Below are 922,746 nucleotides of genomic sequence, written 5' to 3'. Positions count from 1 at the left end.
ACGCGAAGGGCGGGGGCTTGCACCCTCAACCGAGAGCCTCCGGCTCCAGCCCGATTCCGACGAGCACGCCGAACTCCTCCGGCGCTTCGGCCACTGGCACGATCCGATCCCGGCCGTCCTGGCCGACGCCGCCCCCGACGCCGTCCTGCGCAACGACGTCTGGCACATCCCCGACCCCTCACCCGCCTACCACCGCGGGCGGGTCGCCCTCCTGGGGGACGCCGCCCACGCCATGACCCCGAACCTGGGCCAGGGCGCGTGCATGGCGGTCGAGGACGCCGTCACACTCGCCCACGCGGTCGGGGAGGGCTCGGCGGACACGGACCTGCCGGGGGCCCTGGAGGCGTACACGGCGGCGCGTCTGCCGCGCGCGAGCGGCATCGTGCGGCGCTCCGCCGCGGTCGGCCGGATGAGCGCGCTCCGCCACCCCGCGGCCCGAGCGCTGCGCGACACCGGGATCCGTCTGGTCGGCCGGGTGGCACCGTCGCTGTTCTACGGCCCGGCGGACGCGGCCTTCGGCTGGCGCCCGCCCACCGACTGACCCCCGACGCGGGGTCAGCGGTCGTCGGCGGCCCGGTCGCCTTCTCCGTACCAGGGCCACCACTCCACCGTCCGTCCGTGCGGGAACATCCGGTCCAGCCTGATGGTCACCCGCAGCGCGAACCCGCCGGCGATCATCCCCGCCACCAGGTCGGTGAACCAGTGGAAGTGCAGGTAGATCGAGACCGTCGCCTGTAGCAGCGCGATACCGACGATGCAGAAGGCCAGCCCGCGGATCACGTGCGGTCGGGCCGCGCCGAACCGGATGATCAGGAACAGCACCAGCCCGTAGATGAGGATGGCGTTGGCCCCGTGCCCGGACGGGAACGCGACGTTGCCCGGGCCGGCGAAGAAGTCCGGGTCGTAGTTCTTGGCGTGCCCCCGGCTGGAGGCGAGCTTGATCACGGAGACGAACGACATCATGCCGAACACCCCGACCGCGCTCAGGACGATCGGCCGCCAACTGCGGTGCCAGTACGCCAGTTGGACCGCGGTGACCCCCAGGACCGGCAGCGCGACCATACGGGAGGCCACGGTGTCCGGCCAGAAGATCAGCGGCTCGCGCAGGAGGTCGAAGAAGGGCCTGGGCAGCTCGTTGAGGAAGTTGTCGACGGGGTGGAGGGGCCCCGCCGCGAGCATGGTCATCACGATGAGCGCCACGGCCAGCATGATGGCGATCCGGTCCGAGGCCAGGCCCCATGCGATCTCGCTCACACTCGGCCACGTGACCGCGCGCACGACGGGTCGGCCCGGGTCGTGGTTCGTCACGCGGACGACCGGGATCGGACCGCTGTAGGGTCCCGCCGGCGGGACCTGTCTGTCATGTGGTTGTGTGGACTGCCTGGACCGCAGGTGCCGGGTCCGCGAAGAGTGCGTCATGTGCTCAGTGCTGTCTCACATGTCGTGGGCTTGCCTGTGGCACTTGGTGAGCGCGGGGGCACTGGCCAGCCGATGCTGTTGGAACTGATCCTGACGTCCTCAGGGCCGACTCGGGATGCGTGTGGTCGGCGGCGCTTGCCGCCTCACCCCGTTCGACGGTCGAACCTTCGGACCGGTTCACGTTTTCGTGCCCGGCCGCTGGCAGGCTCGACGTCCAAGGCGACCGGATGGCGGCGCATCGGGCGCCGTTTCTCGGTCTGTACTCGTTGGCGCAGGTCAGGGCGCTCTCATCGGATCCGCCATCCGTGAGCCGGATCACTCACCGCGGAAGGCGGACATTGCCGACAGATGAGCCTACCTGGACACTCCTTCCATCTGAGGCCGTGCTCGGCCAAGTGTGACCCTTCCACCACGGACTTTGCCCGCCGCACCCGGAGTGGACCGCGACGGTTCACCGCCGTGCGACCGTTTCGTGAGCGTTCCGTTAGCGCTTCGAGGCCTGCGGTCTGCTCGACCCGTGCGCGTGTGGCACTCTTCAAGGAGCTTGTACGACATGGAGAGGACCGGCCGGCGCGCGGAGCGCGTGAGAGTCGAGGAACGGAAGGGCCCTGGATGGTCGACCTGCCCCGGTTGCCGGATGATCCCTCGAAGCTGGCCCGTGAGCCGCTCCGGGAACAGATCCGGCAGGTCCTGGTCGAGGGTCTGCTGTCCGGCCGCTGGAAGCCCGGTGAGCGGATCGTCGAGCGCCGCATCGCCACCGAACTGAAGGTGAGCCAGGCTCCGGTCCGCGAGGCCCTGCGCGAGCTGGAGACCCTGCGCCTCATCGAGACCGTGCCCAACAAGGGCGCCCGCGTGCGCGCCTTCGGGGTGCAGGACATGGCGGAGATCTACCCCGTCCGCGCCGGGCTTGAGCTCGTGGCCGCCCAGTTGGCCGCGCCCCGGCTGGCCGAGGACGCGAGCCGGCTCGAACACGAGGTCGAGGCACTCAAGCGGGCGACCGCCCTGGGCGACGTCTCCGAGCAGATCCGGCACAGCGTGGAGTTCCACCGCGAGGTCGTGCGCGCCGCCGACAACAGCGTGCTGCTGCACACCTGGGAGTCGTTGGGCGTGGAGGTGTGGACCGCGCTGTCCGTGCGCTGGCTGGACATGCGGCTGCACGCCAAGGCCGCCGACCACGACCAGATCACTCGGGCCTTCCGCGAGGGCGATCCCCGGGTGGGCCAGATGCTCAGCGACCACGTCCTCAACTACGTGGAAGCGGCCCTGAAGTCGCATGGCGGCGCGGGCTGAGCGCACGGACCCCGTCCACGCCTCCCCCGTCACACTGCCCACGTCCACGGACTTCCCTCCGAGGTCTCCGCCCGATCCCGCCCGATCCCGCCCGATCCCGCCCCCGGTGAGCCGCTTGGGGCGTGACCACCCCCGTCGCGCCGAACTCCGGTCATCTGCCGTAAAGTCGTATTGATCGATCATCGATCAGACCGTAGAGTGTGCGCGACACACGTCACACGGACGCGCGTGCCCCTCGGGCGGCGGACTCGTTCATCCGGCCGGTGGACGAACCCTCGCACCCGACACTGCCACGCCGACAGGCACATGCATAGGGCAGGACAGACCGGGAAGCTATGCGGTCAGGGGTCCGGGCGACAACTGCACACGAGACCCCATCAGCGCTTCGCGTCCGGGGAGGACGAGCCACGGTCCCCGAGACGCGCCCCGCAACAGCCACAAGAGCGTCGCCACCGATTGAGCCCGGTGGCGACGCACGTCACGGCCGCGCCCGACAGCGCGACCACGACGGGCCCCGCGCCCCCGACCCACAGGACGGGGGCGGGAGGCCTCTCGCACGAAGAAAGGCACACCATGGCTGACACGGCCAAGCCGAAGGGCGGCACCGCCCGGGCCTCCACGTCCCGGCGGCGCGGCCGCAAGGACACCTCCCCCGGCCTCGGCGACGAGAAGCCGGAGGTCCTGCTCGACTACTACCGCCAGATGGTGTTCGTCCGGCAGTTCGAGCAGCGCACCGGCCAGGCCTACACCCAGGCCCGGATCGGTGGCTACTGCCACCTCAACCTCGGTGAGGAGGCCACGGTCATCGGTCTGATGACCGCCCTCCAGGAGCGCGACTACCTCTTCACGAACTACCGTGACCACGGTTACGCGATCGGCAAGGGCATGGACCCCAAGCGGGTCATGGCCGAGCTCTACGGGCGCTCCGACGGCGTGTCCAAGGGCTGGGGCGGCTCCATGCACATGTACGACACCGAGACCCGGATGCTCGGCGGTTACGGCATCGTCGGCGGTCAGCTCCCGCTGGCCACCGGTGCCGCGCTGGCCATCTCCTACCGGGGCGGCGACGAGGTCGTCATGTGCCAGATGGGCGACGGCACCACCAACATCGGCGCCTGGCACGAGTCGCTGAACATCGCCAAGCTGTGGAACCTGCCCATCGTCTTCGTGGTGATCAACAACTTCACCGGCATGGGCACCACCGTGGAGATGTCCTCCGCCGAGCCCGAGCTGTACAAGCGCGGCGCCGCCTTCCGCATCGAGGGCGAGCGCGTGGACGGCCGCGACGTGCTGGCCGTCCGCGACACCGCGAGCCGCCTCATCGAGCGCGCGCGCACCGAGCAGACGCCGTTCCTGCTGGAGGCCTGGAGCTACCGGCAGAAGGGCCACTCCGTCGTCGACCCGGCCAAGTACCGCACCGAGGAGCAGCGCGACGAGGCCAAGGCCGACGAGAACGACCCCATCCACCTGTTCGGCGAGAAGCTCGCCAAGGCGGGCCTGCTCACCGACGAGCTGCGCGACGAGATCGCCGCGTCGGTCAAGGCCGAGGTCGCCGAGGCCGCCGACTTCGCGGAGAACAGCCCGCACCCGGACGTGTCCACGCTCTTCGACTACACGTACGCCAGCCCGGTGCCCAACGAGTCGCGGCGTATGCCCGCCGACCCGGTGTTCGCAGAGTAGAGAAGGAACGAGCACATGTCTGTGATCACATACCGCCAGGCTCTGCGGGACACGCTCCGCGCCGAAATGGTGCGGGACGAGAACGTCCTCGTCATGGGCGAGGAGATCGGTGTCTTCGAGGGCTCCTACAAGATCACCGAGGGCCTCCTCAAGGAGTTCGGCCCCCGGCGGGTCAAGGACACCCCCATCGCCGAGGAGGGGTTCGTCGGCGCCGCCATCGGCGCGGCCATGCTGGGCCTGCGCCCGGTCGTCGAGCTGATGACGATCAACTTCTCGCTGATCGCCATCGACCAGATCATCAACCACGCCGCCAAGATCTACGGGATGTTCGGCGGCCAGACCAGCGTTCCCATGGTCATCCGCACCCCCGGTGGCGGCGGCCAGCAGCTCGGTGCCACGCACTCGCAGAACATCGAGCTGTTCTACTCCTTCATCCCCGGCCTCAAGGTGATGGCGCCCAGTACGCCCGCCGAGGCCTCGTCGATGCTGCGCGCGGCCATCCGCGACGACGACCCGGTCCTGTTCCTGGAGAACCTGGGCCTGTACAACTCCAAGGGCGAGGTCCCCGAGGGCTACGCCGAGCCCTCGAACGACACCGTGGCCACGATCGGCCGCGCCGGTGTCACCCGCGAGGGCAGCGACATCACGCTCATCGGCTACTCCCGGATGGCCATGGTCGCCACCCAGGTCGCCGAGAAGCTCGCCGAGGAGGACATCAGCGTCGAGGTCGTCGACCTGCGCAGCCTGCGCCCCCTCGACCGCCAGACGTTCGTGGACTCGGTCAAGAAGACCGGTGCCGCGGTGATCTGCGAGGACGACTGGCTGACCTACGGGATCGGCGCGGAGATCGCCGCCTCGATCCAGGAGGGGGCCTTCGACTACCTGGACGCCCCGGTCCGCCGTGTGGCCATGGCCGAGGTGCCGATGCCCTACGCCAAGCCGCTGGAGACGGCGGCCCTGCCGTCGGTCGAGTCGATCAGCACCGCCATCAAGGAGACCCTGAGCGCCGTCGGCAAACGGGTCGGGTAGAGGGAGTTTCAAGCATGAGCGAAATCCAGATGCCGCGCCTCTCCGACACCATGGAGGAAGGCGTCATCAGCACGTGGGTCAAGAAGGTGGGCGACAAGGTCGCCGCCGGCGACGTCCTGGTCGAGATCGAGACCGACAAGGCCGTCATGGAGTACGAGGCCTACGAGGACGGCTTCCTAGTCAAGCAGTCGGTCAACGAGGGTGACACGGTGCCGATCGGCGCGGTCATCGGTGTGATCGCCGACTCCCCTGACGCGGAGGTGGCCGAGTCGGCTCCGGCGGCCCCCGCCGAGCCCGCCGCCGAGGAGGAGAAGCAGGAGGCCGCGGCCGAGCAGCCCGCGCCCGCCGCGCCCGCTCCGGCGGCCGAGCAGTCCGGTGAGTCCGGCGGCGGCGAGGGGCCGCGTCCGCGCACCTCCCCGCTGGCCCGCCGTCTGGCCAAGGAGTACGGCCTGGACATCACCCGGATCCAGGGGTCGGGCCCCAAGGGCCGGGTCGTGCGCGCCGACATCGAGGCCGCGGCCAAGAACGGCACCGCCGCCCAGACCACGGCGCCCAGCACCCCCGCTGCGCCGGCCGAGGCCGCTCCCGCCGCGCAGGCTCCGGCCTTCGACGACGGGCGCGCGTCCGAGGAGCTCAAGGTCAGCAACGTGCGCAAGGTCATCGCGCGACGCCTGACCGAGAGCAAGCAGCAGGTACCGCACTTCTACCTGCGCCGCACGATCGACGCCGAGGCCCTCAATGCCTTCCGCTCCCAGATCAACGAGCAGCTGGCGAGCACGGGCGCCAAGATCAGCTTCAACGACCTGATCGTCAAGGCCTGCGCGACCACGCTGAAGCTGCACCCGGCCGTCAACACCTCCTGGGTGGACGACAAGCTGCTCCAGCACCACCGGGTCAACGTCGGGGTGGCCGTGGCCGTGGACGCGGGCCTGGTCGTGCCGGTCCTGCACGACACCGACAAGGCGACGCTGTCGGAGATCTCCACGCGCACCCGCGAGCTCGCGGGCAAGGCCCGTGACGGCAAGCTGAAGCCGCAGGAGATGAGCGGCGGCACGTTCAGCGTGTCCAACCTCGGCATGTTCGGCGTGGACAGCTTCTCCGCGGTGATCAACCCGCCGGAGGCGGCGATCCTCGCGGTCGGCGCGATGCGCCAGGAGGCCGTGGTCGTGGACGGCGAGGTCGCCGTGCGCAACCGCATCTCCCTGGAGCTGTCCGTGGACCACCGCGCGGTGGACGGCGCCGTCGGTGCCGCCTTCCTGAAGGATCTGGCCGAGATCCTCGAGGAGCCCATGCGCATCATCCTGTAGGTCCGCGCGCACGAACGCCCCGGCCGGGAAGCCTCCCGACCGGGGCGTTTCGCGTGTTCGCCCGGAAGTCTGCATTCCATGGTCCGACCCGCTCCGAGCGTGGTCGTGGTCACCACAGGCGACCCCCGCACGCGTGCCGCGTGCTCGTCCGTCGTCACGCTGTCCGGTTCCGCGGCCAGGGACGCGCCGTGAGGGACCGCGCGCCCCGACGCGTCACCGGGCGCGGGCTTCGTCCACAGGCTGTGGACAGAGCACGCGCCGCGGGTCAGGCGTTGCCCAGGCCGGCCTGGTCCTGCCGTCCGTCCTGGTAGCCCCCGGGGCTCTGCGGACGCTGCTCCGCCGGCGGCTGCGGCGCACCGGCGGCGGACCGCCCCGCCACGTTGCTGTGCTGGCCCACGCTGGACGGAACAGAGTGCCGGGCCCGGCCCTTGTCGATGCCGAGCAGCCGGTTGAGGTGCCCCTTGCGGCCGACCACCAGCCAGGCGACCGCCCCGAGCAGAGGGGTCCAGAGTTCGAAGATGATCCACAGGAGCTTGCCCCCCGCGGTGAGGTCGGAGTCGACGAGGGTGGAGATGATCGCCCAGATGACGAGGACCAGCAGGGCGATCGCGATGGCCAGGAAGATCACCCCCATGATCCCGCTCAGCCACACGACGCTGTCGTCGACCGTGTTCGCGAGTTCGTGCGCGACCCCCTGCGCGAGCGCGATATCCATGACTCCCCCAAACTCACTGTGACCAAGTTGGAGCACAGAGTAATATCCAGGGGGCAACACTCCCCACATTTCGACACTTTCGGGCGTTTCCCCGGCCCCGGAGTCCGGTTCCGAATCACTGGCAGTGACGCGGATTCAGGCAACTACTTTCGCGTAGCGCCCCCCACCAGGCTCTTTCGCTGCTTTACTGGTGACCATGGGCGATCGTCGGCGATCTGGCAGGTTCACTCCCTCGCTCCGTCCCGGAGCCGGCACCGTCAACGGTGGTGGTGCGGCCACCCGCGACCGCCGACTCGCAGGCCTGGCCGTGCCGGACCGCAGAGCACGCCCGTCGGTGGAGGGCCCCTCCCCCTGGGCCCGGTGACAGTGAGTCGGCAGCCCCGATACCTCTGGTTGGCCGAACAGCTCCGCGAGCCGATCCTGCGCGGCGAGATGCCCCCCGGAACCCGGTTGCCCTCCCGCACCAGGCTCGCCCGGCTCTACCACGTCAGCGAGCAGATCTCCCGGACGGCGCTGCGGCTGCTGGTCACCGAGGGGCTGGTCGAGGCCCGCCCCGGCTCCGGGTACTTCGTGCGGTCGGCACCCGAGCAGTTCCGGCTCTGCCGCACCGACTCCTCCTCCGGATCGGGCCTGGGCGAACTCAGCCGCGAGGTGATCGGCACCGAGCAGGAGCGCAGCCCCGCGCCGCTCAGCGTGCGGCTCCGGATCCGCGAGGGCGACCCGGTCTACCGCACGACCTCCCGAGGGCTGTCCGCGCAGTTGCCCATCACCCTGCACCTGTCGTGGGAACCCGCCGCCCTCACCGCGGGAACCCTGCGCACCCCGTTCGACGCCGCGCCCGGCCTCGGCCTCCTGGACCGCCTCGGCGCCGCCGGCCACCCCGTCGACCGGGTGGTCGAGGAGGTGGGCGTGCGCACGCTGCGCGACTCGGAGGCCGCCCTGCTCGGTGCCGCGCCCGGCCGGTCCGTCCTGGTGGTGGAGCGCACGCACTACAGCGGCGGCCGCCCCGTGGAGACCTCCGACCTCATCGGGATGACCGAGCAGTGCCGACTCCTGTACAAGCTCACCCTGGCCCGCACCCGGCATCCCACCGACCACCGCGGGCGCCCCTGACCGCACAGAGCCGGAACGCACGCGGGAACCGGGGTTCCGGCGTGCGTTCCGGCTCTGGTGGGTCGGGGCCCGTCAACCCAGGGCGTGCCGGGCGCATGCTGCCCCCGGCGAGCCGCCGAAGGCGCTAGCCCTGGGTGAACTCCTTGGCGACGACCTCGGCGATCTGCGCCGTGTTGAGGGCCGCACCCTTGCGCAGGTTGTCCCCGCACAGGAACAGGTCCAGCGACTTCGGGTCGTCCAGCGACTGCCGGATGCGGCCGACCCAGGTCGGGTCGGTGCCGACCACGTCGGCCGGGGTCGGGAACCGGGCCTCGGCCGGGTCGTCCAGGACCTGGACGCCGTCGGCCTCGCCCAGCAGCTTGCGGGCGTCGTCGGCGGCGACCTCGCTGTCGAAGGTCGCGTGCACGACCAGCGAGTGCGTGGTGATCACCGGCACGCGGACGCAGGTGGCGTTGACGCGCAGGTCCGGCAGGCCCAGGATCTTGCGGGACTCGTTGCGGACCTTCAGCTCCTCAGAGGACCAGCCGTCGTCCTTGAGCGAACCCGCCCACGGCACGACGTTGTAGGCCAGCGGCGCCGGGAACGGGCCGAGCTCGTCGACCGCCTCGCGCACGTCGCCCGCCTTCTCGGCCAGGCTCCGGTCGGCACCGACCTTGGCCATCTGGTCGCGCAGGACGTCGATGCCCTCCTGGCCGGCGCCGGAGGCGGCCTGGTAGGAGGAGACCACGAGTTCCTTGACGCCGTAGGTCCGGTGCAGGGCACCGATCGCCACGATCATCGACAGCGTGGTGCAGTTGGGGTTGCTGATGATGCCGCGCGGGCGGTTGCGGACCTCGTCCGCGTTGACCTCGGGCACCACGAGCGGCACGTCGGCGTCCATACGGAACGCACCGGAGTTGTCGACGGCGACCGCGCCGCGCGCGGCGGCGATCGGCGCCCACTCCTTGGAGATCTCGTCGGGCACGTCGAACATGGCCACGTCGACGCCGTCGAAGACCTCGGGGGTCAGGGCCTGGACCACGACGTCCTCGCCGCGTACCCGCAGGACCTTGCCCGCGCTGCGCGCGGAGGCCACCAGGCGGATCTCGCCCCAGACGTTCTCGCGCTCACTGAGGATGCCCAGCATCACGGTGCCGACGGCGCCGGTCGCGCCGACGACGGCCAGGGTGGGAAGTCGGTTGCTCATCGGCCGGTACCTCCGTAGACGACAGCCTCGACCTGGTCGGAGTCGAGCTGGAACTCGCTGTGGGCGGCCTGCACGGCCGCGTCGATCTGGTCTTCCTCGACGATGACCGAGATGCGGATCTCCGAGGTGGAGATCATCTCGATGTTGGTGCCGGAACCGGCGACCGAGTCGAAGAAGCGGGCGGTGACGCCGGGGTAGGAGCGCATGCCGGCGCCGATCAGCGAGACCTTGCCGATCTTGTCGTCGTAGCGCAGGGACTCGAACCCGACCTTCTCCTGCACCCGCTTGAGGGAGGAGATGGCCGTCTTGCCGGACTCCTTCGGCACGGTGAAGGAGATGTCGGTGCGGGAGGTGGAGACCGCCGACACGTTCTGCACGATCATGTCGATGTTGATCTCGGCGTCCGCGAGCGCCTTGAAGATCGTCGCGGCCTCACCGACCTTGTCGGGCACACCGACGACGGTGATCTTGGCTTCGCTCCGGTCGTGGGAGACTCCGGAGATGATCGGCTGTTCCATGCCTTCGCTTTCCTCGACTTCCGAAACGACCCAGGTACCGGGCTTCTGGCTGAACGACGAGCGGACGTGCAGCGGGATGTTGTAGCGGCGCGCGTACTCGACACAGCGCAGGTGCAGGATCTTGGTCCCGCAGGCGGCCATCTCCAGCATCTCCTCGTAGGAGACCTTGGGGATCCGGCGCGCGCTCGGCACGATGCGCGGGTCGGCGGTGAACACACCGTCGACGTCGCTGTAGATCTCGCAGGCGTCGGCCTTCAGTGCGGCGGCGAGCGCCACGGCCGTGGTGTCCGAGCCGCCGCGACCCAGCGAGGTGATGTCCTTGGTGTCCTGGGAGACACCCTGGAAACCGGCGACGATGCAGATCGCACCCTCGTCCACGGCCTCCTGGATGCGCCCCGGCGTCACGTCGATGATCTTGGCGTTGCCGTGCAACGACGTGGTGATCACACCGGCCTGGGAGCCGGTGAAGGAGCGTGCCTCGTAACCGAGGTTCTCGATGGCCATCGCGACGAGCGCCATGGACATGCGCTCACCGGCGGTGACGAGCATGTCGAGCTCACGGGCGGGCGGCATCGGGGAGACCTGTTCGGCCAGGTCCAACAGTTCGTCAGTGGTATCGCCCATGGCAGAGACCACGACGACGACGTCATATCCCGCCTTTTTCTGAGCGACGATCCTCTGGGCTACTCGCTTGATGGCTTCCGCGTCTGCCACGGAAGACCCACCGTACTTCTGCACGATTAGGGCCACGATCGATGCTCCTGAGGAGTTGGGATCAAGACAATTACTAGGGAGTGTAGTCAGCGGCCTGCTTCCGCACCCGGTCCGACCTGGGACGGAGCGCACGGCGACGTGACACACCAGCGCTCGGGCCTACCCGATCGAACGGAGGTTACTCACGTTTCGTCCAGATTACGGCGAAGTGTGAGCTAGAACTCGAGGCTGCGACGGCCTTCGAAGGCGCGACCCAGGGTGACCTCGTCGGCGTACTCGAGGTCCCCGCCCACGGGGAGTCCGCTCGCCAACCGGGTCACTTTCAGGCCCATCGGTTTGACCAGCCGCGCCAGGTAGGTCGCGGTGGCCTCCCCTTCCAGGTTGGGGTCGGTCGCCAGGATGAGCTCCGTCACGTGGCCGTCGGCCAGTCGCGTCATGAGCTCCTTGACCCGCAGGTCGTCGGGGCCGACACCCTCGATGGGGCTGATGGCGCCGCCGAGGACGTGGTAGCGCCCCCGGAACTCGCGGGTCCGCTCGATGGCGACGACGTCCTTGGACTCCTCGACCACGCAGATGACCGCGGTGTCGCGGCGCGCGTCACGGCAGATCCGGCACTGCTCGTCCTCGGCGACGTTGCCGCACACCGAGCAGAAGCGAACCTTCTCCTTGACCTCGACGAGCGCGTTCACCAGGCGCTTGACGTCCGCGTGCTCCGCGGACAGCAGGTGGAAGGCGATGCGTTGCGCGCTTTTCGGACCGACGCCGGGCAGTCGCCCCAGCTCGTCGATCAGATTCTGCACCGCGCCTTCGTACATCGCCTACCCGTCGGTCCGGACCCTTTGATCGGGAGGTCCGTCGTCCCTGCTCCCACCGTATCGGGAGCGACGACCTCTCGCGCACGCCGAGGCCGCCGTCCGCCGATGCGCCCGCCGGCGGCCCGGCCACTGGTGGCTGGACCGGGGCGCCGCGCGGGACCGTCTGTTCTCGGAGGGGCTAGAAGCCGGGGAGTCCCGGCATCCCGCCACCGCCGGGCATGCCGGGCATGCCGCCGCCGCCCAGTCCTTCGGCGAGCGGGCCCATCTTCTCCTGCTGGAGCCGCTCGACCTGGGCCTCTGCGTCGCGGATGGCCGCCAGGACCAGGTCCGCCACGGTCTGCGCCGTCTCCTCGGCGTCACTGGGGTCGACCGCCTTGGGGTCGACGGTGATGTCCTCGACCTGCCCGCGCCCGCTCAGCTTGACCTTGACCAGGCCGCCGCCCGAGGTGCCTTCGACCTCCGCCTCGTCCAGGGCCTCCTGGGCCTCCACGAGCTGCTGCTGCATCTGCTGGGCCTGCTGGAGCAGGGCCTGCATGTCCATTCCGCCAGGGTTCACGGCCGTCTCCTCGCCGCACTCTTGGTGCCGGCTCTCGCTTGTCGTGTCGCTCTGCTTGTGAGCGTAACCGCTCACCGGCGGTCCGGGTCGAGGAGCGGACCCGTGGAGTTCTGCGGCCGGAGGTCGTCCGTTGAGGGTGGTAGCCCTCACCTCGCGGTACGCGCCCCCAGGGCGGTGGTGGGCGACGGGCGGGAGTTCTGCGGCCGGAGGCCGTCCGTTGAGGGTGGTAGCCCTCACCTCGCGGTACGCGCCCCCAGGGCGGTGGTGGGCGACGGGCGGGCCCTGTCGATCACCTCGTCGAGGGCGGCCAGGCTGCGCTCCAGCTGGCCGATGGAGGCGGCGATGCGCGTGCGCTCCTCACACAGGTTGTCGAGGAGGTCCGGCGCGGGGTCACCGCGCTCCTGGGCGTAGATGCAGGGCAGGAGTTCGTAGATGGTGGCGCTGCTGAGCCCGGCGGCGAACAGGCACTGGATGCGGTCGACGCGCTCCAGCGCGAGCGGGCTGTACTCGCGGTGTCCGCCCGTCGTGCGGGTGGAGGCCAGCAGGCCCTGCTCCTCGTAGTAGCGCAGCGAACGAGGACTGACGCCCGTGCGCCGGGAGAGCTCGCCGATCCGCATGCCCGCTCCTGAAAGTGATGTGCGACACAATTCCTTGAAACTGACATCCATGTCAGATTCTAGCCTGGGCACATGACGACGACAAGCGCCGAGAGCGCCGCCCCGAACACCCCCGCCGACGCCTCCGGCCTCCTCCTCACCCCGTACGCACTGCCCTCCCTGACCCTGCCCAACCGGGTCGTGATGGCGCCCATGACGCGCATGCGCGCCGACCGGAACGCCGTCCCCACCCCGCTCATGGCGACCTACTACGCCCAGCGCGCCGGCGCCGGGCTCATCGTCTCCGAGGGCGTCTCCCCCAGCGTGACCGGACAGCAGTACCTCACCCAGCCCGGCCTGTACACGGACGAGCAGGTCGACGCCTGGCGGCAGGTCACCGACGCCGTCCACGAGGCGGGTGGGCGCATGTTCGCCCAGATCATGCACGCGGGACGCAACGCCCACCCGGCCAACCGCCACGACGGCGGGGTTCCGCTGGCGCCGTCGGCCGTGTCCCGGACCGATCTGGTGCACACCCTCGACGGCAAGGTCGCACCGGTCGCACCCCGCGCGATGACCCGTGCCGAGGTGCGCGCCGCCGTGGCCGAGCACGCCGACGCCGCCGCCGCGGCGGTCCGCGCCGGGTTCGACGGCGTCGAGATCCACGGCGCCAACAGCTACCTGCCGCACCAGTTCCTCGCCGACAACACCAACCTGCGCACCGACGAGTACGGCGGCGGGCCCACCGGCCGGATCCGGTTCGCGGTGGAGGTCGTCGAGGCGGTGGCCGACGCCGTCGGGGCCGAGCGCGTGGGCCTGCGGATCGCACCCGGCAACCCGGAGTTCGAGATGGTCGAGCGTGACCCCGCCCCCGTCTACCGGGCGCTGCTCGCCGCGATCGACCCCTTCGGCCTGGCCTACCTCCACGTCACCGACGACCCCGTCTACCCGGCCCTGGACGACCTGCGCCCGCGCTGGAGCGGGACGCTCGTCGGCAACACCGGTGAGCACGAGGAGACCACGCCGCGGAGCGCCGCCCGGCTGGTCGCGGACGGCCGAGCCGACCTGGTCTCGGTGGGCCGCCCCTTCATCGCCAACCCCGACGCGGTGGAGCGCGTCGCCGCCGGAATCGCCTGGGAACCGATCAGGGAGAAGGACTTCCACTACACCTCGGGCCCCCGGGGATACGTCGACTACCCTCGGAGTGACGGGACACCGACCCTCCCGGCAGGTGCTTCCACCAGCGAAAAGAACAAAGAGTAGGGCTAATATCACTGTCGGTTGAAAAGGTGTCCCACTGGGCACAACCGTCCCGGTGAGGGCCCGCGGGCCCCACTGCAGTCACCGACAGTCACGGGGGACCACGTGTTGACCGCCAGAGAACGCCACTCGGCACTGATCGAGGCGATGATCGCGGACGGCACGCTGACCGACGCCGCGCTCATCGACGCCTTCCGCTCGGTCCCCCGACACGCGTTCATCCCCGAGTCCGGCGCCCTGACCGCTCAGGGCGCCGCGCTGAACGCGACCGGCAACCCCGAGCGCTGGCTGGCGGCCGTGTACACCGACAACGCCGTCGCCACCCGTGTCGAGGACCCCGGGCCCGCACGGCGGGCGGATCCCGCCCCTCGCCAGGGCATGCCCGCGCCGAGGGCGCCCGAACGCGACCCCGACGCGGCCACGTCGTGCAGTTCCGCGCCCACCGTCCTGGCCCGCCTCCTGGACCTTGCCGACCTGGCCCCCGGGCAGGAGGTCCTGGAGGTCGGCGCCGGCACAGGATGGAACACCGCCCTGCTCGCGCACCTGCTGGGGGACGACGCCGTCACGTCCGTGGAGATCGACCCGCGGTTGGCGGAGGCCGCGCGCCGCGCGTTGCGGAACTGGCGGCACACGCCCGCCGTCCACGCGGCCGACGGCTACGAGGGGTACCCGCCCGGCGCCCCCTATGACCGGATCCTGTCCACCTGCGGCGTGCGCCGGGTGCCGCCCGCCTGGCTCGAACAGGTCCGGCCGAACGGGCTGGTGGTGTGCCCGTGGGGGCTTCTGGAGGGGGCGGGCGTCCTGACCAGGGTCGAGGTACCTCCGACCGGGACCGCGGTGGGCCGCTTCCACGCGGGTGTGGGATTCCTGCCGCTGCGGGTCCCCGGCCCGCCGTACCCGCCGGTCCGGGACTCGGGGCAGCAGCCCGACGAGTACCGCCTCACCCAGACCGATCCGGTGGCGCCGCTGATGTCCTTCCCGTCGGCGTTCGCGCTGTCGGTGATGGTGGGCGACTGGCGGGTCCGACGGCGCTGGATCGGCACGGGGTCCGGCATGTGGGTGTGCGACCACGCCGGGACGTCGTGGGTCCGTGTCTACCCCTACGGCACGTCGTGGATGATCGAGCAGGGCGGACCGAGGAGTATCTGGGACGAGTTCGAGGAGGCCCTGGAGGAGTGGTCCCGGCTGGGCGAGCCGGAGCCGGGCCGCTTCGGCCTGGTGGTGGAGCCCGACGGCTCGCACCGGGTGTGGCTGGACGAGCCCGAGCGCAGGTCCTGGCCGGTGTGAACGCCGTCGGCCCCCGCCCGTGCGGGCGGGGGCCGACGCGGAGGGGTCATTCCCGACCCTTTCCGTCCTCTCCCTGACCGGGTTCGGCGGAGCTGTTCTTCTCACGGAGCTTGCGCAGGAGTTCCTGCTTGCGCTCACGGGCCTCGTCGCTGGGGCCGCCCTTGGTTCCGCCGCTGGTACCGCGCAGGGCGGATCGGGAGACCGTGTTGCGCTGCCCGCCCATGCCCAGAAGGTTGTCGCTGTTCCTGGCCACGCGGACCTCCTCTCGCTGACAAGACGAATCGTCTCGCGTCAATGGGTACTGAGATGAGTCTATCCGTGCCAAGACGATACGTCTCGTCATTTTTCGGCCGCTACCGTGGAACGCATGGCAGAGAGCACCGCACCCGGCAGTACGCCGACCCGTCGAGCCCCCGACCCCCGGCGCCGGAGCGAGCGCGCGCGCACGGCGATCCTCGACGCCGCGTCCGCCCTGATGGGCGAGGTCGGATTCGCGAAGATGACGATGGAGGGCATCGCCGCCCGGGCCGGCGTCGGCAAGCAGACCATCTACCGGTGGTGGCCGTCCAAGGCCGCCGTGGTGCTCGACGTGTTCCAGCGGGAGGCGGGCGGCGAGCCGGAGCCCCTGCCCGACACCGGCGACCTGGCCGCCGACCTGCGCACCGTGCTGCGCGCCACCGTGGACGAGTACAACACTCCCGAGACGGACCGGATCAGCCGGGCGTTCACCGCCGAGGTCCAGCACGACGAGGACTTCGCCCGGATGGTCACGGAGGACCTGCTGCGCCCCCACATGAGGGCCTACCGGGATCGGCTGCGGAGCGCGCGCGAGGCCGGGGAGATCTCCCCGGAGGCCGACCTCGACGTCGCGGTGGAACTGCTCACGGGTCCGCTGCACCACCGGTGGCTGCTGCGCACCGCGCCGCTCACCCACGACTACGTCGACGTGCTCGTCGACATGGCGCTGCGCGCCCTGCGCCCCTGAGCGAGCGGACCACCGAGCGAGCGGGCGCCCGGCCCCGGAGGCCCCGGGGTTGCGCCCCTCCTCCGGGACGCGCTCCGCGTCAGACGTCGGGGGCCTCGTGCGTGATCTCCTCGATCACGCGCCCGCCCAGCTCCGACTCGATGAGCGAGGGCCCGCCCGACGCGGCGGCGGGGCGTGCAGGGGAACCCCCGGACGCGCTGGGACGCGCCGCGGCCGCCGACGGCTCGGAGCGCCGTCCGGGCTCGGGATCCGGCCGCCGCTCGGGGGCGGCGGGCCGGGACGGCGCGTCCTGGGTTTCGGGCGGAGAGAACTCCGGCGGCGGTGCGGCCGCGGCGTCCTCGTAGGGGTCGGGCGGCGGTTCCGTCAGTCCGGTCACGATGCGGTCCGCGGGCGGACCGGCCGCCGGCGGGGGAGCCTGGGCGGGGGCGGGCTCGCCCGCGGGCGCCGGGCGCGGAGCCGGTTCCGGAGCGGCGGCGCGCTCGGCCGCGGGCGCGGGAGGCGGTTCCGGGGCGGCCTGGGGCGCGGGCGCGGGAGGCGGTTCCGGGGCGGCCTGGGGCGCGGGCGCGGCGGGGGTGTCCCAGCCGGTGGGTTCGGCGGGCCGCGCGGCGGGCTCGGGCCGGCGCGCGGGGGCGCCGCCTCCGTTCCCGCCGTTGCCTCCGGAGGGGGCCACGCGGACCTCCACGCCGAGGACCTGCTGGATCGCGGCGGCGACGACCTGGTCGCTGCCGCTGTTGGTGAAGCCCTTGGCCTCGTTGGGCCGCGAGAAGCCCAGCAGGACCGCGTTGCCCTCGAGGCCGACCGGTCGTACGTCGCTGCCGGAGAGCACCATCCAGGTGAAGCGGCGCCGACCCTTGACGGCCTCCAGGATCTGGCTCCACGCCGACTGGATCCGGCCGAGGTCCAGGGCACCGTTCGAGGGGGCGGCCTGGGGCTGGGCGGCGGCACGCGACGACGGTTCCGCGGCGCGGGAGCGGGGCGGGTCCGACCATCCGGCGGGCTCACCGGACGCCTCGGGCCGGGGCCCCGGAGCCGGATCGGTCCGGGGCCGCGCGGGAGCCGGTTCCGGTCGCTCGGGGGCCGGTGCGGCGGGCACGGCGGACGCCGGAGCAGGGGTCTGCTCGCGCGGGTCCTCGGAGGGAGCGGGCCCGGAGTCGACCGCCGCGACGGCGGGAGCGGCGAGAGCGGCGGGAGCGGCGGGAGCGGGAGCCGCGGGAGCGGGAGCCGCGGGAGCGGGAGCCGCGGGCTGGGCCGCGGGCGCGATCGCGCCGGAGGCGATACGGCGCTCCATCTGCTCCAGGCGCGCCAGCAGCGCGACACCCTGGTCGCCGTCGGTACCCGGCAGCAGGATGCGCGAGCACATCAGTTCCAGCAGGAGCCGTGGCGCCGTCGCGCCGCGCATCTCGGTCAGCCCCTGGTTGAGGATGTCCGCCGCCCGTGTGAGCTCGGCGGGGCCCATCCGGGAGGCCTGCTGCTTCATCTGCTCCGCCGCCTCGGAGGCGACGTTGATCAGGCCCTTGTCCAGGGCGTCGGGCACGGCCGCGAGGATGACCAGGTCGCGGACGCGCTCCAGGAGGTCGGTGGTGAAGCGGCGGGGGTCGTGGCCGCCCTCGACCACGCGGTCGATGAGGCCGAACACGGCGGCGCCGTCCCGGGCGCCCAGGGCGTCGACCATCGCGCCGAGCAGGCTGGAGTCGGTGTAGCCGAGCAGCGAGACGGCGCCCTCGCGTGTGATGCCGTCCTCCCCCGAGCCGGCGATGAGCTGGTCCAGGACCGACAGCCCGTCACGCGCGGACCCGGCTCCGGCGCGCACCACGAGCGGCAGCGCGGCGGGGTCGTAGGCGATCCCCTCCTCCTTGAGGAGGTCCTCGAACAGGTCCTTGAGCGTGCTCGGCGGGATGAGCCGGAAGGGGTAGTGGTGGGTCCGCGAACGGATCGTGCCGATGACCTTCTCGGGCTCGGTGGTGGCGAACACGAACTTCAGGTGCGGCGGCGGCTCCTCGACGAGTTTGAGCAGCGCGTTGAAACCCTCGCGGGTCACCATGTGCGCCTCGTCGATGATGTAGATCTTGTACCGGGAGGCGACCGGCGAGAAGAACGCGCGTTCGCGCAGGTCGCGGGCGTCGTCCACACCACCGTGGGACGCGGCGTCGATCTCGATGACGTCGATGCTGCCGCCGCCGTCGGGGGCCAGGGCGACACAGGAGTCGCAGACGCCGCAGGGGTCCGGAGTGGGGCCCTCGGCGCAGTTCAGCGACCGGGCGAGGATGCGCGCGCTCGTCGTCTTGCCGCAGCCGCGCGGGCCGCTGAAGAGGTAGGCGTGGTTGATCCGGCCGCTGCGCAGCGCCTGGCGCAGCGGGTCGGTCACGTGTTCCTGACCGCGCACCTCACCGAATGTCGCGGGCCGGTACTTGCGGTACAGCGCGATGCTCACGGTGTGATCACTCCCCTGGTCCCTGCCACAGGTCCATTCAACCCTCAAGCAGCGACAGCTCGCGCCGGATCCTGCGAACGGGAGGGGTCGGAGAAACGAGAAGGACCCCCCGCGCACCCGCCAGAGCCTACTTATCCTTGCTGCCTTCCGGCCCTGGGGAGGTTCATAGGATGACGCCGCACGAGGGGTCTGCCCCGAGTGTATCCGAACCCCCGACTGCTCGGGCAACCCAGCGGCCCCCGCTTCCCACGACATCCCTTTCCATCGCGAACCTGGCGAATCCCGTCCATGATGGGCGCCATGTACGACTTCCACGACGCCACAGACCACTCCCCCGCGCGCCGGGCGTTCATCGTGGACACCCTGGAGTCCGCCTTCGCCGACCTGATGTCGAGCGACCCGTCCGCCTTCCGCGTGAAGTTCCGCAAGATGGCGGCCAACCCGTTCGCCTTCTACCGGGGCAGCGCCGCGCTGTTCTACGCCGACGTCGCCGGCATGCCCGACCCGTGGTCCGACGAGCGCACCTCGCGTGTGTGGATCCAGGGCGACCTGCACGCGGAGAACTTCGGCACGTACATGGACTCGACCGGCCGGCTGGTCTTCGACGTCAACGACTTCGACGAGGCCTACCTCGGCCACTTCACCTGGGACGTGCTGCGCCTGGCCGCCAGCATCGCCCTGCTCGGCTGGCAGAAGGCCCTGTCCGACGACGATATCGGCGGCCTCGTGGCGCGCTGCGTGCGCTCCTACGCCGACCAGGTCCGCCGGTTCGCGACCGAGGGCGGCGACTCCGAGTTCTCCCTCAAGCTGGACAACACCGACGGCACCGTGCACGACGTGCTCCAGAACGCGCGGCTCAACAGCCGCGCCGCGATGCTCACGTCCATGACGGAGCGCCACGGGTACGACCGCCGGTTCCGCGAGGGGCCGCGGGTGCGCCGCCTGTCCGACGAGGAGCGCGACAAGGTCCTGGCCGCCTACGAGGGCTACCTGAACACCATCCCCGACGACCTGCGGTTCGACGCCCGCAACTACTCCGTCAAGGACGTGGTCGGCAGCGGCGGCTTCGGTATCGGCTCCGCGGGCCTGCCCGCCTACAGCCTGCTCATTGAGGGCCTGTCCGAGGCCTGGGACAACGACGTCGTCCTGTCGGTCAAGCAGGGCAACGTGGCCGCGCCGTCCCGGGTGGTGACCGACCAGCACATCATGGCGTCCTTCGAGCACCACGGGCACCGCACCGCGGTCTCCCAGCGCGCGCTGCAGGCCCACGCGGACCCGCTGCTGGGCCACACGGAGATCGACGGCACCGGCTTCGTGGTCAGCGAGGTCTCGCCGTACACCAACGACCTCGACTGGAACCGGCTCACAGAGCCCTCCGAGATCGCCCCCGTCCTGGACTACCTGGGCCGCGCGACCGCCAAGGCGCACTGCGTGTCCGACTCGCACGCGGACTCCACCCTGGTGGACTGGGAGATCGAGGAGGCCGTCCTGGCGGTGCTCGACGGCCGCGAGGACGAGTTCGTCACCTGGTGCACGGACTTCGCGCACGCCTACGCCTCCCAGACCAGGGCGGACCACTCGCTGTTCGTGGACGCCTTCCGCAACAACGCCATCCGCGGCGTCCGGTCCAGCCGCGCCTGAGGCCCCCGCGCCCCTCCGCGAGGACCCGGAGGAACCTGTTCGGACCACCCCCTGACGGCATGTAGAGTTGTGCGCGGAGGATTCGCCTAGTGGCCTAGGGCGCACGCTTGGAAAGCGTGTTGGGAGCAATCCCTCAGGGGTTCGAATCCCCTATCCTCCGCCACGGCTAGCAGCCGAAACGTCGGCCCGGAGCGCACAGCGCCCCGGGCCTTCGTCGTTCCTAGTCTCAGTTTTAGTCTCAGTTGGCCTCTGCGGAGCCGTCTTCCGCCTCCTGGGGAGACTCCCAGATCAGTCCTCCGACGCGGTCTGCAACGTCCGTGCGGACCTCGCCCACCACGTGCTGGTAGCGCTTGGCCATCGAGGATGACGACCAGCCCATGATCCCCATGACGGCGCGCTCAGGCACTCCCAGGATGAGCAGCACCGTGGCGGCGGTGTGCCGAGCGTCGTGCAACCGTGCCTCCCGCAGTCCGGCCTCTCGAAGCAGGGCCTTCCACTCGTGGTGGTCGGTGTTGGGGCTCAGCGGCCGGCCGAACTCGTCGGCGAACACCCAACCTCCCTCCTCCCAGAGGTCTCCGGCGGCGTCCCGCTCCCGCTCCTGGGTGGCCCGGTGTTCCCGCAGAAGTGCGGCCAGCGGCCCCGGAAGACCGATAGGACGCCTTCCCGCGGTCGACTTGGTGTCCTTGGTCAGCGGGTTCGTGCGGACCTTCTCCGGGCAGAATCCCGGCTTGCGTCCGCACGTGTCCCCACACCCGTGCGCGTACTTCGGCCGAAGCAGGTTCCGACGCACCCGCAGGCCACCGGAAACCAGGTCGACGTCTGGCCAGCGCAGTCCCAACGCCTCTCCCTGCCGGAGTCCGAGAGCCAGCGCAACAGCCCAGCGCGCGCCGTTGCGCCGGTCGGTCGCCAGCTTCATGAGGCGCCGGACCTCACTCACGGCGTAGGGCTCCACTCCCTCCTCCGTGAGCTTCGGCGGCTTGGCCAGCAGCACCGGATTCTTCGCCAGGTGGCCGCGTCGCACTGCCTCGTTGAGAGCGGCCCGAATGGTGCGGTGGGCGTGGTGGGCGGTCGCGGGCTTGCTGCCGTTCGCCTGCATCTTGGCGTAGAAGCGTTCCAGGTGTTCGGGCTGGAGTTTGTCCAGCCAGTGACCGCCGAGTCCGGGGATGAGGTGAACGCGGACGTCCACGCGGTAGCCGGAATAGGTGTACTCGCTCACGGAGGCCGCGGCGATGTTCTCCAGCCAGTGTGTGAGCCAGTCGGCGACCCGCCACCGTTGTCCGGCCTTGGGCACGCTTCCCTTCTCCCGCTTGCGCTCCAGCTCCCGAACGGCCTTGGTGATGTCCTTCCGGGTCTTGCGCATCACGTGGCGCCGGTCCGGCTTGCCGTCGTCCTTGACTCCCACGGTCACGCGCCCGTGCCAGTAGCCGTCCTTTCCGAGGTAGATGGATGAGGCTCCGTTGGGTTGCCGACTGCGCTTGGAGTTGTCCGTCATGTGTTCCGCTCCTGAGAAGTCCGGAGCGGGGCCGCGCCGACGCGGCCCCGCGAGGGGGTCACGCCGCGCGGTCGTGGGCGCTCTCGGAGAGCAGCAGGTCCACGTACTCGTCAAGGGCGACGGCGGGCACCAGGCGGGAGGTGCCGATCTTGACGGAGCGCAGGCGCCCGAGCCGGATCTGCTCGAAGGCGCGGGTGCGGCCGATACCGAGCAGTGCGGCGGCTTCCTCGACTCGCAGGAGCTTCTTCTGAGTGGTCATGGGCAGTGCTTCCTTTCTTGGAGTGCGGTCCCGGCTGGTTGCGTGGCGGCTATGCGCCGGGGCCGCTGATCTGCGGGTGAACCTGGTAGGCGGGTGAGGGCGGACGTCCTCCCTTCGGGTTCCGTGGTGGTGGGGGTTCCATCGCGATCCAGCCGTAGCCCTCCAGCAGTTCCAGGGAAGGCAGGACGTCGGCGACCTTGGGGAAGGTCCCGCGCGGCAAGCCGGAGAACGCCTCGCGCACGGTGAACCGGGCGGGCTTCTTACGGGTGATCCAGTCCAGGACCAGGCGGGCGCGTTCCATCTCCGGATCGGCGCCCATGTGGTCGAAGGCCGCTTCGGCATGGACGGTGAAGTACTCACCGATCCGGATCGCCGCGGCCATGGTCTCCGCGCTGATGGGGAGCCGGTAGCCGTCCACCGGGTTGTCGGCCAGATGCAGCAGAGCGGCAATGCGCACGATCGCCCCGACCGACTTCCCTGCCCAGTCGGACATGTGCCCCAGATCCCCGGTGCGCGGGTGAAGCCGCGGCTCCAGCGCGCGGGCGTAGTCCAGACGCAGAGCATCGGCCTTGGGCGCGAGTTGGAGCACCTGGGGGTCGGTCCAGTCGAACAGGTGCACCACCATGCGGGTCAGCCGCTCGGTGTAAGTCGCAGCCACGTGCTCGGGGATCGGTTCGGGCTCCTGGTTGCGGGTCCCGATGTTGGACTCGGGCAGCGCGTACAGGAACCGTCCGAGCAGCCCTTTTCCGCGGAACCCGGGGCCGGTGGCGATCTCCCGGATGACGTCCGGCTGAACCGACAACCCCAGGGTGAGAATGGCGCTGTCGACGTGCTCTGCGCGCTCCTTGCGGTTCACCCGCAGCATGTCCCCAGCGTGCCCCTTCAGGAACAGGTCGAAGTTCGGGGTGCCGGAGTAGCGGCCCGCGAGGATCTGAAAGATGCCGCCTTCCGCGCTCAACACGGCCAACCTGCCGCCCTGTTCGGCCAGGATCGTGGCCGCGCTCTCGGGGGTGGCGTCGTCCACGAACAGTTGGGGCAGGGCCGGAACGGTGATGTCCTCGATCGCGGCAGCGGCGTCGGTGGCATCGGCCACCGCGTCCGGAGCGCCCCGAGAACTGATCGCCTTGGCCTTCGCCTTCTCCGCCACCCCAGCGGCCACCGAACGCGCTAGTTCGGCTTCCACAATCTGTGGACGGACGCGTTCGGCCAGTTCCTTCTCCACGGCCAGGATCGGCGCGGTGATCGCGCGGAACACGGCACTCTTACGGCTGGCCGGTGGCAAGGCAACCACGGTGAACAGGTTCACCGGTTCGGTGTAGGTGCCGCGCACCTGAACGATCGCGCGCCCGCCGGCAGCGGTGGACAGGGCGGCCAGGACGATGCATCCGGCAGCGTCCACCGGGGTCTGGGTTTCCTCGGCCAGTGCCAGGACGAACGCGCGGATCCACTCGGGCAGGCACTCGGCAGGGAAGGTCGGGAGCTTGCCGCGGGTCCCGAGCGGAGTGGGTGACTCCCACTCCGGCTCGGTCCCGTGGGCGTCGTGAACGGCGCTCACGCGGCGGCTCCCCGCGGGCGCCGAATCCCGGCTTGTAGGCCGCTGCGCACGGTCGCCTCGCACTCGGTGTGGTCCAACCCGATGCGCTCTCCGGCGGCCGTCAGGGCGTCTTCGGCCAGGTGCTTGGGGAGCATGCCCGCACCGACCAGGGTGCCCACGGCGAACGCGGCCTTGTTCAAGGTGTGGTTACGGCTGCCCTCACGAGCGGAGAGCACGCGGTCGACCTCACCCCGCAGGGCCCGGGTGACGTAGGTGGCCGCGCCGGGATGGGAGGCCAGCATGGAGTGCACCTGTCCCGAGGTCAGCGGGCGCCGGCGTGCGGGCTCCAGCAGCGTGGCCAGCCACTCGGGCAGCGACGCCACGGGCGCGGGGTTGGTCACGGTGTAGGGGCCGCGCCCGTCGACATCGGCCACGTACGATCCGGGGCCGACGACGTACCCGCCCGTGGCGCGGGTGTCGATCAGCCACCCCAACCGGCCCGAGGTGTTGCGGTAGGCCGCACCGTCCGGGGCCGCGTAGTACAGGTGGGTCCCGCCCCGGCGGGTGGTGACGGTGAACGTGTCCAGGAAGCCGGTGTCACCGTCTGCGTGCTTCTCAGCCAGCGCGGCGAGCACGTCAGCGCCGTTGGCGATGCCGGGCAGTGCCCACTCCGGCGGGGGCGTCTCGCCGTCCTTGGGGGTGTCCAGGTCGACCACCACCAAGCCCGAGGGTCCGCACGCGATAGCGAGGTTGTGGGCGGGGTGGGCTCCCCAGTGGGCAGTGATGGCGTTCTGGTCGGTGGTGGCGTGCCGCTCCCAGTCGGTGAAGGTGCGCACCGGCCGCTTGGCGCGGGTGCGCAGCGGAAAGACGTGCCACCCGCGGAGGGCGGCTGCGAGGGCGTAGGGCAGGACGTTGGTCGGGGTCATGCCGCGGCCTCCAGCTCCCACGATTCGGGCGTGCCACCCTCGTGGCAGGCCGGGCACTCACCGAGGGACGTGGGGATGACGTAGACGAACACGCGAGTGCAGGTCGGGCAGGTGCGGCGGGCGCGCATCGCCGCGGCCAGGGAACGGGCCTTGGCCGCGGTGACCGGCTGCTTCGGCAGGGCCTCACTAATCCGGTACAGAGCAGCGGTGCGGACGCCGTTCTTGGCGCGCCGGGAGCGCCACATCAGTTGAGCCACGGGCTCGCTGGTACCGGGTCGCAGGCCCATGGCGGCGAGCTGCTTACGGGTGGCCATGTCGTCGTCGGCCAGCCATGCCGTGCCCCATGGGTAGGTGGGCAGTCCGTGCAGGGAGCCGTCGGGGTCGAGGAAGCGGAGGTTGGTCACGACGTGACCTCCGCGCGGGCGTGCTGCATCATGGGAGTGCTCCTCGCAGTGATGTGTGGAGTGCTTCCTTGGGAGCGCGGTCCCGGTGGGTTGCTTGGCGGCTATGCACCGGGGCCGCTTTTTCGTGCGTTCGCAGGGTGCCGACGACGGGACTGAAACCCGACATCGTGACTGGTCACCTGGGGTTTTGAGTGATGTCGGCCCCGAAACCGGTTTCGGGGCCGGTGAAGCCGTCCGGGCGGGCTATGCGCCCTCCGTCAGGGCGCCGGAGCTGGCCAGCGCGGTATCCAGGTCGACGCGCTTGACGCCCTTGCGGGACCCTCCGTCGCCACGCTTGGTGACCTGACCGGTGTGCACTCCGAACGGCGCCAGCGCGTTCGACAGGGTGGTGGCCATCCGGGTCTCATGGGCGCGCTGTTCCTCGCGCGACATCTCGCCCACCGGAACCTCGGACTCGGTCCAAGGGCCGTAGGTGTCGGGCCGGTAGGACGCCAGGGCTTGGACCAAGCGCACCGAGTGCATCGTGTCCTCACCCGCCGGCCAGACTGCTGCGAGATGATCGAGCAGCGTCGTGGTGTCTTCTGCGGCGATGCTCTCCCCAGCAGCCTCACCCGACAGGGTTCCCGCGGCCGTGCGCAGCGCCAGCGCGCGCTTGCTGATGTCGATCGCTTCGGCCTGTTCGATGAACGCGGCCTTGACGATCTGGGTGTCGTGGCTGGACTTGACCAGCCAACCGGTGCCGGGTTCCTTCTTGGGGTCGAACATCGTGGCGCGCACGCCGTTCTTGTACATCGACGTGCCGAGCACCATGTCGTTGGCCTGCTGACCGACCACGGCCAGGCAGAACCGAGTCGACACGTTGTCGCTGATCACCTTGGGCAGAGACTTCGCGTCGGGCCGCTGGGTGGTGACGACCAGGATGATCCCGTACGCACGCGCCTTGCGGACCAGGCGTCCGGCGATCTCGGCGGCTTCCTTGCCGTACTCCTCGTGCTCGAAGAGGGTGTGTGCCTCATCGAAGATCGCCAGCAGCGGGTGCAGCCCCAGCTTCCTGTTCTTCGCCAGGTGGGGATAGACCTTGCGACCCTTGGGCACCTGGTCGGAGGGGAGGCCCGCGATGATCTTCTTGCGGCGCTTCAGCTCCTTCTCCAGCTTGCGCAGCGCGTCCAATCCCGAAGCGCAGTGTTCGTCGTCGTCCCCGGACACGTACCGGTGACAGACCGGCTGGAGGGGGTCAAGGTCGCCGGAGCCCTTCATCTCGTACACCCACATCTCGCAGGTCGGATCGAGCGCACCGGCCAGCGCGACCACCATGACGCCCGACGTCTTGCCCGAGCCGGGCACGCCGCCCATCAGCAGGTTGGTGTACATCAAGTTCAGCGGGATCACGCGCCCACGCGGGTCGAACCCGAAGGGGATGTCGGCGAACAGGTCGGTCTGGCCATCCGTCATCAGCGGCCACAGGCGGCGCTTGGCCTTGGCCGGGTCCTTCTTGGCCACCCACAGCACCAACCGGCCCGGGTGCGCCTCAGAGTCGGACTCGGGCCACACGGTGGTCAGCGGACGGCGCATCGCTCCGGCCAGTTTGGCGCGCTCCTCCAGCACCTTCTCCGTCAGATAGCCCGGGGGCAGGTCGACCTCCGCACGCCAGCCGGGGCCGTCAGTCTGGATGGGGTTGACGAAGTCCACGCGGCCCTTGACGCCGATCGCTTCCAGGGCGGCCACGACCTCGGTCGAGGTCAGCTCCCGCTGGAGGTGCGGGGAAGTCCACCGGTCGATGATGGGCTTGGAGTCCGCTTTGCGTCCGGCGGCCCCGAACAGGGCCAGCATCGCGACGATGCCGGACATCGACGCCCACGCCGGGGCGCTGGCCAGCGCGACCGCCCCGACCGTGGTCACACCGAGCGCGACCACCAGGGAGCTGAGCAGGCGGGCACGCACTCGGGCGGTGTGCTGTCGGGAGAGCATCATGTACTCGGCCGTGCTGCCGCGGCCAGTGGTCTCGCCCCGCCCGGCAGCGGCCTTGCGCAGTTCTCGGGCTTCGGTGTCGAACGCCCACTGTCCCCAGATCGCGACCGCGCGGCCGGCGCCGCGCGGGGAGCGCGACATGAGCTTGAGCAGGTAGATGGGTGAGCGGGTGGCGCGGTAGGCGCTCATGCGGGCGTAGTACTCCACGATGAAGCGGGCGTTCTCGGCGAACTCCTGCTTGTCGCGCAGGTAGGACGGCACCAGGGCGGGCGCGGTGTCGAGCAGCGCGCGGCGGTCGTCCATCCATCCACCGACGCGGGTGGTGGGCAGCGCGTCCACGGGTCGGGCCGCGGCCGTGTCCTCGATGTCGAGGACTTCGACGTCGGCGGGGTCGACGTGCTCGATGGTCGACGGCTTGGGTTCGGGTGCGGCTCCGATCGCGGGGCGAGTGGGGAAGGCCACGACGTTCTCGCTGTCGGTGCGGTCGCTACGGGGTTCGGGGTGGCTCATGCTGGAAGCTCCTCACTGCTGGTGGGGTGGGGCGGCAGCCGTGTTCTTGGCGGAGTGGGGCTGCCGCCCCGTGAGCGGTCGGGGTCACTGGTGGGTGACGGCGTGGTTCTCCCGCAGGTCCTCCACAAAGCCCTGGTCGTGGAGGTAGACGTCGGAGAAGTAGCCGCACGCGCACCGGGCCTGGTAGGCGTAGCTGCCGTCAGCCAGGGCGTAGGACTGAACGAAGGACTCGTAGGTCTTAGGGCCGAACAGGCGGAACATCAGGCGGCCGCCCCGAACTCGTTGCCCTGGTCCTCGGTGCCGTCGGTGTTCTGGTCGCGCTCGCAGATCAGTGCGGCGGTGTGAAGCTCCAGGGCGCTGATGGCGGCGGTAATCGCGGTGATGAGCATGGTTCCCAGAGCGGCAGCCGGGGTAGTGCCGTTGAGCAGCCACAAGCTCACGGCGATGCCCAAGGCCAGGACAGCCAGCCGCGGGATCAGGTCGCGGGCGGGCATGTGGCGGGCGCCGTGGGCGACGCGGCTGGCCAACACGGTCAGAGACAGCTCGGTGTTCGGGGGCGGGGTGCTCATGCGGCGTTCTCCTCACGGGCGGCGACCACGCTCAAGCGGTCGGAAGCGGTGACGGTCTCGGTGCTCTCCTCGCGCATCGACAGCACGCGCTTGGCGCGCTCGAAGCCGCATCCGAGAGCGGTCTGCACACGCCGCACGGAAGCGCCCTCGGGCAGCTCTCCGGCCGCGATGATCTGACCGAGCTTGGCCAACAGGTCGGTGTCGGACAGCGCCCGGGAGGACTGCTCGGCAGCGGTCGGGAGGGCGCTCTTGGGGAGCGGCTTGCCCTTGTCGGAGCGGGGTTTGGCGAGTGCTCTCGAAACCCGCTGTCCGGCCTGGTCAGGAGTCGAACGGCGACCAGTGCCGGAGGGTGTGTCGGGAGCGGCTTCGATCGCGGCGGGCACCTTCTCCTGCTGTGCGGGTCGGGAGCACCGGATCACGGGCAGCCGGACCGCTCCTGCGGGCACTTCCAGAGCGCGCTCGGGGAGCCGGGAGCGGTCGACCACCGTCACGGGCGGGGCGGATTCGGCAGCGCTGTCGGGAGCGCTCTTGTGGGTGCTGTCGTCGGTCAGTTCAGCGAGGGTCTTGACCCCCGGTCCCTCGGTGGGGCGCGCGTTGGTGATGCCCGTCTCGATGACACCGATCAGGTGCGCGGTCATCGCCGCTCCGATCGGCCCCAGTGAGTGCGCGAACAGCCCTCCCACGGCCGTGCCGGTCCACTCCGTGGGCCAGTGTCCGACGGTGTTGAGCAGGATACTCACGGCCAGACAGCCCCACATGATCCGGTCGGCTTCCTCGGGCAGGGAGCCACCCGAGGACTCCAGCCGGGAGCGGCACAGGATCACCCACCCGACGATGCCGATCAGGGCGGGCTCCAGCAGCCAGAGCATCCACCACATCGCGGTGAACGGTTCGGCGCCGGTCATGGCGGCGGCTCCAGCGTGCACACCGGCGGTCGACCATCCGGCGAAGGCCACGAGCACCGGCATCAGTGCGGCCAGGGTCAGGGTGCGGGTGCGCTGGACTCGCAGCGCGCGGGCTTCCGCGGACTGGGAGATGTCGGCGGCCAGCTTGGCGCGCTCCAGATCGGCAGCGGTACGGTCGCGGGTCAGGTCCTGGCGGATGGCGCGGGCGTCCATCGCACGCCGTGCCTTGTCGCGGAAGCGCTCAAGGCGGTCGTCTTTGCGAGCGGCAACCCGGTGGCGCTTGGCCGCGAGATCCTGCCGGATCTGCTCGGGAGTGCGCTCCTGCCCGGGGGCGGGCGTGGTGTCCTGCTGGGAAGTCACCGGGCGCCCCCTTCCGGGTGCGGGGAGCCGACGGGCATCGGGGGCAGAGGACGGGCGACCAGGGCAGCGGTGTGGTCCAGGGCCAGGGCCGCCCCGGCCAGCGGCAGAGCCGCCAACCGGAGCACGACCACGACCAGGGCCAGCAGCAGCACCGCGCACAGGGTGAGGACACCGGCGGCCTGGATCATGTGGGTGGTGGTCACCGGGACTCCTTCCGGGCCTTGTCGCGGCGGGCACGGCGGGCGCTGATCTCGGCGATGGCGTCCATGTCGGCACGGATACCGGCGAAGAACAGCCACCACAGGCCAGCGATCACGCCGAAGGTGATCAGCAAGGTGAGCAGAGAGGTCATGGTTCAGCCCTTCCTGAGCCAGTCGGGCGTCTGGCGGGGCGCCAGGGTGACGGTCACGCGGGAGTCGGCCTGTGCTGCCGTCACGACGGCGGTGGCCACAGCGGCGGTGTTGGTGGCGTCCAAGCCCACGAGCGCGTCTCGCAGGTCCACCGGGTGGCCGGTGCCCAGGGACGCGGCGATCGACAGGATCGCGACGTCGGAGGAAGCCGCGGGCAGACCGCCCTCGGTCAGGAAGCCGGTCACGGTCTCCCAATCGATGACGGCGATCGGCCGGTCGGGGGCGAACAGTTCTTCGGTCGGGAGCAGTTCCACACAGGTGGTGAGGAAGTCGGCTCGGGTGAGCCACGACTGGTGGGTGATGAGCAGTTCGACGGCGGCCCGGTCGGTGGCGAATCCGTCTGCCCAGTTGCGCAGACCTTCGGTCAGGTCGGTCTGGATCATCAGCGATTCCCCTTCCGGGAGGTACGGCGACGGGTGCGGGAGACGGTCTTGGGGCCCATGGCGGTGCGCAGTCGACGCGCTGCCGAGCGGCGGCGGGCGCGGATCTTCTTTCGGACCTTGGCCAGTTGGGTGGCGGTACCGGAGACAGCGAGCAGCACCAGGACGGTCAGCGCGAGGGCTGCGACGGTCGGATCTGCGATCATGGAAACGCTCCTTTCTGGGAGTAGCGGCCCCACCGGTTGGCTTGGCGGTTGAGCGGTGGGGCCGCGTCGTGCGGTGGTCCGTGGACCCTGCTGGCGGCTATGAAGCAGGGGCTACGAACAGGGCGTCAGGCGTAGACGCGGTCGCGTCCGTTGCTGGTGCTGGTGGTCGCGTCGACCCGGTGTCCGGCCTTGTGCACCGAGACGTGGCCGTTGGTCGTGCGGGCGTTGATGCGTCCGGGACATCCCGCGTGCACCAGCACGTTGCCGTTGGTGGATCGGACCTTGGTGAGCGGCCCGGAGCGTCCGATGGAGACGGAGCCGTTCGTGGTGCTCACGTCGATCTCGCCGTGAGCGCGACCGACGGAGACAGAGCCGTTGGTGCCGTCGAAGACCAGGTCACCGACCATGTCCACGCTCAGACCGGAGTTGCGGCCCTGGTGGTGCACTCCGGCCAGCGCCCCGCGGGTGTCCACTGAGCCGTTGTCGATGCGGGTTCCGAGCAGCGATCCCGCGGGGACTCGCAGCAGGCCGGTGACCGGTTCGGTCGCGCCCCTGACGGTGCCGTTGGTGACCGTCGCGCCATTGATGACGGTCGTGCCGCCGCTCATGACGACACTGCCGAAGACGTCACCGCTGATGACGGTCGGGGCCGGCGCGGGCACGTCGATCACCCAAGCGGTCTCAACGCTGGTGGCGGTGGCCTGCCGAACGGTCTCGTCAGGGCCGCTCAGCTCGAAGGTGGCTTCGGTCAGTCCGGGGACGGCTTCCACGGTCACCTGCATTCCGGGAGCGGTCAGAGCGACGGTGATCGGTGCCGTGGTGGGGGTGCGCATCATCAGCTTCGTCATGTCACGCGGCCTCTCGCAGGTAGTCACCCATGTCGGTCAGTTCGTCGGCGGTGTATCCGGCCCAGACTCCGGCAGCGGGGGACTCCCGCAGAGCCAGCACCAGGCACATCTCCCGTGCGGGGCAGCGTTCGCACAGGGTCTTGGCGGACCGTTCGCGCATCTCCTTGACCGCGGGCTTCTCGCCGAACAGGTCGCTGCTGTCGGGCTCGAAGAACAGATCCGGCTGGGACATGCAGGGGAGCGTGTGCTCTGTCAGAGCGGCACGCAGACGCTCCGTGCTCTGGTTCTGCAGGCGGTTCATCGGGCCTCCTCTCGTGGTGGTTGCTGTGAAGCCCGCTCCTGCCAGCGGCTATAAAGCAGGGCGCCGGGCTGCTGTGTCTCCGACGGTACGCACTTATGCCATAAGCGTCAAGACATATGCAATAAGTTGCTTCGAGGGGTGTCGCGGCCACGCAGGTGGCGGCGATGGAGGACCGACTACGGTGGGGAGACCACACTTATGTCAGAAGACGGAGGCCCGATGAGCAGCCTCGAAGCGCCGAAGGCCCGGTACAAGCAGGTGGCTGAGCTGCTGCGCGATGCCATCAAGCGCGGTGACTACGCGGCGGGGTCGACGCTCCCCAGCCAGCCGGAGCTAGCGCGCGAGTACGACCTGAATCAGAGTTCGATCAGCCGGGCCATGGCCATGCTCAGGGCCGAAGGGCTGATCCGCACCGAACACGGCAAGGGCTCCGTCGTGCTGGAGGTGCCCACGGTCAAGAGGGTTCGGCGCATCGATAGGGACTACAGGACTCGCCCCACCGGCAGCAGCTTCGCAGAGGAGCTGAACAAGGCCGGGCGCACCTCGCGCACAGAGCTGGTCGTGTGCGATGCCGTCGAGGCGCCAGCCGACATCGCCCAGGTGCTCCGACTGGATGAATCCGAGCAGGCACTGCTGCGCAAGCGCCACATGTACGCGGAAGACAAGCCGGTACAGATCGCGGCGTCCTACATCCCGATGAGTGTGGCCGGCAGCGTCGACATCGCCATGCCGGATACCGGCCCCAGCGGCATGTATGCCCGAATCGCGGAGCGAGGATTCGGCCCGGTGCGCTTCACCGAGGACATCGAAGTCCGTGGGGCGAAGCAGGAGGAGGCGGACTTCCTGAACATCACACCTGGACAACCGGTGTTCGCCATTCTCCGCACCGCCTTCAACAAGGATGACCGCCCAGTAGAGACCTGCCTGAACGTCTTGGCGGCCCTCCAATGGAAGCTGACCTACGCATGGGAACAGGACGTGAAGTCATGACGGAAGAGACACCCCGCCACAGCGTCAGCGTGACCGGTGTGGTGGTTAGGCCCGAGGACGGCAAGGTCTTGGTGATCAAGCGGGCCGACGACGGCCGATGGGTCCCGCCCGGAGGAGTCCTTGAGTTGGACGAGACGCCGGAGCAGTGCGTGGTACGGGAAGTCTGGGAAGAGACCGGGATCAAGGCCAAGCCGATCCGCCTGACCGGGGTCTACAAGAATATGAACCTCGGCGTGGTCTCCCTAGCCTTTCTGTGCGAACCCGTAGGCGGGGAGATACGCGCCAGCGACGAATCGACCGTGACAGCTTGGCTTACCTCGGAAGATGCTGTGAAGCGATGCCCTGAAGCCAGGGGGATTCGGATATCCGATGCCCTATCAGGAAGCGCACCATACGTTCGCGTTCACGACGGCACATCAATAACCCCCAAGCAGCAGCTATACCCGCACCATCATTAATTGGGAATCTTAGGATAGGTTCTCTCAACCAACGGATCCGACTCGACCTTCAAGCCAATTCCCGTAATTTTTCTTGTATCAAGATTTAGATTTATACTGAACCGGAAGGAAATAACAATCTCTTCCACGACCGACCCGTCTAGGCTCACGCTACGAAACCTAACTTGAGCAGGACCACCGTCCGGCTTGCCAACATATCCCACATCTTCATGTATTTCATGAATCGGAACCAATGTTGTCCATTTGATAAAGATTTCATTCTCGGGAATCAGCGGGTACCCACTAATCTTCCCTAGCCTGTTGCCCAACCATTCAAAGTTCCCATATCGACTCGAAACATGACCGGGTATAGTCACGTAAAGTCGAGTGGGAACCTTCCCGAACGAGACGACTCGAAAATATACAGCCACTTTGATCCAACTTCGACCATCGAGCTCGTCGACGTCAATATTAGATTCATTCGTATAGTCGTCAAAAGCAGGAAGATAGCCATTGCCCTGATGCGGCTTATATGAATCGAGCCTTGCCTCAGTCTTTCGAACCATAATCGAAGACGTTCGCTCGTCAGCCTGCGCCTTCAGGGTAGCAATGAAAGCCTCACTGGCTTGCTTTTTCGAAGTTTCACCTTGCCTAATCGCCTCTTCAAGAGATTTTCTCTCTACTTCTAGCAGCCCCGCCGATGCTTTCGCTTGCTCATGAGCCCTTTTGGAAAGATTGATAGTCAGGAAAACAATCAAAAGAGCGGACGCTCCTGAGAGCGTGGGGGCCAACACAGAAGCAGCAAGCGACTCCTTATACACCCCGATGGCCACAATCAGCACAACCGCAGCCAATGTAAATGCTACTTGCCACAACTGAAGTTGAGGAATCACATGGGTATCATCTTCTTTTACCATGCGGTGCATTCTACACAAAATTTCTAAGTGAGTCACTGGCTCCATGCACAGCCACGGCTCCAGTTGGACCGACCGCGCCACGGTTATAGCTTCTGCGCAGACTTGCTCCGGACATATACCCCATGATCGGATGACCGGAACGATCTAGAGCGATCAGGGCTTCACACAGCGTGTCAAGTGGACTCCTTGACTGCTGGCCTGCAATTATCAACACATGAACACAGCAGACCCTAATCGCTACTTGGACGATTTTTTGGTACAAGTCCAGGACGGACTCAAACATTATAGCCAAGTGGACTCTGCCCTTGAGGAATCCAACACTCCGGCAAATCTTCGCAAAGCAGTTGCGGAAGATTCTGCGTTCAGGCTAGGTGCCCTTTGGGAGGTCTTCCAAGGAAGATGGCACGTCGCTGCGATTTCCCGAGACCCCGAAAATTTCCTCAAACGAATGAACAAGGAACTCGAAGACAAAATAAAGGATTCACTTCGAAATACCATCCTAGCGTTTAACCCTGATGCTCTTACAATGCCAAGACGTCCGAAATTGGCACAGATAGAGTTCGCGCTCGACCCAACTGGATTCAACATAACCTTCAAGGACACCGAAGCTTGGATAAAAAGCTCCGTAAGATATCATTCCAGTACATATCAGAGCCTCGTGCGAAGAATTTCAGCCGACGCGGAGTCCGCTTCATTTCTCAATCTCCTGAAGAAAATGAGAAATCACCTTGCACACGGTTCATACGGCAGCAAGGCGTACTTGAACCGTGCCTGTAAGCAAAGGCCAGAAGGAGAGAAGGAGGGCTTGGTCGGAGCGAAGAATGAACCACTCAAGAGAGACCAAAGAGACGTGCGTGACGTAGGAGCCTACCTGCGCGCCCGTACCGGGCAGAGCGGCGAACGCCGCATAGAGATCATCCATCAGCGCACCATCGAGGTAGCACAACTGCTTCGCCATCAGTGATGGTCTTCATTGCAGCTGTTACTACACCCCGCAGAACCTGCACAACCTACAGAACTGGCATTGATGCAGGCCAGAGCGTTGCGCCACGGAACCGCAGAACGCCGCGAAACCTCCGCAGAACCGCAGAGAACCCTCCGCGCAGGGGGTTCTGCGGTTCTGCGGAGGTTCTGCGAGGTAGTGCAGTTCGGGCTCCCAGGACGTCGACCAGCCAGGACAGGGGTTCTGTGGGTTGTGCAGGTTCTGCGGCGGGGTGCGGAGGGCTCCCCATGGGGTGGCGCCACGCGATGCACGTGCATGGTCGGAAACCGGGCTCCTGAGACGGCGCCTGCGAGGCGAACGCGGCCACCCGAAGGTGATCCATCGTGGCCACTCAACCGCTGCTCACAGACGCTCTGAGGGCCGTCTCGTAGTCTCAGTTTTAGTCTCATTCACTGCCGTCCGGAGCCGTTCGGAGCGGTCCGCCTGGGCGCCGGGAGCGCTGGTCAGCACGCTGCCGACCGACCGCGAACGCCCCTACGCGGGATTGGAAAGCGTGTTGGGAGCAATCCCTCAGGGGTTCGAATCCCCTATCCTCCGCCACAGCCCACCAGGGCAGATGAAAGGCCCCGACCGGTCACCGGTCGGGGCCTTCGTCGTCGGTGGTCTCAGTTCTAGTCTCAGTTGGCCCGTGGCCGGGTGCGGGGGCCGCTGGACCCGCGACCGCCCGGGTCGGAGAACCAGATCGACCCGTCCGAGCGCACGACCGCGTCGTTCGGACTGTTGAACCGCCGACCCTCGTCGTAGAGGCGTTCCAGTCGCAGGTCGCCGTTCGCGCACCGGCCTGATCGGAACCGTTCGTCCAGGACCTCGTTCGGACTGGAGACCTCCTTCGAGCGTCCGGTCGACCCGAGGGGCTGACGGCCCCGCCCCGGTGCCGACCGGTTCCGCCCGTCCCCGCCTATAGTCAACTAAATGACTAATCACATGGGCGGATACTCCTCCGGAACCGCCGGGGCGGGACGAGGCCAGGGCTCGGACGGCGCACACCTGCGGTACGTGGCGCTGGGAGACAGCCAGACGGAGGGGGTCGGGGACGGTGACGAGGCCACCGGGCTCCGGGGCTGGGCGGACCGGCTGGCCGAGTACCTCGCGGCGAACGGCACGCGGGTGGAGTACGCCAACCTCGCCGTGCGCGGACGCCTGGCGGGGCAGGTCCGCGAAGAGCAACTGGCACCGGCCCTGGCCCTGGATCCCGACCTGGCCACCGTCGTGGCGGGGGTGAACGACCTCATCCGCCCCGGATACGACCCTGACCGGGTGGCCGGCGACCTGGAGGCGATGTTCGCCGCGCTGACCGGCGCCGGTGTGCGCGTGGCCACGATGACCTTCCCCGACGCCTCCAGGATCGCGCCGCTGGCCCGGCCGCTGGTCCCCCGCCTCCTCGACCTCAACGCGCGGATTCGCGCGGCGGCGGCCCGGCACGGAGTGGTGGTCGCCGAGACCCACGGGCACGCGGTGGCGACCGACCCGCGCCTGTGGTGCGCCGACCGCCTGCACTGCTCCCCGCTCGGGCACACGCGGATCGCGGGGGCGATGGCCTGCGCACTCGGGGTCCCCGGACACGAGGCCTGGGCCGAGCCCCTGCCCCCGATGCCAGGGCCGGGGCTCCTGCTCGCGGTGGCCGACGAGGTGCGCTGGCTGGGCTCCTTCCTCGGCCCGTGGGCGCTGCGGCGCCTGCGCGGGCGCTCGACCGGTGACGGGCGCGCGCCCAAGCGGCCGGAGTTCCTCCCCGTCCGCCCCCTGTGACGACCGCCCCGCACCCGCCGGGGTGCCCTCCCCTGTTTGTGCAACTTGTTGCATAATGGATCGCGGGCCGGCCCGACACCGGCCCGCGAGGCACCCGCGCGAGGAGACGAGATGAGCGAGTACCCCCACCTCCTGGAACCACTGGATCTGGGCTTCACCACCCTGCCCAACCGCGTCATCATGGGATCGATGCACGTGGGCCTGGAGGAGGTCCCCCAGGGCTTCGAGCGGATGGCGGCCTTCTACGCCGAACGCGCCCGCGGCGGCGTCGGTCTGATCGTCACCGGCGGCATCGCCCCCAACGCCGAGGGCGCCACCTTCAAGGGCGCCGCCAAGCTCACCACCGGGGCCGAGGCCGATGAGCACCGCCAGATCACCGAGGCCGTCCACCGGGAGGGCGGCCGGATCGCGATGCAGATCCTGCACACCGGCCGCTACGCCTTCGACGAGAACCTGGTCGCGCCCAGCGCCCTCCAGGCGCCGATCAACCCGTTCGTCCCCCGCGCCCTCACCGACGACGAGGTCGAGCGCACCATCGACGACTTCGCGCGCGCCGCGGAACTCGCCCAGAGCGCGGGGTACGACGGCGTCGAGGTCATGGGGTCCGAGGGCTACCTCATCAACCAGTTCATCGTGTCCGCGACCAACCGGCGCGACGACCGCTGGGGCGGTTCGTACGAGAACCGCATGCGCTTCCCCGTCGAGATCGTCCGACGCGTCCGCGAGCGCGTCGGCCCCGACTTCATCCTGATCTACCGGCTCTCCATGCTCGACCTCGTCCCCGGCGGCTCCACCGCCGAGGAGGTCCTCCAGCTGGCCAGGGCCGTCGAGGAGGCCGGGGCCACCATCATCAACACCGGCATCGGCTGGCACGAGGCGCGCATCCCCACCATCGCCACCTCCGTGCCGCGCGGCGCCTACAGCCGGGTGACCCGGCGCCTCATGGGCCAGGTGTCGGTCCCGCTCGTCGCGGTCAACCGCATCAACACCCCCGAGGTCGCCGAAGCCGTCCTCGCCGAGGGCCACGCCGACATGGTCTCCCTCGCCCGCCCCCTCCTGGCCGACCCCCACTTCGTGGCCAAGGCCGGGGCCGGAGCGCCCGAGGAGATCAACACCTGCATCGGCTGCAACCAGGCCTGCCTGGACCACACCTTCAGCCTCAAGGTCACGTCCTGCCTGGTGAACCCGCGGGCCTGCCACGAGACCGAACTCGTGCTGTCCCCCACGCGCGTCCGCAAGAACGTCGCCGTGGTCGGCGCCGGGCCCGCCGGACTCGCCTTCTCCGTCTCCGCCGCCGAGGTCGGCCACGCCGTCACGCTGTTCGACTCCGCCGAGGAGATCGGGGGCCAGCTCAACATGGCGCGCCGCGTTCCCGGCAAGGAGGAGTTCGACGAGACCCTGCGCTACTTCCGGGTCCAGCTGGACAAGCACGGCGTGGACCTGCGGCTGCGCACCACGGTCACCGCCGACGACCTCGACGGTTACGACGAGGTCGTCATCGCCACCGGCGTCGCTCCCCGCACGCCCGACATCCCCGGGATCGACCACCCCAAGGTGGTCGGCTACGTGGACGTCCTGCGGGGAGGGGCCGCCGTCGGGGACACGGTGGCGATCATCGGCGCCGGCGGGATCGGCTTCGACGTGGCCGAGTTCCTCACCGACGGCGGGGAGGGCGCCTCGCAGGACCCCGACGAGTTCTTCCGTCAGTGGGGCGTGGACACCGACCTGGCCACCCCGGGCGGGCTCCAGGGCCCCGAGCGCGCCGCCGCCCCCCGCTCCGTCCACCTGCTCCAGCGCAAGACCACCAAGGTCGGCGCCGGTCTGGGCAAGACCACGGGGTGGATCCACCGGCTCGAACTGCGGCACCGCGGCGTGGAGATGGTCGCGGGCGCCGACTACGACCGGATCGACGACGAGGGCCTGCACCTGACCGTCGACGGTGACAAGCGCGTCCTCGACGTCGACACCATCGTGGTCTGCGCCGGGCAGGACCCCCGCCGGGACCTCGCCGACGCGCTCACGGCCGCGGGCCGCACGGTGCACGTCATCGGCGGCGCCGACGTGGCCGCCGAGCTCGACGCCAAGCGCGCCATCGACCAGGGGACGCGCCTGGCCGCGTCGCTGTAGCCGCGGGCCGCGGACGGTACCGCCCGGCCCGTTTCGGGCGGTACCGCGCTGCCGCGCCACAAGCCCAGGTCAAAGGAACCACAAGTCCTCCGGGCACGCATGTCGCGGGCGGACCGGGGGTAGTCGTCCGAGCATGAGACTCGGTGAACGCGTACGCGAGATCGAACGCGACGAACGGCTCGACCCGCCGGCCTCCGTGCTCCAGCGGCTGGCCGACACGGTGCCCGAGGGCCGCCTGCGCGACCTGCTCCACGGCGTCCCGCTCGGGCACCCGCTCCATCCGCTCTCGGTGCAGCTGCCGCTGGGTGCCTGGTTCTCGGCGGCCCTCCTGGACGTGCTGCCGGGCGACCACCGCCGGAGCGCGCACGCGCTGGTCAACCTGGGGCTGCTGTTCGCGCTGCCGTCCTCGGTGAGCGGGATCGTCGACCTGGCGGACCAGCAGGAGCGGCAGAAGCGGGTCGGCGTGGCCCACGCGGCGGCGAACGGCCTCGGCTCCCTGCTGTTCGGCGCCTCATCGGCGGCGCGCGCGGCCGGCCGCCACGGCTGGGGGCGCGCCCTGACGCTGGCGGGCCTGGGCGCGGTCGCCGTGGGCGGCTCGCTCGGCGGGCACCTGGCCTACTACCGGGCCGCGGGGGCCAACAGCGCGGACTACCTGATCGACCTGCTGCCCCGGGACTGGAAGGACGTCGGCGCACTCGACGGGTTCCCCGACGGCGAGCCCGGGCGCGCCGACCTGGACGGGGTGGAGGTCGTGGTCGTGCGGTCGGGCACGACCGTGCGGGCCGCTCTCGGGACGTGCACGCACGCGGGCGCCCCGCTGGCGGAGGGGACCGTGGCCGACGGGTGCCTGCGCTGCCCCTGGCACGGCAGCGAGTTCAGCGTCGAGGACGGCTCGGTCGTCCGCGGACCCGCCACGGCCGGGCTGGAGCGTTTGGAGACCTCGGTGGCCGACGGCCGTGTGCTCGTCCGCCTACCAGCGGCCCGGACCTGAACCGGTCCCTAGAATGCGCACATGTCCCTGCCCCACGCGATCCTGACCGCCCTGTTGGAGAAGCCGTCCTCCGGACTGGAGCTGACGCGCCGATTCGACCGCTCGATCGGGTACTTCTGGTCCGCCACCCACCAGCAGATCTACCGGGAGCTGGGGAAACTGGAGAAGTCGGGGCTCATCAGGGCGCTGCCGCCCGCCGCCCCGACGCGCGGGCAGCGCAAGGAGTACGAGGTCCTGGCCGCGGGCCGGGAGGAGCTGGCGCGGTGGGTGTCGGTCCCCGAGGACCCGCGCGCCCTGCGCGACCCCCTGCCGCTGCGCCTGCGCGCCGCCGGGGTCGTCGGCCTGGGCGACCTGGTCGCGGAGCTGAGGCGGCACCGGCGGCTGCACGGCGAACAGTTGGCGGAGTACCGGGAGATCGAACGGCGCGACGCCGCCCGAGACCGGGGCACCGAGCGCGACCGGGTGCAGCGGGTGGTCCTGCGCGCCGGTATCGACATGGAGACCTTCTGGGTCACCTGGCTCGACGAGGCCATCGCGGAGCTGGCGCCGGACGCCACCTGACCGCGGCCCGCGCGCCCTTCCACGGGCCCGTTCCGAGGGCCGGCCATCGTCGCCCCGGCACATACGGAAGCCGTCTCCGCGGGCCGCCCGGGACGGGGCGCGGAGGCCTCACGCCCGCGCCGGGACCGCCTCGGACAGGTCGTCCGGCAGACGGGGCCCCGCGCGCAGCGGGACGAGTTGGGACTGCAGCACCATGGTGGCGGCGCCGATGGCGGGCGCCGTCTCCGCCGACGACGACATCCGCACCTCGACCCCGTGCGTCCCACGGGCGAAGAACGCCTGGTCGAGCTCGCGTCGGATGGCCGGCAGGTAGACCGGCCCCGCGGCCGACAGGCTCGCTCCCGTCAGCACCAGCAGGTCCAGGTCCATGACGTTGGCGAGCCCGCGCACGGCGACCGCGAGCCGCCGGGCGGACCGGTCCAGCAGGTCGCGCGCGGTGGGCTCGCCCCGACGCGCCGCGCGCACCACGGCCGCGAACTCGGCGGCCACGGACGGCAGGGGGCGGTCGGTCCCCCTGCCCAGACCCGCCGCGCGCGCCAGGTCGGCGTCGGCGCGGGCCCGCGCCACCACCGCGGCCGGACCGGCGACCGCCTCGACGCACCCGCGGGCCCCGCACCAGCAGGCGGGCCCGTCCACGTCGACGCACAGATGGCCGATCTCGCCCGCGTTGCCGCTGCTCCCGAAGTAGGGGATGCCGTTGACCAGCAGGCCCGCCCCCACACCGGTGCCCATGTACACGGCGGCGAAGATCGAGGACCCGCTGACCACGCCCGACCAGTACTCGCCGAGCGCCGCCGCCGTGGCGTCGTTGCCGAGCACGACGGGCAGGCCGACCACGTCGCGCAGCTCCGGGCCGAGGGGGTAGTCCGCCCAGTAGCGCATGGCCGGTTCCGACGTGTGCGACCCGTGGGTGGCCGAGACCAGGCCCACCCCGAGCACGCGGTCGCGTTCGATCCCCGCGCCCTCCACGAGCACGTCCACCTGGCGGGCGGTCCGCGCCACGACCTCGGCCGCGTCCTCGGTACCGACACCGGCGCTGGTCATCCGGGAGACGACGGCCCCGGTGAGGTCGGTGAGCACGCAGGTGGTGCCGACCGGGTCCAGGTGCACGCCCACCGCGTACCGGGCGTCCTGGTTGAGGCGGAGCAGCACCCGCGGTTTGCCGCCGGTCGACTCCGCGCGCCCGGTCTCCAGGACCAGCCCGTCGTCGATGAGCCGGCGCACGACCGTGGAGATCGTCGCCCCGGTGAAGCCGGTGGCCCGCACCAGCCCGACCCGGCTGATGGTGCCCGCGGCGCGGATGACGTCGAGGACCGCGGCCCTGCTCGTCGTGTGTGGAATGGCCCGTGCCGTTCCGCCCAAGAGAACCTCCGCCGGTTGCGTTCCGTGGCGCCCGCGCGGGCGGGGACCCGGTCCGAGCCTCGCGGGACCCGCCTCCTGACGGTGGCCCCCAGGGTACCGCCGGACCGGTCGGGGACGCCGGGTGCGCCGCTGGCGCACCCACGACCCAGTCGTTGCCGTTCGGCACCCGGAGCACGAGTCGTCGGGGGGCGGCTTCGCGCGGCGCGGGCCGTCGGGAGGGCCGTCGGGAGGGCCGTCGGGAGGGGCGGGGCGGGGGAGCGCACTCGTTGACTTACTTAGATCACTTAAGTAAGAATCCTCCGAGTGGTCGGTTCGCGCGAGCGGGACCGGCCACCCGGGGTGTACGCCCCGCGTACGCGCCCTCATCACCCCACCTCACGACCCTGGAGGACCGGATGCGGTTCCGTCAGACCCTGCACGACGGCTGGCGCATGTCCGCCATCGCCGGCCCCGTCCCGGAGGACGTCGCCGGACGCTCCGTTCCTGCGGCGGTGCCGGGCAGCACCCACCTCGACCTGCTGTCGGCCGGCCTGATCCCGGAGCCGTACCTGGACTCCGCCGAGACCGAACTCGCGTGGCTGCACCGCACCGACTGGCGCTACGAGCTGACGTTCGACGCCACCGCCCCGGCGGAGGGCGAACGCGTGGACCTGGCCTTCGACGGTCTGGACACGGTGGCCACCGTCGAGCTCAACGGCCACGAACTCGGCCGCACAGCCAACATGCACCGGTCCTACCGCTTCGACGTCCGCGCGGCCCTGCGCGAGGGCGCCAACGAACTCGTCGTCACCTTCCGTTCCGCGCTGGAGTACGCCGAGGAGCAGCGCGAGGCGCTGGGCGCGCGGCCGCACACCAACGCCCACCCGTACAACATGGTCCGAAAGATGGCCTGCTCCTTCGGGTGGGACTGGGGCCCCGACCTGCAGACCGCCGGTATCTGGAAGCCCGTCCGCCTGGAGCGCTGGACCACCGCGCGGCTGGCGCGGGTCCGCCCGCTGGTCACGGTCGCGCCCGACGGAAGCGGCCGCGTCGAGGTGCACGCCGACGTCGAGCGTGCGGACACCGGGGCCGGCACCGGCCTCGTGCTCACAGCGGAGGTGGCCGGCCACCGCGTCGAGGCGGCCGTGCCCGCCGGGACCGACACGGCGGTCGCCGTCGTCGAGGTCCCCGACGTCCGGCTCTGGTGGCCGACGGGCCACGGCGAACAGCCCCTGTACGACCTGTCCTTCGCCCTCGCCGAGCCCGGCGCCGCCGAACCGCTCGACACCGGCTCCCGCCGCGTCGGGTTCCGCACCGTCACCGTGGACACCGAACCCGACGAGCACGGCACCCCGTTCACCATCGCGGTCAACGGCAAGCCCGTCTTCGTCAAGGGCGCCAACTGGATCCCGGACGACCACTTCCTCACCCGCATCACCCGTGAGCGGGTGGAACGCCGCGTGGACCAGGCGGTCGGGGCGAACATGAACCTGCTCCGCGTGTGGGGCGGCGGCGTCTTCGAGAGCGAGGACTTCTACGACGTCTGCGACGAGCGCGGCGTCCTCGTGTGGCAGGACTTCCTCCTCGCCTGCGCCGCCTACCCGGAGGAGGAGCCGCTCTGGAACGAGTTCGAGGCCGAGGCCAGGGAGAACGTCGCCCGGCTGGCCTCGCACGCCTCGCTCGCGCTGTGGAACGGCGGGAACGAGAACCTGTGGGGCTTCATGGACTGGGGCTGGCAGGAGCCGCTGGCCGGACGCACCTGGGGCCACGGCTACTACACCGACCTGTTCCCCCGCATCGTGGCCGAACTCGACCCCACCCGCTTCTACGCCGACGGCAGCCCCTACAGCCCGGGGCACGAGCTCGACGCGGTCCACCCCAACGACGACGACCACGGCACCCACCACGAGTGGACCGTGTGGAACCAGACGGACTACCGGGCCTACCGCGACAACGTCCCCCGGCTCTGCTCGGAGTTCGGCTTCCAGGGACCGCCCACGTGGGCCACCCTGACCGACTGGGTGCACGACGAGCCGATGACCCCGGAGTCGCCCGCGTTCCTGCTGCACCAGAAGGCCGAGGACGGCAACGGCAAGCTCGACCGGGGGTTCTCCGCCCACCTGCCCACGCCCACGACGTTCGAGGACTGGCACTGGGCCACCCAGCTCAACCAGGCGCGCGCCGTCGTGTTCGGGATCGAGCACTACCGGTCCTGGTGGCCGCGCACCGCCGGTGCGATCGTCTGGCAGATCAACGACTGCTGGCCGGTCACCTCCTGGGCGGCGGTCGACGGCGACGAGCGCGCCAAGCCCCTGCTGTACGGGCTCCGGCACGCCTACGCCCCGCGCCTGCTCACGGTGCAGCCCCGCGACGGCCGCGACGTCCTGGTGGCGGTCAACGACACCGACGAGCCGTGGGAGGGACCGGTGTCGATCGAGCGCCAGACCTTCGCGGGCGCCGTGCTCGCCGAGGATAGGATCGAGCTCGCCGCGGGGCCGCGCGCCACCGCCGAACTCGACCTGGCCGGACCGCTGCTCGCGGCCCGGAACACCAAGGAGGAGGTGCTGGTGGCGACCTGTGGGGACGTCCGCGCCGTTCACCTGTTCCGCGAGGACACCGACCTCCACTACGCACCGGACGCCCTGACCGCCGAGGCGGTCGCGGTCCCCGGCGGCTACCGCGTGGACGTGCGCGCCGCGTCCTTCGCCCGGGACGTGGCGATCCTGGCCGACCGCGTGGCTCCGGACGCCGAGGTCGACGACATGCTCGTCACCCTGCTCGCGGGGGAGAGCCGCTCGTTCACGGTCCGCACGGCGGCCGACGTCGACCCGTCCGCACTGACCGCGCCCCTGGTGCTGCGGTCGGCCAACACCCCGCACGCCGGGAGGGGACGCGCCTGATGGACGAGCCGGGACACGGTCCCGCGGGATCCGGACGGGTCGGGCTGGTCGTCGCCCGACCCGTCCGGATGCTCGGTACCGAGCCGTACTTCATGGAGTTCGTGGCGGGCATCGAGGAGCGGCTCGCCGGCCGCGGCGTGTCGGTGATCCTCCACCTGGTGGCCACGCCCGAGGAGGAGGCCGCGACCTACCGGCGCTGGGCGGACCGCCGCCTCGTGGACGCCGTGATCGTGGTGAACCTGACCGCCGACGACGAACGTCCGGCGTTCCTGAGGGCACTGGGCCTGCCCGCCGTGCTGGCGGGCACCTGGGACGGGTCCCCGGATCTGCCCGCCGTGCGCACCGACGACGCGGCCCCGGTGCGCGAGGCCGTGGCCCGGCTCGTGGATCTGGGCCACCGGACCCTCGCCCGCGTGACGGGACCCGCCCGGCTGCGCCACACCGCCGCGCGCACCGCCGCCCTCACCGGGGCGTGCCGCGCGGCGGGGCTCCCGGAACCGGCGGTGGTGGAGGGCGACTACTCGCACGACTCGGGCGAGCGGCTCACCGTCGGACTGCTCAGGGGCGAACCGCGGCCGACGGCGATCCTGTACGACAACGACGCCATGGCGGTCGCGGGCCTGGCCGCCGCTCGGGAGCTGCGCGTACCGGTGCCGGAACGGCTGAGCCTGGTGGCCTGGGACGACTCGATCCTGTGCCGACTGGCCTCGCCCCCGCTGACCACGATGAGCGTGGACGTGTACCAGTACGGCGCCTCGGTGGCCGCCACCGTCCTGGAGGTCCTCGACGGCGTCCCGGCCGAACCGCGGTGGTCCCCGGCCGCCCGTTTCGTCCCCCGCGGCAGCACCGCCCCGGCCCCGACCTGAGCACGGGCCCCGCCGCCCCCGCGGACACCGGGGCGGCGGGCTTCCCCTCCCCGGTGGGCCCGGGGCGTGTTCCGCGGGTACCCGCCCTAGACTCGGCGCGTGACCGAGGGTGTGACCAGCGGCTCCGGGCCGATCACACCCGTGAACCGACCAGGACCGACCCGTGCCCTTCCTACTGGCCACCGAGCCCGGACACCCCGACCGCGACAACGAGGACTTCGCGGCCGTCACCGCCGACGGTGTCGTACTCCTGGACGGGGTCAGCGCCCCGCCCGGCGTCGACACCGGCTGCGGGCACGGCGTGGCCTGGTACACCCGCCGCCTGGGCGGACTCCTCCTGGCCGGACTCGCGGGTGACCGGCCCCTGGGGGACGTGCTCGCCGAGGCGATCACCGCCGTGTCCGCACTCCACGGCCCCGACTGCGACCTGGGCGGCCAGGAGACCCCGTCGGCCACCGTCGTCCTGGTGCGGTTCGTCGGCGACCGCCTGGACCACCTGGTGCTGTCGGACTCGGTGCTCCTGGCCGAGGACACCGACGGCGCGGTCACCGCGATCACCGACACGCGCCTGGACGACCTGCGACGCAAGCTCGCCTCCGCTCCCCCGGCCACCGCCGAGGGCGCCCCCGGACGCACGGCCGGGCTCGGCGAACGGGGGCGGACGATCCGGGCCCACCGCAACGTGCCGGGCGGGTTCTGGACCGCCGGCGCCGATCCCCGCGCGGCCGCCGAGGCTCTGACGGGCACACTGCCCCTGCACGAGCTGGCCGGGTTCGCCGCGATGACGGACGGCGCCACCCGCGGAGTGGAGGTGTTCGGCGCCCAGACCTGGCACGACTGCTACGTCCTCGCCGCGCGCAACGGCCCCGCCGCGCTCATCGGCCGCGTGCGCGCGCTCGAACGGGACGACGCCGGGCAGCGGCGGTACACGCCCGGCAAGCTCCACGACGACGCCACCGTCGTCACCTGGGCCCCGGCCTGAGCCGTCCCAGGTCGTCCTCGGTGGTGTCCGCCGGGCGGCCCGCGCCGGTCGCTCCCCTCGAGCGAACAGACCCCGGACACGCGAAAGGCCGGTCGCTCCGAACCAGGTGCGCGACATGCGCACCAGCCCGGACCAACCGGCCCTCGCTACCTCTACCGGCCGGACGCTCACCTGCGTGAACATCGGCCTCGTGCGGTGGAGGAGGGATTTGAACCCTCGAAGGGTTGCCCCTTACCCGCTTTCGAGGCGGGCGCCATCGGCCACTAGGCGACTCCACCGAGAGGAACTCTACCGGATCCTGCGCCGCTCGAAAAATCGAATCAGCAGATCCGTGCAGCGGCCGGCGACGTCCTCGCTGACCAGGTCGGGTGGAACGACTTCCGGACGATGGTTCAGACGGGGGTCGCGGACCACGTCCCACAGGGATCCGACGGCTCCGGCCTTGGCGTCGCGGGCGCCGAAGACCAGCCGGTCCACCCGGGACAGGACGATCGCGCCGGCGCACATCGTGCACGGCTCCAGCGTCACGGCCAGCGTGCAGCCGCTCAGACGCCACTCACCGCGCGCGCGGGCCGCCGCCCGCAGGGCGAGCACCTCGGCGTGCGCGGTGGGGTCACCCGTGGCCTCACGCTCGTTGCGGCCCGTCCCCAGGACGGTCCCGTCGGCATCGAGCACCACCGCGCCCACCGGAACGTCCCCGGTCTTCTCCGCGAGCTCCCCCTCCGCGATCGCCCTGCGGAGGGCGGCGTCCACGGCGTCCCGGTCCGGCACCGGCTCACAGCCTCATATCGTCGAGGAGCTCGGCGAAACCGGCGCGTTCGGCGACGACCGCCAGGACGTCGCCGGGCAGCACTCCGCCGCCGACCGACAGCGAGCGCAGCTCGTCCTCGGTGACCCCCAGGTCGGTGAGCAGCTGCGAGTCGCCGTCCGGCGCCGGGTTGGGGCGTGCTCCGGCGCTCTCGGCCGGCTGGGGGGCGCCGAGCCCGCCCGCCTCGGAGAGCACCGCCGCGAGCGGGTGGTCGTGCACCACCCGCGCGTCGGACAGGTAGACACGGGGTTCGCCGTCCTCCTCGGCCCGGACGAGGGCGAACCACTCGTCGTCGGCCTCGACGAGGAGCAGGGAGAGGTCACCGCCCCGCTCGACGGCGAAGTCGATCATCAGGTCCGTGATGTCGTCGATGACGTCCACGTCCCCGAGTTCGACCTCGGTTCCCCGCCACGTCTTCCCGTTGGGGGCGAAGACAGCTGCGAAGGTCGACACCGCGCGCGCTCCTGTTCTCCGAGGGGCTCGTCCCCGTACCCCTTACCCCATCCCGTCAAGGACACGCTGGAAGGACTGGGCGAATCCCAGGCGTTCGGACACGCTGGCCAGGACCTCGTCCGGGTACAGGTCCAGATCGCCCGCCAGGGCGCCCAGCTCCATCTCGTCCAGGCCGAGGTCGGCGACGATCGACAGGTCTCCGGCCGGCAGGACCTGGTCGAGGTCGTCGTCGTCCGGCTGGTCGATGTCCAGGTAGTCCAGGACGTCCCGGGCCACCTGCCAGTCCACCGAGGCGGTCACATCGGAGAGGAAGAGGGAGACCTCCTCGCCGTAGACCCTGGCGATGATGAAGAAGTCGTCGCCGACCGAGACCAGTCCGAGCGACCCGCTGATGCTGGGCTGCTGCCGCAGCGCGTGGACCAGTCCCTTGAGATCCCTGGTGAGCGACACGGGGAGGAGGTCGACGTCCCAGTACTCCTCTTCCCGGTACGCGATCGCCGCGAAGTCGCCCGAGTCGTCGTCACCATGATCGAGAACAGTCATCGTCACCCCAACCCGGCCGGTGCACTCTGTGCGGGCGAGGTCCCGCCGATCGCCCGTGCGTGTGTCATGGTAACGATCACTTCCGCCTCGCCGTCGCCCTTGTCTCCTGCGTCAGTCCGCCCACGTTCTCATGAGAACCGACGCGCCGCCTCCCTGCGGGCCGTTCCGGTACACCGGTACCCGCCGCGCGCCGTCCGGGCCGAGGCCCGCGGTCGGCATTCTCCTCCCCGGTGGGGCGTGAGTGAACCCTGTTGCGGGGGTCGCTCACGGTTAGACTCGGGCCGACCCCTCATCCCCACCACCGTCCTGTTGTCCCAGCTCACCCGGAGAACGTCTTGGAAACCCTGGTCGTCGACCACCCCTTGGTCGCGCACAAGCTGACCACCCTGCGCGACGTGGGGACCGATTCGCCCACCTTCCGGCGGCTCACCGACGAGTTGGTGACCCTCCTCGCCTACGAGGCGACACGGGACGTTCGAGTGACCGACGTCACCATCCGGACCCCGCTCGTGGAGACCACCGGCACGCAGCTCACGCGCCCGACGCCGCTCGTCGTTCCGATCCTGCGCGCGGGCCTGGGCATGCTCGACGGCATGACCCGCCTGCTGCCCACCGCCGAGGTCGGTTTCCTGGGCATGGCCCGCGACGAGGAGACCCTCAAGCCCGCCACCTACGCGGACCGCCTGCCGCAGGACCTGTCGGGCCGCCAGTGCTACGTGCTCGACCCGATGCTGGCCACCGGCGGAACACTGGCGGCGGCGCTCAAGCTCCTGGTGGACCGGGGCGCGGACCACATCACGGCCCTGTGCCTTCTGGCCGCCCCGGAAGGACTGAAAGCGGTGGAGCGGAAGCTGGCCGAAACCCTCAGGCCCGACCACGGCGCGACCCTGCGAGTGGTGACCGCCGCCGTGGACGAGCGCCTGAACGAGCACGGCTTCATCCTCCCCGGTCTGGGCGACGCCGGCGACCGCCTCTACGGCTGCGCCTGACGGCGCGCCCTGTCCGCCGACAGCGCCCGACCGGCCTCCGGTCGGGCGCTTTTTCGGTTCTTTTCGGATGTGGATGAATGAACGCCCGTAAATCGGGCATCCATCCCCTGCCGAGCGCGTCGACCCAGGTGGCAGCCGGAGGTCGGGCAACCTGCGACACGGCATTGCATTAGCCGAATTCATTTCGAGATTGGAACGTAACCGATTACAGTGATCATGGTTCCTGACCACCCGTAACCGGGTGGACCCACCAGGCCGAAACCACCCCACACCGGCACAGCCCGCTGACGGCGGAGTGCGGCGTCCGTTCCCGGACAGTTCTCCGCCAACCCTCCAGCGGCTACACAAAGCCCCCGAACGCCTACGCTGCGCCATCAGCCGCCCCCAGGCCCTCAAGGAGTGAGATGCCCGAGAACCGCCGCCCCGCGATGACCAAGACAGCCGACACACATTTCAGCCCGGTCGTCAGCCGTCTTTCCTCCGAGTTCTCCGGCGTCCACCACTCCTCGACCGTGACCCGCTGCGTCGACGCGGCACGGCACGGGGCGCAGGACGTCACCGGGCGGGCCACACCCGAACTCGTCGAGCGCATCGCGCGCCAGCACCTCCAGGTGCTGGCGATGGCGTTCGCCGAACAGCACTAGAGGCCCGGCCCCCGGCACGCTGACCTGGGGGAGCCAAGGCCGAATTCCGGACCACCCTTCACTGTGTTACCAACCCCACCGGAACCGGACACACCCCGCAAGCGTCGAACCGACGACATACCGCCACGCCGAGGGTGGGCCCCAGGCTTTACGGGCATCCTCGTCAATGCAAGAATCACTGCTGGGTTGGTGGGTCAGGTGGATTCCAAGGGGAGTCAGTCGTGGCGAAGTTGAAGAAATGGGGCGGTTACGCGCTCATCGGTTTCGTGGCGTTTTATCTGCTCACGCAACCGGAAAGCGCCGCCGGGGTGATCCAGAGTGCCCTGGGCGGGCTGATGGGCGGCGCGGAGTCGATGTCCCGCTTCGTTAACGCGCTGCTGCCGTAAGGGGTTGGTCCGCTGCCATGCGGCTCGTCGCGTCGAGCAACAGCGCTCCAGCGTCAGTCAATCGCTACCTCCTGCCCCATGAGCAGGACGTGGTGACCATCCGCCGGCATCCGGCCGTCCTGATCGGCCCGGTGGGAGCGGTGCTCGGGGCACTGATCTTCGCCGGGATCCTGAGCAACCTGCCGTTCGCGTCCGACAGCGCCGCGACGCTGGCCATCATCTGGTGGCTGTGGCTGCTGGTGCTGGTGTGGTTCGTGTGGCGCGTGGCCGAATGGTCCGTGGACTACTTCGTCATCACGTCGGCCCGCCTGCTGCTGACCACGGGGCTCATCACGCGGCAGGTCAACATGATGCCGCTGGGCAAGGTCACGGACATGCGGTTCGAGCGCACGCTGCTGGGCCGGTTCCTCGGCTACGGGACCTTCGTGATGGAGTCCGCCGGTCAGGACCAGGCGCTGAGCAGGATCGCCTTCATTCCGTACCCGGAGCAGCTCTACCTCGAGGTCGTGGGGCTCATCTTCAAGGAGTAGCCGCCCGGAGCAGGTTCGACGAAGGGCACCCGCCGTCCCGGCGGGTGCCCTTCGCTTGTCCGATCCGTCGGCGTCCGACCCGCGTTCCACCTTCGTTCACCTTCCGTTCACCTAGCTCTCAGGCCACACCTCCATGGCCGCGGCGCAATGTGACCGGTCCCTCCCGGGCCACCACGGAGACCCCGGTGGCCTGCGAAGACGTGATTCCCACCCCAGGGCGACCGCCTCGCTCCCGACCCTCCGACGGAACATCGAATTGACTTGAAGGTGAACATGGGGTTAACTCAGATCATCTGATACGGAAACGAGGAGGTTCCCATGGCACGCAGCAGCAATGCGCCACACCTCGCTCGCTCCACCAAGGCCGGTGGGCGCACCCGCCCCGAGGCCGAGACCCGGAGGCTCTCCGGACTCACGACCACCCCGGTCCACGTCCCGCAGCCCCGTGACGGTGCCGACACCACGCGTTCGGGCCACCCGATCATGCACTGGGTCATGGTCACCGACGACAACGGCCGCACGCACCCCGAGGCGCGCTGGCTGTAGCTGCGACGGACGCGGCGGAGGCGCGGCCTCCGCGCCCCGGGCCCACGGGCCCGTCGGCGCGGCACAGGAGCCGTCCCCGCCACCGGAGAGCCACCAGGCCCCGGCCATCGAGCGAGTGAAGGGCCGCCCCCGAGGGGCGGCCCTTCGTGTTGTCCGCACCCGCCCTTGCGCACACCGCCCCGCACCCGCCACCGGCGGACCGGAGCCACCCCCGCTCGCGACGCGACACCCCTCCGATGTCCGCCTGTCGACAAATCGGCTTGTCCTTAAAGCAGGATGTAGACGTCCACAACCGCGCCACTGACCGTGATGTGAGAGTGACTCGCATCTCACTCGCGCACGCTTGCCGAGCTGCGAGACGAGACGTATCGTCTTACTTATGAGGCTGTACTTCTTCCTGTAGACCCGCGCCGGACACCCGTGTTCCGAGCGAGCGAACCCGCTGACCTGCGGTGCCGCACCGCTCCACCGGTGTACCCCCTACGCGGTCGTGCCGGACGGCCTCCACGTTCCCTGTCGACAGACTCACCGCCCTCCGGGGGCGCTGTTCCTGTCCGAAACCACGTGCCACGGGCCGTCCCTCGCCGATCCGCGCTTCACGGACCGCACGACAGAGAGGACACCCGTCCATGACCACCGGACTCCGCTCCCGCTCCCAGCTCACCCTCACCGACGTCGTCAAACGCTACGGCGCCCACCTCGTCCTGGACCGCGTCACCCTCACCGTCGGCCCCGGCGAGCGGGTCGGTGTCATCGGGGACAACGGCTCCGGTAAGAGCACTCTGCTGCGCCTGCTCGCCGGGGAGGAACGCCCCGACAACGGTGAACTCGTCGTCCGGGCGCCAGGAGGTGTCGGCTACCTGCCCCAGACCCTGGACACCGTCCCCGGCGGCGTCCTCGCGGGCACCGTCCAGGACGCCGTCGACGCCGCCCTGGCCGACCTGCGCGCGCTGGAGCGGCGCCTGCGCCTGGCCGAGGCCGACCTGGGCTCCGCCACCCGCGGGGAACTGGACTCCTACGGCGACCTGCTCGCCGAGTTCGAGATCCGTGGCGGCTACGACGCCGACGCCCGCGTCGACGCCGGGCTGCACGGCCTGGGCCTGCCCGACCTGGACCGCGCCCGCCCACTGCACACCCTGTCCGGGGGCGAGCGTTCGCGTCTGGCGTTGGCCGGCGTCCTGGCCGCGGCACCAGAGCTCCTCCTGCTGGACGAGCCCACCAACGACCTGGACGACCAGGCGGTGGCCTGGCTGGAAGAACGGCTCCGGTCGCATCACGGCACGGTCGTCGCGGTCACGCACGACCGCGCCTTCCTGGCCGGTGTCACCGACACCGTGCTGGAGGTCGACCACGTCGCGCACAGGATCAACCGTTACGGCAACGGCTACGACGGGTTCCTCGCGGCCACGTCCGCGGCCCGGGCCCGCTGGATCCGCGAGTACGAGGAGTGGAAACTGGACACCGCCCGGCAGCGGCGCCTGGTCGAGAACAACGCCCGGCGCCTGGACGGCATGCCCCGCCGCATGGCCAAGGCCGCCTTCGGGCACGGCGGCTTCCGCCTGCGGGGCGCCGACCACGGCGCCCGGAGCCGGATCCGCGTCGCCAAGGAGCGGTTGCGGCGGCTGACCGACGACCCCGTGCCACCGCCACCGGTCCCCCTGCGGCTGACCGCCGAGTTCTCCTCGGAGCCCCCGCCCGCGGAACCGGGGACACCCGCCGTACGGCCGCCGGGAGCGTCGGACGCGACCCGCCTACCGGGTGCGCCGACCGCCGTCGTGCTCGACCACGTCCGCGTCGACCACCGGCTGGACGTCGAGGCCCTGACCGTGGCCCCCGGCGAGCGCGTCCTGGTCACCGGGCCCAACGGGGCCGGCAAGACGACCCTGCTCAGGGTGCTGGCCGGAGAACTGGTCCCGGACTCGGGCTCGGTCTCGGTCCCCGCCCGGATCGGCCACCTGCGCCAGGACGACACCGTGCCGCCCTCGGGACGCACCGTCCTGCGGACCTACGCCGAGGACCGCTCCGAGTCACCCGAGGAGCTCCGGGAGGAGCTGGGGTCGCTCGGCCTGTTCCGGCCCGCGGAACTGGACCGGCCCGTCGGCGAACTCTCGGTCGGACAGCGCCGACGGATCGAGCTGGCCCGGCTGACCTCCGGGATCCACGACCTCCTCCTGTTGGACGAGCCGACCAACCACCTCTCCCCCGGTCTCGTGGAGGAGTTGGAGGAGGCGCTGTCCCGCTACACGGGCACGCTGGTGGTCGTGACCCACGACCGGAGGACACGCGAGCGCTTCTCCGGCCGGCGTGTGGAGCTGCGCGAGGGAGCCGTCGTCCGCGACTCTGACGCGCAGTGATGTCGACGTAGCGCTTTGTCGACAAATCGGCTTGACCATAAACCGATTAAGAGACTGACCGATATGGGGGCGTGTGCCGCCGTCGGCACACCCCCTCACGCGCAGACGTATCCACACGAACTCCGACAGCATAAGCCGTCCGGCATGCTCAGCGGCACGGCGTTCACCTCCGTGGTCCGACTCGTCCACTGCCTCGGTCGCGGCGGTCAGTCGAGTCGGCGGCCGTCGCGCTTGAGGTCGACGCCGCTCTCCAACCTCGCCCGGCCGACGTGTTGACGCCCCGGGCGAGTGCCTCGACGTCCAGCGGCAGCGCGTACTCCGGGTCGATCCGGTCGCGGACGCGGCGCAACCGGGCGAGATCGCTCAGCTGCTGCGCTTGCGTACGGGCGCGGTCCCACGAGGGATGGCACACGGGGAACTCCTGTCGTCGGCGTCCACGGGCACCGGGACGCACGGGTGGGCGAGGGCGCGGCGCGCGGGCGCCGCCGTGGAGCGACGACCCGGTCACCGGTGCCGGCCGTGACGGCAGCGGTGACCGGACAGCTCAGCGCAGTTCCTGGATCCGGACCAGGTTGCCCGCGGGATCCCGGAAGGCGCAGTCGCGGACACCGTAGGGCTGGTCGGTCGGCTCCTGGACGACCTCGGTGTCGCCGGACTGCACCCGGTCGAAGGTGTCATCGAGGTTCCTGGTCGCCAGCAGGATCCAGCCGTAGGTGCCCTTGGCCATCATCTCGGAGATGGTGCGGCGCTCGTCCTCGGTGATCCCGGGATCGGCGGCCGGCGGCGCCAGGAGGATCGACGTGCCGGGCTGGTCGGCCGGGCCGACCGTGATCCAGCGCATCCGGCCCTGTCCGACGTCGCTGCGCACCTCGAAGCCAAGGACGTCCCGGTAGAAGGCGACGGAGGCCTCCGGGTCGTCGTGCGGCAGGAAGGTCGTGTGAATGGTGAGGTCCATGGCCCCGAGACTAGACCGCGCGCCCGGCCGGCGCTTCTCGATTCCTGACCGGTGCGCGCGCGTGTCCTGACACGCCCTCCTAGCCGGGGGCCATGTCGACGAAACGGCTGTAGTGGCCCTGGAAGGCCACGGTCACGTCCGCGGTGGGCCCGTTGCGGTGCTTGGCCACGATGATGTCGGCCTCGCCCGCGCGCGGGGACTCCTTGTCGTGCACGTCCTCGCGGTAGAGCAGGATCACCATGTCCGCGTCCTGTTCGATCGAGTTGTGCACGTTGACCCCGTCTGCAACGAAGTTGTGGGTATCCAGAACCGTGGCGTCGAAGACCTCCTGTTCGCCCAAGGGTTCGATAGAGGCGATCTCGTCCCAGAAGACGTCGTTGGTCGCGAGCATTTCCATGTCGGCGTCATCGAGCACCTCGGCGACGCGAGCAAGCCGAGTGCGGCTCGGAGCGGTCTTCCACTGGGCACTGCCGCAGTACGCCGTTCCCGTGGCCCCGGCGAACTCCCTCTGCGTGATCCTCTGGTCCGTGATCGTCGTGCGTAGCCGGTCCCAGATCTCCTTGGGCACGGTGTCCACGTTGGTGTTGGCCTTCTGAGCGGCCAGTTCGGACGCGCAAAGAGCAAGGCTCTCACCCCTGGCACCGTGGAACCCGACGAGGTTCGCGAAGGCCGTCTGGTTCTCGACCCCATTGACGTGAAGGTGATAGCAAACCCTGTGCTGTCCCTTGCGCACCTCTCTAATCCGGCCCATGATTCCGAAGCGGCCGAGGAGCAGGGACACACCCTCCACCAGGCGTCGACTCGTCGAGGAGTAGTAGATCCGGGCACAACCGTTCTCGGCGTCCCAGCACGCGCAGCCATCGGTCGCCCACAGATGGCGCAGGAACAAGGCGATCTGGTCATCGGCGAGGCTGAAGACCCCATCGGGAACGAACTTCTCATGACTGCGCAGGCCGAAGAGGCCCAGTTCGTCCAACCATGCTGCGATGGGGTTACGCTTGCCGTGCGTCAGCCGGAAGGGCGCCGGCAGCCGAAGTGTGGTCACACGAGCAGCCTCGTGTTCGTCTCTCACCGCCGTGATCCCGAAATCCCGGGCCGCCTCGGTCACCGCGGAGAGGTTCGCTTCGTCGACACTGGCGTAGCGGATCGGCTGACGCCGGACGAAGGACCCGTCGCCGATCATGTGCGCGAGCAGGACCACCTCGGCGTTGGGCCATCGGGTGACAGTGGTCGGAGCCGGAACGTGGCGAGGCACCGATATCCGGCCCCCGACAGCGAGCTCCTCCAGAGGCTGCCAGCCGTCGAGCGTGAGGAACGGATGGTTCCCGGAGGCGGTCACCTCACGGCCGGAGGTCAGCCTCAGCCGGAAGACGTGCTTCACCCCGCTGGAGAAGACATGGGTCATCGTCTTGGGAACGAGTCGTAGCCGCTCGTCCAGGGACCACACCTGGATGTCCCGTGCCCCCGAGTGGTAGAGCTCACCGATGGTCACTGCGGCACCCGTGTCGGCCCTCAGAACCCGCGTATCAGCAGGCAGGCAGCCCGACTCACGCAGGTCGGAGACCTGCGGGCGCTTGTCCGTGCGCTGCTCGGGACCACGGTTGAGCTGGGACAGCGCCACGACCGGTACCTCCAGCTCCTTGGCCAGGAGCTTGAGCGAACGCGACATCTCCGAGACCTCCTGCTGGCGGCTCTCCACCCGGCCGGGCGAGCTCATCAGCTGGAGGTAGTCGACGATGACCAGCTTGAGGTCGTGCTGCTGTTTGAGGCGGCGGCACTTGGCCCGGATCTCCATCATCGACATGTTCGGTGAGTCGTCGATGAACAGCGGCGCGCTGGCGACCTCGCCCATTCTTCTGGCCAGGCGGGCCCAGTCCTCGTCGGTCATCAGACCCGAGCGCATGGTGTGCAGCGGTACCCGCGCCTCGGCGGAGAGCAGGCGCATGACGATCTCGTTGCGCCCCATCTCCAGGCTGAAGAAGACCGAGGTCATCTCGTTCTTGATCGACGCCGCCCGAGCGAAGTCCAGGGCCAGGGTGGAGTTGTGTGTGGGCACCATGCCTTCGGTCGCCAGATAGAGATGATCCGGGTGGTCCACCTCGACACATCGGACAGGGACACTCGGGACTGGGCGCACTCCTGTGACGAACCGTGATCCCACTCGCTGATAGGCCCGCCCCTGGCTTCGCTCACGATGTGCCAGGCGCTTGCGCTCGAGGCCGAACACATCCGCCTGGGCCCCGAACGTGATCGTGTAACAGGTGGACGTGGACTCGTTGCGTCCCGCGACCCGCTTGACCGACCATTCGGTCCGGTAGCCGAGACTGTGTGCGAGTTCGCGGAAGTCCTCGGCAAGGCGTGCGTTGGTCACGGCGAACTGGACGGAACCGCTCGCGGTCACTGTGCCGTCGCTGTCCAACAGTCCTGCCAGGAGTGCTCGGCGCTGCGACTCGGAGGCGCGCAAGTAGATGTCCGGGATGTGCTTGTCGCCCAACACCCCGAGCGAGCGCAATCGTGCCTGGACGCTCCCACGGGCGGCAACGCACTCACGACAGCGCCCGTACGAGTAGCAAGGGCGCTCGCAGTCGACGCATGAGGCATGTGGCACCGGATCCGAAACGAACCGCGCCCTGCCTCCGCAGGACTGCCCGCAGGTGCGCACGTGCGGCAGCTTCGGGATGAAGCAGGCCCCGCAGACGACGCAGGTCTTCTCCCCTGCGTCGACCTCTTCTGTCGGAAGAAAGACACCGTGGCCCCCGGTATTCGCGCCAACCGGCTTGGTCACCAGTCCTTCGGCCTCGATGTGACTGAGGATCTCCTGGTCCTCGGTGGCGATCCGTGCCGCCTGAGAGTCACCGTCACCCAGCCAGATGCCCAGGAAGTACGGAGGCAGGGTCAGGTCCCGTTCCGGCAGCACCAGGGGTTCGGCGTTGTTCACCGAGTGGTTCAGCCTGCGGTCAGCGGTCTCCAGGCACAGGGTGCGTGCGATCTCCTCGGTGGTCCGCACCTGCGGCAGAGCCCTCGGGACCGCTCCCTCACCCTCGACCCGTGCTTCTCGCGCGGCCCGGCGCGACGCGCGCGTATCAGTCAGCCACTGGTGCTCGGCGTCCGCGACGACCGTGGTGCCGTCGTCGAAGGTGACCTCGTAACAGGGGCGGCCGGTCATCTCCTCGGTCGCGGCCACCACTCGCGTGGGCTTTCCGTCGGCGGCGATGAGTTCGTCCCCGACCTGGACGCGCCCCATGGTCGTCCATCCGTCCGGGGTGGGCAGGGGCGTGTCGAGTGCCAGCGCCTTTCCGACGGCGGGCCGGGCCGCGATGATCACCATCTGGCCGGGGTGGAGGCCGTTGGTGAGGGCGTCGAAGTCGGCGAAGCCGGTGGGGACACCGGTGAGCGTGCCGTCGTGGGCACCGATCGCCTCGATCTCGTCGAGGGCGCCCGGCATGATGTCGCCGAGGACGACGTAGTCCTCGCCGGTACGCTTCTCGGCGACCTTGTAGATCTCGGCCTGGGCGTGGTCGACGAGGTCGTCCACCTCGCCGTCGCCCGCGTAGCCGATCTGCGCGATGCGGGTGCCGACCTCGACCAGGCGGCGCAGGACGGCCCGGTCGGAGACGATCTTGGCGTAGTAGCCGGCGTTGGCCGCGGTGGGGATGGCCTCGGTGAGCGTGTGCAGGTAGGGCGCCCCGCCGACCCGGGCGGCCTCCCCGCGCTTGGTCAGCTCGGCGTTGACGGAGATGGCGTCGACGGGCTCACCGCGGGAGAAGAGGTCGACGACGCTGTCGTAGATGATCTGGTGCGCCGGGCGGTAGAAGTCCGCGGAGCGGATGATCTCGACGACCTGGGTGATGGCGTCCTTGGACAGCAGCATGCCGCCCAGGACACTCTGTTCGGCCTGGATGTCGTGGGGAGGGGTGCGCTCGTATCCGCCTTCTTCAGGTGGTTCCTCAGCGACACTCACGAACTCTCCCCACGCAGGCCCTGCCGCGGCCCGGGAACGGACCGCCCCCTCCAGGATGCCCCATGGCGGGCGCCGGCGAAGCCGCCGACAGGAGCTGTGGAGACCCCTTTACCACCGTGTCCGGTGCCTCGTAGGGCACCCGCGCGAACTGGTTGTGCACATCACCTGTGGATAACTTTCCGAGAGTCGCCAGAAATAGCCATTGACCTGGGAAAACACCCGCCGTGAGCGGTACGTGCAAGATGTCTCACAGAGGGAGTTTCCACAGGTTATCCACAGGCATCGGCGGGGGTGTGGACAACTCCACACCCCCGCCTCGAACGCCTGTCCGGTAATGTGGCCGGGTCATGCCCGGACTCATGCCCGCCGTGCCCTTCCGGCACCGCCACGACCGCGAGATCCTCGCCCTGGCGATCCCCACGTTCTTCGCGCTCGTCAGCGAACCCCTGTTCCTGCTGACCGACGCGGCCGTGGTCGGAACGCTGGGCACGCGCGCGCTGGCCGGTCTGGGCGTGGCCGGCCAGGTGCTGCTCACCTTCGTGGCCGTGTGCGTCTTCCTCGCCTACGGCACCACGGCCGCGGTCGCGCGCCGGTTCGGCGCGGGCGACGTCGCCGGCGGTGTCCGCGACGGCGTGGACGGACTCTGGCTGGCGGTCCTGCTCGGCCTGGCCGCCATCGCCGCCGGCTGGCCGGCGGGCCCCGCGCTCGTCGAGCTCCTGGGCGCGTCGCCCGAGGTGGCGCCGTACGCCGTGTCCTACCTGCGTGTCAGTCTGCTGAGCACGCCGTTCCTGCTCATCGTCATGGCGGGCACCGGTGTGCTGCGCGGGCTCCAGGACGCCCGTACGCCGCTCGTGGTCGCCGTCGCCACCTACGCCGGCAACGCCGCGCTGTGCGCCGTGTTCGTCCTGGTCCTGGACTGGGGCATCGCCGGTTCGGCCTGGGCGACCGTCATCGCCCAGGGCGCGGGCGCGTTCTGGTACGTGGCGACGATCGGCCGCACCGCCCGCCACGAGGGGGTCTCGCTCCTGCCCACCACGGCCGGCCTGCGCGCCTCCGCCTCGGCGGGCTTCGCGCTGTTCCTGCGCAGCGTCTCTATGCGCGTGGTGGCCCTGGTGACCACGGCCGTCGCCGCACGCCTGGGCGACGAGGCGATCGCCGCCCACCAGGTCTCCTACAACATCTGGGCTCTGCTGGTCTTCGCCATGGACGCCATCGCCATCGCGGGGCAGTCGATCATCGGGCGCTACCTGGGCGCGGGCGACGTGCGGGGGACGCGCGACGCCACCCGCCGCATGGTGGAGTGGGGAGTGCTGTCGGGACTGGTGTTCGCCGCCCTGGTGATCCTGGTGCTGCCCTGGGCACCGATCCCCTTCACCGACGATCCGCAGGTGCGGGTCCTCATCACGGCCACGCTGGTCGTGGTCGCCCTGCTCCAGCCCCTGAGCGGCGTCACCATGGTCCTGGACGGTGTTCTGATGGGCGCGGGAGACCAGCGCTACCTCGCGTGGGCGTCCCTGTGGACGATGCTGGCCTTCCTGCCGTGCGCGCTCCTGGTGCCCGTGTTCACCGGGAGTACCCTGTGGGGCCTGGTCGGGCTGTGGATCGCCTTCGCGGTCTGGATCCTGGCGCGCGCCCTCACCCTGGGCGCGCGTGCCCGGGGCACCGCCTGGCTGGTCACCGGCGCCCGCAGGCCCTGACCACCGCGGCGGCCCCCACGCCCGGGCACGGAGGCCGCCGGGCGGGCGGCGGCCCCGTGCCGTGTGTCTCCTACAGGGAGACGTCCAGTTCGCCGATGGCGGGACCGTGGAAGAACGTCTCCATCCGCTCCGACGACGGAACCGGCGGGTAGCTGGGCAGTTCCTCCAGCGTGAGTTCGGTGCCGGCGACCCGGCTCAGGTGGACCAGCTGCTCGCGCACGGAGCCCTTCACGTCCCGGCGCAGCTTCGGCAGCATGGAGTACAGCTTGTCGCCGGGGCAGCTGGTCGCGTTGTAGTCGCGGTGTCCCACGATCGCGTCCTCGGGGTCCAGGCGGTAGACGAGGCACAGCCAGGCGCACGTCTCCACGAGCGAGTCCATCAGCGCGGTGGGCGGGGCCGTGGAGGAGTAGGTGCCCTCGTTCTCGATCCCGATGGTGTGGGCGTTGTGGTTGGCCACGTGCGCGCCGATCACGTGCCCGCCGTCGCGGATCGCGCGGAGCGTCTGGTCTCGGCCCTCCATGATGTACCCGCCGCGGCTGATGGTGAGCTGCTGCCCGGTGTCGTTCCATCCGTTGTTGTCCATATGGTGCCGTTGGATGGCCCTGGACAGAGCACCGGCGTGCGACTTGGACGTGTCCGAGACGTTCCCCGTCGCGGTGTGGTGCACGACGATGTGCGTGGGCCCCTGGCGCAGGACCTCCACGCGTTGCCGTGGTGGGCGGGCCTTCCAGTCCGACCGTGTGTAGACCTTGGGTATCCCCGCGGCGGACGCCGGCCCCGTGGCGCCCAGCCCCACCAGTCCGCCGAGGATCACGCTCCCGGAGACGAGCGCGGATCCGCGCAGCACGGTCCTGCGGTCCAGGGGGCGGGCCTGTCGCGAGTGGTTCTCTGCGGCCATGGCGTTGTCTTCCTCCCGAGTCTGGGCACCACGACAAAGGTGCCACTCAGAGAAAACAATAGGTTACAAAGAGTAACCAAATCGTCGCATTCGCCCTCCTGGCGTGTCAGAATCCCACCGGACTCCGCCCGTGGAACGACCTGGAGCCGGAGGCTCTCCGTGGAGGGTGCAAGCCCCCACCCCCCGCGAAGCGGCCCATGGGGGCGTGGGCGGGAGGCGGGCGGAAAGCACGGAGCCCCGCCTCTGCACAGAGGCGGGGCTCCCGACGAGCCGGATCCCGGTCAGGAACCGACGACGTCCAGCTTGATCGTCGCGGAGACCTCGGGGTGCAGGCGGACCTGGACCTTGTAGTCACCGACGGACTTGATCGGGTTCTTGATCTCGATCCGGCGCTTGTCCAGCTCGGGACCGCCGACGGCCTTGACGGCCTCGACGACGTCCGCGGGCGTGACCGAACCGAACAGACGACCGCCCGCGCCCGCGCGCTGCTTGAGGCGCACGTTGAGCGCACCGACCTGGCCGGCGACCTGCTTGGCCTCGTCCAGGCTGCGGATGTCACGCGCGGAACGCGCGCGCTGGATCAGGTCGATCTGCTTCTGTCCGCCGCGCGTCCACCGAATGGCGAACCCGCGGGGCAGCAGGTAGTTGCGACCGTAACCGTTCTTCACCTCGACGACATCGCCGGGGGCTCCGAGACCGTTGACCTCGTGGGTCAAAATCAGCTTCACGACTAAAACCTCCCTCGGATATCGCCGTTAGCGAGTGGTGCTGGTGTAGGGCAGCAGGGCCACCTCACGCGCGTTCTTGATCGCCGTGGCGACGTCGCGCTGGTGCTGCGTGCAGTTTCCCGTCACGCGGCGGGCGCGGATCTTGCCGCGCTCGGAGATGAACTTGCGGAGAAGCGTGGTGTCCTTGTAGTCGATGTAGGACTGCTTCTCCTGGCAGAAGAGGCAAACCTTCTTCTTGGGCTTGCGCGCTGCCGGCTTCGCCATCGTGGTGCTCCTTCGCAAGAGCCCCGGGGTCCTCCCGGGGATGGTCGGTGACATGTGGACAGTGATTCGGCACTCACCGAGCGCCGAATCGGGTCAAACGCGGGGTGGGACCGCTAGAACGGGGGCTCGTCGGAGAATCCTCCGCCGCCGCCACCGAAGCCGCCGCCACCGCCGTTGGTCGCCCAGGGGTCGTCGGCCGGCGCGCCACCGCGGCTGCCGCCCTGACCACCCTGCTGGCCGCCGAATCCGCCGCCCTGGTTCCCGTAGCCGCCGCCCTGGGGCTGGCCGCCACCGAAACCGCCGCCGCCCCCGCCGAAGCCGCCTCCGCCGCCCGGGCGCTGCGTCTTGGTCACCTTGGCGGTGGCACTGCGCAGGGCCGGGCCGACCTCGTCGACGTCGATCTCGTACACGGTCCGCTTCTCGCCCTCACGCGTCTCGTACGAGCGCTGCTTGAGACGGCCCTGCACGATGACGCGCATGCCGCGCTGCAGGCTCTCGGCCACGTTCTCCGCGTACTGCCGCCAGACGGTGCAGGTGAGGAACATGGACTCGCCGTCCTTCCACTCCCCCGACGCCTTGTCGAAGTTGCGGGGCGTCGAGGCCACACGGAAGTTGGCGACCGCGGCTCCACTGGGCGTGAAGCGCAGTTCAGGGTCGTCGACGAGGTTGCCGACGAGCGTGATCTGGGTTTCGCCTGCCATGGATCGGCTCCGGTTCGAGATAGTCGGTTCAGGCGGTTTCGCCTGTTCCCCTGATCATCCGCCCTGGTGACGACAGTCCGTCGCCGCTCGGGATGCTCCGGGGCAGGGGGTGCGGCGCGGGCGCCGCCGGATGAGACGAGCTCTAGTGGACCTCGGGGCGGAGCACCTTGGTCCGGAGCACGGCCTCGGCGATACCGAGCTGGCGGTCCAGCTCCTTGACCGTGGCCGGCTCGGCCGACAGGTCGATGACCGCGTAGATACCCTCGGAGTTCTTGTCGATGTCGTAGGCGAGACGGCGCTTGCCCCAGATGTCGACCTTCTCCACCGAGCCGCCGTCGTTGCGGACGACACCCAGGAAGTTCTCCAGCGACGGGGCGACGGTGCGCTCGTCGAGGTTGGGGTCGAGGATGACCATGATTTCGTAACGACGCATAGGCGTACGTTCCTCCTCTGGACTGTCGCGGCCATGGAATCTCCATGGCAGGAGGGCAGGAGCCCGCGGTCTGTCGCCACCCACGGTGGTGGGACGCCGCACGGGCTCTGAGCCATACAAACGCCAAGGATATCAGCGGGCGGGGACCACCGAGGCTGCCTGTGGACAGCCCCCGCACACGCGGCGGGGGCCGGCGCGCGTGGTTCGCGCACCGGCCCCCGCCGTTCAGCGGAGCGGGTCAGTCCTCGTCGCGGCCGAGTGTCGTCCGCTGGCTGTTCTGTGCGGTGGTGCCGTTCTGCCCGTTCTGGCCGTCCCCATCGGGATCGGACTCGTCGTCGCAGGGGTCCAACCAGGTCGGCTCACAGGGCTCCTCGCCGCCGGGCGGATCGATGTCACCTCCGCCCCCGTCGTCCTGGCAGGTCGGGTCCCAGTCCTCGCACACCGGCTCCGACGGATCCGTGGAGGGATCGGCGCAGTCATCGTTGCCGGTGCCGTTGCCGTTCCCGTTGCCGTTGCCGTTCCCCGGCAGGCAGTCGTCGGTGGGCGTCTCGCTCGGCTGCTCAGAGGGCTCCTCGCTGGGTACCTCGGAAGGGGACTCGCTGGGACTCGGCGAGGGCGCGAAGTTCATCTCCTCACCGACGTAGACCGGAGGCGGGAAGTCCTGTACCTCCATGCCCTCCGTGGCGGTCTCCATGAACTCCTTCCACACCAGGGCCGAGGTCGCGCCACCGTAGACCGCGTTGTTGCCCAGGCCCTCGAACTCCAGCCCCTCGCGGGAGAAACGGCTCAGTCCGACGGCCGCGGACAGCTGTGGCGTGTACCCCACGAACCACGCGGAGACGGCGCCGCTGGACGTACCGGTCTTGCCCGCGACCGGACGGCCGTCCGCGAGGGCCGCGTTGCTGCCTCCACCGGCCTCGACCACCTGGCGCATGGCGTAGGTCGCGTCGGCCGCGACGTCGGCGGTGATCACCTGCTCACCACCCGACTCGATCGTGGCCGCGTCGTCCGGCGGCACCACCGTGCCGTCGGCCGTGCGGAGCTCGGTGATCATGTGCGCCGGGATGTGCCGTCCCTCGTTGGCGAAGGTGGCGTACCCGCTGGCCTGGTCGAGCGTGCTCACCTCGTGGGTGCCCAGCGCGATGAGCGGGCCCCGCTGCGAGGTGGTGACCTGCTCCGGGTCCACACCCATCTCGACGGCCGTGTCGTCGATGCTCTGCAGGCTGTCGACGCGCGTGGCCAGGTCCACGTAGCTCGTGTTGATGGAGTGGGCGGTGGACGCGATGAGGTCGGTGGGGACGTGGTCCTGTCCGTCCGCGTTGTTCACCGGGCTGGCCAGCCCGGGGAACTCCCTCGGTGTGCTGCCGTCGAGCTGGGTCTTCAGGCCGATGCCCTGAGACAGCGCGGTCGCCAGCACGTAGGGCTTGTAGGACGACCCGGCCTGGGCCCGGTGGAGCAGTGAGTTGTCCAGATCCGTCACCACGTCGTCCCCGCCGTGGAAGGCGACGATCCTCCCTGTGTCCGGCTCGATCGCGGTCAGGCCCTCCATGAGGTCGTCGCCGTTGGCGGGCGGGAGCACGTCGAAGGCGTCCGCGGCCGCGTCCATGAGGGCGGGGTCCAGCGAGGTCTGGACCTGGTAGCCCTTGGTGGCGATGTCCTGTTCGGTGATCCCCGCGTCCGCGTAGCGCTCCGCGATCTCCATCATCACCGCCTGGCGGACGTAGCCGAGCTTGGTGGTGTCCTCCCTTTCTTCCTCTTCGCCCTCGCTCTCCTCGGCCGGCTCCGTACCCGGCGGAACGTAGGGGACCCGTTCGGGTACCTCCAGGGCCTCGGCCTGGTCACGCGGGAGCCCGTGGTCCGGGTCCTCCTCGTGCATCTCGACCAGGTGGTTCTGGACGTAGTCCCAGCGCTCCCCGTACAGATACCTGGAGGCGTAGGAGTCATCGCCCTCCTGGACCGTCTCGAAGTTGCTGGGCTGCTGGATGATGATGCCCAGGAAGGCACCCTCCTCCGCGGTCAGCTCGCCCACGCTCTTGTCGAAGTAGGCCTGGGCGGCCATCTCGATGCCCGACGCTCCGCGACCGAAGTAGATCGTGTTCAGGTAGGTCTCGAGGATCTTCTCCGGCGGGAGCTGCTGGTTCAGCTTGATCGCGATGAAGATCTCCTTGATCTTCCGCGTGACCGTCTGGTCCGAGCTGAGGTCGCTGTAGTAGTTGCGCGCCATCTGCTGGGTGATGGTGGAGCCGCCGCCCCGGGTACCGCCGAAGACGACGCCGCGCAGGGTGCCCATGATGTTGATGCCCGGGTCGGTGTAGAAGGTGGGCTGCTCCGCGGCCAGCACCCCGTTGATCACCTCAGGCGGAATGTCCTCGTAGCTCACCTTGATCCGCTGGACCTCGCCGGTGGTGAGGGCGACCTCGCCCTCACCGCCCTCCTCCTCCGGCGCCCACCTGATCTGGGTGGCGGACATGTCCTTGTCCGCCGCCGCTGTCAGTTCGTCCTTGTTGGGGGCCATCGCGTAGAGGATGGCGAAGGCGGCCACGCCGCCGATGATCATCAGGCCGCACACCACGAGGGCGGGCTTCCACGCCTTGGACAGGAAGCGCTTGATCCAGGGCCGGTCGTCCGGCTCCTCCTGGCGCGAACGGCGGCGTCCGCCACCGCCGCCGCCACCGCCTGCGCCCCGGCCGCCGCGGGCGGGGCCGCGACGGCCCTCGGCGCGTGCGGCGTGCTCGCGGTCGCGGGGGTCACGCGGACCACGGGGACCGTCGGCGCGGCGGCGTCCGCCCGCGCGCGGGTCGCCGTCGGGGCGACGGCGCTGTCCGTCGGCCCGCCTGCCGGGCTCGCCCTCGGGGCGGCGGCGCGGACGCCCGCCCTCCATGGCGGATCCGGCCGCGGCTCCGGCGGCCGCGCCTCCCGCGGCGTCAGGACGTCGGCGCCGGGGACGGTCCGCGTCCTCCGGCTGGCGGCGGCGTTGGCCGCCCTCGGGCCGGCGGGGGCGTTCCCCCTCGGTCCGGCGGCGATTGCCGCGGCCCTCCGCCGAGGCCCCACCCGAGGGTGAGCGCCTGCGCTGAGGAGGCTCCGGAGAGTCGCCCCAGAAGCCGTCGTCGCCGTCGGGCCGTCGGCGCCCGCCCGAAGGCGGGCCGCCGGCCCGTCGCCTGCCGCCCTGGCCGCGCGGACCGTCGCCCGGGCCCTCGGCCCGGCGACGGCCGCCATCGGCACTCCGTCGTCGTTCGGTACTCACGTGGTCCTCGATTGCCTCTCACGGCCGGTCGGCCTGACGATTCCTGAGTGGAAACGGGGGACTGTCCCCCTGGGGGATCGGTGATCCGCGACCTGTCCGCGGGTGACCGGCGGGGTTGGAGCCTTGGGCCGCCACCACCGTGTGCCTGAAGGTTCAAGGCTTGGTAGATGGACGCCTTGGTGCCGGTGAAGGTTTTCACACAGGTCGCGGAGACGGTGGCCGCTACATCCTCCTGGTCGTTGGCCTGCGGGAGCGCTGCCCTGGTCGGTGCTCTCGACCGACGTCCACGACACCGCGGAGATGGTGTCGTCCGGGCTCTACCGGCTACGCGCGCAAATCAAAGGTCACGTTAGAGCGATGGAACGGTATAGCACAACCCACGCGCGAGGGTATCGCGTGCAATCGGACACTCGGACACCGCGCATCCAGAACCGCCCGTAATGCCAGTTCAGGGCGGGGGTGCGGGCCGGAGGCGCTGAAATGGGTCGAACCATCCGGTTCTCGACCCGGACCATCGCCGCTGACCAGGGCGCCGCACTGAGAGTTTGCGCTCAGCGCCGCGAGCCGGCCCACCCGTGACCGGCGCCGCGGGGAACGGAGGGGCCGCCGTCCACGCGTGGTCCATGCCGGGCCGCCGGCCAGCGAAGATAGAGTCAGATCTGAACAAACCAGCCAGACATGCACGTTCCCACCCGTAGCCGACGGCCGTACCGGGGGAACAGAACCGCCGCGTGCGCTGCTGACCACATACGGGAAACGAACGCGGGATGGCAGGCCCCCGACAGCCGTCGGCGCGGGCCCGTCGTCCCGTGTTGTGGAATCCATGTTCGCGGAGAAGAAGGAGCAAGGACCAATGGGTTCGGTACGTGTAGCCGTCGTGGGCGTCGGCAACTGTGCGGCGTCGCTCGTCCAAGGCGTGCATTACTACAAGGACGCCAACCCCGAGTCCCGGGTACCTGGCCTGATGCATGTGCAGTTCGGGCCGTACCACGTGCGCGACATCGAGTTCGTGGCCGCCTTCGACGTGGACGCCAAGAAGGTCGGACACGACCTGGCCGACGCCATCTCGGCGAGCGAGAACAACACGATCAAGATCACCGACGTGCCGCCGACCGGCGTCACCGTCAGGCGCGGGCCGACCTACGACGGGCTCGGGAAGTACTACCGGGAGATGATCGAGGAGTCCGCCGAGGACGCCGTCGACGTGGTGGCCGCCCTCAAGGCCACCAAGGCCGACGTCCTGGTCTCCTACCTCCCGGTGGGCTCGGAGGAGGCGGGCAAGTTCTACGCCCAGTGCGCGATCGACGCGGGCGTGGCCTACGTCAACGCCCTGCCGGTGTTCATCGCCTCCGACCCCGAGTGGGCGGAGAAGTTCACCAAGGCGGGCGTGCCGATCATCGGTGACGACATCAAGTCGCAGATCGGCGCCACCATCACCCACCGGGTGCTCTCGAAGCTCTTCGAGGACCGCGGCGTCATCGTCGACCGGACCTACCAGCTCAACTTCGGCGGCAACATGGACTTCAAGAACATGTTGGAGCGCGAGCGCCTGGAGTCGAAGAAGGTCTCCAAGACGCAGTCCGTCACCTCGCAGATCCCCCACGAGCTCAAGGCCGGCTCGGTGCACATCGGCCCGTCGGACCACGTGCCGTGGCTCGACGACCGCAAGTGGGCCTACATCCGTCTGGAGGGCCGGGCCTTCGGCGACGTTCCGCTGAACCTGGAGTACAAGCTGGAGGTGTGGGACTCCCCCAACTCCGCCGGCATCATCATCGACGCCGTGCGCGCCGCGAAGATCGCCAAGGACCGCGGCCTCGGCGGCCCGATCCTGGAGCCGTCCTCCTACTTCATGAAGTCCCCGCCCGTGCAGTACAGCGACTCCGAGGCGCACGACGCCGTCGAGAGCTTCATCGCGGGCGACGGGCAGAGCTGACGGTAGCCCTGCCCGGGGCCGGACGGCCCCGGGCAGGCCGCCGTGGGCGGGTGGCAGGCCGTACTCTGAGGGCGTGTCCTTCTACGGTGATCTGCGCGTCGTCCTCCGGGGATCCAGGTTTCGCCGGTTGTTCGGCACCCGCCTGGTCTCGCAGTTCTCCGATGGCGTCTACCAGGCCGGACTGGCCGGGTTCGTCTTCTTCAACCCCGAGCAGCACACGAGTGCCGGCGCCGTCGCGGCGGCCTTCGCGGTGCTGCTCCTGCCGTTCTCGGTGGTGGCGCCCTTCGCCGGGGTCCTGATCGACCGCTGGCCGCGCCGCCAGGTCCTGTTGCTGTCCTCCCTCGCCAAGGCCGCGCTGGCGGTGGTGAGCGCGCTCCTGGTGTCCGGGGGCGAGGGCCCGGCCTTCCTCGTCGCCGCGCTGCTGGTGCTCAGCGTCAACCGCTTCTTCCTGTCCGGGCTGTCGGCGGGGCTGCCGTACGTGGTGTCCCGCGACAAGCTGATGATGGCCAACGCCGTCACCCCGACGTGCGGGACCGTGGCCAGCTCGCTGGGTACCGGCGTGGGCCTGGCCGTCGGCATGGTCGGCGGTGCGACGGCCCCCGGCGCCGGGCTGGTCCTCTTCGCCGCCGCGATCGGTTTCGCCGGAGCGGCCCTGGTCTCCCTGACCCTCGGCTACCGGGAGCTGGGACCCCACCTGGAGCGCGAGCCGGAGGAGGTGCGCGCCGCCGTCCACAGCGCCGTGCTCGGCATGGTCGCCGGAGTCCGGCACATCTGGGCCAGGCCCGCGGCCAGGGACGCGCTGGCCACGATCGGCGCACACCGCGTGCTCTTCGGCGTCTCCACCCTGCTCACGCTGCTGCTGTACAACAACACGTTCACCGGCGGCGGTGCGGCGGGGCTCGCCGGCTTCTCCATCGCGGCGGGACTGCTGGCGCTCGGGTTCTTCCTCGGCGCGGTGGCCACACCGTGGGCGACCGCGCGCGTGACGCCGGGCAGGTGGATCGCCCTCCAGCTGGCGGCCGCCGCCGTCGCCCTGGTGGTCTTCGGGCTGCCGTTCTCCCCGGCGCTGTTCCCGGTGGCCGCGTTCGTCCTGGGCTTCGTCTCCCAGGGTGTGAAGGTCACGGTCGACACGTTGGTTCAGCGACATGTCGACGACGCGTTCCGGGGCCGGGTCTTCTCGGTCTACGACGTCCTGTTCAACGCCACGTTCGTCCTGGGCGCGGCGCTGGCGGCGGTGCTGGTGCCGCCCTCGGGTGTGAGCGCGGCCGTGGTCGGCGTCATGGCGCTCGCCTTCCTGGTCCTGGGCGCCGCCTGGATCGTGCGCGACCTCCGCCTGGAATCGGCCACGGCCCAGCGGAGCCCGGAGGGGGACGGACGGGACGGGCACCGCGCCCGCGACGGAGGGCCCGATCAGTCCGTGGTCTCCCGGTACACCCGCAGGCCGCGCGCCCGGTAGTTGGCGAGGGCGTGCTCGCCGTCGAGGGTGCAGGTGTGCACCCACGCGCGGCGGGTGGGTTCGCGGTCCGGCCACCGCTCGGCCAGGTCCCAGGCGCGGCGCAGCGTCAGCGTGAGCATGTGGCCGCCCAGTCCCCGGCCGAGGAAGCCGGGAAGCAGGCCGAAGTAGGCGATCTCGACGGCACCCTCGGGCTGTGCGTCGAGTTCCGCGAAGCCCGCAGGGGTGCCGCGCTCGTACAGGACCCAGGTCTCGCTCCCCGGGCGCTCCACCCAGGCGCGCCACTGCTCGTGCGACCAGGAGAGCCGGTCGGTCCACTGCCAGTCCCCTCCGACGCGCTCGTAGAGGAAGCGGCTGAAGTCGGGGCTGGGGATGCCGCACCGGGTGAAGCGCACGTCCCGCCCGGCCTCGGGCTCGCGGGCGGGGACCAGGTCCGACGGCGCGGTCGACTCCAGGTACCAGGTGGTGGTCGTCATCCGCTCAGTGTCCCGCACCCGCCGCGAACGCGTCCGTCGGGGGCCTGCCGTCGAGCGGGCTCGAGTAGACGACGTTCGTGGTGACCGACCCCAGGGCGGCGGTGCGGCCCACCACCTCCTCCAGGTGGCGCATGTCGCGGGCGAGCACCTTGAGCAGGAAGCAGTCCTCCCCGGTGACGTGGTGGGCCTCGGTGATCTCCGGCGTGGTCGCCAGGAGGTCGTGGAAGGGCTTGTAGTGGCCGGTGGGGTAGGCGAGCCGGACGAAGGCCAGCACGGTGAACCCGAGGCGTTCCGGGGCCACGGAGGCGGAGTAGCCGGTGATCACTCCCGTCTCCTCCAGGCGCCGCACCCGCTCGGTGACGGCGCTGGCCGACATGGAGACCTCGCGGGCCAGCTCGGCGTAGGTCGCGCGCCCGTCGTCCTGTAGGGCGCGCAGGAGGCGCAGGTCGGTCTCGTCCAGGGATTCATCGGTCATGGCACAGGTATACCGTGGTTCCGTGGGCGATCAACACCCGATGCCGTGGATACTCCCTGTTGGCAACGGGTACTCCACCGTAGCTTTGTGGACATGACGACACACACCTCTGACGGCCCCGACGTACGCATCCCCGCTCTGCCCCCCGCCGAAGCCGCCGCGCACTTCGCCGCTCGCCTGGCCCTGTACACCGACGTCTCCGACGTCCACGCGTCGATGGAGGGGGACGAGCCCGGCTTCGTCCTCGTCGACACCAGGAGCACCAGGGCCTGGGAGCAGGGCCACGTGCCGGGTGCGGTCCACCTCCCCCACAGGCGGATCACCGAGGAGGCGTCCGCCCTGATCGACCCGTCCCGAACGGTGGTGACCTACTGCTGGAGCCCCGCCTGCGACGGGGCCGCCAAGGGCGCGCTGGCCTTCGCCCGGCTGGGCTACCAGGTCAAGGAGATGGTGGGCGGCATGGAGTACTGGGTGCGGGAGGGGCTGCCGGTCGAGACCTCCTCCGGCGTGGAGCGCCGCGCGGCCGACCCGCTCGTGATCGAGGCCGACGGAATCTCCTGCGACTGCTGATCCGGTTCCGGGCCGACACGGAGACAGGTCGACATATCGGCCCGGAACGTGATCCTTGCGTGATCGAGTGATCACCTGCTGTAGTGTCCCCGGCAGGACTCGTCGTCTTGCAGGGAAGGTGCACCATGACCGTCGGTTTCGGACCGGGGAAGCCGTCCAGCGCGTTCGGCCCGCGCGGGGTGTCCAAGCGCGTCGGAGCCGTCGCCCAGCAGCTGCCGCCCTACGGCGACCGGCTCCTGGACGTCGGCTGCGGCGATGGCGTCCACACGATCGAGCTGGCTCCGGGCTACGTACGGGTGGACGCGATCGACGTGGAGCCCGAGCACCTCTCCGCGTTCGCCGACCGCGTCGCCGGAACCGACCTCGCCGACCGGGTCGGCCTCCACAAGATGAGCGCCGACGGCCTGGCCTTCGACGCCAACACCTTCGACCGGGTGACGGCCTTCGAGGTCCTGGAGCACCTCGACGACCTGGAGGGGAGCCTGCGCGAGATCCACCGCGTGCTCAAGCCCGGCGGCGCGTTCTCCCTCACCACGCCCAACCGCTGGTTCCCCTTCGAGACGCACGGCGTCCTGTGGGGCACCCGGCGCCGCTCGGCGCTGACCGCCCCCTTCCTGCCGTGGGTGCGCCCGCTGCACGACCGGATGTCGGACGCGCGCGCCTTCACCACCCAGGAGTTGGGCCGCGCGCTGCGGGGCACGGGGCTGAGCGTGCGCGCCATCGACTACCTGATGCCGCCGTTCGACCGCCGCGGGCGTGCCCTCCAGTCGGTCTCGGACTCCCTGGAGGGCACGCCGCTGCGCGTGTTCGGCATGGCGATGGCCGTCACGGCGGTCAAGTCGCGCTGAGCCCGTCCCCCACAGGCGGAGCGGGCTGCGTCGCACCCCTTGTGGCCCAGGATCGGCCGTCTGGGGCCGGTCTAGAGCTGCTCCGCGGCCCAGGTGCGAAGGGCCGCGGTCGCGTCCTCCTTGCTCATGGGCCCGTTCTCAAGGCGGAGCTCCAGAAGGTAGCGGTAGGCCCGGCCGATGACCGGACCCGGCTTGACGTCGAGGATCCGCTGGATCTCGTTGCCGTCCAGATCGGGGCGGATCCGGTCGAGCTCCTCCTGCTCGGCGAGCTTCTCGATACGCCGCTCGATGTCGTCGTAGGCGCGCGCCAGGGCGGCGGCCTTGCGCCGGTTGCGGGTGGTGCAGTCGGCGCGGGTGAGGATGTGCAGCCGCTCCAGCTGCGACCCCGCGTCGCGCGCGTACCGGCGCACCGCGGAATCGGTCCACTCGCCCTTGCCGTAGCCGTGGAAGCGCAGGTGCAGGGCGACCAGGGTGCTGACGTCGGTGATGACGTCCTTGGGGAAGCGCAGGGCACTGAGCCGCTTGCGGCTCATGGAGGCGCCCACCACCTCGTGGTGGTGGAAGGTCACCCGGCCCGGCCCTTCGAAGGCCCTGGTCTTGGGCTTGCCGACGTCGTGCAGCAGCGCCGCCAGGCGCAGGACCAGGTCGGGACCGTGCCCGCGGGCGCGCTCCAGCTCGATCGCCTGGTCCAGGACGATGAGCGAGTGCTCGTAGACGTCCTTGTGCCGGTGGTGCTCGTCGATCTCCAGGCGCAGCTTGGGGATCTCCGGCAGGACGTAGGGAGCGATCCCCAGCTCCACCATGAGCTCGATGCCGCGGCGGGGGTCCGGGCTGAGCACGAGCTTGACCAGCTCGTCGCGGATGCGCTCGGCGGAGACGATGGACAGACGGTCGGCCATGCCACGGGCGGCCTCGGCCACCTCGGGGGCCAGTTCGAAGCCGAGCTGGGCGGCGAAGCGGACGGCCCGCATGATGCGCAGCGGGTCGTCGCTGAAGGAGTCCTCCGGCCGGCCGGGCGTGCGCAGGACGCCCTCGGCCAGGTCCGCGAGCCCGCCGAACGGGTCGACGAACTCCTGGCTGGGCAGGCGCACGGCCATCGCGTTCACCGTGAAGTCGCGGCGCAGCAGGTCGTCGTGGATGTTGTCTCCGTAGTGGACGTCCGGCTTGCGCGACTTCGGGGAGTAGGCCTCGCTGCGGTAGGTGGTGACCTCCACCTGCAGGCCCTTCTTGCGCAGCCCGACCGTGCCGAACTCGATACCGACGGTCCACACGGAGTCGGCCCAGCCGTCGACCAGTTCGAGGATGCGCTGGGGGACGGCGTCCGTGGTGAGGTCCACATCATTGGAGGTTCTCCCCAGGAGCGCGTCACGCACCGGGCCGCCGACGACGGCGAGCTGCTGGTCGTGCGCGGCGAAGCGTTCGCCGAGCTCGTCGGAGACGGGGCGCACGGCGTCGAGCAGTGCGGTGACCGCCGCTCTCTGCTCGCCCGTCAGTGTCCCCGCGGGGCGGTTCGTCCCCGATTCCTCCTGCTTGACGGTGTCGGTCTCACTCGAAAACTCTGTGTTCGGCACACCACGCAGATTAGGTGATCACGCGCGAACACCCCGCCTCCTCCCTCCTGACTCGTCCGCCGGACCGCGTCGGCACTGGTGGGCACACGGTGTTCGGTGAGAGGGTGGGTCACCCCTGCGGCTGCGCGGGCGCCGGGCCGCGCCAGCGCCCGGGGGCCGGGAACGAGGTATCTTCGGGGGCAGTGGTAGGACGCCTCCGTCTCCTCGCGTCCACCCGGCCCGCGTCCGCCGAGCGCGCCGTGCGGGTGCTCCGACCGTCTCCGCCCCGTGTGCGTACGCCCGGCGGGGCGGCTACCTGGACCCGAGTCAGGAAACCGGTCAAGCGTTGCGTCGAATTGTCTCCGCCGCCGCGGTCACGGCCATGACCGCCGCGCTCTTCCCGATCCCGGCCGCGCACTCGTCCGTCGGGGCGGCGCCCCAGGCCGAGGACACCGCCGAGCCGCTCGTCGTCGAACGCATCACGCCCGACGCGGTCGACGACGACAGCACCCTGCGCGTGGTCGGCCGGGTGACCAACACCACCGACGCCGAGCTGGACGACGTCACCGTTCGCATGCGCTACTCGCGCCACCCCTTCAGCGGCCGCGACGAGCTGGACGAGTTCGCCTCCGGCTCGGGCTGGCAGCCGAACGCGGAGGGCCCGGAGGAGGACGGTCTCGGCACCCTGGAGCCGGAGTCGGACGGGGACTTCGCGCTCAGCACACCGATCGAGGAACTCGGGCTGTCGGGCTACGGCGTCTACCCGATGGTCATCGAGGCCGTCGACGGCGACGGCGGGGTCGTGGGCGCGCAGTACACCTTCCTCCCCTACACGGACGGCGACGACGTCCCCTCCGTCGACATCGCCTGGGTGTGGCCGCTCATCGCGGACCCCCAGCGCGCGGACGACGACACCTTCCTGAGCACGCGTATCCCCGACGAGGTCGCCGCGGACGGCCGCCTGAGCCGGCTGCTGGCCGCCGGCGCGCAGACCACCCTGTCCTTCGACGCCGGTGAGGACGACCTGATCGAACTCCTCGGTCTGGGGGAGGACCAGGAAGGGACGCCGCTTCCCGACGAGCCCACGGCCGAGGAGACCGCGGAGGGCCTGCCCACCGAGGAGGCGACCGGTGAGGAGGCCGCCGAGGACGGGGCCGAGGCCCCCGCGGAGGACGAGGAGGGCGAGGAGCAGGAGACCGACGGCGAGGACGCCGGGGACGAGGACGACGCCGAGCCGACCCGCGCCGAGGGCGTCCCCCTGACCTGGGCCGTCGATCCCGGCACGCTGGACGACATCGTGCGCCTGGCCTCCCGGGAGTACTCGGTCGTGGAGGACCTGGACGAGGTCCCCGCCGGTTCCGACCCGGCCGTCGAGCGGTTCGAGGCCGATCAGTCCGCCCAAGTCTGGCTGCGCGAGGCCCGCCGGGTGCTGCCCCAGGACACCGTCGTGGCCACGCCCTACGCCTCCGCCGACCTCGCCGCGCTGATCCACAACGACATGGGCTCCGACGCCGAGGCCGCCGTCCGTGTCGGCCGGGAGGCCGTCCAGCGCGCGCTGGCGACGGAGGCCGACGGCGCCTACGCCGCCCCGCCCGGCGGGGTGATGGACGAGGCCGTCTACGCGCTGCTGGCCGAGAGCGGCGCCGAGCGCTTCGTGCTCCGCGATCCGACACTTCCCCCGGCCGAGTGGCTCTCCACCACCCCGACCGCCCAGACCCCGCTGCCGTCCCTGGAGGGCGACGAGGAGGGCGTGGAGCGGGTCGGCCTGGTCGCCGACGACGGCCTCACCGACGTGCTGTCGGCGCCGACCGGGGGCCCCGGCCAGACCGCGCTCGCCCTCCAGCGCTTCGCCGCCGAGACCGCGATGATCGCCGGGGAGAACGCGGGCGGCGACCGGGTGGTCGTCGCCTCCCCCGAGCCGCGGTGGGACCCCGACCCCGCGTTCGCGTCGGGTGTGCTGGCGGCGACCGAGGAGCTTCCGTGGCTGTCCCCGGAGCGGCTGGACGACGTCGACTTGGCGGACGAGTCCGACCGCGAGGACACCCGCCGCGGCCTCACCTACCCCGACGCCGAGGACGAGCTCAGCTCGACGTACCTGAGCCAGATCGAGGACGTGAACCAGGACGTGCGGCTGTTCAACAGCGTCCTGGTCGGAGGCGCCGACCCCTTCCGCCCCGCGGTCCTGCGCCTGGAGTCGGCGTACTGGCGGGACCGCGAGGCCCCGGCCGGCCTGGCGCGGTCCCTCGTCGCGAACACCCTGCAGGACCACCGCGAAGACGTGCGCATCATCCCCGGAGAGCCGGTCACCCTGGCCTCCCGGACCGGCATCACCGGGATCCTGGTCGCCAACGACCTGGAGGAGGAGACGGTCTACGTCCACCTCTCGGTGTTCTCGGCCAACTCCGAGCGCCTGGCCATCGGCGAGTACACCCAGCGCTTCGAGATCGCACCGGGTGCCAAGACCACGGTCTACGTCCCGCTGTCGGCCCGGATCAACGGCCGCACGGAACTGTACGTGAGCCTGCAGAACGCCGAGGGCGAGCCGATCAGCTCCCAGGACACCCTGATCCCGGTGAACGCCACCGGCCTGGGCACGCAGGCCCTGCTGATCAGCGGTATCGGGCTGCTGATCCTCGTCGCGGCCCTGGCGCCCCGGGCCCTGCGCAAGTGGGCCCGCCGGCGGACCGCGCGGTCCGCCGAGGACACCGAGGACACCGAGGACACCGAGGACGCCGAGGGCGGGGACGGCGGCACGCCGACCGACGACGAGGCGGCCGGGACCGCCGACTCCGAGGGCGCGACCGCGGACCCGGTGGACGGGGCACCGTCGGGGACAGGGGACGATGGCACCGAGCGCTCCGCCCAGGCGGACGCCGCCGAGGAGGCGACGGACCCTGACCCGCGTGGGAACGAGCACCCCCCGCCCCGGAAGCCGGACGGCCCCGGACGCTGAGCCCCCACCGAGCGACGCGCGGACATGTCGCCTGACCGACAGGACGCCATGTCGACACGACCGCACGTCGACACGTCGGCGTGCGTCGCGGCGAGCCGCCCGCACCCGCCCCGGGCCCCGCACAGCGGAGTCCCGGCCGGACCCTCCCAGTCGGACGAAAGGAAGCCTGATCCACGGTGGTCACCGACTCCCCGAACGGCGGCGGACACCCCGCCGACCGTTCCCCCCAGTACCCGCACCGCGACGCCGAGGGACCGCTGCCCGGCGACGGCCCGATCCGGCCGACCGGCGGTCCCACGGCCTCCTTCGAGGAGGGCGAGCTGCCCGAGCCGGAGCCGTCCCGCTCCGACGGCGGTTCCGGTGACGGACCGGCCGACGGTTCGGGTGACGGATCGGGGTCGGGCTCCGGCGGGATGATGCGCTCCAGCGCCATCATGGCGGTCGGCACCATGGCCTCCCGGATCACCGGCTTCGCCCGCACCATCGTGATCGGCGCCGCCATCGGCACCCACCTGCTCGGTGACGCCTACAACACCGCGCACACGATCCCGTTCATCCTCAACGACCTGCTCATCGGCGGCCTGATGGCGAGCGTCATCGTGCCGTTCCTGGTCAAGCGCCGCAAGCGCGACGCCGACGGCGGCAAGGCCACCGAGGACCGGCTGGTCACCACCACGCTGCTGGCACTGCTGCTCCTGACGACGGTCGCGGTCCTGGCCGCCGAGTTCCTGATCCTGATGTACGGGTCCCGGTTCACCGACGCGCAGTTCGACGACTCGGTGTTCCTGGCGCGCTACCTCATGACCCAGATCTTCTTCGTGGGCATGAGCGGCCTGCTCAGCGCCATGCTCAACACCCGCGGCAAGTTCGGTGCGGCGGTCTGGGCCCCCGTGCTCAACAACCTGGTCATCATGGGCGTGGGCGGGATGTTCCTGTGGGCGGCCGGCCCCGGCCAGGAGCCCCCCGTCGACGACTCCTACCTGACCCTGCTGGGCGCGGGCACCGCCGCCGGCATGGCCCTGCAGGCCCTCGTCCTGTTCGTCGCCCTCAGCCGCACCGGCTACCGGTGGCGTCCCCGCCTGGACCTGCGCGGCAGCGGCCTGGGCGAGGCGCTGCGCACCGCCGGCTGGATGATGCTCTACACCCTGCTGACCCAGGCGGGCCTGTGGATCACCACCAACATCGCCAACGCCGCCAACGTGGCCGGGATCGAGCAGGGGCGCGAGGTCGGTGCGGGCATCACCGCCTACAACCTCGCCTACCAGCTCTTCCAGCTGCCGTACGCGATCATCGCGGTCTCGCTCATCACCGTGCTCCTGCCCCGGATGAGCGCACACGCCGAGGACAGGGACTGGGGCGCGGTCCGCTCGGACTTCTCCCGCACCCTGCGCATCTCGGCGTTCGTTCTGGTGCCGATGGCGTTCGCGATCGCGATGTACGCGGTCCCGATCTCCGTGCTGGCCTTCGCCCGCGGGTCGATCTCCGTGGCCGACGCGGCCAACATCGGCCAGATCCTCGCGGTCATGGCCCTGGGCCTGGTCCCGTTCACGGTCTTCCAGCTCATGCTGCGTGTGTTCTTCGCCATGGGCGACACCCGCACCCCATCGCTCATCGCCATCGCCAACCTGGCCGTTCACAGCGCGCTGGCCCTGACCGCCTACCTGCTCCTGCCGCCGGACCGGGTGGTCGTGGGCGTGGCCGCCGGCTTCATGTTCTCGTTCCTGAGCGGCCTCGTCATCGCCGGGAACGTGCTGAGCCGACGCCTCGGAGGGCTTGACGGCAAGCACGTCATTGGCACATTGTTGCGCCTGCACCTGGCCGTCGTTCCGAGCATCGCGGCCGGCCTCGGTGTGTCCTGGCTCTTCGACGCCTACGTCGGGCCCGGACTGGCCAGCTACATCGGTGCGCCCGCCGTCGGCTGCACGCTCGGCGCACTGCTCTTCCTCGGATGCGCGCGCCTGCTGCGCGTACCCGAGCTCACCGCCGCCGTGGAACTGATCCGCGGCCGGCTGCGTCGTTGAAGCAGTAGCGCGCCTTCCGGCTCCGCCCCCGCCGGGAGTTCCCCCGAAGACGACCGTTCCTAGAGAAGGACAGCCCGACGGTGTCGAGCGACCACCCCACAGAGTCGAGCCCGCCCGTGGACGACGGCACCCCCGAGTCGGAGTCCCACGTGCGGCGCCGGACGCGTCTGCTGATGCCGGAGGACGTGCTCGACGACTACGAGCGCCATGATCCGGAGATCGCGCCCGAGACCGGTCTGACCACGCTCCGGGACCCGAGCGAGATCGGCGACCTGGGCACCGCCGACCGCGCCGGGCTGGAGGACGGCGACGAGATCGGCGGCAGCTCCCACACCGCCCCCGGCAACATCGCCAAGTCGAGCGTGATCATGGCGGTCGGCACGATCGCCTCGCGTGTGACGGGCTTCGTCCGGACGATCGTCCTGGCCGCGGCGATCGGGACGCAGCTGCTCGGCGACGCGTACCAGACCGCGGGCATGGTCCCGTACATGATCTACGACCTGCTCATCGGCGGGTTGTTGGCCAGCGTGTTCGTGCCCTTCATCGTCAAGCGTCGCAAGCTGGACGCCGACGGCGGCGACAGGACCGAGCAGCGCCTGGTCACGCTGATGCTGCTGGCCCTGTTCGTCATCACCCTGGCGGCGGTCGGCCTCGCGGAGTGGTTCATCCGCATCTACGCGGGCGGGTTCTCGGGCAGCCAGTTCGAGGTCTCGGTCATCCTCGCCCGGTTCCTGGTGCTGCAGATCTTCTTCATCGGCGCCAGCGGCCTGGCGAGCGCGATGCTCAACGCGCGCAACAGGTTCGGGGCGCCCATGTGGGCGCCGGTACTGAACAACCTGGTCATCATCGGGATCTGCTTCTGGTTCCTGGCCCTGGCCGGGCCGGGGCGCACTCCCGACACGATCAGCGGCGGCGAGCTGATGCTCCTGGGCCTGGGCACGGCCCTGGGCCAGGTCGTGCAGGCGGCGGTGCTGGTGTGGGCGCTGGGGGCGGCGGGCTTCCGCTGGCGTCCGCGCATGGACCTGCGCGGTTCGGGCCTGGGCGAGGCGGCCGGGGCCGCTTCGTGGATGATGCTCTACATCGTCGTCGCGCAGGTGGGCGCGCTCGTCTCCACCAACGTGGCGACCCGCGCCGGGTCGATGGCGGCCGAACTCGGCTTCGAGACCGGCTCGGGGATCGCGGCGTACAAGTTCGCGTCGATGCTCTTCCAGCTGCCGTACGCGATCATCGCGGTCTCGGTGATCACGGCCCTGCTGCCGCGGATGAGCGAGCACGTGGCCGCGGGCCGCAAGGACCAGGTGCGCCGTGACTTCTCACACGGATTCCGGCTGTCCTCGGTGCTGATCATCCCCATCTCGGTGGCGATGATCGTCTTCGCGGTCCCGTTCTGCGTGATGATCTACGCGCAGGGCAGCACGAGCACGGAGGACGCGGCCGCGATCGGCCGCATCCTCATGGTCTTCTGCGTGATGCTCATCCCGTTCACGCTCTTCCAGCTGCAGATGCGCGTGTTCTACGCGCTGGGCGACACCCGCTCGCCCGCCCTGGTGTCGATCCCCTCGGAGATCGCGCACGCGGCCACCGCGATCGGCCTGCTGTTCTGGATGGAGCCGCAGCACGTCGTGGTGTGGCTGCCGGTGCCGTACGGCCTGTACTACATCGTGGGCTCGATCATCATGTGGCGCATGCTGGCCACGCGGCTCAACGGCCTGGAGGGGCGCCGGACTCTGGCCACCCTCGCCAAGATCCACGTCGCGACCGTTCCCGCGGCCCTGTTCGGTGTGGCGATGATCTACGTGTTCCGGGGCCTGCCCGGCGACCTGTGGCCCGCGCTCGCATCGATCGTGGCCGGTGGTGCCGTCGGTGGCGTACTGTTCGTGGTTACCGCAAAGTTCCTCAATGTGACAGAAGTCACATCATTCCTCGATTTGCTCAAGTCCCGGCTGCGACGGCGCTGATCACCAGTCACGGGTGACGTTGGGTAGCCGCGTACCGATATCGACCGGAGGGTGGAAAGGTATCCCATGTCCTCCAAACAGGCTGTTCACGCGTCCTAGCATGGACTCGCACCGCTTCACCGCCAGAGCATTGATCATCCGAGCTGCCCGAAGGGAGGCTGGGGACAGCAAGTAGGGCCGACGGCCCGCGCACCCCGCTACCGCTCCGCCGACCGGCGAAGCCCGCGGACGTCCGCGACGCCACGGCACCGGCGCCCGTCACTCCCATCATGAGCACCTTCCTGATCGAGCCCGGGGCTAAGCTGGCCAACCGCTACCGTCTCGACCACGTGGTGACCGAGACCGGCGGGGCGACCCGCTGGAAGGCCACCGACGAGACACTGGCCCGCCCCGTCGCGGTATGGACCTTCGCCGAGGGTTTCCCCCGCACGTCCGAGGTCGTCCGCGCCGCCCGCGCCACCAGCCGCATTCCCGACGCCCGCGTCACCCAGGTCTTCGACGCCGACGACACCGGCCCCGTCCCCTACGTGGTCGAGGAGTGGGTCATCGGCTCGTCCCTGGCCGACCTCCTCGCGCAGGGGCCGATGGAGCCCGAGCGCGCCGCCGGCCTCGTGGCCGAGGCCGCCGAGGCCATCGCGGCCGCCCACGCCGGCGGCCTCACCCACCTGTGCCTGGCTCCCGACAAGCTCATGTGGAGCAGCGGCGGAGCGGTCAAGGTCATCGGCATCGGTGTCGACGCCGCCCTCATGGGCACCGGCGCCGGCAACGCCCCCGCCATCGACGCCCAGGGACTGGGCGCACTGCTCTACGCCGGCCTGACCGGGACCTGGCCAGGAGGTCCGCAGTCCGGCCTGCCGCCGGCCCCCCAGGGCCCCGCCGGCACCTACCCCCCGGGCCAGGTCCGCCCGGGCCTGCCCGAGCCGCTGGCCGGCATCACGACCCGCGCTGCACTGCCGCAGCTGGCGGGGCAGATGGTGCCCGGCCCGCCGATCACCTCGCCCGCCGAGCTGTGCGCGGCACTGGCCGAGGTCCCCCGCCTCATCCCGCTCCCGGTGGCCCCGGCCGAGTCGGCGCCGTCCCCGGAGAACGGCACCTCGCGGCGCACCGGTGAGTTCGACGCCACCGGGTCCGGTGCCCGACGTTCCATGCGGGGTTCGCAGGCGGCGGCCCCGCGGTCCGAGCCCCAGGGCTCCTCGCGGATGGACCGCCGCGCCTCCCGTGCCCAGGCCTCGCCCAAGCGCTTCCTCGTCGGAGTGCTCGCGGTCGTGCTGTTCGTCGGCGTGGTCGCGGGCGCGTGGACCATCGGGGTGAGCCTGCGCCCCCAGGACGAGAACCCCACCGACCCCAGCGCGGGCTCCGTCGACGACACGGGGGACCCCGCCGAGCTCACGCCGATCGAGATCGCGTCCTCCGACGGGTTCGACCCGATGCCGAAGGGCGACGGTTCCGAGCACGGCGACAACGCGCGGTTCGCCCACGACCAGGACCCGTCCACCGACTGGAGCACCGAGGGCTACAAGGACCCGTTGGAGATGCAGAAGGCGGGTGTGGGACTCAAGCTGGACCTCGGTGACAGCCAGGAGGTCCACGCGGTCGAGCTGACCCTGCCCGAGGCCGACCACCAGGTGGAGGTCCGCATCGGCGACAGTGACGCCGTCAACGACGAGGCCTCGCTGAACGAGAACCTCCCCGTCGCGCAGGAGGCGACCGTCAACGGCACGCAGACCATCGAGATCGAGGGCGGCGCCACCGGGAAGTACGTGGTCATCTGGTTCACGCGGCTGCCGTCGGACGGCGGCGACTGGCGTGGGACGATCTACGAGGTCGAGGTGCTCGGCGCCTAGCCGGGCGGAGCGGCCCCGAGTGGAGTATGTGATCAGCACTGATGGACGCGGTCCACGAGCTTCCTGACCGGGAACTCCTGACAAGGCACTCTCAGGGCGACGACCAGGCCTTCGCGGTCCTGGTGCGTCGGCACCGAGAGCGCCTCTGGGCTGTCTCGATCCGGATGATGGGCGACCGCGAGGAGGCGTCCGACGCCCTGCAGGACGCCTTCCTGTCCGCCTTCCGCGCCGCCGACCGGTTCCGCGGCGAGGCCCAGGTGAGCACGTGGCTGCACCGCATCGTGGTCAACGCGTGCCATGACCGCCTGCGCCGCCGGAAGGTCCGTCCGGCGACCCCCACCGAGGACGACACCCTCGACGTCCTGTCCAACGAGCGGCTCGGCCGCGCGGGCGGCGGGCCCGACCACGCCGCGCAGACCGAGGCCCGCCTGGACGTCCAGGCCGCCCTGGACCTGCTCCCCCTCGAACAGAGGCTGGCGCTCACTCTGGTCGACATGCTCGGCTACCGGGTCGAGGAGGCCGCCCAGATCCTCGACGTGGCGTCGGGCACGGTCAAGAGCAGATGTGCGCGAGGTCGCGCGAAACTTCTTCCCTCCCTGGCCCATCTAAGGAACCCTCAGCCCCCGCGAGACGTCACATCTGAGAGAGGAGGTGCCACCCCATCGTGACGTCCCACCCTGACGTGGAGGCACTCGCGTTCTACGCCGAGGATCTGCTGGATCCCGACGAGAAGCGCACGGTCGCCGCCCATATAGACTCCTGCGCCACCTGTGCGGCGACCCTGGACGAGCTCGCCGGGGTGACCCGCGTCCTGTCCGAGGTTCCGGTTCCGGAGCTTCCGGGAGACGTGGCCGACCTCATCGACCAGCGTCTGGCCAAGGCCGCCCGCGGACCCGCGGCCGCTTCGGCCCAGGCCGGCACCCGCGCGGCCGGCACCAAGGCCGACGTCCGCGCCGCTTCCGGTGACGGCTCATCCGACGACGGGGTCTCCGACCTCGCCCCGGTCACGCCGATCCCGCGTCGGCGGCGCACCTTCGGCCTCCCCCATCTGCTGATCGCTGCGGCCGCCGCCGTGTTCGTGGTCGGCGGCGGCGCGGCGGTCATCACCGACGCGCTCCAGCCCTCCGTGGAGAGCGCGGGCGCGGGCAGCGCGTCCGACGCACCGCTGAAGGCCCCGGAGGAGGAGGCGCTCCAGGACATGGGGCAGTCCTACCGCCCCGTCGTGCTGGCCAGCGAGACGGTCTACTCCGAGTCCGGGCTGGCCGACCAGGCAGGCGAGGTGCTGGACCTGTCCGCCGAGGCCGACGGTGACGAGGACGGCGACCTGGCGGCACAGTCCGAGGAGGGCCCGGCCCTGCAGGGCGTGCAGGAGTGCGCGGCACGCCTGGGCGAGGCCCTCGGCACCCGGGTCACGCTGGTCGACGACGCCTTCTACGGGACCGGCTCCGAACGCGCCTGGGTGCTGTACGCCCCCACCGACGACGACCGGGTCGACGTGTACGTCCTCGACCCGCGCTGCGTCCAGGAGGACGAGATCACGCGCAGCGTCCTGGCCGAGACGACCGTGGACGCCCGCTGACGGTCGGCATGTCGACCTGTCCGGATGCCGACCTGTCGACATGCCGCGACCGGGGCGGGCCCGACCGGTCCGCCCCGGCTCAGTCCTGTGCGCCCGGACGGACCAGGCCGGTCTCATAGGCGATCACCACGAGGCCGACGCGGTCGCGTGCCGCGAGCTTGGCCAGCAGTCGGCCGACGTGGGTGCGCGCGGTCGCCGGGCTCAGGTGCAGGGCCGCACCGATCTCCTGGTTGGACATGCCGCGGCCGACCAGGGCCAGGACGTCGCGCTCGCGGTCGGTGAGCACGTCCAGCCGCGCGGCCGCCTCCGGGGCGACCGACGTGTCCGCGAGGCGTTCGATCACCCGCCGGGTGACGCCGGGCGACAGCAGGGCCTCACCGGCCGCCACCGTGCGGACCGCGTCGCGCAGCTCCCGCGGCGCCGCGTCCTTGAGGACGAATCCGGACGCGCCCAGGCGCAGCGCGGCGAACACGTTGTCGTCCTCCCCGAAAGTGGTCAGGACGACGATCCTGGTGTCGGCGTGTCGACCTGGCGACGTGTCGACCCGTCGCCGACGCTCCCTGAGGACCGCCAGCCCGTCCAGCACCGGCATCTGCAGGTCCAGCAGGACCACGTCCGGGCGCAGCCGGTCCATGTCGGCGAGCGCCGTGCGGCCCTCCGCGGACTCGCCCACCACCTCGATGTCGCCGTCGCGCTCCAGCAGCGATCGCACGCCCGCGCGGACCAGGGGCTGGTCGTCGACCAGTAGGACGCCGATCATCGGGCGCCTCCCGTCGGCAGGCGTGCCCGTACGCCGAAACCGCCCTCCGGCCGCGGCCCCGCCTCCACCGTTCCGCCCACCAGTCGCACCCGTTCCCTCATCCCCGCGAGCCCGCTTCCACTCGTTCCGGCCGTCGCCGCGGCGGCCCCGTCGTCGGTCACCGCCACCTCCAGTTCCCCGTCGTGCCGGTCGAACACCACCTCCGCCCGTGCCGCGCGCGCGTGCCGCAGCGTGTTCGTCAGCGCCTCCTGCACGATCCGGTAGGCCGTGGAGTCCACCATCCCGGACAGCTCCCCCGCCCCGGGCACCCCTACGACGCGTACGTCCACGCCGGCCGCGCGCACGGAGCCCACGAGCTCCTCCAGGTGCGCGAGCGAGGCGACGCGCTCCTCCCCCGGTTCGGTGTCCCTCAGGGCGCGTACGGTGGCCCGCAGCTCGCTCAGGCCCGCTCGTGAGGCCTGTGTGACGTGTGTGAGCTCCGTTCGTGCCGCCGACACGTCGGCGGGCGCGTCGTCGAGCGCCTCGGCCGCGACCGCCGCGTGCAGAGCCACGACCGACAGGTGGTGGCCGACCGCGTCGTGCAGGTCGCGGGCGATCCTGGTGCGTTCGAGCGCCATCAGCTCCGCGGCCTCGGCCTCGCGCGCCTGCCCGTCCAGGAGCGCGATGCGGACCCGCTGCCGCTCGGCCCGGGCGCGCTGCCACTGCACGTTGCCCAGGGCGATGGCGGCGCCCATGACCGCCACCGTGGAGGCCAGTTCGTAGCCCAGGAGGTAGCCGGGGTCCTGCCCCTCCCCCAGCCGCCCGGCGGTGGACACCAGTACCAGGGCCGCGGCCGTTCCCACCGCCCAGTACGGGCGGCCCCGCTCGGCGGCCGAGTACAGGGCGGCCGCCGCGGGGACGGCCAGGCCGATCGTCGGCAGGTCGACGACGTAGTTCGCGACGATGAGCACGGACGTGGCGATCAGGACGGTGACCGGCCACCGGCGGCGGACCAGCATGAGCGCGCCGAGAACCCCCGCGAGCGCGTACCCGAGGGGGAGGCCGCCCCTGTCACTGACGTCGGCGCCGACCGCGATGGCCACCACGGCGAAGACGGCGAACCCGAACAGGGCGTCGACCACGGCGTCCCGGCGTGCGGACTGGCTTGGCATGCGGCGATTCTAGGGCGTGCCCGGTGGGTGCTGCCCGGGTACGTCGAGAGGCGTACGGGCACGGGATCACGGACGGACGCCGTCGGCGGGGCGGCTCCCTAGCGTCGGTGGTGTCCGTTCCCTGTGCGCGCGCCGCACCCCGACCACCGCGAGGTCCGCCATGCACCCGTCACACCCCTCTCCGAACGGCGCCGACGCCTCGGGCCGGGGCCCGTTCGCGAACGTCCCGTGGTCCCTGGTCCTGGGCCTCGGAGCGCTCGCGCTCGTACGCCCGCTGCTCAGCATCACCGGTGTGACCGACACCCTCGACTGGTCCCCCTGGCTCCAACTGGGGGTGACCGCCGCCGTCAGCCTCGCCTGGGTCGTCTCGGTGGTCGTCGCCCGCGCGCCGCGCCCGCTGCTCACCCTGGTCTGTACGGGGCTGGCCTACGGGGTGTTCTCCATCGTGTTGAGCGCCGCCCTCTCACCCCTGCTGACGGGCGAACTGCAGGGGCCCCTCACCAACCCGCTCGGGTTGGCCGGCGTGGTCGGGACCAACACGGTCTGGGGCCTGGTGTGCGGTGTGATCGCGCTCGCGGTCCGGTCGGCACTGGACCGCGGCGGCTCCCGGGTCTGAGGCTCCCGCCCGGGCATACCCCGCCCCCGTACGCTGGGCGGATGTCGGAAGGGGAATGCGGTGCGCCTACCATCGGTTGTGCTAACCAGATTTCCCCCGAGGTCACACCGGGTGACCAGGACACCGACTGTGCGAAGGGCCTACGAGCGTGAGTGACGTCCGCAATGTCATCATCATCGGATCCGGGCCGGCCGGATACACCGCGGCCGTCTACGCCGCGCGTGCCGAGCTGCGCCCCCTGGTGTTCGAGGGCTCCATCACCGCCGGTGGTGCGCTCATGAACACGACCGATGTCGAGAACTTCCCCGGCTTCCCCGACGGCATCATGGGGCCGGACCTCATGGACAACCTGCGCAAGCAGGCCGAGCGCTTCGGCGCGGAGCTCGTCCCCGAGGACGTCACCGACGTCGACCTCACCAAGCCCGTCAAGGAGGTCACGGCCGGCGGTGAGACCTTCTTCGCTCACACGGTCATCCTGGCCACCGGATCGGGCTACCGCGAACTCGGCATCCCCGGCGAGAAGGAGCTGTCCGGCCGCGGAACCTCCTGGTGCGCCACGTGCGACGGCTTCTTCTTCCGCGACCAGGACATCGCGGTCGCGGGCGGCGGGGACACCGCCATGGAGGAGGCCCTCTTCCTCACCAGATTCGCCAAGTCCGTGACGGTCATCCACCGCCGTGACGAGCTCCGCGCGAGCCGCATCATGGCCGAGCGCGCCCTGGCCAACGACAAGATCTCGTTCCTGTGGAACACCGAGGTGAAGGAGGTGCTCGGCAAGGAGCGCGTCACCGGCCTCAAGGTGTTCGACAACAAGACCAACGAGACGAGCACTCTGGACGTCACCGGCCTGTTCGTGGCGATCGGCCACGACCCGCGGGTCGAGCTCTTCAACAAGCAGATCGATCTGGACGACGAGGGCTACGTCCGCGTGGACGCCCCCTCCACCCGCACCAACCGCGCGGGGGTGTTCGCCGCGGGCGACGTCGTCGACCACCAGTACCGCCAGGCGATCACGGCCGCGGGCACCGGTTGCGCCGCCGCGCTGGACGCCGAGCGCTACCTCGCCGACATGGGCAACTAGCCCGCGCCCACCCGCTCCCGCGCTTCCGTCCCGCCTCAGGCGGCGGTCGAGCGCCACGGGACACATCCCGAGCCTTCCCCGACGCAACGGTCTCGCCGAACCAAGGAGAACAATGTCCACCGTCAAGCACGTCACCGACGCCACCTTCAAGGATGACGTCCTGGCCAGCGACAAGCCGGTCCTCGTCGACTTCTGGGCCGACTGGTGCGGTCCCTGCAAGCAGATGGCCCCGGTCCTGGACAAGCTGGCGGAGGAGTACGGCGACAAGATCGAGATCGTCAAGCTGAACACGGACCAGAACCCGAACACCCCGCGCGACTACAACGTCATGTCGCTGCCGACGATGAACGTCTACAAGGGCGGCGAGGTCGTCAAGCAGATCATCGGCGCCAAGCCGAAGCGCGTCCTGGAGAAGGACCTGGCCGAGTTCCTGTAACGAGGACCGCCCAGAGCACGCGAAAGGCCCCCAGGATCACTTCTGGGGGCCTTTGGCGTACTCCGCCTCCACCGGACCGGGACACCCCCTCCCGGCCCGTCGACGGCTGCCACAGGGGCGGTGTTTCACGTGAAACACCGCCCCTGACGCCTACCCCACGCCATAGCGCCACCACGGGCGGCGCTGAGCCGGGCACCGGACCGCGGAGAGGGCCGGACCCCCGTTCCCGGTGTCGCCGTGCGGCCCCGGGTGGTCGGCGGGCTCGCGATCCCGTCCGCTTCCGGCCGAGGGTTCCGTGGGACCGGCAGCGTCCGTGAGCGCAGACGGCGGAGGGGCGGTGTTTCACGTGAAACACCGCCCCTCGCGCCTGCCGGCCGCCCGCCGCCCCTCGATCCGTCGACAGGTGGACGTGTCGACAAGGCGTTCAACCGATCTGGGCGATGATCCGTTCGAGGTCCTCGGGCGTCGCGAACTCCACGACGATCTTGCCCTTCTTCTTGCCCATGTCCACCTTCACGGTGGTGTCCAGGCGATCGGCGAAGCGGGTCGCCCACTCCTCGATCTGCGGCGGGTTGGGCTCCCTCGCCGCCTTGGGCGCCCGGGGCTGCCGCTCGGTCTCGGGCTCCTCCCTGAGGGAGATGACCTCCTCGAGGGACCGCACGGACAGGCCCTCCTGGACCACGCGCGCCGCCAGGCGGTCCTGGAGATCGGGGTCCTCGACCCGCAGGAGCGCCCGCGCGTGCCCCGCGCTCAGCACCTTCGCCGCCACGCGCGACTGCACCTTCGGAGGCAGGTTGAGCAGACGCAGGGTGTTGGTGATGTGGGGCCGCGAACGGCCGACCCGCTGCGCCAGGACGTCGTGGGTCGCCCCGAAGTCGTCCAGCAGCTGCTGGTACGCGGCCGCCTCCTCCAGGGGGTTGAGCTCCTGCCGGTGCAGGTTCTCCAGGAGGGCGTCCAGGAGGAGGGCGTCGTCGCTCGTACTGCGGACGATCGCCGGGATCCGCTCCAGGCCGGCGTCCTTGCTGGCGCGCCAGCGCCGCTCCCCCATGATGAGCTCGTACCGCGGCTCGTCGCCGTCGTCGACCTTGCGGACCACGACGGGCTGGAGCAGCCCGACCTCCCTGATGGAGTCGCGCAGCTCCTCCAGCGCCTGGTCGTCGAAGTGGTGGCGGGGCTGGCGGGGGTTGCGCGTGATCGCGCCGACCGCCACCTCCTCCAGATAGGTCCCGTCCGGCAGGCCCGCGGGCTCGGGGGCCGGCTCCTCGACCGCCTCCGGTTCGGGCGCCTTCTCACTCGGCCCCTGCGGGATGAGTGTCCCCAGCCCCCTGCCCAGCGCGCGCCGTTGCTGGCTCACCGGCAACTCCTTCCACACTCCTCGAAAGAACTCCGTCCGGGGTCACCGGACCTGCCTCAGCCGCTGACCGGCTCCGCGCGCAACGCCATCTCCCGCGCGGCCTCCAGGTAGGCGACCGCCCCCGTCGACGCGGGGTCATAGGTCATCACCGACTCGCCGAAGCTGGGAGCCTCGGACACGCGCACGCTCCGCGGAACGAGCGTCTGCAGGACCAGTTCCCCGAAGTGGGATCGGACCTCGTCGGCCACCTGCTGGGAGAGCCGGGTACGGCCGTCGTACATCGTCAGCAGGATGGTACTGACCGCCAGCCCGGGATTGAGGTGGGACTGGACCAGCTTGACGTTGTGCAGCAGCTGCCCCAGCCCCTCCAGCGCGTAGTACTCGCACTGGATCGGGACCATGACCTCGTCGCACGCCACCATCGCGTTGACCGTGAGCAGGCCGAGCGACGGAGGGCAGTCGATGAGGATGTAGTCGAGTTCCGAGGTGTCGTAGGCGGAGAAGGCGCGCTTGAGGCGCGACTCGCGGGCGACGAGGGAGACGAGTTCGATCTCCGCTCCGGCGAGGTCGATGGTGGCGGGCGCGCACCACAGGTTCGGGATGTTCGGCACCGGCTGGGCGAGGTTGCGAATGTCCTCGTCCTCCACCAGGCAGTGGTAGATGGAGCGGGTCTGGTTGCCGCGCTCCATGCCGAGGGCGGTGGAGGCGTTGCCCTGGGGGTCGAGGTCGACGACGAGGACGCGCTGGCCGTTCATCGCCAGAGCGGCCGCGATGTTGACGGTCGTCGTGGTCTTGCCGACGCCGCCCTTCTGGTTCGCCACACTGATCACCCGGCAGGACGCGGGGCGGGGCCAGGGTTCCTCGCTGCCGCGCACCGACATGGCCTCCTGGGCCGCGCGAGCGAGGGGTGTGTCGGGGACGCCGCCTGTTTCACGTGAAACATCGAGCAGGTCGCCATAGGAGGATGTTTCACGTGAAACATCGGCTGGGTTCTGGGACACGAATGAGTTCACCTCTTCCGTCCGCGCTTCTTCTTTCCGCCCCGCGGCGGCGGACCACCCTCGGATGTCACCGTGACGCGAACGACCGTGGTAGCGGGTTCGACCCTACCGTGGCCGACCCGGATGACATCGCAGACGCAAGGGCGCAGTTTCGACACGTCTTTCTCCGCGGCCGCGAGTTCGGCCTCGGCCTGCTCGCCCTTGAGCGCCAGGAGGCTGCCGCCCTTGCGAAGGAGCGGTAGCGCCCACCCCGCCAGACGGGGCAGCGGAGCGACCGCACGGGCGGTCACGAAGTCCGCGAGCAGGTCGCCGCGCACCTCCTCGGCCCTCCCTCGGCGCACCTCCACGTTCGGCAGCTCCAACAGCTCGACCGCTTCGTTGAGGAAGACCGTCCGCCGCAGGAGGGGCTCCAGGAGCACCATCCGGATGTCGGGGCGCAGGAGCCCGAGCACCAGCCCGGGCAGCCCGGCTCCGGAGCCGACGTCGACCACGTTCGCGCCCTCGGGGATCAGCTCCTCCACCACGGCGCAGTTGAGCAGGTGCCGCTCCCACAGCCGCGGAACCTCGCGCGGGCCGATGAGACCGCGCCGGACACCGTCGTCCGCGAGGAGCTCGGCGAAGCGCCGCGCCTTCGACAAGGAGTCCCCGAACACCGTCTCCGCCTGATCGGTCGGAGCGGTCGGAGCGGTCTCCTCAGACCCCGAGGACATCAGTCACCACCTGTCGGAACTCGTCCATCGTCACTTCTTCGATCGCCAGGGCACGTTACGCGCCTCCATGATCCTATGCGCGGGTGCCACCAATGTTTCACGTGAAACATCGGCGAACACTGCCGCCGTACCCAGGAGGCGCCACATCGGCGCCCCTACCCGCCGCCCGCGGCGGACATGTCGACTTCCCGTGCCGCCATGTCGACCCCGCGTGCCGCCATGTCGACTTCGCGACCGGCCGGGGGCGTGCCCGGGGCCGGGCACAGAGAGAGGGGGTGGCGATGTTTCACGTGAAACATCGCCACCCCCTCCGGGAGTGTGTTCCGGGGCCGTCTGCGCTCCGGCCCCGACCGCCTAGTCGGCGGGGTGCACGACCACGTAGCGGTTGGGCTCCTCGCCCTCGGACTCGCTCCGCAGGCCCGCGGCCGCGACCGCGTCGTGGACCACCTTGCGCTCGAACGGGGTCATGGGCTCCAGCGGCTCGATCTCGCCGGACTCCTTGACCCTGGCCGCGGCCTCGGAACCGATCTGGAAGAGCACCTTGCGGCGCCCCTCGCGGTAGCCGCCGATGTCGAGCATCAGCCGGCTGCGCTCACCGGTCGCCCGGTGCACGGCCAGCCGGGTCAGCTCCTGGAGCGCCTCCAGGACTTCGCCGTTCTCGCCGATGAGCTCGTCCAGGGTGGCTCCGACGACCGACACGAGCGCGCGGTCGCCCTCCACGTCCATGTCGATGTCGCCGTCGAAGTCCGCGATGTCGAGGAGTCCCTCGATGTAGTCCGCGGCGATGTCGCCCTCGTTCTCCAGGGCCTCGACGTCGAACTCGGCCTCAGGCGCGTCAGCCACCGCTACTCCACCGCTCTCTTCCCGTCCCACAGCGAATCTCCTCTGTCCACTCACGCCCTGGCCGTCGCACGCCTCAGGGGCCTTGTCGCCTGCGCACTCGGCAGCCCCGAGCAGGTACCGACCCTAGTGGGACCCGCCACCGCCGCGCTTGGAACGCGACTTCTTCTTGGGCTGCTTACGCTCGATCTTAGGCTGTTCCTTCGGCTCAGGCGTGGATTCGACGGCCTTCTTTCGGCCGAGCATGCCCTTGGCCGACCCGTTCGACGGGCTCTTGGCCCCGCCCTTGTCGGCGGCGGTGTCCGCGCCCGGCACCGGCTGGTTCCGGTAGAGGAAGTGCTGCTGGACCATGGTCCACACGTTGGAGGTGACCCAGTAGAGGAGCACACCGACGGGCATGGCCAGACCGAAGAGCCCGAAGGCCGGCGCCATGTACATCATGATCTTCTGGGTCTGCATCATGGGGTTGTCGGGCATCTGCGCCGTGCTGCGCTTGATGCTCTGCCGCATGGTGAGGAACGTGGTGAAGCCCATGATCACGCAGGCGATCGCGATGAGGACCTTCGCCATGATCGGGTCGGCGGACCCCAGGGCGATCAGTTCCTCGGAGGAGCTGTTGAACTGGGCCGCGATCGGCGCCTCGAAGATCAGGGCCTGACGGGCGCTCGCAGCCAGCTGCTCGTCGAAGCCGTACTGGGCGTTGCCCTCGGCCACGCTCCGCAGCACGCTGAACAGCGCGAAGAAGACCGGCATCTGCAGGAGGAGCGGAAGGCAACCCATGATGGGGTTGGTGCCGCTCTCCTGGTAGAGCTTCATGGACTCCTGCTGCAAGCGCTGCTTGTCGTGCTTGTAGCGCTCCCGAAGCTTCATGATCTTCGGCTGGATGTCCTGCATCTTGCGCTGCGTGTTCATCTGCTTGACGAACAGCGGGACCATGAGGAGCCGCATCAGGACGGTCAGCAGCACGATGGACAGGCCCCACGCCCACCCGCTGTCGGGGTTCAGGCCGACGAAGGTGAGACCCTCATGGATCCGCGCCAACGTCCAGCCGACGATGTTGTAAAGCCAGTCCAGCACCGGCCAACTCCTATGTGATTCGGTTCAGCTACTGGTCCCCGGGAGCGGTGCCGGTGTGGCCGGTACCGCCCGCCGACTCCTCGGACTCCCGGCCCTGGCGCCCCTTGGGCGGCGGTACCGGGTCTAGTCCCCCGGGATGGAAGGGGTGGCAGCGGGCGATGCGGCGGATTCCCAGCCACAGCCCGCGTGCGGCTCCGTGCACTCGCAGCGCCTCGACGGCGTACGCGCTGCACGAAGGGTAGAAACGGCAGACCGGGGGGAAGAGCGGACTGATGAAGCGTTGGTAGCCCCGAATGGGCAGAATCAGCACCCGCGCGAACGCCGTCGGTCTGTGCTCGGTCATCGGCTCGCCTACCGTTCCCCGTCCCCGTCGGGACGGCGGTCCACCACTGTCTCGCTTCTCGACGCACCGGCGCCCCGAGCGCGGTGGTCGTCGCGGCCACCGCGGCCCCGACGAGCGTCGCGGCCGCGCCGACCGTCACGACCGCGCCGGGGCCGGGTGGCCGCGGCGAGCGCGCTGTCGATCTGCGCGGCCAGCTCGGACTGCCGCGTGGTGGCGGCGGAGGGCTTAGCACGTACTACCAGCAGGCTACCGTCAGGCAGAGCGTCGACCTGAGACCGCATCACGTGCCGAAGACGGCGCTGCACTCTCTTGCGCACCACGGCCACGCCCACGGACTTGCCCACGACGAAACCGACGCGGGGCGGATCCGCGTCCACCGCGTCAGCGGGCGGCGCGAGGTAGACGAGGCCGATGGCGTCGCGGGAGGCACGGCGGCCCGAGCGCATGACGGCGGAGAACTCGGAGCCGCGGCGCATCCGGTTCCTCGACGACAGCATCCGTGCTCCCTCCGGCGTCGGCTCCCACGTGTCACACGAAAAAGGGACCGGCCGGCGAGAAGGCCGGACCGGTCCCTGAGGTCTTGGTGCTGGGCGTGGCCTAGTGGCTCACGGTCAGCGCCGCGCGCCCCTTGCGGCGCCGCGAGGCGATGATGGCGCGACCGGCGCGCGTACGCATGCGCAGCCGGAAGCCGTGGACCTTCGCGCGACGCCGGTTGTTCGGCTGGTACGTACGCTTGCTCACTACAGGCTCCAGGGGCGTGTCAGGAAAGTACTACGACAGACCCCCAGGATACGCGGGGCCTCAGAGTGCATGTGCCGTGGCCGCGCCGTCATGCGGACATGGGCGTGGGCAGATCATCGGCATAAGCATAAAGAAGATACGACGGGACACGGGCGAGGTCAAATCAGCCCACGTCACCCGCACCGCGGGCCGGTCGGCGGCACAGGACCGGCGCCGCTCGACACCGGTTTTCCACAGCGTGACGACCCCTGTGGCCTGTGGATAACCACAACCTGTGGATAACGCGCGGCCGAGGGCCGGGCCAGCGTCGTCGCCACTGCTCTACACAGGCTGTGAGCAGGGATTTGTGGATAACTCTGCGCCATCCGAGCAGGTCTGCCATCCTGTGGATAAACCTGTGCACAACTTGTGGACAACAGCCGAGACCTGTGGACACCGACCCGGTGGGGACAAGTTATCCACAGGCTCGTGGGACCCTGGAACCCCGCCTGTGCACAGCTTCACTGCCCCGGCACCCCCGTGGAGAGAGGACAATGGAGAGCTCACTCCCATGCGCGACGACACAGGTCCCCTCCGCCCGCTCCGAACAGACCCGCACCGAAGGGACGACAACCGTGGCAGGTCACCTTGGCTGACGCACAGGTCAACCTCGCAATGGTCTGGTCCAGTGTGCTGGACGGGATCGACAACGACGCCCTTCCCGCGCACCAGCGCGCCTGGCTCCCGCAGACCCGCCCACTGGGTCTGATCGAGGACACCGCGCTGATCGCGGCGCCCAACGAGTTCACCAAGAAGGTCCTGGAGACCCGCCTGTACCCGGTGATCAGCCGGGCCCTGTCCGCCCACCTGGGCCGGGACATCCGTGTGGCGGTGACGGTGGACCCCACCGCCGTGCAGACGCCTCCTCCCACCCCCGTACCGCCGACGGCTCCGTTCGCCTCCGCCGAGGACCACGGCAGGCCGCGGGGCTACGAGCCGTCCGCGCCCCAGGGACAGCACGCCCGCCCGGAGCCCGAGCCCTACCGCCCGGCTCCGCAGCAGCCCATGCCCCAGGAACAGGTCCGCCACGAGCAGAGGCCCCGGGAGCAGGCGCACGGGCAGCCGTCCCCAGAACAGGACGCGCACCACTTCCCGCCCGCGCGGCCGCAGGACCCGAACGGCTATCCGGACCAGGCTCACGCGCCGGCCGCGTCCCGTCCGGCCTCCCGCGCCGCGGCACCGGCCGGGCACGACGGCAGCGACCTGCTGGGGCCGGGCGACGCCCGTACCCGCGACGAGGCGTCCCGGCCCCCGGAGGCGCACCCGTCCGGGCACGAGGAACCGCGGGCCCCCGGCCCGTGGGCGGCGGCCGGCCCCACGGCCCCGCCCGCGCACGATCCCCACTCCTGGGACCAGCCGCACGCCGCCTGGCAGCAGGAGAGCTGGGGCGGAGCCGACTGGGACCGGCCCAACCGGTGGGAGACCCCGCACCACGACCCGGCGCCGGCCGCCGAGGAGCACCCGGCGGAGGAGCCCGCACCGGCCCCCGAGCCCGCACCGCTGGAGGACGGCCCCCGGAACGAGGGGCCGCCCAGGACCGAGGGCACAGAGCCGCCCCCCACTCCCCCGGGCCGCTCGCCCGAGATCCCGCCCGGGGAGCACGCGCGGCTCAACCCCAAGTACACGTTCGACACCTTCGTCATCGGCTCCAGCAACCGCTTCGCCCACGCGGCGTCGGTCGCGGCCGCCGAGGCGCCGGCCAAGGCCTACAACCCGCTGTTCATCCACGGCGGTTCCGGGCTGGGCAAGACACACCTCCTGCACGCCATCGGGCACTACACGCACCGCCTCTACGAGGGCTCGCGGGTGCGCTACGTCAGCTCCGAGGAGTTCACCAACGAGTTCATCAACTCGATCCGGGACGGCAAGGCGGACGGCTTCCGCCGCCGGTACCGGGACATCGACGTCCTCCTGGTGGACGACATCCAGTTCCTGGAGAACAAGGAGCAGACGCAGGAGGAGTTCTTCCACACGTTCAACACGCTCCACAACTCCGACAAGCAGATCGTCATCTCCAGCGACCGGCCGCCCAAGCAGCTGACGACGCTGGAGGACCGGATGCGCAGCCGGTTCGAGTGGGGCCTGCTGACCGACGTGCAGCCGCCCGAGCTGGAGACGCGGATCGCGATCCTGCGCAAGAAGGCCGCGCAGGAGGGCCTGGCGGCGCCGCCGGAGGTCCTGGAGTTCATCGCCAGCAAGATCTCCACCAACATCCGCGAGCTGGAGGGCGCGCTGATCCGCGTCACCGCGTTCGCGAGCCTCAACCGGCAGTCGGTGGACCTGGACCTGACCGGTCAGGTCCTGCGCGACCTCGTCCCCAGCACCGAGGTCCCGGAGATCACGGCCGGGTCGATCATGTCCCAGACGGCCGCCTACTTCGGCCTGAGCGTGGAGGACCTCTGCGGGACCTCGCGGTCGCGTGTGCTCGTGACCGCCCGGCAGATCGCCATGTACCTCTGCCGCGAGCTCACCGACCTCTCCCTGCCCAAGATCGGGCAGCAGTTCGGCGGCCGGGACCACACGACCGTGATGCACGCCGACCGCAAGGTCCGCGCCCTCATGGCCGAGCGCCGGTCCATCTACAACCAGGTGCACGAACTCACGAGTCGCATCAAGGACCAGCCCTAGCGGGTGCTCGCCCTGGGAGGCGCGGTGCGGTGGGAAGGGGCGGTTCACACGCTGTGGACCGCCCCGCGTCGTGTCCGGAGAGTTATCCACAGGTTCTGGGGACAACCGGCACGGACACGGCGGTTCCGGCACGTCCCGGGACGGCCCTTCCCGGACCCGTTCCCGACTCCGCCCACCGTGCCGCGACCTCCTCCCCCGCCGTCGAGCGGCCCGTGGCGGCCCCGCTGTTGCCCAGCCCACATCCGGTCGGTCACTCCTGGGTACCGCCCTCACCTGCGGCGTCGTACACATCTCGAACACGCGCCTGTGGACAGAGCTGTGCACAGCCCCTTTGCCCTGGTTCGCGTGCTCTGCGCGAGGCCGCCGAAAAAAGTTTCCAGGTTTCTTGGCCGAGTTATCCACAGGAAGGGCTCGGATTCTGTGGAAAAGCGTGTGGATAACCTGTGGACAACGGCGCGGAAGTTGTGGGTAACCCGGTCAGTTCTGTGGACGGATCGGTGGACGCCCCGAGCGCTCGAGCCGGTGCCCCTGTGGAGAACCTGGGGAGAACCTGTGGACGCGACTGTGGACGGAGTGTGGACAAGCTGTGGACCCTTCTGACCGTCCACAGGCACCCCGAGTTACACACAGGGTCGTCCACAGGCCCTGTGGACAAAAATTCTGGTGTTGACCTGGTAAAACGATGGTTATCCACACTATCCACAGGCCCTACTACTACGACGCACCTTCATTAACCCAGATGTGGCTTCTCAACCGCTCCGCGGAAAAACTGTGGACAAAGCGATGAGTCGGCAGCGACGGCCGCGCCCTCCCGAGATGTCAGCGGCAGCGGAGGAATCCGGGTAACGTGTGGTCTCGCCCCTGTCCTGCGCCGCCCGATCGGAGCGGTGACCCCAACGGGACCCGAGGGCCCTCCCCGGTGGCACCGAACGGAGTCCGCACACACCCTGTGGACAACGCCCACCCGCCGGCTCCGGAGACCTCGGACCACCCCTTCAGACACCACGAGCTGCAACGTTGAGGCTGCGACCGGTCCGCCGGTCGTGCGGAAAGTGAGTCGGAAAGTGAAGTTCCGGGTCGAACGCGACGTACTGGCCGACGCAGTCGCCTGGACCGCGCGCACACTCCCGACGCGCCCCTCGGTCCCGGTGCTCGTCGGCGTCCTGCTCGACGCAGGAGAGTTCGACGGCAGGCAGCAGGTCCGCCTGGCCGGTTTCGACTACGAGGTCTCCACCCAGGCCGCGGTCGATGTCGAGGTGGACGAGCCGGGCCAGGTCCTGGTCCCGGGCAAGCTGCTGGCCGAGATCACGCGCAACCTCCCCCCACAGGTCGTGGAGGTCGCCACCGACGGCCCGAAGGTCGTCGTCAGCTGCGGCAGCGCCAAGTTCACGCTCACGACCATGCCGGTCGAGGACTACCCGACGCTCCCGGAGATGCCCGGTGTGAGCGGGACGGTCGGCAGCGACGCCTTCGCCGCCGCCGTCAGCCAGGTGGCGGTCGCGGCCGGCCGCGACGACACCCTGCCGATGCTGACCGGCGTCCGGGTCGAGATCGAGGGCGAGACCATCACCCTCGCCTCCACCGACCGCTACCGCCTGGCCGTGCGCGAGCTGACCTGGAAGCCGGAGAACCCCGAGCTGTCCGCGGTCGCGCTGGTCCCGGCCAAGACCCTCCACGACACGGCCAAGTCCCTCACCTCGGGTGCAGAGGTCTCCGTCGCGCTCTCCAGCGGCGACGGCGGCGAGGGCATGATCGGCTTCGAGGGTGGCGGCCGCCGCACCACCACGCGCCTGCTGGACGGGGAGTTCCCCAAGTACCGCGCCCTGCTGCCGGACAGCTTCAACACCGTCGCCGAGGTGAGCCGCTCCGAGTTCGTCGAGGCCGTCAAGCGCGTCTCGCTGGTCGCCGAGCGCAACACGCCGCTGCGGCTGGCCTTCTCCCAGGGCCGCCTGGTCCTGGAGGCCGGCACCGGCGAGGACGCCCAGGCCGTCGAGGTCCTGGAGGCCGACCTGGACGGTGAGGACATCCAGATCGCGTTCAATTCCGGGTTCCTGCTGGACGGGCTCGGCGCCATCGGCACCGACCTCGCCCGCCTGCACTTCACCACCTCGACCAAGCCCGCGATCCTCACGGGCAAGCCGGCCGAGGAGGGCGCGTCCGCCCAGTACCGCTACCTCATCATGCCGGTGCGCCTGTCCGGCTGATCCGGAACGGGTTCGATTGACTGACGTCTGCCGCCGCCGGCCCGAGGACACCGCCCGGGCCGATCGGCGTCCACATGTCCACAGCTGGCGAAGGGGAGCGAAGACATGCAACTCGGAATGATCGGGCTCGGGAAGATGGGCGGCAACATGGCCGCCCGCCTCCGGGAGAAGGGCCACGACGTCGTCGGCTTCGACGTCATGTCGCCGGAACGCGACGTCGACACCCTCCCGGACCTGGTGTCGCGGCTGGCGGCGCCCCGGGTCGTGTGGGTCATGGTCCCCTCGGGCGACCCCACGGTCACCACCATCAACGAGCTGCGGGACCTGCTCCAGGAGGGCGACCTCGTCATCGAGGGCGGCAACTCCCACTACGTGGACGACCGCACCCGCGCCGACGACCTCGCCGCCAAGGGCATCGGCTACCTCGACGTCGGCGTCAGCGGCGGTGTCTGGGGCCGGCAGAACGGCTACGGCATCATGGTCGGCGGCGAGAAGGCGGACGTCGAGCGCGCCCGCCCGGTCTTCGACTCCCTGACCCCCGACGAGGGCGGCGGCTTCGTGCACGCCGGAGCGGTCGGTGCCGGGCACTTCGTGAAGATGGTCCACAACGGCATCGAGTACGGCATGATGCAGTCCTTCGCCGAGGGCTTCGAGCTCATGACCGCCTCCGGCATCGTGGACGACGTCCCGGGCACCTTCGAGAGCTGGCGCGAGGGCACGGTCGTGCGCTCCTGGCTGCTCGACCTGCTGAGCCGGGCCCTGGAGGAGGACCCCGACCTCTCCGAGCTGCGCGGCTACGCGCAGGACTCGGGCGAGGGCCGCTGGACCGTCCAGGCCGCCGTGGACCACGCCGTTCCGGCGCCCGCGATCACCGCCTCGCTGTTCGCCCGCTTCGCCTCGCGCCAGGACGACAGCCCCGCGATGAAGGTCGTCGCCGCCCTGCGCAACCAGTTCGGCGGCCACGCGGTCACCAAGTCCGACCCGGACCCGCGCATCCCTTCGCGGGACTGAGCCTTCCGCGGATACCCGCCCTGGACCGTGCCCGGCCCCGGCCGGGCCGCGCCGCCGGTGGTCCCGAGGGTCCGCCGTGCCCGCGTGGACCCGCCCCGGCGGCCGGCCGGTCGGCCGCCGGGCGAGCCGCGGGGCGGCACCGCCCGGGGACGTGACGCGTCCCCGAGCCTCCACTCCTTCCCTTCCGCACTTGTTTCCGAGCCACCGCTCCTGGAGGAAGGCCGGATGTACGTCTCCCACCTGCAACTGGCCGACTTCCGGTCCTACACCTCCGCACTGGTGGAGATGGGACCGGGCGTGAGCGTCTTCGTCGGCGCCAACGGCCAGGGCAAGACCAACCTCGTCGAGGCCGTCGGCTACGTCGCCGCGCTGAGCAGCCATCGTGTCTCCTCGGACACCCCGCTGGTACGCCAGGGCGCGCCGCGGGCGGTCGTCCGGGCCAAGGTGGTGCGCGACGATCGCTCGATGGTCGTGGACCTGGAGCTCAACCCCGGCCGGGCCAACCGCGCCCGCCTGAACCAGTCCCCCGTCGGCCGGCCCCGCGAGGTGCTGGGCGTGCTCCGCACCGTGCTGTTCGCCCCGGAGGACCTGGCCCTGGTCAAGGGCGACCCCGGCGAGCGGCGCCGGTTCCTGGACGACCTGCTCGTGGCGCGGGCTCCCCGGATGGCGGGGGTGCGCTCCGACTACGACCGAGTGCTCAAGCAGCGCAACGCGCTGCTGAAGTCGGCGTCCGCGCAGTTCTTCAGACGCAGTGGGACGGGGCCGGACCTGAGCACCCTGGAGGTGTGGGACGACCACCTGGCGGAGACGGGGGCCGAACTGCTCGCGGCGCGCCTGGACCTCGTCGCCGCGCTGCGCCCGCTCGTCGCCGACGCCTACGCGGGGCTGACCGACTCCGGCGGCCCGGCCGTCCCCACATACCGCTCCTCGGCGGTGGAGGAGGGCGTCGACCTCCCCGCCGACCGTCCACAGCTTGTGGACGCGCTGCGCACGGCCATGGCCGGGGCCCGGGAACGCGAACTCCAGCGCGGGGTGAGCCTGGTCGGCCCGCACCGCGACGAGCTGCTGCTGAGCCTGGGCGACCTGCCCGCGAAGGGGTACGCGAGTCAGGGCGAGTCGTGGTCCTACGCGCTGTCGCTGAAGCTGGCCGCCTTCGAGCTGCTGCGGGCCGACGGCGACGATCCCGTCCTCATCCTCGACGACGTCTTCGCCGAACTGGACAGCGAGCGGCGCCGCAGGCTGGCCGAGCGGGTCCGCGACGCCGAGCAGGTGCTGGTGACCGCGGCGGTGGCCGACGACATCCCCCAGGAACTCGACGGTGCGCGGTTCGGTGTACGCGAGGGGAGTGTCGAGAGTGAGTGAGGCCCGTCCACAGCCTGTGGATCCACGCTCGGGGCGGGGAGCCCTCGGCCCCGCCGCCGGCCCCGGCGTCGGCCGGGTCCGTCCACAGCCTGTGGACGGGCCGGTGCCCGGGTCGCCCCCCGACGCGGTGCGGTCCGGATCGGTCCCACCCGCCCCGCCCGCCCCTGCGTCCCCTCCTCCTGCGTCCGCCGACGCCGCGGCCGCCCCCGCGCCACCCGCCGCCTCCGGCGCCGACCTCGCCCGGCAGGCCCTGGCGCGCGCCAAGGCCGAGGCCCGCGAGCGCGGGGCGGTGCCCCGCGGAGCGCCGCGGTCCCGGCGCCGTGGCCGGTTCCGGTCACGCAACGAGCCCCAGTTGTTCGGTGACGCGGTCCGCACGTGGCTGATCGACCACGGCTGGCAGGAACAGGTCGCCATCGGCGGGGTGTTCGGCCGGTGGCCGGACATCGTGGGCGCATTCAACGCGGAACACCTCCAGCCGGAGAGTTTTTCGGACGGAGAACTGGTCGTCGTAGCCGATTCGCCGACGATGGCCGCCCACGCACGCGCGATGGTGCGTGATCTTCTGCGCCGCCTCAACGAGGAGTTGGGCGAGGGGACGGTCATCGCGATCAAGGTCAAGGGACCGGGTTCCCGGCGTCGATAACCGACCGAATATGCCCGTCCGTGTTCATCCGTCCGGCTTGTGGCGGTGGTTTTCGCAGGTGAACAGGGGTATGTGGGTGACGGGTCCGCCAGTCGCCCCCGACCGTTTCCCCCGTCGGGGCGGGCCGGAGCGACGGGTGATGGGGCTCAACGCCACTGAACCGCGCCGGGACTTGCTCGAAGGGCACCCCGCGTGTAGGGACTCGACTCCCGCCCTGAACGTTCGATCTGGAGCGGCACAGGGCCGCCAATGCCACTTTGTCGCACCGCGCGGGGTATCATGGGGACGGTTCTTCAGACGCCTGTAGCCGGTACCACGCCCCCAGGAGAGGGTGGGCGGACGGCCCACGCGGCGAGCGGTGATCCCCCAGGTGTGACGGCATGTCGACACCCTTGGTCACCGGTCCGCGGGGGTTGACCGTTGCCGCGGCCACGGTCGGCAGGCGTCCCCAGCAGGAGGGTGTACCCACTTGGCCTACGACGCTCGATCAATCACGGTCCTGGAGGGGCTTGAGGCAGTACGCAAGCGCCCCGGGATGTACATCGGTTCCACCGGAGAGCGGGGCCTGCACCACCTGGTCTACGAGGTGGTCGACAACTCGGTCGACGAGGCGCTGGCGGGTCACGCCGACGCCATCGAGGTGACCCTGTTGGCCGACGGCGGGGTGCGGGTGGCCGACAACGGCCGCGGTATCCCCATCGACCTGCACCCGGTGGAGCAGCGCCCGGCCGTCGAGGTCGTCCTCACCACGCTGCACGCGGGTGGCAAGTTCGACGGCAAGTCCTACGCGGTCTCCGGCGGTCTGCACGGTGTCGGCGTCTCCGTCGTCAACGCCCTGTCCACGGCCCTGGACGTGGAGATCCGCAAGGACGGCCACATCTGGCGCCAGCGGTACGAGATGACCGCCCCCACCGCCGAGCTCGTCAAGGGCGAGTCGACCGACGAGACCGGTACCCAGATCACCTTCTGGCCGGACGGCTCGATCTTCGAGACCACGGTCTTCACCTTCGAGACCCTCGCGCGCCGGATGCAGGAGATGGCCTTCCTCAACAAGGGGCTGTCCATCACCATCCGCGACGAGCGGCCGGAGCACACCGACGGCGGACCGACGGTCAACACCTTCCACTACGACGAGGGCCTGTCCGACTACGTCCGGCACATCAACGCCAAGAAGGAGCCGGCCCACGCCTCGATCATCTCGTTCGAGGAGGAGGGCGAGGGCATCTCGGTCGAGATCGCCATGCAGTGGAACCAGTCGTACACCTCGTCGGTCCACACCTTCGCCAACACGATCAACACGGCGGAGGGCGGCACGCACGAGGAGGGGTTCCGCTCCGCGCTCACCACGCTGGTCAACCGCTACGCCCGGGACCAGAGGCTGCTGCGCGAGAAGGAGGAGAACCTCACCGGTGACGACATCCGTGAGGGCCTGACCGCGATCATCTCGGTCAAGCTGGCCGACCCGCAGTTCGAGGGCCAGACCAAGACCAAGCTGGGCAACACCGAGGCCAAGTCCTTCGTCCAGAAGGTCACCAACGAGCACCTGCGCGACTGGTTCGAGCGCAACCCGGGCGAGGCCAAGGACATCGTGTCCAAGGCCAGCCAGGCCGCCCGCGCCCGCGTCGCCGCGCGCCAGGCCCGCGACCTCACCCGCCGCAAGACCCTCCTGGAGTCCACCTCCCTCCCCGGCAAGCTGTCCGACTGCCAGTCGACCAACCCGGAGGAGTGCGAGGTCTACATCGTCGAGGGTGACTCGGCGGGCGGTTCGGCCAAGGGCGGGCGCAACCCCCACAACCAGGCCATCCTGCCCATCCGGGGCAAGATCCTGAACGTGGAGAAGTCGCGCATCGACCGCATCCTCAAGAACAACGAGGTCCAGGCGATCATCACCGCCCTGGGCACCGGTATCCACGAGGAGTTCGACGCCGACAAGCTGCGGTACCACAAGGTCATCCTCATGGCCGACGCCGACGTCGACGGCCAGCACATCCGGACCCTGCTGCTCACGCTGCTGTTCCGCTTCATGAAGCCGCTGGTGGAGGCCGGGAACGTCTACCTGGCCGCCCCGCCGCTGTACAAGATCAAGTGGGACCAGAAGGGCAGCGACGCCGACTACGCCTTCTCCGACGGCGAGCGCGACCGGCTGATCGAGGCCGGGATCGCCGCCGGCAAGAGGGACCCGCGCCCGCGCGACATGGTGCAGCGGTTCAAGGGTCTGGGCGAGATGAACGCCAACGAGCTCTGGGACACCACGATGGACCCCGACCGGCGCGTGCTGCTCCAGGTGAGCCTGGAGGACGCGGCCCAGGCCGACGACATGTTCAGCGTGCTCATGGGAGAGGACGTCGAGTCGCGGCGCTCCTTCATCCAGCGCAACGCCAAGGACGTCCGTTTCCTGGACATCTAGTCCCGTACCGCAGGCAGGCCCGGTGGCCCCGGGCAGTGAACTACTGAGAAGGGATCGACATCCGTGACGGATGCGAACAACCCGGACGTCCCTGAGGGTACGGAGTCCGCAGCGGCGATGCCGGCCCGTGTGACCGACCGGATCGAGCCCGTCGACATCCAGGTCGAGATGCAGCGCAGCTACCTCGACTACGCGATGTCGGTCATCGTCGGCCGTGCCCTCCCCGACGTCCGCGACGGACTCAAGCCCGTCCACCAGCGCGTCCTGTACGCGATGTACGACGGCGGCTACCGCCCCGACCGCGGGTACTTCAAGTGCGCCCGCGTCGTCGGCGACGTGATGGGCAACTACCACCCGCACGGCGACAGCGCCATCTACGACACCCTGGTCCGACTGGCGCAGTCCTGGTCGATGCGGATGCCGCTGGTCGACCCGAACGGCAACTTCGGGTCGCCGGGCAACGACCCCGCCGCCGCCATGCGCTACACCGAGTGCAAACTGGCGCCGCTGGCGATGGAGATGCTCCGGGACATCGACAAGGAGACCGTCGACTTCCGGCCCAACTACGACGGCCGCTCCTCCGAGCCCGTCGTGCTTCCGGCCCGCTTCCCGAACCTGCTGGTCAACGGCTCGTCGGGGATCGCGGTCGGCATGGCCACGAACATCCCGCCGCACAACCTGCGCGAGGTCGCCGAGGGCGTCTACTGGTACCTGGACCACCCCGAGACCGAGGACGAGCAGCTCCTCGACGAGCTCATGGCCCGCATCAAGGGCCCGGACTTCCCGACCCGTGGCCTCATCGTGGGCAAGCGGGGGATCGAGGAGGCCTACCGGACCGGCCGGGGCTCCATCACCATGCGCGCCGTGGTCGAGGTGGAGGAGGACAGCCGGGGACGCCAGATCCTGGTCGTCACCGAGCTGCCCTACCAGGTCAACCCGGACAACCTCGCCGAGAAGATCGCCGACCTGGTCAAGGACGGCAAGATCACCGGTATCGCCGACGTCCGGGACGAGAGCAGCGGCCGCACCGGCCAGCGCCTGGTCATCGTGCTCAAGCGCGACGCCGTGGCCAAGGTCGTGCTGAACAACCTCTACAAGCACACGCAGCTCCAGGACACCTTCGGCGCGAACATGCTCGCGCTGGTGGACGGCGTGCCGCGGACCCTGCGCCTGGACCAGATGATCCGGCACTGGGTCAAGCACCAGGTCGAGGTCATCGTCCGGCGCACCCAGTACCTGCTGCGCAAGGCCGAGGAGCGGGCGCACATCCTGCGCGCGCTGCTCAGGGCCATGGACCGGATCGAGGAGGTCATCAGCCTGATCCGGGCCAGCGCTTCGGCCGACGAGGCGCGCACCGGCCTGATGGGCCTGCTGGACATCGACGACATCCAGGCGCGCGCCATCCTCGACATGCAGCTGCGCAAGCTGGCGGCCCTGGAGCGCAACGCCCTGACTGCCGAGTACGACGAGCTCATGGCGCAGATCGCCGACTACAACGACATCCTCGGCTCGGACGTGCGCCAGCGCTCCATCATCCGCGCGGAGCTCGGCGAGATCGTCGACAAGTACGGCGACGAGCGCCGCACGCACATCATCCCGTTCGAGGGTGACATGCGGATGGAGGACTTCATCGCCGAGGAGGACGTGGTCGTCACGATCTCCCGCGGCGGTTACGCCAAGCGCACCCGGATCGACAACTACCGGGCGCAGAAGCGCGGCGGCAAGGGCGTGCGCGGCGCGCAGCTCAAGCAGGACGACATCGTCCAGCACTTCTTCGTCACCACCACCCACCACTGGATCCTGTGCTTCACCAACCAGGGCCGGGTGTACCGGACGAAGGCCTACGAGCTGCCGGAGGCGGCCAGGGACGCGCGGGGCCAGCACGTGGCCAACCTGCTGCCGTTCCAGCCGGGCGAGGAGATCGCGCAGATCATGGCGCTGCGCGACTACGAGGCGGCGCCGTACATGGTCCTGGCCACCCGTGAGGGCCTGGTGAAGAAGTCGCGGCTGGAGGACTTCGACTCCGCGCGCGCGGCCGGCATCATCGCGATCAACCTCCGCGAGGACGACGAGCTCATCGCCGCGCGGCTGGTCTTCCCCGACGACGACCTGCTGCTGATCTCCAGCGACGCCCAGGCGATCCGCTTCTCCGCCTCGGACGAGTCGCTGCGGCCGATGGGCCGCGCGACCAGCGGCGTGATCGGTATGCGGTTCCTGGAGGGCGACTACCTCCTGAGCATGGACGTCATCCGACCCGGTGACGGGTCCACGGACGTCCTGGTCACCACGGAGAACGGGTACGCCAAGCGCACCCCGTCCGAGCAGTACCCGGTCCAGAACCGGGGCGGCAAGGGCGTTCTGACGGCCAAGGTGGTGGAGGCCAGGGGCAAGCTGGTCGGCGCGCTGATGGTCGACCCGGAGGTGGACGAGATCTTCGCGATCACGTCCGCCGGCGGAGTCATCCGCACCGGCGCCGAAGAGGTCAAGCAGTCGGGGCGCACCACGATGGGCGTGCGCCTGATGAACCTCGACAAGGGCAACAAGATCGTGGCCGTGGCGCGCAACGCCGAGGCCGCGGAAGAGGTGGAGGCCGAGGCGGCCGACACGGGTGACGAGGCAGCCGAGGCGCAGAACTCCGAGGCCTAGACTGCGCGATAAGCCTGGTACGTCCCGTGGGGCACATCACGGCCCCACGGGACACCTCTTGCCCCAATCACCGGTCCCAAAGAAAGTCCAGCGGTAACGTTTCTATGTCTGAGAAGCAGCGGAACACCACGACGAACGAATCCGACTCGGACGCCCCGGAGACGGCCGCGCCGGAGACGGGCGCCGTCGACACGGCGGAGCCCGACACCGACACGGCGGCGGACACGTCCGAGGAGACGGAAGCCGCCGAGGCCGGGAAGCCGGCGGAGGCCGCCACGGAGGACGAGGCGGCGGAGGAGTCCGGGGCCGAGACCTCCGGGGCCACCGGGGAGACCGACGCGGCCGGGCCCGGCAGGGACTCCGCGGAGGCCGAGGACGCTGAGGACGCCAAGGACTCCGCGGAGGCCGAGGACGTCCAGGCGACCGAGGGCACGGAGGACGATTCCGCGGCCGTGACCGCGGTGGCGCCCCCGGAGCCGAAGCGGGGTGGGGCCGAGCGGAACTCGGCGCATGATGAGTCGGTGGCGGATCGCACGGAGGCGGGAGAGGCACCAGTGACGGATCCGAAGGACGCGGCCCCCCAGGGGGCCAGCGCCGTGAAGGCGACCCTGTCCAGCCGAAAGGCGCACCTGACGGTCTCCAGAGTGGAGCCGTGGTCGGTGATGAAGTTCAGCTTCGTCGTCTCCCTGGTGGCCTTCATCGTCCTGTTCGTGGCGATCACCGTGATCTACGTGACGCTGTCGATGCTGGGCGTCTTCGACGAGCTGACCAACATGATCAACGCGCTCCTGGAGGGTGACGGGTCCGAGGACGAGCTGGGGCTCAACCCGGCCGCCTGGTTCTCCCCCGGACGCGTGCTCGGCTACACGGGTGTGGTCGGGGCGCTCAACATCGTGCTCATCACCGCACTGTCGACGGTGTCCGCGATGCTCTACAACCTGGTCGCCGACCTCGTCGGCGGCGTGGACGTGACCCTCTCCGAGGCGGAGTAGCGGTACGCCGCACGGACACAGTGGGAGCCGGCCCCGCCACGGGGCCGGCTCCTACTGTTCCCGGTCGGCGCCCGCCCGGGAGGAACTCCCGGGCCTTGGAGCGCCGCTGCCGGTACCCGAATGCCCGGGGTGGGGACCGTCCGGAGGCCGCCACGGACGCCCTCCGGACGGGCCGGCTCCCGACGCGTTCGGAGTACTCCCGGTGAACCGATACCATCGGAGGCGAAGCGGGTCGCCCCTGTGCGCTGCCCCTTCCCGCCCAGGTGAATCGGTTCGCTCCGGTTCTCAGGATGCGGTAGAGTTTCCCCCGGAACGAGGGCGTATAGCTCAGTCGGTTAGAGCGCATCCCTGATAAGGATGAGGCCCCAGGTTCAAGTCCTGGTACGCCCACTCGGTTTCACATGGTCAGAGCCTTGCTTCTCCGTTCGGAGAGCAGGGCTCTTTCTGTTGTGGCCCTCATCCGGCCGGGCCCCGCGGCGTTCCCCGCCGGAGGCTTCGTCCACGGGGCTCGCGCCGGCAGGTTGCGCGAGGCCCGGTGACGGCTTCGACGCTCGGGGCCGACACAGGGCAAGATCGGTCAAGCGGCACCGGCCGCGGCCTGAACATACTGGTCGCATGACCGTTCCCACCGGCGAACCGCCCTCCGGGCGCGACCGTCTGCGCGAGCTGCTCGACGCGGTCCTGGACGAGGACAGCACGCGGCTGTCGGACATGGCGGATCGCGCCCACTCCTCACCGTTCCACTTCAGCCGACGGCTCTCACGCGACACCGGGGAGTCACCGGTGGCGTTGCGCCGCCGGGTCCTGCTGGAGCGGGCCGCCTGGCAGATCGGCCAGGGCTCCAGCGTCACCGACGCGGCCTTCGCCGCCGGATACGAGTCGGTGGAGGGCTTCATCCGGGCGTTCACGCGTGCCTTCGGGCACCCGCCCGGTGCCACCACCGCCGGGAGCGGACGGTGGCTGCCCTCGCCGAACGGCGTCCACTTCCATCCGCCGCTCCACCTGTGGGTGGAGGGGAACCCGAGGAGTCGTCCCTCCATGGACCTGACCGCACTGCAGATCCACCACGACGTGGACGACACCGCGTGTCTGCTCCGCCTGGCCGCCGGGCTGTCGGAGCAGGACTACCGGAAGGTGCGGCACCCCGGCCGGACCGTCCTGTCCTGGGACGGCCCGGAGGAGTCCGTCGCCGCCACCCTGGAGCACCTGGTGTGGTCCAAGGAGGTCTGGCTGGCCTCCATCGAGGGCGCGGACTTTCCCGCACGGGGGGCCGACGACCCGGATTCGCTGATCGCGCGCCATGAGGCGGCGGGCGCGCGCTGGATCGCGGCGGTGGACGACATCGGCCGCAGGGACGCCTGGGGTGACCGGCTCATCGACGCCCTGTGCGATCCACCGGAGAGCTTCATGCTCGGCGGGGTCGTGGCGCACGTCCTGACGTACGCGGCGCACCGCAGACAGGCCGTCCGCCACATGCTGCGGTCCGCCGGTGTCGAGGTCGGCCACGGCGACCCGCTGGAGTGGCTGCAGAACCGCAACGGACGACGAGGAGACTTCCCAATGAAGTTGTCAAGCCGCCAAGGTCACCGGGGGTGAACCTTGGTAGGGCGATCCGTCACGGAGCATGGCCCACAGGACGTTGACCCGGCGGCGCGAGAGCGCCAACAGAGCTTGCTTGTGCCCCTTGCCCTCGGCTCGCTTGCGGTCGTAGTAGGCCTTCGAGGCCGGGCACGCCCTCAGGCTCACCAGGGAGGACAGGTAGAAGGCCCGCAAGAGCCCACGATGGTAGCGGCGGGGTCTTCGCAGGTTGCCGCTGACGCGACCCGAGTCGCGGGGTGCCGGGGCCAGACCCGCGAAGCCAGCCAGGCGGTCACCGGTGCCGAACACGGCCATGTCGCCGCCGGTGGCGGCGATGAACTCCGCTCCCAGGAGGGAGCCCATGCCGGGCAGGGTGGTGATCACCCCGGCGTGCGGATGCTCGCGAAACCGGGCCTCGATGAGGGCGTCGGTCTGGGAGATCTCGGTGTTGAGGGCCATCACCCCCTCGGCCAGGCGGGCCACCATCGCCGCAGCCGTCTTCTCCCCGGCAAGCGCGGTGCGTTGGGCCTGGGCGGCTTCGACCGCGGTCCGGGCCAGAGCGGTCGCGCCCTTGACCCCGCGTGCCCGCAGCCAGGTCTCCAACCGTTTGGCACCCAGGCGGCGGATGGCGGCCGGGGTCTGGTAGCCGGCCAGCAGCACAGCCGGGCCCTTGTTGGCCGGGTCCAGGGCTCGTTCCAGGGCGGGGAAGATCTCCAGCAGTTGGGCGCGCAACCGGTTGATCTGTCGTGTTCGGTCGGCCACCAGGTCGGTGCGGCGGCCGGTCAGGATGCGCAGGTCCACGGCGATCTCGTCGCCGGGCCGCAGCAGGCCCGTGTCGCGGCGGACGCGGGCCTGGTCGGCGATGACGAACGCGTCCTTGGCGTCGGTCTTGCCCTCGCCCCGGTAGGTGGCCGAGGCGCGGTGCACGGCCAGGCCGGTCAAGTAGGCCACGGGTTGGCCGTGGGCCAGGAGCAAGCTGATGAGCAGGGCCGCTCCGCCGTGGTTGAGGTCCACGGCCCACAGGGGGTCGGAGTCCAGGGCCAGGACGTCGCCGATCAGGTCGATCAGGTCGGCTTCGTCGTTGGCCACGCGGCGCGAGAGCAGCCGCTCGCCCTGGTCGTTGATGACCACGCAGTGGTGGTGTTGTTTGCCGATGTCCACTCCGGCCCAGATGTGGGGCACGGTCACCTCCGCCAGTTCGTCGCGGTGTCGGGTTCCCTGCAGACGACCGCGCCGGCGTTGTCCTACACAGCGATCTGGTCGCATCTCCCAATGGGCGGTCGGGTCGTCGCGGGGCTCTGGGCGGCCAAGTCTCCTGAGCCATCGAGCGGCTACGCCATGACAGCCATACCCAGAGCCCCTGGGCTAACCGATCTTACGAATGACCAGTTCAGACCCGAGAAAGAAGGTAGGACACACCATGAGCACCGTCTACAACACCGCCACCAGTCTCGACGGGTTCATCGCCGACCAGGACAACTCATTGGAGTGGCTGTTCTCGGTGGCGGGAGCGGAGCCGGCCTCCGAGGGCGGTGAGGCCATCGACGAGGTCGAGGACTTCATCGCCAAGGCGGGCGCGATCGTGATGGGCTCGACCACCTACGAGTGGATCGTGGAATACGAGGGCGGCAAGCCCTGGCCCTACCGGGCCCGTACGTGGGTCCTCACCCACCGCGAGCTCCCCCGGATCGACGGGGACCTGGTCTTCGCCAGTGCCGATACCGACCAGGAGCTGCGGGACCTGCACGCGGACATGGTCGCGGCCGCGGACGGGCGCGACGTGTGGGTGGTCGGCGGAGGCCGTCTGGCCGCGGACCTGGCCCGGCTGGGCCTGCTCGACGAGGTCGTCGTGTCCGTCGCCCCGGTCAGCCTGGGCGGGGGCGCTCCCCTGCTGGACGGGCGGGTGCGGTTGCGTGCTCTGGAGGCGGGCCTCAAGGGCGCCTTCGCCTGCCTGCGGTACGAGGTGGTCCGCGACTGACGCCGGGACACGGCGGCCGACCGCGGCCGCCAACCGATCGTCCCGGCGATCGTCGATCAGGGTTCGTGGGAACGTCGCGTGCGACACGGTCGCCCGCGGTGGCACCGTTCGGCGCGTCGGCCAACACCGCCCGGGGGAGCGGGCACACCGGCCGGAGGGATGCGTGGACCGCGTCCTTCCGGCCGTCGTGCGTTCCGCGTCCTCCTTGGGCCGGGGCTTGGCACGGCCTGCGGAGTTGGGTTTCGGGCATCCGGAAACAGCGATAGTCACAGCGAAGAAAAGGAAGTAGTTGAAAATCGTGCTATTTCCTCGGCAAGTGAATCCGGTGATACCCGATGGGGGCTGAGTCCATAATCCGTCCACATTTCTCCTCCGCGGGCCTTCTTTGTTCTCCGGCCGGCGGAAGGGTTCTGAGGTCGAGCTGCCGTGCGGTCGCCTTCCTGTGTTCGCATGCCGTACGAGCCTGCGTTCGCGCGGTGTGGCCTGGGAATTGGTCATGGTTTTTTCGCATGGTGACGCCCGGGCGGCCCGGCCTCTCGTCCCGCTGCGGGGGTGCGCGGTGGACGCGGCCTGCGGATACTACGCGAAGCATCATCCCTATGACTCTGCGCTGAGGATGATGCCTGTTCGGGGGCTTGGAGCGCTCCCGAAGTGTGATCAGAATCACATGGGATTGCATGTTTCTTCTTCTGTCGTGCCTGATCTCGGCGGGCGTTCGATGCTTCACCTGCACACTCCTCCGAGTGCTTTCCAGTGGGCCCTCGGCCGGAGAAACTCTGCGCATTCACATAAGCACGATGCGTCCTTTGACTTCTTTTTGCGGCCGGTGTCAGATTTGTTCCACTCCTGGGGTTCCTGAGTAAGGGGGTCGCCGGGGGTCATTAGCAACTCGTGTGCCACATGCCGGTTTTTCCGGGTGCTTTGTGGCCGCGTTCAGCGCGGTACACCCCCACAGTCCGCGCTGACCACCCACAAGCGAATCAGGTGAAGATGTACGACGTCATCGTCGTCGGCGCGCGCTGCGCCGGCTCCCCCACCGCGATGCTGCTCGCACGACAGGGATACCGCGTCCTGGTCCTCGACCGCGCCTCGTTCCCCAGCGACACCGTCTCCACCCACTACCTGCACCAGACCGCCCTGCTCAGGCTCAAGGACTGGGGCCTGCTCGACGCCATCGTCGACGCCGGAACCCCGGCGATCCGCGCTATGCACTTCTCCTTCCAGGGCATCGAGCTGAACGGTTTCGCCGAACCGGTCAACGGCGTCGACGCGGTGTACTGCCCGCGCCGGACCCTGCTCGACGACACCCTCGTCACCGGCGCGCGCAAGGCCGGTGCGGAGGTGGTGGAGAACTTCAGCGTCTCCGACCTGCTCTTCGACGACGGCCGGGTGGTCGGCGTCCGGGGGAGCGAGAACAAGGGCCCCGAGCGCGACCTGCGCGCGAAGGTCGTCGTCGGAGCGGACGGTTTCCACTCGACCGTCGCCCGCCGGGTGGGCGCCCAGAACTACAACGTGCGCCCCTCCGCCAACTTCATCTACTACTCCTACTACAGCGGCCTGGACTGGGGCCTGCACCACAAGACCGGCCACAACCGCCGGTGGATCGGAGCCTGGCCGACCAACGACAACCTGACCATGCTGGCCGTGATCTGCAACCGCTCCCACCTCAAGGAGTTCCGCCAGGATCCCGAGGAGCAGTTCCTGGCCACCTTCGACGACGTGGTCCCCGAGATGGGCAAGGAGCTGCGGGAGAAGGGCGAGCGGGTGGAGCCCTTCCGGCCGATGCGCAACCCCGACAACTACTACCGGACCGCGTACGGCCCCGGGTGGGCGCTGGTGGGGGACGCCGGCTACCACAAGGACCCCCTGACCGGTTGGGGCATGGCCGACGCCTTCCTGCACGCCGAGATGCTCGCCGACCGGCTGCACGAGGGGCTCTCCGGCGAGCGCCCCATGGAGGAGGCGCTCGCCGACTACGCGACCGCCCGCGACGAGGAGAGCGAGTCGGTGTACGACTTCACCTGCACCCTCGCCGAACTGGACCTGCCGCCCTTCTTCCGGGCGACCCTCGGCGCGATCGGCCAGAGCCAGAAGTGGACCGACACCATGCTCGGCATCATCGCGGGCACCGTCCACGGTGACGAGATCTTCTCCCCCGAGGGCCTTCAGAAGCTCTACGACGAGGTCGGCGTTCCCGAGGAGGAGCGCATCTACGACCCGACCGCCTGAGCGGTCCCCCTCCACCACACCGTCCGGACCCGCCGCGCCGGTCGGATCCCCTCGCGCGTCGACCCCCGTCCCCACCCCTGGGAGCCGTCATGTCCGAAGCATCCAGCATGTTCGACCTCATCAGTGAGCAGAACGAGGAACGCGAGTACTTCGACACCGGTGGTGTCGGCCAGTCGCACGAGTTCTACACCGGCGAGGAGCAGTTCCTCCGCGAGATGCGGAACATCTACGGCCGCCGCTGGCTACCGGTGGACCACGTCTCCCGGCTCCCCGAGCCCGGGTGCTTCACCACGTTGAACATCGGCAGCGGGTCCATCCTCCTGCTGCGCGGTGACGAGGGGATCCAGGCGTACCACAACTACTGCCGCCACCGCGGGTACAAGCTGGTGGAGGAGGCCGTGGGCAAGCGGCAGAGCCTCGTGTGCATCTACCACTGCTGGGTGTACAACCGCAATGGCGGGCTCAAGTCGCTGAACGGCACCTATCTCGACCACTTCTTCGACAAGGAGAAGAACGGCCTGCTCCGGGTGAGCACCGAGATCCGCCACGGCGTCGTCTTCGTCTGCTTCGCGGAGGATCCACCGGACCTGGACGAGGCCCTGGGCGAGTTCGACCGGTTCGCCAACGCCTACGAGCTGGCCGACCTGCGGTGCGTCCAGTACAAGGACTACCCGGTGGCCTCCAACTGGAAGCTCGTCGCGCACAACGTCAACGAGAGCCTCCACTTTCCCACCGCCCACAAGGATCTGCACAAGGTCACCGACTTCGACGACGCGGGCACCTACGACCTCAAGGGCGACGACATCGTCGGGGCCTGGCAGATGCTGCGCGAGGGGTACAACTCCATCTCCACGACCGGCCGGAGCGATCGCGCGCCCATGCCGCTCGTACCGCCGGAGGACCGCCGCAAGGTCAACTGGATCACCATCCTGCCGAACCTGCTCTTCGGAATGACCAGCGACTACGTGATGATGCAGTGGGTCTGGCCCGAGAGCCCCGGCTCCTGCGTCGTGCGCCACTTCTGGCTGTTCCACCCGGCCGAGACGGCCAAGGAGAGCTTCTCCCACGAGCCCGTCTTCGCGCTCTGGGACAAGGCCAACTACGAGGACTGGGAGCTGTGCGAGCGCACCCACCGCGGCCTGTCCAACCCCATGTGGAGTCCGGGACAGCTGTCCCTGGACGAGGAGGTCGTGGCGCAGATCGACGCCTGGGTCCTCAGCCACACGCGTGACACGGAGGCCGGAGTATGAGCGTGGACTGCTACCTGATCGGCGGCACGCGCGTCCTCGTCTCCTGCGCGGAGGCGCTGCTCTCCCACGGCGTCCGGATCCGGGGGATCCTCTCCGAGGACGCCGCCGTGGAACGGTGGGCCCGCGAGCGGGACATCGAACTCATGGACCCGCACGGCGACCTGGTCGAGACCCTGTCCGGACAGCCCTTCGACCTCCTGCTCAGCATCGTCAACTTCCGGGTCCTGTCCGCGGAGGTCCTGTCCCTGCCGCGGGTCGCGGCGCTGAACTTCCACGACGGCCCCCTGCCCGCGTTCGCGGGCAGCAACATCGCCTCCTGGGCGCTGTACGAGGGAGTACGCAGGCACGCGGCCTCCTGGCACCTGATGACGGAGCAGGTCGACGCGGGAGCGGTGGTGGCCGAGCGCTGGTTCCCGGTCCGCGACCTGTCCACCGCGCTCTCCCTGACCTACGAGACCGCACAGGTCGGCATCGACCTGTTCACGGAGATGGCCCCCGTGCTGGCGGAGGGACGCGTCCCCGAGCCGGTGGCCACCGACGGCGCCGCGACGCGGCGCCACTTCGCCCGCGCCGACCGCATGGCCGGCGGCGGCGTCGTGCACGCGGGGATGACGGCCGCCGAGGCGGGACGCCTGTCCAAGGCCATGGACTTCGGCTCCTTCCCCAACCCGGTCGGCGTTCCGGCGTTCGCGACCGGCCAGGACGCCGTCTTCGTCGGACAGATCCGCACGCTCGACCGGGACGAGGAGTACTCGCGCCCCACCGTGCTCAGCGTGACCGACTCGCAGATCCGCATCGCGGCGGCCGACGCCGACATGGTCCTGAGCGACTTCACCTCGACCGAGGGCGACACGCTCAGCGGACGGGGCGCGGCGCAGCGGCTGGGCCTGCGAGCGGGCGAACCGGTTCCCGCGCCGGCCGAGGGGTTCCTCGACGAGGTCGAGCGCGCACAGCCCGGATTGCGCGGCCGCGAGCACAGGTGGCGCGACCGCCTCGCGGACGTGCGCACCCTTCCGCTGGACTCCGACGACTTCTCCGCGCACGCGTCGCACTACAACCGCTTCGAACTGGCCTTCCTCCCGATGTGCGCGGAGGACCGCGCCCGTGTCCGCGAGGCCTTCCTGGGGGTTCTCGCCGAGCGCGCCGGAGCCGCCGCGTTCGACTTCGGCTGGTCCCCGCGGGAGGCGCAGGACCTGGCCGAGCGGACCCACGGGCTGGTCACCACCCGTGTGCCGATCCGCTTCGACGCGGACGAGCCCGGCCGTACCGAACGGGAGCTGGACAGGGCCCGGCGCTGGGGTCTGTACGCGACCGACCTGGAGGTGCGGCTGGGCCTGGCCACGCGTCCACCGGGCGCCGAAGGCCCCTCGTTCACCCGGGTGATGGTCCTGGAGCGCTTCCGGGAGGACCCGGCGGCGGTCGCCTCCGACACCGAGGTCGCCCTGGTGCTGCCCCCCGACGGAGTCCCGGCGGTGTTCGCGCGCGAGACCGCGATGTCCGACGACGCGGCGCTGGACTTCGTCGACCTGGTCGAGGAGCGCCTGTACGCGGAACCGGACCGAGGGGACGGGAGCGCCGGTACGCCGACCGCCGCCCAGGAGCCGACGCCGCGGTCCTCCGCAGACGAGGGCGCGCCCGCCGGCTCCCCCGGTACCGTCGTCGACCTGGTGGCCCGCGTGTGGGAGCGGAGCCCCGACTCGGTGGCCGTTCGCACCGCGGACTCCGTGCTCACCTACGCGGAACTGGAGTCCTGGTCCGCCGCCATCCGCGACGAGCTGGTCGAACGCGGGGTCGGTCCCGGGTCCGTCGTGGCCCTGCTCACCGGTCGAGGACCGGAACTCGTCCCGTCCATGCTGGGTGTCGCCCGCACGGGAGCGGCGTTCCTTCCGCTGGACCCGGGATACCCCCAGGAGCGGCTGCGGACCTACGCGCAGATCTCCGATGCCGCGCTGGTCCTGACCACGGCCGATCTGGAGGGGAACGCGCACTTCGTGGGCACCCCCGTGCTCGTGCCGGAGCCCGGTCGGAGACCGGGGGCGGTCGCTGGGGCGGCTGAGGCGGCTGAGGCGGGGTCCCTGGCCTACGTCCTGTTCACGAGCGGCTCCACCGGCACCCCGAAGGGGGTCGAGGTCGGTCACGCCGCGCTGGCCAACTTCCTGGAGGGGGTCGGAGGGGTCCTGGACCTCCACCCCGGGGCGCGGGTGCTCGCCCACACCACCGTCGCCTTCGACATCTCCCTCCTCGAACTCCTCCTCCCCCTGGTCCGGGGAGCCACGGTCGAACTGGCCGACGAGGACACCGTCGCCTCCCCGGAGGCACTGACGGACCTGGCGGACGCCATGGACCTGGTGCAGGCGACACCGAGCCTGTGGCGGCTGCTGCTCGACACCGGGTGGCGCCCGCGGCCCGGCCTGGTGGCGCTCTCCGGTGGCGAGGCCCTGCCGCGGACCGTCGCCGAGGCGCTGCACGGGGCGGGCACCGAGCTGTGGAACATGTACGGCCCGACCGAGGCCACCATCTGGGTCTCCGCCCACCGGGTACGTGAGCTGGAGCGCGGCTTCGTCCCCCTGGGCGCCCCGCTGCCCGGGCTGGAGCTGCACGTCCTGGACGAGGACCTGGCGCCCGCGGCCTCCGGCGGCACGGGTGCCCTGTACATCACCGGAGTCGGCCTCGCCGAGGGCTACCGTTCGCGCCCGGACCTGACCTCGGCGGTCTTCGTCACCCTCCCGGACGGCCGGCGCGCCTACCGGACCGGCGACGACGTCCGGCTGCACCCGGACGGGGCGGTCGAGTGGATCGGCCGCGCCGACGCCCAGATCAAGGTCCGCGGCAACCGGATCGAACCCGGTGAGATCGAGGCCCACCTGGAGAGGTTGGACGGGGTGTCGGCGGCCGTGGTGACCGCGGTCCCCTTCGAGGGAACGGGGGCGCCGAGGCTGACGGCCTACCTCGTCACGACCGCGCCGCTCGCCCGGGCGGACCTGGACGAGTGGCTGGCCGAACGGCTGCCCGCCTACATGGTCCCGGACGCCTACGTCCCCCTGGACGCCCTGCCCCTGACCGAGAACGGCAAGGTGGCCCGGGGGCGGCTGCCCGTTCCCACGCGGGACACCGTCATCCGCAGCGGCACTCCGGCCGCCTCCTCCGGGCAGGCGCCCCGCGAGGAGCCCGCCACCGTTCCCGCGGTCCCGGCCGCCGAACGCATCGCGGCGGTGTTCGCCCGGGTCCTCGGGCACACGGAGTTCGGCACGGAGGACAACTTCTTCGACCTCGGCGGGGATTCGGCCAACGTCGTCCGCGCCGCGGCCACCGTCAGCGAGGAACTCGGTGTCGACGCGGGGTCGCCCCTGATCTTCGCGACCGGCACCCCCGAACGGCTCGCCTCGGCGGTGGGCTTGGCGGACACCGCGCCGCCGCCCGTGGCGGCCGGGGAGACCGGGGCCGCCGCGGACACCCGTTCCGGGGCGCCGTCCGTCGCCGCTCCCCCCGACCCGTCCCCCGCCGTGGCTCCCCCCTCCGAAGCCGATCCGGAGGGCGCACTGGCCGTCATCGGCATGGCCTGTCGCTTCCCCGGAGCCGCGACACCGGACGACTTCTGGGCGGACCTGGCCGAGGGAGTCGACCGCGTGGGTCCCGCGCCGCACGGCAACCGCGGGTGGGGACACCTGTGGGAGCGGATGGAGCGGCACCGGGCGGGCTGGGTCGAGGGCGTCGAGGACTTCGCCCCGGAGCGCTTCGGGCTGGGGGACCGCGAGGCCCGGCGCCTGGACCCGCTCCAGCGGCTCATGCTCAGTGTGACGGACGAGGCGCTGGAGTCCAGCGGACACGACGGCTCCTCGCTCGGAGCCGGGACCGGGGTGTTCGTCGGCACCATCGCGAGCGACTTCCCCGAGATCCTCGCGGGGAGCGCCGGGCACGAGGATCCGCACGCGGCCACCGGGACGGCCATGTCCATGATCGCCAACCGACTCTCGTACACGTTCGGCTGGTCGGGGCCGAGCCTGGCCGTGGACACGGCCTGCTCGTCCTCCCTGGTCGCACTGGACCAGGCGCGCACGTACCTGCGGGCGGGCATCGTGGACGCCGCCGTGGTCGGCGGTGCCAACCTGATCCTGACCCCGGACAAGAGCCTGGCGTTCCGCCGCAACGGGATGCTCTCCCCCACGGGTGCCTGCCACACCTTCGACGACGGAGCCGACGGCTACGTGCGGGGCGAGGGCTGCGGTGTGGTCGTCCTCAAACGACTCGCCGACGCCCGCCGCGACGGGGACCCCGTCCTGGCGGTGGTGAACGGCACCGCCGTCAACCACACCGGCGACCACTCCGGTTTCCTCACCGCGCCGAGCACCACCGCGCAGCAGGACGTGATCCGCCGGGCCATGGCCGACTCGGGCGTGTCGCGCGTCGGCTACGTGGAGGCTCACGGGACGGGTACGAGTCTCGGCGACATCATCGAACTGGAGTCCCTGCGCTCCGCCCTCGCCGACCACCCGCGCGGTTCCGTCGCGATCGGGTCGGTCAAGAACGCGATCGGTCACCTGGAACCGGCCGCGGGCATCGCCGGACTGATCAAGACCGTGCTGGCCCTCCAGGCCCGGCGGATCCCCCCGCTGTCGCACCTGGAGGCGCCCAACCGGGGGTTCGCCTTCGAGGACTCGCCCCTGTACGTGTCCGCCCGTCTGGACGAGTGGCGCGGTCCGTCGGCGGCCGGCGTCAGCAGTTTCGGCTTCGGCGGGGTCAACGCGCACGCGGTTCTCACCGCGCCCACCGAGGAAGCGGACGGGACGGAGGACGACGGCCCGCACCTCATGGTCATGAGCGCGGACTCGGAGCGGTCCCTCCGCGTCCTGGCGGGACGCTACCTGCGACTGCTGAACTCCCCGCACCGGCCCCCGCTGGCGGCCATGTGCGCGACCGCTCGGCTCAGGCCGGGGCGGACGCACCGCCTGGCCTGCGTCGTCTCCAGCTCTGAGCAGCTGGAGGACAAGCTCCACCTCTTCCTGGCGGGGGTCGGGGACACGCGCTCACTCCACACCGGCCAGGTCCAGGGGCCTGTCGGTACGCGGGAACGGTCGGCCGAGTCCGGTTCCCGCGAGGAACTGGACCGGGCCGCGCGCTCGTTCGTGCGGGGGCACGATCTGCCGGATGCCCCCTCGCGCACCCGCCGGGTCCGGTTGCCGTCGACACCGCACGAGGAACGGCGGCTGTGGCTGGAACCCGCCACGGACGCGGTGTCCCCCTCCACAGCCGGGGTGACCTGGTCACACCTGCCGGAGGCCGCCGAGCACATCGTTCGGGGCAGGCCCGTGCTCCCGGCCGCCGGCTACCCGTTCCGCGCGGCGGAGCTCCTGGGAAGGAACGAGTTCCGGCTGACCGACGTGGTGTTCCGCGCCCCCGTCATCGACCCTGTCGCGCTGCGCGGGGCCCGCGAGGAGGGCAGGCTCCTGTTCCGCGACGACACGGGCGCCCTGGTCTGCGAGGCGCGCGTCGGCACGGACGAAGCCCCCTCGTTGGAGGAGGGGCCCTCCGCGGGCGCCCTTCCGGTCGACGTGGCGGCGATGTACGAGGGCCTCGCGCGAGCGGGGCTGGAGTACGGCCCCGGGTACCGGTGTGTGCGGTCGGCCTCCTCCCTGCCGGGTGAGGCGTTCGGCGTCCTGGAGGGCGGATCCTCACAGGGCCCGGTCGATCCGCACCTGCTGGACGGCGCCTTCCAGGTCGCCCTCCTCGCGTGCGGGGCGCGCGGTCTGTACGTCCCCTTCTCGGTGCGTTCACTCAGCGTCCTCGGCCCCCTCCGGGGAGCGGCGCGGGTGTACGCGCGCCGGGAGCGCGTCGCCGCGGGCGGGGAGACGGTGACCGCGAGCCTGGTGGTCTCGGACGAGTCCGGCCCGGTCGCCGAGGTGGTCGAGATGACCTGGAAGCGGCTCGCGGCCGCGCCGCCGGACGGGGGCGCCGGGGCGGACCCGTCCACCGGACGCGCCGCGCCCCGCCCGGTACCCGCGGTCGACCCAGCGGCCAACGGCCACGGACCGGTGCCCGGTACCGCGAACGGACAGCACGGGGCGCCCGGGGCATCCGGGGCGGCCGGCGCGCCCGGTGGGGGCGACCTGACCTCGGCCGTGATCGGCTGGGTGGCCGGGGCGCTGGAGATCGACGTCGAGGAGATCGATCAGGAGGCGCCCCTCCAGCAGCTCGGAATGGACTCCATGCTGTCGGTGTCGATGGCCCAGGACATCGGCGAACGGCTCGATGTCGCCCTACCGCCCACGCTCCTGTTGGAGACGGGGACGGTCACCGCCCTGGTGGCGGAGCTGCGCGACCGGTACGGGGTCACCTCCGCACCGGGGTCGGCGGCCCCGGCGCCCTCCGCGCCGGCGCGACCCGAACCGGCCGGCGCCCCGGCCGCGCCGCCGCGGGACGCGGTCCCGTCGGCACGGACCCCGTCCCCGGCCCCGTCGCCGCCCCCGGCCCCGTCCCCGGCCGTCGGCGCTCCCCCTGCCGGGGCGGCCGCCGAGGACCGGGGGGACGACGGGGACGACGGGGACGACCTCCATGACATCGCGGTCATCGGGATCGACGGTGTGTTCCCCGGCGCCTCGGACATGGACGAGCTGTGGCGGGTCCTGGCCGGAGGCGAGGACCACGTACGCGAGGTGCCGGCGGACCGGTGGGATCTGGAGGAGTACTACTCCACCGACCAGGAGCCCGGCAGCGTCTACCTGCGGGAGGCCGGGTTCGTACGCGAGTGGGACGAGTTCGATCCGGCGTTCTTCCGTATCTCGCCCTCCGACGCCCGGTGGATGGACCCCCAGCAGCGGCACCTGATCCAGTCGGTGTGGCGGACGCTGGAGGACGCCGGTCCCGCCGGGGCGCGCCGGGACCTGACGGTCGGTGTGTTCGTGGGCGCCAGCTACCAGCACTACCGCGACCAGGTGGTGGGCGACGTCGTGCCGACCGCGGCCGCCCTGGGCAACCACAACGCCATCCTCGCCAACCGGGTGAGCCACTTCCTGGACCTGCGTGGGCCGAGCATGACGATCGACACCCTGTGCTCGTCGTCGCTGGTGGCCCTGCACCAGGCGGTGCGCAGCATCCGCGGGGGCGAGTGCGACCAGGCCGTCGTCGCGGGAGTGCACATGGGCCTGTCGCCGCAGTACTTCCAACTGGGGTCGCGGCTGCGCTCGTTCTCCCCGTCGGGTCGGTCGAGGGCGTTCGACGCCGCCGCCGACGGGTTCGTGCCGGGTGAGGGTGTGGTCACCCTGCTGGTCAAGCCGCTCGGGCGGGCGCTGCGCGACGGTGACCGCGTGCACGCGGTGATCAGGGGCACGGCCGTCAACCACGGCGGCCGCTCCAGCGGGCTGACCGTGCCCAACGGCACCGCGCAGCGGGACGTCATCTCGGCGGCGTTGCGGGACGCGGGTGTGGACGCGGGCACGGTGACGATGGTGGAGGCGCACGGGACGGGGACGCCGTTGGGTGATCCGATCGAGGTGGAGGGCCTGACGGAGGCGTTCCGCGCCCACACGGACCGGCGCCAGTTCTGTGCGATCGGGTCGGTCAAGTCCAATATCGGTCATCTGGAGCCGGCGGCGGGGTTGGCGGGTCTGGCCAAGGTGGTGCTGGCGATGCGGCACCGCACGATCCCCGCCACCCTCCACCTGGACCACCCCAACCCGCACATCAGCTTCGAGTCCGGTCCGTTCTATCCGGTGGGCGAGTCGGTGGCGTGGGAGCCTCCGGCGGGTGTGCCGCGTCGTGCGGGGTTGAGCGCGTTCGGGATGGGCGGGGTCAACGCCCATGTCGTGGTGGAGGAGCCGCCGGTCCTGCCCGACCGGACCTCGGACCTGCCCCAGCAGGCCCACCTGCTCAAGGTCACGGCCTCCACCGAGGAGGCCCTCCGGCGGATCGCGGGCGACTACGACGACCACCTGGCCGACCTCCCGGACGGGGGGTTCGCCGACTTCGTCCGTACGGCCAACGTCGGACGGACGGACCACCGCCACCGGGCGGTGATCGCGGTGACCGACCGGGAGTCGGCGCGCAAGGGTCTGCGTGCTGTGGCTTCTGGTGAGGTGGCTGTGACTGCTGTGCGTAATCGGTCGGTTCCTACGGCGTTCGTGTTCACGGGGCAGGGGTCGCAGCACTGGGGGATGGGTCGGGCGTTGTATGCGGCCGAGCCGGTGTATCGGGAGGCGATCGATGAGTGTGAGGAGTTGTTGGGGGGCCATGTGTCGGTTCCCTTGCGGGAGGTGTTGTTCGGGGACGATCGGGCTTTGTTGGATCGGACCGGGTTCGCGCAGGTGGCGATCGTGTCGACGCAGGTGGCGTTGACGAGGTTGTTGCGGGGGTGGGGTGTGGTCCCGCAGGTGGCGATCGGGCACAGCTTGGGGGAGTTGTCCGCGGCGTGGGCGTGCGGGGTGTTCGGTCTGGGTGATCTGTTGCGGTTGACGGCGGTGCGTGCCCGGTTGATGCAGGCGCGGCCGTCGCAGGGGTCGATGGCGGCGGTGACGGGTCCGGTGGAGGAGACCGTGCGTCTTCTGGGGGAGTTTCCGGAGGTCGAGGTCGCTTCGTTCAACTCCGCTGATCATGTGACGGTGACGGGTCCGTCCGGGCAGGTCGCGCGGTTGGTGGAGGGTCTGGGTGCGCGTCGGGCGCGGTTGTTGAATGTCTCGCATGCGTTCCATTCGGCGCATATGGAGGGTGCGGTGGGGCCTTTCGCCGAGGTGTTGGCGCAGACGCCGATGCGGGTTCCGGGGGTGCCGTTGGTCAATGGTCTGACGGGGCGGTGGCATACGGAGGAGTCGGTGACGGATCCGGGGACGTGGGCGGCGCAGGTGCGGCGGCCGGTGCGGTTCCGTGAGGGTGTGGAGGCGGTGCGTGCGTTCGGGGTCGGGCATTTCTGGGAGGTGGGGCCGCAGCCGCATCTGACTCCGCATGTGCGGGCGACGGTGGGTCAGGCTGGTGCGGGTTGGTATACGACGTTGCGCAGGAACCACCCCGAACAGCGGAGCCTGTACCAGTCCGTCGCGGCCTACCTCAACGCCGGTGTCGGGCGCCTCGACTGGGACGCCCTGCACGCGGACAAGGGCGGTCGGACCGTCACCATCCCGGGCTACCCCTTCGTACGCCAGAACCTGTCCGCCGAACCGCTCCGCGGACGGCGTGTCCCCGAGCGGCCCGAAGCGGCCGCCCACCCCTTGGTCGACAGCATGGACGAAGAGAGGCGAGGGGCCCTGTGAGTATCCGCACGCGCACCTACGGGAAGACCTTCGACGACTCCGGCGCGCTCCTGGACCAGCACCGGTTCCGCGGTCGCGCCCTCCTCCCGGCCGCCGCGCAGGTCGAGATGATGATGTTCGCCGTTCTCCAGGGGGAGGACTTCGCCCCGAGCGAGCTGCGCGACCTCGCCTTCCCGCGTCCGCTGGCCCTCGGAAGGGGCGAACGGGAACGGGTCGGAATGGAGGCCCGGTACCACGACGACGGACGGGTCGACCTCGCCCTGCGCGCCGAGGGGCGGCGGGTGCTGTCCACGGCCTGGGGAAGGCGGTCGGACGCCCCGCCCCCCGCCCCTTGGGCGGAGCCGGAGACGACGCGGTTCGACCCCGACGAGCTGTACTCCGCCTGGGCCGCGTCGGGCCTGGAGTACGGACCCGACCTGCGGGTCGTGCGATCGCTGTCGGCCGCCGGCGGCCACGTGACCGCCGAACTCGACGGCACCGACACCGCGGGGCCCTGGCTGCTGCACCCCCACGTGGTGGACGGGGTCCTCCAGCTGGCGAGCGTGGCCGTGCAGGACCCCGGGACGGCCTCCGACACGCGGGTGACCGTGCCCGTGGGGGTGGACCGGCTGGCCGTGTACGCGCCCGTCCCACCGCGCGTAGGTGTCCGTGTCCGCCGGGTTCGCGCCTCCGACGACCGCCTCGTCGCCGACGCCCAGATCCTCGCCCCGGACGGGAGCGTCGTCGCGGTCGTGGAGGGGGTGCGCATGCACAGGGCGGCCTCCCCCGGTCGTCCGGTGCCCGGCGGCCGGATCCACTGGGCCCCGGCCGAGCCCGGAGCGTCCCAGCCGATCGACGGCACCTGGGTGGTCCTGCGCCCGCCGACGGACCGTCCGTCCCCCCTCGCGGAGGAGGCCGCGCGCGTGCTGAGAGAGCGGGGAGCACAGGTCGTCGAGGTGGTACCGCCCGCCGCAGGCGCCTCCGGCGGGCTCGCGGACCGGGACTTCGAGAAGCTCTGGGAAAGGGTCGGCGAGGTGTCCGGCGTGGTCCACCTCCGGTCGACCGGTGCCGCGCGCGACGACGAGGACGAGTTCGGTGCCGGGGTGTACACCTGCCTGCACGCGGTCCGGACCCTGGCCTCCCACCGCAGGGACGCACGGTTCGTCGTGGTCACCGAGAACGCCCAGCCCGTGGTCGAGGCGGACCGTCCGGTTCCGGCCCGCTCCGCGCTGTGGGGGCTGGTCCGCACGGCCGCGATCGAGTACCCCGGGCTGGCCGTGCGACTGGTGGACGCCGGGCCCGGGGGCCGGACGCGACGGGTCATGGCCGACGCCCTGGGCTCGGGCCCCCTGGAGTCGGCCCACCGCGACGGCGTGCGCTACGAGCCCTCCCTGGTGGCCGCCCTCTCCCCGGGCCGCGGCGCCGACATCCGCCCGGACGGCCGGTACCTGATCCTGGGAGGTCACGGAGGGATCGGAGTCGCGGTCGCCGAACGCCTCGCCAGGGATGGGGCGGGCGAGCTGGTCCTGGTCGGCCGCTCCGGCCCGAGCCCGGAGGTCGCCGAGCGGCTGTCCGGACTCGACTGCCGTGTGCGCTCGCTGCGCGCCGACGCGTCCGTCCCCGGTGAACTCGCCTCGGTGGTGTCGGAGCTGCTCACCGACGGGCGGGGACTGGCCGGGGTGGTACACGCCGCCGGGATCCTCAGGGACGGGCTCATCCGCGGAGCCGATGTCGAGGACCTGACGGCCGTCATGCGGCCCAAGGTGGCCGGAACCCGAGAACTGGCCGCGGCCGTGTCCGGGTTGGATCTGGACTTCGCGGTGTTGTTCGGCTCGGTCTCGGGAACCTTCGGCAACCTGGGGCAGGCTGGATACGCCGCGGCCAACGCCTACCTCGACGGCTTCGCGCACACCATGGGCCGTCCGTGGACGACTGTGTCCTGGGGTCTGTGGGGCGAGGTGGGCATGGGTGTCGAGGTGGCCGACCAGTTGCGTCGGCGCGGCGTGCGCCCCCTGGGCACGGAGGAGGCCCTGGACGCGCTCATGGCCGTCCTGGGCGGAGGCGACCGGAGGGTGGTGGTCGCCCACCCCGACGGCCGGGGCGTTCCCCACCCCGTCGCACCGCCCCCCGCCGCGCAGTCCCCCGCCACACCGCCCCCCGCCGCGCGGCCGACTCCCCCCGCCGGATCCGAGGGCGGCCCGGAGTCCGCTCCAGTCGGCCTCGCGGAGCGGGTCCAGCGTTTCCTCGCCGCGCGCCTGGGCTTGGACGCCCTCTCCCCGAACACTCCGCTGGCCGACTACGGCGTCGACTCCATCATGAGCGTGGAGATGTCGGAGGAACTCTCCCGGATCGTGGGCGCGGACCTGCCGGCGACCCTCTTCCTGGAGTACCCGGACGCCGCAGGAGTGACCAGGGCGCTGACCGAGCAGTACGGCGTGCCCGCCTCGGCGCCCGCCGAGGCGGCGGAATCCCCGTCGGAGGAGGCGGTGCACCGCCCCGGAGCCGCGGACGCCCCGACCGAGGAGCGGCTCCCGGATCCCGACGGACCGGACGCGGTCGACGCGTCCGACGGCGAACCTGGCGCGTCCGCCCGCCCCGGGGACATCGCGGTCGTCGCGGTCTCCGGCGACCTGCCCGGAGGACGCGGCCTGGAGGGATTCTGGGAACTGCTGGAATCGGGGGACACGGCCTTCACCGAGGTGCCCGCGGAGCGCTGGGACCTCGGCCTGCTGACCGAACCTGGGGCCCCGGACGGGGAGGAGGCGCCCGCGGAGCACTGCCGCAGCGGTGCCTTCCTCCGGCTCGGCGGCGACTTCGACCACCGCTTCTTCGGCACATCGAGGCGCGAAGCCGACGAGATGGACCCCCAGCAGAAACTCCTGCTGGAGCACGCGTGGCGGGCCGTGGACGAGGCTGGGCTGCACGGCCGGTCCGACATCGGGGTGTTCGTCGGGGCGACCTACGAGCACCACCGCGACGCCTCAGGCCTGGAGCGGGTCGGCCCGCACACGGCCCTGGGCTCGATGAACGCCGTGCTGGCGAACCGGATCTCCTACACGCTCGACCTGACCGGCCCCTCCCAGACCGTCGACACGCTGTGCTCGTCCTCGCTGGTCGCGCTGCACCAGGCGGTCCACGCCCTGCGCTCGGGCCAGTGCGGTGCCGCGATCGTGGCCACCTGCCACGTGGGCCTCACCCCCTGGTACTACCGGAGTCTCACCCGCATGGGGGCGCTCTCCCCCGGCCGGCCGCACCCCTTCGACGAGCGCGCTGACGGTTTCGTCCCCGGCGAGGGCGCGGTCGCGATGGTGCTCCGCCCCCTGGCCGACGCCGAACGCGACGGCGACCACGTCTGGGGCGTCGTCCGCGGTAGCGCGGTCAACCACGGCGGGCGCGGGGGAGCCCTGCCCGTCCCGCGCGCCTCGGCTCAGGAGGCCGTCATCCGCGCGGCCCTCGCGGACGCCGACACCCCTCCCGAGGAGGTGACGTTGATCGAGGCGCACGGGACGGCCACCCGGCTCGGTGATCCGATCGAGGTCGCGGCGCTGACCGAGGTCTTCGGAACCGGAACCGGACCGCGCCTGCTGGGGTCGGTGAAGGCCAACATCGGCCACCTGGAACCCGCGAGTGGAATGGCGGGCCTGGTCAAGGTACTGCTGTGCATGCGCTACGGCGTCGTTCCCCCGCTGGCCGGGTACGAGCGGCCCTCCACACGGCTCGACCTGGACGCGGCGGGGCTGTCGGTGAACACCGGGACGGTGCCGTGGCCCGGGGCGCGTCCCCGGGTCGCCGGGGTGAGCGCCTTCGGGATGGGCGGGACCAACGCCCACGTCGTCGTGGCCGAGCACGTCGCCCGGCCGGACCGGTCGCCCCGACCGGACGCCGAGCACGTCCTCGTCCTGTCCGGACACACCCCCGAGGCCCTGGCCGAACGCGTCTCCGACGCGGTCCGCTGGCTTCCCGAGTCCGACGCCGACCTGGCTGACGTGTGCTTCTCAGCCGCTGTGGGCCGGGATCACCGGGAGTTCCGGGCGGCCTTCCACGGCGGTGACCGGGAGCGGGTCCTGGCGGGGATGCGGCGGGTCCTGAGGGAGGGGCGGGTGGCTGGCCGCTCCGTCCGAGGCGACGGCTCGCCCGCCTCGGGGCCCGTCGCCGACCTGGCCGCCCGTTTCGTCGAGGGCGCGGACGCGGACTGGCGCCAGGTCTACCCGAGGGGCCGCCGGGTCGTCCTGCCCGCGTATCCGCTCGGCGGGTACACGGCGTCGTCCCCCGGGGCCGACCGGGAGACCGCCGGGGCGCCGTCCGCCAGGATCGCCGACGAGCGTCCGGCACGCGTGCCGCTGCCGGACGGGCGCGACACGGAACTGCTGGTCGAGCAGCACCGGGTGTTCGGCGAACCGACGGTACCGGCCGCGCTCCTGCTGCTGCGGGCCCTGGACCGGGTGGGCGACGCGTGCGACGTCGTCTTCGCCGCGCCGGGAACCGGCCCGGGGCCGCTGACGGACGAACTGTCCGCCGGGACCCTGACCCTGAGCTGGGGTGGCCGCCGTATCGCGCGGGCTCGTGCGGGTGCGGGACGTCCGGCCGAGCCGGCTCCGGACGTGCCCGACGAACTGGACCGCACCCTGGACCCGGTGGGGCTGTACGCGTGGTTCGCGGCGCACGGGGTGGAGTACGGAGCCGACCTCGCGGTCATCGAGGGGGTGCGCTACGACGTCACGACGGCCGAGTGCTCGGTCCGCCGCCCCTCCGGCCGCTCGGACGGGGCCGCGGCGGTCGCCGCCGTGGACGCGGCGTTGCAGGCCATGGCGGTCCTGACGATGGCGGATCGGTCCGCTGACGGGGGCACCCTGCTTCCGGCGTCCGTGTCGGGGCTCGACCTGTCCGGCGACCCCTCGCGCACCGCGAGCGTCCTCGTGCGGCTCGTCGCCAGGGAGGCGGACGGGACGCGTGTGGCGGACAGTGCACTCCTGGACGACGAGGGGCGGCCTCTGCTCGTCCTGACGGGCGTCCGGTACCGGCCCGTGTCCCGACCGGGCGGGGAGGAGCCGGAGTCCCCCGCGGAGTACGCTTCGCGACCGGCCGGCCTCGACCCGCTCCCCGCCCCCGCCCCCGCGCCCGACGCTTCTCCGGCCGCCGGGGTGACCGGGGTCGTTGGGGCCCTGCTGCGCGAACCCGACCTGACACCGGACACGCCCTTCACCCTGCTCTCCCTCGACTCGATGCTGGCGACCGAGATCGCCCAGCGCCTGGAGGCCGAGCTGGGCGTACGGGTCGGCTCCCTCGACGTCATGGAGGCCGCCGACTGTCGCGCGCTGGCCTCCGCGATCGGGGCCCCCGTCGCAGTGGCGGGGGACCCCGTGCGCGACCCCGGGGCCGCACTGCCCGAAACCGTGGCGGAGGCACCGGCGCCGGTGCCGTCCGAGCACGTCGCGGAACCGGCGCCGACACCGTTCGAGCGAGTCGCGCCACGGGTGGACGGGGCGCGGCCCGAGGACGTCGCGGTGGTCGGTCTGTCCGTGGCCGTCCCGGGAGCGCACACCCCCGACGCGTTCTGGCGGCTGCTGGCGGAGGGCGGGAACGCCGTGGCGCCCGCCCCCGACGACCGTTGGGAGGGCACCGCGCCCCGGCCCGAGGGCGGGTTCCTCAGCGGCATCGACTCCTTCGACGCCCGGCTGTTCGGCGTGTTCGCCAAGCAGGCCAAGGTGCTCGACCCCCAGTCCCGCTGGCTGATGCGGGGCGCGTGGGAGTGCCTGGAGTCGGCGGGCACGGCGCCCACCTCCGTGGCGGGCTCCCGGACCGGTGTGTTCGTGGGCGCCAGTTACCAGCACTACCGCGAGTACAACGTCGAGCCCGAACTGGACGCCCTGAGCGGTCTGGGCAACCACAACGCCTTCCTCGCCAACCGGGTGAGCCACTTCCTGGACCTGCGTGGGCCGAGCATGACGATCGACACACTGTGCTCGTCGTCGCTGGTGGCCCTGCACCAGGCGGTGCGCAGCATCCGCGGGGGCGAGTGCGACCAGGCCGTCGTCGCGGGGGTCCGCCTCGCGCTGTCACCGTTGCACTACCACGCCATGCGGAGCCTGAAGGCGCTGTCCCCGTCGGGTCGGTCGAGGGCGTTCGACGCCGCGGCCGACGGGTTCGTGCCGGGTGAGGGTGTGGTCACCCTGCTGGTCAAGCCGCTCGGGCGGGCGCTGCGCGACGGTGACCGCGTGCACGCGGTGATCAGGGGCACGGCCGTCAACCACGGCGGCCGCTCCAGCGGGCTGACCGTGCCCAACGCCGAGGGGCAGCGTGAGGTGGTCTCGGCGGCGTTGCGGGACGCGGGTGTGGACGCGGGCACGGTGACGATGGTGGAGGCGCACGGGACGGGGACGCCGTTGGGTGATCCGATCGAGGTGGAGGCGCTGACGGAGGCGTTCCGCGCCCACACGGACCGGCGTCAGTTCTGTGCGATCGGGTCGGTCAAGTCCAATATCGGTCATCTGGAGCCGGCGGCGGGGTTGGCGGGTCTGGCCAAGGTGGTGTTGGCGATGCGGCACCGCGTGATTCCGGCGACGTTGCATGTGGAGCGGCCGAATCCGCATATCGACTTCGCGTCTTCTCCGTTCTTCGCGGTGGGTGAGTCGGTGGCGTGGGAGCCTCCGGCGGGTGTGCCGCGTCGTGCGGGGTTGAGTGCGTTCGGGATGGGTGGTGTCAACGCCCATGTCGTGGTGGAGGAGCCGCCGGTCCTGCCCGACCGGACCTCGGACCTGCCCTCGGAGTACCCCCTGCGGGTCAGCGGAGCCACCGAGGAGGCCGTCCGGAGCCTCGCGGCGGGCTACGCGGAGCGGATCGCCGCGTGCCGTGACCCGCGGGAACTGGCCGACGTGTGCCACACCGTCAACACCGGACGCGCGGAACTCGGCTTCCAGGCGGCGGTACTCGGTTCCGACGCCGATTCCCTGGTCCGGGCACTGCGCGTGGTGGCCGACGGCGCCGCGCCGGTCTCGGAGGCCGTGGGCCCGTTCGACGGGGTCCCTCCGAGCGGTCCCGCCGCCGCCGTGGAACTGGTCCGGCGCGGACACACCGGCATCCCCTGGGCGGACCTGTCCGCCCCCGAGGCCCGGGTCGCGGACGGCCTGCCCCCCTACCCCTTCGCGGAGCGGAGCTTCTGGTCCACCCGCGGCGCCGGTCCGGCGGAGACACGGCCGTGGGAGCGGGACGGCGCGGACGACATCGCGCCGACGGCCCCGCCCCGGGCCACGCGACCGCGCTGGCGCGCCGCGACCCTTCCGGAACCGGCCCGTGGCGCGGGCGGCACCGCGGCCGTCGTGTGCGAGGGGAGTGAACACGTCGCCGGGGCACTGGGAACCGAGCTCTCCGCCGTCGGCTTCACCGTCGCCCCGTCACCCGGGGAACCCGGTCTGGACGCCCTGATCGTGGTGGACCCCGGCCCCGAGGGGTTCTGGCCCGCCCTGCGCGAGTGGACCTCCGCCCTCCCCCGGGGCGGCCGCCTGGTCTGGGTCGGCCGCCGGACCGCGGCCGTCACCGCCGAGGAGCGGCTCGGCCTGGCACCCGACGCCGCCGCGCGCGCCGCCGCGACGCTGGCCGCCGCGGCGGAGTACCACCTCTCCGCGACCGCCCTCGACCTGGCGCCCGGAACGGACGCGGGCGCCGAGGCGCGCGCGATCGTCGCGGAGCTGTCCGCGATGCCGGACCAGCGTACGGCGGTCGCCCTGCGCGGCGGCCTCCGGTACGTCCGGCGCTGGGAGGAGACGGACGGTGCCGAGCACTCCCCCGACCTCTCGGGCGCGGGCTTCGTCCTGGTCACCGGAGGCTCCGGGGCGGTGGGCCGCCTCCTGGTCGGCCGCCTGGCGGAACTGGGCGCGGCGCGCGTCGGCGTCCTCGGGCGCAGCCGACTGGACGCCGCGGCCGTGTCCGAACTGGCCGCCCTCGCCCCCTCCGCCGAACTGGACTACCTGCCGTGCGACGTGACCGACGGCTCCGCCGTCCGCGCGGCGGTGCGTGACCTGTCCCGGCGATGGGGGCCGCTGATCGGCGTCGTGCACGCCTCGGGGCGCGCCCTGCCCTTCGGCTCGCACCGCAACCGTGCGGAGGAGGACGCGGCCGGTGTCCTGGCGCCCAAGACCGCGGGTTCGGACCACGTCCTGGCCGTGGCGGACGAGCACGGAGCGAGGTTCGTCGTGTTCGTGTCCTCCGTGGCCGGTGAGGACCCCGCCGCCGGGCGGGGCCTGGTCGACTACGCCATGGCCAACGCCTACCAGCTGGCCCTGGCCGAGCGCGCCCACGCCCGGTCGTCCTCCCCGGCCGTGACCGCGCACGCCTGGCCCGACTGGTCCGGTGTCGGCCTGGAGGCCGACGCCTCCTTCTCCGCCACCGCGTCCCTGGGGACGGAGGAGGCTCTGGCCGGGTTCTCGGCGCACCTGCTCTCCGGCGGCAGGGTGTCCTTCCCCGGGGGCGTGCCCGAGGCACCCGCCGGCCCGGAGACGGAGTCCCACGCGGACACGGGACCGCACCCGCTCTCCCAGAGCGAGCCGCCGGTCCGCCCGGACGCGGGGGCGGCCGAGGAGACGGTCTCGCTGGTCCGTTCCTGCCTCACCGAACTCCTCGGAGAGGACCCGGGCACGCGCGTCGTCGCCGACCTCGGCCTCGACTCGTTGGCCATCGCCGACCTGGTGTCCCTTCTGGAGAGGCACCACGGGAGCACGGTCGACCCGTCCGCCGTCATGCGCGCGCGAACGGTGGCCGACATCGCCGTTCTCCTGGAGGCGGAGGCCGGGGCCGATCCCGCACCCGAAGGGGAACCCGCCGCCGAACGGGACGGCATGGAACCGGTCGGACTGAGCGCCCTGCTGCGGCCGCTCGCCGGCAAGTGACGCGCACACCCACCGACGACAGGGAAGGCACCATGACAGTGCGAGCAACGGCGCGCGTCCGGGAACCGGAGCGCGACACGGGTGACCGGATCGCGGTCATCGGCATGGCTGTCCGGCTCCCCGGGGCCGAGGACGTCGACGACCTGGGATGGCTGCTGTCCGAAGACCGCCACGAGGTGCGCCCCGTACCCGCCGGCCGGTGGGCGCGGGACCTGTACCCCGGGGTCCCCGGGCAGGGGGCCTTCCTCCCGGACGCGTACTGCTTCGACCACGAACGGTTCGGGCTCTCGGCGGAGCAGGCGGTCCGGCTCGATCCCCAGCACCGGCTCATGCTCGAGGTCGGGGCGGTCGCCCTGGAGGATTCCGGGCTGCTGGCCGACGGCGCGGGGCGGCGTACGGGAGTGTTCGTCGGTTCGCGTATGAACTCCTACGGATTCGAGCACGGACGGTCGGAGGGGCCGGGCCGGGGTCCGGAACGGGCCGCCGCGCTGTGGGGGCGCTCGCAGAACTTCGCCGCGGCCTGGCTGTCGGACCGCCTGGACCTGCACGGCCCGAGCCTGGTGGTCGACACCGCCTGCTCCTCGTCCCTCACCGCGCTGTGGCTCGCCTGCCAGAGCCTGGCCGCGGGCGGTTGCCGGACCGCCCTCGTGGGCGGTGTCGACCTGCTCGTCGACCCGCTGACCCTGGCGATGCTCACCAACGCCGAGGCCCTCTCCCCGCAGGGGCGGTGCCGGACCTTCGACGAACGCGCGGACGGCTACGTTCCCGGTGAGGGCGCCGTGGCCCTCGTCCTCAAACCGCTGCGCGCCGCCCTCGACGACGGCGACACCGTGCTGGCCTCGATCGTGGCGTCGGCCGTCAACAACGACGGCAGCACCATGGGCGTCACGACCCCGAGCCTGGACGCCCAGGTCGACCTGCTCTCCGAGGTCTACGCGCGGGTGGACGCCGCGACCGTGGGCTACGTGGAGGCCCACGGCACGGGGACGGCGATCGGCGACCCCATCGAGGTGCGGGCGCTGAGCGAGGTGTTCGGCCGGGCGGACGCCCGCCGGGGATCGGTGGCGCTGGGCTCCCTCAAGCGCCGCATCGGCCACCTGCACTCGGCCGCCGGTCTGGCGGGGGTCGCCAAGGCCGTCCACGTCGTCCGGTCGCGGACGGTTCCCCCCACCGCGGTCGCCCGCCCCAACCCGCGTCTCCGCCTGGCGGACAGCCCCTTCCACCTACCCGAACGCGAGGAGCGGTGGGGGGTTGACGGACCCAGGCGCGCGGCGGTGAGCGCCTTCGGCTTCGGCGGGACCAACGCGCACGCGGTCGTGGAGGAACCGCCGGAGCCCCCGGAACACGAACCGACGCCGGCGCTCCCCGGGCCGCTGGTGCTTCCGCTGTCCGCCGACACCCCCGAGGGGCTGCGTGAGCTGGCCGCGCAGTGGCTGGAACGACTGGAGGAGGCGCGGGACGCCGCCGACCTGTGTGCGACCGCGCAGGTGGGCCGACCGCACCGGCGCGTGCGGGCCGTCGTACGCGGGAACGACGCCCCGGAACTGGCCGCCGCGCTGCGGTCCCGGCTGCTGTCCCCCGACTTCCCCGGGACCCCGGAGGGCGGCGTCCGGGGGGTCGACTTCCGGGTACCGCGCGCGGACGCGCCACCCGAGTGGTTCGCCCGCCTGTGCTCGGCGCACCCGCCGGTGGAGGAGGTCGTCACCAGTTTCGAGGGGGCGGCCGGACTCGGCCGCGCCGACTTCACGGGCCGGCTGCTGGAGCTGAGCCTGGGGATCGCGCTGGCCACGGCACTCCGTGAGTCCGGCGTGGACGGGGAGTCCGTGGACCTGCCCGAGGAGTGGCGCCCGGTCGCCGCCCACGTGTGGGAGGGGGCGCCACTGGAGGAGACGGTCGCGCGGCTCCTCGGCCGCGAGCGTGACGCGTCCGACTCCCGACCCTGCACGGGGCCGGTGGGACGGCTGGCCGACCCCGGCGCGGACCCGGCGGACGTCCTCGACGCGGTGGTCGCGGAACTGTACGAGCGCGGTCACCGGATCGACTGGTCGCGTCGGCGCCGCGGCGGTTCCCGTATCCGGGCGCTCCTGCCCCGGGAGCAGGCGCACGGCCCGCACCTGGACCTGGCGGAGCCGCACCGGTCGGCCGAGCCGGGCGGCCCGGTGCGCTCGGAGTCCGTGGACGGTGCCGCCTACGCCTTCTCGCGTGTCTTCGGCCCCGGCGAGGAACCGATCGCGCAGCACAGCGTGCACGGGGACTTCATGCTTCCGGGAGTCGGATGGCTCGACTTCCTGGAGCAGGGCGTCCGGGCGCGGGGAGAGCACTTCGGGGGTCTGGAGGACCTCGTCTTCCACCGCCCCCTGGTCCCGGCGGACGGGGCGCGCCGGGTGCTGTGCTCGGTGGGGGCCGACGGCCGCTTCGAGGTACGGGGCGACGACGGCACGCTGTTCGTGACGGGGAGGTTCGTCGACCCCGACGAGGAGAACGGCGGGCGCACGGAACCGCTGACCGACCTGCTGGCGGAGTGCTCCGCCCCGCGCTCGGGGTCCGGGATCTACCGGTGGCTGCGCAGGATCGGCTACCGCCACGGCCGCTACTACCGGAACATCTCGTGGGTCGCCGCGCGCCCGGGCGGCACCCTGGCCCGGATCGAGGGTGGCCGCCAGCGGGTCCTCAACCCTGACCGGACGCGCCTGTACCCCGGCCTCCTGGACAGCGTGACCATCGCGGCCATCTCGCCCGACAACCCGGTCTTCGGGCAGAAGGACGCCCCCGCGTTCATCCCCCTGTCGATCGGGCGGCTCACCGTCCTCGGATCCCTCGCCGAGGCGGCCTTCGTCCGCACCGACGTCGCCTTCTGGAACGACGAGGCGTGCCGGTGCACCCAGGTGGTGACCGATGCCCGGGGCCGGGTCCTCCTGGTGCTGGCGGACATCACCGCCAAACGGGTCGCCCCGACCGCCTTCACCGAGGACCGGGCACCGGCGGAGGACACCGTCGGCGCCCCCAAGCCCCCACCGCCTCCGCGGCTCGCGCCGACCGCGGGGGCGGTGGGAACCCCCGACCCGGCCGCCCGGGCACTGGCCTGGTTCCTGGCCGTGACCGGGATCCGGGAGGAGGACGCGGACACGGAACTCCTGTCCGCGGGGTACGACTCGGCGGGACTGGTCGAGCTCAGCGACCGTCTGTCCCGCGAGTACGGACTGGACCTCTACCCCACCGAGTTCTTCGAGTTCCCCACACCGCGGGACTTCGCGCGGGACCTCGCGGAACGGGGTCCGGACGTCGTCGCCGGACTCACCGTGCCCACGGACCCGGCCCGGGGGGACGCGGCCCCCGAGGAGACCGCCTCGGCGGCGCCCCCGGAACAGGTTCCGCCCGTCCCCGAAGCGGTGGCCGGCGCTGCCCGTCCGGCCTCGGGCGCGGACGAGGCCGTCGAACCGCCGCCCGTCGCCGCGCCGCCGCCCGCGGGGGCCGCCGAGGCGGCCGGAGCGGGAGGCGCTCCGGCCGCGGTGATCGGCACCGCGTTCACGCTGCCGTGCGGGGACAGCGCGGAGGAGTTCTGGGACCTGCTGCGCGACGGGCGCGCCAGCGTCGGTCCGCTCCCCGGGTCCCGTGACGGCTCCGCCTTCGGCCCGGACCGGCCGCACGCCTCCTACCTGGAACGGGTCGACCTGTTCGATCCGGGGCCGTTCCGCCTGTCTCCCCGTGAGGCACCGCTGATCGACCCGCAGGCACGACTGCTGTACGAGACCGTGTGGCGGGCGTTGGAGGACTCCGGCCGCATGGGCGAACGGGCCCGGAAGGACCGCACCGGCCTGTGGGTCGCCTACAGCCACGACCACTACCACGAGGAGAGGCAGCGCGCCGGGATCCCGGACGGCAGGGGGCTGGGCCTGGAGGCGATGATCCCCAACCGGTTGTCCCATCTCATGGACTGGACCGGGCCGAGCGTCCTGGTCAACACGCTGTGCTCGTCGTCGCTGGTGGCCCTGCACCAGGCGGTCCGGCACCTGCGCACGGGGGAGGTCGACACCGCCGTGGTCGCCGGGGTCCACGCCGGTCTCAGCCCGGAGTACTTCCGCTCCATGCGGGACCTCGGCGCGCTGTCGCCCACGGGGCTGTGCCGGACCTTCGACACCGAAGCGGACGGGATGGTCCCGGGCGAGGGGGCGCTGGCGGTCGTTCTGCGGCGCCTGGACGCCGCCGTCGACGACCGCGACCGTGTGCACGCGGTGATCAGGGGCACGGCCGTCAACCACGGGGGCAGGACCACCCGCTACTCGGCCCCCAGCCCGCGGGGTCAACGGGACGTCGTCTCGGCGGCGTTGCGGGACGCGGGTGTGGACGCGGGCACGGTGACGATGGTGGAGGCGCATGGGACGGGGACGCCGTTGGGTGATCCGATCGAGGTGGAGGCGCTGACGGAGGCGTTCCGTGCTGATACGGACCGGCGTCAGTTCTGTGCGATCGGGTCGGTCAAGTCCAATATCGGTCATCTGGAGCCGGCGGCGGGGTTGGCGGGTCTGGCCAAGGTGGTGCTGGCGATGCGGCACCGCGTGATTCCGGCGACGTTGCATGTGGAGCGGCCGAATCCGCATATCGACTTCGCGTCTTCTCCGTTCTTCGCGGTGGGTGAGTCGGTGGCGTGGGAGCCTCCGGCGGGTGTGCCGCGTCGTGCGGGGTTGAGTGCGTTCGGGATGGGTGGTGTCAACGCCCATGTCGTGGTGGAGGAGCCGCCGGTCCTGCCCGACCGGACCTCGGACCTACCCCAGCAGGCCCACCTGCTCAGGGTCTCCGCCACCGACGAACCCACCGTTCGCCGGCTCGCCGCCGACTACGCGGACGCCGTCGGCGGGGCCGAACGCCCCGGCGACTTCGCGTTCACGGTGGACACCGCCAGGCCCTCGTACCGGCACGGGGCGGTCGTGGTCGCGGAGCCGGGCGACGTGGAGCGTGAACTGCGTGCTGTGGCTTCTGGTGAGGTGGCTGTGACTGCTGTGCGTAATCGGTCGGTTCCTACGGCGTTCGTGTTCACGGGGCAGGGGTCGCAGCACTGGGGGATGGGTCGGGCGTTGTATGCGGCCGAGCCGGTGTATCGGGAGGCGATCGATGAGTGTGAGGAGTTGTTGGGGGGCCATGTGTCGGTTCCCTTGCGGGAGGTGTTGTTCGGGGACGATCGGGCTTTGTTGGATCGGACCGGGTTCGCGCAGGTGGCGATCGTGTCGACGCAGGTGGCGTTGACGAGGTTGTTGCGGGGGTGGGGTGTGGTCCCGCAGGTGGCGATCGGGCACAGCTTGGGGGAGTTGTCCGCGGCGTGGGCGTGCGGGGTGTTCGGTCTGGGTGATCTGTTGCGGTTGACGGCGGTGCGTGCCCGGTTGATGCAGGCGCGGCCGTCGCAGGGGTCGATGGCGGCGGTGACGGGTCCGGTGGAGGAGACCGTGCGTCTTCTGGGGGAGTTTCCGGAGGTCGAGGTCGCTTCGTTCAACTCCGCTGATCATGTGACGGTGACGGGTCCGTCCGGGCAGGTCGCGCGGTTGGTGGAGGGTCTGGGTGCGCGTCGGGCGCGGTTGTTGAATGTCTCGCATGCGTTCCATTCGGCGCATATGGAGGGTGCGGTGGGGCCTTTCGCCGAGGTGTTGGCGCAGACGCCGATGCGGGTTCCGGGGGTGCCGTTGGTCAATGGTCTGACGGGGCGGTGGCATACGGAGGAGTCGGTGACGGATCCGGGGACGTGGGCGGCGCAGGTGCGGCGGCCGGTGCGGTTCCGTGAGGGTGTGGAGGCGGTGCGTGCGTTCGGGGTCGGGCATTTCTGGGAGGTGGGGCCGCAGCCGCATCTGACTCCGCATGTGCGGGCGACGGTGGGTCAGGCTGGTGCGGGTTGGTATACGACGTTGCGCAGGAACCACCCCGAACAGCGCGGACTCATGGAGCAGGCCGCGAAATACCACCGGGAGTCCGGAGCGGAATTGCGATGGTCCGCATTTCACGAGGGAAAGGGCGATAGCCTGACCGGCGTCCCGGGTCGCCCGATGCGTCGGAGAAGCTTTTGGATTCCTTCTCCGGAGAAAACGGACGCGCCCGTGTTCACCCAGAACACCGACGGTTCCAACGGCTCCCGGAGACCCTCCAACGGAAATCTCCGGAGTCACCCGCTGCTCGGGGACCTCGATATCCGAGAGGGAGCACAGTATGTCCAGTGAATACGGTCTGAAGAAACACTTCACCGGAGAGACCGCCACCATCCTGGGTGACAGCATCCGGACCGTCATGTCCGGTTTCGAGACGGCGGACTACGCGGCCGAGGTCGACCGCCGGATCCCGGACCTGGAGCTCAAGGACCGCGTCCTGGTCCTGTGCGAGGGGCTGCGCTCGCGCCTGCCCGACGAGTACCCGAAGGCACTGGAGGTCCTCCGCAGCACGCTGGTCGACGAGCTCCCCGAGGGGCAGGGGATGTTCACGGTGAGCTGGTTCCTCATGCCCGTGGCCCGGTACGTGGAGGAGTACGGCCTCGACCACCCGGAGGAGTCCCTGGACTTCCTGGAGGAGGTGACCCGCTGCCACACCGGTGAGTACGCCATCCGCCCCCTGATCACCGCCCACCGGGAGACGACGATGGCCCGCATCGCCCAGTGGGCGCTCAGCCCCAGCCACAACGTCCGGAGGCTGGCGAGCGAGGGCACCCGCCCCCGGCTTCCCTGGTCGGGCAAGCTGCCCTTCTTCATCGAGGACCCGGCCCCGGTCCTGGAGATCCTGGAGCCCCTGCGCAGCGACCCCTCCGACTACGTGCGCAAGTCGGTCGCCAACAACCTCAACGACATCTCCAAGGACCACCCCGGGACCGCCCTGGCGACCGCACGGCGCTGGACCGCCGAGAGCCCGACCCCCGAGACGCGGTGGATCGTCAAACACGCGCTGCGCACCCTCGTCAAGAAGGGCGACCAGGAGGCGCTGGCCCTGCTCGGTACCACCGGGGGCGAGCACATCAGGGTGCACGACCTGACGGTACGCCCGGGCGCGATCGGCCTCGGCGACACCGTCACCCTCAGGTTCTCCGTGGAGAACACCGACACCCGGAGGCACCGGGTCACCGTCGACTACACCGTCCACCACGTCCGCAGGAACGGGCGGCACATTCCGAAGGTCTTCAAGCTCTCCGACATCGAACTGGCCCCCGGAGAGGTCCGCCACCTGGAGAAGGCGCATCCGGTCCGGGAGGTCCAGACCCGCAAGTACTACCCCGGCGAACACCCCGTCGACATCCAGGTGAACGGTCTCACGTTGGCCACCGACAGATTCGAGCTCCTTCGATGAACGCCTTCCGCAACCTCGTGCGGCCGGACGAGCCGCTGGCCGCCGACCACGTGGTCGGCGGCCGGCCGGTCCTGCCCGCCGCCGCGCAGATGGACTCCCTGCTCACCGCGCTGGACGCTCTGGAGCCCGGCGGCTCCTGGCGGTTGGAGCGCGTCGGGCTGCTCGCTCCCCTCCACGTCCCCGAGGGCGGGGTCGAGGTGGAGACCGCCCTGGGAGAGGGCCGTGACTGCACGGTCCGCTCCCGCCCCCCGGGCACCGGACAGTGGACGGACCACGCCCGGGCGACCGCCGTGCGCCGCCCCCTGGGGCCGCCAGAGTACGAGGATCTGGCCTCCCTCACCGCGAGCTGCCCCGACGCGGTGGACCTCGACCGCTTCCGCGACTGGCAGCGGGCCAGCGGCATCACCTACGGGCCCACCTTCCAGGTCGTGCGCTCCCTGCGGTCGGGAACCGGGCGAGTGCTCGCCCTGCTGCGCACCGACGACCAGGCCGTGGGCTCCCACTTCCTCCCGCCTCCCCTGCTCGACGCCGCGTTCCAGTGCCTGGGCTGGATGGACGACGGGCGGAGCGGACTCTGCCTGCCCTGGTCGGTCCACGCGCTCTCCGTGCGCCGACGCGTCTCCGGAAGCGTGTGGGCGCTGGTCGAGAGCATCGGCGAGAGCCCCCAGATGGTGCGCGGCCGCGTCCGGTTCCACTCACAGCAGGGCGAGGTGCTGTTGGAGGCGGAGGGCGTCACCCTGCGTACGACCTCGGCGGACCCGTCCGCGTCCGCCCCCGGGCCCGCCGCACCGGTCCGCGCGGCCGAGCCCTCCCCGGCTGCGGGAACCGCGCCCGCGACCGCCGGGCGCTCCGCCGGCGGAGGGGCCGTCACGGCGACGGACGGGATCTCCCGTATCGCCTGGACTCCGGTCCGGCCCACACCGGAGCCTCCGCCGGAGGGGACGGCCCCGGTGGTCCTGGGCCCCGGGACCCAGGACGGGGACGTGCCCGCCGAGGCGCTGGAGACCGCGGACGAGCTGGTGTACGTCGCACCCTCCGGCGTAGCGGGTCCCGACGGTGCCCGCGACCTCGTACTGGACCTCCTCAGGACCGCGTCGGTGCTGGCGCGGCGCCGCCCCGCCCCGCCCCTGACGGTGGTCACCGACGGAGCCCACGGGAGCCCCGGGGCGGACCCCGATCCCGCGCAGGCCGCGCTGTGGGGGTTCGTGCGGAGTCTGCGCCGCGAGCAGCCCCGTGCGCGGCTGCGGCTGGTGGACACGGGCGGTTCCGGGATGTCCGCGCGGGAGGCGCGCTTCGCCGAACCGGAGCTGTGGCTGCGCGACGGCGTGTGGCACCGCCCCGAGGTGGAACCTCTCTCGGGCCCGGTCGGCGGACCGCGCGCGGTCCGGGGGCGCCGGTTCCTGGTGACGGGGGGCATGGGCGGTATCGGCCTGCATGTGGCCGAACACCTGGCGGAGCGGGGATGCGCCCACCTCACCCTCGTCGGGCGGACCGTTCCGGCGGAGGGCGAGCGGGCGGAGCGGCTGCGACGGCTGTCCGAACGCTGTGAGGTGGTCACCCTCGCCGGTGACGTGTCCGATCCGGCGCTGCTGGACGGCGCCGAGCGCTTCCACGGCGTCCTGCACTGCGCGGGCGTGCTGCGCGACGGCCTGGTCCGCTCGCTGGATCCGGGGGAGGCCGCCGAGGTCCTCCACCCCAAGGTCGGCGGCGTGCACGCGCTCATCGAGGGGCTCAGCGCGGGGCCACCGGAGTTCGTCGCCCTGTTCTCCTCCGTGGCGGCCGTCCACGGGAACCTCGGGCAGAGCGCCTACGCGGCCGCCAACGCCTACATGGAGGGTTTCGCCGCCGCCCGCAGGAGCGAGCACCTGCCCTGGTACGGCCTGTCCTGGGGCCTGTGGGAGGTGGGCATGGGCGAGGGCGTGGCCGACGGAGCCTCGCTGCGCGGGGTGCCCGTCCTCTCCGTGGACGCCGGACTGGCCCTACTCGACACCGTTCTGTCCCTGCCACCCGACAACTACGTCCTGACCCCGCCGGTCGCGACCCAGGAGGAAGAAATGCCCCCCACGCCGACCACCGACGACCTGTGGGCGCCGCTGCGCGACATCCTGTCCAGCGCCCTGCACCAGCCGGGGGTCACCCCGGACGACAACCTGCTGGAACTGGGCCTGGACTCCATCACGGCGGTGGAGGTCGGCGCGGCTCTCGGCGCCCGCGGGATCGACATCGACACGGCCGTCCTCTTCGAGCGGCCCGATATCCGCGACCTGCTCGCCTACCTGGCGGAGGCCGGGAGCGAGCTCACGACCGCTCCGCCGCGCCCGGCCGCCGCCCCCGCGGCGGTGAACACCGGGGCCCCCGCCGCACCGGCCGCGGCGCCGCCCGCGCAGGCGGGCTTCACCCCGCCCTGGGACCAGTACCGCCGTGAACCGGAACCGGGCCGGCCCGCCACCGGCGCGGCCCCCGCACCCCGCCCCCTGGCCGCCGACCGGGTTCCCGCGGCGCCCGCCGAGGCGCGGAGCGCCCCGGTCTCCCCGACGGCGCCGCCCCGGCCCCATGCGGCCCCACCAGTGCGGACGGCCCCGACCGCATCGACGGTCCCGCCGCGGACGCTCACGGCGCCGGCGCGGACCCCGGGGCGCACCCTGCCCGGACGCCTGGCCGACCGCCCGGAGGGGACCTTCCTCGACCGGCGGATCGACGCCCTGTCCGGCGAGGACCGCACGATCGTCGCCCGTGACGACTACTTCTACGAGCCCGTCATCGAGGCGGCCGAGGGACCGCGCATCCGCTTCGACGGGCGGTGGTTCATCAACCTGGCCTCGTACAGTTACCTGGGACTGCTCGGCCACGACTACATCGGCGCGCAGGCCCACCTCGCCGTGGACCGCTTCGGTACCGGCGCCCACGGCGTCCGGCTGCTGGCGGGCACCCTCGACCTCCACCGAGAGCTGGAGCTGACGATCGCGAGCTTCCTCGGCGCCGAGGACGCCATCGTCTACTCCAGCGGTTACATGGCCAACCAGGCGACCCTGGGCGCGCTGCTCGGCCCGGGCGACGTGGTCATCGGCGACGTGTACAACCACGCGAGCATCCTGGACGGCTACCGCATGTCCGGCGCGGACGTGGTGACCTACGCCCACAACGACCTGGGCGACCTCGAACGGGCCCTGCGCCGGACCGAGGGCGCGGGCCGTCTCGTGGTCACCGACGCCGTCTTCAGCATGGACGGTGACATCGCCGACCTGCCCGGCATCCTCGACCTGTGCGAGCGGCACGGCGTGCCGGTGATGGTGGACGAGGCGCACAGCATCGGGGTCCTCGGGGCCACCGGCCGGGGCATCGTCGAGCACTTCGGACTCGACCCCGCGCGCGTCGACATCAAGATGGGCACCCTCTCCAAGACCATCCCCAGCACCGGCGGCTACGTGGCCGGCTCCCGCGACCTGGTCTTCGCGCTCAAGAACAACGCGCGCGGCTGGATGTTCTCCGCCGCCGTCACTCCCGCGCAGGTCGCGGCCGCCAAGGCCGCCTTCGAGGTGATCGGCGCGGCCCCCGACATGGCCGAACGCCTGCGGCGTCTCACCGACGGGTACCGCGACCGCCTGCACTCCGTCGGCTTCGACACTCTCAAGAGCGCCTCGCCCGTCGTGCCGATCCTGTGCTCGTCCGCGGAGCAGGCCCAGGAGATGGCCCGGATGTGCCAGACCGACGGCCTGTTCGTGCAGCCGATCGTCTACCCGGCGGTTCCGCGCGCGCTGCCGCGGCTGCGCACGATCGTCAACCTCAGCCACGCGGCCGACGACCTGGAGGAGGCGGCCGCGATCCTGGAGAAGGCCGGACGTCGCCTCGGCCTCATCGGCTGACCCACGGCGCCGCCGGAGCCCGACGGCCCGGCGGACCCACCCCAGACCCGACACGTACGACCGTGTGATCCCCCATTGGAAAGGGACGGATATGAGTGAGGCCACCACCACCGCGGCGTTCTTCGGCGCGGTACTGAAGGCGATCGCGTGCACCCGCAACGACGGCCCCGACGGAGAGGCCTATGACAGGGGCGTCATCGAACCCGCCCGCCGCGTCCGGGACCTGGAGAAGGAGGCGGAGGGGCGCGTCCTGACACAGGAGGAGGTCGAACGCGTCCTCGGCTGGCTGGAGACGATCCTGGACACCAAGCGTGTCCCCGAGGGCGAGCGCGAACACCACCGCGCGCGGGTCGCCGAGGCGGGCGGACTCACCGTCGTCACGAGGGGAAGCAACTGAGATGTCCGCTTTCGCGTGGTACAGCCATGAGCTCTGCCACTGGCACGACCCCGGGCCGGGTTCGGGCTACGTCCCGGTCGGTCCGTGGGTCGAGCCGCTGCGGCAGCACGCCGTGGACCCCGATCTGCGCCGCGCGGAGGGACTGGTCAGAGCCGCGGGGGTCCTGGACGCCTTCGACTGCCTGACCCCCGGGCCCGCCTCTGACCGCGAGCTGGAGCTGGTGCACACGGCGCGGCACGTCTCCCGTGTCGAGGAGGCGTCCGCGGCCGGAGGGGGCGACGCCGGGGTGTACGCCCACGTGAACTACCACAGCGCGCGAGCGGCGCGACTCGCCGCCGGAGCGTGCGCGGAGGCGGTGCGCGACGTGGTCTCGGGCGGACACGAAAGGGCCTATTGCCTGGTCAGGCCGCCGGGTCATCACGCCGAGCCGGACCGCGCCATGGCCCTGTGCCTGTTCAACAACGTCGCCGTCGGGGCCCGGACCGCTCAGGAGCAGGGCCTGCGCAGGGTGATGGTGCTCGACTGGGACGTCCACCACGGCAACGGTGTCCAGAAGGCCTTCCACGAGGACCCGGACGTCCTGTACGTCTCGATCCACCAGGACGGGCTCTTCCCGCCGGGGTCCGGGACGATCACCGAGACAGGTGCCGGGGCCGGAGAGGGCAGCACCCTCAACGTCCCGCTGCCCCCGGGGTCGGGCCACGACGCCTACCTGGCCGCGTTCACGCGCGTGGTGGTACCCGCGGCGCGCGCGTTCCGTCCGGAGATCATCCTGGTGGCCGCGGGGGTGGACGCGAGCGGACACGACCCGATGGGCCGCATGCTGTGCACCAGCCTGACCTTCCACGCCCTGACCACGGGGGTGTGCGAACTCGCGGCGGAGCTGTGCGGCGGGCGCTGTGTGTTCGTGCACGAGGGCGGCTACTCCCCCTGGTACCAGCCCATGCTGGTGCTGGGCACGGCGAGCGCCATCGCGGGGATGCCGCCGCCCGAGGACCCCTTCCGCCACTCCCTCGACCACCTGCCCGGGCAGCGCCTCCAACCCCACCAGAAACGTGTGATCGACTTCCTGTGCGGGCACCACCCGCTGATGGTGTGAGGACCATGTCGAACTGGTTGATACCCATAGGCCGAGACGACCGACCGAGCCGGGGGCGTGTGGTGGCGTTGCCCCACGCGGGGGGATGGCCGGCCGCCTTCGCCACCTGGCGCCCCCTGATACCCGACGACGTGGAGCTGCTCGTCGCGCAGCTGCCCGGCCACGGCGCCCGGCTGTCCGAGGAGCCGCTCCGCCGGGTGGAACCGATGGTCGCGGGGCTCGTGGAGGAGCTGTCCGGGCACGGCGACCTCCCCACCGTGATCGTCGGCCACAGCTTCGGCAGCGTCCTGGGATACGCGCTGGCGCGGGCGCTGGAGGCGCTCGGACGTCCGCCGCGGCTGCTCGTGGTCTCGGCCAGGCAGCCACCCTGCTTCCCCGACACGGCACCGTTCGCGCACCGCCGCACGGACGCCGAACTCCTGGAGCACCTGGTGATGATCGGGGGCGTGTCCACGCGCCTGGCCGAGCGCGAGGAACTGGTCGGTCCGATCCTGGCGGCGGTGCGGGCCGACCTGGAGGCGATGGAGACGTACACGCGCCCCGAGACCGAGACCGCGGTGCCCGTCCTCGCCGTCGGGGCGGCCGACGATCCGGTCGTGGTGACCCGGCGCATTCCCCTGTGGAGCCTGGAGACGACCGGTGGCTTCCGCTGGGAGATGTACGAGGGGGGCCATTTCTCCTTCTACGAACCGGAGGTCACGGCCAGGGTGCTCGACCGTGTTCTGGAGGTCATCCCGCGTCCGGTGGGTGCGGGTCCGCCGACCGGCGGACCGGAGCGGACGCTTCCGGGAAGGCGCCACGCGTCCGTGTCCTGACGCGACCCGGGAACGGTCGCCGCCGTGTGTGGGCGGGCACCGTTCGGCCGGGCCGGTGCGGGCACGGGCCGACGGCGCAGCACGGGCGGCGGTATTCGATGAAAACCGCCGCCGATAACAAAGCGAACGTACCACACCGGAATCTTGCATATTTAATGCAAGTTATCTCTCCGGTTCCCGATCCAGGATGCTCCAAGCGGCCTGATTGTCCCCTGGCTTCGGGAATCGGAGATGAATCCATGGCGAAAAAAAGGAGATCTTCCCAGCTCAGGTGGGTGGGTCTTCGATCTGGTGTTGAAATCCCATCAAAAGGAGGTGTAGAAAATGTCGAACGCAACGGCGAGCATGGCGCGGAATCGGATGCGCCAACCCGGGTAGAAGCGATAGACAAGGAAACCGATGAGCGACACGACAGCGGCTCCAGCGCGAGCCGGATCGAGGCAGTGGATCGGCTTGGGCGTTCTAGCCCTTCCCACGCTGCTGGCCTCGATCGACATCAGCGTGCTGAACCTCGCCGCTCCCCACATCAGTTCGGACCTCGACGCCAGCGGCAACGAGCTGCTGTGGATCATCGACATCTACGCCTTCATGATCGCGGGCTTCCTCGTGACCATGGGGACGCTCGGCGACCGGATCGGTCGCCGCAGGCTGCTCCTGATCGGCAGCGCGCTCTTCGGTATCGCCTCCGTGCTGGCCGCCCTCGCCACCTCCCCGGAGGCGCTGATCGCGGCGCGCGCCTTCCTGGGACTGGCCGGCGCCACACTCATGCCCTCAACCCTCGCCCTGATCAGCGGGATGTTCGAGGACCCACGGGAGCGGGGGGTCGCGATCGCGGTCTGGGCCACGGTCTTCTCGGTCGGCATCGCCCTGGGGCCGATCGTCGGCGGTGCCCTGCTCCAGTCCTTCGGGTGGGCCTCGGTCTTCCTCATGGCCGTACCGGTGATGCTCGTCCTGCTGGTCCTGGCTCCGTTCCTGCTGCCGGAGTTCAAGGACCCCGGCGCGGGCAGGCTCGACCTGTTCAGCGTCGTGCTGTCCCTCGGCACCCTGCTGCCGATCGTCTACGGTCTCAAGGAGCTGGCGCGCGGCGGCGCCTCCAGCGGTGCCCTGGCCGCGCTCGTGGCCGGCCTGATCGTCGGAGTCGCCTTCGTGCTCCGCCAGCGCGTGCTCGACGATCCGCTGCTGGACCTGGGCCTGTTCCGCAACAGGTCGTTCAGCGTCCTCCTGGTCGCCATGCTCATGACCATGGTCGTGGCGGGCGGCACCTACCTGTTCGTCACCCAGTACCTGCAACTGGTCACCGGGCAGACTCCGCTGGCCGCCGGTCTGTGGCTGCTGCCCGGAGCGCTCCTGCTCATCGTGACCTCCATGTCCGCGCCCGGCCTCGCCGCGTCCGTGCGGCCCGCCTACGTCGTCGCCGGCGGGCTGGTGCTGTCGGCCGTCGGCCACGCCCTGCTCGCCTTCGTCGACGGGTCGACCAGCGTGACCCTCACCGTGGTCGCCTTCACCCTCATCCTCGGCGGCGGCGGCCCGCTCATCGCGCTGGGCACCGACCTGATCCTCGCCTCCGCTCCGGCGGAGCGGGCCGGATCCGCGTCGGCCCTGTCCGAGACGAGCACGGAACTGGGCACCGCCCTCGGCGTCGCGGTGCTGGGCAGCCTCGGCGCCTTCGTCTACCGGAACTCCGTGGCCGTGCCGGAGGGCCTGGACGCCTCGGCGACCGCGGCCACCGAGGACTCGCTGGCCGCGGCGTCCGTGGCCGCCGAGCAACTGCCCGAATCCGGTGCCGCCGCCGCCATGGAGGCCGCCCAGGCCGCCTTCACCAGCGCCGTCACGGTGGTCGGCGGCCTCAACGCCGCGCTGTCGGTGGTCCTCGCCCTGCTGATCGTGGCCTTCCTCCGCCACCTGGCCCCGATGGGCGACGACCAGGGCGCCGGTGAGGAGCCGGCCCCGGCACCGGAGAGCGTTCCGAGTCACACGAGCCCGCCCGGGACTGAGTGACCGGCGCACCGTCATCGACATGCCTTCCTTCACCGGGTCCCCCACAGGCCCGTCCCCCACACGAACCAGAGGGAGATGGTTGATGAGTCATCCCGGCCCCAAGCTCGAGCCGCTGGACCTGAGCGATGAAGAACGTGAGGTTCTCAGGGGGTGGATCAGAAAGCGCAAGCAGTCACAGGACCTCGTCCTCCGAGCCCGCATCATCCTGTTGTGTGATCGGACGGGGCTGGGCGGCGTCCCCGTGTCCCAGTGCCAGGTCGCCCGTGATCTGGGCGTGAACCTGGCCACGGTCCGCAAGTGGCGCAGACGCTTCACAGAGCGGCGGTTGAGGGGGCTGACCGACGCCCCACGGCCGGGACGACCGCGTGCCGTCACCAGGGATCAGGTCATCACGGTCATCACCGAGAGCATCGACTCCGATGGTGGACGTCCGTCGACCAGGGCCGTGGCCGCCAGGGCCGGAGTGTCCCAGTCGACGGCCTCCCGGGTGATCCGAGCCGTCATACCGGTGAGCGGAGAGAACGCGCCGTACTGAGTCGTGCCGGTGTCCGAGCCCTGGTGGACGGGTGAACCGTCCACCAGGGCTCCTTCGCGTCCACGGGCCGGGAAACCCTCGCCCAGTCGGCGGGCGGGTAGCCGTCGTCGTTCAGGCGGGTTCGGCGGTCATGGGGACGCCCTGGTCGGCCGCGGTGTCGAAGGCGTCGTCCACGACCACGACGCTTCGGCCGGCGCGGGCCAGCACCGAGGCCGCGGCGGTGGCACGGTAGCCGCTGGCGCAATGGACCCACACCGCTCCGTCGGGGACCTCACCGAGGCGGTGGGGCAACTCGGGCAACGGGATGTGCACGGCGCCGACGACGTGAGAGGCGTTCCACTCGTTGCCCATGCGCACGTCCAGCACCACCTCGGGCGCCGGCAGGCCGTCGGGGGCCGACCCCTCCAGGGCAGCGGACAGGGCGGCGAAGTCGGCGGTGTCCATGCTGCGGACCTGGTCGGGTGCGGCGGCGAGGTCCTCGGGGGCGCCGGTGGCCGCGGCGGCGACACGGTCGATGCCGATCCGCACCAGCTCGCGCTGGGCCGTCGCGACCTGTTCGGTGCTCTCGCCGAGGAGGGTGACCGGGGCTCCCCAGTCGATCATCCAGCCCAGCCAGGTGGCCATCGAGCCGTCCAGGGCCAGGCTGACGGTGCCGGCCAGGTGCGCCCGGACATAGGCCCTGCGGTGGCGCAGGTCCACGACCCACTCACCCGCGTCCAGGCGCCGACGCAGCTGGAGCGGATCCGCGGTGGTGGGCGCGCGCAGGTCCACCGGGTCGGGGCCGTCGAGGTTGATCACCCCCATGTGGGCGTAGTAGGCGGGGTAGGCGTCCAGGCCCGACAGGGTCTCGGTGACGAACTCCTCGGAGGCCAGGCGCAGCGCCGGGTTGAGCTCCTTCTCCCGCCCCACGGTCGAGGCGTCCCCTTCGGTCTGGGCGGCCGAGCAGAAGCTGCCGAAGCCGTGGGTGGGCCACACGTGCGCGCCTTCGGGGAGCAGGTCGGCGAGCTTGTGCGCGGAGGCGTGCTGGTGGCGGGCCAGCGTTTCGGCGTGCTCGTGGCCCAGCAGGTCGGTGCGCCCGGTGGTGCCGAACAGCAGCGAACCTCCGGTGAACACGCCTTCGACTCCCTGGGGCCCCTCCAACGCGTAGGAGAGGTGGTGGAAGGTGTGTCCGGGGGTGGCGATGACACGCACCCGCAGATTCGGGGAGACCTCCACCACGTCGCCGTCGGCGATCGGCATCCGTTGGAAGGAGACCCTGTCGTCGGCCGCCATCGCGTAGGTCGCGCCGGTCAGCCGCGACAGTTCCAGCCCACCGGAGACGTAGTCGTTGTGCAGGTGGGTCTCCAGCACGTGGGTGATGCGCACTCCCAGACGCCCGGCCAGCGCGATGACGCGGTCGACGTCGCGCTGGGGATCGACCGCCAGCGCCACTTCGCCGTCCGTGGCCAGGTAACTGCGGTCGCCCAGTGAGGACGTCTCGATCACCTGGACGTCGATGCCGGAAGCCATCGTGATCACTCTCCTTGCTTCGCCCCGCGGGTCCATGCGTCGAGTGAGCGCTCCCTACCTCCCGTATCACACCCGGGGGGGTATCACGCGGGTCAGGGCAGGCGCGGCGACCCCGTGCGCCGCGCGTTCCGTCAGGCCAGGGAAAGGAAGAGCCTCTCCAAGTCCCGTTCGGTCATGGGCGGGTCCTCTCCCCGTTCGCGCGCGGCCTGGCAGTGCCTCATCCCGCTGGCCACGATCTTGAAGCCCGCCCGGTCCAGCGCACGGGAGACCGCCGCGAGCTGGGTGAGTGCCGCCGCGCAGTCCTCACCCTCCTCGATCATCGAGATCACACCGGCCAGCTGACCCTGCGCACGGCGCAGCCGGGTGAGCGCATCGCCCACCGACTCCGGGGACACGTCCATGTTCCACCGCCTTCCACCGCGTTCAAGGTACCCCCGTATCCGTTCTCCGCGGCCGGGCCTCCGCCCGGCACCAGCGGACTCCCGGAGTACGCGGCCGAGCCCCGGGGCCCGGGCGCCGCGTCCTCGAACGTCACGGGCGTTCAGGACGTCAGCGATTCCAGAGCGGCCCGGATGCGGGCGTCGGCCTCCTCGGCGATGGGGCGCAGTTCCTCGCGTTCGGGCACACGCACCATCACCTGCGGATCCAACGCCTGGACAAGGGTGCCGTGCTCCTGAGCGCGCACCACCACATTGCAGGGCAACAGCAGCCCGATCTCCCGATCGACCTCCAGGGCCCGGTGCGCGAGATGGGGATTGCAGGTGCCCAGGATCAGGTAGGGCTCCATCTCCAGGTCCAACTTCTCCTTCAACGTCGCCTGGACGTCGATCTCGGTCAACGTGCCGAACCCCTGGGCCTTGAAGGCCTCCTTCACCCTCGGCACGGCGTCCCGGTACGGCATGTCCACGGTGATCGTCCGGGCGTAGTCCATGGCCTGTCCCTCCCTCGAAAGCGCGAGCTCCTGGGGCGTCCTTGCCGTCCCACACGGATCGTGGTGGCCGGTACCCGACGTGCGAGGACGCAAACACCGGCCCCTGCCGGCGGAGCGGCCCGGCCCGACACGGCCGAACCGCGTCGCGGCCATGCCGGCCCCGTTCCGGCCGACGCCTCCCGCTCCGTCGACACAGGGCGGGATCGGTGCTGCGTTCGGGACCCGGAACCGGGAACACTGGGACGGCCGTCCGCGCTCGGGGACGGCCTCCCGAGTACCCCACGAGAGAGCCGGCCATGAAGCTCACGAAGAACACCCATTCCTGCGTTCGCCTGGACAGGGACGGCCGCGCCCTGGTCCTGGACCCCGGCCTGTTCGGCTCCGGGGACGAACTCGCGGGCGCCGAGGCCATCCTCATCACCCATGAGCACCCGGACCACTTCGACGAGGCCCGGGTGCGCGAGGCGCTCGAAGCCGACCCGGCCACCCGGGTGTGGACGACCCGTGCCGTCGCCGACCGGCTCTCGTCCGCCTTCCCCGGACGTGTGCACGTCGTGGGCCACGGGGACGCCTTCACCGCGGCCGGCTTCAGCGTGCGGGTCCACGGCGAGTACCACGCCGTCATCCACCCCGACGTGCCCCGGATCGCCAATGTGGGCTTCCTGGTCGAGGACTCCCTCTTCCATCCCGGAGACGCCCTGACCGTGCCCGACAGCCCGGTGGAGACGCTGCTGCTCCCGCTGGCGGCGCCGTGGAGCAAGACCCAGGAGGTCGTGGACTACGTGCGCGAGGTCGCCCCGACGCGCACGATCGACGTCCACGACGCTCTGCTGAGCCCGGTCGGCACCACCGTCTTCGACAGGATGGTGGGGTCGCTGACCCCGTCGGAGAACAGCCGGCTGGAGATCGGGGACTCGACCGACGTCTGACCCCCGGCGGCGGGTCGCCATGTCGACATGTGGACGGCGGCAGGACGGTGACACTCCGAGCCCTCGCCGGGTCGTTGACTCCCCTCCCGGTGCCTTCTACGGTTCAAGCCCAACTGTGTCGAAAATCTGCGGAAACTTTCGGTCGAGGAGACTCCTGTGCCCCAGCGGACCAGACCCCCGAGGAGCCGTTGGCTGACGGCCGTGCTGTCCGTCGGACTCGTCCTGAGCGCGGCGGCCCCGGCCCACGCGCGGCCCGCCGCCACACCGGAGATCGTCGACTCCACCCGGGAGGGCGGCAGGGCGGTGGCCCTGACCTTCGACGACGGTCCCCACCCGGTCCACACGCCCCGGCTGCTGGACGTGCTCCGCGACCGCCGGATCGAGGCCGTGTTCTGCGTGGTGGGCGAACAGGTGCGGCGGCATCCGCACATCGTCCGGCGGATCGTGGCCGAGGGCCACGTCCTGTGCAACCACACGATGGACCACGACGACATGGCCGGCTGGGGGCCGGACGAGGTCCGCCGGGACCTGGCGGCGACCAACGACGCCATCCACGAGGCCGTGCCCGGCGCCGACATCCCCTACTTCCGCGCGCCCTACGGTTCCTGGGGCGGCACGCCGCAGGTGGCCGCCGACCTGGACCTGCAGCCGCTGGGCTGGAGCCTGGACGTGGTCGACTGGGACCCGCCCGGTACCGACGTGCTGGTCGAACGGCTGCGGACGGGGATCGAGCCGGGGTCGGTGGTCCTGATGCACGACGGTATGGGCGACCGGAGCCAGACCGTCGAGGCCGTGGAGCTGGTCGTCCCCGAGTTCCAGGCCGACGGCTGGCGCTTCACCCTGCCCGCGGTGCCCGCGGTGCGCGCGTAGCGCGGAGCCGCGGCGCCGGGACGTGCGGGGTCCGGCTCCTCCGGACAGGAGGCGCCGGACCCCGCCGCCGATCCGGGCCGGGGCGCGTGCCCTAGCGGGCGTCGGCCAGGGTGTGGAGCAGCGCGTAGAAGGCGGGCTTGCGCTGGAAGCGGTCCGTCATGACCGTCGCGTGCCCTTCGTCCTCGAAGAAGTGCGGCACCCAGGAGTACTTGTCGGTGAACCCCCAGATGGTGAGGGAACGGCACCCCTCCACGTTCAGGCACGCCTCCAGCGCCTGCCGGTAGTAGTCGGCCTGCTGGACGAGCTGGGCCCTGCTCGGCCGGTTGCGCCCGTCCGGCGCCATGCGCACGTCGAGCTCGGTGATGGCCGTGTTCAGGCCGAGCTCGTCGAAGCGCCGCAGGTTGTCCTCCAGGTCGGAGGGGAACCCGTACTGCAGGCTCAGGTGCGCCTGCGTGGAGAAGCCGTGCAGCGGCACGCCCTGGTCCAGCAGGTCCTGGGCGAGGGCGTAGTAGGCGTCGCTCTTGGGATTGATTCCGTCGACGTTGTAGTCGTTCAGGAACAGCTCCGCGGACGGGTCGGCCTCGTGGGCCCACCGGAAGGCGTCGGCGACGATCCCCGGGCCGAGTTCGCGGATCCAGATGTTCTCCTCCGTCCGCAGCTCCCCGTCGTCCCGGAAGATCTCGTTGGCCACGTCCCACTGGTGGATCCGGCCGGAGTAGCGGCCGACGACGGTGGTGATGTGCTCGCGCAGGAGTGCGCGCAGCTCCCGCGGCGAGAAGTCGCCCTCCTCCAGCCAGTCGGGGTTCTGGCTGTGCCAGAGGAGGGTGTGCCCGCGGACGACCTGGTCGTTGGCCTCGGCGTACTCGACGATGGCGTCCGCCGCGGCGAAGTCGTAGGTGTCCTGGTCGGGGCGCAGGTACTCCCACTTCATCTGGTTCTCGGGTGACAGGGAGCTGAACTGCTCGGCCATGAGCCGCACGTAGCGCCGGTCGTGGGTGAAGGGGTCGGGGTAGTCCTGGCTGTCGTGGTGGCCGCCGCCGGCGACGGCCGTTCCGATCACCGTTCCTTCGGGCGCCGCGTCGCGCAGCCGGTGGTGCCACGCGGCGGCGGGTGCGGCCGTGCGCCCGTCGGCCTCCGCCGGGGGGACGGCGGCCGCGGTCACCAGGGGGAGCGCCAGAACGGTCGCTGTGAGGAGTGCGGGAAGGGTGCGGATCGGTCGCACGGGGGGTCTCCAATCCTCGCGGGGATAAGTTTCCGAAATGTTTCGGAAATTAACTACTCCCGACATTAGATCTTGCGCGAAGTGTGCGTCAATACCCGCAGGTCGGGAGAGCTCTTCTCTGCGAGGGTGGAAACCGTGGCTCTTCTGTCTGCGGAATCGCAGGTGGAGGCGGTGGTGGTGGCGTGGTGGGCGCGTGTCGGAGTAGGACGGAAAAGGAATGTCGGCTTCGATAGTTTCGGCTCACCGTCGTGTATCCACGGCGCCGGATCGCCGGGCCCGGTCCGCGCCGGGCCCGGCGATGGGAGGAGGCGCAGCCCGCCCCCGGCGGCAGTGCTCAGTCCCGCACGACCAGGACGATCTTGCCCGTGGTCCGCTCGGTCTCGCCCAGGGCGTGGGCCTTGGCGGCCTCGGCGAGCGGGAACGTCGCCTGGACGTGGGCCCGCAGCCGCCCTTCGTCCGCGAGGGCGGCGATCGCCGCCATGCCCGCGTGGTCGGCCTCGACCAGGAGCGTCTCCACCCGCACGCCGAGGCGGGCCGCCCGCTCCGCCTCGTCCGGGTCCTGGCCGGGCAGCAGTGACACCAGGACTCCGCCGGGCTTGAGGACGTCCAGCGAGCGTGTGCGGGTCTCGCCCGAGAGCGGGTCCAGGACGACGTCGACGTCCTCGACGGCCTCGGTGAAGTCCTCGTTGCGGTAGTCCACGACCTGGTCGGCCCCGAGCTCGCGCAGGAAGTCGTGCTTGCCGGCACTGGCCGTGCCGATGACGTGGGCCCCGCGGGCCTTGGCGATCTGCACGGCGAGGTGGCCCACACCGCCGGCCGCGGCGTGCACGAGGACCCGTGTCCCGTTCCCGACACCGGCCGTGTCGACCAGCGCCTGGTAGGCGGTGAGCGCGGCGAGCGGAAGCGCACCGGCCTGAACGTGGTCGATGCCGTCCGGCTTGTGGGTGAACGCGCGGGCGGGCCCGACGGCGTACTCGGCGTGCGCTCCCACTCCGTGGGGGTAGGGGAGCATGCCGAAGACCCGGTCGCCCGGCTTGAAGATGGTGACGCCGTAGCCGACGGCCTCGACGACGCCGGAGACGTCCCAGCCCAGGACCAGCGGAAGCCGATCGAGGAACAGGCCGGCGGCGCGGTGCTTCCAGTCCGTGGGGTTCAGGCCGCCGGCGTGGACGGCGACCAGGATCTGGCTGGGGCCGGGGGCCGGCCGGGGCACGGTGGTCTCGGTGAGGACCTCGGGGCCGCCGTGGACGTCCTGGCTGATGGCGCGCATGGTGGGGGCGTCGTTCGTGTTCTCGTTCATGGCTCAAGCCTGGCCGAGACTCCGCGCCACGGCCATGGCAAGATTGCCGTTTTTCGATAGGATCGTGCCATGTCGCGTCCCCATAGAGTCGTCGTCCTCGCCCTGGCCGGGGTGTACCCGTTCGAACTGGGCATCCCGAACCGCGTCTTCGGATGCGCCGAGGGGCGCTACGAGGTCCTCACCTGTTCCGTCGACGGCGGGCCGGTGGTCACCAACGCCGACTTCTCGCTCACCGTGGAGCACGGGTCCGAGCTACTGGGCACCGCGGACACCGTGGTGATCCCGCCCTATGACTCCGCCAGGATCGAGCGCGAGCTGTCCCCGGACCTCGCCTCCGCGCTGGCGCGGATCCGCCCCGGAACCCGCGTGGTGTCCATCTGCACGGGCGCCTTCGTGCTCGCCGCCGCGGGCCGCCTGGACGGCCGGCCCGCCACCACCCACTGGTGCCTGGCGGACGTCTTCCGCCGGTGGTATCCGAACGTGGACGTGGACCCGGACGTGCTGTTCGTCGACGACGGCGACGTGCTGACCTCGGCGGGTGCCGCGTCCGGTGTGGACGTGTGCCTGCACCTGATCCGCGCCGATCACGGCAGCGAGGTCGCCAACCACGTGGCGCGCGTGTGCGTGGTGCCGCCCTGGCGTGACGGAGGTCAGGCCCAGTACATCGAGCGGCCGGTCCCGGAAGCGCCCGACGACGGGACCTCCGCCACCCGCCAGTGGGCGCTGGAGCGCCTGCACGAACCGCTGTCCCTGGCCGACCTGGCCGCCCACGCCCGCATGAGCGCGCGCACCTTCTCCCGCCGCTTCCACGACGAGGTCGGGACGAGCCCCGGTCGCTGGCTGATCCGCCAGCGCGTCGAACGTGCGCGGCACCTGCTGGAGTCCTGCGACCTCCCGGTGGACGAGATCGCGACCCAGGTGGGCTTCGCCACGGGAACGTCCCTGCGCCAGCACCTCCACGCGGCGATCGGCGTCTCCCCGGTCGCCTACCGGCGCACCTTCCGCGGCGCGGCCTGACCGCCCGCCGGTCGACCTGTCGCCAGGTCGCCGTATCGCCGTGTCACCAGGTCGTCGTGTCGACACCTCGACCCGCTTCGGGGCCGAACGGTCCAGGACCGAGGGACGTCCGCTCCTTCCCGCCGACGGGGCCGTGGGGTCAGGCTCGTGGTGAGAGCGGCGGCCACGGAGGTGCGGCGATGACGAGCAGGGTCGGTGACCTGATGTCCCCACGGGTCGTCTCCGCGTCGGAGAACGCGAAGTTCAAGGAGATCGCGGTCGTCATGCGCACGAACGGGTTCAGCGCGCTGCCCGTCGTGGACGCGGACCACCGCGTGATCGGTGTCGTCTCGGACGCCGACCTGGTCCTCAAGGTGGAGGATCCCGAACCGGAGGAGGGGAGTGCCCTGGAGTCCTACCGGTCGAGGATCGATCGCCGCAAGCGCACGGGGTCGGTGGCACGCGAGCTCATGACCTCCCCCGCGGTGACCGTCCGGAGTGACACCGAGGCGCGCGAGGCGGCCGAGCTGATGCACCGCCACGGCGTCAAGCGGTTGCCCGTGGTCGACGGCGAGGGGCGGTTGGAGGGGATCGTCAGCCGCGTCGACCTGCTGGGCGTCTTCTTCGTCCGCGACGACCGGCTCCGCGACACGGTGCTCGACGAGGTCGCGCGCCTCCTGTCCGGCCCCACCGACGTGCGTGTCGATGTGGCGGGAGGGGTCGTCGCACTGGAGGGCGCGGCGTACCGCCGCTCCGACGTCTCCAGGATCGGGCACACCATCCGTGAACTCGAAGGGGTGGTCGCCGTCGACAACCTGATCTCCTACGAGTACGACGACCTGGCTCCGTCCCCCGGCACGAGCTGACACCGGACGGGGCCGTCCGCGGGCTGTGACCGCGGTCCGGCCCCAAGGACCGCCGTCCGGCCTCAGCCCCTGCGGACGTAGCGGAGCACGTCGTCGGAACGCCAGACCAGGCGGTCCTCCACCGAGACCACACCCTCGATCCGCCGCACCCGGTCGACCAGCGCCTCGGCGGTGGACCGCAGCCGCAGCCACCCGGTCAGCGTGACGACGCCGTCCTCGACCGACGCGGCCACGTCCTCGTCGACGGCGCCGAGTTCCGCGTCCACCGCACGCGCGATGTCGTCGTCCTCGCGCAGGTAGACGCTCAGCAGGTCGCGCCGGTCCACGATGCCCACCAGAACACCGGAGTGGTCGACGACGGGAAGCCGCTTCACGCCCCGGCGCTCCATCGACCGGGCGGCGTCGATGACCGTCATCGACGCGTCGGCGGTCATCGCGGGCCTGGTCATCAGGCTGCCCGCACGGACCGCCGGTGCCTTGCTCGCGGCGCTGTCCCCGCGGAGCCCGGTCGCGGTCAGGCGTGAACGCAGTTGGGCGCGCACGGGGGGCCAGTAGGAGTCGCCGGCGTCCTTGGCGGCGAACTCCTCCTTGTGCAGAAGGTCGTCCTCGGACACCACCCCGACCACACGGCCGGACCGGTCGGTCACCGGCAGGGCACTGACCCGGCGGGAGAGCAGGATCTTCACGATCTCCCGGTACCCGGTGTCCTCGGATACCGAGAACACCTCTCTCGTCATGACGTCGCCGACCGTGGTCGCGTTCATCTCACGCTCCTTCCACCCGCCGCCGCGAGACGACGGCGGGCGGTCGTCCTCACGTGCGCGGCGGATCCTCCTGGTCCCGGACCCTGGTCCGGGCGTCCGGATCGGTGCCGGACAGAGCCGACAACCGATCCTCGATCTGGGCGGAGAGCTCGGACACGCGCGCCTCCAGCCGGCGGATCCGCTCCTCCAGCGCGCCGATGTCCAGGTGCTGCTCGGCGCCCTCGTTGACGCGGCGCATCGTCATGGACCCTCCCAGCGGTCGCCCGTCGGTCCTGGGCGCCCGGTCCGCGCACCGGCTGTGCTCGGCGGTCCCGGCGGTCCCGCCCACCTCCAAGATCGCACCCGGTCCGGCCGGGGCACAGTGCCCACGGCCCCATTCGGGACGGACCTTCGTACCCCCGCGGTGCCGGTCGACGGCAGGGTCCGGTTCGGCGCGGGTGCGGAGAAAGGGCAGGTCGCGGGCGGAACACGCGTGCGAGGAGGTCTCCGTCAGGGGTGCCCGGAGCGCGATGCCCGGGCCCGAAGGGACGGTTACACTAACCGACCATTCGGTCACTACATCCCCACTCAACTGCGAAAAGGGGGATCCGGCTTGAAAAGTGCGGTGGGTCACATGGCATGGTGTCCTAGTGCGCGTCCCACTCGGGGCGCGTGCTTCAGAGGAAACCGGCCCCACCAGCGCCGGTCGAGAACGAACGGAGCGCCCATGGCCACGTCCGACCCCGCGATCCCCCCGACGGGAGCCGTCAACCAGTCCAGGGAGAGACGTCGTGTCCTCGCGGGCACCATGGTCGGCACCACCATCGAGTGGTACGACTTCTTCGTCTACGCGCAGGCCGCGGGGCTCGTCCTCGCCCCGCTGTACCTCGCTCCCGTGGCCGACTCCAGCCCCGCCGTCGCCCAGGTGCTGTCGTTCGCGACCATCGGGATCTCCTTCCTGTTCCGTCCGCTGGGCGCCGTCGTCGCGGGCTTCCTCGGCGACCGGTTCGGCCGCAAGCGCGTGCTCGTGGCCACCCTCGTTCTGATGGGCCTGGCCACCTTCCTCATCGGCGTGCTGCCCACCTACGCCCAGATCGGCGTGGCGGCGCCCGTCCTGCTGATCACCCTGCGGGTGCTCCAGGGCTTCTCCGCCGGCGGTGAGTGGGGCGGCGCGGCCCTGATGTCCGTCGAGCACGCCCCCGTCGGCCGACGCGGCTTCTTCGGCGCCTACCCGCAGATCGGTGTCCCCTGCGGCATGATCCTCGCGACGTTCGTCGTCTGGACGATCACCGCGATCATCGGGCCGGACGCCTTCGTCGAGTGGGGCTGGCGCATTCCGTTCCTGGTCTCGTTCCTGCTGATCATCGTCGGCCACCTGATCCGCAAGTCGGTGGAGGAGTCCCCCGTCTTCCAGCAGATGCAGGAACTGCGCGCCGAGGCGTCGGCGCCCCTGCGCACGCTGTTCAGGAACAACACCCGCGAGGTCGTGCTCTCCGCCCTGATCTTCCTGGCCAACAACGCGGCCGGGTACCTGCTCATCGCGTTCCTGGCCACCTACGCCTCCCGCCCCGTGGAGGAGTTCGGCCTCGGGATGGAGCGCGGCCCGGTCCTGCTGGCGACCACGCTCGCCTCGTTCGGCTGGCTGGCCTCCACCCTCTACGGCGGTTGGCTGTGCGACCGGATCGGCCGCGTGCGCACCTTCCAGATCGGCTACGCGATGCTGGCGGCCTGGTCGGTGCCGATGTGGTTCCTCATCGACACGGGGAACATCCTCATGTACTTCCTCGCGCTCTTCCTGTTCACGCTGGGCATGGGCCTGAGCTACGGCCCCCAGGCGGCGCTGTACGCGGAGATGTTCCCCGCCGGGGTCCGCTACTCGGGTGTCTCGATCGGCTACGCGCTCGGCGCGATCGTCGGTGGCGCGTTCGCGCCGATGATCGCCGAGCTCCTGCTGACCTCGTTCGACGCGTCGTGGACGATCGGTGCCTACATCGTGGTGGCGTGCGCGGTCTCCTTCGTGGCGGTCTCGCTGGTGAAGGACCCGAGCGGCGTCGACCTGCACGCGGACGACGCCCACGAGGACGAGCGGGTGTAGGCCGCGAGGGCGACGAGTCGACGTGTCGACCTGGCGCTACGCCGACTCGTCGCCCCGGACCCCCGCCCGGTCCGGGTCGGCGGCCGTTTCACGTGAAACACCCGCCGACCCCGCCGACCCGGTCGATCGCGCTGTCCGGTTCCGGACAGCGAAGCCACTGGCTCCCGGGCCTCCCCTGTGATCCGATGTCCGGCGACGGTCGAGTCCGAGAGGTGAGCGATGCCCCAGCGATTCCGCACCAGGGACGGCAGGAAGGTGACGGTCGGCGATCAGGTCTGGAGCCGCAACCACTGGCCCTGGACGATCAGCGGCGTCGAGCGCCGGTACGGAGTGGACTGGGTGCTCATGGAGCACACCGAGACCGGTGACGACACTCTCGACATGGCGGTCATGGACTTCACCACCCACATCTACAAGTCGCACCCTCCGCAGGGGTGCCCCGAGGCCGGGTGCCGACACCGTCCCTGGGGGGCCGTGCACTGACGGGGCCCTGACCGGGATGCCGCTCGGGCCGTAGTGGTTCGGGCCGGGCGCGGTCACCGCCTGCCGGACGTCCGGCTACGGGGCCGACGCGGGCGGGGCCGACGCCCTTCGTCGGGGCCCTGTCGGCCGAGCGCGTCCGAGCGGACCCGTCACGCGTCGCGGACCTGGTCCGGGCGCGTGACGACGGGCGGCAGGACGGACCACGGGAAGTTGATCCACCGGTCGGTGTGCTTCCACACGTACTCGCACTTGACCAGCGACTGCGGCTTCTCGTAGATGACCGCGCTGCGGACGTCGGCCACGTGCTCGGCACAGAAGTCGTGGACGAGCTTGAGGGTCTTGCCGGTGTCGGCGACGTCGTCGGCGACCAGGACCTTCTTGCTGCTCAGGTCCACCACGTTGGGCACGGGCGGCAGCATGACGGGCAGGTCGAGCGTGGTGCCGACGCCCGTGTAGAACTCGACGTTCATCACGTGCAGATTCTTGACGTCGAGCGCGTACCCCAGGCCGCCGGCCACGAACAGGCCGCCGCGGGCGATCGAGAGGATGATGTCCGGCTCGAACCCGTCGTCGGCGATCGCCGTGGCCAGATCCCGCATCGCGGTGCCGAACAGTTCGTAGCTCAGATTCTCGCGCTCGTCGCTCACGCGGTTCCCCTCCCCGTGGTGTGGTGTGCCCCCGCGGGTCCCGTCGCAGGTGGCGGCGCCCGGACACCGGTTCATGCTATGCCCGCGCCTCCCCGCGCCCGGGACAGGGCGGCGGACCCCGTCATGTGTCGAGGTCCACCCTGACCCCGGTGGACGCGCACAGGCCGCCCCAGCCCAGCAGCGCGTCGTCGGCGACCGGGACCAGGGGTCCGCAGTAGTCGCCCAGTCCCTCGGTCTGCTGCCGGTAGGTCCGCCCGGACTCCGGGTCCCACAGGCTGAACTCGCCGGGCGCGGTCGCCACCAGCGCCAGGCCGTCGACGGCGTCCATCCCTCCCGCCAGGAGGGGATGGGTGGCGGCCGAGACGGGGGGACGGAAGTCGGTGTACTCGCGCTCCTCCACCAGCTCCGCACGCCCCTCCCCGTCGAGTTCGAACAGGCTCGCGGTCTCGCCGCTCCGCGCCGCCAGGAACAGGTCGCCCGCCGTCGAGGCCGCCAGCCCGGCGGAGACGTTCCCGCCGTCGTACTCCGCGACGTGGGACAGGTCCCGGATCCCGGTGGCCGTGTCGCCCACCCGGAACACCACCGCCCCCAACTCGCCGGAGGAGACCCCGGCGGCCACCACGGTGCCGCCCCGGGCCGCCAGGTCGAGCACGGTGAAGTTCCCCGTCCCGTCGCCGATCGGAACGGTGTGCCAGTCGTCCTGGCCGGGCGTGTACACGAGGAACTCCTCCTGGCCCTGCTCTCCGCTGCCGCCGCCGAAGACGACGTGCCCGTCCGCGACCACGCCCCGGGCCAGTGTCCGGCCCTCCGGTGCCCGCGCGATCGGCTCCCACGTGTCGTCGTCGGGATCGTAGAAGGCGCCGTCGGCGGCCACGTGCGCGTCCGCGCCACCGGAGTGCGTCGGCGTGAAGCCGCCCCAGACGAGCATCCGGTCGCCGACCATGAGGGCGCTGTGGCGGGTCCTCGACTCCAGGCCGCTCGCGGCCAGTTCACGCCAGGAGTCGGACGCCGGGTCGTAGGCGGCTCCGTCGTCGAAGGAGTCGTGCTGTCCGCCCGCGCCGTGGCCGCCCCAGACCAGGACCTCCGAACCGGACCAGACCAGACTGTGCTCCTCGCGGAGGTCGAGCGGGGCGGGTGCGAGCGCGCCCACGTCGGTGGTCACGTCCCATGGCTCCTCCGACGGGTGGCCACAGGCCGCGACGGCCGCCATCAGGGTGAGCGCGGGGGCCGCTGCCCTGGTCACGCGCCGCATTCGATCACGCCTCTCCGTGCTGACTTGTTCGCCTGTCGTCCGCCGCGACGGCCCTACGGCGGCTCCGGGCGGAGTGTAGGGCCTCCCACCGATGCCCGCGCCTGCCGGTGACCTGGACCACTTGTCCACGCGGGCCAGTGTTCCGCGTCACAGCTCTGGACGCTTGGTCCGATTTTGGCGGCAGTGAAACGACATAATCTTGACTTATCTGGGTCACTAGCGAACATATGGCAACAAACAGCACCATGTTCCTGTACATCTCTCCGCCGTACAGGAGGTAGAAGCATGGCCGGTGACCAGGAGCTGCTCCCCTCGGAGCAGCCGGTCCAGCTGCTCGACGAAACCGGGACGCCGGTCGCCGACCCGCCGCTGCCGTTCCCCGACAACGACCGGCTGCTGGCCGCCTACGCCTCCCTGGTGACCGGTCGCCGGGTCAACGACCAGGCGGGCGCCCTCGTCCGCCAGGGCCGCCTGGCCGTCTACCCCTCCTCCCACGGACAGGAGGCCTGCCAGACCGGGGCCGCCCTCGCGCTCGCCGACGGCGACTGGCTCTTTCCCACCTACCGCGACACCGCCGCGGTCATCGCGCGCGGCGTCGACCCGGTCCAGGTGCTCACGCTCCTCAAGGGCGACTGGCATTCCGGTTACGACCCCTACGCCCACCGCGTCGCGCCCCAGGCCACGCCGCTGGCCACCCAGCTCCTGCACGCCGTCGGCGTCGCGCACGCCGCCCGCCTGCGCGGTGAGGACACGGTCGTCATGGCCCTGTGCGGCGACGGCGCCACCAGCGAGGGCGACTTCCACGAGGCGCTCAACTTCGCCGCCGTGTTCCAGGCACCCGTCGTGTTCTTCGTGCAGAACAACGAGTACGCGATCTCCGTCCCGCTCGCCAAGCAGAGCGCCGCCCCCTCCCTGGCCCACAAGGGCGTCGGCTACGGGGTGCCGGGCGAGCGCGTGGACGGCAACGACGCCGCCGCCGTGCTCGCCGTCCTCGACCGGGCCGTCGCCGCCGCCCGTGCCGGGAAGGGGCCGAGCCTGGTCGAGGCGCACACCTACCGCGTGCAGGCGCACACCAACGCCGACGACGCCACCCGCTACCGCACGGACGACGAGGTCGAGCCGTGGGTGGCCCGCGACCCGATCGTGCGCATGGAGGCCTACCTCAAGCGCCGGCGCGTGCTCACCAAGGCCCGCAGGGAGCGCATCGCGGAGGAGGCGGAGGCCGTGGCCACGGCCATGCGCGAAGGGCTGGCCCGCGACATCGAACCCGACCCCGCCGAGCTGTTCGCCCACGTGTTCGCCGAACCGACGCCGCAGCTGACCGAGCAGGCCGCCTTCCTGGCCGACGAGCTGAGCAGAGAGGGCCACTGAGATGGCGACGGACCCCACCAAGCTCTCCATGGCGCAGGCCCTCAACCGGGCACTGCGCGACGCCATGACCGAGGACGAGACCGTGTACGTCTTCGGCGAGGACGTCGGCCCCCTCGGCGGCGTCTTCCGGATCACCGACGGGCTGACCGCCGAGTTCGGCGAACAGCGCTGCTTCGACACCCCGCTCGCCGAGTCCGGCATCGTCGGCATGGCCGTGGGCATGGCGATGAACGGCATGCGACCCGTCGTGGAGATGCAGTTCGACGCGTTCGCCTACCCGGCCTTCGAGCAGATCGTCAGCCACGTCGCCAAGACCAGGAACCGCACCCGCGGCCGGGTCGGGCTGCCGATGGTCATCCGGGTCCCCTACGCGGGCGGCATCGGCGGGGTGGAGCACCACTGCGACTCCTCCGAGGCCTACTACGCGCACACCCCCGGCCTGACCGTGGTCGCCCCGTCCTCCGCCGCCGACGCCTACGCCCTGCTGCGCGACGCCATCGCCTCCCCGGACCCGGTCGTCTTCCTCGAACCGAAGAAGCTGTACTGGGCCAAGGAGGAGGTCGACCTCACCGAGCCCCGTCCCGGCATCGGGCGAGCGGTCGTCCGCCGTGAGGGCACCGACGCGACCCTCATCGCCTACGGCCCGTCCGTGCCCACCGCGCTGGAGGCGGCCGAGGCCGCCGCCCAGGAGGGCCGCAGCCTCCAGGTGGTCGACGTGCGCTCGCTCGTGCCCTTCGACGACGAGACCGTGTGCGCGGCGGTCCGCTCCACCGGACGCGCGGTCGTCGTCGCCGAGGCCAGCGGGTACGCCGGCGTCGCCTCGGAGATCGTCGCCAGGGTGACCGAGCGCTGCTTCCACTCCCTGGCCGCGCCGGTCCGCCGCGTCACCGGCTTCGACATCCCCTACCCCCCGCCCAAGCTGGAGCGCTTCCAGCTGCCCAGCGTGGACCGCGTCCTGGACGCCGTCGACGACCTGCAGTGGGAGGACCAGTGAGCACGCAGACCTTCGACCTCCCCGACCTGGGCGAGGGGCTGACCGAGGCCGAGGTGGTCCGGTGGCTCGTCGCGGTCGGGGACACCGTGGCCGTGGACCAGCCGGTCGTGGAGGTGGAGACCGCCAAGTCGATCGTGGAGGTGCCGTCGCCGTTCGCGGGCACCGTCAGTGAGCTGCACGGAGACGAGGGCGAGGTGATGGCGGTCGGCCGACCGCTGATCAGCGTCGCCGCCGACGCGTCCGCGGACACCGCACCGGCGGCGGCCCCGGCGGCCCCGGCGGTGTCGCCGGAGGGCGAGCGCTACCGCGAGGAGGAGCGCGCCGGAACGGGGTCGGGCAACGTCCTCATCGGCTACGGCACCCCCGACACCCAGACCACGGGACGCCGCCGCAGGCCCCGCGGCCGTCCGCCCGCGCGCGGTGCCCAGCCGTCGACGCCCGCCGCCCCGCCCGGCTCGGGCACACCCGTGTCCGCGAGCGCGCCGGTCCCCCCGGAGGGCCCGCCCGCCGGGGAGGCCCGGGCGCGGCGGGTACCGCTGGTGACCTCTCCCCTGGTGCGCCAGATGGCGCGCGAGGCGGGGCTGCGGATCGCCGACGTGCCCGGCAGCGGCCCCGGCGGGCTCATCACCCGCCGCGACGTCCGCGCCGCCGTCGAGTCCGCCCGCGCCACCGCGGCCGTGCCCGCTCCGGCGGCACCGGACGAGTCCGGCCCGGCGGCCACGGCGGCGACAGCGGCCACGCCCGCGACCGACGCCCGGACCGGGCTGGCGGAGGCGTCGCGGACCCCGATGGGCGGGTTCCGCAAGGCCGTCGCCGCCTCGCTGTCCCGCAGCCGCCGGGAGATCCCCGAGGCCACCGTCTGGGTCGACGTCGACGCCACCGACCTCGTCCGGCTGCGCAGGTCCGACCCCGAGGGCCCGGGCCTGCTCGCCTACGTGGCCCGGTTCGTCGTCGCGGGTCTGCGCGCCTTCCCCGAGCTCAACGGCCTGGTCGACACCGAGCGCGGTGAGCTGGTCCAGTACGACGGGATCAACCTCGGCCTCGCCGTCCAGACCGACCGCGGCCTGGTCGCGCCCGCCGTCATGGGCGCGCACGGGCTCACCACCCGTGAACTCGACGCGCGGATCCGGGAGCTGACCCGGGAGGCACGCGAGGGGACGGTCTCCCCCGCACGCATGAACGCGGGCACGTTCACCCTCAACAACTACGGCTCGCTCCGGGTGGACGGCAGCGCCGCCATCATCAACCATCCGCAGGTCGCCATCCTCGGCCTCGGCCGGATCCTGGACCGCCCGTGGATCGTGGACGGCGAGGTGGTCGCCCGCAAGATCACCCAGCTGTCGTTCGCGTTCGACCACCGGGTGTGCGACGGCGGAGCGGCGGCGGGGTTCATGCGCGTGGTCGCCGACGCCATGGAGAACCCGGCCGCGGCCATCGCCGACCTGTAGCCGCCGACCCGCCGCCGATCGGCGGCACCTGGCCGGGCGCCCCGGGGAGTCGGCACCCCGGGGCGCCCACTCCTTTTCCGGCGGCTACCGGCCCCCGGGCCGGTTCAAAGTCCGCGCGGATTTCTTGTGACACTCCACAGCGGTGGAATCGCCCGGTTGTCGATAGCTTGCCTGAGCGAGCGAAGAATCCACCAGGGGGCGCTTTGAACCTGCTCATCACCGGCATCACCACCCAGTCCTCCATCGCGTACGCGATCGCGGAGGAGGCCATGAACCAGGGCCACGAGGTGATCGTCACCAACCCGCCGGGGCGGCAGTTCTCGATCTGCGAGCGGATCGCCAAGCGTCTGCCGAAGGAGCCCGTCGCCGTCCTGCCCATGGACGTCACCGACCCGGAGCAGATCGCGGAGACCGCCGCGGCGGTCGGCGAGCACTGGGACCACGTGGACGGGGTGCTGCACGCCATCGCGTTCGCACCCGAGAAGGCGCTGGGCGGCAACTTCCTCGACACCGAGTGGGAGGACGTCGCCACCGCCGTGCACGTGTCCGGGTACTCGCTCAAGGCCCTGACCGTCGGCTTCCGCGGCCTGCTCGACGCGGCTCCGCACGGCGCCGGGGTGGTCTCGCTGACCTTCGACGCGAGTGTCGCCTGGCCGGTCTACGACTGGATGGGCTCGGCCAAGGCCGTGCTGGAGAACTCGACCAAGTACCTGGCCCGCGACCTGGGCGCCGAGGGCATCCGCGTCAACGCGATCGCGGCCGGTCCGATCAAGTCCCTGGCGGGCGGCTCGATCCCCGGGTTCTCGCAGATCTCCGACTCCTGGGGCGACCACGCCCCGCTCGGGTGGGACACCAAGGACGCCACGGTCGTCGCCGGACCGGCGCTGTTCCTGATGTCCCCGGCCGCGCGGGCGATCACCGGCACGGTCCTGCACGTGGACGGCGGCTACCACGCCATGGGCGCCCCCCTCGTCTGACCGGGAGGACAGGGCCCCGACCGGTACCCGGTCGGGGCCCTCGTGCCGTGTCGCCGTGTCGTCGTGTCATTGTGTCGCCGTGTCGACAAGGCGTCCGGCACCGGTTCACGAGGACGTGCCCGGGGCGGCGACCTCGGTCGGTGGCGGGGCGCCGTCGCGCACGGCGTCCAGGTAGGCGGAGATGGCGTCCCGGTTCTGGGTCAGGCAACGGATGCGGTCGTTCATCCGGTCGCGTTCGTGCTCCAGGACCGCGATCATCTCCGGGGTGGCGTCGGGGAAGTAGAGCGCCCGCGGTGTGTTCAGGCAGGGCAGGACCTGCTTGATGATCCGTGTCGGCAGCCCCGCGTCCAGCAGTCCACGGATCTGCGCGATCCGGTCCACGAAGGCCTCGCCGTACTCCCGGTAGCCGTTGGCCGAGCGCTCGGGAGTGATCAGCCCCTGTTCCTCGTAGTAGCGCAGGAGCCGCCGCGACGCGCCCGTACGCTCCGCCAGCTCGCCGATGCGCATGTGGCTCACCTCATGTTCCGTCCCGTTGACCTTCACATAGATGTGAGGGTTCGACGATACTCCGCATGAGATCTGATGCCACCACGCAGGCGCCGACCACCGGCCCCTCCCGCTCCCAGGGGAGCGGGCTGCCCCTGCCCGCCCTGCTCGCCCTGGCCACGGCGGTCTTCGTGACGAGCCTGACCGAGACCCTCCCCGCCGGTGTCCTCCCCGCCATGAGCGCCGATCTGGGAGTCGGTGAGTCCGCGATGGGCCAGTCCGTCACGGTGTACGCCATCGGTACCGCGCTCACCGCGATCCCCCTGGCCTCCGCCACCTTGGGCTGGCGGCGCAAACGGCTGCTGCTGGCGGCGATGGGGGCCTTCGCGGTCGCCAACACGGTCACGGCCGTGTCGCCGGACTACGTGCTCACCATGGCCGCGAGGTTCGCCGCCGGCGTGGCGGCGGGACTGGTGTGGGCGATGCTGGTCGGCTACGCGCGCGCCCTCGTACCGGCCCACCTGCGGGGCCGGGCCGTGGCCGTCGTCATGGCGGGCATCCCGATCGCCCTGTCCCTGGGGGTACCCGCGGGCACCTTCCTCGGCGGGCAGGTCGGCTGGCGGGTGGCCTTCACCGTGATGAGCGTGCTCACCGCGGCGCTGATCGGCTGGATCCTCGCCCTGGTCCCCGACCGTCCCGGCCGACGGCCCGGCGCGCGGACCCCGCTCCTGCGGACCCTCGCGCTGCCGGGCGTCGGGCCGGTCCTGTTCGTCACCCTGGTGTTCGTCCTGGCCCACACGGTGCTCTACACCTACATCGCCGCGTTCCTGCACCGGATCGGGATGGGCGCGTCCGTCGACCTCGTACTACTGGTCTTCGGCATCGCCTCCCTGGTGGGTATCGCCGTGGTGGGAGCGGGGGTCGACCGTCGGCTGCGCGCGCTCACCGTGGCCGCCACGCTTCTGGTCGGGGTGGCCGCCACGCTCTTGGCCCTGTCGTCGGGTGGACCGGCGGCGGTCTACGCCGCGGTGGCGTTGTGGGGCCTGGGATGGGGCGGCGTGCCCACCCTGCTCCAGACCGCCGTGGCCGACGCGGGCGGGGACGCCGCCGACACCGCCCAGTCGATGTTCGTCACCCTGTGGAACGCGGCCATGGCCGCGGGCGGCGTCGTGGGCGGGGTCCTGCTCACGCGGCTCGACCACACCTCGTTCGCCTGGAGCGTCCCGGTGCTCCTGGTGCCGGTGCTCATCGTGGTGGTCGCGGCCCGCACCCACGGGTTCCCCGCCACGCGAACGGACACCGGCGCCTGAGGGGACCGGTCCCGGAGGGCAGCGTGCCTACGCCGGGCCCGCGCCGTACCCCTTGGCCTCGACCCGTCCGACCGGGTCGGGGCCGTTGGTGAGTTCCGCACAGGCGTCCCGCCAGGCCGGGTCACCGGGGTAGAACTCGGTGCAGAGGTAGGCCGACGTGAGCCGCTGGACCGCGGAGACCCGCTCGGGGCTCTCGTCCGTGGTCTCGGCGACGTCGTATCCGGAGATGCCGCCGAGCCCGTGTTCGGCACCGAACAGGGTGAGCAGGGTCTTGCGACCCGGGGCCAGGCGGTAGGGGCCGGCGTGCCACTCCGGGCCCTCGACCGTCAGGTGCTCGGAGGCGTCCTGGTCCCCGGCGACCACGAGCGCGGGTGCCGTCATCGTGGAGAAGTCCGTGGTCGCGAGGAACGAGTAGTTCTCCTTCACGAACTCGGTGAGGGCGTCGCCGCCCCGGCCGGGTGCGGCCAGCAGGACGCCCGCGCTGATCCGGGGGTCGGCCAGGTCGACCTCGGCTCCGTCGAGCGGGTCGGTGAGCCGGGCGCCCAACAGCAGGCTCGCGGTGTGCCCGCCCATCGAGTGCCCGGCCACGGCGATCCTGCCGCGGTCCACGCGCCCGCTGAGCCCTGGGACGGCGGCCTCGATCTCGTCGAGCCGGTCGAGGATGAGCGTCATGTCCTCGGCCCGCGACCGCCAGTACATCGGCGCGTCCGGGGCGCCGGTGTCCAGGTCCAGCGTCCGCGAACTCAGGTGGGTCGGCTGGATCACGACGAAGCCGTGCGCCGCCCAGTACTGCGCGAGAGGGGCGTAGCCGTGCAGCGAGGACAAGTGGTTCGAGAAGCCCTGTCCGTGCGAGAGGAGGATGACCGGCAGGCCGTCCCCGCTCATGGGGGTGGAGACCCGCACCTGCAGGTCGACCGCGCGGTCGGGGGTCGGCAGGACCACCGGGCCGACCGAGAGGGCGGGGGCGGGCGTGCCGAGGTTCTCGGCCGTGCGTGTGGATGCGCTCATGATGCGTGTGTCCCTTCGATGGCCTCTGCTTCCGGCCGCACCGGTCGGTGGCGGCGGGGCGAGGCGGGCAGGAGTGACGGGCTCGGCTAGACTGAAAGCGGAGCGTCGTTCCGATTAATATACGGAGCGCTGTTCCGTTTTGTCAACGAGCATCGGAGGAGAGCGTGGTGGCCACCACAGGCGAGTCCGGGGAGTCGCCGTCCCGGGGCAAGAGGGCGGATGCGCGGCGCAACCAGCAGACGCTGCTGGCCGCCGCCGCAAAGGTGTTCGTCGCCTCCGGTGTGGACGCGCCCATCCGCGCGATCGCGGCCGAGGCGGGGGTCGGGATGGGGACGATCTACCGGCACTTCCCGACGCGGTCGGACCTGGTCATCGCCGTCTACCGGCACCAGGTCGAGGCCTGCGCCGAGGCCGGTCCGCGCCTGCTGGCCGAAGCGGACTCCCCGTTCTCGGCGCTCCGGCGGTGGGTCGACCTCTTCGTCGACTTCCTGGTCACCAAGCACGGACTCGCCCACGCCATGCAGTCGGGTGGCGGCGGCTTCGACGCGTTGCACGCCTACTTCCTCGACCGGCTGGTGCCCGTCTGCGGGCAGTTGCTCGACGCCGCCGTCGACGCCGGGGAGATCAGGCCCGACATTCGTGCGATCGAGCTGATGCGCGGCATCGGCAACCTCTGCGTCGGACGTGAGAGCGACCCCGACTACGACCCCCGCAGACTGATCGAGCTGCTCCTGCGCGGACTGCGGGTGACACAGTCGTCCTGAACCCCTTTCCAGCAGCGCTGGAACCCGGCTGCGCATGCAGTGCTCGATGGTCCGGCGTCACTGGAATATGGGTCGGCGGCTCAGATGCCTGCCGCGCGGTGGTCGTTCAGGACCCGGCGCGCGAACGGTGGAATGGGCAGGGAGTCCAGGAGCCGTGGGGCGAACCAGTCGAGCTTCTGCCCCTCGTGCAGGGGGAGCGCGCCCGCGTCGCCGTCCCATGTACCGGTGAAGAAGGTGACGAGCAGGCCCGAACCCAGGGTGTCGGGGGCCTCGCACAGTTCGGTGAGCTCGGGGAGGACGAGCTCGGCCTCCTCCTGGAGTTCGCGGACGACGGCCTGGCGCGGTGTCTCGCCGGGTTCGCAGCCGCCGCCGAGGAGGGACCAGTGTCCGGGCCAGACGACGCCGTCGATGTCGTCCCGCAGGTGCAGGAGGTACTCGCCGCGGCTGTTGGTGATGAGGGCCACGGCGCCGCGTGGCTGGGTGGTGTGCATGGGTCCACGCTAGGCCGCCCGTGCGTGCATGGACGCCTCAGCGCTGCACCCGGAACTGCGGCGGCCGCCGTGGAGACCAAGCGCCCGGACAGGGAGAAGCGCCCTGCCGTCAGGACGAGATGACGACAGGGCGCCTTGTCGACAGGCCGACGTACCGGCCTACCGGTTTGTCGCGATCGCTCCTCCCCGACCCCCCTACTCCTCGCCCTTGGCGACCAGGGTGAGCACGTCGTACGTGGCCACCGGCTCGCCGTCCTGGTCGGTCACGAGGGCATCCCAGCGCACTTCCCCGTAGTCGGCGTTCGTGCGCGGGGTGATCTGCTTGGCCGTCAGCGCCACCTTGATGGTCGCGCCCTCCTTCACCGGTGTGAGGAACCGCAGGTGGTCCACGCCGAAGTTGGCCAGCACCGGTCCGGGCGCCGGGTCCACGAACAGTCCCGCCGCGAGTGAGACCACCAGGTACCCGTGCGCCACGATCCCGCCGAACAGCGGGTTGGCGGCGGCCGCCTCCTCGTCGGTGTGCGCGTAGAACGTGTCCCCGGTGAACTCCGCGAAGTGGTCGATGTCGGCCCGGGTGACCGTGCGCTCGGCGGACGCGATCGTGTCACCGATCCGCAGCTCCGCCAGGTTCTTGCGGAACGGGTGCACGTCCCCGACCGCGCGCCGGGACCCCGTGGTCCACTGCCCGGTGACCGCCGTGAGCATGTCCGGAGTCCCCTGCACGGCCGTGCGCTGCATGTGGTGCTTGACGCCGCGCACGCCGCCCATCTCCTCGCCGCCGCCCGCGCGGCCGGGGCCTCCGTGCACCAGCACCGGCATCGGCGACCCGTGTCCGGTGGACTCCTTGGCGTCCTCGCGGTTGAGCACCAGGATCCGCCCGTGCCACGGCGCCAGACCGAGCACGACCTCCCGGGCCACGTCCTCGTCCCGGGTGACCAGCGACCCCACGAGGCTGCCACGGCCCCGGGCGGCCAGCTCCGCGGCCTCGGCCACGGACCCGTACGTGATGACCGTGGCGACCGGACCGAACGCCTCCACCTCGTGCGGCTCGGCGGCCCCGGCCTCCGCCCGCAGCAGGATCGGCGAGATGAACGCGCCGGACTCGGCGTCGGCGCCGGCCACCTCCACCTGGTCCAGGTCGCCGTAGACCAGCTCGCACGAGGTGCGCAGCGCCTTGACCGACCTGCGGACCTCGTCGCGCTGGGCGAGGGAGACCAGCGGCCCCATCCGGGTGTCCGCCTGGTCCGCCGCCCCCACGACGATCTTGGACAGCCGGTCGGTGAGCGCCTCGGTGACCGCTTCGGCCATCGACTCGGGCACCAGGATCCGGCGGATGGCGGTGCACTTCTGCCCGGCCTTGACGGTCATCTCCGTCACGACCTGCTTGACGTACAGGTCGAACTCCGGGTCCTCGACCGCGACGTCCGGCCCGAGGATCGAGCAGTTGAGCGAGTCGGCCTCGACGTTGAGCTGCACGCCGCCGCTGACGACGTTCGGGTGGTTGCGCAGGATCGCCCCGGTGGCCGCCGAACCGGTGAAGGACAGGATGTCCTGCGGCCCCAGGGCATCGGCCAGGCCCTCGTGGCCCGCGCTGAGCAGTTGGAGCGCACCCTCCGGCAGCAGCCCGGACTCGATGATCCGCCGTACGACCGCGACCGTGAGGTAGGCGGTCTGCGGAGCGGGCTTGACGATGCTCGGCAGGCCCGCGATGAAGGCGGGCGCGAGCTTCTCCAGCATCCCCCAGACGGGGAAGTTGAAGGCGTTGATCTGCACGGCCACGCCCGGACGGGAGGTGTACACGTGCTGGGCGGCGAACGTGCCGGCCCTGCCCAGCGGCTCCAGCGGCCCGTCCGGGATGACGGTGGAGTTGGGCAGCTCGCGCCGCCCCTTGCTGGAGAAGCTGAACAGCGTGCCGAAACCGCCGTCGACGTCGACCATCGTGTCGCGCGCGGTGGCGCCGGTCCGGTGGGAGAGCGCGTAGAACTCGTCCTTGTACCCCATGAGGTGCTTGGCGACCTCCTTGAGGAGGTTGGCCCTCTGGTGGAAGGTCAGCGCCCGCACGGCGGGGCCGCCGACGGTTCGCGCGTACTCCACCATCGCGCCGACGTCGGGGCCCTTGCGCGAGTACCGGGCGACGGTCTCGCCGGTGTTGGCGTCGGGCAGGGGCGTGCCCTCGTCCGACGGTGTGAACCATGATCCCTGCGCGTAGCTCTCCAGTACTGCGGACACCTGGCGGTCCTCTCCTCCGGCTGCGACTCTGCTGGCACAGTATTACAGACCGATCGTTCAGTAAATAGGGCGCGAGGGGACACACCCGCATCGACCTGCTGTTTCTCTCCACGACGAGATTCGCCGCCGGTCCGGGGCGCGAGGTCAGGGCCGACGTGCCTCCGCGCGGATCTCCCGTGCCGTCACGCCGAACTCCGCGCGCAGCATGCGCCCCAGGTGCCCCGTGTCCAGCACACCCCACCGCGCCGCGATCGCCGACGTCGACCGCTCGGCGAGCATCGGGTCCGCCAGGTCGCGCCGGATCCGGGCCAACCGCTCCGACCTGACCCACCGCGCCAGGGTGAATCCCCCCGCCCGGCACAGCTTGTACAGGTACCGCGTCGACATCCCGTGTGCCGCCGCCACCGACTCCACCGACAGGCCCGGCTCCCCCAGGTTGGCCAGGCAGTACGCCCGCACCCGGTCCAGCGGGTCCTCGTCGTCGCACGGGACCGTGTCCGAGAACGCCGCGCACACCAGCGACACCAGCGCCGACGCCATGTGGTGCTGCGCCGCCCCGCTCGCGTCCTCGCCCACCTCACCGGACGCCATCCCCTGGAACATCGCCGACACGAGCCCGCGCAGACCGATGTCCGCCCGGACCGGCATCGCCACCCGGCGCCGCAACACGTCCGCGTGCGCTCCGAAGCGCGCGCTGGGGACCCCGACCACCACGGTGTCGTAGGGCTCCCAGAACGGCAGCTCGTAGGGGTGCCCCGTCTCGTACACCACCAGGTCGCCGGGGCTCAGCAGGCACTGCCGTCCGCGCTGGTCCACCCCCGCCCGTCCCGCGCCGTGCCAGGCCACCTTGATCAGGTCGGGGTCGGAGGACCCCATCACCGTGGCGTCGCGCCGCACCACGACCGGGTCGGCGGTGATGTGCGTGAGCACCAACTGGTCCACCCGCGCCGAGGTGATCACACCCTGGAAGGGCAGGTTGTCGGTGGTCCGCATACGCAGGGGAGCGAAGGCCCGGGAGGCGGCGTCCTCGAAGGTGTCGAGCCGGTCGATGCTTCCCCGGCGGCTCCTGCGGTCAACGGAGTGCGTGGTGGTCACACCCACCTCCCTTCCCCCACACCTCGTGCCTGACGTGGGCGTACGAACGATGCCGGGTTCCTCGGATGTTAACCGCGTCACTACCGCCCGGCAAGGGCGGTCACGGCGCTGACCAGGCCCGTGCGCGAATCGGCGAACGGCCGTGCGCGCGATGGCGACAGTGACCGGCGTCACCGGCGTAGCTTCCGCAGCACAGTCGAAACGTCGCAGGAAGGGACCCGTCCATGTCCGCAGCCACCTCCTCCGAACACGACGTCGTCATCGTCGGCGCCGGCTCGTCGGGCAGCGTCCTCACCCGCCGGCTCCTGGACGCGGGCCTCACCGTGCACGTCGTCGAGGCCGGCCCCGCCGACGACGAACCGGCCATCCACGACCCGCGCGGGTGGCCCGGGCTCTGGCACTCCGACGTGGACTGGGCCGTCATGACGGTCCCGCAGAAGCACGCCGCCGGGCGCTCCCTGCACTGGCCGCGCGGACGCGTCCTCGGCGGCAGCAGCTCCCTCAACGGGATGATCTACGTGCGCGGACACCGCGCCGACTACGACGCCTGGGCCTACCAGGGCTGCACCGGCTGGGACTGGGACAGCGTCCTGCCCCTGTTCAGGCGCTCGGAGGACCACGCCGACGGAGCCGGGCACTGGCACGGCGCCGGCGGCCACCTCCCGGTCACCCGGATCGCCGACCCGCACCCCACCTCCCGCGCCTTCGTGGAGGCGGCGCTCTCCCTGGGCCACCCCCTCACCGAGGACTTCAACGGTGAGCACATGGTCGGCGTCGGCTACAACCACGTCACCATCGCCGACGACCGGCGGATGAGCGCCTGGCGCGGCTTCGTCGAACCGGTCCGGGACCACTCCGGGCTCACCGTCACCACCGGCGCCCTGGTCCACCGCGTGGTCGTGGAGTCGGGGCGCGCCGTAGGGGTGGAGTACGAGTCCGACGGACAGCTCCACCAGGCGCGCGCGGCCCGCGAGACCGTGCTCAGCGGCGGCGCGATCGGCTCACCGCAGATCCTGCTGCACAGCGGGATCGGGCCAGCCGACCACCTCACCGAACTCGGCATCGACGTCCGCGCCGACCTTCCCGGTGTCGGCGAGAACCTGCACGACCACCTGCTGATCAGCAACGTCTACGCCGCGAGCCGCCCCCTGCCGCCCGGTACCGGCAACCTGCTGGAGGCCCAGCTCTTCGCGAGCTCCGATCCGGCCAGGACCGTGCCCGACCTCCAGCCCCTGTTCATCCACATGGTGCTGCCCGCCGACGGCTATCCCGTGCCCGAGCACGGCTACACCATCGCGCCCGGGGTCGTGCGCCCGCTCTCCCGGGGCACCCTGCGGCTGGCCTCCGCCGACCCCGGCGACGCGCCCCTGGTCGACCCGAACCTCCTGGCCGAACCGCACGACCTCGAAGCCCTGGTGGACGCGGTCGAGATCTGCCGCGAGATCGGCGGTGCCGCCGCCTTCGACACCTGGCGCGAGACCGAGGTGGCCCCCGGTCCGGACGCCCGTACCCGGGACGACCTGCGCGAGTACGTCCGCCGCGCGGTCACCACCTACCACCACCAGGTCGGCACCTGCCGGATGGGCGTGGACTCCCTGTCCGTGGTCGACCCGGCCCTGCGGGTCCACGGCATGGACGGGTTGCGCGTCGCGGACGCCTCCGTCATGCCCTCGGTCCCCTCGGGCAACACCAACGCCCCGGCGATCATGGTCGGCGAGAAGGCCGCCGACCTCATCCTCGCCGACCACGCGTGACCTCCGCACCGCACCAGATCCGGCAACACCAGCAGCACCAGCAGCACGAACACCCACACGAACCACGAGGGAAAGGCCAGGTGGCCCCGATGCGGACCGAGATGCTGATCGACGGAGAGTGGAGCAAGGGGAACGGGACCACCTTCCCGACCCTCGATCCGGCCACGGGCGAGGTCCTGGCCGAGGTGCCCGAGGGGACCGAGGCCGACGTGAACGCTGCGGTGGCCGCCGCCGCGCGGGCCTTCGAGTCCGCCGAGTGGGCCGGCATGCTCCCCGCCGCCCGCGCCAAGCTCCTGCTCCGGCTCGCCGACCTGCTGGAGGCCGACGCCGACGCCTTCGCCCGCCTGGAGACCAGCGACCAGGGGCAGCCGCTCGGCGTCAGCGGCGGGTTCGCCGTCCCCAACGCCGTCGAGCACCTGCGCTACTACGCGGGCTGGGTCACCAAGATCACCGGTGTCACCGCGCCGCTGTCCATCCCGGACGTCGACTACCGCACCCGCCGCGAACCGCTCGGCGTGTGCGCGCTCATCACGCCGTGGAACTTCCCCCTCATGATCCTGATGTGGAAGCTCGCCCCGGCCCTGGCCACCGGCAACACGGTGGTCGTCAAGCCCGCCGAGCAGACCCCGCTCACCACCCTGCGGCTGGCCGAGCTGGTCAAGGAGGCGGGCATCCCCGACGGGGTCGTCAACGTCGTCACCGGCGGACCCGAGGTCGGCAAGGCCCTGGTCCGCCACCCCGGAGTCGCCAAGGTGTCCTTCACCGGCTCCACCGAGGTCGGCCGGGAGATCGGCGCCCAGGCGGGCCGCGAGCTCAAGCACGTCTCGCTCGAACTGGGCGGCAAGGCACCCTCCGTCATCGCCTCGGACGCCGACATCGACGCCGCCGTCGCGGGCAACCTCATGGGCGGGCTGCTCAACTCCGGCCAGGTCTGCGCCGCCTACACGCGCTTCTTCGTCGACGCCGCGCGCCACGACGAGTTCGCGGAGAAGCTCGCCGCCGGGGCCGCGGCCATGAAGCTCGGCCACGGGCTGGCCGAGGACACCCAGATGGGCCCGGTGGTCTCCGCCGAGCAGCGCGACCAGGCCGAGAGCTACGTGCGCATCGGCCAGGAGGACGGCGCCCACCTGCACGACCGCGCCCCGCTCGACGACGACCGCGGGTTCTTCGTGCGCCCCGCCGTGTTCTCCGGCGTCACCGACGACATGCGCATCGCCCGCGAGGAGATCTTCGGACCGGTCCTGTCGGTGCTGCCCTACGACGATCCCGACGAGCTCGTCGCCCGCGCCAACGACACCGAGTACGGGCTCGCGGCGGTGATCTGGTCCCGCGACATCGGGACCGCGAACCGGCTCGCCGCCCGGGTGCGCGCCGGCACGGTGTGGATCAACATGCCGCCGTTCCTGGACGCCGCGGCGGCCTGGGGCGGGATGAAGGCCTCCGGCCTCGGCCGGGAGATGGGCTGGTCCGGCATCGAGGCGTTCACCCAGGTCAAGAGCATCTGGACCAACCTGGCCTGACCGGCCGCCCCGGTGGCCGCGGGATGCGAGAGCCGCCCCGCGGCCACCGGCCACCCGCCCGGCCCGTCCGCGTCCACCACCGCGCGCCCGCACCGCACCCGACCCCGTCCCCGTCCCACCCACCCCGGAGGAACCGATGGCCACCACCGACACTTCGGCGGCGCATCCCCTCGACGCCCTCACCCCCGACGAGATCACCGCCGCCCGCACCCTGCTCACCACGACCGGGCACGCCACCGACGCCACCAGGTTCGGCTACCTCGGGCTGGAGGAGCCCGCCAAGGCCGACCTCCTGGCGCACGAACCCGGCGCGCCCGTCGACCGCCGCGTCCGCGTCCTGCTGCACGACACCGGCGGCGGACCCGCCCACGACCTCGTCGTGTCCCTCACCCACGGGCGCGTGGACTCCGACCGCACCCTGGACGCGGCCACCGACGGCCAACTGCCCGTCCTGGACGAGGAGTTCGCGCTGGTGGAGGAGATCCTCTCCACCGACGAGGACTGGCTGGCCGCCCTGCGCGCCCGCGACCTGGACCCCTCCACCGTCCGGGTGGCTCCGCTGTCGGCCGGGGTCTACGACGACGAGTACCCCGAGGAGCGCGGCCGCCGCGTCCTGCGCGGACTCGCCTTCGTCCAGGAGCACGAGAGCGACCACGCCTGGGCGCACCCGGTGGACGGCCTCGTCGCCTACGTCGACGTCGTCGACAAGTCCGTCGACCGGGTCCTCGACTTCGGTGCCGTGCCGATCCCCGCCGAGTCCGGCAACTACCCCGATACCGAGGTGAGCGGGCCGCCGCGCACCACCCAGAAGCCCATCGAGATCACCCAGCCCGAGGGGCCAGGCTTCACCCTCGACGGCAACATGCTGAGCTGGGAGAACTGGTCGCTGCGGATCGGCTTCGACGCACGCGAGGGCCTGGTCCTGCACCAGATCGCCTTCGCGGACCGCGACCGGGGACGGCGGAGGCCGATCATCCACCGCGCCTCGATCGCCGAGATGGTCGTCCCCTACGCCGATCCCTCGCCCGTGCGGTCCTGGCAGAACTACTTCGACACCGGCGAGTACATGGTCGGCCGCCACGCCAACGCCCTCAGACTGGGCTGCGACTGCCTCGGCGACATCACCTACATGGACGCCGTCGTCGCCGACGAGCGAGGCGAGCCCCAGACCCTCCCCAACGCCGTGTGCATGCACGAGGAGGACTTCGGGGTGCTGTGGAAGCACAGCGACCTGTGGGCGGGATCGTCCGAGACCAGGCGCCAGCGGCGCATGGTCGTCTCCTTCTTCACCACCGTCGGCAACTACGACTACGGCTTCTTCTGGTACCTCTACCTCGACGGCACGATCGAGTTCGAGGCCAAGGCCACCGGGATCGTGTTCACCTCCGCCCACCCGGGCGGCGACTACCCCTACGCCACGGAGATCGCCCCCGGCCTCGGCGCGCCCCTCCACCAGCACCTCTTCTGCGCCCGGCTCGACATGGCCCTGGACGGCACCGCCAACCGGGTGGTGGAGGTCGACGCCGCCCGCGTCCCCATCGGCCCCGACAACCCGCGGGGCAACGCCTTCACCCGGAAGCACACCGTGCTGGCCACGGAGGCGCAGGCACAGCGCGACGCCGACGCCTCCGTGGACCGGGTCTGGCACATCACCAACCCCGACTCCCCCAACCGGCTCGGGCAGCCCGTCGGCTACGCCCTCCAACCCGAGGGCAAGCCGGTGCTGCTCGCCGATCCGGCCTCCTCGATCGCCGCGCGCGCGGCCTTCGCCACCCGCCACCTGTGGGTGACCGCCTACGACCCCGCCGAGCGCTACCCGGCGGGCGACTTCGTCAACCAGCACCCGGGCGGCGCGGGCCTGCCCGCGTACGCCGCCGCCGACCGCGACCTCGACGGCCGGGACCTGGTCGTGTGGCACACCTTCGGCCTGACGCACGCGCCCCGCCCGGAGGACTGGCCGATCATGCCGGTCGACTACACCGGCTTCACACTGCGGCCGGTCGGCTTCTTCGACCGCAACCCCACGCTGGACGTGCCCGCCACCTCCGCGGGCTCCTGCCACGCGCCGGGACCGGACACCGCGCACACCGAGGGAAGGGACCACTGCCATGGCTGAGCGCGCGGCGGAATCGGCACCGGAAACCGGTGCCCGACCAGGGCTCCAGGGGTCGCTGGGGACCGCGGGCATCGTGTTCCTCGTGGTCGCCGCGGCCTCCCCGCTGGTGGCGATCGGCGGCGCGCTGCCGGTGATGATGGCGATCGGCAACGGCGCGGGCGCCCCGGTGTCCTACCTCGTGGTGACCGTCGTCCTGCTGCTGTTCAGCGTCGGATACGCCGGGATGAGCCGCCACGTGGAGGGCGCGGGCGCGTTCTTCGCCTACGTCACCGCGGGACTGGGCCGGACCACCGGCGCGGGCGCCGTGGGCCTGGCCCTGCTCTCCTACACCGCCATCCAGGCGGCGGTCTACGGACTGGCCGGGGCGGCCCTCGGCGGGGCGGTCGCCGCCTACGGCGGCCCGGACCTGCCCTGGTGGCTGTGGAGCGGCGTCCTGCTGGCCGTCGTCGCGGTGCTCGGCTTCCGGAGCGTCGACGTGGGCACCCGTGTGCTCAGCGTGCTGATCGTGTGCGAGGTCGGGGTCCTCGCGGTCCTGGTCGGCGCGGTGCTCCTGCGGGGCGGGGCCGAGGGGCCGAGCGCTGAGCCGTTCACGGCCGGCGCCTTCCTCTCCGGCTCGCCCGGGATCGGGCTGATGTTCGCGGTGGCCTGCTTCATCGGCTTCGAGGCGACGGCGATCTACAGCGAGGAGGCCCGTGAGCCGGGCCGGGCGGTGCCCCGCGCGACCTACGCGGCCGTGCTGCTCATCGGCGGCTTCTACACACTCGTGTCCTGGGCCGTCGTCGTGGGGGTCGGCGCGGGCCGCGCGCAGGCCGCCGCGCTGGACGACATCGAGGGCCTGGTGTTCTCCGTGGCCCACCTGTACGCGGGGCCGGGTGTGGCCGCGACCATGGAGATCCTGTTGCTCACCAGCCTGTTCACGGCACTGCTGGCGTTCCACAACACGATCGCCCGCTACCTCTACGCGATCGGGCACACCGGGGGCGCCCTGTCGCCGCTCGCGGGGACGCACGCCCGGCACGGGTCGCCGCACGTGGCCTCGCTGGTCCAGTCCGCGGCGGCGGCCCTGCTGATCGGGGCGTTCGCGCTGGTGCGGGCCGACCCGGTCCTGCAGGTGTTCACCTGGATGAGCGGCATGGCCACGCTGGGCGTGCTGGCGCTCATGGTGCTGGTGAGCGTGGCGGTCGTGGTGTTCTTCGCCCGGACCGGAGTGGACAGGCGGTGGTGGCACGCCCGGATCGCGCCGGTCCTGGGGGCCGTGGGGCTGGTGTGCGTGGCCGCGCTGGTGCTGTCCAACTTCACCACGCTCATCGACGGGTCCGTGGGACTGGCGGCGCTCTTCGTGGTCCTGCTCGCGGCCGCGTTCGCGGCGGGGGCGGTCCCGGCGGCCCTTCGTCGGGAGTGAGGTGTCGACCCGTCGCCATGTCGACACCGCTGGTCGACATGGTGACGGGTCCCTGTGGACATCCGCTCGTTCCACGGACTGTCCGGTCCCCGTACGGATAGGGTGTCGAACACCTGCAGACGCGCACCAAAGCGATATGTCGGCGACCGTAACCACTGATCACTTTGTCGACATATCGGCTCGGGGCCTACTCCTTCACGAGTGACAGCACCTCGGCCCCCGGGAGCTCACCGACCAGTGGGCCCGGCACGTACAGCTTCGACCGGCGCAGACCGCTGCCCACCACGACCGACGGGGTGTCCACCACCGCCTTGTCCACCAGCACCGGCCACTCCGAGGGCAGACCGAACGGCGTGATGCCGCCGTACTCCATACCGGTCATCCCGGTGGCCTCGTCCATCGGCGCGAACGAGATCTTGCGGGCGCCCAGGTGGCGCCGGACCATCCCGTTGACGTCCGCGCGCTGGGTGGCGAGCACCATGCACGCCGCGTAGGTCACCTCGCCGCCGCGCTTGGCCGCCAGCACCACGCAGTTGGCGCTGGTCTCCAGCGGCATCCCGTAGCGCTCGCAGAACGCGGCGGTGTCGGCCAGCTCGGGATCGATCTCCGCGACCCGCACCTGATCCCGCTCCCGCTCCCCCAGACCGGCGAGCGCGGCACGGGTCGGCTCGGCCAACCAGTCCGGGTGCTCCCCGGGTCGCGTCCACTCCAAAGCCTCGGTCATCAGCGCCTCCCTCGTCCAACCGCTCCTCGCCGCCAGCGTAGTGAGGCCCCACAGCGCCCGCCGCTCGGGCGTGTCCGCATCCGGTTCGGCCGGTACCGGCCAGGGCGCCCCGGCCGTCCCCGGGCCCCCTATGTTCGTGGTCAGCACCCCGGCAGACCCCCGCGACGCCTCGCTCCCCCCGGTGGTGGGAGCTCCGGCGGCGGAGGCGGTGGCGGACGCCGACGACCAACCCGGTGACCAGTGAGGAGTGAGAGTGGAATTCGATCCGTTCGCGAACCTGCCACGAGCGACGTGGACAGAGGAAGCAGAGGAGGACGTCGTCGACCACGACACGCTGATGGACCTCCTGCGTGATGCCGCCGGTGCCCTCACCGCCAGGATCCACCAGGAGCGCTCGTCGCCCGGCCCCGCCCCGAGGTCGTGGACCGGCTCACCGCCCAGCGGTCGAGATTCCTCGGGTGCCTTCGGGACCTGCGGATCGCCGACGCGCGGTCGGCCGACGAACTACGGAACGAGTGCCTGGAGGTCATCCGGGGGGGACGAGTAGTTCGGTGGCTTCCGGAACGGCCGATTCCAGAGTCGCCGGGAGTCGCCCAGCGGGCGTACGGCACTCGTGAAGCGCACAGGAAGAACCGCGGGAAACCACCCAGGGAGTTGTTCGGGATCCCTGGGTGATGATCGGGTCGCGGGTCAGGAGTGGCGGTCGGTGACGGCCAGGGCGAGCCGGGCCAGGTCCGCTGCCCGGTAACCGGGCCAGCCGTGGACCGCCGACAGGTACTCGTCGGGGATCGCGCTCGCGCCGTACCGCGCGCCGAGCAGCGCCCCGGCGATCGCCGCCACGGTGTCGGTGTCGTCCCCCGCCCGCACCGCGGCCCACAGTGAGTGCTGAAGCCGCAGGCTCTCCGTCGATCGCGAGCCGCCCTCCGCCGCCTCCTCCGCGTCCCCGAGGCTGACCGCCGACCACGCCGCCTGCAGGGTGCGGACCACGAAGCCGTTGCCCTCGAACGCGTGCGGCGGGCGCTCCTCGGCCTCGTCCAGCCAGGCCGCCCACGACGCCTGGCGCCCCACCGGCAGCAGCTCCACGCCCGCGCGGACCCCTGACAGGTCACCGCGCACGACCGCCCGGCGCACGCCCTCGCACCACAGCACGCACGCCTCGGACGCCAGGGGGTCCCCGTGCGTGAGGCGGCTGTAGCGGTCGGCCGCCACGGCCAGGCCCGCCGGGTCGTCCAGGTAGGCCAGGGCCAGCGGCCCGGTCCGCATCAGGGAGCCGTTCCCCGCGCTCGGCAGGCCCGACTCGAACAGCCGCTCGGAGACGGACGCCATCTCCTGGGCCACGTTCTCGGTCCCCCGCGCGTGCTCCACCTCGCCCAGCACCTTCTGCGTCTGGTGCCCGATGTCGCTGGCCCCGTCGCGCCGCCAGGCCAGGAAGGCCTCGGCGGTCTGCTGGAGCGCCCTGTGGGAGAGCGGGGCATCGTGGTCGCGCAGGGTCTCGGCGATACAGACCGCCATCTGGGTGTCGTCGGAGTACTCGCCCGGCGCGTACGGGCCGAGCCCTCCGCCGACCATCTCCGGCACCTCGTGGTCGGCGAGCCTGCGTGCGAACTCGTAGGGAACGCCCAGTGCGTCCCCGCAGGCGGCGCCGAGCAGCACTCCGGCCGCACGGTCGCCGACGGTCCCGGGAGGGGGCGGTGTCATGGGGGCCTCGCTTCGGTTTCGGGTACTCGGACCCTATCGAGGCGGCGGGCTCCGGAGCGGTCCGGGAATCCACCGGAACCGGTTCGCGGCACCGCGCTCACGGGAGCAGGAGATCACCGACGGTGACGACGGCGTGGTCGTGCGACCGCTCAGGGGTCCGCCGTCGCACCCCTGTGCGCGGGCACATGTCCGTATTCGGACGAATGGCGATGATCTGTCGTGCGGGTGACCGTAGAATCCGCATCATGGCGACCCCCAGTCCCGACACCCTCTTCGGCCTCACGCTGCACGGACGCTATGTCCTGGGACAGCGTGTCCGCAGCGGTCCCTCGGGTACCGTCCACACGGCGCACGACCTGACCGTCGACAACCTCGTCATGGTCACGGTGATGCACCCCGGGTCGGTCGCCGATCCGGGCGCCGTCCACGCCTTCGACAGCCGTGTCCAGACGCTGGAGACCGTCACGCACCCGGGGCTGGCACGCACTCTCGGTCACGGCCGCGACGGCGACCACGTGTACGCCGTCACCGAGTACGAGCGCGGTGAGGGCCTCGACCGCGTCCTCACCGACGGCGACGCGGCCCTGCGCTACTCCCCCGGTACGGCCCTGACCATCGTCGCCGACGTCCTCTCCGCTCTGGACGCCCTCCACCAGGCGGGCATCGTGCACGGCGGGGTCGAGGCCGGGCACGTCCTGCTCGACGACGAGGGCCGGGTGACCGTCACCGGGCTCCCCCTGCTCGCCGACGCGTCCGCGGGACGGGAACCGGACACCAGCGAGGACGTCCACGCGGCCGGGCGGCTGCTCCACACCCTGATCACCGGTGTCGGCACCGCGCCGCACGAGGGACCGCTGCGGCCCTCGTCCCACGTGGACGGGATTCCGCCCGACGTCGACATGCTGGTCGCCAACGCCACCGATCCCACACCGCGCTACCGCCCGCGCGACGCCGCCAAGTACCTCACCATGGTCGAACAGGTCATGCGGTCGCTGCCGCGGGGGGACGGGGACGGCGACCCCGCGGAGACCCGGCCCATCCCCGTGATCGGCGCGGAGGCCCAGGCCGGTGCCGCGTTCGCACCGGGGACCGGAGCCGACCGTGGCCGGAACCGCGGCCGCGAGGGGGCGCCGCCGTGGCGGCGCGTGCCCGTGCTGGTCTCCGCGGCCGCCCTGGCCGTCGTGCTGCTCGCCGTCGTCGGCTGGGCCGCCCTGGCCCCCGACGACACGATCGAGCTCCCGGACGTCACGGGCAGCGCGCCCGCGGAGGCCGAGGCCGTCCTGGCGGAACTCGGCGCCGACCTGGTCGTCCGACGGGCCGAGTCCTACGACGACGCCGTCGAGTCCGGCGCGGTGGCCGCCACCGAACCCGCCGCGGGGACCGAGGTCGAGACGGGCGACGAGGTCACGCTCGTGGTCTCCATCGGGGCGCGCTCCGTCGAGGTCCCCGACGTCACGGGCGGTACCGAGTCCGAGGCCCGCACCGCGCTGCGCGAGGCGGGCTTCACCGACATCGAGGTGGTGATGGAGCACTCCGGCGAAGAGGCCCCCGGCACCGTGCTCTCCACGAAGCCGGCCGCCGGAGAGCAGGGGGACCGGGAGGAGCCGGTCGTCGTCAGCGTCAGCGAGGGCGTCGTGGTCCCCTCACTGATCGGCACGGACCAGGCCGAGGCCGCCGCGCTCCTCGACGAGGCCGGCCTGACCGCGGTGATCGTCGAGGCCCCCCACGACGACGTGGTCGTCGGCGAGGTCTTCGGTCAGGACCCGGAGCCCGGCTCGATCCTGCCCGAGGACGCGAACGTGTCCATCACCGTCTCCACCGGTCCCGAGGAGCCGGAAGTGGAGGAGTCGGAGACGGAGGACGACGAGGAGGACCGCGAAGGGGAACGGGACGGGGACACCGACCAGGAGGAGGACCGCGACCGTGACGGCGATGACGGTCAGGGCGGCGGGCGCGGCGGCGACGACGGGTCCTGCTCCGGCGCGGCCTGGCACCCCAACACCCAGTACCAGACCGGCGACCGCGTGCACTACCAGGGGCGCGAGTACGAAGCGCGCTGGTGGGTCGAGGGCGCGCACAACCGTCCGGGGGACGGCGGCGACTGGGGGCCGTGGGCCGACCTCGGTCCCTGCTGACCCGTGGGGGCCACCGACACTGATCCGGGCCTGAATATGGCCGGCGCCTACATGTGAATCACGTCACTGCGGTTCTACCTTCGGGTTGGCACCCCTGATCCCCCAGTTCGGGCGGTCGTGTCGGACGAGCGGGTGCCGACCGGAGGAGACACATGCGCAAGACGCCCCCCTTGGCCGCCGCCTGCGCCGCGGCCCTCGCCCTGACCTCGTGCGGAAGCCCCGGTGAGGCGGCCGGAAGCGGCGAGGACGACCCGGTCAGGGTCGGCATCGTCTACTCGTCCACCGGGCCGCTCGCCTCCTACGGCGAGCAGTACCGGCAGGGGTTCGAGGCCGGACTCGACCACGCCACCAACGGCACCATGGAGGTCGGCGGACGCCCCATCGAGGTGTCCTACGCCGACGACGCGGGCGATCCCACCAAGGCGGTCTCGGCCACCCGCGACCTCATCGGTTCCGGGCACGACATCATCGCCGGGTCCACCGCCTCGGGTATCGCCACCCAGGTCGCGCCGCTCGCCGAGCAGAACGACATCCTGTTCGTCTCCGGCTCGGCCGCCACCGACGCGCTCACCGGCCTCAACGACCACACCTTCCGCTCCGGGCGGCAGACCTACCAGGACATCCTCACCGCGGGCACGTTCATGGACGACCCCGACGGCGCCGAGGTGGTGGTGTTCGCCCAGCAGAACGCCTTCGGACAGGACAACGTCGCCGCGGTCACGGAGGTCCTGGAGGCGGAGGGAGCCTCCGTCGACAGCGTCCTCGCCCCACCGGAGACCACCGACCTCACCCCCTTCGCGGAACAGCTCAGCCAGGCCGAGCCCGACCTCGTGTTCGTCGCCTGGGCGGGCGAGACCGCCGCCGCGATGTGGCAGGCCCTCGACCAGCAGGAGGTCCTCGACTCCAGCGAGGTCGTCACCGGATTGGACATCAAGCCCTCCTACCCCGTGTTCGGCGAGTCCGGCGGCCGGATCTCCTTCCTGTCCCACTACTTCGACGGAGCCGGCCAGACCGAGGTCGCCGAGATCATGCACGACACCGTCGTGACCGACGGCGGCGAGGTCGACCTCTTCACCCCCGACGGCTTCACCGCCGCCCAGATGATCGTCCACGCGGCCGGGGCCGGAACCGACGTCCGGGACCGCATCGCGGCCCTGGAGGGCTGGACCTTCGACGGGGTCAAGGGCGAGCTGCACATCCGAGCCGAGGACCACGCCCTCATCCAGCCCATGTACCAGGTCGAACTCGTCGGCGAGGGCGAGGACGCCCACCCGGAACTCATCGCGGAGATCCCCGCCGCGGACGTCGAGCCCCCGGTCGCGGAGTAGCCGTGCCCACCGACGCCACCCGCGCGGCCGACGCCGCCACGACCGAACGGACCCGGGCCGGCGCCGCGGCCGGCCCCGGGCCGCACCACGGCGCCGCCGTGCTCGCGCTGGAGCACCTGAGCTGGTCGGTCGGCGGAGCCGTCATCGTCGACGACATCACCATGGACATCGGCGAAGGCGAGTTCGTCGCCCTCATCGGACCCAACGGGGCGGGCAAGACCTCCCTGTTCAACCTGGTGACCGGGCTGACCAGGCCCACCTCCGGTTCCATCCGGCTGGCGGGCGCCGACGTCACCCGCCACGCGCCCCACCGCCGGGCCCGGCTCGGCATGGGCCGTACCTTCCAGACCTCCAGTGTCTTCGCCGACCTGGGCGTCGGCGCCAACGTCGGCCTCGCCGTCCAGGCCCGAACGGGGGAGTCGCGGCGCTTCTGGCGGCGCGCCGCCCCCGACGGAGGCCCCGAGGTCGCCGCGGTCCTGGACCTGGTCCGGCTCTCCCACCGGGCGGGCGCCCTGGCCGGGGACCTGTCCCACGGCGACAAGCGCAAGCTCGAACTCGCCCTCCTGCTGGCCCGGCGCCCCCGGCTGATCCTCCTGGACGAGCCCATGGCGGGGGTCAGCGCGGGCGAGATCGGCGACCTCACCACCGTCATCCGGGACGTGCACCGCGAACACGGCTGCACCGTCCTCATGGTCGAACACCACATGGAGGTGCTCCTCGACATGGCCGACCGACTGGCCGTGATGCACCACGGCGCACTGCTGGCCTTCACCGACCCCGACTCGGCCATGGCCGACCCCGAGGTCCAGGCCGCCTACCTCGGGGACGGGGCGTGACCGGCGAGCCGCTCCTGGACGCGGCCGACCTGCACGTGTGGATCGAGGGGTCGCACATCCTCCAGGGCGTGACCTTCTCGACCCCGGCGACCGGCGTGACCGCCCTCCTGGGCCGCAACGGCGTCGGCAAGACCACCACCGTCAAAGCCCTGCTCGGCCTGGTGCCGCGCACCGGCCGGGTGGAGTTCGCCGGAACCGACATCACCGCGCACCCCACCCACGCCATCGTCGCCCGGGGTATCGGCTACGTGCCGGAGGAGCGCGGGATCTTCTCCGCGCTCACGGTCGCGGAGAACCTGCGCCTGGCCGAACGGCGGCCCGGCGCGCCCCGCTACGACCTCGTCCACGAGCTCTTCCCCGAACTGCGCGAGCGTGCCGCACAGCCCGCCGGCACCCTGTCCGGCGGGCAGCAGCAGATGCTCGCGATCGGGCGGGCCCTGCTCAACGACAACCGCCTGCTCATCGTGGACGAACCCACCAAGGGCCTGGCCCCCCGGGTGGTGCGCGAAGTCGCCGACGCGGTCGCCGTCGCCGCCGAGCGCGTCCCCGTCCTGCTGGTGGAGCAGAACCTGGCCCTGGTCCGGCGCGTGGCCGACCAGGCGGTCGTGCTCGACACCGGACGGGTCGTCCACACCGGCCCGGCCCTGGACCTCCTGGACGATCCCGACCGCGTCCGCGCGCTCCTGGGCGTGTCCCGCACCGCGGCCGCGCCCGGAGCCGGGCCCGCGGCCGGACCCGCCGCCGACCCGACCCACGACAGGCAGGTGGACACCGCGTGAGTACCGTCGTGCTCCTCGTCATCACCGGACTCGGCCTGGGCGCCCTGTACTTCCTCATCGCCTCGGGGCTGTCACTGATCTTCGGCCTGATGGACGTGCTCAACTTCGCGCACGGCGCCTTCCTCGCGATCGGCGCCTACGGGACCTGGTGGGCGAGCGTGTACCTGCCCGGGGCCGGACCCGACGGGTTCGGCTTCCTCCTGGCGGTCGCGTTCGGCGTCGGCGCGGGCACCCTGGCCGCGACCCTCGTCGAGCTGTGCGTCATCCGGCCGCTCTACGGACGGCACCGCGAACAGATCCTCGCCACGGTCGGCCTCAGCCTCGCCGTGCCCGCCCTGCTCCAGGCCGTCTGGGGAGCCGACCCGCTCCCCTTCCCCCGCCCCGCGCTCGTCGCGGGCACCGTCGGTGTCCTCGGCGTCAACGTCCCCACCGACCGCTTCCTGCTGATCGCGGCCGCCGTCGTGGTCTTCACGGCCCTGTGGCTGTTCAACTCCCGGACCCGCTACGGGCTGATCGTCCGCGCCGGGGTCCAGGACCGCGCCATGGTCACCGCCCTGGGGATCGACGTGCGCACCGCCTTCACCCTGGTCTTCGCCATCGGCGGTGCCGCCGCCGCGCTCGCCGGGGCCCTGGGCGGCCTCTACTTCGGCGTGGTGACGCCCACCCAGGGGATGTCGCTGCTGATCTTCGCGTTCATCGTCGTCGTGATCGGCGGGACCACCTCCCTCACCGGGTGCGCCCTCGCCTCCGTCGGGGTCGGCCTCATCCAGCAGTTCGCCAACTACTACACCGTCGCCGGGCTCGGCGACATCGCCGTGGTCATCGTCCTGGCCGTCGTGCTGCTCACGCGACAGGGCGGACTGACCGCGAAGAAGTCCGCGGAGAGGGTGGCCTGATGACCGACACCGACGTGGCCCCGACGACGCCCGGCCGCGGTGCGCCGACCCCGGACACCGTGCCCGACGTGCGCCGACGCCCGCGGCCGACCGGCTGGATCGCCCCGGTCGCCGTCCTCCTCGTGGCGCTGTCCCTGCCCTTCTCCACGCTCACGCTGCCCGGTGTGTTCGAGGGGGCCCTCAACAGCCCGCCCACCCTGCACCTGCTCGCGCTGTGCCTGGTGTTCGGCGGCCTGGCGACCAGCTACGACCTGCTGTACGGCAGGGTCGGGCTGCTGTCCTTCGGGCACGCCCTGTACTTCGCCTGCGGCGCGTACACCGCCGCCCTGCTGATGCGGGTGCTGGAACTGCCGCTGCTGTGGTCGGCCGTGGTCGCCGTCGTCGGCGGCACCCTGCTGTCACTGGTGCTCGGCGCGGTGTCCCTGCGGGTCAACGGCATCGCCCTGGCCATGGTCACGCTCGCCTTCGCCCAGGCCGGCTCGATCCTCATCGCGCGCGACCCCGGACGGGCGACCGGCGGTGAGGAGGGCCTGCCGCTGCACACGGCGGCCGTGCCCGACGCGTTCGTGGGCGTGGTCAACACCGTCAACCTGTACTGGGCGGCCCTGGCCTACGCGGTGGTCGCCACGGGCGTGGTCTGGTGGCTGACCGCCTCGCCGGTGGGCCGGGTGTGGCAGGGCATCCGCGCCAACGAACAGCGTGTGGCCGTCCTGGGGGTCAACCCCTACCCCTACAAGCTGGCGGCGTTCACCGTCGGCGGCGGTCTGGCCTCCCTGGGCGGTGTCGCCTACCTGCTGGTGACCGGAGGCGTCACACCGGGCATCACGACCGCGGAGTTCACCCTGGCCCTGCTGGTCATGGTCGCGCTCGGTGGGGCGGGCACCCGGTGGGGGCCGCTGGTCGGTGCGGCCCTGTACACCTACGCCGACCACCGCCTCCTCCAGCTCGGCGGCTCGGACGCTTTCACTGCTCTCCCTGCCTGGATCGCCGCGCCCCTGTCGCAACCCCTGTTCGTGCTCGGAACCCTGTTCGTGCTCATGGTGTTCTTCTTCCCGGGAGGTCTGGTCGCCCTCCCCGCACGCGTCCGATCGGCCGTCCGGGACAGGAGGGCGGCCCAGCGGTAGGATCGGTGTCGGATGAGTACGCAGAAGGCCCCGGGGAGCCTTGAGTTCTAGAGGTCGTTGCAACACCCCATCTCTGAAGGGGTGCGGTGGACGACTTCGAGATCCGCGAGAGCCGGAAACCACAGGGGCGCAAGAAGCTCCTGATCGAGCGTGAGCGCTACCTTGCCCTGGTGGAACAGGGCTACAGCAACACGCAGGCGAGCCGGATGGTGGGCGTCAACCCACGCACCGGACGGGAGTGGCGCTACGGGCGCCCCGAGGGCCGTAGGAAGCGGTCGAGGCTGCCGGCGAAGGACGCACCGGCGACCTCGACCGGTCCCGGCTTCACACGCAAGATCGAGGTCCGATCCGGCCGCTACCTGGGCGAAGACGAACGCATCCACATCGCTGACCGGTGGCGTGAGAAGGCGTCCGTGCGCACCATCGCCGCCGAGCTGGGCCGGAATCCCTCCACGATCAGCCGGGAGATCCGCCGCAACCGCCACCCCGGCAACCACGACTACCGCCCCCACGCCGCACACGCCCGAGCGCGAGCCCGGCGGGCCCGCCCCAAGGGCGGCAAGATCGGAGCCAACCCGCTCCTGCGCGAGATCATCCAGCACCGCCTGGGCATGAAGTGGAGTCCGGAGCAGATCAGCCACCACCTGAGGCTGAGCTTCCCCGACCAAGCGGAGATGCACGTGTGCCACGAGACGATCTACCAGGCGCTCTACGTCCAGGGCCGCGGCGAGCTGCGCCGCGAGCTGGCCAAGGCGCTGCGCACCGGCCGCACCCTGCGTCGGCCTCGCCGCCGCCCAGACCAGCGCACGCCGCGCTTCCCGTACCCGATGGTCATGATCAGCGAGCGCCCGCCCGAGGTCGCTGACCGGGCGGTTCCCGGGCACTGGGAGGGCGATCTGATCGTGGGCAAGGAGAACGGTTCGGCGATCGGCACGCTGGTCGAGCGGTCCAGCCGCTACGTGATGCTCGTCCACCTGCCCGGAACGCGCGACACGATGAGCGTCCGTGACGCCCTGGTCGAGACCGTCTCGACCCTGCCCGAGCATCTGCGCAGGTCACTGACCTGGGACCAGGGTTCGGAGATGGGGCTGCACCACGAGTTCTCGATGGCCACCGGCATGCCGGTCTACTTCTGCGACCCTTCCAGCCCTTGGCAGCGGGGGTCGAACGAGAACACGAACGGGCTGCTGCGGCAGTACTTCCCCAAGGGCACTGACCTGGCCGCGCACGGCCGTGAGCGCCTGAAGGAGGTCGCTGCCGAACTGAACTCCCGCCCACGCAAGACGCTCGGCTGGGAGACCCCAGCCGAGCGTTTGGCTAAGCTCCTGGCCGTGGCCAGTTGATCAGCTGTGTTGCGACGACCCCTCGAATTCGCCGAGCTCCCCGGGGCCTTTCTGTTGGGCGGTCTACACGCGGTCGTGGCGCACGACGGACAGAAGCGCGGTCCACTCCGCCCCAGGGACGAGGAAGTGCCCGTCGTCGGGGTTCTGCGAGTCGCGCACGGCAGCGTCGCCACCGGGTACGTCGGCGACTTCGACGCAGTTCGATGGATTGCTGTACGAGGACTTGCGGAAGCTCAGTTCGTCGCTGGATGAGTGCATGGTGGTGATTACCTTTCCTGCTGAGCGGCGGCGACGGCGGCTCGCCACTCCCGCGAGGAGAACATCAGGTGCCCCGACGCCCTGTTCTGTGTGTCGCGGACAGCGGAGCCGGTGGGTAGGTCGGCCACCTCGACGCAGTTCTGGGGCTGCGAGTACGTGGACTTGCGGAAGATCAGTCTGTCGCTGGATGAGTGCATGTTGGTGACTTTCTAGGCGGTCAGTGACCGCAGGTAGCCAGGGACCGAGTCCGGGTCAAGCGCTTTGGCCAGCAGGCGGTCGAAGCAGTTGCGGTACCGGGCGATCTCCGGCGGCTTCTCCAGGTAAAGCCCGTCCGTGTTCGTCTCCAGGAAGACGAGCGACGGAGCGGCGTCGTAGTCGAGGATGGAGAACGGTCCTCCCATCCCAGCATGTAGCCCTGATGACATGGGGAGCACCTGGACCGTGACTGAGTTGGGTGACTCGGCGAGATCGAGAAGCCGCTCCACCTGAGGGGCGAACAGGTCCGGCGATGCCCTGAGCATCAACAGGGCACTCTCGTGGATGATTGCCCACACATCCGGCGGATTCTCCTGTGTCAGGATCTCCTGCCGTCGCACACGGGCCTCGACGGTCCGCTGGATGTCGGCTGAATCGCGAATGAGCGTGGCTTGGGCGATGGCCTTGGCGTACTCGGGTATCTGGAACAGGCCAGGGATGTACTGCGGCTCGAAGAGGCGAACGCTTCTGGCCCCGGCCTCCAGGGAGGCGTAGGCGCCTCCGAGCACATCGTCGTAGCGGTTCCACCACCCGCGTTCGCGCGACTGGCGGGTGAGGGCGAGGATCGCGTCGCGCTCCCGCTCGTCCTTCACCCGGTACAGGTCGAGCAGGACACGGATATCGGTGACAGCGGGCTTCTTCGACCGACCGGTTTCGATGTTCGAGATCTTCGTGCTCGACCATTCGAGCGCGTCGGCGGCCTGCTCGATGGTCATGCCCGCGTCAAGCCGTTTCGCCCGTATCTGTGCCGATAGCTGGCGTCGTGCTACGGACGGGCTGCTCACATCGACCTCCTCAGGGGACGCCGCCGATCGTATCGCCGTTGAACCAGAACCGGACATTTCGCAACTCCTTACTGTGATGATGCGATTTACCGTATCTCGACTGGAGACTTGCGAATCAAAAGTTTCGAGTGGAGTATGGGTCTCGTACTCATCCGCTCGCCGCCCTCATCCAGCGGCACCCTGATCGAGGAGTCGCCCTGTGCGATACCTGAACCCGTCGGCGCTCGTCGCCGTCCGCTATCTGGCCGAAGAGCGCATCCGCTGGCGCCGACCCCGCCGCGCCGCTCGCGCCCGCTCCTACGCCCCCTGGCCCATCCCGCGCCCGCGCGTGCCCATGGACGCCGCCCCCACAGCGGTCCTGCGCCTCGTCCTGGACGGCCTCCGGCACCTGGAAGCGGGTGCGCGATGACCGGCACTGGCACCGGAACAGAGGCTGACACCCGGGTCACCGTCGCCGACCTCGACGACCTGCTGAACGCGCTCGCGTCCGTGTACCACCTGCCCCCGGCCGCTCTCGGCTCCTGGGACGCGCGCCGGGACCTCCTGGCGGCCCGCGCCCAGCACGTCCGGGGCCTCCTCGGCTGCCGCCGCCGGACGGGCGACGACATCCGCGCGCTCACCGCCCGCATCCGTCGGCTGCACACCGAGCCCGACCTGGCCGTGCGCTACGAGGTCAGGGAGGCGGCCGAATGACCGCCGTCTGTGACCTGCGCGAGGTCGCCACCCTGGCCGAACTGCGGGCCTGGGCCCTCGCCCACGGCACCCGCGTCCGCTACCTCGGCCCGACCCTGGAGGACCGCCCCCTCTACGCGGCCACCCGAGGGCCCGCCACCCGGGTGGCCGTCGGCACGGGTCCCGACCCCCATCCGCGGCCGATCGTCTGGCACTCCCCGCTGGAGCACCTGGGCGAGGGGCCGGACTCCCGCCCGACCTCGCCGGACGGCCCTCGAAGGAAACCCCCGGGGCCGGCCTCCCCGGGCTGACCCCGGTCCGGTCGCGGGCGTGGACATCTCCCACCCCGGCGCGCACCCGCTGGTGTGGGCGTCGCCGTTGGAGAGCGTGCCCGCTTCGCGCACGGCGGAGGCGCCCGACCTCGCCGCATCTGCGGCGCCCTGATCCGGTGCGGCCCCTACCGGGAGGCGGGGCCGCACCCTCCCTCACCCCCGAGGAGAGCGATGGACGGTGCCACCAGGTGCAGCGGCACCACGAGCGGACAGCACGACTACATCGCAGACCCGGCCAACCCGAAGTACCCCAACATCCGAACCATGCAGTGTCGCCACTGCTGCCCGAGAACTTCCAGGACATCCTCGACACGGCCATGCGCCGCCACGGAACAGACCATCTACTCGACACACTCGATCGCGGCTCACTCCTGGTCGATGATGGGTACCTCGACGCGGACGAGCTGGCGCACGCGGCCACCGAGTTCAAGACCTCGGGCGAACGCACCTTCGACGTGTACCGACCACTGATCCTGGAGACCGGCCTGGCCTCCCTCCAGGCCCGACGATGAGGGGCGACATGCAGATCCGACCGGCCCGAGCGGATGACCATGATGGCGTTGAGGCGATGGTGGCGCGGCGTGTGGAGTGGATGAGCGACAACGGCCTGGCCTCCCGCCCGGAGATCGCCCAGGCCATGGCCGGGCAGGCAGCGGAGGCCGACACCCCGATGTGGGTGCTGGTCGACGGCGGCCAGGTGGTGGGGTGTACAAGCGCTTACAGCGAATCACCCGAGTGGGGGTTCACTGAGACCGAGCGCGAGATCCCGGCGTTGTTCCTGGCCTCGACGTGGACCTGGCCGACCGGCCAGCGCCTGGGGTGGGTTCTGGCCCGGTGGGCGCTGGACCACGCCGCACGCACCGGTCGGAAGCACGTGCGCCGGGGCACGTTCGCTCCGGCCCTGGTGCGTTACTACACCGAGGTCCAGGGATGGACTGTCGTGCGGGAAGTAGAACGGCGCGCGCGGATGTGCACGTTCCTGTCACGCCCGGCAGAGGTGATCTTGGAACCGGCGGGACACGTCCACACCGTTGAGGATCTCGAGGTCGACCTCGACGAGACCTGACCTGCCAGCATGGGACGATGCCTGATGATCGGTACCGGCCCGGCATTGCCCAGGTGCCGCCGCTCGTGCGGGCCTTCCCCAGGCACGCAGTCACCCGAGCGCTCCCGGCTCCGCGCGTTCATCGAGTTGCAGGTCAGGTCCCTTGACCTCACATGGCGAGAGCTCGAAGAGGTGAGCGGCGTCCCATACGAGACGATCCGGCGCGTCCGGGGCGGTGACCAGCCCATCACCAAGGACGTGCGCGAGCGCCTGGAGGACGGGCTCGGCTGGCGGCGCGGCAGCATCCGGGCCATCCTCGAAGGCGGCGAGCCCACCCCCCTCTTGATAGCCCTCCCCCGACCCGTCGAGGGGTCATCGAGGTCCCCTTCGGTCATGGACGTGGACATCTCCCACCCCGGCGGGGCCGATGCTGTGGGCCCGGGGGATACCCGCCCCGGGCGCGCGCTCCTAGCATCGGTCCTGTCCTCCGAACGAACGCGCACCCTCCCGGCACGCGTGTCCGATCGGCCCTCAGGAACCGGAAGGCGGTCCAGTGATGACCACGTCCACCACGCACTGGCGCGACGGGGACGAGTACACCGTCCCGGTCCCCGGGGGAGCCCTCGCCGTCACCCGCTGGGGAGACCCCGGTGACGCGCCCGCCCGGACACCCGTGCTCGCCGTGCACGGCATCACCGCCAACGGCCACTCCTTCGCCCGGCTCGCCGCCGAACTCGCCGCGCGCGGAGGCCCGCCGGTCCTCGCCCCCGACCTGCGCGGCCGGGGCGCCGGCGGCCACCTCCCCGGGCCCCACGGACTCGGCGCCCACGTCGACGACCTCCTCGCCGTCCTGGACGCCGCCGGAATCGAGCGCACCGTGCTGGTCGGCCACTCCATGGGCGCGTTCGTCGCCTGCCTGGCCGCCGTCCGCCACCCCGACCGCGTCGCCGGGCTCCTCCTGGTCGACGGCGGCCTCGGCCTCCCCGTCCCGCCCGGCACCGACATCGACACCGTCCTGGGCCCGGCCATGGCGCGCCTGCGGATGACCTTCGAAGGACCCGACGACTACCGCGCCTTCTGGCGTCGCCACCCCGCCTTCGCCGACCGCTGGAACACCTGGGTGGACCACTACGTCCTGCGCGACCTCGTCGGCACACCGCCCGAGACCCGCTCGGCCTGCGACGAGGAGGCCGTCCGCACCGACGGCGCCCAGGTCCTCACCGACCCCGAAGTCCTGGGCGCCGTGCACCGCCTGCCCTGCCCCGCGCGCCTGCTGTGGACGGCGCGCGGGCTCATGGACGAGTCACCCGGCCTCTACACCCCCGCACGGCTCGCCGGGCTCCCCGACGACCTCGTCACCGTGGAACTGCCCGACGACAACCACTACAGCCCGCTGTTCTCCTCAACCGCCGCCCTGCTCGCCGAGCAGGTCCACGCCCTGGCCGAGCAGACCGTGCAGGTGCAGGGCCAGCTGTAGCTCCAGCGCGCGGTCGGGGCGCTGCCAGTCCGCCCCGATGAGCTGCCCGATCCGCTCCAGGCGCTGCGCCACCGTGTTCACGTGGATGTGCAGGTCGTCCTTGGCGCGCGACAGGTTGCCCCCGGCCGCGAAGTAGGCCCCCAGTGTCTCCACGAGCAGCGTGCCCCGCTTGGCGTCGTACTCCAGCAGCGGCCCCAGCGTCGCCGACACGAAACCCGGCACGTCCCGGTCCTGGCTGAGCAGCAGCCCGGGGAACCCGAGGTCGTCGGTGGTGGCGACATCGCCGTCGCGGCCCAGGGCCCGCAGGGTCTGCAGACAGCGCGACGCCTCGGCGAACGCCGACAGGAACGATCCGGGCCCGTCCGTGGGCCCGGCCAGGCCCGCGGTCACCGGCCCGTTGGCCGCCGCCGACAGCTCACCGACCACCCGGCGGCCCGCCTCGGCGGGGTCCTCACCGGGCAGCGCCAGCACCAGGCGCCCCGACCGGTGCCCGGCCAGCCCGCCCGTGGTCTCGGCGACGTGCGTGGCGGCCGAGCGCAGACGCGCCGGGTCCGCGCCGGGCGCCTCCGCGACCACCAGCACGTACGGCGCGTCCAGGTCGGCGTGCAGCGGGGCGGCGCGCTGGCGCAGCGACTCCGGATCGCGCGCGGGCACCTCCAACAGCTCGTTGAGCAGATCGCCGCGCACCCGGTGCTCGGTCTCGCTCACCGACCGGCGGATGAGCAGCAGCAGCGCCGTCACCATCGCGGCCCGCTCCAGGACCCGCTGGTCGGTCTCGTCCAGCACCGCCCCGTGCAGGACCAGCGTGCCCAGCGACTCGCTGCCCGCCGTCGCCGACGCCACCCACGCCTGCCCCGCGCGGACCGCACGCCCGCTGGAGAGCGCGGTGCGCACCGCCTCGGCCAACTCCTCCTCCGGCAGCGGGCCGGCCCCGCCGTGGTGGCGGTCCTCGACGACCGCGCCCTCGGGCGTGGCGCTCACCGACACGTCGGAGGTCTGGTCGTGGATCAGCACCGAGCCGCCCAGCACCTCAGCGATCGCCGCCGCCACCTCGCGCACGCCCCCGCCCCGCAGCACCAGGTCCGCCAGCCGGTCGTGCGCCGCCGCCGACCGCTCCACCGACGCCGTGTGCCGCTGCAGCCGCTCGTTCACGGTGTGCAGCTCGTCCAGGGCCCGGCGGGTGTCGTCGATGAGGTTCGCGCTGTCGATCGCGATGGCCGCGTGCGTGGCCAGCGACGACAGCAGCGCCACCTCCGAGTGCGCGAAGGGGCGCTCGCTGCGGTTCGCGGCGAACAGCACGCCCACGTCGCGGCCGTTCATCTTCAGCGGCACGCCCAGGATGGCCACCAAACCCTCCTCACGGACGGCGTGGTCGATGTTCTCGGTGTGCTCGAACCGGGGGTCGGCGAAGTAGTTCGCCGTCACGTACGGCAGGGCCGTCGTCGCGACCAGGCCGCCCAGACCCTTGCCCGACGCCAGGCGCAGCCGCTGGAAGGACGCCGACACCGAACCCGAGGTCACCCGCATGTAGGTGCCGCCCGCCTCCGGGTCGCTCAGCGTCAGGTAGGAGACGTCGCAGTTGAGCAGGTGCCGGGCCCGCTCCACGATCGCCTGCAGCACCCGGTCCAGGCTGCGCATGCCCGCCAGGTCGTTGGCGGTCTCGAACAGCGCGCTCAGCTCCGACTCCCGGCGCTGGCGGTCGCGCAGCACCGACCGCACGCGCAGTGCGGTCAGCTTCGCGTTCTCCAGGGCCGCCACGACGTCGGGGTCGGCGCCCTCCGCGCGCGCCCGCAGCACCGGGCGCTCGTACTCCACGGGCGGCGCGTCCCGGAGCAGCAGGTCGAGGAAGAACGCCTGGTCGTCCGGATCGCCCTGCGGGGCGGGGGTCGTGTTCAGCTCGCGCTCCATCCTCCGTCGACGGCCAGCGACGCGCCGTTGACGAACGACGCGTCGGCACTGCAAAGGTAGACCACCAGCTCGGCGACCTCCTCCGGCTCGATCAACCGCTTCATCGGAGTGCGGGCCAGCAGGACCTCGGACAGCACCTCGGCCTCCGGGACGCCGTGCGCCAGCGCCTGGTCGGCGATCTGCCGTTCCACCAGGGCGGTGCGCACGTAGCCGGGATTCACGCAGTTGGACGTGACGCCGTGCTCGGCGCCCTCCAGGGCGACCACCTTGGAGAAGCCCTCCAGCCCGTGCTTGGCGGTCACGTAGGCCGACTTGAACGGAGACGCCCGCAGACCGTGCACGGAGGACAGGTTGACGACGCGGCCCCACCCGCGCTCGTACATGTGGGGCAGAGCGCCGCGGACAGCGCGGAACGGCGCCTCCACCATGAGCCGGAGGATGAGGGAGAAGCGCTCGGGCGGGAAGTCCTGGACGGGGGCGACGGTCTGCACGCCGGCGTTGTTGACCACGATGTCGGCGCCGCGGCCGGCCTCCTCGGCGGCGTCGAGGTCGGACAGGTCGACCTCCAGGGGCTCGCCGACGCCCTGGTCGGCCAGCGCGCGCAGGCCCGGTCCGTCGAGGTCGGCCATCCGGACGTCGGCCCCCGCCGCCGCCAGGCGCAGCGCGCACGCGCGACCGATCCCGCGCGCCGCCCCGGTGACCAGGGCGGTCCGACCGGTCAGGTCGACCCGGGCGGTGCGCTGGGCGGCCGAGGGCGAGGCGGCGGGGGGCGGGGGGATCCGGCCAGGCGCGCCCGGCGGGTACTCGTGCGTCGTCATGCCTGAAAACTAGGCGCGCGTGCGCGGAGCGTGGATAGGTCGGGCCGACACACGGCGTGGCCGACTCATGTGGAATCGGCCCATGTGCCCGTGCGCGGCTGTGGTGATCCCACGCCCCACGGAAGAGTGATCTGGGTCTCCTTGACATGTCGCCCAGGTCACATCAGAACTAGTCTCCGGGCCACGGAGTTCGGCCGAAGCTCCCCCGCACTGTTCGGACCCACCCCCCGGAGGCCCCCTTGCACCCCCCGACTCCGATCATCCGACGGTTCGCCGTCGTCCTCACCGCCCTGGCCGCCGTCGTCGCCACGGTCGCGGCCGTCCTGCTCACCGCCGCCCCACGGGCGTCGGCGGCCACACTCACGCCCGTCACCTCGTTCGGCACCAACCCCGGCGACCTGGGCATGTACTCCTACGTCCCCGACGGGCTGCCCGACGGCGCGCCGCTCGTCGTCCTCCTGCACGGCTGCGCGCAGGACGCGTCCGCCTACCACGCGAACTCCGGCTGGGCCGACTACGCCGACAGCCACGGATTCGCACTGGTCTACGCCGAGCAGCGGTCCGCCAACAACGCCAACGCCTGCTTCAACTGGTTCCGGCCCGACGACGTGGCCCGCGACTCCGGCGAGGCCCGGTCCGTGCGCTCCATGGTGGAGCACGCCGTGGCCGCCGAAGGGCTGGACGCCGACCGCGTCCACGTGTCCGGGCTCTCCGCGGGCGGCGCCATGGCCGGGGAGCTCCTCGCCGCCTACCCCGACCTCTTCGCCGGCGGCAGCGTCGTGGCGGGCATCCCGGTCGGGTGCGCCAGCGGGATGGTCGACGCCTTCACCTGCATGAACCCGGGCAAGACCAGGACGCCGGAGCAGTGGGGCGACGCCGTGCGGGCCAAGAACCCCGGGTGGAGCGGGCCCCTGCCCCGCGTCGCCGTGTGGCACGGCACCGCCGACACCACGGTCGTCCCGGCCAACGGCGACGCGAGCGTGAGCCAGTGGACGAACGCCCACGGGCTGGACGGCACCCCCGACGCCACCGAACAGCTGCCAGGCGGGACCACCGCCGACTACCACGGCGGCACGGCGGCCACGGCGGCCGTCGCGGACTTCCGGGTGTCCGGCATGGGGCACGGAACGCCCGTGGACCCGGGCCGGGGCTGCGGCACGGCCGGGGCCTACTTCCTGGACACCGTCTGCTCCACCGGGTACACCGTCGACTTCTGGGGCCTGGGCGAGGTCGCCGATCCCGATCCGACCGGGGACCCCGACCCCACACCGAGCCCGACCGGGGACCCCGACCCCGGTGAGTGCGTGAGGGCGAGCAACTACGACCACGTCCGTGAGGGACGCGCGGTCCAGCGCTCCGGGTTGACCTACGCGGTCGGCTCCGACGACCCCCTCGGCCTGTGGAACGTCTTCGTCACCACCGCGCTGACCGAGACCTCCACCGGCTACTGGGAGCACACTCCCGGCGCCTGCTGACGACGGCCCGGGCGGGGGTCAGAGGTCGCCCCCGCCACGGGCCAGCCGCCCGAAGTGGGCGACCGTCGCCCCCAGAACGAAGTGGGCCGCCTGGTGCTCGGTCATCGGCACGAGCCCGGCCGGCACCTGGACCTGGAACGGGAACTCCTCGTCGGGGCGGATACGGAAATCGTCGATCACGCCCTGCGACAGCAGCATGGTGAGAGCTTCGCGCACCTGTCCGCTGCGGTTGTCCGACGCCCAGATGGTCATGCCCCCAACCTAGGCCATGTTCGGCGGATACTCACCCTGCGGCGCGACGCCCCGGCACGGCTCTCGCCGCGTTCTCATCAGTCGACAGCCACACCACGATGCCTTCTTCTCCGGCCTTGCGACAGCCGCACCGGAACGCCGCTCGCGACGGGCGGCATCCACGGAACACGCCCGAGCGGAGTGACCGGGCCTGGGAGGGATTCGTCGCACCGGGCCGGGCGGCCGCGCAGGGAGCCCGAAGACGTGTGGGCGGACAGCAAGGTCCGCCCACACGCGGTGAGGACGGGCGCGACCCCCGTGGCACCCGTCTCCGCCGTCGTCGCGTCCGTCACCCGGTGGCGGTCGCCGCGACGGGGTCTCAGCCCGGTCCGGGCAGCCGCGCCTCCCCGGCGAGGACGTGCCCGGTGAGGCGGCGCAGGGACAGCCGGGTCGCCTCGAACTCGTCGGCGGGCAGGGCGATGACCTCGCCCACCGCCTCGGGCACGCCCTCCGCGAGGGCCCGCAGCCGGATGCCCTCGTCGGTGAGGGTGACCCGGACCGAGCGCTCGTCCCCGGGATCGCGGTCCCGATTGACCAGGCCCCTGGTCTCCAGCCGTTTGAGCAGCGGAGTGAGCGTGCCGTAGTCGAGCTGGAGGACGGCGCCGATGTCCTTGACCGGACAGTCCCGACGCTCCCAGAGCAGCATCATCACCAGGTACTGGGGATAGGTCAGGTTCATCCGCTCCAGGAGCGGACGATAGAGGTTCGTGACGGCACGCGACGCGGCGTAGAGCGCGAAGCACATCTGCTCGTCGACGGGTGGGAGAGGGAAGTCTCCGCCGGGGGTAGGAGCTTGCTCGGACATCGGCCACATCGTAGTAACCGGGGGGTCGATGTCAAAGAGCACAATTGCCTTGGGAACGAGGAAACCGCGGGCGGAGTCGCGCCGGGCGGGTCGGCGACGACGCCGGGGCACCCCGGCAGGGCGCCCCGACGGGCCCTACCGCGGGGAGGCGTCGGTCGGCAGCCGCCGCTTCATCACCTTGCCGGTCGCGTTGCGCGGAAGCTCGTCGAGCAGCACCACGTCACGCGGAACGGAGAACCGGCCCAGCTCCTGACGGACGAGAAGCCGGATCTCGTTGGGATCGACCTCCCTCCCCTCGTAGGGCACCACGAACGCCGCGAACCGGTGCCCGAACTCCTCGTCCGGCACACCCGTCACCACCACCTCGCGCACCGACGGCAGAGTCACGATCAGCTCCTCCACCGGCCGGGGGAACACGTTCTCCCCGCCCGAGATGATCATGTCGTCGTCCCGCCCGGCCACGTGCAACAGCCCGTCCACGTCCACGTGACCGCGGTCGCCGGTCGCCATCAGGCCCTGCGCCACGTCCCGGGTCCCGCCGTTCGTGTACCCCTCGAAGAGCATCTCGTTGCCGACGTGGATCGAGCCCTCCGTCCCCGGAGGGACCTCCACCCCGTCGGCGTCCAGGACCGCCAACCGCGTCCCCAGCGGCGGCCGGCCCGCCGTGGTCGGCGACCGCCGCATCTCCTCCGGGGTCGCGATGGTCGCCCACGACACCTCCGTCGAGCCGTACAGGTTGTAGAGCACGTCACCGAACCCGTCCATGAAGTCGGTGATGAGCTTCGGGCTCATCGCCGAACCGCTGCACGCCACGACACGCAGCGACGACGTGTCGTACCGGGCCCGGACCCGCGGCGGCAGGTCCATGATCCGGCGCAGCATCACCGGCACCGCGAACACCGCCGTGCACCGGTGCTCGGCCACCGCCCGCAGCACGTCCTCCGGGTCGAACTGGCGGCGCATGACCAGCGTCGCCCGCATCGACATCCCCAACTGCACCCCGGCCAGGCCCCAGGTGTGGAAGACCGGTGCCGCGACCAGGATCCGGTCCGAGGACCGCAACGGAATCCTGGACAGGACCGACGCCGCGTCCTGCGGACCCTTGGGCGTGGGACGGCGGGCCCCCTTGGGCGTGCCCGTGGTCCCCGACGTCAGCACGACCAGCCGCCCCGGACGCTCCGGAGGGGCGGGCTCCTCCTCGGTGTCGGCGACCTCCCGGGCCCGCCACGGCACGCGCGGACCCGGAACGGAGGCCTCACCCCAGGCCGTGAACCGCGGGACCTCCGCGGCCACGCCTCCGTACAGGTCCTCGAACTCGGCGTCGGCCACCAGCGCGGCCAGACCGTGGTCGGCCGCCGCGGCCACCACCTGAGCGGGGGCCAGGCCCGTATTGAGCAGGACGCAGTCCGCTCCCAGGCGACCGCAGGCCGCCATCGTCTGCACGAACGCGCTGTGGTTGCGGCACAGCACCCCCACGCTCGCCCCGGGCCGCACCCCGGCCCGGTCCAGCTCCACGGCCAGCAGACGGGCGCGCAGGTTCATCTCGCGGAAGGGCGTCGGCCCGTTGTCGTCGATGACGGACACGCGGTCCGGGACGCGTTCGTTCGCGGCCGCGTAGCCGCCCGCCACGGTCGCGCCCCAGGTGCGCAGGGCGCGCAGCTGTCGGAGGATCCGGTCGGGCCGACCGGCACTGAGGACCCCGGCCCTGACCAGGACGCGCACGGTCCGAAGCGTGTGTCGCAGGTTCGCGGGGGCCGGCGGGCGGCCGACGTCTGGCGCCATGATGTCTCCGGGGAGGACGGGGACAGGCGAAGCGCTCCGCGCCGTGTCGCGGAGCCCTCGCCTGGTCGCTCCGCGGAGTACTGCGACCGTAGGTGACGGCCGCACCCCCTGTCTTCCCCGGAGTGTGCGCCCTCACTCCCACGCGGTTGTCATCCCGGTGAGTTCACCGGTGGGGCGGCGGCCCGCCCCACCGGCTCACAGGTCGAACTTCATCGGCTGCCCGCTGGGCTCGGGCATCCCGCCCTCCGGCTCCAACGAGACCCCGACCTGCACCGGGGACCCCATGTCCTTCGCCATCCCGGAGTGCAGGCCCTGTTCCGTGGGCGTGAGCATCCCGGCCGACCGCATGTCGTCGTCCGGGTCGACGTACCACATCTGGTATGCCATGCCCTCCGGCGCGTTCGGGAGCCCGTCCACGACGAACATCAGCGCGTCCATCTCGTAGGAGGTGTAGGCCGTCGCCCGGGCCCCGTCGCCCAGCGGACCCTCGTGGATACTCGTGTCCGGTGCCGACAACAACGCCTCGACCTGCGAGGACTCCTGTCGCATGTCGTCCATGCTGCGGTCCAGCGACAGCAGGCCAGCCCCCAGGACGACGGCCACCAGGGCGCACGCGGCCGTCAGCAGCCAGGGCAGCCGACGGCGCCACCGGAGCCCCGCGGGCAGGGCGGTGACCGTCCGGTCCGCTGCGGGGCCCTCCACCAGCGGGGCATCCTGACGGGTCCGCTCCGCGGCGGCCCGTACCCGCGTCCACACCGCCTCCGAAGGCCGGTCCGACTCCGCGTACGCCAGCCGTACGAGGGTCTCCCGGAACTCCACGAGGTCGCGTCGGCAGTCCTCGCACTCGTCGAGGTGCCGCTCGGTCGCCACGGCCTCCTCCGGATCCAGGCCGTCCACGGCGTAGCCGGCGATCAGCCCGTGCGCACAGTTCTCGCTCATACGCTCACCCCCAGGCAGTCGCGCAGCCGGATCAGACCGTCGCGCAGACGGCCCTTCACGGTGGTCAACGGGACATCGAGCAGGTCGGCGGCCTCGCGCTGGGTGTAGCCCGTGTAGTAGGTCAGGCGCACGGCGTCGCGCTGCACCTCGGTCAGCCGACGCAGGCAGCGGCGCACCTTCTCCCGCTCCAACCGGTGCTCCACCTGCTCCGAGACCCCGTCGGCCGGGGTCCGCTCCGGTTCGAGCCGGCCCGCGGCCGAGACACGCGCGGCGGCGGCCTCCTCCGAACGCACCCGGTCGACCGCCCTGCGGTGCGCGATCACCAGCACCCACGAGCGCACGCTCCCCCGTGAGGGGTCGAAGCGCGCACACTGCCGCCACACCTCCAGGAACACCTCCTGCGTCACCTCCTCCGCCTGCGCCACGTCGAGCAGAACCCGCCGCACCACACCGAACACCGGTCCGGACAGTTCCCGGTAGACGCGCTCGAACGCCGCCAGGTCACCGACCGCCGCCTGGCGCAGCGGAGCGGCCAAGCCGTCCTCCGGGGGCGCGGCCCCGTGTTCGACCCCGCCGTCACCGGCGGCCTCGACACCTCTCAACCGATCCACCGCTCACCGACCCTCTCCCTCTCCCTGTACCGTCACCGTTCATTCGGCGCCGACCGGCGCGGAGCGACACCCGCGCCGTCCTTTACCCGTTCGTGACCGGGATGGCGGTCTCCCTCCCATCATCGGCCCCGAACCCAGGGCATGTTCGACACCACCCGCACAACGGCCCGGGTACCGGCCGCGGTCTCGGGCCTCGTCGCCGCCGGCGCCGCGGTCGCCGTGGCCGAGGTCGTCGCCGTCATCATGGGGCGGTCCGACGTGACCCCGCTGCTGGCCGTCGGTGACGCGACGGTCGATCTGACTCCGCTGCCGGTCAAACAGTTCGCGGTGGACACCTTCGGGACCGCCGACAAGATCGCCCTGTTCGTCGGCATGGGCGCGATCATGGTCGTGGCCGCGGCCCTCCTGGGCGCGGCCGCCGGACGGCGCCGCCGGATCGGCGCGGCCGGACTCGCCGCCTTCGCGGTGGTGGGCCTGGCCGCCGTCCTCACCCGGCCGGGTGCCGGAGTCCTCGACACCGTGCCGACCCTGGTGGGGACAGCCGCCTGCTACCTGGTCCTGATCCTGCTGCTCAACGCCGGCGCGAGGCAGGAGACCGTCGGGCTCACACCGCTCGGCGCGGACCCCGCCGCCTCCACGGAAAGCGGAGGGACGGGAGAGGGCGACGGCGCCGAGCAGTCCGTCGGTTCGGGCGGGCCCGCGGATGCCCCGCGCGGTGCGCCCGGATTCGACCGGCGTCGCTTCGTCCTGCTCGCGGGCTCGGCGGCCGCGCTCTCCGCGGGTGCGGGGACGACCGCCCGGCTGTTCGCCGCTTCCGGACCTGGCACGAGGACCGGCGTGGGCGACATCAGCCTGCCCCGACCGTCCGACCCGGCTGCGCCCCTACCGGACGGCGCCGACCTGGAACTCGACGGGCTCTCCTCGTTCTTCACCCCGAACGACGACTTCTACCGCATCGACACCGCGCTCTCCGTGCCCCGCCTGGACGCCTCGACCTGGTCACTGCGCATCCACGGCAACGGGGTCGAGGAGCGCACCTACACCTACGAAGACCTGCTCAACCGACCCGATCTGGTGGAACGCGACATCACCATCGCCTGTGTCTCCAATCCGATCGGCGGCGACCTGATCGGCAACGCGCGGTGGATCGGTGTCCCCCTGGCGACCCTGCTCGAAGAGGTGGGCGTGGTGCCGCCGTCCCGTGGCGGGCGCGCCGACCAACTCGTGTCGCGCTCCTCCGACGGCATGACCATCGGCACGCCCGTCGAGGACGTCATGGACGGGCGCGACGCGATGCTCGCCCTCGGCATGAACGGTGAGCCGCTCCCCTACGACCACGGTTTCCCGGTGCGGATGGTGGTGCCGGGCCTGTACGGCTACGTCTCGGCGTGCAAGTGGCTCGTGGACATCGACGTGACCACGTTCGACGCCTTCGACGCCTACTGGGTCCCGCGGGGCTGGTCGGCGCGGGGCCCGATCAAGACCCAGTCCCGCATCGAGACACCGCGGAGCGGAGACGCGCTCACCACGGGCACGGTGGCCGTCGCCGGTGTGGCCTGGGCCCAGACCACCGGCATCGAGCGGGTCGAGGTCAGCATCGACGGCGGCGAGTGGCGGGAGGCCGAGCTCGCCGCGGAGGACACCGCCGACACCTGGCGCCAGTGGGTCTACGAGTGGGACGCCGAGCCGGGCGACCACGAGATCTCGGTCCGGGCCACCGACCGCGACGGCGAGACCCAGACCGACGAGCAGGCCCCGGTGGCGCCGGACGGCGCCACCGGACGGCACACGGTCCAGGTCACCGTGGCCTAGACCGCGTCCCCATCGGACTTCCCGTGCCACCGGTGCGGGAGCAGTCGGCCGCAGCCACGGCCGGCACCGCAAGTGACACACACGAACACGACACGAAACAGAGGGCCGATCGATGAACGCACCCAGCACGCACACGCTGCGCCGACTCCTGGCCGCCGGAGCCATCTCCCTCACCGCGGTGTTCGCACTCGCCGCCTGCAACGACGCCGCGTCGGTCGAGCCGTCGGGGGAGAGCGAGGAGATGGAGGACGAGGGCATGGAAGAGGACTCCATGGAGGAGGACTCCATGGAGGAGGACTCCATGGAGGAGGACTCCATGGAGGACGAGGGTATGGAGGAGGACTCCATGGACGACAGCGACATGGAGGAGGACTCCATGGGCGAAGAGCAGATGGACGAGGGCATGGACGACGAGGAGATGATGGAGGACGACGAGAGCTGACCTCCGTCCTCTGAACACACCCCTGGAAGAGCTCCCCCTCGTCACCCCCGGCGAACGGACCTCCCCGAGCCGCGGTTCCCCGAGAAACAGGGGCCGCGGCTCGGCGGCGCGCGGGTGCGAAGTGACCGGCGGCACAGGCATTGCGGTTTGCTGGAGGGGGATGCTGGGGGTAGTGTTCTCCGAGTCGCCACGGGACGGCGAGCGGCCCTCAGGGCCGGCTCGGAACCGGACCGGATCAGGTGGCACACTTCCCAGAAGTCCAGCGGGTTCGAGCAGTGTCTCGGTTCCGGTAGGCTCGGGGAGTTGCTTCAAAAGCCCGGCGAATTCGCCGGGCCCAACGAAGCAGAACGGGCTTTACCCCGATCAATTGCTCCGAAACCGCCGAGTTGGCGGGACACGGAACACCTGATAAAGTAAAGACACAACGAAGCGGAAACGCAGACAGCCTTCCACGGAAGAGCGAACGAACCGAGAGGTTCGCAGCTTGTACGGGATGAGCGGTTGTTTCTTGAGAACTCAACAGCGCGTGTTTGATTTTCTTTAAGCCATGTTTGTTTTGGCCCCGTCACACTTCGGTGTGAAGGGTTCCTTTGATTGGCCATCGGAAGATGGTCGGTCAGGATTACTTCTAGGTTTACCCGCCCAGGCCCCGTTCACGGTGGCCGGGACAGGGTTGTATGACCTTTATGGAGAGTTTGATCCTGGCTCAGGACGAACGCTGGCGGCGTGCTTAACACATGCAAGTCGAGCGGTAAGGCCCTTCGGGGTACACGAGCGGCGAACGGGTGAGTAACACGTGAGCAACCTGCCCCCGACTCCGGGATAAGCGGTGGAAACGCCGTCTAATACCGGATACGACCGGCCACCTCATGGCGGCCGGTGGAAAGTTTTCTCGGTTGGGGATGGGCTCGCGGCCTATCAGCTAGTTGGTGGGGTAAAGGCCTACCAAGGCGATTACGGGTAGCCGGCCTGAGAGGGCGACCGGCCACACTGGGACTGAGACACGGCCCAGACTCCTGCGGGAGGCAGCAGTGGGGAATATTGCGCAATGGGCGAAAGCCTGACGCAGCGACGCCGCGTGGGGGATGACGGCCTTCGGGTTGTAAACCTCTTTTACCACCAACGCAGGCTCCCAGTTCTCTGGGGGTTGACGGTAGGTGGGGAATAAGGACCGGCTAACTACGTGCCAGCAGCCGCGGTAATACGTAGGGTCCGAGCGTTGTCCGGAATTATTGGGCGTAAAGAGCTCGTAGGCGGCGTGTCGCGTCTGCTGTGAAAGACCGGGGCTTAACTCCGGTTCTGCAGTGGATACGGGCATGCTAGAGGTAGGTAGGGGAGACTGGAATTCCTGGTGTAGCGGTGAAATGCGCAGATATCAGGAGGAACACCGGTGGCGAAGGCGGGTCTCTGGGCCTTACCTGACGCTGAGGAGCGAAAGCATGGGGAGCGAACAGGATTAGATACCCTGGTAGTCCATGCCGTAAACGTTGGGCGCTAGGTGTGGGGACTTTCCACGGTTTCCGCGCCGTAGCTAACGCATTAAGCGCCCCGCCTGGGGAGTACGGCCGCAAGGCTAAAACTCAAAGGAATTGACGGGGGCCCGCACAAGCGGCGGAGCATGTTGCTTAATTCGACGCAACGCGAAGAACCTTACCAAGGTTTGACATCACCCGTGGACCTGCAGAGATGTGGGGTCATTTAGTTGGTGGGTGACAGGTGGTGCATGGCTGTCGTCAGCTCGTGTCGTGAGATGTTGGGTTAAGTCCCGCAACGAGCGCAACCCTTATTCCATGTTGCCAGCACGTAATGGTGGGGACTCATGGGAGACTGCCGGGGTCAACTCGGAGGAAGGTGGGGACGACGTCAAGTCATCATGCCCCTTATGTCTTGGGCTGCAAACATGCTACAATGGCCGGTACAATGGGCGTGCGATACCGTAAGGTGGAGCGAATCCCTAAAAGCCGGTCTCAGTTCGGATTGGGGTCTGCAACTCGACCCCATGAAGGTGGAGTCGCTAGTAATCGCGGATCAGCAACGCCGCGGTGAATACGTTCCCGGGCCTTGTACACACCGCCCGTCACGTCATGAAAGTCGGCAACACCCGAAACTTGTGGCCTAACCCTTCGGGGAGGGAATGAGTGAAGGTGGGGCTGGCGATTGGGACGAAGTCGTAACAAGGTAGCCGTACCGGAAGGTGCGGCTGGATCACCTCCTTTCTAAGGAGTCTTATTCAGACCAACTCTTTCCTATGGTTGGTCGGACTCGAAAGTGGACCCGGCCGGTGCAGTTCCTGCACGGGTATCGGGAGTGGCTTGAAGAAAACGAACTTCACCTCCAGCGACTAGAAGCGCTGGGGGGCGCGCTGTTGGGTGTCTGAGGAAGCAACCTCTGACCGCCTTGACCCTCAGGGTTGGGCGGTCGAGTTGTCTCCCGCGGACCGCCCCGAAGAACTCTCCGTGTTGTGTTGGAGTGGTATGAGGGCCTGCGGTTGGTGTTTTGATTTGTGAATAGTGTGCGCGAGCATCTTATTATCTGTAGTGGCCAAGTGATAGTGGCACACGGTGGATGCCTTGGCATCAGGCGCCGATGAAGGACGTGGGAGGCCGCGATAGGCCACGGGGAGCTGTCAACCGAGCTTTGATCCGTGGGTGTCCGAATGGGGAAACCTAGCCCGAGTTGTGTCGGGTTGCCGCCACCTGAATGTATAGGGTGGTTGGTGGTGACGCGGGGAAGTGAAACATCTCAGTACCCGTAGGAAGAGTAAACAACAGTGATTCCCCTAGTAGTGGTGAGCGAACGGGGAAGAGGCTAAACCGCATGCGTGTGATAGACGGCAGTCGTTGCGTGTGCGGGGTTGTGGGGCGCATCTGTTCGGGCCTGCCGGCCCGGAGCGCTGATGCCGGAGATAGTTGAATCCGTTGGGAAGCGGAACCGTAGTGGGTGAGAGTCCCGTAGACGAAGTTTCCGGCTAGGTGTTGGTGTGTTCCCGAGTAGCGCGGAGCCCGTGAAATTCCGTGTGAATCTGGCAGGACCACCTGCTAAGCCAAAATACGTCCTGATGACCGATAGTGCACTAGTACCGTGAGGGAAAGGTGAAAAGTGCCCCGGTGAGGGGTCGTGAAATAGTACCTGAAACCGTGTGCTGTCAAGCCGTCAGAGCTGGTCCTTGTGGCTGGTGATGGCGTGCCTTTTGAAGAATGAGCCTGCGAGTCATGGTGTGTGGCGAGGTTAACCCGGGTGGGGTAGCCGTAGGGAAACCGAGTCTGAATAGGGCGATCTGAGTCGCATGCTGTGGACCCGAAGCGGAGTGATCTACCCATGTCCAGGGTGAAGCGGGGGTAAGACCTCGTGGAGGCCCGAACCCACCAGGGTTGAAAACCTGGGGGATGAGGTGTGGGTAGGGGTGAAAGGCCAATCAAACTCCGTGATAGCTGGTTCTCCCCGAAATGCATTTAGGTGCAGCGTCACGTGTTTCTTGCTGGAGGTAGAGCTACTGTTTGGCTGATGGGCCCGACAAGGTTACTGACGTCAGACAAACTCCGAATGCCGGTTAAGTGAAGCGTGGCAGTGAGACTGCGGGGGATAAGCTTCGTAGTCGAGAGGGAAACAGCCCAGATCATCAGCTAAGGCCCCTAAGCGTGTGCTAAGTGGGAAAGGTTGTGGAGTTGCTGAGACAACCAGGAGGTTGGCTTAGAAGCAGCCATCCTTTAAAGAGTGCGTAATAGCTCACTGGTCAAGTGGTTCTGCGCCGATAATGTAGCGGGGCTTAAGTACACCGCCGAAGCTGTGAAGCCTGAGACTTGTTCTCGGGTTGGTAGGGGAGCGTCGTGCATCCGGAGAAGCTGCCGAGTGATCGTGTGGTGGAGGGTGTGCGAGTGAGAATGCAGGCATGAGTAGCGAAAGCAACGTGAGAAACGTTGCCGCCGATTGACTAAGGGTTCCTGGGGCAGGTTAATCCGCCCAGGGTGAGTCTGGACCTAAGGCGAGGCCGACAGGCGTAGTCGATGGATAACGGGTTGATATTCCCGTACCCGTGCACGAGCGTCCAGTATCGAGGCGACGGATGCTAACCACGCTGGTCCTTGGCGGTCCCTTCGGGGACGGCCTCTGGATCGGTCTGGGAACCGATGTTGTAGTAGGTAAGTGATGGGGTGACGCAGGAGGGTAGCTCTACCCGGCGGTGGTTGTCCGGGGGTAAGCGTGTAGGCCGGTGTGTTGGCAAATCCGCACACCGTGTGGCTGAGACGTGATGCCGAGCCGTTTTTGGTGAAGTGAGTGATCCCATGCTGTCGAGAAAAGCCTCTAGCGAGTTCGTGTGTGGCCAGTACCCTAAACCGACGCAGGTGGTCAGGTAGAGAATACCGAGGCGTTCGGGTGAACCATGGTTAAGGAACTCGGCAAATTGTCCCCGTAACTTTGGGAGAAGGGGAGCCCTGTCTGGTGATGGACCTTTGCGTCTTGAGCTGGGTGGGGTCGCAGATAGCGGGGGGAAGCGACTGTTTATTAAAAACACAGGTCCGTGCGAAGTCGTAAGACGCTGTATACGGACTGACGCCTGCCCGGTGCTGGAACGTTAAGAGGACTGGTTAGTGGGTTTCGGCCCGCGAAGCTAGGAATCTAAGCGCCAGTAAACGGCGGTGGTAACTATAACCATCCTAAGGTAGCGAAATTCCTTGTCGGGTAAGTTCCGACCTGCACGAATGGCGTAACGACTTCCCCACTGTCTCAACCATGGGCCCGGTGAAATTGCACTACGAGTAAAGATGCTCGTTTCGCGCAGCAGGACGGAAAGACCCCGGGACCTTCACTATAGCTTGACATTGGTGTTTGGGATGGTTTGTGTAGGATAGGTGGGAGCCTGTGAGACTGTCACGCTAGTGGCGGTGGAGGCGTTGGTGAAATACCACTCTGACTGTTTCGGGCATCTAACTTTGGACCGTGATCCGGTTCGGGGACAGTGTCTGGTGGGTAGTTTAACTGGGGCGGTTGCCTCCCAAAGAGTAACGGAGGCGCCCAAAGGTTCCCTCAGCCTGGTTGGTAATCAGGTGTTGAGTGTAAGTGCACAAGGGAGCTTGACTGTGAGACGGACGTGTCGAGCAGGAGCGAAAGCTGGGACTAGTGATCCGGCACCGGCGTGTGGAAGCGGTGTCGCTCAACGGCTAAAAGGTACCCCGGGGATAACAGGCTGATCTTCCCCAAGAGTCCATATCGACGGGATGGTTTGGCACCTCGATGTCGGCTCGTCGCATCCTGGGGCTGGAGTTGGTCCCAAGGGTTGGGCTGTTCGCCCATTAAAGCGGCACGCGAGCTGGGTTTAGAACGTCGTGAGACAGTTCGGTCCCTATCCGCTGTGCGCGTTGGAGACTTGAGAAGGGCTGTCCCTAGTACGAGAGGACCGGGACGGACGAACCTCTGGTGTGCCAGTTGTCCTGCCAAGGGCATGGCTGGTTGGCTACGTTCGGGAGGGATAACCGCTGAAAGCATCTAAGCGGGAAGCTTGCTTCGAGATGAGGTCTCCTGCCTCCTTTGAGAGGGTAAGGCTCCCTGTAGACGACGGGGTTGATAGGCCGGGTGTGGAAGCCCTGTGAGGGGTGGAGCTGACCGGTACTAATAGGCCGAGGGCTTGTCCGCTGCAGATAATTGGGTGCTCGCGCATATTTTTCACATGATCTACGGTTTTCCCGTTGTGGCTGTGATCCCCTTGCCGGTTGGTGGGGTGTGGGTCGTGGTCGTGGATGGGTGTTGGTTTCCGTGGTGGTTATGGTGGGAGGGTCACACCCGGTCTCATTCCGAACCCGGTCGTTAAGTCTCCTTGCGCTGATGGTACTGCCCTGTGGTGGGGTGGGAGAGTAGGTTGCTGCCACGGTTTTTCTTGGGGGAGGGGTCGTCTTTTGACGGTTCCTCCCCTTTTTTTGTGTCTGGGTTTGTGCGTTTGTGAACGGTCGGGGGTGGGTCGGGGGTTGGTGCTGGACGCCGGGTGGTTGCGGGGTGGGTGTGGTCGGGGGCGGGCCACCGGCCTACCGACAACTCCGGCTGGCGTGTGGGATCGGCTCAGCGGGTTCGGTCCGGGCTCTGGAGAAGCCCTGATCAGTCACTCTCCGTCACTGTCCATGGTGCGCCATGCGGACGCGCGTGCGGTGTGATCTGGGCAAACGTCAGCGTGACCGTTTTCCTCGTAAACAGTGATTACTTGGGGTGCGGGATTGTAAGGTGAGCCTTCCCTGGGTTAGGCTCACCTATGTTCCACTCGGGCCGGCCGAGTCTTGACGTCCATGCACTTGGCAGGAGAAACAACCAATGCGCTCCATCCCCCGACGACTGCGGCTTGCGGCGGTGGCGGTTCCCGTCTTCGCGCTGATCGCCTCCGCGTGTGGCACCGACGACTCCGAGACCGGTGGCGGTGACGCCTCCGCGGAAGCGGTGACCATCTACTCGGGTCGCGACCAGGAACTGATCGACCCCCTCATCGACATGATGCGGGAGGCGACCGGCCTGGACATCGAGGTGCGCTACGGCGACACCGCGCAGATGGCCAACCAGATCGTCACCGAAGGGGATCAGACCAACGCGGACCTCTTCATCGCGCAGGACGCCGGTGCGCTCGGCCTGCTCGTCCAGGAGGGGCTGCTCGCCGAGCTCCCCGCGGAGACGACCGACCTCGTCGCCGAGGAGTACCGTGACGGCGACGGACGCTGGGTCGGACTCTCCGGACGGTCCCGCGTCTTCGCCTATGACCCGGCGGACGTCGAGGAGCTTCCCGAGAGCGTCCTGGACCTCACTGACGAGGAGTGGAACGGCCGGGTCGGGTTCGCCCCCACCAACGGCTCGTTCCAGGCGTTCGTCACCGCGCTGCGGGTCATCGAGGGCGACGACGTCGCACAGCAGTGGCTGGAGGACATGGCCGCCAACGACGTCCAGCTCTACGAGAACAACCGATCGCAGCTGGACGCCCTGGAGAACGACGAGATCGATCTCAGCCTCAACAACCACTACTACTGGTACGAGCGAGTGGCGGAGATGGGCGAGGACGCCGTCACCTCCGAACTCCACTACCTGACCAACGGCGACGCCGGCGGCCTCGTCAACGTCGCGGGCGCCGGGATCACGGCGGGCGCGGCCAACCCCGAAGGTGCCCAGCAGGCCCTGGACTACCTCCTCAGTGAGGAGGGCCAGACCTTCTTCGCGGAGAACACCTACGAGTACCCGCTCGTCCCCGGGATCGAGCTCGCCGACGGGCTCGTGGAGCTGGACTCCCTCCAGCAGCCGGACATCGACCTGAGCGACCTGGGTGACCTGGACACCTCCATCGACATGATCCGCGAGGCGGGTCTGGAGTGACACGCGTCCACCACGGACGAACGGCGCCGGAGCCCTCCCGCACCGGGAGCGGCTCCGGCGCTCGTGTGTCGCAGGGCGCGGACGCCAGTGACCGGGCCCGCCCCGATGGCCGCTCCGGCCGTCCACTCGGTCGACTGGCCGGGCCGCTCCTGCGCCGTCTCCCGCTCGCACTGCCGCTGTACCTCCTGGCCGGCGCCACCGGAGTGCTGGCGGTCCTCCCCCTGGGCTACGTGGTGTTCCAGGCCCTGTCCGCGGGGCCCTCGGCCCTCGCCGAGAACCTCCTGCGCGCACGCACCCTGGAGCTCCTCGGCAACAGCCTGGGGCTCACCGCGACCGTCACTCTCGCCAGCCTGGTCGTCGGAACGGCCCTGGCCCTGCTCGTCACCCGGGTCCGGCTGCCCGGCGGGCGCGTGTGGGGGCTGGTGGCCACGCTCCCCCTCGCCATTCCCAGCTACGTCGCCGCCATGGTGTGGATGGAGGCACTCCCCCAGCTCCGCGGCTTCGCCGGTTCGGCCATCGTCCTCACCCTGTGCTGCTACCCCTACGTGTTCCTGCCGGTGGCGGCCGCACTGGGTCGGTCCGACCGGGACCAGGAGGAGGTCGCCCGCTCGCTCGGCCGCGGACCGGTCCACGTCCTCCTCCGGGTGACGCTCCGCCACGTCCAGCCGTCGGCCGCCGCCGGAGCACTGCTGGTCGCGCTGTACGTGCTGTCGGACTTCGGGTCCGTGGCGACCATGCGCTACGACACCTTCACCCGTGTCATCTACAACGACTTCCGCAACCGCTTCGATCTGGCGAGTGCCGCCTCCCTCAGTCTCGTCCTCGTCGCCGTCACCCTGCTGGTGCTGTGGGGCGAGGCCCGTGCGCGGGGCAGGGCGCGGTTCAGCCGCCTGGGGTCCGGGAGCACCAGGCGCCGGCCGCCACTCGACCCGGCAGGACACCTGGCCGTGAACCGACCTCCGGCGGTCGCCGCCCTGGTACGGGGCGCGGTCGGCGCGCTCCTGGTGCTGCCGTTCGCGGCGGTGGCCGCGGCGGCGCTGGTGTTTCCCGTCGCGATGCTCGCGTACTGGATCGTGCGGGGCTCCTCGGCCGGACTCGATCCGCAGCGGATGGCCGAGACCGCGCTCACCACGCTCGGGCTGTCCGCACTCGCCGCGGTGGTCACACTGGTCCTCGCCCTGCCCGTGGGCATCCTCGCCGCCCGCCACCGCGGCCGGGTCCCCCGCCTGCTGGAGGGGGCCACCTGGACGGGCTACTCGATGCCGGGCGTCGTGGTGGCCGTCGCGCTGGTGTACTTCGCCGTCACCTACGCGTATCCGCTCTACCAGCAGCTACCCCTGCTCGTCCTCGCCTACGCCCTGCTCTTCCTGCCGGCCGCGGTCGGCTCGGTGCGCAGCGCCGTCGCCCAGTCCGCCCCCGCGCTGGAGGAGGTCGGCCGGAGCCTGGGGCACGGCGCCACCCAGGTGTTCGGCAGGGTCACCCTGCCGCTGGCCTTCCCCGGCCTCGCGGCCGGCGCCACCCTGGTCTTCCTGACGTGCATGAAGGAGTTGCCGGTGACCCTGATGCTGCACCCCACCGGCACCGAGACCATCGCCATGCGCCTCTGGTCGGCCACCAACGTCGGCCGCTTCGCCGCGGCCGCGCCCTACGCCATGATGCTCATCGTCCTGGCGTCCGTACCCGCGTTCGTCCTCGGCCGGTGGGCCGCGGAGAGAAGGGATGAGCCATGAGCGCCCTGGTCGTCGAAGGCGTGCACAAGCGCTTCGGAGACACGAGTGTCCTGCGTGGCGTCGACCTGGAGGTGCCCGACTCCTCGTTCGGCGCCCTGCTCGGTCCGTCCGGGTGCGGTAAGACGACGCTGCTCCGGCTCGTCGCCGGGTTCGAGCGCCCCGACGCCGGCACGATCGCGGTCGGCGGGCGGCGCCTGGCCGACGGGAACGGCGTGCACGTCCGGCCGGAGCGGCGCGGTATCGGGATCGTGCCCCAGGAGGGCGCTCTGTTCCCCCACCTGTCGGTGGCGCGCAACGTCGCCTTCGGGCTCGGGCGTCGGTGGCGCGAGCGGACGGGCGCCAGGAGCACCCGCGGGGCCAGGACGGCCGAGGTCCTGGAGCTGGTCGGCCTGTCGGGCTACGGGCGGCGGATGCCGCACGAGCTCTCCGGCGGGCAGCAGCAGAGGGTCGCGCTCGCCCGGGCGCTGGCGCCCGAACCGGAACTGATCCTGCTCGACGAGCCCTTCAACGCGCTCGATCCGACGCTGCGCGCCGACCTGAGGGCCGAGGTCCGAGACGTCCTCCGGACGGCGGGGGTGACCGGACTCCTGGTCACCCACGATCCCGGCGAGGCGCTGTCCACGGCCGACCACGTGGCGCTGATGCGGGACGGGGAGATCGTGCAGCACGGCACGCCGCGGCACGTCTACGAGTATCCCCGTGACGCCGGACTCGCCGGCTACCTGGGGGAGACCGTGGTACTCGCGGGAGAGCTGCGCGCGGGCCGCGTCCAGTGCGCGCTGGGCACGCTGGCGCACGATGGGGAGTGGTCCGCCCTGGGGAACGAGGGGCCGGGCACCGTGGTGCTACGGCCCGAGCGGGTCGAGTTCGCGGAGCACACCGCGACGTCCCGCGCGTCCGCGCCGGGCGCACGGGAGGACGGGGTCCTCGCCCGGGTGGCCGAGGTGACCTTCGCGGGACACGACACCGTCGTCCACCTGGTGGTGGAGGACTGCGGGACCAGGGTCAGGGCACGGTCCCACCGCCACCCGGCACCGGAGGTGGGCGCGCTGGTGCGCGTTCGGGTGTCGGGCGAGGTCTCCTTCTTCACCGGTGACCGGGCGCGGGCCTGGGATCGGGACCCCAGGGAGGCCGCGGACGCGGTGGTGTCGGGGCACCGGTGAATTCGGACCGGTATTCAGTCCTCGTCGGCTTCGGGGGATTCGACCAGCTGTCGTAGCAGCGCCACGAAGTCCTCTTCACTCATGCTGGACCAGTCAACATGCTCGCTCATGTTCTGCGGTCTCCCCAGACTGGAGATCAATAAGCGTCCGGTGGCCGAATTGATGTGAGAAGTCTGGGTAAACCGCTCGTGAGGGCGGGCTGTCTGAACGACGGACAGGAGAGGGAAATGGCCGTCGTCGTCCGGTGTCGTCGCGCGGTACGCCGTTCGCGGTGGGCGGCCGCGAGGGCGCGATGAGGGAGCGCGCCGGGGCTGGGGCGCGGCCCGGGGCGGCCCGGCACGGGCCGGCCGCCGCTGTGCCCCTCAGACGCGCTGCTGGAGCGCGCTGCGGCACTCGGGGCAGCGGCAGCGCTTGTTGTATCCCGTCACGGTGCCGTGCGGCAGCGCGGGATCGCGCTGCTCGGTGAGGGTGGCGTCGAGCTGGTCGCCGAAGGGCGTGAGGATGCGCGCCGTGGAGAAGACCTGCTTGGGCCGGATGTCGAGCTCGGCTGCGGCTTCGTCGATGTGCCTCCCCATGCGGAGTTTCGCGATGAGCCGGGACCGGGTGCTCGGAGGCATCTGGGCCTCCGCGTTCGCGATCAGCTGCTCGATGTCGTCAATGGGGTGGCTCATGGGTTTCCTCTGCGTGTGCGGGTACGCCCGCCGGGACGGGCACCTCAAGCATCGTACGCGGTTTCTTCCCCGTGGCATCAGGTTGAGACGTAGCCGACAGAATCGGACAAACCTACCTCCCGGGTGTGGTGGGGCCTGGTGTCTCCCCCGGAGCCTCCCCGGGGGTGGTCCGGCACCGAGGTTCGGGTGCACTGAGTGACTGATGTGACGACAGTTAAGTCGGTTCTGCGGATGATGCTGATGTGACTTCGCGTCCGCAAGCCCTCACTGCGCTCGGTGACAATCCGTGGTTTTGGCGGCTGGCCGAGCCGGTTTTCAGGTGCCCTAATGCAGCGAATCCACCGCTGTTTTCTAGAAACGCATTGCTAGATGCTAGACGTCGTGTTTCGCTGGAGGTCGACCACCCCACTCCGTGTCATTGGATCCGAGCTATGGCCAGTCCCACGGTTCGTCGTCGCCGACTCTCCGCCGAACTCCGCCGCCGCCGCGTGCAGGCGGGCATGACCCTCAGCGACGTGGCCGACGAACTGGAGTGGTCGCCCGCCAAGCTGGGGCACATCGAGACCGGGATCCGCAAGTGGCCGTCGGTCATGGAGATCTCGGCGCTCCTGCGCCTGTACGGAGTGACGGGAGGTCAGCGTGAGGCGATCCTCACTCTCGTCCGCGAGTCCCGGCTGCGCCCGTGGTGGACGGAGTACGAGGACGTGCTCTCCTCCGCCTACGTCGGCAACGAGGCGGGCGCGGTGGCGGTGGAGTGCTACTCCGGCATCCTCGTGCCCGACCTGCTCCAGGTCCCCGACTACACGGCCACGGTCGCCCGTGCCCTGGGACACGGCGAGCGCGGAGCCGAGCGCATGGTGGCGGCCCAGATGAAGCGACAGGAGATCCTCGAACAGGGCGGACTGGCCCGGTACCACGCGATCGTCGAGGAGGACGCCCTCCAACGCATCTCCTCCGACCTGGACCTGCTGCGGGCGCAGACCTCCCGACTGGTGGAATTGGCCACGGGGAGCGACCGGGTCACCCTGCAGCTCCTGCCCACCTCGGCCGGCCCGCACGCGGGTATCGCGGGGCCGTTCTCCGTCCTGGAGTTCGACGAGGACGAGGCCGCGCTGGCCTACGTCGACGCCACGCAGGGCGGCGCCATCGTCGAGTCGGAGGAAGCGGTCCGCAGGTGCCGCCGGGTGTGGGCCGGACTCGTCCGTGTCGCGGCGTCACCGCAGGCCACCGCGGGCATCCTCCGCCGCATGGCCCTGCTGACCTGACCAACGTCCGCAGAAGTTGGTGTGAATAGGTCCACGGTGGCGGGGACCGGCCGAGAATGCTTGCTAGTGTTCTAGGTGACAACCTCATAAAGTTCTCCACGGACCCCCGCCCGGGGGCCGTGTCAGTACCAACGAAAGGGTCCAGGCAGTGAAGAAGATCATCATCCTGGCGCTGGTGGCCCTCGGGGCTTTCGCCGTCTACCGCAAGATCCAGGCCGACCGCGCCGAGCTCGACCTGTGGACCGAGGCCACGGCGGTCAGCGAGAGCTGATCGGCGCACGCCTGGCCGCCGTCAGGAGGCCGGTCAGTTTCCACCGGGCGGCGTGTTCGCCCGCGCGGGACACGAAGACGTGGGTGGGCCCATGAACCCGAGGTGCGACCCACGGCTTTGTGCTGTTCCTGGTTCCTGGAGCGTGGCCCCGCCCGAGTGATCGGGGCAGCCTTGTGAGGAAGGTATGCTCCTCCTAGTGACCAGGGCGATCGCCCGGTCCGGGGGCCATAGCTCAGCTGGCAGAGCGCCGGTTTTGCATACCGGAGGTCAGGGGTTCGACTCCCCTTGGCTCCACTCGCGTTCACGCAGTTCACAGACATGACGACGGCCACCCGGCCATGAGAGCCGGGTGGCCGTTGCACGTTCTGGCCGCTGGACCGGCCTGCCGGTCCGACCGCGCGCGGCAGGGCGCTCGGATCCCTCCGTGCGCGCCGACACCCCCGTGGGCGGGGAACCGCCGCCCGGCCCCGTGATCGTGCGCGCTCCGGCGCGCGTCACGCCCGCGTCCGGTCCCGCCGTTCGCCCGCCGGCCGATGAGGCCGCTACGCCGGGCACGGCGCCCCGCGCGGACCGGGGCGGTCCCGCACCTGGGCGCCCCGTCCCGTCCCTCGTGGCTCCGCCCCCGCGTCCCTTCCTGCCGTGTCACCGCTGTGCCCTCAGCGCGTCCCTCGGCCCTGTGCTCCCTGTGCGGGCCCTGCGGGCCGTCTCCGGGTTCCGGTGAGCGGGGCGTGGCCCCCTCGTCCGGTGGCGGGCTCTGGCCGGTCCCGGCCGGCCGCGGGCCCCGGCCGATTCCGGGGGCTCCCGTGCGGCCCGTCCGGGGGGCCGAACCGCCGAAGTGTGGTTCGCGAAATAGTTAAAACAGGGCATATGGCCATAAGAATGACGCTCGCGGATCGCCGACCTGTCAAAAATTCGCGGTTACTATTCGGTAGGCCAAAGATCGTCTTCTCGGGCTGGTTATTGAGTGACTCGTGTGGTTCGGGTGCGAGTCGGACCGGGTGGTCCGTATAGTCCGTTCGGGTGAGTCTGGTCACGGAGAGTCGGACTGGAGAACCGTGAACAGATTGGGCCACTCGATCATCGGATGTTACATCATCGCAGGTCAATCCGCGTGTGGCGGAATGGCTGGGGTGCGACCTTGCATACTGGTTACTCGCGGGCGATTCTGGCCCATGCAGTGACTCTCCGTGTGTGTATGATGACACTCCCCCTAAGTGCAATGGTCCTAGTGGGCCATATGAGAAATAGGCCTCTTGGGGTCTGTTGGTGAACTGGGACGATCCGTAGTTTCGACACCAGCGACAACGAGGAAGACAGCACGCCGAAACGATCGACCCCCAAGGCGAACCGGGCGGCCCCCGCCCGAACTCGCCCACCGGCCTCGTTTCGGTCGGCTTCTCCTCCTCCTCCGCCGACGGTCGTGGCAGTCGGTTCGGTCGGCGGAGACCGATCACCACACATGCTGATCTTGGGAGTGGGGCAACATGTGGAACGAAAAGATGGCGGCGCGCGCCAAATGCCGGGAGATCGACCCTGACGCCTTGTTCGTGCAGGGCGCGGCCCAGAACAGGGCCAAACTGATCTGCCGTGGCTGCCCCGTCCGAACGCAGTGTCTGGCCGAAGCGCTGGACAGCCGTATCGAGTTCGGCGTCTGGGGAGGAATGACCGAACGGGAACGCCGGGCGCTGCTGCGCCGCCGCAAGGACGTCACCAACTGGTACGAGCTCCTCACCAGCGCTGAGCGGCACTACGAGCGCAAGCGCACCGGCCAGGAGGCCACCGGGCCCGTCGGGGTGCCGGCGGCCGCGCAGCGGTAGTCAGAGCCCCGCGGAGGGGGAGTCGCACGGAGCTGGGGAGGCCCGTGCGGGAGCGGACACCGGGTCGGACGGGCCGACGGAGGGGAGCGGCCGCCGACACGGCGGGACGGGGGCGACCGACGGAAGTCGGTCCGCGTCCGCGACGAAGGTCGCGGACGACCTCAGGGGAGGATCAGGGACAGCCCCCATATCCACGGCCGCACCGATGACGCATCATGGGAGGGAGCACGGTCGTCCTGGACGGTTTCGACCGTCGACCGTGCTTCCTTCGGCGTTGGGAGTGGGAGTGGCTGTGAAGGACGCTCAGTATCCGGTGAGGCGACCAGGGGACCGGTCCGGTATCCAACCCCACCTCCGTCTCACCCACGCGGACCGCGACGCCGTCGCGGAGGTCCTCCGCGAGGCCTACAGCCATGGACAGCTCGACGAGGACGAGTTCGAGGAACGCCTGGACGCCGCCATGCGCGCCAAGGTCGGGGCGGAGCTGGAACCGCTCACGGCGGACCTCGGCGTGGTGCCGCCGGGTGCGACCGCCGGTGCCGCCGCGGCACCCGCCGCCAAGGACCGGCCGGGACCCAAGGACCCCATCGAGAGCACCTCCACCGAGAGGGTGCTCGCGGGAGCCGGCCACGCCGGGAACTACTTCTTCCCGGTCATCGCTCCGCTCCTGCTCTTCCTCGTCAGCGACCGCGCCTCCCCGTACCTGCGCCGCCAGGCCCTGGAATCGCTGAACTTCCAGCTCTTCTGCATCATCGGCGGGATCGCGAGCGTGCTCCTGGCCTGGCTGGTACTGCCGATCGCCCTCCTGGTCTACGTCGTGGTGGGGTGGATGGTCCTGCCCGCGGTCGCCACCGTCGCGAGCCTGCTCGGGCGCAACTGGCGCTACCCCATGTTCTTCCGGCTGGTCAAGGACGACTGACACCCGGGTGGAACGACGGAACGGCCCGGGACCAGCGGCGATCGCGCCGTTCGGTCCCGGGCCGTTCCCGTGTCCGGATCAGCGGTCGGCACGCCCGTTCTTCTGGGCGCGGTCCTCCCCCACCGCGCTGCGGACCTTTTCCTTGGCCTTGTCCTTGGCCGCCTTGCCGGTCTCACCGGCCTTCTCGGCGGCCTCGGAGGCCGTCTCCTCGAGGTTCTCGCGGGTCTCGCGCACCTGCTCGCGGGCCTGGTCCAAGTGCTCCTCCCACTCGGCGTCCTGGGAGGCCTGGCGCAGGCGGATGAGCGAGTACACGATCACCCCGCCCACCAGAGCGGCACCCCCGATGAGCACGCCCCGGGGGACGCGCCGAGCACCGCGCAATTTGCGCAGTCCGCGCCGGGAAGGCGCGGGGTCGACGCGCTGGGCGGCCGAGCTGAGCAGCCCTGACACGCGGGGCGCGAAGGTGTCCTCAACACGCTGCGCGGCGGTCTCCAGTCGGGGCGCGGTCCAGCCGCGCGCCTGCAGGAGCTTGAGGGCGGCTTGGTCCCGTGCCTGGTCGGCGTACGGGCCGAACCGCTCGGCCTGTTCCTTGGCCAGGTCCTGCAGCCGGGCGAGAGTCGCCTCCGCTTCCTTGCGTGCCTTGCGACGCTTGGCAGTGATAGGCACGTCGTCAGCTCCTTCGGTCGTTCACTGGATTCCTGCGTTCGCCACCCGGTGGCCGACCTTTCGCGGCCACACAAAGAGCGGCCTGCAGTCGTCCCTACCCCGTTATCCGGGTGTTATCTCAACTTACGTCCTCTCCGGCGGGGTTTGGAGCTTCGACACCGGCTGTGGCCCCTTCGATGCGTCCTCGTCCGTCCCACGGGGCACACGTGCCCCGAGCGCACCTCGGCGCGCCACGGACCCGGAGGACGGGCCGTCGGTCGGGCCGCCGGTCGCGGGCCCGGCCACATCGTCCACAACCCGCCCCGTTCCGGCGAACCGCCGTGGCCAGACGGGTAACGTGATCACGTAAACGAAGTCCATCGAAAGGCACATTGGTGTCCGACTCCAAGGGTCAGCCCACCGCGCGGCTGAACACCAACAAGGGAACCATCGTCGTCAAGTTGTTCGAGGAGGAGGCGCCCGAGACGGTCGCCAACTTCATCGGGCTGGCGGACGGGTCGAAGCAGTGGATGGACCCCACCACGGGCAAGCCGTCCAACAGCAGCCTGTACGAGGGCACGATCTTCCACCGCGTGATCGACGGCTTCATGATCCAGGGCGGCGACCCGCTCGGCACCGGCCGTGGCGGCCCCGGCTACACCTTCGGTGACGAGATCCACCCCAAGCTGCGCTTCGACCGCCCGTTCCTGCTGGCCATGGCCAACGCGGGCCCCGGCACCAACGGGTCGCAGTTCTTCATCACCGTCGACAAGCCCTACTGGCTCGACGGCCGCCACACGATCTTCGGCGAGGTCGTCGAGGGCCAGGACGTCGTGGCTCAGATTGCGACGACCCCCACGGACGCCCAGGACCGTCCCCGCGAGGACGTGGTGATCAACAGCATCGAGATCGCCCGCTAGGGGATCGTCGGACCGAGCACCAGAAGGCGGAACCCACCCATGACCGCACCCCCACCACCGTCCGGGGCGACGCCCGAGCCGGGGCCGACGGCCCCGCGGACCTGCTACCGCCACTCCGACCGGGAGACCGGAGTGAGCTGCACCAGGTGCGAACGGCCGATCTGCCCGGACTGCATGGTCGAGGCGGCCGTGGGATTCCAGTGCCCGGCCTGCGTCGCGCAGGGGAGACGCGGAACGCGGGCCGCCCGGACCGCCTTCGGGGGCCGGACGGTCACCCGGCCGTACGTGACGTGGACCGTCCTGGCGCTGATGGCGGTGGGGTACCTGGTCCAGATGGGGACGGCGGATCCGGTGGGGTCCGCTGCGGCGTCGCCACTGGTGCGCCTGTTCGGCATGCTCGGCTACGCCTACGATCCGGCCACGGGACAGGACATCGGCGTACTCAGCGGCGAGTGGTACCGGCTGATCACGGCCGCGTTCCTGCACGGCGGAATCTTCCACCTGCTGTTCAACGGGTACGCCATGTACCTGCTCGGTCCACAGTTGGAGCGCTGGCTGGGCCACGGGCGCTTCCTGGCCCTGTGGGTGCTCGGTGCCCTGTCCGGATCAGCCCTCACCCTGCTCGTCGCCTCGTACGGGTTGGAGCTGTCGCCACCGGGCGGCCTGCCCGAACCGCTGGTGGCGCAGTTGTCCGTGCCGCTCAACCAGATGTCGATCGGCGCGTCCGGCGCGATCTTCGCCCTCTTCGGGGCGGTGTTCGTCCTCGGCCGCCGACTCAACCTCGACCTGCGGGCGGTCGGGATCCTGCTGTTGGTCAACCTCGTGCTGACCTTCCTGGTTCCGCGGATCTCCTGGACCGGGCACATCGGCGGCCTCATCGCCGGCCTGCTGCTCGGCGCGGTCTTCGGCTACGCGGTCGGCTCGGCCGCCCAGGCGTCGCGCCGCACCCTGGTGCACGCACTCCTGGTGGGGGCCTACGCCCTGCTGGTCCTGGCCCTGGTGTTCTTCGCGGCACCGAGCCTGGCCCTGCGCTGACACGGTTCCGCCGACGCCCGACGGGCCCGGATCCGGCTCCTGGGGATCACCCTCGAAGCCGGGACCGGGCCCGTCCGCGTCGTAGGGGGTCAGTACTCGTACCGACGCCGGGGCACCGCGGCATCGCGCCCTCGCGCACCGACATGTCGACATGGCGCTTCGGGCGGGCGCGGGAGACCCCTCGACGGGCGTGAACGCCGGACGTCGACAGGGGCCCGTGGGCGCCCACCGCCCAGAGCGGATCGAGCCGGTGTGCCGGTTCCGGGCACACCGGGAAGAGCGTCCGTGCGGGAGGCGGACGGGACCGCACGGGGAGGCCGTTCAGCGGCCGTCCCTGGCGGTGTGCGGCTCAGGGGCTCAGTGCCAGCGCGTCGAGAGGACGACGGCGACGATGATCCCGCTGAACCCGATCAGCAGGTTCCAGTTGTGCCAGTCCTGCATGTACGGGACGTACTGCCCCGCGATGTAGTAGACCGCGATCCAGAGGATGCCCAGGATGAAGAAACCCAGCATCGTCGGAACGAGCCAACGCGGACTGACCTGGGGCTTCTCTTTGGAAGGAGGCGGCGTGTAGACAGCCTTCTTCTTGCGATCGCTGCGGGACTTGGGCACGGTCGCTGCTCCAGAGAGGTGGGGCGGTACGGAACGATTCCACAGTCTACGCCCCGGCGGGTGTACCCGTCACCGGTGGGACGGCGCGGGCCGCCCTCCCACAGGGAAGAGCGGCCCGTCCTGGTGCACGCCGCGGGTCACCCTCCCGGAGGGAAGAGGCCGCCGTCCTCGTCCCCGCCCTCGTCCGGCGGGCTCTCGCCGTCGGTCGGCGGCTCGGGGTCGGTGGGCTGCCCGGTGTCCGTCGGCTGTTCGGGCGGGGCGGGCTCCGTGGCGATCGTGACCGTCACGGTGGTCCCGGCGTTGACCGACTGGCCGGCCGCGGGGGCCTGCGAGATGACCGTCCCCGCGGGCGCGTTCGCGTCCTCCTGGTCCTGGAAGGAGGCCGTCAGCCCCTCCTGGGACAGCGCCGCCTCGGCGTCCTCCCTCGTCATTCCGAGCAGGTCGGGGATCTGCACCTGTTCCGGGCCGGAGGAGATGTTCAGCGTGATCTCGGCGTCCGGGGCGGCCGATTCGCCCGCGCCCGGATCGGTGCCGATCGCGGTGCCCTGGTCGACGTCGTTGCTGGGCCGCTCCTCGGGGATGACGTTGGCGAACCCCGCGTCGTTCAGCGTCGCGGTCGCCTCGGCCTGGCTCTGCCCGGCCACGTCGGGGATCTCGACCGCTCCCGGGCCGGTGGAGACGAACAGGACGATCTCCTCGGCCAGCGGCACCTCGGTCCCCGACGCCGGATCGGTCTCCACGACCGTCCCCGGTTCCTCGTCGCTCTCGCGGTTCTCCGTAGTGATGCTGGTGAAGCCCGCCTCCTCCAGGGTGGCGCGGGCCTCCTCCTCGGCGCTGCCGGTGACGTCGGGCACCGCCAGCACTTCCGGTTCGTTCGCCGTTCCCTGGCTGATGAGGAAGTAGGCCAGCCCCAGCGACGCGATCACGCCGACGGCGAGCAGGACCCACAGCGCCGCCTTGCCGGCGCCGCCCTTCCGGCGGTCGTCGTAGTCGTCGTAACCGTCGTCGTAGTCGTCATAGCCGTCCGCGGGCGGCAGCGTGGTCGTCGCGCCCGCCTCGGCCATCGCCATGGTGCCCGCCTGGGTGGGCATCCCCGCCAGGCCGCGCTGGATGTCCGCGCGCATCTCGGCGGCGTTCTGGTAGCGCTCCTCGCGGTCCTTGGTCAGGGCCCGCAGCGTGATGTCCTCCAGCCAGTCCGGGACCTGCGGGTCCAGTTCGGTGGGCGGGACCGGCTCCTCCCGCACGTGCTGGTAGGCGATGGAGACGGGGGAGTCGCCGGTGAAGGGCGGTTGGCTGGTCAGCAGCTCGTAGAGCACGCAGCCGGTGGAGTAGATGTCACTGCGCGGGTCCACCCGCTCGCCGCGCGCCTGTTCGGGTGACAGGTACTGCGCCGTGCCGATGACCTGCGACGCCTGGGTCATCGTGGCCTGGTCGTCGCCCATCGACCGGGCGATGCCGAAGTCCATCACCTTCACTTCGGCGTTGCGGGTCAGCATCACGTTCGCGGGCTTGATGTCCCGGTGGACGATCCCGTTGTCGTGGCTGTACTCCAGCGCGTTGAGGATGCCGTCGACCAGTTCCGCCGAGCGCTCGGGAACGAGGCGCCGGTCGTCGTCCAGGAGCTCCTTGAGCGTCCGGCCCTCCACGTACTCCATGACGATGTACGGGATGGACACCCCGTCGACCATGTCCTCGCCGGTGTCGTAGACGGCGATGATCGCGGGGTGGTTCAGGGACGCCGCCGACTGGGCCTCTCGGCGGAACCGGGCCTGGAACACATGGTCCCGGGCCAGGTCGTGCCTGAGGGTCTTGATCGCCACGAGGCGGTCGAGTCGCAGGTCGCGGGCGCGGAAAACCTCAGCCATGCCGCCGCGCCCGATCACCGTGTCGAGTTCGTAGCGGCCGCCGAGGAGCCGGGGCTGGGACATGTCGTGTACTGATCCTCGTGTCTTCCGGAAGCCGCTCGCCGGCGACCTCCTACCTTGAGCGGTGCCCGCTCACGGCCTCGTCACTGTTCGGTCTCTCCACTGTCGCCCCCGGTACCGTCACCGCCGCCCTCGGGAGGCGGGTCCCCGTCGTCATCGTCGGGCGGGGGCGGGGTCGTCGTGTCTTCGCTGGGCTCACCGTCGCCCGTGCCGTCGTCGCCCCCGGAGTCGGTGGGCTCCTCCGCCGGATCGGTCGGCTCGGGGGAGGTGGGTGCCTCGGACTCCGTCGGCGGTTCGTTCCACTCGGGGGTGTGTTCGTACTCGGGTTCCACATGGCCTCCGTCCGTCTCCTCCACCTCCTCGCTGGGGGTGTCGGACGGCGTCGACTCCACCGTCGCCGGTGTGTCGACGGTGTCCCGTGCCGTCTCCGTGTCCGGGTTCGGTTCCCACATGAAACCTGCGAGGACCGCGCCGGCGATGAGGATCGTCGCGGCCACCGCGGCGACGATGACGGGAAGCCGCGAGCGCCGACCGGGCGCCGGGCCCAGCCTAGCGGAGTCGTCCACCTGGCCTGGGGATACGGTCGGCTGACCGGCGGTTCGACGCGGCGAGGCCCCGCTGGAGGGCCCGGACACCGCGCCCACCACGGCGGTCGGGGCCACCGGGGAGAACCCGGTGGACGGCGTCGGCGGCCCGGTACCGGCGTCGGAGCGGATCACGGCGGCCATGTGCGCGACCTCGCTGGCGGACGCGGGGCGTTCCGCCGGGTCCTTCACCAGGAGCGCGGCCACCAGGTCGTCGACTTCGACGGGCACGTGGTCGGGCAGTTCCGGCGGTTCGTCGCGGGTGTGCGCGAGTGCCAGGGCCACCGGGCTGTCACCGGTGAACGGCGGGGTGCCGGCCAGGCACTCGTAGGCCACCACACCGAGTGCGTACAGGTCCGAGGCGCTGCTCGCGGGCTGACCGAGGGCCTGTTCGGGAGAGATGTACTGCGCGGTGCCCATGACCATGCCGGTCTGGGTGAGCGTGACGGACATGTCGCCTCGGGCGATGCCGAAGTCGGTCAGCTTGAGCTGCCCGTCGCCCGTCACCAGGAGGTTGCCGGGCTTGATGTCGCGGTGCACCACGCCACGGGAGTGCGCGGCCGCGAGCGCCTGGGCGGCCTGGCACAGGAAGTCCAGGGTCTGGTCGGGGGTCAGTCGGCCGTGTTCGCGCAGGACCTGCGAGAGCGGTTCGCCGACGACCAGCTCCATGATCAGGAACGCCCGGCCGTCCTCCTCGCCGTAGTCGTAGACCTGGGCGATGCCGGGATGGGAGAGCCCGGCCGTGATCCGGCCCTCGGTGCGGAACCGCTGCCGCGCGGTCGGCTCGGCCATCTGGGACAGGTGGAGCAGCTTGACCGCCACAGGGCGGTTGAGCAGGGTGTCGGTGGCCTTCCACACCGTACCCATGCCGCCGGAGCCGATCTGCTCCTCCAGGCGGTAGCGATCGCTCAGAACGGTCCCGATGAGTTCATCGGGACCGTTCCGGGGAGTTGGTTCGTCGGCGCTCACTACAGAACCACTGCCTCCATCATCTGACGCGCGATCGGCGCGGCCAGCGAGCCACCGCTGCCACCGCCGAATTCGATCACGACCGCCACGGCGATCTGGGGATCGTCGGCGGGTGCGAAGCCGATGAACCAGTTGTGGGTCCGGTCGGTGCCGTTCTCGGCGGTACCGGTCTTGCCCGCCACGTCCATGCCCTGGATCGCGCCGTTGAGGCCGGATCCGTCGGGCGGGGTGGTGACCCCCACCATCATCTCGGTGAGCATGTCCGCCGTGCTGGGCTCGACGGCCTGGCTGTAGGACTCCGGGCTGGTCTGCGTCACCACGGACATGTCGGCGTCGCGCACGGTGTCGACGAGGTAGGGGTGCATGACCTCGCCGTCGTTGGCGATCCCGGAGGCGACCATCGCCATCTGCAGCGGCGTGGCCTCCACGTTGGACTGGCCGATGCCCGCGCGGCCCAGGATGCTCTCGTCCTGCTCCACCGGAGCCAGGCTCGGCGTCACCGACATCGGCACCCGGAGCTCCTCGTCCTCGGCGGGGTTGAACCCGAAGGCCGTCGCCTGCTCCGACAGGGCCTCGCCGCCGACGTCGATCGCCCAGTTGGCGAAGGAGGTGTTGCACGAGATCTGGATGGAGTGCGCCAGTGTGTCGGGCTGCCCGCCGTTGCAGGTGCCGCCGGGTGTGGCGTTGGGGAGCACGGGCCCGGACGGGAACTCGCGGACGTCGGGGGCGTCGATCGTGGAGTCGCCCGTGGCGCCCAGGGTCTCGATGGCGGCCGCCGCGGTCACGACCTTGAACGTCGAACCGGGGGCGTAGCGCTCGTTGAAGGCGCGGTTGAGCAGCGGCTTGTCCTCGTCGCCCTCCATCGCCACGAAGTTGTCGACGGCGTCCTGGGGGTCGGTGATGCTGACGACGTCGTTGGCGTCGTAGGACGGGTAGGAGACCGAACCGAGGATGGCTCCGGTCTCGGGCTCGATCGCCACGGCGGCCCCGTTCATCCCCAGGTTCTCGAAGCCGTCGTAGCCGGCCTGCTGCACCTCGGGGTTGATCGTCAGCTGCACGCGGGCGCCCTCGGGCTCACGGCCGGTGAGGATGTCGCGGAAGTTGCGCACGGCGAGGCGGTCGTCGGTTCCGTCGAGCAGGGAGTTCTCGGTCGCCTCGATCCCGGACGCGCCGTAGCTGCGGAAGGAGCCGACGACCGGGGTGTACACCGGTCCGCCCTCGTAGCGGCGCTGGAACACCGGCTGGCTGTCGCCCTCATCGGAGATGTCCTCCGAGTAGGCGACGTTCTCGCCCGCGATCTCGATGGGCCCGCGCTGCTCGCTGAGCCGTTCGCTGAACTGGCGCCGGTTCAGCGGGTCCTCGCGGATCGCCTCGGCCCGGAACCCCTGGATCCAGGTCAGGTTGATCATCATCGCGCCGAACAGGAGCATGGAGAAGACGCTCAGGCGTCGGATCGGTGTGTTCATCGTCGGATCACCTGGGTGGCCCCTTCGTCCTGGATCGCCTGCGGGGCCGGGCGCCGGGCGTTGTCGCTCATGCGCAGGAGCAGGCCGATCATCAACCAGCTCGCCATGAGCGCGGATCCGCCCGCGGCGAGGAAGGGCGTCGTCATACCGGTCAGGGGGATGATGCGCGTCAGGCCGCCCAGAACCACGAAGATCTGGAAGCACATGACGAAGGACAGGCCGCTCGCGAGCATCTTGACGAAGAGTTCGCGGGAGGCCAGAGCGATCCGCATGCCGCGCTCGATCAGGATGAAGAACACGATCAGCACGGCCATGAGGCCGGTCAGCCCGAGTTCCTCGGCCAGTGAGGCGAGGATGAAGTCACTGTCGGCCGCGAAGATGTTGTGCGCCTGGCCGCCGCCGATCCCGGTGCCGAACAGTGCGCCGTAGGCCATGCCGATCTGCCCCTGCACGAGCTGTGCGCTGCCGCCGACGCGGTCGTAGACCTCGGGGTCGAAGGCGTGGAACCAGATGTCCACGCGTTGCCGGAAGTGCCAGAAGATCTGCATCGCCAGCGCCGCCGCACCGATGAAGACCGTGAGGCCGATCGTCACCCACGACGACTTCTGGGTCGCCACGTAGAGCATGCCCAGGAAGGTGCCGAAGAGCAGCAGTGAGGTACCGAGGTCCTTGGTGACGACCAGCAGTCCGATCGCCACGACCCAGCCGACCACCATCGGCATGAAGTCACGGGCGCGGGGCAGGTCCAGGAGCTTGAAGCGGCCGATCTTGATCGGCTTGCCCGCCAGCGAGAGCACCTGGCGCTTGGTCACCAGGTACGACGACAGGAAGACGACCAGGGCGATCTTGGCGAACTCCGACGGCTGCACGGAGAAGGGGCCGAAGCCGATCCACCGGCGGGCGCCGTAGACACTGATGCCCAGGCCCGGGACCATGGGCAGCGCGATGAGCACGATCGCGACCAGGGCGCTGACGTAGGTGTAGCGCTGCAGGACGCGCGGCTCGCGCAGGAAGAACAGCAGGGCGATGCACAGCGACATGCCGATCGCGGTCCAGATGAGCTGCATGTCGACGCCGGCGTGCTCGATGTTGCCGGATTCGGCGGCCGAGAGCCGCCAGATCATCGCCACACCGATGCCGTTGAGGAACAGGGCGCAGGGCAGGATCAGCGGGTCGGCGTAGGGCGCGATGAACCGCAGGGCGACATGGGTGGCCAGGGACAGTACGGCGAAGGTGAGGCCGTAGCCCCACATGGCTCCGGGCACCTGGCCGTTGAGGTTCAGGCCCGCGGTCGCGATCGCGCCCATGGTGATGAGGACGGTGAGGCCGATGAGGCCGAGTTCCGCGTTGCGCCGCTTGACCGGCGGCAGCGCGGTGGGGGCGTCGTCGGGGGCCTCCGTGGCGTTGGCGGTCATGCGGTCACCCCGATTCCTCGGTGTCCCCGGACCGGCTCGCGCCGAGTTCCTCGATGCGCGTCTCGGCCGTCTCGGGACTGTCGACGGGAATGGTGTTCTCCACCGCGGAGAGGTCGCCGTCGGTGAGCGAGTCGAGCCGGATGTCGGTGGGCTCGATCTCCTCGGAGAGGCTGATCCCCGCGATGTCGGTGTCGATGCCCTGGTAGACGCTCACGGTCTCGCCGTCGGGGGAGGGGCCGATGTAGTACTGGCTCTCCACGTACTGGCGGCCGAAGTAGTAGCCGCCCGCGGCGACGGCGCCGACGATGACGACGAAGACCAGCACCATCGGCCACCAGCGGCGCGTGCGGTACTCGGTCTCGGGCTCCGGTCGGCGCCGGCCGGCCGGTTCGTAGTCGTCGTAGGACTGGTCGTACCGGTCGTCGTAGGCCGGATCGGGAACGTCGTCGCGGACGGGGTCCATCTCGGCGGTGTCGCCGCCCACGCGCAGCTCCTGGGCGCGTCTGGCGGGTGTGTCGGGCTCCGGCTCGGCGACGGTGGCGGGGCGCTGGTCGGCCGCGCCCACCACCTGCGCGGTGGAGGTGGGTCCCTCGCGGTCGGTGTCGGTCTCGATGACGTCGGCGACGACCGCGGTGATGTTGTCCGGTCCCCCGCCGCGGTTGGCCAGGTCGATGAGCTTCTTGGCCGCGGCCCGCGGGTCGGTCTCGGTGGCCAGGGTCTCGTGGATGGTCTTCTTGCTGACCACGCCGGACAGGCCGTCCGAGCACAGCATGTACCGGTCGCCGACCTTGGCCTCGCTGATGGAGATGTCGGGGTCGACCGGGCTCTTGCCGTCCAGCGCGCGCAGGATGAGCGAGCGCTGGGGGTGGGTGGCGACCTCTTCCTCGGTGATCTTGCCTTCGTCGACGAGGGTCTGCACCAGGGTGTGGTCGTGGGTGATCTGTTCGAACCGCGATCCGCGCATCAGGTAGGCGCGTGAGTCGCCGATGTGGATGAGGGCGACCCTGGGGCCGGACCAGAGCATGGCCGTGAGGGTGGTGCCCATGTTCTCCAGCTGGGGCTCCGCCATGATCCGCCGGGAGAGGGAGGCGTTGGCCTGCTCGACGGCGCGCTGGAGCGCCTCGGCCATCTCGTCGGTCTCGTGTGTCTCGGAGTCCAGACGCCGGATCGAGGCGATCGCGATGGAGCTGGCCACCTCGCCGCCGGCGTAACCGCCCATGCCGTCGGCCACCGCGAGGAGGTGCTGGCCGGCGTAGCCGGAGTCTTCGTTGCCTTCGCGGAGGCATCCTACGTCGGAGTACGCCGCGTATCGGAGAGCGATTGTCATTTGCGCAGTTCCAGGACGGTTTTGCCGATACGGATGGGCTGACCCACCGTGATGGGCTGAGGGCGGTTCAGCTTCTGCTGGCCGAGGTAGGTGCCGTTCGTCGAGTTCAGGTCCTCCACGAACCAGCGGCCGTTGTCGGCGTAGACGCGCGCGTGGCGGCCCGACGCGTAGTCGTCCGTGATGACCAGGGTGGAGTCGGGCGCGCGTCCGATGAGGATGGGTTGGGAGGCGAGGTCGACCGTGGTCCCGGTGAGCGGTCCCTGGGTGACCGCCAGGACGGACGGCTCGTTGCGTCGCTGGCGCTGCGGACGCGGCCTGGGCGACTCAGAAGCGGCGGCCCTGCTGGGCGGGGCGGTGCGCGGCCGCGGGCGGGGTTTCTTCTTCTTGGCCTTCTTCTTGGCGCCGAAGAGGTCCGTGCTGATAACGCCGACCGCCATGAGGACGAACAGCCAAAGCACCGCGAGGTACGCGATCTTGATCAGTATGAGGGTCAAGTTGGACATCGAACTGCTCTTCAGCCCCTGTCGTGCTTCGGCCGGGGTGGCGGTCGCTGCCGCCACCATGTCTGCCCCACCTTCGGTCGGTGAGTCGTCGAGTCTGCCGGACCGCGCCGCCAGGCGCGGTCCTCGTGCCAGATCGGTCAGGTCTTCGCGGAGACTACCGTCCCGACCGGATATCCGACAGCAGGCTCCTATTCCACCTGTCTCGGAACTATCGACCGTTCAGACGCCGACAAGACGGCGTTGGTTGCGGTCCTGCCGGGCCTGATCGGCGCGATGCGCGGGCGCGCACTAGTCGCGGCGGAACGTCATGGTCGTGCGGCCGAGGCTGATCCTGGTGCCGTCGACGAGCCGGGCCTGCCTGACCTGCTGGCCGTTGACGAAGGTCCCGTTCGTGGACCCCTTGTCCACGAGGATGGCCTCGTCGCCGTCCAGTCGGATCTCGACGTGGTGCCGGGAGACACCGTTGTCCACCAGTCGCAGGTCGCAGTCGGTGCCGCGGCCCATGAGGGTGACCGGTGTGGTCAGCTCGAAGGACTGCTGCATGCCGTGGCTGGCGATGCTGCCCTCGGCGGTGGCCCCGCCGGGGGAGATCAGCAGCCGGGGGCGGCCGGCCTGACGGGGTCCGGCGGAGGCGCCGGGGTCGCCGACGGGCTGGCGCACCTCGCCGTCCTTGCCGACCATGGTGCCGCGCACGACGCCGGACCGGATGCGGAATCGGCCGGTCTTGAGCCCTTCGTCCGACCTGAAGTGCACGCGCACCGGACCGACGAAGGAGTAACCCTGTTCGGTCGCGTAGTCGCGTGCGAGTTTGGACAGCTCCTGGCCGAGGCTGTCTGCGTAGACTTCCAGGCGCTCCTTGTCGCTGGACGCGAGTTCGACGATGAAGTCGTTCGGGACCAGTGTGCGGCCCTGGGCGACGATCGCGGCCCGTTCGTCCATCTCACGCTGGACTGCGCTGGCCACCTCGACCGGTTGGAGCTCGGACTTGAAGGCCATCGCGAAGGTGCCTTCGATCATGCCCTCAAGCCTGCGCTCGAAGCGTTGGAGCACTCCCACGAGGTACCTCCCTTGTACTCCACTCCATATGTGTAGACGATCGTAACCGGGTCGGGGTGCCCCTGGTTTCATGTGCACCCCCGGGAAGGGCCCTGTAGAGCCCGGTTCGAGGTCGACCGAAACGAGTGTGCGAGCCGCGTTCAGACCGTGCTAGCCTTATCCATGTCGCCAGGCGAACGGCCCACACAAGGGCGGATCACCTGGCCATACAACTGGATGCAGTTCACCCGGGCGGGTGGCGGAACGGTAGACGCGCACGGTTCAGGTCCGTGTGTCCGAAAGGATGTGAGGGTTCAAATCCCTCCTCGCCCACAAGATACCCGGTGGAGATCGTGAAGCGATCGTCACCGGGTTTTCGCTTGTCCGGGGCCTCTGGTCTCCGGACGTTCCGGTCGCCCGAACCGGGGCCGGAACCGGTCACGCGGCCTCTCCTCCCGCGCGTGGCGGCGGGCCGACCTGGCCCTGGGCACGACGGCGGGCGGATGGCACACTGCGCACGTGAGCACCATCGAACGACTCCATGAGATCGGGCGGCCCCTGGTCGCCGAACAGTTGGCCCATCCGACCGTCGCCGGCATCGCCCGGGGCGACCTCGACGAGCGGGCCTTCCGCTACTGGCTGGAGCAGGACCACCTCTACCTGCTCGACTACGCGCGGGCGTTCTCCCGCCTGGCGTGGCAGGCGCCCGACGACCACCTCGCCGACCTGGTGGGGATCGCGCACAGCACCCTGAACGAGGAGCTGGAGCTGCACCGCTCGCTCTCCGGGGAGTTCGGCGCGGACCTGACCACGAAGGAGAAGGGCCCGGCGTGCGCGGCCTACACCTCGTGGCTGATGGAGGCCGCCGCCGACTACAGGGACGGGCTCGCGGCCGTGTACCCCTGTATGTGGGGCTACAACACGCTCGGGCTCGAACTGGCGAAGTCGCGCCCGGCGGACCCGCGCTACGCGCGCTGGGTCGACACCTACGCCGACCCGGAGTTCACCCGGCTGACCGAGCACTACGGCCGTCGGCTGGAGGAGGCCGAACCGGACCCCGAGCGGGCCGAGCGCTTCTTCCTGGAGGGCATGCGCCACGAGGTGGCCTTCTGGGACACGCCCTACACGTCCTGACACCGGTGCCCCGGCGCGCTCAGGGCCTCCGCGTCCGCCGCCCGTCCCCTCCTGCCCGACGGTCGGTGGCCGCGGACACAATGGCCGTATGGACGGCATCAGTGAACTCCGCAACCTGGGTCCCGCCAGCACCCGCATGCTGGCCTCGGTCGGGGTGCGCACCGCCGAGGACCTGGCGGAGGTGGGCGCGGCCGGGGCCTACCGCCGGCTCCGCGACTCCGGTGTGCCCGGGCTCAGCAGGAACCTGTTGTGGGCCATGGAGGGAGCGCTGTTGGACATCGACTGGCGCGCGCTGCCGCCGCAGGTCCGCGCCGAGGTCCTGGCCGAGGTGGAACGGGGCCCGGCGGACTGAGTCCCTCGCCGGGATCCCGGAAACCGACCCCTCGTCAGCGCTCACACCCCGGGGCGCCGCCGCGTCCGATCCGACCGGTTCCGCGGGGAGAGCGCCTTCTCCACGTGGGTGTACGGAGTGGCGACCGACAAGTCCGGGCCCGGGAGGGGCCGGTCCGACCACTGAGGACGGGCCCCTCCCGGGCGGGGTCAGAAGGCGATGACGGTCGTGACCGTCTCGAAGCGGTCGATCTCGCAACCGCCGACCTTGTTGAACTCGGTGTCGATCTCGGTGTCGCCGATGTGGCCGGTGACGATGACGACCTCGGGGCCGCCCATCTGCATCGTGCACATCATGTCGCTGGTGTCCATGAGGAACGGCTCGGTGCCGACCTCGGCGATCTCGGCGCAGGCCGCTTCGGCCTCGGGGTGGTCTCCACCCACGGGGTCACAGGTGAGCGACCACACGCCCTCCTCGTAACCGGCTTCGGGGGAGAGGGCGTCGTCGTCGCTGAGGGTGCGTTCGATCGTCAGGGACGTGTCGGCCGCGGGGGTCGTGTTCTCGGTGTCGTCGGAGTCCTCGGTGTCGTCGTCCGGCTCGGGGGACGCCTCCTGGTCGTCCTCGTCCGGCTCGGAGGGAGAGGCGGATTCCTGTTCTGCCTCGGGAGCGGCCGTGCCCACCTCGTCTGGCTCGGTGCCGCAGGCCGTGATAAGCAGGCCAAGGGCTGCGAGTGCGGCGAGGCGGGCCGGCAGGGCCGTGGCGATGGTGAGCTGAGCCATACAGTTTGGACGAACCCCCCGCACGCGTGGTTCCATCCATCTCGACGAAATGACGACCAGGGGGCGAAATGTTCGGTGGGGGAGTCCCGGAGACGGGCGTCACGGAGGTGCCCGAGGGCGGGTACCTGCTCGACGTCCGGGAGGACGACGAGTGGCGGGCCGGTCACGCGCCCGACGCGGTGCACATCCCGCTCGGTGATCTGGGCGGGCGTGCGGGCGAGGTGCCCAAGGACCGCAAGGTGTACGTGGTGTGCCGGGTCGGCGGCCGTTCGGCCCAGGCGGTCATGGCGCTGAACCAGGCCGGCTGGGACTCGGTGAACGTCGCGGGCGGCATGGCCGCCTGGGAGCGCGCCGGGCGTGAGATGACGGCGGAGGCCGACGCCGAACCGCGCGTGGTGTGAGCGCCGAACGGCGAGGAATTCGATCGGATTGCGCAAAGCCCTGCCACTGAGGCGCTTCCGGGTGGCACTATGACGTCGTGAGTTCCGAGCGCGCGCCCCTCAGCGCCGATGCCGTGCTGGCCTCATCAGCGGACGCCGTGGTCGGTATCGACAGCGAGCGCCGAGTCACCGTCTGGAATCCGGCGGCCGAGCGCATGTTCGGCTGGTGCGAGGACGAGGTGATCGGGCGGGAGCTGCCGATCGTCCCGGCCGAACTGACGGCCGAGCACGGCGCGGTGCTCGAACAGGTGCGCTCGGGGAGTCCGCTGGCCGTGTTCACGCGTCGCGTGCGCAAGGACAGCGCTGTCATCGACGTCCGCATCAACACCAGCTGCGCCCGTGACGGCGACGGCGGGCACATCGGCTGGGTGCAGACGCTCTCCCCGTGGAACGAGGTCCAGGTCCAGTCCGCGGCCATGGAACGGGCCCGGCTGGTGCGCCGCCTCACCGACGTGGTCGCCGACATCAACGCCGACCTCAGCCTGAAGTCGGTGCTCGACCGGATCTCCGGGAGCCTCACCGAGCTGACCGGTGCCGACGCCGGCGGCTTCGTGCTGCTCAACGAGGACCGGGTCGAGCTGGTCAGCCTCACGGACCTGTCCGACGACCTCCACGGGTACAGCGCGCCGCTGGAGACCAGCCTGTTCGGGGAGCTGCTGCGCAGCGGCAAGTCGGTCCTGCTGGCCAACGACGACACCCGCACGCTGGACGACCTGGTGTGGGCGGACCTGCCGGGGCTGCACACCATCGCCCTGTGCGTGTCCAACGTGCACGGACGCCCCTACGGCGCGCTGTACGCGCTCTACAGCCAGCGCAGGGTCGGCCACGTCGAACTGGAGCTGCTCGAACTGCTGGCCGCGCACGCCGGGGTCGCGATCGGCAACGCGATGGCCTACGAGGAGCTCAACCTCCAGCGGGTCCACGAACAGGCGGTGTCGGACTCCAGCGCCGACGGGATCGCCGTCCTCGACTTCGGCGGGCGCATCCGCAAGTGGAACCGCTCCGCCGTCGAGCTCACCGGCTACCCGGTGGAGGCGGTCGAGGGCCGCCATCCGCCGTTCCCCCTGCCCGCCTCGCACGGTGAGCCGATCAAGCACCGGCTCAAGGACGGGCGCTGGCTGGAGATCCTCATGGCCCGCATCCCGCGCACGCACGAGTGGGTGGTGGACTTCCGCGACATCACGGCGCAGAAGGCGCTGGAGACCGAGCAGGAGTTCTTCCTGGCCACCACGGGGCACGAGCTGCGCACTCCCATCACGGTCATCCAGGGGTACGCGACCACCCTGATGCGCAAGTGGGACCGGCTCTCCGCGGAGGCCCAGCGCGAGGCGGTCGGCACCATCGCGGAGCGGTCGGCCACCCTGTCCACGCTCGTGGACCGGCTCCGGCTGGGCTCGGACGTGGCGCGCGGAGAGCTCGACGTCAAGCGCGTCCGCTTCGACCTGCGTGAACTCCTGCGCCGGGCGGTGACCGCCTTCAAACCGCTCTCGGAGCGGCACGACATGACCCTGGAGGCCGAGGGCGAGCTCGGGCACACGGTCGGGGACCCGCTGGCCACGGGCATCATCATGGACCAGCTGTTGGACAACGCCATCAAGTTCTCGCCCGAGGGCGGAACCGTGCGCGTGCGTGCCCGGGCGGAGGGCGAGCACGTGACGGTGCTCGTGGACGACGAGGGGCTGGGCGTGGTCCCCGGGGACGAGGACCGCATCTTCGACCGGTTCGTGCAGTCGGGGGTGCGCGGTGACCGGAGGGGTTTCGGCGGTCTGGGCCTGGGGCTCTACATCGTGCGCCAGCTCGCGCGGGAACAGGGCGGCGAGGTCACGGCGCACCGGCGGGAGCGGGGGACGCGGATGCGCCTGACCCTGCCCCGGCAGGGCGACGGTGCTCCGGGCGCCGCGCACGCGGCCGCCGACGTGCGGGCACCCGGTCACGCGCGTGCCCGCGGCGGGGCACGTGAGGGCCCCGGCCGGGTCCCGTCCGAGGAGGTGCCGTTACCGCCCGTGCCACCCGCCCGGGTGTCCCACGGGCAACCTTCGCCCCAAGAAACATCAAACTTCCCACAAGCCGCGGAAGCCCTGCCACGCCAGCGATCCGTGGGCCGGAGCGCCCGTCGTGGGCCGTGATTCATCTCCTGGTGGGTTTCCCCCCGAGGTGATCGGGGCATTTCCACCCCTGGTGGAATTCGCTGGCACACTTCGGGCGGGTTCCGGACCGACCGAGAAGGCCCGAACGCGCAGGGAAGAAAGCCGTGTCTGGAGACCACACCTCACGTGACGCCGGCAGCGGCCGGCACAAGGTCGAGCGGAGCGTCACCCTTCCCTACACCTCGTCCAGCGTCACCGGCGCGCGTCAGCGCCTGTGCAGTGACCTGCGAGCCGTGGAGATCGGCGAGGGCCGGATCGACGACGCCGCCCTCATCCTCAGCGAACTCGTCAGCAACGCCCTGCGCCATGCCAGCCCGCTGTGCACCCCGGACGACCCCGACGGCTGTGTCGGGGTCTCCTGGCGAGTGGAGATCGATCGCGGATCCGCGGGCGGCGGCTGGGTCGAGCTGGCGGTCCGCGACGGCGGTTCCAGCACGATGCCCCGGGTGGCCAGACCCTCCGTCTCCGGCCTGGGCGGCCGCGGCCTCGGCATCGTGCAGACGCTCTCCGGGCGCTGGGGCACCGAGATGGACGCGACCACGACCACGGTGTGGGCGGTGATGGACCTGTCCGCCGAGGACGTCGCCTCCGAGCGGGACATCAGGACCGAGGTGCGGGCGGAGGGCGGCCCCGAGGGGGTCGACGTCGTGGACCTGCGCCTGCGCGTGCGCCGGAGCGCCGCCGCCTGGGGCGCACTCCTCTGACCCGCTCAGCCGAGGGTGGTGGCGGGCGACGGCGTGGGCACGAGCACGGCGAGTCGACGACGAAGGTCCCGGCGTGAAGCGCCCCGGAGCGGAGGAAGGGGATCGTTGTCGCGAAACACCGTCAACGAGGTGGCCACGGAGTGATGGGGCCGCTACAGTCACGACTGTGGAGTTGAACATATCGAGCCGATCTCAGGATGATCTCGCGGTGGTCACCGTGAGTGGTGAGGTCGACCTGTACACGGCACCCCAGTTGCGCAACGAGCTCGTCGACGCCCTGGAAGACGGCGCACGGCGGCTGGTCATCGACATGTCGCGGGTGGAGTTCTGCGACTCGACCGGCATCAGCGTGCTGTTGTCCGCCATGAAGCGCTCGCGCGACAAGAGCGGCGACCTCGAACTCGTGGCGCCCAAACCAGCGGTCATGAAGGTCCTCGAGGTCACGGGTCTGGACGAGGTGTTCGTCATCCATGCCGACCTCGACGCGCTCCCGGTGGCCGCGGGAACCGGCAACGCGCCGTAGACCGGCCGTGGGTCAGGGGGAGGCCGACGTACCGGTGCGGACGGGCATCGCCGTGATCATCGCGGCCAAGGACGAAGCGGCGCGGATCGGTCCGACCGTCGAGGAGGCCAGAGGGCTCCCCGGCGTGGACCTCGTGGTCGTGGTGGACGACGGTTCCACCGACGCCACCGTCACGCGTGCGCTCGACGCCGGCGCACGCGTGCTCAGGCACCGGCGCAACCGGGGCAAGGGCGCGGCCATGCAGACCGGGGCCGAGGGCGTGCGCCTGATCGAACAACGCGAGTCCGGCGACGGCACCGCCGCGCGCGAACCGCGCCACCTGCTCTTCCTCGACGCCGACCTCGGAGCCACGGCGGCCGACGCCGCCCCCCTGATCGAACCCGTCCGCCAGGGGCACGCGGACATGGCGATCGCGCTCTTCCCCGCCACCCGGCTGCGCCTGGGCGGCCACGGGTTCGTGGTGCGTCTGGCCAGGGGCGGGGTGCTGCGCGCCACCGGATGGGAGCCGGAACAGCCGCTCAACGGGCAGCGCTGCATCACCCGCGCCGCGTTCGACGCCGCCACGCCGCTCGCCCGGGGCTTCGGGGTCGAGACGGGGCTGACCATCGACGTGCTCCGCGCCGGCTTCCGCGTGGTCGAGGTGGAGGTGCCGCTGGAGCACCGCGCCACCGGTACCGACCTGCGGGCCCAGATCCACCGCGCCCGCCAGTTCACCGATGTGGCCAGGGCGCTCGCCGCGCGCGAACTGCGGCCGACCCTGCGGCGCCGGTGGGACCGCGTCCGGGGACGCGCGGTCGCCACTCCAGGCGAGCTGTCCCGAAAAATCATCCCAATGATCCACGGGAATCGCTCGGAGTAGCCCCATGGGCGCGTTGCGTAGCGCTACGCTCGCGCTGTGTTCACTACGATCCTGGCTTCGATAGGCATGCTCGCGGGCCTGGGCGGGCTCATCTGCGGCGCATACGCGCTGACCAGGGCCCGAGCGGTCACCAGCGACTCCCAGGCACTCGCCGACCGGGCGGCCGCGGTCGGCGCGGCGGGCACCGACCCGCGGGCGGTCCGGGACGTGGCCGTGCTCCACTACGACGCCCTCGAGGAGATGTCGGGCGCCCGGTCGTTCTCGCTGGCGCTGCTCAACAGCGACGGCGACGGAGTGGTGCTCACGTCCATCAACGGGCGGACCGAGTCGCGTACCTACGCCAAGGAGATCACCCGCGGCGACGCCGAGACCCTGCTCAGCCCCGAGGAGTACCGGGTCATCCGGTCCGCGCGCCTGGGCGACGGCGTCGGCGCGGGGGTCCCGGTCACGGTGCCCCGGCCGACACCGACCGGCGACGCCGCCCAGGACGGCGGAGCCCCGGAAGACCAGCGGGTCACGGTCCTGCCCGGCGAGGGGGAATCGGAGGCCGCCGGGGCCGACACCGCCGCCGAGGGTGCCGGGGGCACGGCGGAGAGGGGCGCGCGGGAGCCGCTCGACGGCACGGCCGAGGAGGGTTCCGACGGGCGGGGCGGCACGGAGGCCGGGGGGCCGTCGGAGGCGGAAGCCGCGGCCGGCCCCGGCGGGCCGGACGGCGCCGACGGCGGCACCGGCGGTGAGCGTGCGCGCGGTGAGCGGACCGCTGCCGCCCGCGCCGGACGCGACGCCGCCCCCGCCCGTCCCCGGCGCGACCGCCCCCGCGACGGCCGTCCCGTATAACCTGAACAGCATGCCCAACCGTTACGCCTACCTCGGCCCCGAGGGCACCTTCACCGAAGCCGCGATGCGCGATCTGCGCCCGGACGCGCCCGACGAGGCGCGTATCCCGTGTGACGGTGTCGCCTCCGTCTTCGACGCGGTCCGCTCGGGGGCGGTGGACGGCGGTGTCGTCCCGCTGGAGAACTCGGTCGAGGGCGGGGTCACCGCCACGATCGCCGAGCTCATCAACGGCGAGCCGCTGCTCATCACCGGGCAGACCGCCGTGCCGGTGGAGTTCGCGCTCTTCGCCCGCCCGGGCACCGCCCTGGAGGACGTCAAGCGGGTGGCGACCCACCCGCACGCCCTCGCCCAGTGCCGGGGCTGGCTCGCCCAGCACCTGCCGGACGCCGACACCCACACCGTGTCCTCCACGGCCGCCGCCGCGCGCACCGTGGCCGAGCCGGGCGCCCCCTTCGACGCCGCGATCTGCGCGGTGTTCGCCGGGGAGCGGTACGGGCTGCGCGCCCTGGCGGGCAGTGTGGGCGACCGCTCCGACGCCGCCACCCGGTTCATCTACCTGTCGCGGCCCGGCCCGCTGCCCGAACCCACCGGCGCCGACCTGACGTCGCTGGTCGCCTTCATCGCCGACGACCACCCGGGCGCCCTGATCGAGGTCCTCAACCAGTTCGCGGTGCGCGGGGTCAACCTCACCCGGCTGGAGTCGCGCCCCACCGGCGACCGGCTGGGCAACTACTGCTTCTGCATCGACGCCGAGGGACACGTCGGCGAGGCCCGCGTCGGCGAGGCCCTCATGGGCATCCGCCGGGTCTGCCGCGACGTGCGCTTCCTGGGCAGCTATCCGCGCAGCGGCCGCACCGAGGACCTCGACCCGCCGCTGCGGCCGCGCCCCACCACCGACGCCGACTTCGCCGAGGCCGAGCGCTGGCTCGCCCGGATCCGCTCCGGCCAGGTCGACTGAGCGGTCGGGTCAGCAGACCTCGTACTGCTCCTCGCCGTCGGCGGCGTCGAAGACCCACTCCTCCTTCGCGGCCCGCCGCAGCTCCAGGTACAGCGCCAGCCGCAGCGCGGTGTCCTCGGGACGCACGCTGTCCAGGGCCTCCAGGGCCTCGTTGAGCTCCTCGGTGGTCATGTCGCGCAGTGCCTTCACGGTCGTCCTCCTCCGCAGTCGCCGTACGGCCGGACGGTCCCGCCGCCGGCCCCCTCGTGGAATGGACGGCGCTGGTGCCCTGCCATGACGCGACTGGGGGAAAAGATGTCGGGCCCGGCGGGCCCTGACGGTAACCTGCTTGACGTGATCGACCTTCGCGCTCTCCGAGATGACCCCGAACGACTCCGTGCCTCGCAGCGGGCCCGAGGCGAGGACCCCTCCGTCGCCGACCGCCTGCTCGAACTGGACTCCGGCCGCCGTGCCGCGCTGACCCGGTTCGAGACCCTGCGCGCCGAGCAGAAGAGTGTGGGCAAGTCGGTCTCCAAGGCCTCGGCCGAGGAGCGCGAGGAGCTGCTCACCCGGGCCAAGGCACTGTCCGCCGACGTCAAGGAGGCCGAGGCGGAGGCGGGCCGACTCGGCGACGAGCTGAACGCCGCGCTCGCGCGGGTGCCCAACCTCGTGCAGGAGGGCGCCCCCGAGGGCGGCGTCGACGACTTCCGCGTCATGGAGACCGTGGGAGCGCCGCGCGAGTTCGACTTCACCCCGCGCGACCACCTGGAACTGGGCGAGATGCTCGGCGCCATCGACATGGAGCGGGGCGCCAAGGTCTCCGGGGCCCGCTTCTACTTCCTCACCGGCGTGGGCGCGCAGCTGGAGCTCGCGCTGCTCAACATGGCGATGAACCAGGCCGTCCAGGCCGGCTTCACGCCGATGATCCCGCCGGTCCTGGTCAAGCCCGAGACCATGGAGGGCACGGGCTTCCTGGGCGAGCACTCCGACGAGATCTACCACCTGCCCGCCGACGACCTGTACCTGGTCGGCACCTCCGAGGTGCCGCTGGCCGGGTACCACGCCGCCGAGATCCTGCCCGCCGACGACCTGCCCAACCGGTACATCGGCTGGTCGCCGTGCTTCCGCCGGGAGGCCGGTTCCTACGGCAAGGACACCCGGGGCATCATCCGGGTCCACCAGTTCAACAAGGTGGAGATGTTCGTCTACGCCCACCCGGACACCGCCGACGAGGAGCACCTGCGGCTGCTCGCGTGGGAGCGGGAGATGCTGGACAAGCTGGAGCTGCCCTACCGCGTGGTGGACATCGCCGGCGGCGACCTGGGGACGAGCGCGGCCCGCAAGTACGACTGCGAGGCGTGGGTGCCCACCCAGGAGACCTACCGGGAGCTCACCTCCACGTCGAACTGCACCGACTTCCAGGCCCGGCGCCTCAACGTGCGCTTCCGCGGCGAGGACGGCAAGCCCCGCTTCGCCGCCACGCTCAACGGGACGCTGGCCACGACCCGCTGGATCGTCGCGATCCTGGAGAACCACCAGCGCGAGGACGGCTCCGTGGTCGTGCCCGAGGCGCTGCGCCCGTACCTGGGCCGCGACGTCATCGAGCCGGTCGCGCCCGCCAAGAAGGGCTGACCCCGCGAGGTCGCCGAGAAGCCGCAGAGGCCCGTCCTGATCCGGGACGGGCCTCTGCTGCGTGTGCGGACCGCTACAGGTAGGGACCCGAACCGGCGGTCGGCTCCTCCCCGAGGCCGCCCTGGCCCTGCAGGCCCGCCACACCGGGCGGCAGGGCCTTGCGCATGTTCTCCAACTGGGCGCGAGCAGCCATCTGCTGGGCGAACAGGGTCGTCTGGATGCCGTGGAACAGTCCTTCCAGCCACCCGACGAGCTGGGCCTGCGCGATGCGCAGTTCGGCGTCGCTGGGCGCCGATCCCTCGGCGAAGGGCAGGGTGAGCCGCTCCAGCTCCTCGATCAGCTCGGGAGCGAGACCGTCCTCCAGTTCCTTGATGGAGGACGTGTGGATCTCCTTGAGACGGGCACGGCTGGCCTCGTCGAGCGGGGCCGCCTTCACCTCGTCGAGGAGCTGGCGGATCATGCTGCCGATCCGCATCACCTTGGCGGGCTGCTCCACCATGTCGGCGAGGGTGCGGGGCTCCTCGGAGACCTCCTCCGACTCGCCGGTGTGCTCATCGGACCCCATCACCAGCACCTGGGGGTGTTCTTTCTGGTCGTCTGCGCTGCTCATCAGTCCCCTTCAGCGAATGTCGTCGGCGCGTCGTCAGCGGGTGAGAAGGATCTTGCCGGTGTGCGCGCTCGACTCCATGACTCGGTGTGCCTCCGCCGCGTCCCTGAGGGGTACCTCGCGGTCCACGACGGGTCGGATGGTTCCTTTTTCTACCAACGGCCACACTTGTTCGAGTACTCCCGCGGTGATGGCCGCCTTCTCGGCGGCGGGCCGTGAGCGCAGTGTGGTGGCGTGGACCGACAGGCGCTTGGCGAGCATACGCCCCAGGTCGGCCTCCGCCCTGCGGCCTCCCATGAGGCCGATGATGACCAGTCGGCCGTTGGTGGACAGTGAACGCAGGTTGGCGTCCAGGTAGGACCCGCCCATGATGTCGAGGATCAGGTCGGCGCCGCCCTCGGCGCGCACCCGCTCGGTGAAGTCCTCGGTGCGGTAGTTGATGGTGATGTCGGCGCCGAGTTCGCGGCAGCGCTCCAGCTTGGCGTCACTGCCCGCGGTGACCGCCACCCGGGCTCCGAGGGCACGGGCGAACTGGACGGCGAACGTGCCGATGCCGCTGCCCCCGCCGTGCACGAGGAGGGTCTCCCCCTCCCTCAGGCCGCCCACCATGACCAGGTTGGACCAGACGGTGCAGGCCACCTCGGGCAGCGCGGCCGCCTCGACCAGGCCGACGCCCTTCGGGACGGGCAGGAGCTGACCGACGGGGACGGCGACCCGCTCGGCGTAGCCCCCGCCGGTCAGCAGCGCGCAGACGGGGTCGCCCACGCCCCAGCCGGACTCCTCGGTGCCGGGGCCGAGGGCGGCCACGGTGCCCGAGCACTCCAGGCCGGGGTACTCCGAGGCGCCGGCCGGAGGCGGGTAGTTGCCCTGGCGCTGGGCGACGTCCGCGCGGTTGACCGCGCTGGCGGCGACGTCCACCAGGACCTCGCCTTCGGCGGGGACCGGGTCGGGCACCTCGGTCCAGGACAGGACGTCGGGTCCTCCGGGCTCTGGGATACGGATCGCGTACATGACGCAGACAGTACCCAGCGCGACGCCGCGCTACATCGTCGGATTGCTCTGTTCACGCCCCCTTCGATGATGCTTTGCTGTGCTTGTGCGGGTAGGAGTGCACACGGGGTCCCCGACGCTCCTCCCCGCGGAGCACGCGCCCCCCACACGGCTCAACCCCTCAACGCAGGAGAACGACGGTGGCAGACCAGCAACACAGCGGTCCGGGCGGCGGTCCCGACGAGGGGACCGACCCGACGGTCGAGGAGCGCTCCGAGTCGCCCCGGGGCCCGTCGCAGGACGACCCTGAGGAGCCCGGCGAGACGGCCACCGAGGTCACGCGGCTCCCGGCGTCGGCCACTCCCTCGCCCCGGGAACAGTGGTTCGGGGGCTTCGACGGCGCGGCCCCGCCTCCGCCGCCCTACGCCCGACTGCCCGAGGACGGCTCCGACGACGACGGCTCCGCCGAGGACGCCTCTGACGTGGACACTCCGCCCTCGGGGTCGGCCGGTCCGACCGAGGGGTCCCCGCCGCCCGAACCGGGGACGGGCGTGGCCGCGCCGCCGCCGACCGGGGAGGACCAGGAGTCCGACCCGCCGGAGGAAGAGCTGCGCGGCGGCACGGTACGGCTTCTGCCCGGCCCTCGCGGCCGGCGCCCCATCCGCTCCACCCGTCCCACGCGTTCCGGCGGGGACGCCCCGGACCCGCTCGGTCCCAGGAAGCTGCGCGGCGACTCCGACGTACCCGAACCTGAGCAGCTTCCCCCGCTGGAGACCGAGCGCGTCGAACTCCCGGGTGCGACACCGCGGGGCCCGGCCGCTGACGCCGGCGCCGCCCGCCCCCTCGGCGGCGGCTCCGACCACCGGGAGCGGCAGGAGGAGGACGGGACCCTTCCGCTGGCCCCCGGCACCGGGTCGTCCACGGTGCCCGCCCCGCCTCCGGAGGCCCCGGCCGCGTCGAGCCCGTGGGCGCCCTCGGCGGCCGGGCCCCGCAGCGGCTCCGCGGCCCCGTCCACCCCCGTCGGCCCGCCGCCCGGACGCCCGTGGGACCAGGGGCGACCCGCGGCCGAGCCCGGTGAGACCTCGGACTCGCTCAACGCCGCCACCCTGGTCCGCAACCGGCGCCAGGGCCCCAGCACCGGCTGGCGCAGGGCCGTGCACACCGCCACCCTGGGCCTGGTCAACCCGGGCGAGTCGGCGCGGGTGCTGCAGCGGCGCGAACTGGTCGCCCGGGCCTCCACCCCGGTCGCCTCCGGGCACCACCGAGTGGCCGTGCTCAGCCTCAAGGGCGGTGTCGGCAAGACCACGACCACCGTCGCCCTCGGCTCCACGCTCGCGTCGCTGCGCGGCGACCGGGTCCTGGCCGTGGACGCCAACCCGGACCGCGGCACGCTGTCGGACAAGGTGCGCCTGGAGACCGCCGCGACCATCCGCGACCTGCTCAACGAGCGGCACCTCGTGGCGCGCTACGCCGACATCCGCGGCTTCACCTCCCAGGCGCCCAGCCGTCTGGAGATCCTGGCCTCGGACCGCGACCCCGCGGTGTCGGAGGCCTTCAGCGACGCCGACTACCGTGAGGTCGCGCGGATCGTCGAGCACTTCTACTCCATCTGCATCACCGACTGCGGTACCGGACTCCTGCACTCGGCGATGCGCGGGGTCCTGGGCCTGGCCGACCAGGTCGTCCTGGTCAGCTCGGCGTCCGTGGACGGGGCGCGCAGCGCCAGCGCCACGCTCGACTGGCTGGAGGCGCACGGCCACGGGCCGCTCGTGCGGGGCGCGGTCGTGGTGCTGTCCATGGTGCGTTCCAACAGCAAGAGCAGCGTCGACCTGGGACGGCTGGAGGAGCACTTCGCGGGACGGTGCCGCGCCGTGGTGCGGGTTCCGTGGGACGGGCACCTGGAGGAGGGCGCCGAGGTGGACCTCGAACAGCTGGCGCCCGCGACCAGGGAGTCCTACCTCCAGCTCGCCGCGTCGGTGGGCGAGGCCTTCGGCCGGTAGCCGTGGGGGACAACGCGCGGAGGGGGCGCCTGCCCGGCTTCCGGCCCGTCCCTGTCCGACAATGGAGACGAGGGAAGGGTTGAGGATGAACGCACAGGAACGCCCGCCCGCGGTGGTCGTCGGCGTGGACGGCTCACCCGCCGCCCGTGCCGCCCTGCTCTGGGCGGCCGACGAGGCGGACCGGCGCCGGGAGACGCTGAGGATCGTGCACGGTATGGGGTTGGCGTCGAAGCTGGGCGTCCACCCCCTGCCGGACCGCGCCGCGGTGGAGGAGGAGCTGCTGGAGGACGGCCGTTCGCTGCTCGCCGAGAGCGTGGACGCCGTCCGCCGGGCCAGACCGGAGGTGGAGGTGGTCGACGTCCTGGCGGGGGACGACGCGCCCGCCGTCCTCCTCGACGACGCCCGGCACGGGGACGTGATCGTGGTCGGCTCGCGCGGGCTCGGCGGGATCAAGGCGATCATGCTGGGCTCGGTGAGCGCGCGGACGTCCTCGCACGCGCCCTGCCCCGTGGTGGTGGTCCCGGACACCGGCCGGCCGCGGTCGCGGCGGGGGCGGATCGTGGTGGGCGTGGACGGCTCGGACTCCTCCCACCGCGCGCTGCGCTTCGGTCTGCGGGAGGCGCTGGTCAGCGGGTCCGAGGTGGTGGTCGTCAACAGCTGGGAGGTGCCGCTGCCCGCGGACGCGGACTCGCTGTCGGTCGACGCGCAGTCGCTGCACGAGGAGGTGTTCGACCGCCAGTCGGAGGAGGTCGTCGCCGGGGTGCTGGCCGAGGTGATCGACGACAGCACCGAGGACCTGGAGATCAGCGCCGTGCGGATGCAGGCCAACCCGGTGGAGGCGCTGCTCAAGGCCGGGGAGGACGCGGATCTGATCGTGGTGGGCTCGCGCGGTCGGGGCGGGGTCCGGGGGCTGGTGATGGGATCGGTCAGCCAGGGGGTGCTGCACCACGCGCGCGTCCCGGTCGCCGTCCTGCCGCCGCACTCGGACGAGACCGAGTGACCCTGGGCGTGGGGTCCTTCGGCCCTGTGCCGCTCCCACACCCGGATGTTGAACTGTCTCATGATGGGCCATGTACTTCAGGGGAGGAAAAATGGCAGACGGCGAACGCTCAGCCCATGTCGTGGTGGGTTATGACGGGTCCGACCACGCCAACGCGGCGGTCGAGTGGGGTGCGGTCGAAGCGGTCCGCAGGGGGGTTCCGCTCCGGCTCGTACACGCGTTGGGCATGCCGCTGATCGTGTCCGCCTACGGGGGCCCGGTGCGCTTCGAGCCGACGGATGAGATCCGTGGGCACGCCACGAAGGTTCTGGCGGTGGCGGCCGAGCGGGCCCGCACGGCCGCACCCTCGGTGGCCGTGGAGACGGTGACCACGTTGGAGGACCCGCCGCTGGCGCTGCTGCGCCAGAGCCACCCGGGCGACCTGATCGTGGTGGGAACGCGCGGGCTGGGCGGTGTCGCGTCGATGGTCGTCGGATCGGTGAGCGTGCGTGTCGCCACCCAGGCGCCGTGCCCCGTCGTGGTGGTGCCGACGAGCGACGGTGGCAAGCCTCCGACGACGGCGCTCGACAAGATCGTGGTGGGCGTGGACGGCGGAGCGAACTCCCGCCGTGCCCTGGGCCTGGCGATGAACCTGGCCGAGGAGTCCGGCGGCGAGGTCGTGGTGGTCCACAGCTGGGAGATCCCGTTCGCCTACGACCCGGTCGCGCTGACCGCGTCGGGGTGGCAGCCCCAGGAGGAGCTGTTCGAGGAGCAGTCCGAGAAGCTGGTCGCGGAGCTGCTGGCCGACGTGGTGGACCAGCGCCGCGAGGACTCCGAGGTGACGGTGAGCGTCGTGCGCTCGAAGGCCCGGCCGTCCGAGGCGCTCCTGGAGGCGGCCACGGGCGCGGACGCCATCGTGGTGGGATCGCGCGGGCGCGGCAGCGTGCGGGGCCTGCTCCTGGGGTCGGTGAGCCAGACGGTGCTGCACCACTCCCCGATCCCGGTGGTGGTCCTGCCCAGGCACGCGGACGAGGAAGACGAGTAGGAGCCGGAGCCGGGGCCTCGCGCGGGAGCGCGGGGGCCGCGCCGTGTCCGCGCGGGGGTGCGCGACCCGATCAGTCGGGCGCGGCCGTCGTGGGATGAACGACGAAGGCCGGTGGTCGGGCGGGCCGTGTGCACCATAGGTGCAACGGCCCCGGACCACCGGCCTTCACCGTGTCTGTCCCACGTCGCTGACCTGCTGCGATGGTGGGTTGTGGCGGAGGGTGTGGGATTTGAACCCACGAAGCCCCGTCAAGGACTTGGTGCTTTTCAAGAGCACTGCACTCGGCCGCTATGCGAACCCTCCCGGGGAGAGCGGATCTCCGCCAGCCATGGTAGCCCACGACGCCGCGATCGCGGCGCCGTGGGCGGTCCGTCAGCCGGTGAGGGCGGTCCACCGGTCGGTGAGGCCGCGTCGGCCGGTCTCGGTCAGCGAGCCGAACACGTGCAGGCGGGACAGGCCGCCGTCGGGAAAGACGTCCGTGCGCACGTGGGTGACGGTCACGGGCGCGTCCAGGACGAAGCGGTGCACGCTGTCCGGCTGCAGACGCGTGCGGCCCACGATCTCGAACCACGTGTCCGGGTCGGTCCCGGCGTCGCGTCCCAGGATGGTGACCCAGCCCGCGGAGTTGCCCTTGAGGTAGGCGGTGTCCAGCTCGAGGGCGCGGACCGAGGCCTGCGCGGTGAGCCGGAAGCGCACCCAGTCGTTGCCGTGGTCGCGGCGGCGGCGGTTCTCCCAGCCGTCGTCCATCTTCGCCGAGCGGCCCGGCGTGATGATGTTCTCCGGCGGGGAGTAGAAGCGGTCCGAGGCGTCCTCGACGACGCCGCCGTTCTCCAGGGCGGCCACGTCGAAGCCCTCCAGGGCGGAGAGCCACGCGGGGTCCACGACCGACTCCCCGTACACGCGCAGGCGTGCCACACCGCCGTCCGGGAACTGCTTGAGGCGCAGGTGGGTCCAGCGGCGCTCCTGGGCGACCTCGAAGCCGTTGGCCGCGTGCCCGTACACGTACGTGCGGGGTACCAGCTCGGTCCACGCGGCGGCGAGCAGCTCCTCCGTGGAGGGCGTGCCCTCCAGGTGGGCGGCCTCGACGCTGATCTCGCGCGGGTGGTTGCCGCGGAAGTGCGCGGTGTCCACGACCAGCCCGCGGACGACCCCGGGCAGGCCCAGCCGGACGAGCGCCCAGTCGTGGTCGTCGTCGGTGGGGTGCGGCTGCTCGGCGCTCGCGCCGCGGCGGCGCCGGGTCTCCCACCCGTCCATGACCTTGCCCTTGTGGCCGAACGCGTGCGGGTCGAACACCGCCGGTCCGGTCTTGAGGAGGTTCTCGCGCTGGGCGAAGAACTCGTCGTTGGCGGCGACGACTCCGCCACCCAGTCGGCGATCGGCGAGGTCGACGAAGGCGGAGAAGTCGAGCTTCGTGTCCCTGTAGTCGGCGAACGGGTCGCCGCCCTGGTACGGCTGTGCGTTGTAGGCGCTCGGATCGACGGGCTGGGTCGCGGTCATGCTTCTCCCGAGAGGTCGGTGGATCGGACTCTTCCAAGAGTGACAGGGAGAATTGATCACGTCCATCGAGACTTTTCGATCAGTATGTTCAGCTGAACTGAACGTTTGAGTGGGCGATCCCCTGGGCCGTCTCGGTGAGGTACCGGGTGACCTGGACGATCTGCGGGCGTCGGCTGGCGCCCGCGCGCACGGCGGTGACCACGTGGCGGCGGGGCTGGTCGGCGGCGAGCACGCGCAGGGCGACGCCCGGTGCGTGCTCCGGCGCGGCCAGGCGGGGGAGCAGCGCGGTCCCCATGCCCGCCGCGACCATGTCCAGGATGGCCCGCCAGTCGGCCGCCACGTGCGCCTGCCGGGGTGCGAAGCCGGCCTGGGCGCAGGCGGACACGGTGATGTCGTGCCAGGGTCCGGCGTCGCCGTAGATCCAGGGCTCGTCGGCGAGGTCGGCCAGGCGCAGTCCGGGGGCGTTGGCCAGCCGGTGGTGCGCGGGCAGGGCGACGTCGAGGGGGTCGGTGAGCAGCTCCGTGCGGTCGTAGCGGCCGTCCTGGCCGGTGGGGGCCTCGGCGGCCAGGGACAGCCCGATGTCGATCTCCCCCGCCGCGAGGAGGTCGTAGACCTCCGCCGCCTCGGCCTGGTGGACCCGGACGGTCAGTCCCGGGTTGTCGCGGCGCACGGCGGTGAGCGCGGGTACGACCAGCGAGGGGATGGCGGTCGCGAACGACCCCACCCGGACGTGGCCGGACTCGCCGCGCGCGAAGCCGTCGAGTTCGGCCTCGGCCCGTTCGAGCTGGGCCAGGACCAGGTCGGTGTGGCGCAGCAGGACGTGCGCGGCGTCGGTCAGGCGGACGCGGCGCCCGTGGGCCTCCAGGAGGGGAACGCCGACCTGGGCGGCGAGCGAGGAGAGCTGTTGGGACACCGCGGACGGTGTCATGTGCAGGGCCGTGGCGGTGGCCCTGACGGTGCCCAGCTCGTCGAGCGTGCGCAGGACGCGCAGTTTGCGTAGGTCCCAGTCGGTCATTCCCCAGAACTACCATTCAGCTCGGCTTAACGGGCGGCATCGGGGGATGTGCGGTCAGGGTGGTGGCACCGGGTGGTTACTCGGCAGTAACATCATCGGTATGGCAGACATGAACGCCGAAACGGCGGAAGCGGTCAAGTCCGGGTTCCTGGCCTCCGTGCCCTTCGCGCGGACCCTGGGCGTGACCTTCACGGACCTCGACTTCGGGCGCGCGGTGATGCGGCTCCCCGACAACGCCGACCACCACAACCACGTCGGCGGCCCCCACGCCGGCGCCATGTTCACGCTGGCCGAGTCCGCCTCCGGCGCCATCGTCATCGGCACCTTCGGCGACCAGCTGGACCGGGCGGTGCCGCTGGCCGTGAGCGCCGAGATCCAGTACCTCAAGCTCGCCATGGGCGACGTGACGGCGGAGGCCACGCTCGGCCGTCCGCGCGAGGAGGTCGTCGCCGAACTCGACGCGGGGCGGCGGCCCGAGTTCCCGGTCGAGATCGAGCTGCGTACGGACGACGGGACCGTCACCGGGCGCATGACGGTGCTCTGGACCCTGAGGCCGAACCGGAAGTAGCCCGCACGCGCGGTTCCGGGCCCGCCCCGCCAGGCCGGCCCGGACGGCCCGGACGGCCCGTCCGGCCCCCGTCGAGCCCTCGGTCCGCGCTCGCGCACCGGCCCGGCCCCGTGCGCGCGCACGGGGCCGGGGCGCCGGCGTCGAATGTCCGTGTTCCTGGGTACGTTCACCACGAGGCTCGGACCAGGAGGAGGCCCTACCGTGAAGCTGCGAGTGGATCGCGACGCGTTCGCCGAGGCGGTGGCCTGGACGGCCCGCGCCCTCCCCACCCGCCCGGCGGTCCCGGTGCTCGCGGGCACCCGGATGGAGGTCGCCGCGGACGGCACGTCGCTGCACCTGTCCGGCTTCGACTACGAGGTCTCCACCCGCGCCTCGGTGGAGGTGCTCTCCGAGGAGGGCGGCGCGGCCCTGGTACCCGGCCGCCTGCTCGCCGAGATCGTGCGCAACCTGCCGCCGGGCTCGGTGTTCATCGACTCCGACGGCACCAAGCTGCGGATCACCGGCGGCGCCGCGCGCTTCACCCTCATCACCATGCCGCTGGAGGACTACCCGGCGCTGCCGGGCATGCCCGGGCGGATCGGTTCGGTGCCCGCCGACCCCTTCGCCGCCGCGGTGCGCCAGGTGTGCCCGGCGGCCAGCCGCGACGACACCCTGCCCATGCTCACCGGTGCCTATCTCGACTTCAGCGGGGACACCCTCAGCGTCGTGGCCACCGACCGCTACCGCATCGCCGTCCGTGAGCTGTGGTGGAGCCCCGCGGACCCGGGGCTGGACCTGGCCGCGCTCGTGCCCGCGCGCACACTGCAGGACACCGTCAAGGGCATGATCGGGAAGTCCAACGTGGACATCGGCCTGTCCACGGTCACCGCGGGAGAGGGGGTGGCCCTGTCCCCGGGCGAGGGCGTGATCGGTTTCGAGAACGGGGATCGGCGCACGACCACCCGGCTGATCGACAGCGACTTCGTCAAGTACGAGTCGTGGTTCCCCCGGGAGTTCGGCGCGCGCGCCGAGGTGGCGGTGGCCGCGCTGAGCGAGGCCGTGAAGCGGGTGGCGCTGGTCGCCGACCGCAACACACCGCTGCGGCTGGCCTTCACCCAGGGTGAGGTGGTGCTGGAGGCCGGTTCGGGTGAGGACGCCCAGGCCGTGGAGGCGATCGAGGTCGGCTACGAGGGCGGCCCCCTGCGCATCGCCTTCCGGCCCGACTACCTGCTCGACGGGCTGGCGGGGGTGGAGACCGACACCGCCTACCTCAACTTCACCGAACCGACCAAACCCGCGGTGTTCACCGACGTGCCCGCCAAGGAGGGCGACGCCCCCGCGTTCCGCTATCTCGTTCAGCCGCTGAGAGTCCCCTGACCGGGCGCCCCCGGCCGGTGCCGGCCTCGTCCCGACCGGTCCCCCGAGTTATCCACAGGATGGCCCGCAGGTCTGTGGATAACTCAGGGTCATCACCCACAGGAACACCCGAAACACCCCCAGAAAGCTCTCGGATTTCCGCATTGACATGGGAAAACGCCACATGGGCCCATTCTGTGCACAGCCTGTGGAAAACGTGGCGGCTCAGACGCGTGAGCGCCCTCGAACCGCCCGGAACCGGGTCGGCCGATCAGTCGCTCTCGGCCAGTGCGGAGGTCCCACCACTGGTCAGCGGCGTGTCCAGACCCAACTGCGCCTGACGGCCGCGACGGTACCCGGCGCGTGCGCCGGCGGCGCTGTGCGTGCGCTCCGGACGGTGCTTGCGCAACTGGGGGAACTGTTTCTGGAACTCCTCGTTCACCCGGTGCACGTCGTCTCTCAGGATCAGTTCCGCGCCGCGTGAGGGCGCCCCCTCGGCCGAACCGGAAACCCCTTCGGGATCCGCCGAATCCTGCAAACGTGCCCGGAACTCACGAATACGCTCCGCGACGGCCTTCCCGTAGGCGCGCACGAACGACCGGTAGTAGCGCTTGCGCTCCGTCTCCAGTTCCGAGCGCGTGTAGTTGCGCAGTTCCCGGATGTCGGTGACGTGCGAGGAACTCATGAACTTCGCCGAGGCCTCCATCTGCATGGAGATCGACGGCATCAGCATGCGCAGCGCGTCCAGCGCGTCGACGGTCCCCACGAGGATGATGGTCCGGTCCGTGTTCTCGGACGTGTTGCCCCGGACCGCCGACTGGCAGCCATAGGCCGCGGCGATGTCGGCCAGTGCCCGGACCCGGGCCTTACCGTGGCCGCCCACCCCCGGGACCGTGTAGTCCATGCGGCTGATCGCGTCGGGTTCCTCGCCCCGCTCTGCGCGGGCCTCGGCCTCGGCGATCGCGTGGCGGGTCATCAGCTCGGCGGCCTTGGCGGTGAACGCCTGGCTCTCGGCATCAGTCACCGAGGGGTCCTCCGCCATGCGGAGGAGCCCTCGGACCCGCTCGACCATCTTCTGACGAGCAGCTTCAGTCATCGGCGCCGGTTGTCTCCCGTAGGTGAGTGTCGTCTGTCCCGCCTCCGGACAGGAAACACCGAGCCTAGGCCCTCTTGTTCCTCGCCACCATCTCGGTGGCGCTCTACGCCGCCGACGGGCGTGCGCACCCCGACTAGTTCTTGTTGCCGACGACCATCGCCACGACGCCGATGAGCACCCACAGCACCAGCCCCACACCCAGTCCGGCGAAGAGGGCGCCGAACAGGCCGCTGAAGATCGCGAAGCTGCCGATCACGGATGCGATATAGCTCATCACGGCCGTGGCGCCGCCGCCGAGCAGCGCCGGGGCGGTCGCGTAGCGGAAGGGGTAGGTCGCCGCCCAGCGTCGGCCGCGGCGGTCGCCCTTCTTGCTCAGGACACCGCCGATCCCGCCGATGAGGGCGAAGAAGAAGATGCCGGTCGAGACGGCGCTGGGGATACCGGCCAGACCGAAGTTCGTGAGGAAGGCGAGCGCACCGGTCACGGTGCCGCCCAGCAGCGATGCCCCCCAGGGCCAGATCATCGTCGCCGAGGCGACGGGAGTGAATGCGTTGCCGCGCTCCAGCGTCATGTTCACCGCTCCAGTCGAATCACGTGGCGCCCGCTCTTCGTCGGGGCGTCCCATCCAGGATGCAAGGTCGGGTCTCCGTACGCATCAGGGCCTGTCCCTGACTTACCCCCGAGGCCGCACCCCGGCACCTGCCCTGGGATACGGTCACCGGTTTCGGACGGCTTCGCCGCCCGGCTCGGTACCGCCCCGGACGCGGCACGCCGCCGAGCACCTCACGCAGACCAACGATCAGCCGGACGCGGAAGTGCCCGGTTCGGCCAGACTCACGGCCGCAGTGAGGTCGGCGTGCAGGCGCGGCCAGGCGGTGCGGAACGCGGGCAGGAGGGGGAGGGTCACGGTGTCGTGCAGGGGCACCCAGCGGATCTCCTCGCTCTCGGCGTTGGCCGCCCGGTAGGGCCGCAGGTCGGGCACGCTCGCGAGGAAGGTGTCGTAGCGCCATACGTCGAGGTCGTGCTCGTGCGCGCCGAGCACCGTGTAGCCCTCCAGGTCGCCCGCGACCTCTTCGCGGAACTCGCGGACCGCGGCCTCCAGAGGGGTCTCGTCGCGGTTGCGCGCCCCGCCCGGGATCCCCCACATGCCCCCCATGTGGGTCCAGCCCGCCCGGTGCTGGAGCAGCACGTGGCCGGTTCCGGTCACGTCCCTGGCGTACAGCAGGAGTCCGGCCGCGCCGTAGACCCCCCACCGCCGGGACCCGTCCGGCAGCTTCACCCAGCCGTTTCCGTCGACCTCGTGCATCCAGCCCTCCCTCTTCGCGTCGCGTGTGTTCGGCGGCGGGCCGTCCGCCGCCGGGGCCCATCAGTGGAACGTCAAGGGTCCCTGGTGATCATGCCCGCTCCCCTCTATGAACCTATGGCCGGACCGACGTCTTCCGCAGTCCTTCTCGCGACGTCCACGCCCGACCCACTGCGGCGCCACTGGGCGCTCCTGCCGTGCGTCCACGCCACCGGGCGCGCGGGGCGGCTCCGGGGGATCGGAGGCCGGCGGGGGTCTCGCCGGTCCCGGCATGGTGGACGGCGGGCCGGACGACCGTTCCGCATCATCCACACGGGGGCCAACGGCGTCACGTCCTCACGCCCGCTTCGGTGCGGGCACCCGCGGCCTTGCATGGAAGGCGGTGCCCCGGCTCACGGAGAGTGGAATATCCCGGGAGCGGGTCCGTCTTCTTCGCGTGCGGGGAACGGAAAGCCCGAGGGAATGCGTCGGGGGATTTCCCTCCCCTGCCGTGAGAATACCGATGACCACAATCGGTCACCCGGTGGCGACCGCGATTCTGAGGGCGCAGAGTGTATGTGCCGCGACGTTCTGTCATCGGAACCGCTGTTCAGATGCTGAAAGCCGACTGAAAGCGGAGTGGAAGAGGATCTCTCTAGTGTGGAACACGTTCGACGCGATCGGTTCCCACGAGAGGACGGCTCGTGGACGAAGACCGGTCCGACGTTCGTTGGACACAGGTCACCCGTGGTGAGTCTGAGGCGGAACCGCCACGGGTGACCGGTCCCCCCAAGGCGGTGAGCCCGATGATGCTTCGCAGACGACGTAGGGCTACATTGCGGCTCTACACGAGTGCAGTGAGACGAGGAGTTCGAGTGCCGAAGATGCTGACGATCGACGATCAGTTCGAGGCGATCGTCGCCGACGTGGCGCCCGCGGCCAGGATGGAGCCCTACAAGGAGCCCGATCCGGAGACCACGGCTCCCGCGGAGGAAGAGGGCGAGTCCCCCGAGAAGTCCAAGGGCGACAAGAAGGAGTAGTACTTACTCCCGGTCGATGGCCGGAGGCCCCGAGTATCAGTGCGGAGGGGGTACTCGGGGCCTTCGCGTGCCTGAAAGGCGCACGTATTCGTCGCCCTTGTAGGGTGGTCGTTTGTGGAATTCGGTGTGCTTGGCCCAATTGTCGCCTGGTCAGACGGCCGACCGGTACCGGTCGGTGGCCCGCGTCAGTCCTGTGTGCTGGGCGTTCTACTGGTCCATGTCGGCCAGGAGGTGACGGTCGACCGGCTCATCTCCTACCTGTGGAGCGATGATCCGCCGCGCACGGCGCGCTCGGTGATCCAGGTGCAGGTCTCCCACCTGCGCCGCGCCTTCCCCGACCTGATCCTCACCACTCCTGGCGGGTATCGGGCCGACTTCGACCCCTCGGCGGTCGACCTGCACCGGTTCCGGGCGCTCTGCGAGGCCGCCGCGGCCGCCTCGGGCGACAAGTCCCTGGAGCTGTGGGACCAGGCCCTGGAGTGCTGGCGCGGGATCCCGTTCTCGGGAGTGGGATCCGACCACCTCCAGTACACGATCGTCCAGCCCCTCCTGGAGGAGCGCTGGGCCGCCGTCACCTCCTGGGCCACGTGTGCGCTGGACCTCGGCCGGACCGCGGAGGTCGTCGCGCGACTGACCCCCATGAGCAGGGCCGAACCGCTCAGGGAGGGCCTGCACCACCTGCTGATCGCCGCGTTGTGGCGTGCGGGCGAGCGGGCCACCGCGCTCACCGTGTACGAGGCGTTGCGCATCCGCCTCGCCGACGAACTCGGTGTCAGCCCCAGCCGTGACCTGCGGGAGCTGCACGAACGCATCCTGCGCTCGGACACGCAGGAGCCCGACGCGTCGGCCGACGACCCCGGTGTGCGCGAGGTCGGCTCCCGCGGGTGGAGCTTCGTCGTCCGCAACGACCTGCCGCGCGACATCCCCGACTTCGCTGGACGGCATGCGTCCATCGAACGCCTGTTGAAGCTCGGGACGAGCGAGCAGGACGGGCCGGGGGTGTGTGTCATCACCGGCAGCGGCGGAACGGGCAAGACCACCCTGGCCGTGCGCGTCGGGCACATGCTCGCGCCGCACTACCCGGACGGGCAGCTCTTCATCGACCTGCACGGGTACACCACGGACGCCGAGCCGCTGGACGCCGTGACGGCCCTGGGCGTGCTCCTGCGAGCCGTCGGCGTCCCTCCGGACGCGGTTCCGGACAGCCTGGACGAGCGTTCGGCCCTGTGGCGGGCGACCCTGAGGGAGCGGCGCCTGCTCGCGGTGTTCGACAACGCCCTCAGCTCAGCGCGGGTCAGCCCGCTGCTGCCGTCGTCGCCGGAATCCATGGTGCTCATCACCAGCCGCAACGACCTCGCCGGACTCGGCGGCGTGCGCTACCTGCCGCTGTCCATGTTCAGCGAGGACTCCGCCATCGACTTCTTCACCCTCGTCCTGGGTGAGGAACGTCTGGAAGGAGAGCTCTCCGACGCCCTGGAGGTCGTGCGGATCTGCGGGGGCATGCCGTTGGCCCTGCGCGTGGTCGCCGGACGCATGCTGAGCCGACCCAGGTGGACGTTCTCGCACGTGGTGCGGCGGTTGCGCGAGGATCGGCGCCGCCTCCGCGAACTGCAGGTCGACGGCCACAGCGTGGAAGCGGTCATCGACCTGTCCTACGAGACTCTGACATCCGACCAGCGGTCGGTGTTCCTGCTGCTGGGATCCGCGGTCGGGACCACGCTCGACCTGCGCGGAGCCTCGGCCCTGCTGGACATGTCGCTGGAGGACGCCGACGACATGCTCCAGGAACTGGTGAGCGTGTGCCTGATCGAGGAGCCGCGCGGCGACGTGTACCGGTTCCACGACCTGGTCAGGGAGTTCGCCCTGTACCGGGGGCAGAGCGACCTCCGCGCCGGTGTGGTGGCGGACGCGCGCCTGCGCCAGGCGGAGTACTACATGGTGACCGCCCAACGCGCCGCGGACCTCCTGGGACCGCGCGCACACGACGAACCGGCCTCCGCCGAGCACTCGCGCTATGACCAGGAGCTCACCAGCCGGGTCGAGGCCGAGAACTGGTTCGACATCCACCAGGACAACATCGCCGACGTCGTCGACTTCTACGCCGCCCAGGGAAACGGGGAGGAGGCGTGGCGGATGGCGGACGCCGTGTGGCGCTTCTACGCACTGCGCGGCAAGATGGGCCTCCTGCTCTCGTCCCACGAGAAGGCGCTGACGATCAGCCGCAACCAGGGCAACGACCGGGGGAGCGCGGTCACGCTGATCGGGATGGGCATCGCCCATCACATCACGGGCCGCTTCGACGCCGCCCTGGACCTGCTGACCGAGGCGCACACGATCCTGCACCGCATCGGTGACCGGCGGGGCATGATCCGAGCGCTGGCCAACCAGGGCATGGTCTTCGAACGGCTCGGACGCTTCGCCGACTCGGCGGAGTGCATCGAGGGCGTCCTCGACCAGGCCGTCGCGCTCAGGGACCAGCGGCTGGAAGTGCTCCAGCTCGGAAACCTGGCGGTCCTGTACCGGATCCTCGGCCGGCACGACGAGGCCCTGCGGTTGGGGCGGCGCGTGGTGTCCGAGGCGGTGACCAAGGGCATGGAGGGCGTGCGTGTCCAGGCGGTGACCGTGGTCGGGGAGGCCAGTACGGTGCTCGGCGACCTGAAGGGGGCCTTCCAGGCGCTGGCGCAGGCCCTCGAACTCGCGCGTGCGCACGCTCTGCACTCCAAGGAGATCTACGTCCTGAACTCCCTCGGTGTGGCGCAGCGGGCCGCGGGCCGGATCGACGAGGCGGTGGACTCCCACACGGCGGCGCTCGCCCTGGCGGAGAAGTCCGGTGACCACAGCGGTGACGCGGAGGTCATCACCGACCTCGGCCTGACCTACGCGGCGGCCGGCCGGTTCGAGGAAGCGGTCGGCGTGCTGGAGAAGGCGCACGCCGTCTCCGTGGAACGCAACGAGCGGTACATCGCGGCGCGGTCGGCGCTCGCGCTCGGGCGGATCCCCGCCCCGGCCGTGGCCCCCGCCCGGGCGCGCGAACTGCTGGCGGACGCCGAGGCCGCCTTCACCGATCTCGGCCTCCCCGAAGCGGAGACGGCGCGGACCGCCCTGGCGGAGCTGTCCGACCCGATCGACTGACCCGGGGTCCGTCGCCCGCCGGGCGCCGTCGGCGGGGCGGGCCCGCCCTCAGACGGCGGCCCTCGAACCCTTCGGCCCCTTCGGCCGGTTCGGCCGCAGCCAGCCCTTGCGTCCGCGCAGGGAGCGCAGGTACAGGGTGGCGGGCAGGGCGCGCACGCTGTCGGGCAGGTGCGGATAGACGCGGCGCGTCGTGCGCATGAGCAGGTCGAATCCGCGCTGGTGGCCGGGTGACCAGGGGATGCCGTACTGCTCGCGCAGCTCCGGCGGCAGCAGCCCGCCCGACAGGAAGCGCTGGGTGTACGTGAGCGGCCACAGCAGCGGGTTGGCCGGGCGGAACAGCTGCGCGGCCAGGCCGCGCGCGACCTCCCCCACCTCCAGGCGGTCCATGGACTTGGCCCAGTAGACGTCGAACTCCGCGGGGCTGGCCGGCCACTCGTCGGCCGGGAGGCCGAGGGCGGTCGCGAACACCGACGCCTCGTCGAGGTAGTCGGCGAACTCCTCCTCGCCCAACTCGCGGACGGTCAGCTCGTAGAGCCGGACCCCCGAGTGGAACAGCGTCGCGGCCACCCACAGGAGCAGGTCCGGGTCGAGCGCGCGGTAGGTGGGGCCGGTGACCTTGCGGTGCATCGCCAGGACGATGGCGCGGACACGTTCGCGCTCCTCCTCGGTGCCGTAGGCCAGCCCGTACACGTAGTAGAGCGTGCCGCGCAGCCGGTCGAGCGGACGCGACGAGAAGTCGCTGTGGTCGCGGACGCCCTGCGCGACGCTCGGGTGGGCGATCTGCAGCAGCACGGCGTAGCCGGCGCCGCCCAGCAGGCTGGCCTCGGAGGTGATCCGCCTCAGCGGCGAGTCATCGGACGTGGGACCCATGCCTGGATCGTATGCCGGGGCCCGGCCGGAGCACGGGAGGGCACGCGCACGGCACGCCCTCCGCGCTCGTGTCAGGACGCCGCGGCCGCGGCCGGGGTTCTTCGTGCCGGCCCGGAAGGGCTCCTCGGGGGTGGGGGAAGGAAAGTGTGGCCTGAGGGTCAGGTCTGGTCCGACGGGCGCCGCGGGCCGGCGGGCGCGGCTCCGGTACGGGGGTGGACCGCGTGCGGGACGGGCGCGGCACGATCCAGGTCGCTGCCACCGCCGTTCGTGCTGTCCACCCGTACCAGCGCGTGACGGCCGTCCGCCTTCCGCGTCCACTGGTACGGGTCGGCGCCGTCAACGCCCCGTGACGGGGGCCTTGACGTGGGGTGACGGTCTTTCTACGGTCACGGCGATGGACGGGTGGAGGTGCCGGGCCCACCGGACCGCCTCCAGGACGACGTGGTCCGGTGCCCCGGGAGCTATCCGACCCCGATGGCCTCCCCGTCCGCCCTGGACCGGAGACGGTCCGTGTCATCCCGCTATGTTCCCCGACACCGGACCGACGAGGACCGGGAACCGGGGATCGTGACCGAAGGGCCCCGCACATGAAGTTCCGCAACAGAATCCGTTCCGCCTGCGCGGTCGCCGCGACCACGGCGCTGCTCTTCACCCTCATGCCCGCCGGCGTCGCCAGCGCCCACGGCTACGTCTCGGCCCCGCCCAGCCGACAGGCGCAGTGCGCCGCCGGAGTGGTGGAGTGCGGCGGCATCAAGTGGGAGCCGCAGAGTGTCGAGGGCCCCAAGGGCCTCACCAGCTGCTCCGGTGGCAACTCCCGCTTCTCCGAGCTCGACGACGACGGCCACGGCTGGGAGGTGACCCCGGTGGGCACCTCGCTGACCTTCACGTGGACCCTCACCGCCAGGCACTCCACCGCGGGCTGGGAGTACTTCATCGGCGGCCACCGCCTCGCCCACTTCGCCGACTGGGGAGCCAGGCCGCCGTCGACCGTCACCCACAACGTCGACCTGTCCGGATTCAGCGGCCAGCAGAAGATCCTGGCGGTGTGGAACATCGCCGACACGCCCAACGCGTTCTACGCCTGCGTGGACGTCAACGTCGGCGCGGCCTGACACGCCTTCGCCGAACCGCGGCCCCTGACCCGGTCGCCGTCCCGGTCCGGTTCCCCCACCGGACCGGGGCCCCGCCCGGAGCATGGCCGGAACGGGTCAGAACCGGGGGTTGCCATGGAATCGCCGGTCACGTCATGGGACGATGCGGTGCGTCAGGCCTCGACCACCGTTCGGACGGACCCCCGCCCATGGGCCAGCACTTCCCCCCTCCTGGACAGCCTCCCCACGGGCCGCCGCCCTCCGGACCGCCACCCGGACCTTCCTCCGGACCCGTGCCAGGGCCTCCGCCCGGTCGGCCGTCCGGACCGCCGCCCGGGTTTCCGCCCGGGCCGCCTCAGCCGGGCCACCCGACGCCGTACCCGGCTCCGCCGCGTCCGCCGCGCACCGGCCTGGCCGTGGCGGTCACCGCGGTGGTGACCCTGACCGTGGCCGGGCTCCTCACCTGGGCCGGCGCCACCGCCTTCGCCTCCCCCAACCAGGTGCGCCCGGCGCTCGGCCTACCGCCCGACCCGTGTTCGGGGCTGGGCGAGGAGACCCTCGACGGGATGGACGGCGAGTTCTCCTCCTGGTACACGGGCACCTACGCCAACGGGTGCACCTGGACGACGTCCCTGGGCGGCGGGGAGCGGACACCCCTCTACCTCACACGCTCGGTGCCGATGTCCGGTGCCGACGCGAGGATGGCCGAGGAGTTCGCCGGGGACGGGGAGATCCACCGTGACGCCGACGCCCTGTTCCGGGCGACCGTCGACGAGGCCGGGGAGCTCGGCTACGGGTCCTTCGAGTCGGCCGTCGTCGACACTGAGGAGAAGGACCTGGAGTTCGGCGACGAGAGCGTGCTCGTCGTCACCGACATCGACTTCGGCTACACCGACAACGTCTCCCAGCGCGTGAGCCTCATCGTCCGGGAGGGCGACCTCGTCAGCCTGATCAGCGTCAACCCCTCGGACAGAGGCGGTCCCATCGACGCGGACGGGGCCGAGGAACTCCTCGCCGACGCGGCCGCCGACCTCTTCGGGTGAGGCCCCAACGCGTCGGACAGCGCCCGGACGACGCCCAGAACAGGAGATCCGCCGTGTACGACGGCCCAGCGCAGCAGTACCCCCAGCCCCCGGCACCCCCCGCGCCGCCGCCACCGCGCAGGGGCGGCACCGGGCGCGTCGTGGTGATCACCGCGGCCGCGACGCTCGCTGCCTACGCCGCCGTGGCCGGGGTCGTCGGCTCGATCGTCCTGGGTTCCGGAGAGGGCATGGCCGGTCCGGAACCCGAGTACGCGGAGCTGCCCGCCGAGCCCTGCGCCGCCGCGTCCCGGTCGCAGCTCGGTGCCGTCTCGGCCCGTCTGCCCTCCGCGTCGTTCGCCGACGAGCGATCCTCGTGCTCATGGCACGCCGAGTTCTCGGACGGGTCTCCCGGGCACCTCAGGATCGGCTTCCGGCTGCCCGCGGACGGCGACCGCGAGCCGCAGGTGGACGAGTCGGCCGCCGAGGTGGAGTTCGAACTGCGCAGGAATGAACTGGTCGACGGCTTCGACGGGGAGCACTGGAGCGTGGAGGTCCTGGAATCCCGTGAGCTCGACATCGCCGACGGGGCCGTGGTGTCGCACTCCGTGGAGAACGGTGAGGAGCCCGGCAGCCGGTCCGAGGTGCTGGTGAGGGTGGAGAGCGTCCTGGTCGAGGTCTCGGCGCACGAGCCCTGGGAGACACGCACCGGAAGGGCCGACTTCACCGGGGACGAGGAGACCCTCGTCGCCATCGCCGAACGCGCGGTCACCGTCCTGGAGTGAGGGGCGGGCCGTCCCCGGGAGGACCCGCCCCCGCCCCCGGTCCGGACGCCTACCCGTAGACGGCCAGCACGGTGACCACGGCCGACACGTTCCACAGGGAGTGGGCGACCACGGTCGCCGTGAGACGGCGGGTCAGCAGGAAGAGGCCCGTGTAGACCACGCTGGCCAGGACGATGGCGGCGATGTCGGGGCCCGAGGTCGGCAGGTGCAGCACCGAGAAGAGGAGGATCGACACCGCCGCCGCCCCGTACAGGGCGGCCTTGCGGTGGACGAAGGCCGTGGGCAGCGCGCCCAGGAGGAAGCCGCGGAAGTAGAGCTCCTCGGCCAGACCGCCGCCGACGACGCCGAGTACCAGTGTGGCGGCGAGGGCCGCGACGCCGGCCGAGGCGTAGGCGAGGACCTCCTGGACCCCCGGGTTCTCGGCGCCCCCGGCCATCGGGATCAGCACGCCGACCTCCAGCAACAGACGCGGGGGCACGATCGCCGCGCCCAACAGTGCGTCCCGGACCCAGTGGCGCGAGGTCAGACCGACGTCGGCGGGTGCCAGGGACCTGCGCCGCAGCCACCAGAACACGAGGACCACCGCCGAGACGAGTTCGGCGAGGGCGACCGCGACCAGGGCCAGGGGCGGAGGCGAGTCCCGGACCAGTAGACCGAGGGCCAGCGGTGGGACGACGAAGCAGACGAGGGTTCCGGCGAGGAAGATCGCCGACGAGCGGACGGGGGCGGGGGCGGGAGTGGGGGCAGGGGCGGTTTCGGTCACAGGAGTCTCCGGGGCTCGCGTTCGGGGGGTGGTGCTCTTATCGATAATCGATACACTAGAGCTAAGCTTATCGATTGTCGATAGGGCTTGAGTGCGAGTACGGGAGAAGATGTGAGCGTCATACGTCAACGCGCGTTCGAGTGGACGGCCCTCCTGGCGGTGGCGCTGGGAGTGTTCCTGGCCCTGTTCTCCGCGGCGGGGACACTGGTCGCGGACCACCTCGTCGTGCCCGTCGAGGTACCGGCCGCCGCGCTGTCCGTGTCCTCCGGCGGAGGGTTCGCGATCACCGGCACCGCCACGGCCGATCTGACGGTGGCCGACCCGACCACGGCCGAACGGGCGTGGACGATGGGGCCCTCGCTCCTCGTGGCCGTGCTGATCGTGCTCGTGGGAACGCTGCTGCTGCGCGTGGTGCGCTCACTGCGCACGGGTGACCCCTTCGCCGCCGTGAACGCGCGCCGGGTCGGTGTGTGCGCCGCCGCCGTCGTGGTCGGCGGCGCGGTCGTGGGAGGACTGCGGGTCGCCGGCGCCCACGCGGTCGTGGGCGGGGCCGACCTGTCCGCCGTCGGGGGCGCCGCCGTGGAACCGCTGGTCGATTGGCCGGTGGGCGCACTGCTCCTCGGCCTCGGCCTCGCCTCGGCGGCGGAGTTCCTCCGCCGGGGCGCGCTCCTGAACAAAGAGGTCGAGGGCCTGGTCTAGCCAGAGGTCCGACCCGCTGCGGGCACCCCCGGCACGGCTCACGGGGCCCGTGGTGTCCTGACCCGCCACTCGGCCACGGGAGCGGAACGCCGGTCCCGCTCCCCTGCGGGCGTCCGTGACCCGGCCGCGGCCGGGTCAGGGCCGACAGGCCGACGGACCCGGGGCGGTCGGCCTACGTGGTAGCGGTCCGGCGGGACACGGCGGGGACGAGTTCGGCCAGGGCGCCGCCCGAGGCCGACGAGCGGCCCACACCCACGCCGAGGGCTCCGGCGCGCAGGTAGTCGGGAGCGCTCCGCGCGTCGACGCCGCCGGTGGCCACCACGCGAAGCTCCGGGAACGGTCCGGCGAGCGCGGAGACCCAGGCCGGGCCCAGGATGCTCGCGGGGAACGCCTTGACGGCGGTCACGCCGAGCCGCACGGCCCGGCCCGCCTCGGTCGGCGTGGCGACCCCGGGCAGGAAGGGCACACCCAGGCGCTCGGCCGCGGCGACGGTGTCGGGATCGAGCCCGGGCGCCACACCGAAGCGCGCCCCGGCGTTGACCGCGCGGCTCAGCCGTGCGGGGGTGGTGAGCGTCCCCGCGCCGACCGGGAAGCGCCCCTCGGCGGCACGGACGACCGCCTCCAGGGCAGGCAGACCGGACTCGCTCTCCAGGGTGACCTCCACCAGCCGCACACCGGCCGACCAGGCCCGCCGGGCCGCGGCGACCGCGTCGTCGGGGGAGGCGCCGCGCAGGATCAGCATCAGCGGTACCGGGGTCAGGCCGTCGGCGAAGAAGTCGGCCCACCCGGGGAGGGGGACGCCCTGGACCCCGGTCCGGAGCCCGGTGGTGTTCGCGGTGCCCGCGGTGCCCGCGTCGTCGGCGGTGGCGCCCGGGGTGTTCGGGGTGTCGGTCATGTGCGGCTCCAACCCAGTTCCTCGCTGATGTCGCGTGCGGTGGCGGTGAGGTCTCCGGTGAGGGCGAGCAGGTCGGCCCGGTCCAGGACCATGCTGGGCGCGGAGACCGAGATCGCCGCCGCCACTCGCCCGGCCGCGTCGAAGACCGGCGCGGCCACGCAGTGGATGAACTCCTCGTGCTCGAAGTCGTCCAGGGACCAGCCCCGCGCGGCGGTGCGGGCCAGTTCCTCGTCGAGTGCGGCCCGGTCCGTGCGGGTGTTCGGGGTGCACGACTCGAAGGGGGGATCGCCGAGCAGGGTGTCGCGTTCGCGTTCCGGCAGGTGGGCGAGGATCGCCTTGCCGATCCCCGTGGCGTGCAGCGGTGCCAGCGCGCCGATGTGGGAGTACATCCGCACGGCGTGCCGCGACTCCACCTTGTCCAGGTACACCACGCGGTCGCCCTCCAGCGCCCCCAGGTGGATGGTCTGGCCGGTCGAGGCGCCCAGGTCGCGCAGGTGCCGCGCGGCCAGGCCCCGGATGTCGAGGCCCTCCAGCGCGGCCGCGGCGAGCGTGGCCATGCGCGGCCCGAGCTGGTAGCTGCCGTCGTCGGTGCGGCGCACGAAGCGCTGCTCCTCCAGGGTGCGCAGCAGGCGCAGCGAGGTCGTGCGGTGCACGTCCAGGCGGCGGCCGAGCTCACTGATGGTGGTGGGGCCGTCGGCCAGCTCCACGAGTATCCGCATGGCGCGTTCGACACTGTTGGACACCGGTTGTTCTCCCCTTGGTCGTCACGGGCGGGCCCGAGGTCAGGCTCCCAGGTCGGGGCCGGAGACAGTCTCCCAGGCGGGGCGGGAGGCGTGGGATCCACGTGAGCCGGCCACGCCATGGGAGTCGCGGGAGTCGCGGGTGGCGGGGGCGGCCACCGGATGGGAGGGGATGTCGCCGTGGATGCCCAGGACGGTCCCGGCCAGCCGCGCGCCCTCGGCGAGGCAGTCGGGCAGGGGCGCGTCGTCCAGGAACCGGTCCAGGAACCCGGCGGCGAAGGCGTCACCGGCGCCGACCGGTTCGACGACCTCGACCCTGGGGGCGGGCTGGAACCACGACCGGTCGCCGCGGACGGCCGTGGCGCCCTCCGCGCCCTGCTTGACGACGAGCAGTTCCGGGCCGCGCAGAAGTTCGCGCAGCCGCCTGAGGTCGGTCACGCCCCACAGCGACCGGGCCTCGTCGAGGCCACAGAAGACCAGGTCGGCGCGGCGCGCCAGATCCAGGAGCCGGTCGGCGTTGCCCGGGCCGTGCAGAGCCGGCCGGTAGTTGACGTCGAAGCTGCGCAGGGTGCCGGAGGGGGCGGTGCCCAGCAGTTCCTCGACGAGTCCGTCGGCGGAGGCGGACAGGGCCGCGGTGATGCCGGACGTGTGGACCAGGCGGGGCCGCAGCCGCCAGGCCTGCGCGGCGTCCGCTCGGCCGAGGGTCGAGGCGGCCGAGTCGCGGCGCCAGTAGCGCACCCGCGTCCCCTCGGGCCGCGGCTCCTTCATGTAGAGGCCGGTGCTGCGTTCGTGGTCGGTGCGCGCGACGCAGCGCACGCCGGCGTCGGTGAGGCGCGAGCGGACGAGGCGGCCGAAGGGGTCGTCGCCCAGAGCGCTGAGCCAGGCCGCCGAGCGACCGGCGCGGGCCAGGTGCACGGCGACGTTGGACTCGGCTCCGCCGATCTCGGCGTGGAAGCGGGGAGGGGCACACGGGCCGTCGCTGTCAGGGCCGGGGCCCGTGCCGGACGCGCGGCCCGTGCCGGAATCGGGACCCGTGCCTGAGGCGCGGGACGGCCGGTCGGCGCCGGGTTCGTCCGGTTGCCGTCCGTCGGGGATCAGCAGCGCCATCGTCTCGCCCACGCACACGGCGTCGAGCGGTTCGGGCGCGCCACCGGGGTGGACCGAGGAGGAGTGCGGCTCGTCCTCGGTCCGCTGCGGCATGTTCACCCACGACCTCCCGTTGGTTGTCGGCGTCACAGGGGGTGTTGACCTGCGGCACTGCCGAATGCTATTCCTGGCGATGGCAGATATGCAACAGTGCTGCGTATAGCGCAGCATCGAAGGGAATGGTTGGTGTGTGGGACCTGTTGCTGCGCGGCGGCCGCGTCATCGACCCCGACTCGGGGCACGACGGGACCGCTGACGTCGCCGTGCGGGCGGGCCGGATCGCCGCCGTCGCCCCCGGGCTCCCGGAAGCCGAGGCCGTCCGTACCGTCGACGCCACCGGCCGCCTCGTCCTGCCCGGCCTGGTGGACCTGCACACCCACCTGTGGCACGGCGCCACCTACTGGGGACTCGACCCGGTCGCACTGGCCTGGCGCACCGGCGTGACGACGTGGGTCGACGCCGGATCCGCCGGCGCCTACGCGATGGACGGCCTGCGCCGCACCGTCGCCGAGCCCGCGCCCTTCCGGGTCCACGCGCTGATCAACGTCTCCGGGCTCGGCCTGGTCGGCCGCACCGGCGAGCACCACGCCCTCGACAACCTCGACGTGGACGCCGCCGTCGCGGTCGCCGCCGAGCAGGGCGACCTGGTGCGCGGGGTGAAGGCCCGCATCGACCGCCACACCGTGGGCGAGCACGGGGTGGAGCCGCTGCGCCGGGCCGCGACACTGGCCCGTCGGCTGGAGCGCCCGCTCATGGTGCACATCGGCTACGGACCGCCCGGGCTCGCCGACGTCGAGCCCTTCCTCGGCGAGGGCGACATCCTCACCCACTGCGCCACCGGGGTCGCCCCCGACCTGGTCGTCGACGGACGGCCCACCGACGCCCTCAAGCGCCTGCGCGACTCCGGCGTGGTCTTCGACCTCGGCCACGGGTCGGGGGCCTTCGACTTCGACGTGCTCGAAGCCGAACTCGCCGCTGGGGTCGACCCGGTCGTCTCCACCGACCTGCACATCCGCTCGGTGTACGGGCCGGCGTTCGACCTGCCGACCGTGATGGGCAAGGCCATGGCCGCCGGGATGGACCTGACCCGGACCATCGCGGCCGCCACCGTGCGCCCGGCACGCGCCCTCGGGCTCGACGCCGGGACCCTGGCGGTCGGCGCGCGGGCCGACATCGCGGTGTTCGACGCGGAGCGGGGCTCGTTCCCCGCGGTGGACGTGCACGGCGGAGTCCGCGACGCGCCGCTGCGGCTGACGAACACCGCCACCTACGCCGCGGGCCGCCTGCTCGAACCGCACGCCGCCGCGGCCCCGCCGGTGTGGGTGCCGCTCAGCGACGCCCAGCGACGGGCCGAGGACGAGCGCCGGTCACGTGTCCGGGCCTCTGTCCAGCGCCTGGACCGGCCCGAGGACTTCGACGAACCCTTCCCCCGCCCCACGGGAGCACAGCGATGACCGACCACACGCATCCACCCGAGCCCCCGGCCGTGACCACGTCCGAGTCCGGGGCCCCGAGGCCGTCCCCTCTGGCCGGATCCGGGTTGCCCTGCGCGCCCCTGGCCGCCCTGGACGCCGCGCCCGTCGACGCGCGATCCCTGCCGGACAGCCCCACCACCGCCGCCGCGGTCCGCTCCGCGGGCCTGCGCCTGCGCGACCTCTGGCTGCCCGCCGTCACCCTGGACGAGGCGGCCCTGCGCCACAACCTGGACCGCTTCGCGCGCTGGTGCGCCGACCAGGGCGCCGACCTGGCCCCGCACGGCAAGACCACCATGTCGCCGCACCTGTGGTCGGCGCAGCTGGACCGGGGCGCCTGGGGCCTCACCGCCGCCACCACCGCCCAGGCCCGCACCATGCGGTCCTTCGGCGCACCGCGCGTGCTGATCGCCAACGAGGTCGTGGAGGAGGGCCAGCTCGCGTGGATCGCCGACGCCCTGGCCGATCCGGACTTCCACGTGCTCTGCCTGGCCGACTCCGCCGCCGGTGTCCGGATCATGGAGTCGGCCCTGGCCGACGCCCCCCGCCCCCTCCCCGTGCTCGTGGAACTGGGCGTGGAGGGACGGCGCACGGGCGTGCGCGACCCCGACGACGCCCTCGACCTCGCTCGCCGGATCGCCGCCTGCCCGGCCCTCACCCTGGCCGGGGTCGAGGCCTTCGAGGGAGTGTTCCCGCAACGCCGCGACGACGACTCGCCCGCGCGGGTCCGCACCTGGCTCGACCGGCTGCTCGACGTCGCACGCCGCGCCGACGCCGAGGGACTGTTCGACGGCGCGGACGAGGTGATCGTCACCGCGGGCGGCAGCGGCTACCCCGACCTGGTCGCCGACGCCCTGTCCTCCCCGCCCGAACTGTCACTGCCGATCCGGCGGATCATCCGGTCGGGCTGCTACCTCACCCACGACGACCTCTTCATGGAGCGCGCCTCACCACTGCGCTCCGCCGCGGCCGACGACCCGCTGCGCCCCGCGCTGAGCTGCCACGCACGCGTGCTGTCCCGGCCCGAGCCCGGACGGGCGCTGCTGGGCGTCGGCAAGCGCGACGTCTCCTTCGACATCGACCTCCCCGTCCCCCGCGCCCTGCTGCGCGGGGACCGGCGGATCCCGCTGGACGGCGCCGCCCGCGTCGTCGAGCTCAACGACCACCACGGGTTCCTCGACTTCACCGGAACCGGCGACACGGCCCCCGACGTGGGCGACATCGTCGAACTGGGGCTGTCACACCCGTGCACGGTGTTCGACAAGTGGCCGCTGATTCCGGTACTCGACCCCGAGGGCCGGGTCGTGGACGCCGTCCGCACCCTGTTCTGACCGCGTCGGCGACGACCGGCGCCCCGCACGCACGCACACCCAAGGAGGGCACCCACATGGCACAGAAGAAGAAGCAGGTCATCACCACCCCGGACGCCGCACCGCCCGGCGGCCCCTACTCGCACGCCGTCATCGCCGGGGACTTCGTGTACCTGGCCGGCGCCACCCCGCACCGCACCGACCGCTCACTGGTGGACGGCCCGTTCGAGGAGCAGGCCCGAGCGACCTTCGACAACCTCGCCACCGTGGCCGGGGCCGCCGGTTCGAGCCTGGCCGACGCCGTCCAGGCGCGGGTCTACCTGCGCGACCTGGACGACTTCCAGGCGATGAACGGGATCTTCCAGGAGTACTTCGGCGACGAACCGCCGGTCCGCACCACCATCCAGGCGGACCTGCCCGGCTTCCTCATCGAGGTCGACGCGGTGCTCTACAAGCCCGCCGAGTAGGCCCCCTCCGTACCCAGGAGTCCCCGGGGATCCCGCACGATCCCACCGGGGCCCACCCGGCACCGCGCCGGGCGGGCCCCACCCAACCCACGCTCACGCCGAGGCCGAATCCTCGTTCGTCACCGAGCGTCACTCCCCCGTCACCTTTGGACCATTGCCATGATCGAATCCCACATGGGCTACCTGGTGGCCCTCCTCCTCGCGGTCCTCCTCATGCTCGGCATCAGCTGGTGGGTCGCCCGGCGCACCAGCACCGGAGAGGACTTCCTCCTCGCCGGACGCAGGCTCAGCACCCCGCTGGTGATGGGCAGCACCCTCGCCACGCTCGTCGGCACCGGATCCAGCCTGGGCGCGGTCGGCTTCGCCTACCAGAACGGCTGGGCCGGCGCGCTGTACGGGATCGGCGGCGCCCTGGGCATCTTCCTGCTGCTGTGGCTCTTCTCCGACGTGCGCAAGCACGGCTTCATGACCTTCGCCGAGGAGATGAGCTACTACTACGGCGCCAGCCGCGCGGTGAAGGGCGTCGTGGCCGTCCTGCTGTTCCTGGCCTCCGTGGGCTGGCTGGGCGCACACATCATGGGCGGGGCCATGTACCTGTCCTTCCTCACCGGCATGGACGAGAACCTGGCCAAGGTGGTCATCGCGGTCGGCTTCGGCCTCTACACCGTGGTGGGCGGGTACCTGGCGGTGGTCATCACCGACGCCATCCAGGGCACCATCCTCTTCCTCGGCTTCACCGTCCTGGCGGTCCTGGCCCTGGTCACCGTCGGCGGGTTCGACGGCCTGCGCGAGGGCGTCACCGACGAGGCCGCCTCCATGCTCGGCGTCCAGGCCCTGGGGCCGCTGCCCGCCGTGTCGCTCGCCCTGGTCATCGCCGTCGGCGTGCTGGCCACGCCCTCCTACCGGCAGCGGATCTACTCCGCGGCCAACGTGAGGACCGTCCGGCGCAGCTTCCTGCTCGCCGGGGTGCTCTTCGCCGCCTTCTCCCTCCTCCCGGCGATCGCCGGAATGTCGGCCAGCGGCCTGGCGCCCGGCCTGGAGAACCCGGACATGGCGTTCCCGTACCTGGCCACGACCCTGTTCCCGCTGTGGGTCGGCGCGTTCCTGCTGGTCGCCGGGCTGTCGGCGACGATGTCCTCCGGTGACTCCGACGCCATCGTCGGCGTCACCATCCTGATGCGCGACGTCGCACAGGTGGTCACGGGCAGGCTCCCGAAGGCCGAGAACCTCGTCCGCGCCTCGCGGTGGTCCCTGGTCGCGGTGCTCGGCCTGGCCCTGGGCTTCGCGCTGCTGGCCACGACGATCATCCAGTACATCACCCTGATGATCTCCACGGTGCTCACGGGCCTGCTGGTGGCCTCGCTCCTGGGCAAGTTCTGGCCGCGCGCCACCTGGCAGGGCGGGATCGCGGCGATGCTCGGCGGTTCGGCGGCGGCCCTGGTCGTCAACAACGTGGAGTCGCTCGGTGCCTTCTGGGGCAACGCGGTGATCCCCTCGCTGACGGTGGCGCTGGTGGCCGGTGTGGTGGTCAGCCTGGTCACGCCGCGCACCACCGTGACGGGGGAGGAGGCACTGCGCCGCCTCGCCGAGGAGCGCGCCGCACTCGACGTCGGCACGGTGGTCCGCGGCGCCGAGGCCGGATCCGGTACCGACGCCGAGCCCGGTGCCGGGAGCACGGCCACGGCCGAGGACCGGCCGAAGGGCTGACCGCCCGGACGCGGAACGCGGGATCCCTGAGGCCGCCCCGGCCTGCGCGGCGGGGCGGCCTCAGACCTGGTTCTCCACGCCCTTCCAGAACGCGTCGACGCGCGCGTTCCACACGTCCGGCACTTCCTGGAAGGGCTGGTGGGCCTCCTCCTCCAAGACCTCGAAGAGGGCTCCGGGGATCAGCCGGGCGGCGCCCCGGCCGAGCGATGGGCGCGTGACCGTGTCGCGGCCGCCGGCGAGCACGAGAGTCGGCACGGCGATCTCCGGCAGCCTGTCCGAGGCGTCGTGTTCGATGAAGGCGTCGATATGGCGCTGCACGTCCTCGACCGACTGCTTGTGGGGGAAGGCGAGCGCTTCGTCGACGATCCGGCCGACGGTCCCGTCGTTGTGCGATCGCGGCGTGTAGATGTCGAGGAAGAAGCCCTCGAGGAACGCCCGCTCGCTCGGCGCCGCCGCCACGAGCCAACGGATGAACCGCGCCCACGAGCGCAGGTACCGGTCCATCGCCGGCCACGTGCTCTGCAGGACGAGACTGCGCACGGCCTCGGGGTGCCGCAGGGCCACCTCCTGGGCGATGAGGCTGCCACCCGAGAACCCGGCCACGTGCGCGGAGGGAACGTCGAGCGCCCAGAGCATCGCGGCCGCGTCGTCGGCCATCACCTCCACGGACAGCGGACCCTCCGGCATCGCCGTCCGCCCCGCCCCGCGGTTGTCGAAGGCGATCAGGCGGTAGCGGTCCGCGAGACCGTCGAGCTGGGCCTGCCACGACTCGACGGTGTCCCCCAAACCCCCGATGAGCAGGACGGGCGTCCCCTCGCCGACCTGCTCGGTCCAGACATCGAGCTCACTCGTGCGGATGTGCTCACCCATGCCGACCTCCCCGTGCCCGCCGTGCGTCGGCGCAGGCCCCGGAACGCAGGTGTGATCGCAGAGAGCCTGGTCAGACGATGTTTCCTGGCCCGGGAGGCGCTAAACCCCATCGACGGTGATCCGACGACCCGCCCGCGGCACCGGCCGGCCCGCATCCGGTCGGGGAAGTGCGCCTCCGTGCGGGGCCGTGCGAGGCTGCCTTGTTACGCTCTCGGGCATGTTCTCCCGCGTGCGGTCCTCCTGGCCCGTGCTCGGCGCGTGGCTGCTCGTCGCCGCCGCCTCGGCCGGCTACGCCGCCCTGTGCTGTGCCGTGTTCTGGGCGCTCGGCCAGCCGTGGTGGTGGGGGCTGGTCCCGACCGCCGTCTCCCTGGTGGGGGCCGAGGTCTTCCAGTGGCTCAGACCCGGTGCCGCCTCGCCCTCGCGGGACACCGTCCTCATCGAACCCGGCGACGCGCCCCGGCTGCACGCCATCGTCGACCGACTGTGCGCGCTGAGCGCTCAGGACAAGCCGGTCCTGCGCCGGTACGACGCCGACCGGCCCAACGCCGTCACCTACACGCCCCGGGGTGAGCCCGACACCGTCTACGTGAGCCGGGGCCTGCTGGAACGACTGGACAACCGGGAGCTGGAGGCCGTCCTGGCCCACGAGCTCGCCCACCTGACGCACCGCGACCAGCGCGTCCTGACCTTCGCGACCGTCATGGGGACGATGCAGTGGGCTCTGACCGTTCCCGGGATGGTCCTCCTGGGCCTCGGCTGGATCGACGTCCGACTCTGCGTTCTCGCGCACCGGTGCGGCCACGCGTGGGAGCCCGGCTTCGACGGCCCCCAGGGCAAACTCGAAGTGCCGGAGCACCACCTCGCACGCCCCTTCCCGCGCTGGCTCGCCATCGCCGTCCTCGTCCCCGCCGGCCTGGCGCGCGGCACGCTGTGGGTGAGCAGCATCGTCGTCTTCTTCCCGGCGCTCATCGTGGCACTGCTGGCCTACATCGCCGTCAGCTTCCCGGGCCGCGTCGTCGTGCTCCGGCTGATCCGGCGCCGGGAGCTGGCGGCCGACCGCGCGGCAGCCGAGCTCACCGGTGCGCCCTCGACCCTGGCCGCCGCCCTCACCCGGATGGCCGAACCCGTCCCGGAGTCCCCCGACCAGGACCTCCGCGGCCTGCACGCCGTGTCCCCACTCGCCATCCTGCCGTTCCCCCGACCCGGGAAGGCCGGGAACGACCGGCCCCGCCGCACGGACGGCCTCTGGTCCCGACTGCGTTCCAGCCACCCACCCGTGGCTGTGCGCGTCTCCCACCTGCAGAGAATGTCCGCTCGCCTGTCCCGCACCTGAAGTCGACACAGCCCAGCCGGGTGCTGGCAGGGCGGGTGGTCCAGGCTCCGTGCGTTGGCGATGTGTCGACACATCGACCGGTCCCGAACATGACGAAGGCCGGTCCCGTAGGACCGGCCTTCGTGCTCGTCGGGGTGGCGGGATTTGAACCCACGACCTCTTCCCGTACCGGGGGCCTCCGGTGGCCTGTGGGTCGACCTCGGAAACCGCTGCTGACCTCGGTCTTCGTCCCGATCGCTTCCCACCGCTTCCGGCACCTTCCCGGAGCCATGTGCACTGAATGTGCAACGCTCTTGACCCCCGCCACAGCAGGTCCGCCCCCGGTGAGCTGGCCTGTTGCGCACACCTGAGCAATGCTCCCTCAGCCCCGGTCTTCGGCAACCATCATCTTCGGTCCGGGGTGCCCGATGGCGCCGGGGCCGGCCACCACAGACAGTCGGTGTCGCGCCATCGGGTGCCCCGGGACCTGAGCACGCCATCAACCATTGGGACCAAATGCCCTGACAGAAGACTGGGTCTTGCGCCACGATGGACAGATTGGGCAGCTCTGTTCCCGCTCACCGTACGGGCCTGTCCGAGAGACGTTGTGTGAGTGCGGCCTACGGCCGTGCGCTCGGGACCGGGCGGCAGCCCGCAGCCCGAGCGGCGGCCGAAGGCCGCTGCGACGGCGCTCGCGTCGTCGCCTTGATCTCATATAGATGAACTCGGCAATAGAAAAGGACTGAGATATTGGACTATCGATGGATGGCATCTCGACTTAGTGAATTTATCGAGGCAGCCAATGACATTGTCGACGTGGATAACTTGTCTTATGGTGGCATAATTTGGCGTACTAATGAAATTAAGTTTCTAACCCATGAAATAGTCGTCCGCAAGGTGATTGAGTCTTGTGGAATTAAACCAATTGTCCGGGATGATGAACTGGGCCCCATAGATTATTGGAGAGGATTGAGAGATCAGGCGTTGGGGGCAAAAGGGATTTGTGAGAATTTTGAAGAGATGGAAAGAGCCCTTGCCCCAGATGGTCCTGTTGCTAGTGCTGGGCACCTGCATGAGTGGGTCTGGGGTTCTGCAGAGCAGCTTTGGCTTGCATCTGCGTATCAGGAAGCAGTGAACGCTGCATCCCGTTCGATCAATGCGAGGATCCAGCAAAAATCTGGCAGGAAGGATATATCTGAATCAGATTTGGTTATGCAAGTCTTCGATATAAAGCCTCCTGAGGCGGGTAAGCCTCGGCTCTGGATGCCTGGGGATCAAAATGACCCTACCTGGAGGAGTCTTCAGGAGGGAGTAAAGTTCTATGGGGTAGGATGTTTCAAGGCTATCAGGAATCCTGCATCTCATAAGGAGTCTACGAACTGGGGGGAGCAGGAAGCTATGGAATATCTATCTTCCTTTAGCGTCTTTGCAAGGTGGGTATCTGAGTCTGATTTTCATTCGAATTCTTGACTCCCATTCTTGATTCTTTTGCCTCTCATTTTTCTTCGTGGCGTTTGTTTAGTGATTTTCCATTGTGAAACCTGACGTAGGTCTGATTTGTCTGAGTTGCGTCCAATAGGCGGACTGCGTAGGCCTCGGACATCCGCTCTGCAGCCTGTTCTGACGTGACCCATTCGACGGCCACGGATTCCGAAGATGGAAGCTCAACACCTCCGGATGGCTTGCAGCGGAAGACCAGGGCAACGATTCCGCGGGTCATGTTCTTGTAGACGCCAGTGAGCTGCTCCACCTCGACGTGGATACCGGTCTCTTCCAAGACCTCACGGACAACCCCCTCCTCCGGAGTCTCGTTCAGTTCCAAGACTCCGCCCGGCGGCTCCCAATTGCCGTTGTCTCTGCGTTGGATCGCGAGCATGCGTCCGTCTTCGCGTATGACTGCCCCTGCCACGGACACGGAGTGCAGCGGCGTTGACGGCTTGTCTCCGGTGCTGTTACTCATGTACAGGAGCATAGGAGGAACAGAAGGACTATGGCGAGCACTGTAGGGGCGAAGTCGGCGAAGCCCCGGTATCTCCAGATCGCGGACGACATCGAAGAGCAGATCCGGGCCGGCCGCCTGGCTCCTGCTGAGGAGATCCCGAGCGAGACGACGCTGATGGAGCGTTACGGCGTCTCGTCGGGCACAGTCCGCAAGGCGGTAGCCCAGTTGCGTACGTCGGGCCTGGTGGACACGTACCAGGGCAAGGGCTCCTTCGTGAAGTCCAGACCGCCCGTCAGACGCAAGTCCTCGGATCGGTTCCGTCGCTCCCATCGCCGTGCGGGCAAGGCCGCGTACATCGCAGAGACCGAACAGGCGGGCGTGAAGCCCACGGTCCAAGTGCTCTCTATCGGCCCCGTGCCGGCTCCGACAGACATCGCCTAGCGCTTGGCCGTAGACGAGGGCGACAAGGTGCTTGCTCGGCGTCGGCTCTACTTCAGCGACGGCACACCCACCGAGGAAGCTACGTCCTACCTGCCGTGGGACGTAGCTCGGGACATCCCGGAGCTCTTCGAGGAAAACCCCGGTGGCGGTGGCATCTACGCGCGACTGGAGGAGCACGGTCACGAGTTCGAGGAGTACACCGAGACGGTGCGGGCGCGCCTGGCGACCAAGCAGGAGGCGAGTGCGCTCGCGCTCAGTCCTGGCTCTCCGGTCATTCACCTGACGCGCAACGCTGTGACCACCGAGGGGCGTGTCGTGGAAGTGTGCGACACCATCATGGCCGCTGATCAGTTCGTGCTCGACTATCGGATCCCGGCCACGGACTGAGGGTCTTGCTGGCGCACTGGGGTGGCGTCTTCGACTCGGAGGGTTGACTCATGTACAGGAGTACGTCACTCTTATCTACATCACTCATGTACATGAGTGGATGGGTTCATCTCATATATAGAGGTGGGCCCTGGGTTCGTTGACGTGACCGGCGTGCCCCTGCTCTAGCGGCGGGGTGCTGCCACCCCCAGTCCCCTCGGGAGCGTGCTTCGTGGAATCCGTCGCCGTATCCGCTCCGAAGCGGTGCAGGTCCTGCCGTGGTCGCGGGTGGAAATCGATCCGCTCACGGCGGCTCGTCGTGGTCCGCTCCTCCACTGCACGCGAACCGGCAGTCCGTGTGGCGCCCTGCACGGCATGCCGAGGGAGCGGAACGAACTCGTGATGAAACGGGGCGCGTACTCCTGCGCCGGGTGGCTCCCGGTTCGTCGGCGGTTCCGCCCCATAGACAGCAGACCCCCGCGACGCGGGCTAGGCATCCGGGGGCGCGGCCAACCTGATGGAAGCAGGCTGACGTGAGAGACCTTATCGCCCTGATTCGGGCGCTGGTGACTCTGATACGACCGACCCGACACGGCAGGCACCACCGTGCTGGCCCTCCGCCGTTCCGCGTGTCGACTCCCAAGCGGGTGGAGGTCTGGCCCGCTCCGGAACCCATCGTGATGGACGGCGACGACCCCCGCGCCTACTCCCTCGTGCGTGGCCCCTACGCGCACGTGGAGCGTCGTCGCTCCGCTCAGCGGGCCGAGAACGACCGCCGGGGGATTGACCTCCTGGTGCAGATCGCGAAGCCGTCCCCCGCTCTGGATGACATGGCCGAGTTGCGTGACCTGGTGCGCATGGCCATAGCCATAGGGGCGGTGCGGCGATGAACTGCGACGGACGCGGCACGGTGATCGACCGCGAATCCCTGATGACCTGGGCCCGTTCCCAAGGTGTGCGGGTGCGTGTGGCGTGTGAGGACTGGGAGTCCATCACCTACGAGACCCTGGCCCGGCAACCGGACGGAACATCGCTGGTCCAGCGGCATCGGTGGGTGCTGCCCGAACCGGTCACGCGGCGACGGCTGCTGATGACCTACGTGGTTGGGCTGTGTCACGAGGTCGACGGGGCCGAGTGCAACCACGTCCGGCGCATCGTGCCCCCGGTGCTGTCCTCTGCGGACGAGGCGGCCCGGCATGACGTGGTCCTGGTCGCCGCCGCGATGGTGGAGGTCGAACGCCGGGCGGTGTGCGGGGCGACGGTGGACAACCTGCGGGTCTACACCGTTGAACGCGCCGTGCACTGGCGGCCCTTCTGAGAACCCCCGCGTGCTCTGGCCCCTCTCTACCTGACCCCGGGGACCGGGGCACGCGGGCCTCGTTCTTCCTCACACGGTGACGTGTGCGCCCGAGCGGCGTGCTCCCGCCGTGCTTCCTGATCACGGGTCGGGGCTCAAATGTGCCCCCACCTGCTGACAGGGCCAGACCACGCAAGTAAGCTACTCGACCATACGAGTACTAGAGTCACCAGGTGGACAACATGTCGAGTCTGGAGTTCGCTCCGCCCAAGTACGTACAGATCGTGCGGGCGATCCAAGAGCGCATCGAAGACGGTACGTACCCCGTGGGGGAGATGCTTCCCTCGGAATCCCGGATGGTGCGCGAGTTCGGGGCCGGACGCTCCACGGTGGTGCGGGCCTTGCAGATCCTCAGCATGCAGGGGTGGATCGAGCGCGAACACGGGCGCGGGTCGTTCGTGCGGGGCGTTCCGCAGCAGACCTCCGAGCGCTCCCATGCCGGCGCCAGTGCCTTCGACGCCTCCGAGGAGGCCAAGAGCAACCGCATTCTCAAGGCGGGCCGCACTCCCGTGCCCGCTGCCGTGGCTGAGGCGGTCGGTGTACCCGAGGGTTCCCCGGCGATCAGGCGTCAACGCCTGGTCCTCGATGACGGCCAACCCAGTGAGCTGGTCACCCTGTGGTTCCCCCTCGACGTTGCGGACGGCACCGACCTGGGCGACGAACAGCCGATCAGCATCGGCGCACGCGAACACGTGCAGATGGTCAAGCAGGTGCGCCCTTCCCGGGTCTCCGAGCGACTGTGTGCGCGGCTGGCCACGGACGAGGAGTCCAAGCGCCTGGGCCTGGACGAGGGGACTCCCGTGCTCGGCATCACCGCGCGGATACTGGACGCCTCAGAGAAAGTGATCGCGGTCGCCGAGGTGGTTCTTCCCGGTGACCTGCACGAACTGGAGGACTCCTACCCGGCGGGGTAGACGCGGGCGAACACCGGCCACTTATCCACTTGTCCGATCAAGTGTGGCCGGTTATCCTGAACTCAACTTGACTGGACAAGTGGTTGAGTGATCATCAAGTGGAAGGCTGATCGATGGCTATTCAGGGTGCGTTGCCGGTGTCCTTCGGGACGGTGTTCCCGCACGGTGCCTTCGCGTTGGGCGTGGAGGCGATCACGGATTTCGAGACCAAGCGTCCGCAGATGGACAAGGAGACCGGTCTGCCGTTGTGGGCGGTGGACGTGATCGATGCCGACCCCGAGGCGCGGGGCAAGTCCAAGTCGGTGAAGGTCAAGGTCGCCGCCGAGGTGTGCCCGACCCTGCCCGACGAGGTCCCCGGGCTGCCGTTCCGGCCGATCGCGTTCGAGGCGATGGCGGTCATGCCCTACGTCGACGACAACGGCCGTCGCCCCCGGGTGGCGTACTCGCTACGGGCCCGGGGCGTGAAGGCTCCCGGCGCTGCTGGTGGTCGTCGCGCCCCCGCCAAGGAAGCGGCCTGACCGCCTCCTGACACGTAAGCGGGGCGGCCTGGTGCGCCAACACCTAGCCGCCCCTAAAACCCCTCCCGTTACCTGCGAAAGCTCCGTGAAGAGGTGTCTTCAGTATGTCCGAATACCCCACCGACCTGTCCACTCTGAGCGGTCCGCAGTTGGTCCGGCTGTTCCTGGACGCGGTCGACTCCCGGCCCGCCACGGACGCCGAGCGCGCCGAGTTCTTCGACTTCAAGGCCCGTGTGTTCGCCACGCTCGCGGACCGGGACCACAACCCGGACGCGGCCAAGGCCGCTGCCCGCGCCCGCGCCGACCGCGACCGGATCCTGACCCGGATCGAAGACGCGATGGGCGGTGACCGGTGATGGCGAAGATCGGCGCTGCCCAGACCCCTCCGACGCTGCCGACTCCGGCTCAGGGAGTGCGGTGGACGACTCCGATCGTGGAAACCCCCGGCATCGTCGTCCTGGGCTCCTGGATCTGGAGGCTGACCCGCTTCCTGGTCACCCTCCCGTTCCGGTTCCCGGTCCTGGTCGCCACTGTGACCGTGTCGTTCGCGGCCTGGTGGTGGCTGGACTGGCCGGGCCTGGCCGTGCTCTGGGCCACGGCTGCGGTCGCCTCGCTGGTGTGGTGGCGGACTTGGCCTGACTCCTACCGGACCTGGGTCACGCTTCGCCTGCTGGCGTGGTGGCGGCACGTGTTCGTGTACCGGCGCCACTGGCAACCGGTGCTGGTGATCTCCGGGCTGGCCGAGTCCTACCAGGAACGCCGCTACCTCCCCCGCATCCGCCGCGTCACCTGTGACACCTGGGCTGACCGGGTCCGGGTCTCCCTTGTCGCGGGGACGTCTCCGGTGGACTTCGAGACGCGGGTGGCCGAACTGGCGCACGGGTTCGCCGCTCCCTCGTGCCGGGTGATCGTGAACGGGCCGAGGGACATCACCTTGGAGTTCCCCCGGCGCGACACCCTGGCTGAACCCCTCGATGCTCTGCCGATCCTTGACGTTCCGGATCTGGGCGGGCTCCACGTGGGCCAGAGGGAAGACGGTTCTCCGTGGCGGCTGCGGCTGCACGGCACGCATGTCCTGGTGGCCGGGGTGACCGGTGCGGGCAAGGGGTCGGTGATCTGGTCCGCCATTCGAGCCATGCTCGCTGCGTTGGCGGATGGGACGGCGCAGGTGTGGGCGATCGACCCGAAGCGCATGGAACTCGCCTACGGGTGGGCCCTGTTCGCTCACTACGCCGATGACGGTGAATCCGCGGTAGCCCTGCTCGAACTGGCCGTGGCGCGGATGCAGGACCGGGCCGCCCGGTATGCGGGAAACCGGCGCTCCCACACCCCCACCACGGAAGACCCGTTCGTCCTGGTGGTCCTGGACGAAGTCGCGTTCCTGACCGCCTACCACCCCGACCGCGACATCCGGAAGCGCTCAGAGAACGCCATCGCCACCCTCACCTCACAGGGGCGTTCGGTCGGCTTCGCCGTCCTGGCCGCACTCCAGGACCCGCGCAAAGAGGTCATGAACCTGCGCAACCTCTTCCCGGACAAGATCGCGCTCCGCCTGGACGAGGCGTCCCAGGTCGACATGATCCTCGGCGAGGGTGCCCGCGACCGTGGCGCGAACGCCCACCTGATCGACCCGACCCTGCCCGGGGTGGGCTACGTGCGGATGGAGACCTCACCGGCCCCGGTACGGGTACGCGCCGCCTACGTCTCGGACGAGGACATCACCGCCATGATCGACGTCTACGGCGTGGGTTCCTCGTCAGTGGAAGAGGTGGCCTGATGCGTTTGTGCACGCCGTTGCCGTTCCCGTGCGGCCCAGCCGAAGAGGGCTGCGAAGTACAGCGCCGTCCAGGTGAAAGCCCACACGGTGCTCACGTGGTTGAGCAAGAGTGTTCCCACCAGATAAGGCACGCCGAAGCCCACCACGGCGCTCCATCGGATCAGCGGCACGGGTGCCCTTTCGGTCGGCGGTTTCGTCGGGGAAGGGTTGGTGTGTGATGCCGACTCCTACCGGTAAGTCGACACGGGCTGAGCGGCTGGCGCAACCCTTGGCCCGGGAGGTCGCCGAACAAGTCGCCGCCGAACACGGCGTGTGCATCCGGCCGGTGTCCCTTCGACGCACGGATATCGCGACCGGTGCCACCGAAGTGATTGACGTCCCGTGCGGCTCCACGCTGGAATCCCGGTGTCCGGCCTGCGCGAAGCGGAAGCGCTCCCTGAGGCGGACGCAGTGCGAAGAGGGCTGGCACCTGGCCACCGAACCCGTGGTGCAGCCTGACCCGCCGTCCGAGGAACAGCGCGCGTGGGTGGAACAGCGGGCGGTGGTGACGGCCGAACGGGACCGGCTCGCCTCCACGGGTGCCGCGTCGGCTGAGGACCTGACGCGACTGGACGCCGTCATTGCGGATCTGGATGAGGAGATCACGGAATCCGGACTCCGGGGCTCGGTCACCCGCTCGGCTGATACCTCCTCGTCGGGGTCGCGTCGGGTGCGCTCGACCAAGCGCCGTCAGGACGTCCCGGATCTTCCCAAACGGCCGATGACCCGTAAGACGGTCGGGCGGGCCTTCACCGATCCGAACTCCGGGAAGGTGTTCCGGCCGTCCCTGTTCATCACGCTCACGCTCGACTCGTACGGGCGGGTGCGCTCGGACGGCACTCCGGTGGACTTCTCGACGTACGACTACCGGCGTGCGGCTCGGGACGCGCTGCACTTCTCCAAGCTCATCGACCGGTTCGTGCAGAACCTTCGACGGGTGGCCGGGTTCGACGTGCAGTACTTCGCGGCCGTGGAACCGCAACGGCGTCTGGCTCCGCATCTGCACATGGCTACCCGGGGCACGATCCCCCGGGCGGAGCTGCGGCAGATCGCCGCTGCGACGTACCACCAGGTGTGGTGGCCCAACGCCGATCGTGTCGTCTTCGAGGGTGACCACCTTCCCGAGTGGGATGAGGCGACAGGTGTCTTTGTCGACCCGTCGACAGGCGAAGTCCTGCCCACTTGGGATGAGGCTTTGGACGCTCTGGACGAGGGCCCCGATGCCGAACCCCATCACGTGGCGCGGTTCGGCCGACAAGTCGATGCCAAGGGAGTGGTCGCGGGCTCGGCGGACGCTGACCGCTGTGTGCGCTACCTCGCGAAGTACCTGACCAAGGACATCGCCGAGTGCCACACCGCCGAGACGGTTCGCCAGGAACAGCACGTAGACCGACTCCTGGACGCGCTCCGATTCGAGCCGTGCTCGCCTCGGTGCTCCAACTGGCTCCGCTACGGAATCCAGCCTGAGAAAGCCAAAGCCGGGATGCGCCCGGGATTCTGTCGGTTTAAGGCACATCGACGCGAACACCTGGGCTACGCGGGTCGTCGGGTGCTCGTCTCCCGGAAGTGGTCGGGCAAGACCCTGGCCGATCACAAGGCAGACCGGCTGGCCTGGGTCCTGGACGCGCTCGGCATCGACCCCACCGACGACGGCCAGGACGACGAGGACAACCACCGGCCTCCAATCCTGGCGTCAGTCGCTTCGGGCTCCTTCGCTTGGGAGCTGGTGCGGCCTACTGATCCCGACGTTGCTCCCCGCGAACAGCGGCTCCTTCGGGCGGTCGGCGAAGCACTCAAACGCCGTGCCCAACTTGACGGGGCTCGGCAGAACGATCTTTCGGCAACTCCAGAGACGAGGGTGGCATGAGTGCAGCGACGGCCCGTGTGGATGTTCCCGAACAGCGTCGGGCCGATGTCCTGTGGTCGGTCAAGGATGCCGCCGCCTACCTCCGTGTCCCTCCGAAAACGCTCTACGAATGGCGGTACAAGGGCGACGGTCCTCCCTCCTACCGTGTCGGCCGGTACGTCCGCTACGTGCCCGCCGAGGTCCATGCCTGGGTCCGATCCCAGTAACTCCAACCAACGAGAGGAACACTCCCCATGGCTCGCGCGTGGGTCTACGACCGCACCAAGGACAAGGCGTACTTGGAGGCGGTGAAGAAGGCCAAGGCGACCAAGCGCACGCCTCCCGCGCGCTGGATGGTCCGCTATTACGATCCCTCCGGGCGGATCAAGAGCGGGGGCACGTTCAAGAAGAAGCCGGACGCGGAGAAGAAGCAGACCGAGATCGAGAACAGCCTGCACGAAGGCTCCTACCGCAACCCCCACGACGCCAAGGTCACCGTGGCCGAGATGGCTGAGAAGTGGCTCAGCACGCGCACGGACATCAAGCGTTCGACCTGGTGGAAGTACCGGGGCCTCTTGGACGCGCACGTGTTGCCACGCTGGGGAGAGCTTCCAATCTCGGCGGTGTCCTCCGAAGACGTCGCCGTGTGGGTGGCCGAACTCCAGAAGCCGCGGGACGAGGGCGGAGCCAACCTGGGCGCCTCGCAGACCAGGCACGCCTACGGCGTTCTCTCCATGGTCCTGGAATGGTGTGTGCCGCGTCGCCTCCCCGCCAACCCTGCTCGCGGGGTCCCGCTTCCGAAGCCGAGTGAGGCCGAACACGTCTACCTCGATCACCTCCAGGTGGAGGCGCTGGCGGACACGGCCGGATCTCTGCGAACGAAGTACGGCCAGATCGCCGCCGCCGCGAACATCAACCGGCCCCTCATCCTCCTCCTCGCCTACACGGGCCTGCGCTTCAACGAAGCCGCCGCTCTGCGAGTCGGCAGGGTGGATCTGGAGACACGGCGCATCCGGGTCGTGACGGCCTTCGCCGAAGTCGAGGGCAAGCTTGTCGAACAGTCGCCCAAGACGGGCAAGAGTCGAACCGTGCCCATTCCCAGGTCCCTCGTGGCCGAGCTGCTTCCGCTCGTGGAGGGGCGGCCGGACTCGGCGCTCGTGTTCACCACCAAGCGGGGGACCGAGGTGCGTCTTCGCAACTGGCGCAACCGAGAGTTCGGCAAAGCGCTCAAGGCCGCTGGGCTCGACGGGATGGGCCTGACGCCCCACAAGCTCCGGCACACCGCCGCGTCACTCGCCATCGCGGCCGGCGCTGACGTCAAGGTGGTGCAAGCGATGCTCGGACACGCCACCGCCACCATGACCCTGGACCGATACGGGCACCTGTTCCCAGACCGCCTGGACGAGGTAGCCGAAGCCATGGACGCCGCTCGGCTGCGCGTGCTCGCCGCCTGACCGACGACGGTCCTCGACCCCGACCATGTGCAATGAATGTGCACTGCGGCCCTGCGGGCTCCATGCCCAGAAAACGAAGAACGGGTGCCCACCTGCGTGGACACCCGTTCCTTTGTCGGGGTGGCGGGATTTGAACCCACGACCTCTTCGTCCCGAACGAAGCGCGCTGCCAAGCTGCGCTACACCCCGAAGCAACGTCCCCAAGTCTAGCGGACGTGTGGAGTGCTCGCGCACCTGATTTCGGGGCGGACCCGAGGGGATCAGCTCACTGCCGGGACGAGGTCGAGCAGGGACGCCTCCGGGCGGCAGCAGAAGCGCACAGGGGCGTACGGCGACGTGCCCAGACCGCCGGACACGTGCAGCCAGGCGTCGTCGTACTCGTGCAGCCCCCACGCGCGGCGGCGGTCGATCCCGCAGTTGGTCACCAGCGTCCCGTAGAACGGCAGGCACAACTGCCCTCCGTGGGTGTGCCCCGCCAGGAGGAGCTGGTACCCGTCGGCCGCGAAGCGGTCCAGGTTGGCCGGTTCCGGGGAGTGCAGGACGCCCAGGCGGAGGTCAGCCGCCGGGTCCGCCGGCCCTGCGATCTCCTCGTACCGGTCCAGTTTGATGTGGGAGTCGTGCACGCCCGCCAGGGCGACGTCGAGCACGCCCGCTTTGAGCGACCCCTTGCGGTTGTTCAGGTCGAGCCAGCCCGCCGAGCTCATGGCCGCACCGAGTTCGCGCCAGGGCAGGTCCGGCACGCGGCGCTTGTTGTAGTCGTTCTTGCTGGTCCGCCACAGGTAGCGTGCCGGGTTCTTCAGCTGCGGCGAGAACAGGTCGTTCGACCCGTACACGAACGCGCCCGGCCGGTCCAGCAGCGGCCCCAGGGCGTCGATGAACGGCTCCACCGCGTCCGGGTGCGCCAGCGAGTCGCCCGTGTTGACCACCAGGTCCGGCTCGTAGGCCTCCAGGCCGCGGATCCACTCGATGAGCATCCGCCGTCCCGGTGTGAGGTGCGCGTCGGACAGGTGCAGTACGCGCAGGCGCGGGCTCCCCGGCGGAAGCAGGGGCAGCTCGTAGCGGCGCAGCCGGAACCAGTTGCGCTCCACCACCGAGGCGTAGGCCAGACCGGCCACCCCGACGGCGCCGGTCACCGCTGCCGCGCGTCCCACGCGGCGCAGGAGTCGTCTGTTGTCGGTGCCCATCCGCCCTCCTTCGTTGTCGACTGATCGTCTCAGATCCACGGAGACGCCGTGCACAAACGGTTGGTCGGCCCGTACCGCTCGGCCGTAGGATCAGACCCATGTCCGAACTCAAAGCCCGCCTCAAATCCGACCTGACCACCGCCATGAAGGCGCGTGACAAGGTCCGCACCGGCACTCTGCGGATGGTGCTGGCCGCCATCGCCAACGAGGAGACCGCCGGCTCCGCCCAGCGTGCCCTCGACGATGACGAGGTCACCAAGGTGCTGGTCCGCGAGACCAAGAAGCGCCGTGAGGCTGCCGAGGCGTTCGAGAAGGGCGGGCGTACCGAGGACGCCGCCAACGAGCGCGCCGAGAGCGACATCATCGCCGACTACCTGCCCAAGCAGCTCACCGACGAGGAGCTGGCCGGGCTCGTGGACGCCGCCGTCGCCGAGACCGGTGCCTCCGGCATGAAGGAGATGGGCAAGGTCATGAAGGTCCTCAACCCGAAGGTCGCCGGTCTGGCCGAGGGCTCCCGCGTGGCCGCCGAGGTCAAGAAGCGCCTGGCCTGACGACCGTCTCCTGACGGCCACCCGGTCTGAGGGCCGCCGTGGCCCTCCGGCGGGCTCGGGCGGTCCGCCACGGAGACCCGGCGGCCGCACCGGACTGCTGGTTCCATCGGCCCCGGCAGCCCCGGCAGCCCCGGCAGCCCCGGACCCAGGACCCAGGACCCAGGACCGGTCCCGGGCCCCGAGGCCCAGCGGCCCCACGGGCCCCTGACACGACGAAGGGGCGGCGGTTTCACACCGCCGCCCCTTCGTCGTGTCCTACTGCGTGTCGTCCTCCCGGCCGAGGGACGTCGCCGGGACCACCGGCATCCATTCCTCGTCCGAGTCGTCCGAGGGTCCGTCCGCGGTTCCGCCGCCGCTGCTCAGGAACACGTTGACCGTGGCTCCCTCCGGCAGGCGGGTCCCGGGGTCGGGGTTGACCGCGGCCACCGTGCCCTCCGGCTCGGCCGAGCGGATCGGCGTCCCGGAGACGTTGACCGTGTAGCCCGCCGACTCCAGCGCCGACACCGCGGCCGCCTCGGGCCGGCCGATCACGTCGGGCACGCCGCCCTGGTCACTGGCCGGGCTCGGTTCGTCGGTGGACCTGGGCTGGCGCGGCGCCGACGTGGAACCGAACTTCGACGGGGACGGGGGCAGGTTCTCCGTCTCGAGCCCCTCGTGGGCGCCCCGCATGGTCTCCTGCCAGATCGGGCCCGGGATCGTCGCCCCGTAGACCACTCCGTAGTAGCGGTCGCCGATGGTGACGTTGCGCAGCGGGTGCTGCTGGGGGCCGCGCGGGTCGCCGACGAACACGGCGCCGGCCATCGTCGGCGTGCCGCCGGCGAACCAGGCCGCCGCCGATCCGTCGGTGGTGCCGGTCTTGGCGAAGGCCGGTCGTCCGATGCCCAGGCCGGTGGTGGTGCCGCCGTTGAACGTCTGCGACAGCAGGTAGGTGACGCCGTGGGCCACGTCCTCGTCGATGACGCGCTCGCACTCCGGCTCCATCTCGATCGTGGTACCCGCCTGGCGGTCCTCGATCCGGGTGATGGCCTGCGGCTCGCAGTAGACCCCGCCGGCGGCGAAGGTCGCGTAGGCGTTGGCCACCCGCAGCGGGGAGACCTCCTCACTGCCCAGCGTGAAGCTGCTGTTGGCCAGCGAGTTCGGGTTCTCCGTGAACAGGGTGCCGTCGGCCCTCTTGAGGCCCAGACGCTCGGCCATCTGCATCACGTCGCAGATCCCCGCCCGGCGCTGGAGCTGGGCGAAGAAGGTGTTGGACGAGGCCTTGGTGCCCGACACCATGTTGTGCACGCCCTCGTTGCTGTCACCGGCGTTGCTCGGTGTCCACGTCGACAGGGTGCCGCCGTTGCACGATCGCTGCCCGGACACCGACACCGAGGCGGGGGAGGGGAACGACGTGCTGTAGGGCATGCCCTTGTCCAGCGCGGTCGCCAGGGTGATCGCCTTGAACGTCGATCCCGCCTGGAACCCGCTGCTGCCGCCCCGGTCGGCGTCGGTGGCGAAGTTGATGGACGTCTCGCCGAGTTGGCTCTCGTCCGGGCCGTAGTTGCGGCTCTGCACCATGCCCAGGATCTGGCCGCTGCCCGGCTCGATGATGACCTCGGCGGCCACCTTGCGGGACTCGTTCTTGCGCGGCACCCACTTGTCGACGGCGGCCTGGCCGGACTCCTGCGTCTGCGGGTCGAGCGTGGTGTGGATCTCCAGGCCGGCCGTGCGCAGCCAGCGCGCCCGCTCGGTCTCGCTGGGACCGAAGGCCTCGTCCTGCTCGATCTCCTGGACGACGTAGTCGCAGAAGAACGGCTGGTCGCTGGGCACGCACCCGTTGGGCGGGGTGTCCAGTTCCAGGTCCATGTCCTCGGTCTTGGCCTCCGCGGCCTCGTCCTCGGTGATGGCGCCCGTGGAGACCATGCGGTCGAGCACGACGTTGCGGCGCTCGATGGTCTGCTCGGGGAAGAAGCGCGGGTTGTAGAGGTAGGGGTAGCGGACCAGGCCCGCGATGGTGGCCGCCTGGTGCAGCTCCAGCTCGCTGGCCGGGACCTGGAAGAAGTGCTGGGCCGCCGACTCCACGCCGTAGGCGCCGTCGCTGAAGTAGGCGATGTTGAGGTAGCCCTCGAGGATCTCGTCCTTCTCCATGCGCTGTTCGAGCGCGATCGCGTACCGCAGCTCGCGGATCTTGCGCGCGATCGTTTCCTCGCGGGCCTCGTCCAGCTCCTCCTGGGAGGTCGCCGCCTCGATCTGCACGTTCTTCACGTACTGCTGTGTGATGGAGGAGGCGCCCTGGGTGTTGCCGCCCAGGGTGCGCACGGCCGCGCGCAGCGTCCCCGCGATGTCCAGGCCGCCGTGCTCGTAGAAGCTGGCGTCCTCGATGGCGAGGATCGCGTCGATCATCACCGGCGAGACGTCCTCGATCTCGACGAGCTCTCGGTTCTGGTCGAAGATCTCGGCGATGACACCGCCCTCGCTGTCGTAGATCGTCGAGCGTTGAGGGGGAGGCGGTGTTTCGAGGTTTCCGGGCATGTCCAGGAAACCACTCGCGACGTTACGCGCGGTGATGCCCAGGCCGCCGATCGCGGGAAGTGCCAGCGCTGCGACGAGAAGACCCGCTATGGCGCCGACGACGACGAGTTGGCTGATTCGTTGAAGCAATGTCCCCTGACCCACCCCATCAGACTAAGTGACCGCGAACGCGCAAAGTGGTGCGATGTGGAACGGACCGAGAGCGAGTGCGATGAATCGCCCGCGCCGGCCACGCGGACTGTGCACCCGGACTGTGCACCTCGAACATCTTTTCATGGTTATCGCAGCTCGATCGCGGAGCGGTTCGGCTGCGCGAGGACCCGTCTGGCCCCTCCGGAGAGGGACCAGGACTCACCCCATGGCCCGAGTGGGCCATATCGAGTGAGATGGAAAGTGGGCCGTTCGGGTTCTGTTGGCGCGGCGCCGGTGTCCGTACGTTCGAGGCTACGGGCGGGAGGCGAGAGCCCCCACACGAGCCACCGCACGCGGCAGGCGGAGCCTACCGCGTCACCCGTCCGTTCAACGCACACGAGTCCCCCACGCACCGCCCGTGCACACGTTTGGGAGAAGGACACATGTGGACCCACCAATGGACGAAGAGCGCGCTCTGCCGCCGCCTGGACCCTGACGCCCTCTTCGTGCGGGGCGCGGAGCAGAACAGCGCCAAACTCATCTGCCGGGAGTGCCCGGTGCGCACCCAGTGCCTGGCCGACGCCCTGGACAACAGGGTCGAGTTCGGGGTCTGGGGCGGTATGACCGAGCGGGAGCGCCGTTCACTGCTGCGCAAGCACCCCGCGGTCGCCGACTGGGAACCGCTCCTGGAGGAGGCGCGCCGGGTCGGCGACGGCGACGTGGCGCGCTACGCGCGGGAGTACACGGCCGCGGCCTCCTGACCCGCGGGCCGCCGCGTCCGCGACCCCCGCGCGGTGATGGCGCCTGGCACCCCGACCCCACCGACCCCACCGCCGACCCCGCCCGCGGGGCCGCACCACCCCCGCGTGCCCCGCGCGCTCACCCCGTCGTGCCTGCCTGACCCGCGTCGGCCAGCGCGGCGCCGATCCGCCGCAGGCCGTCCAGGTCGTGCACGTCCTCGGGCAGAGCGGCCACCTCGGTCACCCGGACCCCGGGGTGGTCGGACAGCATCCCGTCCCGCAGCAGCCCCTCCCGTCGGCGTGTGCGCACCCGTTCGGCGTGCAGGCGCAGCGCCGCCGCGGCCAGCGGGCGGTCGCCCGCCCTGTCGAGCGCGTCGGCCGCCGACAGCGCCGTGTCCCGGGACAGGTCGACCGCGGCCCCGCCGGGCAGGGGGTGGGCGCGGTTGACGACCAGGCCCGCCAACGGCATCGCGTCCGTGGCCAGGCGCTCGACGAAGAAGGAGGCCTCGCGCATGGCGTCGGTGTCGGGGACGGCGACCACCACGAACGCCGTGCCCGGCGCCCGAAGCAGCCGGTACGTGCGCTCGGCGCGCTCCTGGAACCCGCCGAACACCGTGTCGAACGCGGAGACGAAGGAGCGCAGGTCGTCGAGGAACTGCGCGCCCACGATCTTGCCGATCGCCGACGTCATGAGGTTGAACCCGGCCCCCAGGAGCCGGAAGGCGCCCGTGCTCGCGGGCGCGCTCAGGAACCGGATGAGCCGCCCGTCCAGGAACCGCCCCAGCCGCTTGGGGGCGTCCAGGAAGTCCAGTGCCGACCGGCTGGGCGGGGTGTCCACGACGATCAGGTCCCACTCGCCGGACTGGCGCAGCTGCCCCAGCTTCTCCATGGCCATGTACTCCTGCGTGCCGGAGAAGCTCGTGGAGAGGGTCTGGTAGAAGGGGTTGGCCAGGATCTGCCGGGCGCGCTCGGGGTCGGCGTGCTCCCTGACGACCTCGTCGAAGGTCCGCTTCATGTCCAGCATCATCGCGTGCATGCTGCCCCGCGCCCCCTCCGGCAGCGGCACCGGACGCGGTGTGTCGTCCAGCGACTCCAGCCCCATGGACTGGGCCAGCCGCCGGGCGGGGTCGACGGTGATCACGACGGTCCGGCGCCCGCGCTCCGCGGCGCGCAGACCGAGGGCCGCCGCCGTGGTCGTCTTGCCGACGCCGCCCGACCCGCAGCACACGACGATCCGCGTCCCGGGATCGTCCAGGAGCGCGTCGGTGTCCAGGGCCCGCGCCTCGCGGTCCACACCGCGGGTCGATGCGGCCGATGAGCCGGTCATCGGCTCACCCCCTGCGAGGTCAGGCGCCGGGCCAGACCGTCGAGCCCGGCACGGCCGACCCCGCCCTCCACCAGGGGCAGGTCCACCAGCGGGTGCCCCAGGTCTGACAGCCGCTCGCGCACCCGCCGCTCCAGCGCGACCCGGAGCGCGTGCGCGCGCACCTCCCCGGCCAGGTCCTCGGCCAGCGGGCCGGCGTCCGCCAACCCCGCCGCCTTGAGTCCCGCGGCGAGGTCCTCGACGTCGGGGCCGCCGTCCACGGCCGCGGCCAGGTCCGCCTCGCCCAGCAGCGGCGCACGCACCATGTTCACCACGACCATGCCGACCTCGATCCCCAGCGCCGCCATCTCCGCCACCCCGTCCCGGCACTCCTGCGCGGGCATCTCCTCCAGCAGGGTCACGAAGTGCACCCGGGTCTGCGCGGAGCGGATGACCTCCATGACCTTGTCCGCGTGGTTGCGGATGGGCCCGACCCTGGCCAGCCCCGCCACCTCGGAGTTGACGTTGAGGAACTGGGCGATCCGGCCGGTGGGCGGGGCGTCCATCACCACGGCGTCGTAGTGGAACGGGCCCGTGGAGGGGGCTCCCGAGGGCCGCCCGCGCGCGCCGCGGCGGCGTCGGACCGCCTCGGTCGCCTTGCCGGTGAGCAGGACGTCGCGCAGCCCGGGGGCGATCGTGGTCGCGAAGTCGACCGCGCCCAACCGGTTCAGCGCCTGCCCGGCCCGGCGCATGCCGTAGAACAGCTCCAGGTACTCCAGGAGCGCGGCCTCGGCGTCCGCCGCCAGGACGAAGACCCGGCCGCCGCCGGGCACGGAGACCATCTCGCGCTCCTCATAGGGCAGCGGGGCCTCGTCGAGCAGTGTGGCGATGCCCTGGCGTCCCTCGACCTCCACCAGGAGCACCCGGGCGCCGTCGGCGGCGAGGGCCGTGGCCAGGGCGGTGGCGACCGTCGTCTTACCGGTTCCGCCCTTCCCGGTGACGATGTGCAGGCGGGCACCGGCGCACGCCTGCCCTGGTCGCGGTGGTGGGTGCTCACGCTCGCTCACCTCACGGAGTCTATGCGCGCACGCGCGGCCGGGCCGTGCACGGTCCCCCTCGGTGTTCCGCCCCTCCCGCCCGCGCGCCGTCCCCGGCCGGCCCCGCACCCGTACCGCGTGGGGGACGGCACGCACACGGGGGTGCGCGCGGGTCAGTAAGGTGGCGGCGTTGACGTGCGGTACCGGGTCCGGCCCGGCCGCCGGTTACCGATGGGGGAGTACGTATGAGCAAGTGGGAGTACCAGACGGTGGCGCTGCTGTCGCACGCCACCAAGCAGATCCTCGACAACTGGGGTTCGGACGGGTGGGAGCTGGTCTCCGTCGTCCCGGCTCCGCTGCCCGAGGGCACCGACCCCCGCAACCAGCAGTACGTCGCGTACATGAAGCGGGAACTCTGATGGCCGGCCCCGAGCAGCGCCTCGCCGAGCTGGGCCTGACCCTGCCCGACGTCGTGCCGCCGGTGGCGTCCTACACGCCGACCGTGCGCAGCGGGAACCACGTGTACGTCTCCGGTCAGCTGCCGTTCGTCGACGGCAAGCTGCCCGCCACGGGCAAGGTCGGCGCGGAGGTCACGCCCGAAGCCGCCCAGGAGCTGGCGGCGCTGTGCGCTCTGAACGGGATCGCCGCCGTCAAGGCCGAGGTCGGAGACCTGTCCGCTGTGGTGCGGGTGGTGAAGCTGGGCGGATTCGTGGCCAGCACTCCCGACTTCACCGGGCACCCGGGCGTCATCAACGGCGCCAGCGACCTGATGCGCAAGGTGTTCGGCGACGCCGGTGTGCACGCCCGCGCCGCCGTGGGCGTGGCGGCACTGCCGCTCGACTCCCCGGTCGAGGTCGACATGATCGTCGAGGTCGCCTGACCGGCGTCCGCCGGTGACCGGCCGGGGCCGCCGGAGTCCGGGCCGGGGATGACCCGGGCACGGGCCGTGTGCGAAGGTGCCCTGAGCACGCCACGCGTGCGGGGACGACGCGATCCGTCCTCCCCGGCCGGTGCCAGGGCACCTTGGCGTGGGGGTACCCGGGCCACCGCGCCCGCGGGGCCGCGTGCCGCCCTGGGAGGGGTTCGGCCGCCTCCCCGCCGCCGGCACGCCCCGTGCCGCGTTCGAACCGAGGGAGGACTCGCCATGCCCGAGCCGACAGGTCCCGTGACGCCGCGGCCCGCCGCCACCGTGATGCTCCTGCGGGAGGCGGCCACGGGGACGCCGGTCGAGCACGGGCTGGAGGTCCTGCTCATGCGCAGGGTCGGATCCATGGGGTTCGCGCCGGGCGCCTACGTCTTCCCCGGTGGCGGAGTGGACGGGCGCGACGCCGACGGCGACCTCCCCTGGACCGGCCCCGGCCCGGTGGAGTGGTCCAAGACGCTGGGGACCGACGTCCCCATGGCCCGCGCGCTGGTGTGCGCGGCGGTGCGCGAGACCTTCGAGGAGACCGGGGTGCTCCTGGCGAGCGCGCCCGGAGCCGCCGCGGAGGCGCCCGCGCTGGACACCACCACCGAGGACTGGGAACGCGACCGGCTGGGCCTGATCGACCGCACCCACTCCTTCACCGAGGTCCTGTCCAGGCGCGGGCTGGTCCTGCGCTCGGAGTGGCTGAGGGCCTGGTCCCGGTGGATCACGCCCAGCGCGCAGCCGCGCCGCTACGACACCTGGTTCTTCACCGCCGAACTCCCGCCGGGCCAGCGGCACCGCGACGTCGGCGGCGAAGCCGACCTCACCCGCTGGACCGACCCCGCGACCGTCGCCGGGGAGTGGAGCCGGGGCCGGATGCCGATGCTGCCGCCCACGGTGGTGGCCTGTGCGGAGCTGGCCAAGTGCCGGACCCTGGAAGGTGTGCGGACGGCTCGACGGGATATCGTCCCCTTTGAACCGGACGTTCGGGAAATCGACGGTCAGCTCCGCGTCATTGCCCCCGACGGGGCTGAGTTCCCCGTACCGACACCCGACGCGCGACCCTGACGACCCGCGTGCCAGCGCGGGCCGCGGGGTGGCGGAGAGGTCTCACAGCATGTCCTCCAGACCAGTCCGGTCTCGGCGATCGAAGCGAGGTGCGATGAGGATCGACGGTTCCGGGACACTGCGCGCCAGCTGTGTGCTGTGCCCCAACCCTGGCCCGATGACGTTGGAGGGGACCAACACCTGGATCCTGCGTGAGCCCGGCGCGCGCGGGGTCGTGGTCGTCGACCCCGGCCCCCACGACGAACGCCACCTCGAACGGGTGGCGCGCACGGTGCAGGAGCAGGGCGCGCAGGTGCTGATGACCCTCGTGACGCACCGGCACCCCGACCATTCGGAGGGCTCCCGGTACTTCGCGGAGCTGACCGGGGCGCCCGTCCACGCCGTCGACCCCGCCGTCCGCTTCGCCGGCGCCGGCCTGACCGACGGCGAGCTGCTCTCGGTGGACGGTCTGGGGATCCGGGTGGTCGGGACCCCGGGCCACACGGACGACTCCGTGTGCCTGCTGCTGGAGTCCGACAACGCCCTCCTGACGGGTGACACCGTCCTGGGCCACGGCACTCCCGTCATCGACGGGGACGACGGCCTCAGGCCCTACATGGACTCCCTCTACCGCCTCAGGGACCTGGTGCGCGAGTACCAGGTCCGTACGCTGCTGCCCGGCCACGGTCCCATCCTGACGTCGCCGACGGCGGTGCTGAACTCCTACATCGACCACCGCGAGTCGCGCCTGGACCAGGTCCGCGACGCCGTGGGTGCCGGCGCGACCGAGGTCGAGGAGATCATCGACCGGGTCTACCCGGACATCACGGAGCAGATCCGGTCCGCCGCGAGTTCGTCCGTGCGCGCCCAGCTGCGCTATCTGGCCGACCGCGGCGAACTCCCCGAGGGCGTCGACGCCTGACACCGATCGGCGCGTCCCCGGCCGGACCGCCCTTCGACCCGGCCGGACCGGCGCGCGGCCGGGGCGGCCCGCCACTCCTCAGCAGGTGACGACCACGGTCCCGGCCTTGCGGCCGCTCTCGGCGCGCCGGTGGGCGTCGACGAGGTCCTCCAGCGGGTACACGCCGTCGATGACGGCCCTGATCGCACCGGAGCCGGCCAGCGCGTCCAGGTGGGCGAGGTTGTCGGGGCCCTGCCGCAGGCCGGTGGCCGCGAACCGGCAGGTGCGGCCGCGCCCTCTGGCGGTCCACAGGCTGTGGACGATCGCGGAGGGGTCGGGGGCGGTGGTCAGGTACGTGCCGGTCGGAGTGAGGGCCCGGCGCGCGCGGCCGAAGGAGCTCTTGCCCGCCGCGTCGAAGAAGACGTCGTAGAGGCGGTGCTCCGGTGTCCCCGGGAGGGTGGGGTCCACTCGCGTGCGGTCGATGGTCCGGTCGGCGCCCAGGGACCGCGCCAGCTCGGCGTTGGCGGGCCCGCACACCGCCGTGACCTCGGCCCCGTAGTGCTTGGCGAGCTGTACGCCGTAGCTGCCCACCGACCCTGTGGCACCGTTGACCAGGACCTTCTGGCCGGGCCGTACGGGACCCACGTCCCGGAGGAAGGTCAGTGCGGTCGTCGCCTCGACGACGCTCGCGGCCTCCTCGTAGGCCATGTCGCTGGTGATCGGCGCCATCGGCCGGTCCTGCGGCAGGCGCAGGAACTCGGCGTGCGCGCCGAAGTCGTTCGGGCTGAGGCCGAGGACGCGGTCGCCCGCGGAGAACCGCCGTACGTTCGCGCCCACCGCCGCCACGTCGCCGGCGAAGGCCCCGCCCAGGACGGGGAACCGCGGGCGGGTCGGCCCCGAGTACAGTCGGGCGACGTACGGGCGCCCCGACCGGAACGCGCAGTCGGCCGCGGTGACCGTCGTCGCGCGGACCCGGACCAGGACGTCGTCCGGCCCCGGTTCCGGCGTGGGGAGTTCCCGCGGTTCGAGTACGTCGGGCGGCCCGTAGCGTGGGCAGGTCATCGCTTTCATGGTGCGCCTCCTCAGGCGTCGCCCGCGACCCCGGTCGGCCCGGGGTCGTCGGGGTACTGGAAGACCTCCTCCAACGGCGCGCCGAGCGCCCGGGAGATCTGGAAGGCCATCTCCAGCGTGGGCGAGTAGCGCCCCTTCTCGATGGCGATGACGGTCTGCCGGGTCACGCCGACGCGGTCGGCCAGCTCCGCCTGGGTCATCTCGTCGCGCGCGAAGCGCAGCGCCCGGATGCTGTTGGTGACTCTCGTCTTCCTGGCCACGGTCAGAAACCCCTGCGGTAGGCGACGAGCTTGACGGTCGAGGACGCGACCGCGGCCGCGACGTAGGCCAGGTAGATCGTGTTGGCGATCCAGAAGTGCGGCCACTCCAGCAGGGCGAGGCCGAACGGGACGACCGTGAGGCTGGACATGGCGATGAAGCCGACGTACTCGCCGCGGCGGTCGATCTCCTTGTCCCGCGGGTCCTTCTGGTAGGCGCCCTTGGGCCACAGCGCGGCGGAGACCATGTTGAGGACGATCGTCGCGGCGATCGACACCCCGACGGCCGTCAGCAGCAGAGGCTGGTAGGCCAGGTCCGCGACGTTCGTTCCTCCCGTCCGGGCGAGGACCACCACCAGGTAGGCGGCGGGCACCAGGACCGCTACCGCGAGGTAGATCCAGATGCGCCTCTCCTCGAACGACATGTCCGCTCCTTCCATGATGTCAAACATCCTTGACATCCTCGAACGTAAAGCATCACGGACACCATGTCAATGATTCTTAACATCCTCGGGCAGGGAGAGGCTGCGGCGGACGAGGGGGACCGGCCGCGGACAGCGCTGCGGCCGCCCACCCTCGCGGGTGGGCGGCCGCACAGCGTCATCGCTCCGGTCGGAGCGGCGCGGTGTCCTAGCGGGCGCGGCGGCGCATCCGCTCGACGTCCAGCAGGACGACCGCCTTGGCCTCGATCCGCAGCCAGCCGCGCAGGGCGAACTCGGCGAGCGCCTTGTTCACCGTCTCGCGCGAGGCGCCGACCAGCTGGGCGAGCTCCTCCTGGGTGAGGTCGTGGTGGACGTGCAGTCCGTCCTCGCCCTCCTTGCCGAACTTGTCGGCGAGCTCCAGCAGGGCCTTGGCCACGCGGCCGGGCACGTCGGTGAAGACCAGGTCGGCCATCACGTCGTTGGTCCGGCGCAGACGCGCGGCCAGCGACTTCAGCAGCTGGAGCGACACGTGCGGGCGGCTGGACAGGAACGGGCGCAGGTCGTCGTGCCCCAGTCCCGCCAGCACCGAGTCGGTGACGGCCACGGCGCTCGCGGTACGCGGGCGCGGGTCGAACAGGGAAAGCTCACCGAACATCTCGCTGGGGCCGAGTACGCCCAGGAGGTTCTCGCGGCCGTCCACGGCCGTGCGGGTCAGCTTCACCTTCCCGCTGAGGATGACGTACAGGCGGTCGCCCTCGTCACCCTCGCTGAACAGGGTCTGACCCCGGCCGAGACGGACCTCGCTCACCGAGGCGCGCAGCCCGGCCGTGTCCTCCTCGTCCAATGCCTCGAACAGAGGGGCCTTCCGCAGCACCTCGTTGACTTCGTCCACCACACGTCCTCCTCAAACCTGACCATCAACAGTGTGACGTATATCGCACCCGGGTGTGACACCAGGTCGTTACCTCGGCTTGCCCGCCGGGAGACAACGTGCCCACAACCGCCGACGTCAGCCCATGCGATCTTAGTCGTGGTCGCTATCTATCAGGGCGATCCGCGCCGTGTCACCGGACATTGGTTACATAATCTCGGTCACCTGGGGGAAATCCCGGTGGCCCACGGAGGCCGTCCGCCGGGTCCCGTGGGAGGGAGCCCCTCCCGCCGTGGCGCCTACCCTGTGACGATGCCCCGTGACACACCTGACGCGCCCGTGCGGTCGTCCACTCCGCCGGGCGAGAGCCGACTCGCGCTGGTCCGGCGTGCCCGCAAGATGTACCGCGCACTCGTCGATCTGTACCCCGACGCGCACTGCGAACTGAACTTCACGACCCCGCTCGAACTGCTGGTCGCGACGATCCTGTCGGCCCAGTGCACCGACAAGAGGGTCAACCTCGTCACCCCCGCCCTCTTCGCGCGCTACCCCGACGCGGAGGCCTACGCCTCCGCCGGGCGCGAGGAACTGGAGGAGATGATCCGGTCGACCGGGTTCTTCCGGGCCAAGGCCAACAGCCTCATCGGGTTGGGCCAGGCCTTGTGCGAACGGCACGGTGGCGAGGTTCCGGGGAACCTCGCCGACCTGGTCAAACTACCTGGTGTAGGACGAAAGACCGCAAACGTACTGCTCGGTAACGCCTTCGGTGTGCCTGGTATCACGGTCGACACCCACTTCGGCCGCCTCGTCCGCCGGTTCGGGTGGACCGACGAACAGGACCCCGTCAAGGTCGAGCACGCGATCGGCGCGCTCTTCCCGGCCAAGGACTGGACCATGCTCTCCCACCGCGTGGTCTGGCACGGACGGCGCGTCTGCCACGCCCGTCGGCCCGCGTGCGGCGCCTGCGGCCTGGCCCGCTGGTGCCCGTCCTTCGGGGAGGGGCCGACCGACGAGGCGACCGCGGCCAAGCTGCTCAGGATGCGCTCCTTCGCCTGATGGGAGGGGGCGCGGAACCCGTCGGCGACCGGGGAGGGCGGCGGTGGTTTGTACTCTGATGAACGTGAGTGCGCGCACACCGGCCCGCGGCCGCCCTCCCCGGCGGTGGTCCGACCGGCCTCCCGGCGCCGCCCACCGTGGGGAGGGTCCGAGCACGCGCGGGTCCCGTGGCCCGCGCACGGCGACGGGGACACGCGTGTCCTCCCGGCGTTCTCCGTCCCACGATCCGACCACCGACGGCGCGACAACCCCCGGAACAGGCTCTGCGTATGAATCCGACCCCGCTCTGGCTGGCCTCGCTCACGGACGCCGCCACCACCATGACCGTGCCCGAGCCCATGCGCCCGCCGGGCGAGGGCGGACGGCGGTCCGCGGTGCTCATCCTCTTCGGGGAGGGGCCCCAGGGTCCCGACCTGCTGTTGATCCAGCGCAACGACGGGCTGCGGCGGCACTCGGGCCAGCCGGCCTTCCCCGGTGGCCGGATCGAGCCGACCGACCCCTCCCCCGAGGCGGCGGCGCTGCGGGAGGCCGAGGAGGAGACGGGCCTGATCCGCGACGGCGTCGACGTGGTGGGCCGCATGCCGGAGCTCTACCTGCGCTTCAGCGACTTCCGTGTGGCCCCGGTCCTCGGCTGGTGGCGCGACCCCTGCGAGGTGCGGCCCACCGACACCGTCGAGGTCGCCGCGGTGGCGCGCGTGCCGATCGCGGACCTGGCGGAGCCCGGGAACCGCGTCATGGTCCGCTACGGGAACGGCCTGGGATGGGGCCCGGGCTTTCGCGTGAACGGGATGCTCGTGTGGGGGTTCACCGGCACGGTCGTCGACCGGCTCCTCGTCCTGGGAGGCTGGGAACTTCCCTGGCACCGCGAGGGTCTCACTGACGTGTTCGAAGCAACTCCGCAAGGCCTCAGGCCGGTCGGGTAGCGCTCACATCCTGGAGGGCAATGTGCTCGACGTCGTCCTGTTCGTCCTGCTCCTGCTGTTCGCCATTACCGGCTACCGCCAGGGGTTCATCGTCGGTGTCTTCAGTTTCGGGGGGTTCATCGGCGGTGGCGTCCTCGCCGCGCTCACCGCGCCCGACCTCATCCGTGACTGGGTGGGGGACACGGGCCGCCAGGCGCTGCTGGCCATCGCCGTGGTCTTCCTGTCCGCCGCCCTGGGCCAGTTCCTCGCCTCCTACCTGGGCACCATGGTGCGCAACCAGGTCACGTGGGACTCCGCCCGGGTGATCGACGCGGTGGGCGGCGCGATCGTCAGCGGGCTGTCGGTCCTGCTGGTGGCGTGGTTCATCGGCAGCACGGTGGCCAACTCGGCGCTGCCGTACGTGGCCACGCAGGTGAGGGACTCGCGGATCCTGCAGTCGGTGGACTCGCTGATGCCGGAGGCCGCGCACAACGGGTTCTCGACCTTCCGCCGGATCGTGGACCAGAGCTCCTTCCCGCAGGTGTTCAGCGGGCTCGGTACGGGCGAGCTGGCCGAGGTGGAACCGCCGGACCCGGACGTGCTCACCACGCAGGAACTGATCGACTCCAGCCGCAGCGTGGTGAAGGTGCTCGGGACCGCCCCGGAGTGCCAGCAGCGGGTGGAGGGGACCGGCTTCGTCTACGGCGAGGACCGGATCATGACCAACGCGCACGTGGTCGCGGGTGTCACCGACGACCTGCGGGTGGTGACGCGGGACGGCTACCAGCTCGAGGCGACCCTGGTGCTGTTCGACCCCCAGCAGGACCTGGCGGTGCTGGACGTGCCCGGCCTGGACCTGGATCCGCTGGAGTTCGACCACGAGGCCGTGCAGGGCGACGACGCCGTCGTGGCGGGCTTCCCGCGCAACAGCGGCTTCACGGCCGTACCGGCCAGGGTCCGGGCCAAGCAGACGGCGCAGGGGCCGGACTTCTACCACTCGCAGCAGGTGAGCCGGGAGATCTACCAGGTGCGCGCGGTGGTCCGCCCGGGCAACTCCGGCGGTCCGCTGCTGTCCCCGGACGGATCGGTCTACGGCGTGGTCTTCGCGGCCGCCACGAACGAGGACGAGACGGGCTACGTCCTGACCGCCGACGAGATCGCTGAGAACGCGCAGGCCGGACTGGCGGCCACGGATGAGGTCTCCGCCCAGGTCTGCGAGTGACCGGAGCCGAGCGGCGGCCTCAGGCGGCTCCAGGGGCCGTGCGGCCCGCTTCCCGCCCTGCGGCGGGAAGCGGAGCGCTGCCGGGACGGGTCAGGTCCGGCGGCCGACCCGTGGCGGACGGGGGCCGGGACCGGCCAAGCGGAACGGGCGCCCGCCCGCGAGGGAAGGCGCCCGTGGTCGACCCGGTCTAGTTGGAGCTGGGGTCCTGCGCGTGTTTGGCCGCGAGCGGCCAGCTCATGCGCACGACCGTGCCCTGGTCGGTCGGTTCGATCCTGACCTCGTCGGCGAGCCCGGTGATGACCGCCAGGCCGAGGCCCGGGGAGAACCCGGAGATCCCGCCGGGAGGTGTGTCCTCGCCGTCCAGGAAGAGTCCGTCGAGGATGGGCTCGCTGTGGTCGGCGGACTCCTCCGTGTCCTTGGCCGGGGCACGGTCGGACACGACGACCTCGAAGCGCTGTGTGGCGCTCCCGTTGGCGCGCAGGGGACGGCCCGGGGCGTCGGGTCGACCCCCCGCCGTGTCCTGATCCGCGGCCGAACCGGAGGCGCTGCCATCGATCAGCTGGAGCTGGATCGGCTGTGCGGGGCAGTGGAGCTTGTGGGCCGCCACCGCCCGTGAGCAGGCCTCACCGACCGCCAGTCTGATCTCGTCGATCGCCGAGGCGGCGATGCCGGCCCGGCGTGCGACCGTCGCGGCCATGAGCCGCGCGGTGCGCACGTGGGCCGGAAGCGCGCTGATGGTGAGCGTGATGGTTGCCATCGCTCGCTCAGGGCTACTTGGAGGAACGCTTGTCAATGGCTTCCTGCACCGAGCCGTGGATACCGAAGACCTTCGTGAGACCGGTGATCCGGAAGATCTTCAGGATGCGCTCCTGGGTGCAGACCAGGTCGAGCGTGCCGTCGTGCGCGCGGACGCGCTTCAGGCCGCCCACGAGCACTCCGAGCCCCGTCGAGTCGAGGAACTCCACCTTCTCCATGTTGACCACGAGGTGGAAGTTGCCCTTGTTGACCAGATCGATCAGCAGCTCGCGGAGCCGGGGCGCGGTATAGACATCGATCTCACCCTCAACGACGACGATCTCGGTGTCGCCCTCGGTGTAATGATCAAGCTTCAAGTCCACTAGTCCTCCAGCGCCGAACCGCGAATTCTCGCGAATGATCTCTGCCGGGCGTTACCCCACCAGGACGCATTCAACCACGGCTGTCAGGTGTGTCTTCCTGTCCTGTACAAAAAACCGTGACTTCGCGGCACTCTTCCCTCGGATGTCACACTGAAACCGATGCGCATCAGTGTCTCCACCTTGGTCGGAGGACGTCGAACGTGTCCAGTGAGGAGGGGTCTCGGATGAGGCGACCGGAGCCCGTGCTTCCCGGTGTGTGGCGTGACGATACCCGGTACCCGCAGGTGACCCACATCGAACACGTGGCCCGCAACGACGGCGTCAGCGGGGAGTGGCCGGAATGGACACCGCCCCACCTGGTCGACAGGCTCGCCGAACGCGGGATCACGGGTCCGTGGTCCCACCAGGCTGCCGCCGCCGACCTCGCTCGTTCGGGCCGTGATGTGATCATAGCCACGGGTACCGCCTCGGGAAAGTCACTCGGGTTCCTTATGCCCGCCGCGGAGGCGGTTGACGCGGGTGGAACCGTGCTCTACCTCTCGCCGACCAAAGCGCTCGCCCAGGACCAGCTCCGCTGGATCACCGAGTTGGGCCTGCCGGGCCTGCGCGCGGCCGTCTACGACGGCGACACCTCGGTCGAGGAACGCTCGTGGGTGCGCGAGCACGGCAATTACGTCCTCACCAATCCGGACATGCTCCACCACGGGATCCTGCCGCGTCACGGGGCGTGGTCGCGCTTCCTGCGGCGGTTGCGCTACGTGGTGATCGACGAGGCGCACCGCTACCGGGGGGTCTTCGGCTCGCACGTGGCGCAGATCCTGCGGCGGCTGCGCCGGGTGTGCGCCCGGTACCGGTCCGAGCCGGTGTTCGTGCTCGCGTCGGCGACCTCCGGCGCCCCCGCGGAGAGCGCCACGCGGCTGACGGGGGTGCCCGTCACGGCCGTGGACGAGGACGGCTCGCCGCGGCCGGGGATGTCGGTGGCACTGGTGGAGCCGGAGCTGACCGATCTGACGGGGGAGAACGGTGCTCCGGTGCGCCGGACCGCGCCGTCCCAGGCCGCCGAAATGCTCGTTGACCTGGTGCGGGACGGGGTGCGCACGCTCGTGTTCGTGCGCTCGCGGCAGGGGGCGGAAGTCGTCGCGATGACCGCCCAGCGCCTGTTGTCGGAGCGGGGCGACCACACGCTGGCGGGGCGGGTGGCCGCTTACCGGGGCGGCTATCTGGCGTCGGAACGGCGCGGTCTGGAGGAGGCGCTGCGCTCGGGTGAACTCCTGGGACTGGTGAGCACCAACGCGCTCGAACTCGGGGTCGACATCAGCGGGCTCGACGCCGTCCTCATCGCCGGATGGCCGGGCACCCTGGCGTCGCTGTGGCAGCAGGCGGGCCGCGCCGGACGGCGCGGCGAGGACGCCCTGGCGGTGTTCATCGCGCGCGACGACCCCCTGGACACCTACCTCGCCCACCACCCGGATGCCATTTTCGGACGCTCAGTCGAGGCCACGGTCCTTGACCCGGAAAACCCCCACATCTTGGATCCCCACCTGTGTGCGGCCGCCCAGGAGCTGCCGATCACGCGTGAGGACTTCGCGATGTTCGGATCCGCAACGGAGGGGCGACTGGCCGAACTCGTCTCGCGGGGATTGTTGCGCAAGCGTCCGAGGGGCTGGTTCTGGACCAGCAATGAAAGGGCAAGTGACCTCGCCGATATTCGGGGCGCGGGTGGCCCTCCCGTGCAGATCGTGGACATCGGCAGCGGGCAGCTGCTCGGGGAGATCGACGAGGCCGCCGCACACGGCACCGTCCACCCCGGAGCGGTCTACCTCCATCAGGGGGCGACCTATCTGGTGGCGGACCTGGACCTGGAGGAGGGCGTCGCCCTGGTGCGCGCCGAGGAGCCGCCGTACAGCACGTGGGCGCGCGACACCACGGACATCACGGTCCGCTCCACCCTGCGCCGGGAGGAGTGGCCGAGCGGGGCGGTGGTGAACTTCGGCGAGGTCGAGGTGCGCCGCCAGGTGGTGGGGTTCCTCAAGCGCGACGTGCGCACGGGTACGGTCCTGGGCGAGCAGCCCCTGGACATGCCCGAGCGGACCCTGCCCACCCGGGCGGTGTGGTGGACGCTTCCCGCCGACGGGGAGGCCCGCCTGCGCAAGGAGGACGTGCCGCTGCTGGGCGCCGCCCACGCCGCCGAGCACGCCGCGATCGGCCTGCTGCCGCTTCTGGCGACCTGCGACCGATGGGACATCGGTGGTGTGTCGACCGCGGTGCACGGTGACACCGGCCTGCTGACGGTGTTCGTCTACGACGGCTACGCGGGCGGTGCGGGCTTCGCGGACCGGGGGTACACCCGGGCACGCGAGTGGCTCACCGCCACCCGGTCGGCGATCGCGGACTGCGAGTGCGACCAGGGCTGCCCGTCCTGCATCCAGTCCCCCAAGTGCGGGACCGGCAACGAGCCGCTGAGCAAGTCCGGGGCCCTGCGCCTGCTGGACGAGGTCCTCGTCACGGCCTGAGGCCGTCCACAGGCTGTGGACGGCCCACCGCGTGCGGGGTCGGCCGGGTCCCCTCGCCGGCGTGGCACCGGCGAGGTTGTCCACAGGTCGTGGACGGGGGCTTTCGCCCGCGCCCCGGCCGCCCGAACCTGGTCTGGGGGCCGTCACCGCGTCGGCCCCGACCAGGGAGGTCCCATGCCCGCACCACGGCTCCTGCCGCCCGACGACCACGGTATGACCACGGCCGAGTACGCCCTGTGCACGGTGACGGCCGTCGCGTTCGCGGGCGTCCTGTACGCCATCCTCACCAGCGACACCGTCCGGGACCTGCTCACCAGCCTCGTCGTCGATGCGCTCGGCTCCGGGTTCTGACCGCGGCTCCGCCACCATGGAGACCGCGATGGTGCTGCCCTCGCTCCTGCTCGTGCTGGTCCTGGCCCTGGGCGCCGTCGCCACGGCGGCGGCCCACCTCTCCTGCGCCGACGCCGCGCGCGTGGGCGCCCGTGCCCTGGCCCGTGGGGAGAGCGCCGAGCGGGCCCGCGCGCTGGCGCTGTCCGCCGCGCCCGACAACGCCGAGGCCGCTCTGGTCGTCGGCGCCGACACGGCCCAGGTCACGGTCCGCGTCGAGTTCCAGGTGGGTCCGGGGCTGTCCCTTCCGGTCCGGGCCGAGGCCACCGCGCCACGGGAACCGGAGGTGTGATCCGTGCGCGCCGACACCGGGTCCGCCACCGTCTGGTGGGTGGCGCTGTGCACCCTGCTGTGGTTCCTCACCCTCGCCGTGCTCATGACGGCCTCCGTACGGATCGACCGGGACCGGGCGACCACCGCCGCCGACTTCGCCGCGCTCGCGGCCGCGGCCCGGGCCGCGCAGGGCGCGGACCACGCCTGCGAGCGGGCCCGCGCCATCGCCGAGGCCAACCGGGCCGCACTCCACACCTGTGGCCTCGACGGCCCGGTCGCCGAGGTGTCGGTGTCAGTGCCCTCCTCCGTCCTGGACCGGACCATCACCGCCCGAGCCCGGGCGGGCCCGGCCCACGCCGTCCGGCCCATCGACTGAACCCTCCGCGGCGGTCGGGGACGGGCCACCCGGCGCGGGGCGGTCCACGCCCGGGACGCGGGCGCACGTGCCCGGCGTGCGGGCATGTGGGTCACGGCAGGGCCCGGGCCAGCAGGTCCGCGGCCATCGGGACGATGCCGATCAGCACGAACGCCGGCAGGAAGCACAGGCCCAGCGGCGCCACCACCAGCACCCCCAGCCGTTCCACGCGGGCGGTCGCCCGGGCCCTCAGCTCACGCCGCAGATCGGTGACGTGCCGGTCCAACAGGTCGGCCACCGGGGCTCCGGTGTCGGCCGCCCGCGCGAGGTCGCGGCCCACCGCGGCCAACGGCTCGGGCAGCGCCGACCGCCGCCAGGCCTGCTCGGGATCGGCTCCCAGCCGGAGCCGTTCGGCCACCGCCGCCAGCTCCGCGCCGAGCCGCCCGCCCACCGCACGCGCCACCGGGGGCAGACACCCCTGAACCGTCGCTCCGGCCCGCACACCGGCGGCGAGCAGACCGATCACCACGGGCAGGTCCCCCGTCACGGGCAACCGGTCGGGTCGGACCCGGCCGCGACGTGCCCGAATCCACAGGGCCGTGCCCGCCCCGGCGGCGACCAACCCGCCCACCGGGCCGAACACCGCCGCCGCCGCGGACACCGCGAACGCGGCGGCCGCGGCGAGCATGACCGAACGGACCGGGGGACCGGCCCGGCGGGGGGCCGGACGCATCAGGCTCAGCCGTCTCGCCGCTCCGCCGCCCATCGCCACCCATGTCGCCAGCGACCCGAAGAACACCACGGCCAACGCACCCATCCGTTCCGCCCCCGTCCTCCACTCAGCGATGATCCAAGGCCCGAACACCCTGGCCACGGCACCGGGCGGCCCCGCCGAACGGAGTCGCCCGCCCGTCCTTCCCGGAACCGGCGGCCGGACCGAGAGCCGACCGCGCTCAGGGCTCGGCCAGGGCGGAGCGCACCATGCGCAGGGTCCACCACGCCCCCAGCAGGTCGAGCACCACGCCCAGCGCCAGGCACGCCAGACCCAGCGGTGTGGTGAACAGGAAGACCAACGGAGACCCGCCGAGCCCGGACGCCATCAGCAGCCCCACCAGCGGCAGCCCGCCGAGGACCATGGCCGTCGTGCGCGGCCCCGCCGTGCGCGCGGCCGCTTCGGCACGCCGTTCCTCCTGTTCGGTCAGTCCTTCGGCGAGTGTGTCCACCACGTCGGCGAGTGGCGCTCCCGTGTCCGCGGCGACCTCCCAGCACACCGCCAGGTAGCCCAGCCCGCCCAGATCCGGATCACGCCCGGCCGCGGCACGCAGCGACGCGGTATCGCTCACGCCCGCCAGAGCCGGTCCGGCTTCGTCGGCCGACAGCCGAAGTGCGTCCCAGGGCGGTTGGCCGGCGCGTAACTCCGTGGCCAGGACCCGGCAGAGCGCTATCACCGCCCGGCGGCGCGCCGTTGCCTCACGGGCGCCGGACGACCTCATCGGTCCGCGGCGGGCGTTCAGCAGACGGCGCCCTACCGATGGCGGCCACCCGAGCGGGCCGCCGCGCCGCCGGGCGCCGCTCCGGGGGAGCACGTCCGCCAGCCTTCGGCGTTCGCCGGACGGAACGAGGGACAGCAGCACGAGGCCGACGGCGCACACGAGCAGCAGGGTCACCCTCGTTCCCGCCCCTCGCCCGGCGCCCGCTGCCGCCCCACGCCCGGCCACCGGCCCCGGGCCCGCGTCCCCGAGCCCTGCCGCACCCGGTCGACTGCTCGCCTCGCTCCTTCGTCGCCGTCGCCGCCCCCGTCACGCGCGTCGCGGACCCGAGCCGCCGTCGGGCGTGCCCGGGCGTCCTCGGTCGCGGCCGGCGCGTCCCTCCCGTCGGGCGGGCGGCTCCAGTCCTGGTCCAGCGCCTCCCGCGTACTCGACTGCGGGCTCGGCGCCGGTCGGTTCCCGGCCGGGGAGCGTGCTCGCCCGGGTGGGAGACCGCTCGGCTCGCGCCAGTGGCCGCCCAGGCGAGCGTCCAGGTCCGCCACCGCGGGGAACTCCCGGCAGGTGCCGTCGGGGGTGAAGGACACCGCGGGAACCGCGTGCACCAGGCCGGAGCGGTCGCGCCGCAGAACACGCAGTTCGGACAGGCGCCGCCCCCGGGCGTCGCGGACCAGGTGCACCACCAGTGCCCGGGTGGCCGCGAGCTGGCTGTGCACGGCGGCGCGGCCGAGACCGGCCGCGCACCCCAGCGCCTCGATCCGGGCCGGGACGTCCTCGCCGCCGTTGGCGTGGAGCGTGCCGGCCCCACCCCCGTGACCGGTGTTGAGAGCGCCCAACAGCGGCACGATCTCCGGCCCCCTGGCCTCGCCGACCACGAGCCGGTCCGGTCGCATCCGCAGCGCCTGGCGCACCAGGACCTCCAGCGACACCTCACCGCTGCCCTCGATGTTGGCCGGACGGGTCTGGAGCCGGACCACGTGCGGATGCTCCGGCCGCAGTTCGGGGGAGTCCTCGGCGAGTACGATCCGCTCCCCGGCCCACACCAGGGACAGCAGTGACGACAACACGGTCGTCTTGCCCGCCCCGGTGCCGCCGCTCACCAGGAACGGAGCGCGGGCGGTGACCAGGGCGCGCAGGAGCGCGGCCCCGGCCGGGGTCAACGTCGCGCACGCCACCAGCTCGTCCAGGCCGAACACCCGGCTGGGCGGCATCCGCAGGGAGATACAGGCGCCGTCCGGAGCCACCGGTGGCAGGACGGCGTGCAGTCGGGCACCGCTCGGCAGCCGGGCGTCCACGTAGGGCACCGCGGCGTCGAGTCGCCGGCCCGCCTGCGCGGCCAGCCGTTGGGCCAGGCGGCGGACCTCGTCGGTCGAACCGAACCGCACGTCGGTACGGCGCAGGCCGTCCCCGTCGTCCACCCACACCTCCTCGGCCCCATTGACCAGGACGTCGGTGACCCCGGAGGTCATCAGTGCCTCCAGCGGGCCGGTCCCCGACAGCTCGGCGGCCAGCCGCCGGGTCAGGGCCAGCAGCTCCGTGTCGCCCAGGACTCCGCCTTCCGCGCGCAGCGCGGCCGCGACGGAGGACGGGGTCACGGGTTCCCCCGCGTCCACCAGGCGGTCGCGGACCGTCTCCGTCACGCGGACCGCGCGGGCGCTCACCGTGCCTCCCGTGCCCGGGACAGCTCGGCGACGGCGCGGTCGGCGAACCCGGCCAGGGGCGAGCGCCGGTGCCGGGCCGGGACCCGGCCCGCGGCCAGGTCCCGGTCGAGCCCCGGCTCGTCCGGCAGGTCCGCGCCCAGCGGCAGTCCGAGCGTCCCGGCCACGGCGTCGGCGGTCAGTTCGCCGTGGGCGCCGCGCACCACGACCTGGACCGACGCGGACTCCTCCACCAGCCAGGGCACCATCCGTGCCGCCGCCACCACGGAGGGGACGTCGGCGGGCACCACCACGTAGACGACGTCCGAGCGGTTGAGGAAGACGGCCGACGCCGGAGCGGGGGCGCGGGGCAGGTCCGCGACCACGAGATCGGTCCCGTGCCGGGCGGAGGCCAGAACGGCTCGGGCCGCCCCCACGGGCAGCGGCCCCGTCGTGGCCGGACCCGAGCTGCGCGTCCAGGTCAGGACGGAGATCCGGGGCGTTCCCGGCAGGCCCTCGCGCAGATCGCGCCAGTGCACCCGGCCGTGGCGCACGAGGAGGTCGCCCCACCCCGTGCGGTCGCCCGAACCGGTGTCGTCGCACCCGAGGTAGAGGTCGGAACCGCAGCCCAGGGGGTCGGTGTCGAGCAGGGCCGTGGAGCGCCCCGCCCGTTCACCCGCCAGGGCGAGGGCCGCCCCGAGCAGGCTCGATCCCGCGCCGCCGCGGCCTCCGACGACCGACACGGTGGGCGCCGGGGCCCGGGCGGGGGCTTCGGCCCGCGCCAGGAGGCCGGCCAGGGCGGACTCGTCCCTGGGCAACAGCAGCTGTGCGGTGCCGGATCCCGGTGGTGCGGCGGGCGCGGGCCGGGTCCCGTCGGTGGTGCGGCCCACCACGACGAGGCGGGGGTGCGGGGGAGGATCGGCCGTGCGCAGCGCGGCGCGCAGGTCGGCGCCGACCACGGCCAGCGGAGCGTGGGTCCAGGAGCGCAGTGCCTGGTCCACGGTGCGGGCGACGTTCACCTCGGTGGAGGCGGCCGAGGCCAGTCGGAGGAGGTCGTCGAGGAGGGCGGGGTCGGCGGTGGCGAGCAGGGGGCGGGAACGAACGTCCAAGGCGGTCTCCGGAGGCGGGAAGTCGTACTTCCGACCATCGGTGACGCCGGCTCGCCGCGAAAGGCCCGATCGTGATCTGTGGACAACGTCGGGCGGCGCCGCCATCGGCGCGGGCAGTACTGTCAGCGCCGACCGCGCGGAGGGCGTGTACGGGCCCCTCGGAGCGGGGGCACCCGATCCCACCCGACGGGCGGGATACGCGTACGGGGGCGAACGCGCATCCCTGCCCGACAGGCGAGAGGAGCGGACATGGAGACGGTCTCGCAGGGGGAGGGAGACCGTCGATCGCGTCCGGTCCCGGGGGGAGAGGACCGGGCCCACTCTCTGGAAGGGCACGCCGGCACCGAAGCGCCGACCACCATCGAAAGACCTGGTCACGCACGCGTTCACGCGAGAACAGCGGTGGCCCCGCGGCGGAGGGCGGTGGGATCGCGATCGTGTCGCGAACTCCGACCGCCGGGCTTCGGCAGCGAGGCGGGCACCGTTCCCTCGTGGAACGCCGTGACCGACGCTACCACGGCATCTGCGTATCGGTTCGGGAATCCGATCGGAAAACTTGGGGCAACCGTCTTTTCGGAACGCCGTCCCACGCGTAGAAAGAAAGCAGTTGGTGGCGAAGACCCACCCCGACTCGGCGCCCGGGAACCCACGCGCCTCTTGGCCGCGTAAGGCCGGTCTAGGTCGGGCAAGTCGACATCGTGCCTGGTCAGACGATGAGAACGGACGCCTGTTAGCCCGGTCCGACGAGTCGGAAGCGGCGCCTCGAGAGGTCTTCTGGGGCGCCGTTCGCCATGCATGTGCAGATGCAGACGCCAATCCGAAACATTCCCCGATAGGAGAGCGTGACCGAACCGATATCGTTCACGTCTGCTACTGGTGGGTAATTGAACGAGTTTGCGAACTCGGGGCCATTCTGTCGGATGTGCGCCGGGGCGCTCAGCCGCGTTTGAGCGCCTCGCAGGTGGCAAGGGAGTCCTGTGCGCCGGCCCGCACGGCGCGGCAGCAGTACACCACCCACGCCGCCACCCCCTCGGGAGTGCCGCCCATGTACCCGCGCAGCGCCGGAGCGTACTCGTCCTTCAGAGTCTGGTGCCCGAGTTCGGAGGTCACCAGGGACTTCGGGTCCAGGCCCCGCTCCACCAGCGTCAACCGCTCCGCCGCGCGCGCCACCAGGCCGTCGCCCCACCCGAACGGGCGGATCGACATCAGCTCGCCGTGCACCAGTGCCGACGTCACCAGCGCGGGCACCGACGTCCGGGCGCCCAGCAGTGCGTACAGGCCCTCCAGGCGCGCCATCGCCACCGACGGCTCCGGCGCGGGGCCCAGCTCCAGTGGGTCCTCGACCCGTTCGCCCGCCAGCCTCGGTCGGCCCAGGGCCTCCCCCGAGACCGCGTCGGCCGCCACCAGGGTGTGCATCCGGGCCAGCGCCTGCCGCGGCGCCTTGGGCCAGGTGTCCACCAGCGTCCCCAGCTCACCGGACACGCGGAGCGCGCCCTTGATCCGGGTGTCGTACACGTGCCCGTCCCGGATCTCGTCCATCGAGACCTCGGCGCCCTCCAGCGCCGCCGACGCGCAGGCGCCGCGCAGGGAGGACTCCATCGACACGTCGCTGCTGCGACGGCGCAGGATGCGGTGGCCCAGGAGCTTGTCGACCAGGGCACGGGTCTCGGCGACGGCGTCGCTCACACCGGGCAGTTCGGCGATCCGCGCCAGCGGGTCGGGCAGGGAGTCAGAAGTCGGTTCGCTCACGGAGAACAACACTACGCGCCGGTAACCGGCGGAGCCGACACCGGCTCCGCCGAGTTTCCGGCCAGGTCGGCGCCGACCGCTCGTCGCGGCTCGACGACCGTTCGCCGTCCGTTCGTCGCGCGCCCGGAGGTCCCCGCCGCTGGACCGGCGCCCGGCTGTTCCCGCGGTATGGACCACATGATTAATTGGGTGTTAATCGCCAACGTAAGGAGAATCACAGTGGCTGACAGCACTCCCCCGAGCCAGGAGACACTGTCCAACCTTCTCCACGAGACCCGCAGTTATCCGCCGCCCGCCGACCTCGCGGCCGACGCCAACGTCAAGGCCGACGCCTACGAGGCCGCCGCCGCGGACCGTCTCGGCTTCTGGGAGGAGCAGGCCCGACGGCTCCAGTGGGAGCAGCCCTGGGACACCGTCCTGGACTGGAACCCGCCGTTCGCCAAGTGGTTCGACGGCGGTCGGATCAACGCCTCGGTCAACTGCGTGGACCGGCACGTCGACGCCGGTCTGGGCGAGCGGGTCGCCCTCCAGTGGGAGGGCGAGCCGGGCGACACCCGCACCATCACCTACGCCGAGCTCAAGGACATGGTCTCCCAGGCGGCCAACGCGCTGACCCAGCTCGGTGTGGCCAAGGGCGACCGCGTCGCCATCTACATGCCGATGATCCCCGAGACGGTCGTCGCGATGCTCGCCTGCGCGCGCGTCGGCGCCGTCCACATGGTCGTCTTCGGCGGATTCTCCGTCGACGCCCTCGGCCAGCGCCTGGACGACAGCCAGGCCAAGCTCGTCATCACCGCCGACGGCGGCTACCGGCGCGGCAAGGCCAGCGCGCTCAAGCCCGCCGTGGACGGCGCCGTCGCCGACCGCCCCGCCGTCGAGAAGGTCCTCGTCGTCCGCCGCACCGGCCAGGACGTGGAGTGGACCGACCGCGACGTGTGGTGGCACGAGGTCGTCGAGACCCAGAGCACCGAGCACACGCCCGAGGCGCACGAGGCCGAGCACCCCCTGTACATCATGTACACCAGCGGCACCACGGCCAAGCCCAAGGGCATCCTGCACACCACGGGCGGCTACCTCACCCAGGTGTCCTACACCCACTGGGCGGTGTTCGACCTCAAGCCCGAGACGGACGTCTACTGGTGCGCCGCCGACATCGGCTGGGTGACCGGGCACTCCTACATCGTCTACGGCCCGCTCTCCAACGCCGCCACCGTGGTCATGTACGAGGGCACCCCGGACACCCCGCACCGCGGGCGCTTCTGGGAGATCATCGAGAAGTACAAGGTCACCATCGCCTACATGGCGCCCACGGCGATCCGCACCTTCATGAAGTGGGGCGACGAGATCCCCGCGAAGTACGACCTGTCCAGCCTCCGCGTGATCGGTTCGGTCGGCGAGCCCATCAACCCCGAGGCCTACGTCTGGTACCGGGAGAACATCGGCGGCGGCAGCACGCCCGTGGTCGACACCTGGTGGCAGACCGAGACCGGCGCCATCATGGTCAGCCCCCTGCCGGGCGTGACGGCCGGCAAGCCCGGCGCCGCGATGCGCGCCCTTCCCGGCATCGTGGCCGACGTCGTGGACGAGAGCGGCGAGTCCGTCCCCGACGGCGACGGCGGCTTCATCGTCATCCGCGAGCCGTGGCCGTCCATGCTCCGCGGCATCTGGGGCGACCCCGAGCGCTACAAGGACACCTACTGGTCGCGCTTCGAGGGCCTGTACTTCCCCGGCGACGGGGCCAAGAAGGACGAGGACGGCGACCTCTGGCTGCTCGGCCGCGTGGACGACGTCATGCTCATCTCCGGCCACAACATCTCCACCACCGAGGTCGAGTCCGCGCTGGTCTCCCACCCCCGCGTGGCCGAGGCCGCGGTCGTGGGCGCGGCCGACAAGGTGACCGGCCAGGCCATCGTCGGCTTCGTGATCCTGCGCGGCGGAGGCGAGGAGGTCCCCGAGGACCTCGTCCAGGAGCTGCGCAACCACGTCGGCGCCTCGCTCGGGCCCATCGCCAAGCCGGCGCGCCTGCTGGCCGTGCCCGAGCTGCCCAAGACCCGCTCCGGCAAGATCATGCGCCGACTGCTGCGCGACATCGCCGAGCACCGGGCGATCGGTGACACCTCCACGCTCACCGACTCCTCGATCATGGACGTGATCGCCAAGCAGCTGCCCTCGGCCTCGACCGGCGAGTGAGCGGCGGCGGCCCCGGTCGGGACGCCCGACGGGGGCCGCGCCCACGACACGCGGCGGTGTCCCGGCCCCTCCGGACCGGGACACCGCCATTCGCGCACGAGTGTGACCGAACGGAACACCGGCGTTGTGCGTGCCGTGTGAGGCCCGCGAGGTGGGGCATGTGCGAGGATGCGGAGGATCATCCGCGTGTTCGGACCGAGAGAAGGGAACCCCCACGATGGTGGACAAGCCGGGTGCCGGTGAACCTGGCGCTCCCAGCGGCACCGACCGTTCCATCGGTGAACTGGTCTCCGACGCCACCGACAACCTCTCGCGGCTGGTGCGCCTGGAGATCAAGCTCGCCAAGCTGGAGGCCAAGGCCGACGCCGTCAAGATCGGCAAGGGCATCGGCGAGTTCCTCGCCGCGGGCGTGATCCTCCACCTCTTCGTGATCCTGCTGTCGGTGACGATCGGGCTCGGACTCTGGGAGATCTTCGACCTCCCGCTCTGGGGCGCGTTCGGCATCGTCACGCTCTTCTACCTGCTGGTCGCCGTCGCCTTCGTCCTGACCGCGCTGATCAACTTCCGTCGGCGCCAGGGGCTCGCCCGCACGGCCGAGACCTCGTCCCGGCTCGTGGCGATCCTGCGCGGGGACATCCGACCGCCCAAGGGCGAGCGGTCCGTGGTCGCGGCCACGACCGACCAGGCACCCGTCTCCTCCGACTCCTCCGTCTAGTACCGCGACGAGGTGTTGGACGACTCGGCCGCCTACGTCGACGGCCCCTGGACCCATCGCGTCGTCAGCGCGGCGGGCACGCGCTTCCACGTGGCCGAGGCCGGCGAGGGTCCGCTCGTGCTGCTGCTGCACGGCTTCCCGCAGTTCTGGTGGGCGTGGCGGTCCCAGCTCGTCGCCCTCGCCGCGGCGGGGTACCGCGCGGCCGCCGTCGACCTGCGCGGATACGGGGCCAGCGACAAGCCTCCGCGCGGCTATGACCTGGTGACGCTCGCCCAGGACGCCGCCGGCCTCGTGCGGTCCCTCGGCGAGGGCGAGGCCGTCGTGGTCGGACACGGCATCGGCGGCGTCATCGGGTGGACCATGACGGCCTACCACCCGCGTACCGTCCGGGCCCTCGCGACCCTGGCGGCGCCGCATCCGGGGCGAACGGCACGTCTGGCGGCCTCCGGCGGTCCCGGCGTCCGCCACATGCTCAGGGCGCAGGTGCCGATCCTGCCCGAGCACCGGCTCCTGGCCGACGGCTGTGTGCGCGTCGGCGACCTGATCCGCGAGTGGAGCGGCCCCGGATGGCCGGACGCCGAGGCCGAACAGCGCTACCGCCAGGCCTTCGCGATCCCGAAGGTCTCCCACTGCTCCCTGGAGTACCACCGCTGGATGTTCCGGTCCCGTTGGCGCCCCGACGGCGCCCGCTACGCCGCCCGGATGCGCACCCCCGTCCGAGTGCCGGTCCTGCAACTCCACGGCGACCTCGACCAGGCCTGTCCCGCCGACGCCGCACGCGTCGCGCGCCGCCTCGTCGTCGGGCCGTACCGTTGGAGGCAGGTGGCGGGTGCGGGGCACTTCCCGCACGAGGAACGCCCCGAAGAGGTCTCCGGCGCGCTCGTGGAGTGGCTGGCGGACGTGGACGGGACCCGTGGTGGGCGCTGAGGAAAGGGTGGTGGAGCGATGGCGACGGCATCGGTGACCGGAGGCGGCCCGGGGCGGGGCGAGGGCCGGGACCGCGACGTGTCCGGGCGCGCGCAGAACCAGCGCCCCCGGGACCGGTACGGCCGACCTCTGCCGCACGGCAGCCGGGGCGAGGTCGAGCGTGTTCCGGACGACGCCGAATTCACCGCGGAGGAAGGTCTGGAAGAGGCCCAGCGGCTGCTCGACTCGGGGTACGCTTTCACCGCCCACGAAGTCCTCGAAGCCGTGTGGAAGTCCTCCCCCGAACCCGAGCGGGAACTGTGGCGGGGACTCGCCCAGACGGCCGTCGGGGTGACCCACGCCCAGCGGGGGAACACGGTGGGCGCGGCGCGCCTGCTCCGGCGCGGCGCGGACCGTGTGGAGGCGTTCGGGCCGCGTGCGCCGCACGGTGTCGACGTGGGGAGTGTGGCGGCCTTCGCCCGTGGCCTGGCCGACGATCTGGACGCTGGGCGGGCCCGTCCCGGTGACGGGATCGATCCGTCGGGCATGCGGTTGCGCGGCGCCTAGCGCGCGGTCCGGGACCGGTTCCCGTCCCGGCAGGGCCGGGGCGCTGGTGTCAGGGGCGCGTTCGAGGACCGTGTCCGGTGGAGTCGCGGTGCAGATGCGGCTCAGGGGCCGGGGGCGGCCGGTGGGGCCGAAACACGGGTAGGTCGACGGCGACCGGGGCACTGCCTGGTGCTCATGGGGTTGCCGGTGCGTGTGCGGCGCTGGAGCGCCCCCAGAGCCGGAGCGCTGGTCCATCGCCCTCCGGCCGCGTTTGTGCCGGCTCACGTCTCGGGCGTGCTCTGATGCCGTCTGACGCCGTCTGGTGCGAATAAGAACTTCTGTATCGAAATAAGGCCTTTAACGTTAACATCGTATTACGGCATTATGGGAAACAGAAAAAGCGGAATGTCATCGATAAAGGCATTTATCCGCTTCCCAAGATCACCAAGTGATCACATCTTTGATCTCTCTTGGGGAAATGCTGAATCGGCTCTCACCTTTATTCGGCGGCGTGCGTAGAATCCCCGGACCACCGCCCGTGCGCGGAAAGTGCGGGCGGGGCGCTCCACAACCAAAGGTGGCACCGCTTCGACCCCGCCAAGCGTGCCGTCGGGCCAGCTCAGGCACCTCCGGACGGCGGTACGTCCACGGCCGCGCGCGGGACCGGCGCCCACGGGGTGAGCCGTTCCGGGCGTGTCCGGGGACGGGGGCCGAAACGGTCGTGCCCGTCGCAAGGAGGACGGATTGTCTGGGCTCAACCTCGCCGCGGAAAGCGGCACGGCCCTAGCACTGGAAGGCAGCGACTTCACACTCGTCATCATCGTCATGGTGGTGGCGCTCCTGGCCCTCGCCGTCGCGGGGATGCTGGTGCGTGAGGTCCTGGCCGCCGGTCAGGGCACAGAGCGAATGCGCAACATCGCGTTCGCGGTACAGGAAGGAGCGGCGGCCTACCTGAAACGACAGTTCCGCACCCTCGCGGTCTTCGTCGTCCTCATCCCGCTCCTGCTCCTCCTGCTCCCCGCGGACTCCTGGGCCATCGCCATCGGCCGGTCGGTGTTCTTCGCCCTCGGCGCACTGCTGTCGGCGGCGACCGGATTCATCGGGATGTGGCTGGCCGTCCGCGGCAACGTCCGGGTCGCGGCCGCGGCGCGCGGCGGTGACTCCGCCGCCGGCCACACCGCCATGCGGATCGCCTTCCGCACCGGCGGAGTGGCGGGCATGATCACCGTCGGACTCGGCCTGTTCGGCGCCGCCACCGTGGTCATGCTCTACCGCGGCGACGCGCCCATCGTGCTGGAGGGCTTCGGCTTCGGTGCCGCGCTGCTCGCCATGTTCATGCGTGTGGGCGGCGGGATCTTCACCAAGGCCGCCGACGTCGGCGCCGACCTGGTCGGCAAGGTCGAGCAGGGCATCCCCGAGGACGACCCCCGCAACGCCGCCACCATCGCCGACAACGTCGGCGACAACGTGGGCGACTGCGCGGGCATGGCGGCGGACCTCTTCGAGTCCTACGCGGTCGTGCTCGTGGCCTCCCTGATCCTGGGCCGCGTGGCCTTCGGTACCGAGGGCCTCGTGTTCCCGCTCCTGGTCCCGATGATCGGCATCATCACCGCCATGATCGGCATCTTCATCGTCGCGCCCCGTCCGCGGGACAGGACCGCGATGACCGCGATCAACCGCGGGTTCTTCATCTCCGCCGCGATCTCCGCCGTGCTCGTCATCGCCACCTCCTTCTGGTACCTGCCCGGCAGCTTCGAGGAGCTGTCCGGCGTCAGCCCGCAGGTGCTGGCGGAGATCGAGGCGGCCGGCACCGACCCCGACCCGCGGATCATCGCCGTGGCCGCCGTGCTCATCGGCCTCGTCCTCGCGGCGGCGATCCAGCTGCTCACCGGGTACTTCACCGAGACCGACCGGCGTCCGGTCCGCGACATCGGCGAGAGCTCCGAGACCGGCGCGGCGACCGTCATCCTCTCCGGCATCTCCGTGGGCCTGGAGTCGGCGGTCTACTCCGCCCTGCTCATCGCCGGAGCCGTCTACGCGGCCTTCCTGCTGGGCGGCGGGTCGATCACCCTGAGCCTGTTCGCCGTGGCGCTCGCGGGCACGGGCCTGCTCACCACGGTCGGCATCATCGTGGCCATGGACACCTTCGGACCGGTCTCCGACAACGCCCAGGGCATCGCCGAGATGTCGGGTGACGTGGAGGGCCCGGGCGCGGAGATCCTCACCGGCCTGGACGCCGTCGGCAACACCACCAAGGCGATCACCAAGGGCATCGCCATCGCCACGGCCGTACTGGCGGCCACCGCCCTGTTCGGGGCGTTCCGCACCTCGGTGCAGGAGCAGCTCGGCGACGCGGAGGCGTTCTCCCTGTCCATCGACCAGCCGGACGCGCTCGTCGGCGTGATCATCGGCGCCAGCGTCGTGTTCTTCTTCTCCGGCCTGGCCATCATGGCCGTCGGCCGCGCGGCCGGACGCGTCGTGCTGGAGGTGCGCAACCAGTTCCGGACCCGTCCGGGGATCATGGACGGCACGGAGAAGCCGGAGTACGCGCGGGTCGTCGACATCTGCACGAAGGACTCGCTGCGCGAACTGGTCACGCCCGGCCTCCTGGCCGTGCTCGCACCGATCGCGGTCGGCTTCGCCCTGGGCTACGCGCCACTCGGCGCGTTCCTCGGCGGCGCCATCGCCGCCGGTGTGCTCATGGCGGTCTTCCTGTCCAACTCCGGCGGGGCGTGGGACAACGCCAAGAAGCTGGTCGAGGACGGCCACCACGGTGGCAAGGGGTCGGCGGCCCACGAGGCCACGGTGATCGGAGACACGGTCGGTGACCCCTTCAAGGACACGGCCGGGCCGGCCATCAACCCCCTTCTGAAGGTGATGAACCTGGTGGCGCTCATCGTCGCACCCAGCGTGGTGATCTTCGCGGACAACGTGGCGCTGCGGGCGGGCGTGAGCGTGGTCGCCGTGGGCGTGCTCGTCGGAGCCGTCCTGTGGTCCAAGCGCCGCGGCGCGGGGACCGAGACCGAGCTGGCCGAGATCGATCGTGAGGTCGAGCCCCGGGACGCGCCCGAGAGCGGGGACGCCGACCAGAGCGCTCCGGACCAGGAGCCGACGGCGGCGGCAGACGGTGACACCGACGGCGGCGCGGAGGAGAAGGCGCCCGACCCCAAGGAGGAGGCCCACGCCGGAGACGGCAAGGGCTGAGGCCCCTCGGGACCAGCGGTACGTCGGGAGGAGCGGAACTCCCCCCTCCGGCCGTGACCCACCCCCGGTCGCACCAGCGGCGGCTGTCCGGGAACGACCCGGGCGGCCGCCGCTTCGCGTGCGGTGGGGAGCGCCCGGATGCGCGTCCCCGTCGCGGTCCCGGTCCCCGGCCCGGCGGCCGGTCCCGAGGGCGACAGCCGGGTGCCCTCGGGCGCTCGTCCCGGTCACCGATGTCCCGGGGGCCGGATCCGGTTCCGGAACCCTTGCGGGAAGAGGTGAGAAACGGCTGCGAGGGGGCACTGTTCCGGGTGTGAAGGGCGCACCTAACCTTGAGTTGCGAACCGATGCGGGCGGCGACCGTGCCGCGCCGGTACCGAGCGGCGAGAGGGAGGTGCCTGGTGACTGGGATGAAGGGTCTGTTCGTCATCGTGGGAGTCATGGTGGGGTTCATCGGAGCACTGGCGATCGTCGCGACGGCTCTCGCGTCATGAAGCGGACACTGTTGCTCATGCGGCACGCCAAGGCCGACGTCGGCCACGGCGAGGCCGACTTCGACCGCCCGCTCAACGACCGGGGACACCTCCAGGCCGCCGGAGTCGGCCGACTGCTCGCGAAGCGCGGGTACGCGCCCGACCACGTGATCTGCTCCGGTGCCAGGCGCACCAGACAGACGCTCAAGGGCGTGCTCCACGAACTGGGCCTGGCGACCACTCCGGAGCTCGACTACTCGGACGAGGTCTACTCGGCCGGTCCGGAGGAGCTCCTGGAGATGATCAACCGCCTCGACCCGGAGGTGGGGACCGTCCTGGTGGTGGGGCACAACCCGACCATCGCCCGGCTCGCGGCCGGTTTCCTGGGAGACGACACCCTGACGCGGTACGCGCCGGCCACGGTCGCCGCCGTCGACCTGGAAGTCGAATGGCTCTACGCGGCGCCGGGCACGGGCACGGGCGAGATCCTCAACTAGAGTGATCCAGCTCACGCCAGGAATGGTTTGCGGGTAGGCGAAGCGGAGGGTAATGTTCTCCGAGTCGCCTCCGACCGGCCCAAGGCCGCGAGGGGCCGGCCGGCCACCGAGCGAAACGAACACGGATCCACGTGGGCGTGCCGGTGGATCTCTTCACGTTTCAGACCTTCCGATTCCCTTCTGATGTGCTGCGTGCATGTCGCGATGAGGATCAAAAGGTGTGGACGGAGCTTCTGGTCCGAGCACTGATTCGGTTCCGGTAGGCTCGGGGAGCTGCTTCACAAACCAGGCGAATTCGCCGGGCCAACGAAGCAGAACGGGCTTTACCCCGATCAATTGCTCCGAAACCGCCGAGTTGGCGGGACACGGAACACCTGATAAAGTAAAGACACAACGAAGCGGAAACGCAGACAGCCTTCCACGGAAGAGCACACCGGCCGGTCAAACGGTTCGGAGCTTGTACGGGATGAGCGGTTGTTTCTTGAGAACTCAACAGCGCGTGTTTGATTTTCTTTAAGCCATGTTTGTTTTGGCCCCGTCACACTTCGGTGTGAAGGGTTCCTTTGATTGACCATCGGAAGATGGTCGGTCAGGATTACTTCTAGGTTTACCCGCCCAGGCCCCGTTCACGGTGGCCGGGACAGGGTTGTATGACCTTTATGGAGAGTTTGATCCTGGCTCAGGACGAACGCTGGCGGCGTGCTTAACACATGCAAGTCGAGCGGTAAGGCCCTTCGGGGTACACGAGCGGCGAACGGGTGAGTAACACGTGAGCAACCTGCCCCCGACTCCGGGATAAGCGGTGGAAACGCCGTCTAATACCGGATACGACCGGCCACCTCATGGCGGCCGGTGGAAAGTTTTCTCGGTTGGGGATGGGCTCGCGGCCTATCAGCTAGTTGGTGGGGTAAAGGCCTACCAAGGCGATTACGGGTAGCCGGCCTGAGAGGGCGACCGGCCACACTGGGACTGAGACACGGCCCAGACTCCTGCGGGAGGCAGCAGTGGGGAATATTGCGCAATGGGCGAAAGCCTGACGCAGCGACGCCGCGTGGGGGATGACGGCCTTCGGGTTGTAAACCTCTTTTACCACCAACGCAGGCTCCCAGTTCTCTGGGGGTTGACGGTAGGTGGGGAATAAGGACCGGCTAACTACGTGCCAGCAGCCGCGGTAATACGTAGGGTCCGAGCGTTGTCCGGAATTATTGGGCGTAAAGAGCTCGTAGGCGGCGTGTCGCGTCTGCTGTGAAAGACCGGGGCTTAACTCCGGTTCTGCAGTGGATACGGGCATGCTAGAGGTAGGTAGGGGAGACTGGAATTCCTGGTGTAGCGGTGAAATGCGCAGATATCAGGAGGAACACCGGTGGCGAAGGCGGGTCTCTGGGCCTTACCTGACGCTGAGGAGCGAAAGCATGGGGAGCGAACAGGATTAGATACCCTGGTAGTCCATGCCGTAAACGTTGGGCGCTAGGTGTGGGGACTTTCCACGGTTTCCGCGCCGTAGCTAACGCATTAAGCGCCCCGCCTGGGGAGTACGGCCGCAAGGCTAAAACTCAAAGGAATTGACGGGGGCCCGCACAAGCGGCGGAGCATGTTGCTTAATTCGACGCAACGCGAAGAACCTTACCAAGGTTTGACATCACCCGTGGACCTGCAGAGATGTGGGGTCATTTAGTTGGTGGGTGACAGGTGGTGCATGGCTGTCGTCAGCTCGTGTCGTGAGATGTTGGGTTAAGTCCCGCAACGAGCGCAACCCTTATTCCATGTTGCCAGCACGTAATGGTGGGGACTCATGGGAGACTGCCGGGGTCAACTCGGAGGAAGGTGGGGACGACGTCAAGTCATCATGCCCCTTATGTCTTGGGCTGCAAACATGCTACAATGGCCGGTACAATGGGCGTGCGATACCGTAAGGTGGAGCGAATCCCTAAAAGCCGGTCTCAGTTCGGATTGGGGTCTGCAACTCGACCCCATGAAGGTGGAGTCGCTAGTAATCGCGGATCAGCAACGCCGCGGTGAATACGTTCCCGGGCCTTGTACACACCGCCCGTCACGTCATGAAAGTCGGCAACACCCGAAACTTGTGGCCTAACCCTTCGGGGAGGGAATGAGTGAAGGTGGGGCTGGCGATTGGGACGAAGTCGTAACAAGGTAGCCGTACCGGAAGGTGCGGCTGGATCACCTCCTTTCTAAGGAGTCTTATTCAGACCAACTCTTTCCTATGGTTGGTCGGACTCGAAAGTGGACCCGGCCGGTGCAGTTCCTGCACGGGTATCGGGAGTGGCTTGAAGAAAACGAACTTCACCTCCAGCGACTAGAAGCGCTGGGGGGCGCGCTGTTGGGTGTCTGAGGAAGCAACCTCTCGGCTGCTGACTCTCCCGTGTGGGGGGTTGGTGGCCGGTGGTGTTTCCCGCGGACCGTCTCTGAGAACTCTCAGATGCCGTCAGGACGAGGATCCTGGTGGTGTGAGTGGTGTCGGAGCTTGCGGTTGGTGTTTTGATTTGTGAATAGTGTGCGCGAGCATCTTATTATCTGTAGTGGCCAAGTGATAGTGGCACACGGTGGATGCCTTGGCATCAGGCGCCGATGAAGGACGTGGGAGGCCGCGATAGGCCACGGGGAGCTGTCAACCGAGCTTTGATCCGTGGGTGTCCGAATGGGGAAACCTAGCCCGAGTTGTGTCGGGTTGCCGCCACCTGAATGTATAGGGTGGTTGGTGGTGACGCGGGGAAGTGAAACATCTCAGTACCCGTAGGAAGAGTAAACAACAGTGATTCCCCTAGTAGTGGTGAGCGAACGGGGAAGAGGCTAAACCGCATGCGTGTGATAGACGGCAGTCGTTGCGTGTGCGGGGTTGTGGGGCGCATCTGTTCGGGCCTGCCGGCCCGGAGCGCTGATGCCGGAGATAGTTGAATCCGTTGGGAAGCGGTACCGTAGTGGGTGAGAGTCCCGTAGACGAAGTTTCCGGCTAGGTGTTGGTGTGTTCCCGAGTAGCGCGGAGCCCGTGAAATTCCGTGTGAATCTGGCAGGACCACCTGCTAAGCCAAAATACGTCCTGATGACCGATAGTGCACTAGTACCGTGAGGGAAAGGTGAAAAGTGCCCCGGTGAGGGGTCGTGAAATAGTACCTGAAACCGTGTGCTGTCAAGCCGTCAGAGCTGAAGCTTGTCTTTGGTGATGGCGTGCCTTTTGAAGAATGAGCCTGCGAGTCATGGTGTGTGGCGAGGTTAACCCGGGTGGGGTAGCCGTAGGGAAACCGAGTCTGAATAGGGCGATCTGAGTCGCATGCTGTGGACCCGAAGCGGAGTGATCTACCCATGTCCAGGGTGAAGCGGGGGTAAGACCTCGTGGAGGCCCGAACCCACCAGGGTTGAAAACCTGGGGGATGAGGTGTGGGTAGGGGTGAAAGGCCAATCAAACTCCGTGATAGCTGGTTCTCCCCGAAATGCATTTAGGTGCAGCGTCACGTGTTTCTTGCTGGAGGTAGAGCTACTGTTTGGCTGATGGGCCCGACAAGGTTACTGACGTCAGACAAACTCCGAATGCCGGTTAAGTGAAGCGTGGCAGTGAGACTGCGGGGGATAAGCTTCGTAGTCGAGAGGGAAACAGCCCAGATCATCAGCTAAGGCCCCTAAGCGTGTGCTAAGTGGGAAAGGTTGTGGAGTTGCTGAGACAACCAGGAGGTTGGCTTAGAAGCAGCCATCCTTTAAAGAGTGCGTAATAGCTCACTGGTCAAGTGGTTCTGCGCCGATAATGTAGCGGGGCTTAAGTACACCGCCGAAGCTGTGAAGCCCAGGTTCTGCCTGGGTTGGTAGGGGAGCGTCGTGCATCCAGTGAAGCTGCCGAGTGATCGTGTGGTGGAGGGTGTGCGAGTGAGAATGCAGGCATGAGTAGCGAAAGCAACGTGAGAAACGTTGCCGCCGATTGACTAAGGGTTCCTGGGGCAGGTTAATCCGCCCAGGGTGAGTCTGGACCTAAGGCGAGGCCGACAGGCGTAGTCGATGGATAACGGGTTGATATTCCCGTACCCGTGCACGAGCGTCCAGTATCGAGGCGACGGATGCTAACCACGCTGGCTCCTTCTGAGACCTTCGGGTCGAGGTTGGTGGCTGGTCTGGGAACCGATGTTGTAGTAGGTAAGTGATGGGGTGACGCAGGAGGGTAGCTCTACCCGGCGGTGGTTGTCCGGGGGTAAGCGTGTAGGCCGGTGTGTTGGCAAATCCGCACACCGTGTGGCTGAGACGTGATGCCGAGCCGTTTTTGGTGAAGTGAGTGATCCCATGCTGTCGAGAAAAGCCTCTAGCGAGTTCGTGTGTGGCCAGTACCCTAAACCGACGCAGGTGGTCAGGTAGAGAATACCGAGGCGTTCGGGTGAACCATGGTTAAGGAACTCGGCAAATTGTCCCCGTAACTTTGGGAGAAGGGGAGCCCTGTCTGGTGATGGACCTTTGCGTCTTGAGCTGGGTGGGGTCGCAGATAGCGGGGGGAAGCGACTGTTTATTAAAAACACAGGTCCGTGCGAAGTCGTAAGACGCTGTATACGGACTGACGCCTGCCCGGTGCTGGAACGTTAAGAGGACTGGTTAGTGGGTTTCGGCCCGCGAAGCTAGGAATCTAAGCGCCAGTAAACGGCGGTGGTAACTATAACCATCCTAAGGTAGCGAAATTCCTTGTCGGGTAAGTTCCGACCTGCACGAATGGCGTAACGACTTCCCCACTGTCTCAACCATGGGCCCGGTGAAATTGCACTACGAGTAAAGATGCTCGTTTCGCGCAGCAGGACGGAAAGACCCCGGGACCTTCACTATAGCTTGACATTGGTGTTTGGGATGGTTTGTGTAGGATAGGTGGGAGCCTGTGAGACTGTCACGCTAGTGGCGGTGGAGGCGTTGGTGAAATACCACTCTGACTGTTTCGGGCATCTAACTTTGGACCGTGATCCGGTTCGGGGACAGTGTCTGGTGGGTAGTTTAACTGGGGCGGTTGCCTCCCAAAGAGTAACGGAGGCGCCCAAAGGTTCCCTCAGCCTGGTTGGTAATCAGGTGTTGAGTGTAAGTGCACAAGGGAGCTTGACTGTGAGACGGACGTGTCGAGCAGGAGCGAAAGCTGGGACTAGTGATCCGGCACCGGCGTGTGGAAGCGGTGTCGCTCAACGGCTAAAAGGTACCCCGGGGATAACAGGCTGATCTTCCCCAAGAGTCCATATCGACGGGATGGTTTGGCACCTCGATGTCGGCTCGTCGCATCCTGGGGCTGGAGTTGGTCCCAAGGGTTGGGCTGTTCGCCCATTAAAGCGGCACGCGAGCTGGGTTTAGAACGTCGTGAGACAGTTCGGTCCCTATCCGCTGTGCGCGTTGGAGACTTGAGAAGGGCTGTCCCTAGTACGAGAGGACCGGGACGGACGAACCTCTGGTGTGCCAGTTGTCCTGCCAAGGGCATGGCTGGTTGGCTACGTTCGGGAGGGATAACCGCTGAAAGCATCTAAGCGGGAAGCTTGCTTCGAGATGAGGTCTCCTGCCTCCTTTGAGAGGGTAAGGCTCCCTGTAGACGACGGGGTTGATAGGCCGGGTGTGGAAGCCCTGTGAGGGGTGGAGCTGACCGGTACTAATAGGCCGAGGGCTTGTCCGCTGCAGATAATTGGGTGCTCGCGCATATTTTTCACATGTTCTACGGTTTTCCCGTTGTGGCTGTGATCCCCTTGCCGGTTGGTGGGGTGTGGGTCGTGGTTGTGGATGGGTGTTGGTTTCCGTGGTGGTTATGGTGGGAGGGTCACACCCGGTCTCATTCCGAACCCGGTCGTTAAGTCTCCTTGCGCTGATGGTACTGCCCTGTGGTGGGGTGGGAGAGTAGGTTGCTGCCACGGTTTTTCTTGGGGGAGGGGTCGTCTTTTGACGGTTCCTCCCCTTTTTTTGTGTCTGGGTTTGTGCGTTTGTGAACGGCTGGTCGGGGGTGGGTCGGGGGTTGGTGTTGGACGCGGGGTGGTTGCGGGGTGGGTGTGGTCGGGGCGGGCCGCCGGCCTACCGACAACCGGCGCCCCCGGCCGCTGGACAGCCAGAGGCGCCGCCTTCTGTGGAGGACTCCGCGGCCGGGATCAGTCCTGGGAGTCGGACGCGTGGAGGTCCGCCGCCTCGATCTCCTCGCGGGTGATGCCGAGGATGAAGGCGATGGTGTCCAGGTAGGGCACGTTCACCGACGTGTCGGCCTGCTCCCGCACGACCGGCTTGGCGTTGAACGCGACTCCGAGCCCCGCGGTCTGGAGCATGTCCAGGTCGTTGGCGCCGTCGCCGATGGCGACGGTCTGGGACAAGGGGACCCCTGCCTGCTCGGCGAACTGCTGGAGGGTCGTGGCCTTGCCCTTGCGGTCGACGATCGGGCCGATCAGTCCGCCGGTCAGCTTGCCGTCGACGATCTCCAGCGTGTTGGCGGCGGAGTAGTCGAGCCCCAGGCGCTCTACGAGCACGTCCGTGATCTGCGTGAAGCCGCCGCTCACGATGCCGCACTCGTAGCCCAGCCGCTTGAGCGTCCGGACCAGGGTCCGGGCACCCGGGGTCAGCTGGATCTCCTCGCGCACGCGGTCGATCGCCGAGGCGTCCAGGCCGTGGAGCAGCGCGACCCGGGCCCTGAGGGACTCCTCGAAGTCGAGTTCGCCCCGCATGGCCTGCTCGGTCACCTTCGCCACCTCGGCCTCGCAACCCGCGTGGGCGGCCAGGAGTTCGATGACCTCGCCCTGGATGAGGGTGGAGTCGACGTCCATGACGATGAGGTGCTTGCCGCGCCGGTGCAGGCCGCTGGGCTGGACGGCCACGTCCACGGACTGCGTGGAGGCCTCCATCGCCAGTTCGGCACGGAGCTGGGCGGCGTCGCCCGCCGCACCGCCGCCGGAGATCTCCATCTCGACGGAGGTCACCGGGTAGCTGGACAGGCGCTCGATCCGGTCGATGTTCGCGCCTGCGCGGGCCACACACGAGGTGAGGGCGCCCAGGGCGCCGGGGCGCAGGGGGTCGGCGAGCACGGTCACGTGCAGGCGGCCGGTGCCGGACTCGCTCACCCGGCCGTTGCCCCGCCCGTACTCGACCTCCATGTCGAGGTCGATGGCGATCTTGTCGAGCGCGTTGCGGACCTCGTCGAAGACCCGGTAGCGGCTCACGCCGGGAGCGACCCGTTCGTCGACGTCGATCACGGTTCCCAGGACCAGCCGACCGGCCAGGACGACCTGTTCCAGGTCGACGATGGTCACCGGGAAGACGGAGAGCGTGTTCAGGAGGCGCGCACTGATGCCGGGACGGTCGCGGCCCGTTACGGTCACCAACAGCGTGGAGTCATCATTCATGGCGCCACCCACGGTACTCGGCCGCCGACGGGGCCCGTCGTGCAGGGCCGCCCGTTTTCGCAGGTAGTTCACTATGTGGACAGCCGCCTGTGCGATGCAGGTCACCGCACGGACGCGCGGCCGTGTCACTTGTCGCGCTTGTTCCGCTTCTTGCGGCGCGGCCCCTTGGCCTTGATGTCGATCCCGCCGAGCATGCACGTGCCGGTCAGCCGCACGACCGGCGCGTTCGGCTCGGTGACCTGGTCCGTGCCGTGCACGTCCGCTCCGCCGAGAATCGCGGACGTGTTGTTGATCACCCGGACGCCGTGCGGCACGGTGATGTTGACCCCGCCGAGGATGACGGCCATCTGGATGGTGACCTCGCGGGTGCTCAGGACCGCCTCGCGCAGATCCAGGTCGACACCTCCGCACAGAACGGACACGTTCGTGCGGGGCTCGACCAGCCAGCGGCCCTTGCGCTCGGCGCCGCCGAAGACGGCGACCAGGTTCTCCGACCCCTTGCTCTGGTCGGCGAGGTCGCGGGCCTCACTGCCGAGGATCTCCATGCCGCTGGGCGCCCCGGACCGCTGCTCCATCGCCGCGTAGTCGACACCGCCCGTCGGCAGGTCGGCGACCAGGGGTGACAGCTCGCCGATGGTCTTGGCCTTGTACAGGCCGTCCAGCCGCTCCTCATGCTCCACCGGAGACAGACGGCCTTCCGCCAGTGCCTCCCGGAGGCGTTCGGCCACCTTGTCCCGGTCCGCGTCGGAGGCTCGGATGTGCTCGGGCTGCATGATGACGGGTCTCCTCGTTCCATCCGTGCGGTCGGGGTCCCGACCAGCCACTCTTCCAGTATCGGTACCCTCCGGCCGCCGGGGATCAGGTATCAACCCTGGAACGACCCCGAGAATCGTCCCGGCCTCCCCGGGGTGTGGTGCTCCCGACACGGCCCCAGCGGGGCCGTCGCGCACGGTCGGCTACCGGACCGTGCCCCGCGGCGCGATGGCGGCGTGGGCGGCCACCTGGGCGCGCCGCACGGCCATGTCCAGTTCGCGGAGCGCTTTCGTGCGCGCCTGGGCCTGCTGCGCGGTGAGACCGCGCCCGGAGTCCGGCTCGGCCAGTTCCACCACGCGGGACAGCCGGGTCGCCTGCGCCGCCACCCGGTGCGCGCGCGGCGGGTAGCCGGAGGCCAGGGGCGGCGCTTCGCGCTCACCGAGCGCGCCCACCCGGTCGTGCACGCCCGGCGTGAACCCGCTGATGTCGTCGACGCCTTCCAGCGTCCGGGTCACCTCCAGGAGGGTGAGTCTGAGCCGTTGTTCGGCCTCGGCCAGATCGGGTACCTGCGGAAGCGCGTCGTTCGCCGGATACGGCGTCCAGGAGACGCCGACGTAGGATGAGCCACGCCGATCGATGGCGGGCACCAGGCCCACCTGCCGGTCGGCCAGACGCACCAGGACCCCCTCCTGGGCGTGCAGGGCCGCCTGGTTCAGTTCCCTCGGGCCCACCAGCCCGAGGGGATCGCCCTGGGCGGGCAACGCGAGCCGGAACACGGACAACCCCATTCCGCCGAGGCGGACCAGGGCCGTGCGCAGCGGTACGCCGCTGTCGAAGGGCAGGTCTCCTGCGGGTACTGTCCCGATCAGGTTGGGGCCGCTGCGTCGCTCGACGGCGTCGACGGCGTCGTCCAGTCCGACATGGCCGGACAGCCAGGCGTTGCCCCAGGCGACGAGCGGTGCGGACGTGTGATGCATTGCTACAGGGTAGGGCGGCCCGTGCACCGGCGTGGGACGTGACGAGGAGGAGGACGATGGACGGGCGGGTTCTGGGCCTGAACGGGGTCACGGTACGGCGCGGTGACGCGCACCTGCTGAACGGCGTGGACTGGTCGGTCGCCGAGGGGGAGCGGTGGGTGATCCTCGGTCCGAACGGTGCGGGGAAGACGACCCTCCTCAACGTGGCCGCGAGCCAGTTGTTCCCCACGAACGGGCAGGTCGACATCCTCGGTGAACGGCTGGGCCGGGTCGACGTGTTCGAGCTGCGCCCCCTGATCGGCTACGCGGGCGCGTCCGTCGCGGGGCGCATCGAGCCGGGCACGACCGTGCTCGACATCGTCGTGAGCGCCGCCTACGGCTACCTCGGCCGCTTCCGCGAGGAGTACGGCAACCCGGACTACGGCCGTGCCCGCGCGCTGCTCGGGCACTGGGGCGTGGCCGACCTCGCCGACCGGATGTTCCACACGCTCTCCGAGGGCGAGCGCAAGCGCGTGCTCATCGCGCGGGCGCTGATGGCCGACCCCGAACTGCTGCTCCTGGACGAGCCCGCCGCGGGGCTGGACGTGGGCGGCCGGGAGGACCTCGTGCGGAGGTTGGGCAACCTGGCCCGCAACGAGGACGCCCCATCGCTGGTGATCGTCTCGCACCACGTCGAGGAGATCCCCGAGGGTTTCACGCACGGGCTGCTGCTGCGCGAGGGCGGTGTGGTCGCGGCCGGGCCGCTGGACGAGGTGATGACGGCGGACGTGCTGTCGGAGACCTTCGGCCTGCCGTTGAAGGTGGAGCGCGACGGGGACCGCTGGTCCGCGCGGGCCGCCTGACCCGACCGGGGCTCGCGCGGTCCGGCGGATCGCGGGGGTCCGCCCGGCTGGGGCGCGGTCCACGGGACGACGCTGTCACAGCCGCGTGGCGGCCGGCGTCTGATGGGCGAAACGGTCGTGCCGGGCCGGGGCGGGCCAGTGCCGCCGCTCCCGCCCGGGACGAGCACCGCCGCCGACGTCGAGGGGGGACCCCTGATGAACCTCGCTCTGTGGATCGTTGCCGGACTGCTGGCCGTCGCCTACGTCGTCGGAGGGGTCGGCAAGCTGATCGTGCCCAAGGAGCGGATCGCCGCCTTCGGGCGCAGCGCCGGGTGGGTCGAGGACTGGAGCGCCGGCGCGGTGAAGGGCATCGGGGCCCTGGAGGTCCTGGGCGGGGTGGGCCTGATCCTGCCCGCCGCGCTCGGCATCGCGCCGGTCCTGGTGCCGCTGGCCGCTCTGGGGCTGGCGATGATCATGGTGGGTGCAGTGGTCACGCGCGTCCGGCGCCGCGAGTTCGGCCTGATGGCCGTGGACTTCGTCTATCTCGCCCTGCTGGTGTTCGTGGTGTGGGGCCGTTCCGTCGTCGAACCGTTCACCGGCTGAGGCCGCTCGAACCGGCATAAAGGGTTGCGGTATTGGCGAAATCCTAGAGTCCGGAATTTGGATTTCTGTCCGGATGTAGTCCGGCGGGGCGGATATGGGGTAGCGTCATCGATCGTTGAGCGGACCGCTCCATTTCAGCGCGCTTGATGATCGATCGGGTGGGCGGGGCCGTCAGCGCGCAGTCCGTGCCCGCGCCCGCCTGCCACCCTGTCAGGAGATCCGGAGCCGCCCAGATGCCGCTGCAGAACCCCACCCCACGCGTCGAGACAGGGGTGGCCCCATGACCATGATCATCATCGTCGCGCTTTTCGTCGCCGTTCTTTTGATCATCTTCTGGCGGAGCGTCCGCATCGTCCCCCACTCGATGGAGGACGTGGTCGAGCGTTTCGGCAAGTTCCACAGAACCCTGAGTTCTGGTTTCAACGTCGTCATCCCCGGCGTCGACCAGGTGCGCGAACGCATCGACCGACGGGTGCAGGTCGTCAGTTTTCCCCCGCAGTCGGCGATCACCGAGGACAACCTCGCGGTGGAGGTCGACTCCGCCGTCTACATCCGCGTCGTCGACGCCTACCGTGCCACCTACGAGGTCGCCAACTTCATCCAGGCGGTCGAGCAGCTGACCCTGGCCACGCTGCGCAACGTCATCGGCGGTATGAACCTCGAGGGCACGCTCACCTCGCGCGACCAGATCAACCGCGAGTTGAAGACGGTACTCGACGAGGCGACCCGTGACTGGGGCATCGAGATCAGCCGGATCGAGCTCAAGGGCATCGAGCCGCCGTCCTCCGTGCAGGAGGCGATGGAGATGCAGATGCGCGCCGACCGGGAGAAGCGCGCGCAACTGCTCAGCGCGGAGGGTGAGAAGCAGTCCGCGGTACTGCGGGCCGAGGGTGAGCGGACCGCCGCCGTGCTGCGCGCCGAGGGTGCGGCCGAGGCGCAGGCGCTCACGGCCAAGGCGGACGCCCAGGCCCAGACGACGCGGGCGCGCGGTGAGGCCGACTCCATCCACATGGTGTTCAAGGCCCTGCACACGAGCAGGGTCGACCCGGACGTGCTCGCCTACCACTACCTGCAGAAGCTGCCCGAGATCGCGCAGGGCGACGCCAACAAGGTGTGGATCGTGCCCGCCGAGATGGGCTCCGCCCTCCAGGGGCTGGGCGGTGCCTTCGACCGACTGCGGAACGACGTCAACCTGCCGTAGCCCTTCCACGCGAGCCCCGCCGGGCCCGCCCGCGGACGGATCCGCGGGCGGGCCCGCGCTGTGCCGTGGGTCACGCGACCCGGCTCGGGGGCGGACGGACCCGCTCTCGTAGGCTGAACAGGGCCTCGATCGTCGGGGCTGAGCCGGTGTCGGATCGGAAGCGTCGTACATGGAACTCTGGGAGGCAGCCGCCGTTCTCCTCGCGGGAGTGGCGGCCGGCGGCATCAACGCCATCGCCGGGTCGGGAACGCTGTTCACGTTCCCCGTCCTGCTGGCGCTCGGCTACCCGCCCCTCACCGCGACCATCTCCAACAGCATCGGCCTGGCGCCGGGCACGCTCAGCGGCACCATCGCCTACCGGCGCGAACTGGCCGGTCAGCGCGCGCGTGTCCTGCGGTTGGGATCGATGTCCTTCCTGGGCGCCGTCACGGGCGCCCTGCTGCTCATCTACCTGCCCGCCGGCGTGTTCGAGACCGTCGTGCCGTACATGATCGGCTTCGCCTGTGTGCTGATCCTGCTCCAGCCGCGCATCGCCAGGTGGGCGCGGTCCCGCAAGCCGGCGCGGCCCGACGGGGGGCCGTTGATGCCGCTCGGCGCGTACGCGACCGGGACCTACGGCGGCTACTTCGCCGCCGCTCAGGGCATCATCCTGCTGAGCTTCCTGGGTACGGCGCTCGACGACGACCTGCAGCGGATCAACGCGCTCAAGAACGTCATGACCACGATCGTCAACAGCACCGCGGCGGTGTTCTACATCGTGCTCGCCGAGCCCTCGTGGCCGGTGGTGGGGCTGATCGCGGTCGGCACCGTCGTCGGCGGCTACCTCGGGGCGCGCTTCGGCCGCAGGCTGAGCCCGGCGGCCCTGCGCCTGTGCGTCGTGGTCGTGGGCCTGACCGCGGCCGTCCAGTTGCTCCTCGGGCGGATCTGACCGGTCAGGTGCGGAAGTACCCGCGCCGGTCGGCGTCGTCGACGAGCGCGGTCGCGTAGGAGCCCAGGGCCTCGGAGCCCTCGGAGATCAGTTTGACCTTCGCCATGACCTCGGCCCGTGTGACCCCGAACCGCAGCCAGGTGCCGCCCTCGTTGTGCCAGTTGGCGAGCATCGGCGCGAGGCGGTCGACGGCCCGGGCGAAGCGGGCCTCCGGGGTGGACCCGGCCTCGAACTCCTCCCAGAGCTCGTGGGCCCGGGCGGCCTGGTCCTCGGGCAGCAGGGGGAAGAGGCGGTCGGCCGCGGCGCGTTCGCGTGCGGCCTGGGTCTCGGCGTTGACCTGGTCGAAGACGAAGGTGTCCCCGGCGTCGATCTCCACGATGTCGTGGACCACCAGCATCTCGGTGACGCGGTCGATGTCGGTGCCCTCGGGCGCGTACTCGGCGAAGGTGCGGGCGGACAGGGCCAGGTGCCAGGAGTGCTCGGCCGAGTTCTCCCGGCGCGAGCCGTCGACCAGCAGGTTCCGTCGCAGGACGCGCTTGAGCTTGTCCGCCTCCAGGAGGAAGCGCAACTGCGCGTTCAACCGCTCGTTGTCGACCCCGCTGGCAAAGACCGGTGCCGGTTCCGTCACGTGGTTCGCCCTCCTGAAGGATGAGTCGAAACGGTCAGGTGGACCGCGGTTGCGGCCGCTCCTGGATGATCCCATGGAACGGGCCCCAACTGTCGCGGTGGCATCGGACAGACGGATACCGGACGAGGTCGCGCCGTGCGCGCGGTGAACGATGGGTGTCGCACGGGGCCGTGGCGCGATCGGGGGTCGGCCGGGCGCCGGATCAGGTGTCCGCGGTCGCCTGGACCTGGGCGGAAGACGTGAGGTGGAGGTGGAACCACTCGGTCAGTGCGCGGTCGGCGAGGACACCGGCCGGGGTGAGGGGGCCGGGTTCCAGTCCTGGTTCCGGTCCGATCGCGTGGGCCAGATCCGGAACCACGATGTGACGGAGTGCATGCTCGTTTCCGTGGTCGGCCCGGGCGCCGCTCAGTGCGTCGTGCAGGGCTTGGCCGTGCTGGGGAGGGACGACGGGGTCCTGGCGTCCGGTGACGACGAGGAGGGGCACCCGGCTCCGGGCGATCTCGTCGGCGCGGGAGGTGAAGTCCAGCCAGCCGCGTACCTGCCGGGCATGCTCGGTCCAGGTGTAGGGGGCGCCGGTGCGCTGCTCGCGGGCGGCGATGACGAGCGCGGGGTCGACGACGGGGTTGATGACGGCGGCGGCGCGCACGGGCAGGGCGGCGTCGGCCAGGGCCAGGAGTGCGGCCGAGGCTCCGGCTCCGACGCCGACCAGGCCGACGGGGTCGTCGGTGACGGGGAAGGCGGTGCGCAGTTCGGCGGTGACACGTCGGAGTTCGGCGGCGGCCTGCTCGACCACGGGTCCGAAGAGTTCGATCAGGTAGTCGCGTTCACCGAGCCGGTTGATCTCGGTGACGCCCCCCTCGGGCAGGCGGGCACCGAACAGCGGCAGGCCGAGGAAGACCCGCCAGGCAGGGAGCGGGGCCATGGGGACGGCTCCGGCGAGCGCCGACTCACTGCGCGGCGGCTCGAAGGCGTGCAGTCCCAGGACGAGTGGTGCGGGGACCCGGCCGTCGGCCGGGGGCAGGGCGAGGTAGGGGACCCCGGCTGCGGTCCCGGTGACGGGGCGGGTGAGGGCGCTTGCGTCGGCTACCAAGGATGGTCGCCTCCGGTTCGTACGGAGAAGTTGGACAGGTAACTGCTGACCAGGCGTTTGGCCTCCGTGATGAGGCCGGGGTCGCCTTCGGCGTCGTCGCGGAAGGCGAGCTTGAGTACGGCGTCGGCCGCCTCGACGGCGACGTTGACGGCCCGGTCCAGTTCATCATCATCGGGGATGCCTGTGACGGAAACGATGATCCGGCGCAGGCGCACGGAGATGACGCGGTTGTTCTCGGCTCCACCGTTGAGCAGTCGGGTGTCGACGATGTCTCCGAAGTGCAGGCTGCGGAAGCCGGGCACGTTGCGGTGCATGTCGATGTACTCGTCGATGACGGTGTCGACGGCGCCGGTCCAGTGGGTGAAGGAGGCGTCGGCCAGGCGTTCGGTCACACGTGCGCTGAACTGGTCCAGGTAGCGCAGGCCGAGGGCCTGGGTGATGGCCTTCTTGTCCGGGAAGAACTGGTAGACCGAGCCGATCGCGACACCGGCGCGTTCGGCGATGCGGGTGGTGGAGAGGTTGTCGTAGCCGACCTCGTCGAGGAGTTGGGCGCAGCAGTCGAGCATGCGCTGGACCCGCAGCATGCTGCGCTGTTGGGCGGGGAGGCGGCGGAGCGGCGCCTGGGCGAAGGCGAGTTCGTCCTGTGCGGTGCCGACGGGCCCGCGGCTGTCGCGTGACATCTCGGGCCCGTCCGTCGCGCCAGTGGACCGCCGCTGCCGTGGGGGCGTGGTGCTTCGGGAATGTGTCGTCACACCACCTATGATGCCTTTCCGGATTCACCTGGTTCCGGGGAAAATCCAGTTTCGTTCCGGAGGCGGTCGATCCGAGGGCCGCGGGGCCCGTGCGCCGCGGTTCCGTGTCGGTGGTGAGGAGGCCGGGGTCGGCGGCCGCCTGCTTGGATAGCGCTTTCCAAAGCGGGGCGTGGCATGGTTGGATCGTGCCCGACGCAGTGCACACACGTCCCTGGAGGATGAGGCATGACCACCGTTCCGCCCGACACCACGCCGGAAGAACTCGACGCCGCCCTCACCCGGGCGTCCGGCGCCGCGCCCCTGCTGGCCGGCCTCGCGCCCAGCGAGCGCGCCGCGCTCCTGGAGGCCGTCGCGGCCGCCCTGGACGCGGCCGCCGACGAGCTCGTCCCCCTCGCGATGGAGGAGGCCCACTACCCGGAGGCGCGCTGCCGAGGGGAGCTCGGCCGCACCACCTTCCAGCTGCGCGAGTTCGCCGGGCTGCTCCGAGACGGCTCCTACCTGGAGGTGGCCGTGGACCCCGCCGACCCGGAGTGGGGCACGCCCCGTCCGGACGTGCGCCGCGTCCTGGTCCCGCTCGGCCCGGTCGTGGTGTTCGGCGCCAGCAACTTCCCCTTCGCCTTCGCCACCGCGGGCGGGGACACCGCCTCGGCCCTGGCCGCCGGCTGCCCCGTCGTGGCCAAGGCGCACCCCGGCCACCCGAAGCTGGCCCAGCGCACGGCCGAGATCGTCGTCGCCGCGCTCGCCGAGGCGGGCGCCCCCGAGGGCACCTTCGGGCTCGTCCACGGCGTGGAGGCCGGGCGCCAGGCCGTCCTGCACCCGTTCACCCGGGCGGTCGGCTTCACCGGCTCCATCCCCGGCGGGCGTGCCCTGTTCGACCTGGCCTCCTCGCGTCCGGACCCGATCCCCTTCTACGGCGAGCTCGGCAGCGTGAACCCGGTGTTCGTCACCCGCGCGGCCATGGCCGCGCGCGGCGACGAGGTCCTCAAGGGCTACGCGGAGTCGGCCAACATGGGCGCGGGGCAGTTCTGCACCAAGCCCGGGGTCGTCTTCGTGCCCGAGGACACCAAGCTCGACGCACTGGTCGAGGACTTCGCCGGGCGCGGCCCGTCCTCGCTGCTCAACGACCGCGTGGCCCAGGGCTTCGACCGCGTGCTGGGCGGGCTCGTGGACCACCCGGCCACCGAGGTGCTGGTCCGGGGCAGCCGGACCGACGACGGCTGGTCGCCCTCGCTGCTGCGCACCGACCTCGACTCCCTGCTGGAGAACGCCGACTCCCTGCTGGAGGAGTGCTTCGGACCCGCGACGCTCCTGGTGACCTACACCGACGAGCGGAGGCTGCTGGAGGCCTCGGGTGTGCTCAAGGGGCAGCTCACCGTCACCGTCCACGGCGAGGAGGACGACGCGGTGGCCCCCGCGCTGCTGGCCCTGGGCGCGTCCGTGGCCGGGCGCGTGGTGTGGAACGGCTGGCCGACCGGTGTCGCCGTCACGCACGCGATGACGCACGGCGGCCCCTACCCGGCGACCACCGCGCCGCTGCACACCTCCGTGGGCACCACGGCGATCCGCCGTTTCCTGCGCCCGGTCACCTATCAGTCGGTCCCGCAGGCGCTGCTTCCGGCGGTGCTGCGCGACGACAACCCGCTGGGCGTGCCCCGCCGGATCAACGGGGAGCACCCGACCGTGTGACCGGGCTCCGCAGCGGTCTCCGCCTCCGGTCCCGTCCTCACACCGTGGGAGCGGGACCGGCCGCGTGCCGGTCGCTCAGGGCATTCTGACCGGCCCGCGTGAGCTTGCCTCCCGAGGGGTTGGGGGAGGGGGTGCGCGCGCGTAGTCTCGCGCCATGGACACCAATCCCGCGCCCACGGGCGTCGAAGCACTCGTACGCGACCTGCCGAAGGTGGAGCTGCACGTCCACCTGGAGGGGTCCATGCCGGCCGAGACCCTGTTCGAGCTGGCCGGGCGGCACGGCGTGCGGGAGCTGCCGGACAGCCTGGAGAAGCTGCGCGAGTGGTACGCGTTCACCGACTTCCCGCACTTCGTCGAGGTGTACCTGGCGTCGGTGGGCACGCTGCGCGAGGAGGAGGACTTCGCCCTCCTGGCGTCGGTGGTCGCCCGGCGGCTGGCCGCCCAGAACGTGCGCTACGCCGAGCTGCACGTCAGCCTGTACGCGCACCTGATGCGCGGTGTCCCCGCCCGGGTGGTCTTCGACGGCATCGAGAGGGCGCGGACGGAGGCCGAGCGCGAGTACGGCATCCGGTTGCGCTGGATCCCGGACTTCCCCGCCGACTTCGGGGTGGAGTGCGCCGAGGCGACGCTCGCGGCGGTGCTGGCCGACGGGCCGCCGAGCGTGGTCGGCTTCGGGGTGGGCGGGGTGGAGACCCCGCTGGAGCAGTACGCGGACGTGTTCGGACGGGCGCGCGCCGCCGGACTGGCGAGTCTGCCGCACGCCGGGGAGCACGGCGGGCCGGAGCGGGTGCGCGAGGCCCTGGACGTGCTCGGGGCGGAGCGCATCGGGCACGGCATCGACTCGATGAAGGACGACGCCCTGGTCGACCGGCTGGTGGAGGAGCAGGTCCCGGTGGACGTGAGCCCGACCTCGAACCTGTGCACCCGTGCCGTGGCGGACCTGGCGGAGCACCCGTTGCCGCGGATGCTGGACGCGGGGTTGTTCGTGACCCTCAACAGCGACGATCCGACCATGTTCGGCAGCGACCTGAGCCAGGAGTACCTGGCGGCGCACCGGATGGGCCTCGGCGCCGACGACCTCGTCCGGCTGGTCGCCAACGGTGTGCAAGCCTCCTACCTGGGCGCGGCCCATCGTCGGGCGCTGCTGGCGGAGATCGACACCGTCGCGGCCCGGCACGGCGCGGCCCCCGTGCTGTAGGCGGCGCACCGCCGGTGTGCGCGGTCGGCGGCCACGGAAGCCGGAGGGCTCGACCGGGGCCGGCGTTCGCGCCGCCCGGTCGGGCCCTCGTGTGCGTGCCCCGCGGTGGGCGCGGCGCCTAGGCGGGGGAGTCGGCCAGCGGCAGGCCGCACTCGGTGCGCATGTCCACCCAGGTCTGGTGGGCCTGGTCGGCCGCGCCGCCCTCGTAGGGGACGGGCACTCCGCCCTGGATCTGGGCGGGGGCCCAGTCGGATTCGGTCACGCGGCCCTGGTCGAAGGTCAGGGTGAGCACACCCGTCTCGGCGGTGGGCCCGCTGAAGTTGTAGAAGACGAAGTTGCCCAGGCCGTAGTGCACGTAGGAGTCACCGCTGAACCCTCCGGGGGAGAGCACGTGGGCGTGGCCGCCGACCACGGCCGTGGCGCCGGCCTCGACCAGCTCGTCGGCCAGGGTGGGGGCGTGCGGGAGCGGGCAGTGCGAGCCCTCCAGGCCCCAGTGCAGGAACACCACGACGTTGTCGACCTCGGCCGCGGCCTCGGAGACCGCGGTGAGCATCCGTTCCTTCATCTCGTTCTTGGTGGAGGCCAGGCCCGGCTTGCCCTCGCCCGCGGTCCACTCGGACATGAGGTGGTCGTCCAACACGTCCGTGGCGCCGAACATGGCCACGGTCTGGCCGTTCACCTCGGCGATGTGGGGGCTGTAGGCCTCGTCCGCGTCGCGTCCGGCGCCCACCAGCGTGACCGGTGAGGCCTCGCCGTTGTCGAGGGTGTCGCTCAGGCCGTCGGTTCCGTAGTCCATGCCGTGGTTGTTGGCGACGCTGGCCACGTCGACGCCCGCCGCGTCCAGTGCTTCCAGCGCGGAGGCGGGGGCGCGGAACAGGAACTCCTTGCCGGGGGCGGGGGTTCCGCCCTCGGTCACCGCCGTCTCCAGGTTGACCATGGCCAGGTCGGCGGCGGAGAGCTGTTCGGAGATGGGGCCGAGAGCGGTGGCCGGGTCGTTCAGACGCGGCTCCAGCATGCCCTCGAACATGGTGTCGCCGCCGAAGGCGATGGTGAACGGCTCTCCGGTCTCGGCGGGTTCGCTCTCCTGCGTCTCGGGGGCGGGAGAGGGGTCCTCGGGCGAGACGGCGCCGACGGCCTCGTCCGCGGCGTCGTCGCCGGAGGAGCAGGCGGTGACGAGTAGGGCGAGGGCGAGCGCGACGCTCCCGGTCCTGAGGGGGATGCCGCGGCGGGGGATCGGGGTTCCTACGGGCTGCATGCGTGCTCCAGTGCGGACGGGGGAAGCGGTGAGCGGGGTCCTCGTTCGTGTCACAGGGTTAGGACGCGCGCCCGATGTCCCCGGTTGGCCGTCGTGGTCGGACGAATGCCGAGCGGGATTCGACCTGCTGCCGATCGACTACTTTTCGTGATCAGTCTAATGCGGATGGTTATGAAAGGTGAAGGCCGATCACGTGGATCCGAGGCCGGGCGTACCAGGTTATGCGGTGTTGACCAGCGGTTTTGTCGCACTTGGTGAGTCAATGCCCTGGATTGGCGCCATGGCGGGCGATGCGGCGTGGTGGGAGCGGTCGAGTGCGGTCGCCGGTGCCGCGTGGCGCGGGGCGTTGGCGCGGGGCGGCTGCGCGGCGAACGTCCATGGTCACGCACGGTGAGGGTGGGCGCGGGTCGGCGCTGGTGGGGGAGGGGTGGGCGCCGAGGCGGGTGCCGGAGCCGCGAGGACGTGATTCTTCGCGTTCGCGTCCTTTCGGGCAAAAGGTATGACTGCTTATCTTCAGGGAATTCCAGGCGTTTGTTCGCGGGGTTTGGGGTCGTGGGTGAACGAAGCCCTTTCGTAGGTCCTGGCGGGAAGGCGCGGATTTTTTTCGCCAATAAAACTACTCAGTGCTTTCGGTGTTCGACTCAGAGTAGTTATCGGTAAGACTGTGAGCTGTGTCAATTTCAAAGAGTAGTCATTCGTTCTCTCATAGTGCTGACATTGCGGCGAGTCATTTTCTGAAACAGCTGGCGCGCGGTCTGTGTCTTGCTAACGTTTCGGTCCATCGGCGGTTCACCGGGTGGATGACCCCATCGTGAGCCGCCGAAAGGGTCTTCCCGCCGTCTCGCCGTTTCCGGGTGACGGACCCGCCGTGCCGTTCGGGTGCGAGGCCGAGTGCCACCGCGTTGCGCGGACACCGGTTCCCCCACGGCCCCATCGACGCCATGTACAGGCGCTGAACACCCGGCTGTCTTCCCTGAAAGGCTCAACAGCACTATGCGCAACACCTTCCGTTACTCCTTCGCCACGGTCCTGACCGCCGGGCTGGTGGTCGCCCCCCTGACGGCGGCCTTCGCCGACCCCTCCACCGACGGTTCGGGTGGTGTGGCCAGCGGCAACCAGGTCGTCGTCCCGGCCGACGTCGAGGCCGAACTGTGCGGCAACTCGCTCGCCGTGCTGGGCATCTCGCAGGCGAAGTGCACCGAGGTCTCCGAGGTCCTCTACGAGAGCAGCGGTCAGGGCGGCCCCTCCACCGACGGTTCGGGCGGTGTGGCCAGCGGCAACCAGATCGTGGTCCCGGTCGACGCCGCGATGGAGGCCTGCGGCAACGCCGCGGGCGTGGGCGGGGTGTCCGAAGCCGAGTGCGTGGAGGTCGTCGAGGTCCTGGAGGACGAGTCCGGGTCCGAGTCCGGCAACGCGCCGACCACCAGCGGCGCGGGTGGTGTGGCCAGCGGCAACCAGATCGTCGTGCCGGTCGACGTCGCGGTCAACGTTTGCGGTAACTCGGTGGCCATCCTGGGCAACGCCAGCGCCACGTGCACCACGATCATCAACATCATCCAGTCCTCCCCCGAGAACGAGGGCGACGGCCCCTCCACCGACGGTTCGGGCGGTGTGGCCAGCGGCAACCAGGTCGTGGTGCCGGTCGACGCGGCCGTCGACATCTGCGGCAACGCCGTGTCGGTCCTCGGTCTCGCCGAGGCCTCCTGCCTGGAGACGATCTCCGACGGAGACGACGGCGGAGAGGACGACGGTGACGACGGCGGCGACGACGGTGGCGACGACGGCGGTGACGACGACAAGGACGAGGACACCGACGACGGCGACAACGGCGACGACGACGGTGGCGACGACACCGACACCGGCGACGAGGACACCGGCGAGGAGGGCGACGACTCCAGCACCGCCGACGAGCGTCCGACCCCCCGTCCGCAGGCCGACGAGCAGCTCGCCCTGACCGGCAGCACCGTGGGCGGCCTGGTCGCCGCCGGCGTGGCCGCGATCGGCGCCGGTGCCGCCGGCCTGTACTTCGCCCGCAAGCGCCGGGCCGCCGCGGCCGAGGACGTCCCGGTCGGCGACGTCGAGTAGGACGCGCGACACCAGCGTGGAGCGCGACGCGAGTGCGTCGCGCGGTGCGGGGCCGCCGGTGACCGGCGGCCCCGCGTGCGTGTGCGCCGACCGGCGGCCCCCGGGAGGCCTGGCCGGGCGCGGGCGTTCGGGCGGAACGCGCCGCGCCCACTGGACAAGGGGCGGTGCGAGGCGGCCGGGAGCGTCTCATAACCTCGAAGACGTGCTCAAAGTCCTGTTCTCGCGACGCATGGTCGCCTTCCACCTGCTGGTCCTGGTGATCGTGCCCAGCTTCATCCGGCTCGGTTTCTGGCAGCTGGACCGGTGGGAGACGCGCAGCGAGTCCGTGCGCCTGCAACAGGACAACGTGGCCGCGGAGCCGGTGCCGGTCGAGGAGCTCACCGGGGTCGGCGAGGACGTGTCGCCGCGGGACCGGTGGCGCACGGTCGAGGTGAGCGGTACGTGGGACACCGAGCACGAGCTGCTGATCCGCAACCGCGACGGCTCCCGGGGGGTCGGCTTCCACGTGCTGACTCCGCTGGTCACCGACGACGGGTCGGCGGTCCTGGTCAACCGCGGCTGGATCATGCGGGGCGACACCGCGCTCGACGTGCCGGAAATCCCGCCCGCGCCCGAGGGCGAGGTGGAGATCGCCGGGCGCCTCCAGTTCACCGAGACGGAGGCGAACACCGGGCTCGCCAACCGCGACGACCTGCCCGAGGGGCAGATCATGATCGTGGACGTGGACATGCTCGCCGAGCGGCTCCCCTACCCCGTCCTCGGCGGGTACGTGGAGCTCACCGCGCAGGACCCCGTGCCCGACCCCGCGCCCGAGCGGGTCCGGCTGCGGGAGGAGGACTCGGGGATGAGCCTGTCCTACGCCGTGCAGTGGTGGGTGTTCTCCGTCGTGGCGGTCGTGGGCTGGGTGGTCCTCATCCGCCGCGAGCTGCGCGACGCCCGTGCCGAGGGGGAGAGCGGGGAGCCGGTCGGCGGGGAGCCGGAGGGCTCCGGCGGCTCCGATGGCTCCGACGGCGCGAGGGCCGGATCGACACCAGAGGAGACCCGTGCCGGACGACGGTGACTACCCGGCGCCCGGCCGGGTCGAGCGCCGGGCGGTGGACGCCGAGGAGAGCGCCCGGGCGGGGCGGCGGTGGTGGGACGGCGCGGCCGACGCCTACCAGGCCGACCACGGCGACTTCCTCGGTGACGCGGACTTCGTGTGGTGCCCGGAGGGACTGACCGAGGCCGAGGCGGGGCTGCTCGGGGTCGAGGACATGGCGGCGACGCGGTTCCTGGAGGTCGGGTGCGGGGCCGGCCAGTGCGGCCGGTGGCTGCGTGCCCAGGGCGCCCGCGAGGTGGTGGCGTTCGACCTGTCCCTGCGCCAGTTGCGGCACTCGCACCTGCTCGACGAGCGGACCGGGTACCGGCTGCCGACCGTGCAGGCCGACGCCCAGCGGCTCCCGTTCGCCGACGCCTCCTTCGACGTGGTCTTCTCGTCCTTCGGAGCGTTCCCCTTCGTGCCCTCGGCCGACGACGCGCTGGCCGAGGCGGCCCGTGTGCTGCGGCCGGGCGGCCGCCTGGTGTTCTCGGTGACGCACCCGGTCCGGTGGAGCTTCCCCGACGACCCCACCGAGGAGGGGTTCACCGTGCACCAGTCCTACTTCGACCGGCGCGCGTACGTCGAGGAGGACGACCACGGCAACGCGCTCTACGTGGAGCACCACCACACGGTGGGGGACTGGGTACGGGGGATCGCGGGCGCCGGACTGGTGCTGCGCGACCTCGTGGAACCGGAGTGGCCCGAAGGGCACGACCGGGTGTGGGGCGGATGGGGACCCGTGCGCGGCCGGATGATCCCGGGCACGGCGGTCTTCGTCGCGGTCAGGCCCGAGCGCGGCGGCCGGTAGGGGCGCCCAGGTCGTCGGGTGGGGCCGCGGCGGTCAGCCGGACGCCGTTGCCGGTGACCCGGAACCGGTGGCCGTCGTCGTGCACGCGCCGGGCGTCGACGGTGAGGACGCGGTGCCGGGCCGCGACGGGGAGGTGCGCAGGCCGTATCATCCGACGCAAGCGGACGCGGAGGCGAAGCGATGCGGCTCAAACTGGACCTGCACGACATCTTCAACAAGGGCCGGGACATCGACCGGGCCCTGAGCGAGATCATGGACGAGGCCGAGCGCACCAAGGCCAAGACCGTGGAGATCATCCCGGGCAAAGGGTCGGGCCAGTTGAAGAAGCGCGTCCTGCGCTTCCTCGACCGCAAGGACATCAAGGCCCGCTACCACCGCGTGGACAAGGACTCCAAGAACTTCGGCCGCCTGTGGATCCACTTCCGCCATTGATGCGCACTCAAGGGTCGCCAACTTGGCCAACTTGGCGCATCATGGTGGTATGAGTGTTGATCCTGTCGAGCTGTCCGTCGCCCAGGCCCGTGACCACTTCTCCGAGCGTGTGAACAGAGCCGCCTTCGGCGACGAGGTCACCTATGTGACGCGTGGGCGCAAGCATGAGCGGGTTGCCGCCATCGTTCCGATCGAGCTGGTCGAGGCCTACGAGGAGATGATCGACCTCGAGGACGGGCGCATCGCCCACCAGAGGCTGGAGGAGATCCGGTCCGGTGACGCTGAAGCCGTGTCCGCTGAGGATGTGGCCAGGGAACTCGGACTGTGACGAATGAAGGATCGCGCGCCTTCGAGGTCGTGTTCGACGGCCGGGCTCGCAAAGAACTCAGCAAGATCGACAAACCCGTCGCTCGCCGCGTGTACTCGGCCGTGATGGCGTTGGCGGAGGAGCCGCGTCCCGACGGATGCCGTCAGCTCAGCGGCTATCCGGGGCTGTGGCGCATCCGTGTGGGCGACCACCGGGTCGTCTACTCGATCGACGATGGGCGGCTGGTCGTGGTGGCGCTGCGCGTGGCCCATCGGCGCGAGGTCTACCGCAAGCTGTGAGATCGCCCCCTCGCACGTGCATCGTGGTCAGAACTTCGGCCGCCTGTTCGTGCACTTCAAGCACTGACTCCCGGCGGTCCGATGTGTGAGCGGCAAAAGCGCTTGTTCAGCGACCGGCTGGTCCTGGAACCCCTCGCGGAACGGCATGCCGATGACGTGGTGGACCTGTTCGCCGACCCGGCCATGAGCTCCCTGTTGGGGGCGGACCTCACCGACTCGGCCCTGGCCCGCCGGATGGTCGACAAACGGCTGGCCTACGACGGGCCGCCGGAACTGGGGCACTGGGCCGTGCTGCTCGACGGCGACCTGGTCGGCCTCGCCCATCTGCGCCCCTCAGGGGAACTGCCCGGCGGGCCGCCGGAGATCGGCTGGTACCTGGCTGTCCGCCACGGCGGGCGAGGTCTGGCCACGGAAGCGGCTGGCGCGCTGCTCCGCCACGGCCTTGACTCCCTCGGCCTGCACTCGGTCTGGGCGCTCATCCACATCGACAACGTGCCCAGCCTGCGCCTGGCCGCCCGGCTGGGCTTCCTCCCTGTGGGCGAGGGTCACCACGACAACGGTCCCCACCGCGTCCACGTCGCCCTCCCCGGCCGGGCCTGAGGCGCAGGCGAGGTTGCGAAGTGCGGCTCCACACGTGTCCTGGCCGCCTGTGGATCCATGTGCGCCCTTGATGCGGAGCCGGTGGTCGGGGTCAGGACGGCGGGGCCGTGAACCGCGCCGGGCGCCGCTCCAGGAACGCGGTGATGCCCTCGTGCAGGTCACCGCTGCGTACGGCCTCCTCGTCCCAGCTCCTGACCAGCTCGGGGGTGAGCTCGCCCGCGCCGATCGCGTCGACGAGGCTCTTGGCCGCGCGCACGCTCACCTGGGAGCGCTCGCCGACGGTGGCGGCGAGCCCGGTGACGTGGTGGGCGAGTTCGGACGCGGGCACGATCTCGTCGAGCAGCCCCGTCCGCAGCGCCTCCTCGGCTCCGATGAGGTCGGCGGTGAAGAGCAGGCGCTTGGCGGTGGACGGTCCGGCCAGGGCCACGATCCGCCGCAGGGACGAAGCGGGGTAGACCACCCCGAGTTTGGCCGCCGGAACGCCCATGCGGGTGCGCGGCGTACCGACGCGCAGGTCGCAGGCGGTCGCGAGCAGGCAGCCGCCGCCCACGCACAGGCCGTCGACCATGGCGATGGTGGGCTTGGGGAAGGCCGCCAGGGCCTCGCCCGCGGCCTCGGCGAGCCGGTCGTCGAGCACCCGCGCCCCGGCCGCGTCGACGTCGACGCCGACGGCACCGTCGCCGGAGGCGTCACCCGCGGAGCCGTCGGCGCCCGCTGTGAGCTCGGTGATGTCGGCGCCCGCGCAGAAGTCCGGTCCGGCGCCGGTCAGGACCACCACCCGGACGGCGGGGTCCTTCGCCAGCGGTTCCAGCAACCGGGGCAGCAGACCCCACATGTGCGCGGTCATCGCGTTCTTGCGCCGCGGATGGTCGATGCGCAGGGTGGCGGTGGTGCCGGAGGTGGTGAGATCGACGGTGGGTGCGGTGGACATCGGTTCGCTTCCTCGGGGAGGGGACGCTCGGGTGGGGCGCGGGCGCTCCCATGCTCCACCAGTGCCCCCGCGCCGGTGCGCGCGGGACCGCCGCAGCGCCAGGGCGTGTTCCGCGGCTACGTGCCCTGCCGCGCGTCGCCCCTAGAGGTAGGTCTCCATGCCCGGGATGAGACCGAGAAGGAAGGCGATCGCGGCGATGAGGACCGTGACGGTCACACCGATGCCGAAGGTGATCCACGCGGCGTGCGTGAGCCTGGCCTCCGCGCGCGAGTCGTCGGTCTTGTTCAGGGCCATGGCGGCGAGCACGACCATGATGATGCCGACCACCGGGTTGCAGCACACAGTCAGGAGGACGCCCGCGATGAGTGCGGCGAGCGGGTTGGCGGACTGAGCGGATCCCGGGGTCATGGCGTGGCCCTTCGGTCGAGACGTGGGACACCGAAGCCATCGCTGTCAGCGGTGGCACCGACACTGTACGTGCTGATCCGCGTTCGGGAGGGCGCGCCACGCACGGATCGCGGTCATGGGCGGGGCCGAAGCCCCGCCGCGCGCCGACCGGACGGGCTCCGCGCGGTTGCGGGATCTTTGCCGTGCGGGGGGCCTGTCTTGTCGCGCCCCCGGGACAGACTCTGAGGTGGTGCGCATCACATTCGACCGAAGGGGACTCCCCATGATCACCACCGACTTCGTCTCGGGCTCGCCCTGCTGGATCGAGCTCGGTGCGTCCGACCTCCAGAGGTCGCTGGACTTCTACCACGGCCTCTTCGGCTGGCAGGCCGAGTCGGCCGGTCCCGACACCGGCGGCTACATGATTCTCAGGTCCGGGGGCAAGGCCGTGGGAGGGGCGGCTCCGCTCATGGAGGAGGGGCAGCCGCCGGCGTGGTCGCTGTACTTCCAGACCGATGACACCGAGGCCACGACGCGGACCGTGACGCGGTTGGGCGGCACCGTCCACGTCGGGCCGATGGACGTCATGGGCATGGGCGTCATGGCGCACTACTCCGACCCCCAGGGCTCGCACTTCGCCGCCTGGCAGCCCCTGTCCTTCCCCGGGCTGGAGGCCGTCGACGAGCCGAACAGCCTCATGTGGGTCGAGCTGTGGACCCCCGACGGCGACGCGGGCCGCGCGTTCTACGCCGAACTCTTCGGGTGGGAGTTCGAGGCGTTCCCGCTCCCGGAGGACCAGGGCACCTACTGGGTGCTCACCCCGGCCGGCGCCGGTGCGGACAGGGGCATGGGCGGACTGATGCCGGCGGGCCCCGAGATGCTCGGCGCCACCCAGGGCCGGGGCGACTGGCACCCGGTATTCCACGTGGAGGATCCCGAAGCCGTCACGGCCAGGGTCGGCGAGAGCGGTGGCACGGTCTACATGGGTCCGGAGGAGATGCCGGGCGTGGGCCGCCTGTCCGCCTGCGCGGACCCGGATGGCAACACCTTCGTCCTCCTCAAGCCGTCCCCGATGTGAGGCGGCGGTCCCCGCGCCCCGCCCCGACGGGCCGGGGCGCGGGGACCGGGTCGTGCCCGCTACTGCCGGGAGACCGCGGAGGCTCCGCCGCGCAGTACGTACTTCTGGATCTTGCCCGTGGCGGTCTTGGGCAGCTGCGCCACGAACTCCACCTGGGTGGGCGCCTTGAAGTGCGCCATGTTGCCGCGCGCGAACGCGATCAGGTCCTGCTCGGTGGCCGCGGCCCCGTCCCTGAGCACCACGCACGCGCGCGGCGTCTCGCCCCAGCGCTCGTGGGGCACGCCGACCACCGCCGCCTCCAGCACGGCCGGATGCCGCAGCAGGACCCCCTCCACCTCCACCGACGAGATGTTCTCCCCGCCGGAGATGATGACGTCCTTGATCCGGTCCTGGATCTCCACGTAGCCGTCGGGGTGGGTGACGGCGGCGTCGCCGGTGTGGAACCAGCCGTCCCGCATGACGTGCTCGGTGGCCTCGGGGTCGTTGTAGTAGCCCCGCATGACGACGTTCCCGCGGACCGTGATCTCCCCGACCGTCGTGCCGTCCCAGGGGACCTCGGCGCCGGCCCCGTCGACCACCCGCAGCTCGCCTGAGGTGATGAGCTCGACGCCCTGGCGGGCCTTGACGGCGGCGCGCTCGCGCGTGCCCAGCGGTGCGTGCTCGGGCCGGGGCTCGCACACGGTGATGAAGGGCGCGGTCTCGGTCAGGCCGTAGACCTGGGTGACCGTCCATCCCAGGCCGTCCTCCAGGCGTTCGATGGTGTCGGCCGCCGGTGAGGCGCCCGCGGTCACCACGTTGACGCCCGGCGGGACGTCGCCGCGCACGTCCTTCGGGGTGTTGGAGAGCATGATCAGGACGGTGGGGGCCGCGCACATCCAGGTCACGCCCTCGGAGCGCACCAGCTCGTACACGGTGGCCGGGTCCACGGCCGGAAGGCACACGTGGGTGGCGCCCGCCGCGGTCACCGTCCAGGTGTAGGTCCAGCCGTTGGCGTGGAACATCGGCAGGGTCCACAGGTACCGCTCGCCGACCCCGATCCGCAGGTGGGTCAGGACGCCCACGGTGTTCATGTAGGCGTTGCGGTGCGTGATCATCACACCCTTGGGGCGCGCGGTCGTCCCGGACGTGTAGTTGATCGTCAGCAGCTGGTTCTCGTCGATCTCCGCGCGCGGGTAGTCGGGCGCGGCGTCGGCGAGGAGGGCCTCGTAGTCCTCCCAGCCCGGGCGCGCGCCCTCGAGTGCGACGAACCGTTCCACGCCCGGCATGCGGTCGCGCACCCCGTCGACGGTGTCGATCTGGTCGGCGTGCACGCACAGGACCTTCGCGCCGGAGTGGTTGACGATGTAGACGAAGTCGTCGGCGGCCAGGCGGAAGTTCACCGGGACCAGGACGGCGCCCAGCTGCGGCACCGCGTAGAAGGACTCCAGCTGGGCGTGGGTGTTGGGGGCGATGTAGGCGACGCGGTCGCCGGGGGCCACGCCCATGCCCGCCAGGACCGAGGACCAGCGGTCGCAGCGGTCGAAGAACTCCTCGTAGGTCAGGCGGAGCCCCCGGTCGACCACCGCCTCGCGGTCGCGGTACAGGCGGCGTGCGCGGCGGGCGAAGTCCAGGGGGGTGAGTGCGAGTTCCATCCGTCTTCTCTCTGCTTCGGCGGTGGTTCACAGGTCGAACAGACGGGCCGCGTTGTCGTGGAACACGGCGCGCAGCCAGTCGGGTCCCAGGTCGAGGCCCTCCAGAGCCCGGATCTGGTCGAGGTAGGGGTAGGGGATGTTCGGGAAGTCGCTGCCCAGCAGGACGCGGTCGCCGAGCGCGCGCAGGCGCGGGAGCTCGGCTGCGGGGAAGGGGGAGTGGCGCTCGGTGTAGGCGGTGAACGCCATGGTGGTGTCCAGGTGGACCCGCTCGTGGCGCTCGGCGAGGTCGAGGAACTCGCTGTACTCCGGCGCCCCGGCGTGCGCGACGACCACGGTGAGCCGGGGGTGGGCGCGCAGGACCTCGGCGATCGGCCCGGGGCCGGTGAAGGGCCCGGGCAGGGGTCCGGAGGCGCAGTGGACCACCACGGGGGTGCCGGACGCGGCCAGGGCGCCCCACACGTCGTCGAGCAGCGGGTCGCGGGGGTCGTAGGCGCCCACCTGCAGGTGGGCCTTGAACACGCGTGCGCCCGTGCCGAGCGCCTCGGCCACGTAGCCGTCGGCGTCGGGTTCGGGGTAGAAGGTGGCGCTGCGCAGGCAGTCCGGGTGGTGGGCGGCGTAGTCGGCGGCCCAGTCGTTGAGCCAGCGGGCCATGCCGGGCCGGTGCGGGTAGGACAGGGCGGTGTGGTGCGTGACGCCGAAGCCGCGCAGCAGGGCCACGCGCTCGTCCTGGGCGCCCCGGTAGGTGATCGGCCAGACGCCCTCTCCGAGGGCGTCGAAGTACGCCCAGACCTTGCGGAGGACGTTGTCGGGCATTGAAGTGGGTGTGGACGTCGATGAGTCCCGGCAGCCCGAGCGAACGCCACGACGCGCGGACGGCGGCGGCTTCGTCGGACCCGGGGCCGGTTGAGACCTGAGTCACAGGGATCAGCCTAAGTCGGGTCTCCCTCGAACACGCCGCGGGCCCCGCGCCGGAACCGTGCTCCGCCCGGGGCACAGCGGCGGCGGGGCCCGGTCGGGGCGCGAGCGGGAGGGCGCCGGCCGCGGGGCGCCCGACCGGCCGTCCAGGGGGCCTCAGGCGCGGCGGCGGCCGTGGGCGTTGGTCGGGGTGATGCGCTCGTTGCGCAGGTGCTCGTAGACGATCGAGGCGCGCACGTCGGCGACCTCGGGGCGCTCGGTCAGCTTGTCGATCACGAACGCGTACAGGCTGTTGTTGTCCGGCAGGGCCACGTGGATCAGGAAGTCCTCGCTGCCCGAGGTGACGAAGACCGACAGCGTGTCCGGGAGCGAGCGGACCCAGTCGCGGAAGGCCTCGATGTTGTGCCGCGAGGGTTTCACGACGCTCACGGTGATGAGCGCCTGGACCGGGCGGCCGATGAGGTCCAGGTCCACGTCCAGGAGTGAGCCGCGAATCACACCCTTTTCTCGCAGCGCGCGGGTCCGATCGAGGGTCGTGGTGGGCGACGCGCCCACCGCGGCGGCCACGTCGCGGTTGGTTTTTCGTGCGTCCGACTGGAGTTCGGCCAGGATCGCCGTATCAAGTTCGTCAAGATCAGCCATGCGCGCAGCATACCCGTATTAAATACGGAAAGTTGTCTACAGGCCCGGAGTCTGGTTAACCTTTGAGCGAAAAGGCCGTACTTGGCTCGCCCGGAAGAAGATCCTTCCGAGGCAGGCAGTGTCGCCCGCCGACGGCCGCGCTCCGATGCGACGACGCATCACCGCAGAACCAAGGGACGTCCGTCGCCGTTATGAGACCTACTTCCCTCCTGGCCCGCCCCGACCGACCGTCGGCACGGCCGGACACCGCGGCTCCCACCGGAGCCCCAGCACTGAGGGGCCGCCTCCTGGCCCTGGCGGCCATCACCTGCGCGGCACTGAACCTGCGCCTGGTGGTGACCTCCCTGTCGCCCCTGTTGACCACGATCGGGGCGGACTTCGGCTTCACCACCACCGTCGTGGGCGTCTTCGGCGCCCTGCCTCTGGTCGCCTTCGCGCTGTTCGGACTGGCCACCCCCGCCGTCATGCGCCGACTGGGCGCCGAGGCCACCGCGGTGCTCAGCATGCTGCTGGCCGCGGTCGGGCAGCTGGCCCGCGCCTTCGCCCCCGACACCGGCACCCTGCTGCTGCTCACCGCGGTCGCCCTGACCGGTGCCGCGCTGGGCAACGTCGTGGTGCCCCCGCTCATCAAGCAGTACTTCCCCGACCGGCTGGCCGCCCTGAGCACGGTCCAGATGGTCGCGATCCACCTGGGTGCCCTGTTCCCGCCGCTGGTCGCCGTCCCACTGGCCGAGGTGGCCGGGTGGCGCTTCGCCCTCGGCGCCTGGTCCCTGCTCGCTCTGGCCGCCGCCGGGCTCTGGGCCGTCCAGTGGCGCCGCCCCGGCGGTACCGCCGCGCCGAGAGCGGGTGAGTCCGCCGGTGGCGAGCCGCCGCTGGCGCGCCCGGTCTGGCGGGTGGGCATGGCCTGGCGGATGGCGGTGCTCTTCGGGATGGTGACCTGGAACGTCTTCACCCTGTTCACGTGGCTGCCGACACTGCTGGCCGACGCCGGCCACTCCGGGGCGTTCTCCGGCGGCATGGTGTCGCTCATGGTGGGGTCGAGCCTGATGTTCGGCCTGGTGGCGCCCACGATCACCGTGCGGGCCGCCAACACCTTCCCGATCGTCGCGTTCGGGATCGCCGGCTACCTCGCCGGCTACCTGGGGATCGCGCTCGCGCCCCAGGCACTGGCCCCGCTGTGGGCGGTCTTCCTGGGGCTGGGCACCGGCCTGTTCGTGGTCATGATGACCATGATCAACGCCCGCAGCACCACGGCCAGGGGGTCGGCCGCTCTGTCGGGCTTCGTCCAGGGGACCGGCAGCGGCATCGCGCTGGGCGGGCCGCTCCTGTTCGGGCTGCTCGGCGAGCTGACCGGTGGCTGGACCGCGTCGTACGTGCTGGTCGCCGGGGGATCGCTGGCCGTCGCCACGGTCGTGGCCTACGTGGAGCGCACGCCGTGGAGCATCGAGGCGGCCGCCGTCGGCCACCGTCCGGACTGAGCGCGCACTCGCGCCGCCTCGCCGCCGGGACCCGTGTGCGGTCCGCGCCCCGGGCCCCCGGCCGCCGCGCCGACGGCATCGTCCCGCGGCGTCCGGGCGGGGCCGGGGGCCTCGCCCGGACGCCGCGGGGGCCGCGCCGCCGGGCGTCCGCGGACTCCGTCCGGGCGGCCCGCGCGGGCCGGGCGTGGGGCCCGTCACGTTGGCGCCGCCGAGCACGTGGTCGGAGACCCGGGCGCGGCGGACACGCGTGACGAACGCTCGCTAACGCGGGCAATGCGCGCATAATGGCGACATGACTACGACGCCCCCGGTCCGGCCCTCCGCCGGGGTCTCCAGGTCGGTCCCCTGACCCCCTACGGCCCACGAGGGCGCCGGTGTCACACGGTTCCCACGGGCACACGACCACCAGTCCGGGCCGGAGCCGTGGTCCCCCTGCTGCCCGCGGGGACCCGAGGGGAACGATCGCGATGACGTCGGAACGGCAACACCCGTCCCGGCCTCCCGGGCGGGTGCCCCCGATCGGCGGCCCCGAGGAGTTCGGCCCCCTGCTGCGCAACCGGGACTTCCAGGCCCTGTGGACCAGCCGCTTCTTCGCCGGACTCGGCAAGGAGAGCGGCGAGGTCGCCTACCCCCTCCTGACCCTCCTCCTGGCCGGATCGGCCGCCCAGGCCGGCGTGATCGGGGCGTCCCAGGTCGCTACCGCCATGGTCGCGGCGGTGGTCGGCGGGTCCCTCGCCGACCGGGTCGACCGCCGCGTGGTCCTGCTCTGCTGCGACGTGGGCCGGTTCCTCCTGCTGTCCGGCTTCGCCGTCTTCCTCGTCGTGGGCGAGGCCACCCCGGTGGGGGTCGTGGCCGTCGCCGTGTGCTCGTCGGCGCTGATGGGCGTGTCCAACCCGGTCGCGATGGCCGCCGTCAAGCAGCTGGTACCGGCGTCCCAGGTGGCCGACGCGGCCGCGCAGAACCAGATCCGCTTCTTCACCACCACCGCTCTCGGAGCACCCCTGGCAGGGTTCCTGTTCGGCCTCGGCCGCGCCTTCCCCTTCGCCGCCGAGGCCCTGACCTACCTGGTGTCGGCCGGGCTCGTCCTGTGCGTCCGGCGGCCGATGCAGGCTCCCGTCCACGACTCCCGCGAGCGGTGGACCCTGCGCGGCGCCGTCAGCGGGTTCGCTGTCCTGGCCAAGCACCCCATCCTGCGCCCGATGATGCTCTGGATCGTGGTGTTCAACGTCGCCTTCACCCACACCGGCGCGTTCCTCGCCATCATCGCCACCGCCGACGCCCAGGGGGCGACCAACGTCGAGATCGGCCTGACGGTGTCCGTGGCCGGCACCGGGGGCCTGCTGGGGTCCCTGACCGCCGGGGCGGTGGTCCGCTGGGTGCGCCCCACGACCACCTTCCTCGTGGCGGCCTGGGCCGCGCCGGCCTGCGGGCTCGCGCTGACGGTGGCCCCCAACGTGCTCTCACTGGGGCTCATCGTCGGCTGCGTGTTCGCGACCGTGCCGTGCGTCAACGCGGTCTTCTACGGCTACGTCGCCGCCTCGGTCACCGACGGGTACCAGGGACGCGTGCTCGGCGCCGTCATGTTCGTGTCCCTGGTCTCGCAACCGGTCGGCATCCTCGGCATCGGCATCGTCTTCGACCACGCCGGATCCACCTGGGTGTTCCTGATGATGGCGCTGGTCTCCGGACTCGCCGCGCTGTTCACGCTCTCACCCGTCATGCGCGACCTGCCCCGCCCCGAGGACGTGGCCGTCGCCTGACGCACGGACCCCGGGACCGGACCTCGGGTCAAGGAAGGTCCGGCCCCGGGGAGCCACGGTGGCCCGCGGGTCAGCTCTCCAGGGGCATGGCCATCACGGGGTCGGAGGTGGGCTGCTCGGAGCCGCCCTCCGGTTCCACGGTGACCGCCACACCGCTGGCCTCGCCCTCCTCGACTCCGGCCAGCAGCGGGTCGGCGGCGCCCGTGTCGTCGATGGCGAGGACGCCGGCGGAGGTGACGGTGCCGTCGTCCCGGGTGAGCCACAGCTGGTAGTCCTCGTCCTCCCGGTCGGTCAGACCGTAGGAGCTGAAGACGAGGCGGCCCTCGCTCTCGGAGTACACCAGCGACACGGTCACGCCCTCCATCGGCTCCGCCGTGGTGTAGGCGGCGTCCGGGGCGGCGAGCACGGCGGCGATGCGCTGCTCGTTCTCGCGCAGCTCCCGTACCTGGCGGATCTGGTCCACGGCCACGGCGCCCACGGCGACGACCACCGCGAGGCAGGCCGCCAGGACGAGCCCCAGACCCCACCCCCACCGGCGGCGGGGCTCGGGCAGGCGCTCGGGCGCCGGGGCGAGCTGCCGTGTCCGGGCCACGTCGGCCAGCACCCGCTCGCGCAGCCCGGGGGGCGGCGTGCGGGCCGTGGCGGCGGCGAGCCGGGCGGCGGTCTCGGAGAACCCGCGGACCTCCTGGCGGCAGGAGTCGCACCCGGCCAGGTGGTCCTCGAACCGGACCGCCTCCGACGGCGCCAGGGAGTGCAGGGCGTAGGCGCCCGCCAGCGTGTGCTGGTCGTGACTCAGCGTCCTTCTCACCACTCCACCCCCAAACAGTCCCGAAGCCTGATCAACCCGTCGCGCATCCGCGTCTTGATGGTGCCCAGCGGCGTGGTCAGCAGCCGGGCGACCTCACGGTAGGTGTATCCCCCGTAGTAGGCGAGCCGGACCGACTCGCACTGCAGTTCGGTGAGGGTGTCCAGACATCGGCGCACCCGTTCGCTCTCCAGCCGGTCGGTGACCTCCTCGGCCACTTCGTCGTAGGGCCGCCGCGTGTCCGAAGCGGCCGCGCGGGCCTCGCGGTCGGTCGCGGCCTGCTCGGATCGCACCCGGTCCACCGCCCGGCGGTGGGCGAGCGTCATCACCCACGCGTGGGGCGTCCCCCGGCGCTCGTCGTAGCGGCACGCGGACCGCCACACGTCGACCAACACCTCCTGGGCCACCTCCTCCGACTGGGCGGGGTCGCGCAGGATCCGGCGCACCAGACCGTACACAGTGGGGCTCACCAGGTCGTACACCTCCCCGAAGGCGCGCTCGTCCCCTCGTGCCACCTCGCGCAGCAGCTCGCCGAGCCGGTGGGCGGCCGGAACCGCCGGACGCGACCCGACCTCGCGGGGCACCGCGGCTTCCTCGTCCATCTGCACACTTCCTCGTCGGTTCCGGTCCGGGGGGACAACGGGTCCCGGACCGCCCGGCCTCAACGCACGGGCGGCCCGGGTGCGTGGCGCCTACTCGGGCATGAGCACCGTGTCGACGATGTAGACGGTGGCGTTGGCGGTCTGCACGTTGCCGCAGACCACCGCGGAGTCGCCGTTCACCGTGTAGTCCTCGCCGGAGCCGGTCGCGGTGACCTCGCCACCCTGCAGGGACGTGAACGTGCCGTCCTCCAGGTCGGCGGGGGCCTGGCGGCCCTCCACCACGTGGTAGGTCAGGACCTCGGTGAGCTGGTCCTGGTCGGCCAGCAGGGCGTTCAGGTCCTCCTCGGGGATCTTCTCGAAGGCGGAGTTGGCCGGGGCGAAGACGGTGATGTCCTCCGCCGAGTTGAGCGTGTCGCCCAGGTCGGCCTCGCCCACGGCGGTCACGAGGGTGGACAGCGCCGGGTTGTTGGACGCGGCGGTCGCCACCGGGTCGTCGGCCATCCCCTCGAAGCTGCCTTCCCCGTCCTCGGGCACCGCGGCGCAGCCGGAGCCGAAGTTCTCGCCGACGGTCTCCGTCATGCCCTCGCTCTCCATGTCCTCCCCGCCCGTGGTCTCCTCCGCGCTCGTGTTCTCCGAGGCCGCGTCGGTGTCCTCTTCGCTCATGTCCCCGCAGGCGGTCAGGCCGAATGCGAGGGCGGCAGCGGCGGCGGTCACAGTGAGAGTGCTCTTGCGAATCATGGTTCTCTCCTTCAACTTGTTCAACTATCAGGACCACCGGTGTGGCGGGTCTGGTATCGCCTATTCGGCGGTGAAACGGATGCTGTGCCAGCCGGAGGCCCCGTCGGGGATCGGCTCGGCACGCTCCGAGGTCTGTGTGCGGCCCTCGGCGTCGGTCGCCCGGACCTGGACCGTGTGCGGGCCGGGTGCGAGTTCGGTCTCGGCGACCCACTGGACCCAGGTGTCGATCCCGGGGACCTGGGCGAGTTCGGCCTCCCACCACTCGCCCTCGTCCACGCGCACCTCCACGGCGTCCACGCCGCGGTGCTGGGCCCAGGCCACGCCCGCCAGGGTGACGTCGCCGGAGGACACGCGGCCCAGGGGAGCGGGGACGTCCACGCGGGACATCACCTTGATCGGCGCCCGGACCGCCCAGCCGCGCTGGGCCCAGTAGGCCTTCTCGTCCGCGAACCGGGTGAGCTTGATGTCGGTGACCCACTTGGTGGCGCTGACGAAGCCGTACAGGCCCGGGACGACCATCCGCGCGGGGTAGCCGTGGCTGTGGGGCAGCGGCTCGCCGCCCATGCCGACGGCCAGCAGGGCGTCCCTCCCGTCCATCACGACCTCGGTGGGCGTCCCGCAGGTCCACCCGTCGTCGGAGGTGCTGAGGATCTGGTCCGCGCCCGCCTGGACCCCTGCCCGGCGCAGCAGGTCGGCCAGCGGGAAGCCCAGCCAGCGGCTGTTGCCGGCCAGGTCTCCGCCGACCTGGTTGGACACGCACGTCATCGTGATGTCGGCCTCGACCAGCGGCATGGCGAGCAGCTCGTCCATGTCGATCTCGAAGGGCTCGTCGACCATGCCGTGCACGCGCAGGCGCCAGCGGGTCGAGTCCAGCCTGGGCACGGTGAGGGCGGTGTCGATCCGGTAGAAGTCGGCGTTGGGGGTGCTGAAGGGCGTCAGGCCCGGGATGCCGAGGTCGGTCCCGGCCGGCAGCGCGGGCAGGGGCTCCGCCGCGGCGGGCAGGGCGAGCGACGACCGCGCTCCCGCCCCGCCCAGCGCGTTCGGGATCCAACGGCCGACGGCACCGGCGGTCGCGGACCCGACCAGGACACCCGTCGCGGTCAGAACGAAACCGCGTCTCCCCTGGCCGTGGTCGGGTCCCACCTGAGCGGGAGTGGTCTCCGCGTCCGCCGATGCCTGCGGCCTCCCCTTCCTCCCCGGTCCGTGGACCGTCCGCGCGCTCCTCAACAGGAGCGCGAGGGCCAGGGCTCCCGCGGCCGCGCCGAAGACCACCGGAGCGGCGGCCCACGGGTCTCCGGCGCGGCGCAGGAGGACGGCGGCCAGGCCGGCCGCCGCGAACACAGCCAGTCCCGCGTAGCCGAGGACGGGCCGCCGGAGCGCGAGCACTCCGAGGACGGCACCGGCCGCGAAGAGGACGGCCGCGATGCCGGTGACGAGCACGATCTTGTCGGCCGTCCCGAACAGCGCGATCGCCCACTCCATGAGGAACGCGGGCGTGGCGTCGACGACCACGTCGCCGACGGCCACCACGGGGGACGCGGATCCGGACAGCCCGGCCACGAGCTCGGCGGCGCCCAGGGCGGCGCCGACCGCCAGGAGGCCGATCACCGACCCCGTGACGACCCGTCGCCTCTCACGTGGCGGGGTGGTCTCCCCGCGCCTCTCAGTGTTCATGTGAGGTATTCGCGGTGGCCCCCGGCCCGGATTGGCGAGATTCTGTTTTTTCTCGAACGGGTTCCGTGGACACCGGGAAAACGCCCGTTCCGATAGGGTTCGCCCGACTCGTCCGCCCTCCGGTCGGTTCGACTCCGTGAGTGCTGGAGGATGTTGCCGTACGCCCCGTCAACGATCGGAGTTCCCCCACATGGCGCGGAAGTCGCCCCTCACCGTGGTCGCGCTGTTGGTCTCGGGCAGCCTCCTGCTCACCGGCTGCTCCGTCACCGACGACCTGTCCGGCTGGTGGTCGGAGACGTTCGGGGACGCGTCCGGCCCGCCCGAGGTCCGCGAGGAGTTCCCCTACGTCCGTGAGGGCCGGATCTTCCAGGACACCGGCCAGGACACCGAGATGCGCTTCGCCGTCACCGGACTGGAGCGGACCGACGAGTACACGGTCATGCGCTACGAGGTGACCTACCTCGACGACTTCTCCGGCCCCAACCGGAACCTGAGCATGGCCCACACGCTCGTGGACCCGCTCACCGGCCGCGTGTACCGCCAGTTCCTGGACGAGGAGGGCCTCAAGTACGGATCGGAGAGCCCCAACCAGGACGGCCTCTACCCCGTGCACGACGGGGTCACCAACGAGTACGTCCGGTACTTCCCGCGGCTGCCCGACGAGACGGCCCAGGTGACCTTCGTCGGCAGCGGCCTGGGGGCCATGACCGGGATCCCCGTCCAGGACGTGGAGGAGGAGACCCCGGCCCCGGAGAACCCCAACGGGCCCGACCACCTCACCCTCGACAACCCGCCCCCCTCGGGCGAGAACCTGACCTTCGCCAACCGGCGGCCCGAGGAGGACGCGCTCGCCGACGAGGGCTGGGTGCAGAGCTTCGTCGACTCGGAGATCGCCTCGACCACCCGGGACGGCGACCGCGAGATCATCTCGCTGCACTCCGACGTGATGTTCGCCTTCGACGAGGCCTCCCTCACCGAGGAGGCCGAGGAGGTCGTGCGCCGCGCGGCCACCACGCTGGCGACCAACGTCGACCCCGAGGACCCGACCATCACCGTCATCGGCCACACCGACGGCATCGGGTCCGCCTCCTACAACGACAACCTGTCCGTGGAGCGCGCGGAGAGCGTGCGCGACCTGCTCGCCGAGGAGATCGGGGCGGGGTACACCCTGGAGGTCGAGGGCCGCGGCATGGACGAGCCGGTGGCCCGCGAGGGCGGCCCGGACGACGAGCAGGCGCGCGCCCGCAATCGCCGCGTCGAGTTCTCCTACGTCTTCAACGACACGGTGGAGGCCACCGAGGAGGAGGAGTACGACGACGACGGCCTGGGCGCCGCCCAGCGCAACGTCACCTGGCCCGCGCCCTTCAGCGACGACCCCGGGTCGGTGGTGGCCGAGGGCGAGCTCGACGGCGTGCGCCTGGAGGTCTACCCGCTGCGCCGCGACGGCGCCTACGTGATCGGCACGGTGGCCTTCACCAACACCACCGACGAGCCGCTCGTACCGGAACTGGGCGGCACCGACGCCATCCAGGCCGGCGGCCCGGAGCAGTTCAACAAGGGCACGCTCGGCGGCTTCCAGCTCCTGGAGCCGGAGGCCGGGCTGGTGCGGTACGTGGCGCAGATGGACTTCGGCGAGGGGCGCTACAGCAGCTTCGCCGAGGAGGTCCACATGCTGCAGCCGGACAACACCTACGACCTGGTGGCGGTCTTCCCCGCGCCCCCGGTCGACGTGGAGGAGCTGACCCTGCGCGCCGGGCCCTTCGGCGAGTTCGAGGAGATCCCGGTCGTGTACTGACCCGGGAGGCGCACGAGGGGCCGGTTCGTGTGAACCGGCCCCTTCGCCGTGTCCGGGGCCGCCCGCGCCCCGGGGCGCGGGCGGACGGTCAGCCGCGCACGCGTTCGGCGGCCGTCATGACCACCCGCTCCAGGTCCTCGCGCGCGACGTCCTCGCCGAAGGCGATCGCGGCCACGTAGAAGTCGCCGGGCAGGGACAGGAAGAGCTGGCGGCTGGAGCCGTCGACGGTCCCCACGTACTCCAGGTCGCCGCCCAGTTCGTCGGTGTCGTCGTTGCGGTAGGTGTCCACGTCGACGTCGACGTCGACCTCCCAGTTCATCTCCGCCTCCGCACCGGGCACCCGGACGACGTCCGGGTTGGCGCTGGGGTCGGCGTTCGAGGTGAACACGAGGGTGAACACGGGCGTGCCCGGTTCGGTGCTCCCGTCGCTGAAGGAGCACGTCAGCTGCTCGGCGTCGTCGATGCCCTCGATGGCACCGGACTCCTCGGCGAGGACGGGGCCGGGGGCCAGGTCCCCGACGACGTCGGCGGCGCCCGCCGCCTCGCAGGATTCCGGCAGGCCGTAGGAGGACGCGGCCTCCTCCTCGGGAGAGGGATCGGCGCTGGGGTCCGCGCCCGGTGACTCCTCGTCCTCCCCGGTGGGCAGGCTCAGGTCGGCACCGTCGAACTCGTCGAGGTCGACCACGTCGCAGCCGACGAGGACGACACCTCCGATGACGACGGCGGCGACAGCCGTGCCCAGGCACGACAGGGGCTTGGACGGGATGAGTCGCATGGGTGGCTTTCGGTTCGGGGAGGGCCGGACGGGGAGGGCTTCCGGCGGGGGACACTGGGCAACTTAGCAAGTTCCCCGGTGTCCCACCGACGGGCGTCCGCTCCCCGTCCGCTCCCCGGCCGACTAGAAGTTGATCATGTGCCCGGCCAGACCGTGGACGGCCTCCTTGACCGCTTCGCTGAGCGTGGGGTGGGCGTGGATGTTGCGCGCCACCTCGTGGACGGTCAGGTCCCACTGCTGGGCCAGCGTGAGCTCCGGCAGGAGCTCGGTGACGTCCGGGCCGATCAGGTGGGCGCCCAGGAACTCGCCGTACTTGCCGTCGGAGATGATCTTGACGAACCCCCGGGTGTCGCCGATGCCGTGCGACTTGCCGTTGGCCATGAACGGGAACTTGGCGACCTGGACGTCGTATCCGGCCTCGCGGGCCTCGGCCTCGGAGTAGCCGAAGCTGGCGATCTGCGGCTGGCAGTAGGTGGCGCGCGGGATGAACCGGTAGTCGATCTCCTGCGTCTCGGCTTCCGCGATGGTCTCCGCGGCGACGATGCCCATGGCCTCTGCGGTGTGCGCGAGCATGAGCTTGGCGGTGACGTCGCCGATGGCGAAGATGTGCGGGACGCTCGTGCGGCCGCGGGAGTCGATGTCGACCGCGCCGCGGTCGGTGAGCCGGACGCCGGTCCGGTCCAGGCCGAAGCCCTCGACGTTGGGAGCGAAGCCGATCGCCTGGAGCAGCTTGTCGGCCTCCAGCGTCTTCTGCCCACCGTCGGCGCCCGTGACGGTGACGCGGACGTTCTTGCCGGTGTCCTCGACGGCCTCGACCCGGGTGGAGGTCATGACCTTGACGCCGAGCTTCTTGTAGGCCTTGGCCAGCTCCTTGGAGACCTCCTCGTCCTCCAGCGGGACGAGGCGGTCGAGGAACTCCACGACGGTGACGTCGACGCCGTAGTTGGCGAGGACGTAGGCGAACTCGACACCGATCGCCCCGGCACCGGCGATGACGATGCTCTCCGGCAGGGTGTCGCTGAGGATCTGCTCCTCGTAGGTGACGACCCGCTCGGACAGCGTGGTGCCCGGCAGCAGCTTGGTGGAGGAGCCGGTCGCGAGCACGGCGTGGTCGAAGGTGACGGTCTCGGTGGCGCCGTCCTCGCCCCTGACCTCGATCGTGCGGTCGTCGGTGAAGGTGCCGCGCCCGTGGATCTCGGTGATCTTGTTCTTCTTCATGAGGAAGTGGACGCCCTTGACGCGGCCGTCGGCCACCTCGCGGCTGCGGCTGTAGGCCTTGCCGTAGTCGAACTCCACCTTGCCGTCGACCTTGATGCCGAAGTAGTCGGCGTCATGGGAGAACAGGTGGGCGAGCTCGGCGTTGCGCAGCAGCGCCTTGGAGGGGATGCAGCCCACGTTGAGGCAGACCCCGCCCCAGTACTTCTCCTCGATGACGGCCGTCCTGAGGCCGAGCTGGGACGCTCGGATCGCGGCCACGTAGCCGCCCGGACCAGCGCCGAGGACGACGAGATCGAAGTGTTGTTGTCCCATGACGGGATCTCCCAGAGTGTGTTTGTGACGCACCCAGTGCAGCCGGCTTGCCCGGGGTGTCGGATTGCCGAAGGCCAGCTTAGTCGCGGGTCCCGTCGGTGCGTGTGACCGGGGACACCATCGATGCGACTTTCGGCGCTGGGAGGGCCCCGCGCGTCAGACCGTCCCGGCGCCGTCCTCGGAGACCCGCGCGTCCTTCGCGTCCAGGGAGTCCCGCGCTTCCGTGCCCTCCGCGCCCCCGGCCTTGGCGCGGGCCCGATCGGCGGCCTTGGCACGGATGTTCTGCCGGATCACCGGAGCGAACGCCATGGCGAAGATGAGGGCGAAGGTGATCCAGAGGGCGTAGCGGTCGACGAGGAGGATGATGTCGACCCCGGCCTGGCCGGCGGCGTAGCCCGCGGCGGCGACGGAGCCGGTCATCAGCAGGGCCGCGCACGCGTCCAGGACCATGAACGTCCGCAGCCGCATGCCGGTCCAGCCGGCGACGACGAGGACGAGGGCCGCGGGGACGCCGGGGACGTAGGAGACCAGGACGGCGGCGCGGATCCACCACGGGTTCGCGTCGCGCACCTTGTCCGCGAGGCGCCGGGCGCGCTCGCTGGGCGTGATCAGGTTGACGATGCCCCGTCCCCAGCGGCGCCCCAGCCACCAGAAGAGCCAGTCGACCTTGATCTTGCCGAACACCCCCGCGCACAGGACGAGCCACAGCGGGATCTCACCGATGCGCGCGAAGGCCGACGCGGCGCCGATGGCGGCGTTGCTGCCGGTCAACGCGGCCAGACCCACCGGGTGGTCGGCGATGAGGAGGGGCTTGAGCGGGGTGAGCGCGAGGAAGACGGTGGGGATCACGATGAACGCCGTCAGGAGCGCCTTGTCCTGGCGGGTCGCCCGGCCCTCCCACGGCTTGAGCGCGCGCAGGGCCGCCCTGGCCTCCTCCTCCTTGCGTTCCTTCTCCCGGCGCCGCTCCCGCTCGGGGGAGAGCACGCAGTCGGCGTCCGGAGCGGTGCCCGCGGTGTCGGCGGTCCCGTCCGTGTCCGCGGCGGTCCCGTCCGTGCCGGCGGTGTCGCTGCTGGTGCTGTGCGGCTGCGTCGTCATGTCCCCAGAGTCCCGTGTCGGTGCGGAGGCCGGTAGTCGCAGGCGTCACCGGGCCCGTGTGAGCGGTTCAGCGGTCTCCGCATGACATCTGTCATCGGCCGTCGGTGGAGTCGGTGTCGGCCACGCCGTGCCGGGGCGGCAGCGGCCACTTCCAGTCCGGCGCCCAGGTGCTGCTGTCCGAGACGCCGGGCGGCATGGGCGGAAGCAGCCGGGCGCCCGGCGCGAGGTCGGCGGGGTCGACCGGGAGGGCCAGGGGCTCCTCGTGCGGCACGGGGGAGGAGGCGGGGAGCGGGGGCGCCTCGACCGCGGAGTTCGGGACGAACCCGGGGAAGGGCGCCACGTCGGGCAGGGGGTCGTCCGCCCACGGGTGCGCCGCCGACGCCGGGTCCGGTTCGGGGGCGAAGGCGTCACCGGGGGCGTGTTCCGGTCCGCGTGCGAGTTCCTCCAGGAACTCCTGCGGGACGCCCCACGGCTGCTGCGGGTCGTCGGGCGTTTCGTCCTGTGGCGGCTCGGACGGGAACGCGGGGGCCTCTGGGGCCAGTGTGGAGCCGGCTCCGGCCGCCGCCTGGTCCTGCTCGCCGTCGACCGCGGTTCCGTACTCGGCGTGCTCGGCGACGTACTCGGATTCGGGGCCGGTGTCGGGGAACGGAGCCGGCATCGGGCCCGAGTCCACCTCGGCGAAGTGCGCCGCCACCCCGAAGTGCCGGGGCGGCCGGTGCGCACCGGTGTCGTCGTTCTCGATGGGTGTCGCGAGCGGGTGGCGGACCGATCCGGCGGGGTGCACCCGCGACCACCAGTCCTGGGCCTGGTCCGGGGGCAGTTCCGACACGACCGACAGTGATCCGGGGATGTGCGGGTGCCGGCGCCCGGCCCGCCAGGAGTGCGAGAGCGACTGCGCCTCCAGCACCAGCACGCGCTCGCCGTCCACCACGGGGATGTCGCCGGGGACCGCCTCGTTGCCCACCCAGGTGCCGTCGCCGCCGACCAGGTCCCACTCGCCCTCGACGACGTCGGCCAGGGGGTCGGCGGGCGCGTCCAGGCAGGCGGCGGTCCAGCGCGGGTCGGGCCGGGTGCCCGAGAGCATCCGCCCCTCCTTGCCGATGAGCGCGTCCGCGAGCAGGGTGTGCAGCTGGAAGTTGTCGCCGATGCCGTCGAAGCGCACCCGGAAGCCCCGCTGGGAGGCCCGCTCCAGGACGAGCGCCGTGTCGGCCTCGGCCATCCGCAGGAGTTCGGCGACCTCGCGGAACTCGCTGAGGTGGGTGGACAGCGCCCGCACGATCTGGCCGAGCCCGTCCAGCGCGCTGGCGTCCGCGCGCACGGCGGCGCGTACCCCGGAGTCGCCGAGCATGGCCTTGGCGGCCAGCCCGTAGCGCAGCGAGGTCCACCAGCCGACGGTCGCCAGCGGCGCGTTCTCGCCGAGGACCTCCTCGACCCGCACCTCCTCCGATTCGCCGACCTCGGTGGGCCCGGGCAGCGGTCCGCCGCCGGTCTTGTCCCAGGCGTGCATGAACGCCACGGCCGCCTGGCCGTAGCGTCCGAGCTGCCGCAGGACCTCCAGGCCGACCTCGCCCGCGGGCGCCCCGGACTCGACCAGGGCCCCGGCGAGGACCGCGAGGTCGGCGGCGATGCCCGCGGCCGGTTCGCAGTCGCTCAGGACAGGGGTGAGGGCTTCCATGGCGATGGCGAGTTCGTCCGTCGGCACATCGGAGGAGAGCCGGAACACGTCGTGCACGGCGTCCGGGAAGTCGGGTGCCTGGCTTGCGGCGGTGTCGAGCACACGTTGGAACGCGGCGCGGAACTCATCAGTCACCCGTGAATCCTTCCATATCCTCACGTATCGTCCGTGGTCGGACACATGGGTACACGGTCCGTGGTGTCGCGTCGAACGCGGGACCGCGCGCGCGGCCGGTCCGGGAGGGGGCCCGCGCCGCCGGCACGGGCCGCGCCGGCGTCAGGGCCCCGACACGAAGCGGACCTCGCGGCCCTCGGCGTCCGGTGCCAGGAAGTCCAGTAGCCGCAGCCCTTCGGCCGTCACCTCCTCGGCGTCCGTCCCGGTGATCGGGGCGAACGGGACGACCTCGACGGCGGTGCCGGCTCCCTTGCCGACCACCTTCCACGCGGCCCGGACCCGCCCGTCCACCAGAACGGTCGAGGGCGGCATTCCGTTACGGGACGTGATGCGCTTGAGGTCCTCGGCGGAGATGACGCGGCTCCGGTCGGCGTGGCCGCGCAGCAGGTTGTCGAAGTCGTAAAGGAAGCGGACCGGCGCCGGGGTGTCGGGGTCGGGCCGGGGAGCGTCGGGCAGGTCGAAGAGCTCGGCGCCGTCCTCGGTGCGCAGGACCACGAGCCGGGGCCGCAGGCGGTCGACGACCTCGCGCAGCCGGGTCAGGCCGGACCAGGCCTGCACGTCCTTGACCCCGGCCGGGCCGAACGCGGCCAGGTAGCGCAGGACGAGGGTGTCCGGATCGGCCCGGGCGTCCATGGCCAGTCCGGTCCAGCTGTCGGCGGGCGCGAGCGCGGGCGGCCCGGAGGCGCCCCACACCCCGCGCGGGGGGACCTGGACGACGGGCATCCGGTTGCGCACGACGTAGGCGAGGTCGGCGCCGGGGACGTCCGGCCACTCCTCGGCGAGCAGCGCGCCCAGCTCCTTGGGTGTGAGCGGCCGCTTCTCCAGGAGCGCGCGCCCGTACGCGACCACGGCGTCGTGGTCCACGCCACCGGTGGTCTTCCCGTGGCTGCTGTGGGCGAGGTCCCGGTCCATGGCGGTCTGCACGGTGGCGCGCAGGGAGCGGCAGTCCTGAGGGGTGACCAGGTGGAGGGTGGAGCGCATGAGTGAGACGCGGACGAGCTCGCCCTCGGTCAGCCGACGGCCGACGTCGTGGGGCGAGAGCGAAGCGATGCGGCTCTGCAGGCCGACGTACCAGGTGTGGGTGGTCTGCGCCTGGAGGCCGACGAGGTGGCTCACCACGTCGGTGACGGGGCGGTCGACGCGGCGCAGGAGCAGTTGGCGGTCCAGGGTCGCGCGGTTGAGCGCCCGCCGCGTCAACGTGGTGTCGGTCGTGGCCATCCTGGGGTCCCTCCCGGCGGGTGCGGTGGCAGCACCCTACCGGCACGGTGGGACGAACCATAGGGAAAGGCGGACCCTCCGGACGCGGTGTCCGGAGGGTCCGCCCGGTTCCCGCGGGTGCGGCGGAGGTGGTCCCCGCTACCGGTCCCGGTCCAGGAGCTGGGCGCAGCGGATCAGGCCCAGGTGCGAGTACGCCTGCGGGTGGTTGCCCAGCGCCCGCTCGGTGACCGGGTCGAACTCCTCGGGGATCAGACCGGTCGGTCCCGCGCAGTCCACCAGGTGCTTGAAGAGCTCCTCGGCCTCGGCCCGCCGCCCGGTCAGCACGTAGGCCTCGATCAGCCAGGTGGTGCACAGGTGGAAGCCGCCCTCGCCGCCGGGCAGGCCGTCGTCGCGGTGGTAGCGGTAGACCGTGGGGCCGCTGCGCAGCTGCGCCTCGATCGCGGTCACCGTCGCCTGGAAGCGCTCGTCGGACGGGTCGATCATGCCGGACAGCCCGATGTGCAGTGAGGCGGCGTCCAGGTCGGTGCCGTCGTAGGCGGTGGTGTAGGCCTGCGCCTGCTCGTTCCAGCCCGACTCCAGCACCTCGGCCGCGATCCGCTCGCGCAGCCCGGCCCAGTCCGGGCCGGCCTCGCGCCCGTAGTCGGCGGCCAGCCTCAGTGCGCGGTCCAGGCTCACCCAGCACATCACCTTGGAGTAGACGCGCTGGCGAGGTTCGTCGCGCTCCTCCCAGATGCCGTGGTCGGGCTCGTCCCAGCGCCGCGCGACCGCGGCGCACATCTGCTCGACCAGGTCCCAGTCCCGGTCGGCCAGGTGTCCGCGTGCGGTCGACAGGTGGCTGATGAGCTCGACGATGGGCCCGAACACGTCCAGCTGGACCTGGTGGTCGGCGAGGTTGCCGACCCGGACCGGCCGGGACCCGGCGTAGCCGGAGAGGGTCTCGATGACCTCCTCGGGGCCCAGGTCGGTGCCGCGCAGGCTGTACAGGGGGCGCAGCAGTTCGGGGCCGGGCAGGGTGGCGACCACGTCGTGCACCCAGTCCAGGAACTTCTCGGCCTCGGCCGTGGACCCGAGCGAGACCAGGGACTGCACGGTCAGGGCGCCGTCGCGCAGCCAGCAGTACCGGTAGTCCCAGTTGCGCACCCCGCCGATCTCCTCGGGCAGGGAGGTGGTCGCGGCGGCCATCACCCCGCCGGTGGGGGTGCACAGCCCGCGCAGGGTCAGCGCGGAGCGCTGGGCCAGGTCCCGGGCGGTGACCGGCAGGTCCAGGTTCCGCACCCAGTCGGTCCAGTGCTCGTGGGTGGCCCGGCGACGCTCCGGCTCGGCGGTCCCGCCCGGCGCGGAGTCGGTGCTGCCGCAGCGCAGTTCGAGCACGACGGGCCGCTCGGAGGTGGGGTGGACGGTGGCGTAGGCGACGTCGTCGACGCCGTCGTGGGTGATGTGCCAGTCCACCCCGGGGGAGGACAGCACCATCGGGAAGTCCGCGCCCAGGACCCGCAGTCCGCCCTCGACGGCGACCAGGCGCACGGGGGCGCGGCCGAAGTCGGGGCGCGGGGCGAACTCCACGGTGGCCGGGACCACGCCGTGGATCACGCGGACCAGGTCGGTGCGGCCCGGCTGCTCGGGCTGGGCGAGGTAGTCGGTGATCTCCAGGCGGGAGAAGCGGGTGCGCACGGTCATGGTGCCGGCCTCGTAGCGCTGGCCCAGGGGGCGTCCGCCGTGGACGGGGGCGATCGCGAACACGCCCGCGCTGCGCCCGCCGAGGACCTCGGCGAACAGGGCGGGGGAGTCGGGCTCGGGATGGCAGAACCACGCCAGGCGCGCGTCGGGGCCCACCAGCGCGACCGCGTCCTGGTTGGACAGCAGGCTCATCCGCTCGATCGGGGTGGGGCGTTCCCCGAAGACCCAGGCGCGGCGCTCGGCGGCCAGAACGGTGAGGAGCTGGGCGGCGGCGGGGGTGTCGGCGACGCGGTGGGCGGCCACGGTGGGCTCGCTCCCGACGCGGATACCGGTGTCGGAGCCGTTCAGCCGCAGGAAGACGGGCTCCTCACCGTGGCCGCCGCCGAGGTAGCACGTGGCGGTGGCCTGGACCTGGTCGCGGAGCTGCTCCAGCGCGGTGGCCTTGTCCGCGGCGTCCAGGGGCCGGTCCAGGGTGGTGTCGTACTCGGCTCCGTGGGCGCCGATGAGGTGGATCTCGCTGGGCAGGCGGGAGAGGGTCGCCAGGTCGGCCAGGGAGCGGGCCGAGATGACGGCGCAGGTGGTGCCCGGCAGGTCGGCGAGATCGCGCAGGGCGCGGACCGCCTGGGGGAGGGGCCGCGAGGCGGAGGCGTCGGTGGGGGCCAGGGCGCCGTCGTAGTCGCAGGTGACGAGCAGGTTGGAGGAGCGGGCCAACGCCGACACGCGTCGGCGTACGTCCAGTGGCAGGGCTTCGGGAGCCGTGCCGGACGTCTCCGGCGCTGTCGCCGGGCTCGCCTCGACCGCGTGGGTGAGCGTCACGTTGCCTCCTCCGTCGGTCCATGGTGACCTGGGGAAATTGTTGAGAATTAGGACTCCGCGCGCACGCCACCGGTCACACCGTTCCGGTGTGCACAACGTAGACCCAGGGCTTGTGGCGCGGGATGACCTGCAGGGGACTTTGGGAAGATATGAGGAGCTTTTAGCGCGAATGCCGACAAACCGGTCCTACCGGTCGTCGAGGAAAAGCTCCGGTCCTCAGGAAGTCAACGCGAGACTACCCGCGACCTGCGGTCTCCGGGCCGCTGATGCCATGTGATGCAAGTCACTCATGCGGCGGAAGTGTCAGGATTGGACGGGCAACCCGAGCCCGGGACCGGCCTGGCCGCAACGGAAGCGGCGATGGCCGACCCCCCGCACCCCCACTCGGGCTCCACGGCGTGCTATGGCACACGCTCCGGCACGCCGGGTGCGCCGAGGGCGCTCCGCGCGCAGGGAGGTGGGGCCCGCCGCGCGCGGCGGCGGGCCCCACCGGTCAGACCGGCTTGCGCAGGTGGTGCACCCAGGCGGGCGGGATGTTGGCGAACACCGTGTCGGTGCGGATGCCGTAGCGGTCGATCCAGTCCTGGACCACCCAGCTGGTCCGCGCCTGGCGGAGGTAGTCCTCGCGCCGGGCGATGACCGCCTTGACCTCCTTGGTGTACAGGTAGCCGTAGAAGGACAGGGTGCCGCCGGGTTCGAGGACCTCGAAGTAGTAGTCGAGGATCTCCGTGACCTCGTCGGCGGTGAAGTTGGCGAACGGCAGACCGGAGACGATCGCGTCGTAGCGGCGGTCCGAACCCATCTCGTTGACGAGCTTGGCGTGGACCCGGGCACTGTCGGCGATCCGCGACAGCTCGGGATCGGTCGTGAGCAACCCCTCCAGGTGGGCGGCGAACTCGGGATTGGCCTCGACCAGGTCGACGGTGTCGCCCGGGCCCATGGCGGCGGCGATCCCGCGGCTGATCGCGCCGGTTCCGGCGCCGGCCTCCAGGATGCGCAGTGGCTGTGCGGGGTCGGGGCGCTCGCGGACGAACTCGGCCAGCGCGTCGGCCAGTGCCCGGCTGCTCGGCACGATGGAACCGGTCGCGTGGAAGGTCCGCAGCGCCTGGCTGAAGAACAACCTGGTGTCACGCAGGCGCTCGTCCAACCTGAGGGCGGTCAACGGTCCGGCGGGGCTCTGAGTCTCGGACATACACGCACGCTAGCGCCTGACGGCCGCCAGGGGGAGTCACCGGGGCGTTTCCTTGCCGGGCCGTGCCCGGCGGCCTGGTCGGGGGCGGTGTGCGGCGCGCCACGGCCTGCTGACGGGCCGGTCCGCCGCAGGTCCCACGGGCGCGCCCGGCCGGCACGGCCTACGCTGGGTCCATGAGCGCAGCGCAGAGCACACCTCAGGACTCCTCCACCCCCAGGACCGCCCTGGTCACCGGCGCCTCCAGCGGTATCGGTGAGGAGTTCGCCCGCCGCCTGGCCCAGCGCGGCTACGGCCTGGTGGTGGTCGCGCGGCGCGAGGACGTCCTGCACGCGCTGGCCGGGGAGATCGGCGAGCGCTACGGCACGGACGTGGAGACACTGCCCGCCGACCTCGCCACGCGCGAGGGCCTCGAAGCGGTCGCCGCGCGTCTGCGCCGGGACGGCACGGACGGCGTCCCGCCCATCGACCTGCTGGTCAACAACGCCGGACGCGGGGACGGCGGCGTCTTCGCCGAGCAGGACCCGGACGAGATCGACGCCATGATCGACCTCAACGTGCGCGCCGTGCTGCAGTTGGCCCGCGCGGTCCTGCCGGTCCAGATCGCCCGGCGCGAGGCGGGCGAGACCGCGCGGCTCGGCGTGGTCAACGTGTCGTCGCTGGCCGGGGAGCCCGCGGCCAACCCCGGCGGGTCGGTCTACGGCGGCGGCAAGAAGTTCGTCACCCTGTGGAGCGAGAGCGTGGCCGCCGAGGTCCGGCGCAAGGGCGTCCAGGTCACCGTGGTCCTGCCCGGTTTCGTGCGCACCGACATGACCCGCAAGGTACAGGACCAGGGGCTGCCGGAGTTCGCGTTCGTGCCCAAGGAGCAGATCGTGCGCGAGACCCTGCGGGCGTGGTCCGCGGGCCGCTCCCAGGTCGTCCCGGGCGGGCAGTACAAGACGGCGGACGGCCTGCTCAGGGTCCTGCCCCGCACCCTGGTCAGGGCCCTCGCCCGGCGGATGGCCTGACCATCCCTCCCACATGGTGAGACATCCGGCTCCCGGTGCGGCGCCGGGTCCGCGCAGCGCCTACCCTGGTAGCGCACTGTCGGTCGAGGAAAGACACCATGAAGACCTTCGAAGAGCTGTTCGCCGAGCTGTCCGAGAAGGCGCGCTCCCGCCCCGAGGGGTCCGGGACCGTCGCCCAACTCGACGCCGGCGTCCATGCCATCGGCAAGAAGGTCGTCGAGGAGGCCGCAGAGGTCTGGATGGCCGCCGAGTACGAGTCGGACGAGCACGCCGCCGAAGAGATCTCGCAGCTCCTCTACCACCTCCAGGTCCTGATGCTGGCCCGCGGCCTGCGCCTCGAGGACGTCTACAAGCATCTCTAGGGCGTGTTCCGCGGATACGTGCCCTGCTGCGCGTCGTCCCGGCTGCTCTCACCGCGTTCTGCTCCGTCGGCAGAGGGGAACTCCCTCGTCGGGCTGGTGAGAGCACCACTGGAGACGCCGCTCTCGACGGGCGGCATCCAGCGAACACGCCCCAGGCCGCCGCGCCACCGGCGCGGTCCGGCCCACCGGACGTCCCCGAACCGCAGAGCCAACGAAGGAAGGCCACCCCTATGTCCGACCTGCTGAGGATCGCCGTGCCCAACAAGGGCCAGCTCTCCGAACCCGCCGTGGAGATGCTCCGCGAGGCCGGGTACCGGCAGCGCAAGAGCAGCCGCGACCTGGTCATGATCGACCCCGACAACGAGACCGAGTTCTTCTTCCTGCGCCCCAAGGACATCGCCGTCTACGTCGGCGAGGGCATCCTCCAGGCCGGGATCACCGGCCGCGACATGCTGCTGGACTCCGGCGCGCCCGTCGACGAGGTCCTCGCCCTCGGCTTCGGCGGGTCCACGTTCCGCTTCGCCGCGCCGGGCGGCGCGGACATGAAGGTCTCCGACCTCAACGGCAAGCGCGTCGCGACGTCCTTCGACGGGCTCCTGCGCTCCTACCTGGAGGAGAAGGGCGTCGACGCGCGGGTCATCCACCTGGACGGCGCCGTGGAGAGCTCGGTGCAGCTCGGCGTGGCCGACGCGGTCGCCGACGTGGTGTCCACCGGCACCACCCTGCGCCAGGCCGGCATGGAGACCTTCGGAGAGCCGATCCTGGTCTCCGAGGCGGTCGTGATCCGGCCCAGCGACGCCGGGGACGACCCCAAGATCGAGCAGTTGCTGCGGCGGCTGCGCGGCGTCCTGGTCGCCCGCGACTACGTGATGATGGACTACGACGTGCACGCCGAGCGCCTGGAGGCGGCGGTCGACCTCACCCCGGGCATGGAGGGGCCGACGGTCTCGCCGCTGCACCGCGAGGGCTGGGTCGCGGTCCGGTCGATGGTGCCGCGCAAGGACGCCCAGCGCATCATGGACGACCTCTGGGAACTCGGGGCCCGAGCCATCCTGGTCACCGACATCTACGCCTGCCGCCTCTGAGGGTCGAGGCACACCGCCTGGGTCGGGCCCCGCGCGCTTCGCGGGGCCCGACGCCGTGTCCGGGGCCCCGCGGGGTCAGTGCCCGGAGCCGAACTCGATGAGCAGGACACCGCTGATGATGAGGCCGATGCCCAGGATCATCACCCGGGTGAGGGGTTCGTCGAAGAGCAGGCGCGAGGCGAGCGCGGTCAGCGCGACGCCCGACGCGGCCCAGACGCCGTAGGCGACGCCGACGGCCATGCCGCCGGCCAGGGCGAGGGTGAGCAGGCCGAAGGCGGCCAGGTAGCCGGCGGCCACGCCGCCGAACCACCACTTGTTCGCGTTCTCCTGTGAGGCCATCCGCAGCGACAGCGTGCCGCCGACCTCGGTGAGCACCGCGCCGGAGATGAACAGCCAGGTCATACCCGTGTTCCCTCCTGCTCGGGCGCGGCGGCCCGTGCCGCCTGTGAGCCGAGCTCCACGCACAGCACACCGCCGATGACCAGGGCGATGCCCAGGCCCATGGACACGGTCAGGGGGTCGCCGAAGAGGAACGTGGCCAGGACGGCGGTGAGCGCGACACCGGTCGCGGCCCACACGCCGTAGGCGACGCCGACGCCCATGCCCAGGCGCAGGACGTGGGAGAGGGCGGCGAACGCGCCGAGGTAGCCGAGGCCCACCACGGCGAACCAGGCGGGGTGGTCCAGCGCGGCGCGCAGGGAGAGGGTCGCGGTGACCTCGAGGAGGATCGCGGCCGACAGGAACAGCCACTGCTTCACGGGGCCTCGTCCTTCAGCAGGTCCTCGGTGATCGCGAACAGCCGTGCGCGGTCGCGTTCGGGGACGGGGAAGACGTCGGTGGCGGCGGCCGTCCAGTAGCCGTCCGCGAGGAGTCGCGCGGCGGTGAGCCGGGCACGGTCGTGGTCCGGCAGGTCGTCGGGCAGGTGCAGCCACGGCCGGAAGCGCTGCTCCCAGATCTCGTGGAAGGCGTCGCGGTACAGCGCGTCGGTGCAGACCGCGTAGTCGGCGCGGTCGAACGGGGCGGTGAGCGCGACCTCCACATAGGCGCGCGTCCGCCGGTGCGGCGAGGCCGTCTCGAGCGGCTCGGCGAGGCGGTCGAGGAGCATCCCCTCCCACCGCGCGGCGACGTGGTCGACGATGCCGAGCTTCAGGGCCTCCTTGGTCGGGAAGTGGTACATCAGCCCGGGCTTGGTCAGCCCCGCCCGCCTGGCGGCGGAGTCCAGGGTGACGCTGCCGCCCCCCTCGGCCCGGAGCAGGTCGAGTGCCCCGTCCAGAATGCGTGTCCTCGTGTCGGGCGCCATGCCGCTACTTTACCTTCCGGAAGGTAAAGTAGCGGCATGGCGTGATCACGGCACCGGTGACGGTGGTCGCGGCGCTATCGCTCGTCCCGGGAGGGGCGCGCCTGGAGCGCCGCCCAGATGAGCGGGATCTGGAGCGGCACCCGGCCCCAGGCGACCACAGGGTGGTCGGCCGCCGACGGAAGGCGCCCCGACCCCGAGTCGAGGGCCATCTGGACGTTGGCGGGCCAGACGGCCAGGAGCAGTGCCGCGCTCGCGGGTCCGGCCCAGCGCCGTCCGGTCAGCAGGCCGGCGCCGCAGACCAGTTCGGCCGCGCCGCTGCCGTAGACCCAGGCGCGTGGCGCGGGCAGCGCCCGCGGCATGATCGCCTCGAACGGCTTGGGGGTGAGGAAGTGCAGCAGGCCCGATCCCAGGAAGAGGCCTCCGAGGGCGAGCGGAGCGGCCGCGCGGATCTTCGAGGACGGGGCAGGGGCCGAACGGAACATCTGGATCTCCTCGTGTGGTGGTCGGCCCAACCTACTCGTCGGTAACGGCGGTGTCGCCCACCGCCCCTGCGGAGCGGCCCGGGGTGCACAATGTGGGCATGGAGCAGCGAGACACCGCGCTCGACGCGCGGTACACGGCCCCCGAGGGAGAGACCGCCACCCTGGCCCGGGTCACGGGGGAGACCGGCGGTGACCTGGTACTCAAGAGAGTGGGCGCGCACTACGAGATCTACTCCAACGGCCTGTTCCTCATGGACACGCGCGACGGCACCTCCGAGCGGGAGATGGTGCGCGTCGGACTGACCGCCCTGCCCGCCGGCCGCTCACGGGCGAGCGTCCTCGTGGGCGGGCTCGGGGTCGGCTTCACCGCCCGTGAGGCGCTGGACCACCCGCGCGTCGCGCGCGTGGACGTGGTGGAACTGGAAGCGCAGGTCATCGCCTGGCACGACGGCGAACTGGGCGAGGCGGCCGAGTACGTCCACCGCGACCCCCGCTGCCGCGTCCACAACGCCGACATCGTCGCGTGGGTGGACCGGGCCGCCGCCGCGGCGGACCCCGCCCGGTACGACCTCATCTGCCTGGACACCGACAACGGCCCCGACTGGACCGTGATCGAGGGCAACGGCCGCCTCTACGAGGCCGCCGGGCTCGACCGGTTGACCCGCCTGCTCACCCCCGGCGGCCTGCTGTCCTTCTGGAGCGCCAACGCGGTGCCCAGCTTCGAGGCGGCGCTGACGGCCCGGTTCGCGTCCGTGCGCGTGATCGAGGTCCCGGTCGCCCGGGGCGTGCCCGACACCATCTACCTGGCGAGCGAGCCGCGGCGGAGCCCGCAGGGCGCCCCGGCCGCTCCGTGAACCGGCCGCGGAGACCCCCGGCTTCGATCGACGGCCGCCCACTCCGTTGCGTCCGGGGTCCCGAGGGCGTCATCGTCGGTCCGGCCGAACGGCTCGGCTGAGGCCGTGGCGGCGACACGTCACCGGGTGGAGGGGCCGTCGCCCGGGCTCACGCGGACATGTACTGGACGAACTCGTCCAGGGTGATCAGGCCGTCGCCGTCCTGGTCCATGGCCTCGATCGCGGCGAGCGCCTGGGCCTCGGTGCAGCTGTCGCCCAGGCGGTGCATGAGGTCGGCGTACTCCTGGGCGGAGATGAGGCCGTCGCTGTCGGCGTCGACGAACGCGAAGGTCGCTTCGTACTCGGTGGTGTCGGGCATCTGCCTACGTCTCAGGTGTGAGGGGCGTGGTCGGGGACCAGATTACCGGGGACGCGCGGCGGAAGCGGAGGTGATCGCGGCCGCGGCGGGTCAGCCCTGGTTCTGGGACATGTAGGCGGCGAACTCCGCCAGCGAGATCAGGTCGTCGTGGTCGCCGTCCATCGCGCGGACGGCCTCCGCGGCCCGCTCCTCGGTGCACTCGTCCCCGAGCCTGCGCATGAGCTCGGCGAGCTCCCCGGCCGAGATGCGCCCGTCGCCGTCGGAGTCGACGAGGGAGAACGTGGCGGCGTACTGGGAGGTCTCGGTCATGGGGTCACGCTTTCCGGTGGAGGGCTGGGATGGGCCAGGCTATCGGCGGACACTGCGTGCACGGAAGGCGGGAGCGGGGACGGCGACGGGGCCGCGCGCCGGGAGGTCCCGGCCCGCGACCCCGCGCGGTCTGAGCGGGCGGTCAGCTGGTGCGCGAGGCGCCCCGGGAACCGATCCAGCGGGCGACCACGGTGAACAGCAGCACCAGGGCGAACAGGCACAGCGCCGCGCCCCAGGCGCGGTCGATCCCGGCCTCGAACGGCTGGGAGGCGCCCCGGTACAGCTGAAGGGGCACGGCGCCCTGGGCACTGCCCTGGAACGCGGTCACGATCAGACCCGAACCGAACGCGGTGAGCATCAGCGGCGCCGTCTCACCGATCCCGCGCGCGACCGCGAGCATCGAACCGGTGGCCAGGCCGGGGCCGGCGGCGGGCAGGACCGTGTGCACGATGGTCTGCCACTTGCGGGCGCCCAGGCCGTAACTGGCGTTGCGGATCTCCTGCGGCACGAGCCGAAGCATCTCCTCCGCCGACCTGGTCACGATGGGCAGCATCATCACGGCGATCGCCACGGCGCCCACGAAGGTACCGAAGCCCAGGCCGCCCCAGCCGACCACGAGCAGGCCGTAGACGAACAGGCCCACGAAGATCGACGGGATACCCGTCATGACGTCCGTGAAGAAGCGGATCACCGCGGTCAGCCGGTTCGGCCCGTACTCCACGATGTAGACGGCCGTGGCGATGCCGAACGGGATCGACATCAGGACGGCCAGCGCCATGATGTAGAGCGTGCCGACGAAACCGGCCACGTAGCCGCCGCCCTCGCGGCGGGGCGGGGGCTCCCTCTGGGTGATGAAGTCCAGGTCGACGACCCCGATGCCGCGCCGGGTCACCTCGAAGATGATGAGGACCAGCGGGATCATCGCGATGACCATCGCGGCCGTCAGGACGACGGTGGACGCGCGGTCCTTGAGGCGGCGCGTGCCGGCGCCGCGGCTGCGCACGCTCAGCGGCGTGTGCTCGGAGGGGGCGGGGGGCGTCGGAGGAGTGGTGGTCGTGGTGCTCATACGGCGGCGTCTCCCGTGTGCTGTCCCAGGCGCCACACGATCACGCGGGCGAGGATGTTGACGATCATCGTGACCAGGAACAGGGCGACACCGATCGCCATCAGCCCGGTCCGGCCCTCCGGGGAGGCCTCGCCGAACGTCGCGGCGATGTGCGAGGCCATGCTGCTGCCCGTGCCGAAGAGGCTGGCGCCCCAGGACTGGGAGCCGCCGATCAGCATCAGAACGGCGATGGTCTCGCCCAGCGCGCGGCCCAGCCCCAGCATGGAGGCGGCCACGATCCCGGAGAAGCTGGACGGCAGGACCACCTTCGAGACGACCTCCCACCGGGTCGAGCCCAGGGCGTAGGCCGCCATCTGCTGTTCGAGGGGCTGGACGGCGACCACCTCGCGGATGATCGCGGTCATGATCGGCAGGATCATGATGGCCAGGACGATCCCGGCGGGCAGGTAGCCGACCCCCCGGACCGGGCCCTCGAACAGGAAGAACCATCCCAGCGCGCCTTCGAGGAACTCGAAGAAGGGGCGGAGCACGTTCGGCAGGAACCAGTGCAGGCCCCAGAGGCCGAAGATGACGCTCGGCACCGCGGCCAGCAGCTCCACCGTGTAGGAGAGCGGCTTGGCCAGACGGCGCGGAGCCAGGTGGGTGAGGTAGACGGCGACCATGATCGCCAGCGGCAGCGCGATGGCGATGGCGATGACGGCCGTGACCAGGGTGCCGTAGATGAAGGGCCAGGCACCGTAGGTGCCGGTGATCTCCGTCCGCGAGCCGCCCGCGTCCCACACGTCGCCGATCAGGAAGCCGAAGAAGCCCTCCTTGACGAAGACCGGCCAGGCCTCGGAGACGGTCCGGAACACCATCAGGGCGAGGATGACCAGCACGAGCGTGCCGCAGGCGGTGACGACCCACTTGAAGATCGGGTCGGCGAGACGTCCTCTGCCGGCCGTCAGTGTCCCCCGTCGTGAGTCCTCACGGGCCGGAGGCGTCTCGGGGGCCTCGGTGGACATGGGCTTCTCCTCTGTGGCTTTCGGGGGGAGTGCAGACCAGTGCCGCCCCGTCACTCCGGGGCGGCGGAAGGGGCGGGCGGGTCGCGCGCCGACCCGCCCGCCCGAAGGGGTTACTCCTCGTCGGCCTCGGCGTCGGTGGCCTCGGCGGCGTCGCCCTCGGCCTCCTCGTCCTCGGCACCGGCGTCACCCTCGGCGGCGGAGCCGGGGTCGCCGGGGAGACCGCCGTTCTCGGCGTTGGTCAGCTCGACGGCCTCGAGCACGCGCTCCTTGAGGCTGTCGCCCAGCGGGGCGTAGCCGAGGTCCAGGGCCAGCTCGTCGGCGGCCTCGTCGGTCATCGCCCAGGTCCAGAAGTCGGTGATCATGTCGGCCGTGGCGGCCTCGTAGCCGCAGGTGTAGGTGAAGATGAAGTTGCTGCCCGCGATCGGGTAGCCCTCACCGCCGATGTTGTCGATCGTGAACTGGAAGTTGTCCGGGATCTCCGCCTCTTCGGAGGCGATGGTGGTGGCCTCCAGGGTCGGCTCGATCGCGTTGCCGTCCTCGTTGACGATCGAGGCGGTGGACAGGCCGGCCTCCATCGCGAAGGACTGGTTGACGTAGCCCACGCCGCCCGGGTTCTGAGTGATGCCCTGGGCCACGCCGTCGTTCTGCTGGCCGCCGACCAGGCCGTCAGCCCACTGGATCTCCTTGTCGGCGCCGAACTCCTCGGCCCACCAGTCGACCTCGGTGGACAGGTAGTGCGTGAAGACCTTGGTGGTACCCGAGCCGTCCGAGCGGTGCACCGGGACGATCTCGTCGTCCGGCAGGTCCATGTCGGGGTTGAGGTCGGCGATCGCCGGGTCGTCGAAGGAGGTGATCCGACCGGCGAAGATTCCGGCCACGGCCTCGGCGTCCAGGACCAGGCCGTCGAGGTCGGGGTTGTCGAAGGCGACGACCACGGAGCCGAACACGACCGGGAACTGCACGGCCTCGCAGCCACGGGTGTCGAGCGCGGCCTGCAGCTCCTCCTCGCTCAGCGGCTCTTCGGAGGAACCGAAGTCGACCGTCTCCTCGAGGAACTGCTCGACGCCGGCACCGGAGCCGACGCTCTGGTAGTTGACCTCGACGCCGGGCTGCACGTCGTTGTAGGTGTAGATCCAGTCCTGGAAGAGGGGATCGGGGAAGCTGGCTCCGGCACCGGTCAGGGTGCCGCTGAGTTCGCCGCCCTCACTGTCGGTGCCGGCGGTGTCGCCGCCGCTGCTGCACGCCGCCGCGAGCAGGGGGATGGCCGCCAGAACGGCGAGCTTGGAACGCCCGTTGCGCATGTCGAAGTTCTCCTCGTTGAATCACCACTGTCGGGGCTGACGTAAAACGACGGTATGCGCGTCGAAAGTCGTGGTGTCATCGAAATGAAGGCGAATCAGTGGAAGCAAGGTGAATGGAGAGTGAATCGCGGTAACCATTCGATAACGTGCGCGTGTGTCACGTGAGTTATCGATCGTCACTCTTCGTCATGTTGTGTGGCTGTGACGCTGTGTAAGCTCGTCAGGGGTCGCGGCAGCGCGATCTCGGTGACATTCTCGATTACCGGTCAGTTCACCATGGCGTGGGCATTCCGGTGATAATGACGCCAACATGAACAATGGGCCACACGGCTCTCGCCGTGCGACCCTGGACGTCCATTCATGGAGCCCCGCATACGGTCAGACCCCGTTTCCGGTGTCCAACCGGTAACCGATTCCGCGCACCGTGTGGATGAACCGCGGTTGCGCCTCGGAATCACCGAGCTTGTGGCGCAGGCGGCGGATGTGTACCGCGATCGTGTTGTTCACCGGTGGCAGCGGTTTGTGCCAGACCTCGGTCCACAACTCCTCCCGGCTCACCACCCGCCCGTTGTTGCGGAGCAGGAAGTCCATGATCCCGAACTCCCGCAGGGCGAGGTTGACCGGTGAGCCGTCGACGAAGAGCCGGTGCCCCAGCGCGTCGAGCTCCAGCGCCCCCGAGCGCAGCGCGAGCGGACCTCCGCCCGGCACGCCCTCCGGGTGGTGTCCGTCGCCGCCGGGCAGGGAACCGCGGAGCAGCGCGGCGAGTTCGGGGATCCTGTACGGGCGGCTCACGCACGCCGTCGCACCGGCCGCCAGTGCCCGCACCGCGCGCTGCGAGTCGCCGGGGCCCACCCCGATGAGGATCGGGATGTCGGTGGCCCGCCGTGTCACCCGCACCAGTGTCTCCAGGTCCACCTCGGGCGGAGCCGCGCTGGTGACCAGCGTGTCCGGTCTGAGCTGGCCCACCCGCAGCAGTGCCTCCGCGCCGTCGACGCACACGGTGATGTCCACGTCGTGGCCGCTCAGCGACAGCACCAGCTGATGGGACTGTTCCGATTCGGGCTCCACCAGCAGGACCCGGAGCGGTCCGTCGGAGCGCTCCGGGCGCGGCGCCCGCTCCGTCCGCTCCTCGCCGTCCGGTGAGCCTGCGGGCTGCGGGACGGCGGCGGAGGAGGTGAGCGCTGGCATGGCGGTCCACTTCGTCGAGAGGGCGGGAGGGGGAGGCCGTCGAACCGATCAGCCGAAGCGGCCCGAGATGTAGTCCTCCGTGCGCTGGTCCGCCGGCTTGCTGAAGATCGTCGCCGTCTCGTCGAACTCCACCAGGCTGCCGTAGCGGTCGCCGGCGTCGTCGACACCCGCCGTGAAGAACGCCGTGCGGTCGGACACGCGTGCGGCCTGCTGCATGTTGTGGGTGACGATGACGATGGTGTAGTCGCTGGCCAGCTCGTACATCAGATCCTCGATCTTGAGGGTCGCGATGGGGTCGAGCGCCGAGCAGGGCTCGTCCATCAGGATGACCTCGGGGTTCACCGCGATCGTGCGAGCGATGCACAGGCGCTGCTGCTGGCCGCCGGAGAGGGCGAACGCGCTGTCCTTGAGCTTGTCCTTGACCTCGTCCCACAGGGCGGCCTTGGTCAGGGTCTCCTCGACAAGGTCGTCCATGTTCCCGCGCATGCCGTTGATCCGCGGGCCGTAGGCGATGTTGTCGTAGATGGACTTGGGGAAGGGGTTCGGCTTCTGGAAGACCATGCCGATCCGGCGCCGGACCTCGATGGGGTCCACCTCGGGGGCGTACAGGTCCTCGCCGTGGTACTGGACCTTGCCCTCGATCCGCGCTCCGGGGATGAGGTCGTTCATCCGGTTGAGGGTGCGCAGGACGGTGCTCTTGCCGCAACCGGACGGCCCGATCATCGCGGTGATCTGGCGCGGGCCGACCTTCATCTCCACGTCGCGCACGGCCTTGTTGTCGCCGTAGAAGATCGACAGGTCGGAGATGTCGAAGACGGGGTCGTCCAGACCCGGCACCTCGCGGTTGTAGCGGATCGTGTCGGGGGCGGTGCCACGGCCGGACGCGGTGTCGCGGGGAGAGGCGGTGTTGCTGACAGACATGGGGCCACTTCCGGGTCGGACGGTGCTGGTGCGGTCGCCGATGGGCGTCACCCGCGGAGCGCGGTCGAACCCATGCAAATATGCCGGAATGAAGAGAAGGTGAACGAACCTCGTGGCCCGGATGAACGTGGGCGGTGAACTCGGATGTGCCGCGCTCGCGTTTCGTCCGGCTTTCGTCATGTGACCAGGTGGCAGGGCGCGGGATCGACCGTGGTGGGGCGGGCCGGCCGCCCGGCACGCGCCCGCCGCGCCGACCCTCGGGCCGGGGGCGTCCGGCGTCGTGCGACCACGTGTCCGCCGGTGGCGGACAGCCGCCTCCCCCGGACCCGGCCCGGGTACGACGACGCCCCGGTGGGCACGCCTGTGCGTGCCCGCCGGGGCGGTGGCGGGGGACGGGCGTCCCCCACCCGTCGCGGGGCGGCTCGGCGGCCCGCTCTAGCTCTGCTCCGTGGCCTGGTCCCCCTGCTCGGCGAGCTTGCTGCGCACCTCGTCCATGTCCAGCTCCTTGGCCTGGGTGATCAGGCTCTCCAGAGCGTCGGAGGGCAGGGCGCCCGGCTCGTTGTAGATGACGGTGCGGTCGCGCACGATCATCAGCGTGGGGATGGACTGGATCTTGAACTCGAAGGCGAGCTCGCGCTGCGCCTCGGTGTCCACCTTGGCGTGAACGATGTCGGTGTGCTGCTCCGCGGACTTCTCGAACACGGGGGCGAACTGACGGCAGGGCCCGCACCAGTCCGCCCAGAAGTCGATGAGGACGAAGTCGTTGTCCTTCAGCGTCTCGGCGAAGTTGTCCTTGGTGAGTTCGACGGTGGGCACGTGGTCTCCTGAATCTCTTCGTCGTCTGGTGTCGACCGGTGGCCAACTGCCATCTCTGTCAGTGCTACAGCGGTCGTGCCCGCTCATTTGTTCCACATGCTTGCCGGGGCTCGTGGACCCGCCCAGTGGGGCGGTTTCCTACCTAACACGTGGTGTTGACCTGTTTGGGAGGAAAGAGCATGTGAGACTAGTGTCGTGACGAGGGGCACGAGTTCATTGTGGCCAGTGACCGACACCGCGCGGGCCGAAAGCCCGAAAACCACGACGTGATGGGGGGTACGGATGGCTTCCGACACCCCTGACAGCGGCGACGGCGTCGACTACCGGTTCACCCTGGCCAACGAGCGCACCTTCCTGGCCTGGGTCCGCACCGCCCTGGCCCTCCTCGCCGGAGCCGTCGCCGTCCTGCACCTGCTCCCCCTCGAATGGGCCGACGGGTCGCGTACCGCGGTGGGCCTGGTCCTGGCCGGCCTGGCGGGCGTCATCACGATCTACGCCCCGCTGCGCTGGTTCCGCGTCCAGCGGATCATGAGCCGCGGCGAGCCCCTGCGGCTGAGCCTGCTGCCGGTGGTGACCACCCTGGCCGTAGCCGCCATCGTGGTGCTGATCCTGCTGGGTAACCTCCTGTGAGCGGGCCCGTCGACCGGGACCCCGGGCTCCAGCCCGAGCGCACCCTGTTGTCATGGCAGCGGACGCTGATCCTGCTGGTGCTGGTGGGGATACTCTTCATGCGCGGATCACTCGTTCCAGAGGCGACCCACATCCCGGAGCCCTCCATCGCGGTCCGGGCGACCATGATGTCGATGTCGCTCGTCCTGGCCGGCCTGCTCGCCCTCCACGTGCAGCGCCGGTGGCGGCGGTTCAGCCACGGGACACACGACCCGGAGACGGGACTGCCGCCACCGAACCTGGCGAGGCCGTGGGCGATGGTCACGGTGTGCGCGACGGTCCTCGTCCTCAGCGTCGTCCTCGTCGTGGCGACGGTCCTCGCCGTCTGATCCCGCCGGCGCCGCCGTGAAGCGGCCGTGCGGCGGAGCGGGTGTCCGACTCCTCCGTCCGGTGCCCTCGTGGCCGGCGCGGGGGCGGTCCCGGCCCTGGATCCGTGCGTGGCGGCTGTGCCGTCGCGGGCCGCGTGCGACGCTGCGGCGACTCCCCGGGCGGCGGGCGCCGCGGGGGCCGCGGGGGCCGCGGGTCGGGCCTCTACACCGGCTGCGGGACGGAGGCGCTCCGGTGGTCCACGATCGAGCCGATGATCGCGTTGAGGTCGCGCACGGGGTGGTAGTCGATCAGCCGAGCGGCCAGCGAGGTGTCCGGGTAGCGGCGCTGCATGTCCTCGTAGCCCTCCCCGTAGGCCTGCTCGTAGTCGACGTAGGTGATCGGGCTGGCGGAGCCGGTGAGCTCCACGACGCGGTCGGCCAGGCCCTTGATGGAGACCTCCTCGTGCCCTCCCAGGTTGACCGCGCGGTTGTACGCCTCCGGCGTCGCCATCAGCCGGGGCAGCGCCGGGATGACGTCGTGCACCGAGCCGAAGCAGCGGCGCTGCGTGCCGGTGCCGTAGACCGTGATCGGCCGGCCCGCCAGGGCCTGGTCCACGAACCGGGGCACGACCATGCCGTAGCGGCCGGTCTGGCGCGGACCGACGACGTTGAAGAAGCGGGTGATGACGCACGGCACGCCGGACTCGACGCCGTGCACGTAGGCCACGAGTTCGTCCAGGCCCTTGGCCGCCGCGTACGACCACCGGCTCTTGGTCGGTGAACCGTAGATCCGGTCGGCGTCCTCGGTGAGGCCGTCGGCGTCGTTCTTGCCGTAGACCTCACTGGTCGAGGCGACCATGTACGGCACGCCGTGGGCGACCGCGGCCTGCACCACGTTCTCCGTGCCGTGCAGGTTGGTCCGCAGCGACTTGAGCGGGTTGTCCACGATGGTGTGGACGCCGACCGCCGCCGCGAGGTGGTAGACGGTGTCGGCCTGCGCGACGAGGTCGTCGACCAGGTCCTCGTCCAGGATGTCGCCGTGGACGAAGCGGAAGCCCGGTGTGGCCTCCAAGTGCGCCACGTTCTCCCGTGAACCGGTCGACAGGTCGTCCAGGACGATGACCTCGTGTCCTTGGGCGACGAGGTGGTCGCACAGGTGCGACCCGATGAAACCGGCTCCGCCGGTGATCACGGCCTTCATGTTTCCCCTCCATGTGGGTGCTGTGCGTTGCTGTACTCAGGGGGAGAGATGTGTGTGATGGGACGGGTGGGGGAGTGCGGGTCCCGGGGAACGGGGTCGGTGCCCGGGACGGTTCTCGGTCCGGCGGGTCTCACGCCAGCCAGCGCGCGACGTGGAAGCCCTCCCCGAGGGCCACACCGGCCTGCATGCCCCTCAGGACGGCGAGGCTGCGCAGGGTCGTCTCGGACCTGGTGTGGGGGTGCTCGTGCGCCTGGGAGCCGTACAGCTCCATGGCCTGGAGCTTGGCGCGCACGTCGTCCTCGTCCAGTTCGACGATGAGCGAGGGCGGCGCCACGGGTTCTGACCGCCACTGGTCGGCCGCCTCCTCGTAGGACAGGACGAGCCGCGGGTGGTGGCGCAGGGCCGTGTTGGACGGGCGCAGGGCGGTGTGCACGGCCTCGGCGACGGCCCGGTGGTCCTGGTTGTAGCTCGTGCGGTGCGGCGCCAGCACCACGGTGGGACGCGTGCGGGCGATCGAGATCGGGCTCTCGCGCTCGATGATCTGGGCCAGGTCCACCTGGGCGACGGTGTCCAGGCGCAGGTGGAACTGGTCGCCCGGCAGCGCCATGTTCCAGTCGTCCCAGCGGAAGTGGTCGGACACCTTCTTGATCTCGGCGTAGCGCTCCTCCGCCGTCGAGAACCCCTTGGCCGACTCGTCCGCGGTGTCGCCGACCGTGATGAACTGGACGAGGACCTCGGCCCCGGCCCGTTTGGCCTTGCTGAGCAGGCCGCCGCAGCCGAGGGTCTCGTCGTCGGGGTGGGGTGCGAAGACCAGGATGCGCTCCTGGGCCCAGTCCGTCGTCATGGCAGTGTCCCGTTTCTTGGCCGAGTGGGGGTTCGGGTGGTTCCCGAGTCAGTGGTGCGGGGCCGCCCCGTGGTCGTGGGCGGGCGGTGGACCCGGGTGCTGACTCGTGGCCAGCGGCGGGTCAGGTGTGCACGCGCGCCTGCCGGAGCACGTGGAGTGCGTCGGGGCCGGCGTTGAGCAGGAGGTCGAGGGCCGACAACCGGGGCACGAAGTCCCCGTCGCCGCGGGAGTGCTGGCGGTAGACCGGGTGGCGGAAGCCCTGCCACTCGATGCCGACCCCGTGGCCGCGCAGGACCTCCGGATCCAGGTAGTCCTTGGCCCCGGACCCCGACACGAGGGTGTCGGCGCCCGTCCGTGCGCAGATCCGGCCGAGGAGCTCGCTCTTGGTCCCGGGAAGGTCCCCGATCTCGCTGGCGCGCAGCAGCGGCGTGGTGATGCCGAAGCCGCGCAGCAGCAGCCGTGTGGTGGCTATGGCCAGGTCCGCGACACGTTTCCACTCGCTCTCGTACAAACGGGCGATTTCTTCCGCGTAGTCGTCCCAGTACGGAGCATTTCGGTAACAGTGTTCAGCCAGTGCCTTGTAGTGCTTCCGCTTCCATTTGTGGGTGTTGTCAATATATTTGTCCACTATGCGGTCCGTCCGGTGTCCCTGAGTCACCGGCACGGTCAGCAGGATCGGGTCTCCGCGGCCGGCCACGTAGTTTCGGTTCTGCCAGCCGCGCCGCTCGAACTGAACCGTGTCCAGAACGACGAAGTGGTCGGACCGGTCGATCTTGTCGATCAGGCCCAGCCACGGCAGGTAGTGCGGCTGATGGATCGCCACCCGGACGGTGCCGGTTCCATCGCTGGCCACAGGCGCGGAACCGTCGGCGGCGCAGTGTGCCCGCTCCTGCTCCGCGCGGTCAGGATCGGGCGATGCGGTGGCTGGATCGCCGATCACGCCGGGCGTTCTCCTTCTCTCAGTGTGACGTGGCCGGGGGTTCGCGCGAGTCTCCAGATGGACCCGAACAAACCAGTGGCATCATGAGCCCCCGGCCTTCCTCCCAAATATCTTCTAATGGGTACCACTTCACGCAAGCCCGTGGATACGATTTGCGTGGCCTACATAGGACGCGAACCCGGGTCAACCTGCCGGTGTCGTAGGGCGTCAACCTATCGCCGACCTTCTGGGTTATTGTCGGCCCGAAACCACTGATCTTCGGAGGGGTTCAAGGCCGTGCGTATCGTGCGCTTCACCGTCGGGCTGCTCACAGGGCTGGTCGCCCTGGTGCTGACCGTCGCGCTCTTCGTCTACTGGTTCGACTACGCCTCCGGGCTGGCCGCCGCGACCGGCGGTGTCCTCGCCTACGCCTTCCTGTGGCTGGCCTTCGGCGCGAACCTCCTGCTGTGGACGGTCATGGGGCTGCTCCGTCTCACGGAGGAGTCCGCCCGGTCCGTCCTGCGGAGGGGGTCCCGCGCCGGAGGGCGCCGGGCCGTCGCCCCGGAGGACTCCCGCGACCGCGTCCTGGTCGCCGCCGGCGGCCCGGGGGGCGAACCGGAGCCGGCGGTGTCCGGCCGCTCCGGGGCCGGCGGGACGGCTCTGGCCGAGACCGGCGAACGGCCCTCCGGCGTGGTCGAAGGAGGCTCGGGAGGCGTGTCGGAGGCGGACGCCGCCGAGGACATCACGCTCGCCGTCGTCATCCCGGCGCACAACGAGGAACCGGTCATCGACGGGGCCATCGCCTCCGCCCTGAGCCTGTTCGACCGCTGGGACATCTACGTGGTCTCGGACTCCTCCGGGGACGCCACCGCGGAGATCGCCGCCAGGACGGGCGTCAACGTCCTCGAACTCCTGACCAACCGGGGCAAGGCCGGTGCCATCGAGGCGGTCATCGAGGAGTTCGCGCTCACCGACAACTACGACGGCGTGGTGATCCTGGACGCGGACACCGAACTCGACGAGGGCTACGTGCGGGGCGCCAAGCGCCAGTTGAGCGATCCCGGTGTCGCCGCCGTCGCCGGGTTCGTCGTGTCGGAGTGGAAGCCGTGGGAGCGCACGTTCGTCGGACGGCTGATCTCGGCCTACCGGGACCGCCTGTACTTCCTTCTCCAGTACCTCATGCGGTTCGGCCAGACCTGGAAGCGCACCAACACGTCCTTCATCGTGCCGGGGTTCGCCAGCGTCTACCGCAGCAGTGCGCTGCGCGAGGTGGAGATCAACCCCAAGGGCCTGGTCATCGAGGACTTCAACATGACGTTCGAGGTGCAGCGCAAGCGCCTCGGCACGATCTCGATGCGTCCGGACACCAAGGCCTACAGCCAGGACCCGTTCACCTTCCGCGACTACTACAAGCAGGTCGGCCGGTGGACGCTGGGGTTCTGGCAGACGGTGCGGCGCCACAAGGTGTGGCCGAGCGTGTTCTGGCTGGCGCTGGCGCTCTACATCGCCGAGGTCGTGGTGGTCTCGTTCACCCTGCTGGCCACGACCCTGCTCGGCGTCTTCGTCCTGGTCGGCACGCTCTGGGGAGAGACCGCCCTCACGGTCCCGTACTTCGGGGAGGGCTTCACCGCGGTGACGGCGCTCCTGCCGCTGACGGCGATCGTCATCGGCCTGTTCGTGCCCGACTACATGCTCACGTGCGTCATGGCGATGGTGCGGCGCAGGCCGTCCTACCTGCTCTACGGGCTGTTCTTCTTCCCCGTCCGGCTGGTGGACGCCTACCTGTCGCTACGGATGATCCCGAGGGCCTGGACCGCCAGCTCCGACGGCCGCTGGAGCAGCCCGATCCGCGTCTCGAACAAGACCTGACCGGTCCCGCCGCGGGGTACCCCGCGGCGGCCCCCGGGCGGTGGTGGGCGACGGGCGGGGGTGCTGCGCCGGAGGTGTCGTGTGAGGGTGGTAGCCCGTCTGGTCCGCGGAGCGGCCCCCGGGCGGTGGTGGGCGACGGGCGGGGGTGCTGCGCCGGAGGTGTCGTGTGAGGGTGGTAGCCCGTCTGGTCCGCGGAGCGGCCCCCGGGCGGTGGTGGGCGACGGGCGGGCTTAACCTCGAAGATGGCCCCGATCGGGGCGTTCGTCGTTGAATGGGATGAAGTCGCCGTGGACAAGAGGCGTGTGTCGTTCGCGTTGTACCGGGTGCTCGCGTACGTGACGGGAGTCTTCCTGCTGGGTCTGACCTTCGTGGCGATGCCCGCGAAGTACCTGGTGGGGGAGGACTCGATGTTCGGGCTGGTGCCCGCCCCGCGGGGGTGGGAGCACTGGTTCGGGCCGGAGTCGCCGCTGATGATGTTCATCGCGATGCCGCACGGCTACATCTACATGGCCTACGTGCTGGTCGTGCTGTGGGTGTCGCTGGACCGCCGCTGGGGCGCCGGGCGCACCCTGGGCGTGGTGCTCGCGGGCACGATCCCCGTGCTCGGGTTCGTCGTCGAGCACCGGGTGGTGCGCTCGGAGCGGGCGAAGGAGGCCGAGCGGTCTCAGGAGCCCGCGACCGCCTGAGCCGTCTCCTCCTCGCCCTTCCCTTCCCGCCGGGCCCGCTCCGCCCGCACCTCCCGGCGCACGCTGATCGCCCAGTAGGCGACCGCGGACAGACCGAAGAGCGCCCACTGGAAGGTGTAGCTGAGGCTGCGCCAGTTGATCGTGATCCCGGTGGGCGGCTCGGGCGGCGGCGCGGGCACGAGTGACGCGGTGGCCGGTTCGCTCGCGGGAAGCGTCAGGTGGCCCTCGTAGAGGCGGTAGTCCCACTCGTTGACCAGGACCGAGGGAGCGATGCGCTCGACCTGGCCCTCGGGGACGTCCACCGGCACGATGCCGTCGGCCGCGGTGGTGGGCGGCACCAGCCAGCCGGCGACGGTGACCTCGCCCTCCGGCGCGGCGGGGACGTCGTCGGGGTCGCCGGTCCAGCCGCGGTTGACGGCGAGGGCGACACCGTCCCCGGTGACCAGTGGAAGGACCACGTCGAACCCCTCGGTGCCGTCGTGCGTGCGGGGCACCAGGAGCTGGGCGCCGGTGTCGAAGGACCCGGTCGCGGTCACGGCCGTGTTGGCGTAGGAGTCCGGGTGGGCGTACTCGCCGGGGGCGAGCAGGTCGTCGAGCTCCTCGGCGTCGGTGAGGTCGGCGACGGGATTGGTGACGACGTCGCGGTCGGGCTCGAAGGCGCGGACCGACTGCCAGTAGGTGCCGGCGACGCACACGACGAGGGCGAGGACGGCCAGCGCGTGCAGGCCGATCCACCGTGGGCTGAGGAGTACGGATCTCACCGGACCAGGCTATGCGCGCTCTTCGCGCGGCCCGCCATGACCCCGGGTTGGCACTGCCCGCGGCTCATTGGCGTCGGCCCTGCACGACCATGACGATCACTTTAAGTAGTTAGTCGTGACACAGGGTTGTTCTTCGGGGGTGCGGTGGGTAGTGTCTCTATCAACAAGGAACGACCGAGATCGTTCCTCGTGGCAGACCATGCAGGCCGCGACTCCCGGGGGGAGGAGTCGCAGGCCGCTTCCCAGAGCGAGGGTCGCCTCCGTACTTTGAGGGGGGATGCGGAGGTGACCCTCGCCACCTCTTGCCGGGGGCGTTCTCGCAGATCAGCGGGGACGCCCCCGTCGCCTTTCCCGGGAGTCCCGTGTCGCCGGTGCGCGTGTGGACACCGGGCGCGGGACACGCGTCCACGTCAGCCCATCGTCTTCTGGCCGTCCAGCTCCTCACGGATGATGTCGGCGTGGCCGTTGTGCTGGGCGTTCTCGGCGATGATGTGCAGCAGGACATCGCGGGCGGTCCAGAAGGTCTCCTCCGGGAACCACGGGGCGGTCGGCAGCTTCTGGGCGACCTCCAGGTTCGGCAGGTCCCGAACGATCCGCTCGGTCCATGCCGCCACGCGCCCGTACTTCTCCAGCATCCCCTGGAGCGTCTCGCCCTCCAGCAGGCGGAAGCTGCCCTCGTGCGCGGCGTAGGTCTCCGGTGACTCGTAGTCCGTGCCCGGGTCGCCCTCCAGGATGAAACGCGCCCAGTGCTCCTCGCCGCGGGCCACGTGCTTGACCACGCCGCCGAGGCACAGGGCGCTGACCGTGGTGCGCCGCCGCGCCTGCTCGTCGGTCAGTCCCCTCACCGCGTACCGCAGGTTGCCGCGCTGCTCCGCCAGCACGCGCAGCAGTGCCTCGCGCTCGGCGTCGGCCGTCCGTGCGTTCTCGACCTGAGTCGTCATCCTGATCACCGTTCCCAGTCGCTCCTGCGGGGCTGAAAACGACTGTAGGGAGAACGGCGGTCAACCACTGTCCTCCACTTCGCGGGGTGCCCGAGGAATCGTTGGATCCCCCGAAACGACTCCGGATAGCCTGGGAGTCCTGGTGACTCGGAGGTTCCATGGCCTTGATTCCGCTGCAGTACCGACTCGACGGTCCACGGCACGCTCCCGTCGTGCTCCTGGTTCCGCCCTTCGGTACCAGGATGTCGGTGTGGGAGCCGCAGATCCCCGAACTCACGCGCGATCACCAGGTGCTACGGATCAACCACCGGGGGCACGGGTTCTCGCCGGCCCCGGAGGGCCCCTACTCCGTCGAGGACATGGCCCTGGACATCCTGGGCCTGCTGGAGGAGCGGGGCTTCACCCGCGTGTCGGCCGTCGGCGCCGGGTTCGGCGCCGCCCTGCTCGTGTGGATCGCGGCCAACTCCCCCCGGACGCTGGAGCGGCTCGTCCTGCTCGCGGCCGCGCCGCGCACCCCCCGTCCGCACCGCTGGGACCGCGTCGCGGCCCGGGTCCGGGAGTCGGGGATCGAGTCGGTGGCCGCCGACGTCGCCCTGCCGTGGTTCACCCCCGACATGGCCGAGGACCACCCCGACGTCACCGAGCGCTTCACCGAGGACTTCACGCGCACCGACCCGGGCGCCTACGCCGCGATCTGCGACGCGGTCGCGGGCATGGACCAGCGCCACCTGGTCTCCGCCGTCCGGGCGCCGACGCTGGTGGTCTCGGCGGCGCACGACGCCCTGGTGCCCCCGGGGCACGGGAGACGGCTGGCCGACGGGATCGCCGACACCCGGTTCGAGGTGGTCACCGGAGCCGCCCACCTGCTCGGTGTGGAACGCGCCGAGCGGGTCAGCGAACTGCTGGTGGACCACCTCGCCAGGTGAGCTTGGGGCCCAGAGGGGTTCAGGGGCCCGGTGGGCCTCAGGGGGTCGTCGGGGGCGCCGGGGCGTCCACGGGGATGAGCGGATGGTTGAACTCCAGCAGGTAGCCGTCGGGGTCGCGGAAGTGCGCGGCCCGCACACCCCAGGCGGTCCAGTCGTAGGGCGCCCTGACCTGGCGGGCGCCGTCGGCGACCAGCTTGGCGGCGGTCACGTCGACGTCGTCGACCTGGAAGACCACCGCGAGCCGGTCCTGGTGCGGGAGTTCGGGGTCGGCGGTGTCGGTCTCCAGCGCCTCGGCCATCACCTCGCGCTGGTTGATGGCGAGCCGTGTCCCGGACTCCACGTCGAACTCCGCGTACCTGCTCGTCTCGTCACCCCACAGGACGGGCAGCTTGAGGATGTCGGCGTAGAAGTGGAAGCAGGCCTCGTAGTCGTTGACGAGAAGCCGGATGTAGCTGCAGCGCATGGGGCCTCCTGCGGTCCTGAACCGTACGTTCCCGACCATTGTCGACCCTGATCCCCTCCGATCGCCGAGTACCCGTACCCGGGAGTGGTGTGGCCGGATCCGGCCACACCCTCGCCGCCCCTGTGATCTGCGCGTCCGCCCGCGCCGGCGGTAGAACGCCCCTGCGCCGAACCCGGCCTGACGGGGGAGTGTCTGTACTGCAGGATGTAGTACATGTACTATCAATCGCAGTACATAGAAGATGAATGGAGGGAGTGGTGTGATGAGTGCCTCGATCGGAGAGGTGTCGCGGGCGGCGGCGCATGCGTCGGGGGAGCCCGCCGACGCCGTGGTCCGGGTCAGCGGCCTGCGCATGAACTACGGCACCGCGGAGGTGCTCAGGGGCGTCGACTTCACCGCCCGCCGGGGCGAGGTGGTCGCCCTGCTCGGTCCCAACGGCGCGGGCAAGACCACCACCATCGAGATCCTCGAAGGCTTCCGGAAGCGCTCCGCGGGTGCGGTCGAGGTGCTCGGCGCCGACCCCGAGCGCGGCGGCGAGGACTGGCGCGCCCGTATCGGCGTGGTCCTGCAGACCTGGCGCGACCACGGCGGATGGCGGGTGCGCGACCTCCTGAGCCACTTCGGGCTCTTCTACGCGCCCTACTCCACCCCGGGCCGCGTCCGGCCCCACGACACCGACGCACTCCTGGAGCGCGTCGGCCTCACGGACCAGGCGGGCACCAGGATCAACAAGCTCTCCGGCGGGCAGCGCCGCCGCCTGGACGTCGCGATCGGCGTGGTCGGCCGTCCCGAACTGCTCTTCCTCGACGAGCCCACCGCCGGATTCGACCCCCAGGCGCGCCGGAGCTTCCACGAGCTCGTCCACGACATCGTCGACTCGGACGACACCACGGTCCTGCTCACCACCCACGACCTGGACGAGGCGGAGAAGCTCGCCGACCGGATCCTCATCCTGGCGGGCGGCACCATCGTCGCCGACGGCAGCGTGGAGCAGCTGTCCGTCCTGGTGGAGCGGGAGAGCGAGGTCTCCTGGCGGGTCGGCGACCAGCGCCACGTCCACGTCACCGACGCCCCCGCCCGCCACGTGGCCGAGCTGCACGCCGCGCTCGGCGACGACCTGGTCGACCTGCGGGTCGCCCGGCCCTCCCTGGAAGACGTCTACCTCGACATGGTCGAGCGGTACGAGTCCGGCGACGCCGAGCTGGCCGCGCACGAGTTCGTGAAGGAGATCCGATGAACGCCACCGTCAACGCGGTCCGCGCCGGCCTGTCCCGTGGCCTGCTGGAGTTCCGGGGCTCGTTCGCCAGTCCGATGGAGCTGTTCGGCTACTTCTACATGCCGGTGCTGTTCGTCGTCCTCGGGGCGTTCATGTCCAGTGGGCGGGTGGAGGGGGCCGACACCACCTACGGCGCCGTGACCTACGCGGGCGGTGTGGTCTTCACGCTCGTGATGGCGGGCATGCTCACCGTGGCGCAGGTCCTGGCCGCCGAGCGCGAGAACGCCACGCTCCTGCGGGCCAAGACCCTGCCGCACGGGATGCTCGGCTACACCGTCGCCAAGGTGGTCCACATCGTGGGGATCGTGCTGACCTCGCTGGCCCTCATGGTCCTGCCCGGCCTGTTCCTGGTGGAGGGCTTCGGCCCGCGGTCCTGGGACGACGCGGCCACCCTCGTCTGGGTCTGCGTGCTGGGCACGCTGGCCCTGGCCCCGTTCGGGGCGATCGCCGGGTCCTTCATCTCCAACCCGAGGTTCGTGGGACTCCTGATGGTCCCGATCGTCTTCCTGCTGATGGGTTCCGGCGTCATGTTCCCGCTGGACTTCCTGCCCGACTGGGTGGGGACGGCCGCCCTCTTCCTGCCCATCTACTGGCTGGGGCTCGGCGTCCGCGCGGGGTCGCTGCCCGACGACTACGCCGCCCTGGAGATGGCCGGATCCTGGCAACTGCCCCAGGTGGCCGTGGTTCTGGCACTGTGGGCGGTGGTCGGGTTCGTCGTGGCGCCGTGGGTGCTGCGGCGGATGGCCCGTCGGGAGTCGGGGTCGCGCGTCCAGGCGGCCAGGGAAAAGGCGATGAAGCGTGCCTACTGAGAACACGAGCAACGGATCCGGCCGCCGGGGCAAGGCGTCGGCGGGCGGATCCGAGGCGATCTACAACCGCATCGCGGTGCTGCGTGCCGAACGGGGGGTCTCGCGCCGGGCGCTGGCCGAGGCCCTGGGCGTCCACTACCAGACCGTCGGCTACCTGGAGCGGGGCGAGTACAGCCCCAGCCTGCACCTGGCGATGCGGATCGCCCGCTACTTCGAGGTGCCGGTGGAGGTCGTCTTCTCCACCGAGCCCTTCCCCCGCATCGGCCAGTAGGGCGCGTCCCCCCGACGCCCGCACCGGCCCCAACCGACTCCGCGTGTGAAAGGCGGACCCATGACCATCCGTGACCTCATCGCCTCCGTCATCGACGAGTTCCGGCCGACCCGGCTCCGGGACGAATTCGACCACGTCAACCGGCTCAACGCCGAGAACCCGCGCCTTCGTGCGCGCTGGGCCGCCCGGTCCCGCCGCCGCGTCGCCACCGCGCTCATGGGGGTCTTCGTCCTCGCCGGCGCGGCGCTGCTCGGCGTGCTCGCCTTCCCCGGGGTCGGGGACGGCTCGTTCCTGCTGGTCCTGGCGTTCCTCGCCGCGATCGGCGGCTACTTCTACCTGGTCACACAGCTCAACCGCGCCACGCGCACCGGGGTGCGCTACCAGTCCCTGGACGAGCGCCAGCGCATCGAGCGCGACCACGCGACGCGGATCGGCTTCCACACCACCGGGGCGCTGCTGATGGCGGTGTTCCTGCTGTTGGCGGCCGCCAGTATCCTCCCGCCGGAGGTGCTCAGCCTCCCGAACGAGCTGATCATGCCGCTGGTGTGGCTGATCCTCATGGTGCACAGCTCCACACCGTGCGCCTACCTGGCGTGGACCCGCCCCGACGACGTCCCCGACGACGAGGACGACGTCCCCGCCGCCTGATCGGCGGTCACCAGATGTCCGGACCCGCCCATCGGCGGCCGGGTCGCGGCGCCCCTCCAGGACGCGGTCGTCCAGGGACATCACCGGGCAGTCCGCGGCCTGGAGCTGGCCGAGGCCCTGGGCGTCCACTACCAGACCGTCGGCTACCTGGAGCGGGGCGAGTACAGCCCCAGCCTGCACCTGGCGATGCGGATCGCCCGCTACTTCGAGGTGCCGGTGGAGGTCATCTTCTCCACCGAGCCCTTCCCCCGCATCGGCCAGTAGCCCACCCGGCTGCACGACCAGGGCACGAGTTCCGCGTTTCCCAGGCGACCCTGGCGGAAATCTGATAGTCAGATATCATGGTGTGTATGCGAACGATCACCGCGACCGAGGCTGCGAGGAAGTTCTCGGATCTCCTGGACGCGATCGAGAACGGCGAGCGCGTGACCATCACGAGGGGAAAGTCGCCCGTCGCCGAGATCGGCCCCGCTCGTCGCCGCACCGGCGCGGATCTGCGTGCGGCGCTGGAAGGCATCACGCCGCCTGACGACAGGTTCGAGAGCGACATCAACGAAGCGTTGGCCTTTCTCACGAACGAGGAGGCCGACCCGTGGGCCGACGCCTGATCCTGGACACCAACGTCCTCATCTCCTACGAACGCGGGGCGATCGACAGGTCCGCCTTCGACGAGGACGACCTGTCGGTCGCGGCGATCACGATCGGGGAGTACCGAGTCGGCGTCGAGATGGCGGACACCGCTGCACGGGCGGCCGAACGTTCCAGGGCACTGGCCGCGATCACGGAAAACGTGGAGGTCCTGGAGTACACGGAAGCGACGGCAGCTCATCACGCGGCACTGATCGCCCATACCAGGCGCGGCGGAATCCCCAGGGGAAAGCATGACCTCATCATCGCCGCGCACGCGGCGCAGACCGGGCGCACGGTCGTGAGTCGTGACGCCAAGGCCCGGTTCGGGGATCTGCCCGGGGTCCTGGCCACCGAGGTCGACTAGCCGGTCACCAGATGTCGGGGCCGGCCCATCCGTAGGTGTCGCGGTGGCGGACCTGGGCCAACTCGTCCTCGGACAGCGCCCGGGGCTCCCCGATCTGGCGCGCGCGCAGGTACGCGCCGCTCAGCCAGTCCAGCAGCCGCAGGTTCTCCAGCGCGTGCTCCAGCCCGCGTCCCAGCGCGAGTCCGCCGTGGCCGGCGAGCAGGGCGGCGTCGCGGCCCTTGAGCGCCTTGACCGCGTGGTCGGCGATCTCGCCGCTGCCGTAGAGCGTGTAGGGGGTGACGGCGATCGCCCCGCCCAGGGCGGCGGCCCGGTGGTGGATCGGGGGCAGCTCGGCCAGGACCGACGACACCGCGACGGTGTCGGTGGTGAAGGCATTGACGACCGCGGTGACCTCGTCCCCGTGGTCGGCGGCCCGGCGGTGCACGGCCAGGTGCAGCGTGGCCTCGGCGGCCGGGTCGCGGCGCCCCTCCAGCACACGGTCGTCCAGGGACATCACCGGGCAGTCCGCGGCCTGGAGCTGGTCGAGCGGGACGCCGTGGGGGGTGACCACCACCAGGTCGCCGCTGCGGACGCTGACGGTGCCCGACTCTCCGGGCGCGGTCCCGGTGCCGGCGGCGAGGGCACGGGCCGTCAGGCAGACGTCCCGTCGTTCCTGTTCAAGCAGCATGCGCTTCCTCGAGGGTGCGCCGGTGGGGTGGCGCGGTCCTGGGGCGGGCGGGTCCATGGCCGCCCGTGATCCGGTGATCCGGGCGAATCCACTTAGGTACACCTAAATGTACGTCAAACTCTTGGGCTGGTATTCCCCAGACCCGCGTTTGGGTCGTGAGGGCTCCCGGACAGGCGCGTAGATGTGGTGATGCTGTGCACACGTGACTCACACCACGGGTTCATGCGCCCTCGGAGTGTGGTTTTTACTGCTCAGAGGGGCTTGTGGGAGTCTTGGGGCGAAAGTGTCGTATGAGACGAGGCAGTTTGTGACCACCGATCTTGGGCAAACCGGACCCGTGAACCAGCCCGACGTATCCCTACCTACCGCGCCCTACCTGTCCGAGCCGGGCGCGTCCGAGGCCACGAGCCTCTACATCGACGGCCAGTGGCGAGCCGCCCGCAACGGCCGTGTCAGGGAGGTCCTGAACCCCGCCGACGCCTCCGTCCTCACCATCGTGAGCGAAGGGGGACGCCCCGACACCGAGGCCGCCATCGCCGCCGCGCGGCGCGCCTTCGACACCGGGGAGTGGCGCCGGACCACCGCCGACGAGCGCGGCCGCGTCCTCGAACGCATCGCCGACCTCCTCCAGCGCGACCGCGAGGAGATCTCGGTCATGGAGTCGCTGGACACGGGCAAGACCATCGAGGAGGGCGGGATCGACGTCGACGACGTCACCAACGTCTTCCGCTACTACGCCGGACTCGCCGACAAGGACGCCGGCCGCGTCGTGTCCGCGCCCGAGGGCGTGCACAGCAAGGTCGTGTACGAGCCCGTCGGCGTCTGCGGCATGATCACCCCCTGGAACTACCCGCTGCTCCAGCTCGCCTGGAAGATGGCCCCGGCCATCGCGGCCGGCAACACCATGGTGATCAAGCCCAGCGAGATCACCCCGGTCACCACCTGCAAGCTGGTCGAGCTGGCCACCGAGGCCGGGGTCCCCGCCGGAGTGGTCAACCTGGTCCTGGGCAGCGGCCCCGACGCCGGCGCCCCCCTGTCGGAGCACCGCGACGTCGACCTCGTCTCCTTCACCGGCGGCCTGGTCACCGGCCGCCGCATCATGGCCTCGGCCGCGGAGACCGTCAAGACCGTCGCGCTGGAGCTCGGCGGCAAGAACCCGAACATCATCTTCCCGGACGTGGACCTGGACACCGCCGTGGACTATGCGCTCAGCGCCGCGTTCTTCCACTCCGGCCAGGTCTGCTCGGCGGGCGCCAGGCTGATCGTGCACAACGACATCCACGACGCCTTCACCACCGAGCTCGCCCGCCGGGCCGAGGCCATCCGGATCGGCCGCGGACAGGACGAGGGCGTGCGCTGCGGACCGCTGGTCTCGGCCGAGCACCGCGCCAAGGTGGAGGCCGCCGTCGCCCGCGGCGTCGAGGAGGGCGCCCGGATCATCGCCGGCGGCAAGCGCCCGGACGACCCCGAGCTCTCCCGCGGCTACTTCTACCGGCCCACCGTGTTCGTGGACTGCGACCGGTCCATGGACATCGTCCAGACCGAGGTCTTCGGCCCGGTCGTGACCGTCGAGCGGTTCGAGACCGAGGCGCAGGCGATCGAGCTGGGCAACGACACCGACTACGGGCTCTCCGGCGGTGTGTGGACCAACGACACCGGGCGAGGCGAGCGCGTCGCCGCCGCGCTGCGCCACGGCACGGTCTGGGTCAACGACTACGGCCCCTACTTCCCCGGCGCCGAGTGGGGCGGCTACGGCCGCAGCGGCATCGGCCGCGAGCTCGGGCTCGCCGGCCTGGACGAGTACCGCGAGGCCAAGCACATCTACCGCAACCTGGCTCCCGAACCACAGCGCTGGTTCGGCTAGCCACGCGGTCGCGCCGCTCCGGACGCCTGGTCCGGAGCGGCCACGTCCGCTCACTCCCCGAACACACGAGAACACAGCAGAGGTCGGTTTCCCCCCGGGCTATCCCCGACTCAGCAACAACGAGAGGAACAGGCCGTGTCCGACACCCAGGCCACCTACGACTACGTCATCGTGGGTGGTGGCACAGCGGGCTCCGTCATCGCCAACCGGCTGACGGAGGACCCCGGCACCACCGTGTGCCTCATCGAGGGCGGTCCGGACGACCGCGACCACGAGAACGTCCTCCGCCTGCGCGACTGGTTGAGCGTTCTGGACAGCGACCTCGACTACGGCTACACCACCGTCGAGCAGCCGCGCGGCAACTCGCACATCCTGCACTCGCGCGCCCGCGTGCTCGGCGGATGCTCGTCGCACAACACCCTCATCAGCTTCCGGCCCTTCGCCGAGGACCTGGACGACTGGGTGGCCGCGGGTGCCGAGGGCTGGGACAACGCCACCGTCCAGTCCTACGCCGACCGGATCAAGTGCAACATCGTTCCGGTCGCGGAGAAGGACCGCAACGCGATGGTCAAGGACTGGGTGGCCTCGGCCGCCGAGGCCGCCGACGTCCCGGTCGTCGCCGACTTCAACGCCCTGACCTCGCACGGCGGCGGCTTCTCCGGCGGCGCGGGCTTCCTCTCCATCGCCTACGACCCCTACACCGGATACCGGTCCTCGGCGTCGGTCGCCTACCTCCACCCGATCATGGACGTGCGGAGCAACCTCACGGTCATGCTGGAGACGTGGGTGGACCGGATCGAGTTCGACGGCGACCGCGCCACGGGGGTCAGCGCCACGACGAAGGACGGCCGACGCGTCACGGTCAACGCCCGGCGCGAAGTCGTGCTGTCCGCGGGCGCGGTCGACAGCCCCCGACTGCTCATGCTCTCCGGTGTGGGCAACGCCGGGGAGCTGCGCGAGCTGGGCATCGAGGCCCGCCACGACCTGCCCGGCGTCGGCGAGAACCTCCTCGACCACCCCGAGTCCATCATCATGTGGGAGACCGACCGGCCGGTGCCGCAGGAGACCGTGATGGACTCCGACGCGGCGCTGTTCGTCCGCCGCGACGACGGCGACCCGCGCCCGGACCTGATGTTCCACATCTACCAGATCCCCTTCGACGACAACACGAAGCGGCTGGGCTACGACTCGCCGGAGGACGGCTACGCGGTCTGCATGACGCCGAACATCCCCCGGTCCCGCTCGCGCGGCAAGCTCTACCTGACCAGCAGCGACCCCGAGGCCAAGCCCGCGCTGGACTTCCGCTACTTCACCGACCCCGACGGCTACGACGAGCAGACCATCGTGGACGGTCTGAAGATCGCCCGACGGGTCGCCGAGACCGAACCGTTCCGCTCGTGGATCAAGCGCGAGGTCGCGCCCGGACCGCAGGTGCGGTCCGACGAGGAACTGTCGGAGTACGGCCGCCGCGCCGCGCACACCGTGTACCACCCGGCGGGTACCTGCCGGATGGGCGGAGCCGAGGACGGCGACGCCGTCGTGGACCCCCGTCTGCGCGTCCGCGGGCTGCGGGGCCTGCGCGTGGCCGACGCCTCGGTGTTCCCGACCCTGCCCACGCCCAACCCGATGGTGATGGTGCTCGCGCTCGGTGAGCGCGCGGCCGACCTGATCCGCGAGGACCACCTCCAGGAGGCCACTCGATGAGCACACAGACCGTCCAGGAGCAGGGGTCGCCCGGGGGTGACACCGACGTCACCTTCTCCGTCCGCAACCTCTGGAAGATCTTCGGCAAGAACGCCGACAAGGTCATCGGCACGGAGCTGGAGACGGCCGACCGGGACCGGATCAAGGAGGAGACCGGCTGCACCGTCGCCGTGCGGGACGTGTCCTTCGACGTCCACCCCGGTGAGATCTTCGTCGTCATGGGCCTGTCCGGCTCCGGCAAGTCGACGCTGATCCGCTGCCTGAGCCGCCTCATCGAACCCACGGCCGGGCAGGTGCTGCTCGACGGTGAGGACATCGGCGAGGCCACCCAGCAGCGCCTGCGCGAGCTGCGCCGCCACAAGATGGCCATGGTGTTCCAGCACTTCGGCCTGCTGCCGAACCGCCGCATCGTCGACAACGTGGCCTACGGCCTGGAGGTGCGCGGCATGGGCCGCGCCGAGCGCTACGCCCGCGCGGGCGAGATGATCGAGATGGTCGGCCTGTCCGGCTACGAGAACGCGCGGCCCGGTGAGCTGAGCGGCGGCATGCAGCAGCGGGTGGGCCTGGCCCGCGCGCTGGCCGTCGACCCCGAGGTGCTGATGTTCGACGAGCCGTTCAGTGCGCTCGACCCGCTGATCCGCCGCGACATGCAGGCCGAGGTCTCCCGGCTCCAGCGCGAGCTGAACAAGACGTCGGTGTTCATCACCCACGACCTGCAGGAGGCCCTGAAGCTGGGCGACCGCATCGCCATCATGCGCGACGGCGAACTCGTCCAGGTCGGCACCCCGGAGGAGGTGGTGGGCCGGCCGGCCAACGCCTACGTCGCCGACTTCACGTCCGACGTCGCGCGCACGACCGTGCTGACCGCGCGGTGGCTGGTGCGCGACGCCTACCCCGGGGAGCGCACGGACGGCCCGGTCACCGAGCCGGGCACGGTGCTCGCGGAGGTCCTGCCGATGCTCGCGGCGAGCACCGCGCCCGTGCGGGTCGTGGAGGGCGACACCCTCCTCGGCTACGTGGGCCGCGACGACGTGCTCCGCGCCATCGCCGAGGACCAGCTCTCCGAGAACGAGGTGGCCGTGGCCATCGAGGAGACCGTCGGGGAGCTGTCGGACGAGTCCACCGACCCCGCCGAGCTCTCCACCGGCGGGCCCGGCGGGTCGACGGGCCCGCAGGGGGGCGGGGCGCGCGGGACCGCGCCGAGCGGTTCGGCGAACCCCACCGGCCACGGTGGTCCGGCTCCGACCGGGGACGGTGGGTGACATGGCCGCGCTGACCCGACCCGCCACCGGCGGGTCCGGAGAGGTCGGAGGCGCCGCGGGGCCCCGTGCGTCCGGCGGGCTGGTCACGGTCCTGACCAACCGGTGGCTGCAGGCGCTGGCCGCGATCGCGGTGCTCGTGATCGGGTACCTCGTGTTCCGGTCCCTGGGCTCCCCCGCCTGGGCGGGCCCGTTCCCGACCGGCATCGGCGACCGCTTCATGGCCTGGCTCGACGGCGTCTACGCCTGGATCGTGGCGAACCGCAACGACAGCCCGCTGTTCCTGTACGGCTTCAACTACGTCTCGGTGGGCCTGGGCTCCGCGGTCGTCCTGATCAACCGCGTCCTGGACCTGCTCACCTGGGCCGGCGTCACGGCCATCGGCGTCCTGGGCGCCTGGCGCGTCGCCGGATGGCGGGTGGCCCTGCTGGTCCTGGTCACCTTCGCGGTGTTCGCGCTGACCGGGCTGTGGAACGAGTCGATGACCACGCTGGCGCTGATCATCACGTCGGTGCTCATCGCGCTGGTGTTCGGCATCCCGCTGGGCATCCTGGCCGGCCGCAGCGAGGTGTTCTACCGGGGGATCCGCCCGGTCCTGGACTTCATGCAGATCATGCCCGCGTTCGCCTACCTGCTGCCGTTCGTGCTGCTGTTCGGCATCGGCAACCCGGCGGCGGCCGTGGTGACGGCGGTCTACGCGATCCCGCCCGCCGTGCGCATCACGGCGCTGGGCATCCGCGAGGTGCCCAAGGGCGCGGTGGAGGCGACGACGTCGCTCGGCTCGACGCCCTGGCAGGTCCTCACCAAGGTGCAGCTGCCCATGGCCAAGCGCACCATCCTGCTGGGCGTCAACCAGACCATCATGCTCGCGGTCTCCATGGTCGTCATCGCGTCGGTCATCGGCGCGGGCGGTCTCGGTGACGCGATCTACCAGGCACTGTCCAAGGTCAACGTCGGCGAGGCGTTCCAGGCCGGCCTGGCGATCGTCATGCTGGCGATCGCGATGGACCGGGTGACGGGTGCCGTGGGCCACGGGGCGCACACCCCGAACATCGCGCCCCGGTTCCAGCTCCCGGTCCTGGGAGCGGGGCTGATCGCGGTGATCGTCGTGGTCACCGTGGCGCGGGCCATGGGCGCGCGCGGCTGGCCGCGCGAGCTGTCCGTGGACCTGAGCGCGCCGGTGAACGCCTTCTACGACGCCGTGCAGGCGGCCATCGGAGCGTTCACCGCCACCCTGTCCGAATGGACGCTCACCTGGGTCCTCAGCCCGCTCAGCGAACTGCTGACCGGGTCGCCCTGGTGGCTGGTGGTCATCGTGGCCACGGCCCTGGGGTGGATCTTCTCCGGGTGGCGCGCGGCGCTCGTCTCGGGAGCGTCGTTCGTGGTCATCGGGCTCCTGGGCGTGTGGGTCAACGCCATGGACACGCTGTCCCAGGTCCTCGTGGCCTCGTTGGTCACCGTCGCACTGGGCGTGGTGGTCGGCGTACTGATGTCGCGCAGCGACGTGTTCGCGACCATCCTGCGGCCGATCCTCGACGCCATGCAGACCCTGCCGCCGTTCGTCTACCTGATCCCGGCGGTCGCGCTGTTCACCATCGGCCGTGTCCCGGCGCTGGTGGCCGCGGTCATCTTCGCGCTCCCGCCGGTCATCCGGCTGGTCAACGACGGGATCCGCGGGGTTCCGGCGCCGACCAAGGAGGCGGCGCTGTCGCAGGGGTCCACCCGGTGGCAGCTGCTCAGCAAGGTGGAGCTGCCGATGGCCCGCGGCTCGCTGCTGCTGGCCGTCAACCAGGGGATCATCCTCGTGCTGTCCATGGTCGTCATGGGCGCGCTGGTCGGCGCCGGATCGCTCGGCTTCGACGTCGTGTTCGGCCTGGCGCAGAACGAGCTCGGCCTGGGTCTGGCCTCCGGCCTGGCGATCGTGTGCCTGGGCCTGTTCCTGGACCGTGTGACGCAGGGAAGGAGGGCACCCCGTGCCTAGGTTCATGAGGAAGGGTGCCCTGGTCCGGCTGCTGGCGGTCGGGCTGGCGCTGGTGATGGTCAGTTCGTGCGCGGTGCGCACCGACCAGATCGCGCGGGACCCGAACACCGTGCGCATCGCCCTGAACGGGTGGGTCGGCTACGAGGCCAGCGCCGAGGTGCTCGCGTACATCCTGCGTGAGGAGATGGGCTACGAGGTCCAGCTCATGCGGGTGTCCGAGCAGCCGTCGTGGCAGGCCCTGGACCAGGGCGTGCTGGACGTGATCGTGGAGAACTGGGGTCACGAGGACCTCATGGAGCTCTACGGCCCCGAGGGCAACGGCACCGTGGTCGACGGCGGCCCCAACGGCAACGAGGGGGTGATCGGCTGGTACGTCCCCGCCTACCTGCAGGAGGAGTACCCGGAGATCACCACCGTGGAGGGCCTCAAGGAGCACACCGACCTGTTCCGGACCGCCGAGACCGGCGACAGGGGCGAGTTCCTGGGCGGCGCGCCCGGGTTCGTGACCCAGGACCAGGGGATGATCAACGCGTTCGACCTGGATCTGGAGATCGTCTACGCCGGTTCGGAGGCCTCACAGATCACCGAGGTCCGGCGGCGGTACGCGAACGAGGAGCCGGTGCTCTTCTACTTCTACGACCCGCAGTGGCTCCAGGAGGAACTCGACCTGGTCCGGGTGGACTTCCCCGACTACGAGGAGGGGTGCGCCGACGACCTGTCGTCCGTCCCCTGCGACTACCCGGCCTACGAGCTGAACAAGATCTTCCGGGCCGGGTTCGTGGAGACGGGGGACCCCGCCTACCGGTTCCTCGACAACTGGACGTGGACCAACGCGGACCAGAACCGGGTGGCGCAGATGATCGCCGACGAGGGCATGGACCCGACGGACGCGGCCGAGGTCTGGGTGGAGGAGAACCCGGACGTCTGGCGGCCGTGGATTCCCGAGGGCTTCGAGCCCGCGGGCTGATCCGTATCCGTCCGGCCGCGCCGGGCCGGGGAGACCGCTCCCCGGCCCGGCGCCGTGCTTCGGGCCCGGCCCGCCGGAGTCAGTGCCGTGGGCGCTCGTAGCGCAGCCGGCGGCTCACCCAGAACACGTTCGCGCACGCGGCCAGGAACCCCGCCCCCAACAGGACGGCCAACCAGGTCTCCCCGGTCCACACCATCGCGGCCACCGTGCCGCCCAGCAGGACCAGGGCCCCGAACACGGCCAGGACCATCCGGAACCCGAGCGCGCTCGCCGGCCGTTCGTGGCTGCCCAGCGGCCCCTTCAGCCTGCCCCGTCGCATGGCGTCCCCTCCTTCGCGTCGTCCCCGGTCCTACCGCTCCCCGTGTCCTTCCCCTACCCGCCCCGCCCGGCTCCCGACTGCGACTGACACGGAAGTCAGTGTGTCTGTCAGTTTGTACTCTTTGCCTGACACATGGATCGGAGTGGCGTACCCTGGGTCGCATGGACACAGAGGTGAGGACCCACCGGATCTCGATTCGTGAGCTTCAGCGGAACGCCGCAGACGTCTTTGACCGGGCTAGACACGGGGAGTCGTTCACAGTGACCAGACATGGTGAGACCGTCGGCCGTGTTCTTCCGCCAGATCCGGCAGAGGAAGCGGTCATGAGCGCGGTCGACCGCGGCCTGTTGGACCCGCGTGACCTGGATGCTCTGCCGACCGCGGGTGAATCGGCGGGCATGCCACGCGAGTCGTCGCCGCCTGGTACGCGCCTGGCCACGGACGCCTTGGCGGAGCTGCGAGAAGAGGACCACGGCACCTGATGTTCATTTACCTTGACACCTGTGCCGCGCTCAAACTCTTCAAGGACGAGGTCGAGTCCGCGGCGTTGGACACCTGGCTCGACGAGCGAGCAGATGCCCGCCTGATCACGAATTATCTGACGAGGACCGAGCTCCCCAGGGCTTTGCACGCGATCGGTGCGGAGCGGGCGACCATGGTGAGGTCATGGGCCTGGTTGGCCAAGGTCGCGCAGCTGCGTATGCCCGCCGAAGTCTTCGACACCGCGGGGGGCCTGGCTCCGGGAACACGCCTCAGGTCACTTGACGCCCTGCACGTCTCCAGCGCTCTCGGACTGGGATCCGCGCTGAGCTGCTTCGTCACCTACGACAAGCGGCTGGCGGACGCGGCCGAGTCGGCGGGTCTCCCGGTCGCCGCTCCCGGGGCCTGAGACCGCGTACGAGGAGCGGGGGCGCCCCACTGGGCACCCCCGCTCCGGACGATCAGGTCCCGCCGGGGCCTACACGCCGTCCATCAGGGCGGGCAGCGCGGACTCGTAGGCCGTCCGCAGCTCCTCCAGCGGGATCCGCACCGCACCGCCCGGGTGGGTGACCGCCAGGGCGTCGCCGCCCACCGTGCCGATCTCCGTGACCGGAACACCGTGGTCGGCGGCCAGCGCCAGGAAGGCCTCCTCCCGGCCCGGGCGCACCGCGACCACGGCGCGGGCGGCGGACTCGCTGAACAGGGCGGTGAACGCGTCACCCTCCACCGACACCCGCAGGCCCAGCCCGCCGCGCAGCGCCGACTCGGCGAGCGCGACCGCCAGGCCGCCGTCGGACAGGTCGTGCGCGGCGGCGGCCAGACCGCGGTCGGCGGCGGTGGCCAGCACCTCGCCCAGGGCTGCCTCCGCGGCCAGGTCCACCCGCGGCGGTACGCCGCCCAGGTGGCCGTGCACCACGTCCGCCCACGCCGAACCGCCGAACTCCTCGCGGGTCTCGCCGAGCAGGAACACCCGGTCGCCGTCGGAGTCGAACGCGCTGCGCAGCCGCGTACGCACGTCGTCGATGACGCCCAGCACGCCGATGACGGGCGTCGGGTTGATCGCCACGTCCCCGGTCTGGTTGTAGAAGCTCACGTTGCCGCCGGTCACCGGCGTCCCGAGCTGCAGGCAGGCGTCGGCCAGGCCCCGGGTGGACTCGGCGAACTGCCACATCACACCCGCGTCCTCCGGCGAACCGAAGTTGAGGCAGTTGGTGACCGCCAGCGGTCGGGCGCCCGTGGCCGCCACGTTGCGGAACGCCTCCGCGTACGCCAGCTGGGTGCCCGTGTACGGGTCCAGCCGGGTGTAGCGGCCGTTGCCGTCCGTGGCCAGCGCCACGCCCCGGTGGGAGTCGTCCGCGATGCGGATCATCCCGGAGTCGTGCGGCGCCGACACCACGGTGTCGCCGCGCACGTAGCTGTCGTACTGCCGGGTGACCCACGTGGGGTCGCCCACGCCCGGCGCGCCCAGCACGCGCAGCACCTGCTCGCGCAGCTCGACGTCGTCGGCCGGCCGCGGCAGCGCCCCCGCGTCGTCGGCCTGCAGCGCGTCCTGTGCCGCCGGACGCGCGTACGGGCGCTCGTAGACCGGGCCCTCGTCGGAGGCGGTCCGCGGCGGCATGTCCACGACGGTCTCGCCGTGCCAGGTCATCACCAGGCGGCCGCCGCGCTCGGCCTCCTCGGGCGTGACGTCGGTGACCTCGCCGATCTCCGTGGCCAGGATCTGCCACTTCTCGCACACGGCGAGGAAGTCGGCCATCTTGGCGGGCTCGACGATCGCCATCATGCGCTCCTGCGACTCACTCATGAGGATCTCCTCGGGAGTGAGCGTGTGGTCGCGCAGCGGCACCCGGTCGAGCTGGATGCGCATGCCGCCGGTGCCGCCCGCCGCCAGCTCGGTGGTCGCGCAGGACACGCCCGCCGCGCCCAGGTCCTGGATGCCCACGACCATGTCCTCGGCGAACAGCTCCAGGCTGCACTCGATGAGCAGCTTCTCCATGAACGGGTCGCCGACCTGCACGCTGGGCCGCTTGGCGTGCGACTCGTCGTCGAACGTGGCGCTGGCCAGCACCGAGGCGCCGCCGATGCCGTCCGGGCCGGTGGTGGCGCCGAACAGCACCACCTTGTTGCCCGGGCCGGGCGCCTGCGCCAGCTTGATGTCCTCGTGCTTCATCACGCCCACGCACAGGGCGTTGACCAGCGGGTTGCCGATGTAGCCGGCACCGAAGCCGATCTCGCCGCCGATGTTGGGCAGGCCCAGGCAGTTGCCGTAGAACGAGATGCCCGAGACCACGCCGGGCAGCACCCGCTTGGTGTCGTCGGCGTCGGCCGGGCCGAAGCGCAGCGCGTCCATGACCGCGACCGGCCGCGCGCCCATGGTGAGGATGTCGCGGACGATGCCGCCCACACCCGTGGCGGCGCCCTGGTGCGGCTCCACGTAGGACGGGTGGTTGTGCGACTCGATCTTGAACGTCACGGCGCGGCCGTCGCCGACGTCCACGACGCCCGCGTTCTCACCCATGCCCACGAGCAGGGCGTCGTTCTCCGGGGCCTTCTCGCCGAACTGGCGCAGGTGCACCTTGGACGACTTGTAGGAGCAGTGCTCGCTCCACATGACCGAGTAGATCGCCAGTTCGGCGGACGTGGGCCGACGGCCGAGGATCTCTCGGACCCGCTCGTACTCGTCCTTGGCCATGCCCAGTTCGGCGTACGGCTGTGGCGTGTCCGGGCTGCTGTGCGCCGCGGCGACGGTGTCGGGACCGGGGACTTCAGACATGCGTGGTTCCGTTCGGGATGTGCGGTTGTGAGCCGGGCCGTGGCGTCCGCCGACCGGCGCGGAAGGTCGTGGTCAGGAGCCCGACCGGGTGGAGTCGGCGACCATCAGTACCGCCGGGGTCTCGTCGTCCTCGTGCTGGGAGGAGTCGGCGACCATGACCTCCTGGTCGGTCAGGACGGTCTGGTTGAGCGGCACGTCGTCGGGTGACTCCACGCCCTCGGGGAGCATGATCAGCCAGTCGTCGGCCAGGAGGTGGTCGTAGACGTCCTGAACGGTCGCCTCGGTGTCCCCGGTGGGCTCGCCGTCCTCGGTGAGCACGCGCACGAGCCGGACGCACTCCAGCTCCTCGCAGTACACGTCGTTCTCACCGGAGGAGTAGCTCAGGCCGTCCGGGGCCTCGCCGAGCGCCGAGGCCGCGGGCGGCTCCTCGGGCCGGGGTCCGGGCGCGCCCTGCTGCCCCTGCGCCTGCTCCAGGGGCGGTACCGCCGGGGCGGTCGCGAACGCCTGGAAGAGGCCGGCGGCGGCCGACACGATGAGGCCGACGACGACCACCCCCACCAGGACCGCCATCGTCCGTCGCGAGCGCAGCAGTGCCATCATCGGATCGTCCCCCAGTCGAGGTGCGGGTCAGGCGCGCACCGGCGTACCGGCGGCCAGTCGGGCGAGGATCGAGGTGAAGAACCCGAGTCCCTCGGTGGAGGGGCCGGTCAGGGCCTCGACCGCGTGTTCGGGGTGCGGCATCAGGCCGACGACGTTGCCGTGCTCGTTGGTGATGCCGGCGATACCGCGGCGCGACCCGTTGGGGTCGTCGCCGACGTAGCGGACCACGACCCGGCCGGAGGACTCCAGCTCGTCCAGGGTGGCCTCGTCGGCGACGTAGCTGCCCTCGCCGCTCTTGAGTACCACCAGGATCTCCTGGCCCTCGGTGTAGGCGTTGGTCCACGCGGTGGAGGCGTTCTCCACACGCAGCACCTGGTCGCGGTTGACGAACCGCAGCGAGGAGTTGCGGGTGAGGGCGCCGGGCAGCAGGTGGCTCTCGCACAGGATCTGGAAGCCGTTGCAGATGCCCAGGACCGGCAGGGCGCCCGAGCGGGCGGCCGGGACCAGTTCGGACATCAGGGGCGCGAACCGGGCGATGGCGCCGCAGCGCAGGTAGTCGCCGTAGGAGAACCCGCCGGGCAGGACGACCGCGTCCACGCCCTTGAGGTCGGCGTCGGCGTGCCAGAGGGCGACGGGCTCGGCGCCGGCCAGCGCGACGGCGCGCGCGGCGTCCTTGTCGTCGAGGGAGCCTGGGAAGGTAACGACACCCACACGGGCTGTCATGAGCACACTCCGGGAAGGCGCATCCCCCGCGGGCGGGGGAGGCATCGGTTGTTCGGCAGGGAGACATCGGTGCCTAGGGCGTGTTCTGCGGATACCCGGCCTGCTGCGCGTCGCCCCGGCGGCACTCTCACTGCGTTCTCATCAGTCGACAGGGGAACCACCCTGACTCCTTCTTCGGCCTGGTGAGAGCACCACTGGATGCTCCGCTCGCGACGGACGGTACCCACAGAACACGCCCTAGCCCGTCCTGTGGTCGCGCGCCGTGGAGGCGTTGCCGACTCCACGGAACACGCCCGGTCGACGGCGCGTCCGCACTCCGCAGCGTACCCGCTCACCTGTAGTCGGGTACGACGGTCACCCCCGGTCGGAGGGCCTGCCTTGGAGGATCATCCCAACGCGGAGCCCCGGCGGCGGGTCTGGGGTGTGCGTCCCGACAGCGGTCGTGGCGCGCGTCACCCCGGGTGCGGGCGAACGCCACACCTCGCGCGGACGGTACGCGAGGTGTGGCGGGTCCGGGTGCGGGGGAGGGCGGCCGGGCCTGTTCCCGGCGGTCAGAGAGCCGCGTATCGCATCTCCGGGACCCGGTGGCCGTCCATGGACGGACGGTCGCACCGGGTGATGTGCTTGCGCAGCAGCACCGTGGTCCGCGGCTCGCCACGGAAGGCGACCTCGTCCATCAGGTAGCGCATCAAGAGAATGCCCCTGCCCGACTCTGCTTCGAAGCCGGGGAGGGGCGGGCGTTCACGGGTGAATCGAGCGGCGAGCTCGGAGTCGTCCGGCGCTCGTCCCGGATGGGACACGCGCAGTTCGCACCAGTCGTCGTCGAGATCGGCCTCGACCACGTATTCGCGGGCGGGAGTTCCGTACTCGACCGCGTTCGCGCAGGCCTCGGAGGAGGCCAGTAGGACGTCGTCCACGCACTCCCGGCACAGGCCCGCGCGGTGCAGGAGGGTGCCGAGGACGTCGCGGACGACGGCGACCGTGTACGCCTGACGAGGGAGGGAGAGCGAGAAAGCGGCGTCCATGCATGCACCTCGCGTGCTCCGTTGTCGTGATCGTCTGTCGCTGTAGGAAGCCTTCCCGACCCCGGATGGGGCAAAACGAACAGCCGTGTCCGCTAGAGGACACGGCTGCGAAAACCTGGCACCGGTGGCCCGGGTGGGAGGCTCAGGAGTCGACGCGGACCTCGAAGTCCTCGATCACGGTGTTGGCCAGGACGGTCTCGGCCAGGCGGCGGACGTCGGCCAGCTTGGCGTCGTCGACCTCTCCCTCGACCTCGACCTCGAAGCGCTTGCCCTGGCGGACCTGAGCGACCCCCTCGAAGCCCAGTCGGGAGCAGGCCCCGGCGATCGCCTGGCCCTGGGGGTCCAGGATCTCCGGCTTGAGCATGACGTCAACCACGACGCGGGCCACAGGGTCCTCCACAAGAAAACGGGGTATGCCGGACTCGCCTGCCACGGAACGGGCGGGCGCCACTCCTGACTGGTCGGAGGGGGCGACGTAAGCGTACGACACGGCGCGGTCCGGCGCCGCCGGGAGTGGCAGGGAGCGGCCGACACCGCCTGCGGGGGCCGAGGGGCGGGCGCCGGTGCGGCAGCCGCGGCCGGATCCGGCTTCTTTACCCGACACTTAACGGGACTGGCGACGCTTTCGGTACGTTCGTGACTCGAATCACTCGGATAGCTGTCATCATTGGAAGCGTGCGGCGGCGTCTAACAGGGTGGAAGTGATCGTCCGGTCGTCCCGAGGGGGAATCTTGGCGACTATCGAATTGGACCAGACCTCCACGACCGGTGAGACCCGTGGCGGCGAGCAGACGCTCGACTTCGCCACCGCGGTCACACCGTTCGCCGACCAGCTCTATCCCACGGCCCTGCGGATGACCCGCAACCCGGCCGACGCAGAAGACCTCGTCCAGGAGACGTTCGCTAAGGCCTTCGCCAATTTCCACCAGTTCCGAGCCGGCACGAACCTACGTGCGTGGCTCTACCGGATCTTGACCAACACTTTTATCAACGGTTACCGCAAGAAGCAGCGCGAACCGCGCCAGGAGACCACCGACGAGATCAAGGACTGGCAGCTCGCCGCCGCGGAGGCGCACACGTCCTCCGGCATGCGCTCGGCCGAGAACGAGGTCCTCGACCACCTGCCCGACTCCGACATCAAGCAGGCGCTGGCCCGGCTGCCCGAGGAGTTCCAGGAGGTCATCTACCTCGTGGACATCGAGGGCTACGCCTACAAGGAGGTCGCCGCGCGCATGGGCACCCCGCTGGGGACCGTGATGTCGCGACTGCACCGGGCCCGCCGCCAGCTCCGCGAGATGCTCGCCGACTACGGCCGGGAGCGCGGGATGCGCGTCCCCGCCGACACAGCGGCCACTTAGGGCGGCGTGAGTGGCGGATACCCGCCGTGCTGCGCGTCGCCCCGGCGGCGCTTCCGGCCGCGGGTGTCCCCGGAGCCCCGCGGGCCGAGGGCTCCAGGTCACAGGCCGCCGTGGCGCGGCCCCGCGGTAGCGCTCCCCGTCGCTCGGGAGCGAGCGCCGACCCGTCCGCACCGACCGGCCGCACTCGTTGCCGGAAAGTAGTTGGAAGTCCTTGTATCTGCTAGGAAGCCCTGGTAAACGGGCTGGCCGAACGTCGTGGATCATGGGGCCGACAAGTTAAAAGGTGACGCTGGGGGCTTGCGCTCCCCATAGTGAGGTCTGTCACGATGTGGTGAGGGCTGTCCGCCTCCACCCACCACCCCCGGGTGGGCGGACCGTGATCCGGCCGATCAGCGTTCACCAACGCGAATTCGGCCCCGAGTACCCGAGGAGCGACGTGTCGGATACCACCGCGCACGAGGAGCCGGAGCTCATCCAGCTCCTGACACCAGAAGGGGAACTGACGGGGCATCCCGACTACCCCCTTGACATCAGCGCGGAGGAGATCCGCGCGCTGTACCGGGACCTGGTCCTGGTGCGCAGGGTCGACAGCGAAGCCGTCTCCCTGCAGCGTCAGGGCGAACTGGGACTGTGGGCGTCCCTGCTCGGCCAGGAGGCCGCCCAGATCGGCTCCGGCCGTGCGCTCGGCGAGCGCGACATGGCCTTCCCGTCCTACCGCGAGCACGGCGTCGCCTGGTGCCGCGGCATCGCTCCCAAGGAACTGCTCGGCATGTTCCGCGGAGTCACCAACGGCGGTTGGGACCCGCACGAGCACGGATTCCACCTGTACACGATCGTCATCGGCAGCCAGGCGCTGCACGCCACCGGCTACGCCATGGGCGTCCAGCGCGACGGCGCCGTCGGCGAGGACGGCACGGCCGTCATCTCCTACTTCGGCGACGGGGCCACCAGCCAGGGCGACACCAACGAGGCGTTCAACTTCGCCTCGGTCAACAACGCCCCGGTGGTCTTCTTCTGCCAGAACAACCAGTGGGCCATCTCCGAGTCGACCGAGCGCCAGTCCCGCGTGCCCATCTACAAGCGGGCCGCCGGCTTCGGCTTCCCGGGCGTGCGCGTGGACGGCAACGACGTCCTGGCCTGCCTGGCCGTCACGCGCGCCGCGCTGAACAACGCCCGCGAGGGCAACGGCCCCACGCTCGTGGAGGCGTTCACCTACCGGATGGGCGCCCACACCACCAACGACGACCCCAGCCGCTACCGCGCGTCGGCCGAGCTCGACGAGTGGAAGGCCAAGGACCCGATCCTGCGGGTGCGCCGGTACCTGGAGAACAACGGGCTGGCCGACGACGCGTTCTTCGCGTCCGTGGACACCGAGGCCGAGGCCATCGGCGAGCAGGTCCGCACCGAGTGCCGTGCCCTGCCCGACCCCGAGCCGCTGGACATCTTCCACGAGGTCTACGCCGAGCCCAACGTCCAGATCGACCGGCAGCGGTCCGAGTTCGCCGAGTACCTCGCCTCGTTCGAGGGCGTCGGCGCGGAAGGGGGCCGTTAGGCCATGGGAACCAACCTCACGATCGGCAAGGCCATCAACGCGGGCCTGCGCGCGTCCATGGAGCACGACCCCAAGGTCCTGGTCATGGGCGAGGACGTCGGCAAGCTCGGCGGCGTCTTCCGGGTCACCGACGGCCTGTACAAGGACTTCGGCGCCGACCGCGTCATCGACACACCCCTCGCGGAGTCGGGGATCGTCGGCACGGCCATCGGCATGGCCATGCGCGGCTACCGCCCGGTGGTCGAGATCCAGTTCGACGGCTTCTTCTTCCCGGCCGCCAACCAGACCTTCACCCAGCTGGCCAAGATGCGCCGCCGCTCGGCGGGCAAGCTCAGCATGCCCATCGTCATGCGCATCCCCTACGGCGGCGGCATCGGCGCGGTGGAGCACCACAGCGAGTCCCCGGAGGCGTACTTCACGCACACCGCGGGCCTGCGGGTGGTCACCGTCGCCAACCCCGAGGACGCCTACTGGATGATCCAGCAGGCCATCCGCTCCGACGACCCCGTCATCTTCCTCGAGCCCAAGCGGCGCTACTACGAGAAGGCCGAGGTCGACACCGCCGCCCCCATCGAGGAGGCGACCCCGATGGGCGCCGCCCGTGTGGCGCGCCACGGCACGGACGCCACGCTCCTGGCGTACGGTCCGATGGTCAAGACCGCCCTCCAGGCGGCCGAGGCCGACACCGACCACTCCATCGAGGTGGTGGACCTGCGCTCGCTGTCGCCGGTCGACTACCCGACCATCGTGGAGTCGGTCAAGCGCACCGGTCGCCTGGTGATCGCGCACGAGGCGCCGCTCAGCGGCGGCCCCGGTGGTGAGATCGCCGCCCGTGTCACGGAGGAGTGCTTCTACCACCTGGAATCGCCGGTGATCCGTGTTGCCGCATTCGACACGCCGTATCCGCAGTCTCGTCTGGAGGAGCACTACCTTCCGGATCTTGACCGCGTTCTGGACGGTGTGGACCGGGCGTTCGCGTACTAGGGGATCGGGGAAACCGAACAACATGGGGATTCAGAAGAGCGCGCCGTCCACGGGCGGCGTGCGGGAGTTCAGACTGCCCGACGTCGGCGAGGGCCTGGTCGATGCCGAGCTGCTCACCTGGTTCGTGCAGCCGGGCGACGAGATCGTCGTCAACCAGAACATCTGCGAGATCGAGACGGCCAAGGCCGTGGTCGAGCTGCCGAGCCCGTACGCCGGGACCGTCCGCGAACTGCTCGTGGAGGAGGGCCAGACGGTCGACGTCGGCACGGTGATCATCACCGTGGACGACGGGTCCGGTGGTGACGGTCCGGCCGGCGACAGCGGTTCGGCCTCCGGCGCGGCCCCGGCCGAGGAGGAGGCCGAGCAGCGGGAGAAGCCGCTGGTCGGCTACGGCGAGAAGGCGTCCTCCACACAGCGCCGCGCCCGCCGCAGGCCGACGCCCTCGGGCCCGGCCTCACCGCCCGCGCCCACCGCGGCGCCCGAGCGTCCCAAGCCCGCGGCGGAGCCCGCCACACCGGCTGTGGTGGCCGCGCCCGCGGCTCCCGCACCGGCGTCGGGCCGTCCGCTGGCCAAGCCGCCGGTCCGCAAACTCGCCCGGGACCTGGGAGTGGACCTGGCGACGGTGACACCCACCGGTTCCGGCGGGATCGTCACGCGCGAGGACGTCCGGGCCGCCGCCGACGCGGCCCAGGCGCCCGCCGAGGCCGCCGAGGCCGCGCCGCAGGCCGCGCCCGCGGCCGTGTCCGACCGGTCGGCCCGTGAGCGCCGCGTGCCCATCAAGGGCGTGCGCAAGCACACCGCCGCCGCGATGGTGGGCAGCGCGTTCACCGCGCCGCACGTCACCGAGTTCCTCCAGGTGGACGTCACGAAGACCATGGAGGCGGTCGCGCGGCTGCGCGCCCGTCCGGACTTCGCCGACGTCAAGGTGTCCCCGCTGCTGCTGGTGGCCAAGGCGCTGCTCATGGCGATCCGGCGCAACCCGGAGGTCAACGCCTCCTGGGACGAGGACAACCAGGAGATCGTGGTCAAGGACTACGTGAACCTGGGGATCGCCGCGGCCACCGAGCGCGGTCTGGTGGTGCCCAACATCAAGGACGCCGACGCCCAGACCCTGCCCGAGCTCGCGGCGAGCCTCAAGGCCCTCACCGACACCGCCCGCGCGGGCAAGACCAGCCCGGCGGACATGTCGCAGGGGACCATCACCATCACCAACGTCGGCGTGTTCGGCGTGGACGCGGGCACCCCGATCATCAATCGGGGCGAGGCCGCGATCCTCGCCTTCGGGCAGATCCGGGACATGCCGTGGGTGCACGAGGGTGAGCTCGCGGTCCGCAAGGTGACCACGCTGTCGCTGTCCTTCGACCACCGCCTCGTCGACGGCGAGCTGGGGTCCAAGGTGCTGCGCGACATCGGCACCGCGTTGGAGGACCCGGAGCTGACCGCGCTGGCCTGGGGCTGACGGCCGTGGGCCGGGATTGACCGCCCCGGCCCGACGACGCAAGGCCGGGGCTCCCACGGGGAGCTGGGCACAGGGGGCCGGTGCCCGACGCGTGAGCGCGGAGGGCACCGGCCCTTCACCTGTGCCCGGGGCGGTCGGGGGCCGTCGGTACGGGCTTCGGCGGACGGGCGACCGGCTCGCCGGAGGGCTGAGACCGAGGCCGAAGGGCGGTCCGGGGGCCGTCAGCGTGCCCGGTCGGCCGCCGTGGGCGTGCGGAGGACCCGCCCCGCAAGGGGGAGGGGGCGGGTCCCTGACAGTCAGTGTTCCCTGTGCGAGTTTTACCGACACATGACGCGACTACCTTGCTCGCGAGGAGATTGTGCGGTCGGTTCCTGGCGCAGCGGCTACCGGGCCCGCCCTGGTTCGTACTGGTCACAGGGATCGGCGGTCTCGTCGGCTGAGCCCGTGCCGAGCACAGCGTGTGCGTGGCACACCGGGTGCCGAGCACACCGGGTGGCCCGGAGACCGGTCCCGCCTCGTCCGTCCGGAGGCGGGCCGACCCGTGTCGGGAGACCGCGGTCCGATGACCCGCTACCGGGGGCCGGGAGCCGGGCGTAGGCGGTCAGGAGGACTGGAGGGCCGTCAGGCGCGCGTCCACCTCGTCGGCGGAGGCGTGTCCGCGGGCGAGCAGGGTGGCACGGCCGTCCTCGACCGCGATCAGCGTGGGGTAGGAGGAGACGCCCAGCTCGGCGGCGCGCCGGAAGTCGGCTTCGGCGGCGGCCCGCGCCTCCGGCGACTCGAAGGCGGCGACGACCGCGTCGGCGTCGAGACCGGCCTCCTCCGCCACCACCCGGTACGTCTCGGAGTCGCCCAGGTCCCTTCCGTCGACGTAGAAGGCGCGCTGGAGTGCCGCGGCCAGTTCCGCGGCCCGCTCGGGGGCGGCCTGGCGCAGGGCGGCCACGCCACGCGCGGCGAGTCCGGAGTCCAGGACGAACGAGCCCTCGGCGAAGAGGCGGTCGAAACCCTCGCCGAACTCCGCCCCGGTCAGCTCGGTGACCTTGGCGTTGGCGCTCGGGATGAAGTCGAGCCGACCGAGGGAGGGCCGCCGCTCGCCGGTGAACAGGCCGCCCGAGACCACCTGCACCGGAAGGCCGGGGTGCCTCTCGGTGACCTCCTTCAGCGTGCCGGAGAAGCCGTAGGACCAGCCGCAGTAGGCGTCGAAGACGTAGACGAGCTGCATGGGGAGAACCTCGCGTCGGTGTGGTGCCCGCCGGGTGCGGACGATGCACTCAGACTCAACATCTTCTGACTGGTCAGATATTTCCCCGCGTGTGGATTTTCTGTCGGGGCGCTCTAGACCTCGGACTCGGAGAGGCCGTCGATGACGTCGTCGAGCACCAGTGTCCGGTGGACCGACGGCATGAGCCGCAGCGCCCGGAGCGCGGGCCGCGTGTCGACGTCCTTGCCGCGCTTGTCGACCGTGCACACGCGCAGGCAGTCCTGGGTCGGGGAGTGCCAGAAGTCCCGCTCGTCCACCGGCGCGAGGCCGTGGGCCGTCGCCGGATACGTCTGCGGGTGCCCGGGAGTGAACCACTGGGGGACGCGGGCGAGGATGAAGCCGGTCAGCAGGGAGTCGAACACACCGCCCTCGGTCAGGTCGGCCAGCGCGTCCCGGTCACCCTCGGATCTGCACTCCTCGCATCCGGCCAGTTCGGCCCGCAGCAGCCATCGGGCACGGGCATGGGCGATGTCGGGGTTCTTCAACTGGCTCGGGTGGCGGTGTCCCATAGGGGGAGGGTACGCGTGCGCGACCGTTCCTGCCGGGTGACCGATTCCTTTGCTGGTGGGGTTTGTCGGGCCGATGGGGTTCATGGGGCGGATGGGATTGAGCGGGCGTCAGGGGCGGCAGGGGCGTCAGGACACCTGGGTCGGTCGACCGGTGTCAGCGTCACGCGGGGCTGGGAGTCACCCGAGCAGGAAGGTGGCGGTGAACAGGACGGGGATCGTGAGGAACGTGGTCATCAGAACGACCTCCCGCACCATCACCTCCGACGTTCGGAACAGCGTGGCGTAGTTGAAGACGTTCTGGGCGGTCGGCAGGGCGGCCAGCACCACGACCGCGAACAGGGCGGTGCCGTCCAGACCGAACACCAGCGCGCCCAGGAACCAGGCCGCCAACGGCTGCACGACCGACTTCAGCGCGACCGCCAGCAGCACCGGTCCCCGCTCGGGACCGCGTCCGGGCATGCCGCTGCCGTGCAGGGAGATTCCGAACGCCAGCAGCATCGCGGGGACCGCCATGCCGCCGATCAGCTCGAACGGCTCCATCAGCGGCGCGGGCGGGACCCAGCCCGACGCGGAGACGGCCACGCCCGCCAGAGAGCCGATCACCACGGGGTTGCGGACCGGCGTGCCCACCGCCCGCCGCAGCACCGGGCCGAGACCGTGCACGTCGCCGGTGTGCAGGTCCAGGATCGTGAGACTGACCGGGGTGATCACCAGCAGCTGGAGCAGCAGGACGGGCGCGACCATGGAGGCGTCGCCCAGCACGTAGGAGGCGATCGGGATACCCAGGTTGCCCGCGTTGACGTAGCCGGACGAGAGGGCGCCCACCGTGGTCCGGCCGACGCCCCAGCGCCGGACCAGGCCGAACGTCACGAAGACGGCCGCCACCGCGGCGACGCTGAGCACGGTCACCAGGACGGGGGCGGACACCAGGACCGACAGGTCCGCGTCGGCCAGGATGGTGAAGAGCAGTGCCGGGCTGGCCACGTAGAACGCCAGCTTGGTGAGGACCTCCTTGGCGCCCGGACCGAGGATCGGCAGTCGGCCGAGCATGTAGCCGATGACGACGACGCTCGTGATGACACCGAACCCGATGATGACCCCGGACAAGGGGCGCCCCCCGACAAAAGCTCTGGTCAGACCCTGAAAACGCTATCCAAGACCGGGTCGGGGCGACACGGTGTGGGTCACATATCGGAGGATCGGATCACATCCGGGACCAGTCGGTCACCGGTGTCGCGCGGGCCTCCGGCGTCCGGCGTCCGGAGCGCGGAGCGCGGAGCGCCCCGAGCGCGTCGGACGCTCCGTTCGGTCCGGGCGGACCGTCAGGACGGGGCGGACCGGGCGGGCTGGGCGGGCCCTCCCGGTCGATCTCGAACCACACGGTGGTCCGGTGTCCCTCGTGCACCACGCCCCACCGGTCGGCCTCCAGGGCGACCAGCCGCAGGCCCAGCCCGCCCGCCCGCTCCGGATCGCGCGGCCGGACGCAGGGCGTGGCCGCCTCGTCGTCCAGCGGGCCCTCGTCGGTCACCTTGACCTGGGCCCGGCCCGGCAGCCGGAAGACGGTGACGGTCACCAGTCCGCCGGGGCGGCCGCTGCGCGTGTGCGTGATCGCGTTGGTGAACAGCTCCCCGGCCAGCAGGCGCAGCCGGTGGCGCCTCTCGCCCGGCAGGCCCGACAGAGAGCCGAGGCGGTAGCGCAGCATCCGGGCCTCCTCGGGCACACCCGCCACGACCATGGCGTGCCCCCTGGCCTCCGGCCGGCGGTCGACCACGATCGGCGCGCAGTCGCGCGGATCGCGTGACCTGCGCGGCAGCACCGGGGGGACGTCCCCGTGCCGGTCGTGCCCCGTGCCGTGCCTGAACGTCTCCATGCGGACCACTGATCCCATCCTCTGCTCCCATCCGGGTCTTCCGGCTGGTCAACACCTTGGAGCGGGTCAGAGCGCCGTGCCAGTGAATGAACAGGGGTGGCGACGGAATGCCGATTCCGGTTGCGCGGGGTCTCGGGATCGACGGACAATGGTTTTCCCGGTCATTTCTCGGTTGAGGAACGATGCGCATGGACAAGCGCGGCAAGGCCAAGTGGCGGCGGGTCGGTGAGGAACTCACGGCGCTCCGGCAGAGAAAGGGATTGAAACAGGCCCAACTCGCACCGGACATCAACGTCGTTCCGGCGCATATCTCCGCGTGGGAACACGGAAAGCGGGGCATGACCGAGGACCAGGCGCTCAGGCTCGACGCGGCGCTCGACGCCAACGGGCGCTTCCACAGGGTGTGGAGGAACGCGAACGCGCCCAAGCAGCTGCCCGAGTGGTACGAGCGGGTGCCCGGTATCGAGCGCAAGGTGTCCGAGCTGCGCGAGTACCAGTGCCTGCTGTTCCCGGGGCTGATCCAGACCCCGGACTATGCCCGTGTGGCGATCCAGGACTCCCTGCCCTGGCGTTCGCCGGCCGAGGTCACGCGCATGGTCGAGTCCCGCATGCAGCGCCAGGACATCCTCTACAAGGACCACCCTCCGCTGGTCTCCATGGTGGTGGAGGCCTCGGTACTCAACCGCGTGATGGGCGACCGCCAGATCATGGCGGGCCAGTTGGACAGCCTGCTCGCCCTGGTGGAGGAGGGGCGGCTGCGCTTCCAGAGCATGCCGTCGGAGCCGCAGCGCCACCCGGGTTCGGCGGGTGCATTCCGGATCTACACCTTCCCCGACGCACCGGCCCTGGCCTCCGCCGAGTACGCGGGCGGGGAGGTGCTCATGGATGATCTGGAGAAGGTACAGCAGCGCATGACCATCTTCGGTTTCCTCCAGGCCGACGCCCTGTCGCTGGACGCCACCGTGGAGCTGGTCAGGACGATCAGGAAGAGCATCGATGAGTAGACATCACGGTCGGCGCAGATGGCACACGAGCAGCTACAGCTCCGGCGAAGGCAGCTGTGTGGAGGTTTCGGAAGGGGATCGTGTGCTGGTCCGGGACACCCAGAACCGCCCGCTGGGCCACATCGAGTACTCCGCGGACGCCTGGACGACGTTCCTGGACGGCGTGAAGCGGTCCCGCGACTGAGCACGTCCCTCCCACACAACGGCTGACCGGTCCTCCCGGCAGCCGTTTTGCATATCTCCAGAAAAGCCACCAACCCGGACAAATCAATTCCGGGAACTCCAGGTTCCGAATGTTCTTCCTTCGGCCCCTACCTGCGGCAACAGTCCGCCGTCAGATATTACTCTCCGGTATTGTCGCCGCCCCCTCTCCCCACCCCCTAGTCTTTTTCCAAACCTCCACAAGCGGAGGCCCCGCGACGCTCGTTTGCGCCCGGGGCCGTGGCCAGCAACCTCAACCCTTTTAACCAAAGGAAATTGCCGACATGGCTCAGTCTATCCATGCCGTCCTCAACCGCGCCCTGGGCTTCCTCGAAGCCCTCCTCACCCCGGCGCGCGGCCGCCACAGCGCCGCCGTCCTGCGCCGGCGACGCTCCACCCGCGTCCGCCGTTACACGCCTCTCCCGGCCCCGCCGGCAGCGCGAGCCCCGCGCCCCGCAGCGCCCCTCACCCCTCCCCGCGCGCACATCCCGGCCGACGACACCGCCCTCGTGCGCGGCTACTACCGGGCCTTCGAGGACGAGCGCGACCGCGTCCAGGCCGAGGCCCAGGCCCGCCTGCACCGCTGGACCACCCCGGCGCCGCCCGGCGACCTCCTCGCCCCCGCCCCGGACGACCTCGCCGACCTGCGCCGCGTCACCCGCCAGTGGGTCGCCCAGCAGAACCGCCAGGCGGTGGCGGCCTGATGGACACCACCGCACCCGTGCCGGTCCGCACCTGGGCCTACCACGACTACCGCAGCGACCTCGCCCAGCTCCGCCGGGTCCGCGCCGACATCGCCACCGACCTCACCGGCTTCTCACCCGACCTGGTCGACACCGTCCAGCTCTGCGCCAGCGAGCTCTTCGCCAACTCCGTCAAGTACGCCGACGCCGAGCCGGACCGCATCCGCCTGGTCCTCTCCCAGCGCGACCCGCGCACCCTCACCCTCGTCGTCGGCGACCCGGGCGGCCCCACCGTCCCGCACATCCCGAAGCGCACCCCGGACGCGTGGAACTGGGCCGAAGGCCAGCGCGGCCTCCTCCTGCTCGACCACCTCGCGACCACTTGGGGCCACTTCGCCTACCCCCGCGCCGCCCGCCTGGGAACCTGGATCACCGCCCGCTTCGCCGTCCCCTGACGCGCCCGCTCTCCCCACCGGGTACGACGGAGCAGTTCCTCATCGGAAGGCGACCATGGCCCGGGCTCGGTGGATTCGTCACTGGAACCCCAGGATCGTGACTCCGTCACCCTGCTCTTCTGGCCACTCGACCAGCACCACAGCACCGGGTACCGGCACGAACCGGTCATCACCGAGGAAGTCCATACTGCTCTGACGAGCAGGGGCCCGGACCGCGCCCGCCACGATCCTCGGAAGGGGGATCGCAACGGCATCTCCTGCTCCCCACTGCGAACCGCTTGTTCGCCCGTGGCCAACACGGTCTCACCATCGAATCCACGCAACTCGAAGCTGAAGGACGGGTCAGGTCCCGATCTCACCGACAGCAGGTATCCCTGCCCACGGTCCTGGACAGGAACTGCCCTTCCGCCAGTTCGACCCCATCACCCATGAGCTCACCGGAAGTCGGTTCGATGACCACGGCCTCGGCGTACTGTGTACCTTCTTCGGGCTCATCATCCGGCGCTCCATCGTCGATGGCCAGCAGCGCTCCCACCTGTCGGACGCCTCCGTCCGCCACGAGGAAGTCGCTGTCCTGGCAGGTCATCGACCACAGAACAGCACCATCACTCGGGTCCAAGCGGGTCAACTGTGCTTCCCCCGAACCACACACCGCCCGTACCACCATCGCCCCGGCGAAGACCACCGGCCGGTCGGCCCGATCCACCGTCGAGTCACCGCAGGAGAACAGATGCTCCGTGTACCAGAGCACCTCGCCGTCGGTGTCCGAACGCATCACGGCGTCCAACTGCGGCTCGGGCGGCAGGTCGAACAAGCCATCGGTCGCCAACTCAACGTCGAAGGCACCCAGCTCCTCGACGTCCCCCGAGATCTCCTCCTCGTGCACTCTCGCCTTCGACCCAAGCGCCCCAGGGTGAGGGATCGTAGGCAGCCAAGGCCAAGCAATGTAACGACGGGCATGCCGACTCCCACACGCTGGCGGGTGACAGCGGCTCGGGAGAACAGGGGTGTGCGGCCACAGTGGCTGACCAAGCGAAGCTCAGGGGCCAGGTGGGTCCCACAGCCTGCTTCTGCTCGACGCCTTCACGACTGGTCGGGCCCGTCTCGGCCGCCCTCGCGCTACCTGCTCGCCAGTTCTGCTGCCATATCCAAACCTACGGCGCGAAGGCGAACCCGGCCCGAGCCGGTCGGTCTGGTGCCTTCGGTTCGAATGTGGCGGAGCCGCCTCAGACGAATACGCCTGGTCAGGTCCGTATGTGCCTCTCCCGGAACCAAGGGTCGATGTGGTGAGGACGCAAGCTCTTCCGTGCCGCCTCAAGCACGTCCTCGACGCAGCCATCATCACTGGTGACCGTAGCGCCCTTCGCCATCATGACGTTGCACCGATCCTGAACGGAACACGAGCGAGAGTTTTCCAGCCTTGGTAGCCCGGCAACGTCCCCCAGGTCGATGTCAGCGCAGGGCGCCGCAGGAATACGAGATCCCTTCGGACTCAGAATGGAACGATGCACGTCGGTGACGAAACAGGCGGCCACGTTTGGTCCCTTCTGGTTGCCGCTTGACCAGGGCCGTGCATCGTGACCCCAGTCACGTCAGGCGTGTAGCTCTTACTGACCGGAAGTGGCCACAGCAGTCTTGCCTCGCAAGCTCGGGGATGGCTGCTCCCCTGAAGGCCCTGGAGCTATAGTGTCCTTGACCTTCGGCAATAAGAGGGTTACTCCACTTCGGGTCACTATGCCTGCGTCCGTCCTGTACAAGGCAGCGGATGCAAGCGTGCGCGACGCATGCCCGCAACGGAATGACAATCCGTTCCGAGGAGTGTTCGATGAAAGTGGTAGGAGCAACTGTGTCACCAGTAGGAATGAACCCAACCGATGCTTACGCGGGCGGAGATGCATCCCTAGAAGCGGCATCTCGGCTTCGTGATCTTCCGCAGGACTGGGCGGATGCCATCACGAATGTTTCTTTCGCAATGAGAAATCCGCCTGGGGTGACTGGTTGGGCATCATTTGGTTCCGTTCAGGAGGAACACATGGAGGATGTCAAATCACATGCTGTCACCCTCGCCGAGAACATCCAGTCAGCAGCATCGGAAGGAGACCGCACTGATAGTGATGCATCCGCCGACTATCGGGCAACGTCGAGCTCACCGATTCTCTCGCGTTCTATAAACGATTTCTGAACTGTCACGATGAAATCCATCCAATAATCATAGCCCGAAGGACGACTCCATGGCAGAGGGAAGCTATCAGATCTCACCCAAAGAGTGTGGCGTCAGTGTTGCTGAACTCCAGAACCAAGCACAGGTGTTCGATGAGATGTACTCAAATATCTGTGGCCGTTCTGCAAGATACAATGATGTCGCCAACACGACTGCTACAGAGTTCTCTGACCTGATCGAGGACGATATCAGTGAAATTGCCGACGAAAATGAAGAGGCTTGGAGCAGTGCTCTCCTGGCAACAATCCATGCTGTGGGGGTTATCAAGGCCTACGCTGAAGCGGTTCGGACTTACAAAAACACCATTGAAAATCTTGAAGGTGACCTTGCCAACGACATTGCCGCTGCGGATACAAAATCAGAGAAGGAGAACTTGGTAGAAGAGTACCAAGGATTGGCCGATACAGCGTGGCGCAAACTGGAGGCAGAAGCCTCGGCAGTAGATGACATGCTTTCGGACGGCCCCACTCCTGAGCACATCAGTGCTCTCACCGAAGCAGGCCATATTGGTGGACCGCCTGGAGGGCTGGGATGGGTTGTAACAGGCGATGACGAGTACTTCGGAGTCACTCCGGGTATGGACGGCTCCGAGATCGGAGAAACGATTCAGAAGGCTGCAGAGGGGGATGAAGCCGCGCTGGAGAGACTTCAAGAAAGTATCAGCCTGATGAACGCCTTTATGGCCTACGTTGCGGGGAAACAGGAAAGCGGTACACAACTAACAGAACGTGAACTAGAGATTCTGGCTGATCTGAACGCTCATCTCGACGATGCCGACCCATCAGAATCGAGTGACACGGGAGTTTCATCATACGATAACCCGGTAGAAGAGGCTGGGGAATTCTTTACTTCCATCGAGGCCATTAAGGAAAGTGAGCACCTATCGGTTGCTCAGAAAAATCAGCTTCTGGCGCTGATTGGCGGAACAGTAATCGCTAGCTCCGATGAAAATATCGGAGGAGAATACAGCAATCTTCCCGAGTCAGTCAGGAGTACGGTGGAAGGTCCACGGATACATAGCGCTTCGACATCTCTTAATAACTCCTATTCTCCTGATTGGGCAGGTGACTTCGAGCTCCTGGTGGAGATATTTGACGAAGCCAGAGAAAGTTCTCATAAGCAAACAGGGTACTCAATTCAGGGTGGTGCTGAATTGTCAGCCATTTCAATTGGTACGGTCGCTGGCGCCGTTGACAGCTGGGCGTCGAGCGCCATCGACGAAGAAACACTGAGTAGAATTCTGGAATTTGCAACACAGAACGAGGACGCGAACTACGCGATCCTGACCGGGGAGTATCCCGATGGTGAGGACTATAGACACCCGGTCGAGTTCCATCTACCGGCTGGTCAGTCAGGAACGGACCATGAGGAACTGGTGTCGACGCTCTTCTCACATGACTGGGAGGGGGACGATGGGGACGCTGTCAGTGGAATCACTGACTGGATTGGCGATTTCCACGATAATGGAAATGATGAAGAGCAGCGAATGGCTGGTGAGGCAGCTTACAGTCTGATTAACATGATGGCAGATTCGGATGGAGAGAACAAATTCAAGGACACTGGAGTCAAAGATGATGACGAGCACGACATGTCTGTTGGCGAGCTAAACCCGGAACTTGCTGATAGCTTCGCCGATATCTATATTTCTTATATCGACGACTTCACTATTCATAATGGTGATGAAGGATACCGGGCTCTCGGTGAGAATGAGGGAGATATCATCTTCCATGGAGTCGGGGACGAAGTTCTCATCTTGCCCGAATCTGTAAAGCGTGATTTCTTTCAGTTGATTGTCGCGAATGAAGATGTTTCTCCCAAGGTGCTTGCTGCCACCGAGAACCAAGAGTGGAGAATCCTCGAAGAAGTGTTTACGCATGGAAACTCAGGTGCGATGGAGGGTGCGGCCGCTAGCGGATCTTTGAGGGAGCTTATGACTGAAGCTATTATGGATGAACACATTTCCCGCGGTGGTGACGTTGAATCTGCGAGGGAGCAGGCGCAGAAACAGTGGGAGGCCGGGTACGGTGTCTTCTCCGCAGCTGTCTCTGGTGCCGCTGGGGTGGGTAGCCCTGGCGGTGGGGTTGCCGCGAGCGTAACCCTTGAAATGCTGAAATCTCCATACTCTGAACTAATCAATCAGTCGGTAAAGGATGACATCCCGAATATCTACTTTGTTCCTGGTCTTTCTGGGGATGATGGCTCCAATGAAATGTCTGATTACATCCTCAGGGATCAACAGGAGGCATATAATCATGTAACTCTCCAAATGGGGCATGTTCTCCTCGAGGGTGGTGCTATTGACGAAGAACAGCTTGCAGAAGCGGGGCTTCTTGTCGATTATCCGAGTGGTGAGGCTCGCCTCCCAGTCACCACTGCGGAATGGGGTGCGGGTGCGAACAGCAAAACAGAAGAGCTCCTGGATATTCTGCACGCTGCTTCTCCAGATGTCGGTGCCAATGACCAGGTGGACGAATACGCAAGCACTTTTGTGCGAAACTATGGGCCAGATAATCTCGGCAGATCCGGATCCTAGGTCAATTGCACCGCAGTATCCTTATAATCTTGACAAGTTCATCTTAGTTATGGGGCCATCGTGAGAAATATGAATCTGTGGAGATGGGTCGTTCTTCCAGTTGCTACGCTGCTAGCTTTCGTCCTTGGTGGTATGCTAATTGGGGTTCTTCCTGCTTATAGGCTTGGGGATATAGAGACTTCTAGAAGAGGCACGCCAGGGCATCTTTCCTTTTCTGGTGCCTTGGAAGTTGAGAACTATCTACAAAGTGATCCGCGCGGTCCAGTGCGGGAGATTGCGACCACAGAGCGAGGGGTGCTTGTGGTCTTTGAAGAGGATGTCGCCCTCTTTGATACTGATCCGGTAGGCGAGGTATGGAGCTATAGCAACTTGGGCGAGGCGGCTGCCGCTGGGGTGACGGCTGATGGAAGAAAAGTCGTGGTGGCCTTCGAGGGAACAGGCCTGCTCTCCCACCGCGCGCGTTGGCTGTTGTTGGACGCTTCGAACGGTAAGACTCTCACTGCCCACTGGTCAGAATCTTCCCCGAGTGAGTTGGTGGACGCGCTTGGGGCTGGCGCACGGCTTGTGTACTCCAGCGGTGGTCAGTTGGAGGCCCGCTCGCTGGACAAGGACCAGGCGTTGTGGAGTCATGAACTGGAAAGCGCCTGTGCGGAGGTGCATATTTCCGCGGTGGGATCCACTTTCACTGTGGCCACGGCCTGCGAGGGCGAAGTGTTCCTGGTGGGTCTATCGGCGGACACTGGCGAATTGCTATATGAATACGAATGGGAAGGCGGAGAAGCTCCAGAGTTGCTTCCATTGACGCACCGTACGATGCCAGGGGCGGAAGAAGATCCTTTGGGTCGGATCGTTCGGGAAAGCGGGAGTGAGAAATACCTCCTGATGAACGAACATGGAGTGGACACGTCTTTTGCTGCCATGGAGTATTTCCCTCAGCCCGCTAGCGAAGAGCAACCCCCTGACTTTGTTGTTCTGTTCGAAGATCCTTCGGAGGTAGAATATCGAATGATCCTGGCATCAGGGCATCTGTTCTTGGAGCGGGGGTTGATCGACCCGGAAACTCTTGAAAGCAAGGGGGTTATGATCGATGGGGAGCTTCCTGAACATGGGCAGGAATGGGGAGCCGGGCTCGTTGCGAGAAGCGAGGATCTCCACGAAATCCTGTCCGACGCGGTGGGGGAAATGGGGCACAGTTCATTGCGCTAAATCGTCGTCTCGAAGCTGACTCGAACTGTAGCGGGGGCGTCATCGTTCGGGCCAGGGTAATATTCCACGACGAGTGAATCCCCATCTGCAGCGACCAAGGGCCGCATGTCCGAGCCAGATGAGCGGTATCGCCACAGTTCGTCGCCGGCAGTGGGGTCCACCGCCATCACTCCGTCGGTGAGCTGCTCGGCCGCCACGCCGACTCCGGGGGAACCACCAGGACCGACCCTCAGGCCAGCCGACACGTAGGATTTTCCGACCCACGCGAGGACCATATGGGGGAGCAGGGGTAGGAGACTAGTCAGGGCTCTCGCGAGGGACAGGCATCCGGGGGACTGTTCTCATGGTTCCACGGTTCGGCCTACCACGTCAGTCTCGACGTTCGGGATTGATATGAGTCTTGCACTCAACGGAGTCCCCTGTTCAAAGATTGAATAATCTGTTCCCACCGTCGGATTGGATAGCGCCTTCGCTGACCCTGTGTGCGCTTGTGCCATCGAGAGCCTTTTCAGTGAGTTGTTCGATGGCGGACTATCGCCAGTAGGGCGGGGCTGGACCTCGAGCGGTGCGATGCAGGCGGGGCAGGCCCACGCCGCATGCATGTCATAGGCCTCTGAAGGAGGTTGTTCCAGTCAGAGGCGCTTATGGAGCTCGACGACGCACACCTCGTTCCAGGCACCGTCGCTGTGCCCCATCGAGCACGCCGGGCGAAGCGGCGTCAGCGGCCTTCCCTAGTCGGAGGGGCGTGGGGACGGGGGCGGACTGGGGTCCTCCTCTTCCTCCTCGGCTTCCTCCTCGGCTGCAGCCTCCTCCTCTGCGAGGCGCTCCTGCTCCGCGCGGGTGGCCGCACGGGTCGTGCACACCTCATCGGTGGCGGCGGAGGAGCCCTCGACCGCGACCACCGTGAAGCAGTACTCGATCTGCGTGTTCTCCGTCATGATCTGCGCCGTCACGACCCCGGGACCCGTCCGAGCCAGAGTCACCGGGTCGTGACCGCTGGGGCCGCCGAGCACGAAGTACGAGGCGGTACCGCCGCTGTTGTCGGTCCAGGTCAGGTTGACGGCGCTGAGAGTGTCCTCCAGGACGAGGTTGTCGGCGGCGGGCACCTCGGGCGGAACTGAAGGCTCGACGACCTCGTCGGGCACGGCGGTTTCTTCGTCCGCGACGGCATCGGCATCCGCTTCGGGCTCCGCCGCCTCGGCCGCCTCGACGGGTGCGGGCTGTGAACCGCTCGCGGCGAAGACGCTCGCAACACTGGTGACCACGAGGATGCCGCAAGCCGTTACGGCGATGTGCATGTGCTTCCGCCAACGCGGCTGACCCCGGTCGGGTTCGTGCAACGGCGCCCACTCGGGAACGTCGTCCTTCTCCGCCGGAGCTTCATCGGTGGGGAGGACGGCGGACTCGGCGGTGCCGCTCCAGCCTTCCAGCCGGGCCCAGGCGCGTAGCGGGGAGACCTCTTCCCCACGCAGCTTGGCCATCATGAGCTCGGCCGTGCCGCCCGCGTCCGTGGCGGGCAGCCGGCTGCCCGCTTGGTCGTCCGGGTCGTCCGGGACGGGCGGGTTCTGCGTACCGCGGAGTTCTCGGGCGCTGTCCAACCGCGCCGCGGGCGGACGAGCGTCCCCCCGCGCGGGCCGCGGCTCCACGGGGAGGGCGTAGGGCGCGGGGGGCAGGTGCGGGGGCGTCGCCGGGGGAGCCTGAGTGTGTTGTGCCTGCTGCCAGGCGGGGGCCGGGGACTGGGGCCCGCTCTGCGGGACCTGCGGCCCCGACAGCGGATGCTGGACACCCGACATCGATGTCTGCGGTCCGGAGGGCGGGAACCAGGCGGTGGTCGGGGGCGTCTGCCCAGCGCTCGCCGGGGCCTGCGGAGCGGCCGGCGGGACCGGGGACCCGGTTGGTGTGCTCTGGGGCCCTGTGGGCGAGGGCCGTGAGGGAGTCGGCGGAGCCTGAGGACCCGCTGCCTGCGGATGCGGGCCCGCGGGTGGGAACTGGCTGGTCGGGGGCGTCTGCGGACCGGTGGAGGGTGCCCGGCCTCCGGTCGGGGGTGCCTGTGGCCCCGACGAGGGCGCCTGACCGCCGGTCTCCGCCGACAGGGTGGCCACGGGCCGGGATGTGCGGGCCTGCTCGAAGGCGGTGGCGAATGCGGCCGCGCTCGGAAAGCGGTCCTCGGGTGCCTTGGCCAGGCCACGGGTCAGGACTCCGCGAAGCTTGCGGGAGATGTCCTGGCGCGGAACAGGCCGAGGAGGTTCAGAGAGCGCACGCTCCGCGTACGCCCGGGCGTCGAAGGGAGACCCGTCCGTGTTCGCGAACGGCGTGGAGCCGACGAGCATCGTCCAGATCGTGGACGCGAGCTGGTAGACGTCCGACGCGGGGGTACGCGGTTCACCGCGCAGTGCTTCGGGGGGCGCGTGTAGGAAGGACTCGCGGTTCGGGCCCGGCGGCGGGAGCGCCTCGCCGGACCGGTGGACCGAGCCGAAGCCGGTCATGACCGGGGTCCGTCCCGCCCGGAGGACGTTCCCCGGACAGACGTCGTTGTGCAGGAGTCCGCGCCCGTGCATCGCGCCCAGGGCCGCCGACACACTCCGCGCCACGGCCGCCGCCTCCTGGATGGGGGCGGGGCCCTTCTTCGCGAGCATGTCACCGAAGGAGCCGTCCGGGTAGAACGGCAGGACCACGAACATCTCGCCCTCGGACGTCTGGCCGGCGTCGAGCAGTGAGACCACGCCGGAGACACCGCTGAGGTCGCGCAGCCAGGAGAGTTCGGCGCGCCCCTGCTCCGCGGGCAGGACCTTCAGTACGACGTCGGCACCACTGGTGGACCGTGTCGCACGGACGATGCGCGCACGGCCGCCTTGGCGAAGGACACCGGCCGTGTCGTATCCGGGAGCCCAGGACGCGGTGCGGTTGGAGCCGGACATGCGTGAGCGACCCCCATGGTGCTGTTCGTGGACGTGGTGGGGTGGATCAGCCCCGGCCGCGGGTGACGTGGCGCGTCACAGGCGGCCGGACTGCGTCGGAGAGTCGAGTTCGGGGATCTCGATCATCTCCTGGCCGACTCTGGTTCCCCACCCCCGCTCCTCGTTGACCTCCTGTTGGCGGCCGAAGGCACCGATCAGGGCGATCACACCGCAGATCAGCGCGATGAGGATGGCGCCGCCGATCACCGACGGCCACACGCGCTGACGCCGACGCCAGTACCGGCTGGAGCCGTACAGCAGAGCCGACCGGAGCTGCCGGTGCCGGAGAGCGTCCGCTTCGAGGACGTACTTCTCCTCGTCGGGCGTGTAGTGGAACGCCTCGGGAAGCTGGGGATCCGGATCGGGAGGCGCCGGTGTGCTCGGCGAGGACGGGGGTGGGGAGGACATCAGACCTCAGTCTACTAAAACAGGCCGTCCAGGTACTTGGTCAGCTTGCTGTAGTTGTCCGCGGTGTCGCTGGTGGCGCTGATCATCTTGGAGAACGCGGCGTTGACCTCGGCGAAGTGGGTGTCGAACTCCTGTGCCTTGGCCTCGAAGGTCTCGCTGCCGGAGCCCTCCCACTGGGAGACCGTGGTCTGGGACTGCTCGTTGATCTGGCTCATGATCGCGGCGAAGCGCCCGAGGTGGGCCTGCTGGTCGGCGGCCAGGTTCTGCAGACCGCTGACGTCGCCGTAGACATCGAGATTGTTGGCCATGGGTAGCGCCTTTCAGTGAAGAGGGGAGGAGGACTAGGCGTTGACCGGACGGGACAGGCCGCCGAGGTCGCTGCCGGCCTGGGAGAAGTCGTCGCTGGAGTCGCTGTCGGTGATGTTGAACTGCGACTGGCCCTCGTTCAGCTTGATGCCGTTCTGGTTGCACCAGGTCATGAGCTCGTCGAAGCGCTCGGTCAACGAGTTCCGCGCCGCACGGAAGTCGTTGAGGGCCTGGCCCTGGAGGGAATCGGCGTCGTTGCTCATGTCGTCGATGAGCTGGTTCATCTGTGTGCGGAGCCCGTCGGCCTCCTGCCCGAGCTGCTCACCGCCCGTCGACAGACTGTTGACATTCTCAAGACCAGCGTGCTGGGACATCTGGACCCTTCCGGGGAGTCGGTGATGAACACGAAAAAGACCCGTCCCCCGAGCTGAGGGTGTTCGGCCGGGGGCACGCGCGAACACGGGAGGCACGGGAACAAAAACCCTAGTAAGGGTGTGACGTATCGGTCAATGCGCGTGCACGTGTCGTGACGTGGGCCGCGGTGTGACTATGCGCTCCGTGTGCTAGGCGAACCTTCGGGTGCCTGTGAGCATCACAGGGCGTCAGCGAGCGGAATCGGCCTGTGCGCTACTCTCCTTCCTGTGCCTAACCGTGACGGTGGACGCGGCGGTTCCGGGACCCGTTTCCTGGGTTTGCACCTTCGGGTGCCAACCAGGTCGGGAGTCGGCCCGATCAGGACTCGCAGGCTACGTAATCGGCGATGCTCTCCTGATATTCCACCTGGGTGTCGAATAATTCGCTGCATGTTTGGATATCCTCAACCGGTGACGGGTCCACTCCGATCGCCAACGTGGCCAGGAGTTCACAACTCGCCGGTGCCGCAGTCGACGTAATCAGCGATGCTCTCTTCGTACTCCTCGTGGCTGTCGAAGGCCTCTCGGAACTCGTCGGTGTAGCCCTCGATGAACTCCTCGCCTGTCACGGGCTCCCCGCACCAGGTGACCTCGTTGTGAGACATGGCGGCCTCCAGCGCCGAGTCCAGAACGTTGAGGAACGTGACCGCTTCCGGATCCCACTCGTCCTCGTTCAGTTCGACGCGGTACCCGTCATCGACTTCCTGGATAACACGGGTGTCGAGCAGCCGCTCCCTGGACGTGTCATCGATGTTGTCCAGGACCTCTTCCGGGGTGCCCTCGGTCATCATGCGGTCGAGCGTGTGCACCCGTACTCCCCGCTCAATCCAGAAGAAGGAGACGTACTCAGGGGACGCGCTCTCCTCGGGATCCGGCGTAGCCCGGTCCTCGGAATCCCCGAGCTCCTCTGTACCCCCAGGATCCCCCGGATCCTCGGACGAGCAAGCGGACAGCAACAGACAGGACAAGGCGGTCGCAAGGAGGACGGACATCGGGCGCTCACGATGGGACAACGGGTACTCCAAGGTGGGTCGGGCAGGGGGGGCTGGGCGAGGGCAGGGCAGTCGGCCTCCAACCCAACATCACTCGTCCTCCTCTGCACTCTGGTTGCCGAAGAAGTCCCGGGTCGTGTCGTAGGCGCTCGTGTAGTCCTCGACGAACTGTCCGGAGTAGTCGAACCCGCTGGCGGTCTCGTCGTCGGCGGTGATCTCGACATTCTTGAGGACGCCGCGCAGAGCGCCGTCCATGTTGTCCAGGTCCGACATGGCGTTCGACGACCATTCTTCGGGGTTCTTGTTCAGGTTGACGGTAACGGAATCGTCGAAGAAGAAATCATCGTCGATATCATCTGAGCTGACCGGTACACCGTCGCGCTCGATGGTCAGGGCGCCGCCCTCCACCAGCGTTTGGATATCGTCGTGGTCGGTGACGTTCAGTGCCCCGGGGTCGCTCAGGTTGACGAAGTCGAGCACCTCGAGGTTGAAGGTGCGTTCCATGTGCTCGTCACTGGTGTAGGTGGGGAAGCGCGGGGTGATCTCATAGTCGCCGTCGACGATGGCCTGCACGATGCTGTCCTGGCCCAGTTCCATCCCTTTGGACACGGCGGCGCCGATGACCGGGATCTTCTCGGCGAGGCCTCCCGCCTCGCCGACGACGAACTCGGCGATCTGCGTCTCGCGTTCGACCTGGTCCCCCAGGTCGTCGGTGCGGTCCTGGGACTCCATTCGCAGGCCCTCCTCCAGCAGAGCCTGCAACTGGCCCGCCCCTCGCGCGCTGCTGGCGGCGTCCCCACTTTCCAGATAGGCGACGGACTCGATCTGTTGGTAAATGTCCACGGAGTTGACCACGCGGCCAGCGGATTCGTCGTTGCCCAGGATGTACTGCATGTACATCGCCCGCTCCTGCGGTCCCATCTGGATGCGACCGGTGTCGTGGTCGTAGCTGCCGATGCCCTCCACCGGTTCGTCCCCGGCGCCGTAGACGTCGCCGTTGGCGAAGCTGTAGATGTGTGCGTCGAAGATGTCAGCCAGGCTGTCCGCGATCCCTCCGTTGAACTGTGTGAAGGACGCGTCGGAGTAGTCGTTGTCCCCTTCGGTGACGTCCACGCCCGTGTTCGTGAGGGACTCGTACATGTCAGGGTCGGTGACCAACTCCATGAGCCCCGCGAAGCCGTCCCCTGCGCGAATGGCCTCTTCGCGGTCTCCGCTATGGAGGTCCTCGGCCAGCCAGTCGGTGAACTGTCTGGCGGTCTCTCCCTGATCGTGCCACTCGTAGGTGAGGAGTCCCTGCACCGTCTGCTCGCGGAATGAATCCGGATAATCGAGGTCGACATCCGCGGCGGTTTCGGGCTGTTCGCCGGTGAGTATGAAGTAGTTGGCGTCCTCGTTGCGGGTGCCAACGTCGACGAGGGGGGCGAGTTCCTCCGAAGTCAACCAACCGTTTTCTCCCTCACCCCAGAAGTAGTTGTAGGAGCCGGCTGACATGGTGAGGTTGGTGGACAGTGTGTAGCCGCCCTGCAGTTCGTCGGCGGTGTGGCCGAGCAGCGCCGACAGGGCCCGTGCGTCCTCCTGGTATGTCGACATGTGGTAGATCGGCGCGTCGCCGGACGTCTCCAGGAATGGCCCTTCGGCTGCTCTCCGGACGCTCTCGGGCAGCCTGTCGTAGCCGCCGCCCAGTTCGGGGTCTGACAGGGCCAGTAGCCCGTCCCCGAGAACACCGAGGGCGCTTTCGCGCTCCTCGTCGCTCATGTGGTCGCCCTCCAGCCACTCCGGAACCGCCAGCACACCCCCATAGGGGCCGCCCCCTGGAGTTCGACGTTGACGTAGAACTGCTCCAGGAATTCGATCTCCTCATCGTCGATCTTGTTGCCGTCGTTCTGGGCGTTTCTCGCGTTGGTGCCGATCATGCTCATGACGAGCATCAGTTCGTGGTAGCGGTCGTCCAACGGCTTGTCGCCTGACCAGTAGGGCACCATCTCTTCGGCCGCGGTACGTGCTGATTCTGGTGTCAACTCGAAGTCGGACTCGAGTTCCAGGTACTTGTCGGGATCAAGGTTGGAGTAACTCCAATCGGTATAGCCACCGTCGGCGAGCTTCTGGACGTTGACGTCCGTGGCGCCCTCTTCGAGCATCTCGCGGATCTCTTCAGCGTGCTCTTCGTACTTGTCGTAATTCTCCTGGGCGCGCTCGTTGATGTCGTCGAGTTTGCCCTTGAGTTCGTCGTAGAGGTCACGGCAGATGTTCGCGTCGCTGCCACCGATGCTTGCGAAGAATCCTTCACGTTCGGGGTAGCTGGCAGTGATGGTCGCTTCCGCGTATTCAGAGGGGACCCGACCCACGGCTGATGACACCGCGCCGTCCCACTCGTCCCAGAGGTCGTCCCGCTTGTCCCAGAACTCTTTGACGTAGTCGGCCCACTGCTCAGTGACGTCAGCCGCGTACTCCAACGCCACGGTGGAGTCCACCCAGAGCTGGTAGTCCTCGGCTCCCAGGGTGGAGACGTCCCAAGCGATGAGGTCTGAGAAGTGGGTGGCGGATGCGTCGAAGCTACCTTCGAGATCGTCTGCTCGGCCGAGCAGACGGGCCTGCAGAGTCTTGAAATTCTCGATGTGGGGTCGGATCTGACTCTCGTTGGCTCTGATGTCACGAGGTGCGAAGAAGAGTTGGAACGAGGCCACGGTCTGCCTTCTGCGAGCGGAGGGACGGGGGCTGTACGGCGTAGGGGTCAGTCAATGTTGATGGGTCGAGGCAGGTCCCAAACGGTGTCGTACTCGTCGGCGCTTTCCACGTCGTTCAAGGCGATATTTCTTGCTCCGGCCTGGACGTTCTCGGCGAGTTGAAGGCCGTGTGCCTGGACGTCGATGAAGTCCTGGGAGTGCCGTTCTTTGAGAGCGCGGTAGCCGGCCGCCACATCGTCGTTACCCGCGGAGCCGGCAGCGTCGTCGACCAGGAGCTCGAACATGTCCGCCAGACCCGCCATCGAGGAGGCGAGGGTCTCGGCGTACACGCCACCCTGCATCAACTCGATCGGGTTTCCGCCTGCCTCGGTCATGTGGACTCACCTTTCTGGGCGTGTGAAAGTTCGGGTTCTGTCGAGTCGGACCGCACGTTAGCAGTGGTGATCGTCGGTCGGCCTTCCTGGGAAGCGGCCTCGGTCTGAAGCCCGGTTATCGAATGCCGCACACCGCTGGGTGCCTTCGCTTCCGTGGTCGGCCGGACGCGGATCGGCCGCTCTCGGCCACGGGGGTGCGGTGACATGTTCGGGCCTTTCAGCTCAAGTGGTCGGTGAGGCTTCAGCGCTGGGGTCGGTGTCGGGGGCTTCCTGGGACCAGCGGACCACGAGGGGGTAGCCGTCCATAGAGGCATCGTGGAAGCGCGGGAGCAGCTCCGTGGTCTCGGTGACCTCGCCCTCCTCCAGGTCGACGCGGAACCAGCTCTCTTCCGTCTGCAGCAGGACCGCGTCCCGCTCGGAGGCGGGGGCGTACTGCGTGCTCCGCGTGTCCGGCGAACTTCCGGGGGCGTGTGAGCATCACAGGGCGTCAGGGAACGGAACCGCCCTGTGCGCTACTCTCCCATCCGTACCCCACCGTGAGTGCGGAGGCGGCGGGCCCAGGCCCCCTAGGAGCGACCCCCAGGAGTGATCACAGATGGGACATGAGTCCGGCGCCGACGTCACCGAGGCGCACTCCGGAGGAGTGTCGGCGGAGAACGCCGCTCTTCGGATCATCGGCGCGTCAGCGGACTTCGAGGACGCCATCGAGGCAGCCAAGGACGCGGGGGGGAAGACACCGGGGGTGACTGGCTGGGCAGGATATTCGAGCACGCAGGTAGAGAACATACGCGACGTCGAAGAACATGCCAGGGACATTGCGGGCAATATCCAGTCCAGCGCCGAGGAAATCGCCTCCACTGACCAGGAGTCGGGTGGCGGTTTCTCGGAGAGCGACGGTGACCTCTCCCGCCCGATCAACCACGGCCCGTACAGCGTTTACTGATCCGATCACCCCCCGATGCACCAGGACAAGCAACGATGACTTTTTCCTACACCGAAGATGATGCTGACCTCGGTGGGCTTATCTCCGCACGCATGGAACTGGACCGGATCTACACACACCTCCGCGGTGACACGGTGGAGTACAACGACATCGTCACCAACACCGCGACCAGCTTCACCGACCTGATCAGCGCGAATATCCAGTCGGTCGCCAGTGAGAACGAAAGCGCGTGGCAGGACGCCCTGATGGCGTGCGTCTGTGCCCATGGAGTGATCGACCAGTGGATCAGTGACGTGCGGTGGTACCGGGAGCGGATCGAGGAGATCCGTTCCAACTTCACCACCGCGGTCACTGGACTCGACAACATGACGGAATACCAGCAGAAGGAGGTCATGTACACCAGTCAGGCCACCCAGGCCTACTCTGAGCTGGAGGAACGCGCTGACGAGTGCTCGGACATGCTGGCGGACGGACCTACCCCGGCCACCCTGCGCAAACTCAACGAGGCCGGTCATGTCGGGAACGTCGCCTTTGCCATCACTGGTGACTACGAGTACTGGCCGTACGACCAGGAGAGCGGCGAGGAACTCGGCGAGATGATCGCCAGCGGTGATTTCGACGGCGACTACGACGCGCTCCACGCGGCCATGGTGGCGCTGGCGGCGCGCGCCGCGGACGCTTCCCAGCGCGGGGATGAGCTGCCCGAGGGTGAGTTGGACTTCCTGGAAGCGGTCCTGGCCGGAACCGATGACATCCTCCTCGAGCTTCCGGACGGCTTCCGCGGAGAGCCATCGGACCAGCAGAAGAACGAGATTGCCGCTTTCCTCGGTCTGTCCATCGTCGCCCTGTCCCACGAGAGCACGGGTGGCGGGCACGACCGCCTGCCGGACAGTGTCCGCAACGTGGCCGCGGGTGTGCAGGGAGGCGACGGCTACTTCACCGGAGGGCCGGGGAGGCAGAACGGGGGCTACGACACATGGATTGAGGACGCCGCAGGCCTGATGTACCTGCTGGACGGCGCCACTCACCCCAACGGCACACCGATGGAGCTGGGTAGCGAGACCTCCTTGAAGCTGACGGCCGCCGTCAGCGAAGTGGCCGGAGCGCTCCCGAGCGAGCACAACATGTACACGACGGACATCACGTACACCCCAGACGACGAGGGCAACGCCACCATGTCCTCTCTGCTGCGTGCCGCCGCGGCCAACGAGGACGCCAACCATGCCCTGCTCACCGGTTCGGAGGAGCCCAACGGCCGCGACGCCGAGGAGATCTTCACCGACCTCTACACCTTTGAGTGGAACGATGACGGCCGGGCAGCGGCGGAGCTGACGAACTGGATCGCCGACGGGGAGAACAGCCATCACCCGGATGAGCCGGACCGTTCACGGGAAGCACTGGTCGGGCTCATGGACATCGTCACCAGCGAAAGTATGCAGGCGAGGCTGTCGAGCACCGGACAGGAAGTCGAAGACAGCATGACTACCATCGAAAAGAATGGTGAGGAGAAGACGCGGGAGTTCGACTGGAAGGACGTCTCCGTCGGCCATCTGAACCCACAACTCGCGGATGGCTTCGCCGACATCTTTGAATCACATATCGACGTGTTCGCCAGCCTGGACGGGACGGAATCTGGGGAACGTATTGAAGACTTTCCGAACAGTTATGAAGACGGAAGCGTCTCCCTGAGTATGGATTCTCGCGAGGCTTTTGCGGAGCTCATCGCTGGCTCTGAGGAAGCAGCGGGACGGATGTTCGAGTTCACGGTCGACTACAACGAGGACAGCCTCGCTGAATACATGTCGGCCTTCAATGGTGCCCCGGACATGGATGCGCCCGCACAGGCCGGAAACCTGTGGAGTATCGTGGATACGGCCGTCACAAATGAGGCCGAAACCCGCGTCCAGAACCACAACGGCCAGGTGGACGAGGAGAACAAACGGGAACAGTTCATTCTGGGCCTGGTGAACTCCTACAATCCCCATCCGCAGGCCTCGTCCGCTGTCGGATTCCTCGGTGGCGAGCTGCTCAAGGAAGAGCACCTGAAGCTGACGGACACGGACGGGGATCATGATTCGTTGCCGAGGAATACGTGGGTGTACGAACGGGCGCAGATCCACGCGATCGATGGTCTCGCCAGCCGCGGTGAGGGATACGAGGACCTCATCGACCCACGCATGACCCACAACAACGACAGTGTGAGCCTTAACCGGGAGGACTGGCTCGAGTTCAGTGTGGAAGAGAGTGCGGAGCGCGAAGAGGAAATCGGCCGCAGCCCCAGCGAAGACCCCCTCACCGACTCCTGGAACAACGTCAGAAACCGGGAATGGCCGGACGACAGGCCCCCTGAGCAGCGGCCCGATGTCTCCGACACCATCGATGAGCGTGGTGAGGCCTTTGACACGCCCCGGACCTATGTCAACGAATACGTTGATGAGTTCACCAGGTACGCCACGAACTAAGGATCTTTTCTGATGTCGCCCACCTCCGCCACCGAGCATGAAGAACCCCCGAACCCGAGGGGCAGACGTCGTCGCACGATGTGGATCCTCGGTGCTGTGGGCATTGTCCTCGCCCTTGTCGCGGGGACAGGTGCCGTCGTGCTCTGGGCGGGCGTCCGCCCGGACCACCGGACGGCAGACGGCTCTCCCGGCCCGTACGAGGTCCCGGGCACTGTGACAGGGGAAACCTGGGAGTGGGAGCTTCCCGAGGACGAAGGCGGCGGTATCACCGACGTGCACTCGCTCCCGTTCGGACTGGCCGCCGAGCTCGACAACGGTGTGGTCGCACTTGACGGTGCCACGGGTGAGGAGATCTGGCACTACCGACGTCCGGACGCGACCGTGGTGTCGGCCTCGGCCACGTCCGACGGAGAACTCTTCGCTCTCGCGTTCCAGCAGGTGACGGAAGAGTCCGACGGAGACGAGCAGGACACCAGGGAAGAGGATGAACCCGTCATGTGGGCGGTCGTGATCCTCGATGCAGTGACCGGTGAGATCACCAACGAGTACGAGATCGAGCAGGAACGAAAGCTGGGATTCGATCGCCAGCCGGTCGTCGGCCCGCCGGGGTCGGATTTCGACGCGCCCGCCACGGGCGTCCACCATCTCACCGACGACGCGCGCCTCGTCCACGCGATCGGCCCCGCCCGTGTCGAGGCCCGGGCACTGGACGACGACGAGGTTCTGTGGTCGAACGAGGAGGTATTTGCGGGCCCTGTCCAGACGGACGCGGACGGCCGGACTTACCTGGGCCAGGTCCGGGTGGTGGGTGACACCGTGCTCGCGTCCCAGTTCTATACGACGAATGAGGACCACCGCTTCTACTACTACGACCTGACCGCGATCGACAGCGCCAATGGCGAGGTGCGTTGGAGGAAGTCCTGGGAGCTCGGTGACATCCGTGGCCAGGACGACCCCACGTTCAGTGCTCCCTCGCCCGAGGGCGGGGTGGCGGTCTGGCTGCCCATTGAGGACTCCGGGGTCCTGCTGGATCTTCGGTTCGGCGAGGAACTGGCCAGCGATCTCTGGGCGGACGGCCGGGTGCTCGGCGTCCTGGCTGATGGCTATGTCACCGCTGACGGGCCGTCCCACGTCTACCGCGACCGGAGCGGTGAGCCCGTCGACGAGTTGCAGGTCCTCGTGGAGGAGGGTGGGAGCGCCCTGTCCGCTTCGATCGCCACTCCCGAGGCGGTGATCGGCCTCTACGCGGTCTCCGGGACGGGCGACACCGGATCCGAGGAACAGGCGGAGGATGCGGCGGTTCGGGTGTTCTCCCGGGACGGTGGTGCGCAGACCGCGTCGATTCCGCTGGATGTCGCCCTCGCCCGGGGAGCGGGCGAAGCGGCCACTCGCCTGAGTGAGCGAGTCGCCGAGCAGCCCCGGTTCCTGCGAGCGGTTCCCGGCGCGGTGGTGGTTCTTGACCAGGGCCAGGAGGAAGGGGGCGAGTCGGTCTCCAGGCGGATCATCGGCCTCACGTGACGGTCATGCGGATCGTGTGAGGGATTCCAGGTGAAGGGTGATCTCCCGGAAAGAGGGAAACCCCGACAGAGAGGGCAGGTGCCTCGCGAGTTTCGAAGGCCATCTGACCGGTTCCGGTCAGCTGTCAGGAACCCTCGGACGCCTCGTCGCCGGGGGAGGCGTCGGCGTCCTCGGGGGCTTCCTGGGCCCAGCGGACCACGAGCGGGTAGCCGTCCATGGAGGCGTCGTGGAAGCGGGGGAACAGTTCCGTGGTCTCGGTGACCTCGCCCTCTTCCAGGTCGACGCGGAACCAGCTCGCCTCTGTCTGCAGCAGCACCGCGTCCCGCCCGGGGGAGGGCGCGTACTGCAGCACTGGGCCGTCACTGGTCTCCAGGAGCCTGGTCGAGGTGTGACTCTGTCCCTCCACCGCCACCAGGTAGGCGCCGGTCTCGGTCTGCTCTGGGAGGGCGGGGTCGGGCCTCAGGACGGCGGTGCCGTCGCCCCACACCACTCCGCCGCCGAAGGTCTGCCACTGCGTTCCGTTGACGTTGAGCGTGGCGTTGACGACGCTCTCGTCGGTTCGGCGCACGACGAGGCTCTCGCCGGCCGCCCCGTTCACCTGAGTGGTGGGCACGCTGTTGCGGATGTGCAGTGAGCCGTTCGGGGTGAGCGCCCAGTCGCTGGGGCGCTGGTTCTCGCCGAGGGCGAGGGTCCCCTCCTGGTTGGGGGTGCCGCCCGGCGCGTCCAACGGAACCGACATCACCGTGGGCGGTTGGCCGTCCTGTGTGATGTCCGAGACGAACCACAACCGTTCGCCATGGACCACCGGCGTGGAGAGGACCTCGTCGGGCGAGGCCTGGATCGCGTCGACGGGCTGGTAGGAGACCGCGTCCGCGTCCTCGCCTTCTCCCGCCACTGCGCCTTCGGCGTCCTCGGGGTCGGTGAGGGCGGCGATGTGGATCGCGGACGGTTCGGTGGCGGCGTACACGAAGTACTGCCAGTCCGCGGAGAACTGGTAGTGCACCGGCAGGTCCGGGGCCATGGGGTCGACTGCGCCCTCCGGGAGGGCGATCCGGTGGAGGGGTTGCCCGGTCTGCGGGTCGTGGAAGACCAGGACCTGGTCGGTCTCGGGGTCGCCGCCCTCGAAACCCCGGTGCAGCAGGACCAGACCGGTCAGCCCCTGCTCGGTCAGTTCCTCGACCGTTTCCGCCGACCCGTCGGAGCCGGTCGAGCCGGTGGTGCATCCGGCGACGGCCAGCAGGCACACGGCCGAGGTGAGGGCGAGGAAACGCCGCATGTGGGCTGCCTTTCGGGGGAAGGGGCGACGGTGGTGAGACGAGTGACGTGGCCGCGGGGTTCGCCGGCCACGCCGAATGGTGGCGGATGCCCCGAGAACCCAGGCGCTGGGCGGTACCAGCCCACCCCGGTCCAGGGCATCCCGGGCCCTGCCTCCTACCGTGCCAGACGCGGTGGATCAGGCCGGCGGCTGGCTCCAGCCGACCTGGACCAGGTCCGGGCGCTTGCCCCGCAGGGCCAGCTGTGCGCGGCCCTGTGGGAGCGGTTTGGAGGCCGTCCCGTTGGCCAGTCGGCCCTCCATGCGGTCACCGGAGAACAGCATGCCCGGCGTGGCCATGTCGCTCAGTGACTGGAGCACCGGCTCGAACATCGCCCGCGCGGTTCCGCCCGTGCGGCGCGCGGCGATGACGTGCAGGCCCAGGTCCGCGCCTTGCGGGATGAAGGGCGCCAGCGGTGCGAGCGGGTTGGTGCGCGAGGCGATCATGTCCATGTCGTCCACGACGATGTACAGGTCCAGGCCCTGCCACCAGCTGCGCTCGCGAAGCTGCTTCGGAGTCACGTCCGGCCCCGGCAGGCGCTGCTTGAGCGAGCCCGCCAGGTTGTCCGCGACCGCCTTGGTCTGCTCCGCCGTCGTGCAGTAGGCCAACAGGTGGTCCTCCGGCACCAGCTCCAGGTGGGAGCGCCGGAAGTCGACCATGACGATGCCCAGTTCCTTGGCGGGGCGCTGGACGATCTGCTTGACCAGTCCGCGCAGCAGGGTGGACTTGCCGGTCTGCGGGTCTCCGAAGACCACCAGGTGCGGGTCCCGCGACAGGTTGGTGGTGACCGGCGCGAGCGAACTCTCGCCCATGCCCAGCACCAGCTCCCTGGATTTGCCCTTGGTGCCTTTGCGTCCCTTGAGGAGGTCGTCGAGCTCCACCTTGAGCGGGAGGGTCCGCACGCCCTGGACCGCTTCCTGCGGCCAGCGCTCCTTGACCCGGGCGATCAGGTCGTGGATGCCCTTGGTGAGGTCCTCGTCGTCGGCGACGCCGTCCACCCGGGGCAGAGCCACATGCGTGTGGTTCTCGCTGGACGACAGGCCGCGGCCCGGGGTGTCCTTCGGGATCTCCTCGGCGATCTTGCGCCCGATGCCCGAGTCCATCGGGTCGCTCAGCCTCAGCTCGAAACGGCCGCCGAACAGTGCCTGCAACCTGGATCTGACCTGTGACGACGCTGCGCCGGTGAGGATCGTGTGCACGCCCAGGGACGGGCCGCGCGTCGCGATGTCCATGAGGAAGTCGTCGGCCGCGTCGAAGGCGTCGCGCACCGCCGACCAGCCGTCGATCATCAGGAACAGGTCGCCCACGACGCTGGACGGCACCTTGCCGTCCGCGCGGGCCTGGCGCAGCGCCGCCGGGGAGTCCAGCTTGTGCTTGCGGAACACGCGCTGGCGCCGGTCCAGGTGCCCCGCCACGTCCGTGAGGATCCGCTGGACGCGCTCCGGGTCCGCCCGGCCGGCGACGCCGGCGACGTGCGGGAGCTCGTCCATCGCCTGGAGCGCGCCGCCGCCGAAGTCGATCGCGTACACCGCGACCCGGCCGGGCGGGTACCGCCACGCCAGGCTCGTGATCATCGTCCGCAGCAGGGTCGACTTGCCGGACTGGGGGCCGCCCAGGATGACGACGTTGCCCTCACCGCCGGTGAAGTCCATTTCGGCGGGCACCACACGCTGTTCGCGCGGGATGTCGGTCAGGCCGAAGACGGCCTTGGCCTCGGCCGGGTGGGGCTCCGTGCCCTGCCCCTCCAGGGCGTCGCCGCCCTCGCCGAGGTCGGCCAGGACGGAGTCGAAGGTCAGCTTCTCCGGAAGCGGGGGGAGCCAGACGGGGCGCACCGGGTCGGCCCCGGAGGCCACCAACCGGTCGACGGTGACCTGGAGGGTGGTGCGCTTCTCCGCCTTCTGCTTCTCCTCGGACTTGTTCTTGATCTCCCCCATGAGGGACTCGACGAGCGAGTCCGTACCCGTCACCTTGGACAGGCCGTTGAAGGAGAGCAGCGGCAGGACGGGTTCGTACTCCTCCTTCTCCTCCTCCTTGGCGGGCGGTACGTAGGGCTGCGAGACCATGGCGGCCTTGAAGCGCTCGAAGACGGAGGTGTCCACCTTGAGGTAGCCGGAACCCGGCTCGGGCGGCAGGTGGTAGGCGTCGCCGACCCCGATCGCCTCCCGGCTCTCGGCCTCGGAGAAGGTGCGCAGGCCCACCCGGTAGGACAGGTGGGACTCCAGGCCCTTGATCTTGCCCGACTCCAGGCGCTGGGTCGCCAGCAGCAGGTGCACGCCGATGGACCGGCCGATCCGGCCGATCGCCACGAACAGCTCCGCGAAGTCCGGGTGGGCGGTCAGCAGCTCGGAGAACTCGTCGATGATGATGAGCAGGTGCGGCAGCGGCTCAAGCCCGGGGTCGCTCTCCCGCGCCGCCTCGTAGGCGTGCAGGTTGGGCAGGTTGCCCGCCTCCTTGAGGAGCTGCTGGCGCCGGACCAGCTCGCCGAAGGTCGCCTCACGGAACCGGATGACCAACGAGTCGTCGTCGGCCAGGTTGGTGATCAGCCCGGCGCTGTGCGGGAGCCGGTCGGTGTCGGCGAAGGTCGCACCGCCCTTGAAGTCCACCAGGAGCAGGGCCAGGTGCTCAGGGGAGTGGTTGATCACCAGGGACGCCACCATGGTGCGCAGCATCTCGGACTTGCCGGAGCCGGTCGCCCCGACCACCAGCCCGTGCGGTCCCATGCCGCCGAACGCCGATTCCTTCAGGTCCAGCAGCACCGTGTTGCCGCTGGGGCCCACACCGATGGGCACCCGCAGGTAGTCGCCGGTACTGCGCTTGCGCCAGGTCCGGCGTGTGTCCAGTTCGGCGACGTCGGGCACTCCCAGGATCTCCGGAAGGCCGACGGTCTCGTGCATGGCGTCGTCGCCATCGGTCACCGAGATGCCGTACGGGGCGAGGAGGCGGGCGAGCATCGTCAGATGGGCGACGCCGGCCCGGTCCGCGGTACCGGACAGGGGGGTGTGGGAGGCGTCCTCGCGGGCGCCCGGGTTCTCCGTGTCCTCACTGAGCGTTCCGTCGGCCTGGACCAGGAGCCGCAGGCTGACGGACTCGGGCTCCTCACGCCGGTCCGCGACCAGCGTGATGACGTGGATGCCCAGACTCGCCAGGTCGGGGACGGGCGGTTCGGCGTGCAGACCGGACAGGGTCGACTGGTGTTCCCCGTCCAGGACCACCACGAGCCGCTGTGTTCCCGGACCGGGCGGCTTGCCGCGGCGCCGCTGCAGGTCGACGGTGCGCCGCTCGATCTCGTCGGCGAGCAGCTCCGCGACCTGGACGGTGTTCCCCGAGACGAAGCGGGCGGGCATCGGCCCGTCCTTGGCGTCCTCGAAACCGTTGTGGGGCAGCCACTTGAGCCACTCCCACAGCGTTCGGACCTTGTGGTCCCGGACCACACCGATCCGTAGATCATGCGGGGAGTGGAAGACCGCCAACTGCGCGATCATCGCGCGGACCAGTCCGCGGCCGGCGTCGCGGTCGCCGACGATCGAGATCACGCTGTGCCGGCGCAGCGGGACGACCAACGGCATCTCCGGCACGTCCGCGTACAGCTCGATGAGCTGGTCGGCCGATCCCTGGCAGACGGGGTCGTAGACGATCAGGGGGGACGAGGTGTCCACTTTGAGCACGAGCCGTCTGGCCAGGGGCCGGATGCCCGACCCCACACGTACGTCGAGGAAGTCGGGATCTGAGGCCCGGCGCTCCCACCTGCGTGCCCGGGAGCGCGCCGGCTCGGTGAGCAGGTCCGGGGCCGGATGGCGGAAGGCGTTGTCGGCGCGCTGGGTGGCGGCGACCTCCCGGACGATCTCCCGCAACTGGTCGAGGTAGTCGACGTAGCGCTCCCGTTGTTCGCGGATGCGCTTGCGGGGGCCGTTGTGCTGCGCGACGAACATGATGATGCCGACGATCACACTCGCGGCCATGATCATCACTCCGGCCACCATCATCAGCGGCCGGTGCCCCATCGTGATGGACATCAGCAAGGAGCCCGACCCGGTGATGATCGGCATGATGATCATCGCGCCGGAGCTGCCGGCGGGAGCGTTCTCCGGCATCTGCGGCGGGGTCGCGATCACCAGGGGCTTGTCGCCTGGTGAGGGGGGTGTGCTCCGAGCTGGTCGGGGAACCGCTCTCGTCGCCACGGTGCTCTCTTTCCGGTCCACCTGGTGGGGGGCTGGTGTCTGGGTGCTGGGCTGTACCAAGGGTAGCCTCGCAACCACCGTGAAACATGTGATCGGCCCCGAAGGCGACCTTCGGGGTGGAAATCGCCGCGCCGCGGTCGGAGGATCCCGAACAGCGCCTCCGTCGGCGTCCGTCCGCTCGCCTACGGCTGCCAGTACCCGACTCGTTACGGTAGCGATAGCCTCGCGAGCACGGCGCATCGCCTGATTCTCGGCGACCGCATGCCGGGGCGGTCGTAACCCCCGAACGACGACAAAGGAACCATTGGCGTGAGTGGATACTGCCGGGTCACCGTCACAGGGCCGCAGCGCTGGGCGGATCTGGCCCTGCCGGGCACCGTGCCTGTGGCGGCCCTGATGCCCCGCATCATCGAGGTCTGCGCTCCGGAGGAGGCGAGCAGCGAGCCGGCGGCCTGGACACTCAGTACCGTGGACGGCGGTCCCGTCCACCCGGAGGCGCCACTGGAGAGCGCGGGGGTGTTCGACGGCGACGTCCTGCTCCTGAATCGCCGTTCCGCCCCGAGCCGCCCCGAGTTCGTGGACGACGTCCGCGGCGCGGTGGAGGACCGGGTCGACGAGTCGGCGTGGACCTGGAACCACACCACAACGCTCTCCTTCGGACTTCTGGTGGCCGGAATCGGCCCCCTTCTCACGCTCATGCTGATGATGCGGATCAGCCCGTCCGTGGGCCACCTGGGCGTGGCCGCGGTGGGCACCATGTTCACCGTCGCGGTCATGCTGCTCGCCGCGCGCAGGCCCCTGCCCGTGGTCGCCCACATCCTGTTCGCGACGGCCTGTGTCTGGGGCGGGCTGACGGCGGTGATCGCCGCCGGCCTGGTGACGAGTTCGACCCCGCTCGTGGTCGCCGCGTTCGCGATGTCCGGGGCGCTGCTGGTGGCCGTCATCGGCTGGGCCATGCACGAGACGGGGCTGGCCTACATCGCCGGTCTCGGCGTGGTCGCCGTGGCCGCGGGTGTGCTGGTGGCGGTCGGGCTCTTCGTGGATCCGACCCAGGGGGTCCGGGCCATGGGGATCGTGCTGACACTGTGCGTCGGGGCGCTTCCCCGCGTGGCGATGGTGATGGGCGGGCTGTCCGGACTGGACTACGAGGTCGGCCGTTCCGGGCAGGTCTCCACGGACAGGTTCGAGGACACCTACGCCAACAGCGACCGGTTGCTGCTGGGCATCGTCATGGGTGTGGCGGTGAGCGGCGGAGCGGTGACCGCCGCGCTCGCGTTCATGGCCCGAGGGCTTCCCGACCTGATCCTGTGCGGCCTGCTCGCCGTCCTCCTGGTGCTGCGCTCGCGCCTCTTCGACCGCATCCGGCACGTGCTTCCGCTGCGCCTGGCGGGGGTGTTCGGGCTGGGTGCCGCGGGTGTCGCGGTCATCGGCGAGTACGCGTTCCTGGCGCCGTGGCTGCCGGTGGCGGTGCTGCTCGCGGCCATGGTGACCGGGATCCTGAGCTGGGTGCGCCTGGCGGACGTGCCCCGCGCGTCCCTGCGGCGGGTGCTGAACTGGACCGAGGTCGTCGTCATCATCGCCATGTGCGCGGTCTTCGCCTGGGGCATGGGCCTGTTCGACTTCGTCGCCCGGATGACCGGCGCGACCTGACCTGTGGCGGTCGAACGCCCGGTCACGAGATCTCATGGGTGATGCGCAGGGTCTCGGGGGAGGGGAACAGCAGGGTCGAACCCTCGTGCGGATCCGTTTCGGCGCTCACGATGGTCTCGCCGTCCGGGTGAATGGTGACTCCTGCGTACAACAGGGTCTCCCCGGTCGTGAGTTCCTCGCCGGTGGCCACGTCCCAGATCCGACCGCCGTCCGCGGCCAGTCCACCGATGCGGTCCTCGGACGGCAGCTGTGACCCGTCCGGTGTGAAGGTGCGGCCCGAGACGGAGCTCGGGGGCGGCGCGCACGACCTTGACGGCGGCGGGGGCGCCGTCCGGGTCCCGGTTGACGGGTGGCCGGACCTGGTCGCGCTCTCGTACTTTGGGCTGATCCGGTGCGGGGCGCGTCCTCGTAGGCTGAGGAGGTGCACGACCTCCTTCGATCGGTGTGGGACGAGCCGCGCCCGTCCCGTCCGCCGTCACACGGATGGTGGGACCGGGCGCTCGTGGTGGTGCTCGTCGCGGTCGCCCTGCTCGAAGGGGTGCTGCGGCCCGACATGCCCTGGCGGGGGCTCGGGGTGGCGGTCACCGCCGGACTCGCGCCCCTGCTGCTGTGGCGCCGATCCCACCCGCTGCTCGTGTTCGCGGCCGCGTTCGCCGTGTCGTCCCTGGTTCCCCTGGCCACGGGCGGCGAGGCCACGGAGACGTACACGATCGCGTACCTGCTGCTGCTGGTCTACGCCCTGTTCCGCTGGGGCTCCGGGCGGGAGATCGTGGCCGGGGCCCTGATGGCCGTGGCCAGGACCGTCCTGTGGGGCGTGCTGGGGTACACCGCCGCCGCGGACGTGCTCCCCGGCCTGGCCGTGGTGTGCGCGGCCGGGGCGCTGGGGACGGCGCTGCGGTACCGGGCCGGATCGCGGGCCAGGGAGCTCGAACAGGCCAGGATGCTGGAGCGCGAGAGCGTGGCCCGCGACCTGCACGACACGGTGGCCCACCACGTCTCCGCGGTGGCGATCCGGGCCCAGGCGGGCCTGGCCGTGGCGGAGTCGCGTCCGGGAGCGGCGGTGGAGGCGCTCGCGGTGGTCGAGTCCGAGGCCTCGCGCGCCCTCGCCGAGATGCGCGCCATGGTCCGGGTGCTGCGCCGGGGCCGCCCGGCGGACCTGGAGCCCAGCCCCGGGATCGGTGACCTGGCGGCGCTCGCCGGTGCCGGAGCTTCCGGTCCGGCGGTGGACGTGGCGGTCGTCGGCGACGTCGAAGGCCTGTCCCCGTCGGTCGGGACGGCGGTGTACCGGCTCGCCCAGGAGGCGGTCACCAACGCCCGGCGGCACGCCCGCGACGCGACCCGGATCGACGTGCGTGTGGAGGCCGACGAGGCGTCGGTGCGCCTGTGCGTGCGCGACGACGGCGACGCGGGGCCGCTGCGTCCGGCGGCTCCGGGGTACGGGCTGATCGGCATGGCCGAACGCGCCGACCTGCTCGGCGGCACGTGCACGGCCGCCCCGGACCCCGGGCGGGGCTGGAGCGTGCGGGCCGTGCTGCCCAGGAACGGGGCGGGGGAGTGACCGTCCGGGTGGTCGTGGCCGACGACCAGGAGATCGTCCGCACCGGACTGACGATGATCCTCGACGCCCAGCCGGGCATCGAGGTCGTCGGGCAGGCCGCGGACGGGCGACGGGCGGTGGAGCTCGCGCGGCGCCTGCGCCCCGACGTGTGCCTGTTCGACATCCGCATGCCCGTGCTGGACGGCATCGAGGCCACCCGGGCACTGGCGGGCCCCGATGTGGCGGATCCGACGGCGGTCGTCGTCATCACCGTCTTCGACCTCGACGACTACGTGTACGCGGCGCTGGGAGCGGGAGCCCGCGGGTTCCTGCTCAAGGACGCGGGCCCGGCGCTGCTCGCGCAGGCCGTCCGCGCCGCCGCCGACGGCGACGCGCTCATCGCCCCGAGCGTCACCGTGCGCCTGCTGGGGGCGTTCGCCGACGCGGCGCCGTCCGCGCCCGTGCAGCCGGTCGAGCCGCTCACGGCCCGCGAGGAGCAGGTCCTGGCAGCCGTGGCCCGGGGCCGGACCAACCGCGAGATCTCCGACGGACTCCACATCACGCTGAGCACGGTCAAGACGCACATCGCCAGCCTCATGGCCAAGCTCGGTGCCCGCAACCGCGTCGAGATCGCGATGTGGGCCTACGAGACCCGCCGGGTCCGGGCCGGGCACGGGAACGGGCGTACTTTCGGCTGATCCGGCTCGGGCCCGATGGGCGATGAACCGGCCCCCTCCCCACCGCCACGATCGGAGACGACGGCGGGAGCACGACACGGTGTCCCCGCCCCCAGCGGCCGCGGCGCGGCCGGTCGAAGCGACGAAGGGGCCCTTCCGTGACGTCCTCCTCCAGGGCGGACTGGCTCGTGCCGGTCTCGTTGATCCTGCTCAGCGCGGTTCCGGCGATCGCCGGTACCGTCCGCCTCGGCGATATCGCGGGCGGCGCGACGCCCACGCCCGAGAACACCCGGTTCCTCACCGATCCCGTCCCCCTGGTGCTGCACATCGTGAGCGCCACCGTGTTCTGCCTCCTGGGCGCCTTCCAGTTCTCGCCCGGTCTGCGCCGCCGCCGCCTCGGATGGCACCGCGCCTCGGGCCGGGTCCTGCTCCCGGCCGGGATCGTCGCGGCGCTCACCGGTGTGTGGATGGCGTTCGCCTACGACGTCCCCGCGCCCGACGGCGTCGTCGTGTTCGCGCAGAGGATCCTGTTCGGCACGGCCATGGCCGTGGCCCTGGTCCTCGCCTGCGTCGAGGTGCGCCGCCGGAACATCCCCCGGCACCGCGCCTGGGTGATCCGCGGCTACGCCATCGGGCAGGGCGCGGGCACCCAGGTGTTCACGCACCTGCCGCTGCTGCTGTCGGGAGCGGAGGTCACGGAGCCGGCCCGGGCGCTGGCCATGGGCGCGGGCTGGGTCGTCAACATCGCCGTGGCCGAGTGGATCATCCGGCGGCGTCCCGGTCGGCGCCCCGCCCGGCGCGCGCCCGCGGCGGCGGCCGGGACGCAGCCCGGCGCTACTCCGCAGGCCCGGTAGCGGGCTCGGGGGCGGCGTCGGGCGCGACGGCGGTCACGGCGGCGGTGGCGGCGGCCTGGCGGGCCGCGAACTTCCGGCGGCGGCGCGCCTCCCGCACCGACACGCCCACGATCCGGGTCACCGCGACGGCCGCGATCGCGGCGAGGGGGATCGCGAGCATCGCCGCGGGCTGGCGGATGGGGCGGAAGGACGCCCCGGAGCCGTCGAGGACGATGTACCCGGAGGGGCGGACGCGTGACAGCCCCAGGCCGCCGGCCCCGTCGCCGATCGGTACGCGGCTCGATCCCCCGCCCATGCTGGTCAGCAGGCTGACCCGCGCCACGGGGATGACCGTGGTCTCGCCGGACCGGACGGGAGCGCCGAAGGCGGACGCGGAACCGGCCGACGCCCCCGCGGTCTCGATCAGGCGGGTGAGGGCGGCCAGCGCGGGGCTGCGGAGGGCGCGGTCGGGCTCGCCCGTCCCGCCGACGTGTCGGGTGACGGAGTTCAGCATGGTCCCGGGTCTCCTCGTCAGACGTGGCTGGGAGGTCTCACGCTATCGGCCGGGCCCGGCGTCCGGCGGCGACCGCGCCCGGCCACAACCGGCCGCGTCCGGCGGGCCGCCGCTACGCGTTCCCTACTGAGGGTGGACCCGTGGCCGCGGGCGGAGCGGGGTGGAACCGTCCCCGCCGCATGGAGCCGCCGGTGGACGAGCGCCCCAGAGCGTGGTCCGAACCGGCCGACCGGCGCACCGTGGCACGGTCACTGCGACAGGACGCCGACCAGGGAGAAGTCCATGTCGTAGACGGCGATGTCGTGGGTGCCCGCGCGGAGCCCGGCCAGGTGGTTGCCGGAGGGGGAGAGCGTCATCGGGAACACGGCGGGCGGCTCTTCCGGGAGACGGACCCGCTCGGCGGTCCGCAGGTCCCACGCGACCACGGACTCGGCGCCCATCGCGGCGTTCAGGCGGGCGGCCAGCACCCGGCCGGTCGTGCGGCTGTAGGCCACGTCCACCAGGACGCCGTCTCCGGGCGGGGGCGCGAACTCGCGCTCGACGTCGCCGGTCTCGGGGTCGACCAGGACCACACGGTCGGACTGGACGAGCAGGATGCCCGAGCCGTCGGGCAGGACGGCGAACGCCTCGCTGCCGGAGCCGTCCCCGATCAGGGACACGTCGTCGGGGCGGTCCAGCCGCCAGACGGCGAACCCGGCGTTGTCCTCGCTGCCGACCAGGGTGCCGCCGTCGGCGGAGTAGCGCAGCGCGCCGAGCCGTGCCGAACCGGCCAGCTCGGACACGGTCTCCCCGGTGTCGGGGTCGAGCAGGTGGAGGAGACGGTTGTTCGGGTCGCCCTCCACACCGACGGCCAGGGTGGCGCCGTCGGGGCTGAACGCGACGGAGTGCACGGTCCCACCGCCCACGTGCGTCCCTTCACCGGTGGGCAGGTCGGTCACGGCGGCTCCGTCGGGGCCGCCGTGGACGAGGACGCAGCCGTTGGGGCTGAACGCGACGGGACCGGGCGGGACGAGACCGTCGGCGGGGATCGCCGCGAGCGGGCTGGAGCTGTCCCAGTCCCAGAGGTCGACGCCGCCGACCTGGGAGACGGCCAGGACCGAGCCGTTGGGGGAGAAGGAGAGGCGGAAGGGGAGGTCGGGGCTGAAGCGGGTCCGGGGCTCCTCCTCGGGGATGAGCCCGGGGTCGATGCCGCGGGGAGAGGAGCAGTCGGGTGCCTGGAGGTCCGTGGGCAGGACGTCGTCGGAGGACAGGGTGGCCGACACGGCCAGGCCCGTGGTCACGAACAGGACCGCGGCCCCCGCGGCGGCCGCGATCCGTACGGCGACCCGTCGCCGCCGGGCCGCCCGGGAGGCCCGGGTCGCCGCGGGGGAGCCGGTCGCGGTCCCGGCCGCGGCCTCCCGGCCGTCTCCGGGGCGCGGCCGGGGCCCGGAGGCGGCGGGGCCCTCGTGGCGGGTCTCGGACCGGGCCTGGGGTCGCGCGAGGAAGGGGGCGGCCTCGCACGGACCCGCGGCGCGGTCGGCGTCCGGTCCGCGCCCGCGCGGCCCGGGCCGGGCGGCACGGGCGGTCCGCAGCGCTGTGGCGGAGTCCTCTCCGAACCGTGTGACCAGGGCGCGGGCGCCGGACGGCAGCCACGGGACCGGGTCCGCCGGGAGCGGGCCGCCGAGGGCCCTCAGCAGGTCCGCCGCCGAGGGGCGGTGCTCCGGGCGCACGTCCAGACAGGCGGCCACGGCGTCGGGGAGGGGCGAGGCGGTCCCGGCCCAGCCTTCGCGCAGTGCGTCGACCATGGCGGCGGGGCCGTTGCCGGACGGCGCCCGGCCGGTCGCGGCGAACGCCAGCACCGCGCCCAGGGAGTAGAGGTCGTCGGCGGGGGCGGCCCGGTCGCCGGGCAGGTGTTCCGGTGACCAGTACACCGAGTCGCCGGGGGAGGTGATCCGGGCGCCGTCGGCCGCCCGCCGGAGGCCGACGTCGACCAGCCTCGGTCCGGCCGCGTCGACGAGCACGTGCGCGGGCGTGAGGCCGAGGTGGATCGTTCCCGCGGCGTGGACGTGCGCCAGCGCCTCGGCCAGTCCGCGCGCGATGTGGGCGAGCGCCGTGGCGGGCAGCGGTCCGGTCCGGTCCACGAGGTCGAGCAGGGAGGGGCCGCAGACGTACGCGGTCGCCGTCCAGGGCTGTGCGGCGGACAGGTCGTGGCCGAGCAGGGGGACGACGAAGCGGTTCCGGATCCGCCCGATGAGCTCCGCCTCGCGGTCCAGAAGGGAGTGGAAGGCGGGGTCGGCCGCGTCCTCGGCCCGGACGGCCCGTACCGCGGCGGCGCGGCCGTCCTCGCGCACTCCGGCGAAGACGGGTCCCAGGGCACCGGAACCCAGGTGGGCCGTGAGCCGATACCCGCCGAGGTGTGTGGGGTCGTCCGGAGTCAAGGGGCGCATGGGTCCTCTGCGGCCAGGGATGGATGAGGACACGGAGCCCATCGACGAGCAGGGAGTGCCGGGGCATCCGAAAAATCACCGTAACCCCTCAAGGTCGCCCTTGGGGAACGATTTCGGATGTTCTCTGTGGAGATGCGCGCCGTCGTCCGAAACCAACGTGGCGGACGACGGCGGAGGCGGTGCGAGGGCCCGGATCCGGGCCCCGGCCGCGGACGCGGTGTCGTCCGTCACCCGCAGGACGCGGGTGCCACGGGTCGGTGGTGCGGAGCCGCGTCCTCAGCCGTCGGGCGCGCGGGAGATCGGAGCCGCGGTGACGGGCGCGGTGGCGGCCGGGGTGTGCCCGCGAACGGCGGTGTCGGCGACGCGTGGGGCACGGGCGCCGGGGCCTGGGCCGGTGGTCGCGTGGACGCGTACCCGGGGCCGTCGGACACGCGCGCGGGTGTGGGCGTCACGGGGCCGCGGTCGCGTGCGGGTCCCGCACGAGGATCGGGACCCGGAAGGGGAGAGGGGTCGGGCCCGGAGCGGGCCCGTGCGCTCAGGCCGCGGTGAGACCCGCCATGGGGCGGTGGTGGTGCTGGAAGACGGGCTCCGGCGCCCGCGTGCACGGGTTGAGGAGAGCGGCCGCGCCGACCGGGTCGCTGGCCGGGTGGGAGACGGTCTGCCCGCCGCGGAAGAGGTCGTTCCAGAAGAAGCGTCCGTCGCGGCACCAGACGTTGACGTCACGGCGAACCGACATCACGGCCATCTCCGAGGTCCCGGACCAGTAGAGCTGGCGGGGGGTGAGAGGGGCGAGCTCGCCCAGCAGGGCGGTGATCGCACGCTCCGCGCAGAAGGCGTGGCGGGGCTTGTGCTTGATTCGCCTGGCGAGAGCCGACTTCGCCCGGGTGGCCCGGGGGTTGTTCAGGCGCCAGTGACTCAAGGTCGTCTCCAGTGGGTGTCTAGGGTGTCCGCGGTACTGACCGTGTGCGCTTGTTGCGGCCACGACGCCGCGGTGCGAGGGGCTCACCCGGCCGGAGCGGTCCGGAGTGCTTCCTCGGCAAAGGTTGGCGAGGTGTGAACGATGTCGTTACCTCGTAGTTATCCTTTGCGCTCCGGATGCTAGCAGTAACTCACCCCTCGCAGTCGAGACTTCAAGATGTGGCGCATATCACATTTAACGAAAGGGTATCGATCGGGTTGATCGGTGAACTACCAGTTCACAGCATTGTTTTCGTCTGTGTGTTCGAGGTGTTCTCGTTGAAAAATCAGTCTCCGGTTCACCTGGGGCTGTCGCCAGCATCACCTGTTTTGCGAACCCTTGGCACGTCCAGTGTCACTTACGGTCACTTTGCGCAGCTTGCGAACCCTTGACCTGGGGCGACGGGGTCTTTGCGTGGTCCAGACCTCTTGCCGTGCCGAGGGCGGCGGGCGGTTTTGCGCTCCCGCTCACCCCGGTGTAAGGGGCGTTCGTCCGATGGGGGGACACTTGTGGGCGAAGTACCAGGAGAGATCCCCGAGGAGAGAAGCAGCGCGTGACGCAGACGCAGCCCGAGACATCCGGTGACGGGACAAGCGCGGGCGTGAAGAACGCCGAACCCACCGGGGGAACGCGCGCCTGGCTCGTCTGGGCCGTGGCGGTGGCCGGCTACTTCCTGGCCATGCTGCACCGCAACGGTCTCGGGGTGGCGGCGCTGGAGGCCCAGGCCCGGTTCGACGCCGGCCCGGCGCTGCTCTCCCTGCTGCCGATGCTCCAGCTCCTCGTCTACGTCCTGCTCCAGGTGCCCGCGGGACTGCTCGCCGACCGCCTGGGCCCGCGCTTCACGCTCGGCATCGGCATGGCCGCGATGACGCTCGGCGCCGGGCTCTTCGCCCTCGCGCCCGTCGTGGAGCTGGCGGTCGCCGGACGGTTCCTCATCGGGCTCGGCGACGCCCTGGTGTTCCTCAACGTCATCCGGCTCGCCGCACTGTGGTTCCCGCGCTCGCGCTACGCCCTGGTCAGCGGGCTCACCGGCGTGGTCGGCGGCACCGGGCAGGTGGCCAGCGCGGCGCCGCTGGCGTGGGCCCTGGGCGGGTTCGGCTGGGAGGCCGCCTTCCTGGCCACCGCCGGTCTGACCGCCCTGATGGCGCTGCTCGTGCTCCTGGTCGTCCGAGACCGCCCGGCCGGCGCCGGCGGGCACGCCACCATCGCCGCGCCCATCTCCCTCTGGGCGGCGCTCAGAGAGGCTCTGGCGGCCCGGGGGCCGCGCATCGGTATGGCGCACCACGCGGCCGTCATGGCGCCCTTCACGATGATGATGGTGCTGTGGGGCTACCCCTTCCTCGTGGGCGGCCTGGGGCTGTCCGAGGGCACGGCCGCGGTGACCCTGACCGTGCTGGCCGCGGGCGGGCTGTGGGTGGCGCCGTTCGTCGGGGTGCTGATCGGCCGCAACCCGAACGTGCGCGGCGGCCTCGCGCTCACCCTGGGGACCGCGCTGAGCCTGGGCTGGCTGCTGCTGGTCGTCTGGCCGGGCGGCGCGCCCCTGGCGGTCGGCATCGGGGTGCTCGCGGTCAGCGCGATCGGGCAGACCCTCGCGCCCACCGTCTCCTTCGACTTCGCGCGCGACGGCATCCCGGCCAGCCGGACCGGTGTGGCCTCCGGCCTGGTCAACATGTCCGGCTTCACGACCGCCGTGGTCTGCACGGTGCTCGCCGGGGCCGTCCTCCAGGCGCTCCCCGAGGGGCCGACCGCGTTCCAGCTCGCGTTCGTGCCGATCTGCGCGACGACGGTGTGCGCGACGGTCGTGCTCTACGTCTTCATCCTGCGCCGCTCGCGCGCCTAGCGATCCCGCGCACCTTCGGGGGCGACGGTGGTCCGTCGCCCCCTCGGCCCGGCCCGGTGCCGCCCGCGCGGATGTGGGTAGGCGGGGGGTATGCACGAGATCGAGACCCTCTACCGCCGCTGGCTCTTCGAGGTGTGGTCGGGCGACTTCGACGTCGTCGACCACATCCTCGCCCCCGACTTCGTCGGGCACTGGCCCGGATTCGACGTCCACGGACCCGCCGGGGCGGTCGAGCAGGTCCGGCGCTCGCACGAGTACTTCGACGACATCCGCACCGTCCTGGACGTGGGCCCGGTGATCGGCGACGGTATGGTCGCCGCCCACTGGACCTTCCACGGCTCCTACCGGGGCGGGATCCCCGGCGCGGACGCCGCGCCCGGGACACCGGCCTCGCTCGTGGGCAGCGACGTCTTCCGGGTCGCCGACGGCCGCTTCGCGGAGTACTGGGTCGTCTCGGACGCCGCGGGCATGATGCGGCAGCTGTCCGGTGGGACCGACCCGTCGGGGCCGTGAAGACCCTCGTGTCCGGTCATGAGCGACGCCGGCTGGCCCGGGGCCTTCGACGAGCGGACGCGGGGCGTGCCGGGGCCTCTCCCCGGCGGTGTCGAGGCACCGATCCTGCGCCGTCTGGGCCTGCGGCCCGTCACCACCACGACGCCCTTCGTCTGGTCCCCGACCGCCTGACCCGGGCTACGCCCGCGGTCCGTCGATCGTGCACGGGAACGGGCGGGGCGGCCCGAAGGCCGTCCCGCCCGTCACGTCGTCGTGCCGTCCTCCTGGGACGCGGTCCCTAGAAGGCGGACTCGGGCACGTCCATCAGGTCCAGGTTCACGCCCTGGGCGATCTTGAGCTCGGCGGCCAGGCGCGGCAGGAACTGGTCGGCGAAGAAGCGCGCGGCGGCGATCTTGCCGGTGTAGAAGTCCTTGTCCGCGGCGTCGGCGCCGTCGACCTTGGTCAGCGCGACCTCGGCCTGGCGCAGCAGCAGCCAGGCGAGGACGACGTCGCCGAAGGCGAAGAGCAGACGGGTGGAGTTCAGGCCCACCTTGTACAGCTCACGCTTGTCCTCGGCGGCGGCCATCGCGTGGCCGACCATGAGGCCGACCATCTCCTCGACGTTCTCGGCGGCCTCCAGGAGCAGCGCGCGCTCCTCCTTGAGCTGGCCGTTGCCGGCCTCGCTCTGGGCGAAGTCCTTGATCTCGCCGGCGAGCTTGCCCAGCGCCGCGCCGCCGTTGCGGACGATCTTGCGGAAGAAGAAGTCCTGCGCCTGGATCGCGGTGGTGCCCTCGTAGAGGGTGTCGATCTTGGCGTCGCGGATGTACTGCTCGATCGGGTACTCCTGCAGGAACCCGGAACCGCCCAGGGTCTGGAGGGACTCGGCGAGCAGCGCGTAGGAGCGCTCGGAGCCCACGCCCTTGACGATCGGCAGCAGGAGGTCGTTCATGGCCTCCAGCTCGGTGACGTCCTCACCGGCGTCCTTGGCGATCTGGATCGCGTCCTGCTGCGTGGCGGTGTAGATCACCAGCGAGCGCATGGCCTCGACGTAGGCCTTCTGCGTCATGAGGCTGCGGCGCACGTCCGGGTGGTGGGTGATGGTGACCTTGGGGGAGTTCTTGTCCCCGGCCAGGTCGTTGCCCTGCACCCGCTCCTTGGCGTACTCCAGCGCGTTGAGGTAGCCGGTGGAGAGCGTGGCGATCGCCTTCGTCCCGACCATCATGCGCGCGTACTCGATGATGAGGAACATCTGGCGGATGCCGTCGTGCTTGTCGCCGACGAGGTAGCCGATGGCGGGGTGCTTGTCGCCGAAGGTCAGCTCGCAGGTGGTGGAGGCCTTGAGGCCCATCTTGTGCTCGACGTTGGTCACGTAGGCGCCGTTGCGCTCACCGAGCGAACCGTCCTCGTTGACCAGGTACTTCGGGACCAGGTAGAGCGAGAGGCCCTTGGTGCCGGGGCCGGCGCCCTCGGGGCGCGCCAGCACCAGGTGGAAGATGTTCTCGGTCATGTCCTGCTCGGCCGAGGTGATGAAGCGCTTCACGCCCTCGATGTGCCAGGTGCCGTCGCCCTGGTCGGTGGCCTTGGTGCGGCCCGCGCCGACGTCCGAGCCGGCGTCCGGCTCGGTCAGGACCATGGTGGCGCCCCAGCCGCGCTCGATGGCGAGCTTGGCGAACTCCTTCTGCTTCTCGTTGCCCTCGGCGAAGAGGATGCTCGCGAAGCCCGGGCCGGCGGAGTACATGTGGACGGCGGGGTTCGAGCCGAGGATGAGCTCGGCGGCGGACCACACCAGGGAGCGGGGGGCGCCCAGGCCGTCCAGCTCCGGGGGGAGGTCGAGGTTGTACCAGCCGGCGTCCATGTAGGCCTGGTACGACTTCTTCAGGCTCTCGGGGATCGCGACGGTGTTGGTCTTGGGGTCGAAGACCGGCGGGTTGCGGTCCGCGTCCTCGAAGGACTCGGCGACGACGCCCGTGGCCAGGCGGTTGACCTCGCCGAGGATGGTCCGTGCGGTCTCCTCGTCGAGCTCTTGGAAGGGGCCCTTGCCCAGTACGTCCTGGCGGTTGAAGAGTTCGAAGAGGTTGAACTCGATGTCGCGCAGGTTGCTCTTGTAATGCGTCATGGACAGCTCCGCTGTGTGTCCCTGGCCGCGGTGTCTGTACACGCGGATCTACCGACTAGTAACAAGTCAATGTTACTACCCGGTAGTAGGAGACGCCAGCACTGGGAGCGACTTGTGTCGACAAACTCACGCATGAGAGACAGAAAGCCTGCTGTGTAGGTATACCGGACTTCCCTGACGGAGGATGGAACCGCTCCCGAAACTCTGACCCGCCGTCGCCGGGCACGCACCCGGATGCGCCCGCCGCGACCGGCGGGGACCTCCCGGAGCCGGAGCCGTCACCGTGCCGGGGCCTTGGCCTGCGCGCGCACCACGAGGGATGATGGAGCCATGGTCAGGCGCGTGTCCGGGGACCCCGCCACCGGTCCCTACGAGGGCGGCCCCGAGGAGGCGGACGACGAACGCCGCGGTGCCCAGGAGGCACGGGCGCGGCGAGAGGCCGCGCCCCGGCCCGTGCCCGGTCGCGCCGGTCCGCGCCGCCACCAGTACCGGTGCCCGCGCTGCGGCGGACTGTGGCCGTCGGGCTGGCCGGGGGCCCGGACCCCGGGCGGGGGCCGCCGCCCCCCGGAGCCCCGCTGCCCCGACTGCGGGTACCCGGGCGCGGCGGCCGGTGACGACGTCCCCGTGGCCCGCGAGCACAGCACCATCGACCTGCACTGGCTGATGTCCCGCTTCGCGCCCCTGGACCCCGGACCCTGCCCGGTCTGCGGCGCGCGGCGCGAGTTCGCCGACGCGGGCCTGGCCCCCGGGACCGTGTACCGCCCCCTGGACTGGGCGTGTCCCAGCGACGACGCGTGGTCGTCGCGGTTCGACCCCGACGGCCACTACTGGACCGCGCTGGAACCCGTGCGGTGGGAGTCCGAGGCGGCGCACCACGCCTACTGGCTGGCCGCCGACCTGCTGCGGGTGGCCGCGCAGGCGGGAGAGGTGACCGAACTCCCGATCGGCGCCGAGTACCAGTCCCTGGACGGCGGCGGCGAGTACTGGGTGTACGACGAGGGCGGATGGCGGCTGGCCTGCGAGATCTGAGGCCCTCGGCACCGCTGGACGGATCGGTGTCACCGGCGCCCGCCGCGCGCTTCTATGCTCGGACGTGCACGAACACCTGATGTGGGGGGCCACGACACCATGCTGGAGCTGCTGCCCGGGCTCGTCCGGATCTACGAGGGGTGGGCCGAGCGCTACCCCGGCGTCGAACCGCTGACCGTCCAGTTCGCCGCGGACGGGGACAAGGACGGCCTCGACGGGGTCCTCGCCTACCCGCTCGAGGGGCACTGGCTGCTGGTCACCTTCGGCCTGACCGAGCTGGGGGAGAAGACCAGCGAGCAGTCCGCCGTCTCCGGCGCCGGCTTCGAGTTCACCTGCCGGATCCCGCGCGAGCCCGACGAGACGTCCGTTCCCGCCTGGATCCTGCGCGTACTGCACGCCCTGGCCGACCGCTTCCTCGCCGGAGTCGACCTGGACGTCGGCCACTGGATCGTCACCCCCTCGCCGCTGGGCGGCGACCCGGCCAACGGCGACATGACCTCGCTCGCGATCGTCCCCGACGTCGACCTGCGGTTCCTGGACACCGACAACGGGCTCGTGCTGTTCTTCCAGATCGTCGGGCTCCTGGCGGAGGAGGGCGAGGAGGCCCAGAAGGCCGACACGGTCGCCCCCCTCATGGCGCTCCTGCGCGACCGCGACCCGAAGATGATCACGGACCCCGGGCGCGAGCCCGTCCGCATCTGAGCCGAAGGCCGCCGTCCCGCACGGGACGGCGGCCCTCCACCGGCGGGTCCACCGGGTCGCCCGGGCACGCGGGGCTCCCCGGTCTCCCCGGTCCGGCTACCGCTCGGTGGCGCGGTCGATGGCGGTGCCGATCGAGCCCACCCGGTCGGCGAGCAGCCCCATCGCCCCGATCGCCCGGGTCATCGGGTCGTCCTCGGAGCCGCCCAGCGCGCGGCCGCGCAGGAAGCCGTCCTTGACCTGCGCCCACCGGTCCTTCTGCTCCGGGGTCATCACCCCGCGCAACTCGGCCAGCTTGAGCAGGTTGGCCTCGGCCCCCGAGGTCAGGGTCTGTGCCTCGCCCAGGTAGTGGTCGTCGATCACGGCCTCGACCTCGGCGTCGTTCATCACCGGAACGATCTTCTCCGCCAGCCGGTTCATGTTCCGGTACGACCCCTGCAACTGGAACGGCGGCTCCGAGCGCGCGTCCTCGGACTGGGCGGCCGAGGCGATGTAGGCCCGGTTGTTGGCCAGCACGACCTCCTGCACCCGCAACAGCTTGCGCAGGACCGACAGGATCCGCTCCACCTCCGTCGCCGAGTAGGGGTGCTTCAGCTCGTCCGTGCCGACCGACTCGTCGCCCCGGGCCATGCGCACGAACGTGTACACGTCCTCGCGGTCGCGTGACGACAGCGGCGACAGGGTCGGGTTGGAGGTGAGCGCGTTCTCGATGTAGCTGAGCGCGAACAGTTCCTCCTTGCCCGAGAGCACGTCGCCCAGGTTGTACACGTCGGCGCGGTTGGCCAGCATGTCCGGGATCCGGAACCGCTGGCCCTGCTCGGTGTAGGGGTTGCCGGCCATGCACACCGCGAACCGCTTGCCCCGCAGGTCGTAGGTGCGCGTGCGGCCCTCCCACACGCCCTCCATCCGGCGCTGCCCGTCACAGAGCGAGATGAACTTCTGCAACAGCTCCGGATTGGTGTGCTGGATGTCGTCGAGGTACAGCATGGTGTTGCTGCCCATCTCCAGCGCGAAGGAGATCTTCTCGACCTCCTGGCGCGACGTGGCGTCCGGTGCGTCCTCCGGGTCGAGCGAGGTCACCGCGTGCCCCAGGGCCGGTCCGTTCACCTTCACGAACACCAGGCCCAGGCGGCTCGCCACGTACTCCATCAGCGTGGTCTTGCCGTACCCCGGCGGGGAGATGAGCAGCAGCAGACCGCTCTGGTCCGTGCGCTTGTCGTCGCCCGCCGCGCCCAGCTGCTTGGCCAGGTTGTCGCCGATCAGCGGCAGGTACGACTCGTCCAGCAGCCGGTTGCGGACGAACCCGCTCATCACCTTCGGCTTGTACTCCTCCAGCCGCAGCCGTTCGCGCTCGGCGGCCACCAGCTCGTTGCGCCGCCGCTGGAAGTCCCGGTAGGCGGGTACGTCCCGCTGCCGGAACGCGCGGGTGCGCGGCAGGATCTCGTCCAGGCGCACCTCCAGCGACCGGTCGCGCACGCGCGGGTGCGAGCCGAGCAGGCCCGTCACCCTCTCGTGCACCGCCGCCGAGGACTCGTACCGCTCCACCCCGCGCCCGGTCAGCTCGATCACGGCCGCCTCGGGCAGGTCGCCCGCGTCGAACGAGCCCTCCTCCAGAGTGGTCGCGAAGGCGTCCAGCCACGCCGTCACCAGCTGGTGGCGCGCCGCCACGTCGCCGTCCAGCCGGCGCAGGTCCTCGGCGAAGGCTCGGCGCGTGGTCTCCTGCGCGCTGCCCAGCGCCCGGTGGAACCGGTCCAGGAGCAGCCTGGCCCCCGCGCCGGACACGAACCCCCGCTCCGACGCGCCGTCCGCGGCCAGCTCCTCGAAGAGGTACTCGCCCACCAGGTCCAGCTCGGTGTCCTGGTACAGCCCGGTCTCCGTGAGGAACGCGTCCACACCCCGCGCCAGCTCCCCGCGCAGGCCGTCGATCGCCGCCGACCGGCGGGCACCGAACACCTCCCGTGCCCGCGCCAGCGACCCGGCGCGCGTGCGCCAGGCGGCCCGCTGGTCCTCGTCGGTCCCGTGGGCCCAGAACAGCTGGGCGACCGCGCGCGCGGGCCCGGGGTAGCGCAGCAGCCCGGCCCCGGTCCGCAGCCGCAGCAGAGCGGACAGGATCCGGGCGGCGTCGTGGTCGTGCACGCCCCGCTCGTAGCCCTCGTCGTAGCGCGTCTCGGCGACCCCGCGCACGATGTCCAGCAGCGACCCCTCGGACCGCACGTCCGCCTCGGCCAGAGCCCGCAGGCTCAGGCCGCCCTCGTTCTCTTCGGCGGCGCCCAGGATCGACGTGGCCAGGTACTCGGCCCGGTACACCGCCTCGCTCTCCGACACCAGCAGCCGGTCCCACAGGTGCCGGGTCTCCTGGAACGCCGCGTCGGTGACCGGCGCACGGAAGTCGGTGCCGGTGACGGCGACCGACATCTCCCCCTGGTGCGGGGTGAGGGTGAGGTCGATCGGCTGGGTGTTGACCGCGAACCGGTGCCGGCCCAGGCGGATGGTCTCCCCGCCCGCACCGCCCTCGAACAGGTCGGCGCGGTCCCGCAGCGCCCGGCCCGCCTCCTGACGGGCCGCCAGGATCTGCCCGTCCAGCTCCTCGGCGCGCACGGTGTCGCCGAGCTCGCGCATCTCCTCGACGGTGCGGCGCAGCCGCGTGACCATCGCGTCGGAGGCGAAGTAGGTGTTGATGTCCTCCTGCGTCGACAGCGTCGAGACCCGGCGGTGCACGCCCTCCAGCACCCGCGCGGCCGACGACGCCAGCCGGTCGGCCCGGCGGGCCCGCTCGTCGACCAGCGACTGCTTGCGGGTGGAGAACGCCTCGTAGACGTCCTCCCGCTTGTCCGACAGCTCCGCGAGGAAGTCGTCGAACTCGGCGAAGCGCGACTCCAGGTTCTCCAGCTGGAGCATGATCCGGCCGAGCTGCTCGTCGCACCGATCGGGGGAGTCCGCGGCCGCGAGCGCCCCGGTGATGGCCTGGCCGAGCAGCGCGAACTCGGCCGCGAACTCCGCCCGGCCCTCCAGGGCCAGCAGCTCCTTGCGCCGCGACTCCAGCGTGGCGCGGGCCCGGTTGATCCCGCCCATCACCTCGCTGATCCGCTCCAGGATGCGCGTGCGCACCTGGGCGTCACCGATGTCGAGCGACCCGATGACCTCGGTGACCACCTGCAGGCCCTCGGTCTGCTCGGCGATGCGCTCGCCGACGGCCGTCGCGGCCGTGACCGCGTCGATCGCCTCGGCGTCCGCCACCAGGCGGTCCACCTCGGAGTGGTATCCGGCGAACGCGTCGTCCTGTTCGAGGAAGGCCACCGTCCGGCGGCCCGCCGCGGCGATCTCCTCGTCCATCCGCCGGTCGAGGCCGTCCAGCCGGTCGGCGTCCGCATAGCGCATCTCGCGCAGCGTGGCCGCCTGCCCCTGGGCGCGGCGCAGCTCGGTCAGCCGCGCCACCCAGCCCTCCGCCGACCGCGGCGCCTCGCCGCGCGCGGTGCGGATGAGCGAGGTCGCGCGGGACTCCGCCTCGGCCAGGGCCTCGGCGGCCTGCCGGGTCAGCGCCTGGACGGTCTCGAACTCCTCCAGGACCTTCTCCGCGGTCGCCCGCACCTGTGACAGCGGCTCCGCCAGGTCGCCCAGCTCCGGCTCGCCCAGCCAGTGGAACTGGTCCGAGACCCGGCGGCACGAGGCGATGAGCGCCTCGAACACCTCGGTGGACGGCCGCATGTCGCTGGCGATGCGCGCCACGGACAGGCACTCCGAGACACCGCGCACGAGGTCGGCGTTGCCGATGCGCTCCAGCGGGCCGGTCCCGGCGGGCTGTGCGGCCGCGTACACGTCGGACACGAACGGGGTGCGCCACACCTGCATCGGGTGCACCCGGGTGGGCTCGCCCGAGCCGTCGCGGAACACGGTCATCGTGCCGTCGTCGAACAGCGAGTAGCCGTGGCAGACGATCGGGTTGGCGACCTCCTTGCGGATGGTGTTGTACGACAACAGCAGGCTTCGGCCGTCCCGCCGGGAGTGGAAGACGTAGAGCACGTCCTCACCGTTGGGCGAGCGCACCACGCGCTCGAACTCCAGGTCGGTGACGTCGGTGTCGAACGTCCGGGCCGCCCCGGTGGACAGGTAGTAGCCGCCGGGGAAGATGAGCCCCTGGTCGTCGGGCAGGCGCTGGCAGGACTGGCCGATGCCGTCGAGCCGCTCGACCTCCTTGGTGCGCGTGTTGAAGACCAGGTACCGCCACGCGGTCTCGTTGTAGGGCAGCACCTTCATCAGGATGAGCGCGCCCACCCTGGCGTAGTGCACCTCGGCGTCCGCCAGGCTCTGCAGCGGTTCGTCGACGGGCTCGGTGTAGATGCCCGCGCCGACCTCGGTGTTGTTCTCCACCTTGACGGTCAGGTCGCCGTTGAGCGTCTCGACGAACAGCTCGTCGAGGATCGAGATGTGCGGGTGCCGCCCGGCGACGTGGTCCTCGCGGGTGGTCTCCACCCACGAGAAGTCGTGCGAGGGCGGGAACACGTGGTCCCGCTCGCCCCGCGCGTCGAGGTAGGCGACCTCGCCGCTGGGCGAGACCGACCACCGCAGCACCCGCACGTCCTCGGTGCGCGGGCCGGTCTGGAACACGGCGAGCAGCCGGTCCTCCACCAGCCGCAGCTGGAGCAGGTGGGCGTCGCGGTAGTAGCGGTAGAGCTGACCGAAGTCCTGCCGGAACCGCTCGTCCCCGAGCAGGCCCGGGGCGGCGTCCCCGGGGGCGTCGGCGAAGGTGAACCCCTCGCCGTCGCGCTCGTACCGGTGCAGCGAGAACACGTCGGGGACGTGGGTCTCCCGCTGCATGCCGATGAAGACGTTGTAGCCGAACAGGATCATGGCGCCGTCGGCGTTCGCGCCGAGGGAGCGCCCCACGCTCACGATGTCCCGCGGCACGCAGTTGTGCTCGGTGCGGATGCGCTCCGTGCCGAGCAGAGCCAGTTCGGTTCCGCCGAACACCTCCAGCCGTCGCTCGTTGAGCGCCTCGGTCCGCCGGGCCAGTTCGCCGGTCTGTTCGCGCAACCGGGCGCGGAGCACCTCGTAGGTGCCCGCGTCCAGCGACTGCGTGTCCACGGCGTCCGACCCGGCGTCGTCGGTCTTCTGGGACAGGGCCTCGGTCACGAGGACGACCTCACTGCTTGACGGGGGCGACGGCGGTCACGGGGAGCTGGTCCAGGCCCAGGGAGCGGGCCGTGGAGAGCAGCGAGTCCAGCTTGCCGCTGTCCTGGCCGCCCGCGGCGATCAGCTTGAGCAGCAGGGCCGAGACCGTGAGGTTCTTGATGTCCTCGGTGTCGGCGTCGGCCAGGAGCCGCCTGATGTCCTCGGTGAAGTTGCCGCCGTTGCCGTTGCCGTTGCCGTTGGTGCTGAGCCAGTGGCCGCCCAGGGCCTGGACGGTGTCGGAGTTGCCGACGAAGCCGTCGACGGCCTTGCCCATGCCGATGGAGTTGACCATGCGGTCGAAGAAGGCGCCGTCGCCGCCGACGATGCTGATGTCGGCGCTCTCCAGGCCGGCGGCCATCGCGGTGGCCTGGGCCTCGGCGACCTGGCGGTGCACGTCGATACCGGCCAGGCGCACCTCCTTCTCGGCGTCCAGGCGCAGGCGGTACTCCTCGTGCTCGCGGCTGACCTGGTCCAGGGCGGCCATGGCGGACGCCTTGTCGGTGAGGCCGGCGGCCTCGGCGCGCAGCTTCTGCTCGATGCCCTCGGCCTCGGCCGCGGCCTTCTCGCGGGACACGACGGCCTCGGCGCGCCCGATCTTCTCCATGGCCTCGGCGTCCTGCTCACGGACCTGGACCTCGGCCAGTCCTTCGGCGGCGGCCTCGGCCTGCAGGCCCTCGGCCAGGCGGATCTTGGCGCGGGTGTCGAGCTCGGCGGCCTGCTGGCGGGCCTCGGCGAGCGTCATCTCCTCGGCGGCGCGGTGCTTGGCCGCGGCCTCGGCGGCCTCGGCCGCCTTGATGTCCTTGACCAGGTTCTCCTGGGCCTCGGCCTCGGCCTGGATGATGATGGCCTGGCGGGTGCGCTCGGCCTCCTCGACGGCGCGCAGCCGCTTGATCGCCTCCTCCTGCTCGGCGACGGTGCGGTCGACGGCGATGCGCTCGCGGACGACGTCGGCGACCTCGCGCTTCTCGGCCTCGACCTCCTTGTCCTTGGCGATGCTGCTCAGCTCGGTCTCGCGCTCGCGGCCGATGACCTCGAGCATGCGGTCCTTCTCGATGCGCTCGGTCTCGATGGCGATGACGCGCTCGCGGTTCTTCTCGGCGACCGCGATCTCGCGCTGCTGGTTCTGGTGCTGGACGCCCAGCGCCTCGCTGGTGCGGATGTTGGCGGTCTCGGCCTTGAGACGCTCCTCGGCCTGCACGCGGGCGGTCTCGGACTCCTCGCGGGCGCGGATGATCTCGATCTCGCGCTTGGCCTTGGCGGCGGCCTCCTCGCGGCGCTTCTCCAGCTCGGCGAGGGTCTCCGCGGTCTCGGTGTTCTGCCGGTCGAGTTCCTTCTTGCGGTCGTTCTCGAACTCGTTGGTGCGCTTGTGCTCGATCGCCGTGCGCTCGGTGATCTTGCTGATGCCCTGCGCGTCGAGGATGTTGTTGGAGTCGTGCTGGTGCAGCGGGGTCTGCTCCAGCTCGTCGATGGCCACGTCCTCCAGGCTGTAGCCGTTGAGGTCGGTGCCGATGAGCGAGACGATCGCGTGCCGGAACTGCTCGCGCTGGGTGAACAGTTCCTCGAAGTCGAACTGCTTGCCGACGGTCTTCAGCGCCTCGGAGAACTTGGAGTTGAAGAGCTCCTGGAGGGTCTCCCGGTCGCTGGCGCGCTCGGTGCCGATGGACTTGGCGACCTTCTTGACGTCCTCGGCCGTCTCGTTGACGCGGACGTAGAAGTACACGCGGATGTCCGCGCGGATGTTGTCCTTGCAGGTGAGGCCCTCGCGGCCGCTGCGCTCGAGGGTGAGGGTCTTGAGCGAGATGTCCATGATCTCGGCCTTGTGCAGGACCGGGAGGACCACGGCGCCCGTGAAGGTGACGTGCACGTCACGGGTCTTGGAGATGATCAGGGCCTTGCCCTGTTCGACCTTCTTGAAGAGCCGCATGATCATGACGACCAGCGCGATGAGGACGATGAGGCCGACGGCCAGGGCGACACCGAAGGTGAGGAAGGTGGCGTTCGCCGCCTCCTGCCCGTTGGTGGTTGTACTCAGGAACACGTAGGGGTCGCTTTCTGGGAGTGGACGTGGGGGCGCGGGGCCGAGCGCCGGGGCGGGTGCGCTGGGGCGCCGTTTCGGAGCTCGTCGGGAGGTGAGACGCGGTCGGCCGCGCGACGGTTCCGCGGAGGCGGCCGGCGGACCGGTTCGGCCAGGTGGCGCGGGGTGGTCGGGAGGCGGGAGGCTCAGCTCCGGCCGGGGTCCAGGGCGGCGTCGAAGTGGGTCACGAGGAAGACGTCGTCCTCGGCCCGGTGGTCGAAGATCAGCGCAGTGCCGCCTAGGGGGAGCACCTCGCCGCCGGTGGTGCGGACGGGGATGGTGATCGCGGCGCCGCCGGAGGTGGTGACCTCGGCCTGGCCGAAGTCCTCGCCGGCCTCGCCGATGCGGATCACGCAGGTGCGGCCCACGAGTTCGTGCTTGGAGCCGCTGGAGCGGCGCGGCAGGAACCGGGCGACGGTCATCGCCAGGCCGCTGGTGACCGCCCAGGCGACGACGAGCGCGATGAGCAGCACGACGGCGCCGAGGGCCAGCAGGAGGGGAGTGGAGGTGATGTCCAGGAGACTGGTCATGATGCCTCCCATCATGCTCACGAACCAGGCGACGCAGACCAGCATCGAAAGCGCGACGGTGACCGGGACGGCGCCCAGCCGGGCCCTGTGCGTGATCGCGCTCAGGCCGGTGGCGGCGCCGTCGGTGTCCACGGCGTCCAGGAGTTCGCTGTCGGTGGCGCCGACGAGCACGAGGACCCAGTAGGCGGCCACGACGACCAGCAGGGGCGTGAAGAGCACCGCGGGGAACCCGAAGGCCGTGCCCAGGAACAGCTCCACCCTCGTCCTCCTCCGTGCCGTGGTCCACGCCCTCGACGGCGCACCGCGCAGGAACCCTACCGAACGCCCCAGCTCAGCTCCTTCGCGGGCGGTGCGGTTGACCGCTTTCGGCCAGGGGCGGTCGTTGGGGAACCGGGCGCGGTCGGGGGCCGTGAGAAAACTCGGAGAAAAAGTTCGGGAGGGTGTCGATCGGCGAGGACCCCGTTCGACGTGTGGATGAGAGCGGGGGAGAACGAGCCCCCCACACCACGGAAGGTGAACACCATGCGCTACCTCATGTCGATCATGTCCAGCCCCGAGTCCGAGGCCGCCGACTACCAGGTCGGTCCCGAGGTCTACGAGGCGATGGCGAAGTACAACGAGGACCTGGTCAAGGCCGGTGTGCTGCTGGCCGGTGAGGGTCTGGCCCCCACGGCCGAGGGTGCCGAGGTCGTGTTCAACGACGGCGGGGTGACCATCACGGACGGGCCCTTCACCGAGGCCAAGGAGTTCATCGCCGGCTACTGGGTCATCCAGGTGTCCTCGCGCGACGAGGCCCTGGAGTGGGCCAAGCGCGTCCCGCACCCCCCGGCGGGCAGCGGTGCCGAGATGAAGCTCCAGCTGCGCCGGATCGGCGAGCCGGAGGACATGGACCAGATGCCCGAGGAACTGAAGGCGCGCGAGCGCGAGCTGCGGAACCAGGGCTACTAGGCACCACGGGTCCGGCCCTGCAAAAGTGTTGCGGTGAGGTGGCTCGCGGTGCTGTGATGGCTCCGTGAGCCACTCGGACGCGACACGCGCGGTGGAGGCGGTCTGGCGCATCGAGTCGGCCCGCCTCATCGGCGCGCTGAGCCGCATGGTCGGCGACGTCGGCCTGGCGGAGGAGTTCGCCCAGGACGCCCTCGTCAGTGCCCTGGAGAAGTGGCCGGAGGAGGGTGTGCCGGCCAAGCCCGGCGCGTGGCTGACCACGGTCGCCAAGCGCCGCATCCTCGACCGCTGGCGCCGCGACGAGCGCTTCCAGGACCGGATGGTCGAGCTGGGGAGTGAGATCGAGGAGCGCGACGGCCAGGCCGAGTTCGACGCGGTCCTGGAGGAGGACTACGGCGACGACCTGCTGCGGTTGATGTTCGTGTGCTGCCATCCCGTCCTGACCACGCAGGCGCGGGTCGCGCTCACCCTGCGCATGCTCGGCGGGCTGGCCACCGACGAGATCGCCCGTGCCTTCCTGGTGCCCGAGGCCACCGTGGCACAGCGCATCGTGCGGGCCAAGCGCACCCTCGCCAAGAGGAAGGTGCCGTTCGAGGTGCCCGTCGGCGAGGACCGCGACGCCCGGGTGGCCTCCGTCCTGGAGGTCGTCTACCTCGTCTTCAACGAGGGCTACGTCGCCACCTCCGGTACCGACTGGACCCGCCCCAAGCTCAGCGAGGAGGCGATGCGCCTGGGCCGGGTGCTGTGCGACCTGCTGCCCAAGGACCACGAGGTCCACGGGCTGCTCGCCCTCATGGAACTGAACGCCTCCCGCTTCCGCGCCCGAGTGGGCCCCGACGGCGCGCCCGTGCCGCTGGACCAGCAGAACCGCGGGCGCTGGGACCGGCTGCTGATCACCCGCGGCCTGGCCGCTCTCGCCCGGTCCGTCCCCGACGACCCCGGGCGGGCCCGCGGCCCCTACTCGCTCCAAGCGGGCATCGCCGCCCAGCACGCCGTCGCCCCCACGGCCGAGGACACCGACTGGTCGGCGATCGCCGTCCTGTACGAGAAGCTGGTCGAGACCACCCGCAACCCGGTGGCCGAGCTCAACCGCGCTGTCGCGGTGTCGATGGCGCTGGGGCCCGAGTCGGCGCTGGGCATCGTCGACAAGCTGCGGGAGGTCGCGGTGATGGCGGACTACCCCATGCTGCCCGCGGTCCGCGGTGACCTGCTGGCCCGCCTCGACCGCGCCGAGGAGGCCCGCGCGGAGTTCGAGCGGGCCGCGGAGCTCACCCGCAACGAGAGTGAGCGCGCGCTGCTGCTGGGCCGCGCCCTGGCCGTCTGACCGGGGCCCGCCCGGCGGCCATCGCTCCGGGCGCCGGTCGCCTTCGGACTCATGGCGCGGCGCCTGCGGTGGCTGGGCCGCACAGCCGTTCCGGATTCTGCTGTGGGCAGGCGGGCCTGGCGTGTGCCTCGGCGAGAGGCCAGACTGCCGCACATGAGACTTCTGATGCTGGGCGGGACCGAGTTCGTCGGGCGGGCCGTCGCCGAGGAGGCGCTGGACCGGGGCTGGGACGTCACCGTCTTCCACCGGGGCACCCGCCCCGCCCCCGACGGCGCGGCCGCGCGCCACGGCGACCGCACCACCGGGAGCGGGCTGTCCGCGCTGGCGACGGGGGAGTGGGACGCCGTCGTCGACACGTGGTCGGGCGCGCCCGCGGCGGTCCTGCGCGCCGCACGATCGCTGTCCGGCCGCGTGGGGCACTACGCCTACGTGTCCAGCCGATCCGTGTACGCCTTCCCCGCGCCCGCCGGACTCGACGAGGACGGGCCGCTGGTGCCCGGAGACCCCGAGGCCGACGCGACCGACTACGCGAGCGACAAGCGCGGCGGCGAACGCGCGGCGGAGGAGGTCTTCGGTGACAGGTCGCTGCACGTGCGCGCGGGCCTCATCCTCGGCCCCCGCGAGAACATCGGACGCCTGCCCTGGTGGCTGGGCCGGATCGCCGAGGGCGGGCCGGTCCTCGCCCCGGGCCCCCGCGACCTGCCGATCCAGTACGTCGACGCCCGCGACCTGGCGGCCTGGACCCTGGACGCGGTCGAGCGCGGCCTCGGCGGCCCCTACAACCTGGTGAGCCCGCCCGGCCACGCGACCATGGGCGACCTCCTGCGGGCGTGCGTCCGGGCCACGGGATCGGACGCCGACCTGCGCTGGACCGACCCCGACACGATCCTGGCCGCGGGCGTCGAACCGTGGTCGGACCTGCCGGTCTGGCTGCCGCCGGGCGAGGCCCACGCGACCATGCACCAGGGCGACGTCTCCCGAGCGGTCGCCACGGGCCTGCGCTGCCGCCCGGTCGCCGAGACCGTCGCCGACACCTGGGCGTGGATGCGCTCCCTGGACGGCCCCGTCCCCCAGCGCCCCGACCGCCCCGCCCCGGGCCTGGACCGAGCTGTCGAGGCCGCGCTCCTGGGAGCCTGAGCGGTCCCGCCTTCCTAACGGGCGTACCGCTTGAGGCCGTCGGTGCTCAACGTGACTCCGACCCCGGGGACCTCGACCGTGTGTCCGTAGCCGAGCTTGGTGATACTGCGGTACCGGCCGCCGACGGGCTCGCTGTGGACGGTGACACTGTCGTCGTCGCGGTCGACGAGCACGTACACGCCGATGGAGCAGGCGGCGTAGGCATGTGCCTTCTCGACCCGGTCACGAGCGTTGGTGTCGGAGTCCCACGAGGTGACCTCGACGACCGCCAGGATCCCCTGGGGGTCGGCCCACTCCCCCTGCCCGGCGAAGTGGTCGATGGGTGCGAGGATGCCGTCCGGGCGCGCGCGGCCCTTTCGGTAGGAATCCACCTTCAGGCCCTGGCCCGTGACGTTCAGGTCCAGGTCCGCTCGCTGGGTCATGAACTGGCGCATCAACCACATGAGGATCGCGTTGTGGTCGCTGTCGGGCACGGTCCGGATCTCCATCTGGCCGTTGAGGTATTCGAGGATGACATCCTCGCGGGCAGCGGCCTGGGCGATGATCTCGAACTGTTCGACGCTCAGTTTCTCGGCAGGGGATCTCGGCGAGTGGTGTTCGATCACGGTCATGGTGCGGCCCCTTCTGCCGTGGATACAGGACCCAGGACGCATCGTGGACTCCTGGGACCAGGGTACTGGGAGAACCACGCCTGATCCCTGGTATCCGTGCGGACGAAGGGGCTGCCGGGGGCCGCGCCCGCGCGGGCGCGGCCCCCGGCAGCGGGCGTCACAGCTCCGGTTCGACGGCCTTCTTCGGGGTCACGCGCAGCTTGTCCGTGGCCTCGTCCACGTCCACCACCACCGTGTCGCCGTCGGCCAGCTCGCCCGACAGCATCTCCCGGGCGAGCGGGTCGCCGATCGAGGACTGCACCAGGCGGCGCAGCGGGCGGGCCCCGTAGCTGGGGTCGTAGCCGGTCAGCGCCAGCCACTGGCGGGCGGCGTCGGTGACCTCCAGGCCGAGCTGCCGGTCGGCCAGGCGCCGCACCAGCTTGTCGACCTGCAGGTCCACGATCTTCGTGAGGTCCTCGGTGGACAGCGCGTCGAACATGATCACGTCGTCCAGCCGGTTGAGGAACTCCGGCTTGAAGGTCGAGCGCACCACGTCCATGACGCGCTCGCGCCGCACCGACTCCTCCAGCGACTGGTCGACCAGGAACGGCGACCCGAGGTTGGAGGTGAGGATGAGGATCGTGTTGCGGAAGTCCACGTGTCGGCCCTGGCCGTCGGTCAGCCGACCGTCGTCGAGTACCTGGAGCAGGGTGTCGAACACCTCCAGGTGGGCCTTCTCCACCTCGTCCAGGAGCACGACCGTGTACGGGCGCCGGCGCACCGCCTCGGTGAGCTGGCCCCCCTCCTCGTATCCCACGTAGCCGGGAGGCGCGCCCACCAGGCGCGACACCGTGTGCTTCTCGGAGTACTCGCTCATGTCGATGCGCACGATGGCGCGCTCGTCGTCGAAGAGCAGCTCCGCCAGCGCCTTGGCCAGCTCCGTCTTGCCCACGCCCGTCGGGCCCAGGAACAGGAACGAACCCGTCGGACGGTCGGGGTCGGAGATCCCCGCCCGCGCCCGGCGCACCGCGTCGGAGACCGCGCCCACGGCCTGCCTCTGGCCGATGATGCGGCGGCCCAGCTCCTCCTCCATACGCAGCAGCTTGGAGGTCTCGCCCTCCATCAGCCGCCCCACGGGGATGCCGGTCCAGGCCGAGACCACGTCGGCGACCTCGTCCGCGCCGACCTCGTCCTTGACCATCGTGTCGCCGGTGCCCTCGGCCGCGGCGTGCTCCTCCGCCTGGGAGGCCTCCTCGATCTGCTTCTCCAGGGTCGGGATCTCCCCGTACATCAGCCGGGAGGCCGTGTCGAAGTCCCCCTCGCGCTGGGCGAGCTCGGCGCGGGTGCGCAGGTCGTCCAGCTGCCCCTTGAGCTCACCGACCCGGTTGAGGCCGGCCTTCTCCTGCTCCCACCGGGCCACGAGCGCGTTGAGCTGCTCCTGCCGGTCGGCCAGGTCGGCGCGCAGCCGGTCCAGCCGCTGGCGGCTGGCCGGGTCGGACTCCTTGTCGAGCGCCATCTCCTCCATCTTCAGGCGGTCGACGGTGCGCTGGAGCTCGTCGATCACCACCGGGCTGGAGTCGATCTCCATGCGCAGCCGCGACGCGGCCTCGTCGATGAGGTCGATGGCCTTGTCGGGCAGGAAGCGCGCGGTGATGTAGCGGTCGGACAGGGTCGCGGCGGCCACCAGAGCGGCGTCGTTGATCTGGACCTTGTGGTGCGCCTCGTAGCGCCCCTTGAGCCCGCGCAGGATGGCGATGGTGTCGGCGGACGACGGCTCGCCCACCATGACCTGCTGGAAGCGGCGTTCCAGCGCCGGGTCCTTCTCGATCTTCTCCCGGTACTCGTCCAGCGTGGTCGCGCCGACCATGCGCAGTTCGCCGCGCGCCAGCATGGGCTTGAGCATGTTGCCCGCGTCCATCGCGCCCTCGGCGGCGCCCGCGCCCACCATGGTGTGCAGCTCGTCGATGAACGTGATGACCTGGCCCTCGGACTCCTTGATCTCCGAGAGCACCGCCTTGAGCCGCTCCTCGAACTCGCCCCGGTACTTGGCGCCCGCCACCATCGCGGACAGGTCCAGGCTCACCAGGCGCTTGCCGACCAGCGACTGCGGCACGTCCCCCGCCACGATGCGCTGGGCCAGGCCCTCCACGACCGCGGTCTTGCCCACACCCGGCTCGCCGATGAGGACCGGGTTGTTCTTGGTGCGGCGGCTCAGGACCTGGATGACGCGGCGGATCTCCCCGTCCCGGCCGATCACCGGGTCGACCTTGCCCTCGCGGGCGCGCTCGGTGAGGTCCACACCGAACTTCTCCAGCGACTGGTAGGTGTCCTCCGGGTTCTCCGAGGTCACCTTCCCCGTTCCGCGCACGCGCTCGAAGCCCTCCAGCAGCGCGTCCGGGGTCGCTCCGGCCTCGGTGAGCAGGCGCGCCGCCTCACCGCCGTCGGCGGCCAGCCCCACCAGCAGGTGCTCGGTGGAGACGTACTCGTCCTCCATCCGCTGCGCGCGCTGGGCGGCGGTGTTGATCGACACGATGAGCTGGCGCGAGGAGCTGGGCGAGCTGACCGTCGATCCGGCGGCCCGGGGCAGCACCGCGATCGCGGCGTCGACCCTGTCCCTGAGGTCGTCGGGGCTCGCGCCGACCTCCTTGAGCAGGGGGCGTGTGACGCCCTCGGCCTGCTCCAGGAGCGCGGCCAGCAGGTGCAGGGGTTCGACCTGCGGGCTGCCGTCCGTGGTCGCGCGGCGGATGGCCACCGACAGAGCCTCCTGGCTCTTCTTGGTGAGCTTGTAGTCCATCTACGGTGACTCCTTTCACAAGTAGTGTCACGCAGAGTGAGAATCGATGGCCTGTCGTGCCCCTCGTGTCCGCGCGGAGCCCTGTCGGTCCTACCGGTCCTTGAACGAGTCGGGTCGGTCGGTGTCCTCGGTGGCGGAGTGGTCCTGTCCGGTGCGCCGGGTCTCGTCGTCGGGCGGTTCGGCGGTGTTGAAGATCGTGACGCGTGTGCGGCGCACGAGTTCCCCGCGCACCGCGCCGCCGGACTCCGGCGGCCGCCCGCCGCGCCGGGCCACCGCCCGACGCGCGGCCTCCAGTTCGTTGGCCAGGTGGAACACCTGCTCGCGCAGCTGTTCCACCTCGTGCCCCAGCTCCAGGATCCGCTTGATCCCGGCGAGGTTGATGCCCTCCTCCTGGGACAGCCGCTGTACCTCGCGCAGCGTCTGTACGTCCCGCATGGAGTACCGGCGGCCCCGGCCGGACGCGCGGCCGGGTGAGACGATCCCCAGTCGGTCGTACTGACGCAGTGTCTGCGGATGCATCCCGGCCAGCTCGGCGGCCACCGAGATCACGTAGACCGGGGCGTCAGCGCCGAAGGAGTTCACGTCGTTCACGCACCCTTCGCCCGCGCTTCGAGCCCGTCGCGCGGGTCGTAGTCGGACGTCGCGGCGCGGAACTTCTCCAGCGCCTCACGAGCGTCGCCGTTCAGAGTCTTCGGCACCGTGACCTCGACCGTGACCAGCATGTCGCCCATGGTGCCGTCCTTGCGGGTGGCGCCCTTGCCGCGCACCCGCAGCTTGTGCCCGTTCTGCGTACCCGGCGGGATCTTCACCGTCACCGGGAAGCCGGTGAGGGTGGGGATGCGCACCTCCGAGCCGAGCACGGCCTCGGGGAACGTCACGGGCACGGTGATGGTGATGTTGTCGCCGCTGCGGCCGAACACCTGGTGTCCCTTCACGTGGACGACGACGTAGAGGTCTCCGGCCGGGCCCCCGTGCTCGCCCGGAGCGCCCTTGCCCTTGATCCTGATGCGCTGACCGTCGGACACGCCGCCGGGGATACGGGTCTGGATGGTACGGGTGCTCTTGCCGCGCCCGCTGCCGTGGCAGGTCACGCAGGGGTCGTCGACGACCAGGCCGCGCCCCTTGCACTCGCTGCACGGCTCGGACAGCGAGAAGCCGCCGAGGTTGGTGTTCTCATGCCCCGTGCCGCTGCACTTGGGGCACATCCGCGGGGCGGTGCCGGCCTTGGCGCCGGTGCCCTTACAGGTGGGACACGGCGCCTCGCTGGTCAGCTGGAAGGAGCGCGTGACTCCCTCCGCGGCCTCGCGGAAGGTCATGGTCGTCTCGGTCTCGACGTCGGCACCGCGTCGGCTGCGGGTGGTGGTCCCGCCGCGGCTGCGGCCCCCGAACAGCCCGCCGAACAGGTCGCTCAGGCGTTCGCCGCCGGGCGCGCCGCCGGTCCCCTGCCCGAAGAGGTCGCCCATGTCGAACCCGCCGGGACCGGCACCGCCGCCCGGGCGGTAGGACCCGCCGAACAGGGACCGCGCCTCGTCGTACTCCTTGCGCCGCTTCTCGTCCGACAGGACGTTGTAGGCCTCGGAGATCTCCTTGAAGCGGTCCTCGGCCTCGGGATCGTCGGTGTTGGCGTCGGGGTGGCTCTCCCGGGCCAGCTTCCGGTAGGACTGCTTGATCTCGTCCTTCGAGGCGGTCTTTGAGACTCCGAGGACCTTGTAGTAGTCCTTCTCCAGGTAGTCCTTGGTGCTCATCGACTGGTGCCTTCTCCCCGCTGGTGCCGGTTGCGTCCGATGCTTCCACGTGTCCCCGGGCCACCGGAGGCCGGGGTCGCCCTCCGGCCGCGGCCACCGCGGGAGCGGCGGCCGCGGCCGGGCGGTGCGTGCCTCCCCGCACCGCCCGCGGGCGCTGCGGGGACGCGGCCCCTACTTGTCGTTCTCCGACCCGTCGCCCTCGGAGGAGTCGTCGGCGTCGGCGCCGGCCGGCTCAGCGGTGTCCGCCGCCGCCTCGTCGCCGCCCTCCATCGGATCCCCCACGACCACGCGGGCCGGGCGCAGGATCCGCTCACCGATGCGGTACCCGGGCTGGAACACCTCGATCACCGTCTGCGTCGTGATGCCCGGTACCGGAACCAGGGTGAGCGCCTCGTGGAGGTTCGGGTCGAACTCGTCGTCCTTCTCCCCGTACTTCTCCAGGCCCAGCTTGGTGACCAGGGCCTCCAGCGATTCCCCGACCGCCTTGAACCCGCCGGTGAGCTCGTCGTGCTCACGGGCGCGCCCGACGTCGTCCAGGATCGGCAGCAGGTCGCTCACCACCTGGGCGGTGGCCATCTCGCGGACCGCCACGCGGTCGCGCTCGACGCGCTTGCGGTAGTTGGCGTACTCCGCCTGCACCCGCTTGATGTCGTTGGTGAGCTCGACCACCCGCTCGTCCGCGCTGACGGCGTCCATCACCGACTCGGGCGTGTCCGGAACCTCGGAGACGTCCACCTCCTCGGCCTCCACCGCCTCCTCGGCGGTGTCGTCCTGCGGGTTGCGGACCTCACCGGTGTCCGGGTCGATCCGGCGGTTGTCGCGGATCACCGGTCCCTGGTGCTCCTCACCGTCGCCGGTGCCGGAGCTGTTCGTCTTGTCCGACGGCGCCATGTCCGACGCTTCCTCCTTCCTCGTCTCCCAGCGGACAGCGGCTAGGACTGCTTGCCGTTGTCCTCGTCGACGATCTCGGCGTCCACGACGTCGGCGTCGTCGGCCTGGGCACCCTCGGTGCCCTGACCCGCGTCGCCCTCGGCGCCGGCCTGCTGGCCCTGGCTGTAGATCGCGGAACCGATCTTCTGGCTGGCCAGCGCGACCTTCTCGCTCGCGGTGCGGATGGCCTCGACGTCCGTGCCCTCCAGCGCCGTCTTGAGCTCGGTGAGGGCCTCCTCGGTCTCGGTGCGCGCCTCCGCCGGGATCTTGTCCTCGTTGTCCTTGATGACCTTCTCGGTCTGGTAGACGAGGGACTCGGCGTTGTTGCGGACCTCGGCCTCCTCGCGGCGCTTGCGGTCCTCCTCGGCGTACTGCTCGGCGTCGCGGACCATCTTGTCGATGTCCTCCTTGGACATCGCCGAACCGCCGGAGATGGTGACGGACTGCTCCTTGCCGGTGCCCAGGTCCTTCGCGGTGACGCTGACGATGCCGTTGGCGTCGATGTCGAAGGCGACCTCGATCTGCGGGACGCCGCGCGGCGCCGGGGGCAGACCGGTCAGGTCGAAGACGCCCAGCTTCTTGTTGTACTGGGCGATGTCGCGCTCACCCTGGTACACCTGGATCTGCACGGACGGCTGGTTGTCGTCGGCCGTCGTGAAGATCTCGGAGCGCTTGGTCGGGATGGTCGTGTTGCGCTCGATGAGCTTGGTGAACACGCCGCCCTTGGTCTCGATGCCGAGCGAGAGCGGGGTGACGTCCAGCAGCAGGACGTCCTTGACCTCGCCCTTGAGCACACCGGCCTGGAGCGCGGCGCCGATGGCCACGACCTCGTCCGGGTTGACGCCCTTGTTGGGCTCCTTGCCGCCGGTCATCTCCTTGACCAGGTCGGCGATGGCGGGCATACGGGTCGAACCGCCGACCAGGACCACGTGGTCGATCTGGTCGAGGCTGATCCCGGCGTCCTTCATGACCTGCTGGAACGGCGTCTTGGTCCGCTCGACCAGGTCCGAGGTCAGGCGCTGGAACTCCGCGCGGCTGAGCTTCTCGTCCATGTGCAGCGGGCCCTCGGCCGAGGCCGTGATGTAGGGCAGGTTGATGGCCGACTCGCTGGAGCTGGACAGCTCGATCTTGGTCTTCTCCGCGGCCTCGCGCAGGCGCTGGAGGGCCATCTTGTCCTTGGACAGGTCCACGCCGTTGGCGTTCTTGAAGCGCTCGACGAGCCAGTCGACGATCGCCTGGTCCCAGTCGTCGCCGCCCAGGTGGTTGTCGCCGTTGGTCGCCTTGACCTCCACGACGCCGTCACCGACCTCCAGGAGGGAGACGTCGAAGGTGCCGCCACCGAGGTCGTAGACCAGGATGGTGGCCTCGTCCTCCTTCTCCAGGTGGTAGGCCAGTGCGGCCGAGGTCGGCTCGTTGATGATGCGCAGGACGTTCAGGCCCGCGATCGTGCCGGCCTCCTTGGTGGCCTGGCGCTGGGAGTCGCTGAAGTAGGCGGGCACGGTGATGACCGCGTCCGTGACGTCCTCACCCAGGTAGGCCTCGGCGTCGCGCTTGAGCTTCTGCAGGACGAAGGCGCTGATCTGCTGGGAGTTGAAGTCCTTGTCGTCGATCTTCTGCTTCCAGTCGGTGCCGATGTGGCGCTTGACCGAGCGGATGGTCCGGTCGACGTTGGTGACGGCCTGGCGCTTGGCCACCTCGCCTACCAGGACCTCACCGTTCTTGGCGAAGGCCACGACGGACGGGGTGGTGCGGGCGCCCTCGGCGTTGGCGATGACCGTGGGCTCGCCGCCTTCCAGGACCGCGACGCACGAGTTCGTCGTACCGAGGTCGATTCCGACCGCACGTGCCATGGTGCTACCTCCGTCAAAGTTGAGTCGTTCAGGCATAAGTTTGCTTCGCCCGGTGGGAGCTGTCAAATCAGTTGAGCGGACCAGACTCAACTTGGCTCCTATGCCCTGACAACGGACGGCCGGGCGGGGATGTTCCCGGCCTGGGGGTCCTTCACCGGGAACATGGGAGAACCCAGGGAGATCCTTGACTCGAAGACCAGGGGGGCCTCAGGGGCGGGTCAGGGTGCTCCGACCGGTGGCATCACCGATGCCCGCTTGCGTCGTTTCGCCCCGCGCGTCCGCTACACATAGGGGTGTGGGGTGTGTTCGGAGTCAACTCCGGTGCACCCGCGTGATTTCGTTGCAGGGGTGCTGGCTAGCGTTGATGTCCTCACACGCGGCGGCCGATGACGGCCGCGCCATTACTCGCTAGTAACATATGTCTCGACCGCCGGTGTGTGGCGCACCGGACGACGAAGCAGGATGGGAGGCCACGGACGATGCTGTACCTGACACTGGGCATCATCACCTCGGTCTTCGCCGTGGTCGCGTTCACCATGTTCGGTCTGGCCATTCGCCAGATCGTGCGGACAGTGGGCATCGGCCGTCCGGTGGAGCCGGAACGCAAGGGGCCGTTCGGCCAGCGGCTCACGATGACGCTCATCGAGATCATCGGCCACGGCCGCATGCTCAAGCGCCCGTGGGTCGGTGTGGCCCACTGGTTCGTGATGGTGTCCTTCCCCCTGCTGGTGTTCACCGTCATCGAGGCCCAGGGCGAGGTCTTCGACCCGCACTTCCACCTGCCGATCATCCACGACTGGACGATCTACGGCCTGGCCATCGAGATCATCGCGGGCGCCAGCCTCGTCGGCATCCTCGGACTGACCGGCTACCGGCTGCTCAACAGCCCCAAGCGGCTCGGACGCGCGTCCCGCTTCATGCACTCCAAGCACTGGACGGCGTACTACGTCGAGGCCTACATCATCGGCCTGCTCATCGCGATCTTCGCGATCCGCGGCTTCAAGGCCGCCATGGGCGACTTCCCGTTCCCGGTCTGGGCCACCCCGATCTCGCACGCGGTCGGCTCGCTCCTGCCGGGCGAGGCGGCGGTCGCCGAACCCGCGATCGCCTGGATCGCCGCCTTCAAGCTGGTCATCAGCTACATGTTCTTCATGGTGCTGGCGGCCAACCTCACCATGGGCGTGGGCTGGCACCGCTTCATCGCGCCGGTCAACATCTACTTCAAGCGCAAGGCCGACGGCGCGCCGTCGCACGGCGCCGCCAAGCAGATGATGGACAAGAGCGGCACCAAGCCCCTCGACTTCGAGGAGGCCGACCCGGACGAGGACCCGTTCGGCGCCGGCAAGATCGAGGACTTCACCTGGAAGGGCCTGCTCGACTTCAGCAGCTGCACCGAGTGCGGCCGCTGCCAGTCCCAGTGCCCGGCCTGGAACACCGGCAAGCCGCTCTCGCCGAAGAAGGTCATCCTCGACCTGCAGCAGCACGCCTACGAGAAGGCGCCCTACCTGCTCAAGGGCATCACCGAGGAGACCCTCGCCGAGAAGCCCGACGAGAGCCACGCGGGCGTCGACGTCCTCGCCCTCCTCAACAAGCCGCTCGTCGGCACCGAGGAAGAGGGCGGTGTCATCCACCCGGACGAGCTGTGGGCCTGCACCAACTGCGGTGCCTGCGTCGAGCAGTGCCCGGTCGACATCGAGCACATCGACCACATCATCGACATGCGCCGCTACCAGGTCATGGTCGAGTCCAACTTCCCGTCCGAGGCCAACACCCTCCTCAAGAACCTCGAGAACAAGGCCAACCCGTGGGGCATGGCCGAGGACAAGAGGATGGACTGGATCCAGGAGCTCGCCGAGCAGGAGAACCCGGTCGAGGTCGAGGTCGTCGACGACAAGCTGTCGCCGGAGACCGAGTACCTGTTCTGGGTCGGCTGCGCCGGCGCCCTGGAGGACCGCGCCAAGAAGACCACGAAGGCCATCGCCGAGCTGCTGGACATCGCGGGCGTCAAGTTCGCCGTCCTGGGCGGTATGGAGGCCTGCACGGGTGACCCCGCGCGCCGCCTGGGCATGGAGTACGTCTTCCAGATGCTCGCCCAGCAGAACGTGGAGACCCTCAACGAGGCCGGCGTCACCAAGATCGTGGCGAGCTGCCCGCACTGCTTCAACACGCTCGCCAACGAGTACCCGCAGCTCGGCGGTACCTACGAGGTGGTCCACCACAGCCAGCTCCTGGCCAAGCTCGTGGACGAGGGCAAGCTGATCCCCGTCGAGAACATCGACGAGAACATCACCTACCACGACCCGTGCTTCCTGGGCCGCCACAACAAGGTGTACACGCCGCCGCGCGACATCATGGCCAAGGTCCCCGGCGTCAAGACGCAGGAGATGCACCGCCACAAGGAGCGGGGCTTCTGCTGCGGCGCCGGCGGCGCGCGCATGTGGATGGAGGAGCGGATCGGCAAGCGCATCAACACCGAGCGGGTGGACGAGGCGCTGACCACCAACCCGGACACCGTCTCCACCGCCTGCCCGTTCTGCCAGGTCATGCTCGGCGACGCGATCAACGAGAAGAAGTCGCAGGGCGAGGCCAAGGAGTCGCTGGAGGTCGTGGACGTCTCCCAGCTCCTCCTGCGCTCGGTCAAGGGTGAGAACCCGGCCGAGGGCGAAGCCAAGGAGAAGGCCGAGGCCTGATCCGGAGAACGGGGGCCGGGCCGCACAGTGCGGCCCGGCCCCCGCCGCGTGTCCGAGTGCCTGTTCTAGGGCGTGCCGCCGCCCCGGGCCTCGTCGACCAGTTGTTCGGACCGGCGCAGCCCGGTCACGGCCGACATGACATTTGTCAGCGCCCTGCCCGGGACACGCGCTGGCAAGGCCGGTGACAGCGGTGTCTGTCGGCCCGGACCCGGCTCCGGGAAGCTGGGGGACATGACGACGACGGAGAACAGAGACCAGGTCCAGGACACCCCCCGCGACCCTCGCGACACCGCCGCCGACGCGGCGGTCGTGGTGCGCGACCTGCACCAGCGCTATGGCTCCTTCGAGGCGGTCAAGGGCGTCTCCTTCGAGATCCGCCCCGGTGAGCTCTTCGCCCTCCTCGGTACGAACGGCGCCGGCAAGACCACCACGATCGAGACCCTGGAGGGCTTCCGGCGCCCCAGCTCGGGCACCGTGCGCGTCTTCGGGCAGGACCCCTTCGGCCAGCCCCCGGGTGTCCGCGAGCGCACCAACGCCGTCCTGCAGGGCAGCGGCCTGCTGGAGGACCTGAGCGTCCACGAGACCGTGTCGCTGGCCCACGACCTGGCCGCCGACCCGCGACCCGTTCCCGAGGTCCTGGAGCTGGTCGGTCTCGCCGACAGGTCCCGCGTCGCGGTCCGGCAGCTGTCCGGCGGCCAGAAGCGCCGCCTGGACCTGGCGCTGGCCCTGCTCACCCGGCCCGAGGTCCTCTACCTCGACGAGCCCACCACCGGGATGGACGCCGAGGGCCGCATCGAGACCTGGCGGATCATCCAGGGGCTCAAACGGGACGGGACGGCCGTCCTGCTCACCACGCACTACCTGGAGGAGGCCGAGCGGCTCGCGGACCGGCTCGCGATCATGCACCGCGGCGAGGTCCGCGTGGAGGGCGCGCTCCAGGACGTCCTCGCCGGATGGGGGGACCGGGTGAGCTTCGTGGTTCCGGACGAGGTCAGCACGGGCGACCTGCCCAGCGTCCTGGGCGCCGAGGCGGTGGTGGAGACCCACGACCAGGAACTCTGGGCGACCTACACCGTGACCGACGGCGACATGGCCGAGCGCGCGCACCACGCCGTCGCCGCGCTCATGGCCTGGGCCGCCGAGCACCGCGCCGTGCTGCGCAGACTCCAGGTGCGCGGTGCCTCGCTGGAGGACGTCTTCCTCCGGGTCGCCGACGGCGCCGCCGACCTCGTCGGCTGAGGCGGGACCGCGCCCGGAACCGCCCACGGCACCACGCCCCGCCCCCGTCGAGCGACGACACCCCAGCCGAGCTTCGAGAAGAGACCACCATGAGCACGACGCCACCGCCCACCACGTCCGCCGCGTCCACGACCTCCCCCGCGCCCGCCGGGTCCGCCACGGCCGCCCCGGGGACGCGCCCACGGCGCCGCGCGCCCGGCACCCTGAAGCAGCTCGTGCGCCTGACCCGCATGGAGTTCACCCTCTTCGTGCGGTACAAGACGGCCTGGATGTTCCTGGCCCTGCCCCTGTTCTTCAGCTTCATGGCCCTGCAACTGCCCAACGACGAGGTCATCGCCGGCTTCGGCATGGGCGAGATGGCGATGCTCAGCTCCCTCGGCTCCATCAGCCTGATCCTGGGCATGGGCCACGCCTCGAACGTGTTCACCGCCCGACGGGAGTCCCTCGCGCTCAAGCGGTTCCGCGTCAGCGGCGTGAGCCAGCCGGTCATCTTCGGCGGCGTCATCGGGGTGGTGGCGGTCTTCTCCCTGGTGATCGCGCTCATCATCGGCGGGTTCATCGCGGCCATGCCGGACGGGACGCTGCCGCGCGACCCGCTGATGCTGCTCGTCGCCATCCTCCTGGGAAGTGTCGCGTTCTCGCTCATGGGCCTGCTCGTGACCCCGCTGGCGCGCAACGCCGAGAGCGCGCAACTCGCGGTCATGGTGCCGATGATGATCCTCGTCTTCGCGGGCGGCGGCATCATTCCGCTGGAGGCCCTGCCCGAGAGCGCGCGGCAGCTCTTCAGCCTCATCCCGTCGGTGCCCCCGGGCGAGCTCGTGCAGGCCGCCTACACCGGCTACGACGTGTTCGGCGGCACCGCGGGCGCCGAGCCGAAGGGCTACTGGGGCCTGTGGGCCGCGGCGCTGCCGTCGGTCGGGATCATGCTCGCCTGGATCGCGGTCCTGGCGCTCGCGGTGCGGAGGTTCTTCCGGTGGGACCCGCGCCAGCCGTGACCGCGCGCCCGGCCGTGCGGCCCGGGCCGGGTGACCTCGACTACGCTCGTCGGGCGGTTCCGCGCGGCGGATCCGCCCGCGGCCGTCCCCGGCCCGGCCGGGCCCACCGTGAACCGACGAACGGAGTTGGCGTGAACCAGGACGAGGCGGTGGCGAGCGCCGATCCCTCCGGGAAGAACGGCCGCAAGCTCCGCATCACGCGGCGGCTCATCATCGTGACGATGAGCATGATGCCCCTGATGACGTTGTACTGGCCGGCCATGGACGTCGTGGCCGCGGCGGGCGAGGGGCTTTCGCTCTGGCGCTCGATCGCTGGGGCGGTCGTGGCGCTCCCGTTCGCCGTGACCCTCTTCGTCCTGATCCGCCAGCGGATCGGGGTCGACGGCGGGGCCCGTGAGGTCTCCCCCTGGGCCTACTGGGGGTCGCTGGCGCTGACCGCGCTCTGCGCCGGGCTGCTCCAGAACCCGGTGACCATGACGCTCACTCTGGGCACCTGGTGGTGCATCGGTGTGTTCGTCGGGTCGCGCAGGCGCGCCGTCCTGGTCACGCTCGGCCTCCTGGTCACACCCTGGCTCCTGTGGCCGCTCAGCCCCATCGATCTCCACCTGGCCCCCTACGCCCTGGTCTGGGCGGGAGCCGTCCTCTGGTCGGGGCTCCTGGCCGTCGGCTTCCTTATCACCATCTGGATGTGGGACCTGACGCTGGACGCCGTCAACGGCCAACGGGCACGGGCCCAGCTCGCGGTCAGCGAGGAGCGCCTGCGCTTCGCACGCGACATGCACGACCTGCTGGGGCACAGCCTGTCCGCCCTCGCCGTCAAGTCCGAACTGGCCGGCCGACTCGTGGAACGCGCTCCGGAGCGCGCTGTCGCGGAGATGGCGGAGGTGCAGGACCTCGCCCGGCAGGCCCTCCAACAGGTGCGGTCCGCGGTCAACGGCTACCGGGAGGTGGACCTGCCGGCCGAGGTGGGGTCGGTGCGCGAGGTCCTGCGGGCCAACGGCACCGAGGTCACCGTGACCGGTCTGGAGGACCTGGAGATCCCGGTCGGCAAGGCCGTGCTGGCGGCGTGGGTGGTGCGTGAGGGCGGTACCAACGTCCTGCGGCACAGCGACGCCACCGAGTGCAGGATCGGCTTCTCCGTCACGAAGGACACGTCGGTGGGGCCGCGGGCGCTGGTGGTGGAGGTGTTCAACAACCGGGTCAGGGGACCGGGCAGGGCGGACGGCCTGTCCTCCGGCAACGGCCTCTCGGGGCTGTCCGAGCGTGTGGCCATGGGCGGGGGCGCGCTCTCCGCGGCCCGGGCCGGGGACCACGGCTTCCTGCTCCGCGCCATCATCCCGCTCGGGGAGTCCGGCCCCTCGGCCGTCGGCGGTACGAGTCAGAACGACCGTGCCCCGGACGACCGGGCGCGCCGGGACGGTGCGGACGCGGTCGGCTGACGCGACGGCCGACCGCGTCCGCCGATGCCCGCGCGGTGCCGGTCAGCGGGTGCCGACCGAGGCGAAGGCGGCGTCGATGTGCGCGGTCGCCTCATCGCCGCCGGCGGTGTTGACGCCGAGCATGAACGCCCCGGTGCCCTCGTCCACCTCCACCAGCAGGAAGCGACCGTAGACGCCCTCGTCTCCCTCTGTGCCCACGGACACCCCGAACGCCGGAGCACCGTCCACCTCCCTCTCGCCGGAGGGCTCGGCCCACGGTGTCCCGCCGCTGGTGAGCAGTGGGCCCGCGGCCTCCAGCGCCAGCCGCGTGCCGGCGACCGGCAGGGGTTCGACGGCGTTGAGCTCGTGCGTGCCCGTGACGATGAGCGCGTCGGGGTCGTCGTCGGAACCGTGGACCGCGTACGAGGTGTACTCCTCGGGGACCTCGTCGGCGTCGATCTGGTGCCACCCCCGGCCCGGGAGCGTGTAGGCGAGGCGGTCGCCGCCCACGGCCACCGGAGCGGCCGATGCGTCGTCTCCCTGACCGGTTCCGTCCGCGGACTCGCCCGCCCCGGTCGCCTCCGCCCCGGCGTCCCCCTCGCCGGACCCGGTAGCGGACAGCGGCCCGCCGCCGGACAGGAACCATCCCAGGCCGCCCGCCGTGACGAGGAGGAAGAGGAAGGTCACCGCCAGCGCGACCGTCCGCGCGACCTTCGGTGCGGCCTCGCCGCCGTCGACACCGCGCACCGCGCGGCCGGGAGCCGCGCTCTCCGGGCCGCTGCGCCGTTCCCGTGTGTCCGACTCGTCCATGTGCCGCTCCTGGGAGGCCGATCGTCTCGCGGGGCGCGTGCACGCGCCTCCACAGGAGTGTTACCCGGCGGTACCCGCCGCCCAGCGTGCGCTCCGTGGCCGGAACAGGACGCGGGAACGCGGGCGGAGCTGACGCTCTCCTGACACCTCGCCTGCTAGGGCGTGTTCCGCGGAGGAGACCCGTCCCGGTCGGGGCCGCGACGCCGACACGCTCGCACGACCTAGTGCGCCCAGAGGGCCGTCGGCGGTGGCGGCGGTGCCGACGGCAGTGGAACCTCGAAGGCGAGCGGGTGCACGGTCCAGGGCGGGCCAGGGGGCGGCAGGGGAGCGGTCAGGGACCTCGGACCCGGCACGAGGGCCGAACCCGGCACCGGGTCGGCGGCATCGGACTCCCGCTCGTCGGGCGGGGGCGGGGCCGGGTCGGGGCCCTTGCCCGGAACGCGCGAGGGCGGACCGGTCGGGCCGCTCGGCCCCGGCGGTCTGGTGGGTTCGTCGCCACGGCTCGCGGGTCCCGTGTCGGACGCCGTGGCGGCGGGTGCGGGCTGCGGCGCGGGTGACAGGCCCAGGACCCGGTCGATCTCCGCCGGGCGCAGTGGACGGTCGGCGTCGGCCACGGCGATGAGGACCTCGGCGTAGAGCTCGATCTCGTCCAGAGCCACATGGTCGTGCAGGGACTGGCGGTGATGTGGGGGAACGCCGCTGGTCATCGGGTCCTCCCAGGGGTACTCAGGAACGCACACGGGAGAGGGGACGGGGCGAGGCGGATCCGCTCACCGGACAACGCCACCGGGTCTCACCTCCCCTGCATGTCTGGGTCAGGTCCCTGGCCCGCCCGGGCGAGGGGCCATGGGCGTCTGTGCCGTTCGGTGAGCCGCGCTCACCGGACGGTGGAACAGCGTCGCGTGAGCGGGTCGGCGCCCCGGAGCGAACGGGTACGGGCCGGATGCGACGGATGCCGGTCCACGGAACGCCAGGTCTCCCAGGCTACGCGGCGGTGTGGCACCCCGCATGACCCAGGAGGACCAGTGCCGGCCCCACCCGGGTTAGCCACGCGCGCTCGCGCGCGCGGGAGGTCCGGTGCTTTCGGGCCCCTGAGCGGGGGGAACGTACGGCTGGGACGGGGGTGGGGCCGGTCCGGAAATGATCCGCCGCCCTCAACGCCAGGCGACGCCCCGGTGCCGCTCCGCCAGGTCGGCGTAGTGCGTCGGCGTGTGCTCCAGGACGAGGCGGTCGTCGTCGTTGAGGTCCCGGATCACCTTGCCGGGCACGCCCGCCCACAGGGTGCCCGGGGGAACGGTCTTGCCCGGGGGCACCAGTGACCCCGCCGCGACGAGCGCGCCCTTGCCGACCCGGGCCCCGCCCAGGACGATCGCGCCGATGCCGATGAGGGCGCCCTCCTCCACGACTGCGCCGTGCACCATGGCCTTGTGGCCCAGGCTCACGTGGTCGTGCAGGATCGCGGGCTGCCCCGGGTCGGCGTGCATGCCGCACTGGTCCTGGATGTTGACCTTCTCACCGACGATGATGTCCTCGGTGTCGGCGCGCAGCACCGACCCGTACCAGACACTGCTCCGCGCGCCCAGCCGCACGCGGCCGACCACGACGGCGCCGGGCGCGATCCAGGCGGTGGAATGGATCTCCGGCCGCCCGAACGGCGCATCGCCGATCCGTGGTCCCCACGGCCCGCCGCCGCGCGCATCGTCGGCCGCGTTCCCCGGTTCGTGGTCGTTCATGCGTCGCCTCCGTGTGTTCGTGGTCCCCGGGTCGGTGAGACTCACGGGAAGTTGACCGGTCCGCCCCCGTACGGGGATGATCGCGCATACCTTAGTAAGAACGTGACCAGGGTCCGCACGGCGATCTACCCTCACGGCCTCTTGACGCGGCGACGCCGTGCGTGCCTACCTTGGTCGTTCGGACGGTGTCACGACGTTACGCTCCGCTCGCGACCAGTACCCCCCACTGACCGCGGCCGAGTGGCAAAAAGGACACCCGCGTGCGATCAACGCTTTGGTGGAGCCCGTGGGTGTTCCTGTGACAAATGGGTACGGGGCAATTCTCACCTTCTGCGACGTGCAGTCAACGGTGTTAAAGAACAAGAAAGGCACATGAGCGATATGTTGCCGGGCGGCGGACTGCAGCAAGACAGGTTCCCGACAGTGCGCAAGGGCGGCTACGACAAGGCGCACGTCGACGACTACTACGTCCGTATGGACAACCAGTTCAAGGACATGCGCGAGCGCCTGCAGCGCATGGACGACGAGCGGGAGCAGTACAAGCGCGATCTGGCGATCGCTCAGGAGAAGGCCCAGGTCAAGCCTGAGCACGAGCAGATCAGCGAGCGCATGGCCGAGATCCTCCGGATCACCGAGGAGGAGGCCCAGGAACGTCGTTCCAAGGTCGCCGCCGAGGTCAAGGAGTTGGAGCAGAAGGCCCAGGAGGAGATCGCCAAGCTCCGCAAGGACGCCGAGCAGCACGCTGAGCGGATCGTGGCCTCCGCGCGCGAGGAGGCCAACCAGATGGTCTCCAGCGCCAAGAAGGAGACCGACCAGCTGCGTGAGCAGGCCAAGGCCGAGGGCGACCGCCGACTGAGCGAGGCCGAGGCGCGGGCCAAGAAGATCCACGACACGGCGGACCGCAGGCTCGCCACCCTCACGGCCACGCACGCCGAGGCGCTGCGCCGACTCAAGGACATGCACTCCACGCTGGCCGACCTGGTCTCCGCGGAGGACAAGGCCGGCGCGCTGGAGACCGGGCTCGCCCGTGACGAAGCGGCGGCCGAGGCCCCGGCGCAGGCTCCGGCCTCGCACCCCGCGCCGACAGGTTCCGGCAAGCCGGCGCCCGCCAGGCCCGCGGAAGCGGCCAAGTCGGCCGAGCCCGCCAAGTCGGCCGAGCCCGCGAAGCCGGCCGAGCCCGCGAAGCCGGCCGCCGCCCCCGAGCCGGCGCCGAAGGAGGAGGCCACCACCAAGCTTCCTCCGGTGCAGCAGGAGGGGGACGAGGCGACCGTGCGCATCAAGCCGGTGTCCAAGCCCGAGCAGGCCGGCCAGGAGTCGCCGAAGCCGGACGCGCCCCAGAGCGGTGACGCCAAGGCGGCTCCGCCGCAGGGCGCCCGCGTCGCGGGTCCCGCGCCGGGCCAGCAGCAGTCCGGCCAGCCGTCGGGCCCGCAGCAGCCGCACTCCCAGCTGCAGCCCCACCGGCCGCAGCAGGGCGAGCAGGGCCGGCAGGCGACCGGCAAGGAGGACGACGGCGGTGACCCGGGAGTCACCGGTGTCTACCGGCGCCCGGAGGGCAACCGCAACCAGCCCACCCAGCCTCCGACGAGCGACGAGGGCGTGCGGGTCATCCGCAAGCCGTAGGGCGAGCGCGGCGGAAGTGTCGGCACGACGGAACCCGGGGCGGGGACTCAGTCCCCGCCCTCGGTGTTTTGTGGTCCGTTGTAGGCCGACGTCCGCCTTGTCGCAGGCTGTCGGCTACGATGCCGTCAGCCATGATTATCCGCGCGGCCATCCGGTCGGACCTCGGCGCGATCCTGCGGCTCCTCCGTGAGCTCGGCGACGCCGACCACTCGCAGAGCGCGCACGTCCGCATGTCCTCCGCGGCCGTGCGCGCCTGGACGCGTATGGAGAACGACCCAGACCGCACGATCCTCGTCGCCGAGCAGCGCGGGCAGATCATCGGGACCCTGGACCTGCTGGTCGTGGCCAACCTGACCCACGACGCCCAGCCCTGGGCCGTGGTGGACAACCTGGTGGTCGACCCCCTGACCCGCGGCAGGGGCATCGGGCGGGCCCTCATGGACGACGCGGTGGACCGGGCGGCACGCGCCGGCTGCTACAAGGTCGAGCTGCTCTCCCACGAGAGCCGGCACGGCGCCCACCGCTTCTACGCCGCTCTGGGTTTCGAGAACTCGGCCGAGGGCTTCCGGCGCTACCTCTGACCGGCCGAGGCCGGACCCGCGCCCCCGTGCTCCCCGGCCGCGTCCGCCAGGTCGTCCCCCGCGCTGTCCCGCGCACCGTCCTCCGCGCCGCCGTCCTCCGTGCTCGGGGCGGCCGCGGCCTTCCCGCCGCGCAGCGGTGTGCCCTTCATGAACGCCACGGCGATCAGGCCGAGCACCGCGACCGGGATCCCCGTGACGAACACACCCTGCATGGCGTGGTCGAAGGCGCCCACGATGACGTCGCGGACCGGGCCCGGCAGCGAGTGGACCAGCTCCGGCGACCCGGTGGCCGACTCCGCGGCGTCGGCCAGTCCGGTCGCGAGCGCTTGCGCGCCGGGGTCGCCCTCACCTCCGTCCGCGGTCCCCGCCGCCACCCGGGCCCGGGCGGCCTCGGCCGCCGCCGCCAGTTCGCTGTTGAGGCGGGACACCATCACCGCGCCGAACGCGGCCACTCCGGTGGCACCGCCGAGGTTGCGGAAGAACGTGATCGAGGCCGTGCCCGACGCCAGGTCGGCACCGGGCAGCGCGCTCTGCGTCGCCAACAGCAGGATCTGCAGGCACAGGCCGAAGCCGAGTCCCACGAGCGCCTGCCCCGCGACGACCGTCGTCAGACCGGGGTCCAGGTGGGCCAGGCTCAGGGTCGAGAAGCCCGCGACGCACAGGGCCATGCCCACCACCGGGTAGATCCGCCACCGGCCGGAGCCGCTCACCGCGAAGCCGGAGCCGATCGAGGTGACCAGGAACGACCCCACCAGCGGCAGCGTCATCATGCCGGAGACCGTGGGGCTCATGCCGTGCACCATCTGCAGGTACTGCGGCATGTAGATGATCAGGCCGAACATCATCACGCCTACGGCGATCGACCCGATCGCCGAGAGCACGAACGTGCGGTCGCGGAACAGGCGGGTGGGGATGATCGGTTCCTCGGCACGCCGCTCCACGGCGACGGCCGCGACGGTCAGCGCGAGCGCCCCCGCGCCGAGGGCGTACGAGGGCACCGAGTTCCAGGCGAACTGCGTGCCGCCCAGGCTCAACAGCATGATCATCGAGCTGGCCGCGCTGAAGATCAGCCCCGCGCCGAGCCAGTCGACGGGGACGCCCCTGCGGGGGACGAAGGGCACGTTGAGCATGATCTGGATGACGACGAAGGCCACGACCGCCAGCGGCACCGTGATGAGGAAGCACCAGCGCCAGCCGAGCGGGCTGTCCACGAGGAAGCCGCCGACCAGGGGGCCCAGGACCGTGGACACACCGAAGACCATGCCGATGAGCCCGCCGTAGCGGCCGCGCTCGCGTGGGGAGACGACGTCGCCGAGGATGATCATCGGCAGCGTGGCCAGGCCGCCCACGCCCAGCCCCTGGAGGGCACGCGCGGCGATGAGCGTGTTGACGTCCTGGGCGAGGCCCGCGGCGAGCGAGGCCGCGATGAAGACGCCGAGGGCGATCTGGAAGAGGAGCTTGCGCCCCCAGATGTCGGAGAGCTTGCCCCACACCGGTGTCGAGGCGGTCATCGTGAGCAGCGCGGCGGTGGCGACCCAGGCCAGGCGGTCCTGACCGCCCAGCTCGCCCATGATCGTCGGCAGGGCGGTGCCGATGATCGAGTTCGTCAGCATCGACGTGAGCATGGCCAGCACCAGGCCGACCATGATGCGGCGGACGGTGCGTCGGGAGGGCGCGGCGGGCGCGGGGGCTTCGAGGGCCACCGGGGCGGTGGGGAGCGGGGATGCCGGGTTCGGCCCCTGGTCCGCGGACGGGGGCGGCATGTCCGGGAAGGGCCCCGCGGATCGTGCTTTCCTGTGCGTCGACTGCTCCACTGCTGGTCTCCCGATTCCGGACGCGCGAAAAGCCCCGCGGCGCAAGGCCGGGGGCGGCGTCCTCACACAGGTATATGTAAACGCTGTTGACTCTGTCAAATCGGTATCTCTCTGCCCGTTTCGGTAGGCGGTGGGTGCTGCCGGGTGCCAACCTGGAATCCTGGAAGCCAGATCACGGCCGCCGAGAGGTTGTTCAGATGGACCGTCCGGAGCAAACCGGAGGCGGCGCGGCGCCCACACGCGGCCGCGCGGTGACGCGCGCCCGCATCCTGGCCAGCGCGAAGGAGCTGTTCACCGACGAGGGCTACGGCGCCGTCTCCTCGCGCAAGATCGCTTCGCACGCGGGCGTCAACGTGGCGCTCATCAACCGGTACTTCGGAGCCAAGAGCGGGCTTCTGGCCGAGATCCTGCGCGAGGACGGCGTCTTCCCCGGTCTGATCGAGGGGGACCCCGCCACCCTCAGCCGCCGCCTCGCCGAGCACGCCGTGAGCCGCCTGTACGGCGAGGGCTCCCCGCTGCAGCGGGCGCTGGACGACTCCGCGGGAGACCCCGACCTGCAGGCCGTCTACCAGGGGCGCCTGAAGACCGCCATGCTGGACCCCCTGACGGCCTACCTCGGCCGGGAGAACGCGTCCGTCCACGCCTCCCTGGTGGCGGCGGTCATGCTCGGCCTGACCAGGGTCCGCCTCATCGAGGGGGCGACGGCGCTGCGGGCCCACGACCGGTCGCAGCTCACCGACCGGATCGAGGCCCTGCTCGACCTGTGCCTGACCGAGTTCGATCCCCCTGGCGGGGACTGAGCCGTTTGCCGATCCGGCAAGCCTGCTCGCGTGATCGGGGCCGTGGGGGCAAGAGTGGTGCGCGGAGGTGGTCGAGATGCACCACGAGAGCACCGAGTCCGGCGCGCACAGCCTGCCCGAGGAGATGGGCGCGGACTTCTGGAACGAGCGCTACCTGACCAAGGACCGCATCTGGAGCGGCAGGCCCAACCGCCAACTGGTGGCGGAGGCGGCGGACCTGGCGCCCGGCCGCGCTCTGGACGTGGGCAGCGGTGAGGGCGCCGACAGTGTCTGGCTGGCCGAACGCGGATGGCGGGTGACCGCGGTCGACATCTCGACCGTGGCGCTGGAGCGGGCCGGGGCCCACGCCCGCGAGCGCGGGGACTCGGTGGCCGACCGGATCACCTGGCGGCAGGCGGACCTGACCGAGTGGACACCGCCGGAGGCCTCCTTCGACCTGGTGTCCGCGCAGTTCATGCACCTGCGCCCGGAGCCCATGGTCCGGCTGGTCGGCGCGCTGGCCGCCGCGGTGGCACCCGGGGGGCACCTGCTGGTCGTGGGCCACCACCCGGCCGACGTGGAGAACGGCGTGCCGAGGCCGCCCCACCCGGAGATGTTCTACACCGCCGATGACCTCGCCGCCCTGTTGCCGGGCACGGGATGGACCGTGGTCGTGGGTGAGGCGCGCGCGAACTCCCAGACCCTCGACGGCAGGGTCTACGAGGTGACCGACGCGGTGCTGCGCGCCCGCCGCGACCCGAGCTGACCGCCGTCGGTCCTGGCCGGAAGCCCGCCGTGAGGCGGGTGGGGCGATGGCGCGTGGCGCGTGGCGGGTGGCGGGTGGTGGGTGGCGGGTGGTGGGGCTGCGCCGGAGGTGTCTGTTGAGGGTGGTAGCCCCGCTGTGCGCGGAGCGCCCCCGGGGCGATGGTGGGTGGCGGGTGGGAAAGTCGCCCCCCACGGCCCCGAAGCCCTGTGGACGATCGGTCGGCGGCGTATCTTGGGTCACACCGCATCCGGCCGGCCGCGGCCCGAACGGAGGAACCGTGCAGTCCGAGACCGTACTCACCGGCGGCCGCGTGGTTGACGGCACCGGTGGCCCCGCCCGCCGTGCCGACCTCGTCCTACGGGACGGCCGCGTCAGCCACATCGCCCCGCCCGGGCGCGCCCGGAGCACCGGCGAGTCCGTGGACGTCGGCGGGCTGGTCGTCGCTCCCGGCTTCATCGACATGCACGCCCACTCCGACCTCGCGATCCTCGCCGACCCCGCACACGAGGCCAAGACCCTGCAGGGCGTCACCCTGGAGGTCCTCGGGCAGGACGGCCTCGGCTACGCGCCGGTCACCGACGACACGGTGGACGAGATCCGCACCCAGATCGCGGGATGGAACGGCACCCCCGACCTCGACTACGCCTGGCGCGGTGTCGGCGAGTACCTCGACCGGGTCGACGAGGGCGCCGCCGTCAACGCCGCCTGCCTCGTGCCCCACGGCAACGTCCGGATGGAGGTCGTGGGCGGACAGGACCGGCCGCCCACGGAGGCCGAGACCGCCCGCATGCGGGCGATGATCGCCCGGGGCATGGCCGAGGGAGCGCACGGGTTGTCCACGGGGCTCACCTACACGCCCGGGATGTACGCGACCGACGACGAGATCGTCGACCTCCTGGCGCCGGTGCGCGCCGGGGGCGGCTACTACTGCCCCCATCACCGCAACTACGGCACCCGGGTCGTGGAGTCCTACCAGGAGTGCTTGGACGTCGCGCGCCGCTCCCACGTCCCGCTGCACCTCGCGCACTGCCACGTCAACTTCCCGATCAACCGCGGCCGCGCGCCCGAGGTGCTCGACGCCATCGACGAGGCCACCGTCCGCTACGGCCTCGACGTCACCCTGGACAGCTACCCCTACCAGGCCAGCGCCACCTACCTGGGCGCTCCGCTGCCCAGCTGGGCGCAGGCGGGCGGTACCGCCGCCACTCTGGACCGGCTGCGGGACGGGCCCACGCGTGCGCGGGTGCTGCACGAGATCGAGGTCGAGGGCACCGACGGCAACCACGGCGTGCCGATGGACTGGTCCGCGATCGTGGTCACCGGTGTGGCGGATCCGTCGCTGTCCTGGGCGGTGGGGTCGGCCATCGCCGACCTCGCGAAGAGCCGTGGGGAGGAGCCCGGCCGGGTCTACGCCGACCTGCTCGTCGCGGACGAGCTGCGCAGCGGGTGCCTGCTCCAGGTCGGCAACGAGGAGAACATCCGCACCATCATGCGGCACAGCTCCCACACGGCGGGGAGCGACGGCATCCTCGTCGGCGACAGGCCGCACCCGCGCGGTTGGGGCACGTTCCCCCGCTACCTGGGCCACTACGTGCGGGAACTGGGCGTCCTGACCCTGGAGGAGTGCGTGCGCCACCTCACCTCCCGGCCCGCGCGCCGCCTGGGCCTGACCGACCGGGGAGCCGTCCATCTCGGCGCGATCGCCGATCTGGTGGTCTTCGACCCCGACACGGTCGCGGCCGGCGCCACCTACGAGCACCCGCGCCGCGCCCCGGTGGGCATCGAGCACGTCCTGGTGTCGGGTGAGTTCACGGTCCGGAACGGCCGACGCACCGACCGCCTTCCCGGGCGTTCGGTCCGCTCGGACAGAGCGGTCCACCGCACCCACCTCTGACCTCGGCCCCGCGGTCCCGGCCCTCCGGCCTAGGGACGGCCCCGGTCACGGACCCGGCGGGGTCAGCCGATGACGATGGCCCCGGCCAGGACCGGGTCGGCGAAGGACACGGTCCCGTGGCCCGAGGCGAGGGCGCGGCTGCCCTGGCAGCTGGTGCCCGCGAAGAGCGCGAACTTGACCCTGGCCTCGCCGGCGACCTCGGTGACGCCGCCCTGGCCGGTCTCCAGCGGACGGCAGCCGCCGTTGCTCAGAGTCTGCTGGTGGCCGGACTCGAAGGTGACCCGAACCGTCGCGGTCTCCTCCCCCTTGCGCGACAGGCCGGAGATCGCTCCGGCGATCGTGGCGGACATGGTCGCGAGGTTGGCAGGGCGAATCGGCACGGGGTTCCCCTCTTCCGCCGTTCTCGTCCGGACACGACTGAACCCGGAGAGAACGGAGTTGATTACTCCGTGTCATTTAGCTACAGGTCGGCGTGAAAGGTGAGGAGGGCTGACGGAGTGTCGGCGGATTTCTGCGCAGGAGGGTGCGTTGTCGGGTGGGGGAGCGGCGGTTAGGATCGGGGAGGCCGAGATGAGAGGGGGTCGCCGTGACGCTGTTGCTCGCGTTCGCCGAGTTCCTCCTGCTGGGCGTCCTTCCCACGGAACTGGTGGCCACGCCCTCGTCCCTCGGGCCGCTCGTGCTCGCCCTCGGCGCGGCGCTGGCCTGGTCGGTGCTCTTCGGAGTCCGGAGCCTGCCCACCGGCGACACCGCGACCGGGACCGGGCACGCGATGCGCCGCAGGTCCCTTCGGCTGCCCGTCCTCACCCTGCGCGACCCCGACGCCGCGGGCAGGCCCCGCCCCCGCGCACCAGGCGCGGCCTAGGGCGTCTTCGGCGGGGATCCGCCGAGCACGCCCTCGGGCCGTCCGCCGACCGAGCGCACTTCCGTGTCCCTCGCGTGTGTCCGCGTGCCTTCACGCGCGTGGTCCGGGCGGCCCGTCGTCTGTTCCCACCTCGGACGAAGGGCCTCACCTTGTACAGCTTCGGGCCGATCGCGGCCGCCATGTCCCTGCTCTCCACGATCCTGTCGGGCCTCGCCGCCTGGCTCACACCGTTCACCGCCGACCTGTCGTTCGGACTCGCGGTGGTGCTCCTGACCGTCGCCGTGCGCCTGGTGCTCGCCCCCTTGGGCGTGGCACAGGTGCGGGCCGAGAAGGCGCGGGCGCGGATCGCCCCGCGGCTGTCCGCACTCACCGCCAAGCACCGGAACGACCCGCGGCGGCTGGTCGCCGAACAGCGGAGGGCCTACGAGGAGGCCGGCACCTCCCCGTTGGCCGGGTGCATGCCCGCTCTGCTCCAGATGCCCGTGGTCATCGCCCTGTACGGGGTGTTCATCGGGGCCGGGAGAGCCGACGAGCCACTGCTGACGCACACCTTCGCCGGTGTCGAGCTGGGCGCCACGATGCTGGGCAGCGCCGACGGGCTCCTGGTGGCACCGGTGTTCGCGGTGCTGGTGGGGCTGATCTCGCTGGTGGCGTGGGCCAACCGCCGCTACCTCATGCTGCCGATGATGCGTGCCAACGCGGCGGCCGCCGAGGGGCGGCCGCCGGTCCCGGGCGTGCTGACCTACCTGCAGTTCATGACGGTCGTGGTGGCGGTGTTCGTGCCGCTGGCCGCGGTTCTGTACCTGCTGACCTCGACGTCCTGGGCCCTGGGAGAGCGGCTGGTCCTGCGGCGGATCCTGCCCGACTGAGCCCTGGGCCGGGACGGCGCGGGATCAGAACTCGACGGTGACGCACGCCAGGCGGTCGCCCGCCGTGCCCGCCTCGCCGGGCTCGGTGCCGGTGTGCTGGTCGTGGAGGACGAGCGACTGCGCCTCGCCCTCGCGGAACGTCCAGTCGACGGTGGCCGTCGAGAGGGCGTTGCCGTCGGGGCCGGTGGTGAAGTCCAGCCACACCTCGTTCTCGGGGTTGGCGTAGGCGGGGTCCGAGGACGGCTCGTCCTCGGTGGCGGCGGGGTCGACCTCGTTCTGGTAGTGCGGCCCGGAGTCGGTCGGCTCCTCGCCGCACTGCTGTGTGTGCACGTGGGCACCGAAGTCGCGGTCGCCCTCCAGGCCGGTGCCCGTGAACTGGACGCTGGTCTTCCCGTCCTCCACACGGACCTGGACGTCCGCGGTGGCGCCCACGGGCACGGCGGTCTCGTCGTAGGTGACGGCGCCCGCGCCCTCGCTCCACTCCATGAAGATGGACGCCGTCACGTTGGGCGAGGTGGTCGGCTGGACGGACTGTTCGGTGGGGGCCGTGGCGCCCTCGTCGGACGTCTCCGTCTGCGAGCACCCCGTGGCGAGGATCGTGGTCAGGGCCAAGCCGACGGTGAGCGTGGTCGTACGCATGACGGGTCTCCCGGTGTGGTCGCTGTCTTGCCCGCAACGTTACCCAAGGCGCCTGAGGGATAACTATGCGTGCTGAGGGTGGCTCGCCGGGGGCGGGAAGGGGGTTCGGAGGGTGAAGGCCTCGGGGGAGGGGCCGATCTCACGCACTTGGTCGAGCTTCCTTCCGGCCTCCTCGACAGTGGGGATCGTACCGGCGGGAATCCACCACAGCGCCACCAGGACCCCGTCCATGCGCTCGAACCACGTGCGCCGCCGACGGAGCAGGTCGAGGTGGTCGGTGCGGTACGTGAAGTTCCAGAGCGACTCCACGTCCTTCCAGACCGAGAAGTTGATGATGGTGTTCGGGCCGTACGGGCGGAGCCCGGTGGCGTCGCTCTCGCCCTGTTCCCTCAGTCGCCACACGAAGCCGGGTGAGTCGTCGGCGAGCGCGTTGATGGGCTCCAGCCGGTCGGTGAAGCCCTTCATGGAGGGGTCGTCGAGTTCGGCCTTGAGCAGTCCGAGGTTGATCTGCGCGAGGTGGTGGGCGGGGCCGGTGCCGGGGGCGGCCGGAGCGGGGGCGGGGGCGGCGGCGGAATCGGGGGTGGATGCGCTCATGGGCCCGAGCACACCACAGCGGAGGCTTCTAAGTCAACATTCATTGTTTTTGGAAACCGTGACGCAGCAACGGCCCTCGACCGGGTCCATCCGAGCCCGCGACCCCTCCTCGCCACTGCCCTCCAACACGCCCCGCAGGAGTTCGAGGTTGAGGCCGCAGGCCAGCGGCGGGAAGGCCCGGGCCAGGGAGTGGAACGGGCAGTTGCGCAGCCGGAGTGCCCCGCCCGCGGGCTCCGGCTCGTAGCCGCGGTCGCGCAGCAGGTCGGACAGGGCCGCGTCAGGGTCGGCCGCCGCGCCGATCCGGCGTCCCTCCTCGCGGGCGGCGGCGTGCAGGGCCTCCTCCGCGCCGTGCCGCTCGACCGCCTCGGCGAGGACGCGCGCGGCCAGCTCGTAGTCGCGGGGCGGAAGGTGCAACGACAGTTCGCGGTTCGCGCGCCGGTACAGCTTGGCCGGTCGGCCCGACCCCGGGCCCTCGCGGCCGTTCACCTTGCGCCGGGTCACCTCCAGCAGCCCCGCCTCGGCGAGCTTGTCCAGGTGGTGCGCGGCCAGGGTGCGCTGGACGCCGAGGGCCTCCGCGGCCTCCCCGCGGCCGACGTCGCCGTCCGCGGCCGCCACGTACTCGTAGAGCCGGCGCCGGAGCGGATCGGCGAGAGTGCGGGCGGCGTGCGCGGCGTCGATCGAGGCAGGGTCCATGCCCCCATTGTGGGCGGTCCGCTCCCGTGCACGGTGAGCCCCGGAGCGGCGACCGGCCACCGCGTCGGTGCCGTTCTCAGGTGGGTCGCCTGCGCATGAAGACGATCGGTGGCCTCGTGGGGCAGGAGCTGTGCGCCCCCGTGCGGCTGCCGGCGGACCCGGAGACGGGGGAGGATCACCCGGCCCGCTGGCGGCGAACGACACAGGCCGTCGACCGGTGGAACCGGGGGTGGGACACTGGCGGGGACCACGACACCTGCTGAACAGGCGACATGCGAACGATCAGACGAGGCGGCGAGCACGAGCTGGAGATCAAGCGCTCCAGGTTCATCTGCGCGCTGGCCCGGGTGGGCGACGAGGAGGCCGCGCGGGCCTTCATCGCCGAACGCCGCAAGGAGCACTGGAACGCCAACCACAACTGCACCGCCTACGTCCTCGGTGACGACGGAGGGGTCCAGCGGTCCAGTGACGACGGCGAGCCCGGCGGGACCGCCGGGGTGCCCATGCTGGAGGTGCTGCGGCACCGTCGGCTGACCGACACGGTCGCGGTGGTCACCCGCTACTTCGGTGGCGTCAAGCTCGGTGCCGGCGGACTCATCCGCGCCTACGGCAACGCCGTCTCCGCGGCCGTCGACGAGGTCGGCGTGCTGGAGCGCCGGGAGCTGCTCGTCGTGGACGTCTTCGCGGACTACGTGCTGGGCGGTCGGTTGGAGAGCGATCTGCGCGGCTCCGACGTGACCGTGCGCGAGGTCGCGTACGAGGACCGGGTCCGCATCGAGGTCGCGCTCTCGGAAGCCGATCTTCCCGCCTTCGAGATCCGCCTGGCCGAGATCACCGGCGGACGGGCCGAACACCAGGTCCAGGGCACCACGGTGGTCGAAGTGGAGCCGTGACGCGGCGGGCAACGACGTTTACACATGCGTAACGAGTGGTGGGACGTGTGTACCCGCGTTCACCGTGCCGCTTAGGATTTGCCGTAAACGTCGTCGTTCGCGGGGAGTCACCGTTCATGCGCAGCCCAGGAGTGCCCCAGGCGTTCACCTGTGGCCTCGTGGTGCTGCTGGTCGCCGGTTGCACCGGCGAGACGGAGGCCCCGGAGCCCCAGCCGGAGGACGAACCGGCCCCCGTTCCCACCGAGTTCGAGGGTGAGCCGCCGCCGGGGATCGAGGGCGAGGTCCTGCGCTACCTGCACGGAGACGGTGCCGGGGCTCCCGACATGCTCGACGACCCCCTCGGCGTGCGGATCAGTCCCGTCGAGGCGGCCTTCCTCATCAGTTCCGACGGTGAGGACCGCCACCTGCTGAGCGACGCCGCCACCGGCGACACCCTCTGGGAGGGCGAGGCACGCTTCCGCGGGTTCGCCGAGGACCGGGACGGCGAGCGGGTCCTGCTCATGGCCGACACCGACGGTGTCCCCTTCGTCCTGGACGCGCGCGGTGAGCGGGTGTGGTCACCGGAGGAGACGGGCGACACCTACCTCGACGGTGTCGTGGTGCGCTACCCCGACGAGTGGAGCTTCGACGAGCCCTTCGGCGCGTACACCGTGCTCGACACCGACGGGGACGCGCTGTGGGAGTACGAGTTCACGGACAACGGCGCGGGCGAGGACGCCTCTGAGGACGAGTCCGAGGACGACACCTCCGAGGACGGGGACGCGGATTCCGACGAGGGCTCCGAGGACGCGGACCCGGCGGACGACACCTCCGGGACCGGGGTGCCCGTCGCGGCCCGCGAGGATCTGTTGCTGCTCTCCGACGGCGGGCCCGGGCTCCAGGCCCGTTCACTGGACTCCGACTCCGACTCCGCGGGCGAGGAGCTGTGGTCGGTCTCCGGTCACGACGACGACCTCGGGCTCTCGGACTCCGGCCCCATGCCCGCGCCCCAGGTGGTCGGGGTGTACCCCGTGGCCGAGGATCCGGACGAGGACGGCTCCGAGGACTCCGGCGACGCCGACACCGGCGCTGACGACTCCGACGGCTCCGGTAGCGGTGGGAACGGGGACGGCGGCGAGGACGACGGTGCGCGGTCCGAGTCCGACTCCGCCTCCGGTTCCGGCACCGCAGCCGACTCCGACCAGGTCGTCCTGCTGCGGTGGGCCGTGGCCGAGTCCCCGTCGACGCTCTCCGCCCACGACGCCGACAGCGGCGACCTGCTGTGGACCCTGCGGGAACCGGGCACCAACCCGGTCGGCCATCCCTTCGATCCGGCCGGTCTCACCGGTAGCCTGCACGACGCCGCCACCGGCACGCTGATGCTGCCCCAGGCCAGTGGCGAGGCGACGGCGATCGCGGTGGACCTGGCCACGGGCGAGGTCCTGTGGGGGCTGGAGGACGACGACGTCTCCATCTCCCTGGCCTTCGCCTACGACGGCCTGTTCTACGGCGACATCCGCACCCACGAAGAGCAGGACGAGCAGCTGGTGCTGGACGCCCTCACCATGGACACGGTGAGCGACGACCTCACGTCGTACGTGGAGGCGGTCACCGAGAGCGGGCACGCGGTCCTCGTGCGGGACCGGCAGCGCTTCGTGTACGGCCCGCCCCCGCAGGACGACACCGACGAGAGCGGTTCCGACCCCTCGGAGGACCCCTCCGAGGCCCCTTCGGACGGCGCGAGCTGACCAGGCGCCCTCGCGTCCACAGACACCCGCTCCCGGCCCCGGCCCGGCCGAGGCCCTGGGCCGGGCTGCCCTCGCGCCCACGAGACCCCGGGCCCCTCGCGCCCGTTCCTCCAGACGTCAGGACCGGCGGTCGGGGACGCGCACGATGACCTGCAGGCCGAGGGCGCCGGTGTCCACCGTGCCGTCCCCGCACGCTTCCCACTGCCAGCGCGCCAGGTCGGATGCGCCCGCTCCCACCACCAGCGTGTTCGGTGGGATGTGGCCCAGTACGTGTTCGTCGGCGGTCCCCAGCGGTCGCGGCACGACCACCACCAGCGGGTGCTCCCGGCTCTGCTCGACGCCGTGGATCGGGTCCGGGGCGGACAGGTCGGGCATCGCCGTCGGGATCAGGGTGTGCAGTGGCTGACCCGGTTTCAGCACCCGGATCGGCAGGCCCTGCGCGTGCAGGGCGTCGGCGATCACCCGCACGGTGTCGGAGGCGAGCCCGCGCTCGCCGCCGACGGCCAGCAGGCCCCGCGCACGTGTGAAGTCGATGTGCACGAGTGTGTGACCGTCCTCCAGCGTGCCCAGGCACACCAGGACACCGCTGACGACGGGCCGGGCCATCGTGTGCGTGGAGGTGGCGAAGTTGACCGGCCCCGAGGTGCCCGAACCGCGCCCGTAGCGCCACGTGGTCGTGTTGACGACCCGCCACGACGTGGCGGGGGGCGTGGCGCCGACCGGCACGATCGCCGTGGTCTCGTCGCGCGTGGTGAGGATCGCGACGGGGCGCGCCGGCACGTCGGCGGGAGCGCCCAACAGGTCGGAGTGCGCCCCGCCCGCGCGGTGCACCGCGTCGGGATCGTCGGCGATGCGCTGGGTCGCCTCCCGGCGACGGCGGGCGGCGACGGCGGGACGAACCGCGCGCGGGTTCCTGGGCCTGCTCCGCCGGATCGCGGCGACCGTGCGGAACGGCCACGCCACCGCCCGGAACACCGGCTGCCAGAACAGCGTGAGCAGGGTCAGCAGTACGAGGACGACCGCTCCGGCGATGAGGACCCTGGGGTCGATCTTGGGCCGCTCCTGCTGCTCGTCGAGGTCGACGGTCTCGCCCTCGGCGGGGGACTCCTCCTCTTCGGGCGGCGGGGTGTAGGCGGGCGGTGGCGGCGGCGGGGTCGGCGGTGCGACGCCCAGGGCGTTGGCCTGGTCGACCGCGACCACGCACAGGGGGTCCCGGCCCGTGTAGACGCCGTCGCCCCCGGAGTCGAAGGGCACGACCAGCCGCCACTCCGGCAGGACGACGCGGTCCTCGCCGAGGGCCTGGCCGTCCGCCTGCGCGCGGCCGGCGTTCAGCTCGTAGATCTCGTCGGCCCGCTCGGCGTCGCCCAGGATCAGGTCGGCGATGGCGTCCAACCCGGGAGACCCCTCGGGGACGACGTAGTAGTAGACCTCCGGACAGATCTCGTAGCCGCTGTGCGCGTCCTCGGTCCCTGTCCCCGTCCCTGCTCCGGTGCCGGTACCGGCGGTGCCAGTGGTGTCGGCCCCGGCCGGAGCGGCGGACCCCGCCACGAGAGCGGTCGCGAGCGCGGTCGCGAGGACCGCACCGGTGGCGCGTGCCGCGGCGGACCTCGCCGCCCGCGTGGTCGCCGACCGGTGCGTCAGGGACCGTGCCGCCGCTGTCAGGGTCACTCGCTCTCTCCCGTGGGTGGTGGGTGTCTGCGCCTATGAGCGCCGCTGGGGGGAGGATGCCGCGAATCTCCTCCCGGTTCGGGGGAACCCAGTGCGCTCCGGGAGCATCTGTTCACTCGCGGGCATGGGAGTCTATGATGTCGGATTCGCACGGCGCCCAAGGCCCCGGGCCCTGCACAACCCTCACACGGATCGGACCGCACCGTCGGTGTGCCGCCTGCCCCGCGCCGATCCGGGACCTGGAAAGCGAGCACTCGGGACGTGGCGAAGCAACCGCGCGACTACCTCAGGTGGGACCTCCTCGACCGTACCGAGGACCCCGTCCCGTGGTCCGTCGGTGATGTCCGCTCGCTGAAGGACTTCTACGAGAAGCTGGCCGACGCGGCCGACCAGGCGGCCACCGACATGCGGAGGCTGGAGGGCGACAAGCTCGGCGAGGGCGACACCGTCTCCGCGCTCAAGGAGCTCGTGAACGAGCTTCCCAAGCACTTGGACAAGGCCCAGGACGCCTACGAGGGCGGCTACAAGGCCTTGGACAAGTGGATGGGGGCGCTGGAGCAGGCCAGGCGCGAGAGCGCGGTCGTCGCCAGGCAGGCGTCGGACGCCTACCTCGCGCTGGAGGACACCGAGGCCTGGAAGGAGAAGGTCGACGGCGACGACCCCGTCCGCGACGCGCACATCCGCAGGCTCGACTCGGTCCTGAGCGACATGAACGTGGCGGCGGAGGAGTGCAAGAACGCCCTCGACGAGGCGAAGCAGGGCAACCCCAACGAGCTGTGGGGCTGGCTGGACGCGGTCGTCACGTGGGTGGAGGAGAACCCGCTCATCTACGCGGTGGCCATGGTGGTCGTGGGCCTCGCGGCCATCTTCATCCCCGGCCTGGGCATCGCCCTGGCCCTGGCGGCGCTTTCGATCAGCGCGGCCACCCTGCACCGGGAGGGCAAGCTCGGCTTCAACCCGGAGTCGCTCTTCACCCTCGGCATGGACGCCGTGGCACTGATCCCGGGCGGCGCGCTGCTCAGGGGCGGCCGTGCGGCGAGCCGGGCCGTGGGCGCCGCCGCCACGCGGGTGCCGGGACGCGTGGGCAGCCGGGTGACGAGCGCGGCCACGGCGGTCCGCAACTCCGGCGCTGCCCGCACGGTCACCAGCGCGGCGGGACGGGTCAACCGCGCACGCAACGCCGTCACCAGCACCCGGACCGGGAACATCGCCTACAGCGTGACCCGGGACACCTCGGCGAGCTTCGCCGCGTCCGTCAGCACGCAGATGATCGTCGACGGGAAGAGCCTCAGCGAGTTCGGCGGGGAGGGCTGGGGCCACGAGATCGCGACCGCCTTCGCCACCAGCGTCGCGGGCGCGACTGTCAGTGCCGTCAAGGCCGGGCCCACCCCGGTCGCGGATCCCGGCGGTGGTGCTGCCGACCCGGTGACCGTGCCTGACGGCGGTGGTTCGGACAGCGGGCCGACGCCCGACGGCGGTGGCCCGGACAGCAATGGGGCACCCAGCACGAGCGGATCCGCTGCCACGGCCGGTGGCCCCGACAGCGGTGGCACGCCCGACAATCCCGGCACGCCCGACTCCAGCAGCGGGACGCCCTCCGGATCCTCGGAGCCGACGCCGGACTTCGGCGACGCCTCGACCCCGACCCCATCCGGAGCGGGTAACGGCCCGCAGGGTTCGACCACGCCCGAGTTCAGCGATGCCTCCGGCCCACAGACCACGGCATCACCGAGCGGCGCGAACGACGGGGGCGACCCGACCCCCCAGTCCAGCGATGCGTCGCGCTCACCGGACACCGCGACCGGTGACGGCCCGCAGGGTTCGACCACGCCCGAGTTCAGCGACACCCCGAGTACGCGTGACGCCGACGGTCCGCGCGGTGAGGGTGGCGATTCCACCCGGGAGGAGCCCGCCCCGACGGCTCCGTCCGGGGGAGTGGGAGACATCCACCGCGCCGGCAACCGACCGCTGAACCAGCCGGGAGACCTCGACGCGGCCGGGTCGCCCCGAAACCAGTCCGGGCCCCCCGACACGGCCGACTCCTCCCGAGGTCCGAACTCCGACCAGAACCGCAGCCCTGACCAGAGTCCGGACCAGCGGGGATCGCAGACCCCTGACGGCTCCGCGCAGCACCGGTCCGGCGACGACACCACCACCGCGGACCCGTCGAACGGGTCGAGTCCCGACACCGCGCGCCCGGGCGACGGGCACAGCACGCCCCGGCAGTTCGGCCCGGACCGCGGCGAGTACTCCACCACGCGCGGCCCGGACGGCGAGCGGACGGTCAACTACCGCTACTCGGGTTCCGGCGAAGGCGGCCGGGACTTCACGATGGACGTGAGCCGCGACGGTGTGAACGTCGGCGGCTCCACCGTGCGACGCACCGACGACGGCTTCGGCGTGACCGCTCCGGACGGGTCGTCGGCCACGACCGGTCGACACGGTGAGGGCTCGGTCGACCTGACCGGGCCGGGAGGCCGACCCGGTGCCTCCTATCGGGACAACGAGGTCACCGTGCCCACCGGGGGCGGTGACGTCACCGTGTCCCGGAACCTCCCGGCGTCCCCGGACGGAGCCGACGGCCCCGCCTCCTCCACCCGAGGCCCTGGCCGCCCCACCCTTCACAACGACGACGGCCCCACCATCCGTACCGGCGATGGCCTCTACGTCACCCGTGTGGACGATGCGGGCCAGACCAGGATCAACCACACCGGCGACGGTCCCGTCGACCTCCGCTTCGACGGTCAGGGTCCGGAGATCACCAGGCCCGCCCCGGACGGCTCGGCGTCCTCGGCGCCCCGAACCCGGGTCAGCGATCCGGTGACCGGCAGGACGACGGAGATCGGGGTCGACGGCTACCGAGTCGACACCCCTGACGGGACCTCCCACTCCTACGACCGGGGCACGGACACCGTCTCCGTGGATTCGGGCGGCACGCGGGTCGAGGCCTCGCCCGGCTCCGTTCGCGTGTCCGACGACTCCCGGGGCGTCGACCTGTGGCAGTCGCGTGACGGAGTCGGCCAGGCGCGCGGCGCCGGATCCGACGCCATCGTCCGCGGCGACGGCAGCGCGGAACTCCGAACCAACAACGCCACACTCGCCCCTCGCGCCACCCAGGACGCCCAGGGCAACGTCACGATCGGCGACACCAGGACCTCACCCGGCCAGGTTCGGACCGACAACGGCACGGACGTGCGCATCGCCGCGGAGAACGGGGTCGTCACGGTCCAGGTCCGCGGCGACGACGGCATGACCCGCGTCTACGACACCGAGGGCCGACCCATGGGCCCCTACCCGCCGCTGCGCCCGGACCCCGCCACCGGACGGCCCTCCGTGGTGACCGACGGGACGCGGGTGACGCTCACCCCTGGTTCGACTCCGGGACCTTCGGGGTATCCGGCCCCGGCCCTGCGGGTCGAGACCGCCCAGGGGTGGACCGTGACCACGGGGACGGACGGCGAGGTCTCCGTCCGCACGCCCGCGGACGGCCGCGGCGACTCGCTGGAGATCAGCCGCCTCCCGGACGGATCGACCGGGATGCGCTCCGGGGACCACAGTGTCGCCTCCACCCCCGGCGGCCAGGGAGCCGACACCCCGTCGAGGGTGGAGGCGCACGGCCCCGACGGTGTGCAGGCGGGCACCACGACCGGCGACACGTACGTCAGCGACGGCTCGACCAGGACGGACGTCCGGACCGGTCCCTCCTCCGGTCTGGGATCGGGAACGACCAGAAGCGCGACGGAGCCCTATGGCCCCTACGCCGGCCAGGACGGTCGGGGCGGCCGGGTCGAGACCGGGGACGGGATCACCGTTCGGACCAGTGGCGACGAGGTCCAGGCCGACGTTCCGCACCGCGACGAGGACGGCGGCGCGCGCACGGTTCGCAACGGGGACCGCACCATCGAGGCCGGAGCCGACCGCACGAGCATGAGCGGGCCCGACCCGGACAGCGGGCGGCCCGCCTACCGCCCGGGTGAACAGGCCGGGGACGCCGGTCGCGTACCGCCGGGCTGGCGCGTGGGCGCGGACGGCGACTCCATGAGCGGCCGGACACACCCGGAGCACGAGATCAACGTGTCGCGCGATCCGAACCGCCTCGCACGTCCGTTCAGGGACGCCGACGAGGTCGCGTTCCGCTCCGGCGACGTCGACGGGCGGCGGACGCCCTCGGGCCGGACCGAGATGACCGACGGCCAGGGCAGCAGCATCCGGGACGGCCGCGGCGGCGTCCGGGTCGACGGCGGCGACGGGCGTCCCGACCTGCGCATCACGGACGACCACGTCCGGGTCACCGCTCCCGACGGGTCGCAGCAGCGTGTGGACATCCCGGACCGAAGCGACGGCTCCGGTACCACGCGACGGCGGACGGCACGGCGCCCCCGCGTACCAGTGACGGGACCACCGCCCCGCGTCAGGACGCCGAGCCCGGTGGACCGCACCGGGACGGTGACGGCGGTGCCCCCCGTCAGGGCGGCGACTCCGGTGAGTCGCGCCGGGACACCGACACCGACACACCCGACCGGTCGGCCCAGGACGGGTCCCGTCCTGGCGGCGACGACGGCCGGCGTACGCCCGGCGACAGGGACGAACCCTCCGTTCGCGCGCTTCCGAACACCCGGCGCGCGGCCCTGGAGGGCATCCCGTTCGAGGTCGCCAAGAACGCCCTCAACCTGGTCACCGGGCTCGGGGCCGACATGTTCCGGGTCTGGGCCGACCTCTGGGTCAACCCGGAGAACGGTCTCAATCCGGACTTCATGAACGACCCGAAGTACTGGTCGCAGGTGGCCATGCAGATCGGTACGGCGATCCCCAAGGGCGCGGCCGAGGCGCGGTACGGCGGTGACGCCGGTGTGCCCGGCGAGGGCCTCGGCGGCGACATCGCCGGATTCCCCCTGGAGTTCGCCCACCAGCACTCACGCAACAACCTGCGTGACGCGTACATGGAGGAGTACCACCCGCCGGGCCCGGAGGGCCCCGAGGACATCTGGGAGGAGATGGAGGCCACGGACGAGGCCGAGGCGGAGCAGGGGCGCGCGCAGGACATCCGACGTGAGATCAAGGTCCTGGACGCGATGCTCTCCGACGACATGTCCGCTGAGCTCCAGGGCAAGCGCGACGAGATGTCGCCGGAGCAGCGCCGGACCCTCGACCGCTTCCTGGAGGGCGCGGAGGAGGAACGGGACCGGCTCCGCCGCGAACTCGACGTACTGGGGAAGGGCGGGAACTGATGCCGCATCACTGTGAGGGGAGCGCCTGATGGCCAGGGTCGTGAGGATCGACATGGACGCCGTGATCGAGATGCAGAACTCCCTCGTGCGGATCGTCAACTCCTTCGCCAACGAGGACGTCGAGAGTCCCGAGGAACGGGCCGAGGACATCGGCCCCGGCAACCTCGTGGACAAGGCCAAGGACTACGGCAAGGACTGCAAGAAGAACTACGAGCGCCAGTCCGAGGACCTGAACGCGCTGCTCAAGGCGCTCACCCCCGTCATCGAATCCTTCCAGGAGGCCGACGAGGAGCTGGGCAAGAGCCTGACCGACGACAAGGGCTCCGCGCCGCCCCGTTCCGGCCCCCCGAACCAGGCCGTCTGACGACCGGCCTGCCTGACGACCGGCCCGTCCTGCGCCGCGGACCGACGAGGAGGACCACCTCATGCCGTACCTGTTCGAAGAGGACGTCCCGAAGACGGACATCATGTTCGACATCGACATCCCCGAGACCTGGATGGAGTACGACCTGTCCGGTGACGCGCTCGCCGGCCTGCGGGCCCAGGCCCTGGAACGGCACGGCAACCGTCCCGAGGAGACCGAGGCGCTCAACGAGCTGTTCACCGACATCGCCAACGTCACCAGCGACGCCACCGGGTCGGGCATGCTCTCGGCCGCGGGAGCCTTCGAGGAGTACGACGACGGCTTCTTCATGGCGACCGTGTGCGTGTTCGCGTTCCCGGCCGGCAAGGGGGAGCAGACCCTCGACCCCATCCGCCTGGTCGAGTACATCCACCCGGACTCGGCCACCGCCCGCGAGGGCACCTGGCTGCGCAAGACCTCCGTCGACCTCACCGAGCAGGGGATGGGTCAGTGCGGGCGCATCTACGGCGTCACAGACCACGACACCGACGAGGCCATCATCCGGTCGGTGGTCATGCACACGGCCTTCGAGTACGCCGACCTGAACAAGCGGATCCTGGTCAGCTGCACCAGCCCGAACTCGCGGGAGGCGGCGGAGGTGCTGGACCTCTTCGACGCCATCACCGGGACCGCGCGCTTCTGGGAGCGCGAGGTCGTCCCCGGGCACTGACCCGAACGTGATCAGTGGTAAACACTGTGGCACCAGGAGCGAACCACCACACCGCCGGACGTATCCACCACAATGGATGGCCGGACAGGCCCTGGGCCCTGGACCCCGCCGCCTCGGACGGAGACCGCCGGCCAGGACGGTCGGCCCGGCCACGCCCGGTCCACCCGACGGACACATGAGGAGAGACACATGCCCGCCTACAACGTCGACAGCGACAAGACCGAAGAGACCTCGGGCTCCCTCACCCAGGAGTTCAACGAGTTCACCGAGCGGCTGCAGGGCATCAAGAACAAGGTCGACGCCCTCATCTCCGACGGCTACAGCACCCCCGCCGCCGAGAAGCACTTCCGGCCGTTCTTCGAGGACTTCAACAGCGGCTTCGAGGACGTGAACAACGGCCTGGAGGGCATCGCCAAGTACATCAAGCAGGTCGGCACCACGTTCGGCGAGACCGACGAGAAGCTCGGCGAGGGCCTCAAGGGCTAGGCGGGTGCTCGGCGGACACCCGCACTCGGCCGGGTGCGGCTCCGGCGGTGCCGGAGGTGCGCCCGTGGGGGCGCGCGGGACCCCACGGGCCCCGGCCGGTGACCGGGTCACCGGGGGACCGGGGACCGCGGTGGCGTCCGTGGCGTGACCGCCCGGGTCCGACCGTGTCTGCCCGGGGCCGCTCCGACCGCCCGGGCACCGGCAGTGCCGCCGGCCCGTTCCCGACCGGTCGGTGCCCGGCCCACGCCCCTCGGTGGCCGCGCCGCGGACCACCCCGGCCACCCCCCGCCGCGCCGTCCCCGGCCACCCCCGCCGCGCCGTCCCCGGCCGCCCCGCCCCGCGCCGTACCGGCCGCGGTGCTCTCCCGCCTCGATCCCAGACGAACCGGAAGCAGTCCCACCGTGCGCCTCCTCTTCACAGCGACCCCCGCCACCGGTCCGGCCGTGAACGCCCCGGACGGCTCCGGTCCCGTGGCCTCCTCGCCGCTGCGCCTGGACATGCTCGTCGACGCCGATCCCAGCGCGACGGTGCGACAGCTCGCGGACGTCGTCGACCCCATGGTCCGGACCCTGCCGCGCGCCGACGGCCAGAGCGTCCCGCTCTACGTCGGCGACCGGCGCATCGACCCGTCCACCTCGCTGGCCGACGCCGGCATCCTGGACGGGTCGGTCATCGGGGTCGGCGGCCCCGCCGAGGTCAAGGACGAGCCGCCCGGCGTCGTGGAGGTCCGCGTCGTCTCCGGTCCCGACGCCGGACGCGTGGCCCGGCTCGACCCCGGCGACTACCTGGTCGGCGACCACGAGAGCGCGGCGCTCGTCGTCGACGCCGACGGCTACTGGGCGCGCGTGCGTGTGGCACCCGACGGCAACGTCACCATCCTGTCCACCAGCAGCGGCGACGGCGGATCGCTGGAGGGCGACCGCGTCGCCCCGGACTCCGCCTGGCCGCAGGGGGAGCAGCTCACCCTGGGCGGCACCCTCTTCGAAGTGTGGCCCAACCACCGCCCCGACGCCTCCGTCGTCCCCTCCGAGGACGGCACCGGCCTGGACTACAACCGGCCGCCCCGCCTGCACCCGGCGCCGACCAAGACCAAGTTCAAGCTGCCCAGCAGGCCCGAGCAGCCGGACCGGCCGATCGCCCAGCTCCTCATGATGATCCTGATGCCGATCACGATGGCGGTCGGCGGCGCGCTCATCATGAACCGGCCGCAGATGCTCCTCATCGGCCTGCTCGCCCCCGTCTCCGTACTGTTCATGCAGCTCATGCAGCGCCGCACCACCAAGGCGCGCTACGAGAAGCAGCTCCAGGAGTTCGAGGAGAAGACCGAGCGCGTCACCAGGGACGCCCGCGACGCCCTGGTCGCCGAGCAGCGGCGGTTGCGCGACACCTGCCCCGACCCCGCCGCCGTCCTGCTGCTGGCCACCGGTCCGCGCTCCCGACTGTGGGAGCGCCGCCAGGTCGACGAGGACTTCACCCGGCTGCGGGTGGGCACCGGCAGCATCCCCTCCCAGGTCGTCCTCACCGACCCCGAGAAGGACGACCACCGCAGGGAGGTCACCTGGGACATGCGCGACGTCCCGGTGAGCGTCTCGGTCAAGGACAACGGGGTCGTGGGCGTGGCCGGCCGCGGCGAGGGCGCCCAGGCGCTGGAGCGCTGGCTGGTCGCCCAGCTCGTCACCCTGCACAGCCCGGCCGAGCTCCAGCTCTACCTGCTGTCCATGGAGGGAGACCACAACCGCTGGCGCTGGACCCGCTACGTGCCGCACCTGCGCGGTGACCTGCCCCAGCTCTCGCTCGGCAGGATCGGTATCGACGCCACCACGTGCGCCCGCCGCATCTCCGAGCTCCTGATGATCCTGGAGAGCCGCACCAAGGCCCGCAACGACGCGAGCGCCGAACCGGCGATCGTGGTCGTCCTGGACGGCGCCCGCCGGATCCGCTCCCTGCCCGGTGTCGTGCAGCTGCTGCGCGAGGGCCCCGAGGCGGGCATCCACGTCCTGTGCCTGGACGCCGAGGAGCGGCTGCTGCCGGAGGAGTGCCAGGCGGTCGTGAGCATCACCCCGCACGGCATGCGCCTGCGCCGCACCAGCTTCGACAACGTCGAGGACGTGCGCGCCGACGTGCCCTCCGCCGCCTGGGCGGACCGGCTGGGGCGCGCCCTGGCCCCGGTGCGCGACAGCAGTGTGGGCGAGAGCGGCGGCCACCTGCCGCGCAGCGCCCGCCTGCTCGACGTCATCGGCCTGGAACCGCCCAACGGCGAGGCCATCGCCGCGCACTGGGCGGGCGGAGGCCGCAGCACCGTCGCCACGCTCGGGATCGGCCTGGACGGCGCGTTCTCCGTCGACATCCGCCGCGACGGCCCCCACGCGCTCATCGCGGGCACCACCGGTTCGGGCAAGTCCGAACTGCTGCAGACCCTCGTGGCCTCGCTCGCGGCGGTCAACCGGCCCGAGTCGATGTCCTTCGTCCTCATCGACTACAAGGGCGGCAGCGCGTTCAAGGACTGCGTCGCCCTCCCGCACACCGTCGGCATGGTCACCGACCTCGACACCCACCTGGTGGGACGCGCCCTGGTCTCGCTCGGCGCCGAGCTCCACCGCCGCGAGCACATCCTGGCCAAGGCGGGGGCCAAGGACATCGAGGACTACCTCGAACTCCTGGACCGCGACCCGCGGATGCCGCAGATGCCCCGGCTCATGCTGGTCATCGACGAGTTCGCGTCCATGGCGCGCGAGCTGCCGGACTTCGTCAAGGGCCTGGTCAACATCGCCCAGCGGGGCCGTTCCCTGGGCATCCACCTGGTGCTCGCCACCCAGCGCCCCGGCGGCGTGGTCACCAACGACATCCGGGCCAACACCAACCTGCGCATCGCGCTGCGGATGACCGACGAGAGCGAGAGCCGCGACGTCATCGACGCCGCCGAGTCCGCGCACATCGCGATCGACACCCCCGGCCGGGCCTACGCCCGGCTCGGCCACGCGTCGCTGCTGCCCTTCCAGTCCGGCCGGGTGGGCGGGCGCCGGATCGTCGCGGCCGCCGACGCCTCCGATCCCGTCGCCCACGCGGTGAAGTGGTCGGACCTGGCCCTGCCCGCGCCCACCGCCGCCGCCGACCAGCAGGAGGGCGGCGACGTGGAGGTCACCGACCTCACCGCGCTGGTGGAGGCCGTCAAGGAGGCGACCGAACGTGTCGGCGCGCGCCGCCAGCCCAGCCCCTGGCTGGAGGCCCTGCCCACCGCCCTGACCCTGTCGGAGCTCCTCGGCGGCCGTCCCCCGGCGGTCGAGCCCGGCCGCGTACGGCCCGTCCCCGTCGGCCTGATCGACGTGCCCTCCCAGCAGCGCCAGTACCCCTACACCTTCGACCTGGCCAGGACCGGACACCTGCACGTGATGGGGTCGGGCCGCACCGGCCGCTCCCAGACCCTGCGCACCATCGCCGCCTCCCTGGCCCTGGGCCACCATCCCGGCGACGTGCACATGTACGGGCTGGACTGCGGCAACGGCGCCCTGCTTCCGATGGAGCGGCTCCCGCACTGCGGGGCGGTCGCCCAGCGCACCCAGGGCGACCGGGTCGTGCGGCTGCTGGGGCTGCTCGGCGAGGAGCTGGACCGGCGGCAGAAGCTGCTCGCGGCGCACGGCTGCGCCGATCTGGAGGAGTTGCGCGCCAAGGTCGGCCCGACCGAGCGGCCCGCCCACATCGTGCTGTTCATCGACCGCGTGGACGCGTTCGAGCAGGCTTTCGGCGAGTACAACTACGGCGCGCTCGTGGAGGACGTCACCACCCTGATGCGTGACGGCGCGGGTGTGGGCGTGCACGTGGTCGCCACCGGCGACCGCATCCTGACCCGCACCAAGTACTCGTCCACGACGGAGGACCTGCTGGTCCTGCGCTGCAACGACCCCGGCGACTACAGCTCGGCCGGGCTCCAGGCGCGCTCGCTGCCCGAGGAGATCCCGGACGGCCGGGCCTTCCGCGCGTCCGACCACCTGGAGGTGCAGATCGCGCTGCTGACCAAGAACCTCCAGGGCGCGGCGCAGGGTGCTGAGGTGGGCCGCATCGCCGACTTCGTGGCCCGGCGCCCGCAGCCCGAGGGCCTGCCCCGGCCCTTCCGCGTCGACGTGCTGCCGGACCAGCTCTCCTACGCGGACATGGGCCGCTATCGCTCTGGGCGGCCGCGACCGCTGCACGCGCTCGTGGGCGTGGGCGGCAACGAGCTCAACGCCGTCTCGGTCGACCTGTCGCGGATCCCCACCTTCCTGGTGAGCGGGCCGCCGCAGTCCGGCCGGTCCAGCATGCTCACCACCATGGCGATGTCGCTGCTGGAGGCGGGCACGGAGCTGCTGCTGGTGACTCCGCGCGGTTCCCGCCTGACGTCCCTGCGCTCGCATCCGGGCGTGCGCGCGGTCGTCGACGCCGCCGAACCCCGGCTCTCCCAGCTGCACGAGGCGCTGGGCAGGTTCGAGGCGGACACGGCCGTGGTGATGATCGACGACGCCGAACTGCTGCTCCAGAGCGACCTGGGCAAGGAGTTCACCCGCATCGCCCGCGGCATGGTGGGCGAGGGCTGGGGCATCGTCGCCGCGGGCACCAACGAGGCGCTCCAGGGCGGGTTCAACGGCTGGCACGTCCACCTCAAGCGCAACCGCATCGGTGCTCTGCTGTCGCCGCAGTCGCAGTCCGACGGCGAGGTGCTGGGGCTGCGGCTGCCCAAGGGCGTGGCCGGTCCGCGGCTCACACAGGGGACCGCGTACCTGCATCTCGGCGACGGCCGGGTGCAGCAGGTAAGGGTGCCGATGCCGTGATCCGGCCACCTCGTTCGCCCGATTCGGGGCGCTACCATCCAAAGGCTCCCTCGATGACGTTGTGCCTCACCCCCGCCCGTCGCCCACCAGGATCTGTTCGCCGTGAACCCACACCCTTCCTCCGTGACGCTTCCGGCGTCCGCCACCGACCTCACCTCCACCGACCCCGCCCGGATCGGCCCCTACCGGCCGATCAAGCGGCTGGGCTCGGGTGGCATGGGCGTCGTGTACGCCGCCCAGGACCCCGGGGGCGAGCTGGTCGCGGTCAAGCTCATCCACCCCGAGTACGCGTCCGACGCCGAGTTCCGGGCCCGGTTCGCCCGTGAGGTCGATCTGCTGCGCACGGTGGGCGGCGCGTGCGCCGTTCCACTGCTCAACGCGGACACCGAGGCCGAGCGGCCGTGGCTGGTTACCCCGCTGATCCGCGGCATGACGCTCAGCGCCTACATGCGCAAGTTCGGGGCCCTCGACGAACGGCTGCTGATCGGGCTGGCGGCGGGTGTGGCCGAGGCGCTCGCCCAGATCCACGAGGCGGGCATCGCGCACCGCGACCTCAAACCCGCCAACATCGTCCTGTCACCCGACGGACCGCGTGTCCTGGACTTCGGTGTGGCGCGGGCCGTGGACCAGACGGCGCTCACCCGCACCGGGTCGGTCCTGGGCTCGCCCGGGTGGATCAGTCCCGACCACTACCGGGGCGCCCCGCCCAGCACCTCCGACGACATCTTCGCCTGGGGCGCGCTCGTCACGTACGCGGCCACCGGGCGCCCGCCCTTCGGCGGCGGGGACCCGGCCGCGATCGCGCACCGGGTGATCAGCGGCGAGGCGGACATGGACGGGTTCTCCGGCCCGCTGGCCGACCTGGCCGGGCGCGCGCTCGCCAAGGAGGGGGAACAGCGGCCCACCGCTCTGGAGCTCGTCACCGGGGTCGTCGCCGCGAGCCACCCCGGGCACTCCTTCGCCCCGGTGACCTCCGCGGAGGCGGCGGGCGGCGTCACGGGCGCGCTGGTCGACAACAACTGGGAGGGCGTGCAGGCCGCCCCCGAGCGGGAGTTCGCCGTCACCGCGGTCCGCAAGGAGCGCAACGCAGGACGGATCCTGGCACTGGCGGGCGCGGGTGTGGCCGCACTGGCGCTGATCGCCGGTCTGGGCTTCGGCGGCGTGGCGCTGGCGCGCAACTGGGACGCCCTGCCGATCGCCTCCTGGTTCTCCACCGACGTGGCTGAGGGCGGTGAGGCGTCCGGTGACGGGGACGCGGGCGAGCAGCGCCGCCCCGGTCCGGTCGGCCAGGAGCCCACCGAGGACGCCTCACCGTCCGAGAGCCCCTCCGAGGAGCCTTCGGAGGACGCCTCGGAGGGAGAGGAGGACGAGGACTCCGGTGACGGTTCCGGCGGCGAGGAGACCACCACGACGGCCACCGTCGGCGCCGGGGTCAGCGCCGGCGGCTCGCGCCCCTCGGGCGAGTACGTGGTGGCCTTCCAGCCCTCGGGCGGATCGGGCCGGTTCGCGCGCCTGGACGGCGCCACCGTGCTGTGCGCGTGGAGCTTCTGCCAGGGGAGCCAGAGCGGTGAGGTCGGCGACGGCAGCGCCGGGACGGTGTCCTCCAGCCCGCAGGCCCTGACGGGCTACGCGAACGCGGGCAACCGCACGGTGCTGGCCGAGGTCACCTACACGACCGACGATGACGGCACCGTGACCATCACCCGCCTGGTCGAGCGGCACCGGGCCTCCGGCAGCGGCTCCACCCCCTGGTAACGACGGACGACCGATGAACACGAACAGGACTGACATGCTGAGGACCTCCGCGCACCGGGCCCCGACCAGGATCGTCCCGGCGCTCGGCCTGGCGCTGAGCCTGGCCCTTCTCGTGGTCGTGGCCGATCCCGAGCCGGTGTCCGCGGCCTCCTACGGCGGTCAGTGCGGCAGCGGGTACTCGAAGGTCAACGAGGCCCCGATCAGCGGCGGCACCATCTTTCTCACCTACAACTCCTCGTCCGGCAAGAACTGCGTGGTCGTGGTGCGGGACAGCACCGGCGCCGGGATGAACATGCACGCGGCGCTCAAGACCAGCGACGGCACGTCGTGGCAGACCGACAAGGGCGACTTCACGCAGTACGCGGGCCCGGTCTACCTCCCGGCGGCGGGCACGTGCGTGGACTGGGGCGGCCAGATCGGCAACGAGTGGGTCGTGCGCACCGGCACCAACTGCAGTTAGGGCGTCCTGCGCGGCGACGCGCCGTGGCGCGCGGGGAGCGGGCCGTCCCGCCCGCTCCCCGGGCCCGGGGCGACACGGCGGCCGGGACGAGGCGTTCGAGTCACCGGCTTCCTCGGGCACGAGGGGAAACGGCGGCGGATCAGGGTGCGTCGCACCACACCCCGGCCACCCGTGACCGAACGCGATTCTCTACCATCTCGAAGTATGGACGTTCCTGAGAGCGGAGCCGGCGGAGCCGCGGCCGGTCCCAACTGGGCCGAGGGATTCCCCGAGCCCTCCTACGAACAGTGGCGCGCACTCGTGGCCGGGGTGCTGCGCAAGAGCGGGATCGCCGAGGAACGGCTCGCGGAGGAACCCGAGTCCGTCCTGGCCGCACCCACCTACGACGGCTTCGACATCGCCCCCCTCTACACCGCGGCCTCGCCCGGCACGGACCCGGGCCTGCCAGGTCAGGCCCCCTTCCTGCGCGGCTACCGGCCCGGCGGGCACGCCCGCGACGGGTGGGACGTGCGCGCCCGCCACACCGACACCGACCCCGCCGTCCTGCGGCGCCGCCTGCACGACGACCTGATGAACGGCGTGTCCTCGCTGTGGATCGCGGTGGGCTCCGCGCGGGCTCCCGCCGACGGCGCGTCTGCGCGGGCCCTGCCCGCGACCGCACTGGGTGAGGCCCTGACCGACGTCCACCTCGACCTGGCCCCCGTGGTGCTGGACGCGGGCGCGGACTACGCCGAAGCGGCCGAGGCACTGCTGGGCGCGCACGCCGACGCCGGGGTCCCGGACGGGCGCGTCATCTCGCACCTGGGCATCGACCCCCTGACCACCGCCGCCCGTGCCGGGGAGGGGCCCGACCTGGCCGACCCGGCCCGTTTCGCGGTCGAGTGCGCGCAGGGCCGCCCCGGATTGGGGCTGGTGGTCGCCGACGGCACCCTGGTCCACGACGCGGGGGGTTCCGAGGCCCAGGAGATCGGCTTCGCCATCGCCGCCGGGACCGCCTATCTGCGGGCCCTGCACGGGGCCGGACTGGATCTGGCCGAGGCGGCCCGGCGGATCGAGTTCCGGCTGGCCGCCAACGCCGACCAGTTCAGTGTGATCGCCAAGCTGCGCGCCGTGCGCGGGATGTGGAACCAGGTACTGCACACCTGCGGTGTGGCGGCCGAGCACCGCACGATGCGGCTGCACGCGGCCACGTCGGCGGCGATGATGACGCGCCGTGACGCGCACGTGAACATGCTGCGCACCACCGTGGCGTGCTTCGCCGCCGGTGTGGGCGGGGCCGACGCGGTGACCGTGGCGCCCTTCGACTCCGCCGTGGGGCTGCCCGACGACTTCGCGCGCCGGATCGCGCGCAACACCCAGTCGCTGCTGGTGGAGGAGGCACACCTGGCGCAGGTCATCGACCCGGCCGGGGGGTCCTTCTACGTCGAGTCGCTGACCGGCGAGCTGTACCGGGCGGGCTGGGCGTTCTTCCAGGAGGTGGAGGGCGCGGGCGGTGCGGCCGGGGCGATCGGCTCCGGGCTGCTGGCCGAGCGCGTGGACGGGGTGTGGGAGCGGCGCCGGAAGGACCTGGCGCACCGCCGCGCCCCCGTGACCGGGGTGAGCGAGTTCCCGCACCTGGACGAGGTGCCGCTGCTGCGCCCCGCCGACCCCGCGCAGCGGCCTCCGCGCGGATTCGCGGTGCGGCGCTATGCCCAGGACTTCGAGGAGCTGCGCGACCGGGCCGACGCCCAGGCGGGCGACACCGGCCACCGGCCGACGGTGTTCCTGGCCACGCTGGGTCCGGTCGCGGCCCACACCGCGCGGGCCTCCTTCGCCACGAACCTGTTGGCGGCCGGGGGTATCGCGGCGCACGAGCCGGGACCGCTGGAGGGGGCCGAGGCGGTCGCGGAGGCGTTTGCCGCCTCGGGCAGCCGTATCGCGGCGATCTGCTCCTCGGACGCGGTCTACGCCGACCAGGCCGAAACGGTCGCGCGCGCGCTCAAGGGCGCGGGCGCCCGCCGGGTGCTCCTGGCCGGTGCGCCCCGTGACGCCTACCGGGAGGCGGGGGTGGACGCCTTCGCCCACCGGGGCTGCGACGCCGTCGCGCTGCTGAGCGACCTGGCGGACGTGATGCTCACCGACCCCGGCACCCGACTCACCGAGAGGGCGAGCTCATGACCCAGGACCACCGACCCGAGTCCGGGGCGATCCCTGATTTCTCCACCGTCGAGGCCGACCCGCCCGCACCCGCCACAGACCGGGACACCGCCGACGCCGCCAAGGCGGCCGAGTGGCGGGCGGGGGTGGAGGCCGATACCGGCAAGGCCGCCGACGCCCTGGAATGGGAGACCCCCGAGGGCATCGGCGTGCGGCCGCTCTACACCGCCGCCGACCGCGAGGGTCTGGACTTCGTCTACGGGCTGCCCGGGCTGCCGCCCTACCTGCGCGGCCCCTACCCCGCCATGTACGCCAGCCAGCCCTGGACCATCCGCCAGTACGCCGGGTTCTCCACCGCCCAGGAGTCCAACGCCTTCTACCGGCGCAACCTCGCCGCGGGCCAGAAGGGCCTCTCGGTCGCCTTCGACCTGGCCACCCACCGCGGCTATGACTCCGACCACCCCCGGGTGGCCGGCGACGTGGGCATGGCCGGGGTGGCCATCGACTCCATCTACGACATGCGCCAGCTCTTCGACGGGATCCCGCTGGACCGGATGAGCGTGTCCATGACCATGAACGGCGCGGTGCTGCCGGTCCTGGCGCTGTACATCGTGGCCGCCGAGGAGCAGGGGGTGGCGCCGGAACAGCTGTCGGGGACCATCCAGAACGACATCCTCAAGGAGTTCATGGTCCGCAACACCTACATCTACCCGCCGGGCCCCTCGATGCGGATCATCTCCGACATCTTCGCCTACACCTCCCAGCGGATGCCGCGGTTCAACTCGATCTCGATCTCGGGCTACCACATGCAGGAGGCCGGGGCCACGGCCGACCTGGAGCTGGCCTACACCCTGGCCGACGGGGTGGAGTACATCCGCGCCGGGCAGCGGTCGGGGCTGGACGTGGACACCTTCGCGCCCCGGCTGTCGTTCTTCTGGGCGATCGGGATGAACTTCTTCATGGAGGTCGCCAAGCTGCGCGCGGCCCGGCTGCTGTGGGCGCGCCTGGTCAAGGACCTGGGGGCGGGCCGGGACAAGTCTCTGAGCCTGCGTACGCACTCGCAGACCTCGGGGTGGTCGCTGACCGCCCAGGACGTGTTCAACAACGTGGCGCGCACGTGCGTGGAGGCGATGGCCGCCACCCAGGGCCACACCCAGTCGCTGCACACCAACGCCCTGGACGAGGCCCTGGCGCTGCCCACCGACTTCTCCGCCCGCATCGCCCGCAACACCCAGCTGCTGCTCCAGCAGGAGTCGGGTACGACCCGGGTCGCCGATCCGTGGGGCGGGAGCTTCTACGTGGAGCGCCTGACACAGGAGCTCGCGGCCAAGGCGTGGGAGCACATCCAGGAGGTGGAGAAGGCGGGCGGGATGGCCGCCGCGATCGAGGCGGGCCTGCCCAAGATGCGCATCGAGGAGGCGGCGGCCCGCACCCAGGCGCGGATCGACTCGGGGCGCCAGCCGGTGATCGGTGTGAACAAGTACCGGCCCGACACCCATGACGAGATCGACGTGCTCAAGGTCGACAACTCCAAGGTGCGCGCCGAACAGTTGGAGAAGCTGGCACGGCTGCGCGCCGAACGCGACGAGCCGCGCGTGCGGGCGGCCCTGGACGCGCTCTCGGCCGCGGCGGAGGGCGAGTCGACCGCGGACGCGGCCCTGTCGAACAACCTGCTGGCGGCGGCGGTCGACGCGGCCCGGGCCAAGGCGACGGTGGGGGAGATCTCCGATGCGATGGAGAGGGTCTTCGGTCGGCACGCGGGCCAGATCCGGACGATCCAGGGCGTGTACCGGGACGAGGCGTCCTCGGGCGCGGACACGGCCGGAGTGATGGAGCGGGTGGCCGCCCGGGTCGACGCCTTCGCCGAGAACGAGGGGCGCCGGCCGCGGATCCTGGTGGCGAAGATGGGCCAGGACGGGCACGACCGGGGGCAGAAGGTGATCGCGACGGCGTTCGCGGACCTGGGGTTCGACGTGGACGTGGGTCCGCTGTTCCAGACCCCGGCCGAGGTCGCCGCCCAGGCGGTGGAGTCGGACGTGCACGTGGTCGGGGTGTCCTCGCTCGCGGCCGGGCACCTGACGCTGGTGCCCGCGTTGCGTGAGGAGCTGGCCGCGCTCGGGCGCGGCGACATCATGATCGTGGTGGGCGGAGTGATCCCCCCGGCCGACTTCGAGGCCCTGCGGCGGGCGGGTGCGGCGGCGATCTTCCCGCCCGGCACGGTGATCGCCGAGGCCGCCATCGACCTGCTCGACCAGCTGGAGGAGCGTCTGGCCGGTGACGGGCCGCAGGAAGGGGAGTGAGCACGTGACCTCGGTGCGCCGACGCGGGCGGCCGGTGGACGTCGACGCCCTGGCCGAGGGCGTCCTGGCCGGTCACCGGCCCACTCTGGCCCGGGCGATCACCCTGGTGGAGTCCCGCCGGGCCGACCACGCGCGGGCCGCGCAGGAACTGCTGGTCCGCCTGCTGCCGTACACGGGCCATGCGCGGCGGGTCGGGATCACGGGTGTTCCGGGCGTGGGCAAGTCCACGTTCATCGACACCCTGGGCAGTCGGCTGACCGGGGCCGGGCACCGGGTGGCGGTGCTGGCGGTGGACCCGTCCTCGACCCGCACCGGCGGGAGCATTCTGGGGGACAAGACCCGGATGGCCCGCCTGGCCGTGGACCCCCGCGCGTTCATCCGGCCCTCGCCCACGGCGGGCACGCTCGGCGGGGTCGCCCGTGCCACCAGGGAGACCATGCTGCTGATGGAGGCGGCCGGTTTCGACGTGGTGCTCGTGGAGACCGTGGGGGTGGGCCAGTCCGAGGTGACGGTCGCCGCGATGGTCGACTGCTTCCTGTTCCTGACCCTGGCACGGACCGGGGACCAGCTCCAGGGCATCAAGAAGGGCGTGCTGGAACTGGTGGACGTGGTGGCGGTCAACAAGGCCGACGGTCCGCACGCCGACGACGCCCGCAGGGCCGCCCGGGAGCTGTCCCGTGCGCTGCGGCTGCTCCAACCGGTGCATCCGCAGTGGCGGCCGCCGGTGCTCACCTGCAGCGGCCTGACCGGGGACGGTCTGGACGAGGTCTGGGACGCCGTCGGGGAGCACCGCAAGGTGCTGGAGGGCGACGGCGGGCTGGCGGACCGGCGCGCGCGCCAGCGGGTCAGCTGGATGTGGGACCAGGTGCGCGACCGGCTCATGGACACCTTCCTGCGCGATCCGCGCGTGAGCGGACTCACTCCGGGCCTGGAGGCGGACGTGCGTTCGGGGGAGACGACGGCGACCCTGGCGGCCGACCGGCTCCTCGACGCCTTCACCCGTGGTGACGACACGGGGGGCGAGGGCACGGCCGGTGACCGTGGCGATGTTCATCGCGACAATGGTCGTTGAAAGTGTGATCCGGATGGGCGTGATGTCGTGAAATAACCCACGGTCAAGGGGGAATGACGGGCTATTCGGAGGGGGTTCGTGCCTCCGAGGCGAAATTTTCTTTCGAGATGCCATTTCCTCGAGGGCAGTTCGCTTATACCGTGTGTGTCCAACGACTGACCTGACCCTCGAACGCGAGCCTTCGAGGTCCGGCACTGTGGGAGTGCTGCCGGACCGGTGGCCGACGTTCGTCGGTCTGCGTATGGTGAACCGAAGGGACCCCTCACCATCACAACGTGGGGCCGGGAGGAGTGAACGTGCACAGGCTTGGGCTGAGCACGCGGGTCGAAAGCCACAGCGTGATCGTCGCGATCGCCGGAGAACTCGACATCGCGACCGCCGCCGACCTCCAGGAACACATCCAGTCCGCGATCGACGACCACGGACCGTGGCTGATCCTGGACCTGTCCGAACTGGACTTCATGGATTCGAGCGGTCTGAACGTCGTCATCAACGCCTACCGCACCGTGCGTGAGCTGCACGGTTCCCTGGCGTTGGCCGCGCTCAACGAACGCGTCACCAAGGTCGTCCGCCTGGTCGGCCTGCACCGACAGGTTCCGGTCCACCAGACCGTGGCCACCGCCGTCGCGGCGATGGACGCGCTGGAGGCCAAGCGCCAGGCCGGATAGCCTCCGGTCGCATGAGCCGGTTCCTTTCCCAGAGCCCCATCGACGTCTCCTGGGACCACAGCAGTCACTACCACGGTCACCTCCTCCGCCGGATCCCCGCACAGTGCACCACCGCGACGTCGGGTGCGGTGACGGGTCCGCCCGTCGCCCGCCAACGTCCCCCGGGGGTTGCGCGGGGGAGGGGCGCCACCCTCGACGGACGCGCTACGTGCGTAGTCCTTCCAGGGCCTGGCGGAACGTGGCCTGGTGGTGGACGCCGTCGGCGCGTCGGCCGACATGATCGCGCTCGCCCCTGCCCTGGAACGCCTGGCGGGTGCCCTCGCTCCCGGAGGCACCCCGGCCGTGCTCGGCCCCTACCGGGAAGAGGGCTGGGCCGATCTGGCCACGAGCCTGGCCGCGTGGGGCCCGGCTTCCGCGTGCGCCGCCTGCTGATGTGGCGCCACTCGCTGGTCCACACCCGTCCCGCCGCCGCGACGGGAACGTCCCGATGAGCCGCGGGACCGGCCGCCGCCGGGTCCTCGTCACGGTCCTCGCGGTGGCCGCAGCCCTCGTCGTGCTCGTCGCCGCGGCGTCCGCGGTCTGGCTCGCGACCCCCTACAGGGCCGAGGCCGACGCCCTGGCCGGGGCCCGCGCCCTGCCGGGAGTGCGGATCGAGGCCGCCGACGACGCCGTCGTCCTGGAACCCGAGGACGCCGCCTCCGGCACCGGGGTGGTGTTCTATCCCGGGGCCCGCGTGGAGGCCGACGCCTACGCCGCCTCATGGGCACCCGTCGTCCAGGCGGCCGGCGTCACCGTCGTGATCCCCCGTATGCCGCTCCGCCTGGCGGTCCTGGACCCCGACCGCGCCGACGCCGCCGTGGCCGAGCACGGCGGGGGCGTGGAGCGCTGGTACCTGGGCGGGCACTCGCTGGGAGGGGCGATGGCCGCCGCCCACGCCGGTGACGATCCGGCCTTCCCCCTGGCCGGGGTGGTGCTGTGGGGCGCCTACGCCACCGAGGGCGCCGGGCTGTCCGACCGCGACGACCTGCGGGTGCTCTCCGTGGCCGGCAGCGAGGACGGGCTGTCCGATCCGGCGACCATCGACGCCAACCGGGACCACCTGCCCGAGGAGGCCGCCATGGTGGAGATCGACGGGATGAACCACGCCCAGTTCGGCGCCTACGGCGACCAGGCCGGAGACGAGACGGCCACGATCGACGACCCCGCCGCCCGGCGTGCTCTGGCCGAGGCCGTGACCGGGTTCCTGGTCGAGCCCTAGGGCGTGTTCCGCGGATACTCACCCTGCTGCGCGGCGCCCCAGTACGACTCCCGCTGCGTTCTCATCAGTCGACAGCCACACCGGGATGCCTTCTTCTTCGGCCTTGCGACGGCCGCACCGGAACGCCGCTCGCGACGGGCGGCATCCACGGAACACGTCCTAGGGCGGGCCGTGCGGGCTTGGGGTGAGCGAGCGGTCGCCGGTCCCCTCTCCCGCACGGCGATGGGCGACGCTCGGTCCGGTCGTGCTCCACGGAGAACGCGGCCTAATCCGTGGGCGGCTGCTGGGGGCCGTCGGGGCGCTGCGGCGGCTGCTGGTAGGGGTTCCGCGGTCCAGTGGGGCTGCCCTGCTGAGGTTGCTGCGGCTGCTGGGGTCCCCCAGGGCCCTGGGGGACATGCTGCCCGTAGTGCCCCTGGAGTCCGGGATACGGCTGCTGCGCGGCGTATCCGTGGTCCGGTGCCCGGCCCGGCTGCGGGCCGTACCCTCCGGGGCCGCCGTGGACGGGTGCGGGTGTCCGCTGGGAGGCGTTCTGCCTGCCGCGTGCGCTCACCACACCGAGGACCAGCAGGAGGATCGCGACCAGCAGGACCAGCCGGGTCACGACGGAGTAGATCGAGGCCGCCCAGGCCGCCAGGCCCGGGGGAGCCACGCTGTTCGGGTCCAGCATGGGGAACGCGAAGACGTGCAGGTAGACGTTCCAGCCGATCGAGGCCAGGCCGAGGAGGACGAAGAGCGCCCCGCTGGTGCGGATCAGTCCCCTGCCGCTGGGGGCACCGCCCGCCCTGATGAGCGCGATGGCGCCCACGACGAGGAACGCGACCCCCGAGAGCAGGAGGGAGAAGATGATCGAGATCATGATGGGCTCCGGTGTCGGGATCAGAGCTGGGAGGGGCCGGGCCGGTACGGCTCGGCCGGAGCGTGCGGCGGGTGGGCGGGCCGCGGCTCGGTGCGGCGTCGGGTGGCGGCGAACACCAGAAGGATGAGTCCGGCGTCGAAGGCCGCGAAGAACAGGGAGTCGACCGCCCCGATGACCATCCAGGCGGTGGTCACGTCCATGGCGTTCGAGAACGCTGCCCGGATGGGCAGGGAAGCGGCCGCCAGGATCAGGAAGACGATCGAGGAGACGAGGATGAGTCCGCCCGCGGCGCCGGTCATCCCCTTGCGTCCGGGCGGCGCGGCGAACGCGCCGATCACGGTCGCGATGCCCGCGAGCACGAGGAAGGCGGCGCCGATGACGAAGGGAGCGTTGTAGAAGATCATGGACTCACGGCCTCCTGAGGGGCGGGAGAGCGGTGCGGTTCTGGGGCGGGGGCGGCCTCCGGGGCGCGCGTCAGACCCTAGCGTCCCCTCCTGAGCAGGTCGATGCCCTGACCGCTCGCGGCCAATGGACGGCCAGGGGGCGTTGCGCGAGCCTGGTCTCGTGCGTAACATCGCATCGAATCGATTCGATCACGGAGGGGATGGCACGGTGCGGATCTCCGACGTGGCCAAGCACGCGGGCGTGTCTCCGAGCACGGTGTCCTATGTCCTCAGCGGCAAGAGGTCGATCTCCGAGACCACCCGGCGCCGCGTCCGCGAGAGCATCGACGCCCTCGGCTACCAGCCGCACGCGGGCGCGCGCTCCCTCGCCAGCCGGCGCAGCAACGTCATCGCCCTCGTCATCCCCCTGCGCGAGGACGTCCACGTCCCGGTCGCCATGCGCTTCGCCGTCTCGGTGACCACCTCCGCCCGCTCGCACGACCACGACGTCCTGCTCCTGACCCAGGGCGAGGGCCCCGACGGCCTGCGCCGGGTCGCGCGCGGCGCCATGGTCGACGGCGTCATCGTCATGGACGTGGAGGCCGACGACGCGCGTGTGCCGGTGCTGCGCTCGTTGGACCTGCCCTCCGTGCTCATCGGAGTTCCGGAGGACGTCGAGGGCCTGACCTGCGTCGACCTCGACTTCGCCGCGGCCGGTGCCGCCTGCGTGCACCATCTGGCCGACCTCGGGCACACCGACATCGCCTTCGTCGGCCAACCGCCCTCGGTCTACGAACGGCGCACCGGTTTCGCCGAGCGCACCGTCGCCGGATACGAGGCGGCCGCCCGCGAGCGCGGCGTACGCGCCACCCTGCACCCCTGCTCTCCGGACACCGCGCGGGAGGTCGCCGTCGGACTCGTCCGCGACCGCCCCGCCCTGACCGGGCTCATCGTCCACAACGAGCCCTCGGTCGTTCCGCTGCTGGACGCCTTCCACGAGCTCGGCCGCACGCCCCCGGAGCTGTCCGTGGCCGTCATCGGTCCGCCCGCGCCCGTCGTTCCACCGCTCACCTCGGTCGATCTGCCCGCCGAGGCGGTCGGGTCCCGGGCCGTGGAGCTGCTGATGGACAAGATCGACGGCGTCGGCGGTACCGGCGTGACCCTCCTTGAGCCGAGGCTGACCCCCGCCGGAAGCACCGCCCCACGCACCTGACACCCCCGTTTCCCCAGGCCCGACGATCCGCCCGACCCGACACCCCGTTGTCGAAGCGCTTCGACAACACCAGCCCCCCAACGGAAGGACGACGCGTGTTCAACGAGATCGAGGACGGAATCGAATGGCGCGGCAGCCATCAGGTGGTGCGCGCCCAGGCGTGGGGCCCCGACGGCATCCGCGTCCGCGCCGGACTGTCGGTCCTGCGTGAGGACCTGCCCGGTGCCCTGGTCGAGCCACGGGTACCCACCACCGCGACGGTCACCGTCGAGGCGGACCGGGCCGTCCTCACCAACGGCGCCCTGACGCTGGAGATCGACGACGCCGGGATGCTCCGCTTCCTGGACGCCTCCGGCGACGAGCTGCTCGCCGAGGAGCGCGCCCACTTCTGGTGGCCCGGCCCCCGCGCCTACACCTCCACCGGCCACGGCTACTACCGCATCGAGCAGCGCTTCCGCGCCTACGACGGCGAGAAGCTGTTCGGACTGGGGCAGCACACCCACGGGCTGCTCGACCAGAAGGGCGCCGTCGTCGACCTCGTGCAGCGCAACGCCGAGGTCACCATCCCCTTCATGGTCTCCTCGCGCGGCTACGGGCTGCTGTGGAACAGCCCCGCCACCGGCAGGGTGGAACTGGCCGACAACGGGACCCGGTGGGTCAGCGACAGCGCCCGCCAGATCGACTACTGGGTCACGGCGGGCGACGGCCCGGCCGAGGTGATGTCGAACTACGCCGACGTGACGGGCCACGCTCCCGAGCTGCCGGAGTTCGCCTCCGGCTTCTGGCAGTGCCGACTGCGCTACAAGACCCAGGACGAGCTGATGGAGGTCGCCCGCGAGTACAAGCGGCGCGGGCTGCCGCTCTCGGTCATCGTCAGCGACTTCTTCCACTGGACCCACCTGGGGGACTGGAAGTTCGATCCCGCCGAGTGGCCCGACCCCAAGGCCATGGTGGAGGAGCTGCGCGAGATGGGCGTGGAGCTGATGGTGTCCGTGTGGCCCTCCGTCAGCCCGCTCAGCGAGAACTACGACGAGATGCTGGCGCGCGGCTACCTCGTGGCCACCGAACAGGGACCGCCGGTCCACGCCGACTGGGCGGACAAGGGGGTCGACGCCCAGGTCCAGGTGTCGTTCTACGACCCCACCAACCCCGACGCCCGCGCGTACGTGTGGGACAAGGTGCGGCGCAACTACCACGACCTGGGCATCCGGGTGTGGTGGCTGGACGCGTGCGAGCCGGAGCTCAAGCCCGGCCACCCGGAGAACCTGCGCTACCACGTCGGCCCGGGGACCGAGGTGGGCAACATCTACCCGGCCGAGCACGCACGGGGCTTCCACGAGGGCATGCTCGCGGCGGGGGAGCCGGAGGTCATCACCCTGTGCCGGTCGGCCTGGGCGGGCAGCCAGCGCCACGGCGCGGCCCTGTGGTCGGGGGACATCCCCGCCACCTTCGACTCCCTGCGCACGCAGATCCGCGCCGGTCTGAACGTCGCCATGTCCGGCATCCCGTGGTGGACCACCGACATCGGCGGCTTCCACGGGGGCGACCAGGAGTCCCCGGAGTACCGGGAACTGCTCGTGCGCTGGTTCCAGTACGGGGTGTTCTGCCCGCTGTTCCGGCTGCACGGGTTCCGGGAGCCGTTCGTCGACGCCCTGCATCCGGACATGTCCGGCGGACCCAACGAGGTGTGGTCCTACGGGGAGGAGGTCTACCCGCTGCTGCGTGACATGCTCTTCCTCCGCGAGCGCCTGCGCCCCTACGTCATGGAGCAGATGCGCGCCGCCCACGAGCGCGGTCTGCCGCCGATGCGGCCGCTGTTCGTGGACTTCCCGGACGATCCGCGCGCCTGGGAGGCCGAGGACGCGTTCCTCTTCGGCCCGGACGTGCTCGTCGCACCGGTGACCGAGCTCGGGGCGCGGTCCCGCAGGGTGTACCTGCCCGAGGGCTCCACCTGGGTGGACCCGTGGTCCGGCGCGGTCCACGCGGGCGGCGCGGAGATCATGCTGGACGCGCCGCTGGAGCGTGTCCCGGTTCTGGTGCGCGGCGGCGCCGACGTGCCGATCGTCAGCTAGCCCGGCACGCCCTCCCCAGGTGTCCGGCGGGCCGTGTCCCCCCACGGCCCGCCGGACGCCGCCCGTCCCTCCTCGCGGACGGGCCAAGGTCCCGTCGCCGCGGTCCCAACGGCGCTACCCGGCGCGGGCGGCCCGTGTGACCGTGGGAGGTAGGGAAGTGCTCGATCCCGGGGAGAGAGCGTGGGCGACGGGAGAGTCCGGTTCGCGGGCCAGGTCCCCCTGGCCCGCCGAACACTGCTCGAGCGGCCCGGCAGGTTCGCCGGAGCCGTGGTCGCGGTCGCGCTCGCCGTCACCCTCATGGGCCTGATCACCGGCCTGTGGGGAGGATTCGTCGCGCAGTCGAACACGTATGTGGACAACACCGGCGGCTCGCTCTACATCGTCTCCCCGGGCGCACAGCGCCTGACCTCGGATGCCCGGATCCCGCGCTCGGCCGTGGAGACGGCACGCGAGACCCCCGGAGTGCGGTGGGCGTTCCCGGCCCGGTCGTTCTTCGCGATCCTCGACATGCACGACCAGAAGGTGGCCGTCACCGTGGTGGGCTACGAGCCCGACGGGCGCGGCGGACCCTGGGACCTGGCGGAGGGCCGCACGCCGGTCGCCGACGACGAGGCCGTGGTCGACGAGGTCCTGGCCGCCCAGCACGGGCTGGAGACGGGTGACCGGATCGACGTCGCCGGGGCCGGTGTCCGCGTGGTCGGCGTCTCGCGGGGCAGCTTCAGCTCCATGACCGCCTTCGTGTTCCTCCCGCACTCGGCGACGGACGCGATGCTGCGTGACCCCGCCTCCACGACCTTCGTGATCGTCGGCACGGACGTTCCCGAATCCGTCGCCCCGCTGCTGCGCGAGCAGGGCCTGGCCGTCGTGGACGGTGACGAGGTGAACGCCACGGAGACGAGGTTCGCCACACGCGCCTTCGGGCGGCCCCTCGGCCTCATGGCGCTCCTCGCCTTCACCACCGGAGTCCTGGTCGTCGGACTGACCTCCTACGGCGCTGTGCGGGAGCAGCACCGCCTGATGGGGGTCGTCGCCGCGCTGGGCGGCGGTCGTGCGCGCCTGTACCGGTTCGCGATCGCCCACGTCGCCGCGACCACCCTCGCCGGGGCGGCCTGCGGCGCCGTCCTGTTCCTCGTGGCGCGTACGGCGGTCTCCTGGTGGCGCCCGCAGTTCCCCGTCGTCCTCACCGGTCGGGAGATCGGGCTGCTCGTCGCCGCGACCGTCGTGATGGCCCTGCTCGCCGGCGTGTTCCCCGTGCACGGTGTCGGCCGGACCGACCCGGCCGAGGCCTTCAGGGACACGACATGAGGCGCCCGGCCTCCGTCCCGCTCGCGCGCCGCACTCTGTTCGCGGATCGACGCCGCGCCTGGCTCGCCGTCGGCGGTGTCGCGGTGGCGCTCGCCCTCGTGCTCTTGTTCGACGCGATCATCTCCGGGGCGATGAACCAGGTCACGCACTATCTGCGCACTTCACCCGCCGACGTGATCGTCTCCCAGGAGGGGGTCCGGACCCTGCACATGTCGTCCTCGACCCTGCCCCCGGACACCGCGGAGCGTGCGGCGGCCGTCGACGGCATCGCGTGGGCCGAGAGCCTGGCGTTCATGACCGGCACCATCAGCGCCGGCGGAGACGAGCAGCTGAGCTACGTCTTCGGCTACGACGTGGACACCGGCCGCGGCGGTCCGGCGGAGCTGGCCGAGGGCCGTCCGCCCGGGGCCGGGGAGACCGTGGTCGACTCCGGGGCGGCCGAGGACATGGGCGTCGCCGTGGGTGACACGGTGGTGGTCGCCGGACGGGAGTTCACGGTCGTCGGACTGAGCACGGGCGGTACCAACGTCGCCAACACGACGGCCTTCCTGAACCGGTCGGGTTTCGCGGAGCTCGACCGGCCGGTCGACAGCTACGTGTTGGTGGGGGCGTCGCGGGGGACGTCACCGGACGAACTGGCCGAGCGCCTGTCCCGGGCCCTGCCGGAGACGACGGTCCAGACCAGGGACGCGTTCGTCGAGGAGGAGCGCGGGATCGTCCTCGATATGACCGCCGACCTCATGCGGATCATGGCCGCCATCGCGTTCGCCCTGTCCCTGGCGCTCATCGCCCTCGTACTGTCGTCCGTGACCCGGGCGAACCTGCGGTCCTACGCCGTGGTCGGTGCGCTCGGAGCCGCTCCGCGACGGCTCGTTCTGACGCTGACCGCGCAGGCCGCGTGGATCGCGGTGTCGGCGACGGTGGTCGCGACCGCGATCACCGTCGGCCTGGCGGCCGTGGTGCCCGCGGTCGCGACCACGCTCCCCCTCGACGTTCGGCCGAGCGCGATCGGATGGGTCTTCGCCTCGGCGCTGGCGGCCGCGGCGGTCGGAGCGGTCCAACCGCTCCGCAGCATTTCCAGGGTCGATCCGGCGACGGCCTTCCGGAGGGCGACATGAACGGTGCAACGACGGTCTCCGCCCTGGTGCGCGTACGCGGGCTGACCAAGACCTACGGGAGTGGTGCGACCAGGGTGAACGCGGTGGACGGGGTCGACCTCGACATCGCGCGCGGCGAGACCCTGCTCATCATGGGTCCGTCCGGGTCGGGCAAGACGACCCTCCTGCTCATGCTCGGAGCCCTGTTGCGGCCGACCGGTGGCGCGGTCGTGGTCGACGGTGTCGATCTGGCCACGGCACCGGCCCGCTCCCTGCCCGGACTCCGCGCACGCCGCCTGGGGTTCGTCTTCCAGGACTTCAACCTCGTTCCGGCGCTGACCGCGCTGGAGAACGTCGCCTTGGCCCGCAATCTCGCCGGGGTCCGGGGCCGAGCGGCGCGCGAGCGGGCCGAGGAGGCGCTGGACCAGGTCGGTCTCGGCGCCCGGCTGTCCTTCCGGCCCGATGAGCTGTCCGGAGGCGAGAAGCAGAGGGTCGCGGTGGCGCGCGCCCTCGTCAACGGACCCGCGCTGCTCCTGGCCGACGAACCCACCGCGAACCTCGACTCTGGTACCGGCCGGGAGGTCGGACGCCGCATCCGAGACCTAGCCGCGCGGGACGGGCGGAGCGTCATCATGGTCAGCCACGACGACCGGCTACGAGAGATCGCGAGCCGGACGCTGTGGCTGGAGGACGGGCGCTTCCACGACCTCGCGGGGATGGTCGCCGACCCGGTCTGCGGTCGCCCGGTCCGGATCGGAGCCGGCCCGGGTCTGGAGGTGGACGGGGGTGCCAGGTGGTTCTGCTCCGACGCGTGCCGTGCGGAGTTCGCGGCGCACGCGCCGGGTGCGCCGGGCCCATAATGTCCGGGTGAGCGAACACGACGAAGAACTCGACGCGACTCCTGGGGCCGTCGACGCGCACGCCCTGCTCGCCCTGGCCGGGCAGCACCACGCACGTACGTCCCGCGCCCTGGGCACCAGGGAGCTCGGCGGCCACCTGGTCAAGTCCTACGCCCTGGAGGCGCCGCGCCGCCTGGTGAGCACCCAGGTCGAGGCGCAGGCCCTGCGCATCGCCGAGGGGCACCTGGGGCTGGGGAGCGCCCGCGGCTCCCTCGGGCTCGCGGTCCTCATCGTCCACGCGGGCGGGGACGGTGACTACGTCCTCGTGCACAACTGGATCGAGGGCCACATGTCGGACCTGGTGATCTTCAGCGGCCCGGCCGGGCGGCCCGAACAGCTCCGGCCGGGGCGCGCCGGCCTGGCCCCCTGCGTGTGGGAGGCGGCGATCCTGGCCCACGAGCGGGACGCGTTCACCCGCCACGTCCTGGACGGCCGGGACGGCATCGGGAACCGTCTGACCGCGTGGGGCGCCGACACCCTGGAGGGGGAGGTCCGATGACCGCCGCCCCGCGGGTCCGGGCGGCGCGCCGCGCGGACCTGCCCCGCGTCGTCGCGCTCGCCGCCGAGCACGCCGCCTACGAGAAGGCGCCGCCGCCCGCCCCGGACCTCGGGCAACGCCTGGCGGCCCTGCTGTTCGACACCCCTGAGCCCCGGCTCGCGTGCCTGGTGGCGGAGTCCGCCGGGGGCGAGGTCGTCGGCTACGCGACGTGCTCCCCGGAGCTCTCCACCTGGGCGGGACGCGAGTACCTGCACATGGACTGCCTCTTCCTCCGCGACGGCACCCGCGGACAGGGGCTCGGCGCCCAGTTGGTGGACGCGGTCGTGGCCGAGGCCCGCCGCCGAGGTCTCGACGAGGTGCGGTGGCAGACCCCGGCGTGGAACGAGGGCGCGACACGCTTCTACGACCGCCTGGGCGCCCGCGCGAAGGAGAAGCTCCGCTACTCCCTGCCCGCGCGCTGACGCGGAACCGTCCGGTACCGGCCACGGCAGGACGCCGTAGCCGGTACGGGCACGTTACGCGGTCGCGCGGGCGGCGCTCGACCGTCCTCGTCGGCCGGTGACGGGCGGCACCGACCGACGACCGCCCCCAACGGCTACCGGACGCCGAAGAGGTGCTCCAGGGCCAGCTGGTCCAGCTTCTCGAAGTGGTAGCCGCGCTCGCCGACCTCCGCCAGGTCGATCTCCTCGGTCAGCAGGTCCGCGACGCTCTCGCCCTCGGCGAGCGTGGGCCGGGACAGCTCCGGCACCCGGGCGGCCTCCAGCGCGGCGGCCACCTCGGGGTCGGCGCGGAAGGCACGGGCCTTCTCCCGCAGGATGAGGTAGTTGCGCATGCACGCCCGCGCCGACTCCCACACGCCGCTCATGTCCTCCGTCCGCGGCGGCTTGAAGTCGAAGTGGCGGGGCCCGTCGTAGCCCTCGTTCTCCAACAGGTCGACCAGGAAGAACGCCTCCTTGACGTCCCCCGCGCCGAAGCGCAGGTCCTGGTCGTACTTGACGCCGCGCTGCCCGTTGAGGTCGATGTGGAAGAGCTTGCCCGCCCACAGCGCCTGGGCGACGCCGTGCGCGAAGTTGAGCCCGGCCATCTGCTCGTGGCCGACCTCCGGGTTGACCCCGACCATCTCGGGGTGCTCCAGCTCGTTGATGAAGGCCAGGGCGTGGCCCACGGTCGGCAGCAGCACGTCGCCGCGCGGCTCGTTGGGCTTGGGCTCGATGGCGAACCGCAGGTCGTAGCCCTGCTCCCGCACGTAGGCGCACAGCAGGTCGAAGGCCTCGCGCAGCCGGTCCAGCGCCGCGGCGTCGTTCTTGCCCGCCTCGGTCTCCGCGCCGTCCTGGCCGCCCCAGCACACGTAGGTGGTGGCGCCCATGGACACCGCGAGGTCGATGTTGCGGATGACCTTGCGCAGCGCGTACCGGCGCACGTCGCGGCTGTTGGAGGTGAAGCCGCCGTCCCGGAACACCGGGTGGGTGAAGAGGTTGGTGGTGACCATGGGGACGGCCAGGCCGGTCTCCTCCAGTGCGCCCCTGAAGCGCTTGAGGATCGCGTCCCGCTCGGCGCCGGAACTGCCGGGCGGTATGAGGTCGTCGTCGTGGAAGGTGATCCCGTGGGCGCCCAGTTCGGCCAGCCGCCGGACGGCGTCGGCGCCGTCCAGCGGCGGCCGAACCGGGTCGCCGAACGTGTTGACCCCGCGCCAGCCCACGGTCCACAGACCGAAGGTGAACTTGTCCTCGGGCGCCGGGCGGAAGTCGTTCATGCGTGTCTCCAGGAGTGGCGAGATCAGTCGGCCCGCTCAGTCTGCCCAGAGAGTGCTTAGTTTGTCTAGAGGAACAACTAATTGGCGGTGGCGTGCCCCCGCAGTACGGCGAAGCCTCCTCCCGGCACCATCAGCCCGTCGGCGGCACGGCCGGAGACCAGGTCGTGGGCGTCGGAGTCCAGGCCCAGCCGCACGGGGTCGATCCGCCGCGGGCCCGTGCCGTGGTTGGTGACGAACACCCACACGCCCCCGTCGCCCACCCGCCGCACCACGTCCAGCTCCGGTTCGGGGAACGGCCCCGTGCCCGCCGCCTCGGCGATCAGGCTGCCCAGCCCCCGGTCGGTCAGCCGCGCCGACACGTACCAGGCCTCCCCGGCGCCGTACCGGTGGCGGGTCACCGCCGGTTCGCCGTCCAACTGCCCGCCCGCGTACCGGGCCACCGCGTCGGCCCCCTCCAGGTGGACGCGCTCGCTCCACTGCGTGACCTCCTCGCGGACCGAACCCAGGTCGAGCGCGGCCGTCTCCCCGGGGAACAGCGGGAAGAACTCCTCCACCCGCACCCCGAGCAGGTCGCGCAGCGCGCCCGGGTACCCGCCCACGCGCACCGTGGAGTCCGGGTCGGCCACCCCGCTGAGGTAGGTCACCACGAGCGTGCCGCCGCCCGCGGTGAAGTCGGCCAGCCGCTGCGCCGCCTCGTCGGACAGCAGGTACAGCGCGGGGACGACCAGCAGGGGCACCGGCGGCAGCGGCCGGTCGGGGCGGACGAAGTCCACTGTGCGGCCCGACCGCCACAGCACACGGTGCACCTGGCGCACCGCCTCCAGGTAGTCCGTGCGGGCGGGCAGGGACGGACTGCCCAGGGCCCACCAGCACTCGGGGTCCCACGTGACCGCCGCGTCGGCGACCACGTCGGACTCGCGCGCCTCCGCGATCCGGCCCAGGACACCGCCCAGGTCGCACACCTCCCGGAAGATCCGCGAGTCCGGTCCGGCGTGCGGCACCATCCCCGAGTGCCACTGCTCGGAGCCGCCCCGCGAGGCCCTCCACTGGAAGAACATCGCGCCCTGGGAGCCGCGCGCGACGTGCGTCATGCTGTACCGCGCGATCTCGCCCGGCGGCTTGGAACGGGTGATCTCCCCTGTGTAGGCCACCCCCGCCGCCTGCTCCATCAGCAGCCACGGGCGCCCCGGACGGGGCACGCGGCCGGCCCACGAGCGCGCCAGGTCCGCCGCGAACGCGGTCTGCTCGGCGCCGTCGGTCCCCGTCCGGTCGGGGTAGTCGTCCACCGCGATGAAGTCCAGGTGCTCGGCCCACCGCCAGGGGTCGACCGGCACCCAGTCGCCGAAGGCGAAGTTGGTCGTCACCGGCACCTCCGGTCGGGCCCGGCGCAGAACGTCGGCCTGGTCCAGGAAGTGGTCGAGCATCTCGTCCGACAGGAACCGCCGAAAGTCCAGCACGTGCGCCGGGTTGGGCAGGTACTGGGTGGCGCGCGGCGGCTGGACCTGCTCCCACGCCGTGTAGTTCTGGCTCCAGAAGGAGGTGGTCCACGCGCGGTTGAGCGTGTCCAGGTCGTCGTGTCGGCGGCGCAGCCAGTCGCGGAACGCGCGGGCGGCGTGCTCGGAGTGCGTCCAGGAGCCGTACTCGTTGTGCACGTGCCACATGGCCAGCGCCGGGTGGTGGGCGTAGCGGTCGGCGAGGGCCCCGGCGACGCGCACCGACGCCTCCCGGTAGGCCGGGGCGCACACGTCGTAGGTGTCCCGGCTGCCGTGCGTGAGCCGGGTGCCGTCGCCGGTCACGGGCATCGCGTCGGGGTGGGCGAGGCTGAACCACGGCGGGGGCGAGGCGGTCGGCGTGGCCAGGGCGACCGCGATCCCGGCGCCGTGCAACCGGTCCAGGACACGGTCGAGCCACTCGAACCGGTACTCGCCCTCCGCCGGTTCCAGGAGCGCCCAGGAGAAGACGCCGACGGTGACCAGGGTGACCCCGGCCGCGCGCATGAGCTCGACGTCCTCGACCTGGACCGCCTCGGGCCACTGCTCAGGGTTGTAGTCGCCGCCGAACCAGAGTGGAGCGGACATGCGGGACTCCTTGATTGGGGGTGAAAGACAACTAAGTATGGCGAGTGACCGCCCGCACGGGCACCCCTCACCCCTGGAGCCCCGATGGCCGACATCCCGCCCATCCTCACCCGCCACCCCGTCCGTGACTGGGAGGACGCACTCATCACCGGCAACGGCCGGGTGGGCGCGCTCGCCCACGCCACCGCCGACCGGACCGCGCTGACCCTCGCCCACGAACGGCTGTTCCTGCCGGTCAGCGCATCCCTGCCCGCCCCCGGGACCGCGCTGATCCTCCCTGAGCTGCGCTCCCTGCTGCGGCGGGGCCGGTCCCGGGCGGCGGCCGAGCGGATCACCGCGTTCGCCGCCGCCGAGGACCCGGGCTACGCCGACACGCGGTGGATCGATCCCCTGGTGGGCGCCGCCGTCCTGGGCTTCGCGCCGACCGCGCCCGGGGCCGGGCCGGTATCGCGCCGCTGCGCGCCCGACTCGGGCGTGGTGACCGAGCACCTGCCGGACGGCACGGTCCACCGGGTCTTCGCCTCGCGCGCCCCCGGCGCGGCCGACGCCGTGGTCGCCGAGTTCACCCGGCCGGGGACCGGGGGACTGGACGGGCTGCTGCGGCTCACCCTTCTGGACGAAGAGCCCCCCGTTCCAGTCGCCATCGATTCCGAGATCCGGACGGACCGGTTGTCGGTGCGGGTCGGATTCCCCGCACGCCCGCCGGGCACCCTGCCGGGGTACGCGGTGACGTGCGAGGTCGGCGCGGAGGGCGGCCGGGTGGAGGCCGTCCCGGGTGGCCTGCGGGTCCGGGGCGTCGCCCGCCTGCTGGTCACCTCCCGTGTCCGGGTCGGCGCCCCGGGGGAGTCCGGCCCGCCGCAGGTCGAGCCGTCGGAGGCGCCGACCACCGACTTCGACGAACACCTGGCCCGCCACCGGGAGGTCCACGGCGAGCTGATGGGCCGCTTCCGCCTCCATCTCGGCGGGCCGGGGTCCGAGGGAGGCGGCCCGGAGACGGACGTGACGGGGGAGGAACTCCTGTCGGCGGGGGCGACACCCGAGCTGGTGGCCCGGCTGGTCGACGCCGGCCGGTACGCGATCGTGTCCAGCTGCGGCGACCTGCCGCCCACCCTCCAGGGGGTCTGGAGCGGCACGTACGGCCCTCCCTGGCGCTCCGGCTACACCTTCGACGGCAACCTGCCCTCCGCCGTGGCCGCCCTCCACACCACCGGCACGCCCGAACTCATGCACGGCCTCTTCGACCTCCTCGACGGTATGGTCCCCGACCTCGCCGAGAACGCCCGCCGCCTGTACGGGTGCCGGGGCCTGCTCCTGCCGCCGCACGCCTCCACCAGCGGCCGGCACAACCACTTCGGCCCCGAGTGGTGCCTGACCTGCTGGACCTCCGGAGCCGCCTGGATGGCGCGGCTGTACTGGGACCACTTCGCCCACACGCGCGACCGCTCCTTCCTGCGCGACCGGGCGCTGCCCTTCCTCACCGCGGCCGCGGAGTTCCACGAGGACTTCCTCACCGAGGACGGCTTCGTGCCCTCCTACTCACCGGAGAACACCCCGGCGGACGGCGACGGCCAGGCCGCCGTCAACGCCACCCTCGACGTCGCCGCCGTGCGCGACCTCACCCGCAACCTCGTGCGCGCCCACCGCGAACTGGGGCTGCCCGGCACGCGCCGCTGGCTGCGCCTGGCCGCCCGTGTGCCCGGTTACCGGATCTCCGCCGACGGGGAGCTCGCCGAGTGGGCGAGTGCCGCCGGGCCCGTGGACCAGCGCGACCAGCACGCCCACCGCCACGCCTCCCACCTCTTCCCGCTCTGGTACGAGCCCGACCCCGCCTTCGCCGATCCCCGCCTGCGCGCGGCCGCCGTCCGCACCGTCCGGTCCCGGCTCTCCTGGTGGCGCGGGCAGGAGTCCGACGAGATGGCGTTCGGGCTGGTGCAGCTGGGCCTGGCGGCGGCCCGGCTCGGCCTGGCCGAGGAGGCGCACGAGACGCTCGCGCTCCTGGCGACCCGGTACTGGCGGCCGACCCTGGTCTCCACGCACAACCGGGGCGCGCTGTTCAACGTCGACATCGGCGGCGGCCTCCCGGCGGTCGTCGCCGCGATGCTCGTCCGGTCGACCGAGGGGCGGGTGGACCTGCTGCCCGCGCTCCCGCGCGTCTGGCCGACGGGACGGGTCGAGGGCCTGCGGGCGCGTGGCGGCGTCATCGTCGACCGCCTGGAGTGGGGGAGCGGCGAGGCGACCGCGCTGCTGCGGTCCGTCGAACCCCGGACCGTACGGATCGGCCTCCCCGGCGGCGCGTTCCGCGTGGTGCGGACCGGCCCGCGGAGCCGGATCACCGTCCGTTTCCGCCTCTTCTCGGAGCACGATCGTCGAAGCGCTTCGAAAATTCTCGGCTGACCCCCTTGCTCTCCGTTAGTTGGGTTATCAAACTAATGGGGACTTCGTGCCCGTCTCCGTCGGACTTCCGGCGGAGACGGGTCTCCCCCCACCCCCTGGAGTCCGTCATGTCTCCGCGCCCCGCACATCCCCCACACCCCCCGCTTCCCGCACGAGCCGCACCACCGCGGACCCGGGCCCGCTCCGGCCGCACCTGGGTGACGGTCGCCGCCGCGGTCCTGCTCACCGCGACGGGCACCGCCGCCGTCCACTCCGCCCCCGACCCGGCCGCCGCCCAGGAGGACGCCTACACCTGGGACAACGTCCAGATCGCCGGCGGCGGATACGTCCCCAACATCATCTTCAACGAGTCCGAGCAGGACCTCGTCTACGCCCGCACCGACATCGGCGGCGCCTACCGCTGGGACCCCTCCACCGAGCGCTGGGACCCGATGCTGGACTGGATCGGCTGGGACGACTGGGGGTGGACGGGCATCGTCAGCCTGGCCACCGACCCCGTCGACCCCGACCGTGTCTACGCCGCCGCCGGGACCTACACCAACGACTGGGACCCGAACAACGGCGCCATCCTGCGCTCCGACGACCGCGGCGAGACCTGGGAGGTCACCGAACTCCCCTTCAAGCTCGGCGGCAACATGCCCGGGCGCGGCATGGGCGAGCGGCTGGCCGTCGACCCCAACGACAACAGCGTCGTCTACTTCGGCGCCCGGGGCGGACACGGCCTGTGGCGCAGTACCGACTTCGGCGAGACCTGGGCCGAGGTCGAGGAGTTCCCCAACCCGGGCGACTACGTCGAGGACCCCGACGACGAGTGGGACGTCCACACCGACATCACCGGCGTGATCTGGGTCGAGTTCGACCGGCGCACCGGCTCCGACGGGTCGGTCACCCAGGACGTCTACGTCGGCGTCGGCGACCTGGACGACCCCGTCTACCGCAGCCAGGACGGCGGCCAGACCTGGGAACCGCTGGCGGGAGCGCCGACCGGCCACCTGCCCGCGCACGCGGTCCTGGACCACGAGGGCGGCCAGCTCTACCTCGCCACCACCGACACCCCCGGTCCCTACAACGGCGAGTCCGGCGACGTGTGGCGCTTCGACACCGGGACCGAGGAGTGGGCCAACATCAGCCCCGTCCCCTCGACCTCCGAGGACAGCTACTTCGGCTACGGCGGGCTCACCATCGACCGCCAGAACCCGGACACCCTCATGGTCACCTCCCAGATCTCCTGGTGGCCGGACAACCAGATCTTCCGCAGCACCGACCGCGGCGAGACCTGGACGCAGGCCTGGGACTGGGGCAACTACCCCGAACGCGATAAGCGGTACGAGATGGACATCTCCACCGCGCCCTGGCTGGACTTCGGCGGGCCCGGCGAGGCACCCGAGACGCAGCCCAAGCTGGGCTGGATGAGCCAGGGCATGGCCATCGACCCCTTCGACTCCGACCGGTTCATGTACGGCACCGGCGCCACCATCTACGGCAGCGACAACCTCACCGACTGGGACAGCGACACCACTGTCGACATCGAGGTGAAGGTCCACGGGCTGGAGGAGACCTCCATCCACGACCTCGCCGCCCTGCCCGACGGTCCGCTGGTCTCGGTGATGGGCGACATCGGCGGCTTCGTCCACGAGGACCTGGGCACCGTCCCGGACGAGATGCACCAGGACCCCTACTGGGGCAACGGCACCGGGGTGGACTTCGCCGAGCTGGCGCCCGACACGGTCGTCCGTGTCGGCAACGCCGAGGACGACGCCAACTCCCACATCGGCGTGTCCACCGACGGCGGCCAGAGCTGGTGGGGCGGGCAGGAGCCCGGCGGGGTCACCGGCGGCGGCACCGTCGCGGTCAACGCGGACGGTTCCGCGATCCTGTGGAGCGCCGACGGCGCGGGCGTCCACGTGTCCACGACCACCGGGTCCTCCTGGACCGCCTCCTCCGGCGTGCCCACGGGGGCGCGGGTGGAAGCCGACCGGGTCGACCCGGACGTGTTCTACGCGGTCGCCGACGGCACCTTCTACACCAGCACCGACGGCGGCGCGACCTTCACCGCCTCCGGCGACACGAGCCTGCCGCCCGAGGGCGATATCCGTTTCGGCGCCGTTCCCGGCCACACCGGCGACGTGTGGGTCGCGGGTGGCGATGAGGACGGTGAGTACGGCATGTGGCGGTCCACCGACGCGGGCGCCACGTTCGAGCGGATCGAGGCCGTGGACGAGGGCGACGCGGTGGGCTTCGGCGCGCCGGCGCCCGGCGCGGACTACCCGGCCGTCTACACCAGCTCCCGGATCGACGGCGTCCGCGGGATCTTCCGCTCCGACGACGCGGGGGAGAGCTGGACGCGGATCAACGACGACGAGCACCAGTGGGGTTGGACCGGCTCGGTGGTCACGGGCGACCCGGACGTCTACGGGCGGGTCTACATCGGGACCAACGGGCGCGGGATCATCTACGGCGACCTCGCCGACGGAGGCGGGAACCCGGACCCGGACCCGTCGCCCTCGCCGAGCCCGACCGAGGACCCCGACCCCTCGCCCAGCCCCTCCGAGGACCCCTCACCGGACCCGGGCGCGTGCGACGTCGCGTACACGGTCAGCGGCGCCTGGTCGGGCGGATTCGGCGCCGACGTGGTGGTCACCAACACCGGGACCGAGACCGTGGACGGCTGGGAACTGGCCTGGTCCTTCACCGCGGGTGAGCAGGTCACGAGCCTGTGGGGCGGCAGCCACGAACAGGAGGCGGGTACCGTCACGGTCACCGACGCCGGGTGGAACGCCCGGATCGAACCGGGGGACTCGGTGACGGTCGGCTTCAACGGCGCCACTGACGGGACTCCGGGTACGCCTGAGGAGTTCACGTTGAACGGTCAGTCGTGCGACTGACCTGACACCCCTCCGCGGAGGGGTCGACCGGGGCCCTGAGGACGTTGCTGACCTCGGGGCCCTACCCGTCGGCGCCCGGGTATCGCTGCTCCGAGCCGGGGCTCAGGCCCTTTCCTGCCGTTCGGACGACCGCAGCTTCTCGTTGATGCGCTGCGCCTCCTCCAGCTGGTCCTCCAGGATGATGATCCTGCAGGCGGCCTCGATCGGGGTGCCCTCGTCGACGAGTTCGCGGGCACGGGAGGCGATCCTGAGCTGGTAACGCGAGAAACGGCGGTGGCCGCCCTCCGAGCGCAGTGGCTCGATCAGCTTGGCGTCGCCGAGGGCGCGCAGGAACGCCGGCGTGGAGCCGATCATCTCCGCGGCGCGGCCCATGGTGTAGGCGGGATAGTCATCATCGTCAAACCGGTCACCGGTTGTGTGACGGGACAAGCGCTCTTCTTTCTCTCTCCTGAACGCACGTCGAGGGCCCCAGCGCCGAGTGGCGCCGGGGCCCGAGAGTTCAATACCACCTACCGGCGGATGCCGGTCTTCCGCTTCCCGAGGTCAAGCTGGGACGGGATCGCGGGGATCGCGGTTGTGAGACCGTGGACCACCTTCTTCCGAACCGGGGCCTGCGGTACCCGAGCGGAACAAGCCCACGCCCGGGCGATCCTGATGGCATCTACTCCTCTCGATCTCTTCCTGCGTTTCCTGCTGAGCGGTGCTACCGGCTCCCGACGCCGTGTTGCGATGCGCGCCGGTCGAGCCCTACCGCGTCCTTCTGTACTGCTCCGGCTTCCCCCGTGCTGGCGGGACTCCGGTCCTGCTGCGGTCTTCCCTGTGTGAGCGGAAAACCGGTCCTGCATCCTGCTCCGGCCTCTCCTGTGTGAGCGAGATGCCGGTCCTTCTTTCCTGCTCCGATGTCCCCCGTGTTGGCGGGATATCGGTCCTGCTGCGGTGCTACCGGCTCCCGACGCCGTACTGCGATGCGCGCCGGTCGAGCCCTACCGCGTCCTTCTGTACTGCTCCGGCTTCCCCCGTCCTGGCGGGACTCCGGTCCTGCTGCGGAATCCCCTGTACCAGCGGGACTCCGGTCCTTCTGTACTGCTCCGGTATCCCCGGTGCTGGCGGGATGCCGGTCCTGCTCTCCACCGGCGTATCCGGTGGTCCTGCGGTGGATCTCTTTGGCTACGACAGGAAATCTAGCAGTACCTCCGGCGGATGTCTACTCTCACCACTGGAGATTTTCGTGTGTCGCGAGATCGAGTATCGAGGATGGGTGGAGTACGTGCCTGGGCCCGGTCATCCGTCGACCAAGGTCCGGCCGTTCGGCGCGTCAGTCCCGCTCGCACGGCCTTCCCGGCAGGAACCTGGTGATCGTGCACGCAGGACAGCCGAACCCGAGGGGGGACGATGATCGTCACGATTGTTGGCGCCGGGAACATGGCTCGTGGCATCGCGACCCGGGCACTGGCGGGAGGACACCAGGTACGTCTGGTCGACAGGACGGCGGCCAAGGCTGAGAACCTCGCCATGGAGCTGTCGGACGACACCGGGGGTACGGCCACGGGGGGCTCGTCACTCGACGAGGGCGCCACGGGCGCGGCCGTGGTCGTTCTGGCCGTGCCCTACCCGGCCGGGCGCGAGGTGATCCAGCAGCTTCCGCAGACGCACCCGGTCGTGGTGGACATCTCCAACCCGGTGGACTTCACGACCTTCGACTCCCTGGTCGTGCCGCCCGGGGTCTCCGCGGCCGAGGAGATCGCAGCCGAGAATCCTGGGGCCCGCTTGGTCAAAGCGTTCAACACGACCTTCGCGAGCACGCTCGTGGCCGGCGAGGTGGACGGCCGACCGCTCGACGTGTTCCTCGCCTCCGACGACGACGGCGCGAAGGAGACGGTCGCCAAGCTCGTGCGCGACGGCGGTCTGCGACCCCTGGACGCCGGCGCGCTGCGTCGGGCACGGGAGCTGGAGGCGTTCCAGTTCCTGGTGATGACCATGCAGGACCGGCTCGGCCTGGGGTGGTCCAGTGCGGTCAAGATCCTGCCCTGATCCGACCGAACCGGCCCCGGGAAGCGCCCGGGACCGGTCGGCATAGGTCAAACGTTCAGTCGAAGAGGTCTGCGGGCCGCTCGACGGTGACGGCCTTGGGCACCCACTTCTCCAGGGTCGCCAAGTCGGTGCAGCTGGTGATCCTGGACCGCTCTTCGTCGGATACAGCGAACCCGCGGGCCTGGAGTACCGCGATCACGTTCCGGGCCGCCTCAGCCGCGCGGCCCTCTTCCCGGCCCTCTTCCCGGCCCATCCCGACGTACTTCTTGGCGAAGTCACTCTGCCATTCGTAGGTTTCCACGGACATCAAGCCCTCCAGCTCCTTCCGGGCGGCCTCGTTGAGACCGGCCAGGACGTAGTCATAGTAAAACAGTCGGTGCTGCTCGGAGGTGGCGTCCAGGGCTTCCACGAACGCCTTCAACGTGCCCGGTTCGGTGTTTCCATGGACACGGGCCGAGAAGACCGAGACCTCGGGGGCCGCTCGTGCCTGGGCCGGGATCACGATCACCGGCATCTCGGACGGGCCGATCGTGAGAGGTGTCAGATCGAATCCCGGGTGTCCGATGGAAATCGGGGTGGCGCACCAGCGGGCGATGGCCTCGTTCGGACACAGGACCATGAGTATTGCGGGGCATTCGAGCCTTAGCCGCAGTGTGGTGAGGTAGGCGGGCCAGCTGTAGCGCTTGTCGTAGTCGCGGCCGTTCTGGCGTTCGACCACGATCGCCAGAACGTTCCTGCCACCGTCACGCAGCAGGACCGCGCCGTCGCTGTTGAGTTCCTTTGGGTCGCAGTTGGTCATCACCGGGCTTGTGTTGACCGCCTCGGTATGCCAGGGGACGTCGATGCCCAGAGCCTCTTTGAGCAGGACGGGCACCATGGCGGGTTGGTTCTGGATGATCCGCAGCGGGATCTCGTGGTCGCGGGTGGGCAAGGGGGTCCTGTCTGTCGAGGGTGGATGCTGATCGGTCAGTGGGCGAAGACGTAGGGGTACAGGTCAGGCGGGGTGCTGGCCGGGTCCACCGTGAACTCGGCCCAGACGTGGGTGCCGAGGTCGGCCCAGGGGGCGAGTCGGAAGTGTCCCCAGGCTGTGGACAGGTTCTCGACGAGGACGAGTCCGCGCTGGCACTCGGCCCAGTCCCATTCGAGGTCGGTGCGCTCGTTCGGGATGCGGGGCGCCCCGCCGCCTCCGCCGCAGTCGCTCAGGGACACGCGCAGGGTGGCTGGGTCGGGCATGGACAGGGCCCTGATGACCTCCTTGAACGGGGGGTCGGCGCGGGTGTACTTGACCCCGTTGGCGAACAGTTCGCTGGTGACGAGTTGGAGGGTGTCGACCAGGTCGGCATCGAATCCGGCCAGGTCGGTGGCGAGGTCGGCGCGGACCCGCCTGAGTTCGGACAGGTGGCCGGGGTAGGTGCGGTGTTCCCAGAAGACGACCGGGCGTGCCTCCTCGGTGTGTGCGTACGTCATACGGCCACCGCCGTGCGCTGCTGCTCGATCCAGACGCGGGTGACCCGGCGGAGTTCGGACAGGTCGTCGGCCGACTGCCGGGGGCGGGGCACGGTCACGGGCACGGGCGCGAGGAGGTCTCCGGAAGGCGTCGGAGACGTGATCGGAAGCGGGGAGCCCGAGGGTGTGGCGGCCCAGCGGTCGAGGCGTGCGCGGGCCTGGGCCTGCACACGGGCGAGATCGCGTTCGTTCTCGAAGGCCCGGTAATAGCCGCGCACGAGGGCGACGTCTTCGGCCGGGATGCGTTCGCGGGGAGGGGCCAGGCGGGGCGAGGGGCGAGGTGCCGGTGGGGCGCTGGCCTGCGCGGGAGCGGGAACGGGCGCGTAGCGGCGGACCCTGGTGGAGCGGCGTCGGCGGGCGGCGACGGAGTGGCGCCCGCGCGCGGGAGTGAGGAGGGCCCGGAGGAGGGCGATGGCATAGCTGAGGACGGCAGGGCTAAACTGAGCCATGTCGGCAATCCTTGTCTTCAAGGGGTCTAATTGCTGGCCACGGCCTCGGACGCGAACTAGCGTCGCGGGGCCTCCGCTTTTTCTGGTGTGTTCGCCAAGAAGATTAGGGCATGTTCGAAGCGAAAGTGCGCGCTACCGGTTGGTAGTTTTTCTGAAGCCTTCGCGTGGCTCCGTTTTTCCTGATCAGGGGATGTCTTGGTGCTGGATTCGGGTAAATGGCAATGGTGCTGATTGGCCCGAATTAAGCGGGTTTGGAGCAGTGTTCTGGTCGCCCGGTGTACGAAAATGGGTGTGGCCGCGATCGGAGTCGCTCGCGGCCACAGGGCGGTTCGTCAGGGCTTCTAGGAGTGCTGCTTGAGGGAGTCCACGAGCGCGGTCCACTCGGCGGCACCGAACGCCAGGTGCCCGAGCTCGCGGTTCTGGGTGTCCCGCACCGCAGTGGCGACACCCTCGGCGACCTCCACGCAGTTGCCCGTACTACCGCCGCTGTAGCTGGACTTATGCCACTGGAAATCACTCATGCGTAGTCCTCTCTGATTCGCCTGATCATCTTCTCAGACTCGCTCAGCGAGAGCGCATCCCCCTGGAGGGCTCCGAAAAGCAGGCCCGCCTGCCGTACTGTCTCCGCGTCATCGAGGACGGCCTCACCGGACCAGTGCTCGGCCAGAGCTACCGGAGGTCGATCGGCGAACCCGAGCACGCGCAGCCCTCCGCTCATTCCGGGATGCTGGGGTGCGTGGCGGGTGATCACCTGGATGCGGATGGCTCCCGCGTCGATCAGGTCGAGGATGCCGTCGAGCTGGGCAAGCATCAGCTCCGGAGACCCGACCTGCCGAGTCAGCGTGTACTCGTCCACGACGAACCAGAGGACGACGTCCTTGTGCAGTTGTCCCCAGCGGATCGTCCGCATCTGCACGAACTGCTCGATCTTGTCCTTCCGGTCCCAGATCCTTCCGGCCCTCATGGAGGTGCGGGCGTACTCGGCGGTCTGGAGCAGTCCGGGGATCATGACCATCTGGTACTCGCGGATCTCGATGGCCGCCTGCTCCAGCACCTTGATGCTGCGCCACCAGTCACGCGCATCCAGGCTCTTGTTGATGTCCGACCACAGGCGTGTCAGTGCTCCACCTGTGGAGAAGACGGTGTCCATTGTTTCCGCATAGTCCGGTTTCGGTGGGCGTTCATCGTTCTCGATCGCTGAGATGAGCGAATCACTCACACCGATCGCCTTGCCGAGTTTCTCCTGCGTATAGCCGCTCTGCACGCGAAGGCGTTTGAGCTCGACAGCGAACTGGTGCCAGGGGCTGCGTTCAGGAATCACCATTCCACAAAGCTACAGACTTGCTCCCGTTCTCTCCACGGATTCAACTGAAATCCACGGGAGTGTGGAAAACATGGCAGGTCAGAGGCCGTTGGTGCAGTGTGGAGGTCGTTGGAGATTCATCGGACAAGCAAGAGGCCCGGCGGCTGAAACCGCAGCCCCGGGCCGTGGCTCGCACCCGTCACTTCGAGTACACCAGGCGCGAACATGAACGAACGTACCTTTCCCGGTTCCGCTCCGGAAGGGATTCCCGCTCCCCGTCGATCGGTGATCCCGCCTCCCTGGCGGCTGAACCTCTCCACACCCGGCCGACACGGGATCGTCCTCGGCCCGGACCCTCACCACGTCGGCGTCGCCCGGCGGTGGGCCGACCGCATCGCCCGCGACACCGACAGCGCGTCCTTCGCCCTGATCACGGCGGTCAGCGAACTCGTCACCAACGCCCAGCGCCACACGCGCTCCGGCGATCCCGGCGGCACCACGACCGTCGTGGTCGAACGCCGCCCCTTCGCCTTCGTCCTGACCGTCACCGACAACGGGCCCCGGCCGGGTCCGTCGATCCCCGTACCCCGCATCGAGGACCGCCGCGAACCCCTCGCGGCCGGCGGGTACGGGCTCCGCGTGCTCGACACCCTCGCGGCGTACTGGGACTGGTCAGGGAAGGCTGGCGGCCCCCTCACCGTCCGAGCCCTCCTCGAACGGGGTACCCGGCCCGCGGCCGCCGGGGGGACCGACTTGAGCCATAGATAACGAAGTGGTATCGATGGGGGATGCGAGTCGACGTGCCCCCCGCGGACCGCCCGGCTTCGGCGCCGTCCGCTCCCCTCCCGACGACGTGGATCGAATTCGCCCGGGTCGCCGCGATGGCGGCCGTGGTCGTCGTGCACGCGTTCTCCCCGCTGGTCAGCACCGTCTACGCCGACCTCGGCACCCCGGCCTGGTGGGCCGCGCACGTCGTGGACTCCGCGCTGCGGTGGTGCGTGCCGGTGTTCGTGATGATCAGCGGCGGTCTGCTGCTGCGCCCACGGGAGGAGGACGCCGGGGAGTTCTACCGCAGGCGGTGGGCCAGGATCGGCGTGCCCCTGATCGTGTGGACCGTCGCCTACCTGGTCTGGGAGCGGTGGCGCGACGGCATCGGCGCCTCGGACGCCGTGGCCCAGGCCGCGTCGGTATCGCCCTCGATCCACCTGTACTTCCTCTACGTCATCGCGGGCCTCTACCTGCTCACGCCGTTCCTGCGCACGGTGGTGGCCCACACACCGCGCACCGGACTCTGCTGGTTCGCGGGACTGACGCTGGCCCTGGGCGCCGCCGACCAGCTACTCGGACTGGTCGACGGCGTCGGGGGCGTGACCGCGGCGACGCGGTTCCTCCCGTTCCTGGGCTACTACCTGCTGGGGTGGCTGTTGCTGAACAGCGGCCCCGCGCCCCGCAGCCTGCGCTACGGCTGCGCCGCCTTCGTCCTGGGCACCGCCGCCACCGTGGGGGGAGCCTGGGCGGCCGCCGCGGTCGCGGGGGAGTGGGGGGCCGGCGCCGCGTACGTGTACGGCTTCCTGTCCCCGACGGTCGTCCCCGCCTCCGTCGGGGCCTTCGTGCTGCTGCGCGCCGCGGGTTCGCGCCTGGCGGCGGGTGGCCGCGCCGGGCGTACGGTCGGCAGGGTCGTGGGAGCGGTGTCCGGACTGAGCCTCGGCGTCTACCTCGTCCACGTCATGGTGCTCAACACGCTGCGCGACATCGGTGGGACGCCCGACGGCGCCCTGGCCCTGGCCGCGGCGAGCGGGTACGCGGTCGCGACCGCCGCCATCAGCATGCTCCTGGTCGCCGCCATGCGGCGGATCCCCCTGCTGCGCTCGACGGTCTGACCCCGGTCCCGCCGATCACGGAGCAGGGGAGCGGAACGGGGGAGGCTGTCAGACTCCGGTGACGCTCACCTGGTCGAGGAGGTCCATGAGGGCCTGCTCCCCGCTCTCCCAGTCACCCATCAGGCAGCTGTGCGAGAAGTACAACTCGTCGTCGCCCGCCCAGTACACGCCCGCCCTGGCGTCCGACGTGCTCATGGTGTCGCTGTGCCCCTGGACCATGGAGAACTCCACCGTCCCGGAGTCGGCGGCCACCTCCACGGTGCCGAGGTCCTCGTACTCGGCGTCGTCCTCGGGCTCCGATCCCTCCTCGACGATCGTGACCCCGGCCATGGCGACGCTCACCCAGTCCATGGCACTGATCGCGGAGTCAGCGCCCGCGTCCCGGCGGTCGGCGGCACGTCCCTCGATCAGGCCGAACGAGGATCCGCATCCGGCGCCGGCGCCCGTGGTGTGGGAGAAGAGCACGAAATCGTCCTCGACGTTGATGGTCCAGTCGTCGAGCTCACCTTCGTCGGGGACCAGCCAGGCGACGTCGCCGTTCCCGGGTACGGCCGTCAGCGCCGGGCCCTCCGGTTCGGGCGAGGACTCCTCCGACTCCTCGGCCGCCGCCTCCGTGCTCTCCTCCGGCTCCTCGGCGTCCTGCGCGCACCCGGCCAACAACAGGACGGCTCCCGCGCCGGAGAGGACACGAGAGCTGATCTTCGTTGTGCGGTTCATCCGGACAGCATGCCAGGACGCCCGTCGACCCCGGAGCGGTCGGCCCCCCTCCGGGGCCGACCGCGCGCTCTCAGCCCTTGACGGCGCCGATGATGACGCCCTTGGTGAAGTGCTTCTGCACCAGCGGGTAGATGAACGTGACCGGGACCAGGGCCACCACCACGATGGCCATCTGGATCGCCAGGTTCGGGGCGGACGCGGTGCCCTGGACCGCGTTCCCCACGACCGAGTTCGAGCTCAGCTGCTGCCCCTGCTGCACGTACTGGCGCAGGATCAGCTGGAGCGGCCACTTGGAGTTGTCGTTCATGTAGAGGATGGCGTTGAAGAACGCGTTCCAGTAGCCCACCGCGTAGAACAGCCCGATGACCGCCGTGACGCCCTTGGACATGGGCAGCACCAGGCGGGTGAGGATCGTCCACTCGCTCGCGCCGTCCACCCGGGCGCTGTCGCTGATCTCGCCCGGCAGGTTCATGAAGAACGCGCGCATGACCACGAGGTTGAACGCGTTCACGGCGGTCGGCAGGATGAGCGACCAGTAGCTGTCGATCAGTCCGACGTTGCTGACCAGCAGGTACAGCGGGATCATCCCCGGCGCGAACAGGAACGTCAGCAGCACCGCGAACAGCAGCGGCCGGTGCCACAGGGACCCCGTCTGGGACAGCCCGTAGGCCGCCAGGATGGTCGCCGCCAGGCTGACGGCCGTGCCGACGGCCGTCACACCCAGGCTGACCAGGACGGCCCGGGTGACCACCCCGCCGCTGAACAGGTCGGCGTAGGCCTGGAACGAGATGCCCTGGGGTACCAGGACCAGGCCGCCCGCGCTGTTGACCGCCGAGGCCGGCGACAGGCTGGTCAGGATGACGATGTACAGCGGGAAGATGATGACGACCGCGATGGCCGCCAACGTGGTGTTCTTCGCGGCGCGTGCAGGGAGGCTGGGGCGCTCCGCCCACACGGGGCGGTCGGCGAACAGTGTGCTCATGAGCGTCTGTAGATTCCGTTCTCGCCCATCTTGTGGGCCAGCTTGTTGGCCAGCACGATGAGGATCAGTCCGACGATGCCCTTCACCAGGCCCGCGACCGCTCCCGCGCTGAAGTTCCCCGTGACGAGCGTCTGGTGGTAGATGTACGTGTCCAGTACCTCCGACACGTTCGCCCCGAACGCGTCCCGTTGCAGGTAGAACTGCTCGAAGCCGACGTTGAGGATGTCGCCGAGCTTGAGGATCAGCAGCAGGATGATGACCGGCCGCAGCCCCGGCAGGGTGATGTGCCACATCCGCCGCCACCGGCCGGCGCCGTCCACCGCCGCGGACTCGTACAGGTTCTGGTTGATGGCGGCCAGTGCCGCGAGGAAGATGATCGTCCCCCACCCGGCGTCCTTCCAGATCATCTGGGAGGTGACCACGAACAGGAACGCGTCCGGGTTGGTCATGACGTCCAGCGGCGCGTACCCGTTCTGCCGCAGCATCTGGGAGAAGAGCCCCGCACCGCCGAGCACCTGCTGGAACAGGGTCACGACCAGCACCCAGGAGAAGAAGTGCGGCATGTACACGATGCTCTGGAGCACCAGGCGCATGCGGCGCGAGAGGACGCTGTCGAGCAGGATCGCCAGGCCGATGGGGATCGGGAAGAAGAACACCAGCTGGATCGCGGCGATCATCAGGGTGTTGCCCGCCGCGCTCCAGAACCGGGCGTCGGTGAAGAGGCGCTCGAACTGGCTGAAGCCCACCCACGGGCTGCCGATCACGCCGTCCCACGGGTTGTAGTTCTGGAAGGCGATGATGTTGCCGAGGGTCGGCGTGTAGTGGAACACCGCGAGCAGGGCGATCGCGGGCAGTGTCATCAGCAGCAGCTGCCAGTCGCGGCGCAGCCGCGACCGCAGGGACCGGCGCCGGGGGCGGGGCGCGTCGGCGCCCCGGCGTCCGAGGGTGCGCGAAGTGCGGTCTCCACGGGGCCCGCGCCCCCCGTTCGCCCCGTCCCCGCCCCGGCCGGCGGGGCCGGCGGAGGAGGTGTACGCGGAACGGGGGGCGGGCGGGGCCGTGGTCCCGCCGGAGGAGTCGAACCTGTCAGTCACGGCCGTGCTCCTGCAGGACCCCCATGTAGAACTCGCGGCCCTCGTCACCGCCGTCGCGCCGCCAGTCCGAGATGGCCTGGTCCAGCTGGCTGAGGTCCTCGCGCCCGCGGATGATGTCCTCGACCTTGTCGGTCATCGGCGTCTCGGCGGCGGAGAACCGCTCGGGCCGCTGGATGCGGATGCCCGCGAACGGGTCCTCCTCGGCGTACTGGGCCGCGTGGTTGTACCAGTCGGACTTCCACTGCACGAAGTCCGGGTACTGGCTCTCGGTGATCGCCGGGGGCCGCCCGCTGATGAAGTAGTAGCCGTCGTTGACCTCGGTGTTGCCCAGGTCGGTCAGCTGGGGGGCGCCGTCGTCGTCGCGCTCGTGGTGCACGCCCTCCTCGCCGTACCGGTAGTCCATGTACTCCTGCGTGCCGTAGGGGGCGGCGCAGAAGTTCAGCACGCCGAGGATCTCCTCCACCTGCGCCGGGTCCATGCCCTTGCGGACGAACACCGACTGGCCCGAGGGGTCGGACTTGTGCATGACGGGGTCGTTGCCGCCCTGGCCGAAGACCGGCATCAGGTCCAGGCGGAAGTCGGGGTTGTCGCCGAGCATCTGCGCGTACGCCTCGTTCCAGGCGCCCAGTCCGTCCTGGTTGAAGAGGATCTCTCCGGAGTTGAGCAGCTCCTTGGAGTTGTCGGCCTTGGCGACCACGTCGGGGTGCATGAGCCCGGCGTCGTAGATCCGGCGCATGTACTCGACGCTGGCGCGCCATTCCTCGGTCTCGAACATGTGGATGAGCTCGCCGTTCTCGTAGCGCCACTGCCTGGGCGCGCCGAAGATCTGGCGCATGCTCAGGTTGAAGTCGCCGAACGCCCACCGGTTGTTGTCGGGATCGTTGATCTCCTCGCCGATCGCGAAGAGCTCGTCGGGCGAGGTGGGCGGCTCGATCCCGTACTCGTCCAGCAGGTCGCGGCGCATCAGGACCCAGTTGCCGAAGGGCTCGGAGGGCCAGGGGACGCCCATGAGCTTCTCGTTGAAGACGTTCCAGCGCCAGGCGTCGCTCTCCAGGTTGGCCAGGAGGGGGTAGGCGCTGGCGGCGTCGCCGGCCAGGAGGGGGGTCAGGTCCTCGAACAGTTCGTCGACGGCCCGGTTGAACTGCGGGATCAGGTTGATGACCCAGTCCGGGAACATCGTGATGTCGGCGACGTCGCGCCCGGCGATGACCGCGTTCATCTTGTCGATGACGGTGTCGCCGTCCTGGAAGTTGAACTCGACGGTCGTCCCGATCCGCCCGTTGACGTAGTCGAAGAAGGAGTTGTTGCCCAGCGCGGGGGGCACGGGGCCCCACAGGGGCGTCATGGCGGTGTAGTGGCCGCCGCTCCCGGGCGGGTTCGGCAGCGCCTGGATGAACGTGTCCGGGTACGAGGTGAAGCCGCTCGGCGCGCCGTGCAGGCCCTCGAGGTCGGGGGTGACCCCGTCGAAGGGGATGTGGGTGGGGATCAGGTCGTCCAGCGAGGTGGCGGCCGAGGCGGAGCCTCCGCCACCGCCTCCGGAGTTCGAGCTGCACGCGCCGAGCGCTCCGGCGGTGAACGCGGCGGTGGTGGAGGCGCCCACCAGGCCGAGGAAGCGGCGGCGGCTCGGCGCTGGTCTACGGGGAGTGGAGGGCATAGCGTCGTTCCTTCGGTCGATCAGGCCGGGGGCCCACGGGGGTAGGAATCGAAGGGCCATTTTGCTATGAATTAGTTGGCCGTTTAGACGAACAAATTACTGCACTGTGAACTACCACACAAGGTCTCGCCGGGCTCGAAGTCGAAGCGTTTCGATTTCGATTCGGCGAGACGTCGGCGCATCGAACCAGAGACGGACACCCCCCCATGGCCCACCCGCTCCCCCAGGACTCCCAGGCATCCCAGGACGCGCAGCGTGTACGCGACCTCCTGGACGCCCTCAGCCTCGACGAGAAGATCGGGCTCCTCCACCAGCACCAGGCGCCCGTCGAACGCCTCGGCCTCGGTGCCTTCCGCACCGGCACCGAGGCCCTGCACGGCCTGGCCTGGCTCGGCCCCGCCACCGTCTACCCGCAGGCCGTCGGCCTCGCCGCGACCTGGGACCCCGACCTGGTCCGCCGGGTCGGCTCGGCCACCGCCGACGAGACCCTGGCCTTCCACGAGCGCGACCCCGCGGGAGCCGGGCGCAACGTCTGGGCGCCGGTCGTCAACCCGCTGCGCGACCCCCGGTGGGGGCGCAACGAGGAGGGCTACTCGGAGGACCCCTGGCTCACCGGGCTCATCGCCACCGCCTACGCCCGCGGCCTGGCCGGGGACGGGACGCGCCTGCGCACCGCGCCCACCCTCAAGCACTTCCTCGGCTACAACAACGAGACCGACCGGTGCACGACCTCCAGCGACCTGCCGCCGCGGGTCCTGCGCGAGTACGAGCTGCCCGCCTTCCTGCCCGCCCTGCGCGACGGGGCGGCCGTGGCGGTCATGCCGTCCTACAACCTGGTCAACGGCAGGCCCGCGCACCTGAGCCCGCTGGTCAACGAGGTCCTGCGGGAGGCCGCGCCCGACGACCTGCTCGTGGTCAGCGACGCCTACGCCCCGGCCAACCTCGTGGAGCTCCAGCACTTCCACCCCGACCTGCCGGCGGCGTACGCCCACGCGATCCGCGCCGGGCTCGACAGCTTCACCCAGGACGACGAGCGGACCGAGGCCACGCTCGGCCACGTCCGCGAGGCCCTGCGCCGGGGCCTGCTGACCGAGGCCGACGTCGACGCGGCGGTCCGCCACGCGCTGTCCGTGCGCGTCCGCCTGGGCGAGTTCGACGCCGATCCGTCAGCCGCCGCGAGCGGCGCCGTCGACACGCCCGAACACCGCGCGCTCGCCCGGGAGGCGGCCACGCGCTCGATCACGCTGCTGCGCAACGACGGGATCCTGCCGCTGCGGGACGTGCGCCGCGTGGCCGTGATCGGACAGCTTGGCGACACCCTGCTGGAGGACTGGTACAGCGGGACCCTGCCCTATGAGGTGACCGCGCGCGACGGTATCGCCGCACGCGTGGAGACCGTGTTCTGCGAGGGCGCCGACCGGATCACGCTGGCGACCTACGGCCACGGCGCGGTCGTCTCCCCGGCCGACGGGGGACCGCTGCGGCTGGTGAGCACCGGGGCGCAGGGCCTGCACGAGGACGGCGCCGCCGTGCGCGCCCGCACCCCCGGCGCCGCGTTCGACCTCCTGGACTGGGGCGGCGGCGCCTGCGCGCTGCGCTCCGCGGAGACCGGCACGTACGTGAACGAGGGACCGGACGGCACCCTGGTCTGCGACGCCCCCGGTCCCGGCACATGGGAGGTCCGCCAGACCTTCCGCATGGAAGAGGACGCCGCCGGCCACACCGTGCTCGTCCAGATCCACACCGGCCGCCGCGTCGGGGTCGGGGACGACCTGGTCCTGCGGCTGACCGACGACCCCGGCGAGGCGACCCCCTTCCTCGTCGACGGGCTCGGCTCGGGTGCCCAGGAGGCCGCGCGGGTGGCCTCCACCGCCGACGTCGCCGTGGTGGTCGCGGGCGACCACCCGATGGTGAACGGCCGCGAGACCGAGGACCGCGCCGACCTGGACCTGCCCGAGGCCCAGGAACGGGTGCTGCGGGCCGTGTACGAAGCCAACCCGGCCACGGTCCTCGTGCTGAGCAGCGGCTACCCGTTCGCCGTCACGTGGGCCGACGAGCACGTGCCGGCCGTCCTGTGGTCCGCGCACGGCGGGCAGGAGTACGGGCACGCCCTGGCCGACGTGCTGTTCGGCGACGCCGAGCCCGCCGGCCGGCTCACCCAGACCTGGTACCGGTCGACGGCGGACCTGCCGGACCTGTTGGACTACGACGTCATCACCGCGCGCGGCACGTACCTGTACTTCGAGGGGGACCCGCTCTACCCGTTCGGGCACGGACTCGGCTACACCACGGTCGAGTACGGGGAGCCGGTGGTCCGGGTGGACGGGGGCCGGGTGACGGTGGAGGTCGAGGTCGCCAACAGCGGGACCCGGACGGCCGAGGAGGTCGTGCAGGTGTACACCCGCCAACGGGAGTCGCGCGTGCGGGTGCCCCTGCGGGCGCTGCGGGGCTTCGCGAGGCTGACGGTGGAGCCGGGCGGGTCGCGCACGGCGGTGGTCGGGTTCGACGTCGACGCGCTGGCGCTGTGGGACACCACCCGGGACCGGTTCGTCGTGGAGGACGCGCCGCGCGAGGTGCTCGTCGGCCGGTCGGCCGCGGACATCCGCGCGACGGCGCCGCTGGAGGTGGAGGGCGAGGCGATCCCGCCGCGCGACGCCTTCGGCCGCGCCTGGGAGGCCGCCGGCTACGACGACGCCCGCGGTGTCCGCCTGTGCCCGGTCACCCGCGAGCGCGGGGACGCCGTGCGTGCCGCCGCCGGTGCCGCGTGGGCGGGCTTCCACGGGGTGGACCTGGGGGAGGGCGCCACGGAGGGACGGCTCGTGGTCAACGCCGACCGGGAGTGCGTGGTGCTGCTGCGCCTGGACGACCCGGAGGAGGGGCCGGTGGCGGCGACGTTCGCCGTGCCCGCCTGCGACGACCGGTTCGCCTTCGCCGAGGTCAAGGCCGAGGTCACGGGAGCGAAGGGCGTGCGCGACCTCTACCTGGTCTTCGAGGGCACCGGCGAGGGCGGGGGCGCGGCGGTGGAGTCGTTCGCCTTCGGCCGGGGCTGAGGCGGCACCCGGGCGCCCGGCACCCGGTGATCATCCGGTGCGGACCCGGGGCGCGGGCAGCGGCAGTAGTCCGGCGTCGAGCGCGTGGACCATCGCCGCGGCCCCGCCCCGGGCGGCCGCACTGAGCCCCAGGGACGACAGCTCCACCCGGCTGCCGCCCGCGTCGGGCGCGAAGATGTTCGCCGACGCCGTCGCCCGGCAGTTCGGCAGCAGCCACGGGCCCATCGGCACGAAGTAGCCGCCGAGGACGACCACGCGGGGGTTGACCACGTTGGCCAGCATCGCCACGCCCCGGCCCAACCAGGTTCCGGCCCGCTCGAACGCGCCCACCGCGGTGGCGTCGCCCGCCGTGGCGCGTTCCACCGCGACCGCCACGAGCGCGGTGATGTCGCTGGCCGAGAGGCAGCGGTCGGGGACGCGGTCGGGCACGGCCTCGCGCAGGATCGGATCGATCCCGGCCAGGGCCTCCAGGCAGCCGTTGCGCCCGCACGCGCACGCGGGGCCCTCCTCGCTCAGCGGCACGTGGCCGATCTCCCCGGCGAAGCCGCCCGCCCCGCGCAGGAGTGCGCCGCCGGTCACCAGGCCCGCGCCGATGCCGACCTCCCCCGTCAGGTAGACCAGGTCGGGGGTCTGGGCGAAGGAGCCGGTGAGGTACTCCGCCAGCGCGCCGAGGTTGGCGTCGTTGTCGACCTGCACGGAGAGGTCGGGGTCGGGCAGCAGGGCGCGGACGAGGTCCCGCAGGGGCACCTCGGTCCAGCCGAGGTTGGGCGCGCGTCTGACCGTCCCGGTCGCGGTGTCGATGAGGCCCGGCACCGCCAGGCTCACCCCGACGACGGTCCGCCCGCTCAGTTCCGGGCCGTCCATGGTCTCCCGCACCGTCGCGGCGATCTGCCGGACGCACTCGTCGGGTCCGGCCGAGCGGGCGTCGAAGGGCACGTGCCTGGTGAGGAGGTCGTGGGTGAGGAGGTCGACGGCGACCACCGACAGGTAGTCGACGTTCACCTCCACGCCGATCGCCGCCATCGAGGTCTCGTCCAGGGCCAGCATCACGCCGGGACGCCCCACGCGGTGCTCGGCGGTCACCCCGGTCTCGCGGACCAGACCCCGGGACATCAGGTCGGCGACCAGACTGGAGACGGTGGTCTTGTTCAGCCCCGTGGCGGAGGCGACCGCGGCGCGTGAACAGGGCGCCATGGAGCGCACCGTGCGGAGCACCACGCCCAGGTTGGTCTCACGGACCGTCTGTAAACTCACCGAACCCGTCGACACGGTTCCCCCTCTTTCCTCCCCGCCGAGGCGCACCGGGCGCTGTGCCCGGATCGTACAGGGCGTACGGAAAACGGGTTGCCCGCGCGAAGGAGCGGCTGGTTGGATCGCCGACCATGGTGCCCCTTGACGTGTTCCGGGAACAGCCCGTGCTGACCGGCGGCCGAGTCCGCCTGGACCCCCTCGACGGGGAGAACGGCGCGGCCCTCGTCGACGACTACGTGGAGATGGATCCGGTGGTGCGCAGGCTCACGGGCACGCACCAGCGCTTCACCCCGGAGGGCCTGCGGGAGTGGTTCGCGACGCGCCGGGACCACCACGACCGCGCCGACTGGGCGATCCTCGAACGCGAGGGCGGAACCGTGGTGGGGGAGTGTGCGCTCATCGACCTGGATCCCGAGAACGCGGCGGCCGACTACCGGATCTCGCTCCGGGACATGGCGCTGACCGGGCGCGGGTACGGTACCGAGGCCACCGACCTCGTCCTCGACTACGCGTTCGGCGCGGCGGGGCTGCACCGGGTGGCGCTCCAAGTGTTCGCGTTCAACGTCAACGCCCAGAAGTCGTACGCCAGGTCCGGCTTCGTCCGGGAGGGCGTGTGGCGCGGTCACCTGCGCTGGGACGGCGAGTGGCACGACACGGTCCTGATGTCCGTCCTGGCCGAGGAGTACGCCGAGCGACGCGCGGGGCGCCGGGCCTGAGCCCGAGCCCGAGCCTGAGCCTGAGCGGTCCGGCCCCCCGTCCGCTCCAGCGGTGCTCCAGGGCGCGCGCCGGTCCCCTCGACGTGCTCCGCCCCCGCGGGCCGCGTCCTTCCCGCCCCACCGCCTCCGGATGACCTAGCCTTCAAGGCATGCCGGTCCCAGACTTCGTTCTCGAACTCCGCCGCCACGTCGGTCACGACCTGCTGCCGCTCGTGGGGGTGACGGGCGTGCTGTTGAACGAGGACGGCCACGTCCTGCTCCACCAGCGCACCGACGACGGCCGCTGGTGCACGCCCGGCGGAATCCTGGAACCGGGCGAGCAGCCCGCCCAGGCCGTCGTCCGCGAGGTGTGGGAGGAGACAGGCGTGAAGGCCGAGGTGGACCGCCTGACCAGCGTGGTGTCCGCGGAGCCCTTCACCTACCCCAACGGCGACCGGGTGCAGATGCTCGACCTGGCCTTCCGGTGCCGTGCCGTCAGCGGCAGCCCGGGCCCGGTCGGCGACGAGTCGCTCGACGCGCGGTGGTTCGCTCCGGACGACCTGCCGGAGATGCCCCCGCGCATCCTGGAGCGCATCCGCTACGCCCGCGAGAACCGGAGCGAACCCTACTTCGCCCTGTGACCGGCGCCCGGCGCTCCGCCGGGTCGCGGATCCCGGACCGCCCTCCCCGCCGGTCCGGCCGAGTCGGGCCGGGGCCCCGACCGCTCCTCGGACCCCTCGCGCACGGGAACGGCCCGCGCGGTGCGCCGCGCGGGCCGGACGGGTGCGGAACGGGCCGACGGGCGGCCGGTCACTGCCACTGGCGCCGCATGGTCCAGGTGTCCGACGCGGCGTCCCTGGTGATGTCGATGATGCTCGGCTGCCCCGCCTCCGACTCCGCCGAGACGCGGAGCAGGTGGACCTGGGTCGCCGGGGTGCCGGGCGACTCGGCGCGGGCGGGCCAGTCGCCGATGACCCGGCGGACCCGGAACGTGTGGCCGCGCCAGGTGAACTGGGCGGGGTTCCCACCGTGGGTGGAGCGGACGTCGATCTGTTCGTTCAGGAGACTCACGCGTACAGTTTATCGAACACGTGTTCGACCCCGTCAAGTCCCTCGCCGGCCCGGCCGGGTTCCCACACCCTAGAGCCGGTCCACGCGGGCGAACGGGTTCCGCCTCGGCGTGTTCCCGCGCAGACTTCGAGACGGCCGGCCGACGCGGTGGCGTGCCCGCCCGGGGCGGCACCGGGCCGCGCGGCGGCCTCCCGAGGTGGGGCCGGGTGGGGCCTCCGGGCGCGGGGCTACAGGAACACCCGGCCGCGGCGGGCGCGGTCGCGGAGCGCGGCCATCCGGCGGGTGTTGCTCGGGCGGTGGCTGAGCAGGTGGTACACCAGCAGCGACAGTCCCCGGTCGGTGCGGGCGCGGTCGGCCATCTCGCCCATGTTGACGCGCGAGTACAGGTGCTTGCCCCCCGCGTACAGCCGGACCGCGTGCACGCCCTGCGGGCAGTGGGTGAAGGCGTGGTTGTCCGCCGTGTACTCCATGGTCCGGGACAGGGCCGCGCCCAGACCCGGTACGAGGTGGGCGCCCAGGGTCGCCAACCGGCGCCAGAACCCCGTGTGCCCGGCGGCGACGTGGCCGAGCTGGTGGGCGATCAGGAACGCGACGGCGTCCGGGTCGCGCAGCCGCTCACCGACCTCGAACAGGTCGTTCGGCAGCACCAGGTACCGGTGCAGCCTGTGTCCGCCGGCGTCCGTCCGCACCGTCCAGTGCTCACCTCCCGCCCGCACGTACGCCTCCGGAACCCGGCTCAGACCCATGCCGGCGGACAGGGACGCCACCATCCGGTAGGCCTCCGGGAACTGGGTGGGCGAGATCTTCACCGACTCCGCGCGCTGGCGGGCGTAGCGCAGCCCCCGGGCCGCCCAGAGCCCCACGGGCACCGACGCCGGAACGCCGACGGCCCACCAGAGCGAGCCCGACACCGACCACACCGTGTACGCGAGCGCGGCGGCCGCCAGCAGGTTGACCACCGCGCACACGGCCAGCAGCGGCACCTCCCACGGGTGCGCGGGCGCGGGGAGGAGCTCCTCGTCGGCGTCGAGGGCACGTGGCGGGTCGGCGTCGCGGCGCGCGGTCCGCGGTCCCGGCCCGCCGTGCGCGTGCGTCCACTTGCCCGACGCCGCGGAGCAGGCGTGCGTACCGTGGGTCGGACAGGTGGCGTGGCCCCGCGGGGGTATCGCGTGTGACATCGTGCCTCCCCTCAGGTCGCGGGTCGCGCCCATGGCGATTCAGCTACACTCTGTAGCTGAATATTACGTTCCGCTTCCCTTGGGATGGTGTTGGTAGGCGACGGCGTGTCAGGACGCGTGTCGTTCAGCGCTCCTCGTAGCGCCGCAACTCCTCCGCGAGCACGTCCAGGAACCGGTCCACCTGGGCGGGGTCGTACCCGGGACGGGCCCGGGTCGTGGCGAACTGCACGCGCTCCACCTCGGCGGCGGACAGTGTCGCCCGCTCCGGCCGTCCCTGGAGCAGCACGTCGAGTGTGAACTCGGCCCTGTCCAGGAAGTCGTCGACCTCCTGCTCGTTGTAGCCCGTGGTCAGGCGCGTGGTCGCGAACTGCTGTTCCCGGATGTCACGCGGAGTCATCGGCGGACGCTGGTGCGACTGCTGCCCCTGCGGCGGCGTTCCGGGGCGCCGCGGACCGGCCGGGTCGTGTGGGGGTGCTCCGGGAGGACCCCCGGGTCCCATCGGTCCGCCCCGACCACCAGGCCCGCCCTGCCCCGGACCGGGCGCGCCGGGCCGATCCGGCAGCGGGGGGCTCGCGGGCCGTCCGAGCCCGCGCCCGACCAGGTCGGCGACCACGATGTCGAGGAAGTCGTCCACCTCGTCCTCGCGATACCCCGGGCTGAGCCTCGTGGTCCGGAATCTGGAGTTGCGCACGTCGTCGGCGGTGAGGAGGGGACCCTGGCGGGGGCCGCCCTCCAGGGCGACGAGCGTCGCCTCTATCCGGTCGAGCAGGGCGTCGACGTCCTCCTCGTTGTAACCCGGGCGCAGACGCACCGTATGGAACTTCTTGTTGCGGATGTCCGCCGGTGTCAGAGGCATGGTCCCCATTGTGCAGTTCGCGCGGTTGCCCGGGGGGTCATCCCCGGTCACCGCGTGATTCGGCTTCGGTGATCCGGTCGGCGAGGTCGCTGAGAACCTCGCTGACCTGGGTTCTCTCGTACCCGCGCAGGGTCAGGTCCAGCGAGGGGGACCGCAGTTCGGCGGCGCTGATCGGCTCCGGCCGACGGCGCGCGGGGAGCCCGGGGACCAGAACGGCGGCGTCGGTGAAGGCGGGGACCCCGGTCAGCGTGGCCAGGGTGACGTTGGCGCGGTCGACGAGGGCATCGACCTGGCGGCGGTCGAACCCGCGCAGAACCACATCGAACGCGGGGACGCGCGGGGGCACGGGGGAGTTCATGCAGGGCATTATGGCCGAGAGCCCTGACGCCCGCCAGGGATGACGGCGGTTGTGGCCGGGAGCGGTCGTGCGCCCCCGGTTCACTCGCGCATGAGGTAGTCGGCCAGTCCGCCCGCGATCGCGTCGGCCGCCGCGGCACGCCACTCCGGATCCGACAGGAGCGCGGCGTCCTCCTCGTTGCGCAGGTTGCCCGCCTCCAGGAACACCTTGGGCACGGTGGACAGGTTGAGCCCTCCCAGGTCGGTGCGCTCGTCGAGGCCCTCCTCGGCGGCGTAGTCGGCGTAGGGGACGTCGGAGCCCTCCCGGTACTCGCGCCGCAGGTCCTCGGCGAGCAGTCGCGAGGGCTCGACGATGTCCTCGGTGAAACCGTCGACCTCGCCGGGGGTGATCACGTGGAATCCGCGGCCCGACGGGGGGCCGCCGTCGGCGTGGATGGACAGGGCGGCGTCGGCCTCGGCCTCGTTGCCGATCGCGGCGCGTTCGTCGATGCAGGGGCCGACGCCCGCGTTGTCGTCACGGGTGAGGACGACCGTGGCGCCGTCGGCCTCCAACCGCTCCTTGACCAGCAGGGCCAGGTCCCAGTTGAACTCGTGCTCGGCGTAGCCGTCCCCGGACTCGGAGCCCACGGTGTCGCAGGCCTTGCGCTCGGGGCCGGCCGAGACGAGTTCGCTGATCTCGTCGGCGGCCGCGGCGTTGCCGCCGTTGTGCCCGGGGTCGATGAGGACCACCCGTGAGCCGAGCGGGCCGTCCACGGCCGGGACGTCGTCGGTCCCCGTGCCGTCCGCCCCGCCGGGCGGTGCGGCGGCGTCACCGGAACTCCCGGGCTTCCCGGAGCCGGCTTCATCTCCCTGACCGCCGTCCTCGGGGCCGGGCAGGGGGATCGCCGCGGTCGGGTCGCCCTCGGGTGCGGCACCGGACCCGCTCGCGCACGCGGTGGCGAGCAGGACGGTGGTGGTCAGAGCGACGAGTGACAGGGCGCGGCCGACGCGGCTCCGCGGCCCTGACGGTACCGAGACGGGCATGCCCACAACCTAGTCCCTCGCCGTGACCGGGTCCGTCCCGTGGGGTCGTGCCCGAACCTGGGCCATGACGCCCCGGGCGGCGGTTCGGTTGACGCGGAATGGTGTGAAATTCGCTGGAATTCCACATGTGCGGCGAGTGGTGGTCGGCGGATGGTCCTCCGTGCGTCGGCGGCCATTCTCCGGTGGCCGGGTGTTCCGGGGCCGACGCGGTGGAGAGGTGTCCCCGGGGGCGGATGCCGCCGGTCCGGTAGCCGGGTGACCTGCGATGCAGCGGGCGGGTGGCTTCCCCTGTCGCAGGCGCCCTTTCGGCTGACGCGCGTCACTGGGCGAGGTTCACAGGGATGCGCGAATAATCGCGAAGGGAATGGTTCGGTTGCGCAGGGTGATCCATTCCGTCAGTGTTACCCACTTGTCATCACATTTCGGATGATTCGATCTTTGTCTTCCGGTTAAGGTTCTTTCTGGAAGCGGGACGCAGTCCCACTCTTGGTTGACGGGCCCCACTGTCCTGGGGCCGGCGCGCCCTCGCTTCCGGTTGGCAGAGGCCCCACAGCGGCGCCTGTCATCCCCCTACCAGCCCCTGGGCCAGCTGCTCCGGACCTCGTGGACTTCCCCGCGTTCCGAGGTTGTGGAGTGCGGCCAGGCCAGCCCGACCACTACGGGCTGGATTGATCCGAATGAGGATGACCTTGAAGATCAGTCCCAAGTTCTCCGCGCGCCGCATCGCGCAGGGTGGCGCCACCTTCGCCGCCTTCGGTGCGCTCAGCCTCGCCGCCGCCATGCCGGCGGCCGCCGACACCACCTACGGCTGGGGCTACGCCACCGCCTCGGGCGGAGCGGCCCAGGCCATCACCGACGTGACCCAGTCGGGTTCCGCCTCCGGCACGACCGGCGGCGTCACCCAGGTGGACGACTGCTTCTCCCTCGACGCCGAGACCACGGCCACGGTCGGCGCCAACGGCGTGACCGCCACCACCGTGATCAACAGCGCGCGCATCGAACTCACCCAGGAGTGCTTCGACGAGCTTCCCGAGGAGGAGGCCCCGGAGCCCACCGAGGACGACGAGGACGACGAGGACGACGAGGACGACGAGGACGACGCCGAGGGTGAGACCCCGGCGGAGTCCGAGGCCCCGACCGACGGTGAGGGCGAGGGCGCCGACGCCGAGGGCGAGACCCCGGCGGAGTCCGAGGCCCCGACCGACGGTGAGGGCGAGGGCGCCGACGCCGAGGGCGAGACCCCGGTGCAGACCGAGGCCCCGACCGACGGTGAGGGCGAGGGCGCCGACGCCGAGACCCAGGCCCCGGTGCAGACCGAGGCCCCGACCACGGAGTCCGCGTCCGAGGAGACCGCCCCCGAGGTCGTCACGCTGGACGAGGAGAACTCCGACACCGTCAGCGCCAGCGGCGACGTGGTCGCCGACATCAGCGTCAGCGGCGCGAGCGTCACCACCACCCAGTCCTGGGACGGCGAGGTCGACTACTCGCTCAACAGGGGCAGCGCCACCCGCGGTGCCGAGGTCTACCCGGTCCACTACGTGGAGACCTTCGAGGACGACGGCGTCACCTGGAACGACGGCGTCACCGACTTCTACGTGACGTTCACCGTCGAGGAATCCCAGGTCACCTACTACCTGGGCACCACGGCCGCGGCCGTGGCGACCGTCGAGGACGGCGAGCCCGGTGGCGGGAACCCCGGTGGCGAGGAGCCCGGTGGCGAGGAGCCCGGTGACGGCGACGAGCAGAACCCGCCGGCCCGTGACGAGGAGCCGGAGGAGGAGGCGCCCGCGCCCAAGTCGGTCGAGCCCCTGCCCCAGACCGGTTCGCCGGTCGTCGGCCTGATCGGCGCCGGCGCGGCGATCGCCGTCGGCGGTGGCGCCGCCGCCTACCTGGCCCGCCGCAAGAAGACCGCCGCCACCGCCGAGGAGAACGGCGAGGGCTGAGTCTGAGCTGAGGGTCTGACGGCCCGACGCGGCCCCGGGGACGAGTCGTCCCCGGGGCCTTTTCGTCGTCCGCGCGCGGCACACGGAACTCCCGGGGGTGGGGACCGCGTTAGGCCCTAGTAGACGCCGGAACGCGCATCGGGGCAGCACCGAACGGGCCCGCTTCCCGTGCGGTGGCCCACGGACTAGGCTCGCCGTGGGGCACTCCGGTACCCCGACGGTCCGGACGGCCGCACCGGGAGGAGAACCCCTCCCGTTCCCCGGCCACCGCGCACGGCAGGAGCATGCCGACCGGACCATCCCCCAGATGCAACAGGAGCGAAGTGGTGACCCCCCACAGACCGTCCGCCCGCAGCCTCCTCGCCGGAGGCACCCTGTTCATGGCCCTGGGTGCGCTCGGCGCCGTGTCCGCGGTCCCCGCCTCCGCCTCCGCCGCCCCGCTCGTCTGGGGGCACGCCCAGTCCTGGGTGGCCGACGGCGACCTCGTCACCGGCTACTCCACCGTCATCGGCTTCGGTGGGGACACCGAGGAGACCGTCTCGGCGGAGACCCTCTTCGGGCCACTGGCCGACTACGCCTCGGTGCGTGGTGAGAGCAGGGCCGTGGTCGACGGCGACGGCGCGAGCGCCCGGTCCACCGTGGACTCGGCGACGGTCCGGCTCGGCGTGCACGATCTCGCCGCTCTCGGCCTGCTCGACCTCCCGGACGGCGCGGCGCGGCCGTCCGCGAGCCCCAGCGCGCGGGAGAGCCCCGCACCGGCCCTGGCCTCGGACGCCGCGAGCGACGCGGAACGCGATCCCGGAACCGGCCCCGGCACCGAGGGCGGTACCCGAGGCGACGCCGACGGTCCGGTCATCGCGCAGGAGAGCGGGCCGGAGCCCGAGGCCCCGGAGGAGGGCGAGGCCCTGAGGGAACCCTCCGCCTCACCTTCCGCCTCGCCCCCGGCGGAGTCGGCTCCGCCCAGCGCCTCCCCGAGCGACGGCGGCGGCCCCCGGGGCACCGACGACGATGTCGTCGTCCTGGACGAGAGCAACTCCCGGACCACCTCCGGGAGCGAGAACACGGTCGAGATCACGCTGTCGGACGTGACCGGCACCGCGGACGCCGAGTTCGACGGCACGACGGAGGCCTCCCTCGAACACGGGGACCTGACCGCGTTCGGGGTCCCGGTCGGGCCGGTGGACGCCACCGGCGTCACCGTGGACGACACCCTGGAGGTCTTCGGCGAGGACGGCGAGGTCCTGGAGACCGTGCCCGTCAGCGTGCGGTTCGAGGCCATGGAGGCGACCTTCGACGACGAGGACCAGGACTGGGCGGGAGAGGGCGTGCGTACCGCGCTGACCGTGTGGATCCAGGTCGGTGAGGACGAGGAGGACGTGCTCGGCGTGGACTTCGCCGACGCCTGGGCGCTGGGGTCCACCTTCGGGGAGACCGTCGGATCACCGGTCCCCACGGACCGGGACACCGATCCGGCCCCGAGTCCCACCACTCCGCCGGCCGCGACCGACAACCGGCTGGCGACGACCGGAAGCTCGCTGGCGGCCCTGGTGACCGCGGCCGTGGTGGCGGTCGGCGGAGGTGCGGCCGCGACCTTCCTGGCCCGCAAGCGCACCACCGCGCTCGACGACCAGATCGAGGACTAGGGTGTGTGGCGGATGCCCGCTGTTGGGCGAGTATCCGCCTGCCACGGCCTGGGATCGGTCCCGGTGCCGGTGGGCGGGAACCGTGATCGTGGAGAGTGGAACACTCTTCGTTGTCACGAAGTGACGGGGAGTAAACGCACAGGGCGGGTCTTCCTGCCTGGAAGACCCGCCCTCGCGCTGCTCTGGCCGACTTTCACCCGGGCCTCTCCGCCCGGCCTCGCGCCGCCCGAACTTCGTTGTTTCAGCCGGAGTGCGTCCGGCCGTTCCCCCCGGAATCGGCACAGACCGGGGAGATCACTCCGTACGCTGGCTGGGGATTCCGGCAAGCAGGGCGCGGACCTCAGTCTCACGGTAGCGGCGGTGTCCGCCCAAGGTGCGGATCGAGGTCAGCTTGCCCGCCTTGGCCCAGCGTGTCACGGTCTTGGGGTCCACACGGAACATGGTGGCAACCTCGGCGGGGGTCAACAGGGGCTCCGCCTCGGGCGTGCGAGTTGACATGTGTACGGCCTCTCCTCCTGGATCTGTGTGCCGATCCTTGAGCCTTCATCCTGGCACTTGACCCGGATGTCCAATATTTCCTCTAGGTCTATATTGGCATCACCCGAGGTGATTGTGCGACCACTCCAAGCAACTTTGCACGTGGGAGGCCAAAGAAAGCCGCCCGTGGCCGCGTCACGCTAAGTGATTCTAGCGACACGTTTAGTGGCATGTGGCGTATTCGGTCAAAACTTCGTTCTCGGGCCTCGTTTTTCTCGATGCGGAGAGTCCGAAGTGCTACGAGAGCTTGACCGAAACCCCTCCTCTGAGGGCCGGCATCGGTGCCGGATCTCCTGGTCAGTTGCGGTGCGAGGGGAGGAGGGGCGGGATGTCGGGCGGGAGTCCCGCTGGTTCGGGGTGGCGGTCGGGGTCACGCGGATCCCCGGCGTGGCAAGGGTTTCGTCGTGACGCAGAGTGCAGTACGTGATCGGTCGGTCACAGTCTAGGCCGATCCCTATCGGGCGTTATGCCCAGTTTCACGATGCTTGATGTCGTGCACCGCCGGCGTCCGGACTCGCACCGTTGTCACGTGCGGAAAGTCCGCGGACGAACCCGAAGAAACCTGGTGTACCAGGTTGTGCCACGGCGTGGCGCACCGTCGGCCGCGCGGATTTTTCACGACAGTCGCCCCCCAGTGTCCGCGAAATCCTGGTGAACCGATGACCCTCAGTTGGCGTGCTCCAGGGCGCGCACAGACCTCCAGCGCCGCGTGATGCGCCGGCGCAGCGTCGTGACGGTCTCGGTGTCGCCCTTGGCCAGCGCCTCGACGGCGGCCGAGACCTCGCCCACGGAGTGGTCGTTACTGAGGTGCTCGTCACTGAGCAGGTGGGGGAGTCCGCCGTAGTCCAGCTCCAGGAGCGAGTTCGGATGCGCGGTCAGAGACAGCCAGTCGACCAGTTGCTCGGTCGACGCCGACACCGCGTGCGTGCCGAGGTGCTCCCGCAGAACCGCCACCGTGTGCTCCAGGCGCCGTCTGGCCATGGAGGTCCGCGTCAGGTACAGGAGCGTCCGGGTGGAGTTGGCCGACAGCACCAGGCACCGCTCGCGTTCCTCGAAGGGCACGAACCACGCGACGGGGATGGTCCAGTTGCTCGACAGGATGCCGGGGCGTACCTGGGCCCCCGACCCCTTCCACTCCTCGTAGTCCCCCTCGACCCGCTCCGCCTCGGCGACGGGCACGAAGGCCTCGCTGACCGACACCGGCGTCGTGTTCGTGAACTCGGTGAAGGCGCGCCAGGAGCGGAGCCTGGTCTGCCACGGGCACACGTACAGGCGCTCGTTGACCCGGCGCAGGTAGGCGTCCCCGCTCTCCTGCGCCGGGGCCACCACGGGCGGGGTCCCGATGAGTCGGTGCAGGCTCGCGGTGTGCTCGGCGGACAGCGCGTTGATCCTGCGGGGCCGCTCCGAGGACATGGAGTACTCCTCCCAGTACCGACGGTCGCGTACCGGGAAGGCATCGAGCGGCTGGTAGACGCGAAGGTAGGCGGTGTAGGGCAGCACGATCGCATCGTGGCACATAATGTGGTGGGTGGCACCCACCGAAATTCCCCCGCCCGCGCGCGAGGTCGGTCGCGGACCACACCCGTCACACCCGGGTGGCGTAGGCACGGCGGTGCCCGACCAGGTACGGTTGTACGTGTACGTAAGCTGGCGCCTGTCGTCAGTCGCGTTTGACGGCCGTCAGCCCGTGACTGCGGGTTAGTAAGTGATCTGGGGTTCGTCGGAACCCAATCGTTGAGGGGGTCGAGCCAATGGGGCGCGGCCGAGCCAAGGCCAAGCAGCAGAAGGTCGCCCGGAAGCTCAAGTACAGCTCCGGCGGGACCGACCTTGATCGGCTGCGGTCGGAGCTGGGTGTCGCTGAGGACGAGGGGTCTCCCTCCGGGCCGTCGGGTCCGGACGACTCCTATGGAGATCCTCAGGACGATCTGGTCGACCGTTACGCGGATCTAGCCGACAAGTACTCGGATTCCGACAAGTAGCAGCCGTCGGTCGGGTACTGGACAGGTCGCTCGGACAACAACCGCTGACCTGTGACACCCGCTGACTCACCCGAGACAGCGGCAAGCAGGTGGATATAGCCGGTGCGAACCACGCGAGTGGTTCGCACCGGCTATGTTCGCGCCTCCCACCAGTGCGCCCTGGGCACGATGGAGGGAGGGGCGTCCACAGCGGACGCGTCCGGCGTCGTGCTTCGTCACGCGTCGGGGTGGTCGCCGGTCAGGTTCGCCTGGCCGGCACCGGGCACCACCTCTCCGAGCCGCCACGCGGTGACACCGCGATCGGCGAGCACGGACAGGGCGCGTTCGGCGTCGTCCGCCGCGACGACCGCCACCATCCCCACGCCCATGTTGAAGGTGGCCTCCATGTCCTCGCGGGCCACGTTCCCCTGCTCCGCCATGTAGCGGAACACGGGAGCCGGCGTCCAGGTCGAGCGGTCCAGACGCGCGTCCACGTGGTCGGGCAGGGAACGCGACAGGTTCGCGGCCAGGCCGCCGCCGGTCACGTGCGAGTAGGCGTGCACCTCCACCTCCGCGGTGAGGGCCACGCAGTCCTTGGCGTACACGCGGGTCGGCGTGAGCAGGACCTCGCCCAGGACACCGTCCAACTCGGGGACGTGCGCGTGCAGGTCGAGCCCGGCCCGGTCCACGATGTGGCGGATCAGTGAGTAGCCGTTGGAGTGCGGTCCCGACGAGGCCATCGCGATGACCGCGTCGCCCTCGCGTACCCGGTCCGGTCCCAGGATGGCGTCGCCCTCCACCACACCGGTGCCGGCGCCCGCCAGGTCGTACTCGTCCGGCTCCATCGCGCCCGGGTGCTCGGCGGTCTCGCCGCCGATCAGCGCGCAGCCGGCCTGGGCGCAGCCCTCCGCGATCCCGCCGACGATCTCGGCGATCCGCTCGGGGACGACGGACCCGCAGGCCACGTAGTCGGTCATGAACAGCGGTTCGGCGCCGCTGACGACGAGGTCGTCGACGACCATCCCCACCAGGTCGATGCCGATGGTGTCGTGCTTGTCCATCGTCTGGGCGAGCATCACCTTGGTGCCCACGCCGTCGGTGGAGGTCGCCAGGACGGGGTCCTTGTACTTGGCCGTGTCCAGGCGGAACAGGCCGGCGAAGCCGCTGGCGTCGGTGACCTGTTCGGGCCGTCGGGTCCGCGCGACATGGCGCTTCATCAAGTCGACGGCGCGCTCACCGGCGGCGATGTCGACGCCCGCGGCCGCGTACGCGCCCGTCGCCCCTGTGCTGTCGGCTGCCACGCGAGTTCTCCTCGTGCTGTGTTCGGGTGGTGGTACGGGCCCGGTGCTCCCCTCCCAGGGCACGCCGGAGCCCGGACGCGGCGGACCGGCGTCGCGCGCCGCTCCGCCGCACGGCTCGTTACTTGGTGGCCAGCTTCGCGTCCTTGGGCGTGCCGCAGGACTTCTCCAGCAGGAACTTGCCCCGGGAGTCGGCGTCGACCTCGATCGGGTACACGCCGTCGAAGCAGGCCCGGCAGAGCTCGTTCTTGGGCACCTCGGAGGCGGCGATGAGCTCGTCCAGGTCCACGTAGGCCAGGGAGTCGGCGTTCACCGACTCCGCGATCTCGTCCACGGACAGGTTCGCGGCGATGAGCTCGGCCCGGGTGGCGAAGTCGATGCCGTAGTAGCAGGGCCACAGGACGGGCGGGCTGGAGATGCGCACGTGCACCTCGGCGGCCCCCGCGTCGCGCAGCATCCGCACCAGGGCGCGCTGGGTGTTGCCGCGCACGATCGAGTCGTCCACGACCACCAGGCGGCGGCCCTGGATGACCTCGCGCAGCGGGTTCAGCTTGAGCCGGATGCCCAGCTGGCGCAGGGTCTGGCTGGGCTGGATGAAGGTGCGTCCGACGTAGGAGTTCTTCACCAGGCCCTGGGCGAACGGGATGCCGCTGGCCTCGGCGTAGCCGACCGCGGCGGGAGTGCCGGACTCGGGCACGGGGATGACCAGGTCGGCTTCCACCGGGTGCTGCTTGGCCAGGCGGCGGCCGACCTCCACCCGGGTGGAGTTGACGTTGCGCCCGGCGATGGTGGTGTCGGGGCGTGCGAGGTAGACGTACTCGAACAGGCAGCCCTTGCGCTGGGCGGGGGCGAAGCGCTGCGAGCGCACACCGCGCTCGTCGATGGTGAGCAGCTCACCCGGCTCGATCTCGCGGACCATGGTCGCGCCCACGATGTCCAGGGCGGCGGTCTCGCTGGCGACGACCCAGCCGCCGGCTCCGGAGGTCTCGCCCAGGCGGCCCAGCACGAACGGGCGGATGCCCTGCGGGTCGCGCGCGGCGTAGAGGGTGTGCTCGTCCATGAACACCAGGGAGAAGGCCCCCTGGACCTTGGGCAGGAGCTCGCGGGCCGCCTGCTCCATGCTGCGTCCCTCGCCGTTGGCGTAGTCCGCCAGCAGGTTGGTGAGCACCTCGGTGTCCGTGGTGGCGCCTCGGCGCGAGTCCGGCAGCATGGCGGCCAGTTCGGGCGTGTTGATCAGGTTGCCGTTGTGGCCGAGCGCCAGACCCCCCTCTCGCGCGGAGTAGAAGGTGGGCTGCGCGTTCTCCCACACCGGCGAACCGGTCGTGGAGTAGCGGCAGTGGCCGATCGCGAGGTCGCCGCGCAGGGAGTCCAGGGTCGCCTCGTTGAAGACCTGGGAGACGAGTCCCATGTCCTTGTAGACGACGATCCTTTCCCCGTCGCTCAGTGCGATGCCCGCGGATTCCTGACCGCGGTGTTGCAGCGCGTAGAGGCCGAAGTAGGTGAGCTTGCTGACTTCTTCGCCGGGAGCCCAGACACCGAATACACCGCAGGCGTCCTGCGGGCCGCGTTCGAGCGGATCGTGGTCCATGGAGAGCCGGCCGTCGGAGTACGACACACCCACAGCTTAGTGCCTGGTCCCCGGGTCGGGACCACCCGGGGGATGATCCGACCATAAAGGGAGGAGTTCGGACAGGTCGGAGCGGGCTCCGCTGGCCTGGACGCGGTGCTCGGAGAGGGCCTCGTCCCAGGTGGTCCGGCCGGTCGCCAACCGCAGCCACGTCGGGGGATCGGTCTCCACGACGCCGGGCGGCGTCCCCCGCGTGTGCCGGGGTCCCTCGACCGCCTGGACGGCTCCGTACGGCGGCACGCGGACCTCCAGGCTGTTACCGGGAGCACGGTCGGCGAGGACGGCCAGGGTGGCGCGCACGGCGGCCTTGACCGCGGGCCGCAGGGGCTCGGGGGAGCGCAGCACGGCCAGGGCGCAGGCGGCCGCGGCCTCCTCGTCCCCGCCCTGGAAGGGCGGTTCGCCGAGCGCGTCGAGCTGGTCGTCCAGGGCGGTGCGCAGGCGGCGCACCGCGCTCGCGGTCATCCCGGAGGGCGTACCGCGCCGGAGGCGCCCGTTGGGGGTCCGCTCCGCCGCGGAGCCGTCCTCGGGCGGTGGTGAGTGACGGGAGGCCATGGGGGAACTCTAGGCCGCCTGGCGGAGTGGCGTCTCTCACCCCGCCTCGTGGTCGGCGCGGTCACGGAAACGGCCTTCGCAGGTGGAGTGGTGTCCAGGATCACGGGCCGCGAACGATCGGGTTAACTCGACTGGGACTTGTCATTGCGAGTGAATGGACCGAAGGTGGACATCGGGCGGATCGTGCCGACCGGTCCTACCTTGTCCGCACGATTGGGTGATTCCTGTCTCAGCGCACCGGTGGCCAGCGCGGGCGCGAGACGGTAGCGTCCCGAAGCGTCCCGGTGTTGTTGAGATTGGGAGGATTGCGATGGAACCCGTGTGCCATCGAGTTCCGCGCACGGACATCGACAGATGAACAAGGGGTGACCCGGCGCGGAGTGCCCCGTTCCCCCTCGGGGTAGAAGCCGTGCCGCCTCGTGCTGTCGAGCTGGTCCAGCTGGTCAGCGCCCTTAACATCCACCAAGGAAGACCACCGCACCATCGGGAGAACGACGTGCGCCTGCGCTTGCGCCCGCGTGATGACAGTTACTACGAGATGTTCACCGACTCGGCGAACAACCTGGTCATCGCGGCCCGCCTGCTGGTGGAGCTGATGAGCGACGGGGCCGACCGAGAGGCCATCACCGAGAAGATGCGAGCCTGCGAGCACGCGGGCGATGACGCGACCCACGCCATCATGCGTCGGCTCAACAAGAGCTCGGCACCTCCCATCCACCGGGAGGACATCTACCGCCTCGCCTCGAACCTGGACGACGTCATGGACTCCATGGAGGCCGCCGTCGACCTGATCGGGCTGTACGGGCTGGAGCGGTTGCCCAAGGGCATCATCGACCAGATCGAGGTGCTCGAACGCGCCGCCGAGCTCACGGCCGAGGCGATGCCCCGGCTCCGGACCCTCCAGGACCTCACCCGGTACTGGATCGAGATCAACCAGCTGGAGAACCAGGCCGACCGCATCTACCGCAAGCTCCTGGCCCGCCTGTTCGGCGGAGAGTACGACGCGCTGACCGTGCTCAAGCTCAAGGACGTCATCGAGGAGCTGGAGACGGCCGCCGACGCCTTCGAGCACGTCGCCAACACCGTCGAGACGATCGTCGTCAAGAACAGCTGACCTCCCGCGATCGGAGACACCATGATCTGGATCGCGGTGGGGCTGGTCGTACTGATGCCAAGCGGTGTGTGCTGGTACCTGGCGAGACGGGCGGACCTCCGGGTCCGCCTGTTGAGGACGACCGGCCCCTCGACCGTCGCGGAGCTGGTGGAGTCGCGCCGGGAGTCGTGGGCAGAGGGACGTCGGGTCTTCCGGCAGCGGTGTGGGGTGACCGGCGTGGTGCGGTCACACGAGGACGGGACGCTCACCTCAGAACACGGCCGGATCGAGTGCGTTTGGCACAAGCACAAGGTCACCGAGACGTTCCTCAAAGTGAGGGCGGACGCGGAACTGCACGGCTGGAACCCGATCGAAGCCGGAATGACGACGGTGGCCCTGCAGACCACGGACGCCGCCTTTCTTCTGGAGGACGATACGGGGCGACTGGTGATCCGGCCGGCCGGCCATGCCGTCGAGGGTGCTGAGAAAGCGGTCGACCGATACGTGGCGGTGCCGCCCGCAGAGGGGCTGACCTCTGTCCAGGAGGTCCTTCGGTACGGCGAACGCACGCACGGCCACCGGGAGGAGGAGTGGGTGGTTCGTGCCGGTACCAGGCTGTTCGTTCATGGTGAGGTCAGTGCCGAGGCCGAGGAGCCGCTCGTGATCAGCGCCCCGGCCGACGGGGGGCCGTTCGTCATGTCCGCCAGGTCCAGGGATCAGCTCCTACGCGAGGAGGACGGTAGACGACGGGCCTTCCGTGCGCTCGCAGGTGTCTTCACCGCGACCGGGGCGGTCCTTCTGGCGGTCGGCGCCGTCACGGCCTTCTACTGACGCCCGGGGCGCACCCGTCAGGGGGCGTGGGTGATCTCCCGGGCCGGGGTGGTGGGGGTGGCCAGAAGGCCCTTGAGGTAGGCGTGGAAGGCCTCCGCGTCGACCGCCTCCACCACCGTGGCGTTCGGCTCCAGACCGTGCACGCCCCACGACATCGCGGAGTAGCCGCGGGTCAGCTCGCCCGCGGTCTCCACGTCCACGTGGTAGCGGCCGGTCCGCAGGACCAGCTCGGGGTGGAGCAGCACGGCGGCGGTGAGGGAGTCGGGATGGGTGGTCCCGTCGATGCCCACACTGCGGTCGAACTCCAGCGTGGGTGCGCACACCCGCGTGAAGAAGTCGGACAGCGGCGTGCCCAGGGCGGCGATCCCGTCCAGCCGCTCCTGGCCGAACACCGCGTCGCGCAGCGTGAGCGGGTCCCACGGGATCACCGTGATCTCGAAGCCCGCCGCGAAGACGGCCTTGGCGGCCTCGGGGTCGACGTAGAAGTTGAACTCCGCGGCGGCCGTGATGTTGCCGCGCGCGTTGTTGGACCCGCCCATCACGTAGAGAGCGCCGACGTTGCGGACGAAGGCGGGGTCCTTGGCCGCGGCCATCGCGATGTTGGTCAGCGGGCCGATCGCCACGATCGACAGCTCGCCCGGCCGCTCCGCGGCCAGGCGGATCAGCGTGTCCACCGCGTGCTCGGCTTCGGGCTCCAGCCCGGTCTGGTCCATGCGCAGTCCGCCGGAGCCGTCTCCGTGGACGTTCTCCGCGCTCACCCAGGGGCGCATGAGCGGCGCGCGGCAGCCGAGGTGGACCGGGACACCGCGTCCCGCCACGTTGAGCGTGAGGAAGGCGTTGCGCACCTGCTGGTCGAAGCCCACGTTCCCGGCGACCATGGTGACGGCGCGCAGGTCCGCCGCGGGGTCCAGCAGTCCCACCAGGAGGGCGACGCAGTCGTCCTGGGCGGTGTCGGTGTCGATCACCAGGGGCACGGGCATGGGGAGCTCCTCACGGTTCGATCCTTCCGAACCTACCGGAACACGGGCTCCGTCTCACCTCGGGCTCAGGGCTCTGAACAGGGCTGATCCGAAGCGGCCCCCGTCACCGGCCGCACACCCGTCTCTACCCGAAGCGGCCGGTGATGTAGTTCTCGGTCTCCTTCTGCTCCGGGCGGGTGAACATCTGGTTCGTCTCGCCCATCTCGATGAGCCGGCCGGGCTTGCCCGGCGCAGAGAGGTTGAAGAAGGCCGTGCGGTCGGACACACGCGCCGCCTGCTGCATGTTGTGCGTGACGATGACGATCGTGTAGTCCTCCTTCAGCTGGTGGATGAGGTCCTCGATCGCCAGCGTCGAGATCGGGTCCAGGGCCGAGCAGGGCTCGTCCATCAGCAGCACCGACGGCTTGACCGCCGTGGCGCGGGCGATGCACAGGCGCTGCTGCTGACCGCCGGACAGTCCGGCACCGGGCTTGTTCAGCCGCTCCTTGACCTCCTCCCACAGGTTCGCGCCCCGCAGCGAGCTCTCGACCAGGTCGTCGGCCTGCGCCTTGCTCATCCGCTTGTTGTTGAGCCTGGCGCCGGCGATGACGTTGTCGTAGATGGACATCGTCGGGAACGGGTTGGCCTTCTGGAAGACCATGCCGACCTCGCTGCGGACCATCACCGGGTCCACGTCGGGGCCGTAGATGTCCAGGTCGTCCAGGAGCACCTTGCCCTCGGCGCGAGCCCCCGGGGTGACCTCGTGCATCCGGTTGAGCGTGCGCAGGAAGGTGGACTTGCCGCAGCCGGACGAGCCGATGAACGCCGTCACCGATCGCGGTTCGATGGTCATCGACACGTCCTCGACGGCGAGGAAGTCGCCGTAGTAGACGTGGAGGCCGGAGACGTCGATTCTTTTCGCCACTGGATGGTTCCTCGTGAGTTCAGGTGCCGCGCGCGGAGCGTGGGCGGTGGTCAGCGGGACTTGGGCGCGAACAGTCGGCCGATGAGGCGGGCCAGGAAGAACAGCAGCATGACCGTCAGGATCAGGGTCAGCGCGGCGCCCCAGGCCCTCTCGTAGTTGACGGCGTCGCCCATGCGCACCTGGGAGTAGATGAAGACCGGGAGACTCATCATCTGGCCGTCGAACAGGTTCCAGTTGATCGACACCGCCGAGGAGCCCGCGGTGAGGACCAACGGCGCCGTCTCACCGATAACGCGCGCGATGGCGAGCATGATTCCGGTGGTCAGGCCCGCGGCGGACGTGGGCAGCACCACCTTGGTGATCGTGCGCCACTTGGGCACGCCCAGGGCGTAGGAGGCCTCGCGCAGGTCCCGGGGGACCAGCCGCAGCATCTCCTCGCTGGAGCGCACCACCACGGGGATCATCAGCACGGACAGCGAGATCGCGCCCGCCGCGCCGTTGGTGTGGCCCGGGCCGAACAGCATCATCCACAGCGCCACGACGAACAGTCCGGCGACGATGGACGGGATACCGGTCATGACGTCGACGAAGAACGTGATGACGCGCTTCATCCGGCCCTCGGCGTACTCGACGAGGTAGACGGCGCTCATCACGCCGACGGGCACCGCGATGAGCGTGGCCATGCCGGTGATCGCCAGCGTGCCGACGATCGCGTGGTAGACGCCGCCCGCGTCCATGCTCGGCAGGACGCCGTTCATCGACACGGTGAGGAAGTAGGCGTCGAACCGCGCCATGCCGTTCCGCGTCACGGTCCACAGGACCGACACCAGCGGCAGCATGGCCAGCAGGAAGCACCCGTAGACCAGGGCGGTGACCAGCCGGTCGGTGGCCTTGCGGCCGCCCTCCACCCGCGCGGACGCGGTCACGACGATGGCGGTGTAGGCCGCGGCGGTGAGCGTCGCCCACAGGGCGAACCCGAAGGAGGCGAAGGCCAGGAGGACCCCCGCGACGACCGCGGCGGTGGACGCCAGCAGGACGGCGGGGAAGCGGCGCGGAAGGGCGCCGCGGCGGAGCTCGAGCACGGCCCGGCTCGCCTCGGGCTCGGGGGGCTGCGTGGTCGTCGTGCTCATCAGGACTCCTTGCTGCCCCGCGCCACGATGTAGCGCGCGCCCATGTTGACGGCCAGGGTGATCGCGAACAGGACCAGGCCCGCGGCGATCAGCGCGGACACCCCGTACCCGGTCGCCTCCGGGTACTGGAGGGCGATGTGCGCGGCGATGGTCTGGTTGCCGCTCTGCAACAGGTGGAAGGACATCATCAGCGAGGGCGACAGGATCATGGCCACGGCCATGGTCTCGCCGAGCGCGCGCCCCATGCCGAGCATCGCGCCGCCGACGATCCCCGACTTGCCGAACGGCAGGACGGCCAGCCGGATCATCTCCCAGCGCGTCGCGCCCATCGCCAGGGCGGCCTCGCGGTGCCCCTGGGGCACCTGGTGGAAGACGTCGCGCGACATCGCGGTGATGATCGGCAGGATCATCACCGCGAGGACGATGCCGGCGGTGAGCATGGTGCGCGCGGAGGTGGAGGCGGGCCCGGCGAAGAGCGGGATCCAGCCCAGGTGCTCGGCCAGCCCCTGGTAGACGGGGACGAGCTGCGGGGCCAGGAAGCCGATGCCCCACAGGCCGTAGACGACGCTGGGGATCGCGGCGAGCAGGTCCACCAGGTACCCGAGCAGGGACGCGAGCTTGCGCGGGGCGTAGTAGACGATGAACAGCGCGATCCCGATGGCGACGGGAGTGGCCAGGGCCAGGGCGATGGCGGCGGCCAGAACCGTGCCGAACGCCAGCATGCCGACGCCGAAGGCGGGCGACTCCCGGTCGTTGGCCTCCCACACGTCCGACGTGAGGAAGTTCGCCGTGTTCGCGGCCAGGGAGGGCCAGGCCTGGATGATCAGGAACGCGGCGACTCCGGCGAGGATCGCGAGGATCAGCAGGCCCGAGGCCTGGGCGAGCCCGGCGAAGGCGGTGTCACCGATCCGGCGCCGGCCCGCGGGCGGCCGTGGGGCCGCCTCAGGCGCGTCCGTGGTCGTCATGGGTGCTCCGGTTCGGGTTCGGGGCGGTTCGCCCGGTACGAACGGGTTCGTCCGCGCGTGCCGAGTCTCGGCGCGTGATGATTCCGGTGGGACCGGCTGGCTCCGGTGCGCATTCTGCCTGCCGGATGCCACCGTGACGCGGATGTGGCCGGTGGGCGTCCAACGTGTCACGGCCACGGCGCGCCATGGCCGTGCCGCACCGAATGTGAAGGTAGGCGGGTTAGGTGACCAGTTGTCCCAGGGAAGGTGAACGGAAGATGAACGAGAAATCGCACTACCGTGGCGGACGGTGGTTGCTCCGGTTAATGTGACGATCCGCACGTCACCGGAGGGGCCCCTTCCCGCTCAGTCGCCGGGTGCGTACATCACGTCGGTGTCCCACATCCCGAAGCCGAGCGACTCGTAGAGGCGCACCGCCGCCTCGTTGTCACCGTCGACGTACAGGTGCACCCAGGGCAGCCCGGCGTCCCGCAGGTGGCGCAGGCCGGCCAGCGTGAGCGCGCGGCCCAGCCCGCTGCCCTGCCACGCGGGGTCCACGCCCACCACGTACACCTCGCCGACCGGCTCGGAGTCGGAGAGCCCCGCGCCGTCCTGGTGGACCTTGGTCCAGTGGAACGCGGCGACCGAGCCGTCGGCGGTGGCCGCGAGGAAGAAGCCGTGCGGGTCGAACCAGTCCTCCACCTCGCGCTGGAGGAGGTCGTCCAGGGTCAGCTGGCCCTGCTCGGGGTGGTCGGCGAAGGCACGGGCATTGGCGTCCAGCCACGCCTGCTCGTCCTGGCCTACCACGAACGGCCGCACGCGCACACGGGCGGCCACGTCCGGGCGCAGCTCGGGTTCGGGGAGCTCCGGAGCGGCCCAGGGCCCGCCCGGCGCGTCGGCGGGGACGTCGCGCAGGGGCATGCGCATCTTGTGGAGTTCACGGACCGGGCGCCAGCCGTCGGCGGCGGCCACGGCCGCGGCCTGGGGGGTCCGGCCGTGCGCCCACACGCGCACGCCGTGGGGGCCGGCGTCGGCGTGGACGGAGTGCAGCAGGGCCTTGCCGTGGCCGCGGCCGCGGTGGGCCGGGTCGACCACGATCTCGCCGGAGTCGGGCTCGCCTGCCACGCGCTCGACGAACGCGAAGCCGACGACGCGGCCGCCGGCGGAGATCGCGTGGAAGCGGCTGCTGCCGGAGGGGGCGCCGTGGCGCACGCGCAGGATGGTGTGCTCGGACAGCGGGGCGACGCCGTCCGCGCGTCGCGCGGCCTCGGCGAGTGCCAGGACGTCGTTGGCCGGCTCGCGGGCCAGGTCGTCGGTGACCAGCGGGGTACTCATGGGGCGAGATCCTACGTCCCCCGGGGTCCGGTGACACGCGCCAGGCCCCGCGTCGTGCCGTGCCCCGCGTCGTGCCGTGCCGTGCCGCGTGTGGTCCGGGCCGCGTGGGCCGTGCCGTGCGTGGGCCGGGTGCCACTGGCGGGCGCCCCCGCGCACGGCGGTCCCCCGCCCGCGGCGCGGACGGGGGACCGGAAGGCTGTGCCGCGGCCGGTCAGCCCTTGCGGCGCTTGCCCTGGTAGCCGGAACCGACCCGGACCCTGCGGGCCGGGGCGAGCGGCGTGGCCAGCAGCAGGGCCAGCAGGAGCGCGGCCAGCAGCACGGCCGGCGCCCAGTTGGGGCCCAGGTCGCTGGTGTCGGCGGCGACCTCGGTGCCGCCGTTGCCCGCGTCGTCGTCGCCGGACGGCGTCACCACCGGCAGCTCCGCGAGGTCATCCGAGCCTTCGGAGACGTCGGGGAGGTCGGCCTCGTCCCGCGGCAGCGTCGGGATCCTGGTGTCGCTGGTCGGGACGTCGTCCACGTCGGACCCGGAGGTCGGCGCGGAGCCCGAGCCGGACCCCGAGCCCGAGCCGGAACCGCCGGAACCCGATCCGCCGGAACCGTTCGACGAGCTCGGGCTGCTCGGCGTGTTGGACGAGGGGGGCGTCGACGCGGGAGGCGACGAGGTCTCGGGGGCGTTCGTCGGCCGTTCCGTCGGCCGCTCCGTGGGCGAGGGGCGCTCGCTCCCGATCGGCGGGTCGGGCGTGGGTGAGGGCGTCGGTGTGGGGGTCGGCGTGGGGGTCAGGGGCGGTTGGGTGTGGTGGACCGTGACCGACCACGTGCCCGTGGACGTCCTCACGACGGCCTCGGAGTCGATCGCGGAGCAGCCGGTCTCGGGATCGGCGAGGGCGTAGGCCAGCGTGGCCACGACGTCGGTGTCCCGTCGCGGCGAGCCCGTGACCTGCCCGGCGCCCGCCCGCTGCCCGGGTTCGAGGAGCTGCGCCGAGAACTCCTCGGCGGTGAATTCCGGGATCTCGACGGTCAGGTTCACCAGGCAGATCGCTGCGTCGCCGGTGTTGGTGGCGGTGACCGCGTTGGGCTCCGCCGACGAGCCGAGCCGGACCCGGTCGGAGGAGCGCTCGAACGCGATCACGGCCGACGGCGTGGGAGCGGAAGGGCTGGGCGAGGGTGAGGGTGAGGGTGACGGGCTCGGATCGGCGGAGGACGACGGTGAGGGGGAGGGCGAGGGCGAGGGGCTCGGATCGGCGTAGGCCGGAGCTGTCAGGGCGACGAGTCCGGAGCCGACGAAGACCGCGCAGAGGGGGATGACGAAGCGGCGTCTGCGGGGTGTCTGCCCGCTCGCGGCGGTGGTGGGCATCGGGGCGGCTCCCTCCTTGGGGCGATGCGCCTGACTTGCCTCACCCGCCCGTGGGACGTTCGCCGCGCCAGATGTCCCTGCGTGCGGGTGCGCCACAGATCCTAGGCGTTCTCGCTCGGTTACACGACCCCTGCACAGGGTGCGGTTCGAGGTCGTCACCAAGGAGGGACACAGGCGTGACCTCCGCCGTCGGCGCCCGGGGCCGGGCCCGCCGGGGGCTCCGTGACCCGCCGGTGGGACTGCGCGAAGAGTGGACGGAGCCGGAGAGAGCCAAAGAAACGAGTCCGGGGCGCCTCGCGCGAGTGCGCGGCGCCCCGGTGCTCATGGCGTGTGTCGCGGCGGAGGAGCGTGCCACGGCACCGCTCTCCTACTGCGTGCTGGGCTCCGAGGCCCGGGCGGCCGGAAGCTGCTCGGCGGCCTCCGGCGAGGACTGCGGCGCCTTGGCGACCGGGTCGGGGACGAACCGGTAGCCGACGTTGCGCACGGTGCCGATCAGCGACTCGTACTCCGAGCCGAGCTTGGCGCGCAGACGCCGCACGTGGACGTCGATGGTGCGGGTGCCGCCGAAGTAGTCGTAGCCCCACACCTCCTGGAGCAGCTGGGCACGGGTGAACACCCGGCCCGGGTGCTGGGCCAGGAACTTGAGCAGTTCGAACTCCTTGAAGGTCAGGTCCAGGATCCGGCCGCGCAGGCGGGCGATGTAGGTGGCCTCGTCGATGACGAGGTCGCCCCGGCGGATCTCGTCGGGGTCGTCGGTCCCGGCCTCGGCCGAACCGACGGCCAGGCGCAGCCGCGCCTCGACCTCCGCGGGTCCGGCGGTGGCCAGGATGAAGTCGTCGACCTGCCAGTCGGGCGTGAGGGCGGCGACACCGCCCTCGGTCAGGACGACCAGCAGCGGGCAGTCCAGTCCCGTGGTGTCCAGCAGGCGGCAGAAGTTTCGGGCGGTTGCCAGGTCGGTCCGCGCATCGACCAGAATGGCGTCGACGGGCGCGTTGGAGTTCCCGGTCGCACCGGACGCCAGGAGTGCTCCCGCCTCCGCGGGGGCCACCCGCACGGAGTGCAGGAGGAGTCCCAGGGCAGGTAGTACGTGGTCAGACGGTTCGTTCGAGTTCGTCAGTAGCAGCAGATGGCTCATGCGTCTCTTCTCGTCATCCCGCGCTGTGCGGACGATCGAAGGCGCCTTTGCCCCCGGTGAAGATTTGTTTAATACGTCGCCTCCGAGCAACACCAAGGATAATCAATAGATGGCGAAGTGCACTATCAGGTACTGGGCAGCGGCCAAGGAAGCGGCGGGAACCGCCGAGGACCTGGTCGATGCCGACACCCTCGGAGCGGCGCTCGACGCCGCGTGTCTGCTCCATCCCGACGACCGGTTCCTGCGGGTACTCAGGGCTTCGTCGCTTCTGGTGGACGAGCGCCCGGTCGGCAGGAGGCCGCACGGCGAGGTCGCGGTGACCGGTGGGACTGTGATCGAGGTCCTACCGCCGTTCGCCGGCGGGTGAGGGTTCCGACAAGTGATGGGAACCGGGAGGAAACATGAGTGAAACCCCCGAGTGGGCGGGGCGGGCGCGCGTGGTGATGCTGGGCAAGCCCGGCTGCCACTTGTGCGAGGACGCGTGGACCGTGGTGGAGCGGGTGACGGACCAGCTCGGGGTCAGCAGGGCCGAGGTCGACCTGAACGGGGTGGGCGCGGCCGACCGGGAGGAGTACTGGGACAAGATCCCCGTGACCTTCGTCGACGGTCGGCAGCACGACTTCTGGCGGGTCGGCGAGGCGCGGTTGCGCGCGGCTCTGGAGGCGTGAGCCCGTCGTGCGTGCGCGGCGGACGCGGCCCCCGGGTGAACGCGCGCGGAGAATCCGCGACACGGATGTGCGTTCTGTCCCTCATCGGGAGATGTGAAGTCGTGTTTCCGGATTGTGGCTTCGGATGCCATTGATGAGAAATTCTGGTTCCCACGTCACACACGACCCCACTTTGTGCGCGCTTTCACAAGCACGTAATCTATGAGCGACCGGGAGGCGCGGCGTCACCGGCCCTCACGGTGCGCCGCGCATGTACCGGCCCCGTTCGAACCGACCTCCCCCAGGAGCGCCCGCCTGTGACACGCCGCCCACCCCGGCCCCGGGAGAGGGGAATTCCCGAGGCCACCGTCGCCCGGCTCCCCGTCTACCTGCGCGCCCTGCAGGCGCTCCAGGACCGTGGCACGCTCACGGTCTCCTCGGAGGACCTCGCCTCGATCGCCGGTGTGAACTCCGCCAAGCTCCGTAAGGACCTCTCCCACCTCGGCTCCTACGGCACGCGGGGGGTCGGCTACGAAGTCGAGTACCTCGTGTACCAGATCTCACGTGAGCTTGGTCTCACCCAGGACTGGTCGGTCGCCATCGTCGGGATCGGCAACCTGGGCCGCGCTCTGGCCAACTACGGGGGGTTCGGCACGCGCGGGTTCCGTATCGCGGGCCTGCTGGACGCCGACCCCGCCGTGGTCGGGAAGACCGTGGCGTCGCTCGACGTCAGGCATATTGACAACCTGGAGGACGTTGTCAGGTCGAAGGGCGTGTCGATCGGGGTCATCGCCACACCGGCCACCTCCGCGCAGGGCGTGGCGAGCCGCTTCGTCGAGGCCGGGGTGACCAGCATCCTCAACTTCGCACCGGTCGTGCTGAATGTGCCGGACGGAGTCGATGTGCGTAAGGTCGACTTGTCCATCGAACTCCAGATCCTCGCCTTCCACGCCCAGCGCAGGGCCGACGGCGGTAGCGGCCGGAGTATGGACCGGGCGGGGCTGGAACTGACGTGAGAACGACGCACCCAGGCGACGGGGCCCGGGCGGCGCGACGTGCGCGAGCCGGAGCAAGCGGGGGCCGCCCCGCCGTGACGGAGACCGTGCCCGAGCATAGAGACGCAGCGTCATGGGGGCGCTGTGGTGCCTGCGTAGGAGAATGCGGATGAGTGTCCTGGCCGTGGGGTTGAGCCACCGGAGTTCGCCGGTGGCGCTGCTCGAGCGCGTCGCTCTGAACGGTGAGACCCGGACCAGGGCGGTCGGCGAGATGGTCGCGTCCGAGTCCGTCAACGAGGCGATGGTCGTCTCCACGTGCAACCGGACCGAGGTCTACGCCGACGTCTCCGCCTTCCACGGAGGCGTCGCGGCCATCTCCGAACTCCTGTCGTGGCACACCGGCGTCACCCTCGGCGAGCTGGCCGACCACCTCTACGTGCACTACGAGGACCGCGCGGTCCAGCACCTGTTCTCCGTCACCTGCGGCCTCGACTCGATGGTCGTCGGCGAGGGCCAGATCCTGGGCCAGGTCCGCGACGCCCTCAAACTCGGCCAGGCGACCGGAACGGTCGGCCGCGTCCTCAACGACCTGGGCCAGCGCGCCCTGCGGGTCGGCAAGCGCGCCCACACCGAGACCCACCTGGACCACGCCGGCGCCGACATGGTCAGCTTCGGCCTGGAACACGCCCTCGCCCACCTGCGGCCGCGGCCGACCGACGCCGGGCCGGCGCCCACGGTCGGCCAGACCACCCCCGTGGCCGGAGCCGTCCCGCCCGCGGCCTGCCCCATGTCCGGCGCCGAGGGCACGGCGCCACAGGCCCCGGCCGCCGCCGACGGCCCCGGTGCTCCCGACGGCCCCGGCAAGGCCGCCGCCGGACCGCTCGCCGGACTGCGCGTCCTCGTCCTGGGCGCCGGCTCGATGAGCGCCCTGTCCGCGAACACCGTGGCCCGCCAGGGCGCACGGACGGTCATCGTCGCCAACCGCACCATGGAGCGCGCCGCCCGCCTGGCCGAGTGCCTGACCGAGGCCTACGACACGGTCGGATCCCGCGCCGTCGCCTTCTCCGACGCGGCCCGTGTCCTGCCCGAGGTCGACCTCGTCATCTCCTGCACCGGAGCCCAGGGCCTCGTCCTGACCGCCGACGACGTGGCCGCCGCCAGCCCCGCCCGCACCACCCCCCTGGTCTTCCTCGACCTGGCCCTGCCCCACGACATCGACACCGCCGTGCGCGACCTCCCGCACGTGGACCTGGTCGACATCGAGGCCCTGCGCCAGGCCACGGCCGCCGCACGCGACCGCGAGGCCGGACGCTCCGGCGCCCTCACCGTCGTCCGCGAGATCGTCGACGAGGAGGTCACCGAGTTCCGCACGGTCCGCCGCGCCAACGAGGTCACCCCCACCGTCGTCGCCCTGCGCGCCCAGGCCAAGGGCGTCGTCGAGGCCGAGCTGTCCCGGCTGCACGGGCGTCTGCCCGCCGACCTCGACGACCGCGCCCGTGAGGAGATCACCCGGGCCATGCGCCGCGTCGCGGACAAGCTCCTGCACCGGCCGACGGTGCGGGTCAAGGAGCTGGCCGCCGCACCCGACGGCGAGTCCTACGAGGCCGCGCTGCGCGAACTCTTCGACCTCGACCCCAAGACGCCCGAGGCCCTGTCCCCGTCCGCGCGTCCCACCACCGCGGCCGAGGCCGCACAGGAGCAGGTATGACCGCGAATCCCGCCGGCGGCACCCCGGCCAGGCTCGGCACCCGCCGCAGCACCATGGCCACCACCCAGTCCCGGATGGTCGCCGACGCGATCACCGAGCGCACCGGGCACCCGATCGAGCTGGAGCTCATCACGAGCTTCGGCGACGTCACCAAGGCGCACCTGACCCAGCTCGGCGGCACGGGCGTGTTCGTCAACGCCCTGCGCGACGAGCTCGTGGCGGGCACGATCGACTTCGCCGTCCACTCCCTCAAGGACCTGCCGACCGTCCCCGCCGACGGCCTCGTCCTGGCCGCCATCCCCGAACGCGACGACCCCCGCGACGCCCTGTGCGCCCGCGACGGCCTCACGTTCGAGCGGCTGCCCGCCGGAGCCAGGATCGGCACCGGCTCCCCGCGCCGCGTCGCCCAGCTCGCCGCCCTGCGCCCGGACCTGGTCTACGTGCCCATCCGCGGCAACGCCGAGACGCGCCTGGGCAAGGTGGCCTCCGGTGAGCTGGACGCCGTCGTCCTCGCCTACGCCGGACTCGGCCGGGTGGGCCGCAGGGACGCCGTCACCGACGTGTTCGACGCCGACCGCATGCTGCCTGCGCCGGGCCAGGGCGCCCTGGCCGTGGAGTGCACGGTCAAGCGCAGCGAGGACGACCTGGGCTACCTGGCCGCCGTCGACCACGCGCCCACCCGCGTGGCCGTCGTCGCCGAGCGCACCGTGCTGTCCGTGCTGGAGGGCGGCTGCGCCGCCCCCGTCGGCGCCTTCGCCGAGTACACCGAGGGCCGGCTGCGCCTGCGCGCCGCCGTGGTCGCCACCGACGGCACCGCCGCCGTCCGGGGCGACCGCACGACCGAGCTCGCCTCCGCCCACGACCTGGACGCGGCCGTCGCGCTCGGCCGGGACCTGGCCCGCGAGATGATCGGCGAGGGCGCCGACCGCATCGTCGCCGCGGCCTTCGCGGAAAGGGACACACCCTAGGAACCACACGGGCGGGGCGCCGACGTGGCCGCCGCCCAGCCGTCACCGCCCCGGTCCCGCGCACCGGGGCACAGGCGACCCACACCCGAGGAGCCAGTACGTGAACGCCAACGCCATCCCCCGTCCGGAGGAGTCGCGCCCCGCCCCGCGCCCCGGGCACGTCGCCCTGGTCGGCACCGGACCCGGCGGCGCCGACCTGCTGACGTTGCGCGGTGCCGAACTGCTGCGCCGCGCCGACGTGGTCATCACCCTCCGCGAGCCCGCGGCCGAGGAGCTGGCCGCCTTCCGTACCGAGCTCCTGGCGCACTGCTCCGAGGACGTGTCCGTGATCGAGGCCGCCGAATGCGGCGGCGACATCAACGCTCTGGCCGTCACCCAGGCCCGTGAGGGCCGCCGGGTGGTGCGCCTGTACTCGGGCGACCCGTTCTTCGGCTGCCGCGGCGCCGACCTGGTGGCCGCCTGCCGGCAGGCGGACGTGGAGGTCGAGGTCGCCCCGGGCGTCTCCGCGGTCACCGCGGTGCCGACCTTCGCCGGGATCCCGCTGCTGGGCGAGGGCCCCGAGGTACGGCTGCTCAACGCCCGGCCGCACGGCGGAGCCGAGGTCGACTGGCACGAGGCCGCCGCCAGTGACGCGGCGCTGGTGATCCTCGGCGCGGACGCGCCCCCCGGCGAGGAGCCCGGCCACCAGGGCCCCGGCTTCGACGTCATGTGCAAGACCCTCATCGCCGGCGGACGCCCCCCGGCCACGCCCGTCGCGGTCGTGCGCGCAGGCGGCACCACCCGTCAGACGACGGTCACCTCGACCCTGGCGCGACTGGTCGCCGAGCTCAAGTCCAAGGACGCCAAGGGCCACCACGTGACCGCCCCGGCCCTGATGGTCGTCGGGGCGCCGGTGGCGCGCCAGTCCGAGCTGTCCTGGTACGAGACCCGCCCCCTGTTCGGCTGGCGCGTGCTCGTGCCCCGGACCAAGGAGCAGGCCGCGGCCCTGTCCGACCAGCTCCGCGGCTACGGCGCGGTGCCCGAGGAGGTGCCGACCATCTCCGTGGAGCCGCCGCGCACCCCGCAGCAGATGGAACGCGCCGTCCGCGGACTGGTCACCGGCCGCTACCAGTGGGTCGCCTTCACCTCCACCAACGCGGTCCGGGCCATCCGTGAGCGCCTGGAGTCCTACGGCCTGGACGCGCGGGCCTTCGCCGGGGTCAAGGTCGCCGTCGTCGGCGAGGCCACCGCCAGGGCCGTCCGGGACTTCGGCATCCAGCCCGACCTGGAGCCGCCCGAGGACGCCCAGTCCAGCGCGGGCCTGGTGTCGGTGTGGCCGCCCTACGACGCCGAGATCGACCCCATCGAGCGCGTGCTGCTCCCGCGCGCCGACATCGCCACCGAGACCCTCGCGGCCGGACTGGACGAGCGGGGGTGGGAGGTCGACGACGTCACCGCCTACCGCACGGTGCGCGCGGCGCCTCCGCCCGCGCCTGTCCGAGAGGCCATCAAGGGAGGTGGTTTCGATGCGGTGCTGTTCACGTCGTCCTCCACGGTGCGCAACCTCGTGGGCATCGCGGGCAAGCCGCACAACACCACCGCCATCGCGGTCATCGGCCCCGAGACCGAGAAGACCGCGATCGAGTTCGGCCTGCGTGTCGACGTCGTGGCACCGAAGCCGTCGGTTTCGGCCCTGGCCGAGGCGCTTTCGGAGTACGGTGCCGCCAAGCGCAGGGAGGCCGTCGAGGCGGGCAAGCCCGTCCTCAAGCCGAGCCAGAAGCGCCGGGGCCGTCGCCGCAAGGTCTGACGCCGCCCACCCGTTGCCCGCCACCACCCTCGACCGACGCCTCCGGCGCAGTACCGCCCAGGCACCACCCGCCACCGCCATGAGGAGCCCGAATTGACCGCCTCCGACGCCGCCTTCCCCGCCGTTCGGCCGCGCCGTCTGCGCCGCGGAGCGGCCCTGCGCCGTCTGGTCGCCGAGACGCGGGTGCGGCCGGAGAACCTCGTCCTGCCGATGTTCGTCAAGGAGGGCCTCACCGAACCGGTGCCGATCTCCTCCATGCCCGGCCAGGTGCAGCACACCCGCGACAGCCTGCGCAAGGCCGCCCAGGAGGCGGCCCGGGCCGGTGTGGGCGGCGTGATGCTGTTCGGGATCCCCGAGCACAAGGACGAGCGCGGATCGGGCGCCGACGACCCGGACGGGGTCGTGCAGGTGGCGCTGCGCGACCTGGCCGCGGACGTCGGCGACGAGCTGGTGGTCATGGCGGACCTGTGCCTGTGCGAGTACACCTCGCACGGCCACTGCGGGCCGCTGGAGGCCGACGGCCACGTGGACAACGACCTCACCCTGGAGCGGTACGCGGCCGTCGCGGCCGCCCAGGCCGAGGCGGGCGCCGCCGTCGTGGCGCCCAGCGGCATGATGGACGGCCAGGTCGCGGCGATCCGCCGCGGGCTGGACGGCGCCGGCTTCGCCCAGGTGCCGATCCTGGCCTACGCGGCCAAGTACGCGTCGGTGTTCTACGGGCCCTTCCGCGAGGCGGCCGAGGGGGCGCCGCAGTTCGGCGACCGCTCCGGCTACCAGCAGGACCCCGCCAACGTCCGCGAGGCGCTGCGCGAGGTGGCGCTGGACGTGGCCGAGGGAGCCGACATGGTGATGGTCAAACCGGGTCTGGCCTACCTCGACATCGTGGCCAGGGTCGCCGAGACCTCACCGGTCCCCGTGTCGGCCTATCAGGTCAGCGGAGAGTACGCGATGATCGAGGCCGCGGCCGAGAAGGGCTGGCTGGACCGGGAGCGGGCGATCGTGGAGACCCTCACCTCCTACCGCCGGGCGGGCGCCGAGCAGATCCTCACCTACTGGGCGACCGAGGCGGCGCGCCTGCTGAGGTAGCACGACCAGGCCTTTCGTCCCGGTCGCGGTCGCCGGGCGGGGGGCGGGAGACGTCGGCCGCGCCTGGATCTACACACGAGCACCGGGGGTTCCATGGCCGACGTCCTGTACCGACGGAAGCGACGGCATGCGGCGGACAGCATGCTGGAGTCAGCACTGCGCTACGCGCGGCTGGGATGGCCGGTGGTGCGGGGCGCCGCGCCCGGCCAGGACCGCGCGTGCACGTGCGACCGGATGGGCTGCCCGGATCCGGCGGCGCACCCGGTGACGATGGCGTGGGGTGTGGAGGCCAGCACCGACCCCGACCGGATCCGCCGCTGGTGGACCGCCACCCCCGACGCGAACGTGATCCTGCCGACCGGCCGGGTCTTCGACGTCTTCGACGTGCCCCGCGAGGCCGGCGTGATGGCCCTGGCACGGATGGGCCGCTCCGGCGTCCCGGCGGGGCCGGTCGCGGCGGTGGAGTCCTCCCGCTACCTGTTCTTCGTGGCGACCCGGTCCCCGGTGGACGAGGACGAGTGGTGGTCCTGCCACCTGGACACCGTCCCGGAGTCGGTGGAGGAGACGCCCGGACTGCGGTGGCACTGCCGCGACAGCTTCGTGCCCGGCGCCCCCTCGGCGCTGCCGTCCGGAGGCCGGGTCACCTGGATCCGGGCGCCACGCGACGAGGACGGCGCCGTGCCGCTGCCCGACCCCATCGCGGTGCTGGACGTCCTGTCCGACGCCAGCGAGGAGTTCCCCCACCGGAGCTGACGCTCAGGCCGGGGGTCCGGCGGGTGGGCCTCAGCCCTTGACCTGGGTGATGCGCAGCCGGTTGCCGAACGGGTCGCGCAGCGCGCAGTCGATGCCGTAGGGGCGTTCGGTCGGTTCCTCGGTGAACTCCACGCCCTGGGCGCGCAGCTTCTCGTACGTGCCGCGGCAGTCGTTCGTCGTGAGGATGAACCAGCCGCCCATGGCGCCCTTGGTGAGCAGGTCGCGGACCTGCTCGGCGATCTCCTCCGACATCGCCGGGGCGCCCGGCGCGGCCACCGGGCGATCGCCGACCCTCCGCGCCGCCACGGGAGCCCCGTCGCGCCAAGCGGCTCCGCGCGACGGCGGGTCCTCCGCCGGTCCCGGTCAGATCTCGGTGGCGTTGACGACGATCCCGTCCTCGTCGCTGTAGAGCCACTCGCCGGGGACGAAGGCGACGTCGCCGAAGGTGACGGTCACGTCCGCCTGCCCGGCGCCGTCCTTGACGGACTTGCGCGGGTTGGAGCCCAGAGCCTTGACGCCGAGGTCGAGCCCGGCCAGGGCGACGGTGTCGCGCACGGCGCCGTTGATGATCACGCCCGCCCATCCGTTGGCCACCGCGGACTCGGCGATCATGTCGCCCATCAGGGCGCTGCGCAGGGAGCCGCCGCCGTCCACGACCAGGACGGCGCCTGCACCGGGGGAGTTGAGGACCTTCTTGACCAGCCCGTTGTCCTCGTGGCACTTGACGGTCCGGATGGGCCCGCGGAAGCGGGCACGGCCGCCCAGCTGACGGAACTGCGTCGAGCAGCTGCGCAGGGTGTCGCCGTGGTCGTCGATGAGGTCCGCCGTGGTGAAGGCCGTGGTCATGGCAGCTCCGATGGGTGGGAAGACAGGTGGTCGCCCCCAAACTACTGACCGGTCACTCCACCCCCTGTCGTCGGGGCGGCGTGTCCCCTTCGTCGGCATGCGCGGTTTTCCGGCCTCGGCGGTCCCCTTCGGGTGACAGGATGAGGAACGTCTCGTTCACGAATCCATGGGAGTCCAGTCACCTGGCCGGTGCCCTGGTCGCCACCCTGGTGTCGCTCGCTTCGGCCCGCCCGATCACCCTGCTCGTCGAACGCCTCGCCGCCACCGAACGCCTGCGCCCCCTCGTCCGCTCCGGCAGGGCCGGTCGACCCGGCGACACGCACGAGCACGAGCGCGCCCTCACCTCCGTCTGGCCCGCACCCGAACCGCGTGCCCCGCCCCGTCCCAGAGCAGGGCACGACTGTTCGTGGCCACGCGTGCGTGGCATGCTGGGGTGGTGCGGTTTTTCCACACGGATGGCGGTCAGGCCGCTGATCTTCGGGGGAGGGGATCGATATGCTGTTGAGTTTCCGCGTGGAGAACCACAAGTCCATCCGTGACGAGCAGCAACTCCTCCTCACCCCCGGCTACGACGACGCTCGTCCTCAGCAAGCCGATTGGGAGGCGACCACCGTCGCCGGGATCTTCGGCGCCAACGCCTCCGGCAAGTCGAACGTCCTGGATGCCCTCTCGTTCATGCGCGACACCGTTCGCTGGTCGATGCGGGAGAACGAACCCGGCTCCGGTATGCGGCGGCACCCCTTCGCCCTCGACGCTGAGTCGGAAGGCGAGCCGTCCACGTTCGTGGTCGACCTTCGACTCGGGGGAGTCCGGTACACCTACGGGTTCGCCATCGACGACGACCAGGTGGCCGAGGAATGGCTGTACAGCTACCCCAGGCAGCGCAGACGCGTCCTGTTCGAGCGCGAGGGCGGTCACTTCTCCTTCGGGGGAGCCACTCCCGCGAACCTTCGGCAGGTCGAGTCCATCACCGCGCGCAACGTCCTCTTCCTCACCGTCGCCGCCCGCGCCGAGCAGGAAGCGGTGGAGGCGGTGTACCAGTGGTTCTCGGAAGGCCTCGTGTTCGCGGAGGAACGGCGCCCCGAACCGCCCGCATGGGTGAGGAGCGGGGCTGTGTCCGCGGAGCGCCTGCGGACCCTGAGCCGACTTCTGACATCAGCGGACACCGGCATCCAGGACGTGGAGTTGAAGCGGCGCGATCCAGTGCCGGATCCGGTCCTGGAACGGATGAGTCGATGGAGGGCGGCGCCAGACCTGGACGCCCCGGACCTCTCCATGACGAGTGCTGGTGGCGGAGCCGAGAGGAGCTCGTCTGCCGAAGCGGGTGTTGCCCGTAGCGGCACGCTGGCCCTGTGGCTCAAGGACCGTGGCGGGTCCATCGTCTTCCACCATCTAGGCGATGGGTCAGCGCGTCCTCTGCTCTGGGAAGAGGAGTCTCTGGGTACGAGGGCGCTTGCCACTGTCGGGTTCGAGGCCCAACGGGTATTGGAGTCCGGAGGAGTGCTCGCCATCGACGAGATCGACGCCAGTCTCCACCCCTATCTCTCCGCGCGGGTCATCGCCCTGTTCCAGGACGAGGAGCAGAACCCCAAGGGTGCGCAACTGATCTTCACCAGCCATGACGCGAGCCTCCTCGGACGTGTCCGCGGTCAAGAGGTCCTCAAGCGCGACCACATCTGGTTCGTGGACAAGGACGCCGAGGGACGGACCTCGCTCTACCCGCTCAGTGACTTCAAACCCCGAGCTGACGACAACCGCGCCCGCCGCTACCTCACGGGCCGCTACGGCGCCGTTCCGGACGTGGACGATGAGTTGTTCCGCGACGCCCTTCGCAAGCGGGAACAGAAGCCGGAGGAAGCAGCCCGGTGAGCAAGCGTCGCAAGCGTGAGAAGGAGACAGACCTTCGGCGCCGCCGGCCCCATCGGGAGGAACAGCGCGTCTACCTGATCGTCTGCGAGGGTGAGACGGAGAAGCGCTATTTCGACACCATGAAGCGCCACCCGGACGTTCGGGTGCACGTCGTGCATGTGCGCAGGTCCAAACACCCCCAGAGCCAGGTGGTCGTCAGGGGAGCGGCCCAGGCTGCGCGTGACGAGTACACGGAGGTCTGGGCGGTCTTCGACACCGACGGCCGCGACGTGACCGAACTGGTCGGCGCCGCCGAGCGAGACGGGGTCCACACGGCTCCCTCCACCCCGACCTTCGAGTCCTGGCTCATCCTCCACGTCGCGGACCATCGCGCGGCCCTCGAGTCCGGCGCCAAGGCGGAAAGGGTACTCAAGCGACTCGTTCCCGGCTGGGACAAGGGCCGCACCCACTTCAAGGACTTCGCCCACGGGCTCAAGGACGCCCGCGAACGTGCGGCCCGGCTGCCCGCGGGCACGGATCCCAGCACAGGGGTCCACCGGCTCCTGGAGGTCATCCTCCGTGACTGAACCGCCGCTCAGAGCCCTGGCCGAGCGTCCGGTGCGGGGCGGGTCACGGTCAGGTCGGAGGACGCAGCTGACACACTGGTTGACGTGGGTACTCAACAGACTTCCGCAGAGCTCTTCCGTCGGGCCACCGACGTCGTCCCCGGTGGTGTGAACTCGCCCGTGCGCGCCTTCGGCGCCGTCGGCGGCACCCCGCCCTTCTTCGTCAAGGGTGAGGGCCCCTACCTCACCGACACCGAGGGACACCGGTACGTCGACCTCGTGTGCTCCTGGGGGCCGCTGATCCTCGGCCACGCCGCGCCCCCGGTCGTGTCCGCCCTCCACCACGCGGTCGACGCCGGGACCTCCTACGGCGCGCCGACGCGGGGCGAGGTCGAACTCGCCGAGCTGATCGTGGCACGCACCCCCGTGGAGAAGGTCCGCCTGGTCAATTCCGGTACCGAGGCGACCATGTCCGCGATCCGCCTCGCCCGCGGCTACACCGGGCGCAGCAAGATCGTCAAGTTCGCGGGCAACTACCACGGCCACGTCGACGCCCTCCTGGCCGCCGCCGGGTCCGGCCTGGCCACCTTCGCGCTCCCCGACTCCCCGGGCGTGACCGGCGCCAGCGCCGCCGACACCCTCGTGCTCCCCTACAACGACCCCGAGGCCGTCGAGCGCGCCTTCGCCGAGCACGGCGAGGACATCGCGTGCGTCATCGCCGAGGCCTGCCCCGCGAACATGGGCGTCGTCCCGCCCAAGGCCGGATTCAACGCCCGCCTCAAGGAGATCGCGCACGCCAACGGCGCCCTGCTGATCCTCGACGAGGTCCTCACCGGCTTCCGCGTCTCCGCCTCCGGCTGGTTCGGCCTGGAGGAGGTCGCCCCCGACCTCATGACCTTCGGCAAGGTCATGGGCGGCGGCCTGCCCGCCGCCGCGTTCGGCGGCCGTGCCGAGATCATGGACCGCCTCGCGCCGGACGGCCCCGTCTACCAGGCGGGCACCCTCTCCGGGAACCCGCTGGCCACGGCGGCCGGACTCGCCACGCTGCGCGGTGCCACCCCCGAGGTCTACGCCCACATCGACCGCGTCTCCGCGCAGGTCGAGGCCGAGGTCTCCAAGGCGCTCAGCGCCGCCGGAGTCGTCCACCGGGTCCAGGGCGGCGGCAACCTCTTCACGGTGTTCTTCACCGACCGGGAGGTGACCGACTTCGACAGCGCCCGTACCACCGACACGGCGGTCTTCTCGGCGTTCTTCCACGCCATGCTCGACCAGGGCGTGTACCTTCCTCCCGCGGCCTTCGAGGCGTGGTTCTTCTCCGCGGCGCACGACGACGCGGCCATCGACCAGGTGGTCTCGGCCCTGCCACGGGCGGCCCGGGCGGCCGCCGAGGCGCAGGGCTGACCCGCCCCGACACCGAGACAAGGACGACCACGATGACCACGACCACCGTCGTGCACCTGCTCAGGCACGGCGAGGTGTACAACCCGGACAAGGTCCTGTACGGCAGGCTCCCCGACTACCACCTGAGCGACCGCGGCCAGCGCATGGCCGAGACGGCCGCCGAGTGGTTCGAGGGGCACGACGTCGCCGCACTGTTCTCCTCGCCGCTGGACCGCACACAGGAGACCGCGGTTCCGCTCCAGAAGACGCTGGACCTGCCGGTCACCCTGGACGAACGCCTCATCGAGGCGGGCAACAGGTTCCAGGGGATGTCCCTGTCGGCGCGCTCGGCACGCGACCCGCGCGTGCTCAGGCGGCTCTACAACCCGTTCCTGCCGTCCTGGGGCGAGCCCTACACCGAGATCCTCGCGCGGATGGTGTCGGCGATCAAGACCGCCCGTCGGGCCGCCTGGGGCCGGGAGGCGGTGTGCGTGAGCCACCAGCTGCCCATCTGGACGGCCCGCCGCGCGGCCGAGGCGAGGCGGCTGTGGCACCGCCCTGACCGGCGCGAATGCAATCTGGCGAGTGTGACGTCGCTGACCTTCGCCGATCATCGCCTGGCCAGTGTCAGCTACGCCGAACCGGCAGCCGCCCTGTACGTCGGCGGGCCGGCGGTCCCCGGGGCGTGACCCGGACCGCACACCCGTCACGGTAAGCTGGGCCCTCGGGTGCGGTAGGCGTGCGTTTCCAACGTCGGCCTCCCCGGGGTCCGCCCCGGCTCGCCCGGCGTCCGCGCGTGCTCCGTACGCGCCGGTGCCCGGCGGCCCCAGCAGTCGCATCCGAACCCCTGCCGGTGCTCACCGCCAGCGGTTCGGCATGTCCGTACGCATCGTCAGCGAGAAGGTGATCCCATGGGTTCCGTCATCAAGAAGCGTCGCAAGCGGATGGCGAAGAAGAAGCACCGCAAGCTGCTCAAGCGCACGCGTGTGGCGCGTCGCAACAAGAAGTAGACCGGTCGCGGCCGATGTCGTCTCTCCGCGGGCGTGGGCGTGCTTCAGGGCTCGTCCCCGACGCGGAGACACCTTCCTCCTTGCGTGGCGTTTGCCACCACTATGGAATTTTCTGGGTGGGGCACCGTTGTGTCTCACGGGTCGCGGCAGCCGATTCACCTTCACGGTGAACGGTCCGCGGGCCGTCCGGATCTGACTTTCCGTCTTCCCAAGGAACGTGTCGCCATGGCTCGTGTCGTCCTCGTCACCGGTGTCTCCAGCCCTTTGGCCGCCGGGGTCGCCCAGGCCCTGAGCGCGGAGCCCGGTGTGCGCCGGGTCATCGGTGCCGACTCCTCCCCGCCGCCGCGAGCGGACTCCGCGCCGCGGGCGTCCGTCGGGGGCGGTGACGCGCCGCGCGGGGTCGAGTACGTCCACGTGGACCTGCACGACGAGAGCCTCGGGCAGATCGTCGCCGACTCGGGGGCGGAGGTCATTCTGCACCTGGGCCTGGACACCGCGCGCGCACCCCACCGGGAGGACACGCTCCTGGGGACCATGCGGGTGCTCGCGGCCGCGCAGCGCTCGCCCCGCGTCCAGCGGGTCGTGGTGCGCTCCAGCGCCAGCCTGGACTCCGACGACGCCGCCGAGGTCGAGCGCGACACACTCGGCCTCCAGCGCCGCCGCCCGGACGTGTCCGTGGCGGTGCTGCGCCTGGCCAACCTCATCGGCCCCTCGGTCGACACCCCGCTGACCCGTTACCTCGGTGCACGCTTCGTGCCCACCGTGCTCGGCAGGGACCCCAACGTCCGGTTCGTACACGAGGACGACGCGGCCGAAGCCCTGGTCCGCATGGCCCTCAGCGACGAGACCGGCCACTTCGACGTCGCGGGCGCCGACTCGGTGCCGCTGTCGGACTGCCTGCGCCGGGTCGGCGGCCAGCGCCTGCCGGTGCCCGCCCGGGGCCTGAAGGTCCTGCGGAGCATGGCCAAGCACGGCCGTATCGACTACGCGAGCAGCACGCGGGCCGTGAGCGCCGGTCGGCTCGCCACCGGGATGGACACCGCGCCGTTGGAGAAGGCGCTGGACTGGTCCCCCTCCTACAGCTCACCGCAGGCGTTCGAGACCTTCGTCGGCAGCCGTGCCCAGGCCGCCCCCACCCGGGGCGCCGGACTCCGACCCGTCCACGTCCTCGCCCTCGCCCGGGCCACGCTGGGCCGCTGACCCGTTCTCTCCGGAACCGTCCGCGCTCCCCGGAGCCGCGCCGGAGCCCTGCGCGGCCCGTCAGACCTCCTCAGACGCCGAACACACCGCCGCGGCCCTTCCTGGCACGCCCTCGCTCCCGTGCCGCCTCCATGGCCGTGAGCGGCCGCTCAGACCGCTCCCGCCGTCCGGCGGTGCCTGATCGCCCGCATCGCCACCGCTCCGGCGACGGCGCCCGCCATGGCTGCGGGCACGGCCACCTTCAACGCCGTCCGGTGCCGTCTGAAGTCGTGTACGGGCCACCCGTGCGTGCGCGCGTACCGGCGCAGGTCGCCGTCCGGGTTGACCGCGTGCGGATCCCCGACGAGGGACAGCAGCGGCAGGTCGTTGGACGAGTCGCTGTAGGCCGAACACGAATCCAGGTCCCAGCCCTCGCGCCGGGCGAGCGCGCGCACGGCCACCGCCTTGGCCGGGCCGTGCAGCAGGTCGCCGTTGAGCCGGCCCGTGTACACCCCGTCCAGGTTCTCCGCCTCGGTGCCCAGCGCGCCGGTCAGGCCGAGGCGCCGCCGGATGATCTGCGCCAGCTCCACGGGCGTGGCCGTGACCAGCCACACCGGCCGTCCGGCGTCCAGGTGCGCCTGGACGAGCGCGCGGGTGCCCTCCCAGATGCGGTCCGCCATGGTGTCGTCGTAGATCTCCTCGCACAGCCTGACGAGGTCGCTCACGCCGTGGCCCGCGACGAAGGCCAGCGCGGCCTCGCGGGCGGCGTCGATGTGCTCGGGCTGTTCGCTCCCGGTGACCCGGAAGACCGTCTGGCCCCACGCGAAGCGCAGGAGGTCGCGGGTGGTGAACAGGTCGCGGGAGGCCAGACCACGGGCGAAGTGGTAGATGGACGCGCCCCGCATGAGGGTGTTGTCCACGTCGAAGAAGGCGGCGCCCTTCGTCGACGGGGGCACGGTGTCGTGAGGCACGGTCGTCTCCTGGCTCGGATGGGGGCGGTCCGTCGGCTGGCCGTTCCGCCCGGGGGTGCGCGCTCCGCGGACAGGTCCGGCCGGGCGCCGGCCTGCCGCTGGCGTGGGGCGGCGTCCGTGGAACACGCCCTGATTGCGAGACTAAGGCCACGCGCGGGTCGTGTGCGGTCACAGGGATGCGGCCGGAATTCAGGTGAGGAAAGTCACATCCCGAACTGCGGGTTCGCGCCACAGTCTGCGGGATCGGCTCCGAGACTGTCCCCTAGATCCTGTATGGGGTGCACATCCACCCGTCAGAGTGCAGCATCATTGTCGGGATGGTGACGGTAGGACTGGCATTCATGAGCGCGTTGGTGGGCTGGAGCGCCACCGCCGCGCTGGCCGCGTACGCCCAACGCCGTCCCAGTGTGGCCTCCGTCGCTTGGCTGATCGCCGCACTGGGTATGACGGTCGGGCTCAGCGCGGCCGTTCTCGGGGCGATGTTCGACTTCGGCGATCTCACCTTCCGCCTGTTGCAGATCGGTATCAGCCTCGTCGGCCCGCTCTATCTGGGCTGGGGCGCCCTCGAATACGGCGTCCGGTCGTTCCAGGGCCGCTTCACCTCCCGCCTGTTCGTCACCGCGTTCACGATCGTGCCCCTGGTCGTGTTGGGCGTCGACCGTTTGAGCGGCAGGTTCGGCGCCTCGTTCCCCGGGCTCGCCGACCACTACGACCTCATTCCGCGCGTGCTCGTCAACGGCGCCCAGGCGGTGGCCGTGGTCTTCCTGGTCGTCGCCCTGATCGCGGTCGCCCGGCGCCGTGCCGGAGACCTGACCGCGGATCTGTCCGTACTGGGCCTGATCACGTTGTCGCTGGTGCTCGCCGTGGCCGTGGGGCGCCTGGGGCTCGGGCCGGGCGGACCGGTGCTGATGCTCGGCTCCGTCGCCGCGCTGTGGGGCGCCTGCGCGCTGACCGCCCGGCCCCGGCGCGGTTCGGAGGACGACTACGACGACTATGACGACTTCGACGGTTACGACGACTACGACGACGATGACTACGACGACGACGCGGACGCGGAACCCGCCGCGTCCATGGAGGAGCCCGTGCGCCGCAAGCGTCGCAACGCCGACCCCTACGCCGACCACCGGGGCGGAGCGCCCGTCCGGGAGGCCGCACCGCCGCGCGGCCGCGGCGTCATCACGATCTACACCCTCGCCGAGGGCCAGGGTCCGGGCTTCGACCAGCTCGCCAACGCCGTCGTGGCCCACGTGGCCGAGCACGAGCCGGACACCCTGATGTTCGCCTGCCACACCGTGCCCAGCGCGCCCCTCCAGCGCATCGTCTACGCGATGTACCGCGACGAACTCGCCCGGGAGGAGCACGAGCGCCAGCCGCACGTGATGGAGTTCGCCCGGCGCGGTGCCGCCTTCGTGGTCGCCACCAACGTGATCGAACTGTCCCTGTCGGGCGCGGCGGCCAGCGACGGCCTCGCGGCCATGCTCATGCCCCACTAGGGGGCATCCCACGGGACCGCGGGACCGCGGTCCGCGCCCGCGTCCCCCGCGACCGCCTCCGTCTCATCGGATGGCGGGATGTCTCGAACCGGTGACTTTGCCCGGAGTCGTGGAACCCATCCGGAACCGGTGGAGTCGAACCCCGGTTGAAGTACCCTTCCCTTTGGGTTTGTCATGACCGGCACCCGTCGGGTGCCGATGGCGTGTGACCTGGACCGGCCGGAAGACCCAGCCGCGAGGCGCGCCGGAGCGAAAGAAAGTGTGCTGGGATCCAGATGCGTAAGTTTCTCGTCGTCTTCCTGATCCTCCTGGTGATCGTCGTGGTGGGGGCCGACATCGCGCTGCGCGGTTTCGCCGAGCGCACGGTCGCCGAACGGGTGGCCCAGCAGATGCAGACGTCCGAGCAGCCGGACGTGGCCATCGGCGGCTGGGCGTTCCTGCCGCAGGCGGTCGGCGGCACCTACTCGGAGATCACCATCACCGCGGACAGCGCGACCGTCCGCGGGGTCACGCTGGAGCAGATCGAGGCGACCGCGTCGGGGGTCGAGGCGCCGCTGTCCGACCTCGTCAGCGAACCGTCCGTGGTCGCCGGGCGGGTCGACGGCTCGTTCGTCGTCCCCTACTCCTACTTCAACCCCCACCTGCCCGAGGGCGTCACCATCACCACCGAGAACGGCGAGCCCCGCATCACCGGTGAGCTGGCCATCCCGGAGCTGGGCGTGAGCACCTCCGTCAGCGCGGCCGGCGAGTTCGAGGTGGACGGCGGCACCGTCACCGTCACCCCGGTCGACATCGAGGTCAGCGGTGCCCCGATCGACGTGAGCGGCCTGGTCTCCGACATGCTCACCTTCAGCGTCGAGGCCCCCGAACTCCCCTTCGGGCTCACGGTGACGGAGATGGAGAACGTCTCGAGCGGTGTGCGGATCACCGGCACCGGCCAGGACGTTCCCCTGATGGGCTCCGAGGCCGCCTAGATGGACACGGCCGGTCTCGTCGTCCTCGCGGTGACCCTGCTCGCGGCCACCGCCGTCGGCCTCGCCTGGCGGCGGGGCCGGGGGCGCTTCCGCGAGCACACCGCGCGGGGGCCGCGCCCCGGCGCCGCGCCCGCGCCTGCGCCCGCGAGCGGCGCCCGGAACCCGGGAGAGGAGGAGACGATGACCGCCCACGAGGACATCCCCGACGGAGGCACGGCCGCGCCCGCCTCCGGCGACGTGCTCACGGCACGGGACATCGAAGCCGACCTGGGGGAGCGCGCCACCCTGGTGCAGTTCTCCACCGCCTTCTGCCAGCCCTGCCGGGCCACCCGCCGCATCCTCGACGAGGTCGCGGCGATGGTCGGGGGCGTGGCCCACGTGGAGGTGGACGCCGAGGCCAGGCTCGACCTGGTCCGCCGCCTGGACATCATGCGCACGCCCACCGTCCTGGTCCTGGACGCCTCGGGTCGGGTCACCAGGAGGGCGAGCGGCCAGCCGCGCAAGGCCGACGTCATCGCCGCCCTCGGGCAGGCCGTCCCGTAGGGCGGCCCGCAGCGGCCCCGGCGGTGTCGCGACCGGCGCGAACGTGAAGTGATGTGATCCAGCACACCAGTGACAAACACGCGGCGGGGCCTGTAGCGTCTAGACGTGACTTCCTTGACGAGCGCGTATCTGACGAAGCGACGGGCAGTGGACTTCTGCCGCGTCGCCGCCGCGCTCTGTCTGTGTCCTTAGGGCGGACGGGCTCGCGAGCCCTCGCCTCCTCCGTGCGACTGGCCTATTCCGTGCACGCGACTGGGGACATCACACCATGCAGGTCGACCCCCGAGGGCAGCGCTTCGCCGCCGCCCTGACCACCCTCGTACTGGCTGCGGCCCTGGCCACCGGAGATCCCCGGATCCTCGGATTCCAGGCCTTGGTGTTCGGTATCGCGGTGGTCGTGGGAGTCCGGTACTCGCCCTACGCGCTGGTGTTCTCCACCCTCGTGCGCCCCAGGCTCGGCCCGCCCGAGGAGACCGAGGACCCCCGGCCGCCCCGGTTCGCACAGGGAGTGGGACTCGCCTTCGCCGCTCTGGGACTCGCCGGATACCTGGCGGGCCCGCAGTGGCTCGGCGTCGCCGCGACCGCCCTCGCCCTCTTCGCCGCCTTCCTCAACGCCGCGTTCGGCTTCTGTGCCGGATGCGAGGCCTACCTCCTCGGACGCCGCCTGACGGCGTCGGGAACGGCTCGTTGAGAACGGCGGCCCGGACCCCCGCACCTGGGACCCCAGCGTCCCGACCCACGCACCGACCGCACACGCGACACCGCACAAGAAACACTGGAGGTTCCCTATGAGCCGCTCCGACGTCCTCGTGGACGCCGACTGGGTGGAGGCTCACCTGGACGATGACAGCGTGGTCCTCGTCGAGGTCGATGAGGACACGTCCGCCTACGACAAGGGACACATCCGCGGCGCCGTCAAGATCGACTGGAAGACGGACCTGCAGGACCCGGTCCGCCGCGACTTCGTCGACAAGACCGGTTTCGAGGCACTGCTGTCGGCCAAGGGCATCGGCAACGACGACCAGGTCGTGCTCTACGGCGGCAACAACAACTGGTTCGCCGCCTACGCCTACTGGTACTTCAAGCTCTACGGCCACACCAACGTCCGCCTGCTGGACGGCGGCCGCAAGAAGTGGGAGCTGGACTCCCGCGAGCTGGTCAAGGACGTCCCCGAGCGGGCGGCCACCCAGTACAAGGCGCAGGAGCAGGACCACTCCATCCGCGCGTTCCGCGACGAGGTCGTCCAGGCCATCGGCGCCAAGGACCTGGTCGACGTGCGCTCGCCCGACGAGTTCACCGGCAAGCTGCTCGCCCCGGCGCACCTGCCGCAGGAGACCTCGCAGCGCCCCGGCCACATCCCGACCGCGCGCAACATCCCGTGGGCCAAGACGGCCAACGAGGACGGCACGTTCAAGACGGCCGAGGAACTGCGCGAGCTCTACACCGAGGCCGGGGTGGACCTCGACAAGGAGATCATCGCCTACTGCCGTATCGGCGAGCGCTCCTCGCACACCTGGTTCGCCCTGCACGAGATCGTGGGGCTGGGCAACGTGAAGAACTACGACGGTTCGTGGACCGAGTACGGCTCCCTCGTGGGCGTTCCGGTCGAGCTCGGAGAGGCGGAGGCCAAGTGAGCGACAGCTGCGGAGCTCCGGTCGGCGGGGTCGTCCTCGCCGACGTGGACGCGGGAAACCAGGCGGTCATCCAGGGCACGGTGACCCGTGAGGGCAAGCCGCTCAGCGGGGCCTACGCCCGGCTGTTGAACGAGTCCGACGACTTCGTCGGCGAGGTGGCCACGGGCGACGAGGGAACCTTCCGGTTCTTCGCCGCCGACGGCACCTGGAAGGTGCGGGTCCTGGCCTCCCAGGGCTTCACGGGCGAGTTCGCCGTGCAGGCCGAGGTCGGCAAGGTCGTCGACCTCAAGGTCGAGGCCTAGGAGCCGTAGCCCGGGGCGTGACCGGCGGAAGCCGGGACGCGCCGAGGAGCGTGTGCGAGGCGCCGGTGGCGGACGGGCAACCGTCCACCGCCGGCGCTTCGCCGTGTCCGGGCGCCGGTCCCGGCGCCGCGGCGGTGCACGGACCGGCGGAACGACCGGCGGCGGGCCCGGTCGGGCGCGGTCGGCCGCGGTCGAGAGGGGCACAGCGCACACGAGGCGAGGTCGCCGGGGCGGTCGTCCACAGGCCGTGGGGCGGGGTCTGGCAGGCCGCCGCGCGTCCTGCTTCACTTGAGGCCGGGCAGGTGGCAGCATCGGCCCACACTCCGGCTCCGGTCGGATCCCCCGTTGGACCAGACTCCGCTCACCGCGCAGCCGCGGGAGCGGACCCGCTTCGAGGACGCCACCCGACCCGTGCGGAGGGCGCCCCGGTCTCCGACGCCCCCCACGGCGGTCGGTCAGGAGGTGTTCGTACGGTGCCCACACCACGGTCAGGCGGTACACCCCGAGCCGAGGCAGGCCGCACCTACCTCGGCTGGCGCCACGCGGTGCTGCTCCCGGCTCCGGGTCCCGCGCCCCGCCGGCCCGCGCCCGCCGACACCGAGTCGCTGAGCGAGGACTGGCTCAGCGGACAGCGCGACAGCGAGGCGCGGACCAACCGGCCGCTGTACTTCGCCCTCGCCGGGCTCGCCCTCCTGGCCCTGCTGTGCCCGCTGCTGTGGAGCGCGCGCGTCCTCCCCGGCAGCCTGGCCCTCGGCGGCGTCCTCGCCTGCGCCGCGGTCGCGGCGCCCCTCTCCTTCGCGCTCGTGCAGAGCCGCCTGGTCATCGCGGAACGGCTCGAACGCGCCAGGCAGCGGCTGGCCGCCGAGCGCGAGGAGCGCGACCGGGCCCTGCGCGAACAGCAGGAGGCGCACGCGCGCGCCTACACCGCGTGGCAGGCCGCGGCCCGGGCCTTCGAGGCCCAGCCCCGCTGGTACGGAGTGACCGTCCCGTCCGGGGTCGGCTCCGTCGTGGTCACCGGAGGCACGGACACCGGCTGGTCCGCCCTGCTCACCACCGTGGGGATCTCCCGCCTGCGCGAGGGCGGCGACCTCACGGTCATCGACCTCACCGGGCACGCCGTGGCACGCGAGCTCGTCCACCTCGCCCGCAGATGCGCGGTCGCGCCCCGGCGCTGGGTGCTTCCCGCCGACCTGCCCAGAATGACGCTGGGCACCAACCTCGACGCCGGACAGCGTGCCCGCGTCCTGTCCGCGGTCGCCGCCGCGGCCGGGGCGGGCGACGACGCCGACGCCGACGAGACCCTGCTCCTGCGCCTGATGGAGGTGCTCGGACCGCACGCCGGGATCGGCGAACTCATCGGAGGTCTGCGCGCGCTCATCACACCGGAGGACGACACCGCCCAGGACGACCCCGCACTGGCCCTGCTCACCGCCGAACAGCGCACCCGGGTACGCGAGCGCTGCACCGGCGATCCGGACGTGTGGGAGCGCGCCTGGGAGCTGGAGCGGCGCCTGAGCCCGTTCGAGGCGGTCGGCACCCGCGCCGACGACGGCGACTACGCGCAGGTGAAGATCATCTGCACCGACCGCGCCTCCGGCGCGTCCGCGGCCCGGGCGTACGGCACCTACGCCGTGGCCTCGCTCAGCGAACTCCTGGAGGTCGGCCCGCCGGGCGGCCGTTCCGGCGGCGGGTCGCGCCGCGGCCGGGTGCGCACCGTCGTGGTGTGCGGAGCCGACGCCCTGCCCGACGACGAGGTGGACCAGGTCCTGTCGGCGGCGGCCGACGGCGGCGTGGAGGTCGTGCTGATGTTCCGGTCGGCCACGCCCGCGGCCCTGGCGCGACTGGACGACCCCGCCTGCCTGTCGGTGGTGATGCGCGAGTCCGGCCCGGCCGCCGAGGCCGTCGCGCGCGCGGCGAACTCCCCGGGCGCAGGCGCGAACCCGGCGGCCGCGCCGGACCTGCACCGCCTGAGCGAGGCCGTCGGCGAGGCCGTGCGGGGCATGGTCACCGAGGCCGGGACGGACCCCGACGCCGACCCCATGGCCGACATGGAGGCCGACGACCGCTTCTTCCCGTCCCCGCACACCGAGTCCGGCGCGGTGATCCGCAACGCGGCCGCCGCGGTCGCCCCCCTCGACCTGGTCCGGCATGTGAGATCGGCCACGGCCTGGGGGCGGGCCACCGCCGAGGCCGCCGACCTCGACACGCCCGTGGCGGCCATGGAGGGCGAGGACGCCGCCGTGCGCCCCCTCGACCTCGGTGCGGAGGCCCTGCGCGAACTCCCCGACACCGTTGCCGTCGTTCTCACCGACGAGGGGCCTGTTCTCGCCGACACCAACCCAGGTATCCTCACCCTGTCCACGGCAACACTGGCCACGGTGGACGACTCCCGTCACACCGGTGACGGTGCCGCCCCACGTCAGCGCGCGGGCGGATCCGACGCCGAGCAGTCCGTCGAAGGCGGTCGGCCACGGATCGTCCCACCCGGCGCGCCGGAGGCCGCGACCGACGGCCGAACGGAGCAGCCCGCCCCGGTCGGCACCGACGTCCGGGAACGGCGGGTGCCGCCCAATCTGGGGCCGCCGCCCGAACGGTTGGACTGGCGGGTGTGAGCGCTGGTGGACACCGGGACGAGTGTGATGGATGCTGTCCGTCGCGACGCGCAGCAGGACGAGGATCCGCCGCACACGCCCTAAGCTTGGCCCGAGACATCACCTGCCGTGCGGACGCGCACAGGCGCGGGTGATCGAGCGACGTGGAGAGTAGATTGAGCGACCTTCCCTTGCGTGCCCAACTCGCATCGGTCCTGGGCAGGAGTGCGGCCGGCCTGTCCCGCGCGACCGGGCGGGGGGACGGATCCGTCATCGGCGGGCGGGTCGCGCTCAAGGTCGAGCCCGATCTGCTGACCAAACTCGCCAGGGGCCGCCGCCTGGCGCTCATCAGCGCCACCAACGGCAAGACGACCACGACCCGGCTCATCGCCCAGGCCCTGCGCGAGCTCGGCGACGTGGCCACCAACGAGCACGGCGCGAACATGCCCACCGGGCACATCACCGCGCTGTCGCAGAACACCTCCGCCGTCAACGGCGTCCTGGAGGTGGACGAGAAGTACCTGCCGCAGGTCCTGGTCGCCACCCAGCCCGCTTTCGTGGTGCTGATGAACCTCAGCCGCGACCAGATGGACCGCGCCTCGGAGATCAACCTGCTCGCCAAGAAGTGGCGGACGGCGCTCGGCAAGACCAACACCCACGTCATCGCCAACGCCGACGACCCCCTCGTCGCGTGGGCGGGGCTCGGCGCGGCCAACGCCACCTGGGTCTCGGCCGGCCAGCGCTGGAAGGAGGACTCCTGGTGCTGCCCCGAGTGCGGCGGCCACCTCAAGCGGGACACCGACCCGTACTGGGAGTGCCCCGAGTGCGGCCTGTCCCGCCCCGAGACCACGTGGGCCGTGGACAACGAGTCCGACACCCTCATCGCGCCGGACGGCCAGCGCCTCAAGCTCCGCCTGAACCTGCCCGGTGACGCCAACCGCGCCAACGCGGCCATCGCCGCCGCGACGGCCGCCGGATACGGCATCCACCCCGAGCGCACCGTCGAGCGGCTGCGCGAGATCACTTCGGTGGCGGGCCGCTACACCTCCCTGGTCACCATGGGGGTCGAGGTGCGGCTGCTGCTGTCCAAGAACCCCGCGGGCTGGCTGGAGTCCTTCGCGGTCCTGGACCCGCCCCGGGTGCCGGTGATCCTCGCGGTCAACGCCCAGGTCCCCGACGGCAAGGACACCTCCTGGCTGTGGGACGTGGACTACACCGTCCTGCGCGGCCGACGCGTCTTCGTCATGGGCGAGCGCCGCACCGACCTGGCCCTGCGCCTGGAGACCGACGGCGTGGCCTTCGAGGTCGCCGACCGCGTGGACGAGGTGCTGGGCCGGCTCAAGGCCGAGCACCCCGACACCACCAAGGTCGACGTCATCGCCAACTACACAGCCTTCCAGCAGATCCGCACGGCCTACGGCCGCGTGCAGTAGGGGGAGACCAACCTCATGACGGACACCAGCAGCACCCTGCGGATCGTGTGGATCTACCCCGACCTGCTGAGCACCTACGGGGACCAGGGCAACGTCCTCATCCTCAAGCGCCGCGCCGAACTGCGCGGCATCCCCACCGAGGTCCTGCAGGTCACCTCCAGCAGCCCGGTGCCCGAGCACGGCGACATCTACCTGCTCGGCGGCGGCGAGGACCGGCCGCAGATCCTGGCGGCCGAGCGCCTGCGCAAGGACGGCGGGCTCGCCCGCGCCGTGGCGCGGGGCGCCTGCGTGTTCGCGGTCTGCGCGGGCTACCAGATCATCGGTGAGTCCTACGGCGACGACGAGTCCAACCCGCTGCCCGGCATCGGGATCCTCGACATCCGCAGCGGACGCGGCGCGAGCCGCGCGGTCGGAGAGATCGTCGCGGACGTGGACCCCTCCCTGGGCGTCGGCCGCATCACCGGTTTCGAGAACCACCAGGGCCGTACCGCCATCGGCCCGTCGGCGCGCCCGCTGTCCACGACCGTGCGCGGCATCGGCAACGACGACCGCACCGAGGGCGCCTACCAGGGCCAGGTGCTCGGTACCTACCTGCACGGCCCGGCCCTGCCCCGCAACCCGGAACTGGCCGACCTCCTGCTGCGCTGGCGCGTGGGCGCGCTGCCCGCCGTGGCCCCCTCCTGGGGCGAGCGCCTGCACGACGAGCGACTGGCCGCCGCCCTGCGCTGACCGCGGATGTGAGGAGGGCCGGACGGACACCGTCCGGCCCTCCGTCTCGCCCGCGCCCGTGCGGACGGGGGCCGGGTGGTGTCGCGCTCGCCCCGGCGAAGGCGGGGCAGCCGCCGCGAGAAGCGGGATGACACGCACCGACGCCGCGTGGGGCACCTGGGACGTTCCGTGGGCTCCTGGCCGCCCGGGGACGAGGGGACCGGCTCAGCCGGATTCCCCGCCCTGCTCGGGGACGTCGGCGGCGGGCGCGGGGCGGTCGGTGAGCCGCCCCACCTGCTCGTCGTAGTTCTCCAACAGGGCCGTGAGCTGCTCCCGGGCCTCCTCCGGCACCTCCTCGGGGGTGCCGTCGGCCAGATGGCGCACCGTCGCCATGAGCAGGGCGAGCTCATGGACGTGCATCGTCGCTCGAACCACCGTCGGCCGCACTCGTTCCAGGCGCACGGTCACGCCTGGGCGCTGATGTACTGGCCGATCTGCTCCAGCTCGTCCTTGAAGGTGTCGAAGTCCTCCCGCATCCCGTTCAGGTACGCGCTCCAGCCCAGGCTCATCTTGGCGAAGTGCGCGGCCTCCTGGATCTCCTGGTCGGTAGCGCCGAAGAGCTTCGCCGCCTCGGTGTGGAACAGCGTGCAGTAGCCGCACTTGGTCTCCGAGTGCAGGGCGACGCCCATCAGCTCCTTGTACTTGTTGGGGATGAGCGTCTCACCGAGTTCGAGGTGCTTGAAGATCTCCCACTCGGCCCCGATCAGCTCGTCCGGGATGCTGGAGAAGAAGTGCGGGACGAGGCCCAGCGTGTTCTTGATGTCGGCCTCGACCTCGCCGCGGCTCAGCGTGGTCATCTCCGCCTCCTTTGCGCGGTGCCCGCGCGGAAGGCACGGGCCAGCGGATGAGGGGTCGCGCCCGTCCTCGGCCGCCGGTCGGCGTGAGAACTCGTCCGGGCGCCGAACCGCTGCTCGCGCGGTCCGTCCCCACTTCCAGTCTGCGGCTGTGACCAGCGAGAATCTACTCATCCGCGCAGGATGACCACCATCGGCCACACCGGAGCGCCTGCTCCGGCCGTCGGCGGAGAACGCGACGCCTGAGCCGTCCCGGGCGGCACGCCCGGGACGGCCCGCGCACCGCTCCCGCGTCAGGCCGGGGAGGACTCCACGGCCGGTTCCACGGCCGTGTCACGGGCGATGTGTCGACATGTGGACCCGGGCGGCTACTTGGGGCGGCGGCGCAGCTCGATCTGGGCGTTGGCTCCGGTGTCGGGGTCCACCACCACCTCCTGGCCCGCGGCGATCCCGTCGACCTCGAGGTCGGCGTCGGTGGGAGCCGAGCGCTTGACCACACCCAGCGCGATGGGCCCCAGCTCGTGGTGGCGGGCCGACGAGCCCACCCGGCCGACCTTGCGGCCGTCGAATTCGATCGCCGCGCCCACCTCCGGCAGGCGCTCGGCGGTGCCGTCCAGGTGGAGCATGACCAGGCGGCGCGGGGGGCGGCCCAGGTTGTGCACCCGCGCCACCGTCTCCTGGCCCGGGTAGCAGCCCTTCTCCAGGTGCACCGCGCGGCCGACCCAGTCCACTTCGTGCGGGATCGTGCGCTCGTCGGTGTCCACACCCGCGCGCACCCTGTGGTGGGCGATCCGGTCGGCCTCGTAGGCCCACATCCCGGCGGGTCGCGCCCCGGCGGCGGTGAGGGCCTCGGCGGCGCCGACCAGCCGCTCGGCGGGTACGAACAGGTCGGTCTCGTCCATCGTCAGGCGCGCGACCACGCCCTCCAGGACGGCACCGGTGTCCTCGACGGCCTCGGCTCGCTTGGGACCGAGCACGGTGAGCACCGCGAAGTCGTCACTGAGATCGGTGACCTCCACGCGCAGCATGAAGCGCATCGAGTCCAGGAACGCCGCCAGATCGGCGCCGCGGCCCGGCTCGGTGTGGATCCAGGTGGACTCACCGTCGTCCACCAGCGACAGGTGGTGGCGCAGGTGGCCGCGGGTGTCCAGGACCAGCGCCTCGGTGCCCACGCCCGGCGCCAGACCGCTGGTGAGCTGGCTGGTGAGGTCGTTGAGCCAGGTGAGGCGGTCGGGTCCGCTCACCCGGACCACGCCCCGATTGCTCCGGTCCACCCAGGCGGCGGCGCGCTCGGCGGCACGGCCTTCGTGGGAGGGGTCTCCGTAGTGCGCGGCGACGCCGGAGTCGGTGTGCTCGGCGGTCACGGCACCGGGTGTGCTCAGCAGCGGCGAAGTCATACCGCCGAGACTAGCCGCCCCGCCGAGTCGCTCGCGAACAGGTCTTTGACCTGCACTGACGAGTGACAGAAAAACATTTGCCCGGCGTGATCCACGCGACGTACTGTCGGTGGCACGCAGGAAAGGAGGTGGTCCGGAAGATGATTGATCTCAGGACTGGCGAGGTGGCCGTCCGCTAGGACGACGCTCGCGTTCGCGACGTCGTTCGCCGCGAATCCACGACGGACACCCGGACCCCGGGTCGCCGGAACTCGTCCGACCGGCCCCACCCCCTCGGTGGGAGGACACCCGGGGTCTGCCCCTGTTCGCGGCCCGGCCGCGGAGCTACTTCCCGGCCGGCCGCGTGCCGGCCTTCTTCAGCTGCGCCGACATGTACGACCGCAGGTCGTGCCCGCGCGCGGCCAGGTCCCACGCGTAGCCCAGGGTCTCCCGGTCGTCGCCGAAGAGCCCGTAGAGCCTGTGCGAGGCGGTGACCTCCAGGCCGGTGATCGTGTGCATCACCGCGTTGGTGGCCATCTCCACCCGGTTGGCGAACACGTTGCCCAGGTAGGACTCGATGAACCCCTCGTTGTGGGTGATGAGCACCTCGAGGTGGATGATGTTCTTGTCGTCGTCCTTGGCGTACTGGGCGGTGTCGGCCTCCGACAGCGCGCGCCAGTAGCCGGACTCCTCCGTGATGACCTCGCCCAGCGTGCCGTCGGCCTTCATGCGCCAGGCCTTGCTGCTGTAGGTCAGGTACGGCGCGTCCGGGGTGTGGGAGAACTCGACCTCCTGCCCGAACTGGAACTCTTCCTCTTCGGCGTAGCCGGCGACGCCAACGCCCTCCCACCGGCCGAGCAGGAAGGACAGTTTCGCCAGATCGGGGTGTACTTCAGCGTCCATGACCTCTGAGCGTAGCCGGATCCGAGCAGTGGCACGTCCGCTCGGACGCCGGCGCCCCTGCCACCAGCCCGCCCCGGGACGGCCATGCCCAATTGGCCCCGCTTTCCCGAAGAACTGGTAAAGATTGTCTGCGACACGGTGTGGTGACGGGGAGTCGAACCCGCCGTCGTCTCCCACCCTCCGACGCAGAATGAAGGGGCGGCCTGTGTTGCTGGTCATCGGTTCGGCGCTGCTCATCGCCGCGGTCGTCCTCCTGCCGCTCACCGTCATCGGCGTGCGCCGCTGGCTGCGCCAGCGCGGCGTGGCCCTGCTGCGCCCGCGGTCGCTCGCCGCACTGGAGGGGCAGCGCGTCACGCTGTCCGGCGTGGCCGCCCCCGGACCCGCGGGCCCCATCACGTCCGGGCTGGCCGGCGCGGAGTGCGTGTGGCACGGGCACGAGGTGCTGCGGCACTACTGGCCGCTCAACCACGACGGCGGCACGGTCCGCGAACGCGCCTGCGACCCCATCGCCGAGTACGGGGGCGAGGAGCTCTTCGGCCTGGTGGCGGAGGGCGACCGCGCCGACGGCGACCGCGTCTTCGTGGACCCGGGCGAGGCCGAGACCCGTGGCACCGAGCTGTGCCTCAAGCGCGTGGTGGGCCGTCCTCAGCCGGGTGTGGCCGCCGCCGCGGACGACCTGCTGCCGCGCGTACGCGGCCGGATCTCCGGGGTCTTCCGTGGCGAGACGATCGAGTTCGAGTACCGCGAGTGGGTCATCCGCCCCGGCGCGCGGCTCCGCGTGAGCGGACGTGTCCAGCTCAGGGACGGCCGGGTCGTCCTGGTCGCCCCCGAGGGCGGCACACTGGCCATCGAGCACGGGGTCGACGCGCAGCAGCCCGCCCGGACTCCGCCCCGGCGCCGGGAGGCGGTCGCGCTCACGGTGGCCCTCGGCGTCTGCGCGGTGGCGGGGTCGGTGCTGGTCCTCGTCGGCCTGTCAGTAGGCTGACCGTCATGTCCCGTTCCCTGGTGATCAAGGTCACGTCCGGAGAGAACGACCCCGAGCGGTGCAACCAGGCGTTCACGGTCGCCGCGGCGGCCGTGGCCAGCGGGGTCGACGTCTCGCTCTGGCTGACCGGTGAGTCGGCGTGGTTCGCCGTCCCCGGCCGCGCCGAGACGTTCGCCCTCCCGCACGCCGCCCCCCTGGCCGACCTCCTCGGCGCCGTCCTGGCCGCGGGCCGGGTGACGGTGTGCACGCAGTGCGCCGCCCGCAGGGAGCTGACCCAGGACGACCTCATCACGGGTGTGCGCATCGCTGGGGCGCCCTCGTTCGTCGAGGAGGCCGTGGCCGACGGGGCCCAGGCGCTCGTCTACTGAGGTCCGCCCCGAACGCACGGCGCCCGTGCCACCACAGGTGACACGGGCGCGGGAACCGCGATCGGCGTCGGGGCCGGAGCGGGATCCGGAGCCGGAGGCTCCCCGGCTACTTCTTGCCCTGGTTGGCGACGGCCTCGATGGCGGCCTTGGCGGCCTCCGGGTCGAGGTAGGTGCCGCCCGGGTTGCGCGGAGTGAAGTCGTCGTCGAGGTCGTACAGCAGCGGGATGCCGGTGGGGATGTTCAGCCCGGCGATGTCGGCGTCGCTGATCCCGTCCAGGTGCTTGACGAGCGCGCGCAGCGAGTTGCCGTGCGCGGCGACCAGCACGGTCCTGCCGGCGGCCAGGTCGGGGACGATGGCGTCGTACCAGTAGGGCAGGGCGCGGTCCAGCACGTCCTTGAGGCACTCGGTCCGGGGCCTGAGCTCCGAGGGGAGCTTGGCGTAGCGGGCGTCGGCCGCCTGCGAGTAGGGGTCGTCGTCGGCGATGGGCGGCGGCGGAGTGTCGTAGGAGCGGCGCCAGGTCATGAACTGCTCTTCGCCGTACTCCTCGCGCGTCTGCGCCTTGTCCTTGCCCTGCAGGGCGCCGTAGTGGCGCTCGTTGAGGCGCCAGGAGCGCTCGACCGGCAGCCAGTGCAGGTCGGCGGCGTCCAGGGCCAGGTTCGCGGTGCGGATGGCGCGCTTGAGCAGCGAGGTGTGCAGGATGTCCGGCGTGACACCGGCGTCCTTGAGCAGCTCACCGCCCCGGCGGGCCTCGTCCTCGCCCGTCGCCGACAGGTCCACGTCCACCCAGCCGGTGAACAGACCCTTCGCGTTCCAGACGCTCTCACCGTGTCGCAGCAGTACCAGAGTTCCCATGGGACCAAGCCTAGCCACTGCGCCCGCCCGCTCACGCGGCCCCATCACCTTACGCTGTTAGGCCGAACCCTCAGGCGGCGTCGCGGGCCCGGTCCGCGCGTGCGGCTCGGCCAGGTGCGCGAAGGCCCGGAGATTGCGCATGTCGTGGCCGCGCTCGGCGCGCCACTTCCACTCCTTGCGGATCGCCGAGGCGAAGCCCAGCTCCACGGCGCGGTTGAAGTTCTCGTCGGAGTAGGTGAGCACGCATCCCAGCAGCCGGTCGACCTCGTCGGGCGTGACGCCCTCCAGCGGCAGGCGTCCGCGGATGTACACGTCGCCGACCTCGTCCGCCGCGAAGGCCATCCCGAACATGCCCGAGTTGCGCTGCATCAGCCAGCGGTAGAACTCGCCGTGGTTCTCGTCCGGCTGGCGGCAGAAGAACGACGTCACACCGAGGCTGTGCGGTCCGACCTCCAACCACACGAGGGTCTTGAGTTTGGCCCGTCCGGGGATCGTGACGAGGAAGGAGCCCTCCCGGGGCAGCTCCGTCTCCAGTCCGGCCTCGGCGACCGCTTCGGCGATCGCCCTCGCCGCGGCCTCACGCGCGGTCTGCGTAGCCACCTGCGGCTCCCTTCCGGTCATCGGCACGCCGCCAGTGGCAGCGCGCGCGGGGTGATGCTCGCGCGGTACACGTCCAGCAGTTCGTCGACGGTCCGCGACCAGCCCAGAGTGGCGGCGTGCTTGGGGGCCGCCTCCGCCAGCTTGGCACGCCAGGCGGGCTCCGCGATCAGGCGGTGCAGCTCGGCGGCGTAGTCGGAGGGGTCGTGCCCCTCCACCAGCACCCCCGACACTCCGCCCGAGACGGCCGTGGTCAGCCCGCCCACGCGCGCGGCGACGACCGGGGTGCCGCAGGCCTGGGACTCCACCGCCACCAGACCGAAGGACTCGGAGTAGGACGGCACCACGGTCGCCGTGGCCGCGCGGTAGTAGTCGGCCAGGCGCCGGCGGTTCTGCGGGGGCTCCAGGCGCACCACGTCGGCCACGCCCAGGGACTCGGCCAGGTCGGTGAGAAGGAGGGGCTCGTTGCGCCCGGCGCCGGACAGGCCGCCGACCACGCCCACCACCAGGCGCGAGCGCAGGGAGGGATCGCGTTCCAGGAGCCGGGCGGCGGCGCGGATGAGCACGTCCGGAGCCTTGAGCCGCTGCACGCGTCCCACGAACAACAGGAGTTCGGTGTCCGAGGGCAATCCGATCCGGGCCAGCGCCTCGGCCCGGGAGCCGGGCGTGAAGACCTCCAGGTCCACCCCCGGGGGGATCGTGCTGATCTGGTGGTCGTGGGCGCCGTAGTGCTGCTTGAGCTGGCGCGCCTCGTCGTCGGTGTTGGCGATCAGCCGGTCGGCCTGGCGGACCAGTTGGTCCTCCCCGCGCACCCGCAACTCGGGTTCGGGCCGGTCGCCCTCGGCCAGGGCGGCGTTCTTCACACGGGCCATCGTGTGCATGGACTGCACCATCGGCACCCCCCAACGGCGCGCGGCCACCACGCCCGCGCGCCCCGACAGCCAGTAGTGGCCGTGGACGAGGTCGTAGTGGCCGGGATCGCCCTGGGCCTCGGCGCGCAGGAGCCCGAAGATGAACGGGCACAGGTGCTCGGCGAGGGCGTTCTTGTCGAGGTGGCCGAACGGGCCGGCGGGGACGTGCCGGACGTTGACCCCCGGGGCCAGTTCCACCACCGGGGGCAGGTCGGCACGGGTCGCCCGGGTGAACACGTCCACGGCCACGCCGCGTTCGGCCATCCTGCGGGCGACCTCGACGACGTACACGTTGAGGCCGCCGGCGTCACCGGTGCCCGGCTGGTCCAGGGGAGAGGTGTGCAGGCTGACGGTGGCGACGCGGGAGGGCAGGGGAGCGGGGTCTCCCTCAGGCACGGTTCCAGACACCGGTGGTCCCTCCACGTCGTGTATACAGCCGCTGTCGTCAACAGCGACGAAGGTACACACTGTTCCCGCCCGGATTGTCCGAGGGGTCTGGTATTGACGACCGCCGGTCTACGGTGTAGCGGTCCATCCCGACACCAGAAAGTCGACCACGCCGGGGAAGGAGCGCCCCCACGTGCGGAAGTCGTGTCCGCCGCGCGGCTGAAGCGTGGCCACTGTCATACCGCGCTCGGTGAGCAGCCCGGCGAAGCGCTCCGCCTCGCCGCGGATGCTGCCCTCCTGGAGCGGCGTGTGCTCCTCGGTGCCCTCGACCAGCACGAACCGCAGGTCCTCGACGCCCTCGGAGTCCAGCAGGAGGTCGGGGCTGTGGGCCGAGGCGCCGTCGCCCAACACGCCGTCGGGGTCGTCCACGCGGAAGTACCCCGCCCAACTCGCGACCTGGGCGTACAGGTGGGGGTGGCGCAGCGCCGCGGCGGCCGCCCCGTAGCCGCCCATGGAGAACCCGCCGATGGCCCGCAGACCCCGCGGGCGGACGTGCTCGCCCTCGACCGCCTCGACCACCCGTCCGGTGACGAAGCTCTCCAGCGCGAACCGGCCGTCGGCGGCGTCGGCCCATTCGGTGGTGGCGCCCCCGCTCTCCTGGCCGTGCGGTGCGGCGACGACGAACTCGACCCCGGTGCGGCACATCTCGTGGTCGAGGAGCGCGCCGAGCTCCTCGTCCATGAGGGTCTCGTGCGTGGAGGCCGATCCGTGCAGGAGGTAGAGGACGGGCAGGTCGGCGCTGTCGGGGCCCGGCGGGCGCCGGATCCACAGCGGGCGCTCGCCACCGGGCGCGGAGTCGTCGGGCAGGGTCACCACGTGGTCCGTGCCGGGTTCGTTGCACACGGCCACCTGGCCGGGCTGGGGGATCGGCGAGGGCACGGGTCTCTCGCCGTCGGCGGGGAAGCGGAGCTGGCCGGTGGCGAGCGCGGGGCCGGTCTCGGGCGGGTGCAGGCCCAGCCGGTCCGCGACCCCCTCGGGCGGAAGGGTCGCCAGCGCGGCCGCGGCCACGACGACGACACAGGAGGAGACGAGAATGACGGCCCGTCGGGAGAATGTCGCGAACACACCGAACCTCGGAGTCGGGAACAGCGGTCACCGCGCCCCTTCCGGAACACGACGGGTCGCGGATAGTCACTGATTGTAGTCAGTCGAGGTCGTGAGGTGTCTGGAATGGTGAATCCAGGCCGCGGTCAGACCTCGACGGGGTGCCGCAGCCGCAGGTCGTCCGGGTAGGGGAGCAGGTAGGTCTGCTCGCGCGCCCACACGACGTCCTCGGCCGCGCAGTGGTGGCGCAGGAGGGCCACGGGGAGGCTGAGCGGAGCCTCGCCCACCCGGTACGACTCGATCGCCTCCAGCAGGTCGTGGCGGCGGGCGTCGTCCAGCAGGGGGCTCAGCATCCCGAAGGCGTGCTGGAGCGCGTTGGCGTGCTTGCCGCGGCTCGTGCGCACCGCCATCGCGCGGTGGAAGGCCGTCGCGTAGGCCCGGGCGGTCTCCTCACGGGAGGTGTCGCCCACCGCGGCGACGATGCGCCCCGTCTCCCGGTACCCCTCGGGCGAGTGCGACATCAGCTGGAGCTTGTGCCGGGTGTGGAACTCCACCAGGTCACGGGGCCGCCAGTCGTCCGACAGCAGGAGGCGGAGCCGGGCACGGGCGAAGACGCGCTGGACGAAGTGCTCGCGCAGTCCCGCGTCCGACAGGCGCCCCTGCTCCTCCACCGGCAGGTCCGGCAGCAGGCGCGTCAGGCGATCGGCGAAGGCCCCCCGCCCCTTGCCGTGGACGCGGTTCGCCGCGTCGTCGAACACCGGCAGGGCCAGGAGCCCGCAGCTCGGCGACTTGTTCTTGAGGACGTACCCGTCCACGTGTTCCAGACCCTCCAGGCGGCGGTCCGCCACAGCGGCGAGGTCATCGGTGTGGTCGGTGCCGTCCTTGCTGGAGATCACCCGGTCGGCCTCCCCGATCCGCTGCAGGCGCAGGGTCGGCCGCGGTACCCCCAGGCCGATCTCCGCCTCCGGGCAGACGGGCAGCCAGTCCACGTGCCGTCCCAGCTCGTCGGTGAGGAACCGGGAACGAGAGTGGCCCCCGTTGTAGCGGACGGGAGCGCCCAGCAGACAGCTCGACACTCCGACCACGGGCCGGACCTGTTCTCGGGGTGAGGTGGCACACTGCTGACTCATGGCCTCACGCTACTCGGTGAGGACCGCCCCCACCAGGAAGGCATCGCTCAAGGTGATGCCCCGATCCACTCGCGTGTTGGGAGTTTCGTGTGTCGTCGACGGTGATCGTCCTGTTCACCCAGGACCTGCGGGTGCACGACCATCCGGCGCTGACCGCCGCCCTGGCGGGCGGCGGGACCGTGCTGCCGCTGTTCGTCATCGACGACCGCCTCGTGGACCGGGCCGCCCGCAACCGGAACGCCTACCTGGCCGAGGCCCTCGCGGACCTGCGGTGGTCACTGCGCAGCAGGGGGTCCGACCTCCTCCTGCGCCGGGGCGACACGTCCGAGGAGGTCCTGCGCGCGGCACGGGACCACGGGGCGGACACGGTCCACGTCAGCGCCGGGGTCAGCCGCCACGCCGACCTGCGCGTGCGGCGACTGAGGGGCACCGGGCTGACCGTCCGGGAGTTCCCGGGCCTCACGGTCGTTCCACCAGGGGAGGTCGTGCCCCAGGGCGGCGACCACTACAAGGTGTTCACCCCCTACTGGCGGGCCTGGGAGGCCTCGGCGTGGCGCGCGGTCGAGCGCGCACCGGGCGCGATCCCCCCGCACGGGGACCCCGCCCCCGGTGAGCTGCCGCGGTCCTGGGGCGAACGGGGACGGGGCGGGCTCGCGGCCGACCGCGTGGCGGGCGGGGAGGACGCCGCCCGGGCCAGGCTGCGGTCCTGGGTGGAGCGCGGGCAGGCCGAGTATCCGGACCGGCGGGACGACCTGGCCGGGGCGGCCACCTCGCACCTGTCGGCCGACCTGCGCTTCGGGTGCCTGTCCCCGCTGGAGGTCGCTCTCGCGGGCCGGGAGCGCCCCGGGCACGGGGAGTTCGTGCGCCAGCTCGCCTGGAGGGACTTCCACCACCAGGTGACCGCGGCCTTCCCGGACATCACCCGCCGCGACTACCGGGACCGGGGGCGTCAGTGGCGGCACGACCCCGACGCCGTCGCGGCCTGGCGCCAGGGCCGCACGGGTGTGCCCATCGTGGACGCGGGGATGCGCCAGCTCCTGCGGGAGGGGTTCATGCACAACCGGACCCGGATGATCACCGCGGCGTTCCTCACACGCACACTGCGGGTGCACTGGAGGGAGGGGGCCGCGCACTTCGAGGACCACCTCGTGGACGGCGACGTCGCCGACAACCACGGCAACTGGCAGTGGGTCGCCGGGACCGGCAACGACACCAGGCCCAACCGCGCCTTCAACCCGCTGCGCCAGGCCCGGCGCTTCGATCCGTCGGGTGACTACGTCCGCAGGTACGTTCCCGAACTCGTCGGTCTTCCGGGCACGCGCGTGCACACGCCGTGGCGCGAGGAGCGCCCGCCGGCCGGCTATCCGGCGCCGATCGCCGATCCCGGGCACTGACCGGGGCGGCCTCCGCGGAACACGCCCCAGCCGTTCAGGCGTCGTCGAAGGCCTCCCGGAAAGCGGTCAGGGCGGTGTCGTCGAACAGCACCAGCCGGATCTCGGCCACGCGCGCCTCGGCCGCGCGGATCGCCTCGGCGGCGATGCGCGCGGCGTCGTCGAGCGGCCACCGGTAGACGCCGGTGGAGATGGCGGGGAAGGCGACGGACTCGGCCCCGAGGTCCTGCGCCAGGCGCAGGGACTCGTGGTAACAGGAGGCGAGCTGTGCGCCCCGGTCCTCCCTGGCGCTGTGGACCGGCCCCACGGTGTGGATCACCCAGCGGGAGGGCAGCGATCCGGCTGTGGTGGCCACCGCGTGGCCGACGGGGAGGCCGCCCCCGAGGTGCCCGGCGCGCAGGCGGCGGCACTCCTCCAGGATCGCCGCGCCGCCCCTGCGGTGGATGGCGCCGTCGACCCCGCCGCCCCCGAGAAGGGAACTGTTGGCGGCGTTGACGATGGCGTCCACCTGCTGCTCGGTGATGTCGCCCTTGGTGACGATGAGACGCATGTGGTTGCTGATGCCCATGCTGGAAATCTTTCCCGGAGTTCGTCGGCAGTACCGTCGTCCGCACCGCTTTCGGCGCCGGGTTCTGCGGGATTCGCCGGCCCGGCGGGCCCGTGAACGGGCGGTTCGGCACCCGCCCCCGAGGGGTTCGGCCGCGCGGCGGCCGGAGCCGGACCGCCCTCCCCACCGGGTGATCCGGATTTAACCGGGGGTACGACAGCCTGTAGTACTAGCCCCGGTAGACTCGGAATCATGAATCGGCTTGGCGAACTTGAACGCGCGGTGATGGATGTACTGTGGGCACGAAACGAACCAATGACGGTTCGTGAGGTCGGCAAAGCGCTCACCGAACGCGACCTGGCACACACGACCGTCATGACCGTGCTCGATCGACTCGCCAAGAAGAAGGTGGTCTCCCGAGCACGTGAGGGTCGTGCGTGGCGATACAGCCCGGCCGCGAGTCGCGAGGCCTACGTGTCCGAGCTGATGTTCGACGCCCTCGGTCAGACGGGGGACCGCGACGCGGCCCTGGCCGCCTTCGTCCAGTCCATGGACGGCCAGGAGGCTGAAGCGCTCCGGCGCGCACTCGGGGAAATCGAGCAGCCAAGGAACTAGCCCGTATGGTCAGTGCCGCACTCCTCTCTCTCGTCGCGGTCGGCTGTCTCGTCGCAATGGAAGCACTCCATCGGGCGAAATGGCCATCACGCGGCCCCTACACCGCGGTCATCACCTGGCAGGCCCTCGGCCTGGCCTGGGGGGTGTCGACCATCGGTGCGCTCCTGGCGTTCGGGCTGTCCTCCTACGAGCTGGGCGCCGCGCACGGCGTGCTCGCCCTGGCGGGCGACATCGTCACCGGCCGACTCATCTCCTCCGAACTGTCCCTGGGCGCCGAGGGCGCCAGCCACATCGTGTCCGTGGCACTGGCCGTCGCGCTGACCCTCGTGCTCTTCTACGGTCTCGTCTCCTCCTTCGTGCAGGTCGTCCGGGTGCGCCGCCGTCACCACGACCTCCTGGAACTGGTCGCCAAGGACCACCCGGACGTCCCCGGTGCCCGTGTGGTGGACCACCCGGCCGCCGCCGCGTACTGCCTGCCCGGTGTGCTGCGCTCCCAGGTCGTCATCAGCGAGGGGGCCCTGGCGGTCCTGGACCGCGCGGAACTGGCCGCGGTCCTGGCCCACGAGAACGCCCACCTGCGCCAGCGGCACGACCTCGTCCTACTGCCGTTCTCCTCCCTCAAGCGCGCGTTCCCGCGCGTGCGCCTGGTCCGCACCTACTACGAGAGCGTGGCGCTGCTCATCGAGATGTGCGCGGACGACCAGGCCCGCCGGCACAGCTCACGCCGCGAACTCGCCATGGCCCTGCTGCGCTTCGGCGCGGCCGGTCCCGCTCCGGTGCCCGCCGGCGCGATGGCCGCCGTGGAGGAGTCCGAACCCGACGTCATGCGCCGCGTCAACCGCCTCCTGCGCCCCGACGACGAACTCCCGTACCACGCGGGCGCCGTCATCATGGGCGGCTCGGCGTTCCTGCTGGCCTTCGTCACCTGCCTCTGGCACATCCCCGTCTGACGGGAACGCCCGGCGCGCCGGTGTGATCTCAGCCTCCACCGGGCACCAATCGCCGATCCGATCCGTTTACTGTGGAGAGCGGGCGGACCCCCGTTCAGGACGTAGTCGGGAGCGTGCATGTACCTGATCTGGCAGGCCATCTATCTGGCCACCTTCGTGGCCAGCCTCTACGCGCTGATCGAGGCACTGCGCACACCGGCCTCCGCGTTCGAGATCATGGACAAGCAGACCAAGAAGCTGTGGGTCATCCTCACGGGACTGGCCAGCGGCCTGTCCCTGCTGGCGGTGTTCTCCGGCACCGGCTTCCTCGTGATCATGGGCCTGGTGGCCACGCTCGTCTTCCTTCTGGACGTGCGTCCTGCGGTCAAGGGGAGCCAGGGCGGCCGCAACAACGGCCCCTACGGCCCCTGGTAGACCTCACGCCCCGGTCCCTCGGGGGCGGTGGCCGGGTTGCGGACTCTCGTCCAGGGTGCGCAGTACGGCCCGGAGCGACTCCGCGTAGGCGGGGTCACCGGTGTAGTGCGAGTGGCCCAGGATCTCCGGTCTGCGGGCCTCGCCCGGCGGCGCGTCGTAGGACCGCGGGTCGGGCAGCGGTTCCGCGATGGCGACCACCTCGTCCTCCCCGATCTCTCCGGCGGCGTCGCGCATGTGCACCGGCCCCGCGATGGCGTCCGTCATCCGCCACAGGTTGCGCCAGTCCGACACCCGTGTGCGCAGGTCGGCGAAGGCCACCGGCCCGAAGTAGGCGGGGAAGTAGCGAGCGTACAGCCGGTGCAGCGGAGACCCGTGGGTGATGAGGGCGATGCGCCCCTGCACGTCCGCGGGCAGCTGCCACACCGTGGCCGCAGCGAGCACCGACCCCTGTGAGTGCCCCGACAGCACCACGCCCGTGCCGTCCCTGGCCATCCGCGCCACCCGCGCGGTCAACTGCGGGACCGCCCGCTCCGCGTAGGAGGGCGGCGCCAGCGGGTGGGCGACCCGCGGCCAGAACGTGCCCACGTCCCACAGGGCGCCCACCGCCTGCCGTGTGGGGCGGTCCCGGTAGGCACTGCGCCCGATCCAGGCGAGCGCCACCAGCGCCAGGCCGCCGATGAGGGAGCCGACGGTCACCAGCCCCGTCACCGCTTCCTGGGCCAGCAGCCCCAGCCGCCCGGAGACCGCGGCGTTCGCGGTCACCGCTCCGGCGACCAGGTCGCCGGACAGTACCGCGTACAGCACCAGCGCCACCAGCAGCACCGCCGGCGCCAGCAGCGCCACCAGTACCGACGGCAGCACCTCCGTCAGCCGCCCGACGGCCCGCGCCCGGGCGATGTCCCACGTGCGCCGGTCGCGCACGCTCCTGGCGTACTGCTCGGTGACGTCCGGCACCTGGGCCCGGGTGCCGCGCCGCACCTCCAGGGCGAGCACCGCCGCCGTGCCCAGCGCGATGGCCGCCTCGAACGCGAACGCGAGCTGCAACCAGGAGTAGGCCGCCGGCGGATCCAGCGGCAGGCAGCCGCCCCCGGCGGAACCCCTCGTTCCGCAGCCGCTCAGCCACAACGAGCCCTGGTAGACCAGCGCCGCGGAGAACCCGCCGCCCAACAGGGCGCCCAGCACCGCGGTCGCGGGCCCCGCCAGGCCGCGCATCGCCGTGCCGTCGTGCGCCCGGTCCACGGCGTAGAGCACCAGAGCCGCCGTCAGCAGTAGCACGGCGAACGTCCCCTGGACGGCGAACAGCGTGTTGAGCGCCGTATCGTGACCGGGCAGCCGGCCCTGCGCGGACCAACCCGCACGCGGCCACACCGCGTACCCGGCCACGGCCACCGCGAGCACGATGGCGGCGTCGCGCAGGATCCGGCAGACCCGGTCCGCCCGCGCGTTCCACCGCGGATCCACCCCCGGCACCAGGACGCTCGCCGAACTGACGGTCAGCACCGCGCCCAGGAGCCCGGCCAGGGCGAGACCCGCGTACGGCCGCGCGCCCGGGTCCGCGTCGCGCACCAGATCGTCCTGGAGCGCCGGGACCAGCAGGAGCAGCGCGACCATGCCCACGGCCACAGCGATGTGCGCCGACCGCAACCGGGCCATGGTCTCGCTGTTGCGCCAGAACGCCGCGTGGCTGAGCGGCGCCGCGGCCGCCTCCCGGGGCGGCACGGGCGCGGCCACGACCTCGTAGTCGGCGGCCGTCCGTCGCGACAGCCGCCACAGCACCAGCACCACCGTGACCGGCAGCGCCGCGCCCACCAGCAGCGACGGGCCCGGGGCGGAGAACGGTGAGCCGGGGGCGGCGAGGAAACCCAGCCAGGGCCTGGCCTCGGCGCAGCCCTCGCCCAGGCCCCCGCACTGCCAGGCCACCAGGTCCATGCCGATTCCGGCCGTGGCCAGGGTGATGAGGGCGGTCAGCGACAGCGCGAGCAGACGCACGCTCGCCCCGTAGACGTTGTTGGCCACACGGCTCAGCCCGGCGGGCTCGCGGTCCATCCGGCCCGGGCGCATCCAGTACGCGACGTTGAGCAGCATGAACGGCAGCAACAGCAGCCACAGCGCCCGCGAGGAGCGGCCCGACGTCAGATTGCCCCACGCGAAGATCTCCCGCCGCACACCGGGGACGGTCTCGGTGTCGGGTTCTCGGCGCCACCGGAAGAACCCCGCCAGCCGGTCGCCGCCCACGCGCATGGCGGGTTCGACGTCCAACAGCTCCTCCGCCTGACCGCCGCTGACGCCGTGCACGCGCAGTTCCACCCGGTCGGCGAGGGGGCGGTCGTCATCGGGTGAGCCGCCCCGGACACCCGGCTCGGCGCCGCGGCGTGCGAAGGCACCGGCCCCGCCCCGGACACCGGGGCCGGCGGTGGCGGCCCCGGCGGTGTCGGCGGAGCCGGAGGGACGCAGCGAGGAGTCGGAGGTCGTGGGCGCGGGGGAGCCCCAGGGGGAGTCGTGGTCCTGCATACGCAGCATCCTGCCACGCTGAGTGTCCGAGCGACAGCGGCGGCGTACGGCCTGTGGACGACCGGATCCCGGCCGGAACCGGCCGCGCCACGGACCTACTGCACCAGGTCCTCGTCACCCACGTCCCAGGTGTTGCAGGCGCCCGGCGACTGCTCCTCCCAGCCCGTCCGCGTCCACCACACGCCGTTGTCCTCCGACCCGTGCGTGCGCTCCGACTCCGGGCCGTCCACGCGGTCCGCGGTGGCCGCGGCGTCCTCCAACAGGGAGTCCAGGTCGTCGTCGCCCAACGGATAGGTGACCCGCACCGCGCCCAGGAACGCGCCCGCCAGGCAGTTGGCCTGGAGTTCGCTGCGGCGCGTCCACGCGTTGCGCCCCAGGGCGTCCGGCTCCTGCTCACGCTGCCCGTGGTAGTAGTCCAGCAGCCCTGACTCGCCCTGGACGTGGTGGCTGTACTCGTGGGCCAGCAGGGACGCGTACACCACGCTGCGGCTGGTGCCGTTCCACTTCTCCACCACGTCCGAGGCGCCGATGTAGATGCTCTTGCTCGCCCGGCAGTAGAAGGCGCCCGCCGCCGAGGGGTAGGGACGGCACGGGCTCGTCCCAGGTTCGGACCAGAACACCCGCTGCGGCGGTTCGAACGGGATTCCCGCCCGCGCGAACTGGGTCCTCCACGCGTCGTCCAGGCAGTCCGCCACCGCGTGGAGGAACTCCTCCATCTGCGCGGCGTCGTGCACGTCCGGCTCCTCGACCGGACAGGGCAGCGGGCTCAGCCGACCGGTGCGGTAGAGCGGATTGGCCACCAGGGCGGCGTGCCCCGAGGGCCGCTCGGCCTGCCCCAGACGGCCCGAGGCACCCAGCCCGGGAGATCCCCCCGAGGGTTCCTGGACCGGCTTGTCGTCGGGAACGGTGCCCACCGCACCGGCGGTCCCGCCCGAGTCGGCCCCGCCCGGCGACGTGTCGTCCGCGACAGCCGTCCACGACAGCAGGGCCAGCGCGAACAGGGCCGCGAACAGGCCGCCCACCATGGTGAGCGGCCCACGGCTCGACCGGTCCCCGCTCACCGCACCAGGTCCTCGTCCACGTTCCAGGTGTCACAGGCCGCCGGGTCCACACGGTCCATGCCGTGGGCGGTCCACATGCGGCCGTTCTCGGCGGATCCGTGGGTCCGGTCACGGCCCCGGTCGCTGCGCAGTTCGACGTCGTCGAGGATGTTGCGCCGCTCGGCCGGGCCGTACCCCAGCGCGTCGCCGGAGGCCCCCAGGAACACGCCGCCCAGGCAGTTGGCCTGGAGCTCGTTGCGTCGGCTCAGCGCGTCGGCCTCCTCCTGGTCCGCGCCCGCGCGAGCGCTGTGGAACTGCGCGAGGATGCGCGACTGCCCCTGGACGTGATGACCGTACTCGTGGCTGATGAGGAACGTGTACGCTTCCGGGTTCTCGTTGTCGGCCGAGGCCGCGATGATGTCCTCCAACCCCAGGTAGAGGCCCTGGTTCGCGCCGCAGTAGAACGCGGCCGTGCCCTCGGAGGGGAAGGCGCCGCACGGGCTGTGGCCCGCCGCGGTCCAGTAGACGCGGTTGGGTGAGCTGAACTCCAGGCCGGCCGCGGCGAAGTAGTCGCCCCAGGCCTGGTCCAGGCAGTCGGCGATCGCGTGGGCGAAGTCCTCCACCGACTCGGTGTCGTCCTTGTCCAGTTCCGGCGCCGTGCAGGTCACCTCGCCCAGCTCACCGATGCGGTACAGGGGGTTGTCGTCCAGGGAAGCGCTCCGGCCGACCGTCGTGGCACCCGGGCCGTCGCCGGTAGCGTTCGCGGTGCCGTCACCGGTGCCGTCGGGCGGCGCGACCGGTGCGCCGTGCTCCTCGCCCGCCACCGGGTGCGACCACGCGGGATCGCCGGCGTGCATCAGCTCGGAGATCGCGAGGAACCCCGTGAAACCCATCGCGGCCAGCCCGGCGGCCATGCACAGCGACACCCCGAGCCCCATCCGCTGGAGGAACCCCTGTCGCTCGGACCAGAACTCCGGACCCGCGGACACGTTCCGCCTCACGTTCGGCCCTCCACCGTGCGCGGGTACGCGACAACGCCCCGTGGCGACGCGGCCCCATGGGACCGGATAGGCTCTCGCGACATGTGGTGGGTCGGCTCCTGGCGCCCGGCCGTCGCGGTGGCGACGGCTCTTTTCGTGTTCTCCTCGCTGCTCCTGGTGCCCGTCGTGGCCGGGACGCAGGGACGGGCCCACGCCGCGACTGCGGCACCGGGCTCCACAGTACCGGGGGCACGAACGGCGGCGGCTGGCCCTCCGGCCGCCGCGGACCCGGAGATCCACAACGACATACTGCTCCGGCTCGACGAACAGGGCACCCTCCACGGAGAAGAGACCCTCACCTTCACCGGGACCGCTCCCGACACCTTCACCCGGTCGCTCACCGAGACCATGCTCTACGACACCGACCACGACCGGAACTTCGAGGTGAGCGCGGTCACGGCGACCGACCTCGAAGGTGACCCGGTGGCGGTCGAGGCCGACAAGGTCGACGGCAAGCTGCTCGCGCGGATCGACACGGCGGGCACCGGCGGTGTGGTGCTCTCCTACCAGGTCGTCGGCACCGTCAGCGAGATCGCGCAGGGCGTCCAGATGGAGTGGCGGGCGGTCGGGGGCTACAGCCACCCCGTCGCGGCCACGGACGTGACCGTGACGGCGCCCCTGCCGCCCGAGGCGCTCTCCTGCCTGGCGGGGGAGCGGCGCAGCGCGATCTACTGCACCGCCTCCGACATGGGCGAGGGCTCCGACCTCGCGCACTTCCTCCAGGCCGACATGGACCCCGACGACCGCCTGGACATCGTCGTCAACTACCCGCCCGGCACCGCCCGGGGCGAACCGATCCTCACCCGCCGCTGGTCCCTGGTGTCGGCCTTCGAGGTCACCCCGCTGACCTCCAGCGTGTTCGGGCTGCTGCTGGCGGTGCTCGTGGGCGGACTGGTGGTGCTGATCCGGGTCCGCGGCCGGGACGAGCGCGCGCTGCGCAAGGAGGCCGCCAGGGTCGAACAGGCGCCCGTCGGGACCGGCGACCGGGGTCGGCCGCGGTTCGAGCCGCCCGACGGCGTGCACCCGGGGCAGATCGGCACGCTGGTCAACGAGACCGTGGACATCACCGACCTCACCGGCGCGGTCGTCGACCTGGCGGTACGCGGCTACATCCGGCTGGAGGAACTGCCCCACGAGCACTTCACGTCCGTGGACTGGCGCCTGGTCCGCCTGGACGGCCCGCCGGGGGAGTCCCTGCTGCCCTACGAGTGGCTGCTGATGGACGCCCTGTTCGGCGAGCACGCCACGGTGCGCCTGTCGAGGGTGGGGTCGCGGAGCACGGTCGACGACTTCCCCACCCGCATCGACCGGGTGCGCGAGGAGCTGTACCGCGACATGGTCCGGCTGCGGTGGTTCGCCCGCCCGCCCCACCAGGTGCGCGGCCGCTGGAGCACCGCCGGGATCGCCGTCACCGTCTCGGGCGTGGTCCTGACCGGCCTGCTGGCGGCGTTCACCTCGGCGGCGTTCACGGGCCTGGCCGTGATCATCGCGGGCGCGGCCGTCACGGCGGGTGCCCAGTACATGCCGGCCAAGACCAAACTCGGAAGCTCGGTGTTCGCGCACACCATGGGGTTCCGCGACTACCTGCTCAGCCAGCGGTCGGCGACCGCCCCGCCGGGGCAGCGGGTGGAGCTCTACTCGCGCTACCTGCCGTACGCGGTGATCTTCGACGACGTGGACCGGTGGGCGAACATCCTGGCCTCCGCCGCGCTCGCCGACCTCAGCGACGAGGAGCTGACCGGCGACGGCCTGGCCTGGTACACCGGACCGCGGGAGTGGCGGATCGAGGACTTCGCCGACTCCATCAGCGCGTTCTCGGTGATCCTCACCGGCATCATCACCAACAGCCGCCGCCTGCGGCTGCTCAACCAGCGCAGGCTGCGGTAGCGGCCCGCCGTAGAGCCGGGCCGCGGACGCCGCGGGACGGATGGCAACCAGAGGAGGGGCAGGTATGCGCGCTGTGGTTCAGCGGGTGTCGCACGCGTCGGTGACGGTCGGCGGCGAGGTGGTCGGGGCGATCGACCGGCCCGGGTTGGCGGCGCTGGTCGGCGTGACCCACGAGGACACCGGGGCCGGGGCGCGCAAGCTCGCGAGGAAGCTGTGGACCCTGCGCGTCCTGGAGGACGAGCAGTCGTGCTCCGACACCGGTGCGCCGCTGCTCGTGGTCAGCCAGTTCACGCTCTACGGCGACGCCCGCAAGGGCCGGCGCCCCACCTGGCAGGCGGCCGCCCCGGGGCCCGTCGCCGAACCCCTGGTGGACGCGGTGGTCAAGGAGCTGCGCGACCTGGGAGCGGAGGTCGCCACGGGGGTGTTCGGCGCCCAGATGTCCGTCGCACTCACGAACGAGGGCCCCTTCACGGTCATCGTCGAGGTCTGAGCGCCGTCACTCCACCGACCCGCGGACGGACCCGGACCGCTGTGCCGGGCGCGGCCGGCGACCGCACCGGACCAGGCCCCGCTCCGCCCGCGGCCCACGGCGGTGCCGCTGCCGGGCAGGGGCGCCGCTGCGGCCGACGGAGCCGGATACGACGGTCCCGGGAGGTGGCGGGCCACGTCCCGGGACAGCAGGAGAGGGGGTAGGGCGGGGCTACTCCACCGCCGCGGTGACCGGCTCGAACTTGTAGCCCAGGCCGCGCACGGTCACGATGTACCTCGGGGTGCCGGGGTCCTCCTCGATCTTCGCGCGCAGGCGCTTGACGTGCACGTCGAGGGTCTTGGTGTCGCCGACGTAGTCGGCACCCCACACGCGGTCGATGAGCTGCATCCGGGTGAGCACCCGCCCGGCGTTGCGCAGGAGCACCTCCAGCAGCTCGAACTCCTTCAGGGGAAGCTGGACGTGGTCGCCGCGCACCGTCACCACGTGCCGCTCCACGTCCATGCGGACGGGACCGGCCTCCAGGGCGGCGGGCAGGACGACCTCGTCCTCGCCCCGACGGCGCAGCACCGCGCGGATGCGCGCCACCAGCTCGCGGGACGAGAAGGGCTTGGTCACGTAGTCGTCGGCGCCCAGTTCCAGACCGACGACCTTGTCGATCTCGGAGTCCTTGGCGGTGAGCATGATCACGGGGACGTTGGACTTCTGCCGCAGGGTCCGGCACACCTCGGTGCCCGACAGACCCGGAAGCATCAGGTCCAACAGCACCAGGTCCGCACCCGTGCGGTCGAAGGTCTCCAGGGCCACGGTTCCCGTGGGCGCCACGGCGACCTCGAAGCCCTCCTTGCGCAACATGTACGACAGGGCGTCGCTGTACGATTCCTCGTCCTCGACAACGAGTACGCGCGTCACTGTGCCGCCTCCTGACGGTCGGTGTTCCGGGAGGCGTCGGCCCCTCGGCTCTCGGGTCTGGGCAGACGCAGTGTGAACGTCGACCCGGACCCCTCCTTGCTCCACACGTTCACTTCTCCACGGTGGTGGGTCATGATGTGCTTGACGATGGCCAGGCCGAGACCGGTTCCGCCGGTGGCCCGGCTCCGAGCGGCGTCCACTCGGTAGAACCGCTCGAAGATCCTTTCCAGGTCCTGCTGGGGAATCCCGATCCCCTGGTCCGCGACGCTGATGTCGACGCTGGTCCTGGACACGCCCACCGAGACGGCGACGCGCGTGTTCTTCGGACTGTAGGCGACGGCGTTGGCCACCAGGTTGCGCAGGGCCGTCCCGAGCAGGCCCTCGTCGCCGAGGACGGTGACTCCCTCCGCGCCGCTGCCGACCAGCTCGATCCCCTTGGCGTCGGCCGGCATGCGCACCGCGTCGAGCGCCTCCTCCACGACGGCGCCGAGGTCCACCCGGGTCGGCTCGGCCATCGGCTCCGCGCCCTGGATGCGCGAGAGCGTGATGAGGTCCTGGATGACGGCCGTCAGGCGGGACGCCTCGGTCTGCATGCGCTCGGTGAAGCGGCGCACGGCCTCGGGGTCGTCGCTGGCGTCCTGTACCGTTTCCGCCAACAGGGACAGTGCGCCGACCGGGGTCTTCAACTCGTGCGAGATGTTGGCCACGAAGTCGCGCCGGACGGCCTCCACCCGCCGGTGCTCGGTCTGGTCCTCCGCCAGGACGAGCACGAGACCGGTGCCGCCCAGAGGGGCCACGCGTACCGCGAAGGACGTGGCGTCGGGGCCGAACTTGCGGACGGCCACCTCGATGTCCGTCTCCCTGATCACCCCGTCGCGCCGGACCTGCCTGGCCAGGGCCAGGAGTTCGGTGATGACGAGTTCCTCGCCCCGGACGATGCCGAAGGCGCGGGCCGCGGACGAGGCGCGCAGGACGCGGTCGGCGGAGTCGAGCACGACGGCGGAGGAGGGAAGCGCGGAGAGCACCTCGGCGATCCCGGGTGGCAGAGTGCTGCCGTCGGGATGAGGCGGGTCCGGCGTCCGGCGGTCGACCGCGCGGGCACGGAAGAAGGGACCGGCGAGGACACCGAAGACGATGCCTGTCACGAGTCCGAAGATGCCGGTCACGGCAGCGAGTAGTTCCCCTTGCACGGTTCGATCGTAAACGGACGGACTCGGTCTTTACCCTCTGAGGCACCGCGACACAACCGAGCTTCTTCCACCGTTCACCGACTCTTGGCCGACACTTCAATCAACCACTGGGAGCATTGACGCCATGCGAGATACCTACCACGAGGACCTCGACAGCCTGAGCGAACGCCTGGTCGAGATGACCAGGCTGGCCCGGCACGCGGTCGCCCGCGCCACCACGGCGCTGCTCGACAGCGACCTCACGGCCGCCCAGGAGGTCATCTCCGGCGACGAGGCGATCAACCGCCTCGACCAGGAGATCGAGGACACGGCGTTCAGCCTGATGGCTCGCCAGCAGCCGGTCGCCTCGGACCTGCGGATGATCATCACGTCGCTCTACATGCGCGGCGACCTGGAGCGGATGGGCGACCACGCGGTCCACCTGGCGAAGATCGCCCGGCGGCGCCACCCGGACTCGGCGATCCCCAAGCCGGTCCGCTCGATCGTGCTGGAGATGGGCCACCAGGCGGAGATGCTGGTGACCAAGGCCGGCGAGGTCATCACCGAGCGCGACCCCGACACCGCGCTGGAGCTGGACAAGGACGACGACCGGATGGACCGGCTGCGCCGCAAGCTCCTGCAGCGGATCCTCACCCCGGGCTGGGAGTACGGGGTGGAGGCCACCATGGACGTGACGCTGGTCGGCCGCTTCTACGAACGCTTCGGTGACCACGCGGTGCACGTCGCGGACAACCTCGTGTACATGGTGACGGGCGAGAAGCGGGAGGACTACGAGCCGGAGTCGTGATCCGGGCCGGGGGCGGGGTCCGTGCCGGTGCGGAACGGGTCCGTGCGCCCGCTCGGCGGTGAGGGGTACGGGCGCCGGCCGACCTGTGGCGAAATCGTGATATGTATCGCTCCGGCGCGGGGAACCCTACCGGTTCGCGCCCCGGCACGCTTCACCGGCCCCCTCCCTCGGACGTGCGGGTCGCCCAGGCCAGTAGGGGTCTGAGCGCTCACTGACCTGGCCCGACCCCGTGTCCGAGCTGTTCGGGTACACTTTGTCAAGCCCCAAAAAGGTACCCTTGACCTGCGTGTTCGCAAACCTATTAGGTACGTTAAGTCACAGATTCGTGGTATCCTTGTGGTAGCGGAAGGGGTACCTGTCACATGGCTTTCAAGGTCGGCGACACTGTTGTCTACCCCCATCATGGGGCTGCTCGTATTGAAGCGATCGAGACTCGCACCATTAAGGGCGAGGACAGAAGCTATCTCGTTCTGAGGGTCGACAAGGGCGATCTGACGGTGCGTGTGCCCGCCTCGAACGCCGAGGATGTCGGCGTTCGCGACGTGGTGGGTCAGGAGGGCCTGGACAAGGTCTTCGAGGTGCTTCGCGCACCGCACACCGAGGAGCCCACCAACTGGTCCAGGCGCTACAAGGCGAACCTGGAGAAGTTGGCGTCGGGCGATGTCAACAAGGTCGCCGAGGTCGTTCGGGACCTCTGGCGCCGGGACAAGGAACGCGGTCTGTCCGCCGGTGAGAAGCGGATGCTCGCCAAGGCGCGGCAGATTCTCGTCAGCGAACTCGCACTGGCGGAAAAGACCAACGAGGACAAGGCGGAAGCCCTCCTCGACGAGGTTCTGACGGGCTGAGGGCACGGTCGTAGAATCGCGTAATTGATGACGAATATGCCTCGGGTGGGCGTCGGAACCGACGTCCACCCGTTTTCTCCTGGACGAACCCTTTTCCTGGCCGGATTGGAATGGCCCGGAGAAGACGGGGTCAGCGGCCATTCCGATGGCGACGTGGCCGCGCACGCGGCCTGCGACGCGCTGCTGTCGGCCTGCGGGCTCGGGGACCTCGGATCCAACTTCGGCACGTCCGACCCGCGGTGGAAGGGCGCGTCCGGTGCCGCCCTGCTCACCGAGACGGTGGCGCGCGTGCGCGCGGCCGGGTTCGAGATCGGCAACGTGGCGGTCCAGATCATCAGCAACCGGCCCAAGTTCGCGCCACGGCGCGCGGAGGCCGAGAAGACGCTGTCAGAGGTCGTGGGAGCGCCCGTGAGCATCTCGGCGACCACGACCGACGGGCTGGGCCTCACCGGGCGTGGAGAGGGCATCGCGGCCGTCGCGACGGCCCTCTGCGCACCCGAGCACTGAGCGGCCGGGCGGACCCGTACGACACCAGGGCCCCGGGGCGTACACACGGCAGGAACGTGTGCGCGCCCCGGGGCCCTTCGTCGTGCCCTGGGCCGGCCCGGGGAGGAGCCGCGGCGGAGCTACTCCTCCGGGCGCAGGGGCTCGCTGCGCACGCGTCGGGAGGGCGGCTCGGCCGAGGAGAGGTCCGGCAGCTCGGGCCGCGGCGGCTTGAGCACCATCGGCCGCTTCTCCACGGGTGTGCGCAGTGCCCGCTTGCGCAGGGCGGGGCGCTCCGGCGCGGTGGCGGGCCGTGGATCGGGATCCGTGCCCGTCACGGGGCGGGCGTCGTCTCCGTGCGCCGAACCGTCCGCGGCGGAGGCTTCCGGCTCCGCCGGTGGTCCGGACGCCGGTTCCGCCACGGCGTCGTACTCGGGCTCTCTGTCGGCTTCTGACCGCGGCTCCGTCCCGCGGGCGGGCGCCTCCTCCGGACGCGTCGGCTCCGGCTCCGGCTCCGGAGCGGGGCTGGCCGCGCCGGGAGGGACCGACCCCGAGAAGCGGGGCGGACGGGGCGCCCAGGACTCCACGGCGGGTCGTGGAGGGGCGGGAGGGACCGGTCCGGGGGCCTCCGGCTCGGAAGGGGCGATGCGGAAGGCGGCGCGCACCTCCGGGCCCGTGTCGTGGTCGAGAGCGGGTACGGGCGTCGGTTCCGCGGGCGCGGCCGGCGTGGGCGCGGCGTCGGTACGGTCGGGTCCGTGCCCGTCCCGGGGCTCGTCCGGGTCCTCGTCGGGCGGGGTCCACACCGGAGGGACGTAGTCGTCCAGCACGGTGGTCTCCGCCTCCTCCTCCGGCGGTTCCCAGAGGTCACCGCCCGGGTCGGACCCCACCGGTGCGAGGGGCTCGGCCGGGGTGTCGTCCTGGGTCGGCGCGTCGACGACCGCTCCGTCGTCGGCCGGGGTCCGGACCGGACGAAGCGTCGGCTCGTCCCGCGAGGCGTCCGGCTCCGGCGTCGCGGCGGGAGCCGAGAAGGCGGTCGACGCCGTGCGGTCGTCCGGTCCCACGTCTTCGGCGGAGGGCTCCGTCCGGACCTCCGCCTCCGCCGTCGCGGCGGGCCCGTCCTGCGAGCCGTCCGGCCGAGCGACGGACGTCGGTGCCGCAGCCGATGCGGCGGGTTCGTCCGGGAGTTCCTCGGTGTCCTCGTCGCCCTCGGCGTCGTCCGGGGCGGGAGCGGGCACCGCGGGGTCGCCGGGTGCGTCGACCGCGGATGCGGACGAGAGTCGTTCCTCCCGCGGCGCGGCGGGGTCGTCGACGGGCGCGAACGCCTCCCCGTCCTGGTCGTCCGCCCACAGGGACACGGGCGCGGGGGCCGGACCGGGGGCCGGTGCCTCGGCCTCAGGAACGTCCTGGGGCGCCTCGGCCTCGTCGGTGGTGGGGTCGCCGGGCGGGGGTTCGTGCTGGAAGCCCTCGTCGGCGAGGTGGTCCGCACGGGGCGGGACGTCATCGGTCCCGGCCTCGACGGGCGCGGGCGCGGCCGCACCGGGCACCACAGGGACCGTCTCGACGGCGCGCCTGATCGGGTTGTCGCCCCGGCTGGAACGACGGGGCAGCGGAACCGTCGGGACGGAGACCTCCGCCTCGTCCGGGCCGTTCGCCGCCGGGTCCGCCTCGGGGCCGGACGCCTTCTCGGGCGCGTCGTCCCCAGGAGCAACGGGTTCCGCCCGAAGGCGACCCACGGGCGGTGCGTCGTCCTCCACCGGTGCGTCGGACCGGACGGCCGGCGAGGTCCGGATGGCGGTGTCGTCGGCGGCGCCCAGACGCAACAGCCGTGCGCTGAGGGCGTCTTCGTCCTCGTCTGCGACCTCGTCCTCGTCGTCGTCGAACTCGTCCTCGGCCGGGGCGACCGCCCGGGCGGGCAGCACCGTGGTGCGGTCCTGTGCGGGACGCGGCCGCGGGGACACGCGTCGCCGGCGCCGGATGTGCGCGCGCACGGTCAGCCACAGCAGGAAGGCGACCAGGAGCGCGGCCAGGGGCGCGACGGCGACGATGACGTTGGCGACGCGCTGGCTCACCGACTCCACGAGCCGGAGGTTGTGCAGGAGCATGGCGGCCGCGGCCAGCAGGACCAGTGCCGGGATCAGGACGACGTCGACCCACAGGCGCTGTCTCGGCCGCGCCTCGCGCAGCATGTAGCTGACCCAGAAGGCCATGAGGACCAGCAGCGTGTAGGTCGCTGGGAACACGTGTGCCAGGGGGCTCGCCTCGTGCCCGCCGTACTCCGCGAACTGGAAGATGCCGTGGTAGGAGATGACGAGGGCGCACACGGCGATGACGCCGACGAACAGGGCGCCACCGACGAGAGCACCGGCTCCCGAGCCGCGACCTGCGGGCCGACCGTTCCGTGTCCCTGTCTCGGGGGCGTTGTTGTAAGGGGCCATCGCCATCGCAGCGTAGTCCAGCCGGTGGCGCTAACACGAGATTCCGACCGATTACGGTCGCTTCCCGACCGGGTGATCTCGTGTCGTTCTGTGGGCGTTTGTCAGGTTTTGCAAGCCGCAGAACGCGGACACCGGTGGCGGAAGCGAGTTATCCCATGCCCCGATGTCTCGAATACGGTTCAGTCCATATCCGTGTCGTGACCTGTCCGTGAGCCGATTCAGCGTGGCCGTGCTCCGGGTTTGTGACGCGGGTGCGAGGGGAAAGCAGATACGCTTGACAACGTGAGTCTGCGCTTCTATGACACCAGTGCCCGACAGGTCCGAGAGTTCACCCCCCTGCGTGAGGGGTGTGCCTCCCTGTACCTGTGTGGTGCGACCGTGCAGGCACCCCCCCACATCGGGCACATCCGGTCCGGGGTCAACTTCGACATCCTGCGCCGCTGGCTGACGCACCTGGGCTACGACGTCACCTTCTGCCGCAACGTCACCGACATCGACGACAAGATCATCAACGTCGCCGCGGCCGAGGGCGTGCCCTGGTGGAAGGTGAGCGAGCGCAACCAGCGCGCCTTCACCCACGCCTACGACATCCTGGGCTGCCTGCCGCCCACCGTCGAACCGCGGGCCACCGGCCACGTCCCCGAGATGATCGACCTCATGCGGCGGCTCATCGACGCCGGCCACGCCTACGCGGCCGACGACTCCTCCGGTGACGTCTACTTCGACGTGCGCTCCTACCCGCGCTACGGGGAGCTGTCCAACCAGCGCCCGGACCAGGTCACGGAGTCTCCCGACGCCGCACGCGACAAGCGCGACCCCCGCGACTTCGCGCTGTGGAAGGGCGCCAAGCCGGGCGAGCCGAGCTGGGACACCCCATGGGGCCGCGGTCGGCCCGGCTGGCACCTGGAGTGCTCGGCGATGGCCACCAAGTACCTGGGCCCGACCTTCGACATCCACGGCGGCGGACTGGACCTGGTCTTCCCGCACCACGAGAACGAGCTGGCGCAGTCGCGGGCGGCCGACGACGGTTTCGCGCGCTACTGGCTGCACAACGGCCTGCTCACCGTGGGCGGCGAGAAGATGAGCAAGTCGCTCGGCAACTCCCTGCTCATCCCGCAGATGGTCAAGAAGGTCCGGCCGGTGGAGCTGCGCTACTACCTCGGCCAGGCGCACTACCGGTCCAACATCGACTACTCCGACACCGCGCTCCAGGAGGCCGCGGCCGCCTACCAGCGGATCGAGGGCTTCGTCACGCGTGCCGTCGAAATAGCGGGAGAGGTCGTCCCGGCCGCGGACGTGCCCGCCGAGTTCGCCGCAGCGCTGAACGACGACCTCGGGGTCTCGCAGGCGCTCGCCGTCGTGCACGGGCACGTACGCGAGGGCAACACCGCTCTGCACGCGGGCAGCAAGGAGAAGGTCGCCGAACTGGCCGGGCAGCTGCGCACGATGCTCGACATCCTCGGAGTGGACCCGCTCAGCGAGCAGTGGGCCAGCGAGGACCAGGGGCTGCGCGAGGTCGTCGACGCCTTGGTCGCGGTCGCCCTGGAGCAGCGCCAGGCGGCCCGTGCCCGCAAGGACTACGCGGCGGCCGACGCGATCCGTGACCAGCTCGCCGAGGCGGGCGTGGTGGTCGAGGACACCCCGCAGGGACCGCGCTGGGACCTGCGGCGCGGCTGACGAAGGACACGCGCGGTGGCGCGGCGGCGTTAGTCTGGAAGTTCGCCGCCGCCCTCGCGCTGGTCGGCGGATTCCACCAGCCGGACACACGAGTGCTTCCGGCATGCTCGCGCGATGATGTACGGGGAGGCGGCGACCATGCCGGCGAAGAAGAGCAAGAAGGGCCCGACCAAGGGCAGCGGCGGCAAGAACAAGCGTTCCCTGGAGGGCAAGAGCGGTACCCTGCCCGCCAAGGAGCGGCACTGGTACCAGGGCAAGCAGCGCGCCCGCGCGGCCGGCCGACCGGCCCAGCCCGGTGACAAGCCCGGGCCGCGCAACGAGCGCCGCGGTGAGGGCGCCGACCTGCTGATCGGGCGCAACCCGGTCGTGGAGGCGCTGCGCGCGGGCATGCCCGCCACGCGGCTGTTCCTGTCCAACAGCCTCGACCCCGACGACCGGGTCAACGAGGCGGCCAAGCTGGCCGGCTCCCAGGGCGTGGACATCGTCGAGGTGAACCGCACCGACCTGGACCGCCGCTGCGAGAGCAACGGGCTGCCCGACGCCACCCACCAGGGCATCGTGCTCCAGGTGCGGCCCTACCAGTACTGGGCGCCCGAAGGGCTGCTCGACGCCGCCCTGGAAGCGGACACCCCGCCGCTGGTCGTCATGCTGGACGGCGTCACCGACCCGCACAACCTGGGCGCCATCGCGCGCTCGGCCGCGGCGTTCAACGCGCACGGGATCGTCATCCCCGAGCGGCGCTCGGCGAGCGTCACCATGACCGCGTGGAAGACCTCCGCGGGCACGCTCGCCCGCCTGCCCGTGGCCCAGGCCACCAACCTGACGCGCACGCTGGAGACCTTCAAGAAGGAGGGCCTCTTCGTCGTCGGCCTCGACGCCGAGGGCGACACGCAGCTGCCCGATCTGGAACTGGCCACCGGCCCGCTCGTGGTCGTGGTGGGCTCCGAGGGCAAGGGGTTGTCGCGTCTGGTGCGCGAGGCCTGCGACGTGGTGGCGAGCATCCCGATCGGTGGTGCGGAGTCCCTCAACGCCTCCGTCGCCGCGGGCGTCGCCCTGTACGAGGTCGCCCGCCGCCGAGGCGCGTCCGCCTAGGACACCGACGGGCCCCGGAGCAGGCTCCGGGGCCCGCCCCCGCTGGGGCACCATGCGGCCCCCGCAGGCCGGTCCCGTGGCCGGCGTCGGACCGGTGGACGGCCGACGCGGGGCCGGGCCGGGGACCGAGCGCCTCCGACGAGTACGCCGGGTGGGAGGGTGCACCGCGCCCTGTACCGCGTCACACGTCTGAGGGAGCTTCTGGCGGGCCCCGATGCGCGGGCGAAGGGTCTCGCCCCGGGGATGTCCGGACTCGTGCACGGCCGAGTAGGCCTGTGGGCGTTCGAACCGGTACCATTCGGGTGGACGCGCCCGAGGTCGTCAGGCTTTGGGAGCCCGCCAGCGTAGCTCAATTGGCAGAGCAATCGCCTTGTAAGCGATAGGTTAGGGGTTCAAGTCCCCTCGCTGGCTCTCACATGGTCTGACCTGGGACATCTTCAGGCGGAGCCGCTTCGCCGACAGCCCGGAGAGGTCTCGCTTCCGGGCACCCCGCGTGTACGCCGGGGACCGCGCAACCTGGCCGCAGGAACCCTGAAGACCCACGTCGACTCCTTCGTCCTGACCCCGTATGCCGCCGGTCACGGTCAGGCCGTTCCCCCATGTGGCCCTCGAGGACTGCGGCTACTACGTTCGCTGGCTCTTCGATCACCCGGAGCGGTCCAACGGCATGGACCTCGAAGTCGCTATCGAACACGTGGCCTACACCGGCATGGCGGCGGCGTTCGAGAAGGTCACCGGGCATCCGGCGCAGTACATCGACACTGATCTGGATACGTACTGGAACAGCCCGGACCTGAGGGGGATCGCTGACCACCCCGCCGGATGCAACGCCGATCACGGGCAAGCTGTGGAGCGGGGAGGGGTCAAGACGCACCCGAGCACGTGGGGGCGCCGTACCGCCGTGACCAGCCCGTGTCAGGGGGGATCGGACGTCACGAGTTCGAGCTGAGTCGGGGGCGACTCCGTCGCGTCGTGTCGAGGACTCCGGGTCTTCGCACGCTGGCCGAAGCGGACCCAGGCCAGCTCCCGTGCCCGGCGCCGGTCGAGCACGAGCAGACTGCGTGCGCCCGGCGCGAACGCCGCGGGCCCGTGCCGGGTGACCGCACGCAGCTGCCGCCAGCGCCGCGAATGCACCCGGTGGCTGCGCTCGGTCACCCGTCGCCCCCGCGCGTTCTGCCCGGTCAGGGCCTCCGCCGGCGTGGCGTCGATCATCAGCACGTGCACCTCGTACCGGCGGAGGCGGCAGAGCAGCGCGAGTAGCACGCGGACCGGGCGACGGGTCCCGCACTCGTGCACCACCACCGGGCCGCCGCGCAGCGCCGCGGCCACCCGGGCCAGGTGCAGTACGTGCACCACCCAGCGCCACAGGGGGTAGGGGGCCGGGCCGAGCAGCGGTCGCAGCCGGTACCGCGACTGCAGCGAGTCGATCACTCGCACACCGTCCGCGGTGAGCACGGTCCGCTTCTCATCCCCGCGCAGACCGAACAGCCGCCGCAGCAGGGTGCTCTTGCCGGCGCCGGGCACCCCTGTGACCAGAACCAGGGACCGCCGAGGGTAGACCGCTCCGCACACCGTCGCGTCCCTCATCGTGGGCGCATGCGTAGGCACGGCGCCAGCACCGTCCACTGAGCGTCTGCCGGAACTCCCCGAGTCACGAGACATGATCACCGCATGACCCTGATCCGCTGGGGAGACACGTCCTGGCGTTCGGGCCGAAGGCGCTTTGACGGCCGCCCCGCCGGGGGCGTTGGCTCGTCCGACCCTCCCGCTCTGAGCCGGATCTCCGCGTGCCCGACGGCCGCCCGGCTGTCGGCGACACGTGCACACCGGTTCTGGCACGGAGTCGGTGCAACGCCGGCGTCAGTCGGGGTCGCCCCCGCGGTGATGCGAGGTGTCCCTCGTGCCACCCACAACCTGTTCTCCCCTCATCGCCTCAGCCGCGAGCAGCCGCGTCTCCCGCTGCCGGTCTCGGCGGTGCTGCCTCTGGGTCGGGTCCGCAGCCGCTGTGAACGCCGCCCGGCCGAGACCCCTGCCCGCGGACGGCTCCCCGCTGGGCCGACCGACGGGCCGCCGGTCCCGCGCCCGTGCCGGTAGGGTAGTGCCGGTATAGTTATTGGTTGCCTCGGTGCGTGGTTCCCGCCTCGTCGCATGTGTTGGGTGCGGTGGATCCGGCCCCCGCAGCAGCCAGTGCAAAGGAATGGCGAACCACGGCGTCGCGGTGCTGACGGTTCTCCATGTCCGTCGGAAGAGCCCAGGCCAGGGGACGACGGTCCATGGGAATTTTACCGGTTCAGGTTGTGGGCGGCGAGAATTCCGAACCTTCGGTGCGCAGGCGCCCTCACGTCATGTGTCGTCGGTCCAGGCGCCACCGGGGAACATGACGGGAGGCACGGATGCGCGGCCGCACGGGGTCTGCGAGCGGTGGGACGTGCGTGAAAGGCTAGAGTCAGCGGAAAAGGGTGCCCCCTTTCGGGAACGCCTGACGCGCGTTCCGCCGTGTCCGTAGGCCGTTGTGGAACGAGGTCCGCGTGGTGGGCGAATCGCCTCCGATTCGGGTTCTGATCGTCGACGACCAGGTCCTCATGCGCGAGGGCCTGCGCAAACTGCTGGAGATCGAGCCGGGGATCGAGGTGGTCGGCGCCGCCGTCGACGGGGCCGAAGCACTCGCGCTGCTGACGTCTCCCGAGGGGGCGGCCGTCGACCTCGTCCTGGCCGATGCCCGGATGCCCGTGATGGACGGCGTGACCATGATCGAACGGTTGCGTGAGGACCGTCCGGAACTGCCCGTGGTCGTCCTGACCACGTTCGACGAGGACGAGTTGGTCCTCGGCGCGCTGCGTGCCGGTGCCAAGGGCTACCTGCTCAAGGACACCATGCCCGAGCACCTGGCGGACGCCGTGCGCAGGGCGGCGCGCGGTGAGTTCGTGCTGGGGAGCTCGGCCACGGAGAGCCTGGTCGGTGTCCTGCTCAAGGCTCCCGGCGACGTGGTCGCCGAGGCTGAACGCGAGGACGGGGGGTCGGCCGCCGGCCCGGGGGAGGGGGTGCTGTCCCAGCGCGAGGAGGAGGCGGCACGCCTCGTGGGAGACGGCGCGAGCAACCGCGAGATCGCCCGCAGCCTGTTCATCTCCGAGGGCACCGCCAGGAACCACGTCACGAACATCCTGCGCAAGCTGAACCTGCGCGACCGCACCAGGCTCGCGCTGTGGGTCAGCGGACGCGACGGCTGACGGCGTCCGTTCCAGGCGGGGCGGCGTTCACGGCTGGTGGAGCCGACTCCGTTCGTGGGTCCGGCCCACCGGGAAGCGCGCCCGCAGCCGGACGCCTCCCTCGGGTCCCCTCCCCTCCACGCTCAGGTCGCCGCCGACGGCCCCGATGCGCTCCCTGAGCCCCCGCAGTCCACCGCCCCCGGCGAGCCGGTCGGGCGTGGACCCGCTCCCGTTGTCGCTCACGTCCACCTCGATCCCGTCGGAGCACCGCACCCGGACCAGGACCCGGTCGGCGCCGGAGTGGCGTAGCGCGTTGGTCAGGGCTTCCTGCAGCGTTCGGTAGCACGCGAGTTCGGTCTCGTCCGAGATCGGCGGCCACTCACCGTCCTGGGTGAGGCCGATGTCGATGTCGGGGCCCGAGAGCGACTCGGCGAGGGAGCGCATCGCGTCCGCGCCCGTACGGCCGTCCAGCGTCAGCGGGCGCAGGGCGCGCACCCAGCGCCTGGTGTCCTGGAGCGCCTCCCGAGCCAGCCGCTGCGCGTCGTCCACCTCCGTCCACGCCTCCTCGGGACGCAGCGCGCGGAAGCGCTTGGCGTTGGCCAGGGCCAGGTTGATCACCGTGAGGTGGTGGCCGACGGAGTCGTGCATCTCACGGGCCATGCGCGTGCGCTCGGCGGTGACGGTCAGATCACGGACCCGGTCGGCGTACCCGCGCAGCTCACCGTGGGCCAGTTCGAGCTCCGACATCAGCTCCTCCCTCTCCTGGGCACCCCGCCGCGCCTGCATGAGCGCCCCGAAGACGATGAGCACGGCCAGAGCCTGGAAGGCCACGAGTGCCGTACTCAGCAGCGCCGCGGCGGGGGTCTGCCACGGGCTGACGATGACGGTGACGAACACGGTGAGCGCCACGGTCGCGATGTAGGCGACGGCGGCGGGGGTGCCGAAGACCAGGACGGCGTTGCAGATGGCGAGCATCATCAGCACGAACGAGGGGAACCCGCCCCACAGGAGGAAGTACAGGGTGCCCGCGTAGAAGCACAGGGCGGCCGCCCTGTGCCGTCCTCCGGTGGCGGCAGACCAGGGAACGGCGAGCCAGAGCGCCGAGAGCAGCACCACCGCGGCGAGGCTGGAGATCCTCAGGGGGTCCCATGCCTCCTCCGGGAGCCGGATGGCCTGCGCGCCGTCCGATCTGAGTACGGGAGAGACGGCGTTGATGAGCGTGAACAGTGCCATCGCCGTCCAGAAGAACAGCGAGAGGACGCGCGGTGCGCGCTCTCCATCGAAAGCGAGCCATTCCTGCGCCAGGCCATTCCCTCTTTCGCTCATGGGCGACAACATATCCGACCCGCGCACGGGCGCAATTCATGTCCGGTTCACATGACACCAGGCACGCGAGGGGCCCTGGTCAGGCGTGCGTCTTCGTGACGTCAGGTCGATGCGTGCCGGAGCGGAACGTTCCTAGAGTGGTCTGAGAAGAGTTTCCAGGAGGTGGAAGAATGGCAGAAGAATCCGTCTGCCTCGCAGTTTCCGGCCCGTCTCGACGCACACTCCCGAGACTGCTCCAGGAGGAGCCGCGCATGACCGCCGGTCTCATTTCCGGGTGCCTTCGGATCAGTGGGCCGACGCTTTCCGCCCCTCTACGCACACCGCGGGAGGCCGGTCCGGTCGTACCGACGAGGGCGGCGACGCGTATCCACGCCCGTGTGGACCAGCGTGTCCTTCCGCTGGGCGTGAGCGGTGTACCGCGGCCGGCGGGTCGGGAGGGCGTCACCTCCCGGGGCGGCCGCGCGGACACGGGAGCGGGGGGAGGTCCCCGTGGAGCACGGATCTGAGCCCCCGGCACTCCGAGTGCCCGTCACCGGCATCGTCTGCACGGTGGTCTGCCTGCTGGCGATGGCGGGGATCACATGGGCGGCCTGGGACATGCTGCCCGCGGTGGTGGCCACGCGCGAGGCGAGGGGAGGGCGCGATGCCGTCGAGGTGCCCCGCCTGCTGTTCGTCTCGCTGGGTCCCGCCGCCGCGGTGCTGGTCGCCGCCCTGGCCGTGGCGGCATCTCCGCTGGACCGCGCGATCGAGCGGCGGCTGGGACTGACGGTCGGCGGGGACGCCCGGGCCCGTGCCCGTAGCCTCAACGCCGTGCTGGTCGTCATGGGGCTGCTCTTCCTCGCCGTGCACTGCCTGGTGATCGCGGTGGGCACCGACGGCCCCGTCCCCGTCGCTCCCCTCGCCGCCGCCCTCGCGGGAGTGGTGCTCGCTCTGGTCGGTGTGCTGGTACCGGTGTCCGCACGGTCGTGGGCGATGCCCGAGAACCGTTCCCACCGGTTATGGGCCGGGGCCTGGCGGAGGGCGCAGCCCCTGGCCGGTGCGGCGATGGTCGTTTCGGGGGGCCTGCTCACCGCGGTGGGGCCCGCCGCGTTCGTCCTCCTGCCCGGTCCGCTCCTCGGAGCGCTCGTGATGGCCGCCGCGGTGCTGGCGGCCACCCTGGTGCCCTTCGGACTGGCGTTGGCGCGTGCCGTCGGCGAGGTGCGCCGAGGCGGACCGGGAGGCGGCGACGCGCCCACGTGAGCACGACGGTGAGGGGTGGACCCCGCGGTGCTCAACGCCGCGCCGTCACGAGGGCGCGGACGAAGACCGCGGGCTCCACCCCGTCCCGCGCTCCTTCACACCCGTTTCGTGCGGGTGGCTCCGGTTCGCCTTCCGCGGCGGCGCGTGCCCAGCTCGTAGATCATCACCAACAGCAGCCACAGCACGGTGAGGGGAATGACGAACCACAGCATCGCGGTGCTGAAGGGCTCCAGGGCCTCATGCTCGGTGGCCTCCACCACCAGGTAGATGATGTAGGCGGCGTAGAAGCCGACGAGCAGTGCGCCCTCCCATCGGGCCACGTCCAGCTTGGTCAGCGCGATGGGCAGCAGCACCAGGGACACCGCCACCATGATCGGCAGGTCGAACCGCAGGGCCGCCGACGCGACGGCGATCCCCTCGGGGGAGATGAGGGCGGTCAGACCGAGCACCGCGCCGATGTTGAACACGTTGCTGCCCACGATGTTGCCCACGGCCATGTCGCGCTCGCCCCGCAGCACCGCGACGACACAGGTCACCAACTCGGGCAGCGACGTCCCGATCGCGACCACGGTCAGCCCGATGAGCAGGTCGCTCACTCCCAGCGCCGTCGCGATCGCGCTGGCCCCGTACACCAGCAGCCGCGCCCCCGCCACGAGCAGGGCCGTGCCCAGGACCACGAGCACCACGTCCGCCATGACCGACCGCGCGCGCGTGGTGCCGTGGACGGGGACGGCGGAGTCCACCCGCCCGGCGGCGGTTCCGTCCTTCGCGCGACGCCGGGAGACGAGGACCGTGACGGTGACGTAGACCGCCAGGGCCGCCAGCAGCAGGGCGCCCTCCACTCGGCCCAGGTTCCCGTCCAGGGCCATCAGGAGCACCGCCACCGACAACAACGCCATCACCGGGATGTCGGCGCGTACGACCTGCGAGTTCACCGCCAGGGGCACGAACAGCGCCGCCGCCCCGAGTACCAGCAGGATGTTGGCGATGTTGCTGCCCACGACGTTGCCCACGGCCAGACCCGGGTACCCGGAGAGCGCGGCGTCGGTACTGACCGCCAGCTCCGGTGCCGATGTCGTGAAGGAGACCACGGTCAGGCCCACGACCAGCGAGGACATCCCCAGTGTCCGTGCCAGAGAACCGGCGCCCCGGACGAGGGACTCCCCTCCGGCCACCAACAGAACGAATCCCGCCACCAGAGCGAGAACCACCAACGCGCTCACATGAACCTCTCGATCGCTCACCCCGCCGAGCCCGGGAACAGCCGTTCCCCGCAGGGTCTTCCATGCAGGCCATCAGGTATCCGCCGAACGCGCCGTGGTGCGTTCCTGCCGGGACCGGCGGAGGCCGTGTCCCCCGACGGAGCCTCCGTGCCGGGCTCCCCGCGCAGAGACCATGGCGGGGAGGAACGGACAGGACGATCAGCCCTTCACTGATCGGTGTCCACGGTGCGTACGGTCGCGTAGAGCAGCATGTCACGCCGTCGGCCGCGACCCCGCGCCCCCGGGAGGAAAGGGCCACCGAGTATCCGACGCCTCGGCGGGGGAGGCGTTCGGAGGCGGGGATCCGATCGTCGGAACGTAGGGGTCGGTCGACAGTTCCCGGGCCATCGGCACGGCGGGTGCGGCCGGTCGGCGAAGCATGACACGGCCATGCGATGGCGGTGTCACCGGCCAAGGTGGCAGGGGTGGGAGAGTCACGGACCCGGTATCGACTAGGGGAAGACGGTCTCACTCCCCGGTCGGCGGGAGGTTCCGGGGCACGGTTCTGCGATGGAGGCCCTCGACGTGTACGGGTAGGGCGGAACGCCCTCGGAGGACGACATCCACCCGAGAGCGGAGCGGTTCATCGGTCATGCGCGGGGCGATGACACGCTGGGCGGAGCGGGTGCGGGCCCACCATGCCTCCCGTCGGGCCGGAGGTGTGTCCAGCGCGGCGCCGGCGGGCCGGGCCGGTGGAGCGGGGAGGCGGGGTGTGGGGGGAGGGAACCGGCATCAGTGCTGTGCTGCTGGGGTGGTCTCCAGTGGTCCTGCGGCGAGTGGCTGCTCCTTGTGGCCCCAGGCTTGAACCAGCGCGGGCGAGAGATCCCAGAAGTCCGGGTCCTCCAGCAACAGGTAGGCCGCGCTGAGCTCGGCCTCCGTGAGGTAGCCCTTGCCGATGAGCTGGTCATGGGACATGGTGATCGTCAGGCGCCAGAAGTCCGCGAGCGGAGTGCCGCCGCGCAGGTTCTGCGTGACCGTGTTCGCTCCCACCTCGCTGAAGCCGAGCTTGGCGAACGATCCGGGGTGCGTGCGCGCCCACCAGCTGTCCGTGCCCAGACTTCGGCGGATGAGGTCGCTCCAACGCCGGAGGACCTGTCGGTAGACGGGGTGGGGCGAGCTGTCGATGGGGAACCAGCAGAACGACTCGATGAGGACGAATCCGCCCGGCGCCAGCCAGGACCTCATCCGGCGGAGTACCTCGTCCCGTTCGGGGAGGTGGCTGAGCACGAGTCGGGCGTGGATGACGTCGAAGGAGGACTCCGGGAACTCCCCGCTCGTCACGTCGTGCCTGAGGACGGTGATGTTGTCCTCCGGGAGACCGCGCAGGCCCGAGGTGTCGATGTCGGTGGCCACCACCTCGCCGTCGACCGCTCGCTGTGCCAACCAGCGGGCGATCGACCCGGTCCCCGCGCCCACTTCGAGGCAGCGGGCGTCCGGCCGTACTCCCAACCGGTCCAGGGTCGTGGTGGCCAGGGGGTCGAAGACGTCGCAGAGGACCTTCAGCCTCCGGGATTCCTGGTCGTCGCGCACGAACAGGCTCTCCCCGTAGTGTTCCATTCTGTTCCTCTCCTCGCGTGGTTCCGGATGCACCGGTTCGGCGCGAAACCGCGCCGAACCGGCGGAGGTGGGTTTCCGTGCGCTGGGTCAGGGCGCGGGGAAAACCTCCCCACTGGGAGTGGGTCGTCGCCGTCCCGTGGGCAACAGCGCCCGCGGAAGCATCGGATATATGCCATTGATCCGAGCCGACCGCGTTCCCAGTGGAATTATTGTCCCTTTTCCGCCTTACGGCCAGACCTGTCTGTTGGTGGCCAAAGCGGTAATAACAAAAATGAAGTCAGACTCCCCTGTTGACAAAGCTCGGATTCCTCCGGAATAGGAGTGGTCGCTGAACGGAGAAACGCCCGCACGAGAGCAGGCCCAGGCCCGGGACGGTGTGACCTGGGCCTGCTCTGGTACGGGCGTTTCGTTGAACGCGCTAGAGGTTGACGCGGGCGAGGTCTCCCTCCGCGTAGCGCGCGCCGACGGCGGGCTGCAGGGTGTCGAGCCGCTCCAGCACCGACCTGGGCAGCTCCACGGCATCGGCCGCGGCGTTCTCCTCGACCCTGGACACGCGCTTGGTGCCGGGGATCGGGGCGATGTCACCGCCCTGGGCGAGCAGCCACGCCAGCGCGATCTGGCCGGGGGTCGCTGCCACCTGCGCGGCGATGTCCGCCACCTGGTCGACCAGGGCGAGGTTGCGTTCGAGGTTGCCCCGGTCGAACCTCGGGATCGAGGTGCGGAAGTCGTTCGCGTCGAGCTGGTCCAGTGATCGGATCCGGCCGGTCAGGAAACCCCTGCCGAGCGGCGAGTAGGGGACGAAGCCGATGCGCAGCTCGCGCAGGAGGGGCAGAAGCTCCTCCTCCGGCTCGCGTGACCACAGCGAGTACTCGGTCTGGACGGCCGTGATCGGATGCACGGCGTGGGCCCGCCGGATCGTCTCCGGGCCGGCCTCGGAGAGGCCGATGTGGCGCACCTTGCCCTCTCTGACCAGATCGGACAATGCGCCGACGGTGTCCTCGATGGGGGTGTCCGGATCGACGCGGTGCTGGTAGTAGAGGTCGATGCGGTCCGTGCCCAGGCGTTTCAGTGATCCCTCGACCGAGGCGCGGACGTTGTCCGGCGTGCTGTCGATGGTGTTGGGGCCGTTCCCGGCGTGCGACACCAGCCCGAACTTCGTGGCGACGACCACGTCGTCGCGTCGGTCGCGCACGGCCCTGCCGACGAGCTCCTCGTTGGTGAAGGGCCCGTAGATCTCAGCCGTGTCGATCAGGTTGACGCCCAGGTCGACCGCACGGTGGATGGTGCGCACCGCCTCGGCCTCGTCGCTGCCCGCGCCGGTGTAGTAGTCGGACATCGACATGGCACCGAGGCCGATGCGGGAGACCTCCAGATCGGCCAGTAGGGCTTTGCGCATGGCGGATGGATCCCTCTCTCGCTGCGTGGGGTGGTCTGGTGGACGGGCGGGGCGAACCTAGACGCCTCCGGCCCGGAGCGTCTGCGCGTCCTCCTTCGCCTTCGCCGTCCGCCGTAGGACGAACAGGAGGGCCAGGCCCGCCGCCGTCAGGAGGAGGCCGTCGACGAGGATCGCGGTGTGGATGCCCGGGAGTTGGGCGGCTCCAGCCGCCTCGGCTCCGATCACGGCGGTGAACACCGCGCTCATCAGGGGGATACCGATCGCGATGCCGACCTGCTGGCTCTGTGTCGCCATACCGGTCGCCATCCCCTGCTGGTCGCTGTCGACGGCCGACGTCGCGATGACCATGAACGCCAGCATCGCCAGCATGGAGAACACGGCGTTCACGAACTGGGTGGCGACGACCGCCAGAATCCAGGACGGGGTGGCCGGCATCACGAGTATCGGCAGCATGAACGCCCCCTGGCCCATCAGGGAGAGCCCGAGGAGCGTGCGAGGCGGGATCTTCTTGATGATGTGGGGGCCGACGATGCCGCCGAGAATCTGACCGATGCCGATCCCCAGAAGGACCAGACCCGCCATGAGGGGCGTGAATCCCAGCACGTTCTGGACGTAGAGGCCGGTGAAGAAGATCAGCGCGGTCTCGCCGCCGAAGATGAACAGCGCGGACATGTTGCTGAACGCGACGTCCGGCATGCGCAGGATGCGCACCGGGACCAGGGCGTCCCTCGTGCGGGACTCCACGGCCCAGAAGCCGGCCAGGAGCACGGCCGAGAGGACCATCGCCGCGACCGAGACGAGGTCCGCTCCGTTCTCGGCCGCCTGCGTGACCCCGTAGATGCCGCAGAACAGGCCCAGGGTGATCAGGACCGCTCCGGGCAGGTCGATCCGGCCGGCGTTATCGGCCTTGCTTTCCGGGACCACGAGCAGGACGACGATGACGGCGAGGATCGCGACGGGGATGTTGATGAAGAACGCCCAGCGCCACGAGAGCGCGTCGGTCAGGACCCCGCCGAGGACGGCACCGACGCTGAAGCCCGAACTCATCATGACGCCGTTGAGTCCGAGCGCCTTGGCCCGAAGCCCGGGTTCGGTGAACGTGGTGGTCAGCAGGGCCAGGGCAGCGGGGGTGACGGCTGCGGTCGCCAGTCCCTGCAGTGTGCGTGCCACGAGCAGCAGGGCGGGCGTGCCGGCCAGGCCGCCGATCACCGAGGCGACGGCCAGGATCAGCATGCCGACGATGAAGATGCGTCGGCGCCCCAGGTAGTCGCCGACCCGGCCGAACACGAGCGTGCAGCCCGCCGCGCACAGCGCGAAGGACGTCACGATCCACTGGAGACCGCCGGCGCTGAAGCCGAGGTCCACCCCGACCCGTGGAAGTGCGACGTTGAGAATGGAGAAGTCGGCGGCCATCAAGAACTGCGATGCGAGCAGAACGACGAGAACGGTGGCCTGGCGTGAGGTCATCCTTGGTGACGACGTGGTTTCCGATGCCTGTTGGGTGGTCATGCCAACAGGTTGAAGGCGTCTCCGCCGCTTAGCCATCCCCCGGCCGTGGATAGCCACGCCAAGGGTAACCACCATTGGGTCAGGCTCGATGATTGACATCGACAACCAGGGAGTGTTCTGCTGCCTATAGTAACCTGAAAGGAGTGGAAGGAAAACACTCCGGAAACAAGAGGTGGGGAATTGGTGGAGAAGATCGGTTTTCCGGCATCATGAGTACGGGGACCCGTTGTGGGATCATGAGGCGGTGATTCAGGACATGGAAGTCGACCTGGGCAATTATCTGCGGCGTATGCGCGAACGGGTCCAGCCGGACGAGATCGGCCTGGTCACCAGGGGGTCGCGTCGGGTACCGGGGCTGCGCCGTGAAGAGGTGGCGGCCCTCGCGGGGGTCAGCCAGCCGTACTACACGAGGCTGGAACAGTCCCAGGTGCCGCACGCCTCCTCCTCGGTCCTGTTGTCGATCGCGCGGGCCCTGGAACTGAGTGACGACGAGCAGGAGTACCTGCTGCGGATCGGTACGCCCGAGACGGTCCGCAAGACGCGGGACATGCCCCCGGACCGGGTCAGCGCGCACACCAGGGCGCTGGTGGGGTCGTTGGGGAACACGGCGGCCGCGGTGCTCAACTACCGGTGCGACATCCTCGCGTGGAACCCGCTGTACCACCGCCTCATCGCACCGCACCTGGACGTGCGTGTGCCGGAGGAACCGTCCACACGCCCGAACGTCATCAAGCTCAACTTCCTCGACGAGAACGTTCGGGGACTGTACGCGGACTGGGCGACCGAGTCGCTCTACAACGTCTCCTACCTGCGGTTCATCGCGGCCGACCACCGCGGCGACACCAGGTTCGCGGAGCTGGTCGGTGAGCTCACCATCAAGAGCCCCGAGTTCGTCGACCTGTGGACCGACCAGCACGTCGCCAACTGCACCGACGGTGTGAAGGTGCTCAACCATCCGGTGGTCGGGCCGGTCGAGCTGATGTACCAGACGGCCGCCCTCCAGGACGGACACCTCCTCAAGATCTACTTCGCGGAGGCCGACTCCCCCGACGACGCGAAGCTGAAGCTGCTCGCGATGGACCCCGGCCTGGACGGCGTCCGGCCCGGCTGACACGGCACGGCTCGTGCGCACGCCCCGGGGGGAGCGTGCGCACGAGTGGTCCCCGGTCCGTCACCGCATCTCGACGGCCATGACCCCCCAGCTGAATCCCGAGCCCGCGGTCGCGATCACGACGACGTCGCCCGCGGACAGCCTGCCGTCCCTTTCGAGGCTCTCCAGAGCGATCAGGGGATCCACCCCTCCCATGTGACCGTCGGCGTCGTAGTTGAACACGCTCCGGTCGGGGCCGGCGCCCATCGCGTCGAGGTAGTCGCGGTGCAGGTCCTGGTTCCCGTGGGTGACGAGGTAGTAGGCCACCTCGTCCGCGCTCACCCCGGCCTCCTCCAGGACCGACCGGGTCAGCGACGTGAAGTTCTCGGTGAAGGCCTCCCCGAGCCCGTCGCGCTTCGCGGTGCGTTCGACCCTCACCCTGCCACCGGCGAGCTCGCCGTAGTAGTAGTCCACCCAGACGGGGTCGGTACGCAGGGCCGATGCGCGGACCTCGTACCTCGCCTCCGGAGCGACGAGGACGGCGGCCGCGCCGTCGGCGAAGTTGAAGAGCTCCACGTATCCGGTGGAGTAGTCGACCAGCTGGCTCAGCCGGTCCGAGATGATCACCAGGGCGGCGCCGTGCTTCCCGGCCCGGACCTGCTCGTCGGCGATGGCCAACGCGGCCGTGCCGGCGTTGCAGAAGTTGGACAACTCGTAGCAGTGGGCGTTGTGGATGCCCAGTTCCAAGGCGATCTTGGCGGCGGGAGACCAGAAGGGCGTCCCCCATTCACTGGACCCGGCGTAGACGACGAGCCCGATCTCGTCCCGCGGAACCGGGTTCTGGGCGAGGAGCTTGGCGGCGGCGTCCCGTCCGATGCTCCAGGAGGTCTGGTCGGGGGCCAGGACGGAGATCCGGCCGGCCGGGATGATCTCGGTGAGCTTGTCGACGTCCTGGCCGGACTGACGGCTCATCTCGTCGACACTGACCTTGTGGGTGGGGATCTCGATGGCGAAGTCGGCAATGCCCATGATCGCTCCGATGCGCTGAGGGGGACTACACGTATTCCACGACGGCGTGCGGGATGTAGGGTTCGGCCAGCCTGGAGAGCTCGTCGGCCTCCAGACGCAGGTCCAGGGCGGCCACGGCGTCGTGCAGGTGCTCGCTCCGGGTGGCCCCGATGACGGGGGAGGCGACGGCCGGCTGCTGGAGCAGCCAGACCAGTGCCACCTGGGCGAGCGGGACGCCCCGCGCCGCGGCGACCTCGCCGACGGCCCGCACCACGGCCCGGTCGGCCCGTTCGGTCGGCCCGTAGAAGCGCTCCTGGATCGGGTCGCCCTCGGTACGCTTCGACCGCGCGTCCCAGTCCCGGGCCAATTTGCCCCTGGCCAGGGGGCTCCACGGGGTCACACCGATGCCTTCGGCGCGGCAGTACGGGATCATCTCCCGTTCTTCCTCGCGGTTGATGAGGTTGTAGTGGTTCTGCATGCTCACGAACCGCGTCCACCCGTGGAGGTCGGCGACGTACTGTGCCTTGACGAACTGCCAGCAGTGCATCGACGACGCGCCGATGTACCGGACCTTGCCGGACCTGACCACGTCGTGGAGGGTCTCCATCGTCTCCTCGATGGGGGTCTCGTGGTCCCATCGGTGGATGATGTACAGGTCGACGTAGTCGGTTCCGAGTCGGCGAAGGCTCGCATCCAGCTCCTGCAGGATCGCCCCGCGGGACAGGCCCCCGGCCAACGGGCCTTCGCGCATCGCTTCGTAGACCTTGGTCGCGATCACGACGTCCTCGCGCCTGGCCGAGCCCCTGACCGCCGCGCCGAGGATCTCTTCGCTGGTTCCCAGCGAGTAGATGTTGGCGGTGTCGAAGAAGTTGATCCCCAGGTCCAGCGCCTCGGCGATGAACCTGGTGCCCTCCTTCTCCGGCAGCGACCACGGATGGGTCCCGAGGGCGGGGTCCCCGTAGCTCATGCATCCCAGTGCCAGCCGTGACACCTTGAGACCGGACGATCCCAGTCGTGTGTACTGCACTCCGTTCCCTTCCGACGGCCCGGTATCGCCCGGGCGCTCTCGTGACCGGGCCGGCCGGGGCCTGTGACGGGCCCCGGCCGGCCGGTGTGCCCTTCGGGCGGGGACCCGTCTCAGTCCTGGATCTCGGTGAGCCGCCCCCAGGAGGCGGTCTCCTCGTCGAGGGGGATGCCCAGGCTGTCGAGGTACATCGCCGTCATGGCGCAGTGCCCGGTGAGGTGGGTGACCTCGGCGATCTCGTTCTGGGAGTAGTGCTCCGCGAGGGTGTGGAAGGCGGCCTCACTGGCCCGGTGCCGCAGGATGCAGTCGTCCACGTACCGGACCAGAGCCGCCCGGCTGTCGTCCATCCGGTCGAAGTAGCCGTCCTCGATGGCCGCGATCTCCTCCTCGCTGAGCCCGGCCTTCAGCGCCAGCGGGTAGTGCAGCCGCCGCTCGAACTCGCTCTCGCGGAGTTTGGCCACCCGCATGACGATGACCTCCCTGTCGAGGTCGCTGAGCAGCCCGACGGTGAAGGAGGCCCCGAGAGCCAGGTGTGGAGCGGCCGACCCCTTGGTGAGCAGGAGCGCACGGGTCAGGTTGGACTGGAACTTCTCGTACACGCTCAGCTGTTCGGCCGACATCTCGGAAACCTCGGTCAGGGTCACGCGGTCGGACATCTCGATCTCTCTTCCAGGTAGTGCGTGGATTCGGTTCGTTGCGTGGTGGAAGCCCCCGTCAGGGGGCCACGGCCGCATGCGGAGCGGGGCGGGCGATGCTCCGCCCGTCCGCGTCGGTGGTGGTGCGGGCGACCAGGCGCCCCAGTTCCTCCGCGTGGTGCGCGGAGGGGCCGCCGTCCATCCGCAGGAGCGCGTCGAGGTGTCCGTCCGGGCGCACGACCAACGCGATCGGCTTCGTGCCGAGCTTGTCGGCCAGCGGCCCCGGCGGGCGCCCTCCCAGATCGGTGATGGCGGCTCCGGCGACCTTCTGCCGAAGGCCGGCGACGAAGCCCGTCCACCGGTCGAACTGGTACTGGAGCCCCGGCCAGAGCAGGATGGTGTACTGGTCGACGGCGAGTGAGGGCATGGTGCTGGTCCTCCGCCACCCGAGGGGAAGGCGCTCGCCCACGGTCGGTCCGCGTCCTCGCCTCCGCCGCCCGTAGTGCGTGTCGAGCTGGGCCAGTCGGGGAGCGAGGAAGTTCTCCAGCAGCCGGGTCGCGGTACCGACCCGGTAGGCGGCGTCCCTGGCGCTGGTCCGGCTCCACGTGGAGTACAGGCCGATCCGAGCGAGCCGGGTCGACAGCGCGGCGACCTCCTCCACAGCGGGCCTGCGCTCCCTGTCGTAGCTGTCCAGGAGGTGGTGTCGGTACCGTCCGTTCACCACACCCGCGAGCTTCCATCCCAGGTTCACGGCATCCTGGATGCCGGTGTTCAGCCCCTGGGCTCCGGAGGGGCTCATCGCGTGGGCGGCGTCGCCGACCAGGAACACCCGTCCGCGGTGGTACGTGTCCGCGGATCTCACGTGGGCGGTGAAGATCCCGCTGAACTTCATCTCCCCGAGTCCGTGGACACCCGGCACCCTCTCCTTGAGCAGCCGTTCGAAGAAGGCGCGGTCCGCGGTGTCGCCCTCGTGGCCTTCGGGGACGCTGGCTCCCACCCGGAACACCCCGTCGCCCAGAGGGGCGAGCACCATGTTCCCCGTTCGCGTCAGGTAGTAGCCGACCTCGCTGCTGGTGGCCTCACCGACCAGGTGGGCGTCGGTGATGGCCAGCCGCGTGCGCAAGGACCTGCCCGCGAACCGGAAGCCGAACTCCGTGCGGACCGTGCTGCCGTACCCGTCGGCGCCGACGACCCAGTCGAACTCCCTGACACGCTCCCGGCCATCCGGTTCCCGGAGACGGCACGTGACCCCGTCCACGGACTGCTCGCCCCCGAGGAACGTGTGGTCGTAGCGGACCGTGCCACCGAGCGCGGTGAGATGCTCCTCCAGAATCCTCTCGGTCCGCCACTGCGGGATGGTGATCGCGAACGGGTACGCGACGCCGCGCAACCGGTCGAACCGGACCAGGCCGATCCTGCGCTTGTTCGAGTAGTAGTTCATCTGGTCGAAGTAGTGACCGCCGAGGACCAGGCGGTCGGCGACTCCGACGCGGTCCAGGAGTTCCAGGACGCGGGGCCAGAGGATGGTCGCGCGGGAGTGCGGGCTCTCCCTCTTGGTCTTGGAGATGATCTCCACGTTCACGCCGGCACACAGGAGTTCGCACGCGAGCACGAGTCCCACGGGCCCGGCCCCCACGATGAGGACCCGCGTCCGTTCCGTGTCCTCGTTCATCAGGCCCTCCGTCAGGCGTCGATGGAGCTCAGCCGGTGGACCGCGGGCTCGCCGCGGAAGGCGCCGTCGACCTTGGCGAGGAAGTCGCGCACACAGTCCTCCTTCATGTGCAGGTCGATGGCGTTCTGGTCGGCCCATTCCTCGACCAGGACCACGGTGTTCGCCTTCTCGGCCGAGACGTAGGCGTCGAACCGAAGCGCGCCGGGTTCCTCGGAGGTGCGTCTGGCGAGTTCGCCGAAGGCGTCCACCGCCATGTCGAACCGTTCGGGGACCACGTCGAAGACCACGACGATCTGGATGCTCATGCGAGTGCGCTTCCTTTCGTGATGAGGCGGGTGGGGGGATGGACGGGTCGGTCGTCGGACGGGTCCTCGCACTCGCGGGGTGCCGCGTCCCATCGCAGAAGGGTGGCGGTCGGGCCGCCGTCTTCCGTGGGATCGACGTCGACGCAGGCCGCGCGGCCGTTGCCGAGCACGCCGGTCTCCTGGCCGTGCGGTCCCAGAAGGGCGCGCGACAGCAGGTTCAGCACGCCGCCGTGCGTGACCACGAGCACGGACCCGCCCCGGTCGTGTCCGGTGTTGCGCGCGATGGTGTCCAGAGCACGGCACACGCGTGCGCACGCGGTGCCACCGGTCTCTCCCTCCGGTGGAGCGAAGCCGAAGTCGGTCAGCAGCCTGCGCATGACGTCCGGGTAGCGCCGTGCGAACTCCCTGCGGTCGGTGCCGTCCAGGACGCCGAGGTGCCTTTCCCGCAGGTCGTGGACGCGGGCGGGGGAGAGGCCCAGGCGGTCGGCGATGATGTCGGCCGTTTCCACGGCTCGGACCATCGTGGAGGAGTACACCGCCGACCAGCGGTCCGGGGACAGGGCCTCGGCGATGCCCCGGACCTGGGACGCGCCGACGGGGTCGAGCGGCTCGTCGGTCTGTGCCTGGAACCGGTGCCGGGCGTTCAGGCTGGTGCGGCCGTGCCGCACCAGCACCAGGCGCACGTCAGCCCTCCGAACCGAGGGAGACCAGCGTGCTGACCGCCTCACCGAGGCTCAGCTCCGGCGTGATGACGCCTTCGGCGATCCGCACACCCAGTTCCGTCTCCAGGGCCAGGGCCATCTCCATGAGCGCCAGGGAATCGAGGTGGAGCTCCTCGAACTTGGCTTCGGTCGAGATCTCCTCGGCGGGGACCTCGTACTTGGTCGTCAGGATCTGGGTGATGAGGTTCGTGACGTTCGCGGACATGTTCTGCTCCTCGTGTGGGGTGTCGTGTTCAGGGGTTCACAGGGCGGGGAGCCGCGGCCAGGTGAGTGTGGTCGCGCCCCAGGTCGCGCCACCGCCGAAGGCCGCCAGGAGCACGCGGTCGCCCGGGGCCAGGAGGCCCGCCGCCGCTCCGTCGGCCATGGCGAGGGGGATGGAGGCGGCGGCGGTGTTGCCGACCTGGTCGATGTTGGACACGGCCCGGTCGGGGCGGACCCCCAGGCGTTCCGCGACGGCCTCGATGATGCGCCTGTTGGCCTGGTGGCCGACGAAGCGGTCGACGTCGTCGACCTCCCATCCCGTCGCGGCGAGGACCTTGCGCGATGTGTCGGCCATGCGCCGTACCGCTTGGCCGAACACGGGCTGGCCCTGCATGCGGAAGAAGGAGTCACCGGGTGCGGGCGCCTTCCCGGTCGCCCGTTGCTCGGCGCCTCCGGCCGGCACGGTGATCAGGTCCCTGAGGCTGCCGTCGCTGCCGGTGTCGAAGGCCAGCACGGCACCGTCCTCGCTCCGGTCGCCCGCCCGAAGCGCGAGCGCGCCCGCGCCGTCTCCGAAGACCGCCACGGTGGTGCGGTCCTCCGGGTCGAGGATCGTGGTGAAGGACTCGGCGCCGATCACGACCGCGGACTCGGCCATCCCAGCGGCGATGGTCCCGGTCGCGACCTGCAGCGCGTAGATGAATCCGGAGCACACGGCCGCGACGTCGAAGGCGGGTGTGTCCACCAGTCCCATGCGTGTGGCGACCGTCGGAGCCGTGGCCGGACAGGGGCGGTCGGGCGTCGTGGTCGCCACCACGACCATGTCGGCCGATGCCATGCCGGCCTGCTTCATCGCGCGGGAACCCGCCTCGGCCGCGAGATCGCCCGTGGACGTACCGGGCTCCACCACACGGCGCTGGCGGATGCCGGTTCGGGTGCGGATCCACTCGTCGGAGGTGTCGAGCCGGGTGCTGAGCTCGTGGTTGGTGACGATCCTGGGCGGAACGGCTCCGCCCACGCCGCAGATGACGGCCGTACGGTTCATCGGTCCTCCCCTTCACGCAGGCGGTGCGCGACCGCGCATTTCACGCGGACCCCGCCCAGGTCGCCGACGATGTCCCCGGTTCGCCAGTGGAAGCCGCCCATGCGGACCCGGTTGGGTTCGGCGATGCCGGTGGAGACGCGGACCCCCTCCACCGAAGGACGGTCGGGCCGCGCCGCGCTGAGCGTGGTCTGTCGCATCCAGAGGGTGTCGCTGTCCTGTCGACGCATGTCGTCGAGGTCGTAGAGCATGACCTGGGCCAACTGCAGAGCGGTGACGAAGCCGTCGACCATGCTGACCGAGGGTTGGTAGCCGCCTTCCAGCCCGCGGCTGGAACGGGCGTACCGGCCGTCGGGGACGACGGAGAGATCGGCTTCGGCCCGCAGGGTCCCCGGGTCGACGACGACGTTCCGGACCTCCTGGCGCCTGGAGGTGAAACCTCTGGCGAAGTAGCGGTCCGCCGCGTCGCCCAGGACGTCGTCCGGTGTCCGGTACGCGTACTCACCGGGCGTGGTGCGCGTCGCGGGGTGGACCACCTCACAGCGGACCCGCATGTTGCCGATCGCGTTGTCGACGATCGACACGGACCACGTGGGATCGTCGGCCCATGGCGCGCAGGAGCGTCGCACCGCGTGCAGCGGGATGCGTCCCAAGTCCTCCATGGGTTCGCTGCCCGCCGATATCCGCACACTTCGCAGCCACGCGGAGGACGTCTTGTCGGTACCGTCCCCTTGGTGGTCGATGATGCAGAGCTCGGTCAGTTCGGCTGCGGTGACCAGTCCGTCAATCGTGCTGAAGTGCGGCCGTAACTTCCGCCCGGAGCCCTTCTTGGACCAGTCTTCCGGATATTGGACTTTCAGGTTGGCGCTGACCTGCACGCTCTTGTGGTTTTCCGGGCTGCTGGAGACGAGAATGTCGGAGTGCGTGTAGGAGACGCGGCGGAATCCGAGTCCGAAGAACCGGTTCTCGCCAGGGCCGAGAAAATCATCCACGGAAGGACGGGCTTCTTGGTTTGTGGGGATCGAAAGCAATGATGAGTCCGATCTGATCGCAGTGTGGGGCGACGCGGGTTCGTTTTCTCCTGGCTATGCTCGTCGCCTGATCGCGCAGGTGAGGCGGGCGGTGCACGTGCGTTTCCCGGCTTCGTCGGCGATGGCGATCTCGTAGGTCGCCGTCGACCTGCTTTCGTGGAGTGGGGTGCAGACCCCGGTCACCCGCCCTGAGGAGACCCACCGGTGGTGGGTGCAGGACAGGTCGAGTCCTACGGCGTTGCCTCCCTCGCCCGCGTGGAGAAAAGCCGCCAGGGAGCCGAGAGTCTCGGCCAGGACGGCATTCGCGCCGCCGTGGAGGATCCCGAGGGGCTGGTGGTTCCCCGCGACCGGCATCGACCCGGACACGTATCCGGGGCGGTGGTCGTGGATTTCGATGCCCATGCGCTGCACGAGGTGGTCGCGTGCTCGATCCGAGGGAAGAAAGTCTTCCAAGGTTGCACTGGTCACGGATTTCCTCATTTCGTTTGCGACGAAAGGGGGGGCATCGCGAAGAAAGGCTCGATGTCTGCTGATTGCTCGTGGGGTGTAATTGATGGCCGGCGGCGTGCGGAAATTATTCTTCCTTTTCTGCCGGCCTGGTCACAGTCGAGCACGCGTGAAGTCGCAATGTCAAGGAGCCGGTTGAATCATGGCCTAATGCTGCCAACCTTACGAGATGCCCCGGGCATTCTTGTGTGCCGGGTTTGCCTCGGGTAGACAGGATTTGCTGGAAGCGCGCGAGGTATCGCGCGTGTGCGTCCGGTTACTCACAGTTGAGTGACCGGGCTCACAATCCAGGGTTTATGAGTGCGGTTGCTTTGGAAGGGACGGCCAATCTCCGTGCTGAGCTTTGATTTCATATACATTTTACGAAGCACACTGTTGAAAGTTGCTCACGTGAATCGATGTGTGAACAGCCATGGAGGGGTCGCGGAACTTCTCACAGAGGAGGATCGGACTGTCCTTCATCTACTGACCGAGTGCTCCACTGACGAGCAGGTCGCCAGGCGCGCGCTCATGAGCGTGCGGACGGTACGGCGCAGGATCGCCAGGCTCATGGACCTGCTGGCCGTCAACAACCGGTACGCGCTGGGCGTGGCCGTGTGCAGGCTTCACCTGGTCGATCATCGGCCCGAGGCCGGTGCGACGCTCGTGGGGGCCGCCAAGCGGTAGGCCGCGAACAACTGCGCGCTGCTGCAGGGGGAACAGCCGTAGCCATGCACCCGCTACCGCTCCCGCCCCGCAGTGAGCGTCGCACAACACGGGTAGCAGCGCTCTTACACGCACGTGTGCCCGAACCGTGTCGTCGCCTCAGGCGGCGATCGGCCCCGCCTTTCGATCAGGGCCCACCACCATGGCCACGCGGTTCCCGCGAACAGAGTGGTATTCCTGGCCGGAACCGGCCACGGAAGAGGGACCTTTCCGGTGCTCCCCAGGACCGCCGGTTCCACCGGGAATCCTTTCAGTGTCCTGAACTGGGAGGACCCTGGAATCACCGCGGGAGCATCCGATTGTTCTTCGGGGCGGTGCGTCAAAGGGAAGATGCGGCGGAGCTTCGTGTGAAAAGAGTGACGATAGGGAATCGTCGCCCATGACGAGGGAGGACGGCCCTGGATCGGGCCGCCCCCTGTGCCGGCAGATCGACGGGTCGCGGTGCGCGCCCACCGTTCCGGTCAGGCCCCCACGTACTCCGCGAGGTGCTCCCCGGTGAGGGTCGGGCGCCGGGCGACGAGATCGGCCGGCGTGCCCTCGAACACGATCCGTCCGCCGTCGTGGCCCGCGCCCGGACCGAGGTCGATGATCCAGTCGGCGTGCGCCATGACCGCCTGGTGGTGCTCGATCACGATCACGGACTTGCCGGAGTCGACGAGCCGGTCGAGCAGGGCGAGCAGGTGCTCGACGTCGGCCAGGTGGAGGCCGGTGGTCGGCTCGTCCAGGACGTAGACCCCGCCCTTCTCCGCCATGTGGGTGGCCAGCTTGAGCCGTTGCCGCTCGCCGCCGGAGAGCGTCGTGAGCGGCTGGCCGAGGCGCAGGTAGCCCAGACCGACGTCGTCGAGGCGCGTGAGGATCGCGTGCGCGGCCGGTGTGCGCGCCTCGCCCGAGCCGAAGAACTCCTCGGCCTCGGCGACCGACATGGCGAGCACCTCGCTGATGTCGCGGCCGCCCAGGCGGTGCTCCAGCACCGAGGCCTGGAACCTCTTGCCCTCGCACTCCTCGCAGGTCGTGGCGGTACCGGCCATGATCCCCAGGTCGGTGTAGATGACGCCGGCGCCGTTGCAGTTCGGGCAGGCGCCCTCGGAGTTGGAGCTGAACAGAGCCGGCTTCACCCCGTTGGCCTTGGCGAACGCCTTGCGGATCGGGTCCAGCAGCTTGGTGTAGGTGGCCGGATTGCTCCGCCGTGAGCCGCGGATCGCGGTCTGGTCGATCGCCACCACGCCCTCGCCGGCGGGAATCGACCCGTGGACGAGCGAGCTCTTGCCGGAGCCGGCGACGCCGGTGACGACGGTCAGCACGCCGAGCGGGATGTCGACGTCGACGTCGCGCAGGTTGTGCGCCGTCGCGCCGCGGATCTCCAGGGCGCCGGTCGGCGTCCGGACCTTCTCCTTGAGTGCGGCGCGGTCGTCGAGGTGGTGGCCGGTGAGGGTGTCGCTGCCCCGCAGCCCTTCGACCGTTCCCTCGAAGCAGACGGTGCCGCCCTCGGTCCCGGCGCGCGGGCCGAGGTCGACGACGTGGTCGGCGATCGCGATCGTCTCCGGCTTGTGCTCCACGACGAGCACCGTGTTGCCCTTGTCGCGCAGCCGCAGGAGCAGGTTGTTCATCCGCTGGATGTCGTGGGGGTGCAGGCCGATGGTGGGCTCGTCGAAGACGTAGGTGATGTCGGTCAGCGACGACCCGAGGTGGCGGATCATCTTGACGCGCTGCGCCTCGCCGCCGGACAGCGTGCCCGCCGGCCGGTCGAGCGAGAGGTAGCCCAGACCGATCTCCACGAACGAGTCGAGCGTGTGGCCCAGCTTGGTGAGCAGCGGGGCCACCCCCGGCAGCGCGAGGCCGCGTATCCACTCGGCGAGGTCGCTGATCTGCATGGCGCAGGCGTCGGCGATGCTGACGCCCTCGATCTTCGAGGAGCGCGCGGACTCGCTGAGCCGGGTGCCGTCGCATTCGGGGCAGGTCGTGAAGGTGACCGCCCGGTCCACGAAGGCCCGGATGTGCGGCTGCATCGCCTCGCGGTCCTTGGACAGGAAGGACTTGCGGATCTTGGGGATGAGCCCCTCGTAGGTGAGGTTGACGCCGTTGACCTTGACCTTGACCGGGTCGTGGTGCAGGAAGTCCCGCAGCTCCTGCTCGGTGTAGTCGCGGATCGGCTTGTCCGGGTCGACGAAGCCCGACTGGGCGTAGACCTGGACCGTCCACAGGCTGTCCGACTTCCAGCCGGGGATGGTGAACGCGCCCTCGGACAGCGACTTGGAGTCGTCGTAGAGCTGGGTGAGGTCGATGTCGTCGATCCTGCCCCGGCCCTCGCAGCGCGCACACATGCCGCCGGTGACGCTGAAACTGCGCCGCTCCTTCGTGGTCTTGCCGCCGCGCTCCATCGTGACCGCACCCGCTCCGCTGATGGAGGCGACATTGAAGGAGAAGGCCTGGGGCGAGCCGACGTGCGGGTGCCCGGCGCGGCTGTAGAGGATGCGCAGCATGGCGTTGGCGTCGGTGGCGGTGCCGACCGTGGAGCGGGGGTCGGCACCCATCCGCTCCTGGTCGACGAGGATCGCGGTCGTCAGGCCGTCGAGGACGTCGACCTCGGGGCGCGCCATCGTCGGCATGAAGCCCTGGACGAAGGTGCTGTAGGTCTCGTTGATCAGTCGCTGCGACTCCGCGGCGATGGTGCCGAACACCAGCGAGCTCTTGCCCGAGCCGGAGATGCCGGTGAAGACCGTCAGGCGGCGCTTCGGGATCTCGACACTGATGTCCTTGAGGTTGTTCACGCGTGCGCCGTACACGCGGATGAGGTCGTGGCTGTCGGCCTCGTGCTGTGTGGACGTGGGTGCGTCGGTCCCCGTCGCCATACTCATCGTGTCTCCGTCTGTGAGGGCGAGAAGTGCCTGTGACATTGAAGGGCGCGCCCGTCGGAGGGCTGCTGCGGGGTGCGCGTGCCGACGGCGGCACGGTCGCGGCTCAGCGCGGTTCCTGGATCCGGATCATGTCGCCGTAGCCGCCGCCGGCCCCGGCCTCGAAGCCGAGCGTGTCGCGGTGGAAGGCCCGCGAGGTGCCGGGATCGGTGGGCGGAAGCAGGCCCTGGTGCATCGTGATGTCCATGGGAGTCAATCTAGGCCGGGGCGCTGGGCAGGCGCTTCTCGATTCCTGACCGGTCTGGTGACCTGTTTGGCCACGCAGGAGGGCATTCCCTCCGTGGCCCGCTCGGCCTCGCGCCTGTAGACACTGGGCGGCATGCCCACCAGTTCGGCGAAGCGGGTGCTGAACGTGCCCAGCGACGAGCAGCCGACCTCGAAGCAGACCTCGGTGACGCTCAGGTCGCCCCGCCGCAGCAGTGCCATCGCCCGCTCGATGCGCCGTGTCATCAGGTACGAGTACGGCGACTCGCCGTAGGCCTGCCGGAACCGCCGGCTCAGGTGCCCGGCCGACATGTTCACGCCCCGGGCGAGCGCCTCGACGTCCAGCGGCAGCGCGTACTCCCGGTCGATCCGGTCGCGGACGCGGCGCAACCGGGCGAGATCGTCCAGGTGGTGGGTCGCGGAGGCTCTGGTGGTCACGTGCGTGATCGTTCCACGTCCCCGCGGCGTTGGCCAGAGTGACATGTTCCGGTCCCGGTCAAGGAACGACAGCCCGTGCGCGGTCCGGGAGAGGGCGGCGGACGGCCCACGCCGACCCGGCGGGGCCGCGCGCGGCCGTCCCTCCGGCCGGGGCGAGCACGGGCCGCCAGGCGGGTCTCCGCCGGACACGCGGCTCAGGGGAGGGCGCGCTCGACGAGGTCGGTCACGAGGTCGTGGACCTGTTCCTCGGGGAAGACGTCGGGGAGGGTGAGCCGCTCCAGGATCAGCCAGTTGAGGGACAGGATGAGCTGGACGACCGTCGTCCTGTCCCCGGGCAACCCGGATGCCAGGTGGAAGTCGATGTTGGCGTCGACGTCGGCGCGGATGCGTTCGGTGAGCAGGCGGCGCAGTTCGGGGCGGCGTGTGGCCTCCAGGCGCAGTTCGATCAGAGCCAGGTAGCCGGAGCGGAAGGAGCTGACCCGCTCGACCAGCTCGTGCATGAGCGCGGTGACCTTGGCGCGGTCGCGCGGGCCCTCCTGCGCCTTGGCGATGAGGGCGGCGTTGGGTTCCAGGCGCTCGTAGAAGCGGTGGCCGATCTGGGTGAGCAGGGCGTCGCGGTTGGCGAAGTAGTTGGACGCCGTGCCGCCCGGGACGCCGGCCTCGGTGTCCACGGCCCGGAAGGTCAGGCCGCGCATGCCCTCACGGGCGAGGACTTCGATGGCGGCGTCCAGCAGGGACGCGCGTCGCTCAGGGTTCTTCCGCATTCAGGGGCTCCTCGGGATTGTCACCACTACGAGTGTAGTACTACGTTCTCACCACGCAGTCACGGTCGCTCCCACCTGGGGCGGGGACGTGCCGCCCCGTCGTGTCCTGCGGCCGCCGGACCGCCCCGCGGGCGATACTCGGCCCATGCGCAGCGGAATCCTCGGTCAGGTCCTTCCCGCCAACCAGCGCCGGTCGCTGGGTGAACTGGCGGACAGTGTGGACCTGTCGGCCGGGGACAGCCGGTCCAAGCGGTCGGCCTTCTGGACGATGCTCACGCTCTCGGCGGTCATCGCCTCCGGCGGAGTGCTCACGGACTCCACGGCCACCGTCATCGGGGCGATGATCATCGCTCCGCTGTCCACGCCGATCATGGGCATCGCCCTGGGTGTGGTCCAGAAGCGGCGGACCGGATCGGTTCGAGTGGTCATCTTCGGCTGTCTACTCGTGATCACCGTGGGGCTGGTGTTCTCGTGGGTGATGCCCGGAGGCGACGACCTGCTCTCCAACAGCCAGATCTCCGGGCGCACCTCACCGGGGCTGATCGACCTGGTCTCCGCGATGGCGACCGGCCTGGCCGGCGCGGTGGCGCTGTCGCGCAAGGACGTCGCGGCCGTGCTCCCCGGTGTGGCGATCGCGATCTCCCTCGTTCCGCCCCTCGTCGTCGTGGGGGTCTGCCTGGGGCACGGCGCGTTCTGGTTCGCCCTGGGTGCCCTGGTGCTCTTCCTGTCCAACCTCCTCGCCCTGGTCTTCGCGGGCATGGTCGTCTTCGCGGCCTCCGGATACAGCACCCCGCAGAGCGGCGACACCGGGCACTCCTCGCGCCGCGCGTACGCGAGCCTGGGCCTGCTGTTCGCCGCGGTGCTGCTGCTCCTGGTCGCCAACACCACGCTCAACGTGCTCATCCACGTCTGGACCGCGCGAGGGGAGGACGCCGCACAGGAGTGGCTGGCCGACGACCCGTCCGCCACCGTCACGGGCGTGACCGTGCACTCGAGGACCATGCACGTGGACGTGCGCACCCGGGAGGACCTCCCGCCCCTGGAGGACCTGGTCGCGCGGCTGGACGGGCAGATTCCCGGCGGCGTCCCCGTCGTCGTCGAGACGACCCGTGGGCAGCGTGTCGACGCCGGGCGGACCGGGAGCTGAGGAGGACCGGCATGAGGTGGAACGTCGAACGGGCCCGGGAGAGGTTCTCGGCGAGCCGCGCCGCCAGGCTCGCCACGGTCGACGCGATCGGGCGCCCGCACCTGGTGCCGGTGACCTTCGCCGCCTACGCGGACACCATCGCCATCGCCGTCGACGACAAGCCCAAGCGCTCCCGCGCCCTGCGCCGACTGCGCAACATCGCCGAGAATCCCAGGGTGTCCCTGCTCACCGACGAGTACAGCGATGACTGGGAGCGCCTGTGGTGGGCGCGCGCCGACGGGTTCGCGCGCATCGAGCACGAGGGCCCGGCCTGGTCCGACGCGCGTGCTCGCCTCATCGCCCGCTATGTCCAGTACGAGGAGGCGCCGCCGGACGGGGCGATCATCCTGGTGACCGTCGTGCACTGGTCGGGGTGGTCGTTCCGGTAGGGCGCGGCCGGGGGTGACGGGTCCGCCACGGGTCCGGCACGGGTCCGCCGCTGCGCCGCGGCGGTGCCGCCACGGCTCCGGCGCGGTCGGGCCGTGGCCGCCGACTTCCCGCGCCTCCGCGGCGGGCGCCGCTGCCCCGCCCCGGCCGTCCGCCGTCCGTCGCCGAAGGCCGTTCCCGGGCGGCGGTGACGGTTCCCGCGAACGCTGTGGGCTGGGCACTTTTCATCGATCCCCGGGCGCTGTACATTAGGCAAGGCTAACCTAAGGGAGCAATCCATGCCCCCATGTCGCTCTGCCAGGAGAGGTCGCGTGCGCCAGTACCACGAGTTGAGGATCCCCGGTCGATTCGACCCGATGGCGGCCGTCGTGCGGCTGGCCGGTTCGGGACTGTTCGAGGACCACGTCGTCTACGAGCGCGAGGGCCGCTGGTGGCTGGCCGGGGACCGCCTGGCGGAGGTGGTGGCCGATGCCCGGAGCCTGCGCGCCGCCGGCGACCGCCCGCTGGAGACCGTGCGCGCGCGGCTGGCGGACGCGGGCGTGACCGGCTGGAACGCGTTCGGCTGGGCCTCCTTCGAGCTCGCCTACGCGCTGGCCGGGCGCCCCGCCCCGGAGGGCCCCCTGCTCCACCTGTTCATCCCCCGCACCGAGGTGCGGCTGAGCGCGGACGCCGTGCTCATCCGGAGCGTGGACGAGGAGCGGCTGGCGCAGGTGCGCGAGCTGGTCTGTGCTCCGGTCCACGAGCTCCCCGAGGAGGCCACGCCGGTCGACACCAGACACGGGGCGGGCCGCGACACCTACCAGGCCGCGGTGGCCAAGGCCGTGGCCGACATCCGCACGGGACTGCTCGGCAAGGTCATCCTCTCCCGGGCGGTCGACGTCCCCTTCGAGGTCGACCTGCCCTCCACCTACCTGCGGGGCAGACGCAACAACACCCCCGCCCGCTCCTTCCTGCTGGACCTGGGCGGGCGGCAGGCGGCCGGGTTCAGTCCCGAGACCGTCGCCGAGGTCACCGCGGACGGGCACGTGTGCACGCAGCCGCTGGCGGGCACCCGGGCGTTCACCGGGGGCGGTGCCGACGACGACGCCCGCCGCCAGGATCTGGTGACCGATCCCAAGGAGGTCTTCGAGCACGCCGCGTCGGTCAAGCTCGCCTGCGACGAACTGGCCGCGATCTGCGCGCCCGGCAGCGTCGCGGTGAGCGAGTTCATGGCGGTCAAGGAGCGCGGCAGCGTCCAGCACCTCGGTTCCCGGGTCGGCGGACGCCTGGCCGAGGGCCGGTCCGCCTTCGACGCCTTCGCCGCCCTGTTCCCGGCGATCACGGCCTCGGGCATCCCCAAGGAGCCCGCCTACGACCGGATCACCGCGCTGGAGGACACCCCCCGCGACCTGTACGCGGGCGCGGTGCTCATGGCCTCCGACGACGGCGCCCTGGACGCGGCCCTGGTGCTGCGTGCGATCTACCGCAGCGGGGAGCGCGCCTGGCTGCGCGCCGGAGCCGGTGTCGTCGCCGACTCGACCCCCGAGCGCGAGTACGAGGAGACCTGCGAGAAACTCGGCAGCGTCGCGCCGTACGTGGTGCGGCGCGTCCGCCAGAAGGCCGCGGTCTAGGGCGGGCCCCGCGGGTCCCCGCCGCGGAGCGCGTCCCGCGGGTCCCCGACGCGGTGCGGGGCCCCGCGGGACCGGATCCTCCAGGCGCCGCCCCGGGGCGGCCGGAGCGGTGGACCGCCCTGGCCGCCCCGGGGCGCGCCGCGTCACGACAGGCCCTCGACGAGGGCCTTCTTGCTCACCTTGCCCACCGCGGTGTACGGGAACTCGGCGCGCACCTCCACGCGGTCGGGCAGCTTGTAGTCCGCCAGTCCGCGCTCGCGCAGGTACGCCGTCAACTCCCTGAGCGCGGGCGCCTCCGCGCCCTCGCGTACCCGCAGGAACGCGCAACTGCGCTCGCCCAGCATCGGGTCGGGCACACCCGCCAGGGCGGCCTCGCGCACCGCCGGGTGGGTCATGAGATGGTCCTCGACCTCCTCGGTCGGCACTTTCTCCCCGCCCCGGTTGATGACGTCCTTGACGCGCCCCTCCACCACCAGGTGGCCGGACGGCAGCTGCCGGACCAGGTCACCGGTGACGTAGAAGCCGTCCGGCGTGAACGACCGGGCGTTGTGCTCCTCGGCCCGGTAGTAGCCGCGCAGCGTGTACGGGCCCCGGGTGAGCAGCTCCCCGATCGCGCCGGGCGCCACCTCCGCGCCCTCGGCGTCCACGATCCGGATCTCGTCGTCGTCGCACAGCGGACGCCCCTGGGTGGTGGCGACCACGTCCTCGGGGTCGTCCAGGCGCGTGTAGTTCAGCAGGCCCTCGGCCATGCCGAACACCTGCTGGAGGGCGCACCCCAGTTCCGGCCGGATCCGGCGGGCCGGCTCCTCGGCCAGCCGGGCGCCGCCCACCTGGAGCACGCGCAGGCTGGACAGGTCGCGGCGGACCGCCTTGACCGCCTCCAGCCACAGCAGGGCCAGCGACGGCACCAGGGCGGTGACGGTCACCCCCTCGCGCTCGATCAGGGCGAAGGCGTCGGCGGGGCTGGGACTCGGCGCCATCACGACGGTCCCCCCGGCGTGCAGCGTCCCCAGGACGCCCGGGCACGCCAGGGCGAAGTTGTGCGAGACGGGCAGCGCCGCGAGGTAGACCGTCTCCGGGTCCATCCCGGTGACCTCGGCGCTGGCACGCAGGTTGTACGCGTAGTCGTCGTGGGTGCGCGGGATGAGCTTGGGCAGCCCGGTGGTGCCGCCGGAGAGCAGGAACAGGGCCACCGAGGACGGATCGGGCTCCGGCAGGGCGACCGGGTCGGCGTCGACGTCGGCCAGAGCGGTGTAGGGGCCCGGGTCGCCGTCGACCAGGACCCGCACGGAAGCGTCCGCCACCTCCCCGGCGAGCACGCGGAAGTCGAAACCGGCGTGCCGGTCCGGGATCACGTACGCCGTCGCGCCGCTGTGCCCGATGAGATACGAGATCTCGCTGCGCCGGTGCGCCGGGAGGGCGTACACCGGCCGGGCGCCCAGCCGCAGCAGGGCGAACGTGGTGACGAGGAACTCGGCGGTGTTGGCCAGTTGGACGACGACGTTGTCGCCCGCGGCCAGGCCCGTCCGGCGCAGCCCCGCCGCCCGGCGGTCGGCCAGGGCGTCCAGCTCCGCGTAGGTGAGCCGGGCGCCGCCGTCGACCAGCGCGGTGCGGGCGGGGTGCCGCGCGGCGGCACCCCGCAGGACCTCACCGAGGGTGGTACCGGTCCAGTAGCCGCGCTCGCGGTAGCGCGCGGCGAACTCCTCAGACCACATCGGGGTCGGCGCCCTCGATCAGCTCGGCCAGCTCCCGGATCACGGGCGCCAGCTTGGAGTGGGACATCGGGGTCTCCGCGTGCCAGCCGCCGACCTGGTCGGCCTGGACGGCGGGCAGCTCGGCCCAGGTGGGGATGTCGGCCAGGTCATCGGTCGGCAGCGAGTTGGGGCGGGTGTCCGCGAGGATGACGTCCGCCTCGTAGGTGGAGGCCTGCTCCCAGCTCAGGTCGTGCCAGTTGGGGGCCTCGCCGCCGTCGGGCTCGACGAACTCCACGCCCTGCGCCTGGAAGTAGGACAGGTCGCTGAAGAAGCCGGGCTTGGCGACGTTCATGAGGTCGGCGGAGGTGTTGGTCGCCATGACCGAGACTCCGGGGTTGGCCCCGGCGGCCTCGGCGAGCTCGGCGGAGGCGGCGTCGAAGTCCTCCTGGGCCGCGGTGACGGCCTCGGACTCCACGTCGGCGCCCAGCGCGGCGGCCAGGTCGGTGAACTTCTGCACGGCCTGGTCGGCGGGGACGTCCTGGAGCTGGACGGCCAGGATCGGAGCGGCGTCCTCGATCTGGTCGGCGGACTCCTCGGGCACGTACCAGAGGGCGTCGCCGTAGGCGATGGTGATGACCAGGTCCGGCTCCAGGGCCAGGTAGCTCTCCATGTCGAACTCGCCCCACTCGGTGCCCACCGACGGGGTCTCGGGGTCGACGTCGCCCGCCTGGGGGTCGGGTTCGCCGTCGGCCAGCTCACGCGGGCCGAACACGGCGGTCGGCTCGAAGCCCAGGTCGACCAGGGCCGCGGCGGCGTTCACCTGGACGACCACGTTCTCGGGCGGCGCGTCCAGGGAGATGGTCTGACCGCTGTCGTCGGTGTACTCCCAGCCTCCTCCGGAGCCGGACTCCTCGTCGGCGGACGTGGTGGGCGCGGTCGAACCGCAGCCCGCGAGGAGGACGGCCAGGGCCGCGCCGGTGGCGGCGACGGCGGCCGGGTGGCGGCGCGCCGTGGTGGTGAGGATGCGCATGTGCGTACTTTCTGATCGGTGTCGGGGGATGGGAAGGGTTCTGGAGCGGGGTCTCAGGGGCTGTCGGCGCAGCGGTGCCGGCCGAAGGGGACCACCAGCGGGGTTCCGCTGAGCGGGTCGCTGATCACCTCGCAGCGCAGTCCGAAGACGTCGGCGACCATGCCGGTGGTGATGACCTCGCCGGGCGGGCCCTCCGCCACGATCGCGCCGTCCTTCATGGCGACGATGTGGTCGGCGTAGCGGCCGGCGTGGTTGAGGTCGTGCAGCACCATCACGACGGTGCGGTCGCCCGCGTGGTTGAGGTCGGCGATCAGGTCGAGGACCTCGATCTGGTGGGCCAGGTCGAGGAAGGTGGTGGGCTCGTCCAGCAGCAGCGTGGGGGTGTCCTGCGCCAGCGACATGGCGATCCAGGCGCGCTGGCGCTGCCCGCCGGAGAGCTGGTCGACGGGGCGGTCGGCCAGGTCGGTCATGCCGGTGGCGGTCAGGGCCAGGCGCACGGCGGCGCTGTCGGAGGCCGACCACTGCCGCCACACGCTCTGGTGCGGGCTCCGGCCCCGCGTGACCAGCTCCAGCACGGTCATGCCCTCGGGCGCGGAGGGGGACTGCGGCAGGATCCCGAGCCTGCGGGCCAGGTCGCGGGTGCGCATGCGGTGGACGGACTCGCCGTCCAGCAGCACGGTCCCGGCCTTCGGGCTGATCAGCCGCGAGAGCGTCCGCAGCAGCGTGGACTTGCCGCAGGCGTTGGCCCCGACGATCACGGTGGTGCGGCCGGTCGGGATGTCGACGTCCACGCCCTCCAGGACCGTCCGTTCGTCGTAGGCCACGCGCAGGGCGCGGCCGGACAGACCGGTGTCGGGCGCGGGGGAGCCGGCGGTGGCGCCGGGACTGGTGGTGGGTGTGTCGGTCATTGCTCAGGCTCCCTGTCCGGTGCGGTTGGCGCGGGCGAGCAGCCACATCAGCCCCGCCGCGCCGACGAGTCCGGTGACCACGCCGACGGGCAGATCGAAGGGCCGGGCGGCCATGTCGCCGGCGAGGACGATGAGCGCCCCCGTCAGCGCGGACACGCCCAGGGGCGGGGTGGGCCGACCCACCAGGCGCAGCGCGGCCTGCGGCGCGATCAGCGCCACGAACGCGATGGGGCCGGCGGAGGCGGTGGCGAAGGCGGCCAGGCCGACGGCGGTGAAGAGCAGGACGGCGCGGCTGCGCTGGACCGGTACGCCGAGCCCTCTGGCGGTGTCGTCGCCCAGCGTCAGCGCGGCCAGGTGGCGGCCGAGCACGAAGGCGACGGGCATGAGGACGGCGACGGCGGCCGCGAGCGGGGCGACGTGCGTCCACTCGCGCATGTTGATGCTGCCGGTCAGCCACACCACGGCGCGCTGGGCCTGGAAGAGGTCGGCGCGCTGGAGGAGGTAGGCGGTGATGCTGGTGCACAGCGCGGAGATACCGATGCCGATGAGGATGATCCGGTAGCCGCTGGCCCCGTTCTTCCAGGCCAGGGCGTAGATCGCCACCGCGCTCGCGGCCGCGCCGAGCAGGGCCAGCCCAGCGGTCGACAGGCCCGCTCCCGCGCCCAGGACGAGCCCGGCGACCGCGGCGGCGTTGGCCCCCGCCGTCACGCCGATGACGTCCGGGCTGGCCAGGGCGTTGCGGGCCAGGGTCTGGAAGATCGCGCCGGAGACGGCGAACGCGGCGCCCGCCAGCAGGCCGACCAGGGCGCGGGGCAGGCGCAGGCCGTAGACCACGTCCACGGTGGACTGTTCGCCGTACCAGAACAGGGCGCCGATCGCCTCGGCCGCGCTGACGGGGAAGCGGCCGATGACCAGTTCCGCGGCGAAGGCGGCCGCGACCAGCACGGTGAGGACCGTGCCGACCAGCAGCGGCCGGGGGCGCCAGACGCCCGAGGGGCCGCGGCGCACACGGTAGTGCGTGTGCGCGCCCAGGCGCTCGGTGTGCAGGAGGGGTGTTCGGATGGCCATCACAGCTCCGGGAGACCGCGTCGTCGGACCAGGGCGATGAAGAAGGGGGCGCCGAGGAAGGCCACCACGATGCCCACGTGGATCTCCGACCGGCCGGCGAGCACGCGGCCGAGGACGTCGGCGGCGAGCAGCAGGACCGGCGCCAGGAGGGCGGAGTAGGCGAGCACCCAGCGGTGGTCGGGGCCGGTGATCGCGCGGGCGATGTGCGGGACGACCAGGCCGATGAAGGCGATCGGGCCGCACACGGCGGTCGCGCCGCCCGCCAGGAGGGTGACCGCGAGGATGCCGCGCAGCCGGACCATCCGCACGTCCTGGCCCAGGGAGCGGGCGACGTCGTCGCCGAGGGAGAGGTTGTTGAGCGCGGGCGCGGTGGTGACCGCCAGGACCGCTCCGGCGAGCATGAACGGCAGGGCCTGGAGCAGGGGCGCGCGGTCGGTGAGGTTGAGCGAGCCGACCACCCAGAAGCGGTACTCGTCCAGGGTGGCGGCGTCCAGCAGCAGCATCGCTCCGATCGCCGACTGCAGGAGCGCGCTGACCGCGGCGCCCGCCAGGGCGAGCTTGGCGGGGTGGGCGCCGCCGCGGCCGAGCCCGCCCAGTGCGTAGACCACCGTGGTGGCCACGAGCGCTCCGGCGAAGGCGAACCAGATGTAGCCGTAGAGCGAGGTCACGCCGAACAGCATCGTGCTGAGGACGACGCCGAGGGCGGCGCCGGCGCTGACGCCGAGCAGACCGGGATCGGCCAGCGGATTGCGGGTCAGCCCCTGCATGAGGGATCCGGACATGCCCAGGGCCAGGCCGGCGGCCAGGCCGAAAAGCGTGCGCGAGAGGCGCATGCCGTTGACGATGGCCGAGTTCTCGCCCGCTTCGGGTGCGAGGAGGAGCCGCAGGACCTCGCCCGGGGGGATGCTCTTGCTGCCGATCATGATCGACAGCACGAGCACCGCGGCCAGGGCGACGGCGGCTGCGAGGAGGCCGACCACGCGTGGCGCGGTGCGGCGCGCTGAGGGGGTCGTCACGCGAGTCACAGGGGGAGCATAACCGATCTCTTAGGCAAGGCTAACTTAAGCCCGGTTTTCCTGCCGGACCCTGTCCTACCCGCGCAAACGTGGGAAAACCCGTGTCGCGCCGGTGGTTTGCGACGTTCGTCCGGTCCGCCCGGGCTATTGAAGCTTAGGCATGCCTAAGCTAACATCCGACCGCGGAAGTGGTGCGGGCAGACCCGCGTCGACGGCGATCAGGACGGGAGCCCACGTGAGCGAGGACCGGCACGCACGCAGGCGCGAGCTGCTGCGCAGGATGCTGGCCGACGCCGATCTCGGCGCCGGGTCCGGGAACGAGGGCTCCGGCTCCGGAACCCCGGACGCGGGAGCCGGGCGCGGGGGATCCGCGTCGCGGGAGGCGGGGCCGGAGGGCTCCCCGACAGGGGGCTCCGCTCCGGCGGGATCCGCCTCGGAGGGAGCCGGTTCGAAGGAACTCGGACCGGCGGGCCCGGATCCGCGCGCGACGCCCGCCGCGCCGACCGCCCTGTCGTCGGCCCCGCTCTCGTCCGCCCAGCGCCGGATGTGGACGCTCCAGCGCCTGGACCCCCAGGGCACGGCCTACACCCTGTGCGCCGCCGTCGGCCTGTCCGGCCCCCTGGACACTGACGCCCTCCTCGCGGCCGTCGCCGCCGCCTGCGCGCGGCACGAGGTCCTGAACACGGTCTACCCGGACGCCGCCGCCCAGGTCGTCCGCCCGGACCTGGCGCCCGTCCCCGAACTCGTCGACCTGCCCGGTGCCCCCGACCCCGACCGGGCCGTCGCCGACCTGGCCGCCCGCCTGGGCGCGCGCCCCTTCGACCTGGCCGCCGAGGCCCCGATCCGGCTGCGGCTGCTGCGCTTCGCCCCCGACGAGCACGCCCTGCTCCTCGTCGTCCACCACATCGCCTGGGACGACGCCAGCTGGCGGGTACTCCTCACCGACATCGCCGACGCCTACGCGGGCACTCCCGCGACCCCGCCCGCCCTGCGCTACGCGGACCACGCGGCGGCCGAGGCCGACCGGCCGGGGCCCGCGCTCGACTACTGGCGGGACCGGCTCACCCCCGTTCCCGAACCCCTCCGCCTGCCGCTGAGCGGGCGCACGGGGAGCGGCGAACGGGGCGAACGCCGCACACGGGTGCTGTCCGCCGACGTCGCCCAACGCCTCACCCGGGTCGCCCGCGAAGCCGCCGTCACCCCGTTCATGCTGCTCACGGCGGCCACGGCCGCGGTCCTGTACCGCTACACGGGCGCCGGCGACATCGCCCTGGGCACCCCCGTCGTGGACCGCTCCGACCCCCGCACCGCGGACGTGGTCGGCAACTTCGGCAACACGCTCGTCCTGCGCTGCGCCGTGGACGGCTCGCGCGGCTTCGCCGACCTCCTGGCCCACGTGCGCCAGGTGTGCGCGGGTGCCTACGCCCACGCCGACGTCCCCTTCGACCGGCTCGTCGGCGAGCTGGCCCCCGACCGCACGGCCGACCGTTCCGCTCTCTTCGACGTGCTGTTCTCACTGCGCACCGACGTGCTGGACGGGTTCGAGCTGCCCGGTGTCCGCGCACGCGACATCCCCGTGTACAACGGCACCGCCCAGTTCGACCTGGCCCTGGCCGCCGTCCTCACCCCCGACGGCCTCACGCTGGAGGCCACCCACCGCGTGCCCGCCATGGCCGCCGAGACCGCGGACGCGCTGCTGCGCCACACCGACCGGCTGCTGCGGGCCGTGCTGGCCGACCCCGCGCTCCCCCTGGACCGGGTCGACGTGCTCGGCGACGACGAGCGCGACCGCGTCCTGCGCCGGTGGAACGCCACCGAGACGCACGTGCCCGCCACGACGCTGCCCGCGCTGCTGGCCGACCAGGTGGCCCGCACGCCCGACGCCGTCGCGGTCGTGTACGAGGGCCGCCGCCTGACCTACGCCGAGTTCGACGAGCACACCGACCGGCTCGCCGCGGTGCTGCGCGCCCTGGGCGTGGGGCCCGAGCGGACCGTCGCCCTGCTGCTGCCCCGCTCCGTGGAACTGGTCGCCGCGATCTGGGCGGTCCTCAAGGCGGGCGGCGCCTACCTGCCGGTCGATCCGGGCTACCCGGCCGACCGGATCGCCTACATGATCGACGACGCCGCGCCGCAGACCGTGCTCACCGTCGGCGACCTCGCCGACCGGCTGCCCGACCGGGCCCCGCGCCTGCTCCTGGACACGCTCGACACCGGATCCGCCGCTGCGGCCGACGCCGCTCCGGTGGCGGTCGACCCCCTGCACCCGGCCTACGTCATCTACACCTCCGGCTCCACCGGGCGCCCGAAGGGCGTGGTGGTGCCGCACGCCGGGATCGTCAACCGGCTGCTGTGGATGCAGGACGCCTACGGGCTCACGCCGGGCGAGCCGGTCCTGCAGAAGACCCCGTCCAGCTTCGACGTGTCGGTGTGGGAGTTCTGCTGGCCGCTGCTCACCGGGGCGACACTGGTCGTGGCCCGGCCCGACGGACACCGCGACCCCGCCTACCTTGCCGAACTCATCCGCGCCGAGGGCGTCACCACCGTCCACTTCGTGCCCTCGATGCTGCGCGCCTTCCTCGCCGATCCCGCGGTTCCCGAACGCTGCGGGGGGCTGCGCCGCGTGCTGTGCAGCGGTGAGGCGCTGCCCGCCGACCTGGCGGCGTCCTTCCACCGGCTGCTGCCGTCGGTGGAGCTGCACAACCTGTACGGCCCGACCGAGGCGTCGGTGGACGTCTCGGCGCAGATCAGCACACCCGACCCGGACACGCCGACCGTGCCCATCGGCCGCCCCGTGTGGAACACCGCGCTGTACGTGCTGGACCGGAACCTGGCCCCCGTGCCGCCGGGGGTGGCCGGTGAGCTGTACATCGCCGGAGCCCAGCTGGCGCGCGCCTACCTGGGCCGGCCCGACCTGACCGCCCAGCGGTTCGTCGCCGACCCGTACGGGCCGCCCGGCGCGCGCATGTACCGCACCGGCGACATCGCACGGTTCGACCGCGAGGGCGTCCTGGAGTACCTGGGCCGCGCGGACGACCAGGTCAAGCTGCGCGGGCTGCGGATCGAACTCGGTGAGATCGAGGCGGTGCTGGGCGCCCAGCCGGGCGTCAGGGGCGCCGCCGTGGCGGTGCGCGACGACCGGCTCGTGGGCTACCTGGTCGGCGGGAGCGAGGACGCGGTGCGCGAGGGCGCGGCCGCCGCGCTGCCCGACTACATGGTGCCCGCGGTGTTCCACCCGGTCGACGAGCTGCCGCTGAGCCCCAGCGGCAAGCTGGACCGGGGGCGTCTGACCAGGGATCCGGCGTTCGCGCCGGCCGTGGCTGCCAGGCCCGGGCGGGAGCCGCGCACGGACCGCGAACGGCTGCTGTGCGCGCTGTTCGCGGAGGTGCTGCGGCTGCCGGAGGTCAGCGCCGACGACCGGTTCTTCGGGCTCGGCGGCGACAGCGTGCAGGCCATCACGCTGGTCGGCCGGGCGCGCTCGCGCGGCCTGGAGTTCAGCCCGCGCGAGGTGTTCGAGCAGCAGACCCCGGCGGGGCTGGCGGTGCTCGCGCGCGAGGCCGACGCCGCCGCGGGGCACGCGGCCGACGGAGTGGGACCGGTGCCGCCCACGCCCATCGGGGAGTGGCTGCGCGAGCGCAGCGCACCCGGCGGGCACCGCGGGTTCAGCCAGAGCGTGGTCGTCCGGGTGCCCGCGGGAGTGCGGGAGGACGACCTGGCCGGTGCCGTCCGGGCCCTGCTGGACCACCACGACGCGCTGCGCGCACGGCTCGTGCGCGACGGCGGCCCGTGGTGGCTGGACGTGCCCCCTCCGGGCGCGGTGCGGGCCGAGGACGTGCTGGTCCGGGCCCGGGTGGACGACGCGGCGCTCGACGCCGACGCGTTCGACACCGCCGTCGAGGAGCACCGGGCCGCCGCCGAGGCCGCGCTCGACCCGGACGCGGGGGCGATGGTGCGCCTGCGCTGGCTGGACGCGGGGCCGGACCGGGCCGGGCGCCTGGTGTGCACAGCGCACCACCTGGTGGTGGACGCCGTGTCGTGGCGGATCCTGCTGGCCGACCTGGCCGCCGCCCACGCCGCGGTCGCCGCGGGGGAGGAGCCGGGGCTCGACCCCGTACCGACGTCGCTGCGCGGCCACGCCCAGCGCCTCACCGACCGCGCGGCCCGCCTCCCCCGGGGCACCGGTCCCGGCCGTACGCCCCGCGCTCGGGGTGCCGGACGGTTGCCGCTCGCGCGGTCGCTGGACCCCGGAGCCGACACCGCCGCGACCACCCTCCGGCTGGGCCGCGAGGTGGACGCCGAGCGGACCCGAGCGCTGCTCACCGACGTCCCCGCCGCCTTCCGGACCGGTACCGAGGAGGTCCTGCTCACCGCCCTGGTCCTGGCCGCCGCCGAACTGCGCCGCGCCGAGGGCGGGCACGGCACCGCCCTGTCCGTCCACCTCGAGGGCCACGGCCGTGACGGCGGCGACGACCTCACCCGCACCGTCGGCTGGTTCACCCGCCTGTTCCCGGTGCTCCTCGACCCCGGGCTGGTCGACGTGGCCGACGCGCTCACCGGCGGGCCCTCCGCCGGGCGGGCGCTGCGCCGGGTCAAGGAGGCCCTCGCGGCCGGGCGGCGGACCGCCGACGAGCACGGCCTGCGCCGCTACCTGCTCGGCGAGGACACCGGCCCCGCGCCCGAGGTCGCGTTCAACTACCTGGGCCGGTTCACCGGTACCGGCGGCGACTGGCAGCCCGTGAGCCTGCACGCCGGCAGCGACCCCGACCTGCCCCGCGCCCACGCCCTCGAACTCGACGCCGTCGTCCTGGACCACCCGGACGGCCCCCGGCTCACCGCGGACTGGTCCTGGCCGGAGGGCGTCCTGGCCGAGGACGACGTCCGCCTGTTCGCCGACGCCTGGCTCCGGGCCCTGGACGGCCTGGCCGCATACGCCGCCCGCGGCCCCGCCCGGCTCACCCCGAGCGACGTCCCGCTCAGCGGGCTCGACCAGGCCGCCATCGACACCCTGGCCGCCGACGACCCCGGCCTCCAGGACGTCCTCCCCCTCACCCCGCTCGCCGAGGGGCTGCTCTACCACGCCGCCCAGCCCGGCACCGACCTCTACGTGGTCCAGTTCACCGTCGACCTGGACGGCACCGTCGACGAGGAGGCACTGCGCGCCGCCGTCGGACGCGTCCTGCTCCGGCACCCCGTGCTGCGCACCGCGTTCCGCTCCACCCCCGACGGACGTCCGGTCGCGGCCGTCACCGACGCCGTCGGCGACCCGCTGCGCGTGGTCGCCACCGACGACCCCGCCGCCGTGGAACGCGCCGAACGGGAGCGCCCGTTCGACGTCGGCACCGCGCCCCTGCTGCGCCTGTGCCTGCTGCACGGGCCCGTCACCCGGCTCGTCCTCACCTGCCACCACCTGATCCTCGACGGCTGGTCGCTGGCGCTGCTCCTGCGCGAACTGCTCGCCCTCTACGCCGGGGCCGACCTGCCCCCGGCCCCCGACCACCGCGCCCACCCGACCTGGCTGGCCTCCCGCGACGCCCCCGCCGCGCGCCGCGCCTGGGAGCGGGCCCTGGAGGGGGCCGCGCCCACGCTGGTCGCTCCGGAGGAGGCCACCGCGCCACCCGTCCGCACCACCGTCGACCTGCCCGGTGCCGACGCCCTGGCCGCGCTGTGCGCGCGCCGCGGCTGGACCCTCACCACCCTGCTCCAGGGCGCGTGGGGCCTGCTGCTGGCCGGGCGCACCGATCGCCAGGACGTCGTCTTCGGTACCGCCGTCTCCGGCCGGCCCGCCGACCTGCCCGGCGCGGAGTCCATGATCGGGCTGTTCACCAACACCGTCCCCGTGCGGGTCCGCGTGCGGCCCGGCGAGAGCGCGGCCGACCTCCTCGACCGGCTCCAGGCGGAACAGGCCGCCCTCCTGGACCACCAGCACCTGGGCCTGGCCGAGCTCCAGCGCGGGCACGGCACGCTCTTCGACACCCTGCTCGTCGTCGAGAACTACCCCGACGTGCCCCTGGACGCCGGACCCGGTCTGAGCGTCCTGGGAACCGACGGCCGCGACGCCACCCACTACCCGCTCGGGCTCACCGTGATCCCGCGCGGCGGCCGGCTCGCCGTGTCGGTCGACCACCGCGCGCCCGCGTTCGGCGACGGGGCCGCCCGCACCGTCCTGGACCGGTTCGCCGCCCTGCTCACCGCCCTCGCCGAGGACCCCGACCGCCCGGCCGGGGACCTGGACCCCTGGACCGACGAGAGCCGTGCGGCGGTGCCGGTGGGGGAGCGGACCGGGACGGCGACGGCGGGGCCGGACGCCCCGGCCGTGCGCGACCCCCGCGAGACCGTCGTGCGCGAACTGTTCGCCGACGTGCTCGGCGTCGACACCCGCCAGGTCGGCCCCGACGACGACTTCTTCGCCCTGGGCGGGCACTCCCTGCTGGGGATCCGGCTGGCCACGCGCCTGCGGTCGGTGCTCGGCGCGGACCTGCCGGTGGCCGCCGTCCTGGCCGCCCGCACCCCCGCCCGGCTCGCCGCGGCGCTCGGCGGGCCGCCGTCCGCCCGCCCCGAACTGGCGGCGGGGGGCCGCCAGGACACCGCGCCCCTGTCGTTCGCCCAACAGCGGCTGTGGTTCCTGCACCGTCTCGAAGGCCCCTCGCCCGCCTACAACATCGCCGCGGCCCGCCACCTGGACGGGCCACTGGACACCGGGGCGCTGAACGCCGCGCTCACCGACACCGTCGAACGCCACGAGGCGCTGCGCACGGTCTTCCCCGAGGTCGACGGCAGCCCCGTCCAGGTCCTGCGGTCGGCCGCCGACACCGGGCTGGAGGTGCGGTCGAGCACGGCCGACACCGTGGACGCCGACCTGACCGAGGCGGCCCGGTACCCGTTCGTCCTGGCCGCCGAGACGCCCCTGCGCGCCACCCTGTTCCGGCTCGGCGAGCACGAGCACGTCCTGCTGCTGGTGGTCCACCACATCGCCGCCGACGGCTGGTCCCTGGGCCCGCTCATGCGCGACCTCGCCCGCGCCTACGCCGCCCGGAGGACCGGGCGCCCCCCGGAGTGGGAGCCGCTGCCGGTCCGCACCACCGACCACGCCCGGTGGCAGCGCGAGATCCTGGCCGGGGGCGACCAGACGGAGTTCTGGCGGGCGGCGCTCACGGGGCTGCCCGAGGAGACACCGCTGCCCCTGGACCGGCCGCGCCCCCGGGAGTCCCGCTACGACGGAGGGCTCGTGCCCTTCGCCGTCGACGACCGGCTGGCCGCGACCGTGCGCTCGGCCGCCGCCGCGCTCGGGGCCAGCCCCTTCATGGTCTGGCAGGCCGCCCTGGCCGCGCTGCTCACCCGGGCCGGCGCCGGAACCGACATCCCGGTCGGCACCCCCGTGGCCGGCCGGCTCGACACCCGCCTGGACGACGTCGTGGGCCTGTTCGTCAACACGCTCGTCCTGCGGACCGACACCTCCGGCGACCCCGCCTTCCGGGACCTGCTGGACCGGGTCCGCCGCACCGCACTGGCCGCCTACGAGCACCAGGAGGTGCCGTTCGAGCGCGTCGTGGACGCCGTCAACCCGGCCCGCTCCACCGGACGCAACCCCCTGTTCCAGGTCATGCTCGCCTATCAGAACACCGGTGCGGCGGAGCTGGACCTGCCCGGCGTGCGGTCCTCGACGCGGGTGGTGCGGACCGGCGTCGCGCAGGTCGACCTGACCTTCACCGTGGTGGACGGCCCCGACGGGATGGCCGGGTTCGCCGAGTACCGCACGGACCTGTTCGACCGGGCCACGGTCGAGGCACTGGCGTCGGGCCTGACCCGGCTGCTGGAGTCGGTGCTCGCCGACGTGGACGCGCCGCTGTCGGCCCTCGACGACCACGGGCTGCCCCGCTGCCGCCGCCCCGAAAGCCTCGGCCACGAGCCGGGCGGGGAACCGGAACCGGGACAGGCGCCGGAGCAGGCGCCGGAACAGAGCGTTGAGCGCGCACCGGCTCCGCGGTCGGCCCAGGACCGGCTGCGGGCGGTGTTCGCCGACGTCCTCGGCCTGGCGGAGGCCGGTCCGGACGACGGCTTCTTCGCGCTCGGCGGAGACAGCATCGGCGTGATCCGGATGGTCGGCGCCGCACGCTCGGCCGGGCTGCGCATCGACCCCGCGGACGTGTTCGAGCACCAGACGCCCGCGCGGCTCGCCGCGATCGCCGTCCCGGTCGCCGGGGCTGGCGCCGCCGCCGAACCGCAGGAGGCCGCGTTCGGGACGGTCCCGGAGACCCCCGCCCTGGCGTGGCTGCGCGAGCGCGCCGCGGGGAACGCGGACCTGGTCCGGGAATTCGCCCAGACCCTCGTGGTCCGGGTGCCCGAGGACACCGACCGCCGACGGCTCACGCTGGCGCTGCAGGCGGTGCTCGACCGGCACGACGCGCTGCGCGCACGCCTGGAAGCCGGGGACGAGTGGACGCTGCACGTCGGCCCGCCCGGATCCGTGGCCGCCAGTGCCTGCCTGCGCCGGGTCGCGGCACCCGGCCACGACCGGCGCGGGAACGGCCCGCACACCGAGCCATGGGATCGCGACCGCGTCGCCGCCGAGGCCGACCGGGCGCGCGGAGAACTCGACCCCGAACGCGGTCACGTGTTCCGCGCCGTGTGGCTCGACCCCGGGCTCCTCGTCCTCACCGCCCACCACCTGGCCGTCGACGCCGTCTCCTGGCGGGTCGTCCTGTCCGACCTGCGCGCCGCCTGGGACGACGGCGCCCCCGCGCCGCGCCGGGGCACGTCCCTGCGCGGCTGGGCACGGGCCCTGCGCGAACGCGCCGACGGGCCGGCCGTGCTCGCGCACCTCCCGCTCTGGAGGGCGGCCGCCGCCGACCCGGCGCCGCTGCGGCTGACCCGCGAGGTGGACCCCGACCTCGACAGCGCCGCCACCACCCGCCGTCTGACCCTGCCGGCCCGCGACGCCGACGCCCTGCGGCGCACGGCCGAGCTGGTCAACGGCCGCCTGGACGACGTCCTGCTGACCGCGCTGGCGCTGGCCGTCCGCGAGCGGGCCCACGGCCGCGGCGGTGTCCTGGTCGACCTGGAGGGCCACGGCCGCGACGGCGAAGCCGACCTGTCGGCCACCGTCGGCTGGTTCACCAGCTTCACCCCCGCCCGGCTCGACCCGGGCACCGGCGACCCCGTCCGCGCGCTCAAGGCCGTGAAGGAGCAGTTGCGCGCCCTGCCCGACGACCGGCACGCCCACGCGCTCCTGCGCCGCCACGCGCCCCAGGACCCGCTCCGGCCCCGCCTGTGCTTCAACCACCTGGGCCGACTGGACACGGGCACCGAGCCGTGGACGGTCGCCGAGCACACCGCGTCGATCGACGGGGCCGGGCCCTCCCTGCCCGCCCGGTACGCCCTGGAGGTCGACGCCGCCACCCGCCCGCGCGCCGGTGCCGCACCAGGCACCCCGGGCGAACCAGGGGAGGACCTCACCCTCACCCTGCGCTGGCCGGTCGGGGTCCTGGCGGCCGCCGAGGCACGGGCCCTGGCCGACGCCCTCGGGGCCGGCCTCGACGCCCTGGCCGCGGCGGGACAGCGCCCCGACGCGGGCGGACACACACCATCCGACCTCGACCTGGTCAGCCTCGACCAGGACGAGATCGACGAGTTCGAAGCCGAATGGAGCCATCGTTGACCAGGACCGGACTCGACGACATCTGGCCGCTCGCCCCCCTCGCCGAGGGCCTGCTCTTCCAGGCCGAGTCGGCGGACGTGGACGTGTACACCGTGCAACAGGTGCTGGAGGTGGAGGGCGGCCTCGACACCGCCCGCCTGCGCCGCGCGGGCACCGCGCTGCTGCGCCGCCACCCCGTCCTGCGCTCGTGCTACCGGCGCCGGAAGAACGGCACGGCCGTCGCACTGATCCCCACCGCCGTCGACCCCGTCTGGGACGAGGCCGACGTGTCCGCGGACCCCGACCCGGAGGGCGCCGCCCGCGCGTGGGCGGACGCCGAGCGGACGCACCGGTTCGACCTGGGTGAGCCGGGGCTGATCCGGTTCGCCGTCCTGCGCCTGGGCCCGCAGCGGCACAGGCTCGTCCTGACCCACCACCACATCCTTCTCGACGGCTGGTCGCTGCCGGTGCTGGTCACCGACCTCTTCGCGCTCTACGAGGCGGAGGGCGGCGGCGCGGTGCCGCCGCCCGCGACGCCCTACCGCGACCACCTCGCCTGGCTCTCCGGGCGGGACCGCCCCGCCGCCGAGGCCGCCTGGACCCGGGCCCTGGCCGGGCTGCCGGAGCCCACGATGGTCGCCCCCGGCACCTCGGGGGGTGAGATCCCGGAACACGCCGCCGCCACCCTCACCGCGGAGGAGACCGCGGCCCTGGACCGGTGCGCCCGGGAGCTGGGCGTCACCGTCAACACCCTCGTCCAGCTCGCCTGGGGCACCCTGCTCTCGCGTGTGCTCGGCCGCACCGACGTCGTCTTCGGCACCACCGTCTCCGGGCGGCCGCCGGAGCTGCCCGGCGTCGAGTCGATGGTGGGCCTGTTCATCAACACCGTTCCGGTCCGCGTCCGCCTCGACCCCGCCCGGACCGTGGCGCAGACGCTCACCCGGCTGCGCGACGAACAGGCCTCACTCCTGCCCCACCAGCACCTCGGGCTCGCCGACATCCAGCGGGCGGCGGGCGGCGGCGACCTGTTCGACACCCTCGCCGTGTACGAGAACTACCCCTTCGACCCCGACCGCTCCCTGGAGCCGGCACCCGGACTGCGCCTGACCCCCGTGGCCTCCGCCGACGCCACCCACTACCCCCTGGCGCTGACCGCCCTGCCCGGCCAGACCCCCGGTGCCCCGCTCACCGTGCGCCTGTCCCACCGAGCCGACGTCATCGCCCCCGCACACGCCCGGCGCCTGGCCGACGCCGTCGTCCACCTGCTCCGGCAGATCCCCGCCGACCCGGACCGCCCCGTCTGGCGGCTGACCCTGCTCGACGACCGCGGCACCGAGCGGGCGGTCCGGGACCTCAACGCCACCGGCACCTACCCGCGCACCACCCTGACCGCCGAGTTCGCGCGCCGGGTCGCCGAGCGGCCCACCGCCGAGGCGGTCGTGTGCGAGGACGACTCCCTCACCTACGAGCGCCTGGACGAGCGCACCGACCGCATCGCCGCCGCGCTCCAGCGCCGCGGCGTGGGGCCCGAGAGCGTGGTCGCGGTCGCCGTGCCGCGCGGAGTGGAGCTGGTGTGCGCCCTGGTCGGCGTGCTCAAGGCCGGCGGCGCCTACCTGGCCCTGGACCCCGACCACCCCGACGAGCGCCTGGCGTACATGGTCGGCGACGCCGCCCCCGGCTGCGCGCTCACCACCCCCGACCTGGCCGACCGGCTCGCCGGACCGCTCGACGGCGTGCCCCGCCTGCTGCTCGGTGACGAGGAGCGCGACAGCGGCAGCACGCCGACCGCCGAGAGCGCGAGCCCCGCCCCCCGCGGAGCGGCCCCCGGGCGCGCGCGGGCGACGGTCGGGCACGAGGACGGGGACGACCCGCCCCGGCCGGTGGACCTGCGCCCCGAACACCCCGCCTACGTCATCTACACCTCCGGCTCTACCGGCCGCCCCAAAGGAGTCGTCGTCCCGCACGCCGGGGTCGCCAAACTCGTCGCCACGCACACCGAACGCCTGCTCGTCACCCCCGACAGCCGGGTCAGCCAGTTCGCCTCCCCCGGCTTCGACGTCGCCTGGTGGGAACTGGTCCAGGTGATGTGCACCGGCGGCACGCTCGTCATCGTGCCCGCGCACCGCCGCGTCGCGGGCACCGCCCTCACCGACTACCTGCGCGACCAGCGCGTCACCCACGCCATCCTGCCGCCGGCGCTGCTGGCCGCCCTGCCCGACGAGGCCCGCCTGCCCGAGGGGATCTGCCTCCTGGCGGGCACCGAGGAGGTCACCCCCGCCCTGGTCGACCGGTACGCGCCCGGCCGCCGCATGTTCAACGCCTACGGGCCCACCGAGGTCAGCGTGAACTCCACGCTCGGCGCCTGCCGCGCCGGGATGAGCGCGCCCGTACCGATCGGGCCGCCCGACCCCGGGACCCGCGCCTACGTCCTGGACGACGGGCTCAACCCCGTGCCGACCGGGGTCGTGGGCGAGCTCTACCTCGCCGGGGACGGCCTCGCGCGCGGCTACCACGGCCGGGCGGCGCTGACCGCCGAGCGCTTCGTCGCCGACCCCTTCGGGCCGCCCGGCACTCGCATGTACCGCACCGGCGACCTCGTGCGCTGGAACGACGACGACGCGCTGGAGTTCGTCGGCCGCGCCGACGACCAGGTCAAGATCCGCGGCTTCCGGGTGGAGCCGGGCGAGATCTCCGCCGCCCTGCTGCGCCGCCCCGAGGTCGCCGCCGCCGTGGTCGCCGTCCACGAGGAGACCCCCGGGCAGCGCTCCCTGGCCGCCTACCTCGTCGCCGCTCCCGGACACACCGTCGACCCGGACCGGCTGCGCCGCTTCCTGGCCGCCGAGCTGCCCCCCGCGTTCGTCCCCGCGGCGTTCGTGGAACTCGACGCGATCCCCGTCCTGCCCAGCGGCAAGCTCGACCGCTCCGCGCTGCCCGCGCCCGACACCGCCGCCCGCCCCGGCGGACGCGGACCCCGCGACCCGCGCGAGGAGCTGCTGTGCCAGGTCTTCGCCGAGGTGCTGTCGGTGCCGGTCGTCGGCATCGACGACGACTTCTTCGGCCTGGGCGGCCACTCGCTCCTCGTGCCCAGGCTCACCGGCCGGATCCGTGCCGTGCTCGGCGCCGACCTGCCGCTGCGCACGCTCTTCGAGGCGCCCACGGTCGCCGAACTCGCCGCCCGGGTGGACGGCGCCCGCGTCCCGGTCCCCCTGGCCCGCCGCGACCGCCCCGCCGACCTGCCGCTGTCGTTCGCCCAGCAGCGGCTCTGGTTCCTCTACCGGATGGACGGCCCCAACCCCTCCTACAACATCCCCTTCTCCGTGCGCCTCACCGGCCGCCTCGACACCACCGCGCTGTCCGCCGCCCTCGACGACCTGGTCGCGCGGCACGAGAGCCTGCGCACCCTCTTCCCCGACGAGGACGGCACCCCCCGCCAGGTGGTCGTCCCCGCCCCGGCCGTCCCGCTCACCGTGGTCGAGACCACCCCCGACGACCTGGCCGGGCCGCTGTCCGACGCGGCACGGTACGCCTTCCGGCTCGAGGACGAGATCCCCGTGCGCCCCACCCTGTTCAGGCTCGGAGAGGACGAGCACGTCCTGCTCGTCCTGGTGCACCACATCGCCGCCGACGGCGCCTCCGTGCTCCCGCTGCTGTCCGACCTGGACCGGGCCTACCGGGCCCGGCTGGCCGGCCGGGAACCCGACCAGGACCCCGTGGCCGTGCAGTACGCCGACTACGCGCTCTGGCAGCGCGAACTCCTGGACGAGACCCCGGGCGGCCCGCTCGCCGAACAGGTCGGCTTCTGGTCCACGGCCCTGGCCGGACTGCCGGACGAGCTCCCCCTGCCCACCGACCGGCCCCGGCCCGCCGTCGCGGGCCGCGCCGCGGGCGAGGCCCGGCTGCGCATCGACCCGCAGACCCACCGGGCCCTGCGCGACCTGGCCCGCTCCACCGACACCAGCCTGTTCATGGTCTTCCAGGCGGCCCTGGCCGCACTGCTCACCCGGCTCGGCGCGGGCACGGACATCCCCCTGGGCTCGCCCGTGGCCGGACGCGGCGACGACGCCCTGGAGGACCTGGTCGGCTTCTTCGTCAACACGCTCGTGCTGCGCACCGACACCTCCGGGGACCCCGGCTTCCGCACACTGCTCCGCCGGGTGCGTGACTTCGACCTGGCCGCCTACGCCCACCAGGACGTGCCCTTCGAGCGGCTGGTCGAGGAGCTCAACCCGCCGCGCTCGCTGGCCCGGCACCCCCTCTTCCAGGTGATGCTCGCCTACCAGTCCGTGCCCGAGGGCGCCCTCGCCCTCGGCGACCTGGACGTGCGCCCCGAGGACGCCTCCACCGGCGAGGCCAAGTTCGACCTCTCCCTCGACCTGACCGCCGCCGACGGCGCCGACGGGGTGGACGGCGTGCTGCGCTACCGCGCCGACCTGTTCGACCCGGCCACCGCCGAGGCCGTCGCCGCCCGCTACCTGCGCCTGCTGCGGGCGGTCCTGGCCGACCCCGACCGGCCCGTCGGCACGCTCGACCTGCTGGACGCCGACGAGGCCGACGCGGTCCGCGACGCCTGGCACGGCCCCGCCCTGCCCGCGCCGTGTGCCCGCACCCTGCCCGCGCTGTTCGCCGCCCAGGCCGCCCGGACCCCCGACGCCACCGCGGTGGTGTGCGGGACCACCCGGTACACGTTCGCCGAACTGGACGCCCGGGCCAACCGGCTCGCCCACCAGCTGCGCCGACGCGGCGCGCGGCCGGAGCGGATCGTCGCCCTCCAGCTGCCCCGCTCCGCCGAGACCCTCGTGGCGATCCTCGCCGTCCTGAAGTCCGGGGCCGCCTACCTGCCCATCGACCCCGAGTACCCGGCCGAGCGCCGGTCGACGATCGTCGCCGACGCCGACCCGGTGCTCGCCGTCACCACCTCCGACCAGGCCCCGTGCGGCAACGCCGACCTGCTCTACCTGGACCGCACGGACCTGTCGGACGGCTCCGGGCTGCCCGCGGCCCTGCCCGTGGCGGGAGTGGCCGCACACCACCCCGCCTACGTCATCTACACGTCCGGGTCCACCGGGACGCCCAAGGGCGTGGTGGTCGAGCACCGCAGCGTGGTCAACCTGTTCACCTCGCACCGGGAGACCCTCTACCGCCCGGCCGCGGCGCGCGTGGGCGGTCGGGCGCTGCGCGTCGCGCACGCCTGGTCGTTCGCCTTCGACGCCTCCTGGCAGCCGCAGCTGTGGATGTTCGACGGCCACGAGCTGCACATCGCCACCGAGGAGGACCAGCGCGACCCCGACGCGCTGGTGGCGCTGATCGAGCGCGAGGGCATCGACTTCATCGAGGTCACCCCCTCGCACGCCATGCACCTGGCCGCCTCCGGGCTCCTCCGCGACGGCCGCAGCCCGCTGCTCGTGCTGGGTGTGGGAGGCGAGGCCGTGCCGCCGTCGCTGTGGCAGGAGATCGGCGAGCTGGAGTCCACCGAGGGGTTCAACCTGTACGGGCCCACCGAGGCGACCGTGGACGCCCTGTCCGCGAGGGTCGGCGCCACCGCGCGCCCCCAGGTCGGCCGCCCCACCGCCAACACCCGCGCCTACGTCCTCGACGCGGGGCTCAACCCCGTGCCGAGCGGCGTGGTGGGCGAGCTGTACCTGGCCGGGGACGGACTGGCCCGCGGCTACCTCGGCCGGGCGGCGCTGACCGCCGAGCGGTTCGTCGCCGACCCCTTCGGGCCGCCGGGCGGCCGGATGTACCGCACCGGCGACCTGGCCAGGCTGCTGCCCGACGGCGGCCTCGACTACGTGGGCCGGGCCGACGACCAGGTGAAGGTGCGCGGCTTCCGGATCGAACTGGGCGAGGTCACCGCCGCCCTGTCCCGGCTGCCGGGGGTGGCCGCGGCCGCCGCCGACGTGCGTGAGGACCCCGCCGGCCGCCGCTCGCTGGTCGGCTACGTCGTCGCCGAGCCGGGCCCCGGCGCCCCGCCCGTCGACCCGGCCGTGCTGCGCGCCCGCCTGCTGGAGGTCCTGCCGGTGTCCATGGTGCCGGGCGCGTTCGTCGCACTCGACGCCCTGCCCCTCACCGCGCACGGCAAGCTCGACCGTGCCGCGCTGCCCGACCCGGAGCCCGTCCCCGACCACCGCCCGCCCGCCACGCCGCTGGAGGAGCTGATGTGCCGGGTGCACGCCGACGCGCTCGGCGTGGCCTCCGTCGGCGCCGACGACGACTTCTTCGCACGCGGCGGCCACTCGCTCATGCTCGTGCGGCTGCGCGCCCGGATCGAGAAGGAGACCGGCGCGCGCCTGCCCATCGCCGACCTGTTCACCCACACCACCCCGGCCAACCTCGCCGAGCGCGTGGCCGCCGACTCCGGAAGGACCCTGTGATGACCAACCCGTTCGAGGACGAGGACGGCCTCTACCTGGTGCTCGTCAACGACGAGGGCCAGCACTCGCTGTGGCCCGCGATCATCGCGGTGCCCGCGGGCTGGCGGGTGGCCCACGACCGCGACACCCGCCGGGGATGCCTGGAGCACATCGAGCGGACCTGGACCGACCTGCGTCCGGTGAGCGTGCGGGAGGCGGGGTGAGGTCCCTCTACCCGGTCGCCGAGCCCGACCCCGAGCACCGGTTCGACCCCTTCCCGCTCACCGACCAGCAGCAGGCCTACCTGCTCGGGCGCACCGGCGCGTTCGAGCTGGGCAACGTGTCCACGCACGCCTACTACGAGTACGAGGGCGAGCTCGACACCGACCGCTTCACCCTGGCCTGGCGCCGGGCGATCGAGCGGCACGACGCCCTGCGCACGGTGGTCCTGCCCGACACCGGAGAACAGGCGGTCCTGGCCGATACCGGCGAGTTCACCCCCGAGATCGTCGACCTGCGCGGCCGCGACCCCGAACCCGAGCTGCGCCGCGTCCGCGAACGGCTCTCCCACCAGGTCCGCCCGGCCGACGCGTGGCCGCTGTTCTCGGTGGTGGTGAGCCTGCTGGACGAGGGCCGCAGCCGTGTGCACGTCAGCTTCGACGCGCTGATCCTGGACTACCTGAGCTGGCAGCTGCTCATCGCCGACCTGACCCGCTTCTACCGCGACCCCGGTCTGGCGGTCGATCCCCTGCCGATCACCTATCGCGACTACGTGCTGGCCGAGGCCGCGATCGCCGATACCGACCGGTACCGGCGGGCCGAGGAGTACTGGCGCGGCAGGGTCGCGTCCCTGCCCCCGGCGCCCCGGCTGCCCCTGGCCGCCGACCCCGCCACCGTGGACGTCCCCCGCTGGTCCAGCCGCCTGGCCACCCTGCCCGACGAGCGCTGGCGGGCGGTCAAGGCCACCGCCGCCGCCCACGGGCTCACCGCCTCCACGGTGTGCCTGACCGCGTTCGCCGAGGTGCTCGCCGCCTGGAGCGAGTCGGCGCACTTCACCCTCAACGTGCCGCGGATGAACCGGTTCCCCCTGCACCCCGAGGCGAACGCGCTGCTCGGTGAGTTCGCGTCCTTCTCGCTGCTGGAGGTGGACCACCGCGACCCGGACGTGCCGTTCGGTGAGCGGGCCAAGCGGTTGCAGCGCACCTTCTGGACCGACCTCCAGCACCAGGAGTACCCGGGTGTTCGGGCCCTGCGCGACGTCGCCCGGGCCACCGGAGGGGGCCGTCGGGCGCTCATGCCCGTGGTCCTGACCAGCACCATCGGGTTCACACCGGGAGAGGAACCGCTGCTCGGCCACACCCTGCCCCGGGTGTTCGCGGTCACCCAGACCCCGCAGGTGTACCTGGACACCCAGATCGAGGAGTCCCCGTCCGGGCTGGTGTACAACCTGGACTCGGTGGACGCGCTGCTGCCTCCGCGCACCGCCGACGCGATGTGCGCGGACCTCGGACGGATCCTGGACCGGCTCGCCGAGCCCGAGGCGTGGAACGACCCCGACCTCCTCGGGCGGGCCGGGGGATCGGCCACGGGGGCCGACGGACTGCGCGGCCCGGTGGCGCCGATCCCCGACGAGCTGGTGCACGACGCCTTCGTCCGCCAGGCTCGCGCGCATCCCGACCGGACGGCCGTCATCGCCCCCGACCGGACGCTGACCTACGGCGAGCTGTACGGGCTCGCCGCTCGCGTGGCCGTCTGGCTGCGCGCGGGGGGCGCCCGTCCCGGTGCCCCCGTCGCCGTCCTGCTCGACAAGGGCTGGGAACAGGTCGTGGCCGCCTACGGTGTGCTCCTGGCCGGATGCCCGTACCTGCCGCTGGACGCCGCCGCGCCCGCGGCCCGTGTCCACGCCCTCCTCGACCAGGCCGGGACCGACACCGTCCTGGACGCCGACACCCTCGCCAAGGCCCTCACCCTCGCGGACCGGGAGCCGCCGCCCGTGACCGCCGGACCCGGAGACCTGGCCTACGTCCTGTTCACGTCCGGCTCCACCGGGCGGCCCAAGGGCGTGATGGTGGAGCACCGCGGAATGGTCAACGCGCTGGAGGCCACACGCGCGGAGTTCGGTGTCGGACCCGACGACACCTGCCTCGCGGTCACCGCGCTGCACCACGACATGTCGGCGTTCGACCTGTTCGGCGTGCTCGGCGCGGGCGGGACCGTGGTCGTTCCGGCGGCCGACCGCGCGCGCGACGCCGACCACTGGGCGGAGCTGGCCCGGGAACACGGCGTCACCCTGTGGAACTCCGTACCGGCGATGATGGAGATGCTCCTGGCCGCGGGCCCCGCGCCGGGCACGCTCCGCACGGTCTTCCTCGGCGGCGACTGGGTGCCGCCCCGCCTGGCCGCGGACCTGATCGACCAGGTGCCGGGGGTCGGCGTCGTCAGCGTCGGCGGGCCCACCGAGACCACCCTGTGGAACATCTGGCACCGTGTCGCGCCGGCCGATCTCGACCGCGCCACCATCCCCTACGGGCGGCCGATCGCCAACACCGCCTACCACGTCCTCGACGAGCGCGGCCGGGAACGGCCGCCGGGCGTGGTCGGCGAACTCTGCTGTGCCGGGCCGGGCGTGGCACGCGGCTACTGGGACGATCCCGAGCGCACCGCCGCCGCCTTCACCGAGCGCGGGGGCGAGCGGATCTACCGCACCGGCGACCTGGGACGCGTACTGGCCGACGGCGCCATCGAGTTCGTCGGCCGCGCGGACGCCCAGGTGAAGGTGCGCGGCATGCGGATCGAACCGGGGGAGGTGGAGGCCGCCCTGCGCGAGCGGCCGGGCGTGACCGCGGCGGCCGTCGTGGGGGTGCCCCGCTCCGACGGGCGCGGCCATCGCGCGATCGCCGCCCACGTCACGGGCGACGCCGATCCCGACGCCCTGCGCGCCGCGCTCGCCGAGCGGCTGCCCGACCACCTCGTGCCCGCCACCGTCACCGTCGTGGACGAGCTGCCGCTCACCGGCAACGGCAAGGTGGACCGCGCGGTACTGACCGCCCGGTCGCAGGCGGCGTCCTCGATCGGGGAACGCGAGATCGCGACCCCGCGCACGCCGCTGGAGGAGACCATCGCGCAGATCTGGGCGGAGGTCGTCGGCCTCGACACCGTCGGGGTGCACGACGACTTCTTCACCGTCGGCGGAGACTCGGTCGCGGCCACGCGCGTGCTGGTGGAGCTGCGCGAGGCGCTGGACCGGCCCGGCCTGCCGCTGATGGCGCTGCTGTCCACCGGCACGGTCGCCGGGATGGCCGACGCCCTCCTGGCCCAGGACCCGGGCCTGGACCGCGTCGCCGAGCTGTACCAGCATGTCCTGGCACTGTCCGACGACGAAGTGGAAGCAGGTCTGTCCGGATGACACCGTGGTTGCGCCGACTGGACGCCCGCCCCGGCGCGGGCCGCATCCTGCTGTGCTTTCCGCACGCCGGGGGAGCGGCCAGTGCTTACCGGGCCTGGCCCGCGCTGGTGCCGCAGGACGTCGAGCCGTACGCCGTGCAGTACCCGGGGCGCGAGACGCGGATGCGTGAGCCCCTGATCGACACCATGGACGCGCTGGTCAAGGGGGCCCTGGCGGCGATCGAGCCACAGCTGGACCGTCCGGTGACGGTGTTCGGCCACAGCATGGGGGCGTCGGTCGCCCACGAGTTCACGCTCGGGTTGACCCGGCTGCGGCCGGGGCTGGTCGAGCGGCTCGTGGTGTCGGCACGGCCGGGGCCCTTCGCTCAGCGGGCCCCGGCCCGGCCCGTCCACGAGCGCGACGACGCGGGAGTGCGGGCGGCCCTGGACGCGCTCGGTGGGGGAGGCCAGGAGGTCCTGGACCATGCGGAGCTTCGGGAGCTGTTGATGCCGATGATCCGCAACGACTTCCGGCTCATCGAGCGCTACCGGCCGGGCTCCGCCGTGCTCGACGTGGACGTCACCGCGTTCACGGGCGACGCCGACCCGTCGATGCGCTCCGAGCTGGTCGAGGCGTGGGAGGCGGCCACCACGGGCCGGTTCACCGCCCGTGTCCTGCCCGGAGGGCACTTCTACCTGCACGACCACCTGGCGGAGGTCGTCGCCGAGACGACCCGGCCGACGACACCCGAACGCGTCACCCCAGCGAAGGAGCCTCCCATGCCCGATTCCGACGAGATCACCGCAGCCCTCAGCGTCGAGGGGCTGCGCGCCTCCATCGCCGAGGTCCTCGGCGTCGACCCCGCCGAGGTCACCCCGGAGGCGGGGCTGTTCGAGCTGGGGCTCGACTCGATGCGGATGATGCAGTTGTCGGTGCGCTGGCAGGCGCTCGGCCTGGAGGTGCCGTTCGCGGACCTGGCGGAGAAGCCGACCGTCGAGGCGTGGTCGGAGCTGCTGCTCGGCCTGGCGGCCGAGCAGAGCTGAGGGGGCTTGTAGTCCTACGGTCGGTCCGCGCGACGGGTCATGTCGAGCCAGGCGCGGACCGCCGCCGTGAGTTCCCCGAGGTCGTCGTCCGGAGGCCGTGCGGGTGCGGCCAGAAGGTCGCCCTCGGGCAGGCGCGGTCGGGGGACCGGTAGCGGTCGGACCGGCATGATCGGCGGTGGTGGAAACGGCGGCATGTAGGGCCGGACCAGCGCGCCGGGGTCCTCGTCGGGCGGCGGAGCGCAGTGCGCCGCCCCCGGTGACGTCGTCCGGGCGGCCTCCCGCGCTCGTTCCGGTGCCCGAACGAGCGCGGGAGGCCGTCGGCCGGTCGTCTGGGGAACGAACACGTACGCCAGAGCCGCCGCGAGGAGGGCGGCGGCCACGCGCCTGACCCGCTCGGCCAGACTCCGGCTCGGGCGGCGGTGCCGCCCGCTAGGCTGGTGCATCGATGGCCTCCTGGTTGCTTCAGGTGGTCGTCGGGCCCCGGGCCGGTGACTCCACTCACCGGACGGGGCGTTTTCTTTCCTGCTGCTCAGGCGGGTGTCGATGGCCGGAAGGCTGCGCTTCCCGCCTGGGCTTTCGTGGGGGGGCTCAGACGCGGTGGAGGTCGCGCTGCGGGTCGATCAGCGACCACACGGTCAGCGGACCGCCCGCGCCACCGGTCCACCACCACCGTTCCGAGAGCTCGTTGACCAGACGCAGCCCGTGCCCGCCCTCCCGGAGTTCGTCGGCGTGTACGGGGAGGCGGGGGAGACTCGTGGTGCGGCCGGGACGTGGTCCGTCGTCGGTGACCGAGACCAGCACGACCTGGCCGGGCAGTACTTCCACAGTCACCCGCACCCGCCCGTACCGGCTCCCGGAGGCGGAGTGCCGGACCGCGTTGGTCACCAGTTCACTCACCACGAGCATGACCGGGTCGGCGCTGTCGTGGTCCAGGCCGGTCGCGCTCCGGCTCCAGTCCCGGATGCGCGAGACCTGGTCGGGCCTGCCGTCGAAGTAGGCGGATGACACTCCCAAACGCCTGCTCCTCACCCGTACCGGCAACCCACCCACCACCCGCCGGTCCTCGTTCTGGCCACACCTCGGCCTCGGTATCTCCATGCCACCCACCACGAACCTCCGCACGAACATCGACGACAGCTGAGGGCAAACGCCCCCACGGGGCGCTCACCAAACCGATCGGTACACCGACCCGGTGCCCGACGTTCTCCAGGATGTCCTGCGAGAACTAAAACTGCAATACTGCAGAAAGAAGTCGTGCACTATGCGTAGTAATGAGATCGAATAATGCAATGTGTTACGGTTCACATGGAACAGGGGGTGCAGCATGGCCACACGGCCGAGTCCGACCGCGCGCCAGCGGCGCCTGATGGCGGAGTTGACCCGTCTCCGCAGCGCCTCGAAGCTCTCTCGTGCTGAGGTCGCGGAGCGCATCGGTATCACCGACAGCACTCTGTGGAGATATGAGACGGGCATGACGCGGCCGAAGCCGGGTGACGTGGCCATTCTGCTTGACGTGTACCGCGTGCACGGCCCTGAACGCGAAGAACTCATCGAGATGGCCAAGCACGCGCGCAAGCGCGGGTGGTGGCACCGGCACAGGCAGGCCCTCAAACCGGGGTTCGACAGCTATATCGGTCTGGAAGCGGCGGCCTCCGTGGTGCGCACCTTCCAGACCATCGTTGTGCCGGGCATCCTCCAGACCGAGGCGTACGCCCGTGGCGTCATCGAGCAGTTGGCGATCACCTCGGCCCCTGATCTCGTGGACGAGAAAGTCCTGGTCCGGATGTCTCGCCAAGAACTGATCACCCGGGCGGAGGCCCCACTTCATGTCGTAGCCGTCCTTGACGAGGCAGCCTTGCGGCGCGAGGTGGGTGGGCCTGCCGTCATGGAGGAACAACGCCGCCATCTGGTCGACCTCGCCGAACGGTCGAACGTCACCATCCGGATCGTCCCGTTCTCACGTGGCGCCCACGCCGGCATGGACGGCCAGTTCAACCTGCTCGAATTTCCGGAGCAGGCAGACCCTGACGTGGTCTACCTCGAACAGGCGGGCAGCGGCCTGGTCCCAGAGGACCCGGAGGAGGTGCGCCGGTATACCCTGATGTTCGGGAGCCTGCTGGGCAAGGCACTCGAACCCGATGAGTCGATCCTCTTCATGCGTGGGCTCCTGAGAGATGGACAGTAAGCCCCTGCGGAGAAGAGGAGGCCCGGCGATGACCGCGCCGCACAACCCCACACGTATCACCTGGCACAAGAGCAGCTACAGCACCAACGGTGGTGACTGCGTCGAGGTCGCCGAGAGTCAGTGGGTCCTCGTGCGGGACACGCAGAACCGCGATCAGGGACACCTCGCATACTCCGGTTCCGAGTGGGCATCCCTCCTCGCTACTTTGAAGTCTTGAAAGATAAGAACTGTCGCTTTTCGGGTCCAATGTCCAATCCTGAACAAGTTGCAGAAACGGGTCGCCCGCTGCGGTGAACACGCAGGTCAGGAAGCTGCTCCCCGCGCACGCGGGGATGGACCCGGGTCACCCCACCCCGCAGTCCAGTCTTCCGACTGCTCCCCGCGCACGCGGGGATGGACCCACACCGCGCTGCTGACCCGGATGGTGTTCGTTCTGCTCCCCGCGCACGCGGGGATGGACCCCTCTGGATCGAGGTCAGGCCGGAAGGGCTCGACTGCTCCCCACGCACGCGGGGATGGACCCGGTCTCCCGGGACGCCGCCAACACCGCCTCCTCTGCTCCCCGCGCACGCGGGGATGGACCCGAGACGGATCATGACCGGCCCCGCTGAGAACGCTGCTCCCCGCGCACGCGGGGATGGACCCGAGACGGATCATGACCGGCCCCGCTGAGAACGCTGCTCCCCGCGCACGCGGGGATGGACCCGCACTGCGGGACGTCCCCAACCCAAGTGGGGGCTGCTCCCCGCGCACGCGGGGATGGACCAGGCCGCTGGTGCGGCGCTCGTCGATAGGACTCGAAGGGTGTGCCTGAGGCCGGCCCCCTGGCGTTTGGTTCCGCACTTTCAGCAGGCGGGAAAGGCCACTGACCTGCCTCGTTCAGTAGAGCCGAGCCAGCAGCGAACAGCCGCGCATCGCACACAGGCGTGCGCAGCACCATACCGCTCACAGCACCCACGACCTCACAAGTCCCCGGTTGCCCCGTGCAGTCAGACGCGCCCCTACACCCGTCTCCCACTAGCCCACAAAGCGAGCCGAGTGCGATCACGCAGACCGAGTTTGTGAAGGATATTGGTGACGTGGTTGCGCACTGTCCCCTCGGACAAGCCAAGCTCTCGCGCGATCTCGCGATTGGAAGCCCCCCGCCCGATCAGCGAGGCCACTTCCCCCTCCCTCCCGGACAGCTCGCCTCCCGAGGCACCCATCCCGGCGTCGCGGTCCGGGGCAGTGTCCCGATCACGCAAGGCCGCGATCATGCGATCGGCCGCAGAGCCGAACAGAACACTCTCCCCCGCAGCCACACGGCGCACCGCCAGGGCCACCTCCTCCGGCTCGGCGTCCTTGAGCAGGTAGGACCGAGCACCGGCGCGCAATCCCGCGAAGAGATACTCATCCTCATCGAAGGTCGTCAGGACAATCGCGGACACGCTCGGAAAGTCCGCGCTCATCCGCTCGATTAGCGCCACACCGTCCATGCGCGGCATGCGTACGTCCACCAGCACCACGTGGGGCAGCCCATCGGGATCGCAGTCGGCCAGGAAGTCCAGAGCGTGGACCCCATCTGCCGCCTCACCCACGACAGTGAAACCCTCCGTCTCCAGCAGACGAGCCAACCCGCGGCGCATCAGGGACTGATCGTCCACAACCAGCACTCGCACCGGCTTCTGCTCCAGCCCGCTCACAGCACTCCCCTGTCCACGCCCATAGGAATCTGGGCACACAGCTCGAAACCACCCTCTGGCCGGTTGCCCGCGGACAGCGACCCGCCCAGCGCCGCCAGGCGCTCACGCAACGCGGTGAGCCCGAACCCATCGGCCATATCCTCAGCACCCCCTTGGCCGTCATCCGACACCCTGAGAGTGACCGTCTCCTGCGCGGCGTGCACGGCCACCTCCACGCGCTCGGCCCTTCCGTGCCTCAAAGCGTTGGTCAGGGCTTCCTGGACGACTCGGTAGGCGACCAGTTCCAGTTCCCCCTCCATCTCCTCAGGCCACGCTCCCGTAGCGGTGAACACCGTCGTGATGCCCATATCGCTGAAGGCGTCGGTGAGGGCACCGATCGCTTCGGGACCGGAGCGGTGCGCCAGATCCAAGGGCTTGAGCGCGCGCACCCACCGGCGGGTGTCGGCCAGGGCTTCCTTGGTCAGGCGGCGGGCTTGCCGCAGGTCCTCTCGCACCTGCGTAGGAAGCGCCGCAGCCGTGCGCTCGGCATTGGCCAAGCACAGGTGGATCGACGTGAGGTAGTGCCCCGTGCTGTCGTGCATCTCGCGCGCCATACGCCCGCGCTCCTCGGAGATCGTCGCTTCTCGCGCCCGGGCCGCATACGCACGTAGGCGCCTATGCGCGTCGTCGAGCTCTGCGAGCAGTTCCCTTGTCCTTCGGGCGCGCCGACCGGCGGCGAGCAGGGAGGTCATGACGAACAGGACCGCCAGGCAGTACAGGAACAGCAGACCGCCGTTGGTCAGGGCATAGGCCGGCGGAAGGTCCGGGTGAAGAGCTCCGACCAGGACGTTGACGGCGGAGAACAGCGCTGACTGGATCAGGCCGCCGACCGCTCCGAACACGCACGCCGCGTTGGCGATGGCCAGTGCCACCAAAGGGTAGACCGCGAAGTCGGTGACGGGCATCAGCACGGCAGCCGATGCCAGAAACCCCAGGGTCGCTACTCGGGCGTGTGCGGGTGCCGAGGACTCCCAGGGCAGGAAGGGCCACAGGAGGCACAGCGGCGCCAGCGCCCCGAGCAGCAGGACGAAGACCCACTCAGGGTGAGGCCAGGCGGTGGGAACGAAGCGTCCCTCAGCTTGGGCGAGAATCGTGCGGACCGCGATGATCAGCACGACCGTGGTCCAGAAGAGGTACCTGAGGCCGACAGGGGCGCAATCACCGCGGAAATCGAGTCGCCGTAGGTCGAAACGCTCCAAGAGGGGGGTCATGCGGGCATGGTACCGAGTTCCCCATGCGGCTCTCAGAGCGAGCCGGAGCGGAGCGCACAGGATGCTGTCCCGCCCGGAAGGCGGTGCCGGTGGGCGGCCACCCACCGGTAGGCGGCACGGTTGGCCGCCCGCAGCAGCGGCAGCCGCAGAGCCCGGCCGATGAGCCTGCCCCGCGGGCTGCACAGCAGGACATGGGCGACGGCATCGCCTCCGCTGAGCAGGCTTCCATCGGTCAGCACGACCCAGGCGCGATCATCGGCTTGGGCCGGGGTGAGGCCGAACCGGGGCAGGTCGGAGCGCTGCCAAGCAGTGAACGCGGTGCGCGTGTGCAGCCGCCCCTGGGCGAAGGCCACGGCCCGCTGGCAGAACCCGCAGTCGCGGTCGTAGAGGAAGAGGCCGGCCTCTGGAATGTCCTCAGAGCCGGGGCGCTGGATCGTCATGGTGTCTTCTCCTGCTCCTGGCCGCCACGGTCGCCCTCACGCGTCCTGCGTGCGCCACTGTGCGCGGAGCGGACGCCGATGAGTAGGACCGCGGTCCCCACACCGATCGAGGCCATCAGCGCCGTGAGCTGCCCGCGGGGGATGTCGGTCAGGTGGAGCGCGACGGTCCCGGTGATGAGGACGGCCCCCGACGCCATCAGCCAGGGAGCCGCTTTGACGTGGACGTCGTACCAGGCGCGGTGGCTGGCCGCGGTGTAGGCGGTGCGGATGCCGACGACCCCGTTCGGGCGCAGTCGCCGACTGCGCCCCATCATCCCGATGGTGATGAGGACGAACGCGGCCACAGCAAGGACGATGCTCAACCACACCAGGGTTCCGGTGCTCAGTGGCTGGTCCGCCCAGACATGCGGCAGCACCGTGTCGGTGCGCACTGCACGTCTCCCCTCTACTCCTGGGCGTTACGAGGCACGCTTTGCCGACGAACCCGCGAACAGATGGTCTATCGCGCCGATGTTCAAGAATTCGAGCATTTCTGCTATGTGCGTGTGAAGCGTATCGCTGTCGAGTTGGTAGACGATCGACTTGCCTCGTCTCTCGCCGTGCACGATTCTTGAGGACTTCAAAACCTTGAGGTGGGACGAAAGGCCGGGGCGGGATACGCCGACGGCATCAGCGAGCCGACTGGCCGGCATGCCCCTGGAAATTCCCAGCGTTCGGATGATGAGTCTCCGATGAGGATGGGAGAGAGCTGCGAAGAAATCGTTCTCGGACACGGGAACCTCTCAGGCGCAAGCGAGCGGATCGGTCATCCCACAAGCGGATTCCGAGGGATGTAGATATCGTATCCGTATCCACACCAGTGCTCAACGTGAATTCTGCTGATCCGAAAGCCGTGCCGCCCATGACGATTGTCATGGGCGGTGCGCCGTGTGCAGCGGACAGCGGCCCCGCGGCAGGCCCCGGGTCCGCCGCCGCTGTGATGACTAGAGCCGGCCCTGGGGCTGGGAAGCTCGCGTCGACCTGCGCACATCGCGTACACCCAGCACCGCGCCCACCAGCAGGACCACGGTCATGGCAGCCAGGACAGCGAACATCGGGGCGATCACGCTGCCCGGAGCGCTGACCACCGCCGCCCAGACCACGAAGGCCGCTCCGGCGACCGACATGAGCAGGCACGCCCCGAAGAAGTAGGGCTGCGCCTTCCTGTGGGCGGTGAGCCACGCCTCCCTGGACGCGAGCGTCGTCGGTATGCGTATGCCGGGGCTCCGGTCGATGTTGACGCCATCGCGCACGGAATAGACCGAGGTCCAGCCCAGAAACGCGCTTATCAGGCCGAAGAAGATTCCCACCGTGAACCAGTCAGCCACTGTCCCACCACCATTCATCAACTACTGAATCGTACATTCGATCACTGTCCGACACCCTCATGGTATCCATTGACTCCCTTCACGAACCTTCTCGGGCGATACCTTCTGATGTCGATGACAGGATCGCTTTCCCGGGGCCAGAGGTACAGCAGGAGAGCACCGATCATGGTGATACCGAAAGTCACCAGGCCCAGGGCGGCAGCGATTCCTATGTGGAAGAGGACACCTGCCCAGAACAGCGCTTTGCGCAAAGGGCTACTCGCCACGAGCCCATAGGCCAGCGCCAACTCCAGAACCAGGGTCCCCCAGGTGAGCAGGACCACGCCCAGGGCCGTCGAGACCACCCCCTCAGCAAGGGCGGCCCTCAGCCCGCTGGGACCAAACTGGGGGTCGTGGATCCAGTAGTAGACAGCCGTGCCGTTCACCCACTCCTCCACCGCGAGCTTGCCGATCGCGGCGTGGAGGTAGATCACCGACACCTGCAGTCGGATGAGGATGGCGCTGGTGTTGGCCACCATCCGCCGGATCTCCCCCGACCTGTTGACCGATGCTGGGTCGTCCTTGAAGCTCCAGTGCCAGCGCCGTGCGTCAAGGAGGGCTATCGGGCTGATGAGCAGGGCGATGATCGCGGCGATCTGGTCACCGCCCTCGGTCATGCTCATGGAGTTGTGCAGGCTGACGCTCACCCACACGTGTGGAAGGGCCGTCCAGCGGGGAAGCCAGCCGGTCACCACGAGCAGCAGGACGGCGATGGCCAGGGCCTTGGCCCACGCCAGGGAGGGCACGACGCAGAAGAGCCCGCCCCATCGGAGCCAGCCGTCACATTTGGGCGCCTCCCAAGCCTCGTTGGGGGCGAAGAGCGTATCCACCGAGTTGAACGACAGCGTGATGAGCAGCGCGGCGGCCGTCAGCGACCGCGCCAGGGCATAGGTGTTCGTCCACGGATTCCCGGAGAACAGACCCTCGTACCAGGCACTCAGGCTTGCCCGCATCGCACCTCCACGACGACCGCCGACAGGGGCATGTCGGGGGATGCCCCTGCGCCCTGCCATGCCCAGGGGATGATCTGCCGGCGGATGATCCCGACCCGCCCGCACAACTGTGGGCGCCGGGATTCGTTCACCACCGGGCCAAAGGCACGGTCCGCAACCGAATCGAGGCACTCCGACTGGTCGACGGTGGAGCACTCGATCCATGAGTCATGGCCGATGTCAGCGAGGATGACGCCCATCTCCACGGATTGGAGGCGCCCCTCCCGATTCGCACCGAAGAACCACTTGGCTGCGCCGTTGCCACCGGTGTCCGCATGCCGCCAGCCCTCACCGGCGGTCTCCTCATAGGCAGTGATCCTCGGTTCCTGAGGGTCACGGGTGAAGAACGACCATCCCTGGGGGACGGCGGTCTGCACCGTGAACTTCGGAACGAACTCGGTCAGGCCGGCCCAAGCCGAATAGGGAGTGGAGGCGACCAGTGAGGAGTTGACGAGCACTGCCAGGACGAGGCTCCAGGCGATGAGGGCCAGCGCACGGAGACGATGTCTCTTCATCGGATTCAGGCTGCCGTGCCCAGATCGTTGGCGATCCGGTCGACGATCTGCTGTTCCAACAGGTCCCCGTCGAGCTCCGCCGAGCTCGGACTCGCGACGGTGACCCAGGCCACGGCCGCGACCGCAACGGCGGCGGCCGCAGCGTAATTGACCGCGGCGACGACCGTCACGACGCACCCGAGCACCGCGGTGCAGGCATTGGGCGTGATGTCACCCTGTGCCGCGGCCTGGGGGTACATCTGCGCGAGGGCCTCAGCGATCTGCTCACCCGACGTCTGCAGCGTCGTCTGGATGGTCAGGTGGTCGCCGGAGTACACACCGTCGGCGAAGTCGGCGAAGAACTCCGGGTCCTGCTCTTGAAGATGGTCGATCAGTTCACCGCGCAGCTGCTCCATGCCGGCGTTCTCGGTATCGACACCTTCGAACATGGTGTCCAGCTCGGGGATGGCCTCGACCGCGGACCCGCTGCCGAAGTAGATCGCGCTGAACAGCTCGACGCCGTCATAGGGCCGCTCGGCGACTGCGGACTCCTCAGCAGTCGGAGCGGGAAGCACGGAGGCATTGGCAACGACCGGTGTGCCGATCACAACGGCTCCAGCCGCCAGAGCGGCCAAGAATTTTCTGTTCAAGTCTCCTCCAAGGAGATATGGGCACGAACGCCCGACGAGGCATGACGATGGGGAACCTAGCACAGTCAAAGGGTTTTGAAATTAAACAATCCGCGAATCCAAGCCGGCGGCCGGACTGGGATCGCCTTTGACCTGGCATTTGAAACCCTGTCCGGATCCGGACAGGGTTCCATTAATCAATTAAACAATTGTTTAATTGATCCGTGTGCTGATACAGTGCCCGCGCTCGCACACCTTCCGCAGGTCAAGGAAGGTCCTGCACCTGCACATCGGAGTCACCTCGCCGGTGCCTCGCTCCGCACTTGCCTGTGAACACCCTCCTCGGAGTCGAAAGTCCACTGACGCAGAAAGGCGCACCAGAAAATGAAGAAGGACATCTACCAGAAGTGGGCTCTTTTCTTGCCCTTGGCTGCTGCCATTATTTCTGCTCCGGTTCCGGCGAGCGCAGAAACAGGGCCCCATTACCCCAGAGTTCCCATAGAGTCCCCAGAGGGGCTGGAATGCGAAGTAACCGGATTCGAGACCAGCTGTGGAGCCGACTCAGGCGGGACCCAGTGGAAGGTGCGGGCCCTGTGCATGAAACCCAGCATCGACCTCGGCCTGCCCGTGCGCTACCAGGTGGAATCCGAAACGATAACGGGAAGCGGATCCGTTTCCCTGATCTGCTCGGAGATCATCCGCACACCCACTGGCCACGAAGTCATCCTTGTTGACTAGTCCATCACGACGTCTGTGTACTTGTCGCACGAGGCGTGTGGCCAGGGCGTGCGTGCCGCCAGGCCCCGGGGTGGGTCCTGGCACACCTGAACGCACTTTTCAGATATCCCAGGCGAGTGGAGACTTCAAGGGTTGGGACTGCGGGAGGCATGTCGTCAGGTCGGCATCGGTGTGGTCGCCGTCAGCGAGCACGTCGGCCCGCCACGGCTGCACAGGGCCGTGCCCTCCCTGTCCGCTCGCCTGGTCATCAGCCTCGGCGCTCCCTTTGAGGTCCGTTACGACGGACACGCCCACCACCGGCAGGCGGTCGTCGCCGGGCTGATGCGACCCGGTGCCGCCACCCCCTCCCTCATCCTGCGGTCGAACCAGCCGACCGTGTACGTGGAGCTGTCCCTGCTGGCCGCGCACCGGCTCACCGCCGTGCCGCTCGGGGAGGTCGACGCCGGTGGTATCGACATCAATGCCCTCGTGCCGTGGGTGGGCCGAGTGAGTGAGGAGTTGGCGGCCTACCCGGCCGAGCGACGAGCGCGGCTGGTGAGAGCGCGCCTCCTCGAACGCCTGGAACGAGCGAACCGCGCCACGGTCTCATCGGACGCCCTCGAACCGCTGAGGATCATCGCGTCGCGCGGCGGCCGGGTCTCCGTCGAGGAACTGGCCCGGCACGCGCATCTGAGCCCGCGCCACCTGCGGGACGTGATGCGGCGTGAACTCGGGATCGGGCCGAAGTTCGCCGCGCGCGTGGCCCGCTTGGCCTCCGCGGTCGATCGGGCCGGTGAGGGGGCCGACTCCTGGGCTCAGATCGCGGCCGAGAGCGGGTACCACGACCAGAGCCATCTCGTGCGCGACTTTCAGGACCTGATGCGCACGACGCCGTCCGGATGGCTGGCGGAGGAGCGCCGAAATCTACAAGGCCGACCCCGCCCGACTCCGTGATCATCGAACCATGACCAGTGAACTTCACCCCAAGGTGCTCGTGTCCGACGCCGATGCGGCGATCGATTTCTACACCAAGGCGTTGGACGCGACGTTGGTGTCCCGAGTGGCGGATGAGCAAGGCGTGGTGCACCACGCCGAGCTGACCCTGGGATCATCCACTCTCGCCCTGGCGCAGAGCGTCCCGGAGTGGGGGTGGCACGACCCCGAGTCGGTGGGCGGAACGCCCGTTCTCCTGACCGCTGACGTGCCCGATCCCGATGCGACGGCGGAGCGCATGGTGGCGCTGGGAGCCGAGGTGGTGATCCCGGTGGAGAACCGTCCGTACGGCAAGAGGCAGGGCAGGGTCAAGGATCCCTTCGGCCACCTCTGGGTGGTCAGCGGCGAGCTCCGCTGAGGTGTCCGCCTTCTGAGCGTCGAAGAGCGCCGGGCCCCTCCGGTGGACATTCACCGGCCTGCCAGGTCTCGCCGCCTACTGAGAGAGGGCGGCCCGGCCGATCGCGTTCTTCGTGGACGGGCTCGGCTTTCACCCTCGAGGTGTCGCCCGACCTGGGCGAAGGACGATAGAGCCGGCGACTTCAGAGCCAGCGCGCGGGTTGTCGGCGGTTGCCTCTTCGAGGCAGGCTTCCGATCCGGGGTCGCCGAAATCTGGACCGACGTCGACGAACTCATTCACTACGGGATCGACCAATCCGCTCGATACGCTCCATGTGAGGGCACCCAGCGCACGACACGAGAACTCTGAAGTACCGAATGAGGCCTGTGGGTCGAGTGTCCGATTTCCAACAAGTTGCAGAAAAGGGCTTCCCCACGCATTGAAGCCCCAGGTCAGAAAGACTGCTCCCCGCGCACGCGGGAATGGACCCGAAAACGTCCCCGGCGGCCTGATGGGGCTGCTCTGCTCCCCGCGCACGCGGGGATGGACCCTCCTCATCAAGCCGACCGCCGACGTGCTCGACCTGCTCCCCGCGCACGCGGGGATGGACCCGACGTGAACGCCTCCGTCACCGGGCCCGACACCTGTTCCCCGCGCACGCGGGGATGGACCCAACGTGACCGACCTGCCCATCGCTGTGGACGCCTGCTCCCCGCGCACGCGGGGATGGACCCAGCGCAGGTGGTCACAAGAACAGCTCGCCGAACTGCTCCCCGCGCACGCTGGGATGGGCCCACGCGCGGCGCATCGCTACTGCTCCCCGCGCACGTGGGGATGGACCCACGCGCGGCGCATCGCTGCCGAAGCGCTCCCGGCGCTCCCCGGCCGCTGCCGTCAGGAGTTCGGGGTCGGGGCGGCCGTCTCGTACTGCGGGCGGCCGTCGGGCCGATAGACCTGGATCGTCACTCCCCTCGGCGTGGACCGCGACTCGACCAGGGATAGTGCCGTGTCCGGGCCGGAGTCGGGGAACAGCCGGGTGCCCTGGCCGAGGACCACCGGGCACACGAGCAGGACGGCCTCGTCGACGAGCCGGTTCTCGAACAGCCAGCGGACCAGACCTCCGCTGCCGTGCACCTGCAGCTCGCCCGGCTGCGTGGCCTTCAGCTCGCCGATGGCGGTCGCGACGTCACCGGACAGGACGGTTGTGTCCGCCCACCCCGGTGCGGTGAGAGTGCTCGACGCGACGTACTTGGGTCGGTTGTTCAGGGCCGCGGCGATGGGGTTGTTGTCCGGGTTCGGCATCACTCCCCAGTAGCCCGCGAAGATCTCGTAGGTGCGCCGGCCGAACAGGAACGCGTCGGCGCGCTGGTAGATCCCGTTGAGGAACGTCGCCGCCTCGTCGTCGAAGTACGGCATGGCCCATCCGCCCCGCTCGAATCCGCCTCTGCGGTCCTCCTCCGCTCCGCCGAGACCCTGCATGACGCCGTCGAGGGTGACCCATGTGGTGGTGGTGAGTTTCATGGCGTGGCCTCCTGCTCCGTGGTCGGGTGTCGCTTGGTCTGACCGGGAAACCGAACCGATCTCATCGGCCACCAATGAGCGGGTCGTCGAGACTGCACTCGGGCCCCGGAGCCGCTTCGGGAGGCCCTGCCGAAGCGGAACCGAGTGAGGGGCCGGAGCCGGAGCCGGGATCGGGCCGCAGCTAGGGTCTCGTCGGGCAGTGGCGGCGGCGGGCTACGGTACCGGGATGCACATGGACCTGGTGACGATCGTGGTGGACGAGTACGACCCCGCGATCGCGTTCTTCGTCGATGCGCTCGGCTTCGAGCTGGTGGAGGACGCCTTCTCCCTGACCAACGACGGCCGCGCGAAGCGGTGGGTCCTGGTCCGGCCGCCGGGAGGAGGCACCGGGCTCCTGCTGGCGCGCGCCGACGGCGAGCGCGAGTCGGCCGTGGTGGGCAGCCAGGTCGCGGGGCGCGTGGGGTTCTTTCTGCGCGTGGACGACTTCGAGCGGTCCCATGCCCGGATGGCGGAGGCGGGCGTCCGGTTCGTGACCGAGTCGCGCGACGAGCCCTACGGGCGGATCGCCGTCTTCCTGGACGTCGCGGGCAACCGCTGGGACCTGCTCGGCCCGCTGCCCTCTCCGGAGCCAGACGGGAGCTCCCGCGCCCGTTAGCGGGTGCGTGCCGCCGTCCGGGGGCGCGCGGTGCGCCCCCGGACGGGGGCGGTCACAGTTCGGCCTGGCCGTAGGGCACCAGCCGCACCGGGCCCAGCAGTCCGTAGTCCTGCCGGGACACGTCGCCGTAGACGTCGGGGCGGAAGGCCCGCATGCGGTTGATCAGGGTGGTGGCCACCTCTACCTGGACCGTGTTGGAGCCGGCGCGCAGCCAGGGGCCGACGTCGACCACCGTGTCCTGCTGGTCGCACGGAGGCAGGTCCGTGTCGTTGACCGTGACGCGGAAGGTGTCGCTCACCCGGCCCAGGTCCAGGTACGCGCCGTGGCCTCCGGTCCACCCCCCGCCCAGGTCGACGGTGGTGGTGTAGCGGCCGATCCCGGAGGTGTCGGCCAGCCCGTCGAGCTCACGCCAGGGGACCAGCGAGGACAACGAGAGCTCGTGCACGACCACGTCGGTCTCGGTCGTCGACCCTCCCGGCCGCCAGTCCTCCACCTCCAGTTCCCAGGAGGTCAGGTCGAGGGTGTCGCCGACGGAGTCGATGGTCGTGGAGGTGGTGCTCCCGTCGGAGAGCACGGTGGTGTAGGTGCCCGCGGAGGAGGCCCGGACCACGGCCTTCCTGCCCTCCACACGGACCTGGTCCGCGTCGGTCTCGTCCACGCGCAGGTTCTTCAGGTGCCCCGGCGGCATGGTCCGGCCCGGTTCTCCGTGGTCGCGGATCCATGAGTGCGGCGCCAGCGCGATGACCATCGAGGCCCCCGGCGCCAGACGCACCCCGACCTCGACCGTCCCCTCACCGCGCGTGTGCACCGGCAGGGGAGTGATCGCTCCGTTCCACAGGTCCAGCGCGAAGGGATAGGCGTGGTCGATGTCCGCGGGCAGGGTGACCCGGTGGTCGACGGGCTCCGAGTCCGAGCTGTTGGTGAAGTAGTACAGCTCCAGCTCCTCGTCCCGGCGCCGCGCGTGCAGCAGCGGGGAGGCCTGGGCGTAGGAGACGGCGGGGCGCGCGTCCAGCGCGGCCAGCCCGTCGGGGATGTCCTCGCGCGCGTCGACCCGGTGCACGCTGGGCTCGGCGAGCAGCTCCTCCATGGCCTGGGCCAGCTCCTCGGCCGAGTCCTGGTCGGTCCCCGGCTCCTGAGGGGCGCTCCAGTCCCCGACGATGAGGATCTTCAGTCCCGACCGGGCGTACTCCACCATGCGCTGGGCGGTGTCCAGCTCCATGGTCGGGAGTCGTCCGCTGAAGGCGTCCCCTTCGAAGACCAGCAGGCCGTAGGCCGGGCCCTCGGGGGCCAGGCGGCCGTTCTCCACCCGCGGTTCGGTGATGCGGAGCAGGCGGGGGCTGACGAACTGGTGCGTCCACCCGTGGCGGACCCCCTCCTTGGTGAAGTGGGCGGCGCCGAAGCCCGAGCCGGCGTAGCCCTTCTGGCGCAGGAACGCCACGTCGATCGTCGAGGTGCCCGACTGGAGGGTGTGCTGGGCGCGCGCGAAGAAGCCCGAGACGTCGGACACGTGCTGCCAGGTCGGGTGCCTCGGTCCCCAGGACTCGCTGTAGCCCACTCCTCCGCTGTAGGGGGTGAAGGCGGCGAAGCCCGGCCACTGTGCTCCGGGTGCGTCGGCGTAGGAGAACCCGTGCAGGACCGCCATGTTCACGCCCGCGGCGTACTCGCGCGCGATGGTGCGCACGGTCTGGTCCCACGTGGTGCTGTAGGAGCCGCCGTAGACGGCGCCCGCCTCGCTGCTGAGCACCTTCTTGCCCGCCAGGTCGCGCCCGCCCGCCAGGGAGCGGAAGTCGTCGAGGTTCTTGAAGCCCAGGGACTCGCCCTCGGCGGTGTCGACGATGGCGGCCTTGGCCACGGCGTCGGTCTGCAGGCCGTAGGGCTGGATGCGGTAGCCCATCCCCAGCCCGTGCGCCCACTCCTGGAGAGGGGTGATGTGGTGGTCGATGTAGAGCTGTGAGAGCAGGTCGTTGAAGTCGTTCAGGGCCCGGCGGTCGGTGTCGGGGCCGAAGGAGAAGACCTGGTCCTCGTCCACGCGCACGAGCACCGGCAGGTAGGGCACCGGGTCGTAGCCGTGGTGGTCCTCGAAGGCGGCGGGCAGGTCGTGCGTCCACAGGGTCGCGTCGGTCTCCATCTCGATGGAGTCCTCGAAGACCGCGCCGCCCGCGGGCCCGTGGAGCAGGGAGCGGATCCGGGAGGTGAGGACGTTCTCCTCCCAGAAGTCGATGACGGCCTGCGCGCCGGCGCTGCTGAAGTGGTCGACCACGTAGGAGACCGGTTCGGTGTGCGGTCCGCCCTCGGGCCGCTGGCCCGAACCGCGCTCCCAGTAGGCGATGAGGGCCCAGGTCGAGCCGTCCCCCTCGCCGGGGGCCGTCCACGCCAGCTCCTCGTCCCGCACCGACGCCGTGAGGTCCTGCAGGGTGTCGGCCTCCAGGGCGGTGCGCCGGTCCTCCGGCGAGGCGCCCTCGGCCAGGCGTACCGCCTGCACCGCGAAGAGTTCGCGCGACTCGACCCCGTGTCCGGGCTCCACCTCGGGCTCGGGCAGGGCGCCCGAGGTCTCCTCGCCGGAGGCGAGGTAGCGCACGCCGTGGGCGAGTTCGCGGACGGCTGCCCTGTCCTGCGGGGTCAGGGTGGGCACCGCGGCCGGCCAGGACGGGCCGATGGTCATGTCGACGACGATCCCGCGCTCCTCGGCCCGGGTCAGGGCGGCCTCCACGGCCTCGCGCCAGGGCCCGGTGCCCCAGCCGTGCCCCTCGGGGTCGAGCGGCTCCGATGAGCTGTGGTGGACGTCGGCCACCTCCATACCGCCGAACCCGGCGTCGGCGGCCTGGTCGATCTCGCGGGCCACTTCCTGGGGGTCGACCAGGCCGTGCGGCCACCACCAGCGGAACTTGGCCCGCGCGGCCGTGGGGGCCTCGAAGCCGGAGGCGAAGGACCGCGGGGCGGCCGAGGCGGCGGGCGTGCCGAGGGCGGCCGGCAGAGCGGCGGCCGTGCCCGCGGCGGCGCTCAGACCCAGGAACAGGCGCCGGGTGGGGGTGAGGGCTGAGGAGGCGGGCTCCGGGGAGGACGGTGTGGGGGACATCGGGGGTTTTCCTTCCTGCGCTCGCTGGAGCAGGGCGCGAAGAGGGGCAGGGGGGAAGCTCGTGCGTGCGCACGACGAGATGATCCGGACGGATCTTAAAACGTTTCACAGGAGTTTCCAACAGATCGCTCCGATGATCAACGGTTGCGCGAGAAAACCTGGTCGACTTCTTACGGTGACCCTGTGGCCACGGGCTTTGCTCGGCTGGACGCGACCAAGGGGAAGGTTCAGTGTGATAAGAACGTTTCAGCGGCCTGGGTTTCGCTGGAGTGCAGGAGGCGGGTCGTCACACGAGGGAGGGGCCCCGGCCGGTGGCTGAGCCGTGTGGCGGGCACCAGCGCCGGGTCAGCGCCCTCGTACGTCGCGGACGACCGCCGGGACCTTGCTGGGTCCGCTTCCCTGTTCGCGGCCAGCGCCCGGCGTGTTGCCGGAGTCGTGTTCGCCGGTGTCCCCTGATTCGGAGTTCGCGCCGTGTGTCGCGAGTTCGTTGAACAGGCTCGGCAGGATGGGTGTTCTGTCCGACTCTCGACACGTTGTGGAAACGGCATGCCGTCCAGAGGAAAGCGCAGGCCAGGAGTGCCCCCCGCACACGCGGGGGCGGGGCCCGCATCACTCCGCGGCCCCGCCCCGCCCAGGTCGTTCTCCTGCCCGGCGGCTTACCGGCGGGCGGACCAGGCCTTCCACAGCTCGGCGTACGGGCCGTCCGCCCGCACCAGCTCCTCGTGCGGGCCGGACTCGACGACGCGACCACCCTCCAGCACCACCACGCGGTCGGCGTCGGCGGCCTGGGTCAGCCGGTGGGCGACCACCAGCCCCGTGCGGCCCTCCAGGGCCCGGGCGGCGGCTTCCTCCAACCGACGGGCGCCGGCGCTTCCCGCGTCGGCGGTGGCCTCGTCCAGGACCGCGATCGGCCGGTCGGCCAGGACCAGACGGGCCAGGGCGATCTGCTGTGCCTGGGCCGCGGTGAGCTTGTGCCCGCCGGTACCGACCACGGTCGCCGTGCCCTCCGGCAGGGCCGTCACCCAGTCGAGCGCGCCCACGGTCTCCAGCGCGGCGCCCAGCTCCTCGTCGGTGGCCTCCGGGCGCGCCAGGCGCAGGTCGTCGGCCAGGGGGCCGGCGAACACGTGCACCTCCTGGCTGATCAGCGTCACCGCCTGGCGGGCCGCGATCGGGCCCGTGGCGGCGAGGTCGAGCCCTCCCACGCGCAAGGACCCCTCGGAGGCCGGGTGGATGCCCGCCACGAGCTTGGCCAGGGTGGACTTGCCCGCGCCGCTCGCCCCCACCAGGGCCACCCGCTCACCCGGCACGATCTCCAGATCGACGTCCGAGAGCACCGGCAGACCCGGGCGGTAGGCGTGCCCCACCCCGGACAGGGACAGCGAGCCGTCCGGCGCCGGGTGGTCGCCGGACTCCTCCTCGGCGGGCAGGTCGCACACCCCGATCATGCGGGCCAGCGCCGCGCGTGCCTTCTGGGCCTCGTCGGCGAGCCCGATCGCCGTGTTGATCGGGGCGAACAGGTTGTGGAAGTACAGGGCCGCCGCCGTGGCGGTACCGATGGTCGCCATGTCCTGGCCCACCAGCCAGTACCCGGCGATCAGCACCCCCGCCAGACCGATGAACTCGGCGAGGTTGAGCAGCGAGAACAGCCGGGTGGCGAGCTTCTGTCCCGCCACGGCCAGGTCGGCGGCCCGCTGGGAGGCACCGCCCACCCGCCGCGTGTGCTCGTCGGCCAGGCCGAAGGCACGCACGGTCCGGGCGCCGCTGATGGTGTCGAGCAGCCGGTGCTGGCGCGTGCCGACCGCCTTGCGGTGCTCGTCGTACACCGGGGCCGCCAGTTTCAGGTACCGGCGCAGCGAGTACATCTGCACCGGTACGGCCAGCAGCACGGCCGCCAGGAAGCGCCAGTCCAGCAGCGCCAGCGCGCCCAGCGTGAGCACGATGGTGAACAGCGCCTGCGCCAGCCGGGGGAAGGCGTCGCGCACCGCGCGGGTCACCACCGTGACGTCGCCCGTCACCCGTGAGGTCAGGTCGCCCGACCCCGCCAGTTCCACCCGCTCCAACGGAAGCCGCAGGGCCCGGGCGACGAACCTCTCGCGCAGATCCGCCACCACGCTTTCGCCGAGCCGGGCCACACCGGCCACGCCCAGCGCGTTGCCCAGGCCGCTCAGGGCGGCGATGACCAGCAGCAGCGCGATGGGAACGGCGAGGGAGGAGGGCTCACGGCCCTGCGCGACGAGGTCGACGATGTGGCCGAGCACGGGCGCGGTGCCCAGCCCGACGGCGGTCGCGCCGACCAGTGTGACCAGGGCCCAGGCGGCGGTGCCCCTGCGGTCCATGACGAGATCGGCGACGGCCCGCCGGACGCGGCGGGCCTCGGCGGTGGGCAGGAGGGTCACGCGAACACCGCCTCGCGGTAGGTCGGGGACGTACGGGCCAGCTCCGCGTGGCTGCCCTGGGCGGCCACGGTCCCCCCGTCCAGGAACAGGACGGTGTCGGCGGTGTCCAGCAGGGCGGGACTGGTGGTGACCAGCACGGTCGTGCGCCCCCGGCGCAGACGGGCCAGCCCTTCGGCCACGCGGGCCTCGGTGACGGTGTCGACGGCGGTGGTGGGATCGTGCAGCACCAGGACGGGCGGGTCGGCCGCCAGCGCCCGGGCGAGGGCCACCCGCTGGCGCTGGCCGCCCGAGAGCGAGCGCCCGCGCTCGGCCAGCCGGGTCTCGCGTCCCTCGGGGAGCGCCTCGGCGACCTCGTCGGCGGTCGCCGCGTCCAGGGCGCGGTCGATCGGCCCCCGGGCGGCGGCGGCCACGTTGTCGGCCAGGGAGGTCTCGAACAGGGCGGCGTCGTGTTCGGCCACCAGCACGGCCCTGCGCAGGTCGTCCAGGGCGAGCTTGGCCACGTCCACCCCGTCCACCTCGACCGATCCCTCATCCGGGTCGGCGTCGCGCGCCAGGCAGGCGAGCAGGTCGGCGGCGGCCGCCGGGTCGGGCGCGACGACGCCGACCAGGCCGCCGGAGCCGATGCGGGCGTCCACACCGCGCAGGGACCCGTACCGGACCCCGTCCAGGCGCAGCTCCCCGGCGGGCTCCGGCGGCAGGGCCGCACTGCCGTCCGGGACCGACCAGGGGGACTCCAGAACGTCGGCGATGCGCTGCGCGGAGGCCCGTGCCTGGGCGAACACGCCATTGACGAAGGCGAGTACCCGGAACGGCCCGTGCAGGAACTGCGCCAGGCCCACGGCCGCGACCAGTCCGCCGATGCTGACCTCGCCGCGCATGGCCAGCACGGCCCCGGCCAGGGCCACGGCCGCGATGAACCCGCCGGTCAGGGCGAGTACGGCGCCGTCGTGCCCGGCTTGGGCGCGGGAGGCGCGCAGCGCGGAGAAGAAGGAGGCGCGGCTGGTGGTGCGGTAGCGCTCGGACGCGGCGGTCTCCGCGCCCAGCCCCTTGAGGACCCGCAGCCCCGCGACGAGGTCGGCGGCGGTGCCGGAGGCCTGGGCCGCCCGTTCCTGCTCGCCCTCGCTGCGGCGCGCCAGCGGCCGACTCACCAGGTGGGCGAGGTAGAGCAGCGGGGGAGTGCCGAGCAGTACCAGCAGCCCCAGCGGTACCGAGACCCGGAGCAGCGCGGCGGCGCTGACCGCGAGTCCGGCGATCGAGGAGACCCCGAGGGCCAGCAGGCCCACGGCCATCCCGACCCGTTCGGCGTCGCCGGAGGCGATGTTGGTCAGCGCGCCGGGCAGCCGGTCGCGCTCGGCGCCGCCCCGCGGGTCCAGGACCCGCCGCGTGAGCCGGAGCCGCAGCTCGTGGGCGGCCTGTTCGGAGGCGCGCTCGGCGATGCGGGCCGCGAACCGGTAGCTGAACGACAGCACGACGAAGGCGGCGCCGAGCACCGCCAGCCACAGGACGAGGGCGCGCGGGGATCCGGTGGCCACGGCCAGGTCGATCACCACGCCGATGATGACGGGGACCAGGGCTTCGCCCGCCTGGTGCCCGGAGCCGAGCACGGACGCCGCGGCCACCCGGCCGCGCTGGCCCGCGACGGCTCCGCGCAGGACGGCACCGCCGGTCCGGCGGGGCCCGGCGGAGCCGGGTGCCCCCTCGGGCCCGTCCACCTCGTCGGGCTCGCTCCTGTCGGTGGAACCGCTGTCGTTTCCGGACGCGCTCACGTGGTGGACCGGGGGTGCGGCGTGAGGTAGCCGCCCATGCGGCGGAAGTAGTCGCGCGCGGCCAGGTCCGTCCCGTCGTCTGTGCGGACGGCCTCGACGACCACGCCGCGGGCCCGTCCGGTGCGGGCGTCGGGCCCGGCGACGATCACCACGCCGTCGCCCTCGGGGTAGAAGATCCGGCCGGGGGTGCCGCCGTAGCGCCCCTTCGAGACCGAGGCCCGGGTGATCCGCAGCCGGCGCTCGCCGTGGAAGGCGAAGGCGTTGGGGTAGGGGTCGGACTGGGCGCGCACCAGGCGGTCGATGTCCTCGGCGGGCAGGGTCCAGTCGATGCGGCTGTCCTCCTCCGCGCGCTTGTGGAAGAAGCTGGCCCTGGTGCGGTCCTGCGGGACCCAGTCGGTGCTGCCCGCGGCGATCCGCTCCAGGGAGGTGTGCACCACCGGAGTGATGAGGTCGACGGTGGCGTGGAACAGGTCGGTGGCGGTGTCGCGCGGGCCGACCTTGACGGCCTGCTGGTACACGATCGGGCCGGCGTCGAGCTCGGCGTCCATCTTGTGCGCCGTCACCCCGACCTCCTCCTCGTCGTTGAGCAGGGCCCAGATGATCGGCGAGAAGCCGGCGTAGGCGGGCAGCAGCGAGTCGTGCACGTTGAGCGTGCCGTGGCGGGGCCGGGCGAAGATCTCCGGCGGCAGCCAGGTGCGCCAGTTGTTGGCGACGATCAGGTCCGGGGCGACCTCGCCCAGCCGTGCGGCCAGCGCCTCGTCGGGCCGGTTGCGCTCGATGACCTCGATACCGTTCTCGGCCGCCAGGTCGGCGACCGAGTCGGACCAGATCCGCTCGTAGGCGTGGTCCGACGGCGGGTGCGTGACGACGAGGACGACCTCGTGGCCGGACTCCAACAGAGCCCGCAGTGTCCGGTGCCCCCAGGTCTGGTAACCGAACATCGCGATGCGCATGGAGGTCCTCCTCGTGTTGGGGCAGCGGCGCCCAGTAAAGCAAGGCTTGCCTAAGGTGGCAAGCCGGGAAGTCCGAAAACACGGGGATCCCTGGACAAGAACTTAGGTTAGGGTTACCTTCGTTCACGGGTCGGAGTGTGCGGCCCGGAGTGCGTCACGTGACCACCGCGAGCGAACCAGACGGGACTTCCACCGAGATGGGAATTGGTATGTCACAAGGACTTCCGGCCGACGAGCCACCGATCCACGACCTCATCGGCGTCGGCTTCGGACCGTCCAACCTCGCACTCGCGATCGCCGTCGCGGAGCACAACGCCGCGTCGCCCGACCAGGCCGTCACCGCGCACTTCCTGGAGCGCCAGACGCACTTCGGCTGGCACCGGGGCATGCTCATCGACGACGCCACGATGCAGGTCTCCTTCCTCAAGGACCTGGTCACCCTGCGCAACCCGGCCAGCCGCTTCACCTTCCTCTCCTACCTCAAGGAGCGGGGCCGCCTCGTCGACTTCATCAACGCCAAGAGCCTGTTCCCGCTGCGCGTGGAGTTCCACGACTACTTCGAGTGGTGCGCGGCCCGCCTCGACGACGACGTCTCCTACGGCCACGAGGTGGTCGAGGTACGCCCGGTGGAGGTCGACGGCCAGGTCCGCCACTACGAGGTGGTCTCCAGCGGCCCCGACGGCACCGCCGCCGTGCGCAGGGCGCGCAACCTGGTCCTGGCCACCGGCCTGCGACCGCGCCTGCCCGAGGGCATGGAGACGGGCGAGCGCATCTGGCACAACAGCGAACTGCTGCACCGCGTGGACGGCGTCGACACGGCCGAGGCCCGCCGCTTCGTCGTGGTCGGTGCCGGGCAGAGCGCCGCCGAGGTCACCGCCTACCTGCACGACCGCTTCCGCTCCGCGGAGGTCTGCGCGGTCTTCTCGCGCTTCGGCATCAGCCCCTCCGACGACAGCCCGCTCGCCAACCGGGTCTTCGACCCCTCCGCCGTGGACGACTACTTCGGCGCGCCGGAGGACGTCAAGCGCATGATCATGGGCTACCACGCCAACACGAACTACTCGGTCGCCGACCTCGACCTCATCGAGGACCTCTACCGGCGGACCTACCAGGAGAAGGTCCTCGGTGCGGAGCGGCTGCGCTGGTTCAACACCTCGCGGGCGGTGGAGGCCGCGGACACCGGCTCCGGCGTGCGCGTGGTGGTCGAGTCGATGACCACCGGCAAGCGCACCGACCTGGACGCCGACGTGCTGGTGTACGCGACCGGCTACAGCCCGGGGGACCCGCTCGCGCTCCTGGGCAGCGCGGCCGACCGCTTCCACCTGGACGACGAGGGGCGCCCGATGGTCGAGCGCGACTTCCGGGTCACGGCCGACGCCGCCGTCCGGGCGGGCGTCTACCTCCAGGGCGGGGCCACCGAGCACACCCACGGGATCACGTCGTCACTGCTGTCCAACAACGCGGTGCGCTCGGGCGAGATCCTCGACTCCATCCTCCAGCGCCGCCCCCAGGACGCCCTCCAGCCCGCCACCGTCTGACCCGAGGCGCCGGCGCCGGCCGGTGCCCGGTCCTTTCGGGCCACCCCGGGCCGTCCCCCGGTCCTCCTCGCCCCTGCCCTGCCCCGGCGTGCCTCGCCGGGGCCGGGCCGCACGGGGCGGGTCCGACTCGGCAGGCGCATGTCTCCCGCGCCGCACCCGACCGCGGCTCGGGGCCGGTCCGGGCGGGGCACGGGGGCGTCAGCCCTCGGAGTGGCCGAGCCTGCGCTCGGGGGCGACGCGGTCACGCACCAGGCGCTTGAGCTCGGCGGCGTCGGTGAACGCGGCGTCGCTCTTGCGCGACCACACGCTCTCCCCGTCGAGCCGGACCTCGAACACGCCGCCCGTGCCCGGGACGAGGGCGACCTCGCCCAGCTCCTTCTCGAACGTCGTCAGCAGTTCCTGCGCCATCCAGGTGGCCCGGGGAAGCCACCGGCACTGCGTGCAGTACTCGATCTCCAGCCGCGGCCGCTTGTGCTCCAAGGTCATGGCCACAGCATGGCACGGGCACGTGCAACGGCGGCCTCGCGGGGGAGTGGACCGCGAGGCCGCCGTGACCCCGGTGGGAGGGGAACCGGGGCTTCTCCAGGGAGGACCGAAAGGTCAGAGGCTGATGCCGAACGCCCATCCGGCGAAGGCGTACATGGTGAACATGACCATGAAGACCGCGATGACGTTGAGCCAGATCCCGCCGCGCAGCATCTGCCCGATCTTGACCTCGCCGGAGCCGAACACCACCGCGTTCGGCGGCGTCGCGACCGGCAGCATGAAGGCCATCGAGGCGGCCAGCACGGCCGGCACGACCAGCGTCATCACCGGCAGGTCCATGCCGAGCGCGATTCCCGCGACGACCGGGAGGAACGTGGCCGTGGTCGCCGTGTTGCTGGTGAGCTCGGTGAGCAGCAGGACCATGGCCGCGATGATGAACACGACGACCCACGTGGGAACGCCGTCCAGGACGCCGACCTGCACGCCGATCCACTCGCTCAGCCCGGTCTCGCCGAACTGCTTCGACAGGGCGATGCCGCCGCCGAACAGGAGCAGGATCCCCCAGGGGAGGCGGACCGCGGTCTCCCAGTCGAGCAGGCGCTCACCCCTGCCGACCGGGATGAGGAACAGGGCGATGGCGACGGTGATCGCGATGACCGAGTCCGAGACGCTGCCCAGGAAGGGCACGGCGTCGGAGACCGCCTCGTTCCTGTTCAGCAGCGGGATGACGATCCACGAGCACGCGGCCAGGGCGAACACCGTGGCGACCAGCTTCTCGCCGCGGGAGACCGGGCCCATGTCCTTGAGCTGCTCGCGAATGAGGTCCTGGGCGCCCTCGAGCTTCTTCGTCTCGGGCGGGAAGACGAAGCGGGTGAGGACGACCCAGGCGATCAGGAGGAAGGACGCGGCGAGCGGGACGCCGACCATCATCCACTGGCCGAAGCCGATGGTGATGTCGTAGTTCTCGGCGAGGAAGCCGACCATGAGCGCGTTGGGCGGGGTGCCGATGAGGGTGGCGACCGACCCGATCGACGCCGAGTAGGCGATGCCCAGCATGAGCGCGGTCGCGAAGTTGGCGTCCTTCCTGCCACCGCGCAGCTGCGTGACCAGGCCGACGACGGAGACGCCGACGGGCAGCATCATGATCGCGGAGGCGGTGTTGCTCACCCACATGGTGATGAACCCGGTCGCGAGCATGAACCCGCCGATGAGCCGGACCGGGCTGGAACCGACGGCCGCGACGATGCCCAGGGCCATGCGCTTGTGCAGGTTCCACTTCTGCATGGCCAGGGCGAGCATGAACCCGCCCATGAACAGGAAGATGACGTCGGCGCCGTAGGAGGGCGCCACGTCGGAGATGCCGACCTCGGGCAGCAGCGCGGGGAAGAGCACCATCGGAAGCAGGGCGGTGACCGGGATGGGGATGGCCTCGGTCGCCCACCAGGTGGCCATGAGCACCGCGACACCCGCGGTGATCCTCCCCCCGGTTCCCAGCGATTCCGGCAGGACCGCGAAGAGCAGCAGTCCGAGGACGGGGCCCAGGACCAGGCCGATGATCTTGGCGCGGCTGGGTTCGGGCCGGGCCGCCTGTTCCGTGGTGAGGGCGGGCAGACCCGCTTTGCCGCGGGCTTCCGAGGTCGCCATGTCGGTCTCCTCCTTCGAGGGGGACGGGGAGGACGGGCCGGACGGTGCCCGCCTCCCGGAGGGAAACCGGCGACGACGACGCTGTTGCCCCGGGGTTTCCCCGATGTTTCTCCGTGGTGTGAGTGATGGTGGTCACTGTGGTCCGGAGCACGCAATTTCGACGGGAAGAGTTGGGATTCCCTTGACATTGCCCGACTGTCGGTGACGGAGGGTGTGCCTGGGGTGATCGTCACGGGTCGGGCTCCTCGGGAGTGGCGTCCGACGCGCGGCGCTGTTGCGGTCCCTCGCGGGGCGTTCGCGAGGCTGGCATGATCGGGGCCGGAGACCAGACACGGCGCGGAGAGGGCGACATGAGCGAGAGGTCCGCCGAGGGAGACCTCGGCCGCGGTCTGACCGGTGAGGTCGGCGAGGACGACACCGTGCGTCTGCGCGCCGGCGCCCGGACGGCGCTCGCGCTGTGCGTGTGCGTGTTCGCGTCCAGCGCCCTGTTCCTCCTGCTCGCCGTCTGAAGGCGACCCCGCGGGGGGTAGGCCCGCGCGGGCCCCACCGCGGTGCGCTCGGGCACCATCGCGGAGATGGAGCGCGGCTGTCGGACGCGGCGGATTCCCCGCGAGCGCGCGGGAGCGTACGCGGGCACGCGGTCACCCTCGGGTCCGGTGCAGGGGCAGGGGCAGGGGGCGACCGCGAGGGACGTTGAAGCGCGGACCTCCGTCGTCCGCGCGTGCGTCGACCACGCGCGTCGTCATCACCATGGGTGAGCCATGGAGGCCCGGGGTGAGGGTGTGACTCGGTCGGATGACGGAAGCATCATGATCACGTCACTTCGACCCCCGTGTGTCATCCAGTCACGGGTGCGGGATGTCCTTTTCGTGTGCCCTCGGTGTCGTGGGCGCGCTGTGTCCCTTCAGGGCCGGTGGTTCCACCGGCCCGCTCCCGCGAAAGGCTGTCCATGACTCTGGCGGCACGCCTCCGCCGCGTCGGCGAACATCTCATGACCCCCTCCGCGCGCGAGCGCGCCGAGGAGCGCCGCAGGCAGGCCGCGGCCCAGGCGGCCGAGGAACGGCGCCTGGCGAGGATCGCGGAGCGCCGCGCCGCCCTGCTGGCCGCCGACCCCGACCTGCGCGCCTTCGCTGACGACGGTTCGACCGAGGCCGAGCTCATCGGGCGCACGGTGGACGACTTCACCACCGCCGACGCCTCCGCCCACAACCTGCGGTTGGTCACCGACGTCCTGGAAGCCGCCGGTATCGACTACTTCCTCGTCCCCGGCCGCTCCCCGCTCCGGCACGTCGTGGGTGTCCACCGCGGGGACAGGAAGGCCCTGCTCGACGCCATGCGCGAGGCCTACCGCGCCAGCGCCGTCCACGCGATCAAGCCCGGCCCCGGCGGAGCGGTGGCCGTCCGCTCGGCCTACGTGGACGGGGCCCTGGACGGGCGGATCAAGTCCGGACTGATCATCCGCTTCGCCGAACACCTCCTGGCCCCCGACGGCCGCTGCCTGGCGGGGCCGGAGTACGGCTGCGACGTCGAGTTTTGGCGGGACGGCGAGACGGTGCTGGCCGGGCCCGACCCGGAGGAGGCGCGTCTGCGGCTACGGGTGCGCGTCCCCGACGCGGCCCTGGCCGACTCCCTCGTGGCGCCGCGTCCCAACCGCGTCGCGGACGTGCTGCCCGACGAGTGCCGCAAGCGCGCCACCGTGACCGTGCGGGACCGGGTCCACCCGACCTACGAGCCCTTCTCCCACCGTCGTGCCGACGAGGTGGGCTTTCCGATCGACGCCGTCTACACGTGGGTCGACGGCGACGACCCCGAGCACGCCGCCAAACGCGCCCGGTACCGCGAGGGCAGGTCCGGGCTGGCCTCGCACGCGGCCAACGCCTCCCGCTACACCGACCACGACGAGCTCAAGTACTCCCTGCGCTCACTGCGGATGTACGCGCCCTTCGTCCGGCACGTCTACGTGGTCACCGACGGCCAGACCCCGGCCTGGCTGGACACCGAAGCGGAGGGGGTGACGGTGGTCGACCACCGCGACATCTTCGCCGACCCCGGTGTCCTCCCCGTCTTCAGCTCCCGTGCCATCGAGTCGCAGCTGCACCGCATCGAGGGCCTGTCGGAGCACTTCCTGTACCTCAACGACGACATCTTCGTGACGGCGCCGGTCGGCCCGGGGCACTTCTTCCACCCGAACGGCATCGCCCGGCTGGCGTTCTCGCCGCACCAGATCGGCGTCGGCGAGCCGGTCCTGGAGGAGTCCGCCCCCAACTGGGCGGGCAAGAACGCCCGCGCCCTGTTCCAGGAGTCCTTCGGCGCCTACATCGCCCACAAGGTCAAGCACGTGCCGACGGCGCAGCTCCGGTCGGTGCACCGCGAGCTGGCGGAGCGCTACCGGGAGGACCTGGAGCGCACGGCGCGGTCCCGGTTCCGCGACCCGGCCGACGTCGCCCCGGTCACCACGCTCTACCACCACTACGCGCTGCTCACCGGGCGCGGTGTGTCGGCGGACTACCGGGCGCGGTACGTCGACATCGGCACCGGAGAGGCCGGGGAACGGCTCGCCGCCCTGTCGGAGCCGGAGGAGGCCGCCCGCTACGACTTCCTGTGCCTGAACGACTTCGACACCCCGCCCGAGCGCCAGGAGGAGGTGGGCCGGATGGTGCGCACGTTCCTGGAGTCGCGCTTCCCCTTCCCCGCTCCCTGGGAGCGGGGCGGCTCACCCGCCTGAGCCGCGCGGTGACCGCCGTCGCCCCGCCGCCGCGCCGCCGCGGGTCCATATGCGGCGGACGCGGAATCCGTGGGCGGTGCGCGCATGCCGGTTCCGGCCGTCCCCGGGCCGCCCGGCGAGAGAGCGGAGGGCGCGGATCCGCTGGTCGAGGGGTCTTCCGTGTGCTCGGGCGGCCGCGCTTCCCCAGGCTGATAATCCTTTGCCCAGGGTTCCTGGGCACTGTTAGCGTCGCCGGAATGAGACCCGTGACCGAGCGCGAGATCCGCGCGTCCTTCGTGAACTGTTCCAAGGGGGAGGCCAAGCGCCTGGCGCTTCCGCGCGACCTCGCCGAGAACCCATGGGAGGACCTGGACTTCCTCGGCTGGCGCGACCACACCGCGCACGAGCGCGCCTACCTCGTCGTCGAACGCGAGGAACGGCTGGTGGGGGTGGCCTTCCGGCTGGCCAACGGCCGGGACGGGTTCCGCCGCAGCATGTGCTCCGTGTGCCTGACCACCCACCCCGGCCAGGGCGTCACCCTGATGGTGGCGCCGAAGGCGGGCAAGGCGGGGCGCGACGGCAACTCGATCGGTCTGCGCATGTGCGCGGACTTCGCGTGCCCGCTGTACGTGCGCGGGCTGAAGGAGCCCGAGCCCGGTGGCCGGTTCGAGGAGTCGCTGACCGTGGAGGAGAAGATCACGCGGGCGGCGCACAACCTGGAGGGGTTCCTCGCGCGGCTGTCCGCGTGAGGTCCCCGCGTGGCGGCGGGGCGGCACGGGCCCGTGTCCGCCCCGCCCACGCTCCCCCGGTTCCGGTCCGGAACCGGGGCGTGTTCGGTGGGTCATCGTCCTAGTCCGACGGGAAGCGGGGCTCCACCACGGTGTTCGGCCCCGGGTAGATGAGCCGTTCCTCCCCGTCCGGGAAGCGGACCACGTACGGCGGGCCGTTGTCCGCGCCCTTCACCTCCACGATCCGTCCGCTGTGCTGGCCGTCGCTGCTCGCGACCCCGTGGGTATGGACATAGTCCCCGATCGACGCCCGCATTCTGTCCCCCGTTCGACGCCGCCGGTCCCTCGTGCCGGCCTATCGGGGACGTACCCGGAACGCTGACCTGCCGAAACCGAGGGCATCTCGGGCGCGGCACCGCAGAGCGGGAGGAATGGCGCACCCCTTCTCGTCCGGAGCGGGTCTCGGACTCCGAACGCGGCGGACGCCCGAACCCACAGGGACGTGCACTCCTCAAAGCGGTCCGTCGGTCCGATCCGGCGGCCGAGGTCGGACACGTCGTCGCCGTACAGCCAAGCGGACTTCCGAGCCGGGGACAGGTCGGCCGTGGCCGTCAGGACCCATGTGCGGCAGCGCGACATACTCCGGAGGGTTCGGCCGCGGCTCACCGAGGGTCAGACCTGTAAGCCAGCCCGATCACCTGTTCCGGTCCTTTTCATCGGAGGGAGGATGATTCTTTGAGAAGTGTTCGAGGAAGCTGGCATCCAACTCCACGTCCCCAGAAAGCCGCCAGGTGCGGCGCTCGAAGGAAAGATCTCCGGTGACGACGAGGGGGAGCTTCCTCTGGTAGGCAATGATCGCCCAATGGTGATCCTCGCCCTCGAGTGCTACTTGGACACTTCGTGCCCTTCCGCTCACCTCGGTCATGAGAGTCACGATTGCCGCGTCGTCCTCGCCTGGCGGAGTCTCCTCGCGCGCCAGGCTCTTGACGATCCCGATGAGTGTCATTCTGCGCGAGGGTTCCTCTTTTCGGACGAGGCGCTCACGCAGACGTGGCAACTCCGCGATGACATCCCGGTCGAGCACGATGGTGGAAGTCGCTATATCAGGGGCCGGTTCCTTCGCCGCCCACTGGAACGAGAGATCCACCGAGCGGAGCTTTTCCGCGCAGGTCAACTCCTCCATAGATTCCACCAGTGCCGCGCTCAGGCCGAACTCCGAAGGCGATTTGAGAACTCCTTCGTTCCGGCGCAGTGCGAGGAGTCGTGCGGACTCCAGCCCACGGGCGAGTGTCGTCATGACACGTCGCGCGTACACCGGCTGTATGCCTGCTTCATCGTGGTCCTCGGGAGAGGGGTCGTCAAGGTACGTCGAAACAGTAAAGACAAAACTTCCTTGCTTCGTTTGTCCCAGTCTGACGTGTTCATCGAGGAATTCCGAAACGATCGCAGGCCTTCGTCCCTGGTGGGAGTGATTCGGATCGGCTGCCGTCGTGGCCGCCGCCTTCAACATTCTGAAGAGTGAGTCGACCGTCTTTCCTGCTTGACGGAAGGGGATCGACCCATCTGTCATAGGTTGGTTGATGCGCACGAAGAAGAGATCGGAACGAGTCGACGCTATGCGTTCCCGAAGTTCACCGGCGTCGATCCCGTACACAAGACAGAGCGAATCGAGTGCATCCTTGAAGCGGGGGACAAAATCGACGAAATCCTGGGCGAGAGGCAGCATGATCCGAGCCGACCCGAATTCTGGAGACTGGTTCAGGCACCAAATCTCCCGAACGTCCGGCTGCCTGCTCTCCAGTTCCCACCCGTGTGTGGCGAGATACGTGGATACCGTCTCAGGTGTCAGCGAAGCAGCCGCTTCACCGAGAGAATCGAGCGTGGCGGGGGTCATCAGAATCCTCCCTCCTGCTCGCCGAGCTTCTTCATGATGCCCAGAAGCTGGTCTGGAGTAAACAGGTGACTGCGCGGCAGGTGGACGGTCCGGGTCTGTCCGACCTCCTGCGTCGTCGCGAGCTCGCTCGCGGGCCGCCAGTACATCCTGCTCTCCGTGAGCAGCCCGCGCTCGTCGACCGAGATCCACCTGTCAGGGTCCTCGGGTACGAGGAGAACACCGAGGTAGGCGGGAACGTACCGCTTTCCCCTGGTGAGCTTCCGAAAGGGCTTCCCCTTCATGGGCCACGCCATGTGATCCTCGTGAAGGTAGCGAGCCTGGGTCGTGCACTTGAGCTGGAGTTCGAACTGGGGGGCGAAGTAGCGCTTGTACTCGGCGGACGAGGCCAACGTGATGTCGACACCGTCGAAGTCGGTCTCGTGCGTCTTGATGGTGCAGCCCGCCGAGTACGCCACGAGCCGGGTGAACGCCAGGCTGAACTGCTCCTGGCGCGCGCTCATGGGCAACTGGCCGTCAACGAGGTCTTTCTCTCCCATGGGACCTTCGTCGTCGACCGTGGCCATCCGTCTCCCAGCGAAGCCTTCAGATGTACGGGGTAACTGTATCCACTTCGGTGACGTCTGCGCCCGGGGAACGGGGAGGTTCCGGGGAGTAGGCACAAGGGGGGATCGGAGGCGGTGGGACCGCCGGCCGGCGCGGGAGGGGCCGGTCGCCACGCGGCGCGGCCGGTCAGCGCGGGATGAGGCCGTACAGGAGCAGGTCGACCACTCCGGACAGGGTCGACTCGACGTAGGCGCGCGGTGCCGAACTCTTGAGGGCCGCGAAGCCGTGCAGCGTCGCCGCGACCCCCATCGCGATGCCGGAGGGGTCGCCGTCGATGATCTCCCCGGCCGCCTGTCCCTCGGCGATGGGCCGCATGACCGTGGTGACGAGGCGGGAGACGGCCTCCGCCATCTCCGCCGGTGACCCCGAGTCGTGCTTGCGTGTGTACATCAGGTCGATGAGGGCCGCGTTGTCGAGCGTGAACCCGACGTAGCCGGCGGCCAGGGCCTGGACGCGGTCGCGGGTGGAGCCGGGGGTGCTGGCGGCCGTGTCCAGCCGCTCGGTGAGGCGCTCGAACCCCGAGAGCGCGAGGGCGTCGAGCAGGGCCTGCTTGTCCGCGAAGTGCCGCTTGGGCGCGGCGTGGCTCACCCCGGCCTCGCGTGCCAGCTCCCGCAGGGACAGTGCCGCCGGTCCGCGCTCGGCCAGCGCGCGCTCGGCGTTCGCGAGCAGGACGGCGCGCAGGTCACCGTGGTGGTAGGGGCGCTCGGGCATGGGGCCCAGCATAGTCGGGTGCCGACGCCGGCGGCATGGCCGTCGTTGACCGCCCGTGCGGGGTGGGCCTAGTGTTCCGGGATGACTATGGACGCTGTCACCCTCCCCGATCTCAGCGGCCGCACGGCGGTCGTGACCGGAGCCAACAGCGGCTTGGGCATCGAGACCACACGCATGCTGGTCGGCATGGGCGCCCGCGTGGTGATGGCGGTGCGCGACGTGGACAAGGGCGGCCGGGCCGCCGCCACGGTGCAGGGGGAGACGGAGGTGCGTCGGCTCGACCTCGCCGACCTGGCCTCGGTCCGCGCGTTCGCCGGTGAGTGGGAGGGCGACCTCCACCTGCTGATCAACAACGCCGGTGTGATGGCCATCCCCGAGTCCAGGACCGAGGACGGGTTCGAGACGCAGTTCGGGACCAATCACCTGGGCCACTTCGCGCTCACCAACCTGCTCCTGGAACACGTCACGGGCCGGGTGGTCACCGTCTCCTCCTCGATGCACCGCATGGCGCAGGGCATCGACTTCGACAACGTCGACCTGGTCGGGCGCTACACGCCCTACCGGGCCTACTGCCAGTCCAAGCTGGCCAACCTGCTGTTCACCCTGGAACTCCAGCGCCGCCTGGTGGACGCGGGGTCGAGTGTGCTGGCCACCGCGGCCCACCCCGGCTACGCGGCCACCAACCTCCAGTCCCACTCGGGCAGCCGCTTCCAGAACGGACTGCTGGCCCTGGGGAACAAGGTCTTCGCGCAGAGCGCGACAGCGGGCGCCCTGCCCACGATCTACGCCGCCACGCAGGACGTGCCCGGTGCCGCCTACGCCGGCCCCAAGAACATGGGCCGGGGCGCTCCGGCTCTGGCCGGGCGGAGCGAGGCCGCCTGGGACAGTGTCGCCGCCCACCGCCTGTGGACCCTGTCCGAACAGCTCACCGGGGTGACCTTCCCGCTCAAGCCGCAGACGGACTGAGCCGCGCGGCCCGTTGTCCTCGACCGAGGCGCGGCCCCCGAGCGTGCCGTTGAACCAGTGCCCCGAGTGCCCGGTCCGCCGAACGGCCGCCCGGTGCGCCACGACCGGGTCCCGTGAGGGTTCCGATCGCGCACCGGGCGGCCGAGGCGGCACCGCCCCGTAGGGTGCGGTGCCGCCTTGCGAGGTGCGGCAACGCTCTACGGAATGAGGGTGAGTTCGTCCGTCGCGGCCGCGCGGACGGCCTCCTCCGACACCGCGAACGGCAGGGTCTCGCCCTCGCTCCACAGCGGGAGCTGGTCGTCGTAGTTCGGGTGGAACGCGTGCCCCGAGTTCCCGGTCAGGTGCACCCAGGTGGAGGCGTCGCGGTCGGACAGGTCCACCACCATGCGCATGGACGGTACGGCCGTGATGCCGTACCCCTCGTGGGGGTTCCAGCCGGTGGCGTTGACGATGGACGATCCGCCCGAGCTCTCGACCGGGCCCCGGTTGAACAGCCACTCCACCGGGCCGATGCCCGAGGTGCCGAACGACTCGTGCGTCGCCGTGAGCGTGTGCAGGTCGCCCCAGCGCCAGTCGGCGGGGTCGTCGCCGAGCAGCTCGGTGAGCTCGTCGGCCGCCGCGGTCATGGCCGCGGCCAGCACCTCGTCGCGGCCGTCGGCCTCCTCGCCGTCCCACCAGGGGGAGCCGGGGTCCGCCAGCAGCTCGCCGACCACGTACATCCCGCGGGAGCTGCCGTTCATGACGACCGGGTCCAGCTCGTCGAAGAGCAGGGGCAGCAGGTGGCGCCAGGTGGCCTGGTAGAACGCCGCTCCGGCGGAGTCGGGATCGGTGCGCAGGTCCCAGTCGCGCAGCAGGTCCTGGGCCCGGGCGGCCGTGCCGTCCACCTCGACGCCGAGGAGGTGGGGGGTCACGTCCTCGGCGCCGGCGTGGAAGGAGTCCAGCTGGACGCGGGACATGTCCTCGCCGGTGACCGGCCCGTCGGCGATCGCCTCGTCCAGGAGGTCGTTGATCCGCTGGGCGCGGTAGCCGTAGTCCCAGTCGTCGGTGAGCCGGTAGGGGTAGTCGGCGTCCACACCCGACTGGTTCGCGGTGACGATGACGCCGGACTCCGGGTTGTACACGCTCGGCAGTTCGTCGAAGGGGATGTACTCCTCCCAGTCGTAGGCGGAGTCCCAGCCGGGCGCGGGGTAGCGGCCGTCGCCCTCGCCGCGGACGGGGACGAGCCCGGGCGCCTGGTAGCCGATGTTGCCTTCGTCGTCGGCGTAGAGGAGGTTCTGCGCGGGGACACTGAACCGGCTCGCCGCCGTGCGGAAGTCGGACCAGTCGCGGGCGCGGTTCATCATGAAGATGGAGTCGGCCGTGGTCCCGGGCTCCAGGGCGGTCCAGCTCAGGGCGACCGCGTACTCGCCGCCCTCCTCGCCCTCCTCCGCCAGGACCGGGTCCTCCGCGATCCCGGCCAGGTCGGCGCCCGCCTCGGCGTCCGACAGCAGGGGGCCGTGGTGGGTGGAGCGCACGGTGATCTCGACGTCGTCCCCGCCGGCCACCACGATGGTCTCCTCACGGGTCTCCAGGGGCCGGGCCTCGTCGTCGACCACGTACCCGCCGCCGTCGATCCGCTCGACGTACAGGTCCATCACGTCGGGATTGAGATTGGTGAAGGCCCAGGCGATCGACTCGTTCTGTCCGATGACGACGCCCGGAAGTCCGGAGAAGCTGAACCCGCTGACGTCGAAGGGGCAGGCGTCGGTGAGCTCGGTGCAGTGCAGCCCGATCTGGTACCAGGTGGAGGGCATGGACGCGCCCAGGTGGGGGTCGTTGGCCAGTAGGGGCAGACCGCTCTCGGTGTGGTCGCCGCTCACGACCCAGGAGTTGGATCCGAGGTCGGGGCCGGTGGGGCCGAGCAGGGCGGGGAGCCGTTCGGCGCCCTCGGCCACGGCGGTGACGGCGGGCACGGCCGCCTCCGGCACGGCCGCCCCGGGCAGGCCCGGACCGGCGTGCGCGTCCGGAGCCGAGCCCTCGTCGGGGGCACGACGCCCGCGTGGCGCGCGCCGCTCGTCGGCACGGGCGTCCTCGGCCCCGGCCTCCTCGGCCTCGCCGTCGGCCTCGACGCCGTTCAGCTCGTCGGTGTCGGTGATCGGCCGGTGCTGGTCGAAGGGGTAGGCGGGGTAGAGCTCGTCCACCTGGTCCTCGCTCAGGCCGGCGGCCATTAGCTGGGCCCGCTCGGTCTCCTGCTGGAGGTTGCCGCCCAGGTCCCAGGCCATGGCCTTGAGCCAGGCGAGGCTGTCAGCGGGGGTCCAGGGTTCGATGGTGTGACCGCCGTTGAGCGCCGCGATCAGGCCGTACTCCAGACTCGCCTCGGCTCCGTCGTGCCCGTCGAGCCAGGCGTTGACGCCCATCGCGTAGGAGTCCAGGTAGTCCTGGGTGTCCGGGGCGAGCAGCTCGTACTCCTGCTCGGCGACGTGGCGCCAGCCCATCGTGCGCAGGTAGGCGTCGGTGGTCACCTGGTCCGGGCCGAAGAGCTCGGCGGTGCGCCCGGCCGTCACGTGGCGGCGGAAGTCCATCTCCCAGAAGCGGTCCTGGGCGTGGGTGAAGCCCTGCGCCATGAACAGGTCATGGGTGTTGTCCGCGTACACGTGCGCGACGCCGTGGTCGTCGCGGAGCACGGTCACCTCGGCCTCCAGCCCGGGGAGGGCGAGTTCCCCGGAGGTCTCGGGGAACGACCGCCGGACGGTCCAGACACCGAGGAGCGCGCCGACCAGGGCCAACGCCACGATCACGGCGATAGCCCCCAGAAGCACACGAACGAGGATATGTTTACGCAATACACCCATGCGGGGAACTCTAGAGTGTCCCGGCTCACACCTTCCACCGATTTCGGGCTCCGAACCCAATTGTTACCAACTGGTCAGTATGGAGTGTGCCCCGGTCAGCGGCCCGGTGAACACCAGGCGTTCACGGCCGCGCGGGCGCCCGGCGCGGCACGGCGGCGGACGCCGGTCCGACCACCGCGGCCGGGCCCGTCGGCCGGGTCAGATCCTCGCCCCGAGGGCGGCCGCCTCCTCGCGCAGCCGTGCGACGATCTCACCGGCCGGCCGCTCCTCGGCCGCGCGGAAGCCCCGTCCGGCCCACAGCGCCATCCCGCCGGTATCGCCCGCTGCGGCCGCCGCCGCCCGCAGCGGCCGGGTCATGTGGTGGACCTCCGGGTAGGCGTAGTGCTCCCCGGGGTGCTCTCGGATGAACCGGTTGACCAGCCCACGGGCCGGACGTCCGGTGAAGGACCAGGTCAGGGCGGTCTCGGTGAAGTCCTGGTCGGCCAGGGCCGCCTTGTGCGCGGGCTGGGCGCCGCTCTCGGGACAGCGCAGGAACGCCGTGCCCAGCTGTGCGGCGCGGGCCCCGGCGTCCAGCGCGGCCGCGACGTCGCCCCCGCTCATCAGTCCTCCGGCGGCCACGACCGGGACGCCGACCGCCTCGACCACGTCGGGCAGCACGTCGAACAGCGGCCGGTCCCCAGCGGAACGCGGGTCGTAGGAGGCCCGGTGCCCGCCGGCCTCCAGGCCCTGGACGCAGACCCCTTCCGCGCCCCGCTCCACGGCGGTGCGTGCCTCCTCCACCGTGGTCACGGTGACCATCGTGGCCGAACCCGCGCTCCGCAGCCGATCGAGGACCGCCGGGTCCGGGCAGCCGAACGTGAAGGTGACCAGGGGTACGGCCAGTTCGCACAGCAGATCGATCTTGGCCTGCCACGCGTCGTCGTCATGGCGCGGTTCGCCGAGGGCGGCGCCGTACCGGCGGGCCTCGGGGACGAGTGAGGCGCGCAGGTCGCGCAGCTCCTCCGGGGCGGCGACGGCGGGGGAGGGCACGAACACGTTGACCCCGAACGCGGACGTTCCGCCCTCTCGTACGGCGCGGACCTGCTCGGCGACCGCCTCGGCCGTCCGATAGCCCGCGGCCAGGAAGCCGGTGCCGCCGGCCGCCGCGACCGCGGCCACCAACGCGGGTGTGGACCCGCCGCCGGCCATCGGTGCCTGGACCAGCGGCCGTTCCGCGAGCAGATCCTCCAGAGCCATGCCGTCCCGCCTTCCACGTCCGTGCCGGAAGGCTAACAGGGGCGCCTTCCACGGCCCCGGGACGGGGTCGGCGGCCTCAACCCGGCCGTTCGCCCGGCCGCCGGTCCGAGGGCCGGGGACCCACAGGCCGAGGACCCGAGGGCCGCGTCTCCACTGGCGCCGACTCCGCCCGGACCGACTCCGCAACGAGGCGGGCCGACAACGGCGTGAGCGATGCGACGGCCGCGCTCACGCCCACGAGGACGGAGACCGTCACCGGGATCCCGCCCAGTTCCCACAACCATCCGAAGCACCACTGCGTCGCCGCGTACGTCACGCCGCTCACGACCGCCATCGCGGAGAACATCGTGTTGCGGTTGGCGTCCGAGAACGTCAGGTGCTGCCAGGCGGCGCACAGCACCCCCGTCACGCCGAGGAAGAACTCGGCGACGACCAGGCCGGGTACCAGCGGCAGCCACCCGAAGGCGAGCAGGACCAGCGGAGCCCCGGTGGCCACGGCGAACACCGGCCCCCACACGTGGGGCCGGAGCCGGTCGGTGAAACGCGAACAGGCCGCCCCCGCCATCAGCCCGAGCGTCATGACCAGCAGCACCAGCCCGTTGCGGCGCACATCCTCGCCGTAGGTGTCCAGCAGCAGCGGCTGCCACGCCATGATGAGCGTCGCCATCACCACGCCCGTCGACACCGCCAGAAGCACCAGCGGTCGGAACCGGCGACCGGCGATGGTCGCGACCGACTCGCGCAGGATCGCCAGGACCGGGTTCCCCGCCCTCCGCCGGTCCGCGGGAAAGCACAGCGGAGTCAGCGCCGCGAGCACCACCAGACTCACCCCGGCGGCCAGGACCAGTGTGTCCGCCTGGGCCCACGAGCCTCCGACCAGGACCGACGCGGCGCCCAGGACGGAGCCGCCGCGTCCGGCGACCTGCCCCAGCCGCACGGCGCGCCGCACCCGGGAGACGCGGTCGTGGTCGCCGACGCGGTTGACCACGATCGCGGTGAGCGTGCCCGATTGCAGGCTGTGCCCGCAGACCCCCAGGGCCAGCCCCAGCACGGTCGCCGGGATCCCCTCGGCGCTTCCGAAGACGGCGAACCCGGCACCCCAGGCCGCCAGGCCCGCGCACAGCAGCCGACGGTGCCCGTACCGGTCGCCCAACGCCCCGCTCGGCGCCTCCAGCACCATGCCCAGCGCGATGTTGGCGGCCAGGATCGACCCCAGAGCCCACGGCTCCACGCCCCGGCTGAGGAGCACGGTGACGAACACCGCCCCGTAGACGAAGTCGGCCGACAGCGAGAACAGCGAGAAGAGGGCGTACCGGGTGCGCAGGGGAATGGCACCCGATGCCGTGTCTGGGTCCATTGCGGGACTTTCCGTTTCGCGAGGCCGACCACGGATCGCGGTCTCTACGGGTGACGCGAAGATCTCCGTGAGTGACGTGGAACGCTAGCACAGCGCTGTTCGCGCGAGCCACGCGTTTTCCGGGACGCCGGTGACGCAGAGGCCCTGGTCAAAGGCGACACCGATCACCGCGTCCCGCCCCTCGCGCCCCACATGGACGGTGACGGTCCCGGCGACGGCCGTCTCCCGCGCCGCCGGGGCTGTCAGCGAGTCATCGCGAGATAGGTGCGAATCGCAGCGGTGAGGTCGCTCAGGTCGTCCGGATCCTGTGGACCGTTCAGGGTGACGGGTGCGGGTGCGGGCGCGGGTGCGGAGGCCGGTGGCGTGGCCAGCAGGTCGCCTTCGGGTGCGCGGGGCCGGGGGACGAGCGGTCGAAGCGGGGGCGGCGGGGGCATGTAGGGGCGCACGAGCGGGCCCGGGCCCTCGTCCGGCTCGCCGGCCCCGTCCCTTTCAGCGATTGGGACCGGCGCGGGTGCCGCCGCGAGTTGACGGCGTCGGGGGAGCGGCGGGAGCGCGGGCTGTTCCCGCTGCGGTCGGCGGGGGACGAAGACGAACATCAGAGCCGCCGCGAGGAACGTGGCGGCGACGGCCCAGACCTGTTCGGCCAGGCTTCGGTGCGGCCGACGATGGCGGCCGTTAGGCTGATCCATGGATGACTTCCTGGGCTATCAGGTGGTTGTCACGCCCCGGCCCGGTGCTCCTAACACCGGACGGGGCATCTTCATGTCTGCTGGTCGGGGCGGGTGTCAATGGCCCTGAGAGGGCTGCGCTTCCCGCCTTCGCGACTCGGGATCGAGGTGTCAGTCGTCGTCGGCTGAGCGGTGGGGGTCGATCAGCACCCACACGGCGACTCCTTGGGGGTGGTCGGTCCACCACCATTTCTCGGAGAGCGCGGACACCAGCGCCAGGCCGTATCCGCCGATACTCAGTTCATCGATCCGGCCGGGAACGTAGGGGCGGGTGACCGGTCGACCCGCGCGAGGTCCGTCGTCGATCACTCGCAGCAGGACGAAGTCGCCGGGCATGACCTCCACGGTGACCCTGACCCGTCCGTACTGGTCGCCCGAAGCCGAGTGCTGGATCGCGTTGGTGGCGAGTTCGCTGAGGATGAGCAGGACGGGCGCGGCCCGCTTGTCGTCCATGCGGATGGCCTTCTGACACCACTCGCGGATCCGCCTGACCTGGTCGAACCGTCCGTCGAAATAGCCCGTGGACTCTCCGCACCGGCGGCTCCCCTTCTTCTGTACCGGCATCCCACCCGCCACCCGCCGGTCGCCGTTCGGCCTACCTGGGTCACGCTTGCTCGGATTCGTCATCGCTGGGTCTCCTCCACCAACAGGGGTTCTGACAAGGCGTGCCATGACCACTCAAGGCCCACACACAGTCCGATGTACTCATCGTGTTTCTGCGAACACGCTCCGCATGTCATCGATCATGCACTGCAGGAAATTTCTTGGCAACTACTTCTTGGAAATTTCTTATAGATCTCTGGGGGATGGTGTCCAGGAGATCTGTCAGCCGGGATACTGGGCATGACCAACCGATGCCGAGGGAGAGCACCCATGCCTCAGGAGCAGCACGGCCCGATCGCCAGCCGCCTTCTGCTTGGCAAGGCCCTGCAACAGCTCCGCAGCGAAGCCGGGATGAGCGGTGCCGAGGTCGCCAAGGAGATGGGATTCGGCGCCGCCAAGCTCTCGAAGATCGAGCGGGGCCAGGCGCCGATCACCAAGGCCGACCTGCACCTCTTCTTCGAGGTACTCAAGGTCAGCGAAGACGTCCGTCCTACGCTGCTCGAACTCGGAGCGCAGTCCCGCCGGCCCCGTCGCAACCGCACCAACACTTCCGAGCAGGAGCTTCCGGGCAAGAATTTCGAGCGGTACCTGGGACTCGAAGAGATCGCGATAGGCATCAAGGACTGGCACCCGTATCTGATCCCCGGACTCCTGCAGACGCCCGAGTACGCGCGTGCGCTGATCTCGGCGAACCCCCTGCTCCTGCCTGACCAAGTGGAGTACCTGGTGGAGCTCCGCAGGGAGCGGCAGCGCACCCTGTATCGGGAAGTGGAGCCGCTTCAGCTGTGGTCGATAGTGGAGGAGTACGCGCTCCGCCGCGTCATCGGAGGCAAGCAGACCCGGGACGGTCAGCTCCGCCATCTGCTCACCATGGGTCAAAAGCCCAACATCAACATCCAGGTCATCCCGGACTCAGCTGGCGCGCACGCCGGGCTGGACGGGGCCTTCGCCATCCTCGACGCCGGAAACCACCTGCCGCCCGTGGTCTATATCGACAGCCGTGGCATGAATACCTACGTGGAAGGCGTCACCGACCTGGCGGTGTACAAGGCGACCTACGACCAGATCCAGTCCTCCGCCCTGTCGCCGGTACAGTCGGCCGCAGTGATCGCGGCGATTCTGGAGGAATCGGAATGAGATGGACGAAGTCGAGCTACAGCAGCACGGGAGCGACTTGTGTCCAGGTACGGGTTCCGCGCGCGGGCGTGACCGAGATCGGCGACACCAAGAAACCCGACGGCCCCACCCTCACCGTTCCCAACTCCGACTGGGACCACTTTCTGGACCAGATCGCCATGGGTGGCACTGACTTCGGCCGTTTGCGCGCCGAGTTCCTCCCCGGCGGCGGATTCACGCTCACCGACACCACCAGACCGGGCTCCCCCACCCTGACCTACACCAGAGCCGAGTGGGAAGCCTTCAAGCTCGCCGTCGAAGCCGGCGAGCTCCGCAGCGGCCACCCTCGCGGCACGCTCGTCAGCTGACTGCGTACTGGGTGGCCGCGCGATTTCGCCATGCGTGCGTCGCGGTAGTTTCGGGACATGGATCGAACCGAGGAGAGCCAGGGCCGCTGGGTGGTGCACGGCGAGCGCACCCTGTACGACGACCCGTGGGTGCGGCTGAGCAAGGCCGACATCACCACCCCCTCCGGCCGCAGGTTCGAGCACCACGCCGTCACCCTGCCCTCAGCAGCGGTGATCGCGATCCTGGACCGTGCCGAAGAACATGTCCTGATGAGTTACCGGCACCGGTTCGTGCCCGATGTGTGGGGATGGGAATTGCCCGGAGGGCTCCTTGACCCTGCGGAGACGCCGGAGCAGACCGCTTTCCGCGAAGCACTGGAGGAGACTGGTCACCGGGTCGGCTCGGTGGAGCACGTGGCCACATTCGAGCCGATGATCGGTACGGTCCGCAGCCCCCACCACGTCTTCGTTGGTCGTGGTGCCGAGCTGGTCGCGGATCCGACCGAGTTCGACGAGGGCGTCTACGAATGGGTGCCCCTGTCCAAGGTCCGCGCCCTGGTAGCCGAGGGGCGTGTGCAGAGTTCAGGTACCCTCGTCGCCCTGCTCCACATCCTCGCCTCCTGACAGAGACTGAGGCTCCAGGAGTCGTGCCAAACGGGCGCGTTGACGGACGGAACCGGACCGCTCAGAGAGCTCAGTGGCACGCTGCGCTTGGCGGCGGGCTTGCGTGAGGTCACCATGGGCGGAGTAGGCAACGGCCAGATCGGTGCGCAGCCCGGCCTCGGCGCGTCCGAGTCCGAAGGGGACGATGCCATCGAGAGCCTGGGTCAGGTCCTCGATGGCTTCACGGTGCCCGAGCTGCGTCAGACAGTGGCCTCGCCAACGGAGGAGATGCGTGTCGCTCAACATGAGGAACGGTAGCGAGGGGTCGTTCGGTTCCTGCGGTAGAACGTCGAAGGCGTGCCCCAAGGCCCTCTGGCACTGCAGCTCCTGGCCGAGAGACGCTCGCACCTCTCCTTCGGCTGCCCACAACCACGAGCGCAGCAATGGCGGCAGTACCCTTCCTCCATCATCGTGTGCTGCTCTGAGGGTTGCGAGCGCTGCCTCTTCCTGACCGCTGTCCAAGAGCACGTAAGCCTGTTCGGCGCTCACATGAGCCAGAACCACCCGATCCTCGCTCTCACGCGCAGCGGCTTTGGCGAGCTCGTAGTAGCGCCAGGAGGTCGTCACACGTCCACCGTCGAGTGCCTGCCATCCGGTCAAGGACGCGGCTTCGGCCAGGGCCCGGGCCAGGCTTCGCCGAGCGGGTCCGGGGATCGAGTGGCGCAGAAGCTGGTGCATCTGCTCGACATGGGCCTGACTCTGGGCCAGAAGGTAGTGGGCTCCCAGCTTGCGGTCGATCAACCGTAGATTCTGCGTCTGCGCCTCGAAGAGACTAACAAGCGCCTGATCGATGGACGCCAGCTCCAGACGTTCACCCACGTGACCTGTGAGGGTCGATGCCCCTGAGAGCGCAGTGTCGGAGGCATTGCTGCCGGACGTGGACGGTCTCGTCTCTGCAGGGGCGTTCTGGGGAGCCAGGCCGAGCAGGACTCGGGAGCGGTCGGGGATGCCGAGCCCATCAGCGATCCGCTCGATCAGCTGCAGCGAACTGACTGTTCGCCGTCCGCTCAAGATTTCGCTCACACGTCCCTGGGCGATGCCGGTCGCCGAGGCGATCCGGGTCTGGCTCGCGCCATGGGTCTGGGCCAGACGCAGCAGACCAGCGATGTCACGCTCTCGTAAGAGCCGTTGTGCTTCCTGCCGATCCCACGCCCAGGCCGGAATATGGAGTGTCTCCCAGGAATGGGCAGGCATGGCTTCCTTTCATTCCATCTTCGGTTGAGGAGGGCACGGCATCGATTATCCCCAAGGGGGATATCCACTAGGGATGGGATAGGTCCCATCCGCAACGGGATCGTCATCTGTGACACACCCTCCCGCTCCACCGAGAGCGCTGTCGCAGGAGACCACCCATGGACGCCTCCCCAGCCGCCAATCCACTGCCGACGCACATCTCTACGGACACGACGTTGCGTGTCAAAATCCTTGATGCCTGCGGAATGACCTGCACCTTCTGCCACAACGAAGGCACACCCGTTGTGGTCGACAACCGCCACCGGGGGCCCGGCTCCTTCCTGACTGCCGGAAGCTCTGGGCGGATGTCCATCTACGCTGCAACCAACGGATCTAGCTTCCTACCGAGTACCATCCCGCCCGACGAAAACTTCTCCCATGCCTTAGATCGCTTGCGCGAGAGCATGGGCTTTACCGAACTACACCTCACCGGCGGCGAACCCACACTTCACCCGCGCCTGCCCGAGCTGATCGGACTCGCAGTAGCTCGTGGCTACCGGGTGTGCATGACCTCCAACGGTGAGAACGGCGCTCGACAGATCCCCGCCTGCGCCGACTCGGGGCTCGACCGCGTCAACTTCTCCATCTTTGGCACGACGCCCGAGGAACTCGCCCAGGTTCAACACGACCGCTTCCGCGACCCAGCCAAGGCCACGGCCAAGATCGAGGCCCTGCACGCCTCCATCCAGGCATGTATCGACCATGGGGTCCGACCCAGCGCTAACATCGTCCTTCTCGACCACACCCACATCGACCGCGTCCACCGGCTTCTGGACAACTACGCCCCTGAACTGTCCGTTCGTCTGCTCAATTCACTCGATCACGGCCAAGCGTCCGTCGATGCCATCCATCAGGTGCTGGCCCAGCGTGGTGCCGTCGAAGAGGCTCGCCACCTGACGGCGGGGGCCTCCGGTGCTCGGACTTCCTACCGGATCGACGGCGGACGACGCCGTATCCAGGTGAAGTGGATTCGTCCCGTACGGCTGCCCACCACCTGCCGGGGGTGCCGTTTTAACAACGACGTCGACTGTCAGGAAGGCTTCTACGGCCTTCGTCTGTATCGAGACCGTCACGGACGCTACCTGGTGGGTGTGTGCCTGCAGCGCATGGACCTGTGTCAGCCGATCGAAGACTTCCTCCGAAGCCCTGTCAGGGCTGAAATCCTCCGCTTCCGCCAGGCCGATCGTGGCAGGCTGGAAGCCGCCCACCACGTCTCCGCTTCTTCCCCCACCACGACTCACAGTACGGAAGGAAATCCGACGCCATGAGCGCGATCGAGTACGAAGCCAAGGTCCTGGATATCGACGTCGACCAGGTGGCCCGGCGCATTCTGGACAAGGGCGGTGCGGACCTGGGGGAGGTGCTCCAGCGCCGCTACGTGTACGACATCGAACCCGGAGACGTCTCCCGTTGGCTGCGCCTCCGTGACACCGGTCGTCAGGTCACGCTCACGGTCAAGGAGATCGACTCCGACGCCATTGGCGGCACCCGCGAGACCGAGACCGAAGTCGGCGACTTCGAGACCGCCAACGCCCTGCTGGGCAAGCTGGGGTACGCACCCAAGGCCTATCAGGAGAACCGCAGGCACAGCTTCACTCTGGACGGAGCGCAGTTGGAGATCGACTCCTGGCCGCGTATCCCCGCCTACCTGGAAATCGAGGCCGACAGTCACGCTGAGGTGGTGCGCGTCGCGGCCCTGCTCGGGTACGACCGGGCGGACCTGACGGGAGAGAACACGACGAAGGTCTACCACCGCTACGGCATCGACCTGTCCACTATCGCCGACCTGCGCTTCGGCGCTGCGTGACTCCAGGCTGCGGTGCACTTGAGCACTACGCGTAGGAGTGCACCGCAGCACGGACGGTCTGCGCTGAGCAAGCTCGGCGAGTACGGCCACGCCATGTATGCCATCCAGCCCGCGATCTGGGAGTTCGAGGACCTGGCCGAGCTGGGTGACTGGGGCAATAAGTCCGAGCAGGAGACCTGGTCCCATGGCCTGAGGAGGAATGCATGGTAGACGACGCACGTACCATCACCCAGGAACAGTGGCGGCACGCGGAGCTGATCTGGGAGTACCACCGCATGCACCACAAGGCGCGACCGCGCGACGTGGCGATCGCCTTGGGCTGCAACGACATCGGTGTTGCGATGTACACCGCCGAGCTGTACCACGCCGGGCTCTTCCCGGCTCTGGTGTTCACCGGAGGCAACAGCCCCTCGACCGCTCAGGTATTCCCACGAGGGGAGGCCGTGCACTTTCGTGAGCGTGCCCTGGAACTCGGCGTCCCCGATTCCGTGATCCTCGTGGAGCCGCAGGCGTCGAACACCGGCCAGAACATCACCTTCTCGCGCAGCCTCCTGGCGGAGAACGGCATCGTCCCCACCACGGTGCTCCTGGTTTGTATGTCCTACATGGAACGGCGCGCCTTCGCGACCACCCGGAAGTTGTGGCCCGATGTGGAGCCGTTGTGTGCCTCCGCATCGCTGAGCCTCGGCGACTATGTCAAGGAGAACGGGGACGCCGGGCTGGTCATCGACATGATGGTCGGCGACCTCCAGCGGGTGATGGAGTATCCCAAGCGAGGGTTCGCCATCGACCAGGACGTCCCCTCGGCGGTACGTGACGCCTACGACTCCCTCGTAGCCGCAGAGTTCGACAGCCGCCTGATCCAGAGCTGACCGCGAGGACGCGGAGCGGTTGGACCGAGGCTTTCTAGACCCGGCAGAGCTGGCCGAGTGCGAGCTCCACGAGGTGGCCTCGATCGCGGAGGTGACGAAGCGTTGTGGACAAATCCCCGCGGCGCCCGCCGAGATCTCTGGTTCCAGCATTACGTGTTCAGCCGCGCCCTGTACTGCTCGTAGGGAGTCCCTATCCGCAGGGCTGTGTTCTTGCGCGCGACGTAGTCGGCGACGTCTGCGTCCTCCAGGAGGAGCCGGTCGATCTGGGTACCATCTGACTCGTAGCGCATGAGAACGACGTGCGTGTCATCGAAGAGCCAGAAGTCCTCGTGCGCTGCGAAGGGCAGTTCGGTTGGGGCGTCGGTCTCGACAATCCGCACGTCCTCACCCGCCACGATGTTGAAGTCATACCCCCACTCCATCTCGTAGCGCAGATAGTCCGACAGTGGCGGAGTGACCACGTGAACGCGCTGGACCCGGCGTCCTGAGTCAGTGAACCCGCGTACACGGTGGAGCCAGGCTGAGTCCGCAAGTTCCTCGTCCGGACGCGGTTCGCCGGCCAGGAAGCGTTCGAACTCCTCGTCCTCGGAGGCGACACCGTAGACCGGCAGTGTCTCCAGGCGGAACGCGTAGTCCTCGAAGGCGTCGAAGAACTCGCGCCAGGCGCCACCTTCCAAGCGCACGCACGGCCTCCTCTCAGACGTTCCGAGGGATCTCCACGGCGGCTTCTCCACTAGCGGTGGTCACGCTGGTCACCTGATCGGCTTGCACCACAATCGAGCCCCTGCTGGTGGTGAACACCTTGGGGCAGTCGTCGCCTTTGCAGTCTCCGGCGATCTGGACCATGCCCCACGGTCGTACCTCCGTTGTATGTGGTTGCGCCTCGTAATCTACGTGTGGTGCATGCCCGAGTCCAGGTATGAGGTGAATATTCCCGTCATGGAATTTTCGCGGTCTGACCTGGGGGCTTCTCGGAATCTGTGCGGGCGTCCACGAGTCGACGTACAGCCGTGAACGCGTGCCGCCATGGCCAGTAGCCACCACCCATGCCAGGACGTCCACACCCTGCCCCGGCGCTCGTCAAGCCTGGTCAGGACCTATAACGGGAGCATTGGATACCCGTATATGCCAGAAAATCAAGACATAAGCTCGTAAATCGCCGGTGTGCGGCGATAGAGTACGCGACATGGCAGCCAGTAGTACGCGCACATTCCCCTTCTCTGGGCTCACGGAGAGCGACCTTCACCTGGATGCCGTATACCAAGGTGGAACAGCAGGTCACAGCGGCGATGACCCGATCGCCCGCATCGTCGCCAAGGTAGGCAACCAGGGTGGCTTTCGGACGGTGGGCTCCCCCTGGAAGCAGACCGTCAAGCTGGCTGTGCTGTACAGCTCAGGCCAAGAGCCTGACTGGCCCGACCGCCTCGACGTGCAGACAGGTCGGTTTATGTACTACGGCGACAACCGCCGTCCCGGGCACGACTTGCACGACACTCAGCGCGGTGGGAACCGCCTGCTCCGCGATACGTTCTCTGCAGCTCTGGGGACGGACGAGGACCGATCCCGGGTTCCTCCCTTCCTGCTGTTCCAGAAGACCGGAAGAGGGCGCGACGTCCGATTTCGAGGCCTTCTTGCGCCAGGGGCCGAGGCCCTGGCTCCAGAGGATGAACTCGTTGCGCTGTGGCGGAGCACACGCGGCCAGCGCTTCCAGAACTACCGTGCAGCCTTCACTGTTCTCGACACCGCTATCGTCACTCGGGCATGGATCAATGAGCTGTCCGAGGGGCTGACGACTGGTCCGAATGCCCCGGAAGTATGGTTGGCCTGGGTCAAGGACCGCCAGTACATTGCACTGACGGCGCCGACTACGACGAACACGCGCAGCAAAAACGAGCAGACCCCCGCTCCGAACGGCCAAGCACTCATCACGGAAATCACCGAGTATTACAAGGGCCGCTGGCACGACTTCGAGGAGTGTGCCGTTGCTCTATGGAGAATGCAGGCCCCAGCGACCGGCCGCTGCGAAGTCACGCAGCCATACCGTGACGGTGGGCGCGACGCCATCGGCGAGTACGTCCTCGGCCCTGACGCTGACCCCGTAGCCGTCGAATTCGCGCTGGAGGCCAAGTGCTACGGCGAGAGAACCTCTGTGGGTGTACGTGATGTAGCCCGGCTGATCTCACGGATCCGCAACCGCCAGTTCGGAGTCTTCGTCACCACCTCCTACTTCAATGCCCAGGCCTACAGCGAAGTTCGCGATGATCGCCATCCCGTCGTCCTGATGTGCGGCAAAGATATCGCTGACCTGCTGCAGGAGCGCGGTTTCAGCTCACCGGAGGACGTCCGGAAGTGGCTCCAGACGTCGTTCCCCTAGTCACCTCCGCAAGCACTGGCCGGAAGGCAACCAAGCGGTCAGAGGGCTCAAGCGCATGGCTGGAATCAGCAAGGCAGACGGTCGACGGCAGCGCTCACGAATCCGAGCTTCCCGCTGGGGTGCTCAAACCATGCCCCACCAGCAACGTTTCGGAGTGTCTGACTCCTGCTCTAGGCTGCCCGAATTGGAGGTTAGAACGTCATGATTGAGGGGATATGGGCGGAGAAACCACTACCGATGCTGCGGAAGTACTGAGTAGATTCACCCAGGCACGAGCGGGTCAGAAGAACTTCGAATGGTGGCGGAGACAAAAGCCGCACGTGACGGAGCGAGTGATGGAGCATCGCACGTCAGCGGTCTACAAGCTCGTACCTTCAGAGATTCGCAGCCTCACCTCGGAGCATGCTCTCGGAAATCTGAGACCGCGCCAGGGCTACAAGGTCAAGTTGATCCGGGACTGGCGGCCGGACTTTGCCTTCTCCCATGTCTTCCACTTCCACCTAGAAGAGCGTGGTCGCATGTTCTCCTTCGAAGAGTTCCGTGACTGGAGTAGCCTCGACGAGTTCCGGCCCACCCTCTACACGCCCGCTCGGGAGAAGATCACGGAGGCCGTCAAGAACGGTTGCAGCGAGCAGGACGCGAGGAACTCGATGCGGTGGCGGATCGGTATCGCGTACTACTCGTTCGTGCGGGAGATGTATGTGGTGTCCCGTTTTCGAGAGTTGGGGTTGGATGCTCGCTTCCATCCACTTGCGGATGCCCTCTTTCGGACGGACACCTGGATCGGATCCACGTCAGTAGCGCTCTACATCAAGAACGGGGTTTTTCGGGACGGGGATGCAGGGCGTAAGCCGCCAGCAGAGGACGTTGTTGGTGGGGAGGAGTCCGGGCTGAGGTTCATTCAGCTGCAGATTCCGACGCAGCGGATCTGGGGCAAAGCCCACTTCCCCGATGACCGCGCAGTAGAAGCCTGCGCAAGGAAGCTGCACATGCTGACTGCTCAGCGGTAAGGGACGTCCGGAGCCGCTATAGATTGATGTTGTGTACCTCTTCGATCCCCCTCTCTCAGACGCCGCCAACTCCTCGTCAGACCTAGAGCTTGAGCAGGTCGCCGAGCACCTGCTGAGCCTTGATCCGGAAGGGCGCCTGTTCGCGGATGCTCTGCGGAGCACCTTCGACATGCTGCTTGACGGACAGCACACCGGGCGCTATCGCTGGGACCAGCTCCACAAGACAGAGAAGACGCACTTCGGCACGCTGGTGGAGATCAACCTCCAACGGAAGTTCAACTTCGCCGGGGGTGACGAACTGGACTACCGTATCCGCGACATCGACGTCGATTGCAAGTACTCGCAGAAGCACGGGTCGTGGATGATCCCACCTGAGGCCATCGGCAAGCTCTGCCTCGTCCTGTGGGCGAGCGACACCGAGTCGCGCTGGTCGGCTGGCCTGGTCCGAGCGAGCGAGGAGCTGCTGGGCGGAGGCCGCAACCGGGATGGCAAGCGCAGTCTGAACAAGCAGGGCCGACAGGCTGTTCGCTGGCTCTTCTCCGATGCCCCGCTGCCGGTGAACGCGCTTCTTCACTTGCCCGACGGGGACGTTGAGGCGATTTTTGCACCCGGGTCCGGAACGAAGCGGGTCGACGAGCTGTTCCGAAGGGCGCAAGGGATCCTCATCCGGCGAGTGGTCGTGGCCACGGTCGCGCAGCAGGAGGACTACATGAAACGGGTCCGCGGCAACGGCGGGTCCCGTTCCAGTCTTCGTCCGGAGGGGATCGTCATCCTCGGCCAGTACAAGGGGCATGGGACCATTGCCGAGCAGCTAGGACTTCCTGTGCCAGGGCCCGGAGAGTCCGTCTCTGCCAGGGTGGTCCGTGCCAGCGCGCACACTGGAGAGAGGGCGAAGGCCCTCATTTCAGGCGACTGGTGGGTGCTCGCGACTGAAGCCGATCCGGTCGAACCAGCTCCCCTACTTCCGAAGGTATGACTGAGCAGGTGGACAAGGCAGACGAATCCGGGATCTGGCAGGCCCCGGAAGGCTCTTGGGCATCGTCGGCCGCCAACCGGCGGAGTATGCGCGGCAACCGGAGCCGGGACACCAAGCCGGAGATCGCCATCCGACGCCTTGTTCACGCGGCCGGGCTGCGCTACCGGGTCGCGGCCAAGCCGCTGCCCGGCATGCGCCGGACAGCGGATCTGCTCTTCGGCCCCACCAGGGTGGCGGTCTTCGTTGACGGATGCTTTTGGCACCGGTGCCCGGAGCACTTCGTCCCTCCCAAGACCAACCCCGACTACTGGGATGCGAAGATCGGCGGGAACACTCAGCGTGACCGCGACACCGACGCGCGCTTGGCGGAGGCAGGGTGGCTGGTCCTGAGGTTCTGGGAGCACCAGGATCCTGCCGAGTGCGCAGACGTTGTGACGGAGGCAGTCTCAGCGCGTAAGCGTGAGCTGTCGGGGGGCAAGGTCCTCGACTAGTCCCTCGAACTGCTCCTCCGGCTGCTCGGCATCGGAATCGAACGCTCGGAGCGCGCGGATGATGGACTCTCCGACGGCCTGGGCGACGGGCGGTGGGAAGGCGTTGCCGACCTGGCGGTAGGCGGCCGTCTTGCGGCCCTGGAACTCCCAGTCGGTGGGGAAACCCTGGATGATCGCGGCCTGCTGCACCGTCAGCTTGGGACCCCGCTCCCCGTACAGGTCGCGTTCCTCGTCCTTGGTCCGACCGTGCGGGTCGGCTACTCCGTGGCCGTCCACTCCGAGTTCGGCCCACGCGCGCTTGGCGCGGGTCGGTCCCAGGTCTGCGCCGCCGTGCTTCTTCGACCCTCCGACGAGGGTGGGAGCCACCGTGCCCTTCTCCTGGGCCCTGCGCAGCCACTTCTTGTAGTGCTGACGGCCCTTGGCGGAGTCCCCGAACCGGAGGCGCATGGTCTCGTTGAGGGCCTCTGCCACCGTGACGAGCTTTCCACTGCCTCGGGCAGGGAGGAAGTGGGCCGCTTCCGGTTCCTTCATAGCCACCAGGATGGCCCTCGGCCGTAGCTGCGGGACGCCGTAGTCGCGGGCCTCAAGCACGTTCCAGCCGAGGATTCGGTAGCCCAGGCTCACCAGCCGTGCACGGATCCTGTCTCGGTAGCCGCTGAACTTGTGTTCGGGCTCGAGCAGGCCGCGCACGTTCTCAATCATCACGGCGCGGGGCTCCAGCTCCTCGACCATATCGAGCATGACGGGGAACAGGTCGCGCTCATCGTCTTCGCCGAGCTGCTTGCCGGCCAGGGAGAAGGGAGGGCAGGGAACGCCGCCAGCCAGAAGTGCCAGCTGCTCGCCTCCGAGGACCTTCTTGAGGTCGTCCATCTCGAAGTCGGTCAAGTCCCACGGGAGGATCTCGCAGTCTTCCCAACCGTGTTTGCGGGTGTTGTGCTCAAGGGTCTGGAGGGCGTGGGGGTCGACCTCGATCAGTGCGCGGTGGTGGAACCCTGCGTTGTGCAGGCCGACCGCTTGGCCGCCGGCGCCCGCGCAAATTTCAACCGACGAGTAGATACGTCCTTCGCTGGACATGCAGTTTCCTCCCTGCCTGCGCCCTCACACACCCCGTGTGCTGGGCAGAAGGCCGACAATCGTGCCCCCGCTGATCTTCCCAAGGTTTGGACAGCGGATCGACCGGCAGCGCGGACCTGTGGACAACTGTCCTGGGGGACCCCCGGACCGGGCGATTCTACCGGTGGGGGCCGACCAGTTCCGCTGACCGGCTCGGTGAAGGCAAGTATGCCGAAAGCTGCCGACAGATTGCCGGATCTTGCCGCGAGGATGCCGACAGGTTACGATGTCCTCACCCGCAGGTAAGTGTCGTGATGGCACGCATAGGCAGTGCAGGACAGAAAAGGACCCGAACGAGCGTGACCAAGGATGAAGGACGCCCTGACTGGAACGACCGGGCGCTCGGAGGGCGTGTCCGCGTCGCCCTTTGGCTGTACGAGATGGTGGGTGAAGGCAAGCGTTTCCGTAAACAGGCCATGAGGGAAGCTATCCCTGGGGTCGAGCAGGTTGACCGGCGTATGCGTGACCTTCGCTCAGCCGGGTGGGTAATCAGGACGTATCGCGACATGGCTTCACTCAGTCCAGACGAGCTTTTCCTGGAGACCATCGGGGCCCATGTGTGGGAGCCAGGGAAACGCTCAACCGGGTTGAGAACTGTCAGTGGGAAGCTCCGGCGTGAGGTGATGGACCGTGACCATCACAGGTGTGTGCGGTGCGGTATCTCGTCCGGTGAGGAGTATCCGGACGAGCCTGGTAGCCGTGCTCGGCTGACCCTCGGGCACATCAACGCGCACGCCTACGGCTCTGGGGCAACGCCTGAAAACCTTGTGACCGAGTGCTCCAGGTGCAACGAGACGGCTAAGCAGTTCACCCCTGTGCAGTTCACTGCGGACCATGTCCGGGACCAGATGCGTGAGCTTTCGAAGCGTGAGAAGACCAGTCTCCTCTCATGGATGGCCTTGGACCAGCGCCCCATGTCGAAGGCGGAGCGAGTGTGGGCGTACTACCGGCAGCTCCCAGGAAGCGCGCGAGATGAGCTCCACACGGAGCTTGCCCGGATGCTCGGTTCAGAACGAGAGGACTAGCTATTGGAAACCGGGTTTCGGAGTGATCAGCATGGTTGACCTGCGTGCAGCAACCATCCTCTTCGGATGCTGCGGTGTCAGTTTCATCTGGGGTGCGCTCACGCTCCTGGCGGCAGAATCGTGGCCCGTTGCGATTCTTGCGGCTGGAGCGGCATTCGGCGGTGCTCTTCCTGTACTCAACTGGTTCGTGGCAAACGATGCTCGTGAGAAGCAGACCCATGAGGATGAGTGACAGTTGATCGCGCGTTCTCAGATCAGATGCGAGGACCGGAAGCGCTCTCTGCGGCGTCCACGGGAGTCGTATGGAAGAGGGGCAACAGCACCTCGTCCACGATCTCTTCGATCATGACGTCGGTGACGGGCTCGTGGTGGAAGAGGAAGTGGTTGCGCAGCAGCGCCTGACCCACCTCCATCCGGCGCGGGGTCAGGGCGTCCGGGCTGATCTCCCCCCGGTGCGCGGCGCGGCGGGTGACCTCCTCCATCATCTGGCGGCCCATCCCCTGGGCGTGGGCCCGTACCTGGCCCACGCGCTCGGGGGACGGCAGGACCTCCGCCATCAGCCCGCGCAGTGCCTGTCCGGGCGGGCCGTCCAGCATTCTGGCCGTCCGGCGGAGGACCGCGATCAGGTCGCCCCGGAGCCCACCGGTGTCCGGCAGTCCCCCCGGGTCGGGCATCACGCTGTAGACGGCGTCCATCACCAGCTCGGCGCGCGTGGGCCAGCGCCGGTAGAGCGAGGCCTTGCTGGCCCGCGCGCGCTCGGCGACGCCCTCCATGGTCAGCGCCGCGTAGCCGCGTTCCTCCAGCTCCTCGATGGTCGCGTGCAGGATGGCCGCGATGAGGGCGTCGCCGCGGCGGCGGGGGCGCTTGCGGTGGTCGTTGGTCTGCGGTTCGGCGGCCATGACCGCATCCTACGAAGCCGGCGTGACCCGGCCGGTCCCGCCGTCGACGGTGATCCGGTCGCCGTCGCTGATCGTGGTGGTCCCCGACCCCGTACCCATGACCGAGGGGATGCCGTACTCACGCGCCACGATCGCCGCGTGCGAGGCGACCGCTCCCGTGTCCACGACCACCGCGACCGCGCGCTGGAACAGGGGCGTCCACGACGGGTTGGTGTAGGGGCACACCAGCACGTCGCCGCTGTCCAACCGGTGGAAGTCCGAGGCGTCGAGGATGATCCTCGCCGTTCCAGTCGCGGTGCCCGCGCTGGCCGGGGCGCCCGTGACCAGGGCGTTCCCCGTGTTCTTCGGGGGGAAGACGCGGGCCGGGTCGATCATGCGCACGCCGGTGAGCTCGGCGCGCTTGGCCGCTCGGGCGCGGACCAGCGAGCGCAGCCGTTCGGCCTGCTCGGCGGGCATCGTCTCGACGTCCTCGACCTCCCGCACCTCCTCCATGCGCAGGTGGAAGACGTCGAAGGGCTCGTCCACCACCCCCGCCTTCTCCAGCCTGGAACCGATCTCCAGGAGCGACCGGCGCAGGGCCGGCAGGCTCGCCGTGAAGTAGAAGTGCGAGTCCTCGCGGAAGGCCATGCCCTGCTGGGCGGCGCGCACCCACCGGGTCATCCGCTTGCGGGCCCGCCTTCCGCGCAGGAGCGGGTGCGTCAGAAGACGCGCCAGCGCCCGCTCCGAACGGGACCCCCGGTCCTCGCCCCGCGGCTGGTCGACCAGCACGCTCACCAGGCCGATCACGCTCTCCGGTGACTCCGCGAGCGTGGGCGGGCTGACCAGGAGCGGGGTGGCCGTCTCGCGACGCCCGTACTCGCGCCGGAAGGCGTCGAGCTCGTCGCCGAACGCGCCCACGGGGCCGGTGCCCTCGCGGACGGCGGCCAGTACCCCGGCCGGGTCGGCGGTCGCGAACAGCTCGCGCAGTTCGGGCACGGCCCGCACCCGGTCGGCGAGGTCCTGCAGGGCCTGGTTGGCGTCCTCGGTCCGGGTGCTGGCCCCGCCGATCAGGTCGCCCAGTAGGGACCGCCGGCCCAGGAGCGCGGTGGCGGCCGTGAGCCGCCCCATGGCGATGGCCACGCTGGGCAGGTAGGCCGCCCGCAGCTCGCGGCACGGGTCCATGAGGTCGGTCGTCCGCTGGGGCACCCGCAGCAGTTCCGACCAGGTCAGGGCGGGCAGGTCGAGCCCGTCCAGCTCGTCGGCCTCGCGCAGGAAGCGCGCCAGGACGGGGTCCTCCCGCCAGGTGTTGATGTCGTGCGTCCGGGCCCGGTGGATCAGTTTGAAGGGCGTCAGCAGGGCGCGCGGCGTCGGGTGGGGCGCGGGCGGGACGAGCTCCACGACCACCCCGTCCTCCTCCCGGAGGTAGTTCTCGAACGAGGCGGCCACACCGAGGTCGGCCAGGAGGTCCCGCATCATCTTCCCGGGGCCGAGACCGAGCCAGGTGCTGACGTCCATGGGGTAGGGGCGCGTGGGGAGGTACTCGGTGAGGATCGACCCGAGCAGGCGCTGGCGCCGGTTGAGCGGGACGGACGGCGGCGGCAGGGCCGTCATCGGCCGGGCCTGGACGATGTAGGCCCGGCCGTCGCTGATGCTCCACTCCATGTCCTGGGGGCGGCCGAAGTGCGCCGCGATCGTGCGGGCGTGCCCGGCGAGTTCGGCCAGTTGCTCGTCGGTGAGCAGGCGTTCCCCTTCGGCTCCGGAGGAGGAGCCCTGGACGACGCCTCCGCCGGCCTCGGAGCGGATGACCACCTCGCCCCGTCCCGGGGACCAGTCGAGCAGCGCGCCGCGCTCGTCCAGGACGTAGTGGTCGGGCGTCACCAGGCCGGAGACCACCGCCTCGCCGAGACCGGCCCCCGCGTCGACGATGACACGGTCGCGGGCGCCGGTGACCGGGTCGGCGGTGAACATGACCCCGGCGACGTCGGAGTCCACCATGGTCTGCACGACCACGGCGATCCGCACCTCGGCGGACTCGATGGCGCGTTCGCGGCGGTAGGCCACGGCCCGGTCGGTCCACAGCGAGGCCCAGCAGCGCCGGACGGCGTCCACCACCGCGTCGGTGCCGATCACGTTGAGGTAGGTGTCCTGCTGTCCGGCGAAGGCGGCGCCGGGCAGGTCCTCGGCGGTGGCGCTGGACCGGACGGCCACGGGCACGTCGGTGCCCAGCGCGGCGTAGGCGGTGGCGATCGCGTCGCGCAGGTCGTCGGGTACGGACGCGTTCTCCAGGTCCGCCCGGAGCGCGGCGGCGTCGGGAACGGAGGGCTCGGCGGAGGAACCGGAGGCGGGAGCCCCCGTGGAGCCGGTGGAAGCGGCGGCCTCACCGCCGAACCCGGCGGCCAGCTTCGCGTCGAGCCCGACCGCGCGGGCCACGGTGGCGTAGGCGCCGGTGGTGACGACGAACCCAGGGGGGACGGGCAGTCCCGCGCGCAGCAGTTCGCCGAGGTTGGCGCCCTTGCCGCCGACCTCGGGGAGGTCGGCGGAGCCGAAGGAGGCCAAGGGGGAGACGAGTCGTTCGTGGGTCATCGAGACTCCTTGTCGAGTTCCGTGTGGGCAGTGGTGCGCAGGGGGAGCGCGGGGAAGGCGAGGGCGAGCAGGAACGCCAGCCCCAGCAGGGGCGCCATCGCGAGCAGGGCGGACGGGACGGCGGATCCGAAGGCCGACTCCACGAGCCCGCGTGTGGACTCGGGCAGCGCGGCGATGGCCTCGGGGGACAGCGCGCGGGGGTCGCCGACGTCCGCCGGGACGCGCGCGTCGAAGGAGCGGGTGATGAGGGCGCCGACGACGGCCACGCCCACGCTCGCGCCGACCTGGCGCAGGAACAGGACCGAGGAGGTGGCGGCGCCCAGATCGGCGCGGTCGACCGCGTTCTGCGCGGCGATCAGGACCACCTGCATCACCAGTCCGATCCCCAGACCCACCAGCACCAGCAGCGCGGTCAGTGTGCCGGTGTCCAGGCGTGCGCCGACCACGCCCAGGAGCGTCAGGCCGACCGCCGCGACGGCGGTGCCGATGATCGGGTATCGACGGTAGCGGCCGGTGCGGGTGATCAGTCGGCCCGACACGACCGTGCTGACGAGCGCGCCGGCCATCATCGCGGTGACCAGCAGGCCGGCCCGCGTGGCGGTGGTGCCCAGGCTGACCTGAGCGTACGCGGGGACGTAGGTGAGGGTGCCGAACAGGCCGAACCCGATGAGGAAGCTCACCGCGACCGGTAGGGCGAACGCGCGCCGGCGCAGCAGGCGCGGGGGCAGCACGGGGTCGCGGGCGACCACGGCGGTCACCGCCCACAGCCCGAGCGCGGCGGCGGTGCCGACGAGCAGGGCGGGCAGGGCCCACGAGGGGTAGGCGTCGGGGCGGGCGAGCCGGTCGGCGGTCAGGACCACGCCGACGACGGACGCGGCGAGGGCGGCGGCCCCGGCGTAGTCGACCGGTGGGCGGCCCTCGGGGCGCGGCAGTCGGAGGGTGAGGCTCAGCGCGACCAGGGCGGCCAGGCCGAGCGGCGGGTGGACGGCGAAGATCCACCGCCAGGACAGGTGGTCGACCACGACCCCGCCGAGCAGGGGGCCGCCCACCGCCGCGATGACGTAGACCGCGCCGAACAGGCCCAGGTAGCGGCCGCGTTCGCGGGGGCTGACGATCTCGCCGACGATCGCCTGCGCCCCGATCATCAGGCCTCCGCCGCCCAGGCCCTGCACGACGCGGGCGGTGACGAAGCCCGGGAGCGTGGTGGCGGTGGCGGCCATGAGCGCGCCGGCCACGAACAGCAGGACGGCCGCCTGGATGAGGGGCTTGCGGCCGTAGCGGTCGCCGAGCCGTCCCACGAGGGGCATCACGGCGGTGGCGGCGACCAGGTAGGCGGTCACGACCGTGGGCATCTGCTCCAGCCCGCCGAGGTCGCCCGCGATCTCGGGGAGAGCGGGGGCCATGGAGGTCTGGTCGAGGGCCGCCAGCAGCATGGCCAGCAGCAGGCCCGGGAGGGCGAGCGCCACGGAGGTCGTCCGTTGTGTCACGTGAACCTCCTCAAGTAGAGAACGATGAGTTCTCTAATAGGCTAGCTCCTCGCCTTAGTGAACGCAACGTTTCTTTGTGGCGAGGTGTGTCGGGGGCGTCGCGCCGCCCTCCCGATCCGTCCCCGATCCGTCCCCGATCCGTCTCTGGTCCGTCCCCGGGCCCTCCACGGTCCGGCCCTCCACAGCCCACCCCCGCCCGGTGCGCCTGCCCGATGCGCGTGGTCCTCCGCGCCCGGTTCCCCGCGCGTGGTCCCCCTCGGGTGGTCGCGCGGACCGGTGCCCTCCGTGCGCGGGCGCCGCCACCCCTTCGGGCGCACCGCCGTGCCCCGGTCCGGCGCCGCTACGCGCGCGGCCACCGGATACGCTCGGCGCGACAACGACGCTTCCAGGGAGGACAGCAGAGATGACAGCGACCGCCGTCGTGACCGGTGCCAGCAGCGGGATCGGGGCCGCCACCGCGCGCGGGCTCGCGGCCGAGGGCTACGACGTGGTCCTCGTCGCCCGCCGCGCCGACCGGATCGAGGCCCTGGCCGAGGAGATCGTCAAGGACGGCCACAGCGCCCGGGCCCAGGTCCTCGACGTCACCGACCGGTCGGCCGTCGACGCCTTCGCCGAGGCCCTGCCCTCCTGTTCGGTCCTGGTCAACAACGCGGGCGGCGCGATCGGCCGGGAGACCGTCGCCACGGGCGACCCCGCCGACTGGCGCGCGATGTACGAGGTCAACGTCCTGGGCGTGCTCCACATGACGCAGGCCCTGCTGCCGAAGCTCGTCGAGAGCGGCGACGGCACGGTGCTCGTCGTCTCCTCCGTCGCCGGGCACGTGGTCTACGAGGGCGGTGGCGGCTACGTGGCCGCCAAGCACGGCGCGCACACCCTGGCCGCCACCCTGCGGCTCGAACTGTGCGGCGAGCCCGTGCGCGTGCTGGAGGTGGCTCCCGGGATGGTCAAGACCGAGGAGTTCTCGCTCAACCGGCTGCGCGGTGACGCCGAGGCGGCGGAGGCGGTCTACGACGGAGTGCCCGATCCGCTCAGCGCCGAGGACGTCGCCGACACCATCGTCTGGGCGGTCACCCGGCCCCCGCACGTCAACATCGACCTTCTCGTGGTGCGCCCGCGCGCCCAGGCGGCCCAGCACAAGGTCCACCGGGTCAAGGAGTAGGAGGAAGGACCGGCCGCCCCCGTGGCGGGCCCGTCCGCCCGCCCGCCGGGGCGGGCGCGGGCGCCGCTCCGCGCAGAGAGTCGGGAGCCGGGACCCGGGAGGGAGGCTCCGGGGGAGGGACGGGGAAGCGCGCGGTCGGAGGTGGGCGCTACCGGGCGCGCCCACCGGCCGCGGGCGGTTCAGGGCTGTGCGGGCCCCTCGGGCCGGGTCAGGCGGCGTCCATGTCGGAGGACAGCAGCTCCACCAGCGCGTCCAGCGCCTGGTCGGCGGCGCTCTCCTCAGTGTGGTCGCACGTCAACGTGACCGTTTCGCCGTGGTTGGCGCCCAGCGCCATGACGGCGAGCATGCTCCGCGCGTCCACCGGGTCCTGGTCCGGGCGGGCGATGAAGACGGGCAGGCCGGTCTCGTTGACGGCCTTGACGAACAGGGTGGCGGGGCGGGCGTGCAGCCCGAGCCTGGAGCCGATGGTGACGGTGCGCTGTGTGGGCATGTCGGTCCCTCTTCTCGGTTGGGGGGCGGGGTCAGAACGTGTCGATCCGCTTCAGAGCGTGTCGATCCGCTGGTGCGGGTCGGGCTCGGCCACCACGGTGGTCTCGTGGGCGGCCACGTGGTCGGGGGTGGGAACGGTCGTCCCGGGGAGGGACACCGCCGCCGCGCCCCAGGACACGGCACGCGCCAGCCCCTTGTCCGGCGGGCCGTCCTCGCTGAGGAAGCCGGCGAGCGCGCAGTCGCCCGCCCCCACCGTGCTGCGCGCGCGGACGAGCGGACCGCGTGCCCACCAGCTGCACGTGTCGTCGACGAGTATCGCGCCGTGGCCGCCCAATGTCACCAGGGCTTGTTCGTTGCCCCAGGACAGCACCTCCCTGGCCGCCGCCACGACGTCCCCGACGGTGGACAGCGTGCGCGCGGTGAGCTCCTCCAACTCCTCGTGGTTGGGCTTGAGCAGGGTCACCGAGCCCGCCCGCGCGGCCTCGACCAGCGGCGGACCGGAGGCGTCCAGGGCGAGCGGGACACCGTAGTGGGAGGCCAGCCGCGCGACGCGGACGTAGAAGTCGGTGGGGGTTCCCCCCGGAAGGCTGCCGCAGGCCACGAGCCAGTCCGGACCCTTGGTCAGCTCGTCCTCCACGGTGTCGAGGAGGGTGCGGGTCTCCGCGGGGGACAGGACGGGGCCCGGCGCGTTCAGCTTGGTGGTGGTCCCGTCGGCCTCGGCGACGGTGACGTTGGCGCGGGTCTCGCCCTCGATGGGGACGGTGGTGCGGGGCAGGTCGCCGAGCAGGGCGGTCAGCTCGGCGCCGCCCCCTCCGCCGACGGGGAGCACGGCGCGGGTGGGCACGTTGGCGCCGCTGAGCGCGCGCGCCACGTTGACGCCCTTGCCCCCGGGGTGGGCGCGGGTCGCCTGGACCCGCAGGACCTCGCCCCGCACGAGGCCGTCCACCTCCAGGGTGTGGTCCACGCTCGGGTTCGGCGTGAGGGTCAGGATCATCGGTGGCTCTCTTCGATGGTGTCTGCGCGGCCCGATCAGTCTGTGTGAGTGTCTTCGATTATGTGTGTTTGGTTGCGTGTGTCAACACTCGTGGACTCCTGGGCCGAGGGTCTGATGTGGGGGGTTCATGGTGGGGTCACTGAGCGTATCGCCTTGTGTCATCCCAGGTGAGGATAGTGAAGCACAGCGGTGGGGTCGGTCGGCCGGAGGGGGAGTGCGATGTGGGTATTGCTGGGATATTGGATGGGGTTGCCACTTGTGTGTCCTGGGCAACACGTCTAAACTCACTGAAAACCACACCGAAACACAGGTGATCCAACATGTACGCGGAAGAACGCCAGAAGGAGATCCTCGAACGCGCCCGCCGTGACGGCCGGGTCGACGTCACGGGGCTCTCCTCGGAGTTCGACGTCACCTACGAGACCATCCGGCGCGACCTCACGGCACTCGAACGCCACGGAGTCCTGCGCAGGGTCCACGGCGGCGCGATCCCCGTCGAGCGACTGGGCTTCGAACCCGCGCTCAACGTGCGCGATTCCGTGCTCACCGAGGAGAAGGAGCGCATCGCCAAGGCCGCGCTGGCCGAGCTGCCCGAGGAGGGCGCCATCCTCCTCGACGCGGGATCGACCACCGGTCGCCTGGCCGAACAGCTCCCGACCGACCGCGAGCTCACCGTGGTCACCAACTCACTGTCCATCGCACTCACGCTCACCACACGAAGCAACATCAATCTCATGCTGCTCGGCGGCCGCCTGCGCAACCGCACCCAGGCCACCGTCGACGCGTGGGCCCTGCGTTCACTGTCGGAGTCCTTCGTGGACGTGGCCTTCATGGCCGCCAACGGCGTCTCCGTCGAACGCGGGCTCACCACGCCGGACACGGCCGAGGCCGAGGTCAAACGGGCGATGCTCGCCTCCTCACGTCGAGCGCTCCTCCTCGCCGACCACACCAAGGTCGGCAACGACCACTTCGCGCGCTTCGCGGGAGTGGACCAGCTCGACAAGATCATCACCGACACCGGCCTCGCCGCAGGCCTCGCGGACGAACTCGAGTCCGCCGGCCCGGCTGTCCTCACGGTCTGACCGACCACCAGTCACCACCGAACGGCACGGCATGTCGCCTGCCCACCTCCCAAGGAGGTCTCCCCCATGACCAAGCAACAGTCCAGCGAGCGGCTCGCCTCAGTGCGCTCCGGCGTCCAGCGCTTCGGCGGTTTCCTGTCGAGCATGGTGATGCCCAACATCGGAGCGTTCATCGCCTGGGGCCTGGTCACGGCCTTGTTCATCGAGACGGGCTGGGCGCCCAACGCCGTCCTGGCCGAACTCGTCGGGCCGATGATCACCTTCCTCCTCCCACTCCTGATCGCCTACACCGGCGGCCACCTGATCTACGATCGGCGTGGCGGTGTGGTCGGCGCGGTCGCCGCGATGGGCGTGATCGTCGCCGCGGACATGCCGATGTTCCTCGGCGCCATGGTCATGGGACCGCTCGCCGCCTACCTGATGAAGAAGTTCGACCAGGTGGTCCAGCCCCGCATCCCCACGGGCTTCGAGATGCTGGTCAACAACTTCAGCGCGGGAATCCTGGGCGGGCTGCTCGCACTGACGGGCGTCTACGCCGTGGCCCCCGTGGTCACCGCCATCGCCCGCGGGCTCGGGGCGGGGGTGCAGTTCCTCGTCGACATGAGCCTGCTGCCGCTGGTGTCGGTCATCGTCGAGCCGGCCAAGGTGCTCTTCCTCAACAACGCCCTGAACCACGGCGTCCTGGGCCCACTGGGCGTGGCCCGGGTGGCCGAGGAGGGCAAGGCGATCGAGTTCCTCATCGAGACCAACCCCGGCCCCGGTCTCGGCATCCTCCTGGCCTGCATGTTCTTCGGGCCGAAGATCAGCCGCGCCACCGCGCCCGGCGCGATCCTCATCCACTTCTTCGGCGGGATCCACGAGATCTACTTCCCGTACATCCTCGCCCAGCCCAAGCTCATCCTCGCCGCGATCGGCGGCGGCATGTCCGGCCTGGCCACCTTCATGGTCCTGGACGCCGGCCTGCTCGCCACTCCCTCGCCCGGCAGCATCATCGCGCTCATGGCGGTGACCCCGCGCGGTGACCACGTCGCCGTCCTGGCGGGCGTCGCGGTCGCCACCGTCGTCTCCTTCGCCCTGGCCTCGCTCCTGCTCGGCTTCGGCCGGTCCGAGCGGCGGGCCGAGAGGGCCCAGAAGGAGTCGGCCGTACAGAACACGAAGGAGACCACGTCATGACCAGCATCCAAGGATCCGACGTCAGGAAGGTCGTCGTCGCCTGCGACGCCGGTATGGGCAGCAGCGTCCTGCTCACCAACCAGCTGAAGAAGCAGCTCAAGCCCTACGGGGTGACCGTCGAACACGCCCAGGTGGACCGGGTGCCCGGTGACGCCGACGTGGTCGTGTGCCACGCCGGGCTCGTGGACCGCGCCCGCGGCAACCTCCCGGACAAGGTCGTCGTCGGCTTCCAGATGTTCATGGGGGACCCGGCGTTCGCCCGCCTGGAGCAGGCGATCAAGGAGGGCGAGACCCTTGCCGAATAACCTGGCGCTGACCGCCGACGCCGTCCGGCTGGGCCGCACCGCGGCCGACAAGAAGGACGCCATCGACCAGTGCGGCGCCCTGCTCGTCGAACTGGGCGCGGTCGAACCCGGGTACGTGTCCGCGATGCACGAGCGCGAGGCGTCGGTCAGCACGTTCCTCGGCGAGGGCGTGGCCATCCCGCACGGCACGGACGCCTCACGGGCCCTGATCAAGGAGACCGCGCTGGCCCTCGTCCAGTTCCCCGACGGGGTCGACTGGGACGGGAACACCGCGTACCTGGCGGTCGGCATCGCCGCGTCCGGCGACGAGCACATCGGAGTGCTGTCCGCGCTGGCCACCGTGCTCAGCGATCCGGACCGGGCCCAACGGCTGCGCTCGGCGTCGGCCGCGTCCGAGGTCCTCGCCCTGCTCGGCCCCGGCGGGGACGGCTGAGGGCGGACCGCCTCGACCGGTTCGCGCGGACCGGCCCGCGCCACGCCCCGTCGCACCATCACGCCATCCACCCCGGCGCGGCGGCTCCACTCCACCGCCCGCGCCCGGGCTCCCCGCGCCGCCGTTCTCGGCGCGGGGAGCCCTCCACCACCACGAAAGGCCCCACCATGCTCGTCGCCCGCTTCTACGCCCCCGGTGACATCCGCCTGGAACAGGCACCCGAACCCACCGCCGGGCCCGGCCAGCTCAAGATCGCCGTCGCCAACTGCTCCACGTGCGGCACGGACGTGAAGATCTCCCGCCACGGCCACCACCACATCGACCCGCCCCGGGTGATCGGGCACGAGATCACCGGCCGGATCACCGGGATCGGTGAGGGCGTCACGGGCTGGTCCGAGGGTGACCGCGTCCAGGTCATCGCGGCCATTCCGTGCGGCACGTGCCACGAGTGCGAGGCGGGCCGGATGCCCGTGTGCTCACGCCAGCAGTCCATGGGCTACCACTACGACGGCGGGTTCGCCGAGTCCATGGTCATCCCCGAGGCCGTTCTGGCCGTCGACGGCGTCAACCGCGTTCCCGAGAACATCGACATGGCCGAGGCGTCCCTGGCCGAACCGCTCGCCTGCGTGCTCAACGGGCAGGAGATCGCGGGGGTCGGCGAGGGCGACACCGTCGTCGTCATGGGGGCCGGGCCCATCGGCTGCCTGCACGTGCGCCTGGCCCGGGCCCGCGGCGCGGCACGCGTGTTCCTGGTCGACATCAACCGGGGACGCCTGGACATGTCCGCCGACGTGGTCCGGCCGGACGCCGCCATCGCGGGTGAGGAGACCGACACCGTCGCCGAGGTGCTGCGCCTGACCGGCGACCGCGGCGCCGACGTGGTCATCACCGCGGCCGCCTCGGGGCGGGCCCAGGAGGACGCGCTGCGCATGGTGGCGCGCGGCGGCCGGGTCAGCTTCTTCGGCGGCCTGCCCAAGGACGACCCGATCATCCAGTTGGACTCCAACCTCGTCCACTACCGGGAGATCTCGATCTTCGGGGCGAACGGCTCCAGCCCGGAGCACAACCGCCGTGCCCTGGAGCTGATCGCTTCGGGCGCCGTGCCCGTCGCCGACCTCATCACCGAGCGGATGAGCCTGTCCGACGTGCACAAGGCCATCGAGACCGTCGCGTCGGGGACCGCGATCAAGGTGACGATCCAGCCGTGAGCCCGTTCCACCCCACTGGTGCCCCGGCGCCTTTCGCGGTTGGCTGTGGGCGAGGCATTCGCACACGCCCGCCGGTCCAGGCGATGGGCCGGGGTGAGCCGAGACCGATCGACGACCCGAGCCAGGAGCGATGATGCCGCAGACCGGCCACCCAGACATCCCCACACCCAGGGACGCCGCCCGTGAGGGCACGTCCGCGGAGGGACCCGACCGCGCGGGCGCCGCCCGGTTGGAGGGGATCCCCGCCAGCCCCGGCGCCGCCGTGGGCCCCGTCGCGCGGATGTCCGCGCCGCCGACCCTGCCCGAGGCGCGCCCCGCCCCTGCGGGCGCGGAGACCGAGGCCGAGCGCGCCCGCGAGGCACTCGACCGGGTCGCCGAACAGTTCGACGCGCGGGCCGAGGGTCTCGGCGAGGAGGCCGCGGCGGTCCTCGGCGCGTTGGCGCTCATGGCCCGCGACCCCGAACTGGGCCGCCGGGTCTCCGAGCGCGCGGCCGGGGGCGACCCCGCCGCGTGGGCGGTCCACGCCGCCTGCGGCGCCTACCAGGACCTCCTGCTGTCGGCCGGGGGCTACCTGGCCGAGCGGGCCGCCGACCTCGCCGACATCCGCGACCGCGCCGTCGCCCATCTGCTCGGCCTGCCGATGCCCGGCCTGCCCGACCCCGGACACCCGCACGTGCTGGTCGCCGACGACCTGGCCCCGGCCGACACCGTCCAGCTGGACGGCGACCAGGTGCTGGCCATCGTCACCCGGTACGGCGGGCCCACCAGCCACACCGTGATCCTGGCGCGGTCGCTCGGCATCCCCGCGATCGTGGGCTGCCGGGGCGCCGACGGGCTGGCGGACGGGACGCGGGTGGCGGTCGACGGTGACACGGGGCGGATCGACGTCGAACCGGACGCGGAGCGGGCCACCGAGGTCATGCTGCGGGCGCGGCGCCGACGCGAGCTGCTGGCCGACTCGGCCGGGCCCGGGCGCACCGCCGACGGCACCCCTGTGGCCCTGCTGCTCAACGTGGGCGAGGGCGACCCCGACGCGACGGGCGCGCTCGACAGCGAGGGCGTGGGGCTGCTGCGCACCGAGTTCCTGTTCATGGACCGGGCCGAGCCGCCGACGGTGGCCGAGCAGACCACCGCCTACGCGCGTCTGTTCCGCGCCTTCGAGGGGCGCACCGTCACCGTGCGCACGCTGGACGCGGGCTCGGACAAGCCGCTGGCCTTCGCGGGGACCGGGCCCGAGGACAACCCGGCGCTGGGCCGACGGGGCTTCCGGACGGCCCGGGTGCATCCGGAGCTGCTGACCGACCAGCTGGCGGCGATCCGGGCCGCCGCGGACGGCTCCGGCGCGCGTGTGCGGGTGATGGCGCCGATGGTGTCCACCCCGGCGGAGGCGTCGGAGTTCGTCGCGCTGGCCCGGGAGGCCGGGATCACCGAGGCGGGAGTGATGATCGAGGTCCCGGGCGCGGCCCTGCTGGCCGATCGGCTGCTGCCGCGCGTGGACTTCGTTTCCCTGGGGACCAACGACCTCGCGCAGTACACGATGGCCGCGGACCGGACCCTGGGCACGCTGCCGGACCTGCTCGACCCGTGGCAGCCCGCGCTGCTGGACCTGGTCGGCAGGGTTGGGGGCGCCGGCGAGGGCGCCGGGCGCCCGGTGGGCGTGTGCGGTGAGGCCGCCGCGGACCCGCTGCTCGCGGTGGTGCTGGTCGGGCTGGGCGCGACGAGCCTGTCGATGGCCGCGCCCGCGCTGCCCGCCGTGCGGTACGCGCTGGCCCACCACACCCGGCGGCAGTGCCGGGACCTGGCCGGACTCGCGCTGGCCGCCGCCACCGCGACGGAGGCCAGGGACGCGGTCCGCGCCGCGGCGAGTCCGGAGGTCGCCGACCTCTGAGCCGTCGCGGCCCCGGCTCCGCGCTCCGCGGCCGGATCGGCGCCGGCCGCTTGGTCCTTGAGCCCCGGCGCCGGCCTCTGGGGCGATGCCGATCCGGTCGGCCCCGAGGGCGCGAACGACGATGCCCCGCGCGCCACGAGGCGTGTTCCAGCGATCCCCGCGACGCCCTGGATTCCAGGGAGTCGCGGGGATCGTGGTCTCTGGGGAGCCGAAGGCCCGGTTCTTCGAGGCGCTCGATGGAGAGTCGGGCGGCGTTCTCGCGGCTGCCCGTGTGGTGGGACCGCTCGGCGGCACCCGGCCCCTTCCCGGCCCCTCGCGGGTCAGGTCGTGTAGTCGGCGTTGATCCGGATGTAGCCGTCGGTCAGGTCGCAGCCGTAGACGGTGAACGCGCCCTCGGCGATGCCCAGGTCGACGCTGATGACGACCTCCTCGCCCTTCATGTGCTCGGCGGCGCGCGCCAGCGTCTCGCCGGTGGCCGGGGTCGGGAAGGTCTCCACGTCACCGAACACGATCCGCACGTTCTCCGGCTCGATGTCGGTCTCCGCCTCGTTCTTGCCGACCGCCATCGCCACCCGGCCCCAGTTGGGGTCGGCGCCGTGGACGGCCGTCTTGACCAGCGGAGAGTTCACCACGGCCTTGCCGACCCGCTTGGCCTGGGCGTCGTCGCGCGCCCCGGTGACACGCACCTCCAGCAGCTTGCCCGCGCCCTCGCCGTCGGAGGCGATCTTGCGCACCAGCGCCAGCGCCACGTCGTAGAGCGCCGACTCGAACGCGTCGGTGTCCACCCCGCCCGCCAGCCCGTTGGCGAAGATCGCCGCGGAGTCGCTGGTGGAGGTGTCGGTGTCGATGCTCAGCGCGTTGAACGTGCGGTCCACGACCCGGCGGAACACCGCGTCCAGGACCGGCTGCTCCAGGTCGGCGTCGGTGAAGAACCAGGCCAGCATGGTCGCCATGTTCGGCTCGATCATGCCGACGCCCTTGGCGATGCCGGTGACGGTCGCGGCGCCCACCCTGGCCGAGGCGGTCTTGGGCTCGGTGTCGGTCGTCATCATCGCCCACGCCGAGCGGTCCAGGTCGGCCGGGGGGAACTCCGCGGGCAGATCGTCGAGGAAGGCGCGCACCTTGTCCATGGGGTAGGGCACGCCGATCACCCCGGTGGAGGCGATGAGGAGCTCCTCCGGCTCCACGCCCGCCGCGCGGGCCACGCGCTCCTGCACCTCACGGGCGTTGGCCTCCCCGGTCATCGTGGCGACGTTGGCGTTGCGGGCGATGACGGCGACCCCGCGGGCGCGGCCGTCGGCGGCCGCGCGGCGGCTCAGGACCACACTGGAGCCGGCGAACCGGGACCGGGTGAACACGGCGGACACGCTGGCGGGCACCTCCGAGACGACGGTGAAGAAGTCGTCCCTGGGGTCCTTGATCCCGATGTTGCCTGCCACGCCGCGGAAACCGGCGGGCACGGGGGTCTGGCTGCTCATCATCCTCCTCGGGGCTTCGTGGCGTCAGCCTACTCACCCGCGTGCCCCGCGCCCGATTACGGTTACGACCTGCGAGGGTTTCGTCCTGTACGGACGTGGCGCCGGAGTGACAAGACTCTGGTAACGGGGTATCCGCCGAATGCGAGTGGACACCCGGGGGGAGGCGTGTTGTGCGTGATGGTGACTGGCTCACGGAGACGGGAGCGCAGATCCGAGGCGTCCTGAAGGTGATGGTGGACGCCCAGTGGCTGCCGGGCGGTGCCGCCGTCATCGGCACGGGCGGCATGTGGGAGTTCGTCGCGGTCGGCCGCGTGAACGAGCAGAACGACACCGCGCCGGACGTCGCCTACGACGCGGCGAGCCTGACCAAGGTGATGGCGACCTGGCCGCTCGTCGGCCAGGCGGTCGCCGAGGGGATGTTGGACCTGGACGCCCCGATGTCCGAATACCTGCCGGTGGCGGACCTGCCCGGAGGGGCGGTCACCACCCGGCAGATCCTGACCCACACGAGTCGGCTCAATCCGGTCACGTGGCTGGAACGCTACGTGGGCACGGACGAGGACCTGGCCCAGGCTCTGTTGGCCGATCCGTTGGAGGAGCCCGGGTACGCCTACGTGGACCGGGGCTTCATCGTGCTGGGCCTGCTCCTGGAGCGCCTGTACGGCACCGGGCTGGACCGCCTGGCGGGTGACCTGTGGGACGAACTGGGGATGCGTTCCACGACCTACGGGCCGCTCGCCCGCTCACCCGGGGTCGCCCCCACCGAGCGCCGCCTGACCGGAGCCGCGCCCACCTGGGGCGTGGTCCACGACGAGGCGGCGGCGCTGATGGGCGGGGTCGCCGGGCACGCGGGCATGTTCACCACCGCCATCGACCTGGGCGCCTTCGCGCGCGAGGTCCTGCGGATCCACGAAGGGGGCGACGGGGTCGTGCCGTCGTCGTACGTGCGGGCGAGCTGGCAGCCGCACGTGGACGCCGGGCAGGGCCTGTGGCGCGGTCTGGGCTGGCTGATCACCCAGGAGGGCGTGGTCTACCACCACGGGTTCACCGGGACCAGCCTGTTCCTGCACCCGTCCAGCGGCCGCTACGTGGGCGTGCTGACCAACGCCGTGCACTACGGCCGGGACCGGACGGGGCTGGTGGACCTGCGGGCGGCGGCGCGGACGGCGCTCACGCACCAGGAGCACGGATCGAATCCGTGAGGTCGGTGAGGAAGGCGGCCAGTCCGGCCGGCCCGTCGAGGACGAGGTCGGCGGCCTCGGCCACGGCGGTGACCTCGCTGGAGGACGCGCACACGGTCAGGCCGGGCGTGCCCGAGGCGCGCAGGTCCCGGACCGCGTCGAACGCGGGCAGGTCACCGAGGTCGTCGCCGGCGTAGAGGACGGTGCCGGCGCCCGCCGCGGTGGCGAGTCCGGTCAGGGCGGCGCCCTTGTCCACACCCTGTGGACGGAGTTCGATCACCATCCGCCCCGGTTCCACCCGCAGGTCGGCGCGTGCGGCGAGCTCCTCCAGGTGCGGGGCGAGCCGTGCGAGGGCGGCGTCGGGATCGGCGGTACGGCGGGTGTGCACCGCCAGGGAGCGGTCCTTGTCCTCGATGAAGGTGCCCTCGGGGGCGCCGACCCGGTCGATCAGGCCGGGCAGCTCGGCGCGGACGAGCTCCACCCCCGGTGGCGGGTCGGCGGCGACGACTGCGCCGCCGGACCAGCGCTCGGCGCCGTAGTGGCCGAGCACGGTCAGGTCCGGGACGCGGTCCAGCCCGCCCAGCTCCACCACGGTGGCGGCGGGGCGGCCGGTGATCACCGCCGTCGTGCCGACGAGCGGGGACAGCGCGGCCAGCGTCTCCACGATTCCGGGATAGGGGGCGGAGTCGCGGGGATCGTCGACGATCGGGGCGAGGGTGCCGTCGAAGTCGAGGGCGACCAGGGCGGTGGCGGGCTCGGCCAGGAGCGCGGTGAGCGCGGCGCGTCCGGCGTCCGTGCTCGGCTGGGGCAGGGACATCGCAGACCTCTCCGGAGGGGGTGGGTCACGGCGGCGGGCATGGGCGTGTTCCGTGGATGCTCACCCTGCCGCGCGTCGCCCCAGCGGCGCTCTCATCAGTCGACAGGGGAACCACTCGGGCCCCCGCTGTGCGATGACGGCGAAGCCCGCACAGTAGGGGAGTTCCTTCTTCGGCCTTGTGAGAGCACCACTGGATACGCGGCTCGCGACGGGCAGCATCCACGGAACGCGCCCTGGGACGCCAGACTATCGGCGCGCCCCCGCCCGATCCTGTCGTATCCCCTGTGTCGGGAGATCGTCGGCGGTGACGGCGTGTTCGGCCGGATGCGTCGGGGAGCGGGCGGAGGTACGGGGATGGCCCGTGCGACACGCCCGGCGGCGTCGACCTTCCTCATGCGGATCGTCGGCGCCGGAGGTGGAGGATGCGGACTTGCGGGGAACGGAGGGTTCGCGGTGGGGGACGGGACGGTGTCAGAGCTGGATGCCCAGTCGGCGGGCGTTGCGCTGGCGGCGGCGGTCGGCACGCAGGCGACGCAAGCGCTTGACCGTGAGCGGGTCGAACGCGAGCGCCTCGGGGCGTTCCACGAGCCCGTTGAGCAGTTGGTAGTAGCGGGTCGCGGAGAACCCGAACTCGTCACGGATCGCCTGTTCCTTGGAGCCTTCGAACTTCCACCACTGGCGTTCGAAGACGAGGATGCGCTGTTCTCGATCGGCGAGAGCCGACTGACCGTCCTCGTTCGGACCGATATTCGGCATGGGACACCCCCTGGACGGGAAATTGGTTTGTCCGGATCGGCGCGACTCATGCTAGCGACTCGACATGCCGGATGCGGAGGGGAAAACCCAGGACTGGCACCGGGGATACAGTTGCGTTCCCTGCCCGGGAGGCCCTTGTCCGCACCGGGAACCTGTGCTCATGGCAGGATGTGGAGGGTCCGGGGAGGGCCGGGGAGAACGCCGACCGCATCGTTTGAGGGAGCCTGACGTGCTCGGGGGCAACAGCCGCAACAGGACGCACAAACGTCATCTACGTACGGCGGTGGCCGGCACGGCCGCGGTCGTCTTCGGGTTCGCACCGGCCTCCGCCGCGGCGGACGCCGTCCCCGACCTCCGTCCCGAACAGTGGGGTCTGATCTCCATCGGCGCCCCCGAGGTGTGGGAGGAAACACAGGGCGAGGGCACCACGGTGGCCCTGCCCGGGTTCGCCGTCCTCGAGGACCACCCGGACCTGCGCGACAACCTCACCCTGGACACCGGGTTCGGCGGCGGGGGCGACGAGGCGGTCGGTACCGCCGCGGCCGCCCTCGTGGCGGCGCACGGCCACGGCCGCGACGCCGACGGGGGTGTGCTGGGCGTGGCCCCGGAGGCCGGGCTGCTCGCCGTACCCACCGAGGACGACCTGCCCGGAGCGGTCCGGCACGCCGTGAGCGAGGGCGCGCCGGTCATCCTGCTGCCGGAGAACGACGGCGGCGAGGACCTGGCCGCGGCCACCGAGGAGGCCGCCGGAGCCGGCATCCTGGTCGTCGGCCCCGCCGAGGGCGGGGACGACCCCAACGTGCTGGCGGTCGCGGGCGTGGACGAGGCCAACGCGCTCATCCCGGGCTCAGCGTCGGCCGAGACGATCGAACTGACCGCGCCCGGTGCCGAGCTGGACACCGCCGACCCCGAATTGGGCGCGGCCCAGGTCACCGGGACCCCCTACGCGGCCGCCATGGCCGCCGGCGCGGCCGCCCTGCTGCGCACGCACTACCCCCAGCTGGGGCCGGAGCAGATCCGGACGGCGCTGGTCGAGGGCTCACAGCAGGGGCCCGGCGGCCTGCCCGCCCTGCACGTGCCCACCGCCGACCGCCAGGCGGGCGGGACGGCCGAGGACATCCCGCTGATCGACGAGGACCTGGCCCAACGGGACGACGATGGTGGCGGCGTCCCGGTGTGGGCGTGGTTGGCCAGCATCGGCGCCGTCCTCGTGCTGGGAGTCCTGCTGCTGGTCGTGTGGGTCCGCCGCTCCAGCGCCGACCCCTACGGCGTCAAGGCCGAACGGGCCGCCGAGGACGAGCGGATCGCGGCCGAGCGCGCGGCCGAGGCCGGTCCGGAGAGCCGCCGCAGGCAGAAGGGCGGCCGCCGCCGCAAGCCCCGCCGGGGTGCCTAGGACGCGTGTGGCGGATACGCGCCCTGCTGCGCGTCGCCCCAGCGCCGCTCGCGACGGGCGGCACCCACCACACACGCCTTGGGACGTGTGTCGACGACGCGGCTCGTGGCCGACATGTGTGCGCATGGTGTCGGAGCGTGCGGAGGGCGCGCTTCGCGTCGCTCATGGTCACAGAGGCGTCGACACACCGTGAGCAATCAGTGCATGTGCATATGTAAGCACCGTCGGATGCCTTGACGTGGGCGGACGAGCGGAGAAGGCTTTGTGGAATGTCACCCCTTGAAGCGTCTCCGTTGCCCTCACGAGGCCAGCCCGTGCCCGAGGCCCCCGAGTCACGCAACCTCGTCAACGGGCGTGTGCACATCATCCCCTACGACCCCAAGTGGCCCTACCTGTTCAAGCGGGAGGCCGAGCGCGTGCGCGCCGCACTGGGCGACCGCGCCCTGCGGATCGAACACGTCGGCTCCACCGCCGTGCCGGGCCTGGCCGCCAAACCCTGCGTCGACCTCCTCCTCGTCGTCGCCGACCCCTCGGACGAGGCCGCCTACGCCGCCGATCTCGAAGCCGCCGGATACTCACTGGTCATCCGGGAGCCCGACTGGTTCGAGCACCGGGTCTTCAAGGGTCCCGACGTCAACCTCAACCTGCACGTGTTCGGCGAGGGATGCGGGGAGGTGGACCGCATGCTCCGCTTCCGCGACCGCCTCATCGCCGACTCCGGAGCGCGCGAGCGCTACGCCGCCCACAAGAAGGAACTGGCCGAGCGCACCTGGCAGTGCGTCCAGGACTACTCCGAGGCCAAGTCCGACGTCATCGAGGAGATCCTCGCCGAGGCGGCGTCCGAGTAGGACCCGCAGCAGGCCGGCAGTGCCGCAAGAGCGCGTCCCGTTCCACCGGAGGCGGACGCGCCCGGAGCCATGTCCGGCCCACCCCCGCCGCCTGCGTCACGTGCGTGCGTCTGGTGAGCTGCGCGGGGCGCGTGCGGCCCAGGCGGTCAGGAACAGCGCCGCCCCGCACAGGGCGACGACCGTCCACCCGGGACGGCTCGCCGCCGCGAACGCGGCGGGGCCGGCGTCCGCGACCAGGCTTCCGGCGAGCGCGACACCGACCGCCGTTCCGACCTGCCGGGCCGCGGAAGCGGTACCGCCCGCGACACCGGCGCGCTCCGGAGGCAGCCCGCTCACCGCGGAGTCGGTGATCGGCGCGTTGGCGAAGCCCACCCCGACCCCGACGAGCAGATAGGCGGCCATGAGCGGGAGCGGCCCGCCCGCGCCGTCGGCGAGGCCGAACAGCAGGACCCCTCCGGCGAAGAGGGAGCCGCCCGCGATCACCAGGGGCGGGCGCGCGCCGACCCGCCCGACCAGGAACCCCGACAGGGGAGCGCAGACGGTGGCCCCCAGGGCCAGCGGCAGCGTCGCCGCACCCGCGGCCAGGGGCGTCCAGCCGTGCACGCCCTGCCAGTAGAAAGTGGTCATCAGCAGGGTCATGCTCAGGGCCACGAACACGGCGACGGCCCCGAGGACGGCCCCGGTGAAGCTCGGCACCCGGAACAGGCCGGGGTCGATCAGCGGTTCGCGGCGCCGCGACTCCCACCAGACGAACACCACCGCCGCGGCCGCCGCGGTCCCGGAGCCGGCCAGGGCCGCGGGCGAGGTCCAACCGAGGTCCGGTCCCTCGATCAGCACCGCGATCCCGGCGCCCAGCAGTACGACCAGGAGCAACTGCCCCGGGAGGTCGAGCCGGCGCACGCGCGCTCCCCGCGACTCCGGTACGAGCACGGCGACCAGGACCAGGGCGACGAGGACCACGGGCACGTTGACCCAGAACACCGCCCGCCAGTCGAAGGCCGCGATCAGCGCGCCGCCCGCCGTCGGCCCCGCCGCCATGCTCAGACCGAACACCGAAGCCCAGACGCCGATGGCCTGCGCCCGCTCGCGGCGGTCGGGCATCGCGTTGACCACGATCGCCAGGGCCACCGGGCCGAGCATCGACGCTCCGACGCCCTGCGCCGCGCGGGCGGCCACGAGGACGCCGAGCGAGGGAGCGGCCGCGCACACGAGCGAGGCGAGCCCGAAGACCGCCAATCCCGTCATGAAGACGCGCCGCCGGCCGAAGCGGTCGGCCAGGGCTCCGGAGGTGATGAGCAGGCTCGCGAAGACCACCGTGTAGGCGTCCACCACCCAGGCCAGGTCGTGGACCCCGACGTCGAGGCCGCGGCCGATCTCGGGCAGTCCGATGGTCACGATCGTCGTGTCGAGTCCCACCAGGAACAGCGCCGACGCGCAGATCGCGAGCACCGTCCAGCGGCGCCGGGTGCTCAGCACCGGGGGTGGTACAGGGGTCGTCTCGGTCACGGGACTCCAGCCTTTCGATCGGGGTGCGGTTTCTCCCGGGCCATGCTCGTGGCGGGACGGCGGCCAGGCCCAGCGGATGTGCGGAATCTGCAACACTGAAGGCGTGGACCCGGACGTGGCAGAGATCCTCGACTCCATCGGCCCGCGGCTGCGCGCGCTGCGCGTCGAGCGCGGACGCACGCTCCGATCGCTCGCGGAGGAGACCGGGCTGTCGGTCAGTGTCCTGTCGCGGCTGGAGACGGGCCGCCGCCAGCCCACCCTCGACCTGCTCATCCCGCTCGCCCGGGTGCTGCGGGTGGCGCTGGACCAGCTGATCGCGGCGCCCGCGACCGGTGATCCGCGTGTGCACCTGGAGCCCTACCGGCACGACAGCGGCGGCGTCGTGGTGCCCCTGACGCGCTATCCGGGCCGCGTCCAGGTCTTCAAGCACGTCCTCGGCCCCCGGGAGCCCAGACTCGTCTCCCACGAGGGCCACGCCTGGCTCTACGTGCTCGCGGGGCGGCTGCGCCTGCTCATCGGCGACCGCGAACACCTGCTCGGCCCCGGAGAGGTGGCCGAGTTCGATCCGTCCGAACCGCACTGGTTCGGCCCGGCCGAGGACACCGCGGTCGAGATCCTGCACCTCTTCGGACCGCGCGGTGACCGGGCGGTGGTCCGCGTCGGCGGCCCGCGGGCCTGACGCCGCGCCCGGCCTCGGGGGAACGAGGGCCGACCCCGGCCATGGGCACGCCCGGGACCGGTATAGTATTGACGGTATAGTTATTGGTTACGTGAGTGAGGTGCCGCATGGTCGAGATCCTGAGCCCCGCCGAGGTGTCCCGAGCACGACGGACGGGTGCCCTGGTCGCCGGCATCCTCCAGTCGGTGCGGGGCCGGACCACGGTCGGCACGAACCTGCTGGACATCGACCGGTGGGCACGGGCGATGATCGTCGAGGCCGGGGCCGAGTCCTGCTACGTCGACTACGCGCCGTCCTTCGGCCGCGGGCCGTTCGGCCACTACATCTGCACGGGCGTCAACGACGCCGTGCTCCACGGGCTGCCGCACGACTACGCGCTCGCCGACGGCGACCTGCTGACCCTCGACCTCGCCGTCTCCCTGGACGGAGTCGCCGCGGACGCGGCCGTCAGCTTCGTCGTGGGCGAGTCGAAGCCCCCGGCGAGCATGGCGATGATCGACGCGACCGAACGGGCGCTGAGCGCGGGGATCGCCGCCGCCGGGCCCGGGGCGCGCACCGGCGACATCTCCCACGCCATCGGCTCGGTCCTCAGCGCGGCCGGGTATGCGATCAACACCGAGTTCGGCGGCCACGGCATCGGATCGACGATGCACCAGGACCCGCACATCGCGAACACCGGCCGGCGCGGTCGCGGGTACAAGCTGCGTCCCGGCCTGCTGCTCGCGCTGGAGCCGTGGGTCATGGCCGACACCGCCGAACTCGTCACCGATCCGGACGGGTGGACGCTCCGCAGCGCGACGGGGTGCCGGACGGCGCACAGCGAGCACACGATCGCCATCACCGACGACGGGGCCGAGATCCTCACCCTGCCGGGGTAGGCGCGGCCCCGCGTGTCCGTCGCCGTACTAGCCGAGGGACCGCAGCTGGTCCTGGAACCACTTGCGCGGCGGCAGCGCCACCGCCGCCTCCCTCAGCCCCTCACGGCGCGCACGGCGCTCGACCGGGTCCATCGACAGGGCCCGGTGCAGGGCCTCCGCCGTCTCCACGGTGTCGTAGGGGTTGACCAGCAGCGCGTGCTCGCCCAGTTCGTCGGCCGCGCCCGCCTCCCGCGAGAGCACCAGGACCGAGTCCCGCTTGGAGAGCACCGGGCCCTCCTTGGCCACCAGGTTCATCCCGTCCCGGACGGGGTTGACCAGCAGAACGTCGGCCAGCTGGAACGACGCCAGCGAACGCGGGTAGTCGTCGTTGACCTCCAGCACCAGCGGGGTCCACTCGGCGGTCGCGAACTCCTCGTTGATCTCCTTGGCCACGCGCAGGACCGCGTCGGTGTACTCGCGGTACTCGGGCACGTCGCCCCGGCTGGGGTAGGCGAACGCCAGATGCGTGACGCGTCCGCGCCACTCCGGGTGCGTCGTGAGCAGCTCCCGGTAGGACTCCAGGCCGCGCACGATGTTCTTGGACAGCTCCGTGCGGTCGACCCGCACGATCAGCCGCGTGTCGCCGACGACCTCCTCCAGCGTCTCGCGGCGGGCGGCCACCGCGGGCTCTGCGGCGCTCTCGTTCAGCCCCGCCTCGTCCGCGCCCAGGGCGTGCACGCCCACGCTGATCACCCGGCCGCCGTACTCGACCGTGCGGCGGTCGAGGTCCACCTCGGCGCGCAGGATCTCGGCGCAGCAGCGCAGGAACGCGTCGGCCCAGCGCGGGCTGAGGAAACCCAGCCGGTCCGCGCCGAGCATGCCCTCCAGCAGTTCGCGCGCGACGTGCGCGGGCAGCATCCGGAAGTACTCCGGAGGCGCCCACGGGGTGTGCGAGAAGTGCGCGATGCGCAGGTCCGGGCGGCGGGCCCGCAGGATGCGAGGCACCAGGGCCAGGTGGTAGTCCTGCACGGCCACCCGCGCGCCGTCGGCGGCCCCGCTCACCAGGGCCTCGGCGAACGCGTTGTTGTAGGCGGTGTAGTCCTCCCACAGACGCCGGAAGTGCGAGCCGAACACGGGCTTGCCCGGGATGTCGTAGAGCATGTGCTGCACGAACCACAGGGTGGAGTTGGCGACGCCGGTGTAGGCGCCGTCGAACGTCCGACGGGGGATGTCGAGCATGTGCACCCGCATGCCGTCGAGGTCGTGGACGCGGTCCAGCCGGGCGTCGGGGGCCTCCTCGGCGGCGCGCCGGTCGGCGTCCGACAGGGCGGCGCACACCCACAGGCCGTCGATCTCGGTGGCGACGGAGATCATCCCCGAGACCAGTCCGCCACCGCCGCGACGGGACTCCAGGGTGCCGTCGTCGGAGACCGAGAAGGACACCGGTCCCCGGTTGGAGGCGATGAGGATCTGTGCCTTGTCCACGTGGTCGTCCTCTCGAAGGCGCGAATGTGACTGGGGTGTGGCGGATGAGGGTACGTCGACGTCTGCGCGCGCCGGGCGCTCCTTCATGTTTCGCCTGTGGAAAGCCTCTCCAAACCCGCTCCAGGTCAGCGAGTGCTCAGGTCACACCGGCGAAACATCGCGCGTGCACCAGCCGCGGCCTGACCGGCGGCGTCTCAGCATGTGAGCCGGATGGTGTAATGCGGATCACCCGGCGTGGAAATCGGGTGAACACGTCCGTTACAGTGACGGTGCGGATCCGACAGGATCAGCTCCAAACTTCATATTGCTCATCCAGAGGGGTGGAGGGACCGGCCCTGCGAAGCCCCGGCAACCATCTCGGTACGCGAGACTCACGTTCCCTGTGAGACGTCCGAGACAGGTGCCAACTCCGGCCTGGGGTCAAGGTGGCCACCAGGGAAGATGAGGGGAGACGCCTCGCCATGGCGATTGCCGCCACTGAACCCACCACCGTCCGCTCCTTCGGTCCCGGGACCGCACTGTCCTGCCGCGAGTGCGGGCAGCGCTACGAGCTCACGCCCAAGTTCGCGTGCGAGTTCTGTTTCGGCCCCCTCGAGGTCGCCTACGACTTCGGGACGGTCACCCGCGAGGACATCGAGAGCGGCCCGAACAACATCTGGCGCTACCGCTCGCTGCTGCCGGTCCCGACCAACGTCGCCGAGCTGCCGAACATGAACCCCGGCCTGACGCCGCTGGTCAGGGCGGACCGCCTCGCCGCCGAGCTGGGCTTCGACTCGCTCCACGTCAAGGACGACTCCGGCAACCCCACGCACTCCTTCAAGGACCGCGTGGTCGCGATCGCCGTCGAGGCCGCCCGCACGTTCGGCTTCACCACCCTGTCCTGCTCCTCCACCGGCAACCTCGCCGGCGCGGTCGGCGCCGCCGCCGCGCGGGCCGGGTTCGAGTCCTGCGTGTTCATCCCCGCCGGGCTGGAGGAGGCCAAGGTCGTCATGGCCGCGGTCTACGGCGGCAAGGTGGTGGCCATCGACGGCAACTACGACGACGTCAACCGCTTCTGCTCCGAGCTCATCGGCGACCCGATCGGCGAGGGCTGGGGCTTCGTCAACGTCAACCTGCGGCCGTACTACGGCGAGGGCTCCAAGACGCTGGCCTACGAGATCGCCGAGCAGCTGGGCTGGCGCCTGCCCGAGCAGATCGTCATCCCGATCGCCTCCGGTTCCCAGCTCACCAAGATCGACAAGGGCTTCCAGGAGCTGATCAAGCTCGGCCTGGTCGAGGACCGGCCGTACAAGATCTTCGGTGCGCAGGCCACCGGCTGCTCCCCGGTCGCCAAGGCGTGGGAGGACGGCCACGACGTGATCCAGCCGGTCAAGCCCGACACCATCGCCAAGTCGCTGGCCATCGGCAACCCGGCGGACGGGCCGTACGTGCTCGACATCGCCAAGCGCACCGGCGGGTCCGTGGAACACGTGGGCGACGACGAGGTCGTCGACGCGATCCGGCTGCTCGCCCGCACCGAGGGCGTCTTCGCCGAGACCGCGGGCGGTGTCACCACCGGCGTGCTCCGCAAGCTGGTGCGCGAAGGACGGATCGACACCAAGGCCGAGACCGTGGTGCTCAACACCGGCGACGGGCTCAAGACCCTGAACGCCGTCGACGCCGGGGTCACCGCGACGGTCAAGCCGTCCCTGGCCGCGTTCACGGCCGCCGGCCTCGCCTGATCCCCGACACCCACTGAACGGAAGTACGAACACCATGAGCGCCAGCGTTCGCGTGCCCACCATCCTGCGCACCTACACCAACGACGCCGCCGAGGTGACCGCCGACGGCGCCACCGTGGCCGACGTCCTGGACGACCTCGAAGCGAACTACCCCGGCATCCGCGCCCGCATCCTCGACGACGCGGGCAAGGTCCGCCGCTTCGTCAACGTCTACGTGGGCGACGAGGACGTGCGCTTCGAGAAGGGGCTGCAGACCGAGGTCGCCGACGGCGCCAAGGTCTCGATCATCCCGGCGGTCGCCGGAGGCTGCTGAGCCACACGTCCCGTTCGCGGGGGCCCGGTACCCGGTCACGGGTGCCGGGCCCCCACGGCGTTCCCGGCCCCGCCCTAGGCTGGGCACGTATCCGGAACTGGTGGGGGTGGCGATGTCGGCGACGCGGCTGTTGGTCCTGGGCGTGGTGCGGCTGCACGGGCGGACGTACGGCTACCGGGTGGGCCGCGAGCTGCTCGCGTGGGGCGCCAAGGAGTGGGCCAACGTCAAGTGGGGCTCCATCTACCACGCGCTGCGCAAGCTCTCGGCGGAGGGCAAGCTCCAGGAGCTCGTCGCCGAGGGCGACGAGGTGGTCGACCGCACCTCCTACGAGATCACCCCCGACGGCGAGGCCGAACTGCACCGACTGGTGCGCCGGGCGCTCAGCCACGCGGGCGACGACCTCGCCCTGCTGAGCGCGGGAGTCACCCTGATGACGGTCCTGCCCCGCGCCGAAGCGGTCGCGATGCTGCGGGAGCGCCTGGCGGGGCTGGGGGCCACGAGCGCCGAACTGGCGGACCACCAGAGCACCGACCGGGGATGGGACAAGCCCGAGCACGTGCGCGAACTCTTCGGCTTGTGGCGGCACACCGTCGACGCGGGCGCCGCGTGGACCCGTGAACTCATCGACGCGCTGGAGGCGGGCCGGTACACCATGGCCGACGACGCCCCCGACGCCTTCGGGGCGCCGCCCGGCGCACGCCGGTCCTGAGCGCACCTCTGACCCACCGCCGTCGGCCGCCCCCTGCCCTCGTATTAAAACTTGAATATGGGTAGCGGGTGGGGCACACTCGTCACGTTATTCAAGTTTTAATAAGGAGACGAGGATGATCCGCACACGCGAGCTGACCCGGCACTTCCGGGTGGGCCGAACGACGGTGGAGGCTGTCCGCGGCGTCGACATCGACGTCGCGGAGGGCGAACTGGTCGCGCTCCTGGGGCCCAACGGAGCCGGGAAGAGCACCACCCTGCGCATGCTCACCACCCTGCTCGAACCCACGTCCGGCACCGCGGTGGTCGCCGGACACGACGTCCGCGCCGCGCCCGCCGAGGTCCGCCGCCGCATCGGGTTCGTCGGCCAGGGTCACGGTGCGGGCGAGGACCAGCGGGTCCGTGACGAGCTGTACACCCAGGGCCTGCTCTACGGTCTGGACCGGGCTACCGCGCGCCGCCGCACCGCCGAGCTCATCGAGCAATGGGAGCTGGACGGCGCCGCCGACCGCGACGCCACGAGGCTCTCCGGCGGCCAGCGCCGCCGCGTGGACATCGCGATGGGGCTCATCCACCGCCCGGGTCTGCTCTTCCTGGACGAGCCCTCCACCGGTCTCGACCCGCACAGCCGGGCCAACCTGTGGGAACACATCGCCCGGCTGAGGGCCGAGCACGGCACGACGGTCGTGCTCACCACCCACTACCTGGAGGAGGCGGACGCCGTCGCCGAGCGGGTCCTGGTCATCGACCACGGCCGTGTGATCACCGACGGCACCGCCGACGCCCTCAAGTCCAAGGTCTCCGGTGACCTGGTGGCCTTCACCACCGAGGACGAGGACGCCGCGCGCACCGGGGCGCGGACCGCGGAGAGGGTGCCCTCCGCGTCCGCGGTGGAGGTGGTCGCGGAGCCCGGCCGTGAGCCCGGAGTCCGCTTCCGCGTCGAGCGGGGGGACCGGGTCCTGCCCGGCCTGCTGCGTTCGCTCGACGCGGCCGGGGTCGCCCCGCTCACGGTCAGCGTGCAGCGGCCCACCCTGGACGACGTGTTCCTGACTCTGACCGGACGCAGCCTGCGCGAGGAGGACGCCCGATGAGCGCCGACCGTACCGAGAGCCGAGCGACCACGGGTCGCGGGGGAGGCCCGATCCGGGACACGGGCCTGGTCCTCGTGCGCCAGCTGAGGCCCCTGCTGCGCCGTCCCGTGATGATCGGGTTCGGGATGCTGCAACCGGTCCTGTACCTCGCGCTCTTCTCGCCCCTGCTCCACGGGCTCGCCGGGGCGCAGGGGGAGAGCCCCTGGCGGTGGTTCGTCCCCGGACTGCTGGTGATGCTCGTCCTGTTCACCGCGGGCTTCGCCGGGTTCGGGCTGCTCCCGGAGATGGCCTCGGGCTCCTACGAGCGCCTGATCGCCACCCCCGCGAGCCGGGTCGCGCTGCTGCTGGGCAGGGTCCTGCGCGACACGGTGACGATGCTCGTGCAGTTCGTGCTCGTCCTCGCGATGGTGGTGCCCTTCGGGTTCCGGATGTCCCTTGGGGGCGCTCTGGTTGGTCTGGCGCTGCTCGCCGTCCTGGGCGTGGGGCTCTCGACCCTGTCGTACCTGGTGGCGCTCAAGGCCAAACAGGCCTACGTCTTCGCGCCGATCGTGGAGACCGTGCTCATGCCCCTGATGCTGCTCTCCGGGGTGCTGCTGCCGATGGACCTGGCCCCGACCTGGCTGTACACGCTCTCGCGCCTGAACCCGGTCGCCTACGTGGTGGACGCCGAACGCGCGCTGTTCGCCGGAGAGTGGGGCGCGGCCGTCGGCCTGGGCTGGGGTGTCGCGGTGGCGCTGGCCGTGACGGCGCTCCTGGTCGGGGCCCGGATGACTCGGCGGGTGAGTGTCTGAACCGTCGCCCGCAGGGAAGGACAGGGGTGGCGCCGGGCCCACGGCCCGGTGCCGTTCCTGTCCGCTGAGCGCGCAAAACGCCTGATGCGGGGACGAATCACCAGGTGAACAGCGGTCTTCGCGGTCGGTGAATCGTGACCACATCGTTTGCACTCTCCATGGGCGAGTGCTAAAAATAGACACGGTTAGCACTCCAGCAAGGCGAGTGCTAAACCGGACCGAGGCTGCGAGACCCCGGTGCTCCGACAGCAGGGTTGTCGGTCGTGCCGCGGTCGTCCGTCGCGGGCGCACGCCTCGTCCCATCGCGTATCAGCCCGGTCACGGGAGGACAAGAACTCAATGGCAGCCAAACTGATCGCGTTCGACGAGGAGGCCCGTCGCGGCCTCGAGCGCGGCATGAACCAGCTCGCTGACGCCGTCAAGGTCACGCTCGGCCCGAAGGGCCGCAACGTCGTCCTGGAGAAGAAGTGGGGCGCCCCCACGATCACCAACGACGGTGTCTCCATCGCCAAGGAGATCGAGCTCGAGGACCCGTGGGAGAAGATCGGGGCCGAGCTGGTCAAGGAGGTCGCGAAGAAGACCGACGACGTCGCGGGTGACGGCACCACCACCGCCACCGTGCTCGCCCAGGCTCTCGTACGCGAGGGTCTGCGCAACGTCGCCGCCGGCGCCAACCCGGTCGGTCTCAAGCGCGGCATCGAGGCCGCCGTGGCCCGCATCAACGAGGAGCTCGGCAACCTCTCCAAGGAGGTCGAGACCAAGGAGCAGATCGCCTCCACCGCCTCGATCTCCGCCGGTGACGCCCAGATCGGCGAGACCATCGCGCAGGCGATGGACAAGGTCGGCAAGGAAGGCGTCATCACCGTCGAGGAGGGCCAGACCTTCGGGCTGGAGCTCGAGCTCGCCGAGGGTATGCGCTTCGACAAGGGCTACATCTCGCCCTACTTCGCCACCGACCTTGAGCGCATGGAGACGGTCCTTGAGGACCCCTACATCCTCATCGTCAACTCCAAGATCTCCAACAACAACGAGTTCCTGCCCGTTGTCGAGAAGGTCCTGCAGTCCGGCCGTCCGCTGATGGTCATCGCCGAGGACGTCGAGCAGGGTGCCCTGCAGACCCTCGTCGTGAACAAGATCCGCGGCACCTTCAAGTCCGTCGCCGTCAAGGCCCCGGGCTTCGGTGACCGCCGCAAGGCCCAGCTCGGCGACATCGCCGTGCTGACCGGCGGCCAGGTCATCACCGAAGAGGTCGGCCTCAAGCTCGAGAACACCGAGCTCGACCTGCTCGGCCGCGCCCGCAAGGTCGTCGTCACCAAGGACGAGACCACCATCGTGGACGGCGCCGGTGACGCCACCACGATCGCCGGTCGCGTGAACGAGATCCGCAACGAGATCGAGCGCACCGACTCGGACTACGACCGCGAGAAGCTGCAGGAGCGCCTGGCGCGCCTGGCCGGCGGCGTGGCCGTCATCAAGGCCGGTGCCGCGACCGAGGTGGAGCTCAAGGAGCGCAAGCACCGCATCGAGGACGCCGTCCGCAACGCCAAGGCCGCGGTCGAGGAGGGCATCCTGCCCGGTGGCGGCGTCGCGCTGCTGCAGGCCAGTGTCCCCGCGTTCGAGAAGCTGGACCTGCAGGGCGACGAGGCCATCGGTGCCGACATCGTTCGCCGCTCCATCGCCGAGCCGCTGAAGCAGATCGCCATCAACGCCGGCCTCGAGGGCGGCGTCGTGGCGGAGAAGGTCCGCAACCTGGAGCCCGGTCACGGCCTCAACGCCGCCACCGGTGAGTACACCGACCTGTTCAAGGACGGCGTCATCGACCCGACCAAGGTCACCCGCTCCGCGCTGCAGAACGCGGCCTCCATCGCCGGTCTGTTCCTGACCACCGAGGCCGTCATCGCCGACAAGCCGGAGAAGGCCGGGGCTCCCGCCGCCGACCCGACCGGTGGCATGGGCGGCATGGACTTCTAACGGTTCACGCTCCCGGGGTCAGGTACGCGACCCCGCCCGCGACGACCGGGCGGCCCTTTCCGGGCCGCCCGGTTTCGCTGTTCCCGGGGCCGGTCCGCGGTCGCCCCGGCACGGATCCCGCACCGGACCGGCGGGCCTGCGGTGGGGGCGGCCACCGGTCCCACCGGACCAGAGCGCGGCGCAGCGGGGCGTCGGCCGGGCCCGTAGCGCCGGATGCTCCGGGAGAACCGGAAGGCGCACCCCGTCCGGGGTGCTCTGTCAGTCGCCGTGCCAGGCGTGCCAGAGGCCGGCGTAGGAACCGCCGCGCGCGAGCAGTTCGTCGTGGCTGCCCAGCTCGCTGATCCGGCCGTCCTCCACCACCGCGATCCGGTCCGCGTCGTGCGCGGTGTGCAGGCGGTGCGCGATCGCGACCACCGTGCGGCCCTCCAGCACCCCCGCCAGCGACCGCTCCAGGTCCCGGGCCGACCGCGGGTCCATCAGGGACGTCGCCTCGTCCAGGACCAGCACCGCCGGATCGGCCAGCACCACGCGGGCCAGGGCGAGCTGTTGCACGTGCGCGGGGTCCAGGTCCTCGTGGCCCGATCCCACCTGCGTGTCCAGGCCCTCCGGGAGCGAGCGCGCCCAGCGCTCGGCGCCCACCGCGGCCAGCGCCCGCCACAGGCGCTCCTCGTCCACGGGTCCGGCGCCGGCGTCCAGGGCCAGCGCCAGGTTCTCGGCGAGGCCGCCACGGAACACGTGGCTCTCCTGGCTCAGGAGGATCACCCGCTCCCTGCGCTGCTCGGGGGACAGGTCCGCCAGGTCCGTGCCGCCCACGCGCACACGACCGGAGGTCGGCGAGTGGATCCCGGCGACGAGCTTGCCCAGGGTCGACTTGCCCGCCCCGCTCGGACCCACCACGGCGATCCGCTCTCCGGGCCGGAGCACGAGGTCCACGCCGTGCAGCACCTCGGTTCCGGTGTAGCCGAAGCGCAGGTCCTCGACCTCGACCGTGCCCGGTACGCCGCCGGTGCCGCCGCCCCCGGCCGGGGTCCGCTCCCCGGCCAGCCGCACGCCGAGCAGGCGGCGCAGCGAGGTGTACCCCATCATCAGGCTGTCCACCTCCTCGAGGAGCCGGTCGAGCGGGCCGGCGAGCTGCATGCACACGAACACCGCCGTGGCGACCTGGCCGACGGTGAGCGCGCCGTCCGCGGCCAGCAGGCCCGCGGTCAGGAAGGTCAGCGCGATCGGGATCAGGTAGGCGAACTCCAGCGACGGATACCACACGCAGCGCAGCGACAGGGTGTAGCGCTCGGCGAGGTAGGACCGGTGGACGCGCCGGTCGTTGAGCGCGCCCTGGCGGGCCTGGCGGCCGAGCGCCTCGATCGTGTGCGCGCCCTCCACGGTGTCGGTGACGCCCTGCGTGAGGTCGGAGTAGGCCGACAGCTCGCGCACGTACCCGCGGGGGGCGCGCCGGGCGTACCACCGGGTCGACAGCCAGATGATCGCGGCCGACGGGATCCACGCGGCGGGCAGCGCCGGATGGATCAGGGCGAGCGCGGCGGCGAAGACGATCACCGACACGAGGCTGACCACCATGATCGGCACGGAGTTGCGCACGGTGTGGCTGAGGTGGCCGATGTCGCGCCCGGTGCGGGACACCAGGTCGCCCGTGCCGGCCTTCTCCACCGTGCCCAGGGGAAGGCGCAGGACGGCGTGCACGAACTCCTCGCGCAGTTCGGCGAGCAGGCCCTCACCGAACCGGATCGACAGGGCCACCGACCACAGCACGAAGAGGGCGTTGACGGCCAGGGCGGCGACGATGACGACCGCGAGCCGGTCCACGCGTGCGGTGCCCGCGTCGGCGCGCACGGCGTCGACCATCATCCCCAGGACCCACGGGGCGGTCAGCGCCGCGACCGCGGCCACCCCGTACAGGGCCACGACGCCCGCCAGGGTCCGGCCGTGGTCCCGGCCGGCGCGGCGCAGGCGGTTCCATACGACCGACCCCGGCGCGATGGGCAGGCCGGCGCTCGGCTGCCACTCCCGGCTGCCGGGCAGGTGCGGTTCGACGGGGAGTTCGGCGGTCTGGGTCATCTGTTCCCACCTGTGGTGACGGTGCGCAGGACGGTCTCGGCGTAGCGGGGGACGGCGTCGAGCAGCTCCCGGTGCCCGCCCTGGGCGACGACCCTTCCTCCCTCGACGAACTGGACGTGGTCGGTGCGGTCCAGGAGCAGAGGGCTGGTCGTGACCAGGGCCGTGGTGCGCCCGGCGCGTTCGGCGGGCAGCGCCTCGGCGATGGCGGCCTCGGAGTGGGCGTCCACGGCGGAGGCCGGGTCGACCAGGACGAGGATCTCCGGGTCCAGAGCCAGCGCGCGGGCGAGCCGCAGCCGCTGCTGCTGGCCCCCGGAGTACTCTCGGCCCCGCTCGGTGAGCACGGCGTCGAACCCGGCGGGCGACTGCCGCACGATGTCGTCGGAGTTGGCGGCGCGCACCACACGGGCGAGGGCGTCGTCGCAGAGCCCGCCGTCGGGGGACAGTTCGTCGCGCAGGCGGCCGGAGAACAGGTGGGCGCTGTTGGTGGCGACCAGGATCCGCTCGCGCACCCGGTCCCGGGGCAGGTCGCGCAGGCGGACGGCGCGGCCGGTGGCGCGTTCGACCAGGATCGCGTCCGTGCCGTCGCCAGTGCCGTCGCGGTAGCGGCCGAGTCGCTCGGCGATGGCGGTGGCGTCGGTCGGGTCGGGGCACACCACACCGGTCGTGCGCTGGGCGGTCACCGTCACCCCGCTGGCGGGATCGCGCAGGTCGCAGGGGGCGGCGGGATCGGCCGCGGGGTGCTCGGGGTCGGGGTGGTCGTGGGCGAGCCGCAGCACGCGCACCACCCGCGCGGCGGCCACACGGGCCGAGACGTAGGCGGAGGCGCCGCGCATGAGCTGGCGGACGGCGGTCGCCAGTCCGCCCGTGTAGCCGTAGAACGCGACCAGCTGGCCGACGGAGATCTCGCCGGTCAGCGCCAGCCGGGCGCCGTACCAGACGATCCCCACCAGCAGCAGGCCCGGCAGGAGCTCGCGAACGGACTGGAGCGCGGCGTCCGCCCAGCCCACGCGCACCCCGGCGGCGCGCACCCGCTGGGACTCGGCGGTGTAGCGGTCGCCCACGGCGCGCTCGCCGCCCACGCCCCGCAGGACGCGCAGGCCCGCGACCAGGTCGGTGGAGCGGGTGGTCAGTTCGGCCTGGCGGTCGCGGTGGTGCTCCTGCCGGTGGGAGAACACGCGGAGCAGTGGCACCATCCCCACCAGGATCAACGGGACCGACACCAGCACGATGAGTCCGAACGTCACGTGGGAGGCCAGCATGAGGGCACTGATCACGGAGATGGAGATCAGCGCGCCGGGCAGCCCGGAGGAGCTCTCGTAGAGATCGCCGACGCGGTCGATGTCGTCCGTGCCCACGGCCACGACCTCGCCGGAGGGCAGCCGTCGGGTGAGCGTGGGCCCCAGCCGGACCGAGCGCTCGGTCACCACCTGGACCGTGCGGTAGGCCGACGTGTACCAGTTGAAGCAGTTCGCCCGGTGGGCGAGCACCACCAGCACCGCGCCGGCTGCGGCGAGACCGGCCAACACCGCGGACCACCGCAGTGGTTCCTCGGCGCCGCCGCCGGCGAATCCCGAGTCGACGGCCGCGCCGAGCGCGGTCGACACCAGGATGAGGCAGACCGAGAAGCCTCCGGCGGCGGTCCCGGCCCAGGCCAGTGACGGCCACGACCTCCGGGCGAGCCAGAGCAGGTAGCGGTCCGGCGACCGGTGGTCAGGGATGCCTGTCGGCTCGGGGAGTGAACGCACAGTCACCGAACCTAGCCGCGCGGTCGATGGTCGGGCCACCGGTTTTTCCGGGCGCTCGCCACCCCTGATCCGGCGCCGGGGTGGGCTCAGGGACGCCCCGGGGCCACACCGGATGTGGGGACCGCGGCGGGCGGTGGACACTGGTGCCCATGGACGACCGCACCCCCCTGCCCCCCGACACCGAGGTCCGGGCGCACGCGCGCAGGCCTCCCCTGGTCGTGCGCGTCGTCGCGGTGACGGTGGCGGCGTTCCTGATCTGGCAGGTCGTGGGCTGGGTGGACTCGCTCTTCCCGGGGGAGGGGACGACCACGCTCAACCACACGGCCAACGCGGTCGCGGCGTTCGCCCTGGTCCTGCCCGCGGTGTGGCTGGCCCGCCGGTATCTGGACCGTCGGTCGTGGCGCGGGCTGCGCCTGACGGGGCTCCGCGAGGGGTGGCGCCCCTTCCTGGTGGGAGCGGCGGCCTGGGCGCTGCCGGGTACCGCCGGCATCGCGCTGTGCGTGGCGGTGGGGTGGAGCGCGTTCGCGCTGCCCGCGTCCGGGTCGGACGCGATGGCGGGCCTCCTGCTGCTGCCGGTGCTGGTGCTGCTGTTCAAGGCCGTGCCCGAGGAGCTGATCTTCCGCGGCTACCTGTTCCGGAACCTGAACGCCGCCCTGGGGGCGTGGCTCGCCGTGGGGATCCAGGCGGTGCTGTTCGCGCTGTGGGGGAGTGCGATCTGGGTGGTCGACGGCGGCTGGGGCGTGCTCGCCGAACGGCTGCCGCTGTTCCTGGGGATGGGCGTGGTGCTGGGCTGTCTGCGGGTGCTCACGGGCAACGTGTGGGCGTGCGTGGGCTTCCACCTGGTCTTCCAGACGGTCGCGCAGGCCCTGCTGAACGGCCGGTACCTGGAGGTGCAGGGCGCGGACACCCTCACGGCGGTGGCCTTCCTCCTGCCGTTCCTCCTCGGGGTGCCGACGGCGATGCTCCTCACCCGAACGACCGGCCGCTGGGCCGAGCGGGTCCCCGACCCGGCCTGACCCCGGCCCCGGACGTTCGTGATCCCGCCGGAGCGGGGAGTTCTTCTGCGAAGTGTCGGGCGACAAGGCGCACGGAGCGTTACCGTCCTTGTCCGGAGGTGCAACGCGAAATGAGTCTTGCGGTGGCTGAATCCCCTGCCCAGGTGGAGTTGTCGAGATGGGACTACTTCCTGCGCACCTGGCAGCAGCTGGACGTGCCCGACGGTTGGCGGGCCGAGATCGTCGATGACAACGGAGTCGTGCTCGTGGCCCCCCCATCTGACCCCCGCAACATCATCGCGGACCGGGTGCATCGTGCCCTCGCTCGTACCGTTCCGGATGACTGGGGCATTTACCAGACCCTGGGCATCCAGGTGCCCAGCATCGAGCGGCTGTACGTGCCGGACCTGGCCGTCATGCCCGAATCCGTCCTTCGCGATTCCTCACGCACTCCTTGCCCGGCGGACGAGGTGGAACTGGCGGTCGAGATCGTGTCCAGGAGCAGCAAGGACACCGACCGCAAGAACAGACTGTGGGGCTACGCGCACGCGCCGGTCCCGCTCTACCTGCTCATCGACGCCTGGGACGAGAACGGGCCGTCGGTCACCCTCTACGAGCTGCCGGGCAACGGGCGCTACAATCACGCGACCACGGTGGACTTCGGGGAGAAGATCACTCTGCCGGAGCCCTTCGGCCTCGACATCGACACCTCGAAGTTCCCGGGGCCGGACTCCTGGCCGGCCTGACGCCCGAGCCGTGAGGGGCCGAGCGGTCAGTGGACGGCGCCCTCGGCGTGCAGGATCTCCACGAGGCGGCGGACGGCGGGGGCGCAGCGGTCGCGGTCGGCGTAGCCGATCCACTCCAGCCCGGTGATCTCGTGGTCGGCGCGGATCTCGCCGTCGTGCTCGGCGGCGTAGCAGGCCATGCGTACGCGCGTGCCGGGCGCCTGGTCGTGGGCGACCTCGTCGATCACCGCGACCTGGCGGAAGGTACCCGGACGCAGGGTCACGCTGACCTCCTCGCGTGCCTCACGCGTCACGGCCGCCTCGTCGCTCTCTCCGGGATCGCGCTTGCCGCCCGGGACGTAGAGCAGGTCCCGCCCCCGGGAGCGGACGCACAGCAGTCGACCCTCGTGGACGTGCACCCAGGCCAGGGCGTCGATCACGGCGGGGCTCTGGGCGGGCGGAGTCTGCGGCATGTGGCCACTCTAGGCCGCCTCGGCCGAATCGCCGACCGGGAGTGAGCGAAGCCACTAGCATCCGGGGTGTCAACGGCGGTGCCCCATCGACTCCGGTTCCTGGGACCTGGAAGGCGGCCAACATGGCGACCCCTCACGAGACGGCCGACGCGTCCACCACGGGGATCCGGCCACTGCTGTCGGACAGCTCCTGCGGCGTCGTCCCACCCCAGACCCGGGAGCTCCGTGAGGCCCGGGAGAGGGCCCACAACCTCTACAGCGCGGCCATCGGGGCCTGTCTGTCCCGCCGGGACACCGACCCGTCACTGGCCGAGCGGGCCCGGGTGCTCCTGGACGAGGAGGCCATGCTGCCCCACCTCACGCCCGACCGGCTGCGCCGACTCAACGACGCGCTTCCCGCGACCCTCGCCGGCCTGCGCGCGGAGCCCGTCCGGCCACCGAAGGGCGCCACGCCCTCCGACCCGGGGCGCACCGTGCGGGGGGACGACCTCACCGCCCTGTTCGACCTCGCGCTGCGCGACCGCCTGTCCGGCCCCGCGCGTGAACACCCCCGCCTGCTGCTGTTCGGCGGACAACCGGGCTCGGGGAAGTCGACGCTCCAGCGCGCGGTCCTGCCGGTGCTGCCCGAGGGCACGGTCAGCTACGACGGTGACGACCTGCTGCGGCTGGCCCCGGACTACGAGTGGGCGATGGCCGAGGACGACCGCGCGGCTTCGCGCGCGCTGGCCGAGCAGGTCGCGGGCCTGCACCCGCTGGCCATGGAGCACGTGCGGGCGGGCCGGGTGGACGTCGTGTGCAGCCACCCGCTCGGCCGGGCGGACTGGGCGGCCCACTGGGTCCAGGGCTTCCGCGACGCCGGCTACCGGGTGGAGGTGGCCTTCGTGGCCACGCACGCGTCCAACAGCCGGTTCGCGATCGCGGACCGGCTGTTGCGGTCACGCCGCGACCAGGGTTTCGGCCGGTGGATCACGGAGGACCAGCACGACCGCTTCTACCTCGGGGTGCCCAACACCATCGAGTTCCTGGAGACCCACCGCCTGGTGGACTCGCTCTACGTGCTGTCCCGGGAGGGCGAGGTCCTCTACGCCGACCACGCGGACGGCGGCGGCCGGCGGGCCGAGCCCTTCGGCCGCATCGCGCTGGAGGCCGAGCGCGGCCGCCGCGAGCTGTGGCGCCGGGACGACGTCTGACCACCGCGGACCCCGGAGTGCGGGCGTCGGCCCCGCGGTGCGCGGTCGTGGCGTCACTTCGGGGGAGCCACCCGGGCCATGGCGGCGCGGTCCTCCTCACCGAACCGCTCCTCCAGGTCCTCGGGCGCGGCGTCCAGGTCGATCCGGGCCAGCGGCACGCCCCGCGCCGACTCGATGGCGCCCAGACGCCGTGTGGCGCGGTCGCCCGCGTATCTGAGCAGTTCGCCGGGCGGCAGCTCGTAGCGCTGCGCGTCGGGGTCGGACGAGGGCCGGTCGCCCTCCTCGACCGTGGCCAGCACGTGCGGCAGCAGTTCGTCCAGGCGTTCGCGCACCACGTCCCAGTTGGCCTCGTCGGCGGCGACGTGCCGCCGGCAGGTGAAGGTGCCCCAGGCCATGTGGCGGCGCTCGTCGTCGCCGATCCTGCGCACGATCTCGCGCATCCCGGGGAAGATGTCGCGCACGGTGCACACGTGGTTCCAGGCGTAGTAGCCGGTGAGCGCGAGTGAGCCCTCGATGATGTGGTTGTAGGTCACCGAGGCGCGGACCTGGTTGCGCGGGCCGGGGTCGCTCAGGAGGGCGTCCAGGGACCGGGGCAGCTCGTCGTAGAAGAGCGCGCGGTACCCGGAGTTGCGGTCGACGAACCCGTGAAGGTCGTCCCGTACGCCCAGGGCGTCCAGCCACAGGCGGAACGCCTGGACGTGCTTGGCCTCCTCGAACGCGAACTGCGTCAGGTACATCTCGTCGCCCAGGCGCCCTTCGGCGGCCATCGCGCGCAGGAAGGGCTGGATGTCCTCGGTCACCGCCTCCTCGCCCGCCACGAACAGCGCGCACAGGCGCAGGATCCGGGTCCGCGCCTCGTCGTCGAGCTTCTTCCAGTCCTCGGCGTCCTGGCTCAGGTCGATGTCCGCGGGGTTCCAGAAGCGGGCGTTGCCCTTGGTGAACAGGCGCAGCGGGAGGGAGTCCCAGTTGAGCCCTCCGCCCCTCAGCGACTGGAAGCCGGTGCGCGGGGCTGTGGGGGCGGCCTGAGTGGCGGACTGGTCGGGCATGGTGGCCTCCTGGGGGGGCTGTGGCTGTCCTCATGATTGGACACGAAGCGGCTTCGTGTAAAGGGTCGCAGTGTCCTGCGTCACGAAATGTCCGAACAAAGTTCGGTCTGGGCCCTCCGTGGACGCCGGGAACCCTGGGACCGGCGGGCCGCGGATACGGTCGGCCGTACCGGCGATCCGGCCGCTCCGAAACGGTACGGTCGGGGAGTACCGCCCGCACCGAACGATCCGATCGGGAGACGACGTGTTCTGTGGTGATCCCGGCACCTCCGGCTATGCCGACTGCGCCGCCCAGACCCAGCTGTTCGCCCTGGCCTCCGTGATCCCCGCACTCCTCGGGCTGGGCCTGCTCGCCGCCGCACTCGCCGCGCCGTCCGTGCGCGGCGACCGGATCCTCCGCACACGCACCCTGAGCTACTCGCTGGTGGCCTGGGGCATCGCCGCGTTCACCTACGTCATGGGCGGTCTGCCCTCGCTCTGATCCGCGCTCGCCGGGCCGCCGGGCCCGCGGTCAGATCTCCTCGCCCGCCAACAGGTCGCCCGCGTCCGTGATCCGGTACGCGTACCCCTGCTCGGCCAGGAACCGCTGCCGGTGCGCCGCGTACTCCTGGTCCAGCGTGTCCCGAGCGACCACGGCGTAGAAGCGCGCCGCCCGACCGTCGGTCTTGGGCCGCAGCACCCGTCCCAGGCGCTGGGCCTCCTCCTGGCGCGATCCGAACGAGCCCGACACCTGGATCGCCACCCCGGCCTCGGGCAGGTCGATCGAGAAGTTCGCGACCTTCGACACCACCAGCGTGCGCAGCTCACCCGAGCGGAACGCGTCGAAGAGGCGCTCGCGCTCCTTGTTGGGGGTCCCGCCCTTGATCACCGGCGCCCCCAACGAGACGCCCAGCTCGTCCAACTGGTCGATGTAGGACCCGATGACCAGCACCTGCTCGTCCGGGTGCCGCTCCACCAGCTCCCGCACCACGGTGGTCTTCGTCTCCGACGAGGCGCAGAACCGGTAGCGGTCCTCCGGCTCGGCGGTGGCGTAGGCCAGCCGCTCGGCCTCCGACAGGTCCACCCGGACCTCCACGCAGTCCGCGGGGGCGATCCACCCCTGGTTCTCCATGTCCTTCCACGGCGCGTCGTAGCGCTTGGGGCCGATCAGCGAGAACACGTCGCCCTCGCGCTCGTCCTCGCGCACCAGCGTGGCGGTCAGCCCCAGCCGGCGCCGTGCCTGCAGGTCCGCGGTCATCCGGAAGATCGGCGCGGGCAGCAGGTGCACCTCGTCGTAGACCACGAGCCCCCAGTCGCGGGCGTCGAACAGCTCCAGGTGCGTGTACACGCCCTTCCGGCGCGCCGCCATCACCTGGTACGTCGCGATGGTGACCGGGCGGATCTCCTTGCGGGTCCCGGAGTACTCGCCGATCTCCTCCTCGGTCAGCGACGTCCGCTTGAGCAGCTCGGACTTCCACTGGTGCACGGAGACCGTGTTGGTCACCAGGATGAGCGTGGTCGTGCCGGTCATCGCCATCGCCGCGGCACCCACGATGGTCTTGCCCGCGCCGCAGGGGAGCACCACCACGCCCGAGCCGCCGGCGTGGAAGCTCTCGGCGGCCTCCTGCTGGTAGCCCCGCAGCTCCCAGCCGTCCTGTACGAGCTCGATCGCGTGTGCCTCGCCGTCGACGTAGCCCGCCAGGTCCTCGGCGGGCCAGCCGATCTTGAGGAGCGCCTGCTTCAGGCTGCCGCGCTGGCTCGGGTGCACCGCGACCGAGTCCTGGCTCAGCCGCTCGCCCAGCATGCCCTTGAGCTTCTTGGCGCGGACGATCTCCTCCAGCACCGCGCGGTCGGTGGACTCCAGGACCAGACCGTGCGCGGGGTCGCCCACCAGGGTGAGCCGACCGTAGCGGTCCATGGTCTCGGCGATGTCCACCAGCAGCGAGTGCGGCACGGGGAAGCGGGAGTAGCTGATCAGCGCGTCCACGACCTGCTCGGCGTCATGCCCCGCGGCGCGTGCGTTCCACAGCGCCAACGGGGTGATCCGGTAGGTGTGCACGTGCTCGGGGGCGCGCTCCAGCTCGGCGAAGGGGGCGATGGCGCGGCGGCACTCACCGGCGAGTTCGTGGTCGATCTCGAGGAGGAGCGTCTTGTCGGACTGGACGATCAGGCAGGACACACGGACCTTCAATCTGGTGGGCGGGCGGCCACAGGTGCAACGCCTCGGGCACCCGGATCATGCCCGGGCCGCCGCCCGGGACCACGTCAGGCGGACGACGCGACCGCGAGGACGAAGAACAGGACGTAGGCCACGATCACGAAGAGGACGATGCCCAGGTTGATCCAGTTGGAGATCCACGCGTAGCGGGTGTACTTGGCGGCGCGCGCGTAGTCGTACTTCTCACCCAGGGCCAGGGCGGAGAAGACGACGCCGACGACGGACACCGCGCCGCAGCAGGTCACCATGAGGATGATCGCCATGACGAGCGCGCCGATCATGTTGCCCTGGGAGGGCCTCTCACCGGTCGGCTGGTACGGGTCGTGGGGCGGCGGGGGGTACCCGCCTCCGTAGGCGCCGTAGGAGCCGTGGGCGGCGTAGCCCCCGGTGCTGTCGCCGTAGCCGCCATGGCTCCCGTAGGGGCCGGGCTGCTGCTGGTACCAGTCGTTACTCATGGTCGGGCTTCTCCGAAGCTCTCGGGGGTGTGGGGGACAGGGGTGTGTGAGGTCAGAAAGCGAACATCGACATCATGAGCGCCAGAACCATCACCGGGACGAGGAAGACCACCGACAGCGCGAGGTAGGCGAAGTTGCACGCCCACGTGTAGCGGAGGAAGCGCTCCACGGCTGCTTCGTCGGGGACCTTGGTCAGCGCCGCGATGCCGAAGCCGATGCCGGGGATGTTGGCGACCAGCACGAAGAACCAGAAGCCGAGCGAGATGCCCAGGACCGGGACGGCGAGGGTGAGCAGGGCCACCACGAGGGCGGCCACCGCGCCGCCGACGCGGGCGGGAGGCCCGGTCGGCCGGGGTTCGGCCGGTACGGCGAGTCCGGCCGGCTGAGCGGGGCGTGGCGCACCGGACGGCACGCCGCCGAGCGGTCGGGGCGCACCGGTCCCCGCGCCGCGGCCCTTCTCCCAGAAGTCCCGAGGGCTGTTCCGCGCTCCGTCCACTGCCACCTCCCACCGCGCCTGCTCGCTGTCTACCCAACCCCACACCATGGGACGCGACCACGCGTGCCATGGTTCCGCCCGGCCCTCCCGCCGGGCCTCACCAGTTGGTCACCGGCGCGATGCCGTCGATCCAGGAACCCGCCTGCGTCCACGTGACCAAGGTCAGCACGAGCATGACGAAGAACATCACGCCCGCCGCGCCCAGGCAGTACCAGGAGTACCTCGTGAGGGTCTCCGCCTGGTCCGCGCGCCCGCGGTCGCGTGCGTGCGCGGCCCGCACGGCGAACACGATCCCGGCGATCCCGAACAGCCAGTTCGCGCAGCACAGGAAGGTCAGCGCGTGCAGGATCAGGGCCATCGTGGAGCTGCTGGCACCCCCGCCCGTGACGGCGGCGGGCCCGTCGCGGGTTCCGTCCCGCTCCGCCGACCGTTCCGCCCCGCGGTCGGAACCACGGTCGCGGTCACGGGGGGAGGACGCTCCGGGGGGCAGAGAGGCGTTGCTCATCGGTGTGTTGGGCGCGGAAACCCGGTCCTACCGGGCCGGGAGACGCCCTCCTCCTCCGGGATCGTGTAGGCGTAGCCGTCGGCGCGTTGGAGCTGTCGGATGTGCTTGTGGCTGATGCCCAGGACGGCGCCGTGGGACCAACCCCGCGGCCACTCTAGCCCGCCCCCTGGCCGCCTGCGGCGCGGTCCCGGCCCACCACCGCCTCCGAGGGACACGTCGTGTTCGGATTCAGTCGGAGGTGTTCTCCAGCTCGGCGATGGCACTGATGCGGTGCGCGGCGAAGCGGTGCACGGCGTCGCGCGTGGCGTCGTAGCCGGTCAGGAAGCCGCCGTCGACGCCGGACGGTTCCACGATCCGGCTCACCTGGCGTCCGTCGGTGTCCGTGTACCCGATCCACACCCTGCGCCCCTCCTTGGCCGCACGGGTGAGCGCCTCCAGGACCGCCGCCGTGCGTGAGCCGGGCGGTCCGTCCTCCGGCAGTGGAACCGGGCGGCGGGCGACCGTGGACGCCTCGTCCCCGGCGCGCATCGCCTTCACCGCCGCGCGGGAGAGCTCCCGGGGCGCGCCCGACCCGCTCGGCGCGGGCACGTCCGTCGGGTCGGCGCGGCGCGCCTCCGGGCGGCTCAACCGCATGGAGCCGTCGCTGCTCTCGGGGACCGGGTGGTACCCCAGCTGGCGCAGCCGCTCCACCAGCGCCGCCCGGCTCACCCCGGCGGCGACGACGGTCGGTGCCAGCCGGACCAGATCCAGGTCGCCCGCCCTGCGGTCGTTCACCAGCTCCTCCAGCAGCGACGGCTCGTCGCACCGCAGGTAGCTGGAGGCCGTGCCGGCGCGCAGGCGCCCGTGGCGGCGCCCCACGTCGGACACCAGATAGCGCAGTGCCTGGGGCAGGGGCGTGCGGGAGTGGCGTTCGAGCAGGGCGGTGATGTCGGCGATGCCCCGGCCGGCGTCCAGGGCGCGACGCACGGACTCCTCCGTGAACCGGTACACGGTCGCCCCGCCCGTGGACTCCACGTCGGCGATCAGCGCGAGTTCACGGGCGAGCCCGGCCACCAGGGGGCCCGGTGCCACCGCGGTCATGTCCCCCTGCACCAGCACGTAGTCCAGCGGCGTGGGCAGCTCGGCGGCCAGCACGCGCGCCGCCGCGTCCTCGTCGTCCTCCAACAGGGGCCGCGTGTGTTCGGCGAGCGCGCCGCGGCCGGTCAGCCCGAGCGCCGCGGCCTCGGCCAGCGCGTACCCCACGAGTTCGGTGTACAGCGGCGACTGGCGGCGCGGTCGGCGCCAGGCCAGGCGTGACGCCAGCGACTCCTGGGTCGGGGCGAACCCCGGCGGCGCGGTGCCCAGCTCGGCCAGTACGTCGCGGCGGGCCTGCGGTGCGGTCGGGCGGACCAGGCCGGGGCCCAGTACGTTACGGACCCGGCCCCCGGAATCCCGCGATCCGTTGAGCGCCGCCACCCGGTCCGACTCCAGCCAGGCCCTGGCCAGGCGCAGCCAGCGCCACTCGGGCGTGCGCTCCCGCCACAGGTCGTACTCGCGTGTGGGCAGCCACTCGCCCTCGACGCGGTCGTCGGTGGCGATCAGTCCCGCGGCCCGAGCGGTCTCCAGGTACAGGGCCGCGGTCTGCTCGTCGGTGTCCATCACCTGGGCGGCTCGGCGCAGGTCGCGCACGCCCAGCCCGCCGTTGCGGAGGACCCCGGCGGGATCCTCCGACCAGCGCTCCAACAACTCCTCCAGCGCGCGCAGCAGGGTGAAGGCCTGTCCGGCCGCGGCCCGGGTCACCGTCGCGCCGGGGTTCTCCCGGCCCTCGAAGGGCTCGGGGCCGGTCGAGACGTCGCGGAACAGCAGTCCGGAACGCAGGTGGAGCGCCACCTCGCGGGGCAGCGTGAGGGTGTCGTCGGCGGTGGGGACCAGCAGCCCGCGCGCCAGGAGGGTCTCGACCGGGGAGGAGGCCGTGGCCAGGGAGATCTCGCGGCGGGCGTCGGTGACCGTGCCGTGGGGAGGCCCCCAGGCCAGGTTGTCCAGCAGCCGTCCGGCCGGTGCGCCGACCTGGTCGACGAGCCTGCCGACGTGGTCGGGCTCGGACAGGAACGTGGCGACGGTCTCCACGGGCGTGACGGCCGTGCTCGCGGGCACGAGGTCGTCGGCGAGCCGTTTGACCGTGCTGTGCGGCAGCGCGGCCAGCAGCGGGCGGACGGGCGGACCGAGCTGCGCGGGCTGGGGCAGCAGCTCGCGCAGGACCTGGACGGGCCGCAGCCGTCCCCGGTCGGGCCACACCAGCGCCAGGCGGAGCAGCTCGTCCAGGGCGCGTGCGAGCGGGTCGTGGGCCGGGTCGGCCGCGGGCGTGAGCCCCAGGGCGGCGGCCAGGTCCGCGGTGGTGACGCCCACGGGCTCGGACATGCGGTCGTCGCCGAGGGCGACCACGGCCTCCAGCACCTGCAGGCCGAAGCCGTCCAGGCGTTCCAGGACCCGCAGGACGGGGTTGCGCGTGGTGGCGCGGGTGGCCAGCGCGCCGATGTCGACCGGTACCGGCTGGACCAGGTCGGGGCGCGCGGCCACCAGGGCCGCGAGCTCGTCGTCCGACCGACCGCGCAGCCAGGAGGTGAACGTCGGGGGGCGGCCCGAGACGGGGGCGCCACGGCTCCCCGGACCGGGTTCGTGCTCGTCGGGCTGTGCGTTGTCGGTCATCGTGTCCACGCTAAGCGATGCCCGCACCGTGGGGCGCGTCAGTCCCCGTACCGGCCGGGCGGGGGCCGCTGTCACGCGTGCGCGGACCGTATCGACCGGCGAATGACCGACCGGAATTGGGGGGAAGGGGTTAAAAGCCAGGTCATTGTGGGCCAATATGGGGTCATGACCCAGCGCTCGGAACAATTGGTACTCGACTATCTGTCCGAGGTCGCGCTGTTGCTGCACGGTCGTGCGTCCGCGAGGGAGCGGACGGCCTACCTCACGGCGGTGCGCTCCCGCATCGAGTCGCGGCGCGCCGCGGCCGGTCGTGACGAGGAGACCGTCCGCAGGATCCTGCTCGGTCTCGGCACACCGGAGGACCTGGTGGAGCGGGATTTCGGCGGTCGTGACCTCGACCTCGAGGACGACGAGATGATCCCGCCCAAGCCCCGGCACGCGGACCGGCCGCCGCCGCCCTGGCGGGGCGGCCCCAGCCATGGTCTGCTGTCGCTCCTGGAGGGCCCGGGGCGGACGGAGATGTCGGTCGGAGAGCGGTCCAGGACGGCCGGCGGGCTGCGCGGCCTGGCCGTGGTGGTGCGCCACCACGGGCCGGAGGCCGCGGCTCTGGGCCTGCTGCTCCTCACCGTGCCCTGGGGATGGAACCTGGCGTTCGTGTGGGTGCTCTCCGCCGCGCTCATCGCTCTCAGCCGCGTGTGGACGGCGCGGGACAAGTGGATCGGCCTCGGCCTTCCGCTGCTCGGGTGCGCGATCGCGATGGCGCTGTGGCCGGGAGAGGCCAAGTTCGTCGACCGCTACATCCAGGAGTCCCTTCCGGCCACCGGTGTCATCGGCCTCGGCCTCGCCTCGCTGGTGAGCGTGTTCCTGCTGTACCCGCGGGTGCTCCGTTCTGCACGGGCGGAAGAGCGGTCGGCGCGAACCCCCGGCTGACGGGTCGAGGGGCTGACGGGCCGTTCCTTTCGCCGGACGGGTCATTGCTTGGTAAATGCTCGGAATAACCTCTTCCGTTCGGCCCGTGGCCGCGCTTTCCCGAGCGTCGAACCGGGTAATCCTTGTCGTACGCCGCCACCGGGAAGGTGGCCACGTCAGAACCGGTGTCCGGCAGCCAGCCGTGGCGCCACACACGTCGCGGCGGTCCCGTCTGTCCGCCGAGTCCCGTCCCACACTCCGCACCCAGCGGTGACAGGACCGCCGGCGACGTCGCGAGGCCCGGGTGAGCCGTATCCGGGCCTCGTTCTGGCGTTTCGGACCCGCGCACCGGAGTCCGGCCCCGGCGCTCCTCCGGACACCCCCTGGCCGCCCCGCGCTGAACGGCGATATTGCAATGGACGGCTTTCGGTCCGCCCACTAGCCTGGTTGACCATCCATGGAAACCAAGGGCCGCCGCGGGAAAGACGGAACGCGAGAACACTGTTGAGCGTTCCCGGAAGTCGTGGTGCCCGACTGTGAAAGCATGAGGTCACTACGTGCCCACCGGCAAGGTCAAGTGGTACGACGGCGACAAGGGTTTCGGATTCCTCACGCAGGACGACGGCGGCGAGGTCTTCGTGCACTCCTCCTCCCTTCCTCCCGGCACCACCTCGCTCTCCCCTGGGCAGCGGGTGGAGTTCGGCGTGGCCGAAGGCCGCAAGGGCGCGCAGGCGCTCCAGGTCACACTGCTCGACACCCAGCACTCCGTCGTCAAGGCCCGGCGCAAGAAGCCGGACGAGATGGTCGTCATCACCGAGGACCTCATCAAGCTGCTGGAGGGCCTGTCCACCGGCTACCGCCGGGGCCGCCAACCCGAACGCCGTGAGGCCGCGCAGATCGCGGCGGTGCTGCGCGCGGTCGCCGACGACCTGGAGGCCTGACACCGGGGCGGACCCTCGCGCGGGCCGGATCGCGGCGCGGGGCCACAGCGACAGGCGGGGCCGGGCGCGAACCCGGCCCCGCCTCCTTCGGGCGTGCCCCGCGGAGCACACCCCGCGTTCGGTCCGCCCCCCGGTCAGTCCGCCCCCCGCACCCGGCGGCGCGCGCGGCCGGCGAGCTGACGGGCGCAGGCCGTGGAACGGCCGACGATCGGGGCGACCTCGTCGAAGGGCACCGCGAACATGTCGTGCAGGACGAACGCCAGACGCTCGGCCGGTGTCAGCGTCTCCAGCACCGCCCGCAGGGCCAGTCCCACCGAGTCCGCCATGAGCACCTCGTGCCGCGCCCCGTGCTCGGGGTCGACGGCGCCGCCGTGCGTGAGGACCGGGTCGGAGCCCCGCTCGTGCCGGTCCGGTGACTCCTCGCGCCGCGTCCCACGGGAGCGCAGCATGGTGAGGCACACCCGGGCGACGATGGTGGTCAGCCACCCGCCGGCGTCGTCCACCGCGCCGGTGTCGGCCGCTCCGGCGCGCAGCCGGGCCTCCCGGAGGGCGTCGTCGGCCTCCGCCGCCGAACCGAGGATCCGCTGGGCCACCGCCCGCAGACGGGAGCGGTGTTCGTCGAACCGGGCGGCGAGCCAGTCGTGATCCCTCATCGGTCAGCCCTTCGTCGTCGTCTCGCGCCGTGCGCGTGCTCCGTCCCGGGGGAGCGGCCCGGGGGATCACAGGCGGCCGGGGGCCGTTCCCCCGTCGGTGGTGCGGGACGCCGCGTGCGTCCCGTTCTCGCTCCCACTCCTCTGACACGGCGGCTGCGGAGAACGTGACACGGGGGCGCGCGGACCGCGCCGCCAGGGCGGTCGCCGCATGACACGGCCCCCACAAGACTTCATCAAGAGGGTGTATCGGCTGAACCTTGACCCGCGTTATGGTCAAATCGGTGTCGGCGATCAGTGAGAATGGGGAACGTGAGCCCTTCTCGACGTTCTCCTGTACCGGACAAAGCCTGTATCGACGCGGTGGAGCTGGCGCGCTCGGTGGCTGCCGAGGTCGGGCGACCCGAATGGGTCGGTGCACCCCTCGACCCCGAGGTCGAGGACACGCGCCTGGTCACCCACTACTTCACCTGCCTGGACCCCGCCTACCCCGGCTGGACCTACGCCGTCACCGTCGTCCGCGCCTCGCGCGCCAAGGACGTCACTGTCAACGAGGTCGTCCTGCTGCCCGGCGAGGGCGCGCTCACCGCGCCCGAATGGGTGCCGTGGAAGGAGCGCCTGCGCCCCGGCGACGTCGGCGTCGGCGACCTGCTGCCGGTCGAGGAGGACGACGAGCGCCTCATCCCGGGTTACGCGCAGGTCCCCGACAGCGAGCTGGACGCCGAGGGCGTCGACCAGCAGATGGTGTGGGAACTGGGGCTCGGCCGCCGCCAGGTCCTGTCCGAGACCGGTCGCGAGCAGGCCGCGGAGCGCTGGTACAACGGCGAGTCCGGGCCGCGCAGCCCGATCGCGACGGCCGCCCCGGCCCGCTGCGCGACGTGCGGCTTCCTGACCCCGCTCGCCGGTGAACTGCGGCAGATGTTCGGTGTGTGCACCAACGAGTACGCACCCGACGACGGCAAGGTCGTCTCGCTCGACCACGGCTGCGGCGCGCACTCCGAGGTACGCACCCCCGTCTCCAAGAACGACCCCGCCCGGCCGGTCGTCGACGAGCTCGGCTACGACCACATCGTCTTCGACGACACGGCCGAACTGGAACTGGTCTCCTCCGACTCCTGAGCGCCCGCGCCGCCTCCCGGGCGCGGGCACGCCGGGCGGGCCGGGGCCGACCCCGTAGGGCCTTCCCGGTGGGCTAGTGTCGTCACTACCGCACTCGCTCCCGTCCGGGGTGCACCATGCCGGGCCGTGCCCGCAGCGCAGGAGGAGACCACCATGGCCGAGTCGGTGACCGCATCGCGAGTCGATCCCTACAACACGGCCGAACTGCGCAGACGCGTGCTCGCGGCCTGGGCCGACGCCCCCGCGAGATTCCGCGAGGACGCCAACGCCGAGGAGGACTTCGCCCTCGGCGGCTACCGCGACCGGGTCGTGGTGGAGCTCGCGCAGAACGCCGCCGACGCGGCCCGCCGCGCCGGTGTCCCAGGGCGGCTGCGCCTGTCCCTGGACGGGTTCGACCTCACCGCCGCGAACACCGGAGAGCCGCTGACGCCGGAGGGCGTGGAGTCGCTGGCCACCCTGCGGGCCTCGACCAAGCGCGACGACCACGGCTCGGCCGGCCGCTTCGGTGTGGGCTTCTCCGCCGTGTCGGCCCTCAGCGACGACGTCACCGTCCGCTCCGGCGGCGCAGCCGTGTGCTTCGACGCCGAGCGCGCCCGCGCCGCCGTCGCCGAGCTGTTGTCCGGCGGCACCGCCCACGCCGACCTCGCCGAGGAGGTGCGGCGCCGCTCGGGCCACGTCCCGATGCTCCGCCTGCCGTTCCCGGCCCTCACCGACGGCGACACGGCCGGGTACGACACCGTCGTCACGCTCCGCCTGCGCGACGACGCCACCGTCGAGCGCGTCCGGGACCTGCTCGGGCGCACCGGCGAGGCGCTCGTACTGGCCCTGCCCGGCCTGGCCGAGGTCCAGGTGGCCGTGGACGGCACCGAACGCGTCATCACCCGCCAGGACCTGTCCTCCGACGACGCCGGCGGATCCGGCGCCGACCTCGTCACCACACTGCGCGACGCGGACGGCACCCGGACCACCCTGTGGCGGGTGCTCACCCGCTCCGGCTCCCTGGACCCCGACCTGCTCACCGACCGCCCCACCGAGGAGCGCGGCCGCACCGACTGGACCCTGACCTGGGCCGTCCCCGTCGACGAGGGCGGCGCGCTCGCGACCCTGCCCGCCGACGTGGACCGGGTCGTGCACGCGCCCACCCCCACCGACACCGGACTCGACCTGCCCGCGGTCCTCATCGGCACCTTCCCGCTCGGCAGCGACCGGCGCGCCGTCCAGCCCGGACCCGCCACGGACCTGCTGCTGTCGGAGGCGGCCGACGCCTACTGCGCCCTGCTGCGCGGATTCGACGCGCGCGCGGCCCTGGACCTGGTGCCCGGTACCCGGGTGGGCGGAGGCGCGGTCGACGCCGCCTTCCGAGCCCGAGTCGCCGAACCCCTCCAAGACACGCCCTTCCTGGTCACCGCGGCCGGGACGCCGGTCGCGCCCCGCGACGCCGTGCTGCTGGACACCGGCGGCTCGGGCGGCGCGTCCGGGGTCACCTCGGTCCTGGCCGCACTCGTGCCGCAGCTGCTGCCGGGGACCTGGAGCCCGCGCCACCCCGCCCTGGCCGCCCTGCGCGTGCACCGGCTCGGCCTGGCCGACCTCGCCGACCTGATCGCCGACACCGACCGGCCGCCGCACTGGTGGGCCGAGCTGTACGCCGCTCTGGCGGACGCGGGCAGCGCCGGGGCCGACCTCGACGAACTGGGGGCCCTGCCGGTCCCGCTCGTCGACGGGCGGCTCGTCCGGGGGCCCCGCTCCCTGCTCGTGCCCACGGACGACTGGGACCGCGTGGCCGACGCCCAGGGCCACCACCTCGAACCGTCCGTGCTGTCCGCCCTCGGCGTGCGCGTGGTCCACCCCGAGGCCGTGCACCCGCTGCTGCGCCGGCTCGGCGCGGTCGACGCCGGTGCGGCCGCCGTCCTGGCGGACCCGCGCACCGAGGCGGCCGTCCGCGACTCCCTGGACGCCGAGGACCCCGAACCGGTCGCCGAGGCGGTCCTGGACCTGGTGGCCGCCTCCGGCACCACGGTCGCGGACGCCCCCTGGCTGGCCGAACTGGCCCTGCGCGACGACGAGGACGGCTATTCCGTGGCCGCCGAACTGCTCGTGCCCGGAGCGCCGCTGGCCGACCTGCTCGTGGCCGACGCGCCGTTCGGCACCGTCCACGCGGACCTGGTGGAGCGGCACGGCACCGAGACCCTGCGCGCGGTCGGCGCCCTGTGGGAGCTGTCGGTCGTACGCGCGGAGGACGCGGCGCTGGGCGACGACCTCGTGGACGAGTTCGACGGCGCCGCCGGGGAGGGCGGACCCGACGGGTTGGAGGACTGGGCCGACGAGATGCTGGAGCGGGTGGGCGACCCCGACCTGCCTCCGGTCGCGCCCGAGCTCGTGTGCGTCGTGGACCTGGACTACATCGACGACGACCAGTGGCCGCGCGCCCTGGCGATGCTCTCCCGGAGCCCGCTGCGCGAGGCCGTCACCGAGCCCGCACGGATCGTCCTGCCCGACGGCCGTGCGGTCGACGTGCCCTCCTACACCGCCTGGTGGCTGCGCACCCGGGCCCTGGTGGGCGGACGGGTACCGGTGGAGCTGCGCACCGCCGACGCCGACACCGCCCTGGCGGGCCTCTACGACGTGGTGCCCGCCGACGTCGACCCCGAGTTCGCCCGCGCGCTGGGTGTGCGCACCACCCTCGAAGACCTGGTCACCGACCCGGAGGGGCCGGACGACCTCCTCGCCCGGCTGGCCGATCCCGCCCGGCACGTGGACCGCGCCGCGCTGCGCCGCGTGTGGGCGGCCCTGGCGGAGGTCGACACCGACCTGGTCACGCCGCCGGCCCGGGTCCGGGCCGTGATCGGCGGCGCCATCGTCGTCTCCGACGCCGAGGACGCCCTGGTGCTCGACTCGCCGGACCTCCTGCCGCTGCTCGACGACCGACCGCTCGTCCTGGCGCCCACGGACACGGCCGACGCGGTGGCCGACGTCCTCGACCTGGCCATGGCGTCGGAGGCCGTGACGGGGGAGATCGGCACCACGGGCCAGCTCCGGCCGGTCCCGGACGAGGCCGCGCTCTTCCTGGAGCCCGACGACGAGCCGGACCGTACCTACCTGCACCACGCGTCGCTCACCGTGGACGGCGTGGAGGTCGAGTGGTACGCGGGTGACGGCACGATCCACGCGGCCACCCCGGAGGGGCTGGCGCGGGCGCTGTGCTGGCGGGCCGGCCAGTGGTCCCGGCGCCACTCGGTGGCGGCCGTCCTGAGGGATCCCTCGGCGGCGGCCCGCCTCCTGGCCGAGTCCGACCTCGACTGACCGGCCGCCCGGCCCGGGCCGCGAGGGCCAGTGGGCCGGGAGGGCGCGGGGAAGAAGCGAACACGCCTGGGATTCGGGGGTTCCCGGAACTGGAACGGGGGACCCGAGCGTCCCAGGGGGTGCCCCTGCACGTGCGCCGGTCGAACGGAATCCCCCATGCGCGTCCTCGCCTCGTTCCTCCTCCTCACCGCGGCGCTCTCCGCCGCGGGCTGTTCCCGGGCCGCCGAGACCGGGCCCGTGGTCAGCCCCGTCCGCGGCCCGGCGGGCGTTCCGGACGAACAGGTCTACGCCGCCGGGGAGCGGATCGCCGCCGACCTGACCATGCACTCCTCCGACGAGGGCGGTCGCCGCACGTCCTTCCGCTCCGGCTACCGCCCCGACGTCGCCTTCGGGCCGGACGGGCACCGCGCCGCGTGCGCGGTCCGGCTCCCGGACGACCTCGCCGCGTTCCCGCCGGGCGAGACCCACAGGGTCGTGTTCGAGTGCTCCGACGACGTGGTCGTCGACACCGCCGCACCGGGGTTCGTGCTGTTGGAGGCGGACGAGGAGCGCGGTTTCGGCGACGTGGTCTTCACGGGCGGGTGACCTCCCGGGGCCGGACACCTCCGCGGCGCGAACGAGCGCCACCGGTGTGTGGGCGGGCCGTCAGCGCGCCACCCGGAAGAAGCCCTCCGAGATGAGCGTGCGCAGCGCGTCCGGCGTGCGCTCGCGGATCATCGCGGAGTCCTCGCCCATCAGCTCCGAGATCGCGTCCAGCAGCGGTCCCACCGGCATCGTCCCGTCGCACACGCTCGCCAGCGCCGCCTCCACGGTGCCGATCCGCGCCACTCGGCGCAGGCCGTCGCGCTGGCGCAGCACGATCTTCTCCGGGTCGGGCGCTCCCGGGCGCCCCACGCGCTCCTCGACCACACCGGGCGCGAGCGCCACGTGCGCCGACAGCAGGGCGGCGTCGGTCAGCCGCAGCGCCGTCATCGCCCCGTCCACCACCTCGGGCAGGTACGGACCGACCGGCCGCTCGATCTCGTGTTTGAGCTCCTCCACCCGCACGGTGGCGTCCTGGGCGACGTCGTTGCGCAGACTGATCCAGCCGAACCCGATGCCCTTGATGCCCTCGCGTTCGAAGTAGTCCAGCCAGGCGTCGTACCGGCGCGTGTACTCGGGCGTGCCGTGCTCGCAGGAGTCGCGCAGCCACAGTTCCACGTACTCCGCCGGGTCCTGCACGTCGCGCTGGACGACCCAGCCCGAGCACCCCGTGCCGGTCACCCAGCCGCCGACCCGGTCCTCCCAGTCGTCGCCGTCGGAGTGCACCCAGTTGGCCAGGATCTGGCACCAGCCGCCCTCGGTCAGGTGGGCGGGCGCCTGGCGCACCAGCTCCGCGCACACGGTGTCGCCCGGCAGGTCCGACTCCCGGTAGGTGTAGCGCGAGGCCTCCGGCGTGATGACGAACGGCGGGTTCGACACGATCAGGTCGAACCGCTCGCCCTTGACCGGCTCGAACAGCGACCCCTGGCGGAGCTCGGCCCCGGTCACGCCGGACAGGGCCAGGCTGATGCCGGCCAGGCGCACCGCGCGGGGGTTGAGGTCGGTCGCCACGATCTCGCGGGCCCGCGAGGCCAGGTGCAGGGCCTGCACACCGCAGCCGGTGCCCAGGTCCAGTGCGCGGTCGGCCGGCCCGTTGACGATGAGCTGCGACAGGGTCGAGGACGCGCCGCCGGCGCCCACGACGTGGTCGGGGCCGGGGACGGTCCCCGAACCGGGGCGCACCTTGGGGTCGGAGACCACGAACCCCGGTCTGCCGTCCTCCAGCTCCCACGGGCCCAGGTGCACCAGGGCGCGGACGGTGCGTCCGTCGGGGCCCTCGTCCACGGTCACCAGCCCGTTCTCGGCCAGTTCCTCGATGGGCAGTATCGTGCGCGCCGAGCGTTCGGGGATGGGCGATCGCAGCCACCACAGGCGCAACAGCAGTCCGAGCCGCTCGTCCCCGCCGGTGGCGCGCAGGGCGGGCACGAGCTCCTCGCGCGCGAGGGCGCGCGCCGCGGCGTCGCCCAGGCGGTCGCGCACGCCCGACACCGTGTAGTCGGCGTCGATGAGGATGCCTCGGAGGCGTTCGGCCAGGCCGCGGGGGAAATCAGTCTCAGACACGTGCCCATTATCAGGCAGGAGGGGCGGTGCCCCGCGACGTCGGATCAGCGGGTGCCCTGGCCGCGCCCCGTCAGGGGGAGCGCTCGGCGTCGCGGCGGGCCTCGGCCTCGGCGCGGCGGCGCAGCAGCCGGGGGATGTAGAGGAACCCGAAGACGCCGAGCACGATGCCGGTGACACAGACACCGATCCACCACCGCTCGGTGTCGGGGAGGCCGTCCCCCAGCGCGATCAGCACGACGAGCGCGACCGCCCACGCCAGGGTGCCGAGGGCGGCGGGTACGCGGTAGTCGCTCTCGTGGACGTCCGGGTCGGGGCGGCGGGGCTTACGCACGGGCCAAGGCTATCCGCTGGAGGGATGCGTTGCTCACATCCGACCACTGGATCATCCGAAGATATGGTGCTTTCTCTAAAACACACGTGACTCATGTGTCGTGTGTTGTACGAAGCTGCAACTAATCTGGCGCAGAATCCTTGTTGTCCCTTAACACGACCAGGTCAGGCTGACGACGTGAACGCATCGAAACCATCCCCCACCGGCACCGCCGGCGCCCCAGCCAATCCCGTGGACCGCTTCTTCCGCGTGTCCGAGCGCGGATCGACCGTCGCCACGGAGATCCGCGGCGGCCTGGCGACCTTCTTCGCCATGGCCTACATCGTCGTGCTCAACCCGTTGATCATCGGCACCGCCGAGGACGTCAACGGCCAGACACTGGGCATCCCCGAGATCGCCGCCGTCACGGCGCTCGTCGCGGCCATCTCCTGCGTGATCATGGGCATCGTCAGCCGCTACCCGTTCGCCATCGCGGCGGGCATGGGCCTCAACGCGGTGATCGCCTACGGACTCGCCCCGCTCATGCCCTGGGCCGACGTGTTCCTCCTGGTGATCGTCGAGGGCCTGCTGCTGCTCATCCTCGTCCTCACCGGGTTCCGTACCGCGGTCTTCGCGGCCATCCCGGCCGGCATCAAGACCGGCATCGCGGTCGGCGTGGGCCTGTTCCTCGCCCTCATCGGCCTGGTCAACGCCGGGTTCGTGCAGGCGGGCGAGGGCACCCCCGTCCAGCTCGGCGACGGCGGTCTGAACGGCTGGCCCATCCTCATCTTCGTCATCGGCCTGCTCATCAGCATCGCGCTGTACGTGCGCAAGGTGCGGGGCGCGCTGCTCATCGGCATCGTCATCGCCACGATCCTCGCGATCGTGGTCGAGACCGCCCTCGGCGACGGCGGCGACGCCCTCGGCTGGGGCCTGACCGTGCCGAGCCTGCCCACCAGCACCGGCGAGCTCGTCGCCGCCCCCGACTTCAGCGTCATCGGCCTGTTCGCCGACGGCGGCTTCAACGTCATCGCCCGGTGGTCCGACATCGGCTTCGCCACGGTCGTGATGCTGGTCTTCACGCTGCTGCTGGCCGACTTCTTCGACACCATGGGCACCATGGTCGGTGTGGCCCACCAGGCCGGCCTGGCCGACGAGCACGGCAACATGGCGAACACCCGCGAGGTGCTGGCCGCCGACGCCGTCGGCACCCTGCTGGGCGGTGCGGGTTCGGCGTCCGTCAACACGGTCTACGCCGAGTCCGCCGCCGGTGTCGGTGAGGGTGCCCGCACGGGCATCGCGCCGATCGTCACCGGCGCGCTGATGCTCGTCGCCACGCTGTTCACCCCGCTGGTGTCGCTGGTGCCGTTCGAGGCCGCCACCCCGGTGCTGGTGATCGTGGGCTTCATGATGATGACGCAGGTCACCAACATCGACTTCAAGGACCCGGCCATCGGCCTGGGCGCCTTCATGGCGATCATCATGATGCCGTTCACCTACTCGATCGCGAACGGTATCGGCTTCGGCCTGCTCACCTACACCTTCGTCCGCACGGTCCAGGGGCAGGGCCGCCAGGTCCACCCGCTGCTGTGGCTGATCTCGCTGGTGTTCCTGATCCACTTCGCCGAGGCGCCGATCTACGCGCTCATCGGCTGAACCGCTCCGTGATTCCCGCCTCGCCGGGAATGCGGACACCCGGGAACGGCGTTGACTCGACTGATGAGTCAACGCCGTTTACCTTTGTGCCTCCAGTACTCTCCGTGTCCACTTCGTGCCCACACGCGAACGTCGCGGCCGATGCCCCTCCCCGAGTCCGCCGGGGAGGTGGGGGACTGATGCGCGTTCCGATGTTCCGTTCCCTGGCCGTGCGCAACTACCGGCTCTACGCCCTCGGCCAGCTCCTCTCCAACCCCGGCACGTGGATGCAGCGCATCGCCCAGGACTGGCTGGTCCTGCAACTGAGCCACGGCAGCGGTATCGCGCTGGGCATGACGACCGCGCTCCAGTTCCTGCCGCTGCTGCTGTTCGGACTGTGGGGCGGCGCGCTGGTCGACCGGCTCGACAAGCGTCGGCTGCTGATCTTCACGCAGGGCGCCATGGGCGTCCTCGCCGTCGGGCTGGGCGTCCTGGCCACCGCCGGTGCCGCCCAGGTGTGGCACGTGTACGTCTTCGCCTTCGCGCTCGGCATGATCACCGTGATGGACAATCCCGGGCGGCAGGCGTTCGTCCCGGAGATGGTCGAGCGGGAGCACCTGAGCAACGCGATCGCGCTCAACAGCGCCAGCTTCCAGCTCGGACGCGTGACCGGGCCCGCGATCGCCGGTCTGCTCATCGCCTGGATCGGCAGCGGTCCCGTGTTCGTCATCAACGGGTTCTCGTTCGCCTTCACGATCGTCGCGCTGCTGATGATCCGGACCGCGGACCTGCGCACCCCCGAACCGGTCCCCAAGGGCAGGGGTCAGATCCGTGAGGGGCTGCGCTACGTCGCGGGGCGGCGCGACCTCGTGCTGCTGCTGGTCCTGGCCGCGAGCGTGCAGTTCTTCGGCGCCAACGGGCAGAACCAGATCGCGCTGATGGTCAACAACGTGTTCGAGTCCGGAGCCGCCGCCTTCGGCACCGCCGCGGCCGCGCTGGCGGTCGGCGCGCTGGTCGGGGCGCTGCTGGCGGCCCGGCGCGACCGGCCCCGGGTGCGGCTGGTGCTCATCGGCGCGATGGGCTTCGGCGCGGCCCAGATCGCGGCCGGGCTCATGCCGGGCTACCTGGCGTTCGTGCTCGTCCTGGTGCCCATGGGCGTGCTCTTCATGACGTACGTGACCACGCTCAACGCCACCTTCCAGCTCACGGTGGACTCGCGGATGCGGGGACGGGTGATGAGCATCTTCCTGCTGGTCTTCATGGGCGTGGCCCCGATCGGGGCGCCCGTGGTCGGACTGCTGGCCGACGCTTTCGGCCCGCGGGCGAGCCTGGTGGTCGGCGGTGTGGTGACCGTCGTCGTGGTGACCGCGCTCTCGGCGCTGCTCATGCGGGCCAAGGACGTCCGCTGGCCTGCCCTGCTGCCCGCCCGGTGGCGCGGGGACGCCCCACCCGGCGAGGACGCGCGGGAGACCGGGGCCGACGCCGAACCCGACGCCGTGGGTGCCGACGATGCGGGCGAGGGCGACGGAGCGGGGACCGGCGACACCGTCGCGGACGGCGGTCGGCACGGCACCAGGGGCGCTTCCTCCCAGGGGGCGGCCACCCCGGTCTGAACCCCTGGATCCGGCCGGGTCCGGGGAGGACGGCCGTCCCGGGCGGGGCAGGATGGTGGCATGAGACTGTTCGTGGCCCTGGTGCCGCCGGAGGAGACCCTGGAGGCCCTGCGCACGGCGGTCGGCGCGGGTCGGCGGCACACGCCCGACCTGCGCTGGGCCCCGCCCGGCGACTGGCACATCACCCTGGTCTTCCTCGGCGAGGTGGCCGGGGAGGATCTGGCGGACCTGTCCGCGGTCCTGGGCGCGGAGGCCGGGGCGCACGCGCCCTTCGAGATCGCCGTGCGCGGCTGGGGGCGCTTCCCGCAGGACCGGGCGCGCTCCTCCGTCCTGTGGGCCGGGGTCTCGGGGGACACCGGCGCCCTGGGCCGCCTCGCACTGGGCATGCGCGCGGCGGCGCGCTCGGTGCGGATCCCTGTGGACACCCGCCCCTACGTGCCGCACGTCACCGTCGCGCGCAGCCGCCGCCCGCGCGACCTGGCCGACACCGTGCACGCCCTCGGTCCCCTGCGCGGACGCCCGTGGTCGGCGCGCCACGTGCACCTGGTCGAGAGCCGTCCCGGTGCGGACGACCCCTACCGAACCGTTCGGACCTGGACGTTAGGGTGGGAACCCGATCCCCGATCTCCTGAGCGGAGCACGTCATGAGCATGCTCACCAACAACCGCAAGCAGCGCTGGCTGCTCCCGGTGGTGCTGGGTTCCATCATGCTCATCGTCGTCCTGGGCGCGTTCCTGGCCTGACCCGCCGGACGCGGGGCACGTCCGGCCCGGTCGCCGAGCCGTTCGCGCGCCTCAGCCGACGCGGTGGGCGGCACCGGCCAGGCTCACCGCGTGCGCGACCAGGGCCGCGTTGTCGTGGGCCTCCTCGCCGTCGGGCAGGCGCAGGGTGTCCTCCAGCCCGACGCGGATGTCGTACCCGGCCCCGATCGCCGCCTCCAACATCGGCCACGTGGTCGCGTCCGACCCGTGCAGCAGCCTGGGCGCGCCGATCCGGGCGCGGTCGAGCAGGGACAGGATGGCGTCCGCGTTGCTCCGCGCGTCCTCCACCGCCACCTGTGTGGGCTCCACCAGTACCGCGCTCACCTCGATCTTCGTGGCGATGAGGATGCGGGCCGCCTCCACCGTCCACACTCCGGCCTCCACCGGGACCCTGCGGTCGTCCAGCAGGTGCACGAGGTCGATGGACCCCGCCTCGTGCAGGTTGACCGTCACCGAGTCCGGCAGGGCCGACGACGCCCACCTCTGCACCAGGTCGTAGCGGCGCCACGGGTCCGACTCGGCCGACAGAGACGTGGTGATGGACACCGGCACCGCGGGGCCGCGCTCGCGCAGGCTCTCCATCAGGGGCGCCACGACCTGCGGTTCCAGGGACTCCGCGCCGCTGGGGTCCCGCGGGTGCAGATGGATCGAGGTCGCGCCGGCCGCGACCACCGCGTGCGCGTCCGCCACCACCTGGTCCACGGAGACGGGCAGGGCGGGGTGCGCGCCCGGTCGGCGGTCACCGTTCAGGCAGGCTTCGATCCTCATGGGTCCTCCTTACGGCCCTGTATGCGACATGTGCCCGCTACCGCCCGGCTGCAAGCCACCCGCGTCGACCCCTGGCAGGATGGCGGACATGACAAGACCGCTCGTGCCGGCCGTGGCCGCTCTGATCGTCGCCCTCTCCCCGGTTCCTGTCGCGGCGCAGCCGGCCGAACCCGACGACTCGGGCACCGGCGGATTCGACTACCCGCGCGGGGGCGAGGGGCCGGAGGGCTCGGAGGTCGCCTTCACCTTCCAGGACCCCCGGATCGCTGAGTCGAGCGGCCTGGCCCCCTCAGGGCTGCACGAGGGCGTGTGGTGGACCCACAACGACAGCGGCGACTTCCTGCCCGACGTCTACGCGGTGAACGGCGACGGCGAGACCCTGGCCACGGTCTCGCTGGCCGTGGAGCTGCGCGACTGGGAGGCGGTCACCGTCACGGAGGACCCCGAGGGGCGTTCGTCGGTCTACGTCGGCGACATCGGCGACAACTACGGCGGAAGCTGGCCCAGCGTGCGTGTGCTGCGGTTCGCCGAACCCGATCCGCTGGCCGACGCGCTGATCGAGCCGCAGGTGTTCACCCTCACCTACGCCGACGGCGGCCGCGACGCCGAGGCGATGATGATCGACCCCCGCGACGGGCGCCTGTACGTGGTGTCCAAGGAGTTCTCCGGCGGCCTCTACGCGGCCCCGGAGACCCTGGACCCGGAGGCGGAGAACGTGCTGGAGCGCGTGGACTCCGCTCCGCTGTTCGCCACCGACGCGGCCTTCCACCCCGACGGGACCCGCTACGCCATCCGCACCTACTGGGGCGTGACGGTCTACGACTCCACCGACGGGGTGCCGGGGACGTCGCTGGGCTCCTTCGACCTGCCCGAGTCCGACCAGGGCGAGGCGATCGCCTTCACCCCCGACGGCACCGCGCTCATGGCCGGGACCGAGGGGGCGGCCGCGCCGGTGTGGTCGGTGCCGCTGGCCGACGAGTACCTGAGCGAGGATCCGGCCGAGACCCCCGAGGAGAGCGCGTCCGCCGAGGACGGCGCGGACGCCGGGGGAGAGGCGGCAGGCGACCGCGAGGGGGGCGCGCTCCCGTTCATCCTGGGCGGGGCCGGGGTCGCGGCCCTGCTCATCGCCGGCATCGTCCTGCTGGCCCGCCGCGGCTGAACGGCGGGCGCCGAACGGCTCCGGCCCGCACACGGGCGGGGAGCGCGCCGTGCCCGGCGTGCGGTGAGGCGGGACCGCGCCGGGTCCAGGGCGCCCCTACTCGGCGGGCTGCGGGTCCAGGAAGTGCTCCCGGCACAGGAACGCGTGCCGGGAGAAGTCGGTGAACACGCCGTCCACCCCGGCCTCGAAGAACATCTCGTACTCGGCGGCGAACCCCCCGAAGTCGCCGGGCTCGCCGTCCGAGCGCAGGTCGGCGGGCAGGAAGTGGTTCTCGCTGCGGAACGTCCAGGGGTGCACCAGCAGCCCGGCCTCGTGCGCGTTCTCCACCAGGTCGGTGGGCTCGCCCAGGGTGCCGTCCTCGTTCTCGGGTACGACCAGGCTCTTGTGCGGGCCGATCGCGTGCGCGAAGGACGCCACCTCGGCCAGGCCGTCGGGCGTGGTGAAGTGCCGCCAGTGCTCCTCGGTCCCCATCAGGTAGACCAGGGGCAGCTCCGTCTCGGCGAGCCGGCGCAGGCTCTCCGCCTCGAAGGACTGCAGGAACACCGGGACCTTCGGCTCCTCCCCGGTCAGTCCCGCCTCGCGCAGCACCGCGATCAGCGTCGGCTCCAGCTCCAGTCCCTGCGTCACGTGGTGGGCGGGGTGCTTGGTCTCGGGGTAGATCCCGATCGGGCGGCCCAACTCCTCGGTGAGCGAGAACGCCAGGTCGATGACCTCCTCCAGGGTCGGGATCTCGTAGCTCCCGTCCATCATCGTGTTCATCGCCCGCACGTCCTGGAGCCGTTCCACCGCACGCAGCGTCTTGATCTCGGCCAGCGTGAAGTCCTGGGCGAAGAACCCCGTCACCTCGCGGCCGTCGATCGTGCGCGTGGTGCGCCGGTCGGCGAACTCCGGGTGCGCGGCCACGTCCGTGGTCCCGCCGATCTCCTGCTCGTGGCGGCAGATCAGCCGGCCGTCCTTGGTCGAGACGAGGTCCATCTCGATGAAGTCGCCCCCGTGGCGCGCACCCAGCTCGTAGGAGGCCAGGGTGTGCTCCGGGCGGTGCCCGGACGCCCCGCGGTGGGAGATGATCTTGATCGGGATTTCCGTCTTGTTCCTGTTCCTGCGCACAGCCGAACCGTCCTGACAAGCGATAGCCGGGAAGTAGAAGAGAGGAGGCCGACCCGCGTGCGGCGGGTCGGCCTCCTATTCTCCAATGCCGGAGGACCGGGTCAGGACAGCCGGGTGAGCACGTGGTCGATGCACTCGGTGAGCGCCTGCACGTCGGAGGGCTCGACCGCGGGGAACATCGCCACGCGCAGCTGGTTGCGGCCCAGCTTGCGGTACGGCTCGGTGTCCACGACGCCGTTGGCGCGCAGCACCTTGGCGACCGCGGCGGCGTCGACGTCGTCGCTGAAGTCGATCGTCCCGACGACCTGCGAGCGCTTGGCCGTGTCGGTGACGAACGGCGTGGCCACCGACGACTTCTCGGCCCAGGTGTAGAGGATCGAGGACGACTCGGCGGTGCGCGCCACCGTCCAGTCCAGACCGCCCTGGGCGTTCATCCACTCCAGCTGCTCGGCGAGCAGCAGCAGCGTGGCCACGGCCGGGGTGTTGTAGGTCTGGTCCTTGCGCGAGTTGTCCACGGCGGTGGTCAGCGAGAAGAACTCGGGGACGTACCGGCCGCTCGCGGCGATCTCGTCGACGCGGGCCAGCGCCTTGGGCGACATGACGGCCAGCCACAGGCCGCCGTCGGCCGCGAAGCTCTTCTGCGGGGCGAAGTAGTAGACGTCGGTCTCGGCGATGTCCACGGGCAGACCGCCCGCACCGCTGGTGGCGTCCACGAGCACGAGGGCGTCGTCGTCGGCGCCCGCGACCCGCTTGATCGGGGCGGCCACACCGGTGGACGTCTCGTTGTGGGTGAGCGCGTACACGTCCACGCCCGCCTCGGCGACGGCTTCGCCGTGGCTTCCGGGGTCGGTGGAGATGACGGTGGGCTCCGACAGCCACGGAGCGCCCTTGGCGACCTTCGCGAACTTGCTGGAGAACTCACCGAAGGACAGGTGCTGCGACTTGGAGCGCAGCAGCCCGTGGGCGGCGATGTCCCAGAAGGCGGTGGTGCCGCCGTTGCCGAGCACGACCTCGTAGCCCTCGGGCAGGGAGAACAGGTCGCGCACGCCGGAACGCACGCGGGAGACCAGGGACTTCACCGGCTTCTGGCGGTGGGAGGTCCCCATGTAGCGGGAGCCGGAGGCGGCCAGCGCGTCGAGCTGCGCTGGGCGGACTTTGGACGGGCCACTGCCGAAGCGGCCGTCGGCGGGCAGCAGGTTCGCGGGAATCTGAATCTCGTCGGTCACGGTCACCAGGGTAGTGGCCGCGGTCACGACACCACCGGTCAGGGCGGTTTCTCGTCGCGGGAAATCACGTGAGGGAGCACCAGTGCTTCACAGGCTCCGACGTCGTGGCCGATATGGGTCAGTGCGGATTCAACGCGAAGGGGTGAAGAAACAGGGATGTGTGCGGTCTAATGGGGCGGCCACCGGGGGGGTGACACAGGAACAGGACGAGCCGTGGGAGGGCGTGGACGTGGCCGAGGACAAGACCGGCGTCCTTGACGACGAGAACACCGTTGCGACGTTTCCCCACCTGGAGGCCTTCGACGCTCTGCGTGAGCGTCCCGGCCGCAGGCTCCCCCGGATCGCGGCCCGGCTCGAACGCCGCGCGGCGCGCCGGATCCCCGTGGACCGCCACAGCCGTGTCCAACGCGGCGACGTCGCCGAGCCCCCGCCGGTCCTGGACCTGGAGGTGCCGGCCGGCGGCGACCGCGAGGCGGTGGTCGCCGACCTGGTCGACCGCTGCGGCTCCCACCTGGTCTGGCGGCTGCCCCTGGACTCCGCCGAGACCGCCCCGGGCGGACCCGAGGGCACCGAGGTCTACGCCAGCACCGACGAGCTGTACAAGCTCATGCGCCGACTGGTCGAGCGGGCCGACCAGGACCGTCCGGCGGGCGGCCGCCTGCGCAGGCCGCCGCCGCACGCGCGCTTCCGGCGACTGCGGTCGCTGCTCATGCTGCGCGAGTGCAATTTCGACAAGATCCGCGGCGACGTCCTCAACCAGCAGGAGTCCGACAAGAAGAGCGCGGACGAGCGCCAGGCGCAGGCCGACCCGGCGCGCCAGCCCCTCAAGGACGGGCAGCGGGCCCAGATCCACGTCATCGCCGAGCTGCGGCGGGTCCGGTTGCAGTACCTCAAGGAGCAGGCGACCAGGGCCCGGGCCCTCGGCGCCGGGCGACGGGGGAGCCGGCTCGGCCTGCTGGACCACTACAGCCGGGCCCTGCACACCGTGGCGGCCTGGATCGCCCGGCTCTCCGCCAACGTCAGCTTCGGCCGCTTCGACGAACGCCTCATCACCCCGCTCCAGTTCGTCGTCAACCTCGTCGCCTTCGTCGCGCCCCTCGCCCTCGGTACCGTCAGCATCGTCAACTCCCTGAACACCGTCGCCCAGGGCGTCAACAACATCGTCGGAGCCGTGGCGGCGGTGATCCTCCTCGTCGTCTACTGCTCCCTCGCCCCGTTCCTCGTCCTGCCGTGGCGCTCCTACCGCTGGTTGAACCGCCACGGCTACGTGACCGACAGCGAGGACGCCGACGGTCCCGAGACCCGGCCGACCAACCACCGGTCCCGGGGCGTCCAGGTCCTCAACCTGCTGAACCTCCAGAGCGCCACGGAGGCGTACTGCGCCGCGGACACCGAACACCCCGTTCCCGCGGCCACCCCCTGGTGGCCCCGGCTCACCGGGGTGGGGCGCCCCCGCGCGGAGGCCGCCGTCGCCGGGCCCCGGCCCGGCCGCACCGGTACCGGTCCACAGCGCAGGTCCCGGCCGGCCGGCGTCCACCGCCTCGCGGTCAACGCCTTCCTCGACGATCTCGCCGCCGTCTACGGCGGTACCGCCCGGCGTCGGTTCGCCCCGGCACGGGGGCGCGACCTGCGGCCGGTGCTCATCGTGGACCAGAGCCGGCTCGGCCGGGTGGGCCGCTACCTGGTGCGCCTGATCGAGGACGAGCGGTTGCGCCGGGGCCTCCCCGACCCCCTGCTGATCGTGCAGGTCCGCGCCGAGGGCGATCGCTCTCTGGTGGACACCGTTCCCGACCCCGCTCGCTACGGCTCGCTGCCGGGGGCCGACGACGCCCCGGCCCGCCCCGGATCCGTCGCGGGCTGGTCCTACGCCCGCTACTCCGCCGGGCTCCTGGGCCGGACGAGGACGCTGACCGTCCCGGTGAAGGGCGAGCGGGACGCGTGGGGTCGGCACGCGGGCCCCCGCGCGGACCGCTGGGTCCTCACCGCCCCGGCCCTGGTCGGCGCCTGGACCGGGGGCACCGCGATCGCCCTCGCCCCGATCGTGCTCCTGGCCTGGACGGTCGTGCCCACCGTCGTCCAGGACCACAACCCCTGCGTCGCCGAGGGCGTGCTGCCGCCACGGGGCATCGTCCGCCACGGCGACGACTGCGTCGGGATCACCGACGGGGACTTCGACTTCCACGACCGCCTGGCGGAGGTCAGCGACCGCATCCACGAGCAGAACGAGGCCATCGGCGACGACTCCCCCTACGTCACGGTCGCCTACGTCGGGGAGCTCACCGTGCCCGGCGACGGCGACCTCGCCCTGGCCGGGGTCCAGGGCGAACTCCTCGGCCTGGCCCACCAGCAGCGGGAGCACAACCAGTCCGCGGGGACGTCCGACGTCCCCGCGATCAAGCTCCTGCTGGCCAACACGGGTGTGGACTGGGCCCACGCCAAGGAGGTCGCGGAGATGATCGTGGCGCGCTCCCAGGAGGAGCGCCTGGGCATGGACCGCCCGATCGCCGCCGTCGGCTTCGGCCAGAGCGTGCAGCCCAACACCGAGGCCATCCTCGAACTCGGTGCCGCCCGGATCCCGATGGTCGGCACCACCGCCACCTACGACCGGGTCGCCTCCGTGGGCAGCGAGTACAGCCAGTACTTCTTCCCCCTCGCCCCCTCCAACACCCGCATCGCCCGCCAGGCCGCGCTGTGGGCCTACGAGGGGGTGCCGTGGAACGGCGGCGAACTCGTGGGAGAGGGGACGGCCCCCAGCCTCGCCCCGGCGCGCACGGCGGTCGCCGTCGCCGACGACAACGCCGGCGAGAGCTACGGCCCGCACCTGGCGGTCGAGTTCATGCGCGAGTTCACCTCGCTCGGCGGGACGGCGTGGAGCGACGGCCTCGACCCCGAACCGGTCTCCCACGGCCAGGACCGGCTGGAGTCCGTCGACGGTGTCCTGCCGTACCGCAGCGGGGGCACGAGCATCGCCGAGCACCTGGAGCGGATCTGCGCCGACGAACCGCCCGACCTGCTCTACTTCGCCGGCCGGTCGGTCGACTTCATGGACGTGCACGTCCAGCTCCAGGAGGAGGGGGTGTGCCCGGAGGCCGGCATGGCCGTGCTGGGCGGCGACGACATCGCCAAGTTCGTCACGGACAACGCCGACGTGATCGGCCGCGCCTCCGACTACCCCGTCTTCTATACGCCCCTGGCGGCCAGCGGCGCGTGGAGCCAGTACACGAGCACGAGCGAGCGCGCGTTCTACGAGGCGGCCGAGGCCCTCGTCCAGGACCTCTACGGGAACGGGGACGAAGGGACCGAGGGGACAAGCGCGCGGGGGGACGGCGACGCGGACGAGGGCGCGGGGGACGGCGAGCCGGGGAGCGACGCCGACCTCGTCGCCGCGGACGGCGGACTGCCCTCCACGGCGCACGCGGTCATGGCCAACGACGGCCTGCGCGTCATCGCGCGGGCGCTGCGCCGCATCGACCGGCCGGCCCCCCTCGCCGCCCGGAAGGCGCCGGTGTGGGCGCCGGCGCCGAGTCCGAGCGCGAGTCCGAGCGCGCAGCCCTCGCCCTACCTCTCCACCGCGACGGGTTTCGAGCAGGAACGGGTGCAACTGTTCACCAACGTCCAGAACACGGTGGGCCTCACGGGGGTGTCCGGCTACATCGGCTTCGGCCCGGCGGGCGAGGGAAACTGGTACGAGGACCGTATGATCCAGCTGGTCGCCGTGGGGCCGCAGGACACGGAGGGGCGGCGCCAGCACGTCGTCGCGGCCTGCGGACGGGTCACGGCCAGGACCGTCATCGAGGAGGGGTGCCGGTGAGGGCGGCGGGCGAACCGGCGGGTCCCGTGCCCGGCGTCGGGTGGCGCGGGGGAGCCCCGGCACGAGAAGATGCACCCTGTGGACCACCAAGACCCCGCCGAACTGCGCAAACCGTACATGGGTGACCCCCTGCGCCGTTCGGACCTGGCCGACCACCCGATGACCCAGTTCCATCTGTGGTTCAACGACGCCGTCGAGTCGGGACTGGCCGAGCCCAACGCCATGGTGCTGTCGTCCGTCGAGCCGAGCGGCATGCCCCGCTCGCGCACCGTGCTGATGAAGGGCTACGACAGCACCGGTCTGCGCTTCTTCACCAACTACACCTCGCGCAAGGGGCAGGCCCTGGCCGCGGACCCCCGGGCCGGCGTGGTCTTCCCCTGGCACGCCGTCCGCCGCCAGGTCCTGGTCGCCGGGCGGGTGGAGCGGCTCAGCGACGAGGAGAACGACCGCTACTTCGCGACGCGCCCGCGCGGCTCCCAGCTCGGCGCCTGGGCCAGCGAACGCCAGTCGCAGCCGGTCGCCGACCGTGAGGAGCTCGACCGGCTCTACCGCGAGTTCGACCACGTGTGGGCGATCGACGAGGAGATCCCCCGGCCCTCCTACTGGGGCGGGTACCGGCTGCTGCCGGAGGAAGTGGAGTTCTGGCAGGGCGGCGCCGACCGGATGCACGACCGGTTCCGCTACCTGCGCGACCCCGCGGGCGGCTGGGCCATCGACCGCCTGGAGCCCTGAACGGTCCCGCCGCCCCGCGCGTCCCGCGGACGCTTCGGCGGGCCGACCGGCCCCGCGCTCCCTCCGCGCCGATCGAGACTGTTTCCTGGCTGACACGTCGCCTTCGCGCGACCGGTTCCGAATGACAATGGAAGAGCCGGTCCGCGCACGTCCGCGGCCGTGAACCGATCGAGGAGACCATGGGACTCTCACGCATCCGCATCGCCGCCGTCGCCTCCGCCGCGGCACTGCTCCTGTCCGCGTGCGGTGCCCCTGACACGGACGGCGGGCAGGCCGGACCGGACGGCGCCGCGGCACCCTCGGACACGGCGCCTCCGGCCGACGGATCGGGCGCGGACCACCTGGACTTCACCGCTCCCACGGTCGGCGGGGACGACGTCGAGGGGGCCGACTACGCGGGCCGCCCGGTGGTCCTGTGGTTCTGGGCCCCCTGGTGCACGGTGTGCCGGGGTGAGGCGGGTGCGATCGCCGAGGCCGCCGAGCGCCACGAGGGCGAAGCCGAGTTCGTCGGTGTGGCCGGGCTCGGCGAGGAGGCCGACATGGCGGAGTTCGTCGAGAGCACCGGTACGGACGGGATCACGCACATCATCGACCAGGACGGCACCATCTGGTCCGGGTTCGGCGTCACGGGGCAGCCCGCCTTCTCCTTCCTCTCACCGGACGGCACCTACGAGACCCACCCCGGTACGTTGAGCGAGGCGGACCTGGACGCGCGCGTGGCCGAACTCGGCGGATGAGGCGGGCGGCGCCATGACCGAGATCCCCTACGCGATCGCCCTGACGGCCGGAGTCCTCGCGGTCCTCAACCCGTGCGGCTTCGCCCTGCTCCCGGCCTACCTGGCCCTGGTCATGACCGCGGGGGACGGCGCCGAGGGGCGCTCCGCCCCGCCGTGGCGGGTGATCGGCCGGGCGCTCGCCACCACGGCCGCCCTGACCGGCGGCTTCGTCACGGTGTTCGGCGCGTTCGCGGTGATCGTGGTGCCGCTGGCCCTGCGGGTGGAGCGCCACCTGCCCGTGGTGACCATCGTCATCGGCCTGGCCCTGGTGGTGCTGGGCGGATGGCTGCTGGCGGGGCGCGGGCTCGGGATCAGGCTGGCGACGCCCCGGCCGGGCGGCCCACGGCGTTCGCTGCGCTGGGTGTTCGGCTACGGGGCCGCCTACGCGATCGCGTCGCTGTCGTGCACGGTCGCGCCGTTCCTGGGGGTGACAGCGAGCGCCGTCAGCCTGGGCGGTCCGGTCGCGGCGGCGGGCGTGTTCCTCGCCTACGCCGCCGGGACGGCCCTGGTGGTCGGGATCGTCACCGTGGCGACCGCGCTGGCCAGGGACGGCGTCGTCGCACGGCTGCGCGGCGCCCTGCCCTACGTCACGCGGGCGGGCGGCGCGCTGCTCGTGGCCGCCGGCGCCTACGTCGCCTACTACGGCTGGTTCGAGCTGCGGGTGTTCGCGGGCGGGGCGGAGCACGACCCGATCGTGGGCACGGCGCTGCGGATCCAGTCGGCCCTCAACCACGCGCTGTTCTCGGTCGGTCCCGCCTGGCTCGCCGTGGTGCTGGTGGTGCTCCTGGGGGCGGGGGGAGGGCTCCTGATCGTCCTTCGACGGCTGGCGCGCACCACCCGCGGCCGGGGCCCCTCGGCGCACGACCGGACCCCCGGCGGTTGAGCGCCGGAGCCCGGGCGTCCACGGCCGCCAGGACCGTGACGTGATCTTGACCGCCGGGTACGTCAGTGCGGCCGGGAGCGCTGGAACGCCACCCTGTCGGGGCGTCTGTGCAGGACACGGCCCCTTTCGCCGGTACGGTCGCGGTCGCGGGGCCGCGTCGTCGGCTGGGTCGGGGCTCCGGCCGTGCGGTCGTGTCCGCATCGTGAGACACCGGGGAAATGGGTGTCGGTGGCGTCACGATATGCTGGTGCCATCGGTGGTCGCTCCCGCGGACCTGCGGACGCCCCGGTCCCCACTCGGCCCCAGGGAATCACGCCGCCCCGGCCTGTGTTGTGAGAGACCTGCCGTGCCCGCCGAACATGCGTCGGGCACAGAGCCTTGGGAGGGGAGACTTGACCGCACACGGGCTGATCGACACCACGGAGATGTACCTCCGGACGGTATTCGAGCTCGAGGAGGAGGGCATCGTCCCGCTTCGAGCCCGGATCGCCGAGCGCCTGCACCAGAGCGGCCCCACGGTCAGTCAGACGGTGGCTCGAATGGAACGCGACGGCCTGCTGCGTGTCGAGAACGACAGACACCTGGTCATGACGGCCGAGGGCCGCAAGCTCGCCACGCACGTCATGCGCAAGCACCGGCTGGCCGAGCGCCTCCTCGTCGACGTCATCGGACTCCCCTGGGAGGACGTGCACATCGAGGCCTGCCGCTGGGAGCACGTCATCTCCGAGGCCGTGGAGCAGCGCCTGGTGACCCTGCTCAACGCCCCCTCGGTGTGCCCGCACGGCAACCCCATTCCGGGGCTGGACGAGCTGGGCATGGTCGACTATGCTCCCGAACCCTTCACCGACGACTCCATCGTGCCCATGCTCGACGTGGCGTCGAACTCCGACACCACCGTCACCGTGCGGCGTATCAGCGAACAGCTCCAGTCGGACCCCGACATCATGCTCAGTCTCCGCAGATCCGGGGTACGACCCGGGCAGGAAGTCGTGCTGAGCGCGACGGACGACGGGGTCCGCGTGGTCGGCGGGGACGCGGGGGAGGCCGACCTGCCCGCGCACGTCGCCGGGCACGTTTTCGTCGCCAAGCCGTGAACCCCGCGCGAGATTGGTTGCTCATCGGGATTGTCACATTGCGCTGCGGGAACGTCCGGGGTGTTGCTACGCTCGCCCCAAGGTGCGGTCGTTCGGAGTACCCGGAGCGAGCATGTATGCAGCTCATGACGGCGAGGTGGCGGCTAGATGACACGGTGGGGTGAGCCCTTCCGGGAGAGCGACGCGCTCGCCACAGCCGCCGTGCTGGACCAGGCGCAGATCGCCTTCGTCGTCATCGACCGGTTCAGCCTGCTGCGCTACTGGAACCCCTTCGCGCGCGAGCTCTTCGGATTCGTGGGCGGCCGCGACTACGTCGGCCTGTCCCTCCTGGACATCGGCATCCACGAGTCCGACCGTGAACACGCCTCCCAGCTGGCCCGCCGCGTCCTGCGCGGCGAGCCCTGGGAGGGCACGTTCGCGGTCCTCAAGGGCGACTCCACCTGGATCCACGTGCGCGCCCAGGCCGTGCCCATGCAGGACGACTCCGGGGAGATCGACGGCATAGCCCTCATCGCCCGCGAGGCGCTGCGCAGCGGGCGCGTGGAGGAGCAGTACGGACTGCTGGAGCGGATCGGCAGCCGCCTGGCCAGCTCCCTGGAGTTCGACTCCACGGTCAAGGGCGTGGCCGGCATCCTCGTGCCGCAGTTCGCCGACCACTGCTTCATCGACCTCTACGACCACGACCGCCTGGTCAGACAGGTGTCGGTGCACGCCGAGGGCTGGTCGCCGCCGGCCCGGACCTGGTTCGACGTCGGCGACGAGGTCCGCTACCCCGAACGCCACTTCGTCACCCAGGCCCTGCGGCGCCTGGAGACCGTCGTCAGCGGCGACTACCTCTTCGAGAACTCCCCCACCGACCGCTCGGACGTGGTGTCCCGGCAGGTCGGCGTCACCTCCGCGATCGCCGCGCCCCTGCGCGCCCGCGGCGAGGTCCTGGGCGTTCTCACCCTGGCCCTGTCCGGCCTCTCCCCCCGGCAGAAGAGCACCTACGGCGGGTTCGACCGCGACCTCGTGGGCGCCATCGCCTCCCGGGTGGCCCTGGCGATCGACAACGCCCGCCTGTTCGAGGAGGAGCGCAGCACCGCGCTCGCCTTCCAGGACAGCCTGCTGCCCAGTGTCTTCCCACAGCTCGACGGCCTGACCGTGGCCACCCGCTACCTGCCCGCCGGGCCCCTGCAGGCGCACGGCCACGGCATCCAGACCCAGGTCGGCGGCGACTTCTACGACGCCATCCCGCTCTCCGCCGGCCGGGTGGGGCTCGTGATCGGCGACGTCGAGGGCCGCGGACCGCACGCGGCCGCGGTCATGGGCCAGTTGCGCGCGGCCCTGCGCGCGTTCGCCCAGGCCGACCGGGAACCCGCCGACATCCTGCGCGAACTCGACGAGTGGGTGCGCCAGCTCGGCCAGCCCGACGGCCAGGGCGGCACGTGGATCCCCAGCGTCAGCTGCCTGTACATGGTCTACGACGCCTGGTCGCGCGAGCTCTCCTACGCCAACGCCGGGCACGCGGCGCCGCTCCTGGTCACCTCCGAGTCCGTCGAGACCCTCGACCTGGAGATCACCGACCGCGTGCTGGGCGTGCGCGCCAAGGGCGCGGCGGGCGAGGACATCGTCTACCACCAGGCGAACCTGCGCCTGCCCATCGGTGCCACCCTGGTCATGTACACCGACGGACTGGTCGACCGGCGGCCGATCGGCGGCCGGGCCGACCCCGAGGGCGCCCTGGAGCGCATGGCCGAGCGCGTGGCCGAGGTCGCCGACAAGGACGTCGACCAGATCGCCGAGGTGGCCGCGCACAGCGTGCCCGGCGAACTCGACGACGACACCGCGCTGATGGTCGTGCGCACCCACTCCGACGAACTGGACCTCATGGAGGGCTGGTTCCGCTCGGAGGCCTCCACCGTGGGCGAGGCCCGCCACCTGGCGGCCAACACGTTCAAGGAGTGGGGGATGGGCCGCGACCAGTCCGAGCTCGCCTGCCTGCTGGTCTCGGAGATCGTCACCAACGTCGTCATCCACGCCACCCCCCACCCCGTGCACCGCGAGTTCACCGGCAGCGGCGTCCTCGACTCCGAGGGGCCGCCGGCGAGCGACGCACCGGCCGACGAGTTCGACGAGGACTGGACCGACCTGCTGGAGGCGGTCTCGGAGGCCGACGAACCCGCCGAGGAGCCGTGGGAGAAGGAGTTCCTGCTCCGACTGCGCCGCGGCGCCACCGCCGTGTGGGTGGAGGTCTTCGACCACGACCTGCGGCTGCCGCGCATCCGCAGCGCCGCCGCCGACGACGAGGGCGGCCGCGGGCTCTACCTGGTGGAACAGCTGGCCAGCCGGTGGGGGTCGCGTCCCACGCCGGACGGCAAGGCCGTGTGGTTCGAGATGCCGATGCACGGTGACGAGGACGAGGACGGCACCGAGACACTCGGCTGAACCGCCTCCCGGCACACCGATCCGCCCCCAGCGGCCCCGACTCCCTGCCACGGGACGCTCCCGCAGCGTTCCGTGACCGATCTGACCTGGCACGAACCCTGTCAAATCGGTAATTTGTGGGCAGCCGTCCCCCATGAACCCCGGAGCCCCGATGACCTCTCCCACCCGTCCGTCCCGTCGATTCCGCCCGAGTCTCGGCGTCGTGGCGGGAAGCGCCGTCCTCGCCGCGGCGGCCTGCGCCCCCGTGGACGAGGAGTCGACCGGCCCGGCCGCGGACGCGGCCGTGGAGTGCGCGCCCGACCAGCTGCCCACCCTGACCGAGGGCACGCTCACGATCGGCACGGACAGCCCGGCCTACCCGCCGTGGTTCGTCGACGACGACCCGGCCAACGGCGAGGGTTTCGAGTCGGCGGTCGCCCACGCGGTCGCCGAGCGGCTCGGCTACACCCCCGAGCAGGTCGAGTGGAGCGTCGTGACCTTCAACAACGCGATCCAGCCGGGGCCGAAGCAGTACGACTTCGACATCAACCAGTTCTCCATCACCGACGAGCGCCGGGCCGCCGTCGACTTCTCCAGCCCGTACTACGACGTGCGCCAGACGGTCATCGCGATGGCGGGCACGGACGCCGCCGACGCGACCTCCCTGGCGGACCTGGCCGGACTGAGCCTGGGCGCCCAGGTGGGCACCACGAGCTACGACGCGCTGGTGGAGACCGTGGCACCGGACGAGGAGCCGCAGGTCTTCAACAACAACGACGACGCCAAGCAGGCCCTGGAGAACGGGCAGGTGGACGCGCTCGTCCTCGACCTGCCCACGGCCTTCTACGTCACCTCCGCCGAGCTGGAGGACGCCGAGATCGTCGGCCAGCTCCCGTCGACCGACGCCGACACCGAACAGTTCGGCCTGGTCCTGGACCTGGACTCGCCGCTGACGGACTGCGTCACCGAGGCCGTCGACGGCCTGCGCGAGGACGGTACGCTCGCCGAGCTCGAACAGGAGTGGCTCTCGGAGGCCGCTGACGTTCCCGAGCTGGCGTGAGCGGCGGCAGCGCCCCCGCCCGCGTCCCGAGCGTCCTGGAGGCCGAACGGGTCGCCTTCCGCCGCCGCCAGGGCGTGCGGTCGGTCCTGGTCGGCGCGGTCTCCACGGCGCTGCTCGGCGGAGTCCTGGTCAGTGTGGTGATCGGCTCTCCGGGCTGGGACCGGGTGCGGGAGACCTTCTTCGACGCGGCCGTGGCCCGCGAGGCCCTGCCCGCGGTGCTCACGGGGCTCTGGCTCAACGTGCGGGTCCTGCTGTTCTGCGCGCTGGGCTCGCTGGCGCTCGGGCTCGTCGTGGCGATCATGCGGACCCTGCGCGGACCGGTGTTCTTCCCGCTGCGGGCCCTGGCGACGTCGTACACCTACGGGTTCCGCGGCGCGCCGCTGATCATCGTCCTGTACCTGATGACCTTCGGGGTGCCGGGACTGCGGCTGGAGGGCACCCCGAGCGTCCTGGTGCTCGGCGGGATCGCGCTGGTGATCACCTACGGCGCCTACATCGCCGAGGTGTTCCGCGCCGGGATCGAGTCGGTGCACCCCAGCCAGATCGCGGCGGCCCGCTCGCTCGGGCTCACCTATCCGCAGACCATGCGCCACGTGGTCCTGCCGCAGGCCGTGCGGCGGGTCTCGCCGCCGCTGCTCAACGACATGGTGGCGCTGCAGAAGGACGTGGGGCTGATCTCGCTGGCGGGGCCGATCGACGCGATCCGCGCCGCACAGATCGCCACCGCGCAGACCTACAACTTCACCCCCTACATCGTGGCCGGGGTGCTGTTCGTGCTGATGGCGATCCCGTTGGTGGCGGTGACCGACTGGGTGACCGTGCGCTCGGCACGCCGGCAGTCGGCGGAGGGGGGACGATGAGCGAGCTGGAACGGCTGGCGCGCCTGGGCGGCACCGGGGCGGATCCGGAATCCGTCCCCGTGCTGCGGGTGCGGGACGTGCGCAAGGAGTTCCGGGGCACGGTGGTGCTCGACGGGCTGGACCTGGACGTGCCCGAGCACGGTGTGGTGGTGCTGATCGGCGCCTCCGGTTCCGGCAAGTCCACCCTGCTGCGGTGCGCGAACCTGCTGGAGCCGATCAGCGACGGATCCATCCACCTGGACGGTGAGCACATCACCGACCCCAGGGTGGACCCCGACCGCGTGCGGCGCCGGATCGGGATGGTGTTCCAGTCCTTCAACCTGTTCCCGCACATGTCGGTGCTGGACAACATCACGCTGGCGCCGCGCCGCGTGCACGGTCGCGACCGCGCGGAGGCGACGGAGCGGGCGAGGGAGCTGCTGGACCGGGTCGGCCTGTCGGAGAAGGCCGACGAGTACCCGGACCGGCTCTCGGGCGGGCAGCAGCAGCGGGCGGCGATCGTGCGCGCGCTGGTCAACTCCCCGCGCCTGCTGCTCCTGGACGAGGTCACCAGCGCGCTCGACCCCGAACTGGTGGGGGAGGTGCTGGACCTGGTCCGCGGATTGCGCGACGAGGGGATGACGATGCTGCTGGCCACCCACGAGATGGGCTTCGCGCGCCAGGTCGCCGACACCGTGTGCTTCCTGGACGGGGGCCGGGTGCTGGAGCAGGGGCCGCCCGCGCAGGTGCTGGGCGATCCCGAGCAGCCCAGGACACGGCGCTTCCTCCAGCGGATCATCGACGCCGGACGGCTCTGAGCGGGCGGGGGTGCGGCGCCGGGCGGTTCTGAGCGGGCGGTGACGCGCTCCGTAGCCGGGGGCGAACAGTACGCGAACCCCTCTTGCCGATCTTGTGCCGGGTGGGCGCCCCGGTTAGCGTGCGCCTGGTACGCGCCCACCCCCACGAGGGCGCGTGCGACCGGATCCCGCCCCGGAAGGACCCCCCATGCCAGGACCCTTCGACCCCCGTGACGCGGTACCCCGCCCGAGCGCACCCGTCTCCACCCCCGCCCCAGGGCCCGGCCGCCGCCTCCTCGGCCGGGCCCGCCGTCTGGGCACCCGCGGCCTCGTCGGCGCGTTCGCCCTGGTCCTCGTCCTGCCGGGCATCGCGCTCGCGGCACCGCCACCGGCACTGCCCGCGAGCCACACCGAGGCCGAGGGCACGTGGCAGCCGGCCTTCGACTACGACACCGACGGCTGCTACCCGACCCCCGCGATCGGCCCCGACGGCACCCTGAACGGCGGCCTCAAGACCTCCGGGGCGCTCAACGGCAACTGCCGCGACCGGTCCGACCTCGACAACACCAACTCCTACGCGCGCTCCCGCTGCGACGCGAGCGGCTGGTGCGCCTTCATGTACGCCCTCTACTTCGAGAAGGACCAGGTGCTGCCCGGCTGCTGCGGGCACCGCCACGACCTGGAGCACGTGGTCGTGTGGGTTCTGGACGGCCAGGCCCGGTACGTGTCCGCCTCGGCCCACGGCGACTACGACACCCGGCCCGCCGACCAGGTGCGCTGGGAGGGGACGCACCCCAAGATCGTCTACCACAAGGACGGCGCCTCGACCCACGCGTTCCGCTTCGCGGCCGGGCACGACGACCCGCCGGAGAACCACTACGGGGTGTGGCAGTACCCGGACCTCGTGGGCTGGGACCACTTCCCGCCCGGAATCCGCGACACGCTGACCTCGGCCGACTTCGGCAGCGCGCAGCTCGACCTCCGGGACGACCGGTTCGGGTCCGCGCTGGAGCGCGCCCGGCCCGCGGGCATCGACTTCGACCCCTACGCCCAGGACGCCCGGCTCTGAGTCCCGGGCACCGAGCGCCCGGTTCTGAGCCGCTCGCAGCTGTGAGCCGCACCCGTCGGGCCCGCCTCCTCCTCCGGAAGGGCGGTGCCCCGCCGGGTGCGGTGCGGGCCGCGGGGTGCCGGGTGCCTCAGCGCCAGGACCAGGCCCACAGCAGCAGGCACACGAAGACGAAGAAGACCACGATGCCGCTGGTCGCCCAGGGGATGTGGACCTTGGGGCGGAGCTTGCGTACGCCGATGACGAGCAGTACGACCAGCAGGCCCATGACGATGAGGCCGTCCCACGCACCGCTCATGACCGACTCGACCCTTCCGGGAGGGGGCTCAGGGGTTCAGGAGGTCACAGGCCCAGTCCGCGCCCGACGATCTCCTTCATGATCTCGGTGGTCCCACCGTAGATCGTCTGGACGCGGGCATCCTGCCAGGCCCGTGCCACCGGGTATTCCATCATGTACCCGTACCCGCCGTGAAGCTGCAGGCAACGGTCCATCACCCGGTTGCACATCTCCGTGGTCCACCACTTGGCCATGGCGGCGTCCTCGACGGTCAGCTCACCCTCGTTGAGCAGCGCGACCCCGCGGTCGACGTAGGTCCGGCCCAGGTCCACCTCGGTCGCCAATTCAGCCAGCACGAAACGGGTGTTCTGGAAGCGCCCGATCGGCCGGCCGAAGGCGGTGCGGTCGCGGCAGTACTCGATCGTGTGCCGCAGGATCCCGTCGGCGGAGGCGACCGCGCAGGTCGCGATGGACAGGCGCTCCTGCGGCAGGTTGTGCATGAGGTGGATGAACCCCTGGCCCTCGGTGCCGATGAGGTTGGCGGCCGGCACGCGCACGTCCTCGAAGAAGAGTTCGGCGGTGTCCTGCGCCTTCATGCCGATCTTGTCGAGGTTGCGGCCTCGCTCGAAGCCGGGGGTCCCGCGCTCCACCGCGATGAGGGAGAACCCCTGGGCGCCCGCGTCCGGGTCGGTCCGGGCCACCACGATCACCAGGTCGGCGTTGACGCCGTTGGTGATGAAGGTCTTGGCGCCGTTGACGACGAACTCGTCGCCCTCGCGTACCGCGGAGGTGCGGATGGCCTGCAGGTCGCTGCCGGTGCCGGGCTCGGTCATGGCGATGGCGGTGATCAGCTCGCCGCTCGCGAACCCGGGCAGCCACCGCCGCTTCTGCTCGTCGGTGGTCAGGCCGACCATGTAGGGCGCCATGACGTCGTTCTGGAGGGTGATCCCGAGGCCGCTGCCGTGGGCGCGGCAGATCTCCTCGTTGACGATGGTGTTGTACCGGTAGTCGTGCAGTCCCGTGCCGCCGTACTCCTCGGGGACGCCGTGGCCGAGCAGGCCGACCTCGCCCGCCCTCAGCCACACCTCGCGGGGCACGATGCCGTCCTTCTCCCACTGCGCGTGGAAGGGCACGACCTCGCGCTTGAGGAACTCGGCGACCGTCTCCCGGAAGAGGTCGTGGTCGGCGTCGAACAGGTTCCGCTTCATGGACGGCTCCGGCGGGTGAGGGCGGTCACGTACACCCCACGCTAACCGAATCTCGTTCGGTTTAGAAGGGGAGACGCCGAGCAGGAGCAGAGATCGCGCCCTCGGGCGCGGTTCCTCCCCGCCGCGGACGCGGCTCTTGCCCCTACCTGGGGCACGGGGTGTACCCGAAGCCTCCGCGGGGACCATGTCTGGTGCCCTGCCCCCCGAGAGAGCGAGCCCCATTGGCCCCCACATCCCGTTCAGCCAAGCGTCGGCGCAGGCGCGACAAGATCCGTGCCGCCAGGCGCCGACAGGAACGCGAAGCGCTTCGGGCCGCCGAACGCCAGCGAGAGCGCGACAAGCACTCTGGCGTCGGAGCCCGACAGGACCGGGCCAAGCCCCCGGGCGTCGGAAGCCGACCACGCGGGGACAAGCCCCCTGCCGCGGCCGTGTTCACGGTGGGCGTCTCGCTGCTGATCCTGCTCGGCCTCGGCCTCTACTTCCTCGTCGGCCGGGAGTCCGTGCCGGACACGTGGCGAGTCACAGGATTCGACGCCCAGGTCACCGTGCACTCCTCGGGGTCGGTCGACATGGTCGAGACCATCACCTACGACTTCGGCGACGAACCCTCCCACGGCCTGACCCGCGAACTGCCCGAGACCGGGTGGATCGACGACTACGGTTGGCGCGACTTCGGCCTCACCGACGTCCGGGCCGACAGTGCCGACGGCCTGCCGGTGGAGATCAGCCCCCACCACGGCAACCCCCATAGGGAGAGCCAGACCATCGTGCGTCTGGGCGACTTCGAGGCCGGTCCGGCCCTCACCGGGGAACACGTCTTCGAGATCGCCTACACCTACGAACGCCTCACCACCCCGGACGGAGGCGGCGGGGCACGGTACTACGCCGACATCATCGGCACCGGATGGAGTGTCCCGGTCGAGTCGACCACCGTGGCATTCCACCTGCCCGACCTCGCCGACCCCGTCGGCCCCGTCGAACCGTGGGAAGCAGAGGAGGCGGAGGCGGCGGCTGATCAGGGTGTCGGAGCGCGGGCGGGGAACACTGGAGTCGAGGGGCCCTGGGCGGCGTCGGCGCTCCCGACGGGAGGGGGCGGGTACTTGCCAGGGCAGTGAAACCGAATACAGTTCGGTTCAGAACCGTCACCCCAGCTCCCCTTGGAGGGTCCCGTGGCCGAGGCATTCATCGTCGGCGCAGTCCGTACCCCCGTCGGCACGAAGAAGGGCGCGCTCGCCGCCGTGCACCCCGCCGACCTCGGCGCGCACGTACTCAAGGAGGTCGTCGAGCGCACCGGTGTCGACCCGGCGGCCGTCGAGGACGTCATCATGGGCTGTGTCAGCCAGGCCGGGCCCCAGGCGCTCGACCTCGCGCGCACCGCCTGGCTCTCCGCCGGGCTCCCCGAGTCCGTTCCGGGCGTCACCATCGACCGCCAGTGCGGTTCCTCCCAGCAGGCCCTGCACTTCGCCGCCCAGGGCGTGATGTCGGGGACCCAGGACCTGGTCCTGGCCTCGGGCGTCGAGAACATGGGCATGGTCCCCATGGGCGCCAACGTCCAGTTCGCCGTCGACAACGGCCTCTCGCTGTACGGCGAGGGCTGGGGGCAGCGCTACGGCGACCAGGAGATCTCCCAGTTCCGCGGCGCCCAGCTCATGTGCGAGAAGTGGGGCTTCAAGCGCGAGCAGCTGGAGGAGTTCGCGCTGGAGAGCCACCAGCGCGCCGCCCGGGCGATCGAGGCGGGCCACTTCGACGACCAGGTCGCGCCGCTGGCCGGGGTCGAGCGCGACGAGGGCGTGCGTCCCGACACCACCCTGGAGAAGATGGCCGGTCTGAAGCCGCTGCGGGAGAGCTGGGAGCTCACCGCCGCCGTGGCCAGCCAGATCTCGGTCGGCGCGAGCGCCGTGCTCATCGCGTCCGAGCGCGCGGTCGAGCAGCACGGCCTCACTCCGCTGGCGCGCGTCGTGCAGCTCTCCCTGGTCGGCGACGACCCGGTGTACATGCTCACCGCGCCGATCCCCGCGACCAGGAGGGCGCTGGCGAAGGCCGGCCTGAGCATCGACGACATCGACGTCACCGAGATCAACGAGGCCTTCGCCCCGGTGCCGCTGTCCTGGATCCAGGAGCTGGGCGCCGACCCGGAGCGGGTCAACCCCAACGGCGGCGCGATCGCCCTGGGCCACCCGCTGGGGGCCACCGGCACGGTGCTGATGACCAAGCTGGTCAACGAACTGCACCGCACCGGTGGGCGCTACGGCCTGCAGACCATGTGCGAGGGCGGCGGCCAGGCCAACGTCACCATCATCGAACGCGTCTGACCCGGCCAACGGACCCCGACTACTACGTGGTTGCCTGCATGCATGCAACCACGTAGGCTCTTCTTATGAGTCAGGTGACGTGGAGAGCAGAAGACGAACTGGTCCGCCGTGTGAGAAGCACAGCCGAGCGCCGCGGTGTGAGCATGAACGAGTACCTCACACGGGTGCTTCAGGCCGCGACCGATCCGGATCTCGAAGGTGACGAGGCGCGAGCGATCCGAGCCAAGCTCGCTCAGGCAGGACTGCTGGACTCCTCGGGAACACCGAGGGAACGTCCCGGCCGTGAGGCCTTCGAGAGGGCTCGCCAGGCCACGGCCGGAGGAACTCCACTCCAGGATCTGATAGCGGAAGGGCGAGGATGAGTCTCTTCGCGGACAGCTCGGCCGTAGTCAAGCTGTATGCCGCAGAACACGGTAGCGACGCGATGCTCGGCCTGACGGATCCGGTCGTGTTGTCCCAGCTGACCCAGGTCGAGGTGCCTGCCGCTCTGTGGAAGAAGCAGAGAATGGGTGAGCTGAGCGTGGAGGACACCGGAATCCTTGTCTCCGCCTTCGAGGCCGACTACTTCGGGACGCCGAGGGAGCCCCGCCGATTCTCGGCAGCGGTCGTGTCCGCCGAGATCCTCGAAGAAGCCGTACGGCTCACTGCCGTGCACGGTCTACGTGCCTACGACGCCGTACAGCTGGCCTCGGCGAAGGCGGTGCGCTCGGTCGATCCGCGCTGCACTGTCTTCGCCGTCTTCGACAAGGACCTGCGGGAAGCTGCGGCGATGGAAGGATTCCGGTTGTTCCCCGAGGACTGAATGGTTTCTGGGAACGGGTCCCTCAGCCCTGGCGTGGCGGCGGGGCGACGGCGCCGGGCATCTCGCGCTGCGGGCGGATGTTGTGGTTGCGGTGGAAGACGTTGTCCGGGTCGAACCCGGTCTTGACCGCGCTCAGCCGCGCGTAGTTGTCCTCGCCGAATCCGCGCACCACGCGCGCCTCCCCCTCGTCCCCGGTGAAGTTCAGGTACACGTCCCCCGTGGACCACGGGCGCACGTCCGCGCGGACGTCCCGCACCCACTGGACGGCCCTTTCGTCGTCCTCGGGGTCCTCCCACATCGCGAGCGGGTGGACCGCCCACGCTGCGTGGCGCCAGGGCAGCGGGTAGTCGGCCTGCGAACGCCCGACGGCGCCGCCGAGCCGCCACATGGCGTGGGCCGTGGGGGAGGGGATGACCATGTCGTCGGCCCGTGCGCAGAACGCGTCGATCGCCGGGTCCGGCAGTGAGGCCAGGTGTTCCACCGACCAGTAGTTGCGGTAACCGGGCGGGTCGTCGAGCGCCTTCTGCATCTCTGCGTAGGGCATGTCGGTGACCATCTCCACCTCCGGCCCCAGACGGGTCAGAGGCGCGGCCAGGTCGCGCAGCATCGCCTCGCCGCCGACACACGTGAGCACCACCCCGCACACCAGCCTGCCCACCAACTCCTCCGGTACGAACGGCTCCGGCTGCGCGACGAGGTAGATCAGACCTCCGCCGATCTCGTCGGGAGCCTGCTCCATGAAGTCCCGCCATGTGCGTGTGACCTCGGGCCCGTCCTCGGGCAGGAACAGCAGCAGGCCCATGGAGAACTCCGGCAGCGGGTGCAGCCGCAACTCCATGCGGGTGGCGACGCCGAAGTTCCCGCCGCCGCCGTGCAGGGCCCAGAAGAGCTCGGGATTCTCGTCGGCGGCCGCGTGCACCAGGTCGCCCTCGGCGGTGACCAGGTCGACGCTCAGCAGGTTGTCGCAGGCGAGGCCGAACTTGCGCTCGATCCACCCCGAGCCGCCGCCGAGCACGAAGCCGCCGACACCGGTCGTCGACACCCGTCCTCCCGTCGTGACCAGGCCGTGCCGCGTCGTCGCCTCGTCCATCTGCCCCATGACCGCGCCGCCCCCGACACCGACCTGCATCGTGTCGGTGTCGACGGCGACCGTGTGCATGCGGCGCAGGTCGATGACGAGACCGCCCTGGGTGAGGCTCATCCCGGAGACGCTGTGACCGCCGCCGCGGATCGCGATCTCCAGGTCCTCTTCACGGGCGCACTCGATGCCGCGGCGCACGTCGTCGGTGCTCGCGCACTGGGCGATCACGGCGGGCCGGGTCTCGATCATCGCGTTGAAGAGTGTCCGAGCCTCCTCGAACCCGTCGTCCATGTTCGAGAACACCCGCCCCTCGAAGCCGGAGCGCAGGCGCGCCAGCGCGGAGTCGGAGATGGGCTGCACCTTGAGCTGGGCCATGGCTGTCTCCCTTGTGACCAGGGGCGTCCTCCGGGGCCGCGGTGGGTCTCGGACGCGTCGTGGGTGGCGCCGGAACACGGCGTACCGCCAACACCCCTACTCAGCACACTAGGCGTGTCCGAGCGCGGTGATAAGACCGTTTCGCCTGCTCATTGCCGTTCTCGTCCCCCGCCTGTGTCCCGAGGCCCGCCGACCGGGCACGGTCGCGCGGCCGAATCCCGTCCTGCCGGGCGATCACCGTGCCCGGGCGGGCCGCGGCCCGCCGCGCTCGCGGACGTCCGTGGCCGGAAGCGGTCAGGCCCCCGTGAGTGCCGGGCCGCCGACGCCGTGGTCCAGGCCCAGCCAGGCGGCCATCTCGCCGAGCTGGGCGGTGAGCTCCTCCAGGGTCTCGGGCGGCGCGCCCTCCTCCAGCGTGATCCGCTGGGCCAGCAGCGTCCCCGAGGCGCGGTCGGCCTTGAGGTCGACCCGGGCCACCAGGTCCTCGCCCAACAGGAACGGCAGCACGTAGTAGCCGTGCACCCGCTTGGCGGCGGGGACGTAGATCTCCAGCCGGTACCTGAAGCGGAACAGCTCCTCGGCGCGGTCGCGCGTCCACACCAGCGAGTCGAACGGGCTGAGCAGCGCGCGGGCGTTCACCCGGCGCGGCACGCGGGCGTCCCGGTGCAGGTAGGCGGTGCGTTCCCAGCCCCTGACCCGGACCGGGACCAGTTCGCCGGAGTCGACGAGGTCGGCCACGGCCGCCCGCGACTCCGCCCCCTTGAGCCGGAAGTAGTCGCGCAGGCAGGGCTCCGTGGCGATGCCGTGGGCGCGGGCGGCGATGGCGACCAGTTCCCGGTGGGCCTCCTCCGCCGACGGCTCCGGCGCCAGGTGGTGCTCGGCCGGCAGCACCCGCTCCGGAAGGTCGTAGCGGCGCTCGAACTGGGCGTTGCGCCCGTTGGAGGTGAGGTCGCCGATCCAGAACAGGTACTCCAGGCACTTCTTGACCTCGGACCAGTTCCAGCCCCAGTGCTCCTTGACCCGTGGCGCGTCGTGCGCGAGGGCGGCCTCCACCTCGCGGGCGGTGGCCGGGCCGACCCGGCCCACCTCCTCCAGGACGGTCTTGACGAGGTCCGGCTTGTCCTCGCGGATGCCGTTCAACCAGCCCACGCGCTCCTGGGCGCGGTTGCGCTCCATCCGGTACCGCATCAGCTGCCGGGTGGCGGGCGGGACCAGGCTGGCCTCGTGCGCCCAGCACTCCACCAGGCGCGCCGGCCCGGAGCCCGCGTCGGTGGTGGTGGCGCGGTCCAGCAGGGCGGGGTCGTAGGCGCCCATGCGCGCGAACACCGGCAGGTACTGGCTGCGGGCCAGGACGTTCACACTGTCGATCTGGAGGATGCCGACCCTGCGCACGACCCGTCCGAGGTGGGCCAGGGTGGGGGTCGCGGCGGGGCGGCGGTCGGCGAATCCCTGGGCGGCCAGGGCGATCCGGCGGGCCTGTGACAGGGACAGCTCCGCGTCGCGGCGGGGGTGCGGTTCAGCCATGCCGCCACGGTAGCCCCCGCCCACGACACTCCGCCGCTGGTCGTCACGGCCGCCCCGGCCGCCCCGGCCGCCCCGGCCTCAGCCCATCCGGCGGTGCTGGTCCTCGGCCTTGGACGGCCCGGGCTCGGCCGGACCGATCAGCGGTCCGGGAAGCGAGGGGTCGACCACACCCTCCTCCAACCAGGTGTAGGAGTCGTCCATCACCCGTCGGGACACCTTGCCGTCGATCTCGTCGGTGTTGGACCACAGACCGGTGAACAGGGCGTCGATCCGCAACCGCGACTGCCGGCAGAACACGTCGGCCAGCTCGAACGGGGTGTTGCCGCGCTCGGGGCGGGTGTCGGCGTCGTGGCGGGCCCGCACGATCACCGCGCTCATCGCGAACAGCTCGGCGCCGATGTCCACGATCCTGGCCAGGAACCCCTGCTTGGTCTCCATCCGGCCCTGCCACCGCGACATCCCGTAGAACGTGGACCGGGCGAGCTTGCGCGCGGTGCGCTCCACGTACCGCAGGTGACCGGCGATCGGCCCGAACTCCGCGAACGCGGAGGGCACCTGTCCCTGCCCCACCACCAGGCTGGGCAGCCAGGCGGCGTAGAAGCCGCTCGCCCTGGCCACCGCCCGCGCCTTGTCGGAGCGGTCGGACTCGGGGTCGATGATGTCCCCGGCCACCGCCAGGTGGGCGTCGACCGCCTCGCGGGCGATCATGAGATGCATGATCTCGGTGGATCCCTCGAAGATCCGATTGATGCGCAGGTCGCGCAGCATCTGTTCGGCGGGCACGCCGCGCTCGCCGCGCGCCGCCAGGGAGTCCGCGGTCTCGAAGCCGCGACCGCCCCGGATCTGCACGAGGTCGTCGGCGATGCGCCAGGCGTGCTCGGAGGCCCACAGCTTCGCGATGGCCGCCTCGATGCGGATGTCGTTGCGCTTGTCGTCGGCGAGCTGTCCGGCCAGCTCGACCATGGCGTCCATGGCGTAGGTGGTGGCGGCGATGGCGGAGATCTTCTTGGCCACCTCCTCGTGCTTGCCGACCGGGCGCCCCCACTGGACGCGCTCGCGCGCCCACTCGCGGGCGATCCGGGTCGCCCACTTGCCCGCGCCCACGCAGATGGCCGGCAGGGACAGGCGGCCGGTGTTGAGGGTGGACAGGGCGATGCGCAGCCCGCGGCCCTCCTCGCCGATCCGGTTGGCCACCGGGACGCGCACCTGGTGCAGGCGGGTGACGCCGTTCTCCAGCCCGCGCAGGCCCATGAAGCGGTTGCGGTGCTCCACGGTGATGCCGGGGGAGTCGCCCTCCACGACGAACGCGGTGATGCCGCCCCGGTGGCCGGGCCCCTCGGGCACCCGCGCCATGACCACGAGCAGGTCGGCGACGACCCCGTTGGTGGTCCACAGCTTCACGCCGTCCAGGACGTAGGCCGTGCCGTCGTCGGTGGGGGTGGCGGTGGTCCGCAACCGGGCGGGGTCGCTGCCCACGTCCGGTTCGGTGAGCAGGAACGCGCTGATGTCGTCGCGGGCGCAGCGCGGCAGGAAGGCCCGCTTCTGGGCTTCGGTGCCGAACATGGCCACGGGTTGGGGGACCCCGATCGACTGGTGGGCCGAGAGCAGCGCGGCGATCGCGGGGGAGGCCGACCCGACCAGGGTGAGGGCGCGGTTGTAGTGGAGCTGGCCGAGCCCGAGCCCCCCGTACTCGGCGGGGATCTTCATCCCGAAGGCGCCCAGGTCGCGCAGGCCGCGCACGACCTCGTCGGGGATGCGCTCCTCGCGTTCGATGCGCTGGGCGTCGATGCCCTCGCAGAACTCGCGCAGGCGGGCGAGGAAGGCCGCGCCATCGCGGTCGGCCGCCCCGGTGGAGTCGGGGAGCGGGTGGATCAGATCGAGGCGGAGCCGGCCGAGGAAGAGTTCCTTGGCGAAGCTGGGCAGCTCCCAGGCGCTCTCGCGGGCCTGTTCGGCGACGGCGCGGGCACGCCGTTCGTCGACCTCGGGCTCGGCTGCGTTCGGGGCATCGGGTTCGACGGTCGACATGGGTCGCTCACCTCACTGGCGGGGGTGTCACACTGTGTCCTGCATCACAGCCCTACCCGTCGGTACCGCCCTTGACGCCTGGCCTTGCGGTCGCAGGCGAGATCGACGACCTCTGCAGAGAAAAACCTTTGGCCCGATGCGAACCAGGGGGAGCGGTGGGCCGTCCTAGTTCATGAGCGACGGAATCCCTCGGAGTATGCGCTGGGTAGTCGCGGCGCCCCGGTGCGGAGGACGGCCGCACCGGGGCGTTCCCGGGCGCCTGGAAGACGCGTTCTTCGGTCCTTCCGGGCCTGGGAGTGTCGTGTCGGTGAGGTGGCCTAGGCTTCTGGTGTGCGTATCGCGACATGGAATGTGAACAGTGCCCGGGCGAGGACCGAGCGGATCGGCGCCTGGCTGGACCGGAGCGACGTCGACGTCCTCGCCATCCAGGAGACGAAGGCCCGCGACGACCAGTTCCCCGCCTCCGTCTTCACCGACCGCGGCTACGAGGTGGCCCACCACGGGCTCTCCCAGTGGAACGGGGTCGCGATCGCCTCCCGGGTCGGCCTCGCCGACGTGCAGATCGGGTTCCCCGGTCAGCCCGGCTACGGGGAGCCGGAGGAGGTCGAGGCGCGCGCCATCGGCGCCACCTGCGCCGGTGTCCAGGTGTGGAGCCTGTACGTGCCCAACGGCCGCGAGATCGACCACCCGCACTACGCGTACAAGCTGCGCTGGCTCGAGGCGCTGCGGGAGGCGGGTGCGGCCCGGCTGGCCGAGGACCCCCGCGCGCAGATCGCCTACGTCGGGGACTTCAACATCGCCCCCGAGGACACGGACGTGTGGGACATGGCCGAGTTCGAGGGCAAGACCCATGTCACCGAGCCCGAGCGCGCCGCGTTCACGAAGCTGGTCGAGGCCGGGTTCGCCGAGGTCGTGCGCGAGTACACCCCCGGTCCGGGCGTGTACACCTACTGGGACTACAAGGCCCTGTCCTTCCCCAAGCGCAAGGGCATGCGCATCGACTTCGTCCTGGCCTCCCCGTCGCTGAGCGAGCGCGTGAGCGGGGCCCGGATCGACCGCGAGGAGCGCAAGGGCAAGGGCGCTTCCGACCACGCCCCGGTCATCGTCGAGCTGGACGGGGAGGACGACGCGTGAGCCGCGCACCCCGTATCGCCGTATTCGGCAGCGTGAACATGGACCTGGTCGCCTACGTGGACCAGGTGCCCTCCAGCGGTGAGACCGTCACCGGCACGGCGTTCCGCCAGGTGCCCGGCGGCAAGGGCGCCAACCAGGCGGTCGCGGCCGCGCGGTCGGGCGCCGACACCGCATTCCTCGGGGCGGTGGGCGACGACTCCTTCGGGGAGGACCTGCGCGCCAACCTCGTGGACTGCGGCATCGACGTGTCGGGCCTGCGCACGGCGCCGGGCGCGTCCGGCGTGGCGCACATCGTCGTGGACGGCGGTGGCGGCAACTCGATCATCGTCGTGCCGGGCGCCAACGGCACGGTCACCGGGACGGTCGAGGGCGACGCGGCGGTCATCGGCGACCACGACGCCCTGCTGCTCCAGTTGGAGCTGCCGATGGAGGCCGTGGTCGACGCCGCGCGCACCGGGCGCCGACTGGGCGTGACCGTGTACCTGACGCCCGCGCCCGCCCGCGAGCTGCCCGCCGAACTGCTGGAGTCGGTGGACGTGCTGGTACCCAACGAGCACGAGGCCGCCGCGATCACCGGCTTCACCGACCCGTACGCGGCACTGGAGGCCCTGGTCGAGCTGGTGCCCGAGGTGCTGCTGACCATGGGAGAGGCGGGTTCGCTGCACGGCCGCCGGGGATCGAAGCCGGTGCACGTGCCCGCGCGCAGGGTCGAGGCCGTGGACACCACCGCCGCGGGCGACACCTACTGCGGCGCTTTCGCCGTGGCCCGGGCCGAGGGCAACACCCCCGAGGACGCGATGCGCTTCGCCGCGGCCGCCGCCGCGCTGTCGGTCCAGCGGCACGGGGCCGCCTCGTCCATCCCGACCCGCGCGGAGGTCGCCGCCTACGTCGCCGCCGACGCCTGACCCCTCGCGCACGCCGGAGGCGCCTGCTCACCGTTCTCCCCGGGCGGGCCGGTCGGGGCCATCCGCCTGGGATGATTCCGGGCGGTGACGTCGAGGGTGCCGAACGTGGTGGTCCGCGGGCAGGCGTCGAGGCGCCGCACGGGCTGTGCGGGCGGTCACGTGGTGCGGGAGCGCGGAGCGTCGGGCGAGGGCGCTGATCGTGCCGGGCGGCGGCACGATCGCCTCGCGGGTGCGTCCGTCAGGGGGCGTGCCCGATCTGCTTCAGGAACGGGGCCGGGTCCTGGTTCTGGAGGCGGACCTCCAGGACGATGTCGAGGTTCTCGCCGACGAGGGTCCCGCCCCAGGGCAGCTCGCCGCCGAGCCCCACTCCGAAGGCGGAGAGGCTGATCTGCGCGGTGGCGGAGAAGAAGTGCCCGTAGGTGTCCTCCGGGGACACGTAGTCGGGGGACTCGCCCACCCACTGGGCGTTCAGGGCGACCGGGACGGTGGTGCCGTGGATGGTCAGGTCCCCGTGCAGCCGGAAGGCGTACCGTCCGCGCCGGCTCGCCTCGAAGCCCGTGGACACGAAGCGGATCTCCGGGTGGTGGTCCACGTCCAGGAAGTCGGGGGAGCGCAGGTGGGCGTCGCGGGCGCCGACTCCGGTGTTGATGCTTCCGGCTTCCAGCGTCACCTCCACGCTGGACTCGGCGGGGTTCTCGGTGACCACGACCCGGCCCTCGGCACGGCCGAACGTGCCCTGGACCCGGCCGTAGCGCAGGTAGTGGGCGACGAAGATCAGGCTGGAGTGAAGCGGGTCCAGGTGCCATGTCCCCGGTGCGGGCCCCACTTCGGGAGGAGCTGACGTCATATCCGTTTTCTCCCTTATGTCGTGTCTGCGACTTTTGTCCACACACCTTAGGTCGGACGCCCCACCGGAGCGCCAGGTTCCCGGACACCCGGACACGAGATCTTCGACTCGGTCCCCGCGTCCGTCGTGCCCCGGAACCGGCCGCTCCCAGGCGGTGCACCCCTGCCGAGAGATGCCGCCGACCGGTGGCGGGTTCTCTCGCACACCGGTCGGCGGCCGGATCCGGCCAGGTCGGAGGTCCCGGCCACACGCACGTGCGCGCGTCCCGCGTACACGAAAGAAGGGCTGCCCGCACGGACGGCCCCTCCTTCGTGGTCGGACGGCGGGCCGGGCGGCCCGCACGCGCCTACATGTGCTCGGGCGCGTTGACCCCCAGCAGGTCCAGGCCCTGCACCAGCACACGCAGCGCCACCGCGATCAGCGCCAGCCGCGACTCGCGCTCGGCCTCGGTGGAGGCGGTGAGCACCGGGCAGTGCTCGTAGAACGTGGTGAGCGCCTGCGCCAGCTCGAACAGGTACGCCGACAGCCGGTGCGGCTGGAGCAGGTCGCCGACCTGCGCCACGACCCCGCCGAAGCCCAGCAGCTTGAGCGCGAGGTCGCGCTCGGCGCTCTCGGCGACGGTGATCTCCCCGCGCGCCGACTCGGCGTCCACCCCGCCCTTGCGGAAGATGGACCGGATCCGGGCCTGCGCGTACTGCAGGTACGGGCCGGTGTTGCCGGTCAGCGCCAGCATGCGGTCGAAGTCGAACGTGTACTCGGTGTCGTGCGAGACCGACAGGTCCGCGTACTTGACCGCGCCGATGCCGACGTCGTAGGCGATCTCCGCCTGCTCCGCCGCGCTGAGGTCGGGCCGGTTCTCGGCGACGACCGCCGCGGCGCGCTCGACGGCCTCCTCCAGCAGCTGCATGAGGCGCACCGGGGCGCCGCTGCGGGTGCGCAGGATCTTGCCGTCGCTGCCCAGCACGTTGCCGATCTGCACGTGCGTGGTCTCGACACCCTCCGGCAGCCACCCGGCCTTGCGGGCGGTGGCCCAGACCATCTTGAAGTGCATGGCCTGCGGGGCGCCGACGACGTAGAGGATGCGGTCGGCCTTGAGGTCGTCCACCCGGTAGCGGACGGTGGCCAGGTCGGTGGTCGCGTAGCCGTAGCCGCCGTCGCTCTTGCGGATGATCAGCGGGACCGGCTTGTCCTCGCGGCCGGTGAAGCCGTCGAGGAACACGCACAGCGCGCCGTCGCTGACCTCGGCGATGCCCTTGCCCTCCAGCTCGTCGCACACGTCGGCGAGCATGGCGTTGTACGTGCTCTCACCCGCGAGGTTGTCGTCGGTGAGGGTGACGCCGAGCTTGGTGTAGACCTTGTTGAAGTAGACCTTCGACAGGCCGACGAGCTTGCTCCACAGGCGCAGCGTCTCCTCGTCGCCGCCCTGGAGGGCGACCACGCGGCGCCGGGCACGGGCGGCGAAGTCGTCGGCCTCGGGGCCGGAGGAGTCGAACTTGGTGCGCGCCGCCTGGTAGAAGGCGTTGGGATCGGTGGTGAGCAGGTCCGCGTCCGCGGACTCCTCGCCGACCTCCAGCAGGTGCTCGATGAGCATGCCGAAGGGCGTGCCCCAGTCACCGATGTGGTTCTGCCGGATCACGTTGTGGCCCAGGAACTCCAGCGTCCGGGCCAGGGAGTCGCCGACCACGGTCGTGCGCAGGTGCCCGACGTGCATCTCCTTGGCCACGTTGGGCGCGGAGTAGTCGAGCGGGATGTTCAGCCGCTCCTGGTGGGGGACGCCGAGGCGGGGGTCGTCCAGCAGGCGGCGGGTCTGCCCGGCGATCCAGTCCTCGCGCAGGGTCAGGTTGATGAAGCCCGGACCGCTGACCTCGACGTCGCGGCAGACGTCGGCCACGTCCAGGTGCTCCATGATCGCCGCGGACACCTCGCGCGGCTTTCGGCCCAGTCGCTTGGCGAGCGCGAGTGCGGCGTTCGCCTGGTAGTCGGCGAACTGGGACGGGCGGATGACGGGGTCGGTGTCGGCGAACTCGGGGCCGAAGGCGGCGCCGAGAGCGGACTGGACCCGTCGCGAGAGTACTTCCTGCGGGTCGGCCATGCCACCAGCGTACCGACCGGCGGCGCCTGTCCCGCCCGGCGCCGGACGCGGCCGGACGCCTGGCCGGGCGGGCCCGGCGGACCACCGTCCTTCGCGTCGTGGGGCGCGATGCCGTGTACGGGTGGTCGCGCCGTTGCTAGGGTGGGCGGCATGCAGCGCGCCTTTGTGACGACGACGCCGGAGAGTCCCCCGGCGCGCTGACCGATGCCTGATCGAAGCCCCGGGGCGAGTGCCCCGGGGCTTCGTCCTGTGGTCACTCGCTCCACCGAACGCGAGGAGACCACGATGACCGACGCGACCACCGCACCCGACCGCGCCCACGGCCGCGACCACCGCAGGATCGGCCGTGAGCTGGAGCTGTTCGACACCGATCCCCTCATCGGAGCGGGCCTGCCGTACTGGCTGCCCGACGGCGCCACCGTGCGGTACGCCCTGGAGGAGTACGTACGCGCCGAGGAGCGGCGGGCGGGGTACCGGCACGTGTACTCGCCGGTGCTCGGCAAACGGGAGCTGTACGAGCTGTCGGGACACTGGGCGCACTACCGCGACGACATGTTCCCGCCGATGGAGCTGGGCTCCGAGCAGGTGCTGTTGCGCCCCAGCCTGTGCCCGCACCACGCGCTGATCTACCGGTCCCGGTCCCGCAGCCACCGGGAGCTGCCGTTGCGCGTGGCCGAACTGGGCGCGATGTACCGCTCCGAGCTCTCGGGCGTCCTCGGCGGCCTGACCCGGGTGCGGGCGATCCAGCTCAACGACGCGCACGTGTTCTGCGCCCCGGAACAGGCCGCCGACGAGGCGGAGGCGGCCCTGGGGATGATCCGCCGCGCCTACCGGGCTCTCGGCATCGAGCCCAGCCGCTACCGCCTGTCGCTCCCCGGTCCCGGCGGCAAGTACGTCGACGATCCCGAGCTGTGGCGGCGCTCCACCGAGGTGCTCACCGAGGTGCTGGAGCGCTCCGGTGTGCCCTACGAGCCGGTGGAGGGGGAGGCGGCCTTCTACGGGCCCAAGATCGACGTCCAGATCACCGACGGCGCCGGCCGCGAGTCGACCCTGTCCACCGTCCAGGTGGACTTCCACCAGCCGAAGCAGTTCGGGCTGTCCTACATCGGGCCGGACGGGGCCAGGCACCGGCCGGTCATGGTGCACCGCAGTGTCGTCGGGAGTGTGGAACGGGCCGTCGCCCACCTGCTCGAACACCACGGCGGCGCCTTCCCGGCCTGGCTCGCGCCCGTCCAGGTGGTCGTCCTGCCGATCTCCGGGGCCGAAACCGGGGCCGCCGAGGACCTCGTCCGGCGGTGCGACGGCCTCGGGCTGCGCGCCGAGCTCGTCGGGCCCGAGCGCGGGAGCCTGGGCGCCCGCGTTCGCCGGTCCCGCCTGGCGCCCTATCAGGCCGTCGTCGGAGCGCGGGAGGCCGCCGACGGATCGGTCGCACTGCGCCTGCGCGGCGGCCGCCGTCTGGACCCGATGCCCGCGGGGGAGGCGCTGGGCCGCGTCGCCGACCGGGTACGGGCCCACGACCCGGTCCTGTGGGAGGACACCGTCGCCGCCCGGTAGCCGGGCGGCGGGCCCGTGGTGGAGCGGGGATCGTCCTCACAGGCTTTGACCTGCGTGGAGTGACGCAAGTACGTTCTACGTCGATCGTCGCGTATGTCCGTCCAACACAGTGGAGCATCTTCCATGGCACCCGCCGAGCCCGACGTAGTGACCAGCGCAGCCGTCAGTCAAGTGGCCGCCCTGCCAACGTGGTTGCAGGGCAACCTCGATCTCCTGATCGGTGTCCCCCTGCGGATCCTCCTGATCGTCGTCGGCGCGCTGATCATCCGCGCCGTGGCCAGCCGCGGGATCTCCCGACTCGTGGAGCGCGTCCTGCGTTCCGGCGAGGGCCGCGACGGGCAGCGCCGCTTCGCGCGGGGCCCCGCCGTCCTCCAGCGCGACCCGTCGCGGGCCGACGAGCGGCGCCAGCAGCGCGCCAAGACGCTCGGCTCGGTGCTCAGCAGCTTCGCGACCATCGTCATCGTGGCGACGGCCCTGGCGATGGTGCTCGGCGAGATCGGCATCGCCCTCGGCCCGCTGCTGGCCAGCGCGGGCGTGGTCGGCCTGGCGATCGGCTTCGGCGCCCAGAGCCTCGTCGCCGACTACCTGTCCGGCCTGCTCATCATGGCCGAGGACCAGTTCGGTGTCGGCGACGTCGTCGACCTCGGCGAGGCGGTCGGCGAGGTCGAGAGCGTGGGCCTGAGGATCACCCAGGTCCGCGACATCAACGGCGGCCTGTGGTACATCCGCAACGGCGAGATCCAGCGGGTGCGCAACGACAGCCAGGACTGGGCCCGCGCCGTCCTCGACGTGTCCGTGGCCTACGAGTCCAACCTGGAGAAGGTCTACGACGTCCTGGAGCGGACCGGCCGGGAGATGCGCGAGGACCCGGAGTTCGGGAAGCTCCTCCTGGAGGACCCGTCCGTCTGGGGCGTGCAGTCCCTGGACGCGGACGGCGTCGTCGTGCGTCTGGCCGCCAAGACCGTTCCCCTGGAGCAGTGGGGCGTGACCCGTGAGCTGCGCCGCCGCGTCAAGGCCGCGCTGGACTCCTCGGGCATCGAGATCCCGTTCCCCCAGCGCACCGTGTGGATGCGTTCCGGCGACGGCAGCGCCGCCTGACGGGCCCCGCTTCGGTAGAGCCTGGTCGGTCGCGAGGGCGGTCGGTAGGGTGTTCTCGGGATGCTTTCAGGTAAAGCACGACAGCGGCCCCCTGCACTCGCAGGGGGCCGCTGTCGTTTTCGCCTAGTCGCGCGTCGCCGCGCGCAGGAGTGCAGACCACTCCCCGGCCGAAACCTCCAGGTGTCCCAGTTGAGGGTTCTGGGAGTCACGGACGGCTGCTGCGTTGGTGAGGTCGGCGACCTCGACACAGTTCTGAGTGGTAGCACCGCTGTAAGAGGACTTGCGGAACTTGGGGTGGGATGTCTCAGGCATCGGAGCGCCTTACTTCATAGTGATGCGAGTCGGTCGCGGATGAGTTGTCGCGAGTCAGAGACCGACAGGGCCTCCGCCTGCACGTAGTCGTATACGTGCTGGTACCGAGTGATCTCCTCGGGCTTCTCCAAGTAGAGCTCCTCGGACATGACCTCAAGGTAGACGACGGGCGGATCCGGCAGCGGAAACTCCATGATGACGAACTGCCCCGTCATCGCAGCGTGTGGACCCCGATCTATGGGGAGCACCTGGATACCGATGTTCGACTGGGAGCCCATGTGCAAGAGGTGCTCCAACTGATCGCTCAGGGCCGGAGTGATCCGCAGGAGCGCCGCTTCGTCGAGCACCGCCCAGAACGTCACCGGCTTTGTCTTTGTGAAGACATTCTTCCTGAACATCCGGGCGTCCACGCGGGTCGTCAGCTCGTTTTCGTCGGCGACCAGGCCGTTGCCACTGATGATCGCGCGAGCATACTCCGGCGTTTGGAGAAGCCCTGGAATGCACATCGACTCGTAGGTCCGGATGGAGGATGCTTCGGACTCCAAGCCGACGAACTGTCCAGACCCGAGTGCGTCGCCGAAACTCGCCCACCAGCCCCGCTGGTTGGCCTCCCGGGCCAGAGCGACGTACGCCTCTCGGTCGGACGGATCGGTGACACCGTAGACGTCGAGCAGAGTGAGAACGTCGTCACTGTTGACGCGCTTCCAGTCGCCGCCTTCCAGACGGGTCAGTTTGCTGGCGGACCAGCCTCGCGGCTTGCCGGAACGGGCTTTTGCCTCCTTGGCGACCTTGCTGGCGGTCCAGCCAAGCTCCTCGCGCTGCTCGCGGAGCAGCCTGGACAGGCGGCGTCGCCGCAAGGTCGGGCTGGCCACGTGGGACCTCCTCAGATCACGCTTCTGCGTGCCTGATCCTACGGCCGGGCGTTGAGAAGCCGACATTCTACGCACTACCCATCACTAGACGGTGATCACGCGAAGGATTCTTACACCCTTCTTAAAATGGGTATTGCAAATCTATATGCAGAGAGTCACTATGGAATCACCTGAAGGCTCCCGCCGGACCTCCCATCCGGCCTCCATGCTGAGGAGGCGCCCTGTGCGCTACCTGACCCATGACCACGCGCGTCTCATACGCACCGGCCGAACCTGTCGGGCCTCCCGGGTGCGGGCCTACGCGCCCCCGCCGATCCCGTGGCCCCGAACTCCCGTCGACGTGCTCGGCGCGCTCGTCTCGACCCTGCTCCGGATGGGGGCGTGGGCATGATCGACATCCGCACGGAGATGCTCCTCGACGCGCTCTCGGACGCTCTCGCCCTTCCTCCCGCCGCGACCGGGAACGGTGCCGAGCTGCGCGCGAGGCTGGAGCGTCGGCGTACGGCGGCCGTGCGTGCGGCCGTCGACCACGCCCGGAGCAGCGGCGACCTGACCGAGGCCGTCGAACGGCTCGACCACGCCCTCCACGACCTCCCGCTCTGCTACCGGCCCGCGCCGGGGGAGCGCCCGACGCTGAGCGCGGTGCCGGGAGGCCGGGGATGACGCCCCGCACGGTCTGCGACATCCGCGAGCTGCCGAGCCTGCGCGCGCTGTCGGCCTGGGCCGGGTCGCACGGCACCCGGGTGCGCTACCTGGGCCCGACCCTGGAGGGAGAACCCGTCTGGGGAGCCACCAGAGGCCCTGTGACGCGCGTGGCCCGGGGGAGCCGCCCCGACCCCCACCCGGTACCCCTCGTGTGGTCCTCGCCCCTGGCACACGGCCCGGCGAACCGGTGAGCGCGCTCGACCGGGCCCTGGACTCGTTGATCGCGGGCCGGTGGATCCTCACCACCGAGGACACCGACGACGGCCGCACGCTGATCGTCGCCCACCGCCCCATCGGCTGGACCGGCCCCGGAGACCCGCACGAAGTCCTCACCGCCGTCGACCACCGTCAGATGTGGCGTCTGCTCACCCGGCGGCACGGGGAGGCGCCATGACCGCTCCGACGTAGTCCGTCCGGCTGCGGACGGCCCGGCCCGGTCCGGGGTTCAGCTCAGTCGGAGGGGCGGCGCTCCTCGGACTGGGCCAGCCGGTGCAGCCAGTTCGGCGGCCGGGTGTGCACCCGCCGCCGGATCTGGTCGCCGATCCGCCCGCCCGCCAGGTCGTGCGCGAGCTGGCAGGCGCGGGCGATGCCCTTGGCGCGGCTGTCGCCGTGCGCGATGACCACGGTCCCGTTCAGCCCCAGCAGAGCGGCGCCTCCGTAGGTCTCGCTGTCCAACCGCTCGCGCAGCTCCTTGAGCGCGCCGCGCTGGAGGAAGGCGCCCGCCTTGGCGAGCCTGGTCGAGGTCAGGGCCTGGCGCACGGCCTCCATCGCGAAGGCCGCCGTGCCCTCCACGGACTTGAGCGCCACGTTGCCGGTGTGGCCGTCGGTCACCACCACGTCCACCTTCCCGGCGAGCAGGTCGTGTCCTTCGATGTTGCCCCGGAAGTCGATGGAGTGCGCGCCCTCCGCCGTGGCGGTCAGCAGTTCGGTGGCCCGCCGGACCAGACGGTTGCCCTTGCCCGGCTCCGACCCGATGGTGAGCAGTCCCACCCGCGGTCTGCGCACGCCGAACGCCGTCTGAGCGTAGGCACAGCCCAGGTGGGCGAACTGCACGAGCATCTCCGGCTTGGCGTCGGCGTTGGCCCCGGCGTCGACCATGATGGTCGGTGTCTCGCCGGTGGGAAGTGTCACCGCCAGCGCCGGCCGCAGCACGCCGGGCTGGGTCCGCAGCCGCACGGTGGAGGTCGCCACGATGCCGCCGGTGGACCCGGCCGAGACCAGGGCGTCGGCGTCCCCGCGCCGGATGAGCCTGCACGAGACGGCCGCGCTCGACCGGGGCCGCCGCCAACTGGCCAGCGCTCCCTCGTGCATCGCGAGGTTGTCCTCGGCGTGCACGACCGGGATGTCGCGCACGGCGTCCAGTTCGGTCAGCTGGGCGTGGATCTCGGTGCGCCGACCCACGAGTACGACCCGGAGCCCGTGCTCGCGTGCGGCGATCACCGCACCCCGCACGGCCTCCCCGGGCGCGTGGTCCCCGCCCATCGCGTCCACGGCGATGATCGGCGGGGACGTGCGCGGGACCTCGGACGTCTCCGCGTCGGATGTGCCACTCAACAGGTGTGTCCTTCACGGGTGGTCGATGGGCGCACGCAGGACGTGGTGTTCCCCGTCGGCGCAGGTCCTACGGTGTCCGGCGGCGCCGCGAAGCGTGCCCTGTCAGGGGCTCGGCCGGTGGTGTGACCACACGGTATCGGGTCGCCCGTGAGGTGCCGTTGTCCGGCGGGTTCGTCTGTTCATGCGAGGATACTTCCTGTATGTCCAGGTCAGGGCTGTATTTTGGACAGACTGGGTACAAAGCCCCTTGTCGGGGTATACCCGCTCGCTGGTTCGGTCTTGCGAAACGCTCCGAACACGAATGACAACACCAATGACGGTTTCCGGTGGTTCGTCGGCGTCCTCTGTGCGTCGGAACCGCCGGATCAGGGCTGCCCGGTATCGGGTGGCCCACCCCACATGCAGGAGAGGAGAGGCGTGAGCGTTACGCCAGACGCGGCACTGTCCCCGTCCGCCGGACGTCGGTTTCGTGCCTACACGACGAAGCACCTTGACGAGCTCACGGCGCGAGCCGGTCTCGCCGCTGACGAGCGGCTCGCGGTCCAGGCGGTGGCCCAGGTGCTGCCGTTCCGGGTCAACAGCTACGTCGTCGACGAGCTGATCGACTGGGATGCCGCTCCGGACGATCCGATCTACCGGCTGGTCTTCCCGCAGGCCGACATGCTGCCGTCGGGTGACGTGGCCAGGATCGCCGATCTGCTGCGCTCTGGTGCCTCGCGCAAGGAGCTCAACGAGGCCGCGAACCACATCCGCGCCACCCTGAACCCGCACCCCGCGGGCCAGATGGACCTCAACGTGCCGAAGGTCGGCAACGAGGAGCCCGTCCCCGGCGTCCAGCACAAGTACAAGGAGACCGTGCTCTTCTTCCCCAAACAGGGGCAGACCTGCCACGCGTACTGCACGTACTGCTTCCGCTGGGCCCAGTTCGTCGGTGACGCGGACCTGAAGTTCGCCTCCAGCGACATCGACCAGCTGGTCGAGTACGTCCGCTCGCACCCCGAGGTCACCAGTGTCCTGTTCACCGGTGGCGACCCGATGATCATGGGTGAGGGGGTCATCTCCCGCTACATCGAGCCGCTGCTGGAGATCGAGCACCTGGAGGCCATCCGGATCGGGACGAAGGCGCTGGCCTACTGGCCGCAGCGCTTCGTGACCGACCCGGACGCCGACGACACGCTGCGGCTGTTCGAGAAGGTCGTCGCCTCGGGCAAGAACCTGGCCTTCATGGCGCACTTCTCGCACCCGAACGAGATGAAGCCGGAGCTGGTCCAGGAGGCGGTGCGCCGCATCCGCTCGACCGGGGCGGTCATCCGGACCCAGGCGCCGCTGATCCGCACGATCAACGACGACCCGGCGATCTGGGAGTCCATGTGGCGCACGCACCTGCGCCACGGGATGGTCCCGTACTACATGTTCGTCGAGCGCGACACGGGCCCGCAGGACTACTTCGCGGTACCGCTCGCGGAGGCCTACGAGATCTTCCGCGACGCCTACCAGAACGTGTCGGGCCTGGCCCGTACCGTGCGGGGGCCGTCGATGTCGGCGACGCCGGGCAAGGTGTGCGTCGACGGCGTGACCGAGGTGGCGGGCGAGAAGGTCTTCGTCCTGCACTTCATCCAGGCGCGCGACCCCGAACTCGTAGGCCGCCCCTTCTTCGCCAAGTACGACGAGAAGGCCGCCTGGCTGTTCGACCTCAAGCCCGCTCTCGGCGCCACCCACTTCCCGTGGGAGAACGCGCCGGTCGCGTCCGCGGGCGGTCTGGTGGACCCCACGCGCCTCTAGCGCCTCCGGCGCGGCCCGGTCGGCCGTGGTCCGCCACAGCCGACCGAGCCGGCCCGGTGATGGGACCGACAAGGAGCCCGGCACCCCTCGGGGTGCCGGGCTCCTCTCGCGCGCCTGCTCCGTGGACGGAAGGGCCGTGCGCGGCCGGGGGAGACCGCGCGGACCCCCGGAGCGGGCGCGTATCCGGGCTGGTCTTCGTCGTGGGAAGGGGCGTCGGGGCCCGGGCCCGTCGTCAGCCCAGCAGTTGGTCGAACTCGCCGGTCTTGGCGCCGCGGACGAAGGCCTCGATCTCGCTGGGCGTGTAGACGAGGGCGGGGCCGTGCGGGTCTCGCGAATTGCGGACGGCGATGTCGCCGTCCGGCAGGGTGGCGACCTCAACGCAGTTCCCGTCCGGATTGCTCCAGCTGCTCTTGGTCCATACGACCTTGGGCAGTTGACCGGCGGGGACGCCGTTGTAGATCGGCTGCATCTCAACCTCCTGAACTCCGGGCGGACGCGTGAGCGGGGGTTCACGCGCGGCGGTCCAGTCCGCCGCACCAGACGTGTCCGACCACCGGGGGGTGGGAGGACGGGGCCCGGCCAGGGGTGGCCGATCGCTCCGTCCGGTTTGTCCCGGTGCGGGTCCACAGAGTAGCCCATGCACGTGCATCCGTGATTGCAGCCGTAAGTACATCTGGATGAACCCGTAGTCATCGGCGGACGAAACCGCATGTCATGGCTAACGCGCGCGGTTGAGTGACGGTTCAGTGAACGGGGATCGTTGCCGTGTCGTGGCCGAAGCCGGTCACGATCGCTGCGCAGTGCTCCTGTGGTGCGACGGAGGGTGACGACACTGGGGGTGGGCCTGCGAGGTCCGTGAACGCTCGGGAGCGGCGGGAGAAGAAGCCGGACGGGAGGGGGGAGGAAAGCAGGGAAGGGGAGAGGGAGGTCGGGCGGAGGGGCGCCCGGACGCGAACGGCGTCGTGGGTCCTAGGAGTAGCGCTCCAGGAACCCGCTCAGGATCTCCTCGGTCCTGGTCGGAGGCGGGGCCTGCGTGGCCAGGTGGTCCATCGTCTGCGCGTACCGGTGGGTGTCGTCGAACTTGTCGAAGTACAGGGCGCTGTTCAGCTGCTCCAGGTAGACCACGTCGGGCAGTTGCGGCGTGGGGAAGCGCAGGATGCTGAACGGGCCGCCCGCGGCCGGGTGGCCGCCCATGGCGAACGTCGCGATCTGGATGGTGACGTTGGGGCGGCGGGCGATCCGGATCAGGTACTCGATCTGCTCCCGCATCACCCCGGGTCCTCCGTAGGGGCGGTGCAGGACGGCCTCGTCGATGACGGCCCACAGGCGCGGGGCGTCCGCCGGCGCCTCCGGTTCGGCGAAGCGCGCCTGGCGGCGCATGCGCATCTGCACACGACTGTCGACGTCCTCGTCGGACCTCGCGGTACGGGACAGGCGCACCACGGACCGCGCGTACTCGCGGGTCTGGAGCAGGCCGGGCACGAACTGGACCTCGAACGTACGGATGACCGAGGCGGCCTCCTCCAACCCGACGTAGACGCCGAACCACTGGGGCAGGACGTCGCCGTACTTGTGCCACCAGCCCTGCGCGTTGGCGCTGGAGATGAGCCCGAGGAGCGCCTCGCGCTGGTCGGCGTCGTCGACTCCGTAGAGCTTGAGCAGGTCGTCGACGTCGCGGCGCTTGAAGCTGACCTGGCCGAGTTCCATCCGGCTGATCTTGGCGTGCGAGGCACGGATGGCGTACCCGGCGTCGTGCCGGGAAATACCCTTCTCCTTCCGCAGCCTCCTGAGCTGGGTTCCGAGGAGAATGCGCAGCACAGTGGGACCGCCACTGGAATTAGCCAGGAAATCCTCACTGACCTGCAGGTTCATTGCATGATCGGCGACCACTTCGCCTCCCTGTAGCGGCTTTGGCGCGAGCGACCGCTCAGTATACCGAGCAGGTCTGGTTTGGGACAGGGGGTCGCTGAAGTCCTCGTTCGGGCGGTCCGTGACGCGCGATCCATGTGTCGCGTGCGGTGTTCCTGTGTGAATTCTTGCAATGACATCTACCAATAAGTGCTGATCGTCCTATAGTGTGGCCGGACGTTGAACTGCACGTGCATCTGTGTCTTACCGATGTAAGCCACAACCGGCGCCCCTGGCCGGTACGCACGACCCGACGTCACATGGTGAGGACCGTGATGAACGCAGAGCTGGTGCCGTCGGAGCTGGACACCGAGGCATCCCGTCCCCCCGCTCGTCTCGCGGAGGTCGCCGACGACTCCCCCGGCGGCTGGTGGGAGAACGCCCTGGGCCGGCTTCGGGTGGGCGAGCGCGTACGCACCCCCGAGGGCGCCGCACAGGCCTTCCCCTCCACGGCGGACTCGGTGAGCGCGGCCCGGCGATTCGTGGCCGAGACCGTGGCCGAATGGGGCCTGACGGGAGTCGCCGAGGACCTGCGCCTGGTCGCCTCCGAGCTGGTGGGCAACGCCTGTCGGCACGCCGTCCCCGCGGGTGCGGACCCGGCACGTGTGCGCGTCCTGGTCCAGGTGCGGCTGCTGCGCGACCGGTCGGCGGTGGCGTGCGTGGTCGCCGACTCCAGCCCGCGCGCGCCGATGCGGGTGGACGCCCACCACTTCGCCGAGTCCGGCAGGGGCCTGGGGCTGGTCTCGGCGTTCAGCCGTGACTGGGGCTGGAACCCGGTTCCGGGCTTCGGCAAGGTCGTCTGGGCCATCTGCGGCGCCGAGGAGACCAGGCGCTAGAGGGTCGGGGCGAGGGGCGCGCGAGGGGCATCGCGCCGGGATGTGGACGGCAGCGGATCGTCGCCCGGAGCGAGTAGTCTGGCTATACAAATCGGCTTTCGGCCGATCAGGACAGACAACCCTTCCATCCGAGCCCGGGAGTGAGGCGTGGCCGTACTGGACACGGGACAGGGCCGGTTCGTGTGTGACGGCACGACCGTCGTCGAGCTGAGCGGTGAGATCGACATCGCTACCGCCGACCAGGTGTTCGCCGACCTGGTGACGGCGGCCTCCGAGGGCTGCGTCGTCGTCGACCTGTCCGAGGTGGAGTTCATCGACGCCTCAGGCGTCAACGCCCTCGTGGGCGCCATGCGCGCCGCCGTACGCGCCCACCACCACCTGGCGCTGGCCAACCCGCCCGCGCAGCTCACGCGCATCCTGGACGTCCTGGCGCTGCACGCGGTCCTGCCCACCCACCCCGACGTCGACACGGCACTGGCCGCGCACCGCTCGATGGTCCCCGCGCCCCGACGCCGCTGAGGCGTTCCGGCGGCGATCGTCGGCCCGGCCCCCGTGCGTTCGCCCGGAAGGCCCGGGGCGGTCCCGCGCACCGCGCGCAGACCCGCGGACGACAACGGGGTGCGTCCGCAGAGGTCGCGACCCCTACCGGACACACCCCGGTGCCGGACTTCCCGCTACTCCACCGTGACGCTCTTGGCGAGGTTGCGCGGCTGGTCCACGTCGTTGCCCTTGGCCAGCGCCAGCTCGCACGCGAACACCTGCATCGGGATCGTCGACACGATCGGCTGGAGCAGGGTCGGCACGGCCGGGATCTCGATGAGCACGTCCGAGTACGGGCGCACCGACTCGTCGCCCTCCTCGGCGATGACGATGGTGCGGGCGCCGCGGGCGCGCACCTCCTGGATGTTCGACACGATCTTGTCGTGCAGCACGCTGCGCCCCTTGGGCGAGGGCACCACGACGACGACCGGGAGGCCGTCCTCGATCAGCGCGATCGGCCCGTGCTTGAGCTCGCCGGCCGCGAACGCCTCGGCGTGCATGTAGGCGAGCTCCTTGAGCTTGAGCGCGCCCTCCATCGCCACCGGATAGCCGACGTGGCGGCCCAGGAACAGCACCGTGTCGACGTCGGCCAGGGACCGGGCCAGCTCGCGGACCGGCTGCACCGTGTCCAGGACCCGCTCCACCTGCTCGGGCATGGTGGCCAGCTGGGCGATGACCGTGTTGATCTCGTCGCCGAACTTCAGCCCGCGCACCTGCGCCAGGTAGAGGCCGATGAGGTAGCAGGCCGCCAGCTGGGTGAGGAAGGTCTTGGTGGCGGCCACGCCGACCTCGGGCCCGGCGTGGGTGTAGAGCACGCCGTCGGACTCGCGCGGGATCGTGGACCCGTTGACGTTGCAGATCGCCAGCACGCGGGCGCGCTGCTCGCGGGCGTAGCGGACCGCCATCAGGGTGTCCATGCTCTCGCCGGACTGGGAGATGGCGATGACCAGGGTCTGCTGGTCCAGGATGGGGTCGCGGTAGCGGAACTCGCTGGCGACCTCCACCTCGCACGGGATGCGGCACCAGTGCTCGATCGCGTACTTGGCGATCAGGCCCGCGTGGTAGGAGGTGCCGCAGGCGATGATGACGATCTTCTCGACCGAGCGCAGTTCCTGGGGGGTCAGGCGCATCTCGTCGAGCGTGAGCTGCCCGTCGACCGAGACACGGCCCAGGAGGGTGTCGGCGACCGCCTGGGGCTGCTCGACGATCTCCTTGAGCATGAAGTACTCGTAGCCGCCCTTCTCGGCGGCGGAGGCGTCCCAGTCCACGTGGTACTCGCGCACGTCCACCGGGTTGCCGTCGTAGTCGGTGACGGCGACGGAGTCGGCGCGCAGCTCCACGACCTGGTCCTGGCCCAGCTCGACGGCCTCGCGGGTGTGCGCGATGAACGCGGCGACGTCACTGGCCAGGAAGTTCTCGCCCTCGCCGCGGCCGACGACGAGCGGGGAGTTGCGGCGGGCCGCGACGACCAGCCCGGGGTCGTGCACGGAGGCGGCCACGAGGGTGAAGGCGCCCTCCAGGCGGCGGCACACGCTGCGCATGGCGCCCGCCAGGTCGCCGTCGCCGCGGTCGGCCAGCTCGGTGGAGAGCAGGTGGGAGGCGACCTCGGTGTCGGTCTCCGAGAGGAACTTGCAGCCCCTCTCCTCCAGCTCCAGGCGCAGGGAGGCGAAGTTCTCGATGATGCCGTTGTGGACCACCGCGACCCGGTTGTCGTTGTCGACATGGGGGTGGGCGTTGACATCGTTCGGGGCGCCGTGGGTGGCCCACCGCGTATGCCCGATCCCGGCGCCGTCACCACTGATGGGGGCGGCTTCCAGAGCGCTGCGCAGGTTGGCGAGCTTGCCCGCCCGCTTCTCGCTCCGCAGGACGCCGTCACCGATGACGGCCACACCCGCGGAGTCGTATCCGCGGTACTCCAACCTTGCGAGGCCGTTCACGACGACCTCTAGCGCCGGTTGCGGCCCGACGTAGCCAACGATTCCGCACATGGCCGCCAGCGTAGGCGAAAAGGGGCGCTGTTTCGACCAACCACTCACCCATACCACTGGTTGTTTTCGCAGGTAGCGGTATAGACCATTTGGTGTATGGGTGGTAGACCACGCAGGTGGGGGGCCGATGGGGGTGCCGAGTGGAGCGGATTTCGGCACGTCCGCCGCCGGCCGAAAAACCTTCGGGAACGCGCGGGTGAACGTGTGGTTTCGCCCACGTTGTACGCCCAGGTCCGGGCTGGGGGCGACCGGGTGCGAAGCGCGGTGGGGGCCCTCGTCTAGGGTGGTCACTCGTGTCCCAGACGACGAAGAACGGCCTGTCATCGCCGTACGTGGAGCTGGACCGGGAGGCCTGGGCGGCCCTCCGGGCCTCCACACCCCTGTCCCTGACCGAAGAGGATCTCGCCGTCCTGCGGGGTACCACGGACCCCACGTCCCTGGACGACGTGCGCGACATCTACCTGCCGCTGTCTCGCCTGCTCAACCTCTACGTGGGCGCCACGCAGCAGCGGCACGCCGCCGTGCGCGCGTTCCTGGGGGAGGCGGACCGCCCTTCGCCGTTCATCATCGGTGTGGCCGGAAGCGTCGCGGTCGGCAAGTCCACCACGGCCCGGCTGCTGAGGTCCCTGCTGGCGCAGTGGCCCAACCATCCGAACGTGGAGCTGGTCAGCACCGACAACTTCCTCTACCCGAACGCGGTGCTGCAGTCGCGCGGGCTGATGCGGAGGAAGGGCTTCCCGGAGAGCTACGACCGCCGCGCGCTGGTGCGGTTCGTGTCGGAGATGAAGGCCGGGGCGGAGCGCATCGACATCCCCGTCTACTCGCACCTGAGCTACGACGTGGTGCCGCGGGAGAAGCAGACGGTGCTGCGCCCGGACATCCTCATCGTCGAGGGCATCAACGTGCTCCAGCCGGCCACGGCCGGCCGGCTCTCCGTGGCGGACTTCTTCGACTACTCGATCTACGTCGACGCCAAGGTCGAGAACATCCGCGGGTGGTACCTGGACCGCTTCCGGGAGCTGCGGCGGACGGCGTTCTCCGACCCCCGCTCGTACTTCCACCACATGGCCACCTCCATCAGCGAGGAGGAGGCGCTGGAGTTCGCGGCCAACACGTGGCGGACGATCAACGAGATCAACCTGGTCGAGAACATCCGCCCGACGCGGGGGCGGGCCACGCTGGTCCTGTACAAGGGCGACGACCACCGGGTGCGCCGGGTGCGGTTGCGCAAGACGTAGCTCCTTTGGGCCTCCGCTTCGCTTTGGCCCGTGCTCGGGGCGCTGGAGAGCCAGTGTTCTTCGGCCTCGTTCGTGCTGGCGCTCGTTCCTCGCTTCAGCTACGCCCTCGGCCTGCAGAACACTGGCGCGCCCCTCGCGAACCCCCTGTGGCCGGGGCCCGCGAGCCCGGTTTGGCCCCTGGGGCGGGGCGGCGCTAGGCTGATGGCTCTTTTGGCGGCGCACCCCTTGGGGTGCCCATGGATCGGAACGAACCGGGCCCTCGTGGCGACCGGGGCGGGACCCGCGCACGCGCGCCGCCGCGTCACTGTCCCGCCGCACCCTCCGAGGTCCCGCCATGACCACGACCGATCCCTCCGCGACGCCCGTGAGCCCTGAGCTCCAGGCCGAACGCGACCACCTCGACGCCGCCCGCGCCGCGCTGCGGCGGATGCGCGAGAACGTCGAGGGCACCGAACTGATGCTCGGCGACGTCGTCAACGACAAGGTCACCAACGCCGCGCTGCGCAAGGGCCGGGAGCGGCGGATCGCCGCGCTGGCCGACGTGCCCGGCGCGCCCCTGTTCTTCGGCCGCCTGGACTTCGACCCCGGCACGGTCTTCCTGCACGAGGACGGCGACGCCGACCGCGTGCACATCGGGCGGCGCCACGTGCACGACCCCGACGGGCGGCCCATGGTGCTCGACTGGCGGGCGCCGGTGTGCGTCGCCTACTACCGGGCCTCGCCCGGCGACCGGATGGGCGTGCGCGTGCGCCGGCGGTACGGCTTCGGCGGCGGGGCCCTCCTGACGGCCTTCGAGGACGAGGACCTGGTCGGTGACACGCCGGCGGCGGACGCCGGGGGCGACCTGCTCGCCACGGAGATCGAGCGTCCGCGCACGGGCCCCATGCGCGACATCGTCGCCACCATCCAGCCCGAACAGGACGACCTGGTCCGCGCCCCGCTGGAGACCACCCTGTGCGTGCAGGGCGCGCCGGGGACCGGTAAGACCGCCGTGGGCCTGCACCGCATCGCCTTCCTGCTGTACACCGAGCGCGAGCGGCTGTCCCGGTCCGGAGTGGCGATCATCGGCCCCAACCGGTCGTTCCTGTCCTACATCCGCGACGTCCTGCCGGCCCTGGGCGAGGTCGACGTCGCCCAGACCACCGTCGAGGAGCTGGTGGGCACGGGACTGCCCGTACGCCGGGTGGAGGAGCCCGCCGCGGCGCGGGTCAAGGGGCAGGCGCGGATGGCCGAGGTGCTGCGGCGCGACCTGTGGGCGCACCTGCGCTCCCCGGAGGAGACCGTCATGGTGCGCCGGGGCTCGCGCCGCTGGCGCCTGTACCCGGAGGACCTGCGCCCGCTGCTGGACGAGCTCGCCACCCGCGGCGTCGCCTACGGATCCGGGCGGGACCTGCTGTCGCACCGGATCGCCCACGCGGTCCTGTCGCTCATGGAGGGCGCCGGGGAGGTCTGCGACGACCGCACCCACCAGCAGGTGCGCCGGGACCCGGCGGTGCGCTCGGCGGTCACGGCCCTGTGGCCCAAGGTCGACCCGCACAAGATGGTGCTGGGGCTGCTCACCGACCCCGAACGCCTCGCCCGCGCGGCCGACGGCCTGCTCACCGCCGAGGAACAGGCCGCCGTGCTGCTGCCGGGGCGCCCGCGCGGGCCGAAGTCGGCCCGGTGGTCGCTGGAGGACCTGGTGCTCATCGACGAGGCCGCCGCGATGATCGAGCGCCCCGTGGGCCTCGGGCACGTCGTGGTGGACGAGGCACAGGACCTGAGCCCGATGCAGGCGCGCGCCGTGGGACGGCGCTGCGCCTCGGGGTCGCTGACCGTGCTCGGCGACATCGCCCAGGGCACGAGCCCGGCGGCCGCCGCGAACTGGTCGACGCTGCTGGAGCACCTGGACAAGCCGACCGGCCATCTGCGCGTCCTGGACCGGGGCTACCGGGTCCCGGCGCAGATCATCGACTTCGCCGCGCGGCTGCTGCCCGAGATCGCCCCCGGGCTGGGCGCCCCGGTGGCGGTGCGCCGCGCGCCGGGGGCCCTGCGGGTCAGCCACGCGCGGGACGGCCTGGCGGCGGGCGTCGCCGAGGCGTGCCGCGGCGCGTTGGAGGGGGAGGGCTCGGTCGGGCTGATCGCCGCCGACGACCAGCTCGCCGCGCTGAGGGAGGCCCTGGCGGAGGAGGGGCTGCCGACACCGCTGCTGGGGGAGGGCGACACCGGTCTGGACGCCGCCCGCCTGGTCGCGGTCCCGGCGAGCCTGGCCAAGGGTCTGGAGTTCGACGCGGTGGTGGTCGCCGAGCCCGCGGCCATCGTGGAGGCGGAGGAGCGCGGAACCAACCGCCTCTACGTGGTGCTCACCCGCGCGGTGAGCACCCTGCACGTGGTCCACGCCCGCCCGCTGCCCGCCGCCCTCGGCTAGGGCGTGTGTGGCCAGCCCGGCGACGGTGCCGTTCTCCACGACGCCCGGCACGATGGTCAGCCCCGCGCAGGCCGGGGCCCACTCCGACGATCTCCCTCGTTCCCAGGAGCAGGTCGGCGCCGTCCAGGTCGCCGATCACCGGGTCGAGCGTGCGCACGGTGGCGTTGACGAACAGCAGCGGACGCCCCGGCTCGGCGGTGATGGTCTCCAAGAGGCTCTGGTCGAACAGCCTGGTGTTCATGGTCCAACTTCCGAAGGTGTGGGGCAGGGACGCTTCCACCCTGACCTTCGGACACCCCGGCGACCAGGCCGGACTCCGCCCAGGAGTGGCACACCCAGGCTGGGCCCGTCATGCCCGCCGGGGGAAGCCGGACAGTCCGCTAGCCGGACGCGGAGAGGCTGCTGCGGGGGGTCCGCTTCCACGGGCCGGGGAGGACGCCGGCGCAGAGCAGCCACAGTGCGACCGTCACCAGGTGGGCGCGTTCCAGGAGCCCGAGCGTGACCCCCGGGGCTCCGGAGCCGTCAGTGGCCAGCACGCGGCCCGCCAGGACCAGCACGGCCGTGACAGCCACGGCCTGGAGCGCGGCGACGACGGCCACCGGCAGCCACGACCGGATCCCGTGGAGCCGCAGGCTCACCGCCAGGGACACCACGCCCAGCAGGCCCGCGAGCATGGCGACCACGGACACCGCCGCCTGGGCCACGGTGGCTCCGGCGAGCCCCTCGACCAGGGACTCCGCGGCGCACGCGACGTCGGTGGACACCGCGCACGGGCCGGGCAGCACGGACGCGGTGAGCGAGGCGGCGCCGAACACCGCCATCGAGGCCCACGACACCGTCAGCCACCGGCGCGACCAGCGCGCGCCCAGGGACAGGCCCAGGGCGGCGGCGAGCACGACCAGGATCGACGCGATGCGGTGCGCGTCGTCCAGGAACCGGCCGAAGGACGAGTCGGGATCGGCCAGGACGCCCTGCGCCGCCCCGACACCCGGCAGGACGACCTCCACGACCCAGAAACTGAAGACGATCGAGGCGGCCACGGCCGCGACACGACCGTCCCGCTGGTCCCAGTGCACATGGTCCGAAATGGTGTGGGGCATGGCGCGCTCCCTGTTCCCGCGACGTTGGGCGACGACGGGCCGAACGGGATCGGTCTACCCCTCGCGCCACGTCGACGACCGTGCTGGGACACTACTTCACCCGACTCGCATCGGCACCGTTATGCGCGGGTGCGTGTTCTCGGGTGATGATCGGGAGACACCGATCAGGACGTCCCGGGGAAACCGGGGGCGACGACCGACAAGAAAGGCGCACGCGATGGACGGCGCAACCACGACACGGTGGGTGGTCGTGGGGGTGGACGGCACCGAGTCCAGTCGCCACGCGTTGGAGTGGGCGGCCAACCAGGCCGCGCAACGCGGCCTCGGAGTCCGCATCGTGACGGCGGCGGGGCCGCTGGCGGGCGTGGGCGCGTTCACCGGGCTCGGCGACGCCGAACCCGTGCCCCCGGACGACACCGACACCAGCGGTGCGTCCCTCCTGCTCGACTACGCCGGCGACTGGGTCGCCCGTCTGTTCCCCGAACTGGAGGTCCAGACCCGGTTGTCCTACGCGCGGCCGGTCGACGCCCTGCTGGCCGAGGCCTCCGCCGAGGGGTGCGCGGCGGTGGTGGTCGGCTCGCGCGGACTGGGCGGGATCGTCGCCGCGTTCGTGGGTTCGGTGGGCATCGAACTGGCCGCCCGCGCCCCGGTGCCGGTGGTCGTGCTGCCCCGCGAGCACGCCTCGGCCCACGGGGTGCGGGGACGGGTGATCGTGGGGACCGACGGATCCGAGCCCAGCCGGCGGGCGGTCGACGTCGCGTTCCGCCACGCGGAGTTCGCGCGGACCGAACTCGTGGCGGTGAGCGCCTGGCAGCCGCTGGTGGCCTTCGCCGCGGCGACCGGCCCCATCCCGCCCGAGCTCTTCGACGACGCCACCGCCGCCGAGGCCGCGCGCCAGTCGCTGGAGGAGGAGATCGCCGAGCCGCGGCTGCGCCACCCCGGGGTGACCGTGAGCACCCGGGTGGTGCGCGCGCACCCGGTGGTCGCCCTGTTGGAGGAGGCCACGCCCGCCGACCTCATCGTCGTGGGCTCCCGGGGGCGCGGCGGCTTCCGCGGCCTGCTGCTGGGCTCGGTCAGCCACTCCGTCCTGCACGGAGCCAGGGGCCCGGTCGCCATCGTGCGCTGACCCCGGCGGACGGTCCGCTTCGTCGGGCTCCGCCGGGCGGGTGCCGCGTGCGAGTCGGGGACCAGTCCAAGGGCGGCGGGCCCCGACCGGGGCGGGAGCTCTCCCGCTACGAGGGTTGGCGCACGCGCAGGGCCAGGGCCGGGCACATCCGCACGGCCAGCTCGGCGTCGCCGGCCAGCGGCTCGGGCACCGGGACGTCCGGCTCCTCCGGGTAGCCGTTGCGGTCCAGCCGGACCAGCTCCGGCAGGAGTTCCGCGCACAGCCCGTGCCCGTCGCAGCGCGACCAGTCCAGCAGCAGCCGGGCGTGCCGGTGGTCCGGTTCGTCGGTCAGCGGCAGCTCGCCCACGACCGGGCGCCCGCACCCCCCGGTGAGGGCGTGGGTGGACATGTCCTCGGCGAACACCGCCAGCGCGCTGCGCGCGAAGACCGCGCTGCCGTCCGGGTGCGCGCACGCGCCCTTGCCCTCACCGACCCCCGCGGCGGTGAGCACGGCCTCCGGGGCGCCCTCGCCGCCGATCAGAGCGGTGAACGACTCGGCGAGGGCGGGCAGGCCGCGCAGGCACGGACCGCACTGGCCGGCGCTCTCGTCGGCCAGATAGCGCAGGACGCGGGCGACCTCGCCCAGCGGGCAGGTCGTCCGGGACAGCGGCAGGACGATGCCCGCGCCCAGGGTCCCCCCGACGTCGGCCATCTCCCGGCGCGACAGGTGCGCGCGGGCCACGACGTCGGGAGCCAGCCAGGCGCCGTGGTAGCCGCCGACGAGCACCGCCTGGCCCGGGGAGACCCCGCACACGTGCAGGACCCGCGTCAGCGGGGTACCGGCGGGTGCCTCCACGACCGTGGATCCGCCGACCGTGAGCAGGACCGTCCCGGGTTGGTCGGCCGTGCCCACCGCCGCGTACTGGTCGGCCCCGCCCAGGGCCAGCAGTGCCACGTGGGCGTAGGTCTCGGCGTTGGACAGCAGCGTCGGCAGGCCCGCGACCCCGCTCTCGCTCGTGCGCCGAGGGTTGCCGGGCGGCACCGGCGCCCTGCCGTTGATGCCCTGTACGAGCGCGCCGGCCTGTCCGGACACGAACCGGTGGGGCATCCGCACCACCCGGAAGCCGATGGTGGACCGGCGCTCGGCCACCGCCGCGCGCAGCGACTCCTGGAGTGGGTCGTCGGTGCCGCGGCCGGCCCGGTCGGCGATCCCCACCACCACCTCGCGCGCCCCGAGGGCGCGGGCCGCCAGTTCGGCGCCGTCGAGCACCAGGTGGGGCACGCGTTCCACCAGCATCGCGTCCTTGGCGCTACCGGGTTCGCCCTCGGCGGCGTTGACCACCACCCGGGCGGGGGTCTGGCGGTGGTGCGCCGAGCGCTGCACGGCGCGGAGCTTGCGGGCGAAGGGGAACCCGGCGCCGCCGCGGCCGCGCAGGCCGCCGAGCCCGGCGAGTGCGATGAGGTCGTCGGCGGCCAGCCGCGGCAGGCCGCCGTGCAGGCGCACGTGGGTGTCGTGGTCGACGCGTTCGTGTGCGTCCAGCCCCGCGGTCAGGCGGGGCCGGCCGATGGTGACGGTGGTCATGGGCGTCCTCCCGGGCGCATGGACGACCAGAACTCCAGTTCGTCGTCGGTGGAGCCGTGCGGGGAGAGCAGCTCGGAGTCGGCGCGCGGGGCCTCCTGGTCGACGAACTCGGGACGCGAGGTCACCACCAGGCGCAGCACCAGGGCGGCGCACACGGCCACCAGGCACAGCATGTAGGCGACGACGACCCACACGGGCGCAGCGCGTCCGGCGGTCAGACCGTGCACGAGGGCCAGCGGCCAGCACAGGTAGGCGGCCAGGTGTGTGGCGCGCCAGGTCCACGCGTGGGCGGCGCCGGCGAACCGGCCCCGCAGCACACCGGTGACGACGATGACCAGAAGCAGGTCGCTGGCGAGGATTCCACACACCACGGCCGCGTCGGCACCGAACGGAAGCAATGCGTTACCGACGTTCAAGCGGGTGAAGGAGATCTGGAGCGCGACGTGGGAAAAGAGGAATCCGACGGAAATCAGAGCGACGGACCGGTGGGACGATTGGTGGATTATGCGCTGGCGCGGAGTGGTGAAGACGCGGTCAGTGGCGATAATGCCAAGAACTGTTGTCACGGTGAGGCCGACCAGCGCGAGCACGCCGGAATAGGTCCACAGTGCGTCCTGGGCGGCGCGCATCACGGTGCGGCTCCCCGGCACGGTCAGGGCCAGGAGGGTATTCGCTGCCACTGCTCCCACCAGCAGTGATATCCACATCCACGAGTGTGTGCGGCGCGGTGCGCGGTTGCCGGCCGGGCGCCTCCGGGCGTTGCGGGTGAGGGAGTTCCGGCCGGGTCCCCGGCGTTTTCCGAACATGCTGTCCACCCCTCGTCAAACGCCGGGCGGTACGGTTCCGCGCGGCGCTGCGAAATTGGTAGGAGGTTTACGACTGGGGATCGTAGCGGCCGAAGATAGCACCGTTCGGGCGCCCTCGTCAGGTGTTCGGGGCGAATCCTGTGGACGGGCTGTGGTGTCAAGGCCTCGGTGGGATTTTTTTCTGGATCGAATCCCCAGTTCAGCGGTGCCGTCCGGTTCCGAGTTCCAGTTCTCGGCATCAGTGAATCCACCGAAAGGTCCATACTGGCCAATCTCCGAGCGATCACGTTCGGATAAATTCCAGCGGCAACATCACTGATGGGAGAGGTCTGTGAACACTGAGGCGAAGAGCGCCGCGGCGCTCGGCCTGGCCACGTTCCTCCTGGTCACCGGTTGTTCCACCGACGACCCGACCCCCGACCCCGCCGGCGTCGCCGACCCCGAGGAACCTCCAGCCGACGACGGGGCATCCGCAGGTCCAGGGGAGGAGGCGGCCGGGGAGGGCGGCGCCGCCCTGGGCTCGGTCGCGGACGACCGCTTCGGCGACGTCCTCACCGACGGTGACGGCAACGTCCTCTACCTCTTCACCGACGACGGCCCCGGCACGTCCACGTGCTTCGACGGGTGTGCCGAGACCTGGCCGCCCCTGCGCGCCGAGGCCGCGGACGCCCCCGTCGGCGCGCAGGGCGCGGCCACCGCTGACCTCGTCGGCACCATCGAGCGCGACGACGGCGCGCCGCAGCTGACCTACGCCGAATGGCCCCTGTACACCTACGCCGGAGACGCCGCCCCCGGTGACGTCAACGGTCAGGGCGTGGGCGGGGCCTGGTACGTCGTCAGTCCCGCCGGGCAGATGATCACCGCCGCCCAGGAGGGCGCCGGCGAGCCCGGGCAGGCCGGCGCCGGCGGTTCCGACGGCTCCGGCGGCGGCTACGGCGACGGTGGCGCGTACGGCGGCGACGACCGGTCGACGCCGGCCGCACGCGTGACGACCCCGGGCGCCCCCGCTCCGTCCGGGAGCTGATCGCGATGGTTCTCCGGAGCACCCCCCGCCAGGACGAGGGGGCCGACCGCACCGACACCGGGTCCGGTACCGCCGTCCGACGGCTGCGCCGGCGCTCACCCCGCTCGGTCGAACTGGTCGGCGTCGCCGGCTTCCTGGTCGTGGCCGCGCTGACCGTCTTCATGATCGCGCCCAACGGCTCCACGAGCGTGTCGGGCGTGTTCTGGAACGACTGGGTGAGCACCGAGTTCGGTCCCCTCGGGCCGGCCGACGTGGACGCGCTGATCAAGGTGCGCCAGGCCGGGCTGTGGGAGATCCCGGTCGGCCAGCAGGCCCAGGACCGGGCGCAGCTGGACCGGGTCCGCGAGGTCGGCGCGACCCTGGCCGAGGACCACATCCTCATGGACGAGCAGCTGCGCGGCGTCGCCGCCCAGCTCGACGTGCGGCTGCCGAGCACGCCCAACCCCGACCAGCAGCGCTGGATGGACGAGCTGTCCGGGCTGTCCGGGGCGGAGTTCGACCGGGTCTTCGCCAACCGGCTGCGCTTCGCGCACGGCGAGGTCATCGCGGTCCTGGCCGAGGTCCGGGCCGGCACCCGGAACGAGCTGGTCAGGTCCTTCTGCCAGCACGGCATGCTCATGGTGCTCAGGCACATCACACTGCTGGAGAGCACCGGCCTGGTCGAGTACGAGGACCTGCCCGAGCCCCGCCCGCCGGAGCGGCGCCCGCAGAACTGAGCCCGGTCGGCCCGGACCACACCCCCACCCCCCACAGGGGCACCGGAGGGGAGCCCGGCGTCCCCGTCCCCCGACGTACCCGGCCCCCTCCGGTGCCCCGCCCCCCGCACGCCTCCGCCGCCCCCTCCCGCGGGCGGCCGAGACCCTCGGGAGACCAGGCCCCGGCGGGCCCGGTCCCCTCCTCCGCGCACGCCCCGTCCGGGGCACCGCGCGTTCCACCCCGCCGACGGGCGGCGCGACCGCTGCCGCCCGTCCGAACAACCGAGGAGCACGAGACAGATGGACGAACGACCACGGCCTCCGGGCCGGTTCCGGGAGAACGGCCGCGCACGTGTCATGGTCGGGGCCGCGGCCGCACTGCTGCTGGCCGCGGCGGGGGCGTCGGTGGTCCTCGCCGACGCCGGCCCCTCCGACGAGGGACAGCTGGTGGGCTTCGGCCACTGGTACCCGTCCGGCGGTGGCGAGGGCGCCGACCGCCGACCCGATACCGGTGGCCACGGCAAGCCCGGTGACCCCGGCGGACCCGGCGATCCGGGCGGCGACGGGGACCCGGGCGACGGTGGAAACCCGCCCGGCGGCCCCCGGCCCGAGGACTTCGCCGACATCGGGCAGGCCCCGCCGCGCGAGGACGGGCCCGCACCCGGCCGCGACGCCTCCACCGGCAGCTTCACGATCGACTGCGGTACCAACGAGAACGGCCTGTTCAACTCCGAGAACATCATCGTGGCCCCCGGTGTGCCCAACGGCGCCCAGCACACCCACGACTACGTGGGCAACCAGGACGTCGGCCGGTTCACCGACGACGTCGGCACCAACAACCGGATCCTCGCCAAGGGGGACACCACCTGCGCGGACGGGGACCGGTCCATGCACTACTGGCCGGTGCTGCGCGACCTCACCGCCGAGGGAGGGGACGCCGACCAGCCGGGCGGCGGCCTGGACGGCAACGTCGGCCGGATCCTGACCGCGTCGTCGGCGACCATCGAGTTCCTCGGACACGGCCAGGGGCCGGTGACCGCGATGCCGGAGTTCCTCCAGATCATCACCGGCAACGCCAAGGCGGGCACGCAGGAGGGCGCCAACGCGAACGCCCAGTGGACCTGCACGGGATTCGAGGACCGGGCGTTCCCCGACCGCTACCCGCTCTGCCCCGAGGGCAGCGAGGTCGTGCGCGTCTTCGACTTCCCGAACTGCTGGGACGGGCGCAACATCGAGAGCGAGGACAACCGTTCGCACATCGTCTTCGCCGAGGAGGACGGCCGCTGTCCGCAGGGCTTCACGGCCGTGCCGCGACTGCGCCAGACCCTGGTCTACGACGTGCCCGACGGCCCGGCCTTCGCCGTCGACGGGTTCCCCGAGGAGCGGCACGCCCCGATCACCGACCACTCCGACCACATCAACGTCATGCCGCGTGAACTGATGAACGAGGTGGTCGACTGCGTGAACAGCGGTCGGGACTGCTGACCGGCCCTCCCTTCCGGCCGGGCCCCGGTCCGTCCACCCGTACCTGCGTGAACGCGTGGACGCGGTGGCGGGGCCCGACGGAAAGGTCTAGTCATGGCCTCCGGCGGTCGGTGTCTGTCGTGTGACGAACAGCACCGGCCGTTGGTGCTGGTGGGGCACCTGGCCGTGGTGCAGGGGAAACCCGTGATGAGCAGTGCGTCGGTCCGTGCGGAGGATGTCGGATCCGGCACGGTCCCGGATCGGTGGATTCCCTTGCTGTGCAGGGGAATCCGGGGTCTGTGCGGCATTGATATAGACCATTGGCCTATACCAATTGGTCACCGCTGGTCGTCGTCGTTCATGATGCGAGAGATCTCGACTTTCGTAAGAGGAGCGGCTGTGACTGACGTGGGTATCGATGTGGGCGTAGCGCCGACCAGCCATGAGGAACTGATCTCCTGGGTTCGCGAGGTCGCGGAGCTCACACAGCCCGACGAGGTCGTGTGGTGCGACGGCTCGGACGAGGAGTGGACGCGCCTGACCGACCAGCTGGTCGCGCAGGGCACCTTCACCCGGCTCAACCCGGAGAAACGGCCCAACAGCTTCTACTGCACGTCCGACCCGAGCGATGTCGCCCGTGTCGAGGACCGCACCTACATCTGCTCCGAGCGGGAGGTGGACGCGGGCCCGACCAACAACTGGATCGCCCCCGACGAGATGCGCGCCACCTTCGGCGAGGTCTTCAAGGGCGCGATGCGCGGCCGCACCATGTACGTCGTCCCGTTCTGCATGGGACCGCTCGGGGGCGACATCTCCCAGCTCGGTGTCGAGATCACCGACTCCGCCTACGTCGCCGTGTCCATGCGCATCATGGCCCGCATGGGCGCGCCCGCGCTGCGCCTGATCGAGGAGCGCGGCGAGTTCGTCCGCGCCGTCCACTCCGTGGGCGCCCCGCTGGAGCCCGGCCAGCAGGACGTGCCCTGGCCGTGCAACTCCACCAAGTACATCTCGCACTTCCCCGAGACGCGCGAGATCTGGTCCTACGGCTCCGGCTACGGCGGCAACGCGCTCCTCGGCAAGAAGTGCTACGCGCTGCGCATCGCCTCGGTGATGGCCCGCGACGAGGGCTGGCTCGCCGAGCACATGCTGATCCTCAAGGTCACCTCGCCCGAGGGCGCCTCGCACTACGTCGCGGCGGCCTTCCCGAGCGCCTGCGGCAAGACCAACCTGGCCATGCTCCAGCCGACCATCCCCGGGTGGAAGGTCGAGACGGTCGGCGACGACATCGCGTGGATGCGCTTCGACTCCGAGGGCCAGCTGCGCGCGATCAACCCCGAGGCCGGCTTCTTCGGCGTCGCGCCCGGCACCGGCGCCAAGACCAACGCCAACGCCATCGAGACGCTGTGGGGCAACAGCATCTTCACCAACGTCGCCCTGACCGACGACGGCGACGTGTGGTGGGAGGGTCTCACCGAGGAGCCCCCCGCGCACCTGACCGACTGGAAGGGCCGCTCCTGGACGCCGGACTCCCCGGAGCCCGCCGCCCACCCGAACTCGCGGTTCACCACCCCGGCCGGCCAGGCGCCCACCATCGCCGACGAGTGGGAGGACCCGGCGGGCGTGCCCATCTCGGCCATCCTCTTCGGCGGGCGCCGCGCCACCGCCGTCCCGCTGGTCACCGAATCCCTGAGCTGGCAGCACGGCGTCTACCTGGGTGCCAACGTCTCCTCCGAGAAGACCGCCGCCGCCGAGGGCACCGTCGGCGAGCTGCGCCGCGACCCGTTCGCCATGCTGCCCTTCTGCGGCTACAACATGGGCGACTACTTCGCCCACTGGGTGCGGATCGGCCAGCAGGCCGACCAGGCCAAGCTGCCGAAGATCTTCTACGTCAACTGGTTCAAGAAGGACGCCGACGGCCGCTTCGTGTGGCCCGGCTTCGGTGAGAACAGCCGCGTCATCAAGTGGATCGTGGAGCGCCTGGAGGGGCGGGCCGACGCGGTCCCCACCCCGATCGGCAACGTCCCGGCCGCCGACGCGATCGACACCGAGGGCCTGGACCTGTCCACCCGGGAGCTGGAGTTCCTCCTGGAGGTCGACCGCGACATCTGGAAGCAGGAGGCCGCCCTGGTCCCGGAGTTCTTCAAGACCTTCGGCGACCAGCTGCCCAGTGAGCTCTGGGACGAGTACCACGCCCTGCTGGACCGTCTCGGCCAGTAGGACATCCCTGGCCGGTCCCCCCTTTCCGTGCAACGGACCGGCCGAAGGGGCGCGGGCACATGTGCCCGCGCCCCCGACGCGTGTGTACGGAACCGCTCAGGCGGCGGCCGGGGTGCGGGAGCCCAGGCGGGCGAACACCACGTGGGCGGCCGCTCCGACCAGGGCACCCAGGAGCCAGGCGTAGCCGGACAGGCCGGAGAGCGCGGGCACCCACACGGTCGCCACGGAGAACACCGAGGCCAGCACGAACGCCGACAGGGCGCGCATGTTCCAGCCGCGGGTGTAGTGGTAGGCGCCGGTCGGCGAGGTCGAGTAGAGGTCGCTGACCACCATGCGACGACGCCGGATCAGGTAGTAGTCGGCGACGATGATCCCGTAGAGCGGGGCCAGGACCGCGCCCAGGGTGTCGACGAAGGCCGCGATCCCGATCTGTTCGATGAAGCCGACCCACAGGCCGCCGATGACGAACGCCACCGCGGCGGTGATCAGTCCCCCGGTGCGCGCACTGATCTTCGACGGCGCCAGGTTGGCCAGGCCGTAGGCGGGCGGGACGAAGTTGGCCACCACGTTGATGCCGACCGTGGCCACGAAGAAGGTCAGCGAGGCGACCACGGTGAGCCAGATGTTGTCCACCCGCTCCACGATGTCGGCCGGGTTGGTCAGCGCCTCACCATGCAGCACCGCGGTCCCGGCGGTGATGAACAGCGCCAGGAACGAGAACAGCGCCAGGCTCACCGGGAGCCCCAGGAGGTTGCCCCGGCGCATCGCCTTCTCGGTGCGCACGAACCGTGAGAAGTCGCCGTAGTTGATGACCACGGCCGCGAAGTAGGCCACCATCGTGCCGACGATCGCCGAGAACGCCGCCACGGGGCCGCCCTCGTAGTCGCCGCCGCCGGCGAACACCTGGCCGATCTCGGAGAACAGGCCGTTGCCGGCCTGGGCCCAGATGACCGCCAGCAGCACGATCATGACGATGTACACGGCCGGTCCGGCCCAGTTGAGGAAGTTGCCGATCCAGGCGATGCCGCGGATGAACAGCGCGACCTGGAACGCCGCGACGATGGTGTACGACACCCACCCGACCAGGGACATGCCCAGGAACGTGGTCTCCGGCCCGGGGCCGAACAGGGCGGTGATCAGCAGCGCGATCGCGGTCGAGGCCAGGTAGGTCTGCGCCCCGAACCAGAAGATCGCCACCACGCCCCGGACCAGGGTGGGGAACTGGGAACCGTGCACGCCCAGACTCGCGCGGGCCATCACCGCGAACGGGATGCCGTACCGCACGCTCGGTCGGCCGACGAGGTTGACCAGCACCATGACGATCAGCCCGGAGAGCACGATCGCCGCGAACACCGACCACCCGTTCAGCCCGTAGGAGATGAACAGCGTGGCGGCCAGCGTGTAGCCGAACAGGCTCTGGATGTCGTTGGACCAGACGTTGAAGATCTCGAAGGCGCCCCACCCCCGCTTCGACACGGGCAGGGGAGCGAGGTCATCGTTGTACAGGCCCGGGTCCGGGTCGTGGACGTCGAGGGACTCGGCGGGCAGTGGCTCCCGCGCGGTGGTGGTGTCGGGTTTCATGGTCGTGCTCCAGTGGAGGGTAGGGGCCGGTGGCGCGGGGACGGGTGTCCGCGCGGCGGGTGGAGGGGGTCAGATGTCCTCGCGCCCGGTGGCGCGGTCGGCCAGCCGGTCGGTCGGCACGAGGTCGAATCCGCCGGTGTCGGGGTCGTGCACCCAGCTGCGCCCGGTGCTGGTGGCCAGGAAGTCGTCCGGCCCCGACGGGGAGAGCTCCGCCTGCGGGAAGCGCGGCAGGATCCACACCCGCATGAGCACGAGGTAGACCGTGAAGGCGATCGGGAAGCCGATGACGTAGGCGTAGTCGAGGGCGAACAGGGCGGCGACGGAGGCGGTGCCCCAGGCGATCAGTGCCGCCGGGTTGACGCCCCGGACGTAGCGGTACTGGCCGTCGGAGCGGAACAGGTGCGGCACGTTGAGGCGGCGCCGGCGGATGAGGTGGAAGTCGGCGATCATGATCCCGGCGATCGCCGCGATGAAGCCGCCGTAGTAGCTGAGGAACGTGAAGAGGTTGTCCAGCAGCAGCCACGGCATGACGGCGGTGGCGACCACGCCGGCCATGACCACTCCGTACCGGTAGGACAGCCACGGGGCCAGGGCGTTGACGAAGTTCAGCGCCGCCGGCACGACGTTGGCCGCGGTGTTGGTCGACCACTGGGCCAGCACGATCATCACCAGCAGGATGCCGAGCACGAAGCCCGTGCTCTCGCCCTGGATGACGTCGATGGGGTTCCAGTTCCCGGTGACGATGACCGAGACCGCGCCGATGAACGCGATCCACATCTGCATCACCGGCAGCACCACGAACTGCGCGATGAGGATGTTGCGGTTGCGGCGCAGGAAGCGGCGCTCGCCGGAGGGCGTGGCCACGAACCGGGTGATGTTGGGGATGTCGACGGAGACCGGCGCCCACACCGCCATGTTGACGATGAACAGTGCCGCGAGCGAGGTGTCGCCGCTGCCCGCGAACGTCCAGATGTTGGCTCCCTCCAGCTCGGCGATGCCGTCGAGCGTGAAGTACATCCACAGGGAGATGGCCAGGATGCAGGGCGCGGCGACGGCGGCCAGGCGCTCGATCGCCTTGATGCCCAGGGCCACGTTGATCACCTGGACCACCAGGAACACCGCGTACCACAGCGGCCACGAGCTGAACCCGGTCCAGTACTCCACGAGCCCGTTGATGGCCAGCGCGCCCAGGTAGGTCTGGATGCCGAACCAGCAGGCGGCGACGATCCCGCGCGAGACGGAGGGCAGGTGGGTGCCGATGGTGCCGAACGGCGCGCGCAGGTAGACGGCGAAGGACAGGCCGTGCTCGGTGCCGATGTCGGCGGTGAGGGTCATGACGATCGCGAGCGTCATCGTGGCCGTGAGGACGATGGCCATGACCACGGGCAGGGTCACACCGCCCTCGACACCGTTGGCGCCGTACTGGAAGGTCACGATGACCACGGCCAGCCCGACCCAGATCCAGATGAAGCCCCACAGCCCGATGGGGCGCTGGGTCAGCCAGGTGGGCAGGATCGACTCTTCGAGGAGGTGGTCGGCCGGGCGGTCGGCCGATCGCGGAGGAACGGACGGTTGTTCCATGGGGGGATGACTCCTTCGCTCTGCTCAGGGCAGTTCGAGCGCGGCGCCCAGGCGGGGCGGGGGCGCGGACGCTGGGACGGCGGCCGTGGACGCGGTCGGCACGGCTCGGGTGTGCAGGGGCCAGCCGGTCACGGCCTTGGGACGGGGCCGGGCGTAGGTGCGGATCTTGCTCGTGGACAGGCCCAGGCGCACGAGGGACTCGGCCAGGGGGACCGCCGCGGTGACACCGTCGATGACGGGGACGTCGGTGGCGGCGCGGACGGCCTCGTCCAGTCCGGCCATGCCGGCGCATCCCAGGCAGACGACCTCGGCGCCGTCCTCCTCGACGGCGGCGCGGGCCTGCGCGGCGACGGCGGCTGTGGCGGCCGCGCGGTCGCGCTCGATGTCCAGGACGCCCAGGCCGCTGGAGCGGACGGAGGCGCAGCGGCCGTCGAGGCGGGCCAGGGCCAGCCGGTCCAGGATCTGCGGGACGGTGCGGTCGAGGCTGGTCACCACGGAGTAGCGGCGCCCGACGAGGCAGGCCAGGTGCGCGGCGGCCTCGGTGATGTCGATGACGGGGACGTCGCAGAGTTCCTGGAGCCCTTCGCGGCCGTGTTCGCCGAACCCCGCCTGGACGACGGCGTCATAGGGTTCGTCGAAGGAGACGACGCGGTCCATCACGGCGACGGCGGACAGGTAGCTCTCGAAGTTGCCCTCCACGGACTCCGGGCCGAAGAAGGGGGTGAGCGGCACGATCTCGGTGCCGGGCGCGGCCACCGACCGTGCCTGGCCGGCGATCACCTCGGTGACGGAGTCGGTGGTGTTGACGTTCACCAGCAGGATGCGCATCCTCGTCCTTCCGCACTGCGGGGCTTGGTCCGTGGCGCTCGCGCGGGTGCGCGCGGCGGCCCTGTCCGGGGAGTTCTGTGTCGTGGATCACTCCTTGGGAACACCGTAGGCTTGTGAAGCTATAACTTCAACATCCCTAAAGCAATCACTTCACGGGCTCGCTACGTAGACTTAACACCGCTATGACGAGCCCCTCTGCAGACCCTCCCGGCACCGACCACGACGAGCAGCGGATCGGCGGTCGCATCCGCGCCCTGCGCAACGCGCGCGGACTCTCCCTGCGCGCGCTCGCCGACAGGCTGGACATCAGCGCCAGCGCGCTGTCCCAGATCGAACGCGGCAAGATGCGCCCGTCGGTGACGCGCCTGTACCAGATCATGTCCGAGCTGGGCGAACCCATGTCCGCGGTCTTCGAAGGCGAGGAGGAGGCGTCGCCCGACGGGGACGGCCCCGGATGGAACGGGCCGCCGGTGGCGGAGGGGGCTCCGGAGGCGCCTCCCTCGCGGGTGCTGTCCGACCACGTGGCGGTCACCCGGGCCGACGACGCGGCCGTGCTGGAACTCCACCACGGGGTGCGCTACCGGCGGCTCACGCCGGAGCAGGTCCCCGGCATGAGCTACTTCGAGTCGACCTACCCGCCGGGTGCCTTCTCCAGCCAGAACGCGGAGTACGTGCGCCACAGCGGCCACGAGGTCGGCCTGGTGGTGAGCGGCGAGCTGGTGGTGGACACCGGGTTCGACACCCACCGGCTCGGTCCGGGCGACACCATCTCCTACCCCTCGACCACGCCGCACCGCATCTCCAACCAGTCCGACGTCCCCGCGGTCGCGATCTGGCTCAACCTGCCCTGATCCGGGGCGGCGGTTCCGCTGCCCGATCCGGCTTGTGCGATGGCGATGCCAGCTTGCTGCAAGGTTTCAGAAAAGTCGTGGAAACTCTTGCAGAAGTGAGCGGGGTCTCATTAGCGTGCCGGTGAACACCCCGTGCTCACCTGAGAGGACCGGCACCCCCTATGAGGCCCCCGCACCCCCCGCCCGCGCGCTCGCGCACCGGACCCCGTGTCCCGCACGCCACCGGTGCCGTCCGCACCGCGACCTCCGGACTCCTCGTCCTGGCCCTCGCCGTCCCCCTGCTCTTCGGCCCCGCGGCGAGCGCCGCGGCCCTCCCGGTTCCGGCCGAGCCCGGCGGGCAGGACGTGGGCGTGGACCTCACCGAACAGCGCGCCCACTGGATCGACCGCACGACCGTGCTCTGGCCGGGCGGCACCGACCCCGAGCACACCTACACCCTCGTCTCCGCCGCCGACGGCGGCCTCGACCCCGCGGACGGGGAACCCGCCGCCGACACGGTCCTCGACCTGACCCCCGACCCGGAGGGCCCCGACGGCGACCAGCGCGCGGCCTGGCCGCACCTGGCCTACCTGGCGGCCCTGACCGTGGAGGGCGCCAACCGCCCGCGGGTGGCCGACGCGCTCACCGGGCAGCTCGCCGTCGTGGAGCGCGACGGCGAGGGCACGGTCACCGCCGCGACCGGTGTCCAGATCCCCGGCGTGCTGGACGACGTCTACGCGGACGCGGCCGACGCCGACCTCGGCGCCGTCTGGGACTCCCGCGGACGCCCGACCGTCTCGCTGTGGGCGCCCACCGCCCGGTCCGTCAGCCTGGAGCTGTACGACGACGCCACCGCGGACACCCCGCGCACCGTGGACATGCGGCGCCATCCCAGGACCGGCGTGTGGTCGGTCAAGGGCCGCCCGGACTGGTCGGGGCTCTACTACACCTTCGACGTGCGGGTGTTCTCCCCCTCCGCCGACGAGGGCCGGGGCGCCGTCGTGGACAACCGCGTCACCGACCCCTACAGCGTCTCGCTGTCCACCGGCTCCACCCGCTCCCACCTGGTCGACCTCACCGACCCGGAGCTGGCCCCCGACGGCTGGTCGGACCTGGCCAAGCCCGCCGCCGTGCCCCCCGAGGCGGCGGCGGTCCACGAACTCCACGTGCGCGACCACTCGGCCTCCGACGCGACCGTTCCCGAGGAGCTGCGCGGCACCTACGCGGCGTTCGGGCGGCCCGGATCCGCGGGTATGCGCGAGCTCGCCGCCCTGGCCGAGGACGGCGTCGACTACGTCCACCTGTTGCCCGTCTTCGACATCGGCTCGGTGCCCGAGGACCCGGCCGACCGCGCCGAGCCCTCCTGCGACCTGGACGCCTTCGCGCCCGACTCCGAGGAGCAGCAGGCGTGCGTCGCCGGGGTGCGCGCCACGGACGCCTTCAACTGGGGCTACGACCCGTACCACTACACGGCTCCCGAGGGCTCCTACGCCACCGACCCCGAGGGCGCGGCCCGCGTCACCGAGTTCCGGCAGATGGTGGCGGGCCTCAACGGCGCCGGACTGCGCGTGGTCATGGACGTGGTCTACAACCACACCCACCAGGCCGGACAGGACGAGCAGTCGGTCCTGGACCGGATCGTGCCCGGCTACTACCACCGCCTGGACGCGGACGGCGGCGTGGCCACGTCCACGTGCTGCCCCAACACGGCGCCCGAGCACCTCATGATGGGCAGGCTCGTCGTGGACTCGGTGGTCACCTGGGCCCGTGACCACAAGATCGACGGCTTCCGCTTCGACCTCATGGGACACCACCCCAAGCAGAACATGCTGGACGTGCGCGCGGCGCTGGACGGGCTCACGCTGGAGGAGGACGGGGTCGACGGGTCGTCGGTCCTGCTCTATGGCGAGGGATGGAACTTCGGCGAGGTCGCCGACGACGCCCGCTTCGAGCAGGCCACCCAGGCGAACATGGCCGGGACCGGCATCGGGACGTTCAACGACCGGCTGCGCGACGGCGTGCGCGGTGGCGGGCCCTTCGACCAGGACCCGGGCGTGCAGGGCTTCGGCTCGGGGCTCTACACCGACCCCAACGGATCGCCCGCCAACGGGACCGAGGAGGAACAGCTCGCGCGACTGCTCGGCTACCAGGACCTCATCAAGGTGGGGCTGGCGGGCAACTTGCGCGACTATCGGTTCACGGACTCCTCCGGCCGGGAGGTGACCGGCGCGGAGGTGGACTACAACGGCGCGCCGGCCGGGTACACCCTGGCCCCGGGCGAGGCCGTGACCTACGTGGACGCCCACGACAACGAGACCCTGTACGACGCGCTCGCCTACAAGCTGCCGCAGGACACCCCGATGGACGACCGGGTGCGGATGCAGGCGCTGTCCCTGGGAACCGCGGTGTTCGGGCAGGGCACGGTGTTCGTGCACGCCGGCAGCGAGAGGCTGCGCTCGAAGTCGCTGGACCGCAACTCCTACGACTCCGGTGACTGGTTCAACCGGCTGAACTGGGACTGCGCCGACGGCAACAACTTCGGCGTGGGGCTGCCCCCGGCCTGGGACAACGAGGACAAGTGGGACTACGCCCGGCCGCTGCTGGCCGACCCGGCGCTGGTCGCGGACTGCGCGGCCATCGAGGACAGCCGGGAGCGCTTCGGCGAGATGCTGCGGATCCGCGCGTCCACCCCGGCGTTCTCGCTGGGCACGGCCGAAGCGGTCCAGGAACGCGTGTCCTTCCCGACCAGCGGAGCCGGGGAGCTTCCCGGCGTCATCACGATGCACGTCGACACCGCCGGGCTGGAGGGCGGGTGGTCGTCGGTGACGGTCGTGTTCAACGCGACCCCCGAGACGGCGGAGCAGAGCGTGCCGACACTGGACGGCGCTGACGTGACCCTGCACCCGGTGCAGGAGGAGTCCGCCGACGAGGTCGTGCGCACCGCGTCCTTCGCCGCGGACGGCGGGACGCTGACCGTCCCGCCGCGCACCGTCGCCGTGTTCGTGGCGGACTGACCCGCGAGCGGCGCCGACGGCCCCGGGGGGAGCGCGCCCCCGGGGCCGTCGGCGCGGAGGTTCTCCGGCGGGGCGTGCGCCTGGCGGCAGCACCTGAGCGGATGCCCGGGAAGGCGGTGGAGGCCGCGTCGGGTGACGCGGGCAAGGCCCCGGTCCGGCGGGGTCACGGCGCGGTGGACACGGGGCGGCGGTCGGCCGAGGGGCCGGCCGTCCGCTACCGGCGCGGGGTCAGGGCCGGTTCGTCGTGAGGCTGAGCAGGAACGAGGCCCAGGCGTCGGTGGAGTAGGGGATGTGCCCGAGGGCCCGGTGTCCGGTGTCCCGGACGAGGACGCTCGATCCCTCGGCCACCTCGACGCAACGGCCTTCCTGGGCGCTGTAGCTGCTCTTGTGCCAACGGGGCTCACGTGTGGTCATCGAGTTCTTCCTTGGCCTTCCTGATCAAATCCCGGCTCAAGCGGGGAGAGAGCGCCTCGGACTGCAGGATGCCGAAGAGCATGGCGCAGTGTTGCACCTGCATCATGTCATCCATGAACTGCTCGCCCTTCATGTGTTCGGCGGAAGCGACCATCGGCCGGTCGGGGAACGCGTAGACGCAGAAGGGACCCGATCCTCCCGGGTGGCAGTCGGCGTCGTCCGGGATCACCTGGATCCGGAAGCGGCCCGCGTCGAGCAGGGCGAGGACGGTGTCGAGCTGGCCGCGCAGGACGTCGCGCCGACCGCCGACCACGCGTCGGAGCACGTACTCCTCGACGACGATCGACACGACCGGGGCCGGATCCTTGTCCAGGTTGCGCCGGCGCTTGGCCCGCGCCTCGACCATCTGGTCGATCTCCTTGGCCGAGCGCCAGGGGCCGGTGTCCAGGAGCAGCGCCCTGGTGTACTCCTTCGTCTGCACCAGGCCCGGGAAGACCAGCGGCTGGTACTCGCGCAGTTCCGTCACATTCGCCTCAAGCTGCTCGACCTCCTCATAGGACTCCGGTAGTACCTCGGGTGAATTCGCCCGGCCCCACGCGCGCAGAACGACACCGGACGTGCCGAAGAGCTCGTCCAGTTCAGCGGCCTGCTGTTCCTGGAGTCCCCGCGTGCCGCGCTCCCAGGCCGAGACCGTCGACTGCACCACGCCCAACTCCCGCGCCACCTGGCCCTGCGTCTTGCGCGCTCGTCTGCGGGCGGCCACGATCTCCCTGCCCAGCCGCCGCCAGGCGGGTTTGGTCTCTCGCTCCACGTAGCGCACTCCAACTCCGTGTCATCGCCAATAGCGCCAATGCAAGACGACACGGCCACCGCATACCGCAGATAACGACCAACTGTGACTCTTTGGTGATGTTCGGGGTGCGCGGTCCCGGATTCGGTCAGTGTGGTGCCTATCGACGAACACAGGGAGGTTCGCGTGGGGACTGTGCTCCGGAGGGAAGTGCGCCGCGTCGTGCCGCGGGCCGGGGGCGCCGCGGGTGAGGGGGCCGCGTGACCGCCACCGACCGGCTCCCGTCCCGGACGGTCCGTCGGGGGCGCGACCTGCTGACCACCCGCGAGGTGGCGGACCTCCTCCGTGTCCGGCCGGTGACCGTGGCCCTGTGGGCGCGGGCCGGGAAGGTGCCCTCGGTGCCGATGGGGGACGGCGGCGTGGGCCACCCGCGCGACCAGGTACTCGACCTGGTGGAACGCGGCGACGCCCTGGCCGAGGCGCTGGGTGCGCTGGAGGCCGTGCGGGAGCTCGCGCTGAGCATCGGCGCGGTGGCCGAGGCCGCCGACATCCGCAGGCTGATCGACACCCTTCGGCCCTGAGCCGGGCCGTGCCCGGCACCTTCCGATCTCCCCGCCCGCGCGTACGAGGGGCCGCGCGGGCGGGGAGCACACACGGGCCGGGTGCGCCGGGTCGCACGGGCAGGGGCGCGCGGGGGCCGTCCTTTCCCGGTTTTCTCTGCAGAGGACGCGTACCCGGCGGAAGTTGAATACGGAACATTCGTCGGACGCACCGCTGCGAACTGCGGTCATGGCGTTCGGGTGCGTTTCTCTAGGGAAAACTCCGATCCTGTTCGACAGGTGTTCGTATAATGACATCTAACTTACAGTGACGATGTCGTTTGTGTGTTGCCCTCTGGGGAATATCGGAAATGAAGAAGTCCGCGGGAGGAGTGGCCGACCGCCCCGGATGTACTCCCCTCTGACCTTGGTGGAGTTCATGAAACACCACGTCGAAGCCACTGTCCGCCGTTCTCATCGTGACGGGTCCGCCCAGGGGCCGGGCGTCGCTCCCGCGTCCGGAAAACCTCCCGGAGTGCCTGGGACGGTCACGTACTTCGGGTGCACGAATGGCGCTTGTCGTGCCGTTGTCGCCGGTCGGGCGAGAGTTGGGTCCGGGGTGGGGGGTTCGATTGTCTGACGCCCTGTGGGTGGTCGGCGACGCCTGCCCCACTGCCCTTCCCTGCCCCGGGGTGCGCACTCTCGGGGACATCCACCGCGCCCTTTCCATCGGCGAACTCCGTCACGTCCGCCTCGTGCCCTCGCTCGGCGTGGGCCCCCTGGACTGGGACCATCTGGCCGACCGGGTCGCCGGAGCGGGCCTGGTCGGCTCGGTCACCCTGGCCGCACCGCCGCCCCGTCCCGTCGCGCGGGCTGAGGTCTCCGTGCCCGCCCAGGAGGACGTGGTCGTGGCCGCGCCCTGGATCGACGACGGCACGGTCGAGTTCGCGCTCGCCGTCGCGGACGGCAACCGCGTCATGCGCGAGCACGCGGGCCGCGGCCGACAACTGCCCGGCGAACTCCTCGTCGAGGCCGCCATCCAGGGGTTGACCTGGGCGGCCAGGGCGCTCTACCCGGTCGAGCGCGGCCAGCCGCCGGTCCAGCCCGTCCTCTACGGCTTCGGGTTCGAGTTCCACCGACCCCTGTTCTGGCTGCCGGTGACCGTACGGATCACGCTCTCCGAGACCGGTCCGCCCGACCCCCGGCGCAGGCCGCTCACGGCCGAGATCGCCTACCTCCAGAGGGACCGCACGTGCGCGCGGGGCCATGTCGGCTTCCAGGCGTGTGACCCGCGCTCCGTCCAGGACACCGAGTCGGCCCAGTCCCGGGCCGTGGGCGCCCCGCCGGCGCGCCGTCCGGGGCGGACCGCTGGGGAGGGGGCGTGACGGCGCAGGCCGGGTGGGTCCGAGGCGGTGTCGGGCGCGGAGCCGGCGGTCCCCGGTATCCGGGGCGCCGGGACGGACCTCCGCGTACCCGGGACCAACGGGGACCCGCGTCATCCGCTGGGCGGACGACCGGTCAGCGTCGTGTCCCGGCAGGTCAGGACATGTACGAAAGGTCGGGGTAGGGAGTCGGTGATTCTCGGTGACGTTTCGGGTCTTCCCCGGAAACCCCGTCCGGTTCCGTGTTACGCATGTACCCGTCCTGTGCCGCGACTCCCTGGGAACCCCATGCTGACGTTCTTCGCCCTTCTCGCTGTCCTGGCCGCGATGGTCGGTGGCGCCGTTCTGGCCGCCTGGCGGTTTCGGATCGCCGACGACTTCTCCGGGGGCGCGGTCGGCATCATCATCGCGCCCTGCGTGCTGTCGTTGTACCTCGTCGCGGCCGCGATGGCCGTGGTGATCGGCTGGGAGGACTACAAGGCGGCCGAGGACGGCCTGATCGCCGAGGCCCAGGCCGCCCAGGAGCTGTACTGGAGTAGCACGGCCTTCCCCGAGGAGGAGGGCGCGGCCGTGCGCGACCACCTGCGCACCTACCTGACCACGGTGGTGGAGGAGGACTGGCCGCGGATGGAGGCCCGTGGAGAGCTGAGCGGGCAGGGGGACGACGACCTCGCCGCCCTGTCCGCCTCCGTGCGGGTGCTGTCGGTGTCCGACAGCGGAGACGGACTGGACCGGCTGACCGCGCGCCAGGAGGCGACCGAGCTCAATCAGGCCCGGGGGGAGCGGGCCGACGCGGCCGGGGACGGGATCCCGCTGGTCCTGACGGTGATCTCGGTGACGACGGCGGTGGTCGTCGCGGTGCTGCCCTTCGCGATGATCAAGCAGGGGTCCCGGGTGGCCTACTTCTGGGCCGCGGTGAACCTGGCGTTCGTGTTCGCCACGATCGCGCTGCTGTTCTCCATGGGCACCCCGTACTCCGGCGTGCTGGCCAACGACGCGGGCGGCATCGAGGAGGCGATCGCCGGCTTCGACCGCGCCGACCTCGCACTGGGGTCCCGGTAGGCCGATCCGTCCCGCCGAGGACCGGCGGGACGGGCGGAACACGCCCTAGCGGTGGGCGCGGGCCGCGGCGGCACGCCCGGCCCCGCCCGCGGCCCCGACCGCGACGATCGTGACGACCACCATCGTGCGCATCGGAGTGAACACACCCGCGGCCTGGGCCTGGGCGGGCGCGGCGGTGTCCACCAGGAGTTCCCGGACGGCCTCCGAGGGCTCCGCGGGCGGTGCGGGGGCGGGGGTCGGCTCCGGCCGCTGTTCGGAGACCGCCTCGGTGCCCGGCTCCGGGGCCGCTCCGGGTTCGGGTCCGGTCCCCGGGGCGGACGGGGGGAGGACCTCCCCCGGCTCGTCGGGGGCGGCCGGGGGCGCCTCCCGCCGGGGCGGTGGCGCCGGCTCCTCCGGCTCGACGGGCTCCGGGGGCGGTACGGGTGGCGCGGGCTCCGGCGGTGGTGCGGGACAGGTCGGCGCACGCCCCGCGTGCACGACCACGCGCGCTCCGCCCGCGCACACCAGGACGTGCTCGGGCGCGACGTCGACGTACGCGCCCGGAGTGTCCACGCGCACCCCGCCCGGGCGCACGTCCACCTGGTGGGTGCCGTCGTCGACGTGCACTCCGGCCGGGTCGGCGCCGACGGTCGGGTCGCTTCCCCGGGCGAGCGCGGGAGCGGCACCGCAGGCGAGGACGAGCAGCCCCGCGGACAGCAGACAGGACAGAGCTGTGACGGGGGATCGGCGGTCGAGGGTAGTCACGGAGTGATCGTACGTGTCCGCTGCGTGGTGCCGGGGGCGTTCGGCACAGGTGGGCAGGATCTCAGGGAGAGTGCAGCCGCAGGACCGCGTGTTCGGCCCAGTCCGGCGGCCGGGTCGACCACGACACCGTCATCATCGTCGCGAACGCCAGGGGGATCGTCCAGGCGGCGGGCTGAGCGAGCAGCACCGCCCCCCAACCGCCGGGCGTCGGCAGCAGGATCGACCAGCCGACCGCGCCGGTGGCGGTCACCGCGCCGACCGTCAGACCCGCCGCTGCACCGGGCAGCGTGAGCCGCCGCCACCAGATCCCCAGGACGAGCAGCGGGCAGAACGTCGACGCGGCCACGGTGAAGGCCCACACCACCAGCACGTTGATGTCGATGCGCTGGGCCGGCAGGGCCAACAGCACCGCCACGCACGCGCCCACCGCGACGGCCAGGCGCAGGCGGGGCACACTGCCCTGGAACAGGTCGTGCGACAGACCGCCCGCGAGCGCGAGCAGCAGGCCCGACGACGTCGACAGGAACGCGCCGAACGCCCCCGCCGCCACCAGCGCGGTCAGGACCGCGCCGACCGATCCCGGCACGGCCTGGGCCGGCAGCACCACGGCCACCGTGTCGGTGCCCTGGAACAGGACCAGGTGGGGCGTCAGGACCCGGCCGAGGAGCCCGTACACGGCGGGGAACACGTAGAACAGGCCGAGCAGCGCGATGACCCCGACCGCGACCCTGCGCGCGATCCGGGCGCTCGGGCTCGTGTGGAAGCGCATGATGACGTGCGGCAGGCCCATACAGCCCGCCGTGATCGCGAGCAGCGTCGACCACGTCTCGAACAGCGGATACCCGCCCACGTGGAGCAGCGGGGTGCTCCAGGCCCGGCCGCCCAGTTCCGGCAGGCCGTCGGGCCTGGGCACCGCGGCGCCCTCGGGGAACACGTACTCGGTCCCCGCGGGCACCGTGTGCTCGCCCTCGTTCAGGGCGACCGTACCGCCGTCCCGGTCGGTGACCTCCACCGGCTCGTCCAGGGTGAACCGGGTCCCCACGGTGAACTCGACCGGCGTGGTGTCGGGGAAGTGCGTGCCCCACTCCGGGTGCAGCGCCTCGGCCCGGGTCTCGACCCCCGCCGTCACCACCAGGAACAGCGCCGGCCCGCCGATGAAGGCCAGCTTCACGACGTAGTGGAAGGCCTGCACGTAGGTCGCCGACCGCATGCCGCCCGCCGCGATCGAACCGCTCACCACGAGCCCGGCCAGGACCACGCCGACCCAGTAGGGGGTGCCGCTGACCAGGCTCAGCACCACACCGGCGCCCTTGAACTGGGGCACCAGGTACAGCAGCATGATGACCAGCACCACCAGTCCGCAGAGCTTGCGGAGCCGGGGCGCGCCCAGGCGGTACTCGGCGAAGTCGGGCACCGTGAACGCCCCCGACCGGCGCATCGGCCCGGCCACCAGGGCGACCACCGCGACGTAGCCCGCGGTGAAGCCCACCGCGTACCACATGGTGCCGAGCCCGTTCTTGAGCAGGAGCCCCGCCAGTCCCAGGATCGAGGCCGCGGACAGGTACTCGCCCGCGATCGCCATCGCGTTCCACGTCGGGGACACCCGGCGCGACGCCACCAGGAAGTCCGACGTGGAGCGGGCCGCGCGCACCCCGTACACGCCGACGATCAGGCTCGTCGCCAGCACGAGGCCGATGGCCAGGACCGCGATCACGTCCGCCGCCCGCGGCCGTGGTCACGGCCGTCGCCGGAGTCGCGGCGGGCCCGGTCGGCGACCGCCTCGGCACGGTCCTCGGCGCGCTCGGCGGTGCGGGTGTGCCACAGGCCCAGGAAGAACAGAGCGGGGTACACCGCCGTCGTCAGCAGCAGCCAGGACAGCGGGACGCCCGCCCAGCGGATCTCGCTCAGCTGCGGCGCGGCCGCGAAGGCACCGCTCATCCCGAACAGCAGGACCGACAACAGGACCACCGTGCGCAGTGCCGTCCGCCGCTGGACGCGGAACAGCCGTCGCGCCGCCTCGGTGTCCACCGGCTCGGGGATCGGCAGCAGGTGCTGCGCGGGCCGGTTGCCCCGCGCCAGCGCGATGCGGGTCTGCGGACTGGTCAGCTTCTCCCGGCGCGGACTCATGGCGACTGCCGCGGCTGCTGGTCCGGCTCACCGTCCCGGGGGCGCGCCGTGGGGCCCGGGGGGTTGGCGGCCCGGCCGCCCAGCTGGTCGCGGCGGGCCGCCTCCAGCAGTTGGGCGCGCAGGTGGCGCCCGTGCCTGCGGCTCACCGGCACGTCGCCGGCCGGTGTGCCCGCGACCAGGCCCGAGGACGAGGTGACGCGCAGATCGCGCACCCACGGGATGGCGATGAGGTAGCCGCGGTGCACGCGCACGAACCCCGCCGACGCCCACACCTCCTCCAGGTACGACAGCGACAGGCGGATCAGGTGGCCGCCGTCGGCGGTGTGCAGCCGCACGTAGTCGCCCTGCGCCTCGACGAACTGCACGTCGTCGCGCTTGACGAACACCGTGCGGCGCCCGGTGTCGATCTGCACCACGTGCATGTCCTCGGCCGGCGGAGCGGCCCCGCCCGTACTCCGCAGCTGCGCGATACGGCCGACCGCCTCGGCCAGCCGCTCCGGGCGGATCGGTTTGAGCAGGTAGTCCACGGCGCCGATTCCGAACGCCTCCACGGCGTGGGCCTCGGAGGCGGTGACGAACACGATCGAGGGCGGCTCCGAGAGCACGCTCAGCACCCGCGCCACGTCCATGCCGTCCAGCCCGGGCATGAGGATGTCCAGGAACGCCGCGTCGATGGCGGTCGTGCCCAGCAGCCGCACCGCGGTCGCGCCGTTGTCCGCGACGAGGACCTCGGCGACCTCCGGCATGTCACCGAGCAGCGCGGCCATCTCCTGGCGGGTCGACGCCTCGTCCTCGACCACGAGCACCTTGAGTTCGGGCTTCACTGTGCCACCACCCCCCGGGTGAACCTCGGTACGCGCACGGTCACCTTCGTCCCTTCTCCCAGCGCGGTCTCGATCACCAGACCGTACTCGGGACCGTAGACCGTGCGCAGCCGCTGGTCGACGTTGGCCAGCCCCACGCTGCGCGACTCCGGGCCGGTGCCCGCCAGCAGTGACCGGGCCAGGTCGGGGTGCATGCCGATGCCATCGTCCTCGATCTCGATGACGCACAGCGGTCCCTCGCCGAAACCCGACACGCTGATGTGCCCGGCGCCCTCCTTGCGCTCCAGGCCGTGCCGGATCGCGTTCTCCACGATCGGCTGGACGACCAGGAACGGGATCGCCACCGGCAGGACCTCCGGCGCCATCCGCACGGTGATGTCCAACCGGTCGTGGAAGCGGGCCCGTTGGAGTTCGAGGTAGGTCTGGGTGGCCTCCAGTTCGTCGGCGACCGTCGCGTAGTCGCCGCGTTCGGCGAACCCGTAGCGCAGGTAGTCGGCGAAGTCCGAGAGCAGGTGCCGGGCGCGGTCCGGGTCGGTGCGTACCAGGGCGGCGATGACCGCGAGCGCGTTGTGCACGAAGTGCGGGGAGATCTGTGCGCGCAGGGTGCGCAGGTCGGCCGCGGCGATGCGGTCGCGCGTGCGGCGCAGGGCCGCGTGGTCCAGGCAGTCCGCCACCAGGGCCGCCGCCGCCTCGACGTCGGCCTCCGCGGGGCGGCCGGAGGCCACCAGGGCGCCGGCGATCTCGTTGGCCACGTTCAGCGGTACCGCGCACACCGCGCCGCCGTCGGGGAGGCGGGTACGGGCGCTGGCGCCGTACTCGAACACCTGGGCCAGTAGGCCCTCCACCTCGTCGGAGGAGGGCGAGGGGCCGTGGGAGGCCACCGGGCCGTCGAGGTCGGCCAGGACGACGCAGTCGGCGGCGAGCAGTTGGCGGAGCCGACGGGCCGCGGCGGGCACGCCCTTGCCGTGCAGTCCGTCCTGAAGGTCGACGCCCAGGGCGTGTACCTGGCGCATCAACTCGACGCTCGCCAGAGGGGCCGACGCCGGGCGCCGTCGGAAGGGGAGCTTCCACGACAGCCACCGATATGACACAGAACGACCCTATCCCAGACAGATGTGTCGGCGCTCACGTTGCTGTGCCGTCCTTCCGTGGGAGGCTGCGGCCGGAGGCCGTCCGTCGGGGGCGGTGGCCCGGCACCCCGTTGCGCGCCGCCGGGCGATGGCGGGCAAGGGGCGGGCCCACCGCCCGGGAGGAGAGCGGTGGGCCCGTTGGAGGAGGAACCGGGGGAGGCCGCCCGGGAACGGAGTGGACTCCCGGTTGGAGTGATCGGCCCCCATGGCCGACCCGGTTCCCGATGTGGACTAGTGGTCGGAGGCCTTCTCCGCCCCGGCGCCCGTGAGCGCCCGTACCTGGAGCATCGCGAACTTGTCGAAGTCGCGCTCCTTGGACATGAACGTTCCGACGACCGCGCAGAGCAGGCCCAGCGGCACCGACACCAGGGCCGGGTTCGGCATCGGGAACCAGGCGAAGTCGGCGGTCGGGATGAGCGCCTTCTCCGAACCGGACACGACCGGCGAGAAGAACACCAGGCCGACGGCGCTGATGAGGCCGCCGTAGATACCGGACACGGCGCCCGCCGTGTTGAACCGCTTCCAGAAGAGGCTGAGCAGCAGGGTCGGCAGGTTGGCCGAGGCGGCGATCGCGAAGGCCAGCGCGACCAGGAAGGCCACGTTGAGGCTCTGCGCGAAGATCGCCAGGACGATGGCGACCGCGCCGATGCCCAGGGCGGAGAGCTTGGCGACCCGGACCTCCTCGCGTCCGGGAGCCCTGCCCTTGCGCAGCACGGAGTTGTAGAAGTCGTGCGCGAGGGAGGACGAGGACGCGATGACCAGGCCGGCGACCGTCGACAGGATGGCCGCGAAGGCCGCCGAGGCGATCAGGGCGAGCAGGACCGACCCGGCGAGGTTGCCGCCGACCGCCTGTCCGACCGTCTCCGCCAGCTGCGGTGCGGCCGTGTTGCCCGCCGCGTTCTGGGCGGTGATGGCCTCGCGTCCCACCAGGGCCGCGGCGCCGAAGCCCAGCACCAGCGTCATCAGGTAGAAGGTGCCGATGAGGCCGATGCCCCAGTTGACCGACTTCCGGGCGCTCTGGGAGTCGGGAACCGTGTAGAAGCGGATGAGGATGTGCGGCAGGCCCGCGGTGCCCAGGACCAGCGCCATGCTGAGGCTGACCATGTCCAGCTTGTTCCACATGGTCGCCACCGGGTCGCCCGCGACCTCGACGCCGTAGCGCAGGCCGGGCTCCAGGAAGGCCGCGCCCTGGCCGCTGGCGTCGGCGGCGTCGCTCATGAGGGCGCCGAGGTTGAAGCCGTACAGGGACAGGGTGAGCACCGTCAGCAGGGCCGCGCCCGACATCAGGATGACGGCCTTGACGATCTGCACCCAGGTGGTGCCCTTCATGCCGCCGATGGTGACGTAGACGGTCATCAGCAGGCCGACGACGACGATGCCGACGATCTTGGCGGTGGCGGCGTCCATGCCCAGGAAGGTCTGGCCCTCCTGGATGCCGAGCAGCAGCGCGATGAGCGCGCCGGCGCCGACCATCTGCGCGAGCAGGTAGAAGATCGACACCGTCAGCGTGGAGACGGCGGCGGCGGTGCGGACCGGGCGCTGCTGCATCCGGTAGGACAGCACGTCGCCCATGGTGTAGCGGCCGGAGTTGCGCAGCAGCTCGGCGACGAGCAGCAGGGCGACCAGCCACGCCACCAGGAACCCGATGGAGTAGAGGAAGCCGTCGTAGCCGGCCAGGGCGATGAGTCCGGCGATGCCGAGGAACGACGCGGCGGACATGTAGTCACTGCCGATGGCCAGGCCGTTCTGGAGCGGGGAGAACCCGCGGCCGCCGGAGTGGAAGTCGGCGGCCGAGTAGCTGCGGCGGCTGGCCCAGACGGTGATGCCGAGGGTCGCCGCGACCATCAGGCCGAAGAGGACGAGGGTGACGAGCCGGCCGCTCTCGTTGACGGCCTCCTGCGCGAGCATCATCGCGTGCCCTCCTGGTTCTTCTGGCGGGCGTCGCTCTTGACGAGCTCCTCGCGCAGCTCGGTCGCCTGGGCGTCCAGCCTCTTGCGGGCGTAGCCCGTGTAGAGGATGGCGATCCCGAAGGTGGACACGAACTGGAGGATGCCGAAGACCAGCGCGACGTTGACGCTGCCGAAGAGGACGGTGCCCATGAAGTCGCGACCGAACGCGGACAGCAGCACGTAGAGCAGGTACCACGCCAAGAAGGCGATGCTCATCGGGAAGATGAACGAGTAGAGGCTCCGCTTGAGCGCGAGAAAGCGCGGGTCGCCGTGCATCGCGATGTAGGCCGCGTTGCTCGTCTGGTCCGGACCCGGCGGGTCCGATCCCTGGTTCTTCCTGTCGGTCGTCATGGTGCGAATCCTCCGGGGGGATTGGCGGAGAGGGTGATGTCGTGCGTGTTTCGGGGATGTGACCTGCGTTACTCGGAACTGTAAGGAGCGACACTCCGCACGTGGAGGGGGTGCGCCCCAATGCGCGCCGAACGCGGAGTGATGTCGCCGAGTGGTCGCCCAGTGCGCGATGAGCGGTCGCGTCGTGCGGTGAGCGGTCGGCGAGCGGTGGCCCGCGGTGATCCGTCTGACCGCGTTGTCCGGAACGCCCCCCGGGGGGCGCGGCGTTGTACCGTACGACCGGCCGCGGAGCCGGACCGTCCCAGAGGCCCGGCGGGCCCGGGGCGGAGGACGCTCATGCGACCCCGGACGAGGTGCGCCGTACCCGGTAGGACAAGACGGCGCGTACGTGCGCCCGCGTCCCCGGAGGTCCCCTCATGGCATGGCTCGTTCTGGTCGTCTCAGGTCTGCTGGAAACCGTCTGGGCGGTCGCGCTCGACGCGAGCCGCGGTTTCACCCGTCTGTGGCCGTCGGTGGTCTTCGGTGTGTCCCTCGTGCTCAGCATGGGCGGGCTCGCCTACGCGCTGCGCACCATTCCGGTCGGTACCGGGTACGCGGTGTGGGTCGGCGTCGGCGTGGTCGGTACCGCGCTGGCGGGGATGTTCTTCCTGGGTGAGGGCTTCAGCCTCCCCAAGCTGCTGTGCCTGATGCTGGTCGTCGTCGGCCTCGTCGGCCTCAAACTGCTCCACTGAAGCCGCTGGGCCCTCGGCGGGCGCCGGGCCCGACCGTGTCCGCTCCGTCCGCTCGGAGGGCGGGGCGGACGCTGCGCGTGTGCGGTGGACGGCGGGCCGGGGCCCACCTGGGCAGTGACGCAATGTGATGACTAATGGCCGTTTCTGGCCACCGAACCCCTCTTTCGCCGTGCGCGGGTGCGTGCTAGGCGCGTCGCGCGGGCGGGCACGCTCCACTTCTTGTTACTCGGGCGTAGTGGAGTCGATCGGTCCCGCTCCGTGGTGAGGCCACGTCGGAGTCCGTGGGGAATCGTGGCGAACGCGGAGAGTATTCGGCTATTGCCCCTCTACGCATCGATCCTTTACTTTTGCTCGACGTTCACACCGTGTGGGCGAAAGATGGCTCAGGGTCCCCACAGCCCAGGAGCCGTCGCCCCTGGGCACGTGTGTGCCCCCTGCCTTGACACCCCCGCTAGAAAGGGCAGACGTTGTCGATTCCCCCTCTCGGGCGTCTCGCGGCCACCGCCGCACTCGCCTCCGGACTGTTCCTGGCCCCCGTCACCGCGGCTTCGGCCGACACGGCCGGTACCCCCGCACTCGACCCCGACCAGATGGCCGCCATGCAGGAGGCCTTCGGCCTCTCCGAGGCCGGTGTCACCGACCTCCTCGACGCCCAGGCCGAGGCCGCCGAACTGGAGGCCGAGCTGCGTGACGAACTCGGCGCCGACTTCGGCGGCGCCGTCTTCGACACCGACACCCGCGAACTGACCGTTCGCGTCACGGACCAGTCCTCCAACGACGCCGTACGCGAGGCCGGCGCCGTTCCCGAGCGCGTCGAGCACGGCGCGCCGGAGCTGGAGGCGGCCGTCGAGGCGCTCAACGGCGCCGAGGAGGCCGCCTCCGAGGGCGTCCACGGCTGGTACGCCGACGCCGAACTGGACACCGTCGTCATCGAGGCCGCCGAGGGCGCGGCCGAGGACGCCGAGGCGCTGGCCGCCGAAGCGGGCCTGGACGTCGACACCTTCACCGTCGAGGAGGGCACGGAGGAGCCCCGTACCTACGCCGACATCGTCGGCGGCACCCCGTACTACTTCCAGCAGGGCTCGGACTGGTTCGTGTGCTCCGTCGGCTTCGGCGTGCAGGGCGGCTACGTCACCGCGGGCCACTGCGGGGCGGCGGGCTCGGCCACCTGGCTCCAGGTGGGCGGCCCGGACCAGCTCGGGACGGTCGCCGAGTCGGTCTTCCCGGGCCAGGACGCCGCCTGGGTGCGCTCGGCCGCGGGCCACACCCCCACCCCGCGGGTCGACGACCACGCGGGCGGCGCCGTGACGGTCACCGGCTCCCAGGAGACCCCGGTCGGCGGCGCGGTCTGCCGGTCGGGACAGACCACCGGCTGGCACTGCGGCACCATCCAGGCCAAGGACCAGAGCGTCAACTACGGCGGTGACATCGTCAACGGCCTCACCCGCACCACCGCGTGCGCCGAGGGCGGCGACTCCGGCGGCTCCTGGGTGTCGGGCACGCAGGCCCAGGGCGTGACCTCCGGTGGTTCCGGCAACTGCACCTCCGGTGGAACGACCTACTTCCAGCCGGTCAACCCGATCCTGGAGCAGTGGAACCTGACGCTGCTCACCGGCTGACCCACGGGTCCCTTCGCCACCGGCCGCCCGCGTCCCCGCTCCGGGCGGCCGGTCCTGTGCCCGCGTCCGGTCCGTCCCCGACGCGGGACCGGGCCGTCCGGGCCCGGCGGGCGTTGGGGCGGTCGACCGTGCGGACCACACGACCGACCCCCGAGTGGACGACCCTGTCCCGTGTCGGCTCGTCCCCGTCAGCGCTGGAGGGTCAGCAGGCCGGGACGGTAGGGGAGGAGGCCGTAGTCGCCGCCGGCGTCGGGGGAGATCCCCTGGTAGAGGAACCGCATGTCGCAGGCGTCGACGGTCATGGTCTGGTCGGGTCCGGTGCGGATCAGTTCGCCGTGGCTGATGCTGTCGGTCCAGGTGGCGCCGCTGTTGGCCTGGCCGGCGAAGGGTTCGCCCTCACTGGTGGCCTGCGGTGTCCACGCGCCGTCCAGGCTGGAGGCCGTGAACGAGCGGAAGTAGCGGTCGCCGCGCGCCCCGATCGCCTCGACGATCATCAGGTACTGGTCCTGGCCCTGGACGCGGTAGACCTGAACCGCCTCGAACAGGTCGTCGGTGCTGTCGGACATGATGGTCGTCGACGTCGAGCCGAAGCTGCCCGGGAAGTCACCGATCGGCATGTCGGCCCGGTAGATCCTGCCGTTGTCTCCGGCGAAGAACAGGTACATGTCCGTGCTGTCGCCGATGAGCGCCTGGTCGATGGGTCCGGTGGGGGAGTCGGCGATGCTGCCGTCGAAGAGTGTCCGCGGCGGCGACCAGCTGTTGACGTCGGCGGGATCGGACGAGGTCCGGTAGGAGAAGGCTGGCCCGCCCCACTGGTAGGCGAGCACCCAGACGTCATCGGGGGCGAAGTAGAACAGCGACGGTGCGACGGCGGAGAAGGGCATCGGGTTCTGGCCGGCCGAGGCCATGCTGGACCAGTCGTCGAAGACGTCGAAGTTCATCGAGCCCCACGACGTTCCCGTGTCGTGGGTCGTCCCGTAGACGAGGTGTCCGCCGTCGTACGGGGCGTGGGTGAAGTCCTTGAGCGAGACCCAGCCCGGCCCCGGCTGTGCCAGCGGGCCGGTCGATGTCCAGTCGTACGTCGAGGTAAGGGCGCACGTGTCGTCCGGCCCGTCTCCGTCGACGCGGACGAGCCGCCACTGCTGATTGTCGCCGCCCCAGTCGTCGTACTGCACGATGTTCGCACCGTCGGCGGTCGAGCCGCCCTGCACCTCGACGGCCTTGCCGCTGTGCCGGTTGACCAGCCGTACGTGGCCGCCGGGTGAGTCCGCCAAGCGGAACTGCTGGTTGGCCTGGTCGTGGTCGGTCCATTGCACGATGTCGGCGCCGTTGGCGGTCGACCAGTCGTGGACGTCCAGCACCTTGTCCGACAGCCGTGACCGCAGCCGGTAGTGGCCGTCGCCGGAGCCGACGAACCGCCACTGCTGCTGGTGCTGGTCGTTGCGTGCCCACTGGGTGATCCGCGCACCGTCCTCGGTGGCCCGGTTGTACACGTCCAACGCCTTGCCGCTGCCGCGGTTCACCAGCACGTACCACGCGTCGGTGTCGACCGTGGCCGCCGCGGCGGGCGTCGGCAGCAGCGCGGAACCCGCGCTGCCGACCGCCATCGCGATCACGCAGGCGATGAAGGCTCGCAGTAGCCGTCCTCGCCACCGTGGGGGCGGTGCGATCACGGACGTACTCGATGGGGACATGGTCTCTACCTCCAGCGCTCGGGGGTGTTAGCGCTAACAAGACGGGCCGCTCGGCGCCGACCGAGTCATGCTCCGCCGCGCCGGGTTCTGCCCGAAGGTCAGGGGCGCCTTCGCCCCTGCCGTTGAATCTGAGGCATGGTGCACCGGAAGTCAAGAGTAAATTTCGGTGAGAACTCCGAAACTTTCGATATCACCGCGAACGCGCGGCCCCGGCGGAACGATCTGCCGGGGGTCACCGGCGGGACCGCACGCGCGCGGGCGCGGCCCCGCGCGGGGCTCACCCGCCCACGCGGGTGGGGACCTCGTCGTCGTCCTCAGGCCGCCCCTGGGCGGCAGCGGCGCCGGCCGATGCGGACGCGTCCTCGGCGCCGTCGACGTCGACGGCCTTGGGGGCCTTGGCCCTGACGCTGATCAGGCTGGTCACGGTCGTGATGGCGAGCGTGGCCAGGATGACGAGCAGGGACGTCACGGTGCCGATCTCGGGCACGTGCCAGTCGGTGGTCTCGTGCAGGGCGTGCAGGATGAGCTTCAGTCCGATGAAGCCCAGGATCACGGACAGGCCCTTGTTCAGGTGCACGAGCTTCGTCAGCAGCCCACCGATGAGGAAGTACAGCTGGCGCAGCCCCATCAGTGCGAAGGCGTTGGCGGTGAAGACCAGGTAGGGCTCCTGGGTGATGCCGAAGATGGCGGGGATCGAGTCGAGCGCGAACAGGATGTCGGTGAGGCCGACGGCGATCATCACCATCAGCATCGGCGTGACCACGCGCCTGCCGTCGATGCGCACGGTCAGCCTGGCCTCGTGGTACCGGTCGGTGGTCGGCAGGAACCGCCGGACCATCCGGACCGCACCGTTCTCCTGGTAACCCTCCTCTTCCTCTCCCGACTCGGTGATCAGCTTCCACGCCGTGTACAGCAGGAACGCACCGAAGAGGAAGAACACGCCGGCGAAGGCGTTCACGACCGCCGCGCCCAGGGCGATGAACAGGCCCCGGAACAGCAGGGCGAGCGCGATGCCCACCAGCAGCACCCGCTGGCGGTGCTCGGCCGGGACCGCGAACGACCCCAGGATCAGGATGAAGACGAACAGGTTGTCGACGCTCATCGAGTACTCGACGATCCAGCCGGTGAAGAAGTCCAGGCTCTGGGCCGGGGTGCTCAGGAAGCCGAGGCCGATGCCGAAGACGACGGCCAGGGACACGTAGACGCCGATCCAGGCGGCCGACTCCCGCATCGAGGGCTCATGGGGTCTGCGCGCGATGATGACGAAGTCGACCGCGATGACGGCCAGGAGGACCGTGATGGTGACGGCCCAGACCCACGGTTGGATGTCCACGTTGTCTGTCTCCATGTGCTCGTGCGGGCACAGTGGTGCCGGCGGAGTGGCGGCGAGGCCGCTCCGCCGGCACCACGGTGACGGTCAGGAGGTGTTCGGGGGCTTTCGACGGGCCCTGGGGCCCGTCGTCGGTGGTCGGGGTGGACGGGGTGGTCCGTGCAGCAGCGCTCGCTCGGCCCCGCCGTACCGGCACAGGAGCCGGTCGGCCGGGCCAGGGCAGGGTCCGCGCACCGGCACGCGCCGGGGGCGCCGCCGCGCCGGTGCCGAAGACCCCTCGCGCCAGGAGCACACAGTACCGGGCACCGGGCCGGGGGACCGCCGAGCCCCGCGGCGGCGCTGACGGCGGCCCCGGCGGAGGGGCGTCCCCGGGGCACACGGACGGCCCCCGGCGGAGCACGTCGCCGGGGGCCGTCCGTGTGCCGGAGGTCCGTGCCGCGTCAGCCGAACAGCGGCTGCAGGTACTCCAGGTAGAGGATGTAGCAGCTGATCCCGAGGAGCCCGGCCACGCCGGTCCAGGCCCAGGCGAACATGAACCTGGACGGCAGGAACGGTGCGTCCTCCGAGGTGAAGTTGTCCTTGATGGCCTTGATGTTGAGCCAGTACAGAACCGGGGAGAACAGCAGGGCCAGGAACGACGCGATCTGCACCACGAGGATGGGCTCGGGCAGTCCGAAGATGATCGCGGTGCCCGCCACTACCCACAGGATCTGGAAGCCCCGGTAGATGAACGCGCGGATGCCGGGGGTGTCCCACGCGCGGTGGAGCCGCACGCACACCTCCTCGAAGATCCGTGCCTGGCCGTCGAAGTAGGTGAAGACCGTCGACCACAGCGCGGCCACGCCGCCGGCGATGATGACCGGGAAGATCCACACACCGAACGTCTCGGTGTAGATGCTCGCGATCGTCAGGCCCATCTCACTCGACTCCGGGACGATCCCGCGCGGGTTGAGGACCACGGCGCCGACGATGAGGAACGCCATCCCCGTGATCATGGAGATCACGTAGGAGATGTTCATGTCGCGCTTGAACAGCTTCAGGTGGTTGCGCAGATAGTTCGGGGCCAGGTCGACCCGGTACCCCTCCCGCTCCAGCTCACGTACGCGGACCATGCCGCTCTTCTTGTCCACGGCCCAGTTGGACTGCATGGGCGCGACCTCGACGGTCGTGGGGAAGTACCCCCACATGGCGCCGAAGAGCAGGAGCGCGCCCACCGGGGGGAGGGTGGGAGCCAGCCGCGTCAGGTACTCCCCGGGCGGCGGGCTCTGCAGGACGAAGGCCAGGAGCACGCACGCCGCGAACACGATGATGGCGATCTTGACCGCGAGTTCCAGCGCCTTGTACTTGCCCGCCCACAGGACGGCGACGCTGGAGAGCAGGACGAGGACGGCCCAGGCCGTCAACGGGAGGAAGGGGAAGGCCGCCCACAGCATCGCGGCGGCTCCCAGGGCCCTGCCCGCGATCCCGAAGGTGTTGGCGAGCGACTGGAAGCCCAGATACCACAGGGGCCAGTTGCCGCGCCCCTTGCCGGTGCGCTCGTAGGCCTCCATGATGCTCTCGCCGCGCACCAGCGTGTAGCGGTGCGCGAACTCGAAGGCGCAGTACTTGAGCAGGTAGGCGAACGGGATGACCCACAGGAGCACGTATCCGTACTGCGCTCCGGCCGTGGGTCCGTGCATGATGTGGCTGGCCCCGATGCCGGTCATGGCCGCGGCGATACCCGGGCCCATGGCCCGCCACGTGTCGCGCACGCCCGTGCCGGGCGCCTCGAGGCGGATGCTCCTGCGGGGGGCGTCCGCCTCGGCGGGGGACGGTGTGCCGGTGTCCGCGGGGGGCGGACGGTCGGCCGGGCCGGGTGGCTGGTCGGTGCCCGTCGGGCCGGAGGGTCCGGCGGAGGTGTCCGGCTCGGTGGAGCGCTGTGCGGGGATGTGCGGGCGGTCGTAGGTCTTCTCGGACCGGGGCTCGGTGCCCGCGTGTTCGGAGGGATCGGGGGGTGGGGTCATCTGAGGACTCCCTCATCTACTTGTCACATGTGTGTTTCACTGCCCCCTACAGCCCCCAGGGACACGCTCTCCTCTCGCTGGACACCGGGGCGGCTCCCGGTGGTACCGATGGTGTCGGGTGGTCCGGGGGAGCACACGGCGGCTTCGCGTGCCCTCCCGGGCGATGGCGGGTGACGGGTGGACGGGGCGTCCCGGCCAAGGGCGCCCCCACCCGCGATCAGAGCAGCCCGGCCGAGCGGGCCCAGCGGTACTTCGCGCCCAGCACCTTCACCGGCATCTCGGTGGTGTAGGGATAGGCGACGATCCCGTGGTCGAACAGCTTGGCGCTGGCGGCCTCCACCTCGGTGTCACCCGAGAGCGAGGCCACGATCGGTTTGTCGATCCCCGCCGCGCGGGCCCTGGTCGCCACGTCGATGACGACGTCGGCGAAGACCAGCGGCGGGGTGACGATGGTGTGCCAGTAACCCAGGACCAGGGAGTGCACCCGGGGGTCCTCCAGGCCGAGGCGGATGGTCTTCTCGTAGGTGGAGGGCGGCTCCCCGCCGGTGATGTCCACCGGGTTCCCGGCGGCACCGAACGGCGGGATGAAGGCGCGGAAGGCCTCGTCCAGGTCCGTCGGGATCTCGTACAGCGACATCCCGTTGTCCACCACGGCGTCGGACAGCAGGACGCCCGAACCGCCGGCTCCGGTGATGATGACGACGTTCTCACCGGACGGGGCGGCCATGACGGGCAGCGCCCGGCCGTACTCCAGCAGCTCGGTCAGGCCCGGAGCCCGGACCACGCCCGCCTGGCGCAGGATGTCGTCGTAGACCTTGTCGTCGCCGGCGAGCGCGCCCGTGTGCGAACCCGCGGCGCGGGCGCCGGCGGAGGTACGGCCCGCCTTGAGCACGATGACGGGCTTCTTCGGTACGACCTCGCGGGCGGCGGCGACGAACGCCCGGCCGTCCTTGAGGTCCTCCAGGTGCATGGCCACGGCGTTCGTGTTCTCGTCCTGGCCGAAGAAGGTGAGCAGGTCGTCCTCGTCGATGTCGGCCTTGTTGCCGACGCCGACGATCGCGGAGACCCCCGTGCGGGTGCTGCGGCTGTAGCCCAGGATCGCCATGCCGATGCCACCGGACTGGGAGGTCAGCGCGGTGCCCCCGGCCACGTCGTAGGGGGTGCAGAAGGTCGCCGACAGCTTCTGGGGCGTGTAGTAGTAGCCGTAGATGTTGGGGCCCAGGAGGCGCACGCCGTGTCGGCGGGCCACCTCCAGGACCTCCGCCTGGAGTTCGTGCTCGCCGGTCTCGGCGAAGCCCGACGGAATGAGGATCGCGCCCGCCACGCCCTTGCGTCCGGCGTCCTCCAGGGCCGCCGCGACGGACGCGGCGGGGATGGCGAAGACCGCGACGTCCACGTCGCCGGGGACGTCGGCGATCGAGGCGTAGGCCGTCCGGCCGTAGACCTCGGGCGCCTTGGGGTTGACCGGGTGGATCTCGCCCTCGTACCCGCCGTCGACGATGTTGCGGATGACGGAGTTGCCGATCTTGCCCGCCTCGTTGGAGGCGCCGACGATCGCGATCGAGCGGGGCTTGAAGATGCGCTCCATCGACCCCAGGATCTCCTCACGGGAGAACGTGCGCGGGCCCTGGGCGGGCTCGAAGTCCAGCACGAAGCGCAGGTCGGCGGCGATCGCGCCGTCCTCGGACGCGAACACGGGGTTGAGGTCGGCCTCGGCGATCTCGGGGAAGTCCGCGACCAGGTCCGAGAGCCTGACCAGGATGTCGGCCAGCGCCTCGCGGTCCACCGCCGCGGCTCCGCGCACTCCGTCGAGCACCTCGGCCGTGCGGATGTCGCCGATCTGGGACAGCGCCTCCCCACGGGTCAGCGGTGCCAGCCGGAAGGACACGTCCTTGAGGACCTCCACCAGCACGCCGCCCAGGCCGAACACCACCACCTTGCCGAAGGTGGGGTCGGTGGTGGCGCCGATGAGCACCTCCAGGCCGCCGCCCACCATCTGCTGGATCTGCACGCCGTCGATCCGGGCGTCGGCGTCGTAGGCGCGGGCGTTGGCCACGATGCGCTCGTAGGCCGCGTTCACCGCCTCGGCGGTGTCCAGGCCCACCTCGACGCCGCCGGCGTCGGTCTTGTGCAGGATGTCGGGGGAGACGATCTTGGCGACCACGGGCAGGCCCAGTTCCTGGGCCAGGGCGGCGGCCTCCTCGGCGGAGGTCGCCAGCGCCTCCCCTGGAACGGGGATGCCGTAGGCCTGGGCGAGTGCCAGGCCCTCGGGCGCGGTGAGCGCGGTGCGGCCCGCCGCGCGTGCGCGGTCCAGGACCTCGCGCACGGCGGCGCGGTCGTGGTCGGACCGCTCGGGGGTGTAGACGGCCATGGGTCTAGATCACTCCGTTCGATGAGAGTTCGGCCAGCTCTTCGGCGGTCAGGCCCAGTTCGCCGCCGTAGACGTCCTCGTTGTGCTCGCCGAGCAGGGGGGAGCGTTCGACGTCCACCGGCGAGTCGGAGAGCCGGATCGGCGAGGCGACGGTGTGGTACTCGCCGCGCTCGGGGTGCTCGACCGTGGTGACGACTCCGTTGGCGCGCAGCGTGGGGTCGTCGATGATCTCCCGGGTGGACAGGATGGGCCCGCAGGGGATGTTGTGCTTGTTCAGTTCGGCCAGGACCTCCCACTTGGGGAGCCGGCTGGACCACTCCTCGATCAGGGAGAAGACCTTGTCGAGCTTGTCCAGCCGGGCCTCGGGCGTGGCCCACTCGGGGTCCTCGACCAGCTCGGGCCGGCCGATGAGCGTGGTGATGGGCGCCCAGCCCGGGGGTTGGATGATGACGTAGACGTAGTCGTTGGGTCCGCCGGGCGCGGTGCGCACCGCCCAGCCGGGCTGTCCGCCGCCGGAGGCGTTGCCCGAGCGGGGGACCTCGTCGCCGAAGTCCTCGTTGGGGTACTCCGCGAGGGGCCCGTGCTCCAGCCGCTGCTGGTCGCGCAGTTTGACGCGGCACAGGTTGAGGACGGCGTCCTGCATGGCGACCTGGACGCGCTGGCCCTGCCCGGTGCCGGTGCGCTGGAGCAGCGCGGCGAGGATACCGGCCACTGTATGCATTCCCGTGCCCGAATCGCCGATCTGCGCGCCCGTGGCCATCGGCGGCCCGTCCTCGAAGCCGGTGGTGCTCATCGAGCCCCCCATGGCCTGCGCGATGACCTCGTAGGCCTTGAAGTCGGCGTAGGCACCGGGCCCGAAGCCCTTGATCGAGGCGTAGACCAGGCGGGGGTTGGCCTCCTGGAGCACCTCCCAGGTGAAGCCCATCCGGTCCAGGGCGCCCGGCGCGAAGTTCTCCACCAGGACGTCGCTGCGCCGGACCAGGTCGAGGAAGATCTCCTTGCCGCGCTCGCTCTTGGTGTTGAGCGTGACGCTGCGCTTGTTGGAGTTGAGCATCGTGAAGTACAGGCTGTCCACGCCGGGCTTGTCCCGCAGTTGGCGCCGGGTGATGTCGCCGGTGACCGCCTCGACCTTGAGGACGTCGGCGCCCATCCAGGCCAGGATCTGTGTCGCCGAGGGGCCCGACTGGACGTGTGTCATGTCCAGGACGCGGATCCCGTCGAGTGCCTTGCCCATGGGTTCTCCTTCCCGGGCTACTTGTACATCGTCTGGTTCATCGTTCCGGGCGCGTAGACCTCGGGGTCGATCCAGACGTTGATCAGGGAGGGCTTGCCCGACTCGCGGGCGCGGCGCAGCGCGGGCGCGATGTCGGCCGGATCGCGGACCTCTTCCCCGTGCCCGCCGAGCATCGTGGCGAACTCGGCGTAGTTGACGTCGCCCAGGGTGTTGCCGATCTCGCCGCGGTCGGCGCCGTATTTGGCGATCTGGCCGTAGCGGATCTGGTTCATGGACGAGTTGTTGCCGACGATCCCGACGAAGGGCAGGTCGAAGCGGACCAGGGTCTCGAAGTCCCAGCCGGTGAGGCTGAAGGCACCGTCGCCGAAGAGCGCGACGACCTCCTTGTGCGGGAGGGCCTGCTTGGCCGCCATGACGAACGGGATGCCCACGCCGAGGGTGCCCAGGGGCCCCGGGTCCATCCAGTGGCCGGGCGACTTGGGCTGCACGACCTGTCCGGAGAAGGTGACGATGTCGCCGCCGTCGCCGACGTAGACGGAGTCCTCGGTGAGGAACTCGTTGATCTCGTTGACCAGCCGGTAGGGGTGGATCGGCGTGGAGTCGGAGGTGAGCAGGTGGGCGCGCTTGTCGAGCGCGGCCTGCTCCTGGGTGCGCAGCTCCTCCAGCCAGCTCTTGCGGCCCTGGGCGCCGGTGTCGCCGTAGGCGGACGTGGCCTGCAGGACGGCGGACAGGATCGCGTCGGCGTCCCCGACCAGGCCGAGGTCGATGTCGCGGTTCTTGCCGACGGTCGCGTAGTTCAGGTCGATCTGGACGACGGTGGCGTCGGGGGAGAGCCGCTTGCCGTAGCCCATCCGGAAGTCGAACGGCGTGCCGACGATGATGATGAGGTCGGAGTTGGTGAAGGCGTAGCGGCGGGAGAGCTGGAAGTGGTGGGGGTCGCCCGGGGGTAGCGTGCCGCGTCCGGCGCCGTTCATGTACGCGGGGATGTTGAGCGCGCGGACGAGCTCGACGGAGGTGTCGGTGGCGCGGGTGGTCCACACCTGGTTGCCGAGCAGGATGCTGGGGCGCTCGGAGCGCACGATGAGGTCGGCCAGCCGCTCGATGTCGGCGGGGTCGCCGGCCTGGCGGGTGGAGGCGCGGTAGCGGCCCTTGGCGGGGATGCGCGCCTGGTCGAGGGGGACCCGCGCGTCCAGGATGTCGCGGGGGATCTCCAGGAAGGAGGGGCCGGGGGCGCCGTTGAGCGACTCGCGGAAGGCCATGGAGACCAGGTCGGCCACGCGCTCGGTGTGCGGGACGGTGGCGGCGAACTTGGAGATCGGGTTGATCATGTCGACGTGCGGCAGGTCCTGCAGCGAGCCCATCTTGTGCTGGCTGAGGGCGCCCTGGCCGCCGATGACGAGCATCGGGCTCTCCGCGCGATAGGCGTTGGCGATCCCGGTGACCGCGTCCGTGGTGCCGGGGCCCGCGGTGACGACGGCGCAGCCGGGCTTGCCGGTGATGCGGGCGTAGCCGTCGGCGGCGTGCGCGGCGACCTGCTCGTGGCGGACGTCGATGACGTCGATGCCCTCGTCGGCGCAGCCGTCGTAGATGTCGATGATGTGTCCACCGCAGAGCGTGTAGATGACGTCGACGCCCTCGGCCTTGAGCGCTTTGGCCACCAGGTGGCCGCCGGAGATCGTGGTGTCGCTACTGGTGCTGGTGTTGGGTGTGCCCTCGGCCATCGGTGCGACGACCCCTTTCGTGCGGGTTCCGTGCTGATGTGGGTGCTGGGTGCTGGGTGCCGGTGCTCATGTGGTGCGTGAGCGACACGGGGGACGGTGTCCAGGTGGGTGTCTTCTGTAGGCGGGATACTGTATACCGTCTGCATCACATTGGAGCACGCCGCCGCCGCGCTGTCCAGATCCTCTGGCGGATCGGCAGCGTCCGGACCGGGAACGGGCGGCGCAGCGCACCCGTGAGCAGGGCCCCTGCGGCGAGCGCCGCGGCGGCGGCGAACAGCCAGGACGCCGTCGCGGGCGCCAGGGCCAGCAGGGCGACCGCCCCGCCCACCCCGAGCAGTCCGCCGACCGCCTTGGAGCTGTGGACCAGGCGGGGGATCCCCGCCGCGCGGTCCGACCCGAAATGGGCCTCGGTGACCGCTCGGCTGAGCGGGTAGCAGGACCCGGTCCCGGCGCCCGCCACCGCCGCCAGCGCCACCACGAGGGCGGTCGGGCCGGCCTCCGCGACGGCGGCGAGGCCGGCCAGGGCGAGCGCGGCCGCGCCCAGCAGTACGCCGAGCAGGCGGCGCCGACCGGTCCGCTCCACGGCCGCCCCGGAGACGATCCGGCCCAGGCCGCTGGCCGCGGCGAAGGCCGTGGCCGCGGTGGCGGTCTCCGCGGCGGGGCGGTCGGCCGCGACCAGCACCAGCGGCAGGACGGCGATCGTGAACAGCCCGCCCGCGCCGGACAGGGCCACGACCGCGTGCAGGGCCGGCAGGGACGGGCCGCTGGCCCAGGCCTGGGCGGTGCTGAAGTCCGCCGCGGCCGGCGGGTCGGCGTTCCCGCGCAGCGCGAGCGCGCGGGGGTCGGCGCCCGGTGGCCACCACCGGCGCGGGGCGTGGCGCTGGCCGACCCCGCCCACCAGGCCCAGGAAAAGGACGGACGCGGCGAGCGCGGTGGCGGCCGCGGGCAGCGGAGCGGGGGAGGGGGCCAGGGCCAGGGCGGGCACCAGGGGGGCCGCGCCGAGCGCGAAGGCGCCCCCGACGGCGCCGAACCGGATTCCGGGCCGGTCGGGGAACCAGCCGCCGACCAGGTCGGCGCAGGAGTGGTAGACGAGTCCGGCGCCCACGCCGCCCAGGACGCCGTAGGCGAGGGCGGCGGGGACGGGGGTCGACACGTGGCCGAGCGCCGTCAGCGCGGCGGCGCACAGGGCGGCGCCCGTGCCGATGGTCTGGCCCGGGGTCAGCAGGCGCCTGGCCGCGAGGTGGTGCGGCAGGGGCGCGGTGGCGCCCTGGAACAGGGCCCAGAGCAGGAACGGCACGAGCGCCAGGGCGGGGGACCAGCCGTGCGCGTCGATCAGGACGGGCACCGCGGTGCCGTAGCCGAACTGCAGTACGCCGATCGCCGCGACGGCGGCCAGCGCGCGGGCGAGCACGACGGGGCGGGAGACGCCGGTGAGTACGCGGGCGGTCGGACCGACACGGTAGCTGCGGCCCCGCCAGTCGCGCACGATCTCGGTGCGGGCCGGGTGCGGAGGGTCGGGGGTGGGGTGTCCTGACATGGCGCGACCTCCTTGCATACAGTATGCAAATCCACTGGCGACCTGGGAAGGGGTGGCGCAGGGCACATTTTTCACCGGAGGGGGTATTGAATACTGCATACAGTATGGAGTACCACTGAAGAGTCGGGACCCAGGCGACAAGGAGGCACGGTGGATCTCCATGAGTACGAGGCCAAACAGCTCTTCGGTGAGTACGGGGTGCGCCTCGTGGAGGGCGAGATAGCCGACACCCCGGACCAGGTCCGGCTCGCGGCCGGACGGATCGGCCACAGGGTCGTGGTGAAGGCGCAGGTCAAGACGGGTGGTCGCGGTAAGGCCGGCGGTGTGAAGGTGGCCGACGGCCCGGAACACGCCCGGGCCAGGGCCGAGGAGATCCTCGGCATGGACATCAAGGGCCACACGGTCCGCCGGGTCCTGGTCGAAGAGGCCTCCGACATCGCGGAGGAGTACTACTTCTCCTTCCTGCTGGACCGGGCCGACCGCACCTTCCTGTCGATCTGCTCCGCCCGGGGCGGGATGGAGATCGAGGAGGTCGCGGTCACCGACCCGGACGCCGTGGTGCGCACCCCGGTGGGCCCCGAGGGGGTCGACCGCGCGACTGCGCTGGAGATCTGCCGCGCCGCCAGGCTCCCCGAGGAGGTGCACGACTGCGCCGCCGCCACGATCGTCCAGCTGTGGGAGGTCGCGGTCGGGGAGGACGCCACGCTGGTGGAGGTCAACCCGCTGGTCCGCACGGCCGACGGGCGGATCGTCGCCCTCGACGGCAAGGTGACGCTCGACGACAACGCGGCCTTCCGGCACGCCGAGCGCGAGCCCTTCGCCGACGGCTCGGACACCGACCCGCGCGAGCTGCGGGCGCTGGCGAAGGGTCTGAACTACGTGAAGCTCGACGGTCAGGTCGGGATCATCGGCAACGGCGCGGGCCTGGTCATGTCCACGCTGGACGTGGTCGCCCACGCCGGTGAGAGCCAAGGGGTCGAGCCCGCCAACTTCCTGGACATCGGCGGCGGCGCCTCGGCCGAGGTGATGGCCGACGGCCTGGACATCATCCTGGGCGACCCGGCGGTCAAGAGCGTGTTCGTGAACGTGTTCGGCGGCATCACCGCGTGCGACGCGGTGGCCAACGGCATCGTGCAGGCGCTGGAGCTGCTGGAATCGCGCGGCGACGACCCGGGTCTGCGCAAGCTCGGCAAGCCGCTCGTCGTGCGCCTGGACGGCAACAACGCCGAACTGGGCCGCCGGATCCTGACCGAGCGCGCCCATCCCGCGGTGCGACAGGTCGACACGATGGACGGCGCCGCCGCACAGGCCGCCGAGCTCGCGGCGAAGTAGGGGACTGACACACCATGGCTATCTTCCTGAACAAGGACAGCAAGGTGCTGGTCCAGGGCATGACCGGCTCTGAGGGCACCAAGCACACCCGCCGCATGCTCGCCTCGGGCACCAGCATCGTGGGCGGGGTCAACCCGCGCAAGGCCGGCCAGAAGGTCGACTTCGACGGTACCGAGGTCCCGGTCTTCGGATCGGTGGCCGAGGGCATGGCCGCCACCGGCGCCGACGTCACGGTCATCTTCGTGCCGCCCAAGTTCTGCAAGGACGCGGTGTTCGAGGCCATCGACGCCGGGATCGGCCTGGCGGTGGTGATCACCGAGGGCATTCCGGTGCACGACACCGCGGCGTTCTGGGCGCACGCCCAGGCCAAGGGCAACAAGACGCGGATCATCGGTCCGAACTGCCCGGGTCTGATCACGCCGGGCCAGTCCAACGCGGGCATCATCCCGGCCGACATCGCCAAGCCGGGCCGGATCGGTCTGGTGTCGAAGTCGGGCACGCTGACGTACCAGATGATGTACGAGCTGCGCGACATCGGTTTCTCCTCGGCGGTGGGTATTGGCGGGGACCCGATCATCGGGACCACGCACATCGATGCTCTGGCGGCGTTCGAGGCGGACCCGGACACCGATGTGATCGTGATGATCGGTGAGATCGGTGGTGACGCGGAGGAGCGCGCGGCGGAGTTCGTCAAGGCGAACGTGACCAAGCCCGTGGTGGGGTACGTGGCGGGGTTCACCGCTCCCGAGGGCAAGACGATGGGTCACGCGGGGGCGATCGTGTCGGGTTCCTCGGGTACGGCCGCGGCGAAGAAGGAGGCCCTGGAGGCCGCCGGAGTCAAGGTCGGCAAGACCCCCACCGAGACCGCGCGGATCGTCCGCGCCGTTCTGAGCGGCTCCGTGCCCCGAGAGGAGGCGGGCGCCGGATCGGCCATGGCGCCCACGGCCCCATGACACTGATCCTCAAACCCGGCACCGACTGGGCCGCTCTCTACGAGCGCTGCCGCACCATCGCCCCCGAGGCCTTCACCGCCGACCGCGTCCTCAACCGCTGGGGCGGCGCGTGGCGCGCCGACGGCGAACCCCGCACCGCCCACTCGCCCGTGGACGGCTCGGAGATCGCGGGCCCGCCCATGCTCGACGGCCCCACCGCCGCGCGCGCCGTCGCGGCGGCCGCCACGGAACACCGGGCCTGGACCGCCGTCCCCCTCGACGAGCGCCGGGCACGGGTGCGCGCGACCGTCCGGGCCTGGGGCGAGCACCGCGACACCCTCGCGCTGGCGCTCGTGTGGGAGATCGGCAAGCCCTGGCGGCTGGCCCGCCAGGACGTCGACCGGGCGATCTCCGGCGTGGAGTGGTACCTGGACGAGATCGACCGGATGCTGGGCGGCCGGGCCGCCCTCGACGGCCCGGTCAGCAACATCGCGAGCTGGAACTACCCCATGAGCGTCCTGGCGCACGCGATGTGCGTGCAGGCGCTGGCCGGGAACGGCGTCATCGCCAAGACGCCCACCGACGGCGGCCTGGTCTGCCTGACCCTGGCCGTGGCCCTGGGCGTGCGCGAGGGCCTGCCGTTCACGCTGGTCGGCGGTGGCGGGCGCGACCTGTCCCCGTCCCTGGTCCGCGGCCCGGAGGTCGGGTGCGTGTCCTTCGTGGGCGGGCGTGACGCCGGCGGGCGCGTGGCGGCGGACCTGGCCGACCTGGACCGGCCGCACGTGCTGGAGCAGGAGGGCCTCAACTGCTGGGGCGTGTGGGAGTTCAGCGACTGGGACGCCCTCTCGGGGCAGATCCGCAGGACCTTCGACTACGCCAAGCAGCGCTGCACGGCCTACCCCCGGTTCGTCGTGCAGAGGTCCCGGTTCGACGCCTTCCTCCAGGCCTACCTCGCCGCCGTGGGCACCGTCCGCTTCGGCCACCCCCTCGCCGTCGCCGACCCCGGCGACGACCTGCCCGAACTCGACTTCGGTCCGGTGATCAACGCCGCCAAGGCCAAGGAACTCCGCGACGCCGTCGCCGAGGCGGTGGCGGGCGGCGCGGTGCCCCTCTACCGGGGCTCACTGGACGACGCCCTCCTGCTGCCGGGCCAGAACACCGACGCCTACGTGGCACCGGTGGCCCTGCTGGAGCCGCCGCGGCCCTCCCCGCTGTTCCACGCCGAGCCCTTCGGGCCGGTCGACTCGATCGTCCTGGTGGACACCGAGGCCGAGCTGCTGGCCGCCATGAACGCCAGCAACGGCGCGCTCGTGGCCACGATCTCCTGCGACGACGCCGACACCGCCGCGCAGCTGGCGTCGGGTGTACGGGCGTTCAAGGTCGGAGTCAACCGCCCCCGCTCCCGCGGCGACCGCGACGAGCTGTTCGGCGGGCTGGGCGACTCCTGGCGGGGCGCCTTCGTCGGTGGTGAACTCCTGGTCCACGCGGTCACCAGGGGGCCTGCGCCCGAACGCCTGCCCGGCAACTTCCCGCACTACACGCTGCGCCCGGAGGCGCGCGCCTGAGGACCATCCAGGAAGGACGGCCGCCTGGGGAACCACGGGAGGGTTCTCCGGGCGGCCTTCTCCGTCACCCGACGTCAGCGACCGGTGGCCGGATCAGGCCACGCACCCCCTCTGGCGCCCGGGGTGTGTCCGCGATAGATGCGCGGCGGACTGAGAGCGCTCCCACGATGCCCGATTTCCTCGCGGATATGCGTGTCCTCTCCTGGTGAAATGCCCGACTTCGGAGCGTGTTCATCCTGTTGCCGTCCGACTGGGAGGTCCTTTACTTTGGCCCGGTGTTCACCACCCAGTGAACACGCGGGCGAAATGTCCACCCTCCTGGCTCAGGAGCGCGCTCCTGTCCAGGTCCCCCAGGAAAGGGCAACATCTTGCATCGATCCCCCCTCGGACGAGCCGTCGGAACCACCACCCTCACGTTCGGACTGGCTCTGACCGCCACCAGCGCGGTCTCCGCTGACGAGATCCCCGCCGAGCAGATGGCCGCCATGCAGGAGGCCTTCGGTCTGAGCGAGGCCGGTGTCACCGACCTGCTCGACGCCCAGGACGAGGCCGCCGAACTGGAGGCCGAGCTGCGTGAGGAGCTCGGCTCCGACTTCGGCGGCGCCGTCTTCGACACCGACACCCACGAACTCACCGTCCAGGTCACCGAGGCACGGGCACTCGGCGACGTCCGCCGAGCGGGGGCCGTACCGGATCTGGTCTCCCACGGCGAAGACGTGCTCGCCGACGGAGTGGCGGCCCTGGACGAGGCCGACGCGCCCGCCACCGTCCACGGCTGGTACGCCGACCCCGAACTGGACACCGTCGTCATCGAGGTCGACGAGGGCGCGGCCGAGGACGCCGAGGCACTGGCCGCCGAGGCGGGCCTGGACGCCGTCACCGTCCAGGAGAGCGCGGACCGGCCGCGGACCTACACCGACATCGTCGGCGGCAACCCCTACTACTTCCAGGACGCCGGCAGCTGGTACGTGTGCTCCATCGGCTTCGGCGTCGTGGGCGGCTACGTCACCGCGGGCCACTGCGGAGACGAGGGCTCCGACACCTGGAACGACGTGCCCGGCACCGCGCAGATCGGCACGGTCGCCGGATCGGTCTTCCCGAAGAGCGACATGGCGTGGGTGGAGATCACCAGCCCCGACTTCACCGCCACCCCGCTGGTCAACGACTACGACGGCGGCGCCGTGACGGTCACCGGCTCGGCGGAGGCGCCCGTGGGCGCCGCGGTGTGCCGCTCGGGCCGGACGACCGGATGGCAGTGCGGCGTCATCGAGGCCAAGGACCAGACCGTGCGCTACCCCCGGGGCCAGCACGTCCACGGACTGACGCGCACCACCGCGTGCGCCGAGGGCGGCGACTCCGGCGGTTCCTGGCTGGCCGGCACCGAGGCCCAGGGCGTGACCTCCGGCGGCTCGGGCGACTGCACCTCGGGCGGGACCACCTACTTCCAGCCGATCAACCCGATCCTGGAGCGGTGGAACCTCACCCTCCTCACCGGCTGATCCCGGTCGGCCCCCGGTCGTGAGCGGCCGGGGGCCGCAGGCGCGGGGTCGGGCCCGGTCGGCGCAGGGGGCTAGCGCGCCGGCCGGGCCCGCGTCTACCGACCCGGAACGCGGACTCCCTCGGTGGCCGCAGGGGATGCGCCGGGCGCCCCCTCCAGAAGGATCCGTTGCCGTCCGGCGTAGACGTTCATGGAGCTGCCGCGCAGGAAGCCGACGAGGGTCATCCCCGCCTCCGCGGCCAGCTCGACGGCGAGGGACGAAGGAGCCGAGACCGCCGCCATCATCGGGATTCCGGCCATCCAGGCCTTCTGTACCAGTTCGAACGAGGCGCGCCCGGACACCATCAGCACCGTGTCGGTCAGCGGTACCCGGTTCGAGCGCAGCGCCCATCCGACCAGCTTGTCCACCGCGTTGTGGCGGCCCACGTCCTCCCGCAGCGCCAGCAGCTCGCCCTCGGGGGTGAAGAGACCGGCGGCGTGCAGGCCGCCCGTGCGGTCGAACACCCGTTGGGCGGTGCGCAGGCGGTCCGGCAGCGCCGTGAGCGTGTCGGTCCCGATCCGCATCCCGTCCCCGCCGACGTCCCAGGGGGCCTTCGTGCGCACGGCGTCCAGACTGGCCTTGCCGCACAGCCCGCAGGAGGAGGACGTGTAGAAGTTGCGCTCCAGCGAGGTGTCGGGCACCGGGACGCCCGCGGCCAGGGTCACGTCGAGCACGTTGTAGGTGTTCGACCCGTCCTCGGTGGCCCCGGCGCAGTAGCGGATGGCGACCAGGTCGCTCTCGCGGCCGATGACGCCCTCGCCCACCAGGAAGCCCGCCGCCAGGTCGAAGTCGTGACCGGGGGTGCGCATGGTGACGCTGAGCGGTGAGCCGTCCAGCCGGATCTCCAGCGGCTCCTCCACCACCATCGTGTCCACGCGCTCGGACGCCGACCCGTCCCTGATCCTGAGCACCTTGTCGCGAACCGTGACCCGACCCATGACCGCCACCGCCTTCCGGTGCATCCGCCTCTACTGTGACCGAACCAGTGCTCGTGCGGAACCCTCCGCGGGGTCCTGCGCGGACGCCGACCGGCCCCGCGCGGGTCCGTTCCTACAGAGGGTCCTTCTCCGCGCCCCGCGCCGAGCCCTCGCCCCGGCGCTGCACGTGCTGGAAACCGAACCGGCCCTTGATGCACAGGTTTCCATGGGTCACCGGGTTGTCGTGCGGGGAGGTGACCTTGACGATCTCGTTCTCCTGGACGTGCAGCGTCAGGTTGCAGCCGACCCCACAGTAGGTGCAGATCGTGGTCGTCTCGGTCTGGGCCGACTCGTCCCACGTGCCGGCCTGGCGCATGTCGAACTCGGTGGCGAACGACAGGGCCCCGGTCGGGCACACCTCGATGCAGTTGCCGCAGTACACGCAGGCGGAGTCGGTCAGCGGCGCGTCGTGCTCGGTCGAGATCCGGGCGTCGAACCCGCGGCCGGCCACCCCGATGGCGAACGAGTTCTGCCACTGGTCGCCGCAGGCGTCCACGCACTTGTAGCACATGATGCACTTGGAGTAGTCGCGCACGTACAGGTCGTTGTCGATCTTGGGCGGCTGCTCGACCGTGGCCGCCACCGACCCGTCCCCGGCCTCGTGCTCGCCCGCGCGGCGGGCGTCGCGCTCACCGAGCGGCGCGGGCTCCGAGCGCGGGCCGAACCGCCCCGGCTCCGCCTCGTAGCGCTCCATCCACTCCGGCACCCTCGGGGTGGTGGACAGGTCGACGGAGGAGCCGAGCAGCTCCAGGACCAGCTTGCGGCTGTGCCGCACGCGCTCGGAGTCGGTGTTCACGGACATGCCGGGCTCCAGCTTGCGCGAACAGGCGGGGGCGAGCGTGCGCGCGCCCTCCACCTCCACGACGCACACCCGGCAGGCGTTGCGCGGAGCCAGGGTGTCGCCGTAGCACAGGGTCGGGATCTCCGTCCCGGACGCCGAGCAGGCGTCCAGAACCGTGGTGCCCTCCGGGACGCGCACCTCCTCGCCGTCGATCGTCGCGTCGATCAGGCGCTTGGGCGGTGCGAGGTGAACGGGGACGGTCATGTGCTCTCCTTCGTCGCCGCCCGCGTGCCCGGGGCGGAGTGTGCTCTGGTGGCGGTGGGCATCAGGAGGTCTGCTTCCCGGCGGGCGCGCCCGGCGCGGCGCCGAACAGCCCGAGCCGGTCCACGGCCGACTCCACGGCGTTCCACGCGGTCTGGCCCAGGCCGCAGATCGAGGCGTCGCGCATGGCCTGGCCGACCTCGCGCAGCAGGGCGACCTCGCTCCCGGCGTCCGCGCCCCGGCTGATCCGCAGCAGGGACTCCTCCTGGCGGACGGTGCCGACCCGGCAGGGGACGCACTGCCCGCAGGACTCGTCGCGGAAGAAGGCGGCCACGCGGACGAGCGTGGCGACCAGGTCGGCGGTGTCGTCCAGGACCAGGACCACGCCCGAGCCCAGGGTGGTGCCCGCCGCGCGGGCCCCCTCGAAGGTGAGGGGGATGTCCAGTTCGTCGCCGCGGACGAAGGCCCCGGCCGCGCCGCCCAGCAGGACCGCCTGGATGCCGCGCCCCTCCGGCACGCCGCCCGCCGCCTCGATGAGGTCGCGCAGGGTGGCGCCGAACGGCAGCTCGTACAGGCCCGGACGGCGGACTCCGCCCGACAGGCAGAACAGCTTGGGCCCGGTGGAGCCCTCGGTCCCGACCGCCGCGTAGGCGGGCCCGCCCATGAGGAGGATCGGCAGCACGTTGACCAGCGTCTCGACGTTGTTGACGGCGGTCGGCTTGCCGAAGAGCCCCTTCTCGACGGGGAAGGGCGGCTTGGTGCGCGGCTCACCGCGCTCACCCTCGATGGACCCGAAGATGGCGGTCTCCTCGCCGCAGATGTAGGCGCCGGCGCCCCTGCGGATCTCGATGTCGAAGGAGAACCCCGAGCCCAGGACGTCGTCGCCGAGCAGGTCGCGCTCGCGGGCCACGGTGATCGCGTTCTCCAGGTGGCGCAGGGCCCGCGGGTACTCGCCGCGGATGTAGAGGTAGCCGGTGCGGGCGCCGATCGCGTACCCGGCGATGGTCATGGCCTCGATCAGGGAGAAGGGGTCGCCCTCCATGATGACGCGGTCCTTGAAGGTGCCCGGCTCGCTCTCGTCGGCGTTGCACACCAGGTAGTGCGGGCCGTCGGGCCGGCTCGCGGTCGCCTGCCACTTGCGTCCGGTGGGGAAGGCAGCGCCGCCCCGCCCCACCAGGCCGGAGTCGGAGACCTCGCGGAGCACGCCGGCCGGGCCCAGCCGCAGGGCCTCGCGCAACGCGGAGTAGCCGCCCTCGGCCCGGTAGTCGTCCAGGCTGAGCGGGTCCACGCGGCCGATCCTGCGGAGCAGGACGTGGTCGGGGGAGCCGGCGTCGGGAACGGCGTCGGCGGGGTCGGGTTCGGGGTGGCTCCCGGCGAGTGGGGTCTCGTCGAAGGTGGTGAGGGCGGCCGGGCGGTCCCGGTCGGAGGGTCCGTGGCCGTTGGCCGCGGGGCCGGGTCCGTGGCCGTTCGCGTGGCCGTCGGGGGCGGCCTCTGCCAGGGCGTCGAGCGCCTCCGGGGTGGCGGGCGCGGCGACGGCGGACCGGGGGCGGGTCCCGGCCTCGATGGCCAGGGCGGCGGGCGCGCGCTCGCACATCCCCAGGCAGGGGCTCTCGTGCCAGGCCACCTCGCCGTCGTGGCCGCCGGGCGGGCCGTGGCGCTCGGCGAGCCGGTCGCGCAGCGGTTCCGAACCCTTGGCGGCGCAGGCGATGTCGGTGCACAGGTGCACGACCCGCCGGGGACGCTCCTGGAGCGCGAACATCGCGTAGAAGGAGGCGACGGCGTAGGCCTCGGCCGGGGGGATGGTGAGCCGGCGGCAGACGTGGTCGAGCGCGCCGGGGCTGATCCAGCCGACACGGTCGTTGACCGCGTGCAGTGCGGGCAGGAGCAGGTCGCGCCGGTCGCGTGCCGCGTGGCCGCCCCGGGCGTAGCGCAGGTCGGTGTCCAGCCGGGTGCCGCCGTCCCAACCGGACTCGGGCGGTCCCAGGACGGAGTCGACGGCCTCGCGTTCGGCCTCGTTGGGCGTCTCGTCCAGGAATCTCAGGTCCACGCCTGGGTCACCTCTCCATCGCGTGTAAGCCAGATCACAGGATTCTGTATGCAGTGGACAGTATGATGTGTGCGGCCGGATGACAACCCCCCGGTGTGAACCGGGTGGGGGTCCGGGTCCGGGTGGGTGGCCCCGTGGCCGCGGCCGCCCACCCCGAGGGACGAGCGGGCGGTCCGGGTGTTCCGGGCAGCCTCCCGCCGCCGGGGCCCTCCACGGGCCCCGGCGGGCGGCGGCTCCGACCGCGGAGTGGCGCCTCAACGGGCGGAGACCGGCTCCTCGGCGCCCGCGGTGACCCGTTCGATGCTCACCGCGGCGGCCTTGTACTCGGCCGTCCCTGCGATGGGGTCCGTGGCGTCGATGGTCAACAACTGGGTGTCCACCTGGTCCGGGAAGTGGAAGGTCATGAAGACCAGGCCCGGACGCATGGCGTCGCTGATCGACACCGGCACCAGCACCGAGCCCCTGCGTGAGGAGACCCGGACGACCTCCCCGTCCGCCACGCCGAGCTTGGCCGCGTCCTCGGGGGACAGGTCCAGCAGCTCGCCGCGGCGCAGCGGGGACGAGAACCCGCCGGTCTGCACGCCCGTGTTGTAGTCGTCCAGCCGTCGGCCGGTGGTCAGCCGGAAGGGGAAGTCCTCGTCCAGCAGGTCCACCGGAGGGGAGTGGCCGACGATGCCGAAGGGCGCGGGTTCGCCGCGCTCGGCCGGATCCTGGGCCCACAGCCGCCGGTGCAGGAAGCTCGGCTCCAGCTCGTCCTCGGAGAAGCACGGCCACTGGATGCCCTGGTGCTCCTCCAAGCGCGCGTAGCTCATGCCCCGGTGCATGGGCGAGAGCGAGCGCACCTCGTTCCAGATGTCCTCGGCCGCCGGGCGCTCCCAGTCGTACCCGAGCCGGGTCGCCAGGTCGCACATGATCTCGATGTCGTCCCGGGCGCCCTCGGGCGGATCGAGGGCCTTGCGGACGAGCTGCACCCGGCGCTCGCTGTTGGTGAAGGTCCCGTCCGACTCGCACCAGGACGCGCTGGCCGGGAGCACCACGTCGGCCAGCTCGGCGGTGCGGGTCAGGAAGATGTCCTGCACGACCAGGTGGTCGAGGTTGCGCAGGCGGCTCGTGGTCTTGTGCGTCTCCGGTTCGGACTGGACCGGGTTCTCCCCGATGACGTAGAGGGTCCTGAGCTCGGACTCCTCCATCGCCTCGAACATCTGGGTCAGGGTCTTGCCCTTGGTGCCCTGGATGGGGCGCCCCCACGCGCTCTCGAAGTGCGAGCGCACCTCCTCGGACAGGATGTCCTGGAAGCCGGCGAGGCGGTCGGGGATGGCGCCCATGTCGCCGCCGCCCTGCACGTTGTTCTGGCCGCGCAGCGGGTTGAGCCCCGAGCCGTACCGGCCGACGTGGCCGGTGAGCAGGGCGAGGTTGATGAGGGCACGGACGTTGTCGGTGGCGTTGTGGTGCTCGGTGATGCCGAGCGTCCAGCACATCTGGGCGCGCTCGGCGCGGGCGTAGGCGTGGGCCAGCTCGCGGATGGCCTCGGCGGGCACACCGGTCTCGGCCTCCGCCGCGCTGAGCGTCCACGGCTCCACCAGGGCACGGTACTCCTCGAAGCCGCTGGTGGCGCGCTGGACGAAGGTCTCGTTGGCCAGTCCCGCGTGCAGGATCTCGCGGGCGATGGCGTGCGCCAGCGGGATGTCGGTGCCGACGTTGAGGCCGAGCCAGCGGTCGGCCCACTCGGCCGTGGAGGTGCGGCGGGGATCGACCACGAACAGCCGGGCCCCGTTGCGCACCCCCTTGAGCACGTGCTGGAAGAAGATCGGGTGGGCGAAGCGGGGGTTGCCGCCCCAGATGACGATGAGGTCGGTGTCCTCGACCTCGGCGTAGGAGGAGGTCCCCCCGCCGGAGCCGAAGGCGGCCGAGAGCCCGGCGACGCTGGGCGCGTGGCAGGTGCGGTTGCAGGAGTCGACGTTGTTGGTGCCGATCACGACGCGGGCGAACTTCTGCGCCATGAAGTTCATCTCGTTGGTCGCGCGGGCACAGGAGAGCATCCCGAAGGAGTTCGGGCCGTGCTCCTCGACGCCGCGGCGGAACCCGGCGGCCGCGCGGTCCAGCGCCTCCTCCCAGGAAGCGGGGCGCAGCTCGCCGCCGTCGCGGACGAGGGGTCGGGTGAGTCGGTCGTAGGGGGCGGAGAAGTCCATGAGGGCCTCGCTTGGTGGTCGTGGCCGTTGGATACTGGATACAGCATGGAGTCGAGTCGGACAAGGGTGCCGGGACGGAACACGCCTTCGGGCCGCCGGGACTCAGGACGCCGCGGCCACGCGCTGGTTCAGCAGCCCCGCGACGGCGTCGACCGCGCGGAGCGTCGGAACGGGGGCACTGGTCAGATCGGCCAGTTCGACGACGGCGGACAGGATCACGTCGAGTTCCATGGTGCGCCCGCGTTCGAGGTCGTGCAGGGTCGAGGTGCGGTGGTCGCCGGTGCGTTCGGCGCCGGCCAGCCGCCGGTCGATCGACACGGTCGGCCGTACGCCCAGCCGTGCGGCGACGTCGAGGGTCTCGCTCATCATCGTGCGGGCCAGGTCGCGCGTGGAGCGGTTGCGGCAGATCTGCGCCATGGTCGACCGGGTCAGGGCGCTCAGGGGGTTGAAGACGATGTTGCCCATGAGCTTGACCCAGATGTCCTGCCGCACATCGTGCTCGACGGGACACTTGAGTCCGCCGGCCTCCATCGCGGCCTGGAGGTCGCGGCACCGCGCGGAGTCCGAGCGGTCCGGCTCGCCGATGGAGAACCGGGTGCCCTCGATGTGCCGGATCACCCCCGGGCCCGCGATCTCCGTGGCCGCGTAGACCACACAGCCGATGGCGCGCTCGACGGGGATGACGCGGCTGACCGCGCCGCCGGGGTCCACGCTCTCGATCCGGTGCCCGGCCAGCGGGCCCCCGACGCCGTGGAAGTACCACCACGGGACGCCGTTCTGCGCCGCGACGACCGCCGTGTCCGGGCCGAGCAGGGGGCGCAGCAGGGGGCCGCAGTCCGCGTAGTACTGGGCCTTGAGGCCGAGGAGGACGATGTCGACCGGGCCGATCTCCGAGGGGTCGTCGGTCGCGTGCGGGTGCGCGGTGAAGTCGCCGCGCGGGCTGAGGACCCGGACGCCGTTCTCGCGCATGGCCTTCAGGTGTTCGTTGCGGGCGACGAGGTGGACGTCGGCGCCGCCTCGGTGCAGGGCGGCGCCCGCGTAGGCTCCGATGGCCCCGGCGCCCAGGACTGCGATTCGCATGAGCAACTCCTTCCCATTCACATACTGTATACAGTACTCTCCAAGAATCGCCATACCCCTCAGCGGCAGGGAGAGAAGGAATGCTCGACGCGGACGGATCGGAAACTTCTCCGCTTATTCGCGTCCGAGCCCGCTCTCGCGGGTCCCCGTCCTGGGCCGCGGCCGACGGGACGGTCGCACTCGTGGCGGTGCCGACGCGACTCGCACGGGCATTGTCCTTCGTACACTGTCTGCAATGACCACGCACGGATCCGGGAGCCGTCCTATGTCCCCGCAGGGATTGAACGCCGCCACGAGTCGGGTCCAGCGCCCGGTACCGCTGCGCGAGGCCGTGTACGAGGCCATCCTCGACCTCATCACCACCCGCGCCCTCTCCCCAGGCCAGCACCTGGTCGAGACCGAACTCGCCCAGACGCTGGGCGTGTCCCGGCAGCCGGTGCGCGAGGCCATGCAGCGGCTCAGCAACGAGGGATGGGTGGACCTGCGGCCCGGCTACGGAGCGTTCGTGCACACCCCCACGGAGAGCGAGGCCGACCAGCTACTGGCGGTGCGCGGCCTGCTGGAGACCGAATCCGCGCGCCTGGCGGCCGAACACGCCACACCCGAGCAGATCGCCCGGCTGCGCGAGCTGGTGTCGGTGGGGCGCGGCGCGGCCGAGCGAGCCGACACCGACGCCGTCGTCGAGGCCAACGCCGACTTCCACCGCGCCGTCACCGAAGCCTCGGGCAACCGGGTGCTCGCCGAGCTGGCGGGCCAGGTCGACCGCCGGGTCCGCTGGTACTACGCCCCCGTCGCGCGGATCCGGGGCGCGGCCTCCTGGGACGAGCACGAGAACCTCGTGGACGCGATCGAGGCCCGCGACGCGAACGCCGCACTGCGGCTCATGGGTGAGCACACCGAGCGGACCCGCCGCACGTACCACGAGGAAGTGGACGGGGTCTGACTCGGGGCGCTTGATGCCGGGTCCTTCGTCGTCGCCTGCGCCTGCGCTCGTGCCTCGCTCCGGCTTGTCTCCTCCTGCAGGCCCCGGCGCGCCCCTTCGCCGTGCTTGCTTTGGGCCTCCGCTCGTTCCTCGCTTCGGCCCGGATCAACCCCCCTGTGGTGACGGTTGGCGGGACCGCTTCGGCCCGGATCACCCCCCAGGGGGCGGCCGACGGACGCCTGCGGCGCAGTCCTTCCTGCTTCGGCTTGTCTCCTCCTGCGGGCCCCGGCCGCCCCTTCGCCGTGCTTGCTTTGGGCCTCCGCTCGTGCCCACGCCGTCGCCCGCCACCACCCTCAACGGACGCCTGCGGCGCAGCCTTTCCTGCTTCGGCCCGGATCACCCCCCCGGGGGGCGGCCGAATGACCTACCACCACCCCCTGGAGCCCCGTGGGCCCGCGCGTGCGCGTCCCACCTCCAGGGGTTGGGTGGTGGGTGGGTTCAGAGGTCGGTGAGGAGGCGCTCGACGATCTGGGCCACGCCGTCCTCCCGGTTGGACGGGGCCCGGTGGAGGCCGAGCGCGGGGTCGAGCAGGCCGGGGTGGCCCCCGGCCATCGCGTAGCCCCGGCCGGCCCAGGTGAGGGCGGGCAGGTCGTTGGGCATGTCGCCGAAGGCCACGACCTCCTCGGCCGCCACACCCCACTCCTCGCACAGTAGCGCCAGGGTGCTGCCCTTGGTCACCCCGGGGGCGCTCAGCTCCAGCAGACTGTGCGCGCCGGAATAGGTGATCTCCACCAGCGGGCCGACCGCCGTGACGGCGGCTTCGTGCATGAGGTGGACGGGTTCGTCGGGGGAGCGGACCACGAGCTTGGCGACCGGGGTGGCCCGGTCGACCAGCTCCTCCGTGGAGTAGACGACCTCCCGCTCCCAGCCGACGGACATCGGCCCCGGGCGGTAGGCGGGCTCGTGGAAGAACGCGGCGCCCGTCTCCACGCCGAACCCCGGCTCGGGCAGCGCCTGGCCGAGCTTCTCGATGACCGTGCGGGCGGTGGGCGGGCCGATCGCGCGGAAGCGGTCGCTTCCGCCGACGGTCCGGAAGTGGGAACCGTTGTTCCAGACCACGGCGCCGCAGTCGAGCTGGTCGGAGACGATGTCGGTGGCGCGTCGCGGTCGGGCGGTGGCGACCACCACGCGTGCCCCCGCCTCGGCGGCGAGGCCGAGGGCGTGGCGGGAGCGGGCGGAGAGGGAGCCGTCGGGGCGGAGGAGGGTACCGTCGAGATCGGTCGCGATGACCCGGGGAAAGACCATGGTCCGGATTATGACCGCTGCCGGGGACAGCGGGGTCGGCGGGCTCCCGGCTCGTTCAGCTCGGCGCGAACCAGGGTGTCCGAGGGGCGTGTGATGCCGATGATGACCGCATGGACGTCATCTTCCTGCACGGCACGACGCAGGCCCCCGCCGGGTGGGAGCGGGTGACCGAACTCCTCGACGGCCTCGGCCATCGCACCTTCCGGCCCGAACTGCGTATCGGCGACACCGGCGCGCTCGCTTCCGACCACCTCGACCTGCTCCGCGGCCAGGTGCCCGCCGACGTGCGCGATCCGGTCGTCGTCGCGCACTCGGGCGCCGGACTGCTGCTCCCGGCCGTCGCCTCGGCGCTCGGGGCGCGGCACACGGTGTGGGTGGGAGCCGCGGTGCCCGACCCGGGCGGCGTGAGCTTCCTGGACCAGGTCGCGGCCGAGGGCGAGGAGATCTTCTCCGACGAGTGGCGCGGACTGACCGAACCGCCCACGGAGGACCCCGTGACGGCCGCCTACTTCCTCTTCCACGACTGCGACCTCGTGACCCTGCGGTGGGGTCTGTCCACCGTGCGCCTGTGGCACCCGATGGGGCTGTACGGGCAGGCGCCGGAGCCCTTCGACCCGCCTGCGGCCACGTTCGTCCTGCCGACCCGGGACCGCGTCCTGCGGCCCGAGTGGATGCGCCGGGTCGCACGGGAGCGCCTCGGCGCGCGGGTGGTCGAGGTCGACGCCGGCCACTGCCCCCAGGTCTCCCGCCCCCGGGAGCTCGCAGAGCTGGTGCACCGGCTGGGTGTCCCACCGGCGCGGTAGGCGCCCGGTCATGGGCCGGATCGCCTCCGTCAGGCGCTGACCACGCGGGATCCCCGACAGGGGCGGACGGCCGGGGCCCTACCGTTCGGCCCCGACACGATCGCCGCCGAACGGTTCGCGGGCGTGCGCACGCGCCGTGCCGTCCTCGTGTGCCCGGCAGTCGTGCAGGATCTCCCGCAGCCGGGCGCAGGCGAGGAAGTCCTCCCGCGGGCAGCCGACCGCGTGCGCCACCATCTCCCGGGCCGCCCGGAGCCGCTCGATCCGCTCGTCCAACTCGGTCAGGAACGCCGCGAGCCGGTCGCGCCGAGTGCTGCCGTCGGGGGCCTCGACCACCTCGCGGATCTGCTCCAGGCTGAGCCCGGCCGCCTTGGCCTGCACGATCAGCGCCACCCGGAACCGGTGGTCGTCGGTGTACCGCCGCCGGTCGCCCACCCGCCGTGCCGGGTGGAGCAGCCCGACCGACTCCCAGTGCCGCAGGACGTGGGTGGCCAGACCGAAGGCCCCCGCCAGTTCGCCGATCGTCAGTTCGCCATCGCTTGACTTCATGTCGACATTAACTTCCAGACTGGGCGTGAGGTCAAGGCGACCGGCACGGAGCGACCACGGCGGAGGCGGACATGGACGAACGGACCGAGGAGGCACGGAGGGACTGGAACCGGATGGCGGCCGGCTACGACCGGGGCGCGGGCCCCGACCGCTGGGTGCTGGGCGGAACCCGCGGAGTGCTGTGCGGCGGGGCGCGGGGCCGCGTCCTGGAGGTCGCGATCGGAACCGGGCGCGACCTGCCCTACTATCCGCCCGGCACCGACCTGACCGGTGTGGACCTGAGCCCGGGCATGCTCTCCCGCGCCCGGACACGGGCGGAGTCGGCCGGCATCGACGCCACCCTCGTGGAGGGGGACGCCCAGGACCTGCCCTTCGGCGACGGCGAGTTCGACTCGGTGGTGTGCGCGCTCGCCCTGTGCGCCATTCCCGACCAGCGTGCGGCCCTCACCGAGATGTGGCGGGTGCTCCGCCCCGGTGGGCGGCTGGCACTGGTCGACCACATCGAGTACACCCGCTGGCCGCTGCGCGTGCGCGAACAGCGCAAGGCGCGCCCCCGTCGCAGGCCGCTGGACATCGTCGGCGAGCTCGGGTTCGAGGTCGAGCGCCACGACCGCCTGGCATGGGGGTTCTTCGACCGTATCGTCGCCCACCGGCCCGCCTGACCCGCCGAGCGGTCGGCGAAACACCGAGCCCGTGACGGGATTCACGGCCCCCGCGGTGTGAAAGTGGGTCCATGGCTACGCACAGCGAACTCCGCGACTTCTGGGAGCGCCGCCTCGAACGGGACTGGACCGAGAGCGGCGTCGGTTACCGGTCCCTCGGGCGGCCCTTCAACACGTGGATGTACCGGGTCCGGGAGGAGGTCTTCCTCCACGAGGCCGGGCGCCTGGGCCTGTCGGGCTCCAGCGTCCTGGACGTGGGCAGCGGCACCGGCTTCTACGTGCGCCTGTGGGAGCGGCTCGGGGCCGCCGACATCACCGGCTGCGACATGACCGACGCCGCCGTCGCCCGGCTGCGCGAACGCTACTCCGACCACCGTTTCGTCCGTCAGGACGCGGCCGACCTCGACGCCTTCGACGACGCCTCGTTCGACGCCCTGTCCTGTATGGACATGCTCTTCCACATCACCGACGACGACCGCTACGCGAGCGCGTTGCGCGAGTTCGCGCGGGTCCTGCGCCCCGGCGGGACGCTGATCCTGTCCGAGAACTGCCTCCAGCGCCCGGAGCAGCGCGGCGAGCACCAGGTGAACCGCACCCTGGAGTGGATCGTGGGCACCGCGAACAAGTCCGGGTTCGACCTGGTCCGCCGCGTCCCCATGCTCGTCCTGATGAACGCCCAGGTGGACGCCTCCCTCCCGTGGCGCAAGGCCTGGGGCGGTGTACTGCGCCTGGCCGCCCTGACCGGTCCCACCGGCTGGCTGGCGGGCGCCGCGCTGTACCCGCTGGAGCGCCGTCTGGTGCGTACCCGGCGGGAGAGCCCCACCACGGAGCTCCTGGTGTGTCGGCGCCGCGACCAGGACTGACGCGGAACACGTCACGGGTGTGCGGGTCGCAGGGAGGGCCGCCGGGATACGGTGGGGGTCCATCGTGTGCCGGTACGCGGCGGCCCTTCGGCGTCGGGTGTGCCCCGACTCTTCGGGCGCCCACCTCGGGAGGCCAACTTGCGACGTTCCACCCTCGTGTCAGCGGTCAAATGGGGCATCGCTGGGATGGCGGCCGCACAGGTCGCGGTGGCCGCCGTGATCATGGTGATCGGGCACTGGCGCAAGCGCGTGCGCCAGCACCGCGTGGAGTTCCCGCGCACCCTGCCGGCCGAGCTCCCGGTCGGCGGGAGCACCGCCACCGTGTACACGTACGGCGAGGACGTGTACACCGACATGCTGGCCGCGATCAGGGGCGCGCGGCGCCGGGTCCTGTTCGAGTCCTTCATCGTCAAGAGCGACCGCGTCGGCCGCGAGTTCAAGCAGGCGCTCGTCGACGCGGCGGCCCGCGGCGTGGACGTCTACGTCATCTACGACGGCTTCGCCAACCTGGTCGTGCCCCGCGGCTTCTTCGACTTCCCGCCGAGCGTGCACGTCCTGCGCTACCCGGCGTTCCGGCCCGGCGTGCTGCTGCTGAACGTCCGCAAGTCCGGCCGCGACCACCGCAAGATCCTGTGCGTGGACGGCGAGACCGGGTTCGTCGGCGGGTACAACGTGGGTTCGCTGTACGCGACGGAGTGGCGCGACACGCATCTGCGCGTCACCGGCCCGGCGGTGTGGGAGCTGGAGAACGCCTTCTCCGACTTCTGGAACATGAACCGGGCGCCGGGACAGCCCGAGCTGTCCGGATTCGGCCACACCGAGTGGGACTCCCGTCTGCGTGTACACCGCAACGTCCCCGAACAGCTCATCTACCCCATCCGGGCGATGTACCTGGAGGCGATCGACCGGGCCCGCGACCGGGTGCTGTTCACGATGGCCTACTTCATCCCGGACCGCGAGCTGCTGCGCGCGCTCACCGATGCCGCGGCCCGGGGCGTGGACGTCAACGTCCTGGTCCCGGAGGAGTCCAACCACGTCCTGGCGGACTGGATGGCGCGGGGGCAGTACACCGCCCTGCTACGGGGCGGTGTGCGGCTGTGGCTGTACGAGGACGCCATGGTCCACGCCAAGACCGCCACGGTGGACGGCCACTGGAGCACCGTCGGTACCGCCAACGTGGACCGGCTCAGCCTCACGGGCAACTACGAGATCAACGTGGAGCTGTTCGACGAGGGCGTGGCCAAGCACCTGGAGGAGGTCTTCCGCAACGACCTGGGCAACGCGCGCGAGCTCACCCTGGAGGAGTGGAGCGCGCGCCCGTTCGCCGCCAAGTTCAGCGAGATCGTGCTGGCCCCGTGGCGTCCGTTCCTGTGACCGGCCCGGCCTGAGCCCTCCGCGCGCACGACGGCCCCGTCTCCTCGGCGGCCTCCACGAGCGGGCCCGCCGCCGTTCCACCGCCGCCCCTCCGCCGTGCTCAGGGGTCGCGGCGCGGCGGGGGCGGGACGGGCCCGGCGGTGAAGAGCGGCTCCGCGGGCGTGCGCCGGGGCCGCGGTCCGCCCCAGTGCTGTGGTCCGGGGTGCGGCGTACGCCGCAGCGCCCCGGAGATGGCCGAGCTGGAGGCGCCGCGCTGGCGCGGGCGGTCGTGCGACTGGCCGTCCCTGGGCTGGTCCGCGTGCGTCATGGATGTGATGGTCCCCCGATGGCGTTCCGTCCGGTCCCGGGACCGGCGCTGAGTCTTCCGGTCACCATGGTCCGGGTCGGGGGCCGCGCTGTCATGGCGACACGTCGGTCGGCCTCGGCCCGTGTGCCGGGGGGCGTCCGGTGTCGCGGACGAAGGTCAGGTCGAAGTCCTTGCGCCAGGTGTGCCCCTGGTCGTCCGATGCCTCCCAGCGGCCCCTGACCGCGTCCTGCTCCACCGTGGCGACAAAGCGCTGGTGGAAGTCGGGATCCTCGCGGCTCATGGTCCAGCCGACTGCGTCGTAGGTCATCGCGAACCGCCGGGACACCCCGCGCTCGTCGTGGTAGAGCGCCGTGTACTCCCCACGGGCGTCGCTGTACCCGATCACGAGCTCGTACCCGGGGTGCCCGCCGAGCTCGCAGGCCATGACGACGAACGCGTCGGCGAGCCACTCGAAGGTCGCCCGGCCGTGTACTTCGGTGCCCGCCGGTTCGAGGAACCAGGCGTCCGACAGTGTGACCGTCCAACTGCCGATGAGACCGTCCAGCCTGTCCAGGCTCGGGTTGCGCATGGTGACCTCCACAGTCGCGGTTGTCTCGCAGTATGGACTGTCGAGCGCCGCGAAACCGATCGGCGCGGCGGTCCACGCCCCTTCGTCGAGAACGGCCCGGCGTGTGGAGGCGCATCCCGCAGGACCCAGGCCAGGGCGTCCCCGTCTCGCGGCTCCCGCTCGCCGTCGAGGCGCGGGGCGGACTCGTGGGGCTCGACGCGGAGGGGTGAGCCGTCCGCGGGGGCGGGCCCCGTCATGGCGCCCGGGCGGCCTCGGGGCCCGGTAGGGGCCCGCGAACGCGAACGGGGCTCCTCGTGTCGAGGAGCCCCGGTTCACAGCGGCGGCCCCAGCAGGATTCGAACCTGCGACACCCGCTTTAGGAGAGCGGTGCTCTATCCCCTGAGCTATGGAGCCTCGCGGACGAGGGCCAGAGGTCGCCCATCGCCAGGCCAAGACTAACCCAGGATCCGGGTGGATGGGGAGCCGTTCGGTGTCCCCCGGGCGCTGCGCGGGGACGCTGGGGGCGTGGCGGAGTACGCTGGCCTACGATTGGTTGTCCTTGCAGCGGTGTGATGTTGTTCATAGTGTGTGTGGCTGTCAGGCCGCGCGCGCACCAGGGGCGCCCCTTGCCGGCGCCCTCGGATCGCAGCTGAGGCCGCTGTGAACTGGTCTGATATCAGGTGTCGGAGGGTGCGGCCGCCGAAGGGCGCGAAATTATACCGACCAGAGACCCTCGGACGGTTCGGCTCCGTGTGACCGCATGTGGACATGTAGTACGTTGCGTTGCGGCCACGGGTAGGTGTTCGAGGAAAAGCAGCCGGAGGATCATTCGTGCCGTTCACTTCTGATTCGGCGCGGCGGAGGTCCCGCGTACCGGGTATCAGCGGGGTACCGACCACGTTCGCGGCGTTTTCCCACGGGCGGGTGCGGTTCGCGCAGGCGCTGGCACTCGCCATCGCCACCGCGCTGCTCGTCGTTCCCCCCTTTCCCGGGGCGATGCCGTCGGCCTCGGCGCAGGACCTGGAGGAACTGCGCGAGCAGGCGGAGGCCGCCGCGGAGGAACTGGAACAGGCGACCGAGGAACAGGCGGAGCGCGCGGAGGCCCTGGAGAGCGCCCAGGAGGAGCTGGTGGGGACCATCCACGAGCTCCAGCAGACCGAGGCCGAGCTCCGCGACATGCGCGAGCCGCTCGCCCGGCTGGCCAGCACGCTCTACCAGCAGCCCAGCGGCGGAGTGCTGGCGGTCCTGGCCTCGGGGTCACTCGACGAGGACCTGCAGACGCAGTCCTACGCGGCCAAGATCTCCGAGGACAACCAGGCCCTGATCCAGGACGCCACGGACCTG

Annotated in this window: 799 protein-coding genes, 9 tRNA genes, 6 rRNA genes, 1 other RNA gene, 6 pseudogenes, 2 CRISPR repeat arrays and 2 riboswitches (2 of these 825 only partly in view); of the genes and pseudogenes, 434 read left to right on the top strand and 387 right to left on the bottom strand. The window is 71.2% G+C overall.

The features are described from left to right. Positions 1-541 carry the 3' end of an FAD-dependent monooxygenase gene (locus M1P99_RS11760; protein ID WP_304452680.1) on the top strand. It extends 707 nt beyond the left edge of the window, so only the last 541 of its 1,248 coding nucleotides appear in the window; the start codon falls outside the window, past its left edge; its stop codon occupies positions 539-541. 14 nt (positions 542-555) lie between these two features. Here M1P99_RS11760 and M1P99_RS11755 read toward each other — a convergent pair whose 3' ends face one another. Further along, positions 556-1,278 carry a phosphatase PAP2 family protein gene (locus tag M1P99_RS11755; protein WP_304455666.1) on the bottom strand — a complete coding sequence of 241 codons (723 nt, stop codon included), beginning with the start codon at positions 1,276-1,278 and terminating at the stop codon, positions 556-558. Between the two features lie 753 nt (positions 1,279-2,031). Here M1P99_RS11755 and M1P99_RS11750 point away from each other — a divergent pair. The 4 genes from M1P99_RS11750 to M1P99_RS11735 all read left to right on the top strand — a co-directional run bounded on the left by M1P99_RS11750 (position 2,032) and on the right by M1P99_RS11735 (position 6,725). Next, complete coding sequence (locus M1P99_RS11750) at positions 2,032-2,709, top strand: GntR family transcriptional regulator (protein WP_304452679.1); 678 nt, start codon at positions 2,032-2,034, stop codon at positions 2,707-2,709. A 573-nt stretch (positions 2,710-3,282) separates the two neighbouring features. Beyond that, positions 3,283-4,389 carry a pyruvate dehydrogenase (acetyl-transferring) E1 component subunit alpha gene (pdhA, locus tag M1P99_RS11745; protein WP_304452678.1) on the top strand — a complete coding sequence of 369 codons (1,107 nt, stop codon included), beginning with the start codon at positions 3,283-3,285 and terminating at the stop codon, positions 4,387-4,389. A gap of 15 nt (positions 4,390-4,404) precedes the next feature. Further along, the gene (locus M1P99_RS11740; protein WP_304452677.1) at positions 4,405-5,418 is read left to right on the top strand and encodes an alpha-ketoacid dehydrogenase subunit beta; all 1,014 of its coding nucleotides are present in this window, start codon (positions 4,405-4,407) and stop codon (positions 5,416-5,418) included. A gap of 14 nt (positions 5,419-5,432) precedes the next feature. Next, complete coding sequence (locus M1P99_RS11735; RefSeq protein WP_304452676.1) at positions 5,433-6,725, top strand: dihydrolipoamide acetyltransferase family protein; 1,293 nt, start codon at positions 5,433-5,435, stop codon at positions 6,723-6,725. Positions 6,726-6,990: 265 nt separating this feature from the next. Here the strand turns inward: M1P99_RS11735 and M1P99_RS11730 are convergent, their stop codons facing one another. Continuing rightward, entirely contained in the window at positions 6,991-7,440 is a 450-nt protein-coding gene (locus tag M1P99_RS11730; protein ID WP_304452675.1) for a PLD nuclease N-terminal domain-containing protein, read from the bottom strand. 366 nt (positions 7,441-7,806) lie between these two features. On the opposite strand from M1P99_RS11730, the gene M1P99_RS11725 reads away from it, so the two are divergent. Continuing rightward, positions 7,807-8,553 (top strand): GntR family transcriptional regulator, encoded by a 747-nt coding sequence (locus M1P99_RS11725; RefSeq protein ID WP_304455665.1) that lies wholly within the window; start codon positions 7,807-7,809, stop codon positions 8,551-8,553. Positions 8,554-8,677: 124 nt separating this feature from the next. Here M1P99_RS11725 and M1P99_RS11720 read toward each other — a convergent pair whose 3' ends face one another. The 5 genes from M1P99_RS11720 to M1P99_RS11700 form a co-directional block, all read right to left on the bottom strand. Beyond that, the gene (locus M1P99_RS11720) at positions 8,678-9,739 is read right to left on the bottom strand and encodes an aspartate-semialdehyde dehydrogenase (RefSeq protein WP_304452674.1); all 1,062 of its coding nucleotides are present in this window, start codon (positions 9,737-9,739) and stop codon (positions 8,678-8,680) included. Beyond that, complete coding sequence (locus M1P99_RS11715) at positions 9,736-11,007, bottom strand: aspartate kinase (RefSeq protein WP_179824129.1); 1,272 nt, start codon at positions 11,005-11,007, stop codon at positions 9,736-9,738. Before M1P99_RS11715 ends, M1P99_RS11720 begins: the two co-directional genes overlap by 4 nt. A 179-nt stretch (positions 11,008-11,186) precedes the next feature. Beyond that, a complete protein-coding gene (gene recR, locus M1P99_RS11710) occupies positions 11,187-11,786 on the bottom strand; it encodes a recombination mediator RecR (protein ID WP_304452673.1) in 600 nt (199 codons plus the stop codon). A gap of 178 nt (positions 11,787-11,964) precedes the next feature. After that, positions 11,965-12,327 carry a YbaB/EbfC family nucleoid-associated protein gene (locus tag M1P99_RS11705; protein ID WP_053619857.1) on the bottom strand — a complete coding sequence of 121 codons (363 nt, stop codon included), beginning with the start codon at positions 12,325-12,327 and terminating at the stop codon, positions 11,965-11,967. A gap of 248 nt (positions 12,328-12,575) precedes the next feature. Then, positions 12,576-12,959, bottom strand: coding sequence for a MerR family transcriptional regulator (locus M1P99_RS11700; protein ID WP_304452672.1), 384 nt, complete (start codon positions 12,957-12,959; stop codon positions 12,576-12,578). Positions 12,960-13,031: 72 nt separating this feature from the next. Between M1P99_RS11700 and M1P99_RS11695 the strand changes: the two genes are divergently transcribed. Beyond that, positions 13,032-14,201, top strand: a complete 1,170-nt coding sequence (locus M1P99_RS11695; protein ID WP_304452671.1) for an alkene reductase — start codon at positions 13,032-13,034, stop codon at positions 14,199-14,201. Positions 14,202-14,306: 105 nt separating this feature from the next. Then, the gene (locus M1P99_RS11690) at positions 14,307-15,485 is read left to right on the top strand and encodes an rRNA adenine N-6-methyltransferase family protein (protein WP_304452670.1); all 1,179 of its coding nucleotides are present in this window, start codon (positions 14,307-14,309) and stop codon (positions 15,483-15,485) included. Positions 15,486-15,531: 46 nt separating this feature from the next. On the opposite strand, the gene M1P99_RS11685 is transcribed toward M1P99_RS11690, so the two are convergent. Beyond that, the gene (locus tag M1P99_RS11685; RefSeq protein WP_304452669.1) at positions 15,532-15,738 is read right to left on the bottom strand and encodes a DUF6243 family protein; all 207 of its coding nucleotides are present in this window, start codon (positions 15,736-15,738) and stop codon (positions 15,532-15,534) included. A 114-nt stretch (positions 15,739-15,852) separates the two neighbouring features. On the opposite strand from M1P99_RS11685, the gene M1P99_RS11680 reads away from it, so the two are divergent. After that, the gene (locus tag M1P99_RS11680) at positions 15,853-16,470 is read left to right on the top strand and encodes a TetR/AcrR family transcriptional regulator (protein WP_304452668.1); all 618 of its coding nucleotides are present in this window, start codon (positions 15,853-15,855) and stop codon (positions 16,468-16,470) included. A 79-nt stretch (positions 16,471-16,549) separates the two neighbouring features. On the opposite strand, the gene M1P99_RS11675 is transcribed toward M1P99_RS11680, so the two are convergent. Both M1P99_RS11675 and ffs read right to left on the bottom strand, forming a co-directional pair. Beyond that, a complete protein-coding gene (locus M1P99_RS11675; RefSeq protein WP_304452667.1) occupies positions 16,550-18,901 on the bottom strand; it encodes a DNA polymerase III subunit gamma and tau in 2,352 nt (783 codons plus the stop codon). 97 nt (positions 18,902-18,998) lie between these two features. Beyond that, an RNA gene (ffs, locus tag M1P99_RS11670) (signal recognition particle sRNA small type) lies at positions 18,999-19,094 on the bottom strand. A 107-nt stretch (positions 19,095-19,201) separates the two neighbouring features. Between ffs and M1P99_RS11665 the strand changes: the two genes are divergently transcribed. Continuing rightward, the gene (locus tag M1P99_RS11665) at positions 19,202-20,542 is read left to right on the top strand and encodes a DUF2252 domain-containing protein (RefSeq protein WP_304452666.1); all 1,341 of its coding nucleotides are present in this window, start codon (positions 19,202-19,204) and stop codon (positions 20,540-20,542) included. A 75-nt stretch (positions 20,543-20,617) separates the two neighbouring features. After that, positions 20,618-20,705, top strand: a tRNA-Ser gene (locus M1P99_RS11660). Positions 20,706-20,780: 75 nt separating this feature from the next. Here the strand turns inward: M1P99_RS11660 and M1P99_RS11655 are convergent. From M1P99_RS11655 to M1P99_RS11585, 15 genes are all read right to left on the bottom strand, one after another. Beyond that, positions 20,781-22,034: a site-specific integrase gene (locus M1P99_RS11655; protein WP_304452665.1), complete on the bottom strand. Its 1,254-nt coding sequence runs from the start codon at positions 22,032-22,034 to the stop codon at positions 20,781-20,783. 58 nt (positions 22,035-22,092) lie between these two features. After that, entirely contained in the window at positions 22,093-22,293 is a 201-nt protein-coding gene (locus tag M1P99_RS11650; RefSeq protein ID WP_121181709.1) for a helix-turn-helix domain-containing protein, read from the bottom strand. Positions 22,294-22,342: 49 nt separating this feature from the next. Continuing rightward, positions 22,343-23,848: a YfjI family protein gene (locus tag M1P99_RS11645; protein WP_304452664.1), complete on the bottom strand. Its 1,506-nt coding sequence runs from the start codon at positions 23,846-23,848 to the stop codon at positions 22,343-22,345. Then, positions 23,845-24,753: a bifunctional DNA primase/polymerase gene (locus M1P99_RS11640; protein WP_304452663.1), complete on the bottom strand. Its 909-nt coding sequence runs from the start codon at positions 24,751-24,753 to the stop codon at positions 23,845-23,847. Before M1P99_RS11640 ends, M1P99_RS11645 begins: the two co-directional genes overlap by 4 nt. Then, a complete protein-coding gene (locus M1P99_RS11635; protein WP_304452662.1) occupies positions 24,750-25,157 on the bottom strand; it encodes an RRQRL motif-containing zinc-binding protein in 408 nt (135 codons plus the stop codon). The genes M1P99_RS11640 and M1P99_RS11635 overlap by 4 nt, the downstream gene beginning before the upstream one ends. 243 nt (positions 25,158-25,400) lie before the next feature. After that, on the bottom strand, positions 25,401-27,635 hold the full coding sequence (locus M1P99_RS11630; protein ID WP_304452661.1) for an FtsK/SpoIIIE domain-containing protein: 2,235 nt from the start codon (positions 27,633-27,635) through the stop codon (positions 25,401-25,403). An 84-nt stretch (positions 27,636-27,719) separates the two neighbouring features. Then, positions 27,720-27,896, bottom strand: a complete 177-nt coding sequence (locus tag M1P99_RS11625; protein ID WP_304452660.1) for a hypothetical protein — start codon at positions 27,894-27,896, stop codon at positions 27,720-27,722. Then, complete coding sequence (locus M1P99_RS11620; RefSeq protein ID WP_304452659.1) at positions 27,896-28,204, bottom strand: hypothetical protein; 309 nt, start codon at positions 28,202-28,204, stop codon at positions 27,896-27,898. The genes M1P99_RS11625 and M1P99_RS11620 overlap by 1 nt, the downstream gene beginning before the upstream one ends. After that, positions 28,201-29,469: a hypothetical protein gene (locus M1P99_RS11615; protein WP_304452658.1), complete on the bottom strand. Its 1,269-nt coding sequence runs from the start codon at positions 29,467-29,469 to the stop codon at positions 28,201-28,203. Before M1P99_RS11615 ends, M1P99_RS11620 begins: the two co-directional genes overlap by 4 nt. After that, positions 29,466-29,672, bottom strand: a complete 207-nt coding sequence (locus M1P99_RS11610; RefSeq protein WP_304452657.1) for a hypothetical protein — start codon at positions 29,670-29,672, stop codon at positions 29,466-29,468. Before M1P99_RS11610 ends, M1P99_RS11615 begins: the two co-directional genes overlap by 4 nt. Continuing rightward, positions 29,669-29,821 carry a hypothetical protein gene (locus M1P99_RS11605; protein WP_304452656.1) on the bottom strand — a complete coding sequence of 51 codons (153 nt, stop codon included), beginning with the start codon at positions 29,819-29,821 and terminating at the stop codon, positions 29,669-29,671. The genes M1P99_RS11610 and M1P99_RS11605 overlap by 4 nt, the downstream gene beginning before the upstream one ends. A 3-nt stretch (positions 29,822-29,824) precedes the next feature. Then, complete coding sequence (locus M1P99_RS11600) at positions 29,825-30,262, bottom strand: hypothetical protein (protein ID WP_304452655.1); 438 nt, start codon at positions 30,260-30,262, stop codon at positions 29,825-29,827. After that, on the bottom strand, positions 30,262-30,465 hold the full coding sequence (locus tag M1P99_RS11595; RefSeq protein WP_304452654.1) for a hypothetical protein: 204 nt from the start codon (positions 30,463-30,465) through the stop codon (positions 30,262-30,264). The genes M1P99_RS11600 and M1P99_RS11595 overlap by 1 nt, the downstream gene beginning before the upstream one ends. A 125-nt stretch (positions 30,466-30,590) precedes the next feature. Further along, on the bottom strand, positions 30,591-31,313 hold the full coding sequence (locus M1P99_RS11590) for a hypothetical protein (RefSeq protein WP_304452653.1): 723 nt from the start codon (positions 31,311-31,313) through the stop codon (positions 30,591-30,593). A gap of 1 nt (position 31,314) precedes the next feature. Continuing rightward, positions 31,315-31,614 carry a WhiB family transcriptional regulator gene (locus M1P99_RS11585; protein ID WP_304452652.1) on the bottom strand — a complete coding sequence of 100 codons (300 nt, stop codon included), beginning with the start codon at positions 31,612-31,614 and terminating at the stop codon, positions 31,315-31,317. 219 nt (positions 31,615-31,833) lie between these two features. On the opposite strand from M1P99_RS11585, the gene M1P99_RS11580 reads away from it, so the two are divergent. Further along, entirely contained in the window at positions 31,834-32,604 is a 771-nt protein-coding gene (locus tag M1P99_RS11580; RefSeq protein ID WP_304452651.1) for a GntR family transcriptional regulator, read from the top strand. Next, a complete protein-coding gene (locus tag M1P99_RS11575; protein ID WP_304452650.1) occupies positions 32,601-33,062 on the top strand; it encodes an NUDIX hydrolase in 462 nt (153 codons plus the stop codon). The genes M1P99_RS11580 and M1P99_RS11575 overlap by 4 nt, the downstream gene beginning before the upstream one ends. Here M1P99_RS11575 and M1P99_RS11570 read toward each other — a convergent pair. After that, on the bottom strand, positions 33,059-33,958 hold the full coding sequence (locus M1P99_RS11570; RefSeq protein ID WP_304452649.1) for a hypothetical protein: 900 nt from the start codon (positions 33,956-33,958) through the stop codon (positions 33,059-33,061). The two genes, M1P99_RS11575 and M1P99_RS11570, sit on opposite strands and share 4 nt — an antisense overlap. A 214-nt stretch (positions 33,959-34,172) precedes the next feature. Between M1P99_RS11570 and M1P99_RS11565 the strand changes: the two genes are divergently transcribed. The 5 genes from M1P99_RS11565 (at position 34,173) to M1P99_RS11545 (ending at position 40,386) form a co-directional block, all read left to right on the top strand. After that, positions 34,173-34,922, top strand: coding sequence for a hypothetical protein (locus tag M1P99_RS11565; RefSeq protein ID WP_304452648.1), 750 nt, complete (start codon positions 34,173-34,175; stop codon positions 34,920-34,922). A gap of 951 nt (positions 34,923-35,873) precedes the next feature. Continuing rightward, positions 35,874-36,707 (top strand): SGNH/GDSL hydrolase family protein, encoded by an 834-nt coding sequence (locus tag M1P99_RS11560; RefSeq protein WP_304452647.1) that lies wholly within the window; start codon positions 35,874-35,876, stop codon positions 36,705-36,707. Between the two features lie 111 nt (positions 36,708-36,818). Then, positions 36,819-38,834, top strand: coding sequence for an FAD-dependent oxidoreductase (locus M1P99_RS11555; RefSeq protein WP_304452646.1), 2,016 nt, complete (start codon positions 36,819-36,821; stop codon positions 38,832-38,834). 133 nt (positions 38,835-38,967) lie between these two features. After that, on the top strand, positions 38,968-39,825 hold the full coding sequence (locus M1P99_RS11550; protein ID WP_304452645.1) for a Rieske 2Fe-2S domain-containing protein: 858 nt from the start codon (positions 38,968-38,970) through the stop codon (positions 39,823-39,825). 21 nt (positions 39,826-39,846) lie between these two features. After that, positions 39,847-40,386 (top strand): PadR family transcriptional regulator, encoded by a 540-nt coding sequence (locus M1P99_RS11545; protein ID WP_304452644.1) that lies wholly within the window; start codon positions 39,847-39,849, stop codon positions 40,384-40,386. Positions 40,387-40,494: 108 nt separating this feature from the next. Here M1P99_RS11545 and M1P99_RS11540 read toward each other — a convergent pair whose 3' ends face one another. Beyond that, positions 40,495-41,748: an ROK family transcriptional regulator gene (locus M1P99_RS11540; RefSeq protein WP_304452643.1), complete on the bottom strand. Its 1,254-nt coding sequence runs from the start codon at positions 41,746-41,748 to the stop codon at positions 40,495-40,497. A gap of 395 nt (positions 41,749-42,143) precedes the next feature. Here M1P99_RS11540 and M1P99_RS11535 point away from each other — a divergent pair, with 395 nt between their 5' ends. From M1P99_RS11535 to M1P99_RS11525, 3 genes are all read left to right on the top strand, one after another. Then, the gene (locus M1P99_RS11535; RefSeq protein ID WP_304452642.1) at positions 42,144-44,627 is read left to right on the top strand and encodes a glycoside hydrolase family 2 protein; all 2,484 of its coding nucleotides are present in this window, start codon (positions 42,144-42,146) and stop codon (positions 44,625-44,627) included. Continuing rightward, complete coding sequence (locus M1P99_RS11530) at positions 44,627-45,493, top strand: LacI family DNA-binding transcriptional regulator (protein ID WP_304452641.1); 867 nt, start codon at positions 44,627-44,629, stop codon at positions 45,491-45,493. The genes M1P99_RS11535 and M1P99_RS11530 overlap by 1 nt, the downstream gene beginning before the upstream one ends. Before the next feature lie 163 nt (positions 45,494-45,656). After that, positions 45,657-46,475 carry a protein phosphatase 2C domain-containing protein gene (locus tag M1P99_RS11525; protein ID WP_304452640.1) on the top strand — a complete coding sequence of 273 codons (819 nt, stop codon included), beginning with the start codon at positions 45,657-45,659 and terminating at the stop codon, positions 46,473-46,475. Positions 46,476-46,668: 193 nt separating this feature from the next. Here the strand turns inward: M1P99_RS11525 and M1P99_RS11520 are convergent. The 4 genes from M1P99_RS11520 to M1P99_RS11505 form a co-directional block, all read right to left on the bottom strand. After that, positions 46,669-46,753 (bottom strand) — tRNA-Ser (locus M1P99_RS11520). Positions 46,754-46,763: 10 nt separating this feature from the next. Next, positions 46,764-47,246: a nucleoside deaminase gene (locus M1P99_RS11515; protein WP_304452639.1), complete on the bottom strand. Its 483-nt coding sequence runs from the start codon at positions 47,244-47,246 to the stop codon at positions 46,764-46,766. Between the two features lie 4 nt (positions 47,247-47,250). Beyond that, entirely contained in the window at positions 47,251-47,736 is a 486-nt protein-coding gene (locus M1P99_RS11510) for a tRNA adenosine deaminase-associated protein (RefSeq protein ID WP_304452638.1), read from the bottom strand. A 42-nt stretch (positions 47,737-47,778) separates the two neighbouring features. Further along, positions 47,779-48,279: a tRNA adenosine deaminase-associated protein gene (locus tag M1P99_RS11505; protein ID WP_121188184.1), complete on the bottom strand. Its 501-nt coding sequence runs from the start codon at positions 48,277-48,279 to the stop codon at positions 47,779-47,781. 335 nt (positions 48,280-48,614) lie between these two features. Between M1P99_RS11505 and upp the strand changes: the two genes are divergently transcribed. The 6 genes from upp (at position 48,615) to M1P99_RS11475 (ending at position 53,728) form a co-directional block, all read left to right on the top strand. After that, positions 48,615-49,268, top strand: a complete 654-nt coding sequence (gene upp, locus M1P99_RS11500) for a uracil phosphoribosyltransferase (protein ID WP_304452637.1) — start codon at positions 48,615-48,617, stop codon at positions 49,266-49,268. 404 nt (positions 49,269-49,672) lie between these two features. Further along, complete coding sequence (locus M1P99_RS11495) at positions 49,673-49,912, top strand: three-helix bundle dimerization domain-containing protein (RefSeq protein ID WP_304452636.1); 240 nt, start codon at positions 49,673-49,675, stop codon at positions 49,910-49,912. 221 nt (positions 49,913-50,133) lie between these two features. Further along, entirely contained in the window at positions 50,134-50,298 is a 165-nt protein-coding gene (locus M1P99_RS11490; RefSeq protein WP_170293704.1) for a hypothetical protein, read from the top strand. Between the two features lie 17 nt (positions 50,299-50,315). Next, positions 50,316-50,828 (top strand): PH domain-containing protein, encoded by a 513-nt coding sequence (locus tag M1P99_RS11485; protein WP_053619879.1) that lies wholly within the window; start codon positions 50,316-50,318, stop codon positions 50,826-50,828. A gap of 318 nt (positions 50,829-51,146) precedes the next feature. Further along, a complete protein-coding gene (locus M1P99_RS11480; RefSeq protein ID WP_304452635.1) occupies positions 51,147-51,374 on the top strand; it encodes a hypothetical protein in 228 nt (75 codons plus the stop codon). 629 nt (positions 51,375-52,003) lie between these two features. Next, positions 52,004-53,728 carry an ABC-F family ATP-binding cassette domain-containing protein gene (locus M1P99_RS11475; RefSeq protein WP_304452634.1) on the top strand — a complete coding sequence of 575 codons (1,725 nt, stop codon included), beginning with the start codon at positions 52,004-52,006 and terminating at the stop codon, positions 53,726-53,728. Positions 53,729-53,987: 259 nt separating this feature from the next. Here M1P99_RS11475 and M1P99_RS11470 read toward each other — a convergent pair. The 3 genes and pseudogenes from M1P99_RS11470 to M1P99_RS11460 form a co-directional block, all read right to left on the bottom strand. Continuing rightward, a pseudogene (locus M1P99_RS11470) lies at positions 53,988-54,140 on the bottom strand (AraC family transcriptional regulator); the annotation flags it as partial. A gap of 132 nt (positions 54,141-54,272) precedes the next feature. Further along, positions 54,273-54,683 (bottom strand): VOC family protein, encoded by a 411-nt coding sequence (locus M1P99_RS11465; RefSeq protein ID WP_304452633.1) that lies wholly within the window; start codon positions 54,681-54,683, stop codon positions 54,273-54,275. A gap of 79 nt (positions 54,684-54,762) precedes the next feature. Beyond that, on the bottom strand, positions 54,763-58,644 hold the full coding sequence (locus M1P99_RS11460) for a replicative DNA helicase (RefSeq protein ID WP_304452632.1): 3,882 nt from the start codon (positions 58,642-58,644) through the stop codon (positions 54,763-54,765). A 347-nt stretch (positions 58,645-58,991) separates the two neighbouring features. Here M1P99_RS11460 and M1P99_RS11455 point away from each other — a divergent pair, with 347 nt between their 5' ends. Continuing rightward, a complete protein-coding gene (locus tag M1P99_RS11455) occupies positions 58,992-60,341 on the top strand; it encodes an MATE family efflux transporter (protein WP_304452631.1) in 1,350 nt (449 codons plus the stop codon). A gap of 70 nt (positions 60,342-60,411) precedes the next feature. On the opposite strand, the gene M1P99_RS11450 is transcribed toward M1P99_RS11455, so the two are convergent. The 6 genes from M1P99_RS11450 to M1P99_RS11425 all read right to left on the bottom strand — a co-directional run bounded on the left by M1P99_RS11450 (position 60,412) and on the right by M1P99_RS11425 (position 66,609). Further along, positions 60,412-61,239 (bottom strand): peptidoglycan recognition family protein, encoded by an 828-nt coding sequence (locus M1P99_RS11450; protein ID WP_304452630.1) that lies wholly within the window; start codon positions 61,237-61,239, stop codon positions 60,412-60,414. Between the two features lie 281 nt (positions 61,240-61,520). After that, positions 61,521-61,967 carry a 50S ribosomal protein L9 gene (rplI, locus tag M1P99_RS11445; RefSeq protein ID WP_304452629.1) on the bottom strand — a complete coding sequence of 149 codons (447 nt, stop codon included), beginning with the start codon at positions 61,965-61,967 and terminating at the stop codon, positions 61,521-61,523. Between the two features lie 27 nt (positions 61,968-61,994). Continuing rightward, a complete protein-coding gene (rpsR, locus tag M1P99_RS11440) occupies positions 61,995-62,231 on the bottom strand; it encodes a 30S ribosomal protein S18 (RefSeq protein WP_053619887.1) in 237 nt (78 codons plus the stop codon). Positions 62,232-62,344: 113 nt separating this feature from the next. After that, positions 62,345-62,932 (bottom strand): single-stranded DNA-binding protein, encoded by a 588-nt coding sequence (locus M1P99_RS11435; protein WP_304452628.1) that lies wholly within the window; start codon positions 62,930-62,932, stop codon positions 62,345-62,347. Between the two features lie 142 nt (positions 62,933-63,074). Further along, the gene (gene rpsF / locus M1P99_RS11430) at positions 63,075-63,365 is read right to left on the bottom strand and encodes a 30S ribosomal protein S6 (protein WP_053619889.1); all 291 of its coding nucleotides are present in this window, start codon (positions 63,363-63,365) and stop codon (positions 63,075-63,077) included. Positions 63,366-63,603: 238 nt separating this feature from the next. Next, the gene (locus tag M1P99_RS11425; RefSeq protein ID WP_304452627.1) at positions 63,604-66,609 is read right to left on the bottom strand and encodes a transglycosylase domain-containing protein; all 3,006 of its coding nucleotides are present in this window, start codon (positions 66,607-66,609) and stop codon (positions 63,604-63,606) included. Between the two features lie 853 nt (positions 66,610-67,462). On the opposite strand from M1P99_RS11425, the gene M1P99_RS11420 reads away from it, so the two are divergent. Both M1P99_RS11420 and M1P99_RS11415 read left to right on the top strand, forming a co-directional pair. Beyond that, complete coding sequence (locus M1P99_RS11420) at positions 67,463-68,542, top strand: inositol-3-phosphate synthase (protein ID WP_304452626.1); 1,080 nt, start codon at positions 67,463-67,465, stop codon at positions 68,540-68,542. Positions 68,543-68,615: 73 nt separating this feature from the next. Continuing rightward, the gene (locus M1P99_RS11415) at positions 68,616-69,998 is read left to right on the top strand and encodes an MFS transporter (protein ID WP_304452625.1); all 1,383 of its coding nucleotides are present in this window, start codon (positions 68,616-68,618) and stop codon (positions 69,996-69,998) included. Here M1P99_RS11415 and M1P99_RS11410 read toward each other — a convergent pair. Together M1P99_RS11410 and M1P99_RS11405 are read right to left on the bottom strand one after the other, a co-directional pair. Beyond that, entirely contained in the window at positions 69,953-70,471 is a 519-nt protein-coding gene (locus M1P99_RS11410) for a GNAT family N-acetyltransferase (protein WP_304452624.1), read from the bottom strand. The genes M1P99_RS11415 and M1P99_RS11410 overlap by 46 nt on opposite strands. A 4-nt stretch (positions 70,472-70,475) precedes the next feature. After that, a complete protein-coding gene (locus tag M1P99_RS11405) occupies positions 70,476-70,946 on the bottom strand; it encodes an Lrp/AsnC family transcriptional regulator (RefSeq protein ID WP_304452623.1) in 471 nt (156 codons plus the stop codon). 93 nt (positions 70,947-71,039) lie between these two features. Here M1P99_RS11405 and M1P99_RS11400 point away from each other — a divergent pair, with 93 nt between their 5' ends. Further along, a complete protein-coding gene (locus M1P99_RS11400) occupies positions 71,040-71,516 on the top strand; it encodes a rhodanese-like domain-containing protein (protein WP_304452622.1) in 477 nt (158 codons plus the stop codon). A gap of 125 nt (positions 71,517-71,641) precedes the next feature. Continuing rightward, positions 71,642-72,364, top strand: a complete 723-nt coding sequence (locus M1P99_RS11395; protein ID WP_304452621.1) for a bifunctional 2-polyprenyl-6-hydroxyphenol methylase/3-demethylubiquinol 3-O-methyltransferase UbiG — start codon at positions 71,642-71,644, stop codon at positions 72,362-72,364. Positions 72,365-72,435: 71 nt separating this feature from the next. Here the strand turns inward: M1P99_RS11395 and M1P99_RS11390 are convergent, their stop codons facing one another. Then, positions 72,436-73,935, bottom strand: coding sequence for a CCA tRNA nucleotidyltransferase (locus M1P99_RS11390; protein ID WP_304452620.1), 1,500 nt, complete (start codon positions 73,933-73,935; stop codon positions 72,436-72,438). Positions 73,936-74,260: 325 nt separating this feature from the next. Between M1P99_RS11390 and M1P99_RS11385 the strand changes: the two genes are divergently transcribed. The 6 genes from M1P99_RS11385 to M1P99_RS11360 all read left to right on the top strand — a co-directional run bounded on the left by M1P99_RS11385 (position 74,261) and on the right by M1P99_RS11360 (position 84,269). Further along, on the top strand, positions 74,261-76,867 hold the full coding sequence (locus M1P99_RS11385) for a DUF6049 family protein (protein ID WP_304452619.1): 2,607 nt from the start codon (positions 74,261-74,263) through the stop codon (positions 76,865-76,867). A gap of 176 nt (positions 76,868-77,043) precedes the next feature. Continuing rightward, entirely contained in the window at positions 77,044-78,888 is a 1,845-nt protein-coding gene (gene murJ / locus M1P99_RS11380; RefSeq protein ID WP_304452618.1) for a murein biosynthesis integral membrane protein MurJ, read from the top strand. 173 nt (positions 78,889-79,061) lie between these two features. Further along, positions 79,062-80,846 (top strand): murein biosynthesis integral membrane protein MurJ, encoded by a 1,785-nt coding sequence (gene murJ / locus M1P99_RS11375; RefSeq protein WP_304455664.1) that lies wholly within the window; start codon positions 79,062-79,064, stop codon positions 80,844-80,846. A 269-nt stretch (positions 80,847-81,115) separates the two neighbouring features. Continuing rightward, positions 81,116-82,690 (top strand): protein kinase family protein, encoded by a 1,575-nt coding sequence (locus M1P99_RS11370; protein ID WP_304452617.1) that lies wholly within the window; start codon positions 81,116-81,118, stop codon positions 82,688-82,690. 41 nt (positions 82,691-82,731) lie between these two features. Then, positions 82,732-83,358 (top strand): RNA polymerase sigma factor SigM, encoded by a 627-nt coding sequence (sigM, locus tag M1P99_RS11365; protein ID WP_304452616.1) that lies wholly within the window; start codon positions 82,732-82,734, stop codon positions 83,356-83,358. Beyond that, positions 83,355-84,269 carry an anti-sigma factor gene (locus tag M1P99_RS11360; protein ID WP_304452615.1) on the top strand — a complete coding sequence of 305 codons (915 nt, stop codon included), beginning with the start codon at positions 83,355-83,357 and terminating at the stop codon, positions 84,267-84,269. Before sigM ends, M1P99_RS11360 begins: the two co-directional genes overlap by 4 nt. Positions 84,270-84,348: 79 nt before the next feature. On the opposite strand, the gene M1P99_RS11355 is transcribed toward M1P99_RS11360, so the two are convergent. Further along, positions 84,349-85,029, bottom strand: a complete 681-nt coding sequence (locus M1P99_RS11355) for a response regulator transcription factor (RefSeq protein ID WP_304452614.1) — start codon at positions 85,027-85,029, stop codon at positions 84,349-84,351. Then, a complete protein-coding gene (locus M1P99_RS11350; protein WP_304452613.1) occupies positions 85,026-86,180 on the bottom strand; it encodes a sensor histidine kinase in 1,155 nt (384 codons plus the stop codon). Before M1P99_RS11350 ends, M1P99_RS11355 begins: the two co-directional genes overlap by 4 nt. Before the next feature lie 160 nt (positions 86,181-86,340). On the opposite strand from M1P99_RS11350, the gene M1P99_RS11345 reads away from it, so the two are divergent. The 3 genes from M1P99_RS11345 (at position 86,341) to trxA (M1P99_RS11335) (ending at position 88,313) form a co-directional block, all read left to right on the top strand. Continuing rightward, positions 86,341-86,796 carry a hypothetical protein gene (locus M1P99_RS11345; protein ID WP_304452612.1) on the top strand — a complete coding sequence of 152 codons (456 nt, stop codon included), beginning with the start codon at positions 86,341-86,343 and terminating at the stop codon, positions 86,794-86,796. A gap of 148 nt (positions 86,797-86,944) precedes the next feature. Then, on the top strand, positions 86,945-87,877 hold the full coding sequence (trxB, locus tag M1P99_RS11340) for a thioredoxin-disulfide reductase (RefSeq protein WP_304452611.1): 933 nt from the start codon (positions 86,945-86,947) through the stop codon (positions 87,875-87,877). Positions 87,878-87,989: 112 nt separating this feature from the next. Continuing rightward, the gene (trxA, locus tag M1P99_RS11335; RefSeq protein ID WP_304452610.1) at positions 87,990-88,313 is read left to right on the top strand and encodes a thioredoxin; all 324 of its coding nucleotides are present in this window, start codon (positions 87,990-87,992) and stop codon (positions 88,311-88,313) included. A gap of 424 nt (positions 88,314-88,737) precedes the next feature. Here the strand turns inward: trxA (M1P99_RS11335) and M1P99_RS11330 are convergent, their stop codons facing one another. From M1P99_RS11330 to rpmH, 8 genes are all read right to left on the bottom strand, one after another. Then, positions 88,738-89,667: a ParB/RepB/Spo0J family partition protein gene (locus tag M1P99_RS11330; protein WP_304452609.1), complete on the bottom strand. Its 930-nt coding sequence runs from the start codon at positions 89,665-89,667 to the stop codon at positions 88,738-88,740. A gap of 56 nt (positions 89,668-89,723) precedes the next feature. After that, positions 89,724-90,548 carry a ParA family protein gene (locus M1P99_RS11325; RefSeq protein WP_304452608.1) on the bottom strand — a complete coding sequence of 275 codons (825 nt, stop codon included), beginning with the start codon at positions 90,546-90,548 and terminating at the stop codon, positions 89,724-89,726. 128 nt (positions 90,549-90,676) lie between these two features. Then, on the bottom strand, positions 90,677-91,378 hold the full coding sequence (rsmG, locus tag M1P99_RS11320) for a 16S rRNA (guanine(527)-N(7))-methyltransferase RsmG (RefSeq protein ID WP_304452607.1): 702 nt from the start codon (positions 91,376-91,378) through the stop codon (positions 90,677-90,679). Between the two features lie 354 nt (positions 91,379-91,732). Then, entirely contained in the window at positions 91,733-92,221 is a 489-nt protein-coding gene (locus M1P99_RS11315; protein WP_304452606.1) for a R3H domain-containing nucleic acid-binding protein, read from the bottom strand. A 123-nt stretch (positions 92,222-92,344) separates the two neighbouring features. Continuing rightward, the gene (gene yidC / locus M1P99_RS11310) at positions 92,345-93,295 is read right to left on the bottom strand and encodes a membrane protein insertase YidC (RefSeq protein ID WP_304452605.1); all 951 of its coding nucleotides are present in this window, start codon (positions 93,293-93,295) and stop codon (positions 92,345-92,347) included. Positions 93,296-93,323: 28 nt separating this feature from the next. Then, entirely contained in the window at positions 93,324-93,638 is a 315-nt protein-coding gene (yidD, locus tag M1P99_RS11305; protein WP_304452604.1) for a membrane protein insertion efficiency factor YidD, read from the bottom strand. A gap of 8 nt (positions 93,639-93,646) precedes the next feature. After that, positions 93,647-94,135 (bottom strand): ribonuclease P protein component, encoded by a 489-nt coding sequence (gene rnpA, locus M1P99_RS11300; RefSeq protein ID WP_304452603.1) that lies wholly within the window; start codon positions 94,133-94,135, stop codon positions 93,647-93,649. A gap of 100 nt (positions 94,136-94,235) precedes the next feature. Further along, positions 94,236-94,379, bottom strand: coding sequence for a 50S ribosomal protein L34 (gene rpmH, locus M1P99_RS11295; RefSeq protein ID WP_013155858.1), 144 nt, complete (start codon positions 94,377-94,379; stop codon positions 94,236-94,238). 627 nt (positions 94,380-95,006) lie between these two features. On the opposite strand from rpmH, the gene dnaA reads away from it, so the two are divergent. The 10 genes from dnaA (at position 95,007) to M1P99_RS11245 (ending at position 109,907) form a co-directional block, all read left to right on the top strand. Next, the gene (gene dnaA / locus M1P99_RS11290) at positions 95,007-97,046 is read left to right on the top strand and encodes a chromosomal replication initiator protein DnaA (RefSeq protein ID WP_304452602.1); all 2,040 of its coding nucleotides are present in this window, start codon (positions 95,007-95,009) and stop codon (positions 97,044-97,046) included. Between the two features lie 1,064 nt (positions 97,047-98,110). Next, positions 98,111-99,250 (top strand): DNA polymerase III subunit beta, encoded by a 1,140-nt coding sequence (dnaN, locus tag M1P99_RS11285; RefSeq protein WP_304452601.1) that lies wholly within the window; start codon positions 98,111-98,113, stop codon positions 99,248-99,250. 105 nt (positions 99,251-99,355) lie between these two features. Further along, positions 99,356-100,261 (top strand): phosphogluconate dehydrogenase (NAD(+)-dependent, decarboxylating), encoded by a 906-nt coding sequence (gene gnd, locus M1P99_RS11280; protein WP_304452600.1) that lies wholly within the window; start codon positions 99,356-99,358, stop codon positions 100,259-100,261. Positions 100,262-100,486: 225 nt separating this feature from the next. Beyond that, positions 100,487-101,623: a DNA replication/repair protein RecF gene (gene recF / locus M1P99_RS11275; RefSeq protein ID WP_304452599.1), complete on the top strand. Its 1,137-nt coding sequence runs from the start codon at positions 100,487-100,489 to the stop codon at positions 101,621-101,623. A gap of 250 nt (positions 101,624-101,873) precedes the next feature. After that, positions 101,874-102,266, top strand: a complete 393-nt coding sequence (locus M1P99_RS11270) for a DUF721 domain-containing protein (RefSeq protein ID WP_304455663.1) — start codon at positions 101,874-101,876, stop codon at positions 102,264-102,266. Positions 102,267-102,735: 469 nt separating this feature from the next. Then, entirely contained in the window at positions 102,736-104,673 is a 1,938-nt protein-coding gene (gyrB, locus tag M1P99_RS11265; RefSeq protein ID WP_304452598.1) for a DNA topoisomerase (ATP-hydrolyzing) subunit B, read from the top strand. Between the two features lie 63 nt (positions 104,674-104,736). Continuing rightward, on the top strand, positions 104,737-107,319 hold the full coding sequence (gene gyrA / locus M1P99_RS11260; RefSeq protein WP_304452597.1) for a DNA gyrase subunit A: 2,583 nt from the start codon (positions 104,737-104,739) through the stop codon (positions 107,317-107,319). A 104-nt stretch (positions 107,320-107,423) separates the two neighbouring features. After that, on the top strand, positions 107,424-108,311 hold the full coding sequence (locus M1P99_RS11255; RefSeq protein WP_304452596.1) for a DUF3566 domain-containing protein: 888 nt from the start codon (positions 107,424-107,426) through the stop codon (positions 108,309-108,311). 316 nt (positions 108,312-108,627) lie between these two features. Next, a tRNA-Ile gene (locus M1P99_RS11250) sits at positions 108,628-108,701 on the top strand. 225 nt (positions 108,702-108,926) lie between these two features. After that, on the top strand, positions 108,927-109,907 hold the full coding sequence (locus tag M1P99_RS11245) for a helix-turn-helix domain-containing protein (RefSeq protein WP_304452595.1): 981 nt from the start codon (positions 108,927-108,929) through the stop codon (positions 109,905-109,907). On the opposite strand, the gene M1P99_RS11240 is transcribed toward M1P99_RS11245, so the two are convergent. Next, positions 109,881-111,077 (bottom strand): IS110 family transposase, encoded by a 1,197-nt coding sequence (locus M1P99_RS11240; protein ID WP_304452594.1) that lies wholly within the window; start codon positions 111,075-111,077, stop codon positions 109,881-109,883. The genes M1P99_RS11245 and M1P99_RS11240 overlap by 27 nt on opposite strands. A 232-nt stretch (positions 111,078-111,309) precedes the next feature. Between M1P99_RS11240 and M1P99_RS11235 the strand changes: the two genes are divergently transcribed. From M1P99_RS11235 to M1P99_RS28640, 13 genes are all read left to right on the top strand, one after another. Next, a complete protein-coding gene (locus tag M1P99_RS11235; RefSeq protein WP_304452593.1) occupies positions 111,310-111,867 on the top strand; it encodes a dihydrofolate reductase family protein in 558 nt (185 codons plus the stop codon). A 990-nt stretch (positions 111,868-112,857) separates the two neighbouring features. Beyond that, a complete protein-coding gene (locus M1P99_RS11230; RefSeq protein WP_304455662.1) occupies positions 112,858-114,096 on the top strand; it encodes an NAD(P)/FAD-dependent oxidoreductase in 1,239 nt (412 codons plus the stop codon). A gap of 89 nt (positions 114,097-114,185) precedes the next feature. After that, positions 114,186-115,346: an aromatic ring-hydroxylating dioxygenase subunit alpha gene (locus tag M1P99_RS11225; RefSeq protein WP_304452592.1), complete on the top strand. Its 1,161-nt coding sequence runs from the start codon at positions 114,186-114,188 to the stop codon at positions 115,344-115,346. Further along, a complete protein-coding gene (locus M1P99_RS11220) occupies positions 115,343-124,582 on the top strand; it encodes a polyketide synthase (protein WP_304452591.1) in 9,240 nt (3,079 codons plus the stop codon). Before M1P99_RS11225 ends, M1P99_RS11220 begins: the two co-directional genes overlap by 4 nt. Beyond that, positions 124,579-133,443: an SDR family NAD(P)-dependent oxidoreductase gene (locus M1P99_RS11215; RefSeq protein ID WP_304452590.1), complete on the top strand. Its 8,865-nt coding sequence runs from the start codon at positions 124,579-124,581 to the stop codon at positions 133,441-133,443. The genes M1P99_RS11220 and M1P99_RS11215 overlap by 4 nt, the downstream gene beginning before the upstream one ends. 32 nt (positions 133,444-133,475) lie before the next feature. Beyond that, a complete protein-coding gene (locus M1P99_RS11210; RefSeq protein WP_304452589.1) occupies positions 133,476-139,643 on the top strand; it encodes a type I polyketide synthase in 6,168 nt (2,055 codons plus the stop codon). Next, complete coding sequence (locus M1P99_RS11205) at positions 139,633-140,754, top strand: DNA alkylation repair protein (protein ID WP_304452588.1); 1,122 nt, start codon at positions 139,633-139,635, stop codon at positions 140,752-140,754. The genes M1P99_RS11210 and M1P99_RS11205 overlap by 11 nt, the downstream gene beginning before the upstream one ends. After that, positions 140,751-144,617: an aminotransferase class I/II-fold pyridoxal phosphate-dependent enzyme gene (locus M1P99_RS11200; protein ID WP_304452587.1), complete on the top strand. Its 3,867-nt coding sequence runs from the start codon at positions 140,751-140,753 to the stop codon at positions 144,615-144,617. Before M1P99_RS11205 ends, M1P99_RS11200 begins: the two co-directional genes overlap by 4 nt. A 91-nt stretch (positions 144,618-144,708) precedes the next feature. Further along, positions 144,709-145,014 (top strand): hypothetical protein, encoded by a 306-nt coding sequence (locus M1P99_RS11195; RefSeq protein WP_304452586.1) that lies wholly within the window; start codon positions 144,709-144,711, stop codon positions 145,012-145,014. Position 145,015: 1 nt separating this feature from the next. Continuing rightward, entirely contained in the window at positions 145,016-146,113 is a 1,098-nt protein-coding gene (locus M1P99_RS11190; RefSeq protein WP_304452585.1) for a class II histone deacetylase, read from the top strand. 62 nt (positions 146,114-146,175) lie between these two features. Beyond that, complete coding sequence (locus M1P99_RS11185) at positions 146,176-146,928, top strand: thioesterase II family protein (RefSeq protein WP_304452584.1); 753 nt, start codon at positions 146,176-146,178, stop codon at positions 146,926-146,928. A gap of 399 nt (positions 146,929-147,327) precedes the next feature. After that, entirely contained in the window at positions 147,328-148,926 is a 1,599-nt protein-coding gene (locus M1P99_RS11180) for an MFS transporter (protein WP_304452583.1), read from the top strand. 19 nt (positions 148,927-148,945) lie between these two features. Further along, positions 148,946-149,461, top strand: coding sequence for a transposase (locus M1P99_RS28640; protein WP_369696542.1), 516 nt, complete (start codon positions 148,946-148,948; stop codon positions 149,459-149,461). Between the two features lie 111 nt (positions 149,462-149,572). On the opposite strand, the gene M1P99_RS11170 is transcribed toward M1P99_RS28640, so the two are convergent. From M1P99_RS11170 to M1P99_RS11160, 3 genes are all read right to left on the bottom strand, one after another. Next, the gene (locus M1P99_RS11170) at positions 149,573-150,970 is read right to left on the bottom strand and encodes an MBL fold metallo-hydrolase (RefSeq protein ID WP_304452581.1); all 1,398 of its coding nucleotides are present in this window, start codon (positions 150,968-150,970) and stop codon (positions 149,573-149,575) included. 131 nt (positions 150,971-151,101) lie between these two features. Further along, a complete protein-coding gene (locus tag M1P99_RS11165) occupies positions 151,102-151,371 on the bottom strand; it encodes a metal-sensitive transcriptional regulator (protein ID WP_304452580.1) in 270 nt (89 codons plus the stop codon). 140 nt (positions 151,372-151,511) lie between these two features. Further along, positions 151,512-151,901, bottom strand: coding sequence for a DUF302 domain-containing protein (locus M1P99_RS11160; protein ID WP_304452579.1), 390 nt, complete (start codon positions 151,899-151,901; stop codon positions 151,512-151,514). 296 nt (positions 151,902-152,197) lie between these two features. Between M1P99_RS11160 and M1P99_RS11155 the strand changes: the two genes are divergently transcribed. Then, on the top strand, positions 152,198-152,830 hold the full coding sequence (locus tag M1P99_RS11155; RefSeq protein ID WP_304452578.1) for an MBL fold metallo-hydrolase: 633 nt from the start codon (positions 152,198-152,200) through the stop codon (positions 152,828-152,830). A 156-nt stretch (positions 152,831-152,986) separates the two neighbouring features. Then, entirely contained in the window at positions 152,987-153,700 is a 714-nt protein-coding gene (locus tag M1P99_RS11150; RefSeq protein WP_304452577.1) for a polysaccharide deacetylase family protein, read from the top strand. A gap of 91 nt (positions 153,701-153,791) precedes the next feature. On the opposite strand, the gene M1P99_RS11145 is transcribed toward M1P99_RS11150, so the two are convergent. Both M1P99_RS11145 and M1P99_RS11140 read right to left on the bottom strand, forming a co-directional pair. Continuing rightward, positions 153,792-154,922 (bottom strand): endo-1,4-beta-xylanase, encoded by a 1,131-nt coding sequence (locus tag M1P99_RS11145; protein WP_304452576.1) that lies wholly within the window; start codon positions 154,920-154,922, stop codon positions 153,792-153,794. Positions 154,923-155,256: 334 nt separating this feature from the next. Beyond that, the gene (locus M1P99_RS11140) at positions 155,257-156,222 is read right to left on the bottom strand and encodes an NADP-dependent oxidoreductase (RefSeq protein ID WP_304452575.1); all 966 of its coding nucleotides are present in this window, start codon (positions 156,220-156,222) and stop codon (positions 155,257-155,259) included. A gap of 69 nt (positions 156,223-156,291) precedes the next feature. Here M1P99_RS11140 and M1P99_RS11135 point away from each other — a divergent pair, with 69 nt between their 5' ends. Both M1P99_RS11135 and M1P99_RS11130 read left to right on the top strand, forming a co-directional pair. Continuing rightward, complete coding sequence (locus M1P99_RS11135) at positions 156,292-157,239, top strand: GlxA family transcriptional regulator (RefSeq protein ID WP_304452574.1); 948 nt, start codon at positions 156,292-156,294, stop codon at positions 157,237-157,239. A 179-nt stretch (positions 157,240-157,418) separates the two neighbouring features. Beyond that, entirely contained in the window at positions 157,419-158,084 is a 666-nt protein-coding gene (locus M1P99_RS11130) for a CBS domain-containing protein (RefSeq protein WP_304452573.1), read from the top strand. A 62-nt stretch (positions 158,085-158,146) separates the two neighbouring features. On the opposite strand, the gene M1P99_RS11125 is transcribed toward M1P99_RS11130, so the two are convergent. Beyond that, positions 158,147-158,848 carry a CBS domain-containing protein gene (locus M1P99_RS11125; RefSeq protein WP_304452572.1) on the bottom strand — a complete coding sequence of 234 codons (702 nt, stop codon included), beginning with the start codon at positions 158,846-158,848 and terminating at the stop codon, positions 158,147-158,149. 49 nt (positions 158,849-158,897) lie between these two features. Next, entirely contained in the window at positions 158,898-159,092 is a 195-nt protein-coding gene (locus M1P99_RS11120) for a hypothetical protein (RefSeq protein ID WP_304452571.1), read from the bottom strand. A 462-nt stretch (positions 159,093-159,554) separates the two neighbouring features. Between M1P99_RS11120 and M1P99_RS11115 the strand changes: the two genes are divergently transcribed. Further along, positions 159,555-160,922: an MFS transporter gene (locus M1P99_RS11115; RefSeq protein ID WP_304452570.1), complete on the top strand. Its 1,368-nt coding sequence runs from the start codon at positions 159,555-159,557 to the stop codon at positions 160,920-160,922. 219 nt (positions 160,923-161,141) lie between these two features. Then, positions 161,142-161,405 carry a hypothetical protein gene (locus M1P99_RS11110; RefSeq protein WP_304452569.1) on the top strand — a complete coding sequence of 88 codons (264 nt, stop codon included), beginning with the start codon at positions 161,142-161,144 and terminating at the stop codon, positions 161,403-161,405. 149 nt (positions 161,406-161,554) lie between these two features. On the opposite strand, the gene M1P99_RS11105 is transcribed toward M1P99_RS11110, so the two are convergent. Then, positions 161,555-162,052, bottom strand: a complete 498-nt coding sequence (locus M1P99_RS11105) for a phosphoribosyltransferase (RefSeq protein ID WP_304452568.1) — start codon at positions 162,050-162,052, stop codon at positions 161,555-161,557. Positions 162,053-162,173: 121 nt separating this feature from the next. Further along, positions 162,174-163,304, bottom strand: coding sequence for a hypothetical protein (locus M1P99_RS11100; protein WP_304452567.1), 1,131 nt, complete (start codon positions 163,302-163,304; stop codon positions 162,174-162,176). A 285-nt stretch (positions 163,305-163,589) separates the two neighbouring features. On the opposite strand from M1P99_RS11100, the gene pdhA (M1P99_RS11095) reads away from it, so the two are divergent. From pdhA (M1P99_RS11095) to fabI, 4 genes are all read left to right on the top strand, one after another. After that, positions 163,590-164,675, top strand: a complete 1,086-nt coding sequence (gene pdhA / locus M1P99_RS11095) for a pyruvate dehydrogenase (acetyl-transferring) E1 component subunit alpha (protein ID WP_304452566.1) — start codon at positions 163,590-163,592, stop codon at positions 164,673-164,675. Position 164,676: 1 nt separating this feature from the next. After that, complete coding sequence (locus M1P99_RS11090) at positions 164,677-165,669, top strand: alpha-ketoacid dehydrogenase subunit beta (protein ID WP_304452565.1); 993 nt, start codon at positions 164,677-164,679, stop codon at positions 165,667-165,669. Further along, positions 165,666-167,117, top strand: coding sequence for a dihydrolipoamide acetyltransferase family protein (locus M1P99_RS11085; protein WP_304452564.1), 1,452 nt, complete (start codon positions 165,666-165,668; stop codon positions 167,115-167,117). Before M1P99_RS11090 ends, M1P99_RS11085 begins: the two co-directional genes overlap by 4 nt. A 203-nt stretch (positions 167,118-167,320) precedes the next feature. Next, a complete protein-coding gene (gene fabI, locus M1P99_RS11080; RefSeq protein WP_304452563.1) occupies positions 167,321-168,094 on the top strand; it encodes an enoyl-ACP reductase FabI in 774 nt (257 codons plus the stop codon). A 105-nt stretch (positions 168,095-168,199) separates the two neighbouring features. On the opposite strand, the gene M1P99_RS11075 is transcribed toward fabI, so the two are convergent. After that, on the bottom strand, positions 168,200-168,601 hold the full coding sequence (locus M1P99_RS11075) for a MerR family transcriptional regulator (protein ID WP_304452562.1): 402 nt from the start codon (positions 168,599-168,601) through the stop codon (positions 168,200-168,202). Positions 168,602-168,666: 65 nt separating this feature from the next. Here M1P99_RS11075 and M1P99_RS11070 point away from each other — a divergent pair, with 65 nt between their 5' ends. Then, entirely contained in the window at positions 168,667-169,890 is a 1,224-nt protein-coding gene (locus M1P99_RS11070) for an MFS transporter (RefSeq protein ID WP_304452561.1), read from the top strand. A 27-nt stretch (positions 169,891-169,917) separates the two neighbouring features. On the opposite strand, the gene M1P99_RS11065 is transcribed toward M1P99_RS11070, so the two are convergent. Next, complete coding sequence (locus tag M1P99_RS11065) at positions 169,918-170,898, bottom strand: chlorophyllase (RefSeq protein ID WP_304452560.1); 981 nt, start codon at positions 170,896-170,898, stop codon at positions 169,918-169,920. A 167-nt stretch (positions 170,899-171,065) separates the two neighbouring features. On the opposite strand from M1P99_RS11065, the gene M1P99_RS11060 reads away from it, so the two are divergent. Next, positions 171,066-171,662 (top strand): TetR/AcrR family transcriptional regulator, encoded by a 597-nt coding sequence (locus M1P99_RS11060; RefSeq protein WP_304452559.1) that lies wholly within the window; start codon positions 171,066-171,068, stop codon positions 171,660-171,662. A gap of 80 nt (positions 171,663-171,742) precedes the next feature. Here the strand turns inward: M1P99_RS11060 and M1P99_RS11055 are convergent, their stop codons facing one another. The 3 genes from M1P99_RS11055 to M1P99_RS11045 all read right to left on the bottom strand — a co-directional run bounded on the left by M1P99_RS11055 (position 171,743) and on the right by M1P99_RS11045 (position 175,477). Then, on the bottom strand, positions 171,743-172,153 hold the full coding sequence (locus M1P99_RS11055; RefSeq protein ID WP_304452558.1) for an NUDIX domain-containing protein: 411 nt from the start codon (positions 172,151-172,153) through the stop codon (positions 171,743-171,745). 195 nt (positions 172,154-172,348) lie between these two features. Further along, positions 172,349-174,382, bottom strand: coding sequence for a phenylacetic acid degradation bifunctional protein PaaZ (paaZ, locus tag M1P99_RS11050; protein ID WP_304452557.1), 2,034 nt, complete (start codon positions 174,380-174,382; stop codon positions 172,349-172,351). Between the two features lie 144 nt (positions 174,383-174,526). Continuing rightward, positions 174,527-175,477, bottom strand: coding sequence for a helix-turn-helix domain-containing protein (locus tag M1P99_RS11045; protein WP_304452556.1), 951 nt, complete (start codon positions 175,475-175,477; stop codon positions 174,527-174,529). A 224-nt stretch (positions 175,478-175,701) separates the two neighbouring features. On the opposite strand from M1P99_RS11045, the gene M1P99_RS11040 reads away from it, so the two are divergent. The 4 genes from M1P99_RS11040 to M1P99_RS11025 all read left to right on the top strand — a co-directional run bounded on the left by M1P99_RS11040 (position 175,702) and on the right by M1P99_RS11025 (position 182,269). Next, the gene (locus tag M1P99_RS11040; RefSeq protein WP_304452555.1) at positions 175,702-177,231 is read left to right on the top strand and encodes a GMC family oxidoreductase; all 1,530 of its coding nucleotides are present in this window, start codon (positions 175,702-175,704) and stop codon (positions 177,229-177,231) included. A gap of 89 nt (positions 177,232-177,320) precedes the next feature. Beyond that, a complete protein-coding gene (locus M1P99_RS11035; RefSeq protein ID WP_304452554.1) occupies positions 177,321-178,751 on the top strand; it encodes an aldehyde dehydrogenase in 1,431 nt (476 codons plus the stop codon). A 136-nt stretch (positions 178,752-178,887) separates the two neighbouring features. Then, on the top strand, positions 178,888-180,867 hold the full coding sequence (locus M1P99_RS11030; protein ID WP_304452553.1) for a primary-amine oxidase: 1,980 nt from the start codon (positions 178,888-178,890) through the stop codon (positions 180,865-180,867). Next, the gene (locus M1P99_RS11025) at positions 180,860-182,269 is read left to right on the top strand and encodes an APC family permease (RefSeq protein WP_304452552.1); all 1,410 of its coding nucleotides are present in this window, start codon (positions 180,860-180,862) and stop codon (positions 182,267-182,269) included. The genes M1P99_RS11030 and M1P99_RS11025 overlap by 8 nt, the downstream gene beginning before the upstream one ends. 187 nt (positions 182,270-182,456) lie before the next feature. Here the strand turns inward: M1P99_RS11025 and M1P99_RS11020 are convergent, their stop codons facing one another. Both M1P99_RS11020 and M1P99_RS11015 read right to left on the bottom strand, forming a co-directional pair. Beyond that, complete coding sequence (locus tag M1P99_RS11020) at positions 182,457-182,993, bottom strand: YbaK/EbsC family protein (protein WP_304452551.1); 537 nt, start codon at positions 182,991-182,993, stop codon at positions 182,457-182,459. A 690-nt stretch (positions 182,994-183,683) separates the two neighbouring features. Further along, a complete protein-coding gene (locus M1P99_RS11015; RefSeq protein WP_304452550.1) occupies positions 183,684-184,691 on the bottom strand; it encodes an ADP-ribosylglycohydrolase family protein in 1,008 nt (335 codons plus the stop codon). Positions 184,692-184,936: 245 nt separating this feature from the next. Here M1P99_RS11015 and M1P99_RS11010 point away from each other — a divergent pair, with 245 nt between their 5' ends. The 7 genes from M1P99_RS11010 to M1P99_RS10980 all read left to right on the top strand — a co-directional run bounded on the left by M1P99_RS11010 (position 184,937) and on the right by M1P99_RS10980 (position 193,132). Next, positions 184,937-186,826: a PASTA domain-containing protein gene (locus M1P99_RS11010; protein WP_304452549.1), complete on the top strand. Its 1,890-nt coding sequence runs from the start codon at positions 184,937-184,939 to the stop codon at positions 186,824-186,826. Positions 186,827-186,978: 152 nt separating this feature from the next. Next, the gene (locus M1P99_RS11005) at positions 186,979-188,154 is read left to right on the top strand and encodes a substrate-binding domain-containing protein (protein ID WP_304452548.1); all 1,176 of its coding nucleotides are present in this window, start codon (positions 186,979-186,981) and stop codon (positions 188,152-188,154) included. A gap of 98 nt (positions 188,155-188,252) precedes the next feature. After that, positions 188,253-188,990, top strand: a complete 738-nt coding sequence (locus tag M1P99_RS11000) for an ABC transporter ATP-binding protein (protein WP_304455661.1) — start codon at positions 188,253-188,255, stop codon at positions 188,988-188,990. Next, positions 188,987-189,769, top strand: coding sequence for an ABC transporter ATP-binding protein (locus M1P99_RS10995; RefSeq protein WP_304452547.1), 783 nt, complete (start codon positions 188,987-188,989; stop codon positions 189,767-189,769). Before M1P99_RS11000 ends, M1P99_RS10995 begins: the two co-directional genes overlap by 4 nt. Further along, a complete protein-coding gene (locus M1P99_RS10990; RefSeq protein ID WP_304452546.1) occupies positions 189,766-190,665 on the top strand; it encodes a branched-chain amino acid ABC transporter permease in 900 nt (299 codons plus the stop codon). The genes M1P99_RS10995 and M1P99_RS10990 overlap by 4 nt, the downstream gene beginning before the upstream one ends. Next, the gene (locus M1P99_RS10985; protein ID WP_304452545.1) at positions 190,665-191,789 is read left to right on the top strand and encodes a branched-chain amino acid ABC transporter permease; all 1,125 of its coding nucleotides are present in this window, start codon (positions 190,665-190,667) and stop codon (positions 191,787-191,789) included. The genes M1P99_RS10990 and M1P99_RS10985 overlap by 1 nt, the downstream gene beginning before the upstream one ends. A gap of 206 nt (positions 191,790-191,995) precedes the next feature. After that, complete coding sequence (locus M1P99_RS10980) at positions 191,996-193,132, top strand: IS30 family transposase (protein ID WP_304455660.1); 1,137 nt, start codon at positions 191,996-191,998, stop codon at positions 193,130-193,132. 63 nt (positions 193,133-193,195) lie between these two features. Here the strand turns inward: M1P99_RS10980 and M1P99_RS10975 are convergent, their stop codons facing one another. The 3 genes from M1P99_RS10975 to M1P99_RS10965 are packed head-to-tail and all read right to left on the bottom strand — an operon-like array spanning position 193,196 to position 194,487. Continuing rightward, complete coding sequence (locus M1P99_RS10975) at positions 193,196-193,390, bottom strand: DUF397 domain-containing protein (RefSeq protein ID WP_304452544.1); 195 nt, start codon at positions 193,388-193,390, stop codon at positions 193,196-193,198. Between the two features lie 8 nt (positions 193,391-193,398). Then, positions 193,399-193,587, bottom strand: a complete 189-nt coding sequence (locus tag M1P99_RS10970) for a DUF397 domain-containing protein (RefSeq protein ID WP_304452543.1) — start codon at positions 193,585-193,587, stop codon at positions 193,399-193,401. Between the two features lie 12 nt (positions 193,588-193,599). Further along, the gene (locus M1P99_RS10965) at positions 193,600-194,487 is read right to left on the bottom strand and encodes a helix-turn-helix transcriptional regulator (protein ID WP_304452542.1); all 888 of its coding nucleotides are present in this window, start codon (positions 194,485-194,487) and stop codon (positions 193,600-193,602) included. 142 nt (positions 194,488-194,629) lie between these two features. On the opposite strand from M1P99_RS10965, the gene M1P99_RS10960 reads away from it, so the two are divergent. The 6 genes from M1P99_RS10960 (at position 194,630) to M1P99_RS10935 (ending at position 197,956) form a co-directional block, all read left to right on the top strand. Then, complete coding sequence (locus M1P99_RS10960; protein WP_304452541.1) at positions 194,630-194,839, top strand: hypothetical protein; 210 nt, start codon at positions 194,630-194,632, stop codon at positions 194,837-194,839. Continuing rightward, positions 194,836-195,123, top strand: coding sequence for a hypothetical protein (locus M1P99_RS10955; RefSeq protein ID WP_304452540.1), 288 nt, complete (start codon positions 194,836-194,838; stop codon positions 195,121-195,123). The genes M1P99_RS10960 and M1P99_RS10955 overlap by 4 nt, the downstream gene beginning before the upstream one ends. Then, a complete protein-coding gene (locus M1P99_RS10950) occupies positions 195,120-195,413 on the top strand; it encodes a hypothetical protein (RefSeq protein ID WP_304452539.1) in 294 nt (97 codons plus the stop codon). Before M1P99_RS10955 ends, M1P99_RS10950 begins: the two co-directional genes overlap by 4 nt. Before the next feature lie 290 nt (positions 195,414-195,703). Next, the gene (locus M1P99_RS10945; RefSeq protein WP_304452538.1) at positions 195,704-195,946 is read left to right on the top strand and encodes a hypothetical protein; all 243 of its coding nucleotides are present in this window, start codon (positions 195,704-195,706) and stop codon (positions 195,944-195,946) included. Positions 195,947-196,026: 80 nt separating this feature from the next. After that, on the top strand, positions 196,027-196,500 hold the full coding sequence (locus M1P99_RS10940) for a hypothetical protein (RefSeq protein ID WP_304452537.1): 474 nt from the start codon (positions 196,027-196,029) through the stop codon (positions 196,498-196,500). A 535-nt stretch (positions 196,501-197,035) separates the two neighbouring features. Continuing rightward, positions 197,036-197,956, top strand: coding sequence for an alpha/beta fold hydrolase (locus tag M1P99_RS10935; RefSeq protein WP_304452536.1), 921 nt, complete (start codon positions 197,036-197,038; stop codon positions 197,954-197,956). Here the strand turns inward: M1P99_RS10935 and M1P99_RS10930 are convergent. After that, positions 197,882-199,864, bottom strand: coding sequence for a GAF domain-containing protein (locus M1P99_RS10930; RefSeq protein ID WP_304452535.1), 1,983 nt, complete (start codon positions 199,862-199,864; stop codon positions 197,882-197,884). The genes M1P99_RS10935 and M1P99_RS10930 overlap by 75 nt on opposite strands. Beyond that, positions 199,849-200,682, bottom strand: coding sequence for a 3-hydroxybutyrate dehydrogenase (locus M1P99_RS10925; RefSeq protein ID WP_304452534.1), 834 nt, complete (start codon positions 200,680-200,682; stop codon positions 199,849-199,851). The genes M1P99_RS10930 and M1P99_RS10925 overlap by 16 nt, the downstream gene beginning before the upstream one ends. Positions 200,683-200,939: 257 nt before the next feature. Here M1P99_RS10925 and M1P99_RS10920 point away from each other — a divergent pair, with 257 nt between their 5' ends. Further along, complete coding sequence (locus M1P99_RS10920) at positions 200,940-202,157, top strand: PHB depolymerase family esterase (protein ID WP_304455659.1); 1,218 nt, start codon at positions 200,940-200,942, stop codon at positions 202,155-202,157. A gap of 18 nt (positions 202,158-202,175) precedes the next feature. Here the strand turns inward: M1P99_RS10920 and M1P99_RS10915 are convergent, their stop codons facing one another. From M1P99_RS10915 to sigK (M1P99_RS10895), 5 genes are all read right to left on the bottom strand, one after another. Continuing rightward, positions 202,176-202,409: a hypothetical protein gene (locus tag M1P99_RS10915; protein ID WP_304452533.1), complete on the bottom strand. Its 234-nt coding sequence runs from the start codon at positions 202,407-202,409 to the stop codon at positions 202,176-202,178. Between the two features lie 358 nt (positions 202,410-202,767). Next, positions 202,768-203,262, bottom strand: a complete 495-nt coding sequence (locus M1P99_RS10910; protein ID WP_304452532.1) for a MarR family winged helix-turn-helix transcriptional regulator — start codon at positions 203,260-203,262, stop codon at positions 202,768-202,770. A gap of 126 nt (positions 203,263-203,388) precedes the next feature. Continuing rightward, the gene (locus tag M1P99_RS10905) at positions 203,389-205,035 is read right to left on the bottom strand and encodes an AMP-binding protein (protein ID WP_304452531.1); all 1,647 of its coding nucleotides are present in this window, start codon (positions 205,033-205,035) and stop codon (positions 203,389-203,391) included. Between the two features lie 195 nt (positions 205,036-205,230). Beyond that, positions 205,231-205,974: an anti-sigma factor gene (locus M1P99_RS10900; RefSeq protein ID WP_304452530.1), complete on the bottom strand. Its 744-nt coding sequence runs from the start codon at positions 205,972-205,974 to the stop codon at positions 205,231-205,233. Next, on the bottom strand, positions 205,971-206,576 hold the full coding sequence (gene sigK, locus M1P99_RS10895) for an ECF RNA polymerase sigma factor SigK (RefSeq protein WP_304455658.1): 606 nt from the start codon (positions 206,574-206,576) through the stop codon (positions 205,971-205,973). The genes M1P99_RS10900 and sigK (M1P99_RS10895) overlap by 4 nt, the downstream gene beginning before the upstream one ends. Positions 206,577-206,726: 150 nt before the next feature. Between sigK (M1P99_RS10895) and M1P99_RS10890 the strand changes: the two genes are divergently transcribed. The 8 genes from M1P99_RS10890 to M1P99_RS10855 all read left to right on the top strand — a co-directional run bounded on the left by M1P99_RS10890 (position 206,727) and on the right by M1P99_RS10855 (position 219,070). Further along, positions 206,727-208,397 (top strand): sulfite oxidase, encoded by a 1,671-nt coding sequence (locus tag M1P99_RS10890; RefSeq protein WP_304452529.1) that lies wholly within the window; start codon positions 206,727-206,729, stop codon positions 208,395-208,397. A 112-nt stretch (positions 208,398-208,509) separates the two neighbouring features. Beyond that, positions 208,510-208,839 carry a hypothetical protein gene (locus M1P99_RS10885; RefSeq protein WP_304452528.1) on the top strand — a complete coding sequence of 110 codons (330 nt, stop codon included), beginning with the start codon at positions 208,510-208,512 and terminating at the stop codon, positions 208,837-208,839. Positions 208,840-209,522: 683 nt separating this feature from the next. After that, a 16S ribosomal RNA gene (locus M1P99_RS10880) occupies positions 209,523-211,055 on the top strand. Positions 211,056-211,377: 322 nt separating this feature from the next. Then, a 23S ribosomal RNA gene (locus M1P99_RS10875) occupies positions 211,378-214,471 on the top strand. 118 nt (positions 214,472-214,589) lie between these two features. Beyond that, positions 214,590-214,705, top strand: a 5S ribosomal RNA gene (gene rrf, locus M1P99_RS10870). The 16S, 23S and 5S rRNA genes sit together here, the layout of an rRNA operon. Positions 214,706-215,136: 431 nt before the next feature. Beyond that, on the top strand, positions 215,137-216,177 hold the full coding sequence (locus M1P99_RS10865) for an iron ABC transporter substrate-binding protein (protein WP_304452527.1): 1,041 nt from the start codon (positions 215,137-215,139) through the stop codon (positions 216,175-216,177). A 65-nt stretch (positions 216,178-216,242) separates the two neighbouring features. After that, a complete protein-coding gene (locus tag M1P99_RS10860) occupies positions 216,243-217,907 on the top strand; it encodes an iron ABC transporter permease (RefSeq protein ID WP_304452526.1) in 1,665 nt (554 codons plus the stop codon). Beyond that, positions 217,904-219,070: an ABC transporter ATP-binding protein gene (locus tag M1P99_RS10855; protein WP_304452525.1), complete on the top strand. Its 1,167-nt coding sequence runs from the start codon at positions 217,904-217,906 to the stop codon at positions 219,068-219,070. The genes M1P99_RS10860 and M1P99_RS10855 overlap by 4 nt, the downstream gene beginning before the upstream one ends. 362 nt (positions 219,071-219,432) lie before the next feature. Here the strand turns inward: M1P99_RS10855 and M1P99_RS10850 are convergent, their stop codons facing one another. Next, on the bottom strand, positions 219,433-219,741 hold the full coding sequence (locus M1P99_RS10850; protein WP_304452524.1) for a hypothetical protein: 309 nt from the start codon (positions 219,739-219,741) through the stop codon (positions 219,433-219,435). A gap of 500 nt (positions 219,742-220,241) precedes the next feature. Here M1P99_RS10850 and M1P99_RS10845 point away from each other — a divergent pair, with 500 nt between their 5' ends. From M1P99_RS10845 to M1P99_RS10825, 5 genes are all read left to right on the top strand, one after another. Continuing rightward, positions 220,242-221,006, top strand: a complete 765-nt coding sequence (locus tag M1P99_RS10845; RefSeq protein WP_304455657.1) for a helix-turn-helix transcriptional regulator — start codon at positions 220,242-220,244, stop codon at positions 221,004-221,006. Positions 221,007-221,154: 148 nt separating this feature from the next. Beyond that, positions 221,155-221,277 (top strand): DLW-39 family protein, encoded by a 123-nt coding sequence (locus M1P99_RS10840; protein WP_231640829.1) that lies wholly within the window; start codon positions 221,155-221,157, stop codon positions 221,275-221,277. A gap of 221 nt (positions 221,278-221,498) precedes the next feature. Further along, positions 221,499-221,571: transfer RNA gene (locus M1P99_RS10835), tRNA-Ala, on the top strand. A 1,190-nt stretch (positions 221,572-222,761) separates the two neighbouring features. After that, positions 222,762-223,094, top strand: coding sequence for a WhiB family transcriptional regulator (locus M1P99_RS10830; protein WP_304452523.1), 333 nt, complete (start codon positions 222,762-222,764; stop codon positions 223,092-223,094). A gap of 313 nt (positions 223,095-223,407) precedes the next feature. Next, positions 223,408-224,013 carry a DUF1707 and DUF4870 domain-containing protein gene (locus M1P99_RS10825; RefSeq protein WP_304452522.1) on the top strand — a complete coding sequence of 202 codons (606 nt, stop codon included), beginning with the start codon at positions 223,408-223,410 and terminating at the stop codon, positions 224,011-224,013. Between the two features lie 78 nt (positions 224,014-224,091). Here M1P99_RS10825 and M1P99_RS10820 read toward each other — a convergent pair whose 3' ends face one another. Continuing rightward, complete coding sequence (locus M1P99_RS10820) at positions 224,092-224,679, bottom strand: hypothetical protein (RefSeq protein ID WP_304452521.1); 588 nt, start codon at positions 224,677-224,679, stop codon at positions 224,092-224,094. Between the two features lie 374 nt (positions 224,680-225,053). Here M1P99_RS10820 and M1P99_RS10815 point away from each other — a divergent pair, with 374 nt between their 5' ends. Continuing rightward, positions 225,054-225,578: a peptidylprolyl isomerase gene (locus M1P99_RS10815; RefSeq protein ID WP_304452520.1), complete on the top strand. Its 525-nt coding sequence runs from the start codon at positions 225,054-225,056 to the stop codon at positions 225,576-225,578. Positions 225,579-225,617: 39 nt separating this feature from the next. Further along, positions 225,618-226,613, top strand: a complete 996-nt coding sequence (locus M1P99_RS10810; protein WP_304452519.1) for a rhomboid family intramembrane serine protease — start codon at positions 225,618-225,620, stop codon at positions 226,611-226,613. A 357-nt stretch (positions 226,614-226,970) separates the two neighbouring features. On the opposite strand, the gene M1P99_RS10805 is transcribed toward M1P99_RS10810, so the two are convergent. The 8 genes from M1P99_RS10805 to M1P99_RS10770 form a co-directional block, all read right to left on the bottom strand. Next, complete coding sequence (locus M1P99_RS10805) at positions 226,971-227,225, bottom strand: cell division protein CrgA (protein ID WP_121181545.1); 255 nt, start codon at positions 227,223-227,225, stop codon at positions 226,971-226,973. A 137-nt stretch (positions 227,226-227,362) separates the two neighbouring features. Next, positions 227,363-229,153 (bottom strand): Stk1 family PASTA domain-containing Ser/Thr kinase, encoded by a 1,791-nt coding sequence (gene pknB, locus M1P99_RS10800; RefSeq protein ID WP_304452518.1) that lies wholly within the window; start codon positions 229,151-229,153, stop codon positions 227,363-227,365. 80 nt (positions 229,154-229,233) lie between these two features. Then, complete coding sequence (locus M1P99_RS10795; protein WP_304452517.1) at positions 229,234-230,703, bottom strand: serine/threonine-protein kinase; 1,470 nt, start codon at positions 230,701-230,703, stop codon at positions 229,234-229,236. Further along, complete coding sequence (locus tag M1P99_RS10790; RefSeq protein ID WP_304452516.1) at positions 230,703-232,169, bottom strand: penicillin-binding protein 2; 1,467 nt, start codon at positions 232,167-232,169, stop codon at positions 230,703-230,705. The genes M1P99_RS10795 and M1P99_RS10790 overlap by 1 nt, the downstream gene beginning before the upstream one ends. Then, a complete protein-coding gene (locus tag M1P99_RS10785; protein ID WP_304452515.1) occupies positions 232,166-233,584 on the bottom strand; it encodes an FtsW/RodA/SpoVE family cell cycle protein in 1,419 nt (472 codons plus the stop codon). The genes M1P99_RS10790 and M1P99_RS10785 overlap by 4 nt, the downstream gene beginning before the upstream one ends. A gap of 4 nt (positions 233,585-233,588) precedes the next feature. Next, a complete protein-coding gene (locus tag M1P99_RS10780) occupies positions 233,589-234,911 on the bottom strand; it encodes a Stp1/IreP family PP2C-type Ser/Thr phosphatase (RefSeq protein ID WP_304452514.1) in 1,323 nt (440 codons plus the stop codon). Beyond that, a complete protein-coding gene (locus M1P99_RS10775) occupies positions 234,908-235,474 on the bottom strand; it encodes an FHA domain-containing protein (RefSeq protein ID WP_304452513.1) in 567 nt (188 codons plus the stop codon). Before M1P99_RS10775 ends, M1P99_RS10780 begins: the two co-directional genes overlap by 4 nt. 228 nt (positions 235,475-235,702) lie before the next feature. Then, a complete protein-coding gene (locus M1P99_RS10770) occupies positions 235,703-236,464 on the bottom strand; it encodes a DUF3662 and FHA domain-containing protein (RefSeq protein WP_304455656.1) in 762 nt (253 codons plus the stop codon). 235 nt (positions 236,465-236,699) lie between these two features. On the opposite strand from M1P99_RS10770, the gene M1P99_RS10765 reads away from it, so the two are divergent. From M1P99_RS10765 to M1P99_RS10755, 3 genes are all read left to right on the top strand, one after another. After that, a tRNA-Leu gene (locus M1P99_RS10765) sits at positions 236,700-236,782 on the top strand. 186 nt (positions 236,783-236,968) lie between these two features. Then, positions 236,969-237,583 (top strand): TenA family protein, encoded by a 615-nt coding sequence (locus tag M1P99_RS10760; RefSeq protein WP_304452512.1) that lies wholly within the window; start codon positions 236,969-236,971, stop codon positions 237,581-237,583. A gap of 88 nt (positions 237,584-237,671) precedes the next feature. Beyond that, positions 237,672-237,935, top strand: a complete 264-nt coding sequence (locus M1P99_RS10755) for a TfoX/Sxy family protein (protein WP_304452511.1) — start codon at positions 237,672-237,674, stop codon at positions 237,933-237,935. Between the two features lie 188 nt (positions 237,936-238,123). Here M1P99_RS10755 and M1P99_RS10750 read toward each other — a convergent pair whose 3' ends face one another. Next, positions 238,124-238,693: an SSI family serine proteinase inhibitor gene (locus tag M1P99_RS10750; protein ID WP_304452510.1), complete on the bottom strand. Its 570-nt coding sequence runs from the start codon at positions 238,691-238,693 to the stop codon at positions 238,124-238,126. 68 nt (positions 238,694-238,761) lie between these two features. Between M1P99_RS10750 and M1P99_RS10745 the strand changes: the two genes are divergently transcribed. The 7 genes from M1P99_RS10745 to pheA all read left to right on the top strand — a co-directional run bounded on the left by M1P99_RS10745 (position 238,762) and on the right by pheA (position 245,161). Continuing rightward, positions 238,762-239,094 carry a rhodanese-like domain-containing protein gene (locus tag M1P99_RS10745; RefSeq protein ID WP_304452509.1) on the top strand — a complete coding sequence of 111 codons (333 nt, stop codon included), beginning with the start codon at positions 238,762-238,764 and terminating at the stop codon, positions 239,092-239,094. 77 nt (positions 239,095-239,171) lie between these two features. After that, positions 239,172-241,259, top strand: a complete 2,088-nt coding sequence (locus M1P99_RS10740) for a PAS domain S-box protein (RefSeq protein ID WP_304452508.1) — start codon at positions 239,172-239,174, stop codon at positions 241,257-241,259. Between the two features lie 125 nt (positions 241,260-241,384). Continuing rightward, a complete protein-coding gene (locus M1P99_RS10735) occupies positions 241,385-241,984 on the top strand; it encodes an ATP-binding protein (RefSeq protein WP_304452507.1) in 600 nt (199 codons plus the stop codon). Between the two features lie 166 nt (positions 241,985-242,150). Then, entirely contained in the window at positions 242,151-242,507 is a 357-nt protein-coding gene (locus tag M1P99_RS10730; RefSeq protein ID WP_304452506.1) for an STAS domain-containing protein, read from the top strand. A 7-nt stretch (positions 242,508-242,514) separates the two neighbouring features. Beyond that, entirely contained in the window at positions 242,515-243,366 is an 852-nt protein-coding gene (locus M1P99_RS10725) for a glycosyltransferase (protein ID WP_304452505.1), read from the top strand. Positions 243,367-243,402: 36 nt separating this feature from the next. After that, on the top strand, positions 243,403-244,203 hold the full coding sequence (locus M1P99_RS28635; protein WP_369696540.1) for a DUF4446 family protein: 801 nt from the start codon (positions 243,403-243,405) through the stop codon (positions 244,201-244,203). 10 nt (positions 244,204-244,213) lie between these two features. Next, positions 244,214-245,161 carry a prephenate dehydratase gene (gene pheA / locus M1P99_RS10715; protein ID WP_304452504.1) on the top strand — a complete coding sequence of 316 codons (948 nt, stop codon included), beginning with the start codon at positions 244,214-244,216 and terminating at the stop codon, positions 245,159-245,161. A gap of 9 nt (positions 245,162-245,170) precedes the next feature. On the opposite strand, the gene M1P99_RS10710 is transcribed toward pheA, so the two are convergent. Next, positions 245,171-245,350, bottom strand: a complete 180-nt coding sequence (locus M1P99_RS10710) for a hypothetical protein (protein WP_304452503.1) — start codon at positions 245,348-245,350, stop codon at positions 245,171-245,173. A 144-nt stretch (positions 245,351-245,494) separates the two neighbouring features. Between M1P99_RS10710 and serS the strand changes: the two genes are divergently transcribed. Beyond that, entirely contained in the window at positions 245,495-246,772 is a 1,278-nt protein-coding gene (gene serS / locus M1P99_RS10705; protein ID WP_304452502.1) for a serine--tRNA ligase, read from the top strand. Between the two features lie 73 nt (positions 246,773-246,845). Here the strand turns inward: serS and M1P99_RS10700 are convergent, their stop codons facing one another. Continuing rightward, the gene (locus M1P99_RS10700; protein WP_304452501.1) at positions 246,846-247,382 is read right to left on the bottom strand and encodes a bacterial proteasome activator family protein; all 537 of its coding nucleotides are present in this window, start codon (positions 247,380-247,382) and stop codon (positions 246,846-246,848) included. A 33-nt stretch (positions 247,383-247,415) separates the two neighbouring features. Beyond that, positions 247,416-248,390 carry an NAD(P)H-quinone oxidoreductase gene (locus M1P99_RS10695; protein WP_304452500.1) on the bottom strand — a complete coding sequence of 325 codons (975 nt, stop codon included), beginning with the start codon at positions 248,388-248,390 and terminating at the stop codon, positions 247,416-247,418. A 179-nt stretch (positions 248,391-248,569) separates the two neighbouring features. Between M1P99_RS10695 and M1P99_RS10690 the strand changes: the two genes are divergently transcribed. The 3 genes from M1P99_RS10690 (at position 248,570) to M1P99_RS10680 (ending at position 252,393) form a co-directional block, all read left to right on the top strand. After that, positions 248,570-250,369: a MinD/ParA family protein gene (locus tag M1P99_RS10690; protein WP_304452499.1), complete on the top strand. Its 1,800-nt coding sequence runs from the start codon at positions 248,570-248,572 to the stop codon at positions 250,367-250,369. 85 nt (positions 250,370-250,454) lie between these two features. Beyond that, entirely contained in the window at positions 250,455-251,369 is a 915-nt protein-coding gene (locus M1P99_RS10685) for a universal stress protein (protein WP_304452498.1), read from the top strand. A 91-nt stretch (positions 251,370-251,460) separates the two neighbouring features. Beyond that, positions 251,461-252,393, top strand: coding sequence for a universal stress protein (locus M1P99_RS10680; RefSeq protein WP_304452497.1), 933 nt, complete (start codon positions 251,461-251,463; stop codon positions 252,391-252,393). 211 nt (positions 252,394-252,604) lie between these two features. On the opposite strand, the gene M1P99_RS10675 is transcribed toward M1P99_RS10680, so the two are convergent. The 3 genes from M1P99_RS10675 to M1P99_RS10665 form a co-directional block, all read right to left on the bottom strand. Further along, positions 252,605-252,696: transfer RNA gene (locus M1P99_RS10675), tRNA-Ser, on the bottom strand. A gap of 69 nt (positions 252,697-252,765) precedes the next feature. Continuing rightward, complete coding sequence (gene alc, locus M1P99_RS10670; protein WP_304452496.1) at positions 252,766-253,890, bottom strand: allantoicase; 1,125 nt, start codon at positions 253,888-253,890, stop codon at positions 252,766-252,768. Positions 253,891-253,978: 88 nt separating this feature from the next. After that, a complete protein-coding gene (locus M1P99_RS10665; protein ID WP_304452495.1) occupies positions 253,979-254,905 on the bottom strand; it encodes a LysR family transcriptional regulator in 927 nt (308 codons plus the stop codon). A 109-nt stretch (positions 254,906-255,014) separates the two neighbouring features. Here M1P99_RS10665 and M1P99_RS10660 point away from each other — a divergent pair, with 109 nt between their 5' ends. Together M1P99_RS10660 and dnaN (M1P99_RS10655) are read left to right on the top strand one after the other, a co-directional pair. Next, entirely contained in the window at positions 255,015-255,473 is a 459-nt protein-coding gene (locus tag M1P99_RS10660) for a DUF4442 domain-containing protein (RefSeq protein WP_304455655.1), read from the top strand. A gap of 213 nt (positions 255,474-255,686) precedes the next feature. After that, on the top strand, positions 255,687-256,829 hold the full coding sequence (dnaN, locus tag M1P99_RS10655; protein WP_304455654.1) for a DNA polymerase III subunit beta: 1,143 nt from the start codon (positions 255,687-255,689) through the stop codon (positions 256,827-256,829). Positions 256,830-257,079: 250 nt separating this feature from the next. Here dnaN (M1P99_RS10655) and M1P99_RS10650 read toward each other — a convergent pair whose 3' ends face one another. The 3 genes from M1P99_RS10650 to M1P99_RS10640 form a co-directional block, all read right to left on the bottom strand. Next, positions 257,080-257,880, bottom strand: a complete 801-nt coding sequence (locus tag M1P99_RS10650; protein WP_304455653.1) for a DUF2786 domain-containing protein — start codon at positions 257,878-257,880, stop codon at positions 257,080-257,082. Between the two features lie 157 nt (positions 257,881-258,037). Further along, the gene (locus M1P99_RS10645) at positions 258,038-258,475 is read right to left on the bottom strand and encodes a hypothetical protein (RefSeq protein ID WP_304455652.1); all 438 of its coding nucleotides are present in this window, start codon (positions 258,473-258,475) and stop codon (positions 258,038-258,040) included. Positions 258,476-258,703: 228 nt separating this feature from the next. Then, positions 258,704-259,210 (bottom strand): NUDIX hydrolase, encoded by a 507-nt coding sequence (locus M1P99_RS10640; protein WP_304452494.1) that lies wholly within the window; start codon positions 259,208-259,210, stop codon positions 258,704-258,706. Between the two features lie 851 nt (positions 259,211-260,061). Between M1P99_RS10640 and M1P99_RS10635 the strand changes: the two genes are divergently transcribed. After that, entirely contained in the window at positions 260,062-260,226 is a 165-nt protein-coding gene (locus M1P99_RS10635) for a hypothetical protein (RefSeq protein ID WP_304452493.1), read from the top strand. Positions 260,227-260,421: 195 nt separating this feature from the next. Then, entirely contained in the window at positions 260,422-263,358 is a 2,937-nt protein-coding gene (locus M1P99_RS10630) for a BTAD domain-containing putative transcriptional regulator (protein WP_304452492.1), read from the top strand. 48 nt (positions 263,359-263,406) lie between these two features. Here M1P99_RS10630 and M1P99_RS10625 read toward each other — a convergent pair whose 3' ends face one another. Beyond that, the gene (locus M1P99_RS10625) at positions 263,407-264,228 is read right to left on the bottom strand and encodes an oxygenase MpaB family protein (RefSeq protein ID WP_304452491.1); all 822 of its coding nucleotides are present in this window, start codon (positions 264,226-264,228) and stop codon (positions 263,407-263,409) included. A 587-nt stretch (positions 264,229-264,815) separates the two neighbouring features. On the opposite strand from M1P99_RS10625, the gene M1P99_RS10620 reads away from it, so the two are divergent. From M1P99_RS10620 to M1P99_RS10610, 3 genes are all read left to right on the top strand, one after another. After that, positions 264,816-265,340 (top strand): lytic polysaccharide monooxygenase auxiliary activity family 9 protein, encoded by a 525-nt coding sequence (locus M1P99_RS10620; RefSeq protein ID WP_304452490.1) that lies wholly within the window; start codon positions 264,816-264,818, stop codon positions 265,338-265,340. A gap of 395 nt (positions 265,341-265,735) precedes the next feature. Next, complete coding sequence (locus M1P99_RS10615; RefSeq protein WP_304452489.1) at positions 265,736-266,362, top strand: hypothetical protein; 627 nt, start codon at positions 265,736-265,738, stop codon at positions 266,360-266,362. A 53-nt stretch (positions 266,363-266,415) separates the two neighbouring features. Next, positions 266,416-267,123 carry a hypothetical protein gene (locus M1P99_RS10610; RefSeq protein ID WP_304452488.1) on the top strand — a complete coding sequence of 236 codons (708 nt, stop codon included), beginning with the start codon at positions 266,416-266,418 and terminating at the stop codon, positions 267,121-267,123. A gap of 49 nt (positions 267,124-267,172) precedes the next feature. On the opposite strand, the gene M1P99_RS10605 is transcribed toward M1P99_RS10610, so the two are convergent. Continuing rightward, entirely contained in the window at positions 267,173-267,886 is a 714-nt protein-coding gene (locus M1P99_RS10605) for a CPBP family intramembrane glutamic endopeptidase (protein WP_304452487.1), read from the bottom strand. Positions 267,887-267,997: 111 nt separating this feature from the next. Between M1P99_RS10605 and M1P99_RS10600 the strand changes: the two genes are divergently transcribed. Beyond that, positions 267,998-268,585 (top strand): hypothetical protein, encoded by a 588-nt coding sequence (locus M1P99_RS10600; RefSeq protein WP_304452486.1) that lies wholly within the window; start codon positions 267,998-268,000, stop codon positions 268,583-268,585. 172 nt (positions 268,586-268,757) lie between these two features. Here M1P99_RS10600 and M1P99_RS10595 read toward each other — a convergent pair whose 3' ends face one another. From M1P99_RS10595 to M1P99_RS10585, 3 genes are read right to left on the bottom strand one after another with little or no spacing between them, the layout of a single operon-like run. Continuing rightward, positions 268,758-269,480 (bottom strand): bifunctional 4-hydroxy-2-oxoglutarate aldolase/2-dehydro-3-deoxy-phosphogluconate aldolase, encoded by a 723-nt coding sequence (locus M1P99_RS10595; protein WP_304452485.1) that lies wholly within the window; start codon positions 269,478-269,480, stop codon positions 268,758-268,760. Beyond that, a complete protein-coding gene (locus tag M1P99_RS10590) occupies positions 269,477-270,223 on the bottom strand; it encodes an IclR family transcriptional regulator (RefSeq protein ID WP_304452484.1) in 747 nt (248 codons plus the stop codon). Before M1P99_RS10590 ends, M1P99_RS10595 begins: the two co-directional genes overlap by 4 nt. Before the next feature lie 39 nt (positions 270,224-270,262). Beyond that, positions 270,263-271,420, bottom strand: coding sequence for a sugar kinase (locus tag M1P99_RS10585; RefSeq protein WP_304452483.1), 1,158 nt, complete (start codon positions 271,418-271,420; stop codon positions 270,263-270,265). A 134-nt stretch (positions 271,421-271,554) separates the two neighbouring features. On the opposite strand from M1P99_RS10585, the gene M1P99_RS10580 reads away from it, so the two are divergent. The 4 genes from M1P99_RS10580 to M1P99_RS10565 all read left to right on the top strand — a co-directional run bounded on the left by M1P99_RS10580 (position 271,555) and on the right by M1P99_RS10565 (position 276,322). After that, on the top strand, positions 271,555-272,820 hold the full coding sequence (locus M1P99_RS10580) for an amidohydrolase/deacetylase family metallohydrolase (RefSeq protein WP_304455651.1): 1,266 nt from the start codon (positions 271,555-271,557) through the stop codon (positions 272,818-272,820). After that, a complete protein-coding gene (locus M1P99_RS10575) occupies positions 272,817-274,169 on the top strand; it encodes an alanine racemase (RefSeq protein WP_304452482.1) in 1,353 nt (450 codons plus the stop codon). The genes M1P99_RS10580 and M1P99_RS10575 overlap by 4 nt, the downstream gene beginning before the upstream one ends. 56 nt (positions 274,170-274,225) lie before the next feature. Next, the gene (locus tag M1P99_RS10570) at positions 274,226-274,615 is read left to right on the top strand and encodes a RidA family protein (protein ID WP_304452481.1); all 390 of its coding nucleotides are present in this window, start codon (positions 274,226-274,228) and stop codon (positions 274,613-274,615) included. 159 nt (positions 274,616-274,774) lie between these two features. Continuing rightward, the gene (locus M1P99_RS10565) at positions 274,775-276,322 is read left to right on the top strand and encodes a sodium:solute symporter family protein (protein WP_304452480.1); all 1,548 of its coding nucleotides are present in this window, start codon (positions 274,775-274,777) and stop codon (positions 276,320-276,322) included. Positions 276,323-276,382: 60 nt separating this feature from the next. On the opposite strand, the gene M1P99_RS10560 is transcribed toward M1P99_RS10565, so the two are convergent. After that, on the bottom strand, positions 276,383-277,192 hold the full coding sequence (locus M1P99_RS10560) for an alpha/beta fold hydrolase (RefSeq protein WP_304452479.1): 810 nt from the start codon (positions 277,190-277,192) through the stop codon (positions 276,383-276,385). Positions 277,193-277,409: 217 nt separating this feature from the next. Between M1P99_RS10560 and M1P99_RS10555 the strand changes: the two genes are divergently transcribed. Continuing rightward, positions 277,410-278,525, top strand: a complete 1,116-nt coding sequence (locus M1P99_RS10555) for a M48 family metalloprotease (RefSeq protein ID WP_304452478.1) — start codon at positions 277,410-277,412, stop codon at positions 278,523-278,525. Positions 278,526-279,269: 744 nt separating this feature from the next. After that, positions 279,270-279,974: a TIGR02391 family protein gene (locus M1P99_RS10550; protein WP_304452477.1), complete on the top strand. Its 705-nt coding sequence runs from the start codon at positions 279,270-279,272 to the stop codon at positions 279,972-279,974. Positions 279,975-279,999: 25 nt separating this feature from the next. Here the strand turns inward: M1P99_RS10550 and M1P99_RS10545 are convergent, their stop codons facing one another. Further along, a complete protein-coding gene (locus tag M1P99_RS10545) occupies positions 280,000-280,464 on the bottom strand; it encodes an NUDIX hydrolase (protein WP_304452476.1) in 465 nt (154 codons plus the stop codon). A 30-nt stretch (positions 280,465-280,494) separates the two neighbouring features. Here M1P99_RS10545 and M1P99_RS10540 point away from each other — a divergent pair. From M1P99_RS10540 to M1P99_RS10495, 10 genes and pseudogenes are all read left to right on the top strand, one after another. Then, positions 280,495-281,274 (top strand): annotated as a pseudogene (locus tag M1P99_RS10540) (GntR family transcriptional regulator). 608 nt (positions 281,275-281,882) lie between these two features. After that, positions 281,883-282,143 carry a hypothetical protein gene (locus M1P99_RS10535; RefSeq protein WP_304452475.1) on the top strand — a complete coding sequence of 87 codons (261 nt, stop codon included), beginning with the start codon at positions 281,883-281,885 and terminating at the stop codon, positions 282,141-282,143. Then, a complete protein-coding gene (locus M1P99_RS10530; RefSeq protein ID WP_304452474.1) occupies positions 282,140-282,571 on the top strand; it encodes a hypothetical protein in 432 nt (143 codons plus the stop codon). Before M1P99_RS10535 ends, M1P99_RS10530 begins: the two co-directional genes overlap by 4 nt. 212 nt (positions 282,572-282,783) lie before the next feature. After that, on the top strand, positions 282,784-283,524 hold the full coding sequence (locus M1P99_RS10525) for a GntR family transcriptional regulator (protein WP_304452473.1): 741 nt from the start codon (positions 282,784-282,786) through the stop codon (positions 283,522-283,524). A gap of 113 nt (positions 283,525-283,637) precedes the next feature. Next, a complete protein-coding gene (locus M1P99_RS10520; RefSeq protein WP_304452472.1) occupies positions 283,638-284,042 on the top strand; it encodes a plasmid replication, integration and excision activator in 405 nt (134 codons plus the stop codon). Positions 284,043-284,146: 104 nt separating this feature from the next. Next, entirely contained in the window at positions 284,147-284,398 is a 252-nt protein-coding gene (locus M1P99_RS10515) for a hypothetical protein (RefSeq protein WP_304452471.1), read from the top strand. Continuing rightward, the gene (locus M1P99_RS10510; RefSeq protein WP_304452470.1) at positions 284,398-285,819 is read left to right on the top strand and encodes an FtsK/SpoIIIE domain-containing protein; all 1,422 of its coding nucleotides are present in this window, start codon (positions 284,398-284,400) and stop codon (positions 285,817-285,819) included. The genes M1P99_RS10515 and M1P99_RS10510 overlap by 1 nt, the downstream gene beginning before the upstream one ends. Before the next feature lie 217 nt (positions 285,820-286,036). Then, the gene (locus M1P99_RS10505) at positions 286,037-287,725 is read left to right on the top strand and encodes a replication initiator (protein ID WP_304452469.1); all 1,689 of its coding nucleotides are present in this window, start codon (positions 286,037-286,039) and stop codon (positions 287,723-287,725) included. After that, a complete protein-coding gene (locus tag M1P99_RS10500; RefSeq protein WP_179824540.1) occupies positions 287,722-287,931 on the top strand; it encodes an AlpA family transcriptional regulator in 210 nt (69 codons plus the stop codon). The genes M1P99_RS10505 and M1P99_RS10500 overlap by 4 nt, the downstream gene beginning before the upstream one ends. Before the next feature lie 27 nt (positions 287,932-287,958). Further along, positions 287,959-289,158 carry a site-specific integrase gene (locus tag M1P99_RS10495; protein WP_304452468.1) on the top strand — a complete coding sequence of 400 codons (1,200 nt, stop codon included), beginning with the start codon at positions 287,959-287,961 and terminating at the stop codon, positions 289,156-289,158. A 115-nt stretch (positions 289,159-289,273) separates the two neighbouring features. Here M1P99_RS10495 and M1P99_RS10490 read toward each other — a convergent pair. After that, positions 289,274-289,347, bottom strand: a tRNA-Pro gene (locus M1P99_RS10490). 71 nt (positions 289,348-289,418) lie between these two features. Further along, entirely contained in the window at positions 289,419-290,342 is a 924-nt protein-coding gene (locus M1P99_RS10485; RefSeq protein WP_304452467.1) for a metallophosphoesterase, read from the bottom strand. A 98-nt stretch (positions 290,343-290,440) separates the two neighbouring features. Between M1P99_RS10485 and M1P99_RS10480 the strand changes: the two genes are divergently transcribed. After that, complete coding sequence (locus tag M1P99_RS10480) at positions 290,441-290,893, top strand: GatB/YqeY domain-containing protein (protein WP_304452466.1); 453 nt, start codon at positions 290,441-290,443, stop codon at positions 290,891-290,893. A gap of 255 nt (positions 290,894-291,148) precedes the next feature. Here M1P99_RS10480 and M1P99_RS10475 read toward each other — a convergent pair whose 3' ends face one another. After that, the gene (locus M1P99_RS10475; RefSeq protein ID WP_304452465.1) at positions 291,149-293,533 is read right to left on the bottom strand and encodes a penicillin-binding protein; all 2,385 of its coding nucleotides are present in this window, start codon (positions 293,531-293,533) and stop codon (positions 291,149-291,151) included. A 446-nt stretch (positions 293,534-293,979) separates the two neighbouring features. Between M1P99_RS10475 and M1P99_RS10470 the strand changes: the two genes are divergently transcribed. Then, positions 293,980-294,297 (top strand): WhiB family transcriptional regulator, encoded by a 318-nt coding sequence (locus tag M1P99_RS10470; RefSeq protein ID WP_304452464.1) that lies wholly within the window; start codon positions 293,980-293,982, stop codon positions 294,295-294,297. Between the two features lie 118 nt (positions 294,298-294,415). Here the strand turns inward: M1P99_RS10470 and M1P99_RS10465 are convergent, their stop codons facing one another. Both M1P99_RS10465 and M1P99_RS10460 read right to left on the bottom strand, forming a co-directional pair. After that, positions 294,416-295,603 carry an ArsA family ATPase gene (locus tag M1P99_RS10465; protein ID WP_304452463.1) on the bottom strand — a complete coding sequence of 396 codons (1,188 nt, stop codon included), beginning with the start codon at positions 295,601-295,603 and terminating at the stop codon, positions 294,416-294,418. Further along, a complete protein-coding gene (locus M1P99_RS10460) occupies positions 295,600-296,646 on the bottom strand; it encodes an ArsA-related P-loop ATPase (protein ID WP_304452462.1) in 1,047 nt (348 codons plus the stop codon). The genes M1P99_RS10465 and M1P99_RS10460 overlap by 4 nt, the downstream gene beginning before the upstream one ends. A 215-nt stretch (positions 296,647-296,861) precedes the next feature. Between M1P99_RS10460 and M1P99_RS10455 the strand changes: the two genes are divergently transcribed. The 4 genes from M1P99_RS10455 (at position 296,862) to M1P99_RS10440 (ending at position 299,492) form a co-directional block, all read left to right on the top strand. Continuing rightward, complete coding sequence (locus M1P99_RS10455) at positions 296,862-297,035, top strand: DUF4177 domain-containing protein (protein WP_073381827.1); 174 nt, start codon at positions 296,862-296,864, stop codon at positions 297,033-297,035. Beyond that, positions 297,035-297,496, top strand: coding sequence for a RidA family protein (locus M1P99_RS10450; protein WP_304452461.1), 462 nt, complete (start codon positions 297,035-297,037; stop codon positions 297,494-297,496). The genes M1P99_RS10455 and M1P99_RS10450 overlap by 1 nt, the downstream gene beginning before the upstream one ends. A 264-nt stretch (positions 297,497-297,760) precedes the next feature. Beyond that, positions 297,761-298,591: an NUDIX hydrolase gene (locus M1P99_RS10445; protein ID WP_304452460.1), complete on the top strand. Its 831-nt coding sequence runs from the start codon at positions 297,761-297,763 to the stop codon at positions 298,589-298,591. Between the two features lie 94 nt (positions 298,592-298,685). After that, complete coding sequence (locus tag M1P99_RS10440) at positions 298,686-299,492, top strand: MBL fold metallo-hydrolase (protein ID WP_304452459.1); 807 nt, start codon at positions 298,686-298,688, stop codon at positions 299,490-299,492. A gap of 78 nt (positions 299,493-299,570) precedes the next feature. On the opposite strand, the gene M1P99_RS10435 is transcribed toward M1P99_RS10440, so the two are convergent. The 4 genes from M1P99_RS10435 to M1P99_RS10420 form a co-directional block, all read right to left on the bottom strand. Continuing rightward, positions 299,571-300,542, bottom strand: a complete 972-nt coding sequence (locus M1P99_RS10435; protein WP_304452458.1) for an NAD(P)-dependent alcohol dehydrogenase — start codon at positions 300,540-300,542, stop codon at positions 299,571-299,573. An 11-nt stretch (positions 300,543-300,553) separates the two neighbouring features. Next, on the bottom strand, positions 300,554-300,802 hold the full coding sequence (locus M1P99_RS10430) for a helix-turn-helix transcriptional regulator (protein WP_304452457.1): 249 nt from the start codon (positions 300,800-300,802) through the stop codon (positions 300,554-300,556). Between the two features lie 2 nt (positions 300,803-300,804). Further along, positions 300,805-301,224, bottom strand: a complete 420-nt coding sequence (locus tag M1P99_RS10425) for a hypothetical protein (protein WP_304452456.1) — start codon at positions 301,222-301,224, stop codon at positions 300,805-300,807. A gap of 205 nt (positions 301,225-301,429) precedes the next feature. After that, on the bottom strand, positions 301,430-302,065 hold the full coding sequence (locus M1P99_RS10420) for a Crp/Fnr family transcriptional regulator (RefSeq protein ID WP_304437789.1): 636 nt from the start codon (positions 302,063-302,065) through the stop codon (positions 301,430-301,432). 339 nt (positions 302,066-302,404) lie between these two features. Between M1P99_RS10420 and nth the strand changes: the two genes are divergently transcribed. From nth to M1P99_RS10405, 3 genes are all read left to right on the top strand, one after another. Next, positions 302,405-303,148: an endonuclease III gene (gene nth / locus M1P99_RS10415; protein WP_304452455.1), complete on the top strand. Its 744-nt coding sequence runs from the start codon at positions 302,405-302,407 to the stop codon at positions 303,146-303,148. 269 nt (positions 303,149-303,417) lie between these two features. Then, the gene (locus M1P99_RS10410; protein ID WP_304452454.1) at positions 303,418-304,071 is read left to right on the top strand and encodes a CoA pyrophosphatase; all 654 of its coding nucleotides are present in this window, start codon (positions 303,418-303,420) and stop codon (positions 304,069-304,071) included. Positions 304,072-304,093: 22 nt separating this feature from the next. Further along, on the top strand, positions 304,094-305,272 hold the full coding sequence (locus M1P99_RS10405) for a MarP family serine protease (RefSeq protein ID WP_304452453.1): 1,179 nt from the start codon (positions 304,094-304,096) through the stop codon (positions 305,270-305,272). Between the two features lie 187 nt (positions 305,273-305,459). Here the strand turns inward: M1P99_RS10405 and M1P99_RS10400 are convergent, their stop codons facing one another. Beyond that, the gene (locus M1P99_RS10400) at positions 305,460-306,029 is read right to left on the bottom strand and encodes an ATP-binding protein (RefSeq protein WP_304452452.1); all 570 of its coding nucleotides are present in this window, start codon (positions 306,027-306,029) and stop codon (positions 305,460-305,462) included. Positions 306,030-306,042: 13 nt separating this feature from the next. Continuing rightward, positions 306,043-306,390, bottom strand: coding sequence for an STAS domain-containing protein (locus tag M1P99_RS10395; protein WP_026117083.1), 348 nt, complete (start codon positions 306,388-306,390; stop codon positions 306,043-306,045). 224 nt (positions 306,391-306,614) lie between these two features. Here M1P99_RS10395 and M1P99_RS10390 point away from each other — a divergent pair, with 224 nt between their 5' ends. From M1P99_RS10390 to M1P99_RS10375, 4 genes are all read left to right on the top strand, one after another. Further along, a complete protein-coding gene (locus M1P99_RS10390; RefSeq protein ID WP_304452451.1) occupies positions 306,615-308,903 on the top strand; it encodes a DEAD/DEAH box helicase in 2,289 nt (762 codons plus the stop codon). 174 nt (positions 308,904-309,077) lie between these two features. Beyond that, positions 309,078-309,254: a DUF4244 domain-containing protein gene (locus tag M1P99_RS10385; RefSeq protein WP_304452450.1), complete on the top strand. Its 177-nt coding sequence runs from the start codon at positions 309,078-309,080 to the stop codon at positions 309,252-309,254. After that, the gene (locus tag M1P99_RS10380) at positions 309,232-309,582 is read left to right on the top strand and encodes a TadE family type IV pilus minor pilin (protein WP_304452449.1); all 351 of its coding nucleotides are present in this window, start codon (positions 309,232-309,234) and stop codon (positions 309,580-309,582) included. The genes M1P99_RS10385 and M1P99_RS10380 overlap by 23 nt, the downstream gene beginning before the upstream one ends. A 3-nt stretch (positions 309,583-309,585) precedes the next feature. Then, the gene (locus M1P99_RS10375) at positions 309,586-309,939 is read left to right on the top strand and encodes an Rv3654c family TadE-like protein (RefSeq protein WP_304452448.1); all 354 of its coding nucleotides are present in this window, start codon (positions 309,586-309,588) and stop codon (positions 309,937-309,939) included. A 91-nt stretch (positions 309,940-310,030) separates the two neighbouring features. Here M1P99_RS10375 and M1P99_RS10370 read toward each other — a convergent pair whose 3' ends face one another. The 5 genes and pseudogenes from M1P99_RS10370 to M1P99_RS10350 form a co-directional block, all read right to left on the bottom strand. Beyond that, positions 310,031-310,606, bottom strand: a complete 576-nt coding sequence (locus tag M1P99_RS10370) for a type II secretion system F family protein (protein ID WP_304455650.1) — start codon at positions 310,604-310,606, stop codon at positions 310,031-310,033. Positions 310,607-310,871: 265 nt separating this feature from the next. Beyond that, entirely contained in the window at positions 310,872-311,411 is a 540-nt protein-coding gene (locus M1P99_RS10365) for a type II secretion system F family protein (RefSeq protein ID WP_369696583.1), read from the bottom strand. Positions 311,412-311,908: 497 nt separating this feature from the next. After that, a pseudogene (locus M1P99_RS10360) lies at positions 311,909-313,063 on the bottom strand (TadA family conjugal transfer-associated ATPase); the annotation flags it as partial. Continuing rightward, entirely contained in the window at positions 313,060-314,148 is a 1,089-nt protein-coding gene (gene ssd, locus M1P99_RS10355) for a septum site-determining protein Ssd (RefSeq protein WP_304452446.1), read from the bottom strand. The gene ssd and the pseudogene M1P99_RS10360, both read right to left, overlap by 4 nt. A gap of 936 nt (positions 314,149-315,084) precedes the next feature. Further along, entirely contained in the window at positions 315,085-315,897 is an 813-nt protein-coding gene (locus M1P99_RS10350; RefSeq protein WP_304452445.1) for an oxidoreductase, read from the bottom strand. A 219-nt stretch (positions 315,898-316,116) separates the two neighbouring features. Between M1P99_RS10350 and acs the strand changes: the two genes are divergently transcribed. From acs to rrf (M1P99_RS10305), 9 genes are all read left to right on the top strand, one after another. Next, positions 316,117-318,087 (top strand): acetate--CoA ligase, encoded by a 1,971-nt coding sequence (acs, locus tag M1P99_RS10345; protein WP_304452444.1) that lies wholly within the window; start codon positions 316,117-316,119, stop codon positions 318,085-318,087. A 217-nt stretch (positions 318,088-318,304) separates the two neighbouring features. Then, positions 318,305-318,802, top strand: a complete 498-nt coding sequence (locus tag M1P99_RS10340) for a phage holin family protein (RefSeq protein ID WP_304452443.1) — start codon at positions 318,305-318,307, stop codon at positions 318,800-318,802. 12 nt (positions 318,803-318,814) lie between these two features. Beyond that, positions 318,815-319,729 carry an alpha/beta fold hydrolase gene (locus M1P99_RS10335; protein WP_304452442.1) on the top strand — a complete coding sequence of 305 codons (915 nt, stop codon included), beginning with the start codon at positions 318,815-318,817 and terminating at the stop codon, positions 319,727-319,729. A gap of 18 nt (positions 319,730-319,747) precedes the next feature. Continuing rightward, entirely contained in the window at positions 319,748-320,275 is a 528-nt protein-coding gene (locus M1P99_RS10330) for a DUF309 domain-containing protein (protein ID WP_304452441.1), read from the top strand. A 723-nt stretch (positions 320,276-320,998) separates the two neighbouring features. After that, positions 320,999-323,458, top strand: a complete 2,460-nt coding sequence (locus M1P99_RS10325) for a sodium-translocating pyrophosphatase (RefSeq protein ID WP_304452440.1) — start codon at positions 320,999-321,001, stop codon at positions 323,456-323,458. 487 nt (positions 323,459-323,945) lie between these two features. After that, positions 323,946-324,425 (top strand): histidine phosphatase family protein, encoded by a 480-nt coding sequence (locus tag M1P99_RS10320; protein WP_304452439.1) that lies wholly within the window; start codon positions 323,946-323,948, stop codon positions 324,423-324,425. Positions 324,426-325,081: 656 nt separating this feature from the next. Continuing rightward, positions 325,082-326,614: ribosomal RNA gene (locus M1P99_RS10315) — 16S ribosomal RNA — on the top strand. A gap of 349 nt (positions 326,615-326,963) precedes the next feature. After that, a 23S ribosomal RNA gene (locus tag M1P99_RS10310) occupies positions 326,964-330,055 on the top strand. Positions 330,056-330,173: 118 nt separating this feature from the next. Then, positions 330,174-330,289 (top strand): 5S ribosomal RNA (gene rrf, locus M1P99_RS10305). A gap of 228 nt (positions 330,290-330,517) precedes the next feature. On the opposite strand, the gene serB is transcribed toward rrf (M1P99_RS10305), so the two are convergent. From serB to M1P99_RS10290, 3 genes are all read right to left on the bottom strand, one after another. Then, on the bottom strand, positions 330,518-331,756 hold the full coding sequence (gene serB, locus M1P99_RS10300) for a phosphoserine phosphatase SerB (RefSeq protein WP_304452438.1): 1,239 nt from the start codon (positions 331,754-331,756) through the stop codon (positions 330,518-330,520). Positions 331,757-331,881: 125 nt separating this feature from the next. Next, positions 331,882-332,529: a DUF1707 domain-containing protein gene (locus tag M1P99_RS10295; RefSeq protein ID WP_304452437.1), complete on the bottom strand. Its 648-nt coding sequence runs from the start codon at positions 332,527-332,529 to the stop codon at positions 331,882-331,884. Positions 332,530-332,712: 183 nt separating this feature from the next. Then, a complete protein-coding gene (locus M1P99_RS10290) occupies positions 332,713-333,486 on the bottom strand; it encodes a hypothetical protein (protein ID WP_304452436.1) in 774 nt (257 codons plus the stop codon). Positions 333,487-333,542: 56 nt separating this feature from the next. Between M1P99_RS10290 and M1P99_RS10285 the strand changes: the two genes are divergently transcribed. The 4 genes from M1P99_RS10285 (at position 333,543) to M1P99_RS10270 (ending at position 337,039) form a co-directional block, all read left to right on the top strand. After that, on the top strand, positions 333,543-334,328 hold the full coding sequence (locus M1P99_RS10285; protein ID WP_304452435.1) for an ABC transporter ATP-binding protein: 786 nt from the start codon (positions 333,543-333,545) through the stop codon (positions 334,326-334,328). A gap of 195 nt (positions 334,329-334,523) precedes the next feature. Continuing rightward, positions 334,524-334,910 (top strand): DoxX family protein, encoded by a 387-nt coding sequence (locus M1P99_RS10280; protein WP_304452434.1) that lies wholly within the window; start codon positions 334,524-334,526, stop codon positions 334,908-334,910. Between the two features lie 280 nt (positions 334,911-335,190). Beyond that, entirely contained in the window at positions 335,191-336,111 is a 921-nt protein-coding gene (locus tag M1P99_RS10275; RefSeq protein ID WP_304452433.1) for an SPFH domain-containing protein, read from the top strand. A 169-nt stretch (positions 336,112-336,280) separates the two neighbouring features. Beyond that, positions 336,281-337,039, top strand: a complete 759-nt coding sequence (locus tag M1P99_RS10270; RefSeq protein ID WP_304452432.1) for a sulfite exporter TauE/SafE family protein — start codon at positions 336,281-336,283, stop codon at positions 337,037-337,039. 4 nt (positions 337,040-337,043) lie between these two features. On the opposite strand, the gene M1P99_RS10265 is transcribed toward M1P99_RS10270, so the two are convergent. The 3 genes from M1P99_RS10265 to M1P99_RS10255 form a co-directional block, all read right to left on the bottom strand. Beyond that, a complete protein-coding gene (locus M1P99_RS10265; RefSeq protein WP_304452431.1) occupies positions 337,044-337,667 on the bottom strand; it encodes an HD family hydrolase in 624 nt (207 codons plus the stop codon). Between the two features lie 202 nt (positions 337,668-337,869). Next, on the bottom strand, positions 337,870-338,757 hold the full coding sequence (locus tag M1P99_RS10260; RefSeq protein WP_304452430.1) for a S9 family peptidase: 888 nt from the start codon (positions 338,755-338,757) through the stop codon (positions 337,870-337,872). Further along, positions 338,751-339,341 carry a TetR/AcrR family transcriptional regulator gene (locus tag M1P99_RS10255; RefSeq protein ID WP_304455649.1) on the bottom strand — a complete coding sequence of 197 codons (591 nt, stop codon included), beginning with the start codon at positions 339,339-339,341 and terminating at the stop codon, positions 338,751-338,753. Before M1P99_RS10255 ends, M1P99_RS10260 begins: the two co-directional genes overlap by 7 nt. 393 nt (positions 339,342-339,734) lie before the next feature. On the opposite strand from M1P99_RS10255, the gene M1P99_RS10250 reads away from it, so the two are divergent. Continuing rightward, on the top strand, positions 339,735-341,195 hold the full coding sequence (locus M1P99_RS10250; RefSeq protein WP_304452429.1) for an aldehyde dehydrogenase (NADP(+)): 1,461 nt from the start codon (positions 339,735-339,737) through the stop codon (positions 341,193-341,195). Between the two features lie 154 nt (positions 341,196-341,349). Continuing rightward, positions 341,350-342,393: an adenosine deaminase gene (add, locus tag M1P99_RS10245; protein ID WP_304452428.1), complete on the top strand. Its 1,044-nt coding sequence runs from the start codon at positions 341,350-341,352 to the stop codon at positions 342,391-342,393. Between the two features lie 118 nt (positions 342,394-342,511). Here add and M1P99_RS10240 read toward each other — a convergent pair whose 3' ends face one another. Continuing rightward, positions 342,512-343,648, bottom strand: coding sequence for a CapA family protein (locus tag M1P99_RS10240; protein WP_304452427.1), 1,137 nt, complete (start codon positions 343,646-343,648; stop codon positions 342,512-342,514). Positions 343,649-344,641: 993 nt separating this feature from the next. Here M1P99_RS10240 and M1P99_RS10235 point away from each other — a divergent pair. The 3 genes from M1P99_RS10235 to M1P99_RS10225 all read left to right on the top strand — a co-directional run bounded on the left by M1P99_RS10235 (position 344,642) and on the right by M1P99_RS10225 (position 347,619). Then, complete coding sequence (locus M1P99_RS10235; RefSeq protein WP_304452426.1) at positions 344,642-345,733, top strand: chaplin family protein; 1,092 nt, start codon at positions 344,642-344,644, stop codon at positions 345,731-345,733. Between the two features lie 202 nt (positions 345,734-345,935). Continuing rightward, positions 345,936-346,793, top strand: a complete 858-nt coding sequence (locus M1P99_RS10230; RefSeq protein ID WP_304452425.1) for an SURF1 family protein — start codon at positions 345,936-345,938, stop codon at positions 346,791-346,793. After that, positions 346,777-347,619 carry a class I SAM-dependent methyltransferase gene (locus M1P99_RS10225; RefSeq protein ID WP_304452424.1) on the top strand — a complete coding sequence of 281 codons (843 nt, stop codon included), beginning with the start codon at positions 346,777-346,779 and terminating at the stop codon, positions 347,617-347,619. The genes M1P99_RS10230 and M1P99_RS10225 overlap by 17 nt, the downstream gene beginning before the upstream one ends. Here the strand turns inward: M1P99_RS10225 and M1P99_RS10220 are convergent. Further along, positions 347,594-347,770 (bottom strand): hypothetical protein, encoded by a 177-nt coding sequence (locus M1P99_RS10220; RefSeq protein WP_304452423.1) that lies wholly within the window; start codon positions 347,768-347,770, stop codon positions 347,594-347,596. The two genes, M1P99_RS10225 and M1P99_RS10220, sit on opposite strands and share 26 nt — an antisense overlap. Positions 347,771-347,799: 29 nt before the next feature. On the opposite strand from M1P99_RS10220, the gene M1P99_RS10215 reads away from it, so the two are divergent. The 4 genes from M1P99_RS10215 to M1P99_RS10200 all read left to right on the top strand — a co-directional run bounded on the left by M1P99_RS10215 (position 347,800) and on the right by M1P99_RS10200 (position 349,257). Further along, positions 347,800-348,051, top strand: coding sequence for a Smr/MutS family protein (locus M1P99_RS10215; RefSeq protein WP_304452422.1), 252 nt, complete (start codon positions 347,800-347,802; stop codon positions 348,049-348,051). A 49-nt stretch (positions 348,052-348,100) separates the two neighbouring features. After that, positions 348,101-348,379, top strand: a complete 279-nt coding sequence (locus M1P99_RS10210) for an antitoxin of toxin-antitoxin stability system (RefSeq protein WP_304452421.1) — start codon at positions 348,101-348,103, stop codon at positions 348,377-348,379. Continuing rightward, positions 348,376-348,657, top strand: a complete 282-nt coding sequence (locus M1P99_RS10205) for a type II toxin-antitoxin system RelE/ParE family toxin (protein ID WP_304452420.1) — start codon at positions 348,376-348,378, stop codon at positions 348,655-348,657. Before M1P99_RS10210 ends, M1P99_RS10205 begins: the two co-directional genes overlap by 4 nt. An 81-nt stretch (positions 348,658-348,738) precedes the next feature. Then, entirely contained in the window at positions 348,739-349,257 is a 519-nt protein-coding gene (locus M1P99_RS10200) for a GNAT family N-acetyltransferase (protein WP_304452419.1), read from the top strand. Between the two features lie 91 nt (positions 349,258-349,348). On the opposite strand, the gene M1P99_RS10195 is transcribed toward M1P99_RS10200, so the two are convergent. Beyond that, on the bottom strand, positions 349,349-350,188 hold the full coding sequence (locus M1P99_RS10195; protein ID WP_304452418.1) for an enoyl-CoA hydratase/isomerase family protein: 840 nt from the start codon (positions 350,186-350,188) through the stop codon (positions 349,349-349,351). A gap of 141 nt (positions 350,189-350,329) precedes the next feature. Continuing rightward, positions 350,330-350,596, bottom strand: a complete 267-nt coding sequence (locus M1P99_RS10190) for a hypothetical protein (protein WP_304452417.1) — start codon at positions 350,594-350,596, stop codon at positions 350,330-350,332. A 262-nt stretch (positions 350,597-350,858) separates the two neighbouring features. On the opposite strand from M1P99_RS10190, the gene M1P99_RS10185 reads away from it, so the two are divergent. Beyond that, positions 350,859-351,653, top strand: coding sequence for a VOC family protein (locus M1P99_RS10185; protein WP_304452416.1), 795 nt, complete (start codon positions 350,859-350,861; stop codon positions 351,651-351,653). A gap of 59 nt (positions 351,654-351,712) precedes the next feature. On the opposite strand, the gene M1P99_RS10180 is transcribed toward M1P99_RS10185, so the two are convergent. The 3 genes and pseudogenes from M1P99_RS10180 to M1P99_RS10170 form a co-directional block, all read right to left on the bottom strand. Continuing rightward, positions 351,713-353,284: a long-chain-fatty-acid--CoA ligase gene (locus M1P99_RS10180; RefSeq protein ID WP_304452415.1), complete on the bottom strand. Its 1,572-nt coding sequence runs from the start codon at positions 353,282-353,284 to the stop codon at positions 351,713-351,715. Between the two features lie 27 nt (positions 353,285-353,311). Next, positions 353,312-354,203 (bottom strand): annotated as a pseudogene (locus M1P99_RS10175) (amidohydrolase family protein). A gap of 152 nt (positions 354,204-354,355) precedes the next feature. Continuing rightward, positions 354,356-354,841 carry an Lrp/AsnC family transcriptional regulator gene (locus M1P99_RS10170; RefSeq protein ID WP_304452414.1) on the bottom strand — a complete coding sequence of 162 codons (486 nt, stop codon included), beginning with the start codon at positions 354,839-354,841 and terminating at the stop codon, positions 354,356-354,358. A 191-nt stretch (positions 354,842-355,032) separates the two neighbouring features. On the opposite strand from M1P99_RS10170, the gene M1P99_RS10165 reads away from it, so the two are divergent. Both M1P99_RS10165 and M1P99_RS10160 read left to right on the top strand, forming a co-directional pair. Further along, complete coding sequence (locus tag M1P99_RS10165) at positions 355,033-356,319, top strand: CynX/NimT family MFS transporter (RefSeq protein WP_304452413.1); 1,287 nt, start codon at positions 355,033-355,035, stop codon at positions 356,317-356,319. A 467-nt stretch (positions 356,320-356,786) separates the two neighbouring features. Beyond that, on the top strand, positions 356,787-358,079 hold the full coding sequence (locus M1P99_RS10160; protein ID WP_304452412.1) for an MFS transporter: 1,293 nt from the start codon (positions 356,787-356,789) through the stop codon (positions 358,077-358,079). Positions 358,080-358,149: 70 nt separating this feature from the next. Here the strand turns inward: M1P99_RS10160 and M1P99_RS10155 are convergent, their stop codons facing one another. The 4 genes from M1P99_RS10155 to M1P99_RS10140 all read right to left on the bottom strand — a co-directional run bounded on the left by M1P99_RS10155 (position 358,150) and on the right by M1P99_RS10140 (position 361,898). After that, positions 358,150-358,887 (bottom strand): anti-sigma factor, encoded by a 738-nt coding sequence (locus M1P99_RS10155; RefSeq protein WP_304452411.1) that lies wholly within the window; start codon positions 358,885-358,887, stop codon positions 358,150-358,152. Then, positions 358,884-359,486 carry an ECF RNA polymerase sigma factor SigK gene (sigK, locus tag M1P99_RS10150; protein ID WP_304452410.1) on the bottom strand — a complete coding sequence of 201 codons (603 nt, stop codon included), beginning with the start codon at positions 359,484-359,486 and terminating at the stop codon, positions 358,884-358,886. Before sigK (M1P99_RS10150) ends, M1P99_RS10155 begins: the two co-directional genes overlap by 4 nt. 90 nt (positions 359,487-359,576) lie before the next feature. Beyond that, positions 359,577-360,224, bottom strand: a complete 648-nt coding sequence (locus M1P99_RS10145; protein ID WP_304452409.1) for a fasciclin domain-containing protein — start codon at positions 360,222-360,224, stop codon at positions 359,577-359,579. A 60-nt stretch (positions 360,225-360,284) separates the two neighbouring features. Next, positions 360,285-361,898: a molybdopterin-dependent oxidoreductase gene (locus M1P99_RS10140; RefSeq protein WP_304452408.1), complete on the bottom strand. Its 1,614-nt coding sequence runs from the start codon at positions 361,896-361,898 to the stop codon at positions 360,285-360,287. 190 nt (positions 361,899-362,088) lie between these two features. Here M1P99_RS10140 and M1P99_RS10135 point away from each other — a divergent pair, with 190 nt between their 5' ends. Further along, positions 362,089-363,693, top strand: a complete 1,605-nt coding sequence (locus M1P99_RS10135) for an OmpA family protein (RefSeq protein WP_304452407.1) — start codon at positions 362,089-362,091, stop codon at positions 363,691-363,693. An 88-nt stretch (positions 363,694-363,781) separates the two neighbouring features. On the opposite strand, the gene M1P99_RS10130 is transcribed toward M1P99_RS10135, so the two are convergent. The 7 genes from M1P99_RS10130 to M1P99_RS10100 form a co-directional block, all read right to left on the bottom strand. After that, positions 363,782-364,468, bottom strand: a complete 687-nt coding sequence (locus M1P99_RS10130) for a hypothetical protein (RefSeq protein ID WP_304452406.1) — start codon at positions 364,466-364,468, stop codon at positions 363,782-363,784. Between the two features lie 123 nt (positions 364,469-364,591). Beyond that, on the bottom strand, positions 364,592-365,998 hold the full coding sequence (gene lpdA, locus M1P99_RS10125) for a dihydrolipoyl dehydrogenase (protein ID WP_304452405.1): 1,407 nt from the start codon (positions 365,996-365,998) through the stop codon (positions 364,592-364,594). A gap of 156 nt (positions 365,999-366,154) precedes the next feature. Beyond that, positions 366,155-367,093, bottom strand: coding sequence for a DedA family protein (locus M1P99_RS10120; protein ID WP_304452404.1), 939 nt, complete (start codon positions 367,091-367,093; stop codon positions 366,155-366,157). A gap of 91 nt (positions 367,094-367,184) precedes the next feature. Then, complete coding sequence (locus M1P99_RS10115) at positions 367,185-368,903, bottom strand: hypothetical protein (RefSeq protein ID WP_304452403.1); 1,719 nt, start codon at positions 368,901-368,903, stop codon at positions 367,185-367,187. Positions 368,904-369,044: 141 nt separating this feature from the next. After that, positions 369,045-370,160 carry a winged helix DNA-binding domain-containing protein gene (locus tag M1P99_RS10110; protein WP_304452402.1) on the bottom strand — a complete coding sequence of 372 codons (1,116 nt, stop codon included), beginning with the start codon at positions 370,158-370,160 and terminating at the stop codon, positions 369,045-369,047. Between the two features lie 138 nt (positions 370,161-370,298). Then, positions 370,299-372,653, bottom strand: coding sequence for a trehalase-like domain-containing protein (locus M1P99_RS10105; protein ID WP_304452401.1), 2,355 nt, complete (start codon positions 372,651-372,653; stop codon positions 370,299-370,301). A gap of 493 nt (positions 372,654-373,146) precedes the next feature. Further along, a complete protein-coding gene (locus tag M1P99_RS10100) occupies positions 373,147-373,845 on the bottom strand; it encodes a class I SAM-dependent methyltransferase (protein WP_304452400.1) in 699 nt (232 codons plus the stop codon). Positions 373,846-374,018: 173 nt separating this feature from the next. Between M1P99_RS10100 and M1P99_RS10095 the strand changes: the two genes are divergently transcribed. The 3 genes from M1P99_RS10095 to hisG all read left to right on the top strand — a co-directional run bounded on the left by M1P99_RS10095 (position 374,019) and on the right by hisG (position 376,296). Beyond that, positions 374,019-374,849, top strand: a complete 831-nt coding sequence (locus tag M1P99_RS10095; RefSeq protein ID WP_304452399.1) for an SDR family oxidoreductase — start codon at positions 374,019-374,021, stop codon at positions 374,847-374,849. A 98-nt stretch (positions 374,850-374,947) separates the two neighbouring features. Continuing rightward, the gene (locus M1P99_RS10090) at positions 374,948-375,211 is read left to right on the top strand and encodes a phosphoribosyl-ATP diphosphatase (protein ID WP_304452398.1); all 264 of its coding nucleotides are present in this window, start codon (positions 374,948-374,950) and stop codon (positions 375,209-375,211) included. 230 nt (positions 375,212-375,441) lie between these two features. Further along, positions 375,442-376,296 carry an ATP phosphoribosyltransferase gene (gene hisG, locus M1P99_RS10085; protein ID WP_304452397.1) on the top strand — a complete coding sequence of 285 codons (855 nt, stop codon included), beginning with the start codon at positions 375,442-375,444 and terminating at the stop codon, positions 376,294-376,296. A 75-nt stretch (positions 376,297-376,371) separates the two neighbouring features. Here the strand turns inward: hisG and M1P99_RS10080 are convergent, their stop codons facing one another. From M1P99_RS10080 to M1P99_RS10065, 4 genes are all read right to left on the bottom strand, one after another. Next, positions 376,372-376,698: a multidrug efflux SMR transporter gene (locus tag M1P99_RS10080; protein ID WP_304452396.1), complete on the bottom strand. Its 327-nt coding sequence runs from the start codon at positions 376,696-376,698 to the stop codon at positions 376,372-376,374. Continuing rightward, on the bottom strand, positions 376,695-377,054 hold the full coding sequence (locus M1P99_RS10075) for a multidrug efflux SMR transporter (RefSeq protein ID WP_304452395.1): 360 nt from the start codon (positions 377,052-377,054) through the stop codon (positions 376,695-376,697). The genes M1P99_RS10080 and M1P99_RS10075 overlap by 4 nt, the downstream gene beginning before the upstream one ends. Continuing rightward, positions 377,051-377,596, bottom strand: a complete 546-nt coding sequence (locus M1P99_RS10070; RefSeq protein WP_304452394.1) for a TetR/AcrR family transcriptional regulator — start codon at positions 377,594-377,596, stop codon at positions 377,051-377,053. Before M1P99_RS10070 ends, M1P99_RS10075 begins: the two co-directional genes overlap by 4 nt. A gap of 74 nt (positions 377,597-377,670) precedes the next feature. Then, positions 377,671-378,078: a DoxX family membrane protein gene (locus M1P99_RS10065; protein WP_304452393.1), complete on the bottom strand. Its 408-nt coding sequence runs from the start codon at positions 378,076-378,078 to the stop codon at positions 377,671-377,673. 98 nt (positions 378,079-378,176) lie between these two features. Between M1P99_RS10065 and M1P99_RS10060 the strand changes: the two genes are divergently transcribed. Further along, the gene (locus tag M1P99_RS10060; protein ID WP_304452392.1) at positions 378,177-378,932 is read left to right on the top strand and encodes a spermidine synthase; all 756 of its coding nucleotides are present in this window, start codon (positions 378,177-378,179) and stop codon (positions 378,930-378,932) included. A gap of 148 nt (positions 378,933-379,080) precedes the next feature. Here M1P99_RS10060 and M1P99_RS10055 read toward each other — a convergent pair whose 3' ends face one another. From M1P99_RS10055 to trxA (M1P99_RS10020), 8 genes are all read right to left on the bottom strand, one after another. Then, positions 379,081-379,290, bottom strand: a complete 210-nt coding sequence (locus M1P99_RS10055; RefSeq protein ID WP_304452391.1) for an EF-hand domain-containing protein — start codon at positions 379,288-379,290, stop codon at positions 379,081-379,083. A gap of 90 nt (positions 379,291-379,380) precedes the next feature. Continuing rightward, positions 379,381-379,599 (bottom strand): EF-hand domain-containing protein, encoded by a 219-nt coding sequence (locus M1P99_RS10050; RefSeq protein ID WP_304452390.1) that lies wholly within the window; start codon positions 379,597-379,599, stop codon positions 379,381-379,383. A 142-nt stretch (positions 379,600-379,741) separates the two neighbouring features. Beyond that, positions 379,742-380,665, bottom strand: coding sequence for a phosphate ABC transporter permease PstA (gene pstA / locus M1P99_RS10045; RefSeq protein WP_304452389.1), 924 nt, complete (start codon positions 380,663-380,665; stop codon positions 379,742-379,744). Continuing rightward, a complete protein-coding gene (gene pstC / locus M1P99_RS10040) occupies positions 380,662-381,669 on the bottom strand; it encodes a phosphate ABC transporter permease subunit PstC (RefSeq protein ID WP_304452388.1) in 1,008 nt (335 codons plus the stop codon). Before pstC (M1P99_RS10040) ends, pstA (M1P99_RS10045) begins: the two co-directional genes overlap by 4 nt. A gap of 110 nt (positions 381,670-381,779) precedes the next feature. Continuing rightward, positions 381,780-382,970 (bottom strand): phosphate ABC transporter substrate-binding protein PstS, encoded by a 1,191-nt coding sequence (gene pstS / locus M1P99_RS10035; RefSeq protein ID WP_304452387.1) that lies wholly within the window; start codon positions 382,968-382,970, stop codon positions 381,780-381,782. Positions 382,971-383,348: 378 nt separating this feature from the next. Next, positions 383,349-384,158, bottom strand: coding sequence for a response regulator transcription factor (locus M1P99_RS10030; protein WP_304452386.1), 810 nt, complete (start codon positions 384,156-384,158; stop codon positions 383,349-383,351). 48 nt (positions 384,159-384,206) lie between these two features. Continuing rightward, entirely contained in the window at positions 384,207-385,079 is an 873-nt protein-coding gene (gene pstB, locus M1P99_RS10025; protein WP_304452385.1) for a phosphate ABC transporter ATP-binding protein PstB, read from the bottom strand. A 435-nt stretch (positions 385,080-385,514) separates the two neighbouring features. Then, positions 385,515-385,895 carry a thioredoxin gene (gene trxA / locus M1P99_RS10020; protein WP_304452384.1) on the bottom strand — a complete coding sequence of 127 codons (381 nt, stop codon included), beginning with the start codon at positions 385,893-385,895 and terminating at the stop codon, positions 385,515-385,517. Positions 385,896-386,177: 282 nt separating this feature from the next. Between trxA (M1P99_RS10020) and M1P99_RS10015 the strand changes: the two genes are divergently transcribed. Both M1P99_RS10015 and M1P99_RS10010 read left to right on the top strand, forming a co-directional pair. Then, positions 386,178-386,525: a YidH family protein gene (locus tag M1P99_RS10015; protein WP_304452383.1), complete on the top strand. Its 348-nt coding sequence runs from the start codon at positions 386,178-386,180 to the stop codon at positions 386,523-386,525. Continuing rightward, complete coding sequence (locus tag M1P99_RS10010; RefSeq protein WP_304452382.1) at positions 386,522-386,893, top strand: DUF202 domain-containing protein; 372 nt, start codon at positions 386,522-386,524, stop codon at positions 386,891-386,893. Before M1P99_RS10015 ends, M1P99_RS10010 begins: the two co-directional genes overlap by 4 nt. Positions 386,894-387,095: 202 nt before the next feature. Here M1P99_RS10010 and M1P99_RS10005 read toward each other — a convergent pair whose 3' ends face one another. The 3 genes from M1P99_RS10005 to M1P99_RS09995 all read right to left on the bottom strand — a co-directional run bounded on the left by M1P99_RS10005 (position 387,096) and on the right by M1P99_RS09995 (position 389,770). Continuing rightward, complete coding sequence (locus tag M1P99_RS10005) at positions 387,096-388,073, bottom strand: NAD(P)-dependent oxidoreductase (RefSeq protein WP_304452381.1); 978 nt, start codon at positions 388,071-388,073, stop codon at positions 387,096-387,098. A gap of 130 nt (positions 388,074-388,203) precedes the next feature. Beyond that, complete coding sequence (locus M1P99_RS10000; RefSeq protein WP_304452380.1) at positions 388,204-388,917, bottom strand: PIG-L deacetylase family protein; 714 nt, start codon at positions 388,915-388,917, stop codon at positions 388,204-388,206. Between the two features lie 121 nt (positions 388,918-389,038). Beyond that, complete coding sequence (locus M1P99_RS09995) at positions 389,039-389,770, bottom strand: WbqC family protein (protein ID WP_304455648.1); 732 nt, start codon at positions 389,768-389,770, stop codon at positions 389,039-389,041. A gap of 363 nt (positions 389,771-390,133) precedes the next feature. Between M1P99_RS09995 and M1P99_RS09990 the strand changes: the two genes are divergently transcribed. Together M1P99_RS09990 and M1P99_RS09985 are read left to right on the top strand one after the other, a co-directional pair. After that, positions 390,134-391,705 carry a glycosyltransferase family 2 protein gene (locus tag M1P99_RS09990; RefSeq protein ID WP_304452379.1) on the top strand — a complete coding sequence of 524 codons (1,572 nt, stop codon included), beginning with the start codon at positions 390,134-390,136 and terminating at the stop codon, positions 391,703-391,705. 287 nt (positions 391,706-391,992) lie between these two features. Beyond that, complete coding sequence (locus M1P99_RS09985; RefSeq protein ID WP_304452378.1) at positions 391,993-392,391, top strand: DUF3817 domain-containing protein; 399 nt, start codon at positions 391,993-391,995, stop codon at positions 392,389-392,391. On the opposite strand, the gene M1P99_RS09980 is transcribed toward M1P99_RS09985, so the two are convergent. Both M1P99_RS09980 and M1P99_RS09975 read right to left on the bottom strand, forming a co-directional pair. Further along, entirely contained in the window at positions 392,370-393,152 is a 783-nt protein-coding gene (locus M1P99_RS09980; protein ID WP_304452377.1) for an SURF1 family protein, read from the bottom strand. The genes M1P99_RS09985 and M1P99_RS09980 overlap by 22 nt on opposite strands. Before the next feature lie 410 nt (positions 393,153-393,562). Continuing rightward, on the bottom strand, positions 393,563-394,093 hold the full coding sequence (locus M1P99_RS09975) for a DinB family protein (RefSeq protein WP_304452376.1): 531 nt from the start codon (positions 394,091-394,093) through the stop codon (positions 393,563-393,565). A gap of 158 nt (positions 394,094-394,251) precedes the next feature. Here M1P99_RS09975 and M1P99_RS09970 point away from each other — a divergent pair, with 158 nt between their 5' ends. After that, positions 394,252-395,019: an alpha/beta fold hydrolase gene (locus M1P99_RS09970; RefSeq protein WP_304452375.1), complete on the top strand. Its 768-nt coding sequence runs from the start codon at positions 394,252-394,254 to the stop codon at positions 395,017-395,019. Positions 395,020-395,056: 37 nt separating this feature from the next. On the opposite strand, the gene M1P99_RS09965 is transcribed toward M1P99_RS09970, so the two are convergent. Then, entirely contained in the window at positions 395,057-395,482 is a 426-nt protein-coding gene (locus M1P99_RS09965) for a VOC family protein (protein WP_304452374.1), read from the bottom strand. Positions 395,483-395,744: 262 nt separating this feature from the next. Here M1P99_RS09965 and M1P99_RS09960 point away from each other — a divergent pair, with 262 nt between their 5' ends. The 7 genes from M1P99_RS09960 (at position 395,745) to M1P99_RS09930 (ending at position 399,480) form a co-directional block, all read left to right on the top strand. Beyond that, positions 395,745-396,719 (top strand): ABC transporter ATP-binding protein, encoded by a 975-nt coding sequence (locus tag M1P99_RS09960; protein WP_304452373.1) that lies wholly within the window; start codon positions 395,745-395,747, stop codon positions 396,717-396,719. Next, complete coding sequence (locus M1P99_RS09955) at positions 396,716-397,567, top strand: ABC transporter permease (protein ID WP_304452372.1); 852 nt, start codon at positions 396,716-396,718, stop codon at positions 397,565-397,567. Before M1P99_RS09960 ends, M1P99_RS09955 begins: the two co-directional genes overlap by 4 nt. Beyond that, the gene (locus M1P99_RS09950; RefSeq protein ID WP_304452371.1) at positions 397,557-397,838 is read left to right on the top strand and encodes a helix-turn-helix transcriptional regulator; all 282 of its coding nucleotides are present in this window, start codon (positions 397,557-397,559) and stop codon (positions 397,836-397,838) included. Before M1P99_RS09955 ends, M1P99_RS09950 begins: the two co-directional genes overlap by 11 nt. A 60-nt stretch (positions 397,839-397,898) precedes the next feature. Further along, positions 397,899-398,486, top strand: a complete 588-nt coding sequence (locus tag M1P99_RS09945; protein ID WP_304452370.1) for a hypothetical protein — start codon at positions 397,899-397,901, stop codon at positions 398,484-398,486. 30 nt (positions 398,487-398,516) lie between these two features. After that, complete coding sequence (locus M1P99_RS28630) at positions 398,517-398,750, top strand: helix-turn-helix transcriptional regulator (protein ID WP_369696582.1); 234 nt, start codon at positions 398,517-398,519, stop codon at positions 398,748-398,750. An 86-nt stretch (positions 398,751-398,836) separates the two neighbouring features. After that, complete coding sequence (locus M1P99_RS09935) at positions 398,837-399,094, top strand: type II toxin-antitoxin system Phd/YefM family antitoxin (protein ID WP_053619231.1); 258 nt, start codon at positions 398,837-398,839, stop codon at positions 399,092-399,094. Continuing rightward, positions 399,079-399,480, top strand: a complete 402-nt coding sequence (locus M1P99_RS09930; protein WP_304452369.1) for a type II toxin-antitoxin system VapC family toxin — start codon at positions 399,079-399,081, stop codon at positions 399,478-399,480. The genes M1P99_RS09935 and M1P99_RS09930 overlap by 16 nt, the downstream gene beginning before the upstream one ends. Positions 399,481-399,484: 4 nt before the next feature. Here M1P99_RS09930 and M1P99_RS09925 read toward each other — a convergent pair whose 3' ends face one another. Further along, positions 399,485-400,147, bottom strand: a complete 663-nt coding sequence (locus M1P99_RS09925; RefSeq protein ID WP_304452368.1) for a class II aldolase/adducin family protein — start codon at positions 400,145-400,147, stop codon at positions 399,485-399,487. 337 nt (positions 400,148-400,484) lie between these two features. Between M1P99_RS09925 and M1P99_RS09920 the strand changes: the two genes are divergently transcribed. The 5 genes from M1P99_RS09920 (at position 400,485) to M1P99_RS09900 (ending at position 407,922) form a co-directional block, all read left to right on the top strand. Beyond that, on the top strand, positions 400,485-402,011 hold the full coding sequence (locus M1P99_RS09920; RefSeq protein ID WP_304452367.1) for an aldehyde dehydrogenase family protein: 1,527 nt from the start codon (positions 400,485-400,487) through the stop codon (positions 402,009-402,011). Positions 402,012-402,146: 135 nt separating this feature from the next. Beyond that, positions 402,147-403,715: a GMC family oxidoreductase gene (locus tag M1P99_RS09915; protein WP_304452366.1), complete on the top strand. Its 1,569-nt coding sequence runs from the start codon at positions 402,147-402,149 to the stop codon at positions 403,713-403,715. Further along, entirely contained in the window at positions 403,712-404,977 is a 1,266-nt protein-coding gene (locus tag M1P99_RS09910; RefSeq protein ID WP_304452365.1) for a glycine betaine/L-proline ABC transporter ATP-binding protein, read from the top strand. The genes M1P99_RS09915 and M1P99_RS09910 overlap by 4 nt, the downstream gene beginning before the upstream one ends. A 1-nt stretch (position 404,978) precedes the next feature. Continuing rightward, positions 404,979-406,955: a proline/glycine betaine ABC transporter permease gene (locus M1P99_RS09905; RefSeq protein WP_304452364.1), complete on the top strand. Its 1,977-nt coding sequence runs from the start codon at positions 404,979-404,981 to the stop codon at positions 406,953-406,955. 4 nt (positions 406,956-406,959) lie between these two features. Further along, positions 406,960-407,922 (top strand): ABC transporter substrate-binding protein, encoded by a 963-nt coding sequence (locus M1P99_RS09900; RefSeq protein WP_304455646.1) that lies wholly within the window; start codon positions 406,960-406,962, stop codon positions 407,920-407,922. A gap of 79 nt (positions 407,923-408,001) precedes the next feature. On the opposite strand, the gene M1P99_RS09895 is transcribed toward M1P99_RS09900, so the two are convergent. Continuing rightward, on the bottom strand, positions 408,002-408,241 hold the full coding sequence (locus M1P99_RS09895; protein ID WP_304452363.1) for a hypothetical protein: 240 nt from the start codon (positions 408,239-408,241) through the stop codon (positions 408,002-408,004). Positions 408,242-408,402: 161 nt separating this feature from the next. Between M1P99_RS09895 and M1P99_RS09890 the strand changes: the two genes are divergently transcribed. Together M1P99_RS09890 and M1P99_RS09885 are read left to right on the top strand one after the other, a co-directional pair. After that, complete coding sequence (locus M1P99_RS09890; protein WP_304452362.1) at positions 408,403-408,723, top strand: type II toxin-antitoxin system Phd/YefM family antitoxin; 321 nt, start codon at positions 408,403-408,405, stop codon at positions 408,721-408,723. Continuing rightward, the gene (locus tag M1P99_RS09885; RefSeq protein ID WP_304452361.1) at positions 408,723-409,130 is read left to right on the top strand and encodes a type II toxin-antitoxin system VapC family toxin; all 408 of its coding nucleotides are present in this window, start codon (positions 408,723-408,725) and stop codon (positions 409,128-409,130) included. Before M1P99_RS09890 ends, M1P99_RS09885 begins: the two co-directional genes overlap by 1 nt. A 69-nt stretch (positions 409,131-409,199) precedes the next feature. On the opposite strand, the gene purL is transcribed toward M1P99_RS09885, so the two are convergent. The 5 genes from purL to purS all read right to left on the bottom strand — a co-directional run bounded on the left by purL (position 409,200) and on the right by purS (position 414,230). Continuing rightward, on the bottom strand, positions 409,200-411,494 hold the full coding sequence (gene purL, locus M1P99_RS09880; RefSeq protein ID WP_304452360.1) for a phosphoribosylformylglycinamidine synthase subunit PurL: 2,295 nt from the start codon (positions 411,492-411,494) through the stop codon (positions 409,200-409,202). Positions 411,495-411,566: 72 nt separating this feature from the next. Further along, positions 411,567-412,091, bottom strand: a complete 525-nt coding sequence (locus M1P99_RS09875) for a hypothetical protein (RefSeq protein ID WP_304452359.1) — start codon at positions 412,089-412,091, stop codon at positions 411,567-411,569. Between the two features lie 30 nt (positions 412,092-412,121). Then, positions 412,122-412,817 (bottom strand): phosphoribosylformylglycinamidine synthase subunit PurQ, encoded by a 696-nt coding sequence (gene purQ / locus M1P99_RS09870; RefSeq protein ID WP_304452358.1) that lies wholly within the window; start codon positions 412,815-412,817, stop codon positions 412,122-412,124. A 551-nt stretch (positions 412,818-413,368) separates the two neighbouring features. Next, a complete protein-coding gene (locus M1P99_RS09865; RefSeq protein WP_304452357.1) occupies positions 413,369-413,842 on the bottom strand; it encodes an ATP-binding protein in 474 nt (157 codons plus the stop codon). Positions 413,843-413,984: 142 nt separating this feature from the next. Continuing rightward, on the bottom strand, positions 413,985-414,230 hold the full coding sequence (purS, locus tag M1P99_RS09860) for a phosphoribosylformylglycinamidine synthase subunit PurS (protein WP_121181362.1): 246 nt from the start codon (positions 414,228-414,230) through the stop codon (positions 413,985-413,987). Between the two features lie 343 nt (positions 414,231-414,573). Here purS and M1P99_RS09855 point away from each other — a divergent pair, with 343 nt between their 5' ends. The 4 genes from M1P99_RS09855 to M1P99_RS09840 all read left to right on the top strand — a co-directional run bounded on the left by M1P99_RS09855 (position 414,574) and on the right by M1P99_RS09840 (position 419,195). Next, positions 414,574-415,200, top strand: coding sequence for a sigma-70 family RNA polymerase sigma factor (locus M1P99_RS09855; protein ID WP_304452356.1), 627 nt, complete (start codon positions 414,574-414,576; stop codon positions 415,198-415,200). Positions 415,201-415,636: 436 nt separating this feature from the next. Beyond that, entirely contained in the window at positions 415,637-416,752 is a 1,116-nt protein-coding gene (gene pdhA / locus M1P99_RS09850; protein ID WP_304452355.1) for a pyruvate dehydrogenase (acetyl-transferring) E1 component subunit alpha, read from the top strand. A gap of 3 nt (positions 416,753-416,755) precedes the next feature. Next, a complete protein-coding gene (locus M1P99_RS09845) occupies positions 416,756-417,736 on the top strand; it encodes an alpha-ketoacid dehydrogenase subunit beta (protein WP_304452354.1) in 981 nt (326 codons plus the stop codon). Between the two features lie 22 nt (positions 417,737-417,758). Then, complete coding sequence (locus M1P99_RS09840) at positions 417,759-419,195, top strand: dihydrolipoamide acetyltransferase family protein (protein WP_304452353.1); 1,437 nt, start codon at positions 417,759-417,761, stop codon at positions 419,193-419,195. Positions 419,196-419,796: 601 nt separating this feature from the next. Here the strand turns inward: M1P99_RS09840 and M1P99_RS09835 are convergent. The 4 genes from M1P99_RS09835 to M1P99_RS09820 form a co-directional block, all read right to left on the bottom strand. Further along, positions 419,797-420,414 carry a DsbA family protein gene (locus M1P99_RS09835; protein WP_304452352.1) on the bottom strand — a complete coding sequence of 206 codons (618 nt, stop codon included), beginning with the start codon at positions 420,412-420,414 and terminating at the stop codon, positions 419,797-419,799. Between the two features lie 113 nt (positions 420,415-420,527). Beyond that, positions 420,528-420,962 (bottom strand): hypothetical protein, encoded by a 435-nt coding sequence (locus M1P99_RS09830; RefSeq protein ID WP_304452351.1) that lies wholly within the window; start codon positions 420,960-420,962, stop codon positions 420,528-420,530. Positions 420,963-421,139: 177 nt separating this feature from the next. Then, entirely contained in the window at positions 421,140-422,069 is a 930-nt protein-coding gene (locus M1P99_RS09825; protein WP_304452350.1) for an AEC family transporter, read from the bottom strand. Positions 422,070-422,166: 97 nt separating this feature from the next. After that, the gene (locus M1P99_RS09820) at positions 422,167-422,850 is read right to left on the bottom strand and encodes an ATP-binding protein (RefSeq protein ID WP_304452349.1); all 684 of its coding nucleotides are present in this window, start codon (positions 422,848-422,850) and stop codon (positions 422,167-422,169) included. A gap of 164 nt (positions 422,851-423,014) precedes the next feature. Here M1P99_RS09820 and M1P99_RS09815 point away from each other — a divergent pair, with 164 nt between their 5' ends. From M1P99_RS09815 to M1P99_RS09800, 4 genes are all read left to right on the top strand, one after another. Further along, positions 423,015-423,836, top strand: a complete 822-nt coding sequence (locus M1P99_RS09815) for a helix-turn-helix transcriptional regulator (RefSeq protein WP_304452348.1) — start codon at positions 423,015-423,017, stop codon at positions 423,834-423,836. Then, the gene (locus tag M1P99_RS09810; protein ID WP_304452347.1) at positions 423,829-424,020 is read left to right on the top strand and encodes a DUF397 domain-containing protein; all 192 of its coding nucleotides are present in this window, start codon (positions 423,829-423,831) and stop codon (positions 424,018-424,020) included. Before M1P99_RS09815 ends, M1P99_RS09810 begins: the two co-directional genes overlap by 8 nt. 301 nt (positions 424,021-424,321) lie before the next feature. Continuing rightward, positions 424,322-424,741 carry a hypothetical protein gene (locus tag M1P99_RS09805; protein WP_304452346.1) on the top strand — a complete coding sequence of 140 codons (420 nt, stop codon included), beginning with the start codon at positions 424,322-424,324 and terminating at the stop codon, positions 424,739-424,741. Then, positions 424,741-425,175: an ATP-binding protein gene (locus tag M1P99_RS09800; protein ID WP_304452345.1), complete on the top strand. Its 435-nt coding sequence runs from the start codon at positions 424,741-424,743 to the stop codon at positions 425,173-425,175. The genes M1P99_RS09805 and M1P99_RS09800 overlap by 1 nt, the downstream gene beginning before the upstream one ends. 355 nt (positions 425,176-425,530) lie before the next feature. Here the strand turns inward: M1P99_RS09800 and M1P99_RS09795 are convergent, their stop codons facing one another. Further along, complete coding sequence (locus M1P99_RS09795) at positions 425,531-426,061, bottom strand: hypothetical protein (RefSeq protein WP_304452344.1); 531 nt, start codon at positions 426,059-426,061, stop codon at positions 425,531-425,533. Positions 426,062-427,000: 939 nt separating this feature from the next. Here M1P99_RS09795 and M1P99_RS09790 point away from each other — a divergent pair. The 3 genes from M1P99_RS09790 (at position 427,001) to M1P99_RS09780 (ending at position 431,135) form a co-directional block, all read left to right on the top strand. Then, positions 427,001-427,357 (top strand): hypothetical protein, encoded by a 357-nt coding sequence (locus M1P99_RS09790; RefSeq protein WP_304452343.1) that lies wholly within the window; start codon positions 427,001-427,003, stop codon positions 427,355-427,357. A 49-nt stretch (positions 427,358-427,406) separates the two neighbouring features. Continuing rightward, a complete protein-coding gene (locus M1P99_RS09785) occupies positions 427,407-429,929 on the top strand; it encodes a hypothetical protein (RefSeq protein ID WP_304452342.1) in 2,523 nt (840 codons plus the stop codon). Positions 429,930-430,151: 222 nt separating this feature from the next. Next, the gene (locus tag M1P99_RS09780; protein ID WP_304452341.1) at positions 430,152-431,135 is read left to right on the top strand and encodes a hypothetical protein; all 984 of its coding nucleotides are present in this window, start codon (positions 430,152-430,154) and stop codon (positions 431,133-431,135) included. A gap of 731 nt (positions 431,136-431,866) precedes the next feature. Here M1P99_RS09780 and M1P99_RS09775 read toward each other — a convergent pair. The 9 genes and pseudogenes from M1P99_RS09775 to M1P99_RS09735 all read right to left on the bottom strand — a co-directional run. Further along, entirely contained in the window at positions 431,867-434,053 is a 2,187-nt protein-coding gene (locus tag M1P99_RS09775) for a protein kinase (protein ID WP_304452340.1), read from the bottom strand. A 75-nt stretch (positions 434,054-434,128) separates the two neighbouring features. Beyond that, positions 434,129-434,500, bottom strand: coding sequence for a hypothetical protein (locus tag M1P99_RS09770; protein ID WP_304452339.1), 372 nt, complete (start codon positions 434,498-434,500; stop codon positions 434,129-434,131). A gap of 14 nt (positions 434,501-434,514) precedes the next feature. After that, the gene (locus M1P99_RS09765; protein ID WP_304452338.1) at positions 434,515-434,808 is read right to left on the bottom strand and encodes a WXG100 family type VII secretion target; all 294 of its coding nucleotides are present in this window, start codon (positions 434,806-434,808) and stop codon (positions 434,515-434,517) included. A gap of 33 nt (positions 434,809-434,841) precedes the next feature. Then, entirely contained in the window at positions 434,842-435,180 is a 339-nt protein-coding gene (locus M1P99_RS09760) for a hypothetical protein (RefSeq protein WP_304452337.1), read from the bottom strand. A gap of 488 nt (positions 435,181-435,668) precedes the next feature. After that, complete coding sequence (locus M1P99_RS09755) at positions 435,669-436,211, bottom strand: hypothetical protein (RefSeq protein WP_304452336.1); 543 nt, start codon at positions 436,209-436,211, stop codon at positions 435,669-435,671. A 90-nt stretch (positions 436,212-436,301) separates the two neighbouring features. Beyond that, the gene (locus M1P99_RS09750; RefSeq protein WP_304452335.1) at positions 436,302-437,966 is read right to left on the bottom strand and encodes a hypothetical protein; all 1,665 of its coding nucleotides are present in this window, start codon (positions 437,964-437,966) and stop codon (positions 436,302-436,304) included. Further along, positions 437,963-438,895 (bottom strand): hypothetical protein, encoded by a 933-nt coding sequence (locus tag M1P99_RS09745; protein ID WP_304452334.1) that lies wholly within the window; start codon positions 438,893-438,895, stop codon positions 437,963-437,965. The genes M1P99_RS09750 and M1P99_RS09745 overlap by 4 nt, the downstream gene beginning before the upstream one ends. A gap of 47 nt (positions 438,896-438,942) precedes the next feature. Next, positions 438,943-439,269 carry a hypothetical protein gene (locus M1P99_RS09740; RefSeq protein ID WP_304452333.1) on the bottom strand — a complete coding sequence of 109 codons (327 nt, stop codon included), beginning with the start codon at positions 439,267-439,269 and terminating at the stop codon, positions 438,943-438,945. A gap of 222 nt (positions 439,270-439,491) precedes the next feature. Continuing rightward, positions 439,492-439,704, bottom strand: a pseudogene (locus M1P99_RS09735) (hypothetical protein); the annotation flags it as partial. A 160-nt stretch (positions 439,705-439,864) separates the two neighbouring features. Between M1P99_RS09735 and M1P99_RS09730 the strand changes: the two are divergent. The 3 genes from M1P99_RS09730 to M1P99_RS09720 all read left to right on the top strand — a co-directional run bounded on the left by M1P99_RS09730 (position 439,865) and on the right by M1P99_RS09720 (position 444,192). Then, on the top strand, positions 439,865-440,212 hold the full coding sequence (locus M1P99_RS09730) for a hypothetical protein (protein ID WP_304452332.1): 348 nt from the start codon (positions 439,865-439,867) through the stop codon (positions 440,210-440,212). A 35-nt stretch (positions 440,213-440,247) separates the two neighbouring features. Further along, entirely contained in the window at positions 440,248-442,674 is a 2,427-nt protein-coding gene (locus M1P99_RS09725; RefSeq protein ID WP_304452331.1) for a hypothetical protein, read from the top strand. Between the two features lie 213 nt (positions 442,675-442,887). Next, entirely contained in the window at positions 442,888-444,192 is a 1,305-nt protein-coding gene (locus M1P99_RS09720) for a hypothetical protein (protein ID WP_304452330.1), read from the top strand. A gap of 124 nt (positions 444,193-444,316) precedes the next feature. Here the strand turns inward: M1P99_RS09720 and M1P99_RS09715 are convergent, their stop codons facing one another. Further along, a complete protein-coding gene (locus M1P99_RS09715; RefSeq protein WP_304452329.1) occupies positions 444,317-445,468 on the bottom strand; it encodes a hypothetical protein in 1,152 nt (383 codons plus the stop codon). Positions 445,469-445,645: 177 nt separating this feature from the next. Continuing rightward, positions 445,646-449,560 (bottom strand): type VII secretion protein EccCa, encoded by a 3,915-nt coding sequence (gene eccCa, locus M1P99_RS09710; protein ID WP_304455645.1) that lies wholly within the window; start codon positions 449,558-449,560, stop codon positions 445,646-445,648. A gap of 432 nt (positions 449,561-449,992) precedes the next feature. Between eccCa and eccD the strand changes: the two genes are divergently transcribed. Beyond that, complete coding sequence (gene eccD, locus M1P99_RS09705) at positions 449,993-451,333, top strand: type VII secretion integral membrane protein EccD (RefSeq protein WP_304452328.1); 1,341 nt, start codon at positions 449,993-449,995, stop codon at positions 451,331-451,333. Positions 451,334-451,355: 22 nt separating this feature from the next. Here the strand turns inward: eccD and M1P99_RS09700 are convergent, their stop codons facing one another. Then, complete coding sequence (locus M1P99_RS09700) at positions 451,356-451,523, bottom strand: hypothetical protein (RefSeq protein WP_304452327.1); 168 nt, start codon at positions 451,521-451,523, stop codon at positions 451,356-451,358. Between the two features lie 231 nt (positions 451,524-451,754). Between M1P99_RS09700 and M1P99_RS09695 the strand changes: the two genes are divergently transcribed. The 3 genes from M1P99_RS09695 (at position 451,755) to M1P99_RS09685 (ending at position 454,401) form a co-directional block, all read left to right on the top strand. Beyond that, the gene (locus M1P99_RS09695) at positions 451,755-452,891 is read left to right on the top strand and encodes a sensor histidine kinase (RefSeq protein WP_304452326.1); all 1,137 of its coding nucleotides are present in this window, start codon (positions 451,755-451,757) and stop codon (positions 452,889-452,891) included. Beyond that, positions 452,888-453,568, top strand: coding sequence for a response regulator transcription factor (locus M1P99_RS09690; RefSeq protein WP_304452325.1), 681 nt, complete (start codon positions 452,888-452,890; stop codon positions 453,566-453,568). The genes M1P99_RS09695 and M1P99_RS09690 overlap by 4 nt, the downstream gene beginning before the upstream one ends. Positions 453,569-453,705: 137 nt before the next feature. Further along, entirely contained in the window at positions 453,706-454,401 is a 696-nt protein-coding gene (locus tag M1P99_RS09685; protein ID WP_304452324.1) for a DUF2306 domain-containing protein, read from the top strand. Here the strand turns inward: M1P99_RS09685 and M1P99_RS09680 are convergent. The 3 genes from M1P99_RS09680 to M1P99_RS09670 all read right to left on the bottom strand — a co-directional run bounded on the left by M1P99_RS09680 (position 454,382) and on the right by M1P99_RS09670 (position 458,239). Continuing rightward, the gene (locus tag M1P99_RS09680) at positions 454,382-454,894 is read right to left on the bottom strand and encodes a GerW family sporulation protein (RefSeq protein WP_304452323.1); all 513 of its coding nucleotides are present in this window, start codon (positions 454,892-454,894) and stop codon (positions 454,382-454,384) included. The genes M1P99_RS09685 and M1P99_RS09680 overlap by 20 nt on opposite strands. A gap of 248 nt (positions 454,895-455,142) precedes the next feature. Next, positions 455,143-457,320 carry a WD40 repeat domain-containing serine/threonine protein kinase gene (locus M1P99_RS09675; protein WP_304452322.1) on the bottom strand — a complete coding sequence of 726 codons (2,178 nt, stop codon included), beginning with the start codon at positions 457,318-457,320 and terminating at the stop codon, positions 455,143-455,145. A gap of 535 nt (positions 457,321-457,855) precedes the next feature. Continuing rightward, a complete protein-coding gene (locus M1P99_RS09670; protein ID WP_304452321.1) occupies positions 457,856-458,239 on the bottom strand; it encodes a hypothetical protein in 384 nt (127 codons plus the stop codon). A gap of 640 nt (positions 458,240-458,879) precedes the next feature. On the opposite strand from M1P99_RS09670, the gene M1P99_RS09665 reads away from it, so the two are divergent. From M1P99_RS09665 to M1P99_RS09655, 3 genes are all read left to right on the top strand, one after another. Beyond that, positions 458,880-460,118, top strand: a complete 1,239-nt coding sequence (locus M1P99_RS09665) for an MFS transporter (protein ID WP_304455644.1) — start codon at positions 458,880-458,882, stop codon at positions 460,116-460,118. Between the two features lie 90 nt (positions 460,119-460,208). After that, complete coding sequence (locus M1P99_RS09660; RefSeq protein ID WP_304452320.1) at positions 460,209-460,631, top strand: ester cyclase; 423 nt, start codon at positions 460,209-460,211, stop codon at positions 460,629-460,631. An 18-nt stretch (positions 460,632-460,649) separates the two neighbouring features. After that, positions 460,650-460,802, top strand: a complete 153-nt coding sequence (locus M1P99_RS09655) for a hypothetical protein (RefSeq protein ID WP_304452319.1) — start codon at positions 460,650-460,652, stop codon at positions 460,800-460,802. A 106-nt stretch (positions 460,803-460,908) separates the two neighbouring features. On the opposite strand, the gene M1P99_RS09650 is transcribed toward M1P99_RS09655, so the two are convergent. Beyond that, positions 460,909-462,726, bottom strand: a complete 1,818-nt coding sequence (locus M1P99_RS09650; RefSeq protein ID WP_304452318.1) for an acyl-CoA dehydrogenase — start codon at positions 462,724-462,726, stop codon at positions 460,909-460,911. A gap of 330 nt (positions 462,727-463,056) precedes the next feature. On the opposite strand from M1P99_RS09650, the gene M1P99_RS09645 reads away from it, so the two are divergent. Together M1P99_RS09645 and M1P99_RS09640 are read left to right on the top strand one after the other, a co-directional pair. Beyond that, positions 463,057-463,755, top strand: a complete 699-nt coding sequence (locus tag M1P99_RS09645) for a hypothetical protein (protein WP_304452317.1) — start codon at positions 463,057-463,059, stop codon at positions 463,753-463,755. Positions 463,756-463,854: 99 nt separating this feature from the next. Further along, positions 463,855-464,457, top strand: coding sequence for a suppressor of fused domain protein (locus M1P99_RS09640; protein ID WP_369696581.1), 603 nt, complete (start codon positions 463,855-463,857; stop codon positions 464,455-464,457). Between the two features lie 96 nt (positions 464,458-464,553). On the opposite strand, the gene M1P99_RS09635 is transcribed toward M1P99_RS09640, so the two are convergent. The 3 genes from M1P99_RS09635 to M1P99_RS09625 all read right to left on the bottom strand — a co-directional run bounded on the left by M1P99_RS09635 (position 464,554) and on the right by M1P99_RS09625 (position 472,485). Continuing rightward, positions 464,554-469,584 (bottom strand): DNA repair ATPase, encoded by a 5,031-nt coding sequence (locus tag M1P99_RS09635; RefSeq protein WP_304452315.1) that lies wholly within the window; start codon positions 469,582-469,584, stop codon positions 464,554-464,556. A gap of 10 nt (positions 469,585-469,594) precedes the next feature. Next, complete coding sequence (locus tag M1P99_RS09630; RefSeq protein WP_304452314.1) at positions 469,595-471,661, bottom strand: flotillin family protein; 2,067 nt, start codon at positions 471,659-471,661, stop codon at positions 469,595-469,597. 182 nt (positions 471,662-471,843) lie between these two features. Beyond that, complete coding sequence (locus tag M1P99_RS09625) at positions 471,844-472,485, bottom strand: OB-fold-containig protein (RefSeq protein WP_304452313.1); 642 nt, start codon at positions 472,483-472,485, stop codon at positions 471,844-471,846. A 264-nt stretch (positions 472,486-472,749) separates the two neighbouring features. Here M1P99_RS09625 and M1P99_RS09620 point away from each other — a divergent pair, with 264 nt between their 5' ends. The 3 genes from M1P99_RS09620 (at position 472,750) to M1P99_RS09610 (ending at position 475,633) form a co-directional block, all read left to right on the top strand. Next, on the top strand, positions 472,750-473,175 hold the full coding sequence (locus tag M1P99_RS09620; protein ID WP_304452312.1) for a YciI family protein: 426 nt from the start codon (positions 472,750-472,752) through the stop codon (positions 473,173-473,175). Between the two features lie 64 nt (positions 473,176-473,239). Beyond that, positions 473,240-474,496, top strand: coding sequence for an RNA polymerase sigma factor (locus M1P99_RS09615; protein ID WP_304452311.1), 1,257 nt, complete (start codon positions 473,240-473,242; stop codon positions 474,494-474,496). 153 nt (positions 474,497-474,649) lie between these two features. After that, positions 474,650-475,633, top strand: coding sequence for an NAD-dependent epimerase/dehydratase family protein (locus M1P99_RS09610; protein WP_304452310.1), 984 nt, complete (start codon positions 474,650-474,652; stop codon positions 475,631-475,633). Between the two features lie 14 nt (positions 475,634-475,647). On the opposite strand, the gene M1P99_RS09605 is transcribed toward M1P99_RS09610, so the two are convergent. The 6 genes from M1P99_RS09605 to dnaK all read right to left on the bottom strand — a co-directional run bounded on the left by M1P99_RS09605 (position 475,648) and on the right by dnaK (position 483,542). Beyond that, on the bottom strand, positions 475,648-476,244 hold the full coding sequence (locus M1P99_RS09605; RefSeq protein WP_304452309.1) for a Uma2 family endonuclease: 597 nt from the start codon (positions 476,242-476,244) through the stop codon (positions 475,648-475,650). Positions 476,245-476,401: 157 nt separating this feature from the next. Further along, the gene (gene clpB, locus M1P99_RS09600) at positions 476,402-479,017 is read right to left on the bottom strand and encodes an ATP-dependent chaperone ClpB (RefSeq protein WP_304452308.1); all 2,616 of its coding nucleotides are present in this window, start codon (positions 479,015-479,017) and stop codon (positions 476,402-476,404) included. A gap of 90 nt (positions 479,018-479,107) precedes the next feature. After that, positions 479,108-479,608 (bottom strand): heat shock protein transcriptional repressor HspR, encoded by a 501-nt coding sequence (locus M1P99_RS09595; RefSeq protein ID WP_304452307.1) that lies wholly within the window; start codon positions 479,606-479,608, stop codon positions 479,108-479,110. Further along, the gene (gene dnaJ, locus M1P99_RS09590; RefSeq protein ID WP_304452306.1) at positions 479,605-480,762 is read right to left on the bottom strand and encodes a molecular chaperone DnaJ; all 1,158 of its coding nucleotides are present in this window, start codon (positions 480,760-480,762) and stop codon (positions 479,605-479,607) included. The genes M1P99_RS09595 and dnaJ overlap by 4 nt, the downstream gene beginning before the upstream one ends. A gap of 171 nt (positions 480,763-480,933) precedes the next feature. Then, positions 480,934-481,653 (bottom strand): nucleotide exchange factor GrpE, encoded by a 720-nt coding sequence (gene grpE / locus M1P99_RS09585; protein ID WP_304452305.1) that lies wholly within the window; start codon positions 481,651-481,653, stop codon positions 480,934-480,936. A 41-nt stretch (positions 481,654-481,694) separates the two neighbouring features. After that, the gene (dnaK, locus tag M1P99_RS09580) at positions 481,695-483,542 is read right to left on the bottom strand and encodes a molecular chaperone DnaK (RefSeq protein ID WP_304452304.1); all 1,848 of its coding nucleotides are present in this window, start codon (positions 483,540-483,542) and stop codon (positions 481,695-481,697) included. A 479-nt stretch (positions 483,543-484,021) separates the two neighbouring features. Here dnaK and M1P99_RS09575 point away from each other — a divergent pair, with 479 nt between their 5' ends. The 4 genes from M1P99_RS09575 (at position 484,022) to M1P99_RS09560 (ending at position 489,905) form a co-directional block, all read left to right on the top strand. Next, positions 484,022-486,232, top strand: a complete 2,211-nt coding sequence (locus M1P99_RS09575) for a (Fe-S)-binding protein (RefSeq protein ID WP_304452303.1) — start codon at positions 484,022-484,024, stop codon at positions 486,230-486,232. A 231-nt stretch (positions 486,233-486,463) separates the two neighbouring features. Then, positions 486,464-487,471, top strand: a complete 1,008-nt coding sequence (locus tag M1P99_RS09570; protein ID WP_304452302.1) for an ABC transporter ATP-binding protein — start codon at positions 486,464-486,466, stop codon at positions 487,469-487,471. Between the two features lie 230 nt (positions 487,472-487,701). Next, positions 487,702-488,466 carry an ABC transporter permease gene (locus M1P99_RS09565; RefSeq protein WP_369696580.1) on the top strand — a complete coding sequence of 255 codons (765 nt, stop codon included), beginning with the start codon at positions 487,702-487,704 and terminating at the stop codon, positions 488,464-488,466. Positions 488,467-488,597: 131 nt separating this feature from the next. Then, positions 488,598-489,905: a sensor histidine kinase gene (locus M1P99_RS09560; RefSeq protein ID WP_304452300.1), complete on the top strand. Its 1,308-nt coding sequence runs from the start codon at positions 488,598-488,600 to the stop codon at positions 489,903-489,905. Between the two features lie 42 nt (positions 489,906-489,947). On the opposite strand, the gene M1P99_RS09555 is transcribed toward M1P99_RS09560, so the two are convergent. The 3 genes from M1P99_RS09555 to M1P99_RS09545 form a co-directional block, all read right to left on the bottom strand. Further along, positions 489,948-490,694: a hypothetical protein gene (locus M1P99_RS09555; RefSeq protein WP_304452299.1), complete on the bottom strand. Its 747-nt coding sequence runs from the start codon at positions 490,692-490,694 to the stop codon at positions 489,948-489,950. A 221-nt stretch (positions 490,695-490,915) separates the two neighbouring features. Beyond that, entirely contained in the window at positions 490,916-491,401 is a 486-nt protein-coding gene (locus M1P99_RS09550) for a hypothetical protein (protein WP_304452298.1), read from the bottom strand. 447 nt (positions 491,402-491,848) lie between these two features. Then, positions 491,849-492,427, bottom strand: coding sequence for a gamma carbonic anhydrase family protein (locus tag M1P99_RS09545; protein WP_304452297.1), 579 nt, complete (start codon positions 492,425-492,427; stop codon positions 491,849-491,851). A 381-nt stretch (positions 492,428-492,808) separates the two neighbouring features. Between M1P99_RS09545 and M1P99_RS09540 the strand changes: the two genes are divergently transcribed. Then, on the top strand, positions 492,809-494,047 hold the full coding sequence (locus M1P99_RS09540; RefSeq protein WP_304455643.1) for a cell division protein DivIVA: 1,239 nt from the start codon (positions 492,809-492,811) through the stop codon (positions 494,045-494,047). A 131-nt stretch (positions 494,048-494,178) separates the two neighbouring features. Continuing rightward, positions 494,179-494,628 carry a GNAT family N-acetyltransferase gene (locus M1P99_RS09535; RefSeq protein ID WP_121181290.1) on the top strand — a complete coding sequence of 150 codons (450 nt, stop codon included), beginning with the start codon at positions 494,179-494,181 and terminating at the stop codon, positions 494,626-494,628. On the opposite strand, the gene M1P99_RS09530 is transcribed toward M1P99_RS09535, so the two are convergent. Beyond that, a complete protein-coding gene (locus M1P99_RS09530; protein ID WP_304455642.1) occupies positions 494,619-496,274 on the bottom strand; it encodes an MDR family MFS transporter in 1,656 nt (551 codons plus the stop codon). The genes M1P99_RS09535 and M1P99_RS09530 overlap by 10 nt on opposite strands. Positions 496,275-496,639: 365 nt before the next feature. Here M1P99_RS09530 and M1P99_RS09525 point away from each other — a divergent pair, with 365 nt between their 5' ends. The 3 genes from M1P99_RS09525 to M1P99_RS09515 all read left to right on the top strand — a co-directional run bounded on the left by M1P99_RS09525 (position 496,640) and on the right by M1P99_RS09515 (position 499,881). Then, entirely contained in the window at positions 496,640-497,242 is a 603-nt protein-coding gene (locus M1P99_RS09525) for a TetR/AcrR family transcriptional regulator (protein ID WP_304452296.1), read from the top strand. A gap of 76 nt (positions 497,243-497,318) precedes the next feature. Beyond that, positions 497,319-497,987, top strand: coding sequence for a cyclopropane-fatty-acyl-phospholipid synthase family protein (locus M1P99_RS09520; RefSeq protein WP_304452295.1), 669 nt, complete (start codon positions 497,319-497,321; stop codon positions 497,985-497,987). 277 nt (positions 497,988-498,264) lie between these two features. Next, the gene (locus M1P99_RS09515) at positions 498,265-499,881 is read left to right on the top strand and encodes an amidohydrolase family protein (RefSeq protein WP_304452294.1); all 1,617 of its coding nucleotides are present in this window, start codon (positions 498,265-498,267) and stop codon (positions 499,879-499,881) included. 62 nt (positions 499,882-499,943) lie between these two features. Here M1P99_RS09515 and M1P99_RS09510 read toward each other — a convergent pair whose 3' ends face one another. Then, positions 499,944-500,261, bottom strand: coding sequence for a hypothetical protein (locus tag M1P99_RS09510; protein ID WP_304452293.1), 318 nt, complete (start codon positions 500,259-500,261; stop codon positions 499,944-499,946). Between the two features lie 206 nt (positions 500,262-500,467). Here M1P99_RS09510 and M1P99_RS09505 point away from each other — a divergent pair, with 206 nt between their 5' ends. Next, positions 500,468-500,743 carry a DUF6412 domain-containing protein gene (locus M1P99_RS09505; RefSeq protein WP_304452292.1) on the top strand — a complete coding sequence of 92 codons (276 nt, stop codon included), beginning with the start codon at positions 500,468-500,470 and terminating at the stop codon, positions 500,741-500,743. Positions 500,744-500,892: 149 nt separating this feature from the next. Then, entirely contained in the window at positions 500,893-501,612 is a 720-nt protein-coding gene (locus tag M1P99_RS09500) for a membrane protein insertase YidC (RefSeq protein ID WP_304452291.1), read from the top strand. Between the two features lie 24 nt (positions 501,613-501,636). Here the strand turns inward: M1P99_RS09500 and M1P99_RS09495 are convergent, their stop codons facing one another. From M1P99_RS09495 to M1P99_RS09485, 3 genes are all read right to left on the bottom strand, one after another. Beyond that, a complete protein-coding gene (locus tag M1P99_RS09495) occupies positions 501,637-502,251 on the bottom strand; it encodes a superoxide dismutase family protein (protein WP_304452290.1) in 615 nt (204 codons plus the stop codon). Between the two features lie 63 nt (positions 502,252-502,314). Beyond that, positions 502,315-502,845 (bottom strand): DUF3291 domain-containing protein, encoded by a 531-nt coding sequence (locus tag M1P99_RS09490; RefSeq protein ID WP_304452289.1) that lies wholly within the window; start codon positions 502,843-502,845, stop codon positions 502,315-502,317. A gap of 33 nt (positions 502,846-502,878) precedes the next feature. Continuing rightward, positions 502,879-503,538 (bottom strand): metalloregulator ArsR/SmtB family transcription factor, encoded by a 660-nt coding sequence (locus tag M1P99_RS09485; protein WP_304452288.1) that lies wholly within the window; start codon positions 503,536-503,538, stop codon positions 502,879-502,881. Positions 503,539-503,810: 272 nt separating this feature from the next. On the opposite strand from M1P99_RS09485, the gene M1P99_RS09480 reads away from it, so the two are divergent. Next, positions 503,811-504,431, top strand: a complete 621-nt coding sequence (locus M1P99_RS09480; RefSeq protein ID WP_304452287.1) for a YigZ family protein — start codon at positions 503,811-503,813, stop codon at positions 504,429-504,431. Positions 504,432-504,547: 116 nt separating this feature from the next. After that, positions 504,548-506,158: a PQQ-binding-like beta-propeller repeat protein gene (locus M1P99_RS09475; RefSeq protein ID WP_304452286.1), complete on the top strand. Its 1,611-nt coding sequence runs from the start codon at positions 504,548-504,550 to the stop codon at positions 506,156-506,158. A 117-nt stretch (positions 506,159-506,275) separates the two neighbouring features. Here M1P99_RS09475 and M1P99_RS09470 read toward each other — a convergent pair whose 3' ends face one another. Beyond that, a complete protein-coding gene (locus tag M1P99_RS09470; protein ID WP_304452285.1) occupies positions 506,276-507,826 on the bottom strand; it encodes a hypothetical protein in 1,551 nt (516 codons plus the stop codon). A 261-nt stretch (positions 507,827-508,087) separates the two neighbouring features. Here M1P99_RS09470 and M1P99_RS09465 point away from each other — a divergent pair, with 261 nt between their 5' ends. From M1P99_RS09465 to M1P99_RS09400, 14 genes are all read left to right on the top strand, one after another. Continuing rightward, complete coding sequence (locus M1P99_RS09465; RefSeq protein WP_304452284.1) at positions 508,088-512,584, top strand: hypothetical protein; 4,497 nt, start codon at positions 508,088-508,090, stop codon at positions 512,582-512,584. After that, entirely contained in the window at positions 512,581-513,054 is a 474-nt protein-coding gene (locus M1P99_RS09460) for a hypothetical protein (protein ID WP_304452283.1), read from the top strand. The genes M1P99_RS09465 and M1P99_RS09460 overlap by 4 nt, the downstream gene beginning before the upstream one ends. A gap of 28 nt (positions 513,055-513,082) precedes the next feature. Then, the gene (locus tag M1P99_RS09455) at positions 513,083-513,418 is read left to right on the top strand and encodes a hypothetical protein (protein ID WP_304452282.1); all 336 of its coding nucleotides are present in this window, start codon (positions 513,083-513,085) and stop codon (positions 513,416-513,418) included. Positions 513,419-513,479: 61 nt separating this feature from the next. Continuing rightward, complete coding sequence (locus M1P99_RS09450; RefSeq protein ID WP_304452281.1) at positions 513,480-514,127, top strand: hypothetical protein; 648 nt, start codon at positions 513,480-513,482, stop codon at positions 514,125-514,127. Positions 514,128-514,316: 189 nt separating this feature from the next. Next, positions 514,317-514,613 carry a WXG100 family type VII secretion target gene (locus M1P99_RS09445; protein ID WP_304452280.1) on the top strand — a complete coding sequence of 99 codons (297 nt, stop codon included), beginning with the start codon at positions 514,317-514,319 and terminating at the stop codon, positions 514,611-514,613. Between the two features lie 401 nt (positions 514,614-515,014). Further along, positions 515,015-519,415: an FtsK/SpoIIIE domain-containing protein gene (locus M1P99_RS09440; RefSeq protein WP_304452279.1), complete on the top strand. Its 4,401-nt coding sequence runs from the start codon at positions 515,015-515,017 to the stop codon at positions 519,413-519,415. A gap of 102 nt (positions 519,416-519,517) precedes the next feature. Beyond that, positions 519,518-521,170 (top strand): serine/threonine-protein kinase, encoded by a 1,653-nt coding sequence (locus M1P99_RS09435; protein WP_304452278.1) that lies wholly within the window; start codon positions 519,518-519,520, stop codon positions 521,168-521,170. Positions 521,171-521,204: 34 nt separating this feature from the next. Beyond that, complete coding sequence (locus M1P99_RS09430; RefSeq protein WP_304452277.1) at positions 521,205-521,630, top strand: spore-associated protein A; 426 nt, start codon at positions 521,205-521,207, stop codon at positions 521,628-521,630. A 204-nt stretch (positions 521,631-521,834) separates the two neighbouring features. Continuing rightward, on the top strand, positions 521,835-523,787 hold the full coding sequence (locus M1P99_RS09425) for a methylmalonyl-CoA mutase family protein (RefSeq protein WP_304452276.1): 1,953 nt from the start codon (positions 521,835-521,837) through the stop codon (positions 523,785-523,787). Further along, the gene (gene scpA, locus M1P99_RS09420) at positions 523,784-526,066 is read left to right on the top strand and encodes a methylmalonyl-CoA mutase (protein ID WP_304452275.1); all 2,283 of its coding nucleotides are present in this window, start codon (positions 523,784-523,786) and stop codon (positions 526,064-526,066) included. Before M1P99_RS09425 ends, scpA begins: the two co-directional genes overlap by 4 nt. A gap of 34 nt (positions 526,067-526,100) precedes the next feature. Next, a complete protein-coding gene (gene meaB, locus M1P99_RS09415) occupies positions 526,101-527,138 on the top strand; it encodes a methylmalonyl Co-A mutase-associated GTPase MeaB (RefSeq protein WP_304455641.1) in 1,038 nt (345 codons plus the stop codon). A gap of 296 nt (positions 527,139-527,434) precedes the next feature. After that, entirely contained in the window at positions 527,435-527,806 is a 372-nt protein-coding gene (locus M1P99_RS09410; RefSeq protein ID WP_304452274.1) for an STAS domain-containing protein, read from the top strand. Between the two features lie 246 nt (positions 527,807-528,052). Then, a complete protein-coding gene (locus M1P99_RS09405; protein ID WP_304452273.1) occupies positions 528,053-528,238 on the top strand; it encodes a hypothetical protein in 186 nt (61 codons plus the stop codon). Between the two features lie 55 nt (positions 528,239-528,293). Beyond that, a complete protein-coding gene (locus M1P99_RS09400; RefSeq protein ID WP_304452272.1) occupies positions 528,294-529,064 on the top strand; it encodes an alpha/beta hydrolase in 771 nt (256 codons plus the stop codon). 265 nt (positions 529,065-529,329) lie between these two features. On the opposite strand, the gene M1P99_RS09395 is transcribed toward M1P99_RS09400, so the two are convergent. Continuing rightward, positions 529,330-529,920, bottom strand: coding sequence for a hypothetical protein (locus M1P99_RS09395; protein WP_304452271.1), 591 nt, complete (start codon positions 529,918-529,920; stop codon positions 529,330-529,332). A gap of 20 nt (positions 529,921-529,940) precedes the next feature. Continuing rightward, on the bottom strand, positions 529,941-530,324 hold the full coding sequence (locus M1P99_RS09390; RefSeq protein WP_304452270.1) for a hypothetical protein: 384 nt from the start codon (positions 530,322-530,324) through the stop codon (positions 529,941-529,943). A 208-nt stretch (positions 530,325-530,532) separates the two neighbouring features. Between M1P99_RS09390 and M1P99_RS09385 the strand changes: the two genes are divergently transcribed. The 7 genes from M1P99_RS09385 to M1P99_RS09355 all read left to right on the top strand — a co-directional run bounded on the left by M1P99_RS09385 (position 530,533) and on the right by M1P99_RS09355 (position 537,849). Then, a complete protein-coding gene (locus M1P99_RS09385) occupies positions 530,533-531,516 on the top strand; it encodes a LacI family DNA-binding transcriptional regulator (protein ID WP_304452269.1) in 984 nt (327 codons plus the stop codon). Between the two features lie 95 nt (positions 531,517-531,611). Continuing rightward, positions 531,612-533,588, top strand: coding sequence for a glycoside hydrolase family 31 protein (locus tag M1P99_RS09380; RefSeq protein WP_304452268.1), 1,977 nt, complete (start codon positions 531,612-531,614; stop codon positions 533,586-533,588). Positions 533,589-533,768: 180 nt separating this feature from the next. Beyond that, entirely contained in the window at positions 533,769-534,893 is a 1,125-nt protein-coding gene (locus tag M1P99_RS09375) for an ABC transporter permease (protein ID WP_304452267.1), read from the top strand. After that, positions 534,890-536,011 carry an ABC transporter permease gene (locus M1P99_RS09370; protein WP_304452266.1) on the top strand — a complete coding sequence of 374 codons (1,122 nt, stop codon included), beginning with the start codon at positions 534,890-534,892 and terminating at the stop codon, positions 536,009-536,011. Before M1P99_RS09375 ends, M1P99_RS09370 begins: the two co-directional genes overlap by 4 nt. Then, positions 536,008-536,850: an ABC transporter ATP-binding protein gene (locus tag M1P99_RS09365; protein ID WP_304452265.1), complete on the top strand. Its 843-nt coding sequence runs from the start codon at positions 536,008-536,010 to the stop codon at positions 536,848-536,850. The genes M1P99_RS09370 and M1P99_RS09365 overlap by 4 nt, the downstream gene beginning before the upstream one ends. A gap of 7 nt (positions 536,851-536,857) precedes the next feature. After that, positions 536,858-537,388, top strand: a complete 531-nt coding sequence (locus tag M1P99_RS09360) for a hypothetical protein (protein ID WP_304452264.1) — start codon at positions 536,858-536,860, stop codon at positions 537,386-537,388. Further along, the gene (locus M1P99_RS09355) at positions 537,385-537,849 is read left to right on the top strand and encodes a GNAT family N-acetyltransferase (protein ID WP_304452263.1); all 465 of its coding nucleotides are present in this window, start codon (positions 537,385-537,387) and stop codon (positions 537,847-537,849) included. Before M1P99_RS09360 ends, M1P99_RS09355 begins: the two co-directional genes overlap by 4 nt. A gap of 134 nt (positions 537,850-537,983) precedes the next feature. Here M1P99_RS09355 and xylA read toward each other — a convergent pair whose 3' ends face one another. Continuing rightward, positions 537,984-539,141: a xylose isomerase gene (gene xylA / locus M1P99_RS09350; RefSeq protein WP_304452262.1), complete on the bottom strand. Its 1,158-nt coding sequence runs from the start codon at positions 539,139-539,141 to the stop codon at positions 537,984-537,986. A gap of 77 nt (positions 539,142-539,218) precedes the next feature. Then, a complete protein-coding gene (locus M1P99_RS09345) occupies positions 539,219-541,219 on the bottom strand; it encodes a beta-galactosidase (RefSeq protein ID WP_304452261.1) in 2,001 nt (666 codons plus the stop codon). An 84-nt stretch (positions 541,220-541,303) separates the two neighbouring features. Here M1P99_RS09345 and M1P99_RS09340 point away from each other — a divergent pair, with 84 nt between their 5' ends. Together M1P99_RS09340 and M1P99_RS09335 are read left to right on the top strand one after the other, a co-directional pair. Continuing rightward, positions 541,304-543,613: a glycoside hydrolase family 95-like protein gene (locus M1P99_RS09340; protein WP_304452260.1), complete on the top strand. Its 2,310-nt coding sequence runs from the start codon at positions 541,304-541,306 to the stop codon at positions 543,611-543,613. Between the two features lie 197 nt (positions 543,614-543,810). Beyond that, on the top strand, positions 543,811-546,498 hold the full coding sequence (locus M1P99_RS09335) for a cellulose binding domain-containing protein (RefSeq protein ID WP_304452259.1): 2,688 nt from the start codon (positions 543,811-543,813) through the stop codon (positions 546,496-546,498). Positions 546,499-546,600: 102 nt separating this feature from the next. Here M1P99_RS09335 and M1P99_RS09330 read toward each other — a convergent pair whose 3' ends face one another. Next, positions 546,601-546,927: a MerR family transcriptional regulator gene (locus M1P99_RS09330; RefSeq protein WP_304452258.1), complete on the bottom strand. Its 327-nt coding sequence runs from the start codon at positions 546,925-546,927 to the stop codon at positions 546,601-546,603. Between the two features lie 963 nt (positions 546,928-547,890). Here M1P99_RS09330 and M1P99_RS09325 point away from each other — a divergent pair. Beyond that, a complete protein-coding gene (locus M1P99_RS09325) occupies positions 547,891-548,529 on the top strand; it encodes an NADPH-dependent F420 reductase (RefSeq protein ID WP_304452257.1) in 639 nt (212 codons plus the stop codon). A 55-nt stretch (positions 548,530-548,584) separates the two neighbouring features. On the opposite strand, the gene M1P99_RS09320 is transcribed toward M1P99_RS09325, so the two are convergent. The 5 genes from M1P99_RS09320 to M1P99_RS09300 all read right to left on the bottom strand — a co-directional run bounded on the left by M1P99_RS09320 (position 548,585) and on the right by M1P99_RS09300 (position 551,808). After that, positions 548,585-549,460, bottom strand: a complete 876-nt coding sequence (locus M1P99_RS09320) for a hypothetical protein (RefSeq protein WP_304452256.1) — start codon at positions 549,458-549,460, stop codon at positions 548,585-548,587. 35 nt (positions 549,461-549,495) lie between these two features. Beyond that, the gene (locus M1P99_RS09315; protein WP_304452255.1) at positions 549,496-549,996 is read right to left on the bottom strand and encodes an ATP-binding protein; all 501 of its coding nucleotides are present in this window, start codon (positions 549,994-549,996) and stop codon (positions 549,496-549,498) included. After that, positions 549,993-550,484, bottom strand: a complete 492-nt coding sequence (locus M1P99_RS09310; RefSeq protein ID WP_304452254.1) for a hypothetical protein — start codon at positions 550,482-550,484, stop codon at positions 549,993-549,995. Before M1P99_RS09310 ends, M1P99_RS09315 begins: the two co-directional genes overlap by 4 nt. Positions 550,485-550,825: 341 nt before the next feature. Next, the gene (locus M1P99_RS09305) at positions 550,826-551,005 is read right to left on the bottom strand and encodes a DUF397 domain-containing protein (RefSeq protein WP_304452253.1); all 180 of its coding nucleotides are present in this window, start codon (positions 551,003-551,005) and stop codon (positions 550,826-550,828) included. Beyond that, positions 551,002-551,808 carry a helix-turn-helix transcriptional regulator gene (locus M1P99_RS09300; protein WP_304452252.1) on the bottom strand — a complete coding sequence of 269 codons (807 nt, stop codon included), beginning with the start codon at positions 551,806-551,808 and terminating at the stop codon, positions 551,002-551,004. The genes M1P99_RS09305 and M1P99_RS09300 overlap by 4 nt, the downstream gene beginning before the upstream one ends. A 264-nt stretch (positions 551,809-552,072) precedes the next feature. Between M1P99_RS09300 and M1P99_RS09295 the strand changes: the two genes are divergently transcribed. Beyond that, entirely contained in the window at positions 552,073-552,555 is a 483-nt protein-coding gene (locus tag M1P99_RS09295; protein WP_304452251.1) for an ATP-binding protein, read from the top strand. 20 nt (positions 552,556-552,575) lie between these two features. Next, positions 552,576-553,667, top strand: coding sequence for an acyltransferase (locus M1P99_RS09290; RefSeq protein WP_304452250.1), 1,092 nt, complete (start codon positions 552,576-552,578; stop codon positions 553,665-553,667). Between the two features lie 48 nt (positions 553,668-553,715). On the opposite strand, the gene M1P99_RS09285 is transcribed toward M1P99_RS09290, so the two are convergent. From M1P99_RS09285 to M1P99_RS09270, 4 genes are all read right to left on the bottom strand, one after another. Continuing rightward, positions 553,716-554,384, bottom strand: coding sequence for a hypothetical protein (locus M1P99_RS09285; RefSeq protein WP_304452249.1), 669 nt, complete (start codon positions 554,382-554,384; stop codon positions 553,716-553,718). 70 nt (positions 554,385-554,454) lie between these two features. Continuing rightward, positions 554,455-555,366 (bottom strand): carbohydrate ABC transporter permease, encoded by a 912-nt coding sequence (locus M1P99_RS09280; RefSeq protein ID WP_304452248.1) that lies wholly within the window; start codon positions 555,364-555,366, stop codon positions 554,455-554,457. After that, positions 555,363-556,457 carry a sugar ABC transporter permease gene (locus M1P99_RS09275; RefSeq protein ID WP_304452247.1) on the bottom strand — a complete coding sequence of 365 codons (1,095 nt, stop codon included), beginning with the start codon at positions 556,455-556,457 and terminating at the stop codon, positions 555,363-555,365. Before M1P99_RS09275 ends, M1P99_RS09280 begins: the two co-directional genes overlap by 4 nt. Further along, positions 556,450-558,111, bottom strand: coding sequence for an extracellular solute-binding protein (locus tag M1P99_RS09270; protein WP_304452246.1), 1,662 nt, complete (start codon positions 558,109-558,111; stop codon positions 556,450-556,452). Before M1P99_RS09270 ends, M1P99_RS09275 begins: the two co-directional genes overlap by 8 nt. Before the next feature lie 206 nt (positions 558,112-558,317). Here M1P99_RS09270 and M1P99_RS09265 point away from each other — a divergent pair, with 206 nt between their 5' ends. Further along, complete coding sequence (locus M1P99_RS09265) at positions 558,318-561,161, top strand: glycoside hydrolase family 3 protein (RefSeq protein WP_304452245.1); 2,844 nt, start codon at positions 558,318-558,320, stop codon at positions 561,159-561,161. A 30-nt stretch (positions 561,162-561,191) separates the two neighbouring features. On the opposite strand, the gene M1P99_RS09260 is transcribed toward M1P99_RS09265, so the two are convergent. Further along, entirely contained in the window at positions 561,192-562,415 is a 1,224-nt protein-coding gene (locus M1P99_RS09260) for an ROK family transcriptional regulator (RefSeq protein ID WP_304452244.1), read from the bottom strand. Between the two features lie 128 nt (positions 562,416-562,543). On the opposite strand from M1P99_RS09260, the gene M1P99_RS09255 reads away from it, so the two are divergent. Both M1P99_RS09255 and M1P99_RS09250 read left to right on the top strand, forming a co-directional pair. Then, on the top strand, positions 562,544-563,128 hold the full coding sequence (locus M1P99_RS09255; protein WP_304452243.1) for a GNAT family N-acetyltransferase: 585 nt from the start codon (positions 562,544-562,546) through the stop codon (positions 563,126-563,128). A 149-nt stretch (positions 563,129-563,277) separates the two neighbouring features. Beyond that, on the top strand, positions 563,278-563,748 hold the full coding sequence (locus tag M1P99_RS09250) for an NUDIX domain-containing protein (protein ID WP_304452242.1): 471 nt from the start codon (positions 563,278-563,280) through the stop codon (positions 563,746-563,748). Between the two features lie 169 nt (positions 563,749-563,917). Here M1P99_RS09250 and M1P99_RS09245 read toward each other — a convergent pair whose 3' ends face one another. The 5 genes from M1P99_RS09245 to M1P99_RS09225 all read right to left on the bottom strand — a co-directional run bounded on the left by M1P99_RS09245 (position 563,918) and on the right by M1P99_RS09225 (position 567,592). Continuing rightward, the gene (locus M1P99_RS09245; RefSeq protein WP_304452241.1) at positions 563,918-564,178 is read right to left on the bottom strand and encodes a DUF6504 family protein; all 261 of its coding nucleotides are present in this window, start codon (positions 564,176-564,178) and stop codon (positions 563,918-563,920) included. Between the two features lie 227 nt (positions 564,179-564,405). Continuing rightward, positions 564,406-565,356, bottom strand: a complete 951-nt coding sequence (locus M1P99_RS09240) for a M48 family metallopeptidase (RefSeq protein ID WP_304452240.1) — start codon at positions 565,354-565,356, stop codon at positions 564,406-564,408. A 124-nt stretch (positions 565,357-565,480) separates the two neighbouring features. After that, the gene (locus M1P99_RS09235) at positions 565,481-566,221 is read right to left on the bottom strand and encodes a DivIVA domain-containing protein (protein WP_304452239.1); all 741 of its coding nucleotides are present in this window, start codon (positions 566,219-566,221) and stop codon (positions 565,481-565,483) included. 28 nt (positions 566,222-566,249) lie between these two features. Beyond that, on the bottom strand, positions 566,250-566,570 hold the full coding sequence (locus tag M1P99_RS09230; protein WP_304452238.1) for a hypothetical protein: 321 nt from the start codon (positions 566,568-566,570) through the stop codon (positions 566,250-566,252). Positions 566,571-566,650: 80 nt separating this feature from the next. Further along, complete coding sequence (locus M1P99_RS09225) at positions 566,651-567,592, bottom strand: N-acetylmuramoyl-L-alanine amidase (RefSeq protein WP_304452237.1); 942 nt, start codon at positions 567,590-567,592, stop codon at positions 566,651-566,653. 689 nt (positions 567,593-568,281) lie between these two features. On the opposite strand from M1P99_RS09225, the gene M1P99_RS09220 reads away from it, so the two are divergent. Together M1P99_RS09220 and M1P99_RS09215 are read left to right on the top strand one after the other, a co-directional pair. Then, positions 568,282-569,535, top strand: a complete 1,254-nt coding sequence (locus tag M1P99_RS09220; protein WP_304452236.1) for an LPXTG cell wall anchor domain-containing protein — start codon at positions 568,282-568,284, stop codon at positions 569,533-569,535. A gap of 326 nt (positions 569,536-569,861) precedes the next feature. Beyond that, on the top strand, positions 569,862-571,178 hold the full coding sequence (locus M1P99_RS09215; protein ID WP_369696532.1) for a hypothetical protein: 1,317 nt from the start codon (positions 569,862-569,864) through the stop codon (positions 571,176-571,178). Positions 571,179-571,472: 294 nt separating this feature from the next. Here the strand turns inward: M1P99_RS09215 and bldC are convergent, their stop codons facing one another. Together bldC and M1P99_RS09205 are read right to left on the bottom strand one after the other, a co-directional pair. Beyond that, complete coding sequence (gene bldC, locus M1P99_RS09210; protein ID WP_013155387.1) at positions 571,473-571,676, bottom strand: developmental transcriptional regulator BldC; 204 nt, start codon at positions 571,674-571,676, stop codon at positions 571,473-571,475. Between the two features lie 705 nt (positions 571,677-572,381). Next, on the bottom strand, positions 572,382-573,215 hold the full coding sequence (locus tag M1P99_RS09205) for a hypothetical protein (protein WP_304452234.1): 834 nt from the start codon (positions 573,213-573,215) through the stop codon (positions 572,382-572,384). 251 nt (positions 573,216-573,466) lie between these two features. On the opposite strand from M1P99_RS09205, the gene M1P99_RS09200 reads away from it, so the two are divergent. Continuing rightward, positions 573,467-573,694: a DUF3073 domain-containing protein gene (locus tag M1P99_RS09200; protein ID WP_179825067.1), complete on the top strand. Its 228-nt coding sequence runs from the start codon at positions 573,467-573,469 to the stop codon at positions 573,692-573,694. 215 nt (positions 573,695-573,909) lie between these two features. Here M1P99_RS09200 and purM read toward each other — a convergent pair whose 3' ends face one another. The 3 genes from purM to M1P99_RS09185 form a co-directional block, all read right to left on the bottom strand. Then, positions 573,910-574,974 carry a phosphoribosylformylglycinamidine cyclo-ligase gene (gene purM / locus M1P99_RS09195; protein WP_304452233.1) on the bottom strand — a complete coding sequence of 355 codons (1,065 nt, stop codon included), beginning with the start codon at positions 574,972-574,974 and terminating at the stop codon, positions 573,910-573,912. A gap of 118 nt (positions 574,975-575,092) precedes the next feature. Next, positions 575,093-576,586 carry an amidophosphoribosyltransferase gene (gene purF / locus M1P99_RS09190; protein ID WP_304452232.1) on the bottom strand — a complete coding sequence of 498 codons (1,494 nt, stop codon included), beginning with the start codon at positions 576,584-576,586 and terminating at the stop codon, positions 575,093-575,095. 9 nt (positions 576,587-576,595) lie between these two features. Then, positions 576,596-577,060, bottom strand: coding sequence for a sterol carrier family protein (locus tag M1P99_RS09185; protein WP_304455640.1), 465 nt, complete (start codon positions 577,058-577,060; stop codon positions 576,596-576,598). A 586-nt stretch (positions 577,061-577,646) separates the two neighbouring features. On the opposite strand from M1P99_RS09185, the gene M1P99_RS09180 reads away from it, so the two are divergent. Together M1P99_RS09180 and M1P99_RS09175 are read left to right on the top strand one after the other, a co-directional pair. Continuing rightward, positions 577,647-578,264 (top strand): DUF47 domain-containing protein, encoded by a 618-nt coding sequence (locus M1P99_RS09180; protein WP_053616805.1) that lies wholly within the window; start codon positions 577,647-577,649, stop codon positions 578,262-578,264. A gap of 21 nt (positions 578,265-578,285) precedes the next feature. Further along, positions 578,286-579,074, top strand: coding sequence for a GIDE domain-containing protein (locus M1P99_RS09175; protein ID WP_304452231.1), 789 nt, complete (start codon positions 578,286-578,288; stop codon positions 579,072-579,074). Positions 579,075-579,091: 17 nt separating this feature from the next. On the opposite strand, the gene M1P99_RS09170 is transcribed toward M1P99_RS09175, so the two are convergent. The 7 genes from M1P99_RS09170 to M1P99_RS09140 form a co-directional block, all read right to left on the bottom strand. Then, positions 579,092-580,054: a nucleoside hydrolase gene (locus M1P99_RS09170; RefSeq protein ID WP_304452230.1), complete on the bottom strand. Its 963-nt coding sequence runs from the start codon at positions 580,052-580,054 to the stop codon at positions 579,092-579,094. Positions 580,055-580,178: 124 nt separating this feature from the next. Next, positions 580,179-580,958 carry a phosphate ABC transporter ATP-binding protein PstB gene (pstB, locus tag M1P99_RS09165; RefSeq protein ID WP_304452229.1) on the bottom strand — a complete coding sequence of 260 codons (780 nt, stop codon included), beginning with the start codon at positions 580,956-580,958 and terminating at the stop codon, positions 580,179-580,181. A gap of 50 nt (positions 580,959-581,008) precedes the next feature. Beyond that, a complete protein-coding gene (pstA, locus tag M1P99_RS09160; RefSeq protein WP_304452228.1) occupies positions 581,009-582,088 on the bottom strand; it encodes a phosphate ABC transporter permease PstA in 1,080 nt (359 codons plus the stop codon). Then, complete coding sequence (gene pstC, locus M1P99_RS09155; RefSeq protein ID WP_304452227.1) at positions 582,088-583,053, bottom strand: phosphate ABC transporter permease subunit PstC; 966 nt, start codon at positions 583,051-583,053, stop codon at positions 582,088-582,090. Before pstC (M1P99_RS09155) ends, pstA (M1P99_RS09160) begins: the two co-directional genes overlap by 1 nt. 345 nt (positions 583,054-583,398) lie before the next feature. Beyond that, positions 583,399-584,367 (bottom strand): mycothiol synthase, encoded by a 969-nt coding sequence (gene mshD / locus M1P99_RS09150; protein WP_304452226.1) that lies wholly within the window; start codon positions 584,365-584,367, stop codon positions 583,399-583,401. A gap of 211 nt (positions 584,368-584,578) precedes the next feature. Further along, positions 584,579-585,721: a hypothetical protein gene (locus M1P99_RS09145; RefSeq protein ID WP_304452225.1), complete on the bottom strand. Its 1,143-nt coding sequence runs from the start codon at positions 585,719-585,721 to the stop codon at positions 584,579-584,581. Positions 585,722-586,088: 367 nt separating this feature from the next. Further along, entirely contained in the window at positions 586,089-586,856 is a 768-nt protein-coding gene (locus tag M1P99_RS09140) for a response regulator transcription factor (protein WP_304452224.1), read from the bottom strand. 109 nt (positions 586,857-586,965) lie between these two features. On the opposite strand from M1P99_RS09140, the gene M1P99_RS09135 reads away from it, so the two are divergent. The 8 genes from M1P99_RS09135 (at position 586,966) to M1P99_RS09100 (ending at position 594,799) form a co-directional block, all read left to right on the top strand. Beyond that, positions 586,966-587,223, top strand: coding sequence for a MoaD/ThiS family protein (locus M1P99_RS09135; RefSeq protein ID WP_304452223.1), 258 nt, complete (start codon positions 586,966-586,968; stop codon positions 587,221-587,223). A gap of 34 nt (positions 587,224-587,257) precedes the next feature. Beyond that, on the top strand, positions 587,258-587,524 hold the full coding sequence (locus tag M1P99_RS09130; RefSeq protein ID WP_304452222.1) for a glutaredoxin family protein: 267 nt from the start codon (positions 587,258-587,260) through the stop codon (positions 587,522-587,524). Between the two features lie 296 nt (positions 587,525-587,820). Then, positions 587,821-588,519 carry a redox-sensing transcriptional repressor Rex gene (locus M1P99_RS09125; protein ID WP_304452221.1) on the top strand — a complete coding sequence of 233 codons (699 nt, stop codon included), beginning with the start codon at positions 587,821-587,823 and terminating at the stop codon, positions 588,517-588,519. Positions 588,520-588,667: 148 nt separating this feature from the next. Next, complete coding sequence (locus M1P99_RS09120) at positions 588,668-590,206, top strand: glutamyl-tRNA reductase (protein ID WP_304452220.1); 1,539 nt, start codon at positions 588,668-588,670, stop codon at positions 590,204-590,206. Continuing rightward, positions 590,203-591,174, top strand: a complete 972-nt coding sequence (gene hemC, locus M1P99_RS09115) for a hydroxymethylbilane synthase (protein WP_304452219.1) — start codon at positions 590,203-590,205, stop codon at positions 591,172-591,174. Before M1P99_RS09120 ends, hemC begins: the two co-directional genes overlap by 4 nt. Before the next feature lie 100 nt (positions 591,175-591,274). After that, positions 591,275-592,960 (top strand): bifunctional uroporphyrinogen-III C-methyltransferase/uroporphyrinogen-III synthase, encoded by a 1,686-nt coding sequence (locus M1P99_RS09110; protein WP_304452218.1) that lies wholly within the window; start codon positions 591,275-591,277, stop codon positions 592,958-592,960. A gap of 93 nt (positions 592,961-593,053) precedes the next feature. Continuing rightward, positions 593,054-594,046: a porphobilinogen synthase gene (gene hemB / locus M1P99_RS09105; protein ID WP_304452217.1), complete on the top strand. Its 993-nt coding sequence runs from the start codon at positions 593,054-593,056 to the stop codon at positions 594,044-594,046. Positions 594,047-594,187: 141 nt separating this feature from the next. Beyond that, on the top strand, positions 594,188-594,799 hold the full coding sequence (locus tag M1P99_RS09100) for a bifunctional DNA primase/polymerase (RefSeq protein ID WP_304452216.1): 612 nt from the start codon (positions 594,188-594,190) through the stop codon (positions 594,797-594,799). Between the two features lie 30 nt (positions 594,800-594,829). Here M1P99_RS09100 and M1P99_RS09095 read toward each other — a convergent pair. Both M1P99_RS09095 and rraA read right to left on the bottom strand, forming a co-directional pair. Then, a pseudogene (locus tag M1P99_RS09095) lies at positions 594,830-595,108 on the bottom strand (VOC family protein); the annotation flags it as partial. 54 nt (positions 595,109-595,162) lie between these two features. Continuing rightward, complete coding sequence (rraA, locus tag M1P99_RS09090; protein WP_304452214.1) at positions 595,163-595,645, bottom strand: ribonuclease E activity regulator RraA; 483 nt, start codon at positions 595,643-595,645, stop codon at positions 595,163-595,165. A gap of 495 nt (positions 595,646-596,140) precedes the next feature. On the opposite strand from rraA, the gene M1P99_RS09085 reads away from it, so the two are divergent. The 6 genes from M1P99_RS09085 (at position 596,141) to M1P99_RS09060 (ending at position 601,649) form a co-directional block, all read left to right on the top strand. Further along, positions 596,141-597,514, top strand: coding sequence for an ATP/GTP-binding protein (locus M1P99_RS09085; RefSeq protein ID WP_304452213.1), 1,374 nt, complete (start codon positions 596,141-596,143; stop codon positions 597,512-597,514). Continuing rightward, the gene (locus tag M1P99_RS09080) at positions 597,511-598,080 is read left to right on the top strand and encodes an RloB family protein (protein ID WP_304452212.1); all 570 of its coding nucleotides are present in this window, start codon (positions 597,511-597,513) and stop codon (positions 598,078-598,080) included. The genes M1P99_RS09085 and M1P99_RS09080 overlap by 4 nt, the downstream gene beginning before the upstream one ends. A gap of 84 nt (positions 598,081-598,164) precedes the next feature. Continuing rightward, positions 598,165-599,460, top strand: coding sequence for a glutamate-1-semialdehyde 2,1-aminomutase (hemL, locus tag M1P99_RS09075; RefSeq protein ID WP_304452211.1), 1,296 nt, complete (start codon positions 598,165-598,167; stop codon positions 599,458-599,460). A 32-nt stretch (positions 599,461-599,492) separates the two neighbouring features. After that, positions 599,493-600,128 (top strand): histidine phosphatase family protein, encoded by a 636-nt coding sequence (locus M1P99_RS09070; protein ID WP_304452210.1) that lies wholly within the window; start codon positions 599,493-599,495, stop codon positions 600,126-600,128. 222 nt (positions 600,129-600,350) lie between these two features. Then, positions 600,351-600,449, top strand: a complete 99-nt coding sequence (locus M1P99_RS09065) for a 30S ribosomal protein bS22 (protein WP_013155353.1) — start codon at positions 600,351-600,353, stop codon at positions 600,447-600,449. 225 nt (positions 600,450-600,674) lie between these two features. After that, the gene (locus M1P99_RS09060) at positions 600,675-601,649 is read left to right on the top strand and encodes an NAD-dependent epimerase/dehydratase family protein (protein ID WP_304452209.1); all 975 of its coding nucleotides are present in this window, start codon (positions 600,675-600,677) and stop codon (positions 601,647-601,649) included. Positions 601,650-601,798: 149 nt separating this feature from the next. Here M1P99_RS09060 and M1P99_RS09055 read toward each other — a convergent pair whose 3' ends face one another. Next, positions 601,799-602,599, bottom strand: coding sequence for an HAD family phosphatase (locus tag M1P99_RS09055; RefSeq protein WP_304452208.1), 801 nt, complete (start codon positions 602,597-602,599; stop codon positions 601,799-601,801). A gap of 341 nt (positions 602,600-602,940) precedes the next feature. On the opposite strand from M1P99_RS09055, the gene M1P99_RS09050 reads away from it, so the two are divergent. The 10 genes from M1P99_RS09050 (at position 602,941) to M1P99_RS09010 (ending at position 612,298) form a co-directional block, all read left to right on the top strand. After that, positions 602,941-604,092: a putative quinol monooxygenase gene (locus tag M1P99_RS09050; protein WP_304452207.1), complete on the top strand. Its 1,152-nt coding sequence runs from the start codon at positions 602,941-602,943 to the stop codon at positions 604,090-604,092. 275 nt (positions 604,093-604,367) lie between these two features. Then, positions 604,368-605,066: a DUF2993 domain-containing protein gene (locus M1P99_RS09045; protein ID WP_304452206.1), complete on the top strand. Its 699-nt coding sequence runs from the start codon at positions 604,368-604,370 to the stop codon at positions 605,064-605,066. A 180-nt stretch (positions 605,067-605,246) separates the two neighbouring features. After that, on the top strand, positions 605,247-605,609 hold the full coding sequence (locus M1P99_RS09040; protein ID WP_304455639.1) for a thioredoxin family protein: 363 nt from the start codon (positions 605,247-605,249) through the stop codon (positions 605,607-605,609). 105 nt (positions 605,610-605,714) lie between these two features. Beyond that, the gene (locus M1P99_RS28625) at positions 605,715-605,801 is read left to right on the top strand and encodes a putative leader peptide (protein ID WP_352983320.1); all 87 of its coding nucleotides are present in this window, start codon (positions 605,715-605,717) and stop codon (positions 605,799-605,801) included. A gap of 76 nt (positions 605,802-605,877) precedes the next feature. Continuing rightward, the gene (locus M1P99_RS09035; RefSeq protein ID WP_304452205.1) at positions 605,878-606,300 is read left to right on the top strand and encodes a DUF4395 domain-containing protein; all 423 of its coding nucleotides are present in this window, start codon (positions 605,878-605,880) and stop codon (positions 606,298-606,300) included. A 97-nt stretch (positions 606,301-606,397) separates the two neighbouring features. Next, positions 606,398-607,243 (top strand): sulfurtransferase, encoded by an 846-nt coding sequence (locus tag M1P99_RS09030; RefSeq protein ID WP_304452204.1) that lies wholly within the window; start codon positions 606,398-606,400, stop codon positions 607,241-607,243. Then, a complete protein-coding gene (locus M1P99_RS09025; RefSeq protein WP_304452203.1) occupies positions 607,240-607,545 on the top strand; it encodes a DUF1416 domain-containing protein in 306 nt (101 codons plus the stop codon). Before M1P99_RS09030 ends, M1P99_RS09025 begins: the two co-directional genes overlap by 4 nt. Positions 607,546-608,018: 473 nt before the next feature. After that, a complete protein-coding gene (locus M1P99_RS09020; protein WP_304452202.1) occupies positions 608,019-610,157 on the top strand; it encodes a hypothetical protein in 2,139 nt (712 codons plus the stop codon). A 155-nt stretch (positions 610,158-610,312) separates the two neighbouring features. After that, positions 610,313-611,569 carry a MurT ligase domain-containing protein gene (locus M1P99_RS09015; protein WP_304452201.1) on the top strand — a complete coding sequence of 419 codons (1,257 nt, stop codon included), beginning with the start codon at positions 610,313-610,315 and terminating at the stop codon, positions 611,567-611,569. Positions 611,570-611,584: 15 nt separating this feature from the next. Continuing rightward, complete coding sequence (locus tag M1P99_RS09010; protein ID WP_304452200.1) at positions 611,585-612,298, top strand: type 1 glutamine amidotransferase; 714 nt, start codon at positions 611,585-611,587, stop codon at positions 612,296-612,298. Between the two features lie 204 nt (positions 612,299-612,502). On the opposite strand, the gene M1P99_RS09005 is transcribed toward M1P99_RS09010, so the two are convergent. The 4 genes from M1P99_RS09005 to M1P99_RS08990 all read right to left on the bottom strand — a co-directional run bounded on the left by M1P99_RS09005 (position 612,503) and on the right by M1P99_RS08990 (position 615,410). Next, positions 612,503-612,697: a hypothetical protein gene (locus M1P99_RS09005; protein ID WP_304452199.1), complete on the bottom strand. Its 195-nt coding sequence runs from the start codon at positions 612,695-612,697 to the stop codon at positions 612,503-612,505. A gap of 44 nt (positions 612,698-612,741) precedes the next feature. Continuing rightward, positions 612,742-613,134 carry a carboxymuconolactone decarboxylase family protein gene (locus M1P99_RS09000; RefSeq protein ID WP_304452198.1) on the bottom strand — a complete coding sequence of 131 codons (393 nt, stop codon included), beginning with the start codon at positions 613,132-613,134 and terminating at the stop codon, positions 612,742-612,744. 365 nt (positions 613,135-613,499) lie between these two features. Beyond that, positions 613,500-614,528 carry a folate-binding protein YgfZ gene (locus M1P99_RS08995; RefSeq protein WP_304452197.1) on the bottom strand — a complete coding sequence of 343 codons (1,029 nt, stop codon included), beginning with the start codon at positions 614,526-614,528 and terminating at the stop codon, positions 613,500-613,502. Positions 614,529-614,852: 324 nt separating this feature from the next. Then, the gene (locus M1P99_RS08990; RefSeq protein ID WP_304452196.1) at positions 614,853-615,410 is read right to left on the bottom strand and encodes an FABP family protein; all 558 of its coding nucleotides are present in this window, start codon (positions 615,408-615,410) and stop codon (positions 614,853-614,855) included. 205 nt (positions 615,411-615,615) lie between these two features. Between M1P99_RS08990 and M1P99_RS08985 the strand changes: the two genes are divergently transcribed. After that, entirely contained in the window at positions 615,616-616,395 is a 780-nt protein-coding gene (locus M1P99_RS08985) for a hypothetical protein (protein ID WP_304452195.1), read from the top strand. Between the two features lie 5 nt (positions 616,396-616,400). Beyond that, complete coding sequence (locus M1P99_RS08980) at positions 616,401-616,763, top strand: DsrE family protein (protein WP_304452194.1); 363 nt, start codon at positions 616,401-616,403, stop codon at positions 616,761-616,763. Between the two features lie 106 nt (positions 616,764-616,869). Here M1P99_RS08980 and M1P99_RS08975 read toward each other — a convergent pair whose 3' ends face one another. From M1P99_RS08975 to M1P99_RS08955, 5 genes are all read right to left on the bottom strand, one after another. Beyond that, positions 616,870-617,616 (bottom strand): phosphoglyceromutase, encoded by a 747-nt coding sequence (locus M1P99_RS08975; RefSeq protein ID WP_304452193.1) that lies wholly within the window; start codon positions 617,614-617,616, stop codon positions 616,870-616,872. Between the two features lie 57 nt (positions 617,617-617,673). Then, positions 617,674-618,237 (bottom strand): YbjN domain-containing protein, encoded by a 564-nt coding sequence (locus tag M1P99_RS08970; protein WP_304455638.1) that lies wholly within the window; start codon positions 618,235-618,237, stop codon positions 617,674-617,676. Next, on the bottom strand, positions 618,234-619,532 hold the full coding sequence (gene mshA / locus M1P99_RS08965) for a D-inositol-3-phosphate glycosyltransferase (protein ID WP_304452192.1): 1,299 nt from the start codon (positions 619,530-619,532) through the stop codon (positions 618,234-618,236). The genes M1P99_RS08970 and mshA overlap by 4 nt, the downstream gene beginning before the upstream one ends. A gap of 108 nt (positions 619,533-619,640) precedes the next feature. Continuing rightward, positions 619,641-620,636 carry an esterase family protein gene (locus M1P99_RS08960; protein ID WP_304452191.1) on the bottom strand — a complete coding sequence of 332 codons (996 nt, stop codon included), beginning with the start codon at positions 620,634-620,636 and terminating at the stop codon, positions 619,641-619,643. A 125-nt stretch (positions 620,637-620,761) separates the two neighbouring features. Beyond that, positions 620,762-621,745 carry a DUF523 and DUF1722 domain-containing protein gene (locus tag M1P99_RS08955; RefSeq protein WP_304452190.1) on the bottom strand — a complete coding sequence of 328 codons (984 nt, stop codon included), beginning with the start codon at positions 621,743-621,745 and terminating at the stop codon, positions 620,762-620,764. 89 nt (positions 621,746-621,834) lie between these two features. Between M1P99_RS08955 and M1P99_RS08950 the strand changes: the two genes are divergently transcribed. Beyond that, positions 621,835-623,139 (top strand): deoxyribodipyrimidine photo-lyase, encoded by a 1,305-nt coding sequence (locus tag M1P99_RS08950; RefSeq protein WP_304452189.1) that lies wholly within the window; start codon positions 621,835-621,837, stop codon positions 623,137-623,139. Positions 623,140-623,173: 34 nt separating this feature from the next. On the opposite strand, the gene M1P99_RS08945 is transcribed toward M1P99_RS08950, so the two are convergent. Further along, the gene (locus M1P99_RS08945; RefSeq protein WP_304452188.1) at positions 623,174-623,704 is read right to left on the bottom strand and encodes an O-acetyl-ADP-ribose deacetylase; all 531 of its coding nucleotides are present in this window, start codon (positions 623,702-623,704) and stop codon (positions 623,174-623,176) included. A gap of 231 nt (positions 623,705-623,935) precedes the next feature. Between M1P99_RS08945 and M1P99_RS08940 the strand changes: the two genes are divergently transcribed. From M1P99_RS08940 to M1P99_RS08930, 3 genes are all read left to right on the top strand, one after another. Then, positions 623,936-624,298, top strand: coding sequence for a BlaI/MecI/CopY family transcriptional regulator (locus tag M1P99_RS08940; RefSeq protein ID WP_082376267.1), 363 nt, complete (start codon positions 623,936-623,938; stop codon positions 624,296-624,298). Positions 624,299-624,303: 5 nt separating this feature from the next. Continuing rightward, positions 624,304-625,248 (top strand): M56 family metallopeptidase, encoded by a 945-nt coding sequence (locus tag M1P99_RS08935; RefSeq protein ID WP_304452187.1) that lies wholly within the window; start codon positions 624,304-624,306, stop codon positions 625,246-625,248. A gap of 117 nt (positions 625,249-625,365) precedes the next feature. After that, the gene (locus M1P99_RS08930) at positions 625,366-625,662 is read left to right on the top strand and encodes a DUF2516 family protein (RefSeq protein ID WP_121181148.1); all 297 of its coding nucleotides are present in this window, start codon (positions 625,366-625,368) and stop codon (positions 625,660-625,662) included. 3 nt (positions 625,663-625,665) lie between these two features. Here M1P99_RS08930 and M1P99_RS08925 read toward each other — a convergent pair whose 3' ends face one another. The 3 genes from M1P99_RS08925 to M1P99_RS08915 form a co-directional block, all read right to left on the bottom strand. After that, positions 625,666-628,182, bottom strand: coding sequence for a hypothetical protein (locus M1P99_RS08925; protein ID WP_304452186.1), 2,517 nt, complete (start codon positions 628,180-628,182; stop codon positions 625,666-625,668). 86 nt (positions 628,183-628,268) lie between these two features. Further along, entirely contained in the window at positions 628,269-629,198 is a 930-nt protein-coding gene (locus M1P99_RS08920) for a neutral zinc metallopeptidase (RefSeq protein ID WP_304455637.1), read from the bottom strand. Positions 629,199-629,230: 32 nt separating this feature from the next. Next, a complete protein-coding gene (locus M1P99_RS08915) occupies positions 629,231-630,151 on the bottom strand; it encodes a neutral zinc metallopeptidase (protein WP_304455636.1) in 921 nt (306 codons plus the stop codon). Positions 630,152-630,295: 144 nt separating this feature from the next. On the opposite strand from M1P99_RS08915, the gene M1P99_RS08910 reads away from it, so the two are divergent. Beyond that, positions 630,296-632,140, top strand: a complete 1,845-nt coding sequence (locus M1P99_RS08910; RefSeq protein ID WP_304452185.1) for a DUF2207 domain-containing protein — start codon at positions 630,296-630,298, stop codon at positions 632,138-632,140. 64 nt (positions 632,141-632,204) lie between these two features. Beyond that, entirely contained in the window at positions 632,205-632,630 is a 426-nt protein-coding gene (gene dtd / locus M1P99_RS08905) for a D-aminoacyl-tRNA deacylase (RefSeq protein ID WP_304452184.1), read from the top strand. Between the two features lie 210 nt (positions 632,631-632,840). Here dtd and M1P99_RS08900 read toward each other — a convergent pair whose 3' ends face one another. Beyond that, positions 632,841-633,539 carry a response regulator transcription factor gene (locus M1P99_RS08900; RefSeq protein ID WP_053616752.1) on the bottom strand — a complete coding sequence of 233 codons (699 nt, stop codon included), beginning with the start codon at positions 633,537-633,539 and terminating at the stop codon, positions 632,841-632,843. After that, positions 633,536-634,729, bottom strand: a complete 1,194-nt coding sequence (locus M1P99_RS08895; RefSeq protein ID WP_304452183.1) for a cell wall metabolism sensor histidine kinase WalK — start codon at positions 634,727-634,729, stop codon at positions 633,536-633,538. Before M1P99_RS08895 ends, M1P99_RS08900 begins: the two co-directional genes overlap by 4 nt. A 124-nt stretch (positions 634,730-634,853) precedes the next feature. On the opposite strand from M1P99_RS08895, the gene phoU reads away from it, so the two are divergent. The 3 genes from phoU to ispF all read left to right on the top strand — a co-directional run bounded on the left by phoU (position 634,854) and on the right by ispF (position 636,868). Continuing rightward, entirely contained in the window at positions 634,854-635,516 is a 663-nt protein-coding gene (gene phoU, locus M1P99_RS08890; RefSeq protein ID WP_304452182.1) for a phosphate signaling complex protein PhoU, read from the top strand. Positions 635,517-635,878: 362 nt separating this feature from the next. Then, positions 635,879-636,361 carry a CarD family transcriptional regulator gene (locus M1P99_RS08885; protein ID WP_179825249.1) on the top strand — a complete coding sequence of 161 codons (483 nt, stop codon included), beginning with the start codon at positions 635,879-635,881 and terminating at the stop codon, positions 636,359-636,361. 36 nt (positions 636,362-636,397) lie between these two features. Continuing rightward, positions 636,398-636,868, top strand: coding sequence for a 2-C-methyl-D-erythritol 2,4-cyclodiphosphate synthase (ispF, locus tag M1P99_RS08880; RefSeq protein WP_304455635.1), 471 nt, complete (start codon positions 636,398-636,400; stop codon positions 636,866-636,868). Positions 636,869-636,987: 119 nt separating this feature from the next. Here ispF and M1P99_RS08875 read toward each other — a convergent pair whose 3' ends face one another. Beyond that, positions 636,988-639,285 (bottom strand): DUF2637 domain-containing protein, encoded by a 2,298-nt coding sequence (locus tag M1P99_RS08875; protein WP_304452181.1) that lies wholly within the window; start codon positions 639,283-639,285, stop codon positions 636,988-636,990. 276 nt (positions 639,286-639,561) lie between these two features. On the opposite strand from M1P99_RS08875, the gene cysS reads away from it, so the two are divergent. From cysS to M1P99_RS08855, 4 genes are all read left to right on the top strand, one after another. Further along, the gene (gene cysS / locus M1P99_RS08870) at positions 639,562-640,956 is read left to right on the top strand and encodes a cysteine--tRNA ligase (protein ID WP_304452180.1); all 1,395 of its coding nucleotides are present in this window, start codon (positions 639,562-639,564) and stop codon (positions 640,954-640,956) included. Positions 640,957-641,094: 138 nt separating this feature from the next. Next, a complete protein-coding gene (gene rlmB, locus M1P99_RS08865; RefSeq protein ID WP_304452179.1) occupies positions 641,095-642,048 on the top strand; it encodes a 23S rRNA (guanosine(2251)-2'-O)-methyltransferase RlmB in 954 nt (317 codons plus the stop codon). A gap of 338 nt (positions 642,049-642,386) precedes the next feature. Beyond that, positions 642,387-642,459: transfer RNA gene (locus M1P99_RS08860), tRNA-Thr, on the top strand. Positions 642,460-642,616: 157 nt separating this feature from the next. After that, on the top strand, positions 642,617-642,997 hold the full coding sequence (locus M1P99_RS08855) for a hypothetical protein (RefSeq protein ID WP_304452178.1): 381 nt from the start codon (positions 642,617-642,619) through the stop codon (positions 642,995-642,997). Here the strand turns inward: M1P99_RS08855 and M1P99_RS08850 are convergent. Beyond that, entirely contained in the window at positions 642,964-643,635 is a 672-nt protein-coding gene (locus M1P99_RS08850) for an AAA family ATPase (RefSeq protein ID WP_304452177.1), read from the bottom strand. The two genes, M1P99_RS08855 and M1P99_RS08850, sit on opposite strands and share 34 nt — an antisense overlap. Before the next feature lie 941 nt (positions 643,636-644,576). Here M1P99_RS08850 and M1P99_RS08845 point away from each other — a divergent pair. After that, positions 644,577-645,275, top strand: a complete 699-nt coding sequence (locus M1P99_RS08845) for a response regulator transcription factor (protein ID WP_304452176.1) — start codon at positions 644,577-644,579, stop codon at positions 645,273-645,275. Positions 645,276-645,302: 27 nt separating this feature from the next. Here the strand turns inward: M1P99_RS08845 and M1P99_RS08840 are convergent, their stop codons facing one another. Next, complete coding sequence (locus tag M1P99_RS08840; RefSeq protein ID WP_304452175.1) at positions 645,303-646,580, bottom strand: sensor histidine kinase; 1,278 nt, start codon at positions 646,578-646,580, stop codon at positions 645,303-645,305. Positions 646,581-647,069: 489 nt separating this feature from the next. On the opposite strand from M1P99_RS08840, the gene M1P99_RS08835 reads away from it, so the two are divergent. Continuing rightward, positions 647,070-647,819 carry a hypothetical protein gene (locus M1P99_RS08835; protein ID WP_304452174.1) on the top strand — a complete coding sequence of 250 codons (750 nt, stop codon included), beginning with the start codon at positions 647,070-647,072 and terminating at the stop codon, positions 647,817-647,819. Between the two features lie 95 nt (positions 647,820-647,914). Here the strand turns inward: M1P99_RS08835 and M1P99_RS08830 are convergent, their stop codons facing one another. The 4 genes from M1P99_RS08830 to M1P99_RS08815 all read right to left on the bottom strand — a co-directional run bounded on the left by M1P99_RS08830 (position 647,915) and on the right by M1P99_RS08815 (position 653,543). Continuing rightward, positions 647,915-649,030, bottom strand: coding sequence for a calcium/sodium antiporter (locus M1P99_RS08830; protein WP_304455634.1), 1,116 nt, complete (start codon positions 649,028-649,030; stop codon positions 647,915-647,917). A 783-nt stretch (positions 649,031-649,813) separates the two neighbouring features. Then, entirely contained in the window at positions 649,814-650,638 is an 825-nt protein-coding gene (locus M1P99_RS08825; protein WP_304452173.1) for a class I SAM-dependent methyltransferase, read from the bottom strand. A 418-nt stretch (positions 650,639-651,056) separates the two neighbouring features. After that, positions 651,057-652,034, bottom strand: a complete 978-nt coding sequence (locus tag M1P99_RS08820) for an aldo/keto reductase (protein ID WP_304452172.1) — start codon at positions 652,032-652,034, stop codon at positions 651,057-651,059. A gap of 57 nt (positions 652,035-652,091) precedes the next feature. Then, positions 652,092-653,543 carry an MFS transporter gene (locus tag M1P99_RS08815; RefSeq protein ID WP_304452171.1) on the bottom strand — a complete coding sequence of 484 codons (1,452 nt, stop codon included), beginning with the start codon at positions 653,541-653,543 and terminating at the stop codon, positions 652,092-652,094. A 244-nt stretch (positions 653,544-653,787) separates the two neighbouring features. Here M1P99_RS08815 and M1P99_RS08810 point away from each other — a divergent pair, with 244 nt between their 5' ends. Then, a complete protein-coding gene (locus M1P99_RS08810) occupies positions 653,788-654,654 on the top strand; it encodes a helix-turn-helix transcriptional regulator (RefSeq protein ID WP_304452170.1) in 867 nt (288 codons plus the stop codon). A gap of 60 nt (positions 654,655-654,714) precedes the next feature. On the opposite strand, the gene M1P99_RS08805 is transcribed toward M1P99_RS08810, so the two are convergent. From M1P99_RS08805 to M1P99_RS08760, 10 genes are all read right to left on the bottom strand, one after another. After that, positions 654,715-655,662 carry a 3-oxoacyl-ACP synthase III family protein gene (locus M1P99_RS08805; RefSeq protein ID WP_304452169.1) on the bottom strand — a complete coding sequence of 316 codons (948 nt, stop codon included), beginning with the start codon at positions 655,660-655,662 and terminating at the stop codon, positions 654,715-654,717. A 25-nt stretch (positions 655,663-655,687) separates the two neighbouring features. Continuing rightward, positions 655,688-656,668 carry an aldo/keto reductase gene (locus M1P99_RS08800; protein ID WP_304452168.1) on the bottom strand — a complete coding sequence of 327 codons (981 nt, stop codon included), beginning with the start codon at positions 656,666-656,668 and terminating at the stop codon, positions 655,688-655,690. A gap of 110 nt (positions 656,669-656,778) precedes the next feature. Beyond that, on the bottom strand, positions 656,779-657,321 hold the full coding sequence (locus M1P99_RS08795) for a carboxymuconolactone decarboxylase family protein (RefSeq protein WP_304452167.1): 543 nt from the start codon (positions 657,319-657,321) through the stop codon (positions 656,779-656,781). A 58-nt stretch (positions 657,322-657,379) separates the two neighbouring features. Beyond that, a complete protein-coding gene (locus M1P99_RS08790) occupies positions 657,380-658,972 on the bottom strand; it encodes an FAD-dependent monooxygenase (protein ID WP_304452166.1) in 1,593 nt (530 codons plus the stop codon). 11 nt (positions 658,973-658,983) lie between these two features. Beyond that, on the bottom strand, positions 658,984-659,277 hold the full coding sequence (locus tag M1P99_RS08785; RefSeq protein WP_304452165.1) for a putative quinol monooxygenase: 294 nt from the start codon (positions 659,275-659,277) through the stop codon (positions 658,984-658,986). Then, complete coding sequence (locus M1P99_RS08780; protein WP_304452164.1) at positions 659,274-659,960, bottom strand: histidine phosphatase family protein; 687 nt, start codon at positions 659,958-659,960, stop codon at positions 659,274-659,276. Before M1P99_RS08780 ends, M1P99_RS08785 begins: the two co-directional genes overlap by 4 nt. A gap of 1 nt (position 659,961) precedes the next feature. Then, the gene (locus tag M1P99_RS08775) at positions 659,962-660,204 is read right to left on the bottom strand and encodes an acyl carrier protein (RefSeq protein WP_304452163.1); all 243 of its coding nucleotides are present in this window, start codon (positions 660,202-660,204) and stop codon (positions 659,962-659,964) included. Between the two features lie 36 nt (positions 660,205-660,240). After that, positions 660,241-661,242: a beta-ketoacyl-ACP synthase III gene (locus M1P99_RS08770; protein ID WP_304452162.1), complete on the bottom strand. Its 1,002-nt coding sequence runs from the start codon at positions 661,240-661,242 to the stop codon at positions 660,241-660,243. Further along, positions 661,239-662,270 carry an AvrD family protein gene (locus M1P99_RS08765; protein ID WP_304452161.1) on the bottom strand — a complete coding sequence of 344 codons (1,032 nt, stop codon included), beginning with the start codon at positions 662,268-662,270 and terminating at the stop codon, positions 661,239-661,241. The genes M1P99_RS08770 and M1P99_RS08765 overlap by 4 nt, the downstream gene beginning before the upstream one ends. 54 nt (positions 662,271-662,324) lie before the next feature. After that, positions 662,325-662,672, bottom strand: a complete 348-nt coding sequence (locus tag M1P99_RS08760; protein ID WP_304452160.1) for a hotdog fold thioesterase — start codon at positions 662,670-662,672, stop codon at positions 662,325-662,327. Between the two features lie 615 nt (positions 662,673-663,287). On the opposite strand from M1P99_RS08760, the gene M1P99_RS08755 reads away from it, so the two are divergent. Next, a complete protein-coding gene (locus tag M1P99_RS08755) occupies positions 663,288-663,443 on the top strand; it encodes a hypothetical protein (protein WP_304452159.1) in 156 nt (51 codons plus the stop codon). A gap of 500 nt (positions 663,444-663,943) precedes the next feature. Here M1P99_RS08755 and M1P99_RS08750 read toward each other — a convergent pair whose 3' ends face one another. The 4 genes from M1P99_RS08750 to M1P99_RS08735 form a co-directional block, all read right to left on the bottom strand. Further along, positions 663,944-666,337, bottom strand: a complete 2,394-nt coding sequence (locus M1P99_RS08750; protein WP_304452158.1) for an excinuclease ABC subunit UvrA — start codon at positions 666,335-666,337, stop codon at positions 663,944-663,946. A 103-nt stretch (positions 666,338-666,440) separates the two neighbouring features. Continuing rightward, positions 666,441-666,581 carry a hypothetical protein gene (locus M1P99_RS08745; RefSeq protein WP_304452157.1) on the bottom strand — a complete coding sequence of 47 codons (141 nt, stop codon included), beginning with the start codon at positions 666,579-666,581 and terminating at the stop codon, positions 666,441-666,443. A 5-nt stretch (positions 666,582-666,586) separates the two neighbouring features. Continuing rightward, positions 666,587-667,036 (bottom strand): helix-turn-helix transcriptional regulator, encoded by a 450-nt coding sequence (locus M1P99_RS08740; RefSeq protein WP_304452156.1) that lies wholly within the window; start codon positions 667,034-667,036, stop codon positions 666,587-666,589. 194 nt (positions 667,037-667,230) lie between these two features. Further along, positions 667,231-667,800, bottom strand: coding sequence for a TetR/AcrR family transcriptional regulator (locus M1P99_RS08735; protein ID WP_304452155.1), 570 nt, complete (start codon positions 667,798-667,800; stop codon positions 667,231-667,233). Positions 667,801-667,945: 145 nt separating this feature from the next. On the opposite strand from M1P99_RS08735, the gene M1P99_RS08730 reads away from it, so the two are divergent. The 3 genes from M1P99_RS08730 to M1P99_RS08720 all read left to right on the top strand — a co-directional run bounded on the left by M1P99_RS08730 (position 667,946) and on the right by M1P99_RS08720 (position 670,983). Then, complete coding sequence (locus M1P99_RS08730; RefSeq protein WP_304452154.1) at positions 667,946-668,947, top strand: DUF389 domain-containing protein; 1,002 nt, start codon at positions 667,946-667,948, stop codon at positions 668,945-668,947. Between the two features lie 11 nt (positions 668,948-668,958). Continuing rightward, complete coding sequence (locus M1P99_RS08725; RefSeq protein WP_304452153.1) at positions 668,959-669,375, top strand: TIGR03668 family PPOX class F420-dependent oxidoreductase; 417 nt, start codon at positions 668,959-668,961, stop codon at positions 669,373-669,375. 309 nt (positions 669,376-669,684) lie between these two features. Further along, positions 669,685-670,983 carry a salicylate synthase gene (locus M1P99_RS08720; RefSeq protein ID WP_304452152.1) on the top strand — a complete coding sequence of 433 codons (1,299 nt, stop codon included), beginning with the start codon at positions 669,685-669,687 and terminating at the stop codon, positions 670,981-670,983. 143 nt (positions 670,984-671,126) lie between these two features. Here the strand turns inward: M1P99_RS08720 and M1P99_RS08715 are convergent, their stop codons facing one another. From M1P99_RS08715 to M1P99_RS08695, 5 genes are read right to left on the bottom strand one after another with little or no spacing between them, the layout of a single operon-like run. Next, the gene (locus tag M1P99_RS08715) at positions 671,127-672,698 is read right to left on the bottom strand and encodes a (2,3-dihydroxybenzoyl)adenylate synthase (RefSeq protein WP_304452151.1); all 1,572 of its coding nucleotides are present in this window, start codon (positions 672,696-672,698) and stop codon (positions 671,127-671,129) included. Continuing rightward, a complete protein-coding gene (locus M1P99_RS08710; RefSeq protein WP_304452150.1) occupies positions 672,688-673,707 on the bottom strand; it encodes an ABC transporter substrate-binding protein in 1,020 nt (339 codons plus the stop codon). The genes M1P99_RS08715 and M1P99_RS08710 overlap by 11 nt, the downstream gene beginning before the upstream one ends. Before the next feature lie 53 nt (positions 673,708-673,760). Continuing rightward, positions 673,761-674,615 carry an ABC transporter ATP-binding protein gene (locus tag M1P99_RS08705; protein WP_304452149.1) on the bottom strand — a complete coding sequence of 285 codons (855 nt, stop codon included), beginning with the start codon at positions 674,613-674,615 and terminating at the stop codon, positions 673,761-673,763. 3 nt (positions 674,616-674,618) lie between these two features. Continuing rightward, positions 674,619-675,683: an iron chelate uptake ABC transporter family permease subunit gene (locus M1P99_RS08700; protein ID WP_304452148.1), complete on the bottom strand. Its 1,065-nt coding sequence runs from the start codon at positions 675,681-675,683 to the stop codon at positions 674,619-674,621. Beyond that, positions 675,683-676,708 carry an iron ABC transporter permease gene (locus M1P99_RS08695; RefSeq protein ID WP_304452147.1) on the bottom strand — a complete coding sequence of 342 codons (1,026 nt, stop codon included), beginning with the start codon at positions 676,706-676,708 and terminating at the stop codon, positions 675,683-675,685. The genes M1P99_RS08700 and M1P99_RS08695 overlap by 1 nt, the downstream gene beginning before the upstream one ends. Positions 676,709-676,934: 226 nt before the next feature. Here M1P99_RS08695 and M1P99_RS08690 point away from each other — a divergent pair, with 226 nt between their 5' ends. The 5 genes from M1P99_RS08690 to M1P99_RS08670 are packed head-to-tail and all read left to right on the top strand — an operon-like array spanning position 676,935 to position 697,108. Continuing rightward, the gene (locus M1P99_RS08690; RefSeq protein WP_304452146.1) at positions 676,935-686,351 is read left to right on the top strand and encodes a non-ribosomal peptide synthetase; all 9,417 of its coding nucleotides are present in this window, start codon (positions 676,935-676,937) and stop codon (positions 686,349-686,351) included. After that, positions 686,348-692,701, top strand: coding sequence for a non-ribosomal peptide synthetase (locus M1P99_RS08685; protein ID WP_304452145.1), 6,354 nt, complete (start codon positions 686,348-686,350; stop codon positions 692,699-692,701). Before M1P99_RS08690 ends, M1P99_RS08685 begins: the two co-directional genes overlap by 4 nt. Next, positions 692,701-692,904, top strand: coding sequence for an MbtH family protein (locus M1P99_RS08680; protein WP_304452144.1), 204 nt, complete (start codon positions 692,701-692,703; stop codon positions 692,902-692,904). Before M1P99_RS08685 ends, M1P99_RS08680 begins: the two co-directional genes overlap by 1 nt. Next, on the top strand, positions 692,901-696,086 hold the full coding sequence (locus M1P99_RS08675; RefSeq protein ID WP_304452143.1) for an amino acid adenylation domain-containing protein: 3,186 nt from the start codon (positions 692,901-692,903) through the stop codon (positions 696,084-696,086). Before M1P99_RS08680 ends, M1P99_RS08675 begins: the two co-directional genes overlap by 4 nt. Continuing rightward, positions 696,083-697,108, top strand: coding sequence for an alpha/beta fold hydrolase (locus tag M1P99_RS08670; RefSeq protein WP_304452142.1), 1,026 nt, complete (start codon positions 696,083-696,085; stop codon positions 697,106-697,108). Before M1P99_RS08675 ends, M1P99_RS08670 begins: the two co-directional genes overlap by 4 nt. A gap of 14 nt (positions 697,109-697,122) precedes the next feature. On the opposite strand, the gene M1P99_RS08665 is transcribed toward M1P99_RS08670, so the two are convergent. Together M1P99_RS08665 and M1P99_RS08660 are read right to left on the bottom strand one after the other, a co-directional pair. Further along, positions 697,123-697,551, bottom strand: coding sequence for a hypothetical protein (locus M1P99_RS08665; RefSeq protein WP_304452141.1), 429 nt, complete (start codon positions 697,549-697,551; stop codon positions 697,123-697,125). Between the two features lie 145 nt (positions 697,552-697,696). Continuing rightward, positions 697,697-698,116 carry an ATP-binding protein gene (locus M1P99_RS08660; RefSeq protein ID WP_304455633.1) on the bottom strand — a complete coding sequence of 140 codons (420 nt, stop codon included), beginning with the start codon at positions 698,114-698,116 and terminating at the stop codon, positions 697,697-697,699. Between the two features lie 358 nt (positions 698,117-698,474). Here M1P99_RS08660 and M1P99_RS08655 point away from each other — a divergent pair, with 358 nt between their 5' ends. Both M1P99_RS08655 and M1P99_RS08650 read left to right on the top strand, forming a co-directional pair. After that, a complete protein-coding gene (locus M1P99_RS08655) occupies positions 698,475-699,293 on the top strand; it encodes a helix-turn-helix transcriptional regulator (protein WP_304452140.1) in 819 nt (272 codons plus the stop codon). Next, on the top strand, positions 699,283-699,510 hold the full coding sequence (locus M1P99_RS08650) for a DUF397 domain-containing protein (RefSeq protein ID WP_369696524.1): 228 nt from the start codon (positions 699,283-699,285) through the stop codon (positions 699,508-699,510). The genes M1P99_RS08655 and M1P99_RS08650 overlap by 11 nt, the downstream gene beginning before the upstream one ends. Positions 699,511-699,604: 94 nt before the next feature. Continuing rightward, positions 699,605-700,059: direct repeats of the CRISPR family, unit length 28 nt; unit sequence CTGCTCCCCGCGCACGCGGGGATGGACC. A gap of 235 nt (positions 700,060-700,294) precedes the next feature. Here the strand turns inward: M1P99_RS08650 and M1P99_RS08645 are convergent. The 9 genes from M1P99_RS08645 to M1P99_RS08605 all read right to left on the bottom strand — a co-directional run bounded on the left by M1P99_RS08645 (position 700,295) and on the right by M1P99_RS08605 (position 706,165). Then, positions 700,295-700,966, bottom strand: coding sequence for a response regulator transcription factor (locus tag M1P99_RS08645; RefSeq protein WP_304455632.1), 672 nt, complete (start codon positions 700,964-700,966; stop codon positions 700,295-700,297). Between the two features lie 5 nt (positions 700,967-700,971). Continuing rightward, positions 700,972-702,225 carry a sensor histidine kinase gene (locus tag M1P99_RS08640; RefSeq protein WP_304452138.1) on the bottom strand — a complete coding sequence of 418 codons (1,254 nt, stop codon included), beginning with the start codon at positions 702,223-702,225 and terminating at the stop codon, positions 700,972-700,974. 32 nt (positions 702,226-702,257) lie between these two features. Next, on the bottom strand, positions 702,258-702,665 hold the full coding sequence (locus M1P99_RS08635) for a thiol-disulfide oxidoreductase DCC family protein (protein ID WP_304452137.1): 408 nt from the start codon (positions 702,663-702,665) through the stop codon (positions 702,258-702,260). Beyond that, the gene (locus M1P99_RS08630; RefSeq protein ID WP_304452136.1) at positions 702,662-703,096 is read right to left on the bottom strand and encodes an SdpI family protein; all 435 of its coding nucleotides are present in this window, start codon (positions 703,094-703,096) and stop codon (positions 702,662-702,664) included. The genes M1P99_RS08635 and M1P99_RS08630 overlap by 4 nt, the downstream gene beginning before the upstream one ends. Positions 703,097-703,123: 27 nt before the next feature. After that, positions 703,124-703,438, bottom strand: a complete 315-nt coding sequence (locus M1P99_RS08625; RefSeq protein WP_304452135.1) for a helix-turn-helix transcriptional regulator — start codon at positions 703,436-703,438, stop codon at positions 703,124-703,126. Between the two features lie 210 nt (positions 703,439-703,648). Next, entirely contained in the window at positions 703,649-704,032 is a 384-nt protein-coding gene (locus tag M1P99_RS08620) for an SdpI family protein (RefSeq protein ID WP_304452134.1), read from the bottom strand. A 41-nt stretch (positions 704,033-704,073) separates the two neighbouring features. Continuing rightward, on the bottom strand, positions 704,074-705,024 hold the full coding sequence (locus M1P99_RS08615; protein ID WP_304452133.1) for a sporulation-delaying protein SdpB family protein: 951 nt from the start codon (positions 705,022-705,024) through the stop codon (positions 704,074-704,076). Then, positions 705,009-705,578: an SdpA family antimicrobial peptide system protein gene (locus tag M1P99_RS08610; RefSeq protein ID WP_304452132.1), complete on the bottom strand. Its 570-nt coding sequence runs from the start codon at positions 705,576-705,578 to the stop codon at positions 705,009-705,011. Before M1P99_RS08610 ends, M1P99_RS08615 begins: the two co-directional genes overlap by 16 nt. Positions 705,579-705,583: 5 nt before the next feature. Then, a complete protein-coding gene (locus tag M1P99_RS08605) occupies positions 705,584-706,165 on the bottom strand; it encodes a hypothetical protein (protein ID WP_304452131.1) in 582 nt (193 codons plus the stop codon). 405 nt (positions 706,166-706,570) lie between these two features. On the opposite strand from M1P99_RS08605, the gene M1P99_RS08600 reads away from it, so the two are divergent. The 3 genes from M1P99_RS08600 to M1P99_RS08590 all read left to right on the top strand — a co-directional run bounded on the left by M1P99_RS08600 (position 706,571) and on the right by M1P99_RS08590 (position 708,254). Continuing rightward, complete coding sequence (locus M1P99_RS08600; protein WP_304452130.1) at positions 706,571-706,924, top strand: hypothetical protein; 354 nt, start codon at positions 706,571-706,573, stop codon at positions 706,922-706,924. Positions 706,925-707,056: 132 nt separating this feature from the next. Continuing rightward, complete coding sequence (locus tag M1P99_RS08595) at positions 707,057-707,857, top strand: AraC family transcriptional regulator (RefSeq protein ID WP_304452129.1); 801 nt, start codon at positions 707,057-707,059, stop codon at positions 707,855-707,857. 10 nt (positions 707,858-707,867) lie between these two features. Next, positions 707,868-708,254 carry a VOC family protein gene (locus M1P99_RS08590; RefSeq protein WP_304452128.1) on the top strand — a complete coding sequence of 129 codons (387 nt, stop codon included), beginning with the start codon at positions 707,868-707,870 and terminating at the stop codon, positions 708,252-708,254. A 440-nt stretch (positions 708,255-708,694) separates the two neighbouring features. After that, positions 708,695-709,028: direct repeats of the CRISPR family, unit length 29 nt; unit sequence CTGCTCCCCGCGCACGCGGGGATGGACCC. A 99-nt stretch (positions 709,029-709,127) separates the two neighbouring features. Here M1P99_RS08590 and M1P99_RS08585 read toward each other — a convergent pair. Further along, the gene (locus M1P99_RS08585; RefSeq protein WP_304452127.1) at positions 709,128-709,754 is read right to left on the bottom strand and encodes a dihydrofolate reductase family protein; all 627 of its coding nucleotides are present in this window, start codon (positions 709,752-709,754) and stop codon (positions 709,128-709,130) included. 226 nt (positions 709,755-709,980) lie between these two features. Between M1P99_RS08585 and M1P99_RS08580 the strand changes: the two genes are divergently transcribed. Continuing rightward, the gene (locus tag M1P99_RS08580; protein ID WP_304452126.1) at positions 709,981-710,409 is read left to right on the top strand and encodes a VOC family protein; all 429 of its coding nucleotides are present in this window, start codon (positions 709,981-709,983) and stop codon (positions 710,407-710,409) included. Between the two features lie 52 nt (positions 710,410-710,461). Here the strand turns inward: M1P99_RS08580 and M1P99_RS08575 are convergent, their stop codons facing one another. From M1P99_RS08575 to M1P99_RS08560, 4 genes are all read right to left on the bottom strand, one after another. Continuing rightward, the gene (locus tag M1P99_RS08575) at positions 710,462-713,485 is read right to left on the bottom strand and encodes a glycosyl hydrolase (RefSeq protein ID WP_304452125.1); all 3,024 of its coding nucleotides are present in this window, start codon (positions 713,483-713,485) and stop codon (positions 710,462-710,464) included. 656 nt (positions 713,486-714,141) lie between these two features. Next, positions 714,142-715,881 carry an ABC transporter ATP-binding protein gene (locus M1P99_RS08570; protein ID WP_304452124.1) on the bottom strand — a complete coding sequence of 580 codons (1,740 nt, stop codon included), beginning with the start codon at positions 715,879-715,881 and terminating at the stop codon, positions 714,142-714,144. Beyond that, positions 715,878-717,647, bottom strand: coding sequence for an ABC transporter ATP-binding protein (locus M1P99_RS08565; RefSeq protein WP_304452123.1), 1,770 nt, complete (start codon positions 717,645-717,647; stop codon positions 715,878-715,880). The genes M1P99_RS08570 and M1P99_RS08565 overlap by 4 nt, the downstream gene beginning before the upstream one ends. Beyond that, on the bottom strand, positions 717,644-718,600 hold the full coding sequence (locus tag M1P99_RS08560; RefSeq protein WP_304452122.1) for a methionyl-tRNA formyltransferase: 957 nt from the start codon (positions 718,598-718,600) through the stop codon (positions 717,644-717,646). Before M1P99_RS08560 ends, M1P99_RS08565 begins: the two co-directional genes overlap by 4 nt. Positions 718,601-718,809: 209 nt before the next feature. Here M1P99_RS08560 and M1P99_RS08555 point away from each other — a divergent pair, with 209 nt between their 5' ends. Continuing rightward, positions 718,810-720,138 (top strand): lysine N(6)-hydroxylase/L-ornithine N(5)-oxygenase family protein, encoded by a 1,329-nt coding sequence (locus M1P99_RS08555; protein ID WP_304452121.1) that lies wholly within the window; start codon positions 718,810-718,812, stop codon positions 720,136-720,138. Positions 720,139-720,336: 198 nt separating this feature from the next. On the opposite strand, the gene M1P99_RS08550 is transcribed toward M1P99_RS08555, so the two are convergent. Further along, a complete protein-coding gene (locus M1P99_RS08550; protein WP_304452120.1) occupies positions 720,337-720,624 on the bottom strand; it encodes a SelT/SelW/SelH family protein in 288 nt (95 codons plus the stop codon). A 114-nt stretch (positions 720,625-720,738) separates the two neighbouring features. Then, positions 720,739-722,268, bottom strand: coding sequence for a DASS family sodium-coupled anion symporter (locus tag M1P99_RS08545; protein WP_304452119.1), 1,530 nt, complete (start codon positions 722,266-722,268; stop codon positions 720,739-720,741). Positions 722,269-722,618: 350 nt separating this feature from the next. On the opposite strand from M1P99_RS08545, the gene M1P99_RS08540 reads away from it, so the two are divergent. The 3 genes from M1P99_RS08540 (at position 722,619) to M1P99_RS08530 (ending at position 725,721) form a co-directional block, all read left to right on the top strand. After that, positions 722,619-722,777, top strand: a complete 159-nt coding sequence (locus M1P99_RS08540; RefSeq protein ID WP_304452118.1) for a hypothetical protein — start codon at positions 722,619-722,621, stop codon at positions 722,775-722,777. 440 nt (positions 722,778-723,217) lie between these two features. Next, positions 723,218-724,993, top strand: coding sequence for a stealth family protein (locus M1P99_RS08535; RefSeq protein ID WP_304452117.1), 1,776 nt, complete (start codon positions 723,218-723,220; stop codon positions 724,991-724,993). A gap of 236 nt (positions 724,994-725,229) precedes the next feature. Then, positions 725,230-725,721, top strand: a complete 492-nt coding sequence (locus tag M1P99_RS08530) for an FBP domain-containing protein (RefSeq protein WP_304452116.1) — start codon at positions 725,230-725,232, stop codon at positions 725,719-725,721. A 100-nt stretch (positions 725,722-725,821) separates the two neighbouring features. On the opposite strand, the gene M1P99_RS08525 is transcribed toward M1P99_RS08530, so the two are convergent. The 4 genes from M1P99_RS08525 to M1P99_RS08510 all read right to left on the bottom strand — a co-directional run bounded on the left by M1P99_RS08525 (position 725,822) and on the right by M1P99_RS08510 (position 728,908). Further along, on the bottom strand, positions 725,822-726,016 hold the full coding sequence (locus M1P99_RS08525) for a DUF1918 domain-containing protein (RefSeq protein WP_304452115.1): 195 nt from the start codon (positions 726,014-726,016) through the stop codon (positions 725,822-725,824). A 378-nt stretch (positions 726,017-726,394) separates the two neighbouring features. Continuing rightward, the gene (locus tag M1P99_RS08520; protein WP_304452114.1) at positions 726,395-727,594 is read right to left on the bottom strand and encodes a hypothetical protein; all 1,200 of its coding nucleotides are present in this window, start codon (positions 727,592-727,594) and stop codon (positions 726,395-726,397) included. Further along, positions 727,594-728,130: a DUF4365 domain-containing protein gene (locus M1P99_RS08515; RefSeq protein WP_304452113.1), complete on the bottom strand. Its 537-nt coding sequence runs from the start codon at positions 728,128-728,130 to the stop codon at positions 727,594-727,596. The genes M1P99_RS08520 and M1P99_RS08515 overlap by 1 nt, the downstream gene beginning before the upstream one ends. A gap of 193 nt (positions 728,131-728,323) precedes the next feature. Then, positions 728,324-728,908, bottom strand: a complete 585-nt coding sequence (locus M1P99_RS08510) for a TetR/AcrR family transcriptional regulator (RefSeq protein WP_304452112.1) — start codon at positions 728,906-728,908, stop codon at positions 728,324-728,326. Between the two features lie 81 nt (positions 728,909-728,989). Between M1P99_RS08510 and M1P99_RS08505 the strand changes: the two genes are divergently transcribed. Continuing rightward, entirely contained in the window at positions 728,990-729,874 is an 885-nt protein-coding gene (locus M1P99_RS08505) for an oxidoreductase (protein ID WP_304452111.1), read from the top strand. 197 nt (positions 729,875-730,071) lie between these two features. Here the strand turns inward: M1P99_RS08505 and M1P99_RS08500 are convergent, their stop codons facing one another. The 5 genes from M1P99_RS08500 to M1P99_RS08480 all read right to left on the bottom strand — a co-directional run bounded on the left by M1P99_RS08500 (position 730,072) and on the right by M1P99_RS08480 (position 736,590). Further along, positions 730,072-732,705, bottom strand: coding sequence for a penicillin acylase family protein (locus tag M1P99_RS08500; protein ID WP_304452110.1), 2,634 nt, complete (start codon positions 732,703-732,705; stop codon positions 730,072-730,074). A gap of 198 nt (positions 732,706-732,903) precedes the next feature. Then, on the bottom strand, positions 732,904-733,941 hold the full coding sequence (locus M1P99_RS08495) for a nitronate monooxygenase (protein WP_304452109.1): 1,038 nt from the start codon (positions 733,939-733,941) through the stop codon (positions 732,904-732,906). Between the two features lie 76 nt (positions 733,942-734,017). Then, positions 734,018-735,298, bottom strand: a complete 1,281-nt coding sequence (locus M1P99_RS08490) for an MFS transporter (RefSeq protein ID WP_304452108.1) — start codon at positions 735,296-735,298, stop codon at positions 734,018-734,020. 242 nt (positions 735,299-735,540) lie between these two features. After that, entirely contained in the window at positions 735,541-735,987 is a 447-nt protein-coding gene (locus M1P99_RS08485) for a hypothetical protein (RefSeq protein ID WP_304452107.1), read from the bottom strand. A 150-nt stretch (positions 735,988-736,137) separates the two neighbouring features. After that, positions 736,138-736,590 (bottom strand): ATP-binding protein, encoded by a 453-nt coding sequence (locus M1P99_RS08480; protein WP_304452106.1) that lies wholly within the window; start codon positions 736,588-736,590, stop codon positions 736,138-736,140. 309 nt (positions 736,591-736,899) lie between these two features. On the opposite strand from M1P99_RS08480, the gene M1P99_RS08475 reads away from it, so the two are divergent. The 3 genes from M1P99_RS08475 to M1P99_RS08465 are packed head-to-tail and all read left to right on the top strand — an operon-like array spanning position 736,900 to position 738,716. Next, positions 736,900-737,766 carry a helix-turn-helix transcriptional regulator gene (locus M1P99_RS08475; protein ID WP_304452105.1) on the top strand — a complete coding sequence of 289 codons (867 nt, stop codon included), beginning with the start codon at positions 736,900-736,902 and terminating at the stop codon, positions 737,764-737,766. Beyond that, positions 737,763-738,113: a DUF397 domain-containing protein gene (locus M1P99_RS08470; protein WP_304452104.1), complete on the top strand. Its 351-nt coding sequence runs from the start codon at positions 737,763-737,765 to the stop codon at positions 738,111-738,113. The genes M1P99_RS08475 and M1P99_RS08470 overlap by 4 nt, the downstream gene beginning before the upstream one ends. 57 nt (positions 738,114-738,170) lie before the next feature. After that, positions 738,171-738,716: an NUDIX hydrolase gene (locus M1P99_RS08465; RefSeq protein ID WP_304452103.1), complete on the top strand. Its 546-nt coding sequence runs from the start codon at positions 738,171-738,173 to the stop codon at positions 738,714-738,716. On the opposite strand, the gene M1P99_RS08460 is transcribed toward M1P99_RS08465, so the two are convergent. Beyond that, complete coding sequence (locus M1P99_RS08460; protein WP_304452102.1) at positions 738,675-739,949, bottom strand: helix-turn-helix transcriptional regulator; 1,275 nt, start codon at positions 739,947-739,949, stop codon at positions 738,675-738,677. The two genes, M1P99_RS08465 and M1P99_RS08460, sit on opposite strands and share 42 nt — an antisense overlap. Positions 739,950-740,107: 158 nt before the next feature. Here M1P99_RS08460 and M1P99_RS08455 point away from each other — a divergent pair, with 158 nt between their 5' ends. The 3 genes from M1P99_RS08455 to M1P99_RS08445 all read left to right on the top strand — a co-directional run bounded on the left by M1P99_RS08455 (position 740,108) and on the right by M1P99_RS08445 (position 742,667). Then, positions 740,108-741,256, top strand: coding sequence for a radical SAM protein (locus M1P99_RS08455; protein WP_304452101.1), 1,149 nt, complete (start codon positions 740,108-740,110; stop codon positions 741,254-741,256). Further along, positions 741,253-741,795 carry a class IV adenylate cyclase gene (locus M1P99_RS08450; protein WP_304452100.1) on the top strand — a complete coding sequence of 181 codons (543 nt, stop codon included), beginning with the start codon at positions 741,253-741,255 and terminating at the stop codon, positions 741,793-741,795. Before M1P99_RS08455 ends, M1P99_RS08450 begins: the two co-directional genes overlap by 4 nt. A gap of 203 nt (positions 741,796-741,998) precedes the next feature. Next, complete coding sequence (locus M1P99_RS08445) at positions 741,999-742,667, top strand: YdcF family protein (RefSeq protein WP_304452099.1); 669 nt, start codon at positions 741,999-742,001, stop codon at positions 742,665-742,667. A gap of 149 nt (positions 742,668-742,816) precedes the next feature. On the opposite strand, the gene M1P99_RS08440 is transcribed toward M1P99_RS08445, so the two are convergent. Next, positions 742,817-743,350, bottom strand: a complete 534-nt coding sequence (locus tag M1P99_RS08440; protein ID WP_304452098.1) for a DUF6879 family protein — start codon at positions 743,348-743,350, stop codon at positions 742,817-742,819. 503 nt (positions 743,351-743,853) lie between these two features. Between M1P99_RS08440 and M1P99_RS08435 the strand changes: the two genes are divergently transcribed. The 4 genes from M1P99_RS08435 (at position 743,854) to M1P99_RS08420 (ending at position 747,518) form a co-directional block, all read left to right on the top strand. Beyond that, positions 743,854-745,041, top strand: coding sequence for a restriction endonuclease (locus M1P99_RS08435; RefSeq protein ID WP_304452097.1), 1,188 nt, complete (start codon positions 743,854-743,856; stop codon positions 745,039-745,041). Positions 745,042-745,376: 335 nt separating this feature from the next. Beyond that, entirely contained in the window at positions 745,377-746,051 is a 675-nt protein-coding gene (locus M1P99_RS08430) for a hypothetical protein (protein ID WP_304452096.1), read from the top strand. A gap of 31 nt (positions 746,052-746,082) precedes the next feature. Beyond that, entirely contained in the window at positions 746,083-747,027 is a 945-nt protein-coding gene (locus tag M1P99_RS08425; protein ID WP_304452095.1) for a NaeI family type II restriction endonuclease, read from the top strand. Next, positions 747,024-747,518, top strand: a complete 495-nt coding sequence (locus tag M1P99_RS08420) for a very short patch repair endonuclease (protein WP_304452094.1) — start codon at positions 747,024-747,026, stop codon at positions 747,516-747,518. The genes M1P99_RS08425 and M1P99_RS08420 overlap by 4 nt, the downstream gene beginning before the upstream one ends. On the opposite strand, the gene M1P99_RS08415 is transcribed toward M1P99_RS08420, so the two are convergent. After that, positions 747,474-748,592, bottom strand: coding sequence for a DNA cytosine methyltransferase (locus M1P99_RS08415; RefSeq protein ID WP_304452093.1), 1,119 nt, complete (start codon positions 748,590-748,592; stop codon positions 747,474-747,476). The two genes, M1P99_RS08420 and M1P99_RS08415, sit on opposite strands and share 45 nt — an antisense overlap. A gap of 338 nt (positions 748,593-748,930) precedes the next feature. Between M1P99_RS08415 and M1P99_RS08410 the strand changes: the two genes are divergently transcribed. Together M1P99_RS08410 and M1P99_RS08405 are read left to right on the top strand one after the other, a co-directional pair. Next, positions 748,931-749,656 carry an HNH endonuclease gene (locus M1P99_RS08410; protein ID WP_304452092.1) on the top strand — a complete coding sequence of 242 codons (726 nt, stop codon included), beginning with the start codon at positions 748,931-748,933 and terminating at the stop codon, positions 749,654-749,656. A gap of 31 nt (positions 749,657-749,687) precedes the next feature. After that, complete coding sequence (locus tag M1P99_RS08405; protein WP_304452091.1) at positions 749,688-749,888, top strand: hypothetical protein; 201 nt, start codon at positions 749,688-749,690, stop codon at positions 749,886-749,888. Positions 749,889-749,910: 22 nt separating this feature from the next. Here M1P99_RS08405 and M1P99_RS08400 read toward each other — a convergent pair whose 3' ends face one another. From M1P99_RS08400 to M1P99_RS08390, 3 genes are read right to left on the bottom strand one after another with little or no spacing between them, the layout of a single operon-like run. After that, on the bottom strand, positions 749,911-750,555 hold the full coding sequence (locus M1P99_RS08400) for a TetR/AcrR family transcriptional regulator (RefSeq protein WP_304452090.1): 645 nt from the start codon (positions 750,553-750,555) through the stop codon (positions 749,911-749,913). Positions 750,556-750,564: 9 nt separating this feature from the next. Beyond that, a complete protein-coding gene (locus tag M1P99_RS08395) occupies positions 750,565-753,117 on the bottom strand; it encodes a PEP/pyruvate-binding domain-containing protein (RefSeq protein ID WP_304452089.1) in 2,553 nt (850 codons plus the stop codon). After that, positions 753,114-754,604: an MFS transporter gene (locus M1P99_RS08390; protein ID WP_304452088.1), complete on the bottom strand. Its 1,491-nt coding sequence runs from the start codon at positions 754,602-754,604 to the stop codon at positions 753,114-753,116. The genes M1P99_RS08395 and M1P99_RS08390 overlap by 4 nt, the downstream gene beginning before the upstream one ends. A gap of 403 nt (positions 754,605-755,007) precedes the next feature. Here M1P99_RS08390 and M1P99_RS08385 point away from each other — a divergent pair, with 403 nt between their 5' ends. Next, positions 755,008-755,763, top strand: a complete 756-nt coding sequence (locus tag M1P99_RS08385) for an SDR family oxidoreductase (RefSeq protein ID WP_304452087.1) — start codon at positions 755,008-755,010, stop codon at positions 755,761-755,763. A gap of 208 nt (positions 755,764-755,971) precedes the next feature. Here M1P99_RS08385 and M1P99_RS08380 read toward each other — a convergent pair whose 3' ends face one another. Continuing rightward, a complete protein-coding gene (locus M1P99_RS08380; protein ID WP_304452086.1) occupies positions 755,972-756,253 on the bottom strand; it encodes an HPr family phosphocarrier protein in 282 nt (93 codons plus the stop codon). A 51-nt stretch (positions 756,254-756,304) separates the two neighbouring features. Next, positions 756,305-757,246: a 1-phosphofructokinase gene (pfkB, locus tag M1P99_RS08375; RefSeq protein WP_304452085.1), complete on the bottom strand. Its 942-nt coding sequence runs from the start codon at positions 757,244-757,246 to the stop codon at positions 756,305-756,307. A 320-nt stretch (positions 757,247-757,566) separates the two neighbouring features. On the opposite strand from pfkB, the gene M1P99_RS08370 reads away from it, so the two are divergent. The 6 genes from M1P99_RS08370 (at position 757,567) to ptsP (ending at position 763,335) form a co-directional block, all read left to right on the top strand. Continuing rightward, the gene (locus M1P99_RS08370; protein WP_304452084.1) at positions 757,567-758,328 is read left to right on the top strand and encodes a DeoR/GlpR family DNA-binding transcription regulator; all 762 of its coding nucleotides are present in this window, start codon (positions 757,567-757,569) and stop codon (positions 758,326-758,328) included. Positions 758,329-758,394: 66 nt separating this feature from the next. Beyond that, positions 758,395-759,501, top strand: coding sequence for a PTS mannitol transporter subunit IICB (mtlA, locus tag M1P99_RS08365; protein WP_304452083.1), 1,107 nt, complete (start codon positions 758,395-758,397; stop codon positions 759,499-759,501). Beyond that, complete coding sequence (locus M1P99_RS08360) at positions 759,498-759,806, top strand: PTS lactose transporter subunit IIB (protein ID WP_304452082.1); 309 nt, start codon at positions 759,498-759,500, stop codon at positions 759,804-759,806. Before mtlA ends, M1P99_RS08360 begins: the two co-directional genes overlap by 4 nt. Continuing rightward, positions 759,796-760,239 carry a PTS sugar transporter subunit IIA gene (locus tag M1P99_RS08355; RefSeq protein WP_304452081.1) on the top strand — a complete coding sequence of 148 codons (444 nt, stop codon included), beginning with the start codon at positions 759,796-759,798 and terminating at the stop codon, positions 760,237-760,239. Before M1P99_RS08360 ends, M1P99_RS08355 begins: the two co-directional genes overlap by 11 nt. A gap of 167 nt (positions 760,240-760,406) precedes the next feature. Continuing rightward, positions 760,407-761,447 (top strand): zinc-dependent dehydrogenase, encoded by a 1,041-nt coding sequence (locus M1P99_RS08350; RefSeq protein ID WP_304452080.1) that lies wholly within the window; start codon positions 760,407-760,409, stop codon positions 761,445-761,447. A gap of 133 nt (positions 761,448-761,580) precedes the next feature. After that, a complete protein-coding gene (gene ptsP, locus M1P99_RS08345; RefSeq protein WP_304452079.1) occupies positions 761,581-763,335 on the top strand; it encodes a phosphoenolpyruvate--protein phosphotransferase in 1,755 nt (584 codons plus the stop codon). A 320-nt stretch (positions 763,336-763,655) separates the two neighbouring features. Here the strand turns inward: ptsP and argJ are convergent, their stop codons facing one another. After that, on the bottom strand, positions 763,656-764,813 hold the full coding sequence (argJ, locus tag M1P99_RS08340) for a bifunctional glutamate N-acetyltransferase/amino-acid acetyltransferase ArgJ (protein ID WP_304452078.1): 1,158 nt from the start codon (positions 764,811-764,813) through the stop codon (positions 763,656-763,658). A gap of 170 nt (positions 764,814-764,983) precedes the next feature. Here argJ and M1P99_RS08335 point away from each other — a divergent pair, with 170 nt between their 5' ends. After that, a complete protein-coding gene (locus tag M1P99_RS08335) occupies positions 764,984-766,015 on the top strand; it encodes a serine hydrolase (RefSeq protein WP_304452077.1) in 1,032 nt (343 codons plus the stop codon). On the opposite strand, the gene otsB is transcribed toward M1P99_RS08335, so the two are convergent. Then, entirely contained in the window at positions 765,984-766,811 is an 828-nt protein-coding gene (gene otsB / locus M1P99_RS08330; protein WP_304452076.1) for a trehalose-phosphatase, read from the bottom strand. The genes M1P99_RS08335 and otsB overlap by 32 nt on opposite strands. A gap of 471 nt (positions 766,812-767,282) precedes the next feature. Then, complete coding sequence (locus M1P99_RS08325) at positions 767,283-767,567, bottom strand: DUF3263 domain-containing protein (protein WP_304452075.1); 285 nt, start codon at positions 767,565-767,567, stop codon at positions 767,283-767,285. A gap of 229 nt (positions 767,568-767,796) precedes the next feature. Between M1P99_RS08325 and M1P99_RS08320 the strand changes: the two genes are divergently transcribed. After that, positions 767,797-768,960, top strand: a complete 1,164-nt coding sequence (locus tag M1P99_RS08320) for a S8 family serine peptidase (RefSeq protein WP_304452074.1) — start codon at positions 767,797-767,799, stop codon at positions 768,958-768,960. A gap of 269 nt (positions 768,961-769,229) precedes the next feature. After that, positions 769,230-769,808 (top strand): GrpB family protein, encoded by a 579-nt coding sequence (locus M1P99_RS08315; RefSeq protein WP_304452073.1) that lies wholly within the window; start codon positions 769,230-769,232, stop codon positions 769,806-769,808. Positions 769,809-769,904: 96 nt separating this feature from the next. Here M1P99_RS08315 and M1P99_RS08310 read toward each other — a convergent pair whose 3' ends face one another. Continuing rightward, the gene (locus M1P99_RS08310) at positions 769,905-771,314 is read right to left on the bottom strand and encodes an MFS transporter (protein WP_304452072.1); all 1,410 of its coding nucleotides are present in this window, start codon (positions 771,312-771,314) and stop codon (positions 769,905-769,907) included. Positions 771,315-771,417: 103 nt separating this feature from the next. Here M1P99_RS08310 and M1P99_RS08305 point away from each other — a divergent pair, with 103 nt between their 5' ends. Both M1P99_RS08305 and map read left to right on the top strand, forming a co-directional pair. Continuing rightward, a complete protein-coding gene (locus M1P99_RS08305) occupies positions 771,418-771,993 on the top strand; it encodes a helix-turn-helix domain-containing protein (RefSeq protein WP_304452071.1) in 576 nt (191 codons plus the stop codon). 107 nt (positions 771,994-772,100) lie between these two features. After that, positions 772,101-772,871, top strand: coding sequence for a type I methionyl aminopeptidase (gene map / locus M1P99_RS08300; protein ID WP_304452070.1), 771 nt, complete (start codon positions 772,101-772,103; stop codon positions 772,869-772,871). Between the two features lie 27 nt (positions 772,872-772,898). Here map and M1P99_RS08295 read toward each other — a convergent pair whose 3' ends face one another. After that, positions 772,899-774,335 (bottom strand): trehalose-6-phosphate synthase, encoded by a 1,437-nt coding sequence (locus M1P99_RS08295; protein ID WP_304452069.1) that lies wholly within the window; start codon positions 774,333-774,335, stop codon positions 772,899-772,901. Between the two features lie 305 nt (positions 774,336-774,640). Continuing rightward, a riboswitch (SAM riboswitch) is annotated at positions 774,641-774,783 on the top strand. A gap of 13 nt (positions 774,784-774,796) precedes the next feature. On the opposite strand from M1P99_RS08295, the gene thrC reads away from it, so the two are divergent. The 6 genes from thrC (at position 774,797) to groL (ending at position 780,930) form a co-directional block, all read left to right on the top strand. Next, positions 774,797-776,056, top strand: coding sequence for a threonine synthase (gene thrC / locus M1P99_RS08290; RefSeq protein WP_304452068.1), 1,260 nt, complete (start codon positions 774,797-774,799; stop codon positions 776,054-776,056). A gap of 34 nt (positions 776,057-776,090) precedes the next feature. Further along, complete coding sequence (locus M1P99_RS08285; protein ID WP_179825510.1) at positions 776,091-776,369, top strand: ubiquitin-like small modifier protein 1; 279 nt, start codon at positions 776,091-776,093, stop codon at positions 776,367-776,369. 112 nt (positions 776,370-776,481) lie between these two features. Further along, positions 776,482-777,078: a PadR family transcriptional regulator gene (locus M1P99_RS08280; RefSeq protein ID WP_304452067.1), complete on the top strand. Its 597-nt coding sequence runs from the start codon at positions 776,482-776,484 to the stop codon at positions 777,076-777,078. Between the two features lie 115 nt (positions 777,079-777,193). After that, complete coding sequence (locus M1P99_RS08275; protein WP_304452066.1) at positions 777,194-778,168, top strand: ATP-binding cassette domain-containing protein; 975 nt, start codon at positions 777,194-777,196, stop codon at positions 778,166-778,168. After that, positions 778,165-778,959, top strand: coding sequence for an ABC transporter permease (locus M1P99_RS08270; protein WP_304452065.1), 795 nt, complete (start codon positions 778,165-778,167; stop codon positions 778,957-778,959). Before M1P99_RS08275 ends, M1P99_RS08270 begins: the two co-directional genes overlap by 4 nt. A 339-nt stretch (positions 778,960-779,298) precedes the next feature. Continuing rightward, positions 779,299-780,930 carry a chaperonin GroEL gene (groL, locus tag M1P99_RS08265; RefSeq protein ID WP_304452064.1) on the top strand — a complete coding sequence of 544 codons (1,632 nt, stop codon included), beginning with the start codon at positions 779,299-779,301 and terminating at the stop codon, positions 780,928-780,930. A 258-nt stretch (positions 780,931-781,188) separates the two neighbouring features. Here groL and M1P99_RS08260 read toward each other — a convergent pair whose 3' ends face one another. Together M1P99_RS08260 and M1P99_RS08255 are read right to left on the bottom strand one after the other, a co-directional pair. Continuing rightward, positions 781,189-783,003 carry an ABC transporter ATP-binding protein gene (locus M1P99_RS08260; RefSeq protein WP_304452063.1) on the bottom strand — a complete coding sequence of 605 codons (1,815 nt, stop codon included), beginning with the start codon at positions 783,001-783,003 and terminating at the stop codon, positions 781,189-781,191. Further along, on the bottom strand, positions 783,000-784,748 hold the full coding sequence (locus tag M1P99_RS08255) for an ABC transporter ATP-binding protein (RefSeq protein ID WP_304452062.1): 1,749 nt from the start codon (positions 784,746-784,748) through the stop codon (positions 783,000-783,002). The genes M1P99_RS08260 and M1P99_RS08255 overlap by 4 nt, the downstream gene beginning before the upstream one ends. Before the next feature lie 149 nt (positions 784,749-784,897). On the opposite strand from M1P99_RS08255, the gene M1P99_RS08250 reads away from it, so the two are divergent. Both M1P99_RS08250 and M1P99_RS08245 read left to right on the top strand, forming a co-directional pair. After that, positions 784,898-785,764, top strand: a complete 867-nt coding sequence (locus tag M1P99_RS08250; RefSeq protein WP_304452061.1) for a CPBP family intramembrane glutamic endopeptidase — start codon at positions 784,898-784,900, stop codon at positions 785,762-785,764. A gap of 110 nt (positions 785,765-785,874) precedes the next feature. After that, entirely contained in the window at positions 785,875-786,489 is a 615-nt protein-coding gene (locus tag M1P99_RS08245; protein ID WP_304452060.1) for a Uma2 family endonuclease, read from the top strand. A gap of 26 nt (positions 786,490-786,515) precedes the next feature. On the opposite strand, the gene M1P99_RS08240 is transcribed toward M1P99_RS08245, so the two are convergent. Beyond that, the gene (locus tag M1P99_RS08240; RefSeq protein ID WP_304452059.1) at positions 786,516-786,941 is read right to left on the bottom strand and encodes an NUDIX domain-containing protein; all 426 of its coding nucleotides are present in this window, start codon (positions 786,939-786,941) and stop codon (positions 786,516-786,518) included. A 122-nt stretch (positions 786,942-787,063) separates the two neighbouring features. Here M1P99_RS08240 and M1P99_RS08235 point away from each other — a divergent pair, with 122 nt between their 5' ends. Beyond that, on the top strand, positions 787,064-788,131 hold the full coding sequence (locus M1P99_RS08235) for a zeta toxin family protein (protein WP_304452058.1): 1,068 nt from the start codon (positions 787,064-787,066) through the stop codon (positions 788,129-788,131). 53 nt (positions 788,132-788,184) lie between these two features. Here M1P99_RS08235 and M1P99_RS08230 read toward each other — a convergent pair whose 3' ends face one another. After that, complete coding sequence (locus tag M1P99_RS08230) at positions 788,185-789,177, bottom strand: R2-like ligand-binding oxidase (RefSeq protein WP_304452057.1); 993 nt, start codon at positions 789,175-789,177, stop codon at positions 788,185-788,187. Between the two features lie 244 nt (positions 789,178-789,421). On the opposite strand from M1P99_RS08230, the gene M1P99_RS08225 reads away from it, so the two are divergent. Further along, positions 789,422-789,658: a hypothetical protein gene (locus M1P99_RS08225; RefSeq protein ID WP_304452056.1), complete on the top strand. Its 237-nt coding sequence runs from the start codon at positions 789,422-789,424 to the stop codon at positions 789,656-789,658. A 30-nt stretch (positions 789,659-789,688) separates the two neighbouring features. Here the strand turns inward: M1P99_RS08225 and M1P99_RS08220 are convergent, their stop codons facing one another. The 5 genes from M1P99_RS08220 to M1P99_RS08200 form a co-directional block, all read right to left on the bottom strand. Then, positions 789,689-791,335 (bottom strand): DNA repair helicase XPB, encoded by a 1,647-nt coding sequence (locus M1P99_RS08220; RefSeq protein ID WP_304452055.1) that lies wholly within the window; start codon positions 791,333-791,335, stop codon positions 789,689-789,691. Positions 791,336-791,421: 86 nt separating this feature from the next. Next, positions 791,422-791,829, bottom strand: a complete 408-nt coding sequence (locus M1P99_RS08215; protein ID WP_304452054.1) for a hypothetical protein — start codon at positions 791,827-791,829, stop codon at positions 791,422-791,424. Positions 791,830-791,881: 52 nt separating this feature from the next. Then, positions 791,882-792,325: a hypothetical protein gene (locus M1P99_RS28620; protein WP_369696521.1), complete on the bottom strand. Its 444-nt coding sequence runs from the start codon at positions 792,323-792,325 to the stop codon at positions 791,882-791,884. 97 nt (positions 792,326-792,422) lie between these two features. Continuing rightward, positions 792,423-792,830 (bottom strand): hypothetical protein, encoded by a 408-nt coding sequence (locus M1P99_RS08205; protein ID WP_304452053.1) that lies wholly within the window; start codon positions 792,828-792,830, stop codon positions 792,423-792,425. A 228-nt stretch (positions 792,831-793,058) separates the two neighbouring features. Beyond that, a complete protein-coding gene (locus M1P99_RS08200; RefSeq protein ID WP_304452052.1) occupies positions 793,059-795,515 on the bottom strand; it encodes a helicase-associated domain-containing protein in 2,457 nt (818 codons plus the stop codon). 165 nt (positions 795,516-795,680) lie between these two features. Between M1P99_RS08200 and M1P99_RS08195 the strand changes: the two genes are divergently transcribed. Next, a complete protein-coding gene (locus M1P99_RS08195; RefSeq protein WP_304452051.1) occupies positions 795,681-796,445 on the top strand; it encodes a hypothetical protein in 765 nt (254 codons plus the stop codon). A 536-nt stretch (positions 796,446-796,981) separates the two neighbouring features. Further along, a complete protein-coding gene (locus M1P99_RS08190; protein WP_304452050.1) occupies positions 796,982-797,365 on the top strand; it encodes a cold-shock protein in 384 nt (127 codons plus the stop codon). A gap of 134 nt (positions 797,366-797,499) precedes the next feature. On the opposite strand, the gene M1P99_RS08185 is transcribed toward M1P99_RS08190, so the two are convergent. Beyond that, positions 797,500-798,018 carry a sigma factor gene (locus M1P99_RS08185; protein WP_369696520.1) on the bottom strand — a complete coding sequence of 173 codons (519 nt, stop codon included), beginning with the start codon at positions 798,016-798,018 and terminating at the stop codon, positions 797,500-797,502. A 360-nt stretch (positions 798,019-798,378) separates the two neighbouring features. Between M1P99_RS08185 and M1P99_RS08180 the strand changes: the two genes are divergently transcribed. From M1P99_RS08180 to M1P99_RS08170, 3 genes are all read left to right on the top strand, one after another. Continuing rightward, positions 798,379-799,134 (top strand): DUF3027 domain-containing protein, encoded by a 756-nt coding sequence (locus M1P99_RS08180; RefSeq protein ID WP_304455630.1) that lies wholly within the window; start codon positions 798,379-798,381, stop codon positions 799,132-799,134. A gap of 153 nt (positions 799,135-799,287) precedes the next feature. After that, a complete protein-coding gene (locus M1P99_RS08175) occupies positions 799,288-802,434 on the top strand; it encodes a sacsin N-terminal ATP-binding-like domain-containing protein (RefSeq protein WP_304455629.1) in 3,147 nt (1,048 codons plus the stop codon). 156 nt (positions 802,435-802,590) lie between these two features. Next, a complete protein-coding gene (locus M1P99_RS08170; RefSeq protein WP_304452049.1) occupies positions 802,591-803,019 on the top strand; it encodes a hypothetical protein in 429 nt (142 codons plus the stop codon). 60 nt (positions 803,020-803,079) lie between these two features. On the opposite strand, the gene M1P99_RS08165 is transcribed toward M1P99_RS08170, so the two are convergent. Continuing rightward, positions 803,080-804,576 carry a methyltransferase gene (locus M1P99_RS08165; protein WP_304452048.1) on the bottom strand — a complete coding sequence of 499 codons (1,497 nt, stop codon included), beginning with the start codon at positions 804,574-804,576 and terminating at the stop codon, positions 803,080-803,082. Between the two features lie 70 nt (positions 804,577-804,646). Next, positions 804,647-804,907 carry a DUF2530 domain-containing protein gene (locus tag M1P99_RS08160; protein ID WP_304452047.1) on the bottom strand — a complete coding sequence of 87 codons (261 nt, stop codon included), beginning with the start codon at positions 804,905-804,907 and terminating at the stop codon, positions 804,647-804,649. A gap of 177 nt (positions 804,908-805,084) precedes the next feature. Between M1P99_RS08160 and M1P99_RS08155 the strand changes: the two genes are divergently transcribed. From M1P99_RS08155 to thpR, 3 genes are all read left to right on the top strand, one after another. Then, positions 805,085-806,542, top strand: a complete 1,458-nt coding sequence (locus M1P99_RS08155; RefSeq protein ID WP_304452046.1) for an NCS2 family permease — start codon at positions 805,085-805,087, stop codon at positions 806,540-806,542. Positions 806,543-806,718: 176 nt separating this feature from the next. Continuing rightward, positions 806,719-808,134, top strand: a complete 1,416-nt coding sequence (locus tag M1P99_RS08150) for an MFS transporter (protein ID WP_304455628.1) — start codon at positions 806,719-806,721, stop codon at positions 808,132-808,134. A gap of 60 nt (positions 808,135-808,194) precedes the next feature. Further along, entirely contained in the window at positions 808,195-808,782 is a 588-nt protein-coding gene (gene thpR, locus M1P99_RS08145; RefSeq protein WP_304452045.1) for an RNA 2',3'-cyclic phosphodiesterase, read from the top strand. A 146-nt stretch (positions 808,783-808,928) separates the two neighbouring features. Here thpR and M1P99_RS08140 read toward each other — a convergent pair whose 3' ends face one another. Then, positions 808,929-809,663, bottom strand: coding sequence for a 3-keto-5-aminohexanoate cleavage protein (locus tag M1P99_RS08140; RefSeq protein ID WP_304452044.1), 735 nt, complete (start codon positions 809,661-809,663; stop codon positions 808,929-808,931). Positions 809,664-809,751: 88 nt separating this feature from the next. Here M1P99_RS08140 and M1P99_RS08135 point away from each other — a divergent pair, with 88 nt between their 5' ends. Continuing rightward, entirely contained in the window at positions 809,752-810,822 is a 1,071-nt protein-coding gene (locus M1P99_RS08135; protein ID WP_304452043.1) for a hypothetical protein, read from the top strand. Positions 810,823-810,918: 96 nt separating this feature from the next. Here the strand turns inward: M1P99_RS08135 and M1P99_RS08130 are convergent, their stop codons facing one another. Together M1P99_RS08130 and serC are read right to left on the bottom strand one after the other, a co-directional pair. Further along, complete coding sequence (locus M1P99_RS08130; protein ID WP_304452042.1) at positions 810,919-811,929, bottom strand: glycerophosphodiester phosphodiesterase family protein; 1,011 nt, start codon at positions 811,927-811,929, stop codon at positions 810,919-810,921. Positions 811,930-812,030: 101 nt separating this feature from the next. Continuing rightward, complete coding sequence (gene serC, locus M1P99_RS08125; RefSeq protein ID WP_304455627.1) at positions 812,031-813,161, bottom strand: phosphoserine transaminase; 1,131 nt, start codon at positions 813,159-813,161, stop codon at positions 812,031-812,033. Positions 813,162-813,345: 184 nt separating this feature from the next. Here serC and M1P99_RS08120 point away from each other — a divergent pair, with 184 nt between their 5' ends. The 10 genes from M1P99_RS08120 to M1P99_RS08075 all read left to right on the top strand — a co-directional run bounded on the left by M1P99_RS08120 (position 813,346) and on the right by M1P99_RS08075 (position 826,622). Beyond that, on the top strand, positions 813,346-816,966 hold the full coding sequence (locus tag M1P99_RS08120) for a hypothetical protein (RefSeq protein ID WP_304452041.1): 3,621 nt from the start codon (positions 813,346-813,348) through the stop codon (positions 816,964-816,966). Between the two features lie 78 nt (positions 816,967-817,044). After that, complete coding sequence (gene pdxH / locus M1P99_RS08115; protein ID WP_304452040.1) at positions 817,045-817,698, top strand: pyridoxamine 5'-phosphate oxidase; 654 nt, start codon at positions 817,045-817,047, stop codon at positions 817,696-817,698. A 179-nt stretch (positions 817,699-817,877) separates the two neighbouring features. Then, positions 817,878-818,435 (top strand): redoxin domain-containing protein, encoded by a 558-nt coding sequence (locus tag M1P99_RS08110; RefSeq protein WP_304452039.1) that lies wholly within the window; start codon positions 817,878-817,880, stop codon positions 818,433-818,435. Between the two features lie 13 nt (positions 818,436-818,448). Next, positions 818,449-819,357, top strand: a complete 909-nt coding sequence (locus M1P99_RS08105; protein ID WP_304452038.1) for a cytochrome c biogenesis CcdA family protein — start codon at positions 818,449-818,451, stop codon at positions 819,355-819,357. 392 nt (positions 819,358-819,749) lie between these two features. After that, entirely contained in the window at positions 819,750-820,451 is a 702-nt protein-coding gene (locus M1P99_RS08100; RefSeq protein WP_304452037.1) for a metal-dependent transcriptional regulator, read from the top strand. Positions 820,452-820,598: 147 nt separating this feature from the next. Beyond that, positions 820,599-822,878 carry a SpoIIE family protein phosphatase gene (locus M1P99_RS08095; RefSeq protein WP_304452036.1) on the top strand — a complete coding sequence of 760 codons (2,280 nt, stop codon included), beginning with the start codon at positions 820,599-820,601 and terminating at the stop codon, positions 822,876-822,878. 202 nt (positions 822,879-823,080) lie between these two features. Then, the gene (locus M1P99_RS08090) at positions 823,081-823,917 is read left to right on the top strand and encodes an ABC transporter substrate-binding protein (RefSeq protein WP_369696519.1); all 837 of its coding nucleotides are present in this window, start codon (positions 823,081-823,083) and stop codon (positions 823,915-823,917) included. Beyond that, positions 823,914-824,777 carry an amino acid ABC transporter permease gene (locus M1P99_RS08085; protein WP_304452034.1) on the top strand — a complete coding sequence of 288 codons (864 nt, stop codon included), beginning with the start codon at positions 823,914-823,916 and terminating at the stop codon, positions 824,775-824,777. Before M1P99_RS08090 ends, M1P99_RS08085 begins: the two co-directional genes overlap by 4 nt. Continuing rightward, positions 824,774-825,574, top strand: coding sequence for an amino acid ABC transporter ATP-binding protein (locus M1P99_RS08080; protein ID WP_304452033.1), 801 nt, complete (start codon positions 824,774-824,776; stop codon positions 825,572-825,574). The genes M1P99_RS08085 and M1P99_RS08080 overlap by 4 nt, the downstream gene beginning before the upstream one ends. Positions 825,575-825,761: 187 nt before the next feature. Continuing rightward, on the top strand, positions 825,762-826,622 hold the full coding sequence (locus tag M1P99_RS08075; protein WP_304452032.1) for an NPP1 family protein: 861 nt from the start codon (positions 825,762-825,764) through the stop codon (positions 826,620-826,622). Positions 826,623-826,749: 127 nt separating this feature from the next. Here the strand turns inward: M1P99_RS08075 and M1P99_RS08070 are convergent, their stop codons facing one another. Next, on the bottom strand, positions 826,750-826,917 hold the full coding sequence (locus M1P99_RS08070; RefSeq protein WP_179825600.1) for a hypothetical protein: 168 nt from the start codon (positions 826,915-826,917) through the stop codon (positions 826,750-826,752). Between the two features lie 44 nt (positions 826,918-826,961). Then, positions 826,962-828,104 carry an acyl-CoA dehydrogenase family protein gene (locus M1P99_RS08065; RefSeq protein ID WP_304452031.1) on the bottom strand — a complete coding sequence of 381 codons (1,143 nt, stop codon included), beginning with the start codon at positions 828,102-828,104 and terminating at the stop codon, positions 826,962-826,964. 221 nt (positions 828,105-828,325) lie between these two features. Between M1P99_RS08065 and M1P99_RS08060 the strand changes: the two genes are divergently transcribed. The 3 genes from M1P99_RS08060 to M1P99_RS08050 all read left to right on the top strand — a co-directional run bounded on the left by M1P99_RS08060 (position 828,326) and on the right by M1P99_RS08050 (position 831,218). Then, on the top strand, positions 828,326-829,219 hold the full coding sequence (locus tag M1P99_RS08060; protein WP_304452030.1) for a DUF2207 domain-containing protein: 894 nt from the start codon (positions 828,326-828,328) through the stop codon (positions 829,217-829,219). A 54-nt stretch (positions 829,220-829,273) separates the two neighbouring features. After that, on the top strand, positions 829,274-830,416 hold the full coding sequence (locus M1P99_RS08055) for an acetyl-CoA C-acetyltransferase (RefSeq protein WP_304452029.1): 1,143 nt from the start codon (positions 829,274-829,276) through the stop codon (positions 830,414-830,416). Between the two features lie 358 nt (positions 830,417-830,774). Continuing rightward, positions 830,775-831,218 (top strand): type II toxin-antitoxin system VapC family toxin, encoded by a 444-nt coding sequence (locus M1P99_RS08050; RefSeq protein ID WP_304452028.1) that lies wholly within the window; start codon positions 830,775-830,777, stop codon positions 831,216-831,218. Between the two features lie 22 nt (positions 831,219-831,240). Here the strand turns inward: M1P99_RS08050 and M1P99_RS08045 are convergent, their stop codons facing one another. The 3 genes from M1P99_RS08045 to M1P99_RS08035 form a co-directional block, all read right to left on the bottom strand. Continuing rightward, complete coding sequence (locus tag M1P99_RS08045; RefSeq protein ID WP_304452027.1) at positions 831,241-832,674, bottom strand: FAD-binding oxidoreductase; 1,434 nt, start codon at positions 832,672-832,674, stop codon at positions 831,241-831,243. Positions 832,675-832,968: 294 nt separating this feature from the next. Then, the gene (locus M1P99_RS08040) at positions 832,969-834,195 is read right to left on the bottom strand and encodes a winged helix-turn-helix domain-containing protein (protein WP_304452026.1); all 1,227 of its coding nucleotides are present in this window, start codon (positions 834,193-834,195) and stop codon (positions 832,969-832,971) included. A gap of 78 nt (positions 834,196-834,273) precedes the next feature. Next, positions 834,274-836,220, bottom strand: a complete 1,947-nt coding sequence (locus M1P99_RS08035) for an acyl-CoA dehydrogenase family protein (RefSeq protein WP_304452025.1) — start codon at positions 836,218-836,220, stop codon at positions 834,274-834,276. A gap of 330 nt (positions 836,221-836,550) precedes the next feature. Between M1P99_RS08035 and M1P99_RS08030 the strand changes: the two genes are divergently transcribed. Together M1P99_RS08030 and rbsK are read left to right on the top strand one after the other, a co-directional pair. Beyond that, positions 836,551-837,354: an exodeoxyribonuclease III gene (locus M1P99_RS08030; protein ID WP_304452024.1), complete on the top strand. Its 804-nt coding sequence runs from the start codon at positions 836,551-836,553 to the stop codon at positions 837,352-837,354. Then, a complete protein-coding gene (rbsK, locus tag M1P99_RS08025; protein ID WP_304452023.1) occupies positions 837,351-838,259 on the top strand; it encodes a ribokinase in 909 nt (302 codons plus the stop codon). The genes M1P99_RS08030 and rbsK overlap by 4 nt, the downstream gene beginning before the upstream one ends. A 238-nt stretch (positions 838,260-838,497) precedes the next feature. Here rbsK and M1P99_RS08020 read toward each other — a convergent pair whose 3' ends face one another. Further along, positions 838,498-839,106 carry a YceI family protein gene (locus tag M1P99_RS08020; RefSeq protein WP_304452022.1) on the bottom strand — a complete coding sequence of 203 codons (609 nt, stop codon included), beginning with the start codon at positions 839,104-839,106 and terminating at the stop codon, positions 838,498-838,500. Between the two features lie 346 nt (positions 839,107-839,452). Continuing rightward, on the bottom strand, positions 839,453-841,198 hold the full coding sequence (gene argS, locus M1P99_RS08015; protein ID WP_304452021.1) for an arginine--tRNA ligase: 1,746 nt from the start codon (positions 841,196-841,198) through the stop codon (positions 839,453-839,455). 285 nt (positions 841,199-841,483) lie between these two features. On the opposite strand from argS, the gene thrS reads away from it, so the two are divergent. After that, positions 841,484-842,752 carry a threonine--tRNA ligase gene (gene thrS, locus M1P99_RS08010; protein ID WP_304452020.1) on the top strand — a complete coding sequence of 423 codons (1,269 nt, stop codon included), beginning with the start codon at positions 841,484-841,486 and terminating at the stop codon, positions 842,750-842,752. A gap of 123 nt (positions 842,753-842,875) precedes the next feature. After that, a complete protein-coding gene (locus M1P99_RS08005; RefSeq protein WP_304452019.1) occupies positions 842,876-843,850 on the top strand; it encodes a mechanosensitive ion channel family protein in 975 nt (324 codons plus the stop codon). Between the two features lie 123 nt (positions 843,851-843,973). Here M1P99_RS08005 and M1P99_RS08000 read toward each other — a convergent pair whose 3' ends face one another. Together M1P99_RS08000 and M1P99_RS07995 are read right to left on the bottom strand one after the other, a co-directional pair. Then, positions 843,974-844,162, bottom strand: coding sequence for a DUF397 domain-containing protein (locus tag M1P99_RS08000; protein ID WP_179825644.1), 189 nt, complete (start codon positions 844,160-844,162; stop codon positions 843,974-843,976). A gap of 14 nt (positions 844,163-844,176) precedes the next feature. Then, positions 844,177-845,034: a helix-turn-helix transcriptional regulator gene (locus tag M1P99_RS07995; RefSeq protein ID WP_304452018.1), complete on the bottom strand. Its 858-nt coding sequence runs from the start codon at positions 845,032-845,034 to the stop codon at positions 844,177-844,179. 387 nt (positions 845,035-845,421) lie between these two features. Between M1P99_RS07995 and M1P99_RS07990 the strand changes: the two genes are divergently transcribed. The 3 genes from M1P99_RS07990 to M1P99_RS07980 are packed head-to-tail and all read left to right on the top strand — an operon-like array spanning position 845,422 to position 846,133. Beyond that, positions 845,422-845,697: a hypothetical protein gene (locus M1P99_RS07990; protein WP_304452017.1), complete on the top strand. Its 276-nt coding sequence runs from the start codon at positions 845,422-845,424 to the stop codon at positions 845,695-845,697. Next, positions 845,694-845,930, top strand: coding sequence for a hypothetical protein (locus M1P99_RS07985; RefSeq protein ID WP_304452016.1), 237 nt, complete (start codon positions 845,694-845,696; stop codon positions 845,928-845,930). The genes M1P99_RS07990 and M1P99_RS07985 overlap by 4 nt, the downstream gene beginning before the upstream one ends. Next, on the top strand, positions 845,927-846,133 hold the full coding sequence (locus M1P99_RS07980) for a hypothetical protein (RefSeq protein WP_304452015.1): 207 nt from the start codon (positions 845,927-845,929) through the stop codon (positions 846,131-846,133). Before M1P99_RS07985 ends, M1P99_RS07980 begins: the two co-directional genes overlap by 4 nt. Before the next feature lie 56 nt (positions 846,134-846,189). On the opposite strand, the gene plsX is transcribed toward M1P99_RS07980, so the two are convergent. Next, complete coding sequence (gene plsX / locus M1P99_RS07975; RefSeq protein WP_304452014.1) at positions 846,190-847,293, bottom strand: phosphate acyltransferase PlsX; 1,104 nt, start codon at positions 847,291-847,293, stop codon at positions 846,190-846,192. Between the two features lie 417 nt (positions 847,294-847,710). On the opposite strand from plsX, the gene M1P99_RS07970 reads away from it, so the two are divergent. Further along, on the top strand, positions 847,711-849,075 hold the full coding sequence (locus M1P99_RS07970; protein ID WP_304452013.1) for a KamA family radical SAM protein: 1,365 nt from the start codon (positions 847,711-847,713) through the stop codon (positions 849,073-849,075). A 232-nt stretch (positions 849,076-849,307) separates the two neighbouring features. Here M1P99_RS07970 and M1P99_RS07965 read toward each other — a convergent pair whose 3' ends face one another. Next, positions 849,308-849,544, bottom strand: a complete 237-nt coding sequence (locus M1P99_RS07965) for a DUF397 domain-containing protein (RefSeq protein WP_304452012.1) — start codon at positions 849,542-849,544, stop codon at positions 849,308-849,310. Positions 849,545-850,044: 500 nt separating this feature from the next. Further along, positions 850,045-850,947: a helix-turn-helix transcriptional regulator gene (locus M1P99_RS07960; RefSeq protein WP_304452011.1), complete on the bottom strand. Its 903-nt coding sequence runs from the start codon at positions 850,945-850,947 to the stop codon at positions 850,045-850,047. Between the two features lie 311 nt (positions 850,948-851,258). Between M1P99_RS07960 and M1P99_RS07955 the strand changes: the two genes are divergently transcribed. Continuing rightward, the gene (locus M1P99_RS07955; protein ID WP_304452010.1) at positions 851,259-851,819 is read left to right on the top strand and encodes an ATP-binding protein; all 561 of its coding nucleotides are present in this window, start codon (positions 851,259-851,261) and stop codon (positions 851,817-851,819) included. A gap of 147 nt (positions 851,820-851,966) precedes the next feature. Continuing rightward, positions 851,967-852,338, top strand: coding sequence for an STAS domain-containing protein (locus tag M1P99_RS07950; protein WP_304452009.1), 372 nt, complete (start codon positions 851,967-851,969; stop codon positions 852,336-852,338). A 155-nt stretch (positions 852,339-852,493) separates the two neighbouring features. On the opposite strand, the gene glmS is transcribed toward M1P99_RS07950, so the two are convergent. Beyond that, positions 852,494-854,347: a glutamine--fructose-6-phosphate transaminase (isomerizing) gene (gene glmS / locus M1P99_RS07945; RefSeq protein ID WP_304452008.1), complete on the bottom strand. Its 1,854-nt coding sequence runs from the start codon at positions 854,345-854,347 to the stop codon at positions 852,494-852,496. 332 nt (positions 854,348-854,679) lie between these two features. On the opposite strand from glmS, the gene coaA reads away from it, so the two are divergent. Beyond that, positions 854,680-855,585, top strand: a complete 906-nt coding sequence (gene coaA, locus M1P99_RS07940) for a type I pantothenate kinase (protein ID WP_304455626.1) — start codon at positions 854,680-854,682, stop codon at positions 855,583-855,585. Between the two features lie 334 nt (positions 855,586-855,919). Then, complete coding sequence (locus M1P99_RS07935; protein WP_304452007.1) at positions 855,920-857,992, top strand: AAA family ATPase; 2,073 nt, start codon at positions 855,920-855,922, stop codon at positions 857,990-857,992. 380 nt (positions 857,993-858,372) lie between these two features. Here the strand turns inward: M1P99_RS07935 and M1P99_RS07930 are convergent, their stop codons facing one another. Beyond that, complete coding sequence (locus M1P99_RS07930; protein ID WP_304452006.1) at positions 858,373-859,092, bottom strand: DUF998 domain-containing protein; 720 nt, start codon at positions 859,090-859,092, stop codon at positions 858,373-858,375. Between the two features lie 217 nt (positions 859,093-859,309). Between M1P99_RS07930 and M1P99_RS07925 the strand changes: the two genes are divergently transcribed. Further along, a complete protein-coding gene (locus M1P99_RS07925; RefSeq protein WP_304452005.1) occupies positions 859,310-860,218 on the top strand; it encodes a universal stress protein in 909 nt (302 codons plus the stop codon). Between the two features lie 106 nt (positions 860,219-860,324). Here the strand turns inward: M1P99_RS07925 and M1P99_RS07920 are convergent, their stop codons facing one another. Both M1P99_RS07920 and M1P99_RS07915 read right to left on the bottom strand, forming a co-directional pair. Further along, entirely contained in the window at positions 860,325-861,779 is a 1,455-nt protein-coding gene (locus M1P99_RS07920) for an NADH-quinone oxidoreductase subunit NuoF family protein (RefSeq protein WP_304452004.1), read from the bottom strand. Then, positions 861,776-862,459: a hypothetical protein gene (locus M1P99_RS07915; protein ID WP_304452003.1), complete on the bottom strand. Its 684-nt coding sequence runs from the start codon at positions 862,457-862,459 to the stop codon at positions 861,776-861,778. Before M1P99_RS07915 ends, M1P99_RS07920 begins: the two co-directional genes overlap by 4 nt. 457 nt (positions 862,460-862,916) lie before the next feature. Here M1P99_RS07915 and M1P99_RS07910 point away from each other — a divergent pair, with 457 nt between their 5' ends. From M1P99_RS07910 to M1P99_RS07895, 4 genes are all read left to right on the top strand, one after another. Next, the gene (locus M1P99_RS07910; protein ID WP_304452002.1) at positions 862,917-863,609 is read left to right on the top strand and encodes a hypothetical protein; all 693 of its coding nucleotides are present in this window, start codon (positions 862,917-862,919) and stop codon (positions 863,607-863,609) included. Positions 863,610-863,614: 5 nt separating this feature from the next. Next, positions 863,615-864,325 (top strand): DUF4142 domain-containing protein, encoded by a 711-nt coding sequence (locus tag M1P99_RS07905; RefSeq protein WP_304452001.1) that lies wholly within the window; start codon positions 863,615-863,617, stop codon positions 864,323-864,325. Positions 864,326-864,604: 279 nt separating this feature from the next. Next, the gene (locus M1P99_RS07900; protein WP_304452000.1) at positions 864,605-865,789 is read left to right on the top strand and encodes a DUF1996 domain-containing protein; all 1,185 of its coding nucleotides are present in this window, start codon (positions 864,605-864,607) and stop codon (positions 865,787-865,789) included. Positions 865,790-866,176: 387 nt separating this feature from the next. Further along, on the top strand, positions 866,177-867,985 hold the full coding sequence (locus tag M1P99_RS07895) for a phosphoenolpyruvate carboxykinase (GTP) (RefSeq protein WP_304455625.1): 1,809 nt from the start codon (positions 866,177-866,179) through the stop codon (positions 867,983-867,985). 96 nt (positions 867,986-868,081) lie between these two features. On the opposite strand, the gene M1P99_RS07890 is transcribed toward M1P99_RS07895, so the two are convergent. The 3 genes from M1P99_RS07890 to M1P99_RS07880 form a co-directional block, all read right to left on the bottom strand. Beyond that, entirely contained in the window at positions 868,082-869,566 is a 1,485-nt protein-coding gene (locus M1P99_RS07890) for an NCS1 family nucleobase:cation symporter-1 (RefSeq protein WP_304451999.1), read from the bottom strand. Positions 869,567-869,635: 69 nt separating this feature from the next. Then, on the bottom strand, positions 869,636-871,147 hold the full coding sequence (locus tag M1P99_RS07885; protein WP_304451998.1) for an NCS1 family transporter: 1,512 nt from the start codon (positions 871,145-871,147) through the stop codon (positions 869,636-869,638). 24 nt (positions 871,148-871,171) lie between these two features. Next, positions 871,172-871,975, bottom strand: a complete 804-nt coding sequence (locus M1P99_RS07880; protein ID WP_304451997.1) for an aspartate/glutamate racemase family protein — start codon at positions 871,973-871,975, stop codon at positions 871,172-871,174. A gap of 182 nt (positions 871,976-872,157) precedes the next feature. Here M1P99_RS07880 and M1P99_RS07875 point away from each other — a divergent pair, with 182 nt between their 5' ends. Next, positions 872,158-872,826, top strand: a complete 669-nt coding sequence (locus tag M1P99_RS07875) for a helix-turn-helix domain-containing protein (RefSeq protein WP_304451996.1) — start codon at positions 872,158-872,160, stop codon at positions 872,824-872,826. Between the two features lie 161 nt (positions 872,827-872,987). Further along, positions 872,988-875,819, top strand: a complete 2,832-nt coding sequence (gene pulA, locus M1P99_RS07870; RefSeq protein ID WP_304451995.1) for a pullulanase-type alpha-1,6-glucosidase — start codon at positions 872,988-872,990, stop codon at positions 875,817-875,819. 228 nt (positions 875,820-876,047) lie between these two features. On the opposite strand, the gene M1P99_RS07865 is transcribed toward pulA, so the two are convergent. Then, a complete protein-coding gene (locus M1P99_RS07865; RefSeq protein ID WP_304451994.1) occupies positions 876,048-876,233 on the bottom strand; it encodes a DUF397 domain-containing protein in 186 nt (61 codons plus the stop codon). Beyond that, positions 876,220-877,053 carry a helix-turn-helix transcriptional regulator gene (locus tag M1P99_RS07860; protein ID WP_304451993.1) on the bottom strand — a complete coding sequence of 278 codons (834 nt, stop codon included), beginning with the start codon at positions 877,051-877,053 and terminating at the stop codon, positions 876,220-876,222. The genes M1P99_RS07865 and M1P99_RS07860 overlap by 14 nt, the downstream gene beginning before the upstream one ends. A 230-nt stretch (positions 877,054-877,283) precedes the next feature. On the opposite strand from M1P99_RS07860, the gene M1P99_RS07855 reads away from it, so the two are divergent. From M1P99_RS07855 to M1P99_RS07845, 3 genes are all read left to right on the top strand, one after another. Next, positions 877,284-877,604, top strand: coding sequence for a helix-turn-helix domain-containing protein (locus M1P99_RS07855; protein ID WP_304451992.1), 321 nt, complete (start codon positions 877,284-877,286; stop codon positions 877,602-877,604). Positions 877,605-878,194: 590 nt separating this feature from the next. Next, positions 878,195-878,947 carry an AfsA-related hotdog domain-containing protein gene (locus tag M1P99_RS07850; RefSeq protein WP_304451991.1) on the top strand — a complete coding sequence of 251 codons (753 nt, stop codon included), beginning with the start codon at positions 878,195-878,197 and terminating at the stop codon, positions 878,945-878,947. 285 nt (positions 878,948-879,232) lie between these two features. Beyond that, positions 879,233-880,006 carry a DUF4239 domain-containing protein gene (locus tag M1P99_RS07845; protein ID WP_304451990.1) on the top strand — a complete coding sequence of 258 codons (774 nt, stop codon included), beginning with the start codon at positions 879,233-879,235 and terminating at the stop codon, positions 880,004-880,006. A gap of 45 nt (positions 880,007-880,051) precedes the next feature. Here M1P99_RS07845 and M1P99_RS07840 read toward each other — a convergent pair whose 3' ends face one another. From M1P99_RS07840 to M1P99_RS07810, 7 genes are all read right to left on the bottom strand, one after another. Then, entirely contained in the window at positions 880,052-880,750 is a 699-nt protein-coding gene (locus tag M1P99_RS07840) for a hypothetical protein (protein WP_304451989.1), read from the bottom strand. Positions 880,751-880,811: 61 nt separating this feature from the next. Further along, entirely contained in the window at positions 880,812-882,464 is a 1,653-nt protein-coding gene (locus M1P99_RS07835; RefSeq protein ID WP_304451988.1) for a cation acetate symporter, read from the bottom strand. Next, complete coding sequence (locus M1P99_RS07830; protein ID WP_304451987.1) at positions 882,461-882,877, bottom strand: hypothetical protein; 417 nt, start codon at positions 882,875-882,877, stop codon at positions 882,461-882,463. The genes M1P99_RS07835 and M1P99_RS07830 overlap by 4 nt, the downstream gene beginning before the upstream one ends. Further along, positions 882,874-883,701 carry a LytTR family DNA-binding domain-containing protein gene (locus M1P99_RS07825; protein WP_304451986.1) on the bottom strand — a complete coding sequence of 276 codons (828 nt, stop codon included), beginning with the start codon at positions 883,699-883,701 and terminating at the stop codon, positions 882,874-882,876. The genes M1P99_RS07830 and M1P99_RS07825 overlap by 4 nt, the downstream gene beginning before the upstream one ends. Next, positions 883,698-884,714, bottom strand: coding sequence for a sensor histidine kinase (locus M1P99_RS07820; RefSeq protein ID WP_304451985.1), 1,017 nt, complete (start codon positions 884,712-884,714; stop codon positions 883,698-883,700). The genes M1P99_RS07825 and M1P99_RS07820 overlap by 4 nt, the downstream gene beginning before the upstream one ends. 348 nt (positions 884,715-885,062) lie before the next feature. Then, complete coding sequence (locus M1P99_RS07815; RefSeq protein WP_304451984.1) at positions 885,063-886,742, bottom strand: cation acetate symporter; 1,680 nt, start codon at positions 886,740-886,742, stop codon at positions 885,063-885,065. Then, a complete protein-coding gene (locus M1P99_RS07810) occupies positions 886,739-887,131 on the bottom strand; it encodes a DUF485 domain-containing protein (RefSeq protein ID WP_304451983.1) in 393 nt (130 codons plus the stop codon). The genes M1P99_RS07815 and M1P99_RS07810 overlap by 4 nt, the downstream gene beginning before the upstream one ends. 326 nt (positions 887,132-887,457) lie before the next feature. Then, a riboswitch (guanidine-III (ykkC-III) riboswitch) is annotated at positions 887,458-887,518 on the top strand. A gap of 29 nt (positions 887,519-887,547) precedes the next feature. Between M1P99_RS07810 and M1P99_RS07805 the strand changes: the two genes are divergently transcribed. Next, positions 887,548-887,862, top strand: coding sequence for a multidrug efflux SMR transporter (locus tag M1P99_RS07805; RefSeq protein ID WP_304451982.1), 315 nt, complete (start codon positions 887,548-887,550; stop codon positions 887,860-887,862). A 467-nt stretch (positions 887,863-888,329) separates the two neighbouring features. After that, a complete protein-coding gene (locus M1P99_RS07800; protein WP_304451981.1) occupies positions 888,330-889,481 on the top strand; it encodes a S1 family peptidase in 1,152 nt (383 codons plus the stop codon). Between the two features lie 188 nt (positions 889,482-889,669). Here M1P99_RS07800 and M1P99_RS07795 read toward each other — a convergent pair whose 3' ends face one another. The 7 genes from M1P99_RS07795 to M1P99_RS07765 all read right to left on the bottom strand — a co-directional run bounded on the left by M1P99_RS07795 (position 889,670) and on the right by M1P99_RS07765 (position 901,371). Further along, positions 889,670-891,094, bottom strand: coding sequence for a non-reducing end alpha-L-arabinofuranosidase family hydrolase (locus M1P99_RS07795; protein WP_304455624.1), 1,425 nt, complete (start codon positions 891,092-891,094; stop codon positions 889,670-889,672). 358 nt (positions 891,095-891,452) lie between these two features. After that, a complete protein-coding gene (locus tag M1P99_RS07790; RefSeq protein ID WP_304451980.1) occupies positions 891,453-892,508 on the bottom strand; it encodes a TerC family protein in 1,056 nt (351 codons plus the stop codon). Positions 892,509-892,945: 437 nt separating this feature from the next. Beyond that, positions 892,946-894,508, bottom strand: coding sequence for an Nramp family divalent metal transporter (locus tag M1P99_RS07785; RefSeq protein WP_304451979.1), 1,563 nt, complete (start codon positions 894,506-894,508; stop codon positions 892,946-892,948). A gap of 217 nt (positions 894,509-894,725) precedes the next feature. Next, a complete protein-coding gene (locus tag M1P99_RS07780) occupies positions 894,726-896,879 on the bottom strand; it encodes an acetate--CoA ligase family protein (RefSeq protein ID WP_304451978.1) in 2,154 nt (717 codons plus the stop codon). A 4-nt stretch (positions 896,880-896,883) separates the two neighbouring features. Next, positions 896,884-898,113 carry a formyl-CoA transferase gene (gene frc, locus M1P99_RS07775; RefSeq protein ID WP_304451977.1) on the bottom strand — a complete coding sequence of 410 codons (1,230 nt, stop codon included), beginning with the start codon at positions 898,111-898,113 and terminating at the stop codon, positions 896,884-896,886. A gap of 17 nt (positions 898,114-898,130) precedes the next feature. After that, on the bottom strand, positions 898,131-899,834 hold the full coding sequence (locus M1P99_RS07770; protein WP_304451976.1) for a thiamine pyrophosphate-binding protein: 1,704 nt from the start codon (positions 899,832-899,834) through the stop codon (positions 898,131-898,133). A 145-nt stretch (positions 899,835-899,979) separates the two neighbouring features. Further along, entirely contained in the window at positions 899,980-901,371 is a 1,392-nt protein-coding gene (locus M1P99_RS07765) for an MFS transporter (protein WP_304451975.1), read from the bottom strand. A gap of 150 nt (positions 901,372-901,521) precedes the next feature. Between M1P99_RS07765 and sucC the strand changes: the two genes are divergently transcribed. The 4 genes from sucC to M1P99_RS07745 all read left to right on the top strand — a co-directional run bounded on the left by sucC (position 901,522) and on the right by M1P99_RS07745 (position 906,699). Then, positions 901,522-902,703: an ADP-forming succinate--CoA ligase subunit beta gene (gene sucC, locus M1P99_RS07760; protein WP_304451974.1), complete on the top strand. Its 1,182-nt coding sequence runs from the start codon at positions 901,522-901,524 to the stop codon at positions 902,701-902,703. Positions 902,704-902,717: 14 nt separating this feature from the next. Continuing rightward, positions 902,718-903,656: a succinate--CoA ligase subunit alpha gene (sucD, locus tag M1P99_RS07755; RefSeq protein WP_304451973.1), complete on the top strand. Its 939-nt coding sequence runs from the start codon at positions 902,718-902,720 to the stop codon at positions 903,654-903,656. After that, on the top strand, positions 903,653-905,200 hold the full coding sequence (locus M1P99_RS07750) for an aldehyde dehydrogenase family protein (RefSeq protein ID WP_304451972.1): 1,548 nt from the start codon (positions 903,653-903,655) through the stop codon (positions 905,198-905,200). Before sucD ends, M1P99_RS07750 begins: the two co-directional genes overlap by 4 nt. A 368-nt stretch (positions 905,201-905,568) precedes the next feature. Beyond that, a complete protein-coding gene (locus tag M1P99_RS07745; protein ID WP_304451971.1) occupies positions 905,569-906,699 on the top strand; it encodes a S1 family peptidase in 1,131 nt (376 codons plus the stop codon). A 95-nt stretch (positions 906,700-906,794) separates the two neighbouring features. On the opposite strand, the gene fdhD is transcribed toward M1P99_RS07745, so the two are convergent. From fdhD to M1P99_RS07720, 5 genes are all read right to left on the bottom strand, one after another. Then, complete coding sequence (gene fdhD / locus M1P99_RS07740) at positions 906,795-907,676, bottom strand: formate dehydrogenase accessory sulfurtransferase FdhD (RefSeq protein ID WP_304455623.1); 882 nt, start codon at positions 907,674-907,676, stop codon at positions 906,795-906,797. Between the two features lie 112 nt (positions 907,677-907,788). Beyond that, positions 907,789-908,760, bottom strand: a complete 972-nt coding sequence (locus tag M1P99_RS07735) for a 2Fe-2S iron-sulfur cluster-binding protein (protein WP_304451970.1) — start codon at positions 908,758-908,760, stop codon at positions 907,789-907,791. Between the two features lie 61 nt (positions 908,761-908,821). Then, a complete protein-coding gene (locus M1P99_RS07730; protein WP_304451969.1) occupies positions 908,822-910,804 on the bottom strand; it encodes an NAD(P)H-dependent oxidoreductase subunit E in 1,983 nt (660 codons plus the stop codon). Between the two features lie 254 nt (positions 910,805-911,058). After that, positions 911,059-912,993, bottom strand: a complete 1,935-nt coding sequence (locus M1P99_RS07725; protein ID WP_304451968.1) for a molybdopterin oxidoreductase family protein — start codon at positions 912,991-912,993, stop codon at positions 911,059-911,061. A 102-nt stretch (positions 912,994-913,095) separates the two neighbouring features. After that, positions 913,096-914,073, bottom strand: coding sequence for a 2-dehydropantoate 2-reductase (locus tag M1P99_RS07720; RefSeq protein WP_304451967.1), 978 nt, complete (start codon positions 914,071-914,073; stop codon positions 913,096-913,098). A 265-nt stretch (positions 914,074-914,338) separates the two neighbouring features. Here M1P99_RS07720 and M1P99_RS07715 point away from each other — a divergent pair, with 265 nt between their 5' ends. Next, positions 914,339-915,016 carry a GntR family transcriptional regulator gene (locus M1P99_RS07715; RefSeq protein WP_304455622.1) on the top strand — a complete coding sequence of 226 codons (678 nt, stop codon included), beginning with the start codon at positions 914,339-914,341 and terminating at the stop codon, positions 915,014-915,016. A 477-nt stretch (positions 915,017-915,493) separates the two neighbouring features. Here M1P99_RS07715 and M1P99_RS07710 read toward each other — a convergent pair whose 3' ends face one another. Then, positions 915,494-916,300: an HAD family hydrolase gene (locus M1P99_RS07710; protein WP_304451966.1), complete on the bottom strand. Its 807-nt coding sequence runs from the start codon at positions 916,298-916,300 to the stop codon at positions 915,494-915,496. Positions 916,301-916,410: 110 nt separating this feature from the next. Here M1P99_RS07710 and M1P99_RS07705 point away from each other — a divergent pair, with 110 nt between their 5' ends. Further along, positions 916,411-917,103 carry an alpha/beta fold hydrolase gene (locus tag M1P99_RS07705; protein ID WP_304451965.1) on the top strand — a complete coding sequence of 231 codons (693 nt, stop codon included), beginning with the start codon at positions 916,411-916,413 and terminating at the stop codon, positions 917,101-917,103. 78 nt (positions 917,104-917,181) lie between these two features. On the opposite strand, the gene M1P99_RS07700 is transcribed toward M1P99_RS07705, so the two are convergent. Continuing rightward, positions 917,182-917,649 carry a MerR family transcriptional regulator gene (locus M1P99_RS07700; protein WP_304451964.1) on the bottom strand — a complete coding sequence of 156 codons (468 nt, stop codon included), beginning with the start codon at positions 917,647-917,649 and terminating at the stop codon, positions 917,182-917,184. A 71-nt stretch (positions 917,650-917,720) separates the two neighbouring features. Between M1P99_RS07700 and M1P99_RS07695 the strand changes: the two genes are divergently transcribed. The 3 genes from M1P99_RS07695 (at position 917,721) to M1P99_RS07685 (ending at position 920,548) form a co-directional block, all read left to right on the top strand. After that, entirely contained in the window at positions 917,721-918,311 is a 591-nt protein-coding gene (locus tag M1P99_RS07695; RefSeq protein ID WP_304451963.1) for a class I SAM-dependent methyltransferase, read from the top strand. A gap of 71 nt (positions 918,312-918,382) precedes the next feature. Next, positions 918,383-919,174 (top strand): bifunctional 2-polyprenyl-6-hydroxyphenol methylase/3-demethylubiquinol 3-O-methyltransferase UbiG, encoded by a 792-nt coding sequence (locus M1P99_RS07690; RefSeq protein ID WP_304451962.1) that lies wholly within the window; start codon positions 918,383-918,385, stop codon positions 919,172-919,174. A 138-nt stretch (positions 919,175-919,312) separates the two neighbouring features. Next, positions 919,313-920,548 carry a phosphatidylserine/phosphatidylglycerophosphate/cardiolipin synthase family protein gene (locus M1P99_RS07685; protein ID WP_304451961.1) on the top strand — a complete coding sequence of 412 codons (1,236 nt, stop codon included), beginning with the start codon at positions 919,313-919,315 and terminating at the stop codon, positions 920,546-920,548. Between the two features lie 100 nt (positions 920,549-920,648). Here the strand turns inward: M1P99_RS07685 and M1P99_RS07680 are convergent, their stop codons facing one another. The 3 genes from M1P99_RS07680 to M1P99_RS07670 form a co-directional block, all read right to left on the bottom strand. Then, positions 920,649-920,855, bottom strand: coding sequence for a calcium-binding protein (locus tag M1P99_RS07680; RefSeq protein WP_304451960.1), 207 nt, complete (start codon positions 920,853-920,855; stop codon positions 920,649-920,651). Positions 920,856-920,946: 91 nt separating this feature from the next. Further along, a complete protein-coding gene (locus M1P99_RS07675) occupies positions 920,947-921,423 on the bottom strand; it encodes a hypothetical protein (RefSeq protein ID WP_304451959.1) in 477 nt (158 codons plus the stop codon). Positions 921,424-921,743: 320 nt separating this feature from the next. Further along, positions 921,744-921,816, bottom strand: a tRNA-Arg gene (locus M1P99_RS07670). A gap of 417 nt (positions 921,817-922,233) precedes the next feature. Here M1P99_RS07670 and M1P99_RS07665 point away from each other — a divergent pair. Then, a protein-coding gene (locus M1P99_RS07665; protein ID WP_304451958.1) for a D-alanyl-D-alanine carboxypeptidase family protein crosses the window boundary here: on the top strand, positions 922,234-922,746 show its 5' portion. Its footprint extends 603 nt past the window's final position; the window shows 513 of its 1,116 coding nt (coding positions 1-513); its start codon is at positions 922,234-922,236; the stop codon falls past the right edge of the window.

The sequence above is a fragment of the Nocardiopsis sp. YSL2 genome, assembly GCF_030555055.1.
Classification (GTDB): Bacteria; Actinomycetota; Actinomycetes; order Streptosporangiales; family Streptosporangiaceae; genus Nocardiopsis.
This window is presented reverse-complemented; position numbering and strand designations above follow the sequence as displayed.

Bases quoted from the DNA above. Each gene is read 5' to 3' on its own strand.
- M1P99_RS09925 (WP_304452368.1), bottom strand. From the start codon at position 400,147: ATGCTGCTTGAACAGGAACGACGGGACGTCTGCCTGACGGCCCGTGCC.
- pstB (WP_304452385.1), bottom strand. From the start codon at position 385,079: ATGTCTGTCAGCAACACCGCCTCTCCCCGCGACACCGCGTCCGGCCGT.
- M1P99_RS08635 (WP_304452137.1), bottom strand. From the start codon at position 702,665: ATGACGATCCAGCGCCCCGGCTCTGAGGACATTCCAGAGGCCGGCCTC.
- M1P99_RS10830 (WP_304452523.1), top strand. From the start codon at position 222,762: ATGTGGAACGAAAAGATGGCGGCGCGCGCCAAATGCCGGGAGATCGAC.
- M1P99_RS07815 (WP_304451984.1), bottom strand. From the start codon at position 886,742: ATGATGCTCGCGCAGGAGGCCGTCAACGAGAGCGGCCGGCTCGTCACC.
- M1P99_RS11435 (WP_304452628.1), bottom strand. From the start codon at position 62,932: ATGGCAGGCGAAACCCAGATCACGCTCGTCGGCAACCTCGTCGACGAC.
- M1P99_RS09605 (WP_304452309.1), bottom strand. From the start codon at position 476,244: ATGACCGTGATCGAACACCACTCGCCGAGATCCCCTGCCGAGAAACTG.
- M1P99_RS10915 (WP_304452533.1), bottom strand. From the start codon at position 202,409: ATGACCATCTGGGCGTCGGACAACCGCAGCGGACAGGTGCGCGAAGCT.
- M1P99_RS09310 (WP_304452254.1), bottom strand. From the start codon at position 550,484: ATGGCTCAGTTTAGCCCTGCCGTCCTCAGCTATGCCATCGCCCTCCTC.
- M1P99_RS08325 (WP_304452075.1), bottom strand. From the start codon at position 767,567: ATGCCGAATATCGGTCCGAACGAGGACGGTCAGTCGGCTCTCGCCGAT.
- pstC (WP_304452227.1), bottom strand. From the start codon at position 583,053: ATGACGACCACGGACGCGCCTGAGGCGGCCCCACGGCCGCCCGCGGGC.
- M1P99_RS10070 (WP_304452394.1), bottom strand. From the start codon at position 377,596: ATGGCGCCCGACACGAGGACACGCATTCTGGACGGGGCACTCGACCTG.
- M1P99_RS08170 (WP_304452049.1), top strand. From the start codon at position 802,591: ATGCGCGTCCTCGCCTCGTTCCTCCTCCTCACCGCGGCGCTCTCCGCC.
- xylA (WP_304452262.1), bottom strand. From the start codon at position 539,141: ATGAACGACTTCCGCCCGGCGCCCGAGGACAAGTTCACCTTCGGTCTG.
- M1P99_RS08465 (WP_304452103.1), top strand. From the start codon at position 738,171: ATGGATCGAACCGAGGAGAGCCAGGGCCGCTGGGTGGTGCACGGCGAG.
- M1P99_RS08360 (WP_304452082.1), top strand. From the start codon at position 759,498: ATGACCAGCATCCAAGGATCCGACGTCAGGAAGGTCGTCGTCGCCTGC.
- M1P99_RS11605 (WP_304452656.1), bottom strand. From the start codon at position 29,821: ATGACCTCTCTGCTCACCTTGCTGATCACCTTCGGCGTGATCGCTGGC.
- M1P99_RS11465 (WP_304452633.1), bottom strand. From the start codon at position 54,683: ATGGACCTCACCATTCACACGACCTTCCTGCCGCACGACGACCCGGAG.
- M1P99_RS08230 (WP_304452057.1), bottom strand. From the start codon at position 789,177: ATGCCCGACCAGTCCGCCACTCAGGCCGCCCCCACAGCCCCGCGCACC.
- M1P99_RS10055 (WP_304452391.1), bottom strand. From the start codon at position 379,290: ATGCCCGACACCACCGAGTACGAAGCGACCTTCGCGTTCGTCGACGCC.
- M1P99_RS09975 (WP_304452376.1), bottom strand. From the start codon at position 394,093: ATGACGACTCAGGTCGAGAACGCACGGACGGCCGACGCCGAGCGCGAG.
- M1P99_RS11115 (WP_304452570.1), top strand. From the start codon at position 159,555: ATGGCCACGTCCGACCCCGCGATCCCCCCGACGGGAGCCGTCAACCAG.
- sucD (WP_304451973.1), top strand. From the start codon at position 902,718: ATGGCTATCTTCCTGAACAAGGACAGCAAGGTGCTGGTCCAGGGCATG.
- M1P99_RS10845 (WP_304455657.1), top strand. From the start codon at position 220,242: ATGACCCTCAGCGACGTGGCCGACGAACTGGAGTGGTCGCCCGCCAAG.
- M1P99_RS10170 (WP_304452414.1), bottom strand. From the start codon at position 354,841: ATGGCTGATCTTGACGAACTTGATACGGCGATCCTGGCCGAACTCCAG.
- M1P99_RS09200 (WP_179825067.1), top strand. From the start codon at position 573,467: ATGGGGCGCGGCCGAGCCAAGGCCAAGCAGCAGAAGGTCGCCCGGAAG.
- M1P99_RS09455 (WP_304452282.1), top strand. From the start codon at position 513,083: ATGGCCAGGGTCGTGAGGATCGACATGGACGCCGTGATCGAGATGCAG.
- M1P99_RS08855 (WP_304452178.1), top strand. From the start codon at position 642,617: ATGCCGCCGGTCACGGTCAGGCCGTTCCCCCATGTGGCCCTCGAGGAC.
- M1P99_RS08970 (WP_304455638.1), bottom strand. From the start codon at position 618,237: ATGACCGGAAGGGAGCCGCAGGTGGCTACGCAGACCGCGCGTGAGGCC.
- M1P99_RS07770 (WP_304451976.1), bottom strand. From the start codon at position 899,834: ATGGCCGAGGGCACACCCAACACCAGCACCAGTAGCGACACCACGATC.
- M1P99_RS11730 (WP_304452675.1), bottom strand. From the start codon at position 7,440: ATGGATATCGCGCTCGCGCAGGGGGTCGCGCACGAACTCGCGAACACG.
- M1P99_RS11370 (WP_304452617.1), top strand. From the start codon at position 81,116: ATGAGCACCTTCCTGATCGAGCCCGGGGCTAAGCTGGCCAACCGCTAC.
- M1P99_RS11665 (WP_304452666.1), top strand. From the start codon at position 19,202: ATGTACGACTTCCACGACGCCACAGACCACTCCCCCGCGCGCCGGGCG.
- M1P99_RS08415 (WP_304452093.1), bottom strand. From the start codon at position 748,592: ATGTCCAGCGAAGGACGTATCTACTCGTCGGTTGAAATTTGCGCGGGC.
- M1P99_RS07715 (WP_304455622.1), top strand. From the start codon at position 914,339: ATGTCCCCGCAGGGATTGAACGCCGCCACGAGTCGGGTCCAGCGCCCG.
- M1P99_RS09575 (WP_304452303.1), top strand. From the start codon at position 484,022: ATGCTGTACCTGACACTGGGCATCATCACCTCGGTCTTCGCCGTGGTC.
- M1P99_RS07935 (WP_304452007.1), top strand. From the start codon at position 855,920: ATGACCACGACCGATCCCTCCGCGACGCCCGTGAGCCCTGAGCTCCAG.
- M1P99_RS08535 (WP_304452117.1), top strand. From the start codon at position 723,218: ATGACTCTGGCGGCACGCCTCCGCCGCGTCGGCGAACATCTCATGACC.
- argS (WP_304452021.1), bottom strand. From the start codon at position 841,198: ATGGCCGACCCGCAGGAAGTACTCTCGCGACGGGTCCAGTCCGCTCTC.
- M1P99_RS10180 (WP_304452415.1), bottom strand. From the start codon at position 353,284: ATGGAACTCGCACTCACCCCCCTGGACTTCGCCCGCCGCGCACGCCGC.
- M1P99_RS08205 (WP_304452053.1), bottom strand. From the start codon at position 792,830: ATGAGCAACGCCTCTCTGCCCCCCGGAGCGTCCTCCCCCCGTGACCGC.
- M1P99_RS11135 (WP_304452574.1), top strand. From the start codon at position 156,292: ATGTCGCGTCCCCATAGAGTCGTCGTCCTCGCCCTGGCCGGGGTGTAC.
- M1P99_RS10900 (WP_304452530.1), bottom strand. From the start codon at position 205,974: ATGAGCGAGAACTGTGCGCACGGGCTGATCGCCGGCTACGCCGTGGAC.
- M1P99_RS10640 (WP_304452494.1), bottom strand. From the start codon at position 259,210: ATGCACGAGGTCGACGGAAACGGCTGGGTGAAGCTGCCGGACGGGTCC.
- M1P99_RS08035 (WP_304452025.1), bottom strand. From the start codon at position 836,220: ATGTCGACCGTCGAACCCGATGCCCCGAACGCAGCCGAGCCCGAGGTC.
- M1P99_RS09035 (WP_304452205.1), top strand. From the start codon at position 605,878: ATGCAGGTCGACCCCCGAGGGCAGCGCTTCGCCGCCGCCCTGACCACC.
- M1P99_RS08400 (WP_304452090.1), bottom strand. From the start codon at position 750,555: ATGGCCGCCGAACCGCAGACCAACGACCACCGCAAGCGCCCCCGCCGC.
- M1P99_RS11210 (WP_304452589.1), top strand. From the start codon at position 133,476: ATGACAGTGCGAGCAACGGCGCGCGTCCGGGAACCGGAGCGCGACACG.
- M1P99_RS10865 (WP_304452527.1), top strand. From the start codon at position 215,137: ATGCGCTCCATCCCCCGACGACTGCGGCTTGCGGCGGTGGCGGTTCCC.
- sigM (WP_304452616.1), top strand. From the start codon at position 82,732: ATGGACGCGGTCCACGAGCTTCCTGACCGGGAACTCCTGACAAGGCAC.
- M1P99_RS08520 (WP_304452114.1), bottom strand. From the start codon at position 727,594: ATGACCCCCGCCACGCTCGATTCTCTCGGTGAAGCGGCTGCTTCGCTG.
- M1P99_RS08600 (WP_304452130.1), top strand. From the start codon at position 706,571: ATGAAGAAGGACATCTACCAGAAGTGGGCTCTTTTCTTGCCCTTGGCT.
- M1P99_RS09730 (WP_304452332.1), top strand. From the start codon at position 439,865: ATGGGACATGAGTCCGGCGCCGACGTCACCGAGGCGCACTCCGGAGGA.
- M1P99_RS11700 (WP_304452672.1), bottom strand. From the start codon at position 12,959: ATGCGGATCGGCGAGCTCTCCCGGCGCACGGGCGTCAGTCCTCGTTCG.
- M1P99_RS08825 (WP_304452173.1), bottom strand. From the start codon at position 650,638: ATGGAACACTACGGGGAGAGCCTGTTCGTGCGCGACGACCAGGAATCC.
- M1P99_RS10780 (WP_304452514.1), bottom strand. From the start codon at position 234,911: ATGACAATCGCTCTCCGATACGCGGCGTACTCCGACGTAGGATGCCTC.
- M1P99_RS09255 (WP_304452243.1), top strand. From the start codon at position 562,544: ATGGTGCCCCTTGACGTGTTCCGGGAACAGCCCGTGCTGACCGGCGGC.
- M1P99_RS10320 (WP_304452439.1), top strand. From the start codon at position 323,946: ATGAAGCGGACACTGTTGCTCATGCGGCACGCCAAGGCCGACGTCGGC.
- M1P99_RS11400 (WP_304452622.1), top strand. From the start codon at position 71,040: ATGACGACACACACCTCTGACGGCCCCGACGTACGCATCCCCGCTCTG.
- M1P99_RS10980 (WP_304455660.1), top strand. From the start codon at position 191,996: ATGGTGGGCGTCAACCCACGCACCGGACGGGAGTGGCGCTACGGGCGC.
- M1P99_RS10700 (WP_304452501.1), bottom strand. From the start codon at position 247,382: ATGAGCAGCGCAGACGACCAGAAAGAACACCCCCAGGTGCTGGTGATG.
- M1P99_RS07930 (WP_304452006.1), bottom strand. From the start codon at position 859,092: ATGCCCCACACCATTTCGGACCATGTGCACTGGGACCAGCGGGACGGT.
- M1P99_RS08995 (WP_304452197.1), bottom strand. From the start codon at position 614,528: ATGACTTCGCCGCTGCTGAGCACACCCGGTGCCGTGACCGCCGAGCAC.
- pstA (WP_304452228.1), bottom strand. From the start codon at position 582,088: ATGAGCACGACGACCACGCAGCCCCCCGAGCCCGAGGCGAGCCGGGCC.
- M1P99_RS10985 (WP_304452545.1), top strand. From the start codon at position 190,665: ATGACCGACACCGACGTGGCCCCGACGACGCCCGGCCGCGGTGCGCCG.
- M1P99_RS07885 (WP_304451998.1), bottom strand. From the start codon at position 871,147: ATGGAACAACCGTCCGTTCCTCCGCGATCGGCCGACCGCCCGGCCGAC.
- M1P99_RS09645 (WP_304452317.1), top strand. From the start codon at position 463,057: ATGGTCAGGCGCGTGTCCGGGGACCCCGCCACCGGTCCCTACGAGGGC.
- M1P99_RS11680 (WP_304452668.1), top strand. From the start codon at position 15,853: ATGGCAGAGAGCACCGCACCCGGCAGTACGCCGACCCGTCGAGCCCCC.
- M1P99_RS10060 (WP_304452392.1), top strand. From the start codon at position 378,177: ATGGAGCAGCGAGACACCGCGCTCGACGCGCGGTACACGGCCCCCGAG.
- M1P99_RS11155 (WP_304452578.1), top strand. From the start codon at position 152,198: ATGAAGCTCACGAAGAACACCCATTCCTGCGTTCGCCTGGACAGGGAC.
- M1P99_RS10745 (WP_304452509.1), top strand. From the start codon at position 238,762: ATGTTCGGTGGGGGAGTCCCGGAGACGGGCGTCACGGAGGTGCCCGAG.
- M1P99_RS08000 (WP_179825644.1), bottom strand. From the start codon at position 844,162: ATGCCTGAGACATCCCACCCCAAGTTCCGCAAGTCCTCTTACAGCGGT.
- M1P99_RS08910 (WP_304452185.1), top strand. From the start codon at position 630,296: ATGTGGTGGGTCGGCTCCTGGCGCCCGGCCGTCGCGGTGGCGACGGCT.
- M1P99_RS10495 (WP_304452468.1), top strand. From the start codon at position 287,959: ATGGCTCGCGCGTGGGTCTACGACCGCACCAAGGACAAGGCGTACTTG.
- M1P99_RS10755 (WP_304452511.1), top strand. From the start codon at position 237,672: ATGGACGGCATCAGTGAACTCCGCAACCTGGGTCCCGCCAGCACCCGC.
- M1P99_RS11655 (WP_304452665.1), bottom strand. From the start codon at position 22,034: ATGACGGACAACTCCAAGCGCAGTCGGCAACCCAACGGAGCCTCATCC.
- M1P99_RS08275 (WP_304452066.1), top strand. From the start codon at position 777,194: ATGATCCGCACACGCGAGCTGACCCGGCACTTCCGGGTGGGCCGAACG.
- M1P99_RS11005 (WP_304452548.1), top strand. From the start codon at position 186,979: ATGCGCAAGACGCCCCCCTTGGCCGCCGCCTGCGCCGCGGCCCTCGCC.
- M1P99_RS11205 (WP_304452588.1), top strand. From the start codon at position 139,633: ATGTCCAGTGAATACGGTCTGAAGAAACACTTCACCGGAGAGACCGCC.
- M1P99_RS11010 (WP_304452549.1), top strand. From the start codon at position 184,937: ATGGCGACCCCCAGTCCCGACACCCTCTTCGGCCTCACGCTGCACGGA.
- M1P99_RS11395 (WP_304452621.1), top strand. From the start codon at position 71,642: ATGACCGTCGGTTTCGGACCGGGGAAGCCGTCCAGCGCGTTCGGCCCG.
- M1P99_RS11120 (WP_304452571.1), bottom strand. From the start codon at position 159,092: ATGACGATGCGCCGCGTCAACGAGGGCGCCGAGCAGCACCTGGACATC.
- M1P99_RS11065 (WP_304452560.1), bottom strand. From the start codon at position 170,898: ATGAGCGCATCCACACGCACGGCCGAGAACCTCGGCACGCCCGCCCCC.
- M1P99_RS10885 (WP_304452528.1), top strand. From the start codon at position 208,510: ATGAACGCACCCAGCACGCACACGCTGCGCCGACTCCTGGCCGCCGGA.
- M1P99_RS09680 (WP_304452323.1), bottom strand. From the start codon at position 454,894: ATGCTGAACTCCGTCACCCGACACGTCGGCGGGACGGGCGAGCCCGAC.
- M1P99_RS09450 (WP_304452281.1), top strand. From the start codon at position 513,480: ATGCCGTACCTGTTCGAAGAGGACGTCCCGAAGACGGACATCATGTTC.
- M1P99_RS09100 (WP_304452216.1), top strand. From the start codon at position 594,188: ATGCTGGAGTCAGCACTGCGCTACGCGCGGCTGGGATGGCCGGTGGTG.
- M1P99_RS11570 (WP_304452649.1), bottom strand. From the start codon at position 33,958: ATGGTAAAAGAAGATGATACCCATGTGATTCCTCAACTTCAGTTGTGG.
- M1P99_RS08705 (WP_304452149.1), bottom strand. From the start codon at position 674,615: ATGACCGACACACCCACCACCAGTCCCGGCGCCACCGCCGGCTCCCCC.
- M1P99_RS08750 (WP_304452158.1), bottom strand. From the start codon at position 666,337: ATGAGTATGGCGACGGGGACCGACGCACCCACGTCCACACAGCACGAG.
- M1P99_RS08075 (WP_304452032.1), top strand. From the start codon at position 825,762: ATGCCAGGACCCTTCGACCCCCGTGACGCGGTACCCCGCCCGAGCGCA.
- M1P99_RS11455 (WP_304452631.1), top strand. From the start codon at position 58,992: ATGCCCGGACTCATGCCCGCCGTGCCCTTCCGGCACCGCCACGACCGC.
- M1P99_RS11530 (WP_304452641.1), top strand. From the start codon at position 44,627: ATGGACGAGCCGGGACACGGTCCCGCGGGATCCGGACGGGTCGGGCTG.
- M1P99_RS10130 (WP_304452406.1), bottom strand. From the start codon at position 364,468: ATGCGACTCATCCCGTCCAAGCCCCTGTCGTGCCTGGGCACGGCTGTC.
- M1P99_RS09270 (WP_304452246.1), bottom strand. From the start codon at position 558,111: ATGCCCTCCACTCCCCGTAGACCAGCGCCGAGCCGCCGCCGCTTCCTC.
- M1P99_RS10340 (WP_304452443.1), top strand. From the start codon at position 318,305: ATGGTGGACAAGCCGGGTGCCGGTGAACCTGGCGCTCCCAGCGGCACC.
- M1P99_RS10910 (WP_304452532.1), bottom strand. From the start codon at position 203,262: ATGTGGCCGATGTCCGAGCAAGCTCCTACCCCCGGCGGAGACTTCCCT.
- otsB (WP_304452076.1), bottom strand. From the start codon at position 766,811: ATGTCCCTGCCCCAGCCGAGCACGGACGCCGGACGCGCCGCGCTCACC.
- M1P99_RS08935 (WP_304452187.1), top strand. From the start codon at position 624,304: ATGGTCAGTGCCGCACTCCTCTCTCTCGTCGCGGTCGGCTGTCTCGTC.
- M1P99_RS11070 (WP_304452561.1), top strand. From the start codon at position 168,667: ATGAGATCTGATGCCACCACGCAGGCGCCGACCACCGGCCCCTCCCGC.
- M1P99_RS11035 (WP_304452554.1), top strand. From the start codon at position 177,321: ATGCGGACCGAGATGCTGATCGACGGAGAGTGGAGCAAGGGGAACGGG.
- M1P99_RS10785 (WP_304452515.1), bottom strand. From the start codon at position 233,584: ATGACCGCCAACGCCACGGAGGCCCCCGACGACGCCCCCACCGCGCTG.
- M1P99_RS09565 (WP_369696580.1), top strand. From the start codon at position 487,702: ATGGAGTTCACCCTCTTCGTGCGGTACAAGACGGCCTGGATGTTCCTG.
- M1P99_RS11720 (WP_304452674.1), bottom strand. From the start codon at position 9,739: ATGAGCAACCGACTTCCCACCCTGGCCGTCGTCGGCGCGACCGGCGCC.
- M1P99_RS08665 (WP_304452141.1), bottom strand. From the start codon at position 697,551: ATGCACCAGCCTAGCGGGCGGCACCGCCGCCCGAGCCGGAGTCTGGCC.
- M1P99_RS10330 (WP_304452441.1), top strand. From the start codon at position 319,748: ATGGCGACGGCATCGGTGACCGGAGGCGGCCCGGGGCGGGGCGAGGGC.
- M1P99_RS09555 (WP_304452299.1), bottom strand. From the start codon at position 490,694: ATGGACGAGTCGGACACACGGGAACGGCGCAGCGGCCCGGAGAGCGCG.
- M1P99_RS08715 (WP_304452151.1), bottom strand. From the start codon at position 672,698: ATGTGGTCTGAGGAGTTCGCCGCGCGCTACCGCGAGCGCGGCTACTGG.
- M1P99_RS09750 (WP_304452335.1), bottom strand. From the start codon at position 437,966: ATGAGCGACGAGGAGCGCGAAAGCGCCCTCGGTGTTCTCGGGGACGGG.
- M1P99_RS07900 (WP_304452000.1), top strand. From the start codon at position 864,605: ATGGACGAACGACCACGGCCTCCGGGCCGGTTCCGGGAGAACGGCCGC.
- M1P99_RS11350 (WP_304452613.1), bottom strand. From the start codon at position 86,180: ATGCCAAGCCAGTCCGCACGCCGGGACGCCGTGGTCGACGCCCTGTTC.
- M1P99_RS08350 (WP_304452080.1), top strand. From the start codon at position 760,407: ATGCTCGTCGCCCGCTTCTACGCCCCCGGTGACATCCGCCTGGAACAG.
- M1P99_RS09970 (WP_304452375.1), top strand. From the start codon at position 394,252: ATGGCCTTGATTCCGCTGCAGTACCGACTCGACGGTCCACGGCACGCT.
- M1P99_RS10520 (WP_304452472.1), top strand. From the start codon at position 283,638: ATGGCTATTCAGGGTGCGTTGCCGGTGTCCTTCGGGACGGTGTTCCCG.
- purL (WP_304452360.1), bottom strand. From the start codon at position 411,494: ATGTCTGAAGTCCCCGGTCCCGACACCGTCGCCGCGGCGCACAGCAGC.
- M1P99_RS11595 (WP_304452654.1), bottom strand. From the start codon at position 30,465: ATGATCGCAGATCCGACCGTCGCAGCCCTCGCGCTGACCGTCCTGGTG.
- M1P99_RS11255 (WP_304452596.1), top strand. From the start codon at position 107,424: ATGTCTGAGAAGCAGCGGAACACCACGACGAACGAATCCGACTCGGAC.
- M1P99_RS08505 (WP_304452111.1), top strand. From the start codon at position 728,990: ATGACTATGGACGCTGTCACCCTCCCCGATCTCAGCGGCCGCACGGCG.
- pdhA (WP_304452566.1), top strand. From the start codon at position 163,590: ATGGCCGGTGACCAGGAGCTGCTCCCCTCGGAGCAGCCGGTCCAGCTG.
- M1P99_RS10565 (WP_304452480.1), top strand. From the start codon at position 274,775: ATGATCGAATCCCACATGGGCTACCTGGTGGCCCTCCTCCTCGCGGTC.
- M1P99_RS11420 (WP_304452626.1), top strand. From the start codon at position 67,463: ATGGGTTCGGTACGTGTAGCCGTCGTGGGCGTCGGCAACTGTGCGGCG.
- M1P99_RS11495 (WP_304452636.1), top strand. From the start codon at position 49,673: ATGCCCGAGAACCGCCGCCCCGCGATGACCAAGACAGCCGACACACAT.
- M1P99_RS11505 (WP_121188184.1), bottom strand. From the start codon at position 48,279: ATGACTGTTCTCGATCATGGTGACGACGACTCGGGCGACTTCGCGGCG.
- M1P99_RS08875 (WP_304452181.1), bottom strand. From the start codon at position 639,285: ATGGCGATGGCCCCTTACAACAACGCCCCCGAGACAGGGACACGGAAC.
- M1P99_RS09610 (WP_304452310.1), top strand. From the start codon at position 474,650: ATGAGACTTCTGATGCTGGGCGGGACCGAGTTCGTCGGGCGGGCCGTC.
- M1P99_RS10560 (WP_304452479.1), bottom strand. From the start codon at position 277,192: ATGGGTGAGCACATCCGCACGAGTGAGCTCGATGTCTGGACCGAGCAG.
- M1P99_RS07880 (WP_304451997.1), bottom strand. From the start codon at position 871,975: ATGCGCATCCTGCTGGTGAACGTCAACACCACCGACTCCGTCACCGAG.
- M1P99_RS09725 (WP_304452331.1), top strand. From the start codon at position 440,248: ATGACTTTTTCCTACACCGAAGATGATGCTGACCTCGGTGGGCTTATC.
- M1P99_RS10485 (WP_304452467.1), bottom strand. From the start codon at position 290,342: ATGGGCACCGACAACAGACGACTCCTGCGCCGCGTGGGACGCGCGGCA.
- M1P99_RS08020 (WP_304452022.1), bottom strand. From the start codon at position 839,106: ATGACGTCAGCTCCTCCCGAAGTGGGGCCCGCACCGGGGACATGGCAC.
- M1P99_RS08135 (WP_304452043.1), top strand. From the start codon at position 809,752: ATGACAAGACCGCTCGTGCCGGCCGTGGCCGCTCTGATCGTCGCCCTC.
- phoU (WP_304452182.1), top strand. From the start codon at position 634,854: ATGCGAGATACCTACCACGAGGACCTCGACAGCCTGAGCGAACGCCTG.
- M1P99_RS11705 (WP_053619857.1), bottom strand. From the start codon at position 12,327: ATGGACATGCAGGCCCTGCTCCAGCAGGCCCAGCAGATGCAGCAGCAG.
- M1P99_RS08980 (WP_304452194.1), top strand. From the start codon at position 616,401: ATGTCCCGTTCCCTGGTGATCAAGGTCACGTCCGGAGAGAACGACCCC.
- M1P99_RS10385 (WP_304452450.1), top strand. From the start codon at position 309,078: ATGCCCGCACCACGGCTCCTGCCGCCCGACGACCACGGTATGACCACG.
- M1P99_RS09300 (WP_304452252.1), bottom strand. From the start codon at position 551,808: ATGGTGATTCCTGAACGCAGCCCCTGGCACCAGTTCGCTGTCGAGCTC.
- M1P99_RS10695 (WP_304452500.1), bottom strand. From the start codon at position 248,390: ATGTACGCGATCCGTATCCCAGAGCCCGGAGGACCCGACGTCCTGTCC.
- M1P99_RS08240 (WP_304452059.1), bottom strand. From the start codon at position 786,941: ATGCCGCAGACTCCGCCCGCCCAGAGCCCCGCCGTGATCGACGCCCTG.
- mshD (WP_304452226.1), bottom strand. From the start codon at position 584,367: ATGAGTACCCCGCTGGTCACCGACGACCTGGCCCGCGAGCCGGCCAAC.
- M1P99_RS11040 (WP_304452555.1), top strand. From the start codon at position 175,702: ATGTCCGCAGCCACCTCCTCCGAACACGACGTCGTCATCGTCGGCGCC.
- M1P99_RS07750 (WP_304451972.1), top strand. From the start codon at position 903,653: ATGACACTGATCCTCAAACCCGGCACCGACTGGGCCGCTCTCTACGAG.
- M1P99_RS10585 (WP_304452483.1), bottom strand. From the start codon at position 271,420: ATGCCGCAGCGGACCGAGGACGAGCCGCACTCCTCCTCGGTCCACCCC.
- M1P99_RS11160 (WP_304452579.1), bottom strand. From the start codon at position 151,901: ATGGACTACGCCCGGACGATCACCGTGGACATGCCGTACCGGGACGCC.
- M1P99_RS10250 (WP_304452429.1), top strand. From the start codon at position 339,735: ATGACCACCGTTCCGCCCGACACCACGCCGGAAGAACTCGACGCCGCC.
- M1P99_RS08815 (WP_304452171.1), bottom strand. From the start codon at position 653,543: ATGACCACCCAACAGGCATCGGAAACCACGTCGTCACCAAGGATGACC.
- M1P99_RS09030 (WP_304452204.1), top strand. From the start codon at position 606,398: ATGAGCCGCTCCGACGTCCTCGTGGACGCCGACTGGGTGGAGGCTCAC.
- M1P99_RS11170 (WP_304452581.1), bottom strand. From the start codon at position 150,970: ATGGCTTCCGGCATCGACGTCCAGGTGATCGAGACGTCCTCACTGGGC.
- M1P99_RS08545 (WP_304452119.1), bottom strand. From the start codon at position 722,268: ATGGCGACCTCGGAAGCCCGCGGCAAAGCGGGTCTGCCCGCCCTCACC.
- M1P99_RS10120 (WP_304452404.1), bottom strand. From the start codon at position 367,093: ATGACGACGCAGCCGCACAGCACCAGCAGCGACACCGCCGGCACGGAC.
- pstS (WP_304452387.1), bottom strand. From the start codon at position 382,970: ATGCGCAACGGGCGTTCCAAGCTCGCCGTTCTGGCGGCCATCCCCCTG.
- M1P99_RS08575 (WP_304452125.1), bottom strand. From the start codon at position 713,485: ATGTCCCCCACACCGTCCTCCCCGGAGCCCGCCTCCTCAGCCCTCACC.
- M1P99_RS09655 (WP_304452319.1), top strand. From the start codon at position 460,650: ATGAGCGACGCCGGCTGGCCCGGGGCCTTCGACGAGCGGACGCGGGGC.
- M1P99_RS09170 (WP_304452230.1), bottom strand. From the start codon at position 580,054: ATGCCCGTGCCCCTGGTGATCGACACCGACACCGCCCAGGACGACTGC.
- M1P99_RS11245 (WP_304452595.1), top strand. From the start codon at position 108,927: ATGACCGTTCCCACCGGCGAACCGCCCTCCGGGCGCGACCGTCTGCGC.
- M1P99_RS08200 (WP_304452052.1), bottom strand. From the start codon at position 795,515: ATGACCGACAACGCACAGCCCGACGAGCACGAACCCGGTCCGGGGAGC.
- M1P99_RS08445 (WP_304452099.1), top strand. From the start codon at position 741,999: ATGGTAGACGACGCACGTACCATCACCCAGGAACAGTGGCGGCACGCG.
- M1P99_RS10380 (WP_304452449.1), top strand. From the start codon at position 309,232: ATGCGCTCGGCTCCGGGTTCTGACCGCGGCTCCGCCACCATGGAGACC.
- M1P99_RS10810 (WP_304452519.1), top strand. From the start codon at position 225,618: ATGACCGCACCCCCACCACCGTCCGGGGCGACGCCCGAGCCGGGGCCG.
- M1P99_RS07700 (WP_304451964.1), bottom strand. From the start codon at position 917,649: ATGAAGTCAAGCGATGGCGAACTGACGATCGGCGAACTGGCGGGGGCC.
- M1P99_RS07865 (WP_304451994.1), bottom strand. From the start codon at position 876,233: ATGACCACACGTGAGCCCCGTTGGCACAAGAGCAGCTACAGCGCCCAG.
- M1P99_RS10235 (WP_304452426.1), top strand. From the start codon at position 344,642: ATGCGCAACACCTTCCGTTACTCCTTCGCCACGGTCCTGACCGCCGGG.
- M1P99_RS10500 (WP_179824540.1), top strand. From the start codon at position 287,722: ATGAGTGCAGCGACGGCCCGTGTGGATGTTCCCGAACAGCGTCGGGCC.
- M1P99_RS08920 (WP_304455637.1), bottom strand. From the start codon at position 629,198: ATGGTGGGCGGCCTGTTCGCGGCCCTGTTCGCGCTGGCCCTGCTGTCG.
- M1P99_RS08270 (WP_304452065.1), top strand. From the start codon at position 778,165: ATGAGCGCCGACCGTACCGAGAGCCGAGCGACCACGGGTCGCGGGGGA.
- M1P99_RS08285 (WP_179825510.1), top strand. From the start codon at position 776,091: ATGAGCGCCAGCGTTCGCGTGCCCACCATCCTGCGCACCTACACCAAC.
- M1P99_RS10425 (WP_304452456.1), bottom strand. From the start codon at position 301,224: ATGTCGTTCGAGGAGAGGCGCATCTGGATCTACCTCGCGGTAGCGGTC.
- M1P99_RS07875 (WP_304451996.1), top strand. From the start codon at position 872,158: ATGACGAGCCCCTCTGCAGACCCTCCCGGCACCGACCACGACGAGCAG.
- M1P99_RS09755 (WP_304452336.1), bottom strand. From the start codon at position 436,211: ATGTCCGTCCTCCTTGCGACCGCCTTGTCCTGTCTGTTGCTGTCCGCT.
- M1P99_RS09770 (WP_304452339.1), bottom strand. From the start codon at position 434,500: ATGTCCTCCCCACCCCCGTCCTCGCCGAGCACACCGGCGCCTCCCGAT.
- M1P99_RS10905 (WP_304452531.1), bottom strand. From the start codon at position 205,035: ATGGCGCCAGACGTCGGCCGCCCGCCGGCCCCCGCGAACCTGCGACAC.
- rlmB (WP_304452179.1), top strand. From the start codon at position 641,095: ATGCCGGCGAAGAAGAGCAAGAAGGGCCCGACCAAGGGCAGCGGCGGC.
- M1P99_RS08080 (WP_304452033.1), top strand. From the start codon at position 824,774: ATGAGCGAGCTGGAACGGCTGGCGCGCCTGGGCGGCACCGGGGCGGAT.
- M1P99_RS09810 (WP_304452347.1), top strand. From the start codon at position 423,829: ATGAGTAGACATCACGGTCGGCGCAGATGGCACACGAGCAGCTACAGC.
- M1P99_RS10370 (WP_304455650.1), bottom strand. From the start codon at position 310,606: ATGCTCGCCGCGGCCGCCGCGTTCGCGGTGTCCGCGGCGGCGGCGGTG.
- M1P99_RS10290 (WP_304452436.1), bottom strand. From the start codon at position 333,486: ATGCATCACACGTCCGCACCGCTCGTCGCCTGGGGCAACGCCTGGCTG.
- M1P99_RS11030 (WP_304452553.1), top strand. From the start codon at position 178,888: ATGGCCACCACCGACACTTCGGCGGCGCATCCCCTCGACGCCCTCACC.
- fdhD (WP_304455623.1), bottom strand. From the start codon at position 907,676: ATGGGTCGGGTCACGGTTCGCGACAAGGTGCTCAGGATCAGGGACGGG.
- M1P99_RS08185 (WP_369696520.1), bottom strand. From the start codon at position 798,018: ATGAGGGATCACGACTGGCTCGCCGCCCGGTTCGACGAACACCGCTCC.
- M1P99_RS08515 (WP_304452113.1), bottom strand. From the start codon at position 728,130: ATGGGAGAGAAAGACCTCGTTGACGGCCAGTTGCCCATGAGCGCGCGC.
- M1P99_RS09865 (WP_304452357.1), bottom strand. From the start codon at position 413,842: ATGGACGCCGCTTTCTCGCTCTCCCTCCCTCGTCAGGCGTACACGGTC.
- M1P99_RS08975 (WP_304452193.1), bottom strand. From the start codon at position 617,616: ATGGGAACTCTGGTACTGCTGCGACACGGTGAGAGCGTCTGGAACGCG.
- M1P99_RS11735 (WP_304452676.1), top strand. From the start codon at position 5,433: ATGAGCGAAATCCAGATGCCGCGCCTCTCCGACACCATGGAGGAAGGC.
- M1P99_RS11750 (WP_304452679.1), top strand. From the start codon at position 2,032: ATGGTCGACCTGCCCCGGTTGCCGGATGATCCCTCGAAGCTGGCCCGT.
- M1P99_RS07960 (WP_304452011.1), bottom strand. From the start codon at position 850,947: ATGAACCTGCAGGTCAGTGAGGATTTCCTGGCTAATTCCAGTGGCGGT.
- M1P99_RS08790 (WP_304452166.1), bottom strand. From the start codon at position 658,972: ATGAACGAGGACACGGAACGGACGCGGGTCCTCATCGTGGGGGCCGGG.
- recF (WP_304452599.1), top strand. From the start codon at position 100,487: ATGTACGTCTCCCACCTGCAACTGGCCGACTTCCGGTCCTACACCTCC.
- M1P99_RS07810 (WP_304451983.1), bottom strand. From the start codon at position 887,131: ATGACGACCGACAGGAAGAACCAGGGATCGGACCCGCCGGGTCCGGAC.
- dtd (WP_304452184.1), top strand. From the start codon at position 632,205: ATGCGCGCTGTGGTTCAGCGGGTGTCGCACGCGTCGGTGACGGTCGGC.
- M1P99_RS08110 (WP_304452039.1), top strand. From the start codon at position 817,878: ATGGGACTCTCACGCATCCGCATCGCCGCCGTCGCCTCCGCCGCGGCA.
- M1P99_RS09495 (WP_304452290.1), bottom strand. From the start codon at position 502,251: ATGCGTACGACCACGCTCACCGTCGGCTTGGCCCTGACCACGATCCTC.
- yidD (WP_304452604.1), bottom strand. From the start codon at position 93,638: ATGACCGAGCACAGACCGACGGCGTTCGCGCGGGTGCTGATTCTGCCC.
- M1P99_RS10030 (WP_304452386.1), bottom strand. From the start codon at position 384,158: ATGCCAGCGCTCACCTCCTCCGCCGCCGTCCCGCAGCCCGCAGGCTCA.
- M1P99_RS07965 (WP_304452012.1), bottom strand. From the start codon at position 849,544: ATGCAGCCGATCTACAACGGCGTCCCCGCCGGTCAACTGCCCAAGGTC.
- M1P99_RS08615 (WP_304452133.1), bottom strand. From the start codon at position 705,024: ATGCGGGCAAGCCTGAGTGCCTGGTACGAGGGTCTGTTCTCCGGGAAT.
- M1P99_RS08250 (WP_304452061.1), top strand. From the start codon at position 784,898: ATGGACGACCGCACCCCCCTGCCCCCCGACACCGAGGTCCGGGCGCAC.
- M1P99_RS10295 (WP_304452437.1), bottom strand. From the start codon at position 332,529: ATGCAGCCCGAGCACATCCGAGCCTCCGACGCGGACCGGGACAAGGTG.
- M1P99_RS09230 (WP_304452238.1), bottom strand. From the start codon at position 566,570: ATGAACTCCCCCGTGCCCCCGCGCGTCCCCGCGTTCGATGTGGTTCTG.
- M1P99_RS08050 (WP_304452028.1), top strand. From the start codon at position 830,775: ATGAGTCTCTTCGCGGACAGCTCGGCCGTAGTCAAGCTGTATGCCGCA.
- eccCa (WP_304455645.1), bottom strand. From the start codon at position 449,560: ATGATCATCATGCCGATCATCACCGGGTCGGGCTCCTTGCTGATGTCC.
- M1P99_RS10240 (WP_304452427.1), bottom strand. From the start codon at position 343,648: ATGCAGCCCGTAGGAACCCCGATCCCCCGCCGCGGCATCCCCCTCAGG.
- M1P99_RS09050 (WP_304452207.1), top strand. From the start codon at position 602,941: ATGAGCGCGTTGGTGGGCTGGAGCGCCACCGCCGCGCTGGCCGCGTAC.
- M1P99_RS08955 (WP_304452190.1), bottom strand. From the start codon at position 621,745: ATGAGTCAGCAGTGTGCCACCTCACCCCGAGAACAGGTCCGGCCCGTG.
- M1P99_RS09365 (WP_304452265.1), top strand. From the start codon at position 536,008: ATGAACGGTGCAACGACGGTCTCCGCCCTGGTGCGCGTACGCGGGCTG.
- M1P99_RS07725 (WP_304451968.1), bottom strand. From the start codon at position 912,993: ATGGACTTCTCCGCCCCCTACGACCGACTCACCCGACCCCTCGTCCGC.
- M1P99_RS11195 (WP_304452586.1), top strand. From the start codon at position 144,709: ATGAGTGAGGCCACCACCACCGCGGCGTTCTTCGGCGCGGTACTGAAG.
- M1P99_RS09135 (WP_304452223.1), top strand. From the start codon at position 586,966: ATGGCGAAGTGCACTATCAGGTACTGGGCAGCGGCCAAGGAAGCGGCG.
- M1P99_RS10195 (WP_304452418.1), bottom strand. From the start codon at position 350,188: ATGTCCACCGCACCCACCGTCGATCTCACCACCTCCGGCACCACCGCC.
- M1P99_RS11650 (WP_121181709.1), bottom strand. From the start codon at position 22,293: ATGACCACTCAGAAGAAGCTCCTGCGAGTCGAGGAAGCCGCCGCACTG.
- M1P99_RS10390 (WP_304452451.1), top strand. From the start codon at position 306,615: ATGAGGCGACCGGAGCCCGTGCTTCCCGGTGTGTGGCGTGACGATACC.
- M1P99_RS09065 (WP_013155353.1), top strand. From the start codon at position 600,351: ATGGGTTCCGTCATCAAGAAGCGTCGCAAGCGGATGGCGAAGAAGAAG.
- M1P99_RS09280 (WP_304452248.1), bottom strand. From the start codon at position 555,366: ATGAGCACACTGTTCGCCGACCGCCCCGTGTGGGCGGAGCGCCCCAGC.
- M1P99_RS10955 (WP_304452540.1), top strand. From the start codon at position 194,836: ATGACCGGCACTGGCACCGGAACAGAGGCTGACACCCGGGTCACCGTC.
- M1P99_RS11200 (WP_304452587.1), top strand. From the start codon at position 140,751: ATGAACGCCTTCCGCAACCTCGTGCGGCCGGACGAGCCGCTGGCCGCC.
- M1P99_RS08435 (WP_304452097.1), top strand. From the start codon at position 743,854: ATGGCAGCCAGTAGTACGCGCACATTCCCCTTCTCTGGGCTCACGGAG.
- M1P99_RS08470 (WP_304452104.1), top strand. From the start codon at position 737,763: ATGAGATGGACGAAGTCGAGCTACAGCAGCACGGGAGCGACTTGTGTC.
- M1P99_RS08560 (WP_304452122.1), bottom strand. From the start codon at position 718,600: ATGCGCATCGCGATGTTCGGTTACCAGACCTGGGGGCACCGGACACTG.
- M1P99_RS10365 (WP_369696583.1), bottom strand. From the start codon at position 311,411: ATGAGGTCGTCCGGCGCCCGTGAGGCAACGGCGCGCCGCCGGGCGGTG.
- M1P99_RS10480 (WP_304452466.1), top strand. From the start codon at position 290,441: ATGTCCGAACTCAAAGCCCGCCTCAAATCCGACCTGACCACCGCCATG.
- M1P99_RS07990 (WP_304452017.1), top strand. From the start codon at position 845,422: ATGATCGACATCCGCACGGAGATGCTCCTCGACGCGCTCTCGGACGCT.
- rpsF (WP_053619889.1), bottom strand. From the start codon at position 63,365: ATGCGTCGTTACGAAATCATGGTCATCCTCGACCCCAACCTCGACGAG.
- M1P99_RS10455 (WP_073381827.1), top strand. From the start codon at position 296,862: ATGAGCAAGTGGGAGTACCAGACGGTGGCGCTGCTGTCGCACGCCACC.
- M1P99_RS09900 (WP_304455646.1), top strand. From the start codon at position 406,960: ATGAGGAAGGGTGCCCTGGTCCGGCTGCTGGCGGTCGGGCTGGCGCTG.
- M1P99_RS09875 (WP_304452359.1), bottom strand. From the start codon at position 412,091: ATGGCACTGCTGCGCTCGCGACGGACGATGGCGGTCCTGGTGGGGGTG.
- M1P99_RS10135 (WP_304452407.1), top strand. From the start codon at position 362,089: ATGGCGCGGAAGTCGCCCCTCACCGTGGTCGCGCTGTTGGTCTCGGGC.
- frc (WP_304451977.1), bottom strand. From the start codon at position 898,113: ATGGGCAAGGCACTCGACGGGATCCGCGTCCTGGACATGACACACGTC.
- M1P99_RS10255 (WP_304455649.1), bottom strand. From the start codon at position 339,341: ATGCTGCGGGTCCAGCGCATGCTCGACTGCTGCGCCCAACTCCTCGAC.
- M1P99_RS09485 (WP_304452288.1), bottom strand. From the start codon at position 503,538: ATGGACCCTGCCTCGATCGACGCCGCGCACGCCGCCCGCACTCTCGCC.
- M1P99_RS09650 (WP_304452318.1), bottom strand. From the start codon at position 462,726: ATGACGCATTACAAGAGCAACCTGCGCGACATCGAGTTCAACCTCTTC.
- M1P99_RS10645 (WP_304455652.1), bottom strand. From the start codon at position 258,475: ATGACGCTGGAGCGCGGCAACGCATTCACTCCCGTCGCCTCGGCGACG.
- M1P99_RS10220 (WP_304452423.1), bottom strand. From the start codon at position 347,770: ATGATACGGCCTGCGCACCTCCCCGTCGCGGCCCGGCACCGCGTCCTC.
- M1P99_RS09675 (WP_304452322.1), bottom strand. From the start codon at position 457,320: ATGCGCCCCTTGACTCCGGACGACCCCACACACCTCGGCGGGTATCGG.
- grpE (WP_304452305.1), bottom strand. From the start codon at position 481,653: ATGGCGCCGTCGGACAAGACGAACAGCTCCGGCACCGGCGACGGTGAG.
- M1P99_RS10185 (WP_304452416.1), top strand. From the start codon at position 350,859: ATGATCACCACCGACTTCGTCTCGGGCTCGCCCTGCTGGATCGAGCTC.
- M1P99_RS11125 (WP_304452572.1), bottom strand. From the start codon at position 158,848: ATGAACGCGACCACGGTCGGCGACGTCATGACGAGAGAGGTGTTCTCG.
- pheA (WP_304452504.1), top strand. From the start codon at position 244,214: ATGCCCAACCGTTACGCCTACCTCGGCCCCGAGGGCACCTTCACCGAA.
- M1P99_RS08915 (WP_304455636.1), bottom strand. From the start codon at position 630,151: ATGGGGCTCGGGGTGTCGCTGTGCATGGCCGCCGGGCTGGCCGCGATG.
- M1P99_RS07985 (WP_304452016.1), top strand. From the start codon at position 845,694: ATGACGCCCCGCACGGTCTGCGACATCCGCGAGCTGCCGAGCCTGCGC.
- M1P99_RS09355 (WP_304452263.1), top strand. From the start codon at position 537,385: ATGACCGCCGCCCCGCGGGTCCGGGCGGCGCGCCGCGCGGACCTGCCC.
- M1P99_RS07720 (WP_304451967.1), bottom strand. From the start codon at position 914,073: ATGCGAATCGCAGTCCTGGGCGCCGGGGCCATCGGAGCCTACGCGGGC.
- M1P99_RS08710 (WP_304452150.1), bottom strand. From the start codon at position 673,707: ATGCGCATCCTCACCACCACGGCGCGCCGCCACCCGGCCGCCGTCGCC.
- M1P99_RS11535 (WP_304452642.1), top strand. From the start codon at position 42,144: ATGCGGTTCCGTCAGACCCTGCACGACGGCTGGCGCATGTCCGCCATC.
- M1P99_RS09130 (WP_304452222.1), top strand. From the start codon at position 587,258: ATGAGTGAAACCCCCGAGTGGGCGGGGCGGGCGCGCGTGGTGATGCTG.
- M1P99_RS10200 (WP_304452419.1), top strand. From the start codon at position 348,739: ATGTGTGAGCGGCAAAAGCGCTTGTTCAGCGACCGGCTGGTCCTGGAA.
- M1P99_RS08805 (WP_304452169.1), bottom strand. From the start codon at position 655,662: ATGGGCATTGCCGACTTCGCCATCGAGATCCCCACCCACAAGGTCAGT.
- M1P99_RS08755 (WP_304452159.1), top strand. From the start codon at position 663,288: ATGAGCGTGCGGACGGTACGGCGCAGGATCGCCAGGCTCATGGACCTG.
- M1P99_RS10940 (WP_304452537.1), top strand. From the start codon at position 196,027: ATGAGCGACAACGGCCTGGCCTCCCGCCCGGAGATCGCCCAGGCCATG.
- M1P99_RS10015 (WP_304452383.1), top strand. From the start codon at position 386,178: ATGGCTTCCGACACCCCTGACAGCGGCGACGGCGTCGACTACCGGTTC.
- M1P99_RS10410 (WP_304452454.1), top strand. From the start codon at position 303,418: ATGAATCCGACCCCGCTCTGGCTGGCCTCGCTCACGGACGCCGCCACC.
- M1P99_RS07925 (WP_304452005.1), top strand. From the start codon at position 859,310: ATGGACGGCGCAACCACGACACGGTGGGTGGTCGTGGGGGTGGACGGC.
- M1P99_RS08510 (WP_304452112.1), bottom strand. From the start codon at position 728,908: ATGCCCGAGCGCCCCTACCACCACGGTGACCTGCGCGCCGTCCTGCTC.
- M1P99_RS11110 (WP_304452569.1), top strand. From the start codon at position 161,142: ATGCCCCAGCGATTCCGCACCAGGGACGGCAGGAAGGTGACGGTCGGC.
- M1P99_RS10510 (WP_304452470.1), top strand. From the start codon at position 284,398: ATGGCGAAGATCGGCGCTGCCCAGACCCCTCCGACGCTGCCGACTCCG.
- M1P99_RS09225 (WP_304452237.1), bottom strand. From the start codon at position 567,592: ATGCCCGTCTCGGTACCGTCAGGGCCGCGGAGCCGCGTCGGCCGCGCC.
- M1P99_RS09045 (WP_304452206.1), top strand. From the start codon at position 604,368: ATGCGTAAGTTTCTCGTCGTCTTCCTGATCCTCCTGGTGATCGTCGTG.
- M1P99_RS09240 (WP_304452240.1), bottom strand. From the start codon at position 565,356: ATGTCACACGCGATACCCCCGCGGGGCCACGCCACCTGTCCGACCCAC.
- M1P99_RS08670 (WP_304452142.1), top strand. From the start codon at position 696,083: ATGACACCGTGGTTGCGCCGACTGGACGCCCGCCCCGGCGCGGGCCGC.
- M1P99_RS07675 (WP_304451959.1), bottom strand. From the start codon at position 921,423: ATGCGCAACCCGAGCCTGGACAGGCTGGACGGTCTCATCGGCAGTTGG.
- M1P99_RS09965 (WP_304452374.1), bottom strand. From the start codon at position 395,482: ATGCGCTGCAGCTACATCCGGCTTCTCGTCAACGACTACGAGGCCTGC.
- trxA (WP_304452610.1), top strand. From the start codon at position 87,990: ATGTCCACCGTCAAGCACGTCACCGACGCCACCTTCAAGGATGACGTC.
- M1P99_RS10550 (WP_304452477.1), top strand. From the start codon at position 279,270: ATGGCATCTCGACTTAGTGAATTTATCGAGGCAGCCAATGACATTGTC.
- M1P99_RS07765 (WP_304451975.1), bottom strand. From the start codon at position 901,371: ATGTCAGGACACCCCACCCCCGACCCTCCGCACCCGGCCCGCACCGAG.
- M1P99_RS11075 (WP_304452562.1), bottom strand. From the start codon at position 168,601: ATGCGCATCGGCGAGCTGGCGGAGCGTACGGGCGCGTCGCGGCGGCTC.
- M1P99_RS09815 (WP_304452348.1), top strand. From the start codon at position 423,015: ATGCGCATGGACAAGCGCGGCAAGGCCAAGTGGCGGCGGGTCGGTGAG.
- M1P99_RS08990 (WP_304452196.1), bottom strand. From the start codon at position 615,410: ATGGACGCTGAAGTACACCCCGATCTGGCGAAACTGTCCTTCCTGCTC.
- M1P99_RS07905 (WP_304452001.1), top strand. From the start codon at position 863,615: ATGGTTCTCCGGAGCACCCCCCGCCAGGACGAGGGGGCCGACCGCACC.
- M1P99_RS08775 (WP_304452163.1), bottom strand. From the start codon at position 660,204: ATGTCCGCGAACGTCACGAACCTCATCACCCAGATCCTGACGACCAAG.
- dnaK (WP_304452304.1), bottom strand. From the start codon at position 483,542: ATGGCACGTGCGGTCGGAATCGACCTCGGTACGACGAACTCGTGCGTC.
- M1P99_RS10285 (WP_304452435.1), top strand. From the start codon at position 333,543: ATGGACGGGCGGGTTCTGGGCCTGAACGGGGTCACGGTACGGCGCGGT.
- M1P99_RS10930 (WP_304452535.1), bottom strand. From the start codon at position 199,864: ATGGAGCGCGAGCTGAACACGACCCCCGCCCCGCAGGGCGATCCGGAC.
- M1P99_RS10970 (WP_304452543.1), bottom strand. From the start codon at position 193,587: ATGCACTCATCCAGCGACAGACTGATCTTCCGCAAGTCCACGTACTCG.
- M1P99_RS10000 (WP_304452380.1), bottom strand. From the start codon at position 388,917: ATGACGACGGACTGGGCCCAGGAGCGCATCCTGGTCTTCGCACCCCAC.
- M1P99_RS08655 (WP_304452140.1), top strand. From the start codon at position 698,475: ATGGCGGAGTTGACCCGTCTCCGCAGCGCCTCGAAGCTCTCTCGTGCT.
- M1P99_RS08475 (WP_304452105.1), top strand. From the start codon at position 736,900: ATGCCTCAGGAGCAGCACGGCCCGATCGCCAGCCGCCTTCTGCTTGGC.
- M1P99_RS09530 (WP_304455642.1), bottom strand. From the start codon at position 496,274: ATGGTCGGCCTGGTGCTGGCCATGCTCACGTCGATGCTGACGAACTCG.
- serB (WP_304452438.1), bottom strand. From the start codon at position 331,756: ATGAATGATGACTCCACGCTGTTGGTGACCGTAACGGGCCGCGACCGT.
- M1P99_RS08370 (WP_304452084.1), top strand. From the start codon at position 757,567: ATGTACGCGGAAGAACGCCAGAAGGAGATCCTCGAACGCGCCCGCCGT.
- M1P99_RS11325 (WP_304452608.1), bottom strand. From the start codon at position 90,548: ATGTCGGTGCGCGGCAGCGAGGAACCCTGGCCCCGCCCCGCGTCCTGC.
- M1P99_RS07705 (WP_304451965.1), top strand. From the start codon at position 916,411: ATGGACGTCATCTTCCTGCACGGCACGACGCAGGCCCCCGCCGGGTGG.
- M1P99_RS08175 (WP_304455629.1), top strand. From the start codon at position 799,288: ATGGCCGAGTCGGTGACCGCATCGCGAGTCGATCCCTACAACACGGCC.
- M1P99_RS11140 (WP_304452575.1), bottom strand. From the start codon at position 156,222: ATGAACGAGAACACGAACGACGCCCCCACCATGCGCGCCATCAGCCAG.
- M1P99_RS08735 (WP_304452155.1), bottom strand. From the start codon at position 667,800: ATGCGGAAGAACCCTGAGCGACGCGCGTCCCTGCTGGACGCCGCCATC.
- M1P99_RS10080 (WP_304452396.1), bottom strand. From the start codon at position 376,698: ATGACCTGGCTGTTCATCTCCGGCGCGGTGCTCACCGAGGTCGGCGGC.
- M1P99_RS09010 (WP_304452200.1), top strand. From the start codon at position 611,585: ATGACGGACACCAGCAGCACCCTGCGGATCGTGTGGATCTACCCCGAC.
- M1P99_RS11740 (WP_304452677.1), top strand. From the start codon at position 4,405: ATGTCTGTGATCACATACCGCCAGGCTCTGCGGGACACGCTCCGCGCC.
- M1P99_RS09890 (WP_304452362.1), top strand. From the start codon at position 408,403: ATGGACACAGAGGTGAGGACCCACCGGATCTCGATTCGTGAGCTTCAG.
- M1P99_RS09475 (WP_304452286.1), top strand. From the start codon at position 504,548: ATGCGCAGCCCAGGAGTGCCCCAGGCGTTCACCTGTGGCCTCGTGGTG.
- thpR (WP_304452045.1), top strand. From the start codon at position 808,195: ATGAGACTGTTCGTGGCCCTGGTGCCGCCGGAGGAGACCCTGGAGGCC.
- pknB (WP_304452518.1), bottom strand. From the start codon at position 229,153: ATGTCCCAGCCCCGGCTCCTCGGCGGCCGCTACGAACTCGACACGGTG.
- M1P99_RS11475 (WP_304452634.1), top strand. From the start codon at position 52,004: ATGACCACCGGACTCCGCTCCCGCTCCCAGCTCACCCTCACCGACGTC.
- M1P99_RS08195 (WP_304452051.1), top strand. From the start codon at position 795,681: ATGACCCAGCGCTCGGAACAATTGGTACTCGACTATCTGTCCGAGGTC.
- M1P99_RS10650 (WP_304455653.1), bottom strand. From the start codon at position 257,880: ATGGTCGAGCGGGTCCGAGGGCTCCTCCGCATGGCGGAGGACCCCTCG.
- M1P99_RS10505 (WP_304452469.1), top strand. From the start codon at position 286,037: ATGCCGACTCCTACCGGTAAGTCGACACGGGCTGAGCGGCTGGCGCAA.
- M1P99_RS07680 (WP_304451960.1), bottom strand. From the start codon at position 920,855: ATGACGCACGCGGACCAGCCCAGGGACGGCCAGTCGCACGACCGCCCG.
- M1P99_RS09480 (WP_304452287.1), top strand. From the start codon at position 503,811: ATGCGAACGATCAGACGAGGCGGCGAGCACGAGCTGGAGATCAAGCGC.
- M1P99_RS09960 (WP_304452373.1), top strand. From the start codon at position 395,745: ATGAGTGCCTCGATCGGAGAGGTGTCGCGGGCGGCGGCGCATGCGTCG.
- M1P99_RS10270 (WP_304452432.1), top strand. From the start codon at position 336,281: ATGGAACTCTGGGAGGCAGCCGCCGTTCTCCTCGCGGGAGTGGCGGCC.
- M1P99_RS28640 (WP_369696542.1), top strand. From the start codon at position 148,946: ATGCCTTCCTTCACCGGGTCCCCCACAGGCCCGTCCCCCACACGAACC.
- M1P99_RS09835 (WP_304452352.1), bottom strand. From the start codon at position 420,414: ATGCAGCTCGTCTACGTCTTCGACGCCTACTGCGGCTGGTCCTACGGC.
- M1P99_RS08840 (WP_304452175.1), bottom strand. From the start codon at position 646,580: ATGAGCGAAAGAGGGAATGGCCTGGCGCAGGAATGGCTCGCTTTCGAT.
- M1P99_RS10665 (WP_304452495.1), bottom strand. From the start codon at position 254,905: ATGACCGACTGGGACCTACGCAAACTGCGCGTCCTGCGCACGCTCGAC.
- M1P99_RS09660 (WP_304452320.1), top strand. From the start codon at position 460,209: ATGCACGAGATCGAGACCCTCTACCGCCGCTGGCTCTTCGAGGTGTGG.
- M1P99_RS11180 (WP_304452583.1), top strand. From the start codon at position 147,328: ATGAGCGACACGACAGCGGCTCCAGCGCGAGCCGGATCGAGGCAGTGG.
- M1P99_RS08235 (WP_304452058.1), top strand. From the start codon at position 787,064: ATGGCGACCCCTCACGAGACGGCCGACGCGTCCACCACGGGGATCCGG.
- M1P99_RS08065 (WP_304452031.1), bottom strand. From the start codon at position 828,104: ATGAAGCGGAACCTGTTCGACGCCGACCACGACCTCTTCCGGGAGACG.
- M1P99_RS09520 (WP_304452295.1), top strand. From the start codon at position 497,319: ATGCACCACGAGAGCACCGAGTCCGGCGCGCACAGCCTGCCCGAGGAG.
- M1P99_RS10435 (WP_304452458.1), bottom strand. From the start codon at position 300,542: ATGAAAGCGATGACCTGCCCACGCTACGGGCCGCCCGACGTACTCGAA.
- M1P99_RS10620 (WP_304452490.1), top strand. From the start codon at position 264,816: ATGAAGTTCCGCAACAGAATCCGTTCCGCCTGCGCGGTCGCCGCGACC.
- M1P99_RS07890 (WP_304451999.1), bottom strand. From the start codon at position 869,566: ATGAAACCCGACACCACCACCGCGCGGGAGCCACTGCCCGCCGAGTCC.
- M1P99_RS09740 (WP_304452333.1), bottom strand. From the start codon at position 439,269: ATGACCGAGGCAGGCGGAAACCCGATCGAGTTGATGCAGGGTGGCGTG.
- M1P99_RS10005 (WP_304452381.1), bottom strand. From the start codon at position 388,073: ATGAAGGCCGTGATCACCGGCGGAGCCGGTTTCATCGGGTCGCACCTG.
- M1P99_RS09390 (WP_304452270.1), bottom strand. From the start codon at position 530,324: ATGATCTTCTACAACGCTCCCTTCGTCATCGGCGCCGCCTTCCTCGTG.
- M1P99_RS08385 (WP_304452087.1), top strand. From the start codon at position 755,008: ATGACAGCGACCGCCGTCGTGACCGGTGCCAGCAGCGGGATCGGGGCC.
- M1P99_RS08550 (WP_304452120.1), bottom strand. From the start codon at position 720,624: ATGACCTTGGAGCACAAGCGGCCGCGGCTGGAGATCGAGTACTGCACG.
- M1P99_RS09535 (WP_121181290.1), top strand. From the start codon at position 494,179: ATGATTATCCGCGCGGCCATCCGGTCGGACCTCGGCGCGATCCTGCGG.
- M1P99_RS10660 (WP_304455655.1), top strand. From the start codon at position 255,015: ATGAACGCCGAAACGGCGGAAGCGGTCAAGTCCGGGTTCCTGGCCTCC.
- ptsP (WP_304452079.1), top strand. From the start codon at position 761,581: ATGCCGCAGACCGGCCACCCAGACATCCCCACACCCAGGGACGCCGCC.
- M1P99_RS08480 (WP_304452106.1), bottom strand. From the start codon at position 736,590: ATGCCGGTACAGAAGAAGGGGAGCCGCCGGTGCGGAGAGTCCACGGGC.
- M1P99_RS08525 (WP_304452115.1), bottom strand. From the start codon at position 726,016: ATGCGGGCGTCGATCGGGGACTATGTCCATACCCACGGGGTCGCGAGC.
- pstA (WP_304452389.1), bottom strand. From the start codon at position 380,665: ATGAGCACCACGACCACCACTCCTCCGACGCCCCCCGCCCCCTCCGAG.
- M1P99_RS09545 (WP_304452297.1), bottom strand. From the start codon at position 492,427: ATGAACGACCACGAACCGGGGAACGCGGCCGACGATGCGCGCGGCGGC.
- M1P99_RS08460 (WP_304452102.1), bottom strand. From the start codon at position 739,949: ATGCCTGCCCATTCCTGGGAGACACTCCATATTCCGGCCTGGGCGTGG.
- M1P99_RS11625 (WP_304452660.1), bottom strand. From the start codon at position 27,896: ATGTTCCGCCTGTTCGGCCCTAAGACCTACGAGTCCTTCGTTCAGTCC.
- M1P99_RS08640 (WP_304452138.1), bottom strand. From the start codon at position 702,225: ATGACCCCCCTCTTGGAGCGTTTCGACCTACGGCGACTCGATTTCCGC.
- M1P99_RS11450 (WP_304452630.1), bottom strand. From the start codon at position 61,239: ATGGCCGCAGAGAACCACTCGCGACAGGCCCGCCCCCTGGACCGCAGG.
- M1P99_RS09345 (WP_304452261.1), bottom strand. From the start codon at position 541,219: ATGTCCGCTCCACTCTGGTTCGGCGGCGACTACAACCCTGAGCAGTGG.
- M1P99_RS08430 (WP_304452096.1), top strand. From the start codon at position 745,377: ATGGAGCATCGCACGTCAGCGGTCTACAAGCTCGTACCTTCAGAGATT.
- bldC (WP_013155387.1), bottom strand. From the start codon at position 571,676: ATGTCAACTCGCACGCCCGAGGCGGAGCCCCTGTTGACCCCCGCCGAG.
- M1P99_RS09895 (WP_304452363.1), bottom strand. From the start codon at position 408,241: ATGCGACGGGGCAGGCTGAAGGGGCCGCTGGGCAGCCACGAACGGCCG.
- M1P99_RS11575 (WP_304452650.1), top strand. From the start codon at position 32,601: ATGACGGAAGAGACACCCCGCCACAGCGTCAGCGTGACCGGTGTGGTG.
- M1P99_RS09525 (WP_304452296.1), top strand. From the start codon at position 496,640: ATGGACCGTCCGGAGCAAACCGGAGGCGGCGCGGCGCCCACACGCGGC.
- clpB (WP_304452308.1), bottom strand. From the start codon at position 479,017: ATGGACTACAAGCTCACCAAGAAGAGCCAGGAGGCTCTGTCGGTGGCC.
- M1P99_RS10545 (WP_304452476.1), bottom strand. From the start codon at position 280,464: ATGAGTAACAGCACCGGAGACAAGCCGTCAACGCCGCTGCACTCCGTG.
- mtlA (WP_304452083.1), top strand. From the start codon at position 758,395: ATGACCAAGCAACAGTCCAGCGAGCGGCTCGCCTCAGTGCGCTCCGGC.
- M1P99_RS09430 (WP_304452277.1), top strand. From the start codon at position 521,205: ATGCTGAGGACCTCCGCGCACCGGGCCCCGACCAGGATCGTCCCGGCG.
- add (WP_304452428.1), top strand. From the start codon at position 341,350: ATGGACACCAATCCCGCGCCCACGGGCGTCGAAGCACTCGTACGCGAC.
- M1P99_RS08405 (WP_304452091.1), top strand. From the start codon at position 749,688: ATGGTTGACCTGCGTGCAGCAACCATCCTCTTCGGATGCTGCGGTGTC.
- M1P99_RS08610 (WP_304452132.1), bottom strand. From the start codon at position 705,578: ATGAAGAGACATCGTCTCCGTGCGCTGGCCCTCATCGCCTGGAGCCTC.
- M1P99_RS09885 (WP_304452361.1), top strand. From the start codon at position 408,723: ATGTTCATTTACCTTGACACCTGTGCCGCGCTCAAACTCTTCAAGGAC.
- M1P99_RS09775 (WP_304452340.1), bottom strand. From the start codon at position 434,053: ATGTCCGGCTCCAACCGCACCGCGTCCTGGGCTCCCGGATACGACACG.
- M1P99_RS09955 (WP_304452372.1), top strand. From the start codon at position 396,716: ATGAACGCCACCGTCAACGCGGTCCGCGCCGGCCTGTCCCGTGGCCTG.
- M1P99_RS11235 (WP_304452593.1), top strand. From the start codon at position 111,310: ATGAGCACCGTCTACAACACCGCCACCAGTCTCGACGGGTTCATCGCC.
- thrC (WP_304452068.1), top strand. From the start codon at position 774,797: ATGGCGATTGCCGCCACTGAACCCACCACCGTCCGCTCCTTCGGTCCC.
- M1P99_RS08140 (WP_304452044.1), bottom strand. From the start codon at position 809,663: ATGAGGATCGAAGCCTGCCTGAACGGTGACCGCCGACCGGGCGCGCAC.
- gnd (WP_304452600.1), top strand. From the start codon at position 99,356: ATGCAACTCGGAATGATCGGGCTCGGGAAGATGGGCGGCAACATGGCC.
- M1P99_RS10530 (WP_304452474.1), top strand. From the start codon at position 282,140: ATGAACTGCGACGGACGCGGCACGGTGATCGACCGCGAATCCCTGATG.
- M1P99_RS11410 (WP_304452624.1), bottom strand. From the start codon at position 70,471: ATGACGACCACCACCTGGTACCTGGAGTCGACCGCGCCGTCGGACCTG.
- M1P99_RS09570 (WP_304452302.1), top strand. From the start codon at position 486,464: ATGACGACGACGGAGAACAGAGACCAGGTCCAGGACACCCCCCGCGAC.
- M1P99_RS09290 (WP_304452250.1), top strand. From the start codon at position 552,576: ATGCGAGTCGACGTGCCCCCCGCGGACCGCCCGGCTTCGGCGCCGTCC.
- M1P99_RS11130 (WP_304452573.1), top strand. From the start codon at position 157,419: ATGACGAGCAGGGTCGGTGACCTGATGTCCCCACGGGTCGTCTCCGCG.
- scpA (WP_304452275.1), top strand. From the start codon at position 523,784: ATGACCCAGGACCACCGACCCGAGTCCGGGGCGATCCCTGATTTCTCC.
- M1P99_RS09425 (WP_304452276.1), top strand. From the start codon at position 521,835: ATGGACGTTCCTGAGAGCGGAGCCGGCGGAGCCGCGGCCGGTCCCAAC.
- M1P99_RS09285 (WP_304452249.1), bottom strand. From the start codon at position 554,384: ATGAACCGCACAACGAAGATCAGCTCTCGTGTCCTCTCCGGCGCGGGA.
- M1P99_RS09765 (WP_304452338.1), bottom strand. From the start codon at position 434,808: ATGGCCAACAATCTCGATGTCTACGGCGACGTCAGCGGTCTGCAGAAC.
- M1P99_RS07695 (WP_304451963.1), top strand. From the start codon at position 917,721: ATGGACGAACGGACCGAGGAGGCACGGAGGGACTGGAACCGGATGGCG.
- M1P99_RS08540 (WP_304452118.1), top strand. From the start codon at position 722,619: ATGAGCGAGAGGTCCGCCGAGGGAGACCTCGGCCGCGGTCTGACCGGT.
- M1P99_RS08925 (WP_304452186.1), bottom strand. From the start codon at position 628,182: ATGCTGCGTATGCAGGACCACGACTCCCCCTGGGGCTCCCCCGCGCCC.
- M1P99_RS09145 (WP_304452225.1), bottom strand. From the start codon at position 585,721: ATGCCCACCACCGCCGCGAGCGGGCAGACACCCCGCAGACGCCGCTTC.
- M1P99_RS09620 (WP_304452312.1), top strand. From the start codon at position 472,750: ATGCGCTACCTCATGTCGATCATGTCCAGCCCCGAGTCCGAGGCCGCC.
- M1P99_RS10975 (WP_304452544.1), bottom strand. From the start codon at position 193,390: ATGCACTCATCCAGCGACGAACTGAGCTTCCGCAAGTCCTCGTACAGC.
- pfkB (WP_304452085.1), bottom strand. From the start codon at position 757,246: ATGATCCTGACCCTCACGCCGAACCCGAGCGTGGACCACACCCTGGAG.
- M1P99_RS08725 (WP_304452153.1), top strand. From the start codon at position 668,959: ATGAGGTGGAACGTCGAACGGGCCCGGGAGAGGTTCTCGGCGAGCCGC.
- M1P99_RS11580 (WP_304452651.1), top strand. From the start codon at position 31,834: ATGAGCAGCCTCGAAGCGCCGAAGGCCCGGTACAAGCAGGTGGCTGAG.
- M1P99_RS11090 (WP_304452565.1), top strand. From the start codon at position 164,677: ATGGCGACGGACCCCACCAAGCTCTCCATGGCGCAGGCCCTCAACCGG.
- M1P99_RS08280 (WP_304452067.1), top strand. From the start codon at position 776,482: ATGTCGGCGACGCGGCTGTTGGTCCTGGGCGTGGTGCGGCTGCACGGG.
- M1P99_RS09120 (WP_304452220.1), top strand. From the start codon at position 588,668: ATGAGTGTCCTGGCCGTGGGGTTGAGCCACCGGAGTTCGCCGGTGGCG.
- M1P99_RS11630 (WP_304452661.1), bottom strand. From the start codon at position 27,635: ATGAGCCACCCCGAACCCCGTAGCGACCGCACCGACAGCGAGAACGTC.
- M1P99_RS08495 (WP_304452109.1), bottom strand. From the start codon at position 733,941: ATGGCTCTGGAGGATCTGCTCGCGGAACGGCCGCTGGTCCAGGCACCG.
- M1P99_RS08930 (WP_121181148.1), top strand. From the start codon at position 625,366: ATGTACCTGATCTGGCAGGCCATCTATCTGGCCACCTTCGTGGCCAGC.
- M1P99_RS07830 (WP_304451987.1), bottom strand. From the start codon at position 882,877: ATGAGTCCGCGCCGGGAGAAGCTGACCAGTCCGCAGACCCGCATCGCG.
- M1P99_RS09085 (WP_304452213.1), top strand. From the start codon at position 596,141: ATGCTGTTGAGTTTCCGCGTGGAGAACCACAAGTCCATCCGTGACGAG.
- M1P99_RS09805 (WP_304452346.1), top strand. From the start codon at position 424,322: ATGGCTCAGTCTATCCATGCCGTCCTCAACCGCGCCCTGGGCTTCCTC.
- M1P99_RS11695 (WP_304452671.1), top strand. From the start codon at position 13,032: ATGACGACGACAAGCGCCGAGAGCGCCGCCCCGAACACCCCCGCCGAC.
- M1P99_RS11585 (WP_304452652.1), bottom strand. From the start codon at position 31,614: ATGAACCGCCTGCAGAACCAGAGCACGGAGCGTCTGCGTGCCGCTCTG.
- M1P99_RS08315 (WP_304452073.1), top strand. From the start codon at position 769,230: ATGTCACCCCTTGAAGCGTCTCCGTTGCCCTCACGAGGCCAGCCCGTG.
- purQ (WP_304452358.1), bottom strand. From the start codon at position 412,817: ATGACAGCCCGTGTGGGTGTCGTTACCTTCCCAGGCTCCCTCGACGAC.
- M1P99_RS10215 (WP_304452422.1), top strand. From the start codon at position 347,800: ATGCGGCTCAAACTGGACCTGCACGACATCTTCAACAAGGGCCGGGAC.
- argJ (WP_304452078.1), bottom strand. From the start codon at position 764,813: ATGAGCAGCCAGACCCCCGTGCCCGCCGGTTTCCGCGGCGTGGCAGGC.
- M1P99_RS10685 (WP_304452498.1), top strand. From the start codon at position 250,455: ATGAACGCACAGGAACGCCCGCCCGCGGTGGTCGTCGGCGTGGACGGC.
- M1P99_RS10935 (WP_304452536.1), top strand. From the start codon at position 197,036: ATGACCACGTCCACCACGCACTGGCGCGACGGGGACGAGTACACCGTC.
- M1P99_RS10515 (WP_304452471.1), top strand. From the start codon at position 284,147: ATGTCCGAATACCCCACCGACCTGTCCACTCTGAGCGGTCCGCAGTTG.
- M1P99_RS10965 (WP_304452542.1), bottom strand. From the start codon at position 194,487: ATGTCCGGTTCTGGTTCAACGGCGATACGATCGGCGGCGTCCCCTGAG.
- M1P99_RS11550 (WP_304452645.1), top strand. From the start codon at position 38,968: ATGAGACTCGGTGAACGCGTACGCGAGATCGAACGCGACGAACGGCTC.
- M1P99_RS08785 (WP_304452165.1), bottom strand. From the start codon at position 659,277: ATGAGCATCCAGATCGTCGTGGTCTTCGACGTGGTCCCCGAACGGTTC.
- M1P99_RS09830 (WP_304452351.1), bottom strand. From the start codon at position 420,962: ATGGGACACCGCCACCCGAGCCAGTTGAAGAACCCCGACATCGCCCAT.
- M1P99_RS10140 (WP_304452408.1), bottom strand. From the start codon at position 361,898: ATGAACACTGAGAGGCGCGGGGAGACCACCCCGCCACGTGAGAGGCGA.
- M1P99_RS08745 (WP_304452157.1), bottom strand. From the start codon at position 666,581: ATGGACATCACGATGCACCAGGGCCTGCTTCCGCCCACCGATCCCGGC.
- M1P99_RS09005 (WP_304452199.1), bottom strand. From the start codon at position 612,697: ATGCACGTCCATGAGCTCGCCCTGCTCATGGCGACGGTGCGCCATCTG.
- M1P99_RS09490 (WP_304452289.1), bottom strand. From the start codon at position 502,845: ATGAGCGCATCCACCCCCGATTCCGCCGCCGCCCCCGCCCCCGCTCCG.
- recR (WP_304452673.1), bottom strand. From the start codon at position 11,786: ATGTACGAAGGCGCGGTGCAGAATCTGATCGACGAGCTGGGGCGACTG.
- M1P99_RS10275 (WP_304452433.1), top strand. From the start codon at position 335,191: ATGACCATGATCATCATCGTCGCGCTTTTCGTCGCCGTTCTTTTGATC.
- M1P99_RS10570 (WP_304452481.1), top strand. From the start codon at position 274,226: ATGGCACAGAAGAAGAAGCAGGTCATCACCACCCCGGACGCCGCACCG.
- M1P99_RS09070 (WP_304452210.1), top strand. From the start codon at position 599,493: ATGACCACGACCACCGTCGTGCACCTGCTCAGGCACGGCGAGGTGTAC.
- M1P99_RS09250 (WP_304452242.1), top strand. From the start codon at position 563,278: ATGCCGGTCCCAGACTTCGTTCTCGAACTCCGCCGCCACGTCGGTCAC.
- M1P99_RS07690 (WP_304451962.1), top strand. From the start codon at position 918,383: ATGGCTACGCACAGCGAACTCCGCGACTTCTGGGAGCGCCGCCTCGAA.
- M1P99_RS09820 (WP_304452349.1), bottom strand. From the start codon at position 422,850: ATGGGATCAGTGGTCCGCATGGAGACGTTCAGGCACGGCACGGGGCAC.
- M1P99_RS11055 (WP_304452558.1), bottom strand. From the start codon at position 172,153: ATGCACACCACCCAGCCACGCGGCGCCGTGGCCCTCATCACCAACAGC.
- M1P99_RS08590 (WP_304452128.1), top strand. From the start codon at position 707,868: ATGACCAGTGAACTTCACCCCAAGGTGCTCGTGTCCGACGCCGATGCG.
- M1P99_RS11345 (WP_304452612.1), top strand. From the start codon at position 86,341: ATGCACCCGTCACACCCCTCTCCGAACGGCGCCGACGCCTCGGGCCGG.
- M1P99_RS08940 (WP_082376267.1), top strand. From the start codon at position 623,936: ATGAATCGGCTTGGCGAACTTGAACGCGCGGTGATGGATGTACTGTGG.
- M1P99_RS11025 (WP_304452552.1), top strand. From the start codon at position 180,860: ATGGCTGAGCGCGCGGCGGAATCGGCACCGGAAACCGGTGCCCGACCA.
- M1P99_RS09790 (WP_304452343.1), top strand. From the start codon at position 427,001: ATGAAAGTGGTAGGAGCAACTGTGTCACCAGTAGGAATGAACCCAACC.
- alc (WP_304452496.1), bottom strand. From the start codon at position 253,890: ATGACCGCGACCCAGCCCGTCGATCCGAGCGCCTACAACGCACAGCCG.
- M1P99_RS08215 (WP_304452054.1), bottom strand. From the start codon at position 791,829: ATGAGTAACGACTGGTACCAGCAGCAGCCCGGCCCCTACGGGAGCCAT.
- pstC (WP_304452388.1), bottom strand. From the start codon at position 381,669: ATGTCCACCGAGGCCCCCGAGACGCCTCCGGCCCGTGAGGACTCACGA.
- M1P99_RS09000 (WP_304452198.1), bottom strand. From the start codon at position 613,134: ATGACCACGCTGAGCCGCGGCGAGGTCGAGGCCGACATCAAGAACACG.
- M1P99_RS10145 (WP_304452409.1), bottom strand. From the start codon at position 360,224: ATGATTCGCAAGAGCACTCTCACTGTGACCGCCGCCGCTGCCGCCCTC.
- M1P99_RS09175 (WP_304452231.1), top strand. From the start codon at position 578,286: ATGATCTGGATCGCGGTGGGGCTGGTCGTACTGATGCCAAGCGGTGTG.
- hisG (WP_304452397.1), top strand. From the start codon at position 375,442: ATGTCCGACCTGCTGAGGATCGCCGTGCCCAACAAGGGCCAGCTCTCC.
- M1P99_RS09395 (WP_304452271.1), bottom strand. From the start codon at position 529,920: ATGATCTCGATCATCTTCTCCCTCCTGCTCTCGGGGGTCGCGTTCCTC.
- M1P99_RS08045 (WP_304452027.1), bottom strand. From the start codon at position 832,674: ATGGCCCAGCTCAAGGTGCAGCCCATCTCCGACTCCGCGCTGGCGCGC.
- M1P99_RS10775 (WP_304452513.1), bottom strand. From the start codon at position 235,474: ATGGTGGCGGCAGCGACCGCCACCCCGGCCGAAGCACGACAGGGGCTG.
- M1P99_RS10790 (WP_304452516.1), bottom strand. From the start codon at position 232,169: ATGAACACACCGATCCGACGCCTGAGCGTCTTCTCCATGCTCCTGTTC.
- rnpA (WP_304452603.1), bottom strand. From the start codon at position 94,135: ATGCTGTCGTCGAGGAACCGGATGCGCCGCGGCTCCGAGTTCTCCGCC.
- M1P99_RS08680 (WP_304452144.1), top strand. From the start codon at position 692,701: ATGACCAACCCGTTCGAGGACGAGGACGGCCTCTACCTGGTGCTCGTC.
- rsmG (WP_304452607.1), bottom strand. From the start codon at position 91,378: ATGTCCTCGGGGTCTGAGGAGACCGCTCCGACCGCTCCGACCGATCAG.
- M1P99_RS09460 (WP_304452283.1), top strand. From the start codon at position 512,581: ATGAACGACCCGAAGTACTGGTCGCAGGTGGCCATGCAGATCGGTACG.
- M1P99_RS09800 (WP_304452345.1), top strand. From the start codon at position 424,741: ATGGACACCACCGCACCCGTGCCGGTCCGCACCTGGGCCTACCACGAC.
- M1P99_RS09140 (WP_304452224.1), bottom strand. From the start codon at position 586,856: ATGAGCCATCTGCTGCTACTGACGAACTCGAACGAACCGTCTGACCAC.
- M1P99_RS10090 (WP_304452398.1), top strand. From the start codon at position 374,948: ATGAAGACCTTCGAAGAGCTGTTCGCCGAGCTGTCCGAGAAGGCGCGC.
- pulA (WP_304451995.1), top strand. From the start codon at position 872,988: ATGAGGCCCCCGCACCCCCCGCCCGCGCGCTCGCGCACCGGACCCCGT.
- M1P99_RS09370 (WP_304452266.1), top strand. From the start codon at position 534,890: ATGAGGCGCCCGGCCTCCGTCCCGCTCGCGCGCCGCACTCTGTTCGCG.
- M1P99_RS09265 (WP_304452245.1), top strand. From the start codon at position 558,318: ATGGCCCACCCGCTCCCCCAGGACTCCCAGGCATCCCAGGACGCGCAG.
- M1P99_RS08700 (WP_304452148.1), bottom strand. From the start codon at position 675,683: ATGGCCATCCGAACACCCCTCCTGCACACCGAGCGCCTGGGCGCGCAC.
- M1P99_RS11485 (WP_053619879.1), top strand. From the start codon at position 50,316: ATGCGGCTCGTCGCGTCGAGCAACAGCGCTCCAGCGTCAGTCAATCGC.
- M1P99_RS08530 (WP_304452116.1), top strand. From the start codon at position 725,230: ATGAGACCCGTGACCGAGCGCGAGATCCGCGCGTCCTTCGTGAACTGT.
- M1P99_RS07920 (WP_304452004.1), bottom strand. From the start codon at position 861,779: ATGACCACCGTCACCATCGGCCGGCCCCGCCTGACCGCGGGGCTGGAC.
- M1P99_RS11190 (WP_304452585.1), top strand. From the start codon at position 145,016: ATGTCCGCTTTCGCGTGGTACAGCCATGAGCTCTGCCACTGGCACGAC.
- ispF (WP_304455635.1), top strand. From the start codon at position 636,398: ATGCCTCGGGTGGGCGTCGGAACCGACGTCCACCCGTTTTCTCCTGGA.
- M1P99_RS08580 (WP_304452126.1), top strand. From the start codon at position 709,981: ATGCACATGGACCTGGTGACGATCGTGGTGGACGAGTACGACCCCGCG.
- M1P99_RS08005 (WP_304452019.1), top strand. From the start codon at position 842,876: ATGGCACCCGCCGAGCCCGACGTAGTGACCAGCGCAGCCGTCAGTCAA.
- M1P99_RS07780 (WP_304451978.1), bottom strand. From the start codon at position 896,879: ATGGCCGTCTACACCCCCGAGCGGTCCGACCACGACCGCGCCGCCGTG.
- M1P99_RS09185 (WP_304455640.1), bottom strand. From the start codon at position 577,060: ATGACCGCGAGCGCGGTGCGCCGCCTGCGCACCGCCCTGGACGACCAG.
- M1P99_RS09340 (WP_304452260.1), top strand. From the start codon at position 541,304: ATGGCCGACATCCCGCCCATCCTCACCCGCCACCCCGTCCGTGACTGG.
- M1P99_RS10440 (WP_304452459.1), top strand. From the start codon at position 298,686: ATGAGGATCGACGGTTCCGGGACACTGCGCGCCAGCTGTGTGCTGTGC.
- M1P99_RS11225 (WP_304452592.1), top strand. From the start codon at position 114,186: ATGTCCGAAGCATCCAGCATGTTCGACCTCATCAGTGAGCAGAACGAG.
- M1P99_RS10855 (WP_304452525.1), top strand. From the start codon at position 217,904: ATGAGCGCCCTGGTCGTCGAAGGCGTGCACAAGCGCTTCGGAGACACG.
- M1P99_RS11545 (WP_304452644.1), top strand. From the start codon at position 39,847: ATGTCCCTGCCCCACGCGATCCTGACCGCCCTGTTGGAGAAGCCGTCC.
- M1P99_RS09060 (WP_304452209.1), top strand. From the start codon at position 600,675: ATGGCTCGTGTCGTCCTCGTCACCGGTGTCTCCAGCCCTTTGGCCGCC.
- M1P99_RS08500 (WP_304452110.1), bottom strand. From the start codon at position 732,705: ATGGGTGTATTGCGTAAACATATCCTCGTTCGTGTGCTTCTGGGGGCT.
- M1P99_RS09840 (WP_304452353.1), top strand. From the start codon at position 417,759: ATGGGGATTCAGAAGAGCGCGCCGTCCACGGGCGGCGTGCGGGAGTTC.
- M1P99_RS10470 (WP_304452464.1), top strand. From the start codon at position 293,980: ATGTGGACCCACCAATGGACGAAGAGCGCGCTCTGCCGCCGCCTGGAC.
- M1P99_RS10850 (WP_304452524.1), bottom strand. From the start codon at position 219,741: ATGAGCCACCCCATTGACGACATCGAGCAGCTGATCGCGAACGCGGAG.
- M1P99_RS08490 (WP_304452108.1), bottom strand. From the start codon at position 735,298: ATGGACCCAGACACGGCATCGGGTGCCATTCCCCTGCGCACCCGGTAC.
- M1P99_RS11590 (WP_304452653.1), bottom strand. From the start codon at position 31,313: ATGACGAAGCTGATGATGCGCACCCCCACCACGGCACCGATCACCGTC.
- M1P99_RS08555 (WP_304452121.1), top strand. From the start codon at position 718,810: ATGTCACAAGGACTTCCGGCCGACGAGCCACCGATCCACGACCTCATC.
- M1P99_RS10210 (WP_304452421.1), top strand. From the start codon at position 348,101: ATGAGTGTTGATCCTGTCGAGCTGTCCGTCGCCCAGGCCCGTGACCAC.
- M1P99_RS09040 (WP_304455639.1), top strand. From the start codon at position 605,247: ATGACCGCCCACGAGGACATCCCCGACGGAGGCACGGCCGCGCCCGCC.
- M1P99_RS08105 (WP_304452038.1), top strand. From the start codon at position 818,449: ATGACCGAGATCCCCTACGCGATCGCCCTGACGGCCGGAGTCCTCGCG.
- M1P99_RS07785 (WP_304451979.1), bottom strand. From the start codon at position 894,508: ATGACCCCACCCCCCGATCCCTCCGAACACGCGGGCACCGAGCCCCGG.
- M1P99_RS10110 (WP_304452402.1), bottom strand. From the start codon at position 370,160: ATGGCCACGACCGACACCACGTTGACGCGGCGGGCGCTCAACCGCGCG.
- M1P99_RS10925 (WP_304452534.1), bottom strand. From the start codon at position 200,682: ATGACGACGCACGAGTACCCGCCGGGCGCGCCTGGCCGGATCCCCCCG.
- M1P99_RS08070 (WP_179825600.1), bottom strand. From the start codon at position 826,917: ATGAGCGGTGCGTGGGACGGCCTCATCGTCATGGGCCTGCTGGTCGTA.
- M1P99_RS08450 (WP_304452100.1), top strand. From the start codon at position 741,253: ATGAGCGCGATCGAGTACGAAGCCAAGGTCCTGGATATCGACGTCGAC.
- M1P99_RS10190 (WP_304452417.1), bottom strand. From the start codon at position 350,596: ATGACCCCGGGATCCGCTCAGTCCGCCAACCCGCTCGCCGCACTCATC.
- M1P99_RS11640 (WP_304452663.1), bottom strand. From the start codon at position 24,753: ATGACCCCGACCAACGTCCTGCCCTACGCCCTCGCAGCCGCCCTCCGC.
- M1P99_RS08585 (WP_304452127.1), bottom strand. From the start codon at position 709,754: ATGAAACTCACCACCACCACATGGGTCACCCTCGACGGCGTCATGCAG.
- M1P99_RS10750 (WP_304452510.1), bottom strand. From the start codon at position 238,693: ATGGCTCAGCTCACCATCGCCACGGCCCTGCCGGCCCGCCTCGCCGCA.
- M1P99_RS09540 (WP_304455643.1), top strand. From the start codon at position 492,809: ATGTTGCCGGGCGGCGGACTGCAGCAAGACAGGTTCCCGACAGTGCGC.
- glmS (WP_304452008.1), bottom strand. From the start codon at position 854,347: ATGTGCGGAATCGTTGGCTACGTCGGGCCGCAACCGGCGCTAGAGGTC.
- M1P99_RS07710 (WP_304451966.1), bottom strand. From the start codon at position 916,300: ATGGTCTTTCCCCGGGTCATCGCGACCGATCTCGACGGTACCCTCCTC.
- M1P99_RS09715 (WP_304452329.1), bottom strand. From the start codon at position 445,468: ATGCGGCGTTTCCTCGCCCTCACCTCGGCCGTGTGCCTGCTGGCCGTC.
- M1P99_RS08260 (WP_304452063.1), bottom strand. From the start codon at position 783,003: ATGACCCAGACCGCCGAACTCCCCGTCGAACCGCACCTGCCCGGCAGC.
- M1P99_RS09325 (WP_304452257.1), top strand. From the start codon at position 547,891: ATGATCGTCACGATTGTTGGCGCCGGGAACATGGCTCGTGGCATCGCG.
- M1P99_RS08945 (WP_304452188.1), bottom strand. From the start codon at position 623,704: ATGGGCATCAGCAACCACATGCGTCTCATCGTCACCAAGGGCGACATC.
- M1P99_RS08095 (WP_304452036.1), top strand. From the start codon at position 820,599: ATGACACGGTGGGGTGAGCCCTTCCGGGAGAGCGACGCGCTCGCCACA.
- M1P99_RS07845 (WP_304451990.1), top strand. From the start codon at position 879,233: ATGCTGACGTTCTTCGCCCTTCTCGCTGTCCTGGCCGCGATGGTCGGT.
- M1P99_RS08795 (WP_304452167.1), bottom strand. From the start codon at position 657,321: ATGTCCGACCGCGTGACCCTGACCGAGGTTTCCGAGATGTCGGCCGAA.
- M1P99_RS08040 (WP_304452026.1), bottom strand. From the start codon at position 834,195: ATGGCTGAACCGCACCCCCGCCGCGACGCGGAGCTGTCCCTGTCACAG.
- M1P99_RS08885 (WP_179825249.1), top strand. From the start codon at position 635,879: ATGGCTTTCAAGGTCGGCGACACTGTTGTCTACCCCCATCATGGGGCT.
- M1P99_RS07735 (WP_304451970.1), bottom strand. From the start codon at position 908,760: ATGACCGTCCCCGTTCACCTCGCACCGCCCAAGCGCCTGATCGACGCG.
- M1P99_RS11020 (WP_304452551.1), bottom strand. From the start codon at position 182,993: ATGACCGAGGCTTTGGAGTGGACGCGACCCGGGGAGCACCCGGACTGG.
- M1P99_RS09305 (WP_304452253.1), bottom strand. From the start codon at position 551,005: ATGAGTGATTTCCAGTGGCATAAGTCCAGCTACAGCGGCGGTAGTACG.
- M1P99_RS07955 (WP_304452010.1), top strand. From the start codon at position 851,259: ATGAACGCAGAGCTGGTGCCGTCGGAGCTGGACACCGAGGCATCCCGT.
- M1P99_RS08420 (WP_304452094.1), top strand. From the start codon at position 747,024: ATGACTGAGCAGGTGGACAAGGCAGACGAATCCGGGATCTGGCAGGCC.
- M1P99_RS11560 (WP_304452647.1), top strand. From the start codon at position 35,874: ATGACTAATCACATGGGCGGATACTCCTCCGGAACCGCCGGGGCGGGA.
- M1P99_RS09445 (WP_304452280.1), top strand. From the start codon at position 514,317: ATGCCCGCCTACAACGTCGACAGCGACAAGACCGAAGAGACCTCGGGC.
- M1P99_RS09235 (WP_304452239.1), bottom strand. From the start codon at position 566,221: ATGGGGACCATGCCTCTGACACCGGCGGACATCCGCAACAAGAAGTTC.
- M1P99_RS09845 (WP_304452354.1), top strand. From the start codon at position 416,756: ATGGGAACCAACCTCACGATCGGCAAGGCCATCAACGCGGGCCTGCGC.
- M1P99_RS10950 (WP_304452539.1), top strand. From the start codon at position 195,120: ATGACCGCCGTCTGTGACCTGCGCGAGGTCGCCACCCTGGCCGAACTG.
- M1P99_RS09640 (WP_369696581.1), top strand. From the start codon at position 463,855: ATGCTGGAGCTGCTGCCCGGGCTCGTCCGGATCTACGAGGGGTGGGCC.
- M1P99_RS10160 (WP_304452412.1), top strand. From the start codon at position 356,787: ATGACGTCGGAACGGCAACACCCGTCCCGGCCTCCCGGGCGGGTGCCC.
- M1P99_RS10050 (WP_304452390.1), bottom strand. From the start codon at position 379,599: ATGACCGAGACCTCCCAGTACGCCGCCACGTTCTCCCTCGTCGACTCC.
- M1P99_RS11600 (WP_304452655.1), bottom strand. From the start codon at position 30,262: ATGATCCAGACCGACCTGACCGAAGGTCTGCGCAACTGGGCAGACGGA.
- M1P99_RS11100 (WP_304452567.1), bottom strand. From the start codon at position 163,304: ATGCGGCGCGTGACCAGGGCAGCGGCCCCCGCGCTCACCCTGATGGCG.
- dnaJ (WP_304452306.1), bottom strand. From the start codon at position 480,762: ATGAGCACCAAGGACTACCTGGAGAAGGACTACTACAAGGTCCTCGGA.
- M1P99_RS07805 (WP_304451982.1), top strand. From the start codon at position 887,548: ATGGCATGGCTCGTTCTGGTCGTCTCAGGTCTGCTGGAAACCGTCTGG.
- M1P99_RS10625 (WP_304452491.1), bottom strand. From the start codon at position 264,228: ATGGGTCCCACGTCCGATGACTCGCCGCTGAGGCGGATCACCTCCGAG.
- M1P99_RS11565 (WP_304452648.1), top strand. From the start codon at position 34,173: ATGAACACAGCAGACCCTAATCGCTACTTGGACGATTTTTTGGTACAA.
- M1P99_RS09910 (WP_304452365.1), top strand. From the start codon at position 403,712: ATGAGCACACAGACCGTCCAGGAGCAGGGGTCGCCCGGGGGTGACACC.
- M1P99_RS07820 (WP_304451985.1), bottom strand. From the start codon at position 884,714: ATGCGCCAGGTACACGCCCTGGGCGTCGACCTTCAGGACGGACTGCAC.
- M1P99_RS10890 (WP_304452529.1), top strand. From the start codon at position 206,727: ATGTTCGACACCACCCGCACAACGGCCCGGGTACCGGCCGCGGTCTCG.
- M1P99_RS10100 (WP_304452400.1), bottom strand. From the start codon at position 373,845: ATGTCCGAGACTCAGAGCCCCGCCGGACCGTTGACCGCCCTCAGGTTG.
- M1P99_RS11405 (WP_304452623.1), bottom strand. From the start codon at position 70,946: ATGACCGATGAATCCCTGGACGAGACCGACCTGCGCCTCCTGCGCGCC.
- M1P99_RS10555 (WP_304452478.1), top strand. From the start codon at position 277,410: ATGTTCTCCCGCGTGCGGTCCTCCTGGCCCGTGCTCGGCGCGTGGCTG.
- rraA (WP_304452214.1), bottom strand. From the start codon at position 595,645: ATGACCACGGCCTTCACCACGGCGGACCTCATCGACGACCACGGCGAC.
- M1P99_RS08485 (WP_304452107.1), bottom strand. From the start codon at position 735,987: ATGGATCAGCCTAACGGCCGCCATCGTCGGCCGCACCGAAGCCTGGCC.
- M1P99_RS11620 (WP_304452659.1), bottom strand. From the start codon at position 28,204: ATGAGCACCCCGCCCCCGAACACCGAGCTGTCTCTGACCGTGTTGGCC.
- M1P99_RS09400 (WP_304452272.1), top strand. From the start codon at position 528,294: ATGAGCCGCGGGACCGGCCGCCGCCGGGTCCTCGTCACGGTCCTCGCG.
- M1P99_RS11355 (WP_304452614.1), bottom strand. From the start codon at position 85,029: ATGATCGGCGTCCTACTGGTCGACGACCAGCCCCTGGTCCGCGCGGGC.
- groL (WP_304452064.1), top strand. From the start codon at position 779,299: ATGGCAGCCAAACTGATCGCGTTCGACGAGGAGGCCCGTCGCGGCCTC.
- M1P99_RS08770 (WP_304452162.1), bottom strand. From the start codon at position 661,242: ATGAACCGTACGGCCGTCATCTGCGGCGTGGGCGGAGCCGTTCCGCCC.
- M1P99_RS09550 (WP_304452298.1), bottom strand. From the start codon at position 491,401: ATGACCAGCGGCGTTCCCCCACATCACCGCCAGTCCCTGCACGACCAT.
- M1P99_RS10445 (WP_304452460.1), top strand. From the start codon at position 297,761: ATGCCCGAGCCGACAGGTCCCGTGACGCCGCGGCCCGCCGCCACCGTG.
- M1P99_RS10280 (WP_304452434.1), top strand. From the start codon at position 334,524: ATGAACCTCGCTCTGTGGATCGTTGCCGGACTGCTGGCCGTCGCCTAC.
- M1P99_RS11555 (WP_304452646.1), top strand. From the start codon at position 36,819: ATGAGCGAGTACCCCCACCTCCTGGAACCACTGGATCTGGGCTTCACC.
- M1P99_RS10400 (WP_304452452.1), bottom strand. From the start codon at position 306,029: ATGGCAACCATCACGCTCACCATCAGCGCGCTTCCGGCCCACGTGCGC.
- M1P99_RS09905 (WP_304452364.1), top strand. From the start codon at position 404,979: ATGGCCGCGCTGACCCGACCCGCCACCGGCGGGTCCGGAGAGGTCGGA.
- thrS (WP_304452020.1), top strand. From the start codon at position 841,484: ATGACCGACGCGACCACCGCACCCGACCGCGCCCACGGCCGCGACCAC.
- M1P99_RS08380 (WP_304452086.1), bottom strand. From the start codon at position 756,253: ATGCCCACACAGCGCACCGTCACCATCGGCTCCAGGCTCGGGCTGCAC.
- lpdA (WP_304452405.1), bottom strand. From the start codon at position 365,998: ATGGGACAACAACACTTCGATCTCGTCGTCCTCGGCGCTGGTCCGGGC.
- M1P99_RS10095 (WP_304452399.1), top strand. From the start codon at position 374,019: ATGAGCGCAGCGCAGAGCACACCTCAGGACTCCTCCACCCCCAGGACC.
- M1P99_RS09760 (WP_304452337.1), bottom strand. From the start codon at position 435,180: ATGTCCCAGCACGCTGGTCTTGAGAATGTCAACAGTCTGTCGACGGGC.
- M1P99_RS09785 (WP_304452342.1), top strand. From the start codon at position 427,407: ATGGCAGAGGGAAGCTATCAGATCTCACCCAAAGAGTGTGGCGTCAGT.
- M1P99_RS09935 (WP_053619231.1), top strand. From the start codon at position 398,837: ATGCGAACGATCACCGCGACCGAGGCTGCGAGGAAGTTCTCGGATCTC.
- M1P99_RS08760 (WP_304452160.1), bottom strand. From the start codon at position 662,672: ATGGGCATCGAAATCCACGACCACCGCCCCGGATACGTGTCCGGGTCG.
- M1P99_RS10065 (WP_304452393.1), bottom strand. From the start codon at position 378,078: ATGTTCCGTTCGGCCCCTGCCCCGTCCTCGAAGATCCGCGCGGCCGCT.
- M1P99_RS09945 (WP_304452370.1), top strand. From the start codon at position 397,899: ATGACCATCCGTGACCTCATCGCCTCCGTCATCGACGAGTTCCGGCCG.
- pdhA (WP_304452678.1), top strand. From the start codon at position 3,283: ATGGCTGACACGGCCAAGCCGAAGGGCGGCACCGCCCGGGCCTCCACG.
- M1P99_RS08395 (WP_304452089.1), bottom strand. From the start codon at position 753,117: ATGACCCACGAACGACTCGTCTCCCCCTTGGCCTCCTTCGGCTCCGCC.
- hemC (WP_304452219.1), top strand. From the start codon at position 590,203: ATGACCGCGAATCCCGCCGGCGGCACCCCGGCCAGGCTCGGCACCCGC.
- sigK (WP_304452410.1), bottom strand. From the start codon at position 359,486: ATGGACGAGGAAGCCGCGGTGCCCCGCGAGGTCGGGTCGCGTCCGGCG.
- M1P99_RS08650 (WP_369696524.1), top strand. From the start codon at position 699,283: ATGGACAGTAAGCCCCTGCGGAGAAGAGGAGGCCCGGCGATGACCGCG.
- M1P99_RS11015 (WP_304452550.1), bottom strand. From the start codon at position 184,691: ATGACACCGCCCCCTCCCGGGACCGTCGGCGACCGTGCGGCCGGAGTG.
- rpsR (WP_053619887.1), bottom strand. From the start codon at position 62,231: ATGGCGAAGCCGGCAGCGCGCAAGCCCAAGAAGAAGGTTTGCCTCTTC.
- M1P99_RS08455 (WP_304452101.1), top strand. From the start codon at position 740,108: ATGGACGCCTCCCCAGCCGCCAATCCACTGCCGACGCACATCTCTACG.
- M1P99_RS08820 (WP_304452172.1), bottom strand. From the start codon at position 652,034: ATGCGCAAAGCCCTACTGGCCGATCTGGAGGTCTCCCGCATCGGCCTC.
- M1P99_RS11230 (WP_304455662.1), top strand. From the start codon at position 112,858: ATGTACGACGTCATCGTCGTCGGCGCGCGCTGCGCCGGCTCCCCCACC.
- M1P99_RS10575 (WP_304452482.1), top strand. From the start codon at position 272,817: ATGACCGACCACACGCATCCACCCGAGCCCCCGGCCGTGACCACGTCC.
- M1P99_RS11220 (WP_304452591.1), top strand. From the start codon at position 115,343: ATGAGCGTGGACTGCTACCTGATCGGCGGCACGCGCGTCCTCGTCTCC.
- M1P99_RS11165 (WP_304452580.1), bottom strand. From the start codon at position 151,371: ATGGACGTGTCCCCGGAGTCGGTGGGCGATGCGCTCACCCGGCTGCGC.
- M1P99_RS08850 (WP_304452177.1), bottom strand. From the start codon at position 643,635: ATGAGGGACGCGACGGTGTGCGGAGCGGTCTACCCTCGGCGGTCCCTG.
- M1P99_RS09315 (WP_304452255.1), bottom strand. From the start codon at position 549,996: ATGACGTACGCACACACCGAGGAGGCACGCCCGGTCGTCTTCTGGGAA.
- map (WP_304452070.1), top strand. From the start codon at position 772,101: ATGGTCGAGATCCTGAGCCCCGCCGAGGTGTCCCGAGCACGACGGACG.
- M1P99_RS10595 (WP_304452485.1), bottom strand. From the start codon at position 269,480: ATGACCGACACCCCGAACACCCCGGGCGCCACCGCCGACGACGCGGGC.
- M1P99_RS10450 (WP_304452461.1), top strand. From the start codon at position 297,035: ATGGCCGGCCCCGAGCAGCGCCTCGCCGAGCTGGGCCTGACCCTGCCC.
- M1P99_RS10680 (WP_304452497.1), top strand. From the start codon at position 251,461: ATGGCAGACGGCGAACGCTCAGCCCATGTCGTGGTGGGTTATGACGGG.
- M1P99_RS10165 (WP_304452413.1), top strand. From the start codon at position 355,033: ATGAGACCTACTTCCCTCCTGGCCCGCCCCGACCGACCGTCGGCACGG.
- M1P99_RS08730 (WP_304452154.1), top strand. From the start codon at position 667,946: ATGCGCAGCGGAATCCTCGGTCAGGTCCTTCCCGCCAACCAGCGCCGG.
- M1P99_RS08245 (WP_304452060.1), top strand. From the start codon at position 785,875: ATGAGTCTTGCGGTGGCTGAATCCCCTGCCCAGGTGGAGTTGTCGAGA.
- M1P99_RS10465 (WP_304452463.1), bottom strand. From the start codon at position 295,603: ATGACCGGCTCATCGGCCGCATCGACCCGCGGTGTGGACCGCGAGGCG.
- M1P99_RS11480 (WP_304452635.1), top strand. From the start codon at position 51,147: ATGGCACGCAGCAGCAATGCGCCACACCTCGCTCGCTCCACCAAGGCC.
- nth (WP_304452455.1), top strand. From the start codon at position 302,405: ATGCCCCGTGACACACCTGACGCGCCCGTGCGGTCGTCCACTCCGCCG.
- murJ (WP_304455664.1), top strand. From the start codon at position 79,062: ATGCCGGAGGACGTGCTCGACGACTACGAGCGCCATGATCCGGAGATC.